The sequence below is a fragment of the Pseudoalteromonas sp. THAF3 genome, assembly GCF_009363775.1.
Lineage (GTDB): Bacteria > Pseudomonadota > Gammaproteobacteria > Enterobacterales > Alteromonadaceae > Pseudoalteromonas > Pseudoalteromonas ruthenica.
The window spans coordinates 633,701-1,556,446 of the sequence record NZ_CP045418.1 but is presented as its reverse complement, the minus strand read 5'-3'; the positions used below and the strand labels follow the sequence as shown (position 1 = coordinate 1,556,446).

The window sequence follows — 922,746 nt, the reverse complement described above, 5'->3', positions numbered from 1 at the left end:
TGAGCTGATCTCAAAGAACAAGGTTCACGGCGGTTGGCATAAACGCTACCGCCATGAATCTGCCGTCAACAACTGCACGATGACGTTCGCTATCTATTTACCACCCGGGGTGGATGAAAGTCAGCGCGCGCCGGTGCTGTATTGGCTTTCCGGTTTAACCTGCAGCGATGAGAACTTTATGCAAAAAGCAGCAGCATTCAAAAGTGCTGCTGAGCTTGGTCTTATTATCGTTGCCGCTGATACCAGCCCTCGTGGCGAGCAAGTTGCGGACGATAAAGAAGGTGCCTATGATTTCGGCCTGGGTGCTGGGTTTTACGTTAATGCCACGCAAGCACCTTATGATCAACACTACCAGATGTATGATTATATCAATGAGGAACTACCGGCGCTTATTAACGAGCATTTCCCGGTCAGTGGTAAGCAAAGCATCAGCGGCCACTCCATGGGCGGTCACGGCGCGTTGGTATTAGGGCTGCGTAATAGCGATAAGTTTGCCAGTATCAGTGCCTTCGCGCCGATAGCGAGCCCCACTCGGTGTCCTTGGGGTGAAAAAGCCTTAGCCGGCTATTTGGGCAATGATAAGCAGACGTGGCGCGAATATGACAGTAGCTTACTACTGGCAGAGACTAACGCCGAGCAGTGTCCCCCGCTCCTGATCAGTCAGGGGTTGGCGGACGATTTCCTGCAACAGCAGCTTAAACCTGAGCTGCTACAAGCAAGCGCTGATGAAGCGGGCATTGCGCTTATTCTCGAGCAACATCCCGGTTACGATCATAGCTACTTCTTTATTAGCAGCTTTATTGATCAACATTTGCGTTTTCACGCCAAGCACTTAGCTTAATCCCAACCCCCTCCTGAGTGTCATTACTCGGGAGGGTGTTGCTGCGAGTCGTCAAGCAGCTCTTGGGTAAAGGCGCGAATAAACCCCACAAGTTGCACAATAAAGATCAGTAAAAAAGGAATACCACCAATTACCGCAATATTGCGGTTAAGCGGTTCATCGGCAATAAGCAGCAATGCAAGGCTTATCACCGCCATCGCTGATGACCACAAAATGAGTGAGGCGCGCGAGTGCACGCTTTCACAGAGCTGGCGGATCACCAGCAGCGCAGAATCGGCACTGGTGGCCACAAACACCATGAGTAATAACAAACTGAGCCACGCCAATAGTTCGCCAACACCACCGAGTTGCGAGAAGAAAATAAACACACCTTGAGTGTAATCGGCGCTGATCACGGCAGCTAAATCCGCCTGGGTCTGGCTATCCAATGCCAGTGCTGAGCCCCCTAATACGCTGAACCACACTAAGCTGACCATTGTTGGGATAATAGTCACACCGAGAATGTATTGCCATAGCGGTCGACCACGGGATATACGCGCTAAAAACAGCCCTACAAAGGGCCCCCACGCCAACCACCAAAAATAGTAATTATAGGTCCAGGTTGAGGCCCAATCAGCATCTTTTAATTGCGAGTCAAACTGCCATGCACCTGAAACCACCAGCAGCAGGTACTCTTTTAGACCATTCCACAAAGTGCTCAAAATAGGCGTTAGCGGCACCGTCAATATTACCAACGCCATCATAATAAACGCTAGATAGACATTGAACTTACTGAGCACCTGAATACCACGGCGCAGCCCAAAACGAGCTGACGTAACATACAAGGCGGTGATCGCGAGCAGCATTAAAGCACCGACCCAATGTGCGTTTAAACTCAAGCCGTAATGCTCAAGTTTAATGGTGACGCCATTTTTCAACAACATACTGGCATTGGCAATGGTGCCCACCACGCCAAAAAAGATGGCGATAATGGCAACAAAATAAATAACTCGTTTGATGCGAACTTTATGCTTTACTCCTAAGGAGCCCGGCAACGCGTGTAATACCGGAGCGCTGAGATCATCGGCGTTTTTTATCGCCCGCGTAACACCGCCGAGCATCAAACCAAATACTGCGTAAAGTGCCCATGCATGAAAGCCCCAATTGAGCATAGTTAAGGCCATACTGGCGGCGACTGGCTCGGGATACATGCTGTGCTTAAGAGGCATTTGATGGCTGTGCAATACCGGCTCAGCGACGCCCCAAAACACCAACCCCGAGCCCATGCCTGCGGCAAACAGCATGGCCAACCAGCCGAAAGTGGAAAACTCTTTTTGGGCATCAGCACCACCCATTTTCTTTCCCGCTAAGGGACTAAAGCACAACATCAACAAAGCGAGCAGGAGCGCGTTTACAAACAGGAAAAAGCCGCTGCCCAAGTAGGCAATAGCTGTTTGAATGGCAGGTTGAATTAACGTTTTTAGGCCCTGGGGCCATAACGCGGTAATCGCCGCAATAGCGACACACACCACCAGCGCTTTACGTTCTAGGGAGTTTTTCACTACGCACCGAGCAATAAAGACAAACGCGTATTTTAGCTACAGGCTGCGCCCGAGGCAATTGCTTTACCGTGATAAAGCAGGCCACCTGAGTGACCTGCGGGTATATTGCGCAAATCTCCAAGAATTATGGCAGCAGCCCATAATCAATGAACAATGGTTGCGCTATTTCATATCTGCAAAAGGGTTCTCAATGTTAAGTTTCACCGAGTTTGTAAACCCGGGAATGCGCATTTGCTGCTGATCAAAGTGAATATCAGCCTCATCGATTAGGCCTTCACCAAAGCGATAGATGATGTTGAATTCACCTTGCTGTGCTTGTTGCCAGTAAATTTGCTGCTGATCAAGGGTACTTTGCAAGCGCTTGTGGTGTTCGCTCATCGCCTGCTCTCCATGACGTTTAGCCAACATCTTTTTGGTCAATTCGGGGCTTAGCACGGGCGCAGTAGCGTTGTTACCACCAAAGCCCTTCGAGTTAATAAAGGCAACGTCCTGCGCCTCACAGTGACGATGGGTCAAACTGATATGTAAGCGGTCATCGTGCACATCATCAGCCACTTTATCGATGGTCGTGATCCCCGGCATGATGTTGGTATCAAACACCCCTAATGCAAAGGCGAGCTGATCGCCACTGGCTGGCGCGATGGTATGGCCCACATAGGCTTTCGGGGCTACGATAGGCCATTGCTCAATACCATAGGCGCTGGCAATACGGTCGTAAATAGCAGACTCAGTGACGCGATTTTGCGGCGTACTTGAGCCATGGGCCAATACAAAGCTGCGCTGTGTTAAAGATTCATCGCCGACCATGGCTTGGGCTAAGGCCACAGATTTGGCCATGGTGATGTAATTACCCGGCCCTGGCGCAGTTATTGACTTTTTATACCCATCGGCATTTACAAATACCTCTGGCACACTGCCACGTATTTGCGCACCCAACTCTAAGGCTAGGGCGTCATCCATAAGAATGGTGACTTGTGCCCCCTCACCTATGGTGAAACCGCAGTTGTCACCGAACGGGCGGGAAGTACGGCGATAATCGACTTCATCGGTGTTATCAAGCTTTTTCAAATTATCATCGTTGGCCAACGCACCCATATTCCCGAAGCCTTCAATAATCTCCGGCTCGATGGCACACTCACTTGAAGCCACAATAGCCACGCGCGTACGCCCGGCGGTAATATCATTCACCGCAGCGCGTAGATTGTATAAAAACGTGGCACAGGCACCCGATGTGGTAAACGTCGTGCCGACACTGCCGGTTACGTAGGCATTGATAAAATCCGTCGACATGGTGTTTAAACCAAGCGCTAACTGCTTAGTACTGACGCGATCACCTTGTAAACGGGAACGAAATAGACCGCCTAAGCCTTCGCTATTGACCTGCCCCGCAACCGAAGCGCTGTAAGTACCAATTTGATCGGGCGCTACAGCACTCATTACTTTTTGCCAATCAAGGCCACTGGAATGGATAGCATCACTGGCTGCAAAAATTGTCGCTTGCAGCCCCCGAGGCTGATAACGGCTGTTATATAACACCGACGGGTCAAAGCCCGTTGGCAATTGCCCCGCCGCTTTAATCGGGTTATCTCGGAAACTATCATGCTTAAAGGTAAATTCGCCGTTGATACGTACTTCGACTTGGCCTTTATCTAGCTCAGTTATTTGCCAGTTACTAGGCACTGGCGAAGGTAATTGCCGTGCTCGCGTGGTAAAGATGATCGCTTGTTCGCTGTGACCGGTTAACTTTTGCTGCCAGTGAGTCGCGTCCACATCGAAGTGCGTCGCCTCAATACGGCGAATAAGCGTACCCGATAAAATTTGTTCGCCAAGCTGGCTCTCAACATTGTCAAGAGTAATGGTATTTCCATCGCCATCAACTAATTGCTCTTCTTGCTTACTCACCAAATTCATAAGCGCAGCAAGACCAAGCAAGGTTTCTTGGCGCTGTTGCTGCCCTAAAGCATCGAGGACAACACGACGAAACCCTTGGTTAAACGAAGTACGGCCAGCGGCATTGATGCCACCCATAGCGACAATGACAGGTAATGCTTTCATAATAACTCTAAGACGTTAAGACTTTATATGCCTCTAGTGTAAGTGGAACTACACCAGGCCTTTGTGCTTTAATGGCCATATATTTATTAAAAATAGCCAAATTAAAGTGGTCGGAGCTTTATATGTCCCCTTACAACGTCATGATTGCCCTGTATCCGCATATGCTGGCCACCAGCTTAACCTTGCCGTTTGAGATGCTTCAGGCTGGCTACGCTTATGCTAAGCGCCATGTGCCAAATTGCCGGGCACTGAGTATTGAGCTGCTTAGCCATAACCGAGAGCCGGTTACCGCACACAGCGGATTGCCGTTTTTTCCAGGCCGTAACTACGATGATATTTCGCATTTTGATTTATTGATTTTACCGAGCCTGTGGCGTAACCCCAGACCAGTATTGCGCCAACAAAATGCATTGGTAGCGGCATTACGGGCGATGAACTGCAAGCACACAGCCATGATAGGGGTGGGCACTGGCAATTGCTTTTTAGCGGAAGCTGGGTTGCTGGATGGTCACCCTGCCACCACGCACTGGCATTATGCTGCGCAGTTCAAACGTGACTACCCCAAGGTTGATCTAAAACCGGAATACTTCATCACCCAAGCCGAAGGGCTATACAGTGTTGCCAGCCTTAACGCGCTCGCAGATGTGATTGTTCATCTATTAGAAAGCCTCTACGGTCGCGCATGTGCTTTACATGTGCAGCGTAACTTCTCACATGAGGTCCGTAAGCCCTATGAACAGCAGCGTTATCTAGAGGGGATGAATGAACGCCACCCTGATGAGCTGATAGCGCAAATCCAATTTTGGATGAAAAACAACTTAAGCGCTGAGCTGAGTATTACAGAACTTGCAAGCTCCTTTGATATTTCTCAGCGTAGCCTCACCCGGCGTTTTAAACAGGCCGCAGGCCTCAGCCCCAACCAATATTGGCGTAAACTGAAAATTCAAAGCGCTCAAGAGCTGCTCGCCAGCTCCAACTTAACGATTAACGACATTGCAATGGAATTAGGCTTTAGTAATCAAGCCCTTCTTAATCGCCTATTTCGTCAAGAGCTGGGGCAAAGCCCCAGTGAGTATCGAGCCTTGGTGCGCAAAAAGCTGTTCGACAGCAGTGGCTGAGATATTGTTACGAACGCCCGTTAAATTCATCCCGAGGCAAAAACTCTAACACCGTCGCATTGATACAATAGCGCGCCTTGCCATCAGGCCCCTCATTGGGAAACACATGACCCAGGTGAATGCCCGACGACTTGGAGCGGATCTCAATGCGCTGCATACCGAAGCTGTTGTCTTGATGACGAGTCACTTGCCCTGCCACCGGCTGAGTGAAAGACAACCAACCGGTGCCGGAATTGAAGCGGTCGCGAGTATCGAACAGTGGTGCCCCTGATAGTTTATCAACAAACACTCCGTCCGGCGTGTTTTTGAATACCTCATATTGCTTACAAAATCGGCTGTCCGTCCCTTTGGCGAATGCTACCCGGTATGCTTCTGAATCACCCAGTTTAAAGGCGCCGAGAGCTTTGTAGAATAACTCAGGTGGCATATAACCTTGGTGCGCAGCTACTTCTTGGCCATTTTCTATAAATAAAATGGTGGGGGTGGCGTAAGTCTCAGAAGTAATGGTGAGGCCTTGAAGCTGCGAAGCGTAACGTAAATGTACGTCAATCGTGCCCTGATAACTTGCCAACACCTCTTGTTTAAACTTCTCACAATAAGGGCAATAGTTTGGTGAGTCTAAAACGACAATGTGTTTGCCCTCAAGCAGTTGAGTGTTGTCTTGGTGCTCCGTCTCCTTGGCGTTAAACACCACGCCGGTAGAGTGATCCGGACAGTATCCATTGGGATTCTTACGCAAGTAGTCTTGATGATAGCGCTCAGCCATATGGAATTTATCCAGCGGTTTGATGAGCGTAGCTATCTTACCGTAACCCGCCTCGCTCAATAATGCTTGGTATTGTGCTTTTACTCGCTGCGCAAGTTCAGTTTGTTCGTTGCTGTAAGTGAGTATGGTCGAGCGATATTGCGTACCTCGGTCATTCCCTTGGCGATTGACTTGGGTGGGGTCATGTTGCTCAAAATAAAACTGTAAAATACGCTCTAATGAGATGGCATTGGCATTAAAGGTCACCCTAACCACCTCAGCGTAGTTGTTCTCATCATAGCGCCGCTTAGCAGCAATGATATTTTTGTATGTCGGTTTGAAACCACGCCCATCGGCATAGCCTGACTGAGCATCGAGCACTCCAGGGAGAGCTTCAAAGCGTTTTTCAACCCCCCAGAAGCACCCTGCTCCGAGCACGACGCGTTCTTTCGCGACACTCATTTGTGCGTCATTGTTGTCTGCGCCCATGGCTGCTGTGCTGGTAACGAGAAAAATAAGAAGAAAAAACAACTTGTTAAACATGCTAGCCTCATTAAACTAAATGATCATAGAAGCCCTGTAAGTACGTAGAGTGAATACAACGGTACCGCCAGACCTATGCTATTGCTTTACGCAGTAGCGTGTCTTTTAGTTGACCGTTCACACCAATAAATTTATTCATTGAGTACACGCATGAAAGACAAACTGACCAAAGAAGCCATATATGAACGCCTCGCCAACGTCGAAGATGCACGCGCTTGTAAAGCCATCGACGAAAATGCCTGTAAAGTGGTGCCCGGCAATTACTTAACCTTGCTACTGGCACAAATTCTCAGCAAGTTTGCTGATGCGCTGCTTAACCCTAAAGTCACCCTGCCTTGGTTGATGCAAAGTTTGCAGGTTCCCAGTGCACTGATCGCGTGGCTGGTGCCTATTCGCGAGTCTGGCTCATTATTACCGCAGTTAGCAATTGCCGACTTTATTCGTACTTTAGCGGTGCGCAAGTGGGTGTGGGTGCTAGGTGCCATAGTGCAAAGTCTTTGTATATTTGCCATGGTCGCAGTGGGGTTAACCTTGCAAGGCACCACAGCGGGACTTGCCATCATCGCTTTGCTGGTGGTGTTCTCCTTAGCGCGCGGGTTTAATTCCGTCGCTGCAAAAGATGTACTGGGCAAGGTCATCCCCAAGCAGCAACGCGGCAGTTTATCCGGCTTTGCGGCAAGTGCAGCTGGGCTTGCGACCATTACCTTTGGCCTTGGTTTATGGTTTTATCAACAGCAAGGGGATAAATCAGCGGTACTCATTGCCTTGACCTGTGGTGCCCTTGTATGGCTAATGGCCGCCCTCACCTATGGTCGTATTCGAGAATACAGCGGCGCTACAGAAGGAGGTCGAAATGGCCTTCGCCATGCGCTGAGCAAGCTCACTTTACTTAAGACTGACAAACAATTTGCGCACTTTGTGCTAACCCGAGCATTGCTATTGTGTTCAGCGTTAAGCGCCCCTTTTTATATTGTGCTGGCCAGTGAACAGCAGTTCGACTTTTCATTACTCGCTTTATTTATGGGAATTTCCGGCGTCGCCAGCTTAATCTCTGCACCCATTTGGGGACGTCTCAGTGATTTATCCAGTAAGCATGTGCTCGTCTTAGGTGCCACCTTAGTTAGCATCAATGGTTTTGCCGTTTACCTGGTCGCGACCTATTACCCTGGTTTGTTGAGTCATATTGCCTTTTTGCCAGCAATGTATCTGGTATTAACCATTGCTCACCAAGGCGTGCGTTTAGGACGCAAAACCTACGTGGTTGATATGGCAGAGGGCAATAAACGTACAGATTATGTGGCGGTAAGCAACACGGTTATAGGGGTCTGTTTATTGGCGTTTGGCAGTTTGGGCTTGTTAAGCCACTGGCTCAACAATGCTGAACTAATTTTAATTTACAGCATTCTCGGCATTGCAGGGGCTATTAGCGCTTTGATGTTGCCACGGGTTTAACTTTATCGCACGCGGTACTTAATTATCCGCATTTATGCTAATTTGCTAGCACAATAACAACAACTCAGTGAGGAGTTTATGGCCACAGCGAGACCTGATCCGCGCTTTTATCATATTGATACCCATACCTTGGTACTCGATTGCAGTGCCATAGACAGCATTGAGCATCAACACAAGCAGCGCATGGTCAATCACTTGGCCAACACGTATATAAATCAAGGCTGTTGTATTGATGTGGTCAGCGCCCATCAATGTCTGACTCTGTATTGTGCTCAAGGCACTGATGTTGTGCAGTTGCAACAGCAGTTGCTAACAGCGTGGCATCAGCTTGACGAAACGACGCTCAGTCACGCACACCACGACATTCCCGTGCACTATGGGGGCGAATACGGTATTGATTTAGAAGCCGTAGCTGAGGCCAGCAAGATGAGTGTCAAGGAAGTCATAGAGCTGCACAGTAGCGCCTTGTACGAGGTCGATTTTCTTGGCTTTCAACCTGGCTTCGCTTATATCAGTGGGCTCCCCAAAGCGCTGCATTTACCGCGCCTAGACACGCCCCGTACCGAAGTGAAAAAAGGCACCGTCGCCATCGCTCACGATAAAACCGCCATTTATCCTGCGCAATCCCCAGGGGGATGGAACCTGATTGGCTACACTGATCTGTGTTTATTCGACAAACATAATACCCCCCCTGCTTTATTTGCACCCGGTGATACTATTCGCTTTGTGGAGGTAGACCATGATTGAAGTGATAAAAAGCGGCCCACAGTTAAGTATTCAGGATTTGGGGCGATTCAATTATCGCCATTTGGGTGTATCGCAAGCAGGCGCTGCCGACAGTGATGCCCTGCGTATTGCCAACCGATTGGTGGGGAACCCAGATAATACGCCAGCGCTTGAGGTGACCTTAGGCATGGCGCAGCTAAAATTTTGCAGTAGCCAGTGCTTTTCACTCAGTGGCGCCGACATGAGTGCTAATCTCAATGGTGCTCGAGTTGATCCAGGCTGGAGTTATCAAGCCCAGCCTGGTGACATACTGACTTTCGCTTCCAGCGCACTGAACCTGCGCTGTTACCTTGCCTTTGCCGGAGGCATTGTCGCCACGGCAGAACTGGGTAGCTACAGCACCGATATCATGGCCGGTTTGGGCGCCAATCACGGTCGTGCACTCAGTGCGGGTGATCGAATAGCCATCCACCCTAGCAACTTTCACCCGCAGGGTTTTGGGGCCCGCTTACCGACCCGCCAAGGGCCTATTCATTTTATCCCGGAACAACGCGATCATGGTTTAACCGCATCAATCAAAAGCGCTTTTATTGAAGGCCGTTGGCAAGTTGCACCGCAAAGTAACCGCATGGGGTTGCGACTGCATTGGCCACAGCATGAGCGCCTGAGCCACTACCTCGGGATCGCCAGCACAGCGGTGAGCCCCGGTACCATCCAATTACCTGGCAATGGCGAGCCCATTGTGTTGCTTAATGATTGTCAGACAACGGGCGGCTACCCTATTCTCGGTCACGTGATCAGTGCAGACTTGCCCTGCTTAGGGCAGGCTCGTGCCGGCGCTGAGTTGCAGTTCGAGGCCGTGAGCCTAGCACAAGCAGAAGCGATAAATGCAGCCCACCAGCATGAACTTAACCGCCTTGAGATTGCCATACGGGGCCGCCAACACGCTCGCTAAGGTATCGCGCTTTGGTTTTCGACACAGTGCACTCCTCACCCTAGCTAAGGCGCACCACCTTGGTGCGTCGCAATTACGCCTATCGACCGAAAATGTGCGAATGCTGTTGCTTTTTCCCCGCAACAAACTTACTCCGACCTATTATGGTGCATAACAGCTTTTTTATGACTTATTTCAGTGCATTAAATTTGCATTAAAGAGGTAAATTGCGGTGTGACTTGGCAAATTTTTTCTGATACAACAAAGGTGAAGTAACAGGAATGAGGAAAAACCATGTGTTCAATCTTTGCCGTGCTGGATATAAAATCTGGCGCACAAAAGCTGCGCGAGCAAGCCATAGATATGTCCAAGCTATTACGTCATCGGGGCCCCGATTGGTCTGGTGTTTACAGTAGCGATAATGCCATTTTGGTGCATGAACGACTGGCTATCGTCGGTGTTCAAAGCGGTGCCCAACCTTTGTATAACGCCGATCGAAGTCATGTTTTGGCTGTCAACGGCGAAATTTATAACCACCAACAGCTCGCTGAGACGCTAACAATCGATTTTGACTTTCAAACGCAAAGCGATTGCGAGGTGATCTTAGCTTTATACGAACAACAAGGCAGTGATTTTTTAGATGACTTAAACGGTATCTTTGCCTTTTGTTTGTACGATGAGCGCAAAAATAAATACCTGATTGGCCGCGATCATATCGGTATCGTGCCCCTTTACACAGGTCGCGATGAGCAAGGCAATTTTTATGTTGCCAGTGAGCTTAAAGCACTGTCCCCTATTTGCAATCATATTGAAGAATTCCCTCCGGGCCACTACCTTGACAGTGATATCGGAGAGTATCGCCCTTACTATCAACGCGATTGGCAGCACTTTGACAACGTCAAGGATAACCCTGCAGAAGCCAAAGCCGTACGTGAGGGTTTGGAAGCAGCGGTAAAGCGCCAGTTAATGTGTGATGTTCCCTATGGCGTATTGCTATCTGGCGGGCTCGATTCGTCGGTGATCTCGGCAATCACACAAAAATTTGCCAGTAAACGCATAGAAGACAATGACGCCAGTGATGCATGGTGGCCTCGCCTACATTCATTCTCCATTGGTCTAGAAGGGTCGCCCGACTTAGCTGCCGCAGAGCAAGTCGCCAAACAAATAGGCACCATTCATCACCCCATTCACTTTACCGTGCAACAAGGCATTGATGCCTTAAAAGAAGTGATCTATCACTTAGAGACCTATGATGTCACCACAGTACGCGCGTCCACGCCCATGTATCTAATGGCTCGGCAAATTAAAGCCATGGGCATAAAAATGGTGCTCTCCGGGGAAGGCGCCGATGAGCTATTTGGTGGCTATTTGTATTTTCATAAAGCCCCCAATGCGCAAGAGTTCCATGAAGAACTTAATCGTAAAGTCTCTAAATTGCATATGTTCGACTGCCTGCGAGCGAATAAATCAATGGCAGCATGGGGGGTGGAAGCCAGAGTGCCGTTTTTGGATAAAGAATTTGTCGATACTGCCATGCGCATTAACCCTGAGGCGAAAATGTGTAAAGACGGGAAAATAGAAAAACACATTATTCGCCAAGCCTTCGAAGGCTACTTACCGGACGATGTGCTGTGGCGACAAAAAGAGCAGTTCTCCGACGGCGTTGGCTATAGCTGGATAGACTCACTGAAGGACTATGTCGATACCCAAGTCAGTGATATTGATATGGCCAATGCCCACTATCGTTTCCCACTAAACACGCCACAAACCAAAGAGGCGTATTTCTATCGCAGTATTTTCAGTCAACACTTCCCAGGAGAAGCGCCAACCCGGTGTGTGCCTCATGGCAAATCCGTGGCCTGTTCAACCCCTGAGGCTTTAGCTTGGGATGCATCTTTTGCCGATAACGCTGACCCGTCAGGTCGAGCAGCCAACACTCACCAAGCGGCCTATGCAACGCCCAAAGCATAGGCTGTATCCGGCAAAATCAAAGCTTGCGCTGCGCTTGAGTAAACGCTTTGGCTGCAGCGCGCTTTACTTTGCCAAGATATTCAGTCAGCTATCGGGCCGGGGGGCCAACCCCAGTTGGGTGTTTGATGGGCCACGCTTACAAGCCCATCACTGCCATCATGTTTCAATGCGCTTAGCGCCTGTGATGTGCACCTTTGTGACTAACCACGCTCGTTCACAAATGATCCAATGGTGGCAAAATGGCCATGCTGTGCGCCGCTGCGGTCACGGCACGCTCGCTCACATTGCGTGCAGCGCCAATGGCAAATCAATGTGCTCCAAAACAGAGCCTCTTAGCGGCGGACTCGCTGTTAACTCTCAAGCGATGTTAACCTTTGACGCCCTTGAAGCAAGTCCTTGCAATGACAACAGCTTATCAAAAATCGTAAACCTGCCTTTGACCTTCACTGGCAGCGAACCTTTTGGCTATGATTTCATGCAATGCGACAGCGACGATCTTCGTTTCCTTGAAGTGGATTTAGAGCACCTTGCTACGCGCCGCAACGCACTGATCGTCATCAATAAGCCGAGTCACCTTCAACGACATTGGCAATGTCGCTACTTTGCGCCGCAATTCGGTAACCCGGAGGACTTGGCAACCGCATCTGCCCTCGCTGTGATAGCGCCCTGGCTGCACCGTCATTATGGTCTTAATAGCGCAGTCATCCACCAGGGTTCGAGTCGCCTAAACTATAAGTTATCCGGTCAATATGTGCGTATTTTTGCCAAGGTGTTAGCGCTGCGGCTTCACTAAGCACAGCGCAAAATCCCCTTGCGAATCGCACCAACTATCTACCAGGGTCAATCCGGCATTGCCAATCAAGGAACTAAAACTCGCTAACGTGTACTTATGCGAATTTTCGGTATGAATGGACTCTCCTGCACGAAGCGTAAAACGCTGATCTCGCACACTGATGCAGGTGTCTTGATTCGCCACCAAGTGCATTTCAACGCGGTGTTGTTCACTGTTGAAGCGGGCCTCATGGCGAAAGTGCTCTAAGCACAGATGTGCGCCTAGCTCGCGCGCAATACGCGTCAGTAGATTACGATTAAACGCAGCGGTAACCCCTTCTCTATCATCATAGGCGGCCAATAATCGTGGTGTCGCTTTAATTAAATCAATACCAATGAGCACACGGCCGTTGTGACCACACAGCGTACGTAAATTATGCAGCACTTCAATTGCATGGATGGGGGAAAAGTTGCCTAAGGTTGAGCCTGGGAAAAACACCACATTATTGCTGCCATTCAGGCCATGCTGTTGCACTAACGCCTTGATAGTCGGGCCATGGGTAAAGTCACCATGCAGTGGGTGGATGTTGACGTGGGCAAAGCGCTGGCGCAAACGCTGCTGAGTATACAGCAACATTTCTGTGGAAATTTCCAGGGGTATAAAGCCATTTACGTCAGGCATGTTATCCAGTAAATACGCGACTTTCTGGCCCGAGCCGCAGCCGGGTTCGATCACGGTTGCCTGTGTCGGCAAGTGCGCGACGATGTCCTGCGCATACTGTGCCAGCAAGGCCAATTCTGTGCGCGTAAGATAGTACTCTTGCAGCGCCGTGATCTGCTCAAACAATTGCGCACCAAAGTCGTCGTACAGGTATTTGCATGGCAGCGTTTTTTGACTTCGCGATAGGCCATCAATAACGTCATCCAAAAAGCTCTGACGGCAGGTGAATGGCAATGCATGGTTACTCATAGATTCTGTCCTTGGCGAGGCGAATGCCACTACACATCCACCGTTGATGGGGGTAAAAAAAGTTGCGATACGTTAATCGCGTATGCTGCTTGGGGGTGAAATACGACCCACCTCTGAGCACCTGCTGATTCACCATAAACTTTCCGTTATATTCCCCGGCATCGCCCGCAAATGGCCGAAACCCAGGGTATGGCTGATAGCTACTTAAAGTCCACTGCCAAGCGCAGTCATCGATTTGTGCGATATCACAATGACCTGCTTGAGCTTGCTCCATGGCCCACTCCCACTCAAACTCACTTGGCAACCGCGCACCTTTAAATTGGGCGAAGGCACTGGCTTCATAAAAGCTGATGTGACGCACTGGTGCATTCATCGCAAGCGGGATTGGTCCTTGGGGGGTGAATTCATACCAATTGTTATTCTGGTAGCGCCAATACAGCGGCGCTTTTATCTGCTGGCGCTGTAACCAACTAAAGCCATCACTGTGCCAAAACTCACTGCGCTGATAGCCTTGTGCTTCGATAAAGGCCAGATAGTCTGCGTTGGTGACAAGATGTGATGCAATGGAAAACTCATTAATATAGACGCGGTGACGGGGCCGCTCATTGTCAAAACTAAAGCCCGCTTGCGCCCCTATTTGCGCATCTGTGTTAGCAAAATCCAGCCACTGCCTGGGTTGCTCGTTCGAGGGACACACTAAGTGCTCGTCTAAAGTCGGGTACTGCGGATTAACACTGAAGTTATAAAGCATATCCATACGCATTAACTCTTGGTGCTGCTGTTCATGCGCAATCCCTAAGCTGACCCACTCTGCGCACTCATCGCTATCATGCTCAAGGGCGGCAACAACGTGGTTATCAACCCAGTGGCGATAATCCATCACTTGGCGCAATGAAGGACGAGATAATACGCCCCGTTGAGGGCGTGAGAACTGCTCACCGATACCTTGATAATAGGAATTGAACAGCACCTTGAAATCAGGATGCAAAGGCGCAGAAATAATCTTTTTTGGCGCAAGTAAAAATGTTTCAAAGAACCAACTGGTGTGCGCCAAATGCCATTTCATTGGGCTCACATCAGCCATTGCTTGAATTTGACAATCTTCAGCACTGAGGTTTGCCACCAAGGCTTCGCTGTTCTCCCGACACTGGCGGTACTGCTCTATCAACGCATGGGTTGTTTTGGTCACGACACGCACACCTTAAATTATTGTTGTTGTATTTGAGCTTGGTTCCTAAAGCCTAGACGAGCCTCAGTAATTTTCCATTCCCTTGTTTGTAATCAATTATTTACACACCAGTTGTGAACTTAGCAGCAAAAAGTTGCACCGAGGTGGCAGCTAAGAGACACTTTTGTGGCACTAAAATAACAACTAGGAACTCTTGATTATGCGTTTTCGCTCTCTAAGCGCCTTTGCGCTCGCTGTTGCTGCCTCACCGGCACTGGCAGACGAAGGTATGTGGCAACCTCACCAGCTTCCGGAATTGGAATCTGTGTTAAAGCAAAAAGGGTTAGAAATAGACCCTAAGAACATCTCTAAGCTCACCGAATTCCCGATGAATGCAGTTATCAGCTTAGGGGGGTGTACAGCCTCATTTGTGTCGCCTAAAGGTTTAGTCGTCACCAACCATCACTGCGCGTACGGCTCCATTCAATATAATTCCAGTGCCGATAATAATATTCTGGAAAACGGCTTTTTAGCGAAAAAGCCTGAACAGGAATTACCTGCCGCCCCAGGCTCTCGAGTGTATGTAACCGAGCAAGTCACTAATGTCACTGACAAGGTGAATGCCCAGTTAAACGATGATATGGATGGTAATACACGCTACAAAGCCATCGAAAAAGCAGAAAAATCGCTGGTGGCTGAATGTGAAAAAGACGTCGGTTACCGCTGTAACGTCTATACCTTCCATGGTGGATTGGAATATTACCTGATTAAAGCACTGGAAATTAAAGATGTGCGTTTGGTTTATAACCCAGCCATGGGCGTCGGTAAATATGGCGGTGATATTGATAACTGGATGTGGCCGCGCCACACCGGCGACTATTCATTTTACCGTGCCTACGTCAGTAAAGACGGTCAACCTGCAGAGTACAGTGAAGATAATATGCCGTTCACTCCAGATTCTTACCTGAAAGTCAGTGCCAAAGGCGTTAAAGAGGGTGATTTTGTGATGGTTACCGGCTACCCGGGGCGCACCAACCGTTACCGCACTGCCTCCGAAGTGGCACACCAATTTACCCATGTGTACCCTACTGCTAAAGCCTATCGTGAGCAAAGCATTGATATCATAAAGGCGCAGGCTCCGGAAGGCTCACAAGCACGTATAGCCTACGAGAGTACTTTGGCTGGACTGGCTAATTATGCGAAAAACTATGGTGGCATGATTGACTCCTATCAAAACACTGATATGCAAACACGCAAAGATGCTTTGGCGCAAAAACTTGCGACTTGGATCAAGTCGGACAGTGCGCGTCAATCGCGCTACGGCGATACCCTTACCCAGCTCAATGAGCTGGTAAAGCAATCGCAAGCAACCAGTGAGCTGGACTTGATTTTAGGCTACATGGGTCGCAGTGCCATGCTCTCTAGTGCGCAGCGTTTATACCGCCTAGCCAATGAGAAGCAATTGCCTGATGCTGAGCGTGAACCTGGCTACCAACAGCGCGATCAAGCTCGTTTTGAAGCGCGCATGACCAGCCTATCTCGTCGTTACGACGACACCGTGGATAGCGCCATTCTCGCCCACTTTATCGACCTTTATGCACAACTGCCGCAAGCGCAGCGTATTGCATCTTTAGATAAAGCCTTAGGGATTGATAAGGATTATGATAGCGAGGCCATGCGCCAGCGCATCGACTCTTGGTATGCTAAGACCGAGCTTAACGAACAGCAAGCTCGTATCGATTGGATGAATAAATCAGTATCAGAGTTCAAACAAAGCGACGATCCGTTTTTGGCAATCGCTGTAGCCACTTATGATGATATGCGCAGCCGAGAAAAGGCGAAAAAGGCGCTCAGCGGTGAACTGGCTAAAGTACGTCCGCAATATATGGCGGCTATTATTGCCTTTTACCAAGAGCAAGGGTTACCCGTCTATGCTGATGCTAATAGCACCTTACGTGTGACTTATGGCACAGTGAAAGGCTACTCGCCTAAAGACGCACTGACCTATACGCCGTTTACAACCTTAGAGGGCATCGCGCAGAAGTACACTGGCGAAGCGCCTTTTGACGCACCGAAAAAGCAAATGCAGCTAATTGCCGACAAACAATATGGTGAATACCAAATGTCGTCGCTTGGCTCAGTGCCGGTCAACTTTTTAAGCACCGTTGATACCACAGGTGGTAACTCAGGCTCGCCAACGTTAAATGGTAAAGCTGAATTAGTCGGCCTGCTGTTTGACGGCGTAAGTGAAAGTATTATCGGTGATTGGGACTATGATCCTAACCTCAACCGCTCCATTCATGTAGACACTCGCTATATGCTGTGGGTCATGGAGCATGTGGATAATGCCGATAACCTACTTGCTGAAATGGATATCGTTCGATAATTTGCAGTGAAATTATTTTTACTCATAAGCGCCTTCGGGCGCTTTTTTGATCGCTCCTTAAAACATCCCCGTAATGTATAAGATTCAAGCTGTTAGACAATTGGTGATTTACATTTACATTTTTGCTTCTAAACTAGTGTAAGTGATATGGGGCCTATTTTAGTTAGTCTACAAACCACCTTTCTGTGCGCTGGCACGCAGGGTAACTCACATAGGTCTAAGCTCTAAGGGCATTATGACAATAACTAGAGGTATGCATGAGTGAACATCATGATAAGTATAGTATAGAAAATACCGACTACACCGTCGGCCAGGACAACGTGCAAAAATGGGGATTTGATGTCCATAACCCTGTTTTTGGCGTCAGTGCTGGCCTTATTTTGGTGTTTTTAACCGCCGTTTTAGTAACCGACCCGGCCACCGCCAAAGGGGCGTTAGATGGTATCAAGTTAGATATTATCAACAATTTTGACGCCTTATTTATGTGGGCTGCAAACATTTTTGTGATCTTCTGTTTGGCTTTAATCGTCTCTCCTTACGGAAATATCCGCTTAGGTGGTGAAAGCGCCAGACCAACTCACTCACGTATTTCATGGTTAGCGATGTTATTTGCAGCCGGCATGGGGATTGGCTTGATGTTTTGGGGCGTTGCAGAGCCAGTCGCCTATTTCACAGGCTGGTATGAAACTCCCCTTGGTGTTGAAGCAAACACACCCGAAGCAGCTAAGGTCGCTATGGGGGCAACCATGTTCCATTGGGGTTTACACCCTTGGGCTATCTATGCAGTTGTCGCATTATCTTTAGCTTTTTTCGCTTACAACAAAGGCTTACCCCTCTCTATTCGCTCTATTTTCTACCCGTTACTGGGCGATCGCGCTTGGGGCTGGCCTGGTCACATCATTGATATATTAGCTGTTCTTGCGACTTTATTCGGTCTTGCGACCTCATTGGGTTTAGGCGCTCAACAAGCCTCAGCAGGGATTAACCATGTGTTTGGCAGCGACGGCGATATTGGCATGCAAGTGGCCGTTATCGCGGGCGTGACCTTTTTGGCTATCGCCTCTGTAGTGCGCGGTATTGATGGCGGTGTAAAACTGCTCAGCAACGTTAATATGGCCATCGCCTTTGCATTACTGGTATTTGTTGGTTTGGTGGGTTTTGCCGCAGCAATGGGCAATGTGCCCAATACCATTATGGGGTATGTGGAAAACATTATTCCACTTAGTAATCCGCACGGTCGTGAAGACGAAGCTTGGATGCATGGTTGGACTGTGTTCTATTGGGCATGGTGGATTTCTTGGTCACCGTTTGTTGGCATGTTCATCGCGCGTGTATCCGAAGGCCGTACAATTCGTGAATTCTTAACAGCAGTACTGCTGATCCCGACGCTCGTCACCGTATTGTGGATGTCTATCTATGGTGGTATTGCTATTGAACAAGTTATTGATGGGGTTGGTACCTTAGGTGAAAAAGGCTTGACTGAAGTTCCTCTGGCGATGTTCCAGATGTTTGAACAACTGCCTATGGCAAGTGTCCTTTCTTTTATCGCCATTGTTTTAGTGTTGGTATTTTTCATCACCTCATCTGACTCTGGCTCATTGGTTATCGACTCGATTACCGCCGGCGGTAAAGTAGATGCGCCTGTTCCTCAGCGTATATTTTGGGCAACCGTGGAAGGTGCCATTGCCGCTGCACTGCTATGGATTGGTGGTACAGAGGCCATAGAGGCGCTGCAAGCTGGAGCAGTATCGACTGGTTTGCCCTTTACCATTGTGCTACTGCTAATGTGTGTAAGCTTAATTTTAGGCCTGCGCACCGAGCCCCGCCCTGGTAAGTAGTTAACCTTAACCTAAGTAAAACGCCGCAATATTGCGGCGTTTTTTGTATCTAGGGTGTCACTTCCATAACTGCGACAGCGGTGTGTCAGGGCGATAATGATAACGCAACTGCGCTTGCAGTAATTCGGCGGTCGCAAGAGCATCTGTCAATGCGTTATGACCCTGATAGGCCGGCAGGTTATAGCGCAGCCGAGTGTCCCCCAAGCGCAAAGAACCAATTTTATCTTTAAATAGCCGACCTAATAATCCACGACGTGCTAGTAGCGCTTGGTGCTCAACATCCATGGTATCAATTAACGCAAACTCGATCCCCTCACCTATGCGCCGCTCTAATGCATTAAAGAAAAACGGCCGCTCAATAGCATGGTAGTGAACCACGGCTACATGCCCGGCGAGAGCCTCAAGTACAGGCTCCAATACGGCGGTTAAATCCGGAGCATTGGCAATTTCAGAATGAGTTATACCATGAATAACAATGGACGATTCTGCTAGTTGCTGGCTTGGCTTGACCAACCAATGCCCCGATCGTTGGCAATAAATGCGATGCCAACTAAACGGCACCACACCAATACTGACAATATCATCGTTGTGAGCATCTAAACCTGTGGTTTCAAAATCTAAAGCCGCAAAGGGCACATGTTCTAAAGGGGTATCTCCAGCGGGGATACTAGCTTGATAAAACTGCCTCAGTTGCGGCGACTGGCATTGCTTCGCTAGTGCTTGATAGCGCGATGGCCAATCAAGCAAAGACGCTTTGTTAGCCATTACTTCAACCCTGCGCCGTTTTGATAACGAAATTTTAAGAAGCTTTGTGCTTTTTCTAAAATCGCAAAAGCCTCTTTTAGGTTTCGTTGCTCGAAAGGCGACAGCAAATGCGGGTCTAGGTGGTTATCCGGTGCTTCGCCTTGCTCTATTTGCCATGCTTGGTGACGAATACGGGTCATGGCAATGTATTCAAGTGCATCACGCAGATCCTGTGCCTTGCCTTCAGGCAATAACTTGGCTTCAATAATATCTTCTAGGCGTTCAAAGGAGTTTTGCTTACGCGAGCTGACCGCTAAGGCATGGACCCGCACCACGTCAGTCAACGGCGCTGTACCACGGCGTTTAAGGTTAATTGAGCGCTTGTGTTCACCATCATGTTCGAGTACGAACCCTTTAAAGAACCCCAGTGGCGGAGTTCTATTTCGCGCATTGGAGGCGATGTTGGCAAGGAAGCGACGGTTTGCTTTGGCTTCTTTAGCAATAAAGGATTTTAGCGCGTCGGCCCATTTAGTTTTGCCCCACACGCCATCGAGGTCAAAAAAGATAGAGCAATGCAGTAGCGCCTGAGGTTTAGGCTCAGCTATCCACGATGCAAATGTGTCTCGCCACTGTGAGCGTGTAAGGCGCCATTTCTTAAATGAAGCCATAATTTCACCCTCGCAATAGCTGTACCCGCACGCAGCGAGCCCATCACAGACAAAGTCCGCCAGCGCTTGAAAGTACTCGTCATGCTGCGCTTCATCAAAGCTGTCATCGAGAATAATGGCATTATCTTGGTCCGTCACTATCAATTGTTCATCTCGCGCCATTGAACCTAACGCGATAAAACAATAAGGGATAGGAGGAGGTCCTAGCTTTTCTTCTGCTAATGCTAACAGCCGCTGTTTAAACGTACGACCAATCACCGCCATAGCAGTGCCTATCATGTGTGAATTGGCATCTTCATTAACCATACGCACAAATACAGAGGGTAATTGCCGAGCATAATGAGTGAGGTCTTCAACGCTTTGCTGCGCGAGAATACCGCGCACTAACAATAGGCTACTTTGCGATTCATAACGCAAAATATCAGAAAGTGAAATGACACCGATGGGCCGACGTTTATGCAATACCGGCAAATGGTGCAAGTTATCACGCAGCATCGCTAAAACTGCTTCAAAGACATAATCATTGGCGTCTAACAGCGTAAGGTTAGTTGACATAACTTGCTCAGCAGCAATAGCTAAAGAATGCCCCTGCGCCACAACCTTAGTGCGTATATCGCGATCTGTAATAATACCCACGACTTGCCCATCATCTTCTTCTGGGTCATCGCTAAGAGGCTTGTTGGCATCAGTGACCAACACACTGGATACGCTCTCTTGGGTCATCAAAGCCGCAACCTCCTGCACACTGGCAGTGGTGCTGACAGTAACCACATCACGATGTAATAAAACCTTGAGTTTAGCGGTAGTCAAATCATTACTATCAGCTTGCTCAACAACGGCTTGGTGCAAACGAACATTGCCATCTGCTTCAAAATAATCCGCAAATGGCTCAAATTTATCGCAATAGTCACTAAATAGCTCAACACTAATGCAATACACTAGGGTGTCTTCCATTGCTTTGACGGGAAAGCGCACTTTGCGGTTCATCAGTAAGCCCATTTGGCCAAAGATCCCCCCTTCGTCCATACGGTTGTATAAGTCCCCATTGCGCCGATACGACTCCACTGAGCCACTGCGGATCACGTACAAATCGGAAATGTCATCGCCATAATTGAGAATGTCAGAGCCGGCGCGGAAATACGCTACCTCGACCTGTTGAGCAAGGTTATTAAGGGCATCTTCGGGGAGATGGTCAAAGGGTGGATGGGCACTCAAAAATTGTGCAATTTCGATTTGCTCAGCTTGCATAGTGCTGCCTTTAAAGGTGCTAATATACTGAGCTTAATACAAAATTGCTGAAAAAAAAATGTCCGCACCTGGTGCGGACATTTATTTATTAATGCGCTTGTTCTAATTCCTGCGCTAGTTGTTTGCTTTCATCACCTCGTGGCGAGGTGAAACGCGCCAGTCCTAAGTAAATCACCGGAGTGAGGAATAAAGTAAACAGCACCGCTAATGCCAAACCGCCGAAGACCACCCAACCTATGGCGTTGCGTGCTTCCGCCCCTGCACCGGTGGATAAAATCAGCGGTAAAGCTCCCAATAAGGTGGACACTAAGGTCATCGCAATGGGACGTAAACGCACCAGCGCAGCGCGCTCAACCGCCTCTCGCACAGGGTGTCCCCGGTCACGCAGTTGGTCGGCAAATTCCACCAACAAGATTGCGTTTTTAGCAATCAAGCCAATCAGCATCACTAAACCAATCTGCGAATAGATATTCAGCGATGTACCGGTTAGATACAGTGCTAAAATCGCCGACGTGATACCGAAAGGCACTGTGATCATCACCACCACAGCACTGTTAACACTTTCGAATTGCGCTGCCAGTACCAGTAACACAATGACAAAGGCCAATACATAGGTCATCAGTACTTCATTGGCCGTTTCTTCAAAGGTCAATGCCTCGCCTTTGAATGCCAAAGTGATGCCACTGGGCAAATGCTGCTGCGATAAATCTCGCAGCTGCTCTACAAGCTGCGCCATTGGCATTTCCGGTGGCAACTCCATATCCATTTCTATGGCGCGGCGCTGCGCATGGCGCTCCAGCTCTGCAGCCACCCCTTCTTCGCTGATATTAGCAACAGAGCTCAACGGCACCAATTGACCATTACTGGCGCCAACATACAGGTTTGCTAGGTCGCTAGGAGAATTGATAGTACGATTTTGTGCTTGCAGCATAATCGGGATAGATTGGTCACCGACGTTTAAATCCGCCACGTCGTCGCCATTGATGGCTGCGCGTAAGGTGATGGCAATGTCACTTAGATCAACACCCAGCTCTTGTGCACGACGGCGATCGATATTAACTCTCAGCTGCGGCTGCGACGGCTGATAAGAAATGCGTACTGGCGCCACTTGTGGGATAGCCTTTTCCACCTCAGCGGCGAATTGTTGGGCAGCAATAAAAATTTGCTCATAATCTTGGCCCAATAATGCCAGCTCGACCCCACCCCCTTGACCGCGCAAATTCAAACTATTAGAACCAAATGCGCGCGCAGGTGCGCCGGGTATATCGCCTAATGGCCCGCGAATTTTGTTAATAATTTCCTGTTGGCTAAAATGACGCTCATCCCAATGCTTTAATGGCACAGTGATAAAAGTAATATTCGGATCCCACTGCCCAACCACGGTATAGATAGATTCTATTTCGCCACTTTCGACATAGGGCAACAGAATGTCTTCCATTTCCTTGGCTTGGCGGTCCATAAAGTTGAGACCGACGCCATCAGGTCCACGAGCAAAAATACGGATTTTACCTCTGTCTTCACTCGGTAAAAGCTCATTTTCTAATTGCGAATAAAGTGCCCCCGACGCCACAGCCACCAAAGCACAGGCAATTAACGTAAGCCAAGCATGGTTCAGTACTTTGTGAATACACCACTTGTAAACGTTCGCCAGCGCATGCCCTACTTTACCAAACACATGTTTGCCGCCGCTTTTCAGTTTTAGTTTCGATGTCAAAGCAGGCACTAAGGACAACGCCACAAAGCTGGATATAATTACTGCCCCAGCTAATACACCACCAAATTCACGAAATAATTTTCCTGCGGTAGAGGGTAAAAATGCGATGGGTACGAAAACAGCGGCTAACACGGCAGTTGTCGCCACCACCGCAAAGAACACCTCGCGCGTTCCCACTACAGCAGCCGCACGACGCCCAAGGCCTAAGCTTCGTTGGCGCTGAATATTTTCACTGACAACAATGGCATCATCGACTATCAACCCGGTTGCTAATACCAAGGCCAGCAAGGTCAAAATATTAATAGAAAAGCCCAGTGCCCAAATCAGCGCTAACGACCCCACCAGCGCCACAGGAATGGCGAAGGCCGGAACTAAGGTGGCACGCCATGAGCCAATAAACACCCATAAGGTAATGACCACCAAAATGACGGTGAGCACCAAAGAATTTAACACCTCATCCACTGAGCTGCGGATAAACTGAGCATCATCTGAGGTCAGCGTGAAAGTCATATCAGGGAAACGCTCACGCATTTGAGTTAATAGCGATAACACTTCATCAGAAATTTCGATGGTATTAGACTGGGCTTGGCGGATCACTTCCATGCCTATTACAGGCTGGCCATCCAAGCGCACCATGGAGCGTGGATCGGCCGGGCCAAAATAGACCGCTGCGATATCGGCAATGCGGGTATCATCGCCGACGATAATATCCCCCACTTGCTCGGCCGTGACCGAGGTGGCGTCGGCGCGCACGATTAATTGCTGATCATTCGATTTTAAACTCCCCGCCGGCACATCAAAGGGCGCTTGGCGCAGGGCATCAGCAACATCGGGGACAGTCAGGTTAAAGCTGCTCAGTTTAAGTGGGTCGATACGCACTCGCAGCACCCGCTCTCGATCGCCATTGAGGCGTACATCAGCGACACCGGGAATGGTCAGAAATTGCGGTGCTAAATCAGTCTCAACTCGCTCCGTTAGCGCTTCCAGTGACAACGCCTCACTGCTGACCGTCAATGACACCACCGCCTCGGCGTCATTATCGGCTTTGATTATTGAGACACGCTCGACCTCTTCTGGGAGTTCGCGTTGAACCCGTGCCACCGATTCTCGCGTTTCGTTGGCGGCATCATCGAGGTTCACACCTGGGCGAAACTCGACCACGATACGAGAACTCCCTTCCTCACTTTGCGCGCGAATCGACTTTACGCCGCTTACGCGGGCTACCGCGCCCTCAAGCTTGCTCGTCACTTCCGTATCGACCGTTTCCGGAGAGCCACCAGGGAAAGACGCTGACACAGTAATACGAGGGCGGTCGACATCGGGTAGCTCACGCACTTCAACGCCTGCAATAGCGGCAATGCCGGCAATAATAATGAGTAAGTTGAGTACCACAATGAGGACCGGCCGGCGAATCGCCATCGACGGCAAGTCTTGGATATGGGCAGATGTTTGCTCGCTCATCACTTACTCCTTGCGTGCCAATGCGGGTTGCTCAAAGCGCACACTTTGCTGAGGTCGTAAGCTTTGTACCCCTTCGACTATGAGGTAATCACCGGCATTTAAATCACCGCTTACAAGCAAACGCCCGGATAACCGTTGTGCTATTTTTACATCAACGCGAGTGGCTTTGTTATCGACGCTTTTCCACACATACGGGCCCGTTGCCCCCCATAAGAGAGCGGCTTCTGGGACAACCGAATAAGCCTGCCCTTGCATGTTTAGATTGACACGAAAACCCATGCCCGGGATAAACTGTTCATTATCATTGGCTATTTTTGCTTTGACACGAATAGTGCGGTTTTGCGCATCGATTCGCGAGTCCATATAAGCGATATCGGCACTGAGCTGTTTTTGCGTGTGCCAAGGCACTACGGTGACACTGGCACCACCGCGCAGCATAGGCACAGCCGCTTCTGGGGCTTTAAAGTTGATGTACAACGCACTGATATCATCAATACTCGCAATCGCGGTTTGCTCGGTGATGCGATCGCCAACTTCCACGTCGGTCAGCCCCATTACACCACTGAAAGGAGCACGCACTTGACGGTCTTGCAACTCTGCTTTTGCCACTTGCAGCGCCACTTTGGCTAAGTCTCGCTGCGTCAGCGCATCGTCACGTTCGCTTTTAGGGATAGCGCCTTTAGCGAAGCTGTCTTCTAAGCGTTTTAATGTTCGCTCTGCATCGGCTAATTGTATTTGCGCTTCTTGAAGCGCCGCGCTTTGCAAGCGTGAATCAAGCTCCAATAGCAAGTCGCCAGCCTGCACTTCATCCCCAGGCTGAAAATACACACCGGTGACGCGATCCCCCACTGCTGGGTAAAGCACGACCGAGCGAATCGCCTCCGTACTGCCGACCGCCTGAACTTGCTGCTGTGCTCGCTCTTGGCTCACGGCATTGACGACCACACGCTTGCCCTCAGCGGCCAGCGCATTGCTAGATACTATGAAACTACAAATTAATGCACAAAATACCTGCTTCAAGGAACTCCACCTTCATTATTGTTGTTGGCCACAACCATTGGCCGCTTTAAATTAATACTCTGTGTACGTAGTGTAACAGCTCTGTGATCAGCCTTGACGCTAAGCTCGATCAGTGACCACTGTAATGCGACTAATCGCTTCCCTTTTTTGGGAAATACAATACATAGCGTTATTTAATCACACATAGCTGCGGACTCATGCTGACTTTGCATATCTTTACTTTGTGGATAATCAAGGGATGGTTGTTAGGCTCAACGCCAAGTGGATGCTGAAATAGGCGCTACTTTGAGCCAATAACTTAGCTCAAAGCACGTCCTCTTTTGTCACTGGCTTTTGCGCCGCTATTTCTTGCGCTTGTTGCTTATCTTGTGCATCTGCGTTTATTCCCTGTTGCTGGCGACCCTGCTGCGGAGAGAAAGTAAGTGAAGCGTACAATGGGAAATGATCTGAGCCAATATTAGGCAGTGGCCGAATCTCATTTAAGGTGAAATGGCGAGAGTGAAATAAGTGATCCAACGGCCAGCGCACCAAGGGGTAATCAGCATGAAAGGTATTAAATAACCCTCGACCTATACGCGGGTCTAAAAGGCCACTGACTTTTCTAAATAACCGTGTAGTACGCGACCAAGCGACATCGTTTAGGTCGCCGGTTATAAGCGTCGGTATCGATTGCTCAGCTACACGTCGAGCCACCACCAATAATTCAGCATCACGGGGAGTAGAATGGCTATTTTCAGTGGGACTCGGTGGCGCTGGATGAAGGAAATGCACCCGCACTATATTCCCTGAGCGCAGTACCAAGTCGCCATGAATAGATGGCACATCATCCTCGACTAAATAACGTATTTCACTGTTTTCTATGGCTAAGCGCGAATAAACATGTATACCATAGAGGTTATCCAACGGACACTTTATACTGTGCGGTCTTTGCGCTAACAACACATCCAGTTGGTCTTGCCACCATTGGTCAGACTCCAAAGTGATCACCACGTCGGGGTTATGTTCATGAATAAGCGCAAGCAGAGCTTTGCTATTGCGGTTGGTCATGAGCACGTTAGAAACCAAAATACTTAGGCTGTTGTCACTATCTTGGCTCTGACAACTATGCACTTCTTTACGCCACACTGGCGTATACGGTAACACCCACCATAATTGCCATAGCAAGCAACCGAGCGTCGCAGTGACCATGAGCCAGGATGCAATGCTTGCAAAAGAAAGAAAGTATGCTTGCAGTATTAGTAAAAGAGTCGCGATGGCCGCAAACTGTAAACGCGGGAAATCAAAACCCCGAACACTCCAATGACCGATAGGTAATAGGGGTAAACAGGTCGCTAAAACGAGAAACAAAGTGACTACCCCAAGCGCCTCAAACATGGCCTTTCCTTCTAATTGTTTTAATTCGGCTTTGCGCCCTGCACAGCTTTTTATAAAAGCACATAAGCTTATGAAAAAAAAGTGCGTTATATACAGTTGATGGTGATAGGTAGGTCGTTGTAGTCGTCACAACGATAAAGACTGCTCATTGATTAATAGGCTCTTTACTTTATGTGCTTTTTCAAAATGATCGAGCCGATGGGTGTGAATCCACCAAGTAGCCGCCTCCATCAGCAGCTCTGGATCATCATTTTTATTTTTGAAAAAAGCGTAGAAAGATAACCCTACCTGCTCCCCTTTACGCGCTATTTGTTGCTCGCATTTAGCTATCATCGTGCTGCGTAGTGTCGCTCTCATCATCCTTGCTCTTTAAAACGAAAAAGGAAGTGTTCAACACTTCCTTTTCGGTGGCTAATTATTTGCTAGCAGCGCGTTGCTGTTCTTTGAGCTTTTGCTTTTGCTCTTTGCGCTTTTGTAACATTTCTTGGGCCTCATGGCCAATATGACCCTCACCACGCTGCTTCGCCAAGTCGATTTGCTTTTGGCGCTCTGCAAAACGTTGGCGCTGCTCTTCGCTCAAACTGTCATGACAGTGATGACAAGACACACCCTGCATGTACTGCGGCTTTTGCTTATCGTCTTCGGTAATAGGCATACGACAGGCATGACATTGGTCGTATTGACCCTTGTTTAGGTCATGATCCACAGCAACACGGTTGTCGAATACAAAGCACTCACCTTCCCACATGGTTTCTTCCTTAGGCACTTCTTCTAAGTACTTAAGAATACCGCCCTCAAGGTGGTAGACCTCTTCAAACCCCTGCTCTTTCATATAAGCTGTGGATTTTTCGCAGCGAATACCGCCAGTACAGAACATGGCTACTTTTTTGTGCTTTTTAGGGTCAAGGTTTTGCTCCGCCCAATTTGGAAATTCGCGGAACGTCTTTGTTTGCGGATCAACGGCATTTTTAAAGGTACCAATTTCTATCTCGTAATCGTTACGGGTATCCACCAACACCACCTCAGGGTCGCTTATCAACGCGTTCCAATCCTTTGGTTTCACATAGGTGCCCACCACTTCTCGTGGGTCGATACCTTCAACACCCATGGTGACTATTTCTTTTTTCAGCTTCACTTTGGTGCGGTAGAAAGGACATTCATCGTCAAAAGACTCTTTGGTAACGATATTAGCGAGGTTAGGTTGCTTATCAAGCCATCCAAGTAAGGCATCAATCCCTTCGCGTTTACCCGCGACCGTACCATTGATACCCTCTTTGGCAAGCAGTAACGTACCACGTACGTCATTAGCAAGCATGACATCTAAAAGAGGTTGGCGAAGTTGTTCGAAATCAGGCAGCGCAACAAACTTATACAGCGCGCACACGACGTATTGATCAGACATAGTAACTGTTACCTTCAGTGCTTTTAAAACGAAACCGAATCGTAAATCCGGCGCAATGGTCGGCGTATTTTACTGATTGTGGTGAAAAACGCAAAATTCACTGCCAGTGAACTGTCTCATTACGTTATAATAGCGGTGGATAAACTGTAATTTTGGAGAGTTAATTTGCAATTTAGTGATTTGGGTATCGATTCTCGACTGTGTGGGCAACTAACGCATCAAGGTATTACCACGCCCACCGATATCCAAGCGCAGGCCATACCCTTGGCACTCGCTGGCCATGACTTATTTGCGCAATCAAAAACCGGGTCAGGTAAGACACTTGCCTTCTTGTTGCCTGCAGTACAACGGGTTATGAAGCAGCGGGCCCTATCAAAGCGCGACCCCCGTGTAGTAATTGTCACCCCGACTCGCGAGTTAGCGTCACAAGTATACTCACAGCTACGTTTACTGATAGCCGGAACGGCACTGTCGGGAACAAAAGTGATTGGCGGTGAGAACTTTAACGACCAAGTTAAGGCGCTGCGCAAGAATCCACATTTTGTGATTGGCACGCCAGGGCGAATTGCCGACCACCTTGATGGCCGCTCATTACAATTAGGCGGCCTGGAATTGCTCATTTTTGATGAGGCCGACCGCATCCTTGACCTCGGTTTTACCGAGCAAGTTGAGCGTATCAATGCGGCCGCAGATCATCGTCTGCGCCAAAGCCTTTTGTTTTCAGCTACTTTGGAGCACGCTCAGGTCGGTGCGCTCTCGCGTAACCTATTACGCAACCCTAAGGGCGTGACCATTAGTGCCGCCACAGATGAGCATAGCGATATCTCACAGCATCTGTATTTGGCGGATCACCTCGACCATAAAGAGGCCCTGCTCGATCACTTTATTGCCCAAGAGAATGTTGGTCAGTGTATTATTTTTACCGCCACACGAGATGATACCGAGCGCTTGTGTAACAAGCTCACGGCGCAAGGTTTTAAGGCCGTCGCTCTCGCGGGCACGCTGGCGCAAAGCAAACGGCTGGATATTATGGACGCCTTTAGCCGTGGGCTATACCAAGTGTTGGTTACCACCGACGTAGCGTCACGGGGCCTCGATTTGCTTAACGTCACCCATGTAATCAATTTTGACTTGCCAAAACATGCGGAAGAATACATTCACCGTATTGGTCGTACTGGCCGCGCGGGCTTTAAAGGTCATGCCATTTCATTGGTGGGGCCGAAAGATTGGCAAAGTTACCTGGCGATAAACCAATTTATGCGCCGTCCTTTGCCGTTCAGTGAAGTTGAGGGGCTAGTCGGCAAGTTTAAAGGCTTTACTCGTCCAAAGCCGCCAGCGAATACAAAGAAAAAGCCCCAGGATAAAACTAAGCCAGCAACATCTAAAAAACCTCTTGCTAAGCGCAAGAAAAGTAAATCCATGCAAGTAAAAGTGGCGCAACCCGCACCGTTTGACCCGAACAGCATGGGCGTAAAACGCAAGCCTAAAAAAAATAACGACACAGAGAGCGAATAATGAGTGAATTAGGTCAATGGCAAACGCTGTTTGTTGAGGAAGTCGCAGGCGAAGGCGCGTATTTGCGAAGCACCGAACTCGGTGAAGTCTTTTTACCGGCCTCTGAGCTGCCCGATGATTTACAACAAGGTGATAGCTTAGGCGTATTTGTCTATTTAGATAGTATGGGCCACGCCACCGCAACTCGAAAAAAACCATTAGCGCAAGTGGGCGATTTTGCTTTTTTACAAGTTAAACAAGTCAACAAAACCGGCGCCTTTTTAGATTGGGGTCTGGATAAAGACTTGTTGGTACCCTTTAACGAACAAAAGCCCCGAATGCGAGAGGGAAATAGTTATTTAGTAAAGCTCTACCTGGACAATGCCTCCAAACGTATTTGTGCATCCAGTAACCTCAATAAATTTGTCGGTCACGCAAAGCCTCGTTACCAGCTCAACGATGCCGTTGACATCATGGTGGCTGCTAAAACCGACTTAGGCTACAAAGTGATTGTCGATGATAGCCATTGGGGACTTATTTTTCATAATCGCGTACATCGCCCGCTGTACGTTGGTCAACAGCTTAACGCGTTCGTCTTACAGTGCCGCGAAGATGACAAACTTGATATTGTCTTAGAAAAGCAAGGAATAGCAAAGCTAGACCCGCTTAAAGAGCAAATACTGCAAGCGTTAAAAGACGGTGGTGGCGTGTTGCCGCTTGGAGATAAGTCTGCGCCGGAGGCCATAAAGCGCCAGTTTGGCACCTCAAAAGCGAACTTTAAAAAGGCTATTGGTGGTCTGTTTAAAGATCAACTTATTGATATCGAGGCCACACGAATCACATTAAAAACGCGACCTTAGGTCGCGTTTTTGCGTAGATTAGTAGGATTGATAATGAAGGTCATCGTAAGGCAGTGCGCAGCGTACATAACGCTTAGAATAATCAAGCAACTCTGAGCGGTTACTAATACTCAATGGAGCAAGCCGAAAGATACGCCCTTCACACTCGACACGTTTAATATCATGGCCTTCCATACAATTACCCACTGAACGCCCAGATTCCAACAGCATTGCTTCATTATTGGCACAAATTGCATAGACACGTTTTGCCAGTGCCTCTTTCAGAGCAAATAGATCCACATCTTGGTATTCTACCTGCTCAATCAACAGCGCCAGTGCGCGCGCATTACTTTCTGCGGTGCTCTGGCGATGATAATAGTAACCTGCGGCCACGATGAGGGCTATCAGCAGAATGTATTTCACCTTAGTCTCCTAGACTCTCATTAATCTCAGTTAATACCGCAACTGGATCAGCAGCTTGCGTGATTGGACGACCAATAACCAGATAGTCGCTGCCGCTCGCGACGGCTCGCTCTGGTGTCATTATACGTTTTTGGTCCCCGGCATCGCTTCCTGCTGGGCGGATCCCCGGTGTCACGAGTGTAAACTCTGACCCCAACTGTGATTTTAATAACTGCGCTTCTTGCGCTGAACAAACTACACCATCAAGACCAGCCTGCTGTGCAAGCTTGGCTAGATACAATACTTGTTCTTGTGGGGATTTATCAATACCTAATTGTTTTAATTGTATTTCATCCATACTGGTAAGGACGGTTACCGCAATCAGTAACGGCGCTTTGTCGCCGAAAGGAGTCAATGCTGCTTTCGCCTTTTCCATCATTGTCACACCGCCACTGGCATGAACATTAACCATCCATACCCCTAATTTTGCAGCCGCAGTCACCGCTTTAGCAACAGTGTTAGGAATATCATGGAATTTCAAATCGAGAAATACATCGAAGCCCAAATCCACCAATTGTTTGACAAAATCGGGACCAAACAACGTAAACATTTCTTTGCCTACCTTTAAGCGGCAAGTGCTAGGTGATAATTGCTTTACAAAAGCTAAGGCTTTGTCTTGGTCGTCATAATCTAAGGCGATCAATACTTTTTTAGAATCAACAGAGCTCATTTTTTTCCTGTTTAAAAACCATCAAGCCCACGGCTTGGCTGTATAGACTCCCAGTGTCGACATGAAGGACATAACCAGTAATGGCTATGGCTTTCAAAACCACAATGCTGACATTGATAGTCTGCCTTGGTGTCTATATATGATTGGATCAGTTTATCTATGGGGTTTAATGCCTCATCAAGTTGGGCATTTTGACCAGCCAATAATTGTAACAGAAAACGAAAGCCACGGATATTCGGCTGTTTCTTCAAGCTTTTGGTGAGAAACTCCATAGCCGCTTGGTTTTCGCCTCGTGTTAATAAATGCTGGCAATAATGAATTTTAAGAAGGACACCGCCTTGCTCTACCAGCTCACTCAACAATTGCTCGAACTGTTGCTGTAAATTCAAATGACGATAGGCGTTGGCTAGCTTATCAATCACTAACGGTGAGCAGCGGGTAAATTGAGTGACTAAGTCACGCCAATAGTGAATTGCTTGCACATAGTCTTCCCGTTGATAAGCCTGTAACCCCAGTTCATGTAAGGGGCGAATACTCGGCTCGCCTACTCCTAAGGCTTGTGACATCAACTCTGTTTGCTGACTGTTAAGGGCTGCCTCACAGTAAAAATTCGCAATCGCAATACGTTGTTGGCTGTGAATGAATAAATGGGCATGACGCTGGTATAACTCAACGCCTTTTTGCCACTCTCGCGTTTGTGAGTATAAGGTGATCAGCGGTTCAATGGCCTGCTGACGCTTCCCTTTAACAAGGATAAGTAGGTGCTCTTCTGCGCTATCAAGTAATCCAGCCAAGATATAGTCCTGTGCTAACTCTAAGCGACTTTCAGTGAGCTGATCTTGATTTAAGTTAGGGTGTTCAAGTAATAATTCATGAATCTTGATGGCGCGGTCAAGCTCGCCGCGTTTGCGAAATAATGCCGCCAAGGTCAAGTAATGCTCAACCGAGTCCGCAGAGACCTCGAGTAATTGAATAAGGTGTTCAAGGCCTTGATCCTCTTCCCTATCAAGTAGGTACTTAAGGCCTTTACTGTATTCGGCGGTGATTTTACGATTATGTTGATGGGCTTGGTTTTTGGCACTGTTTTTACCCATTATCCAGCCGTAGCCCGCAGCTACAGGCAAGAGTAAAAACAACAGTTCAAGCATGGCTAACCGTCTTTTTCAGTGGCAGGCTCAGGGCCTATGTCATTGTTGGAATCACGGGCTAGCTTGGTATTGCGTCGCTGCAAGCGGTAGTTTTGCCACTTTAACTTGGAAAACACACGGAAACTTACAAAACAACCGACTAATAGGCCAATAACAAAACACACGCTGATGAGGGCAGCAAGTGGTAATTGAGCGCTAGCAATAAGATAATTTACTTGAACAGACTGTGGATTTTGCGAACCCAATACGAAGGCAATAAAAACACACAGTACAAAAAGAACGATTTTTACAACCTTCACTCGGTAACGACTCCGTTGTTATTATTGTATGCTCTCGTTAACGCGATCGCGCAATTCTTTGCCTGGTTTAAAATGAGGGACATATTTACCGTCTAGCTCAACGGTTTCTCCGGTTTTTGGATTTCGGCCTGTACGTGGTGCACGGTAATGAAGGGAAAAGCTACCAAAGCCGCGAATTTCGATGCGCTCGGCGCTAGAGAGCGAGCCGGCCATCTGTTCTAGAATTTCTTTTACGGCATTTTCAACATCACGAGCTTGGATGTGTGAGTGTTGTTCTGCAAGCTGTTCTATTAACTCTGACTTGGTCATAATGTTTCCTCAAGTGCTTACAAAAGGAAGGGCTTGCGCCCTTCCTAGACTCGACTAAAGCTTAGTCTTTTTGTGCATTTTTAAATGCAGCAGCCATAGCGTTTTCGAACTGAGGCTCATCTGCCTTCAGTTTCTCAAGCGCTTCTTTCTCTTCAGCTTCGTAAATCGCTTTTACAGAAAGGCTGATAGCGCGGTTCTTACGATCTACGCCAACAAACTTCGCTTCGATTTCGTCGCCTTCAGAAGCAACTGCAGTTGCATCTTCTACACGCTCTTGAGCGATGTCTGCTACACGGATGTAACCTTCAACGCCTTCAACAAGCTCAACTGTTGCACCTTTAGCATCAACAGCTGTCACTTTACCTTTAACAATAGCACCTTTTTTGTTTGCGTCTAGGTAGTTATTGAAAGGATCCGCTTCGATTTGCTTAACGCCTAGAGAGATACGCTCACGCTCTGGGTCAACTTGAAGAACGATAGCTGTGATCTCGTCACCTTTCTTGTATTCACGTACAGCTTCTTCGCCAGGCGTGTTCCAAGAAATATCAGATAGGTGTACAAGACCGTCGATGCCGCCTTCAAGACCGATGAAGATACCGAAGTCAGTGATTGACTTGATCTTACCAGTAACTTGGTCGCCTTTGTTGTTAAGACGCGCAAATTCCTGCCAAGGGTTCGCTTTACACTGCTTAAGACCTAGAGAAATACGACGACGCTCTTCGTCGATCTCTAGTACCATTACTTCAACAGTATCACCTAGTGATACCACTTTAGATGGGTGGATGTTCTTGTTAGTCCAATCCATCTCAGAAACGTGTACTAGACCTTCTACGCCTTCTTCGATTTCAACGAAGCAACCGTAGTCAGTTAGGTTAGTTACACGACCAGTTAGCTTAGCGCCTTCTGGGTAACGGTTAGCAATTTCTTGCCATGGATCTTCGCCAAGCTGCTTAAGACCTAGAGAAACACGTGTTTTCTCTTTGTCGAACTTAAGTACTTTAACGTTGATTTCGTCGCCAACATTTACGATTTCTGAAGGGTGCTTAACACGCTTCCACGCCATGTCAGTGATGTGTAGTAGACCGTCTACACCACCTAGATCTACGAACGCACCGTAATCGGTAAGGTTCTTAACGATACCTTTAACTTCTTGACCTTCAACAAGGTTAGCAAGTAGCTCTTCACGTTCAGCTGAGTTTTCAGACTCAATAACAGCACGACGTGAAACAACAACGTTGTTGCGTTTCTGGTCAAGCTTGATTACTTTGAACTCTAGCTCTTTACCTTCAAGGTGAGTGGTGTCACGTACTGGACGAACATCAACAAGTGAACCAGGTAGGAAGGCACGGATTGAATCTACTTCAACAGTGAAGCCGCCTTTAACCTTGCCATTGATAACACCAGTAACTGTTTCGTTTTCTTCACACGCTTTTTCAAGGCGAATCCACGCTTCGTGGCGCTTCGCTTTTTCACGAGAAAGAATAGTTTCACCGAAGCCGTCTTCGATAGCGTCTAGTGCTACATCTACTTCGTCACCAACGGCAACTTCTAGTTCACCAGCAGTATTTTTGAACTGCTCTGCAGGAATGGCACTTTCTGACTTTAGGCCAGCGTCTACAAGAACGATGTTGTTCTCGATAGAGATTACGGTACCTTTTACGATTGAGCCCTGTTGAGCTTCAAAATCCTGTAGGCTTTCTTCAAATAACTGCGCAAAATTTTCTGACATACTTAATACGTCTCTATAAGTTAAATTCTCCACATCGCGTCACTGCTCAGCGGGGTTATTAGTAAAACATCAGCATCCTGCCAATGTGAAATAAATTAGTCTTTTATACTCGTATGCGGGAGTTTGCCGGCTAAGACCGCATCTTCTAGGATCTTATTAACCTGAGCGAACACCTGTTCGGCATTGAGCTGCGTTGTATCAACAGTGATAGCATCATCCGCTGGCACAAGGGGTGCCACGCTGCGATTCATATCACGTTCGTCACGTGCTTTAATGTCCTCGAGTAGACCACCTAGTGTAACATCCAGGCCACGCTCCTTCAACTCTTTAAAACGGCGCTCGGCGCGCTCTTCGGCACTGGCAGTGAGGTAAATCTTCACCTCGGCATCGGGGAATACCACCGTGCCCATATCTCTGCCATCGGCGATTAAGCCGTTTTCGCTGCGAAATGCGCGTTGACGGCGCAGTAATGCTTCGCGTACACGCGGCAGCGCGGCAACTTTAGACGCCGCAGCGCCGACTTCTTCGTTGCGAATGCCATGGGTGACTTCTTCACCCTCAAGGATAATCTTGCTCGAGTCGGTCTCGTTATCAAATTCGAATTGCACATCTAAATTCGCCGCCAGAGGAACAAGGGCCTCTTCGCTATCTAGGGCTATTTGGTGGTGTAACGCGGCGAGCGCTAACACCCGGTAAATTGCACCACTATCAAGCACGTCCCAGCCTAATTTTTGTGCAAGTAAGCGACACACCGTACCCTTGCCTGAGCCACTTGGCCCATCAATGGTGATCACCGGCATTGATGCCTGCATTCAAACCTCCTGCATGCACAGCAAACATTAAAATCGGCGGTATTATACGCGAACTTTTCTGCAAATTCGCGTCATTACAGTAGTTTTTTAATATTGTTTTGTAACAGATCAAGTATCAGCCTGCTTGCGAAAAAGCGTAAACAGGCTGCAAAGGCTAGTACTGACTGACGTGTAACAGTGTATCAAAATAGGTAGGGAAAGTTTTCGCGGTGCAATTCGGGTCGTTAATAGTGACAGGCCACCCGCCCACAGCAACCAATGAAAAGCACATCGCGATACGATGGTCGTTATAAGTATCGATAGCGACATCATTAAGTTCTGTTACCGGGGTGATTTCGATATAGTCTTCGCCCTCTATGACCTCAGCGCCCAACTTCTTCAACTCGGTTGCCATTGCATGTAACCGGTCGGTTTCTTTGACTCGCCAATTATAGATATTACGAATTGCCGTTTTGCCCTTTGCAAACAGTGCGACTGTTGCCAGGGTCATTGCTGCATCAGGGATCGCATTGGCGTCAATGTCCACGCCTTTGAGTGTACCTTTGCGCACAACCAACTTGGTATCATACCAATCAATGTCAGCCCCCACCTGCTGCATAACCTTTGCAAAGCCGATATCTCCTTGTACACTTTGCGAGCCAACACCATGAATGGTGATTTCACCGCCAGCAATGGCTGCCGCCGCAACAAAATAAGATGCTGAGGAAGCGTCGCCTTCAACCATAATGCGCCCAGGGCTTTGGTATGTTTGTCCGCCTTTGACATAGAAGCGTTGATAATTGTCATGTTCAACATGGACGCCAAATTTCGCCATCACCCCAAGGGTGATATCTATATAGGGCTTAGAAACCAACTCACCTTTAATGCTGATGTTGGTATCCCCCTGAAACAGCGGGGCGGCCATCAATAAAGCGGTCAGAAACTGACTGGAAATACTGCCATCAATGCTTACTTCCCCCCCGCTGAGTCCTTGACCGTGAATCACCAACGGCGGATAGTGGCGCTGTTTGCTGTAGTGAATATCGGCTCCCAGTGACTGTAGCGCATCCACCAAGTGGCCAATCGGACGCTCTTCCATGCGCGGCTCGCCTGTCAGTGTGAAAGAGCCCGAAGTTGCTGCTAGCACCGCAGTCAGAGGTCGAAATGCGGTGCCCGCGTTACCGAGAAACAAGGCATCATCTGGGGTATCCAGTTCACCGCCCCGCCCATGCACCACAGCCTGTGTTTTATCATCGCTCAATTCAACCTTAACCCCTAAGGCCGAGAGCGCTGCAAGCATATGACGAATATCATCGCTATCGAGCAGGTTGGTCACTGTGGTGTTGCCCTGTGCAAGTGCTGCCAGCAATAAGATGCGGTTAGAAAGACTTTTTGAACCTGGGAGGGTGACCTCGCCATTGACGCCTTTGATTGGCGCTAATCGTAATGACTCCATCACCCATGCTCCTTGGCAAACTCATCCATAAAGGTCACTAGCGCCTCAATACCGACAACGGGCATGGCGTTGTAGATGCTCGCACGCATGCCGCCAACAAAACGATGCCCTTCTAACGCCAGTAAGCCCGCCTGTTTAGACAGTGCTAAGAAGCGCTCGTTATGGCGCTCGTCGTTCAACCAAAATGGTACATTCATCAATGAGCGGCAGGCTTTGTCCACTTTATTATTGTAAAACGAGGAGCTATCGATGTAATCATACAAGATGGCCGCTTTATTTTTATTATGGCGCTGCATAGCTGGCACACCACCGTGCTGCTCGAGATATTTAAATACTTCATCAGCCAGATACCAAGCGAAGGTCGGCGGCGTGTTATACATACTGCCTTGCTTGGCCTCCACCGCGTAATCCAGTATTCCTGGGCGCGGCAAACCTTGGCGCTCAAGCAGCGTCTTACGAACAATCACAATAGCAAGCCCTGAAGGACCAATATTTTTTTGCGCACCGGCGTAAATGACATCAAAGTCATCAACATTGATTTCCCGCGATAGAATCATCGACGACATATCGGCCACGATAGGCGCACTAGGGTGGCGAGGCACGTCAAATAATTCAACACCATCAATGGTTTCATTAGGGCAATAATGAATGTAGCTGGCTTTTTCAGGCAATGGCCATTGCGCCACCGGTGTTACGCCAAACTGACCATCACGGTCATCACGTACGTTCAGTTCAACCACATCGGTGTACTTACGCGCTTCTGTCGCCGCGCCGTCAGACCAAATACCGGTATTAACATACACCGCTGGTGCATCGTCCAAATGCAGATTCATTGGCACAGCGGCAAATTGACCACGACCGCCACCATGCATAAAGAGCACGGCAAAGTCATCGCTAATGTTCATTAACCGGCGCAACCGCGCCTCACACTGTTGCGCCATGGTTAAAAACGGTTCAGCTCGGTGACTCACTTCCATCACCGAGACTCCAAGATTTTGCCAATCTAAAAATTCACTCTGTGCCTTTTTCATAACCTCGGGTGGCAACATGGCAGGGCCTGCACAAAAGTTGTATACGCTCATTACTTCTATTTCCTCATTCCATATGCGCATGGATAACACCTAGGACGCTATGCACCACGATTAAGTGCTCGAAAGGTATTATCAACAAATAAAAAAAGCGGCCGAAGCCGCTTTCATATACTAAGAGATTTACTCAGGCGTGTCATCGCCTGCAGTGGGTGCCTGTGAATTTTCTGGCACCTCATTTTGCTCTATGTCGACTAGGTCTTCATCATCGATTTCTTCGATACGTTGTAACCCAACCACAGCCTCACCGTCAATGGTGCGGATCAAAATGACCCCCTGCGTGTTACGACCAACGCGAGACACTTCATTAACACGAGTACGTACTAAGGTGCCGCGATTAGAAATGATCATAATTTCATCATTGTCATCGACTTGCACCGCACCAACTACAGGGCCATTGCGCTCGCTCACTTTAATTGAGACCACGCCTTGTGTCGCTCGACTCTTAGCTGGATACTCTTCTAATGGTGTGCGTTTACCATAGCCATTCTCGGTCACGGTTAGGATAGCGCCATCCCCTTGCGGTACAATTAACGATACCACTTTGACGTCGTCTGGCATCTTGATGCCACGAACACCTGTCGCAGTACGACCCATAGGACGCAGAGCAAGCAGTTCTTCGCCCGTTTCAGGGTCGCGTTTAACTTCACCCGTTTCAGCATCGCGTTGTTTCTCATTGAAACGCACTACTTTGCCGTGCTCGGTAAATAGCATAATGTCGTCTTCACCAGTGGTGATACGTGCACCGATTAAGCTATCCCCTTCGTTCAGGTTAATCGCGATGATGCCGCTGGCGCGTTGACGGCTGTAGGCCGTCAGTGGCGTTTTCTTAACAACACCGCTGGCGGTCGCCATGACAATAAACTTGTCTTCTTCGTATTCACGCACAGGCAATATCGTGGTGATACGTTCATCAGCTTCGAGCGGTAGTAAGTTAACAATCGGCTTACCACGCGCTGCGCGGCTGGCAAGTGGCAACTGATAGACTTTCAGCCAATACAAACGCCCTGCGCTGGAGAAGCATAAAATGGTGTCGTGGGTATTGGCGACCAGTAAGCGCTCGATGAAATCTTCATCTTTCATCTTCGTTGCCGACTTACCCTTACCGCCTCGACGCTGGGCCTCATAATCACTCAAAGGCTGGTACTTAACATAGCCTTCATGGGACAAGGTCACCACCACATCTTCTTCGTTGATTAAATCTTCTAAGCTGATGTCGTGCGCCGCAGCACTGATTTCAGTACGACGCTCATCGCCATAGGTGTCTTTAATCAATACTAACTCGTCACGGATCACTTCCATCAAACGCTCAGGTGAACCGAGGATATGTAACAACTCAGCGATAAGCTCAAGTAGCTCTTGGTATTCATCAAGGATCTTACCGTGCTCTAGGCCTGTCAGCTTATGTAAGCGCAGCTCCAAAATAGCCTGAGCTTGGGGCTCTGATAGATAGTATTGACCATCGCGAATACCTAAACCATCAGCAAGCCAGTCTGGGCGCGCAGCATCATCACCGGCTTTTTCTAGCATGGCTTTTACGTTGCCGAGCTCCCACGGGCGAGATACTAACGCTTCTTTCGCCTCGGCCGGTGTTGGCGACTTACGGATCAGCTCAATGACCGGGTCGATATTCGCCAAAGCAATCGCAAGGCCTTCAAGGGTGTGTGCACGGTCACGGGCTTTACGTAAATCGTATACAGTCCGGCGAGTGACCACTTCACGACGATGAAGAATAAAGGCTTCAAGCATCTCTTTGAGGTTGAAACAACGTGGCTGATTGCCATCTAGGGCAACCATATTCATGCCAAACACTGTTTGCATTTGCGTTTGTGCATACAGGTTATTGAGGATAACTTCGCCGACTTCACCGCGTTTTACCTCGATAACAATGCGCATACCGTCTTTATCAGACTCATCACGCAGCGCACTGATCCCCTCAATCTTCTTGTCTTTAACCAGTTCGGCGATTTTTTCAATCAAGCGCGCTTTGTTAACCTGGTACGGGATTTCATGGACAACAATGGTTTCGCGCCCGGTTTTTTCATCCACTTCGACATCGGCACGAGCGCGGATATAAATCTTACCACGACCGGTTTTATAGGCCTGCTCAATGCCCTTTTTGCCATTGATAATAGCTGCAGTAGGGAAATCAGGACCAGGAATGTAGTCCATCAACTCTTCAATCGTGGTTTCCGGCTCTTTAATAAGCGCCAAACAACCATTGATCACTTCGGTGAGGTTATGCGGCGGTATGTTAGTCGCCATACCGACGGCAATACCCGAAGAACCATTGACGAGTAAGTTAGGCACTTTGGTCGGCAACACATCTGGGATTTGCTCGGTGCCGTCGTAGTTCGGCACAAAGTCTACAGTTTCTTTTTCTAAATCAGCCAGTAGCTCTTGTGATAGCTTCGCCATACGTACTTCGGTGTAACGCATCGCTGCCGCTGAGTCACCATCTACCGAGCCAAAGTTACCTTGACCATCAACAAGCATGTAACGCAAGGAGAATGGCTGTGCCATACGAACGATGGTGTCGTACACTGCACTGTCGCCATGGGGGTGGTATTTACCGATTACATCACCGACTACACGAGCCGATTTCTTATAGGGTTTATTCCAGTCATTGCGGAGTTCATTCATGGCAAACAACACACGACGGTGAACAGGCTTAAGCCCGTCACGCACATCGGGAAGCGCACGCCCTACAATTACACTCATAGCGTAATCGAGGTAGGAATTTTTTAACTCATCTTCAATATTAACCGGAAGGACTTCGTTGGCGAGATCAGTCATTGATTCCACTTTCCTTCTTCATTGACAGCCTCCGTCCCCAACAAAGTGAAGGAGAATCAGCGACTGTCATTTGTCGTTATTATCTGCGTTCATGCTATCACATTATTTTTGATTTTACAGGCGCTAAATCTTTGCGATTTGCGAAAATCCCCCCGTATAATGGCCTCATAAACACGAGGAAGTTTTATATGACCGAACATCAAAATGTAGACCACAGCGAGATAGCCAAATTTGAGGCCATTGCCGAACGTTGGTGGGATTTCGACGGCGAATTCAAACCACTACACGATATCAACCCTCTGCGACTGGATTTCATCGCCCAGCACGCACAAGGGCTGGCGCAAAAGCAGGCCGTAGATATAGGCTGCGGAGGTGGAATTTTAGCTGAAAGCATGGCCAAGCTCGGCGCCCAAGTCACGGGAATTGATATGGGCCAAGAGCCACTCAATGTAGCGAAGCTGCACGCGCTGGAGTCTGGGGTAAAAGTGGATTATCAGTTAAGCACTGCCGAAGCATTTAGCGAACACCACAGTGAACAGTTTGATGTGGTCACTTGTATGGAAATGCTTGAGCATGTGCCTGAACCCGAGTCGGTTATTGCCGCCGCCGCCCGCCTCGCTAAACCAGGAGCAAACGTGTATTTCTCTACGCTCAATAAAACCACTAAAGCCTATTTGCTGGCAATACTGGGAGCGGAGAAGGTGCTAAAAATGGTTCCTGAAGGCACGCACGACCATAGTAAGTTTATTCGCCCCTCGCAACTTATAGCATGGGCTGAGCAACAAGGGCTCAAAGTGCGTCACAGCGCCGGCTTAAGTTATAACCCGCTGACAAAACAATTTACCCTTAACAACGACGTTAGCGTTAACTATATATTGCACTTCGAAAAATTACTGTGATCGAAAATGATCCGCGTATTGTATTGGCAAATTCGCGGATGACGAATACACTATATCTGGTGGCTTGTTAATTTTTGAACACCAGATATAGTGATTTGAAATGATCGTCACGAATACAATTTAAGCGTATTGATGATAAAAAAATCAGTCGCTATCGGTACAAAAATTTCGTTTAAATTGTTTTTTTGGCGTTGATTTTCATCTAAATACAGCTTTAAAAATGCTATAAGGTTAACGATCACTAACCCCTTGTAGTTATCCACAGATTGTCAAGGTATGCGCCTCTTGCAAAAGCATCGCTACCCCACTATCTTGTGAGTCGCTGTGATGAAAACACCATATATAGTGTTTAAATCTTGGCCAATTAGGCCGTGCTTTAATCTGCTGTACTCATAAATAGGTGATAGCGAAGCACTATCCTGGCAGTAAAGTAACATCCGCTGGTGTAAATACGGGCGGCAACACGTATTTCTCAGCCGTGCGCTAAGACAACTAATTATAAATACGGGCAATAACTATGAACCAACAGCTATCTGTTAGTAAACGCGACGGACGTAAGGAAGCGCTGGATTTAGATAAAATCCATCGCGTTATTACTTGGGCGGCAGAAGGTCTGAATAATGTATCTGTCTCACAAGTTGAACTTAAGTCCCATATTCAGTTCTATGACGGTATCCGCACCGAAGACATTCATGAGACAATCATTAAGTCAGCAGCAGATCTGATCTCAAAAGACACTCCTGACTATCAGTTTTTGGCAGCTCGCCTTGCCATCTTTCATCTAAGAAAGAAAGCTTATGGCCAATTTGAGCCACCGAAGCTGTATGACCACGTAGTTAAGCTCGTTGAAGATAAACGCTACGATCAACATTTACTCACTGATTACACTCAGTCTGAGTTCGAGCAAATGGATGCCTTTATTGATCATAGCCGAGACTTAAACTTCAGCTACGCCGCAGTAAAGCAGTTGGAAGGTAAATACCTAGTCCAAAACCGTGTTACTGGCGACATTTACGAGAGCGCGCAATTTTTATATGTATTAGTGGCTGCCAGCTTATTCTCTGAATACCCAAAAGAAACGCGTCTTGACTATGTTAAGCGCTTTTACGATGCCGTTTCTACATTCAAAATTTCGTTGCCAACACCGATTATGTCGGGTGTGCGCACACCGACTCGTCAATTTAGCTCATGCGTACTGATTGAGTGTGACGATAGCCTAGATTCCATTAACGCGACTTCTTCTGCAATCGTTAAATACGTATCACAGCGTGCCGGTATTGGTATTAACGCCGGACGCATTCGTGCCCTAGGCAGCCCAATCCGTAACGGTGAAGCCTACCATACAGGTTGTATCCCATTTTATAAGCACTTCCAAACGGCAGTAAAAAGCTGCTCTCAAGGTGGGGTGCGCGGCGGCGCAGCCACACTCTTCTACCCACTGTGGCACTTGGAAGTGGAAAATCTGCTGGTCTTGAAGAATAACCGAGGTGTCGATGACAACCGGGTACGCCATCTAGATTATGGTGTGCAGTTTAATAAGCTGATGTATACCCGACTCATTAAAGACGGCCACATTACCTTATTCAGTCCATCGGATGTGCCAGGCTTGTACGATGCCTTTTTCGAAGACCAAGAAAAGTTCGAACAGCTTTATGTGCAGTACGAACAAGACGACAGTATTCGCAAAAAACGTATCAAGGCCATTGAGCTGTTTTCGATGTTTTTGCAAGAGCGTGCCAGCACTGGGCGCATCTATCTGCAAAACGTGGATCACTGTAATACTCACAGCCCGTTTGATGCTAAAGTCGCGCCTATTCGTCAATCTAATTTATGTTTAGAAATCGCGCTGCCGACTAAACCGATGAATAATGTTATGGACGAAGAAGGCGAAATTGCCTTGTGTACGCTATCGGCATTTAACCTCGGTGCTATCAATTCACTCGACGAGCTCGAAGAGCTGGCCGAACTAGGTGTCCGCGCCCTTGATAGCCTGTTGGATTACCAAGAGTACCCAGTTCCTGCTGCGTATAACGCCACCATGGGCCGCCGTACTTTGGGTATTGGCGTCATTAACTTTGCCTATTACTTAGCTAAAAATGGCAAACGTTATTCCGATGGCAGTGCCAACGCGCTAACACACAAAACTTTTGAGGCGATTCAATATTACTTAATGAAAGCGTCAAATGAGTTAGCGAAAGAAAAAGGCGCTTGTCCTAAGTTTAACGAAACAACCTATGCTCAAGGCGTTATGCCTATCGATACTTATAAGAAGGATCTCGATAGTGTATGTGACGAGCCGTTGCACCTTGATTGGGATGGACTACGCGAAAGCATTAAAACCCATGGTATGCGTAACTCGACGCTTTCAGCGTTAATGCCTTCAGAGACATCATCGCAAATTTCTAATGCCACGAACGGCATCGAGCCACCGCGTGGGCACATCAGCGTTAAAGCATCCAAAGACGGTATTTTGAAGCAGGTAGTGCCTGAATATGAGCGTTTGAAAGAGCAGTACGAGTTACTTTGGGATATCCCTTCTAACGATGGCTACCTGCAACTTGTTGGCATTATGCAGAAGTTCGTTGACCAAACGATTTCAGCCAATACCAACTATGATCCAAACAAGTTCGAAGGCGGTAAAGTACCTATGAAGTTACTGCTTAAAGACTTATTGACCGCGTACAAGCTTGGTGTCAAAACGTTGTACTACCATAACACTCGTGATGGTGCAGCTGACTCGCAAGACGAGCTTAAGCCAGAACAAGCCGATGACGGCTGTGAAGGCGGCGCGTGTAAAATATAATTACAGCATGCGGCTGTGTACAGCCGCATTCCTTTGTTGTTCTACCAAGTAGATTGAGACCCCACGACTATGTCATACACCACTTTTAGCCGTAATCATAACGACCAATTAAAAGAACCGATGTTTTTTGGGCAAACGGTGAATGTGTCACGTTACGACCAGCAGAAGTACCCTATTTTTGAGAAGTTAATTGAAAAGCAACTGTCTTTCTTTTGGCGCCCGGAAGAAGTGGATGTCAGCAAAGACCGTGTTGATTTTCAATCATTGCCCGATCATGAACGTCACATTTTCTTGAGTAACCTGAAATACCAAACCCTGCTAGACAGTGTTCAAGGGCGCTCACCCAACGTTGCCTTGCTACCTATCGTGTCACTGCCCGAGTTGGAAACCTGGATAGAAACATGGGCGTTCAGTGAGACCATTCACAGTCGCTCATACACTCATATCATTCGCAATGTAACGCAATCCCCTGAGCTTATTTTTGATGACATTGTCACCAATGACAAAATTAATGAACGTGCCGACGCGGTGACTCGTTACTATGATGACTTAATCCACTTAACATCAATTTATAACCTGTACGGCGAAGGTCAGCACACCGTCAACGGCGATGTCATCGATGTGAGTCTTTACGAGCTTAAGAAACGTTTGTATTTAGCGATGATGTCGGTGAATATTCTCGAAGCCATTCGCTTCTATGTGTCGTTTGCATGCTCGTTTGCGTTTGCAGAGCGTGAACTGATGGAAGGCAATGCGAAAATCATTAAGCTTATTGCACGTGATGAAGCCTTGCACCTCTCTGGCACGCAGCACATGCTCAATATTATGCAAGAAGGTAAGGACGACCCGCAAATGGCAGAGGTAGCAGCCGAGTGCCGCGAACAAGCCATTGCGATGTTTGTCGATGCAGCGCAACAAGAAAAAGAGTGGGCTGAATATCTCTTCAAAGATGGCTCTATGATAGGGCTCAACAAAGACATTCTCTGTCAGTACGTTGAGTACATTACCAATGTGCGTATGAGCGCGGTGGGCTTGCCAACTCAATTTGAAACTCAAAGCAATCCGATCCCATGGATCAATGCTTGGTTGGTATCTGATAACGTGCAAGTTGCTCCGCAGGAAGCGGAAATCAGCTCTTACTTAGTTGGCCAAATCGATTCGCAAGTGGATGCTAACGACTTTGGTGACTTTGACCTTTAATATAAGCGGGGCCCCTTTGGCCCCTACTTTTCCTCATCGTGTCTAACAAACCCGCTATAATCACACTTAATGGCCAAGCCCTGCTTCACCCAGAGCAGAGCCCCAGCTTGTTGCATAGCCTAGAAAGCCAAGGTGTCGATGCGCCATATCAATGCCGTGAAGGGTTTTGCGGCGCTTGTCGAGCCAAGCTATGTCAAGGCAGCGTGGTGTATCGCCACGAGCCGCTTGCTTTTATTCGTGATGGTGAAATATTACTGTGTTGCTCCACCCCTGAAGGTGACATTACAATAAGTTTTGACGACTAGAACCAACTCACCTGCAGTGCTGAACGAACAAATACCTCGTTGGCAGTAATACTGATTTCATCACTGTCAACACTCACATGCCATGCCAAAGAGCGCGCCAACATGGCCTCTAGGCGCTCAATAAAAGCGTTTTCGATAGCAATTAGCTCAACTCGCTGATGTGCTAGTAACCAGTGCTGTAGCTCACTATCAACTGGCAGTACGGTGATCACATACAATTGTTGAGCCTCGCGATACAGCTTATTTAAGACCTTAATATCACCTGTGAACACTTCGATAACCAGCTCATAATCATCGAAATCATTTTTGGCATAAACATCACGCTGTGGTTTTTCACGGGCGTCACATAACGTAAGGTCATGGCGATAAGCAAATAAGCAAAATCCAAGCAGTCGTAGGATAAAGTGGTGTAGGGATTCGTTATCTCGCCGCGCGGTTGTAAAATGCTCATTCAATTGGCAGTGATGAACGTTATCATTAATTGTAAAGTGTGCTTTAAACACCCTTCCTTTATCGCTCATAAGTCCCGCTTCCTGATCCATGATACTTAGTAAGTATAGAGCAAGGCGCTGAGTAACAACGAATAAACTCGAGGTTATAGTATAACATTGTTGAGTTTATTGATTTGCTAATGTTATATTATAGCCAATGTCAGTAACTGGAAGTATTCTTATGTTCAAACCTGCGCCTCTTTCTCTCACTATTGCCGCGCTACTGAGTGCGCCCAATGCGCTCGCGGGCACTGTGACCGGAACCGTTATCGACCCTCAACAGCAACCCATCGAAAACGTTATTGTCCACTACCATGGTAAACAGCAAAGCGTTCGTACCAATGCCAATGGTGAGTTCTCAATCACCCTAGATTCAGCGGGCGAGCTACATTTCAGTAAAGACGACTATATTGATAAGCGCGTGGCGGTCAATGAGCAAGACCAAACGGTTCAAGTCAACCTTACCCCCTCCGCAATTGAAACCGTTGTTGTTTACGCTTCGGGACTGGATAAAAATAACCTCGACATGGTATCGCCAGTATCTGTACTGAGCGGCGATGCACTGCGTGATAGCGCGCAACCAACATTGGGTGAGACCCTCAAAGGGATCCCAGGCATTAACGCCAGTTATTTCGGCCCTGTTTCATCGAGCCCTATCATTCGTGGTTTAGATGGCCCACGTGTAAAGATCACTCAAAATGGTTTAGACAGCAGTGATGCCTCTCGCGTCGGTCCGGATCATGCTGTGACCACCGAGTCTATTGCTGCTGAGCAAATAGAAGTACTTCGTGGCCCAGCTACGTTGTTGTATGGCTCTGGTGCTATCGGTGGTGTAGTGAACGTCGTTGATAACCGTATCCCCACCGATCGTATTGAGGGTTACGAAGGAGCGGCTGAATACAGCCATGATACCGTATCGACTACCAACACCTATGCGGGTAAATTTGCAGCGGGTCACGATGGCTTTAATGTCCATGTCGATGGCACTGACCGTGTTGGTCATGATTATGAGACTCCACGTTTTTACACCCAAGAGCATGAGGGCGAATTAGAGCCTCACGATAAAGTGGATAATACCTTTATCGATAGTGCCACGGTTAATTTAGGCACCAGTTACGTTGCCGATCATTGGACCCTTGGTTTGTCTTATGGCCGTATTGAGAGCGACTACGGAATTCCAGCCCACTCTCATGACCATCACGATCATGAAGAGCACGGACACGATGAACATGGCCATGAAGATCATGGACACGAGGATGAGCATGACGGTCACGATGAACATGCCGGCGAAGAGCAAGCCCACAATGTATTTGCGCGCGTTGAGCAAGACCGCTGGCAAGCGTTAGCAAGTTACTCATTCCACGACAGTATCATAGAAACACTGAGCGTTCGCGCAGGTTACACAGATTACCGACACGCTGAAGTGGAAGAGCAGACAATCGGTACCTTATTCGAAAATACCACCCATGAAGCACGCATCAATGCCAAGCATCGCGTTGGTCAATGGCACGGTACATTGGGCTATCACTACACTGACTCTGACTATGCAGCTTCGGGTGCCGAAGCCTTTACACCTGCGACAGAAACGCAAGTACACGCCCTGTACTTGCTGGAAGAGCGTGAATTTGGTGACTGGACATTAGAGCTTGGTGCTCGCGTCGAAGATTACAGTTTGTCTAGCGATATAGCTGGTACATCAGATCATGAAGATGAACATGACAGTCATGACCATGAACAAGAGCATCATGATGAGCACCTCGAAGACCCAGAGCTTATCGCTTACGAGTATGATGAGACAAACATGAGCTTTTCATTAGGTGGGATTTGGCAGTACCAAGAAGGTTACAGTTTAGCTGTCAGTTTATCTCATTCTGAGCGTGCTCCACTAACGGCTGAGCTGCTATCTAATGGTGAGCATATCGCAACATCAACGTACGAGTTAGGTCTTGCTTATGATATAGAAGACGGTGAGGCGCACTTTAACGGCCAAAATGTGCAACAAGAAGTGGCAAACAACATTGATGTCAGCTGGCGTAAATACATCGGTGATTTTGGCGTTAACCTAAGTGTGTTCTATAACGACGTTGAAAACTTCTATTACCAACAAGATACTGGCTTGGTATATGAGCATGATGAAGGCTTCATTGCTGCACAGCTTGGCGATGAAGACGCCATGACAGTGTATCAATATCAGTCTCAAGACGCCGAACTTTATGGCTTCGAGTTAGATATGCACTACCAAATTAGCCAGCAATGGCGTATTAAGGGCTTTGCCGACTCGGTCAGCGCAAAACTCGATAACGGTGAGTATATTCCTCGTATTCCTGCCGCCAAGCTTGGTACCCAGCTTGATTACACCCTACAAAATTGGGACTTAGCACTTAAGGCCACGCACTATCTTGAACAAGATGATACTGCCGCCTCAGAAACGGTCACCGACGCTTATACCTTAGTTGACTTCACCGTTGACTATAACTTCGCCGTGGGGTCGTTTGATGGCGTGGCTTACATGCAATTAAATAACCTGACTGATGAGCTTGGCTTTGTTCATAGCTCCTTTATAAAAGAGCAAGCTCCGTTACCTGGGCGTAATCTGCGTCTCGGTATTCGCGCTTACTTCTAATTCGGTTAGACATAAAAAAAGCCCGCATTTGCGGGCTTTTTTTATGTTTGTAACCTTAACCGTGTTTACGGCGCCAGCCTAGCAGCGGTAACGCCAATAAGGCGAGCCAACCTAGACTTCCGCTTTGACGCTCGTAGGTTTCTGCAGCCTCAGGTGGGCACTCTTCAACCTCACCGCCGGCGATAGGAGTGAGTTTCACTGGTTTGGCTACACTCTCGTATAGCGTCTCACCATCACTATCGACCTCCACTTCACCGAAAGAATTCAACTTAGGTTCGGTTTTAGTAGCAACACCATAAATGATGTTGTCATCATCAATGGCCGTTGCTTCAGCGAAGGTATACGGATAATTGCTTTCACCATCAACGTCATAGCACGGCAATAAATCATTAATATTAGCGATTTTGTCATCACCTAAGGTGTAGATGAAGCCTTCACGACGACGACTGCCTGAGTTAACAACATCGACTTCACCTTCGCCGACAATGACGCCCTGCTCGTTTATGTCACGGCCCACTGAGCTTGAACTGGTAAAGTAGTCTGTCGGGAACACTGTGGTGCCCGTTTCAATGTTATGGTAGAAGAACTTGGTCGTGCGTCGCCCTTCGATGTTTTTGGTGGCGTAGCCGGTGACGATGCCATTATCAGTAATCGCCGTTGCCTTACCAGAGTACCAATCATCTTCTTGGTCGATGATTTCTAGTACTTCACCATCTTTAAACAGGGCTGGCAGGGTATTAATGCGATTATCGTTGTTATTATCACGGATATGTGAATAACCAACGGCAATTCCTTGTGCATTAACGGCCAACGCCGTAGAGACGAATGCACTGTTTTCGTCTTCTTCAATGCTCAACCCTAAACCAAGGTTCTTTGTATCAACCACATTTAAATCTGCATCCAAGGTCCACAACGTGGCTCGGCGGTCATACAAACCGTTGCGGGTATTGCTGGCGCTGCGATTTTCGATTTCCCAAACGCACACCGCAACCGGCTCATCTTCACCGTCGCAGCGATCGTCATAGTTATCTTGGCGATCTTCAGGCACCCCAGTTGAGCTGTCACCAACCACATAGTAACCGCCATCAGGGCGCATAACGATATCATTCGCTGTCCCTTGACCGCCGTATAAATCGCTGATCACTGGCAAGGTGACTACCGTGCCATCGACACCTACAACCACCCCGCGAGAGCGAAAATCGCGCACAAAATAGGTTTGCGCCTCATCATCGCCACTCGGCGTGAATTCTATTTGTTCATAAGGTGCTGATGACCACCCTGCGCGCACTCCATCTTCACTGATAGCGTTATATAAGTTGGCGACGCTGCGCGTCAAACCGTCGTAATGATCGCTTTGCTCGTCTAATAACACCTGCTCTGTTGCTGGGCTCGGTGTAAAGTTTACAGCCACGCTATCAGCAATTTTCTGCCAGTTGGCATCGCTGTTAACACTAGATGTTGATAGGAAGCTGAGCATAAAACGATGCGCATCAGCATTGAGGTTACCTGCTTCGATATCGTCCAAGGTAAAGGTAATTTCTTTATCAATGGCTTCGAACTGACTACGCTCCCAATCATCGTATGCGTTGGTGATCTGGCTATCGCTAAAGTCTATGTAACTAACATCGATTGGAAGATTGTATACACCACGAGCTTGGCCAATAACCTCGCCATTATTATTAGCATCAGTAACGTAATGGTGTTTCGCAATATCTAAGGTACTCAGCTCCTCCACCTGATAAACGGCACCATGGACATGGGCGCTCAAGCCGGTAAGAATGCTCAATGCGACTAAGGATTTTTTCATGTTCTTCCCTACTACTGATTTTGTAATTCTTCGAGTTCTTCCCAACGGGCGAACGCAGCTTCAAGCTTCGACTCAAGCTCGGCCAATTGGTTCAATTTAGCGCTGGTAGTTTCGTTATCTTGCTTAAAAAAGTCACTACTATTGACCTCTTGTTGCAATGTGTCAATAGCTTGCTCAAACTGTTCCACCTGCTCAGGTAAGGTTTCGAGTTCGCGCTTATGCTTATAAGACAGCTTATTACTGGATTTAGGCTTGCTCGTTTTGCTCTGCGCTTGTTGCTGTTCGGCCTCGGCACTGGCTTTACGCTGCGCCTCTAGTGCCGCCAACTGCTGGGCGCGATAAGCTTCATAATCGCTGTAACCGCCCACCACTTCGGTGATTTTACCATTGCCGTCAAATCCCCATACGCTGGAACAGGTGTTATCGATAAACTCCCGGTCGTGACTAACAATCAACACCGTGCCTTGATATTGGTTAACAATATCTTCTAATAGCTCGAGTGTTTCAATATCAAGGTCGTTAGTCGGCTCATCGAGTACCAATACATTCGATGGCTGCAAGAAAATTTTCGCTAGTAACAGGCGGTTCTTTTCTCCCCCAGAGAGCGCCTTCACTGGCGTGCGAGCGCGCTTAGGGGGGAATAGAAAGTCTTGCAAGTAACCCAGGACATGGCGTGAGCGCCCGCCTACATTGACTTCCTGCTTACCGTCCGCGACGTTGTCTTGCACGCTTGCCTCTTCATCAAGCTTGGCACGGTATTGGTCAAAATAAGCTATTTCTAAATTAACGCCCTGTTTAAGTTGTCCTTTGGTGCTTTGCAACTGCCCAAATAGTAGCTTCAACAAGGTCGTTTTGCCGACCCCATTAGGGCCGACGAGGCCAACACGGTCACCACGCATCAATAACGTGGAAAAGTCATCAACTATCACTTTGTCACCAAAGGCATGGCATAAATGCTTGGCCTCGGCAACTAACTTGCCTGAACGTGCTGCGGTTTCAATATTTAAATCAACTTTGCCGACTTGCTCTACCCGTTGTTTACGTTCTTGTCGCAGTGCTTTAAGCGCGCGTACGCGGCCTTCATTACGGGTCCGTCGCGCCTTAATGCCTTGGCGGATCCACGCCTCTTCTTCTGCCAGCTTTTTATCAAACTCGGCGTTTTGCTGTTCTTGCACTTTTAAATCGTGAGCTTTGCGCTCTAGGTAAGTTGCATAATCCCCTGGGTATGAGACCAACTGGCCACGGTCCAAATCGAGAATGCGGGTGGCTAAGGCGCGGATAAAGGCACGGTCATGCGAAATAAAGATAATCGCACCTTTAAACTCTTTCAAAAATTGCTCTAACCACTTAACCGATGCGACATCAAGGTGGTTGGTGGGCTCATCCAATAGCAGTAAATCGGGTTCACCAACCAGGGCTTTCGCCAATGCCACTTTACGCAACCACCCTCCTGAAAGAGTGGCTAATTGCGCGTCTGCATCTAATTCTAATTGCCCCAGTACGAGCTTAATTTTGGAATCAAATCGCCAGCCATCTTGGGCTTCGATATCGGCAGAAATACTTGCCAGACGCGACAATGCTTTTTCATCATCGGCATGCTCAGCAAGCTGTGCGTTTAAGGCATGAAACTCTTTAAGTAATTTAGCAACGGTGGGCAGGCCATCGGCCACATAGTCGAATACGCTGCCCTCACTATCACGGGGCGGATCTTGCTCTAGGCGCGCGATTTTAAGCTCACCTACCTGATTAATGTCACCATCATCAAGGATTACATCACCGCTAAGGACTTTTAAAAAAGTCGATTTTCCGGCGCCGTTACGGCCAACGACACACACACGCTCGCCCTGCTCGATAACGGCATTGGCACCGTCAAGTAACGGATGAGTTCCATAGGCCAACTGGCCGTTTGTTATTCTAATAAGGTCCATACTGCTCTATCAATTGATTGATTGCCTGCTGGTCAAAAGGCCATCCCAGCTCGGCCTCGGGTCGATGTGCCAACGCCATAACGGGAATACGCACTTGGTAGGCGCTAAGCCACTCGGGATCATCGATGATGTCACGCAATTCAATAGCACTCACTTGTGGATGCTGCGCCAACATTACTTGCGCTTGCTCGCACAGGTGACACCCTTCGGTGTGATATAACACCACCTTAGCCACGGCGAATGATCCAGGCATTGTGAATATGTTTGTTACGGGCAAAATCTGCAGACTGCGTCTGCTCAGTGATATTTTCAACAACCAAGCCTTGTAAAGCCAGTGCGTCTTCGTCCATCTTAAAACCACGTTTATTGTTCGAAAACACTAAGGTGCCATTTTTTGCCAATAACTTAGCTGTGTCTACCAATAGGCTGACATGGTCACGCTGTACATCAAAGCTTTCCTTCATGCGTTTTGAGTTTGAAAAGGTTGGCGGGTCGAGAAAAATAACATCGTACTCACCGCGCGTACGTTTTACCCACTCTAAACAATTGCCATGCTCAAAACGATAGCGCGGGCTCTTTAATTTATTCAATGCGAAGTTACGCTGCGCCCATTGCAGATAGGTTTTCGACATATCCACGGTGGTCACTGATTTAGCTCCGCCCAGCGCCGCTTGCACCGAGGCTGTGCCTGTATAGGCAAATAGGTTCAGCACCCGTTGATCTTTGGCGATATCACGAATGTACTTACGCGCCAAACGGTGATCGAGGAAAATACCGGTATCAAGATAGTCATATAAATTCACCTCAAACAGCGCGCCATACTCGCTAATCACTTGGGTGCGACCTTGATTCGCTTGCGCTTGGTATTGACTGTCACCTTTTTGCCGCTGTCGCACTTTCAAGGCAACATTAGCTGGCGCCAGCGACAGCGTCTCACAGGTTAACATTAATACATCCTGCAGACGTTTCTGGGCGACGCTCTCATCGATGTTCTTTGGCGCAGCATACTCGTAGATCACCGCACTATCTGGATAGACATCCACGGCGACATTGTATTCAGGAATATCGGCATCATAAATACGATAAGCGGTGATTTGCTCTTGCTTGAGCCACTTTTTCAGACCCTGACGGTTCTTTTTCAGGCGATTGGCAAAGGCCACCGACTGCTCAAAATGCAGTGGTGTTTTATCCCCTTTATGCCCTTGGGTCTGCTCTTCGGTAATGTCGTACAGTGCCAATACCGTATCGATGGGGCCATTTTTAAACTTGTATTGCTTGTGCTTAACTAATTTAAACAACTTCAGTAGCTCTGCATCACTCACTAGCAAAGCGCTGCGCCAGTGGCAAAAGCCCTGTTTGAGTTGATGCCCCAGCTGGCGGTACAGGGCCAAAATTTCGGCCATCGATCCCAAGCGTTCACCGTAAGGTAAGTTCGCAATGACCACACCGGGGCGTTTACACGGCGCCTTCATATTGGCCAAATCACCTGTGTCAAAATCGATATACTCAGCGACTTCGGCGCGCGTAGCATTGTCTTTAGCCTTGGCAATGACGTTGGGGTTAATATCATGACCAATGAGCCAAGGTTTAGCGCTGTCGTTAATCTCATCGCGCAGCGATTGCTTTAATTCTTTAAATTTGACCGCTCGGTGACTGGGTAAACGTTCAAAGGCAAACTGCTCACGTTGCAAACCCGGAGCAATGTTTTTTGCCATTAGCGCCGCTTCAATGAGTAAGGTGCCAGAGCCACAGGTGGGATCAAACAGCGGTTGCGTGGTGTCATCTAGCCAGCCACTGCGCATAATCAACGCGGCCGCTAGGTTTTCTTTTAAGGGAGCTTTGCCCTGAGCGCTTCGGTATCCACGCTGTGAAAGACGAGGACCTGAATAATCAATGTACAGCGTCAGCTTATCACGGTTGAGTTTGGCAACCACCCTTACATCAGGGTGCTCTTTGCTGACATTTGGGCGGCGCTCGTATAAGTCGTGGAAGTAATCACAAATTGCGTCTTTTATAACAAGGCCACCAAACTGACTGTTTTTCAGCTGGCGGTTAGTGCCATTAAACTCCACGGCAAAAGACTGATCCGGCCCAAAATACTCTTGCCAAGGCTGAAAGCGGGCAAAATTATATAACGCGGTTTTGTCTTCAACACCACTGCCCTGTTGCAATTGCAGCATGACCCGAGTAGCAAGGCGCGTCGTTAAACAAATGCGTTGAGCAGTAAGGCTATCAGCACTGAACTCCACCGCGCCAACACGCTGTTTTTGTACTTCGGCGCCAAGCGCGCTGAGCTCTTGCTCGAGTAACTGTTCAATGCCTATGGAAGTAAGGGCAACAAATTGCAAAGTGACTATCCTATCTCGTAAATTCGCCGAGATTGTATCATAGCCGAGGAAGGTTAAGCGCGCTTTTGTTGGTTCTGAGCGGATAAAATAGGATGAATTCGGTTGTTCAGTACCTTGATAACCTCAAACTGTTTTAGGCTAAGATTTTCATCAAGTGCGAAGTGTGGTTCCAAGCACAAACAAACACTGGCGCCATCGGCACAATCAACAATGAGAAACTGGCCGCTTTGGCACTGTGAAGTAAGGCTAACAATGGCTTCTTGATTGATATCTCGGCCGGTGTATGGCGCAAAAAACCAACTTTTAGCGAGCACAGGCTTAAGATAGTGTTTTACCGCTGTAGCGTTAAGTGCTATTTGACAAATCTGCGCATCACTCCACAGATTAAACGTACTTAGATACTCGCCCACTTGCTTATAAAAGTCGGCGTCAAGGAGGTTAAATTGGGGCTCACTCAAGGCTTCATCCGTCAGCTGGCGCAGCTTATAGGGCGTGCAAAACTGCATCTCTCCCATATCGAGCACTAAGCGATTTTGCTCACTCGAAATTTGCCATTGCCAATGTCGTTGTGCCTGTAACATGTTGCCCTCTAAATCCGTAAAAGCCTTTGTACACCTACCTTATAACTTTGGATTATAGCGTTAGTTGATCCCATGTAAAATAGATTCTAAGAATATTTTATGAGGGATCAAACACTAACATAACTGATCCTTATAAGGCGCGAACGATCCTTTTCACTAAAGCTGGGCCTTCATAGATAAAGCCGGTATACACTTGCAGTAGATCAGCACCGCCATCAAGCTTTTCCTTGGCGGCTTCGGCACTGTCTATGCCACCGACACCGATAATAGGTAACCGCCCTTGCGATAACCGTTTGATCTCTTTAATAACTTCTAGAGACTTAGCCCGCACCGGGCGTCCTGATAGGCCGCCAGCCTCATCGGCATATTGCAAACCCGCGACAGCGCTGCGCTCTAAGGTGGTATTAGTCGCAATCACCCCGTCAATGTGGTTGTTCAATAACGATTGGGTGACCTGCTCGACTTGAACACTGTCTAAATCCGGTGCAACCTTGACCAGCATCGGGACTTGTTTATGGTGTTTGGCTGCCAAGTCTAGCTGTTCATTTTTCAAACTCGATAACAAGTCATCGAGCGCTTCGCCGTATTGCAAGTCACGCAGCCCTGGGGTATTTGGCGAAGAAATGTTAACGGTTATATACGAGGCATGTTCAAAGACTTTACGCATACAATGGATATAGTCGTCCTTGCCCTGCTCATTAGGCGTGTCTTTGTTTTTACCTATGTTGATCCCTAAGATGCCATCATAATTGGCGGCTTTGACATTCGCCACTAAGTTATCAACGCCTTTGTTGTTGAACCCCATACGGTTGATCACCGCATGTTGCTCTGGCAAACGGAAAATGCGCGGCTTGTCATTTCCTTGCTGAGGTCGCGGAGTTACCGTACCCACCTCAATAAAACCAAACCCCATCTGAGCAAAGGCTTCAATGCATTCGGCATTTTTATCTAATCCAGCCGCCAACCCCACGGGGTTTTTAAATTCAAGGCCAAGGAAATTAACCGGTTTGTCTGGAACTGATTGGGACCACGCCATGGATAAGGGCGTGTTGGCATAGCGGCTTAAATTAGACAATGCGAAGTCATGCGCCCACTCAGCGTCTTTAGTGAACATAAACCGACGCGCTAAATCATAAAACATGGAACCCCCAAAAAATACCCCAGACAAAAGCTGGGGTATTCTACAGAGTTTTACTGCTTTTTAACAGCGGCGCTTACGCCCGTTGATCACAGTTGTGTGCAAGCAACATCAATTCCCGTAGTGCTACTGAGAACTTAGCAAAGTCATGGCTTTGCGAAGTTTTAAATTCGCTAAGCATTTGTTGCCAGCGATGCAATACAGCATTATTTGCTTCCATCCACGCGTCAATTTGCGCATCCACATCTTGCTCTTTGTCATCGAAGCTACGCAGTACCACATCAGTTAATGTGCGTTGCTGCCAATCGAGCTCTTCGCGATAAGATGCACGCGCCAAGGCTTGCCAATGGTTTTGCACTGGCTGATGAGTGATTTGCGTTAAGAACCAGTGCAAGCCCATGCGCGCACCCAGCTTGAAGTAGGTGTTTGACACCAAGGCTGTGTTGCGCTCGGTTTGCGCGGCCACTTCGGCCAAGTCCATGGTGGAGAACAAGCTCGATAGTGACACAATACGCATCGCCAATTGAGCAGGTACGCCTTGATCGGCCAGGCTCTTGGCGTTTTCGCGGATTTGCTCGCTCTCATCACTTACCATGTAGCTGTGTAAGTTATCCGTCAAGTCTTTAAAACAAGGCGCAAAATGAGCGATGGTTTGCTCAATAGTCCATGCTTTATTACGGTGACGTAAGAACCAACGTGTTACTCGACGTACAGTACGACGTAGCTGATACAGCATTTCTGTTTGCACTTCAGCATCTATCTTATTGTCGAGCGCTTCGATTTCCGACCAGGTCTGCGGCATATCGAAAATCTCGCGAGCAATGGAGTAACATAAGGCGATTTCAGCGTCTGATGCGCCCGTTTCTTCGTGCATACGCACCATGAAGTTTAAGCCCATGTCGTTGACGATGTTATTGGCCAACTTAGTAGCAATAATTTCGCCACGCAACGGGTGGTTATCCATGGCTGAATTGAACCGCTCACGCAGTGGTACAGGGAACGACTGAACCAGCAGCTGACGGTAGTACGGGTTCTCAGTGATCTCGTCGGTGACTAAGGTCTCTTTGAGCACCATTTTCGCATAGGACACCAACACTGACAGCTCTGGACGAGTCAAGTCTTTACCCGCAGCTGCGCGCTCAGCAAGCTCTTCGTCAGTAGGTAAGAACTCAATAGCACGATCGAGCTTACCGTCTTTTTCAAGCGCGTGGATAAAGCGGATCTTCTCTTTTAATGTCGATGCGCCCTTAGATTGCGTCACTGAGATAGTATGAGTCTGACGATAACAATCTTGTAGTACTAGCTCTGACACTTCATCGGTCATCGCGTACAACAGCTCGTCACGTTGCTTTTTAGTGAGCTCTCCTTCACCCACTAAAGAGTTCAGTAGGATCTTGATGTTCACTTCGTTATCAGAACACGCCACACCGCCCACGTTATCGATAAAGTCGGTATTAATACGCCCACCTTTGGCCGCAAATTCAATACGACCAAGTTGAGTAGCGCCTAAGTTACCGCCCTCACCGAAGATTTTCGCACCCAGTTCACCGCCGTTGATACGCAATGCATCATTTGCACGGTCGCCAACATCTGAGTCTGTCTCAGACTTAGCCTTGACATAGGTGCCAATACCGCCATTCCACAACAAGTCGACTGGCATCTTCAGGAGCGCTTTGATTAGCTCATTAGGCGTCATCGCCGCTTTCTTAGTACCCACCATCTTCTTGATTTCAGGCGTTAAGGTAATCGACTTAGCACTGCGGGCAAAGATACCACCGCCTTTGGAGATGAGTTCACTGTTATAGTCTTCCCAGCTCGAGCGCGGTAATTCAAACAAGCGCTTACGCTCGTCCCAAGATGTTGCAGCATCAGGGTTCGGGTCGATGAAAATATGCATGTGGTTAAAAGCCGCCTGCAGACGGGTATGCTTCGAGAGCAACATGCCGTTGCCGAATACGTCACCAGCCATATCACCGATGGCAACCGCAGTGAAATCGTTGTTCTGGCAATCAATACCAATTTCGCGGAAATGACGTTTAACAGACTCCCACGCGCCTTTTGCGGTAATCCCCATCTTCTTGTGGTCATAACCAATCGAGCCACCGGAAGCAAAGGCATCACCTAGCCAGAAGTCATATTCGCCAGCGATCCCGTTGGCAATATCAGAGAAGGTGGCGGTGCCTTTATCGGCGGCGACCACTAAGTACGGGTCATCTTCGTCATGACGTGTGACATTCTCTGGTGGAACAATGTCGCCATGTACGATGTTATCGGTGATATCAAGCAAACCACGGATAAAGATTTTGTAGCACTCTTGCCCTTCTTTAAAGAAGGCTTCACGCTCACTAGGCAGTTGCTTACAAACAAAACCACCCTTTGAGCCAACAGGCACAATAACGGTGTTCTTAACCTGCTGCGCTTTTACAAGGCCCAAAACCTCGGTACGGAAATCTTCACGACGGTCTGACCAACGCAATCCGCCGCGCGCTACTTTACCGCCGCGAAGGTGAACACCTTCAACACGTGGTGAGTAGACAAAAATTTCAAACGCCGGCAGTGGCAATGGCATCTCTGGAATCAAGCTTGGCTTGACCTTGAAAGAGATATACGACTTGAATACGCCGGTGTCGTCTTTCTGATAATAGTTAGTGCGCAGCGTGGCGTTGATCATATCAACGTACAAGCGAATGATGCGGTCATCATCAAGGTTGGCAACGTTCTCGAGCGATTCATACACCTGAGCAACGAGCTTCTCCAAGGCTTTTTCGCTGCCTGGTGCTTTCACTGAGAACTTTTTCGCAAACAGCTTCACGATTTGTGTCGCAATATCTGGGTAGTTAGCGAAGGTGCTTTCAATGTAAGTCTGCGAGAACGTCACTCCGATTTGGCGCATGTACTTGGCATAAGCACGCAAAATCGAGGCTTCGCGGCCCGTTAAGCCACCATTGAGCACTAAACGGTTAAAGCCGTCGTTTTCCAGGCGGTTATTCCATACATCGGTGAGCGCTTTTTGGAAACGCGCAGATACTTTGTCAAAGTCAGCGATCTCTTTGTTGTCGAGCAACATTGAGAAGTCCATAATCCAGTTCACTTGGCCGTCAGAGGTTTTTACCGCATACGGCGTTTCACCGATAACGCGTAAGCCAAAGTTTTCTAACATCGGCATCACGTCAGACAAATGGATAGGCTCGTCTTTGTGGAATAACGACAACCGAACAATATTCGAGCTCACTTCTTCTTGTGGGCGGTAGAACAACATCTCTAGTTTGTTGTCGTCATTGAGCAGCTCAAGTTTTTCAATATCAACCACTGCGGCACTTGGCAACACTTGGTCTTTGTATGAGCTGGCGAAGGCGTTGGCATATTTACGGTTTAATTCATTACCGCGCGCTTCGCCATTGCTGCCTAATAGCGCTGATTGTAGTTTGTCTTCCCAAGTACGGGCTGCTTCTACTAAATTATTTTCGATTTCTTTCACGTCGTAATCTACGTCACTGTTGTTGACTCGCACAATATAGTGGGTACGAGCAAGGCTGGACTCGGAGAAATAGGTGGTAAAGCTGACTTTCTCATCGGAGCCAAAGGCATCAGCAAGAATTTGCTGCGTTTCACGGCGCAGTGCAGTGTTATAACGCTCACGTGGCACATACACCATGCACGAGAAAAAGCGTCCGTAAGTGTCTTTGCGCACAAACAGGCGGCACATGTCGCGCTCTTGAATATGTAAAACCCCCATGGCCACATCCAGTAGCTCTTGTTCGCGGGCTTGTACTAGCTCATCACGAGGATAGGTTTCGAGAATATTAAGGACCGCTTTGTAGGCGTGGGTGCCCTCGGCAAAGTCGCTCATCTCTAGAACACGACGAATTTTCGACTTTAACACGGGTACATCGGCCGCACTGTTGTTGTAGAAACTGGATGAGAACAAGCCAATAAAGCGATCCTCGCCAATAACGTTGCCGTCTTTATCAAAGCGCTTTACACCGATGTAATCAATGTGTGCAGGGCGATGCACTCGCGATACCGAGTTGGTTTTCGTTAATACCAACAAATTATTGCTGCGTGCTTCTTTGCGTGCGATTTCTGGCATATTAGAAAGTAACCGCACTTGCTCTTCGTCAGAGTTCTTCATTAACCCTAGACTTGTGCCTTTCACACCGCTGAGCTGATGATCACCTTTTACCGGCTTAAGTTCGTATTGACGATAGCCCATCAAGGTAAAGTTATCGCTGGCCAGCCACTCTAGAAATTCAACCGTTTCGTTCAATTCGGTTTTATCGACATTGTGTGGACGCTTAGGGAGATCGTTAATCACATCCAGCAACTGCTGACGAATGGGTTGCCAATCTTCAACAGCCACCGACACATCATTAAGCACAGAATCAAGCTCTTCTTTAAACGCTTTAATTTCCGCGTCATCGGTCTGGCGATCGATTTCAATAAAGAACACGGTTTTGGTCGAGCTCGACTCTTGTTCCGCTTTTAAGTTTGAGAGATTAGTAATAGTGCCATCTTTATCGCGCTGAATTTTTAATGGCGTATGCAGTAATAAGTGAGAAGCGATGTTCGCGCGGTTAAGTGCCATGCGAACGGAGTCAACGAGAAACGGCATATCTTTAGCAATGATCTCGACAATGGTATGCGAGGACTGCCAGCCGTGCTTAGCAACTTCGGGATTGAATACGCGGATAACAGCATCATCGCCTTTTTTACTCTCTAACGAGTTCCAAAGGCTCAACGCTGCGCCGTAGAGGTCACTGTCGTTTCGGTGTGTCAGATCTTCATTCGACATGTTGCGATAAAGCGCCTTGGCGAATTTGTCGACCAGTGACACTTTGTCTGCGTGAACTTTGCTTTGAATAAGCTTGCTGACGTTATTAAGAATAACGGAAGCGTGACCATCATTTTGTGTCATTGTGTGTTCCTTAATCTATACCGCCTTGTGAACGGGTGACTGAATAGCGTGGAGTCAGTTAAATTCTAACGCTTTTACAGCTAATAAAAAGCCTTTTCGATGAAATCAGACCAATGATTTCAGCATGTTGGCATTCTATTCACAAAATATAGATAGAAATGGCCGGTTAAGGCCATTTCTGTACACAAGTATTCACATTATTTTTTCTGGTCAGACCAGAGAAAGGCACCGATTGCTGGCAAAATGAGCACTGCACCGAGCATATTCACCAAGAACATGAAGGTCAGCAAGATGCCCATATCAACTTGGAACTTCAATGCAGAGAAGATCCATGTGCTCACTCCCACTGCCAAGGTGATACCAGTAAAGAGCACGGCACTGCCCCGCTCTGCTAGTGCATTTCGATACGCTTCACTTAAGTGCACGCCTTGTTTGAGCTGAGTCATCATCGACGAGAGAATGTAAATACCATAGTCGACACCGATACCCACCCCCAGTGCAATGACGGGTAAGGTCGACACCGTTAGGCCTATTTCCAGCCCCACCATCAGCGCCTGCGCCAACGTTGAAACAATGTATAGCGGCAACACCACGGCGATAGTGGCGCGCAGCGAGCGGAAGCTCAATAAACACAATACAATCACCGCACCGTAGACGTACAGCATCATCGGCGTTTGCGCTTTCGATACCGATTCATTCGTTGCCGCCATCACGCCAATTGGTCCGGATGCCAGTCGGAATGACACTTTGTCTGTGCCAAATTCAGCACCGTATTCTTTCACTGCGGCCACTACGCGCTCTATGCTCTCGGCCTTGTGATCTTCCATAAAGATGATCACTGGCATCACCGAGCAATCGCCATTGAGAAGACCTGAGCTGGTTTCCACCCGTGAAGTTGCTTGCACGAGAGAAGCGCTATTGCGTGGTAGCGTTTGCCACTTCAAATTGCCTTCGTTGTAACCAGCATTCACGGCTTTAGCGACACTGGCTAAAGAAACACTGCTTTGCACCCCAGGGATATTATCCATACGCCATTGGAATTGGCTGATACGGTCCATCACTTCGTGCTCGGTACAAGCTGCTGGGTAGGCTTCGACAATCACTTTTAAGATATCGACAGATATACTGTAGCGATCGGAGATGAGGAAGGTGTCTTGGTTGTAACGCGCCTCCTCGTGCAGCGCCGGTGCCCCAGCGTGTAAATCGCCTATGCGCATGTTTTGTGACTGCCAGTAGCCAAATGCAAACAACACAGCGGTGCAAATTAAAATAGCCGTCGCATTTTTCTTGTTAGTGGTGGCAACCAACAATTCACGGAGCTTAAATAGCGCGTTCTTATTGGCATTATCGGCTTCTAGTACCGCGAGCTTTGAAAAGGTCAGATAAGACGCTATCACAGGCAACAGAAGCAGGTTAGTGAAGATGATCACCGCCACACCTAAACTGGCTGTAATCGCCAACTCGCGAATAATACCGATGTCTATCGCCAGCAAGGTTAAGAAGCCCACCGTATCCGATAGCAAAGCAATGCCGCCGGGGATCAGTAAGGCTTTAAAGCTTGATTGCGCAGCGGTTTTGGCATCACTGCCTAACTGCACTTTCTTGGCAATGCCGTTGATCATCTGCACACCGTGGCTCACGCCAATAGCAAATACCAAGAACGGCACTAAAATCGACATTGGATCAAGGCCAAAGCCAAGTGTTGATAGCAGCCCCATTTGCCAAACCACAGCAATAATCGAGCAGCCTATTGGCAGCAGTGTGAGCTTGAAGCTTTTACAAAACAGCCAGACCATCACTAAGGTAATTGCGATGGCGATAGCGAAGAAAAGAACCACGTCTTTGGCACCCTCAGCAATATCACCGGCCATTTTTGCAAAGCCGATAATATGGATGCTGACGTTGTCAGTGCTTAAAGGAGTGCGAATTTTACTCTCTAATTGCTCTGCAATATCAAGAGTGTCGAGCTTTTCACCGGTTTGTGGGTCAAACTCCATGAGCTGAGCGCTGACCATGGCACAGGAGTAGTCCGAGGCCACCATGCGCCCTACAACTTTGGCCTTTTCAATATTTTCTTTTACTCGTGCAAGGCCTGCTTTGTCGGCACTGAAGTTTGCAGGAATAATAGGGCCACCGCTGAATCCATCTTCAACCACCTCAACAAAGCGCGCGCTTGGAGAGTAAATTGAATTAACCAGTGGGCGGTTAACCCCAGGGATGAAATACAGTTGGTCGTGTACCGCTTTTAATTGGGTAAAAAATTCCGGGTTAAAAATATCGCCACGCGCATCACACACGGAAATGAGAATGCCGTTGGCGCCACCAAACTGCTTCTCGTGTTTGGTATACACCTTCATGTATTGGTGATTAAGCGGGATATTCTTATTGAACGACGCATCTAATTGCAGTTTAGTTGCCTGCCACGCCAAGGCCACGGTGGCGATAATAAAGGCCAAGATCACCCACATGCGATGGCGGAATAAACTGCGCTCTAATAATTCCACTAAAGTTTGCATGATTAGTTTAACTCCTTGGTTTGAATGCCCGCTTCCGTTGCTAGAATCAACTTACCAGCAAACTCCGCACCATCCATCACGGCTTTACCATCAGCGCGTTGACGCGCCTTGAGCTGGTTCTGTTGCATGTTTTCTAAGCGGTAAATCACAGCGGAGTTACCAAAAATATACACCCCACCCTTGTTGCTTTCGACGATGCTGTTCATGGTTGCTTGCTCTTGCGTACGCAGTGCTTGCCACTGGCCGCTTTCGCCTCGTTTAAATGCATTACCGCGTAAACCGGCAACCAGTATTTCGCCTTCGACCTCTGCAATATCGAAAAAGGAGCCATGATATATCTCCTGTTCCCGTTGCCAGCTTTGACCCTGGCTGGTGCTGTGCGCTATCAGTCCCATTTCACCTGCAATGTAAAGCCCTTTGGAAGTCTCAGCAATGCGGTTAAAGTGCGGCAAGATGGAGCTAGTTTCTATCTCATAACCTTCTGGATCGTTGACCTTCAAATCATTGAGGTAGTCCCTATCTTCGGGGTAAAGAAGGCTATCTAAAAAGCGTTTAGTCCAGTTTTGGCCACCATCTTTGGTCTCGAAGTACATTCCATAGGCACCCACAGCAACGCCGTTTTGCTTATCGAAAAAGTGAATATCCAAGCACGGTTTATCAAGATCAGGACGATACTGCAGTAACTGCCAGCTGGCGCCGCCATCGGTGGTGCCTAAGATGCTGGCATCGTGACCACATGCCCAGCCTTGTTGATTATCAATAAAGAACACCGCTGTCAGCAGGGTATCAATAGGACTGGTGGCCTGCTGCCATTGCTCGCCATCATCGCTGTATACAATGGTGCCATGTTGGCCAACGGCGATAACGCGTGATTCTGTTGTGGTGATATCGGTAAATAACGTGCGCGTGGCACTGTCAGCCTGATAAGCCGGTTGTGGTGTCTCTTGTTGCGCGCTGACGCCAAGGGGCAAAAGCAACACCGCCCAAAGCAAGTACTTCATATCTAATTGAGCCTATAGAGGGTTAACGTGAGAGCCTCAGGCCTGCAGCAGCAGACCTGAGGAGTTCCGAGGAGATTAACGGCGCCCTTCGCGACGAAGTGCATTAGATGTAAACTCATTGTCTTGGAACGACTCAGAGAAGTCGTACATTTTCTCTTGGTTATCTAAGCCAATAGCCAAGTAACGACGTGAGTTTAGGTCGTGATAAACATCCAACGTACTCCAGTGCGTTGGTACTTCGTAATAGTTCACACCGTGGGCCATGGCTACACGATACATTTGGTCGCGGTTATCGTATAAATCGGCGACCGAAATCTGCCAGCTGTCCTCATCGATGTAAAACACGCGTTTCTTATAAATGTGGCGAGTACCTTCTTTAAGCGTCGCTTCAACCACCCAGACGCGGTGTTTTTCATAACGCACATGTTCTGGATTAACGTGACCAGGTTTAAGAATGTCATCGTACTCTAGCTCATCGCTATGCAATTTATAGCTGTTATACGGAATGTACATTTCTTTTTTACCTTTGAGTTCCCAGTTATAACGGTTCGGTGAACCATTGAACATGTCGAAGTCATCGGTAGTACGCAAGTTATCAGACGCTGTTCCCGGTGCATCGTATGCAACATTAGGGGCACGGCGAACACGGCGCTGACCGGTGTTATACGTCCATGCTTGGCGTGGCGTGAGGATTTGGTCCATGGTTTCGTGCACTAACAATGCGGTGCCTGCAAGGCGCGCTGGCTCGGTGACACGCTGTTTAAATTTAAACAGAATATTCGACTCTTGCAGCTGCTCCGGTGTGGCCTCTGGATCCGAGTACTTCACTAACAACTGCTCATCAAAACCAATCAGGTTGTACGAACCCGAGGCTGTTGGCATGGCTTGACCACCATAACGACCAATCGATAAACCACGGTAGCGCAACAAGTGGTTCCACACCGCCTCTAAGCCGTTTTCCGGAATTGGAAATGGCACACCGATAGCGGTGTTTTTGATGCCGTTACCGCCTTCAATCAACTCCGCTTCAGTGGCATACTTCTTCGTTGCATCGTAATAAAACTGCGGGAAAGATGCACTACGGCGAGTCGGATAGATATGCATTTTGAAGGTGTCAGGGTACGCCTCAAATAAGGCTATCTGACCCGGGCTCAAGAATTCCTTGTGCTGTTCCAAGTTCGACTTATCAATGGTGACAAGGACCTGATCATCTGCATAAGGGTCAGGGTGATGCATCCCTTGCTCATAATTCTCTGGAGCTTTAGTAATACCACCATCCCAAGCAGGGATAGAGCCATCTTCATTACCTGCTTTAAGTGCACCAATAGGTGTCAAATCCGCGCCCAGGCGTTCAGCCTGCTCGGGTGTTATTTTTGCCTGTACTGCAGAAGTGGCAAAGATGCCACAAAAGGCTGCTGCAATGAGGGTAGGTTTAGTTAACATGCGTGTACCCTTTTAAATTGAATATTTAATATTAAACGACACAAAGTCTCGGTCTGAGAAGTTATTCGTCGCACCACCGCCCCAGAAAGAGCTATAGCCGACGTCGAAAGACCAAGTATTTTGATAATTAAAGTTCAGGTTAATCCCCAACGATTTTCTATCTTCAATAAACAAGTACATTGGGTCAGGTGTAATGCCATTGACGTCGTGGGAGAATACGAACTTAGGTGAAAAGTTTACGCCTGAGAAGAGATTGAAGTAATCCCCCTTGGCAATAAGACGATATCCCCACGCCGAAGCCGTTGGGAATGGATTTGTTTCTGGGCCATTGGAAAGCGCCATTTGCAACGCGGTATAGTCGGCCGCAGGTCCTTGAATGACGCCACTGCGTCCAGTCCCCGCCACATTCAAACGCAGCTCATCGTACTCTGGCATGTTATTAACACGCACCCCGCCGACTTCACCAACAACGGCCCAGCTGTCAGCACCTAGATAAGGGCCAAACAGGTGTGTGGCAGTGAATTGTAGCTGTGCCGTGTTGCGCAAGATATAACCCTGTGCCGTTTCACCTGGGCCTACAACCGAGGTCGCATCGCCTGGGCTCAACTGTGAAATACCCGCAAATTCTGGACGTAACCCGGCAACAGCTAGTTGCTCAGGCATACCGGCATATAGAAGCTCTACGTCATCCACTTGCAGTGGTTCATCCTGACGAAACGCAAATTCGCCTGAGAATGCGGTCTCGCCTAACGCCGTGTTAAAGCTCAAGCCATACAGTTTAATGTCTTCTGGATAGGCTAATACCGCTTTGGTAAACGCTTGCAGATCGGTGACGTTGTCTTCTGTGATTTCCGTCGTCGCCAACATCGCTAAATCATCGCCAATGGCAGTAAAGTCCGATACTTGTCCAGAGATAACTGGGCGGCGGCTATGATAATTGATGTAGTAAAGCGCTACTTCAGTATCATTGAAGTCAGGCATAAACATACCTAGGCGCAAACCATACTGGCCGCCATCATCGGGCTCAGTCTTACCTTTGTGACCTTTGCCTTTAAGTGCCACCTTAGTGGGGTATGCCAAGTACATATTAGCCAGTAACTGTTGCCCCGCTGCTGAATTAGGGTCAATACCCTGCGCCGCTGCGGCCATCTGCCAATCACTGCCAAGGTTGTTGAGGCTCTCGGTTAAAAAGGCAAGGTCAATATCTGGGTTGGAGGTGAAACCTAACTGTACGTTTTGGTTAAAACCGTTTTCCGAGGCAAAATCGTTGGTCGAGAAATAACTTCCCGATGCTGGTAGACGAGTTTCATGCCACTCGTACTGATAGAAACCTTCAAGATAGATGTTATCGGTAATACCTAGTGAGGCCCATAACATGCCGACGGGAATAAAGGCTTCTTTTACTTCAGCACCCGGTGCCTTCAGACGGTCGATATCTACAGGGTTAACATTGATACCATGTGATATTAGGGTACTTTCACCCCAGTTTACAACTTGTTGACCTAAACGCACAGAGAGCGGGTTGCGACCTTCATTGAAATCAAAATCGGCCCAAATGAAGGCATCAAGCAAACGAAAATCAGCACAGACTTGCTCTTTGGTTTCGTCATAGTCACAGGGATCAACCTGTTCTCCTGAGGTAGGATTGGTGTAAGCAAAGTCACCATCCATCAAAGCGAAATCATAAAAATACATGAAGCGCGAGAAGAAACCGTACATGTCGCCATTGATGGCTAACTCATGTGTGCCTTTTAGCTGCTGTGAAAAGGTATCGCCACTATCAAAGTTTAAGTTACCCGCATCACCATTATTAGAGTAAGCGCCAGGTTGGGCCCACACATCTGCAGATGAATAGATTGGATTCAAAGCGGCGTTATAACCGGTCCAGTCAAAGCGTGGATGGTTACTTTTACCTATGTTGGCGTCGAAGTTTCTATCTTCCGTACGAATGCTTTGTCCGTATGAAAATGTCGAGTCAAAGTTAACATCGAAGTCCCCGACTGTAAAACTGGCACTGTGTGCGGCGCTACTCATGCCGAGCATCGCTCCCCCTACACAGAGCGCTAAACGATGCTTAGCAAATAGTGGCTGTCTTATCATTGTTGCTTCCCCCCTTTGCGCGGGTAATTAAGATCAAGTTATTGTTTTTAGTGTAGTCTTATACATTAGAAAGGATACGCGAAATTTACAAACAATCTAGATTAATGGCCTGTAATAAGCGTTAATTTTCCTTTATCTGCGCTAATGGTATGACATCCTACCACTATTTTTATACATGACAATAACGTTAACGACAAATGCAATTTACAACTGTTTAAAAATAGCGCACATAAGCAGGTTGAATTAGTGAACGCGCTCTAAGCGAATAAACTTATTATTCGCATCCAATAACAAGCGAAAACGCCCACGGATGCCGATTTGTGACATATAGGGAAGCAGTTTGTTAGCCGGGAAACGAATTTTTCGCCCGGCGTCGTCAATGACTTGCACAGCAGAAATCCGGCCTTTGTAATAGGCCAGACACTGGCTGTAACTCATAGATAGCGTGAAATAAAATTCTTTAATCTCATTCACTGAGGGCTTTATCTACCTTTTCAAATAAATCTTTGCTGAGTTTTGGTAATACCTTTAAACGCTCTAGTTGCTCTTTCATCAACTGCTGACGCGTACTATCAAAACGTCGCCATGCCAACAACGGCGTGATCAGGCGCGAAGCGTTCTGTGGATTGATATCATTGAGCTTCACTAAAGCATCACCCAATAGCGCGTAGCCCTGCCCGTCTTTGGCATGAAATTGCGTTGGGTTACTCATCGCAAAGGCACCAATAAGAGCACGTACTCGATTGGGGTTACGCCAACTAAAGTGAGGGTGTTGGTATAAACGAGTCAGATTGGCAAAGCTGTCCGAGCCTTTGCGCAGGGCCTGAAGATTAAACCATTTATCCATCACAAGAGTATCATGCTGCCAACGCGCCGCGAACTTGTCTAACATAGCGCCACTGCGAGGGTGTTGAGCAAGGATCAACGCTTTTATCGCCGCCAAAGATAAAGTCATTGAGCCCTGATGTGCCTGGGTCTCAATAAATTCAAGCTGCGTATCTACGCGCGCTAAATACCCCATACAGGTCGCGAGTAACGCTCGCTTGGCAACGCTTTGTTGCGATTGCTGCTTATCGTCGCTGAGTTGGCTCACTACTTCGCTCAGCGGCACTTGCAAGTGCTCGGCAATTTGTTGCGCAAATGCCTCAGTCACGGCTGTGATGGCATCAACAGGGACTTGCTCAAAATGAGCACTCAAGGTATCAAAGCTAGGTAGCTGTAATAGCTCTGCGACTAAGGCCAGATCATGTTCTTGACCGGCTAATGCAGCATTAAGTAAGTCACTCAATGTGGCTAACACTGCTTCATCAAGCTGGGCTTTTTCGCCCCGTCCAAGCTCGTCTAGAATACACCCGCTTAATGCACTTTGCTGCGCATCCCAGCGGGAGAAGTCGCTGCTAGCATGGCGCACTATATGCAATTGATCGTTAAGGCTCTGCTCAAACTGAACTTTAACCGGCGCGGAGAAGTCCTCAAACAGCACCGCTACGGGTCGCTCGGTGATATTGTCAAACACAAACTGCTGTTCACTTTGGTGTAACTGCAATACGTTATCAGCGACGCCATGCGCATTTAAGCTCAATGCCTTACCTTGGCTATCAAGCAGTTCAATCGCCACAGGGATGAGCAAATTATCTTTGTTTGGTTGATCTGCTGTCGGGCTATGGTGCTGACTCAGGGTGAGTACATATTGCTGCTGTTGCGCGTCGAACTGTTCCTGCACATGTACTTGTGGGGTACCCGATTGGCTGTACCAGCGTTTAAACTGTGAGGCATCAAAGCCATTCGCATCACTCATAGCGCTAATGAAATCATCACAAGTCACCGCTTGGCCGTCATGACGCTCAATGTAGCACTGCATGCCTTTTTGGAAGCCTTGCTCACCCAGCAATGTATGCAGCATACGGATCACTTCGGCGCCCTTATCATACACCGTCACGGTATAAAAATTATTCATTTCTAAGACCTTCTCAGGGCGAATAGGATGAGCCATTGGCCCCGCATCTTCAGCGAACTGATGTGTGCGCATCACCTTAACCGCATCGATTCGGTTGAGGGCTCGTGAGCCTAGATCGCAGCTGAACTCCTGATCTCGAAACACCGTCAATCCCTCTTTCAAAGAGAGCTGAAACCAATCCCGACAAGTCACACGGTTACCCGTCCAATTATGGAAATATTCGTGACCGACAATAGATTCAATCAAATGGAAATCGCGATCCGTTGAGGTTTCTTCATTGGCGAGCACACATTTCGAGTTAAAGACATTTAACCCTTTGTTTTCCATCGCTCCCATATTGAAAAAGTCGACCGCAACTATCATGTACACATCAAGGTCGTATTCGAGATTAAAGCGCTGTTCATCCCATTGCATTGCCCGCTTGAGGGACGCCATCGCATGCGGGGCTTTACTTAAATTCCCCTTATCTACATAGAGCTCTAATGCCACTTCACGACCAGAGACAGTTGTGTAGCTATCACGTAATACGTCGAAGTCCCCGGCTACCAAGGCAAATAAGTAGCTTGGCTTTTTAAAGGGGTCGTGCCAAGTTGCAAAGTGGCGGCCATCAGCCAAGTCACCGCTGGCAATCTTGTTGCCATTTGACAGTAGATAGGGGAACTGGGCTTTATCCGCTTTGATGGTGACCTCATACTCGGCCATAACATCAGGTATATCAAGGAAGTACGTGATTTTACGAAACCCCTCAGCTTCACACTGGGTGCAATAAGCACCGTCTGATAAATACAGACCTTCTAATGAGCTATTGGTTTGTGGCGAACAGGCCGTTGTTATCTCTAGTACAAAGTGTTGTGGCACATCGCGCAGCAGTAATTGCTCGTCGTTAATGTCGTAGTTGGTGAACGTATGGCCATCAACTTTTACCTCTTTTAGAGTTAAATCTATACCATCTAACACTAAGTCATTTGCCGGGTTTGCCTCATTGCGACGCACCTCGGAGCGGGCATACACTGTGGTTTGTGTCGGCTGTAAATCAACGTCTAAGGTAAGGGTATCAATAAAAAAATGAGGGGGTTGGTAGTCTTTTAAATACTTCGCATTGCCATGCTGGGAGGTCATATAGGACAGTCCTCTGTTGCTCATAGTGGGCATCAGGTGATGCCCACATTATAGGTTATTCGCTACGTTGCGCTTGTGTTTCAGGCTGTAAGTGTTTTGGCTCTAACTTTAAAATCTTAATACCGAAATAAGCATAGATCACTGCTAACACTGGATTAATCAAATTAAAGAAGGCGTATAGAGCGTAATCAAATGGGTTAATTAGCAGTACACTTTGCATGTAGGCACCACAGGTATTCCAAGGGATAAGTGGGCTGGTTATAGTGCCGCCATCTTCTAACGTACGTGACAAATTCACTGGGCGTAAGCCCCGTTTTTTGTATTCTTCTTTAAACATGCGACCCGGCACGACAATAGCAATGTACTGATCAGCAGCGACTAAATTGGTACCGATACATGTGGCGATAGTGGATGCGATAAGCGACCCTGTGGATTTAGCTATTTTTAAGATGCTGCGCACAAACACATCTAGCAGGCCGGTCTTTTCCATGATAGCGCCGAACATCAACGCCATCATAATGAGCCAAGTGGTGGTCAACATCCCCGACATGCCGCCGCCAGAGAGCAAGCTATCCATTTTTGCATTGCCAGTTTGAATAGCAAAACCATCAAAAAAGGTTGCCCAAACTAGCTTAAAATAGCCAACTAATTGGCCTTGGGAGACATCCACTTGGCTGGCTAATAATTCGCCTTGGAACAGTAGCGCCCACACTGCGCCTAATACTGCCCCAATAGAAATTGCCGGGAATGCCGGCATTTTGCGAATAGCCAGTGCCAACAACACCACTAAAGGCACCAAGTTGACGATGCTAATGTTAAAGTTGTCCTGCAACAGCCCAACCATGTTATCTATGCCTGCGGTATCGCTGCTCACGTCGGCGTTAAAGCCCATAAAGATGAAAATAATCACGGCTATCACAAAACTCGGAACCGTGGTCCAAAGCATGTGGTGGATATGAGTAAATAAGTCGGCCCCTGCCACTGCTGGCGCTAAGTTAGTGGTTTCCGACAGTGGGCTGAGCTTGTCACCAAAGTAAGCACCGGATATAACCGCACCGGCGGTGACCACAGGATCTAAGTCTAACCCATTGGCTACCCCAAGTAAGGCCACACCTATGGTGGCTGCGGTAGTCCAAGAGCTACCGATACTCATCGCAACAATTCCGCATATAACGCAGCTTGCGGCATAAAACCAATGCGGGTTAATAATTTGTAGGCCGTAATAAATGAGCGTCGGCACGGTGCCCGATAGCAGCCAAGTGCCAATCAAGGCACCGACCATCAACAGTATTAATATAGCGCCCAAGGAGATAGTGATGCCTTTAATCATCGCCTCTTCAAGGGTTTTCCAGGTATAGCCGTTTTTTAAACCGATCAATGCTGCGGTGAACGTCGCAAACAGTAAGGCTATTTGGTTGGGGCCTGACGACGAGCTGTCACCATAGAGATACACCGCTGCGCCGAGCAAACAAATAAGCACGACGATGGGGATCAATGCATCAAGAAACTTGGCTTCTTTGGTGGTTGTCACAATGATTCTCCTGCCCTCGCCTTAAGCACGACACACGAGGGTTATTGTTATTATCAGCGCAAAGAGTACCAGAGGAAAACATTTTTAACACCGTCTAAACGACAAAAAGGGCGCTCAAAGCGCCCTTTTTCGTGGTTTTTGGTTACTTATTGTTCTTCGCCAAGCGCCCTTGTTTAATATAATCTTGGGTGATTAACGCCGCCTCTTCCAAGAATGGGTCGAATTCATCTAATACCTCAGGGGCATCATCAACGTCTTCCACTTTTTCCAATCCTAGACGCGCAAGCCGCTCGTTGGTGCGCTTCAAGGCAAGCTCTTTGCGCTCATCACGTTGGTCAAGACGCTCTTTCTCATTCAAAGAGATGAATTTACGATCTTTCTCTTCTTTGTACTTTTTGATGTCTTGCATCACGTAATTGAATTCAGGCTCGCTGGCAACACGCTTATCGTGCTCCTTCGCCAAATAATTGATGGTGCCATCAAGGGTATCGACCATCGCGTAATTAGCACGGACAATGCTATCCCATGGCAACGCGTTGTCTTCTTGGCTCTCTCCCCACTCTGCGGGGTCTATCGGAGAAGGCAACTCAATATCAGGGACCACGCCTTTGTGCTGGGTACTGCCACCATCAATACGGTAGAACTTAGCGATGGTGTACTGCACGCTACCTAGTGGGTTGTCGTACAAGTCGTAGTTGCGTCCCAGGCCTCGGTGTTGCTGCACCGTGCCCTTACCAAAGGTTTGCTCACCAATGATCACCGCACGACCGTAATCTTGCATAGCAGCCGCGAAAATTTCCGATGCCGAAGCACTGTAACGGTCCACTAATACAGTCAGTGGACCATCATAATAGGTCACACCATCTCGGTCTTTTTGCTGCTCAATTCGTCCGTTAAGAGTATGAATTTGCACCACCGGCCCTTGATCGATAAACAAGCCTGTTAGCTTGGTGGCTTCATACAAGGAGCCGCCACCATTTTGGCGTAAATCAATAACCACGCCATCTACTTTTTGCTCTTTTAACTTGACCAGCTCGCCTTTAACATCCTCAGAGAGGTTGTTATAGAAGCCTGGGATTTCAATCACGCCAATTTTGCTGGTCAGCTCAGAATAGCTGGCTTCGAACACACTCGATTTCGCTGCACGATCTTCAAGACGCACTTTATCACGTGTGATCTCTACTACTTTGGGCATGCCGTGGTCATCTTTACCCTCTAGGTACTGCAACCGCACCACAGTGCCTTTAGGGCCTTTAATGAGATCAACGACATCATCTAAACGCCAACCGATCACATCAACAAAATCGTCTTCCCCTTGAGCAACACCGACAATGCGGTCTTCGGGGCTGATTTCACCGGTTTTATCCGCTGGGCCGCCGGGCACTAGAGAACGAATAACGGTGTAGTCTTCGTCGTAACTAAGGACCGCGCCAATGCCTTCGAGTTCAAGATCCATGTCCATCTTGAACTGCTCAGCACGTCGGGGTGATAAATAGGAAGTATGAGCTTCAATAGAACGCGCGAACGCGTTCATAATAATTTGGAAAGCGTCTTCGCTTTTTGTTTGCACTAAGCGTTTTAAGGTGTAGGTATAGCGTTTTTCCAATACCTCTTTGATGCCTTCCCAGTCTTTGCCGGTCAGCTTCAAACGCAGCGCATCGTATTTGACCTTTTGTCGCCATAACTCATTGAGTTCTTCCTGCGTTTTCGCATAGGGCGCCTGTTCACGGTCAAAGTAATATTTGTCGTCCTTAGTGAAGTCAAATTCATTCTCAAGTAAAGACAATGAATAGTCGTAGCGCTCGAAACGACGCTTCATACTAAGGTTAAATAAGTCATAGGCAAAATCGAGTTTGCCGGATTTCAATGCATTATCAAACTTATCACGATATTGCTCGTACTTAGCAATATCCTGCTCTAGGAAGATAGTGCGATTGAAATCCAACGATTCAATGTAACGGTCGTACATTTGCTCCGACAGTTCATCATTGAATCGTATTGGCTTGTAGTGTGCACGTGTGAAGAGATTCGTCACTCGTTTACTTGCTGTACTGTGTTGCGACTCCTGCTGTAGGGTCGGCAAATCAGCCATGGTGACCTTATCCAGTGAGGCTAAGGCCGGTGCTGCTACAAGGGCAGCGACCAGTGGGATGAGTGAAAACGACTTACTCATGCACAACTCCTTCTTTTTATACTAGGTATAAGCTATCTGCTTTAGTTTTTACCTGCATGCCGGTGACTAATTCAACGTGGATATCATCTTTGTTGACTTCAGTGATAGTACCGTTGACTAGCGCCTGACCTAGTTTAACTTTAACTTTGGTATTAGCCTTGACCTTGTCGCTTGGCAAAGGTTCAACTTTGTTACTACGACGCGGTGCAGGTTCTGCATTCTTTTTGACTTTAGCGCCTTTAGGGTGAGGCTTACCAGGTCCACTTGGACGTTTTTTGTAACCCTTTGTATCACCGTCTTTAGCACCACGAGCAGGCTTTTTACGTTTAGCCATTTTTGCGCGGCTTTGCTCAAGCGCAGTTTTTGCATGCTCAACGTGCTCTTGCTCTACTTTTTCTGCTTGGTTGCCATCTAAATCAACGCGGTATTCATTATTAACAACCGCTTCAAGGTAGCGCCAGTGTGAAGTGTACTTTCTCAACGCTTGACGAACTTGCGTTTTGCTGACCTTTTCACTGCCTTCAATACGTTCGGCAATGTCTTTAAAAATACCGACTTTAAGTGGCTTAATGCCTTCTTTTTGTTTAAAACAATTGGGAAATTCCTGGTATAGGAATTCCAATACTTCGTTTATGTCTTTTAGCTTGTTTGTGGTTTCCATTTCTAAACCTTAAATTTACATCTGCTCGTCTTGCGCCGAGTCGACATAGTGTTCAACCCAGTCCATTAATTCTTCGTGTTCAGCATCGAGAAGCGCGGTGTCTCCGCGTAATTGCTCCCAAATACCGTTAATTATTTCATCTATGCGTTCGCAGCTTAGATCATCATCCAAGCGTTCCCATGCATGGTGGATTAGTTCGTTGTAACGCTCAGTAACGAACTCCTCTTCCCCTTCCCAGTCGCCAATATCGGACTGTGCGAAAAGGTAGTCATGTACACTAAGTAAGTCTTTCATTACAGGTATTTTTCGATGCTGTGAACTAGCTTCTCAAGGCCCTGCTTATCTTGCTCATCGAACCGTCCCACTGTAGGACTGTCGATGTCAAGAACGGCAATGGCATTTCCTTGCTTTTTCACCACCACCACAACTTCAGAGTTTGACGCCGCATCGCAGGCGATATGCCCGGGGAATTGATGAACGTCAGTTACCAGTTGAGTGGTATCTTCAGCAACAGCAGTACCACACACACCTTTTCCAACTTCAATGCGTACACACGCTGGTTTTCCTTGGAACGGCCCTAACACCATTTGTTGTGGCGACTCCAAAATGTAAAACCCTGCCCAGTTTATATCCTCTAAAGACATAAATAACAGCGCACTAATGTTCGCCATATTAGCAATTTGATTGGTTTCATCACTGACCAGCGCGAGTGCTTGCTGTGTCAGGGATTCATAAAAGGCTTCTTTACTCATTCACACTACTACTTCACATAGAATACGCAGTGTTTAAGGTACTCTTTGTGGCGCGCAAATGAAACCTTTTATCATGAAAAAAGTGATGCAGTCGCTTGAAAAAACGCTGATTGATTATTTTTACGCCATGAAGATAGGTAAGATTAAGCTTCGCGGGCGCTGCCCCGGCGCAGGGCAAACAAGAACAGTCCACTTCCAAGTGCCGCCATCAGTGCGTTGACAATGAGTAAAAACCCCGCCTGCGCGCCAAAAGCATAACTGAACAACGCCCCTCCTAGTAGACCTAATGTGAGTACGCCGCTGAAATGCACTTTATTGTACTTGTACATCAGCAAATAACCGGGGACGACAAACACAGCCATCGCCAATCCCAAGATATGGGCGTTAGCAATAGCAGATAACAATACGGCAAAAAAAAGTTGCGCACCGTTTTGCTGTGCCCCTAAGGCGTAATAAATGCCTAACACCACACCAATCAATACCGGTGCTAATAAGGAATATAAAACTGCTTTTGCGAGGGTGTGTTTCATAATAATGACTGCTGAACATGATTTATGAAAGCATTGCAGATCTGCAAAATCCTGCCAATAGCGACGTTAGTCGTAGAAAGCAAAAAGGCCTCAGCATATGCTGAGGCCTTTAATAGTGGCGGAGAGATAGGGATTCGAACCCTAGATGGGCTATTAACCCATGCCGGTTTTCAAGACCGGTGCATTCAACCGCTCTGCCATCTCTCCTAAAGCGGTACTTAGATAACTGCGTCACCTAAATAGAAATTAAGTGGCGGAGAGATAGGGATTCGAACCCTAGATGGGCTATTAACCCATGCCGGTTTTCAAGACCGGTGCATTCAACCGCTCTGCCATCTCTCCGCAGCGGCGTGCATATTAGTGAAATGCCTGACGTTTGTGAAGTGTTATTTTAAAATAATGTTCTAAATGGCTATTTTTTATCATAATCGCACAGCAATCGAACAATTTGCGAATTTTGCAGTCTATTGAAAGGTAAAGGTTTGCCCATATATAGAAGACTTGGTAATCTTTAACTCAGGTGCCCTCGGGTACTTCGAGGATCGATTTCAATTTAAGGAGTTTCACAATGGCGTTTAATAACTCGTACAGCTCGGCTAAGCCGGTGATGTCGACCATTGAGACAAATAAGGTTTTAAAAAACACTTACTTTTTACTCGCGATGACGTTGGCATTTAGTGCTGTGACAGCGGGTATTTCAATGGCGCTTAACCCACCGTTCTTTACCGGTATCGTTTGTTCACTGATTGCCCTCGGCATGTTGTTCATTATCAACAAAAAAGCAGACTCTTCAGCAGGTGTGCTACTGACCTTTGCTTTTACCGGTATTCTTGGTTTCGGCCTCGGTCCGATGTTGAACCACTATGCTGCGATGGCAAACGGCCCAATGTTGATCATGCAAGCACTTGGCTCAACGGCACTGATCTTCTTTGGTCTTTCTGCTTATGCACTCACGACTAAGAAAGACTTCTCCTTTATGGGCGGTTTTTTGATGGTTGGCTTGGTTGTTGTGATTATCACCAGCATCGTTAATATCTTTATCGGTAGCTCGATGGTGTTCATGGTCACTAATGCAGCCGTTGTGCTTATCATGTCGGGCCTCATCCTGTTTGATACCAGCCGCATCATTAACGGTGGTGAAACTAACTACGTGCGTGCAACTGTAGCGTTGTACCTAAACGTATATAACTTATTCACTTCGTTACTGCACCTACTTGGCGCAGCTGATGACTAATTAGCAATATTTGCTAAAATGAGCCCCATTCATTGGGGCTTTTTTGTGGATGTAATTTGGCCAGCTTCGTATTATCACTGCATAGCGCACCGAGTGATGCCATCACTTTGGTGGCGCTCAAACGCTTTGTTGACAATGCCCTCTCGCTTGGGCACCAAATAAAAACGATTTTTCTCTATCAAGATGGGGTTTATCATGCGCTGGATCAGTTCGATGTCACTAGCGATGAGTTCGATGTCGCAGCGCTGTGGCAGCAGCTCTTTGATAGCGGAATTGAATTGAGCCTATGTATCACCGCAGCCAACAAGCGCGGCATTGACACCGAGCAGGTTAAACTATTTAACGTCTCCGGACTTGCAGAGTTTGCCATGCTCGCCACTGACGCCGACAGGTGGGTACAATTCAAATGAATAACATCTTAGTCATCTCTAAACACGGGCCCTATCATCAGCAAAGTCTGCGCGAGTCCTTAGATATGGTCCTTATTTTCGCCGCTATTGATCAGCAGGTTATATGGTTACTAGAAGGCGCAGCGGTACTCTCACTAGTGAAAAATCAACGCCCCAGCGCGCAGCAACAAAAAGACTTTACTAAAGCCATCGGCATGTTGGAAATCTATGATATTGAATCTGTCTATGTGTGCGCCGATGCGCTGAACGAGCATGGCTTGAGCACCGATGACCTGGCGATAGAGGTGCAAATCGCCTATGACAATGACAAGCGTGCATTAATCAAGCAAGTGGATAAGGTAGTGACTTTATGAGCAAGGGTACATTATTCATCGTGCGTAGTGCACTTAGCGAGCACCCTACTCTGAGCAGCATCATTAGCAAGGAAGACGGCGTGTTACTGCGTGCTGAGGCCTGTTACAATGCGTCGGCTTTTGTAGGGCTGGGTGTGGCCACTTATGCCCTTGAGCAAGATGTGAATGCCTGTGGCGGGCACCATCGCACAACAGGTGTCACCGTGATTAACGATGCGCAATGGGTCGAATTGACCTTACAATACCAACGAACAATCAGTGAGTAAATCAGTGAGTAACATGATTGAATTCAACGGCCAAGAAATAGCAACAGACAAACAAGGCTATCTGCTCGATAGTAGCCAGTGGCATAAAGAATTAGCCCCGGTTATCGCCGCGCAAGAGAACATTGAGCTCACAGAGGCGCATTGGGAAGTGGTGATGTTTGTCCGTGACTTTTATCAGGAATTTGATACCAGCCCTGCGATTCGTATGCTGGTAAAGGCCATGGCAAAGAAGTTGGGAGAGGACAAGGGTAATAGCAAATACTTGTATAAGCTCTTTCCCAAGGGGCCGGCAAAACAAGCGACTAAAATAGCCGGTTTACCCAAACCGGCTCGATGTATTTAGCCTTACCACTAACAAGCTATGCTGAGCTTGTCAGGATCATCTGACAGGCTCATAAACTTTTCTTTTGAGCCAACATACCACCTTTTAAAGTTTCTTCGCTTTGCGCCGAAAGGGGATAGTCCAAGCACCAAACTTATACCTTCCTAAATATCTTCGTTTCCATAATCAGCCCTCAAGCTCCTTCTTAATTCGGGGAACTACCACACGATAAGTTTTATCTGCTTCTTGTTTAGCAAATATTTGCTTCACACCCATTGTTATTAAGGTGGTAAAGTGCGACACGGCTCTCAAGTCCTTTAGGAAGGCAGCGAAGCGTCCTTATTCGGTACTTTTGAGTTCCATTTTGAGTTCTCCATTATCACATAAAAAATGATTAGGTCAGTCAAGATGAAAACGATGATATCTATCGTTATGTTTGCCTCCTGCTCCCAGTAAATAATAACGGGCGCAAAAATCAAACAAATACTGGAGGCAAGATAACAACACCCTATTAGCTTCAGCTTACCCCCAGTGAAGATTTTGCGTTCATAGCCTATACCGTATAAAGCAATGACCGCAAAAAATGTCGCTACTGTAGATGCAGTATTAACAGCCATAGAAAAGTAAGACTGCTCCATTCCTTGGTAAGCTGAAAACGGTACTGCGGTAGCCAATGAATTTCCAATTATGAGTAACCAAAAAAATAGCTTCGCTAAAAATTTGAACCTCATAGAGCCCTACTCTAGCTTAATCTAAGCCATTAAGGGCGCCACGCACACTGCGATACAGGGCTCCCATGGTCGAGTCAAAGACCCACTTAATCATTTTATAAGTTAGCTCAAACGCTTTGCCCACAACCTTGCCTGCGAAAACCAGCATATGCCCTAATAAACCTAAGGTTTGCTCGGCAAAACGCGCAGACGCCTTCGCTACCTGTTCTAAGGTACGCGCGACCATATCATAGAACGTTAACGAACTGCTGATCGCCGCTTGCGTTACCACTGCCGTGTAATAGCCGGAGTCTTTCAACAAGGTGATCAATGCTGAGCTTATTTTATCCGCCCAATGGCTTGAGAATGAAGCCTGAGCTCTGTCTTCAAAACGAAGACGCACAGGCTGGCTCAAGAAATTATCTGAGCGCTGCTTTAAGGTGGACCAGTCACTGGAGCTAGCGGTATTTAAGTAACCCGGAGTGCCATCGAGCTTATGGGCCGACACGTTAAGGCCTTGGCCATCGTCGAGGCGGAATTCACTGCCATTAAACGGCGCGTGAATAAAAGGCCAAAGCGGCACTTTAGGAACCGGATCGGCACCATGAGTAGAACGGTATATATTCTCTAGTTTCGTAGTGGTTGAGCGGGCAAAATCGGTCTTACCTACACGCGGTGCGCCAAAGGTATATAGTTTAGTTGGCAGAGAATACTCGGTATTCACCCAATCAGCGGTCAATTGTGCCAACGCCCCGCCTAAGCTATGGCCAACGCAATGCACAACACCTGTGTTGCCGGCTTTGCGGTTACTATCAACAAACTGAGCAAACGCTTGCTTCATGGAGTTGAAGGTTTTATTAAATCCGGCGTGTACCATTTTATTACTGCTGCTGGCGCTAAGACCACAGTTTAAGTCTGTCAGTCCATCACGTAATGAGGCAGTACCACGAATCGCAATAACGCTATCGCCAGCAAACTCGTTGATGCCTTTACCAACAAAAGCAAAGCCCGTGCTTAAGCCGAACAGATGAGAGAAGAAACCACCTGAGACACCGTCAACAACACTGTCACCGGTGACAAACTCAAACGAGTTACGTAGATTAGGGCCAACGATAGAGCGCACATCTAGCACCTTACTTGCACCTTTAGCACGGTACGCCATGGCGGCGAGTTCAGAGGCCTGACGCGGGGAAAGAGTGTTCATAATTACTTAATTCCTTGTATGAGTATTTTTTTGCGTCGCTAAACCGCAGCGATCAGTCTAAGTTGCAGACACCATAAATAGTTTGATATCTGCCCGGTACATCTTTAAATTCAAAGTCGTATATTTTTTCTTCACGCCCTATATCGCAGTGCAAATCTTTAAGTTTGGCGGCAACAATGTCATTTCCTTCAACTTGACCAATCAACGTGCCCCAGAGCGTGTATTTTTTATCGTCAACAATGACATAAATTGCTTGCGCGATGCCTTCGTTATCGAACATATTGCCCGGCTTTGACGATTCAATATTTTTTTCTTCAAAGTGAAAACGGCCTTTCTCGTCAGTGGTCACACTGTCACTGTAAACGTCGCCATAACTAATATCGCGGTGAATGGTCATGTGCGCCAGCGCGTCGCCGTTGTGTTGCACTTGGCCATACACTTCGGGTGATAACTGTACGGTGTGTTTTTTAAAAATTCCGAACATAGCGAATACCTTTATAGAAAGTACTAACAGTGATATACCAACGAGTACAGTGACCGAGAGCTTAAGCTGTCGGTACCACGACCCAGATTCAACATTGGAATTGTCTATCAAAGCGAAGCTCCACATAGTGAAGCGCAACGAGGAAGGGAGACATACCTATGCAGTATGGCGATTCTTCCCTGAGCGCGATTCATTCCTTGGCTAAATGCAAACTACGCACATAACCTGTTTGAGTATGTTCACATATTGTAAACAACACTGTGAGCAAAACTCAATCACTATTTGGCATAAAAAAAGGCGCTCTTATAGCGCCTTTTAATGCTTTTCATACTAATGACTTATTTGCTGTAAGCCCTTGGCATCTCAGTATCCGTGGTATAACGCTCACGTAATTTATCATGGCGCGACTGAGTTGAGACCTCAGTACCATTTATCCACACTTTTTCAATGCGAGTACTGAACTCGAACGGATCAGCACTCCAAAGTACCAAATCAGCGGGTTTACCCGGCGCAATTTGCCCTACATCTAAATTAAATGCCGAGGCAACATTACTGGTGATCGCTGCCAGTGCCCCTTGCGCTGTCATGCCATATGACACGGCATTGCCCGCATCAAAGCGTAATTGATACAAGTTGTGCGCGCTATCTCCAGCAATGGTCAGGATCACGGTGACGCCTGCTTGCTCCAATTTAGCAGCGTTCTCTAAATGAGCGTGCATCGAGTCAAAACTACCTGGCAGGTTATCCATGGCACTGATCACCACAGGTGTATCACTGTCAGCAAGCTGCTCGGTAATTAATACGGCATCTTGCGCCCCGGCAAAAACCATGTCGACATCAAAGCGTGCTTTTACTTTGAGCAGCTCTAACATATCCGATGCCCGCGACACGTCTATCACTAGCGGAATTTCTTTGGCAAAGACTGCATCGAGGATTTCTACCTCTTTGCTTTTGGACTTATCGTCGTCTTCATCACGTTCACTGTGCTTTTCTAGCGTATCAATCAGTGTTTGCAACGACAGCGCACGTGAGCCTTCATGTTTAGCTCCAAGCTTTACGTATAAGGCCACGCCTTGGCGGGTTACACTGTCAAATTCGCCTGATAACGACACCAATGACGCCAGGCCGGCAAAAATATCATCGCCACCGTAGGGTGCAATCACATTGCTGGTAATACCGCCTTTGCGTGCATAAGGGATTAAGCTAGAGCGCGGATTGAACGCTAGGCTTGGGTCAAAAGTCATTGTCGCTTTTTTGTCACCGCCATCACGCGAGTCTGCAACGGCACTGACCTCCACAAGGCCTAAGCCGTTTAGCGAGCCAATAAAGCCCGGAGTGAGGATTTTATCCTCAGCATCAATAATGGTATCGGCGCTCACTTCACTGGGGTTCACAGCAACAATGTTACCGTTTTCTATTACCACTGTTGCGTCTTTTAATACGCCCTGCTGTGCTGCGGTATAGACCGTGGCATTAGTAATCGCCAAGCTTTCAGCGTAAGTTTGCGTGCTCATTACGAAGGCGGCGCTAATTGCTGTCAATTTAAATAAGTTCATCATACAACTCCTTAGCGTTGGCCTAACATAAAGTCACTTTGTGCTTGGTATTTTTCATCGTTACGGTCATACACTTTGGCACCGTCGATAAACACCTGCTCTGCTTTGGCATACACACTGAATGGGTTTTGATTCCAAAGTACCACATCGGCTTGCTTGCCTGCGCTTAAGGTACCGGTTTTATCTGCTACGCCCAGTGATTTTGCTGCATTGGAGGTGATCCATTTAATAGCATGCGCTTCATCAATGTCGAAGCCATTATCATTGGCGCGATACATTACTTTCGCCGCTTCTTGGTTTAGGCGCTGAATTGTGGTGTCAGAGTCTGAATGCACAATAGCGCAGGAATTTTTAACCGCATCTACGATGGCAACATTCTCTTGTACCATGTCATAGGCTTCCATTTTGAATCCCCACCAATCTGGCCACAGCGCGGCACAGTTGCCATTCCCAGCGAGTAAATCAGCGATTTTGTAAGCCTCGATACCATGGTGGAACGTGCCTGAGTGGTAGCCAAACTCTTTACCTAAATCAATCATCATCGCCATTTCTTCAGCTTTATAGCAATGATTGTGGATGAGAATGTCACCGTCCAATACCGCACTGAGCGTATCTAACGTAATATCACGCTCAGGCGCTTCTACGTTCTTACCCGCATCGTAGTCCGCTTCATACTTCTCCCAAGCACGCTTGTACTCAGTTGCGTCAATCCACGCCTTACGGTAACCCGCCATGTTGCCCATTCGCGTTGATGGCAACACACCTTTACTGCCATAAACGCGCTTAGGGTTCTCACCACAAGCCATTTTTAAGCCATAGGGTGCCTCAGGGAACTTCATTCCCTGCATAGTGTGTGCCGGTACATTTTTTAGCGTCACGCTGCGCCCACCGAATAAGTTCGCTGAGCCTGGTAAAATCTGCAAAGTGGTGATCCCGCCTTCACGGGCACGGTTAAATCCAGGATCTTGCGGCCACACTGAATGCTCTACCCACACGGCTGCGGTGTTAGGGCTGGTCATTTCATTACCATCTTGGTGTGATTCTACCGCTGGACTTGGATAAGCACCGAGGTGAGAGTGGACATCAATGATGCCAGGTGTCACCCACTTACCTTCTGCGTTGATGGTGACATCGGCTTGCACGTCCAAGTCTTTGCCTACCTGCTTAATTTGCCCATCAACCATGTACACATCGCCGGCATCGATGCGCTGACCATCACCCGTTAATACTGTGGCATTGGTGATCAACGTCGATTGACGTGGCATAGGCTGATAAGTACTTGGATAGGGGTTCTTTTCGATAGATATTTTTTCGCCTTGCGGACCGTCACTTTGCTGGCAACCGGCTACTGCCAACGCCACGGCAACAGCGCTTAGGCTTGCTGTGTATTTACGCATTGTTTTCATCACTCCGTTTTTTGCGTAACTTTAACCAATCATTGCGCAAAATGCGAAAATTTAAGGTTAATGAACAGTAAACTGAGATAAAAAAGAGAGGGTTATGGGTACACGCTTGGCAAAAATGATTAAATAAAAAACAACAGTGCCAACGCCTTGAAGTGGGTTATCCTGACACCCGCAATTACATCTGCCGTGACACAATCCCAGCGACTGATGGGGATGAGCCATTAAACTCGAATAAGCGTCACCCTTTTCAACAAAAAAAGCAAAAAAAGTGTGTCCAAATAGGGTCGCCAATACCTTGAAAAATGGTGCGCTTTGCCCCCTTCGACACACTTGACACAGATGCTTACATTCGGAGACACCTTATTCATGCTATGAACAATTATGTGGCGCATACTTACATTGCACCCGACGAATGTACTAAGGAGAATACAATGAAACGCACCGCATTATTAACCAGCGCTTTGGCCCTTGGCCTACTTTCAACTACAGCCTCTGCAGATAGCTCAAAATTTGTAGCTGCCGATAACAGCGCTGGTACCGAGTTGTGTATGGCAATTACTAAAAACAGCCCACTGAAACTGCGCCGCTCTATGAAAGAGCATTACGTTAATACCTACACCATGGAAAACAAATTAGCGTGTAATGATTTAACTGTTCGCCAATTTGCCAGCCTTTACGGCTTCGATCGCAGCCTCAAAGTACTCAATATAGAGCGCCTAACTGAAACCTCTATTCGCGATTTAGCAGCCAAAAACGACACCGATTCTTTTATGGTGTACGGCTCAAAGTAATATCACCTTTGATTCCATCCCTGGAAGTAAAGCCCGCCAATGCGGGCTTTTTTTTACAGCCAATAAGCGAGCGCACCGAACGCACCGCCAAAGACCCCTCCCCATATGACTAACCAGCCTAAGTGAGCGCGGATCATCGTTTGAATAATCTCTTTGACCATGGCTGGGGTTAACTCATCTAAGCGCTGGCTTACCAGTTGCTTAACCTGCGCCTGCAAATCGCTACCACCGCCTAGTTGCGCAATAATTTGCTCGCGTGTTTGTTCATCTTGTAGCATTTCTGCGATGGCCTCACGCATTTTATCAGCAAACGGCTCACGCATCGGCTCGAGCGCTGCTCGACCACCAAACATACCGAGCATGGACCCAAACTGTGACTGCTCTATCACCTGAACCAACTTATCAAAAGCCAGCGACATATCCAGATGGTTAATTAGTGCATCCATTTGCGGGGCTGGCATCTGCGCTGAGGCCTTTTTAAGGTTCTCAGGAGATAGAAACTGCTCTTCAATGAGCTCATGTATCCCTTGCTTAAACGCATTAAATTTAATCTGCACCACACCTGAGCCGTACAATAACGGCACTTTTTCGAACAGCATATGCACGGCAAGCCAATTGGTTAGTGCGCCTGATAACGCAAATAACCCCATGCTCAACAACAGTGGCTGCTCTAGGTGCCACCCGACTAATGTAACAATGAGGGCAATCAATGACGTTACACTGCTTTTATTCACGCGTTCACTCCTTCTAAAATCGCTGCACACTATTTTAACGTGGGATTAGACTTTGCGGAAAATTTTTGCATCAATCAACAACTTTGCCATACTCATATCACCGCACTCTAAATTTGCTAACTTGCCATGTGGAACGCCGTCGCCCAAGTAATTAGTGATACCTTAGCTACTCCTTTCGAAATCACGCAAAAACAGCAATTAAGCAATTCCTCGGCCGATATGCTATTTCGTATCAGCGATGGGCAACATACATTTTTTGTTAAAGTTGCCCCGCTCAGTGCGCTGGAGCGTCTTGAGTGCGAAGCGCAAAGCTTGTCGCTGTTAACACAAGAGTCGTTGTTTTTGGTGCCGGATTGCTTAGCCACGGACACCACACTGGAGTTTGCTTTTAATATTATAGAGTGGCTGGATTTTAGTGACCCTACCCCTCCCAACTGGGCAAAAATGGGTGAATATCTGGCGATGATGCATCAAAAGCACGAACAGGCCATGTTTGGCAATGAACAAGACAATTTCATTGGCGTCACTGCGCAGCCCAATCGATGGCACAAAAAGTGGGATGTATTCTTTAGTGAAGAACGTATCGGCTGGCAAATGCAGTTACTGGCGGAAAAAGGGTTTCACTTCTGTGATATCGATACGTTAGTGGATTGTGTAAAAGCACGCTTGCACAGCCACAACGTGCAACCGTCATTATTACATGGGGATCTGTGGCGGGGTAATGTCGGCTTTGTTAACTCCGTCCCATGTCTATACGATCCAGCCTGTTATTACGGTGATAGAGAAGCGGATATTGCCATGACACGGTTATTTGGCCCTTTCCCAGATGCCTTTTATACCGCGTATAACGCACACTACCCGCTGGCGCACGATCATCGCTCCCGCGAGGGAATATACAACCTCTATCACCTGCTTAATCATGCCAATATCTTCGCCGGTCATTATTTGACGCAGGCGCGTGACAGTATCGAAACCATAATTCATCAACAAAGCGGGGGCGATTAATAGCACAATTGCACCTTTTCACTGCGTCAAATTAGTCGGAATTCGTAGCAAAAACGCACTATACTCAAAGTATGTCATCAGACTGTCATACGAGGCGGCTATGAAAGACTACAGCCTACAGCGCATTCGCTGTCCCCATTGCGGCAATCATATTTTTGTTGATGTCGATACATCTTCAGGGGATCAAGACTACTACGAGGATTGCTCAGCGTGCTGTAACCCTATTCACCTTAATATGCACATCGACTACGCCTTAAACAAAGTACAGTTAAGGGTCGACGCCGACGATGAGCAAATTTTTTAACCTGCGCATTGTTAGGGTTTGTGTTGTTGTAGGTAACGCTGCACCGTATTGACTATGGTGTAAGTCTGCTGGTCTACCTCAATATTGAAGACACTGCCAGTGACTGCCTCGCCAATATTGGTAATGCTTAAGGTTTCAGGGATAAGATGCAGCCAAAAGCCCTGTTCACTGAGCTCGCCTACGGTAAGGCTTGCGCCATTAACGCACACAAACCCTTTATATAGTACATAGTCGCGCCACTTCTCATCTAAGGATAAATGCAAGCGGCAGTTATCTTCACTGTCTATACGCTCAAGCACCTCACTGGTAGTGTGAATGTGCCCAGAGACAATATGCCCACCTAACTCAGTGCCAAAGGTGACTGACCGTTCAAAATTAACTGCATGGCCTGGTCGCAACTGGCCTAAGTTGGTGAGAGCCAAAGTTTCATCAATTACATCGAAATGCACTTGGCCGACAACATCACCGGCGGGGCTTTCTACTTTAACAACAGTAAGACAACAGCCATTAATGGCAATACTGGCCCCTAGGTCTAGGTGTTGTAAGTAATTTTTATTCACAGAAAGTACTAACCGCAGAACCGCGTCTTCGAGCTTTGCAGCAACGACATGAGCTTGGCACTGCACTATTCCGGTAAACATCGCTATTCCTTTTTTTCATATCACACACAGGATACACTTACCTTTTATCTTATCTGATGTTTTCTCTCTTATGAAGTTTTGTACGTGGGAGGCTGGGCGTTTGTTGCGTTTGGCCGCACCGGTGTTTTTTGCACAAGTTACGTTGGTATTAATGTCGGTCGTCGACACCATTATGGCTGGCCAAGTAAGTGCCGTTGACCTAGCCGCTCTTTCAATTGCGACCGGATTGTGGAACCCCATGGTACTGGCACTGTTAGGCGTCTTATTGGCACTCACTTCGTTAGTTGCTCATAGCTTTGGGGCAAATGACGAGCCGGCAATTCGTACCCATTTTCAGCAAGGCTGTTACTTAGCCGTGCTGCTCTGTTTAGCCGGCGTCGCGATTGCGCAATTGGCTCCGATGCTCATTGCACAACTCGATACTCAAGCCAGCGTAAAAGTATTGGCTCAAGATTATATCGACTATATCCAATGGAGCCTGCCTGGGTTCTTTGTTTACTCGCTGTTTCGCAATGTGGCTGAGGGGAAGGCCTACACCGCGCCTGCATTTTATATTTCAATTATCGGTTTGCTGGTGAATATTCCCGCCAATTATATGTTTATACATGGCCACTTCGGCGCACCTGCGCTCGGAGGTGCTGGCTGTGGTGTCGCTACGGCCCTCGTCTTTGCGGCCATGGGCAGTGCTCAGTTTATTTATAGTTTAATAAGTAAACGCATCGATGGACCAGGTTTGTTTCGTCATTTTGCCAAGCCTGACGGCAGTGCTATTTGGGCGATGTTTAAACTCGGCGTGCCGCTGTCGTTGGCGACCTTTTTCGAGGTGACGTTATTTGCTTGTATTCCTTTATTTATTGCCTCGCTGGGGGCTATCGCCGTCGCCGGTCATCAGGTCGCCGCTTCGGTCACTACCTTGTTGTTTATGCTGCCGATGAGCTTATCTATGGCGGTGGCCATTCGCTTTGGCAATCTATACGGACAGCAGGACTTTGTTGCACTTAAACGCTGCATGAGTACAAGTTTTGTGTTGTCCATCGCCATCGCGGCATTGGTTGCCTTAGTCACTTACCTGCTGCGTTTTGATATCAGCGCCATATACAGTGATAACCCCGAGGTAATAGCACTTGCCGCAAGCATTATGGTGCTCGCCTGTTTTTATCAACTACCGGATGCACTGCAGGTGGTTAGCAGCGGTATGCTCAGAGGGATCAAGCATACCAGCCCAATTTCATATATTACCTTCATCTCTTACTGGCTGATCGGCTTTGCTCTAGGCTACGTACTAGGTCGTACTGATTACATCGTGCCAGCGATGGGACCGCAAGGGTTCTGGTTAGGGATCATTGTCGGCTTGTCTTGCGCTGCGGTACTGCTTATTTGGACTCTCAGGAGGCGACTTGCTCAGGCTCCTTTTAATTTTTAGTTTGGTTGTGCTCGCTGGCTGCGCCGAGGGGCCCGAGCAGGTCCACGAAGAATATCGTGCGCGGCTCGCTAAATTTTTACCTATTAATGAAGCACATACCTTAGCCGTTGAACGCTGGCCCGAGTTTAGCGCACAGCCTCTGGACAGCGGCGTGCGCATGGGCATTTTGGAGCTTGGCCAACTGGGCCATTGTCAGCTTGCCACTGACATTGCCGGGCGCAACAACCAACTGGGTAAAGTTGCTACGGCCAGTGAACGTTTTAAGTATCACCTGCGCTTTTTACAACAAGTGGACGCCTGCCTAAATCACCCCGATAGCGAGACATTAAGCCCATCGCTTATCGCTGCTCTTGAGCAGGAAAAACAATTTAAAACACGCACCCTGAGCCAAGCGTTCAATAACTTGCTAGCCCAAGAAAAAGAGCTTAAACACCTCTTTACCTTTTCGCGCAACGCGCTCGATTTTGACGAGCACGCGGGTCGCGTAAATAGCCAAAGTGCGCTGACCCAACTTGCCAATATTGCCGATAACCTTGCCCAGAATGATGTTGAAGATATTGATACCGCCCAACTGACGCAGGCGCTCGAGCAGCTAAACCGCAGTGATTATATAGCCAAGTTACTGCGCGCAACGCGCGAGCAAATAGCCCTAAACAATGCCCTGAGCGCTGAGCTTGAGCGCATCAAGCTACCTGGGGATATTTGCGCTGCCCATAAAAACAACCGTAATAGTATGATAGTCCATAATATATTTAACAAGTTCTACATTGGCCAACTGCAAGGCTTTCAAAGCCACCTCGCCGGCAGGTTACAGCAATTACAGCCCATTTTTACCCGCATACTGCAATTTCAGCCAGACGACAGCCACATCAAGGCACAGTTGCTAGGCACTCATGGCGAGCCGAGCTTGCTTGCGGAGCTTAAAACATCGAGCCGCCGCCATGTAACCTGGTGGCAAGCGTTTTACAAACACTGCGATTTAACACCAGGTGAGTAAAATAACAGCAAACAAACAATAATTCCTTGAAAGTTGCTTGATTAGCTTCGTTTCTCGCTATATATTACACCGCGTTGTCAACGCCGTAACGTTTTGCCTTGATAATAAAAATTGTACGACCGTAGCTCAGTTGGTTAGAGCACTACCTTGACATGGTAGGGGTCGGTGGTTCGAATCCACTCGGTCGTACCAATTCTCAAAAAATACATCTCGTATTCTGTACGACCGTAGCTCAGTTGGTTAGAGCACTACCTTGACATGGTAGGGGTCGGTGGTTCGAATCCACTCGGTCGTACCAATTTATTTTCCAGCCTTTATTAACAAATTCAGAAAAATTTATTTCTGATATTGTATATTCAAGTGCCTATACACAGTAACTCGAATAGAGCTTATGCCTGTAGGTGAATTTGCCAATAGCCAACGTCCAGCCATTGTTCAAATTTGTACCCCACTTTTTCAAAATGCGCGACTTTATACATGCCTAATGCTTGATGCAAAGCAATACTCGGGGGGTTAGGTAACGTAATGCCACCGATAGCGGTATGCACACCCTGCGCGGTTAGAGTCTCGAGCAGTGCGCTATAGAGCTGGCGCCCTATTCCTTGGCCCTGATGTTGATGCGCCACATACACGCTCGTCTCGACAGCAAAACGATAGGCGCTGCGCTCTTTCCATTTACTCGCATAGGCGTACCCTTTGAGTTCACCGTCTTGTACATATACCAGCCAGGGTAAGCTCACCGCTTTAATGCTTGCGATCCGCTGCCCCATAAGCTGGGTATCAACAAGCGACTCTTCAAAAGTAAAGGTGGTGTGGCGAATATAATAGTTATACAGCTCGGCGATGGCCTTAGCATCTTCAGGCGTGGCGTGTCGTAACAAAAGTACCTCGAAAGAAGTAAAGGAGCCCGAAGGCTCCCATAAAAGTAGGCTTACAGCTTAAACTGATTCACCGTGGCATTTAAAGAGCTCGCTAAGGCGTTTAAGTCTTTCGCCTCATTCGCTAAGGTGTCGGCATGGTGCGCGGTATTATTAACCAGGTCGTTAATAGCACTCAAACTGGTGTTGATATCCTCAGCAACAATACTTTGCTCTTCAGTACTGGTGGCGATTTGGTGACTCTGATCAAGCACATGCGCCACCGACTCCCCTATTTGCTCTAATGACTGCAATACGGCTTGGGTTTGTGTTACTGAGCCCTGGGCCCGCTCTTGGCCCTGCGCCATCATATTTGAGGCTTTATCAGCAATGCTTTGCAGTTTATCAATCATAGTGCGAATATCGTCGGTCGACTCTTGTGTGCGACTCGCAAGCGACCGCACCTCATCCGCCACCACGGCGAAACCGCGACCTTGCTCGCCAGCTCGTGCGGCTTCAATTGCAGCATTGAGCGCCAGCAGATTAGTTTGTTCGGCAATGCCGTTAATCACATCGATCACCGCGCCAATATTATTGGTTTCCTGCGCCAAGCCAGTGACCACTTGTGCGGCCTCGCCAATATGTTCAGCTAGCTCATGCATCACCTGCTGCGACTGATTTGATTGCGAACGCCCTTGCTCACTAACCTGTTGCACCGATGCAGCGGCATCATTGGTTTGATTGGCGTTACGTGAAATTTCATTGACCGTGGTGGCCATTTCGGTCACCGCCGCACTGACACTGTCGACTTGTTGCTTCTCTTTTTGGATTTCACTGTTGGTTTGCCCAGAGACTTGTTGCAGCTGGCTGGCGGCGGCACTTAATTGCTCTGCCTGCGCAGCAGTGTTGAGCATCATCGCCCGCAGCTTATCGATAAAGGTATTCATGTGATGGGCAAGCTGGCCCACCTCATCTTTACTGGTAATATCAATGCGCCGCGTTAAGTCGCCCTCACCGGAAGCAATATCACGCATAATATGGGTTAAGGTGGTGATAGGCTTGGCAACTAAATGAGTCACCCAGAAAATCATCGCTACAATAATGGCAAGAATCACCACCACGGCGATGGACGCCGACATCACTGCATCATTAACGGGCTCTTCAATTAAGCTCACCGGAATAAGCACTCCTAAGTGCCAATCGATCACCGGCTTATCGAGCTTTAGGCTATTGAATAAAGCATAGAACTCTTGACCTTTAAGGGTCACCTTAACAATGCCACTGTCGTTGTTGGCTATCGCGCTATTGAGCGTATCAAACCCTTGAGTTTGCTTGAATTGTTGCTCAAGAGCACTCAAGTTATCTTTACCTTCTCCGGTATCTGTTATCGACAATGAATGCCCTGTACGCTGCGATAAATGCACCACATTTAAATCACTGTCGAGCAAAAAGCCAAACCCCTCACCTTGAAAGGTAATGTCTTCGACAATATCGCGGATAGCATTAATTTGTAGGTCAACCCCACCTACACCGACCAGCTCTTTGGCGTCATTGTAAACCGGCTGCTGCACTACAGCGGATGCGTCTCCCGTGTTGATGTCGACAGAGATAGCGCCAACATAAAGCTGGCCTTTATTCAGCGCATCTTGCCACCATGGTCGCTTATACGCATAGTAAGGGCGACCGTCACCATACGCTGAGGTACGTTCATTTTCTTTGAAGTATTCACCGGTGTGAGCCGAGGCAAAAAACGCAGACAAAATATTACTGTCGCGGCCGCTAATACGGATAAAATTATCGTTCAGTAGTGGATAATCAGGTAAAGAGGATAACGCCACACCGCGCTCACGGTAGTTATCGAAAAAGTCGACCATATGCGGGCTGGTCACATAGGTTTCAACTACCTTGCCGTATTGCGCAAAAAACGACTGCATCGACAAACGCTCAGCATCTAAGTAATTTTGTACTTCGCGCTCAACACTATTTCGAGATAAAGACGCGATATGGTTAATGAAGAACACGGCCACGGCAACCATTAAAACGCTCAAGGTGCCACCGATCAGCAATAAAATCTTCTGTCGTAAGGAGAGGTTGTTTAACATAAGAATAATTATTATTTTGTTAAGCTAAGCTTCTATAAAAACACATCCTTACGCCCTTGACTACGTTATCATGACCAAAAAGTGAATAACTGAACAAAGTTTAACCAAGGGCTTTATGTAAATTCACTTCCTAACCGCAATACTCAAAGATGAGTGTGTTAAACAAAATGCGAGTTCTTATATTTTTTTAGGATTATATAATCATTCCGTATAACCGTTTTATTGGCATTTACGGTTTTAATTGTGCAATTCATCCAGCTTTAAAACCTTATCTCTCATGTGAGTAAGTCATATATTGGCATAACCTGCACTGCCTACTTGCACATGCTCATCGGCAACCGTTGCCCAAGTCTTCTGTTCACTTCCCCATTAATGACTTGTATGGATAATAACTCCATATTTTTATTCTTTTAAACCAGTTTAGGGTAATGTGAGACCCAGGCTTAAGCTGCAACTTAAGCTTTCCATGTGGCAGTTCGATTGAGCGCTGGCTCCTCAGTTGAGAGGCCAATGACTAAACCCGCTATTTACACTAGGCAAACTCCAAGCCAAGACAACATCCCACACATAAATTTTTTGTTGGGGATCATAGCTTAGAGAAATAACACTTAAGATACTTACCAAAGAACAAACTATTCTCCCGCCTGATAGAATGCACAGCGCTATAAGTAATCTAGCTATTAAAATGCGTTGATTTGATATTTAAATTGAAACCTTCGAGCTATACATAACGCCCACATGAAACAAGCCGAATACGGAAGTTGCCTTGTGTTAAGTTGGACCAAAGCGAAAACACGAGGCAACTGGAGTGTTTGGTTCGTTTTTAATGCACTTATTACATGTTTGCCGCATTTGTGATGGCTTTCGCACATGCTACAGGACTTGACTGTGCTATAAAATGCCCACCTAAAACCTCTATTTTTGTAAAGTTGGAGCACAATGATGCCAAATAATGAACAGAGCGACTAGCAATCAAAAGGTCCTTGCTTGGGCTTATATAAGTCACAGGACAAGTAATTCTCTTGGTAGGCTTATCCAAACGAGCGATATTCCTCAGGCGTTCTTTTAACTTTTTGTTATCAGTATGCCCGAGCGAATGGAAAACAGGGCTTACAAGCTGAATACCACCTGACATATTAAAGCCGACAATATAGACCAATAACCTTGTAATAAAATTAGGCCTCAAAAATGAGATTGGAACTATAGAAGCTAAGCGTGAGTAAATGGATGGCTTAGAAACAAAGCTAGCCAAGAATACTAAGCCTTTGACTCGCTCTCCAAGTAAATGACAGAGTTCATATGCCACACGACCAGAATATGACTCTCCAACTATCAAGACGTCTTCATCGGAGTGAAGGGTTGCGATTTCTTGAGCTTGGCCATAATACGATAGAGATGAAATTGAAGAATAAGAAATTACTTCAACGCTTAACGTCGAAGGTAATTCTTTCATTAAGTTTTTAAAAAGATAGCCTGTACCGTCAAGCCCAGGAAGCAGAATAATTTTCATCTTATATTGTAAAACGCCGCCATAAGCGGACAAGTAATTGTTGGCTACAATGTGAAGCGGAGCGAAACCGTGCCAACTATTACGGTTCCGTTCTTCATGGCCTTGTTATGTAGCTATTAAGCCCTTGCCTTCTTCAGTAATATTGTTATTCCACGGTTGCCAATTACAAGTACAAATCCAACGATAACTTGTACCATACTGGCCACGAATGAAGCCTGCTCTTGAGGAGGCAACGATTGACTATACAAAGATTGCATTTCCATTTTTAAAACGATGAAATAAGCTAAGTCACCAATTGAGAATGCAACTAAGTAGACCCCAACCCCAGTTAAAACGGCAACATCTAAATTCTTATAAAACTGCGTCAACTCATCTGCGTATTCTTGTTCAGAAACCACACTCTTTATGAACAAATTAGGAAAAAACCACAGCAGCAGCATTACAAGAGACTTCGTTACTAGTGGGATCCATATCATTTTAACAATTGACGCTTGCATTCCACTGTCTACTGCATTCCCATAATCGCCTAATTGGTTAGGTAGAGTATTTACGATGTCCACAAAAACAAAAATCGCTGCAATTTTGAGAACTAAATTAAGGATGTTTTGATGGCTCACTACGCCTCCTTGCTACCGCCCAAAAGCAGCGGCAGCTTTAGCTGTCCGCCTGACTTTTATTGTTAGCAGTTGACAGCTCTCGCTTGGCTTTCTGCTCTTCCAACCATCTCTGCTGATCTTCTCGTTCTTGCTTTCTGTCTTGAGATGAATATGTGTTTACATGAAGCCTTTTTGAGGATGACCGTGTCATTCCTTCGAACTGCTCTCTGAGCTTTTTGATGTCTCCCGAAATTTTATGGAGAGGATCACCTCCACCGATCTCTGAAACGCCATCGAACTCTTTAAAATCAATGATTAACTCATCAGAGTATGAGTTTCCTTCAACATCCTCATAAGAGGTTGAAATTTTAAAATATGGGGAAAATACATCTTCACTATCGATTTTATTTTTCACATCATAAAAACTGAATAAGAAACTCTCAAATTTTTGATTAATACCAAGAGAATGCAGGCCTTTTGATATGACATGCAACTTTAAAAACTCATCGACAATAGCGTCTTCGGTCGCTTTAATTTCGTTACCATTCCTATCATAAAATTTAAAACGAACATTTCTCGCTATACCTTTACCAAGATTGCTAACTTCAAGCATCATCAAATTGAATGATATCGGACTACTAAAGAATTTTATGGATACGTTAGGACGAATGCTCTGTACTCGTAGTTCGTTAACTTGCTCGATTTGTGCTTCTCGCAAGTACCACGTTTCTTTAGCAAGCACAAAAGTAAGTACTGCGATCGCTACTGTAGCTAATGCACTTATCCAAGAAGACAATGAATCTGCAGTTAAAATGTTTGCTAACTGAATTTGGCTACCTGCAACAATTCCAAGAATGAATATCAAAGGTGCAGCTACAATTCCTACAACAGCTAAAAGCGGAATTAGACTTCTCTCATCTTTACGTTTTGTCACTATTCCTCCTTCGACTGTGGTCTTCCCCATCAAAAGTAGACAGGTTATTACGCAAACCGTTGTTCATACTCCAGCGGGCTGAGATAGCCTAACGCTGAGTGACGTCGTTTGCGGTTATAAAATATTTCAATGTATTCAAACATACAGGATTTAACGTGTTGTATCGAGTGGAATTTCTCGGCATAAACCAGCTCAACTTTGAGACGACTGAAGAAGGATTCCATCACCGCATTATCCCAGCAATTGCTCTTTCGGCTCATGCTGATTATCGCACCTGATGAACGCACTAAATCCTGATAGGCCACCGCACGGTACTGCACGCCTCTATCTGAGTGAAGCATCAAACCTGGTTTAACCTCCCTGCGGGCCAGTGCCATGTTGAAAGCATCTGAAATCAGCTTGACCGTCATCGACGTGTCTAATGCCCAACCGACAATCGCCCTTGAGAACAGGTCCATCACAGCGGCCAGGTAAAGCCACTGGCCGCGAACACGGATATAAGTGATATCTGATACCCATTTCCTGTTGGCACGCTCTGTGATGAACTGCTGGGCAAGCACATTCCCTTCTACATTCGAGTTTGAATAGCTGCTGCGACTGTAACGGAACGCTTTGCCATTTCTTGCCTTGAGAGCCAGCTCTTGCATGATTTTAGCGACCGTATTGAGGCTACATCGAACACCGCTGGCATTGAGTTCATAGGTTAGTCTGGGCGCGCCGTAGCGTGCCTTAAAGACCTCATAAGCCTCTTTCACATGATGGGCCAACTCAGCATGTTTCTGTGCTTTATTGCTCGGCTTTCGGTTCAAGTAACGATAAAAGCCAGAGCGTGAGACTTTCAATGCTCTGCACATCAAGGTGATCCGGAACTGGCCTACATACTGCGCAATCAGCGCGTACTTTACTCCTGGCTTTTCGCAAAGTACGCGGCTGCCTTTTTTAAGAATTCATTTTCCTCTTTCAGGTCGTGTAGCTCGCGCTTGAGACGGCGCAGTTCCTCACTTTCATGTTTCGAGTAATCAACGCCTTGAACGGTATTAAATTGCTTGTCGGAAAGACGGTTGAATTGCCTACGCCAGTTATAAATTTGCTGGGCGCTGATCCCCAGCTCTTCGGCGACGGATTTGTTGGTATTTCCGGGTTGCTCCGCCCTTCGAACCGCTTCGCGACGAAACTCTTCGGTATAGGCCTGGGTTCTTTTCTTTTTAGTCATGAGACACCTCTTTTCTAACTATAGAAGGTGTCTACTTTTTTTGGGTAAGTCCTAAACCTAACGCCCGCATAACAGGCTAATAGAGCTTGGCTAAAATTGGTGAGGCACGAACCAAGCCAAGCTTTATTAGTCCAGTGCGTTGATGCGATTGTTAGCTGTTTCACGGTAAATTGTAAGAGTAAAAGATACCACCTTTGATCCAATCACTATCCTTATCAATATCTGCAACTCCTAGCAGTCTCGGAGCAGAAAACGCGCTTATATCTAGAAGTTTTCCATTTTTCTCTAGGTAAAAATAGAGCGTTAATGCTAGTAACCCAGCAAGGGCTCCAATAGCGTTTTCCAAATTGGCTTTATTGAAATTATTAGCTCTATCATGCTTTATTGAGTTGTTACTTTGCCACCAATTAGGACTGGTAGTTTTAGACCAGTCAGCCCATGGTTTTAAAGATAGCTCATACCTAGGGATAACCATTTCTATACCAGCTAACCCAGGATGCTTCTTAAGAATGATTTCAGCGTATTTCCCAATTCCTTTAATATCCTTGGGTTTCATCTCTGGTGCAATTAGTTTGCACATTTCTTTAGAAAGAGTATCTATCTCAGCAGAAGCCGCCATGATAATTTTGGCAAATTCAACAGAGTAAGTTGCAAAGTTATCTTTAGAGAGTTCAACATATCGAGAACAAACCTCTAGGTCTGACTCTATCGATAAATAGTATTCGAGTTCATTTGCCATTTTTATTCCTTGTAAATAGCGCAATTGAGACAGCTAACGCTAAGCTCACCGGAAAATTAGGAGCGCAGCGAGTAATTTTTCCGAGTGCAGCGCTTTGTTATGACTTATACAACAAGCCATTTCAATTTCGCCACATTACAAAATAGATTGAAGGCAGAGTAATGGATGGTTTCTTCAATCTCATACACTTCATCCAGTCGCATAAGTCGTCCGTGAAGTCGAAGGTAGTATTTTGCTATTGGATTGTGATCTTGGATTTCTTGACAAGCTTCAACTGTCATTTTATGTAGATACCGGAGATTTTCAGAAGCATTTTCGTTCTCTTGTCCGAACTCCCCCATTTGCTCAATCATAGAATTTAGAGAGACATCCTCAATGAACTCTGGCTCAGAATGTGCGACGCCACTCGTCCCAGCCTGATAGTAGTTCCATTGCTTATGATTATGTAATCGCTCCACTTTAACAAAATTGGAGTTCTCCACGACCATTTGAGCTTCAGTATGGTTATAGAGGTCATCTAGTGTGTGGAATGCTGGAGCGGCGTATATAACAAGGGCTTTACGACGCAAATTATGAGACACTTTTTCAAGAATTTCTTGTTGGTGATCAGTAATCTCAAATCGCCAATGCTTAGAGCTAAAACCGTAACCTTTTAGAAGTGATGAAGCTCTGCTCAGAGGGGTTGGCCGCTTTGCTTGAATTAGTAGGTTAGTGTTAAACGTAGGTAAACGTCTCTTCCTGCCAAGTTTGCGCCACATAAACCCCCACCTTAGATGATCGAGAACCACACCCTTTGGTATGTCGTAGTAGCCAAATAAGTCCCAAAATAAAGGGTGCTCGGCTTCTAACGCAGCATCAATTCCAAATTTACCTTCAAACACTTGGCCTGGAGTAGCAATTCGGTGACTTCCAAACCTCAACTCGTTGTATAGAGGAGCTTCAAAGTCCTTTTCTTCAAATTCTGCTTTCATATTTCCCCTGATATTAGGTGTCGATGGTGTCATAACGCCCGCATAAGGGGCAGGTAATAGTTTGCTAAAGTGTGAAGCAAAGCGGAACTGAGCAAACTGTTACCAGTCCCGTGCTTAATGCGCTTGTTATATACCGCTACTTCCAGTGAACAATATCTATAATGGTTTGGCTCGATATGTCGTACGTTAATGTTACGCATATCTGTATAGGACAACCTCTAAAAGACCTGTACTTTTCTGAATCCAACTGCTTTGGGTAAACTAAAATTTCGCAACTTTTTAGATCACAATTCGATTTTATTACAAAGCTTGAGGGTTCATAACCCTTTGCTTCTACCCAAACCGATGCTAATTTTTTTGATTCACTTTCATACCTAGCATCGCCAAAAACTAAACAGGAAAAGATGCTTAAAATAATCACAAAAATTGACTTAGTCACCCGGTCCTCTAGGTATATAACAGCTTATTAGCGTGCATTTCGGGTTAAACCAAATAACCTTCGGCTACTGAACCACGCTAACGTTCATTTATTGTTAATAAAGTCATCAAGTTAGCAGCTGAGTGTTGCCATGTCGATACGCAGTTGTGTGGTTGAAAACGCGCAATGAGATAATCGTGCCGGATTTGGCTCGTTATGCAAACAAACAAATGACATAATTTCAATAAGTTACAGGCAATATTGACTTATTCGTGCCTAATATTACTTTACATAACGTGCCTTGTTTTTGCTTCTTTGATACATACCATTTATAACTGTACATATATACAGCTCACTGTGATATTGTCATGTCTTCGTCTCCATTTTTAGAATCTGTAAGGGCTGAGTTAAGAACAAGACGCTACAGCTTACGAACCGAAAAAGTCTACTTAATGTGGATAAAGGGTTTTATACTTTTTAATGATAAACAGCATCCCGCTGAGATGGGTCGCTTAGAGATAGAAAGGTTCCTTAGTCACCTGGCTATCAATCGCCAAGTAAGTGCAGCAACCCAAAATCAGGCACTATGCGCTATTATTTTTCTTTATAAATACATCATAAAGAAAGACATTAACGGTTTAAATTATTCATTTACCAAGCGGGAAAAGTCCGTTCCTACCGTGTTAACACACCAGGAGGCGAAAGCTATTATTTCGCATATGACAGGCATTCATAGGCTTATTGCTTCTTTATTATATGGGTGTGGTTTGAGAATTAATGAGGCACTCAGTTTACGAGTTAAAGATCTTAATTTAGAAAATCATACGGTGTACATTTTTAGAGGTAAGGGTAGAAAGGACCGCTACTCACTATTACCGAAATCTCTAACCCCTTCGCTAAGGAAGCAAATTGACACTGTCAAAATTATGCATGAAAGGGATCTAGCACAAGGTTATGGTCTAACCTCCCTCCCCCCATCTTTAATTCGAAAATATGCTAACGCGGTCAAAGATTTTTCTTGGCAATACCTGTTCCCCTCTACAACGAAGTGCAAGCATCCATACGATGGTTACATATGCCGACATCATCTTCATGAGTCGGCATTTAGAAAGCAATTGAGAAAAGCGGTGTTGGCTGCCAATATAACCAAAAGAGTAAAAGCCCATACCTTTCGTCACTCATTTGCAACGCAATTATTGCAAAATGGATCCGATATCAGGACTGTCCAAGAGCTGCTTGGTCATAGCGACTTAAGAACCACTGAAATATACACTCATGTTTTAGGCACTCGGTTCAACCACACGATAAGTCCTATCGATCTATAAGGTGCGAGTTTACAAACTCATACACATGCGTTTTTTCTGCATATGACTAGGCTTAATTAACAACAGCATAGGCGCTATTCACCCTCTATTAATACCCCTTTTCTATAATTGCGTTTTTACTCTCGCTATTGTTAACTATGAAGCGTTTAGCCATTGTTACCGCCGTTCTGACTCTTGCCGCCTGTCATGTTGCTACCGCACCAAGCGGTGAATCTCCACCAGCAGACATTCCCACATCGATCCAATGTACCCAAGCTAATCTCAATGCAATTGAGCAGCTAGTCAGTACCAGCGATGGCAGCGGGCACGGCCCGGATATTGGCACTACGGAATGGGCAAACAGTGTAGAGTATCGTTTAGATATCAATAGCCATGCAGATAAGCCGCCATTATTAACACCGAAGTGGTGCCAATGGGTGGCAAGCCAAGCGAACACCTCCGCCAGCTTTAACTGTGAGCAAGCACAAAGTGATATCGCCCGCCAAGTATGCCAGTCGCCAAGGCTGAGTGAGTTAGATGCGCAATTGGCTAACACCTTCGAAAAAGCACTGGTACAATCCGATAGCGACAAACATAAAAGCACGTTACGGGCCATGCAACGTGGTTGGATAAAAGGCCGCGATGCGTGCTGGCAAGCAGATAACGTAAAACAGTGCATTATTGATGCCTATCAGCATCGCAACGCTTCCCTGCAAGTGCAGTATCAACTCACCACGGCTGTGGATCATCTTCAGTATGATTGCGAGGGCAAACAGGTAAGTGTTGATTTTTATGATACCACGCCGCAATTTATTGCCCTGCGCGAGGGTGAGCAACAATGGCTGATGCAGCGCGTGATTGCCGCCAGTGGCGCTAAATACCAAGGCCGCAATCAGGTTTTTTGGCAAAAAGGCGATAGTGCCTTTGTGCAATGGCAGTACAACACGCCCATGCAACAGTGCACATTACGCTAAGCAGGCTCCGACCACACCGCAAACTCATTGCCACTGGGCTCCACAAAGTGAAACCGTCGCCCGCCGGGAAAGTCGAATAATGCCGTGGAGATCTCGCCTCCCGCTTGCTCTATCTTAGCTTGGGTTTGTGCAATATCGCTGGAATAAAAAACCAATAATGCGCTGCCTTTACTGGTCTGAGCGTTTAAGTCGCTACGATAAAAGCCACCATCGAGCCCTGCTCCGCTAAAGGCTGTGTAATCTGGGCCGTAGTCAGTAAATTGCCATGCAAAAACTTGGGTGAAGAATGCTTTTGTGGCCTCGAGGTCACGCGCAGGGTATTCCACATAGTTCAGCATTTCGTGATTATTTTTCATCCTTGTCGCCTGCTATAAAACAAAAAAGGTGCGCTAAGCATAGCGCACCTTTTTTATTGGTTCTACTGGGTTGCGTATTAACGCATTAAGGCCCTATTGGCCTTTATCTTGTTGCTCAATCTTAGCCCAAGAATCACGTAGCCCCACGGTTTGGTTGAACACTAAATGTTCAAAGTGATCGTCACGGCAGAAATACCCGGTACGCTCAAACTGATAGCCTTTCAGGGCAGCGGCTTCGCTTAAGCTAGGCTCTAATTTAGCGTTTTTAACCACTTTTAATGACTCTGGGTTAAGGGCATCGGTAATGTCCTCTGCCGCACCTGGGTTAGGCACATTGAATAGGCGGTCGTACTGGCGCACTTCGGCTTCGATACAATGGCTGGCACTCACCCAGTGAATAACCCCTTTAACCTTGCGGCCATCGGCTGGGTTTTTGCCTAATGTTTCCGGGTCATAAGAGCAATAAATAGTGGTGATATTGCCTTGCTCGTCTTCGTCAATGCGCTCTGCTTTAATCACATAAGCATTACGTAAACGCACTTCTTTGCCTAGCACTAAGCGCTTAAACTTCTTATTCGCTTCAACACGGAAGTCTTCGCGCTCAATGAATACCTCGCGGGTAAATGGCAGCTGACGCGAACCCATTTCTTCTTTGTTCGGATGATTAGGCGCATCGAGCATTTCCACTTGCTCTTGTGGGTAATTTTCGATCACGACGCGTACCGGGTCTAATACCGCCATGGCACGTGGCGCGTTTTCATTTAAATCATCGCGAATACAGGCTTCAAGCATACCCATTTCTACTAGGTTATCTTGCTTGGTTACACCAATGCGCTTACAGAATTCACGGATAGAGCCTGGGGTATAACCGCGTCGGCGTAGCCCGGCTATCGTTGGCATACGCGGGTCGTCCCAACCATCAACATGACCATCGACCACCAACTGATTAAGCTTACGCTTACTCATAATGGTGTACTCAAGGTTCAGTCGTGAAAACTCGATTTGCTGAGGGTGGCACTCTAGGCTGATATTATCTAACACCCAGTCGTATAAACGGCGGTTGTCTTGGAACTCCAAGGTACACAATGAGTGGGTAATGCCTTCAAGCGCATCGCTAATACAATGGGTAAAGTCATACATTGGGTAAATACACCACTTATCACCGGTTTGGTGGTGGTGAGCAAAACGAATGCGATAAATAATCGGGTCGCGCAGCACCATAAAGGAACTGGCCATATCGATTTTGGCTCGCAGTACACACTCGCCCTCTTTGAACTCACCGTTTTTCATTTTTTCGAATAACGCTAGGTTCTCCGCCACAGGTGTATCGCGGTAAGGGCTGTTTTTACCCGGCTCTTTTAACGTGCCACGGTACTCGCGAGCTTGCTCTGGTGTTAAGAAACACACATAAGCGAGGCCTTTTTCAATAAGCTCAACAGCGTACTGATACAACTTGTCAAAGTAGTTAGAAGAGTATTGAATCTCACCGCTCCACTGAAACCCCAACCAGTTCACGTCTTCTTTTATTGAGTTCACATAGTTGATGTCTTCTTTTTCTGGGTTGGTATCATCAAAACGCAAATTACACAGCCCGTTGTAGTCTTGTGCAATGCCAAAATTCAGGCAAATAGACTTAGCGTGGCCAATGTGCAAAAAGCCATTTGGCTCGGGTGGAAAACGCGTGTGCGTTTGCTGATGTTTGCCTGAGGCTAAATCTGCGTCAATGATGTTACGAATAAAGTTCGTTGGGCGATTCTCAATCTCCGCCATTGGGATACTTTCCTCTGAATTCTGCGTGACTTATAACCCACGCATTATGACAAATACTGCGCTTAACTTACAGCTTTTAGTAAGGTCACACCAGCTTTAATTCAACGGTGTTGCCGTCTGGGTCAAGAATGTATAAAGAACGACCAAAACCAGTGGCCCCGTAGCGCTCAGCGAACTGCAAAGACTGGTTTACGCCTTTGGCTTTTAAGGTGCGGATCACCGCCTGTTCGCTCGCGGCACTGATTTGCAAGCAAAAATGCGCCAGTGGCGAGGTGCGCACCTGCACCGGTTGCTTGCTATCTAAGCTGCCCTGAGTACTAAGAATATCAATCAGGGCCTGGCCGGCGCGCAACTGATACAACCCCTCTTGCTCCAATACGCGCTCTAACTGAGCGCCAAGTACTTCCTCATAAAATGCGCGCATGCGAGGTACATCATCGGTGCGCAGCACAACATGGTCTAGCCCGTGTAATTGCATTGAATGCTCCTTTTATTGATTAGGATCTAATCACTGTGCGTCACGCTAAGCTATGCTACAGAGACATTCATTACAACGCTAAAGGAGCCGTGATGCAATTGCATACTGCTGCAGATTTAATGACCCCAGCGCCGCTGACCGTAACCGCTGATGCCTCGTTGCATGATGCCCATGCATTAATGCGCGAGCACAATATTCGCCATATTCCCGTTACCGATGAGCACGGCACACTTATTGGCATGCTGACGCAAAAACTGATGATTGCCCAAGTGATGCGCATTATTTCAGTGTTTGGTGCACCGGCACTTGAGCGCAAAGAGAAGCAAACGCAAGTGGGTGATATCATGCTTCAAGATTTTGATACCGTGGCCCCCGGTGATGCTTTAAGTGATATCGCTGAGTTTTTTCTCAATAACCGTCATGGCTGTATGCCGGTGGTTGAGGAGCAAAAACTGCTCGGCATACTCACCTCTTCAGACTTTGTGCGCCTAAGCGTTGAGCTATTGAAAAAGTCATAAAAGTTTAATCTAGCGCAACATCGCTGACATTTATCTGCCCTACACTTGAGGCGAATTTAACAAACCTAGGAACAAGGAATAACCATGGCTTCACAGAATCAACATCGCGTTTATATACCGACCAATGCTCGCGCCAACCAGTATATTCTCGCCGAGTTTAAACCGGATGATGATTTTTACGCCTGCTTTAGCGATTATCGCAGCGCATATCAGCGCGTTGCCCGACAACTGTTCGCGTTATGTGACGATGCCGAGCTCTACAATGTGCATATGCTGGTCAACGACAAGCTGCCCATTGTGCGCTTTCATGAAGAGGCATATTGCTTAGAGACTCAACGTCAGCAGCTGTTCTTTTATAATCCGCGATATCACGAGGCTCATCAGCTACATGGCTGCTGCGAAAGCCGAGCACGCAAAGTACGGTTGCTATTCCTCGCTACAGGTGAAGACATTCGTGCTCATTCTGCCGATTTTCACCGCCGCGTTGCCAAGGTGCTAAGTGCACTGCAAGAGCAACTTCCCGGCGATGCCAATAAGTTGAAAGTGCGTGACCATCAGCACCTAACCTATGATTTGTTCGCCCGCGCCAAAGGGCATAAAGAGAGCTACGGGTATAAACTTAGAGCACTGGCACCACGCTATGAAGCCCGTGGTTGTCCCTTACCCAGCCATCGCGACCTGACTTATGCGCGTTTTACTTTGCCACTCACACGGCAGTTAAAAACGCAGCTATTGGATGCCAGCGCCACGGATTACGGAAACTTTTATAGCCACATTGAAGATGCGTTTATCAGCGCCTGTGAAGCCAAGCGCCTACCGCGCCGCGCAATGGTGGCCAATGGCCGCACACCGCTTATTCGCCACCGTGATATCGACACCAGCGCTCACAATGAGGAACTGGAAAAGCTCAGCTTTGAACCCGGCAAAGGCGAAACCCAAAGTCATGTGCTCTTTGATGCCGCCAACTTGGTACAGAGCATTGACTTTGTGATTGTTGCGGGCGTCGAGGATCATCATGATATGGGCTATGGCCGCTTTATGAATCAAGTCGAGAGCGTGATCAAGGCGCTGTGTAATAGCTTACAGGTAAACCCAGAGCGCCAAGATATTAACACCCGCTTTTATCAGCACCTGAGCTACAGCCTATAAGTGCACGATGCAAACAATATCAAGGCCGCTCAATAGCGGCCTTTTTTGTTGCTTGGCTCAGTCCCTTACCAGCCTAATTTAGCGTGTTATCCCCCTCCGCAAAAAAGACTTTTTTAGCATTTATATCAACACCTTAAAAGTAAACGAGATAGTTTACCTTGCTTACATACATTCATGTATGTATATTCCTGCTCTAGTCGGTTTAATAAATTGTTCAGCTAAAGGTAGGTTATGAATGTAAAAACGCTGGTCGCAGTCACAGTACTTGCGGCGCTTAGCTTAAGTGGTTGCCAGGAGCAACCACAACAACAAGCCCAAACGGCCCCCGCTGCCGTTGAAGTCGAGGCCATAACGTTGTCGCCACAAAGTATTGACCTCAGCACCGAGCTGGTTGGCCGCACGGTCGATTTTCGTCAAGCTGAGATCCGCCCTCAAGTCAGCGGTATTTTGCAGGCGCGACTGTTCGAAGAAGGACAAATGGTGAGTAAAGGAGATGTGTTGTATCGGATTGACCCCGCTCCCTACCAAGCTGAACTTGCCAGTGCCAAAGCGGCGCTCGCCAAAGCCCAAGCCAGTGTTCGCAACAGTGGCATGAAGGCCGAACGTATCAAAGGCTTATTAGGTAATAAATCGGTCAGCCAGCAAGACTATGATGATGCCGAAGCCACCTTGCTACAAGCAAAGGCCGATTTAGCAGCCGCCAAAGCCGCTGTACTGAGCGCCGAAATTAATCTTGATTACACCCAAATCCGCGCCCCCATTGACGGTCAGATTGGTCGCTCTAGTGTTACCGAAGGGGCGTTGCTGACAGCCAATCAAAGCGCTGCGCTGTCGATAATTCGCCAGCTTGACCCTATTTATGTGGATATGACGCGCGCCGCCTCCAAGCTATCTTCTTTGCGCAGCGCCATGCATCAAGGCAATCTCAGCCAAAACCCCGAGGTTAAACTGAGATTAGAAAATAACGACTGGTATGCGCTCTCCGGTGAGCTGAAGTTCTCCGAGGTAAGCGTTGACCCATCAACGTCTATGGTCACCATGCGCGCCGTGTTCCCCAACCCCAATGGTGAATTACTGCCAGGCATGTTCGTGCGAGCGCAGTTAGCTACCGGCCAAGATGATGACGCCTTACTGGTTCCGCAAAAAGCCATTGTGCGCACTCCCAAAGGTGAGGCCACGGTGATGGTGGTCAGCAAAGAAGGCACGGCGCAAACTCGCGTAGTTGAGCTCGGTCAAGAGATAAACCAAAGCTGGCAAGTCCACTCCGGTCTACAAGCGGGTGACCAAGTGATCGTCGCCGGGCTGCAAAAGGTTCGCCCCGGTAGCAAAGTGACAGTGGCAAAACAGGACACGGGGGCATAATTTATGGCTAATTTTTTCATTGGCCGGCCTATTTTTGCTTGGGTGATCGCCATCGTGATCATGCTTGCGGGCCTGCTATCGGTAAAACAGCTGCCCGTAGAGCAATACCCTAAAGTTGCGCCGCCGGCGGTCAGCATTAATGCCAGCTACCCTGGTGCCACCGCACAAACAGCCGAAAACGCCATTACTCAGGTGATAGAACAAGCCATGAACGGCTTGGACAACCTCATGTATATGTCGTCACAAAGTGACTCGGTGGGCAATGTCAGCCTGACACTCACCTTTGAAACCGGCACTGATCCGGATATTGCTCAGGTTCAGGTGCAAAACAAACTGCAACGGGCAATTCCTCTGTTACCGCAAGAAGTGCAGCAGCAAGGGGTTTCGGTAGCCAAGTCTAATGGCAGTTTCTTAATGGTTATTGGCTTTATCTCCGAAGATGGCTCGATGAACCGCGAAGACATCGCCGACTATGTGGTTTCTAATGTTAAAGACCCAATTAGCCGCACCCCTGGGGTGGGCAATGTCACCGTATTCGGCAGCCAGTATGCCATGCGTATCTGGCTTGATGCGCAAAAGCTTAACCAATATCAACTGACCCCCACCGATGTCACCGCTGCCATTAAAGTGCAGAATAATCAAGTGACAGCCGGACAGCTTGGCGGCGCCCCGGCGTTACCCGGGCAGCAATACAATGCCGCCATCACCGCACAAAGCCGCCTCAGTAGCCCAGAAGAATTTGGCCAAATCCTATTACGGGTTAACGAAGATGGTTCACGAGTGCAGCTTAAAGATGTGGCTCGCGTCGAGCTCGGCGGTGAAGACTATTCCGTTATGGCGCGCTATAACGGCATGCAAGCAACGGGGATCGCCATCGAGTTGGCCACTGGAGCCAATGCCCTTGATACCGCCGAAGCAGTGCGTGATCGCCTTGACGAACTAAAGCCTTATTTCCCAGAAGGGCTCAAGATTGAAGTGCCCTACGACACTACGCCGTTCGTTGAGCTTTCTATCAGCTCAGTGGTGCAAACACTGTTTGAAGCCGTGCTGTTAGTGTTTGTGGTGATGTATTTGTTCTTGCAAAACTTCCGCGCCACTTTAATTCCGACCCTAGCGATTCCCGTGGTCTTGCTCGGTACCTTTGGCATTATGTCGGCGATGGGCTTTTCGATAAACACCCTCACCATGTTTGGTATGGTGCTGGCCATCGGCTTATTGGTGGATGATGCCATTGTTGTGGTCGAGAACGTTGAGCGGGTCATGAGCGAGGAAGGCTTGGGGCCTGTGGAAGCAACGCGCAAATCCATGGGACAAATCACCGGCGCCTTGGTGGGCATAGGCTTGGTACTCTCCGCCGTATTTGTGCCGATGGCCTTTTTCGGCGGCGCAACCGGCGCTATCTATAAGCAGTTCTCTATTACCATCGTTTCGGCCATGGCGTTATCGGTGTTGGTGGCGATTATTTTCACGCCGGCCCTATGTGCCACCATTTTGAAGCCCATCAAGGGCAACCATTTGGAAAAAGGCGGCTTCTTTGGCTGGTTTAACCGTACCTTTGATCGCTCTAACGATGGTTATCAAGGGGCAGTAGGTGGCCTGCTTAAGCGCCCAGTGCGCTCAATGGCATTATATGGCGCGATTATCGCAGTGATGGCATTGATGTTTGCCCGTCTACCCTCGTCATTCTTGCCCGATGAGGACCAAGGTATCTTTTTAACCATGGTGCAGCTGCCAAGTGGTGCCAGCCAAGAGCGCACCGAAGAAATAATGACTAAGGTCGCCGATTATTATCACGGCGAAGACTCAGTGCGCTCGGTGTTCACCGTCAGCGGCTTTAGCTTTGCCGGGCGCGGACAAAACGTCGGCCTTGCCTTTGTGCGCCTTAAAGATTGGAGTGAGCGCGACGACAGCCAAAGCGTACAGGCCACTATCGGCCGGGCGATGGGGTATTTTTCTACCATTAAAGAGGCGCAAATTTTTGCCTTTAACTTGCCTCCTATTCAAGAGCTAGGACAAGCCACTGGCTTCAACCTGTTCTTGCAAGATAGGGGCGCCTTAGGCCATGACGCGCTACTGCAGGCCCGTAATCAACTGTTGGGAATGGCGGCGCAGCGCCCTGAGCTGATGGCTGTGCGCCCTAACGGCATGGAAGATGCGGCGCAATTACAGGTGGATATCGACCAGCTTAAAGCGCAAGCGTTAGGAGTCTCAATTAGCGAGATAAACCAAGCGTTGTCTATTGGCTGGGGCTCGCGCTACGTCAATGACTTCACCGACCGAGGCCGTGTTAAAAAGGTCTATGTGCAAGCCGATGCCGAGTACCGCATGACCCCGGAAGATTTAAGCCATTGGTATGTGCGCAATAATGAAGGTGAAATGGTGTCCTTTGATACCTTTGCCACCAGCCGCTGGGTGTATGGCCCGCAACGTCTAGAGCGTTACAACGGCATCTCAGCCATGGAAATTCAAGGTCAGCCAGCACCGGGATACAGCTCCGGCGTGGCGATGCAAACCATGGCCGAGCTGGTTGCTCAATTGCCACCGGGCATTGACTTTGAATGGACCGGCACCTCTTACCAAGAGAAAATGTCTGGCTCCCAGGCGCCGATGCTTTATGCGTTGTCGATTTTGGTGGTGTTCTTATGTTTAGCCGCACTTTACGAGAGCTGGGCTATTCCATTTTCGGTGATTATGGTGGTGCCGCTGGGGATCATCGGTGCGCTTAGTGCCGCCTTCTTGTTCGGTCTTCAGAACGACGTGTATTTCCAAGTGGGCTTGTTGACCACCATGGGCTTGGCATCTAAAAACGCGATTCTCATCGTCGAATTTGCCAAAGACTTGCAGCAACAAGGTCGCTCGGTGATCAACGCCACGCTCGAAGCCGTGCGCTTGCGTTTACGGCCCATCATCATGACCTCACTGGCGTTCTCGCTCGGGGTCTTGCCATTGGCGATAAGCTCCGGTGCCGGCTCAGCCAGTCGCAATGCCATTGGTATTGGCGTTCTTGGCGGCATGCTCAGTGCCACCTTCTTGGCTATCTTTTTAGTTCCCGTGTTTTATCTCGTGGTGCAAAAGCTCTTTGTTCGAAAGTAACTGCACCCAACCCCAAAGCCGGACTTTTTAGTCCGGCTTTTTTATGCCTAAAAACAAGGTGTCAAGGAGGGCTTGCGCTTGCTCAATAAGGTCAATATAACCTGGGTGTTGCAGGAATTTACTGATAAGGCCACCGACGAGGGAGTTCATCGCCGCTGCCGCAACTCGCGGCTCAATAGCGGGGTTAAGCTCACCATTTTCCAATGCTCTGGCGAACGCCAGCGTAAGCGTGTCCTGCACTTCTTGATTGAGTTGTTCTTGTTGCTGTACTGCGGGGTTAAGCTCATCAACATATTCACAGCGATGGAACACCACCGTTAGCACGCGATGATACTGGGGGTCTTGTTGCACGATCACCAAAGCGCGATGCATTACGTCTTTTATTTGCGCCAAAGCGCTCAGATCATTGGCACTTTGCAGCTCACTGAGCATTTGTCGAAACGGCAGACGAATACGGTCTAACATGGCGTTGAACAGATCGGCTTTATTGTCAAAATGCCAATAGATTGCGCCGCGCGTGACGCCTGCGGCGCTGGCGATGTGTGCCAAGGTGGTCCGTGACACACCATGCTGGTAAAACTGATGCTCAGCGGCATCTAAGATAGCACTGCGGGTTTGTTCGGCATCAGCCTTAGAACGCCTGACCATGGCCTTGCTCGATTAGGAAACAATGATCGCAATATTAACATAGTTGCTACCTGAACCAACAGCCATGGCGGTGTTATCGATACTCCAGCCGGGCGGTTAGGCGATTAAATAACCTGGGGAAAAAGCGCTTGATGGTGGGAGCCCAATAACTTAAGCCTTGGCCAATCACCACTTCTTGCTTTTGCTTTTCAATCGCGGTGATGATTTCTTGCACACAGGCGCTTACCGGCATACCGTTTTCAATCGACTGTTCACTGTGATTTTGCGCCACCCCTTTCTCGTTTAAGGAGTTATGAGCAATGCGGGTTTGCACCGAGCCAGGACACACGGTGAGGCAATGAATGCCGTCAGCGGCAAGCTCGGCGCGAATGCAATCCATAAAGCCGACCACCGCATATTTGGAGCCGGAATAACCGGAGCGAAACTTAGAGCCCACTTTGCCCGCGACGCTGCTTATTGCCACGATCATCCCCTGCTTTCGGGCCTGCATTTGCGCAACCACCAGTTTAGTGAGGGCCACAGTGCCAAAGTAGTTGACCGCCATTAATTGCTGGTAAGTAGCAAAGTCGGTGTCGGCAAACAAGCTACGTTGCGACACCCCACCATTATTAATCAAAATATCAATATCACCGATGGCTGCGAGCTGCTCGGGGAGCTCTTTGAGTAGGCTCTCAGCGGCGCTCAAATCCAAAGGTAAGACAACATGTCCCTGCCCCATCAAGCTATTTTTCACCTGCTCAAGGGCTTGCTCGTTGCGCGCCGATAACACCAACTTAGCGCCTTTGGCCGCAAGTTGTTTAGCCAGCTCCTCACCAATGCCCGATGATGCGCCGCTTAACCACACCCGTTTGCCATCTAAGTTCATTTTATCGCTCCTGCTTGGTATTCAATTTGCGCTTGCAGCTCTTTGCAAAGCCCCATTAAAAATAAGGCTTCAACGACAACAAATAAGGGCCCAATAACCAAGCCGATTAAATCATCCACAAAGGCAGGTTTTTTGCCCTCGTAATAGTGACCGACAAATTGAAATACCCAGCCCACGACGAATAATCCGATACCAATGGACAGCCACAGCCACGTGCTAAGCATCGCCACGGGCGCAGCCCCGAGCAGGCCCAGCACCAATAATGCGATCATTAGCAGGCCTAGCCTGAGGGATAGCTTTAAATAATAAAGGCAGGTAATACTCACGACCAACACAGCTGGGGTGAGGCTGAGCGCTAAAACGGTAAAACTCGGGCGAGAGAGTAGCACCAGCAAGGCATACACGATTAAGGGTATGCCGATAAAATGGGTGTATAGATTACGTTTATCACGATGATAACGAGCGTAATTACTTAATTGGGTAACCAAGGTTTTCATGGTGTTAGCACCTTTTTTATTATTAACCTTGTGCTCAGTTTAGAGTAAAACCCCTAACTTGCCTATATTTTTGGCTCGTCTCGCTCGCCCTCATCAAGATTGCCAGTGGCATGGGTATTCATGCGTACTAAATTGGGCTTACGCTCACTCGCAGCGGCGCTCTTTAATGGTCCCTGCCCCGGTGGAGAATTAGGCTCATCAGACACTGGCTCGCCGTTTTTAAAGGGCTGGATCATATTGGCGTATTGTTCAATGAGCCGATGCATTCCCTCTGGTGCTTCACAACGCGTAAACTGCATCTCCACATCAACAATATCGGTTCGCCGGCGGTTGCTGTCGCTGGTTTTCGGCGAAAGGTTCACCTTGAATGCCACTCGCTCGGCATTAAACCCATCCACTTGGTGCGTCGCCCGTTTCAACTCGCTTTCACTGATTTGAATCGACATATCAAAACGCATTTTGTCTAAGGCTATGCCTTGCGGCTGTACTAAAGCAATAAGCGGCACATACATATCGTGTTGCTCGTCGACTTGCACTTTCACCATTTTCGCCGCTAGGGAGCCATCCTCTTGAGTATCGAAGAACTGCTGCAATTGCATCACATATTGTTGCGATATCATGGTCCCGGTGGTGTTCACCGCATGGTGGATCCCCCGAGTGATATCGGTGAGCATTTGCGCATTCATCTTTTCTTTGCCAAACATCATAAGTCCTTACTATCAATGACATTGGGAGTGCGCAGCCGCTGTAATAACTCAGTGTTGAGAAAATGACTTTGAGCATGCAGCTGCACGTTAACATAGGCACGCGTATCACCTACGCGCCCAGAGTGCTCGGAATGTAACAGCACCACATTGGTCTGTTTGGTGTGACAGTGCGTAGACCAATACCGGCTTGGTATTGGCCACAATGCACTGATGGCCTGCCAGCACCGCCGCCAAGCACTTTTTTTTAGCTTCACCTTAGCCGCCATCCTTTTTACCATTTTTATCGGAAGGCGGTGCGATTTCAGCTTTCGTGTCCGCAGGTAAGGCATCAGTAGCAGAGGGTTTACCCTCACCAATAACCACGGGCTTGGTAGCCGCATCGGTGAGAAAATCAATAACCCGCATTAATGCTTCAGGCGGCCCTTGGCGTTTTACTGCGGTATGAATTGAATATTTAGCTCGGGTGTCGGTTTTACGGGTTTGCTCCGACTTATGAGACACCTTGCCATGCACTTTAACCGAGAATGGACCCCAGCCCATTTTTGCCTCAAAGCCACCCTCACCACTGGTTTCGCTGTGGCTTTCTTCTGATTGTGTCACTTCCAGTTCAAAGTCAATTGACCCTTCTTCGACACAAATATTGGGGTGGGTGATCGCTGCAAGTAGCGGCACCCGCATGGTTTTACGTATGGTGCCCTTGAAGTTACCTTCGGTATCCACTTGGGTTTCATCGTATTCGAACTCAACGTTCACCGCCTTGCCATCTTTAATGCACACGGTCATCAAAAATTCGGCGTAAGCCCGACTTGCCTGTACTTGGGCGGTGATCATTGCATGCAATGGCCCCCCTATCATGCGATCCAATGGCAGGGCATTAATTACCGAGCCAACGAGTCCTGTATCGATAGCCATAGTTCTCTCCTTTTGTTCCTATTTGCGCTATTGCCATTAAAAACTAGGAGTTGCGGGCTTAACTCGTGCTCTTATGTAAGCCCTTGTAATAAAAGTATCGCCGGATAAGCATAAAGATCACCGTGGCGCCGATGACGGCTGACATCAGGTGGTGTATCAGTAAGTGGCCGACAATAAAGGCCGGGATATCGTCGAAGGAGTCGATCAGCAGCAGCTTGAGTATTAGCGCCACATAAACGCTAAGATGCAAAAGAAACGCGACTTTAAATAACCGCCTAAACCCTTGCTTCATACTCGGATGAATAGCCACCACTCCCAAGCGCAGCAGTAGCCATGCGCACAGCGCAATGGCCATGGAAACCACACCTAACCCCAATAAAGAGGTTTTAATAAGCACCACCGCTAAAATGACATAAAACCACATCGCTAACACTCACATAAACGTTGATACAACCCCGATGCCCGGCGCACTGGCGTGGCGATGGCATGAGCCAAAGTGCGCGCATCACAGATCAATTCAATATGCGCCTTGGCACGGGTCACCCCGGTATACACCAATTGGCGATTAAGTCCTTGGCCGCCCCGATGCAGCGGCGGCAGCACCATGGCGGTATGGGCAAACTCAGAGCCTTGTGATTTGTGAATGGTCATAGCAAAGACTTTATCAAATTGCGGTAAACGCCCCGGATAGAATGCCCTGGCCTCGCCCTGCGCGCCCATAAAAACGGCCTGAGGCTCGCCGTTGTCATCCGCCATAATAATGCCAATATCACCGTTAAACAGGTTAAGCTGATAGTCGTTCTGAGTGATCATCAACGGCATACCGATATAAAAGCGCTGCTGCACATTGATTTTCCCTTGCTGAGCGAGGTGATGTTCAATGCGTTGGTTAAGCGCATGCACACCAAAGGGCCCCTCTCGCAGTGCGGCAAGTAACTGGAAGCGGGCAAATGCGTCATGCACCTGCGCGGGCGTTGCCCCGGCTGCAATCAATGCTAAGTAGTGGCTGTACTGCTCGGCGCAGCGGGCAATGAGCGCGCTGTAAAACCCCTCATCCAAAGGGTAATAACTAATATCGCTGGCGCGGCTTTGCAGCAGGTACCGTGCTTTTTTGCTATCGGCTGTGTTAATTGCATACGCCAGTTGGCCTATGCCGCTGTCGCCATCGAAGCGATAGCTGTGCTGCAAAAAGGCAACATGATCGGTTAACGCATAAGGTGATTGCTGGCCACTGTGATAAGAATGCTCACCGCATAAATAGCCAAGTTGCTCGGCGCGCTGGTCACTGTAGTGCGGCAGTTGGCCAAGGGCACATTCACTGCAAATATCAGCCATGATATTGCCCGTGTCCACTGAACTCAGCTGGTCTTTATCGCCCAATAAAATCAATCGAGTGTGCGGTGCTAAGGCGTCTACCAATTTGCTCATCAGGCTAATATCGACCATGGACGCTTCGTCGACTATCACTAAATCGGCATGCACCGGATTACCCCGATGATGGCGAAAATGATTGGACATGGGCACCGTGCCTAACAACCGATGCAAGGTTTGCGCTTGCTCGGGAATACTCTCTAATACCGCCTGGTCGGTCTCGGCTAGGCCGCCTTTTGCTCCTTGAATAGACTCGCTTAGGCGTGCTGCTGCTTTGCCGGTTGGAGCAACCAGTTCAATGTGCAAAGGGGCTTGGGCATAGAGCGATTGTAAGATCGCCAACAAACGCGTCACTGTGGTGGTTTTACCGGTACCCGGACCGCCGGTGATCACACAAAACTTACTGGTGGCCGCCAGAGCACAGGCCACTTTTTGCCAGTCAGGTTCGCTGTTTTGATTGTTAAAGTAGTGCGCCAACAGCGCTTTGAGCGCCGGCAAGTCAAGCTCCAAAGGCTGCTTAGCTAACTGCAAAAAGCGCGCGGTTAACTGCGCTTCATAGCCATCATAGCGCGCCAGATAGACGCGCTGCCCATGTATGCGCAGCGGTTTTTCAGCCCCAGTACACGGCAAGGCATTAAGGCAGCCGAGGGCATCAAAGTCAGGCGCAAAAAACGCGGGCACTGGCGCGCGGGTATCGAGCTCAAAGGGGTTGTCCCAGTTCACACTGTGCAAATCTAAGCAGGTATGCTGCTCATGCATAGCTTTGAGTAACAGCAGGATAATATAAAACCCCTCGCTGTAAGGCGGTTGCTGCTCATCGACCAGCAACGCCGCTAACTCGACATCCACGGTACGCACTTTACGCTGTTCTAACAGTACCTCAAGCATAGTGCGCTCCTTTGGCGAAAAGCCCGTCTAAGGTGTCGATTTCAGCAACACTGAATGGCCGATAGTACACTCCGTGTCCCTCGGGCATCGCTCGTAAAAAGGTATACACCATGCCACCTAGGTGCTTAGCGGGGTCATAATCAGGCAATCGCGCCGCCAGCAAGCGGTGCAATGCCACCATATAAATCGCCCCTTGGACATGATAGCTATGGGCATTCATGGCGTGCGTTAAGGCTTCATCGTTATAATCATCGGCGCTCTCACCGAGGTAATTCGATTTGTAATCAAGCACGTAATAGCGCCCCTGATAGCAAAAGATTAAATCAATAAAGCCTTTTAGCACGCCTTTAACACGTTCAAAATCAAGACCAAAGTCATAGCCAAACAGGCTTATCATGGTGGCATTAAAATGTTGGGCATCAAGCTCATTGAGCGCGAGATGAAATTCCATCTCCACTAAACAATCATCGCTTTGTAACTGCCCCAAATAAAGCCCTGACTCGAGTATGGGGCAGCGCATAATCGCCGCCATCCAGCTACACAGCAGCGCGTGCCAGCTCTCATCCAGTGCGTATTTATGCAGGGTATGGGTGATCACTTGCTCAAGCTCTTCCATGGCTTGCGCCTCACCGGCGAGCACGCCGCGAAAAGAGATTTGCTCGAGTATATCGTGCAGTGCACTGCCAGGCCCCGGGCCTTTGGGAAAATCATAAGCCGTTAGCTGCGCCACCGGGAGGGCCTGCTTAAGCACTAAACTTTGCTGCAAACGGTGATCCTCATCATCACCGCCACTGTGACTGGCACCATGATAATCACTGTGTTTGAAGCTCAAGGCGCTAAAGCTGGTGGCCCGCCAGTTGCGCTCAATATCCGCCTGCTGGGCGCGTACCAGGCGCTCAACGGCTGCGTTTTCCTGCACCAAATTCTCACCCGATTGATAATGATCAGCATCGGTTAAACTCATGTCCGGGTAAGGCGCGAGTCGAGCCTGCAGCAGCTCACGAATATTCTCCGTGCCCTCAGCGCCCGGAAACAACAAGTACCCTAGCGCGCTTTGCAAAAGCTGCGAGCGTTTATGTTTGCCTAAATTATAAAGCCCTAAGGCACAATGATAGATGGGCCGGGTCAAGGCCACATACAATAACCTTAAGTCCTCGGCTAAGCGCTCACGCTCGGCGCGCGCAAGGTTCTCTTGTTGTTTAGATAAATCTAAGTACAGCTTCCCTTGGTGGTGATAATAAGCGGCGCTGGCGCTGCGGAAATTGACCGCAAACGGCATAAACACAATAGGGTATTCTAACCCTTTAGAAGCATGCATGGTCACGATTTGCACCAGCTGGGCATCGGACTCCAAACGCAGTTGGGCGCTGTCACCCTCGCTGCTATCACGGGTCAATTGCTGGTGAAAATACTTTAGCAACCGCGCCGTGCCATCCAGTTCAAGTTGCTTATGCTGGAGAATTTCACCGAGATGACGAAAATCCGTTAATAGGCGCTCAACATCCCACCCTTGCTCGGCCCATACTTGCGGTAATTGATTTTGCCATAACAGCTGCTCGAGCATTGCCAACGCGCCGTCGCGGTACCAACGCCGCTTGAGCTCAGCGAAGTGCTGCAATTGTTGCTGCCACTGCTCGGCATCATCGCTCAGTGCCAGCAGTTGGGCGCTATTGAAGTTATAAAATGGCCCCGCCAGCAAGCCGCGCAGTGCGCGCTCATCATAGGGACCATGTATAATCGCCAACAAGCGGTAAAGGTGTTGCGCCAGCGGTTGCTTAAACACACTTTCGCGGGCTAGATAAACACTGGCAACGCCTTGGCGGGTAAGCGCCTGTTTCATCAGTGCCGCTTCGCCCCTGTCGCGTACCAAGATGCAAAAATCGCCGGCGCACGGTGGCGTCTCACCCAGCAGCAAGTCTCCTTGTTGCGCCGCAGCCAACAAAAAGTGAACCCGCTTTGCAAATGCCTCGGCCAAGGCGCTTTGTCCTTGCTCTTTCGATAACACCTCAGCACCGCTGCCGTAAAAGACAAAATCCATGGCACCGAGCGCCTCGCCTTTATATAACAGCGCTTTATCCTTGCCATTCGCTTCCACTTCTTGATAGGGAATGGCATCGTTAAAGATAAAGCTCTGCGGGTGACTGCTGAATAAGTTATTGACACTTTCCACTAATGGCGTCGCCGAGCGGAAGTTTTTTGCCAAGGTATATTGCTGCTGCGCGCTCAGTTGTTGCTTGGCATCGATGTAGGTAAAAATATCGGCGCCACGAAAGCCATAAATGGCCTGCTTGGGATCCCCTATCATGGTGAGGTTAGTGAACTGTTCATCGCTGGGACGATAAATAGTGCTGAAAATACCATACTGAATGGGATCGGTGTCTTGGAACTCATCGATCATCGCCACTGGGTATTGGCGGCGAATTTGCTGTTGCAGCTGGTTGTCGCTGTCATTGTGCAGCGCATCATAGAGCTGACTAAGCAGGTCATCGGGGGCGATAATGCCGGTGCGTGCTTTGTTGCTCTGCACATGGCGGCGCACATAGGCGAGCGCCAAGACACATATCACCTGCGCAAGGCGCTCACCCAGGCCTTGACTAAGCTGCGCCATACGTTCAAATTCCACCACCAAAGGGTGAGAAAAAGGTTGGCCATTTTTTTTATAAATGCTGGGGTCCTCAAGGCTTTGCGCACTCCATAAGCTAAAGGAGTGCTTGGCCGCGCCTAAACTCAACTGGGTGTCATCATTGTCGCTAAATGCTGCCAAGCCCGCCAAATTACTTTTATGCTTAGGTTTGGCATTGCCTTTGATATCGCTGGCGGCAATGGCATTGAAAAAATCGCCCTCGCGCAGTGCCTGTTTGAATTGGGGCAAAGCCTTGAGGTATTCGCTTTGGCATTGCCACAATCGGGTCAACTCAGCCTCGGGGTCATTAATGTGCGGTTGTAACTGCAGCTGCTTGCGATTAATGAGCGCACGCAGCTCTTTTAGCAGGCTATGTGGTGAGCTGTAATGAGCGAGGACCGCCTGCGCTTGCTCTGCACGCAGCGGATACACAAACTGTCGCCAAAAATCGAACACCGCCTGCTCATGCAGCTCACTCTCATCCAGGGTGAAGCGCAAATTAAAGGCCATGTTCGATTCAAACGCATGTTGTTTAAGCATGCGCTGACAAAATCCATGAATGGTGTAAATGGCACTTTCATCCAAGGATTTCGCCGCCATATCCAGACGATTAAATGCCTGTTGACGGTCGTCAAGCTGCGCTATCAAAGCAATCAATAGCTCATCGCTGCTGTGCTCCCCTAGCAGCATGTTTTTTGCCATGCTAATGCGCGAGCGCACCCGGTCTTTGATTTCACTGGTGGCGGCCTCGGTAAAGGTCACCACCAATATTTGCTCGACCGTCAGCGGCTCGCCTTGGTTGCCCTTAGCATCTTCATACAGGCCCAATAAGTAGCGTAAATACAACCCGGTGATGGTATAGGTTTTACCGGTTCCGGCACTGGCCTCAATAAGCTGTTGTCCATCAAAGGCAAGGGTGACTGGGTTAAGCGTCTGCATAGCGTTGCTCCTCGCCTAATTGCGCTATGGGTTGCAACAATCGCGTACTCCAGTCACAGAATTCCTGCTCGCACTGGAAAAGGTCGGCAAAGTCAGTGGCGATGTAAGGGTCACTGCGCTCGGCGACCCCCACATACGGGCTGCCGACGAACTTAATATTGGCTTTATTCATATCTTGGCTTTGTATCCATTCCCAGGCACTGGCGGGGAAAAATGCCACACTGCTTTGATGGCTGCTAGTAAAGAGTTCTAGCCAAGGCTCTAATAATTGTTCGGCACGCTCAGCATTCATCGGGGCAAAAGACACTTGCTCGTCTAAGCCCATCACCACGGTGGTGACCGCCTCCCCACACAGCTGCGCGAGTAAGTGATAAATAAACCCTTGAATTCTATCCTTCGCTTTAATACTGGCGCTGCGATAAAACACCTGTTGACTGCCATAGAGGTGCGCTAACCAACCTTGCAGGCGCACTCCAGAAACCGTGATATCCACTTCCAGCATTTGCGCCATTTGCCCTTGCGTACGCAGCTGAACCTGCTCTGCCAGTGGGCTGATACGACTACGCAGTTGCTGTAAGGTCAATGTCGATAACACACCTTGGGGCAGCACCCCGCGCTGGATAATTTCCTCATCACTCGGAGCGCTACCGTGCAATTGTCCTTCAAGCAGCTCATCGAGTAATTGATAACGCGATAAGGCATCTAAATCGAAATGCTCGATATCTTCATCGTGTGCATCAATGCCATCTATGCGCACCCCAAGTACTTGTTGGTAGAAATAACGTTGTGGGCGAGTAGCACATTGCATTAAGGTGTCGAGCTCGCACAGTTGTGGCGCTGTGACAGCCAAAGGCTGAAGCTGTTGTTTTTGCTCTTGAGCGGCTGTTAACGGCAAGGCCCACACCGGATTAAAGCTTTGCCAACGGCTGTCCTTTTGATAATACTGCGGATGAAACGGCTGCAGATGATGCTGCATCACTAATCGGCTTGTGAACGTATCATCGCTGTCTTGCCAGCAAAAGCTGCGGTCTAAATACTCGCACAGCTCACTGACTAATACCGAGGGCATACGGGGACTGTTATCGCGGCTAGAGCGACCGATATAACTAAGATATAGGCTATCTCTGGCGCTCAACAAGGCCTCTAAAAATAAATAGCGGTCGTCTAGGCGACGTGAGCGATCGCCTTTGCGCCGCTGGCTGTAAGGCACCAGGTCAAAACCAATAGGCTGTACACTGCGTGGGTAATCGGCATCGTTCAGCCCCAAGATACAGACCTTTTTAAAGGGCACGGCGCGCATCGGCATCAGCGTACAAAAGTTAACTTTACCAATTAAAAACCGCTGCCCCACGCCTTTTTGCTCGACACCTTGTTGAATCAAGGTGGCGAAGATCCGTGCCGAGATGAGCCCTTGATAGTCGCCATTATCATAATGCTTTTCAATGTCACTATAGAGGCCATCTAACAAGGCTAAGTCTGCGGCACTTAAATGCTCTACTGCCATCACTTCACTGGCAATTGCGCGCAAGCTGGTACATTTATCCAATAAGCTTGCATCACCACTAAGTGCCTGCTTGGCCTGCAACAACACATTGATAAAGGCCAAGAGTTTGCTCAATGTATCACTGGCCATGCCCTCAACTGCGTCAGCCGGATAAACCCCATGATAAGGCGCATCGGTGGCCGCGATGCCTAACAATAATCGCTTTATTCCCAAACGCCAAGTGTTGAGATCAATACTTGGCAGGTTGAATTCTTGTTTGTGCGCGCCATCAATCCCCCATTTCACCCCGACTTGCTCAAGCCACACTTGGCACTGTTCGAGTTCGCTGGCGACGAAGCCGAAATGCTGGCTAATGGCCTCAATGTATAATAAATCCATCAATTCACTGACACCAAAGCGGCTAAAGGGTAGATTCACCAAGCTCACCAAGGCATTAACAATAGGCTGCTCTTGGGCAATGGATAAGTCGGCAATGGCATAGGGAATATGGCGCTCGCCTTTAGCGCCACCAAACACCGCTTCAATAAAGGCGCTGTACTGGCCGACATCAGGCATCATCACAATGATGTCTTTGGGTGTTAGGGTTGGATCGCGGGCAAACTCAGCAAGTAGATGGTCGTGTAAGCTCTCCACTTCGCGCAAAGCGGTGTGGCAATTACTTATTAACAGGGAGTGATCTTGTTGCGCCAATGCTATCTTGCCCTGCTCACTGATAAACCAGTGTGGGTCTTGCGCTAGGCTTTCCCCTTTGAAAGCTAATTCATATACCTCTTGCTGTAGACGACCCAATAAATGCGGCGCAAATTCATCATCGAAACCATCCAGCCACTTGCCATCTAATTGCAGCAGTTGCTCTAGGTAATCGCGGCCGAGCTTACCCCATGATGCCAATAACGGATTACCGACGATAAAATATTGTTGCTCAGATTCAGCCGCGTCGATATTAGGCTTTCGTTGATACTGAGTGTGTATTTTAGCCAGCGTTTTCTCATCGACGATATCGCCCCAATAATGTTCACTGGGGTTGAACAGAAATATCAACACATCCGTGTGCTCACTGAGCGCCTGAAAGATCGCTAGCTGCGATTGCGCCAAAGCGGAGATACCAAACAAGCAAATACGTGGCGGCAGTTGCAACTGCCCCGCCGCCAGTGCATCCAGTAATCCTTGGTGCATATTAGCGCGATGGTACGGGCTTTGCTCCAGCTCTTGAACACGCGCGACTAAAGCACGCCAAAGATCGGGCTGCCAAGGTGCATGGCTAATATCAACGTCATCTAGTTGGTCTTCACCCGCTTGCCAACTAGCCAACCACTGTGGTCGATACATTAGATAATGATCGAACACATCAGCAATTTTCTCACACAGGGCATAGCGTTTGTGACCATCATCGTCACCATCAAGGTAGCGCATCAGGGGTTGGTAATGAGCCTGTGTTAATTTTTGCGGCAACAGTTCGTAGAGCTTCCATGTCATATTGGCTTTGTTAAACGACGACTCTGGCGGAACATCAGGCAAAGCTTGCTGGTACAAAGACCAGATAAAACTCGAAGGTAATGGAAAGTCGACCTGTGCACATACGCCTAACTGCGCTGTAAGCTCAAGCTTCAACCATTGTGACATTCCTGGAGAATGCACCAATACTTGCTCTTTATGGAAAATATTAGAACTGCTGGTATTAGCCAGCAACGCACAGAGCTGGGCGCTGAGAATCTCCATACGGTTTGACTGTATTATATGCAGCATGCGTTATCGGTATTATTGGAATGCCTAGATAGCCAGTGTACGCAATTTTAATGACGGGCACTAGGTTGACATCACAGTGTATTTTCACCTTATTGGTTATTGTTAAGCGGCATCATTGTTGCACCTAAGTTAATAGCAAAATATTCGGTAACATCTTGAATTTGCATATTTTAGGAACATAGATTAAGTTATAACCACAATGGAATGAATTAGCACACAGGAGCGTGCCAATGCGATTGATTGCTTTCAGCCTTTTTTGTGCCGGCTTACTTGCTTGCTCAGTGACGCTGCTTGGTGATTTTGGGCAACATCGCCCGCTTATCTCTGATTTAGTGACCCAATCTCAAACCCTATCCCCGCAAGTGAAGGGGAAGCTTGCTTTGGGCGGCTCTGAGCTGGCCAATGTCGAAATTACCCGCACCTTATCGGTGGGCGATCAGCAATTCGTTAGCCGCGCGAAAACAGACAGCAGCGGACACTTTTACTTTGCCCCCATGACCACAGAGCACCCTGTTTTTGGCGAGCCTCCTGAGCGCTTATGGCAGGACATCAGTGTGCGCTACCAAGGCCAACAGTACGTGTTATGGTACACCGCCATTGACCATGAATTAGACAACTTCGTGCTACAAGAAACCCTATCCCAGCTGCAGTGTAATTTGCTCTCTGCTGAAAATGAATTCAACATCAGCGATAAGCGCCGCCCTAGCCTGCCTGTGAATGTCTACTCGATATGTGATTTACATGTGCAAAAATCGGCACAAAAAAAAGCCGCTGTTATCAGCGGCTAAGTCGGGGTCTAATCAGAGTTCAAGCAACACATACGTCATTACTTGCCACTCATAGTAAAGCGCCAAAATTGCAAATTCATGACAAGGGTCATATTTTTGCATTTTCTTCGCTCACCACCAAAAATATAGCGGCACTGCAAAGCTAGCGCAGCCTTTTTAGTAAAGTTCAGCCAACATATCATCAGTGTATGGCGTGAGTGGTTTTTGCGCTTTCACTTTGGCGACCAAATCAGGGTTAGCAATAAAAGGACGACCTAAGGCTAGCAAATCGAACTCTTCATTACTGATTGCCTCAGCGCCTTGCTCCGGCGTATAACTGCCAACACCTACCAAGTTCCCGTTATAATGTTTACGTAGATATTGCGAGGCACTGCCGTTGCCACCAAGATAAGGGAAACGCATGCTGTCATCGAAAATACCCAAGTGCAGATACGCAAGATTTCGATGATTAAGCTGCTCCAGTAAATAATCGAACACGGCGGTATCTTGCTCATCGCCCTCATCGAGCAGGAAGTACGCCCCAGGGGATAACCGTAAACCCACTTTCGCAGCCCCCACACGCGCGACTACAGCGTCGACCACCTCAAGTGCAAAACGTGCGCGATTGGCAGCATTGCCGCCATAGTTGTCGTTGCGTTGGTTGCTACTGTGGTGCAGGAATTGATCAATCAGGTAGCCATTGGCACCATGGATCTCAACGCCGTCAAAACCAGCCTCTATCGCGTTTTCTGCCGCTTTAGCATAATCAGCCACAAGCTGTTCGATTTGCGCCTCACTCGCGGCTTTTGGTGTTTGGTAACTTAATTCACGCATGCGCGGCACAGTGCCTTCGATACCAATCGCACTGGCACCGAGCACATCTCCTGCAAAAAAGTGTGGATGAGCGACACGGCCAACATGCCATAGTTGGCAAAATATCTTGCCTCCTTGGTCATGCACTTGCTCAGTGACATTGCGCCAACCTTGTATTTGCTCACTGGTGAATATACCCGGGACATTCGGATAGCCCTGGGCATCAGGGCGAATAATCGTGGCTTCACTAATGATCAACCCAGCATCAGCGCGACGAGCATAATAGGCCGCCATTTTTTCCGTTGGTACGAGATTATCATCCGCCATACAGCGTGTAAGCGGCGCCATAAGAATGCGATTTTTAAGAGTCAGTTCGTCATTTAAAGCATAAGGTTGTAAAAGAAGATCGGTCATATAAAGCATATTTGTTTTTTGAATGTATATTCAACGTATGGATTGTTGAATGCTAATTCAAGTAAATATTGAAAATAAATGGTATCATGTTCGCTATCTTAGTTAGCAGCATCATGTCGTTTTTATGCGCAGCGCCGAATTTGACCGAGCCCACGTTTTACAACAAGCCATGCAAACCTTTATGGAGCATGGTTACAGCAAAGCCAGCATGCAAAAACTAACCCAAGCAACGGGGTTGCATCCAGGCTCTATTTATTGCGCGTTTGGCAGTAAAAAAGGTCTGTTTATCGAGGCGGTGAGTCACTACCATCAGCAAAAACAACAAGCGTTCGACACCATTTTTAACGCCCAACGCCCGGTTGTTGATAGTTTGCGTGAATTTATCGCCAACACGGTGACTGAGTGCGTGCAAAAGACCTGTGCGAAGGTATGTTTACTCACCCGCTCTTTAAATGAAATTGAAGGCCAAGATCCGGAAGTGGCCAATATTCTTGCACAAAACCTCAAGCAATTAGAGCAGAACCTAGCTGCGCAAATTCGCCGCGCTCAGCACCAAGGTGAAGCCGTGAACCAAGATGACGCGATGAAGCTGGCGCGCTTTTTGGCCATGGGCATTTACGGCATGCGCACCTATGCGTTTACACAGCCAGATGAAGCCTTGTTAACACAAATGGGCGAACAACTTTTAGCCGCTATTATTGTTGATTAACTTGAAATTCATCGCTATCGCCCATAATACAGCTAATATTCCACATTCAGTGGGGGATGAAACACAATTGACCAAAGCTGACGGCGAAAACCTCTGCACGTAATTGGTTTTGGTGAAATGTGTACCTCTTCACACATTAATAATTAATAGAAGAGTACAATATGACGACACATATACGCTCCGCACTCATTGCCGAAGGCGGTGGACAAAAAGGCATTTTTACCGCCGGCGTACTCGATGCTTTCCTAGAAAAGAAATTTGCGCCCTTCGATTTAAAAGTCGGTGTCTCTGCAGGCGCCCAAAATCTAGCAGCTTACTGTGCTCGGGCGCGCCAATACGCACAAACAGCGATTGAGCACCTCACCACAGAGCAACAGTTTTTTCGACCGGCCCGGTTTTTCACCGGTGGTAATGTCATTGACCTAGACTGGTATTTTCATCAAGTAGAGCACAATGGCAAGGTGCGCTTCCCCACTGAGCCTAATAACCTCACGCCAGAGAGTAATTTTTATGCGGTGGCTAGCCACTACGACTCGTTTGAGCCGCACTACTTACATACTTGGCATGAAAATATGTTTGCGCATCTAAAGGCCTCAAGCGCTATTCCATTTCTGTATCGCCCCGGCGTAAAAGTCGAAGGCCATGGCATGATGGATGGCGGCGTTGCCGACCCCCTGCCGGTGCGGTGGGCTCATGAAAAAGGCGCGAAAACCATTTGGGTGATCCGCACAGTTGAAGCTCATGATGATGGCAAGATGCCGGTGTTGGAGAGGCTTAAACCTATTATGAGGCGCATAAACCAATCGCCACGGATGTTTGAAATTTATCATCACTATCAACAGCGTTACGCCGAGGCTGTTGAGTTTATGAGGTCACCACCTGAAGGTGTTAACGTGGTTCAAATAGCCCCAACTCGGCCATTACAATCTATGGTGTTAGGCTCAAGTATCGAGACTTTAGAAGAGGACTATCGCCTCGGTTTTGAAGTTGGCCTAAAAGCAGTCAATCGATGGAAAGAGCCCGAGCCACAACCTGAGGCAGTATAATTAGGCCTCGGGTTGCGCTGCTCAATGGTAAAGCTAAAACATGGTATTGGTATTTTTGGCTTGTTCAGGAATGGCTTGAATGACATCCCAGTGCTCAACAATTTTGCCATTTTCCACACGAAATATATCAACAATGGCACCGCCATTTGGCTGCGGCCAGTGGTAACTTTTAACGTGTAATACCACCAAGTCGCCCTCAGCTATCACCCGCACTATTTCACCACTGGGTCCGGCGCTTTTATCTCGTTTAGGTAAGCTGCGCAATAACGCCCGCAGCCCTTCTTTACCATCTGCGACCATGGGGTTATGTTGGATATAGCGCGGACCTAGGTACTTATCGATATGTGTCGCGTCTTCGGCTAGTACCACATCGGTATAAAAATCAATGACCAGTTGTTTGTTTTTGGTCAGTTGGCCTTCAGCCAGTGTACTGGTGCTAAATAAAATCATGAGTGTAATGAGTATTTGCTTCATCGCTGCCTCTTATGCTTAAAAAGTGACCCGTTCCATGTTGTAAAATGAGCCTACAGCGCTCGTTTTAAGGGTTGGGTTGCATGTTGCCAGCTTAGAGTAAACTCAAAAACATCCGATGAGCAGTGAATTTCATTAACAGTAGTTTTAATTAATCTAAATGAAATTTATCGACAAAAACCCAGGTCTGAGCGGCATTTTTAATCATCGCCCTATTAAGCAATGACAGCGCTAGCCATCACCGCCTAAAACAGAGGAAGGTTGAACGGCTAGTCTGCTTGCGCAGTTAGCCACAGGTAATCATGCGGCTTAAAAAGTACATAAACAATGGCGAGCATAATTCGCGGACCACGTAAGTTTGAACCTCCGCTTAGCTGCGCCGTCCCTTCTGTTGGCACGTTAATACGCACTTTATTAGAGCGGCACCAGTCCACTTTTAAATAAACTTCTTTTTCGCCTGGTGGCACATCAAACTCAACACTTTCGCCATTACCAATTTTACCCAACGCCTTACCTTCACACATAACCGTGTACTTTCTAGCTCTATCTGCATATCCACTATCACGACTAATTCGTAGTTTACTCATGGTTTTCCTTAACACCTTAACGGCGACAGTCATCAAAGCCGTGAGTGTAACAAAAATTGCCATGAATAACGTAAAATGCTTTTAGCTCAGTTATCTATACTTTTCTCTTGCCAAATTCCTGACTCTGTTTGCCCCTGTATTTTGACCTTTGCTACGCAAAATTCAGGTGCTTTACCCTGCTTACGCTGGCGGTGGTAGTCTGATGTAACGCGTTTAATCGTCGGCGTAAGCTGCACAATCGCGATGATATTAACCAGTGTCATCAAGCCTAAGGCCATATCGGCTAAACTCCATACTTGCTCAAGCTTGGCACTGGCTCCCCATAACATCATCGCCAGATAACTGAGCATGTACAGGCCTCTGCCCATACGATTATCCAGTGCAAAAAGGTGCAAGTTGCTCTCCGCATAGGCGAAATTTGCCACCACTGAGGTAAATGCAAACAAGGTGATTGCCGCCGCAACAAAATACACACCGGCATCGGCCATATGCGCGGTCATGGCATCCTGGGTGAGGCGAATGCCCTCCATATCGCCGCTGATGGGGATATCCGCCAGTAATATAATCACCGCCGTGCAGCTGCATAGCACTATGGTGTCGAAAAACACTCCCAGCATTTGTATATACCCTTGTGTGGCTGGGTGATTCGGTGTTGGTGTTGCCGCACCCGCTGCGTGGGGAACACTCCCGGCTCCAGCCTCATTGGAATAAAGGCCGCGCTGAATGCCATTTTTAATCGCCGCTCCGAGCGCCCCAGCTCCCGCTTCTTGCAGGCCGAACGCACTGTGCAAAATATCACTGAGCATCGCCGGCACCCGTTCAAAACTGACCATCGTCACTACCACTGCGCTAAACACAAAAACTAACCCCATTAGCGGCACCACCCGCTCTGCGAAACGGGCAATGGCCTTAAAGCCGCCGGCGATGATACTGCCTGTGACTAAGGTGATAACCAAACCGGTATAAAATCGGTCCACGCCAAAGGCATGATGCAACGCATCGGTGATAGTGTTGGTTTGCATGGCACTAAAGCTAAAGCCATAACCGAGAAACAAACATAGCGCAAAGGCAATGGCTAGCCATTTTTGCCCCAACCCCATTTGAATGTAGTACGCAGGGCCGCCCCGAAACTCGCCTTGGCTATCACGTACTTTATATACTTGTCCTAGTACGCTTTCGGCAAAACCGGTGGCCATACCGAGTATGGCAATCACCCACATCCAAAACACGGCACCACTGCCGCCCAAAGAAATAGCCACTGCCACCCCGGCGAGGTTGCCAGTGCCGACACGAGCACTTAGGCCGGTGCACAGCGCTTGAAATGAGCTTATTTCGTTTTTATCCGCCTGAGCACTGGTTCCTAATAGCGCGAACATATGGGTAAAATGAGTGAGCTGAATCCCTCTGAGCGAAATCGAAAACCACACACCAGCAAAGAGCAGTAAATAAATAAGGATCTGCCCTTCTCCCCATAACAGCGCATTTACGCTGGCTATCAATGACTCTAGCAATGTTCACTCCAAGTGCTTGTAAAACTGCTTGTTTATGTCACTTTATACTAGGCTATGAAGATAAAAATGCGACTTTAGGCGGGATATAATCTAGGAGGCTAAGCCTCCTAGATAGGCAGTAACGCTAAGGTTGAGCGAGTTGACGTTTTACCTCATCACTGTCTTGGTTGGTGTAGTTTTCGGCGCTAAGCCCTAACCAATGCGGCACGGTGGCACTAATGAACACCGATGACCAAGTGCCCACCAGCACACCCACAAACAAGGTGATGGCAAACCCTTGCAGAGGCGGCCCTGCCAACGCCCAGATACTGATAATCGTCGCCAGTGTGGTCATTGAGGTAATAAGTGTACGACTCATGGATGCGGCAATGGCGGTATTGATACTCAGCGCCACTGATTGTGCAGGCTTCGCGCGGACAATCTCACGCACCTTATCACCGATGACAATGGAGTCATTGAGCGAATAGCCAATGATGGCAAGGATGGCAGCTAACACGGTTAAGGTGAAAGGAATGTCAAAAAGCACCAGCACCGCCAGTGTCAGTGCAACGTCATGCACCAACGCCAAGGTGGCCGCCAGCGCTAAACGCCATTCAAAGCGACAGACTAAATACAGCATCACCGCTAGGGTTGCGAATAACAACGCCATCAGCCCCTGGTCGATGAGCTCGTCACCGGCCTGTGCACCTAAAAAGCTGCTATCCAGTAGCACCAATGCGTTGTCACTGACCCAGGTATCGAGCCACTTGGGGTTGCTCTGCCCTTCGCTCGGTGGTTGAAACAATTGGTATTGATTATCACTGTGTGCACTTAATTGAAAATCGCCACTCAGTAAGCCCTCTAATTGGTGTTGTAGTTGCTGTTGAGTGAGCGCCTCAGGCGCCTGAAATTGATGCACATAACCGCCAGTAAAATCTTGGCCAAGCGGTACTCCTTTGATGGCAATCACAGTGCCGGCGAGTACCAGCATAAGCATACTGATCGCCATTCCCAGATGGCGTAATCGTGTTAAATAATTAGCCATGACGCACCTCCTTTGCAGCTGCGAACAACCAGTGTGACAAGTAAGAAGACACCAATACACCGCTAAATACACTGGTGAGAATGCCCAGCGCTAACGTAATGGCAAAGCCTTTAACTGGGCCATAGCCCACACCGATAAGCACTAAGGCACTGATAAATGTCGTTAAGTTGGCATCAATAATACTGCTCATCGCGCCTTGATAGCCACGTTTAAGAGCTTGTAAGCGGGTTCTGCCTAAGCGCAGTTCCTCCTTGATACGCTCAAATATAATGACGTTGGTATCCACCGCCATGCCAATGGTCAGCACCAACCCGGCAATCCCTGGTAGCGTTAATACCACGCCGGGGAGCAGTGACATGAGCCCCACCAAAGCAATTAGGTTAATTGCTAATGCAAGGTTGGCGACAACCCCTAAACGCCGGTACCACAGCAGCATAAATGACAATGTTAGCGCTAAGCCCAATAACAAAGCGTTAAAACCATTCTCTATATTTTGCTTACCGAGGCTGGGGGTCATGGTTTGCTCTTTGACTATGGTAATGGGTGCTTCTAATGAACCTGCGCGCAATACTAAGGCTAAGTCTTGAGCTCGTTGCCAGGTACCCAGCCCAGTAATACTAAAACGCGTTCCCAATGCTTCGTTAATGGTCGCCACAGATATGACCTGCTCGCGCATTCGCACCTCACCTTGCGCATCCGCTACATATTCACTGTACAAGGTAGCCATGGGTTGACCTATGTGTGCACGCGAGAACCGATTAATTTTATCTCCCCCCGCTGAGGATAGTTGCAACTGCACCATCGGCTGCCCCATTTCATCTCGGCCGGCTTGAGCACCGGTGATATCTGCACCCGTGAATATTGCTTTACTCTCTATGGCAATACTGTGCCCTTGCTCAGTACGCACCCGCTTACCGCCAATTTCTTGCAGGCCGTGAAAAGAAAGCTGTGCAGTGGCGCCAATAATACGCTTTGCTTCACTGGGGTCTTGCACACCGGGTAGCTCAATACGAATAGCCCGCTTGCCTTGGCGTTGCACCACGGCTTCGGTTATGCCTAGCTCCTCGATGCGCGAGCGCAAAGTAGCCAACGCTTGTGTCATATCTGCCTGAGCAAATTGCTGTTGCTGCGCATCCAGGTAACGTAAGGATACTATTTCTAAGCTGCCTTGATGGGCGCTACCGATATCCAGTTTTGGATAGGCCGCCTGCAACTTATCAGCCAATTGCTGTAAGTGTGCTTGGTTAGCTGGCGCTGCCACTAAGCGTACTTCGTTATTTTGCGGCGAGTGTATTTTTATGCCCCGTAAACGCGCTTTAACTCTCAGCGTATTGGCCTCTTCGGCAATGCTTTTTAACCGTGTGGCGAGTGCTTGGTCAGTATCCACTTGCAATACGAATAGCACCCCTCCCCCTAAGTCCAGACCGAGCTTCATCGGTGCTAATCCCAAACTTTGAAGCCACTGTGGTGTGCTGCTTTGGCTGACAACTTTGACCTGCTCATGCCCATGCTCACGCAATATACGTGCGGCTTCGGCACTGCGTGCGGGATCAGTTAAACGGATATCAAAGCGTTGCTCGCCAGCATCATAGTGCGCCTTTGCGAGGGTAAAACCAGCCTCTGTCAACTCTGTTTTAATATTAACGGTATCGCTGTGGGTGTGCACAGACGCCACATTCACTACAGCATGATCAGGGTAGATATTGGGAAGCGCACTAAGAAAAAGTACTAAAATAACACTAATAACGGTAAATAAGCGCAGCTGTCTGCTCAGCGCCGACGCGCCTTTGACTCGCTCTTGCGAGTGAGGTTGTTGTCTCATTGTGAGTCCTTTTCGCTTGCTCAGCAAGCGTGTTAAATCTTGATTTCGATATTAATAGAAAGAAGGTCGATTTAACTCAGGACTCGTAGTGAAGCCGGCTACGATAAGTTAAGTTCGCGGCCTGACAGTGATTGATAAGGCCACATTTTTTCTGCTCCCTGGCGATATACCAAGGTTCAAAATGGCTGGCGGGTGGCGCCTTAAAGCGCTGTTTAAACGGCGCAGTATGTTGCGCCAATGTGTACGCCAACAAGTAAAGTGGTTGTTGCTCCGGATGTAAAAAATAGCTGGGGTGAGTACGCATAGCGCGCTCTGGCAATTGCGCGGGGTGCGGTGCTGGGCGCTGGTGCTCTGAGGCGCTGACATCATCAAAGCCACACTGCATGGGTTCTTGCACCATCAGCGAGCAGAGCGGTGATTCGGCTGCTGTGGTATGGGTATGGGCAAGCGCGGATGCACTACTCAAAAGCAGCGTCATTAACACGATGACCATAATTATACCGTTGCGCATGGGTGCCTTGTACTTATATTTGTGCTCGGCTAATTGCCGATATTGAATGCCTTTTAGAGATAGGGTTGATTTTATCTATTTCAATCCCAGAGATTAAATAACCTTAAAAAGTGAACCACAAACGCTATATAGACGTTTGATTTAGGTACTAAAAATAATTGCTCTAAATAGTTCGACCTTGCTCTTAAGCAAAATCGAATGATGCCAATGGAGGCCCAATGAGTAGCACAACTTTTGACGACGCAGTGACACGATTAAAACGCATCGGGGATGCCATCCAGTGCTCACAACAAGTTCTCAACACGCTCAGTCACGCGCAGGCAATGATGCACGTGAACGTTGAAGTGCGTATGGATGATGGCCATGTTCAGTATTTCCCTGGCTACCGTTGCCAGCACAACAATGTGCTCGGCCCGACCAAAGGCGGTATTCGCTTTCACCCCGAAGTTGACAGCGAAGAGGTACAAGCCTTAGCGCTGTGGATGACGCTCAAATGCGCTGTCGTCGATATTCCATTTGGAGGCGCTAAAGGCGGTGTGAGTGTCGACCCGAAAACCTTATCTCCTTTTGAACTTGAACGCTTATCACGCGCCTATGTGCGCTCTATGGCCGATTTTATTGGCCCTGAGCGTGATATTCCAGCACCGGATGTGTATACCAATGCCCTTATTATGGGCTGGATGATGGATGAGTATGAAAAAATTACCCGAGTTAAGAATCCCGGCGTGATCACTGGGAAACCATTGGCACTCGGCGGCAGTATTGGCCGCGACGATGCCACTGGGCGCGGCGCTTACCTATGTATTAAAGAATTAGAAAAACGTGACAATCTCGACCCTCAGCAAACCACAGTGGCAGTGCAAGGCTTCGGTAACGGCGGTTATCATGTTGCCCGTTTACTCGCCAACGATGGCTATAAAGTGGTGGCCGTTAGTGACTCTAAAGGAGCTATTTATCGCCAAGAAGGTCTCAACGTTGATAGCGTCTATCAGCAAAAGCAAGAACATAAAGAGCTTAAAGCGGTCTATTGTGAAGGCTCAGTATGTGAAAGTCAGGACTACGACACCCTCTCCAATGAGGAGCTGCTGCACTGCGATGTCGATATTTTAATTCCCGCTGCATTAGGCGGCGTGATCACCGCTGATAATGCTGAGCAAGTTAAAGCACGATATATCGTTGAGATAGCTAATGGCCCAGTGACCAGTGATGCCGACAGTATACTAAAACAACAGGGTGTCATTGTGATCCCTGATATTTTGGCCAACGCCGGTGGTGTGACTGTCAGCTACTTCGAGTGGGTACAAAACCGCTGCGGTTACCAATGGTCGCGCGAGCGGGTTGAGCAAGAACTAGAGCAAGTGATGCGCCGTGCATTTGCGCGCGCTAACGAGCAAGTACAGCGCCAAGAACTCGATTTTCGCGATGCGGTCTATGCCGTCGCACTCAAGCGTCTCAGTGACGGTATTGAAGCGCACGGCACACCCGATTATTTTAATGGCGAGTGAACATCCGACAGGTAAGCTCGACTAACTGGTCGAGCTTTTCTTTTTCCACCGGCGGTTTCCACTTGATGAGCTGCTCCCAATATGCCAACTTTTTCATGCCCCCGTAGAACACGGCAGCAGCGATTTCGGCGGGCGTTTCACCCAAAGCACCTTGCTGCTGCGCCTCATAAAACCATGAGTGCAAACCTTGCTCAAAACTTTGAAACCGCTCTTGCAGCTTGGCCGCGCGCTTTTTCGAACGCAACGATTCAATCATAACAATACGCGAAAGGGTCAGGTAGTCTTTGTCTTGTGTCAATCGTAAGCCGACATGGGCCTGTGCTTGCAATTGCTCTTTTATCGGGGTTTGCGCGCAAAAATGGTTTTCTTGCAATGGACGAATACGTTCTATGAGTAGGTCCACCACACCATCAAATAAATGCTCTTTACTGGAGTAATATTTATACAACGTGCGCTTTGATACCTTTGCCTTGCCCGCCACCGCTTCCATAGTGGTACCTGCAAGGCCGTGTTGTGCAAATAATGCGATAGCAGCGGTGATCACCGCCTGCTGCTTATTACTACTCATATTCCGCCCCTCAACGATTTGCTGCGCAGTATAACGGAACCAATGATTATTCGCAGCAATAGTAAACGAAGATGTATACCTGAGATGAAAATAAGTATACACTTTCGTTTACTCAGTGCTAACACCCGTAATTAAATATGTAAAAATTTTCGGCTGTCATCTACACTGAGCGTTGGCGGTCGTGCCACGATTTGTGTCTTCAATGTTGTGCTCATGCACAGTAATGCCGATACACTTGAGCGCATGACATGCACCAAAAAAAGCCTGCGCCCGCATAGAATAACCGCGAATTGTCACCTCGGTGTGGCTTGGCAACTCGCCTGCGAGAGCACGCTATAACAACGTCTGACCCATATCATTCAATTTGCAAAGGGAAACGCTTCACTCATGCGTCGTTATTCTATTACTACTTTATTACGTCCAGTTACACTGGTGTTCAGCTCTTTATTATTGTTAAGTGCCTGTGAGCAGCCAGCACAACAATCACAAGGGGGCATGCCTAATGCCCAAGTCGAAACCATCACCGCCAAAGCGGTGGATGCGCCTTTTATTATCTCTGTACCAGCCACGGTATCAGGCTCTAAAGAGGTAGAAATACGTGCTCGGGTCAGTGGCGTGCTGGAATCTCGAAACTTCTCTGAAGGTCAAACAGTCGATGCCGGCCAATCCCTGTTCACTATTGACCTTGCCCCCTACCAGCTCGCTTATGAGCAAGCCCAAGCAGCTGTCAATGCCGCACAAGCGCGGTTAGAGCAAGCGCAGCGAGAAACCAAGCGGCTGAAAAAGTTACGCGAAGACAAATCAGTATCACAGCGCGATTATGATAACGCCATTTCCAGTGTTCAAATCGCCACCGCTGATTTACAAGCCAGCAAAGTGCAGCTGCGTGAGGCAAAATTAAACTTGGACTATGCCCAAGTCAAAGCTCCCGTTGCCGGAGTGATGGGCCGAGAGTTAGTCTCTGAGGGTACCTTCGTGCCAGGGCCCGAGTTACTGCTGACCTATATTACCGAATTAGACCCTGTCAGAGTGCGTTTTGGTCTTTCAGAACGTGAGCAACTTATGATGCGCCAGGCACAGAAAAAGGGCGAATTGAGCTTACCTGAAGACGGCCAATGGCAAACACGCCTACGTTTGCAAGATGGCAGTGAGTACCATCACGGTGGCGAGGTTAACTTTACTGATGTGCGCATCAATCCTAATACCGGCACCTCAGAGTTTCAGGCTATTGTGCCCAATCCTGAATTTAGTTTGCGCCCTGGTCAGTTCGTGCAAGTAGAGCTTATCGGCGCGGTGCGTAACAACACCTTCGTGGTGCCCCAACGTGCGGTATTGGATAATGGCACCGGCAAGTTTGTGTACGTTGTCGGCAAGAATGAACAAGGTGCCACCATCGCTCGCCCCGCTCCAGTGCAAGTGGGCGAATGGTATCGTAAACAAAACGGTGACAAGACTGAGAACTTATGGATTATTCGCAGCGGCATTAATGCCGGAGATGAAATTGTTGTCGAAGGCATGGCGCGCATTTTCTTCCCAGGTATGCCCATTACCGTGTCTAATCAGCAACAGCAGGGATAAGCAGCATTATGTTCTCTCGTTATTTTATTGATAGGCCGATTTTTGCTTTTGTGATCAGCATTGTCATTGTCCTTGCTGGTTTAGCTGCCATGCGTGCCTTACCCATAGCTCAGTATCCGGAAATTGCCCCTCCTGTAGTGCAAGTCACAGCCAGTTACCCTGGCGCTTCCGCCGAAGTTTTGGAGCAAACTGTGGCGGCGCCGATCGAAAATGCCATTACCGGTGTTGAGGGCATGATGTATATGTCTTCAACCTCCAGCAGCGCCGGCGCAACCACCATCGAGGTGACCTTTGAAATCGGCACTGATGTCGACCAAGCCGCTGTGGATGTGAACAACCGCGTGAAACAGGTTGAGGCTCGCTTACCAGAGGAGACTCGACGGCAAGGCGTGGTGGTGCAAAAGGGCTCGTCGAGCTTTTTGCAAGTGCACGCGTTTTACTCCCCTGACGGGTCACGCTCGTCATTGTGGACGTCGAACTATGTCACCCTCAACATTCTCGATCGTATTAAACGCATCCCTGGCACTACCAATGTACAAATATTTGGCGCTAAAGATTACGCCATGCGAATCTGGTTACGCCCTGACTTAATGAGCCAATTGGGCGTCACCGTGGATGAAGTGGCCAATGCGATTCGGGTGCAAAACTCGCAATATGCGGCGGGTAAAATTGGTGCGACCCCGACTTCCAAGTCACCGCAATCTTTGGTTTATAGTGTCACCGCTCGCGGGCGCATGTCTGAGCCACAAGAATTCGAGAATATTATTGTCCGCTCGAATCCCGACGGCAGCAGCCTGCGCCTTAAAGACGTTGCGCGAGTTGAACTCGGCTCCAAGGATTACAACTTTAACGGCACCGTCAATGGCAAAGAAGCAGTGCTATTGGGGATATTTCTGCAGCCCGGCGCAAACGCGCTGGACGTAGCGAAAGAAGTCAATGGCGTGATGGCTGAGTTCAAACCGCAGTTCCCTATGGGTCTTGAGCATGTGGTCTCTTACGACACCACCCGCTTTGTCGAGGTGTCCATTCGTGAGGTGGTAAAAACTCTGGCCGAAGCCATGCTATTGGTATTTCTGGTGGTGTTCTTATTTTTACAGAACTGGCGTGCCACACTGATCCCTACGTTAGCGGTCCCGGTCTCGTTATTAGGCACCTTTGCTGGCATGTATATGTTGGGTTATTCCATCAATACGCTGACGCTATTTGGCATGGTGTTATCTATAGGTATTGTGGTTGATGACGCCATCGTGGTGCTTGAAAATGTTGAGCGCATTATGCACGAAGAGCATGTCAGTGCTCACGAAGCAGCTATCAAGGCGATGCGAGAGGTTTCTGGGCCAGTGGTAGCCATTGTTTTGGTGCTGTGTTCAGTGTTCGTGCCGATTGCTTTTCTGGGTGGGCTAACCGGTGAACTTTTCCGCCAGTTCGCAATTACCATCTCTATCTCTGTGAGTCTCTCTGGTGTGGTGGCGTTAACCATGACTCCGGCGCTGTGTGTGATGATTTTAAAGCATGAGCATAAACAAACAGCCGGTTTCTTCATTTGGTTTAATAGGTTCTTCAGCGCGGTGACCCATAAATATGTGGGCGCGGTAGGGTTTATGGTGCGTCGTGGCGTGCTTGGGCTGGTGTTAATGATAGCCATGGTCAGCGCAACCGTTGGCATTTGGCAAAAAACGCCCAGCTCCTTGGTGCCCGATGAAGATCAAGGCTTCTACATTGCCGCTGTTTTTCTACCGGATGGTTCATCACTAGAGCGCACCGCAGCGGTGGTTGACGAAGTGGTCGCGGCGGTTAAATCCAACCCTGCCAACGAAAATGTCGCCGCTTTTACTGGCTTTGACTTTATCGGGGGCGGCTATAAAAACTCCGCCGCAACCTTATTTGTTACACAAACCCATTGGGATGACCGCGAGGTCGATACCAAGGCCTTAGTGGCAGAGTTGTTTGGCAAAACCGCACACATCAATGAAGCCTTAGTGCTGGCTTTTAACCCCCCCGCTATCTTCGGTTTAGGCACCACCGGTGGTTTTGAGTTTTACATTCAAAATAAAGGCGCTGGTGGCCCAGAAAAGCTTCAACAAGCCATGCAGCTGGTTATGAATGAAGCGCAAAAAAGCCCGATTGTCGGCAGCGTGCAAACCTTGTGGCGCCCCGACGCTCCACAGCTTAAAGTGGATATAGACCGGGAGCAAGCGCGAGCTATGGGAGTCAATATTAATGATGCTTTCAATACGCTGGCCGGTACGCTGGGCACTTACTATGTCAATGATTTCAATAAGTTTGGACGTGCATGGCAAGTATTGATGTCTGCTGATGCCGAATATCGTATGCAGCCGCAAGACATAGGCCGAATTTACGTCAAGAGTCACTCTGGTGACATGGTGCCGATGTCGGCTTTCACCACGGTGGAATTTACCCGGGGGCCGGATAGCTTGAGTCGTTATAATAATTTACCCGCCGTTAAGTTACTCGGTGAAGCTGCGCCAGGTTACAGCTCCGGACAAGCGATTGCCGAAATCGAACGTATCGCCGAGCAAGTGCTGCCAGCGGGTATGACCTATGACTGGACCGGCACCGCGTTTCAAGAAAAACGCAGTTCTGGCACCACCGGATTAGCATTAGGATTAGCGGTGATCATGGTGTTTTTGATTCTTGCAGCCTTATACGAGCGTTGGTCACTGCCCTTATCGGTGATGCTGGCTTTGCCTTTTGGTACCTTTGGCGCACTGATTTCAATTTGGGTGGCAGGGCTCACAAATGATGTCTACTTCCAAATTGGTCTGGTCACCCTACTGGGCTTAGCGGGTAAAAACGCCATTTTGATTGTTGAGTATGCCTTGCTCAAACATCAACAAGGTTGGAGCGCTGCCGCCGCCGCATTAGAGGCAGCCCGGCTGCGTTTTCGCCCCATAATTATGACCTCATTGGCCTTTATTCTTGGCGTTGTGCCCTTAGTGTTGAGCTCCGGTGCTGGCGCCGGAGCCCGCCATAGTGTGGGAACCGGGGTGATGGGCGGGATGATGGCCGCGACCTTCCTAGCCGTGTTCTTTGTTCCACTGTTCTTCTATTGGCTCACTGAGCGCCGTATTGGTGAAAAGCGCTCACGCCAAGCGCTGAGCGAGGAAATCGCAGCGCAACATAAAAAGGAGCAGGTAGAAACTGACGAAGGCTTACTGTAGCCCCTGCCAAAAAGTCTCTCAAAGGCGCTGTTATAGCGCCTTTTCTTTTAAATCTTGTCAATGACAGCTACTATAGAAAAATCAGCAAGTTAAAACTTACTTTCGACAGTAGGGTAAGACTTAATAGCAGCGCTGCTCATAGTGCTGTGCAACAATGACTGTGCCGACAAGGTCTTTTAAGTAATGTGGTTGAGATAAGTGAGCAACATGAGCAATGAAAAAAGCGAGTTATTCGCCGAGTTTTTTCAAATTCAAGAAAGCGTGAATGTCGTCGTAGAGAGCATAGAATCCGCCCTCGTTCCCACCGACGCCGACGCTTTAGAGCGCGATATCCCGCCACTTTTTCGGCTCGCCAATGAAGTCAATACGCTCGAACAATCAGCGCTTCGACCGCTGCGACTGCTCGGTGAAACCGCCAATGAACTCGCCCACTACTTATCACTGCAGTCCCGTAAAATCGATCTCATTCTTAGCCATATTCTGATGCAAGAAAGTACCGACCAGCCCAGTGAGCGCTGCCAAAGTTACGGAGGCTCAGGGTTTACCTTACGACGTGAACAGCCAATGGAGGTTGGCCAGTATGTGCGGTGTAAGTTGTTTTTAGAGCAAGAGGCCGCCGCCATCTATTGCTATGGCGAAGTCATTGAGGTTGATACCCAGGGCGATGGCTGTTTGCACAAGATTCTTTTTGCTACCATTCGCGAGCAAGACCAAGAGCTTCTCGTACGTGCCAGTTTACACGCTCAGACTCGACAACTGAAAAAGCGCCATGAACAGCAACGCGAAAATTAACGCTTCGATACCTACCCGTTTCTGGCGGTGCTCTATGATAATAATTCCGCGCCTTATTTAGCTGACATTCAAGCTGTAAGTGCTAAACTAGCGGCTTGTTTTTCTGTGATTCATTGAAATGACGTTTAGACTCCTCCCTGAGTGGCATCAGCAGGATGCCGTGATGTTAACCTGGCCGCATTCGAATACTGATTGGGCGGCGAATTTGGCGGCTGTTGAGAGCGTGTATTTAGCGCTGTGCGATCATATTAGCCAACGTCAAAAGCTGCTTATCGTTGTCGACAATGAAGCCCTTGAAGCCCATATCCGCGCGCGATTAACGGCACAACACACCGATTTGAATCAGGTGCGTTTTGTCCGCGCTCAGTGCAACGATACGTGGGCGCGTGACCATGGCCCACTGACCCTAAGTAATGGCACTGGGCTAAAAGCCCTCGACTGTCAGTTTACCGCTTGGGGCGGTAAATATGCAGCCGAGAAAGACAACGCCATTAACCAGCAAGTATTCGCTCAGGCCCTTAGCGCTCAAGTAAACGTAGAGCGCAGCGAATTTATCCTTGAAGGCGGCGCCGTTGAAATCAACGAGCATGGGGTGCTGTTGAGTACCCGTCAATGTGTTCACAATGAGAACCGCAACCAACAGTTATCGGCCGCACAAATCGACAGCACCTTAGCGCAACTACTAGGAGCACAAAAAATCCTGTGGTTAGAGCACGGCTACTTAGCTGGCGATGATACCGACTCCCACATTGATACTTTAGTGCGTTTTGCTCCAAATAATGTGCTGGTTTACGTGCATTGTGACGACCCTAACGATGAGCACTATCAGGCTTTGGGCGCGATGCGTGAGGAGCTCGTGGCACTAAGAGGGTTCGATAATGAGCCTTATCACCTTATTGCCCTCCCCTGGCCCAGGCCCATCACCAACGCCGAGGGTCAGCGCTTACCGGCCACCTATGCGAATTATTTAATTATCAATGGCGCGGTGTTGGTGCCAACCTATAACGACCCACATGATGCCGTGGCGCTTAAGCAAATCGCCAAGGCGTATCCTGAGCGTGAGGTGATCGGTATCGATTGTCGCGCGCTGATTGAACAATTTGGCAGCTTACACTGTATAACCATGCAACTACCGCATGGCTTTTTGGAGGAACGATGAGCGCCCCAACCCAACAATCATTGCGCGTTGCCTTGGTGCAACAGCAAAATACCGCCGAGCGTGATTACAACCTAACACAGTCTATTAACGGCATTCGTGAAGCAGCCGCGCAAGGCGCCCAGTTGGTGGTCCTGCAGGAGCTTCATACTGGCTTATATTTTTGTCAAAGCGAAGATGTCGAGCAATTTGATTTGGCTGAGACCATACCTGGTCAGAGCACGCAAGTCTTTGGCGAGCTTGCAAAAGAGCTTGGGGTGGTGATTGTTGCCTCACTGTTCGAGCGTCGCGCAGCTGGCTTGTACCACAACACCGCCGTGGTGCTGGAAACGGATGGCAGTATTGCTGGTAAGTATCGCAAAATGCATATTCCTGATGACCCCGGGTTTTATGAGAAGTTTTACTTCACGCCCGGTGATTTAGGGTTTGAGCCAATAAAAACCTCGCTGGGCACCTTAGGGGTGTTGGTATGTTGGGATCAATGGTTTCCAGAGGCAGCGCGATTAATGGCCACTAAAGGCGCTGAAATCTTGATTTATCCGACCGCCATTGGCTGGGATAAAAATGATGACGCTGCTGAGCAACAACGCCAGCAAGATGCCTGGGTTATTTCCCAGCGCGCCCACGCAGTGGCCAATGGTGTCTATGTTATCAGTGCCAACCGCACCGGCTTTGAGGCCGATCCAAGCGGCCACAGCGCCGGAATCGATTTCTGGGGTCACTCATTTATCGCTGGGCCGCAGGGTGAGTTACTGGCTAAAGCCTGTGATGATAAACCCGAGGTATTAGTGGCAGAGCTCGATTTACAGCGCGGCGAAAAAGTCCGTCGCATTTGGCCCTACCTACGCGATCGCCGCATCGATCATTATGGTGATTTAACCAAACTTTATCGCGATTAAAACGGAGTATTCCATGCAGTTAGCGCAGTTCATTGAATTGCCTTGGGTAAAGACACAACAAGACAAAATAAAGTGGGGCCAGCTACATGGCAGTGCCCTCGCTCTAAGCATTGGCGAAGCGGTTAAGCAACATCAGCAGTTAGTGGTGTTAGTGACACCGGACACCCCCAGTGCGTTGAAGCTAGAGCATGAATTACATGCTACCTTGAGCCGTGATGAAGTGATGGTGTTTCCTGATTGGGAAACATTGCCTTATGATCATTTCTCACCTCATCAAGACATTGTCTCTACCCGGCTGCATACCCTCAGTCGTTTGAACAATATCAGCCACGGCGTGCTGATTGTGCCCGTTGCCACACTCATGCTGCGTGCTGCGCCGAAAGAATTTATTTACGGCAATGCCATTGTTTATCAGGTTGGTGACACGCTTAACATCGACAAGCTGCGCAAACAGCTTGATGATGCCGGTTACATCCATACTCAGCAGGTGATGGCCCATGGTGAGTATGCGGTGCGTGGCTCGGTGGTCGACTTATTCGCAATGGGTCAAAACGCGCCTGTGCGTTTTGATTTGTTCGACGATGAAATAGACAGCATGAGTCACTTTGATGTCGACAGCCAGCGCTCTAGCGATAATATAAGCCACATCAATTTATTACCGGCGCATGAATTTGGCACCACGGATAGCGACATTGAACGTTTTCGTATCCAATACCGCGAAGCCTTCGGTGCCAGTGCCGAGCAAGACTCGGTATATATGCAAGTCAGCAAAGGCGCCCTGCCTGCGGGTATTGAGTACTACCTGCCGCTATTTTTTGAGCACTTGGGCACCTTATTTGATTATCTACCCGAGCAAGCGGTATTTATGCATATGGGCGATACCCAACATGGTGCCCAGCAGTTTTTAGATGATGTGCACAGCCGCTATGAAAGCCGTAAAGTAGACCCTCTGCGACCGCTGTTACCACCTAACCAGCTCTACTTGCCCATTGAAGAGTTGAATCAGCAGTGCAAAGCCTACCCGCGCATTGATTTATCGCAAGCGAAGCTGCCAACCAAAGCCGGCTACTTTAATCTTCCCTGCGAGCCGTTGCCCGAGGTACGCATAGATCATAGTAAGCAGCCTCCCTATGGCGCCTTTTTAGATTACGCCGTAGAGCAAAAACGCCAAGGTGCGCGTATCGTGCTGTGCGTAGAATCCGATGGCCGTCGTGAAGCGCTACTTACGTTGCTCAAACCCAGCGGCTTGAAAATCCGCGCCTTTGATACCTTGGCACAATGTCTAGACAGCGACGCGGATATTTCTTTACTGGTGGCACCTTTTGAGCAAAGCGTGGTGCTAACTCACAATGCCCGTGTCAGTTTAATCACCGAACAAGAACTGCTCGGGATCCGCGTGTCACAACGCCGCCGCCGTAAACATAAACACCAGGCCAGCAGTGATGCACTGATCCGCAACTTAGCGGAACTCAAAGAAGGTCAGCCAATCGTCCATTTAGACCACGGTGTGGGCCGCTATGTGGGCTTAGAAACGTTGGACGCAGCAGGTGTTGCCACGGAATTCGTCACCATCATGTATGCCAATGACGCCAAGCTTTATGTACCGGTATCGGCATTGCATATGCTCAGTCGTTATTCCGGGGGAGAAGAAGCCAGCGCGCCATTACATAAACTTGGCTCTGATGCTTGGGAGAAAGCCAAACGCCGCGCTGCCGAGAAAGTCCGTGATGTGGCCGCTGAGCTGCTCGATATTTATGCCAAACGCCAAGCTAAGCCAGGCTATAAGTTTGCTCTCGATGATGCCGGTTATCGACAATTCAGCGATAATTTTGTGTTTGAGGCCACCGACGATCAGCAAAATGCTATTGATGCTGTGCTCAGCGATATGCAAAGCAAAAATGCCATGGATCGCTTGGTCTGTGGTGATGTCGGTTTTGGTAAAACCGAAGTGGCGATGCGCGCAGCCTATACTGCCGTTGCCGACTCTAAGCAAGTGGCGGTATTGGTGCCCACCACACTGTTGGCGCAGCAGCACTTTGAGAACTTCCGTGACCGCTTTGCCGACTTCCCTGTGGAAGTCGATATTTTGTCACGGTTCAAATCCACGAAAGAGCAAAATGCCACCTTAGCCAAAATAAAAGATGGCCAAGTCGATATTGTTATCGGCACCCATAAGTTGTTGCAAGAAAACATTAAGTTCGCCGACCTTGGTTTACTTATTGTCGATGAAGAGCACCGTTTTGGGGTGCGTCAGAAAGAAAAAATTAAGGCCCTGCGTGCAGATGTCGATATTCTCACCCTAACGGCCACGCCAATTCCGCGAACCCTAAACATGGCCATGAGTGGCATGCGTGACTTATCCATTATTGCCACGCCGCCAGCCAAACGTTTAGCGGTGAAGACCTTTGTGCGCCAACGAGACGATGACATGATCCGTGAAGCTATTTTGCGGGAAATTAAACGCGGTGGTCAGGTGTATTTCCTCCATAATAACGTTGAAACCATCGAGCGCACTGCCGAGGATATTCGCAAAGTCGTGCCTGAAGCCAGTGTCGCGGTCGCCCACGGTCAAATGCGCGAGCGTGAACTAGAAAGCCTAATGAGCGAGTTTTACCATCAACGCTTTAATGTGTTGGTGTGTACCACCATCATAGAGACCGGCATTGATATCCCCAGTGCTAATACTATTATTATGGACCGCGCGGATCGTCTCGGCTTAGCGCAATTGCACCAGTTGCGCGGGCGCGTCGGCCGCAGCCACCACCAGGCCTATGCCTATTTGCTCACCCCGGGCCCTAAAGCGATGTCGAAAGACGCGCAAAAACGCTTAGAGGCCATCGAGTCCCTTGAAGACCTCGGTGCGGGCTTCACCTTGGCCACCCATGACTTAGAAATTCGCGGCGCCGGTGAACTACTTGGCGATGAGCAAAGCGGGCAAATCCAGACCATCGGGTTTAGCATGTACATGGAGATGTTAGAGCAAGCGGTGGAAGCGCTAAAAAATGGCCAAGAACCCACTTTAGATAAGCTGATTAAATCACACACCGAAGTCGATATTAAACTGGCTGCGCTATTGCCCAACGATTATATCAGTGATGTTAATCTACGCTTGGGGCTTTATAAGCGTATCGCCAGTGCCAGTGATTTTGATGCCCTTGATGAGCTGAAGGTCGAACTTATTGACCGTTTCGGCCTACTCCCTGATGCCACCAAGAATTTATTTGCCGTGCAACAACTGAAGATTCGCACCGGAGCCTTGGGTATCACTAAGGTTGAGGCCAACCCTAAAGGCGGGTACTTTGAATTTAGTGAACAGACCAAGGTTAGCCCCGAGTTTATTATTGGTTTAATTCAAGCTGATCCACAGCACTATAGAATGGAAGGCGCCAATCGGTTACGCTTTATGATTGATGAAGCCAATGCTCAAGAGCGCTTAAAACTGATCACCGCGATGATTGCGGATTTCGAAGCCAAGGTAGGAAGTAAATGATAAGAATAATGGCCACGCTGATGGCAGCCTGTTTTAGTAGCCTGAGTTACGCCGCCGATGGGCGCTGGTTCGAAATTGAGGTGTTGGTGTTTAGCCAACCTGATGCGTTAATCAGTGAGACCTTAGCGAATGACAATGCCAAGCTCGATGATTATCACAGTAATGACGATATTATCACTGAGGGCTATATCACGACGCTCACCAAGCAGTGCTTAGCGGGGCAGATTGACCCACCCACTACGCCTGCCAAACCTCTACTTGCAAGTGACAACCAAGTATCCGCAGCGTGTGAATACAGCAAAGAGGATTTTAGCGCACTGACCCGTTTACCTCAGGTCGTCGATGGTGAGGTGTATGAACATACCGACACGCCTTATGTGCTAGCCCAATCGCAATTGCAATTTAGCGATAAGCGTGATCAACTGGCGCGCATTGGTAGGCAAGTGCTTTTGCACACAGGTTGGCGCTTTCCTGGGCAATCGAAACGAACGGCCCCTAAGTTCCGCTTGTACGGGGGGGAGCTAATTGCTCGAGTGCCAAAAAATGTGCCTAATAGCGCAGATTTTTTGAGCCCAATACGTCCGGAATATAACTTAATTTGGCAGTTAGATGGCTTTTTAAAGGTGCATCTAAACCATTACCTCTATATTACCTCGGCGTTAACATTGCGTCAGACTGGGGATACAGAAACACACTTGAGTGGCGAGTTTTCACAATTTCGTCGTGTTATTTCCGGCGAAATCCATTATTTTGACCACCCACAACTAGGCATGCTGGTGCAAATAAGGCGCTTTAACCATTAATTCAATGTGAGGAAAAACAATGAAAAAATCTCTCTTTCTCTCTTTAGCCACCGTGCTCACCTTGAGTGCCTGCTCGAAAGTAACGCTGGAGAATTACGAGCAACTGTCTGTGGGCATGGATAAAACCGAAGTCGAAGCCCTGCTTGGAGAAGCTGATGCGTGTGAAAAGAAAGCGCTTCACACTAACTGTATTTGGGGCTCTGAAAGCAAAAATATTCAAATAACCTTAGTTTCCGACAAAGTAACACTCTATTCAGAAAAAGGGCTGTAACGAGGCCACGGCTCACGCACTGGGTGAGCCGATTTTTTCCAGAGCAACTATTTGTGAGCGATTGAGGGTGATCTTATAGCGCTGGGCCTGAGCCTCGTGATTATCATCACGCGTCACGAGTACCACGTTAATTTGATAACGCCTTTCAACGGCATGCTTGCGGATTTTTTTACCACTGTACTCGTATACTCGCCCTTCCCCTTTACGTAAGTAGCGCACCATCGGCGCCATGCTAATGTTTATGCTCTGGTGCAAGGCATCGTAGCCTGGCATAAAGGTGTTCACGGGCACATCACATTCAAAGCGCATATACATCCATTGCGCTGCCTGCTTATTTTGCTGTCGACGCTTAGAGAAGATAGCCGCTATTTCTTTGGGGATCCGCGTTGGTTTTATATATTCCAACCAGACCTTTTGTTTCGCCACTTTCACTTTCGTAGTGGAGTTATAAAAAGACTGTAACCATTTAGCACGGCCCATAATAATACGACGCCAAATAATACGCGTGATGTCTTCTTTAAAGATCTCCCTGAGCCCGTAAATGGTGCCTAATAAGGCGACTAAACCGATAGTCACCTGAGTGAAGTTGGTCCGTGCAGTCAGCACCAATAACATGACAAAGGCCATCATAATCGCGGTGACCGAGCCCTTAACAACACGTCTTAACAAGGTGTTTAAGTTTCGCGTTTCTCGTCTGAGTACCACCCCATGCTCGATTAAACGTTGCAACAAATGCATTTTATTCGCTAGCCGATTGGGGTCATCCACAGTGGATACAGAGTTATAACGTTTTTGTTCGCGGTAGCCGTTTTCTGCCTCGCAAAACTGAAGTAATTGCTTGCGCTCAACAGCATGCTCACTGCTTTTCGGTCCCTTATCAAGGAGCTTTAAAATCACTTGCTCAGCGTGCCAGCTAAGAAAGTTGTCGGCATTGTAAAAAAACGACAACAGCTTTTCTTCTTTGGGCTTATACCGCCGTAAACGCTTTAACAGCCGCTCAGTTTCTTGTTGCATGGCTTGAACACGAATAAAAAATGCATCCGGCTCCTTTATGGCCAGCGCTTCATTAACATCGGTATCTAACGCCAACCTTACTTGATAACAATACAAGTTGAGGTTCTGCCGATAGTCTTGCTCATCGCCTCGGTTTTTACTTATAAAACGACTGCGCACCAAAGGCAGGTGGATGCCACTGGCGTTATAAGCCATGCGCGTTTTTACATGGTTATGATAAAAGCTTTCTTCACTTAAAGTATTAGGATTGATCCCCATTTCATTGGGAATGCAAAGATACAACTCCACGAGCGAATGAGACTTTGGCAACAGCGATTGACTGATTTGCAGCCTGAGGCCTTCATCTTGTTTGAAGCTAATATGATGATGCAAAGGAGCCGTACCTAGGTTGCTGAATTCAACTTAGTTATACCATTGTTTAGACACATAAAAAATGCCCATCAGCATGCTGATGGGCATTTTATCACTCGTAGCTTGGCGCAGTTTAGAACTTAACGTTCACACCTGCGAAGAAGCGACGACCTAGTACATCATAAGTGTACGGGTCAGTGTTTGAGTCATTGTTACCTGTGTAGTACGGAGGCTGCTTATCAAACAAGTTGTTCACACCACCAGTTAGCGTTACTGCATCATTTACGATGTATGAACCACTTAGGTCGTGGTATGTAACACTAGGAGTTGTAGGTGCGTAACAGTCATCTTTTTCAAGACAGCTGAAGCTATCCATACCAGCAATGTAACGTGCTTGATACTGCATATCCCAGTTATCGCCCGAGACGTTCAAAGTGAAGTTTGACTTGATTTCAGCATAACCACCAGTACCTGATGTGATTAGACCTGCATAATCAACTGGCTCTTCAGTTGCTTGAACAATGTACTCGTCAAGGAAAGTTGTATCTAAGCTTGTACGCCAGTTTAGACCTGCCGCTTCGAAAGTATACTTAAGGTTCAAGTCGTAACCTGAAGTTTGCTCTGAACCAATGTTTTGCAACTGGTTGTTGAAAATAATACGACCAGTTGAGTCGATAGTTACATTAGCAGACTGGCAAAGTGCTAAACCAGAGTTCTTATCTGCGTCTTCAAGACAAGTATCAACGATGTACTGGTTGTCTACTTCAGTGATTGCGTTCTCAATCTCAATGTCATAGTAATCAAGTGTCATTGAGAAGCCTTCGAACCAGCTTGGCTCATAAACCAGACCTGCGGTTAGCGTATCTGCTTCTTCAGGCATTAGCTCTTGGTTACCACCTACAGTGACTTCTGCTTGGTCTTGCGCACCAGGGAACTCCACTTGCTCGAATGACGGAGAGTTACCAGAGTATAGCTCGTCAACCGTTGGCGCACGGAATGCTGTTGAAACAACACTACGTAGCATTAGCTCTTCGTTGACTTTCCAAGTAAGACCTAGTTTCCATGTTTCATCGCTACCAAACGTGCTGTAGTCGAACGCACGGATTGCTGCGCTTAGGTCAACCATTTCAGCAAAAGGCACGTCTGCTAGAAGTGGTAGAGCGAATTCTACATATGCTTCGTTTACATCGAAGCCACCTGAGGTAGGTTCAACTGCTGGGTCGTTAGCCAGACCCTGAGCTGTTAGTGAATCTGGTGTGTACCACGCTTTTTCTTGACGACGCTCTACACCTGCAGCAAATGCTGAGTAACCCGCAGGCATTTCGAACATTTCGCCTGATACAGACGCAGACAAGATGAATAGTTGGCTACCACCGTTGTTTACTTCGGTGTAAATATTTTTGCGGAAATCTTCAGAAGTCCATGCAGCCTGATCAAGCGGGTTAAATGTACCTTCAACTTGACCTTCGTCATTCGTAAACATGATGCTGTCAGTAAGTGAACCTACGTTGTGTAGGTTGCTTAGCTTATCAACAGAGTCGTTACGACCGAAGTTAGCTGATACATCCCAAGCGTAGTCGCCTACAAAACCTTCCGCGCCAATTACCGCACGAACAGTGTCTACAGACTGCTCGAAGAAACGAGGGCCTGTGTCGCTCATACGGCGACCATAGAAGATTTGGTCTCCATATGCGTAGTTAGCTGTTTCAGTGATGTACTCACCATCAGCATCACGGTCAGCAATGCCGTCACCATCACGGTCAACTTTTGAGTTGTATGTTTGACCTAGTAGTGAATCACCCATCGCTTCATCGTACTTGAAGCCAAACCAGATTGGTTGCGGCGCCATTTGCTGCTGAGACCAACGCTTACTGTAAGTGAACTCAGTGAAAAGACGTGTGTCGTCTGTTAGTTCATAGTTAGCGATACCTGTAAGGTTTAAACGCTCCATTGGCGTGTAAAGGTAGCTATCAGGTGCGAAATTGTAACGATCTGCATCAGTAAACGGGTGCAGACCACCCATGCCGCTAAGGCCTGAGTCATTTAGCGCAAGACCTGAAGTGATTGGGTTACCGTCTTCGTCTACAGACTCACCTTTTTTGTTCACATCACCGATAACGCCGTCTTGCCAGATGTGGCCGCCTTGAGCGTATACAGAACCGCCATTACAATTTAACTCACCGCCAGCTTCAGCAATTGGGCAGTCAGAAAATTCACGATCTGCTTGAGAAGCTTCGCCACGGTCTGTGTACTGAAGGCCAATTACAACGTTACCACGGTCAAAAGAACCACCTACAGTGATGTCGAATGAGCTTTCTTCTGCATCACCTTCACCGCTCATCGCAGTGTTAAGGTTCATGTCTAGACCTTCGAAGTTGTCTTTAAGGATGATGTTAACAACACCCGCTACCGCGTCAGTACCATATACTGCAGATGCGCCATCTTTCAGTACTTCAACTGATTTAATCATTGATACTGGGATAGTGTTAAGGTCAACAGTTGACGCTGCACCAGTACCAGAGTTAATCATACGACGACCATTTACAAGTACTAGCGTACGCTGAGAACCAAGACCACGTAGGTCGATACGCGCGTTACCGCCTGAACCATTGTTGATACCTGGGTTGGTCATGGCACCGCCGGTCGCAGTCATTTTTTGTAAAACGCTGTCGATGCTGGTTGCGCCCATCGCTTTGATGTCATCGGCACCAATCAATGTAACTGGGCTAGCAGTTTCCATGTCGGCACGCTTGATGCGTGAGCCGGTCACTTGAATTTTTTCAATTGCTTCAGCTGAAGAATCTGCCGCAATTGCTTGAACACTTGAGAACATAGGCAGTGCCGCAGCAACGGCTAGCCCTAGTTGTGTCTTTTTCATATTAAACCCTACTTGTTGAATTTTTACCCATATCGGGCCGATAGCAGTTCATTTTTATATGAAGGTACTGCATAACGAGACGCAACTTAGGACTATTTAAATGAACGATAACTGAATGAAAGATTCAATTTTAACCCAGCCAGGCTATAGGTATATAGATACATTACCCATGTAAAGAAATGTTATAAATGTATCAACCCACAAACCAGTAAAAGCAGGCCGCCCACCCTACTTTCATACACTTATTTGACTAATGAAACTATGTGTACGCATTTTGTAATTCAATGTAACCGACAGTAATTGTTTTAACTTAAATGATTATTTACAACCTATACACACAAACTTATTACCCCATTCAAAAACCTCCACTATTTTTTATAAGCGCACAGCGATCGCAATCAACATGAGAATGATGCAAACACTTAACTTGAACGAATTTAATACAGGTTTGGATGATTTTTTATGCATATCACTTCACAGACACACATATATTCGCTGCGCAATAAAGACTTGTCGCACCAGCTTACCGACACCGAGTGAGCCAGTGCCTTCGCCTTTTAATATGCTGGGGTCGAGTTAATATGCTGGGGTCGATATAAATTGGAAGTGATGAATTTGCTGTTGAGTGTTTTGTGCAGTTTTAACAACAAGTTGCCAGCGCATTGTTGGTTCACTGCAACTCCCTACTTGAGTGCTTGCAACCCAAGTGCCCGCGTCCACTTTATTGAACAAAACCGGGATACGTCCCATGTACATGCCAACACCCTCTAGGTGCGCTTTAATTACTTGAGTGTGCTCAGGCAGTGTTAGTTTTATCGCGAACGGGTTCTCAGGGTGAACCTGTTCAGTGCTCAAGGCAAAGGTAATGTCTTGATGTGATTGCTGCTGATACTCGCAACAACTGGTATTCGTACTGAGATTTTCTATACTTGTCGTCGAGTCGCTGTCACAACCAGCGATAAGCAGTAATGTGCAGATCAGCACGCCAACACCAGAGCAAAGGGGGTGGCCGCTTGGGCGGTATTTTTTTTCACGCTCAAAGCGTGGTGAAGTAATCGATTCTGTCACTGTATTACGTACTTGTAGCTAACACATTATTCGGCTGATGCTTTATTACACCAGAAGTCAGTTAAATTTTCCCCAACTTCTTGGGATAATTTGATTGAAGTCATTATTTTAGCCATTTGCGCTATCTTTTTAAGGTCAAAAATTTTATCATTTCGGCCGAAAATAATAAGCGTGTTTCGAGTGTGTTTTCTGAAATGCTCAAAGTGTTGAGGGTTTTAGATAGCGGGCTTGGAGCACAATCAGTAGGGCCTATTCGCATAGAATAGGTAATTCATTTCTAATCGCATAATAATGCAGCGGAAACCTGACAATGAGCCAAACAGTAGCATCACAAACTGAGTACAACTATAAAGTTGTTCGCCAATTCGCTATTATGACAGTGATTTGGGGCATCGTTGGCATGAGTGTCGGTGTTCTGATTGCCGCCCAGCTTGCCTGGCCAGCGTTGAACTTCGATACCCCATGGCTAACTTACTCTCGACTTCGTCCGTTACATACGAACGCAGTTATCTTCGCTTTCGGCACCAGTGCCCTTTTTGCAACGTCTTACTACGTTGTGCAACGCACCTGCCAAACCCGTCTTTTCTCCGACAAACTCGCGGCCTTCACGTTCTGGGGCTGGCAACTTGTCATCGTACTTGCAGCAATTACCTTACCTATGGGTATTACTAGCTCAAAAGAGTACGCTGAGCTTGAGTGGCCAATTGATATTCTGATTGCCGTCGTGTGGGTCTCGTATGCCGTGGTGTTCTTCGGCACGCTAATCAAGCGTAAGGTGTCACACATTTACGTGGCAAACTGGTTCTATGCTGGTTTCATTATCACGGTAGCCGTTTTACACATTGTAAACAGCATGGCCGTGCCTGTCTCGCTAACCAAGTCATACTCCATTTACGCCGGTGCGGTTGATGCCATGGTGCAATGGTGGTACGGCCACAACGCAGTAGGTTTCCTACTGACAGCGGGCTTCCTTGGAATGATGTACTACTTCGTTCCTAAACAAGCGGGGCGTCCTGTGTACTCTTACCGTTTATCGGTTGTACACTTCTGGGCACTTGTGTCTCTATACATTTGGGCCGGTCCTCACCACCTACACTACACCGCCCTACCTGACTGGACACAGTCGCTAGGTATGGTGATGTCGGTGATTTTATTCGTACCTTCATGGGGCGGCATGATCAACGGTATCATGACCCTATCGGGCGCGTGGCACAAATTGCGCACTGACCCAGTACTGCGTTTCTTGGTGGTCTCACTGTCATTCTACGGCATGTCGACTTTCGAAGGCCCGATGATGGCTATCAAATCAGTAAACGCCCTATCTCACTACACTGACTGGACCGTAGGTCACGTACACTCTGGTGCGCTTGGTTGGGTAGCGATGATTTCTATTGGTGCAATCTATCACCTAATCCCGGCATTGTTCGGCCATGGTCGCATGTACAGCATCAAGCTGGTTAACACGCATTTCTGGCTACACACTGTGGGCGTTGTACTTTACATCGTGGCAATGTGGATTTCAGGTGTAATGCAGGGTCTAATGTGGCGTGCAGTGAACGAAGACGGCACCTTGATGTACAGCTTCGTACAATCACTAGAAGCGTCTTATCCCTTCTACATCATGCGTTTCCTAGGCGGTGTATTCATCGTAACGGGTATGTTGGTTATGGCTTATAACTGTTATCGCACCATTGCTGCCAAAAAAGGCGCAATCGCTGACGATACACAGGCACAACCAGCTTAAGGGGTAGATGATGAGCAATAAAAACTCTAGCAACAAACACGAAATTGTTGAAAAGAACGTCGGCCTGATGGCCATCCTAACGGTGTTCGCGATTAGCTTTGGTGCACTCGTGGAAATCACCCCGCTGATGTTCCAAAAAGACACCACCGAGCCTGTAGATGGGTTACGCCCACTCACAGCGCTTGAGCTTGAAGGCCGTGATATCTATGTTCGTGAAGGTTGTTACAACTGTCACTCACAGATGATCCGTCCTTTCCGTGACGAGGTAGAGCGCTATGGTCACTACTCGGTGGCTGGTGAGTCGGTATGGGATCACCCTTTCCAATGGGGCTCAAAACGTACCGGTCCTGACCTTGCACGTGTAGGCGAGCGCTACTCTGACGATTGGCACTACGCCCACCTTATGGACCCACGCGCTGTGGTTCCAGAGTCAAACATGCCAGCTTTTCCTTGGTTGGATGAAAACGTACTTGATGGCGAGTTAACGGCTAAGAAAATGGAAGTATTCCAGGATTTTGGCGTGCCTTATACGGATGAAGACATTCAAGGCGCCAAAGAAGCGGTGCAAGGCAAAACCGAAATGGAAGCCTTAATCGCCTACTTGCAGCAACTTGGCACACACTTGAAGTAATTATTATGGATTACGGCACGTTCAGAGGCATTTTAACTCTGGTAATAATGGTACTTTTTATCGTGATTGTGTTGTGGGCATTCAGTAAGCGCAGTAAAAAGCGCTTCGACGACGCAGCTAACTCGGTGTTTGAAGACGAAAAGAAACACCAAAACACAATCACACATGAGGAAAAGGAGTCTGAGAAATGACTAGCTTTTGGAGTATTTGGGTCATCGTGTTAACAGTGGCCTGTCTAGCTCTCATTTTTGCTCTACTAGTTTGGAACTTGAAAAACTACGTGGGTGTAAAAGAGGGTGAAAGTTGTGGCCACGAATTTGATGGCATTGAAGAGGTGAATAACCCACTACCAAAATGGTGGACATACATGTTCTTCGCCACCTTTATTTGGGCAGTGTTTTACCTTGCTGCTTACCCTGGTTTAGGTAACTTTGAAGGCCTATTTAAGTGGAAAAGCTCGAACCAAGGCATTACGTCTTTAGAAGAGTCAAAGCAAGCCGTCAGTGAAGCCGAAGAAAATGGCTACCGTATTCAGCTTGACGATGAAATTCGTGCCGCTGAAAAACGCTATGGCCCTATCTTTGAGTCTTTTGCCAAGCGTGATGTACTTGACTTAGCAGCGGATGAAAAGGCGTTAGAAATTGGTCAACGTTTGTTCTTACAAAACTGCGCGCAATGTCACGGCTCTGATGCTCGTGGCGGTGACGGCTTCCCTAACCTGACCGATAATGATTGGTTATATGGTGGCTCGCCAGATAAGATCAAAGAAACATTACTGCATGGTCGTGTAGCAGCCATGCCAAGCTGGGAAGCTGCATTGGGTGACCAAGGTATCAAAGAGATGACCGCCTATGTACTTAGCCTTTCCGGGCGTACAGTGAACCAAAAAGACGCTGAAGCCGGTGCCGCTAAGTTCGCTATGTGTGCTGCCTGTCACGGTGCTGATGGTAAAGGCTCTGTTGCTCACAACCTGCCGTTTGGGGCACCTAACCTGACCGATAACATTTGGTTATACGGTAGTGGCTCTAAGCGTTCAGTAGAAGAGACGCTACGTAACGGTCGCGCCGGTGTTATGCCCGCTTGGAAAGAAATTCTTGGCGAGGACAAAGTTCACCTGTTAACGGCATACGTATACAGCCTGTCTCAGGAAAAATAATCGCTTAGATTAATTGAAATCAAAAAAGCCTCCTAATTTGGAGGCTTTTTTTTGGGAATTTTTGTTCTAATACCGTAAAATAGCAGTCACTATTCGGCAATATGAAGTGCGTTATGAAAGCAGTGTCTCCCCCTTGGTATAAGCAGTTTTGGCCTTGGTTTCTGTTGTTTTTCCCACTAGTGACAATAATCGCCTGCATCGGTCTTATCACCTTCGCTGTTGGCAACGGCCCTGATATGGTAGTGGATGATTATTACAAAAAAGGCAAGGCCATCAACCTCGAGCTGAGCAAGTTTAATAAAGCCAAAGCGCTCTACTTACACGGCGACCTTGATATTGACCAAGAGCGTGTGGTGTTCCGCTTTACCAAAGGCGACGCATCAAAAGTTGCAGCGCTCAATATCGGCCTGTATCACCGCACCATTGAAGAAAAAGATATTCGTTTTAGACTCACGCAAAATGCCCGTGGTGAATTCACGGCGCTATTAGACTCCCCTATCCCACAGGGTGCTTACACTGTGTTTATTACTCCCTTTGATGACAGCTGGAAGCTAAAAGAAAATATTCAGCTGCCCTTGAACGGCACCGTAAAAGTTGACCCTGAGTATAAGTAAATGAGCGCAAAGACGTGTTTTCACTGTCTTGAGCCAGTTCCGGCTGGCTTTAATGAATCGGTCACCATTCAAGGTCATGCGCAGCCCATGTGTTGCATTGGTTGTAAAGCTGTCGCCCAGACCATCGTTGACCAAGGCATGACCGATTATTATAAGTATCGCACAGAGTCTGCCGGTAAAGTCGAACAGCTTGTGCCAGAGCAACTTGCACTTATAAAAAGCTACGACCAAGAAAGTATTCAGCAAGAGTTTGTGGCTCATCAAGGCGACGATAAAGAGGTGCTGCTCAGTGTCGAAGGGATCAGTTGTGCTGCCTGCGCTTGGCTTATTGAAAGGCAGTTGCTCGCCCATCAGGGCGTAAAACGTGTTGATGTTAATACCTCCACTCATCGCGCCATGGTGGTGTGGAACGACGAACAGGTCAAACTCAGCACCTTGATCACCAGTCTCGCTGAGATCGGTTATAAGAGTTACCCTTTTCAAGCTGATAGTGAAGCGGCACAAAAACAGGCAACGGCCAAGAGCTTTATCCGTCGCCTTGGCGTCGCGGGCCTTATGACCATGCAGGTGATGATGTTCGCCTTTGCCATGTACTTTGGCATGTTCTCGGGGATGGAAGATTACTTCGAGCAATACTTCCGCTGGATCAGCTTAACCCTTGCTACGCCCGTTATTTTTTACTCTGCACTGCCCTTTTTAACCAATGCCATCAGTGGTCTTCGCGCTAAACAATTGAATATGGATGTCCCTGTATCCTTGGCGATATTTGGTGCCTATTTTGCCAGCTGCTATGCCACACTGACTGAGCAAGGCGAAGTGTATTTCGAATCCATTTGTATGTTTACCTTCTTGCTGTTACTGGGTAAATATTTAGAGTTTCGCGCCCGCCTTAAAGCCAGTGAATTTACCGCTAACTTGCAAAAATTACTGCCCCTAACAGCGCGTAAAGTAGAGGATAATGAAGAGCATATAACCAGTGCCAAACTCCTCTCTCTAGGTGATATCGTACGCGTCAAAGCCGGCGAAACCATTGCCGCTGACGGCGTGGTGATTGCGGGGCATTCCAGTGTTGATGAGTCAATGATGACCGGCGAGCACCACCCTGTGACTAAGCGCGTAGGCGACCAAGTCCATGCTGGCACTCTCAACCATGACGGCGTATTGACGATAGAGATCAACAAAGTGGGCCAAAACACCTTAGTCAACCAAATCATCAGACTGCAACATTCAGCATTAAGCCAACGCCCGCGCATTGCCCAAGTAACCGACAAGGTTGCCCAGTGGTTTGTTGCCTGCTTACTCGTTTTTGCCTCGATTACCGCAGTAGCTTGGTACAGTATTGCTCCCGAGCACGCCTTTTGGATCACCATTGCGGTGTTGGTTGCAACTTGCCCATGTGCACTGAGTTTGGCCATCCCCACCGCACTAACATGTGCTGTGGCCAACCTCACCAAGCGCGGGGTGTTAATCAAACAGTCTCATGTGTTAGAGACAGCTACCAAGCTCACCAAGGTGGGCTTTGATAAAACGGGCACCCTGACGTTAGGGCGCTTTGTTATTGACCACACGGAAATACTAGATAACGCCTACGACGAGCAACAAGTACATGCATTGGCCAGTGCTTTAGAAGCGTATTCCGAGCACCCCATAGCCAAAGCGTTTACCGAGAGTGCGAGTGCTGCTGCCCAACAAGTCATCACCGATGCCCAAGTACACACAGGTTATGGGGTGGCTGGTATGTGGCAAGGTCAGCGTGTGCACATTGGTAAAGCGAGCTGGTTTGCAGGCCCGCAACCTAAAAACGCGCAGGCGGTGTTATATGTAAATGAATCCGCCGTGGCCACATTCTTTTTACAAGATAAAGTAAGAGAATATGCACAAGAGCTGCAACAGGAGTTAAAACAACAAGGCATTGAGCGCGTGATGCTCACTGGCGACCCCTCCGATAAAGGTGCCCAATTAAGCCAACAACTGCAATTAGATGCATGTCACAGTGCGCTGCTGCCACAAGACAAATTAGCACTGATGCAATCGTGGCATAATCAGGGAGATATCTGTGCCATGGTTGGCGATGGCGTCAATGACAGTCCGGTATTTAACGCCGCACATTTATCGATTGCAATGGATAGCGGCGCCGATATTTCGAAGAACACCGCCGATGTGGTATTGTTAAACAGTGATTTACGTTCGGTGTCTAAGCTTATCACCATTGCCAAAAAAACACGCCGAATTGTTCGTCAAAACTTGGCACTGTCGCTGTGTTATAACGGCGCTATCTTGCCTTTGGCAGCGATGGGCCTCGTGGCGCCGTGGATGGCGGTCATAGGTATGTCTGCCAGCTCCATTATTGTTATTACCAACTCGTTGCGACTATTACGCCTATGAGCATTATTTATGTGTTAATCCCTATCGCTATTTTGTTCGTGATTATTGCCATCGGCATTTTCTTTTGGGCAGTCAAAAGCGAGCAATTTTCCGACTTAGATAAACAAGGCCACAGCATTCTCTTTGAGGACGACAAAGAAGAGCACGACAAGAGCAATGAGCGAGATTAACTTTATTGCTGCTTTGCTTATGGGCCTTGCCGGCAGCGGCCACTGCGTTGCTATGTGTGGCGGTATCGCCGGCAGTTTTCAATTGGCCAGTAAGGACCTTAATGCCGTCGGTGCAGCCAGTGCTTACAACATAGGTCGGCTATTTAGCTACACCCTAGCGGGTGCGCTTGTAGGAGGGCTAAGTGCTGCCTTTGCCAAGCAGAGTAACACCCTCAGCCAAGTATTAAGCTTATTCAGCGCAGTCTTTATGGTTTTGGTTGGCCTGTACGTGATGCGGCTATTTAATGCCCTTGGCCCCGTTGAAAAAGCCGGACAATGGGCTTTGTGGCGCCATATCGTAAAGTTAAACCGCTACCTAATGCCAATTAATACCTATCCCAAGGCCCTGGGTTATGGTGCACTTTGGGGGTGGCTGCCATGTGGTTTAGTTTACAGCGCGCTAACTTGGGCTATAACCAGCCAAAGCGCGATTAATGGCGCACTATTTATGTTATGCTTTGCGCTTGGGACACTCCCTGCCATGTTGGCATTAGGATTAGGCGCCCAATTTATAAAGCGTGGCCTCAATCACCCATGGGTGCGCCTAGCACTTGGTAATCTATTACTTTGGTATGGGTTGTATAGCCTTATTGTTGCAAGCCAACCTCTACTGACGTAGATTTAACACAAACATTCAGTTCACCTTGGATAGTAAAATGGACGTAAAACCAACCCTTTCAGGTAAATACGCAGGTAAGTCAAACTGTGCCATTAGTTGCACAAACTGCTCTATTTCCCAACTGTGTCTGCCGTATAGCCTCAATGGCGATGAAATGGATCGTCTCGACGATATCATTGAGCGCAAAAAACCGCTGCACAAGGGGGATTTCCTGTTTGAATCTGGAGACGAACTGAAGTCCATTTTTGCCGTGCGCAGTGGCTCGTTTAAGTCCTTTACTCTATCAGAGCAAGGTGAGGAACAAATCACCGGATTCCATCTGGCGGGCGACTTAGTTGGTTTTGATGGTATTCAAACCATGAAACATCAAAGCTTCGCCCAAGCCCTAGAAACATCTATGGTGTGCGAGATCCCCTTCGCTACGCTCGACGAATTAGCAGGGAAGTTACCGAAGCTGCGCCAGCAGATTATGCGCTTAATGAGTAACGAAATTAACTACGACCAAGAAATGTTATTGCTGCTAAACAAAAAAACGGCTGAGCAGCGCCTGGCCTCTTTCTTGTTCACCTTATCACGCCGCTTCAGCGAACGTGGGTTCTCAGCCAGAGAGTTTCGTCTCACTATGACCCGCGGTGAAATTGGTAATTACCTAGGCTTAACAGTTGAGACCATCAGCCGCTTATTAAGCCGCTTCCAAAAAGGGGGATTCATCCGTGTAGACGGTAAGTTCATCACCATTGAAGATCATGAAACCCTGGCCCACACGGCTGCGATAAGTTTGCCAAGCGATTGATCTAACTCAAACTCACAGACCGCGCCCCCTTTTCAATTGCGTTAATTGCGTTACACTGAAATGGTGTATATTACAATTCGCTTGGTAATGCAGGAGGCGCACAATGGATAAAATTAAACGTATTTTAGCTGTGGTTGATCCCACCGTGGAGCAGCAACAGAGTTTGTCTCGGTCTATCGAACTGGCGCGAAAAAGCGGTGCGCAAATCACCGCCTTCCTGTCCATCTATGATTTTTCTTATGAAATGACCACAATGCTCAGTGCCGAAGAGCGCGAAGCCATGCGCAAAGCGGTGCTCAGTGAAAAAGAGCAGTGGTTGAAAACCCTCACTCACCAATACCAAGATGTGCAATTTGACACCAAAGTGGTGTGGCATAACCGCCCTTTCGAAGCCATTATTCGCGAAGTGCTCGGCCATGATTATGATCTAGTCGTCAAAGGCACACATCAACATGACACGCTAAAATCGGTGATCTTTACGCCTACCGATTGGCACTTGATCCGTAAATGCCCGGCTCCTTTATTGCTAGTGAAAGACCATAACTGGCCAGTTGGCGGTGCAGTGGTGGCTGCGGTTAATGCTTCCAGTGATGATGAGCAACACCAAGCGCTTAATCAACGCATTGTTCAAGACGCTAAATTTATTGCCCAACTTGCTCAGGGCGACCTGCATTTAGTTAATGCTTATCCGGCAACACCGGTGAATATTGCCATTGAGATCCCGGAGTTTAACCCCTCACAGTACAATGAAACGGTGAAAGAGCACCATCTCAATTCAACGCGAGAATTAGGCGCTCAACATGGTATCGCTACGCACCATCAACATGTGGAGGAAGGTTTACCGGAGGATGTGATCCCTCGGATTGCGAAAAAGCTCGACAGTGAACTTGTGGTGATGGGCACTGTGGGCCGCACCGGTCTCAGTGCAGCTCTTGTGGGCAACACTGCTGAGCATGTTATCGATAGTCTCGATTGTGATGTCCTGGCGCTGAAACCCGATGGCTATCACTCCCCGCTTGAGGACTAATCTTCAATCATTACACACTATCTGTCATTTGGGCGGCGCTAATGCCGCCTTTTTCTTGATGCCGCTGCACTGTATGCCTATAATACGCGCCTTTAAAATGAGCCGTAACAAGGGTGTCTAGGTGTCGCATTCAGCACAAGCCAAAGCGCAATATAACTTCAATAAACTGCAAAAGCGGCTACGCCGCCATACAGGTCAAGCCATTGCTGACTTCAATATGATTGAAGAAGGCGACCGCATCATGGTGTGCTTATCCGGCGGTAAAGACAGCTACACCCTGCTCGATATTTTACAAAATCTACAACGCTCAGCGCCGGTACGCTTTGAGCTGTTTGCGGTGAATTTAGACCAAAAACAACCCGGCTTTCCTGAGCATGTGCTGCCCGAATACTTGGACGGTTTAGGTATCGAGTACAAAATTGTTGAAGAAGACACGTACTCAATTGTTAAAGATAAAGTGCCTGAGGGTAAAACCACCTGCTCGCTGTGCTCGCGCTTACGCCGTGGCATCTTATATCGCACCGCTAAAGAGCTCGGAGCAACTAAAATTGCTCTCGGCCACCACCGTGATGACATGATTGAAACCTTGTTTTTAAATATGTTCTATGGCGGAAAAATGAAAGGCATGCCAGCCAAGCTAATGAGCGATGACGGCCAGCACATGGTGATCCGCCCACTGGCCTACTGTAAAGAAGCTGATATCAGTGCATACGCACAACAAAAAGAGTTTCCAATCATTCCTTGCAACTTGTGTGGCTCGCAAGAAAATCTACAAAGACAGAATATCAAGGCGATGCTGCAACAGTGGCATAAAGAATCACCTGGGCGTATCGAAAGCATCTTTACCGCCATGCAAAACGTGGTGCCCTCACATATGGCTGATACTTCGCTGTTTAACTTTGCACAGCTGCAAACCGGTGAAGTAATAGATGGCGGCGATATTGCGTTGGATAAAGCCCAGTTCGACACACCAACTGTGCCCGAAGAAGAACACTCTGACAGTGGTGTAAAAATTCAAGCCATTGAGCTGTAAGAGTATAATAAGGCCGCTTTTCAAGCGGCCTTATTCCTTTCTCTAATGCGCTATCCAAGGCGTAATTCGATGAATCTGCGTGCCTTCTACTAAGGTTTTGTTATTGTCTTGCCACTGCTGCTCAATCGGCACCTTACATTGCAAGCCTTGGCACTGCCAGCTGTCTGGCACCTTCGCCGGCAGCGTATCAGCAAAGTGTAGCTGCACCCCTTTATGTTCAGGTAACAAAAACGGCATCAGCGTGCCCACAAAAAAGCCAGATAAGTCGCCAATTAAATCCTCAAACTCTTGCTCGATGGTATAAGCTTGCGCATAGGTTAATCGTGTAAACGGTCCTGGCGCTTCAATTTGCATACTCAACTGGCACTGCCCTGATTGTGGTGTGGCGATGACCATGGCTTTATGGGTATCTAGTTGCTTGTCAAAGGGCAAGAACAGTTGCCCGTTATCATCATAAGTTAAAGGAAAGCGTTCGCGCTCGGTCACGATTTTACCTTCCTTTAGCACGCAATTTTCTGCATTTTCATAGGTTTTTAAGTAAAAGCCGACTTTAGCGTGTTGGAAATTGCCCTCGTTGACAACCTCCATACGGTCGAAAAAGCCATCGTAAGACATCACCACAGGCTCATCTGTTGGCTGCGCATTCACAGCCATTGAACACATTAGTGTGGCAATAAAAAGGCATTTATTCATCGAAGTAAGTCCTGTTATGGTCAATCATCGCTTGCAGCTCTTCAATATAGGCTTCACCGCGCTCAGAGTAAGACATTAACCCATACGTCAGCGCCTTGGCATCGATTGGCTGTTGTGCTTGACGTAAGTCGGCGCGAATATCGCGTAATTCACGATACGCGCTGTTGGTGTTGATATTGTAAAAATAGGCATTCACCGCCTCTTGCACTGACTGATACACTGCAACCTCATGTTTTGCCCCTTGGTTGCGGCGCTTTGGCACCATACCGCAGCCCTTACTAAAGCACCATTGCCCAAAAAAGTTAAGTCCGATGCGGGCAAAACGTGAGGTTCCCCATGCCGACTCATTGGCCGCCTGCATCATGACTAATTCTTTAGGGATCACATCCACTCTGCGCAATGCTTGGCGCAGTGATAATTCACTAATTTGTTCATCTCCCAGCCCATATTCGGCGAAAATATCGCTGACTTTATCAATCTGCACTTCAGTAAGTGGCTCATCAAATTGGGTCATCATCAGGGCAATTTCTAACACTGCACGCTGTGAGCGTAACTTGGCATTCGCTTTTTCAATAGGCTCGCGAATAAAGTCGAAGAACGCCGCCTTTTTCTGTTTTACATCCTTTATTGCAGCAAAATTAGGTAGCTTAACGTTGTGCAGAGGTTTTTCCGGCACTGTTGGCTTTTCTACAGTGGGCTGCTCCTCACGTGGCTGAGTGTCTGCGACACGGGTTCCCCATATGAACGGGTACAACAATGCAGTCACACAGATTATTACGGTTATTAGCAGTCCAAGCTTTTTTATCATGAATCCTCCACGAGCCCCCAAGGCCAGATCAAAAAACGCGGCATTATATCGCGAACATGGTTGTTTTAAAAACGCAATCTGAACACTCGGGTGATTGAAAAGACTTTGTTTTATTTATAGTTTACACTTTGCACAGTGCAAAGGATCAGATTGAGGAAGCCATGCAGCATATCTGGCAACAACGGCGCGCCGATGAACACAAACACCGCCCAAATGACAATCGCTCACCTTGGCAAGTGGATCGCTCACGTATTATTCATGCCGCAGCGTTTCGCCGCCTGCAAGCCAAAACCCAAATTATGGGTATTGGCCTGAATGACTTTTATCGCACTCGCTTAACCCACTCTTTGGAAGTTTCGCAAATTGGCAGCGGTCTATTGCGTCATCTCAGTCGACAACATCCAGATATTACTTGTCTTCCTGATGAGTCATTACTTGAAACCTTGTGTTTAGCCCATGATATTGGTCATCCACCATTTGGCCATGGCGGTGAAATTGCCCTGAATTATATGATGCGCGAACACGGAGGCTTTGAGGGCAATGCGCAAACCTTGCGAATCGTCGCGAAGTTAGAGCCCTACACTCAGGGCTACGGCATGAACCTAACCCGACGCACTTTACTGGGGTTTATAAAGTATCCAGCGCTTATTGATACACTTTGGCACACTCACCCAGAGCAAAACGCCAAACAACAATTTATAAAAGCGCACGATTGGCGCCCGGCGAAAGGCTTATACAATGATGATCAAGATTTGCTTGATTGGATTTTAGCGCCGCTCGATGACTCACAACGCCAACGCTTTACCAGCCATGAGCAGTATGATGCATATCGCCACAAAACCCGTTATAAATCACTCGATGCGGCCATTATGGAGTTGGCAGATGACATTGCTTATGCGGTGCATGATCTTGAAGATGCGATTGCCACCGAGCAAATCACTGTCCACGATTGGCAGGCTCATGGCGAGCCAGCACTTGCTCAAATCGATTGTCCTTGGCTAGATGACAGCCGCATCACTGAACGGCTTTTCTTTGGCTGTGAAGCGCAGCGCAAAGACATCATTGGTGAGTTAGTTAACTTGTTCATTACCCAGTCCCGACTTGAGCAAACAGACAGCTGCTTTGGATGCGATATTTTGCGCTATCAAGTGACCCTGCCCAGCGCTTACATGAGTTTATTAAACGCGCTCAAACACTTTATTTATAAACGCCTTATTCGCGCCCCCCATATGCAGCAAATTGAATTCAAAGGACAAAAACTAATCATGGAATTATTTGCCGCATTTGCCAGTGATCCCCTACGCTTGCTGCCGGAGACAACAGCATTGAGTTATCGTAAGGCCGAGCAACAGGGCGACAACCCTTTACGCGTGCTATGCGATTACCTCAGTGGCATGACCGATGAGTATGCATACAAAACTTATCAACGGTTGTTTGCGCCGACCATCGGTGTTTAACTACATAATAGGAACACAGCAATTGCTTTATGTTCGTCTAAACTAATGAAGTAATAACGAAAACGTCTGAGTATTCAAGGACCGACACCAATGCATTACCCTTTATGCTTACTGGCGTTGCTCATAAGTACTAGCAATAACGCCAACACAACCAGTTCGTTGCCTGATACCTTACTTGAGGAGCGTCAGGTCGTTATCAAACAAGCCGACAAATACGACTGGTTACGCCTAAATTCCGGAGAGTGGCTTAAAGGAGAGCTGAAATCGCTCTATGACAAAAAGGTGGAATTTGAAAGCGATATTCTCGATACCCTGATCATTGATCAAGAAGATATTTATATGGTCATATCTGGGCGCTCTCACAGCGTGCGCTTTAATGACGGCACAGTGCAACAAGGGTCGCTGAATATATCCGGTGGCTATGTGGTTGTGGGAAACAGTCCCTCGCAATATCGCTATCAAGACTTAGTTTCTATTGCTCCTAGTGCAGAAGACGAGCTGAGCGCTTGGTCTATCAAGGTCGGCGTAGGCGCGAATTTAAGCAGAGGGAATACCGAACAAACCGAGCTCTCGGCCAGTGTTGATATAAAACGTCGGACGGCCAGTAATCGGTTACTCATTACCGCGCTGGCAGATCGTACAGCAAACGACGATAAGGTGACTGAAAACAATGTCCGAGCGAATGGCACCTTTGATTGGTTTTATACCAGCTCACTGTATTTTCGCCCGGTATTTTTTGAGTATTACCGCGACCCTTTCCAAAATATCGATAACAAATACACCCTGGGTGCTGGTTTTGGCTACTACTTAATAGACACAGATAAACTGGAATGGGATATCGGTGCGGGGCCAGCCTATCAACGAACCGAGTTTAGTGATGTCGCTGCGGGGCAAGATACTAGTAATTCCTCCACCTCTTTTTATTTTGAGTCAAATTTGGATTACGAATGGCGCACCAATGTAGATTTAAAGTTTGACTATCGTTTTACCTTTGCCGAGAACGCCTCAGGTGGTAATGCTCAACATGCTCTTGCTGGCGCTTCTATTGATATAACTAACGACATAGATTTGGACTTATCATTGGTGTGGGATCATCTTGCCTCCCCTGTGGCTAATGCCGATGGCAGTATTCCAAAGCAGGATGACTACAAGATGATTGTTTCTTTGGGTGTTGAACTTTAGGAGAGCCAATGAAATTTCTGCCATTAAATGTTGTCACCGCAGCGCTCTTGTCTGCGCTGTGCTACAGCGCCAATAGTCATGCACAAAGTATAGAGCAGCGTCTCAGTGCGCTTGAGCAGCGCCTCAGCGAGCTAGAAAAGCAGTTGGCTGCTAAAGATAAAAAAATCGCTGCATTGGAGCGCGAACAAAAACGCACCCAAGTAGTGGCCAATAATGCCAAGGTCTCAGCGATAGAGGCGCAGCAAGTGCTCTTTAATGACACCACCCGACCGAGTCACCGGTTTGCCGCCCCCGCCAAAAGTATTCGCTTAAGCGACTCAACGACGACGTTGCAACTAGGTGGACAAATTTGGCTTGATGCTATCTATAATCACGGCGAAATGACGAATCGTGCCGGCTTTCAAACCTCTTCTATTGCTTATGATGACAACACCACCAACGACAACACGCTGTTGAGCGCCGGCCAATCTAAGCTGTCGTTTCGCAGCCATACGCCCACCCACTATGGTGATATGACCACGCGTTTTGAATTCGATATGTTTGATGACCAAGGTAATGCCGATTTTCACCTGACTCACCTGTGGGGTGAGCTTGGGAATTGGGGAGCAGGACAAACCTTTTCCGGGTTTATGGACATTAATTCCTTCCCCAACATCATTGATTATTGGGGTCCCACTGCCATGGTGTTTACCCGTCAACCACAAATCCGCTATCGCACTGAACAAAGCGCATCGGGGGCAACATGGATGGTGACCATGGAGCGCTCTGACGCCGACTTGGCATTTCCTCGAGATATCGACCCCGCGACCCTCTCTTTCGATGAGCAGAACGATTGGCCAGACGCTACACTCAGTTATCAGCAGCGTTTCACAGATGGCTACATAAAAGCCGCCCTATTACTACGTAGCTTAGGCTTTGAAACATCGACCCAAGAAGACTCGGTAACTGGATGGGGTATCAATGTCACCGGCAATTATGCCCTTGATAAAGCACATTTATTGAAGTTCCAATTTGCAACTGGCGAAGGCATCGCCCGCTATATCAATGACCCGTGTTGCAGTATATACAGCGCTATCACCGGGGGCAGCGATGCAGGCTTAAACAGCAACGGTGATTTACAAGCAATCGGTATCAGTGGTGGGTTTGTGTATCTCGATAAGCAATGGAGTGAGCGCTTTACATCTAGCCTAGGGTTAAGCTACGTCGACGTTGACAACCTTGCTACGCAACATGCTAGAGCATTTAATAACAGTCTCTACAGCACTATTAACCTTATTTGGAACCCAACTATGATGTCCCGTTTAGGCGTGGAGCTACAATACGGGGAAGTAGAGAATTTTGCCGGTGAGCAGGCTGATAACCTGCGCCTGCAAACCTCATTTGGCTTTAAGTATTGAAGCGATGATTTACTAGGGTCTGTTGATCTTTGCTGTTCTATTTTTGTTCTGTTTGAGCGTGCTTTTATCGCGGCGCTCGATGTGTGGCCTAGTAATCTAAGCGAATATTGAGCAACAATGAGAAAAGTGCGCTCAAAAGAACCGTTCGGCAGCGCTTGATTGGCTTTCTACTGTGTTATCGGCTGGCTCACATAGAATAACTATGCCACGCAGCCTCTGCCTTGTATAAAACCAATCAAACTGCTGCAAAAACGAACTTGAAAGGTCAACAGACCCTAGTGTTGTCGCTTAGCAAGCATTTAATCTTTGGTTCATAAGGCGCGTGCTTAAATCGCCGCCCTGATGTTATGGCCTTTTTATCGGCCCGGGTGTGTGCTCAACACCCTTAATAGGACAGTGAAACAATGAAAACGTGGATAAGTTCAGCCTTTTTATCATTCATTATTTTGTGCAGTACCGCCTGTTTGGCTCGCCCTTATGACCCACAGAAGGTCGAGCAAGTGCTCAATACTGCTCATGCTTTATACAAAGATACCAATGCAGGAGCCAATGCCGATTATATTCCGGCTTTGGCCAAAGTGGACTCCAGTTTATTTGCCATTGCTATCGTCACCGCTGATGGTCAAGTATTCACTCAAGGGGATATTGATGCCACATTTTCAATTCAGTCCATTTCGAAGGTATTTACGCTCGCCTTAGCCATGGAGCAGCAAGGCAGCGCAGCAATAGTCGATAAAATCGGCGTCAACGCCACAGGATTGCCATTTAATTCTGTTGCTGCCATCGAGCTGAACCAAGACCGCTCAGTCAATCCACTGGTCAATGCCGGGGCCATGGCTACAGTGAGTCTGCTAGAAGGTGATAAGGCGCAGCAAAAATGGCAGTCGATTGCTACTTGGTATGATCAATTTGCTGGCCGAGAGCTGGCGGTGATGAACGAAGTATATCAATCAGAATCGGCAACCAATGGCCACAACCTCGCTATCGCTGAACTGCTTAAGTCTTATGACCGCTTCTACGGTGATGTGGATATGAATTTAGATATCTATACACGTCAATGTTCAGTGGGAGTGACGACTAAAGATCTCGCGATGATGGCTTCCGTACTCGCGAATGGTGGCACGCACCCAGTCACTGGCGAAGCGCTAATGACAGCAGAAAATGTTCAACGTGTGCTGGCGGTGATGGCTACCGCAGGGCTTTATGAAACCAGTGGCGACTGGGCGTTTCAAGTAGGCTTACCGGCCAAAAGTGGTGTCGGTGGTGGCATTATCGCGGTGATGCCAGGCAAGTTTGCTATTGCTGCTTTTTCACCAAAACTTGATGAGGCTGGCAACAGTGTTCGCGCTCAGCGGGCGATAGATTATATCGCCGATAAGGCCAACGCCAACGTATTTAGTCATCTTGATTAATTGTCCCTATCCGCATTGACTTCGTATCAACGATGCAACGAAAAACGCACCTTTTTCAAGGTGCGTTTTGATATCCAACTTGTGGAAAATGACTGAGCGAGCTCAATCACTCATTAGATTGCAGCATTACGGTAACGCTTAACAAATTCTTTAACCGGCTGACCATTACAACGAAGGTTAGAAAGACGCTTGTTCTGTAGGCTTAGTGTGCTTAAACCTTTTTGCGCAGCTTCCAAACATAGTTGTGTTTCTCGCTGATTATTTTTAGCGTAAAGACTCACTGCAGTGTCGCTATTTGCATTTTCAACCGTCACATTTTTAGCGATATCACGAATATCTTGACCGTTGCAGTACAAACTAGAAGACACTCGGCTTACACGAATACCATGTTTTGCGCCTAGCTCTTTTGCTGCCGCTAAACCTTGGTTCGCAGCTGCTACGCAGACCTGAGACTCAATACTGTCGTTTTTAGCAAAATAAACACGCTCTGTGCTGGCAAAAGCTGAAGTAGCGAATAAACAAGGGATAACAAGGGCAGTAAGTTTGGTCATGTAAGACTCCACAAAAATGAACGGGTGATCAAAATTTGAACTGAATTTTATATCCACAAAATACGATGTCAACTGCATTAGCTATGCAATTAAAAATATTTTAAAGAATTAACAATTCATATACGTAATCACATTTATCATGTAACAAATGCTTAATAGCTGTACTTTTTGCTCACAATTCAATCATCTTAAAAATGTCGACTTGTTCAGTAAGACTGCATTTTTAATTGAAACAAAAGCCTAGCCATTTTTACTTGTCGACGGGCTTGGTATACTGCCAACAACGCCGTTATTTAGTGCAAAAGGATCTCCGGACATGAAACTTATCTCATTTAATATCAATGGCATTCGCGCAAGGTTACACCAACTGCAGGCGCTATTGGAAAAACACAACCCTGATGTCGTTGGCCTTCAGGAGATTAAAGTACATGACGACTTATTCCCTGTCGCCGATGTTGAAGCCATGGGCTACCACGTGTATTTTCACGGGCAGAAAGGTCATTACGGCGTGGCAATGCTAACCAAAAACCCCGCTAAGCAGGTGAAAAAAGGCTTCTCTACCGATACCGATGATCATCAAAAACGGATGATTGCCGTTACTGTGGAAGATAGCCATGGTGATGATGTTACGGTGCTAAATGGCTATTTCCCGCAAGGCGATAACATCAATCATGAAACCAAGTTCCCTTATAAACGACAGTTTTATGCTGATTTGATGACTGAATTGGATAGCCATTACCACGCTGACAGTAAATTAGCCGTTATGGGGGATATCAACATTTCCCCAACCGACCTAGACATCGGTATTGGTGAAGCGAATAAAAAGCGTTGGCTAAAAACCGGAAAATGCTCATTTCAACCACAAGAACGCGAGTGGCTGGATACACTGCTGGCCTGGGGCTTGGTCGATACCTATCGCCAATGCCACCCAGATACGGACGACCAATTTTCTTGGTTTGACTATCGTTCGAAAGGCTTCGATGATAACCGAGGACTGCGAATTGATGTAATTTTGGCGACCAAGGCATTGGCGAGCACCCTGAGTGACAGCGGCATTGATTATGAGTTAAGAGGCATTGAAAAGCCTTCTGATCACGCCCCAATTTGGAGCACTTTTTAAACGCAGCCATGAGCTATATCATACTTGCAATTATCCTTGCCCTGAGCATCGATAAAGCCAGTTTAACGGGGTTGATAGCGCATCCTGCTCGGCAAAAAGGCTTATTTGCCTGCGCCTTAGTACTGGCACTACTTTGGCGTATCAAGGCAGGTATATTCCCGGGCCTAGATATCCATATTCTTGGCGTCACTGCGGTCACTCTGATCTTAGGCTGGCGCCTAGCGACACTGGCCAGTGTATTAGCAACGGCCTTGTTGCTGGCGTTTTCCGTGGTCAGTATTGAAAGTGCAGCAACCTTCATCATACTGACGGCGCTGATCCCTATTTATTTTAGCTATTTGTTATTTATTGTGGTGTATCACGCCCTTCCCCGGCATCTGTTCATCTATATTTTTGTTTGTAGCTTTTTGTGTGCAGCATTGGCCAATTGCCTGAAAATTTTTGTCGGTGCCGGCTATTTTTGGTTTATCGGTAGTTATGATTGGGTAACGCTCACTGAAAACTACCTATTTTTAAGCGCCCTGATCTGGTTTCCCGAAGCGATGCTAAATGGCATGGCCATGACATTGATGGTGATCTATCGGCCACACTGGGTGCGCACCTTTTATGATAAGGAATACCTCTCTCAATGAGTGCTTACTGTTGTCCTCTTTGTCAGCAACCGCTGCAACGTCAAAACCAAGCATTGATGTGCGCCAAGGGCCATCAATTTGATTATGCCAAAGAGGGATACGTCAACTTGCTCCCGGTACAGTTTAAAAAATCCAAACAACCTGGAGATAACCAGGACATGGTGCAGGCGCGAAGACGATTTTTAAATGCGGGCCACTACCAATTTATGCGCGATGCGCTGGCACGAGAAGTCTCGGCGTGTTATTCGGGAACAGGTTATGTTGTCGATATGGGCTGCGGTGAAGGCTACTATAGCGCAGCGATGGCAGCACAATTCCAAGACCCAGAGCTTGTTCATGGCATTGACATTGCAAAACCTGCCGTGCGTTATGGAGCCAAGCGCTACCCTGGTTGTCAGTTTGCCGTGGCGTCAACCAAACAAATGCCCATGGCCAGTGGCTGCGCCAGTGTGGTGAGCAGCGTATTTGCCCCTATTTTCGCCGATGAAAGCGCACGCTTGTTACAGGACAACGGCCACCTTATTGTTGTTTCGCCAGGGCCAAGACACTTAGCGCAGTTAAAAGCGCTCATATATCAACAGGTGCGCGAGCACACTGCTCCTGACACACCGCCCGGATTCAATCGGCAACGGCAACAGTTGTTACAACAGCAAATTTCATTGCCTGGAGAAGATGCCAGAGATTTAGCCCTGATGACACCCTTTGCATGGAAGTTCAGTGAAATTCAAATGGCAGATTTGGCAAGCGCCGATGAGGTGACTATCGACGCCGAGTTTTTCATTACGGTGTATCAAAAAATATCCTGACGAAAAGCTTTGTCCATTTTTTCAAACATATCACGGAGCAACTTAGCCAACTCCATATAGCAAGGTTTAGTTTTTGCTGGTGCTCCTTGATATCCTTGTGCAGCCATCTTCTCGTGAAGTTCACGATACCACAGTGCCATACTTGGTGGCAGCGGTGTCTCAGCACGTTTTCCGAGCCATAATAAACCTTGCACCGGTAAAGACAAGATCAGTAAGGCGCATGCAAGAGCGGGCCCCAAAAACTGTTGCCCCAACACCTGAAGCTGAATCACTAAACTTGTCAGTGCCACCGCAGGCATGATTTTGATAGCGAAGGCCGTGGCATTCACCACCCTGTTTTCTATAAACAGCGGCGCTAGCTCACGCCGTAGCGGCCACACTTTAGTGTACTGGTGACCTTGCTGTATTTGCGAAATAAGACTTTTTTGCATTTGCGCCTCTAACAACTAACGCTATGTCTGAAATTAAGGTAAAATATATATCACCTATCAATTATACCTTAGTCTAGTTTTGCACTAGGTTCACCTAAGGATTATAGCTAATCTTTTGGCGCCCGACTAAGTTCATTGATGGGTTCACGTTCCTACATTCAACCACAGGTCTATTTAATGTCTGTACAACACGTCCTCGTACTCAATTGTGGCAGCTCAAGTTTGAAGTTCGCTGTTATGGATGCCAACTCTGGCGATGAACTACTCACTGGATTAGCAGAACGTCTGCACAGTGACGACGCCACCTTAAAGTATAAATTTGCTGGCGACAAGCATACTAACGCCTTACCTAAGGGCGCCGATCACCAAACAGCGATCGATACCCTGGTCACGCTTATTGGTAATTTCTCTTTGAGCCAACATTTAATCGCCGTAGGTCATCGTGTGGTGCATGGCGGCGAACAATTCACTGGCTCGCAGATTATCACTCCCCATATTATTGATGCCATTACTCAAACTGCACAATTAGCGCCATTGCATAACCCAGCAAACCTAACGGGCATTCGTGCTGCACAGGCGGCATTTCCTGAGCTCGTTCAGGTTGCCGTATTTGATACCGCCTTCCATCAAACGATGCCTAAGCACGCTTATTTGTATGCCTTGCCTTACTCATTATATGAGCGCCATGGTGTGCGACGTTACGGCTTTCATGGTACCAGTCATGCGTATGTGAGTTTAATGGCTATTAAAGAGCTTGGATTAGATGCAGATAACAACCGCATCATTAGTGCCCACCTCGGCAATGGCTGCTCGGTGTGTGCGATAAAAAATGGCCGCAGTGTTGACACCAGCATGGGGCTCACCCCTTTAGAAGGCGTGGTGATGGGCACTCGCAGTGGTGATATCGACCCGGGACTGTTTGACTTTCTGACTAACCAACTAGGTTATGCCAGTGCAGAAGTCAGCGACATACTCAACAAGCAAAGTGGCTTGTTGGGGATCAGCGAATTATCCAATGACTGTCGCACCATAGAAGAGGCGCATGTAGCTGGCAATGCCAAGGCTACCCTGGCCCTGGATATTTTCTGTTACCGACTGGCTAAGCAGATTGCTGCTTATTTAGTACCGCTTGCTGGTCTCGATGCACTTATCTTTACCGGAGGCATTGGCGAAAACTCAGACATTATTCGCGCTAAAGTGCTCGCCCATTTAGCCTTTTTAGATATCCATGTTGATCCAGAGAGTAACCTTGCGGCCCGCTTTGGCAACCTAGGCGTTATTACCACGGCAACCAGCCGTGCTCAGGCGGTGGTGATCCCCACCAATGAGGAGTGGATGATTTGCCAAGATGCCGCTCGCCTAGCAAAAGGAGTATCATAATGTCACGTCGTATTATGCTAATTCCCGTCTCCACGGGTGTCGGCCTTACCTCTGTATCCGTGGGCTTAGTGAGGGCCTTGGAACAAAAAGCCATCAAAGTAAACTTCTTTAAGCCCATTGCCCAACCCCGTCGTGGCGAGTGTGGACCTGAGAAATCGACTGCGATCGTGAAAATCGGCTCTAGCATCAATCCACCGGAGCCATTTTCTTTGACCTACGCTGAAAATATGATTGGCGATGGCAAAGGAAATACCTTGCTTGAAGAGATCGTTGAGCGTTTTGAAAGTGCAATTCATGATGATGAAATTGCCATCATTGAGGGCATGGTACCAACCAGAAACCAACCTTATGCGGGGCGTGTGAACCGAGAAATAGCCCAGACTCTTGGCGCTGATATTGTGTTTGTAGTGACTCCCAGTAATGACTCTTTAGAGGAGTTAGAGGACAAAATTGAGATAGCCGCTGGCAATTACGGTGGCATCAGTCACCCGCGTGTGCTTGGTTGTATCTTTAACAAAGTGAATGCGCCGCTTGATGAGCAAGGCCGAGCACGGGCCGACTTGGTTGAGCAATTCAACCCGGAGCAACTAGAAAATGAGCTGCACCGTTTAGCCTCGATGCCGCTATTTCGCCGGCAACCCTTTCGCTTGCTCGGTAGCATCCCGTGGGATTTCGAGCTGGTCGCTCCAAGAGCCATCGATTTAGCACAGTATCTTGATGCTAAAGTGATTCATCAAGGCGATTTATTGCATCGGCGCTTACGTCGCGTAACCTTTTGTGCGCGCACCGTGTCTAACTTACTTAACCATATCTCTCCCGGGGTGTTACTGGTTACACCGGGGGACCGTTCAGATGTGTTAGTTGCAGGTTGCTTATCGGCGATGAACGGCACCAAGATAGGAGCCATTTTGCTCACCGGTGATATTGAACCTGAGCCCCGTATTATGGCGCTGTGCCAACAGGCTATGGAACAAACTGGCCTGCCTATTTTGGCTACCGAGCACGATACGTGGCGCACGTCATTATTGCTGCATAACTTTAACCTTGAAGTGCCCTGCGATGATGAGCAGCGCGTTGATAAAGTTAAGGCGCATCAAGCCACCTATATCGATAGCCAGTGGCTCGATAGCTTGGCGCAAAGTTCGCAGAAAACACGTAAACTCTCGCCGCCAGCATTCCGTTACTTGCTTACCGATAAGGCTCGTAGAGCCAACAAAACCGTAGTCCTGCCGGAGGGCGAAGAGCCACGCACCATCAAGGCTGCGGCTATTTGTGGTGAGCGCGGCATTGCCCGGACTGTGCTACTGGGCGACCCTCAAGAGATAGCGCGTATCGCTGAGCAACAGGGCGTGGAACTCAATGACTATGTTCAACTTGTTGACCCTGACAGCATCCGCGCTAACTACGTTGCACCTATGGTTGAGCTTCGTAAGAACAAGGGTCTTACCCATGTTGTCGCCGAGGAATTGCTGCAAGATAACGTTGTGCTGGGTACCATGATGTTAGCCGAAGGCGAAGTCGATGGGCTAGTGTCTGGGGCTGTCAATACCACGGCCAACACCATTCGCCCACCGCTGCAGTTGATTAAAACGGCGCCAGGCTCATCACTGGTATCATCGGTCTTTTTCATGTTGTTGCCAGATCAAGTACTGGTTTATGGCGATTGTGCTATTAACCCAGACCCAACGGCGGAGCAATTGGCAGATATTGCTATCCAGTCGGCAGATTCAGCAGCCGCTTTTGGCATTGAACCTAGGGTGGCGATGATCAGCTACAGCACCGGTAGCTCGGGCGCGGGCGCCGACGTCGAAAAAGTACGCACCGCCACTGAATTAGCGCAACAAAAACGTCCCGACCTTATCATTGATGGGCCCCTGCAATATGATGCCGCGATCATGGAAAATGTAGCGCGCAAAAAGGCCCCAAATAGCCCAGTAGCCGGACAGGCAACGGTGTTTATATTTCCTGACTTGAATACCGGCAATACCACCTATAAAGCTGTACAACGAAGCGCCGAGTTAGTGAGTATTGGCCCGATGCTTCAAGGCATGCGTAAACCGGTGAATGACTTAAGCCGTGGTGCCTTAGTGGATGACATCGTCTACACCATTGCACTGACAGCAATTCAAGCACAACAAGCGGCTGAGCAACTGAGCGACGCCTGAACAATAATCAGGCAGCATAAATAAGTGCTGCCTTTTCATAAAGTTACAGACTATTAACCACGCTACCCCCAAACTTATCCACAGCTTTTGTTAGCAACTTATTTTGTCACCATGGCCCTTACGGCTCGACCCCACTCTTAATACCCATTTATGTTGGATTTGCTTATAATCTAACTAAGCAAAAGCAAAGTCCCTAGACCCGTCGAGTTATTTTCGGTATAAGTTAACTTTAACCTCAAAGGGGATCGTTATGGCTAAACAAACGCTACAATTGCTTGCGAACGACTTTACGATTCATAGCTTTGAGAGCACCAGCGAGATCCCCAAAGCCATTACCCAAAGCGAGTTTTATTTCGTTGCCAAAACAGCAGAAGAGCTTTCCGTTGTATGCAACAGCGATATTGAGCTTGATAGTTTAGAGCAAGAACCAGGCTGGGTGGCCTTTGAAGTACTCGGTCCCCTTGGCTTTTCGCTTACAGGTATATTGTCTAATATTTCCGGCGTGTTGGCACAAGCGAACATTTCCATTTTTGCTGTATCTACCTTTGATACAGACTATATTTTGGTTAAACGCGTACAGGCAAAAAATGCCATGTCGACACTTAAAAAAGAAGGTTACACCGTTCGCTCATGAGCCAAGTTAGTCAATTTTGCTTGCCAGCTGAGTTACCCCCTTCACCCACCCTAACACTGTGTGCTCCTGTGAGCGGCCAAGTGCACCCTTTAAGTTGCCTGCCCAGTGCACTTATGGCACATGGTTTACTTGGCGCTGGGGTGTGTATCGAGATGCATTCACATAAGTTGGTAGCCCCTTGCGACGGTCAGTTACTCAGCGTTGATATGGGTGCCAAACAATGGCGCTTTAAAAGCAATAACGGCGTGCATATATTAGTGCATTTACACAGCGATGAGCCTACGCTAACGAACAAGGCAAAACTATCGGCGCTTAACTGCACCCCTGTACGCAAAGGGATGCAACTCGCTTACTTTGACCTACGCCAGTTTAAATCGGCACCTCGGGTCGCTATGATAGTGACCCACACACGTTTTAGCGCAGAGATATTATTTAGCCACAAGCAGGCACATTGCGCTGAGCCTTTGTTATTCATTTATCACAAGAAGTAGATTTCATGAGCACCATTCTTTACGGCATTAGTAATTGCGACACCATTAAAAAAGCGAAAAAGCACTTAGATAATTTGGGCGTCGATTATTCATTTCACGATTATCGCAAACACGGTCTCGACAGTGACCTGGTGGCACAACTCGAAGCCCTGTTTGGTTGGCAAACCATGGTCAATAAACGAGGCACCACCTATCGCCAACTCAGTGATGAGCAAAAACAGCAACTTGATAAAGACAGCGCCATGGCATTAATGGTTGAACATCCAGCATTAATCAAGCGCCCTATTCTACGCACTGACGATCAGGCACTAATTGGCTATAAAGCGGCCGATTACGACAACATGTTCGCTAAGAGCTAATTATGAGTGATGTCATAAATCTAGCTAAAGAGCTGATGCGCCGGCGCTCGGTGACCCCTGATGACGCCGGTTGCCAGCATGTGATCAGTGAACGTCTAGCCAAGGTGGGCTTTAACAATGAGCCGATGTTTTTTGTTGATACCCTAAACACCTGGTCACGACGTAATAATCAGTCGCCCAATGTCTGCTTTGCTGGGCACACCGATGTGGTACCTACCGGCGATGAGAGCCAATGGCATTTCCCACCCTTTTCCGCCACAGAGCACGATGGTTACTTACACGGGCGCGGTGCCGCTGATATGAAAGGGTCATTGGCGGCGATGGTGGTAGCAACCGAGCGTTTCGTAAAAAAACACCCTAATCATAAAGGTTCAATCTCATTTCTTATTACCTCTGATGAGGAAGGACCCTTTATTAATGGCACCACTCGGGTTATCGATACACTGCAAGCACGTAATGAGCAAATAGACATGTGTATTGTCGGCGAGCCTTCATCCACAGATAAATTAGCTGATGTCGTTAAAAACGGCCGTCGTGGCTCATTAACTGCGTTTTTAACCGTGAAAGGTAAACAAGGTCACGTAGCTTACCCCCATTTAGCCGATAACCCCGTCCATCGCGCCACTGGTTTTCTAGACGCTTTGTGCGCTGAAAAGTGGGATGAGGGAAACGCATACTTTCCCGCCACCAGCATGCAAATCTCCAATATAAATGCAGGAACCGGAGCGGGAAATGTAATTCCAGGGGATTTAGAGGTGCAATTTAACTTTCGCTACAGCACCGAAGTAACGGCACCACAACTACAGCAACGCGTTGTGCAATTGTTACAACAATACCAGCTCCCCTATGAGCTCAGTTGGGTGCACAATGGTGAACCCTTTATCACTGAGCCGGGTGAGCTGATTGACGCTGTCCAACAGGCAATTCATAGCCAATTGGGTTATCAAGCCGAGTTGCAAACCAGCGGCGGTACCTCTGATGGCCGCTTTATCGCCCCCACAGGGGCAAAAGTCGTCGAGCTTGGGCCGCGTAATGCGACTATTCACCAAGTGAACGAATGCGTCAGTTGTGCTGATTTAGACAACCTTGCGCTCATTTATGAGGGAATTTTGGAACGTTTACTCACATGAATCTAGCGATGTGTGCCACAGGGCGAAGTGACGAGCACTTAGTCAGTTATCAACAGCAATCTGTCCACCATGAGGCGCTACACGATTTGAAGCGGTTGCAGCGCGGGGCTGCAAAGGACGGTATTGATTTACGCGTAGCCTCGGCGTTTCGTTCGTTCTCACGCCAAGCTGCGATCTGGAATGCAAAATTTAATGGCCACCGCAGTGTATTAGATATCAATGAGCAGGAAGTCGAGTTGTCGCACCTCAATACTTTGCAACGATGCCAAGCTATTATGTTATTTTCAGCTCTCCCCGGTGCCAGTCGGCATCATTTTGGTACTGACTTTGATGTCTGGGACAGTGGCGCTGTCAGCGACGACTATGCGCTGGCATTAACGCAGCGAGAATATGCACCCACAGGGCCTTTTGCACAGTTATCTCAATGGTTAGATGAGCACATGGCCGAGTATGGCTTTTACCGACCTTACGATTGTTATCGCGGAGGCGTGGCGCCTGAGCCGTGGCACATTAGCCATATAACCAGCGCCAGTATCTTGCTGCCATGGCAAAACCCGAGCACCATCGCCGATGCCTTGCGCGACAGTGACGTGGCAGGCAATGAGACAATCATGGCGCACCTCGATACCCTGTGTACGCAGTTTGTTACTAATGTTGGCCCTGTTTTTGCCGCGCGATAATAAACACGCCAATTGCAGCAACTAATACGGCGGCACTGACCATGGCAGTGCCATCAATGCGCTCACCGAGCAAGACAGCCCCACCGACCATAGCCAGCGGCGGTACGCTGAGTTGCATCACCGCCGCTTGACTGGCTTTAATGCGCTGGATAACCCGATACCACAAGGCATACCCGAGCGCTGACGTTATAGCGCCCGAGACGAAAGCAAGCACAAGCCCTTTGGGGTGAGCAAATAATGTTTGTTGTGATACCAATACTCCAACCATAATTAGCACTGAAAGCATTGCCGCACGTTGAAAATTATCTGCACTTGCCAAGGTCGCGTCTTTGCGGCCTTGCCCGAGTATACTGTAGCTGCCCCACGCGACACCGGCGACTATCATAATACCGCTATACCCTAAATGCACATCCGTGCCCTGTGGGCTCAGCAAAATGAAAAAGGCCGTCATCGCCACCAGTAGCATCACCCATTGCAAAACGCTGAAACGCTCTTTGTGTAACAGGGCCCAAGAGATCATGCAAAACTGCACCGCACTGAACAGTAGCAAGGCGCCTAGGCCAGCATCTAAGCTAATGTATGCAATCGAAAAAGCAAACATGTAAACGGTTAAGCTTATTGCCCCGAGCCAACTACCCCCTGTTGCCCGCACCGATTTCTTTTGGCCTTGCCGACCCGTAGAGCACATCACCAGGAGTGTTAATATTAAAGCGCCGCTAACAGTGCGAATGGCGGCAAAGCTCAACGGATCAATATGCACCATGGCCAAAGCCTCACGATTGAGTAAGGAATTAGCAGCAAATGCGAGCATGCTCAGCAGCGCATACAACCAAGGAGCATACCGAGAGAGTGAGGGCATAGTGGTTTCCATGTGTGCTTAATTATTTAGTAGCAGACAGGCAAAAGCGGTAAAATTTTTCACGGCTTAGGGCATTAAAAACCCAATGGTGCTTCACACCAACGATAGGCTGGCGTGTTAACCCCCGCTAGCTTTGCCGATACCGACTGAAAAAGCGCCCGATACGCTCCATTGCTGGTCGTAACTCATCTTTGTGCGGCAGGAACACAATGCGGAAATGATCCGGCTCAGGCCAGTTAAAACCACGCCCATGCACCAACAGAATTTTCTCTTGCGTAAGCAAATCTAACACCATAGTCTCATCATTGGTGATATTAAAGCGTTTTGTATCGACCTTAGCAAAGCCATACAACGCGCCTTTGGGTTTGACACAACTAAGGCCGTCAATATCGTTCAACCCTTGCCAAGCGATAGTACGCTGCTCGTACAAACGACCACCCGGCTCGATTAACGCATCAATGGATTGCACGCCCCCTAACGCTTGTTGAATTGCGTTTTGTGCTGGCACATTGGCACATAAGCGCATCGAGGCAAGCATCTCTAGGCCTTTAATTAAGTCTGCCATCCTTTTGGTGGGCCCGCTTAGTACCATCCACCCCATACGTAAACCCGCTGCGCGATAAGTTTTCGCCAAGCCATTAAAGGTGATCACCGGGACATCGTCGCACAACGCTGCAATAGAGCTATGTGGCGTATTATCAAATAGGATTTTCTCGTAAATCTCATCACTTAATAGTAATAAGTTGTGCTCGCGAGCGAGTGCGATAAGTTCATGCAAGAGCGCATTGCTATACACAGCCCCGGTGGGATTATTGGGGTTAATTAATACCAGTGCCTTGGTCTTATTGGTGATTTTACTGCGAATATCGTCGATATCAGGAAACCAATCAGCCTGTTCATCACAGCGATAATGGACAGCTTTCCCTCCTGAGAGCGTCACACAGGCACTCCACAAGGGGTAATCAGGGGCAGGAATAAGGATTTCATCGTCATTGTTAACCAGCGCTTGCGTCACCATTTGGATGAGCTCGCTGACGCCGTTACCAATAAAGATATTATCAACACTAAGGTTGTGTAGGCCGCGTTGTTGATAATGCTGATATACGGCTACACGCGCCGAGTATAAACCCTTTGAATCGCAATAACCTTGTGCTGAGCTCAGGTTACGGATGATGTCTCGAAGCATGTCCTCTGGCATGTCAAAGCCAAACGCGGCAGGGTTTCCGATATTGAGCTTAAGGACTTTTTGCCCTTCATCTTCCATGGCCTTTGCGGCTTGTAAAACCGGACCACGAATATCGTAACACACACCCTGTAACTTCTGGCTTTTGAGTATCTCGGACATACTTCCCCCTTAATCGAAATGCTCAGTTAGATTATCGGGCCCAAGGGGAAATTACCAGTAGCGGCAGGGGGTTATTAATGAATTAATTTCAACTCTGTTGCTGCCACTGCTTCATTTGCACGACGCTACTGGCGATGACCTCATCCAAACTATCAATATCCTGCTGTAGTGACTGGCGCTCACCTTGAGATAACCCCTGCTCAATACGTCGCGCAGTATCCGCTAAGGTGATAGCACCGAATTGCGCCGCATTCGACTTTAAGCTGTGAATGTTACGTATCGCTTCACTATCTTGGCTATCTAAGCTTTGCAAAAAAGCACCATGTAAGCGGGTAAATTCACTAAAGCAAAAGGTCAACGTCGCATCAAATTGATCGGCCAATAAACTTTTCATGGCAACCAGCGCATTCTCATCTATTTTTATTTCCATGATACTAATTCCTAAGGTTATTTCTTAAAGCATAAGCTGAGATTAGCAAATGGACAACTTGGAGCAAGCACTTAAAGCAATTACAATAGCGGTGTTTGCAATTTAATGGGGCATCTATGGCTCGGAATCTGTGCACTCAGTGTCACTACCCAAGCTCTCACTGCGTGTGTAAATATGTTATTGCGGTTGAAAATACCATCACTGTGTGGATTTTACGCCATCCCCACGAGCTCAGCCAAGCTAAGAGCACCACGCCGCTTCTTCAGCTCGCTTTAAAGCGAATGAATGTCTGTACCGGTGAAAACCCCGGGGATTTTTTGGCTGTGCAAAGCATCCTTGATCAGGGCGTTGCGGTTGTCTACCCCAGTGAGCAAGCAAACGCCATTGAGCAACTTAGCGAGCAGCGCGGTGCCATCAAGCATATTATTCTACTCGATGGCACCTGGAGTAAAGTACATCGGTTGTGGCAGTTGAACCCTTGGCTGCATGCCCTGCCTAGTTTGACTTTCGCGCAACCACCTGCAAGCGAGTACCGGATCCGTAAAGCAAACCGTGACGATAGCCTGTCGACGTTGGAAGCGACGAATTATTGTTTGGCTCAGCTTGAGGGCCTATCAACACAGCCCCTAAAGCAACTATTGGCTGGGTTCGTCCAGGAGCAGCTCAAAAACATGCCCGCGCATGTTCGTCAGCGGTACTCATCATGAGTCAGTTAATGGCAAAAAAGTACCGCCGAGGGCCTGATTATCGCTTTGGCGTTGATGTCGATTTTGCTGAAGTGCGTGCCACGTTTGGCTTTCGAGCCATATCTCTTGGCCGCTGGGTGAGCGCTGAGGAATGTCAGCGCGCCGCTAATCTAGTGTACGATGCGCTTGCGGACCTAACCCAAATTTTAGCCATCCCTCCCGAAGCGATTGGCATGCGGCAAACCTTGACGTTGGCATTCGGTCAAGGCGGCCAGCTCGGTGTTCAAGCCCATTATCAAAGTACCACCCGGACCTTGGCATTGGCGAAAAACGCAGGCTGTGGTGCATTGGCTCATGAATGGTGGCATGCATTTGATCATTACATTAGTCGCTTCTTGTTCACTTCGCAGGTCAGCCGACTCGCCTTTGCCAGCAAACTATGGCTGACGCGCGAAGATATCAATACACACCCCATGAACCAAGCGTTAAACTCTTTGTTCCGGCATTTATTTCTTGATGCCAGCGCGCATCATAGCTCCGATTACATGAAGCGCGCCATTGACCTTGATAATTCCGCTGGACGCCTTTACTTTGCGATGCCTGAAGAACTTAGCGCACGCGCTTTTGAGCACTATATTCAAAGCCATACGCTGCAAAACCAATATTTGGTCAATGGTACTAAACAAGGTGAGTTAGCAAAGCTTGGTGGCTACCCTACTGACGATGAAGCGCGCCTGCTAGCGCCCTACTTCAGCCGTTACTTTGCGATTTTGGGTCAAGCCCTAAGCCGAAGTCATGATGCTGACTAAGCCATTGCATGTACTGAGCAACCGGCATAGGTTTAGCAAAATAATACCCTTGACCGATGTCACAACCATAGCTACGCATGTACTGCGCATCGCTCAGTGACTCAATCCCTTCTGCGACCACCATCGCTTGAAGACTTTGCGCAAGGTCGCAGGTGGCTTGGCATATTGACTGATCTTTTGGAGAGTCAGCAATATTGTGCACAAACTGCTTATCGATTTTGAGTTCGTTAAAGCCTAAGTAACTTAAATATGCCAATGATGAATAGCCGGTGCCAAAGTCATCAATGGCTAATTTCACACCAATGCGTCGGAATTCATCAAACACTGTTTTAGCGTTACGCTGACCACCTATTGTCGCCGACTCTGTCAGCTCCAACATAATGCTCGATGGGGCGACCCGTTGCTCTTGTAGTGAGGTGAGAATATGCGTCGGCAAACTCTTATTGCTTAAGTCTCGACCGGAGATATTAATCGACATAACATGCTTGGGGGCGAACTCATGGAGTTTAGCCTGCAATGCAATACATTCACTTAGCACCCATTCGGTTATTTCCATAATTTGCCCTGCCGACTCTGCAATGGGTATAAACTGGTCGGGGGTGATTAAGCCATTGCTAGGGTGTTGCCAACGCAGTAACACCTCGGCACCATAGACACTCTGATCTTGCAGACATATTTGCGGCTGCAAATAAATACGAAATTGGTTATCGCTGATGGCGGTTTTTAAATCTGAGGCTAAGCTTAAGCGCCGCTGCGAGCGAATACTGTCTTCCAAAGAGTACAGGTGCCACAACTGCCCGGGTAACCGGTCACGATATAAAGCTTGCATTGCGTAACGCACTAATTGCTCATGAGATTGAGCATGAAGTGGATAATTCGCAACCCCAAAATCAACCTGGTCTATCAAGTGGGTATCATCAATCTCGACGCCCTCATTAAATACCGAATTGATCACGCATACCGCTTGCTCAATAGTGCTGAGCTCAAGTGTGCCACAAATCCCTAAAGCAAAAATATCGTCACTAAAGCGACACACCACAGCAGAATTCTGATGCCCCAGCGCCAATAGCGGTAACCCATCAAGTTGGTGTTCAACATGGTGGATCACCGATTTAATGTAACGGTCCGCGTGGCTAATGCCGAAATTAGCGCGCGACTGCACCAAACCCCGAGGCTTAAACATAACCAGCGTGATTGCCTCGTGACGAGCGCTCTTCAAGGTTTTATTGAGTAATTGCTTATTTGCCAGACCGGTTCCAGAATCTGTATACACTATCTGGCGATGGGCCATCATTTGCCCACGCTCTCGCAGCGTCATCGCAAAGCCTATCAGCAAACAGTTCAATACTAAGGCAAAGGCAAACGCGGCGTACAAATAAATACCCACTTCATAAGGTCGCAGATAAAATAACGCTAACGCCAAGACCACTGCGGCCAAAGGTAGCCAACTAAAAGCCAATAACCTGCCCCAGCGCTGCATCGGACTGTATTTGACACTAGCAATAATGGCTAACACTAGGGTTGCGGCAAACAACACCTCCATGATTACTCCTTGGTGAGCCAAGGACATAAAGGGACTCACACTCGCGGCAACGCAGCCAACCCACAACGCGGCTATAAACACTTTATGCAGGGTTTTCGCACGCTCATCTAGCCTGAGTAATCGCGATAAGAAAAGTAATAAAGAGATGCATATAATCACACCGTTAAGTGCCGTGTAGTGAACCAAAAAGCTGTGCACACTCTGGGGAGTTAAAAATTTAGTAATGCCAACTTGGGCCAGCAGAAATATGCTGCTACTGGCGATGTACAAAGCAAAAAATCCATAGTAGCCAGCGCGATAGGCAAGCCACACAGCGACGCAGTAGATCACGAAGCCAAGCATCAATCCTGAGAAGGACGACCACCCAAGCCAATGCTGCTGTTGCTCTTTATTAAATGCGAGTTCTGTTTGATGCTCGAGTGCAAAAAGCGCATGGCGCTGAGCCCGCACGTGCACATACACTATACGATCTTGTGCACCACTAATGGCCATCGAGGCGCCAACATCACGCCCCGGTGGCCAAGCCAATGACCCTGCGGCACTGTGACTCAGCAACCGGCCATTATCAAAAAGATAAAAGTCGATATTAAAAATGGCGGGGTTTTGCGCGCGTAAGTAACAGCTTGCACTGGGGCAGCTATCAGCAGGCAGAGCAATCTTGAACCAATAGTCCCCTCCCGCGTTAAGCAGCATTGCTTCGCCCATCGCTACCATGCGACTTCCTACAAAGGGCTGTTGAGTTACCTGAGCTAATGACAGGGGCTGCTCGCTTTGCATCATTTCGACGCTGACATGCTGTTGGTCATCAGCCAGCGCACCACTATGCCCTGGAGCCAAAAATCCCAGCATAACGATAACCATGACCCACAAATGTGCGCTCAGTTTATGCTGCTTTACCATTAAGCCCCCGTGCAACTTCTTCCTTGTACAGTATGGAAGAGGTGCACGATTTTTCCATGAAATTTAAATACTTTGTATTACAGCATAGGGTTATTGCTGACCATCATCACCAATACGACTGGCGATGGCACCGTCTTGTCCTTTGTATTTTGCATCTTCACGGGCATTATATGGCTTCTCAGCTGGGCTGGTGAGTGTTTCAAAGCTCATGGCACCAATTTTCATGTTCGGGCGCAGCGCCAGCGGCAGCTTGCCTGAATTATAAAACTCAAGGACAATATTGCCCGACCATCCCGGATCAATGCGATGGGCAGTCACATGAACCATTAAGCCCAAGCGGGCGAGCGATGACCGTCCATCGAGCCAGCCAACAATATCAGCCGGTAAGGTCACCGATTCGTAAGTGATTGCCAAGGCGAGTTCCCCTGGGTGAAGGAAGAAGGCTTCTCCTTCACCAAGCACGATTTCATCACTCATAATAGATTCCATAGCCGCGTTTAGCTGCGCTTTGGGGCCACTGAGATCAACATACGGGGCGGCATGATCTTGAAATACTCTAAATTTATTACCCAATCGCAAATCAACGCTGACGCCAGAGATGGCTTGCTCACCTGGCGTCGGGGTAATTTGAATTCGCTGCTCGGCCAAGTACTGTTTTATATGGGTATCTGATAAACGCATGGTTAGTCGTCCGTAAAAATAATCTCAACGCGCTGCTTAGCGCCCTGTTGGTAATAAAGCTCACTGGCACTGATGCGCGCCGCATGAGCAAAGTAGTGGCCTAACTCAGGGTATTCATCACCCAAGTCCGCGCCTTGTTCCGAACATTGACGAATGCCCATCTCAAGCGGCAGCTGCGCTAATAAAGGCACGCCATAACGCTGTGCCAGCTGTTGCGCTCCATCGGCACCAAAAATGTGGCTGGTTTCGCCACAGTGCGGGCATTGGAACTGACTCATGTTTTCGATCAAACCGAGAATGGGGACGTTCACTTTTTCAAACATCTTCACGCCCTTGTGGGCATCGGCAAGGGCTAGGTCTTGTGGTGTTGTGACGATAATGGCAGCGCTGGCCGGTACTTTTTGTGACATAGTCAATTGAATGTCGCCAGTACCTGGAGGCATGTCAACCAACAAGTAGTCAAGCTCGCCCCAGTCTGTTTCCATGAGCAGTTGCGACAGAGCTTGTGAGGCCATCGGCCCGCGCCAGACGGTGGCATCATCGGGGTCTACCAAAAAGCCGATAGACTGCGCTTTGATGCCATGAACTTCAAATGGCAGCAAAGTATTTTCATCCTTAGCCTGAGGTTTTTCACCTTGCAAACCCAATAACAGCGGGATAGAAGGGCCGTATATATCGGCATCGAGAATACCCACTTTTGCTCCCTCTCGGCGAAGCGCCAACGCCATATTGACAGCACAGGTCGACTTGCCAACCCCACCTTTGCCAGAGGCCACGAGTATAATGTGCTTAATGGCTTTAAGGCGCGGCGATTCTTGCAGTGTTACGTCGATGTCAACACGCACATCACGTTGAAGATGCTCAGCGATATACTGACGTAACGCCGCTGCCTCTTGAGCACATGCAAAAGGAGCATTGATGTGGCAATGCGTCTCGCTACTGTCACCACTAATAGCGTCTGGGGGAACCCCGACTGGAAATGCGGCGCTACGATACGACGCTAAACACTGTTGATATTGAGACGGCCATTTTGCTGACTTGTGACTACCGAAAAGTGCGGATTTCACTTTTGAACCAAATCCTAACATGATAACTGCATAAATAATTAACGAAGCGTAATGAAAAGTGCCGCCAAATTATGTAACATTCGGGGCATTAACACCAGTCTATTCACCCCACTGATACTCGGGAGACGCTTATGATCATTATAAGCCCCGATATTAGCGGGAGTAACCCTATCTGAGATGGAATGAGCACTTTATGGCAAAGAGAAAAATTCTCATAACAAGCGCCCTGCCTTACGCCAATGGCCCAACACATTTAGGCCATTTGTTAGAGTATATTCAAACTGATATCTGGGCCCGTTTTCAAAAATCCCAAGGCCATGACGCCTACTATGTGTGTGCTGATGACGCGCACGGCACGCCCATTATGCTCAATGCCCAAAAGCAAGGCATTACCCCTGAGGAAATGGTCGCCCAAGTCAGTGTTGAGCGCCAGCGTGACTTTGCTGACTTTAACATCGAGTTTGACAATTACCACAGCACGCACTCAGATGAAAATAAAGCGCTGAGTGAATTGATTTATACCCGTCTTGATAATGCGGGCTATATTAAAAAGCGGACCATCTCACAACTGTTCGATCCCGAAAAAGGTATTTTTCTTCCAGATCGTTTTGTTACCGGTACTTGCCCTAGCTGTGATGCCGAAGATCAAAACGGTGATAGCTGTGATGTCTGTGGAGCGACCTACGCACCCACCGAACTGAAATCACCACGCTCGGTGATGTCCGGCGCCACTCCTGTGCTCAAAGACTCTGAACACTACTTTTTTGATTTACCCGAATTTGAGGGCATGCTCAAACAATGGCTGCACTCCGGCTCAATTCAACAAGAGATGGCCAATAAGCTGGATGAATGGTTTGCCGATGGTCTACAACAGTGGGATATTAGTCGTGATGCGCCTTACTTTGGTTTTGAAATCCCCGGTGCACCTGGCAAGTATTTCTATGTTTGGTTGGATGCGCCCATAGGCTACATGGCCAGCTTTAAAAATCTTTGTGATAAAAGCGACTTAGATTTCGATGCTTTCTGGAAAGAAGGCGCCGACGCCGAACTCTATCACTTCATCGGTAAGGACATCATTTACTTCCACAGCCTATTTTGGCCAGCTATGCTTGAGGGCGCAGGGTTCAGAAAACCAAGCAATATCTTTGCTCATGGCTTTGTCACCGTCAATGGCGCAAAAATGTCTAAGTCAAAAGGTACTTTTATAAAAGCGCGTACTTATTTAGAGCACTTGGACCCAGAGTATCTACGTTACTACTTCGCCGCTAAACTCGGCAGTGGCATCACTGACTTAGATTTAAATCTCGAAGATTTTGCCCAGCGAGTTAATTCTGATTTGGTAGGTAAGGTCGTTAACATAGCGAGCCGCTGCGCCGGGTTTATCACCAAAAAGTTCGACGGTACACTTTCTAGTGATAACGTTGAAGCTGAGCTTATCGCTGAGTTTGCCGCTGCACGCCAAAGCATCGCTGATCACTATGAAGCCAGAGAATATGGCCGCGCTGTGCGCTTGATCATGGCGCTGGCGGATAAAGCCAACCAGTACATCGACGCGCAAGCTCCGTGGGTCTTAATCAAAGACGAAAATACCACGAAGCAAGCTCATGATGTGTGCAGTGTGGGGATCAACTTATTCCGCATACTGATGACGTACTTAAGCCCTATCCTACCTGGTATGGCCGCAAAAGTGAGCAGCTTCCTCAACGAGGACTTAGCATGGGATAAGGTAGACACCGTTTTGGTTGATCATAAGATCAATAAGTTTAAAGCCTTAATGCAACGTGTCGATATGGACAAAGTGAATACCATGCTTGAGCAGTCAAAAGAAAGCCTCGCACCAGCTGCTGCCACACCAGCGCCAGATGCCAATAACGGTGAGATTGATAAAGACCCTATTGCCGATGAAATCGAATTTGATGATTTTGCTAAAGTGGACTTGCGCATCGCGAAAATTGCCAATGCAGAGCATGTGGAAGGTGCTGACAAATTGCTCAAGCTAACCCTTGATTTAGGGGGCCCACAGCGTCAGGTTTTTGCTGGTATAAAATCAGCGTACGCACCCGAGCAACTTATTGGCAAGCACACGGTCATGGTCGCAAACCTTAAGCCAAGAAAAATGCGCTTTGGCCTATCAGAGGGCATGGTGTTGGCTGCTGGACCAGGCAAAGAGGATATATATATTCTTGAGCCCCATGATGGCGCCAAACCCGGTATGCGGGTTATGTAATACCGCCAAAAGGCCAGCATATGCTGGCCTTTTCAATTTAGGGTTGCTTTAGCGCTCGTCTAACGATTCATGAGTAAGCACCACTTTGCCTAAATTAGCATTATCTTGTAGAACTTGATGCGCTGACATGGCCTCTTCCCAAGGGAAGATAGAATCAATGACTGGCGCGATGTGGCCACTATTTAATGCATCGCCAAACGTACGCTTTAGGTTATCAACCAGTTTCGCCTTATAATCGGGTGTACGATTACGCAGCGTCGACCCTATCAGCTGAGCTCGCTTTTGCAATAGCTTGGCACCATCAAATTGCTCACTATAGCGCCCCCCTAGCAGCGCTAAAACGACAATGCGACCATCCATATTAAGCACCGACAAGTCGTCATTCAAATACCCACTGGCAACAGGATCAATAATGAGATCGGCGCTGAGCCCTTCGGCCTTCATCACCTCACGCCAATTGTGTTGACGATAATTAATCGCTTTATCTGCGCCTTGAGCTAAACAAAATTGTTTCTTTTCATCACTGCCGACGGTCACCACCACCTGCGCTTGCAAATATTTTGCAAGGCTAATAGCCGCAGTGCCCACACCGCTCGCACCAGCATGTACTAAAACCGTGTGCTCTGCGCAAAACTCTGGGTACTGTGCAATGGCATCAAAAGCGGTTAAAAACACCTCACAAAATGCCGCGCCTTGAGCATTGGAGAATGTCGCCGGTTTGACCATACAATGACGTACATCGACTGCTACAAATTCACCGTATCCTCCACCCGCGCAAAGCGCCATCACATGCTGCCCTAACCATTGCGACGCGACGCCCTCACCCAATGCAACCACTTCTCCGCACACCTCGAGTCCGAGGATCTCACTATCACCTGGCGGTGGCGGATATTTTCCTTGACGCTGTAAAAGATCGGCGCGGTTCACTCCCGCTGCGTTTACTTTTATTAACACTTGTCCGCGTGCCGCTGCTACAGTGGGCGTTTGCGCTATAACTAGCTGTTTATTTTCGTTTAAGTCAATTGTTAGCATTGTGTAATACCGTTTGATCGTAGTATGATGTAAACGTAATTTTAAAGGGACAAACCTACAACTAAAATAGTAATTACGAGCAGCCAAGGATCTTTTAGCTCCGATATTTTTATTAGAAGCACTTTTTCTTGGCCGTTTTAATGCTATCCTAAATGTCTGTTGGGAGGATAGGTTGATGACACAATATAGTGAAATAAAAGCAGTGTGCGATGAATTGCACCAAGCCGGTACACCAATCACGTTAGCAACATTGCTCGAGCGTGTGGATGGTGATCGCGCTACCGTACTCGAACATTACCGTCAGTGGCGTAGCGAGGATCGCTCGGCCCGGCCACAAGATAGTCAACAGCCTACCAAAGTGACCGACTTAGATATCGAGTTTTCTGAACAGTTTATCCATGCCTTCAAGGCGCAAACGCAGGCCTTTGCCGACGCACAAGTCGAGCCCGTGCAAGCACAGCTTGACGAGATGCGTGAGGCTGAGCAATTAGCCATTCAAAGCCTTGAAGATCTACAACAGAATTACGATCAACTTGCTGAACAAAATGAACAACTCCAACAGCAGGTCGATGCTCGCCAGAGCCAGCTCGACGAACAAGCTGCGCAGTTGGCTGAACAAACACAGAATATTGAACAGCTACACCAACAGGCGCAAGACACTGAGCAAGAGCATCAGCAGAAACTTGCAGGCTTGCAACAGCGTATTGAGAATTTTAACAACGACTATGCGGCTTTGGCGCAAGAGCGTGATGAAATTCAACGCCAACATGATGAGTTAAACCATCAGCACCAACAGCTCGAGGAGCTTAAAGCCCAACTCGACGCCAGCGTTGCCCAATTACAGGCGCAACTCGAAGAGCAACAGCCACTTGTTGATAAGCTGAAAAATGAAAACAACCTGCTGAAAGAACAAAGTGCAGTAGCCGCCAAGCACCAAGCTAGCCAACGCGAAGATATTCGTCAGCTGCGTGAGCAAAACAAAGAGCAAGGCGAACAACTCGGCACCATTCAAAGTGAAGCAGAACAGGCCAAGCAAGATAATGAGAAGTTACACGAGCAAGTACGGTTCTTAAAAACCAACTCCGCTTCTACCATTGAGCGCCTTACTGCAAGTAACGAGCAGTATCAGCACAAGATCAAAGAGCTTGAAGAGCAACTGGTGGCTAAGGACAGCGAGTCTGCAGACACCGTAGCTGAGAATAAACGCTTGAAAGAACAAATCACCTTTCTTAAGCAAAATTCAAGCTCCACGCTCGAGCGCCTATCTAAAAGTGCAACCTTGGCTCAAAGCCGCCTAGGTGAGTTAGAGTTGAGCTTAGCCGAAACTCACGCTGAACTTGAACGCTTGCGTTCTGAGGAAGACGGTGAAAGCGCAAAAAAGAACTCGGATGATGATATGGACTCCATCCAGTCAGCATAGGATAAAAGGCGCTATTACAGCGCCTTTTTAGTGCTCACTGAGCAACTCGTTGCCATACTTCATACTCTACCAGTTCACCTTCTTGATAAAGCGTGTGATGCCATAACTGCTCTTTGAGCTCATAGTCAAAAACCAATTCTTTGCCTAACAAAGAGGGAATGTTGCCATAATCAACATGCTCTATGAATGCATCTTCTGTAATCTCATACCGCCCACCAGCGGCATAATGAAATTCGCCATTTTTTTGCGTGATGTAATTAAAGTGGCCGCCACTTAGGACCTTTACTGAGGTCACATCAGGAGCCTCAGCATAGAACACCTGTCCCTCACTGTAATACTCCCCTTTTACAAATTGCCAGCTCCCCTCTAGCGGGTGGGCGTCGGTGACATGAGCCACAAATACACACGTAATTCCAACAATATATTTCAACATAAACCTTCCTTTTTTAGTTACAGGATACGGCGCTTTATAGGTCGGTAAAAGTGAAAATTGCTCACTATCACTGCTGGAAATAGCCGTTATTTTCTAGTGAGTTAGCTATATACAGTTGGCTAAGCTAGAGTAAATAACAGCAGTAATAAGGGATGCGACCTGGGCATGAACCTAAGACAAATTGATTTAAACTTGTTGGTCTATTTGAATGTGTTGATAGAGGAATGTAGTGTGTCTGCGGCTGCAAACCGCCTCGCTCTTACCCAAAGTGCGATGAGTAACGCGCTCAAGCGGCTGCGTGACTTATTTGCTGATCCACTCCTTGTGCGCAGCGGCAGCACCATGCTTTGCACGCAAAAAGCATTGGCACTCAAACCCGAGCTCGAACAATTCATCGCTCTCGCACAAGGGATCACGTCACAACAGCAGCCTTTTGATGCCAAGACAAGTAGCCACACATTTCGAGTAATGGCCAATGAATTTCTTGTCAGTTCGATGTTGGTTCCCCTGATCAAAGAGCTCTGTTGTCATTATACAGACATCCACATAGACTTAGTTAATCCCAGTGATGTCACTCTCAGTGAACTAGAGCAAGGTCAGGTAGACATCGCCATAGACCGTTTCATGCGTCTACCGTCTTCATTCCATCAAAAAACCTTGTGGCGCGACAATTACTGTTGCCTGAGCGATCAATCACACCCAATACAACAGGATACCTGTTTGGAGAATTACTTATCAGCACCACATATTTGGCTTAACCGCAGTGGTTTTGGGCCTGAACCCTTGGTCAAAAATCGTGAGCCACAAAAGCTTGGCTGGGTTGATCAGGCGCTCATGCAACTGGGTGAGCGCCGGAATATCCGTGTGTACGCACGTCAACATAGTTTAATACCGAGCCTGTGCGAACATTCTCAGCTTATTGCTACGCTACCGAAACGCTTAGCTGAACATCTGGTCGCGACGAGCAGCCAAAAACTCGCTATATGCCCGGTGCCCTTTCCCATCGTGCCCATCAGTGTATCCATGCTTTGGAGCCCGCTTGTACATCATAACAATGCCCATATTTGGCTCCGCCAACAACTGCTGCAGTTTGCACATTGATTTCATCAATACTAATAATGGATACCACCCATTTCATAAATATCACTTTCATCCATACAGTTATAGTGACGCTGACAAAATGAGCCATAACGGAGGCAACTATGCAACAACGACACTACACCCACTATGACTGCATCCACATTAATGCTGATCTTGATACCTTTATTCGTGCTCAGTTAGATGCTTGCGGCAATGCCATCCATATTGAAGAATTTTACCAAGCACTGGCACAACTGAATGACGAGTTTGGCGGCCATTGTCGTGCCTGTGGCGATAATACTTTAACATTGGATGCTCTGCGCGAACACTATCCTAACGCTGCCCAAGTCGACTCACGTGCTGCAGATATTCTCGATGAAGACAATTGTCCGGTCCCCGTAAGCATTTTATTTGTCATGCTTGATGAATTAGGGCTGGCACCGAAATTAGGCAATACCGATGCGGTGCGTTTACGGGCACGACAGTTACTGCGCGGCGCGATTGCAGCTTAGATATTGCTCAATCGCTGTGATCACCGCGTCTGTGGATACCTGTGGCAGTTTATGAGTACGGGTGTCGAGTTGAAACAACTGCGGGTAGTGGCTGATGACATGCTTAAGCGCGTGAAATAACCGCGTACTTGCTTGGTCCAGCCCTAAGTGTTGTAGCAATAACACACCCGCCCATAGCGTTGCACATGGGTTGGCAACACCCTGGCCTGCGATTCGTCGAAATGGACCATGACTGGGCTCAAAGATAGCCATCTCGTTATTACAATTAATGCTGGGAATAATGCCTACGCCCCCGACCAGCGCCGCCCCTAAATCAGCAATCAAATCCCCTGCGAGATTATTACACACCAACACGTCAAACTCTGATGCGTACTGCGGTAAACGTTGCATTACCCGATCGAGCATCATGAACTCGACTTCAATACATTGGCCTGTGTTGCTGCGTAGCTGGTAATACTGCTTGCAGGTGCTTAACGTAACCTCATGATGCTGCTGTAGGTAGGCCAGCGCCCAACGTTGGAATTGCCCTTCAGTAAGCTGCCAAGCATTACTTTTATGTACAATAGTGAGCTTTGTGCGATGATGCGCTAAGGCATAGCTGAGTGCTTGCGCGACCAGTCGCTCGGTCGCGGCTTGCGAGCAGTTTTTTATCGCTAAGGCGCAGTTATCAGCAAAGCGGAGCTTGTAATAACCTAGCTCCTGCTCCAACACCTCGATTAAACGCGACGCATCACTGCTTTGGGCAGCCAGTTCAATACTTGCAAAGCTATCCTCACTGCACTCACGAAAGACTATCATATCAATAGCGCCACTGTTTTTCAGAGGGCTTGGCAAACCATCGAGTGCTTTAATCACACGCATATTGCAAAATAAATCGAGCTCTTCACGTAAAGCGATGTTCAAGGAGCGAAACCCACCGCCAATGGCACTGCTCATCGGTCCTTTTAAGGCTACTTTAAGCGCTCTTAGCTGCGTAATTGTGGCCTCAGGAAACCACTCGCCATCGCCTTCTCGAGCCGCTTGCTCACCGAGCAATAAAGAATACCAGTGAATGCCATACTGACCATGGTAGGTAAGCGCAACCACCTGATCAATCACGGCGCGTACATACGGCATTATCTCCGGGCCGATGCCATCGCCATCAATATAGCCCACCTCGAAATTATGCATCATAATGATTGTAATAAAGTTCAGCTTACAGAGATCTTGTTATAACAATCAGCAGTACAATTCGCTAATCAACCGTGACTTTGTTTAGCATTCATAGGATCAATATGCGCATTTATGTTGCCATCATAGTCTTGGCCTTTCTAACTCCTGGCACTAGTGCAGACACGCACTGGCAGTTGAACTTCGAAAGCTATGCAAGTGATGAGCGCCAACAACAGCTACAAGCGTGGGTAAATACCGCAGTAGATAATACCCACAACCAGCTTGGAGCCCTTCATTATAAACATGTTGACGTGAGCATCAGCCAACCTGTGTTTACCACCGAAGCTGTGCCTTGGGGGGAGATAAAACGCGGGCCGCCGGTGCAAGTGGTGCTCGAAATTGGGCGTTTTGCCGATATAAAGCGTATACGCAAAGACTGGACTATTTATCATGAATTGGCGCATTTATATATGCCCTATCTCCCCGCCGAAGATAGGTGGTTAAGCGAAGGGTTTGCCACTTTGATGCAAAACTACACCATGCTGCATGCAGGAATATACAATCGCGAGCAATTCGAACACCGTCTACAAGCAGGATTAACACGCGGTAAAGCTGACACACGCATTCAGCAAGGGCCGCTTAGTGAAGTCAGTGCCACCATGTGGCAACGCCAAGCCTATCAACGTGTTTATTGGTCTGGCGTGGGCTATTTTATCGAAGTAGAGAATGAACTCGCACGCCACAAGCTGAGGCTAAGCGATATCATTGTACGTTATAATCACTGCTGCTTTCGCCCACGCAGCAGTGCCAAAGAATTTATCAGTGCCCTTGATGGCATCGCAAAGACACCCGTGTTCTCAAATTTGTATAGCCGCTATCGACTGCGCCGTGACTTTCCTACTATCAATCATGCCCAAATAGCGCGCTTAACCATCAGCGAGGTCAACCTGGGCGCCGCCACTGGGCAATAAGGGCGTTGCCGTAATCACGTGCCTGAGCGCTGGAGCTCGATGCAAGTGGATTCATAAAGCCATGCTCATAGGCACTGCGATGGCAATGGATACGCGGGTGTGACAGTGTCGCCATCAGCTGTTTTACGTCAAATGCGCTTTCATGACGAGCAAAAATAATGTCCGTGTTACAGCTTGGCACTAAATCGACATGGTGCCTTATTTGCGTTGGGTAAAACAACAGGGCACGAGAGACATTTCGACTTTGACTTATCGCGCGCCATGCGGCACTTGCCCCAGCACTAAAACCAATGACATCAACCTGCCTAAAACGCTCAAGGGTCTGCATAACACGCCGCAAATACTCATCGTGGCCACCTTTTGCAATGAACTGCTGATAGGCCTGATGTTGCTGTGTAGCTGGCAACGCTGTGTCATTGGCACATAGTAATGTCGCATCGAGGCTCTTGGCGAGCGCTTGCGTCGCCTGCGTTTTAGAAAAAATATCGGAGAGTAACAGTAATTTAGCCATCATCGCCCCCCTGCTAGGCAAACAACGATTATAAAGCAAGCTTGATAAAGTTTATATTTATTTATGTTCTTGATTCTGAAACATAAACAAAGCTGCTACACTCAATGAACAAGGTATTAATAAATGCAGTAAGCTTTATGTTGCGTCGGTATCCTCTTATATTGCTCTTAGGCTTCGTGCACACGCTCGCAGCATATGCAAATGAGCGCCAAACGATACGCTGGCTGGTGTTTGACTTTGCCCCCTATTACATTATGAGTGACACACATCAAGGTGAAGGGCGAGATGAGCAAACCATCGCCCTGTTGCAGCAACAACTGCCTAATTACCGGTTCGACTATGTGCATATCCCAGGCAGTCGTGCTATCCATGAGCTAAGCAACCCGCAAAATACCTACTGCATCTTATCCTTGTACAAAACCCAGCGTCGCCTAGACAAACTGTTGTTCACTAATAACGCTTCAACTGTGGGACTTTCTCCTGCATTGGTGATGCGTAAGGAGCTTGCTAATACGTTAGGGTTGGTAGAAGGTGAGCCGGTATCGCTGAGCCAATTACTCGCTGAGCAAGGGCTGCGGTTAGGGCTACCGATGAACCGCTCTTATGGCAAAGAGCTTGACCACATCATCAACCACAGTCCGCGCGGTAGCCTAGTCACTCGTCCGGGCAAAGACGTACTCGCCAGCCTCACTTATATGTTGATCAAAGAACGGCTCGATATGCTCGTTGGTTACCCGAGCGAGCATTACTACTTGGCATCAAAAATGGGAGTGAAAGAGCAAATGGCTATTTTTCCTATCGCCGAGGTCGCGCCCATTAGTCACGGCTACGTGGGGTGCAGCAATACCGCCTTGGGATCCGAACATATTGATATTATCGATACCGCGTTAGAAAAAATAACAGCAACCGATAGCTACCAGCAAGTAATGATGCGCTGGCTGCCACCACAATTGAAGCCACGCTTACAACAACAGTTGCAAACGCGGCTAAAAGCACAGTAAGTCGAAAATATTACTTACGTACACCTTCTATCGATAGCTCGATGTCAACATGAGTCGATGCTGGTCCAAGGTTATAATCAATATTGTAGTCTTTAAGCGCTAGTTGGGTATGCCCTAAAAAGCCGACGCGGTAGCCACCCCATGGATCATCACCTTCACCAATTTTTTCTATATCGAAGCTAATGGTTTTGGTTACACCATTGAGGGTAAATTCGCCCGTTACTTTACCATTAGTATCATCGCTAAAGCTGATATCGGTGCTTTTGAAGGTCGCTTTAGGGTGCTCACCAACATTTAAGAAATCGTCACCACGCAAGTGCTTATCACGCTCAGCATGGTTAGAATCAATACTGCTGGTGTCTATCACAACATTGATCTTTGACTCATTAGGTTTATCAGCGTCATAGCTGAAGTCGCCTGAGAAAGTATTAAAGCGGCCATATAACCAACTATAACCTAAGTGCTGAATTTTAAAGTTAACAAAGGCATGCGCCCCTTTGGTATCAATCACATAATCAGCAGCAAGTGCGGCTGAACTGGATGTGAGTAAAGCGGCACCAAGTGCAAGTTTAGTAAGTGATTTATTCATGATTATCTCCTTTTGTCGCTTTGAGCATACGCGTCAAAGTACGATCTCGATTAATAAAGTGATGTTTTAATGCCGCTAGGGCGTGTAACGCAGCAAAAATAATTAAGCTCCAAGCCACATACTCATGGATTAATCCAGCGATATCCTCTTGGTTATCAATGAATTCGCCCATTGAAGGGACAGTGAATAACGAGAACACCTCGATACCGCGCCCATCTGCAGTTGAGATTAAATACCCGGTCATCAGTAGTACAGCTAACAACACATAGAGTAGCCCATGGGCGATGTGTGCTAGGCGGTTTTGCCATACCAAGGTCGGATCAGCGGCGCGCGGAGTCACCTGGGTAATACGCCACACTAAGCGCAGCGCAAACACCAGTGCTAGCGTAATACCGATGCTTTTATGCAAATCCAATGAGCCTTTGTACCAGCTGTCGTAGTAACTCAAATCAACCATGTACAAGCCCAATCCAAACAGCCCAAACACAGCTATAGCCACTAACCAGTGCAGAAATATAGCTATCCATCCATAGCCATATTGAGTATTTTTTAACATCGCTCATTCTCCTTAATAACTGCTAATAGCTTAAATCAGCCGTTGAGAAAAAAACATGGCGCTGGCGCAATGCTAAGTGTGCATATATGCACAAAACTTTATTCACCATCGCTGAAAGTGCGCTTAAATAGCCAATCCTCCACTTCTTCGCCATTGATATAATAGCCGTTATAGCCTTGGCAGTGCTGAGTGAAACCCTGCTTTAATAAAAGCGCTCGTGACGCCTCATTGCCGGCAGTAACTGTGGCTGTATATTCGCGCAGACTAAACTGACTGTGCCCATGCTCAAGCAACGCATGCAGGGACTCACTCCCCAACCCTTGCCCTTGGTATTGTGGTAGGAGCAAAAATCCCAACTCTGCTAGGTGCTCACTGTGACGATAAAACCCCGTGACCCCGATAAGCTCACCGCTTCGCTTTGCAATGGCCCACGTATACCAACAAGGCTGCGTACTCGTAGGGTTTAAACGTTGTTGAAAGCGTTCTTGCACCTCATCAATATCCCCTATATCCGCCACATAGCGCATCACCTCGGGGTGTTGATGTAGGGCATAAAATACTGGCCAATGTGCTGCTCGCAATGGCTGATGTTGCAATCGAGACGAGTGAAAATCCACTAATGACATGCTCTAGTGCTCCAAAAAAGCCGAGCGCTAGGCTCGGCTTCGATACGTGTATAACGCGATAAATTATTAAAGCTTTTTAATACCCATGTTGTAGAGAGTAAAGCCATAAATATCAGCGTATTGCTCAATGGTTTTACTGGTTGGTGTGCCTGCACCATGCCCGGCATTGGTTTCAATGCGGATCATCACTGGATTCTCACCTTGGTGCTTATCTTGAAGCTCTGCTGCGAACTTGTATGAGTGCGCTGGAACCACACGATCATCGTGATCGCCTGTGGTAATTAAAGTTGCAGGATAGTGCACACCTGGTTTTACATTGTGAACCGGTGAGTACCCTTTTAGGTAATTAAACATTTCTTTGCTATCTTGCGCCGTACCATAGTCGTACGCCCATCCCGCACCTGCGGTGAAAGTATGGTAGCGCAACATATCAAGAACACCGACCGCTGGGAGTGCTACTTTGAATAAGTCAGGGCGCTGGGTCATTACCGCCCCCACTAACAAGCCACCATTTGAACCACCGCGCACAGCAAGACGCTCACTGGAGGTGTAGTCGTTATCGATAAGGAACTCTGCGGCAGCAATAAAGTCATCAAACACATTTTGTTTTTCTAACTGGGTGCCCGCTTTATGCCATTTTTTACCGTATTCGCCGCCACCGCGTAAATTAGCTACCGCGTATACTCCGCCCTGTTCAAGCCATGCAGCCGTTGTGGCGCTAAAGCGCGGCGTCAAGCTAATATTAAAGCCACCATACCCGTATAAAATAGTAGGCGCCTCACCGTTGAGCTTAGTGCCTTTTTTATAAGTGATGATCATGGGTACTTTCGTGCCGTCTTTAGAGGTGTAGAATACCTGTTTAGACTCGTACTGTGAGGGGTCAAATTTAGCACCTGACTCTCTATAAACCTGAGATTCTCCGCTTTGTACATCAAAGCTAAAAATAGTGCCCGGAGTCTTATAGTTAGTGAAGGTGTAATACAAGGTCTGTTGCTCTTGTTTACCGCCAAAGCCAGAGACCGTGCCGACACCCGGTAACGCGATTTCTCGCACTAGCTTACCGCTTTTATCAAACTGTTTAACTTGTGAAATGGCATCGACCATATAGCGGGCAAAGAAATAACCGCCGCCCTTTGATAGGTTGAGTACATTGTCTGTTTCAGGGATCAAATCTTGCCAGTTTTCAGGAGCTGGGTCCTTCGCATCCACCGTAACCACACGCTTGTTTGGCGCATCTTTGTTGGTCACTAAAAACAGTGTGTCACCTTCGTTGTCAATGACACTGGTGTCATAGGTAATATCATCAATCACCGTGACCAGTTCACTGTTTTCATCTGTCAAATCTTTAATAAAGAGCTTATTACCTGATGTAGATACAGCTGCGGAAATAACCAAGAAACGCTCGTCCGAGGTCACCGCTGCGCCAACATAGCGATGTTTTTGCGCCTCAGTGCCACCAAAGATCAGTTTATCGTCTTTTTGCGCCGTACCTAGCTTGTGGTAATACAGTTTATGCTGGTCTGTTTTTGCTGACAGTTCGCTGCCTTGTGGCTTGTCATAGCTTGAATAATAAAAGCCATCATTGCCTAACCAAGAAATACCGCTGAACTTAACATCGACTAAGGTTTCACCCAGCTGCTTTTTAGTCTCGGTATCAAGCACAATCACTTTACGCCAATCACTGCCGCCCTCTGAGATTTGATACGCTGCTAAAGAGCCATCCTCACTAAAGCTAATGCCAGCGAGCGACGTCGTACCATCTTCACTAAAGGTGTTAGGGTCTAGGAAAATTTCTGCCTCACCGTCTCCTTTTTGACGATAAAGTACGTATTGGTTTTGCAAGCCGTCATTTTTGTAAAAGTAGGTGTAGTCACCTTCTTTAAAGGGTGCGCTGACTTTTTCGTAATCCATTAGCGTCTTAAGGCGCTCTTTTAGCTCGTCTCGGTAAGGAATTTGCTCGAGGTAGTCAAAAGTGACTTGGTTCTGTGCCTCAACCCATTTAGCGGTCTCTTCGCTCATATCGTCTTCTAACCAACGATAGGGATCAGCAACTTGCTCGCCAAAATAACTGTCGACAACGTCGCCTTTGCGAGTATCCGGGTAGTTTATCTGGGCGACCTGTTTTTCAGGCTGTTCTAGTTGTTCATTTTGCTGTTGTGAAGCTGGCTTTTCGCTGCATCCCGTTAGGGCAATGCACACCGCAACTGCGAGAGATTTTTTAAGCATAATTTTTTCGTATTTTGTTGTTAGAATCGAAGTTAAATTAGCGCTCTAGCTGTCTATTGTCCAGCGAAGCGAGACAGTTTCGCGTTTAAAAGCCCTATAAAAAAGAAAACCAACCTGAGTATTCAGGTTGGCTATCTGGCTGGTTGCATGCCTGTTAACTTATTATTAACTCAAAACTGGCTTTTTTGCTCAACTTTTTCGTTATATAGCGACATTTAATTATATCGTTGAGTAATTTTGAACAATCATTCTGTACGTCGGCCTTGCTCTCTGCTGACTCGATCAAGCTAACTTTCAGGAGTTGATTTACCAGTGAACTTGTCACGCATATCAAGCATTTTGGTAACCCCCGCTCCCAGTTTCATCAACGTTGAGAGTTTTTCAGGGCTTAACCGTTGCAGTTCACCGGCCCACTGGGTGATCATTTCCAACAAATCATGAATTTCCAGCATACGCTGCTGGGCGTATTGCTCTGCCTGGTTATTAGGTTCATCAAGAAGGTTATCGCGCAACAGGCTTAAGGTTGGGTCAATTTCGCGTTTTTGGCGCTGCTCAAATACGCGATTAGCCATTTGCCAAATCGTCCCTGCTGGTTGATAGTACTCTTTACGATCCCCTGGCTTATGTTTGGTGGCGATCAACTGCCACGAATTGAGCTCTTTAATTCCCATACTGACGTTACCACGGGAAATATGGAGCGTCTGCGAAAGTTCATTCGCACTGAGTGGCTGTTCACTGAGTAACAATAGCGCGTACATTTGCCCTATTGTGCGATTAAACCCCCAGCGGCTTCCCATCTCTCCGCAATGCATGACGAATGCTTGCATCTTTTCAGTCAATTCCATGCGCGCTACCTTATTTTCTGTATTTTCTGAAATTATCAGCATTTATGGGGTGTAGCGCAAGTGTGAATGTTAACCCTGAGTAAACCACAAAGAAATCGTATTAATTTTAGACAAAATAGTCGTTTTCCCTCTTTACATCACTAGTAAATTGATTAAAATCTCGCCTCTTCAAAAAGGAGTGTGAATGTTTAACTACAACGGTACAAATGGTTCGTATCAGCTTAGCTTGCAAGAACAAATCGTCACGGCGTCTTTTGTCGGCGCGATTAATGGCCGCATGCTCGAATCATTCGCATCGCAATTGCAATCAATCATCAACGACAGCGCGTTGACCCATTGGGGTTACATTAGCAACTCTCAGCGTTTAAGCGCCGCAACCCCAGATGCGCAGCAAAAGATGATTGCACTGGCTAAGCACATGCGTGCTCATGGGTGTCAAGCTTCGGCCTTTGTGATTGACTCGGCGATTGCCATTAGCCAACTAGACAAGGTACGTCAATCGTTGCATTTAGAAGGCAACACCCGCGATATCATCTTCAGCTGTTATGATGAAGCTCTGCGATATGTAAAACAGCAGCTTAATCCCTTGGTGCTGGGCAGTTAACATGAATGTGCAAGTCAGCTCGCCAGAGTTGACTTTCACGTACACCTCTCTAAGCTGCGCTCATCACCATAGAGTTTAAGGAAGGGTTATGAGCGAGCAACACACATATCCAATTGGTATCGCCGGGCAACCATGGTCGAGCGAACACCGTCAACAATGGCAAGCACAGCAAACTGTGCAGCGCAGCTACGCCGATGAAGTGGTAACGAAAGTTAAGGCACTAGCCGACAACTGGGATATCATTGAGTATGGGCAACTGCCCTATGAGCAAAGTTACCCCTTGTTCGCACTAAAGCATAAGCAGTGGCAAAAAGGCCGCCCTATCGCCTTAGTGACCGGTGGCGTGCATGGCTATGAAAGTAGTGGTATTCACGGCGCTCTCGCCTTTGCCAAGCAGGTTGAGCACACGCAAAGCGCTAACTTCAATATTCTCGTTGTGCCCTGCATCAGCCCTTGGGGTTACGAGACGATCAATCGCTGGAATCCGGATGCCAATGATCCGAACCGCTCATTCTTTGAAGGCTCTGTTGTGCCTGAAGCGCAGTTGTTGTTAGACTTTATCGCTCCTTTTAGTAGCGATATTCTGCTGCATATTGATTTGCACGAAACCACTGATAGCGATAATTCCGAGTTCCGTCCAGCACTTGCCGCACGCGAAGGAATCGTAAACCATAATTGGAATATCCCCGATGGCTTTTACCTTGTCGCCGACAGCGAGCGTCCGCAAGCGTCATTTCAGCGCGCTATTATCGATGCCGTGGGCAAGGTCACGCATATCGCCCCTGCCGATGAGAATAACCAGCTTATCGGCGCTGATTTGGTGCAACCTGGTGTCATTGAATACGCTGGACGTAAATTAGGTTTGTGCATGGGCTTAACGCCAGCGCCTTACGTCACGACTACGGAGGTGTACCCAGATAGCCCGCAGGCAACTGAGCAAAACTGCATCGATGCCCAAGTGGCGGCGGCCAATAGCGCCATTGCCTTTGTTGCCGCATTGTAATTTGGCACTTGGCGTAAAAAAGGGTCACATCCAGTGACCCTTTGTTGTCTCTTTACCTTTATAAGCGTGGTAGCTCACACTGCTTATTTGTAAAAGCGTGTTTCTTTGCGCTGCTGCGTACTCGGATCGCTCGCTTGCTCAACAACAAACGTCAAAGTGCTCACTTTTTTGGCCAGTTCGTAGCCATCAATACTGACTGTCACGGGGATCTCTTTTTGCTCTCCCGGAGCTAAAGAAAGGCCGCCATGCACCGCCAGCTTCGCCCCTTCTAAGCCAGCAATACTGATTTGATACGCTTGCTGCTGTTGGGTTTTATTGACCACCGAGATACGGTAGGGATTCTCAACCCAGCCTCGATAATCTGTACGCGACAACTCGCCCCTATCACGACTAACGTACACCTCCAATGGTGTGCGGCTGCTCAACCACCACGCCATGACCACAAATACCAGCACCGTCATCGCTGCATAGCCCAATAGCTTCAGCCGCAGTATAGAGGTTTTACCTCCCTCCTGTTGGCGCTCACTGGTGTAACTGATAAGACCGCGAGGATAGTTAAATTTATCCATGGTTTGGTCGCAGGCATCAATACATAAACCACAGTTAATACACTCATATTGAAGACCATTGCGAATATCGATGCCAGCTGGGCACACCTCGACACACAGCTTACAATCAACACAATCCCCCAGTGCGAGCTCTTCACGTGCAGCTTTACGCTTGCGTGGTCCTCGGGTTTCACCGCGTTCACTGTCGTAACTGACGATCAGGGTGTCTTTATCGAACATCACTGATTGGAACCGCGAATAAGGGCACATATAAATACACATTTTCTCGCGCAGCCAACCGGCATTACCATAGGTGCACAAAGCAAATAAAAACACCCAAAAGCTGGTTAACCCACCCCAAGTGAAGGCTAACATCTGTGAATAAAGCTCCTTGGCGGGAATAAAGTAGCTCATAAAAGTGGTTGCGGTGAAAAATGCAATGCCAAGCCAAGCTGCATGTTTGGCTGCTTTTTTCATCACTTTGCTAAAGCCCCAAGGCTGTTTATCGAGCTTTATACGCTGATTACGGGTCCCCTCGATGCGATGCTCGACCCAGGTAAACAGTAACATCCACACCGTTTGTGGACACATATAGCCGCACCATACGCGCCCCAGCCAATTAGTCACAAAAAACAAGGCGAAGGCACCTGCCATAAATACCCAAGCTAGGATCATAAAATCTTGGGGAAAGAAAGTAATAGAGAATATCCGGAATTGTTGTTGCGCCACATCCAGCAACACCGCCTGCTGGCCTTGGTAAGAAATCCAAGGAAGGGCAATAAAGGCAATCATCAATGCCCAACTCATAACCCTACGAATGCGTTGGTAACGGCCTTTTTGTTCACGAACATAAATAGGCCCAGACTGCTTATAGGGCTTAATGATGAGATCTTCTTCTTTAATATCGAACTTCATAATACTTGCTTGTCATTGCTTGAGAACAAGCGGGTATCCGCAAGTCTTGTGCCATAACAATAAGTATTAAAATATATAAATTTCAGTGAGTTAAAAAATAATCTGGACGCAAAATAACGATATATCGACACCTTTGTCGATATATCGACACCCTGCCTATTTTTTACTCGCGGTCGACGCCCAATTTTTGCATTTTTGAGCGCAGTGTACTCGGTGCCAAACCGAGCCGTTGCGCGGCTCCACCTTCACCATTGATGCGCCCGCCGCACATAGATAACACATATTCGATATAGCGCTTTTGCTCACTATCAAGGGTTCTTATCTCTGTGCCTTCTTCGCGCGCCGCCTCCGATAATTGCATGTCATCGATATGCACAACTGGGCCTTGCGTGAGAATAGCGGCTCGTTCGAGAATGTTCTGCAGCTCACGCACATTGCCCGGCCAGTGGTAGGACTTAAGACGGTTAAGACTGCGCGCACTGATACCAGTGAATTGCTTGGCCAGCTTCTGTGATAGCTTACTGAGTAACTGCGCCACTAATAACTCTAAGTCCTCAATGCGCTCGCGCAGCGCTGGCACCCTTAGCGGAAAGACATTGAGGCGGTAATATAGGTCCATGCGGAAACTGCCTTGTTCAACCATGGCCCATAAATCGCGATTAGTGGCGGCGATAAGGCGAATATCTACTTTCAGGGTTTGCTGCCCCCCGACCCGTTCGAACTCTTGTTCTTGTAATACTCGCAGCAGCTTGCTTTGCGCCTCTAGCGGCAGCTCTGCGACTTCATCTAAGAATAACGTGCCTTTGTGCGCCAGTTCAAAGCGCCCTTTGCGCCGCTGTTGAGCACCGGTAAACGCCCCTTTCTCATGACCAAATAACTCGGACTCAATTAAGCTCGCACTAAAAGCCGCACAGTTCACCTTAACCAAGGGTGCATTGCAACGCTGGGAGCGATTGTGTAGCTGTCGCGCAATCAACTCTTTACCGGTGCCATTTTCACCGAGGATCAGTACCGTACTGTCAGTTTTAGCCACCAGCTCAATCTGTTGCATCATTTGTTGAAAAATGACCGATTGACCCACTAAATCACTGTCTTGCCACTGCGCATTGATCTCTTCTAGCAAGTAGCGATTTTCTGCCTGCAACTGCTCGCTAAGCTCATTCACTCGTGAGAGTGCTTCGCGTAACGCCTGCTCAGTACTGCGCTGCTGTGATACGTCACGAAATATCGCCACAGCACCAATAAGCTGTTGATCTTTATAAATAGGTGTGGAGGTATATTCCACTGGGAATTGACTGCCATCTTTCCGCCAAAACACCTCGTTGCTAATCGTCCGTGGTTGGCCGTCGACCACAGTGCGATAGATTGGACACTCACAGGCAGGGTAATCACTGCCATCAGCATGGCTATGGTGGTGAAAACGGTGGATCTGCTGACCTAGGAGCTCACTGGCTTGCCAGCCGGTCATACGCTCTGCTGCGGGATTGATAAAGACCGCATTTCCGTCGCGGTCAAAGCCATAAATCCCCTCTCCTGCAGCATCAAGCAGTAGCCTAGGGTCATGAAGAAAGTGTTTGAGTGATTGCTCCATTACTCATTCCAAGCGAGGTAACGACATATCGTCACTATACTCGCTTGGCAAGGAGATAAACAGAGGCGGCTGACTATAATCCGCTGGTTAGGGTAATTTCACCGGGTTTGACAGCCAGAGCAAGGTCAAAGCGCGATAACAAAGCTTGCTTCGGATCTTGGCTATTGAGGGTATAGACCGGGTATTGACGTAATGCTTGCGTGACGATGTCTTGCACCTGTTGCGACAGCGGTGCTAGCTTGCCTCGGTACCCCATGGCATCAACGTCGGCATTAATAATAGTGAAGTCTTGCAGATAAACCGCGTCGTCATCATTGTTGAACACTGGCTTTGCGGCAATACTCAAGCGTACACGCACAGGAACTTTTAATGCCAAGGCTTGGACAAATACAGTGTTATCAACACTGAGTTGCACACTGTCGGGGTGTTGCTTAGGGCCAATATCAACGCCGACATCGTTCACTTGCATGCGCATTGGCATGCCCATAAGCTCGACCTCACCTTGCAAACGCTCACTGTTAGATTGCAAGTTCTGCTCCAATTGCGTTGCACTGAGCGAATAAACCGACACAGGGGCGTGCGACGCACACCCCGCTAAGCTAAGTAACCAAACGGCGACGATTAAAAACTTTTTCATTGACTCTCCACGGCTTCGAGCACGCTAACAATACGATTAAGCTGTTGTTGTTCCCCTAGGCATTGATGTTGCTCATTAACCCCAACGGCGTTGAGCCAGGCAATAAGCAAATCATCCAGGCTATAAGCCACACCTTGGTGCTTTTCATCAAGCATGGTCACTTGCTCTTGCATACGCAAACTGGCGTCACTCGATGGACTGTCAATATTAGCTGTCACTTCTAGGCGAACAAGTAATTGTTCAGCGGCTAATGCTAGCTTGCTGTCGCTTAACCAACGCTTATCAAGCGCCTGTCCTTGCGACAGTGCACTGCGTAGCTGTCGATAGTGCGCATGGCGCTGTGCCGCCTGAAGTGTGTGCAGCGACTGTTGGGCCTGTGCCAGTAGTTGCTTTTTCATATCCTGCAACGGCCGCTCTACGTTGAGCGCCGATACAGTATGCACCACTTCTTGGTAATCCCCAGCTTCCTTACATGCATTCAGTTGTTGTTGCAGTTGCGCTAACTGTGTTTGTTGCTCATTGAGCAAATCATTATGTACCTGCTGACGCTGTTCTTTGGCCTCATCACGCTGAGCAAAAACGGCATCATTTATACGTCGAAACGCTAACCATAGTTTACGTTCTTTACTCTTACCCGCGAAGCCTATTTGCTGCCATTGTTGTTGCAAGTCCTTCAATGTATGGGTGGCGGCAAACACATCTTGCTGCTGCGCCTGATGAGCCTGCTCTAGCAGAGCCTCTTTGGCACTGGCATTATGCTGGTAATAATCTTGTACGCGCTCAGCAATCGCCGTTTGTGCTTCGTTGAAAGCTTTGTTGAGCTTATGATAAAGCTTGCTCTCTAACCGTTTAGCGCCGCGCCACTGCTTTAGTAGCTGATTAAATTGGGCTTCTAAAGACACAATATCATGATCCGCTTGCTGTGCTTGAGCATCGAGGGTTTGCATCTGTGCAATCAGCGCCTCGCGCTCAGCCACCGCCTGTTCCTTTTGTGCCTGCTGCTCAGCAAAATAGTCGCGACAGGGCGCAAACGCGGTTTCGATTTGTTGTTCAAACTCTTGCTTGGCTTGCGCCTCTACGTGCGGGCCCAATAGTTGCCAGCTTTTACGTAACTTTTTCACTGCGGCTAAACGCTCATTGGCATCGTCACAAGGTGATTGCGCCAGCTCGAGCGCGGCCTCGAGCAACTGCGTTTGCTGTGATTGCCCAGCATACTGATGCCAATCTTCAGCCTCGCTCAAGGTTGTCTTCAAGCTTTCATATTCTCGGCTGACTTGTTGGCGGTAATGCTCGGTGAGCTCTTGATACAGCGTCTCTAACCCATTAAACACGCCGAAAGCAACGCGGTAGCGACCTTGATTAATTAAACGACGCAAGTCTTTTGTCTTTTTGCGCGCTTGGTTAAGGGTTTGCTGCTGCGCATCTAATAGTGGCTGCATCTGCGCAAACCATGCCTTTTTGGCTTGCTGGTATGATTGGCGCCATACGCCAGCAAGCTCTTTAGGTAAGGCCGACAAACTCTGTTGAATCCCTTTCGCAAGCTCAGTCTCACGCATAAGCGCTGCATCAAGCTGAGCTGAGGTTTCAGCAACAGCCATAGCTTGATATTCCTTTAGTCGCTCCCGCAACTGCTCCACATCTTGCTCATAGGCACTAAGTTGTTCAACTTGCTTAAATAAACGCTTGAGCTCTTGGCGCTGACTAGTCAGCTCAGCTCCAGGCTGTAAATCGGGGCTTTGCAACATATCTTCAGCTTGCGCTACTTTGGCATGTAACCAATCGGTTTGAATTTGCTCATTTCCATCGAAACGTAGCGCCATGGCATTGCTGATTTCTTCCGCTAGCGCGCTTAAGTTGGCCAATGCCAACACACTGCGTTGCTGCGCTTGTTGTTGCGCCTGTTGACGCCCATATTGTTCGCCAAGAATAGCGATATGACGCTCAAGCTTGTTTTTCAAAACGGCAAATTTCTCATCGTTTTGCGTTCGCAATTCTTCATCAAGCCAATGCGTCTCTAGTTGAGCAAACTGATGGCTGAACTGAGTGTATTGAGTCGTGACCAGTTGGTAGTCGTTTTTATCGCGCAAAGCGTTCAGCTGCGCCAACAAGAGTTTACTCTGCTGCGCTACCTGTTGTGGCATGTGTGCTGCTAATTGCTGCTCTTCAATGGCCTGTGCCAACCGTGTTTTCGCTTCGCCTTGAGCATGCTTAACTAGCTTATCTGCTAACTGCGCATTAATCACTAACTGGCACAACTGCAGCTGCAAGGCCTCGTCTGCACCTCTGAACACCTGTTCGGTAAGCTGCGGTTTATTAAGGCGATGAATTAATTTAACTTTCGTTGCTGTGGTTTTCTCTGCTAATGCTAGTTGCTCTAACGTTTTCTCATTGGCGAAACGCTCTAAGTATCGCTCTTTATCTGCGCTCGACAAAGCCTGAGGTGAATGCATTAGCACTTCTGCCACTTTTTGATTGGCCAAACGCTTGATACCCGGCTCGGCGTCACTTTGGCAAGCCTGCCACCACAAATCGATGTCATTAAGTTTTTTTAGTGCTGCCGAGCGCACTTTACTGCTCGGGTCTTGGCTGGCTAATTGCTGTAATATAGCATGGTGTTGTTGGTTATCGAGCTGAGACAATGCCCCTAGGCGCGTGCTCTCATTAGGGTGCTTCCACTTTGGTTTGAATAACTGCTTAAAGATCATTTTCACTAAACCTGGCTATCTCATTGTCTGCTTTGAACTGCTTCTTAAGTTCTTGTTTGGATTTTTGTACTAGCTCACCATTTTCACCAACGGTGAACTGCTCGTCGCTTTTAAGTACTTTGGCTTGATACAACATGACCAACTGCACTGTTTGTTGTTTTTGTTCGTCACTTAGGGGTGTCCCATCTGGCCATTTACCAGTGGCGGCACCATACTGCAGGCGCTCAAAGGTTTGCGGAGTAATTGCTTGGACTAACTGCTCAATATTCATAACTTCTTTCTTTTCAAAAATACCAAACGAACGCGATTAATTAGATACCAGATAAACCCGAGAACGATGGCGCCGTAACAGGCATTTTGCTGCCATGAGCCAGGCTCGGGCTGCTGCCAATACAATACTAAGAAGCCACCAAGGAAAAAGATCAAAGCAATGAAAGATTGATTCATCAACCCCTGTTGCTTTTGCAGTTTAGTTCGCGCGGCTAAACGGCGCTGGTCTTGCTCGTTCATTTGTTCTAGAGCGATATTGCAATGGGGACAGGACTGATGTTTGTCGGAAATCGACGTTTGGCACTGTGGACATGAAATGATGGCCATGCTTACTCCTATTTGCAACTACGCGCCCATAAAAAAAGGCGCCTTCTGGCGCCTCATTGTACTGGTTTTAATTGCTCTTGTCTTTTTCCAATTTCTGCCAGTAGTCTTTTACTGAGTCTTTCATTTCTTTACGCAGTAACATGATGCCAAACAAGTTCGGCAAGGTCATCACCACGATGGCTACGGCGGCGAGCTTCCATACCAACGTGGTGTCGGCAAATGATGCCCAAAAGAAACCGGCCACATAAAATACGCGATACGGCATCACCGAGCGCGAACCCAATAAATAGGTCATCGCCCTATCCCCGTAGTAAGACCACGCTATCGCCGTGGAGAAGGCAAACAGCAATAAGCCTATAGACACGATATACTTACCATTGTCGCCCAAGAAGCCACGCGTAAAGGCTTTAGTGGTCAGCTCGGCGGAGTGCACCAGAGATTTACCCATCACGCTGATACTGTCGTCGACTATCTGGCCATCTTTCACTTCCACTTCACCGGTGTAGACATGACGCTCAGTAATGCCAAAGCGCAGGTCTTCAGCCACTGAACGTGAATGTAAAATGGTGAAATCTTTATTTATGGCTTTGCCGTTAATTACGTTGATAGTGCCGTTGTAAGGCGCAACGTCACTGCCGTTACCGTTAAGGTAATTGTAGAGATCGGTGCGGTCGTCATCACTTTGGTCTGAGTAGTTTCCTTGCAGCACGGTCATTGAACTGCGTTCAAAGTGAGTATCAAATTTTTCGTTCCATACCCCTGATGACAAGATCACTAAACCGGTTAACGTACAAATGATAATAGTGTCGATAAACGGCTCTAAAATTGACACCATGCCCTCGGATACAGGCTCATCGGCTTTGGCTGACGCGTGAGCGATAGGTGCCGAGCCCTGACCGGCTTCATTTGAAAACAGACCTCGGTTAACACCTCGGTTAAAGGCATAAGCAAAGCTGGCACCCAAGAAACCACCGGCGGCGGCTGAGCCTGTGAAGGCCTCGGTAAATACCGAAGCAAACGAAGGGCCTATATTCTCAATGTTATAGAAAATGACCAAGAGTGCGCCAATTACATAGACAGCGGCCATTAGCGGTACGATTTTCGAGGTGATCGCGGCGATGCGTTTAATGCCGCCAAGGATCACTAAGGCTAATAAGATAGATAGAACGGCCCCTGTGGCTATAGGTTCAAAACCAAAAGTGGCTTCCATACCCTGGGCAATATTATTAATTTGCGGCAGACTACCGGTACCAAAGGAGCTAATAACGGTGGCAATGGCAAATAAAATAGCTAACCACTTCATGTTTAGGCGTTTGTCCATGTAATACATGGGACCCCCTGCCATGGTGCCATCTTCGGTTTTCTCGCGATATTTGTGCGATAGCGTTACTTCCACAAACTTTGTGGTCATGCCGAAAAATGCCGTCATCCACATCCAAAACAGTGCTGCGGGGCCACCGATGGAGATGGCCAAAGCAACACCACCGATGTTACCAGTGCCCACTGTTCCGGACAGCGCAGTAGAAAGAGCTTGGAAGTGCGTGGTATCACCCTGGTGCGATTTTTTATCATATTTACCAGAGACGATGCGCACGGCATGTTTGAAGTAGCGAACCTGAGGGAATTTTAGATAAATCGTAAAAAATAAACCCACACCAAGCAATACATAGGGGAACCAAACGGAACCACCAAGCATGGAGTCGAGGGTATCAAAGAAGTTTCCTAGGGCATCCACGGGTATATTTCCTCTTTTATTATTATGTCTAACTGCGAACTATGACAGCATCTCACAAGGTTGCGAATATGTTAAAGCATTTGTTATTAAAATGAAGCATAAAAAAGGCGCTTAAACGCGCCTTTTTGTTATCTTAGCTTATCAACCACCGCGATAATGGCGGCTAACGTGTCTTGCCCAAACTGATAGGACCGTCTGTCTGACCAGCCGTAGTCTATATCTGGCAAGTTAGCGTTGTCTTTAAATGGCATCTCTACGGTGTAAGCCAAGGCCTTAAACTCCTCACCAACAGCGCAAGAGGCCACTGTTAGGTTAGCCTCACCGGGGGCATCCTTGTCATAGCCGAATTCGTCTTGGAATTCTGGTGTAATAGTCAAAAGCGCATCTTTAAAGGTGTTTTCTAAATCTTTGAGGCGAGCGTCATAGCTTGGGATCCCCTCGCCGCCAGCAACAAAGTTATAAGGCAGTGCTTCGTCACCGTGGATATCAAGATACATATCCAATCCAACTTCGCGCATTTTGTTTAGTACTAGATAAACTTCTGGGCTCTGGTCCATGCTCGGGGTGGCCCATTCACGATTCAAGTTAACACCAGTAGCATTGGTGCGCAGATGACCACGCACACTGCCATCAGGGTTCATATTAGGAACAATGTAGAATACCGCTTTCGATAGTAACTTCGCCGCATGAGGGTCCTCGTCATCAAGTAATTTATGCAATAACCCCTCAACAAACCACTCGGCCATGGTTTCACCCGGGTGTTGACGAGCGGTGATCCAAATCGCCTTCTTATCATCGCTTGGCTCGCCAATACGCAGCACCGTCATATCGCGACCATCCAAGGTGGTACCGAGGTTTTCGGCATCACAGATAGCATGACTTTGCGCCCAATAAATTAAATCAAGATGACGCTCATAACTGTAAGGGGCAAAATAAGCAAAGAACACCTGAGAACACTCTGGTTCAAAGTCGATAATCAAAGTGCCGTTGTCATAACGCGTAGGCACACGGAACCATGTTTGTCGATCATAGGACGCAACGGCTTGGTAGTCATCCCAGCCCTCTGGGTATGCCGACTCTTTTAAATTATTAATATGCAAGCAGTGTTCAACGAAAGGTGTGGTTTCTAGACGAAAGTGAAACCATTGAAAAAACGCGGACTGATTGTCTTTATTAATCTCAAGTTGGATATCCAGTGGCGATTCACAGGCGATAACCTTGATATTACCACTATCGAAATTACTGGTGATGTTCATACTTTATCCTTTCAGACATGAGAAGTAGTGATGCTCGCAGACTAGCACAGCCCCTGCAGAGCAACAATTAACAACAAAAAAGCCGGTGCGCTAAAAAGCGACCGGCTGTGAACTAACTTGGTTTTTATTAGCGTGGCAAGCTTGGGTGGGCAATTTCAGCCATGTCTTGCATACAACGCACAACCTGACAGCTGTAACCAAACTCATTATCATACCAAACGTAAAGCACAATGCGCTCACCATCAACAATAGTTGCTTGGGAGTCCACCACACCGGCGTAACGGCTACCAACGAGGTCGGTAGAGACGATTTCTGTTGAGGCGGTGTAATCGATTTGATCACGTAGCTCTGAGTGCAACGCAGTCTCGCGTAAGAAGGCATTCAGCTCTTCAACACTGGTCCCCTTTTCCAAGTTAAGGTTAAGGATAGCCATTGATACATTCGGTGTCGGCACACGAATAGCATTACCGGTTAGCTTACCTTCAAGTTCAGGCAAGGCTTTGGATACAGCTTTCGCCGCACCAGTAGAGGTAATAACCATATTGAGCGCAGCAGCGCGACCACGGCGCTCAGCTTTGTGGTAATTATCAATTAAGTTTTGGTCGTTAGTGTATGAGTGTACGGTCTCAACGTGACCATTTTTAATACCAAACTTATCATTTAAAGCTTTTAGCGTCGGCGTAATGGCGTTAGTGGTACAGCTTGCAGCACACACAATTTTATCTTCAGGTTTGATATCTTGGTTGTTAACACCGTAAACAATGTTCTTGATATCGCCTTTTGCCGGTGCTGTTAGTAATACTTTCGAAGCACCTTTTGACTCTAGGTGTTGGCCTAGGCCTGCTTCATCTTTCCAAATACCAGTGTTATCAACAACTAACGCATCCTCAATACCATATGCAGTGTAATCAACTTCACTTGGCGAGTTGGCATAAATCACTTGGATGTAGCTGCCGTTAGCTTTAATGGCATTCCGCTCATTATCAACGGTGATAGAGCCATTGAATGGACCATGAATTGAATCACGACGCAATAGGCTAGCACGTTTTTCAAGATCCCCATCTTTACCACCACGTACCACAATGGCGCGTAAACGTAAGTCGGCATACGGGCCTGACTTTTCGATTAACAAGCGCGCTAACAAGCGACCAATACGGCCAAAACCATATAAAACCACATCACGCGGTGCTTTTGGCTCACCTGGATTAGTGATTTCTGCGAGCTCGTCTTTTAAAAATTCTTCTAACGAGCGACCTTTGGCCGCATCTTTATATAGGAAGCTGTAAGCCAATTTACCAATATCGATACGGCCAGAGCTAAGTTCCATGTTGCTGATCGCTTCTAACACCGGGTAGCTTTCGCGCAGACGTAGTTTAGAGTCTTCAAATTGCGCCACGGTTTTGTGCGCTTTGATAATATCGATGGTGCTGGCGTTGACCAGAGGGCGGCCATAAACGGCAATTTCGATACCACGGTTGCGATACAGTTTACCAATGATGGGTTGCATACTTTCAGCGTAGTCTTGGCGTTCTTGCCAGCTGTTCAAGTACTCTTGCTCGTGAGATGAGGTCATTGTTTCTGCCTTTGAAATTTGTTTTGAACGGATATAGCCCGAGGAGGGAATGTGTCATCACAAAGTGAGAGCGTGATCAAGGACAATATACCTCCTAGCAGGCGGGCATATTCTAATGCAAAGCGCGAGCAATAACCACCTCTACATTACTCTTGGGTACAAGGTGTCTCCCTATAACGCTTTGAGCTACAATAAAATCAATGACTAAAGCGGTTTTACACCCATTGACGAAAAGTAACGTCAATTTCAGCGCATAACATGATGGTGTGAGCGCACTAATACAAAGAAAAGGAATAACCATGCGACTTATTATCGGCTTGGCCTTAGTTACAACGTTGAGCGGCTGTGACTCAAGCCTGACAGTGCGGGAAGTCTGTGAGCAAACTCCGGCCATGTGTAATGACTTAAACACAGACAGTCACTGTCGACATGAACGCGCAGAAGTGATCATAAGTCGCTTTCATGAGTATGAAAAGCCGACTTTGGAGCGAAAATACCAATTATTAAAAGACTTTGAACGCTACAGCCAATGTGTCAATCTCGCTTCAAAAATTGAACACATAAAGCTAAAAGAAAAGACCGCCTCACGTTATAAGGGCTATCACACGGCACAAAAAGAAATTAATCGCTTACTTTATGAAACCCGTGGTAGTAATCATCCAGGACTGCTGTATTTTCACTGGTCGCGTAACAACGATAATAGTGCACTGCAAAAACTGCTGTCGATGCAAGAAGACACAAAAGTAAAAAACAGCCGAGATGCACAGTTTTACCTGGCCAGCTACTACATGAAAGTGGATACGCAAAAAACGTTGGATCACTTATACCGTAGTCTTGAGCTTAATGGTGCTGATCAACAGCCTCACCCTGAAGTACTTACTTCACTGGTCAATATTTTCTATCAGCAAGAACAGTATAATTTAGCGTATACCTTTGCGGTGGTGGCCAAGCAGGCCGGCGTGGAAAACATTGACTTTGCGCCTTTGCGCGCAAGAGCCTTAGATGACGGGCATGACTTAGAGCGCCTAGATACCTTAGCACAAACTACTTACGAGCAAATCATGAGCGGACAATTCCGCTCGCCCCGCTCATAAGTAAATTCCATAAAAAGTAAAAAGCAGCCTTAAGGCTGCTTTTTTATTACTTTAATTTGCTAGTGCCCACTTCAACACGGGTTTTTAGCTTTTGTCCGGGTCTAAAAGTGACCACTCGGCGCGCCGAGATAGGAATATCTTCTCCGGTTTTGGGGTTACGACCTGGTCGCTCTTTCTTATCACGAAGATCGAAGTTGCCAAAGCCGGAAAGCTTAATTTGCTCCCCATTTTCTAAAGCTGAGCGGATTTCTTCAAAAAACGCTTCAACTAGTTCTTTGGCATCCTTTTTATTGATCCCCAACTTCTCAAATAGGTGTTCAGCTATGTCGGCTTTGGTAAGCGCCATATCTAGTCCCTCAACGATGCGTTAAACTCTTTGGCCAATGCGGCCACGACGTTGTCGACAACTAAGTTGATATCTTTCTCTTCGAGCGTTCTATCAACCGCCTGCAGTGTCAGAGCAATTGCCAAACTCTTATAATTTGGCTCGATACCTTTGCCCTTATACACATCGAATAAGTTTAGGTCAACCAATTGATTTCCGCCAACTTTTTCTATAGTGGCTAAAACATCACCAGCATGAACCTTATCTTCCACCAAAATCGCGATGTCTCGGCGGTTCGATGGGAACTTGGATATTCCTGCAGCTTCTGGAAGAACACGGGTAGCCACTGCGGCTACTTCGATTTCAAAGACATAGGCTGCACCGTTAATACCAAGCTGCTTTTGCAACTGTGGATGCACAGCACCAACAAAACCGACCTGCTGCCCATCAACAAAGATAGCGGCACTTTGGCCCGGGTGCAAACCATCACATTGCTGTGCTTTGAAACTAAAGCGCGCACTGTCATTGCATAACGCCAGTAACGCTTCCACGTCCCCTTTGACATCATAGAAGTCGACCGCGCGGCTTGGTACATTCCAATGCTCGCCATAACTTGTGCCCGAGACAATGCCACCAAACACGGCCTGCTGACGCACGCCATTTTCAGCTTGTTCATCAGCGATGAACTTTAGTCCATGCTCAAACAAGCGCACGCGTGGTTGCTGACGATTTTGGTTGTACACCAACGCATTCAGTAACCCCGGCATCAACGACAGACGCATGACCGACATGTCCGCCGAAATAGGGTGCGGTAAATGCAATGCTTGCTCATCGCCATGAATGGCAGCCTGGACCTTAGGATCAACAAAGCTATAAGTAATGGCTTCTTGATAACCGCGCGTCACTAAGGTATCGCGCAAACGCTTAACCGGCACTGACGCTTCGTTGTGAGCTGTCATGCTAAGTTTCGCCATTGGCGCAACATTAGGAATATTGTTGTAGCCATAGACCCGAGCGACTTCTTCGATTAAGTCTTCCTCAATGCGAATATCAAAGCGATAACTGGGCACATCGGCCTGCCAAGTACCGTTAGTGAATTGGACGTCTAGGCCCAAACGACGCAGGATATTGGTCACGGTTTCATCATCGATATGATAGCCAATCACACGGTCTAAACGTTCACGACGTAAAGTAACCGCTGTGACCTTTGGTAACTGCTCTGTAGCAACAGCCTCAACAACAGGGCCAGCTTGACCTCCGACTATATCAAGTAACAATGCCGTAGCACGTTCCATGGCGTCACGTTGTAGCGCAAAATCAACTCCGCGCTCATAACGGTGCGAGGCATCGGTGTGCAGCCCATAGCTTCGTGCCTGACCGGCAATAGCGACAGGGTTAAAGAAGGCACTTTCAAGTAAAATATCTCTGGTTTTCTCGGTGACCCCAGAGCCCTCACCACCAAAGATACCCGCCATGGCTAAGGCTTTATTATGATCGGCGATCACTAGCGTCGATTCATTGAGTTTCGCAGTGTTGCCATCAAGCAAAACCAATTCTTCACCGGCATTGGCACTACGTACCTTAATACCACCTTCAATGGCGGCTAAGTCAAACGCATGCATCGGGTGGCCCAGCTCAATCAACACATAGTTGGTGACATCAACCACAGGGTCAATAGAGCGAATACCACTGCGGCGCAATTTCTCAACCATCCACAATGGCGTTTGCGCATCAAGATTGATGCCCTTAATTACGCGACCAAGGTAACGAGGGCAACCTTGCTCGTTAACTAGCTCAATGCTGACTTTATCATCAATGGTGGGCTCTACTGGCGCAATCGTCAGTTCATTCACGTCCAGGTTGTTTAGCACCCCCACTTCGCGAGCCAAGCCTTTAATACCCAGGCAATCGCTGCGGTTCGGCGTTAAATCAACATCGATAATATGGTCATCAAGACTTAGGTACTCACGTAAATCGGTGCCAATGGGCGCATCGGCTGGCAACTCCATAATGCCATCGCCCTCTTCACTGATACCTAGCTCTACGAATGCGCATAACATGCCATGCGACGGTTGACCACGCAGTTTGGCCTTTTTGATTTTAAAATCGCCAGGTAATACCGCGCCGACTTTCGCCACTGCCACTTTGATACCTTGGCGACAGTTAGGTGCGCCGCAAACAATATCAAGTAACTCATCATCACCGACGTTTACTTTCGTCACACGCAGTTTATCGGCATCGGGGTGCTGACCACACTCGACAACTTCGCCGACAACCACACCACTAAACTGGCCTGCAGCTGGTTCTAATGCATCCACTTCCAGTCCCGCCATTGACAGCTGCTCCGCAAGTGCGTCGCTATCGATGGCCGGATTCACCCATTCACGTAACCACTTTTCACTGAATTTCATTTATCACGACCTCTTAACGGAACTGGTTTAGGAATTTCAAATCATTTTCGAAAAATGCGCGTAAGTCATTAACGCCATAGCGCAACATGGTAAGGCGCTCTACCCCCATACCAAAGGCAAAACCAGTGTATTTTTCTGGGTCGATATTAACTGAACGCAACACGTTCGGGTGCACCATACCGCAACCAAGAACCTCTAACCATTTGCCGTCTTTACCTTTCACATCAACCTCTGCCGATGGCTCAGTGAATGGGAAGTAAGAGGGGCGGAAACGAATTTCCATATCTTCTTCAAAAAAGTTACGAAGAAAATCGTGCAAAATGCCCTTGAGTTCAGTGAAGCTAACGTCTGTATCCACCATCAAACCTTCAACCTGATGGAACATCGGTGTATGCGTTTGATCGTAATCGTTACGATACACACGACCTGGCGAGATAATACGCAAAGGCGGTTGCTCTGTTTCCATGGTACGTATTTGTACACCACTGGTTTGCGTACGTAATACCAACTTGGGGTTGAAGTAGAAGGTATCGTGATCCGCGCGTGCCGGGTGATGTGCAGGAATGTTCAAGGCATCAAAGTTGTGGAAATCATCTTCCACCTCTGGCCCTTGCTTCACCGCAAAACCCAACTCACCGAAGAAAGATTCGATGCGTTCAATGGTCCGGGTAACGGGATGAATGCCGCCGCTGGCCATATTGCGCCCAGGTAAGGTGACATCAATGGTTTCTGCTGCCAGCTTTTGCTCTAATGCTTTTGCGTTCAGCGCTTCACGCTTTTCATTGATCGCTTCAGTCACTTGCTGCTTGGCTTGGTTAATCACTTGGCCGGCGCTCTTACGCTCTTCTGGCGCCATTTTACCAAGCGTTTTCAGTAACCCGGTAATTTCACCTTTCTTTCCAAGGTAGTTTACGCGCACATCTTCTAGGTGCGCGATTTCGCTGGCTGAATCAACCGCCTTTAAGGCGTCAGCCAAAATCGCTTCTAAGTTCATCGGATACCTGACTAGGGTGATAATTTAAAGTGTTTATTTAACCACTTATGATAACCAAAGGGCCGCTCTGATTCTAGCCCTGAGCGGCGCTTTCTATAGCTTTAAAGTGGCTTTTATAAACGGAATGGTGAGCTTTCGCTGCGCTGCCATAGAGGCATGATCGAGTGTGTCCAATACATCGAGTAATGCACGCATGTCACGGCTTAAGCGCGTCAATAAAAAACGCGCACAATCATCAGAAAGTTCTAAGCCGCGCATTTTCGCTCTATTTGTTAATGCTTGAGCCTTATCATCATCGCTCATCGAGCGGATTTGTAAGGTGGTGCCCCATTTCAGACGCGATTCTAAATCCGGCAGCGTAATATTAAGCATATCCGGCAATAAATCGGCGGAAATCAACAACAGCTTGCCCGGCTCGTTAAAACGGTTAAAAAAGTTGAATAAGGCTTTTTCCCAGGCCTCATCACCGGCGACTAAGTGCAAATCGTCGATACATACCACATCGAGGGTATCGAGCCCCTCTAACACCTGAGCACCAAACTGCTGCACTTCACTTAACGACAGCAGCATACTGGACAAGCCCTGCTCTTGGGCATGGATACAGGTAGCATAAAGTAAATGCGATTTACCCGAGTCCCCTAACCCACATAAATAGGTGTACTGAAATTGCTGTGTCAGGTGTTCAAAGGCCGCTTTTAAGTGATTAACCTCTAAAGAGTCTTCGCCACCAAAGTAACTGGCGTAGGTTTCATCATCAGGTAAAGTAACAGGCAATGCCAGTTGCGAATGCTGCATCATCAGTTATTGCCACGCATACTCAAGATCGTCATTGCTAGTGGAGTAATAAAACTTATCTGGGTCGCGATAATCACTAAAGTAGGAATCAAGCGTCAGTGCTTTGCGCAAGTCATCAACATTGCCAGTATGACTGACATTTATTTCAATAAACTTTTTAGCAACATGACTGACGTTGGCATCAGTGACCACACTTAGACTACGTAACCGCCGCAAGGCATACTCGATATCAACAAAACTGGTGGTGTTATACAGCTTAAGCATTTGCTGCTGCGCATCATAGCCAGAAGCCGCATCAATTGCATACTCACTGGCAAGGGCACTGGCTAGCGCGTCGACCATATCGAGAATAACCTGTTGCTTGTCGCCCTTGTGTCGGGTGGCCTCGAACTGATCTTCATTGGTAAAGCGCCAATCGAGCTCCCACGCTCCGGAGCGTTCATCTTGATAGAGTCTCGCTGACACAACGCGTTCTGCCATATAGCGCTGCGAAGCGATGTCCAGCGAGTCACTGAAATTTCCCCATACGTCGGTGACTTCGACATGTTGTCTGTCTTCAAGGTCGAGTAAAGGAGTAACAATGGGGAGCCCGCGACGAGAGGCACGATCCGACAGTAACTCCTCGACTTGCGGGTGGGTATCAGCAGTGAGCAGCTCCCGTCGCCAGCCATCTTCAATCGCCAACCAAATGACCACCAAAGGACGGCGATTGCCCCACAGTGGCAAACCGGCTTCTCTGACTAAGGTATTGACCTTGTTGCTGTCAAATTGCACGTTTAAGTATGATTGCCCTTCGTTATCGCCGTATTCAAATTTAGTCATATAGTCGGAGATATCAGATAAAGCGCCCCGCACCACCTGGTTGTTCGTTGCACCGGGCTCACCCGTGACCTTGATCACTACATTTAATAATGCGTTCTGACTTGCCGTGACCCGGCTGGCACGAGTTTTATCATCTACTGGCTGTTGATACTGGTACAGCCCTTTTACCTCTATCGCCTGACTTGAGAAGGCGATAAACATTGCACATAGCAGGAATAAATTACGGATCACGTTGCTTCATACCTCAATCATAATGCCCTGATCCTAAAGCAAAGACTAAAACAAAGCAAAAGGTTCGCTAAGATTAACAACGGCTATGAAGAGAGCCTGAATATAGGCGATTAACAATGATTGGTGTATCCCTGTGTTGTGGACCAGGGTGAATCCTGATTAAGGTGTCGCAAGGCTAAAGCCTTGCCTACAGGTGTGGTAAAGGGTGATGCTGTGTTGTCGGTCGGGGTTCTACCCTGACAGGGATGTTGCAAGGCTGAAGCCTTGCCTACGGGCATAAAAAAACCCGCTGCACTAATGCAACGGGTCTCTCTAATTAGGAGCCTGGTGATGACCTACTTTCACATGGGCGAACCCACACTATCATCGGCGCAGTTCCGTTTCACTTCTGAGTTCGGCATGGGGTCAGGTGGGTCCAGAACGCTATTATCACCAAGCATAAACTTGGGCTAACACGGCGTGTTAGTCTTTTGGAAAGCTGTACAAGTAAATCTACTTTAGTCTCTTAACTTCTGTGCTTAAACAGTCACATACAAACCACTTTGGCGTTGTATGGTTAAGCCTCACGGGTAATTAGTACAGGTTAGCTTAACGCCTTGCAGCGCTTCCACATCCTGCCTATCAACGTTGTCGTCTTCAACGGCCCTTTAGTGGCGTTAAACGCCAAGTGAGAACTCATCTCGAGGCTCGCTTCCCGCTTAGATGCTTTCAGCGGTTATCGATTCCGAACGTAGCTACCGGGCAATGCCTTTGGCAAAACAACCCGAACACCAGCGGTTCGTCCACTCCGGTCCTCTCGTACTAGGAGCAGCCCCTCTCAATTCTCAAACGCCCACGGCAGATAGGGACCGAACTGTCTCACGACGTTCTAAACCCAGCTCGCGTACCACTTTAAATGGCGAACAGCCATACCCTTGGGACCGACTTCAGCCCCAGGATGTGATGAGCCGACATCGAGGTGCCAAACACCGCCGTCGATATGAACTCTTGGGCGGTATCAGCCTGTTATCCCCGGAGTACCTTTTATCCGTTGAGCGATGGCCCTTCCATTCAGAACCACCGGATCACTATGACCTACTTTCGTACCTGCTCGACGTGTCTGTCTCGCAGTTAAGCTGGCTTCTACCATTACACTAACCGTACGATGTCCGACCGTACTTAGCCAACCTTCGTGCTCCTCCGTTACTCTTTGGGAGGAGACCGCCCCAGTCAAACTACCCACCAGGCACTGTCCGCAACCCCGATTCAGGGGCCAACGTTAGAACATCAAACATACAAGGGTGGTATTTCAAGGATGGCTCCATGATTACTGGCGTAACCACTTCAAAGCCTCCCACCTATCCTACACATGTAGGCTCAATGTTCAGTGCCAAGCTGTAGTAAAGGTTCACGGGGTCTTTCCGTCTAGCCGCGGGTACACAGCATCTTCACTGCGATTTCAATTTCACTGAGTCTCGGGTGGAGACAGCGTGGCCATGGTTACACCATTCGTGCAGGTCGGAACTTACCCGACAAGGAATTTCGCTACCTTAGGACCGTTATAGTTACGGCCGCCGTTTACCGGGGCTTCGATCAAGAGCTTCGACAAAGTCTAACCCCATCAATTAACCTTCCGGCACCGGGCAGGTGTCACACCGTATACGTCATCTCACGATTTAGCACAGTGCTGTGTTTTTAATAAACAGTCCCAGCCACCTGGTCACTGCGACCCACTTCAGCTCCAGACGCAGGTCCTTCACCTAATGTGGGCGTACCTTCTCCCGAAGTTACGGTACTATTTTGCCTAGTTCCTTCACCCGAGTTCTCTCAAGCGCCTTAGTATTCTCTACCTGACCACCTGTGTCGGTTTAGGGTACGATTCGATATAGACTGAAGCTTAGAGGCTTTTCCTGGAAGTATGGCACCAACAGCTTCCACTCCGTAGAGTGTCGTCTCGACTCTCAGCCTTAAAGAATCCCGGATTTACCTAAGATTCAAGCCTACTGCCTTTCACACGGACAACCAACGCCGTGCCTGCCTAGCCTTCTCCGTCCCCCCATCGCATCTATACCAAGTACGGGAATATTAACCCGTTTCCCATCGACTACGCCTTTCGGCCTCGCCTTAGGGGTCGACTCACCCTACCCTGATTAACATGGGATAGGAACCCTTGGTCTTCCGGCGTGCGGGTTTTTCACCCGCATTATCGTTACTCATGTCAGCATTCGCACTTGTGATATGTCCAGCATGCCTCCCGGCACACCTTCAGCCACTTACACAACGCTCCCCTACCCCGCAACATAAAGTTGCAGCCGCAGCTTCGGTGGTATGTTTAGCCCCGTTACATCTTCCGCGCAGGCCGACTCGACTAGTGAGCTATTACGCTTTCTTTAAAGGGTGGCTGCTTCTAAGCCAACCTCCTAGCTGTTTTAGCCTTCCCACATCGTTTCCCACTTAACATACACTTTGGGACCTTAGCTGGCGGTCTGGGTTGTTTCCCTCTCCACGATGGACGTTAGCACCCACCGTGTGTCTCCCGGATAGTACTCATTGGTATTCGGAGTTTGCATGGGGTTGGTAAGTCGGGATGACCCCCTAGCCCAAACAGTGCTCTACCCCCAATGGTATTCGTCCGAGGCTCTACCTAAATAGATTTCGGGGAGAACCAGCTATCTCCCGGTTTGATTAGCCTTTCACTCCAAGCCACAGGTCATCCCCTAACTTTTCAACGTTAGTGGGTTCGGTCCTCCAATTGATGTTACTCAATCTTCAACCTGCCCATGGCTAGATCACCGGGTTTCGGGTCTATACCTTGCAACTCAACGCGCAGTTAACGCTCGCTTTCACTACGGCTACCCTATTCGGTTAACCTCGCTACAAAATATAAGTCGCTGACCCATTATACAAAAGGTACGCAGTCACCCTCGAAGGGCTCCTACTGCTTGTACGTACACGGTTTCAGGTTCTATTTCACTCCCCTCACAGGGGTTCTTTTCGCCTTTCCCTCACGGTACTGGTTCACTATCGGTCAGTTGGGAGTATTTAGCCTTGGAGGATGGTCCCCCCATATTCAGTCAAAGTTTCACGTGCTCCGACCTACTCGATTTCACTTATTAGACGTTGTCGTGTACGGGACTATCACCCTGTATCGTGGCACTTTCCAGAGCCTTCCACTAACATCAAATAAGCTTAAGGGCTGCTCCGATTTCGCTCGCCGCTACTTTCGGAATCTCGGTTGATTTCTTTTCCTACGGGTACTTAGATGTTTCAGTTCTCCGCGTTCGCCTCTTACACCTATGTATTCAGTGCAAGATACCTGCAAGCAGGTGGGTTTCCCCATTCGGAAATCCTGGCCTCAAGCGCTTTTTACTAGCTTGACCAGGCTTATCGCAAGTTAATACGTCCTTCATCGCCTCCAACTGCCAAGGCATCCACCGTGTACGCTTAGTCACTTAACCATACAACCCAAAGTAGTTTGAGCTGTTTGGTGCGACTGTTTAACTTCGCCAGAAGTTATAGAATACTAAAGTAGACGCACAATTAACGTTCCTAATAAAAGGTTCATTAACTGGCATTTTCTTTACTTATTGAGAACTCTAAATCACTTACGTGATTCAAAGTTTTTATCAGCTTTCCAAATTGTTAAAGAGCAAATATTACCTACCCGCCTTGGCAAGTAAGTAACAATCATCTGTGTGGACACTGCGAACAAATTCGTTCTAAATCGTATAAGGAGGTGATCCAGCCCCAGGTTCCCCTAGGGCTACCTTGTTACGACTTCACCCCAGTCATGAATCACTCCGTGGTGATCGCCCTCCCGAAGGTTAGGCTAACCACTTCTGGAGCAACCCACTCCCATGGTGTGACGGGCGGTGTGTACAAGGCCCGGGAACGTATTCACCGCGACATTCTGATTCGCGATTACTAGCGATTCCGACTTCATGGAGTCGAGTTGCAGACTCCAATCCGGACTACGACGCACTTTAAGTGATTCGCTCACCCTCGCAGGCTCGCAGCACTCTGTATGCGCCATTGTAGCACGTGTGTAGCCCTACACGTAAGGGCCATGATGACTTGACGTCGTCCCCACCTTCCTCCGGTTTATCACCGGCAGTCTCCTTAGAGTTCCCGACCGAATCGCTGGCAACTAAGGATAGGGGTTGCGCTCGTTGCGGGACTTAACCCAACATCTCACAACACGAGCTGACGACAGCCATGCAGCACCTGTCTCAGAGCTCCCGAAGGCACCAATCTATCTCTAGAAAGTTCTCTGGATGTCAAGTGTAGGTAAGGTTCTTCGCGTTGCATCGAATTAAACCACATGCTCCACCGCTTGTGCGGGCCCCCGTCAATTCATTTGAGTTTTAACCTTGCGGCCGTACTCCCCAGGCGGTCTACTTAATGCGTTTGCTTTGGAAAACAGCTCCGAAAAGCCGAGCTCCTAGTAGACATCGTTTACGGCGTGGACTACCAGGGTATCTAATCCTGTTTGCTCCCCACGCTTTCGTACATGAGCGTCAGTGTTGACCCAGGTGGCTGCCTTCGCCATCGGTATTCCTTCAGATCTCTACGCATTTCACCGCTACACCTGAAATTCTACCACCCTCTATCACACTCTAGCCTGCCAGTTCGAAATGCAGTTCCCAGGTTAAGCCCGGGGCTTTCACATCTCGCTTAACAAACCGCCTGCGTACGCTTTACGCCCAGTAATTCCGATTAACGCTCGCACCCTCCGTATTACCGCGGCTGCTGGCACGGAGTTAGCCGGTGCTTCTTCTGCAAGTAACGTCACAGATGTAAGGTATTAACTTACACCCTTTCCTCCTTGCTGAAAGTGCTTTACAACCCGAAGGCCTTCTTCACACACGCGGCATGGCTGCATCAGGCTTGCGCCCATTGTGCAATATTCCCCACTGCTGCCTCCCGTAGGAGTCTGGGCCGTGTCTCAGTCCCAGTGTGGCTGATCATCCTCTCAAACCAGCTAGGGATCGTCGCCTTGGTGAGCCATTACCTCACCAACTAGCTAATCCCACTTGGGCCAATCTAAAGGCGAGAGCCGAAGCCCCCTTTGGTCCGTAGACATTATGCGGTATTAGCCGTCGTTTCCAACGGTTGTCCCCCACCTCAAGGCATGTTCCCAAGCATTACTCACCCGTCCGCCGCTCGTCATCTTCTAGCAAGCTAGAAATGTTACCGCTCGACTTGCATGTGTTAGGCCTGCCGCCAGCGTTCAATCTGAGCCATGATCAAACTCTTCAATTAAAAGTTTTTTTATTCTCTACCTAATGAAAGGCGAAGAATCATGCTCAATGAATACTGATTTTGATATCTGTCGATATCGAATTGACTGTGCGTTATTACTTTCACTTTTAAAAAAGTAAAATCAAAACAGCTCGAGGCTGAATCTTTTAATAACCTATGGTCACTCAGTTCAATTGAGACTCTAAATTTGTTTGCTTTATCTAGCGAACTAGAATCGGCTGTTAGAACTCAATCTGTACGAGTGCCCACACAGATGATTGCTTCATATTTTTAAAGAACGTTTTAGGCTTTCGCCTCGGAAGCTTTGCCCCCGTTCAGGGCTGCGCATTATACGCTTTCCTGATTTTGTGTCAACACTTAATTTTAAGTTTTTTAATTCGCTTTAAACTAAGTTTTATTTGACTCTCTAACACTGCGTTTAGCTCGTTATCCGTTGCTGTCTGCCGTGTCAGTGGGAGCGCATTATAGGGAGAAACAAAATCAACGCAACCCCTTTTTTAAATAAAACAGCAAAAAATATTACCTCAAGACACTCCCCACAACTTAACCACCACTTACCCACAAAAATCTGTGGATAACCCTGCTTTTCGAACATAAACTAACCGATTATGTGGCTCTTTTATCTATATACCCTAATTCACTAAAAATCTCGCGACCTATGTGCTAGATTGCCGCGCTATTCTCATACTAACTAAAGGTACACGTGTTATGACCGAAATCGCTAATACTATTAGCGGCCTTATTTGGGGGCATGTGCTGGTATATTTGCTAATCGCTGCTGGCCTATTCTTTACTGTGCGATTGGGCTTTATTCAATTTAGAGACTTTGGCCATACTTTTAAGGTTATGTTTAACAGCCGTCAAGGCGCGCAAGGTGGGATATCCTCATTCCAAGCATTTTGTACGTCACTTGCTGCACGCGTTGGCACCGGCAATATGGCCGGGGTGGGTGTTGCTCTGTATTTAGGTGGTCCCGGTGCGATATTTTGGATGTGGCTTATTGCTTTAATTGGTATGGCCACAAGTTTTGCCGAAAGCACATTAGCCCAAGCGTATAAAGTGAAGGATGAACACGGCAATTTTCGTGGTGGTCCGGCCTACTACATGGAAAAAGGCTTGGGTAAACGCTGGATGGGCGTTGCTTTTTCATTATGCTTAATTCTTGCGTTTGGTCTGGTATTCAATGCCGTACAAGCAAACTCTATTGCGGCGGCTTTTAATGAGGCCTTTGCTATCCCCAATTACGTTGTCGGCATCGCCTTAGTTATCGGTTCTGGCTTTGTGATATTCGGTGGCTTAAAAACCATTGCTCGCTTTGCAGAATTGGTTGTGCCCTTTATGGCACTGGCTTACTTAATGCTAGCACTATATGTGTGTGCGGTTAATCTTGAGCAGCTTCCTCAGGTCTTTATGGTTGTTATCAACCATGCGTTTGGTATTGAGCAAGCCGGAGCGGGTGCCATTGGCTATGGAGTTATGCAGGCGATGATCCAAGGCATAAAACGCGGCTTATTCTCTAACGAAGCAGGTATGGGTAGTGCGGCTAATGCTGCGGCAACAGCTACCCCCAATCCACCGCACCCTGCATCCCAAGGTTACGTGCAAATGTTAGGGGTGTTTATCGATACTATAGTGATCTGCTCCGCCACCGCCGCGCTTATATTGCTCTCAGGGCAGCTGGCCCCAGGCTCTGGCTTGACTGGGATCGCTCTTACACAAAATGCTTTAGTTACACACGTTGGTGAATGGGGCGCTATTTTTGTAGCCGTTGCCATCTTATTTTTTGCCTTTACTTCCATTGTTGCAAATTACTCTTACGCAGAAACTAACCTGTTATTTTTGGAACATAATCACGAGAAAGGTATGCTGATTTTCCGCGCCTTGGTATTGGCTATGGTGATGTTTGGTTCTTTAGGTGAGATAAAGCTCGTATGGACCCTCGCCGATATCTCAATGGGGATGATGGCCATTATTAATGTCATTGCATTGTTTATGCTTTCGGGCGTCGTGATTTGGCTGAGTAAGGATTACCAACAACAACGAAAACAAGGTGTCGTACCCACCTTTGATAAAAACAAACACCCCAAGTTAGCACAAGAAGTCGACCCCGACTCTTGGTAAAAACGCTTGGTAACAAAAAAGGAGCTTCACGCTCCTTTTTTTGTATTTAAGGCAGCTGTGCCCCTAGTTTTGCTAGTGCTATTTTTAGCTCAGCAACTATTTCGTCAGTGCTTTGCATAGAAAGCTCATTCAGCGAGCCGATCAGTGCACTGTTTTGCTCATAGCTGGTTGCTACTATTGCTAAGTTATTTGTATCAACGATGCGCGAAGTGATCTCAACTTGATGGAAAGCTTGAGAGCGATTGGCATGATTGCTAGTCACCTCGCCCTCTATCACACCGTCCGCGTTCACCTTTTTAGCCAGTTCAAAAAGCGCTTCTCGCGGGTGTTGCTCATATTGCTCTTGCAAATCATGCTGTTTAAGCAGCATATTGACGTTGTAACTAGGGATAACAGTGATCCCAGCGAGCGTGCTCAATTGGTAATCTACACGCTTGCTTACTGTGCGCTCGCTACTGTCTCCGCTAAATGGCGCAACGCTCACAGTATGCCACTGCTGCTGCTCATAACGTGGGTTAAATTTAACTGCGGTGCACGAGCACAACAAGACAATACTAGGAAAAAGTAGGAATATCCGTTTCACTTGTATAACGGCCATGACATTAAACTGAATGCCAATATACAAAATACCTGTAAGTAAAAAGGGATTTATTATGGAGGCGGAACCCGGAGTCGAACCGAGGTAGACGGATTTGCAATCCGCTGCATAGCCACTCTGCCATTCCGCCGTAGAGATATGATTTTAGCATGTTATTAAGAATTGGAGCGAGTAACGAGGTTCGAACTCGTGACCTCAACCTTGGCAAGGTTGCGCTCTACCAGCTGAGCTATACTCGCAATTCTAAATATATAAGTTCCACCTTATACTCATTGCCGAAGCAATGCGAGAAAATGGTGCCCGGGGCCGGACTTGAACCGGCACGCTGTTACCAGCGAGGGATTTTAAATCCCTTGTGTCTACCAATTCCACCACCCGGGCGGATGGCTGACATGCTGTCATGCACACGTTAAGTAGATTGGAGCGAGTAACGAGGTTCGAACTCGTGACCTCAACCTTGGCAAGGTTGCGCTCTACCAGCTGAGCTATACTCGCAATCCTAACTGTATAAGAGCTAACTTATACTCATTGCCGAAGCAATGTTAGCAAATGGTGCCCGGGGCCGGACTTGAACCGGCACGCTGTTACCAGCGAGGGATTTTAAATCCTTTAAGATGGGTTCACCTTACGTAAAATCAATGACTTAGCGAAGGCAATGGTCCCACCTATGGGCACTTTGGGCACATTTTAGGGCACAGGGCACAGGACCCGGACCCAAAACAACACGCCTCAATTGCTGTTCCCGTGTGTCTTTGGAACGCTGCGAATAGTACAGAGGGCGGGGATCTCCGTCAAGGGATAATTTACAGAAATACATCAGGATCTTACCGTTCGATTAAACTTTATACATGGCTAAATATCCCTTGGATTGGGCCTTTATCCCCTTGGGAGACACTTTCTCGATGTATATCAATCGGTTAGCTCGGGCACAGGGTCCCCGGGCCTCGGGCACAATTTAGGGCACAGGGCACAGCCCTAACGAATGCCCCCCTTTACTCCCACTCAAATAGACTCTGTGTCTACAGGTTGTACTAGTAAGTGATACAAGAATTTGCTATCAATAAAAAATAGACAAGGCCGAAGTCGGGCCAATAAAGCAAAGGGAAAATTATGGAAAGTGTAGAATTGCTAGAAGATGTCCTATTGGAAACAGGTAGTATTAATCGATTTTTCGGGCGTAAAATACCCGTAGACTTATGGAGAGCAAAAAAGATAAAGAGTAAGGAGCCTCTGTTTAATTTAGTCGAAACTGAAATAGAACGTAAAAGAGGCGCTCCAAGAAAGCCGGATATAACAATTAGAAATGATAGAGTACTTGTGAGGGATAGACCTAGAGGGATAAGTACTTTTGATAAACCTAACACTTTTAAGGGTCAATGGGAGTATTATAAACTACCCGCAGGGACTTTATTACCGAAAGGACTAGTTATAGTGAGAGACTCCTATAACCCAGTGTTTGATGCAACCCACCATACCATAGCCCCTGAAAGAGATATGTCCCTCGCAAAATTCAAGCTCTTACTTAATGAGCTGGCAAACATGGTTGAGAAAGACGAGGTAGCGTGATGCAAGTAAAAGACGAGTGGCTGGCAACCATCTTATGCGCCCTGAATGATTCAATAAAGTACAATGATACGCTGAGGAATAGCGAGACAGTCTCAGATGTTGAAGAAGTGGAGGAATGGATGATGCAGATTTTTGAGTGTAAAGAGTACTTACAAGAAGAAATTGGCAAAAATCCCGAACTCCTAAAAACACTGGAGAAGCACTTTAAGATTTAAACATAAGTATCGGAGAGACTGCTTCTCTGGAGGAGGGCCTCAGTGTGCCGAGCCTTTGCCCTATCAACTCAATTCGAGGAGGTGAGCCTTAAAGGCCCACACGTTCCAGTAACTCGCTGTATTCGCCCGTGAAGTCCAGCTTACGGGCCATCTTTGAGATCTGCCCTGCGGTGTGGTCCATATCCTTAATGGTGTACATGATTTCCTCTTTCAGTTCCTTGATGGTGTCGCCGATAGCCTCGTAGGTGTCCATTTCGATATGAGCGTCTGAGCCGCCCTCGTCGTCCCATAGCACGCTAAAAGTTGCTGCGAAGCCTCGGTATTTGGACCCCTTAACTAGGACCGTGAAGCCTTTCACCTCAGCGACCATTAGTCCGCCGTTTTCTTCGATTTCAGTCGCTTTGATTTCAGATAGTGCCATTTTTATAACTCCTCGTTTGTTCATATCGTCCCACTCGTGGGCTGCTGTGGTGTACTATATGATCCCACGCGTGGGACGTCAACACCAAAGGGATAAAAAGGCACAAAAAAAATAAAAAAAAGGGAGGCCATTAAGGCCCCCCTGTGGAGTGTTCTAGTTGTTAAGCTTCTTTTTCGAGTATATCGAGGCCCCCTGCGAGGGCTTCCGGGTTCAAATGAGCGTAACGCATTGTTGTTGATATTGTCTTATGTCCCATCCAGTCCTTGACCCTGCGGAGGTCCATTCCGCCTTGTACGAGACGGCTCGCGCACGTATGGCGGCAACTGTGAGGAACGAACTCCGGGTCGCTGGTGTGGCCCATAAGGTCCCGAACGCGGTCCCACTGGTCATTAACCATGTTTTGCGTTAAGCCGTTCCACTTGAGAACGTGTTCCCTCGCCCGACGGGTCAACGGGATAAGTCGATGGGTCCCGCCCTTCTTGGTGTCCAAGTAGACGCCCTTTTCGGTTATGTCCCGTGGTTCGATAGCGAGAGCCTCGGAGACACGCGCCCCGGTGTCTAACATAAAGATAACCAAGGAACGGAGACGATAGCGCTCGAGCTGCTCGGCTATCTTTAAGAAGCGAGCCTCCTCGAACTCCGTTAAGTACCGTATGCGGCCTTGACGTTCTTTCGTTTGTTTTAACCCTCCGGGCTTCTTATCGAGCCATCCTAGCTCACTGACGGCGAAAGAGAACATTTTCGAGAGGGCCGCCTTCTTACGGTTGACGGTTGACTCCGAGTTCCCTAACTCCCGGCACTTGTCCCAAGCTTCCGAAAGTTTCTCGGCGGTTATGTCTGCGGGACTCACTTCCCACCAGTCCATTAAGTCGAGAACAAGCTCGGCGTTGCGGCGCGGCTTTGAGTCCATACTCCGCCATACTGCGGTGCGTACACGAAGGTAAAGGTCTTTCATTGTAACCTTATTTCGTGCCCCGTCGATCCCACTCGTGGGATCTTTACCGCCTAAAAAATCGAGCCTAATCTTTTTCTCAAGCTCGACCGCTTCTTCGTAAGTTTTAACAGTCCGGCGGAAGCGCTGGCCCTTATGGGTAACGCTCACACGGAAAGAGTCTCCTCGTGGAGAAATAGCCATAGTGACCCCCTTGCTTATCCTGCAATTAGTTTTTGAACTTGGTCTATGAAGGAATGACCCTCGCGGGTTAAATAAAGACTGTGGCGACGGATGTCTTTAGGGTCCGTGCGCTTTTCGACAAGACGTCCGGGGAGCTTGTGGACCTTCGGATCTGGTGCGTCCTTTTGGTTGCCTCGCTTGGCTCGCTCCCCACATAAAAATAATACATGACGACTAAAGGCTGACTTCGAGATGCCGTGCTTCTTCGCAAGGGCGACCGCCCCCTCGCCTTCGTCCGTGGCGATTAATAGCAAGATTTCCCAAGTACGGAAGTCCATCTCGTACTCTTGGAATAGTCGCGCCGCTTTAAGTTGTCCTTTCAGGGTTTCGCGAAAGTCTCGTCTAGTCATCCTTTAATTCCTCGAATTACTTTTTGATTCACAACGCCTTGGCGGTGAGTCGGTCAAGTAATAAAGTCGCGTTTATGTCGCTTGCGTTCCTTAGCTTGCCGACGTAAAGGCCGCCCCGGCCTAAGTCTATATAAGGATTCCCTTTAATGAGAATAGACGCTTTGCTCTGTTTTTTAGTGTCTACCTCTTGCCACTCGTAACGATATACGGCTAAAGGGTTGAGTCCTTTTAAATCATTCTTTAATGCGCCCCACAGTAGATCCGGGAGAGTTTCCTCTAGACCGGACGCTTCGACTAGGTCCTCGCGAAAGAGGAGATCGTCTTCGCAGTGTAGGCAATGCGGACAAGTACAAACCATGTTAAACAACTCCATATAACAGGCTTATGGCTCCGCCGCTGGGATTGTCTCTCGCATGAGATAATCCCGAACGTGGGAAACAATAAGCGTAATCTTAGCCCCTGTCAAGACTTTTCTATCTTAACTATTCGAAAAACGAAAAACGGAAAAACCCAAGACGGATCGACCTCAAAGGTAAGCCGTTCGTCTTAGGGGTCGCTAATATCCATTAAGGCGGCGTATAAGTCAAGACTCAAAGAAGATCAAAGACTTAGGTTAATTTACTGTACACCCGTACAGGTTAACGTAAATGATTGTAAACGATGGATTTTTTAAAGAACGTGAGACATATCGCACAAACCAAAAAGGCTATTACTTACGCGTCCCTACTCGTCCCACTCAATAGAGTTATAGCAATGGTTTGACTCAAAAGGTAAGAAGATCAAGTCGATACAGTCAGCGGCGACGCTCCAAAAGAACGAACCACGGAGGCGACCCTTACCCGCTCGTGAGGAGATAGTCTCGTCGGGCTTGCCGCCTATAAGAACGTTCGCTAGTTGGTCGATAGAGATTAATAGTCGGAATAATTGAAGCCATAGCGCCGCTAGGACGCGCTTTAGTGTTGTCATCGTGTGTTTCCTTAAGTGCATAAAAAAGGGAGCGCTAAGGCTCCCCTGTGGTGGTTTACTGGTGGGTTATTCACGGACCTTGATGGTAAGTCCGTCGAATGAGAACTTAGTCTCGTCAGGAGCTAGATCGATGTTGACCTCCTCCTCGGTGACGCGCCATCGGCCCGAGGTCCATTCCCCTAAAGTGAGGACGGCGACGCCCGAGACGAACACCACGTCGACGATCCGAGGACTCGTCCCCATTTGTCCAGCCAAAGGGAGCGCGAACTCACCATCGATCGGGAGGTCGTTCCCCTCGGCGTCCGTAATGTGTATTTCAAACTCGACGACCGACCCAGCTTTAAACGAAACGACATTCGTAGGCGCTTCTATGGGTAGCCTGATTGGGTCCCCTGTCTCGGGGACTAGATCAATACGACGTACCTCGAGGACTGGGCGGGAGGTTTGCTCCTCTGGGGTAATCGGGTCGCGGGGTAAAGTGTTAATAGGCATTAATCCACCTCAATTTTACTAGAGATTTGCATGTCGGGTGCGCCGTTCTTGGCAGTCATACCGAAAAACCCGGCGCTCACTACGTCGGTTAGTTCGTATACTATATGGGCATGATCCGACTGCCGTGTCACCTGTCCGCCCGCCAGTGGCATGCCTTCCGCATAGAGAGCAAAGTCCATGATGGAATCACTCGAAGGGTTAGCCCCGCGATAACCGAAAGTTGCCCGAAGGGTTTCCTCGTGGAATGCTATCGCATAGCCGCCCCTCACTCGAGGGTAGTCAGTCGTAAAGACTTGCCAATTAGCAATAGACGAGACGTCATTCGTTGACATACTACGCACGCGGTTCATTAGACTGTCGGCTGATCGTTTCTTAACGGCGTATTCCTCTGATACCGCGTACACGTTACCGTAATGCTTACCGGGGACGAGCGCCTCGCCTTTGATTAACGGAGTGGTGAGCCATACTTTAGAGGTTGACTCTGTGTCGTCTTCTTTAAGAGTACCCACGGGGATCGGCGCGTAGCCCGGGATAAGGTTTCCTATAGTGAATAGGCCCCCAATCATGAAGTAACAACACCCCGAGCTAACGGTCCAGTCAGACGAACGTAACCCGTGGGCGAAGCCCTCCTCCGTGAAGGTGAGCGGAAAGGATAGGCCTCCCGGTGCTTTCACTTCCTGATAGGTCTCCGGGCGGATCTTATAGGTCTCCGGCTCAAACTCGATGACCATCAAGTTCTTGTCCTTGTGGGCGAGGATCTTTCCGTCAATAACAGTATAAGACCACGCAGACCCGTTTACGGCTTGTTCCGGGCTAGTCTTAGGCTTAACAGACTGTGAAACTTTGTGCGTTAAACTTTGTGTTACTGGATCGTACTCGACGACACGCCAGCCTAATACGTCACCCAGTAGGACGGAAACGTTAGCGAATACATTCTCGCTTAACTTAATCATAGGACCGAACTCGAAGAACGTGGTCCCCGGGAACGTCCCCACGATGTCAAACCCTGTCCCATTCCAAGAGGCTAAGCGCGGGATACTATCGTCGTTAACCAAAAAGTTACCATCGGAAAGAGGGGCCAAAAGGCCAAAACTCCGTGAGTTGGGAGTCTCGGGACAGAGGTTAGTCCATGTATTAAAGGGCGTGGGCGCTTCGACCTGTAAACGAGTAAGGTCGTCAAGTTGATAAATATCCACAATGGCGGTTTCAGTGGCACGCGGCGGGAAGACAACGGCGACTTTACCTCCGCCTATGTCAATAATCGAGGCCGTTCTATGGGCACGTATCTGATCGGACCCGGTTCCGTCTTGGGTCGACTGGGAGACTGTGAAGTCCTGGGCTACAGGATCGTATTCAAGTTTCAACACGCGGTAATTGTGGTAGGTCGTGTAGCCACTGTAAATAGCTAACCATGTAGTCGCATTAACACGCGTAAGGCCGTTTATCTCACGGTTACTATAACGCTCTGCGTCAGCCCAAGTGAGATCGGTAGAGCCGATCCATTCGGTGCGTTGCGTGGTCGCATGGTGGCGATAACGGTTTAATTGCGTTGCAGCTACCGGCCCGCCGTTATTATCCCCGTCCGTGAAAAAGAAGACATTACCGTCGTCGGTTAATATTGAAAATTGACTCATTGCGGAAGTATAGAAGGGGATACCATCACCATAACTATAACCATTCGAGCCTTGTAGCTCGGGCGTGGCTAACGCTGCCGGGAGGTAATTCCCTGTTAGAGGGTCCAAGAAGACCCGCTCCCCCGCTTTCCCTTTATAACCCGGGAAGGGTTTCGGGGCCGTAATAGTCACAGCCTCAAGACCGCCACTGTCGACGACCTGCTTGTCTAAATAATCCGCCATTACTTGATCCTTAATTCTGTGGTGCTAATAGCTCGGAAAGTAAAAGAGTTACCCGGAGAGATACCGAAACGGTCGCCTTGCTGTACGGTTCTTTTCTTACCCTTGAGGGCGAGATCGGCGCGGCTTTTCACGTAGACGACGCCCTCGGACGCGTTCTCAATGGTGAACCAAAAGCCCGGGGAAATAGAGGACTTAAAGGCGTCCGTTCGGAACTCAATCGCGGGGACTGTCGCGAGGAGTAGGTCTCCGTGTTTAACGTCCCGTGAAGTGGTGACAGACTCGAAGACCAAGTCCCCGGCGACTATCGCTTCGGCTTGGTCCTTGAGACCCTCGACGTCTGTCTTAAGCTGGGCCGTTTGGTCGCGGACTTGTTCGGTCGCAACCTTGACGGCTTGGGTCTCTTGCTTTATCTGTGCGGTGTCGGCTTTTAACTGAGCCGTATCGCCCGCGTGTTGGCTCATTTGGTTGAGCTTGGAGATATAATCCTTATCCCCTGCGGAGAACGTTACAACGCCCATTTTTAAACCTCTCTGATTTTACATTGTGTTTCATACCGGGAAGCCTCCGCTTTGAGGCTGGGGATCTCGGTGAACTTAGCCGCGAAGGAATAGTCCCTCTCGATCGTGCCCCCGACGTTAGGTCGTAGGGAGATAAAGAAGTCCCGGTGTTTTGAGACGATGCGAGTCAACTCCGCGAAGCTCGCCCGGTCTCCCGGTGTGAGGTGCGTAAGGTTGAATGACAAAGTGCGATAAGTCGCAGCGTCTAGCGTGTGGACTGTGCCCCCTGCGGTGGACCGAGAGTCGACGTCTGTCTCCCATTGGAACGTATGGCCTAGGTCGACGTTAAAAGTCGGTGAGAAGGACTCTCCGGCATAAATACGACCAATCTCGATATAACCGTCGGGGTTCGTTGGGTTACTGATAGTTAAGCGCCCACTCTGAGCGACGAAAACCTCATCGAACCAAAACGAACGCGAAGCGACGTTCCAGTCGGTATAAGAGGAGACGCCTAACGGGTCTTTACCCCAAACTAGATCGCCGAGGTTCTTAGGCACGTCACCAAGCAGGACGCCGGAGTCAAACACGACGTTACCCGTTTGGCCCGGGCCGTCATAAAGTACAATGCGGAGTTGAGCGTCACTCGTGAGGTTATGCCGCCAAAAGGCGAAGGCCTCAAGAAAGACGGGATCGTCCCAGCCGAAAAGGACCTCGACGTCGTCCGTCGTTTGAGTCCGAAAGGATCGGCTGTTGTTGTACTTTTGGGAGTTCGTTATCGGGAGACTCGGCTCGTTAGTGCCCGCGCTTTGAGTTAGGGAGGCGGAGTCCCACGCGTTAGCGTATAGAATGCGAGCGTTATCCATTAATTAGGACCCTTAATTCTGTGACGCCTTCGAGAGGCTCGTCGGTTATCGCTAGGACAACCGCGTCGACGCCCTTCTCCATACCAAAGTAAGGATAAATAAGGCGGACCTCTTGGCCTACTTCAAAAGCGAATGGAAGCGCGAAGGCGTTAACCTCGAAGACGCGGAGGGGTTTCTCGAAGAATTGCCGACGGCGTTCGGCCTCTGTGTCCGCTCCGGCCTTTTCGGCGAGAAGGACTTCGGCCTCTTTAAGTTCGGCGTCGGGATATATTTCTTCGATACCGGGAGACGTCTTTCGAACGTTCGAGAAGGGTTCCTCGTAGCCGTTCGCGTCTTGTGGTGTGTAGTTCTTTCGGTAGTTAAGATTTACCTCTGTTGCAGGACGTACACGGCGAAGGAAGGACACTCCGTCGAGGAGAATGTCGTCGGGTGTCAGGGCCACGCTTGATCCACCTTTAGGCCGATCGATAAGACCAACCTTAAAGACGTTCAAACGTGAGAAGCCCCAAAAACCCCCGAAGGTCTTAACGATACCGTCGAGAGCGTTTCGAAACGAAGTCGGATTCCGAGAATAGAAGCCCACCGCGTCAACCGGGAGCGTGTCCAAGGAAGCGGAGTCGATCTCAGTGTTACCGAGACGGCTAAGAATCTCGAGGATAATCCCCTTTGCTGTGGCCCCTCCGGCTCCCACCACATCAGCGGTAAGAGTGCCCGAAGGTTTAGAACTTAAGGTTATAGTCCCAGTGGTTAGATCTTTGGTGGCTGAGACAGCCGCGCCATTGACACGCACAGCGGAGATCGCTTCGACTGGTCCGTCATGGACAGCCCAAACGCGCCCCGCTTCGTCCACCTGTACGGGCCGGACGTTATGACATTGTCCAAAGCAAACAGGCTTTAAGGCGTCGACGTTCGGTCCTACCGTGAAGGTCTGCTCCGTCAAGGGGTCCGCGAGGTCTAGGCGTTCGGTCCTAAACTTAAGGACATAGTCGGAACGTCCCGTCGGTTCTAGGGCCTCAGCCGTAAGCACGGTAACAAGTTGAAACTCATTCCGCGCCCAACGCTGATCGCCTAGGTAAACACGGACCGACTGTCCGGCAAACTCGAAGAACGAGGCCTCGACGACTTCCGGGGAAGCCGCCAAAGAGACCGAGCCGACGGAGTTCGCCAGCGAGCCGGAGTTCTGCCCGCCCATATCTCGCCCATAGGACAAGCCCCCGAGGATAACGTCGTCGTAAGGGACGGACGCCGGGGAGTCGTCAGGGCGGGATATAAACGGACGGTTAGCAAGGCGGAGAGTCCCGGAGGACCCTTCCGCTAGATAGTCGACCTCGACGAGTACAGTCCGACGCTGATCGAGGCTTTCCAGCCAATCGACAAAAGCAGTCATCTAGATACTCCTATAAGTAAGGCCTTTCAGGTACTACAGGGGATACCCGGTCGCGAGGATTCTCGGCAACCAAGCGAGCAACGTCCCGGAGCTGGCGGGAGGTCTGCCCTTGATAGTTCTCGAAGGTCTTTAAGGTTCGGTTTAGCTGCGCCTGTGTGGCTTTGATAGACTCGTCGGCCTCGGCCTTAACGTCCTTCAATTCCTGCTTGAGCGTAGCCATTGATCGGTTCAGGGTTTCGTTAACGGTGGTTAGCTTCCCGGAGACGTCGTCTAGGCGTTCGTTAGAGCCGCTTAGCTGCTCGTTAACGGTCTCGTTTAGAGTGCTAACGCCTGAGACAATAGGGTCGCTAATTTTAGCCGCTTGCTCGTCTTCCTTTTCCTTTTGAGTTACCGGGTCGGTGGCCTCAGCCTCACCTATGATGGGCTTAAGGACGTCCTCGAGAGAACTCTCGGTTAAGGAGGCGAGACGTTCGCCGAGCTGCTCGAATTGACCGACAAGGTTCCCGGCCTCAAGCCATTGGACCATTTCGTCAGCCGTAAGGCCTTGATCCGAGGCTTCCTCGAAGGCTGCCCGGAAGTCGTCCCCATAGACGAGGCCCAACTCCTGCAAAGCGCCCTTCACTTGTGAGGCTGCACCCTCAAGGGAGCGCGTTAAGAGTTCCTGCTCCGTAAAGAATGCGGACTGGTAGCCCTGCATCAATGCGGTTAGGCGATCGGTCCCTCCGGCTGCCTGTACGACATCATCAGCGAATTTTAACTCACTGACCCCGGCGGTGGCGGCTAGTTCTTCTAGGCTTATGTTAATAGCCCCGAAGCCCTGCTCTACGACCTTAAGATGCTTCATAACACGGGTTAAAGTGTTGGACAGAAGCTCGCCCTCGATATGGAACTCCTCGAGAGTGTCCCCGAAGACTGCCTCGACAAGCGTCTCAGTCTGACCGACCATAAACTCGTTAAGCTTGGCGACTATTTCTTCCTGCTCTAGGCCGCCGAGTTGGATCTCCTCGTCGAAGCTAAAGTCCTCGAGGTAACGGTCTAGGCGTTTATAGTTAACGACCTGTGTGTCTTTAAGCCATTGCTCATAGTGCTTTTGTGGGTCATCCGTGTGTCCAAACAAGTCGTTAGCACTCTCATTTGGATGCCTTTGGGATACCGTAGCAACGTGAGTGATGCCTAGTTTATCGGCTGCACTTTCAACATTAGTAAGAACGCCGTCCATAACGGCCCCAAGCTCGCGGCTTAGTTGCTCGTTTCGGTCGTACTCCTCGCGGTAGCGATTGCCCCGCCAGAGTCCCCGGTCTTTCTTCTCTTTGTTGAAGTTGTAAGCCTCGAGGCCTCGCTCGTTGTCGTAACTCAAGGCGACGCCCGCCTCGTAGGTCTCCCACTCTGCACCAATAAGAGATCCCGCCACGGCTCCGATAACAGCGCCCACGGCTGCGCCGATAGGTCCGGCTGCGGCCATCCCTATGGTTGCACCCATAGAGCCGCCGATCCCGCCGTTGTTCCCTGCGGTATCCCCGAAGACGCCCCCGAGAATACCAGCCGCGCCGTAGGCCATGTTTGAGTAGCCAGCCGCGCCGCCGAATAGGGTCCCGCCGTATTGGTTCGTATATAGACCGTATTGGCTGCCCATATAGCCGCCGAAATTAGCGAAGCCTTGACCGATAGAGTTACCGCCGAAAAACGACGTAACATCATTAAGGCCAATCCCGCCGCCACTTCCGCCGCCGCCACTGAATATAGATCCAATGTCGAAACCACCGCCGCCACTTCCGCCGCCCGTAAAGGCTTGCTGAATGTTCATAACGATAGGTTTCGTAATGGCTTGGTGGGCCATTTCGGCGAGCATCTGCTTGAAGCCGTCGAGGATTGAGTCGAAGACGTCGGTCGCGTTACCTTCGATTATATCTAGCCAGCCATTAGCGAAGGCCTCGTCGATACGTTCGACCGCTTTGGTCCACGCGTCGGCGTAGGCGTTGGAGGCTTCCGTCTGTTCGAGGGTCGCGTCGTTAACTTCACCTAGTTTCTCGGTCTGGTTCTCCAAGGCCTCGGACGTGTTGTCCGTCGACTTGGCGGCCTCGTCGGCTGCCTCTTTTAAGGCGACCGTTTCTTCGGCCTGTTCCCGGGTGGCCTTTTGGGCGGCCCGGAAGTCCTCGACGAAGTCCTTACCGGGGGAACTGTTGCGTAATTCTTGAAGCTCGGATCGTGTGAGTCCTGCGGCACTTTTCATAGAGCCAAGGACCCCGGACACGTCGTCGCCTGTGATGTTGAATTGCTCCATTTCCCCGACGTTGGTCCGAATGTCTCGGGCAAGCTCTTGAAGTCCTTCCCCGGTTTCCCCTAGGAAGTCTCCGAACCCATCCGCCACTTCGGCAACCACTTCGCCGATCTTTTGGATAGCCAGCACAAAGGGCTTCATCGCCGCATCTAGAATCTCGGCGAGACCGTCTTCAAGTCCCGTGAGGAACTCAGCCGCAACGGCTCCGATTTCGGCCCATCCTAGTTCTACGGTCTTCATAACGATCCGTAGCTTATGGATTTGGTCCAGTACGTAGCCAATCCCGACGAGGGTCCCGTCGATTACCTGTTCGACGATTTTCTCCATGCCTCCCCAGTCGTCGATCACGTTGACAATGTCGTCGGACATACCGTCGAACGCGCCGGAGAGCTGCACGGTTAATTGGTTAGCGAAACCCTCTGCGGCTCCGCCTAATGTTTTAAACGAGTCGGCGGTCTCTTTGACCATCTGCGCGTCTACGTCGTCAAGGGTCACGCCCAAGACGTCGGCCTCGCGTTGGAGCTTCTTTAAGCCCTCCGCCCCGTCTTCAAGTAGAGGAAGCAAACGAGAGGCCTCGTCCGCTAGACTTTCTAAATAGAAGATCTTTTCGCCGTTGGTCCCTACTTCGTCCAGTCCCTCCGCAATAGCGAGGAGCTGTTCGTCAGGTTTCAGGGCCTTAAGCTCGTCTACTGATAAATTGAGATTGTCAAATAAGTCCTTAGCCTCTCCGCCACCTGTCGCGATAAAGTCGCCGATCTTGTCGCTGGTGTCCTTGAATATATCGCCCATTTTATCGGTGGAGATTCCAACCGATTCGGCGGCATACGACCAAGAGGACAGCGACTCGACCGAGACGTCGAACGCGGAGGCGGTGGCGTGAAGTTCCTTAATAACGTCGGTACGGAGAAGCGCAGCAAAGGACCCCGCCACGGCGGCGGCCCCTGCGATAGCGGCCCCTGCGACTCCGGCCTTTGTGGCGACCCCGCCAATTGAAGCGGCGAGGCCTTTCGACTCCTTAGACGAGGCTTTCGTCTGTTTGTCTAGTTTCTTAAGAGCGTCGTCGGTTGCTTTGATAGCCTTAACGCCGCCCTTGTGGTCGCCCTCAATAACGAGGCCGATCTTATACTGCTTTGCCATTTTAGCGCCTCATAGCTTGGAGATAGCCCCGCTCGAGACAAGCAACATCAGCAAGAAGCGGCCCTCGGTCCTCTTTGGGGACACCGTCGAGGTCCATTAGGAGATTAACGGCGAGATAGTCGAGTCCGATTATCCCGGAGGGTCCCGCCCTCCACTGAGTCAGGGCCTTAGTAAAAAGGTTTACGGCTGGTAGGGTTTCGGGCCATAGCTCGACCTCTAAGTCTCGAGCCTCCCCGAACTTCGCCGAGATGCCGGACATAAGGGCCAGCTCGTCGGCGTCGGTCGCCTCACGTCCCGCGCTGGGGTTCGCGAGGGCCTTCCCTACCTTTACGAGTTTTTTTGTTTAAGCTTGTCTAGGCTGAAATTAACGTCCATTAAGCCAGCCAATAACGGCCCGCGAATGTAAGCTTGTTCGATTAGGTTCGTTAGTAAGTCCTGCGAGAACTCGATCTCGTGACCGTCTTCGCCTTGAACGCCTTTAATATTGACGACGTTCTCTCGAAGGACTTGGTCCTCGCTCACTTCTTTAGCGCGGATCTTCTCGACTAAGGCGCGGGCCTCACTCACAGAAAGACGCTTGAACTCGGCCTCAAAATCGGCGGGTGTGGTCTTACCGAAGTCGCCCGGGATTTCTACTTTAATAACGCGCTTGATGGTGGTAACTGGTACGAATTTAAAAGCCATAGGGGTTATCTCCTCGTGTTTATGACTGAATGTAAAAAACCCCGAACGACGTCGGGGCTATTAGGGGGGTGTTAAATGTGTGTATTACTTGAAGGTAAGGACGATCTCGTCGTTACCATTGAGAGGTAAGAAAGACATACCTAATTGATAGGCAAGCTCGCCGTCACTGTCTGTGTGCGAAAGCGTGGTGAACTGAGCCGAGGGGGCTTTAATCTCGACGATATTACCCGCTAGCGTGCCATGAGTAAGAGTCACGGCTTCGGTTGTTGTGCCATCGTGCGACTCCACCAAGGCGTAAAAGTCCTTAGTTGCAAGCGCTGGGGCGTCGATAGTCGTCTGACCCGAAGGGGCACGATCTGCAATATTCACATAACGCGCGCCGGTAACGCTACGCATCGAGGTCTCGTTCGATATGTCCACCGAGAAGGCCGAGGCCTTAGCGGCATAAGCGCCAAAGGTTAAAGTCGTGTTGTCTTTCGATACGTACACAGGATCAATGAAGGCCGAGCGGTCCACGGTGATAGCCGCGACATCTGTCGGTTTCTCATAGAAGCCCAGGAAGGTGAAAGACATCACAGGCATTCCCGAGCGGTCAACGTTGAAAGACACCGAGCCACGGCATCCCGTAACGGCCTGTTGTTGGAAGCCGCCCGCGTCGTTGCGCTGTAGGTAATATAGAGTAACTGACTCGAAGCCGTCGCTCTTAGGCGTATAAGTAACGTCCGTTAAGTCGTTGATCGTCTCGCTGAAACCACAGGCACGCAACAAGGAGCCAAAAGCCGGAGCTGTGCCCGCTGTGCCTGAGCCAGCTAGTTCAACATCGAAACTAACTTCGACGTGAGGGTTAACGTTAATCTGTTCCTGAGCGCCTAGAGTCTCTCGGTCTAGGTCTCGCGAAATGGTGTTACCCGTGTAAGGGTTGATCTGTAGGTTTTTAGTCTGTACGCCGTCCGTGTTGATCGGACCCGCGTCGACACCGTACTCGGTTTCTAACTTCGCGAGTACAGTCTTAGCTTTAAATTTCATAGGTTCCCTTTTAAGTTCTAAAGGTTCGTTTCGTTGTGTAAGTCTCGATCCAAGCGTTTACCCGAGACGTGAAGTCCACGAGATCGCCTTCGCCAAGGGCCAAGGGGGAAAAGGAAGGGCCTATCTGTAAACCAAAAAGAAGGCGTCGGAGTTCCTCCAAGGCGTCGCCGAGAGGCTCGTCCGTTCCTGTTGGTTCGGGGGCCTTAGTGACTACGCAAAAGGAGTACACTTCTAGGTTTTCCTGTTGGAGGTAAAGATCCCCGCCCTCGGGTCCGCCTCGTGAGGAGGCCGGAAGGAGATAAACGGCGGGGAGTTCTTCTTCTCTGAATTTACTTAGGTCCGGGAGGTCACGGGAAAAGCGAACGGTCTTAAAGAGTGTCGATTCGTTTAACTTGTTGGTGATAGGTCTTATGAACATTACTCTACCTTAATGCGTGCCCGCTGCCCGTACTCGTCGAAAGTGACGTCTAGGACATAGTAGCTACGTCCGCTCACGGTCAAAGTCGAGTCGCGCCAGTCGAAGGGAACTTCGGCGGCTAAAGTCTCGAAATAGGTTTCGCTTTCGCGTCCCCGGTAGTCCCCCGCACTAAGGGCGGAGCCTTCTTCCACCGGGAGGACTGGGAACGAATAGGAGACGCCCTCGTAAGTCTTAAGGGTGGCGTCTAGGCCCATTGAGCGAAGGATCGAGCGCTCGGCCCTAAGTTCCATCGCTGAGTACGCCATTATTCGGCCTTATCAGCCTTGGCGCTTTTGCTTTTGGCTTTCTTGGGGGCTTCCTCTACTAGGTAGCCGCGATCGATAAGGTACGAAACGCGCTCCGCGTCGACCTCTACCGTGTCGCCTTTGCCTACGTGAGCGCCATCAACGACTTGATCTCGGGTGCTTTTAAATTTCATAAGTTAGCCTTTAAATGTGTGAGGTTAATAGGAGGGATAAGGAGGCCCGAAGGCCCCCACGAGGAGTGAACTATTAGCTAGTCTTAACGTCCTTCATTGCTGCGAAGCTTTCCGGGTGACGGACTACAGTGTCGACGTCTTGGAACGCCGTAACACGGACTGCGCCCTTCTTGTCTAGGCTGTATGGGTTAACCTGTAGATCTAGGCCGCCCCACATACCGATAATTAGGTCGGCGAAGTTGCCGAAGATAAGCGAGCTTAGGTCTGTACCTGTGCCCTTAACGCCGTTCTTAGGTACTTGGTTCGATACTGTAACCGGGTAGCCGTTCATGCTGTTGTCTGCGCCGTAGATAAAGCGACCTGAGTTCGCCGTAATCTCGGTTTGCTTAAGCTTGCCGCGCACTCGTGCATTCGTCAGGTAGCGTAATGTACCGATGTCGGCGTTTTCGTCGGCGATCGCTGTCTCTAGGTCAACGACGTGTTTCCACAGCGGAGCCGCGCCATTGTCACCGCCTACAACTGAGCCGATACCGTCCATATTTAGAAGGCCTTTAGGCTGGTTATTTAGACCTGAGCCGTTCAGCGCTGCGCGGTCAATCTCAAGGGCCAACACGCGGATTAACTCGTTTTGTACGAATTGCTCAATGTTAAGGCTCGATTGCTGCATCAGTTTACGTGATAGCTCGGTATATGCGCCCACGGTCTTAGGCGTAAGGGCGATCTGATCGAAAGTCGCTGAGGTTTCCGAAGGTTCGCCGTTTTCAGCTAACCAGAAAGCAGCCGCGCCGCCTGTTTGACGTGGAATAGCGATGTTACCTTCTAGGCCTGTTAACATGGTTGCGCCCGCGCCCATGATAGCTAGCTTGTTCTGTAGTAAGTCGATAAACGAACCGCTCATTAGGTCGGTCGCCACCAAGTTACCACCGTCCGCCGGGCTGCCTGCTGAGTGGGCACGTTGATGCGATAGGACTTCCTGCGGAATAAGGACGCCTTTGACTTCTTTGTTAGCCTTGCGGGCAGCTTGGGCGCATACGTCTAGCTCGAACGCTGCGGCTTTCTGCGCGGCTGAGTCGTTAGGGTTCGCCTGTGCGTTAATCAAACGAGCGAAACTAAAACGGTCTTTGTCTTGGTCGTCCATGCCTAGATCGGTCGTGCCTTCGGCTGGCTTTGCTTCAAAACCGCGAGACTCTAAGATCTTAGTGTTTAGGTCCGCCACACTGTCGCCATTAGCGATAGCTTGACGCGCCAACTCGTGAGCGCCGAATTTATCACCGATTGCGGTTAGTTCAGCCACTCGGGTGCGCTCTGCTTGTACTGCGTCGTTAGTGGTTTGAGTTGTTTGAGTAGTCATAACGGTTTTTTGTCCTGTAGTAGTTTGAGAAGAATCCGAGCTTGAAGGCTCGTCTTTTGGGGTTTGAGGTTCGGAGCCTTCCGGCTCGTCGGTGGGAGCGACGTCGGTCGGCTCGCTGCCTTCTTCGGTCGGGTTTTCAGGATCGGAGCTTTCCGGCTCGTTACCTTCTTCGGCGGTGTCGGGGGTCGGTGGGTCTGTTCGCTGCGCTGAGCGACCGATCCCGACTGTTGGGTCTGCGGGAACTGACACGATAGAGATTTCGAACGGTTCCCATTTAGTGACGCGGTAGGAGTCTTTGTCCTCGCCCTGCTTTTCGAGCTGCATCTCGTGGACGAAATAGCCCACAGAGATATTTGTCCGAATGCCGTCGATGATGTCGTTAAAGACCTCTTGACCTCGCTGGGAACGGCTAAAACGCACAATTGCACGGGCCACGCCGTCCGCGTCAATGCGAACGGACTCGACGACGCCGACCTGATCGGTCCAGTTATGATCCATCAAGACAGCGCCGCCGGAGCGTAGCCGAGAAAAGTCGATAGAGCCGTCTTTATGGTCGAGAATCTCGTCTCCGAACCATCGCTCATAAGGGGTTTCACTTGAGAAGGCTAGCTCGACGGTCCGCTTCTCCTCGTCGATTTCTAAGGATCGGTTCGCCTCGGTTAGAAGCTTTAAATAACCTTTGTCCTCGCGAGGGTCGCGGACCTGTTCGGAGCCTTTAAACTCGTTAATTGTCCGGGTCTGTTTCTCCGTCGGTGTTGGTTTGTTCATTGTTGGGGGGTTCCTGTGGTTCGGTCGTAATGCCTAGAGACTTGAGAAGCTCCTCCTCCTCGGCGATCTCGCGCCATACGTCCGCCGGGTCGTCGCCCTGCTCGCGGATAATTGAGGAACGCGATCGGATCTTGAGAGTGAGGGCTTTTTCGTGCGCCGAGATGTCCTTCAAGGGGTCGACCCACTGCCAACGGCGACCCGCAAAGGCACGAGCGCGATAGCGGTCAATGTGGGCACTGTTAAGGGTTTTTCCTGAAGGCATGACCAAGACGTCACGAAGGAGAGAGGCTTCAAGCCAACGATCGAAGATTTCGTCGAGGATATTCTCAATCATCCAGTTTTGGACGGCTTTCCAAAAGTCGCGGTCCTCTAGAACTGCCTGTCGAATACTCGAATAGTTAACACCTTCGAGGTCGTTCGCTAGGGAGTTGTAAGAGACGCCAAGACTTGAGGCGATGCCCCGGAGAATGCCCTTAACAAAAGGACCGTAAGCCGTGGGCGCATGGTCGCCGCTCCATTGGTGGACCTTGGCGCCATTCTCGATGTAGTGGAATGCGCCCGACTCGGCCTCGATCTGAGGTTCTTCGGGGTATTCGTCGAAGTCTTCCTCGTAGTCGCCGACGGCGTTAACACCTTCGAACGACCCGCCATCCTCGCCTCGCTCAATGAAGCCCATTGTCGAAGCGGCAAGCCGTGAGGCTACCAATTCGGCGGACTCGTACTCGTCGAGCATTTTTAGGCGGAACATAGCGGCGGCTAAGTGAGGAACGCCTCGGATCTGGTCGGCGTATTCGATAAGGAAACGGTGTATAACGTGCTTAGCGGCGACACGAATCGCGCCTTTGCCGCCCGTCTCGTAGTACGCCTTATGGGTGGTGTCTGTACTCTTGAAGTGGTACGCAATGACACGGCCCCGGCTGTCCGTCTCGATCCCCATTTTCACGGGGTTGCCTCCGTGGTCGCCTTTATGGTTGACGTCCAAGGACTGCGGGTCGACGAACTTAAAGGACAGGCCGAACTTATTCTCGTCGCTGCCCGTGTATTGCAAGAGAATTATCTCGCCGTCTCGGAAGAGCGACTCGGTCGCGACGTTCTGAATGTCCCAAAGGCTCAAGCGGTCTTGGGCGCATGGAACACCTTTCGCCGAAAACTCCTTCCATCCCTGCTCAATTGCATGGCGGGCCGGGTCGTCGGGTTTACCACTCGATCGGGTGACTTGTGACGTCATTTTAAAGCCTGTCGGGCCTACGACGTTGGATTTAGCCATTTGAAAGAAACGGCGGATATAATCCGAGTTCTTGGCTAGGTCCCGAGACCGCGTCCGTAAGGCTGTTAAGTCCCGCTCGATTTCTTGGTTAATTGGCGTCCCTTGGGTGAACCAAGAGGCCACAAGACGAGAGGACTCAGCGCCTCCCCACGCCCCGCGATTCGCTTTAATGGCACGGGGTAAGGGTTTCGGAGGGGTCTTCGGGGTGGACTTCGTTTCGGGGGCCTTGCGGCGGCCTATAAAGGGGATTCTCATCGGAAAACTGCTCCTATGATTCCTTTGCTGCCAGCCTTACGGGCCTTCTCCCGGGCTACTTGACGGGCGAGACGTGACTCAATAGCGAGTAGTTGCTCGAACGTGTAGCGAGAGAGGGTCCGTCCTGCGTACTGGATCATTTGCTGATCGTCTGTCGCTTTCCCTTCGAGAAGGTCCCGGATTGCGCTTAGTGTGCGTTCAGCCTGAGAGCGTCGGTCGTGAGCCTCCGTGAGGTTCGGGAGAATCTCGAGGCGTTGGCTGGACACTTGGACGCGCTCGTCGTTGCGCTCGGCATACCCGATCAAGGTGTACAGGCCCGGAGTAAAACTCGCAGACTCAGACGACCCTAAGCGGATCGAGTAGTCGTCCCCTAGGGCTGTCGCCGTCAGGGTGTGAACGTGGGACGCATTCGTAAGGGAATACTTAAACGACCAACCGTCCGAGGCAGGATGCCCCGGGACGGCTACGACCCACGAGGCGGAGTCTCCGGCGTTTAGCCGTTTGGGTGCGGTATTTGCTACCATCTGCGGGGTCCTCGTCTAGCTGGTCGGGAAGCGGGTCGAACGGCGGACCGTCGGCGCTTCCTGTGGGTTTGAATGTCGGAGGGCGTGAGACTGTCCTCCTCGGTGGGGTCCGGCACTGGGTCCGGCTTAGGGTTGAGCCTGTGGAAAACGGCTCTAAGGTTCGGGTTAAGGATCTCGTAAGCTGCCAAGGCATAGACAAAGCAGTCTAGGGCCTCGTTTCGCGGACGGGTCTTAACGAACTCGTGAACGGCGAAACCCTTAACGTACTTCGTGACACGCTTCTCGGCTGTTAACTGTTCGAAGAACTCCTCGTCAATAAGAGGGGCCTCCCGTGGGAAGTGAACAAAGCCGGGGCCTGTCTTGTCGATGCGTAAACGGGAGAAGATCAACTCTTTAGCGGTAGAAACGCCAATCGAATAGAGCTTAATTTTCGCCTTGTTGCTTGTTGAAGGTCGCGAGACTATAGGGGCCGACTTGTTACTCGAACCCTTGATCGCGTAGATATTGCGGAAAGCGCGAGGCTTAACGAACTTATAAACGGCGTCCGTGTAGTGGCCCCCGGTGTCTATCGCAGCGGCGGCAATCTTTAGGTAATTGCCCGATTCATGCTCGAACGCTGTTAGGAGGTACTCGTCGAGACGCTTCCATAATTCGGAACGTCCCGGGTCGCCCTCGAAAACTCGATGCTCTACGACCCACGATTCGCCCTCGAAGCCCCATCCGTAGACGGTCGCCTCGAGTCGGTCGTCCTGCACGTCGATCCCTGCGGTTAGAAGGAGCGCGTCCTTCGGGACCTTAGTCGGGTAGAACTCACGACGAGCCATAAGAGGGGACGCGTCGACGCCCTCGCCTTCTTCTTCCCAAGTCTCCGCAAGGGAAACGTTGACGAAGGATTGCAAGTCGTTGGAGGCTTTCTTCTCGAGGAAGCTTCGGACAATGTCGCGCCATTTACGGAACGGGGAATATAGCTCCGATAGGTGGAAGGAGGCGTGTCCTCGGAATGGCTTCGAGGCTATCCAGCGGCCCCGGCGCAGCATCGCGGGCTTATGACCGTCGTCGATACAACCGCCGCAATGTTTACAGGCATAAGTCGCAGTTTCGGGAAGGTGTTCGCCGTTCTCGTCTTTCTGCCACGTCACTTGGCCCCAGTCGAGACGCTGTTCTTCGCCACAGTGAGGACAAGGGAGGTAAAAATAACGCTGATCGCCTTGGAGGAACGAGTCTTCGACCCGTGAGGCCCCCTTAACGGTCGGCGTGGAGGTTACAACTAGAAGACGCTGATCGCCGAAGGTCGCGGCCCGTTGCCAAAGTAGGTTTATCGGGTCCCCTTCGGGCGTCGTCTCGTAGCCGTCGACCTCGTCGGTCAAGATTACAGGGGCAGATCGCCCCCGCATGGTATTTGGTGAGCCGGACCAAGCGAACATTAAGAAGCCGCCCGGATAGGACTTCATGCGGGAGTTATTCACTCCGTCGCGTCCTCGGGGCTTGGCGACAAGTTCCTCGATCTCGGGTGTATCAGTTAATAACGGGTTTAGCTTTGTCTCGAGCCAAGTCGATAAGTCCCCCTGCGTGGGGTGCATCATCATCTGGCTTCGCGGGTTTTGGTGTATCCCGTAGCCTAGAATATTGTTAATTATCTCGGTTTTGCCTAACTGAGCGCCCCACATTAGGGTTACACGCTCGACGCGAGGGTCCGAGGCGCAGTCCATCGGCTCGCGTTGGTACGGTGCGCGGTCGACTCGATAGCGACCCGGCTCCGCGTTCCCGGCTGAGATAATTCGGTATTTCTCGGCCCATTCCGAGACGGTTAACTTAGGGAGGGGCTTAAGGTTCCTTGATAGGGCGACTTTAATCGCTAGTTCTAAGGGCTTCGGCTTCCCTAATAGCTTCGTTATGTAACTCTTGAAGGAGTTCATTAACTTCACGGTCTAGGGTTTCCTTTATGACATCGACGTCCGTCTCGCCCACGACTAGGGGAGCGGTCCGTCTCGGTAGGTTCAAGAGCTGGGCGCGTAGGTTCGCGACCGCGTCGGCTATCGTTGCGACTGCATCCTCGATCAGGACGACAAGGCCCTTTTTCTTGGCGAGGTCTATCTCTGCGGACTCGGTTTCCGCTTGCAGTTTCCGACGTTGTAACTCTCGGTTTGAGTTCTTGGCGGGGTCGTCGTGTTGATCCTCTGCGAATATGCCTCGGGGATTCTCTTTCGTTATGCGGTGCTTGACGTGCCAGTCCAAGACGTCCGCCGTCTCAAACTCGGCTTGTTGGCCTTTCTTGCCTTTAGTTTTGATCGGCATCCCGCGTTCGACTCGGGCGTCTACAGTGGGACCGCTTATCCCTAGGATCTCCGCTAACTGTGCGCGGTTGACAATCATTTGATGGGTCTCCGTGGTATCACTTGATTAAATAAAAGTGCCCTAAAATCCCTCGCAGAATTGAAACACCGGGGTGCGAATTACCCTCGGGCTAGCGGCTGGGAAGGACCCGTCGTCCTCGCCCTGTAGTCCTCTCCGCTGGCCTCTCCTACTGCTGCCTATGCAATGCCATTGCCTCAAAGGTTGAGCGCTAAGGCGTGGCTGTGCGTGGCTGTACGAGGGGCCTAGGGGAATGACTCGGGGGTCATCTCTCCGGGGGTTTCGTGGTGGTTATTCACACGAGCGCCCAGGAGGTAACGGGCTAGCCTGTGGGGATTAGCTCGGGGGTAATTCGCGGGGCCTCTCCTCGGTGACTTCATTAGGTTTAACCTAGTGAGTGCCCAAGGGAGGCGGCCCCGGGGGTGGGGGGTATGGTGGGGGTAATTTTAAGGGGGGGCCGGGTTATTAATCCGAGGCTGGGAGCGCCTTATCTAGGGCCTTATCCAGTGCCTTGCGGAATGTCCTCTCGACTGTCTCGGCGACTGTCTCCTCGAACTTCACTCGCTTGCTGTACTTAGGCGTACCAACACCAACAAGAGCGAGCCGAAGGTCCTTCCCTCCCCTCATGCGTTCAAACACGAGAGGCCTTTCGTCCCTATCATCTTGGAACATGAAGAACTTACCGTCGGGACGCTTGGTCTCCTCGAGTATCTTTCGGGCCTTGGCCTTGGTGATGTTGCCCCCTCGGCCTGTCTGATAGGCCTTCGTAGGGATAAAGTAAGTATCCCGGGGGATATTATTGCGGGTGAATAAGCGGGAGGCTTTTAGGCCTACCTCGAGGCCCTTCTCGTCACGAGTGCCCCCTTCGATTTGTGCTTCCATATAGCGAGCTACTTCGTCCCTTAGATACACAAGGGCACGGAGGTTGCGCTTAGAGGCTTTATCGTAGCGAACACCGCGAAGGGTGAACGGGATGGGGGCATCTAGGACGCGGGCCATGTGAGACTGTAGGGCTAACCGGGATTGGTAAGCCACATCGTTTATAGCGAGGCTTGTCGCATAGGGAACTTGATCCCCGGCTTCCTTAAGTTTGTCCATAAGGGGATCTACGTTGCTTTTAAAGCTGAGCATCTATAACTCCATATTGAGACCCCCGGGGGGTACTTTTAGAAACAGCCTCCACCGCCGCTATCAGAGGACGAGAACGAGGAGGAAGAACAAGAGGACGAGAACGACGAGAACGACGAAGACGAGTCCATATAAGCGGGCGTATAGCTCGGGCTGTGTGTGCCCGTATGCGAGGCTTTCGGGGTCCGCCTAGGGGAAGCCTTCGGTCCTGTACTTTCGGGCCGTGAGGGGGCGCGAGTGGCCTCTCGGACGGACTTAAGGGCCTTCTTTCGGGCCTCTCGTCGTTGGGCGGCCTGTTCGGCATAAAAGCGGCGCGTCTTAACGACCCGTCGATGGTGTGAGATCGTGAGGTATAAGAAGAATAGGACGGCTAGGACGAAACACACGCCTATAACAAAATTAGGTGACATAGAGCTTATTTCCTATGGTTGAATTACTCGGGTTCTTTCTTGGTGCGGAAACGACGGACGACGCCCTCGAGCGCACCGCCTCCAAAGTAGAAAATGTTTATCATTAGGACGATCGGGGCTATGCCGTCGGGGTTAGTCAGTAGCTCCACTTGGGGGGTAACGTCACGCCAAAAAGAGGCGATAGCTGTAACCAACCAGAAAACGGCATAAGGGACCGAGAAGATGACAGCAAGGAAACGCTGGGCCACCTTGAAGGGTTCGTAAAGCTTAAGGAGAGTCGCAAAGTGGGCGGACTTCTCCTCGTCCGTGTAGAAGGTCGCGTCGATACCGTCGGCGGCTTTGTCTACTATGTCACCCCCTGAGAATAGGGTCTTAAAGATACTCACGGGGTCCACTCCTTAGCCCACATTGTCGGCAAGTCGTCCGTGTACCAATAAGCTAAGGTCTTGAGGGCTGAGCCTAGGTCCTTAAGCGTGGCTAGGATAGACATAACCACCAATAAGGGCGGCAAGAGGACGGCCCAAAAGGCGAGGACTAAACGACGTACCCAAGGGGACGGAATGTCGCGTACTGGTTTAATTAAGTTTGGTAAGCGCATGGTGCTAACTCCTTGTTGGTTAAATCTTAAGAGATACCCCCGGGAGGACGGAGGGGGGAAGGCTTGACGGGAGCGGAGGGAAACAAGGAGGAAAAACCTCCGAGCCGCTGGGCCGTGTGTCCTAACGAGGGAAGGAGAATAAAAAACCTCGGGAGTGCCCGGGGGTATTTCTTAAGATTCAATAAGGGTGAATAGTTGGGATAAGCCCCTCGCGGGGCTGGTCTTAGGGGTGCTCTGCGACGTGCCGGAGGAGTTCCTCTCGGACGCGCTGCACTTCGGTCTGTAGTTTGGCTTGTTCTTTCTCTAGCTTTACGTTTTGGGACTCCAAGGCTCCCATCTTGGCTTGGGTCACTATGGTGATGTCCCACGTCTGATCGAGCTTGTTCTCGAGTTTCGTTAAGCTGGTCTCGACGTTCTTCGTAAAGTAGACCGTAAAGCCTTGCAATATGGCGAACACGATACCGAGGAGAGTCGGTCCCCATGTTCGGACATTGCTATCGGTCCTTTGGGTCATTAAGAGGCCTTAAGGTTTGTTGCTGGTTAATGTTTAGTGAGCGGAGAGGTTCCCGAGGCTCGTTCGGATGGTTCTCCTTTGAGGCGGGAAGACTCTCCCACAAGACGAAGGGGAAGAAGCTCGAACCTATAGACGGTCATAAGGACTATCAAGGGGATTGTCTTAAAGACTGTCTTAAAGGTTACACTTCGGCTTGTGTTCTTTCTCCTATGTGGGGGGACAATTCGGGAGGCCCCGTCGTTACTGGGTTTCAGCAATTCGGGGGCTAAGGGTTTTTTAGGCCTTTTCGAGGGTATTTAGGGCTGCCAACTGGAGGAAATTCGAGCGGTTTTTAAACTCGGGGTGAGTAAGGACAAACTCGTCGATTTTCCTCGTTAGTAGGTTCGGCAAGGTCACATTGATTTTTGACGACTTACCGAGGAACGGCTCGACGTCTATCTGTACGAAACCAAGCACCCATCCCTTATACTCGTCCATTGCGGCGACGTCTTTTAGGTCACTAGGGGCCGGGGGTAATTCGCCCTGCTCCGCTAGACCTTCGAGATGGAACTCGATCGCCTCTTTGGTGTTCTCGAGGGCTTCGTCCATGCTATCCCCTGCGGAATAACAACCGGGTAGATCGTGAACGACCACGCCGAAGGCTGTGTCCTCGTTGCCTAACTCTATTGCTACTGGGTATATATACATAATTGCCTCTTTCGTCTGCCTTGGGGGTTTGACTGCCATCGGAAAAGCGGGACTAAAGCCCCGCGTCCTTGAGTATCTTATGTAACAGTCCCTTACCTAAATCCTTTCGTGGGTGTGGAACCGTTATTAAGTTCGGTTTATCAGGGTGTTTTAATTGACAATGAGAGCTTTTCCTATGTCTCACTACTCGCCACCCTGCCGACTCTAACTTCTTGATTAACTCATGGCTTTTCAAACCTCCTCCGTTTGTCTGTTTAACTTGGGGTTATTATAACCCTACGGAGGCAAGAGTCAATCATTTTATAACTCCAATAACTCTAAAGTTTCGGGATATTCCCACTCGCCCGCCATATTACCGACCGAATAGTCAGCGACACGCTGTTCGAAAAAGTTCGTTAGCTGGTCGCCGAGTAATTCCTCGATCCAAGGCGACGGGTTTTCCTTTACCCCGTAGTTGCCCTTAAAGCCTAGGCCAATAAGACGGCGATCGGCTATATAACGGATATATGCCTTAAGCTCGTCCTTTGACAGCTTCGGGGGCTGGCCCTGCTCGTAACACAGATCGATAAACGCGTCCTCTAGTTCGACCGCTTGGCGGGTCATTTCGTAGGCCTTGCGCTTAAACTCGTCTGTTAATACGTGGGGATGTTCGGCAACGTAAGTGCGGAATAGTTGGGTCATTCCTTGGACGTGTTCGGTCTCGTCCTTAATGCTCCACTCTACGACCTTGGACATTCCGAGCATTTTCCCGGATCGCTTATAGGTCAACAACTGAGCGAAGGCACTAAATAGACAAAGGCCCTCGTTTAACACCGTTTTGACCAAGGCCTCGGCGACGTCCTGATCTGTCTCGGTTGAGTTCTCAGCACTAAAAGCCGCCTTGCTGGCCATCTCCTCGTAGTCGAGGAACGCGGAGAACTCCTCGTCGTCTAGACCTAAAGTCTCGTTCAACAAGGCATAGGCGCGTTGATGGATGCCCTCACGAGCCGCAAAGGCGAGCAACATACAGCGGATCTCGTTATTCTGGAACACTGGGATAAAGTAGTCGCAATAGTTAGCGCCGACTTGTGTGTCCGACTGAGTGAATAACCTTAAGATCTGCGTTATATGGTTTTTCTCGTGGGCGGCTAGCTCCCCGGTGTGCCACTGGTTAACGTCGTCCTGTAAATCGACCTCGCCTTCGTGCCAGTGGATTTGCTCGTGCTTGTTGGCTATCTCCATAGCCCAAGGGTACTTAAAGGGTTTATAACAGAGTGTTGGGGTCATTAAGCCTGACATGCTACGCACTCCTCTTGTGTTGGTTGAGCGTCCCCGAGGGCGACGCGTTGGATCTGCTCCCCTACTTTGTCGGCCTTAGCGACTGACTCAGTACGGAAGTAATAGAGGCCCTTAAGGCCACGCTTCCACGCTTCCAAGTGGACGCGGTTCACATAGGCCCGGGGACTCCCGGCGGGAAAGAAAAGGTTAACGCTTTGGCCTTGGCAAATATGCGCTTGGCGGTCAGCGGCGTGACGAACGACCCAAGACTGATCTATCTCGAATGCCGTTTTAAACACTGCTTTGACCTCGTCGGGTAAGCCTTTGAGGTGCTGCACTGAGCCATCATTCGCCACGATACTGCGCCACGTCTTAGCGTTGTCGAGGCCATGCTCGCGAAGTGCGTTAACTAGGTGCTTGTTTCGGATCGTGTGTGACCCTGCCCGAGTGTTATGCACATAAGCATTAGACTTAATCGGCTCGATAGACGCGGACGCTCCGGCAATCATTGACGAGTTAGCGTTCGGTGCAATTGCCAAAAGGTGAGCGTTTCGGCGTGTGTAGCCCTGCTCGGCTAAGTCCGGCGCGGCTCCTCGTTCTTGGCCTAGCTTCTCGGAAGCCTCGGCGGCCTCTTTTGCTATGTCCTCAAAGATCATACGGTTAAGACTCGCTGCGGCCTCACTCTCGAAGGCTAAGCCCATAGACTGCAATAAGCCGTGGAAGCCCATCGCACCGAGGCCTAGGTCACGCGAACGCATTGCAGAGTAACGAGCCTTTGCGATGTCGTCCGGGGCGTGTTCGATAAACTTCTCGAGGACGTTATCCAAGAAGCGGATCAGGTCGGTGACTAAACCAGTGCTACGCCACTCGGGCCACTTCTCCAAGTTAAGCGAAGACAGACAGCAAACCGCTGTACGTTCCTCGTTCGTTGGGAGGTGGATCTCGTTGCACAGGTTCGAACCGTATATCTTAAGGCCCGCTGCTTTAAGTGCCGGGTGTAGCGCCTCGTTAGCTGTGTCGATAAAGTTAAGGTAAGGCTCGCCAGTGCGTGAGCGGGCCTCGAGGATTTTCTCCCAAAGCTTACGCGCTCGGATTTCGCCTCGTGGCTCTCCTGAGTGCGGGCACTTGAAGACGTGTGTCTCGTCCTTGGCGACCTTCTCCATAAAAGAGTTAGTTAGGTTTATCGCGTTGTGTAGGTTTAGACACTTTCGGTTAATGTCTCCGCCGCTTGGGACTCGAATCTCGAGGAACTCCAGCACGTCGGGATGATCCACCGATAAATAAGCCGCATAAGCGCCTTTACGGGTTTGTCCTTGCTTGTATGCCGTGACGGCTGAGTCGGCGACCTTGAGGAATGGGATCGGACCGGGGGCCTTTTTGGAAACCGCTCGGATGTTGTCCCAGTGTCCACCGACGCCGCCGCCTTTGAGGGTTAGCCAAGCTAGCTCACTCTGATGACCGACGAGACTCTCGAGGTTGTCTCCCACGAAAGAGAGGAAGCACGAGATCGGCAAGGCCTTCATAGGTTCGCCCGGTTCTACGGCATTGGATAGCACAGGGCTAGCCGCCATAAACCACTGTAAGGAAATAGCGTCGTAAATACGCTGCGCGAAGGACTCGTCGCCATTCGCATAGAAACAGGCCATACGAGCATAAGCGTCTTGTGGCGAGACGTCGCCGTCGCGGAGGTAGAACTTCTCGACTAGCTCGCGGGCTTGGTCTGTGAGAAGCGCGTCTCGTGTATAGTCAATATTAACGCGCATAGGCCCGAGCCTCCTCGATACACTTAGCGCCCGAGGCGATGTTCTCGCCGTTGACGTACATTAACGGAAGGGAGCGGCTACGGGCCTTAGCTAGGTATTGCGAGGCCTTCTCGGCGTCCTTGTCGACGTCGATTTCGGTGTACTCTAGGCCCAGGGCCTTAAATACTGATTTAACGCTCGTACAGACTGGGCAGCCTTCGGAGCGGCTTAGGATTGTAACTTGGGAAGTCATTCAAAAACCTATTGTATTGGGGGGAATTTGGAGGGAGGAGGAAAGGCCGGGCTAGACGACCTGCCCGTTAACACGCATCGTAAAGCTGCGCTTTTTAGGCTGTTCGGCTTCACGGTTCTTTTCGCCGGGCTTGCCGAAGATACGCTCGTAGTTTTCGCGGTAAGCGTCTGAGTTTTCGCCCTTGCGTCCTGATCGGATCGGGCCGTTTGTATGGATATTACCTTCTGCCATGTTCTTAATTATCCTTTAGGGTTTGCCAACAATGAGGGAATAAAGGGGAGATAATGTCGTCGAGTAAGCCCGCGAAGTCTTGGGCCTCTCGTTGCGCTGTCCCCTCGGCTCGTAAGCGGTAGCAGTGGAAAAAGGACGTTAGGGACCCGGTCCATACCCACGAGGTGAGCATATTTTGGGGCAGTTCCCCGCGAGCTAACTCCGGGGCGACACCGAGTTCGAGCATCCTCTCGTAAGTTCTGCGGGCGGTCTGCTCGTTGACCTTGTGGAGGAGTTCGACCTCGTAGAGTGCGCCTCCGGCTAACGGTGCGCCGCTCCCCTGCTTAATCGACTTGTCCGGGCGCTTTCGCCATTCTGCGGGGGTGAAGAACTCCGGGTCAGTGTCGACGTAACGCCGTGAGGTTTCATTCCAAGACATCCCGACTTGGTGCTTTCCAAGTTGACGGGCAAGCCATATCGGGGCGGTAACTCGGATCGTTACTGCGGTGTGTCTGAATGGTGACGTGTGTTCGTGACGGGCAAGGAAGTCGATCAGGCGGACGTCTTTCTCGTCCATCTCTGTTTTCCATTTGTTGAAGGAGACCCGGGCCACGTTAGCGACTCGAAGGTCATCCCCCATGCTGTCGATAAGTTCAACCGTTAGACCGTTCTTACTCGGCATTCTTCGCGGCCTCCTCTGTGAAGGTGGTCAGTTGACCGCGAAGGGCTTCCGCAATGGCTTTATCTTTGTTGGCTTTGTCGATTAGGGAGCCTTGCTCACGAATCTGCTCTTGTAATTTCTCGGTCTTATTGTTAGCCGCTTCGATCTGCTTATTGGCTGCGGTGATAGCCTTCTCACAAAGAGCGGAGGCTTTATTTAAAAGGCTGGTGATGTTGTTAACGAATAGCATGATGTTTTATCTCCTCGGCGAAATAGATGATTTTGTTTAAGTCGTAAGCGGGATCGACGCCTTCCTTCCCTCGGCCTTGGAGGGCCTCGGAGACTCGGCGGCATGCCTTAACGATGTTTCCTAGCGAGAAGTCGTTCGCGACTAAGGCCCGGATAATGTCCCCGGTCTCGCATTCGAACGTCTCGCCGTTCTTGTTGGTAATGGTTAGGGTGTAGTAAGCGGACGACCCGCCGTCTGACTTGACGGGGGCCGCTGTGTTCTTGGGTTTAGGGTTTAGCGCGGCTTGGCCCTCGGGACAGTCACCGGGACAGCCAAACTCGCCACAGTAAGAGCAATCATAGTGCGCCATGCTCGGGACTCCATAAGATGGGCTTTTGGTTCTCTTTGTCCCATAGGTCCGCCGTTAAGATCCGGGCCATACGGGCGTTAAGTAAGGCGTCGGATTCGTCGAGACCTGTCGACTCGTAGCAAGAGACGACCACGTCCCAAAGGCGATCGGCGGGGACCTCTCGCGTCCGTTCCTCGGTCTGTCCTTTGCGAGGGCCGCGTGTGAGCGTGTGGAGGTACGGCTCAAGGACCACGCACTTACGGAGTAACTTCTCGGCGGTTGCCATACCGAACCCCGGAGCGCCCGCGTAACCGTCCGTAATGTCCCCTGCTATGGCCTGAGACAGGAAGAAGATCTCGCACTCCTCCGGGGAGCGTTCGACGGGTTCGTCCATTTTGTCCGGGTTCAGGTAGAGGCCCGGGATCGTCTTGAGGTCCTTGTCGATAGAGACGGCGATCTTCTCGTATCCCGGGTAGAAGTCCGGGTCGGTCATTAGGATGCCGATAACGTCGTCGCCTTCTAGGTCCGGGAACCAGTAAGACTCGAAGCGTTCCGCTAAGTCCTCTTTAATCTGTGGGACACACATCGGACGGACGGAGACCTTACGGGCGGCCTTGTAGGACCCTAGGTCGTGGCGAAAATACTTCTTATTGGGACCACCCCAACAAAAGACGACCTCAGCGTCTAAATGCTCCGCGAGTTCCTCGATCTGATCGGCTGCGCTATTGGCGGCGGCTTTTACGTCGACGTGAGCCGTAAAGACTGAGTCGCCCCAGTCGATAGCCTCCTCGTGAGTAACTGCGGCCTTAAAGCCGTAAGGGTCGCCGTCTAGAATTAGTACGCGTTTCTTAGGCTTGGGCATCGAAATACTCCTCTAGAATAGGAAGCACGCCCGCACGCCACTCTAACGATCGGTTCGTCTTGGTAGCGCTGCCCACGCGTCCAAACTCTCGGCCTCGGTCTGTTAGGTCGTAGAAGTAGCGCTTCTTGCCATCGACGTAATCGGTCGAGCGGGTCATAAAGCCAAGGGCGATAAGGGCTTCGTTAACGTCTGCGGGGTGAATAACGCGGCCCTTTCGGCGGTCGGATAGGTTCGCGGCGATGTTCTTCGGGAGCAACATGCGAGAGGTCTTGTCGTGGGCTTCTTCGCGATACTTCTTCGCTAGGTCGACCATTTTCTCGATAAGTTCAGCCTCGCTGAGTTCGCGCCCGGCTTCTTGTTCTTCAAGTTCCCGCCAGCGTCTAACGACGGCATAGCGGCGAGCCGTGTCGTACTTCGTGACAAGGGTCATCGTAAGGTCGCGGTCTAGGCGGTATTGCTTGCGGGTTTTACCTTGAGCGTCGGCGTAAGTGTCTAAATAATCGGCCGCCTCAATTTTGAGTTGGCTAAACATAGCTTCGGTGTCTCGGACTACGTTGGCGTGACGCTTCCCCGTTAGCTCCGCGATCTCGCGGCTGGTCATTGTGTGTTTAAGGTTCATGCTGCACCCTCCTCTAGGATTTTTCGCTCGGCCTTTAAGTCGCGAATAGCGGCTTGTGCTTGCTCGAATTTCTTCGGGAAACGCGCTCGGAGCTTCGCGATGACAGTCGCCGAGACGCTCTCGAAGTCGCTTTCCATAGCGTCCAGTAGCAAAGCGATGTACCAAAGGAGATCGCCCGCCTCCTCAAGGGTGTTTGCTCGGTCTAGTTCTTCCCCATAGAAAAAAGCCTTTTTGAAGGCGTCCAAAAGCTCCCCCGCTTCGGTCGCGATGCCGATCGCGGCGTGGAGTTGTCGCATTGACGTGCGGTCGAGTTGTGTGTCTTGGAGAGGGGCCTCCGTGCGGAGAGATGCCTCGGTGAAATTGTGGTCGGTTAACTGGTTCATCGTTTCTTTCTCTTGTTCTTCCGGGCGGCACGGCGTGAAGCGGCGACCCCGGTCTTATGGTTTGGGTTGAATAAGGTTGTGGGACTAGCCAAGAAGCGCGGCTCGGGTATCTCGGGGAAGCGGACCCCTAGAGCCGCGATCGCTAAGTAAGGGGCTAGAAGTTTCACGCGGCGGACTCCTTCGGTTTTGGTAGTCGAGGGGGCCAATCCTTAAGAGGCATCTCGATAGTTCCCGGGGCTTCATTACCGAAGACGTCCCAACCGGGGGCCGTATATCGGGCGAACATCTCCAAGCGTGGGAACTCGTGGGAGTTCTCCTCGGTTATGCCGTAAAGCTTTTCGATTTCCTCACGGATCGAGACAGGTTTCGCAGAGTGTGCGCCTCGTGGGTGTATAGCTGTCTGCGGTAGCTCGCGGAGGTCTTCTTCGGGGAAGTCCAAGGCGTTAATAACGTCTGCGATTTGCACCTGTTGAATTGATTTATCAATGCGCGGGACGCCCTTCCCTCGGACGCCAATAAGACAGATCTCGGAGTTGCCTCGGGTGTGGTGTCCCAAACCGACGACGAGCTTATCGACGCTTTTCGGGTAGGTCTTGATCCAATTGAAGCCACAAGTCTTGTACTTGAAGCCCCACGCGGCGAACAACTCGAACGCGTCTTTTAGACAGGGCCAAGTCGCCCACATAAAGAGGACCGAGTCCTTCGCAGCTAATGAAGCGACGTCCATCTGTGCGAGGTCGCTCGTTTTGGTTGTGCCGTAATGGTCAGCGGCTCCGCCGTTGCCCTTGCGTTTGTCGTTGTAGTTCCAAGGCGGATCAGCATAGATAATGCGATAAGGTCCCATTGCAGGATCTCCTAATGTTTCAGATATGGAAAAGCCCCGACGAGCGGGGCCTTGTGGTGGTTAGTGGGTTTCAGCCCATGAGAGGCCGATGTCGAACTCTGCGTCGAGAGGACAACGGAAGGAGAAAAGCTCCTCGGTTCTGGTCATAGCGGCTTTACAGATCGCGCCTAGCTTCTCGGCGACTTCTCGGCTACGACAAGCGACTTGGACTTCGTCATGCACCCAAGCACAAAAAGCGAAGTCTCCGTCCCAGCCGTGGCGAAGTCCGGCCTCTAGGGCCATTTCTTCCACTAGGACGATCCAAAGCTTACAAACCAAGGCCCCGGCACTCTGTAACAGGAAGTTAAGCGCCGAGTGAGCCGATCGGACGTAAATCTTACGACCATCTAAGCCCTTGATATAGCCACGTTTAGCGGCCTTCTGTACGGCGTCCTGTAGCTTCCCTAGGGCGGGAATGTTTCGAAGGAACTTCTCTTTTAACGCCTTACCGATCTTGCGCTGGTAGCTGGTCGACTTAGTGGGGGCGACAATGCTCCCGATCTTCACGTCTCCGGCTCCGTATAGGAACGCATAGATAAAGGTTTTCGCTTGAGAACGCTCGGCTAGTCCTGCGGCCTTTTGGTTTGCCGTGTGGATGTCACCTTCGAGAATTTCCTTTATGTATTCCCCGCCATCCCATTTCGCCATGAAGTGACCGAGACAGCGCAGCTCAAGGCCGGAGGCATCCGAACCAAGAAGCACCCAACCGGGAGGAATAGCGAATAACTCGCGGCATTCCTTGCCATACTCCGCCCCTGTGCTTGGCACTTGGGCCACGTTGGGGTAAGAATGACTAGCCCGGAAGGTTGCCGTCCCGCAAGGGTTTACACTGTGATGGATAAAAATCCCTAGCTCATTCTTGCGGCACTGTTTTAGCCATGCCTGAGCGCCGTCTCCTAGCTGGCCTAGACGTTTCTGCAACATGAATAGGCGGGCTAGGACTTTGGCTTCGGGATAAGGAAGTTTCGAGAGGACACTCTCGTCGACCTGTGGATCTCCCGAGGGGGTGAACGCTTTAGGTTTCCACCCTCGCGCCTTTAGGACCCGGGCGATGTGTTGACGGCTTGTCGGGTTGAAGTCTATCCACTTAACGGGGGTATAAGGGACGCCTTTCGTCGTGGGAAGGACTTTCGAACCGGGCTTAGGGTTAACCGTGCGTTTTGGTATTTTGACGCGGTAGGTCTTACCCTTTTTGCTCTTAATCGCGTCGGAGGCCGAGGCACGATTCAAGGCGTACCAACCACCGAAGCGCTCGACGATCTCGCCCTCAAGTTTAATGCGCTGGGCGTTAAGCTTGGCGTAAAGCTCGACGGCTTTGTCTTCGTGGAAATAGAAGCCGTTTCGCTCTTGCTTAGCCATCAACCACTGGACCTTATGCTCTAGGTCTATGGCTTTTCGGCTGTACTTCTTGGCGTCGAGTTTCTTAACTAAAGCCACAGTGACGACGACGTCCTGTTCGCAGTAGTCGAGCATCTCGGGGCTGAATGTTTTCCAATCGGTAGTCTCGCCGAAGTCGTCCTTATGGACACCAAGGCGATAGCCCCAAGCCTTGAGGCTGTGCGACCCGAATAACTTACCGGGTAAGCCCCAACGGCTGCGATGCTTCGCGTCTAGGTCTTTAATGTTTGAATAAATAAGACGGGTCTCGACGAGCGTGTCCCGGAGCTTACTTCCTAGGTCTGCTCGGAGGTCAACTCCATAGACTTTTTTTATAGCTGGGACATCAAACTTAATCCCATTGTGGAAGGCTACTTCGTCCGCTGTGCGTAACTGCTCGACACCGTCACGGGGTAAACCGTGCGTATTGGCGACGCCGTGGGGGGCGTATCGGTAGGACTCGCCGGAGTCAATGTCGATATTTACTATACAGTGGACGCGGGTTAACACGTCGAGGAAGCCGTCCGTCTCAATGTCTGAGGCGAAACGGGCCATAGGTGAGGTTCTCCTCTAGGTTAGGCGGAGATAGTCTTCGAGGTACTTCTCCGGGGTTGCCGCGCCGCCTTCGGTGTTCCAATGCTTTTTTGCATACTCGGCAAGGGCGAGAAGGTAAGCCCCGGAAGGATCGGGACTCTTGGAAAAGTCGGCGGGGGCTGGAATGGCTTCGGGTTTTCTCCATAGAAGGAGACGCGCGGCGGCTGTCGCGTAACGGTCGTTATTCTCGAGCTGCCAGTCAAGGCGAGGATCGTTCCCTGTGAACGAGAGAACGGCGTCTTTATACTCGGGCCTAAACTCGAGGTAATTCTCGAATAGGTCGTCGTGCGTGGGGATCTCTATCTGGTAAATCCCCCGAGCCGGACCGCCGCCCACTTGGCGACGATACTTCCCGAAGTGCGACTCGTGGGCTGCTATCATAACGAGAAGGTCTTCGACGTTCCTTCCTGCCATATAGCGCCCGGTTGAATCGCTTAGTTGCGTGAGTGTTGGGCGGATGATTCCGACCCTTAGCTTACCCGCGTCGATCATAGACGCGCCGCTCCAACCATGAATAAGAAGTCATCTTCGACCTCGTCGACCTCGTCGAGTGGGTCTTTAGGGTCCAATGCGAACACCAACGCGAGCATCTCGTCGAAGCTCTTATCGAAACGACCTAAGCCCAAAAGAGACGCTATTTCTTGGCGGTGCATGTAAAGGCGCGCCGCTATTTCGGTGTTTCGCTTAATCTCTTGGTCCGTTAAGGAGACCTCGAAGGTGTGTTCTGTGGGGATCGGTGTGGTGTTTGTTACTTTTGCCATCTGGCTTCTCCTATTTGGTTAATGGTTAGAACTCCGGCTCGTCCTCGTTCCACGGAGGGCCGTCGTCCTCGGTTTCGTCTTCGAATGGGGAGTCGTGGACCTCTTTAGAAAGGCCCGTCTCGGGGTCATACTTGGCGCGGGTTATCTTGCCGACGCCCTTACCGAACTTCCGGCGTTTAAGCTGGCGGATAGTCGTCGTGGCGCGTTCGTCTTCGTCTTCGGCCTGTTGGTCCCTCTCGAGTCCATACATGGCATGAGACCAAAAACCGATAGCTCGGGAGCCTTTAAAGTGTCGGATCGTGATGCGTCCGCCTTCTTCGTGGGACTTCCCTTCGGCTGTGGCTAAGTGACTGACGAGGTGAAACAGGACGTTATGGCGTTTAGCAAACTCGGCAATGTCCGCCATGATGGTTTCTAGCTCGGCCTTTTCGTCCTTGTCGCCTCCTGTGGCGAGTGCCGTTAGGTGGTCGACATAAAAGACGCGATAGCCTCGGGCAATGAGGTATAAGATCCGCGCCTTTATGAGGTCCCAGTCGCAAAGCCCAAAGTTGTCGTATACTGAGATCTTGCCTCGGTAACGACCCATAGCTTCGCGCATCGCGTCCTGTTCTTCTCGGTGCGGGTGGTTTGGCTCATAGTAGAACTTACCGTCGGCCTTGCCCGCTAAGTATTGGAGTACCTCGGCGGGGTCGTTCTCTACGAGAAATAGCCCGACTTTCTGGTCTAAGGTGCGGACATCATAGTCGGCTTGTTGCAGTAGAAAGTCAGTCTTACCGCCGCCCGTTGGGCCGCCTATCGTATGGACTTCGCCATAATGCCGACCGTTACTCGATTTGTTCATCCCCTCGAATATCCAAGGGAGACCCGGCTCCATCTCCTCGAGAGCGGCGTCGATAAGGTCGTCCACTTCGAGAAGACCGTCGGGGCGGTACTCGGTAGCATTCCAGATCGCCCGGATAACCTCCTCGCCTCTGTTCGCGAGGTGCATCTCGTTCGGGTCCTTAAGGGGGAGCTGCACGATCTTAGTCGGAACGATGGACATCAGGACCTCCGCGCACTCCTTGGCGGCGTCTTGGCCCGGCTCGTCCATATCGAAGCAAAGGACGACCTCTCCGAATTGCTTGATATAGTCAAGGTTCGCGAGGACGTTCTTCTTTGCGGCCTGTGCGCCATTAAAGAGCGATACGACGGGCCACTTGTTCCCCTGTAACTCGGAGATAGTCATCGCGTCGATTTCACCCTCAGTAATGACTAAACGACGGCCCCCGCTCCAAAGGTGCGCCCCAATGAGAGGACGCGAAGAAACGTCGCCCTTGATCGGGAACTCTTTATCTTTGGTGCGGTACTTTTGGGCTATGAGACGGCGGGTCTCTCGGTCTCGAATGTCGATTACCTGCGCGGGGACCTCTCGCTCTTTCTTGGCGTGCCATACTGTAACGCCTGAGTGATAGCCCCAAAACTTACAAGTGTCGGCACTGAGGCCCCGCTTTTTGAGGGGACGGAACTCGCCCCGGACAGTCTTAAAGTCAGGCTTTGCGGCTTTCGCTGTGTGGCCTTCTTCGCCCTCGGCGGGTTCGTAATACTCACAGCCAAAACAAAAGCCGTGACCGTCAGAGTAGCGGCCTAAGTTGTCCTTAGATCCGCACTCGGGACATGGCTCCTTTCCCACGAACTCGGAGTCGGTCTCGTGGTTGCCGTGGGTCATGCGTTTAGCCCTCGCTTAACTTCCGGGGCCTCTCGGAGACGCCGGACGAGGGACTCAGCACCGACGAGCGCTTCGTCGAAGCGATGCAACTTAAGGGCAACCGAGAGGCCACTCGCAATGACACCGCAGTCGTGAGCTAAGCCACGGCGTAAGGTATAAAGGCGGGTCGGTTGTGCTTCGTGGGTGTCGATAGGCCAACCTTTTAGACGTAGGCGGCGGATAATTTCAGGGAGAGCGCGGACTTTGAGATTGTTTAAGGCGTATTCCTTGCTGAGGTAGCCAAAGGAAAGAAGGGCTAAAGCTACATCACGCTGTTGCCCCTTGAGGTTGTCCACACTCGGGACAGTAATCGGGGGTTTGTGCATTTTGTATTTCCTGTAATTCTTCGGGAGTAGGCTCCCAAGCGTCCACAGAAAAGAGGATCGTCTCCTTGCCTTTCGGGACGATTTTCTTCTGTGCGACTATTCGATGGACGTGGCGATCGTTGAACCCATAGCGGGCTTGTAGGGTATCGAGGAAGGGCTTAAAAACGTTGTCTAGGTCCGCAAGTTTGCTAGAGAAGCAGACTAGAAGGCGGACCCGGAGGGGGCCGTCGGGAATGTCGAGATCGGGGAGCGTGTCAACTAAGTGTTTTTTATAGCGACGGTACTCCGCCGAATCGACCTTCCTTCCTAAGTGCATTTTGTTTGCGCTTAACGGCTTAAGACCTGTCGAGACCCATTTCTTAGGGTCTCCCATATTTTAAAAGTCCTCGTCGTCGTCGTCTTCGTCGTCCGGGGCGTCGTCAGCGTCGAAGCTGCCGTCCTCGTCTTCCTCGAAGCCTTCCTCGTATGCATCAGCCTCGAAGCCGTCTTCCTCCTCGAAGCCAAACGCGGAACCGTCCTCGAGGTCTGCACCACCTTCGCTTAGGTCGATAATCTGCACCGCTGAAATAGACAGGGTTACACCACCGCCAAAACCTTCATAGCCGCGAATAGTGCCCGACACTTTGATCGTCGAACCACCACGGATAATGGGGGCTTTCTTGATTCGGGTCCCCTTCGCGTCGTAGTACACTAGACGTACTTTGTCGCCATTAACGACCGCGTTTTGCTTCACCTTAAAGACGACTTTATCTTCGTCTTCTTCGTGTTCGTCGAAAGGTAAACCAGTCGCTAGGGCTTTCTTAAGGTTTAACTTCTTGCCCTTCTTCGAGCCGTCGGCAACTTGTTCGTTGTGCTTTTCGACGAAGGCTTTTAGGGCATCCTCGCATTTCTCAATAAGAGGCGCGGCGACGTCACGGTCCATAACTAGATCCGCTTTAAAACGACAAGCGCCTTTGAACTCGTCAGGTTTATTAAGGTAAGGGTAAGACGCGATCGCTCGTGGTGATGTGTATTTAGGGTTCTTAGCTTTTGCCATTGTGTGAGGTCTCCTCGTTGCTGGCTTGTTGGGTTTCGTAAGCGGCCTTTGCGGCTCGTTCCATCTCCGGTGTAATTAAGTGAGGAGGAAAGCCGAATTGCTCGCGGACGTAGTTAATTAAGAATTGGTTAGTCATTTTGCTAGTTCCTGTCGGACATAGGGAAGCCCAACCGGGAGAACTCCTAGGGGGTGTGGAGAGTCCTTCCGGCTGGTCCTCGGGTTTTCTCAAATTGTGTTAGGAAGCGTTGAGCTGCTTCTCCTATGTGGGGGGACAATTCGGGAGGCCCCGTCGTTACTGGGCTAGACGAATGTCGAGGGAGAGGGTCTTTAGGACATTCTTAGAGGTTAATAAGAACATAAGTAAGAACGTCTTAAAGACAGTCATAAAGAACATCCTAAAGAACATCTTTAAGTCTGTTTTCTTTGGGTCACTTCTCCTATGTGGGGGGACAATTCGCAAAGCCGCGTCTTTACTGGGTTTCCGGCCTTTCCTGAAAACAAAAAAAAGAGGACCTAATTAGGCCCTCCTGTGAGACTGATCCACGCGTGGGACCATCTAGGCAAAAGCAAAGGACGACGATTCCACCGCCTCAAGTTCCAAGGAGCCGCGAATCGGTAACGCTGGGATTTTCTTCCGCTTCTTCTTAGCGGCTGCCTCGTCGACCTGAGACAGGAACTCCCGCTCTAAGTAGTCGAAGACGTCCTCCTCGTACATTTCGACGAACGCCTCACGGATAATAGAGAAGAATCTCGGAGTGTCTGCCGCATAGGTCCCGAAACTGTCGTGAATTAAGGCGAACTGGTCGATCCCCTCCTCTGCGGCCCGTACCACAGTTAACAGTAAGTGAGACGAGTCTAACGAGTGTACGACGTTAGGGCTGATCGCGTTGGCCATCTTACGGGCGTCTATGTCGTCGGTCTCCTCGTTCACTCGCGAACGGAGGCGCGTCCCGAAGACTACAGAGTCAACGCGGCGGCTTGCCTCTTTGCGGTACTCTTGCACCACTGGGAAGCCGAGAGGCGTCGTCCACTGGATAACCGTTCCCCCTGCGGCAATAGTTGAGGCGGCGGACTGCATCCACTCCATAGCCTCGGCGGCTTTGAGTACGGTCGCGGAGACGGCCTTCTCGATCAGGTTCGCGAGGTACTGGGCCGCGACGCGTGGTTCGTCAAAGGGGAGCGTCTTCGGGTCTTCCTTCTTGATAATGTCGTCCATTAACTGCTGAGTGAAGCCCGGGGCCTTGGAGCCATAGGGGAACGTCATAACGGGACGCTTAGTGATTTTACGCGAGACCTTCCCCTTACAGAATGCTAGCCACTGCTGCGCTATGACCTTGTTACCTTCCACGGTTTCACCCTCTAGGGCTTCCTGCACCTTGTCGGCAACGTCTTGGTAAATGTCGTTAGGCTTTGGCCCGTCGATCAGGTTCACGGCCTTACCTGTAATTTCACAGCGGAAAGCGGCTCCTAGGTGTTGCAGTCCTGAGCATGAGCCATCAAGGGCGATCGGCATACGGGAGACATACTCCGGCCCCTCCATAGACACGCCCAAAAGCTCCACACAGGCGGCAAACGCTTGGAGCGGCTTATCGGCCTCAGTCCAAAATAAATGCCCTGTGGGGTTCATTGCGGAGGCTAATAAGTCGTTCCAGTTTTGATCCACCCACGCGACACGGTCTTCGAATGGGACCTTGTCCACGCCGAAAAGGTTCGCTGTGTGTACTTTAAGCCAATAAATCCCGGCCTCTCCTAACGGCTTCCCGTCGGCAAACTCTAATAGGCCCTTGATATAGTCCGCGCCTTGAGGGTTGAGCGCTGGGATCGGATAGACTCGGCCCCGGGTGTCCAAGTGGTGAGGAACGTAGAAACGATCGAAGTCGTCGAACTCCTCCGCCGTGGATAGGTTCGTAAGGGCCAAGGTCCGCAAGTTCTCGATCTCGCTTTGCTTCTTCTTGTGGTCCTTCTCAGTTTTCCAGTCGGCCCCCTCCGGGAGAGGCTCGTCGACCATTGGCGGGAATGACTTCGCGTCGATACCTAGGTCGAGCTTTTCGTCCACGATACGGCGCAGGAGACGCAACACAGGCTTACGAATACGCCACGCAGTAGATTGGATTAGGTTAACGGCCTCGAAGACTGTCTCGGGGTTCTCATTGCGTAAGCGGTCCATCTGCTTTTTCTTCTTACGTTTGACGAATGGGACCGGGGCTTGCTCGTTCGTTAGGTAGCAACCGTTATAAATGTTCCCCGCGTGCCAGTCTCTAGGCTTAACAACCATAGGCAAATAAACCGGACTCATAAGGCGGAGGTCTTCGCGGTGGTTCGCGATCCACTCGTTAAGGCTCGCAGTAGCGACAATTACCTCGGGCGGCTTTGCGCCCTTCTTGGCGTTCGCTGGGACATCCCCCTCGGTTGCCTCTATCAAGTCGGTGCGCTGGATAACAAGCTCGATAAGCGCCCGCCCTATCGTTACCTTTTGGACCTCGTCCCACTCGGGCACGTCCACGGAGTGAGCCTCGAGGGCATAGTCCAAGGTGCGGAGAGCGTCGCGGCCCTGTGCCCCGTTCTTCTTAATGAGGTTCGCTAAGTGCTTACGGCCCTCGTCGTCGAGCGCGGCCTTACGTACCTCGTGGAAAATGTTATCGGCAAGCATGACCGAGAGACGCACGGCGCTTGTGGCCTTCGCGATCTTCCCTATGACCGTCGATAACGTCACCATTGCCACGACGCCAAGGTCTAGCCCCTCGATAGCCTTAAAGGCTGCCAGCGGACGGCCCTTCGGTGGACGGACGGCCTCCTCTAGGGCTTCCTTTACGTTCACAACGTTGCGAGCAACCAAAGCCGAACCGAAGGAAGTCTCGTCGGCTCTCCCCTTCTCTGTGGCTTTCTCTGTGCGAGTGTCGTAACGGAGCGCCCCAAGGTCGCGACCGCGTTTCTCTAACTCTGCCTGTACTGCTTCAAGGTTTGAATAAGTCATTATTAAATTCTCCTGTTTTTGAATCCCACGAGTGGGACCATTGACTTAAAAAAAGGGCACGGACGCACGAGGGCACAAAGGCCCCGTATGCGGGCAACCGTCCCAGCCGTGGGACTTTATACGCCCACGCGTGGGATTAATCAAGGAGAAAATAAAAAAAATTTTTAAGGGTGTTCTTTTGGGTTAAGGCACAGGGGAAGGCATCGAGATCGGGGTCTTGATAAGGGAAAGGCACAACTTAGAGGCAACGCTCCCACGGGTGGGACATTATGGGAACAAAAAAACCCCTTCGAGGGGGTTCTTTAAGACGCTGATTTACATAGCATTTTTGAGATGGTGCCCGGGGCCGGACTTGAACCGGCACGATCTTACGATCGAGGGATTTTAAATCCCTTGTGTCTACCAATTCCACCACCCGGGCTCGGGTTGCTATACGCGTGTGGAAACGTTGAGATATGGAGGCGGAACCCGGAGTCGAACCGAGGTAGACGGATTTGCAATCCGCTGCATGGCCACTCTGCCATTCCGCCATCAATGATTGGAGCGAGTAACGAGGTTCGAACTCGTGACCTCAACCTTGGCAAGGTTGCGCTCTACCAGCTGAGCTATACTCGCATCATTGAACACTGTTTATAACGTTTAGTTAAAGCAGTGCTGGGCTAGCGCCCTCTCAACACCGACGCATTCTACAGAGATTATTAAACGCGTCAATACAAAAAATATGGGTTTTGAATCGTTTGCTTAATTTTTATCTAAAACGGCGTGTTATTATACATTTAGCCTTCTTTAGCGAAGAAGCTATGGCGCGCAGCCATGAGATACTGCACCATAGAGCCAAAGGTCAGAATAGTCGCTATGTATAATAGAATATAACTCAGGGTCACCATCCAAGGCTGAAATTGCCAAATCAGGCCAATAATGGCGAGCATTTGCGCCGCTGTTTTCACCTTACCAAGTTGGGATACCGCTACCTCACCACGCTTACCCTGCTCCGCCATCCACTCTCTTAAAGCCGAGATCACTATTTCGCGGCCGATAATAATCAACGCCGGTACGGTCATCCACGCACTTTGATAGTGGCCAACTAACACCACCAGGGCTGCACTGACCATTACTTTATCGGCAACAGGGTCTAAAAAGGCACCGAACGGCGTCGACTGATTTAAACGCCGAGCTAGATAGCCGTCAAGGATATCGGTGATCGACGCTAGCCAAAATACAAATGCTGCTGCGAAAAACGCCCATTGATTTGGTAGATAGAAGATAAATAAAAAAATTGGGATTAAACACAACCTAAAGGCTGTTAGGGTATTGGGAATGTTCCACATAACTACTAGGCGTTCTTAGCGTTTTCTTTTCAGTAATATTCGCACGAAGGGCTATGCCTTGTCATGCAAATGGTTAAATATCTTTTCCGCCATCGCGGGACTGATCCCTGGCGCTTGGCTGAGCTGCTCAATTGTCGCGCTTTTCACGCCTTGCATACCACCGAGGTATTTTAGCAGAGCTTGGCGACGCTTTTGCCCTACACCACCAATTTCCTCAAGCACTGATTGATTACGCTGCTTCTGACGCTTGTTGCGGTGTCCAGCAATGGCAAAACGGTGTGATTCATCACGAATATGTTGAATAAGATGCAACGCCGGTGAATCACTGCCAAGAGATACGGTTTTTCGCCCGGCATCAATCAATAACGTTTCTAAACCTGGCTTTCGGCTAGTGCCTTTAGCAACACCGACAAGCAAGGGCATTTTTGCAAACGGCCAATCGCTAAAAAACGCCACGGCTTGGTTCAATTGTCCCTTACCACCGTCAATAAAAATGACATCCGGGATCTTGCTCTCGTCAGTCAGCTTGCCATACCGTTTATTGAGTGCAAAGGCCATCGCGGCATAATCATCACCTGGGGTAATGCCGGTGACATTAAAACGTCTATATTCACTCTTATTGGGCCCTTGACGGTCAAACACCACGCATGATGCCACCGTGTTCTCACCCATGGTGTGGCTGATATCGAAACACTCCATACGAGCGATATCATCAAGGTGTAGCGCCTCTTTAAGTAGTGCGTAGCGTTTATTGATAGCATCTTGCGTGCTTTGCTGCACTTCTAAGCTAGAGTCGGCATTTTTGTTCGCTAACTGCAGATACTGAGCACGTTCACCACGATGCACTGTATTGAGCTTTACTTGTGTGCTTTTAAGCTCACTCAAAGCATTGCTCAACGGTTGCTGCTCATCAATTGCAAAAGGCAGCACCAATTCTTTCGCGATACGTCCAGTCGCTCCTGGCGCACAATAATACTGGGCAATAAAAGACGTTAAAATTTCGTCATCGCTGGAGTCTTTTGGCACTTTGGGGTACAACGTTTTGCTGCCCATCACTTTGTGATCGCGCACCATGAGAATATGCACCGCAACCATGCCATTACGGCGACAATAACCAAGGGCATCTAGCTCAGCGTGCTTTCCGGACACTGACTGCTGCTCTTGTACTTTACGTAACAGCTGGATTTGGTCACGGTACTTGGCGGCTTTTTCAAAGGCGAGTTGCTCACTGGCGTGTTCCATTTTAGCCACTAATGAGCTTATTACCTCATGAGATTTGCCACCGAGAAACTTACGTACGTAGTCTACTTGGGCGCTGTACTCTTCATCACTGACTTTGCCAACACAGGGCGCACTGCAGCGTTTAAGTTGGTACTGCAAACAAGGACGGCTTCGTGCTTTGTAGTAGCTGTCTTCACATTGACGTACGGGAAACAACTTTTGCATCAAACGCAAACTTTCAGAAACTGCGCCAGCACTTGGAAAGGGACCAAAGTATTCACCCTTGATTTTGCGCGCACCGCGATGGAAAGCTAATCTAGGGTGTTGATGCTTAGTCAATAAAATGTACGGGTAGGACTTATCATCGCGAAGTAAAATATTGTAGCGTGGCTGATACTTCTTGATCAGATTATTTTCTAATAGCAAGGCCTCGGTTTCAGTATTGGTCAGCGTTACATTGATATCATCAATATTACGCACCAATACTTGCGTTTTAGCATCGAGGCCCGTTTTACGAAAATAGCTTGAAAGGCGCTTTTTAAGGTTTTTCGCTTTACCTACGTATATCACTTGCTGCTCACTATCTAGCATGCGATATACGCCGGGTTCTTCAGAGACCGTTTTTAAAAACTGGTCGGCAGCAAAACTCATAGCCAGGATCAGTGGTCGCTATCAATATCTATCATTTTATGGCGAATGGCTAAGTGCGTAAGTTCTACGTCGCCGTTCACAGCCAGTTTTTCGAATATACGATAGCGATAGCTGTTGACCGTTTTTGAGCTCAGATTTAATCGGTCGGCGATGCTTTGCACCTTTTCGCCTCGCGTAATCATCAGCATAATTTGCAGTTCGCGATCTGAGAGAGTTTGAAATGGGTTTTCGTCGGTACGACCACTGAACTGCGCCAACGCAATTTGCTGAGCAATTTGTGGCGCAATATAGCGTTGACCGGAGTTCACTGCGCGAATCGCATTAACCACTTCTTCAGGGCCTGCCCCTTTGGTGAGGTAACCGTGAGCGCCAATTTGCATGACTTTACTAGGGAAAGGGTCTTCGCAATGAACAGTGAGCACAATCACTTTAACATCAGGACAGTAACGGCAGATCTTCTTCGTGGCCTCAAGACCGCCAATGCCCGGCATATTCATGTCCATTAGTACGATGTCTGGCTCATTTTGACGGCAGAACTGCACCGCCTCTTCACCAGTTTTTGCTTCACCGATAACCTTAAAACCGCGAACATCATCAAGGATGCGCTTTATCCCGGTACGCACCAGTTCATGGTCATCTACTAGCAGTACATTAATCAACAGGAAAACCCTCTTTATACACGTGTAGTTACAGCTGTTTTGTACAATAACTACACGTATTATTCTTACACCCTAAATCAAGCACTTGTTTTATCAGAAAAACGGTCAACCCACAATGCTATGATACCATCACCGGTCACATTACAGGCCGTGCCAAAGCTATCTTGAGCCAAATACAATGCGATCATTAATGCAATTGCTGCATCAGTGAACCCAAGCATACTGGTTAATAGCCCCAGTGCCGACATAACCGCACCGCCCGGTGCTCCAGGGGCTGCGATCATCACTATACCTAACATTAGTACAAATGGCAGCATTTCCGTCAAGCTCCCTATCGCCATTGTCGGTGATAATGCCATCACCGCCATGGCACAGGTGACGATGGTAATAGTCGAGCCAGAGAGGTGGATGGTCGCGCACAGCGGTACACTGAAATTAGCAATGTGTTCTTTCACGCCATTATCTTTACTGGCTTTGAGCGATACCGGGATGGTCGCGGCACTGGACATCGTACCAAGCGCGGTTAAATAAGCAGGCAACATATTCTTTAATAACATCCAAGGTGAGCGCCCCAATAATAATCCGGTGCCGATGTACAGCACACTTAGCCATACCCAGTGCATAACCAGAGCGATGGCAAGGACAACGGCAAAAGTTTGCAACGTTGAGGCTACGGTGCCGGCAACGGTCATGTCAGCGAACACCCCGGCAATATAAAATGGTAACGCTGGGATGATGACTTTAGAGAGTAACCCGTCAATCACTTCTTTCCCTTGATCAACCACTTGTTGTAGTTGTGTCAGCTGACGCTGACTGATACCGATACCAAAGGCGAATGCCGCCACTAATGCACTCATCACCCCCATCAACGGCGGTATCTCTATATCAATAAAGCTGCTCAGAGCCGATTCTTCACCACCATGAAAGTTGATTGAACCACTTATATAAGGGGCGGCCCAAGTCATAACAATGATTGCCAAGGTCCCTGCTACCACCGTCGAACCATAAGCAAACCCCACTGTGCGGCCAAGTAAATGATTCGCCCCTTTGGGTAGCCCAGCGATGCCTGAACAAATAAAAAATAAAATAATAAGTGGAATGGTAAAGCCTATCAGCTCGCCGATAAGCACTTTGGCAGTATACAAAGCGCGTGCTACGGCCTCCGGTGCAAAGGCGCCGATTAGCATTCCAAGGACAATGCCAGCAACCAATTTAAGTATTAGTTTCATGATGGTTTAGCAGTAATGAATAATGCCACCTGTTTTAACATTTTTTGCCATCAATGTATGGAAAAACCGCTGAGCACAAAGCTAAGTGTCTAATCATTGAGCACCTGTGCGGTTTATCGCGCTGAATCGCAACTGAACGAATATATTTTGTTTACACCCTGCTAACTTGTTACAACAGCGCCATCAAGAATCATCACTTGGACATGTTGTGCTTTTGTCTCGTTTTCTCGCAGGTCGCCTTGCTGTTTTAGCCATGGCCGTTACTCCCTTTATTGTATTGGCTGAGACGGCACAGCCGGCACTCAATATCCCCTACTTCGCTGATACAGCCACTATTGATGGTCGCTTGGATGAGCCGCAATGGCAACAGGCTAAGCGCATCAGTGTAAATAACATCACTTGGCCCTATGAAAATAAACCATCACCGGTGAGTACCACCGCGCTGATTTATGAAAATGACGATACCCTCTATTTAGGGTTTATCGCCGAGGACCCTCACCCAGAGGAAATTCGTGCCTTTTATCGCGATCGTGATAGCGCTTGGGATGATGACTTAGTAGGGATAAAACTGGACACCTATGGCAGTGCCAAGCTGGCCTATCAGTTTTTTGTCAATCCACTTGGAGTTCAACAAGACTCTATCGAAAATGAGTTGAGTAAAACTGAAAACAGTGCCTGGGATGGCATTTGGGATAGCGCAGGCCATATCACCGCTCAAGGATACCAGGTGGAAATAGCCTTACCTATGCGTATGTTCAACTTCGATGACGCACCACGCAGCCAAGCCATGACCATGGAGTTAGTGCGCTTTTATCCACGAAATGAGCGCCTTCGCCTCTCAAGTATGCAATTGGACCATGGTAATCACTGCTGGATATGCCAAATGCCGCAAGTGAACGGTTTTGCTAATGCCGAACAAAGCAGTAACCTCACCGTTGTCCCCTCCTTGGTGCTTAACCAACAGCAACAACGCGACATCAATGGCGCGACCCTAAAGCCTTGGCAAAAAGACAATAACATTGAGCCAAGCTTAGACCTGAAATGGGGGATCACCCCAGATTTAACGCTCAACGCCACTGTTAACCCCGACTTCTCACAAGTAGAGGCCGATGTTGCACAGCTCAACGTCAATGAAAGCTTTAGCTTATTCTTCCCAGAAAAGCGCAGCTTCTTTTTAGACAATGCCGACTATTTTGCTTCGAATTTAAACTTAATTTATACCCGGAATATCGCCGCGCCTGGCGCAGGAGCGAAACTAACCGGAAGCAAGAATGGCCACACCGTGGCCGCATTTATTAGTAACGATGAGCAAACCAATGTGCTTATACCGGGTAATTTAGGTTCACGAGTTGTGAGTTTAGAGCAACATTCACAAGCCGGCGCGCTGCGCTATCGTTACGATATCAGCAGTGCGTTTTCCCTGGGTGCCAGTTCGACGTTCAGACGCAGTGACGATTATCACAACGAAGTGCTGAGCATCGATAGTAAATATCGGTTTGACGACTTCACCACCTTGGTGGTGCAAGCTCTGGCATCGCAAAGTGACTATAGTGAGGACTTCATTGAGCAATTATGTGATGCCGATGAACCTTGCCAAGCGCCACCCGCACAACCTTGTGATAGCCGCTATGACTGCAGTTATTCGGAAGCTTTGCTACGTGTGAACGAGCGCCACTATGATGGCTATGGGTATTATTTAAGCTTGGATAGAGACACCAAATACTACAGCCTGTTTGGTAATTATCATAAGCGCAGCCGTGGACTGCGTGCGGATTTAGGCTTTCTTAGTGAAACTGACTTCAACAAGTTTACCACCGGTGGTGAATACCGTTGGTACGCCGAGCAAGACGCATGGTGGAATCGCGCCCGATGGTATGCGGATTGGGATATCACCCACAACCAAGCAGGCGAGTTAATAGAAAAAGAGGCGCAAAGCTTTGTTTCACTTGATGGCCCCTGGCAAAGTTATCTAGAGCTTGGCACCATTAGTCGAGAGCGGCGTGGGTTACGAGCCGATCCATCATCCTTAGCAATCGACGGTAATAGTGCGCGCTTCAACGAAAACGAAATAAACCTCTTTGCGTCCATCAAACCCAGCGCCGGTGTTGTTGCTGATATTGATGTAACGCAAGGTAATAAGGTTGATTTGGCCAATAACCGTTTGGGTGAGTTTGTGCGTATTCGCCCCACTGTGAATTACAATATCAATTCGCATCTAGCGCTGCGCTTGCGCCACACCTACGAGGACTTGCAACGTCGCTCAGGTGAGGACATCTTCAGCGCTAATTTAAGTGACTTGCGTTTAACCTATCAATTTAATTTACGTAGTTTTTTGCGTTTAACCATGATTTATACCGACATCGAGCGCGAGCCCAGTAGCTACGTTAAAGAAGTGGATGCGCGCTATCGAGTATTGAGCACCCAGCTACTCTACTCTTATAAGCTCAATCCACAGTCCGTGGTGTTTGTAGGTTACTCAGACAGTGGCTACCAGGACGATGACTTATCACGGCTGGAAAAAGATAATCGAACACTGTTTGCAAAATTCAGTTACGCTTGGATTTTGTGATATAAGAAACTGCATTTATATACCTCTCCGTTATAACTGATTGGCTATATCATATAGCCAATCTTTCCTTTAGTTTTCATAAACAGTGAGTAAAGTGAGGGTATACAGCGACAAACCCGTTAGGTATTGAATATGTCAAAGATTTACGAAGATAACTCCCTATCCATTGGTAACACCCCGTTAGTAAAACTTAACCGTGTTACCGGTGGTAATGTTTATGCCAAAGTAGAAGCTCGCAACCCAAGCTTCAGCGTCAAGTGCCGCATTGGTGCTTCAATGATTTGGGAAGCGGAAAAATCAGGACAACTGACCAAAAATAAAGAGCTTATCGAGCCAACATCAGGAAATACCGGAATTGCCCTCGCTTTCGTTGCGGCCTCTCGAGGTTATAAGTTGACTTTGACCATGCCCAACAGCATGAGTTTGGAGCGTCGTAAGCTACTCAAAGCGCTAGGTGCTAATTTAGTGCTCACCGAAGGCCCTAAAGGCATGAAAGGCGCGATTGAGAAAGCCAAAGAAATTCATGACAGCGATCCTGATAAATACATTCTGTTACAGCAGTTTGAAAACCCAGCTAACCCGAAAATTCACTTCGAGACAACGGGTCCTGAGATCTTTGATGCACTCGATGGTAAAGTCGACTTCTTCATTGCTGGTGTCGGTACTGGCGGTACTATCACCGGCGTGAGCCGCTATCTTAAGCAAGAGAAAGGCTTAAATGTGCAATCTATTGCTGTTGAGCCAACGGATTCTCCAGTGATCAGCCAAACAATGGCAGGTCAAGAGGTCAAGCCGGGCCCCCATAAAATTCAAGGTATTGGTGCTGGTTTTATTCCCGGTAACCTAGATTTAGAGTTATTAGATGGGGTTGAACAAGTCAGTAATGATGACGCCATCGCTATGGCACATGAACTAATGAAAAACGAAGGAATCTTAGCCGGTATTTCATCAGGTGCTGCTGTGGTCGCTGCTAAGCGTCTTGCTGAAAAGCCAGAGAATGCTGATAAAAACTTCGTGGTTATTCTGCCAAGCTCTGCCGAGCGCTACCTTTCAAGTCCGTTGTTTGCTGGTGAGTTCAGTGATCAGGAACTTGAGCAGTAAAGCCAATAGCCATTCTTTATTCTGAAAAAAAGGCGCTTTAGCGCCTTTTTCTTTACATATTTTCAATTGCCCCTCACACTTTATTCCAGTGTATAGCCTTTATTAAATACAGTGGAATGAAACGTACTTTACTTCTTGCTCTGATACTTTTATTGACTGCCTGCGGCCAAAACGACGATGATATTACAGGCGATCCTAACTCTCCGGGCTACGTGGCAACTCAGTACTTCTATGCGTTGTACAACCACGATAATCTTGAGCGCGCCACACAATATGCGACCCCCAAATTAGCGCGTATTATGCGCTCCTACGGTACGGCATCACAATTCACCCGTAACCTAGTTAATTTACAATATGATCAGGTCACCATTGAGTTAGACCGTACCGAGATGAGTGTTCGCCAACAATACGGTGACCGCGCTACCATCAATTTAGTATTCACCGGGCACTTTCATGGCAACCAAGTCGATGATATGCGCAGTGTGAAGATGATCCGCGAACGCGGTGATTGGCTGGTGAGTGAGATTGTCCCCGACCCTTACGGTCGTTAGTAAAAAAGGCCGCTTTTGCGGCCTTTTATTGTCTCTAATCACTCAAACTCTTGTGCGGCAAAGACATCCACAGCGATGACCTCTTGCCTTAGTGACTCAGCCGCAATCAGTTGCTCGCTTTGCTCAGCGCTAAGCTTATTCTTAGCCCGTGCATCTTCAATTAGCTGCATCATCGTCAGCCCTTGAATCTCTCCTTTTTTACGCAACTTATGAACCTCACGATATCCTTGAGCTGCATGTTGTTGCGCTTCTAAAGCTTTATCCAGCACCGCTGTACCATTGCTGTCATCAACCACACATAAATGCGTGAGGCGCTCACGTACCACGCCACTGCGAGTCATATGCTGCGCAACTTGCTTAGCGACCTCATCCTTAGGCATTTTAAAATGATTGCCCAGCGGCAGTACCACGGCACGAACGGCCAACGACAGGGGCCAGCTTCCTAGGTTGTAGATAAATTCATCAAAGGCTTTGGCGCACAGATAAAGGCTGCGCTCAACACTGTATTGTACAAATGGCAAATCTGCATGTTGATGGCCCTCATCTTGGTAGCGCTTAAGTACTGCAGAGGCGAGGTACAAGTGGCTGAGCACATCACCCAAACGAGCCGACAGCATTTCCCGGCGTTTTAAGTCGCCCCCGAAACGGAGCATGGCAATATCGGCACAAAATGCCAGTGCTCTAGAGAAGCGCCCTAGATAGCGGTAGTATTTGGCTGTCGCTCCACCAACGGGCGCCTTGGCAAAATAACTACCACTGAGCGCATGCACAAACGACATAACGCCATTGCCAGCACTGTATAACATATGCTGGCAAAGCAGCGGATCAAACTCACGCACCCCTTTCTCTTCATCATCAAGCCCTGCAGCAACCATTTCATCAATCACATAGGGGTGGCAGCGGATCGCGCCTTGCCCAAAAATCATCAGGTTCCGGGTAAGAATATTGGCTCCCTCTACGGTGATCGATACCGGTGTGCCCATATAACAATGGGCGAGATAATTATTGGGGCCCATTTGAATGCCCTTGCCGGCGTGTATATCCAAGGCATCGTTGATCACTTGGCGGCCCATCTCGGTCATATGATACTTAGCGATGGCGGTGATCACCGATGGGCTTAATTTTTGGTCTATCGCCGTTGCGGTCAAGACCCGCGTAGCTTCTAATTGGTAGGTTAATCCGCCGATGCGAGCGAGGGCTTCTTGTATTCCCTCAAATTCGCCAATCGCGACACCAAATTGTTGCCTTAGCGCCGCGTAAGCGCCACTGGTGCGCGCACTCAAGTGCCCGGTTGCCGTGCTCAACGCTGGCAATGAAATACCGCGCCCAGCACTTAAACATTCCACTAGCATGCGCCAACCGTTGCCTGCTTGCACTTCACCACCGATAATCCACTCAAGTGGAATGAAGACATCTTTCCCTTCTGTGGTGCCATTTAAAAAGCCCATATTCATGGGTTTATGTCTGTCGCCAGTGCGTACTCCAGGGTGGTCGGTGGGGATCAATGCACAGGTAATACCGATATTTTTTGTTGTTCCTAATAATCCGTCGGGGTCGAACATTTTAAAGGCCAAGCCCAATACTGTCGCGCGCGGTGCCAAGGTGATATAGCGTTTTGACCAGTTTAGACGCAAACCCAGCACTTCCTTACCGGCAAATTCGCCTTTGCATACAACCCCAGTATCTGGAATGGCGCCGGCATCCGAACCTGCTTCTGGACCGGTTAAGGCAAAACATGGCAGCGCTTCGCCTTTGGCAAGCTTAGGTAACCACTGTTGTTGTTGTGACAAGGTGCCATAATGAAGCAGAAGCTCAGCGGGCCCTAAGCTATTGGGCACCATGACAGTCACCGCAGCACTTAGGCTTTTACTGGCAATTTTGGCAACAATGGTTGAGTTGGCCAATGCCGAGAAGTCATGACCACCGTGCTCTTTGGGAATAATTAGGGCGAAAAACCCCTCATCCTTTAGGTACTGCCACACGGACTCTGGCATGTCCTGTTGTGCGGTAATGGTTTCATCATCAAGCATGGCGCACAGCTCAACGACTTGGTTATCAATAAACTCACGTTCTTCAGCACTTAACTGTGAGGTTGCATACTGGTGCAATTGGTGCCAATCGGGGTTGCCGCGAAAGAGCTCCCCATCCCACCAGATATCGCCCGCTTCCATGGCATCTCGCTCTGTCGCAGACAGCGGCGGTAATGCTTGTTTAAACCACTTGAAAACTGGTCGAGTAACAATGCTCATGCGAATATCTCGTACTGCGAAAATAACGATCACAGCTACGATGATTAATAAAACTAACCACATCATCTTGTGTTCCTTGATACCGTAAAGGGTGTTTTTCAGTATGGACGAACGGCAAATATTTACAATCCCTTCAATGTACTAGCCGAGTGCTCTGACTATCTATAATAATTTACCCCCTCTGCGTACGCTGCTATATTTAGCCGGCGTTAGCGATGCCCACCATCGCCGATAACAATTAGAGGAAAAATAATGACACGTCTTCCATTTAAACTGAGCCTGAGTGCGGTTTTGGTCTCGGTAACCTTAGGGTTAAGTGGCTGCAATGACACAACCACAACTCAGCCCACTGAGAGCGCTGCAGAAACAAAAATGAGCAGCAACAAACTCACGGCAACTGATGCCAAAGCGTTTTTAGCAAACACTGAACAGCAGTTAGCCAAGCTGTATGAGAAAAGTAGCCGTGCCGCGTGGATTTACGCCAATTTTATTACTCATGATACGGCACAGCTCGCAGCGGCCGCGAACCAAGAAGTAACCGAAACCATCGTGCGTTTAGCCAATGAGGCTGCCCGTTTTGATGATCTGGAGTTAGACGCTGATAGCCGTCGCAAGCTCGATAAACTGAAACTGGCACTGACGCTACCGGCACCACAAGATGCAGCAAAAACCGAAAAGCTGGCCAACATTGTCGCTGAGCTTGATGGTCTGTATGGCAAAGGCGAGTATTGTAAAGATGATGGCCAATGTTTAAGTCTCGGTGAGATGACCGCAACCATGGCATCGAGTCGCGACTACAATGAGTTGTTAGATCTATGGCAAGGGTGGCGACAAATTTCTAAGCCGATGCGCCCTTTATACGAACAGCAAGTCACGTTAACGAATGAAGGCGCGCAAGAGCTTGGCTATGCCGATACGGGCGCAATGTGGCGCAGTAAGTACGATATGCCCGCCGATGAATTTGCCACTGAACTTGACCGCCTATGGGGCCAAGTTAAGCCTTTATATGACTCCCTGCACTGTCATGTGCGCGCCAAACTAGGTGAGCAGTATGGCGAAGATAAATTACCTGAAGATGGCACCATTCCAGCGCACTTACTCGGTAATATGTGGGCACAACAATGGGGTAATATCTACGACTTGGTTGCGCCTGAAAATGCCGATCCTGGCTATGATGTAACCGAGCTACTAGCGCAGCATGACTATGATGAGCTAGAGATGGTGCGCGGTGCGGAAAAGTTTTTCACCTCCATGGGCTTTGCACCGCTACCTGATACTTTCTATGAGCGCTCTTTATTTACCAAACCTCAGGATCGCGATGTGCAATGTCATGCATCGGCGTGGAACCTCGATAGTAAAGATGATTTACGCATTAAGATGTGTATTCAGCGCACCGGCGAAGAATTTGCCACCATTCACCATGAATTAGGGCACAACTTCTACCAACGCGCTTACAACCAGCAACCCCTGTACTATCAAGAAAGTGCCAACGATGGATTCCACGAAGCCATTGGCGATACGATTGCGCTGTCGGTCACTCCTGAGTATTTAAAAGAGATTGGCCTATTAGATGAAGTCCCTGATGAATCTAAAGACATTGGCTTACTCATGCGCATGGCATTAGATAAAGTGGCTTTTATCCCATTTGGTTTATTAGTTGATCAGTGGCGTTGGCAGGTGTTTTCTGGCGAAATTACCCCTGAGCAGTACAACCAAGCTTGGTGGCAGTTGCGCAAGAAGTATCAAGGGATCAGCGCTCCCATCGCTCGTTCTGAGTCAGACTTTGATCCGGGGGCCAAGTACCACGTGCCTGGAAACACGCCTTATACTCGCTATTTCCTAGCCCATATTTTACAGTTCGACTTCCATCGTAGCCTGTGTGAGATTGCCGGCAATGACGCCGCCATTCACCGTTGCTCCATCTATAACTCAAAAGAAGCTGGGCAGCGACTCAACGAGATGTTAGAAATGGGCTCGTCGCAGCCATGGCAACAAGCGCTCGCAAAAGTAACAGGTAAAGAGCAAATGGATGCAACCGCTATCCTTGATTATTTTGCACCATTGCAAGCTTACCTAGATGAGCAAAACAAGGGTCGTCAATGTGGTTGGTAAGCGTTATTAACCATTAGCGACAAAAAAGCCCAGCATATGCTGGGCTTTTTTTATTAATTAGTTCAACGCTTAGAACTGTGCAGTTGCTTTTAGGAACCACTGATCATAGCTTGACTCATCCCAGTTGCTGCCGTAACCAGCAGATACTGCGAAGTTGGTGTCGATGAAGTATTTCGCACCAAAGTTATAGAAGTCTTCATCGTCGAAATTAACGAATACTGACGTCATTTTGTTGAAGTAGTAGTTAGAACCTAGCTGCCAGTAGTTGTCCGCATCGTCACGGTTAATGTACTGTGCTTCAACAGTTAAGTAGTTACCTTGCTTAAGGTCTTTGAAGTACTTACCGTTAAGCTCACGGTGGTCGAACTCGTCATCAATACGCACTTCAAAACCGATGTAATCAGTGCTGTTTAAAGCGTGATCGTAACGGCCAGAGAAGAAGTAAGTTTCATCACCGTGCTCTGGGTCTACGCGCTCAGCTTTCAACAAGAAGTTGTCGCTAACTAGGTAACCAAGGCTTAGTGTGTATTGATCAGCACTGTCGAAGTCATCTGGGTCAACAACGCTGTAAGACGCGCCTACTAGGAATTGATCCGCGAAGTATTCACCGCCTACGTTGTAGCCAGTCGCATAATCATTGTCTGAGATACGACCAAAGATGTTTGACTCTTTGTTAATATACTCAAACTGATCAAGCGGGCCCAACACCTGCTTTGGTGCGAAGTAGTAAATCGAATCTACGGCAACATTGTCCTCACTTTCTACATTGAGGTATTCAAGGTTGCTGATTGATTGATAAGACTGTGCGAAGGCAGCACCGGAGAAAAGTACAGACGCGATGGCGACGGATAGTTTTTTCATAAATAGATTTCCCTATATCTAGTTTTTTAAAACAGCGCCACTCTAGCGCTGTTGAAATGAATTATAACTTAACTAAGCACTTGATTGTTTTAAATAAATGTTAGTTTTTGTTAGATATAGGTACAGTTTTTTACAAAACGTAGCGAGATAGGATCCGATACACTTCGTTAATGTTGTCACCCGCTTTAAAGTTCTTACACAACGGACTCGGATCAGAGCCTATCCAAATTTTCAGTTCAGCATCCATATCAAAGTGGCCAGCACTTTCCTTACTGAACTTAGTGATTTTACTAAATGGAATACTGAGCACCTCCATCTTCGACCCTGTTACACCTTGTTTGTCTACTAAGATCAGACGTTTGTTAGTGAACAAGAATAAGTCGCGGATCACTTTATACGCTTTTTCTAGGTTCTCACCTGGAGCAAGTATCTCTTCAAGTAAAGAGTCTAACTCCCCTTCATCTACTTCACTGGCATTGCCAATTAATCCACTAAGTAATCCCATTGCTATGCTCCTGTTGCGAATAATTGATTTTCTAGGGTGTGACCGTTTATCAAGGCGCGATAACGCCACTGTTGTTTATGGCACAGCGTTAGCAAGGCGATATCCATTGCCTCACTGAGGCCCTCGCTGCTGTAACCAATAACAAATTCATTACGCTGACTATTATCAACGCTCACTACGTGAGGAAGCGCCTTTAACGCCGCTGCAACATGATCGTTTTGCTCACGTAGTTGCAGAGTTAGATACGCCAACTGCTCGGTTTGCGAGTCCAATTGATGGGTTGCCAAGCGCCCTTGCTGCAAGTATAAAACGCGGTCGCAGAGCCGCTCCAGCTCCGATAAGTCGTGCGAGCTCAATACAAAGGTCGTCTCGGTACTGAGCGCACTGACCAACTCTCGAATAGCCCTGGCATTGGCGGGGTCTAAACCAGCCGTTGCTTCATCAAGCATCACCAACTTCGGCGAACCAAGCAGCGCTTGGGCGATACAAATGCGCTTTTTCATGCCATGAGAAAGCTCTTTAGCGCGACTGTCTGCGGTGTCTTTGAGGTTGACCAGTTCCAACACCCGCTGTGTTTCTATTTTTGCTTGGCGCTGACTAAAACCTTGCAGGCGTGCATATAAAGCCAATTGCTGGGCAACACTAAAGTTGGGGTCCAGTAGCGCGTCTTGTGGTAAAGCACTTAACTGACCGAACAATGCGGCGCTGCCGGGACGATGTCCCAATACCTTAATCTCGCCTTCACTGGGTTGCAAATAGCCGCAGATAAGGCTAAACAGCGTGGTTTTACCTGCGCCATTGGGGCCGACTAATGCAATGGGCTTTCCAGGTTGTAATTCAATATCAACATTATCGAGCGCTTTTTTGCTGCCGAAATAGTGGCTAACGCCGCGTGCTAAAATTAACTGGCTCATAGACTACTCCGCTGCAACTTATAAAAACTTAGCGCTAACAACAGGCCACTTTGCAACAATGGCCAAGCTATGTCGGTGACAGGGCTGGGCCGAACGGTGGCGATATTATCTAGCGGCTCACCGGGAATAAGGTAATCCAACCACATCGGCAGTCCTAACTGGCCTTGTAGAATAGCCAGTACCATTAACCCTATGGTGTACAATAAAATAACGTAAATAAGCGCCATACGTGATGAGCGCGCTATGGTATTCAATAACGTCATCAAGGCAATAAACGGCATTAGGTTAACCAACAGGAGGAGTTCAAATTGCAGCGCGCGTGCCAAAGCAGGGACCAGTGCACTGGTATCGCGAAAGGCAATGAGGATCAGCGTGCCGATAATGCTAATCGCCAGCAACGCAGCGGCGCTTAAGCAATGACCGAAATAGCGCCCTAATAGAATTTCAGCGCGAGTGGCGCGTAAAGCGATGAACCGCAGCGTGCCGCGTTCTTTGTCGCTAACAAATTGATCACTGGTTAAATAAATAATGAAAAGAGGAAAGGTGACTAAGGCAATCAGCCAATATACGGCCATTTCCGCATCAGGCCAGTGCAATAAACTCTGTAACCCGAGGTTGCCAAAAGCGGCAAGCATAAACTGTTCAAAGTTAGGGTCTGAAAGCACCGATACAGCTTGAGAAATACCGTAGCGATAAATCATCAACCACACTAAGGCAAAAGCAAGCAGCGCCAACCACGCCTTTTTGGTAAGAAAGTGTCGCGCCAGTTCAAATTTAACCAGCTCGAAGATACGCCTTGGATCCATCCTGATATCCTGATTTGTCGTTATTTGTAGCTACTATAAATGAAAAAAGCGCTCAAAAGTATGAGCGCTTGTAAAAAGATGTGTCTGATGCTACTTCTTGGCTAAAGCATTGGCGTACACATCAAGCCCTTGGCTGAGGTCGGCAATTAAGTCATCGACGTCCTCTAAACCGATATGCAAACGCACTACCGGGCCATACTGCCATGACGTTTCACTGCGCAAAGCCTTCATGCTCAGGTTGGTGGTAATTAGACTCTCAAAGCCACCCCAAGAGAAGCCCATTTTAAAATGGTGTAATGATTCAACTAAGGCATCAAGGGCTTGTTGTGTGCCCTCTTTCATTACAATGGAGAATAACCCATTACTGCCGTCAAAATCGCGTTTGAAAAACGCATGGCCCGGACAACTTTCCAGCGCAGGGTGACGAACATGATCCACTAACGGGTGCGACTGTAGCCACTTTGCTACTTGCAATGCGCTGCGCTCATGTTGCTGTAACCTCACAGCCATGGTGCGTAGCCCTCGCAAGGCCAAATATGCATCGTCGGCACTGCAACATTGCCCCAAAAGGTATGACTGCTCACGCAGCACCGGCCAATGCTGCTCATTGGCAACACTGACTCCCATCATCACATCACTGTGACCTACTATGTATTTGGTGGCCGCCTGAATACTAATATCAACACCATGCTCTAAGGGTCGAAAATGCATACCATTGCCGTAAGTGTTATCCAGCATGGTCATAATATTGTGAGCCTTAGCCTCGGCCACCATGGCGGGCACATCTTGGATTTCCATGGTGATTGAGCCGGGAGATTCCATAAATAGCACCTTAGTATTTTCCTGGAAAAGCGTACTAATATCGGCGCCAATTTGCGGGTCATAATAGGTGGTTGTCACCCCTAACCCTGCCAGCACTTTGTCGCAAAAATCCCGGGTAGGTTCATAGGCATTATCCATCATCAGAATGTGATCGCCGGCTTTGACAAAAGATAGCAGGCTATTACTGATGGCAGCAGCGCCCGACGGATAAAGGGCACAGCCGGCTCCGCCTTCTAGCTGAGCAATCGCTTGTTGTAGCGCAAAGTGTGTTGTGGTGCCGCGACGACCGTAAAATAATGCATGGTTTCCGCGATTTTTAGCTGCGTCTTTAAACTCAGCAACGGAATCAAAAACCACGGTAGAGGCGCGCTGTACCACAGGGTTAACAACCCCTTGAGTGAACTTTTTATCTCGCCCAGAGCTTATCAACTGTGTTTGTTTTTTCATTTGTTTTCCTCATTCTGTGCAACCCAAGTATCAATAAGATACCGTGAAATAGAATCGCAGCGGGGAAGTTTGTAGTCAGTGCCCGCATCTCCCCAAGTGCCAAAATGCTTTAGCTCGTCTCTAGAGAACCAACGTGCGTCGCTGAGCTCGTCTTGGTCAATAAAGATATCTGTTGAGCTTGCCTGTGCCATATAGCCTAACATCAGCGAGCTTGGAAAAGGCCATGGCTGTGAGGCAATATAGCGTGGCGATTGCACGACTATTCCCGCCTCTTCCATCACTTCTCTGGCAACAGCTGCTTCGAGTGTTTCCCCTGGGTCGACAAATCCAGCTAAGGTGGAATAGACGCCCTCAGGCCAGCTTGCTTGACGACCTAATAAACAGCGTTCGATACCATCATTGAACATATGATGCACCAACATAATAACGGCCGGATCGGTACGTGGAAAAGTAAGGTGACGACAGTCGCGGTTGATGCATTTTCGGGCATGACCGGCCTCCGCTTGAATATTTTCATTGCCGCAACGGCCACAAAAGCGGTGGGTCTTGTGCCAATGGCACAGCCCTCGCGCGAGTACCAGTATTGCAGCAGCGCCAGGCTCAACTATCGAGCCATAACGGCGGATATCGACAAATTCACCTTCGGCGAAAGCACAGTCGTTAGGCAATGTTTCACTCACATCAAGAGCAAAATAATGCTGGCATTGATGCTCACCTAAATAAATCGCGTTATCGGGGGCGAAGTCTTTTACTTGCTCATAGCTCAAAAACAGTGGGGTTTGATTATCAATACTGAACAGATTTCGATCTGTATTTATTAATACATAACGCCCCAGCGGGCGTTTATTTAACAGCCAGTTAGGGTCTTTACGCTCGCTTGAGTGCCTATCCAATGGCAACTGGGTGTATTGCAGCATGGTTTTGCGGTAATTCAGGACAACATGGTTCTACATTATCACAGTTCAGTAAAATCACAGTAATGCGGGTGATAGTGACATCGCTTCTTTTATCGTTACATTACCCATCAAGGGGTTGTGCCTGTTCTCATTAATAAACGCTGCTAACACAGATACAAAAAAAAGCCCGAGCTGGGCTTTAATGGTATTTAGCGTGATATTACTTAGCCGCTAGGCGCGCCAATAACTTCTGATTTTCGGCCTCTATATGCTTGTAGAAATCAACGTCGGCAAGCTCACTGGCTGCGGCTTCATCAATAACGATAACGGCATCGCGATGCATCTGCAGTGCCGAAGCTGGGCAAGAGGCAGTTAGCGGCCCTTCTACCGTGGCTTTGATGGCTGCCGCTTTATTTTCACCAGTTGCCAATAACACCACTTTTTTGGCATCAAGTATGGTACCAATGCCCATGGTAATGGATAAGTGCGGCTGATATTCATCCTCGCTGAAAAAGCGAGCATTATCATCGATCGTTGCCTTCGTTAGGGTCTTAACACGGGTTCGCGATGTTAACCCTGACGAGGGTTCATTAAAGCCTATATGGCCATTGCGCCCTATTCCAAGTAACTGAATATCGATGCCACCGGCTGCGAGAATGCGCGCTTCATATTCCTGACATGCAGCAATAGGGTCTTGGGCATCGCCCGGCGGTACATGGGTACGCTCTTTGGCAATATCAATGTGGTCGAACAACTGCTCATTCATAAAAAAGCGGTAGCTCTGCGGATGAGAGCCGTCTAAGCCTAAGTATTCATCTAGATTAAAGCTAGTAACTTGTGAAAAGCTGATATCACCCTGTTGATTTTTTTTGATCAAATTTTGATACAGCGCCACTGGCGTTGAGCCTGTCGCCAGGCCGAGCGTGGAAGCGGGTTGCTTTTTTAGCTGGGCTACAAATAGGTCAGCGCCGTAACGGGCTACCTCTGTAGCATCTTTAAGAATCACGATTTGCATGTTTAGCTCGTTGTTATAGTTGATAAAAATGGGACCTATGACCAAGCGTTCCGTGCAATCTGAACTTGGTCATAGGTCAGAACCTAATCGGGATACTGTAATTAGGTTTACACCATTATGACAACGCTGTCATTATTGGTTATAAAACCTAATTTGTAAAGTAAAAGTGAGCAAAAAATGTCACTTTTTTAGTTATTTATTAAGCATCAACAGGGTTAAACACTGACAAAGATTTTACGTTTATACATCCAGTGTAGGACAAGCAGCTGTACTGTTAACAAGGCGACGACAGCAAATAGAGGTTGCCATGGCTCACTGACAGAGCGCACGACCCCACCAAACACACTATTGGCGATGTAGCCCCAGTTCACTAAGCTTGAAGCGAGGTAAATAATAATTGAATTAGCGCCGATAATTACAAACGGATAAGCGGCTTTACGTTGGCCCAGAATATCAACCACGCCATAGAACACCGCCAATAAAATTGCACTCCAGCCGACAGTAACGAGTACAAACGAACTGGTCCACAATTCTTTATTCACTGGAAAGACACTGTCCCATCCCCAACCTAGCGCTAAGCTGACTAACCCCGCAGCAAACAGCTGCGCCGCCACTCGCCATTGGCCTTGAGTGGCACCTTGAGCAATTAATTGCCCGGCAAAGACACCTAAAATAGCGTTGGCGGCTGCAGGAATATTTGACAGTAAACCTTCTGGGTCAAGAGGCCGGTTTTGGTAGGTAATACCAGGTAATAGGTGTTGATCAACCCAGGCATTCCAACTGCCCTCAGGACTCAGCGGCGAGCCGTGGCCGCCGGGTACCGGCAACACCGTCAACCAAAGCCAGTAGCCTAACAAAATTGCCACAGCGACAATTGCTTGAGTGCGCAACGAGGTATGCCATACCAGCATCGCCGCGATAAACCAGGCAATAGCAATACGCCCAAGCACACTGGCATAGCGAATTTCGTCAAATGCCATTGGCATTCCTGTGCCCCAGCCGTGATTATAGAGCACTCCTAAGGCACTAAGTAGTAACAGGCGTTTTACTGCTTTGTTATAAAAAGGCTTGCGTTCGGCCAGCGGCAGGTGATCAATCCGCTTCGGGGAAAGCCCCATGGCCACACCAGAGAGAAAGATAAATAGCGGGAAAATAAGGTCGTAAAAGGTGAAACCGTGCCATTGCGAATGCACTGTATGCGCTTCAAACGCCTTCCACCCTTGCCAACCTGTTAATACGAACAATGCGGCAAAAATAGATTGCCCGCCTAAAATCCAAAACATGTCCATACCGCGCAGCGCATCTAACGAGGCTAAGCGTTGTTTTTTTTTGCCGGTATCAGGTGTTGTCATAGTTTCTCGCTGTTAGTTTCTGCGCACTGTTACATCACTGTATCCATGCGTACCTCTTCCATGACGGCCTGTTTTATAAGGGGTTCACTGTGCTTAGCGGCTAAGGCGTACGCCGCCTATGTAGGTGGCCTGCACATGTTGGTGCTCATCCAGCGCCACAAAATCAGCATCGAAACCATTTAAGAGGCGACCTTTGCACTGTGCTAAGCCCAAGTATTGCGCCGGATAGAGCGATGCCATACGCAGGCTCTCGGCTAAGCTGATATCCAATGTATTTACGGTGTTGCGCACAGCACTGGCCATATCCAACACACTGCCAGCTAATTCGCCCGTACTGGAATTCAACCGGTCGCCGGTGCGATAGACTTTACGGCCATCGAAAAAATCAAACTCTTCGGCATCAGTGCCCACTGGAGGCATTGCATCGGTAACAAGCATTATCTTGCCGCGCTGCTTGGTACGAATTGCCAACTTCGCCGAATCCGGGTGCAAGTGATGACCGTCGACAATTAACCCGCACCAACTACTGTCATGCCATAACGCCGCACCGACAACCCCGGGTTCACGTGAGGTAAAGGCAGACATAGCATTAAATAGGTGGGTGAAGCCATCAGCGCCGGCGTCTAGCGCTGACATCGTGGTTTCATAGTCGGCATTGGTGTGGCCCAATGAGACCTTTACACCCATGGCAACTAAACGCTTAATATCCGCTGCGCTAACATTTTCTGGCGCCAAGGTAACCATTTTAATACCAAGGTCATCGCGCTCGTAAATCGCAAACTCTTCATCGCTAATGGGACGAATAAACTGCTCGCTGTGCGTGCCTTTTTTTGGCAAACTGAGATGCGGTCCTTCAAAATGGACTCCTAAAATACCTGGAGTATTTTTTGCCACCGCTTCAGCCACTGCGTCAGCGGCACGACGCATAATCGCGATGTCGTCTGTGATTAAGGTCGGCATATTGGCCGTTGAGCCAAACTGACCATGTGCTCTCGCTATTTGCGCTAAGCAGTCAACACTTTGTTCAGCATTAAAAAATGCGCCGCCACCACCGTTTACTTGTACATCGATAAAGCCGGGGACTACGAGCCCAGAAAGTTCGGTGACAGGGTCGCTGGTGGGTGCATCAATAAATTGCACTTTACCGTTAACACTTTGAAAATAAACATCGTTATGAAAACACTGCCCGTCAAATAGGCGTTCAGCATGGAAACTTTGACTCATTTAATTGCGACCTTTTGTTCTTCTTCTAACAGCGCATTTTGGGCAAAATAAACAGCGCCCATCTCGGGTGGCTGACGAGGCACTTCAACACGTTTAGCTATATCAGGATCTAACCATTTTTGCATGGGTTCAGACAAGCCGCCAATCATAGATAAACGTGGAGGGTGAATTTCTAATAATCGTTTAGCCAAATTACTGATGTAGCGCGCACCGTCTTTGACTATGGTGAGCGCGACCATATCACCATCATGAGCCGCCTCTATGACCATACGTGCGAGTTTGGCGTAGCTGCTTGAGGGTTGACCCGCCATTTGCTCTGCGACTCCCATTGCTGAGCTGGCATTAAAATGTAATTTAAACATCTCACTCAGGCGAGTTTGCGGACCTAATCCGTCCAAATCTAATAACACCGCCTTGAGTGCTTCAAGACCCAGCCATGCACCGCTGCCTTTATCGCCTTGAGCAAATCCATGGCCGCCATAATTCACACTATGACCTTTAACACAGGCAAAGCCACAAGAGCCAGTACCAGTAATAATCACTGCCCCGTCACCGCCTTCATGTGCGCCGATACAGGCAGTATGCAGGTCGGTGGTCAAATACATTTTTTGAAATGGGTGTTCCCATTCACTGATTTTCTCAAATAGACTGGGTAGGTTAACCCCTGCCAAGCCTAAACCAGCCACTAACTGATGCACGCTCTCAAGGCGTAGGCCTGCATCACGCATCGCTTGCTGAGTAGATACCATAATCGACTCTAAAGTGCGTTCAAGACCATGTAATGGATTTGCAGGGCCGCCCAAGCCGGTACCTAGTACTCCCCGTTGGGCAGAGTAAATGGTCGCCCGGCATTTGGTTCCCCCACCATCTATGCCTATAAATAATTGCTCTTGACTCGCACTCTTCGCCATCATTGTACGACCTCTAACCTTGTTAATGTATTCGCAAATACGCTTTATCGTTTTTGTAGCGCGTATGCTCTTCCTCAACCCATGTTGAAATTATGTTACACAATTAATGACAGCGTTGTCATTAATTTTTTTAAATTTTCCCTAATTAATTCTATTCACTAGGTTACTACTTTGTTTTTATTGGTCTTTTCTTAATTCTAGCAGGATAGCTAAGACATCAGCATATATGAATTCATTAGTTCCATCAATCGAGAATAATAGAATAAATAATTCCTGCCATCTGACTTACCGCTCGACTTGCGTGTGTTTCCTTGCATCAACGGGTTTATGTAACTATATTGAGTTACCTAAGTACATGTAACTTTAATTAGTTACTTAACAGAATGTAACCATTGAGAGTTCCTTTATGCCCCAAACACCTTCTTATTACACTGTGTTAAGCGGTGATCTCGTCGACTCTCGTAAGCTAAGCAGTGACGACTATGACAATGCATTATATAGCCTAGAGCAAGGGCTACGCGCTATCTGTGAACGCTTCGATGGCGACTTTAGCATTTATCGCGGTGATGCCTTCCAATGTATTCTTAGCCAAAGCCCCACCCCTTTGCTAGCCAGCATTATGCTGCGGTTGTTTTTACGTGCCCAAGTTCTGGACGCACGCATTAGTGAGGCATGGGGCCCTATAGATAACTACCGCAAAGACATAAAAACCGCCACCGGTCCAGCGCTACTCCTCTCGGGGACGGGCTTAGATAATATAAAAAATATGCGTCTACGTCTTAGTCTACACCAAATAGACATGAGCCCAAGTTTTGTATTGAATATTCGCTTTATAGATAACCTGATCAGTCACACCAGTGCCAAACAAGCACAAGCCTTGTATTTGTACCATTGGTTACGTAATAATGACCATGCAACCATAGCCAAAGAGCTTGAAACTTCAAGAGAAAACGCCACCAAGCTACTTAACGCTGGCAACTACCACCTCGTTGATGAATTTATAGCCGTAGCCGCAAAGGAACATGCTTATGGATGAGCAAATAGCACTTCTATTGGCGCTATTATTAGCGCACTTTATTGCCGATTTTTATTTGCAACCAATGCACTGGGTGCACAATCGCAACACTTACCACTATAAATCAAGCAAATTAGCACTGCATGTGTTAGTTCACGGCGTGTTATCGGCCACCGTGCTTATTGCGTGGGAGCACATTTACGGCTTGTGTGAGTGGCCGGGCGTGTTGCTGGCTACGTTGAGTATTATGCTCAGCCATTGGCTCATTGATGTAGGAAAGTCCTATACTCGAGGCGGTATTATACCCTTTGTGGTTGATCAGCTCGCACACATAATGGTGATCATTTCGCTGTGCCTGTGGCTCAGTGATGCAGATACCCTCACACAATGGGCGAGTCAGGGGCTGAGTAGACAATCATTATGGGTAACGCTGCTTGCCTATGCCTTGGTTTTAAACCCCTGCTCCGTGGCTATTCGCATGTTATTGGAACGCTGGCAGCTACCTTGTAGCCATAATGAGCAACAGCTGCCACAGGCGGGCCATAGTATTGGCGTACTTGAGCGCGTGCTGATGCTCACCTTTGTACTGATTGATGAACTCGCTGGTGTCGGTTTTGTGTTAGCGGCTAAATCGGTGTTTCGCTTTGGCGATTTGACCAATAGCAAAGAAAAGCACCTGACCGAATACGTGATGCTGGGCACCTTATTAAGTGTCACCTTAACATTGGCCATCGGCCTCGCTACCCGCGCTTTGTTAAACACCCTATAACGAAAAAGCCCGCTAATGCGGGCTTTTTTCATTACTTTACACCAAGCTCTCGTAAACGCTCTTGTAAGTAGCTATCTGCTGTATAGCGTTCGGAGAGCACCACATCCGGGCGCGGATGCAAAAACAGTGGCAGTGAAATACGTGATTTCGTTGACGCTTTCCCCGTCGGGTTAATAACGCGGTGAATGGTCGAAGGGAAGTAATCACCTGATGCTTCTTGCAGCATATCACCAATGTTGATGATCAGATTACCGAAGTCACTTGGCACATCTAACCAACCACCCTCTTTAGTTTGCACCTGTAAGCCAGGCTCGTTCGCTGCAGGTAAAACCGTTAATAGGTTAATATCGCCATGCGCCGCCGCGCGAATAGCACCCGGCTCTTCGTCACCGGTCATTGGCGGATAATGAAGTATACGTAGTAAGGTTTGCTCAGAGTCCTTGATCATGTCTTTAAGATCAATGGAAAAACGTTTTTGCACTTCTTCTGGTGCGTGCGCCTGCACCCAGCTCAGTAGCTCGCTAGCAAACTCATTAGCAAGTCGGTAATACTCACGAATTTGCTCTTCTAATTGTGCTGGAACACGACCTTTAGGATAAACGTGGTAATACTCTTTAATGTCTTTAACATTAAAGCCTTTGGCTACTTCACTTACTTCCGGTGGAAAGTATCCGTCTTGCGTAGTCTTATCATATAAAAACTCGTGCTTTTGCTCAGAGTTGAAAAAAGCCTGCCAATTTTCATAAATTGATTCCACTAAAGACTGCGGGATCGGATGGTTCGTCAATACCCCAAAGCCGGTATTGCGAAGAGACTCGACAAATTCAGCAGGAGCGTTGGGCGACTGATAGTCCACTGTAGGTAAGTGCATGGTAAATTTCACCTGTTCGTTGTAGCGCTAAGCACGAAAACATGCTTAATTTTAGCGCCAGAGCTTAGTCAAAGCCACCATAATTCATAAGGACAATTGTCCGCAGAGCCCTCTCAGCGAAGCGGCTATTGACGCAGATCAAAGTAACAGCGCAGCTGACATTGCTTGCCCGGATAGCCAATAAAAAGCCCGGTATCAAACCGGGCTCTAAACTCTTAGTCCTTAACCTGCCAGTTAAGTGTTTCACCGGCGCAGATAGGGATCACTTTATCATCGGCAAGTGGATAACTTTCAGGCACTTGCCAGGGTTCACGCACCAACGTAATAGTATCGCTGTTACGCGCAAGGCCGTAAAAGTCAGGACCAAAATGACTGGCAAAGCCTTCTAGTTTATCCATCGCATCGGCTTGCTCAAACGCTTCTGCATAAAGCTCCAATGATGCATGGGCGGTATAGGCGCCGGCGCAGCCACAGGATGCTTCTTTTTTATCTTTTAAATGCGGGGCCGAATCGGTGCCCATAAAGAATTTCGCGCTGCCACTGGTGGCCGCTTCAATCAAGGCTTGTTGATGGGTATTACGCTTAAGAATCGGTAAACAGTAGTAATGCGGGCGAATTCCACCAGCCAACATATGATTACGGTTATATAGTAGGTGGTGAGCCGTAATCGTTGCTGCCACATTGGTTGATGCTGAGCGCACAAACTCCACGGCATCGCGGGTAGTAATGTGCTCGAGCACCACTTTCAACTCAGGGAAATCAGAGACCACTTTTTTCAGTTTGGTTTCGATAAACACTTTTTCACGGTCAAAAATATCGATGCTGGAGTCGGTCACCTCACCATGCACCAAAAGCAGCATGCCGACCTCTTGCATTGCCTCAAGCACAGGATAGATGTTTTCAACATCCGTCACCCCTGAAGCCGAGTTGGTGGTCGCGCCAGCAGGATACAATTTAGCCGCGACAATTTTACCGCTGGCTTTCGCTTTGCGAATTTCTTCAGGCGTGGTGTTATCAGTGAGATAAAGTACCATTAATGGTTCAAATTGCGCGCTAGGACCTGCCGCCATGATCCGTTCACGATAGGCTAATGCCGTCTCAGTACAGGTCGCAGGTGGCACTAGGTTAGGCATAATAATCGCGCGGCCAATATAGCGGCTCGCATCACGCACGGTATCTTTTAGCTGTTCACCATCGCGTAGGTGAATGTGCCAATCGTCAGGACGAGTGAGGGTAATACGTTGCGGGGTACTTGTCATTGCTCTTATCCACTGAAAAATTTGTGTGATCTTAGGGGGGATACAAGGGAAAGTAAAGCAATCTGCGGGGTAATACCTAGGCTGAGCGGGGGGGCCTGGGCCCACCCCGCTACAGTGAGCTTAATTTAGTTCAGCTCTTGTCGTAACTCCTTTGCGGCCTCTACCATGTTATAAAGCGCGGCTCGGGTTTCTTGCCATTGTCGCGTTTTCAAACCGCAGTCAGGGTTAACCCATAATCGCTCGACAGGTATTTTCTGTGCAGCTTTGTGAACTAAGGTCTTTATCGACGCAACATCGGGCACATTAGGAGTGTGAATATCATACACACCCGGCCCTATTTCATTGGGATAATCAAAGTGTTCAAAGGCGTTCAGTAACTCCAAATGAGAACGGGACGTTTCAATGGTGATGACATCGGCATCCATATCAGCAATAGCGCCAATAATGTCATTGAATTCGCTGTAACACATGTGGGTATGAATCTGAGTTTTATCCTCGGCACCGCTGGCAGCGACGCGAAATGCATAAGTCGCCCAATCCAAGTAATCTTGCCAATGACTTGTTTTTAACGGCATGTGCTCACGAAAAGCAGGCTCATCAATTTGAATAATGCCAATGCCCGCATTTTGCAAATCCTCAACCTCGTCACGCAGCGCTACCGCGATTTGCTTGGCGATAGTGGGGTTGTCTAAGTCATCACGCACAAAAGACCAAGATAGAATCGTCACCGGCCCAGTTAACATGCCCTTCACCGGTTTTTTTGTAAGTGACTGCGCATAGCGGCTCCAATGCACAGTCATTGGTTGCGAACGGGCCACATCACCCCAAATGATCGGTGGCTTCACACAGCGCGAGCCGTAGCTTTGCACCCAGCCAAACTGAGTAAAGGATACGCCCTCAAGCAGTTCACCAAAATACTCGACCATATCGTTACGCTCAGCTTCGCCATGCACCAGCACGTCCAAACCAAGCGCTTGTTGCTCTTCGATGACGTAGCGAATTTCAGCTTCCATTTGCGTGTGATACGCCTGGGAGTCTAAAGTACCATTTTTAAAATCCCGCCGCGCTTGGCGAATAGCTTGGGTCTGCGGAAAAGAGCCGATAGTGGTGGTCGGTAATAGTGGCAGTTGCAAGGCTTGACGCTGGGTCTTCGCCCGCTTAGAAAACGCACTTTGTCGCTGTGCGTCTTGCGCACTGAGCGCCGCAACGCTTTGTTGCACCCTCTTGTTATTCACTCGCGTTGAGCTCTGCCGAGCCTGAACCGCAGCACTGTAGCGATCAATAGCAGTGGTGTCGCTGCTATGCAGTGCATGACGTAACAGTTGCAGCTCTTGACACTTTTGTGTTGCAAAAGCCAACCAGCTTTTTAGTTCACTGTCGAGCTGCTGCTCCTGCTGTAAATCTACCGGAGTGTGAAGCAATGAACATGAAGGGGCTATCCACAGCATCTCGCCCCGCTGCTCAGCAATAGGATGTAATTGTGCATGCAACGAGGATAAATCCGCACGCCAAACGTTACGTCCATTAACAACCCCTAAGGACAACACTCGCTCATTGCCTACGGCCTTATCTAAAGCCTGTATATCCACCGTGCTCGCCAGCCAATCAAAATGTACTCCGTCGATGGCGTAATCTTGAATATCATCAAGATGATGGCTGACATCATCAAAGTAAGTGGCCAATAGCAGCTTCACCCCGTGGCCAGATAAACTCGTAAAACTGTCTTTCAAGGCTTGGCGATAAGCACTATCCAATTCTAGGGCGAGAATGGGCTCATCAATTTGCACCCACTGAACCTGTTGCGCCGCAAGTTTGTCCAATATCTGCTGATACACCTCAAGTAACTGAGGCAATAGCGCAAGTTTGTCAAAAGGTTCATCGGCGCATTTGGCTAAATATAAATAGGTCACCGGGCCGATAAGCACGGGCTTTGGTGTATGGCCTAGTTGCTGTGCTTCACTGACATGGGTAAATAACTCTGAATCAGTCAGCGAAAAGCGCTGCTCGGCGCTGAGCTCGGGCACAATATAATGATAGTTGGTATCGAACCATTTGGTCATTTCACTGGCGGCACAGGCACATCCCGAAGGCGCTCGCCCACGAGCAATACGAAATAAGGTATCGAGGGGGTTGCTATCAGAGCTGTGATGACGCGCTGGCACGGCTCCGACCATCACCGTGGTAGCAAGCACATGGTCATACCATGCAAAATCACCAACGGGGAGCAACTCAACACCAGCCTGTGCCCGCAAAGCCCAATTTTGCTCGCAATGTGGACTGATCGATGGTGCCCGCCCAGTATGCCTCAAGGGCAAACTTAAGCGCCCGCTGCTTGCCGATTCGAGGGAAACCAAGATTATGTATTAATGCCATAACAAAAACTCCGTTTAGCTATATAGATGGCTAAACATTAGATTCCTCTCCCCCACTGTGCAAACGCAGCTTTCTCAGCATTAATGTGAATTTTATTCATAGCTAAAAATTATAAGTAAATGCCAAATTAGATGACACCGCTGTCATTTTTGTTGTTATAGTGGAATTTATCTATGGTTAGCTTTACGTTTACATTTTATACATCAATTATGGACGTCTAGACTTTGAAATGTCTATTATGATGCAGTAAACTGTATTCACGTTGAGCACCGCTCACAATTTTTATGAGATTTACTAAAGATGATAGATATAAAACACCTCAAGACTATTTCCACCTTGAAAGAGACCGGCTCTTTAGTGAATACCGCACGTGAGCTGTTTTTAACTCAATCTGCACTTTCTCATCAAATCAAAGACTTAGAAAACAAACTCGATTGCCAATTGTTTGAGCGTAAAACCCATCCGGTGCGATTTACTCCACAAGGCATGCTGCTATTAGAGCTTGCGCATGATGTACTACCAAAAGTTGAAGCGGCGAAATGCCGTTTGAAAGAGAGCTTAAATCAGCCAATCTCGCAATTACGCTTGAGCGTCGAGTGCCACGCCTGTTTTCACTGGTTATTACCGACAATTAAAGAATTTAATAACTTTTGGCCCGACATTCATGTGGACTACGAACGTGGTTTTAGTTACGACGCTATCCCTGAGCTGCTTGAGGGCGATTTAGATCTGGTATTAACCTCGGATATACGTGACCCAGAGCGCCTAGAGTACGTGCATTTATTCGATTTTAAGCTCAAGCTGATCGTTGCCCCCGACCATGAGCTGGCTAATAAAGCTTATGTCACGGCGCTGGATTTAAAAGACGAAACCATTATCTCCTACCCTATTCCTCGCGAGCGCCAAGATATTTTCAAACACTTTATCCAAAATGCGCGTTTTGATGGCACCTTGAAAAGCGTGGATCAAGGCTTGCTTATTTTCCAATTAGTGAGCGCCGGCATGGGTGTTGCTGCGCTACCTGATTGGCTTGTTACCCCCTATGAAGCGCAAGGGTTAATAAAATCGATTCCCCTTGGTGCATTGGGTCTTAATCGCCCCATGTACTTGGCCATGAAAAAAGAGATGAAAGATAACCCTGTCTATCGCCACTTCTTGAATACCTGTAAACAAAATAACACGCGTAAATAGCAAAAGCTGGGGCTGATTGATCAATTGGCCCCATTGCACACAAACGCACTGCTCTGACCATTTCAACTGCCCCTTCACTTTAGTCCCTTAAAAAGAACAACTTAGAAAATAACAGGGACAAAGGTAAAAATAAAGTTAACAAATCAACTATCACTCTTGCCTTTTATACACTATAAATCTTGTGTGTTTTTTATACACACCTATCTCGAGTAGGCAGTGTAACTCGAGCCTCAACCGCGCCGTAAAAAAAGGAGAATTTGTATGGCTATTGGCGACGAACTATCGAGTATTGATTTTAAATCTATGATTGGCGGCCCCCTTGATGCTGTGGTGCGCGCTCAAGCGCAATCGGCTCAGACCTCGGTAGATTTTATAAAATCTGTCGGCTTTGACGCTGACAGCAATGAACCCACCATGATCACCTTCAGTTATATGAAGGCCGTAGAAACCCGAGATGGAGATGGTAATGTGACCGGCACAGAGCCGAAGAAATTCGACCTTACCGTACCCATCTTAACCATGTTACCCATTCCATTTATTCGCGTTGAAGAGACCACTATTGCTTTTAACGCAAAGATAAACTCAGTGCAGGAGTCCAGTACTTCCTCCTCTCATGAGCTCAATAGTAAGCTCTCGGTGAAAGCAGGCTGGGGTCCAGTATCGGCTAAACTCAGCGCCAGCTACTCGTACAAGAAGTCGAGCTCAAGCTCATCGAAAATTGAGCGTACCTACAGCCTGTCTGTCAATGTTCGTGCTGTTCAAGACGAGCTTCCTGCGGGAACGGAGAAACTGTTAGGCATTTTAGAGAACTCTATTACTGAAGTGGAATCGGCGGCATAACGCCACATTAACTAACATAGGGGGCAAAGCCTTAGGCTGCGCCCCCTTATCCAACTCACCAAGAGGGAAATGCCATGAGTGAATTAAGTGAGGTGCTAGGATCGCTGATGATAAGCTTAGTGCACGCACGCCGCCTTGCCGACGAAGAAACAGCCGCCGTAGCCGAATATTACAAAGACCACCCCTTACTTGAGGGCATGAGTCTACCTCGGGTGCGCGTCCCTGAGCTGACCATAGATATGCCACTGACCATTAATCAGCACATACCGGCTAAAAATGCCGAATTAGACAGCCCCGCCAATGTTCACAAAGCCTTGATGAGCCACTTTAACCAAGCTCTCGATGATGAAGATATTCTCAGTCGTACGAAAAGCTTTCAACACAATTTCGACAGAGAAGCCCGTGCCGCATTGGATAAAGTAACAGAGCGCCAACGTAACGGAGATGTGCGGATCAGCAAAGAGAGTATGGTCAGAGCCGTTGACGAAGCCTTTCAAAAAGCCCTGAAAAAAAGCGGCTCCGATAAAGAAGTACCATTTGAGCGTCTCAGTGCGGTGAATAAGCAGGTGCGTCACAATGTTTCCGCTATCGCCTTAAAATCGTGTTCCACTCCACCTGCGATAAAAACCAGCGTGGTCAGCTCCGAAGTAAAAGAGACCGCCACGCCTCAAAATAGCATTCGTCTTAATATCACTATTCGTGAAGAAGGCTTAGAATGGGCCACAGGCCTTGAGAACGGCCAGACCAAGAACAAACTGATGCCGGAGTAACGGCCATGCAATCCGTTCTCAAAGAAACCATTATCACACAATTAATGTTGTTACCCGCACTCAGTGACAAATACCTGGCGCAGGAGTCCAGCTATGTTGTTGATGCTGCGCAATGGTTGAAAAACACGGAAGTCAAGCTAGCACCTTTGCGCAGCCCTTTAGTCAGTACACTGAGTTCATTACGCGGGCTGATTGAAGCCTGCGACGATGGCTATCAAGATCCATCCGTACAAAGCCATAGTCGCAGTAAACGTAAAGGCAAACGGGCTTTCGTTGCCGCCACCTTGAGTAAAGCAGAGCAGCAACTCAATGAGGAGCTGCAACGCATTGAGCAACACTTTAGTGAGGCCAACGATAAACTCGCGCAGCTGCTTGCCTTGGGGTTTGCTAAGCAGCCGCTGCCCATTCCCGAGACCTTAACAACTCACTATCTTGATAGTATCTGGCAAACATTAGGAGAGCACACAGACACCCAAACCATGTTTTTATATCTGCAGGCACGCTACAGCGCCACCGACCGCCGCTATCTCTTGCAGCAATTGTTGCACAACATGCTGGCGCAGCAATAACCGTGGCTATACTGGATTATCAATATCGATAAAGGTGACATCCAGATGATGCTCACGCGCTAAAAATTCACCTAGGGCTTTGGCGCCATAGCGCTCAGTGGCATGGTGCCCGGCTGCGAAGAAATCCACTCCTTGCTCTCGGGAGCTGTGAATAGTTTGCTCCGAAGCCTCCCCGGTTAGATACGCATCCAGTCCCAGACTCGCCGCCAAATCTATATAGCCTTGCCCACCGCCGGTGCACAAACCAACAGTTTCAATCACCTCATCGCGTACCACAGAAGCCAGCGGCGTTCGGGATAAGACATTGGCAATTTTATCAGCAAAAGCCTGCCCAGACAGCGGCGTGCGCAAACGCCCCCACACCGGCACACTACTTGGACCACTTTCCATGGGCCCTTGAATTTCAATATCCAACAACTGTGCTAGCTGCGCATTGTTGCCTAGTTGGGGGTGGATATCCAAAGGCAAATGATACGCAAACAGATTGATACCGGCGCTGAGCAGCGCCTCAATGCGGCGCTTTTTCATGCCGGTAATGGCTTGTGATTCACCCTTCCAAAAATAGCCATGATGAACAATTAATGCATCAGCTTCGAGGGCCACGGCTTTATCAACCAGTGCCTGACTCGCAGTCACACCCGTGACCACCTTATTGATGTGCGCACGCCCTTCAACCTGCAGCCCATTGGGGCAAAAATCTTTGATTGGCTGTGCCATTAATGTTTGTTCAAGGATCTGTGCGAGCTCTTTACGGTGCATATTACCCCCTGTTAACCACAAATATTCCCAAATTGTCCCGTGAACACCGGTAAAAATAAAGAAAATTCGGTGTTTAGGCACAAAAAATTGAAAAACTCAGCGCAAATGGGTATAACTATAAACTTGTAATAAAATTAACCTGCGTTAACGACTAGGACCTTTTGATGAGTAAACTAGACAAAACAGAAGTGTTAGCTGCTTTTGAAGCTGCCTATGAAGCAGCCCATGGCAAAAAGCCAGAAATCACCACTAAGCCTGGCTGGTATAGCATTGACGGCGGAAAGAACATGCGCCTTGCCGATGTAGCTGCGCTAACTGAAGAACTCACTTCTGGTAAAACAGAAGAAGTCGCCAAAGCAGAGACCAAAGCACCGGCCAAAGCGAGCAAGAAAACAACGACTAAGAAAGCCGCTCCTAAGGCAAAACCAGCTGAGAAGAAAGCAGCGTTCACTGTGGCTAAACCTAATGAAGAAGGTTACACCGCAGAAGAGCTTTGGATTAAGCAACTGGCTGAGAAAGATCACGACTGTCGCCTACCTCGCGGCGTAGTGTAAGCTTTCAATAATAAAGAAAAGCCGCTTCAGAGCGGCTTTTTTTTGTGCTCGTTATTCACCTAGGCCGTCACCACCATAGCGATAGTGACCGGTAATAGGGTACTGAAAAAGAATATCTGTCACTTGCGGGCCAGCGCCAATATTATGGATAATTAAAGGCTGTCCCAGCTCATTGCGTTGCTCGCTGACAATACCAATATGCGGCAAGTTTCCTGGTAGCATCCATGAAACAATATCACCAGGTTTATAATTGTTACCGTCATCACTCACTCTCAGACTCTGTCCGTGACGAGTAAAAAAAGCACGTAAATTTGGCACGCGACGATGGTCAATATTGCTGTCCGGGCGAGTTAACCCCCAAATTCTCTGGGATGGATAGGCATCAAAGTTATGCTCCATATCCTCATGCACCAACTGCTGCAGATCGATGCCTAAGGCTCGATAACTGCGTATCACTACATCCGTACATACACCAATCCCAGCAGGAACATCCCCCCCAGGGTAATCAATAGCAATATAGCGACCATCATAGGTCACGTCCGCTTGAGTCCGCTCGTTGGCGGCACTAACTAATTGCTCACTGAAGCTTGGCTCTGCCGCAACCGGCATGGCTATGATGAGCGCGGCCCCAAAAAGCCAACCCCCTGTACCTCGTTTCCCTGTCATTGTCTCTCCTAAGTGTATGCTATGTATCGGCACCCACATCTCATTAAAGGGCTAAGTTATTCATAAATCAGTTTAAGTTGAACACAGCCGGAGAAAAACAACAATCTTTACTTCTTAGGGTTGAAAAACTCCCCATCCATTCCAAGCTCTATAGTAAGGGCCAAGTTTTTGGCTCGCAAAAAAGGAGATTGATATGATTGGTCGTTCTTATGTGGTGGTTGCCAACCACAGTGAAGCACAAATTTTTGCCTTACGTAATCATTCCACCGAGTTGGAGCTACAAGCCCATTGGTCAAACCCCTTCGCACGCTCAGACGAGCAAGATATTTATACTGACCGTGCGGGCCGTCAAAGCGCCCCGGCAAAGCAAGTGCAAGGTGTCGATGCCATGAGTCGAAAAGATGCGGTTGATATAGAAGCGCAACGCTTTGCCGCAGATATTGCCAAGTGGCTTGACGACAAACGTAAAAACGACAAAGTATATCGTATCGAACTGATTGCTGAGTCGGGCTTTTTAGGCAAGCTACGCGGTGAGCTCAATAAACACACCACCGAACTGATAGATAAGACCCTCGCTAAAGATGTGATTGGCGCTAATGAGGGACAAATTCTAGACTACCTTAAGAAAGTTCATTAATGATTCGTTAGGCGGCGTAGCCGCCTTTTTTGAGGAGAGATGATGACATACGCATTTCGAGCTTGGGTAAGTGGCAAAGTTCAGGGCGTGTATTTCCGTGCTAACACTGCCCGCCAAGCACAGGCTCTTAATATTACTGGTTACGCCAAAAATCTTGATGATGGTCGCGTTGAAGTCCACGCAGAGGGGGATAAGGCAGCATTAACTTCCTTACTTACTTGGTTAGAGCAGGGCCCGCAAACGGCTCACGTTGAGCAGCTCAACCACAAGGAGGTTGATGTACAGGGTTATAGTGAGTTTACCACCGCTTAGGGCTCACTGAGCACTTCTACCTCTACGGCAATCACGCCGGCAGACAAATTGCTGATGTGCGTAAATGCACGACGGCTCAAGTCTATGATGCGCCCTGAAACAAACGGGCCTCTGTCATTTATCCGTACTACAACTGAGCGCCCATTATTGATATTGGTGACTTTTACTTTGCTACCGAAAGGAAGGTTCCGGTGGGCTGCACTCAGAGCTGTTTGCTCAAAACGCTCGCCGCTAGCGGTAGTGCGCCCATGGTACTTATCATGATAATAAGACGCGAGGCCCTGCTGCACAGCTCCTTTTTCAGCAGGCAAGTGATTGGCGCAGCCTGATAAAACAACTAATAACACCACGGCAATGACACTTTTGAACATACTGCTCTCTCCTTGCTACGAAACGCTCAGTGTAATAGTCAAAACGTGAACTAAGCATGTATCGCCGGCAAACTGAGCGCACTGGTGATACTCCTCAGGTACTGTTGTATGAAACTCGATACGCAATGACCCCGACTTACTTAGGCTGTCGCAACGCAACGGTCAAATATAGAGACAAGGCCAACTTAATAAAACGAGAATAAAATAGCTAACAATTTAAATATCCACCCCCATAAACTCATGGTAATATTCATCGCGTTTTATATTTGTATAAGGATATATTTTATGGATATTATCGTGGGACAACTGGTGCAAAAGAAAAAAGCCCAGTTAACTAAGCTGGCTGAACGTGCCATAGGCCGTGAATTTAAAGACCAAGCCGCATTAGCGATACAGATGACACAGTGCAGCGCTGCTGTTTATCGTCGTTTGCAACGCACCTACAAATCCACTATTACACCTAAAGATCAAAAGCGCGTAAAAGCCGGAGGCTTAAGTACGCAATCAGTGACCTTCTCCGCCAGTAATAACAGTCAGAAAGCTTTTAACACCTTATTGCCAGCTATGCGCGGCGGCAGCTCAGCACCTGGCAATGCTCCAAAAACCTCCGACGATGTTGCCGTAGCGAGCCACCAACCGCAGGCCACTAACCTACTCGCGTTATTACACCCTATTCTCAGTGACGACATTACCAAAGCAGGACACGGTGTTGAAAAAGCGGCGACTATTTTGGGTCTAGTGACCACCACCGCAGGCTTTGTTGTGCCAGGTGGAGGCGTTGCTTCATCCATCGTCACTTGGCTTGGCAGCGGTGCGACTTACTCTGCTTACTCGGTATCACGAATTCGCCCTGATGCCCCAGATCGCGCCTACTATCAACTAACCAACTACATTGCTTGTCTCGCCGCATGGAACAAAAAAGCCTGTGAGCTTATTGATATTGCCGACGCTAAAGGACAATGGACGTTCCGTGATATTGAAAGAGGCTTTGCATCATAACAGCACCAAAAAATCTCAACTTCGACCCCTTTATAATAGCTATTACTTGGGTTGTATTGTGGGTTAAATAATTAAAGGCTCCAGTATTGTTAATTTAAAAATAAACTCTCATTTTAAATAAATAATACATGTATTTTGTTAGTAAAAGGATAACACCCAAGACCTATACTCTAGTCTGGTGTTATCCTTTTCCCTTTATTATGACCGCTTACCTTTGTATCGGCTGCCACTGCATTACAGCATTGAAATCACTGCAATTGTGCACAGCGTCATCGGCATCGGCTATGAAAACTTGCTGCACCGCCGATACGTCATAGCGTAAATACTCAGAGCATTGTGCACTTTGGCCATTGCCCACCACCACTTGTACGCCGGGTTTAAGCTCACAGCGTACTAACTTATCTAGCGGCGACCATTGGTAGCAAATTTCATAGTTGGCGCGGTATTCGCTGACCGTGCCACTGGGTTTTGCCCAAGCCCACCAGCTCCCGAAGCGGCTATTTGGGTTCGTGCTGTTATACGCGCGATACAAAATCACTGTCGCAGGCTGTGTGCTTTCATACACCTGACCTTGGCAGAGCTTTCCTTGTTGTGGCTCACCCAGCGCCGATTGCAGCAGTTCGGGGTTGTCGACCGCGCGAAACTGGCCTTGCCACTGCGCTGGCAGTGCAGTGCTACCAACACACGCCTTGGTGAGTACATTAACATCATCTGAGCGGGGCTGTTGCGCGCAGCCACCAATGAGCAGCAAGATAGCTGTGATAGTGAAGCGTTTCATCTTGGCTTGTCCTTCCCTGTGGGTTCTGTTTGCAGTGTAGTTAATACAGAGACAACTCTCCAGTCACTTTGTAGCCCACAGCACTTAATGCTTATCTGCAGCGACGCGATACCCACAAAAAAGCCCGTCGATGACGGGCTCAAGTAGCATTGCTGCGACAGGACTTATTCGAAGTGCAGCGGAGCGCGTGCCGGCTCGCCGACTTCGTTCATGGTTGCAGCATCAAACAAACGTCCATTGATCATGGTGTAACGTACCTTATCGCTTTGACGAATATCACTTAGAATGTCGCCGTCAATAACGATGAGATCCGCTAACTTGCCTGCCTCTAGCGAGCCCAGGTTATTTTCTAGACCTAAGGTTTTCGCCGGATCTATGGTGGCTGTGCGGATCACCTCTAACGGACTCATACCGCCTTGTGCAAACATCCACATTTCCCAGTGTGCCGCCAAGCCTTCACGTTGACCATGCGCGCCAACATTCACCAGCACCCCTTGGTCTTGCAACTGTGCTGCAACCCGCGCATTGTTAAAGTGATTGTAGTGGTGATCGGGCGCCTTGGTACGGCGCATCGCTCTTGGGAGCAACTGATTCTTTGGCACAAATTTACTTAACCGTGGATGATTCCACACATCGGTTTTATCGTACCAGTAGTTCTCCCCCCAGATACCGCCATACGCCACGCCCAACGTGGGGGTGTAGGCAACATCACTTTGCGACCATAACTGGCGAATATCATCATAAATATTGGCAACCGGAATGGAGTGCTCAATCGTGGTGTGGCCATCAACCACCATAGTCAGATTATGCTGCAACAGAGAACCCCCTTCAGGGACAACCATCATACCAAGCTCTCGACCGGCGGCAATCACTTGTTGGCGCTGATCGCGACGCGGTTGGTTGTACGACTTCACACTAAACGCACCGACTTTCTGCAGACGCTGAAGGTGGAATTTCGCATCATCAAGGGAGTCAACATGGGAGGTATACCCTGGCATGTTTGCTCCGTACAGGATGGTCCCTGTGGAGAAAATACGTGGTGCAACGATTTTACCGGCCTTTTGCATCTCACTGGCAGCGAAAATTTCCGTGGTATCGTTGCTGGGGTCGTGAATCGTGGTGACTCCCAGGGATAAACCGGCTAGGTTTTTCCAGTTTTGCTCAGGAATAATTTCGTCACTGCCTTGAGCGCCATGCGCGTGCGCATCGATGATCCCCGGCATAATGGTTTTACCGCTGACATCAATCACTTCAGCATCTTGTGGAATCTCTACCTGGTCTTGACTGCCAACCGCTTTGATGTGCTTACCATCGGTCAGCACCACGCCATTATCAATGACTTTATCGCCCTGCATGGTGATCACTTTTGCTCCCACCAGCGCTATCATGCCCTGTGGCTCTGCCATGGTTTGTTTAAAACCAATATTATCGCCGCTTTCTACTTTAAAGTCGGCGTTCTCATCGCTTTGAATATTAAAAATACCCGCCAGTGAGGCATGATAAAGCTCGGGCCCTAAACTCCAGTAAAGCCTATCACTTGCACCACTCCAACTGATATTTTCACCAGCACGCACAGATAACTGCTCTATTGGGAACTGGCTGTCTTTAGGGCCGATATTAATGGTTTTGCCACGTTCAACAAAAGGCGTCACGAACACTTTAAAACGCTCAGCAAACGCCAAGTACTCCCCGTTTGGTGAAATACGAAACTCAGTGGCATGCTCAGATTCATACAGCTTGCGGATTTTTTTACTTTCCAGCTCAACCACACTCAAAGTTGGTTTTGGCCACGGGCTCATCACATAGATACGGTCGTTGGCTTTACCAAACTGTGGCTGATAGCCATGCTCAGTAATAAGCTCTGGCTGCTCATCACCATCACTATCCACCGCATAGATACCTGCTTTCAACGACCACTGCGGGGCAAGTAAACTGCTACCCGAAGATTTTCTAAATACCACGGTTTCTCCGTCGGGGCTGAACGCCGGCTCGACATATTTACCCGGCTGAGTGGTCAGCGTATCACCGCGACCTGAGCGCGCCGAGACCACGCGAACACTGCCTTGTTTTTCGTCATCCCAGGTGACGTAGGCAATCTTTTTACCGTCGCGAGAAAAGGTCGGGAAGAATTCAAAATGATCGTCTTGGCGTGTTAGGCGCTGCACTTTCCCTGATTCAAGGTCGCGCTTGTAAATATGACCCATGGCTTCAAAAATGGCGGTTTCACCATCGGGTGATACCTGCACATTGCGCAGCATTTTTACGTCAAATTCTGAGGAGTCTAACTGCTGGGTTACACGCACCGCTTTTTGGATGGATTTACTGGTGTTTACTGCAAAAGCGATTTCTGAACTCTCACCGCTTTGCACATCAAGCTTGTGGATTTTACCCCCGGCCCAAAACACCAATGACTCGTTGTCAGGAGTCCAAGCCATGCTAGGATAAACCCCGTGAATTGCCCAAGTCTCTTGCATATCACGCTCAAGCTTATCGTACAGCTTGGTTTCTTTGCCCGACTCTAAATCGTATAAATACAGGGTGCTTTGAAAATCATCACGCTTAATGTAGGCCAACGTTTTGCCATCGGGAGAAGGCGTGGGCCGAATTGCACCACCGGGGCCGCTTAAAATGGTTTCTATGTCACCTGTTTCGCGGTCATAGCGCTTAATTTTGTAGATGCCCTGTACCGAGTCTTTGGAGTAGTGGAAGGTTTTACCTGGGGTGGCGTCCTGTGAGAAATACACATAGCGGCCATCCGGTGAGAATGCGGGTTCGCCTAAATCTTTCTGATCATTGGGGCGCTCTGTTAGCTGTACGCCCGAGCCCCCGGCTTTGTGATACATCCATACTTCCCCGGCACCCAACGAACGGCTTGCCGTAAAGTGCTTACGGGCAACAATAAAGTCACCATCGGGGCTCCACGCCGGGCTGTTAAGCAAGCGAAATGACTCTTTGGTCACCTGCGTTTGCTCCGAGCCATCGATGTTCATAATCCAGATATTGTCGCCGCCACCTTGATCTGAGGTGAACGCAATATGCTTGCCATCTGGGCTAAAGCGAGGCTGCATTTGCCAGCCAATATCCGAGGTCAACTGTGTCGCCTCTCCACCGCTTATCGGCATGGTGTAAATATCACCGAGCAAATCAAATACTAAGGTCTGGCCGTCGGGGCTGACATCGACATTCACCCAGGTACCTTGAGTGACGTTGATATTGGCATCGACAAATTCACCCTGAGGCTTATCTACTTGCCATTGTTGTTTTTCTTCTTGCTCGGCGCTAACCGGTAAAGCCAGCGAAACCGCCAGTGCTAAAGCACTGTATAGTGGAGTCTTCATCTGTGGGTCTCTTATTATTTTATGAGTTATCGCCCTTACTTAAGCAAAAACCAACGCAAAGGGAAAGCAAGATTAGGCTAATGGGCAAAAATCAAAGACAGACTGGCCAAGCGGCTAGGCTTTTTGCCAGTCACTGGGGTCGAATTGGTAATAATCTTTGAGGATATGAAATAGCTCAGCATCAAACTGCCGCATCGCCATGGGTTTTTCGATAAAAGTTTCGGTGGCCACAGCAAAAAACTCAGCCTCATTGGTGGCCCCGTAGCTGTGCATTACATGGGGCATATTGTAAGCAACATGGCTTTTTAGCTTAGTAAAGGCGCGCGAGAACACCTCGCCCCAGCGTTGATACGCGGCCTTATTTGCTAGCTGCGGCGTACCATTGGTGCTGCCTGTTACCTGATCTAACTGGTGTGCAAATTCGTGAAACACCAAGTTATGGCCATCTTCCGGGAGGCGATTGCCCTCGAGCACATCGTGCCAGCTGAGTACCAAGGTGCCACCGGGCCACGACTCGCCCTCACGCACCACTTGATGATAACTCACCAAACCGGCGACATCACGCTGGGTGACATTGGCGTAATAAGCACTGGGATAGAGCAAGATTTCTTTAACATTTGGGTACAAAGGCCAAGGTTTATTGAGCACCAACAGGCAGGCATCGGCGGCCACCACCAGTTTCATCGCCTCATTAACCTCTAAACCATCGCGACCAAGAAACCGTTTTTCGCCCAAAAACCAACAGATATGACGCTCAAGCTTGGCTCTATCGGCATCGGTCATGGCGTTATAAATGGGCATAGCCCGCTGCAAAAAAATCTGCTGCTCCTGGCTGAGCCCGGCATCATGGTATCGCCGCTGCCAGCGCTTGAGGCGGACATGGTCCCATTGCCAATACGCTACCACAAACACAATTAGCAAAATCAACAGTATCAGGTTTAACATCGGGTAATTCCTTGGCGCTATTACATGTTAATATGACCGCTGGCGCTAATTTTCAATTCCTCTACAAGCTTAAACAACATTATTTGTATCCTATGACATTACCAATCGAGGCAATAAAAGATCAGTTTTTATCAACACTTAGGCAGCAAAATGTAATTGTTCATGCGCCAACCGGCAGCGGTAAGTCCACCAATTTACCGCTATGGGCAAGCACACAAGGGCGTGTTTTGGTTGTGCAACCACGGCGTATCGCTGCCACCTCGTTGGCGAACTATTTGGCTGAGCAATGCCAGCAAAAACCAGGACAACGCATCGGCTACGCGATTCGCTTTGAGGCTAAAATGGCGGCCCAAACCAAGGTTGTGTTTGCCACCCCTGGGGTCGCACTAAGGTGGTTTTTCGAGCAACAGCTCGCTGATTTTGACGTGGTCATGCTGGATGAGTTTCACGAGCGCCGCTGGGATACCGATTTACTGTTGGCGCTGTTGAAACACCATGGCGAGCACCGCCTGATACTCACCTCCGCGACCTTAGATGACCGTGCTTTAAGCGCTTATCTCACCACCAAAACGCTCACAAGCCATGGCCGTACCTACCCTATCAGCAGCCACACCTTCGCCAGCAACGCCAGAGCGATGCCCAGCTCACAAGATTTAGCGGCGCGTGTGCGCCAAGCCTGTGTCTATGCGCTGGACAACAGTGGCGCTGATATTTTGGTGTTTTTACCCGGTCGCGCTGAGATAGCTGCGTGCGTCAGCGCCTGTCAGGATTTACCCGCTGAGTGTATTTCTCTCCATGGCTCCAGCCCGCTACAAGAGCAACAGCGAGCGCTGCGCCAAGGGCCGCAGCGACGCATTATTTTTGCCACTAACGTGGCCGAAACCTCGCTCACCGTGCCTGGGGTCGAATGTGTTATCGATTCCGGGCTTGAGCGCCGCACGCATCTTCGCAAGGGGAAAACCGTACTCGGCCTTGACGCCATAGCTCAAGACTCCATGCGCCAACGTATGGGCCGCTGTGGACGCATTGCACCTGGGCTGTATATTCGCTTATTTGGTGAGCATGCGCCCTTGCTCAGCACCACGCCGGTAGAGGTCGAACGTGAAGCATTAGACGAACTCGTGCTAGCCAGTGCTTGCGCCGGTATTGCCGTGGATGATTTACCGCTGCTAACCGCGCCGCCGGGCTCGTCTTTGCAACGAGCGATGACAAAATTACAACGCTTAGGGGCCGTAACCGCAGACGGCTTGGCCACGGCGTTGGGTAAAACCATTTACCCACTTCCTGTGGATGCTGATTTAGGTATGCTGATCCACAACATGCCCAGCAATGTATTGCGCCAAGCAATGATTGACTTGGCCGCCGCCATCGCCACCCCAGCGGCGCTATTTTCGCCGCCAAGCAGCAGTGAGCGTGAACAACTGCAAGCGCAACTCGGTGAGCAGTATGCCCTGTGCGACCTCGCGCTGCATATCGCCGTGGTCCGTGGCGGCGCTGCACAGCACATACTCACTATCAATAGCGAGGCGCTTAGCGAAGCGCGCACCTATGCCAACTATTTACGCCATGCCTATCAATTACCAGAGCTCGATAAAGCAGCGCGATACCAACATGCCACCCTAGTCGAGGCCATCGCCGAGCTAAACCCACACTGTGTCTATGTAAAACGCGATAATCGCCGTGGCAGCTTTGCCAATGGCGAAGATGAAGTGCGTCCCGCAAAAAGCTCACTGCTTCAACACAACAGCAATGCGGCGCTGGTACTGGCAACATTTTCCTTAGCCGGGCGCGGTAAAAAGCACGCCGACACCTTAGCAACCATGTGTGCGCCAATGCAATTATCCCAGGTGCGCCAAGCTGTCCCTTACGACACCACCCTAGGCCAGTGTTATTGGTATGTTGACGAGCAGTGCCCGGAGGGAGAAATTCGTGCTGAAATTATCCACAGCTATGCGGGAGTCGAGTTAGGGTCAAGGCATCAGCGCGTCGATGGCCAACATCTAAGCGCCAGCGTGGTTGCGCTTATGCGTGACAACCAGTTATTCGCCGGCAGCTATGAGCAGATATCGCAGGCTATTGCTCAGCATAATTTGTATCAGGCTTACCATCAACAACCAGCCATTGATATGGATGCCGATACCTTTATCGCTGAGCGTTTACATTCCCTGGGTGTGCAAAACCAAGAGGATGTGCAGTTAATCGAGGCCGAGGATCTGCACTATCAGGGCATTGACCCTTGGCATGCGAAAGACTTTAATGAGCGCTTTCCCTTGCAAGTCACGCTCCCGAGTATGGTACTCAACATCGAATATCACTTTCGCGCTAAGCGGTTAATCGCCCATTACCACAGCGGCGAGCGCAAAGACCCACCCAAGCGCTGGGAGTTACCGGCGTGGAGTGGCCTTAAAATTCAATATAAAAAAGCCAGTAAGCTTGTGGATATCCGCTAGGGCATTGGCTTTTGGTACACCACAACTTGGTTTCTACCGCCCTGCTTCGCTTGATATAAGGCGTTATCCGCTTGGGCGAGCATTCGGTCATAGTCCTGTGCGCCTTGACTGTCGGCAACGCCGATACTCACGGTAATATGCACCCCATCGGCAAGCGCCGAGTAATCATGGCCGGATATCAATACCCGGATACGCTCGGCGCAGACTTGCGCCTCATGTAAACTGAACCCAGGCAGTAGCAATGTGAACTCCTCCCCACCCCAGCGAGCAAACATCGCCTCTTGCGGCGCACAATGATGAATGAGGTTAGCCACTTCGGTGATCACTTTATCACCGACCATGTGCGAGTATTTATCATTGATGTTTTTGAAGTGATCAATATCAATGATCGCTAAGCTTAGAGGTTGTTGTTGCTGTTTAGCTTGCTCAAAATGCGCTATCAACCATTTGTCAAAGGCACGACGATTCGCCACCCCGGTGAGTTGATCATGCGTCGCTTGATGTTCAAAGGCTTTAGCTTGCTCCGCTAGGCTGCGAGTTTGCGCCTGCACCCTTAACTTTAACTGAGCTTCGCTGCGCTTAAGGTGTAAAAAGCGCAAACGATATAGGGTAAATAGTGCCAATGCCAACACCACAATCATTGCGACTTTAAAGCTGAGTGTTTGCCAAAACTTAGGGGTAATGGTGAAATGAAAGCTTGCCGCAGATGCGGGCCACTCGCTATAAGGATAACGCGCCCGCACATGAAACTCGTAATTACCGGGCGGTAAATTAGTGTATTCGGTTAGTGTGAGGTTACCGCGATTTATCCAGTTATCATCAAAGCCTTTGAGCTTAGTTTGATACTCAATGCGCTCCGGCATAATAAAGCCTAAACCAGCATAGGCAATAGATAAACGGTCTGCTTCTGAAGGCACCGTTAACGACGTTTTATCAAGGTTAGGTAGAAAGCCTTGCTCATCGTCAAAACCAATACTCTCGATGCTCACCGGCAGTGAGACACTGGCCATACGAACCAACTTCGCTGGGTCGACCACCGCTGCACCACGCGCTGTCGCAATCCAAACGCTGTCATCATGATGGCGCACTGCTGGGTATTGGGAGCCGCCGTTGGCTTGTGAGCTAAGCATGCCATCACCTTCATCAAATAAGGTGAATTCTAATTGAGCATCCTCGCTATCAAGGGAAGCCATCACATGAGCTTGACTTATGCGGATCACACCTCGGTTACTGGAAAGCCACAAGTGATCATACTTATCGTTTACAACGGCAAACAGCTTATCAACCGGTACCCCTTGCTCTCGACCGAGCTTGCGCAGACGATGACTTTGATAATCATAATGGAGCAGCCCGCGATCGGTGGCCATCCACAGTGCGTCATCCTGAACTAAAAACCCAAATGCGTAGTCGGCATCGAAATGCTCGCGCAACGGCAAGGTGGTAAACTGCCCTTGGTGATAAAAAGCAACACCGACCCCGGTGCCTATCCACAGTCGCTGTTGTTTATCTTGCGCTAACGCCATAATAAAGTTACCGGGCAGACCTTGCTTATCGGTCAAGGTTGTTACTTCTTCGGCGTTTTTCATACGCACAAGGCCACCCGCAGTGCCAATCCATAACGTGCCGTCAGCTTGCTCGTGAAGGGCCCTTACTTCGTTGCTCGGCAGACCCGTATCCCGGTTAATCACTGTTGTCAGACGTTGGCCGTCAAAATACATCAACCCGCTGGTATAGGTACCGACATACACACCACCACGTTGGCTACTCGTGAGTGAAAGTACAGAAATGGGCGCATCTAGGGGAGATGAAATTTGCTCCACCTGTCCTTGTGTGTAGCGGTTTAAGCCGTTACTGGTACCAATGTAGAGCGCTCCATCAGTGTGCGAGAGCACACTACGCACATAATCTCCTGAGAGCCCGCGTGCGGTATTGACGGTGGTAAAGGGTGCTTGCCGCAAGCGAAAAAGTCCCCCGTTGGTGCCAATCCAAATACTGTGTTCATTATCTTCAAGCAGCGATAAAATGCGATTGCTTGGTAGGCCAACATTGGCATCCAACTTTTCCAGCCCATACTCGCTGAAGCGAAATACCCCTTGATTAATGGTGCCAAGCCAAATGTCACCACGAAAATCAACCAAAATACTCGACACAGAATCGTCTGCTAGAGCGTTGTGTAGCAACGTAAATTCATTATTTACATAACGCCATACACCCTGCTCGGTGCCAACCAATAACGCCCCATCACGGTCTTCAGCCAACGAATAAATGGCGCCGGTAATAGCGCTGTTATCACTGTCAGCACTGTGCATGGCTCCGTCTTCATAGTAATAAAGGCCGTTATTTGTTGCTGCCCAAATTCGCCCTTCTTGTTGCTCGAAGACTTGATAGGCACTGACATTCGGCAGCAAATTTTGCTCGTCGCCCTGTTGTGTTCTGCGCACCAAGCCGCCATCTTCTAGCGCCAGCCACAAGGCGCCATCACCACTGCGCACGGCAAAATTCACCATCGTTTGTGCCGGTTTAAGTGCTTGCCAACGCTCGCGCTCGACCACGCTGATCCCACCCCGAGAGCCAGCTACATAGAGCTGTTGAGTCGCTTTATCGACATTGAGGCTGCGGATCCCTGAATCGGGCAACCCGGTGAGAACGCCGCGAGTAAAAAGCTTAAAAGTGCGGCCATTAAAACGGGCAACACCTTCCCATGTCCCCACCCAGACATAACCATCGGGAGTTTGAGCTAGGGCATTGACACTGTTGTGAGGCAAACCATCACGGGTATCCCAGGTTTCGGCAAAGTAGTGACTTAGGGGAACATTACTAGGAATGTTTTTGGGGACTTGATTGGCGAAACTGCTTAGGCTTAACAGTGAAATAGCTAAATAAAGGATGATTTTCACAGCAGCGCGCCTACGTCTTTTTTATTATTACGTTTTATTCTACTTCAAACACATAAAATAACAATTAGCTTGAGCCAAATCGCTTACAACTAATAACAATAGGCACTGTAACGCCCACCAATAAAAACTTAACCTTTTGAATTTAAATATAAAATTATAGTAGAGATACTGTAGATAGCGCCGTAGACCGGCGCTATTCGTTCGCACTAGCGATACAAGCGCTGCCACGCACAGGTTTTATAACCGTTACGCTCAAAGTAAAAGTTGTAGCAATTATCGTCATAGTTGTAATTACCGACATCAATACGATAACCACTAATATAGCGATTTTGTAGGCTCACATATTGGCCATTATACAACAGTGAAAAATGCACATGTGGTCCCGTTGACTGACCACCCTGACACAGCGCAGTACTTTGATTGTTAGCATAGCGCCCTATCCAACTCCCTGCGGAAATATAGTCACCGGAGTTAAATTGCAACGCATCCATATGATAGTAGTTGGTCGCGTAGCCACTTGGATGAGTGATGCGAATATTACATTGCGAATAACGTGTAACAGTGCCCTCATGGGCCGCTTGCACCCAAGGTGTATTGCTGCCCCATCCTCCAGAGCCATTATTAAAGTCTAACGAGGAGTACGGATACCCAGAGCCGGTGTTAGAGTGTGCACCACCACTGAACCATGCATAGCCACTTGGCCACGGAAGATTCATACTAAAAGCTACCTGAGCTTGAGGCTGCGCACTGAGCGCTTGGCGCTGTGGGGCTGATACCTGCTTTTGCGTCAGTTGTATTGATGGTTTCCCGGTCACAACCTCATAGGCACTCATCAACGCAGTGATCTTCTTACCCTTACGCGGGCGGCGCGGACCCACCGGCTTTTGCCGCATAATAAACATATCGACCAGCGCAAAACTGGCGACATCTTGATTAAATTGCTGGCTGCTTTGTGCGAAGCGTTTATAGGCATAAAAGGTGTGGCTGAGCCGGTTAGTGACATCGCGAAGCTGTGCTTCAAATCCGACTTCATCACTCAAATCAGCGAAAGGCCTCTGCATTGCTTCAGCAGTGGGGTTAGTGACTAGTTGGCTTTGCTGCTCCATTAATGCTAATAACAGCTCTGGGTTGATACTGGCGTAGCCAGCGAAATGCAGTATCGCTTCTTGCTTTGCTTGTAATTCGCTGTTGAGCCCAGCGAAGAAATTAGTCCAATCCCGCGCTGCCAGGGCGTTATTAAAAACAAACTGTTCATCGGCAATAAGCGCTTCGCTGTGTAAATCAATCAGCGCCATATCTTGCTTAGCAACAATGCGCTCGGGTAACTGGGCATGCTCTGCATGCACCGAAAAGCTCAATAGTGTTGTTGCACCGGCGCAGGCTATGCCGGTGAGTATGGTGTTCAATTTCATCTTTGTTCCCTCTATCGTTATCATGTCCCGTATGTGGGAACACTCACTATAGATCTATAAAGGGAATAAATGTAAATTTAATGTTTAAATATTTACATTTAAATCACAAATAATCCGAAGGATTATGCATCATTTCCTGCAATACTTGAATATATTTTGCACTATGCAGACCATCCATCAGTGCATGATGCACATCCAGGGCTAAAGGCATGCAACCTGAAACTTTATCATATTGCCCCAACACCACTTTAGGAATACCGTGAGTAGCACCCAAACAAGTAGCATGAGAAAAGCCACTAAATTGCAACCACGGTAATACCGATACATGCAGCACATCGGCGCGCCCTTCGGTGTGCGCGAAAGCCTCACTAAACAAAGGCTCGCACGCAGCACGGGCTTTTTCTTCGCGCATACGCTGGGCGTAAGTTGTATAACATGGCGTGTCATCGAGATAACTAAAACGAAAGCTGTCATCCTCGGCCAGTTGCACCACACTCATCGTCACTTGCTGATAATGCACAGGCTGATCATCGACAATACGTAGCCCCATTGGCCAATATTGCTGCGCGCTTTTGTGCACCAAATAAATGTAAGCACTAAAAAAGGACAAAGCCTGCGCTTGGCAGTATGCAAATAACAGCCGTGCGTCTAGGCGCACACACACATTGAAGTAGGGTTGCTGAAAATCTTTGAAAAAGGCAAAGTGCTGTGCACGCGGCCACTGCTGGAGGTCCACTTGCGTGGCGGGATAAGGCATTATCTACTCGACAACAAAAAAGGCATGCCCGAAAGCATGCCTTAATCTGGTATTAGGAGCAATAAAATGCGCCTAAACGCTGAGTACTAAAGACCCTGAGCGATGATCTCTTCTGCCAGTTTATCAGCGATAACATGCGTTGATACCTGCTCTTTTTCCGAGCGTTGGAAAATCTCCAGCAAAGTATCAAAGATGCCTTCAACGTGCTTAGTCGCATCGTCAGCATTATAGCCTTGTGGCTTGGTTTCGTAATAGACGTTGATGATGCCGCCGGCGTTAATAACGTAGTCTGGCGCATACAGCATGCCTTTTTCACGAATGATCTCACCATGACGAGGCTCCGCTAACTGGTTGTTAGCACAACCGGCAATAATCGTAGCCTTAATACGCGGAATGGTGTTGTCATTAATGGTCGCTCCTAGCGCACAAGGTGCGTATACATCCACATCCAGGTCATAAATGTCGTCAATGCCCACAGCTGTGGCATTGAAGTCATTGACTACACGCGCTACCGACTGCTCGTTAATATCGGTCACGAATAGCTCTGCACCAGCGTTATGCAAATGTTTACATAGGTCGTAGGCCACTGCGCCTAGGCCCTGTACCGCCACTTTCACACCTTCAAGGTTTTGATGACCGTGCTTGTGTTGAAAAGCCGCTTTAATACCTAGGAAAGTACCTAAAGCAGTAAACGGCGACGGATTACCACTTTTACCTTCCAAACCCATTACATAGTTTGTTTCTTGGTGCATCATCATTACATCACCGGTGGTGATGTTGACATCTTCAGCAGAATAGTAACTTCCACCTAAACGCTCTAGTTGCTTACCAAAAGCACGGAATAGTGCTTCTGATTTAATGCTTTTTGCATCGCCGATGATCACAGATTTACCGCCACCGAAAGGCAAACGCGCCACAGCGTTCTTGTAAGTCATGCCTTTGGAAAGACGTAGTACGTCGGTAACGGCTTCTTCATCACTGGCATAGTTCCACAACCGGCAACCGCCCACAGCCGGGCCTAGGTTAGTGTTGTGTACGGCAATAATTGCCTTTAGGCCTGATTCTTTATCACTACAAAAAACCACTTGCTCGTGGTTATCGAAATCAACTTGATTAAAAACAGCCACTGTTATTCTCCGAACTTGTTACCCTACTTGGGTGCGCTGAAATTGCCGCAGACTCTATCACTAAGTGCTGTGCCTTACCACTATATAAGATGATAAAACCACGCATTTCCTTTGTGGTTGAATTTCTATTCACGTATAGAACAGTAAGTGAATATTTAATTCAAAATATGGTTAAATTAACGAACTTTAAACTATAACCAATAACCCTATGTACCACCTTTATCCACGCCCATCTGACGTTTACGTTAACGGCAACACCTATGTAAATATTTTAATACGCTGGGCGGGAATGTCGAGTTTCAAGGAGGACGGGCGCTGCCAGTCTAATCGCTGGCGACGCCCTTAACTGGTCAGAGCAGAACTTATTATTGTTCGCTCTGTGGCTGGGTGTACTTTGCCATCCACGCAAATACTTGCTGATACCAGTGAATTAAATTATCAGGGTTATGGATCCAATGATTTTCCTCAGGGTAGACCACCAGCCGCGAGTCGATGCCCTTGCGTTGCAAGGTGGTAAACGCCCCTAAACTTTGCGCATATGGCACGCGGTAGTCTTTAAGGCCTTGAGTCACTAACATCGGTGTTTGCCAATTGGCGACGAAGTTAGCCGGGTTATACTTACTGTAATCCCCGTCTTTCGCCCAAAACGGGCCGCCCATTTCATGCTCAGCGAACCACAACTCTTCGGTGCTTTGGTGGAAGCTTGGCATATCAAACAAGCCCGCATGATTAACCAGACAGTTAAAGCCTTTAGGCCAATTTCCGGCAATCCAGTTCATCATGTAACCACCGTAGGAGGCACCGAGGGCACAGCCGTTGTTAATGTCTAACCAAGCATAATTATCGCCCACGTAATCGAGACCTTTTTGTAGGTCTTGCAGCGGCTTACCTCCCCAATCGCGGGAAATAGAGTTGGTAAACGCTTGGCCATAGCCCACCGAGCCGTGAAAATCGATCATCACTACGCCATAGCCTTGCGCCGCCCAAAGCTGAGCATTCCAACGACTGTGGAACATATTGCCGAACGATCCTTGCGGCCCCCCATGGACTAAAAATGCCAGTGGATAGCGCTTGTTAGCATCGAACTGGGCCGGCTTAACAAGATAACCATATACCTGTTCATCGTTGGCACCACTGAAGCTAAACTGCTCTACGTCACCTAAAGTCACATCAGCCATTTTTTCTTTATTAACATCACTTAACTGCATTAAGCCGCTGCCATCGCGATTAATACGATAGAGCTCTTTCGGTGAATTCAGAGCATGGCGAGAAAACACGATTTGCTCGCCTACGACCTGCACGTCACCGACATAGCCATCGCTGAACACGCTACGGATGTCGCCAAACCCGGTGCTGATTTCAAATAAGCTGGTCTGGCCTAAATCTTTGGCGGTGGCATAAATAGCACGGCCATTCGCACCGAATTGGAAGCTGCCCACACTGCGATCCCACTGCGGTGCCAGTGCTTTGTTCTCACCAGTGCGCAAATCTAGCAACTGCAAAGTGAACTTGTCTGATTCAAAGCCAGGTTTTGTCGTCGCTTTATAGGCAAGGTAACGGCCGTCAGCGGAGAACTGCGGCGCTGCATCCCAAGCTTTGTTTGCTTCGGTGAGGTTGCGAATAGAGCCGCCTTCGATAGCCACTTCAAATAAATCGAAGTTTGTGCTCCAAGCGTTATCCGGGGCTTTAACTTTAGCGCTGAAAACCACCTTGGTGCCATCGGGGCTAATTGCCACTTCTTCCATGCCGGAAAAAGGCTTAGCAGGAACATCGGTTTGCCACTGTGGGGTGATGTCTTTAGCGTCGGTGATCACTTTATCGGTAAGTTTGGCGCTGAACAGGTGACGCACTTTATTGTCATTCCAGTGATCCCAATGCCGCACCATTAAACTGTCATAGACTTGGCCGTTATGGGCCGGTGGATTGGCATCGCGCTCGATAGTGCACGCCAAGGTATCACACTCGGGATAAACATCTAAGCTTAGTACCACGGATTGGTTGTCAGAACTTAAGGTGTAACCCTCGATATCCATGGGTAAGTCAGTAACGGGGCGCGCTTCTCCGCCACTAAGGGGCAGTCGCCACAGCTGATTGGAGCCCGAGCGGGCTGATAAAAAGTAGATTGCTTGGCCATCGCTAGAAAAGCGTACCGCTGTTTCACTGCTGCTGTCATAGGTTAACCGTGTCGCTTTCGCTAAATTGGTCGAGCCAGCATAACTGCTGCTCACTGCTGATAAGGGCTGCAAATATAAATCGCTGCCCTCGGGCGTTTTTACACCGTAAACGAGCTGCCTTCCATCACTGGATACCGCCACACTGTGCACTTTATTGAGCTGAGTTAGTTTTTCAACGCTGAGTACTTCAGCCTGGGCGCTCAGCGCTGAGCCGCCAAGCAACATCACACTGAGGATAGAATTTATTGTTGTCATTGTTTCACTCCATAAAAAAGAGCGCCAAGGCGCCCTTCTTAACCGAACCGATGCATTACTTCAACGCACCATCCAATTCTTCAATTTTTGCTTTCCAAATTGCTGGACCTTGGGTGTGAGCATTTGCTCCTTCGCTGTCCACGGCCACAGTGACCGGCATATCTTCTACTTCAAATTCGTAGATAGCTTCCATACCTAAGTCCTCAAATGCCACCACGCGGGCCTTTTTAATCGCTTTGGCGACCAGGTAAGCGGCGCCGCCAACAGCCATTAAGTATACCGCCTTGTTGTCTTTTATTGAGGCAACTGTAGCTGGACCGCGTTCAGCCTTACCAATCATGCCAATAAGGCCGGTTTTCTCTAGCATCACGTCGGTGAATTTATCCATACGGGTCGAGGTAGTGGGTCCTGCGGGGCCGACTACTTCATCGCCCACCGCATCCACAGGGCCCACGTAGTAAATAAATTTATTGGTAAAATCAACACCCTCAGGCAAGCCTTCACCGCTTTCAATCATTCCTTGCAAACGCTTGTGGGCCGCATCACGACCGGTCAGAATTTTACCGCTAAGCAGCACGGTTTCACCCATCTTCCAGTCTTGGATATCATCCTTGTTAAGGGTATCAAGATTAACGCGACGGGTGTCTTCGCCCACTTCCCAGGTCACTTCTGGCCAATCTTCTAATTTCGGCGGCTGTAAATCGGCGGGACCCGAGCCATCAAGAGTAAAGTGCACATGACGAGTTGCCGCGCAGTTGGGGATCATCACCACAGGCTTTGACGCCGCATGAGTGGGCGCGGTTTTCACCTTTACATCTACGACGGTGGTTAAACCACCGAGCCCCTGGGCACCAATACCGAGCTTGTTAGCACGCTCAAAAATCTCCAAGCGCATTTTCTCTTCGGTCGTTTCAGCCCCTCGTTCGATCAGCTCATGAATATCCACAGGGTCCATCAACGACTCTTTGGCCAATACTGCTGCTTTTTCCGCAGTGCCGCCAATACCGATACCTAACATACCCGGTGGACACCAACCAGCGCCCATTGTTGGTAAGGTTTTTTCTACCCACTCGGCAACATCATCGGAAGGGTTCAACATCACCATCTTGGTTTTGTTCTCAGAGCCGCCGCCTTTGGCCGCAATCATCACTTCCACTTCATTGCCTGGCACCATATCAATGTGCACCACGGACGGGGTGTTATCTTTGGTATTTTTTCGACTGCCAGCAGGGTCGGCAACTATCGATGCACGTAACGGGTTATCTGGATTGGTGTAGGCACGACGCGTTCCCTCATCCACCATTTGCTGCACCGTCATGTCGGTTTGATCCCACCGCACATCCATACCAACTTTAACAAAACAAGTAACAATGCCGGTATCTTGGCACAGTGGGCGTTTGCCCTCGGCAGACATACGAGAATTAATAAGGATCTGCGCAATGGCGTCTTTGGCCGCCTTGCTTTGCTCTTTGTTATAGGCTTTTTCTAAAGCTTGAACAAAGTCTAGCGGGTGATAAAAAGAAATATACTGCAGCGCATCGGCAATGCTGTCGATAAAATCTTGCTGGCGAATAGTGCTCATGATTAATCCTTCCTACTGGGTCACACCTTCAGTTAATACATAAGTCGGTGCGACGACTCGGTGACGTGTGCACGGTTAGACCGCGTCTTCTGATAAAGTGTAACTTATGATAACCTCCCTGCCCGTTTCGGGCTAGTTCTTCGAGTTGAAGATAATGACAAATTCGCAATTACATTGCCGTAAATTAGCGCTCTCATCCTCGCCATGTGAGGTGTTTGCCCAATTACACCATCTCCAAGGGGCGGTTTTTCTTGACTCTGCTAGTGCAGCGCACGTTAATAGCCGCTTCGATATCTTAGTGATTGAGCCTGAAGCGACGCTCAGCGTCGAGCACAACAAGGTATACCTAGATGGCGTTGAGCTGCATCAGGACGTGTTCGCCTATATGCAGCAACGTCTAGCTGGCCTGTGCACACAATCCCCGGCGCATGATCTGCCTTTTAGTGGCGGCTGGCTTGGCTACTTTGGCTATGATTTAGGACGCACCCTAGAGCGCCTACCCAGCTTAGCGACGGACGACATTGCCTTGGCGCAGATGCAACTGGGCCTTTATCTTGATGCCTTAATTTACGATAAAGCGGCCAGCCAATGGTATTATATTGCCCAGCCAACGGTGGATGTCGAAGCCCGTTTACAGCGTTACCTGCAGCCACCCGCCGCCGCAAACGCAGGTAAATTTGCCTTAACCAGTGACTGGGCCTCCAATATGAGCCAAGCGCAATATGCCGATAAATTTGCAAAGATACAGGACTACTTGCGCAGCGGCGACTGCTATCAGATCAACCTGGCACAGCGCTTCAGTGCCACATATCAGGGCTGTGAATGGCAAGCCTATCGTCGTTTACGCAGCCACAACAGCGCCCCCTTTTCTGCTTTTATGCGCTTGTCGCAAGGCTGCATTTTATCCATTTCGCCAGAGCGCTTTATCGAAGTGCACCACAATCAGGTCGAAAGCAAACCGATTAAAGGCACACTGCCGCGCAGCAGTGACCCTAAAAAAGATCAAGCCTTGGCAGCGCAGTTGACGAGCTCCCCCAAAGACCGCGCCGAGAACGTCATGATTGTCGATTTACTGCGTAATGACCTCGGCAAGGTTGCGAAACCGGGCTCGGTGCATGTGCCCTCACTTTTTGCCATAGAGAGCTTCCCCGCTGTCCATCATTTAGTCAGTACCGTGCAGTCGCAATTGGCTGAGGGCAAAACGGCGCTCGACCAATTGAAGGCCGCATTCCCGGGCGGTTCTATTACCGGTGCCCCGAAAATCCGGGCGATGGAAATCATTGAAGAGCTCGAACCACATCGGCGCAGTGCCTATTGTGGTTCAATTGGCTACATTAGCGCCTGCGGTGATATGGACACCAGTATCACCATTCGTACCTTAGTGGCCAAAGACAATACCCTACATTGCTGGGCCGGTGGTGGCATTGTTGCCGACTCAGATGTTGCCTCTGAGTACCAAGAGACTTACGATAAGGTAAATAAAATCTTACCGGTATTGACGTGATAAAATCACCCCATGCGGCGCTCTCATGCGCTCAGGTTATTGCGCGGTTTAATCTCAGTGCCGCGCCCTCCAGCTTTGTTCCAACCCACCCAAAGCGTCGTAGCGCTGTGGTTATGTTGCTCTCAGAGTCTGAGCACGGAGCACAAGTGTTGCTGTGTAAACGCGGCGCCCACCTGCGCCATCATCCTAGCCAACTGTGCTTTCCAGGGGGAAAGCAAGAGCGCGAAGATAAGACGCTTGCCCACACCGCCCTTAGAGAGCTACACGAGGAGCTAAATATAGACAGCAAAGATGTCACCATCATCGGCCGTCTCGATGAGGTGAGCACCCTCAATGATATGAGTATTACGCCGTATCTAGCACAGCTACGCGCCGGTGCCCGTTGGCAAATTGATCAAAATGAGGTCGAAGCCGCATTTTTTGTGCCTCTGGCTGAACTATTGGCAACCCAAAACTGGCAGTCTCTGCAGGTCGAGCGGCAACAAAAAAACCTCCACTTTCGCGTTTTTAAAACCCCTTATGGTCTGCTGTGGGGAGCAACCGAGCGAATTATTGAGCGCTTTACGAAGCGCCTTGGTCCGATCAGCTAAAATTAGTGTACAGAGGATTACATCCCTGGTGTTTAACGTTATGATGGGCGCCCGTTCAAAGGCAATGTGAGTATAGATTTTATGATCAGTGCATTCGATATGTTTAGCATTGGCATTGGGCCGTCGTCGTCCCATACCGTAGGCCCAATGCGCGCATCTCGGTTGTTTGTGCAAACCCTGCAAGAGCAAGGCACACTTGAGGATGTTACCGAGGTAAAAGTAGAGCTGTTTGGTTCCTTGGGTCAAACCGGTGTTGGCCATGGCTCAGGTAAAGCTGTTATTTTAGGGCTCGCCGGATACGACCCAGAGACGGTCGATGCCGACGCCGTGCCCGATATTTTGGCTAAAATCGAGCAAGAGCAGGTTATTTATCTCAATAAAACCCACCAGGCTAAGTTTCCAAAGCAAGGGGCGATTGTATTTCATCGCCGCAAGACTTTGCCCAAGCACTCTAATGCCATGGAGATTATTGCCTTTAAGGGTGAAGAGCGCATTGCCTCGCAAGTGTATTACTCTATTGGTGGCGGCTTTATCGTCAGCGACGAGGACTTTGATAAGGAAAAGCAGGCTGCGCTGGATATCCGTGAGCAAAATCCTGCCCCCTACCCATTCGACAATGCGCAGCAACTGCTAGAGCTTTGTAAGGAATCCGGCCTGAGCGTCTCAAGCCTAATGATGGCCAATGAGAAGACCTTGCGCGACGAAGCAGATATCAAAGATGAGTTATTTCATATTTGGCAGGTGATGAAAGCCTGTACTGAACGCGGTATGCGCACTGAGGGCATTCTTCCCGGTGGCCTAAAAGTTCGCCGTCGCGCACCCAGCTTATATTTAAAGTTAAATGTTGAGAACAATAACGACCCACTGAGAGCAATGGATTGGGTTGACCTATTCGCTCTTGCCGTGAACGAAGAAAACGCCGCTGGGGGTCGAGTAGTCACTGCCCCCACCAACGGCGCCGCAGGTATCCTGCCGGCAGTACTCATGTATTACCACACCTTTATCAAAGAGGTGGATCGCGATATCGCCACGCGCTACCTGCTGACCGCAGCAGCAATTGGTATCTTGTATAAAAAGAATGCCTCTATCTCCGGCGCCGAAGTGGGTTGTCAGGGCGAAGTGGGCGTGGCCTGTTCAATGGCTGCGGGCGCCTTAACGGAAATCATGGGCGGTAACGTAGTGCATGTAGAAAATGCCGCTGAAATCGGCATGGAGCATAACCTTGGTCTCACCTGCGACCCTGTGGGCGGCCTTGTGCAAGTGCCTTGCATAGAGCGCAACGCCATGGGTGCGATTAAAGCTATTAATGCCTCACGCTTAGCCATGCGCGGCAGCGGTGAGCAAAAGGTCTCCTTGGATAAAGTGATTAAAACCATGTGGGACACCGGCAATGATATGAAAACCAAATACAAAGAAACCGCTCGAGGCGGTCTGGCGGTAAACATCATTGAGTGTTAATCGCACAAAAAAAGAAAGGCGCCAACAGGCGCCTTTTTCATATCGTGACACTGATCACTTAGCGCACTGGCAACTCAATGCTTTCAAACATCGCATCGACGTCATCTTGATTACGTAATAAGCAGGCTTTTTCAACCCGATCTTTGGTCAAGTGCGGCGCAAAACGCTCAATGAAGTCATACATATAGCCCCGCAAAAACGTTCCTTTACGGAAACCGATTTTGGTCGTGCTTGCCTCAAATAAGTGGCTAGCATCAATGCACACTAAATCTTTATCGGTGATTTCATCAACAGCCATCGAGGCGACCACCCCGACACCCAAACCTAAACGTACATAGGTTTTTATAACGTCCGCATCAGTGGCGGTGAAGACTATATGAGGTTCTAACCCCTGAGCATTGAACGCTTTGTCTAGCTCTGAGCGACCCGTAAAGCCAAACACATAAGTGATCAGCGGAAACTCAGCAACATCAGCAATACTAAGGTTATCGGCTTTTTGCGCCAGCGGGTGAGTTTTCGCTACCACAATACTGCGATTCCAGTGATAGCAAGGCAACATCACTAAGTCGGAATACAAGTGTAAGGCTTCTGTTGCAATAGCAAAATCAGCATCTCCACGTGCCGCTGCATCAGAGATTTGCTGCGGCGTACCTTGATGCATATGCAATGAAACCGCCGGGTACTTTTTCATAAAGCCTTGAATGACTTCCGGCAAAGCATAACGCGCTTGAGTGTGGGTGGTGGCAATATTAAGTTTACCTTGGTCTGGCAAGGTATGCTCATTGGCTACAGCCTTAATTCCCTCGACTTTGGAGAGAATCTCACGAGCAATATTGATAATGTCTTTACCGGCACTAGTTACGTGCGTCAGGTGCTTGCCACTGCGTCCAAAAATTTGCACCCCTAATTCGTCTTCCAACATACGTACTTGTTTGGAGATACCGGGCTGCGAAGTATAAAGACTCTCCGCTGTGGCGGATACATTGAGGTTATGATTAAGCACCTCAACAATATACTTTAGCTGCTGTAGTTTCATGGTCGTTGTTACTTTCTATTATTATTTTACTTGCGATTGCACCAGGCGTTATACGCAGTGGCCTAGACCCTAATCTTCCTGGTGAATGGGAAGGCAAATCAACACCTTGAGCCCATCTTCTTATACATTTTAGCTATTGCGATTAGCTAGGCTAGCACATTTAATTATGTCTCGGTACTGTTGATTTATGTTCAAGGCTGCGATGTTCTCCTATACTCTTATTTTATTTAATGTTATTTCATGAATTTAACGTGTATTACTACCCCAACCTAGGTTCTTTCGGTTAAGATGGGTGGTAATTGGGCAACTCAATGAGTAAGAGAATCGGGGTATGATAGTCTCTATCATTATTATGTTAATTGTCGCGCTTATCGTTATTGCGGTTTGGGTAAGTGCAGTGCAACAGCATAAAGAAAAGCAAGAAGCTCAGCGCCGCCAAGAGCTCGCAAAGCAGAAAAAAATAATAGAAGAGACGGAAGAAGTGCTGGTCAACAGTGTCAATATCCCGTTATCTAATAATGTGATGATGATTCTTTATCGTCGAATTCACGATGCGCTTGCCGCCATGGTTGAGTTGTCACCCTCCTCGAAAGAGCTTAAATCTCGGCTTAATGATGCAAAAACTCGCTTAACCAGTGGCGTTGATGAGAGCGCCAATATGGGCGAGAACTTTGTTCTTCCCGATCATGACAAACAGCTTATTTCATTGATACAGGGAATAAAGAAGCTGCGCACCATCATGCGCTCTGAACACAGCAAGGGCAAAATCGATACCCCTGTGTTTATGCAAGAGGACAAAACCTTTGAGCGCCTGCAATTAAAGATAAATATTGAAAGCCAAATTAAGCGCGGCGTGGCTGCAAGAAACGCTAATATGGTTGGCTCGGCACGGCAGTATTTCGAAAAGGCGTATGCCACAATTACCGCCCTGAATTACAGCGACGACTATGTCACGAATAAAAAAAATCAGCTTGAGGATTATCTCAACGAGATCAGCTCTGAATTGAAAGCCTCTAACGCCTCCGCCCGTAAAAAACGCGAAGAGGAAGAAAAAGATGATTTGGATGTGTTATTCGCGCCAAAGAAAAAGTGGTAACAGCGCAAATCAAGCTATAACAGATAGGCCGATTTTAAACATCGCCTATCTGCTGCCTGTACCGGGCCATGCAGGGTAAATACCTTACGCAAAATCTGCCCACTACCTTCAATCATTGAGCCATACATACCTTCCAGCTGTGTGTGCCAACACCCAAAACCAAACTCTCCATAATGCTGCGCCGGTAGGCAGGGCTAGCCATGATCTGAGTGTGCTGAAGTACAACTACGAAGTGCGACGTCAAGAAGCGACAATTGACAATAGAGGCTGGTTTTTTGAAGCTCGTTGGCTCATACAAAAAATAAAGGCACAGCGTCATAGCTGTGCCTTTTTAGCTGTTATATATGACCTTGCTTACTAAGATAAAAACATGAACTTAAGCAAAAATAGTACTGTTAGAATCCACACACTCAAGCTAATCTCCGCCCCCTTATTACACACTAATTTCACCGCCGTATAGGCGATAAAGCCAAGGGCAATGCCGTGGGCAATGGAAAAAGTTAACGGCGTCATCAACAGCACCACGGCAACTGGAATCGCATCTGTCATATCATCCCAATCAACCAGCTTAAGGTTTTGCAGCATGAGCACCGAGACATACAAAATCGCACCCGCTGTTGCATAAGCTGGAACCATGGCTGCCAAAGGAGCAAAAAACATCATCAGTAGGAAGCAACAGCCCACCACCACAGCTGTTAAGCCTGTACGCCCACCCACTGACACACCGGATACTGACTCGATGTAGGAAGTGGTCGTAGAGGTGCCAAGCATAGAGCCTGCAATTGTCGCCGTACTATCGGCACTCAGTGCTCGACCCAAACGTGGCATACGCCCTTGCTCATCGGCTAGGCCAGCTTTTTGCGTTACCGCCACTAAGGTGCCTGAGGTGTCGAACAAATCCACAAACAAGAATGCGAAAATGACACTGAGCATGGATAACTCTAACGCCGAGGCAAAATCTAATTGCATAAAGGTAGGAGCGATGGACGGTGGCGCTGAGATCACCCCTTGATATTCAACCAGCCCCAAAGATAACGCAATGCCTGTTACCAACATGATACTGATCAATACGCCGCTTTTAATATCACGATACAACAACGCCGCTATTACGAAAAAGCTCAGGATAGCGAGCAAAGGCCCACTGCTGGTAATATCACCCATCTGAACGAGCGTGGCTGGACTGGCAACAACAATACCCGCGTTTTTCAGTGCGATGAGCGCCAGAAAAGCGCCAATCCCCGTGGCAATAGCGCGCTTAAGTACCAGTGGAATGGCATTGATTATCCACTCTCTGACCTTAAATAGGCTCAACGCTAAAAAGATACACCCCGACATAAATACCGCCGCTAAAGCCGCCTGCCAGGTGTAACCCATACCTAATACTACGCCGTAGGTAAAAAATGCATTTAAGCCCATGCCTGGCGCTAATGCCAACGGATAATTCGCCCAAAAACCCATAATGAAGCAACCGATAGCAGCAGCAATACAGGTCGCTACAAATGCTGCCCCTTGGTCCATTCCCGCCTCTGCTAGCATTGCCGGGTTGACAAACACGATGTACACCATGGTGATAAAGGTCGTGAGTCCTGCGATAACCTCGCGCTTAACGGAGCTTCCATGCGATTTTATTTTGAACAGTCTTTCGAACATAGGAGTAAACAGTGATACGTAAAATAGAAGCGGCGGATACTAGCATAAATGCGGACAAATGACCGCATGTTTACGCAGCAATATTGGCACCGAAATACAGCTTTAGCTTCTTCGGTATCGCTAAGCGTTTAAAGCAACAAACAAGACGTTTAAAAAAGAAACAAAAAAAACTTGCACTGAATAACTGTATAAACTACTGTATACAAATACTGTATAAAACACTGTATATGGTTCACAAAATCCACAGCGAGGCAATTATGTTACATACAGCAAGTGTTCGTCATGTTAAAAGCTATCAGCAAGATAACCCTAATGTGATCAATATCGTAAAAACTGAGGATGAGATCTCTGCAACATTTGAGATGCTTAAAATCGTTCATCGCTACAATCAAAATAATGGCTGGACGCTATTAGTCGCCCCTGACAATGTGCCCAGCCGCCACCTATTGGACGCGTGCTCTATCGACACGAATAAATTGCTGGTAATTCGGGCTAAACATGTTGTTGATATGGAATACATGCTTAATTGTGCGCTGCAAAATGGCCGTTTTGCGGCGGTGATCACCTGGACGGACATTTTAAAACAGCAACAACTCGAAGCCTTACAACTCAATACCCACCAAGCTAAAGCACAGCTTTACTGTTTCACTACCGAGCATAACGCCAGCGAACAAACAACTGTGCCCTCGCAGTTACAAGTCTGCTAATATAGTGGCGTGATTCCTTGTAGTTAGAAAATGCGATGTGCCATTGTGGATTGCCGCAGCCTTTTGCTGATTGCTGCGGCCGGTTTGTAAGTAGAGCTATTGATGCCCCCGACGCCCAGAGCCTGATGCGCTCTCGTTATAGTGCATTTTGTGAACAAGCTATTGATTACTTATGTTTTACCTGCTCAGAGAAAGCCCTAGAACAAAACCCCAGAGAGGAAGTGGCTGAATTTGCCCAAGCTGCGCATTTTGTACGCTTACACATAATGGATTATGAGCCTGGCGATGCTTTGGCCTATGTTGAATTTAAGGCTTTTTACATCATTGCTGATACCCTTCACTGTATTCATGAACGCTCACAGTTCATTCAACAGCACCACCAGTGGAAATACGACAGCGGGCAGTTGTTTGAAGCCGCTGATGTAAAGCTTAAACGCAACGATCCCTGCCCATGCTTAAGTAGCAATAAATTCAAAAAATGCTGTATGTCTTGATGTGATGCCGTCGCCCAGTGGCAGCTTTAGGTATTCGCTTAATTAGTACAAGGAACCCTTGGCGCGCCCCTGCTATTGCACCCTGATTAGCGCGCTCTGACTGGCCAAGCGCCATTATGCGCAGGCCATTACGCGTGTGCTAAAGGCGAGGACTTATTCATATCCACAAGTTGATCGTAAAAGGCTGCACTATCCATTTGCGGCTCGTTCAGTGGCTCATATTGGCGATGATGTTTTGCCTGTACGCTCGGATCACAATTATCAATTATAAGTAGTGGAACATAGGTTTTGTCGTCTCGCACTGCCAAAGGCTCCGGGGTTAGACACTCTTTTAATCGCAGAGTTGTCATTGAGCTTTGCGCCAATAATGCCCTGTCATGCTGAGCTCTATCTATGTGGTAATCCGGTAATGCCGTTGGTTTTGCAGGCGCAGCGCCCAACTGCAATCGCAATCGCTGCTCATCCACTTGGTGAGATTCTAGTTCCGATTTGGGAAGGTGAAACTGGGCAAAATCGAGTGCATCTGCTGATAATGATGCTAACAGCCAAGCAAAGTCTCCACGACGGGCCTCATGGACACTGCGACATAATTGCGAGTCCATTTGTAGTTCGTTACGAATGACGGGCTTAACTTGCATAAACTTTATTCAACCTGAATTACTTCTAAGCAGTTATCGGCCTTTTTTCAGCTTTCTTTAGTTTTTTTCTTTACTTGGACTCTGAGTTTGCTATTATCGCCGCCGTTGTTTAGGAGGGGTTCCCGAGCGGCCAAAGGGATCAGACTGTAAATCTGACGGCATTGCCTTCGCTGGTTCGAATCCAGCTCCCTCCACCACTTAACAACACACATCATTCTATTGGAGGGGTTCCCGAGCGGCCAAAGGGATCAGACTGTAAATCTGACGGCATTGCCTTCGCTGGTTCGAATCCAGCTCCCTCCACCACTTTCCTATCGTACAAAATCCAACAGATGTGCATTCTCTTTAAGCCATAACCGTGCTTGGTCGGTATGCTCGTAGTAGCCATTAACCAGTGCCCAAAATTGATGGCTGTGATCCATATGTACCCGGTGCGCCAGCTCGTGAACTATGACATAGTCAATAACCCAATGCGGAGCTCCTGCCAGCAAGGTATTAAAACATAACTCACCACGCGAATCGCAACTGCCCCAACGACGCTTGTACACTTTAACGCTAATGCCGTTAGCGGCGATATTCATCACCTTTTGCCACTGCATTATGCGGGCCGATAAGTGATCAGATAATTCATCGTGCATCAGTGCCAATAGCTGTTGATTAAAATAGCGCTGGCGATGCTTCACTCGCTTACTGATTACGATGTTTATCGTTTGGTTATCTGTCTGCTCAAGTGAGCTCTCGCTTACCTCTATTGCACGTAATTCACCGAAAAGCATAATGCGACCATGTAGCCAAGGGTTATACCTAGCCGCTTCAATATCAGATTGTTTATGTAATTGTTTGTTTATCCACGCCTGTTTGCTCTCAACGAAGTCTGCAATGAAATCACGACATGCCCCATAAGGCGCTTTCACACTCACTTGCTGATTTTTGACCACCAAAGCGAGCGTTCGTCGACGGCTATAGTGCACATCATATTGCCTACTCATATTAAACCTTTGTTGTAATTACTTGAACTAAAAGGGTTTGCCAAACAATGTGCTAATATTAAGTACATCCTTTGCAGCGCTACTAATATGATACCGTAATTACGCCCTTGGGTAAGCTTGCAGCGCACTCATAAATAACTAAACTCAGCCGTCGCTGCGCTGATAGAACAATCAGTGTCATTGTAAGATACAGGGCGCTTTCACTTTTGTGCGCGACACGTGGTTTTTCACTGTGCTAGGCTGTGATTGCCACTTGGCATCCGTTGTTGGAGTATCGAAGTACTTTATGTTTTCTCAGTTTTTTATTACCGACCCTGCTCCCGAATTGCTGGTTAATGGCAGCTATGATTGGGCCTTAGTGTTACTTTCGGTCACTGTTGCTATTTTTGCATCTTTCTTTGCACTGCAATTAAGGGAATTTGCTCAACAACAACGCCACACTCCATTTTATCGCATGGCACTGCCAGCAAGTGCCGCCGCTTTTGCCGCTGGCGTGTGGAGTATGCACTTTATCGGAATGCTGGCATTTAGCTTATGCGTCAGCGTCGACTATGATTTCACAGTGACGGTGGTGTCATTCATCCCTGTCTTTTTAGCCACTGCCTTAGGGTTCCATTTACTCAGTACGAACAACCCTTCTCGAGCCAAGCTTGCGCTCAGTGCCCTGCTGTTGGGCGCCGGCATAGGGGTTATGCATTACACGGGTATGGCCGCGATGCGCCTAGGGCCAATGCTAGGCTATGACCCACTTTGGTTTGTTGTCTCTGTATTAGTGGCGGTCATTCTCGCATGGCTCGGCCTGGCCGCTCATTTATATTTACAACCCACAGGGCGCAGCACTCTAGGGCAAACCGGTTATCGTATTCTCAGCGCCATTGTTATGGGCTGCGCAGTCTCTGGCATGCATTATACCGGGATGCAAGCGGCACGATTTGTGGCCCAATCCCCGGTGTACAGTGAGCTCACCGATAATAGCCATGTAACCGATCTCGCTCTGAGTATTGCTATTGTAAGCCTCTTGCTCAGTGGTCTCATTGCTTTATTGCACAGTGTGATGCGCTATCGCTTGGCCCTTCAGCAACAACTTATCACTCAATCACGCCTTGAAGCGGTCCTCAATACCGCCGTTGATGGCATTATTACCATTAGTGCGAAAGGCCAAGTACTGAGCTTCAACGCCGGAGCTGAGCGTATACTCGGGTATCATCGCGATGAAGTGATTGGCGAAAACGTAAAAATGCTGATGCCGCAAGAAATCGCCAATCAACATGATAATTACTTAAGTGCCTACCAAAGTACCGGCATTAAAAACATTATTGGTTCTGGACGTGAGGTCAACGCCGAACATAAAAATGGCGCGCTGATCCCCATTCGTTTAGGGGTTGGCGAAGTCGCTATTCCCGGACAAAAGCGCATGTTTGTAGGTTTTATTACTGACTTGAGCGCACAAAAGGCGATGCAAAATCAGCTTGCCCAACAAGAGCGTCATTATCGCACTTTGTTAACTAATATGCCCGGCGTGGCTTTTCGCTGCCGTTTAGATAAGCATTGGAGCATGCTTTACATTAGCCCTATCGTAAAACAATTAACCGGCTATGATGACCAGCAATTTATCGACGGCAGTGTTAACTTTGACATGCTTATCTCTGCGCAGCATAGCGACTATGTGCGCGAGCAAATATACAGCGCACTTGCACAAGGAAAAAAACACTACTCTTTTGAATACCAAATACAGTGTCGCGATGGCAGCCGTAAATGGGTGATTGATAAGGGAACATTTGAGCATACCGAAGGAGAAGAGCTTTTCATTGCAGGCGTATTGGTCGATATCAGTGAGCGCCAACAAATGGAGCAAGCGCTTGTAAAAGCGAAAGAGAAAGCCGAAGCTGCGGCGGAGACAAAGCAAGCCTTTTTAGCCAATATGAGTCATGAAATACGCACGCCCATGAACTCCATCATTGGCTTCTCTGAAGTGCTGCTAGATAGCCCATTGAATAAACAACAGCGTCAGCAACTCACCAACGTATTGCAATCTGCACGCTCTTTGTTGCATTTACTCAATGATATTTTAGACTCGGCCAAGCTTGAGCAAGGTAAAGTGAGTATAGAGTCAGTGCCCTTTAACTTGCTGGCTCTCGTCGACTCTGTGGTCTCCAGCTTTTATCACAGCGCTGAACATAAGCAGCTCTCGGTTGCCCTAAATATGGATAGTAATCTCGGTGAGCACTATCGCGGCGATCCGCAGCGCTTACGCCAAGTATTAGTCAACTTAATCGGCAACGCAGTAAAATTTACCGAGCAAGGCAGTGTCACCATCAATGTTCGCGGCGATAATCAAGGTGTCTATTTTGAGGTGGTTGATACTGGCATTGGTATCGCCCCCGAGCGGGTGAGTGCTATTTTCAATCCTTTCGAGCAAGCAGACGACAGTACCACGCGGCGTTTTGGCGGCACCGGTCTAGGCACTACCATTAGCCGCCAGCTCGTACAACTTATGGGCGGGGATATAGGCGTCACCAGCACCTTGGGCCAAGGCAGTACATTTTACTTTACCCTGCCCCTAAAACAGGTAGCGGGCGAGCACGCCAATGAGCAGAGCTCATTGACCCCACTTAGCGAAATGCCTAAATTGCGAATACTGGTGGCTGATGATGTACCGCAAAACCGCGAGCTACTGCAACTACGCCTAACTAAACTCGGTCATCAAGTAGAGGCAGCTGATGACGGCGAGCAAGCAGTGCAACTGGCCACAAGTAATAGCTATGACATTGTGTTGATGGATATTCATATGCCCAAGTGTGATGGTCTCCAAGCAACCCGACAATTGCGTCAATATGAGCAGCACAACAAGGTTGCTACAACGCCCGTTATTGCTTTAACGGCCAGTGTCATGGGCAGTGACCGTGAAGCGGCTAAAGCCGCTGGAATGGACGGCTTTGCCAGCAAACCTGTGGTGCTGAGCGATTTACTAACGGAAATAGCCCGCGTTCTCGATATCGATTTGGCTGCACATGTGTTCGCACAAACTAACGCCACCGCCCACGACAGCCAACAGCTGGTCAACGAAACCCAAGGAGCGGAACTGTGGGGTTCAAAAGCGCATTATCTCAAGGAACTAAAGCACTTCTACGGGCAGCGCAATAAGCAGCTGCGAACACTGAGTAAATATGATCAGCTCAGCGCCGAACAGCTTGTTGACGTGCATACATTAAAAGGATTAGCCGGTAATCTAGCCCTGCCCAAATTAGCCGATACATTAAAGTCGATTGAACGACAAAAGCAGGTTCAAGACCCTCATCGGTTTGCTCTATTCAGCTGTATTGATGAGCTCTATCAATATCTGCAAAACCATACTGACGCGCCTAGCAAAGTCGAGAGAAGTCACCATAGCGATGAGGACTTTAAGCAATTATTGCGGGAGGTTGCGCAGTTATGCGATAACTTTGAATATGATAGTGAACACAGTGAACAACTTATTGCGGCAACACCACAACAATGGCATAAACAAGTAATGGATATCGCGAATCTCATTAATGAATTCGAATTTGCGGCGGCAAAAGCCGCTATTGAGCAATTACTTGAGCAACTGCAGAGTGTGCAACATGATTGAGACACAAAAGCCGACTCTCCTAGCTGTAGATGATGAGCCGACGAACCTTAAGGTTTTAAATCAAGTATTAGGAAACGACTATCGCCTTATATTTGCAAAATCAGGGCCTCAAGCTTTGGAATTAGCTCATAGCAAGCAACCCGCGCTCATTTTACTTGATGTTATGATGCCGGATATGTCTGGCTTTGAAGTATGTGAACAGTTAAAGCAACGGCCAAGTACGCAGGCTATTCCGGTTATTTTTGTGACCGCCATGCAGGACGAAGTAGATGAAACGCAAGGCTTTGCCAAAGGCGCGGTTGATTACATTACTAAGCCAATTAGCCCAGCAATCGTCAAAGCGCGGGTTAAAAATCATTTGTCTTTAGTGCAAGCTGACTTACTCAAAGCAGCGCAACTTGAATTGATCCAAAGGCTGAGCCATGCAGCCGAGTACAAAGACAATGAAACCGGACAACACATAATTCGTATGAGTCGTTATTGCCACATCATCGCGCGCGCTTATGGCTTTAATGAGGCCCATGCCGAGTCGTTGCTGCTTGCAGCGCCAATGCATGACATTGGAAAAATCGGTATCCCCGATAATATCCTTCTTAAACCCGGGCGCTTAGATCAAGACGAATACCGGCAAATGCAAACTCATGCCAGCATTGGTGCGGATATCTTGGCGGGCTCAAGCTCTGCATTAATCCAACTTGCCCATCGACTTGCCCTTGAGCACCATGAGCGCTTTGATGGCAACGGCTACCCAAATGGCTTACAAGGCGAAGAGATCTCCATAGAGGGCCGTATATGTGCCATTGCTGATGTATTCGACGCACTGACTTCGAAGCGGCCATACAAAGAACCTTGGCCAATCGACAAAGCCGTGCAGTTACTTCAAGAAGAGAAAGGCAAGCACTTTGACCCCGAACTGGTGGATATTTTCATGGCTTGTTTGGACGATATTCTTGCTGTTAAAGCACAGTATCCGAGCTAGAGCAGCTCAGCAACGGCCTCATATTCATAACAGGTAATTTCATGGATATTGCCGCTGGGATCACGAAAGTACAATGACCAAGATACCTGATGATCGGCTCGCGTGACCTTGATATCGCAATCGTGCAGGTGCTGTTGCCAGTGCACAAAGGCTAACGCATCGCAACGAAACGCGATGCCGTTGCTTTTTTTATCACCAACAAATAAAGCCAAGCAAATCGACTTTGCCTGATCTTGCAGCATAAGCGGTCCATCGTGTTGCTGTTCAAACCAAAAAGCCAGCTCGGGGACGATATCAAAACCCATTACTTGACGATAAAACGCCAATGCAACCTCGATATCATGCACTTGTATATGGCAATGGTGTACGCCACGCAATAACGGTGGGTTACTCATAGGCGATACCTATCTCTTCGCCCAGTTGGCGTAAGAAATCGTGCATGTACTGCGTGCGCTTATGTGCTTCATATCGAGCACTGGCCGTGTTCATGCTCTGACCTATGTGCAATAACTTCACAAAAAAGTGATCAAGGGTGTATTTACTGTCATCAGCTTGGCGGTTCTTACAAAACGGATCCTGGGGGTGATATAGGCCACGACAAATCGCCCCGCCTACTTTCATGCAGCGACTCACTCCCACTGCGCCAAGGGCATCCATGCGGTCGGCATCTTGTACTATTTGCGCCTCTAAAGTGGTGGGTGTGACATTGGCACTAAAGCTATGGGCGACAATAGCATGGTGAATAGCATCGAAATAGCGACTGTCATAATGAATACTGTGCAAAAAGCTTAACGCCTTATCGGCTGCCATGGTCGATGCCTTCGCTCTGTCCGGATGGTTTTTCGCCACCGCAACACAATCGTGCAGCCACGCCGCAGGCAACACCACTTCAATCATGGCATGCTCCTGTTCACACAAAGTTTTCGCGACCTGCACAACGCGTTCAATATGCGTGATGTCATGGGCTGAGTCGGCGCTACCGCAACTGAGAATAAAATCGCGACATTGTTGTTCGATTTCTTGCATAGTATTCATTATTAAGAGTTTATGTGATGACAATAAATCACTCATCGGCTATTGGCAAAATTAATTTGAGAAAGCGCCTTAAGATGCCTAGAATAGCGCCTCTCAAACCAACGACCTAGCGTGTCAACATGCCTTGCGGTGGGTATTCAACTGCCTCAGTGCACAGCAGCTTCAACATACTCACTCTAGGAATTATTAGGAGGCTCAATGGCCGGTGCGATTTATCTTCAAGCAGGACGCGAAAAATCACTGAAACGTAAACACCCGTGGATCTTTTCAAAAGCAATTAAGAAAACCAAAGGCAACCTCGCCCTAGGTGACACGGTCACCGTTTACGACAGTCAGGGAACATACTTGGCTACGGCCGCTTATAGCCCACAGTCACAAATTCGCGCCCGGGTATGGAGCTTTGACGAACAAGAATCTATCGACCAGGCGTTCTTCTATCGCCGTTTAGCTCGGGCCCTTGATGCCCGCCAGCACACTATTGACGAAGGCCAGTTAACCGGTTTCCGCCTGTGTGCCGGTGAATCTGACGGCCTTCCTGGAGTAACAATAGATAAATTTGATAACTACTTAGTCTGTCAGTTGTTAAGTGCCGGTGCAGAGCGTCACAAAGGTGAGGTAGTCGCCGCGTTAGTGGAACTGTTCCCTTCTTGTCATGTTTACGAACGCTCAGATGTCGAGGTGCGTAAAAAAGAAGGATTAGCGCCTACAACCGGCGTGCTATCTGGCACGGCGCCAGAGCACCCGGTGTTGATAAAAGAAAATGGCCTCACCTGCGAGGTAGATATTCTGCAAGGCCATAAAACCGGCTTTTATCTCGACCAACGAGACAGCCGCGCCGCCCTAGAGCGCTTCTCCAAAGACAAGGAAGTATTAAATTGCTTTTGTTACACCGGCACGTTTGGTTTATATGCCTTGCGCGGTGGCTGCTCTAAGGTGATCAATGTCGATGTATCACAGCAAGCCCTTGATATTGCCAAACGCAATGTGCAGCACAATGACTTAGACTTAGGACGCGCTGAGTTTGTCAAACAAGACGTATTTAAGCTACTTCGTGAATACCGCAGCGAAGGACGCACCTTTGATACCATCGTCATGGATCCACCCAAGTTTGCCGACTCAAAGGCGCAGCTCAACGGCGCATGCCGAGGCTATAAGGATATCAATATGTTGGCGATGCAGCTGCTTAAGCCAGGCGGCACTTTACTGACGTTTTCGTGTTCAGGACTCATGGAGCAAAACTTATTTCAAAAAGTGGTCGCCGATGCTGCCCTAGACGCCAATAGAGAGCTACTCATTGTCGAGCGCTTAAATCAGGCCGCCGATCACCCTATCGGAGGCGCTTACCCTGAAGGCTTTTACCTCAAGGGGCTGATCTGCAAAGTGTATTAACTCTTCACCCTAATTAATATCAAGCATTTCCACGCCAATGCAGTACTGTCCCTGGTCGTCTTGCGTACAACGCACGACCTGGGTCAGCGCTTTAAGTGGCGGCACCGAACCATCGGGTGAGTTGATATCCACTTTTACTGTGGCGCCCGGGTCGATGGGTTCATCAACCAGTAACTGCATGCCAGTGGCGCTCAAGTCGCGGCAGGTTGCCGTTAACTGCAAATATTTATCATTGTGTGATACCTCAAGCTTTGCTTGAGCATTCACCATCATACGCATAAAGCCGCGCTTATCGTCATCATAAAGCATTGTTGTTCTCCTTTTGTGCTTTACAGCAGCCGATCGCAGGCCTATCACTACCTACCTACGCATGCCGCAGTTGGGGTCGCACCACAAAGCCCACCTAAACGGGCGAAACATGTGTTGCTATAGGCAGCATACTCGGATTAAATAAGGGTTTGCAAGCTATCCAATAACTCATTGAAAGATAGGGGTTTTACGAAGTAGGCATCGCAGCCAGCGGCGTACCCTTGTTGCTTGGCATGGGGGGATTCGAGTCCGGAGATCATCAACACCGGAATATCTTGCGTTTCTGGGGTGTTTTTTAACATACGACAGGTGTCGAAGCCATCAAGCCCCGGCATACACACATCGAGCATGATGGCGTCCGGGTGCTGATTGATGGCCTCGTTCAGGCACTGCTTGCCCGAATCAACATACTGCAATTGGTACTGTTGACCAAGTGCTTGAGCATACAGTGTAAAATTAAAATATTCGTCATCGACTACTAATAGCTTAGCTTTGCCGTGATTATTCAACTTATTCCCTATCCTTGTCGGCGAGCACCTGAATCACTCTAATAATATAAAGTTACCTCAGCTTAGCGCGAATGCAAGTTAACTCTCGGCGAGATAGTCATTAATTGCGTTCAACACCCGTTTTGCAGAAACCGGATAAGGGGTTCCCAGCGTTTGCGCGAATAACGATACACGTAGCTCTTGCTGCATCCAAAACAGCGCTTGCAAGGCCGGCGGCTGGGGCTCACCTTTAGGGTGTTTGGCCAAACACTTATGGTACGCCTTCGCTACTTTATCCAGCTCAAGGGTACACAAGCGGTCGCGGTTAGGGTCCACCGGTAGTTTTTCCAAACGTTTATCTATGGCTTTCATATAACGGCATAAATCGGCCATTTTATGCGCCCCATGATGGCTAACGAAGCCTTTAAAGACGAGGCTTTCCAATTGACTTTTAATATCACCGTGAGCGGTGATCATGGTTAAGTCCACTTTGCCACGCATACGTTTATGGATACCATGGGCCAAACTCAACACCTGCTCCACTTGCAAAGCGATCGCCACCACAGTGTCGCCCAGTTCGCCGCGAATAAACTCTTTGGCTTTATTAAACGTTTCGGCGTCTCGGATTTCCCCGCATTGCTCTAAAAGCTTATCAACCCCAGCGGCGATACAATCATCAATCAGCAATTGCACTTTACCAAAGGGGTTAAAATACAAACCTAGTTTGGCTTTATTCGGTAAATTCTGCTGCAAATACTTAATTGGCGAAGGAATATTCAAAAGCACCATGCGTCGCAGACCCATCTGGTGCGCTGCAGATGCTTTGCTTGGTGAATCGAATAGCTCAATCGCCGTGCTGTCTTTTTTGTCGACCAAGGCAACAAAGGCTTTAACCTCGTATTGGCCTTGTTTTTTCACATAGGACTGAGGTAAAGAGTCAAATTGCCATTCCACTAAGCCTTCGCGCTCAATGCCCTTATCCGCGACCTGCGATAGGGTATTACTCACTTTATCCGCTAGTTGTGTTTTTAAGGCCTCTAAGTCATAACCACGGGCCACTAACTTACCCTTATCATCACGCACTTCAAACGCCATGCGCAGGTGCTCATCCAAGGTGCTAGTATCAAAGTCCTCAGCGTCCACTTTGGCTCCGGTCATGCGAAATAGGCGCAGCGCCAGCGCCTCACGCAACGACCCTTGCAGTGGCTCTACAGAGCTGAGCACCGCGTCCGCGTAATTCGGTGCCGGCACAAAGTTGCGACGTTGGGTTTTCGGTAATGATTTGATAAGAGCGCACACCAACTCATGGCGCAGCGCCGGAATATGCCAATCAAAACCTTCGCCGCTGACTTGGTTGAGCAGCGCCAAGGGAATTTGCACCGCCACCCCATCAACGTCTTGCCCGGGTTCAAAGTTATATTGCAACGGCAGCACTAGGTTGCCTTGCATCCACACATCCGGGTAGTTATCCGCCGTGATCTCAGTGGCCCCGTGCTGCATCAGGTCTTCTTTGCGCATGAACAAAAAGCGTTTGTTGTGACGCTTTTGTTCTTTGTACCACTTCAAGAAGCTAACACGATTACATATATCACCAGGGATGTGCTGGTCATAGAAATCAAACAGCGCTTGCTCATCCACTAAAATATCGCGTCGGCGTGCCTTGTTCTCTAAATCTTGAACTTCTTCGATAAGCTCACGGTTAACTTGCAAAAACGCTTCACTGGCGCCGAGCTCTTGCTCGACCAAGGCCGTGCGAATAAATATTTCTCGGCTAAGGGCCGGGTCTATTTTATCGTACTGACTGCGCTTACGCGCCACGATAGTGAGGCCATACAGAGTTTGTTGTTCAAAGGCGATCACTGCGCCGGCTTTTTTCTGCCAGTGCGGTTCACTGTAACTGCGTTTCACCAAGTGCTGTGCTAGGAGCGCCAGCCAACTGACGTCAATTTTGGCATTGATGCGAGCATATAACTTGGAGGTTTCCACCAGCTCGGCAGACATCACCCACTTGGGGCGCTTTTTAAACAGGTTGGAGCCTGGAAAAATATGAAACTGACTGTTGCGTGCGCCCTGATAAAACGCATTCTTTTCGTCTTTTTGGCCTATATGGCTGAGTAACCCGCTCAACAGCGCCTGATGTATCGCCTCATGTTCAGGCTCGTTGTTACTGTCCTTTAGGCCCATTTCGTTACAAATCGTCGTGACTTGATAAACAATATCTTGCCACTCACGAATACGCATATATGCCAGAAACTCTTTTTGGCATAACCTGCGGAATTGATTGTTGGTGAGCGCTTGCTGTTGCTGCTCCAAATAATGCCACAAATTCAAGAACGCGATGAAATCAGAATGCTCATCATCGAAGCGCGCATGCAGCTCATCGGCCTTGGCTTTTTTCTCCTGCGGACGCTCTCTGGGGTCTTGAATGGCTAACGCTGCCGCAATCACTATCACTTCACGCATCGCCCCCGTGGAGACACTGCTGAGCACCATCTTCGCTAACCGAGGGTCCAGCGGCAAGCGCGCTAGGTCGCGTCCCAACTTAGTGAGCTTGGTCTGCCCTTTATGTTTGCTCGCTTGCACTGCTTCGAGCTCTTCAAGCAGGCGCACACCATCGTTGATGTTGCGGCTATCCGGCGGCTGTACAAAAGGGAATTGGCTAATATCACCAAGCCCCAAACCCAGCATTTGCAAAATGACCGACGCCAAGTTAGTACGTAGAATCTCTGGGTCAGTAAATTCTGGACGACCAAGAAAGTCTTCTTCGCTGTATAAACGTATACACACCCCTGCTTCAACCCGGCCACACCGACCTTTACGTTGATTGGCACTGGCTTGCGACACCGCCTCAATAGGTAGGCGCTGGACTTTAGTGCGGTAACTATAGCGGCTAATACGTGCCGTACCCGGGTCTATGACATAGCGGATCCCAGGCACCGTAAGTGAGGTTTCAGCCACATTCGTGGCGAGCACAATACGGCGTTTATTACCGGGGTGGAATATGCGATTTTGTTCGGCATTGGATAATCGCGCATACAAAGGCAGCACTTCGGTATGCTTTAAGTTGCGCTTGCTCAAGGCATCGGCGGTATCCCGAATTTCGCGCTCACCATTCATGAAAATCAAAATATCCCCAGGGCCTTCGCTGTAGAGCTCATCTACAGCATCAAAAATACCCTGCAGTTGATCATTCTCATCTTGGTTGTCGTCACCGCCTTGTATCTCGGTTAAGGGCCGATAACGTACTTCAACGGGATATGTTCGCCCGGAGACTTCAATGATTGGGGCGTCATTGAAGTGGCGAGAGAAACGCTCTGGGTCGATGGTCGCTGAGGTGATAATTACTTTAAGATCCGGGCGCTTGGGTAGCAGGTTCTTTAAATAGCCGAGGATAAAGTCGATGTTTAAACTGCGCTCGTGCGCCTCATCGATAATAATAGTGTCGTATTGATTCAGGTAGCGGTCGTTTTGTATCTCTGCGAGTAAGATACCGTCGGTCATCAGCTTAATGTAGCTGCGTTCACTGACCTGGTCGCTAAAGCGTATTTTAAAGCCGACGGTTTCGCCGATTTCGCTATGGAGTTCTTCGGCAATACGCGCTGCCACACTGCGGGCAGCTAATCGACGTGGTTGAGTGTGGCCAATCAAGCCCTCGACACCACGGCCTAACTCTAGGCAAATCTTCGGCAGCTGAGTCGTCTTACCCGAACCGGTCTCACCGGCGACAATCACCACTTGGTGCTTCGCTATTGCCGCTTTTATGTCTTCACGTTTATCGCTAACCGGCAGGGCCGCTGGGAATTGCGGCTTTGGCAGTTGTTCAAGGCGTTGTGCGCGCTGGCTGATGCTGTGCTCTATCGCCTGCTCAATTTTGGCCAGTACGCTTTGTTGCTTCTCGGAGTCGGAAATCTTATCAGCGCCTTGCAGGCGCCTTTTTAATACAAACTGATCCTTTTTCAAACACTCGGAGAGTTTACCATACAACGGCTTGCTTGCTGACACTCAGGCCCCTAATTAATGACTTAAAAATGGTCGCTAAGCTTAGCAAACTATGAGCGCCAAGTGTACCGGGTATTAAGCCCTGAATGCCGATGGCTAGGCCTTTTTGGCTATTAATCAGAGCCTACAGCAACACTAAACAAATCGATGTCCGGACGTATAATTGCAATGCAGATGCTTATCCAATGCCAGTAGGATGTGCGCGCGGGTGATAATCCCGAGTAACTTACCTTGTTCATCACATACCGGATACATTTTCGGCTTATCAACTTTCATATTTTCGGCGAGTGTCATCACACTCTCCTCTGGCGTCACACACAGTGGCTCTTTGGTCATGACATCACCAACAACTGTATGTGCTTCATTTTGGTAAGTGGATGTCAACATATGTTGTAAGCAATCCTGCTCCGACACGAAACCGATGATGGTTCCGAGGTCGTCAACAACAGGTCCTCCTGTTTGGCCGCTTTGTAATAGCCTCTCTACAGCCGTTTCAATCGGCATAGTGGCTTTGAATTTTACTGGTCTATGGTTGTAATAATCAGCGACTTTGATTGATTGCATAGGCACCCCCAAATAAGTAAACGCCAACATAGCTAACTATAGTTGGCGTTTACAAAATTGCTTATATCTTTGAAGGATTTATTCGTCTTTAAAAATCGCTACATAGGTGTCACTGGTTGATGACTTGCTAGCGCGATACATACCTTTGGTATTAAACGGCATGCTGATGTTCCCTTTGCCATCAATAATGATGACTCCCCCGGTGCCACCAGCGTCAAACATAGGTCCAAAAATAACTTCTTTACCCGCCTGCGCTATGCTTTTTTGCTGATATTGCACACGTGCGCAAATGTCGCTCGCTACTTGATAACGGATGAAAAACTCACCGTGGCCGGTTGCTGAAACTGCACAAGACTCATTGTCGGCGAATGTACCCGCGCCAATGATCGGTGAATCACCAATACGACCAAAGCGCTTCGCCGTCATGCCTCCTGTTGATGTACCCGCTGCCATATTACCGTGTTTATCCAAAGCTACGGCGCCAACGGTACCCATTTTATAGGATGTTGGTAACGCTTGATGACGAGCTTGGTAGTCTTGACTAGCTGGCTTGGCTTTATCTAATTTTTGTTTTGCCTTGAGCAAGGCTTCATAACGATGCTCTGTATCAAAGTAACTGTTATCAACCTTCTCCACCCCCTGCTGCTGAGCAAATGCTTCAGCCCCTGCACCGCTGAGTAGCACATGAACAGAGTCCGTCATTACTAAGCGCGCCAAGTTAATAGGGTTTTTAATGTGCTTTACTCCAGCTACTGCACCAGCTTGGCGCGTACGTCCATCCATGATCGAGGCATCGAGCTCATGAGTGCCTTCATAGGTGTAAACGGCCCCCTTGCCGGCATTAAAATAAGGAGAATCTTCCAGTACGTTGATCGCCGCATTGACGGCATCTAGGCTTTCACCTCCTTGCGCTAATACTTGGTAGCCGGCTTCAACCGCCTGCTTGAGTTTATCGCGATAGGCTTTTTCTTGCTCCGCAGTGAAGCGGGCTTTTTCGATGGTGCCAGCACCACCATGGATAGCAATGGCAAAGGGTTCATCGTCAGCCATAGCAGGTTGCGCTGCTAAAGCACTCAGTGCTGCGAATGTATAAAGTATAGACTTCATGAGGCTCTCCGTTTATGGCCTAAGGCTTTTGTTATTATTCGCCAAATACTATGGGCGCTTGGATAACGATTGGCAACCTGATGCGATTAACGGCAGTGATAAAAAAGAGCACCACAGTGGTGCTCCTCATTCAGGGGGAATACTATTTAAAGTTGGCGATACTGTTTTTCGTTGCTTCAACGGTTTTCCAGGCATACGCTTGTCCAGTTATGCCGTAAGGCAGACCGTTTACACTCCAGTTTGGATTGGCAAAGTAATCATATTGCGTGGCACTGCCAAATACATGTGGGTAGGCCATAATGCTGGCAAATTGATTATCAACGCCGTGGCCCATACCATCGACATACACACCGCCACTGGTATCGCCTTGTTTGCGTGAATGGGCCAAGCCTTGATTATGTCCTAGTTCATGAACAAAGGTGGTTGCTCCACAGTCCACTGCGGTAATGCTATACATGTTGTTTGAGGTAGACGCATATAAGTTACCAGAAGCACTGCTGCCTTGGCCTACCCAAGCAATACCGCAGGTAATATAACCATTCGAGCCCGCACCTTTACCTAGCACGGCCATCATATCGGCTCCCCAGCTATTACGCAGGTTTTGAACACTCGAAGCATTGGTCACTGAGTTCAACCAACTGCTTGAGGGGCTGATACTGTAATTACCTAGGTTTTGCTGGCCAGCAACACGAAGCTGTAGATCAATACCGTTTTGACTGTAAACCTGATTCGCAAAAGCAATCAACTGATTGATCTTTGTATTAATATTACCTGTAGCCGCTGCTGCTTCATCAGTATATAAAATACCAATATCAATCGTCGCTGCTTGCGCCATTGACGCACCCATAGCACTTGCAATAAGCGCTGATTTTACGAGTTTTTTCATTATTGTTCCCTTATTTTTAGTTAGTGGGGGTGGTTGTAAATTGAGGATTGAAATTTTCCGGGTTGGCGTCAGCTTGGTGACTACTTGCATGCACCTCTTGCTCTTGGTGCTGGCGATAAAGATCGCGTTTTGCCGCTATCCATCCATGCTCGTTTTTCGATTCAAAAACATAATTGCCACTGGGTGCCGTCAGCTGACCATAGACGGCGTCTTTTCCAACAGTTAATACCGTGGTATGAAAACGCCCCCCTGCCCCTGTTACCGCACCAAACACACTCCTATCGCCATTTTCAGCGACACTGACGTTATTTACTTCAGCAACAAAGCTCTCTTGAGTTTGCGGTATCATCAGTTCAAAAGTGTCACCGGCTTCAAGAGCACGCAACGCGCTCAGGTCAAATTCCACATAGGCTTCATTGCGTAAGTCTGTTGGGATCACGCCCGCCTCTTGCAGCTTTGCTTGCGCGGTTTTCGATACCTTATTGACCGAGGCAACACCAAAGTCAGTAGGCTGATGCTTATCGTGCTTCGCTGGTGTCTTTAACAAAGGTTGGGGACTGCTTTTCGGTTCAGTGACCGCTTGTTTGTGTATTGATATTTGTGCAACAGGAGGTTGCTGCTCGGGTGTTTCGATTGTTGCGTTATGATGAGTGCTTGGACCTTGCTGCCCAAGATAAATCCAAAGAAGTGCACCTGCACTCACGCTGATAAGCGCTAAAAATATCCACCGCATGATACGTTCCGTTATTAGTTATTTTGGAACGCAGAATAATCATACAAATATAAATTTTCAATTAACAAATGTTCGATAATTAAGCACTAAATATTGAAATTTACAAATAAGCCCATGCTATACAACGGGTTACGATATTTACATAGGTTTACATTTGAATAACAAATATACCTATTTATGGTACTTATACGTACTCATAAATTCCTTTTGCTAACGCTAAGGAGGAAGTGAATAAAGGTTCATCAGTTAGGTTCTATTAACAGAATTCAATCAAGTCTGACAGTCGCATTTGTGCCAATAGAGAATGGTGAACGCCTAAGTGAAGCTGCTATGCAAAGCATAATCGGCTTAAATGAGTTATTAGCCAGCCAATGGCTGCTACTAAGTACCGCCAAGATTGCTCTGTTCATTAGGTGAGAGAACTTGGCGCACTTTCATACTATCGTAGAAAGACTGGATTTCCTTGATCTTGCCATCCTCAACGCGAACCCAGTCGCAAGAAGGAATAGCTCCTTGTGGGGTCAGGTTTTCAAACCAGATAGCGGCTTGATCATTAGTGGCAACAACCTCTTCTATCTTGAGACGTTGCACGCTCTTCCGGGCCATGGGTTCTACGGTTTCAATATAATGTTCACGACCTGCAAGCCGCCCAAATGGGCTGGTGTGGACAAAGTCGGGGGTCAAGTGGTCCCTCAACCACTCGATATCCATTCTGATCCACGCTTCAATCCACCCTGTTGCAAGCTTAGCGCTCAGCTCTGTTTTGGTCATAAAGATCTCTTTCAGTCTAGCTTCGGCTGGCTAACGTCGCATTAAGGGGTGAGCAACACCAACAAAATTCGCTGCAAACAACTTAAACACTAAAACCAACACCTAGTAAAAATGCCACGCATTGCGAATTACTCTTAAACAGTTTGTATGGATAATAACTCCATATTTTTATTCTTTTAAACCAGTTTAGGGTAATGTGGGAAGCGCCAAAAGCTTAAAAAGAGCTATTGACGCCATAGTCTCTTGTTAGTTTTCGAAGTTTTCATAAGTCCCAAGCCAATCTTTATGCTCAGGATATTTTTGCTTATAAGCCTTCAAGTCGGCTTTAGGAGCGTACTTAAAATACAAACCGAAATAATCAACTAAGTAATTTTCACCTTTACCCATTCGCCAAAACATATCTGTTGGGTGGAAATCAGGAAATTTAACCCATGGTGGTTCTGGTGGGTTACTTTTTAATTCATTCTCGTAACGTTCTTTGAGCATTCTTTCCCATGCGACTTTATGCTCAAGATACTTGTTCCATTGCTCGTCAGTTAAGTTCGCTGGCTTATCATTCGCCATTGTCGCAACTGATATAAAAATCAAATTAAAAAATAATACTCGAAACATACTCATAGAAAATGGTCTTCCCCATCAAAAGTAGACAGGTTATTACGCAAACCGTTGTTCATACTCCAGCGGGCTGAGATAGCCTAACGCTGAGTGACGTCGTTTGCGGTTATAAAATATTTCAATGTATTCAAACATACAGGATTTAACGTGTTGTATCGAGTGGAATTTCTCGGCATAAACCAGCTCAACTTTGAGACGACTGAAGAAGGATTCCATCACCGCATTATCCCAGCAATTGCTCTTTCGGCTCATGCTGATTATCGCACCTGATGAACGCACTAAATCCTGATAGGCCACCGCACGGTACTGCACGCCTCTATCTGAGTGAAGCATCAAACCTGGTTTAACCTCCCTGCGGGCCAGTGCCATGTTGAAAGCATCTGAAATCAGCTTGACCGTCATCGACGTGTCTAATGCCCAACCGACAATCGCCCTTGAGAACAGGTCCATCACAGCGGCCAGGTAAAGCCACTGGCCGCGAACACGGATATAAGTGATATCTGATACCCATTTCCTGTTGGCACGCTCTGTGATGAACTGCTGGGCAAGCACATTCCCTTCTACATTCGAGTTTGAATAGCTGCTGCGACTGTAACGGAACGCTTTGCCATTTCTTGCCTTGAGAGCCAGCTCTTGCATGATTTTAGCGACCGTATTGAGGCTACATCGAACACCGCTGGCATTGAGTTCATAGGTTAGTCTGGGCGCGCCGTAGCGTGCCTTAAAGACCTCATAAGCCTCTTTCACATGATGGGCCAACTCAGCATGTTTCTGTGCTTTATTGCTCGGCTTTCGGTTCAAGTAACGATAAAAGCCAGAGCGTGAGACTTTCAATGCTCTGCACATCAAGGTGATCCGGAACTGGCCTACATACTGCGCAATCAGCGCGTACTTTACTCCTGGCTTTTCGCAAAGTACGCGGCTGCCTTTTTTAAGAATTCATTTTCCTCTTTCAGGTCGTGTAGCTCGCGCTTGAGACGGCGCAGTTCCTCACTTTCATGTTTCGAGTAATCAACGCCTTGAACGGTATTAAATTGCTTGTCGGAAAGACGGTTGAATTGCCTACGCCAGTTATAAATTTGCTGGGCGCTGATCCCCAGCTCTTCGGCGACGGATTTGTTGGTATTTCCGGGTTGCTCCGCCCTTCGAACCGCTTCGCGACGAAACTCTTCGGTATAGGCCTGGGTTCTTTTCTTTTTAGTCATGAGACACCTCTTTTCTAACTATAGAAGGTGTCTACTTTTTTTGGGTAAGTCCTAAAACTAACGCCCTAATAATGGGCAAAAAATTGTTGGCTAAAATGTTGAGGAACGAAAACAGCCAACTGTTTTTTGTCCTTATTAATTAGCTTGTTATAAAGCACGTACGGGAAAACCCTTTAAAATTTCATCTAGGTCTTCGATGATAGATTGGAGATAGGTTTGATCAAACCCACTAGAGAATTTAAGCTCATTTCCAACACCAACACTGTCCATGCAATTTCCCTCTAATTCTATTCCACCTCTTCCATTCCCAACTAATTTGATTTCAAGTTGCCCCTCAAGGCTGTCAAATGTAGCTGTACCTTTTAAGCAAGAATAGAGTTTTTGTATTTCTTTAGAGAATTTAACGAAATCATAGGTTTGGAAACTGGCAGAAAATTTACCACTAAAGCTTCCGAATGAAACACTAACAGAGCAAAGAAGCCAGTTATCATCAAAAGACTCGCCACTGGGAGAGTGTTGATACTTTTCTACAGTGATCTCTACTTGTTCATTTGGAGAACAACCGATGGATAAACTCATACGTTCCTTGTGCTTTATAACAACTTATTAGCGAGAGCTTGCACGATACACTTCCTTGTAAGGTCGGAGGCTGAGTATATATAGGTACACTAATAAGACTTAGAAAATCACCTTAAATCATACAATAAAGTAAATGTCGCCTCGGCACAATGCGAACAGAGTTATACTGCAGTTCAGCGTATTCCCGCGCTACGTAGGGTGATTGAAATTACAGATTTCTGTAGTGGTGAAGCTATAACGCATAAGTTGGAGTTGTTTAAAGCAAACCAAACTGATTGTTATGAAGTCTTTGTAGATGGCAAGCTTTGAAAGAAACGTATTGGCTGGAGCAACATTCTTGCTGGCATTAGGATGGCACTGCCAAGGCTAGCTAGAGAACGTCTATTTTTCGCTCATAGCTGCCAGTCAGATGAAGCCTAAACCTGCTCATCTAAACTGTAAGGTCAGATATTCGTAACTTAAAATAAAGGGAATCAATGTACTGGTAAGGAAAAGAAGTGATTGGTGGAGCTAGGCGGGATCGAACCGCCGACCTCTTGCATGCCATGCAAGCGCTCTCCCAGCTGAGCTATAGCCCCAAAACACGACGTTATTCTATGTTCTTTTAACTCGCTTGAAAACCCCTAACCTTCCGTTTTTTATGAATTTATCAATAAAAAAACCCGAGCTATTGCTCGGGCCTTTCGGTTGGGAACTGTTTACTTATTTAAATCAAGCATGAGTTTATTCAGTCGACTAACAAAGCCAGCTGGGTCTTTCAAGCTGCCGCGCTCAGCCAATAGTGCTTGGTCAAGCAATACTTCTGACCACTGCTTGAACTTATCTTCGTCTTGCTCATCATTTAAATGTTTCACAAGTTGGTGCTCAGGGTTAAGCTCGAACACCGGCTTGGTTTCCGGCGCTTGCTGCCCAACTGATTCCATCAACTTGATCATTTGCGAGCTCATGTCGTTCTCATCGGCAACAACACAGGCTGGCGAGTCAGTTAAGCGGTGTGTAAAGCGTACTTCTTTAACTTTATCGCTAAGCACCTCTTTGATGCGCTCTAAAAGTCCTGCTACTTCCTTCTCCGACTCTTCTTGCGCTTTTTTACTTTCTTCGTCGTCCAAGTCACCTAAGTCAAGATCGCCACGAGTAATCGACTGGAACTGCTTTTCCTGGAACTCAGTAAGGTGGCTCATCATCCACTCGTCAACACGATCGCTCAGCAGTAAGACTTCGATGCCTTTTTTACGGAAAATCTCCAAATGCGGTGAGTTTTTCGCCGCTTCAAAGCTATCAGCCACAACGTAGTAAATCTTGTCTTGGCCTTCATCCATGCGCTCAATGTATTGCTCTAGTGATACATTCTGAGTTGCTTCATCGCTGTGCGTTGAAGCAAAGCGCAGCAGCTTGGCAATGGCTTCTTTGTTAGCCATATCTTCAGCTGGGCCTTCTTTGATCACCCCACCAAACTCATTCCAGAAAGTCTGGTACTGCTCAGGCTTGTTTTTGCCCATGCGGTCAAGCATTTTTAATACCCGCGAGGTACAGCCTTTGCGGATCGCCTGGGTCACTTTGTTGTCTTGTAAAATTTCACGAGACACGTTCAATGGTAAATCATTGGAATCAAGCAAACCTTTTACAAAGCGTAAGTAGCCAGGCATAAACTGCTCTGCGTCATCCATGATAAAGACGCGTTGCACATACAGTTTTAAGCCGTTTTGGCGGTCGCGATTATACAAATCAAACGGTGCACGCTTAGGAATGTAAAGCAGGCTAGTGTATTCAGTTTTACCTTCTACTTTATTGTGCGCCCATGTCAGTGGTTCTTCCCAATCGTGGCCTACATGCTTGTAGAATTCTTGATATTCTTCATCACTGATTTCAGATTTATCACGTGTCCATAAGGCTTCGGCTTTGTTAATAGCTTCCCACTCACCGGGCTTGGCTTCAATTTTCTCACCGTCAGGGCCTTCAGATTCCGGCACTGGCTCGCGATACATTTCCACTGGAATCGAAATATGGTCTGAGTATTTAGTCACGATACCGCGTAGGCGGAAGTCATCAAGGAACTCTGTTTCATCATCGCGCAGATGTAAAATAATCTCAGTGCCTCGACTCGGCTTGTCAATATTCGCTAGTGTGTACTCACCCTCGCCTTTTGACTGCCATTCAACAGCCTGGCTTTCGCCGGCCTTACGCGTGCGCACAGTCACTTCGTCGGCAACAATAAAGGCCGAGTAAAAACCCACACCGAATTGACCAATAAGTTGCGAGTCTTTAGCTTTATCTCCGGTAAGGTTTTGGAAAAACTCAGCAGTACCCGATTTGGCAATCGTGCCCAATGCACTCACCACTTCATCGCGGTTCATGCCTATGCCGTTATCGCTGATGGTGACCGTTTTTTTATCTTTATCGGCGCTAATACGCACTTTTAAGTCGGCATCGCCTTCATACAAACTGTCATTTTCTAACGCCAAGAAACGCAGCTTGTCTGCCGCATCTGACGCATTAGAAACCAACTCACGTAGGAAAATCTCTTTGTTGGAATACAAAGAGTGGATCATTAAGTTAAGCAGTTGCTTTACTTCGGTTTGAAAGCCGAGCGTTTCTTTTTCTGATGTTGCTGTCATTTCTCTCTCCGTTAGCAAACAATCCCAGCATGTCTGGGAAGCAGATATGCTCTGTATATGGGGTATTGCAACTCGGATTCAAGAGTGTACGCATAAAAAAAACGCCTAACGGCGCTTTTTTGTAAGTAAACAGACTTCTCTAAAAGTCAGCTTTCATATTGCACTTGTTTACGACCGTTGAAGGCATGGGATAATGTCATACCATCGACTAAGTCAAGCTCGCCTCCAACGGGCACGCCATGGGCGATGCGCGACGCACCGACATTGTACTGTTTACACAACTGGGCAATATAATGAGCCGTGGTTTCGCCTTCAACTGTCGGGTTGGTCGCTAATATCACTTCATTGATGCTGCCCTGGGCAAGCTTTTGCTCTAACACGTCTAGGCCAATTTCATTCGGGCCAATACCATCGAGTGGCGAAAGATGACCCATTAATACGAAGTATAAGCCTTGATAGTGCCCTGTTTGTTCAACCGCCAAGACGTCACTGGGTGATTCCACAATACATAACAAGCCCGAATCTTGGCGCTTTACATTACTACATAACTCGCAGATGTCTTGCTCAGTAAAGGTGCGACAGCTTTGGCAGTGACCAATGTCTTGCATCGCTTGGTTTAAGGCTTGCCCTAATTGCGCCCCCCCTTCTCGGTCTCGCTCTAATAAATGAAAAGCGATGCGCTGCGCTGATTTCGGGCCAATGCCTGGTAGGCAGCGTAAAGCGTCAACAAGTTGCGTTAATTTTGGAGATAATTGCATAACGGATCCCAAGTACCACAGAGGTCATGAATACACCGGTGGCCTAGCCACAAGCGTTGGCAAGAGCACAAGGCAGACATTGACCTTAGCGCTAAAACCCCAGTATAAAGCGCTTCAGCACTTAGGCTCAAGGGCTTTTAGTAGCGCGCTCCTGCTTGCAAGCGATTAGGTGAACCAGATTGGTTCTGTAGCGGCACTTGTATACTAAAACGCACACCACGCGGGCGCAGCGCCTGTACTTCAATAGAGCCATTAAGCAGCAGGGTAATGCCTTGGGCAATACGGGTTCCCCCAAGCCCTAATGCTCCATTAGCTCGTGCTGTGGTGTAAAAGGGTGACAATATTTGCGCCGCTTGCTCGGCTGATAATTCCGCTGCGTTATCTTCATAGATAAGTTGCGCATATTGACCCCTTTGCTCTAGCTTGAGCACAACTTCTAAATTGTCACCCGGCTCTAACTGAGCATGTTTGCAGCTATTAGCCATCAACTCCAACAGGACCCGCTGTATGGTATTGCTGCCGTGATCCATATGCAGCTGTCCTTGCACATCAAACGAAAGCCGGAAGGGGTAACTTTGGTAAGTGAAGGGCTCGAATAACATTAATGCCATATCATGAATATTAATCGCTTCACCGTCTGGGGTGCTGTAGTCATTAAACATAGTTTGAAACTCACCCACCATTTCACTGGTTTTCAGCAAATTGCGCATCAGCAAGGTGTTGGCATGGTCGATTTTCTGCAAGCCAGAATCTAACGCTTTGGCGGTTAGGGATTTTTTATTCAGTGCTTGATGCAGTGTTTGACTCTGCATCTCTAGCGACCCACTCGCTGTTAGACAATTTCCGAGCGGCGTATTGAGTTCATGTGCCAGCCCTGAGGTCATCAAAAGAATATCTTTGAGCGTGCTTATCTGTTGTTGTCGATGCGTTGCCTCTATCAGCATAAGGTAGGTACTGACCCGTTGTTGTACTTCCGTTTTATTAAAAGGCTTAACAATGTAGTCGACGCCACCGGCGGCAAAGGCATCATCAATATGTTGGCGATCAGAGTATGAGCTAATAAAAATGATAGGCACTTGGGCGCTGTACTCATCCTGCTTAAGCTGCCGGCAGAGCTCCAACCTATTCATACCGGGCATTTCTATGTCCATCAGAATAAGTGCCGGTAAATGGCGATGAATTTCAACCAACGCGTGCTCAGCAGATGTAGCGTGAGTCAGTGAGTGGTGCTTTTCTTCCAATATGGCTTTAATAATACGAAAATCAAACTCCTGATCTTCGACCACCAATATATCATTCATGACAGCGGCTCCCTCTTCCTTTGTAGTTGAGTGTAGCCGTCCTCAAGAGCCTCTGTGTTTGCTATCTTTAAGAAATAAAAAACCCCGCTATAAAGCGGGGCTAAACACATAAATCTTGATGCAGATTTAGAACGGCATTTTCATGCCTGGGGGTAAGTTCATCCCACCGGTTACTTCAGACATACGTTTTTGACTTTCGTCTGCTACGCGACGTACAGCGTCATTGCACGCGGCTGCAAGCAAGTCTTCAATCATGTCTTTGTCATCTTCCATTAGGCTTTCATCGATTTCCACGCGGCGTACATTGTGGCTACCTAACATGGTCACTTTAACTAAGCCCGCACCGGCTTCACCGGTCACTTCTAAATTGGCAATTTCTTCTTGGGCCTTTTGCATGCGCTCTTGCATTTGCTGCGCCTGCTTCATCATATTGCCCATTCCGCCTTTAAACATAGTGCTCTCTCTCGTTAAAAATCGCTCTGCTGGCAAAGATAAGGCCAACAGCCTTAAATTACAATGCTTGAACCGAGTTTTCGTCCAAGATTGCTGAAAATTGCGTCATCAGCTGCTGCACGTGTTCATCTGCTTTCACTGCAGCAACCGCCTGTTGATAGCGCTGGCCATCAATACTTTGCTGAATTAAAAACGGCGTTTGTTGCAATTCATCGACAAATTCAATCTGCACGTTCAATGGTTCTTTAAAGTGCTCAGCTAACCCTTGTTGTAGGCGCTCACGTAACGCGCTGCTATCTAGATGACGCTGGCTTTGTTCTACATGCAACGTCAGCTCTGTGCCTTGTTTTTGATAGCGACTATGCAAGGCAAACTGCCTAATACGCCCACCGAGACCCATAGATTCAATAATATGTGCCCAGTCATCCTGTTGGTGCGCAAATTTGATATCACTTACACTGCTTTCAAAGCCTTCAGGTGCGGCGATAGCCGCTTGCTCTTGCTGCGACTCTTTGCGCGGTGTAGCCGGCGCTTCTAGTTGCTCCACCAGCTCAGGGGCCAATTTTTGCGGATCAGGCTGGTGTTTATCCATTAACCGCTGCGCTGGCGATTGTTGCCGCTGCGCTTTGGTTTTTTCGGGTGGAACGGCATTAGCCGTTTCTTGGCTCGCAGTGCTTACGGCGGTGGCCCGTTTAGTTCGGGCCTCGGCCTTTTTTGCACTATCATCCTCTTGCACGGGCCTGCTCGCTGTTCCCAATTTGCGGTTTTTTAAGATACGCGCAATGGCAGACTGCGCCTCATCTTGCAATTGGTCTAACTGCTGCGCTGGTGAAGCGGGGACGGAGCCTTGCTCAGCACTTGCATTGGCGGCTACTTCTGCGCCCTGCTCAATGGTCATTGCTGTTTGTGCATTCTCTGCGTGGAGTTGATAACCTTGTTCATGCGCCTGCTGCATCACTTGTTCAAACTGCTGCGCGGCCATCGCTTCATGATGCTGATCATCTTGAGAGTCAGCTTCATATTGGGCATTTGCTGCGTTTGCCCCCTGACTATCGCCACTATTTGCAACGGATTGCGCTGGCGCAGGTTCAGTGCCCATGGCGGGTTCTGCGCCTTGCGGTTCAGAGGCAGAAGCACTTTGCTGCGCCGCCACACGTGGCTCCTGAGGCTGAGGCTGAGCAGTATTTTCTAACCCAGCCTTGTTACGTGCTAGCATTGCCCGCAGGTTTGCCGTTTTTTCTTCATTATCACCACGAGGCGGCGTCTGTTGAGCCGTCGATGTGGTCGAAGTGCCATACTGTGGTTCAAAAGCGAGCAGGCGTAGCATTAACATCTCAAAGCCCACTTGCGCAGAGCTGGCCCACTGTAGATCCCGCTTACCCGCTAACAACAATTGATAAATCAAGTGGATATGTTGCGTATCAGCAGTGTTTGCTACCTCAGTAATATAATCACTGTCACGGTCGTTTAGTAGCGCTGCACTGGGCACCAGCTGAGTCAATTGCACACTGTGTGTAAGATTCAAAAGGTCATCAAGTACGGCAATATAATTCGGGTTGTGTTGTGCTAAATTGCGAATTTGCTGGATCAGCTCATCGCCATCGCCGAGCAATACCGCACTGAGCAATTGCTGGGCATAGCGCACATCCATCAGCCCGAGCATGTCTTTAATCGGCCCCTCGTGCAACTGCCCATTGGTTTGCGCAATAGCCTGATCGGTTAAACTCAGTGCATCTCGCATACTGCCATCGGCAGCCTTAGCCAACACCGCTAAGGCTGGCTGTTCAAAATCGAGTTGCTCTTGGCTGAGCACATGCGCTAACTGAGTACTGATCTGTTGCACCGACAGCGCACTTAAATTGAACTGTAAACAACGAGATAAAATGGTTACAGGCAATTTTTGCGGATCGGTAGTCGCTAGCAGAAACTTAACGTGCTCAGGTGGCTCTTCCAATGTTTTTAACAGCGCATTAAAGCTGTGCTTGGAAAGCATGTGCACTTCATCAATGAGGTAAACCTTGAACTGCCCGCGAGTCGGGGCATATTGCACGTTATCTAGAATCTCTCGGGTGTCTTCAACCTTGGTCCGCGATGCCGCATCGATCTCAATAAGGTCAATGTATTTACCGGCTTCAATATCTAGACAAGTACTACACTGACCACATGGCTGTGCCGAGATACCCTGCTCACAGTTCAGGCTTTTGGCAAAAATACGGGCTATAGTGGTCTTGCCCACACCGCGAGTGCCGGTGAACAAGTAAGCGTGGTGCAAACGCTGCTCGTTTAAGGCATTAACCAATGCTTGTTTGACATGGTCTTGACCCACGAGTTGATGAAAGGTTTGCGGTCGCCACTTACGGGCAAGAACCTGATAGCTCATGTTTAATCGCCTTCAAATTCAACTAATTTGAACACATCGATACCTTGCTCACGCACTCGCTGTTCACCACCTAGAGCGGGTAGAGAAACCACAAATGCTGCGTCGCTGGCGTGGCCGCCTAATTTGGCCACCAGCTTGGCGGTCGCTTCTATGGTGCCGCCCGTAGCGAGTAAGTCGTCAACGAGCAGTACTTTGTCGCCGGGTTCGATGGCATCTTTGTGCAATTCAAGAATATCTTCACCATATTCTAACTGGTAGCTTTGTGCAATGACCTCACGCGGCAGCTTGCCCGGCTTACGCACAGGAATAAAAGGAATGCCCAGTACATAAGCCAAAGGGGCACCAAAGATAAAGCCGCGAGACTCTGTGCCAATGATTTTGGTAAAGCCTTGGTCTTTATACTTGCTCACCATGCTATCAATGGTCAGTTTTAAGGCCTTTGGATCGGCCAGCAAGGTGGTCACATCGCGAAATTGGATGCCTGGCTTAGGGTAATCCGGCACTGTGGCAATAGATTGCTTGATGTATTGAAGATCAGCAGCACTCATAGTTATTTCATTTTTTGTTCTGACAAGCGCTGCATTATAGCAAGTTGTGCTCAACAATGAAGCCGCCAATAAAAAAGGCCACCTTGTGTGGTGACCTTTTAAGCAAAGCTCAATTGCTTAAAGCGATGCGAACACTTTGTCGGTTTTAGCCGCGCAGATAAAGTCGTTCTTATGCAAGCCTTTAATTGAGTGAGACCACCAAGTCACTGTTACTTTACCCCACTCGGTTAAAAGACCTGGGTGATGCCCTTCTTCTTCTGCCATATCACCTACCGCATTGGTAAAGGCTAACGCTTGTTTAAAGTTTTTAAACTTAAAAACGCGCTCTAATTGCATGATCCCGTCACGAACTTCAGGCACCCAATCTGGGATATCTTTAATTAACTCGGCCAACTCTTCATCTGATACTTTGGGCGCATCGGCACGACACGCTTCACATTTTTGTGCGCTTAATTCAGACATTGCTAATTCCTTAACTTGCTTTTTTCTCTTTAGGGGGAAACTTAGGTTCAAACAAACCAAGCTCTTTGGCCTTGGCTACCATCGACATTAAATCCATTTGCGAGATTTCAAATAAATCATGGATAGAGTTAATGGTGTAGTACACGGGCTGCATGATATCAATGCGATAAGGGGTACGCAGCACATCCAACACATTTATTGGGTTGATTTCGGGCTCATCGGTGTACACGTAATTGGTCTCGCCTGGACTTGATAAAATACCACCGCCATAAATACGAAGACCGTCTTTAGTTTGCATCAAACCAAACTCAACGGTAAACCAGTATAAACGCGCTAAGTAGACACGGTCTTTTTTGTCTGCTGCATAGCCTAGCTGACCGTACTTGTGGGTAAATTCAGCGAAGTCCGGGTTAGTGAGCATAGCGCAATGGCCAAAGATCTCGTGGAAAATATCCGGCTCTTGTAAGTAGTCGAATTCCTCACGAGTGCGGATAAACGTGGCGACAGGAAATTGTTTGTTCGCTAATAAACGAAAAAACTCATCAAAATCAATCAACGCAGGGACAGGCGCTACCTGCCAACCCGTTTCGCGCTCGAGTACTTCATTCAGCTCACTAAGCTGCGGAATACGGTCGGTGGGCAAGTTAATTTTTTTCAGGCCTTCGATATACTCATCGCAAGCGCGCCCTTCAATGCACGCCAACTGGCGCTCGACCAACTCGGCCCAGGTTTGGTTTTCTTCATCGCTCCAATGAATAACGCCATTCTCATCCGGCGTTCGAGAAACGTATTTACTTGATTTAGCCATAACTACCTTACCTTGTCCCATTTGCTTTTGTTTGCACTGCAAACGCACGACGCAAATGACTCTGTGTGTGTTAACCAGATACTAAGGAAAAGTACATCTGTTTGTAATACTTGGTGCTGTTATACGTTCTGCGCAAACCGCCTAAAACGTAAACTTAAAGATACACTCATACACCTTAAAAATTACACCCCTGCTTTTAGTGAGCTACAAAGCAAAAGGGTGTAAAGTATTTATTACTAAAGTTATTAAAGCTTTGCTAACCCTTGGCTTAGATCTGCAATAATCTCATTAACATCTTCTAAACCTATTGAAATGCGGACCAAGCCATCGCTAATTCCTGCGGCACGACGCTGTTCCGGTTCATAAGTAGAGTGAGTCATTGAAGCCGGGTGCTGAATAAGGGTTTCCGTATCACCTAAACTGACCGCCAATGTGCACAACTGCAAGCTATTAATAAACTGCTCTGTTTGTGCTAAAGACGCTTTAAGTTCAAAAGCAATCACGCCGCCGGCATCTTGCATTTGCGAGCCCATAAGCCGATGTCCTGGATCGTTTTTGAGCCCCGGAAAATAAACGCGTTCAACGCTTTGATGCTGATGTAGAAATTCCGCCACCTGATGAGCACTTTGACAATGGGCCTGCATGCGCACCGCTAAGGTTTTCATGCCTCGTAATATTAACCAAGCATCAAATGGACTCATGGTGGCACCAATATCTTTGAGTACCGTCGACTTAATACACTGAATATGCTCATTACTGCCACACACCAGACCCGCGACGACATCACCATGACCATTGAGGTACTTCGTCGCACTGTGCACGATCAAATCTGCACCAAAGTGCGCGGGTTTTTGCAAAATAGGCGTCAAAAAGGTGTTATCAACAACGCTGATCAACTGGTGACTTTTTGCTACATCGCACAACTGCTGTAAGTCGTAAACATCAATGTTTGGATTAGCAGGTGTCTCTACAAATAACATTTTAGTATTCGGGCGCAACGCTTGCTTAACAGCCTGTATATCGTTGCAATCAACAAAAGTGACTTCGACGCCAAAGCGAGTAAGTAAGTGGCTAAACAGTGCATAAGTGCAGCCATAGACTGTTGTTGATGCTATCAGGTGATCGCCTGCGCTAAGAAAGCTCATGACCGCTGCTGAAACCGCCCCCATACCAGTGGCGCAGGCCGCCGCATCTTCGGTCTGCTCAAGCGCTGCCAGCTTCTGCTCTAGCTCACGCACTGTGGGGTTGCCGAGACGCGAATAAATATACCCGGCCTCTTCGCCGGCAAAGCGGGCTGCACCTTGCGCTGCGTCGTCAAACACAAAGGTTGAGGTTTGGTATAAGGGGGCCGCTAAAGCGCGATGGGGATCGCGACGCTCGCCCTGGGGATGGATACATTGCGTTTTGTCTGAAGGTTGAATATTTTTCATAATGCCACCGTTTTTCTTTCTAACATAGTGGCAGTTCTGGCTATAAAACAAGCAAGCTAGCCGCTTGGATGGCTAGCTTGCTGTATCATCTCGGTGTTTTCGTCAATCTTTGTTGACGTTCTCGGTCGTCGGCTCGCTTTCACGCTTATCTAAGCGCGTCAATCGGGCAGCTAAGCGTTTTGCTGTCGCTCGCAATAAAGATGGCTTGGCCTCCAGCTTCGGTAATGGCCGACACAGCTCCATCGCCTTATAGCCAATGCGTGCAGTCAACACCCCGGCGCTGAGGCCTTGGGCAGCACGAGTTGATAAGACACTCAATAACTTAGTGCCAAACGCCGTGGCGGCGAGATCGGCAAGCAACTCGGTCGAACCGACAAAGAGCATTTGCTTAACCAAACTGCGGTAAAGCCGAACACGACTCATGTAGCCCAGTGCCAAGCCATAATTATCAGCAAGGGTATCAACCAGTTTCAGTCCGCGCCACAACACCGCAAGCATATCCACCACTGCTAATGGGCTGACACTGACTAGCACCGCTGATTCAACGGCGTAGCGATTGATAATCTGCTTAGCCTGTTCATCTTGGCGCACCAGCAAGGTGTCGCGATACAACTCCATCACTTCGCGGTCACTTAGGTGCTCGGCAATTTGCCCTTTAAATTGTGCAAAGTCCGTATGGTTTTGAATACGGTTAACGCTCTCTAGCCAAGGCAGCGCTTGGCCGATTTGTTCACTCGCCAACAACCGTTGAGCTTGTTGTTGATGATGGCGATTAACTTTGAGGCGCTTCAAATTGACCAGCTCACGCCATAGCAATCGGCCAATTAACAACACTGCTAGCCCGATAACACTGCTATATAACGCGCCAAGCCATACAGAGGCTTGAAAGCTCGCAACAATACTCAGCACGGTTTCAACTATAATGAGGGTTAACAACAGCCAAGCAAACAACCTTTTCAATAGCGAGCGTTGACCACGCTGGCGCCCCAATTCCTTATCCAGTGTTGATTCCAGCTCGCTTCCCTGGGCCAAGTCGAAATCATCCTCCTCTTGCGGCGCGTCATTACGAGCAACCACTTTAGCGGGCTCCAACTGAGATGCAGATTGCTGCTGCGACTGGCCCTCAAAACGCCGCGCTCCGGCTAAATTAACTGGCTCACTCATGTCAGCTTATCCCCCAATAAAAATTCCAGCGCATGATCCATACGCATATGTCGCAAGCGTCCGTCGCTGTGCGGCCAAGGAGCAAAATCGATATAGTCAAACCCCTGCTGTGGCCATTGCTGTGCAGTCAAACGGTGTCGCGGTGGCTGCGGTGGCAAATAGGTGAGCCACTGCGACTCATGCAGCGGTTTACCATAGACGCAATGCAAACTTTGCCCTTTTTCCACCACTTGCTTGCCCTGTGTTGCACACACAGCGGCCATCGCCATGGTGTCCACTTCAACCCCAGAAAAGGTCAAGCTATTGGCTTTTTCTTTAACAATATCGTGCAACAGTAGCGCCAAGTCTTGATGGTAATTAGCTCCAACTTGGTCTGCTTTATTGGCGATAAACAGCAGCTTATCAATGTTGGGACTGAACAGTCGGCGCAGCACATTGCTCTTACCGTAATCAAAAAAAGACAGCAACTCGGTGATTGCCTCGGCTTGCTCATCGAATATGTCCGGACCCAGCTTTAGCGCTCGCAATAAGTCCACAAGCACCACTTGACGGTCAAAATGGCAAAAATAGTCTTTATAAAAAGGCTTAACGACTTGTGCTTTATAGGCTTCAAAGCGTGCCTCAAGCTGATGATATTGAGTATGCTGCTCACCCTGCTGTGGCGCATGGCAAGGGAAAAAAGATAAAAGCGGCGCCCCCTCTAACTCCCCGGGGATCAACATCCGCCCCGGTTGCAAGTTAGCGGCGTGGGCATGAGCCTTAATATTCACTAAGGCTTGTTTGTATAACTCACTGAGCTCTTTTAAGCGTACTTCATCGACCTCTGCATTGGCGTCAAACTCATGCAGTGCAGTCATAAAGTCCTGTGCATGCTCTGCTCTCGCGGCCTTGTTGAGCATCGTTAACTGACGTTCACACCAAGTGGGATAATCCATGTTCAACATGGGTAAATCCATTAGCCACTCACCTGGGTAATCAATAAGATCAATGGTTAGTGTGGCGCTATCACCAAATTGTGCCCGTAACCCCTGCTTGGGACGGTAGCGCATGGCGAGGCGCAAAGTATTAATTCGTTGCGTTGACTCTGGCCAGGCCGGCGGTTGCTGATTCAACGCCGCCATCGCTTGACGATACGCAAAAGTCGGGATATTCAGCGCTTTTTGTGGCACCGGTTGCGTGGCTATGTGGCGCCCCTCACGAACAACACGAAAAAAAGGCATGTTTTGTTCGCTCGCTTGCTCTGATAGCTGGTGCACTAAAGCTGTGATAAAGGCTGTTTTTCCACTGCCTGACAATCCTGTAACCGCCAGGGTGATATGGCTATCTAAGGTACGCTTTAAAGTCTTTTTGGCTCTGTCTTTGAGCTTATCAAGGCGTGAGTACGACAAATTAACTCCTTGTTTAAATACCCTTGCATACAAACGCAGGCAACCAGCTAATAATGACTAGCTGGTTGCAATGCGCCTGAGGGCTTTATAGCTTATTAATTTCTCTGTCTACCGTGAAGGTCGGCGAAGTTACATGAGTCTCCATATGCTGAATACGGTTGTCTAACTCACCTAAATACTCCTTCAATTCTTTAAGAGCCTTACGTGGAGGCTCACCCTTTTGCCACACTTTGGCTTTCACCTCACCGACATGGGCGCTCTTACTACTGGGCGCTGTTTGCTCTGCGGCTGGCTTTTTCTCTAATATCAGCCAAGCAGCAATGTAGGCGACGATAAATAAGGGTCCCCCGGCCAACAACACGGCGGAGATGAAAATAATGCGTACTAACCACAACTCAAAATTAAAGTAGTCGCTGACCCCTGCACATACGCCGCCTAGCTTGCCGCGTTCGGGGTTGCGATATAATTCGCGTTTGCCACTCATACCTTACTCCTCCACTGCGGGGATTCCTGGTCGAGCAAGGTCTCTAAGGTATTGATGCGCTCTGCCATTTTCTCTGCTTTATTAGCCAGCTCAACCAGTTGACGGTGCTCGTGTTCACTTAATCCTTGGCTTACCTGTTTTTTACTGCGGTAATGTAATATCAACCATAACGGCGCCACAAAAATCAAAAATATGACAATCGGTGGTAATAACATATCAAAATCAAACATAATCCTCTCCTGCCTTGTTGTTATGGTGCGCCATCGTGTGGCTAGGGCCGCGTACGACCCTTCACCTTATACATTATTATTCTGCTTTATCGGTTTTGCCCATTTTTGCTTTCAAGGCTGAGAGTTCATCGTCAATTTTCTCGTCCTTTTCTAGCTGCTCGATTTCATCAGACAGCGATTTCTGACCTAACTCATAGGATTCTACCTGAGCCTCAAGGCCATCAATTTTTGTCTCGTAACGCTCGAACTTATCCAGCGCATCTTGCACCTTGTCACCATCAAGTGTCTTTTTCACATCTAGACGTGATTGCACTGAACGCTGACGAAGAACAATGGCTTTTTGGCGCGCTTTAGCGTCGCTGAGCTTCTCTTGTAAGGTGCTGATCTCTTGTTGCAACTTGTTGATGTGCTCGTCTACATGTTCAAGCTCACGCTCAAGTGACTCTTTCGCTTCGGTACACTTGCTCTTTTCTAGTAGTGCAGCGCGTGCTAAATCGTCGCGGTCTTTAGATAAGGCTAGCTCAGCCTTCTCTTGCCACTGCTCGGTTTGCTTGTTCAATGTTTCTAAACGGCGGCTGAGCTCTTTTTTCTCTGCGAGTGTTTTCGCCGATGTCGAGCGCACCTCCACAAGTGTGTCTTCCATCTCTTGGATGATTAAACGCACCATCTTTTCTGGGTCTTCTGCTTTATCTAAAATAGCATTGATATTCGAGTTTACGATATCTGCAAAACGTGAAAAAATTCCCATAATCTTTACCTCGGATGTTGAAGTCTTTGTTGACTACTCTACGTATTATCAAGTTGCTTGCCAACTTTAAAACTACACAAAAAACTTAATTTATTCATTAAGTTACTTTATATTCGCCAAATCACTTTCTTATCTTTAAATAATGAAATACACTAAGCTTTAGCAAAAATAACTAAGAGTTAGTGTAAATGAGTCAGTTCCGCAAAAAAGACGATTTACTGGGCCAATCCGATAGCTTTTTAGAGGTGCTCGATCAGGTCTCCCAATTGGCCCCCCTTGATAAGCCGGTGCTAGTCATTGGTGAGCGCGGTACCGGTAAAGAGCTTATCGCTGCACGGTTACACTATCTATCTGGGCGTTGGGATCAAACCTATGTCAGTCTTAACTGCGCTGCACTCAATGAGAACTTGCTTGAAAGTGAGCTATTCGGTCACGAAAGTGGCGCTTTTACTGGCGCCAGTAAACGTCATGAAGGACGTTTTGAGCGCGCCAACGGCGGCACGTTATTTTTAGACGAACTCGCAAATACCCCCGCAGCGGTCCAAGAAAAACTGCTTCGGGTAATTGAATATGGCGAGTTTGAGCGCGTTGGGGGTCGGGCGCCAATAAAAGTTGATACACGACTGATTTGCGCCACCAATGAAGACTTACCCAGCCTTGCCGATGCCGGCGAGTTTCGACACGACTTGCTGGACCGCCTCGCCTTTGACGTAATTACGCTCCCTCCGCTGCGTGAGCGCCAAGAAGATATTTTGCTGCTAGCCGAGCATTTCGCCATTAACATGGCACGTAACCTAGGGTGGGAGTTATTCAGTGGTTTCACTACCCGAGCCAAGGCAGCTCTGCTGGACTATGACTGGCCGGGGAATGTCCGTGAGCTGAAAAATGTGATAGAGCGCAGCTTGTATCGTCATGGCAATGAAAGCCTCGCTGTGCATACGATTAATTTAGACCCCTTTGCCAGCCCCTATCGGCCTAAGGCATTGAGCACTCGCAAACCTGCGATGGCCGTCAATGATCAGCCACTACTCAGTGACTCAGAGCAGCCTCAAGTGGCACCCGCAGAGCCGGCGAAAAACAACCAACGAATGGACTTCCCGTGCGATTTAAAACAACTCTCCAGCGACTACGAAACAGAACTGTTGCGCCAAGCGCTGGAATTTAGCCAATTTAATCAAAAGAAAACTGCACAATTGCTTGGTTTAACGTATCATCAGCTAAGAGGATATTTGAAAAAATACAACTTACTTGATTCGCAGCAAAAACAAGAGGCTTAGCCTGTGTACACACGGTTGTTAGGCATTGCCATGGTGCTCTTAATGGGGTGCCAAGACGAAGACACGCAGTATGCACCTATGGAAGGCATGGTTTATTGTGCTGAGGCCAACCCTGTCTCTTTTAATCCGCAAGTAACGACCACCGGTTCAACTATCGATCTGATCGCTAAACAGTTGTACAACCGATTACTACGTATTGATCCCATCACCGGTGAATTTATCCCCGAATTGGCGACCAGTTGGGAAATTAGCGATGATGGCACGGAAGTGACGTTTAACCTGCGCGAAGATGTAAAATTCCATACCACCCGCTATTTTACTCCCAGCCGTAATTTTAACGCCGATGATGTGGTATTTACCTTTAGTCGCTTATTCGACGTGTACAACCCCTATCACTTCGTTGGTGAAGCCAGCTACCCATATTTTCAAAGTGTTGGTCTTGATCAGCTTATTCGCAACATTCGCAAAGACTCACCATACCAAGTTACGTTTGAGTTGTTTAACCCCGAAAGCAGCTTTTTAGCGAATCTGGCTACAGACTTCGCGGTGATCACCTCGCAAGAGTATGCAATGACCCTGATGGCCAACGAACAGATGGATTTGTTTGACCAGCTACCTGTGGGCACCGGCCCGTTTGTTTATCGTGAATACCAACGCGACCGACTGATCCGCTACTATTCACACCCCGAGTACTGGGAGCACCAAGTAAACCTCGATCAGTTGGTATTTGATATTACTCCTAATGGCACAACACGCATTGCCAAGCTTTTAACCAAAGAATGCGATGTTACCCCACACCCAAGTGCGACCCAATCAAGCGTTCTGCGCCAACGCGACGATATTGAATTGGAACAACAAGATAACCTTAACGTCGGCTATTGGGCCTTTAATACTGAACGTGTGCCTTTTAATAATCCACAAGTACGCCGGGCATTAGCCCATGCCATTAATGTCGACAAAATTATGCAGGCGGTCTATTACGGCCAAGGCGTGAAAGCGGCTTCAATGTTACCGCCCATTAGTTGGGCTTATCAGCAGCAATCTAATTTGCCCCAATACGACCCAGAAAAGGCTCGAGAGATGCTCAGTGCCGCTGGTTATGAAAATGGCTTTGATATGACCATTTGGGCCATGCCGGTAAGCCGTATTTATAACCCCAATGCGCGCAAAATGGCAGAGCTGATGCAAAGTGACCTGCGTGCAATTGGTGTTAACGTGCGTATTGTCGAGTATGAATGGAATACCTTTTTACAGCGCGTAGGCGAGCATCGCCATGATAGTGTGTTGTTGGGATGGGCCGCTGACACACCCGACCCAGACAATTTCTTTAGCCCACTACTGAGCTGCGCCGCCACTTACAGCGGTAAGAACCCGGCCAATTGGTGTAATCCCGAATTTGATATGCTCCTGACGCAGGCGTTAGACACCACAGAGCAAGCGCAGCGACAACAGTTTTACCACCAGGCGCAACAGATGATAGCGAAACAGCTGCCCCTATTTCCGCTGGCTCATGGGAAGCGCTCGCAAGCTCGTGACAGCCAAGTAAAAGGGATCAGCCTCAGCCCCTTTGGCGGCATATCCTTAGCCCACGCGAGTAAAAAGCCATGATGTTAGAGTTCGCCTTACGCCGGGTTTCATTGCTGGTTTTTATGCTTTTTACGCTGAGTGTGTTTACCTTCTCGTTGGGCTACCTGTTCCCCGGTGACCCGTTAACGAACTTTAGTGGTATTGAAACTGCAGGCTTTTCGCAAACAGCGCAATTACAGCAGCAATACCATATGGATGATGGCTATGTAACGCAGTATTTTGCGTTTTTAGGACGCATTATGCAGGGCGACTGGGGATTATCTTTTGCTTCTGGCGATGGTGTTTTTGGCCATGTGTTAGATTTAGCTCCTGCGACCTTTGAGCTCGCTATTTATGCGCTGTTTGTGTCCGTGTTGGCGGGAGTTCCGGCGGGAGTCATCGCCGCCCTATCACACGGGCGTTGGGGTGATAAGCTCATTAGTGGTTTTACATTAGTCGGTTACTCTGTGCCTATTTTTTGGTTAGCACTGCTGCTTATTATGGTATTTTGCTTACAACTGGGGCTGTTCCCTATGTCTGGGCGTATCAGTTTGCTTTACGAAATCCCCGCATACAGTAATTTTATTTTGCTAGATATTATGGTTGCGGGCTTTCCCTATGGCGGCCTCGCCTTTGCCGATGCGCTGCATCATCTGGCATTGCCAACACTGGTGCTGGCGACCTACCCAACCACGGTTTTAATCCGCTTTACTCGCGACTCAATGCTCAACGTGCTTGACCAAAACTATATTAAAACGGCCCGGGCGAAGGGGTTGAGCCGCCGCCAACTTATTTTTCACCATGCGCTTCGCAATGCGTTGTTGCCGGTGATAAAACAAATCGGCCTGCAATTTAGTGCGTTGATCACGTTAGCCATGATCACTGAAGTTATTTTTTCATGGCCTGGCATTGGTCGCTGGTTAATAGACAGCATTTACCAACGTGACTTCCCAGCAATTCAAGGTGGCTTATTAGCAATCTCGGTATTCATTATTTTCGCCACCATTATCACCGAGTTGCTCTACACCCTGCTCGACCCGATTTCACGGAATCAAGCGCATGGCAAAGTTTAAATTATTTACCGAACAGTCTAACGTGTCGCCGCTGTCGCGGTTATGGCGCAAGTTTAAATCTAACCATGTGTCTTTGGTTGGTTTATGGCTCTTTATTGCGCTGGCGGTACTTGCTACCACCGCGCCGTTACTGGCGCCTTATGGCATCAACGAGCAACATGCGGATGCGCTATTAATTCCTCCCTCATGGCATGAGGATGGCGATGTACGCTTTATTTTAGGTACCGACGATTTGGGCCGTGATGTGCTTTCACGCCTTATGAATGGTGCGACCTACACCTTCGGCTTATCAATTATTGCAGCACTGATGACCACCTTGGTGGGCGTATTGGTCGGCACCTTCGCCGGTATGAGCCATGGCCTGCGTGCGAGCTTCCTAAATCACCTGTTAGATATCACCTTATCTATCCCTTCGTTACTACTGGCGATTATCATCATTGCCATACTCGGACCGGGTTTGATGAACACCGTGTGGGCGATTATCTTTGCGCTGTTGCCACAGTTTATCCACTCAGTGCGTAACTTGGTGGTCGAAGAGCTTAATAAAGATTACATCAGCGCATTTCGCCTTGATGGAGCCAGCCGCTGGCAAATCTTAGTGCGGGGCATCTTCCCCAATATTTACGAACGTATTGTGGTTATTTTTACTATGGCGCTGTCATTAGCCATTTTGGACATTGCTGCCTTAGGCTTTTTGAAGCTTGGCGCGCAACCTCCGACAGCTGAGTGGGGAGCTATTTTGGCGGAAAACCTAGGCCTAATTTACCTCGCACCATGGACCGTTGCCTTACCGGGGATCCTTTTGTTTTTAGCGGTACTGTCCACCAATCTTGTTGGTGACGGTTTGCGTAATGTACTCAAAGAGCGGCGGGCGGACTGATGCAATTGCTCGATATTCGAAATCTGACCATAGAATTGACGACCTCAGATTCGGTGATTCGTGTGGTAGATAAAGTAAACTTCAGCCTAAAAGAAGGCGAAGTACACGCCTTAATTGGCGAGTCGGGGTCTGGCAAAAGCCTCATTGCCAAGGCCTTAGTGGGTGCATTAAATAAACGCTGGCGGGTCACGGCCGACCGCATGCACTGGCGCGGCGTGGACTTGATGCGGCTCTCTGATGAAAAACGACGTAAGTTGGTAAGCCAAGACTTAGCGATGATTTATCAGGAGCCGAGTCGTTGCCTCGATCCCACTGCGAAGATCAGTGACCAAATTGAAGAAAGTATTCCGGCGCGCAACTATACCGGTAATTTATGGCAACGACGCAGAGCTAAACGCCAGCGTGTCAGGGCACTGTTGCACAAGGTGGGCATCAAAGAGCACTCCAAGGTCTTGACCAGTTATCCACATGAGTTGTCAGAAGGCGTGTGCCAAAAGGTGATGATCGCGATGGCCATCGCCCGCTCCCCTAAGCTACTAATTGCCGACGAACCGACCACAGCATTGGAGAGCACCACACGAGCGCAAGTATTTCGACTACTGAAAAGTTTAAATCAGCTTAAAAATATGTCGATTCTGATGATCTCTCATGAACTCGAAGAATTGACTGACTGGACGCATGGTATGCACGTGCTGTATTGCGGGCAAATGGTGGAGGCCGGACCAACCAAAAAAGTGTTTGCTCAACCGCGCCACCCTTACACAAAAGCGCTGTTACAGAGCTTGCCCGACTATGATGTTGCACTTGGCCATAAAGAGCCGCTGTTCGCCCTCAAAGGCACCATTCCCACCTTGCAGCATCTACCTATAGGGTGTCGGCTTGGGCCACGCTGTCCGAACGCACAGAAAGCCTGTGTCGTTACTCCTAAGTTAGACAAAGAGCAAGGTCATAGTTATGCCTGTCACTTCCCTTTACATAAACAGGAGCAAAGCTGATGCAACCCTTATTGAAAGTACAAGGTTTGGGCAAGCAACTGGCTGTGAGGGCGGGCTTACTGAGCCATAAAAAGGTCAGTTTACTCAAAGATATCTCATTTTGTATTGGTCGCGGCGAAACGTTGGCGGTTATTGGCGAGACGGGTGCAGGAAAAAGTACACTCGCAAAGGTGTTGGCCGGCGCCGATGAGGCCAGTAGCGGCCAAATCATTTTAGAAAGTGATTTAGTGCATGACGGGACTAGTCGCCATGGCGACTGTCGCCACATTCGGTTGATTTTCCAAGACCCAACCACATCACTTAATCCTGCGCTCACTATCGGCGAGATTTTAGATGACTGTTTACGCTTAAATACCGAGCTTAGCAGCGAACAAAGGCTAGAAAAAATAAAGCAAACATTAGCGAAGGTGGGGCTGCTTGTTGAGCACCGTTTATACTACCCGCATATGTTCTCTGGCGGGCAATTGCAGCGCGTTGCACTGGCACGCGCACTGATCCTGGACCCTAAAGTTTTAGTATTGGATGAGGCGCTTTCCTCCCTTGACCCCTCAGTACGCGCACAGACGGTAAACTTACTGTTAGAGTTACAACGGGAGACAGGGTTAAGTTACGTATTGATCACCCATCATTTGAGCTTGGTAAAACACATGAGTGATCAGGTGTTAGTGCTGGATCACGGGGAAGTGGTGGAGTATGGGAAAACCGGTGAAATTTTCGGTAACCCCCAATCCAAAACCTGCCAGCGTTTACTGACTTGTTAATGGCTATCAGGCGTGTGATTTGCGCTTTTTACTCAGCGGGAAAAGGCGCAGCCAAAAAGCCACTTCAAACACAAAGCCAAGCACCACAAAAGCGAAAAGCCCGGTGCTATTCCCAGCGCTGTATGATGCTATCGCTGCAACAATAAGCACCATAGCAATTAAAAATCGAAATACACCTTTCATACTTCCTCACACTCCTTATTGGGGCTAGTTTCACTTTACTACATTGCTAAGTGTAATTCATTTTCCGACGTCAGTATTATTATTAGGCGCTGCGCAGAGACAAAAAAGGCGCCGAATAGGCGCCTTTTGTATTCATGTTACTTTATTCTGATTGCCCCTGCTGGCGCATGCGAACCACTTCAGCCTGAGCCTCAAGCGCTTCAATAAAGCTTTGATAGTTTTTGTTTGCCATTTGCATGGTGAGGTTTTGCTTCACTTGGGCATTAACTTCAGTTTCACTCGGAGTGTTTACTGACTTCAACGCAACCAGGGCTATATTGCCATTGTTAAGCTCAACCATATCCACGACAGGCTCATCCTGTGGGTGTGCCAGCTTAAATACCTGCTCTACCAGAGCAGGTGCCACACTGAAGCTGCGACGATTAAGGGCGTCCTCGCTTTGCATTTCAACACCTGCTTGCTGAGCAATGGCGTTGAGGCTGGTGCCGCTTTGTAATTGTGCAAACAGCTCTTCACCCTGCTCTTTCGCTTTGGCGGTCGCCTTTTCAGCTATCAGCGTTTGTTTAATTTGTTCGCTCACCTCAGCCAAAGGCTTAGTTGCCGCAGGTTTATGATCAGCGATACGAACCACAATCACGTGCTCATTACCTAAATCCAAAACTTCTGAGTTAACTCTATCTTCCAGTAGCTCTGGCGAGAAGATGGCTGCTTGCACGTTAGCCTCATTCAACGGGGCACTTAGCTGTCCACGGGCTAACCAAGGTGTGGTTTGTACTTGCGCTCCTACCGCAGCAGCAGCGTCTTCTAATGTATCAGCCACCTCAAATGAAAGCTCTGCCAACTCTGTTTGCTGCTCATAGAATAGGTCAGCTTTTTCAACTTTCGCCAGCTCAGTGCGGATGTCTTCTTTCACCTCAGCAAGAGGCTTGGTTTCACCAGGCTGCAGGTCGGTGAGCTTAATAATGTGATAACCGAACTCAGACTCAACAACTTGTGAAAGTTCGCCCACGTTTTGCAAAGCAAACGCTGCTTTTTCAAAATCAGGATCCAGCATATCACGCTCAATCCAATCTAGGTCACCGCCCATTTCCGCGCTGACGATATCGTCTGACTCATTACTAGCCAGCTCGGCGAAATCAGCGCCGTTGTTAAGCTGTGTGAGTAGGTCATTGGCTTTTTGTTCAGCACTGTCCTGATCATCGCCATATTCAACCAAGATATGAGCAACACGGCGCTTTTCAGGCTCTGAATAGTAGGCTTTGTTTTGCTGATAGTAGTCGTTGATTTGCTCATCTGTGATAGGCTCAGCCAATTCTAAATCATCGGCACTTAGCTCAACATAAGACACTTTCACCTGCTCTGGCGAAAGGAACTGCGCTTGATTTAGGTCGTAGTATTCTTGAACCTCTTCGTCGCTCACTTCTACTTGGGCTTTGTAAGCGTTGTTATCGAGCACTACATAATCAATAGCACGCTGTTGCTGTTGCAGACCCACGGCTTGGCTTAACTCATTACTTAGCGTGAAATCTGTGCCAGCAAGTGCCGAAACAAGTTGTGAACGCGTCATTTCTTCACGCAGGTACTCACGGAAGCCATCTGCTTGATAACCCATTTGGCGGATCACTTGCAGATAACGGTCATTACTGAACTGACCACCAAACTGGAAAGCTGGGAGTTCTAGAATCGTTTGTTTAACTTGTTCATCGCTAACGCGAAGCCCCATTTCTGCCGCTAACTGTGTTTGTAGTTCTTGCTGTACTAAGCGGTCAGTGACGGATTGACGCACTTGCGCCATATAGCTTGGATCGTTAGCAAGTTGTGCGAAGTATTCGCCAAACTGCTGCTCTAAGCGGGCGCGCTCGTTTTCATAGGCACGGGCAAATTCGCGCTGAGTGATCTTAACTCCATTTACCTCAGCCACGGATTGTTCGGTTGATTGGCCTAAATAGCCACCGATCCCTGCTAAAGCAAAAGATAAAATCACCAGCCCTAGAATAATTTTGGCCGCTAAGCCTTGCGAGCCTTCTCTGATTTTTTCTAGCATTTATTTTATCTCTATTTTATTTAACCGCTAAACAACGAACTCAGACTCTATTGTCCCTCAATTTCGAGGCGGTGGGTATAAAAAAAGCGTATCTTAACAGATACGCTTTTTCACTTGAAGCAATCTAGCACAGTTGCGCTAATTGCTGCTCAAGTTTCGCAAATTAGTTAACTGCGTCTTTAAGCGCTTTACCTGCTTTAAACGAAGGAATGTTTGCAGCAGCAATTTGAATTTCTTCACCAGTTTGCGGGTTACGGCCAGTGCGCGCTGCACGCTCACGTACAGAAAAAGTACCGAAACCAACTAGGGCAACGGAATCGCCGTCTTTAAGTGCAGTTGATACTGACTCAATGAATGAATCCAACGCACGACCTGCAGCCGCTTTAGAAATGTCAGCATCAGCTGCGATTTGATCGATTAATTGAGACTTATTCACAATATCATCCCCTTACATTGTTATTATCCAGAGCGACTAACCTTGTGCGGTTTTACACAAAACGGCCTCATCACTTTGCTATGTAATTTAGAAAAACAAAGGTCGTTTTTCTAACACCTAGATCTGCTTGAAACCTAGGCCGGACAAGGCCTAGGCTCAAAATCTAGTGCTTAACTTATCACACAGGTGTGATTTGAAAAGCCCTTTGCGGCAATTTTTTGTGATTTTTACTCACTTTTTGCACGATCTGTTGAAAAACGCTCCACAGGCTGCGCCAATGCGTGATCTAACACCTCGTCAATCCACTGAACAGGGTGAATTTCGAGGCCTTCACGAACGTTTTCTGGTATCTCTTTTAGGTCCCGCTCATTCTTTTTGGGAATGACCACTGTTTTAATACCGCCACGGTGTGCCGCTAACAGTTTTTCTTTAAGACCACCGATAGGCAATACTTCACCGCGTAAGGTGATTTCACCGGTCATCGCCACATCCGAGCGCACAGGGTTACCCGTTAAGCTTGAGACTAAAGCAGTCACCATGGCGATACCCGCGCTGGGGCCGTCTTTTGGTGTGGCGCCTTCAGGCACGTGCACATGAATATCACGCTTTTCGTGGAAGTCATCGTTAATACGCAATTTTTCAGTGCGATCGCGTACCACGGTCATTGCGGCTTGAATCGACTCTTTCATGACGTCGCCCAATGAACCGGTGTAGCTTAACTTACCTTTACCTGGTACCGCAGACGATTCAATAGTCAGTAGGTCTCCGCCCACTTCAGTCCACGCCAGACCAGTGACCTGACCGATGCGGTCATCACCTTCCACTTTACCGTAATCGTAACGTTGCACACCTAGGTATTCTTCTAGGTTTTCATCATTGATGGTAATGTGTTTAAGACCTTTATCGAGCAAAATATTTTTCACCGCTTTACGACATAACTTGGAAATCTCGCGTTCTAAGTTACGAACCCCGGCTTCACGGGTGTAATAACGGATAATGCCAATAATGGCGCTGTCTTCGATGGTCACTTCTTTTTCTTTCAAGCCATTGCGCTTAATTTGCTTAGGAATTAAGTGCTGCTTGGAGATATTGAGTTTCTCGTCTTCGGTGTAGCCGGATAAACGGATCACTTCCATACGGTCCAACAATGGGCCTGGTATGTTGAAGCTGTTAGAAGTGGCAACAAACATCACATCGGATAGATCATAGTCAACTTCTAGATAGTGATCAGCAAAAGTGCTGTTTTGCTCTGGGTCCAGTACCTCCAGTAAAGCAGATGCAGGATCGCCACGCATATCCGATGACATCTTGTCGATTTCATCCAATAAGAACAGCGGGTTACGAACCCCTACTTTGGTCATATTCTGGATTAACTTACCCGGCATAGAGCCGATGTAAGTGCGGCGGTGACCGCGAATTTCGGCTTCATCACGTACGCCGCCCAGTGCCATACGCACGTACTTGCGACCCGTCGCTCGAGCAATGCTTTGCCCTAGTGACGTTTTGCCCACGCCTGGTGGGCCTACAAGGCATAAAATGGGGCCTTTAAGCTTGTTGGTACGGTGCTGCACCGCTAAATATTCAATGATGCGATCTTTTACTTTTTCGAGACCATAGTGGTCGGCATCAAGAATCTTTTGTGCCCCTGCTAGGTCTTTTTTCACTTTTGATTTTTTCTTCCACGGCACATTAACCATGGTATCTATATAAGAGCGCACCACCGTTGCTTCGGCCGACATCGGCGACATCATTTTCAGTTTTTTCAGCTCCGCCATCGCCTTTTCTTCGGCTTCGGCTGGCATCCCCGACTCTGTTATCTTCTTTTGTAAACCTTCAAACTCGTCAGGCACATCATCCAATTCACCTAACTCTTTTTGAATGGCTTTCATTTGCTCGTTGAGATAGTACTCGCGCTGTGACTTTTCCATTTGCTTTTTAACACGGGCACGAATTTTTTTCTCTACTTGCAGGAGGTCTATTTCGCCCTCCATCATCGCCATAAGGTATTCAAGGCGCTCAGTGACGTCACTGATTTCCAGCACTTTCTGCTTTTCGGGCACCTTGATAGGCATATGCGCAGCCATGGTATCGGCTAAGCGTGCGGGCTCATCAATCCCCGACACCGAGGTAAGTACTTCTGGTGGAATTTTTTTGTTGAGCTTAACGTAACCTTCAAATTGGCTTATCGCACTGCGGATGAAAATATCCTGCTCTCGCTCATCAATATCAGTCGAAGGAATATACTCAACTTCGGCTGCGAAGTACTCGTCTTCTTGCGTATAATGGGTAATAGCGGCGCGTTGCGTGCCCTCAACCAGCACCTTGACGGTGCCATCGGGTAGCTTGAGTAGCTGCAGCACACTCGCGACTGTCCCTACGGTATATATTTCATCCGTTTGTGGGTCATCGACAGAAGCATCTTTTTGTGCCACTAAGAAAATTTGTTTGTCTTTATCCATCGCTGCTTCAAGGCAGCGAATCGACTTTTCCCGACCGACGAACAAAGGGATCACCATGTGGGGATACACCACCACATCCCTTAGCGCCAATACTGGAATGTCTACGCGATCCGTTCTTTCAAGCGTCATGCTAACTCTCTTCGGACTTCTTAAAATTTAAAGATTACCCAAGTATATGGGGATAAAGGGGGGAAAGTTCAAACAAATTTATAAAAAAAGGAGCTTAGTGCTCCTTTTTTAATTAAACTGCTTGTTTTTTACTCTGACGCGGCCTTGTCTTGGCTGCTGTTTTCGTAAATCAAGATAGGGTCTGACTCACCCTTAATCACTGTCTCGTCTATTACCACCTTGCATACTCCTTCCATCGAAGGCAGCTCATACATGGTTTCCAACAATACGCCTTCAACAATCGAGCGTAAGCCACGAGCACCGGTTTTACGTTCCATCGCTTTGTGAGCAATCGCACGTAAAGCATCTTCTCGGAATTCAAGCTCAACATCTTCCATTTGGAATAATGAAGAGAATTGCTTAGTCAATGCGTTTTTAGGTTCGTTCAAAATCTGAATCAGTGCATCTTCGTCCAATTCAGTGAGTGTTGCAACCACAGGCAAACGACCAATGAACTCTGGAATAAGACCGTATTTAACTAGATCTTCTGGTTCCACGTCTTTAAACGTTTCACTGATGCTACGCTCACCATCGGCAGACTTAACGTGTGCGCCAAAACCAATACCGGTATTCTTAGCACTGCGTTGCTCGATAACCTTGTCTAATCCGGCGAAAGCACCGCCACAGATAAACAGTATCTTCGAGGTGTCTACCTGTAAGAACTCTTGCTGAGGATGCTTACGACCACCTTGTGGTGGCACCGAGGCAACAGTCCCTTCAATCAGTTTAAGCAGCGCCTGTTGCACCCCTTCCCCTGACACATCACGAGTGATGGATGGGTTATCTGATTTACGAGAAATTTTATCAATTTCATCAATGTAAACGATCCCGCGCTGAGCCTTCTCGACGTCGTAATCACACTTTTGCAGTAGTTTCTGAATGATATTCTCGACGTCTTCACCGACGTAACCCGCTTCGGTTAACGTTGTGGCATCCGCCATGGTGAATGGTACATCCAATAGGCGTGCCATCGTTTCTGCGAGTAAGGTTTTACCACTGCCCGTTGGACCAATCAGCAAAATATTACTTTTACCGAGTTCAATACCTTCGGTGGTACCCGCATTGCGAAGACGTTTGTAGTGGTTGTATACCGCTACTGACAATACCTTTTTCGCGTGCTCTTGGCCGATCACATAGTCATCTAGGTGGCTGCGGATCTCTTTTGGAACGGGCAGCTTATCGGACGCATTGGTTTTTGGCGCGATATCTTTAATTTCTTCCCTGATGATGTCGTTACACAGCTCGACACATTCATCACAAATATAAACAGATGGACCTGCAATTAGCTTGCGTACTTCGTGCTGCGATTTACCACAAAACGAGCAGTACAGCAGCTTGCTAGTCTTTTCGCCGTCTGTTGGTTTATCGGACATTCAGCTACCTCATTCTTTGCGCTACTATTTTTATTCATAGTAGCAAATGTACTTCTTAACAAATATACCAAACTTTACTTATCAATGCGCAGCTGTTTGGCAAATGCGCTCGCGCTTATTTATCGTTACGGCGATCAAAGACCGAATCGATCAGCCCGTACTCAACAGCAGCATCCGCAGTCATGAAGTTATCACGGTCAGTATCACGAGCGATAACATCGAGCGGCTGGCCGGTATGCTCAGCTAGCAAGCGGTTTAGTTTGTCTTTGATATATAAAATTTCTTTGGCGTGAATCTCAATATCAGACGCCTGGCCTTGGAACCCACCTAATGGTTGGTGGATCATCACACGTGAGTTAGGCAGACAGTGACGCTTACCTTTGGCACCACCAGATAATAAAAACGCGCCCATGCTTGCGGCTTGACCGACGCACAAGGTGCTTACATCTGGCTTGATAAAGTTCATGGTGTCATAAATAGACATACCAGCGCTTACAGAGCCGCCTGGTGAATTAATATAAAGGTGAATGTCTTTGTCTGGGTTTTCTGATTCAAGGAACAATAGCTGAGCCACAATCAAGTTGGCCATTTGGTCTTCTACTGGGCCAGTTAAGAAAATGATTCGCTCTTTTAGAAGGCGCGAGTAAATATCGAAAGAGCGCTCACCTTTAGCAGTTTGCTCAACTACCATTGGCACTAACGCGTTTAGGGGATCTGTCATACCATTATTCATTATTACTTGATTCCTTAGTGACCGACACAAACTAAAATGGCTCGGTGCTTTGTAAACAAAGCATACGAGCCATTTAAACGTTGCTTTTAGCTTAAGTCAACGACTTATTGAGCTGCCTGCGGGTTCATGATGTCGTCAAACGCAGTTTCAACATCAGTTACTTTCGCGTTGGCTAGTAAAGCATCAATTGCTTGCTCTTCCATCGCTACGTTACGCATTTGCTGCATAAGCTGATCATTTGATTTGTAGTATTCAACTACTTCACTTGGATCTTCGTATGCAGACGCCATGGTGTTGATAAGCTCTTCTACTTTTGCGTCATCGGCTTCGATTTCGTTCGCTTTGATTACTTCACCAAGCAGTAGGCCGGTTTTAACACGCTTAATTGCTTGCTCTTGGAATAATTCAGCAGGAAGCTCAGGCATGTTGTTGGCATCGCCACCAAAACGCTGTGCAGCTTGCTTGCGAAGCGCGTCGATTTCTTGCTCAACAAGTGCTTTTGGAACGTCCACTTCGTTTTGCTTAAGTAGGCCTTCAATCGCCTGCTCTTTAACCTTAGCTTTAACCGCTTGGTCAAGCTCACGGCTCATGTTTTTCTTCACTTCTTCTTTAAGTGCGTCAACACCGCCTTCGGTAATACCGAACAGCTTAGCAAACTCGTCGTTTAGCTCTGGAAGCTCTTGAACTTCAACTTTCTTCACAGTAATAGTGAACTGCGCTGCTTTACCTTTAAGGTTCTCAGCGTGGTACTCTTCAGGGAAAGTTACGTCAGCAACAACTTCTTCACCGGCTTTCTTGCCAACGATGTTGTCTTCAAAACCTGGGATCATACGACCCTGGCCAAGCTCTAGTGGGAAGTCTTCAGCTTTACCACCTTCGAACTCTTCGCCATCAATAGTGCCAACGAAGTCGATTGTTACACGGTCATTTTCACCGGCTTTGTCATCAGACTCTTTCCAAGAAGCGTGCTGCTTACGAAGTGTCTCTAGCATGTTTTCTAGATCTTCGTCTTTTACTTCAACAGCTGGCTTTTCTACTGCGATTTTGTCTAAACCTTGAAGTTCAACTTCAGGATAAACTTCGAAAGTCGCTTCGAATTCTAGGTCTTTACCTGTCTCAAGCGTTTTTGGTGCAAATGAAGGTGCACCCGCTGGGTTAATTTTCTCAGAAACGATCGCTTCAATGTAGTTACGCTGCATTAATTCGCCAGCAACTTCTTGAAGTACAGCAGTGCCGTAACGCTTTTTAATGATAGAAACTGGTACTTTGCCCGGACGGAAACCGTCGATACGTTGAGTTTTAGACAGTTGTTGTAGGCGTTTTTTTACTTCGGTCTCAACGTTCTCTGAAGGAACAGTGATAGTCAGACGGCGCTCAAGGCCTTGAGTCGTCTCAACAGAAACTTGCATGATTTACCTCAATCTTCAAATGTGGCGACTTTGCGCCTTCCTTACATACATGGCGATCAATTAGTTGCTACACCACATTAAGTGCACATTATGCACCTCGGCGATAGCCAGCGATCCCTATGCTTGCACTGCCCTATGGGCACTTACGTTAAACAATAGACGCGGCATTATAACCTAATATTTATAAGAGTCGAGAGCGAGCACCAATAAATTGGGCGTATGGCGCATTGCTGATTACTTTTACAGCAATAAATTGAGGGGATTTGCTAACAATGAATTCTAAGCAACAGCTACGTTGGACGCGCGTCAAAAAAGTAATTACCGCTTGGCGTTAGAGTATCGCTAATGGACCTGTGTTCAACAAGCCACTCTACGAGTCTGTACAAAAAGCTGTCTTTAAAAATAAGCTCGGCTAAGAATCTTGGATTAACTGATGTCGGCGAGTAAGAGCGCGGCGATAAACGTAACAATGCTTTTCATATCTAGCGCAAAACGTTGATGACTGATAAGAGAAAGGTGGTGCGGTGTATGTTAGAGAGTTTGAGTCTGCGACTGAATGGGCTGTACCCAAACCAAGATGCGTATTTCTGAATTTATTAGAAGTGGTCGGCGATGCAGGATTTGAACCTGCGACTGCATGTGTTCATACCCAAACCAAGATGTGTATTTCTGAATTTATTAGAAGTGGTCGGCGATGCAGGATTTGAACCTGCGACTGCATGCGGTTATACCCAAACCAAGATGTGTGTTTCTGAATTTATTTAGAAGTGGTCGGCGATGCAGGATTTGAACCTGCGACTGCATGTGTTCATACCCAAACCAAGATGTGTATTTCTGAGTTTATTAGAAATGGTCGGCGATGCAGGATTTGAACCTGCGACCCCTTGGACCCAAACCAAGTGCGCTACCAAACTGCGCTAATCGCCGATACTGAGATGTGTTCTAAATATGAAAATGGTCGGCGATGCAGGATTTGAACCTGCGACCCCTTGGACCCAAACCAAGTGCGCTACCAAACTGCGCTAATCGCCGATAAACATATTGTAGAAAAATGGGGCGACTGATGGGACTTGAACCCACGACAACCGGAATCACAATCCAGGGCTCTACCAACTGAGCTACAGCCGCCACTATAATGGCGCACCCGGAAGGATTCGAACCTTCGACCGACGGCTTAGAAGGCCGTTGCTCTATCCGACTGAGCTACGGGCGCGGTGCAACGAATACTTCTTCGTGCGAACCAAGTGACACTTTCTAAGAAAGTGGTCGGCGATGCAGGATTTGAACCTGCGACCCCTTGGACCCAAACCAAGTGCGCTACCAAACTGCGCTAATCGCCGATACTTGATGCATCATTGAGGACTCTTTACTGACCCCTCGCTGACAACGGGGTGCATAATAGTGATTTGCCCTGACAAGGTCAAACATTTTTTTGCCTTGAACTGCGCGTTTGCTCATTTTTAGGACATAGTGCTGTTGTTTTAGCAATTTTGGTTGATTTTTTATCACCTTAGACCATAAAAGCATGCTAAGCATCCCCCTTTACCTTGGCGGCAAGACGCTTTTCTGCGAAAATATCCGCCAGTTGGTGACGGGAGACCCCAAAAAGCCCTCACTAATAATAAAAGTATTTCGTTCACATGTGTTGCTCATGCATAAAAGCAAAAAGCACACTAACCCCAAGGTATAGGTTACCCATGACGGCAAACATCATTGATGGTAAAGCAATTGCGAAGCAAGTGCGTTCGCAAGTGGCTACACGTGTTGCTGCTAGGAAAGAGCAAGGTCTTCGTGCTCCTGGTTTAGCGGTGGTACTAGTTGGACAAGATCCAGCTAGCCAAGTTTATGTAGGTTCTAAGCGCAAAGCATGCGACGAAGTCGGCTTTGTTTCCAAATCTTACGATCTCCCAGGTGATACCACCGAAGCGCAATTGTTGGCGCTGGTTGACGAGCTCAATGCAGACAAAGAAGTTGATGGTATTTTAGTACAACTTCCTCTACCTGAAGGCCTGAACGCAGAGAAAGTACTAGAGCGCATCACCCCTCATAAAGATGTCGATGGCTTTCACCCTTATAACATTGGCCGCTTAGCACAACGTATGCCGGCATTGCGCCCATGTACACCAAAGGGGATCATTACCTTACTAGATTCCACTGGGGTCCGTTATAAAGGTATGCATGCCGTGGTCGTTGGTGCGTCGAATATTGTTGGCCGCCCCATGTCATTGGAGCTACTGCTCGCTGGCTGCACCACCACTGTTTGTCACAAGTTCACCCAAGACCTTGAGCAACACGTTCGTCGTGCCGATTTACTTGTTGTGGCTGTAGGCAAACCTGAGTTTATTCCTGGTGAATGGGTGAAAGACGGCGCTTTAGTGATTGATGTTGGCATCAACCGTCTTGATAATGGCTCTTTGGTTGGCGATATTGCCTATGAGGCTGCGAGTCAACGTGCCAGTTACATCACGCCCGTGCCCGGCGGTGTTGGCCCAATGACGGTGGCGAGCCTAATAGAAAATACCCTTGAGGCCTGTGAGAACTATCACAGCGACTGACAGCCAGAGTCAATATGAAAGAAAAGCCAGCTTAATGCTGGCTTTTTAGTGCTTATTTCCCTTGCCTTGGTTGGGCTGCCACCACCGGTCTGAGCCGCTGTTTTGCTAAGTTAACACCCTGTGGTAGTACCGAGAACATGATCATCAACGCCATCAGGGCATACTGCCAACCTTGGTAATGTTCAGCGAGCAAAATTACCGCTGTCACTATCCCTGCTATTGGATTGGCAATGGTACCAAAGGTAAATTCCACCACCGTCATACGCCCTAAGAGCCAGACGTACAAGGTGTAAGCGAGTGCTGTATTAGGAACTATAAGCCAAAACAAAGCGATCCATTGCTTTGCCGTCATAGGCTCACTAAGCGGTATATACGCATCGGGTGTAAATATGCTGGCTTGCACTGCGGCGGCTATGAGCAGCGCAGTGCCGCCAATAATTAACTGCCAGGTGAGCACGGTCCACCAATGAATATGCATACTCACTGTTTGCACTAGCGAACTACCAATGACAATACACAACAACGCCCCAGCTAAAGCAGCAAGCCCTAGGAGGCTCAATTCGACATGCTGAGGGTCAAACAATAACCAAGCGATGGTAACAATGGCCACAGCACATAGCGATTGCACGGCACTTGGGCGCTGACCTTTAACAACCCAAGTATAAATCATCGCCACCACTGGCACCGAGACCATGCCTACACCGGCAATGGCTGCTGGCAAATTCACCGCCATAACAAAAATAAAAGCAAAAAACAGAGCAATATTGACCAAAGCGAGCACTGTTAGCCCCCGCCATTGTCGACCTTTAGGGAGCGACGGCTTTATCAACCAAAGCAGTATCCCTGCAGGCAAGGCGCGTAAAGCACCGAGAAGAATTGGCGGCCAATCTGGGGTGGCGTACTTAGTGACCGCATAAGTGGTGCCCCATAAAAATGCGGGGATCATTGCCAGTAGAATATTCATCAACGCTCCATAGTTACATTCAGCGCGAACAGGGTAAAACCTCAACTAAGATTGAGGTCAATGGAAAAATCACCACTTAAAGGCAACGTTCAAAAAACAAAGAACTGAGTGTGCAGCCAACCATGGTGAGAGAAAAAAAGTGACGTAAAAACGAAAACGCCGCGCCTAAGCGCGGCGTTTAATTAACATAAACGCTTAGGCCTTACGCCATGTTGTTTTACCAGCGGAGTCCTCGAGTACCACTCCCATGGCCGTAAGCGCATCACGAGCGGCGTCTGCCTCAGCCCAATCTTTATCAGCACGAGCCTGATTACGTTTGGCGATCAACGCTTCAATTTTTTGCGTTTCATCATCGTCTTGCTCACCTTGTAAAAAGGCAGCAGGGTCTTGCTGGGCAATACCTAACACTTCAGCCAGCTTAATTAAGATATAGGCATGCTCACCTGCACCTTGCTCATCTTGCCCTTTTAGGCGATTTACTTCCTTCGCCAACTCGAACAGCACAGGCAAGGCTTCAGGGGTATTGAAGTCGTCATTCATGGCTTGCTCAAAACGCACTACCAACGGATGACCGTCCAGTTCAACAGCAACAGGCTGAACATCACGTAGAGCGGTATATAAGCGCTCCAACGATGAGCGCGCCTGCTCGAGATTCTCTTGCGAGTAGTTCAACTGACTCCGGTAGTGGCCGTTTATAAGGAAATAGCGTACGGTTTCGCGGTCGTAGGCTTTGAGTACTTCGCGTACGGTAAAGAAGTTGCCTAATGACTTAGACATTTTTTCTTTGTTGACCTGAACCATGCCGGTATGGATCCAAGTTTTAACGTAGCGACCATTATTGGCGCAGCATGACTGAGCGATTTCATTCTCATGGTGTGGAAACTGCAAATCAGAGCCACCGCCGTGAATATCAAAATACTCACCTAGGTGTTTTGAGCTCATAGCTGAGCATTCAATATGCCACCCTGGACGCCCCTCACCCCAAGGTGAAGACCAACTAGGCTCACCGGCTTTGGCCTTTTTCCACAACACAAAATCTAAGGGGTCGTCTTTACCTGCTGCGACATCAACGCGCGCGCCCGCTTGTAACATCTCTAAGTCTTGCTGCGACAGCTTGCCGTACTCTTTAAAGGTGGATACATCAAATAAGACATCGCCACTATCGGCAACATAGGCATGCTCTTTGTCGATAAGCCGCTCGATCATCGCAATGATGTCATCCATGTGCCCGGTAACGGTAGGCTCTATATCGGCATCAAGAATATTTAAGGCACGAAAGTCTTCGTGCATCGCGGCGGTCATCCGCTCTGTTAAGGCGTTAATAGGCTCATTGTTGTCATTAGCACGGGTAATGATTTTATCATCAACATCGGTGATATTACGCACATAAGTGACATCGTAACCGAGATAGCGTAGGTAACGATTCATCACATCGAAGGAAACATAGGTGCGCGCATGACCAACATGGCAATAGTCATAGATAGTGATGCCACACACATACATGTCTACTTTATTCTCGTTAAGTGGAGTAAAGCGTTCTTTTTGACGTGAAAGTGTGTTGTATATCTGCAACATTGCAATATGATCCTATCGTTATATTAATGGCGCTATCTTACCACTGCCCCGACTATCTCGCCACACGCAAGACCTCTGAAAATAACAAAAATAAAGCCTTTAGGGCAGTGTCATTGCTTGGTGCATTGTCTGATCCGCTACCCTACTATAAAATAGACCCCTAATTATTAAATCAGAGACTCATCATGGTTGTACTAGATACCAACTTTGGCACGATTAAAATCGCGCTGTTTGCTGACAAAGCCCCTGTAACGGTTGAAAACTTTTTGAACTACGCCAAATCTGGATTTTATGACGGCACTATTTTCCACCGTGTCATCGACGGTTTTATGGTTCAAGGCGGTGGTTTTGCTCCGGGCATGGAACAGAAAAAAGTGCAGTCACCGATCAAAAACGAAGCCAATAACGGGTTGAGCAACAAAAAAGGCACGCTGGCCATGGCTCGCACCCCAGATCCACACTCAGCGACGGCACAATTCTTCATTAATGTGAATGACAATGACTTCCTTAACTTCAGCAGTGAAACTCCACAAGGTTGGGGTTATTGCGTGTTTGCCGAAGTCGTTGAAGGCATGGATGTAGTGGAAAAAATTAAAGACGTTGCAACTGGCAGCGCCGGCTTCCACCAAGACGTCCCCCTGGAAGATGTAATCATCAACAAAGTCATTGTTGAATAACTTATAGGCGCGCCATGCGCGCCACTTTACTATCTGGACGCCTATGTCACGCACCTTGTTTATTGCCGACCTCCACCTCAGTAGCAACCAACCAGAGATCACAGATGCTTTTTTCGACTTCCTTGATAAAGAAATAGATCAGCAAGTAGATGCCTTATACATATTAGGGGATTTCTTCGAGGTTTGGGTGGGCGACGATGCCAGTGACGCATTCAGTGATGATATTGCCGCTCGGCTTAAACAACTCGCAGACCAAGGTATTGCCATTTACTTTACCCATGGCAATCGCGACTTTCTACTTGGTCAACGTTATGCGCAAAAAGCAGGCATGACACTGCTTGCAGAGCAAACGGTGATAGACCTTTACGGGACACAGGTGTTGCTATTGCATGGCGATGAAATGTGCACACAAGATCTTGAATATCAGCGTTTTCGGCGCAAAAGCCGAGGTTGGTGGTGGCCGCGACTAATGCTCGCGATGCCGCTTTGGTATCGCCGTCGTGTGGCGAAAAAGGCCCGTGCAAAAAGCAAACAATGCCAACAGCACAAGGCCATCGAAATTCTTGATGTGGAGCGCTCAGCAGTACTTGATACCTTTTCGAAACATCAAGTAAGGATCATGATCCACGGCCACACTCACCGCCCTGCAGTGCATCATTACAGTCAAGAGCAAACCCGTATCGTCCTCGGTGATTGGTACGAACAAAGCTCTTTCCTAGTGGTTGATAAACAGCATATGCGGCTGCACTATGGCGACCATGCTGATACGCTTACACAGTGGCAACACGCTGACTAACTCGCGCTCGCTGAGTTTCAAACTATACTTGCTCTAATGAACGATTGCCCAATGTTGCGATAGGAGCAAAGTATGGTCTTGCGTGCACTTTTAAGCGCACTCGTGTTTATACTCAGTCAGCACACACATGCATTGGAGCGATTAGAGCTCGCCACCGAACCTTTCCCACCTTATTTTTCCAACACTTTGTATCAACATGGCTGGATGGCCCATTTAGTCAGTGAAGCTTTCCGAAGCCAAAATATAGTTGTGCGTATTCATTTTACGCAGTGGTCTCGGGCTTTGCGAGGGACAAAGAAAGGGAAATATTCGGCCGTATTAGGCGCATATAAAACCACGGCGCGGCAGCAAGACTTTGTTTTTAGCGCCGCACTGGCAAAAGCCCATAGTGGATTTTTCCGCCATGCAAAGAGTAATCGTGATTTTACTGGCGACTTAGCGTTAGTCGCACAAGACCCGATTGCCGTTGGTCGCGACTATGGTGAAGAGCAATTGCTCATAAACTATGGCGGCATCGACTACGTTGAGTTGCCCAATCTGAGCAAAGCCTTGCAATTACTCGAACGCCGCCGAATTAGCTGGGTGCTCGGTCCGCAAGAAGTGGGTGAACATATTATTCGTGAATTAGCACTCTCTGAGCACTTGATGTTTGATTCACCGGCCTTGAGCGAAAACACCTTACATTTAGCCTTTGCCCGCCAACACCCTCTTAGCCATTATCATCTAAAGGCGTTTCGCAGCGGCATGCAAAGTCTGCTCAAACAAGGTCGGGTGGCGGATATATTAGCACAGCACCCCTTGCCTCCACCGCAGCAACAAGCAGTACTAAGTTTACTTAAACAGCACTATCTTGATACTGGCGCACCAGAGTGAAATTTAAAATCTGGGTCTGGAGATGAAATAAGTTCCGCCTCTACTTCACCAAAAAAAGCGATGCGGGCACTGATATCTTCACCTGCTATTTGCTCGCCAAGGCTCAAGTAATCTTGATAATGGCGCGCTTCTGAGCGCAATAAGGAGATGTAGAATTCTCCCAGTTGCTTATCAACATGGGGGGCCAACATAGCAAAGCGTTCACATGAGCGTGCTTCGATATAAGCGCCGCAAATCAATTTATCGATCAGCGCCTGCGGCTCGTAGGTGCGCACATGTCGCAACAGCCCCTTGGCGTAGCGGCTGGAGGTAATTTTATCGTATTCAATGCCACAAGCTTGCATAATCTCTAACACTTGATAAAAGTGGTGCAATTCTTCTTTGATGAGTAACACCATTTTATCGATCAGGTCTTGGCCATAAGGGGTGTCTGACTTGGGCATCATCGATTTGTTTAAGCGGTTATAGTCAGCTAGCTCTCGCCAATCCCCCACCTGGCGGTAGGTAAAATCTTCGTATGGTTTGAGCCAAGCCAACAGCGCTTCTGCACTTTGCTCATCCACCGCATAACGACGAATTAAGTACATGGCGCTTTGTGCCGCTTTCAACTCACAAATAAGGTGATCGGTCAAAATTACCGTTAAGTTCTCTGGCTTTTTTGCTTGCTGCAGCCATGCATCCGGTGTCTGACATTGTAAAAATGCGTTGATCGGTTCTAAGAGTTGTTGGTACTTCGCTAACATAGAATTGTAATACTAACCGCTAATGCCGACCATTTTACCATACTGATTTTACCATGGGGCTTTCTTGACAAATTCTTTGCTCTGAACGATACCTTAATTAAGGCTGGTGAAAAATAATACAGCCATAACAACCAGTTTATTTAAGGGGCACACCTATGATTTTGAACCATCTTTGGGGCTTATACGCCCACCCAGTGGAAGAGTGGCAAACGATTGATAATCGCCACGAAAGTTTACTTTACAGCTTATCGCATATTCTCCTCATCGCCTGTATTCCCAGTGCAATGGGCTACTACTCTGGCGTACACTTAGGCTGGCATGTCGGCACGGGCGATGCCGTATTTCTTACTCACAACAGCGCCATGCTGATAGCTGTGGCTATGTATGTTGCTCTGATTGTCGGGGTTTTTGCACTTGCATACCTGGCCCACTGGATGGCAAAAACCTTTGGCGCCGAGCCAACTTTTACGCAGACCTTAGAGCTTGCGGCGTATACCTCTACTCCCGTGTTTATGGCCGCGTTTGCAGCCTTTTACCCTACTTTATGGTTTATCGTGTCTGTGGGCATTGTCGCGGTTGGCTACTCGGTGTATTTACTCTACACAGGTGTTCCTATCTTGATGCATATTCCCCATGAACGGGGCTTTATCTACGCCAGCTCTGTAGTGACATGTGGTCTGGTGTTACTCGTTATTATTCTTGCCGCTACCGCAATTTTGTGGACTAACGGGATTGTCTCGCCGGTCTTCAGTTAGCTGTGAGGGAGCAATAAAAAAGGAGCCAAAGGCTCCTTTTTTATTGCTCTTTAACCACAGTTAGTCATCTTGCGAATCGCTATCTTGGTTGTGTAATTCCAAGCTCGATGACATGGCTTGCTCTCGCACTGATTTGGCGGCATCGTTACGCAACTCATCAATACGATTTAGGTAGTCCTGATTGATGTCGCCCGTAACATAATTGCCATCAAAAACAGAGGTCTCAAAACGACTAATTTCTGGATTTTCCTGAGCCACTGCAGCCACCAAGTCGTCCAACGATTGATAAATCAGGCCATCTGCGCCGATGCTGGCATTGATATCTTCTACTTCACGTCCATGGGCAATTAGCTCTGCCGCTGAAGGCATATCGATACCATAGACGTTAGGGAAGCGCACCTCGGGTGCTGCTGAAGCAAAATAAACGTTCTTAGCGCCAGCCTCTCGGGCCATCTCTACGATTTGCGCAGAGGTGGTGCCACGGACAATAGAGTCATCAACCAGCAATACATTTTTGCCTTTGAACTCACGATCTATCGCATTAAGTTTGCGGCGCACTGACTTTTTACGCAGCTCTTGCCCAGGCATGATGAAAGTCCGGCCGATATAGCGGTTTTTAACAAAGCCTTGGCGATAAGGTAAATCCAATACCGAAGCAATTTCTAGGGCGATATCACAGGATGTTTCAGGGATGGGGATCACCACATCAATGTCTTTGTCTGCCCATTCACGGTTAATTTTTTCGCCTAGTTTGGTGCCCATATTAACGCGAGTAGCGTACACCGACATATTGTCGATGGTGGAATCCGGTCGCGCAAAATAAACGAACTCAAACAAACAAGGGTTTTGTACCGACTTATCTGCACACAGTTGCGAATACAGTTGTCCATCCTCGGTTACGTAAATAGCCTCACCTGGTGCCACATCACGAATCACCTCAAAGCCGTCAGTATCCAGTGCCACGCTCTCTGAAGAGAACATGTACTCGGTGCCCTTTTCGGTTTCACGTTTTCCGAAAATCAGCGGACGAATGCCATGGGGGTCACGAAAAGCAACGATGCCATGACCAATAATCATCGCCATGGTGGCATACCCACCCACTACTTTTGAGTTAACCTCAGAAACCGCAGCGAAGATATCTTCTGGTGCCAAGTGCAGCTTGTCAGATTTGCTGAATTCATGCGCAAGAATATTCAAGAGAATTTCTGAATCAGAGGTCGTGTTAACGTGACGACGCGCTTCGGTAAATAGCTGTTCTTTTAGCTGCTCGGCATTAGTCAGGTTGCCGTTGTGCGCCATGGCGATGCCAAAAGGCGAGTTAACATAAAAGGGCTGTGCCTCTGCAGAGCTTGACGTACCTGCGGTAGGGTAACGTACATGGCCAATGCCAATATTTCCCTGCAGACGTTTCATGTGTCTAGTATGGAACACATCCTTAACTAGACCATTGGCTTTACGCAGACTAAAGGTATTATTGTCTATGGTAATAATACCGGCCGCGTCTTGGCCTCGGTGTTGCAAAACAGTCAAGCCGTCATACAGCGCCTGATTGACGGGCGATGTTCCGACTATACCAACGATACCACACATTAAAATTTCCTCGCCGATTAACGGTTAGCTGAATTTAAAAAGCTTGAATTGTGTTCGAGATAGTCAAAAAACCACTCAATCACAAAGCCAAATTCAGGGATTAGTCGAGATGCGCTCCACCAGTCGGTGTTTGGGGCTCCGGTAAAGGCATCCAGGAAGAAGAGTATGGCGCTCACGACTAACACGCCACGTAAAGCACCAAACACGATTCCAAATACGCGATCGGTACCCGACAACCCAGTGCGCTGCACTAGTTCGCCTAAAATATAGTTTAGCAATCCGCCTAAAAGCAACGTAGAGAAAAATAATATGGCTATCGCTGCTGCATTTCTTAAAAGGGGTTCTGAAATGTTGGTAAGGTAGGAGGCTAAATAGGGGTAAAATAAACTGGAGACAAAAAACGCGGCGGCCCATACGGCTAACGACATTGACTCTTTAACAAAGCCACGCACTAAACCGATTATGGTAGACAGTGCAATAATGCCGGCAATGGCGTAATCAACCCAGATCATAATAACCACTAGTCGTTTATTTGGGGCGCATTCTAACGGAGCGAGGCACTAAATACCAGATCATTTTGTCACTTGGAATTGAGTGATACGCCCTTTTAAGTTAGTGAGCTTTTGCAACTGGGGGAGTTGCTTTTCCAAGGTTGCCTTATCCAATTCAGGCCCCACTAACACTTTCGTCAATTCGCCATTTGGGGTCTTCACCGGGCGGGTAAATACATTAAAACCGGCTTCTTTAAGCTTTTTGCTCAAGGCATCCACGCTACCTTGGCGAGAGAAGGCCCCTAACTGCACCACATAAGCCATTTCTTTTAACGCACTCTGTTGTGGGCGGGTCAATGGCTCATCTTTGGCTAAGGTGTTAACCGTGACCGTATCATTGCGCTCGGTAACCTGCTGCGCACTTTGTTCATCAGCCCCGCTTTGAGTATCACCACGCTGTTGCAACTTATCGTCATCGGCTGCCAGTTCTTCGCTTTTGGCATCATCAGGCAGTGGTGCGCTATCGGCTTTTTCCGATAACGCTTCTTGCAGATCAATAGACTTAAACTCAGGGCGCTCTGGGATGGCTTTAAACCCTTCTTTGTAGCGCACTTTATCGCCATCAAGGATATTGGGAATAAAAACGACCGCAGCGACGACGACAATAATGGTTCCCACTAAGCGGTTTATAAACCCTGAGTTCACTGTTACGCCCTCTCGTTATCAAAAAAGGTGATTGCTTGTGCTACAGTGTAAAACGATCCGAATATAATCAAAAGGCTTTGCGCACAAAGTTGTGGTAAAACAGCGCGCATTGCGTCACTGACCTGCTCATATGTTCCTTCAACCTTGACAGACTGTGTCACTTTGGCTGTTAATTGCTGCGCACTCAACCCGCGCGGATTATCTAATCCAGCTACGTGCCAATGAGTAACCACCGGTGCCATCGCGGTGATCACGTCGGCATGCTCTTTATCACCCAGCATGCCGATAATGGCATGTATTGTCTTACCCTGTGCCTGAAGGCTCTGTAAACGTGTGGCTAAATAACGGGCTGATTCGCGGTTATGGGCTACATCAGTATAGACCAAGGGCTCCTTACTCAGTTGTTGAAAGCGCCCTTTTACCTGAAGTTGTTTCAAACAATCAGCTATGTCTGTTACCGCCGGTAATAAATCTAGTTTTGCTAACACGCTCAAAGCGGTAGCGGCATTTTGCGCTGGAATAGCGGGTTTAGCAAAGGTCAGCGACAGCTTGCCCATCTGCCAATTGAAGGTTGCTTCATCTTCAGTAAAAATAAAGTCGCGCTTAGACAGGCACAAATCGGCATTAATTTGCTCGCCATAATCCACCACGGTGTGGGGAATATCTAAATCACCCACCACTGCGGGTACGTTGCTACGAAAAACCCCCGCCTTATCATAACCTACCAGTTCACGGGTATCACCGAGGTACTCTTTATGATCGAGATCGACGGTAGTGATCACGCTCGCGATTGGATTAACTATATTGGTGGCGTCGTAACGTCCCCCAAGCCCTACTTCCAAGAGCACATAATCCACCGCTTCGCGTTTAAAAATTGCCAGCGCTGCCAAGGTGCCATATTCAAAATAGGTAAGTGGCACATCGCCTCGTCCTTGCTCGAGACTGTTAAAGGCATCAACATGGTATTGATCGTCAAGCTCGGCGCCATTGATGCGGACCCGCTCGTTATAGCGAATAAGATGAGGAGAGGCATAGGTGCCCACGGAATACCCTTGGCTCAGTAATAGCTTTTCCAAGCATTGTGCGGTGGTGCCTTTACCATTGGTGCCGGCAATTAAAATTACTTTGCTGGGGGTATGAACAAGGCCCATCTTATCGGCAACGTTCTGCACGCGCTCAAGGCCCATTTCGATGTTAGCAGGATGGATTTGCTCTAAATAACAAAGCCAATCATCAAGGCTTGACGATTGGCTCGGTATGGAATCTGACATAGGTTGTAAGTTTCTAGGTTACCGAGAAATTTACGCTACTCTATGCTCTTGTTCGGTAGAAGGCAAGTTCATTAGCTTAGCCAATAAACGCGCCACAGTGTCGCGCATTTCGCGGCGATCAACGATCATGTCGATAGCACCATGCTCTAATAAGAACTCACTGCGCTGGAAGCCCTCAGGGAGAGTTTCACGTACTGTTTGCTCAATAACTCGTGGGCCGGCAAATCCAATCAGTGCTTTGGGCTCAGCAATATTCACATCACCTAGCATAGCTAAAGACGCCGATACACCACCCATTGTTGGGTCAGTCAGTACGGAAATAAAAGGCAGCCCTTTTTCACTCATTTTTGCTAACGCGGCACTGGTTTTAGCCATTTGCATCAACGACATCAATGCTTCTTGCATGCGTGCACCGCCTGATGCAGAAAAGCACACCAACGGCATATTATGCTCTAAGCACACATTGACGGCTTCAACGAAGCGGGCGCCAACAACAGAGCCCATTGAGCCACCCATATAGGCAAACTCAAACGATACCGCCGCAACAGGAATTCCTTTAAGCTGCCCTTTCATAGCAACTAAGGCGTCTTTCTCGCCACTGTTTTTGTTCGCGGCGCTGATGCGGTCTGAATATTTTTTTGAGTCTTTAAACTTCAGTACATCTTTTGGCTCATGCTGCTCACCGAGCTCGGCGCGCCCAGCGTCATCGAGAAATAGCTCTAAACGTTTACGGGCGCTGATACGCATGTGGTGATCACATTTCGGGCATACGTTCATGGCTTTTTCTAATTCTGCTTTGTACAGAATCGAATCGCACGACGTACACTTAGCCCACACCCCTTCTGGAATTTCTTTCTTGCCAGAAGATTTTGTGGTTTTTGGTAAGATTTTTTCTAACCAGCTCATTGGCAACTCTCTTAATGCTTGTCAGGACCGGGGCGGATTGAGCACCCCAAAATTAGCCGATAAATTAGCACAATTAAAACATGAAATTAGTTGCTTAGATATAAAAAACTGGTCGGTGTAGTCCATTTACACCCACCATTCACCCCTTTTTATTAGCTCTTTGGAGGCTCGTTATCGGGTAAAAAAAGCGGTCCCAGTGGCGTGCTGGGAATTTGCCACTGCTCGGGATAGTCCACGTCCACCAAATATAAACCATTAGGCTTAGCAGTTGCACTGGCTTGGGTGCGGTCTTTAATAGCCAATAAATGCTGCATCCATTGCGGCTCTTGCTCACCAACACCAATGTCCATCAAGCACCCGGTAATATTGCGCACCATATGGTGTAAAAAGGCATTGGCCTTAATATCAACAACAATATAATCGCCGATGCGCTCAACAAATAAATGGTGGATATTACGAAACGGCGTGTTGGACTGGCAGTGCACCGCTCGAAACGAGGTGAAATCTTGCTCGCCGAGCATATACGCACAAGCGGCTTGCATGCGTGTTTCATCCAGCGGGTGATGATAATGAGTCACCCCTGAGCGCAGGATGCCTGGGCGATAGGGATGATTATAAATGACATAACGATAACGCCGCGCGGTGGCACTAAAACGAGCATGAAAATCATCAGCGGTTGGCATTGCATAGCGCACGGCGATGTCATCAGGCAACTGCGAGTTCATGCCTAAGGTAAAAGCGCCCATATCACGCTCAGCATGGGTATCAAAGTGCACAACTTGGCCGGTGGCATGAACGCCGGCGTCGGTACGCCCTGCACAAGTAATATCCACAGGGTGATTACAAATACGGGACAACGCAGTTTCAATTTCCGCTTGGATACTGCTGACATGAGATTGACGCTGCCAGCCACTGTAGCGGGCACCATTGTATTCGATTCCTAAAGCGACGCGCATTGATACTCTTAGCTCAATAAAATTTTCGGCATTTTAAACGCTCTGCGGGCAAATAGCTAATGCTGAGGGTAATGAGGCTCCCGAAGGGAGCAAGCTTGCCCATAGACAAGCAGTTAATACAAAAAATGCGCAGACACTTTGCCTGCGCATTTATTATCTTGCGGCTGAGCTTAGCACGCTAGCGTTTCAGACGTTCTTGCAAGGCTTGCGCCTCTTTATGGAGCGACTGCGGGCCATTATCAAGTACGTCTTGTAGCGCCTCGAGGGCTGAATCAACATCATCAATTTCGATATAAGCCCTCGCTAAATCCAATTTAGCGCTGAAACCGCCGTCTTCACTATCAACATCGGTCTTTTGCGAGTCATCGAGCATGTCATCAAACTCACCCAAGCCCACATCCATATCGACTTCATCATAGGGTTCGTTATCAGGCTCTGAGTCATCACTCTGCTCGAGCAGGTCATCAATATCAAGATAGTCCGGCTCTGCTGCGCCACTGTCGTCTTCGTTCGCGTCTGCGACCGCGTCATCATCCGCGTCAAAGTCACTATCGGCGAGCAAACTCTGCAGATCAAGGTCGTTATCTTGCGGTTCACCGATCACATCTTCATCTGGCTCAGCAAGTTCGTTGAGCAGAGCATCAAAATCGGTCTGCGTTAAATCAGCAAGGAAATCCTCATCGAGCTGACTGTCGTCGAGTTGTTCGTCACCATCGATATCGTCATCTAGAGAGTCATCCATCAGTGCGCTTAACTCATCGTCAAGGTCACCATCCAAATCACTGGAGAGATCGAGCTCTTCATCTCCCTCTTGAGCCATCGCTTCGCTGAGTTGCTGCTCAGCTTCGCTACTAAATGGCTCGTCGAGTTCAAGCTCGGGATAGTCATCTAGCTGCTGGCTAGGATGTTCAACATCCCCCATTTGGGGCTCTTGAGAGCTAACAGGCTCAACGTCCGATGCATCTTCGTCTTCAAGCAGCGGATCGTCGCCTAAGTCAAGTTCAAGATCAGGCTCATCAAAATCAGCAAAGTCTGCTTCAAGTAGCTCTTGGTCGGCACTTTCGTCAATCGCACCTTCATCACTCGCATCCGGTTGCGCTTGATCTTCTATTTCAAGCTCTGGTGCATCAGCAAGTAAGTCATCACCATCGAGGTCATCATCCTCTTCTAATACGAGTTCTGGCTCCGGTTCAACGTCACCCTCTTCATCAGGAGTCTGCTCATCGCTAGGGACATCTTCAGGAAGGTCATCGCCGTCTAAGTCATCATCTTCTTCCAGCGCAAGCTCTGGCTCCGGCTCAACGTCATCCTCTTCATCAAGAGTCTGCTCATCGCGAGGTGCATTATCAAGAAGATCGTCACCATCTAATTCGTCATCCTCTTCCAGTGCGAGTTCTGGCTCCGGCTCAAAGCCATCCTCTTCATCAAGAGTCTGCTCATCGCGAGGTGCATTATCAAGAAGATCGTCACCACCTAATTCGTCATCCTCTTCCAGTGCGAGTTCTGGCTCCGGCTCAACGTCATCCTCTTCATCAAGAGTCTGCTCATCGCCAAGAGCATCATCAAGGAGATCGTCGCCGTCTAAGTCGTCATCCTCTTCATCAGGAGTCTGCTCATCGCCAGCGGCTTCACCAAGAAGATCGTCGCCGTCTAATTCGTCATCTTCTTCCAATGCGAGTTCTGGCTCCGGCTCAGCGTCACCCTCTTCATCAGGAGTCTGCTCATCGCCAGAGACATCTTCAAGGAGATCGTCACCATCTAATTCGTCATCTTCTTCCAGCGCAAGCTCTGGCTCCGGCTCAACGCCATCTTCTTCATCTGTCGCTTGCTCATCGCTAGGGGCGTCATCAAGGAGATCGTCACCATCTAATTCGTCATCTTCTTCCAATGCGAGTTCTGGCTCCGGCTCAGCGTCACCCTCGTCATCGAGAGTCTGCTCATCGCCAGGGATACCTTCAAGAAGGTCATCGCCGTCTAAGTCATCATCTTCTTCCAATGCGAGTTCTGGCTCCGGCTCAACGTCACCCTCTTCATCAGGAGTCTGCTCATCGCCAGAGACATCTTCAAGAAGGTCGTCGCCGTCTAAGTCATCATCCTCTTCCAGCGCAAGCTCTGGCTCCGGTTCAACGTCACCCTCTTCATCAGATGCCTGCTCCTCTTGAGGTGCGTCATCAAGTAAGTCATCGCCATCGAGGTCATCATCTACAGCGTCTTGCTCGTCCGTAGCGTTTTCATCAATCAGCTCATCGATATCAACGTCGCTCTCATCGGCATCTGCTGTTGGCGCTTCTGTCGCTTCATCGAGTAGGTTATCGACATCAAGATCGTCTTCTTCAGCGCTTTCATCGGCATCTGCTGTTGGCGCTTCTGCCGCTTCATCGAGTAGGTTATCGACATCAAGATCGTCTTCTTCAGCGCTTTCATCGGCATCTGCTGCTGGCGCTTCATCAAGCAGGCTATCAACATCAAGCTCATCTTCAGCGCCTTGCTCATCTGCGGCATTTTCATCCATCAGCTCATCGATATCAACATCGCTCTCATCAGCATCTGCTGCTGGCGCTTCTGCCGCTTCATCGAGCAGGCTATCAACATCAAGCTCATCTTCTTCAGCGCCTTGCTCGTCTGCGCCGTTTTCATCAATCAGCTCATCAATATCAACATCGCTTTCATCGGCATCTGCTGCTGGCGCCTCGGCCGCTTCATCGAGTAGGCTATCAACATCAAGGTCATCTTCTTCAGCGCCTTGCTCATCCGCAGCGTTTTCATCAATCAGCTCATCGGCATCTGCTGCTGGCGCTTCTGCCGCTTCATCGAGCAGGCTATCAACATTAAGCTCATCTTCCTCAGCGCCTTGCTCGTCTGCGGCGTTTTCATCAATCAGCTCATCGATATCGACATCGCTTTCATCAGCATCTGCTGTTGGCGCTTCTGCCGCTTCATCGAGCAGACTATCAACATCAAGTTCATCTTCTTCAGTGCTTTGCTCGTCTGCGGCGTTTTCATCAATTAGCTCATCGATATCGACATCGCTTTCATCAGCATCTGCTGTTGGCTCTTCTTGAACTTCATCGAGTAGGCTATCAACATCAAGGTCATCTTCTTCAGCGCTTTGCTCGTCTGCGGCGTTTTCATCAATCAGCTCATCGATATCGACATCGCTTTCATCGGCATCTGCTGCTGGCGCTTCTGCCGCTTCATCGAGCGGACTATCAACATCAAGGTCATCTTCATCAGCGCCTTGATCGTCTGCGGCGTTTTCCTCTAGTAAATCATCGACATCAAAATCGTCATCCGCCGGCTCGGACTGCGTCTCATCAACAAGCTCATCAATATCAAAGGTGTCATCCCCTGACTCGGCATCTGTCTGCTCGAGCTGATCGTCAGCCAACTCTTCAGACAATGCGGCCATCGCCTCATCGCTATCATCGCTCGCTTCTTCACCGTTAGCGTTTGCCTGTGACTCGTCTTCGCTATCATCGGTGGCAAATAAGTCGTCAATATCTTCGTCGCTAAGAATATCGCTATCTGGTTCATTTTCTTCTGGCACATCAACACTGATGTCATCGCCAGGGGCATCAAAATTTTGCTGTAATACCGCTTCTTCTTGGCTCACTTCAGCATCAGACTCATCGTCAAATACCACGTCATCATCAAGTAAGCCGTCTAACTCGTCTTGGTCTAACAGTGAGTCGATATCGTCAGCCCCATCACCGCCTTCATCTAAAATATCGTCGCTTTGATCAAGGAAGTCGTCATCGTCTAACTGAATGCCCGGCTCATCTAACGCATCATCGGGGTCATCGAGCGGTAAATCATCAAGGCTGTCGTCTAAGCTGTCGTCATCCGCACCTAAATCTAGGTCATCGATACCGGCCTCAGGTTGAGTTTGCATTTGCGGCGTCGGTGTTTGTGGTAGGAATTCATCGTCGTCGTTTGGCTCAGGCTCTTTTGCTGACTGGCGTTTCTTTAAAATGAAAATAATTAACCCGAGCACGGCTAATGCTGGAATAGTCATCATCAAAACTAATTTCAGCCACGTTGGGATGCCTTCGAGCGCACTTTGTTCTTGCTGCGCTTGCTGTAACTTCTGCTGCGCCATAGCCTCACGTTCAGCCAGTATTTGTTGCAGCTGGCGCTGCAGCTCTGCGTCCTTTTCGTCAAGCTGATCTTTGACTGTGGCAAGCTGTTCGCTGATCTTCTCAAGTTGCGATTTCAGCTGACGATTCTCAGTCAATATCGCCTCTACATCGGTCACAGACGACTTGAACTGCTCTTGTAGCTCCACCAAACGCTCGCCTTGTAAACGCTTAAGCTGCTCTAATTCGCTTTTCAGTTCCGTTTTGGCTTTTTCGACATCTTCTTGACGCGCCGACGTGGTTTTTTTCGCGACCAAATCGATTTCATTACTATTGAGCGTGCCGTTTTTAATTTTTTCCCACAAACGGTCATCTTGCTCAGACTTTTGTCGTGCCTGAGCCGGGTCAATAGTACGAATTTCATTTAACGAGGGAATACGCAAATATGCGCCATCACGCATGTGGTTAAGGTTTTTGTCTAAAAATGAGTCGGGGTTTTTCTCGTAAAGGGCAACCATTACTTGGTACATGGTCACTGAGTTGTCGGGACGCACCTTGGCAGCGATTCGCCACAAGGTGTCAGTTGGCTTAATGGGTCCGATAGAGCGGCCTTGAGCACCATAGTCGACCCCTTTAGGACCACGAATTTCAGTGCTTTGCGCACTCGTGCCAGCCGCTACTAGGGTCGCGACAACAAAAACCAGTGTAACTAAACCGCGCATGCTTTTCCTTTACTCATTTTTTGTGCTTTATGGAAGGTTATCGGCCGCAAAAGCCATCTCCCGAGTCATTGTTTTTCTTGTGTTTATCAGCAAGCTTTATTCCACTTTCAAACTATAAACCAGATATAGGGGAATATCCACGCCGGAAAGGGAATTTCACTTTACTCCGAAACAATTGATAACTAAGAAAAAAGCGGCAATTTGCCGCTTTTTTACTGTACTTACTCGCCGTTGGCCTTCATTTTACAAATATTCGGCAATGAGCGCCTCAGCAATCTGCACGCTATTGGTCGCCGCACCTTTGCGGGTGTTATCGCTGACGATCCACAAATTTAAGCCGTGTGGATGAGAAATATCTTGCCGCACGCGGCCAACATAGACGCTGTCATTGCCGCTTGCATCGGTCACCGGCGTCGGAAAATCATGGTCATCATTGATAAGCTCAACGCCAGGGGCTTGCTCGAGCAGCTGTTTAACGTGCTCAACATCCACTGGCATACGTGTTTCTAGGTGTACCGCTTCAGCATGACCGTAAAATACCGGCACGCGCACCGCTGTTGGGTTCACTAATACACTGTCATCACCAAGAATTTTTTGCGTCTCCCACACCATTTTCATTTCTTCGCGGGTGTAGCCATTGTCTTCAAACTTATCAATTTGCGGAATGACGTTAAAAGCCATTTGCTTGCTAAAGACTTCATTTTCCATGGGCCGGCCATTCATTAAGTGCGCCGTTTGCTTAGCCAGCTCTTCCACCGCTTCTTTACCTGCTCCCGACACCGCTTGGTAGGTTGAGACGTTAATACGATCAATGCCATAGGCGTCATAGATAGGCTTCAGCGCCACCATCATCTGAATGGTGGAGCAGTTCGGGTTAGCAATGATATTACGATTGCGAAAATCTGCTAGCGCTGAGCTATTCACCTCAGGCACAACCAGTGGCACATCAAACTCATAGCGAAACTCTGAGGTATTATCGATGACGATACAACCAGCCTCAGCGGCAATGGGAGCATATTTTTGTGACACACTGCCACCAGCCGAAAACAGACCAATATGGGCATCGGCGAAGTCGAATTGCTCGACATCCAACACCTCAATGCTCTGGCCATTAAACTCAATTTCCTCACCCGCAGAGCGACTGCTGGCCAATGGATAAAGGTTATCAACCGGAAAGTTACGCTCCGCGAGCGTTTCGATAATTTGGCGACCTACGAGCCCTGTGGCTCCTAATACCGCGACGTTAAACTTTTGCGACATGCTATTTCCTCAGGCATTAAATACTGAACCCCAGTGCAGCCAGCGCACTGAGGTGAGGGTTATCACCGCGCAGCCGCAAGGTGCTGAGCTCACGGCGAACCGGATAATTCTTTCTTAGGCTATCAAAGCCCTCTGTCGCGAGTGCTTGACGCATAATGGCATCATCGCGACGAACGTCATAAATAAGGTGCACAAGCGAGCCAAGCTCCTGCAATGTCCAACTAGGGCTTAATGTGAGTTCATTTAAACTCGGCGTCGGCAGCAGCTCACTGAGGGTGGCTTCAGCGCGAATCCCCAAGTGCTGACACAACGCTTGATACAACATAAAGGTGCCTCGACCTTTACCTTCGAGGGTATGACCGCCAATATGCACCGTAGCTAAATCCACATAATTCATCAGCTCAGTAAGAATATGCGGCTCATTTTCCCACACATCTAGTACCAGATGTAGGTCATTGTCACTTTGTTGACGCGCAAGCAATGCGACGTTATCAATCACATCACCGCGACTGGCATTAATGATCACCTTGTTGCTGGCTAAAGCCGCAATGCGCTCGGCATTGAGTAAGTGCCGCGTTTGATGACTGCCTTCTTTTACCAAGGGCACATGGAAGCTAATGATGTCTGCTTGCGCTAGCGCCTGCTCTAGTTCGTACCATTGGCCGCTGTCACCTCGCGCGGCACGCGGCGGGTCAACCAGCAAGGTTTGCACACCGATGGCGGCGAGCTTATCGGCTAAGCATTGGCCAATATTGCCGACACCGACAATAGCCACCTTCTTGGTGAATAGCGAAAACTGTTGTTGCTGCGCTAACACCAGCATGGCACTTAGCACGTATTCTGCCACCGCAATGGCATTGCAACCTGGGGCATTGGTAAAAGGAATACTACGGCTTTGCAAATACCCTTGGTCGATATGATCGATACCAATGGTCGCAGTGCCAACAAAAGAGAGTTGCGTGTTGCTATCTAGCAGCTGCTCGTTCACCTGGGTCACCGAGCGCGTTAGCAGTACATCGGCATGCTGCGCTTGTGCCGCTGTGAGTGTGCGCCCATCGAAGCGCTCGACATCGCCCAGCGGTGAAAACAATGCATCCACCAAAGGCATATTTTGATCAGCTAATATCTTCATGGCAGTTATCCCAGCCCAGTTTGGAGCGCCATTCTAATCGCCCTTGGCACACAAAGCAAAAAGCCACGCATCAGCGTGGCTTTATGATTAACAAAGCAGCAAAATTAGCCTTTGTATTTACTCATCACCAATGTGGCGTTGGTACCGCCAAAGCCGAAGCTATTCGACATCACGGTATTAAGCTCCACATCGCGGCGCTCAGTGGCTATATCCAAACCTTTTGCTTGCTCGTCCAGCTCATCAATGTTGATAGATGGCGCTACAAAGTTATTCTCTAGCATGAGCAAAGAGTAAATCGCTTCATGGACACCGGCTGCGCCGAGCGCATGACCCGTCATTGCTTTAGTGGCGCTAATAGCTGGTGATTGCTCACCAAATAGCTCTTGAATTGCACCGAGTTCTTTGACATCACCTACTGGCGTTGAGGTGCCGTGGGTATTGAGGTAGTCAACAGGCCCTTGCAGGTTTTGCATCGCTTGTTTCATACAGCGAACTGCGCCCTCGCCCGATGGTGCCACCATATCGAAGCCATCGGAAGTTGCACCATAACCGGTAATTTCGGCGTAGATATGCGCGCCACGGGCCAATGCATGCTCTAGCTCTTCAACCACGACGATACCGCCGCCACCAGAGATGACAAAGCCATCTCGGTTAGCATCATAAGTACGAGACGCCTTTTCTGGCGCATCATTATACTTGGTCGACAAGGCGCCCATAGCATCAAATTCCATCGCAAGGGTCCAGTGCAGCTCTTCACCGCCACCGGCGAAAATAACATCTTGCTTGCCTAGTTGAATTTGCTCTACCGCATGGCCAATACAATGCGCCGAGGTGGCACAGGCCGAACTGATAGAGTAATTCACACCTTTAATTTTAAACGGCGTGGCCAAACACGCCGAGGTGGTGCTAGCCATGGTGCGCGGGACCATGTATGGGCCTACCCGCTTAACTCCTTTCTCGCGAAGAATATCGGCGGCTTCCACCTGATACTTCGATGAGCCACCACCAGAGCCAACAACCAATCCGGTGCGCTCATTAGACACTTGCTCGTCGGTGAGTTTAGCGTCAGCAATGGCCTGAGCCATTGAGATATAAGAATATGCCGCTGCATCACCCATAAAGCGGTGGGCTTTGCGGTCAACGTGATCTTTAACATTAATATCAATGTGGCCAGAGACCTGGCTACGCAAATTGTATTCTGCAAATTCAGGGTTAAAGGCAATACCACTTTTACCCGTTTTTAGAGATTCCAGTACTTCTTCTTTATTATTACCGATGCTAGAGACAACACCGATACCCGTAATGACGGCTCTTCTCATGAGAATTTACCTTAGCTTAGATCTAAATTGCGTATAGTTTACGCGGAAACTGATTCCGAAGTGGTCATTCCAGCGTACATATGTACACTGAAATTTTCAAGCGCCCGAGATGATCTTTTAGTGACAATATACGCACCGCTGTAAAGTCGCTAAAATAGTGGGCAAAGACTTACTCAAAGAGCCAAAATGATTACCCACGCTAAAATCCATTTTAATGACTGTGGCACCCCCGTCGCCGACGATTTTGACGATGTTTACTTCTCTAATGAAGACGGCCTGGCTGAATCAGATTATGTATTTTATCAGCATAACCACATCAGTGAGCGACTATGCAGTCATCCGCGCGAGCAATTTGTCATTGCCGAAACAGGGTTTGGTACGGGTTTAAACTTTTTGAATGCATGGCAACGCTTTGCCACCCAAACAGAGAAAAAAGCCACCCGGCTGCATTTTATCTCCTTTGAGAAATTCCCTATCCAGCGTCAGGATTTAGCCCGAGCTCTAGCAGCCTGGCCGCAACTGAGCCATTACAGTGAGCAACTGGTGGCACAGTATCCCGAGGCCTTGCCTGGTTGCCATCGCCTGCACTTTGGTGATGTGACCTTGGATTTATGGATTGGCGATGTGCTTGATAGCATCGAGCAGATGAACTTCAATCAGCATGGTCTCGTCGATGCGTGGTTTTTAGATGGCTTCGCCCCGAGTAAAAATCCTGATATGTGGCAGCAGTCTTTGTTCGATGCTATGGCACATCTTGGTCGCGAAGCCGCCACCTTTGCCACCTTCACCGCTGCAGGCTTTGTACGCCGAGGGCTGCAGCAAGCCGGGTTCAAGGTGAATAAAGTGAAAGGCTATGGCCGCAAGCGCGAGATGATAGTGGGTGAGCTTGAACATACCACCGCGACCACCAATGTTCCGGCGCCATTTGTTCGCCATACCCGCCCCTTAGATAAGGTTGCCATTGTTGGTGGTGGCATCGCTGCGGCGACATTGGCTCATCGGTTAACGGCACGCAATATTCCTTGCACCCTCTTTTGCGCTGACGACGAACTGGCTCAAGGTGCGTCACACAACAAACAAGGCGCAGTGTATCCGCACTTGCAAGCAGATGTATCGCCCTCCAGTGAGCTCTTCGCGCACAGCTTTTTATATGCCAAGCGCTTGTACGAGCAACTGGCAAACGATGTTGATTTTGCCCACCAATGGTGTGGCGTGCTGCTACAAGGCGTTAAAGAGGAAGGACAAAAACGCCATGCCAACTTGCTCAGTAAGAACAATTGGCCGCAGTGGTTGATACAGGGTGTAGATGCGAAGCAAGCCAGCGATATTGCCGGCATTGATACTCCCTATGGTGGTTTATTCATCCCTGATGCGGGCTGGGTTAGCCCCGTGGAACTGGTGCAGGCATTGGTCACTCAAGCCAAGCAGCAGGCGCAGATCGACATCCATTTTGCCACTCAGGTTACGGCTGTTAATCGCGTGGGTGAGCGTTGGCAGTTGCTGTGCAAAAACCAGGGCTATGACGATTTTAGCGATGTATTTATTTGTATGGGGGAGCACTCCACTGAGCTGTTGCCAAAGAGCGAGTTGGCGCTACAAAGTGTGCGCGGTCAAGTGTCACACCTGAGCGCCAGCGATAACTCGCGCAAGCTCAACACTGTGCTTTGCCACAAAGGGTATTTTACACCGGCTCACGATGGCAGCCATTGTATGGGTGCAACCTTTGAAAAAGACACCCAAGCGCGGGATATTCGCGATGCTGATGATCGCACTAATTGGCAACAATTTGCCGGATTTTATGGTGATTGCGACTGGACTCAAGAGTTACAGGATATTAACGGTGCCAAAGCCGCTATTCGCGCAACCCTCGCCGATCATTTGCCTATTATAGGGCAATATGCGCAACAAGACGATTATATGGCGGCCTTCCCATTGCTACCTAAAGGACAATGGCAAGGCCAGCAACCACTGCGTCATCAAAACCCTGGTTTACACTTGTTTACTGGCTTAGGGGCACGAGGCTTATGCACGGCTCCCCTGTGCGCTGAGGCACTAGTGGCCAGCTTGTGTGATGAGCCATTGCCGATTTCAAATCGTGTCGATCAGGCCCTGCACCCTGCCCGTTTTATTATTCGCGACCTAAAGCGCGGACAAATAAAGTGATTTTTGGTTAAATATAGGTTAAATTTTATAATATAAAGATGTGTTTATAATCGGAGTGAAACCATGAATAACGCTTTTCGCCGACTAGCTACCACCCTTGCAGGAAGTGTTTTGGTAGCGGCGAGCAACCTAGCCTATGCGGACTTGTCTTTGCTACCTTTGCCAGAAGATTTTACCACCCGCATGACCGTGGAAAAGAAATACCCCATGGTGCTTGATGGTTTCACTCGACTTACTGACAACGAAGTCACTGATTTTTATCAGAGTAAGCTGGGTGAGCCGTTGAATATTACCAGTGATATTGGCCGCTTTACCTTGTTTTATGATGTAAACGGCCATCCGGTACGCATTAGTGTGTATCAACGTGATGAGTGGACAGAAATCAGTGCCATGGTCAGCGCCGCTAACGAATAAGCTACGCTGATGAGCCTTATGGCTTAGCTATTTGAATCACTACGCGACGGTTTTTGCCGCGACCAATCACCGTCTCGTTTGGAGCTACATGGCGCTTCTCGCCAAACCCCGTAGTCACCAACTTACCTTCATCTACACCTAACTCTTTAATATACTCGGCAATCGCCGCCGCACGGCGTTTAGAAAGTTCGAGGTTATTCCAACGTCCACCATAGCTATCGGTGTAGGCTGAGATCATCACCGACTCTATTTCTTTGTCATGCTTGAGGTACTCACCTATCTGTGCGAGGCGCTTTTTCGATGATTTGGTCAACTCGCTGGAGTTTTTCTTGTAGTTCATCACCGTAAACGCGATATCTTCAAAACTAAAAGGCAATAATCCGTCACGACATTGTAAAAACGCCCAATACGCTTGCTTAAAATTAACCGACGATAAGCCTACCGAAACCTGATCACGGGCGTTACGCCAGTCTTGGTAGTAAAAAGTGGGATGATTGCCCTTCTCTAGCTCTGAGAGCATCTCCCAAGCCGCACTGTCACCTAGCTCGCCATCGAATTGCCGCAGTAGCTCCATTGACGCTAACGCTTTCGCATGGGTGCCTGGGCGCCAGCTTGGCGGCACCGCTTCCAATGCAGCTAAGTCATAATTATTGGGGCGAACAACCATGTCCAAATTAAAGTTTAAGGCTTTATTTTTGCTGGCATGAGCGCGGAATATGGCTTCGCCATAATAGGGAACTTCATGATTAAGTTGGCACTGTAAACGCGAGTTTTCTACCAAGGTCCAATGCGAGGACTGTGCTGAAGCCTCATAGCTGCGCATCGCCGCCTGCGCCTGAGCGCTTAACAACACACTCAATGCAATTAATGAAAACCTAATCATGATGTGAACATACCTCGTCGAACCATTGACGCTTTTACCGTGTACGAAACGCAATGCAATACTTGTACCACAGAAAACGAACTTGATGGCACTATGGCGTGATTAATTTTACCTTAGCCCCTGTTGGCATGGCGCAGTTTTTGCCATAATAGCCGGCCTTTATTGGCTTTGGGCAGTATTATGGCAGACACAGAACCAACACGCTTTGCACAGCGCTTTCGCGGCTTCTTCCCTGTAGTTATCGACGTGGAAACCGCTGGCTTTAATAAAAATACCGACGCATTGCTTGAAATTGCTGTCACCACATTAAAAATGGATGAGCAAGGCTACTTGCACTTAGACCAAACGCAACACTTTCATGTTGACCCTTTTGAAGGGGCAAACATCGAGCAATCGGCTATTGAGTTTAATGGTATCGACCCTTTCTCACCTTTGCGTGGCGCGGTGGATGAAAGCGAAGCAATGAAAAGTATCTGTAAATTTGTACGCAAAGCGCAAAAAGACGCCGGCTGCCAACGCTCCGTGGTGGTTGCCCATAATGCCGCCTTTGATCATGGCTTTTTAAATGCGGCTATTGAGCGCTGTAAAATTAAACGCACGCCATTTCACCCTTTTGTAAGCTTTGACACCACGTCGCTGGCCGGATTAGCGTTGGGACAAACGGTACTGGCAAAAGCGTGTCGCACTGCGGGAATTGAGTTTGATAATGCCCAAGCGCACAGCGCCTTGTATGATACAGAGCGTACCGCTGAGCTGTTCTGCTTTATCGTTAACAAATGGCAAAGCTTGGGAGGCTGGCCGCTCGCTAGTACCGAGACTAGCGAAGAGCCTACACCGCCGGAAAATACCGAAGGCGTCTAAGGCCGCATGTGCCTTAAAGTGGAAATTGTTGAGTGATTTTGCCTTCACTCAATAGCGCCGAATGTGGCGGATAGATACGCGATATCTGCGTTGTATCATGGGCAATTTTCAGCTCCACTCCAGGGTGCATTAAGTCATTTACCCGCACACGGCTCGTGCCCAACAACATATTAATGCGCTGTTGCACGAGTCGTTTTTTCTTCTCTAACCCTTGCTTGATGGCCACCCACTGAGCTTCATGCTTATCCAAATGTGCGCACTGACGTTTGCGTTTGTCATTATCCGCCTCTTTTAAGGCCTTTTTACGAAGCACCTGTAAGGCAGCAAACTTCTCGTTAATGCGTTTTTGCTGTTCAGCTAAGGTTTTACGCTTTTGTTTTAGTTCATAGTAATACTGACCCAGATACACTTTAGTGCGTGTACCCGATGGCGCACCTAACTCGCCAGTTTCTATGCGCAAAGCATTGCTGACAAAGCCACCAATCAACTTGCCTCGGGGGTTTTTGCCCCGACCAACACGAATTAAGCGCCGAGCGCTTAGCTCACAGTGCAGTGCTTGGCGGTCGATAAAGATATCTTGCTGCGATTGAATATCACTGTATTGAGCATAGCCAATAGAGACACTGCGTTTAGCTTGAATACGGCAACTACAGGGTTCAGACTCGTCTCGTTTGCGTCCGATCACGCCCTTAACGACGGTGATCTCATTGTCGCTTTGTAGCGTTGCCGATTCGACAAAGCCCAAGACGGTGATATCACCAGTGGCGACAATTTGCATCGCATCTTTTACATCGCCGCTGACAATCACACTGCCCTCGAAGCGAATATGCCCCGTTGTTGCATCAACGAAGTCATAGCACAGCACGTCGTCCACTCGCACACCCCGAGCAAGTGCAACCGGCACCCCGACAGCGTCGGCCACCAAGAGGTTTTCGTTGTCACTGTCTAGACGCGTGCCTTCCATAACCTCAAGCGGAAACTGACGACCGGGTTTAGGCGCAAGTTGCTCACCAAATAAATTGTACCCAGGCTCCCCTGCCGTTGCTGGCACTCTTTGCATTAACGGGCTACCCGGCTTCACCGTAATAATATCGCCAAGGTCGCGCATATCCACCTTGCCATTTTCAGCTTCTTTCGGACATAAAACGCGGTCTTGAGCGGTGGCGCATAGACGAATAAAACGTGCATCTTCACCACTTTTGGCTTTACGCCCAACAGCAACAATTGCCGTGGCACGCCCCCCTGGTGGCAGCTCAAACTGCTTTGCTAGCAACAACTCAAGAGCTTTACGACTAATACCTTTTTTAATTCCAGCTTCACGAAGTTGGCGCACAGCGTTGTCTAAATCTAAAATTTCACCACCACGAGCGCAGATGAGCTCGCCCTCTGCCATCATCAGTGGTTCATCGATATTAACATTCAGACGAGCATTAACTGCCCGCGCTACAACACGTGACTGGTTAGACTTAGACGGATTAAATAATGCCGCGATATTGGCATCAAGGATTTCGCAGTCGGCGTAAGGCGATTGCGCCAGTAATTCCATAAGCTGGGTAGCGCTGGCAGGTACTGAGCCATTCATGGGGTGATCAATTAAGCTCACCTCGCCACTGAGCTTATCAAAGGCAAATAGGGACACGTTATTTTACTTCCAAGAAGCGCCCAACAAGTGAGCACGATTTTATTATTAGTGTTTTTGCATCGAGCGCTATTTGACCATACTCATACTTAATTGTTAAGTAATTGTTCATACTCTTTTCGCAGTTGTTATAGCAAATGCGTTGATTTTGCACAGGGAATAGGCAAACACGCCTGATTTATAAGAAATTCAGTTGCTTTCGCTTGTAGTAGGGTCACGCTCTCAGTTATACTCATGGATACTGAAACGTATTTCAGGGGCTGATTAGGATTCGACGGGATTCAAGACGCCTGAGGTGCATGTCGAGGTGCGGTTGGCCTCGTAAAAAAGCCGCATTTTAAAGTAATCGCAAACGACGATAACTACGCTCTAGCGGCATAATAGCCCGCTAGCACTTCTCCGGTGTATGTCTGTGGACCCGGTTTTGAAGTGTCACCCTACATAGACTCGCTACGGAAACCCTGGCCGGGGTTGAAGGGTTAAAACTAAGCGGCCTCGCCTTTGTTTATCGTGTGCGTCCGAGACTCAAAGGTTAACCAAAAGACGACACTAAACATGTAGGACCGATGGTCGAGGTTTTCCGGACGGGGGTTCAAATCCCCCCAGCTCCACCACTTCACTGTTCGATTAAGTTCGAAAACGTTTAAAAACCCGCTGAGAATAAAGACTTAGCGGGTTTTTTAATGCCTGTAATGTACGCCCACTTTTTTGAAATTCAGTTGTTTATGTACTGCTTCATGTACTAAGTTAGTACATAGTGTTCGTTCTCGTAGTACGTCGCTGCGCCAAAGCCTTAAGTTTAAAGGTCTTCAGGGAATAGTAGATATGGCAAAAACGGTTAAACCACTTAACGACACACAACTCAAAAACATCAAGCCCACTGATAAGGTGCCTATTCAGCAGTAAAGATTAGAGACAATCACGGCTCACAAATTATAAATTTCTAAGCTACCTGTTCGGCAGTGAAGGAATGCATACATGCAGTGGATTCGTATTTCAATTTCTAAGCTGCCTGTTCGGCAGTGAAGTGCTCGGCTCATTTTATGCGGGGTTTCTTTGTTTTCTAAGCTGCCTGTTCGGCAGTGAAGTGCTGATTCTTGCATTCTGTGCTGTCACCTTCTTTCTAAGCTGCCTGTTCGGCAGTGAAGAGCTGGCACTTTTTTTGTGTTGGGGCGTTGATTTTCTAAGCTGCCTGTTCGGCAGTGAAGAGTGAAGCGTAGCGCCAGGTAAAGTCTGTGCCTTTCTAAGCTGCCTGTTTGGCAGTGAAGATATTGTCGAGACTTACAACCCTGCAATGTATTTTCTAAGCTGCCTGTTTGGCAGTGAAGTTCAATAGTCTGGGTTACCACCTCTTGCTTTTTTTCTAAGCTGCCTGTTTGGCAGTGAAGCTGGTGCTCGGTGTTGCACTCATTGCGTCCAATTTCTAAGCTGCCTGTTCGGCAGTGAAGATAAAAAATAAGTTGCTTGTACTGCCACCCAATTTCTAAGCTGCCTGTTCGGCAGTGAAGTTTCCCACCAAAACCTGTTGTTTGGTCCATAATTTCTAAGCTGCCTGTTCGGCAGTGAAGACTTAGGCGTATCACCTTGGTTGTGCGCGTACTTTCTAAGCTGCCTGTTCGGCAGTGAAGTGGAACGTACGGTATTTCTTTCAACCCTCATATTTCTAAGCTGCCTGTTCGGCAGTGAAGCTAGCCCCCTTATTATGCGCTTCGGCGATGATTTTCTAAGCTGCCTGTTCGGCAGTGAAGTGGAAGCGGCGAATATTAAAATTGCTTGCCCATTTCTAAGCTGCCTGTTCGGCAGTGAAGATTTCACGCGATAAGTCGCCTTTTTCACGGTATTTCTAAGCTGCCTGTTCGGCAGTGAAGTGTCGGTTAACGGGCGTGAGATTAACGACTGGTTTCTAAGCTGCCTGTTCGGCAGTGAAGCCTGGTTGTCCTGGACGAAATGCAGAATTTTTTTTCTAAGCTGCCTGTTCGGCAGTCAAGAAAACGGAAAACTATTTCGAGCCTACGAAAAATTTCTAAGCTGCCTGTTCGGCAGTGAAGATTCGATTTTATCGACGTTGACGACAGCAACTTTTCTAAGCTGCCTGTTCGGCAGTGAAGATATCCAGGGCGGTTTATACCTCCTTTAAAAATTTCTAAGCTGCCTGTTCGGCAGTGAAGTACGACATTGATTGGCTAGAAGAGCATGTGATTTTCTAAGCTGCCTGTTCGGCAGTGAAGAACGGCGGTACCGCCTTTATTTTTCGTTTTAATTTCTAAGCTGCCTGTTCGGCAGTGAAGAAGCCGCTGTTGCCGCCGCTCTGGTCGCCATTTTTCTAAGCTGCCTGTTCGGCAGTGAAGCGGCGAGTGATAAACAGTAAATTGGCCTTTGATTTCTAAGCTGCCTGTTCGGCAGTGAAGAGGCTGTTTTCTTATCTGCTTACTTCGCAGTTTTTCTAAGCTGCCTGTTCGGCAGTGAAGATCTTGATAATCAGGTTGCTTCAAACCAGATTTTTCTAAGCTGCCTGTTCGGCAGTGAAGGCGGGCGCAGCCTTGCTTGTTTTGTTTCTAATTTTCTAAGCTGCCTGTTCGGCAGTGAAGAAATAGAGTCGCCTACCCTCCCACCTCCATGTTTTCTAAGCTGCCTGTTCGGCAGTGAAGAAGTCTTGTCATAGCTAAAGTTGGCGTCATCATTTCTAAGCTGCCTGTTCGGCAGTGAAGTTCAAATCGCCAAAGTAAACGCCATCATAATCTTTCTAAGCTGCCTGTTCGGCAGTGAAGTAAGAGCCTTTCGCGTGCACTGGGTACACGTTTTTCTAAGCTGCCTGTTCGGCAGTGAAGCGTTTGCAGAAAAGAGCGCCCCCGCGCCAGTTTTTCTAAGCTGCCTGTTCGGCAGTGAAGAGGTTGTACTTGTGTTGATTGCGTCGTTGGTTTTTCTAAGCTGCCTGTTCGGCAGTGAAGTCCTTTCGACGGTGGCTACACGTTTGCGACACTTTCTAAGCTGCCTGTTCGGCAGTGAAGATGTCGGGTATGTCCGGTAATCTAAATAGCTTTTTCTAAGCTGCCTGTTCGGCAGTGAAGCAAAAGTAAGTCGCGCACCACTCAAGGCATCGTTTCTAAGCTGCCTGTTCGGCAGTGAAGATGACATTATTCGTTTCTGCTGGCGCTCTATTTTTCTAAGCTGCCTGTTCGGCAGTGAAGACAGGCTCAGGTGAGCATGCGAAAAGCGTATTTTTCTAAGCTGCCTGTTCGGCAGTGAAGCGATGATTTAACGGGCAGTGTTGGCAGTTGGTTTTCTAAGCTGCCTGTTCGGCAGTGAAGATTGTATTTGCTCCATAGGGTTGGAATTTGGCTTTCTAAGCTGCCTGTTCGGCAGTGAAGGCCGTGCTGGCAATGACTCCAATGTCTTCATTTTTCTAAGCTGCCTGTTCGGCAGTGAAGATTAACGCCAATGGCGATGTGAGCTTATCAGCTTTCTAAGCTGCCTGTTCGGCAGTGAAGAAAATTGAAAGGCACCGGTATCCATAAAAAGATTTCTAAGCTGCCTGTTCGGCAGTGAAGACCGTGGGGCGGGCGTCCTTTTTCATCCAAGTTTTCTAAGCTGCCTGTTCGGCAGTGAAGGCCGCAAAGGTGTAGCGCTAGACCCTGCTGTGTTTCTAAGCTGCCTGTTCGGCAGTGAAGGCAAGGCAATACATTTACTCACCCAGCTGGCATTTCTAAGCTGCCTGTTCGGCAGTGAAGCAAACCATCAAAATAGTTATCAGTACCTTGAATTTCTAAGCTGCCTGTTCGGCAGTGAAGACTGTCGTTTTCCTAGGCTTTCTATCTTATAATTTCTAAGCTGCCTGTTCGGCAGTGAAGTTCGCCGCATTCATTTCCGCACGGCTGATTTATTTCTAAGCTGCCTGTTCGGCAGTGAAGGTGGCCCCGAAGAAGGCGAAGCTGCTGCCGAATTTCTAAGCTGCCTGTTCGGCAGTGAAGGGTATCGCATAATAAGCGCCTTTGGTAGGAGATTTCTAAGCTGCCTGTTCGGCAGTGAAGATCTCAATCATGCGTTGACTCATTTAGAGAAGGTTTCTAAGCTGCCTGTTCGGCAGTGAAGTCTACGCAGACCAACTACCCGATTCCTTGAGTTTTCTAAGCTGCCTGTTCGGCAGTGAAGTGTGAGCCTCTCGCCGATAAAGCCGCTGTTGATTTCTAAGCTGCCTGTTCGGCAGTGAAGACCCAATCGTAGAAAATGTTGTCGAGGTTAGATTTCTAAGCTGCCTGTTCGGCAGTGAAGCGCTGATACCAGTTTGGGTAGTGCAACTCAGCTTTCTAAGCTGCCTGTTCGGCAGTGAAGTTAAGACTCACCGTGCGCGCTTACGCAAAATTTTTCTAAGCTGCCTGTTCGGCAGTGAAGTTCCGAAGTCTCTTGGGTTCTTAGTTCAATTGTTTCTAAGCTGCCTGTTCGGCAGTGAAGATACGCTTTGCGCGATGATAGGGGCTATCTCTTTTCTAAGCTGCCTGTTCGGCAGTGAAGACGATGTTCTCCACTTCTTTCGCGGTCAGATATTTCTAAGCTGCCTGTTCGGCAGTGAAGTATAGAGTAAACGGAAAAAAGTAAGTTGCAACAAGCTATTAAGATAAAAAACCAATTTTTACCTTATTTTTATAGCATGTTGCAACACACTGTATTTTATGCAAATTTTTAAAGAGCAAAAATAAAGGGTAAAAGTCCCCTTTTATTTGTTAAAACTGAGGCACGCACCCATTCACATTTTCCTCATTTGACTTTGAACTCAATCCGTAACAGTCAAATGTACCGTTTGACTTACCAGTAAACTCTTGCAACTTGATAAACAAAGGATATTTACTATTAATGTCTGGTGAACGTTGCTTTGTTTGTTGACTGTGCAAATAAACAAAAGGTAAGTCACATTTTGAAGAAGGTTTAGTTCTTTCTAACTCTGCTAAGCATTCAACTAAAGGCTTACCACTTTTAGCTGACCACCGTTCAGCCTTTTCTTGCATCTCACGCTCAATGCGTTCAGGTGATTTAACATGCTGACGAGAAAAACTCACCCATGTTACTTCTTCTGGCACTGGCTTTATGGCTTTTACATGGCAGTAGTCTTCAAGACGAGTTAACCATTTAGTTATGGATAACTTTTCTAACTGCGCCTGCTCTGTGGCAAATAAACGTAGTTTGTTGCCAAGCGGAAAGCCTTTTTGACCATAGTCAGGAAAGCCAACGGCGATCTCTGATTGATTAGGCCCAGCTTTGTGTTCAACAAGCGCAATATGCACTTGTTGAAAGACGTTTTGCCAAATAAACCCGAGCGGAATTTCTGCGTCAGGCAACATGGTGATTTCTTGGTAGTAGTTCATCTAAACCTCCTTAACTTTCACCTTCACCAAATACGCCACCACGGATCAGCATTGCCACTACAAAATGTTTATCTTGCTCAGTTAATTGCGAAGATGTTTCGCTACTTAACCATTTCAATAGAAGTGTTTTAAAATCATTACGGGTTGAACGATAAGCAACCCCACGTTGGGTTACAGACCCGTAAGCTTCGATTGCAATCGGTTTATTTGTTTGCTCAAACTTCGGATACCAATCATCAATAGTACGCAATGCATTGCCAATTTTTTCACAATGCATTGCAGCGACGTTATCTTTGCCCTGCACTCCGTTCAATGAAAACAGATGACGACTTTTTTCACCTTTGACTGCATTGAGCACCATTTCTTGAGAAGGCCAAACTCTTTGTGCATCTCCCAATTGCGCGAACGCTTCAATTTGCAATACGGTATTTTTTTCTCCTTTAAAGCCAGCCAAAATCAACTGTGCTAATTGAGCAACATCTTCATCATTCGTTGTCGTTTCTGAGAGAGGAAAGTCATAGGCATTAAATTCCAATTTGTCACTCAGCTCACTAGTCCCAACTAAGACCTTTAGCTGTTGAGCATTGACTCGGTTGCGCCATAAGAAGCGTCCGTTGGCGATATTATAGGCATATCGTGCCGCCAGTTCTTGCAAATCATCTTGTACATAACCTGCGATCACCTCATTAAAGCGACTTTCAAATTCAACATTATTACAAGCCGTTGGATTTTGTATGCCTGAAACCACTCTTAAACTGAAGCTTAAACGCAACGTATCTTGACCGTGCTTTAAGGAGCCATCATCGCCCCATGATAAATTTGCCTCTGCAATTTGCTTTTGTAGTGCATCTTCGTCCTCTAACACTTCCTGTGTAAAATTACTCTTTACTGCTCGATTTCTTCTTTCAAACAGTTCTATTGGTTGCCAGTTTTTTTCATTATCAATATCTTGCCAACTCCCTGATAACATAACACCATCTGAGGGTTCTAATTTGCGATCAAATGCTAAAACGCTAGGTAATTTAATTGTGCTCATGATTCTTCCTTAAAATAAATTATTAAATAAATCGGTATTAGTTAAATGTTGGTTATCGTCGTTACTGGATTTAGATTGTTGTTGGCATAGATACCACTCGCCATTTTGATGATAACGCCAAATATAATCAGACAGTTGGGTCGCTTTATGCATGCTTAACCATTCAGCAACGCTATGGACGGCTTCAACAAAAGTAACCGCTTTTACGTCTTTGTCTTCTGGATCTGGCTTAACACGTAAACCGAGTACTTCCTCTTTGGTAAGAGGCTGTGCAATGGCTTTATAGCCCGCCATTATCGGCACTAAATAGCCATCAAATGGTTTTTTAAGATATTGCCATTTGGCATCAGTTTGATCGTTAGGAAGTGTTTGGCCTTCAGCTAACTCTGGAGTCGCTGCAACTTTTAAGGCTGAGAAGTCTAACCAAGCTGACAAAGGCGCAGACTCGATGCTTTCAACAGCTAACGCTTCTGTTTGCATTTTTAAGTATTCACTTTGGTCTTTTAATACAAAGCCCGGCATACATAGGCGCTTAATATGTAATAGCTGCTTACTTTCATCTTGAGCTGTGTTAGCTAAGAACAATTTGACTTTGCCGATAGATAGCACACTGCCACCTGCAATTCGCATGTTGTTACACATCGCTTTTACTTTATTTTCAAATTCAGTAACTTGGTCTGTAGTCAGTAAAAGTGCATCACTTAGCTCAAGTACTAAACTTACTGTGGCATTTAGCTTTCCTTCTTCAATAATTGGCGGTGGATCTTTTTTATGTTTAGCAAGCACAGGCGGGTTTTTACTCTGTAAAAATTCAAAATCTGCGTAAGGTTTAGGTTGATAAACTCTATTACTCACCTTGTTTGCAACAACTATGCAACCAACAAACTCGGTATTATAAGTACCTTCATAGTTAGCTGATATTTTGCGACTTAAGGCATGAGTAAAGCCCAAAAATTGAGTTATAGCCGGAAACCCCCAAGTAAAACCAGCTATTGCATTGGCATTTTGTAATTCAATTTTGCTCAATACTAAATATTGGCTCATTTTGAAACCTCCTGTATAGCCATAAAGCTACGTAACTCTTGCGAGAATAGCTTTGTCCATAACTCCAAATGAATTGTGCCAAGCTTAAATTGCTTTTCATCCAATTGCTTGTTTAACCAACGAGCAAAATCTTTACTGATCACTGTTTGCCATTTGCCTGTAAGTCTTTCGGCTGAAGCTTGTTCGTCATCGCGATAAGGTTCGAACAATAACTGGTAGGGCAAAGAGAGTTTACTTGCTTTGGTCCAGTTTGTTTCTTCATTGGTGTTCGCTATCATCACTTCGTCAAAAAAAGCATGGCTAATTGCCTGTACTTTTCTGGTGATTGCTGCAGCACGTGTAGGCTGACTATCGCTTAGTTCTTTGTTTTTAAGTAGCTTTAGGTAGTTTTTTAACTCTTTTATTTCATTTTTGGTTAGATAACTTAAAGTCTTATAAAGTGCTTTGCTATCAAAGTCACAATAGCTTGTACCTTTTGACTTCCAGCTTGGTGGCTGTGAAGACAGTAGTGTAATCTTGCCACCGCGCTTCCCATTTAGTGATGAAGCATTAGAGTGGTTAGAACCGGTAATATTGAGCTTTGCCTTATTTGGATAGCTCACCACTGGAGTTGTACTAAATTTGTTATTTCTACGCTGCTCTCTCGCTTTTGTTTGTTCATCTTCAAAGTACTGCTTGTGTTCATTGTGTAATGCCTGCGCCAGTGAAGAGGAAGTGAGTGGCAGGAGTAAATGATAGTTTTGATCGCCAGACGGAAAAAATACTTGCTTAGATAAAAAGTAACTTTGTTTTACATCGCTATCATAAGCCTGCTTTAAACCTTGCACCCATTCAACTATTTGCTCACTATCGTCAGTGAACTCCGAAAACAATGATGTATGTTCCGCTTTTAAACAATCTAAAACTGAACAGCCTTCATGTTCAACTTTTAAAATATCCGCTACTGGCAGTGAAGCAGCATTAGACGAAGCGGTATCTATTTCAGGAGCACTTAATGAGTTAGTAGTTAAATAACGTTTATCGGAACTTAACGAAGTATCTAAAATGCTCGACCCCTTTGAACTTGAGTGTGTTAATTTTGCCACATGTGTTGCAAAACTAATGTCTTTGGCTTTTATTGCCCATTCATCGAGCCAATTGGCTGGCTTATGTTGCGCCTCTAATTCACTAATGAACTGTAAATACTCTGCTCTTAACTCACTCAACTCTGAATCAACTACATCCGCATCGAGCAACTCTAGTAAGTTGTGATATTTCTGTTGTTGAAACATCAAAGCGGTTTGATTTTTAGCCTTTTTCGCTTTTTCAACTAATTTAACGGCTTCATTTTTGTCGGTCAGGCGTTTCACAATAGCCGCTAAACGAATATTTACCCCTTTGCTTATTACATTCTTTTTTTTCTGCGGTTTAGATTTTAAATAATCCTCATGCTTTTTGTCTCTGCGCATTGCTAAATAGACTTCTATCCCTTTAGCAAGCGCCTGCGAGGTTTGCTTACTTATCATTGTCGCAATCATCCTTAGTTAATAACTTATAAATTCCAAATTCAGTTTGATAAAACCAGTGCTCAATGCTTTCTTTATCATGCTCTTGTAATAAAACATGGGTATAAACAGCTAAAGTTTGCTGCTCGCTCTTTCCTAGTTTTTCACTCAGCGTCTTAACTTGTTTAGCTAAATCAAATTGATGCCATAGGCTATTACCACAAGCCATAACAGCCGGCTCTTTGGGGATATCAATATCCTCAGTTGGTTTATATTCTGGCGGGTATACACCATCTACCTTTTCTTGCCATAAATAGCGTTGCGTTCTTTCGGAGAAAGTGATCGAAAAGCCTTTACTCAAATGTGACTTCCTAAATGGCTGTAGGCGCTGTATTTCACCGCACCAACTCACATCATGTTGCCACCAGCGTGCAGCATAATTCCCAGCCACAGGCTTCATGCCATATAAGGTTATCTTTTGGGTGAAGTGCTCCACCTCAGAAAAGCAATTAAACTTCCCTTCTGGGCTCAGATTAGGTTTGGTTTTGTTATACAAGATACGAGGTGAAGCACTTATTGATTTAAGATAACTTTCAACATTCAATTGTGTTAGGTTTATTGAAGCGCATTGTACGAGGCTTGTTTCAAAGCCCGGTTTTTCAAAGCATAACAGGCCTTTTTTCAACCCTTTATAATTTTGCGATAGCACATGAATATTATGAGTTGCCGGCGTTTGTTTTCGATGGCGTTGCACTCTACCAGCTAGTTGTATTATCGAGCGCATTGAGCTTGGCTCAACCACTGCCCAATCATAATCGTGATCGCGCCCGACCTCAGCCACGGAGGTCGCAAGAACAATAAAAATATGGTTTAACTCTGCGGTTTTCTCAACATGCTCAGCTACCCCAGAATTCTGTATCCATTGCTCATTATCATGACGCTTCAACGCTTTATCTAACATTTGCTCAATAGCTGTTCGTTGTAGTAGCGGGTACTGCCCATGGTAAACACAATAATGAATACGTGTATTAGCAGGAGCAGCTTTAACAAATAAATGCTTGGCAACCTGAACTAAAGGGTTAATGTTAGCCATGCGAACCAAGCCAATTGATACTTTCTTATCTACTAATTTCACTGCTTGCGATACATGCAGTTCACAAACCGACTGATGAATGCGTGCAGCCATCGCTTCGCTATAACTGTCCATCCCTACAGAATCGATATCAACTAACTTAGCTTGTCTCAAGCGTAAGTCACTTTTGACCAGTGCCTTATCCCGCTCAATAACAAATGACTCATGCTCAGTTGCGAATGTCCCGACAGTATCGATTAGCTCACTTTTTGGTTTATTGCATTCATCGAACCAAGCACAACAAACCTTGTTTTGAGTGTTTTTAGCACCATTCGCTTTTGTATATTCGAGCCTGCCCTGCTGATAGGCTTCAAACAATGCTTCGGCTTCACAAGGCATAATCGTTGCAGTTGAAATAAGCACCTTGCTACCCAACATCCCAGCCCAATTAACCAAACGGCAGAGAGCTGGGAAATCAGCTGAATTAAAATCATCAGGCTCATCTAATACCAGATCAGAACTTAATAAACGCAGCATTGGTGCTATTTGTCTACCGCCTCTAACCCCCTCTGTTGCAGGGACCAGATAATCAATCGTGCTTACTAAAATAGGCGCATGTAATAGCTTTAAAATTTTAGAGTCATGCTTTAGCCAAGAAAATGATGCTAATTGCTCTAAATCAATTTCGCTTAATAAGTCGAGTTCATCTTTTAGCAAGGATTCCGCTGATTCACTGCCTTTATCAACCTCAGAACTTCCATCTTGCGGTAGTTCGATTTGATGTAAATCCCTAACAGCTTGCGACCCCACAAGTAATGCAACTTTTTCTCGCGCTTGCTGCTGACTTTTTACATCTTCAGAAAATAAATCCTTTCTTAATGCCTTTGCTGTTTGAATCGATAAAGTCCTGAGTCCTAGCGCAACATTAAAGCGGCATTCGTTTGGTTCAGACAACGCATATATTATCTTTGCATTGGCACGCGTTTTCCCTTTTCCTGTAGAAGCCATTGAAATGCCAAAAAAACCATAATCCTCTACGGTTTCTTTGAGAGAAGAGGCTAACTTTAAAGCTTTGTCTTGCCAAGAAAATTCATCATGAATATGTTTTGGCTTTTTTGGTACTGGTGTTTCTAGCGCTTTAACCTTACCCAGTGTATTGAGCTTCGACTTAAATCTAGCTAAGTCACAGGCAATATGATATGCCCATTTACCTACATTTATATTATGTTCATCAAGCTTTTGCTTTAAGTACCGTTTACCTGCTTCATCCTTATCTGTATTGGCAAAAGCAAGATAGTTTCGATCTGAATCTTTATTGGTAACATCATTGCGCGAAGATTCGCCGTGATCGGCCAGCATAAGTGACAGACGCGCTAGGTGTTGAGTGAATAAATTGTTGTGCCATTCATCGGAAAGTAACCTTTGACACTGTAACGACCGTTTAGCTACCTCAGAAATTGCTTTTTGCCAATCAGAACTGTTAAAAGGTGTACCCAAAGGAAATTGCCAATTGGCAATAATTTGCTCTTGAGTCCAATCTTCTCCCAACGCTTGTGGTGAGTTCCAGCAAGGTTCAAAGATATGTTTCCATTGCTCAATACCCTCAATCGGAGGCTGATTTTCAAGAAACTTGGGAAATTGGGGTAATCGATGATGAGAAACTATTAGCCAAGCCACCATTTTGGCTATTGGTGGTAGGGTTTCAAATGGGTTTGTGATATTTTTTACCAATAAATCTTGGTAGGCTGGGAGTGCTTGCTCTAGATTATTCGCAGTATCAATATTGATAGAGACTAACGCTTGCAACCATTGTTGATCGCCTTGGTCACCAACAAATGCCTGGAATATCCTTAAAGATACCCATTCATGCCGCAGAGGCTCATAGTTTTTATTATCTGAATTCGAAGTTGAATTTAACGCCTCAACCTCACCATGCTCTATTACACCTAACTTAATTTGAAAAAGTTTATTCGCCTTACCTAAATCATGGAAAAAACCCGCAATTGCTGCAATATTAGCTATCACTTCTGTATTTAGCGAAAACAGCTCGTTGATAACTAGATCTTTTTCAGTTCTATTTACTGGCACAACACCTTCCAAATTGAACTTATTCTTATTGCCTACCACCCATAAAAACTGACTTCGGGCGCGGCTTCGGATCCAATGGCAGCTTACTGCGGTACTGCGACTAGCAGTTTTGCGCAGCATTTTTTTAACGGTATCTAGCCCGTCTTGGGTGATCACGGTTTGCCATGTGTTGTCGCCGATACGATCTGCAAACGCATCCAGTACTCGCCGTGTTTTTTTGAGGGCATTTTTTTCGCACTGGCTGACAAAAGTGACCATCATAATTGGTCACCTGCTTGATTGTTTTCAATCGCATCAATTTGCTCTTTTGATGAGTTTTGAAGTGCGACTTTTTTCACTTGCTCAAACATATAATCAAGCGCTTTGTAATCGGTAAATGCTTGCAGAATTTGCTGGCGAAATTCTTGCTCTGTGGCACTTTCTTTGGCGCAAATAAATGCCCAAGGCAGTACCAGCGCGTCTTTGATTAAATCGGCTATATCAAACACCAAAGCGCCTCGTCTTGTTTTACCGTGCATCACAGCAAAGCCATGAGGAATACCAAGCACCCAAAGCGTGCAGGCAGCAAGGCCATAAGCTAAGTAATTTCCGTGGTTTAAAAAGTCGTTGGCTTTGCCTATATCGAGTGTGCGGCTAGATTGGTATTGACGTTTGAACCCTTCGTTTTGCGTTGCATCAGCGGCATATTTGTAAAGCACCTTGGTGAGCTGAGCTTCCGTTAGCAACAGTTCCTGCGAATTGATGGCTTTTTCAGTTCGGGTAAAAAAAGAGTTGAGCGCGTTTTGAATGGTGTTATCGTCAAAGTCAAAGCCCTCTGTTTTTAAGTCTCGGTTTTTTTGCCAAACGTGTTTTAGAAAGTCGATACGTGCATGCTGAAATGTTTTTGCCGCTGCCAAACGTTTGTCGTCATCAAACCAAAAGCCCATCCAGCCTTGTAAGTATTCTGTAGGGCGGTATTCGTTTTGTGGAGTAAACCATTCAATTTCATTGCCCATGTAAAGCGGCGTGCCCCCACCTCCACAAAAGCCGACCAGCACGCCAGCTTGTGCCAGCATACGCATTGCTGCTTGTGTGATGGATGTGCCGTTACCTAGCAACAATACGGTAGTGTTTGCGATTGGAATATTGAAATACAGATTTTCTTTGGTGGCTTCAGTTAAATACAGCACACGACCATCTTTTTGCATTACTCGACAATATTCGAGGTAATACAAGTTGGCACGTTTTGAGTGTAAGATTGCTTTTAAATCTGAGGGGGCTAAGTCATCCATGAAAGGCCTTTTTAGAAGGGTTTAGTAGAAAATATTAATGCATCGCACTAAGTTAGGATACTAGCCATCATTCGTCAAAATATGCTTAGAGGATGTTTGACTAGATTCTGTGAAAGTTTTTTAGAAATTTATTCTTCTTAGATTTTTATCATACTAGGTAACTAATATTAATAGAAAAATCTAATAGTCTTGTATGAAAAGTTGCTTTTAGTAGAAGTAGGGTTACTTCAACCACACTATCGTGGATATGTTTTAACATTTTTGCGATCCACCGCTAAAGCATCGACATTCATGGGAATAACAGGCTGTGTGTTCATTAGAAAAGCGCTCATTCTTTTAGCGCTAGACGGCGCTGCAGCTGAGTAAGCGCTGCATCTAAGCTTTTCATGGTCAGAGGTTTTTCCAGCAGTACCTCAAAACCCGCGTCTTTTGCGCGCTGCTTGGTTACACTGCACAGCTGCTTGACCATTAATATCAAGGGCGTTTGCTGATTAGTGCCTTGGTTATGCTGAATTTGATATGCGATGTTTATACCATCGGAGTCATCAAGGTTAATGTCCAGCACGATTAAATCAAATGCGTGTTGTTGTAATAGTTTCAGTGCCTCGCGGCCATTAAGTACTTCAACCACCTGACACTGATAATGCGCTAAGCAGCGGGCGCTTAATTGCAACGACACCTCATCGTGATCCACCAGTAAAACATTATTGACTTGCGCATCTTTGACACAGGGCTGCACCGACTCATTTGTAGCTTTCGACGTTTCTGCAGTGCCACCGCTTTGCTGACTGCGGCTAAGCAAGCATTGCTCCAGAAGATCTAAAGCTTGCTGCTGTAAATGGAGCAGCGTAGGCCGCAACTCATTGGAGCATAGTTGCGAAAGCAGTGCCTTTACCTCTTTAACATCAACCTGTTCGCCGTCATCACCCAAGTGCTGGGACTGATCCATAATGTGCGCTTGTAATTCATTTATAGAGTGAGTAAATGCCTCTTTCAGCGCTTTTTTATGTCGCAGCCCTTCAAGCATTTGCTGCTCTACTTTAGTGCTCAGGTGAAGCTGTTTAAAATGGGCCTTTTTAGCTTGCTTTGACGCTGCCACCACACCTAGTTGGCGCATTAAGGTGGTTGCAACTAATATCGGCCGATGTACCTCGTAGAGCGGGCGCACCACCACGTAGTCATCAATAGCGTCGATGGCAAACGCATGATAGGCGTCCGCTTCGTCTTTACGGGCAATAAGGTAGGCAACCTTAAAGGTGGGCGGCGTGCGCTGCATTGGCTCTAAATGGGTGTAATAAAATTGCAGCGCGTCGGCAAAATGCTCAAAAGACATAAACACAACTACAGCGGGAGATTGGCTCACAACGGTCAGTAATTGCTGCTTATCACTGGTAACCAAAATATGGTCAAAGTGTCTGCTAAGCACATCAATTGCATGCTGATCGATGTCTTTATCTGGGGTGTAAAGAATCACCGTGTAGTGCTGATGGTTCTTTAAGTTGTCATACATAGCTCACCACTCCCAAGGCCCGCGCAAACGTTGCCACAAGTATAGTAGAGACACCCTCAACTGCCTTTTTTAGCTCGCTGAGCTTGTATTAACAGCAGCTCTGCCTTAGCACCTAGATAAACATACACGCCTAGCCCTATCAGCAACCCCATCACACTCAGCATCATCAGCAGCGCGGCGGTGGTGTACTCTGTCTGCCCCAAAGAAGCCTTGAACATGGTCAATAACGCTTCAATGGAGATGGCAATAAGGATGGTGGAAATAAATCGCGTAATTGTTCGTCGCGTAGAACTGTGACGGAAGATATCTTTGTGCATTAAAATTTCTTCCTCGAGGATAGTTTTACCTAAGTCAAATACGGATAACGCTAAGGTAATAAAGATAATAATGCCAAAAGGCTGCAGCGGGTCGCTATCACCATTTAGGCTCAGTAATAAGTGCCAAATTTCCATGCTAACGGTGTACATAAGCACTAATACCAGCGTAAATAAGCTCATAACAATGACACTGTAGCCGGCTTTAAATACGCCACTAAAACGGCTTCGAGAACGGTCCCCCATCACATACTCCACCAGCTGAGCGAGGTGAATATCAACCACGACATAGCCTTTGTTATCGCTACCTTGTTGGCAAGGGGCCATCACCGACACACACAGGTTGCCGGTGGCTAAAGAGATGTATGGTTCGCTGAGAGTAAATTGGCCCTGCTGCTGCGCCGTGAAGTAAGGCCGAGAGGCTCGACTACACCCCTGCCCGTGCAAGGTATTCCCTTTGTTATCGATATTGGCACTCAGTTGCACCGCATTGCTATCAAGTAAATAACACAGCTCAGCAAAATGGTAATGTTGGCATAGCTTTGCAAAAGCAAGGTGTGGCTGGTTTTGCCACTGCGGGTGGGCTTGCAAAGACTGAATAAGTGCATCGAGTAAGGGGGTGATGACGCTATGATGCTCTTGATAACGTTCAATCACGCTCAGGTAACTAATGCCCATGTCGGTGCTCCTCAACCCCTTGCTTGGCAAAGACCGCCGCAGAATTAGTGCCAACTCTATTTTTCTTTTCGTGTTCAGTACCTTAAATTTTTATTCGCATATTCCGGTGCAGTCATTGCGCCATCAGTGCACAGCGCTGCTTCGAAATGGTGCACGGTCACAACTGCTCAGATAAAAGTAGCAAATTCATGCTCTATTTATATTTTTACCGCTATACTGAGCCCAGGTTTTGTCAAAGAGGAAGACACAATGAAGCAATTATTAGCTGTTATTACCGTTCTAGCCAGTGCCTTGGTACTGAGTGCTTGTGAAGATGCTAATGAAGCAAAAGAGCAAGCGAAAGACAGTGCGGTCGAAGCAAAAGAAGAGATCAGCCAAGCATGGGACTCTGCTGTTGCAGATGCTAAAGATCTTAGCGCGCAATTGCACGATGAGTCTTTCGGTGAGCAACTTGATGAGCTTGTTAACGAGACACAAGCACTTGTTGCCGTAGCCAGTGAAGAAGGTAAAACACATTTAGATAATTTAGTGGCCGATTCTAAAGATCTAGCCCAGCAAGCTTGGGAAGAGTCAAAAGAAGGTGCCGGTGAATTATCAGAGGAAACAAAAGAAAAGATTGAAGAGCTGAAAGAAAAAATTCGCGCTAAACGCGAAGAGTTAGAAGCGAATCAATAACAGCCACAGTTCAACATTGTGATGCACCAAAACCCAGCCTAGCGCTGGGTTTTTTATTGTTTGCTGTGTTAGCACCATAGAGTACATCCATTTACTTCGCTAAATCATTAAGTTAGGATTTTGCATACAATTTTTTGCTCACTACAACAGGGATAATGTTATGAATAAGCTCCTGTGTGCCTTGCTTGCCGCTGCCTGCCTGAATGCCCATGCCGACAATCGTCCTTTTGAACACCCAATGGACTTTTATCTTGGTAGCGATTATCAATTAATGGATTTAAAGACTGTCGGCACGCCCGGACAAGCAGATTTTAGCCACGTTAATTTACGCGGTGGTGTATTTATCTTTGAACAAATTGCGTTGGAGGCACAGCTGGGTGTCTACGACAATGATGACATGGTTGAGGGTACCACTTATGAGTTAAGCGCTAACCGCGCATTGTTTGTGCGTTTACTCACCCCTCGCCATCGTGGTTTTGCCTTTGATTTGGGGTTAGGCTATGCCCACACCAAAGTAGATTTAACCAATCAAGCTCTTAACCAAAGTATCTCTGACGATGGCTTTGCCTATTCTGCACGCATTGACTACGCCGTGAACCCTAACTGGCATGTTGCGCTTGATTACACATCACGTGATTTAGGTAACGAAGTTGAGCTCGACAGCTACGGTTTAGGCGTGAGTTATCACTTTTAACCCCTTTTATAGAGGCCGCACTATCTTGCCATGGGCGCTGCGTTCCTAGCATAGCCTGTTGGCGAAATTTAGGTTACATCTTGTTACCCACTTTAGATACAATTTTGATACACTGCTGTGGATCATCTCGAGAAGGAAGACACAATGAAAAAGCAACTGCTGTGCTTAGGCTTGGCGCTCGCGTGCAATTACGCTCACGCCAATGAATATTATATCGGTGCAGATTATCTGCAACTAAGCACCGATTTTGATGGCAATAGCGCCTCCCCCACAGTGAACAATATTAAGCTAGGTGCTGAACTTTACAATGGTATTTTCCTTGAGCTTCAAGGCGGAGTAAGTAGCAGCGACGACGATCTTCTAGGTGTCACCACGGACATCGACCAAAATTACAGCGCATTTTTTCGCTTTCGCTCACCGAACTACGATGGTTTTAGCGTCGATTTAGCCTTAGGTTATGCGCGTACCGAAGTGCTCTTCAGTGGCAAGCCCAGTGTCTATGATGGCTTAGAAGAATTCTCAGGCTTTGCTTGGGGAGGCAGAGTAAATTATGACCTTCCCTATAATTTTCGTATTAATGCCGATTACCAGCAGCGTTATAACAAAGACGATATCCTCATTGACGCGTGGGGCGTTGGTCTGAGTTATGTTTTTTAAGGATAAAGCAATGAATAAAACTCTATTGGCAAGCAGCCTGCTTTTAAGTTTAGGCATGCTCAGTGGCTGCAGTGACAATGACAATGCCAACAGCATTAACACCGCATTCGAGAAAGAGCGCCAAAGACAATCTGGTGAACTTATTGAAAGCATTTCCATTACCGGCGGTGGCATTCGTATTGAACCTGGTGATGAGCTGCAACTCAAGGCCACTGGAGTGGACTCAAAAGGCGACTCTCGCGACATTACCAAAGAGGTGACATGGCAATCCTCACACCCTGATTTTGCGAGCATTAATGACCAGGGTAAAATCACGGCTAAAGCTCAAAGCGAAACTGAACAAGGCCTAGTCACCTTCACTGCGACAACCATCAATGACGTCAGTGAAAGCATCGAAGTATCTATTAAAGACATTCAAGTAGCGAGCCTGACCTTGAGCGCAAACAGTGCCCGTGCTTATGCCTGTCAACCAAACACAATTAACACCGCCGTCACCTATGATGATGGGTATCAAGGCACCGTGGATAACAACAAGCTGACCTGGGAAGTGGCAGGCAGTGCCACGGCTTACATCAATGATTTTGGTGTTTTATATACCTCAGATAGCAGTGGTGATGACCTTCAAGTGCGCGCCTCCTACGCACAAGCAAACAGTAACCAACTCAGTTTCACAACCGCGCCAACACAAGTCACCAGCATTCGTTTTGTCGATAGCGACGAGCAGAGCTATGAGTCTTTAGACCTTGATTTAGGTGAGCGCGAAACCTTGCAAGTGCGTGGTACGCTTAACGAGCAAAGTGTTGATGTTACGCCGGGTGTGAATTGGGCTGAAAATAACAATGCTATCGCCTATATCGAAACAAACCCAAGATTCAGTGGCGCCGTATTGGCAACAGAAAAAGGGGATGGGTTGGTGTATGCGAGCTGCTCAGACTCTGTACAAGACTCCATCAGCCTGTCAGTCACTTCTGCGCAAGAAGGTGAGTTATCTGCTATTTTTATTAACGACAATAGTGAAACTATCAGCTTAAATGCAGGTGAAAGCACCGAAATACGTGTGTATGCGGATTACACTGGTTTTAGCGACAACATTAACGTCACCGATGCCAGTACGTGGATTATCAATAACAGCTTGGTCACCGCTACCTTAAATAAGCGCGCAAGTGACGAAGTGTATTTGAATGTCACTGCGAAGGCGGATGTCAGCGGTGATGCGCTCATGACATTCGGGTTTCTCGAACAAGAACAAAGCGTTATTTTTGAAATTAGCAACTAACTCCTAGTCGTTAACTAAAGGCGCCCAGTTGGGCGCTTTTTTATTACCTGCTAACCCATACGTTGCACATATTCCAACGCCGTCATGCGGTGATAAGTCACCTGTGCATGTGCTACTTGCACTGGTTCAGGGTCAACAACCTCAACATCAATGCCTCTGCTTCGGGCAATCTCCAATGCCATTTGCGTAATATTGACGCTGAACGAGGTACCAATAAACACGATTTTATCCGCTGATAGCATGCGTTGCTGAGCCTCGGTAATACCATATAGGTCGGTGTAATACTCATCAAAGAGCAGGACCAAAGGTTTGTAAGAGTGGTATAGCTGGGGCTTTTCACCGTCAATGGCAAAGGCCGCCAGCAACGAAGCATGGAGGTTCCCCTCATCAATGCTCTCCCAAGGCGCTGGGTGTGTCGTCACCGCCTCTCCTTGGTTATGAAATTCGGTCATTAAATCTAAGCGCCCATGAATAGCGATATAATTGTTGTTCCCCGCCTTGGCATCTAAGCCATCAATATTTTGGGTGATCAGATTTTTATCGCTGAGCCAGTGATGCACATCATTCGGGTCATGATGGCGGTACGTAGCAAAACGATGATAATACCAGGCTAAGAACTCCTTGGGATTATGTTGGTACATGGCCCGAGTTGCCATTTCCATAGGCGTGTAGTGTGCGCTGCCGATGCGCCAGAACCCATCCTCACCACGAAAGGTGGGAATACCGCTGGCGGCGCTAACCCCGGCGCCGGTGATGTATAAAGTGTTACTCATGCTGATTTAACGTTCGCTTTTGTTTTTGCCTGGCACAACCGACTAAGCAAGGGGCAGGTGCACACGCACTACTAAGCCACCGTGGTGGCGATTGTGTAAACTGATGTCACCGTGATGCGCCTCGCAAATTTCACGACACAGCGCTAAGCCTAGCCCTGACCCCGTACTTTTAGTGGAGTAAAAGGGCACCAACGCACTGGCCATCACGGCTTCTGACATACCTTTGCCGCGATCGCGAACCAGTATTTCCTGCTGCGCCTCGCTACAATTCACCTCAACACTGATATCTGCCTCTGGAGAGCCTGATTCATGGGCATTTTTGAACAAGTTAATAAGCAATTGCTCAAGCTGGGTATCATCGCCATAGCCCTGCTCTGGCAATTCCCCAAGCAATGTAAAAGCCCATTGCTGCGTAAGCCCTTGCATCATATTGTGCCAGCTGAAATGTTTCATTTGCGGTTGTGGTAATTTAGCGAACCGCCCATACCCTTGAACAAACTCACTGAGTTTACCGATTCGCTCGTCAATCGTTGTAAATACTCGCGCTAAACGGGTGTCTTCAATGCCTTGTGCCAACAACTGCCCAGAATGCAACATGGATGATACCGGCGCGAGGGAGTTATTGAGTTCGTGGCTAATTACCCGGATCACCTTTTTCCACACTTGCACTTCTTGGCGTGAGATCTCCCGTGTCATGGGCTTGAGTATATACAAAGTATGAGCTTGATTGTTGAGCAAGAAGTGTCCGGTAGCTAAGTGCCATGTTTGCCGCTGCTCATGTTGCTGCTCAACACTAAATAAGCCCTCTTTCCCTGCCTGCAAAGCTTGCGCTAACCCGTTTGGCATGCGCGCAAACAATACCGATAATTGCTCACCCTCAACGCGTAAATCGGCAAACAATAAGCTCCTAGCGCTGTGGTTACTGTACACCACCTGCTGTTTGTCATTCACTAATAACAGCGCTTGCGGCGAGCTATGCAGAACCTTATCGAGCATCAATTCTCGTTGGTATATCCATTGCCGCTCTTGATGTAATTTGCTCGCGGTTTCATTGTAAAGCCGACACAAATCGCCCAGCTCATCATTTTTGTTATAAGCCAAAGAGGTGGAAAAATCCCCATCCTTAAAGTTCAACAACCCCGACTCTATAGCCTGGAGCCCTTTCACTCTGGGTGTGACCACATAATGTATAAACATGGCTTGCAGCGCGCCAAGCACGACGGCTAAGAGCAGCGCCTGCAACACCGATAACAACCCTAGTAATACCCCAGCTACAACCGGCGCACAAACAAACAAGCTCAGCCATGAGCTCAGCTGCCAAGTAAGGCGACTGGTGGGTGAAGTTAACAAGGCCATTAGTATTCAATACCGAATTTCTGCATACGTCGATACAGCGCTTGTCGCGATAAACCAAAATCCCGTGCCACTTTGGCCACCACGCCTTGATGCAGACGCATAGAGTGTTCAATGTCCTGTTTCGAGGGCTCATGTTTTTGCATCTGTGCTTGTTCAGCACTTTGCAAAGCAAAATCATCTGCCTGTAATTCGCCTTGCGGCTTAAGCACCGCTATACGCTTACAGGCGTTTTCCAACTCGCGTACGTTTCCTGGCCAACTATGATGACGCAGTGCCTGCTCGGCATGAGGACTCAGCTCTCGTCCTGGCAAAAAGTGCGCAATTAAAGCTGGGATATCATCTTGGCGTTGGCACAAAGGTGGCACCGCTAATTCAATGACATTGAGACGATAATATAAGTCTTCGCGAAAACGCCCTTGTTGAATATCACTGCGCAGGTCTGCATTGGTCGCAGAGATCACCCGCACCGAGACCTTCCGGGTTTGCGTGGAGCCAACGCGTTCAAATTCACCACTTTGCAGCACACGCAACAATTTCATTTGCCCATCGAGTGATAGGTTACCTATTTCATCAAGAAACAAGGTGCCCCCATCTGCGGCTTCAAAGCGTCCTATGCGTGTGGTTTTGGCTCCGGTAAATGCGCCGGCTTCAGCGCCAAATAATTCCGCTTCAATTAAGTCGCTAGGCAGTGCCCCGGCATTCACTTTAATAAAGGGCTGTGCTTTGAGTACAGAGTTACGGTGCACAATCTCAGCAATGCCTTCTTTACCACTGCCATTCGCTCCCGTGATAAGCACAGGCACATCAGCATGGGCCACCTGCAACGCCATATCCACAACCCGCTGCATTGCAGCACTGGCAAATACCAACCCGGCTAAATCAGCGCCAGCATGAGCTTGGCTGCGCTCTTGGGCTTGGCGTTTAAAGGTTGCATTCTCACTGGCGGCTTCGCCCAGCGCGACAAGATTTTCGATGGTCGTTAACAGCTTTTGGTCATCCCAAGGCTTACCAATGTAGTCGGCTGCGCCGGCTTTGACTAACTCCACTGCGGTACTGAGCTCGGTCCAAGCGGTGATCAAGACCACCGGAAGGTGTGGGTTGATTTCTCGTAACTGATAAAACAGCGCTCTGCCCTCCTCACCTGAGGTGGTGTCGGCACTGAAGTTCATATCCTGTAAAACTAAAGCAATGCGTTGATAGCGAACGATATGCAGCGCCTCGGTGGGCGTTTCACAGACCACGGGATGATAACCATGAATCTCCAGTAGTAGCGACAATGCTTCCAACACTGCGGTGTTATCGTCAACGATGAGTATCTTTTTCATATTATCCATAATGTGGCGGCGCACCTATCGGCGCCGCTTGTTATTGTAATTATATAGACCGCGTAGCGATGCTGGGTTCGATATTGGCGGCCCGCTGAGCCGGTGCCCAAGCGGCAATCAAACTCATTATGAGCATAAAAGTGGCACTCGCCAAGACAAAAGTCCACGATAGACTGGGCAGAGAAAAGACCGTCATAAGCTGCTGCCCTAATAACATGGCCAGACCTGCTCCAAGAACAATACCGACACTGGCAACCAATGCATTCTCGACCAAGAAGTAACCTACAATGGCCGAGCGTCTTGCACCTAAGGCGCGACGCGTACCGATTTGTTTAGTGCGTTTGGAGATATTAAACAGCGTTAAGCCAAAAATACCTAGCGCAGTAACCAGTATTAAGACCACAATTAACACGATCAGCATACGCATGACCAGCCTATCACGTGCCATATAAGCGGCTTTGCTTTCATCTAATCCCTCAATACGATAGATCACGCGCTGAGATTCGTTGTTAAGTAACAGCTCTTCGATTTGTGCCATTACCTGTGCACGCTTATGGGGCTCGGTGCGAACAATGAACTCAGCTCGCGAGTCGGCATAATTAAACGGGAAGAAGATCACATTGGCCGGGCGACTATCATCAAGCCAAGGGCCTTTAATGGTATCGATAACCCCGATTATTTTCAGCGCGCCTTGCCCTTGATAAACGGTTTTCCCAAGCGCTGACTCATCGGGAAACATCTCCTCGGCCAAATCTTTGGTGACAATGGCTGTGGTTGGCAAATTGTCGCGATTATCACTGTGCACGACTTCATCAGCACGGAAGTTACGCCCAGCAATCAAGGTGGCACCTAGAGTATTAAGGGCGCTGTCGCTGGTAAGCTGATACGCTGCACGCACACCACGGCCCATCTCTGGCGGTGGCGAAGTGTGCATACTGCTCGAATCACCACTGCCAGACAGTGGCACCCAGTTAGTCATCGCCACATCAACCACACCATCGAGAGAGCGGATCGCCTGTTCATCCAAAGCGTATTGCTGAACCAGGTTGATATCAGGGTCAAAGTTATTCACTCGAAAACTAAAAATAGCCGACTCGTCATAGCCAGTAGGTTGATTCAAATAGGCGAGACGGTCGCTTATCATAAACGCCGCGTTACTGACGATAGCCAAGGTGATGGCCACCTGTACCAGTAGTAACACAGCACCAATTTTTGAGCGCAGTAATGCGTTTATCATGGGTTTTAATTCTGACATGCTCTAGCTCCTACTGCGTTTTCAGATAATAAGCGGGGTTGGTTCGACACACCTGCCAGGCTGGTAACAAGCCAGCGACGACACACGCGATAATGGCAATGACTGGCGCACTGATAAGCATGAACGCGTCCATGGTAGCCAAGTCACTGTAGGCGCTGTAACTTTCTCGCACGCCCCAGAGGCTCAACTGTGCCAGAAAAATACCGAGCACACCGCCTAAGCTGCCAAGCAAGGCAACCTCGACCAAATGCTGCATAAATACTTGTGTTTTGCTCGCCCCCAAGGCTCGGCGCACACCCACTTCGGGTGCCCTACGCATAAACTTAGCGAGCAGTAGACCGAGGATATTCGCCAAGCAAACAGCCAAGAACATAAAGCTTAATAACACTAAAATTTTATTGTCTTCGCTGACAACCTTGTTGTACGTCATCCACTGATTAACATCGCGCAAGGAAAACTTCGGATGCTCTCGCGTGAACCGCCCCAGTTGCTTTTGCTGGTCGATATAATTGCGCAAATAGTCGCTGTATTGCTGCTTTTGCTCATCATTATCGAGCTCGACCCAATATTGCAGCCAATAAATCTCCGAATTCAATTTATCTTGATAGCTTTTGATCTCTTCGCGTTTCCAACCGTTGGAGTTCCCCCATGAGGGCAATTCCAGCTCACGAATTAAAGAGAACGGCACAAAAATGCGTTCTGGCTTGCGAAACGCGCCATTATTCAAATCGTAAAATTTGATATGACGGGTGACTGGCGCAACAACCCCCACCACTTCAAACACATGATTGTCGAGGTATAAGGTTTTTCCCACTGGACTTTGCTGGCCATAAAGTTCTTCGCTCAAGCTACGCTCAATGATCACCTGTTTCATTGCGTCTTTGTCCGCCTGCTCGCGCCATGCTCCACCATGCACAAACTGGGCGTTAAACATGCTGAAAAAGTCGCGACTCGTTGCTCTTGCCCCCATCAGTTGTGGCTTGGTACGCGCATCTCCAAGATGTACGGCAAAACCTGTGCGCAACATTGGCGCTTGCGCTTTCGCTGCACGGTCTTGGTATAGATTTTCTGCATCTGGGAAAGACAGTTGATAAGGCAAATCATCGCTGGTCCACCAGCCATCGCCATCGTCCATAGACTGCAATTGCACGGCAAACAGTTGCTTGCTTTTTGCCGGAATAGGGTCGGCGCTCATCATGTGATACACCGATAAAGTCGTCATCGTTACACCGATGCCAATGGCGATAGCCAACACCATCAAGGTGCTCACCATGGGGGTACGCTTGAGCGAGCGCCAACTTAAATCAATATAGTGCCAAAACATCATTAGCCCCCTACAGCCTGTTGAGCAATATCGCCGGCACTGCTTGCGCTACTAGGTCGGCCTTGATACAGACTAAAATCAGCAAGTTGGCCATCGACGACCTGAATATTACGCGGCGCTCGGCGTGCCAACTCCGGATCATGAGTAACCATGACAATGGTCGCCCCTTCACGGTTAATATCTTCAAGAATTTCCATGACCTGACGCGCCATTAAACTATCGAGGTTTCCGGTTGGTTCATCGGCAAGTAGAAAGCGCGGTTCGCCGGCCAACGCCCGAGCGATCGCGACACGCTGTTGTTGTCCCCCAGAGAGCTGTTGTGGCAGGTGTTTAGCGCGAGCACCGAGGCCTACCAATTCAAGACACCGCTCTATGCGCTTTTTACGTTCTGCGGCTTTGATACCGCGATATCGCAATGGTACTTCCACATTTTCATACAAGTTCAAATCTGGGATAAGGTTAAATCCTTGGAAAATAAAGCCAATTTTTTGGTTTCGTAAATCAGCTCGTTGATTGTCGTTCAAACCACCCACATCCACACCGTCGAGCTGATACTGACCGCTAGAGAACGGCTCTAACATCCCGGCAATGTTTAAAAACGTGGTTTTACCGCTGCCGCTCGGCCCAGTGACAGCGATAAATTCACCCTGCTCAACATTAAGGTTGAAATCCCGTAGGGCGTGGGTTTGCACCATATCCGTTTGGTATACCTTGTTGATATTATTCATTTTAATCATTTTTATATCCTTTTATAAAAGCGCTTAACGCAGCAATACACGTTGCGCTTGGTTAAATACATCGTAACTGGACACCACGAGTTCATCGCCTTGCTGTGCCCCTGCGGTGAGCTCGACCGCCGCCATACTGCTCGACCCTGTTTGAATTTGAATTCGTTCAGCCACGTCGCCATTGACGCGATAGGCCACAAAGCCGCCTTGATTCATAAATGCCCCACGGCGCACCATCAATACATCTTCACGGTTTTCTAGAAGAATGCGTGCCGAAATCCGTTGGTTTTGACGAATGCGCAAGCCCTCACGCTGGGTAAAACGCACTCGGGCGCTCACTTGGCGATCTTTCACTTCAGGAGAGATAGACACCAGCTCCCCCATCAGCTGCTCAGAGCCAATACTGAGTTCGACCTCAAGGCCTAAGCCAAGCTCATTGGCATAGCTTTCAGGTACCTGTAATTCGGCCTCAAAAGCGCTTAAATCAACCAACGTCATCAGTGCCTGGCTCGGAGCCACAGCTGCTTGCTGTTGAACAAAGTGGTTACCCACCACCCCGCTAACCGGCGCAACAATCGCTAATTCGCGCACTTTACGACTGATGTCATCAACAACAAGCTGCTGCCTGGTGACATCGCTGTGTGCTGACTTTAATTCGAATGCTAAGGTGTCTTCGCCAATTTGTACTTCTTGCTGAGCATGTTTATAGGCCAATTTGGCACGCGCTAATTCATCTTGTGCCTGTTCCATATCAATTTGGCTGATAAGATTGTCTTTAATAGAGATAAGCGCTCGACGATGCTCACGTTTAGCCGCATCTAAAGTCACTTTGGCCATATCCAGCGTGCGCATAAGTGCGAGTTTATCGCGGCGCACCTGTAATTCTTTGCGCGAAAGCTCATCTTCTAAACGCTGAAGCTCAGACTGCTGTTGTTTTAAGTTGTTGGCCAGCTCGGGGCTTTTAACTCGCGCCACGACCTGCCCCACGGCAATGGTATCGCCGGGGTTGACCAGCAGTTCCACATAGCCCTGCGTTGGGCTATATACTTGCGGGGCATTGGCCGCGACGATAAACCCTGTGGTAGCGATATCGCGAACCAGGTTGCCCCGCTGGACGGTGGCAATTTTGACACTCTCACGGGCAATGGAGTGGCTGGTATTAGACTGGGGACTAGCAAAGGTATAGAGCGCTGCAGCGATGACTAATACGCTGATAAGACCAATCAACAAGGGTTTGTATGAGCGCTGGCGCTCTTTCACAACAGTGTCCTGTGCTTGGGTATCGCGGATCATGACTGCGCCTCCCCGACCAACAGGCAGTTACTGTGTAACCAGGTGCTGATAAGTGCCGCCGCAAGCACCAATAATGGAGAGGTAAAAAAAACAAATAAAGTTAATAGCATAACAACTTCCCTTAGTACGTATGAGTACAGGGTTACGAAAAGCATGCCAACTCAGAATAAAAATTTAACTCATTGTTTTGTATACACTTTTACCATACCCCTTGAGAGTCTAAGGTGTCCGCGGACAATAAAAGTGTCCGCAGCGGACACTTTCTTCACTTCATTAGCAATACGCTTACCTTGAACTACTGCTTAAGTATCAGTCACCTACCTTGTTAACTAGGTATTTTATTCTATGCTCAAAAGGCACCCTTAATCGGTAACAGTAAGGAAATCAACATGAAGAAAACGTTACTAGGGCTGTCTATTGCAGCCGCACTGGTTAGCTTGCCCAGCTTTGCTGAGGTAAGAATAAATGGTTTCGCCTCTATTGTCGGTGGTCAAACTCTGGATGATGACGATACGCTCTATGGATATGATAACGACTTTAATATGGAGCAAGAGAGCAAGTTCGCCTTGCAGGTGTCGGCCGATTTGCAAGAGCGCCTAAGCGCCACCGCACAGGTTATTGCGCGTGGAGAGAACGACTTTGATGCTGAGTTTGAATGGGCCTACCTCACCTACGAAATATCTGACAATTCACAGCTCAGCGCCGGGAAAATGCGCATTCCTTTTTATCGCTATTCAGACTTTTTAGATGTGGGTTACGCCTATCGTTGGGTGCGCCCGCCACAGTCTGTTTATAACCTCAGTTTCACCACCTACGAAGGGTTAAGTTACCTCCATAACAGCACGCTAGGTGACTGGGATAGTGCGTTGCAGTTGATGTACGGTGCCGTAAATGACGATATTGTCGCCGTTACCAATAACGATGCAGCTGAACTTAACGATACTTTGGGCGTAAACTGGACACTATCGAGAGATTGGTTCACCGCGCGGGTTGCGTACTTTATGAGTGAAGCCAGCATTGATGTAAGCAACAGTGCACAATTAACTTCGCTACTAAACGGCTTAGATGGTTATGGACTGAGTGAGCAACGCCAAGACCTAGAAATTGAAGAGGATGATGCCTACTTCGCAGCCATTGGCTTTGGTGTTGATTACAATAACTTCTTATTTGATGCTGAGTATACCCAGTTTGAGGTAGAAGACAGCATATTGGCAAAACAGCGTCAATATTATGCTTCCGTCGGCTATCGCATCGATGACTGGACAGTGCATTTTACCTATGAAAACAACGACGACGAAAATGACAGTTCCGAGTTGAACACGATACCCGCACAGATTCAAACACCTAACGGCCCTATTAATGTGTCGACCAATCCGAGTGACCCAAATGCGCCGCTGCTGCGAGATGCTACTAACTTCGTGCTACTCTCTCAACGTGCAGAATCAAATACCTACACTATAGGCGCACGCTATAATTTCCATCCATCGGCAGCATTTAAAATCGATGTGAGTCGATTCGATGATGATATTACTAATACTGAAGTAGAGCTTGTATCTATGGGTGTAGATTTAGTCTTCTAAGGGGAAAAACATGTTAAAAAAAGTAGCAGCAGTTTCGCTTTTAGTATTTGCGCAAGGGGTGTGGGCGGATATTTCCGTAGTCGTTCATCCCAGTAATGGTGCAAGCCTAGATCAAAACGCGATCAAGAAGCTTTATCTTGGTAAATCTAAGTCTTTCCCTGATGGCAATAGTGCCACAGCGGTGAATCAAGATGGCACTCCCGCCTTTGATGAGTTTAACGATAAGGTGGTAGGCAAATCGAGTTCACAGCTTAACGCCTACTGGTCTAAGCTGGTGTTCACAGGTAAAGGAACACCACCTGACAAGTTAGCGAACGATCAAGCGGTAATTGATTTTGTGGCAGCCAACCCTGGGGCAATAGGGTACGTTAGTGCCGCAAGTGCCAGCGACAAGGTGAAAGTGGTCGCCACCTTCTAAATTAAATAAATCTAAACCGAGCCTGCCAGATTGGATAAATGGATCCTAGTCCAACCTGGCAGTGTTTTAGGTACCTATGGCGAGTGCTAAGGCCTAATTAACAGAATAAAACTATGTAGGGTGAGCTTATCCCACTACTTTTCATTTCTGGTGAAGCGCTTGCCACGTGCAAGCACTAATAAAGCCTACAATGTGATTTTGGCAAATTTTGAACAGTATCAATAGAGTAAACAAACTTTAATAAATGAGCTTTATCATCTTGTAAAGGCGAATAACAAGTCGTTTTAATTTCCCCGTGCTGTCACCATATATAACTGCGTACGGATAACTGCTAACACATACACTTTCTAGTTCACCCAAATCTGCATTGCCCTCAAAAATATCCTGTTGGGCTAAACGAAAAAGTTGCAATTTTTCACTTGTAGTAAGCGATAAAACAACTTCTATACTGTCTTGGCTTTCCAAACACAATAAACGTTTAAAGGCTCGACTACGAGTATCGTAAGAGTCTGTTCCTATTCTAAACGATGAGAACTCGGCGTCACTGGCTAGAGAAGCAGAGCTCAATAAAGAAGTTATCAAAATTAGGAATACTCTCTCGGCTACCCTGCTCCTAAATCACAAAGCTAACGGACATTGAACTAGTGGCATCATCGCGAAGCACGGCTGCGTTACTGCACCAGCGAACGAAGTGAGTGAGGTAAACTCTTTATTATGTGAGCTTGCCGAAACATCAACCTTTATCATGCCCCAAATCCAAATAAGCGATTAGGTAACCGTATTGTTTATCGGTGAGCTGCCCTTTTTTGTACATTGATTTCGCTAGGTCAAAACTCCAGTTTTGACCTGTCGGTGGTGCGGGAATAGATAGGTTTAGATTTAGCAGATTCGTATTGACGACTGTATTTCCAAGTTGAGCAGCCTGTTTGGCACAGTAACTTAGAATGTACTCTACTGCGTATTTGTCTACACTGGGTTGCCACGTGTATTCAGTTTCGCACCCGTACTTCGTTTCGCCTTCCGGGGTGACATATTCCAACCTGCCTGTCGTGCAACCAATGAGCAAAAAAATAGCAAGTGCAGAAATTAAAAACTTCATCCTAATTCAAATGTCCCTGTCCACATAACGCCCAATTAGTAAGTGAGCCAAAGCTGGCGGGCGAATTACGCAGCAATTGGCGGGACAGCTTTAAACGAATCTTAATTCAATTGCTTGTTAAATTGCGTAAAGCTATTGCCTCAATAAGCTTAGGTAGATGATTTGCGTACCTAACAATAAACTGTAGATGGTCTTTATATAGGTCTAATTTTTCCTTATGAAAACCTCCTGCAATAATTGGCTTACCCGAAGGTAACATCAATGAACTCATTGTCGTTATCGATGCGTGGCTATAACCATTATAAAAATTCTTTGCTTGCTTGAGCCACTCACTCCCTTCTACCAATCCTAAAGTACTAGCATTTAATAAAACATTATCGACAGCTCTATGAGCCTTTGTATTACTCTTACCTTGTTCATAGGCTTTGTAAAAGTTGATTGGTTTTGCTTTTTTTCCTTTATCAATTACTACGTTGCTCTCTGCACTAAGCAGTATAGCTAAACATATAGATTCATAGGAAATTCTCATTGTATTCCCAGAGGCATTAATATGCCCTTCAATCAAAAGCCTTGTTGCTGTAACAACAGACTCTATAGTCATAAATGTGAATTCCTGAACCCATTTATATTTTTGCTTTTCAGGCTCACTAAAATATTGCTCAAAACAAGATTCAATGTGTTCGAGCTGAGAAGTAATCACGGTTATTTCTGAATCGAATATTGAGCAGAACTCTGCTACTGAACGATCAGTTACTAAAATATTGCGGATATTCAAAAATCCCATTAACTATTTAAAAACTTATTAGCGAGACCTTGCAAGATAAAAGACCAAGCGCCTATAGACACGCGAGTATTATTAAAAAAATTATCGTGAATCAAACAGTAAAGTAAATAGTGCAGCAGAGCAAAAGGAATGCAATGCGTTATTGACTGCGACACAGTAGGAGTCGATAACAAGTTTTGGGAGAGGTCTTTTGACTGGGGAAATGTCCTTACCAGCATTTAAAAGGCACTCCAAGACTCGCTAGCAAGTGAATATCTGCTTTTCGCCCGGTCAATGTTAAGTTCAATGATTTTTGGCTGCTGTCAAAAGCGACCATTCATTTCGTGAGCCTCAAAAGTCGGCCAAGCGCCATTAGAGATTAATAATGCTCTGCGCCGCGCTGCAACTTGCTGTCGCATTTGAGCCGTTATTTAGCCATGAGTTTGGGTTTTTCCAACTTCGCCAAAACACGAATAGCGGGTTAATTGGAGGCATATTTTTGCTCTATCCAATGTATTGCAATAGCAAGAGGCTCTGCTTTGTTCGTATTGTGCCCAAGCGATGGAAATAAGATATAGTCAAAAGGCTTGCCTTGAGCTTTTAGTTCATTCAATTGTTCCACACACATTTTGACTGGGACCTGTATATCTTGCTCTCCAAAGAGCCACAGCCCTGGTATTGATAGAGAGTCTAGATAAACTTTCGGATCCGTTGCGTTAAACTCATATTTATCAGGGTCGTTTAGGGTATGTTCACGGGCCTCTTTATAGCTCTGTGTTTGCCAAAAATCTTCTCTTCCATTTGTGTAGAACTGGAACCTCAGTTGCTCCAAAGTCGTGATAGTTGGGCTACTAAAGAGAACCATAAACTCTACCGATTGATTATTGAGTGCGGCAATTGGAATAATCCAGCCAGCTTGGCTGGCACCTAGCAGGCCAATGGATAAACTATTGTCATATTCACGAACCACATCTACCGCAGCACTGGCATCTTTGGCAAGCAACGTTAAATTATCAACACTGATATTATTAGTTCCAACTTGAGGCCCAACGTAAACCCCACCAGACTCACCCACCCCACGCTTGTCATAGGTCAAAACCAACAAGTTATGCTTGGCCAATGACTCAGCTAGCTTTGACATACGTGGAACAGGGTCTGAGCCGTGTACTAGAACGACCGCTGCTTGTGGGTTTTTAGGAATAAATATGCTCCCTGATAGTGGCACCCCTTCGCTGTCAAACACGATCTCTTCAACAGTGATAAGGTCACGCGAGTGCGCGCTTTCTTCGCCAAGAGCATGGCTTAGATTTCTGCTGTTTGTTGCACAACCTGACGCAAAAATGAGTAAAACTACAAGATATCCAACGTTTTTCACTTTTTATCCTTAATGGAATTGAATCAATCTTTACGGAGCAAATTTGGTGCCAAATAAAAGTGATTTAATTTCAGATGGTTAAAAACTCTGTTCCCAGATGGATTAGTCTAAATGATCGCTAATTGGATGTTTTAACCATTTATTGACTACCCTCATGGATTGCTCAATGCTGGTAAATTCACCCATTTTGAGTGTTTCTTTTCGCTGTGAGACTAGCAATGCGCGACGACACCTCAGTAAAGACCTAAAAAAGGGCGCTATTTAGTAGCGCCCTTACTCAATCTTTATTCACTTATTCCACTTTAAATTTGGCAGTGGCGTCCAACAGGTTGTCAGACAGATAGTGTAGGTTTTTAGCGACATCGCGCACTTCACTAAGCGCTTGCATCGTATCTTCAAAAGAGCGGTGCATTGAGGTGACATTATCAACGACCATAGTGGCCACTGAGGTTTGTTCCTCGGTGGCGGCGGCAATTTGCCCGTTCATGGTGTTAATAGATAAAATCTGTTCGGAGATTTGCTCAATCGATTGTCCTGTTTGCTCGGCGGCTTGAGCATTATTACTGGCCATATCTCGCGCTGAGGTCATTGCTTTAACGGCATCATTGGCTGCTTCAGTTAACACGGTAAGCAATTCGCGAATTTCATTGGTGGATTTGGCGGTGCGTGAGGCCAGTTCTCGAACCTCATCGGCGACCACCGCAAAGCCTCGACCTTGCTCGCCAGCACGGGCGGCCTCGATTGCTGCATTCAATGCCAATAAGTTAGTTTGCTCTGCAATTGAGGTAATCACATTCAGAATCTGGGTCACATTCTGGGTATCATCCGCCAACTTATTAATAGTGCCTGCGGCGCGGTTGATTTCCTCACTCAGGGTTTGTGATTCACTCACGGATACACGAATTTGGTCCTTGCTCTGTGCCACCTCTTGCTCGGCAAGTTGCGCTGCGTCGGATGCTTGCGAAGCAGAATGAGAAATATCGCCCACACTCTGGCGCATCTCTTCCATCGACTGGCGGACAATTTCTGCATCACTGGTTTGCTGGTTGGTCGCAGACTCTGCTTTTTCCATGCCTTGCACCAAGCGTGTGGAATTCTCCATCAGCGGTTCAACCACATTCATCACTTCAACCACCGCTTTTTTTAGCAGAGCAATAAATTCATTGAAGTTGATGGAGACTTGGCCAATTTCATCATGAGAACGCACATTGAGCGTGGTCGACAACGACCCCTGCCCCTGTGCCAACAAATGCAAATTTTGCGCGGCATCTTTTGCCGAGTTACCTATACCTCGGGCGATCACCACCGCAAGTAGCACCACAAAAATCACAGAAACCACGGCGACAATTAACATGGTTGTCATTGCTGTGCCTGAGCGGCTTTCAGTTTCGTTTATCAGCTGTAAAAAGCGCGCATTGGCACGCTCTTCGGCGTTGTTAAAGTCAGTCGTGAGGGAATTGAAAATATCGGTTTTCTGCTTTGCGTTTTGTTGAATTTTACTAAAGTCCGCCGTGCCATCGATCATCCCCTTGGCGATGCTAGCGGCAATGTTTTTATAATCTTGTAGCCGCTTAGAGGTGTTCGCGGGCATAAAGCCGCTTTGGATGCTATTTAGCTTTTCTAAATTATCCGTGATGGCTTGATAGACCTCTTCGGCCTTATCCAGCAACTCTGCATCACCAAAGGTGACAGCCTGGGTATAAAGCTCATCAACGCTGTTCAGCGCAGTGGCGTTTTCTGCGGTGATGTTGAGCAGGTTGTAGGTGGAAGTCTCAAGCTCGTTGAGTGATTGCTGATTTGAGCTCATTGCGGAATAGTTGACTAACACAATCACCACAAAAGCCACCACCGCAACGCAAGTAATCGCGTGGATTTTTTTAGTAATGCTTAGGTTTGCGAACGAGAAACCCGTATTCATAGTGTACACCTCAGAAAGTAATGCTTATTAGGTATCGGCCAGCTACCTCTAAGTGTTAACCAAATTTAAGAAAATTCTAACTTTTTTTGCTTTTTCTCTCATTTTTATTGGTTCATGCAAAAAACGCCACGGCGGTGGTTGCCTGCTGAATATACAACAAAAAATTTACAAACCTTATATTTGTCTATACTCAAGGAGCACTAAGCACACAACTTAGGAAACAGGTATGAAACTCAAACTATCGTTAATTGCAGTGGCGTTGTCGTTCAGCTCGCAAAGTTTTGCTGATGTCAACGTATCGGGCTTTGTCAGCATAAATGCTGGTAAAGTGCTCAGTGGTGATGGTGTTCCACAATATGGTGTAGAGCCGACTTTCTTAGCCGACTACCCCATTGTTAGTGCTTACACCGATGAAATATCTTTCGAACCCGAGTCACTATTCGGCCTTCAAGTGAGCGCCGACTTGATGGATGGTCTTAGCGCAACAGGGCAAATAGTGGCTCGCGGTGCTAATGATTTTGACGCTGAGTTCGAGTGGGCCTACTTGTCTTATGAGCTCAATGAGAATTGGACTTTGCAAGGGGGTAAGAAACGCCTACCGCTATTCTACTACTCGGATTTCTATGATGTTGGCTATGCCTATGTTTGGATGCGCCCCCCCGCCGACAATTACACCTGGCAAATATTCAATTACAACGGCCTTAACTTGCTATACAACGGCTATGTTGGCGACTGGTCCATCAGCGGTAATATTTATGGCGGCCGTGAAGACGACGAAAGCAACAAGCTACTCAGCGAGTTTTTCTTCCAAGAGCCAACCAGAGAAATATGGAAAGATATCATTGGCGGTGTAATTCAAGCGAGTAACGACTGGTTTGAAATACGGGCTACACACATGCGCTATACCAATGAGCGTTATCGCAGTGGCAATATCGTTGTTTGGGAAGATGGGGATACCGAACGCGACGGTAAGTTCTATGGTCTCGCCTTGAACCTCGACTTTGGCGACGCCTTTGTATTAACAGAGCTTAACCGCCTCGATCTCGATGGCAACCTCGACACCTACATGGTCAGCGCGGGCTATCGCTTTGATGGCATCACCCCCTATGTGAGTTACTCTGAATTTGATCAAGAAGGCGATGGCGATACCGAGCAGCACAACACCACATCGGTGGGTGTAAGGTGGGACTTCCACCCGTCCGCTGCATTTAAAGTGCAATTCGATAAAGTTGAAGATGATTCTTTTGACTTAGCGGTTGCGGGTGACAGTGAGTCGATCACCATTGGTGTTGACGCGGTATTCTAAATGAGGAGCACTATTATGTATAAGATCGCATTTTTGTTCACGCTATTGAGCTCATCAGTCGCTCTGGCTGATGTGGCCGTTATCGTTCACCCCAGTAATGGCAGTGATATCAATAAAGACACGGTGGAGCGCATCTTTATTGGCAAAGAGAAATCGTTCTCCAATGGCAATAAAGCAATTCCCATTAGCCAAGCCAGCGGAGCCACCGCCGATGAATTTAACCAAAAAGTACTGAATAAGTCCTCAGGACAACTCAAGGCTTATTGGTCAAAGCTCGTGTTTACAGGAAAGGGCACACCGCCTAAAGAGGTGGATAACGATGCTGAAGTGATTCAGTTAGTCAGCTCAAACCCCGATACTATCGGCTTTGTTGATGCTGGCAGCGTCACAGATGCTGTTAAAGTGGTCACCACTTTCTAACGGATACTTAAGCGATAGATATAACAACGGGGCGTTTTTCGCCCCGTTTTCATTTCGAATATTGCTACTTAGTCGTCTTCTATTTTATCCAACCCTTTGGTATCTTCTCGCGCTTTTAAATCGTGGTGAATGGCCGATTTGATAAGCATATAACCTGTGATGGGGGCGGTGATCAGCAAGAATATAGAAATCAGAATCTCTTTGATGTTCACTTCACCATTGGTAACACTAAAGTAAACATTGGCGGCAATAAGTAGCGATGCCATCCCTAAGGTGGTGGCCTTCGTTGGGCCATGTAAACGCATAAAGAAATCCGGCATTTTTACCAGACCAATAGAACCAATTAAAATAAACGCGCCGCCTGCAAGTAAGAACGCGGCAATTATCCACTCAAACATACCCTCTCCTACTCAATGATATCGCCACGTAGTAAATATTTACATACTGCGACAGTGCTGACAAAACCAAGCATGGCAATAAGCAGTGCAGCTTCAAAATAAATTTGTGTTTGCATACCGATACCATACAAAATAATCAACGCGATGGTATTAATGTACATAGTATCGAGTGCCAAGATACGATCAGGGATGGATGGACCGACAATTAAGCGCCACAAATTGAGCACCAGTGACACGCCAATCATCGCAAACACGATAAGTAAAACATGTTCTAACATTGAAAAATCTCCTTCAACGGCGCTTCGTAACGGCTTTTAATGGAGTTAATCAGCTCCTGTTCGTCTCCCATATCAAGCACATGGATCAACAAGAAGCGTTGTTCAGGCTCTTGTCCTTGTGGCAGAGACTCTGGAATCGGATACACCTCAGCACTGACCGTGCCGGGAGTTAACGACACAGTGCTCGCAAGCATGGTGATAGGTAAATCATGTTTCAAATCTAACGGCACTTTAATAAACCCAGGACGCAAACGCTTGCTTGGCCCCAGTATTTTTATCGCTACTTCAACATTCGCAGTGATAATGTCCCACAGCACGATAAGTAGCTGCTTGAATGCCAAGCCGGGGCGCAATATTAACGGCTGAGGCTTACGAAATGGTGCTATAGACAGCGGAATCACAATAGCCAGTACCGCCCCTAAAATTAAATGGCCCGGCGATACGCTGTTGTTAAGCAACAGCCAAACCGCAAACAATAATATGGTGCGAAACGGGGTGGGTAACCACTTATATTTTGCTTGTAAACGCATTTATTGCCCCTTAGCCAACGCAAAAACAGTATCAACCGCGACTTGAGTATTATGCAGTGTTGCTGCTGCATGCTGGCTCACTTCGGTCAGTGGTGCAGCGAACACTGTCATTAATACTGGCACTGCAAGCATCAATAGCACCGCGAAGCTTCGGCGTTTGCCAGCGTATACGGCATCTTCAAATTGTTCATCTTGCTGTGGGTTGTCATGCCAAAATAGGCTCGTTCCAGCTCGCGACAAAGCCACAAGGGTTGCCAAACTGACAATCAGGTATATGGGCCAGAACACCCAGGCAACTTTGCTTTCCCAAGCCGCATCCAGTAACCATAATTTAGCGATAAAGCCAGAAAGTGGTGGCAAACCGGCCAAGGCAATGGCGCACAGCACAAAGCAGATACCGAGTAGCTTAGGCTCGGCAACACTGCGGCTATTCACCAGCCTATCTTGCACTTTACCACGCTGTAAGCCAATCAAGTCCGCAACTAAGAACATTGCCGCACAGCCTACTGTTGAGTGCAATAAATAATAGATTGCCACAGCTGTGGCCTGCTCATTATTCAGAGCCACCATAGCCACTAAGGTGCCCACCGAAACAATGACTAAATTTGCCGTTAGCCGACGTAAATCTTCCGAGGCTAAAACGCCAACAGCCCCAACCACTAAGGTGACCAACGCTAGAGGCCATAACCAAGTGGTGGCCATACCGCTGAGCTCGCCGGCATTATCACCGAAGATCATAGTGAACACGCGCATCATGGCGTAAATACCAACCTTGGTCATAACCGCAAATTGCGCTGCTACCGCAGGCATTGCACGGCTATAAGTTGCCGCTAACCACAAATGTAATGGCAATAAGGCGGCCTTTAGAGCGAAGACAATAAGCAGCAACAAACCACCTATTTTAGCCAAGTAAATATCATCGCCCTGTAGCTGAGCTACTTTAGTGGCTAAATCCGCCATATTCAGCGTACCGAGTACCCCATAAAGAATCCCTAAGGCAATGAGGAAGATACTCGAGCCCACTAAGTTAAGCACCACGTAGTGAAGCGCGGCTCTGGTGGTCTGTTTATCCGTTTTATGCATTAGCAATGCATAGGAAGCAATCAGTAGCACTTCAAAAAAGACGAACAGGTTAAATAAATCCCCGGTTAAGAAGGCACCATTCACACCCATAAGCAAGAAGTGTGTAAGGGGATGATAGAAGCTGCCTTTTTTGTCATCACCGCGACTGGCGTAAATGGTGGTAACCAAGGTTAGGAAGCTTGTTAGAATAGTCAGTAGCACCGCCAACGGATCGGCGTATAAAACGATACCAAAGGGTGGCTGCCAAGTACCAATAGCATACACAATCGGGCCGCCTTGCAGCAGTTGCTGCAATAACACCGTGCTCGCTATTAACGTAAGCAGTGCCATAAACATCGCTGTCCAGCGGCGAATAATGAGGTTTTTACCACAAGGCGGGAGCAGTAAAATGATCCCCGCAAGTAAAGGCAGTAGGATAGGTAAAGTGATCAAATGCTGCATCAACTATGACCCCTTTTTCGAGCGCGGTTGACCATCCACGTGGTCATTGCCTAAATCCGCGCGGCCACGAATAGCCAAGATAACCACAAACGCGGTCATCGCAAAACCAATCACTATGGCGGTCAATACTAACGCCTGAGGCAGCGGATCGGCATACCCTGCAGACTGACCCAACACCGGCGCCTTATTGATTTGTAGACGCCCTGAGGAGAACAAAAATAGGTTCACCGCGTAAGAGAGCATGGTAAGCCCGAGCACCACTGGGAAAGTGCGCGCTCGTAAAATAAGATACACTCCGCAGGCCACTAATAGACCTACACAGCTTGCATATAAGAGTTCCATTAGAGGTTGACCTTTTCTTTCGGTGTTTCTGCTGTCAATTTACCTAGGCTTGCCAAAATCATCAAAGTGGCACCTACCACAGTGAGATAGACCCCTAGGTCGAAAATCATTGCGCTGGCAAGCTCAGTTTTGCCCACCAACGGAATATCAAAATAATCAAACCAGCTAGTTAGGAAGTTACGCCCAAACAGCCAGCTTCCCATGCCTGTCAGTGTGGCAATGGCTAACCCGGAGGCAATCACCTTGCGGTAATTGATATCCATGCGCGCACGTATCCAATTCGAACCATTGGCCATGTACTGCAAGATAAAGGCGATAGAAGTGACCAAGCCAGCGATGAAGCCACCACCCGGTAAGTTGTGACCACGCAAGAAAATATACACGGACACCATAATGGCCAGCGGCAGCAAACTTTGCGAGATACTCGCCAACAATAGCGGGTGACGTTCGCGAGCCCAAGGGCGCCCTTCACTGTCTGATGCTGGCATAAATAGTGGCAGATTAAGTAATAACTTGTAGATACCCAGCGCTGCGATACCCAGTACAGTGATTTCTCCGAGAGTATCAAAGCCTCGGAAGTCTACGAGAATAACATTTACAACGTTAGTACCGCCGCCACCGGTTTTGGCATTGGCAACAAAGAATTGCGAGATGCTCTCGTGGGGGCGTGTGAGCACCGCATAACAAATACTGCCAATAACGATACCAATAGCACTACTGATCCCTAAATCTCGCAAGATTCGAATTGAGCTTGATTCCTTTGGCGTACGTTGCGGTAAGAAAAACAGTGCCAACATCAATAGCATCACCGTGACTACTTCCACAGTAAGCTGAGTGAGCGCCAAGTCAGGCGCAGAGAAACGACTGAAGGCCACTGAGGTCATCAACCCCACCACCGAAATCATGATGAGGGCCACCATACGCGAGCGATGCCATACCAAGGTGGCAAGCGCACCAATCATGAGCAAGGCTGCGCCAATGGCATTATGAGCATCAATATCGCTCAGGCCTTTAGACCCAGCCAGCGTATGCATTTCAAATAATGGCAGACCGGCAAGAACCAGTGCCGAGAGCAATAAAATAAAGACATAGCGCTGCAAAGAGCCATTCTCTATACGCAGTACTTGCTCACGTGACCAAGTCATCACCTGTTGGATACCAGCGTCGAATGCCCTTTTTGCATTAACACTGGGTAGCGAGGCTTGGAACTGGAATAAATATTTGCGTTGAGAATAGATAAATAAACCACCGGCCACTGCCACCGCACTCATAAATAGCGGTAGGTTAAAACCGTGCCAAATAGCCAGTTTGTAATCCGGTGCATCACCGGCTAAAACTGCATTGGAAGCGACCGATAAAATAGGGTCTACGACAAAGGCTGGGAACAAACCGACGAGCACACACATAGCAACCAACACTTCAATGGGCACGCGCATATAACGCGGCGCTTCATGGGGATCCTTAGGCAGGTCTTTGGGCTCACCATTGAAAAATACATCGTGAATAAAACGCGCCGAATAAGCCACCGATAAGGCCCCGGCTACCGTCGCCAACACTGGAATTAACCATGACATAGACCCTAGCATTTGCTGGTGTAAGGTCTCAGCAAAGAACATCTCTTTTGATAAGAAGCCGTTCAAAAGCGGCACACCGGCCATGGACGCCGCCGCCACCATCGCTAAGGTCGCAGTATAGGGCATATAGCGCCACATACCGTTTAGTTTTCGCATATCTCGGGTGCCGGTTTCATGATCGATAATCCCGGTGGCCATAAACAGTGATGCTTTAAAAATAGCATGATTAATAATGTGGAAAATCGCCGCAACTGTCGCCAGCTGCGTATCCAGGCCTAGGAGCAAGGTAATAAGACCCAAATGACTAATGGTCGAGTATGCCAACAAGCCCTTTAAGTCATGTTTGAATAAAGCAATGTAAGCACCGACTAACAAGGTTGTCAGGCCGGTTACGCCAACAATAATGAACCACAGCTCGGTGCCTGCCAGTGCGGGATAAAAGCGGGCTAACAGAAAAATTCCGGCTTTAACCATCGTTGCCGAATGTAAGTAGGCGCTGACTGGCGTAGGTGCCGCCATCGCATGCGGCAACCAAAAGTGAAAGGGAAACTGCGCAGATTTGGTAAACGCCCCTAGCAACACCAACACCAAAATAACCGGATACCAAGACGATGACTTGATCACCTCGGCACTTTGTAGAATAACGTCAAGCTCGTAGCTGCCCACTAACTGGCCAATGAGCACTAAGCCCGCCAACAGGGCCAGACCGCCAGCGCCGGTAATAGCCAATGCCATACGTGCGCCTTTACGTGCTTCAGGTTTGTGGGACCAGTAGCTGATCAATAAAAATGAGCTAATACTGGTGAGCTCCCAGAAGAACCACATTTGAATAATGTTATTCGCCGTGACAATGCCTAGCATGGCTGTCATAAACAGCATTAAGTAGGCATAAAGCTTAGGCATGGAGTCATTCTCACTAAGGTAGTAGCGAGCATAAAGAATAACCAGCAAACCGATACATAGAATCAGCAAGCAAAATAGCAGGGCTAACCCGTCCAGACGGAAAGACAAGTTCACGCCTAATTCAGGTATCCAGGGTAGGCTGGAATAGAGGGTCTCACCCGCCAACACATCGGGGGCTAAACTCAGTACTAGGGCTAAGCCTAAAATGGGCATTATTGCGGTGATAATCGCACTTTGATTGCGCGATAATTTACCAGTAAAACTCGCAAGTAAACTGCCTATAAGGGATAACAGGGGTATCCACAGCAAAGTCATAGTTTGTGAACCTTTATTATGGTCGCTGAACCTTCAAACAACCTTCTTATAATCAACTCCAGCATCGGGTTTGCTTCCGTGTGCTAAGTTCCTCAACTAGGGTTAGTATAGCGCCAATTAAACATTAATAATTAGTCAGTTATACTGTTGTGCTCACTCTTTGTCTAGCCTAGATGCGGCTATTCGCCTAAAACTTGGGCTGAGATTAACACCTCACTAACCTTGCTTACAAATCTAGTTGTTAGCTTGATTAATTGTTGTACGGCCTTCACCTGCTCCATGTGTGGCAAGTGGGTGGCGTTGTAGCCAGATTGGTAGCGCACTTAGGCGATGAAAGTAATCTTGATAGCGCAGTAATTCATCGCTGTGTTGGCGCAATTGTTTTACCCAAAGGCGACGATACAAAGGCGATAAGCCAACCTCTGAGTGTTGCATAATGCTGATTTTATCAGTGGGTTTATAGCCACGCCCATTGTTGCAAAAATCGCTTTTATACCAACCAGAAGGCCTTGTATCATCGACATAAAGGTTAGCATAGATTTGCCCTTTGTCTGTGCATGCGTGTTGTTGTGCTTTAGGTCCCGGATATTCGTCCGTGAACCCGGCAAAGTGCATGAGTTCGTGTAAAAACACATGATAAGGTGCCTCTGTGCTTAATTGCATGACTCCTGCTTGGACATTGGCGCGCCCCTGCTTGGTCATCATAACAATGAAATCAAACCCCGGGGGCAGTCGTGATGGCTGCTCTGCCAAGGACTGCCAATTGCAGCGCGCATACTCCCCCCTACTCGACGAGCAAGCAAGCTGACTACCCATATAAACAGGCTTAGATAAACACATCAGTCCCGGTTGTGGCTCTGCTTTTGCGAGGTATCGTTCACGCAATTGTTTTAACCTCACGATGCCTTGCGCGTGATCTGCCAATAATAAAATATTGTAATCACATTGGCGTGCCTCAATTGATCCTAAGCGCACTTCAAAATCATGATGCTGCGCATAGTCAGTGGTAATTCGACTTGGCGGCACACCTTGGTGCATCAGTAGAGGCTGAGCAACCTCCTCACTAAGCGCACGATGTTGTGAGATGGTCGTGAGCGAGTGCCACTGCTCATTAAGGAGTAGCCGCTTGGTAAGTTGCTGCCACTGCACAGCTTGGGTATCGTTTTGATGTGATAACGCCGCCTGCCAATACGGCGTGGCATCCTCTATACGATGGTCATTGAGTAGCTTGACGGCTAGGGCCAGTTGCGCTGGCGCCACACTCTGCCCTGCCAACACTCGCAGCTGTGCCTGATTAAGTGATTGATAGTCGATACTGTGTGGCTGATAGCGATGCCAATAACCAAGGTAACTGGCAGAGTTTGCCGCTAGATGGGAAGCTAAATGAGGGGAGAAACTGCTGCTGGCACAAAGTAGTAGTGCCAGCAGTATAATTACACTAGTGCGCACCCTCGCCTGCCATTAAGCTCAGCTCCAAACGGGCGTACTTATATTCAACAAACTCGTACACATTAGTCGATAACGCCAATTTAAAGTAGTCACTGGCCAAGGCTGTATTGCCTTCAGCTTGGTGACGCTTGGCGATATAGAAATACGCCTCACACAATCGCTCAGCATACTCCTGGTGCGATTCAACGCCCTCGCTCAAGGTGTTTAACAGAGCCTTTTCATCAATATCGCCATTGTAATAAGCGACCAACTGATAGGCCCAATTCTGTGGGTCTAACGCTTGCGCCATCTTAGCTAAATTGGCTTTTGCTTGTTGAGCGTCGTTCGCACTTTGCGCTAAATAAAGCCACAGCACACGGTAGGGATCGTCCGGTGCAAAATCTAAAAAGGCTTGTAAGTCGTCACTGGCCAGTTTAGGGCGCTCCCCATAATAAAGGGCGATGCCTCGGTTTAAGTATGCATATTCATGCTCAGCGTTAAGCTCCAACACCGAGTCGAACATTTCGTAAGCTTTGCCGTATTGCTGCATTAGGGTGTGATGAATGCCTAAAAAGTTATAGACCTCGGCTAAATCAGGCTTAAGTTTTACCGCGCGGTTAAAGTCAATGCGCGCCAAGGTACTAAGCCCTAAGCTATCAAACAGTACGCCTCGGTCATAATAAAGCTGCGCTTGTTGCTCATTAGGAAGTTCAGCTTGCTCAATGAGCTCGGTATAACGAGCTATGGCAATTTCGCTGCGAAAATCACTGGGCAGAGGCGCTGTAAATGGCACTGCAACTAAATACTGAGGCTCTTGGGAAGTGGATTGGCAACCAGCCAACACAACGGCTAGTGCGCCTGCAATAATGAGCGAAATGGGTTTTCTCAACGTCCTGCACCTATATTCAACGGCTATAGATTTTCATTAAACCACAAAAAAGGGGGCTAAACAGCCCCCTTTTACATCAGATTAATGCTTATTCAGCGCTTTTTGACTCTTCTGCGTTTGCAGCTGGTTTTTCCTGCGCTTCTTTGATACTCAAGCGGACGCGGCCTTGGCGGTCTACCTCTAGTACCTTAACTTTAACTTCTTGACCAACGCTAAGGTGATCAGTCACGTTATTCACACGCTCTTCGCTGATTTGTGAAATGTGTACTAATCCATCTTTGCCTGGCAATACATTAACAAACGCACCGAAGTCTACGATACGAACTACTTTACCTTCGTAGATTGTACCTACTTCAAGTTCTGCAGTTAACTGCTCTACGCGAGCGATTGCAGCGCGTGCGCTTTCGCCATCGGTGGCAGCGATCTTAACCGTACCGTCATCATCGATTTCGATAGTAGTGCCAGTTTCTTCAGTTAACGCACGGATTGTCGCACCGCCTTTACCAATTACGTCAGCAATTTTCTTCGGTGGAATGTTCACCGTGTAAATGCGTGGTGCGTAATCTGAAAGCTCAGCCGCTGGTGAAGAGATGGCTTCATCCATCACGCCAAGAATATGCAAACGGGCAGCTTGTGCTTGGTTAAGCGCAATTTGCATGATTTCTTTAGTGATACCTTCAATCTTGATATCCATTTGCAGCGCAGTGATACCTTCAGAAGTACCGGCTACTTTAAAGTCCATGTCGCCTAGGTGGTCTTCGTCACCCAAGATGTCAGAAAGAACAACAAAGTTGTCACCTTCTTTAACAAGACCCATAGCAATACCCGCTACAGATGCCTTAGTTGGTACACCGGCATTCATCAGCGCCAGCGAAGTACCACATACCGAGGCCATTGAAGATGAACCGTTCGATTCAGTGATCTCTGATACCACACGGATTGAGTAAGGGAATTCTTCAAGCGTAGGAAGAACAGCCGCAATACCACGCTTAGCAAGGTTACCATGACCAATTTCACGACGCTTAGGTGAGCCTACAAAGCCTGTTTCGCCAACACAGAATGGAGGGAAGTTGTAGTGCAACATGAAGCGGTTAGTTGAGGTACCCGTAATGGCATCAATCATCTGTGCGTCACGTTCTGTACCCAGCGTTGCGGTAACAAGTGCCTGAGTTTCACCACGGGTGAAGATAGCACTGCCGTGCGTACGTGCAAGCACACCGGTTTTAACATCTAGGGCACGGATCATCTCAGGAGTACGGCCATCAATACGTTTTTCACCGGCAATGATGCGACCACGTACGATTTTCTTCTCAAGTGAACCGAATACACCCGATACTTCTTGCTCATCTAAGCTTTCGTCTTCACCCAGCTCAGCGCTTAGCTTCTCGATTACTTGTGCTTTCGCTGCGCTTAGCGCATCTTTACGCGCTACCTTGTCAGTGATGTGGTACGCTTCACCGATTTTCGCTTCCGCGATGGCAGCCACTTTTTCCGCTAGCGACTCGTCTTTCGCTGGTGCTGTCCAATCCCATACAGGCTTGCCTGCTTCGCTAGCAAATTCGTTAATCGCAGTAATAATGGCTTGTGACTGCTCATGACCGTAAACCACGGCGCCTAGCATCACATCTTCTGGCAATGTTTCAGCTTCCGACTCAACCATCAGTACCGCGTTGTCAGTACCAGCAACAACAAGGTCTAGCTTACTTTCGTTTAGCTCAGTAAGTGTTGGGTTAAGGACATATTGACCGTCGATAAAGCCTACACGAGACGCACCGATTGGACCATTGAATGGAATACCCGAAAGCGCAAGCGCCGCTGAAGTACCAATCAGCGCTACGATATCTGGTTGAATTTCAGGGTCTACTGAAACAACGGTTGCGATCACTTGCACTTCGTTTACGAAGCCATCAGGGAACAGTGGACGGATTGGACGGTCAATCAAGCGCGCGATCAGTGTCTCGCCGTCTGATGGGCGACCTTCACGCTTCAAGAAACCACCAGGGATACGACCCGCTGCGTACATTTTTTCAATGTAGTTAACAGTCAGAGGGAAGAAGTCTTGACCTGGGTTTGCTTCACGCTTACCAACCACAGTCACGAGTACCGAGGTGTCGCCAATGCTAGCAAGTACGGCACCATCTGCTTGACGTGCAATCGCACCCGTTTCTAGCGTTACAGTGTGTTCACCGTATTGAAATTCTTTAATAATTGGTTGCACTTAATTATTTCCTTTAAGTTGCATTTAGCCCTACTTAATCGTACTAAGCAGACTAAAGTTTGGTTTTCTCAAGCACCTTACCAATTACAGTAAATAACCACACTCACGCTGGAATGCCTTTATTTACTACAATTGGCAATATGGTGCCATCTTAGCCGACGGCCATACATTGCCCTACCGACTTAGACAGGGCCTAGTATACTCGCCAAAAGCACACAAAAAAAGGGGCTAGATAGCCCCTTTTTGTAAACTGATTTCAAAGAATTAGCGACGTAGGCCAAGTTCTTGAATTAGTGCAGTGTAACGCTCGATGCTTTTACCTTTTAGGTAGTTAAGCAAGTTACGGCGTTGGCTTACTTTGCGAAGCAAACCACGACGTGAGTGGTTGTCTTGCTTGTGGTTAGCAAAGTGGCCTTGAAGCTTGTTGATATCGTGAGTTAGCAAAGCTACTTGTACTTCAGGTGAACCTGTGTCGCCTTCAGCGCGTGCGAATTTTGCGATGATATCTGCTTTTTCTTGGTTGCTTAGTGACATAAATAACTCCAAAAAATGAGTGTTTTAATACGGTAAGAGCCGATCACTAATCCAGCCCCACCAAATGAGCGCGCTATTTTAACAATTTACGCGAGAACTACAAGCGCTTTATAGGGTGCGCCGCTTCCCTAGCTGGTAATTGCCACAGCACGTTTGGCCTTTAAGTGGCCGTGTTGGTTACGCTCACCAACGCCTAGAAAGCGTGTTTTGCAGCGCACCGCACATACCGGCGCAACCTGCTCGCCGACAACCACAGTTTGCCCGTGGGCAAAAGCAGTGGCTTGTTGTTCGTCAAGCTCGATGCTTGGTAAATCTTGCACCGCAGTATCCATCGGCAACAGCAAGGGGTCGAGTACCTCTGCTGGGGCGATGTCTTTGGCTTTGGCCTCATCGAGTAGCTGCTGCAACGTCTCTAAGGTCACCATTTTTTCTGCCGGATAGTGACCTACTTTAGAACGGTGAAGCATAATCACATGGGCACCACATCCCAGCAGCTCACCTAAGTCGTCAACAATCGTACGTATATAGGTGCCTTTAGATACGTGCGCGGTCATTTGTATCTCGTTGCGCTCACTGTCGAACTCATCTAAGGTCAAACTGTAGACATGAATACGGCGGCATTTACGCGGTACTTCAATGCCTTCACGGGCATATTTATACAGTGGTTGGCCTTGGTATTTCAGTGCCGAGTACATCGACGGATACTGATCCGACTCGCCAATAAAGCTGGCAACCTGTTCACGTAAATCCGCTTCACAGACATCCACTTCTCGGGTTTGCACAATTTCACCATCGGCGTCGGAGGTGGTTGTGCGCTCGCCTAGTTTAGCCCGAACCACATAGGTTTTGTCGGTGTCGAGTAAAAACTGTGAAAACTTGGTCGCTTCACCGAAGCACACCGGTAACATCCCCGTAGCAAGAGGGTCTAACGCGCCGGTGTGGCCCGCTTTTTGCGCAAAGAAAATACCTTTTGCTTGTTGTAACGCGCGGTTACTGGAGATCCCTTGCGGCTTATTAACCAATAGTACGCCATCGACCGGGCGGCCTTTTGTCCGTCTGGCCATAGCGCTTACTCTTCTTCGTCGCTGTTGTTGCGCTTATCCTGATCTTCACGCATTACGGTGTCGACCAAGTTAGAAATACGCATCCCTTCGAGCAGCGAGTTATCAATCACGAAACGCAATTCAGGGATAATGCGGGCACGAATACGCTTGCCTAATAAGGAGCGAATGTAGCCGCTGGCATCATTCAAAATACGCATGCTTTGTTTCGCTTTAGTGTCGTCGTCTTGGTTAAAGACGGTGACAAAAATTTTGGCGTAGGACAAATCACGGGATACTTCCACCGCAGACACGGTCACCATGCCTAAACGCGGGTCTTTCACTTCGCGCTGGATGATCACCGCGATTTCTTTTTGGATTTGCTGCGCTACGCGCTCTGTGCGAGAAAATTCTCTCATTTCCACCACTTCTATTGATTACACAATGCACAAATGGGGGCACAAGGCCCCCATACTTTTTATGACTAACTGTGAGGTTTACAGCGAGCGTTGTACTTCAACGACTTCGAATACCTCAATTTGGTCACCGACCTTAACGTCATTATAGTTCTTAACGCCGATACCACATTCCATACCGTTACGAACTTCTTGAACGTCATCTCTGAATCGACGTAGCGATTCAAGCTCACCTTCATAGATAACGACGTTATCACGAAGAACGCGAATTGGGTTAGAACGTTTAACCACACCTTCGGTTACCATACACCCAGCGACAGAGCCAATCTTCGGTGCCTTAAATACATCACGTACTTCGGCAAGACCAATGATTTCCTGTTTGAATTCAGGCTGTAGCATACCGGTCATGGCTTGCTTCACTTCCTCAATCAGGTCATAGATAACGCTGTAGTAACGCAGGTCAATACTTTCGCTTTCAATCACTTTACGTGCAGAAGCGTCGGCACGAACGTTAAAGCCAACGACAATCGCATTTGATGCGGCGGCAAGTGATGCATCAGTCTCGGTGATACCACCAACACCGCTACCCACGATTTTCACTTTAACTTCTTCAGTAGAAAGCTTAGTCAGTGAATCGGCAATAGCTTCGATAGAGCCTTGAACGTCGGCCTTAAGGACAATGTTCACTTCGCTCACGTCACCTTCAGACATATTGCTAAACATGTTTTCCAGTTTCGCTTTTTGCTGACGAGCAAGCTTCACTTCGCGGAATTTGCCTTGACGATAAAGCGCTACTTCACGCGCTTTACGCTCATCGCGTACCACAGTGGCTTCGTCACCAGCTGCAGGCACACCAGAGAGACCTAAAATCTCGACTGGAATTGATGGGCCCGCTTCTTTGATTTCTTTACCATTCTCATCGCGCATTGCACGAACACGGCCATATTCAAGACCACAAAGAACGATATCGCCTTGCTTAAGCATACCTTCTTGAACAAGAACGGTTGCCACTGGACCACGGCCTTTATCTAGACGTGATTCAATCACCACACCCGAGGCCATACCTTCAGGAATAGCGGTTAGTTCAAGGATTTCTGACTGCATCAAGACAGCTTCAAGAAGCTCATCAACACCTTCACCCGTTTTCGCTGAGATATGAACGAACTGCGTTTCTCCGCCCCATTCTTCTGGGATAACATCTAACGCTGCCAGTTCATTCTTAACGCGATCTGGGTCCGCGCCTTCTTTATCGATTTTGTTCACTGCAACAATCAACGGTACTTCTGCTGCTTTAGCGTGCTGTACTGCTTCTTTGGTTTGCGGCATTACACCATCGTCGGCAGCAACAACTAGGATAACGATATCCGTTGCTTTTGCACCCCGTGCACGCATTGAAGTAAAGGCCGCGTGTCCTGGTGTATCTAGGAAGGTGATCATGCCGTTGTCGGTGTCAACGTGGTAAGCACCAATGTGCTGGGTAATACCGCCAGCCTCACCCGATGCCACTTTGGCTTTACGGATGTAGTCAAGCGTCGAGGTTTTACCATGGTCAACGTGACCCATTACAGTTACAACCGGTGCACGCGATTCAGCCTGACCGCCTTCAGAGCGATCGCTTAATACGCGCTCTTCAAGCTCGTTTTCTTTGGTGATCACTACTTTGTGACCCATTTCTTCGGCCACCAGTTGTGCTGTTTCCTGATCGATAACTTGGTTAATGGTTACCATGTCACCCATCTTCATCATGGTTTTCACCACTTCGGCGCCTTTCACCGCCATACGTGATGCTAACTCAGCAACGGTGATGGTTTCACCAATGCGTACTTCAGCTTTTTTATCCGCTACCGGCTTTTTAAAGCCATGCTGTAAAGACGTAGGCGCTTTCAGCTTACCTTTCTTGCCTTTAAGCTTAGCTGGAGCCTCGGTTTTACCCTTTGGCTTTTTCTTTTTACGACGTGCACTTTTCTCTTCGCGCGCGTCTGATTCGTCCTCTGCTTCACGGGCATAGGTCGAGGTTGTGAGGTGATGGTCCGCTGTTTCCTCGCGGCGCTTACGTTCCTCTTCTTCTTTCTTCCAACGCGCTTCGTTTTCTTCCGCTAGACGGCGGGCTTCTTCGGCTTGACGTTTCGCTTCTTCTTCGGCTTTCTTCAATGCTGCCTCTTCTGCTTCTTTCTGTAAGCGCTCAGCTTCTTCACGTTCTTTCTGAGTTTGCTCCTCGTCCTTTGCAGAATCATGACTGTCTTTGCGCTGTGCTTCAGCTTTACGCTTCGCTTCTTCTTTAGCCTTACGCTCTGCTTCTTGTTTCGCTTTGCGTTCAGCCTCTTCTTTTGCTTTGCGTTCGGCTTCTTCTTTGGCCTTACGCTCTGCTTCTTCTTTGGCCTGTGCCTCGGCCTCTTTACGCGCTTGCTCCTCTGCTTCTAAACGAGCTTGCTCCTGCTGCTCCTCTAGCGCGCTCTTTTTCACGTAGGTGCGCTTTTTACGCACTTCTACTTGTACGGCTTTCGCCTTACCCGTTGAACCTGTCACGCTGAGCGTACTTTTCTTCTTACGCTGCAGGGTCATGCGCTCGGGGCCAGTTGAACCCGCACCACCGTGTTGCTTCGACAAGTGATCGAGTAGTTGTGCTTTTTCTGACTCAGAGACATGGTCGTCAGCGCCTTTTTTAATACCGGCACTGTCTAATTGCTGGAGCAATTTATCAACAGTTGTACCAATGTCCTCGGCCAGTTTTGCTACACTTACTTCTGCCATATTCTTTGTTACCTCCGTTAATAAATTACTCGTCACCGAACCAGCAAACGTTACGCGCGGCCATAATCAGGTCGCCCGCTTCCTGCTCGGAAAGCTCGGTAATTTCAACTAGTTCATCAATGCCTTGCTCAGCTAGATCTTCTAAAGTAATCACCCCTTTACTTGCCATGACAAAGGCAAGGTGGCGATCAAGTCCTTCGAGATTCAATAAGTCTTCAGCTGGCTCAGCACCTTCTAGCGATTCTTCGTCTTTCAACGCTTTCGTTGTTAATGCATCTTTAGCGCGGTTACGTAGCTCTTCAACAGTCTCTTCATCAAGACCATCAATTTCTAGGAACTCGCTAGTAGGCACATAGGCCACTTCTTCAAGCGTTGAGAAGCCCTCACCGATTAATAATTCAGCGAAGTCGTCATCAATATCTAACCCTTCAGTGAATAGGTTGATAAGTTTGTCTGATTCTTCACGGTTTTTAGATTCCATATCTTCAACCGTCATCACGTTCAGTTCCCAGCCTGTAAGTTGGCTCGCTAAACGTACGTTTTGTCCGTTACGACCAATGGCCTGTGCCAGGTTATCAGCCTCAACAGCAATATCCATTGAGCGCGAATCTTCGTCCATAACAATGGATGCGACCTCAGCAGGTGCCATCGCATTAATAACGAATTGCGCTGGGTTATCATCGTATAACACGATGTCCACGCGCTCGCCGCCAAGCTCTGTAGAGACAGCTTGCACACGCGCTCCTCGCATACCCACACAGGCACCCACAGGGTCAATGCGCTTGTCATTCGATTTTACTGCGATTTTGGCACGTGAACCTGGGTCACGCGCTGCAGAGCGTAGCTCAATCATTTCTTCGCCAATCTCTGGCACCTCAATGCGGAATAGTTCCATCAGCATCTCAGGTTTAGAGCGAGTGACGAACAATTGCGCGCCGCGCGCTTCGGGGCGCACTGCATAGAGTAAACCACGAACACGGTCACCTGGGCGGAAGTTTTCGCGCGGTAACATATCTTCACGATAAATGACGGCTTCGGCATTGTTGCCTAAATCAAGCACGATGGCGTCGCGGCTGGCTTTTTTCACCACACCAGTGACTAATTCACCTTCTTGATCTTTATACGCTTCAACCACTAAAGCGCGTTCTGCTTCACGCACTTTTTGGACGATAACTTGCTTCGCCATTTGCGTGGTAATACGGTCAAACTTAATAGATTCAATCTGTTCTTCAACAAAATCACCAAGCTGGATTTCAGGCTCTTCTACCTGCGCCGCTTCGAGGGTGATCTCGCGGTATGGGTGTTCTAGGCTGCCATCTTCTAGCGCCTCAGCCACCTGCCAACGACGGAACGTATCGTATTCACCGGTTTTGCGGTCGATAGATACACGCACATCGATATCACCGTCATGTTTTTTCTTTGTTGCGGTCGCTAGTGCGAACTCTAATGCTTCAAAAATTTTCTCTTTGGGGACCGCTTTTTCATTGGAAACGGCTTCCGCCACCAATAGGATTTCTTTTGCCATAGGTATTGCCTCGCTTGCCCTATTCCTTTCGCACTGAAATTAAAATTTGGCGATGATATTGGCACGCTCAACGTTGCTGATCATCAACATAAACTCTTGATTATCAACGTTGATAGTGACCATATCACCATTAACTGCTACTAAGTCGCCCTTAAAATTACGGCGACCATCTTGTGGAAGCTTGGTACGCAAGCGTACTTCTTCACCCACTGCTTGTTGGTAATGTTCTGGTTTGAACAGTGGACGATCAACGCCTGGCGATGACACTTCCAAGTCGTATTCGTTGGTAATGGGGTCTTCTACATCGAGAATCGCGCTCACCTGTCGACTTACATCTGCACAATTATCCACAGTAATGCCATCTGGATGGTCGATATACACACGTAATGTGGAATGGCGACCCGCTTGAATAAATTCAAGCCCCAGTAGCTCGAAGTCTAAGGCTTCAACTGCCGGTGTTAACATGTCAGTTAATGTTTGCTCGAGCTTTGTCACGAAACTCCTCCATAGAAACAAAAAAAGGGCTTAAGCCCCATTTTTCAAGTACAGATACAACAACGCCCCGAACCAAGCGGGGCGTCACACCGGAGATATTCGTAGTACGAAGATCTCCTGATCTTCTGAGCGGCCTAGGGCCAAGCTTGGCTGCGGGCTATATCTGCACGATAAAAACCGCTGCAACGTTTAGCAAAGTAGACTTGGCTAAACGCAAAACGCGCATTACTAAGAATGCGCGAACATCAAATAAAACAAAGCCACCGTAAAGAAAACCTTGTTTGAAAATCTGCTGCATGAGAGATACGGCTGCATCACCTCATTCGTGGCGACTATTATAGAGGTAAGGTTTATATTTAGCAACCACCTAGCATGACTAAAGGCCAGTATTAACAAGGCCTTTACAATAAAAAAGCCAAGCATTTGCTTGGCTTTTTTAATTTGGTGCCGTGGGCGGGACTTGAACCCGCACGAGCATAGCTCACCACCCCCTCAAGATGGCGTGTCTACCAATTCCACCACCACGGCTTAATTTTTTAGTTTGGCACGTCTGGATTCGTGCTCTTAGGCTCTTCTACTGGTACATCAGATACATCTTCAGTGACCGTCTGTGCAGCAGGTGCTGATTCTAGGTTTTCCCACTCGTCGGTCTTTTTAATTTGACCCGCAGTTAGGTTACCCAGCACGATGCTAAGCACAAAGAAGATAGTTGCTAATACTGTGGTTGTCTTAGTCATAAAGTTACCAGCACCTGACGAACCGAAAACGGTTGCCGATGCACCTGCACCAAATGAAGACCCCATATCAGCGCCTTTACCTTGTTGAATTAGCACGAAACCAACCAGTGCAATTGCAACAATCAAATAAATTACTAATAGAATTTCGTACATTTAATATTATCCTTTTGCACTTTCACAGATGCTGACAAAAGCGCCTGTTTTTAGACTTGCACCGCCGATAAGGCCGCCGTCTATATCTTGTTGTGCAAATAATTCTTCACTATTCTTTTCGTTTACGCTGCCGCCATACAATATGCGTAAGCCTTGTGATAGACCCTGATCTTGCTGGGCAATTTTATCACGAATAAACTGGTGTATGTCTTGAGCTTGCTGCGGCGATGCAGTTTTACCTGTGCCTATAGCCCAAACCGGCTCGTATGCTATCACAGATTGTGATAATGCAGCCACACCTAATTTTTGGATTACCGCCTCAATTTGAGCACTAATCACTGATTCTGTTTCACCCTGTTCACGTTGCTGCTCGGTCTCTCCGACACACAGTACAGGGATAAGGCCCTGCTGTTGCGCCATAGCAAATTTATTTGCTACGTCTTCGTCAGACTCACCAAAAACATGGCGACGCTCAGAGTGCCCAACTAAGGTGTAAGTGACACCTAGCTGCTTAGCCAGCGCCGCTTGGGTCTCCCCAGTGTAAGCGCCCGCTTCATATTCAGACACAGTCTGCACACCCGTTTGCAAACCTAATTTTACAGCTTCTGCTGCTAACAAGGCGGGAACAAACAGTGCCACATCGACTTCTTGGCCATTAATATCTTCTAAAACATTAGCCATTTCATTGAGCAATGTTTGAGAACCATTTAACTTCCAATTACCAGCCACTAAAGGCTTACGTGATGCCATGTTTTACTCCATGTCTGAAAGCGGACGAGATAGTACCCCGAGTCATTTCAACTTACAAGTAGTTATTTATGCAAACTTGTTTAACTGCTCACACTTTCAACAACTTGCGCTATTTTACTACTCAAATCCAGTACTTGTTTTTCATGCTCGGCTTCAACCATCACACGAACCACCGGCTCGGTACCCGATTTACGTAGTAGCACCCGCCCTTTACCGGCGAGCTCCTGTTCAACCTCGGCGACAACCTGTTGCACAGTGGGTGCTTGTGTTGGGTCACTACCAGGGGCATAGCGCACGTTAATCATATTCATCGGGTATTTAACAAATCCTTGCCCTAAATCGCGCAATGTTTTGTTCGTCGTGACCATAGCGGCAAGTACTTGCAAGCTGGAAATAATACCGTCGCCAGTGCTGATTAAATCCAAGTTCAGCACATGCCCTGAACTTTCACCGCCGATTTTCCACCCTTTTTGCTTTAATAGTTCCATCACATAACGGTCACCCACTTTCGAGCGAGCAAAGTCTATTCCTTTCTCTTTAAGGGCATTTTCAAGACCCATGTTGGACATCACCGTGCCTACCACGCCACCACCCAGCTCTCCTTGATGGTGCAGCGCGCTGGCAATGATATAAACGATATCATCGCCATCAAACACTTGCCCTTTGTGGTCGACCATCATCACCCGATCGCCGTCACCGTCATAAGCAATCCCTACATCGGCCTGCTCTTCAAGCACTTTGCGTTTCAGTGCGGATACATCAGTGGCGCCACACTCAGCATTTATGTTCAAGCCATTAGGCTGACAGGCATAAGGGATCACCTCTGCACCCAGCTCTTGCATAACGGCAGGCGCAATGTGATAGGTTGCGCCATTGGCACAATCGAGGACAATTTTAAGCCCTTCTAAAGAATGCCCTTGCGGGAACTGACCTTTACAGAATTCAATATAGCGGCCATCTGCACTTACCAGACGTCGCGCTTTACCCAGCTTTTCAGAAGGCACACAGGTCATATCACTGTCGAGCATGGCTTCTATTTCAAGTTCAATATCGTCGGCTAATTTAAGGCCATCGCTGGAAAAAAACTTAATACCGTTATCGTGATAAGGGTTGTGTGAAGCACTTATCACAATGCCCGCTTCCGCTCTAAAGGTTTGCGTTAAATAAGCAACCGCTGGCGTTGGCATTGGACCGAGTAAGACGACATCAATGCCCGCTGCGATAAGCCCGGCCTCTAAAGAGGTCTCAAGTAAGTAACCGGAAATGCGGGTGTCTTTCCCGATAATAACCTTCCTTGTTCCTGTTTTGGAGAGAACTTTACCAGCCGCCCAACCTAGCTTAAGAGCAAATTCTGGCGTTATCGGGTATTCACCAACCTGACCTCGCACGCCATCGGTGCCAAAATATTTACGTGTTGTACTCATGTTTTCTCCTAATCTTGTACTTGCAAAGGGGCCTGGGTGGCTTGGAAAACCTTTACAATATCCGTTGTTTCTTGCACATCATGCACGCGCACAATGCGCGCGCCCTTTTGCATACAGATTAATGCGCCAGCTAAGCTTGCGCTGAGACGCTGATCTGCATCTCGATTTAATAATTTTCCGAACATTGATTTGCGCGATAGACCAGTGAGTACTGGGTATCCTAGTCGCTGTAGTTGCTCAAGCTCACTCAACAATTGATAGTTATGTTGCAGTGATTTACCAAAGCCAAAGCCGGGGTCGATAATAATGTTCGTTTTACTTATCCCAGCTTCGATACATTGTCGCGCTCGCTCTTGTAAAAACGTGCCCACCTCTTTGGTGACATCATGGTAATCAGGGGCATTTTGCATAGAGCGTGGTTGCCCGCGCATGTGCATAATGCACACAGGAACCTGAGCGCTGGCTGCTGCGCTGAGTGCCCCAGGTTCTTGCAGCGCGCGCACATCGTTAATGATATCTGCACCGGCCTGAACCGCCGCTGTCATCACGCCGGCCTTACTGGTATCAATGGAGATGACGCAATCACTGCGCTCGCGAATGGCGTTGATTACGGGGACCACCCGCTGCAACTCTTCTTGTTCAGCGACATCGTCTGCGCCTGGGCGTGTTGACTCGCCGCCCACATCAATAATAGTGGCGCCTTGCTCTAACATCGATAGGGCACGGTTGACAGCGTTGTCTAGGGTATTGTGTTGGCCGCCATCGGAGAAGGAGTCCGGCGTAACATTTAAAATCCCCATAACTTGGGGAGTACTGAGATCCAAATAACGATCTCGAGGAAGTGTTAACCTTGTCATTACTTACTCTGTCTATGAAGGTCTTCCAAGTACCGGTTAATCAATGGCTAACTTGGGGAAAGGAAAAGCCCCAAACTGTGTTGGGGCTATTGGTTTTTACTCTTTGTCGTCAGAGTTCGGCTTATCGACGTTATTATCGTCTTGCGCCGTTGCTTCATCGGCCAGCTCACCTTGCGATTTAGCTTTGGCATCTGCTGGAGGCTTCTGATCGTGGGCATCACGTGGTGGACGCACCTCGCGACGCTCCATCAAATCATCGATTTGCAGCGCATCAATGGTCTCATACTTCATCAATGCGTCTTTCATGGCATGCAGGATATCAATGTTATCACGCAAAATTTGCTCTGCACGTTCGTAGTTTCTATCTGAGATATCACGTACTTCTGAATCAATCAGTTTGGCTGTGTCATCAGACATGCTGGCACTGCGTGATGAGCCTCGGCCCATAAACACTTCGCCTTCTTCTTCAGCGTACAGTAGCGGACCCATTTTCGCGCTTAAGCCCCACTGCGTCACCATCTTACGGGCAATTTCAGTGGCCCGCTCAATGTCGTTACTCGCACCGGTTGTCACTTTCTCATCGCCATAAATAATGGCTTCAGCAATACGGCCGCCGTACAAGCTAGAAATCATTGATTCCAAGTGCTCTTTCGAGTGGCTCACTCGGTCTTGCTCTGGCAAGTACATGGTGACACCCAAGGCACGACCACGTGGAATGATTGACACTTTGTACACTGGGTCGTGCTCTGGCACGATACGCCCGACAATAGCGTGACCGGCTTCGTGATACGCGGTCATCTCTTTTTCTTCCTCAGACATCACCATCGATTTGCGCTCTGCGCCCATCATGATCTTATCTTTGGCGGCATCAAATTCAGCCATGCTCACAACACGCTTGTTACCCCGAGCAGCGAATAGTGCGGCTTCGTTCACAAGGTTGGCTAAGTCAGCACCAGAGAAACCAGGCGTTCCTCGAGCAATCACCGAGGCTTCAACATTATCGGCCAATGGCACTTTACGCATGTGCACTTTTAGGATCTGCTCACGACCGCGAATATCTGGTAAACCAACGACCACCTGACGGTCGAAGCGACCTGGGCGAAGTAATGCAGGGTCCAGTACATCCGGACGGTTGGTTGCAGCAATAACGATAATACCTTCGTTACCTTCGAAACCATCCATCTCTACCAGCATTTGGTTCAAGGTTTGTTCACGTTCATCGTGACCACCACCCATACCAGCACCCCGTTGGCGACCTACGGCGTCAATCTCATCGATAAAGATGATGCAGGGAGCGGCTTTTTTCGCTTGCTCAAACATGTCGCGCACCCGGGATGCACCCACGCCCACGAACATTTCAACAAAGTCAGAACCGGAAATTGTAAAAAACGGCACTTTCGCTTCACCAGCAACAGCTTTAGCAAGCAAGGTTTTACCTGTACCAGGAGGGCCTACCATGAGTACGCCCTTAGGAATACTGCCGCCCAATTTTTGGAACTTGGATGGGTCGCGCAAGAAATCCACTAGCTCGGTAACGTCCTCTTTGGCTTCATCGCAACCAGCAACATCAGCGAAAGTAGTCTTCACCTGGTCTTCGCTCATTAAACGAGCCTTACTTTTGCCAAAGGACATCGCGCCTTTGCCGCCGCCACCTTGCATTTGTCGCATGAAGAATATCCATACGCCAATAAGCAGTAACATTGGGAACCAGGAAATGAAAATGCTTGCCAGTAAGGACTGCTCTTCAGGTTGAACACCTTTTACGTTGACATCATTTTTGAGTAAGTCATTGATAAGGTCTTCGTCATACATAGGCATGGTTGTTTGAAAACGCTCGCCACTGGTTTTAACTCCAGTGATTGCGCCTGTTCCACGGTCTATCACGACTTCGCGCAACGAACCGCTGCGTACATCCTTGACGAATTGTGTGTAACTCGTTTGCCTGTCTAAATTGTCGGAGCCGTTAAAGCTTTGAAAAACCGACATCAAAACAACGGCAATAACCAGCCATAGTATTAAATTCTTTGCCATATCACTCAAGGTGTTAACCTCTTGTATCCAAATTAATTAAATTCAACTTTTCCCGACAACTGTACTACAGTTTGTAGCCCGTAGCTACTACATATACCTCACGGGAACGTGGGCGCGACGCATCGGGTTTACGTATTTTTACAGTGCGAAAGCTGTCACGAACGTCTTTTACAAACTGGTCAAAGCCTTCGCCTTGGAACACTTTAACCGCAAAGGCGCCGTTTTTCTTTAGCACTTGGTGGCACATATCCAGTGCCAACTCTACCAGATACATGCTTCCCGCTTGGTCGGTACTCATATTACCGCTCATATTCGGGGCCATATCCGAGAACACCACATCGACGTTCTGCCCATCTATACGCTCGAGCAACGCATTTAGCACAGCCTCTTCGCGAAAATCGCCTTGTAAAAAGTCGACCCCAGCCAAAGAATCCATAGGCAGGATATCACAGGCGATCACCTGACCATTGTCGCCAACCTTCTGCGCCAAGTACTGTGACCAACTTCCTGGGGCCGCGCCTAAATCGACGACCGCCATGCCAGGTTTAAGTAATTTGTCTTTATTTTGGATTTCATCAAGTTTGAAAACCGCGCGCGACCGCCACCCTTGCTTTTGCGCTTCATGCACATAATGGTCGTCGAAATGCTCTTTCAACCATCGCTGGGAGCTCGCCGAGTGCTTCTTATTCGCCATAAATTAACACGCAACTAAAATAGTAATATCTGCTAGATGGCGTTAGAATACCGATAATTCAAGCTCGAATCAGCAAAATTTGAAAATCTATGAAACTATCAAATAAACAGAAGCAATACCTAAAAAGCCTCGCACACCCACTTAAGCCTGTGGTTTTGTTGGGTGCTAACGGCCTGACCGAAGGGGTGATTGCCGAAATCGACAGTGCTTTGGACATCCATGAGCTCATTAAGGTTAGAGTGCCAACCAGTGATAGAGAAACTAAAGCACTTATTTTTGATGCCATCATCCGTGAAACGGGTGCTTACAAAGTACAAAGCATTGGTCATATTTTAACTATTTATCGCCAAAGCGAAGAGCGTAAGATTCAGCTACCTCGCGGGTAGTCACGAACGCTTATAAAAAAGGTCGGCTCATGCCGACCTTTTTTTGTTTCAACGCCCTCTATTTATACCGGTTGTGACATCGCCAGCAACTGATCAAGAAATTGCGTGGTCAACTCGTTAATTAAACCTGTTTCGGCATTCAGCAGCAGACTAAAACCCACATTTAAACGGGGGATCACCACAATATCGGTTCGATAGCCCTGCACCCAACCGCTGTGATAAAAGATGGTCTCATCATCATAATCATAGATACGCCAACCCAGGCCATAATGTGCCTCATTTACATGTTTTCGCCACACCCGACGATAGCGCTCCTTTTTGGTCACCGTGTAAGGACGCACTTGTGCCTGTAACGCCTCAGGCGGCAGTACACTGGGGTACATGCCAAGCTGTGCTTTGAGCCACTGCACCATGTCTGCGGCGCTGGCATTGACGCCTGCCGCTGGGGAGACCTTGTAGTAATTTTTCTTTAACCGCGCCGTATGCCAACGTTTTCGCCCGCGCACATGGGGGTAAGCAAAGTTTTCATCCCGCACCATACCCTCATAACCAATACTGGCATGGCGCATACGTAACGGTTTAAATATAAACTCTTGCATCCATGTTTCGTACTCTAAGCCGCTGGCATTACGAATCACATCACCGACCATAGCAAACATCACATTTTGATACCCGTAGCACTGCCCTGGTGTGCATAATGGCTCAACTTTCAATAGCTTTGAGACGATATCCGGATAGTCCATGCGTGACTCAATGAGGTTATCATAGGCATTAGGCACTAATCCGCTGGAGTGACTTAATAGATGAGCGACTTTCAAATTGTCCCTATAAACGGTATCATTGAACGCGGGTAAATATTTTTGCACCGGTGCATCTAGATTGAGTACACCTTGCGCCGCCAGCTTGGCAGCTAACGAACCGGTAAATGTTTTTGAGACCGAGGCAAGTCGAAAACGGGTATTTACGTCCACTTGTCGGCCTTTTCTTATTTTTGTTTTACCAAATCCTAAGGCGATGGAAGGAAAGTCAGGGTGAACAATAGAAAGCGCGGCCCCGGGCACTTTTTTTTGCTCCAGTTGACGTTCTAAGCTCGCCACATAATTATCAACAAACCGGTGCCATTGTTTAGCATCGGTTGCCTCGGTGAACGGTGGCTGTTGTTCAGCATAAGAAAATGCACTAAACGCAGCAACAAAGAGAATAACTAAGAACTTCATTTTCATTATTATAGTTATGGCAATGCTGAATCATAATCGCAGAATAATATCATGAAGTTTACAGTAAACTCACGTACAATGCTGCGGTTCAACTTGCTGGGATATGAGTGAATGAGTGTAATTGAGAGTTATGGCACTATGAACAAGCATTTATTAGTAACTGCCTTTAGCGCGTCAGTGCTATTGGCCAGTGGTTGCACCACTATGGAAACGACCTTGGCACCGGTCCCTGAAAAAGTACGGATGCCAATTAAACCAAGCCTAAGTGAGCGCACCTACATACTCGAGTATCAATACGCGCACCAAGCGCCGCGTGTGAAATCAGTGCAATTGCCCGCACACCCTATTACACGAGGCCAAAGTGTGGTCATCGAAAGTGAGCAGGTGGCATTAACCGAGCGCCTGCGCAATCGCCTAGTGGCTATTTTAAATGATAAGCAACTAACGGTGATCAGTGACCGCAAGCAAGCCGATTATGTATTAAGCATAAACCAGCTAGATATCAGTGAAACCGAAAGTATCGAATATCAACTTGCTAACGCCACTGTGTTTGGCGAAAGTGATTTGGCGCAGCAGTTTACCACCAAACAGTGCAGCAATATTCTTGGCTCCGTGAGCATGAAGCTTTCCCATCAAAGCTCTCAAGATGTTGTATGGTTTGCTAAATCGTCAATAGACACCGCCAGTTTCCAACGTAACCCCCTACGCTACAAGCTGGTAATGTCTGATCACATAGAAAACCTTGAACAAGTGCAACAGTTTGTAAATACTCACAATGCACCCGATGCGATGCAAAAACGAGGGGCTCAGCCAGCACCGCAAGCACCTCAATACATAGTACGCACTAAAAGTTCAGGCTTAAGTAAAATAGCAGGAGCCTGTGAGCAAGCTGAAGTCAGTGCTTTAGTCCCTGATTTACATTACTATTTAAGTGGTATTTTGCTAGAGAAGATCAACGTAAACTAGTCCCCTTTGGTCACGCATGGCGGCTTGCTGCCATGCTACATTTTCTTACAGACTTGGCCGCTGGAGATCGGTACACTGGAAAATAAAAAATCATTACCACTATGCGCGCCTTAATCTCCCTCATTATTTTACTTGTTAGTTTTGCTGTCTCTGCGAGTAACCGCTATTACTCAGATAATCGTCTTGAACCACAACAGGGTTTTAACTGGGACTGGAGCGTAGGTCTGGGCTACTACGTCGAGGACTCGTACCTTGTCGGTTTGGACTCTTACGATGATGGCCTTGAACCCAATATTAACTTAGTGCTCAGCTACGATAAGTTTTACCTCGACGTCGACAATAGCCAACTCAGTGGTGGCATGGTCATTGGCTATTCACTCATCGATAAATATGACTGGGGCTTGGATATTCTTGGCACCAATGTGCAATCCGGTTTTGATGAAACAGGTTTAAAGTTATACGACCAAGATGTGATCGATGCCCTCGCGGGTATCGACCGACGTCACTATGATTTTGATATGGGTATTAGGCTATCGCGGCGCTTTGAGAGCAGCCAATTATCTTTTGAGTTACTTCATGATGTCACTGATACCCACAACGACTGGGTATTTACCACGTTTCTATCGAGCATTCAGCAATATCGCAACTGGGAGTTTCGAGGTGGTCTAGGATTTAATGTGTATGGTCGTGAGTTTAGCGATTATTACTTTGGTATCGATGAGCATGAAAGCACCGAATCTCGACCGTATTATAAGCCAGATATCGCATACGCGGTAATGCTAGAGCTCCATGCTGAGCACCCACTATCACAGAATTGGGTATTCCTTGCAGGCTGGTTATCAACCTATTTCTCGGGTGAGATCAGTGACAGCCCTATCATTTCTCAATCATATCAGCATAAAGCCAAGGTAGGCGTGCGTTATGTGTTTTAGATTAGCCCTCGCCCTCATCGGCACAACCGTGTTCCCGAGTGCGCCCTTAGCACAGCAAACAACGCCGCCAACGCACGCTTTATTGGCAACGCCCAATACTTGTGTAGCACTGCGTCAAGGCCGCACCTGCTATTCTGATATCGAGTTGCAATGGCAAGTGGCCAATGACGCAGCTTACTGCATCCGTGAACAAACTAAGCAGCAACCTCTGCATTGCTGGCAAGGACAACGTCAAGGCTATATTATCGTCGATTTTGCCAGCCCTAAAGCCGTGCGCTTCGAACTCTTTCCAAGAGCATCAGGCGAGGCCATTGCTGACACCGAAGTGCGAGTGCAGTGGGTTTACACCAATGGACAGAAAAAACGTCGCTGGAGATTATTTTAAATGCAGCAATCACCCCATATTCTTGTTGTTGAAGACGACCTTTCTCTGAGCGAGTGGATGCAAGACTTCCTAAGCCAAAATGGCTATCAGGTCGGCTGCTGTGGTAACGGCAAGGAAGTAGAAGGCTATGTACAAAGTCATCATCCTGATTTGGTGTTACTCGATGTTATGCTTCCAGGAATGGATGGCATAAGTGTCTGTACACGCTTACGGCAATTTTATCAGCAGCCCATTATTATGTTGACTGCGCGCGATGATGAATTAGATGAAGTCATCGGCCTTGAAGTGGGTGCTAGCGACTATATCGCCAAGCCGGTACGCCCTCGAGTTCTGCTGGCTCGCATTAAAGCAGCGTTACGCCCAGGCAGCGACGAGCAAGCCCCCAAAAAAGAACGCGAGAGCATTCAAGTGGGCGGTCTGAGAATCGATACTGAAGCGCGACGCGTCAGTTTTAACAATAACGAGGTGGCACTGTCGAATGCCGAATTTGCCTTGCTCTGTTACCTTGCCCAGCATGCCGGTGAAGTGGTAGACAGAGATTCCGTGTTTCGTGCCGTTAAGGGACGAGAATACGATGGCCTTGACCGCAGTATTGATGTGGTGGTCTCGGCGCTGCGCAAACACTTTAATGACAATGGCAACAGGCCGCAGCGCATTAAAACCATATGGGGCAAAGGGTACTTGTTAGTAAAGGATGCGTGGAGTTAGCTCCTAATCGTGCGTTTATATGAAAAAACTGTACATATCTTTGTTGTGCACAGCGTTAATTTCTGTGGTGTTGCTAAGCTGGCTTATCGACAGCTTCGCTAGTGGCCCAACGCAACAGGATGACTTCACACAACAACGGCAAGTGCTTGCAGGGATGGTCTCTTACCTCAGTGAGTACGAGGCGAAAAATCAGCAACAAGGATTGGATGCGCTAAACCAACATTTCAAACTCGCTATCGGTCTTGAGAATAACGCCACGTTAGCCCTTCCCCCTTCTTTAATCACCCAGCTGTATAGTAATTCCGGACTAGTACTTGCCGATAACCAGGGCCTTTATTTGGTGCGCGCTGCCGACAGCTTGCATGGTAAGCACCTCACCATGCGCCTACCCAAACCCAAAGCGGCGGATCATGACTTGCTACTCACGGTGCTATTCTACACTGGGGTCAGTTTGTGTATGTGGCTCCCTCTTATCCCCCTCACCCGTCGTATTAGTGTGCTCTCTAATGTAACCCAGCAGTTTGCTGACGGTCATTTAGAAAAACGTATTAGCGCCAGCCGCTGGAGCTATACCACACAATTAGAGCGACGCTTCAATGCCATGGCGGAGCAAATTAATGCGCTACTGGATGAGAATAAACTGATGGCGTCGAGCCTCTCTCATGACATTCGTACACCCATTGCCTGCCTGCGCTTTGGCTTGGATGCGGCAATTGAAAGTGACGACCAAGGCGCGCAACAGCGCTACCTCCAGCGTATGGAAAAAGATTTAGACACCATGGAGTCGATGCTAAACAGCTACCTGAGCTACGCGGCTCTGCAACAGCAAACTCAACAATTAACCTATAGCCAGACAAGCGCGTCGCTCTACTTGCACGATATTTGCGAGCAATTACAAGCGCAAGCGAAGGCCAATGGGCAACATATTGAGGTACGCTGCTCAAATGCATTAAAAATAAACGCCGACCTGCACTGGCTAGCGCGAGCATTGATTAATATTTTGGGTAATGCTCTTCGCTATGCACGCCAATCAGTAACCGTCTGTGCAGATATTGACGGTCACTTTCTAGCGATTACGATTGAAGATGATGGCCCCGGGATCCCTCAGGCAGAACGTGCAGCAATATTAAAACCTTTCTATCAAAGTGCCAAACACCGCTCTGCGCAGGGTTATGGATTAGGCTTGGCCATATGTCAAAAAGTCATGGTCTGGCATCACGGCTACTTAGTAGTGAGTGAATCAAACTCTTTAGGCGGGGCGAAGTTCACCCTTAAATTACCTCTGTAACCTTCAATTTACATTCCCTACACTGAATCACACTTGGTCGCAAATAAGCTCAAACAGCGAGATTACGGCCCTTTATGATAGGCGACCTTTTTTCTATGTACAGCGCGCTTTACCCTGCTATACGGGCAATAAATGCCCCCGTGAGCTTTTTATTTCATGGAAATTACAGTAGATTGGGAGCGCCGTTCACCTACAGAGAAATATAATAATATGAGTGCGTCGCGTGGGGAGTTTAGCTCCCGTTTTGGTTTTATAATGGCCGCTGCTGGCTCAGCGGTCGGACTCGGTAATATTTGGGGCTTCCCCACCCAAACAGCCTCCAATGGCGGGGCTGCTTTTGTGTTGGCTTATTTAGTATTGGCGTTTTGCTTAGCCTATCCCGCACTGATGGCGGAATTGGTCGTTGGTCGCTATGGTCAGGCCAATGCGGTGGCATCGCTTAAGAAGGTGTCGAACCATCGCTGGCAACATCCCTTAGCCTTTATTGTTGGCTTTGGCGGCATCATTTGTGCGGGATTAATTTTAAGCTTTTACGCCATAGTGGCGGGTTGGATGATCAGCTTCACTGCTGAGCCGGTAGCGCAACTAGCCGGGCAGAGCGAGACTGCCAATTGGCTGACTAACCAGTCACTGTCACGCAACTTACTCTTTGCAGGCGGCTTTATTCTCCTGACCGTGATGATCATTAGTAAGGGCGTTGAAAATGGCATTGAAAAGTGGTCAAAACGATTGATGCCAGCGTTACTGGCGATTTTATTCGCTCTGATCGCCTACGTAATGAGCCAAGAAGGCGCGACACAAGGATTAAAGAACTACTTGCTGCCTGACTTTTCTGCGCTATTTGAACCGGCGCTGCTGGTCAGTGCTTTAGGCCAAGCATTCTTCTCGCTGTCGTTGGGCACCAGTGTGATGATCATTTATGGCTCGTATATCTCTAAAAGCGAAAACCTCGTTACCCTAGGTGCATCGGTCACCTTAATTGACGTGTTTATAGCCTTTGTTGCTGGCCTTTTGATAATCCCAGCGATGTACGTAGCACAAGCCCAAGGCGTTGAAATATTTGATGCCTCTGGCAAATTACTTTCTGAAGACACGCTGGTCTTTCAAGTGTTACCGGCACTTTTTGATTCCATGGGAAGTGCGGGGCTGTATGTGGGTTTTGCCTTTTTCGCCTTGATGAGTATAGCCGCGCTAACCTCGTCTATTTCCATGCTTGAAGCACCTGTGTCTTATACCGTTGAGAAGTTTGGCCTTAACCGCCGCCCAGCAACCTGGGTGATAGGCGTACTGATTTGTTTAGTGAGCTTCACTATCATTTTCAACTTTGAGCAACTGTTTGGCTTCGTGATTGCGCTAACAACGCGCTTCGGACAGCCCCTACTTGGACTTATGTGTTGTGTTTTTGTGGGATGGATTTGGCATCGAGCCTCACTGCTCAAAGAAATTCAGTCTGGTTGCCCAGAGGCTGCGAATAGCTGGTTCTGGAAAATCTGGCCTTGGTATATCAAGTTCGTTTGCCCCATTTGTATTTCCTTGGTATTCATCAACTCGCTGCGCTAACAGCCTAGCTAGTCAGCCGCATTGAGTTACTGCGGCTGACTCCCCTGCTCAACAGTACATATCGCTTTATTTCGTCCTTGTGCTTTTGCTTGGTATAGGTTTTCATCTGCTTGTTTAATCATGCTGCGCCAGTCCTTGGGTGCAAATCCACAGGTGATCCCGCCAACAGAGACACTAATACGGTGATAGTCCGAGTGTTTATGAGGTAAGGCTAACGGCCCTGACACCGGTGAGTACCCACTGTGCGATAAGTTATGCTCAGCTTGCATCGGTATGCGGCAAAATAACCGCGAACTCCTCCCCTCCTAAGCGGGTTACAAAGTCTGTCGAGCGCATCAAGCTGTGCGTGAGTACTTCAGCAATCTGTACCAACGCCGCATCCCCGGCGAGGTGGCCGTAGCTGTCGTTGTACTTTTTGAACCAGTCCACATCAATCAGCAAGGCCGATATGTCCGGTGTTTCATGGCGACTGGATAACTGCAGCATGGTGGACTCAAGGTAGCGGCGATTAAACACTTTTGTGAGTGAATCAACCATGGCCGCTTCTTTGTATTCATCGAGCATTTTCTTGTATTTTAAATGGTGCATTACTCGCTTGTACAAGGTCGTTAAGCTGTAGGGCTTACGCACAAAGTCACTGCACCCAGCATCCCAAAAATCAACTTCGCGCTGGGCATGCTCCTCACTGCTGACCATTAATACCGGAATATCATCAAAACGGCTGTGCTCTCGAATTCGCTGACATAAAGCAATACCGTCCATGCCTTGCAAACTAAATTCGCTGATCACAATATGCGGGGCAATGTCCATAATAAGTCGCAGCGCAGCTTCACCATCACGGCAGCGCTTAACATTGAAATGAGGGGATAACACCTCCCGCAGTAAATCAAAGTCGGCATCGTTGTCTTCGACTATTAAGACAGTGCTATCGTCGATAGCTTCTCTTAGGTGTTCTTCGACCTCTTCAGTATCCGGTTCCATCGGGGTGTTTGTTGCACTCAAGTCGCACTCCATTGAGTCACTGGCGCTGTAATGCCCAGCCGGTAGCTTGTCATCTGCTCGTTACTTTTATTCCCTAAAGGTAGGTGATATGAGCCATTAAGCAACTTTAGCGGGCGCTACCTAAAAGTGTCGGGATGTTAGCGCTTATACAAATACATATCCTGATGCTCAATGCCGTCTTCCAGATAAGGCGACCCACGCGTCACAAACCCCAATTGCTGATAAAAGCCAAGTAAATAGGTCTGCGCACTTAACATTACCGGACGTTCACTAAAAAACTGCTCACACACGCCTAGAGCATGCTGCATTAAGCGCTGGGCTACCCCTTGTCCTCGTGCATGGGGCAGCACGAGCACGCGTCCGATAGCGACACTTTCTGACTTGTCGATACAACGCGCATAAGCACACAATTGATTGTTCTGATACCCTAAAATATGTTTGCTATTGGCATCAATATCGCCATCGTCCAGTTCTGGGTAGGGACAGTGCTGCTCGACGACAAAAACATCAACACGAGCACGCATCAAAGTGAATAATTCGGTGGTTGTCAGCTCATCAAAGCCTTTACATAGCCAGTGTATCGTCATACTTATATCCCATTAAAAAAGCCCAGCGGTGCTGGGCTTAACGCTTTGTTGTTCTGCCAACTTAGTGAATTAAGCGCTCTAATTGGTCGCAGATCTGCGATAAATTCACATGATCGTGCTCTATGGTCAAATCAATGTACCCGTCGGAGCGAAACGCGCGATCTAGCTCAATTAAAACATGCGTTTTATGTGCTTCGGGGACAAACGATAGCTCAACCTCTTGAATGCCAAACATGCCGCCGCTTTGCGGTCGGTACTCAAGTTCTTGATAGCAGCCCGAGGTAGAATGGAAGCTCGGTGCGCGCAAATAGCCTTTTTCAACATCGGCTTTCATTAACCTAAAGCCCAGCCTATCCATTGCCTGCATACAGGCTTTAACAGCTTCGTTAGGGTAAATATGCAACGGATCGCGATCACTGGCGTCAATGGCCAAATCGATATTTAAACCTGTCTGAATCCATACATGGGTTTGGTTGTAACCGGCGATAAATTCGGTGATCGGAGTTTCAGAATGCAATCGTGCTTCAAACGGAATACGTTTTTCTTCACCAGGTTGTAAGGTCAGCTTCTCGCTCACACGCCACTTTTCAATAATATGATTAGTAAAGTAGTCGCCATCATCTGACTCTACTTTTACGCGAGTCATCAAGGCCAATTCCAAACCAGAAATATCTTGTTCTACATCACCCCCTTTTATAATGATTTCGGCATGAAACTTTTGCCCGGGGTGTAAATGCTCAGTTTGTAGTACCGTATCGACTTTCGCGGCACCAATTCCTACAGAGGCCAGGATTTTTTTAAACATCACTTCTCCTGTTAATGAATCCTTTATTGCATCTTAACCACAATTGCGCGCCCTTGTCAGTGAAAACTTATGCAAACCATAAAAAAACTTCAATCACGATTAAAGCGAGAGGAAATGGGCCCTGGCATACATAGTATTTTCAATAACTTCTACAATTAGTTACACTGATTACACCTGCACTAAGATAACACTTTTATGGAACTGATCTTTTTTGCCGTTGCCTTTGTTTGTGGTTTTGCTGCCTATCAAGTGAAACTTCCCCCCATGGTCGGCTTTTTGGTAGCCGGATTTGTCTTACATATGGCTGGCTATAAAACCACTGCATTATTGGATCAAATCGCCGCGTTGGGGATCACCCTATTGTTGTTTAGCATAGGCTTAAAGCTCAAAGTGTCGAGCCTGATGAAAGTGCAAGTGTGGCTCCCCGCCAGTGCCCACATTATTATTAGTACCGCATTGTTTTGTGGCTTTTTGCTACTGCTCGGGGTGTTCGCCCTGCCCCTCTTTATCGACCTGAACTGGCAAACCGCATTATTGCTTGGCTTTGCGTTTAGTTTCTCCAGTACCGTTTTTGCCGTTAAAGTGCTTGAAGATCGCGGTGAGATGTCGAGCCTCCATGGTAAAATATCCATCGGCATCCTGGTCATGCAAGACATCTTCGCAGTGCTATTTTTAGTAGCCAGTACTGGCAAACTACCCAATTACTGGGCAATTGCCCTGATGGTGTTGTTGCCACTGATGCGCCCAGTCATGTTTTGGATATTAAACCGCTCCAAGCACGGCGAACTACTGCCCCTTTTTGGCTTCTTTTTCGCACTTGTCGCCGGTTACCAAGCTTTTGAATTTGCAGGCATCAAAGGTGATTTAGGGGCCTTGATCTTAGGAATGATGTTTGCCAGCCACAAAAAAGCGGGGGAACTCGCTAAGTCATTACTGAGCTTTAAAGATATACTCCTGGTTGGTTTTTTCTTAACCATAGGTCTTAATGCCGAGCTTACCGCCAGTGCATTGGTTGCTGCTATCTTGGTGGTCTCTGTGCTGGTCTTTAAAGTCGCGCTTTATTATGTGTTGACTAATGCTGTGCGCCTACGTGCGCGTACTTCCCTATTGAGTGCTTTTACGCTTGCCAACTACAGTGAGTTTGGCCTTATTGTCTGTGCGCTAGCCGCAAGCAGTGGTTGGCTGTCGTCACAATGGCTGGCCGTGGTTGCCACGGCGGTGGCCATTACCTTCGTGGTTGCTTCACCGTTAAATGCCAGAGCCAATGATATCTATGTAAAAATAGAGCGTTGGCTACTGCCTTTTGAAAGTGACTCGCGACTGCCAGAAGAGCTACCTGTGAATCTACACAATACCCGCATCGCTATTTTTGGCATGGGCCGCATAGGCACCGGTGCCTATGAGACTATAGCTCAGAGCTTCCCACAAGCGGTGGCGGGGATCGATATTAAACCCGAAGTGGTGGCTCGTCATGTCAAGCGCGGGCGTCGAGTGGTCACTGCCGATGCCACCGATCCTGATTTTTGGCAACGCTTGAACCATGCGAAGGTGGAAATGGTGATGTTAGCCATGCCTAAGCACAATCAAAATATCTTCGCCTTAGAACAGTTACAAGCTTCGGGGTATGAGGGGCAAGTTACCGCCATTGCAAATTACCCAGATCAGCAAAAAGAGCTCGAGGAATTGGGCGTAAACTCTACTTACAACTTCTACCTTGAGGCCGGTAGTGGTTTCGCTGAGCACGTCAAAGAGAAAATTTCACTTTCTTAAATAATCCCGCTTTTAGGTAAGTGATAACGCGTTTTATTTAGTTATCACTTACTTATCAATTTTGTACCTTGTCACCAAGCTTGGAACGTTCCGAATACAGGTGTGGCGCTATTTACAAAGCTTTACACGGTTGTTGGTAATAACCGTAAAAAAAGGAGTAAACTAGGTCTATACAGTGATGTAAGTCACTATTTTTAACACAGAATTTAGCAAAGGCAACCAGATTACATTCGTTAATATGCAATTGCCGATGTGTGTAGGAGGTTGATTATGACCATCGACAATAAGCAAGCAACGCACAGCAAACTTGATAAGCAGCAAATGCGTGAATTGCAGTCGCAGCTCGACGATATCCAAGACTCAGGTGTGACTCCGGAATTTTTACGTTACGTACTATTCCAAAAAATGCTCGATGTCTATCAAGTGCCAAAAGATCATGCCCTGCGCGGTGACAGCACCCCAGAGCGCTTAGACGACCCGGCCTTGATCAATCATCTACATCAGTTAGGTTTTGCCAAGCGCAGCGCCTACCACTAACTACTTTCTGAGGGCCTACTCCCTCATTTAATAGGCTGGCAATGCCCGTCGCCAGCCTATTCCTCTACCTTACTTTTTATACCACTGGCTTTTTCAAAGTATCCGCTTTGCGCTTAGGTTTTAGGCTTGCGAAAGAATCGCGCACCGGCTTGGTGTAAATAGCCCAGATAGAATCATGCCCGGCATCGTATTGACCCACCCCGATACTGATCTTGCCCACTTCATCGGCGCGGATGAGGGTGCCGAATAATCGGTCCCATATGGCTAAAGCCGAACCCAGGTTGGTATCAAAGTGCTGCGGATTGTCACTGTGATGAATTTGGTGTTGCGCGGGACTAATCAACCATTTTTCAACATGGCGCCCCCAACTCAGCCACACATGCGAATGCCGCAAGTTTGACCCCATGGCATTAAAAGCGAACACAAAAATGTTAGCACCGAGAATATCCACCATGGATAACTTAGTCCCGAATAGGTAATAGCATACACCGACCACCATCCCTTGTGAGAGCGCCATACGGCAGGCATAAAGGTAACTCTCTAGCGGGTGAGAGCGATAAATGGTGAAAGGGGTCAGCACTTTAGCAGAATGGTGTACCTTGTGGTAATGCCACAAAAAAGGCACCTTATGTAGTGCGTAATGCAGTAAAAACCGTGAAAAGTCATCGGCTAAAAACAGCAATACGGTAAAAATGATGACCACGCTGGTTTCACTCAACGGCATCGGCGCTCGCAAACCAAACGCGCCCTCTAATAACTCCGTTGTCGCCAGCGCCACCGGCACCATGGTCAAAATAATAGGCGTAAACAACAGCGCCTTAAGCACACGGTTGTAAATCCATAACTGATAGTCTTGGCGGGCACTGGGTGCCCACCAGATTTTTTTTGCAAACACATAGCGAAAAAAGCCACGTGTTGATTTCTTGCTCTTACGCAAGCCATAAGCAAGCGCAGCTAAGATAAGGGCCATGATGCTGTAACCAATAAAAATACGCTTATTGGCGTCAAATAGGTAATCCGGCGTTTGCGCGATGCTTTGCCAAATAGTCTCTAGCATGGCCCGACCCTCTTAGAACTGGTATTTATAACCAAGCGACAGCGTCCGTGGTTTACCCGGTCGCGCTCCATAAGGACGACGGCTGACGATGTTGTCTTGGTCAAACAGGTTATCTACCTTGGCATACACGCGGCCATATTGGCCAAGCTCATAATGAGCCGCGATATCAACCACCGTCGTTGCCGGCACTTCTTGACCCGCTAAGGCGACATCAAAGCCCTCGTAACCGACGCCCGCCGTTTCTGGCATATCGCTGACATACTTAATGAGCATATCAACCACCCAATTTTTATGTGCCAACCCGATACTGAGCGTCGCTTGGTGCGTTGGCAAATAAGGCAGCCTATCGCCAGGGCGAATGTAACCCCACTGCACAAACTCAGAGAACAACGCTTGTTTAAACTCGCTTTGCGTATAGGTGTAAGTCAAACTCATAGGAATATCGAGTTGCAGATTTAACGGATAGGTTTGGGCTATTTGCGATTCGACTCCCCACACATCCACCTCGCCACCGCTGAATTCTTGATCAAGCTGACCTTGGCTGCCGCAATTTGACTGTCCACAGCTTTCAATTAGATTAGCGTAGTCATTGAAAAAGCCGACCATTTCAAATTGGGTGATGCCATCGTTATAACGACCACCAAATTCATAGTTCACGCTTTTTTCAAACTCGTCTTCGCCATCACGCACTGGCGCCGACGGGCTAGCAGGAACAAAGCCTTGGTGAACACCAAATAGCAAGCCGCTGTTATCATCTAACTGATAAAAGCCGCTGATCCCTGGCAACCATACACGGGTGGTTTTTTGTTGCCAATCATCAGCAAAACCCGACTTATCATTTTGATAGGTCATGTCCATCAACTCGCCGCGCACGCCAACACCTAAGGTTAGCTTATCGATGGTCACCTGATCTTCTATATACACCGACCAGGCATCGGTGCTTTCTGTGTTCTCGGCGGTGAACCGGCGGGTCTCGGCGATGGCAGTATTAATGCCGTCAACCATGGCATAGGTGTCTTCATAGTGATTACGCTCAATCTCATCTTGGTGGAAACGAACCCCAAACGAGACTGTGTGCTGCAAGCCAAACAGCGGTACTTGCCAATCACCATCGAGCTGAATGCCTTGTGAGTAGTACTCACGGTCATTGGTGCCCATATTTAAAAAGTAATTAGTTTCACCGGCGAGCACAGAATCGCGCTGGCCACTTAACACCTGATATTGACCAGCAAACTGCTCAGGGCTTGCCAAAATATCAGATAAGCTAGCATTGCTGTTAGACAGGCTATTTAGCTTTAACCAGGCGCGCTCATAATCGTTACGGTAAACCCGCGTTGTTAGGTTTACATCTTGTGCGCTTAGCTGATAGGTAAACATCACTTGCGTATGCTTAGTATCCATTTGTGCCGGCTGAGATGCGGCATAACGGCGATAAGGGTTGGCCTTGTAGTCGGCGTCGGTCAGGCCCAAATAGGTCTCATCGGAGAGTTCATCGGCGTAAGAAAGCTTGACCTCAAAACGCTGGTCGAAACGCTGGCCATCCAGCTGATAATCCACTTTGACCAGTAAATCGTCTTTATCGAAGCCGGTATCACCGCCGCCATCAAGCTCTTTAAAGCCATCACTTTGTAAGTGCACCCCTTCGACTAAAAAGCCAAGGTTGCCTTGGCGGTCGCCATAATAAGCATGGGCTTTTTTGTAGCCATCTCCACCGACAGATAAATCGACGCCACCAATACGATAATCTGGCACTTGGCGGCTAACCATATTCAGTGTTCCGGCCACAGTTTGTGGGCCATATTTTATCGCCGCAGGCCCTTTAAAGACCTCCACCGCCGTCATCCGCGTGGTTAACGGAAAGTAGTAAGCGGCAGGCGCAGAATAAGGAGCCGGACCAATCAACACCCCGTCTTCTAAAATGGTGATCTTCTTACTACGCTCTGGCGTCACTCCACGAAAGCCGATATTCGGACGCAAGCCGTAGCCGTCTTCTTCGCGTATGTTGACCCCGGGTACCTGTGATAGCACGCGGTGAATATCGTCAAATTCAAACTCTTCAAGCTGCGCTTCACCTATTAAGGTGGCCGAGCCTGCTTCGGTGCGCAGTTTGTCGTGGTGGCTAATAATCTGTATATGCTCGAGCTCTTTATCAGCAGCAAAAGCATTCAATCCAAATGCCGCAATACTCACGGCTAAGGCAAGTTTACTGTGTTTCATCATGATCCTTAATCGTTATCACCCGCCGAAGTGGTCGGCAACTCAAGTGCCAGCTCATTGATAAAGTCGTTCTTCAACTCATCGGTAATGGCTTTAACTTGGGTGTGCACTTCACGTACCTGCTCTTCGTTATCAAGTAATGCAGTGGCTAAGTCACTTTCAATTGCCGCAATCGCCGCTTTAGTGTCACTGATCCCTTGCAGCATACGCTCCTTGGTGGCGCTTGCTTGCTCATCATCAAGGTAATCGTCGAAACCCACTAACGCGGGCTCGCCCTGGCGTTGACCCACGACTAGGGCTTCAAAGGCGAGCAAGTTGGCCTTGATATTCGCCAATGAGCTTTTAGCATCGAGGCTCTCTACATCCTGTGGACACGCAGACGTACCACAGGAGTTCGGTAAAATGCCTATGGGCTCTGCCAACTTTTTATCTTTGACCACTTCGGTTAAATAAAACATTGCATCAGAGATGTGATTCAGGGCGCTATGGGCAGATTCAAACTGCGACCCGCTTTGCCCCGCTGATTTGAGCTCAGCAGCAAAGCCATTGTCGCCCTGCCATTTTTCCAATAGTTCAGTGCTGGAGTTGTGCACATCCATCGCTGCGGTGACAGCATATTCACAGCGCGCCACTTTACGCGCCAGCACAGTGCGGCTATTCCAATCCGCTAAGGCATCATTGGCAACGCTACAATGGTGATCATACTGCTCATTAAAGAGCACATGTTGCAATGCAAAAAGACCCCGCCGTGTGGCGGTACGGGCACTGATATCGTATGGTCGCTCAGGGTCGTTATTAATGACGCCGTCTTGGTGGTACACCACATCTTGGTCAATGCCACAGCGGCTAATAGCAGGCCACGAATAAATACGGTTACGCAGCTCGCCGTTGTTGGTCAAAAGCGGTCCCATTTGCATCATCTCTACCTGCTGCCAAGCGCCCATGGCATCTAACCATGCATCTTGGGCTTCAAGCATGGCCGTTTGCGCCTGCTCCGAGCTGGTTTGGACACTGGCTTTCTCCAGCTCACAATAACTGGCAATCGCACTTTGCTGCGCTTGTGCTTGCTGATGAAATAAAGTAAACGCCGGGGTGATCACGTTATCAACTAAACTTGCCACCAGCGCCGCTTCATCAAAGCTGGTCGGCTCGGTCGGTGAGGTTGGCTCGCCGCTGCCACTGTCATTAAAACCGGCGCCTTGCGAGCTTGAGGTGCTCTCACCACAGCCGCCCAGAGCGAATGCCACAGCGAGGGCCAGAGCGCCCTGCTTGAGGATTGCTTTTTTCATTCTACCTTCCCACTTGCTAGGTATCCCACGAGGGGATTTAAACGACAAAAAGGCTAGCGTTAAGCCGAGGCCTAAAAGCTAACCTTTTATGATCTTTATGCTGGCCTTAGGCCATGCTGCTGAGCCTTACCAGTTGGCAACATTCTCAGCGTTGAAACCGTACACTTGTTGCATCAAATCACGAGCTGTTTCCAGGTCAGCCCTGTATGCGGCAATGGCATCGGCGTCGCCTGTTACTGGTGCGTCACCAAATAGGGCGTGTAACTCGGCGAACTTACCAGCATTGGCATCGTCATTAAAAGGAGAGAATGGGCTGAACTGGAAGTTCAACGCAAAGCCTTTCATCTCACCAAAGTGCTTAGCTAAATCGGCAAAGTTGTCGGCACTGTAGTCACCATCGCTAATTTCATCTAGATCAGCCAACGTATCGTTGATGTAATGCACAACCGTAGCCGCAACCGCCTTTTCCCAATTGGCAACAGCGATATCACGGTGCGCCAATAACTCATCCATTTGCGCGTCGCTAAGCTCGCTGCCGACATTATCGTTGATGATTTTACGTCCACCGATAAAGGCGTTCATCGCTGCTGCGGTGAAATCCGTGGTCACTGTCGCGCCACGGTCACGCTTAGCGGCGTTCGTTGAGTTACCCCAGTTATACTCTGCAGCTAGGTCAATCTGACCATTGCTGTCGTAATCGTTGTAACCATTAGCAAAACCATCACGGCCGCCTTTACCGGCGATTTCATCGTCGCTGTACTCTAGGTAGTTGCGCGCTGCACCGAAATAACCAAACCCTTCATCAAACTGGTGCTCGAGCGTGGTGTATAAACCACCGTCTTTTTGCGCCACGATATTGTCGGTGGTCAGACCCTCATCCAGATAGTCATCAGTGCCTTGAGAGAACATCAATGCGCCTAGGGTATGCTTTTGAATAAGCTGATTGAGGTCAAGACCGGCTTCGGTAATGTACAACTTCGTGATTTGGTTGCCCGCTGGGTCAACCAACAGCTCGCCTGCATTGTATTTATCAATGTTTGCCGCTAGCAGGTCGAAATAATGAAACACTAAGCCTTCAGGTGTTGCGGCCTCGGCACCAAATTCGCTCCATCCCACAAAGCTACCGGCTGCAAGCCAGTCTTTATGCATTTTCGCTGCGTCTGCACCAGCGACTTTGCCGCTAAGCTCTTTACCTGATGAAGAGATTTGAGCAAAAGAGTTTTGCTCTGTCTCAATGCCATCAGCGAAGTTAAGGCTACCGTCTTTGATGGCTTCATAGTCTCCCCACAGTGCCATCAACTGCGCTTTTACTGCATCGCCGGTCAAGCTGTTAGTGGTTACAAAGTCACCGGTTAGTTGGCCAATGTAGTTTTTGATTTCTGCGCTTAAGGCATGGCGAGCTATTTGTCCGGTGTAGCTCACTGAAGAACCACTTCCGAGTTTAGAATCGAACTCATAAAGGTTAACACCTGCTTCAGGGGCCACATCGGCAACCGTTACGGTTAATTCTTTTGCAAAGCTTAAACCACCCGCATCGGTCACTGTGACGCTTACGCTAACCTCAGTTTGCTGCTCGTAGTTCAGAGCAATACCGTCTTTAAGCTTGAGGGTATTACCGTCAACAATTTCAAAACGTGCTTCATCAGCGCTCAGCGTATAGGTAAAACCAGAATCAGCGTCATCAGTGGCACTCAACGCACCTACTTCAGAGCCCACCACATCGTCATTTACCGACGTGCTAGCCAAGCTGATGTCGGTAGGAGCTGTATTTGTTGGTTGTTCTGGGGTGGTGTTATCTGATGAATCTGATGAACCACCGCAGCCAGTTAAACCTAGGGTGGCAGCTAGCACGGCACTAGCAACTAAAGATTTACGCAATGTCATGTTGTTATCCCACTAAAGATGTGAATCATTCTCATTTTAATTGCTGTCATTATAGGGATACTCAAATAACAATCAATGGTATTTATAAGTTTTTTTAAAATCACAAATTAAAATAAATTAAACAGGTACGTAAGAAACCCGCTGAGGGCTCACACTGTTCACATCACCGATGTGAGCATACTTAATTAAGACGCGAATAAGCGCTGCGCGCACGAGCAATCGTATATAAAGGATAACAATCGGACGATAAATTAGGATGGGCTGGCTAAAGACATAAGCCGAAATGCTAGCTCAGCGCCGAGGGCGCCGAGCCGTGGTATGTATGTCAGTACTGCGCTGTTACACCACCTCCAGCGTGTCTGGTTTCTTACTGAAAAATAGCGTTAGCACAATAAGTGCCATTGGGAATAGCAGCAAATTCACGTAGGCAAACACCATCGTCAGTTGCAAAGTAGCAATAATGAGTAGCATGATTGCAAAGACTTTTAGCAACACTTGATCACGAGCTGTCTCAACCAGCAAGATAAGCGCCAAGGCGATAGCGAAAACGCTGTACAGTAACAAGCAACCACCGGCAATAAATAGGGCAACAACCGCACTATTTGAAAACGTATCAGGCTGCATCTCTTGGCCTGTTATCGCAAAGAACAGATCAAAAAGTATGGTGGCGTGAAATATAGCGACAATACACGCCAAGATGATGAGCATTGTCCGCGCCAAGCGCAAACTCAAATGATTTTTTAATACTCTCGCCAGGGTCCAATAAACATAGATCTCAAGAGCACCAATCACCATAAACAAGGCATCGGACCAAGACAGGCTGTAAAGGTCTTGTTGAAATGCGGTGTCAAAGCCATCAAACGCGTGGCCATATAGGTTGCTCCAATATAGTGGAAATAGAATCGCTAGCAATACCGTAGCGATAGCCGGGATAGCGAGATCACGGTTTAACATATCTGCTCCTGAGATTTTATTTATCATTATCTAAGTAATCAGCATCACGCTCGTAGACCAAAATATCACCGGGCTGACAGTGCAATACATCACAGATCGCAGCCAAGGTGCTAAAGCGAATCGCCTTTACTTTGCCATTTTTGAGTAAAGATAAGTTGGTCATCGAAATGCCTATTCTTTGCGACAATTCCGTGAGTGACATCTTTTTCTTTGCTAACTCAACATCAAGGTTTATGCGTATTTTCATGCTGACTAAATTACGACCAAAAACAATGTTTGTCAAAACATATTTTATGTTAAACGTAAAACAACTAGGATTAGGCTGATCGAGGGAGGTTCATTTTCAATGACAAAAGCGTGGTTCAGCAGTGGTCATACACGCCCACTCGGTGTTAGCATTAAAGGAACAGGGAAATGTTAGGAATGTCGAATGCAGCAGCGTTTTCATTATATTGATAATTTACGGGGCTTAGCGTTATTACTTGGCGTCGTGTTCCACGCCGCCTTGGCCTATGGCCCTTATTTTCACAATATGTGGCTGAGTGTCGACACCAATAAACATGTGCTGTTTGACTATCTCGCCATGTGGACACACCTATTTCGCATGCCACTTTTTTTTGTTATCGCTGGGTTCTGTGCCGCTATTTTAGTGACTAAACGCGGCAATGGTCATTTTATTCGCAACCGCTCCAAGCGTGTGCTGCTACCCTTTGTTATTTTTTTGCCACTGACGCTGCTGGTGCTATTTCAATTAATGGTATGGGGAGCAGAGTTCAGTGATCATCCCCCACCGTTAGTAAATCTGTTGATGGCCGTGAAAGAGCCGCAGATCAACACTATGCATCTATGGTTTTTATGGTACTTGATGCAATTCTGTGCACTGTTTTGGTTGCTGAATAAAAGTCAGCGGTTAATAAGCAAGTTGCTTGAGGTGGTTGTTAATCCGGTATTTATAGTGGTTGCGTTACCCGTTGTAATAAGTGCTGGGATGGCTCACTTAGTCGTGCCCTTCCCTGCACCCCACACCTTACAGCCGCAACTTTGGGCTTATTGCACCTATGGGCTTTTGTTTATGCTAGGTGCAAGTTTATACCATCACCACAATACCGTATTAGCTGCGCTGCGTTATTTTAAGCCGCTCGTGCTCGTTGCCTGTTTAACCGTGGGCGCGTATTTTTACCTATTACCTGAAGCACCGAGCCTTGAGCAAGTAAGGATTGCCGTAAATACCGGTGAAACTCGCGTAGCGCATATCAACCTGTTGTTAGTTGTAGTACAAACCCTCGCCATATTAAGCTGCACCGCTGTGGCATATTTAGCGGGCTATCGCTGGCTGAACCAATACAATGAGTATAGCCGCTACATCTCCGACGCTTCCTATTGGATTTACCTTATGCACATTCCAGTATTAATGTGCGTGCAAATACCACTCAGCAATACCCTACTTCCAGCCTTAGCCAAGTTTACTATTTCACTTAGTACCACGTTGTTGATAGGTTTTATCAGCTACCATTTCGGCGTGAGATATACCGTGCTGGGGATGTTGTTAAATGGCACCAAGGCAACGCCTATGCAAAGCAAGGCGATGGATTCACCGCGCTAGAAGGTATCTGCCGTAGCTCTTGTTGTGCTAATACCGCAAGGCGAGTAAGGCAAGGTCTGTATTTGGCTAGTCTAAGCCAAGGGTTTTGCCTTTGATAAACGGTAATATGATGGTAAACCGTGCACCGCCGAGTGGACTGTCGTCGACACTGATTTCGCCTTGGTGCCAATGAACAATTTTGCCACATATAGCCAAACCAAGGCCGTAGCCCCCAGTGCGTTTATCACGGCTTTTATCCAAGCGAATGAATGGCTTAAAGATATCTGCTCGTTTACTATCAGGGATCCCCTCGCCATCATCTTCGACACTGATGATACATTGCTCCTCGCTGGCTTGGAGGCGCACTTCTATACGACTGTGGGCATGTTTAATGGCGTTGCCTAAAATATTTTGAAATGCACGGCTGATAAAGTGTGGATCGCAACGATACAAATTAGGCTGCTCATAAATTACTGAGATTGCAATTGCGCTGTCAAAATTGAGCTTGTCTACCAGTGATTCCATCAGCTCATTCAAATCCACTAGATGAGATTCTAGACTCGGACTTTGCGCGTCCAAGCGCGCATAATGCAGCATTTCACTGACTAAATTTTCCAGCTCGGTAACATCACCGGTCATCGACTGCACATACTTGCGCTGTTTTTCATCGGCGCCCTGCTCAACCATTGCCAAGGCAAATTTAAGACGCGCTAGAGGGGTGCGAAACTCATGGGATACGGAGGATGTCAGTTCACGTTGTGCGTCTAGCAAGCTGTGAATACGTCGCTGCATCACTTGCAGCGCATCGGTAATGGGCAATAAAAACGAGCGGCCAATGTCACTGACCTGAAACTCGCGGCGGCCATCCACTTCGGCACAGGCTTCGCTGAGCTTATTAAAATCCCGCCACAACATGAAGCTCCAAAGCCCCACCGGCGCACCAACAACCAAGAGCACTAACAGGTACGGCCAAAAGAAGCCTTCTTTTTCAGGCTTTTCCAAGCGTACGGGTCCCACTTGTAGAAGCTGTAAGTCGCCTACAGGGACATACCAAATAAGATGCTCATTGGCGTCATACACATGCACAGCTTCTTTGTTATCGATCCGAGTTTGTAGCTCAACAGGCAAGGCAATGGCACCACTGTCGATGGTGCGCATAGGATAGTGACTTTGGATATATTGACGCCCTAATGGGCTTTGTGCCAGCGCTTTGAAGTTATGGCCTAACTCCAACGCTAACGGAGTCGATTGTTCATCAACGGGCCACAGGCGCTCGATTACGCCGGTCACCAACACTAAGGATACAATGATATATAGATAAAGGCTGACGAACAGTTTGCCCAAATTAGTTATTCACTCCACGCATCGCTTACAAACAGGTACCCCTGACCCCATACCGTTTTTATTCTATAGGGTTTATCACTATTATCACCTAGTTTTTTGCGTAATCGTGAAATTCGTACATCAACAGTTCTATCTAAACCATCATACTGACGGCCAATCATTTGTTCGTGTACATATTCGCGGCTCAGTACATCACCAGCATTGCTTGCCAGTAACCACAATAGCTCGAACTCATGAGAGGTCAGCGATACTTCCTGCCCTTTCAACGTCACAATGCGGCTATTTTTATCAATTTTCAGCTCGCCAAAGGTGACAGTTTGCACGCTTTTATCTTGCTCTTGGGTGCGTCTTAGAAGTGCGGTAATACGCGCCAGCAGCACCCGAGGCTCAGCAGGTTTTATCACATAGTCATCTGCACCTAGCTCAAGACCGATGACCTGGTCAAAATCTTCGCCTTTGGCGGTCAACATTAAAATGGGTAGCGCGTACTTATCACGTACTTCGCGGCACACAGTGAAGCCATCCTTGCCTGGCAGCATGACATCTAAAATCATTAAATCCACCTTGTGTTTACTAAGGTAGTCCATCACCTCATCACCGCGAGACAGCACTGCGACATGTAAATTATTCTGTTGCAGATAGTCTCGGGTTAGCTCTTGTAGAGCCAAATCGTCCTCAACTAAGAGTATGTTCGCCATGTGCCAACTCCTGAATTAAAAAAAACTCCACACCGAACGTAAGCGCCGACGCGAGCTTTGCATCGTTTGCAGTTCCAGTTGGGTATCTACGACTAATTCGCCGGTTTGTGCATGGGTAAGGGAGTATATGGCCGGTAACTGAACCTTGGCTTTATAATGCCACTGCCCTTGCCGCTGGTCTTGCCAGCATTGCAAGGTTCGCTCGTTCTCGCGCAAGCACACCGGCATCGCTTGCGGTAGTTGCCAGCGGATATGCATGGCCGTTTCGCACGCCTGCCCCTTTTCGGCAACCACACAGTATTGCGGAGCAATCACCAAAGCCGTATCACTTAGCGTAAGCGTACTGCTAAGTGATACGGCATTAACTAAGATCGCTGCAAAAACGGCGCTGATCATATTAAAACACGTGCTTGAGGCCAATAAAGGCCGTTACTGCGCTCGACTCCTCAAACAAGGGACTATCATTGGCCAGGCTATGGTAGTCAATATAACCCACATGAAAGCGCAGCGCATTGCGCTTATTCAATATAAAGCTGACATCAATGTTGGCGTAGGGCTGTAAAGTGCTGCCTAGGCTCAACGCATCTAGCCCGGTCACCTCTTGCTGTTGTAGGCCATAAAAGTAGGTATTCATTTCTGCATTAGCGTACTTGATACCCACCGTCGGTTCGACGATCCACCGCTGCATACGATAACTGTTACGCCAACTAATATCCGCGCGCCAACCATTATAGACACTGGTGGTATCCGCCAGCGCATTAACGGTGACTTGCCCGGCGCTGGAAAAGTAATGGTACTCCAAGCCTACGTCTAATGCCCACTGACGCTTTCGTACATCGTGAATATCAACGACCCGTGGGCCATCCATCTCTATACTAGTGAAAGAATTCCCTTGTAAAGCGAAGACGCGGCTCGGGTGCCAATCAACAAAAAAACGGGTCTCAGGGTTAAATTCAGTGACGACACTAAGCACATGTTCGGAGTGTTCAACAAAGGTGTAGCCTAGTTGCGCATTGTCAAAATACCAAGACTCGCCATAGTATGCGATATCGGGGATAAGTATTAACGGCAGATTATCACCACCATGAAGTGGATTGGTCATGCTGCCGTAGCCGATGTTAGCGCCTACATGCCACTGATTTAGCGCGACTTCCTCACCTTGTGCCGACGGCGCGCTAAACACCGCAGCGATCAGAAACATAGCCAATAGTCGACTGTGCGTGCCAAGCATAGATCACCCCTAAATTAAACATCTCGACATGCTAGCAACACCCTTTTAACAGATCAGCAATAATTACAATCATTCACAAATTGCGTCCTTTTAATCACGCTTATAGAACCGACAGTGAATGCACTTAGGCATTATTTCAGTTGCGCCGCCAATTGCCAACATGCACCGAGTACTGATTCACTTAAACGGCGCTGTTGTGCGACTAAACCTATTTCAAAGGGCGGTGGCGCATCGTCCACATTTAAGATCTGCACGCTCTGTGCAAATGGGCTATTTTCTAACACCACCTGAGGAATTAGCGCAACACCCAACCCCAAAGATACCATAGAGACCAACGCCTCGTGACCGCTGACTTGCGCATAAATAGGCGGTTGTATACGCCGCTTTCGCCACCAGCTGATTAGTCGGGTACGGTTCTCTCCTTGCTCAGGAATAATAAAAGGCAGTTGCTGCCAAGGAATGGAAGGTGAGTTAGCCACTTGACGACTGATATCGCACGGTGTTTTAGGAGCAATAAATACTAATTGCGACCACCCTAGGCGGCGAAAGGCAATTTGCGCGGGTAACTTCGCTGGTTTAGCGGCGATAGCCATATCTTCATGGTGATCCAACACACGTTCTAACGCATAAGCAGGGTCTCCGGTATGCAGCTTTACTTCGACTCCGCAATAACGTTCGCGCACAGCACTTAATAACGGGTGTAAAAAACTATACGCGGCACTGACCGAGCAATAAATACTCAGCGCTCCTTGAAGCTCCTTCGCACCATGTAAACTAGCCTTTAGCTGTTGCCACTGCATCAACGTATTTTTCGCGTAGGTGATGAAATGCTCACCGGCATCGCTCAGCGCCACTTGACGATTGTCTCTGATAAACAACTTGGCACCTAACAGCTGCTCTAACTGCTTTATATTACGACTCAGCGTCGGTGCACTGATATAGCAGCGTTCACTGGCACGGCCAAAATGCAAGGTCTCCGCCAAGGCTAAAAAATATTCCAACTGTTTATGATGCATATCACTTTCCAGCATTTCATATTATGAAACACAGTAATACAAATATATCATTTTACGCAATATAAAAAGTGACCTACATTCTCTAGCAATGACTTTTCAAAGTGCAGCAATTTTTTATTCAAGGATTTAACCATGGCAAACTATTTCAATACCCTGTCTCTGCGAGAGCAATTGGCTCAATTAGGTCAATGCGAATTTATGGACAGCAGTGAGTTCAGCGACGGTGTCGATGCATTAGTAGGTAAGAAGCTCGTGATTGTCGGTTGTGGTGCGCAGGGACTCAACCAAGGCCTTAATCTCCGTGACTCAGGTTTGAATGTAAGCTATGCACTGCGTGATTCTGCTATTGAACAACAGCGTCAATCATTTTTAAATGCCAGTGAAAACGGCTTTATCGTCGGGACTTACGAGGAACTGATCCCAGACGCTGATTTAGTGCTTAACCTAACGCCAGATAAGCAACATAGCAGCGTCGTGGAAAAGGTCATGCCACTGATGAAACAAGGCGCAACTTTGGCCTATTCTCATGGCTTTAATATCGTTGAGGAAGGTCAACAAATTCGCGATGACATCACCGTGATCATGGTGGCACCGAAATGCCCTGGCTCTGAGGTACGAGAGGAATACAAACGTGGTTTTGGTGTCCCCACACTCATTGCTGTACACCCAGAAAATGACCCTGAAGGCAAAGGTTTAACACAAGCGAAGGCCTATGCGGCAGGCACCGGAGGCGATCGCGCTGGGGTGCTGCTGTCTTCTTTTGTCGCTGAGGTAAAATCCGATTTGATGGGCGAGCAAACTATTTTGTGTGGCATGTTACAAACCGGTTCACTATTGTGCTTTGATAAAATGGTCGAAAAAGGCATTGACGCTGGTTACGCATCCAAGCTCATCCAATATGGCTGGGAAGTGATCACTGAAGCCCTCAAACATGGTGGCGTTACCAACATGCTGGACCGCTTAAGTAACCCTGCCAAGCTGAAAGCCTTTGCTCTAAGCGAGGAGCTAAAAACGATTATGCGCCCGCTTTATAACAAGCACATGGATGACATTATCAGCGGCGAATTTTCCAAAGGCATGATGGCCGATTGGGCCGAAGACGACACTAAATTACTTAATTGGCGTGAGCAAACAGCGCAATCCGCCTTTGAAAAACAACAAAATAGTGACGTGGAAATAGCTGAACAAGAGTTTTTCGACAACGGGATTTTAATGGTCGCCATGGTGAAAGCCGGCGTTGAGCTGGCGTTCGAAACGATGACTGCAGCGGGTATCAAAGCAGAGTCTGCGTATTATGAATCACTGCATGAAACACCATTGATAGCCAACACCATCGCACGGAAGAAGCTCTACGAAATGAACCGCACTATCTCTGATACGGCAGAGTATGGCTGCTACCTATACAACCATGCTTGCTTGCCATTACTGCAACCCTTTATGGCGAATATTGACACCGACGTCATCGGTCGAGGCCTAGATAGCCAAGATTTAGGCGTTGATAACCAAGCGCTGATCCAAGTCAATGATGCACTGCGCGCTCACCCGGTCGAGCAAGTTGGTGGCGTACTGCGAGGCTATATGTCGGCCATGAAGAAAATTGTATAACCCTTTCGCTTGTTAGAAGCCAAGCCCAGCTGCTTTGCACTGGGCTTTTTTTATTGCAGCGGGTAGAATTATCTTAACCTACTTATTGTTGCCCTAAAGTTGTATGAAGCTAGCTCAACTCACAATTCGCCAAAAAGTCACGCTACTGGCCTCGTTTATTGCCATCGTAGTGGCAGCCATTATTGGCTCCATTTCACTGTATAGTGCTAAACAGGCTATTGCCGAGCGCATGCTCCACTCCGAGTTACCCGCTAAAGTAGAAGCCATTAATAACCATATCAGCAACGAGATTAACACCCTGCTCAATGCCAGTGAGCAGCTAGCTAGCAGCGCTATGGTGGCGCGTTGGGCGCAAACCCAAGGACGCGCCGATGACGCCCTGCTAATTCAGCAGTTGCAACAAGTCGCACAACAATATGATTTAGCCACTGCCTCTTGGGCTAACCGCAATAGCGGCGAATACTGGAATCAAGACGGCTTTTTACGCGTCCTCACTACTGAGCAAGACGGTTGGTTTTTCGCTTTTAAAGACAGCGCACAGCCCCGTTCTATCAGCATTTATCAAGAAGCCCCAGGGGATGTGAAAATGTTCGTCAATTACCAGCAAGTGGGCGGACTTGGACTGTCTGGCCTGGCGAAAAGTATTGATGACATGCAGCAGATGCTCGAGCGCTTCACAATCGAAAAGTCTGGCTTTGTGTATGTAGTTAACAGCCAAGGCTTAGTGCAGCTGCACCCTGACGCAGCACTGGTCGCCAAAGCCACACTAGAAGATATCTATCAACAACCAGTAAGCACAGCGCTACTGGGCAATGAGTTTGCGATCACTGAACTCAACCTGCATCAAAGTGACTACTTTGTTGCCGCCAGCCCTATCACTAATACCGATTTGTACGTTATTGCCCAAGTCCCTGCGGATGAAGTCTTTGCCAGTGTCAATGCGCTAATGTGGCAGATTGTTATGATTTCCATCGTCGTTGCAGCGTTAATGTGTGTGGCTGGGTTTGTATTAGCAACGAATATTACTGCCCCCATTAAAGACATCGCTCGACGCTTTATTGAGCTTGGGCAAGGGCAAGCACGCTTGGATCATCGCTTTGATACCCTGCGTCAACCCGAGCTGCGCGAGCTCACCAGCGGATTTAATGAGTTTTTATCGAAAATAGACAATGCGATTAAAGCGGTCGCACAGCAAAGCCAGCAGGTTGGCCACAGCGCTAGCGAGTTGCGCCAGCAAGCCGGTGCTCAAGCCAGTTCGCTAGAGGAACAAAAGCAGCAAACAATCAGTGTAGCAACGGCTGCAAACCAAATGGAAGCCACGGTTGCAGAGATAGCCAACAATGCCGCTAGTGCAGCCTCGCTCACTGCCGAAGGGCAACAGCATAATGAGTTTAATCGTACCCAGGTAGCCGATGCACTGGCACAAATAAACAGCCTCGCCCAAGGCGTAGAGCAAATGAGCGAAGAGCTGCAAGAGTTAGTCGCCAAAACCTCAGAAATATCCGATGTGGTCAGTGCCATAACGGGAATATCCGAGCAAACTAACTTACTGGCGCTAAACGCAGCGATTGAGTCTGCCCGCGCTGGTGAACACGGCCGAGGCTTTGCCGTTGTCGCTGATGAAGTGCGCGCGTTAGCAAGTAGAACGTCTAGCTCCACGGCACAGATTCAACGCACTATCGATAGCCTTAACGACTCTGCCAACAATATGGTGGCGCGTATGGAGCAAGCCCGTTCAGGCGCGCTGCGCAGTGTTGAAATTATGGAGCAAAGCAGCACCCTGCTAAATGATAACGCCAAAGCTAGCGAACAAATTAACGACATTACCACGATTATTGCCACCGCGACGGAAGAGCAAAGCTCGGTAATGAGTGATGTGAGCCGACAAGTTGAACTGATCAGCAGTGCCAGTGACGCTATCGCCATGCAAAGCGCCGATGTGAAAGCCACAGTCACGACCTTGCACGAATGTGCAGAGCAGCTTGATGCGTTAGTGGCAAGCTTTGATAAGCGCTAACACTCATCATTTGTAACAATTTAGCGCCCTAATGCTTGCCTCTCGGTCTATAATTGATCAATATGTTGTTGATTGTAGACCGAGGTTTTCGGTAGGAGGTAACAATGCGGTGCTTATCTTTGCTGGCCTTTATATTGTTGTTGGCAGGCTGTAGCAGTACTGAGCAATCACACCTGCCACCGCCGCCGGTGAATTTGACCTACCACCCCGAGCTTCAAGCCTTGCCTGTTGAAAGCATGGACGATATTTTCAACCTCAACAGCGATATGAAAGCACAACTCAATCAAGCCTTCGCTTCGCGTTTTGGTGATTTAAGTGCAACCAAGCGCTTAATTATGTTCTTACTCAATAATGGCGATAAGAGTTTGCGTTATCAAAGTGGTGCTACGCTGACTGCTCAGCAAACCTATAACCAGCTCAACGCTAATTGCTTATCCTTGTCTATTTTGGCCTTCAGTATGGCCGAGCATTTAGACTTAGAAGGTGAATTTCAACGCGTCCATATCCCCGAGTATTGGGCCCTCGACAAAGGCTACAACCTGCTCACCGGCCATATCAACTTAAAATTACGCATGCCAAAAGTGCGCCGCAGCGATGTCATTAACCTTTATGACAACCAAGGCGCTATGCTGGTTGACTTTGCGCCAGATATCTCCGGTGACAACTTCAAAACCACAACCATCAGCAAAGAGCGTGTAGCAGCAATGTTTTATAACAATAAAGGGGCGGCGGCGTTGGTGAATAACAAGCGTAACGAGGCGTTCAGTTATTTCCTGGCAGCTACACAGATGGACCCAAGCTACTCTGGCGGGTGGGGTAATCTCGGTATCTTATTTCGAGTGATCGAGGATTATCAGCGCGCCGAACAAGCGTATGACTATGCCTTATTAGCCGATGCGAACAATAATACAGCAGCGGGTAATTTAGCCATCTTGTATCAACTTACTGGGCGTCAGCAACAGGCTCAAGAAATTGAAACCGCGTTGGCAAATAAACGCAAAACTAACCCTTATTACCAAGTGGCCCTTGGCAATGAAGACATTGTGAAGAAACAATATAGCCAAGCTTTAGCGCATTTCCGCAAGGCCCGTGAGTTAGACGGGCGCATGCATGAGAGCTACTTTGGACTGGCGCGTACCTATTACCTTATGGGCGATATCAAGGCCGCACGCAAGCACCTCACAATGGCACATCAGCGCGCGCAGTTTAAGTATGATAAAGAACGCTATCGCGGTAAGCTGGCAGCGCTGAATTTAGTTGCCAGTAATCGATGAGCAAATACGGATGGCTTATTTTGATGTTGTCGCTGAGCTCTGGCGCTTCAGCGACAAACTGGCAAGATGATATCGCCTATTTATCTAGCCCGGCATTGGCGGGACGAAAAACAGGCTCAGCGCCGAGTAAGCTCGCTCAACAGTATATTGTTCAGCGTCTGACCGAGCTAGGTTATCGCACTGAACGCGCTGGTTTCTCTTTTACAAGTGTTTTTTTTGCCAACACTCAAGGCATTAACATCTTTACCAGCGAATGCCAAACCCGCTGTTTAGTGATCAGTGCTCATTATGATCATCTCGGCCGCCATGGTCAGCGCTATTATCCAGGAGCCAACGATAATGCCTCTGGAGTCGCTGCCCTGCTGTACTTAGCGCAGCAACTGCAAGCCATGAAAGAGCAAATTATTTTTGTCGCCTTTGATGGCGAAGAGCAAGGCCTGCATGGGGCCAAGCATTTTGTCGAAACTCAGCCTGCGCAGCGCCTGTATACAAACTTAAACCTCGACATGCTGAATTTAACCAACGCTCGCAGCAGATTGTTCGTATACGCGCCACATAAAATGTGTGCAGCGGCAAAGCAAAGCTTAATCAACAGCCCAGTAAAACTCAGTGTAGTGCGCTCGGGAAGAAGCATTAATCGTCGCTTGGGGAAAAACATCACCGATTGGCGCCGGGCCAGTGATCACTATGCCTTTTTGCGCCGAGGGATTGCGGCAATATTTATAACCGCAGCAGAAGATAAGCATTACCACAGCCCTGAAGATACCTTCGAGCATATCAACAAAGCGCGTTATCAAGCTACACTGCCTATGCTAGCGCAGTTTAGTCGCGCTCTACTCACTAGGCAGTGTCAGGCTGTAGCGCATCCATAATAGCCGCCGCATAATTATCGGTAGTGGCGATAAAATGGGCTTTCATTGCGCGACGCATTTTTTTTACTTGCCATTCTAGCTTACAGGCGTCACTGCGTGAGCCAACTGGAGTCGCAAAAATGAGTGATAACGGTCCTTTGCCACGTAAATTCTTAGCCCCTTTACCCTGCTGATGAGCCGCAAAGCGTTTTACAACGTCGTTACTCACGCCTGTGTACCAATGGTTATGACGTGTCTGTACGATATATAACCACCACCACTGATGACTTTCACTTTCTATAAAACTATTTGCCTTCGCGGCGGTCTGATGTAGCATTTGACGCTTTACCTTCAGTGCACAATAGGTATCATGCTAACAATAATTAATAAGGACTGATAAACGAACATGCAGTGGTTAAAACCGTATTCGCTGGCCGTAGCCGTAGTTTTGTCATGCAGTATTCTAAGCGCATGCTCTAGTTGGGTCTACCGCATTAACATTCCCCAAGGGAACTTTTTAGAGCAATCTGACGTGGATCAGCTTCGCGTTAATATGACCCGCGAGCAAGTGTTGTTCGTGTTGGGTAAACCAGTTGCCGAAGATGCGTTCGACGACGACACTTGGCACTATCTATATGTATTTAACTTGGGCCGTAAAAACGAACAACGCAAGCAGCTTACGCTTGAATTTGAAGACCAAAAACTCGCCCGAGTTATCTCTGACGACTACGAGCAACCAGAACAATTTAACACTCCTTTGGAGCAATAAACGCTCATAGGTGATACGTAATAGGCTGACAACTTGGACTCTTACGTTGTAAAAACGCGGCTTTCATGCCGCGTTTTTTAATTCCCTGCTCGCCAAGCGGCAATGTTACGCAGCTCCCGAGCCATAACCTTTCGTTCATGAACCAGCAATGCCTGATATTGGCTCGCACTCACAGGCGTTTTGCAACCATGGTAAGTTCGTCTGTACTGGCTATATAAAGCGTCAAAAATGCTCGCGACTCGTGCTAGATGAAAACCAGAAGTAACGATGTGTAAGCGAGCCTTTGCATGGCTTGCCAACACTGGCTGACTAAGCAATGCATCCTCAAAGGTAAAGCGGCTCATCGTTGGCGCAAGCAGTGCCTTGCGCTCGACGCCCTGGGTTATTAAATGCTGCTGTTGAAGCGCACTATGAGCCCAGGGTGATTGATTAAAGTGCTCCCCAAAGCCACCGGTGCACAGCACATGCGTCTGACCTTGGCTATTTAAACGATGATAGAGTTTAGCCGTATACTCTCCCCGAGCTCGAGCAATGTCACTCAGTTTCCCGAAGCGGTCATTCGGTGCTCCGAGCATAACCACCACGGCGCAAGAAAGTCCGCTATCAGCGCTTTGCGCGCTATTCTTTGACTTTACCACCGGTCACTTTATTGGCGCGCCCCTCTTCTTTGGCTTTCTCCGCACGACGACGGCGAGCCTCTTTGGGGTCAGCAATAAGTGGGCGATAGATTTCTACCCGGTCACCTTGTTTGAGCTCAGTATCAAGCTTGCAGGTGCGGTTCCACACCCCTAAGGTTAAGTTCGCCATGTCAATCTCAGGGCACTTGTCAACGATGCCTGACTTCAACACGGCTTCTTCTGCGGTACTGCCCTTAGGGATCTCCACCCGTAAGATGGTGGCTTTGTCCGGCAGTGCAAACACGACTTCGACTTCAATCATGCCCGCTCCCCATAAACGACCTTGGCCCGTTGGGTAAACGCTTTTACCATATTTTTAGCTACATCATTGAAAATACGGCCAAAGGCCATTTCCACTAGCTTGCTCGCGAACTCAAACTCTAATTTCAGGCTGACCTTGCAAGCATGCTCATCAAGAGGCTTAAAATGCCAATGACCATGTAAGTGCTTAAAAGGGCCATCCACCAGCTGTAAGGCAATGGTATATGCTTGCTCATCGAGCTTGTTTTCTGTGGTAAACCACTTTTTTAAACCGGCCTTGGAAATCTCCAGACCGGCACGCATGGTATTGTCTCCCTGAGCAAAGACTTTCGAGTCGCTACAATGGGGCAAAAACTGCGGGTACGCGTCGACATCATTCACTAAGTCGAACATTTCTTGGCTGCTGTACATGACCAGCGCTGACTTTTCTATCTGGGGCATAACCTCTCCTCACAATAGCCGCAATTCTAGCAAGCTTTCTTGAGCGCCCCAAGTACCCTGTGCAAAACCAGAAAACTCCCTTTATTCATTGAGCGCTAAGCAAAAAAATGATGTAAATACACAGACAATCAGTATAATGGCGACGTTATGGCAAAGAAAAAAACCGCAAAATCGACCTCAAATACCATCGCGCTAAATAAAAAAGCGCGCCATGAGTATTTTTTACACGATAAATTCGAAGCTGGCGTTGAACTACAAGGCTGGGAAGTAAAGAGTATCCGTGCCGGTAAGGTCAATATCTCGGAAACGTATATTCATATTAAAAACGGTGAAGCGTTTTTATTGGGGAGTCAGATTCAGCCCCTTAATAGTGCTTCGACACACACAGTGTGTGATCCGATGCGCTATCGCAAGCTGCTATTGAATAAGCGTGAAATTGACCGTCTTATTGGCGCAACCGAACGCGAAGGGTACTCGCTTGTTGCCACCGCTATGTATTGGAAAAAATGCTGGGTGAAACTGGAGTTCCACCTCGCCAAAGGTAAGAAAATGCACGATAAACGTGCTGATACCAAAGATAAAGATTGGGCTCGAGAAAAAGAGCGCACAATGAAACATAAAGTCAGATAAAAGCGAGCTCTAGCTCGCTTTTTTATTACTCTAGAAATCCCTCTTAAATTCAACACCTTACTTATCACTTTCAGCTGGCATTCAGCTAAATCACTGGTCAATAACAAATTTTATTACAAATTACCCCTAATAGGTCATTGCCAAATTCTTGTAAAGAATGTTAATCCTATGTTGTTTGCTTGATTCACGACAGTCACCCTAACTGATTGTTAATCAACGACGTGTAGACATACTCCATCCCCGTAAATCGGGAAGCTAAAAGGATTCTCTTGGCGACTCCTCACGCATTGACTGAGTATGCAGCCGTTTGCCCACGCCGTTAGGCTTAGGTGTCTCTAGCAAATGTATTTAAGACAACTAAAAGTTTCCCTTTAGGAAACATAACAACAAGGATTTCAGGATGAGAAAGTTTACTCCGTGCACTGTGCGCACTGCCCTAAGCCTCGCTTTAGGCTCTGCTGCGTTATCCCTCCCCTCTGTTGCCAGCGCTAACGAAACCGGTGGTGAAGGTGTAGAACGAATAGAAGTCACTGGCTCGCGTATCAAGCGCACCGATATGGAAGGGCCGTCGCCAGTACAAAGCATTGGTAAAGAAGACATTGCCAATATGGGCTACGACAACTTGCAACAATTGCTAGAACGTATGCCTGTAGCCGGTAACGGCACCTTCTCTACTCGCGGCAACAACCAAGACTCAACCGCAAACGGCGGCGCCGCTGTTAGCTTACGGGGGCTGGGACCGGATGCCACTTTGGTGCTTATTAATGGCCGCCGAGTTGCCATCAGCGCCTTCGCCGAGAGCATCACCAATTCTTTTGTCGATATCAACTCGATTCCAGTATCAGCCATTGAACGTATCGATATCCTTAAGGACGGCGCCTCGGCCATTTATGGCTCAGACGCTGTTGCTGGGGTAGTGAACGTAATCTTGAAAAAAGACATTGAAGGGATTGAAATCAACCTTGGCTACGGAGAAACAACCGGCCCCGATTATGATGAAACCACTGCGAGCTTAGTGTGGGGCACAACCAGTGATAAAGGCAGTGCGTCGGTGATTCTGGACTATTTCAAGAATACCGGTTTAGAGTCAGCGGAAATGGGTAAGCTGGGTACCGCAAACCAAGCGCCTTATGGTGGCATGGATTTTCGTTCATCACGTGGGTTCCCGGGCTACTTTTACGTCAATGGTGAAAAGACTATCGACCCGAACTGTCCACCTGAGAGTGCCACCGCCAGTGGCAGCTGTTTGTTCGACTATGGTCCGTACGGTTTTATCACGCCTCCTGCAGAGCGCGTAGGCGCCATTGCTCAGTTTGATTACAACTTCGATAACGATATCACTGCGTTTTTAGAAATTGCAGCGCAGCACAACACCTCTGAAGCCGGTGGTGCACCAACACCACTTGATGAAGACGCAGGCCTTACCGTTCCGGGCTCCCACCCTAACAACCCGTTCGGACAAGACATTGAAATTGGTCGTTATCGTACTGTTGATGCGGGTCCTCGTCGTTGGGATATCGAGTCTGATACACTGCGCTTTGTAGCTGGCTTGCGCGGTGTGATCAACGACTGGGACTGGGAAGTGGCAGCGCAAAAAGGCCGCTCAAAGTCAGAGCAAACGGGCGATCGCTCTATGGGTTGGGTCCGTGTTGACTTCCTACAGCAGGAGATTGATGCCGGTAACTATAATCCCTTCGGCGGTGTCCAAAACGATCCGGCGGTGATTGACCGCATTACCACCAGCTTAGTGCGCCGTGGTGAGTCGCATATGACCTCTTTTGATGCCAGTATCAGTGGTGAAGCGTTCGAATTTAACGATGCCATGGTGATGATGGCTGCAGGCCTTGAGTACCGTGAAGAAGATGTCAGCGATGTGCCTGACGATCAGTTCCAGCGCGGTCTTATCTTTGGTACTGAGTCCGTCTCTGCCGCTGCAGAGCGCGACCAGTGGGCGGCTTATGTGGAATTCTCCATTCCTCTGCGCGATGACTTAGAGTTGCAATTAGCCGGTCGTCACGATGACTACAGTGACTTTGGCTCCACCACTAACCCTAAGGTTGCCTTGAAATGGGCGCCTAGTGATGAGTTTTCCCTGCGTGGTTCATGGGCACAAGGCTTCCGCGCGCCGTCTTTAGCGCAGATCGGCCTAGGCCCATCAGAAGAAAGCCAATTCTTCGTCGATACCTATCGCTGTCAAGCCACCGGACAAGATTGCGATCTACTTGATTACAATATCGAGTTTGCTGGTAACCCAGACTTAGAAGCTGAAGAGTCTGAGTCTTGGAACGTTGGTGCTATTTGGGCACCCACCACCGATTTAGGTATCTCTGTTGATGTGTGGAGCATTGAACAGGATAACAAAATCGACGAGCAAGACTTCGGTATGATTTACAACACGCACTGTAACGATCAAAACAGCACCGTGTGTGTACGCTTGCCACCGGCCAATGGCGAGGCGCTGGGCGTTATTCAAACCGTCAATAGCACCTTTGAGAACGTCTCGTCACAAGAAGCGTCAGGGGTTGATTTATCAACCAACTACAGCATGGACCTTGCCGACATGGGACTATTGAAGTTCAACCTTGAATGGTCTTACATGCATGAGTTCAACAAAGATGACCGTGAATATATTGGCGAGTACGAGTATCCCAAACACCGTGGCTTGTTTAGCACGAACTGGGAGTTCAACGACTTCAACGTCAATATGAATATCAGCTATATCGGTTCATTCGAGGACACGCCGGATATCGACTTCGATGGTAACCTGGATTTCGACACCGAGACTTCTCGTGATGTTGCCTCGCAAACCCTCGTCGATATTCAAGGTGCTTATCACATCAATGATGCAGTACGCGTATCTGTGGGTGTGAATAACCTCTTTGACGACGAGCCGCCATTTGCCATTGGCGATGGTGATTCTGACCTTTACGGTTATGTATCGTCTATCCATAACCCCCGTGGACGTTACGTATACACCAACTTAACGTGGCGTTTTAACTAAGCCACTCACACAAAAAAGGCCGCGAATATCGCGGCCTTTTTGCTGGGCTCAACCCTTAACCATAGGTATACGAAGATTGAATACCCAATGGAATATCTAAGCCCCAATAGGCTAGCAAGAAGATGCTCCAGCCAATCAAAAAGGCGATAGAGTAAGGCAACATCATCGCTATCAGCGTACCTATACCGGTATTTTTCACATACTTTTGGCAATACACCACCACCAGCGGGAAGTAAGGCATCAATGGCGTAATAATGTTTGAGCTTGAATCACCAACACGATAAGCAGCCTGAGTTAAATCAGGAGAGATATTAAGCTGCATTAACATTGGTACAAAGATAGGCCCAAGTAGTGCCCATTTCGCCGAGCTTGAGCCGACAAACAAGTTTACAAAGCCAGTTAAAAAGATAATACCGACAATAGTCACGCCACTTGGCAAGGACAAGGCTTTCAACACTGCTGCGCCCTCAATCGCCAGTAATGCACCCAGATTAGACTGTGCGAATGCGGCAATAAATAGTGCACAGAAGAACGCCATCACCACATAATACGCCATCCCTTCCATGGCTTTGGTCATCGCCATCACCATGTCTTTTGAGGATTGGAAAGTACCGGCAACAAAGCCATACACCGCCCCTGGGATCCAGAACAATAAGAAAATGAGCGGTACGATGGATTGCATGATTGGTGCGCTAAAATCAGCCAGCTTGCCATTTTCGGCGCGCAGTGGTGAGTCACCTAAACTAGCTACATACGCTAACAGCGCCAAGCCAGCGAGCATCACTGTAGTGGCAATAAAGAAGGCTTTCTTTTCTTTCGAGGTCGCCGTTTCAAAAGCCGGCAATTCATCGGTGTTACCATCAACCGGAGAGTTCTTTAACCGTGGCTCAATAATCTTGTCGGTGATATACCACCCCACCAAGACAATGAAGATACTCGACATTGAGGTAAAGTAGTAATTGTTAAGCGGGTTGATTTCCATTGTTGGGTTAATGATCTGCGCCGCACTTTGGGTAAAGCTTTGTAATAGCGGGTCGATACCTGAGGGAATAAAGTTAGCACTAAAGCCACCGCTCACACCGGCAAATGCCGCTGCGATACCCGCCAATGGGTGACGCCCCATGGCGTAGAAAATAACCCCGGCAAGTGGGATCACTAATACATAGCCGGCGTCTGTCGCGGTATGCGACACAATACCGACCAAAATAATCATCGGTGTAAGTAAGGCTTGCGGAGTGCGTTTAAGCATCAGCTTAATGCCGGTATTGATATAGCCACTGTGCTCAGCAACGCCAACACCGAGCATCGCCACCAGCACCACACCCAGTGGCGCAAAGCCGGTGAAGGTCTTCACCATCGAGGCGAGAAAGCCAGCCAAAGCATCGCCGGTGAGGAGGTTATTAACCACAATAGGCGCATTAGTGCGCGGGTCAATGACATCAAAGGTAACGCCTGAGAATACCCAAGAAAGCACCCAGATCAGTAACATAGAGAACAAGAAAATCATTGCCGGATCGGGCAACTTGTTCCCCACATGCTCAATAGTATTTAAAAAGCGCGCGATAGCGCCAGTTGGTGCAGCTCCTTGCTGGCCACCGTTATTATTATTCATTATCACTCCTTAGCTAAAGCGAGTGCGTGAACATCCGCCACGCAATTTCCACTGTGCAGACTACTGCAAAATGCCCATAAAGGCTATATAGACAAAAACACCAGCTAGCTGGTGTTTTTAGGTATTCGTGTAACGCAATGGGGCTAGTTGGCAAGCGCCTTAACTTGCTCCCAAATCACCACCACATGATCTCGGTCGGTGTCATCCAGCTCACCATTTTGATAGGCCTTCACCAAGCTTTCTTCCACCTGTTGGTTGAGCTCATCTGGGGTTAACGGCAAGTTCTCTACCTGCGCATAACCGACAGCCAAATCAAAGTGGCCGCGCAGATAACCGCCCGCGAAGAGCTGGTCGTCATCGGCATTATCAACCAAATCATCAAAAAACTGCTGTGCCGCATCGACATACTGTGTGTAAGGCATTACTACTCCTCAAAGTGGCCCACGGCATAGAGCACATGGTCATTAAAGCCTGTGGTTATTTGTATATAACCGGATAATTCGTCGTCTAGTTCGCTGTCGCCGGTATCGCAAACCAATGGCCGCCCTTGCAGCGCTTGCAGTTTGCTTTTCGTAGCAACAACGATGATATTGTCTTTTCCTATAGCGCGAATAAGCGCTGGGCTCAGTTGCTGGTTACCTCTGCCGAATAAATGTCCTTGGCCACCAATGAGGGTAATAACCAGTTTGGTTGGCGCCTGCTCGACAGCACTGAGCAACTGCTGCGCGGTCATGTCCTGCCCTATCAACGCTTGATCTTGAACTAAATCCACCCCTAGCAAGGTGTTCTCTAGGCCCATCTCTTCCATAACTGCTGCAACCGTAGAACCGGAGCCCATAATATACTGGTATTGTTCATCCATCTCACTGACCACAAAGGCTGCGATGTCAGCAAGTACTAACTCATCAACTTCTTTACCGCCGGCATTTTTCACTGCTTGCACATAGCGTAACTCGCTGGGAACGCGCAGCTCGCCGTAGCGCTTGGCGCGCACTGCACCTTGGCGAAAAGCCTGCTCATCAATGTCCATAACATCACTTTCGCTGAGGGTCACCAGCTCACCTTTAACCAGCATTTCAACCACCCTACCCGCCGCTTTTGGGGTAATGGCATACACGCCTGAGTGAATTTTACAGCCTGCAGGAATGCCCAGCGCCGGCAGCGCATCATCAATGGCATGACAGATATTTCTGGCGGTGCCATCGCCTCCGGCAAACAATAATAAATCCACACCTATAGCCTGCAGCGCTTTTGCCGCCAGCTCAGTGTCTTGAGCCGTGGTTGAGCGCTCACTGTGATACACCACTTCAACGTCAAAGCCGAGCTCTTTGGCGACTTGTTCGCCCATGGAGTCATTGACAGTGTAAATACACAGTTGCTCGCGATAAGCGAGGAGCTGCTCGAGGGCCGCACGGGTACGTAGGTTCGCTTTCGGCTCGGCGCCAAGGGCGATGGCTTTAGCTGCCGTTTGCGCACCGTCACTGCCTTTGAGCGCAACTGAGCCCCCTAGCCCGGCCAAGGGGTTAACAATTAAACCTAGTTTAAAGCGCATCGTGTTGCTCCTGTATACCCTGCCACTGCACCCGCTCTGGCGTCAGTGGGTAAGGTTGCTGATAATGCTGACTCAAGGCTTGTAATAGGCGTTCGGTGCGAGCATTAAAGCCCTGCTCAATAAGCCTGACTAGCTTGTCGTACACTCGTTGCTGAAAGCGAAATCGGCAGGTTTGCTCGCCACCAAGATTATCCGCTGACACGTTAAAGGGAAAGCCCGCCGCCAGAGACAACGCCCATTCAATTGCTTGTGGATGCACTTCCACCTGCTCAAATGCCTGTTGTTGCTCTTTACTGCGACCATCAGGGCAGTACCAGTAACCGTAGTCTTCACGGGTTCTGCGCTCAGCACCGGCAACAAGCCAATGAGCTATCTCATGCAGAGCACTGGCGAAAAACCCATGGGCAAAGACAATACGGTGATAGCCGCAATTTTCGTCTGCAGGCAAGTAAATGGGCTCGTCCTCACCGCGCACCAAGCGGGTGGTGTAATCCGCATAAAACGTGCGCTCAAATAGCGCGATTAATTCATCAACGTGGTGCATAACAAAATTGAAAACAAAAACACCGCAGGATTGTACGGATTTTGCGAGGCAAAGTAAAAACGCAGCCCTGTTGGCTGCGTCACTTTATTTATTTTTGCCCTGGGATAGGCCCAAACTCATGGGCCACATGGGGGTTTTGCGCCCGTTGACGCAATAGGTGGTCCATCAAGGTAATGGCCATCATCGCCTCGGCAATAGGCACCGCACGAATACCTACGCAAGGGTCATGACGGCCTTTAGTGATCATTTCTACCGCCTCATTACGAGTGTTAATACTCTGCCCCACCACGGTAATGCTTGACGTGGGCTTAAGGGCGATGCTGGCAACGATATCTTGACCAGTAGAGATGCCCGCTAACACACCGCCCGCATGATTGGAGGTAAAGCCTTGTGGAGTGAGCTCATCGCGACCTTGAGAGCCTTTTTGCTCGACCACGGCAAAGCCATCACCAATCTCCACCCCTTTAACCGCGTTGATGCTCATCAATGAGTGCGCCAGTTCTGCATCAAGACGGTCAAACACAGGCTCGCCCAAACCTACCGGCACACTTTTAGCCACGACCGTGACCTTTGCGCCGATGGAGTCGCCCTGCTTTTTTAAATCTCGCATATACTCATCAAGGGCATCAATTTGACTGGCATCAGGGAAGAAAAAAGCATTGTTATGCACTTCATTCCAATCACACTGCTGCGCTTTAATAGGCCCTAGTTGCGATAAGCACCCTTGCACCTCGATACCGTGAAATTGCTTCAGGTACTTTTTCGCTATTGCCCCCGCAGCGACGCGAATAGCGGTTTCTCTGGCTGAAGAGCGCCCCCCACCACGGTAATCACGCACACCATATTTATGCCAATAGCTGTAATCACCATGGCCTGGGCGAAACACATCTTTAATTTTGCTGTAATCTTTGGAGCGCTGATCGGTGTTTTCAATCACCAGGCCAATACTGGTGCCGGTAGTTCTGCCTTCAAACACCCCGGAGAGAATTTTCACCTCATCCGCCTCTCGGCGCGCCGTAGTGTAGCGGCTTTGCCCCGGTTTGCGCCGGTCTAAGTCGTGTTGTAAGTCAGCCTCATTAAGCTCCAACCCAGGTGGGCAGCCATCGACCACCCCCCCTAGCGCTGGCCCGTGGCTTTCGCCAAAGGTAGAGAGCTTAAATAGCTGCCCTATACTGTTACCTGCCATGTTCTTTCCTCATTCCAAAAATGGCGTTACCTAGTCGCCAACCTAGCTGCCAAAGTGGGCATCTAAATCAGCTTTTGAAATCATAAACACCCCTAAACCACCCTGCTCAAACTCAAGCCATGTGAAGGGCACCTCGGGGTATAGCGCTTCCATGTGTACCATAGAGTTGCCCACCTCAACAAATAATAAACCGTTATCTGTTAGATGCTGCGCTGCATTGGCAAGCAACTGGCGGGTCACATCCAAGCCATCTTCACCCGAAGCCAGCCCTAACTCCGGTTCATGGTGAAACTCTTGAGGTAAATCGCCCATATCCTCAGCATCAACATAAGGCGGGTTGGCAATAATCAAGTCGTACTTTTCTTGGCCTACGCCGCTAAATACATCGGATAAAATCGGTAATACTCTATCCTGCAGCTGGTAATCCTGGATATTGATATCTGCCACGGCCAGTGCATCAGGGGAGATGTCCACAGCATCCACCAGCGCATTTTCAAATGCCTGCGCTAAGGCTATGGCGATACAGCCTGAGCCAGTACACATATCGAGTATACGCATTACATTTTCGGGCTCTTGCACCCAAGGTGAAAACTGCTGCGAGATGAGCTCTGCAAACGGTGAGCGCGGCACTAATACCCGCTCATCTACATAAAATGGCATGCCAGCGAAATATGCTTGATTGGTTAGATATGCCACGGGTGTGCGCTCATTAATACGTTTTGCAATCAGCACACTCAAATGCAGCTTTTCAGCTGTGGTTAAACGGCTACTAAGAAGCGTGTTCGGCGCATCCATAGGTAAATGCAGTGCTGGTAATACCAGAGCTACTGCTTCATCCCAAGCATTATCAGTACCATGGCCAAAGAATAAGCCATGACCACTAAACTGACTTGTGGCCCAACGCAGCCAATCATTGATAGTTTCTAAGGTGTGCTCAGCATCTTCGCGCTGGGCGTCGGTTAGCAAAATGTCGCTCATGTTTGTAAACGCTCGTTATCCCTTAATAGCGCCATTGTAGCGTGTTTAACGCTAGGTTTTTATGCTTTTTTTGGCTAAACTCTCGACCATGAAAAAACAGCAACCAACAGCACCTGACGCACAGCCATTGTCGCAACAGGACATCGATTTATTTCGCCAAAGCATTGGCGCCACCAAGCGGGTCAAAAATGACACCGTGCGTTTGACTGGGCAACAGAAAAAGCCGATCGCTCAGCGCCAACAAGTGGAGCGCCAAAGTAATACCGAATTCTACTTTTCAGACGAGTATATTCCCGACATAGACACACACAGCACCATCAGCTATGTCAAAGCAGGAGAAGACCGCTATCTGGCAAAGCAATTGCGTCGTGGCGATTACAACCCGGAACTGATCCTCGACTTGCACGGCCTCAACAAAGAAACGGTCAAACAGGAATTAGCAGCGCTGATCAGCGCCTGCAAAAAACAGCATGTGGCCTGTGCGTGTGTAGTGCATGGTATTGGCGAGCGGGTGTTAAAGCACAAAGTGCCGCAATATCTGGTGCAACATCCTGATGTGATTGCCATGCACCAAGCGCCACTAGAATATGGCGGTAAAGGGGCGTTATTAATTCTTATTGACTTGCCCGTGGATGTCAGCCCGCTTCTTTAGGCTTGGTATATATCGGCATTATGACGCTGCATCAAAATGCTTGGATCATCAATGGCGTTAAAGCCAAACTGACGATATAAATCGTGCGCCTCGAAGGTGGCGAGCATAAAACGCCGCAACCCTTGTAGCTCAGGGTGGGCGACCACCTCAGCAATAAGCGCTTTGCCTATCCCCTGCCCTTGATAATGCTGCAACACAAACACATCAGCCAGATAAGCGAATGTGGCGTAATCCGTGGTCACGCGGGCAAAGGCTACTTGCTCGCCCCGTTGGTTATAGGCGCCAAAGCACAAGGAGTTATCGATGGCACGACGCATCACCGCAGCAGGAATACCTTTAGCCCAGTAAGTGCGGCTTATAAACCCGTGAATCACGTCAAACTGCAGTTTTGCTTTGTCTGTATCTATATGCACTGAACTCATGGGGCTTCCACTTCGAGGTGTTCAGGCAACGCATTGACCGCTCCCTCTTCCAGTGGACGACTAAAGTAATAGCCCTGCACAATAAAACAGTTATTGGCTTTCAAAAACTCCATTTGTTCTTTCGTTTCAACCCCTTCGGCAACAACATTGAGGTTTAATTTTTGTGCCATAGCAATAATAGCTGCGGTGATCTCCATGTCATTAGAGTCTTCCGGGATATCTTGCACAAAAGAGCGATCCACTTTCAGCACATCAACCGGGAAACGTTTTAAATAGCTTAGCGACGAGTAGCCGGTGCCAAAGTCATCAATGGAAATAGACACGCCCAAACGCTTCATTTCAAGCAACTGCGAAATAGCGGTATCGACGTCTCCCATTAACATAGATTCAGTGAGCTCAAGGTGGAGCTTGTCAGGGGTAATGCCAGATTCACGCAAGGTTTTACTCATAGTGGCAATGAGGTTGGCGTCTTGGAACTGCCGCGCAGATAAGTTCACTGATACATTGGCTTCAAGCCCGGCTTTAGCTCGACGCGCCGAGAATGCGCACGCCTCGCGCATCACCCACTCGCCAAGCTCAACAATGAGTCCTGTGGCTTCAGCGATGGGAATAAACTTAAATGGTGAAATGGGACCTTGCACAGGGTGAGTCCAGCGCACCAATGCCTCAAAACCAAGGATACGGCCATCACGGCTATCAACCTGTGGTTGATAATGAAGATGAAATTGACTATCACGGATCCCTTGGCGTAGCTCATTTTCTATGTATAAGCGCTCGTTTGCAGCGGCATTGAGCTCTTTGGAGTAGAAATGATAGGTATTTTTGCCTTTCGCCTTAGCCTCGTACATTGCCAAATCAGCGTGCTTAAGCAGTTGATCCTCTTCGCTACTGTCATCGGGCGCCATGGTAATACCAATACTGGCACTCACAATCACCTCGTTATTGCCAAGCTGAATAGGCTGATTAAGAGTGCGCTGAATGGTGTTAGCGACTTCTTTTGCACGCTCATGACTTTCAATACCACTGAGTAATACCGCAAATTCATCACCGCCTAAACGGGCAATGGTGTCTTCGGTACGAAGGCGGTTTTTGAGGCGCCTAGCTACTTCTACCAGCAATTGGTCACCGACATCATGACCCAAGGTGTCATTAATGCGTTTAAATTCATCAAGGTCGAAGTAAAACAAGGCAAAAGCATAATGCCCTCTATCCGCGAGCGCCATCGACTTACGTAGCTGCATGCGGAAGAAAGTACGGTTGGCCAAACCTGTAAGGGTATCAAAATAAGCCAGCTGCTCCATTTTGCGCTGACTCTCTTTTACAAAGGAAATGTCTTGCGCAGAAACGACGTAGCTATCGACATCCCCTTCCTCATCACGGATGGGAGAAATACTGAGCGATACCCATATAGCTCGACCATCAATGTGCTGCAGCATGGTGTCACCACGCCAATAATTACGTGAGCGTAAGTCAAACTCAATGTCTTCGTTGAGAATCGCCATTTCCCGGGCAATAACACTGAGTAATTTGGCCTCAATAAAGTGCTCTTCGCTGTACCCGGTCATCTCCAGCATTTTCGGGTTCACATATTCAATTTGCAGTTGATAGTTGGTGATCAACACCCCAGTACCAGAGTAAGCGACCGCTTTAGAGAGCCGGTTGGCAGCCTGCTCGGCCACTTCTTTTTCTTTAATACGCTGATTAAGCCCGGTTATGGTGTTACTCAGCTCGACACTCATGTCTTTAAATGAGCCATTGAGAACGCCTATCTCATCTTTACTCTCTGGCGGGAAATCGGTGTCCATTTTGCCTTTGCCAAAGCTGGATACCGCATTCACGAGCAAATAAATACGCCGGAGCACGAGCTGATACAAAGCTTGGTGTAATAGCAGAGCAACGAGAATGGCGTAGAGAATAAACAGCCCTAAGAACTTTATTTGCAATGCCTCAAGCGCTTCTAAAGCACTGGATTGCTTACGGTAAATGCCTACGTACCAATCCAGCCCTTCAACTTTGCGAATCGTGGTGAGGTAATTCTCTCCCTCGTAACTGAATTGCTCTGTCACCGTTGGCAGTTTTAAGCGCAGCGCCCCACTGACTAATTCAACCAGTTTAGGGTTTATAAAGTCAGACATGCGTAGCGGTTTACCTTGGCGGCCATAGCGTTGGTAGGTGGCATTGTCTAAGCGCGGGTGAGCCAATAGCTGTCCCTGTGCATCAACAACAAACATTTGCTGATGTGGGTCATCTATTGGTAAGTATTCGAGTAATTTATCCAGTTCTAAATCCGCACCTGTTAGCGCAACGTGCTGATCCTGCTTATAAATGGGCGTGACAATACTGACAATCCATTTGCCCCAGATAGGGTCGTAGTAAACCGGCGTCCACACTGCCTGACGGGTGGGGTTATTTTGCTCATTAACGCGATCGAAATTCAATGAGTTCACGGCGCGATAATCCGCTGGCACATCCAATGCCCAGTTCGGCGGCGCCACTCGAACAAAGTCATCCTCGGTCAGCAAATAGAAATTAAAATAGTCTTGAATCAACGTGGGTGAGATGACCTGCCAAAGCTGCTCTGATTTTGCAAACAGTCGCTCGTAGGCAGGTGAATAGTTCTTTTTCGGGATGATGGCAGCAGAAAGGCCATCATCAGACATGCTGCGCAGCGTTAGTTCATCGGTAATTATAAATTGAGGTGACTTAAAGGAAGCGTTGGTGTTGGTGTGAGTGAATAAAGCGCGTTTAACGACCTCGTTGGCCTGCTCAGCAATGTTGGTTTTGGTATCAATAAAACGGCCAAACTGACCGATAAAACGTGCACTATATTGGTTTAACTGTTCATGCTCTTCAAACATCAACTGCTTTTGCTCTGACTTGAGCATCAGCACCGCCGCAAAAATACCGGCAATCAAACAAATAGCAGAGATCAATGCCGAGAGCTTGATGCTGAGGGAATGAATGCCAAACCGAGATGGCGGACGCCTGTAGACCACTGCCTATCCTTTTTAAGTCTCTGGATTAATGTACTTTTAGCCAGCTAGCAAATATAACAGGCCTCAGGCACTTATATAAACCTTTTTCGTGGAATAATTGATTGCACGGTATTGCAGCCCATACAAAGGTATGAGCTATAACACCGCGTTGCTAGTTCGCATAGTATTTGTAACACAATAACGTTTTCTACTCACCTAGTTTACCGGCGCTAAGACATTAAATTGAGAAATATCAAATTAGCCCGATTTAGCTGTTGACTTGCATAGAGTGGAACCAGTAGATTGAAAATATGAACAGTATCTCTTTCGTATTTTTTCGCTTTTTTATCTTCCGCCCTTGTTAGGGAGGCCGATAGCGAGTACGTGAGATTCACCTTATGCTAAAGCCTCCCCACCGGGAGGCTTTTTTCGTTTTGGGAATGAGGAAACCTAATAATGACTAACGAAACGCTGCATGCATTGCGCCGGGATATTAACGAAATAGACTCCGAGCTTTTGATTTTGCTGGCTAAACGCCGCCGTATCGCACACTCCGTTGTGGAGTATAAAATTAACAACAATAAACCCATACGTGATGAAGCCCGGGAACAGGCACTGCTGGAGAACTTGATAAGTTATGGCAAATCCTTAGGGTTAGACGCTTATTATATCAACAATGTGTTCCAGCGTATTTTAGAGGACTCGGTGTTGCACCAACAGGCCATGTTGCAACAAAACCTCAACCCCGAAGCCTTAGGGACGACCAACCGAGTCACTTACTTAGGAGGGCAAGGCTCGTACTCGCAACTGGCCGTACATAAGTATTTCAGCCGCCGCCCAGGCAAGCTCGTGGAACTTGGTTGTTCACAATTTGATGAAATCACCGGCGCAGTGGAAAAAGGCCAAGCAGACTTTGGCGTACTGCCTATTGAAAATACCAGCTCTGGCAGTATTAATGAGGTGTTTGATCTCTTACAACATGCCCAAGTGTCGATTGTCGGTGAAGTAACCCACAGCGTTGAGCACTGTGTATTAGCCAAACCAGGGACTGAGCTGGCCGATATCAATAAGCTCTTTGGTCACCCTCAGCCATTCGCTCAGTGCAGCCGGTTTATTCAAGGGTTAGATCAGATTCAGCTCGAGCATTGCGACTCCACCACCAGTGCAATGAAGGCAGCGCTTGAGTGTGAGCACAGCGCGGCAATTGGCTCGGCGCAGGCCGGCAAGCATTTAGGGTTAGAGGTGCTGCAAACGGCGATTGCTAATCAAAGTGAAAACCACAGCCGCTTCATTGTGGTTGCCCGCAAACCGCTTCAGGTATCAATGCAAATCCCCACAAAAACGTCGCTAATTATGTCAACCTCGCAGCAAGTGGGCGCCTTAGCTGATGCTCTGATGATTTTCAAACAGCGTGAGATTAACTTAGTGAAACTAGAATCTCGCCCGGTGCCAGGCAACCCTTGGGAAGAAGTGTTTTATGTCGACTTAGAAGCGAACATCGACGACCCTAATGTTAATCAAGCCTTAGAAGAGCTTAAACCCTTCACTGAGTTTATTCGCGTTTTAGGCTGCTACCAAAGTGAGTCGCTTAAAGCGGTTACGCCAAAAATGTAATCCTCTCTGTGTAGAAAGGCGCCATCAATGCCTTTCTACACACGGAACACATCTTTGATAAAGCAAATACTAACCTAACACCTTGGCATCATTGGCTTTATTTAACAAAGCTCGGCTTTGGCTTAAGAACTGATCGCTGGCATCACTAAAGAACACTTTTGCATCAGAGAATGCAGTCATTAACGCCTCTTTGTCTTTATCACGCAGCATGCTTAAAGTATGTTCATAGGTATTTTTATACGCCTCCAAGAGCGGCTCTACGCGCTCAAACTGCGCAAGCATGATGTCGCTATACAGCTCCGGGCTTTGTGCAAACAAACGGCCCACCATCATTAATTCCAGCTGATAGATAGGGGACGAGCAATCGCGAATCTCTGCTAAGCTATGTTCTTGTTTAGCTAGAAACTGGCCATATACGAAGGTGGTTAAGTGACGCATAACCTGGATTATTTGCATGGCTTCGTCGTGTTTACGTGCGCTCATAGTGACAAGTTGACACCCCCACACTTTAAGCTGAGCCAACAACGCCTCACCCGCTTCACTCTCTACGTCTTTACACACCACCACCGTTTGTTTAACCCAATGGCTAATATCTGGTCCAAACATCGGGTGCAAGCCCAATACCGGACCGCTGTGTTTGTTGGTCAGCGCCGCTAAGGGCTTTTCTTTCACAGACGTAATATCAACTAGCAAGGCATCGTCGTCCAAAGCAGGAAGGTTGGCGACAATCTCCTCCACGGCGTTGATAGGTACACTAATAAGCACACATTTAGCGCCTTTGAGTAACTTTGCAGCTTCGCCACTTTGCTGTTCTTGGCGGTCAATAATACGCACCTCAACACCACTACGGGTAAGCTGCTTAGCAAATAGTTGCCCCATCGCTCCACGGCCACCGACAATCGCCACCGGATTGAGCGACTTACAAACACAAGCCAACTCACTTTGTTGGTTTTGATAGGCCTCCCGCATCATGCGCCGCAAAATATCTTCGACCAAGTCAGGGTTAACCGCCGCTTCTTCAGCCTCTTTACGCCGCGCCGCGATCAACGCCGCCTCGCGTTCGGGGGCATGCAAAGGAGCGCCTCTTTGTTGCTTTATTTTGCCTACCTGCTCGGTGATTTGGTTACGCTTGGCAAGGAGGCGAACGAGTTCGGTATCACAGGCATCGATTTGATGGCGAAGTTGGGCTAGCTGCTGCTTTGGGGTCATAATGTAAACTTAAAATTACACGTGGTAAACTAATTAATACATCAATAGTAGCAATATTAGTAAGTCTGGAAAAGGGGCAAGAGGTAACAAGGTGTTGAATAATATGCGAGGAGTCACCTGCAGTGAGAGGGAGCATTAGGCGCTGTCTGTACAAACCAAAGCGGGCCAGCTATTACTAGCTGGCCCGCTTTATCACGTCTTAGTAAAACGCGCGTATTAATTAAGTTTTTCTTTAATACGTGCAGACTTACCAGAACGCTCACGCAAGTAGTAAAGTTTCGCGCGACGTACTGCACCGCGACGCTTAACTGTGATGCTATCTACAAGTGGGCTGTGCGTTTGGAATACACGCTCAACGCCTTCACCGCTTGAAATTTTACGCACGGTGAATGCAGAGTGTAGGCCACGGTTACGCTTAGCGATTACAACACCTTCAAAGGCCTGTAGACGCTCTTTGTTACCCTCTTTTACACGTACCTGTACAACAACTGTGTCACCAGCGCCGAAGCTTGGTACGTCTTGCTTAAGCTGTTCAGCTTCAAGCTCTTTAATAATATTTTGGTTTACTTTTGCCATTTTATTTCTCACTTTCCTAGGTGTAACTGTCTTCTAGCCACAAGCTATGAGTTTTCTTGCTGATATTCAGCAAGTAACCGTGCTTGCTCCTCAGTCAGAGCTAGGTTTTGCAACAAGTCTGGACGTCTTTGCCAAGTTCTCCCTAATGACTGCTTTTGCCGCCATTTTGCGATTGCTTGGTGGTTACCACTGAGTAGAATCGGTGGAACCGCTTTGCCATCCAATATCTCTGGCCGGGTATAGTGCGGACAATCGAGCAAGCCATCCGAAAATGAATCTTGCTCAGCCGATTGGTTATGACCTAACACCCCTGGCACTAATCGCGCAACAGCGTCAATTAATGTCATGGCCGGTAGTTCACCGCCGCTGAGGATAAAATCCCCAATCGACCATTCTTCATCGATATAGGATTCGATGAGCCGTTCATCTATACCTTCATAACGACCAGCTACTAAAATCAGTTTATCGCACTGAGCAAGCTCTTGTGCGCCTTGCTGATCTAGTTTTCGCCCTTGTGGGGACATGTAAATTACCTTAGCACCTTCGCCTGCCGCAGCTTTCGCATCGAGTATGGCCTGCTTCAATGGTTCAACCATCATCAACATGCCTGGACCTCCACCATAAGGGCGGTCGTCCACGGTACGATGCTTATCCGTTGCATAATCGCGCGGGTTCCAGCAGTGAAAGTCGATTAAACCACGTTTCACTGCGCGGCCTGTTACGCCCTGCTCAGTAATTGCCGAAAACATCTCTGGAAAGAGGCTTATTACCCCCATCCAAAACGGTGTTTGTGCCATTAAAAGCCTGGGTCCCAGTCCACAGTAATCTGACGCTCGTCATGGTCCACATTGATAATGACCGAATCGGTCAAAAATGGGATTAAACGCTCGCCTTTGCCGAATGCATCTTTACTGTTTGCTTTCACAACCAGCACATCATTCGAGCCTGTCTCCATCAAGTCATCAACTTGACCTAAGTCATAACCTTTTGTGGTTACCACGGCCATGCCGATGAGATCTCGCCAATAAAACTCCCCTTCGGGAAGCTCTGGTAATTGCGCCACTTCAACCGAGATTTCCGCATTGGTCATAGCCATTGCTTGGTCACGGTCATTAATTTGCGCAAACTTGGCGATAAAGCCTTTGTTGTGGCGACGCCAGTCACTCACTTCAAAGGTTTGCCATTTACCTTGTTGCCCTATCAACCATGGGCTGAAATCGAAGATCCCTTGGGGATCATCAGTAAATGAATGCACCTTAAGCCAACCCTTGATCCCATACGGGGCTCCGAGTTTGCCAACGACGATTGTTGAGGCTTGCTCTTGTTGACTCATGGTTACACTTACGCCTATTAAGCCGCTTTACGAGCGTCTTTAACTAGCTTTGCTACGCGATCTGAAAGAGACGCGCCTTGGCCTACCCAGTGATCAACACGGGCAAGGTCTAGACGAAGTTTTTCTTCCTGACCAGCAGCAATAGGGTTAAAGAAACCTACTTTCTCGATGAAACGACCGTCACGCGAGAAACGGCTATCCGCAACCACAATTTGATAGAAAGGACGCTTCTTAGCGCCACCACGTTGCAAACGAATAGTTACCATACCGTCCTCTAAATAGATTGACTGTTTTCATTAATAAGTGAAACTTCCCCATACAGGGAAGCTCGGGAATTGTACGAATTTTTTGCCACAATGCAAGTAAGAACTGCATTAAATACGTGGTTTGTGTGGGTTAAATGATGATCTTGGCTTTTGAGCTGTCGCTAAAGGCCGGTTTGTTCAGCGTATGTCGTCAAGTAATAGCCCATAAATAAGGCCATCAAAACGCTGGCCCTGCTTCACTATCGCTTGCCTTAGTCGTCCTTCGAGGACAAAGCCACAGCGCGTTAACAGCGCCTGAGAACCTTTATTCCCTGCAAATACGACTGCATGCAGGCGCAGTAAATCAGTTCCATGAGCGAGCTTGCTTAATAGCTGTTGCAGCGCTTCACTCGCAAAGCCTTGGTGCCAATAAGGCTGACCCAGCCAATAACCTACCTCAGCTGATTTAGCGTACTCGAACTGCCCCACTGTGGCACTGATACAGCCAATCAACTCATTATCGTGCTCTATGGCATAGATGTGCTCGCTTTGAGCGCCCTCTCGAACCCACCAACTGGCATCCGCCTCAGTGTAAGGATAAGGGATTTTGGGCGATAAGAAACGTTGTACCTGGGCATTATTGAGCAAAGACACTAACGCGTGCTCATCGCCTCGGGCAAAACGACGTAAGCTAATCGCCATAACCACTGCCAATAGCACTAAAAGGCATCGCCAGTTCAAGCTCGGGAACTTGCCTGCCTATCCATGCGGGAAAGGTATTGCTGTTCGGCCCTGGAAAGAGCGTGTATTCGTTTACCCATGGATACTGCTGCGCAGCCGCTTGGATTTTGGGAATAAGCTCCGCTGCTTTGGCGCCGCTGACCATATGAAATTTATCCGGTTTAGCACCGTACCAGTAACGATCAGGTGTGGATGTTTTATAGCTGCGCAAAGCCGGTCGACCTTGGTCCACGCCCCAGCCAACCACTTCATACACTGTATACTGCTGTGCCCCCTGCTCTTTTATTGCAAGCCAAGTATGCACGGCAAACCAACCACGCCAGCTGAATGCATCAGCGGCATAAAACTCAATCACCGCCCCAGGCTCACTTACCGGCTGGGCAATGCCTGCACTTTCACGACTGGCAGTACGCCAATCCGTGCTAGTACAGCCGACCAATACCCAAAAGAGCATGGTAATAACTAGCGCTCTCACATCAACCTCGCTTGTTACATTGATATAGAACCTACTATTTCACCGCTTAACGCGCTTTGCAACGCAAAAAAAAGCGCGACGGTTGTCACGCTTTTTTTATATAACGCATTGGCTCAGAACTTAGGGCCGCCGGGGCCACCCATCATTCCTGGTGGCATCATCCCTTTCATGCCGCGCATCATTTTCATCATGCCGCCTTTGCCTTTCATCTTTTTCATCATTTTCTGCATCTGTGTAAATTGCTTCAACAGCTTGTTGATGTCTTGCACTTGTGTGCCAGAGCCCGCAGCAATACGCTTTTTGCGTGAGCCTTTAATAATTTCCGGACGCGCGCGCTCTTTCGGTGTCATGGAGTTGATAATGGCTTCCATTTGCACAAATGTTTTGTCGTTAACTTGCCCTTTTACTCCTTCAGGTAAGTTACTCATGCCTGGCAACTTATCAAGCATGGACATCATGCCACCCATGTTTTTCATTTGTCGCAGTTGGTCAGCAAAGTCCTCTAATGTAAAGCCGCTGCCTTTAAAGACCTTATCCGCCACTTTTGCAGCTTTGTCTTTATCGACCTTCATTTCCACTTCTTCGATAAGAGACAAAACGTCGCCCATACCGAGAATACGCGACGCAACACGGTCGGGGTGGAACGGCTCTAGAGCATCGCTACGCTCACCAACACCGATAAACTTAATGGGTTTACCGGTAATATGGCGAATCGATAGCGCGGCACCACCACGGGCATCACCATCGGTCTTAGTTAAGATCACGCCACTAAGTGGCAGTGCTTCATCAAAAGCTTTCGCGGTATTCGCCGCATCTTGACCAGTCATGGAGTCAACCACGAACAGCGTTTCAATTGGGTTAATAGCACTGTGCAGTGCTTTAATCTCGCTCATCATGTTTTCGTCAACGTGAAGACGACCGGCGGTATCCACTAACACCACATCAATAAACTTTTTCTTGGCGTGAGCAATGGCGCCATTGGCGATATCAACTGGGTCTTGCGAGGTGTCGCTAGGGAAAAACTCGACATCTACTTCAGATGCTAGAGTTTCAAGCTGTTTAATTGCCGCTGGCCGGTAAATATCGGCACTCACCACCAATACCGACTTTTTCTTGCGCTCTTTTAGGAACTTCGCCAACTTGCCAACACTGGTGGTTTTACCCGCCCCTTGTAAGCCAGCCATCATAATGACTGCGGGCGGCTGGGCATTGAGGTTAAGTTCCTCGTTAGCCTCGCCCATGGCTTTTTCAAGCTCTTCACGGACTATTTTGACAAACACTTGGCCAGGAGTCAGGCTTTTAGTCACCTCTGTGCCAACGGCACGCTCTTTGACTTGCTTGACGAAATCACGAACAACGGGCAAAGCGACGTCAGCTTCAAGCAAAGCCATACGCACTTCACGCAGCGTCTCTTTAATATTGTCTTCAGTGAGGCGGCCACGGCCACTGATGGTTTTTAGGGTCTTCCCTAATCGTTCCTGCAGATTTTCAAACATCGCTAACGATTCCGTTGCTACTTACATTTTCGCCGATTATAACTGAAAGCGGGGGGCAAATCCCAGCACCAAGTGCAAAGCAAAGGCAATTAGATCTAGGCAAGCGTGTTCGCTTTAAATACAATGGCTTCTTGATGGAATAATAACTACGAGCAAAAAAGGTCATCATGCTGATTACAATTTTGACACTGTTGAGTTGTGCTTTTTACGGTGCTGCTACCGCGCACGTATTGTCTCGCTTGTTTGATGCCAAAGGCCCATCGCAAAAAACCACGGTGATCCTCAGTACGCTTGCGATTTTGACGCACATGGTGTTGCTCGTAAATGCGGTATTCACCACCCAAGGCCAAGACCTGTCTTTTATTAATGTATCGCTGCTGACCTGCTGGGTTATCGTATTATCAGTGACCGCCGTGTCACTGCGCTTTCCTGCCACCTTATTGCTACCTGTGGTGTATGGGTTTGCCACTATTTTATTATTCGCTAGCCTATTCATGCCGCACGATATCATCGTGCAAAGTATTCGCCTGGAAATTGGGTTAGTGACACATATCTCTATTTCACTGCTGGCTTATTGCGTGCTGGTGATTGCTACCTTGTATGCGGTGCAGTTTTATTTCATCGACAAACGCCTTAAACGCAAAGACCTAGCCATTGTATACAGCCACCTGCCACCGCTGATGGTGGTCGAACGTCAACTTTACCAATTAGTGTTTGTTGGCACAGCTTTGTTGAGCCTCGCCCTGCTCTCTGGGTTTGTATTCCTAGATTCCATGCTGGCTATTGAAAACGCGCATAAAACGGTGCTTTCCATTATCGCCTGGGGGGTGTTTTTAGCCGTTGTTATTGGCCGCAAGCTGCGAGGTTGGCGCGGCAAATCCTCTGTGATCACCATTATGGTCGGTGCCGGCCTACTCACTCTTGCCTATTTTGGCAGTCGCTTTGTCCAAGAAGTAATATTGCAGCGTTTTTAAGCAATTACTTTATCTTCAGGGCAAGTTCACTTGACTACGCGCGGCGAGTGCCGCTTAATATACCTTGATTTTTAATAGAAGGATCCTTCTTTGGACGACATATCGACGAGTACGTTGTTTATCATTCTAGCAATACTGATCGTACTCTCCGCATACTTCTCTAGCTCCGAAACTGGGATGTTGTCGATAAATAAATTTCGACTACGCCACCTAGAAAAACAAAAACACGCCGGAGCCACGCGAGTCAGCAGCCTACTAAAGCGCCCTGATCGCCTTATCGGCTTGATCCTTATTGGCAATAACCTTGTTAATATCGCGGCCTCTTCAGTGGCCACGATTATTGGTATTCGCCTGTTTGGCGATGTTGTCGGCTTAGCGGTGGCCACTTTTGGGTTGACCTTTATTTTATTGGTCTTTGCAGAGGTTACTCCGAAAACCATTGCCGCCTTGTACCCAGAGAAAATCGCCTTTCCAAGCTCGCTGATTCTTAAAAATTTGCTGCGCTTAACTTTGCCTTTTGTGATTGCCCTAAACTGGATCACTAACGGTTTGTTGCGTCTGCTTGGCTTTAGCCCAGAGCAAATGGAAGAGCACAGCCTTTCTAAAGAAGAGCTGAAAACCGTGGTAAGTGAAGCCGGGGCCATGTTGCCAGCCAAGCACAAAAGCATGCTGACGTCGATTTTAGACCTTGAGCAGGTCACCGTGGAGGACATTATGATCCCGCGTAATGAAATTAACGCCATTGATGTTAATGATGACTGGAAGGTGATCAGTAAGCAGCTCACTAACTTGCAGCACACCCGGGTGCTTTTATATCGTGACCAAATCGATGATGCAGTGGGCTTTATTCATGCTCGAGACGCACTTCGTCTACTCACCAAAGAGCAGTTTAATAAGTCGTCGCTGCTTCGCGCAGTAAGGGAGATTTACTTTATTCCCGAAGGCACCTCTTTAAATACCCAGTTACACAAGTTTCAGCAGGTTAAAGAGCGTATTGGCTTAGTCGTTGACGAATATGGTGATATTCAAGGTCTAGTCACACTTGAGGATATTCTCGAAGAAGTGGTTGGCGACTTCACCACCACACAAACCCGACCACCAAGCGAGGAAGTCAGTGAGCAGGACGATGGCTCAGTGCTAGTTGATGGTGGTGCTAATATTCGTGATCTCAATAAAGAAATGGGTTGGCACCTTCCCCAAGATGGGCCAAAAACTCTCAGCGGCCTGATTGTCGAATATTTAGAAGATATTCCCGACGCCAATTTAGGGCTTAAAATTGAGGGCTACCCGATTGAGGTCATGGAAGTAAAAGAAAACATGATTAAGCTGGTACGTGTGCTCCCACAGCAGCGTCGCAAGAAGTCTAAAGACTAGCCGTCCTTTTAGGGCTGCTACCTTTCCTGGTAGCAGCCTCTGTCCATGTTCAACCAACCTAAAAGTCCGCAAAGCGATAAAAAGACCCACAAACCAAATCGGTTTTTAATCTGACTGCATTTGTGGTCGCTAAAGAATAAGCCCGAGAAATGCCCCATATAGAGTCATGCTCGCTTTCAGCGCCCAACATATACTTAGACATTATCCTTTGCCTTTGCTAACTTCATGACTTTATGGATAAATAATATGCACTGCTCAAGCTTTGAGGTGTCTTTAGCTAGGAGCGACAAATGCGTTTGTTAGTTGCACCTCGATATTACCCATACCTTAAGGATACGGTTTGAAACTCAGTAAAGAGCTTTATGCAATTGCCTCAAGCATTGCGCATGAAACGGATGGTTTTTTTGATACAAAAGGACCTGGAGCCGGGAACCTTTCAACAAATCAATTCATTGATTTAGTTCGCAGCCGCGCGGAACAGGCCTTTGGCGAGGGTTATAGCGAACAAAAAATTTGTGGCGACAACTCGATGGCGGTGGACTTTTATTTTCCCGAAGAACAGACGGTTGTGGAAATTGCATTGGGGATAAAAAACCCAAACACTGAATTTGAAAAAGATATTCTTAAGGCTCTTATGGCCAGAAGCTTAGGTAATAAAATTAGAAACCTTGTCTTTATTTGCAAACCCGGTGGCTATAAAAAATGCAATCAGCCGGGTCGCAAAGCAATGATCGAATGGTTACAGAACCAAAATGGAATGACCCTGGAAGTGTGGGATCTTTAATTACCGGACCAAATAAGACCTATTTTCAGCAAGCTGCACAGAATAAAGAAGTATTATAAGTTCCTAGGTATTGATTAGCACGTGTGGTGGTTTATTTACTGTTGTTGTTTTTATAGCGGGCTTTTATTCTAACTATCTTGGCTTTACCACTGGGGAAGCTTCCTCCTATCTGTAATCGCGAACCACAGTTGGTAGAGGCTTTTACACAGAAGCAGTCACTACAAGCCTACTTCAGGGGCGTTTCAAAGAAACTCTCCGGGTAAAGGAAAACAGGGAATGAGTATCAAGACCTCCCCTCCGCTAAGGAAGTTATTCAGAAATTTACAAAGGATGAGCAATAACTCGCTGCAATAATGTTAGTTAATAATTTCAACTGCAGCGCTAACTCTTCACGCCCTACGGCGATTTATAATAAAAATAATGTTCAGATTAGGAGTCTAGGTTGGAAATTAGAAAGCTGAATGCCTTGCGAGGGCTCGCTGCACTTATTGTTTTCTTTACACATTTCAGTGATATAACCCTCTGGTTTGATGGCGCACTAGGAGGCGGCTCCGGTGCCTATGGGGTGATGCTATTCTTTTTACTAAGCGGCTTTTTGATGGCATACCTTTATTTAAGTAAAGAGTTTAATCTGGATTGGTTGTCATTTGTTCTGACAGTTCTGATAACAAAGTGGTATCAATTCTGACATTCTCTTGCGTGCGTAAACCGGTCGTTGGCGCTGACTTATTTTTGCCCTTTTTCAAACTAGCACGACAAGAGCTAGGCTTTTTAGGCATTAACACGCATTAATGAATAATGCCAATGTCATCCAAAATAACTGAGACATCATGTCTTGGAGTGAATGTTATATTAAGGACCAAGCTATCTTCTTGTTTAACTTCAGATAAAAATTCAATCGGAAAAACCACTGTTTGCAAAGTTGGTTCCGAAGGTGCAAATTTTACATCTTCATTTTCTAACTCTGAGTAGTCAGATACTAGCAACGGAGAAATACTGGCTGTAGATTTCGTCTTTTTACTTATCACAACACCATTCTTATTCAGAAACTCTATCTTAATGTCAGAAGCTAAGTTATAGGGTCTGCATGCTTCATGCTCTTCGGATGTCTCTATCGCGATAGAGACAGTTAGACTCTGTTTATCTTCAGCGATAACATGAAAGGTTGGTAATGCGAGTTGTAGCGTCGTTGCAACTTGTTCTTCGAGTTTCAGTTTCAGTACCTTGTTTGGTGTATCCACCCCGCCTCTTAATCGTTCCTTTCCAATCGAGAATGACACTGGCTCATTTTGGCTGTTAACCCTAATCTTAAAGTTCTTGTTTTCTGTCTTAACGCTTTCAAAGTTTTCAATAGACCAGAATGTTGAAGTGCTGAACCGAGATACATAGATATCATCGGGTAAGCCAAACTCTGAATTTGGCGGGTGCCTCAATATATCCTGATATTCTTTCTTTCCAGATAAAGTAAGTTCAATGAACGCTGACACAAATAGCTTGGTTAGTTGCTCTTGCTGTTTAGCTGTCAAGAGCTTTTTATAAAAATTCTTACTGCCTCCCCAATGAAAGTCATCAGACATATCTTGATTGAAATTTATGTGGTTTGCTTTGTGGATGTAGATTGAATGATTCACGTAATTTTTGCCGTCATCATATTCAACCCTCTGCCACTGTTGACTCCCTAAGAACTGGTAAACATCGGCGTCATGCCCGCCCTGTAAAACAAGATAGTTAGTATTCTTAAGAATGTTTTTGCCGTGTGCGTGTTGGTATTGTCCGTCCATGGGCGCTAATGCCACTACCGATTTAATTCCAAACCCAAACTCTGTAGGTTTTTCACTGTTCGGTATCGTTTTTAAACTGTTAAATGTCGAAGCTAAGGCGACGGCTTCTCCGCCTCTAGACATGCCAATGAGAGCAACATTTTCTAAATCCAGCTTGTTATAAAATCTGTGATCATGTTGGTTATTCCACACGCTAAGTAGCTTTAGATGCTCTAAAAGAATCCACCCGCGAGCACCGTTTTCTCCCCATAAACCATTTAAATAAGTCTGATCGACCTGAACAACAAAAAAACCGCGACTGGAAAACATCTCTCCTAAATAATCAAAACCGGGATCTGAGTTACCATGAACCAAGAAAATGACAGGCCGCTTTTCAGAAGTTTGTGGCAGCCAAACTTTCGCTTCTAAAGGTAAATTTTTGCTATCAAATCTATGGTAGGCATCATATTTATAGCCTTGGCTTTTGGAGTGGTCAGCAAGAAAGTTTGGTAGAGTGACGTCAGGTGCGACTAGATCCGGCTTATCGATAGAAAATAAATAGGGTTTTTCTCCATAAGTCATCACATCGTATTTGTATTTACCTGTTTTTGCTGGATTCGGAAGGCTACTTACCTTCTTATCTGGAAAGATATAGCTATCTGAAACACACTGTAAAGTGTCGGACGCCGAGGTTGAATACGAAACAGCTAGAGCGATGCTGGTAATGAATCTTAGAAGCAAATGCTTCAACGTATTTTCCTTGTTAATCAAATTATTTATTAGCTTCATCTTGACCTTTCCCTGAATTAGTATCATTCAATGAGATTTTTTATTTTTTATGCAACGTTGGTCGCATGTATGTATGAAAAAGTTTAAATAATCTAATTTTTATTTTTTCCAAAATAATTAGCCAAAACTAAACAAGGAAATGGCTAGTTTTATCGCTTGGCTGCTATTGGGCGACTGTCAACAGATGGCGGCTTAAGGCATGAAACGGTAGTTAAAATAACTGGAGCTGAACTTCCGGTATTTGTCTATTAATGCCCGTCAGCCATTGCTGATGGGCAGCTCCGCTCGTCAAGCGGACTTCTTGTTACTCAGCTAATTCGAAACTTTGAGTTAGCTACATTGCCCCTGATATGCATAAATCAATTTATATCAGCTACTTTGGGGTAGCTCAGCATTCCTGCGCTTTGCAGCAAGCGGACTCTTATCAACCCATCTAAACAGATACATTATAATCAGCTTTGTGACACCGCTTGTAACAGCCAACATCAACAGCGGCCAGCCATCTACTAATCCCATACTTAAAGCAAATATAATCGTAGAGATATCCATCATAAATATGAATTGGCTCATTTTAAGGTCGACCGCACCAGTGTGTCCAGAGCTATAGATGAGCCTTATCTGATGAAAGTAGCCTTGAGCAAGTAAAAATGAAACAACGAGTATGATAGAGGTAGAAATCAATTTTCCCTCGTCAGAGATAGTCTCACCAAAGAAGAGGCCGACAAATGCTAGAATGAGGCTAATAGCAGCGGCTGCAAAGCTTATTGCAGGTTTTACTGACTTTCTATCCAATAAGATTTCCATGATTATTTGTAGCACCAATATAGACGCTATCAGTCTGGGCCAGACAATATAGTGGTTAAATGGCGATATTGAGTAACCGTAAACAAAAAAAGATAAATAGGCCAAGTAACTTACTGTAAATTGGTTCAAAGACAAAAGCTCAGTAGGACGTACGCTATTGTCACTACTCGCTTTTCTTCTCCAAATTGTTCTCAATTGCGAGAATACACCATATAAACTAACGAATATGAATGCAGTGTTTACCGTCCCGGCAATGTTGTAAAAATCCAAACCCATCCCTCATACCAGCAAAAATCGTCGACAAAATAACATATTTTTGGCATGTAAAGTCTACCAAAATGCCAAAATTATTGCGCATTGTCGACAATGCATCAAAATGGAGTTGTGGGTAAGAGAAAAGTTGCGCTTATCATCGGCAGTAGTCAGGGAGTTGGAGCTAAAGCAGCGGTGCGTTTGGTTGATGAAGGCTTCCCAATTGTTCTTAACCACAGAGAGTCAGATATTTTAAAACAAGAAGTAGTACAAAAAGGGAGCGAGTGTATAGCCGTGCAAGCCGACGTATCGCAGGAACATATGTCGCAAAACTGTTTAATGCCGTCGACAAAATAGCAAAATAGGACGACTAGCAGTGCTAGTGAACAACGCAGGTATTTTGGAAGTGTTGACAGTTTGTCCGGGACAATTTATAACAATTCACGTCACTCGTACGCTCTAAAGTGCACCGATGGGCTCCGCGTTAGCTATACAACAATAAACATGGACGTATTATGAAAGTCTTATTTATCTTATCCATTATTTTCTTTTCTACCTGCAGTAATGCTGTAGTAAAAAGACATGATGTTCCCCCTGAAAATTATGTCATTGATAAAATGCCTGAATACCTAGTTGATATGCCCCATGAAGGACATGGTGTATTAATTAATTCACAATGGGTTGTAACTGTAGCACACACTATTTTTTATGATTATGTTGGCAAGGATCTATTAATTGGTTCAAAAGAGTATGAAATTGAAAGCGTTCATATACACCCAGATTACACTCAACCTAATAAAAATTTACTTAAAGGTGATTTAGCGCCCTTAATGAATTTTTTCAAATCTAGAAGTGATATAGCGTTAATCAAATTAGCTTCAACTGTTAGCGGTGTAGAACCAATCAATATTTATTCTGGTAATAGTGAAAAAGGCAAAACAATTACAGTCTATGGTAGGGGAGCTACTGGGAACGGATTAACTGGCGAAGACCCAGATACCAAATCACTTCGTGTGATGAACCGGTTTCAAAATGTTGTTGAAAGAGCGGAAGGTAACTGGTTAGCATTTAAATTTGACGAACCAGAAAGCGCACTACCACTCGAAGGTATGCATGGTTCAGGAGATAGCGGAGGAGCTTCTGTTATCTTTCGAGACGGTGTCCCTTTTCTTGTAGGTTTATCAAGTTGGCAATTAGGGCATGGCGATATAGCTACTTTTAAAGCCGGATTGTATGGTACCACTGCTTATCAAGTTAGGGTGTCAAATTACCATGACTGGATATTAGGTGTATTGGGTAGCTAACAAGATACTATATTATTAGTTAATAATTTCAACTGCAGCGCTAACTCTTCACGCCCTACGGCGAATAATAATAAAAATAATGTTCAGATTAGGAGTCTAGGTTGGAAATTAGAAAGCTGAATGCCTTGCGAGGGCTCGCTGCACTTATTGTTTTCTTTACACATTTCAGTGATATAACCCTCTGGTTTGACGGCGCACTAGGAGGCGGCTCCGGTGCCTATGGGGTGATGCTATTCTTTTTACTAAGCGGCTTTTTGATGGCATACCTTTATTTAGGTAAAGAGTTCAATCGCACTAACCTCACGCGCTATTTATTGGCCCGAGCAGCAAGAGTGCTGCCCTTGTACCTAGCTGTGGTGTTTGCCTCGTTCATACTCGCTAAGAGCGGGAATGACAGCCTATATAACATACCTGATGTCAACGCCTTACTCGGCCACTTGCTATTTGTTCACGGCGAGAGCGTACTTTGGACTATTCCACCTGAAATACACTTTTATGTGGTTTTTATTGCTTTTTGGATGCTGGCTAAAAACAGAACAGGCTATATTTATCTCGCTATTGTGGCGGTAATGATTGTGCTGTTCTTTACCAACTTTCCGAGGATTTATGGCGATATTTATGGAATACCCTATAACCTCTTTAGCATATTGCGTACCTTACCTTTCTTTTTTGTGGGTGTGATTTTGGGCTTACTGTACCCAACCCTAAAAGTGCCTAACTACATGCGAAAACACCGCTTTGTACTGGTTCTTCTGTTAATACCGCTTATGTATCCACAATTCACTCCGCTAACCAGCGGCGATGAAAGACGAATGTGGCTAAGCTATGAAGTGTTACTAGTTATGAGCACGGTATTCTTTTGCGTCGTATTTCTCGTCCCTGATAACAATATTGTACTCGCCAATCGCCTTGGTGATTTCATCGGCAAAATCTCCTATTCGCTATACCTGCTGCATATGCCCATTATTATGCAGGTAAATAAGTTAGCGTTGACTGTTGAGCTCAAACTCATTGTCGCCTTAGCACTAAGCATAATGGTGGCCTACTTGTCATACCGATACTTCGAGCAACCTATCGCCAAGCGTATTCGTCACCTCACAGCGGCCAAAGCACAGGATGCGCCTGCGCGCGCCAGTTAAATTATTGTCTATTAAGGAGACGACCTTGAGTTATTTACTGTATTTTATTCTTATGGTTGCATGCGCTACAGGGCTCGCAAACGAGCCCTTTGAAATACCAAGAAGTGCAGTTATCGAATTAACAGAGCCTGCAAGCAAACGGATATACCCTGTATTTATAAAGCTGCCTCGCTCTTATGCGATAAATAAAGATAAAAAGTATCCCGTCATTTACCTGATGGATGCTTGGTATAGCTTTCAGATTGCTTCAGGTGCTACACGCTTTCCGATGAACAGCGGCACAATGAAAGAGGCTATCATTGTGGGGATATCCTATTCCCGAGGCTCAAAAGGCCCATCTAGTCGAATAAGAGACTACACTCCGGTGCAAGCCACAAACTGGAAGTTTCAAACTGGCCATGCTGATGGTCATGCTAAGTTTATCCGCGAGAGCGTCTTCGCCTATATTGAGCAGAACTACCGAACCCTCCCCTCACAACGCACCTTTGTGGGACACTCATTAGGGGGGTTGTTTGGCGCCTATATCCTGTTCAATTACCCTGATATGTTCAGCAGTTATATAATCGGTAGCCCATCGGTATGGTTTGCCAATAACGATATTTTACACTCATCTGTGATGAAACCTCGTTTACCAACCAAGGTCTATGTATCAGTGGGCAGCTTGGAACAGCCAAAGTATGGAGAAAAGCAGCATATGGTGGCTGGGGCGCAAAAACTAATAGAGAAAATGACCGCTGAATGCGGAAAAAATACGACGATTAAGTTTCGCATTATTGAAGGGGCTAAACACGCGACAGCGTTTCCGAGCACCTTGATCCAAGGATTGGACTGGATTTATGCGCAGCAATAAATGAGCAACTACAGTGGCACTGGCTAAACTTGTAGTAATGAAAACAAAGGAGAAGGCTTATGCAAGGCAGCTGCTTATGCGCACAGGTACGCTTCGAAATAAAAGGTGAGTTCAGTCATTTCTATTTATGTCACTGCAGTCACTGCCGCAAAGACAGTGGCTCGGCGCACGGAGCAAACTTGTTCTCAAACTCGGCTACACTCACTTGGTTATCAGGTGAGCCGTTGGTAAGACATTACCAAATCCCACACAGCGCTCACTGCAAAAGCTTTTGTAGTCGGTGTGGCTCGGCATTACCCATGTATCAACAACAAGGGGACTTACTCGTTGTTCCTGCAGGCTCGCTCGACGATGACCCTAATATCAATGTCACAGCACATATTTTTTACGCCGATAAAGCGCGCTGGGAGAAGGGCTTTGAAGATATCCAGCGCTTCAGTGGTGCTCCTAAGTTGCAGCAATCAGAAGAATAAGCGCTCAAACCAGTTCTTATCTAACTCCTCTTCGCAGCGCTTAAGCTGAACCGCATAACGGCTGGCACGACGTTTCACTTTATTCGCGGCGCGCATTAACCAAGCCTTACTGCGATAGGTGCCGCGTTTATAACCGCCCCACCCTTCGTGATAGTTAAGGTATTGAGCATACGCATCCCACTTCGAAATACCGTTAATTTGATGTGTTTTCCACACAAACCACGCCATAAAATCGATTGCATCGTCAAAATCGTCACGATCAGCGCCGCCGTTATCGGTTTCGCGTGTGTAATCTTCCCAGGTCATGGTCTTTGCCTGTGAGTAACCATAGGCGTCACTGGCACGACCTGTGGGGATGATCCATAAGAAATATTCCATGGGCGGGGCAGCATCATGACGAAAGGAGCTTTCTTGATACATCATCGCCATTAACACATGTTTAGGTGAGCCCCAGCGCTCTTGTGCGTCCTTGGCATCAAAATACCAATCTTCTTTCTCTTCAAAAATCTTGCAGATATCATCGGGTTGCTTAGGTGGCGCGGTCGCACATCCAGCAAGTATAAACAGGGTAAAAATAAGCGATAAATTTTTTTTCATTTATTTTGAACTTAATCCGCAAGCCTTAGTCTGAACTTATGAATGCAGCAGTTTAGCATTGTTTCATCCCTGTAGAATAATTTGCGCGGCTACCTTAGCCGCGCTTTTTTTATGCTTCTACCTTTTCCACCGCAAAGTATTCATCTAAAAAGGCTTCAAAGCTCACAGTGTCTTCTTGCTCCACCTGCTGTTGTGCCTTAACCGACAGTTCGGCTTGCTCAGCTAAATGTGCGTCGTCAAAGCATTGGTACTGCCACTGACTATGAGCGTCGCTGTAACGTTGTGCCAATTGCAAGGCAAACTGACCATTGTCAACATCATCACTGAGTAACTGTTGTAGGTAGCGCCCTGATATGGTCTTACTAGGATCGCTCACCCAGCTCTGTAGCTCAGCAATGGTATGCTGATAATCATCACTGCCATGCGCTTGGTCCATATAGTCAGCGACTTTTGCAAGGTCGGTAAAAATATCCTCGGCCCATTGCTGCAAAGAGACAGACTCGTCACCGCGTTGCAACTGCAATTGCGGATCGCGACCTTGATTGACTACCCGATCGAGGTTCTCTTGTGTCTGACCTTGCTCCTGCCAATCCATGTGCGGCGATGCCTTTAATAAGCAGTAGGTCAAAAACACATCCAAGAAACGAATTTGCGTTAAATCGATGCCGGTATCCGCAAAGGGGTTCACATCCAAAGCGCGAATTTCGATGTATTCAATGCCGCCGCGCAATAACGCCTGCGTTGGCTTCTCGCCAGAGCGAGCATTGCGTTTCGGGCGAATAGGCGAGTAAAACTCGTTTTCAATTTGCAGAATATTTTTATTTAATTGCTGCGGTTTTGGTGCATGGTAATCATTAAGATGCTGGTACAACTCAGAAGGTGAGTTGATCGCGCTCTTTAAGCCAGCAACATATTCCTCCAATGAGTTATACATTACCCGCAAGCTCGATTGGGCGCTATTAGTGTAACCCAAATCACCCAAACGCAGAGCTGTGCCATGCTCAAGGTATAGGCTACCTTTACCAAGCTTTTTAAACGGTAGTGAGGTTTCTTGCCCTTCTAAAAAGGAGCCGCACAATGCCGGTGAAGCGCCAAATAAATAGCTAATTAACCACAATTCGCGTTTAAAGTTACGAATTAGACCTAAGTAATTGTCGGAAATAAAAGACTGTAAGTCACCACTTTGCCCAGCTAAACCCTGCAAGGTTTGCCAAAACGTTTGCGGGTAAGAGATATTGAAATGCACCCCGGCTATGGCCTGCATCATACTGCCGTAGCGGTTTTTTAACCCCTCTCGGTATAGCGTTTTCATACGACCGACATTGGATGAGCCAAATTGCGCCAACGGGATTTCATCTTGGCTTTGGATATAACACGGCATACTCACCGGCCACAATAATTCATCTTCGAGTTGCGCAAGAGTGAACTTTTGTAGGTCACGCAACTGAGCCAATGTTTCCTCAGGATCGGTGCTTATTGGGGTAATGAATTCAAGTAAAGCTTCAGAAAAATCGGTGGTGATCATCGAGTTGGTTAAGGCACAACCAATCGCCACTGGGTGGGGCTTAGTCGATAACCCGCCGCTGCGATTGGTACGCAGCGCCTCGCGCTCAATACCCCGAACAATGCCGACAATTGCGGCTTGATTTTCAGCGGACGACAATTCGCTAAGACGCTGATTTAATTGTGTACAAGTCAAAAAATACTACCTCTAGCCAAGCGGCTTAATTCTGTTGTTATGGGGTGCGCTGCCAAATACTCAAGTCCAAGGCAGTAAAATAACTTTCTCTTTGCTGCTATTTTGCTCTAAACGCTGATGCGCCATGCCCGCTGCCGAGAGCGGCATAGTGCAGTGATCCAGCTCTAAGTGACCTTGGCGATACCACTGATAAATACGTTTAAGCTGGGCATTGTTTTTAACCACCAGCACGGCGCATGCAGTCACTCCTTGCTCATTGGCCGCAGCAACAATCTCTTTTTGTGACAATGTCGGGATGGTGACTACACGACTGTGCGCACTTAATCCTTGTAAACAACGCTTCCCGACCTCCAGGCCCACAACATCGAGCAAATAACCCTTACGTTGCTCAGCCACAAACTGGTCATAACTCATTTGCTGAGCGCAAGAAGCGACACTTTTTGGCAGCTCACTGCGGCTAATAGCAACAACCTGATACCCCATTCGCGCGGCAATTTGTACAGCTAACGAGCCGACTGTGCCATTAGCACCATTAATGTAAATGGGCTGACTTTTTGGACAGGCGAGCGCAGAGAGCGCTTGGAAGGCCGTTAACCCTGCCAAACACAGACCGGATAGCACCACATCTTCATTCACCGCATCGACTTTAATGAGTTCGTTTTCACGGGCCAAACAATACTGTGCATAGGTCCCTGGCTGGGTGGCAAAGCCAACCATACCCATTACCTTATCACCCTTTTTAAGCGTTTTTACCGCCTCACCACAGGCGACCACCTCGCCAAACAGATCATAGCCTAAGCTCATAGGCAGGTGATGTTTGTTTTGCTCTGCCGCAAAGCCGATACCAGCGCGTGTTTTTACATCAATGGGGTTAATAGCGGTGCTCAGCACCTTGATAAGTAACTCATGCTCACCGGGCTTTGGCCGCGATAGGGTCACTGGTTTTAGCACCCCTGGCTCACCAAAAGCATGAATGACCATGGCTTGGTATCCGTGTTCCATAGCTAACACTATTGTTGAATGATTGCTCCTAAACCTATATTGACATTACCACTGCATGGACACAATAAAAAAGGCGACAAATTATTGCCGCCTTTCGTATGAGTTATAACTGACCTTTATTTACAGCTAAATAAAAAGCCTTGCTCGTCAGCATCAATGGAAATCAAGTTACCATCAGCCAACTCCCCCGCCAACAGTTTCTGTGCCAGTGGGTTTTCAATGGCCTGCTGGATAGCCCGTTTTAGAGGTCGAGCACCATAGACCGGATCGAACCCACCCTCGGCCAGCTTAGCTAATGCCGCATCGGTGATTTCCAATAGGTAGCCTTTTTCAGTGAGCCGTTCGTGCAACTTCGCCAACTGAATATCAGCAATCTGCTTGATGTGCTCACCGGCCAGTGGATGGAATACCACGGTTTCATCAATACGGTTTATAAACTCTGGCCTAAATTGCTGCGCCAGTACCATCATCACTTTGTCTTTCAATGTGGCGTAATCATTATTCCCAGCTTGCTCTTGGATCACATCCGAGCCCAAGTTAGAAGTCATAATGATCACCGTGTTTTTAAAGTCCACGGTGCGCCCTTGCCCGTCAGTGAGACGACCATCATCCAATACCTGTAGCAAGATATTGAATACGTCTGGATGCGCCTTCTCCACTTCGTCAAGCAGTACCACCGAGTAAGGACGACGGCGCACAGCCTCGGTGAGGTAGCCGCCCTCTTCATAGCCAACATAGCCCGGAGGCGCACCGACCAAACGCGCCACTGAATGTTTCTCCATAAACTCTGACATATCGATACGAACCATGGCATCTTCGGTGTCAAACATCAGTTGCGCCAATGCTTTGGTCAGCTCGGTTTTACCCACCCCTGTAGGGCCCAAGAATAAGAATGAGCCTATGGGTCGATTGGGGTCAGCTAATCCTGCGCGAGAGCGACGGATGGCATTGGCAACAGCGGTGACCGCTTCGTCTTGGCCGATAACGCGCTGGTGCAGCTCGTCTTCCATCTGCAGCAACTTCTCACGCTCGCCTTGAAGCATTTTCGCCACTGGAATGCCGGTCCAGCGTGAGAGGATCTCGGCAATCTCGTCTTCACCAACTTTATTGCGCAACAAGTTCATGTCTTGCATTTCAACTTGCGAGGCAAGGTCTAATTTGCGCTCCAGCTCGGGAATTCGGCCGTACTGCAGTTCTGACATTCGCTGTAGATCACTAGCTCGACGTGCGACCTCTAAGTCCAAACGCGCTTGCTCGAGCTCCGCTTTAATGACTTGAGTGCCTTGCAGCGAGGCCTTTTCCGCATTCCATACTTCGTCCAACTCAGCATATTCACTTTCCAGCTCTTGGATCAGCTCCTGCATTTCCTCACGGCGCTTTTGGCTGGCCTCATCCTTTTCTTTAGCTAAGGCATTGTCTTCAAGTTTCAACTGAATGATCCGCCGCTCAAGGCGGTCCAACTGCTCTGGCTTAGAGTCAATTTGTAAACGAATGGAAGAGCCCGCCTCGTCTATTAAGTCGATGGCTTTATCGGGCAATTGCCGGTCGCTAATATAACGGTGCGATAAATTCGCCGCTGCAACGATCGCCGGATCGGTGATTTCCACAGAATGGTGCAGCTCATAGCGCTCTTTTAACCCACGCAAAATAGCAATGGTGTCTTCAACACTCGGCTCATTTACCAATACCTTTTGGAAGCGACGCTCTAGAGCCGCGTCCTTTTCAATGTATTGACGATACTCATCTAAGGTTGTCGCCCCAACACAATGCAATTCACCTCGTGCTAGCGCCGGTTTCAGCATGTTCCCGGCATCCATGGCGCCGTCGGTTTTACCCGCACCAACCATAGTATGAGTTTCATCGATAAAGAGGATCACTTGCCCCTCTTCTTTAGCCAGCTCGTTGAGGACCGACTTAAGACGCTCCTCAAATTCGCCACGGTATTTAGCTCCGGCCACTAAGGCGCCCAAATCCAGCGATAACACGCGCTTATTCTTAAGGCCCTCAGGAACCTCACCGTTTACGATACGCTGTGCTAGGCCCTCAACTATCGCCGTTTTACCAACGCCCGGTTCACCAATTAACACCGGGTTATTTTTAGTGCGCCGTTGTAACACTTGCACGGTGCGACGGATTTCCTCGTCACGACCAATAACGGGATCAAGCTTGCCTTGCTCGGCCCGCTCGGTAAGATCGATGGTGAATTTCTCAAGCGCCTGACGAGTATCTTCAGCGTTGGGGTCATCCACTTTTTGCCCGCCGCGTAGTGCGTCTATGGCTTTTTCTACCTTACCTGTGGTGATATTTAGAGCTTTAAAAATCTCTCCTAAAGGCCCCTTATCTTCACAGGCAGCCAGTACGAACAGCTCGCTGGAAATATATTTATCTTTACGCTTTTGCGCATATTTGTCGCATAAGTTCAGCAATGACACCATGTTATTGGACAACTGCACGTCGCCACCGACGCCCTCCACTTTAAACAACTTCTCAATTTCTTGAGAAAGCTTGGTGTTGAGCTCATCGGCGCTGACGCCTGCTTGCGCAAAAAGAGCACGCACACTCGAGCCTGTTTGCTGCAATAGTGCGTACATTAGGTGCACGGGTTCAATAAATTGATGATCGCGACCGAGTGCTAATGATTGAGCATCGGAGAGCGCTTGCTGAAATTTGCTGGTAAATCTATCTAAACGCATCTGTTTGTTTCCACTAAAACTTTAATTACCTATTTAATGGGTGCTAGCGCGCGTTTGATCAAGTTATACGGTTAAAATTTTGGTGATTATTTGCGCCAGATCACACTGGCCATACGACCGGTTTGGCCATCGCGTCGATAAGAAAAGTAGGTATCGGCAAGGGTATAAGTGCAGGCATGAGCTTGGGTGACATTACTCACACCAGCTCGATTAAGCGCAAGCTCGGCTAATAGTGGCAAGTTGGCAAGAAATTTGTCGCCATGTGCTGTAAAGCCCTGCTGATAGTCGCCGCTGTGAGCGCAAAATTGGCTTTTAACCTCATTCCCGACCTCGAAGGCTGAGGGCCCTATAGCAGGCCCAAGCCAAGCATGAATATCTTTCGCGGGGGTGTTAAATAAGGGTAACGCCCGCTCGATGATACCTCCGACAAGGGAGCGCCAACCACAATGCAAAGCGGCCACTTCAGCGCCATCTTGGCTGGCTAGTAAAAGCGGCAAGCAATCAGCAGTCATAATAGCCAAAGGCTGCTTTGGCAAGCGTGTGAACAGGCCATCCGCTTCGATTCTAAGCTGTTCACTGTACTGAGTAACACAATGAACATGGGTGCCATGTACTTGGTTTACATAACAGGCAGGACGCGGCAGTTGGCTGTTGAGCACAGCGCGATTGGCGAGCACAGCTGACTCTTGGTCGCCCACATGCAGCCCCACATTGAGGCTGCGATACACGCCCTGACTATACCCGCCTTGGCGGGTGCTTTGCAGCACCCCTACCAGGGACTCATCAGCGCCCCAGGTTGGGGTATAAAATGGTGTTTTAGAGGTCATCGTAGCCGTTGGCTTCGGTGTCTTGGCGCAGCGCTTCGGTCAGCGCCACCATGTCCTCAGGGACTGGGGCCTGCCAACGCATTTGCTCACCGGTGATCGGGTGTGCTAACTGCAACTTAATGGCATGCAAAGCCTGGCGTTTGAAGCCTCGTAAGATCGCCATAAACTCTTCACTGGCATACTTAGGAGGACGTGGGCGTCCGCCGTAAAAGGGGTCACCAACAAGTGGGTGACTGATATGCGCCATATGCACACGGATTTGGTGGGTACGACCCGACTCTAGGCGCAGCCGTAAGCGTGTATGAGCGCGGAACTTTTCCGCCACACGGTAGTGCGTCACCGCTGGCTTGCCAAATTCATTGACGGCCATATGCGTACGTTTAGTGGCATGACGACCGATGGGCGCATCGACCATACCGCCTGCGGTCATAGTGCCATAACAGATAGCTTCATACTCACGGGTGAAATTTTCACGTTTTTGCAATGCCGCAACCAAATGCGTTTGTGCTGGCAAGGTTTTCGCAACCACCATCAACCCTGTGGTGTCTTTATCAAGACGATGGACGATACCCGCCCGAGGGATATTTTCAATCTCTGGACAATGATGCAATAACGCGTTTAACACTGTGCCATCTGGGTTGCCGGCACCAGGATGGACCACTAAGCCCGCAGGTTTATTGATCACCAAAATATCGTCATCTTCGTAGACGATATCTAAAGCAATATCTTGTGCTTCATATTCTCGCGGCGCTTCAATTTGCGCGTTGATCTCTACGTGTTCACCGCCCAACAGCTTTTCTTTGGGGGTGTTTAAGGTGAGGCCATCAACCTGCACCATGTCATCGAGAATCCACGTTTTTATTCGTGAGCGCGAATAGTCCGGGAACAATTGCGCCAAAATTTGGTCTAGACGTTTACCGCCTAGTTCCACGGGGACCTCTGCACTGAGGGAAATTTGTTCTGCCATAAGCAAGTTTTACCTAATTTACCAGTGCAAGCTCTGCTCGACTGGGTTAGAATCGCATAATTCGCATAGTTTACTCGGTTTTACCTACTTGGCCTAGCCGAAGACAACGAAGGTACCTAATTAATGATAAATAAAATAAGTAAACGGGCACTTGCAGTCGTATTTACGGCCTCCTTACTTAGCGCATGCTCATCCGCGCCAGAACAACAAGAAATTGAGCGCGTACCCAACAAATCCGCACAAGCTTTGTATGAAGATGCACGCGAAACCTTAGATTCAGGCTTATATGCCCGGGCAATCGAGCTACTTACCGCCATTGATTCTCGCTATCCGTTTGGCCCTTTCTCTAAACAAGTGCAAATGGACTTAGTCTATGCGCATTACCAAACTGGCAATACAGAGCAAGCTTTGGCCACTATTGACCGCTTTATTCGCTTAAACCCGAACCACAAAGACTTAGACTACATGTACTACATGCGTGGCTTGGTCAATATTAAGGCCGATAAGAATGCCTTCCAAGAATACTTTGGTGTAGATCGAGCCGATAGAGACGCAAAACGCACTCGAGTGGCCTATAAAGACTTATCAACTCTAGTCAACAACTACCCTGACAGCAAATATGCACCTGAGGCAAAGCGTCGTCTTGCTTGGCTACTCAACCGCATGGCTCGCAACGAATTGAAAGTGGCACAGTATTATTACGAGCGTGAAGCTTACCTGGCCGCAGCAAATCGCGGTAAGTACGTTGTTGAGCATTTCTCACAAAGCAGTTACCTTGAGCCTGCGTTAGAAATGATGGTGAAAAGCTACGAAAAACTTGGCTTACCAGATATGGCTGAACATGCCCAACAAACCCTTGAGGCAAATAAACGCGAACGCTAAGTAACGCACACATAAAAAAACCGATGCTGTGAAGGCATCGGTTTTTTATATTTATAAGTTATTAAATCGCTTCTTCGTCTTCCTCTTGCGTACGGATACGTACCACTCGCTCGACTTCCGTCACGAAAATTTTACCATCGCCTATTTTGCCGGTTTGTGCGGTTTTCACTATAACTTCGATAGCACGCTCGACATCTTCATCGGCTAGCACGATATCGAGCTTCACTTTTGGTAAAAAGTCGACCATGTACTCGGCACCGCGATAAAGCTCAGTATGGCCTTTTTGACGACCAAATCCCTTAACCTCACAGACCGTCATACCGGTGATACCAACTTCTGAAAGGGCTTCACGGACGTCGTCTAACTTAAATGGCTTGATGATGGCTTCTATTTTTTTCATGACTTTTTATATTCGCGATGACAGATGCGCCGATTTTAGTCAATTGTGAGTGTTGAAGCAAACACCCAAGGGGTGACTAATGCGTTAATAGTGTTAAAATTAATATAAATACACAAAAAGGATTACAGCCATGAGCAACAATACTCACCGGCAAGCAGGCTTTACCTTATTGGAACTGATGGTAACAGTCGCTATTGTTGCTATCGTAGCATCGATAGCGTTTAGTAACTCAACAGATATGCTCGCTAGAGACCGAGCCGAAAACCACCTCTTCGAGTTAAAACGACAACTCATGTTTGCCAGAGCCAAGGCAACCTCAACAGACGCGACAGTCGTAGTCTGTCCGCTTAATGGCGCTAACTGTACCAACGATTGGCAGAGCAATACCGTTGCAATCTTTGTAGATGATGACAACAACGGCCAGTTCGGTGGTAACGATACTCTACTTAGAGAAATGGAGACGGTTCCAGCAAACGATACTCTGGCATATTCTGGCAATAGTCCAATTAGCTTTGATGCCACAGGAAGAGTTGGCTTGAATCAAAATGGAGATTTCGCTTATTGCCCAAATACTGGAAATGATTCAGAACGTTCATTAACCTTGACTCAATCCGGTACGACTCTCTATAGAGGAGCTACCACGACTGGTTGTAGCTAATCCTCAGAAGTGATCTATCATTATTAATTACTGATGGATAGATGGTGCTTCAAGGATGAAGCTAATGACACTCTTTTACTCGTTGCCCCTGAGCAATTTTCAAAAAGGGACGACCCTTTTAGAATTGATGACTGTTGTGGGAATCGTAAGTATTATCTCCGCCCTCTCTTTAACCTCATTAGGCACAATTATTGCCAACAACCGAAGAGATAACACCCTTCATGAATTAAAAACCACCTTAAACTACGCGCGAATATACGCTATTAAAAGTAATCGCTACGTGACGCTATGCCCTTATAACGGCTTTAAATGCGCGAGCCATTGGGACGGCGATATTGCTGTATTTATCGATAAAAGTAATATCGGTGATATTGATAACGAAGATACTCTCTTGCGGGTACTTGAGGGTCACAATGATGGTCGACTAAGTTACCAAAGACACTCTCTAACCTTTCAACCGGATGGCATGGTCTATGTCTTAGGTAGCGGCAGTTTTAAATACTGTCATGAGCAAGAGGAAATACAAGATAAGCGGATCACGGTATCACAAATAGGCCGGACCCGCTTAAGAGACTATAATAAGTGTTGAGTGAGCCGGCTAGTTACCCCAGCACTCATCTATCACTGCCGGAGCTGTAGAGGCGGTAACACCTTTTCTTCCCGTATCAGTAACGGTAAAGCCGCCACACTCCGAGTCTTGCAGCGCTGGCCCCGAATTTGGTGTAGCTGTGACAGTAAACGCTTGGGCACCGTCTCTGATTTGTACTGCAAGTGTATAGTAGTCAGACTCGGTGAGTGCATTGACACCGATACCCGCCAAATTGTTGGTATAAACGCGGTTGTCTACATAAAACTGCTCTAACCTGTTAGCCGTCTCCAACACTGAAGTCATCGCTTCTGTTCTCGCAGCCTTACGCACATGCTCGACGTAGCTTGGGTATGCCACCGCAGCCAAGATCCCGACGATTGCTACTACAATCATAACTTCAATAAGTGTAAAACCGAGCCCTCGATGTAAAAGCGCTGAATTTTTATCCACGACAGTATCCTTAGTAACTTTATTCATTAATTATCCCTATTATCTTCGAGACGATAAATATAAGTTTGTTGAGTTTTCAAGCTAATACCCGCTGGCGAAGTATAGAGTTCAATGTCATCGCCATTAACAACAGGGGCTGGGCCTTGGACTTTTTTCGGCTCTATAACGTTATTCTTAGTCACGATTCTTGCCTCGGAGCCACCTTTATCATTTTCCATCCACACCACTGTTGGCGTATCAGGAATTGAGTCTCCTGCAGGGATTTTCAGATTGTTATACACTTTCGTCCCATAGTGTAAGTGAAATGCATAAATACCGCCTTCACCACCACCTAAAGAACATTGGTTTTCCGTACTATCTTCTGAACCAGGAATAAAGCTACTGAAATAAGCAACCCCACCCACAACCGTTGGTGCGGCCAAAGACTTCTCACCGACACCGAGACTATAGTACCAACCGTCAAAGCTATTGCCGAGCTCGTATTCAAGTTCCATAAAACCCTCTACATCATCGAGCTTAGCAGCGAACTTGTCATCATTAACGTTCATTAAATCGCCAAACGTCACAGGCGCCGGAATGTTCTCTTTAAAAGACTGCGTAATCACATTCTCATCGCGGATCATAAACAGCATGTCACTGACCGATGTCGCCAATGGCTCTGGGCGGTTGCCACTGCCCAACAAAATCGCATCATAAGGCGTTGATTGTCTTGTATAACTTGTGGTTGTTTTACCATCTTCTTCTATCTCAGTTGAAACTACTTTGCTGAAATAAGTTCGTGCTACCATAGGTTTGTAGAAGAAACGACGGTCACTCCCTGCGGTCGCACCACCTAAAGATGCGAGTTTAAAGTGTGTCCACGGTGTTTCACTGCTTGATGGATCATCACCTGGCAAATCAAAACGCCACACGTCACCACCTGTATCTGAGGCATAAAAGCGATCGACATAGCCATCATAATCGGAGTCTAAGTACGAAATATTTGAGGCGATACTGTGACTACCAGTGAAACCATTCTTCGACGTTTTCTTCCAAACAAGTTCTCCTGATTCAGCATCAACGAGGAAAATGCCTACTCCTTTCGAGTCAGGAGTACGGGTAACATTGTCTTTATTAGTGTCATAACCCGCACCAAATGCCAACAGTGGCCGTCCTTTGTATTGATTATGATTCACATATACCACTTCCATTCGCGACCACGACTGCCCCATTTCGGCAAAGTCGCTATCTCCTGATGAAATGGTCCAAAGCAACTTTGGTTTATCCTTATTCGATAGATCCAGCGCATAGTAGCTACTGCCACCTCGGCGCATGCCAAAAAATGCCCAAACTTTGTCGCCATCTTCAACGACACCGTTACCGTTTTTATCATCAAAGTGGACAGATATTGGCCCATCCATTCCATACAGCTTACCAGTATCATTGTTTTTTAACGGCTTGATGATGTCGAATAGTTCTGAGGGGATAAACGCCCAGCTCTCGCTCACGGTGTTAGCTTGCTCATCGTCTTTAAACATATGAACATAACCAGCATTAGTACCTACTAAAATACGTACATCACCGCCATAGTCTATCGCTACAGGCTTAGAGTGAAGTGGGTCACCCATGATAGCGTCGCGTTTCTCGGTCACATCTCCGTCACTGTCATCATCAAATGCATCCTCGCCAAGAGACCACTTGACCAGATTTTTGACCTCTGGATTGCTAGAAGCGCCAAAGAGGTTTCTTAGTGCTTTTCTGCCCTCAGACTTACCACCTAGCGCGTCGCGCATCTCTTGAAAATCAAAAGATGTTAGTCCTCCACCGGTGTCAGTATAAACTGTTCGGCTGCTTGCTCTAACCAGCGCCCCATTGACTCCGCCGCGATGCACTACAGCTCCATCATTTTCTTCGCCATCGGGTAACCAATAAGTTCGGGCATTTTTCTTGAGGGTGCCCGTCGTATCATCTAGTGCACTGACTTTATTAGAGTCTAAAACATCATCGCCGTTTACTTTTAGTTTTTTAAGGTTACCTGACCAACGTGTTCCTTCGTCAGGATAAAACATGGCGTAGTACAAAGAGTCGCGACTGCGCGTTCTGTCGAAGTTATTACTGGCGATAGCTGGTGAGGTAAAAGTATCGTTTACCTCTCGAATTTTGTTTATTGTATTTTCTAGCGCCTCACTAAGCTTATCACCGGTTTCGGCGTGTATATATTGCCCACCACCTAGTTTAGCTGTCTGCTCTAGTAATTCTTTACCCTTATCGGACATCCCGTTACCAAAACCTATGGTATAGGTTCGGGCAAAGTCTTTTACAGTAGAGGTAGCAGTGTACAAATCGATATTGATATTTTCATCAGCATTATCCGAGCCAAGCCCATACATGGACTTCGCGAGTATATGCAGTGAACTGTTGTGCAGCTCATTGGCCTCATACCCGAATATCCCTTCATGAAGTTCCTCTATGACACCGTCTCTATCATTATCACTGGTTGGGTCACCATCGGTCATTAAAATCATGTTAATGGAATTATCACAGCGAGCGTCTTTATATTTAGAGAATGGTGAAACATAGTCGTCGCCTAACTCTACTGAGGTATCACGATCATTTGTCCAACGTGCTTGATCAACCTCACCGCCTGTTAAGTAACGATAGGCTTCATACAAGGTTTCTTCGATAGGTGTATTGCCACCAGCTGTTAAGTCATCTATTTCATCTTTTATTTTAGAAGCGCTTGAACCCAGCCCTGCGAGCACATAACCACCGTTACTTCCTCTTAAACGCATTAAGCCAAAATCGATATCTGTTTTATTCTTCTCCACCAAATCTGAAATAGCGGTTTTGGCAACATCCATACGGCTCGTACAGTTACTACAACTATTCCCGGTTTGCGCATCTCGTCCCATACTTCCCGAAGTATCGAACACAACAATAACTCTCGGCTTTTCCTCTGTTTTCACATTACTGTTAACGTAGAGTTTGATATCTTCAGCCTGAGCGCTTTGGCTTACAGCCATTAACGCTGCTGCAATACCACTGTATTTAAATGCTTTCATGATCCTTGCCCTCTCATCTACTGGGTCTTATTTACATCAAGTAGCTCTTGAGCTATACCGCTTGAAAGGGCTACGTTATGAGAACTCTTACCACCATAATCTAGCGTGGTGTCTAATTGCATTATGTTGCACACCACACCCTCGGTGTAATCGAACCTTCTGGGACAGTTAAGCGTTGCCGGCCCTGGGTTCATATTTGTCAATGTTGATGCACTGGCATTTCCCGCCACGTTCAGCTGCACAACGTCATTGCTTTGCGCAAATTGCGCTAAAGTCCATAAAAAACGGCTGTTAGTTCCTCTATTTACTTCGCTTGCAATCGCTGCCTCTACTTCACCCATCAACTGATGGTCAGCACGCTCTCGCTCTTGTGCCGCATTGGTCATTTTGATGTCGATGCTAGAGCTACTCATCAAGGTAACTGCAATACCGGTGACAGCCAGCAACATAACCAATGCTGCTACAAGCACAACTCCTTGCTGTTTTGCTATATGGACCATAAATTTGCTCCTACATTTCTAAGCTGTATCGTTGAAGTAAATACTGCACGGCGGAAATTATCATCAAAGTTTAAAGTTCGCCCATTTGCTCCACCCAGCTGATAACTTTGGTTCACAATGTTGGCACCGGGGTCAGGTTGCAAAGCTCGTACAAGTACATTGAGTTGAATGGTTAACACTTGGACCCCTTGTTGAGCCCAATCAGCTAACTGCATCTGGTTGGCATTTCTATAACTGTCTACACGCTGATCGCCATTGGTATCTAGGCCGAAGTTTAAGTAGATGTTTTCTACCCCCTCCATCACTGTTTCAGCTCGCATACCCGCTGTAGTCAAACGCCTGCGCATCAGAACTGGCACTGTCAGGTTATTTCCGTTAACGACAAAGGTTTGCTCGTCAACATAGTAGATATTGTGCGCATAAGGCCAAATTGTCGCATTGGGTTTAGGCAGCACGCCTAAGGCACTGGTCGTAAATTGCGCCTCATTATGTGCCGCTACGAAGTAATATCTATTCGGCTGCATGGCAGCAGGCAACGTATTATTGCCCTCCAAGCGTTTGATTTGGATAATATCGGAATTGTCATTTGGCGTGGCCAAACAGCCAAAGTGACCAGCACCTGTTGAGGTTAGTGCAAATATAAATAAGAAAGGGGCGTTAGAGCCATCAGGAAATGAACCATTATTCGGCCCACCGACACACTCAGCAGGAGGTGGAGGCAAGGTTTGAGTATTACTTGGAGTTATACTTTTTTCATAAAAAGTTCCCCAAAAACCTGCTTGTTGAATATCACTGGAGATAATATCAAGAGCGAGACGCCCTGTTTCTTGCAGCTCACCAATAGCCATAGTGTCATTAGTGGTGGTTTTCATTCCCACATAGGTAAACATGACACCTGCAAGGATAACCGCCCCTACCAATAAAGAAACCATCATTTCTACGAGCGTAATACCTAACTGTTTAGTTTTTGATTCCATTGGTAATCCTCCTTAAGGTGCTCTTAGATGTACTGAACTGTTTAGCACCAGTGCTCGGCGCTCTGCATTATTGTCGCCACAGTCTACACCACCAGTTTGCCCGCCGTTTAGAGCCTGGCGACCTTCCCATGTAACAACAACGGTTAGTTGCACCTCGCTGGTAACAGCGCCGTCAACCCGAGTAGGACTGATACAAACCACGGCATTATCTAAAGTGCCGCTGTTTTCCCTTGCCCGAATCGCCCGTTGCCATTGAGCGCGATCGAAAGCAGCCAACTGATCGGGTGTGCAAACGTTATTCTGACAGTTTGCAGAAGCGTCTATAGTTTCTGTGCTATTGAAGTTGAAGTTGTAGAGAGCATCAGCGTTATTTACATCATTAGCTCGTATGCGTTGAATAATATCATTGCCTAGCGCCAACGCTGCGGCTCGCTGCATCGAATCAAAGCTAGCTTGTTTTGCTTTGGCTTGAAGTGCTACAGCGCCTAACAGGCCAACACTTAACACAATAAACGCAATTAACGCTTCAATAAGCGTAAAGCCGTGTTGAGAAGAAGGTGAGGTATCTGACATTTGCCTATCCGTTACTTATATCATTAGTAACAGTTTACTAACTTAGCACTACGAGACAATAACAACGGTAATAAGCGGTTAAATTTAAGGAATAAATGGTCTGTAACGTGTCAGCCAGTTTAAGCGATGTGTGCTCTTACGGCTTTTAACGCTCGCCGGGAGATGGGTAAGTGTTTGTCGGTACTGCGTAATATTGCACAGTAGTTATCTTCTTTGAACTCAATTCCGACAATTTCGTCAAGGTTTACAAGTGCGTGTCTGTGAATACGAATAAACTTATCTTGTAAGCTTCTTTCTAATTCTTTTAACGGCCTATCTATAAGACCTTCTACCTTTTCCTTGGTAACCAAGGCTGTATATTTACCGTCGGCATAGAAATAACTTATGTCATCAACGCCAACACGCACTAACTTATTCCCTAGCTGATAGCTCACGGTTGTCAATGATTGTGTGCTTTTCTGCGCCCGGTTTACTTTACTTACTTTGGCAAGCACATTGTTTAAGAGCTCCAGCTCCACCGGTTTTACTAGATACCCTACAGCTTGCAGATTCACAGCGGCTATTGCATATTCACTGTAGGCGGTTGTAAATATAATCGCCGGCGGCGTAGGCATGGCTGATATTACCTCAGCAGCTTCGATACCATTCATTTTTGGCATTTCAATATCTAAAAAGACAATATCCGGATGGTATTTGTGCACTAGGGCTAGCACCTCATCACCCTGCTCAGCCTCAGCCAAAATGGCTATATCCATTGCACATTTAGTCTCAAGAAGGCGACGTAATCGAGAGCGTGCAAGGGGTTCATCATCAGCTATGAGTACTTTGAGCACGATATTCATCCTTAGGAATAACCAGTTTGACTCTATATACACCATTTCGTTTATGGTGGTTTAGGAGCGCTCGTTCACCGAATTTCAGCCGTAGCCGATCAGTAATGTTGTTAATACCGATACCATTGCTGTTACTGTTTTCGACACCTTCTGCGATACTGTTTTCAACAATAACGGTGATAGATCTATTTGTACTGACCGCTTTGACTACGATCAACGATTCATTATTACTACTTCCTAAACTGTAATAAACCGCATTTTCGAGAAGAGGCTGCAGCGTTAGACATGGTAAATCAATATCTTCTATTCGCGTTGGTATTTGCCATTGCACATTTAAACGTTCACCAAAGCGCCACTTTTCAAGGCTAATATACTGTTTGGCTAACTCCACCTCAGCCATCAAAGAACTATCTTGCCCTACTCGCATAGCTGCTTTTGATAAGCTAGCTAAAGCCATGGTTGCCTCTTCAGCAGCTTCAGGGCTTTGGTGAGTAAGCTCAGCAATGCTATTTAGTGTATTAAATAAAAAGTGAGGCCTGATTCTAGCTTGAAGAGCATCAAGCTTGGCGTTGATAAGTAAGTTTTCAGCTTTAGCTTGCTCGCTGTGAATAGCCATGAACTGGGTATACAAAACAACCACTATAGCAGCGATTATACAGTTCGATAGCATGAACCATAATGACTCATTTACATCAAAGAGGCTGTGCTCAATAACAATCCAACTCGCTATAGCAGTCGCAGATATTACGACCAACAACACTAATAAAGAAGAGTATTTACTCGCTACTTTTTTTGAGTGTGGAAGTGATAGATACAGTATGCTTAAACTGGCAGAGGTGATAAGTATGATGAAACAGCTGACTTGCGCCAGCCCCAACCAAAAATTTTCCGTGTGGGGCAGGCTCAAACTAATAATTAGAGCAAGGCACTGAGCAACGATCAAAGCCGCGAGAATGCCTCGGTCTTGGCATAAGGCTTCCAGTAAAGCGTGAGTTTCTTCAGTTTGCTGCTTCACTGGAGTAACCCCTATTATCGTAGCTCGGCCGGTACAGCAAACACGATGTCTTCTTCACGCCCGGGGTTTTCCGTGACTTGCTCACCACCTGCACACTGCAAGTGAGCAATCACTTCTTGTACTAACACCTCAGGTGCTGATGCGCCTGCTGTCACGCCCACAGAATCAATGCCCTCAAGCCAGCTCGCATCAATGCTGCTGGCATCATCGATAAGATAGGCTTTGGTGCCCATCTTACTGGCAAGTTCCCGCAACCGATTAGAGTTTGAACTGTTTTTCGCACCAACAACTAATAAAACGTCAACCTTATCAGCTAAGTCTCGCACTGCATCCTGACGATTTTGCGTGGCATAACAAATATCGTCTTTTCGCGGGCCGTCTATATCTGGGAATTTAGCCCGCAGCGCATCAATCACATCAGCAGTATCGTCTACCGATAACGTGGTTTGACTACAATAGAACAAGTTGCTTGGGTTTTTCACCTCAAGCTGAGCGACGTCCTCTGGAGTTTCGACCAGATAAATCCCGCCTTCGGGATTATCATATTGCCCCATGGTGCCTTCTACCTCAGGGTGGCCATGGTGACCAATGAGAATACACTCAATCGCTTTGCGTGATGCTCGCGTCACTTCCATATGCACTTTGGTGACTAATGGACAGGTGGCATCGAATACTTTTAACTCGCGACGCTTGGCCTCTTGGCGCACGGCTTGGGAGACGCCGTGAGCACTAAAAATGACGATGCTGTCGTCGGGCACTTGATGCAGCTCTTCAACAAACACGGCACCTCGGTTTTTTAAACCATTAACCACATATTTGTTATGCACGACTTCATGACGCACATAAATTGGCGCCTCAAAAATATCCAAAGCCCGCTCAACAATACTGATAGCCCGGTCGACGCCAGCACAAAACCCACGCGGGTTAGCAAGCACTATTTTCATGGGTTTGTGACCTCCAAAATTTCCACTTCAAAGGTTAACTTTTGCCCGGCTAACGGGTGGTTAAAGTCAATAGTGACCGACTCGCCAACCACTTCGCGAACAACACCAGGAAGTTCAGTACCATCGGGCTGAGTAAACGCAATAATGGCACCGACTTGAGCCGGTGCATCACTGCCGAATTTGCTTCTATCAACATGATAAATATTGTCAGGGTTGGGCTGGCCAAAGGCATCCTCTGGCTCAAGCTCAAAGCTTTTCTCATCACCAGCCGACAGCCCTAGCAAACATTTTTCAAAGTTTTCCGTTAAGCTGCCATCGCCCATGGTCAGCTTAGCCGGCTTATCGTGCACTTTAGTAGAATCCGCTGCAGAGCCATCGCTGAGCTTGATAGAGAAATGAAAAACAACCTCGGAATTGGCACCGATCACCATGTTACTCATGGGCCTGCTCCTCTTTACTGCTGGATTTAAAGGCATCGAATAATAACAGCGCCGCACCAATACAAATGGCGCAATCGGCAATGTTAAACGCGGGATAATGCCAGTTTTGATAATAGACATGGATAAAGTCGATAACATACCCATAGTGTAGTCGGTCGTAAAGGTTACCAAGTGCTCCCGCGAGCACCAATGCATAAGCACTGCCGAGCAGCTTATTGGTCGCTGGCAAGCGCTTTAGCCACCATACCAGCAGCACCGAGATAGTCACTGCAATGGCACTTAAGAACCACCGTTGCCAGCCGCCGGCATCACTGAGAAAACTAAATGCGGCACCATAATTATGTACATAGGTAATATTAAAAAACGGCAAAACATCAATGCTTTCCCGTAACGACATAGCGCTGACAACCCAAGTTTTAGTGCCCCAATCGAGCACTAAAACCAGCGCTGAAAGCGTCAGCCATATAAGCCCACTTCGCTTTGCTAACACCTTCGCTCCTTACTTACTGCTTAGGCAAACTGGCGTGTTTCGCCATCGCCCTCAACGTTAGTTACGCAACGCCCACACAGATCGTCATACTTATCGTGGGTGCCTACATCATCGCAATAATGCCAACAGCGCTCACATTTGCTCGCCGAGGTCGCCACCACTTGTACGCCAAGCCCTGACAGCTCTGAATCCGCAATCTCTGCCGGTTTAGTACTGAACGCTTGCACCGTTACTTTTGATGTTAACAACACAAAGCGCAGCTCTTCACCCAGGGCATCCAGTGTTGCTTTTAACGTATCGTCGGCATAAAGCGTTACCTCAGCTTGCAAGGTGGCACCGATAATGTCTTCTTTACGAGCATTTTCCAGTACTCGGTTCACGGCATCACGCACTTCTAATACGTGTTGCCACTGCTCATCAGTGAACTTACCTGATACCGCCTGAAGGCCGTTATACCACTGTCCGGTAAAGACAAACTCTTCGCGCTCACCGGGCAGTGCCTGCCAAATTTCCTGCGCAGTAAAGCTCAGAATTGGCGCCATCCAGCGGGTCATAGCCTCGGCAATATGGTACAGCGCACTCTGACACGAACGACGCGCATGAGAATCAGCCTTTGCCGTGTACTGACGGTCTTTAATCACATCCAGGTAGAATGAGCCGAGCTCTCCGGTGCAGAAGTTCATCAGTTTTTGCGTTACTAATAGCAACTGATACTCGTCATAAGCCTTAATGAGCTCTTCTTGTAGACTGGCAGCGCGAGAAACAATCCAGCGGTCTAGTTCAACCATCTCTGCCACCTCAACAAGGTCAGTCTCAGGGTTAAAACCATTAAGGTTGGCTAACAAGTAGCGGCTGGTATTTCGGATACGACGATAACGGTCCGCCGAGCGCTTGAATATTTCATCAGACACGGTCATCTCTGCGGTGAAGTCACTCGAAGCCACCCATAGACGCAAAATATCCGCGCCCATTTTATTCATCACGTCTTGCGGTGAGATAACATTGCCCAAAGACTTTGACATCTTGCGGCCTTTTTCATCCACCGTGAAGCCGTGGGTCATTACTTGGCGATATGGCGCGTGACCATGAATTGCCACACTGGTCATCAGAGATGACATAAACCAACCACGGTGTTGATCTGAACCCTCAAGGTAAAGATCGGCAGGGCGCGTCAGTTCGTCACGTGCATCAATCACGCAGGCATGGGTTACGCCAGAATCAAACCACACATCTAAAGTATCTTGTACCTTCACGTACTGCTCAGCATCATCACCTAATAAGGTCTGTGGCTCTAAGTCGTACCACGCCTGGATACCGTCTTTTTCTACTAGCTGCGCAGCTTGTTCAATCAATTCTGCGCTGTTAGGGTGCAAATCACCGGTGTCTTTATCTACGAACAAGGCAATAGGTACACCCCAAGTACGCTGACGTGAAATACACCAATCCGGGCGCCCCTCCACCATATTTTCAATGCGGCTTTCACCCCATCCTGGTAACCATTGAGTCTTTTTAATTTCGGCAATAGAGTCTTTACGCAGGCCGGCTTTGTCCATTGAAATAAACCACTGCGGTGTGGCGCGGAAAATAATGGGGGTTTTGTGACGCCAGCAATGCGGGTAGCTATGCTCAAGGGCATGGTGATGCAACAACGCGCCTTTCTCTTGCAACAGCTCAATCACATTAGGGTTGGCTTTAAATACGTGCTGACCGGCAAAAATAGGGGTGTCTGGCAAATAAACGCCGTTTGCACCCACTGGGTTGGCTACTTCTAAGCCGTAGGCTTGGCCTGCGACATAGTCTTCTTGACCATGGCCTGGTGCGGTATGAACAATGCCCGTACCTGAGTCGGTGGTTACGTGATCAGCCAAAATAACAGGTACATTGATATCAAGGAACGGATGCGCAACGCTCAGTTTATCAAGCACTTCACCTTTGACATAACCCAAAGTGTGATAGTGCTTAAAGCCGAAACGGTCCATGCAGTCTTTGACCAACTCTGAGCCCAGCACAAAGCGCTGCTGTTGGCCTTCATCTTCGACCTGCACTAAGGCATATTCCAAATTCTCATGTACGGCAACGGCGCGGTTTGCCGGTAGAGTCCATGGCGTTGTCGTCCAAATCGCCGTGGCTACTGGACCATTTCCTTGATGGCCCTGTGCCAAATCAAAGGCGCTAACAATGGCCTGTTGATCGACGAAGGTGAATTTCACATCGATAGCCGGTGACTGTTTATCTTGGTACTCCACTTCGGCTTCCGCCAACGCTGAACCACAGTCGGTACACCAGTGCACCGGTTTCGCCCCTTTATGCAGGTGACCTTTATCGATAATGCGACCTAGGGTGCGAATAGCATTGGCTTCGAAATCATAGTTCATTGTTAGGTAAGGCTTATCCCAATCCCCTAACACACCTAAGCGTTTGAAGTCAGTTTTTTGGCCGTCTACCTGTTTCGCCGCATACTCACGACATTTTTGGCGAAATTCCGCCACCGACACTTTTTTGCCTGGCTTACCGACTTTCTTTTCTACCATCAGCTCGATCGGTAGACCGTGACAATCCCAGCCAGGAATATAAGGCGCATCATAATCTGAAAGCGTCTTAGACTTGATAATAATGTCTTTAAGGATTTTATTAACAGAGTGACCTAAGTGAATGTTACCGTTCGCATAAGGAGGGCCATCATGCAAAATGAAAGACGGCTTACCTTTTTTTGCTGCACGAATTTTGCCGTACAAGTCTTGCTCGTACCATTGCTTAAGCATGGTTGGTTCGCGTTTGGCCAGGTTGCCGCGCATGGGAAACTCAGTTTCCGGTAAATTTAAGGTATGTTTATAGTCGCTCATTAATCCTACTTTCCGTTCCGGCTACAGACCGCCGCTGACATCTGCGGTAGTCGATAAAGTAAAAAACTGTTTGGCCTCGATAATATCTTGATTAATTTGCGCCACCAAGGCATCAAGACCATTGAATTTGTGTTCATCGCGCAGCTTCGCTTTAAGCTGCACTTCGATAAATTGCCCATAGATGCTTTGCTGGAAGTCAAACAAGTGTACCTCCAACAAGGCTCGGGTACCGTTAAAGGTGGGCTTATTGCCCACATTCGCGACGCCGTTATAAGTGTGCGTACCCACTTTGGCTTGCACCGCAAAGACACCGCTGAGCGGACAAACTTGCCGCTTCAGAGCCACGTTGGCCGTTGGAAAACCAAGCTCTCGGCCTTTTTTCCAACCGTGAATCACGCGTCCGCTGATGGCGTAATCGTGACCCAGCATCGCTTTAGCCAGCTCTAAGTCACCGGCTCTGAGCGCTTCACGAATAGCCGTACTGCTGACTCGCGCATTGGCCTTTTTAAAACTCTCGGTGCTTTTCACCGCCATACCGGCTGTTTCACCCATGGCTTTGAGCAACGAGAAGTCTCCACTGCGGCCTTTGCCAAAGCGGAAGTCGTCGCCCACAGTGAGTGCTTTCACGCCAAGCTTTTTAAGCAATACTTCGCTAACAAATTCAGCTGCACTTTGGCTGGCAAAGCGGCCATTAAAGCTCACGCAGACCACCCGCTCCACGCCCAGTTTAGCGAGTAAGGCAAGCTTATCACGTAGTCGAGTCAAGCGTGCCGGAGCCCGTTCTTTTAAAAAGAACTCTTGCGGCTGCGGCTCAAATAACATCACGGTGCTGGGTAAGTTCAGCGCGCTAGCATCACGCAATAAACCTTTTATCACCTCTCGATGACCCAGGTGCACACCATCAAAATTGCCTATGGTGAGTACACAGCCATGATGTTGGCTTCGAATATTGTGGATCCCGCGTATCAGCTCCATTTCTAAAAGGCCTTGTTTTACGCACTACGACTGACGAAAGTGCTCGATTATAATCTTTTTTTTAATGTGATTCAGTAGTTGCCACGTTTTTTATCATACTTGGGCGCACGCCCATAATGAATAGCACGCCAAAGTAACAACTCATCGCCACAAAAATCAGTCCTGCCAACAAAGCGATTTGCTCATGAAAAGGCCATTGCTGCCACATAAACTGGCTTTGTAAAGCATATACCGCCGCCCCCATACAGGCAGTAGCAAATAAACATTTGCCAGTAAAAATGACACTGGTTTTTGAAAAATGATAAACCTGCTCTTTAGCCAGCTGTCGATATAACAATAGTGCGTTACAAGTCGCAGAGAGTGCGGTGGCCAGCGCAAGGCCCAAATACCCAATAAACGGGGCTAGCAGTAAGTTAAATACCATATTCAAAACCATGGCGATAATGCCGATGCGCACCGGAGTGCGGGTATCCTGACGAGCATAAAAGCCCGGCGCTAATACCTTAATCAGCATAAAGCTGACCAAACCAACGGCGTAGGCGGCCACCCCCAAGGACACTGCGCGGACATGATCCACCTCAGCGCTTGCGAACGCACCGTGGTCAAATAACACGGTAATAATCAACGGGCTTATTACCATCAGTCCTAGCATGGCAGGCAACCCTAGAAAGATCACAAAACGCACTCCCCAATCTAAGGTGTGCTGAAAATCAGACCCCTTATCACCGGCGTGGAGTTTAGATAAGGTCGGTAAAATCACCGTGGCAATGCCAATGCCGAATAAACCTAAAGGAAATTCAATGAGCCTGTCCGCGTAGTACAACCAGGCGATGGAGCCAGTCACCAAAAAAGAGGCAATCACGGTATCGAGAAAGAGGTTGATTTGCGACACCGATACACCGAATAACGCTGGGATCATCAGTTTTCGCACTTTGACCACGCCAGGGTCTTGCCACCCCCATCGTGGTTTCACTAGCATTTTGGCGCGGTATAGAAACGGTAACTGAAAGGCTAATTGCACCGCCCCACCAATGAACACACCGATAGCTAAAGCGTAAGCTCCAATGCTGACATACTGATGCAAGTATATAGCGCTGCTGATAATGGCGACGTTCAACAGCACCGGGGTGAAGGCCGCCACCGCGAAGCGGTTATACACATTCAATATGGCGCCACTGAGCGCGACCAGCGAAACAAAAAATAAATACGGGAAGGTCCACTTCAACAGCGCCGAGGCTAAAATAAATTTATCGCCCTCACCTGTGCCTTGGTACCAATCAACAAACCACCCAGCACCAAACAGTGCGGCGATTATGGGCGAACCTATCACACCAACAATGGTCACCACCAACAAGATAGTGCCTAAGGTGCCTGCCGCCCGCGCCACAAATAAGCGCACGGCATCATCACCTTGCTGCTCCTTGATTTCACTGAGCACTGGCACAAAAGCTTGGGCAAAGGCCCCTTCTGCGAATAAACGGCGTAAAAAATTGGGAATGCGATTAGCAAATAAGAATACGTCGGCAGCCGCATTAGCTCCTAAAAGATTTGCCACAACGGCGTCACGCACTAAGCCCAGTACGCGCGATATCATGGTCATGGCGCTGACTATCATGCCAGAATGAAATAAACTGTTAGCCACATATCCTCACTGAGGCAAACGATAATGGCGGCATTATGCCAACAAATAGGCAGCGAATACAGCGCTGGTGGTTGCCTAATAGCTTTGCTATAATCCGCCGAGGTCAGAGGCCTAAACTGCAATAACAGACCAATCATTTATTTGGGTATATAGTGCGTTAACCCAACTTTGCACTGTATATATGTGTCTCCCGGTAGCCATTGGCGATTCGTTACTCCCGCAGTTTGCTTTGTCTTTTGTTAATTTGATTGACAAATTGGAAAAAAGAGGGCATAGTCCACGGCCTTTAAATATAAGCTTTATTTAAGATTGTTAGGAGCAAACCTTGGCTAACATCAAGTCTGCAAAGAAACGCGCTGTAACGAGCGAAAAACGCCGTCAGCACAACGCAAGCCGTCGTTCAATGATGCGTACATACTTCAAAAAAGTATCTGCTGCTATTGAAGCTGGCGACAAAGAAGCGGCACAAGCTGCTTTCGCACAAGCAACACCTATCCTAGACCGTTACGCGACTAAGGGTCTAATCCATAAAAACAAGGCTGCTCGCCATAAGAGCCGTCTTGCAGCGAAAATCAAAGCACTATAATTTAGTTTTTTGATAACGCAAAAAACCGGCATTAGCCGGTTTTTTTATGCCTATAATTCAAGAAATCAGACAAATTCCATGTTGGGGTAAAACTTTTTCAGCATGGCTGCTATTTTCTTTGGCGAAAACGGCTTAACCACAAACCCCTTAGCGCCTTTATCAATTGCGTCCTTAACATTATCAATTGTTGAGTGAGCGCTGACCATAACCACATTGGCCTCGGGGAGCTGACTATTTATGTCTGCAATCATGTCTTTGCCATCGCCGTCAGGCAATTCGATGTCGAGAAAGATAATATCGTACTCTTTGTTCGCGCACGCAGACATGCATTGCGCAGCGTTTGCCGCCTCATCTACATTTTCAATGCCTAAATGCATTAACGTTTGATGTAAAAAGCTACGCACCGTACCCACATCATCCACGATTAAAATCGCTATATCCTCATCCATTGGACCTTCCCTAATTTGCGCCTTAGCCACTGGGGTTTAAGTTAACTTCCAGCCCTAGCCACGCTATACTAAAAAAACGTTTATATTATAGAGTCCTATATAGTTTAGGCCAAGTAAACCTGTGTGTAGAGCGTTATGGTAAAAAAAACTAAAAAGCATTCACTCTTGAAGCAAGCAGCGACGCCAAAAAGAATTAAGCGGCCGCCCTCTTCGGCAGATAACGCCTCGCAGCGCCAAGCACTGCAGGATGAGCCGTCGCGCCAAGGAGCTCCTCAGCGCACTAAACCAAAAGGTAAGTTAGGCCAAATTATTTTATTTACGTTATTAGCGCTGCTGGCAATATTTATGCTGATGCCAAAACCTCAGTTGATCACTTATCAAAAGCTGGGGTTAGTGGCCAGTAGCATTTATGTGCCCACCCTACTTGGGGGCCCAACACTCGTAGATTCAGAGCTTTACCTGCAATCCATAGACGCCAACAAGGCCATGTACTTATGCCGAGATCGCACGCAAGCAGATACTTGTCATCGCTATGAAATCATCAAACAAGAAGGTTTTTTTGCAGTCTTAGTGCATCTTTTTTCAAGTTAGAAAAACTTATCCGAAAAAGATATATTTTTTCGCTTGCTTAAGGGCCTTCACATTCGCATAATAGCGCTCCTTTTTTAACCATCACGTTGTGGAGCGATACACCTTGGACGTCAACTTGGGAATTCAGATTTTGCTTGGAGCACTGGCTATTGGCGCATTTTTTATTAGTCATGGACGCTTACTGCGCATTGGCGCAAGTGTAGCGATTGGTCTGTTATTTTTTGTGCATGCGCAACAATTAGTAACCCCCAATGGACTGACTAACATCTCCCTGGTTTTAATTAATACGTTTTATTTATTTAAGGTGTACACACAGCGCATCAGTGGCCCATCGGTTTAGCTTGAATTGGTTTAAAAATACGCAGTCAGTACTATCGAGAGTGATCATCATAGTACTGACACCGTATATTGGGCTAGTATAAAGCTAGTAGTAACCATGTAAGCGAGGTCATCATGACAGCGTCTCATAAAAGCCCAGACTCAGATCTTTTCGCAGAGCTAATGGAGGATGTAACGCCGCTCAAGCAAAACGATAAGGTAAGCTACTTCGAACCGCACACCACGCCCACCCTCGCGCAACAACACAAACGTTTGGCGGCGCAGTTAGATGCAGAGTTAGATGACAACATCCTCAGCACCGAATACATTGACTTGATTGACCCACTCGATTTTATCGCCTACAAAAAAGATGGTGTACAAGACGGTGTATACAAAAACCTTCGCTTAGGAAAATACGGCGTTGACGCCACACTCGACTTGCACGGTCAATCACTGCTTCAGGCACGCCAGGCACTGTATGAAACGGTGAGCGACTGCCACCAGCGTAACATTCGCGTATTGTTAGTGCGTCACGGCACTGGGGAGCGTAATCAATCCCAGAAAGGGCTGCTCAAAAGCTACGTCAATCATTGGCTCAAACAATTGTCCTATGTACTTGCCTGCCACAGTGCGTTGAAGCCTCATGGCGGCCTTGGCGCAACCTACGTGCTATTAAAGAAAAGTGCAGATAAGAAATTAGAAAACCGCGAACGCCACGCTAAACGCTGAAAATAAAAATGCCGAAACCCTAGGCTTCGGCATTTTGTCCGTCGAATGTCAGTTACAAATAGGAGCTTTACAGCGGCATGGCATTGGCTTGGTTGAACCAAGCTGCGAGTCCCAGCAAAGCAACCCAAAACAACACATAGCTGAGCTTAGCTCCGCCTTGATTATGTTTCATAGCGCTTCCTATAAAGGTTGCGGCTAATAAAATAGCCTAACTTGTTATTTTTTTTATACATCAAGCATGTAGCTTGTTTACTATAGCAACTGACTAAAACTTAACAAGCTGTTTACTTACACAGTGTTTAGTTCCTATTAAAACAACTTAATAAGCTCGTTCGCGGCTAATGAGGTGCTTTAATGCTTGCCCAGACTGCAAGCGTTGATAGTTGTCGACCACTTGCTCAACAACCGTTTCAACGCGGCTAAGCGCACTGCAATGCGGGGTCAAAATGAGGTTTTCTTGGTGCCATAAAGGGCTCTCCTCTGGCAAAGGTTCTTGGCGAAACACATCAAGGGTGGCACCGCCTAAAGTGTGTGTTGATAGTGCGGTTTGTAATGCACTTTCACATACATGCTCTCCTCTGCCAACATTAATTAATACCGCATGCGCAGGCAGTTTTGCCAACAGCTCAGCATCAATTATATTGCGGGTCTTTGCAGTCAAAGGCAGTATACAAACCAAAAAATCGACATGCGCAAGCATCTCGTTTAGGCCGCTATCACCGCAAAAGTGTGTCACCGTCGCTGTGTCAGGTTTTTCTGAGTTCGACCACGCTTTGATAGTAAAGCCATTAGCAGCTAAACGCTGCGCAATAGCGCTACCAAGCTGACCGTACCCGAGCAGGCCGACGCGGTCGTGTGCGCGCACCCGCTTCGCTCGCCATTGTTTGCTGCTTTGTTGGCGCCAGTAACGAGGCATATGAGATTTATGCAGCAGCACTTGCGTTAATACGTATTCTGCCATATCTGCTGCCAGCTCATTATCAACAATACGCGTGACCGGCACATGATCTGCAATGGCATCCAGGTTAAGGCCGTCAACACCGGCACCAAAAGAAGACACCGCTTTTAAATTTGGCAAAGCACTAAACACCTCAGCCGGTACCTGCCAGCCAAGCACCATATCAATCGCTGCAGCATCCTCAATATCAGGCCATACTTGTACTTGCTGCTCACCCAGTTGCTGTTTAAGCATGCTCTGCAGCTTATCTGTATTTCTGTTCGCAATTGCCACTAATAAACTCATATTATCTCCATCACAGCGATAGTTTGCCTCAGTATCCCACAACCCGATGTCGTCTTGAAACTGTCATCTATTTTACACTTTGATGTCATGGTTAATTCTTACCCTGTGGCTAATCTCATTACCAAAGGGTGGTAATATGATCAGTATTGATAAAGTGGTTGAAGATAACTTACCGAGTCTTGCCAACTCACCAAAAGTAAAAGGCCTGGTAAAGAAAGGGCTGGGCTATTTATTACACGAACAAGAGTTTGTTGCTTTTGCCGACACCTATCCTCACTTACAAGGATTAGAGTTTATCGAGCAAGTGCTCGAAGAGCTGGACTTCAGTGCTCGCTTTAGCTCATCACAGTTGGATAATATCCCAAGCGAAGGCCGCCTCGTGATTATCGCGAATCACCCGATTGGCTCACTGGATGGTTTGGCGCTGATAAGCGTGCTAGCTCGCGTACGCCCAGATATCCGTGTTGTTGCCAACCGTTTGTTGATGAGTGTAACGCCAATGCACTCATTACTACTGCCGGTTGATAACATGTCTGGCAACAGCCGCAAGCAAGAACTCAATGCCATTCATCAGCACCTTAAAGCTGAAGGGGCCTTGTTAATTTTCCCTGCTGGCGAAGTGTCGCGGCTACGCCCAACAGGCGTTAAAGACTGCAAGTGGAACAATGGCTACCTGCGTATAGCCAAAAAGGCCAATGCGGCTATCTTACCGATTTTAGTAAAAGCTAAGAATAGTCCGCTGTTTTACGGCACGTCGATGATTTACAAGCCGCTTGCCACCTTGTTATTGGTACAAGAAATGTTTAAGCAACGGCAAAAGTCGCTGGAGTTCGAAATAGGCACTGCCATTCCGCCGAAGTCTTACCTTATTGATAACCTTAATGACAAAGAGATCAGCCGGCTTATTCGTAAGCAGCTGTATAGATTGGGAACTAAAAAGCCTGAACTCTTAAAAACCCAAGCTCCCATTGCCCACGCCGAGTGCCGCCAAGCTTTAGTAGGGGCGCTCGGTGAATGCGAACGCCTGGGAGAAACCCAAGATGGCATGCAAATCTACTTATATAATTACCAAGGCAGTTCACCACTATTTCGTGAGCTCGGACGCCTTCGTGAAATTGCCTTTCGCGCTGTCGGCGAAGGCAGTGGTCGCCGCCGTGATATCGATAAATATGACATGGACTATCACCACCTCATTCTATGGGATCCTAAACAGCTAGAGCTCGTGGGCGCTTACCGCCTTGCATGTGCCGATGCCATTATTACCAAACACGGACGCCAAGGGTTATACACGGACAGTTTGTTTAACTACCAAGACGATATGGCGCCTTACTTCGGTGCTGGCATCGAACTTGGCAGAAGCTTTGTGCAACCCAAGTACTGGGGCCGCAAAAGCCTCGATTACTTATGGTTTGGTATTGGTGCGTTTATTAGTCGCTACCCGCAATATCGCTATTTATTTGGGGCCGTCAGTTTATCCAATGCGCTGCCTCAAAATGCCAAAGAACTGTTAGTTTATTATTATCAGCATTACTACGCTCAGCAACAGCCGTTGGCAACGGCTAAACATGAGTTTAAATACAGCGAATGTGTGAAAGAGCAGTGCCAACGTTTGTTTAATGGCAGTGATGCAAAAGCTGACTTTGCAGAGTTAAAACACGTGCTTGCCAATATGGGGGCACAAGTCCCAACACTCTTCAAACAATACACTGAACTTTGCCAGCCTCAGGGCGTCTCATTTTTAAGCTTCAGTGTGGACCCCGACTTCAACAACTGTATTGATGGCCTAGTGCTGGTAGATATGGCAAAGCTAAAAGAAAAAAAGGCGCGCCGTTACCTTAACAACGAAACCCTCATTAAGCGCACCTGCAATATTGATTAACCAACCCCCAACCAAAAAATAGCCGGCGTATGCCGGCTTTTTCATGACTCACTTGAGTTATTTAGTGAAAAAATGCGCCAATGTGCGCTCGTAAATTTCGGTGATCTTAGCTAAATCACTCACAGCCACACGCTCATTGTCTTGATGTATGGTGTGGTTACGTACACCGCATTCGACCACTTGGGTGTCAGCACTGGCAAAAAAGCGCCCATCAGAGGTGCCGCCACTGGTACTCAGTTGCGGGTAACTCTGAGTGCTTTGGTAAATAGCTTCTTCCAACGCTGCGAGCAGGTCGTACGCTCCCCCACCCGCCGTGTAATAAGGCTCACAGGGACGCTGCCAACTAATTGTCGTATGTTGCTGCCAAGGCGCCAAGGCAGCGGTGATTAAGCGTTTAACGCTTTCACTACGATAGCCATGACTATAGCGCACATTGAACTCTATAAAGCAGCTGGCTGGCACCAAATTATCTATACTGTTAGGGACTGTGAGGCCAGTTATTTGTAATGTTGTTTTCGACCCTTCAATATCTTTTTGCCAATCTATTTGTTGCAAAGCCATGCTCATCTGAGCAGCCAAATGTGCGGCATTCACACTGTGCTCGGGGTAAGCCACATGCCCGGCTTTACCAAGAACTTCAATACGTGCTGACAGTGCACCACGGCGGCCATTTTTGATGGTATCGCCAACGCGTTTATCCGCTGTGGGCTCACCCACTAGGCAGACATCAAGATGTTTGCCTTGGGCGGCAAGATAGTTAGCTATTTCCGCACTGCCATAAAGTGCCTCACCTTCCTCATCAGAGGTGATCAACCAATAAAAGTGCCCCTGTGTTGGGCTTTGCATGAGCACCCTATCGGTCGCTTCCAACATTGCTGCGACACCGCCTTTCATATCAGCGGCTCCTCGGCCAATAATTTCACCATTGATTATCTCAGCAGCAAAGGGATCAACATGCCACCGCGATGCATCAGCAGGTACAACATCGATATGGCCACAAAAGGCAAACTTGGCGCCTGGACCAAAGTAGCAATCGGCAACAAGGTTCGTGACACCATGACAGGTGAATACATGACAATCAAAACCACGCTGTTGCAGCTGTTGTTGTAACCAATTGATAGCCCCACCTTGCTCAGGGGTAATGGAGCGAAACCGAATAAGCTGTTGTAAATATGAAACGACATTATCTTGATTAACGCGTTGTTGTTGCGATGTGTTCAATTGCATAACGCCTGCCCTGTTGCAGCTGTTGGTAAGGCTATTACAACCTGCTCATATGACATCTTAATGTCAGCTTATGAACTCTCCTTTGTGTGCATGAAATGGATAAAAGTTTAATCTAAATCAAGGTTTTTAATCGCTCTGCAGCGTACCTGAGGCAAAGCTTGATCTAGAACAGTTTTTATTTTTCTTAAGTAGTGATAATGGCGCCAACAGCAAAGCTTTTCCGATGTATCGAACAGGAATATGATGATGAAAAAAACACTCAGCGCAGCTCTAATTGGCCTTTTCCTTGGCACCTCTTCATACGCCCACGCTAACCTAAGTGTTAACGTTGGCGCTATCAACGTAAACCCCGATAGTGAAGTGTCTAAAATTAACGAAGCCCCAACCTTAGGGCTTAACGCCGACGATGATACTCAGCTTGGTCTCACGTTCGATTATGCACTCAATGACAATTGGACCATTGAACTTATCGCCGCCACGCCATTTAGCCATGACGTTAATGGTCGCCTTGGCCTTGAAGGTGCGAAAATTGGTAACATTAAGCACCTTCCACCCACGCTATTAGGTCAATACCACTTTGGCCAAGCAGGTGATAAGTTCCGTGCCTTTGTGGGTGCCGGCGTAAACTACACGGTGTTTTTTGATGAGCAAGCAAGCCAAGACTTAAAAACCACGTTAGGGACTGATGATGTTGAACTCAAGCTTGACGATTCAGTTGGTTTGGCCGCTCAAGTTGGTTTTAACTATGCATTCGACAAGCACTGGGGTTTACACGGTATGGTGAGCTACATGGACATTGATAGCGATGCAAGTGTATATGAAAACGGCCAGAAAGCGCTGACCGTTGATGTCAAAATTGACCCTGTTGTGGCGATGCTAGGTGTGCGTTACACCTTCTAATACCGATTCACGGTTACCACTTGCTAATGTAAGCAACTAAAGCGGCTAATTCTTGTTAGTCGCTTTTTTTTGCTCCAACATGGCTTTCCAGTGCATGATTTCCGGCGGTAAAATGGGTGCCTCATCATTAAAATCAGCCAGCGCCAAAATCTCTTCGATATCGACGACCCCTTTTCGCGAGCGAAACACGCCCCGCACATAAGCAATGGCATGCAGGCCTCGGTGTGAGGTGAATTTTTGCTCGATATAAAAATACTTATGATCCCAGCCTACCAATCGGGTCGAAACCGTGAATTTTTGCCATGGTTTTACATCGCGAATATAGGTGATTGCTGTCGCATTAACCACAGGGAACCAACGGCGCTTCATCACCGCACGCAATAGTCCCAAACGCGCAGTCATCCATGTCCGAGCGATATCCATTAACGCCAAATAACGAGAATTCGTTAAATGTAAATTAATGTCGCAATCCAGCGGCCAGGCCCGAAAGTCAATATCGACCGTATCCAACAGCGGCTGTTGTGTTTTATTACCTTTGATTTTGAAAAACAGCCATAATAAACGGAAGTATAAGTTCACCGCGCTCTCCTTGTGGTAGCGTGTTAAGAAACAGGTAAGACCACCATCATAGCATTGCTTGAGTCGTCGAGCACCTTAGTGCGTTAGTTGCGCAGCGACGCTAGGTCATTTATGGTTAAAACTTCTCGCTCACAAAGGGGTTAATATGAAACCAACTTTATTTGCTCTGGCCACATTGGCAATGAGTATGCCTTGCTTTGCTGATTTTGATTACGTCGGCAAGGGCACAACTGCGAACAGCGCCGGGCAACAAACGCCTTTCACCTTCGGTTTCGCTTGGGACAGTGAGCAAGGTACGTTGCGTATCGGCAACAAAAGTTATGATATGGACACCCTCCCCGAGTCATACTCTTTGGCCTTAGTGCTTAGTAAAGACGACAGCCAAGTATGGCTGCAAGAGTTCCACTCTGGCTGGTTTGACAGCTTTTACTGGCAACTCGGCGAACATGTAATTCGCCTAGAGAAAGGACAATTTGAGCAACAGGTTAAAGGCAATTACGAGTTACATATTGATGATCGCAGTTACTTTTTCACCAGCAATAATGCCGCTATAAAAGTAAACTTCGCAGCTGAGGGCGTTGAATCAATCACCGTCAGTGGGGTCACTAAGAACATGGGCACAAAAAAATAGCGCCTAACGGCGCCATTATTAAACTTTGACCGTTTTTCGGTTTATCCCATATTCACGCAGCTTATTTGCTACAGCGGTGTGACTCAGGCCCAAACGCTTTGCAAGCTGTCTAGAGCTGGGGTATGCAGGGTAAAGTTTACGCAATAACGTAGCTTCAAAGCGTTTTACCGCCTGATCTAGGCTGCCTTCAAAATCAGACTCTAAGTAACCAAGATCATTGGTGAAGCTCGGAAGTTGCAAGTGCTCCACCGTCAATTCGCTATCATCGAGCAAAGATACCGCGCGGTAAATGGCATTTTCTAATTGCCGCACATTGCCCGGCCATGGATACTGCTCCAAATACTCAATACACTCTTTACTTAAGCTAGGTACTGTCGCGCCGTTTTGCTGCGCATACTTTTGCACAAAGTGCTCGGCCAGGGGCCCAATATCTGCTTTTCTGTCACGCAGTGGTGATATTTCCAGCGTCAGTACATTGATACGATAATAGAGATCCTCGCGAAAGCCTCCTTCTTGCACCATGGCTGGAAGATCTTTTTGCGTCGCCGCGATAATGCGCACATTGACCTTTACTTCGTTCTCATCGCCGACCTTGCGGAAAGTACCGTCCTGTAAGAAGCGCAGCAGTTTGGTCTGCAGCTGGGTCGACATCTCGCCAACCTCATCTAAAAATACCGTGCCGCCATCGGCTTGCTCTAATACCCCGCGTTTGGGGGCGGCGTTGTCTTCATACCCGGCATAACCAAATAGCTCTGATTCAGCAACATCATCAGGCAGTGAGGCGCATGACAATGCAATAAAGGGTTTAACCGAACGATTAGAGGCATAGTGGCAGGCTCTGGCCATAAGCTCTTTACCTGTGCCCGTTTCACCGGTGATCAATATCGGCGCATCAAGCTGCGCCATTTTGCGCGCCTCGCGTACAGTGCGGCGCATCGCCGTTGAATAATTATGTATGGTGGCGAAACTTTCTTGGCCATAGCGGCGAAATGCACTGACTTGTTGACCTAGACGACTTTGTGATTTGATATTGATAACCGCCCCCGCCAAGGCGTCTTGCTCTTCACCTTGAGGCACAGAGATAGGCAGAATATCGGCAATGAAATCTTCTCCGGCCACTTCCACACGGGTGGTTTGTCCTAATACCTCTGACCCCTCTAACCAACGGGTAAAGTTAAAGCCTTTAAGGAGGTTATTGATATTGGCGCCAACCACATCTTGCTCGCTCAATTGTAAGTCGCGACATGCCGCAGCATTACACAACCGCACCCAACCTTTGTTATCAATGGAGATAACGCCATCGGGGAGCGCACTGAGCAGCGTATTAAGCTCGTTATGCTCACGCTCGGAGGGCATAAATGCGGTTGTTCGAACGTCTTCAACACCGTCAATTAGGCGGATAGAAGGCATAATTTTTTGGAATTGTTCAAACTCGATGGGGGGGAAGCTGACATACATACGACAATGCTTAGCATCTACTTCGATGCCTTTTAGGTCAACTTGGTAGCTCACCAGGATATTCAGTATCTCTTGGGCGATACCGATTCGGTCTTGGCAATATATTTCAAGGCGCATGGATCCCTCAATCACGTGTTACCAATCAAATGCTGGGCGCAATCATACGCTATAAAAGGCTAAGATGGATAGCAAAACGTAAAGAAAATTGAACAAATAATCGATTCTATTTTATACCCCCACGCCAAGAAGTTATCGTCTGGGTTGCACGATATAAGGCTAAAAAGCCAGCATGGTAGAGCTCTGGGTTCATTGGCGGTTAAGCGTCAGTACTTCCCCTGATGCATGGCTCTATGTATACTGTCGCGCGCTTGTCATCAGGATAAAGCAGCGCAGCGCGTGCAATTCTATGCATAACCTCGCTTTTTTACCATGGTGATAGCGGGCCACCCGTTCACATAAAATGTGCCCCCTCAGACTCCAGTTGAGGTTATGGCACACCATTACTTGGCGTCGCCGAAGTAATACTTGAACATCATAACAATAATAATAAGGCCTAAATAAGTGACAGTACGGCAGTACTGTAAATTGCAGTAATAGTATTCAAGGCTCACAGCCTTTAATACTGATTTATTTAGGAAGTAAATTTTCATGAGTTCAGCACCTAAAACAGGTGATCTTTTCGGTCACCCTAAAGGGCTCTTTTTGCTATTTTTCACAGAAATGTGGGAGCGCATGAGCTATTACGGTATGCGCGGTATCTTCGTGCTTTACCTTTCCACTATCGCCACCGCCGCAGCCATGGGTTGGGATATGGCTTACTTTGGCATTGACCCTTTAAGTGCCAACGCCCAAGACGAATATCACAAAGCGCTGCAATCAAATGCACTCAGCATTTTGGGTATCTATGCGCTGCTTGTTTATGTAACACCGGTACTCGGTGGCTGGTTTGCCGACAATGTATCTGGTCAGCGAAAAGCCATCATTTTCGGTGGCCTCACCATGGCCCTCGGCCAATTTGCTTTAGGCACGCCTCATGCGATGGTGTCAGGCTTTGAGAAAGAGATGATGTACCTGGGCTTAGCGCTACTAATTCTAGGTAATGGCTTCTTCAAACCTAATATCTCTACCATGGTGGGAGACCTATATAGCGAAGGTGATAAACGCCGCGATGGCGCCTTTACCATCTTCTATATGGGGATCAACTTAGGCTCTATTTTAGGTTACTTCGTCGTTGGTTCTATCGGTGAAAAGTTTGACTATCAATACGGCTTCCTCACTGCCGGCGTCGGTATGCTACTGGGTGTGGTGTTGCAGTTACTATTAGCCAAAAAATACTTAGGTAGCATTGGTACTGTGCCATCTGCTAAGCAGTCTGAGGACGACCAAGGCGCAAACAAAAAGCCGCTAACCAGTGAAGAGCGCGACCGCGTTAAAGTGATCCTCATCATGAGCTTTTTCACTATCATCTTCTGGGCTGGGTTTGAGCAAGCAGCAGGGTCAATGAACCTCTTTGCAAAATACAAAACCGACTTAGTGTTTTTTGGTTGGGAAATGCCGGCCAGTTGGTTGCAAGCAGTTAACCCTATTTTCATTATTATCTTGGCGCCTATTTTTGCCAGCCTGTGGATTCGTATGGGTGATAAAGAACCGGATTCACCACGTAAGTTTGCCTTAGGCATGTTCTTCCTTGGCCTAGGGTTTATTTCTATGGTCGGAGCAGCTTTACAAATTGGCGATGATGCGAATATGAAAGCCCATGTAATTTGGTTAGTGATGGCGTATATCTTCCACACCATGGGTGAGCTGTGCTTATCGCCGATTGGTTTATCTATGGTCTCGAAGCTAGCACCACTTAAATTTACTTCGTTACTAATGGGTATGTGGTTCTTATTCTCGGGCTTGGGTAACTACGTAGCAGCCGAAATCGGTAAACTAGTTGGCGAAGGTGGACCACTTAGCACCTTTGGCGGCGTTGCCATTATGGCCTTTATCGCAGGTATTTGCTTGTGGCTAATGGCCGACAAGCTGGTTGACTGGATGCATGGTGCTGAGGGCCAGCATGATAAAGAGCAACTGCTAGAAGAAGAGTTGGAAATCACTGGTGAGAAGCAGTAACCGTTAACCCCCTCTTCACTAAGGCGCCAAATGGCGCCTTTTTTGTGCAACTTTTTTGATGGCTGAATCTATTTAAAGAACAAATTTAACGAAAAGCTTACAGTTACCTAAAAACGTCCACTTATATTTACATTACTTCTCCTGGTTAATTCCCTGCCTAGGCTTTCTCTTTGGCACTTTTTCTCCGATGATGCCATCAAATGATCAGAGGTTGGCTGTTGCAATTTATAACCATTATTAGTGCGGACTACCGCAATCACAGCCACCTATTACCTATGCAAGTGGAGTAACAACATGAGCGAAGTAAATAACCCTCTCGGCCTGATGGGCATCGAGTTTACTGAATACGCAACCCCAGATGCGGATTATATGGACACTATCTTTAGTGAGTTTGGCTTCTCAAAGTTGAAGAAGTTTAAAGGTAAAGACATTGTTTATTACAACCAAAACGACATTCACTTCCTTTTAAACAATGAGCGCGGTGGTTTTTCTGCTGAGTTTGCTAAAAGCCATGGCCCTGCCATTTGCTCTATGGGCTGGCGCGTAAAAGATGCGAATAAAGCCTTTGAAGTGGCGGTTGAGCGCGGTGCCAAACCAGCAACCGATGCGACTAATAAAGACATGCCTTACCCAGCCATTTTCGGCATCGGTGACAGCTTAATTTACTTTATCGACAAATTTGGCGACAACGGCTCAATTTATGACACCGATTTTGAAGATTTAGCACAACCGAATGTGGTTGAAGGCAAAGGCTTCACACGTATCGACCACCTAACCAACAATGTTTACAAAGGCACCATGGAAACATGGGCTAACTTCTATAAAGATGTGTTTGGTTTTACCGAAGTACGTTATTTCGATATTAAAGGCCAAAAAACTGCACTGCTGTCATATGCATTGAAGTCACCTTGCGGCACCTTCTCTATTCCAATCAATGAAGGTAAGGATGACAACAACAACCAAATCGATGAGTACTTAGACGAGTACAATGGTCCGGGCGTGCAGCACTTGGCTTTCTTAACTGATGACCTAGTCGGCTCTTTGGATAAGCTAGATAAGAGCAATATCGCCACCTTGGACATTGTCGAGCATTACTACGACACTATTTTTGACCGGGTGCCTTGGGTCAAAGAGGACCGCGAGAAAATCAAGCAGCATCAAATTTTGGTCGATAGCCAAAAAGAAAACTGCTACTTACTACAAATTTTCACCAAGAACTTATTTGGCCCTATCTTCATTGAAATGATCCAGCGTGTTGATGATGGTGGCTTTGGTGAAGGTAACTTCCAAGCGCTGTTCGAGTCTATCGAACGCGATCAAGAGCGCCGTGGCGTTCTATAATTCCCTTTTTTATCTAGCGTTAAAAGCAGGCTCGCCATTTATGGCGGGTACTGCTTTTTCACGTTTCGAGCCCTTGTTTTTTGTGTGAACGGCTCAATAACCAATTTAGAATCAGCAAAAGGAATCTCTTATGCAACTCAATGAAACGCACGATAAGAATTTAACCAGTTGGGTCAGCTCAGCCAACGCCAATACCGATTTCCCTATCCAAAACTTGCCATTTGCCACCTTTCGTCGCAAAGGCAGCAACGAAGTCTTTCGCGGTGGTGTCGCCATTGGCGATCAAGTCCTTGACCTAGCCACAGTTGCACGCCTAGAGCTATTTGATGAGCAGGCACAACAAGCTGTTGAAGCCGCAGCAGGAAAAAATCTAAACGCATTTATGGCCATGGGCCAAGCCCATTGGTCAGCATTACGTCTGGCTTTATCGCGCGCCTTACGCACTGATAGCGAATTACAAAACCAGCTGCAAGATGCGTTAATCGCACAGAGTGACGTCGAGTATGACCTGCCTTGTCACATCGGCGACTACACTGATTTTTATACCTCGATTTATCACGCTACGGCTGTAGGCAGTTTATTCCGTCCGGATAACCCCTTGCTACCAAACTATAAATGGGTGCCCATTGGCTATCATGGTCGCGCTTCTAGCATTGGCGTAAGTGGACAAAGCTTCCCGCGCCCTAAAGGTCAAACCAAGGCACCTGATGCCGATACGCCATCGTTTGGTCCCTGCAAGCGCTTGGACTATGAATTAGAGCTTGGCATTTATCTTGGTAAAGGCAATGAGCTGGGCGACACTATTGCCTTGGATGACGCTGATGACCATGTATTTGGTTTTTGTCTTTTCAATGACTGGTCTGCACGTGATTTGCAAGCATGGGAATATCAGCCGCTTGGGCCATTCCTAGCGAAAAACTTTGCTTCTACCGTATCGCCGTGGATTGTTACCAACGAAGCGCTAGCACCTTACCGTCTCGCTTGGACACGTGACGAAAATGACCCTCAGCCGCTTGATTACCTTGAATCCAGCAAAAACCGCGAGCTCGGTGCGCTTGATATTCAAATGGATGTCGCTGTTGAAACCGAAAAAATGCGCAGCGAGGGCAAAGCGCCGTACCGCTTATCACAGTCAAGTTTTAAACACTCGTACTGGACCGTGGCACAAATGGTCGCCCACCACACCGTTAACGGCTGTAACTTCCAGCCAGGCGATATGCTAGGTTCAGGTACTCAGTCTGGTCCTGAGCACGAAGAGGCGGGCTCACTGTTAGAGCTATCTCGTGGCGGCAAAGAGGCCATTGATTTAGGCAATGGCGAACAACGGAAATTCCTCGAAGATGGTGACACCGTAATCATGCGTGGCTGGTGCGAAAAGGAGGGCTATGCTCGTATCGGTTTTGGCGAATGCCGTGGCACCGTGCTCCCTGCTAAATAACATTCTTTAATATGGCAATACGCCATAAAAAAGTGCGATTTATCCCCTGTTCAGGGTGCGATAAGTCGCACTTTTTTTCCGTTCAGTTACAATTTTTTGCTGGCTTTTTAATCTCACCTTGATATCTTAGCTGCGTTTTTGTCAGTAATTTGTCGCTATGAAGTTAACACCATCATACTTAGTTACTAAGTTATTCCCAGCTAAGCAGCTCTTGATCCGTCAACACGGCGAAGTCAAAGTTGTTGAAATGAGCACGACCAAACAGTGCATGTTTGCCCTTGGGGTGTTGACATGCATTGGTGCCTTGGCGAGCTTTGGTGCCTATAACTTCTGGCAACAAACGCAATTACAACACACCAGCGGCGACGTACTGGCCGAAAATGAACAGCTAAAACACGAATTGCAACAAGCACGGTTGGCGCAAGATGAGTTAATCGTCAAGTTGGGGCATTTAGAGCAACGCCAACAACTAACACAAAGCGTGCTGGCAACCTTACCGGCTTCATTAATGCCAGAGCAAGGTTTACCCTTTGAGGCCACAGATGTCAGTGACAGTAATATAGATACTCGTGTGGCTCGCCTAACACAAGGCCACGACAACACCTTTACGCTGCTAGACCAAGTGATTGCCAAGCGCGAACAGGCACTGTCTGAAGCTATTGCTCGAGCCGGGTTACCACAAACGGTGATGGACGAGCTCCTCGAAAAGAGTGAACAAGCCATTGCTCAAGGTGGACCACTGGAGCTGATCCTTGATGATCAGCAAACCGACACGTCAATGGATGTAGTCGATCGCCTGCTCACACTTAACCAATTAGAAACCATGCTCGCGCAAGTTCCACATGTACTTCCCGCTGCCGACTATTATATCTCCAGCAGTTTTGGCTTGCGTAAGGATCCCATGAATGGCCGCCGTGCTATGCACAAAGGCGTGGATTTAGCAGCCTGGCGCAATACCGAGATTTTTGCACCTGCTGAGGGCACTGTCGTTCGTGCAGGGCGCAACGGCGGGTATGGTCGATTCATCGAAATAGAGCATGCAAATGGCTTTAGCACCCGCTTTGGCCACCTCAATGAAATTAAAGTAAAACGTGGTGACACCGTAACTAAAGGACAGGTCATCGCGCTTATGGGAAGTACCGGTCGTAGCACAGCGACTCACTTACATTATGAAGTGCTGCATAACAACAAACATATTAATCCGGTAAAAATCACCAAGGCATTAACCGATGTTTTCAAAGAACAAAGATACACAGAATAGTAGGCCCGCTTTGAGTAAAAATACAGCTACCCCATCATTGATAGCGGCAGATGTTCGCTTAACAGGCACCCTCTCCAGCCAAGGCGAAGTTCAGCTCGATGGCCGTATTGACGGCGACATTAAAGCTGATACCTTAATTATTGGCAGCCAAGGTCAAGTTGAAGGCAGTGTTGAAGCCACTGATGTGACTATAAAAGGTCGAGTAAGTGGTTCAATTAGTGCCAGTAAAGTGGCGATTGAAAGCTCCGCCCAAGTACAGGGCGATGTCTTTCACGACACCCTAAGCATTGCCGCCGGTGCGACCATGGAAGGACAAATAAAGCAGTTAAACAAAAAAGACAGCTTTAGCGTGGTCAGCAACAATGATGTTGCTGACAGCCAAGTCAACAAGTAGTTTTACCCTTTTCGCGCGGTGATATACATGTTTATCGTCGCGCGGAATACAATTTCCCCTCGCGTATTAGTCACTTCGACAGGAACCAGCAAGTCCTCCTTATCTTGCCATTGATGTGGCAGTGGGATGTGCGCAGTTGCTGTCATATCGGTGTCCACCTTGTTCAGATACTCCACCGTCATCCCTTTGGGGATCCAGCGGTGGGTTTTATGTGGCACCGTGGCATCGGTCATCACCCCAGCGACAAGCTCAGCAGCATTACATTGCGCAATCGCATGAATGGTGCCGATATGGTTATGCACAGCACGGCGGTTTTTTACTTGGGCGACGCACTTGCCTGGCTCTAACAGAGTGATAAAAGGCTTTATTGAGCCAAAGTAAGGCGCTTTAAAGCATACGGCTTTGGAGAATAACCAGTGCCCAAATGGCCAGTTGGTCAGTTTTTTATAGGTTTTAAGTAAAGGGGGCGTGGACATGATAAGGTTCTCTTTCTAACTCATCCTACCAGTAAACCTAGAATCGCCGCGAAAATCAATTCATAACAAACAAATAACACGAAAATGCTGGTATCTAATAGTGTTACTCTTACAATGTTGGCTTGTATTATTAGAGTATTACTGAGTCTGTGCGTCATTCATCTTCCAAGCAAAGTAAAACCCTGCTGCTCGTATTGATGCTGCTAGTGGTATTTTGTCCACTCGCCATTGATATTTATTTACCCGCTTTTGTGGTTATGGCCGAGCAAATGGCTGTGTCTCAAGCACAATTACAACAAAGCGTTGCCGTATTTATGCTCACCGTTGGCTTAGGTCAGCTAGCTGCCGGTCCGCTTGCCGACAAGATAGGCCGACGCCCTGTCGCCATCGGAGGAGCCGTGTTATATGGGGTATCGGCACTGGCCGGGGCCTGGGCACCGAGCTTCGAATGGCTGCTAGTCGCAAGAGCATTTCAAGGCTTGGGGGCATGCGCGACATTTGTGGCTGCCTTTGCCATTGTGCGCGATGTTTTTGGACCTGCCCGTAGTGGACAAATGCTGACCTATTTAAATGGCATTGTGTGTTTTATCCCAGCACTGGCCCCCATTTTAGGGGCCTGGCTAACCGTACAGTTTTCTTGGCAGAGCAATTTTGTATTTATGGCGCTATGGGCTGTGATTGGTATCATCGCCACCCTTATGCTGTATCGCGAGACACGCCCTGCGGATAGTCACTATCAAGGTCACCTCCTCGACTTACGACGCTTTATGCCCATTATCCGCTCGCCCATTTTTACTTTTAATGCGGCCATAGCGATGATCACTATGAGTTCCATCTTGATGTTCGTGACCGCAGCCCCAGGGTGGATCATGCAGCACCTAGGCCATGATATTGGCACCTTCACCTTTTGGTTCACCGTTAACGGTGCCTTGAGTGTCCTCGCCTGCTTTATCGCTCCTCAATTTATAAAGCGATCTAGCCGTAAAGCCTTACTGTGGGGGCTATCTTTGCTATTAGTCAGTGCCGGAAGCTTAGTGTTGTTGCGACACTCTAGCGCTATCGCTGCGTTAATGTTCCCCATGTTTGTATGTGCAATGGGGTATGCACTGATTTTGGGCAGTGCAGCTGGCGCAGCACTGGCGCCTTTTGCCAAACAAGCCGGTACTGCTTCGGCACTTGTTGGCGTTATGCAAATGAGTGGCGCTGGCGTACTCGTGCTTTTAAGTCAGCAATTACAACTAGCAGCCCCCGTTGCCATTGCATTGCACATCGCCGCGTTATTGCCATTTTGGTTAGTGCTATTAAGTAAGCGAGGACGTTTGTTGCACAAATAAGTATTCAGCTGGTCACACTTAAAAGCAATTGAGCACACCTACAGGGCTATTGGTCAAAATATACACTTGAGCTACGACGGCGTAGCAACGGCCAGTGTGGATATTTATTGCAATGGTGACTTGCTCACTACCACCGCTAACACCAATAGCTACACCGATAGTTTAGGTAAAGTGCGGGGCAGCTTTGGCTATCAAGTCTGTGAGCAAGGTTCAACCGTGTGCTCAGCAACCATCACTGTTAATTTCTAAATTACTGCCTTTGACAAACATTCAAAGCGGGCTTCATGCCCGCTTTATTCTTCATAGCTAAGCTGATAGATTTATCGCTTTAGCTTTAAGCACACCATCATGCTCAACCCTGAACTATTACTTTCATTTCTTGGTGCCAGTTTCCTTATTGCCGTGGGCCCCGGCCCCTCTAATGCATTTCTAATGGCGCAAACCTTTGCCAACGGTCGCCAGGCAGGGATTCAATGTGCTATTGGCTTCGCACTCGGTGGTGTTATTCATACCCTTTTTGCAGTTGTTGGCTTATCTGCATTACTGAAAGCATCAGCGACAGCCTATACAGCCGTGCAGTATTTAGGGGCATGTTATTTAGCCTATTTAGGGATCATGACGCTGTGGCAAAGCTGGCAAGCAACGGCTATAGAGCAAGAGGATAAACCGCATGTCAGTGTCAAAAAGCAAAGCCCACTTTTTCAAGCAATGATGACGGAAGTGCTAAACCCCAAAGTGGCTCTGTTTTTCATTGCCTTTATTCCGCAGTTTGTTGACCCTTCATTGGCCACTTCGACCACTGCTCAACTGGCTATCTTTGGACTACTTTATCCCGTACTGGCGCTGCCTATTGACTGCACCTATATTTATTTCGGCGATAAAATTGCCCAGTACTTTAAGACTCACCCGAGTGCACAGTGCTGGATAGACCGTTTGACTGGCTTAATTTTCATTGCATTGGCTATCAACCTGCTGTTATAAAATGATAAATACGATTTATTGAGGCCCAGCAGTGAAACAAAAACAACAGCCCCTTCCGCCAATTAAAACCATTGCTTTAGTGGCTCACGATGGCAAAAAGCAAGCATTGGTAGATTGGTGTCAGCGTCATAAAAGCGTACTCGAAGTGCATAATCTGTACGGCACAGGAACCACGGGGCTGCGCATAGAAAAAGAAACGGGGTTAGGTGTTACTAGATTGCTAAGTGGGCCTATGGGTGGCGATCAGCAGCTTGGAGCAAAAATCGCTGAGCATCACATCCATATGCTCATATTTTTTTGGGATCCGCTTTCATCTCAGCCCCATGATCCCGATGTTAAAGCGCTACTGCGCTTAGCTGCGGTCTGGAATATCCCCGTGGCTTGTAATGAAGCCACAGCCGATATGTTGCTAGCAAGCACTTACATGCAAAGCATTATGCCACGTAGCTTACCAGATTATGACAATTACCTCGCCGACAGAAGCCTCGACAACGAGTAAATCACTGCCCACGACGCTGATAGAGCGCATTAATTAAGCGGTTTTCTTTGTCTCAAATAGCTGGCAAAACGTGGCACGCCATTTTTTGTATAGCCATGGTATTTAAACGTAATAGTACTGCCAATAGCGGGAGGATTTGCCCGCTCGGCGTCGCTAAACCCAGTGCCAATTTTGAACTGCTTACCGCGCTTATCAACGACTATCAGGGCACCGAGCATACCTTGATATTTACCCCGTCCCTGCTGATAACCAATGACTCTAGCTTCGCTATCCATGTAAGGTTTCAGTTTTAAAACATTATCACTGCGCCCGGGATTAAAACGCGCATCACGACGGTGCAATATCACCCCTTCCGCGCCTTGGCTAACTAACTCATTAAACCACTGCGATAATTGTGCACGGGTGTTAAAGCGATGTTGTTTAATCGCCTCTAAGTTATTGCAGTCGCAGTGAGCTATCGCATGTGTATAGTCACTGTAGCGCTTGAAAAAAGGTTTATCGCTCGGTGCATCAAACACCATAAAGCGAATGTTCTGCCAATGCTGGGCATTGGGTTGATTGTCTAATACGGTGTTACTGACATGATTGAAGCGCCCTCGTCCCGCCCAGAGCTCACCATCAAGGCGCATCGATGGCCAGTTTGCGGTAAAATTAGCGGGTGTATTGATAAGTAAACCACCACGACTGCGCAACTCGCCGTTAATCCAAGTCGCACGGATCCCGTCGTACTTTTCCGACGCAAGGTAGCGCTCTACTTGGTGTTTATCAGTGAGCTGTTTCGCCAACTCCAACGGCGGTGTCGTCGCCCACAATACGGGGCTGGCTAAAAGGATTAATGTGAAGAGTAAGCGCATGACCATATCCTTATGCTGTTCGCTTACTCTTTAGTGTAGTGGCTATTTACGGATTTGTAGCAACTGTTGATATAAATCCGCCAGGTTAGCAAAGCGCCCATCTGCGTGGCTAAAATCTTGGGTAAGAGTGTGTGTATTGGGCACCACAGCAACGCGCAGACCAGCACTTTTGGCCGACATAGAGCCGGTATGGGTGTCTTCAATGGCGAGGCTTTGCTGCGCATTCGCACCTAATAAGGACAGGCCTAAAAGGTAGGGCTGCGGCGCGGGTTTTGGCTCACTAACATCGTCCTTGGTGACCACACAGGCAAAGTACTCTGCCAATTCGTAACCGTGCAATATTGGCATCACCTCATCACGCGTACTGCCGGTCACAAGCCCTATCTTGAAGCCATCCTCACGACAATGTTGCAAAATTTCCAGCGCATAGGGCATTAGCAGTGGTAAAGAAGTGGCGGCCACTTTGGCAAACTGGTCATTTTTTTGCTGCGCCAATGTCTCTGCACTAATCGCCAAATTATGCTGTGTGACCACCTCTTTCGCGGATGCCAAGGTTGGACGACCGCTGTAACGCTGGCAGAACTCCACCTCATCATAGGCAATACCATAAGGTGCTAAGATGTTATTCCAACACTGAAAGTGCAGCGATTCGGAATCAACCAAAGTGCCGTCGAAATCAAATAATACGGTGGTGATCATGTGGGTACTCTCTCATGTTCATGTTACCGCCCCGACCGCTATGAAATGTATCAGCAAGGGCGAGTAAAATGGGCCGCTAGATGCTTATTGCTGTACTCCTGCAGGCGGCTCTGCTGAAGCCGGCTCGCCACTTTCTATTTCTACCAGTTCATAGCCTCTGGCTTGACGAACGACTTTCAAAGCCGGTTTCGCAAAGGCACTTTTTAAGCGCTCAGCATCCGCTTTTAGCTCTTCTATGTCGTGTCCGAAGGGCGCAGCGCCGGTCTCTGACCAATTGGTCACTTTACCATTGCTGGTATATTCCACTTCATGAATCTGATAAAGCGGCTCTTTTCCGGCTTCCTCAGCCAAAATAACGCGGTAGTTCCAAAATCCAGACATAGTTACTCTCTCTATAAACACTCCCCTTAGGGCTTAGCGCAAACTTTACCAGCTCAAGCTCCCAATATAAACGAAAAAACCCGCCAATTGGCGGGTTTCAATAAAGCTAGAAATGATTCTCGCTTAGAAGAAACTCACTTTAAATTCAGCACCGATGTAGCGCTCTTCATTCACCATTGCGGTGTTGTTGTTGAAGTCGATAGCACCGATAGCTTGCTGCTCATCAAACATGTTGCGTACGAAAGCTGATACTTCATACTCGTTATCACCCTGGTACCAAGTATAACCAGCACGTAGGCCTACTTCCGTTAGCGGTTTGCCTTCAAACTCAACAGACTCGTATAGGAAGTAATTGATTTCACTACGGTAAGAAACATCGGCGTAAGTGAAGAAATCACCCTCGCCCATAGGTCTCATATAGCTAAGCGTTAGGTTTGAGATCCACTCAGGCGCATGCGGTAGGCTGTTACCGTCAAGAATTGCCTGGCCACTGTTGTTAACAGGGTTGGTAACGATACATTGTGCACAGACATCAACTGCTAAGGTGTCATCTTTCAGTTCAGTGTTATTGTAACTGAGGTTAAAGGTCGCATTAAGGTTGTCGGTTAACACCCACTGGGTATCAACTTCGAAGCCATAACCGGTGGTTTCATCAGCATTCACTAAACGGTTAAAGTTAGCACCACCACCAACCGCAGTAAGCTGCTGGTCGTCCATGGTGTAATAGAATACCGCCGCATTGACACGACCACGGCCATCAAGAATATCCGACTTAATACCGGTTTCGAAAGAGGTTACGGTTTCAGACTCTGCAATCGTCACTTCGTTACCAAATAAGATACGACCTTGGATACTTGGAGCGCGGAAGCTATTTGCTACCCGAGCGTACCAATTGATGTCATCGCTCACTTTGTAATTGGTTGAGATATCCCAGCTCACATGGTCATCACTTGGGTTCTCAGTAAGGAGCAATGCACCGCCGCCGACAGGGCTTTGGGTCCGATTTGCTGAGAATTCTTTCTCATCGTCTGAGTAACGCAGACCCACAGTGACTTTCAAATCATCAGTCAAAGTGTAATCCGCTGAGCCGAATACCGCCCATGCTTTGGTATCCTGCTGTTGAATCACGTAGCCATTCAATATACCAGGCTGCGCACCATAGGTGTCATAGCTAAAGTTTTCAATGGTTAATGCTTCATCAAAGTAGAAAACACCCACTTGGTAATTGAAGTCACCGGCAAAATTACTCGATAGACGAAGCTCTTGTGTGTATTGGTCTTGATCTGGGATGCCATCGGCACTTTCAGATGGGAATGGAATAACACCCGGGCCCATGTCCGGTAAGAACGCAGCACCGTAACCACCGTCAATGTCGGCGCGCGAATAAATTTCTGCGCTTTCCCATGCAGAAATAGAAGTCAGGGTGTAAAAATCATTAACGTCCCACTCAAGCTTAAGGCTCGCACCTTGCGACTCAACCTGCTGCGTCGCGCGCGATGCAGCATCGTGGTAAACCACGTCATGCTCAAAGTTGTCGACTAAATCGTTGCTACCGCGTTTAATAGCATTGGCGCGAAAGGCGATAGGTGTACCATCAAGGTCGCGTACGTGGTAGTTAAACAAGCCGGTGAAGTCGTCACCTTCGTACAAGAATTGTACACGCGCTGCTTTTTCACTGTAGCCGCCAAGTACATCTTCTTGTTCAAAACCTGGCGCGCGGTTATCAATGTAGTCGTCTTTTTCTTGCCATAGCAAAGAGACACGCGTTGACAGGCGATCGGTTAACCCACCACCGACAGCGCCTTCAAAATCTACGGCACCACGGCTACCATATGAGACTGAACCATAGCCTTCAAATTCTTGACTCGGTTTGACCGTATCGAACTTCACCAAGCCTGCTGGGGTGTTACGGCCAAACAATGTACCTTGTGGACCACGAAGCACTTCAACGCGAGCAACGTCAAATACTGGGAAGCCTTTTAGAATGGCGTTTTCTTGAACAACTTCATCAACAACAAGCGAAACCGGTTGTGAGGCATTCAAATCGAAGTCTGTATTACCTAGACCACGAACATAAAAGCGTGGAAATGAACGACCAAACGAAGATTCAATAGATAGACTTGGGATTTTCGCATTCATAAAACGAATGTCCATGCCCGCAGAGCTATAGGCTTCTAAGCCATCACCTTGCAGTGCAGATACCGCAACAGGCACTTCCTGAGCGTTTTCTACACGCTTACGTGCGGTAATTTGAATAACTTCGAGAGAATTGTCTTTTGCTGCAGGACCTTGTTGTTCAGCAGCGATTGAAGAGAATGAAGAGCCGGCAGCGGCTGAGAACAACGCTGCGTTAATTAATGTTGCAAGCGTGGTACGTTTCATTGCTTTCATGTTGGTTTTAGCCTTTTGTACACTCTTTTGTTCAACGGTAGATATGTAGCGCCGTTTCACCTGGCACAATGTTCAATTTTGCGCGCATCCTCGAGCGCGGACCTTAAATTTGAGAGTGTAAGAGCAAAAATAAGGCTGAACATTACGGGCGAGAATTATAGCACTGAAATCTGAAATTAGTTCAGTAAAAATTCATTAATTTGCAACATTTATCTACTTTTAGATACAGGTTTGATTTTTTTAACCGATTTTAGATGCAAATAAGGACATTTGTCCTTTTAAGCACAAATTCACCCTTGCGTACCTAGACACATTTGCTATATCTCGCTCTGCCTGCATTATAGTTTTGCAAAACTCAGTGGTTCAGGCGCAGCTAATGCGATCCCTAGTCGGTTCAAGCGCTCGATAATTTGTAGGTTTAACGATTCAACTATGTGCAGATAATAGTCAAAGTCTGTGGTTTGTGCATAACTTAACACGTCTATTTTTATGCCTCTGGGCACAAACCCGCTGAGTCGTACTCGACACGGTTGGTCGGCAATATCTTGGTGCTGCTCAAGTATCTCGCGGATCTGCTCTAATAACTGCGCTAACACTTGGTGTTGAGTTGAGCGCTCAAGTACTATCTCGGGTCTATAGGCTATGCGCTCACGCTCAGATATGTTCTCAATTTCCATATCGACAAACTTGGCATTTGCTATGTGTATAACGCTGCGTTCCAAAGTGCGCATTCTCGTCGCACGCAGGCCTATCTCCTCAACAACACCAAAATAGCGACCAACACGACATACCTGACCAACTTTGACCGGCGCAGAAGCATACAAAGTAATCGCACCGATAATGTTTTCTACCGACTTTTGTGCTGCTAAGGCCAGCGCCAAGCCCCCAATTCCAAGCCCGGCAATCAGTGTTGTGGCACTAAAACCTAAATTCTCAAACCAGACTAATAAGGCAATAAGAGTCAGCAGAATCTTCACGACATTCCCTGCAGGGCGCAGTAAAAATTCGGCCTGAGTATTGTTGTTGCGTTGCAAGCGTAACGTTAGACGCAAACGAATAACATCAACGACTTTAAGCAAAAACCACGTCCACGCCAGAATTAACAAAGTTGCGCCTTCGAATATAGCCCGGGTGGCCAAGGTGGAATTAGCCTCCGAGGAGAAAGTGCGGGCCAACACAATCCCCAGTAAAAAACATAATGGCCCGGTTACTAACGCTTTTGCTGGCTGGCTCACGTCGGCTTTAGCACGCAATAGCAAATACAGAAAAATGCGCGTACTTAGATAAGCAATCAGTAAAAATGCGAGCAGGTTCAGGCTGTAATAAACCCATTGCCACAACTCAACCCCTAAAAATGCTCCATGAGGTAGGTGGCGATACAGCCACTCACCCGCTTGAGAATAACCAAACTCTTGGCGTAAAAATGGCACTTGGTTTACGGTCGCATTGGACACTTTCCATATGTAGTTACCCGGGGTGTCACCGGGCACACGCTGCAATAAAATTTGCACCGCTCCTCGTGAGGTGTCTATCTCTCCCACTAGGTCGCGATAACTAGGCACAGGCTCATTACGACTGCCTGCGAGGTGATTACTCAGCGCCTGCGTATCTACCCATAAAGTGCGATTAAGCACCAAATAGAGGGTGTGCGCGAGCTCAGCATGATTCATCGCCTGAGCTTGCAGCGATAAATTGCGAAAGTCCAAATAGTGCGCCGCACGCTCAAAGTCGCGTTGGTGGGCTGCATGCAAATATCCCTGCATAGCACTACGCGGCGTTTGTCGATTAAACTCATCAATTATTGGGTGCTCGTTAGTAGCAACCTCATTGTCTGGTAACGTAGACTGCTCGGCGTGCTCACTGTTATCCTTTGCCTGTTGTTGCTCATTGTTTAAAATTTCTTTCACCATAACTTTGGCTTCAAGCGAGTAAGGTAAAACAAGGGCAAGGGCCAAAAGCCCACATTTGAAACTACGCCAAGGGTTCATCACATCATCCATCTGTTTTCGCACTCTATAAAGCATAGCCATAAGCGCCAAACTTGCGCACGTGGGTCGATATAAATTGCCTTCAAAGCAAGCACTTGCTAGATTGACTAAGCAATTGGCACTATCAATTTAACCACTTAGCCTGTTTGCAGGCTGCATCGATAAGTAGCACGGGCGCAATCTTTTGAACTGTGTTGTTATCGCGAGGAGGGATGATGAGTATCGCAAAGTCACTACCCGGACAATGGCCCATTTTCATACTGCAAGGCTTAGTAGCAATCATATTTGCGGCCATCGCTTGGTTATCACCGCAATTAACTATCAACGTGTTAATTTTTATTTTTGCGGCCTTCTTTTTACTTGATGGCGGCTCAAGAGTCTGGCTGGCGTTAAAACAAAAAGGCCAGAACGGCTATTGGTTTGTCACCTTAATAGCCGGCCTTTTGGGGATTGTTGCGGCTATTATCACCTTGATCATGCCCCAACTAACGGCCTACGTGATGCTCTACCTCATCGCCTTTTGGGCAGTCGCTATCGGTGTTACAGAAATCGTTGCGGCAGTGAAATTAGCTAAACATTTACAGGGCACCACGCTTATATTAATCAGTGGTATATTGTCGGTGTTATTTGGTGGCTACCTTATTTTCAACCCCGGACAAGGTATTATTGCCATGCTTTGGCTAGTCGCTCTGTATGCCTTTGTGTTTGGCCTTATTTTATGTTGGCTAGGGGTTAAGTTACGCACCCTCGAGAAGCAATTCGACTAGCTCGCGCTAGTCGAATTTAAGTTATTAGTGTAAGGCTGCACGAAATGGTAAAGAGGCGCAAATTTGTGCCTCGCGCTCAATCACTTGGGCTAACCGCGCATCGACTTCAGCCTTGTCGAAATACTCATAAGCAAGCTCAACAAATAAGTTTTTATGTTTTTCTTCTGATTTTGCAATCGCGACATAAAATTCTTTGTCTTTACCAGGTGGCAACGCTTCAGCTATTAGCGCGAAGCGCTCATGGCCTCGAGCTTCAATCACAGCCGCGACCAGCAGCCGATCCATCATAAACACGTCTTTTCCATGGCGAAACATGCCTCGCAGCTGATTCACATAAGGGTCTTTTTTATCATCCCCTAGGTTCACATCGCGCTCGCTTAACAACTTAACCACTTGTTTAAAATGAATCATCTCTTCGAGCGCTAAATCAGTCATCGCTTTAACGAGCTTGCGTTTATCTGGGTAGTGAGACAGCATCGACAACGCCATGCCCGAGGCTTTTTTTTCAGCGCCAGCATGGTCTTGTAAAAATGCGTCAAAATCGGCCAGTACAGCGTCAGTCCATTGTGCTGGCGTGTGGTATTTGAGTTCGAACATAGTCAATATGATGGGTATACAAACAATGGCCGGCATTCTATACCAAATTTGCACGCACTCATACCGCTTCCCCCCTAAGCCACGCCTCAAGGTTATCGACCTTGCCGTTGCGCGTGGAGGGTACTTTCAGCGGGTGCTTTAAGTCGCGCCAAGCCATCACCTTATTATGCTGGTTAAGGTGCGCAAATTGCTTGCTCGTGCTATTGGCTCCAACAAACTGGCAAAATTGCTGAAAACTATGGGGCTCACTGATATCAATTGTCAGTAAACGGTGCGCTTGCTGAGAAAAATACGTCGATACCTTTTGCTGATGCCGCTTATAGCAATATTCAAGGTGCTTACCATCAACTAGGCTTTGTTCATTCAAAGGCGAAAATACACGATGGTAACTTGCTTTAAGAAGCGGACTAAACCCCCCTGTATCGCTCAATAAATTGGTACTCATTCGCTGCAATAAGCGTTGGATAGACTCCAGCCAACGCTCTGGTTGCCGCTGCAAGAGCACAAATTTTGCCTCAGGGAAGCGCTCAGCCAGCTCCGGGTAGTGGCTAAAGCAGGGTGTGTCGGCAACGAGCTCCGCACGCTCAAAACACGCTTTAGTATAAGCTGTGTGGGCGGTGCGAAGACCTAAATCGAGTGCAGCAGCACACACGCTGGTGGTGCCGCTGCGCGGTAAACCTATCACAAATATTTTCGACATGGCCATAGTATGGGTTGTTAAACATTGCTATGGCCGTTATTGTACTCACTGCGTTGCGTGGCTGCGAGTATTCGCTGGTTTACATGCACTGAGTTGGTCGATACACATCTGGATATCGGCAGTAATACTCGCTAAAGCGCCTTTGAGTGCTGGGTCGCGAGCTTCACTGACTGCTTTTTTTATTTTCGCCAATAACTTCTTCTCGAACTCAATGAGATCGATTATCATTGACTGCTCAGGCCTGTTAGAAAAATGACTCTTAGCTTGCGCGTACCAAGCGATCGCTGTACCCAGCCAAGTATTTTCTATACTGCTGTGATCGGGATTTTCATCCACATCGTAGACAGATAACTGGGCTTGTTCCCGTATTTTTGCCATATTAATGAAGACATGCCTGACGTTGTAGTCACTGACCTGCTCAGCTGCTTGCTTATAAAACGTCGCCGCATCTCGGTTCAGCTTTGTGATGTCTTTGGCAATTTTTTTATCACGTTTTGCTTGTGATTGGTCAAGATGAACCATATTTAGACTCCTATGGTCGCTGATGTACTTAGTTCACTTGCAATTCATATACCATTATTTATTTTATTATAATTCAGAAGGTTAGAAGGATCTTCTCGCTGGACCCGAGTAACATCTACCCGCTGACTTGTTATTTTTACAACTCTTTGAAGGAGAGTCGCACATGCGCCAGGTTAAAATGTTTGTACAACTCAGCGATCCCGAGCTGGTCTCGAAGCTGGCAAAGCTAGACGTATTAAAGAAATTTCAGCTGGTCTACGCAAACGAGTTTGAGCCGTGGGAAGCGCAAGTTGCCCATTCAGGTTGTGACATTGCACTAGTCGAAATCGAAGAGTTCACTGAACAGAATTATACTACATTGTGCGAAACTGACGCTCTGTCGCATGTTGAGTTTTTGTTTTTAAGCAAAGGCAAGCCAAACCCGTATCTTGATAAGTTGATGCGCGATGGTGCTGGGTTCCATTATCGCGCTCCATATGATTTAGAGCTGATTAGCGAAACCCTGCAAGACAGCTACGAACTGTTTGGTGAAGCTGGTCAATCAAGTAAAGCCGTTGAGTCCAGCGACCTTGACCAATTTGGTTTATTAGTCGGCTCTTCTAAGTCTATGCACAAGTTGTATCGCACTATTCGTAAGGTCGCACGCACTGACGCCAACGTGATGATTATTGGCGAAAGTGGCGTTGGTAAAGAGCTCGTTGCTAATACCATTCATATTGCTGGCGATAAGCCACAAGCACCTTTCGTTGCGATAAACTGTGGTGCGCTTTCCCCAGAGCTCATTGATAGCGAGTTGTTTGGTCATGTGAAAGGCGCATTTACAGGTGCACACCGCAACCACCAAGGGGTCTTCGATCAAGCCAAAGGCGGTACGCTGTTTTTGGACGAAGTGACAGAGATGCCATTAGAGCAACAAGTTAAGTTACTGCGCGTGCTCGAAAGCGGAGAGTATCGCGCCGTAGGCAGTCAACAAGTGAAGCATGCCGATGTGCGTATTGTTTGTGCAACCAACCGTAACCCGCAACAAGCCATTGATGATGGCATTTTCCGTGAGGATTTATACTTCCGCTTAGCGCACTTCCCTATTCGGGTGCCACCACTGCGCGATCGAGGCAATGACATCACCGGCCTCGCTGAGCATTTCCTGGCCTACCGTAATGCCCAAGAATTGAGCCACAAACGTATCGCTACCGATGCACTTAGCCGCATTGCTGCTTATAACTGGCCAGGCAACGTGCGGGAGCTAAAACACACCATTGAACGGGCAATGATCTTAGCCGATGACGTAATCAAAGCAGAGCACCTTTCATTGGGTGAGTCAGTAAGCAAAAGCGACAACAACAGCGTCGATATTCCTACTGGAATTTCTTTGGAAGAGTTGGAAAAAGCGGCAATTTTAAAAAACTTGGAAGAGAACGCCGGCAACAAAACGGATACCGCTGAACAATTAGGTGTTAGTGTGAAAACACTCTACAACAAACTAGAAAAGTACTCTCAGGACTAATCAGTTTACGGGGCTTGCTATGAACAAGCCCCGACATTCTAGCCATCATATCGGTTACGGCTTTTACCCTGCTCTCGGCCATCAAATAAATCACGTAAATCAAAGGCAAAGGCCTTTAATTTCTCTTTCATCGTTCGCTTAATACTGACTTCCACACTCCCGAGAATAATACGCCCATGGATAATAATGCGCGGTCGCTGTTTATCTTCGTATCGCGGCCCAAGTGAGACCCGCTTATTAACCAGTGACCCCATGATATTGGTGGTCTGAGTTTGCACACCTACATTCTCTGGCACCACAATTTCATCACTGCCCAAAATACAATTAACGTAAATGTGTACTTCAGGGTGAGAAAAGATAGCGTTGGTAAAGTCTAATTCAATGCTTCCCAAATAGTTGTTTAGATGAATCTCTTTAGGGACAACCCATTCACCGCTGCGTTGGTCCGAGCTTAATATGGCGGTAATTTTCTCACCATTAACCTGCTCGCTACTTTGCGTGAAAGGAGTACGCATACGTGCCGCCTTCTCGCTGTTGTAGCGTGGGTCGCTGTGCAGCGGCAGATCAGCAACCAATGTTGCTAGTTGCTCTTGGCAGCTGCAGTCATACGCTTGATCAAGGCGACGTTCAAACGCCTGCGCTGAAATTTCACCATGACTGTAATTTAAAATTAGCTGATCGATGATCTCTTCTTTTACTTGCGCTAACGGCCTGTCCTTTAAAGGAACACTCATGTTCACACTCCTGTTGTCGTTTTGCTTACCTAAGCAAAATCAGCGCCAAATATTAATTCCTTTAGTTTCAGTCAGATGGAGATTAAGCCAGTTCACCGCATTCGCCAAAACCACCATATTTACGCTTAATTAACGATATTTTAATTATCTTTACTGAGTAACTCCCCATGGCGCGGGTTGCGACGCCAAGTAGGTGAACTAAACTTCAAGTGTCACCCCAACATCCCGAGTGCCATGTTACATCTACCAACATTGATAGTGGTATCGACTTTACTAAACGCCTTTATTGGCGTCTTTTTGTTGTTGGTGTTTTACCAACGTGCACAACGAAGCTTTTTGTACTGGGGGTTATCTTGTCTGGTATTTAGTTTAGCTGAAATAAGCGCGACTCTGCGTGTGTTTATCGACTTACCGGTACTGACCCATTACAGCGCCCAACTATTGATGATAACAGCGCCATTGCTGGTGCTAAGAGGTATACTCTGGTACTGCTCTTCAAAACACCACAACCCGTTGTCTATCTATTTTATTCTGGGTTTCAGTGCGTTGTTACTGGCGTTGTTGCACCACCAACCACTGTGGGGGCAGATTTACACCTCTATGGCTATTGCCACACTATTCTTTGCCGCTGCAGCGGCTGTTAGAACCACAACCAAAGGCAATATATATGCCGCTACTTTGCTTATTCTCGTCACCTTGCATGCGCTGGTAATGTTGGTTCAAACGGGCCTGCTGCTTACCAATTTGTTGCACTGGGAGCAATCATTACTACCTTGGACCAAACAGTTAGTTCTTGCTGTTCACTTACTACTGACCACCTGCACTGCATTGGTGTTTCCAATGCTTTTTTTCATACGTTCAGAAGCTAAACTCACTAACTTAGCTAATTTCGACCCACTCACAAACTTGTACAATCGTCGTGCGTTTTTCTATGAAGGCGAAAAACGACTCGCGCAGTGTATTGCTAAGCAGCAGCCGCTTGCAGTCATGATGATAGATTTGGATTACTTTAAGAAGGTCAATGATCAGTTTGGTCACGATGGCGGAGACGCTGCGTTGCAATGGGTGAGTCAGCGCATTCGCGAGCAACTCAGAGAAGATGATTTAGCTGCGCGTATTGGCGGAGAGGAATTCGCTGTGATTTTAGCCAATACTCATCAATGCACGGCGCTCAAAGTGGGCGATCGCTTACGTAAGGCCATTGCCGAGGGCTCATTTTATTGGCACCATCAGCGCCTGCCGCTGAGCATTAGCATCGGCGTCACTTGCCGAGAAAGTGGCCATTTTGATATTAAAAAGATGCTGATTGAAGCGGATAAAGGCCTTTACGAGGCAAAAAGCCGTGGCCGTAACTGCTTGGTTGAAACCCATCATAGCGACACCACCACGGCTTCTACTGGCTAACACAAACCGACATACAAGGGTTTGAGTAATAATAACTTTTAAGAGACAATAACGCTTTTACACGGAGATCAGTAAATGCGTCACACCCTTGTCATTGCCTTGGTGGCCTTATTCACCCTGAGTGCCTGCAAAACCACAGTGCCAGTGCGAGACTTTCCTTATAATGCCATTCCTATGGCTCAGAGCCAAAACCACAGTGATAAGGATATTGAAAAAGCCATTATCAAAGCATGCCTGCAGCTCGGCTGGCAGTGTGCAGCTAAAAGCGAAGGGGTCGTTGCTGCGGTGCTCAATATTCGCACTCATCAGTTGACGGTTGATATTAATTATACCCCGAGCCAGTTTTCGGTAGAGTATGTTGACTCTGTCAATTTAAGATACGATGGCAAGAAAATCCATCGCCAGTATGTCAATTGGGTCAATAATTTAATACGCCATATTCAGGCTGAATTAGTAGTCTAACGCAACGGGGTATTGCCTCACTTTGAATGTGAGCGGTACTCCACCTTGCCGTCTTTATGTATATTAAACAACCACACCTGTGCGCCATGATAATACACAAATTCGTAGCCTGGGTATGGGCTTTGCTGTAACCGGCTGACAAAGATATTGATATCCGCTGGCGCAATTTTAAAGCGTCCCGTCGCCCGTTTTCTATCGGCATGAGTGTTAACTTGAAATGCCTTGGCCGATAGCGGCAATACCTCAGGTAGCTCTCCCTGCTCAAATAGTTGTGCTCTGTGTGCATCTGCATAACTTGCGTAATAGCGGGTTTGTGGTTCGCTACACGCCGCAAGTGATAACGTCAGTAACAACCCTGTTAGTAATCGCACTGTTTGCCCCTTTGCTCTATTCGAGCTTATAACCTAGCGACTGATCACTGACCCTAGGCTTAACTTTAGTGCAGCAACTAAGGAGGGAGCTAAAATTGCAGCTGAGCGATATTAGCGCCGCAGTAAAAGCAATGACGGCGACGAGGGCTCACCTTGTGGCCACAGTCTTTGCAGTGACTCGACGATGCGACTTTACCGTCGAGTTTGCCATCACGTAGGTCGATTTCCTCTATCTTTCGTAAAATATCGCTGCGGCTGACTCCCATATCTTGCAACAACTCCAATGCCGCTAAATTCATTAAATATAGGGAGTCGATTTTCTCTTCCAGTGCCTGCAAATGCGCACTATTACCTTGCGAACGGAGTTTGTTTTGGTCGTTCGTGACGTCATTTTTACGGATACGAAGGTCTTGAAAGGCTTGGTGTAAATATTGGCTCATAGCTATCGTCCATGGGTTATGAAAGAAGCCATAGTAACGCAAATGACACCGATGTTGGCAAGCGCTTCACTCACCCTATTGCAGTTGACCGCAGACAACGAAGGCCGCTAATCTAAAGGCACATAATAACAACAAGGATACGCTCGTGAACCACACCCGGCTTACGATATCAACACTGCTCTTGTGTATGGCCTTCAGCGCCAATGCGCAAAAGACCGAAACAGTGTCGCACCTTCAACAACAACTTCATAGTGAACAGAGCTCTGCCACTAAGCTTACCCAACACTATTTAACACGTATTGACGCGCTAAATGATAACTATCGTGCGGTGATGGCCATTAACAATAACGCCCTACACGATGCGCAGCGCCTTGATAACTTGGCTCGTGAAGGTCAATGGCAAGGACCACTTCATGGTATGGCGGTACTGGTGAAAGACAATATAGCCGTTGCTAACATGACCACTACAGCTGGGGCCTTGGCCTTAGCGCAGAATGTCAGCAGCGCCGATGCCCAGGTCATTTCTCAGTTACGCAGCGCCGGAGCCATTATCCTCGGTAAAGCCAATCTTAGCGAGTGGGCGAACTTTCGCTCCAACAGCTCTTCATCTGGTTGGAGTACCCTAGGTGGCCAAACGGCTAATGCCGTTGATGCAACCCGCAGCCCATGCGGCTCCAGTTCTGGTTCAGCCGTGGCGGTAAAACTGGGCTTCGCGCCCCTCGCGTTAGCCACTGAAACCGACGGCTCGATTGTCTGCCCTGCTGCGGCAAATGGTGTTTATGCGCTCAAACCTAGCTATGGTCAAGTCTCCCGCGTGGGTGTGGTGCCGTTAGCTGAAAGTCAGGATACCGTTGGAGTAATGGCTAATTCGCTAGCGGATGTGTTATTAGCGACTCAGGTCATCGCCGCACCCGACGCCCAAGACCCAAACCACCACGCCTTTCGCACCATCAATTACACAGAGGTAAAGCCCAGTAGGGCAAAGGAATTAACGCTTGGCTATGTTGATTACAGCCACTTTACCGCCGAGACCCAGGCTGTGTTTAAAGAGCAGCTCAAGCAATTAGAGCGCCATGGCATTAAACTTATCGAACTGCCTCAAGCTGATCTGGGTAGTATGTACCGCCAAGAGTTCCAAGTGTTATTGTATGAATTCAAACGCGATGTGAACGCCTATTTGGCCGCCACGCCAGCGCAGGTAAAGGTGAAAACGCTAAGCCAGCTGATCGCTTTTAATGAACAGCACCAAGATCGCACCATGCCCTACTTCGGTCAAGAACTGTTACGTCAAGCAAATGCCATCGATTTACAAGCCCAACGTGAAGATTACTTGGAGGCATTAAAGCAGTATCGCCTCACTGCGCATAATGCACTGCAACATTGGTTCACAACAAATCAGCTTGATGCCATCATCAGCCCCACCAACTCTCCGGCATGGAAGATTGATAAAATTAATGGCGACCATTATCTCGGTGGCGCCAGCACGCTCGCTGCCGTGGCAGGTACGCTCCACATTACTCTGCCTTTAGCTGATGTTCAGGGTCTGCCTGTAGGGTTTTCTGTTATGGCGAATGTCGGCGGCGATGAACAAGCCATTGCAGCGGCCAAAACCATTGATTCACTGCTTGAGCACACTAGCCTTTAAGCGCGTTGGCTGCCCACCACAATAAAAGCACCGCAATAGAGAGGCCAGCAATGGCCTTTGTTTTGTGTTTTCTGATCACCCGCTCGGCATGATTACCAGCAAAATATACCACCGCCGCCAAGCCAAAATAGCGAATTGAGCGCGCTATTGCACTGGCTAAAACGAACATTAATAGGGAGTACTTGGTCGCTCCCGCAGCCAGCATCGCTATTTGGAAAGGAATAGGCGCGATACCTAACGTGAGCACAAACCAAAATCCTTGTGCTTGCATCTGTTGTTTGACTTGTTCAAATTGCTCAGGGCTAGAGAACGTATCAATGACCCACTGACCGACCAGGTCAAACAAAAAATAACCGATGGCATAACCAAATAAGGCACCGACTATACAGCCCAAAGTAGCCATAAGCGCGATTAACCATAGTTTATCTCGTCGTGCTTGCATCAATGGCACCATCACCGCTTCTAAAGGAATAGGCACAATGGTCGACTCTAAAAAAGAAGCGAAAGTGATGCCTTTGAGCATATGCTTCGAGTCTACGAGTTTTTGGGTCTTATGCTTTAACGTTTTTGAAATTGCCATCCAATGTGCCTTGTATAAAATTCAAAAGTTTAGTGTGTACTAATGTCTCTGCTATTGTTCGCTCAGCAAAGAAGCTTTATAAGCTTATATTTACTACACTTAATGCAGTCTTATAGGCTTTTAGTCACGTATAAGACTGTTAAATGTCATAATAAAAACAGTGTATCAGCAGTCACTTTAACCGTTTCTGTATGGGAACCAGCGCCTATGAAGTTAAGTAACTTAATGAGCACGCCAGTGGTTACTTGTTCACCCGATGACACCCTGCGCGTTGTCAATGATATTTTCAAACGCACGCAATTTCACCATGTGCTGGTGGTAGAGCAATCGTTATTAGTTGGGGTCGTCTCTGATCGCGATATTTTTAAGGCATTAAGCCCGAATGTTGGTAAGGCCTCGGCATCCAAAGCCGACTTAGCCACTCTCAATAAACGCGTTAGCCAAATTATGACTCATTCCCCTGTTTGCTTACCAGTACATGCGCAACTTATTGATGTGGTGAAGTTATTTAACGAACATATTATTACCTGTGTACCTATCGTTAATGAACAGCGCCAACCGGTGGGGATTGTGACTTGGCGCGATATTATGCGTCTGTTACTCGAGCGTTATCAAAGCAAGGCCGGTAAATAAGCAGACACTAAAGTAACGACAAAATCTGTTCACGCTCTTTCTTGGGCATGTTACTCACCACCAAAGTGTAGGAATTATCTATCATTCTTTGGATTTCGCCCGCTGGAATGGAGCCATCCAGTATCACCGTATTCCATAGCTTTTTATTCATATGATAACCAGGGATGACCGCAGTGAAAATATCGCGCAGAGCCTGGGCTTCATCAGGGTCACACTTTAAATTTACGCGCCAGTGGCGATTGTCTTTATCCTCTTTCCCCATTTTTCCAAGCGCTAGGGTGGCAAACATTTTATCTTTTACCTTGTAGACGTCGACCCCAGGGCCAAAGGGCTGCCCCACTGAGCTCAATGGCTTAGTGAGCAAATAATCATGTACGCCTTGACTGTCCATATAAACTCCTTTTAAGGCTAAGCAAACTAGGACAAGCACTCGCCCAAGTAAGGCTTAATCTAATCATTTAATCTAATACCCCACAAGTATATTGAAAAAGTACCTCATATCCGCAACTTACTCATACTCGCCGTTAATCGCATTGCAGTTGCCAGCATTAACCCGCCCACCTAGGATGATATTTTCTGGTTAAAAAAAGTACTTACTTATGAATGCGCTAACCCCTTTGATACTCACAGCTGCGCTGCTTGGCGGCGCATCGTTGCCCGCCCAGGCCGACAACAAGACCTTTAGCTCCGAGGATATTTTTGCCCTCGAGTACGCCAGCGACCCGCAAATTAGCCCCGATGGCAAGCACATTGTGTATGTCCGTCGTGGCTACGACATTATGAAGGATAACAATAAGCAAAGCCTATGGCTCTATAGCCTGAGCAGTGATGAGCATACTCCGCTGTTTGCAGACCAATATAGCTACGCTCAGCCACGCTGGTCTCCCGATAGCACACGCATCGCCTTTACCAGTAACCGCAGTGGCTCTGCGCAAGTGCATATGCACTGGCTGGCGCAAGATAAAACGGCGTTATTATCACAGTTGCCAAAACCAGTGCGCGACCTCACGTGGTCTCCTGACGGCACACAGCTGGCCTTTACCATGACGGTGCCACAAGGCCCTTCCGATTTTGTAAAATCAGTGAAGTTACCGAAAAAACCCAAAGGCGCCGACTGGTCTGAACCGGTTACGGTTATTGACAAAGCGCGCTACCAAGCCGATGGCCAAGGCTTTTTAACGCCCAGCTTTCGTCATGTGTTTGTGCTTCCAGCCGAGGGCGGCGCACCACGGCAATTAACACAAGGCGATTATCAACATTATGGGCCATTGGCGTGGAGCCCGGATGCGACACAAGTTGTGTATGCATCAGATAAGCACCCTGATTGGGAGTATCGCACCACTGAGCTTAACCTGTATGGCGTGGATGTTGGTACCTATAGCACGACACAGCTCACCGATTTACCCGGCCGTGAGACCCACCCCCAATTCAGTCATGATGCTCAGCAGCTAGCCTTTCTATCCCGAGGTAACGCCGCTGTTCCTTACGTTAATACCGAGCTGAGCTTGTTAAATCTCAAGTCCGGGGCCGTCAAGTCACTGACATCAGCACTGGATCGCGCTGTCGGCCATTATCAATGGGCGGGCAAAGGGGATTTTGTCATTCAGTACGACGATCGCGGCCAACGTAAGCTTGCCACCCTAACCCGCGCAGGAAACATCACTGAACGCGTCAGCTCAGTCGCAGGCACATCCATAGGTCGCCCTTATGTCAGTGGTGAATTTTCCATGGCAAACAATGGTGCCCTCGCTTTTACTCAGGGCAGTGCTGAGCGCCCCGCTGATTTAGGGTATTTTCACCGCAACAAGCAGCGCACACTAACAGCGCTCAATGAGGACCTGCTCGGCCATAAAACCTTAGGGCAAGTGCATGAGTTAACGGTTGAATCGCTGTTTGATGGAGAACCTATTCATGGCTGGTATATCACCCCTCCTGATTTTGATACGACCAAGCAATACCCACTGTTGGTGGAAATTCATGGCGGCCCACACCTAGCCTATGGCCCCAGCTTTAGCGCCGAATTACAGCGCTATGCGGCCGCTGGCTATGTGGTGGTCTATATGAATTATCGCGGCTCCACCAGCTACGGCAAAGACTTTGCCTTGTTACTTGATGGTAAGTATTCCTCAAAGGAGGATTTTGCCGATCATAATTCCGCCGTTGACGCATTAATCGCTAAAGGCTTTATTGATAAAAACAATCTCTTTATTGCTGGTGGCTCAGCTGGCGGCATTGCTGCTGCCTACGCCATTGGTTTGAGCGACCGTTTTAATGCTGCGGCAATCACCAAGCCGGTGATTAATTGGGTCAGTAAAGTACTTACCGCCGACAGTTATTTAGGGCAAATTCGCAACCAATTTCCGGGCATGCCGTGGGACAACCTCAGCCACTACTGGCAACGTTCACCGCTATCGTTAGTCGGCAACGTCACCACACCGGCGATGATCATGACAGGAGAGCAGGACCGCCGCACGCCCATATCGGAGTCCGAGCAGTTCTATCAAGCGTTAAAACTGCAAAAAGTAGATACCGTACTGATCCGTGTACCCGGCTCTGCCCACGGTATTGCTGGGCGCCCCTCGCGGATGATTACCAAAATAGAGCATACACTAGCCTGGTTCGAGCGCTATAGGAAATAACCTCAACATCAGCGGGGCATTCACTGCCCCGCATAAGTTTATGGTTGCTCTTTCGACGCTTTGGTGTGCGCCAAGACAAAGAGACTATCCCAGTATTGCTGCCACTGCGCTAACGCAATCCCGTAACGATATTGATGGCCAAACAATACGCTAGTAGACGGCGCATTTTGCACAAAGCGCTGCATTGCTGCGCGGTCAATAAAGAGTGCTTGATGTGTTTGCAGTTCATGCTGTTGCGCAACTTGACGTTCAAATTGCTGTGGCTGGGCCATAATCCTTTTACTTGCCATCGTCACATAGTCGCGATATTCGCCACTGGCGGCGCTAATATGCACTGAGTGCACGCTATCGCCAAAGTGTTGCTTCAGCACAGTGCCTAAGTTTGCATAGTGATGCTCAATAAAACCGCCATAGTTTAAGTGGATATAGTGACCCCAGATAATCACTTTTTTATCTGCCAATTCACTGCTCAGTAACCACTTCACGTTGTCGGCCATCGCCAAGTCGTGCTCGTCATGACGTCGCTGCCCTGCCATCGACTGCGCCACGAGCACTAAACCATGGAGTAACCGGGCGACATACTTTGGTCCTTGGTATCCTTGCTGGTCGCTGACAGCCGTGTTTAAAGCGTGCTGGAGGCGATAGGAGGTAGCAACATAGGCTTGTTGCTGCTTTGCATTAATATGCTGTGGTTGGCGCTTCAGCACCGCTGCGTTGGTACGTTTAAATGCAGCCCAGTCGACCTCTTTAGCAACACTTGGGATGAAACGCTGACTTTGCTGGATGATAAATTCGCTTACCTGCGCCTTAGAATATTCACCACTGAGACGACCATCAAAGCCAGCCAGTTGCAAAGGCCGCTCACTGCCTCGCTGTGCGTCAATATACCGCATGAGCGCTTGCACTGGCGCACTTGCGGCGTACATATAAAAGATGTTACCCGGTGCTTGAGCAGTGATAGCTTGACCGGGCTGTTGCCAGATTTGCGCAACATCAAATAGACCGCTTTCCAGTATCAACGCATCAAAGCCTTGATGCTGGTGTAAATAACGCACCAAACAGGTCTTGAGTGCAAAATTCTGTTGCTCGCCATGGGTCAGTTCATCCAGCATAACAATACGTGCATCGCCAATCGCCTCGCCAAAGCGCGCAAAATTAGCCTGTTCACAGTGGTTATCGAGGTTTATTTTCTCTATTGTTGTGGCGCTTAATGCTGCTGCATAAAGGCTCAACAATAACGTTACTAGCCACTTCATAGACGCGCTCCTTTTTCGCCGACTAACATCCGTATTAATGTCCCATCTCGGTCAATAAAGTGGTGTTTTAACGCTGCCAATGCATGGATAGCCAGTGTAAAGCACAGCGCCCAAGCACAGTATATGTGCACCGCTAACCCCCAGTCGCTAAGCGCTGCTGAGTGAGCAACGACTTGCTGCTGAGCATCTATGTTTTGCGCCAACAACGGCCAATCGAATAAAGCAATGCCATAGCCACCAAAGCCGCTGTAAGCAGCGCCCGACACCACCATTATTACCAGCAGCACCAACAACAACCAATGAAAGCCATGCACCGCTTTCGCGCCCTTAGCTTTAGCCGTGCTCTGCCAGGGTTTGAACCAGCGCAGCACCAGTCGGGGTAGCAGCAATAGTGCCACCACCACGGCAACGGATTTGTGTAAGTGATATAGGCCATAGTCGGCGACATAGGTCATGTAATATCCCAGGGTCAGCAACCCCAAAATAAGCGCCGCCATCAGCCAATGTAGTAGTCGGTTTACACCTGCATAAGTCATTAAGTACCTCCTCTTTTTTCTTCAAAGGTACTTATTAACGCATTGATTTAAATAACTTTGTGATGAAACAACTGAGTTTGTGACGAAATGCCTGGCTGTGTGCTTTGAGTTAATACTTGCTTCAGCGCTGGTTTAAAAGTTTTGCTCACTGGTACCCAATGATCCTCACCCACTAACACCTGCGCTTTGCCATTTTCCAATGGCTTAAGCTCACGTACGTGGTGTAGGTTAATCAGGTAACTGCGATGGACGCGTATCATTGGCGCCGCGCCTAGCTGCTCACTCAGTTTTTTAATGGTGGTGCGCACCAAGTAACGGCTATCAGCATCGACAACCTCAACATAATTACCTGCAGCGCGCACATACTGAATATCACTGATAGCGAGCGCTTTTTCCATGCCCCGATGCTGCACTGTGAGACATGCAGGAGCAATATCGGCCCCGTTAACTGAGTCACGTGCTTTCACCTTGGTTACCAAGCTCAGGTAAATGGCTCCCATCACCAAAAGCACTGCAAAGGTGTACTTAGGTAGTAAATTAATGACCGCGCCAGCCCAATTAGGACCGTAAAAATCGAAATCGAGCGACACTCGGATATAACTTAGCAACAACACACTCACCACAGCACAGCTCAACAGCAGCGGTTTATACACTCGCTGAGAATGTGTTAGCGCGTATATTGCTGCCATAGATAGCACCCATAAAGCACCCCACTCTTTCACCCAAAATAACTGTGAGTCGATAAAGTCCCAGCGTGCACCACCCACGTAGTGACGCCAAAACAAGCAATAGAAATTAAATATAAAAAGCGAGGCTACCCATAAGACGCCCAGTTTCAGCGCTGGGTGGCTAAGCTGTTGCCAGCGCTGCAGCCAAGTCATGGTGTCAATCCATTGTCCCAATAGATTGGCAAAAATAACAAATCTAACGCGATAAACAAAGCCATGCAGCACAGACCAAGGTCGCATACAGCTTGCTCGAAAAAGAGCCTACATTTTGTAGGGTCTCTCACAAGTAATTCGAGGAAAATATTTATGGCGGGCGAATATCAGCGCATTTACCAGCAGTTTCAAAGCGACCCAGTGCAATTTTGGATGCACCAGAGCCAGCGCATCGATTGGCATACGCCACCCACCGAGGCTTACCATCAAGACTCACAAGGGCTTTATCATTGGTTTGCCGATGCCAAACTCAATACCAGTTACTTGGCATTAGATAGTCACGTTAACCAAGGTTATGGTGAGCGCGCAGCGCTGATTTATGACTCACCCGTCACCGCCACGCAACAAACATACAGCTACCGCGAACTGCGCGATGAAGTGGCTCACTTTGCCGGAGTCATGCGTGAATTAGGCGTCGGCAAAGGTGACCGAGTGGTGATTTACATGCCGATGATCCCGCAAGCAGTGATAGCGATGCTCGCCTGTGCACGCTTGGGCGCCATTCACTCGGTGGTGTTCGGCGGCTTTGCGGCGCATGAATTAGCGGTGCGCATTGATGATGCCACACCCAAGCTGGTGCTCGGCGCCTCTTGCGGCATTGAAGTAGAGCGTGTCATCGCTTACAAACCACTCATTGACGAAGCCCTAGCCAAGGCACATCATAAGGTGCAGCACTGTATTATTTACCAGCGCCCACAATGCCTTGCTGAATTGAGCCCCATGCGTGATATTGACTGGCATCAAGCAATGCAAACAGCCACCGCCGTTGACGCTGTTCCCGTAGCCGGAGATCACCCCTTATATATTCTATACACCTCGGGGACAACCGGCACTCCGAAAGGGGTCGTGCGCGAGCATGGCGGCCATGCCCTGGCAATGCATAACAGTATGGAAGTGGTTTACGCCATGAAACCGGCGGAGGTGTTTTGGGCTGCATCGGACATCGGCTGGGTGGTCGGCCATTCCTATATTGTATACGCGCCGCTGATCTACGGCTGTACTACGATTTTATATGAGGGCAAGCCAGTGCGAACCCCTGATGCCAGTGCCTTTTGGCGTGTGGTTGAAGAGCATCACGTAAATGCGTTGTTTAGCGCGCCAACCGCTTTTCGCGCGATAAAAAAAGAAGACCCTAATGGCGCAGGGTTTAAGCGCCATAACACGCAAAGTTTACAGCGGCTCTTTTTAGCTGGAGAGCGCCTCGATCCGCCCACTTATGAGTGGCTAACCGAAACCACCCAGTTACCCGTATTAGATCACTGGTGGCAAACCGAAACCGGCTGGGCTATTGCCTGTAACCCTATAGGCATTGAACCTTTACCAATCAAAGCAGGCAGTGCCAGTGTGCCCACCCCCGGTTTTGATGTGCATATACTTGATGTTGATGGCACCCCCTGCGCTGCAGGTGAAAGTGGTGCGGTTGCCATTAAGTTACCACTGCCTCCGGGGTGTTTACCGACCATTTGGCAAAACAATGAGCGCTTCAAAGCCGGTTACTTAAGTACCTACCCTGGCTATTATCTCTGTGGTGATGGCGGCTACATCGATGAACAAGGCTACGTGTTTATCATGGGCCGTATCGACGATGTGATTAATGTCGCCGGGCATCGATTATCCACGGGCGAAATGGAGGAAATCGTTGCTGCCCACCCCGCTGTTGCCGAATGTGCGGTGTTTGGTATAAGTGATACCTTGAAAGGCCAACTGCCGATGGCAATGGTGGTGCTGAAAGATAGTTATTCAGGGACTTGGGCTGATATTCGCGCCGAGCTTATTAGCAGAGTGCGCACACAAATCGGCGCCATTTCCTGTTTAAAAGATGTGCTGTGTGTTGAGCGTTTACCGAAAACTCGCTCGGGTAAGATACTGCGTAAAAACCTCCGTCAACTGGTTGATGGCGAAGCGCTGCAAATTCCCTCTACCATTGATGACGCCAGTATTTTCACCCAAATAGCGCAACAATTACGCAGTGCCTAAAGACCCGGAGCCCACGGTAGTAGGCCCTCACTAAGCATCCTGTTGCTCGCTCATAAAGTCAGCCATACGCTGTTGCAGTTGCTCTGGGCTGAGGTCCTCTTGATGGGTAGCAATGGTCCAAATATGGCCAAAGGGATCTTCCAAGGTTCCTGCTCTGTCGCCATAAAATTGATCGTGCACCGGACGCAGCTCTTTTGCACCTGCGTCAATAGCACGAGCGAACGTGGTATCAACATCCTCCACATACAACATCATACTCACGGGAGTACCACCGAGTTGGTGAGGACTAACAAAATGTTCATCGGGGCAAGCATCGGCCACCATCAAGTATGAATCACCTATTTTAAGCTCACCGTGAGCAATGCCGCCATCAGGCAACGGCATTTGCATTACGATTTCTGCGGCAAATACGTGTTGATAAAACGCCATCGCTTTCGCTGCACCATCAATAATTAAATAGGCAGTAAGCGAGTGAAACCCTTTGGGCTTGGCAGACACACTCATATGACCTCCGGTTATTTTAATCGCTCAGCTTTAGCTTAGTTGATGTGCCTATACAAACACAGACTACAGCCAAGTTAAAACAAATTAAGGTACAAATGTTATGTGCTGTAATTGTTATTTAAATGTTAACTAACTACATTAAATTTAGATGCTGAACCCATTATGGGGAGACCATCTATCGTGTTCTTTTACACCCACTGTTCTTTTATGGCCAACACCATTATTGGGTGCCTAAGGTAAAACAGGCCTGCTTTAAAAGGATTCTTTGTAGCAAGGAGATTATTGATGAAAACACCTGCCGCACTTGCGCTGCTAAGTAGCTCGCTGCTGACATTTAGCAGTCCCAACTCTGTTGCCGCCAGTTCCGACGACTTTAATGACCAACACTGCCAAGCGCCACAGAGTTGGCAAAGCTTTAAAAGTATCACTATGCCTGATGGCAATGACTTTAGCTCGTCTTCAAACTGCGAGTTCCACGCCTGGTCATGGCAGATGTTTATGTGGCTAATGCAAGAAGATCCACATAATACTGGACAACCACGCTTCCTAGGGTTTGAGACTCCTTATGATTTACTGGGTGTAGAAAACCGTGAAAGTTTACTGCCAAGAATGGCAAAGTCGAGCGATGCCAAAGCACTTGATGAGTATCTGCAAGCAGGCACTGAGGGATTACTCGTCGACAGACAAGGCAAACCTGTTTACTACTCTCAATACTTAAACTCTGAATTTGTCGATTTTGTCAGCGAGCATGAGCTGACTAACTATAAAAGTGTACAGAAGATTGATCCATCTCTGAGCTTCGATATTAATGTTGCTGAGTTTAAAGCTTCTTGGAAAATCGTTGATGCGACCACCGCCAACAGTGGCCAGTATTTTGTTACCCGCCAACCGGTTTATAAGTTGGTAAATAAGGGTGGTCAAATAGTGGTGGATATAACGCAACAAAGCAACGAGTACTTGGCCCTGGTAGGGTTTCATATTGCAGGCGTGGTCAAAGGGCACCCGGAGATGATCTGGGCCACTTTCGAGCATAAAGACAACGCTCCCAATGTGTGCTCTAAGCCACAGAACAGTTATGACGATCCCTGCCCAGTAGTACAAAACATCGACCCCAACCAGATTGTCTCAGAGCGGGACTGGACGTTTTACAGTGCCAATACTAAGTATAAAGAGTGTAATTTAAACTACAGTGTTTCGGGCCGGCTCACACTTGACGAAAAAAGCCAAACACTTAGCCCTAGTACCCAAGTTTGTCGCCGTTATGCCTGGGGTAATGACGCCACCCAAGCCACCTTCAAAGCGCCAACTAATATTCGAGTAGTACAACAACTGAATCACAGTGTCGATGATTTACTGGCCTCTAAGGACTTTGCCCTGCCGCAAGATCGCCAATGGTTAAAAAATTATTTTGAGGTCTCGGCTATTTGGTTTGCCCAGGCAAATGCTCTTAAACCCGGACAAACACTGGCTACTAACGTCGATGACAAGGGACAGCAATTACTTATTGGCGGTTTACATTTATCAAACGCAACCATAGAGACCTTTACGCAAACACAAAGCACTATGGATAATTGTTTCCGCTGTCATAATAGTTCACAACGCTTTCCCCCGAATGGTTCACATAAACTGTCGCCATTAAAGCCCACCAACCTCAATATCAGCCATGCCTTTATGAATATGTATTTCTGGGATCAGGAAATGAAGCAGTACGTGAAGGAAAACCTAGCCAAAAAGGGAGAGAAATAACATGAGTACTAATACTATTTTTCGCGTTCACCCAGCCATCAACTTTGCTCGCGTTGGCAACAGTGAAGAGTTTTATATCGCTCCGGAGACAGCCGCCGGTGAGCTATTGGACAAATCATCGGGACTATTTGGTGGTTTACCTATTAAATGGGGAAGCGACGCGACCCCTATCACTGCCGATGACTTTCGCGACCAGCAACAACGGGTAAAACGTCAAGCCGCACGCTTTCGTATCTACGCGTACGATGAACCACAAAGTAGCTACCCAAGTAATGACAAAGGTCGGGAAATAACCCTTGGCGATACCATCAATGGCAAGACCGTCAGCGATATTATTTGGCAAGTGCATGTAGCCAATAAAAAGAACAATAACTTTACAATTGCCGATAGTGAAGGCAATGAAGAGGGCATAAATAGCTACACTCATGGACAAACTCCGCCATTGCGTAACCCCACTTATGGTCTTGACCCAAACATGCCGGAGCGCCTATTACAATTAGTCATAGACCCAGGCCCTCGTTGTATTCGTGCCAGTGATAGCAATACGGTGGTGCATTTTGATGCTCACACTACTGCCTCTTATATTGATCAACAGGGGCAAATTCAGCAACAGCCAAACTACCCCACTAGTTTCCCGAGCGATCATTTTGACAATCTCAATCCCAGTTCCGGTGACATTACCACCCTAGGTGAGCTGCGAGTCGAGTCTAATACTGGGCGTTTAGTCGTTACTGGGGGGTACGGTAATGCTTTTGCTTTTAAAAAAGGTAACTATGGCGCAGGTGCGCATATGAGTGAAGCGCAAAAGCGAAAGGTTGAGCTCAATGGCGCGATTGATAATGATGGGTGGTTCGATGACGTTGCCGATGGCCCAGTGCATGCAACGATTGTGTTCGATGATGGCTCAATAGCTCAAGTTGTCGCCGGTTGGTTTGTATCGACCGATCCCGCCTATGCTCCGCAAACGCGAAACATTGTCTCAACGTGGGATGATATTTTTAATACCTGGGTGGAGCATCTCAACCTTATTCCTGACCTCTATAGCGAAGGCCAGTATAACAGCAACTACAAAGCCTCGTTTAATGGCGATGTTTTACCTATATTGCATGGTGCGTATTTACAACGCTGGAATACCAATCTACCGAATAAGGGAATACAAGGGCACAACTTTATCGCTAAAATTAAACCTTCCGACAACCCTAAAGAGTTCATCAAAGACTTCGATGGCTTGATACGCAACCCTAACTTGCCTGATGATGATAGCGAACGCACGAAAATGCCATTGTCGCTGGGCGATGCAACGAAGAGCTTTTTATCGTTATCTACCACCCAGTACTTCCTTATGAAACAGTGGTACGAAGGTCACAGTGAAGAACAAGCACCCAACCTAGGTGAGGGCGAAAAGCTTGATAAAGTAGTTCTAGAAAACTGCTTGGGAGGACGCTATTCGCCAGGCATTGAGCTGACCTTCATTGTGCGTGATACACACCTTTATAAAGTAGACAATAGCAATGGTGTAGCCACGATTCCCGCCACACAAGGACCATTCAGGATAAACGAGCAGCCATTGGATTATAGCCATGCGAGTAAAGCACAGCCGTTCCTAAGTTTTGGCTATATACCCAATAACAGTGCCAAAGTAACCCCCGGAGATTTAAGTAAGTTTATGGCACAACCTTGGCATACCGATTACAACAGTTGTGCCGTGCATGAGCCTGATCCCGTGCCCCCTGCAAGTAACACCTTGTATTGGTCTTGGCCTGCCCAGCGTCCGGTTCAAGTGCACCCAGCCAATTTGTGTACATTTAACGAACAACAAGGCACTTGGAACCTTGGCGGACAACTCTTTAGTATTCGCGGTGATGCTGATGGTGAGGATAACTTAACCTACTCAGATTACCCGCAAAATGTAGGCCGGTACCGTCAATACCTCGATTACTTGGCTAATTGGCATAAGACCGGATTTATTATTCAAGGTCACCAAGTAAGTGCTCCAAAAGGTGATAACTATGGTAGCGACAAGTTCGTTGAAGTAGAGAGCTTGTATCAGTCTAATGGGCAGTTGGTACAGCCTTGGCCAACTTCAGTGATCCCAGAGCCAACTGGTAAATAACGCTTGATAGCCGGTTCTTTTGGGACCGGCTAAGGATTAACTATGACTGACGATGTCTTGATCATTGGTGCTGGGCCTGCTGGGATTGCCACTGCAATCGCAATTAAAAAGCAAGCACCACATTTGACTGTTACACTCGTTGATGCCGCAACCAGTGCCAAAGCAAAGCTTGGTGAAACTATTCCTCCAGCTGCTAACGAGGTGCTTAGGCGAATACTTGGCGAGCATTCAGAGGAGCTTTTATCTAAGCACCTCATTTGTCCAGGGTCGATTTCGCGATGGCATAATGAACAAGTTGGCTTTAATGACTTTTTCTTTGCCCTGACAGGCCAAGGATATCATTTAGATCGACAGCTTTTTGAACATGACCTAAGTACTTATGCCTGCCAACTGGGTGTGACATTATTACGTGGTGCAAAAGTTAACGCTGTCGCTGCAAGTACCACTGGCTTTCGCTTGTCTGTACACTTAGGGAGTGACAAGAAAATATACCATGCCCGCTTTGTGGTGGATGCGAGCGCTCAGCAGCGCCGCCTGACCCGAACTTTAGAAGTTGCAGAAAACACCTTCGATGAAGTGCTCTATCTCAGTGCGCTTGTCTCAGTTAAGCAATCGCCTTCATGCAGTGAGCGTACTGTGGTTGAGGCACAGCCTTATGGATGGTGGTATGGCGCAGCCTTACCTGGTAAGCAGTTGATGCTAATGTTATGTACCGACCGCGATAATGTTGCTCAATATGGTCTTGATAACAGTTACGAATTTTTATGTCGGGCCTGCGAAAACGGATTATTTCAGTATGGGTTTAACCACTTACGTAATTACAGCGCTAATGAGATACATATAACAAAGCGGCGCGTAAGCTCTGGTATTCTTAGTAAGGTTATTGGTAACAACTGGCTGGCAGTAGGCGATAGCGCAAGTAACTACGATCCCATCTCCTCTGCCGGTATTACCAAAGCGCTCATACATGGTGAACTCGCAGGTAAAGCCATTGCTGAGTGTTTCCAATATGGCAGTGAAGAGGCTTTACTGGCTTATGAGCAGCGTGTTTTTGCCGATTTTAATCAATATATAGCGCTTCATGCACAGCATTACGGTTGCAATCAACGCTTTGCTGACGCCTCATTTTGGCAAGCAAGACGGGCCGTAACACAGGCTTAGTAACACATAGGTTATATAAACTTACCCATTATTAAGTCGGTTTGCTGGGCTCTGCCCTGTTAGCGCTATGAAGAGTGCAGCTAAGTAGAGCAATGAGCGCGGCAATACCGGCAAGCACCGCATATCCACAAAATAAATACACCCGCATAGTTAGCAGCGATACTCGCAACTAAAGCAAGCATGCGATAGCGTAAAATGAGGCGTTTGAACGACTTGAGCGCGCCGATGTGCATTACCGCTTTGTCATTGATATGCAAAAATCCACTTTTTAAAGTTCGGAGGGTCAAGTGGCAGCACTTGACCCTCATTATTATCGTCACGAACGTGTTATAATGGCGTTTTGTACTCAATAAGATGAACCTTGCCGTGACTGCATTGCCCTTTTCCTCCACTCCACTGTCCCCTGCGTTGTTAGATAACCTCGCATCATTGGGGTATCACTCGATGACCGATATTCAAGCGCAAACCTTGCCGCTTATTTTGGCCGGCAAAGATGTCATTGGTCAGGGCAAAACCGGTTCAGGTAAAACCGCAGCATTCGCTTTGGGGTTACTGCATAACCTCAATGTACAGCGCTTTCGAGTACAGTCTCTGGTTGTCTGCCCCACTCGTGAGCTGGCCGACCAAGTGGCGGTCGAAATCCGCAAGTTAGCACGCGCAATCCATAATATTAAGGTGTTAACCTTATGTGGTGGTGCGCCGATGGGCCCACAAATTGGGTCGTTGGAGCATGGTGCGCATATTGTTGTCGGTACCCCAGGGCGCATTGAAGAGCACTTGCGTAAGGGCCGCCTCAGTTTAAATGAGGTAAATACCTTTGTGCTTGATGAGGCCGATCGCATGCTGGAAATGGGCTTCGAACAGCCGCTGCAATACATTGTTGACCACTGCCCAGCGGTGCGACAGAACCTACTATTTAGCGCCACTTATCCCGCAAAAATAGAACAGCTCGCTCAACATGTTATGCACAATCCGGAAAAAATCACCGTTGAGTCCACCCATGATCATGCCACTATCGAGCAGTATTTCTACGAGGTGGACGACAATGCCATGCGTATGCAAGCAACGCAAAAGCTGTTATTGCACTTTGCTCCCAGTGCAGCGGTTATTTTCTGCAATACTAAGGCACAATGCCAAGAGCTCTGCGATAGCCTGCGCCAGTGTGGCTTTGATTGTGGTGCACTGCATGGCGATTTGGAACAAAAAGACCGTGACCGTACGTTAGTGCGCTTTGCTAACCAAAGCATGAGCGTGCTAGTTGCCACCGATGTCGCCGCTCGTGGCATTGATGTTGACCATGTTGATATGGTCATTAACTACCATATTGCGCACGACCCTGAGGTGCACGTGCATCGTATTGGCCGCACCGGTCGGGCTGGCAATAAAGGGGTTGCATGTTCATTGATGAGCTATAAAGAATCCCACAAGGTCAACGCTTTAGAAGATTATCTAAATACCACAGTGGAGCCAACAGACTTACCTAACGACAACGTGTTTGGTAATCCGGTTAAACGTGCGCCTATGGTCACAATTCAAATCGATGGTGGTAAAAAGTCTAAGCTGCGCCCCGGTGATATTCTTGGTGCCTTGACGGCAAAGGATGCGGTGAAAGGCGCACAAATAGGTAAAATCAAAGTCACGGCGATCAGCGCTTATGTCGCAGTGGAGCGAAAAGCAGCTAATACCGCCTTGAAGGTGATCAGCGAAGGCAAAATGAAAGGCCGACAATTTCGCGCTCGTAAACTCACTAAGTAACATTCCAATGGCCGCACATTGCTGCGGCCTGCTACCCACTTTGTCATTCAGTATCAATACACCTCGCTTTAGTTAGCGTTGCCTGTTCAGGAACTCTTTTTCACCTGCAATGGAGGCCTTCGGTGACATCTGACTACTTTGAGTTTTTAAGCATTATTGGCGTCGCATTTTTTGCCATTTCTGGTACTTTGCTAGGCCATGATAAAAACATCGGCGGTTTTGGTGTCGTCGTTGTTGCTTCAGTCACCGCGCTTGGCGGCGGCAGCCTGCGCGATGTGTTGCTAAATCAACCAGTATTCTGGATAGACAACCCCAACTACCTCTATGCCACCTACAGCGCTATTTTTATCACGGTGTTGTTTATCCGCCACCTTCCTAATGTATCGAGTTACTACATGCTGTTACTTGACGCCATTGGCATGGCTATTTTCAATATTGTCGGCATTGAGAAGTCGCTACTGCAAGGCACCGATATGATCGTGGCCATCACCATGGGGATGACCACAGGCATATTTGGCGGCTTACTGCGGGATGTGATTTGCGCCGAAGTCCCTCTCGTTATGCGCCAAGAGCTTTACTCTACAGCCTGTCTGTTGGGAGGGCTGACTTATGCCGTGCTATTTCATTTAGATATTGCTTACCTGTGGTGCATTATCGGGTCTGTGTTGGTCACTGTGCTGCTGCGCCTTGGCGCAATTCATTGGGGTTGGCAGCCGAATATATTCAAGAAAGGCCGAATACAGTAATGCCAACCATTTTATAATTTGGGGTTTAAATCATATGCTCCGCCCCAAGGTTTTAACTGTACACCTTTTTAAGCCGTGGGTGATGACCTCACCGGCACGGGAAAATAGCAGAACTTTAAGGAGCGCGATATGAAAACCCTGATCATCGGAGCCAGTGGTCAAATCGGCAAAATGACGACCGCGAAACTGTTAGCCCAAGGGCACGAAGTCGTGGCCTTAGTACGCGATAAAAGCAAGCTAAGTGACTTGCCCCAACAAGGGCTAACTATTATTGAGCAAGATTTGGAAAATGATTTTAGCGCTGCCTTTGATAATTGCACACAAGTGATCTTTGCTGCAGGCTCTGGGGCCAGTACCGGGGCTGATAAAACCTTACTCATTGATTTATGGGCTGCAAAGCGGGCCGTGGATTTTGCGAAAGATCATAATCTTGCACACTTTATTATGGTGAGCTCAATTGGTGCCGACGCACCTGATAATATTGAAAGCAGCATAAAGCCCTATTTGGTAGCCAAACACATGGCCGATGAGCAACTGATAAACAGTGGCCTTGATTACACCATCGTGCGCCCGGGTACTTTGCTCAATGAACCAGCGACCAAAAAATACCGCATCAAGCGCCCAGAGTCGCGCCAAGACGCGGTGATCTCTCGCGAGAACGTGGCAGAGGCGCTGGTGTATATCGCTGGCAAAGACAGTAAAACGAGCCAAGTGTTTGAGCTGTTTGATGGTCCCGAACCAATCACTTCGCTCATAGATTAAAGCCAATGCGCCTAGCCCCAAGCTGGGCGCTCATTTTTACGCCAATTAAAACAACCAGCTTACCGAGAGTCTCAACGTCCGTGGCTCAATGGGATGAAAGTGAATATCCGCAACACCCTCATCTGCCTCACCCGGCAAGCGAGAACTGTAGTAGTAGTCGATATCATGATCCTGACTGTTAAACATGTTGAGTACCTCGACATCCACTTTCCAGTGGGTTTGACGATAACTGAGCAACCCATTGACCACACTCAGAGGCTGCGAACGTCGCTCGCCGTCGGCACTGAGTATGCGCTTGCCAATATGACGAAAACGTAACGAGCTCAACCACAACTCATCGATATGCCAATTGACACCAGCACTTGCCACTACGGGTACTGCGCCCTCGACACGGTCATCCTTAGTGCCATTTCGTAAGCGCGAGCGCGTGAACGACGCTTCCATATCAACACTAAAGCGCTCATTGAGCCAATAATAAGCACTCAGCTCCAAACCATAGCGCCGCGAAGCATCACTGGCCTCGGTATTACCGGCATCACCAACAAATAGTAGCTCCGAGTCTAACTCTAACCACCATAGAGCGGTTGAAAAATTAAACTGCTGCTCATCGAAATAACGCACGCCTATTTCACCTCCTTCGCTGCGTACAAGTAGGTCGACCCGCTCTGTCGCCTCCAGGGTGATAGGGTCTAGATTTATCGTTGCTCCGCGAGCATCATTGGAATGAAACCCTTGAGCAAAATTAAAATAGCCGGCCCATTGCGGCGTAAAGAGGTAGTTTATGTTCGCCTTCACGCTGAATAAGTCATCGCTGGCATCGCCGGAGTTACTTGGGTTATCACTTTGCACATTGGCTTCTAGATAGTCATAACGCAGACCTAGATTGGCTTCGAGCTGTGAGCTAATGGTTATCTGCGAATGCCAATAAGCACTGTAACTACGCTCATCAATACTGTCTTCACGCACAGTACTTAAACGCTGACGCGCACGTGTATTATACAGCCCCACTTCACCGACATTATCGTTACGCAGGGTGATCCCGACGCGGTGCTCAATGGGCCAGGGCGTCTGTTGTGAAAAGGTATACCCTAGCGCTGCACCGCTGATCACCCGCTCATCATATTGCTGAAATTGATCGCCATTGATGGGGTCGTTTAGAAAGTAAGTAAAATTCGAAAACAAATCCAATTGATAGTCAATAAGATAGGCACTTGCGCTAAGGCGTTGCCCTTGCCAATTGGCCGATACACTGTAGCGACTGGAGTGTCCCCCTAAGGTTTTATCTAAAGAACCTAACTCTGTTATTATTCCTTGGCGTACCGCGCGACGTGGTATTTGGTCGGCGGCATTCCAGCGATTGTCGTAGGCCATTGCCGTTATAGACATATCGCCGTCCCAAGCGCGGCCTACATAACGTAGCAACGCATTTTTCTTGCTGATATCTTCATTGATATCTTGCCAAGGGCCGTCATAACCTTGCCATTGGGCAGCGCCAATAACCTTGCCTTGCCCCGCTGCAGCACTCGCCATCGCAACCGCTCGAGTATAGTTATCCTCACCAATACTTAACGTTAACTGCTGATGAGTGGGGTTATTAGCAAGGTGAAAATAGGCACTGCCGGCGCTGGAGAAATCTCCTTGCTCTGCGTGATAACTGCCCTTTTGATAGGTGATGGTGGCAATCGTTTCAGGAATAATAAAATTAAGATCGGTATAGCCTTGACCGTGCCCATGACTGCGCATATTAATGGGCATGCCATCGATATAGGTCGCAAAATCGGTGCCGTGATCTAAGTTAAAACCACGAATAAAATACTGATTCGCTTTACCCGAACCGCTGTGTTGTGTCACGGCCATACCCGGAATAAGCTCTAGCATTTCTGCGCTACGCAACATGGCTCGGCTATCAATTTCACCCTGACCTATCACGCCACTTGATGCGCTAATCGACTCACCAATAAGGCCACTACGGTGCCCATACACGGTGATCGTTTCTACATTAGCCGACAACGGATGAGCCGTAATCGCCCCGAGAGAAAGTAGTAATGTGTTAAACCTCATGGCTTGTTCCTTATTACCAGTTAATATCAAGGTTGATAACGGACAAGCACTGATTTTGGATGCAAAAAAGGAAAGTTATTTAGAAACGATAGCCCACACTGTCAGTGTCACTGATAATGCAGAGGTAAGCGAAAAGGGTAACTGCCAGGCGTGTGGCTAACGATAGCCGCCTGCAAACTGCGCCAGAGCAAGGGGGTGTGTAAAGTTCAGGCAAGCTCACAACGGCCTGCCCAACTGATTAACGGTAGAACACCTCAACCGTTCCTTTGCTTTTAATCAACAGAGGCTGACCGCGACGGTCGCGGGCTTTCGGATGGGCTACTTTAATCCAGCCTTCACTGATGCAGTACTCTTCTACATCATTACGCTCTTTATCATTGAAACGCACGCCAATATCGTGCTTTAGCACTTCTTCATTGTAATGCGGGCTGCGCGGGTTAATCGAAAGCATATTGGGAATATCAGGTTTGCTGTTGTCGGTCATGATGACGTATCTCTACAAATAAACGTAGGCGCTATTGTAGGTAATCCCATCCTTAGGCTCAATTATTAAAGTTGCAGATAGGAAAATAATCTCGTCTATATTGCTTTCGTTGGCCATGTACTACAAACAAGTGTGCTTAGCCTTATCGCCAATAGAGCTGAATTATTTGCGCTCAGCTCTCAGACGTAGGATAGTGATACGCGGTTTTAATGCTGTAACTACATAGGATAATCATGTTCAAACTATTGCTAGCTTCGAGTTTAGTCTTTTCTTGTGCCACCGCTTTGGCCGCCAACCTTACGGTAGAAGAGCAGCGTCTACCCGCAGCTGCTGAAGCAATGCCCAACGTAACCAGCGCCTTTGCCAGTGATGTAAGCGCGTTTGCACAACAGTGGCAAAAACTAAAGAGCTTCGAGCGTGCTCAGGATGTGGTTTATGATTACGCCAACCAGTTGTGGCGCAACGCCAAACAGCGTATCACTACGAAAAAAGATTACGATGACCGCGCATTGTATTGGGCACGGTTACAGTCGAGTAAGATTATTCGTGCCACTAACCCACACTTTGCGCTCAGCGATGCGCAGCGTCAAAGCTTACTCAACACCCTAGAGCGAGGCAGCCGAGGACAATACGACTTAGCGTACAGCCAGGGCACTGAGAAAAAGATTCTGATCACCGGCTTTGACCCTTTTTTGCTTGATGAACACATTGACCAAAGTAATCCTTCAGGGGTCGCTGCATTGTTATTAGATGGGCAGGTGCTCAGCCACCAAGGTATACGCGCAGAAATTAACACCGTGATGATCCCGGTGCGCTATAAAGACTTTGATGAAGGCCTGATTGAAGCATTGCTAGCGCCCTATTACGCGCTCAACAACGTTGATATGGTCGTCACTATCAGTATGGGCCGAGAGCACTTTGATTTAGAGCGCTTTCCAGGTAAGCGCCGCAGCGTGACCGCTCCCGATAACGCTAATATAGTTTATGGCGGCACGCAAACCGCACCGAAAATATCCAGCCTTAATGGCCGCCCTCTTCCCGGTGCAGAGTTTGTTGAATTCAGTTTGCCAGTCGCGCACATGCAAAAAGCGCAAGGCCCCTATGAAATCAATGATAATCATGAAGTAACCACTCTAGAGAAGACATTTAAGCCTAGTTCGTTGGCCGAGCTGGAAGGTGCAATCGCGGTCAATGGCGGTGGCGGTGGCTACTTATCGAATGAAATCTCTTACCGCAGTATTCGCTTGCGCAACGAGCTTAATTCAGATGTACCTACAGGGCATATTCACACTCCTCGCATTGCGCAGTTTGAGCCACAAACGGAAGCGAAAATCGTAGCGCAAATTAAAGCCATGCTAAAGCAAAGCTTAACAGCGCTATAACTGTGAAGAGAGGCTGCCTAGCTAAGCAGCCTCTGACCTCAGCGCGCCTTTAATGACGCTGCTGCGGTGCATTACGCACTAAATCTTTACCATTATCGTACACCTCTTGAGTCACCCAGCGCCCAAGTAGTAGCTGATGATTGTCATCGAGTACCGCAATAAAAGGTCGGCCATCGGCATTGTTAGTCGCCAGGGCAATGCCGGCCGCATTGTCTAAGCCTAATTTGCCGCTTTCCACCGAGCGCAGAAACGCCTCTAATTCCTCTAGCGTATCAATAATGTCATTATCGTTTATCATTTTAGGTTCTCAATTACCGCTTAAAGCGCAAAGGGTAGCAACTCTTGCCCGACAGATAAACATGGCTGTGTAAGCTACAAGCCCCGCCCAACTTGTTAACAATGCTACTCGCATCGCCATTGCGTTAATTGGCGTTTAATAAAGGCGTCTATTTGTGGATAAGCTGCGAGGTTTATAAAATCTACATCGTAAGTGAAAGACAAACCGTTTTGAGTCAGCTGCCGCATGCAACTATAGCCTTGTTTTGAGTCTCCGCTACCGTCTATCATGCAGCTTCCCCAGTATTCGTAACCGTTATCACCTCGCGTATAGGCATACCAGTCGTACTTACTTTGTTTATCAAAATATAGACTAGGAATTTCTTCGCTTTGCGTTAGGCTGTGCTCTTCGGAAAGCTGCTTTTCGATTGCTTGGGTCGAAGAAATAATTTGTAAATGATTATACACTCTGCCAAATAAGGGATCGGCAGTGGTGCCCTTAAAGCTATCTACCTGTTTAGCGATATACTCACCTTCAAAAAATACCGTCGGCCCGTAGTTGCTTGCGGAGTCGAAGTTACTGTCGTCGCTCTGGATATCGGGCGTCAAATAGGCTCGAGGGAAGCAGTATCCTTGCCACTGTTGTGGCGCTCCTCCACAGGCATTCAGTAAACAAATTACACCTAAAATTATCGTTAATCTCATCTGCTATTTCCCTAAAGATTCAATTTAAGTACAACTTTATAAAAATGAGTAATCACGAATAAAACGCAACTGGAATTCGGTGTTATCAAAGTCTGTGCACATGACATCGAACCCATAATGCAACACGGTATCAATATCAGCGCCAATAGCGCCTTCTTGCGTCAGCGAAGCCATCGCTGTGAGTAGCTCTTTGGCTCGAGTTTCATGACCCCCACACCCGTAGTCAACCACTGAGTAAAATTTTGCGTAGTTATCGCCCAAGCTTACAGCCTGTTGGAGATACTCACCTCGCATGGCTCCCTCACTCGTGCGAGCCAAGATAAACGCAGCGCGAGGCTGCTGACGATAGCGGAGCAAATAACGCAGGATCGTTTGCGCTTTAAACGGTGAGTGGGGATAGGCGCCGCGCATTTGCCCTTGAGGGCGCATATCACGACCAGTGTAATAACTGTAAGCGTAATAAAAAGCCTGCTCGGTAGATAAGCCCTGCAATGCCTGTGGTGTCACATCTATGCTTTTTTCACGATGCTGCGTTAATTGTTGCTGATAGTCCTGCGCCCACTGCTGCTGAAGCCTCGCTCCATGAACAACATGAATCGCTAGCGCAGTTGCGGCACAACAAAAGGAAGCGCCAAGCAGTAGCACGGGAAACGCAACATAACTACGATTCTTTAGCTGTTGGCGACTAGCGTGTGACTGCTGTTCACTGAGCAAGTAAAAAGCACGATTGTCTGTCAACGGCACACTTCTGCGAGCAAAAAAAGCGGCAGCCCACGCACCACTGACATACAATGCCAGCAATATAATTCCCCAAATTGTGCCTGAAAGGACAATGCCGATATTGATAGCAACGCCTACGACTATTATGTGCGCCAACAAAGCGAGCACGGCAAAACGCCGCATAAAGCCCTTGCCATGATAACGCACAGCAACGCCTAACAGAGCACCGCTGACAAATAACATCAAAGGAGATGCCTTAGGCAACACAGCAAACGTTCCATACCACAGCAGTAAAATAGGTATACACCACATGCTTGTGTACAAGGCGGCTTTTAATGCATGTTGGTTATTGAGTTGCGTGTGCACTCGCTTTGCCATGCTCGGCTCTAGATTCATGATAATGTGTCCGGCTTGAGAATATAAATAATGGCTGACTGTACCAAAGAACTATACCCAGCGCCGTATCATTTTCATACCGTGTAAATTCTATGTTAATAATAGGTTTTATACTCATGAAACATATTTTTGTCGCTATCGCTTTATTGGTCGGTTTAAGTCCATTCGCTTGGGCACAGTGTCGTGATAATGTCGTCTTGGTCCATGGCAACACATCATCCCCCTCGAGTTGGAACAACACCCGTGAGCAACTATATGCTCAAGGTTATACCGATACACAAATCTTTGCCCCAAATTGGGGCTCTAAAACATGCGCCAGCTGCAACGATCACAACGGCAGTGAAGAGCTTCCCGTGCGCGAAGCAATTCTTGATGCCATCAACCAATCGTGCAGTGGAAAAATAGACATTATTGGCCATTCGATGGGTGTCACCCTAGCTGCGCAGCAAGTTTACAAACTGGGGTTAAGTGCTGATGTCGATGCATTTGTCGGTATTGCCGGGGCGTTGCGCGGTTTATTAAGTTGCGGTGTTTATCCTTACAATGTGTGGAACAGTACCTGTGGGTATCACGGCCTATCAGTGAGTAGCCCGTTTCTTGACGGTCTATATGGACAGCAATTCGCAAACCGAGTGTATACCATTAAAAGCTATGCCGATCAGGTCATCTGCGCAACGGGGAGTTGCTACGTGTACGGCATTCACAGCAGTCGAATTTGGCATGAAACCGCTACTTTTACTTACGCTCTTGGCCATTTTGGCCTACAAACCGATACCGCTGTTAAACAGGTTAGTCTAATTCAATAACAACCTTGTCGTATATGGCACCCAATACTCACGCCTTATAACTAAATATACGCATTTATAGCCGGTAACATCATACCGGCTCGTGACTATTTCGTTGAACTTGTGGCTTCATTCGCTACTACCACGGCCTCAGCGGCGGTGTTAACCTGCGCACTGGTTTTTGCCAGACCGACCGCCTGAGCCCCTCCAATCAGCCAGGTTTGTGCGCCTACGGAAATCGCCCCTAGACCATGACGAGCCAAAGGCCACTGCCCTTGCACATGCCATTGCTGAGTACGAGTGTTGTAGCGCAGCACATCGGTATAGACTCCCTCGGCGTGTTCACCGCCAAAAACAGATACATAGTGATCATTGACTGTTGCAGCGTGCCCTGCCCTTGGCTGTGGCATAGAAGGCAAGTGTCGCCATGTATCTTGTTCGCTCTGATACTCCAACACATCCGTCATCGGCGGCATACCGACTTGGCGCCCGCCAAGGATGAGCCATCGTCCATCAATCTGAACGGTTGCGGCGCTGTTACGAGCACTGGGTAGCGGCGCTGCTTCAGTGACGCTAAATGTGTCAGGGTCGAACACAAAATGGCGTGCGGTATCATGGCTATGCTGCCACTGACCATTTTTATCGCTATGTGGTGTGCGCCCACCGGCGAGGTGTATCTTGCCATCGATAACCGCTGCAACCGTCTCACTTAATGGGATAGGTAAAGTGGCTACATGCTGCCACTGCGCCGCTGATTGAGACAACATTAAAATGTCACCAGTATTAAACCACTGGCCACTTTCGGAGTTGATAAAGCCACCCAATGCAAACAGCTTATCGCCAACCGCTTGTAGATAGGTATGATGACGCCCTTGGGGTAAATCAGGTGCGCTCTGCCAGTGCGAATCTCCAGGAGACCAGTAATGCACTTTCGCTGTCATTTGCCCTTGAGACACTGGCAGCTGGCTAGAAATTCCACCCGCTACCCATATCTCATCGCCTATCAATGTCGGGTATATCTCCTGTATAGGCTCCACAAGAGATGCACCCGAATGGTGTGGCTCAGCGTGTAAACCAGCGGCCCACAAAGCACTCAAAACCAGCATCAGAGGGAATTTTAACTGTCGCATAATAATTATTGGATGACTCCGAAGGGTGAATAAACAACCGTTAGCATAGACAGAACAGTGCTTTAAAAACAACTAACTAAAGGTCTTACAAATCCCCTATCAACACCCATGAGTGACAAAAAAGCGCCCGAAGGCGCTTAGTTAGAACTGATAATGAACACTGAGTTCGAGGTTCCTTTCCTCTCCGGGCAAGCCGCCTAGGAAAAGTGCCTTTTCGTAGTAACGCTCATTAAATAGGTTATCTAGGTTTAATTGGACTTTGTAGTTATCCGCCTCGTAGGCAAAGGCGGCATCCCAACGCACGTAGCTCGGGACCACAGATTTAGGCAAGCCAAATGCGGTGGAATTAATGGTGCGCTCATCAACATAAGTCACTCCAAGATTCACTGCCACAGGATGTGCAAGCTCAAAGGCGCTCATATCATAGCGTAACCAAGTGCTGGCAAAGCGCCTTGGCACCCCTTTTATTTGCCCAGAGCGCTCGCCTGCACGCACGGTCACTGCGTCCTGGTAAGTACCATTAACATTGACGGACATTACCTCGCTGAGCGCCAGATTCAGATCAAACTCCACCCCTTTGGTGGAGTCCTCATCGTCATAAAAATATTGTGGCACACTGATGTTGAACTCGGGGTCATTGGGATTGTCGTTAAACGCCTCATTGGCATAGCGTAAATTAGTGCGTCGGGTGTCAAATAGCACGAGTGAACCGAGTAAGTCTTCCTCTAAGGCAGTAAAGCGCACGCCAATATCCAATGACTCGGATTCAGAATCAGGGCGATTATCCGCTTGATTTTCACTTACTGACCCTAAAATACTATAGGCCGTGCGCCCTTTCGACACATTCACAAAGGTCGATAATTGCGATGACAGCTGATAGTTGAGGCCTAGGTTATAGGTCATACCGGCATCATCACTGTCGTTTTCTAGGCTGACTTCGGGTACTCGCGCTGTGCCTCGATGCTGATAACTTTGCTTAATGCGCGTATAGGCTACGCCCACACGCGCTGTAAGTGCATCACTTAAATAAAGAACTTCTTGGCCGCTTATCCCCACTGCTTCGACACTTTTATCATAGTGACTGCGCAGCACTGGACTGTAGTCTTCAAAATGCCCTGTTGGCCAGTTGGGGTTACGGATATCAAGAATATAATCAACGGCGTTGGCATCCGCAGCGGCGCCATCGGCATCGTAAATTGACCAGCTTTTAAGGCTAATATCGCGTTTTTCTGCATTCACACTCAGTAAGTGCTCACCAACTACCGAGCCCCAATCCCACGTATGCTGAAGATCGGCAAAGTACTGAAACATTTGCTCTTGCGCATGCTGCTTGCGATATTCTTGGCGTCGCGCTGCATAGGGGTAGAGTTCACCATCGACCATTAGCGGTGCACGCGGCGCTAGATTAATGGTGCCTCGACGCTTCCAATACACATAGTTGTAAGCTCCAGTTTGGCGCACGAAATCAGACTCATAATCGCGAAATTGCAGTTGTTGCGTAAGCTCTGTATTGGCACCGAGATACCAATCCCACCGCAGCTTCACACGTTGCTCAGTACCAGCATTAGGGCGACTTAACGGCGAAATTACATTGCCATCACCGAGATCAAAGGGCTCAAGCCCATCGTTTTGGTTAATGCTCAGCGCCAGTTGTTGACGTTGCTCGGCACTTAGCTGGAGCGCTTCGCTTGCAGCATCATTGGGGAGATCAGCGCCACTCAAAGGGTAGTCACCGTCAATGCTATCCCAGTTAACAATACGCACTGGAAAGCCTACGGAGTCTACCTGCACTTCATCGTCAATATAAGCCGTTGATAATAACAAACGATGGTTATCGCTTGCCTGATAGCGCAATGACCCATAAAACTCACTGCGCTCACTACCCAAATCGCGGTAACCATCACTCGATTGGTGATTGACGACTGCGCGGTAAGCCCAGTTCTCACTGAGTGCGCCAGTTGCATCAAACATCACCCCGTAGCTTTGCCATTGCCCAACATTAACCGCCACCTCATACTGGGCTTGGTCTTGTGGCTTCTTTTCAATTAGGTTAATGACGCCACCAGCGGCACCAATACCATATAACCCCGTAGCCGGGCCTTTAAGCACTTCAACACTGTCCACATTGGTCATCGACCGCGTTGGGTTAAAGGCGTTGCCTAAATCAGCGCCACCATACATACCATCATAGGTGTAGTTAACGCCTAGGCCACGAATAATAAGATTATCACCGACACCATAGTTATTGCCCGCTTGTGCTAATCCGGAGACATTACGCACCGCTTCTTGCAAAGTGTCAGCCGATTGCTGATCCAGCAAGGCTTTATCAACCACAACAATGGGTGCGGGGGTTTGCATCAAGGCCATATTCGACTTGGTTGCCGTGCCACTGTTGAGCACGAGTTCGTTATGGCGACCATAGACGCTAATGCGCTCAACCTTGTCTAGCTCTTGCGACGACGAGGTGTTGGCAGATGCATCAGACGACAGCAGCGCTGCGCCTACGGCAGCACTTACGAATGAAAACTGAAATACGTTCATTATCTCTTCCCTATATGAGATACAGCAAAAAACGCGCGCATTCTAGCACTACACATAAATGATAACAATTGTCATTTTTATTTGTAAAATTTATGTAAGCACTGCCATAGCTGAATAGCAAAAGTTGAAATCAGCTAGCAGTTTTCCAACGTTCTATAGCAGCCCAAAACCGACCCCCATATAAGCAACAAACTGATTTTTAATATAATAATTAACTGTTACCTAATGTAATAGTTAATATTCACACAGCGACTAATTTTATAGCGTGGATATCAAAACCACACAAATTAATCGAATTTAAAGTCATTAAAAGGAGATTATTATGTCAACATTTAAAGTAAACATTCCCGCAGGTCCAATTTGGGACCAAAAAGATGCTGAGGATAAAGCGCCCCTTGTAGCGGCAGCACACCAGGGCAAATGGACGGGACAGTGGAACACTGTCGTCCAAGGAGAGATGAGTGTTGTGGAAGTTGAATTGCAAGTGAAAAACACTGGCTCAGACTGCTTCAAAACAAACGTTCTTGCAGGGCCGCTATGGAGCAACGATGAAGCGCAAAAAGTGGGGGAAACCTTAGCAGCCTCTTACGGCGGCACCTTTACCGGTGAGTGGCACACCATTGTTGAAGGCAAAATGAGTGTGATTGAAGTTGAGTTCAAGTTCTAAGTTATTTTATATCACCTTTATTTTTTATAATAACGGCTAGCAACCCTAAAAAAGCCAGCCGTTATTATATATAAAGCAACATTCGAATTTGATGGGCTTTAATTAAACGTAAAGCTTGTACCAGACCAAAATATAGAGTCGTAATCACTACACTGCATGCACTTGTACCACCTCACAGCCTCACCATCATAAAAAAGGCTGCTGTATCCGGCACCTCCTTGGTGAGTAAAGACTTTTACTACGCTAGAGTTACGTAAAATCGCCAGAAATCGTCCTTGCTGAGCGGATTTCGTTTTATAAACACCCACGATAACATGCTCTTCACTAGGCTCGTCATCTAAGTTCGCTCGAATGGAGAACTTTAATGAGGAACTCTGAATATCCAGATATTGATACTCAAGCAACGTCTCTTCGAAATAGCTCTTATCGAAGACCGTAATATACTCCCAATCTGGATTTAGTTCCGATACCGGAATCTCCATGAAATTAGACGTTTCAGCACAAAACTCTTTCGCAGTCCACCATGCTTTATTAGGTTCTAGAGTTGAAGTTTCACCAGCTATTGAAGGGGAGTAAAAAAAAGCCCCCGCAACAAGGGAAAGAATCGATACCTTACCAATCAACATGTCAATGCCTCCCACCTGCCATTCTAGGCTCTGCAATTAATGACGTGCCTTATGAACCTCTCTTGTATTAAATTTTGAAGGGCTCCTATTTGCCAGCTAATTGGAAGTAATAACTAGCGAAAAAACCATTCAATTATAATAACATGATAACCTATAGCCGATTAGCTACTCAGTTATTTTTATATAATTCAAACTGTCTACTTCCCTTAAACTGAGACAGACATAATTGGAGTTTTCTGCAATGATTAACGTAGGAGACGACTATGAAAAAATCACGCTATACAGAATCTCAGATCATTGGGGTGTTAAAGGAAGTTGATGCTGGTATGAAGGTTGAGGAAGTCTGCCGTCAACACGGTATCAGCAGTGCAACCTATTACAATTGGAAGTCCAAGTACGGCGGTATGGAAGTCTCAGACGTCAAGCGATTAAAAGAGCTTGAAGAAGAAAATGCCAAGCTCAAAAAAATGTTTGCCGATGTTAGCTTAGAAAACAATGCCATTAAGGAACTTGTCGCAAAAAAGGGTTGGTGACAGCAGAGAAACGAGAATGCGTCAGCATACTGGTTGATGCGGGGCTAAGCGTCGTAAAAGCCTGCCTGTTTGTTGGTATTGGCCGTGCGACTTTTTACCGTCCTGAACGAGACTGGCGTAAAGCGGATGCTGCTGTCATTGATGCTATCAATGCGGTCTTGGAGAAGTCGCCACGAGCAGGCTTCTGGAAGTGCTTTGGTCGAATGCGGTTCAAAGCTTTCCCTTCAACCACAAGCGCGTCTATCGCGTTTACTGCCAGATGGGATTGAATCTGAGGCGCAGAACTAAACGGGTACTGCCCAAACGAATAGCCCAGCCATTAGAAGTGCTGGATCAGGCAAACTATCAATGGGCGTTGGACTTTATGTATGACACGTTATATTGCGGCAAACGGTTTAGAACACTGAATGTGGTGGATGAAGGCACGCGGGAGTGCCTTGCTATTGAAGTCGATACGTCTTTGCCAGCTGGCCGTGTCGTACGCGTGCTAGAACAACTTAAAGCTGAGCGTGGACTACCCACTCAGCTGCGTATGGATAATGGCCCAGAGCTAATTTCGGCGACGCTGACGGATTGGTGTGAAACCAATGATATAGAACTCGTATATATCCAGCCAGGTAAGCCACAGCAAAATGGCTTCGTTGAACGCTTTAACGGTTCATTCCGCAGAGAGTTCCTTGATGCTTACTTGTTTGAAAATCTCAATCAGGTAAGAGAAATGGCCTGGTTCTGGCGACTGGATTATAACGAAGAAAGAACACATGAAAGTCTGGGTAACCTGCCTCCGGCAGCTTACCGAGCAAAACTAGAAAACTCTAATTCAGCACTGTCTCATTAAAGGGGAAGTGGACAAAACCACTGATGTAAAACATTGGTTTTAAAGTAAAAAGTTTTGGCGATATGTATCCAACTCGAAGAAATAGTGAAGCTGATTTGCTGGAAAAAATAAAATGAAAAAGATAACACTTGTGTGCGCGCTTATCTCTTCATGTGCGAGTGCACAGTATAACTACCTAGATCAAAGCACTCTGGATAACCTCAATGACAGTGCATTTTTAGGCGCGCCTCGTCATCCTGTTTACTTCGATTCAGGCGACGTTGCACGTAACTGTGAAGACTACTTATCACTTATAAAAGCACATCACTTAAAAGAAACCAGCGACAATTACCTTGCTAAAACTGAGTATTTACCTTGTGAAGTACAAGGGTTAATCCAAAAAAGCGATAAACTGGTTAGTAATAAACTTGCCTTGCCAGATTTAACTCCCTTAGTAACTAAACTAGACTTACGTTCCATACCCTCCTCGTTTGGACCTCAGCTCAATGAGAGTAACTATACGCTATCAACTCTTGCTCAACAGGCAGTGCAATATAAAAACAATCAGCTGTTCATAAATACACCACAGCAATACTTTGAATTCAGACTGAAAGCCGTTTTAGACTTAAACAGTAACACTGTACCCGATTGGGTTATTTGGATGGTGGATGAGTCCAAGCAAGGCACCTACAAAGCTTATGCAACCCTTATCGTTATGGATGCACAGCCAGACGCACCAACGTGGCAAGCGCAAAAGTTTAGGCAAGTGTATCAAGGGCAAAGCTCTGATTAGTGAGCTTGTTTACTGATGAACTGTACAAGTCGGCAATGCCATACCTAGTTGTAATAAAGTAGCCTTTGGCGAATGGATGCCATCAGCTACCTTATACTTTCAAGCTTAGTTTAAGCCAGTTGGATAGCACTTAACTCTTTACGTACAATCTCGGCTCCGGCACTGAGCGCACTGAGTTTGGCTCTCGCTACCGAACGAGGCAACGGCGCCATGCCACAGTTAGTGCAAGGATAGAGCTTATCAGCATCCACATATTTCAGTGCCGCGCGCAACGTGCTGGCCACCTCTTCAGGGGTTTCAATGCTTTGGGTGGCCACATCAATGGCCCCCACCATCACTTTTTTGCCTCGGATCAGCGCCAGTAGTTCGATAGGCACATGGGAGTTGTGGCATTCCAAGGAAATTATGTCGATATTTGATGTTTGTAACTTCGGAAACACCTCTTCATATTGCCGCCACTGCGTGCCCAGAGTCTTCTTCCAATCGGTATTAGCTTTAATGCCATAGCCATAGCAGATATGCACAGCGGTTTCGCATTTCAGCCCTTCAATTGCTTTTTCTAAGCATGCGATGCCCCAATCGTTAACCTCGTCAAAGAACACATTAAATGCCGGCTCATCAAACTGAATAATATCAACGCCAGCGGCCTCAAGCTCTTTAGCCTCTTGGTTAAGTATTTTGGCAAACTCCCAGGCTAGCTTTTCGCGGCTTTGATAATGCTCGTCATACAAGGTGTCGACCATGGTCATCGGCCCCGGCAACGCCCATTTAATCGGTTGTGTGGTTTGCTGGCGAAGAAACTCAGCATCAGCGACAAAAACCGACTTGCTGCGAGAAACGGGGCCAACCACACAAGGCACACTGGCATCGTAACGGTCGCGAATTTTCACAGTTTTGCGGTTATTGAAGTCAACACCATTAAGATGCTCAATAAAGGTGGTCACAAAGTGTTGTCGTGTTTGCTCGCCATCGCTGACAATATCGGTCCCAGCGACTTGCTGCTCATGCAGTGCTACCCGCAGGGCATCTTGCTTACCATCAATCAACGCGTCACCGTGCAATTTCCACGGTGACCACAGTGTTTCCGGCTCAGCCAACCATACCGGTTTAGGTAGGCTGCCAGCGCTTGAGGTGGGTAATAACTTGTTCATTATCAGCACTCTTCTAGGTTGTTGTTATTTATAAAGCGGTGTTGGCAGACCACTGCTCAAGTACCGACTGATAGGGTTTAATAAAGTGCTGCTCGGCGAATTTACCTTGGGCAATCGCCAATCTGCTGCGCTCTTCGCGGTCATAAACAATTTGCGTGAGCGAGTGATCCGCATTTCTCAGGTTAGGTTGATAACAGCTGCCCGCTACTGCGTTGGCGTTGTAGATCTCTGGGCGATAGATTTTCTGAAAGGTTTCCATGGTGCTAATGGTGCTGATCAACTCCAAATTGGTGTAATCGTTTAACAAGTCACCAAAGAAGTAAAAGGCTAGCGGCGCAACACTGTTTGGCGGCATAAAGTAACGCACCTGAAGCCCCATCTTTTTAAAGTACTGCTCGGTTAATGATGACTCGTTGGGATGATACTCAACACCTAAGACTGGATGTTGATTCTCGCTGCGGCGATAAACTTTATTGTCTGACACGCTAAGGCATATAACAGGTGGCTTGGCAAAATGCTGTTTGTAAGTGTTGGACTCAACAAAATGCTTAAACAGCTTACCATGCAGTTCACCAAAATCACCGGGGACACTAAAGCCCTCTTTATCTTTGTTGTGCTCTAGCAGTAACACACTAAAGTCATAGTCGCGCACATATGAGGAGAAGTTATTGCCAACAATGCCCTCGATACGCTCATTGGTGCGATGATCGATAATGTTGGTTTTCAGCACTTCAATCGATGGAAAGGCTTGTTCATCGCCGTCGATGTGCATATCTACCGACACAATTTCTAGCTCTACGCCGTAACGGTTCCCTTCGGGGTTATCCCAATTGGCCAACGCATTAAAACGATTATCAATCATTCTTAAGGCGTTGCGTAAATTTTGTTGGCGGCTCTCGCCGCGAGCCAGGTTAGCAAAGTTGGTGGTAATACGCGTAGTGTCTGACGGCGTATAGTGCTCATCAAGACAAATGCTCTTAATGGTAAATGTGAAATCTTTTTTCATGACTCGTTGGTATCCAAATTCCTAAGGTGAAAGCAAACGTCTTCGTGCTGAGTATGCTGATGCAGCCAGGGTGATGACCGCTGTGGCTGTGTGAGCCAACTTACTCAGCAACATGGCTCAAGTTATACGTACATACTTGGATAAAGAAAAACGGTTTAATTTCAGGTAAAACATGAGCATGATTCATTTGCTGGCAAAGCCGTTGCTATTCCCTCAAAAAGTCCTGGCAAATCGTGAGCACATCGCCCCAAAAACACCTAGACTTCTAGCCACCTATATATAAAGATGTATTTCCCTCAAGTAAAAGCTGAGGAATATTCATGACTTAGCAGCACTAACTGCCGTAATGATATTGATATACTCACGCCTCAGGTGACAATCAAGTGACACAATAGGTGGATTGCTAGATAACGCGATACACCCCCTTGCAGGGGTCATTAGCCGTTTCAAGCAAATAACAAAGAGAATAATGAAATGAGTGAGTTAGTCGTACTATTTGTTTTCTGCGCAATACTGGGCAGTGCTGTGGGCTTTTTAGCGGGTTTACTTGGCATTGGTGGCGGACTCGTCATTGTGCCTATTCTGAGCGTGATTTTGCTGCACTTTGACGTGTTGCCCCCTGAGCAGGTTGTAGTTACCGCCATTGCCACCTCATTGGCATCGATTTTGTTTACATCTACGTCGTCAGCCATCGCTCATCATAAACATGGCAACGTTCCCTGGCAGTTAGCGCCTTGGGTGATGCTAGGTGTAGGTTTAGGCGCCCTGATCAGCGGCTTTATGGCAGCACTATTACCTGAGTACGTGGTGCGCTGGGTATTTGCAGTTAGCGTGTTTGCCATCGCTATAAAAATGCTGATGGGCAATAAAAGTACCAGCACCAATGCACGCTCCTTGCCTAATAAAGCAGTACTAACAACGTTAACAACTCTTACCGGTGGCTTATCGGCCATGATCGGTATCGGCGGCGGCGCAGTTTTAGTGCCGCTGTTGAATTTTTTCTCTGTGGATATGAAAAAAGCCATTGGCTGTGCATCTGCATGCGGCATTGTTATTGCCTTATTCGGCTCAATTGGTTACATCAGCGCAGGGGCGCAACATCTCGCCCTTACAGACGGTTTTGCTGGCTTTGTTTACCTGCCAGCGTTAGCGGGGATAGTTTGTACTTCATGGTTTAGCGCGCCTCTAGGGGCCAAGGCCACGCAATCCCTGCCTGTGACCACCATTAAGAAAATATTTGCACTGTTGTTGGTTATTATGGCGGTTAATATGCTCTTAAAGTAGCGAGCAAACCGGCCATAAAGTCTGGGCTGAACACCTACCTTGCTCTTGGTTTCTGGGCGTTTTTATACCGGCGTTATTGTTCTTCGTCCGCGCTGGCGTCAAGGACCAGTTCCTGCATTTGTTGTGGCGTGAATACAAAGAAATAGAGATTTTCAATTGTCGCCACTGCTCTGCCCTGCAACATGGGGTAATCCGAGGCATCAGTATCGAGCCAGTAGCCAGCTAACACTCCTTCCTTTATGGGGAAATAAACACTTTCACTGGTGGTAATGGCATCGGGAGAATCAAACACATAATCGCCATAGTGCTGGTGCACAATGTTAACCAGTTCGCTTTGCTGCTGTTTGCGCTGGCCCACTTGTGACATTAATTCAGACTCTTGCATACAGCCTCTTCGTTATTTAATTACAGGTTATTTATAAGCTGGCTTAATCACTCTTCTCGCACTTGAGTAAAGCAAAGCCAACACAGTAAGAATAAATATAACACGCCATATCTACAAGGCGACAACCTAGAGCTGGGCCCTTTAATTACGAACTTTATCCGCCCTGATAAAAATCCAAGCTTATATAGGTTGCCACGAAAGCTTAATGACCATTCTCTATTAGCTATTTCATAAGACAAAATTACAGTTTATTATTAATCAGTTAAGGACTTTTATAGTGCCGCCAGCACTATCACTTCAATCATTTAGGGAAATGAAAAACGATGAACAAACTCCATTGGCTGATCGCCTGCTTTTTTCTTCTTTTGCAATCACTACCCACCCGCGCCCAGTTAAGCTTCCAATTAGAAATGATACCTAACCCTTATCAAGCACCTAAAGGGACAAGAGCCATACTAGTCAATGGTGACGGCTCGCACGTGGTTGTGTACGGCAAAAAAGTGGATGAGCATGATAATAAAATCCCTATGGCATTTCATTGGAGTGAGCGCGACGGCCATACCCACCTTGGCCTGTTAAATAACCGCAACGTACTGCTCCCCATGGATATCTCTGATGATGGCAAGGTTATCGTCGGCCATAATGGAGGGGCCAGTTTTGTGTGGACCAAGCAGCAAAAAATGCGCACAGTGCCCAAACTAAAAAGCCATTACATCAACACCGCGATATCCATTTCGGCAGACGGTAAAACCGTGGTCGGCTATACCGGCTGGCAATCGGATATACGAGCCTTCCGATGGGAAATAGGTAAATCATTGCAAGAGATTGGTACAGGCAAAGACAAAGTAAAGTGGCGTAACGCAACATACAGCTCAGAAGACGCCAGCGTGATTGTTGGCAGCACACCTGGGCAAGTTTATGTGTGGAAAAGTGATAACACTATAACCCCTATCATCGCGCCAGAGGACTGCCACTTTATTGCCGAGGACGTCTCTCATGACGGACACACTATTGGTGGGCGCTGTAGCATCGATACGCCCATGGTATGGAACGAGTTTAATGGTTTTAGCACCTTGCCAATACCAGCTGAGGCGGCCACAGCCATGATCACAGCTATGTCAGGGGATGGCACAAAATTCCTCGGCTCAGCAAAGTATAAAGGTGAAAATTACATTGATACTTATCGCCCTATCTTATGGCATCAAAAGCACATTTACTTTCTTGATGACATTGTAAAACAGCTCAACCCAAATAAAGCGATGAAAAGAGTCACTATCAGTAACATCTCATCCAACGGCAAGGTGATTGTTGGTGGCTATAAAGACAGCATCGACCGCTACTATCCGTTTAAACTGATAATTAAAGAGTGATAAAACCCAATGAGCGCTGAAGATGAGAACCGGACGAGCTTGTATTTTCAGCGCTTAACCATTTATAAAGCTATTTTTTGCATTAAAACTCACCTAGGCATGCCAAAACACTGGAAAAATGCGCATAACTGCGGCAAGCTAACCTTTTAGGATGTAAATAAAGTGTAACTTATGCGCGCGTGCATTGCTCTTTTGGCGTGGTTATTAATGCTGGCTTTGCCCACCTTAGCGTGGTCATCAGCACCGCTAAGGTTTGTAGCTGAAGATTTATACCCGTTACACTTTGCAGACTCTGAAAAAAAACCACAAGGCTTCTTAGTCGATGTGGTCAATATTGTTTTAGTACAGTGCCGTTGCCAAGGACAGGTGGAAATTATGCCTCAAGCAAGAGCATTTAAAGAGCTGCGAACAACACCAAACACACTGATGATTTCGTTACTAAAAACTCCACAGCGAGAGACTGAATTCATCTTTTTAGGCTCTGTTTTTAATGCTCACGCCTATCTGGTTGGCCTTAAAGAGCGGCAATTTAAGTTAACTGACTTGCAAAGTGCTCGCGGGCTACGAGTAAGCACGGTGCGCGGTTATTATAGCCACCAATACTTACAAAAAGCTGGCTTTTCGTTGCAACATGACTTAGTGCTGGCCCCCGAGCCTGCCAGCTTAATGAAAATGCTCTACAAACAGCGCACCGACTTGGTACTTACCAACACTTTGTCGTTAGATAAAGAACTTCGCAGTATCGGCCTTGACCCCAACCGGCTTGAAAAGAAACTGCACCTCCCCGAGTTCCCCAGCGAGCTGCATATTACTGCCAACAAGAAGCTTCCAGCAGACCTTGCCATCCGACTTCGCCAGTCACTTAAAGCCATCAAAGCATCAGGGCAATATCAAGCCTTGCTAAACAAGTGGCAATTGACTCTCTCAGCTTATTAAGGTGCGTTACCGAGAAGATTCATGCGCCCTAGCTGAGCCTCGCAGCTAACCTTGATGAGTGACACTCAGCGCAATGCAGCTCTGGGCTAGGTAGTAGGTTGCAAGTAACATCGGCTGAGTCCATTGATAACTTTTAACAAAGCGACCGTAGGCTAGGATGGAATCCGACACCATAAACAGGAGTGCGCCAATAAAGGCGTAAACGCTGAGCGGGTAACCTGAGCTCTGCCAAAAGATATAACTTGCCAAAACCATGAGACTAAGCACAGCAGCATAGGCATAAACAGGCCCACGCAACGCATCTAGGTGCTTATCTAGTAGCCGGATAAGAACACTCGCGTATATGACTAGTGCCACCAGCAATAAGGGGCTCAGAACGAACTCGGTGTTGTAAATGAAAGCGATGATATAAGCTAAATGAGCGATAAAAAACGCGACCAACCCTTGTAAAAAGTAGTCTTTTTTCAACATTAAAAAAATGTCGCCCAAAAGGGAGAAGACTAACCCTGCAAATACCCAATACTCTATCAGAGTAAGCGCGCTTGTTTGGGTATATGCCAACACGGCAATTAGCACGGTCGTTAAGGGCTTAAACACATAGCACAGCGCGCTGCTATGGCGACTATCAGCAATAATATGAGTGCATGCAGAGACAAAAATTAACAGCAATAAAGTGTGAAATAACATAGTAATCGTTGTAGTTACCTTAGGCTCTAACTGCCGTGTGGGTAGATAAAGTACGATGACACTTAAGCTTTTTAGTGCCTCTTATCTCAGCGCTTCCCATAACCATGTATCCAAAATGCCTCTAGCTTAGCGTTATCACTTTGCTCTTGAATAGATTAGCAAGCTTATTAGCGTAGTCAGAGGCTGCACTTAAGCTATTACTTTCCAAAATATTGATGCGCTCGCCGCTGCGCGCTACAACGTTGAGCTGATAGTCAATGAGTAGTGGCTGGTTGCGCCTAGCATAGCGGATGATCTGCAAGCTATCGATGTCGCTGGTATCCATAATACAGGTGTCCTTTGACAAACACGCCTCGTTCGACAAATACACTCCCTGCTCGTCAAAGTAGAACGTGTTTTTAGGGGAACAGGTTTTATAGGCGACAAAAAGTAACAGCAATAAAAAGATGCCTCCTTCCAAGGTAGGTGAGCGAGTCAGTTCATATCCTGGAATAACCCCCTCCTCTGGCACGATAATAGCTGCGACGATTGCAACGAAAAACATAACCAAGCCAAGGATATTTAACGACACGACTTTATCTTTAAACGACAATGCTGACCTGTAGCCTTCCGCACAGGGCGCTAACGAGGTAAAAGAACTCACCGGTTCTACTTTGTGCCAATCGTAACCGCGTAGATGTTGGTTCTCTTTCTTAGCCACTTGCTCTTGTAGCGCATCGAGGCGTGTTGAATCAGTAAAAGCCCGTATTAGTTCTTGCCAGCTTTCCTTAAAGTTAGCCTTACTCAAAAAGTAAATATTAGACAGGCTTAAGAGCACACCGACAAGACATAAACCTGCGAATAGCTTGATATCTTCAACCAAACCAAAGGCAAAAATACAAAGAAAGAAATAAGCCGGTAACGACATGATCATAGGAAAGATAACACCCACGCTGACACCTCCATATACAGCAGATTGATGATATTCTCACTTTTTCAATCATTAGCAAAGCAAATCCCATAACAATATGGCACCCACTAAACCACAGAAGATCAGCCTTCAGTGTAGCCGTTGTAGGTCGGGCTTCAGCCTGACAAACACAGTGCAGCGTTGTAGGTCAGGCCCTAGCCTGAAAAGCATAGTGCAGCCGTTGTAGGTCAGGCCCTAGCCTGAAAAGCATAGTGCAGCCGTTGTAGGTCAGGCTTCAGCCTGACAAGCACAGTGCAGCCGTTGTAGGTCGGGCTTTAGCCTAACAATCATAGTGAAACCCTGGTAGGTCGGGCTTTAGCCTAACAAGCACAGTGCATCTTTGTAGGTTAGGCTTTAGCCTAACAATCATAATGAAACCCTGGTAGGTCGGGCTTTAGCCTGACGAACATATTACAACCCTTACAGGTCAAGTTTCATCGGTAATAGGGAATACAGGAGCAATTGACGATAGCACTAACAACACCAGTTTATTCAGTAAGATGTAGAGTTAGCGAACCCATCCGTGAAATCATGGTATCCGGTGTAACTGAACTTACCTCGCTGGCCCCAACAATACCGAGAGGCAGGGGCGAAATCACACGTTAACGCGTCACAACTGAGTTAAACCGTTTATATAGCTTTAATTGCCCATACATCACTGTAAGCTTTGTATTGAGCAAAGCCCTACCCCATGCTGAACTTGCTTTAATTTAGCTGATAGAGCTAGTGCCAGCGAATGCTGCCAAAAAGAAGGTTACCCCATGTAACTTCAGTGCCACAGTACGGCCCAATTAATATGGTACAGGTCGCCCCGTCTACTTTCGTTGTTACATACTCTGAATAAACTGTTTTTCCGTCAACAACCCATGACGTTGTGCCTGTTTGACCATAGGGTATGGTTAAAGGGATTGGAAGGGGAACAACGGGGCCAACAACAATACCTGCCCATTTGTAGTTGCCGTCGTGATGAAACACTTGCTCTGCATCTTCGGTGATTTTTGATTTATCCCCTATGGCATGGGTTTCGGTGTATACAATATCTGCGGAGACACACGCTTGTAGAGCTAGCATGGTGAAAATGATTAACGATACGTCCTTGCATATTTTCATTGTTAGTTGAATTTCTTATTATAAATATTAGGGACGCATTTAATCGCCAGCGTTGAACTTTGTCAACAAATAGACAAAGAACACGATAATTAGCCCCAACGCTCCCCACCTCGCATTGTTGACAGGCTTTATAGTGAGCCGTTGTTGGTCAGGCTAATGAATCATTGTAGGTTAGGCTTTAGCCTAACAATCATAGTGAAACTCTCGTAGGTCGGACTTTAGCCTAACAAGCACAGTGCAACCCTTGTAGGTCGGGCTAGTGAATCGTTGTAGGTTAGGCTTTAGCCTAACAAGCACAGTGCATCGTTGTAGGTTAGGCTTCAGCCTAACAATCATAATAAAACCCTTGTAGGCCAGGCTTTAGCTGCCCACTTCCCTAAAACCGAGTGAAAATATCTGCACTACACCTTATCTAATTAAAATAGTGCCTTATTAATTAAGAGCCGCTGTGAGGTGAAAATGCAAGACCTGCCCCAACACTCCTTCCCTAATACACCCCACATTCCATAGCGCCCTCTGCCCGGTTATAATCATGCTCTATTATCGTCAATCCTTATCTCGAATTTCCATGAAAAAACTCTCCAAAGTCCAGTTAAAACAACAGGCATTGGTGCTCAATGTGGCCGATGCACTCGAAGAACAAGCGCGTGCAGAAATACCCGGCATGTTGCAATGCTGGTTTGATGTGGAGTACCACTTGTTCCCCGGCTCCCTGCTCCTGTGTTTTCAATTCGAAAATAACCAAGCACTCAAGGCCGCCGAACCTCAACTACTCAAATGGCAAAAACGCTTAAGCGCCGCCATGCTGAAAAAAGGCGTGATCCTAAAAGATATGCGTAAGCACCTAACCTTTACCCTGAAAGGGCCAGAGGATTGAATTAGAAGATAAAAGAGGCAGGTGAATGTGATGGACTGCCCAGTGCGCGACCTACCCCATTTCTTTCATTTTAGAGTGTGGTCTAGTTAACTCATATGGAGTGCAAATCAGCTTTATTACAGCCGTCAAGCGGAGAGAAAATACCGACTCTGTAACTTATCAAAATAAAGTTGATATATTGTTGATTCTTATCTTCTTATAAATTTTTTGTAGAGTAATACCTTGAGGGCTTTATCATTTCTTATGTGAAAGTACTCAAATGTATTTATATCCTAGAACATCAGTAGAACACCCACCTTAACATTTCCTCTAAAACCGAAGACTAAAAGTGGGTGCCTTGTTTGCTCGTGACTCACCGCCGATTAGTCGACTACATCAAGCGCCCTGTTTTTTATAGCACTCTCAAGAATTGGACTAGCTCCTCTTCTTCTATCGCCGACAATAGCCACCGCTTTAGCAGCCCTTGTTATTGCTACATACAACCGATTGTGAGCAGTATAGTTTTGGAATAGCTGACTGGCAGTATTGTAAACATTATCTTCCCTAGGCATACGCCCTTTATCAACGCCAACTAAAACGACCGCTTCAAATTCAAGCCCTCCTACATAATCAGCCATTGCAATAACATAATCATTTTTTTCTTTAGCTAGTTCCAATAGCTCAATATCACCACGTTCTATCAGACAACTAACAGGCTTATTATATTTGATATGGTTTTCCTTGGCTTCTTCAAACATTAATCGATCAAAATAAATAATTGCTATTTTATGTCTTAAGCATCCCAGTTTATCTTTATAAACTTCTGCTACATCAAGTGCATGCATGTGAATATTTTGATTAAATTCATTTTCTAATATATATTCTGGTTGAAGCTCGTTAATATCTAGCTGAACTTCACAAGCACCAACTAGAGGATCAATAAAGTTTGTAAACAGTGAGGTTCCAGAACTTGTAATCATAGATGCTAGCCTTGTTACAGTTGCTGAGCACCTAAAAACAGCTTTGAGGTCGATCACTTCTTCCTCATTCGAAAATTCCCCAATCTGTAAATATTCCAGTACTGACGAGTTTTGCCAGGCGATGTCCCCGATGGCTTGGGTAGCATCCATTGCGAACGATATTGGAGCTGTTGCTGTTGTCTTAGTTAGGAAATGAATAATACAAAGTTCATTAAAGTTTAGTAGATGTAGCTCATCCGCAATAATTAAGTCATAACCCTCTTTACTTCTGCGTCTCCTCCACAATGGTGATTCTAGGCGTCCTATGGCTGATAAAGCTATATCATCAGGGTCAAACTGTGCAAGCTCATCGAGCTTGCATTGATACTTTTCAAATAAACTAAATACAAAGTACCTATCATCTTCAGATTTGGTTGGCAGGCTAAAATTTAATTCAGAATGTTTAGAATATATTTCCTTGTTGCTCCCACATCGGCCTTTTATTGCTACCCCAAACTCATGAATAAACAGCTCGGACAAAGAAAGTGAATCTTCGCTCTTTAACAATTCATATAATTCCTTGGATAGATACTTTTTGTATGCATCAACATTGTCTTTAACTTCTTCAAGCAAATCCATTATATAAAGAAGTTGGGTTTGTTTAGCCTCATAGCTATCTTCATCAAGTAACTCTGTAGTACTGATGTCTTGACCAAGAAACTCCATACAAACTTGTTGAATCGTTCTAACCTTTATATTTTGAAGTTTTTCAACATTACAGAATTCTGCTGATTCAGCTGTAACTTTTAATAAATATTCAACTGTATTTTTCACAGCTGTGCTAGGAACAATGAACAAAGCTCTGATATTATCGGTTTGTTCTGAAACTGCTTTAAGTGCTTTCAAGATAAGGCAAATGGTTTTACCTGTGCCTGCTGGCCCACTAATTCTGGCAGGGTGATTCCAATTTGACTCTACAAAAGCTTTTTGTTTATCAGAAAGCAACCCAATAGGGTTCTTCCGCCCTAGTAAATTTGTTGTGTTCAATAAATCATCTTTATCAAGATCAACTGCACCCGAAGATGAATCCCTGTCTTTTTCAACGGTTTTTTTATTTACAGCATAAGTTTCAACCTGAAAAATTATATCTAGCGCTTTACTGATAGATGATACTTCACACTCTTCCTTACTTTTAGCGCCTGCTTGCTTCGAGAATTTATAAGCTAATATATGCTTACCTTTATATTTATTATTTTTGTTTGATTTGTTTTTAAATGGCGCAAGTTCCATCACTATCTTGTAAGGATTTCCGCTATTAGTAGGAAAGGGAAAAACTACGCCTTTAGTTGAATCAAGTGGAATAATTTCAGAAGAATTATGCCCAAGATTTTCCCAAAACTTTATACAAAATCGAAGAGCCTTCTGAATACATGAAACTTTTAAAGGATCACTAATATCGTCAAAAGATATAGACTTAAAGTCAAAAGTAATTGAGTTCCTCTCGGTTTCATACTTATCATTATTATGTATTATAATAACCCCTTTACCTTCAGATCTAAACCTGATAGGTAAGCTCACCAATGACTCATCTGGCATCTCCCCATTTGCAATATTTATAACTAATGAGGATTCTTCGAAGTCTAAGCTTTGAAGCTTTCTAGATTGAACAATTTCCTTAGCGGCATTATGCGTAAGAGTAATATAGTTAAGCTTCATGTATATGTCCTTCAATTATCTCTAATGCATCACTGCAGATATCTTCAGTTCCTATTCGACTATAATATTGCGAAAATTTTTGTAAAAGGTGCTCAATATAAGGTGATTTCAAAGTTGATATATAAGAAATTCCAGCTTCTGGAATATTAAAAAAACCGAAAACTCCATCGCAGTCATTTTGTTTTTTAATCCCTTTTTTAAGCTTTTCCATAAAATCAATGGGAATTGATATAGGTTCACTAAGGTCTATAACATAAGGTTTAAGAGTATTATCCATATCAACTTGTTCAATGAAGTAAGTAGACGCCTCCTTGTTATTTATTACATTGGAAATCAAATTACTCCTAGCTTTTTTCACAAAATTCAATGAAAAATCGCACTTCTTCTCATAGTACATATTCAACATACTTATAAGATCTTCAACATCACTGGTTTCATAAGTGCTTTTTTTCTTATTGATTTCATCTAATACACGTTTCTGAGTAAATACTCTGTAGCAATCATTAGGTTCTTTGAACTTTGTCAGCGAATTCTGAATTTTGTTAATTAATTTTTTCTTTGTTTGCCTGAAGATGATTGTGTTCCCATGAACACTCATCCAATCGTTCATTTCATATATGGGTAAACACAATATATTTCTAGCCTTTTGGTTAGCAATATCACACCTTGCGGTTATTACGATTCCTTTCGTATCCCGCTCTTCCAGAACTTTTAACCCTTCAAAAATACTTCCTTGACTGAAGTAATTCCTGTCGGGATGTACTAACAACTCTCTCACCACAAATAACCATTCAGAACAGAAAATCCCAAATTAAATTATTTCTACCTTAAAATCAATTAGCTAACATGTTTTTGTAACTACCTAATAGGTATACGTACAGTGCTCTTTTGTGAAAGTTTTAGAGATACAATCTCATTATTCCATCGTTAAAATTCGCAATTTAGGGCTAACCTTTTGTTGCATAGCCTACTGCTGACAGCGAAGCACGGCTATGAGCTAGATTTACCAGCACAGGAAGGTGCTGTTAAATCGTGTCAGCAGCTAAGCGGAGCGTTTAACAAAAGACCTGAGTTCGGAAGCATTGGCGAATTACGGGCGCCCTAGGAGTTGTTAGAGGAAATGGGCGCGCATTTCCTCTGACCCGAAGTCGGCGGTCCGACAAGAAAGTAATTTGAAAAGCCTGAGTTTAGATTTATCAGGAATATCAAGTTGTCAGGCTGAAGCCTGACCTACAGGCAGACACGTTTTACATTCTTAAAGCCGCATCAAAACTTTCCACCATGCACCCAACTACCAGCACCCTATCACCCGTTTAAATTCGCGCTTTCGAGCACAGCTTTTGTTGCGAAGCGTGATACTGACAGCGAGGCAGGACGCCGAGCTAGATTTACCAGCACAGGGAAGTGCTGTTAAATCGTGTCAGCAGCTAAGCGCAGCGTTTAACAAAAGACCTGAGTTCGGAAGCAATTGCGGATTACGGGCGCCCTAGGTGTTGTTAGAGGAAATGGGCGCGCATTTCCTCTGACCCGAGGTCGGCGGCCCGACAAGAGAGTAATTTGAAAAGCCTGAGTTTAGATTTATCAGGAATATCAAGTTGTCAGGCTAAAGCCTGACCTACAGGCGGACACGTTTTACATTTTTAAAGCCGCATCAAAACTTTCCGACATGCATCCAACTGACAGCACCTTATCCCCCGTTTAAATTCGCGCTTTCGAGCACAGCTTTTGTTGCGGAGCGTGTTGTTGACAGCGAGGCACGACGCCGAGCTAGATTTACCAGCACAGGGAAGTGCTGTTAAATCGTGTCAGCAGCTAAGCGCAGCGTTTAACAAAAGACCTGAGTTCGAAAGCATGAGCGAATTACGGGCGCCCTAGGAGATCTAAGAGGGCGACGAGTGACCGAAGCATCGCTTCGCAGCGCTCGGAGGTGGAGGCATGGATGCCGACAGGAACACGGCTTCATGGATGAATTACTTGCACGTTGATGATGCATTTCCTCTGACCCGAAGTCGGCGGCCCGACAAGAGAGTAATTTGAAAAGCCTGAGTTTAGATTTATCAGGAATATCAAGTTGTCAGACTGAAGTCTGACCTACAAGGTTATCCTTGGCGTCAAATACCAAACTATATATCCTTCTTGTCAGGCTAAAGCCTGACCTACAAGGTTATCCTTGGCGTCAAATACCAAACTATATATCTTTCTTGTCAGGCTAAAGCCTGACCTACAAGGTTATCCTTGGCGGCAAATACCAAACTATATATCCTTCTTGTCAGGCTAAAGCCTGACCTACAAGAAAAGCAAAGCCGATCTACAGGCCGTCATTCGCCGTGTATCACCCACAAAAAAGCGCCCCTTGTTAGGGGCGCTTTCGAATTTAGTTAATTAGCCCTCGCTGTGTAGCAAGAATAACACCAATTACTCGTCGCGATAGGTCTCTACCGCTGGGCAAGAGCACAGTAAGTTACGGTCGCCGTATACGTCATCAATACGGGTCACCGTTGGCCAGAACTTGTCTTTTGCCACACTCGGTACTGGGAAGGCCGCTTCGAAGCGGTCATATGCACGGTTCCAGTCGCTGCTTAGTACATCGGCTTGGGTATGCGGTGCATTCACCAGTGGGTTATCTTCGATAGACCATTCACCCGAAGCGATCTTCTCGATTTCGCCTTTAATTGCCACCATCGCTTCAATAAAGCGATCAATCTCAACTTTTGATTCCGACTCTGTCGGCTCAACCATTAAGGTGCCGGCAACCGGGAACGACATAGTTGGTGAGTGGAAACCATAGTCCTGTAGGCGTTTGGCGACGTCCATTTCACTGATGCCCGTGGCGTCTTTTAAAGGACGCAGGTCAATAATACACTCGTGTGCAACACGGTCATTACGGCCACGGTATAAAATTGGGAAGTGCTCGCTAAGTGTCTGCGCAAGGTAGTTAGCATTAACAATGGCGGTTTCGGTCGCTTGGCGTAAGCCTTCGCTGCCCATCATAGCAATGTATGCCCATGAGATAGGTAAAATCGCCGCTGAGCCATAAGGCGCCGCTGATACCGCGCCATTATCAACACTCGTGCCAGGCACGTTGATCACGCTGTGATTCGGCATAAATGGCGCAAGGTGCGATTTAACACCGATTGGACCCACACCTGGGCCACCGCCGCCGTGTGGAATACAGAAGGTTTTATGCAGGTTTAGGTGCGATACATCAGAGCCGATTGAGCCCGGGCTTGTGACCCCTACCTGTGCATTCATGTTGGCGCCGTCCATATAGACTTGGCCGCCGTGCTGGTGCACGATATCACAAATATCACGAATGGTTTCTTCGTATACACCGTGCGTCGATGGGTAAGTGATCATGATGCAAGATAGATTTTCCGATACCTCGGCCGCTTTGGCCTTCAGGTCATCCATATCGACGTTACCTTGCTTATCGCAATCAACAACAACAATTTTCATGCTCGCCATTTGCGCTGAAGCAGGGTTAGTACCGTGGGCAGAGCTTGGGATCAAGCATACGTTACGGTGACCTTCGCCGCGTGACTCGTGGTATTTACGAATGGCGATAAGGCCTGCATACTCACCCTGAGCACCGGAGTTCGGCTGCATTGATACGGCATCGTAGCCAGTAATATCAACCAACCAGTCGTGCAGCTCACCAATCATGATCTGATAGCCTTCGGCTTGATCCAGCGGGCAGAATGGGTGCAAGTTTGCAAACTCCGGCCACGTAATCGGGATCATCTCGGCGGTTGCGTTTAGCTTCATGGTGCATGAACCTAATGAGATCATTGAGTGGTTAAGCGCTAAGTCTTTATTCTCTAGGCGCTTAATGTAGCGCAGCATTTCTGTTTCACTGTGGTACGAGTTGAAGTTCGGGTGCGTTAGCACTTCGTCATCACGTACTAGGCTAGCTGGGATAGACTGCGAACCATTGGCGCTGATTTGTGCGTCAAGGGCAGCCACATCAAGGCCATGACCTTCACCCAGAATGATATCGAATAGTTCAACAATGTCTTCACGAGTGGTGGTCTCAGACACCGATACCGAGTACTCGCCCGCGTGGTTGGTGGCAAAGTTCACTTCAGCAGCCACTGCACGAGCAACCACCTCTTCTTTGTTCTGTGCCACAACCGTGATGGTGTCGAACCAAGTGTCGTGCTTAAGCGTGACGCCTTTCTCCTTAAGGCCAGCAGCTAGAATGTCAGCAAAGCGGTGGATACGCTCGGCGATGGTTTTAAGGCCTTCTGGACCGTGGTAAACCGCGTAGAACGCTGCCATATTCGCCAGTAACACCTGTGCAGTACAAATGTTTGAGTTGGCTTTTTCACGGCGGATATGCTGCTCACGAGTTTGCATCGCCATGCGCAGTGCATCATTACCAAGGCGGTCTTTTGATACACCGATGATACGACCTGGCAATGAACGCTTGTATTTGTCACGTGTGGTAAAAAACGCGGCGTGAGGGCCACCATAACCCATTGGCACACCAAAGCGCTGCGCTGAACCAAGTACTACGTCGGCACCTAGTTTACCCGGCGCTTTAAGTAGCATCAGGGCCATGATGTCTGCTGCAACACAGGCCAGTGCTTTTTTGTCTTGTACCGCCGCGATAAGATCAGTTAAGTCAACCACTTCACCACTGGTTGTTGGATACTGGAATAAGGCACCAAAGATGTCGTGGTTGGCCGCTTCCTGAGCAGGGCCAATGATAATGTCAAAACCAAATTGCTCGGCACGAGTTTTAACCACATCGATGGTTTGTACGTGCACATCGTCGGCGATAAAGAAGCTGTTCGCTTTTTTCGCTTTGGCAACACGCTTAGCAAGCGCCATGGCCTCAGCTGCCGCCGTTGCTTCATCAAGCAAAGAAGCGCTCGCTAAATCTAGGCCAGTCAAATCCATCGACATAGTTTGGAAGTTTAATAGTGATTCCAAACGCCCTTGCGCAATCTCTGGCTGATAAGGTGTATAGGCTGTGTACCATCCTGGGTTTTCCAGAACGTTACGCAGGATCACATGAGGTACATGGGTGGGGTGATAGCCCTGACCAATGTAAGATTTAAATACTTTGTTTTTGCTCGCTACTGACTTTAAGTAGCTCAGCGTTTCAACCTCAGTGCGGCTTTCACCAATTTGCAGGCCGTTCTCAAGACGAATGCTGGCAGGAACGGTTTGTTCCATCAGCTGTTCAACACTCGATACTCCAAGAGCGCTTAGCATGTCGCTCATTTGCGCCGGGCTTGGGCCAATATGACGACGAATAAAATCTTGCTTTTGCTCTAACTGCTCAAGAGATTTGGCATTTGACATGTGTCCAGATTCCTATGATCCAAGAAATTAACGCGGCCTAGTGAGGGGTTATGGCCTACATGCAGGCACGTCACTAAACCTGTAAAGGTGCCGATATGGCGGCACAACTTAAAAAGCCCCGAAACGGGGCTTTTTGGGGCCGGGGCCCTACCGACGCTTATTCGTCGTCGATGCTATTTTGATACGCTTCGGCATCAAGCAGGTTGCTCAGCTCTGATTCGTCAGAGGCTTTAATGCGGAACAACCAGCCGTCACCGTAAGAGTCATTGTTGACCGTTTCTGGTGCGTCTTCTAACTCTTCGTTAATGGCAACAATTTCACCACCAATTGGCGCGTAAATGTCTGAAGCTGCTTTAACAGACTCTGCAACGGCACAGTCTTCGCCAGCGTCAACTTCATCGCCCACTTCAGGCAGCTCTACGAATACCATATCACCCAAAAGCTCTTGCGCGTGCTCGGTGATACCTACAGTGAAAGTGCCGTCGCCTTCAGGACGAACCCATTCGTGTGACGGGGCGTACTTTAACTCGCTTGGAATGTTGCTCATTATCTGTTCCTTTGGTGTTAAGTTTAAATTCTTATACTACGGCTTTACCTTGACGCACAAAGCAAGGTTTAACCACTTTAACATTGACTAATTTTTTACGCATTTCTACCTGCGCGGTCTCGCCGATGTCACGCGGTACGCGAGCAAGGGCAATACTGTGACCAAGCGTTGGTGAGAACGAACCCGAGGTGATCACCCCTTCGCCGGCATCGCTCACTACTTTTAAGCCACCACGTAACACGCCTTTTTCTTCCAGCACTAAGCCAACCAGCTTATGAGTGCTCTTTTCGGCGCGCTGCTGTTCAACGACCTCACGGCCTACGAATTGACGCTCAGCCGGTTCCCAAGCGATGGTCCAAGCCATGTTCGCAGCCAATGGCGAAACGCTCTCATCCATATCTTGACCGTATAGGTTCATACCAGCTTCTAGGCGCAAGGTATCACGAGCACCCAAGCCTGCTGGGGCAACACCGGCATCAAGCAGTTGCTGCCATAGCTCGGCTGCTTGCTCGTTAGGTACGACAATTTCGTAACCATCTTCGCCAGTATAGCCTGTTGTAGCGATAAATAAATCACCCGCTTGAACACCAAAAAACGGCTTCATATCAGCAACGGCTTGCTGCTGCTCGGCGCTTAAGATAGTGGCTGTTTTGGCTTTAGCATTCGGGCCCTGTACGGCAATCATGGCGTATTCTGGACGCTCGGTCACGGTCACACTGAAGCCGTCCGCTACTTTAGCCATGTGCGCCAAATCTTTGTCGCGAGTTGCTGAATTAACAACAAGGCGATATTCATTCTCGCTGAAGTAGTAAATGATTAGGTCATCCACTACACCGCCCTGCTCGTTAAGCATCCCGGTGTACAAAGCTTTACCAGCCACTGTCAGTTTAGCAACATCATTGGCAACCAGCTTTTGCAAAAATGCCTTGGCGTCATCGCCTTGCACGTCAACAATGGTCATATGTGATACGTCGAACATACCGGCATCAGTGCGCACCGCTTTGTGTTCTTCGATTTGCGAACCGTAGTTAATCGGCATATCCCAGCCGTGGAAATCGACCATTTTAGCACCGGCTTCAAGGTGCTTGGCGTGTAGAGGTGTTTTAGAAGACATAATATTCCTTCACGTTTTACAAACCCAGTATGGTGGGCGTGGCCTCGTTGTTCGAGGGGGAATAACATGGGCCGCGATTATACATAAGTTATGCGCCGCTGGCACCCAAATTAACATTTACTTTTCACACATTAAAACAGTAATGCGTACACTATGTTGTACTCGCACTAAGCTGCGTCAGCCTTGGGGTTAAAGTGTGCATCAACAAGTTGCTGCTTGAGTGTATCAAGCGCTGAACTGCGCGCAAATACGCGGTAAAACTGCTGCTCGGCGGCACTGGCAACAACAAAATAATCATCCCGTTGCACACCGTAATGTTGCTCAACACGGCCAAGGGCCATGCCGCTAAACAAACTAAACTGGTGTTGCAGAAAGTCGCAGGCTGCCGGGCCCTGAAAATGGAGGCTTTGTAACTCTGGGCGCGGTAATACGTCAACATCAAAACGCTCGCTGGCGCTATTGAGTATGGGCATCAATTTATCTGCTTCTGTAGTCACTAGACGCAATGCGCTGTCGCTAAAGAAAAAGGCATCAAAGCTCACTGTATCAAGCTGGTAACGAACTGCCATGCCTGGCTGCTTGGCCCAGTTAAGGGTACAGTCACGTAAACTTTTTAAGAATAACAGCACTTCACTGCCGCCTAAATCGATGACTTGTTCGTGAGCACTGACAAAGGTATTGCTCGAGGCACTGTTAACGCCTTGATGGCGAGCAAAGAATACCGACTGAATAGCCATAGCTGTTTCTACTTTCTAGCACTAAACTGAGGGCAGTATAGAGCTGGGCTAAATTAACAACAAATTGTAATTTTTTATCGATTGATAAATAATTATAATGTATAAAACCTTTTAAATTGGCTTTATTAATATGAAAAATATCCCTACCGACAGTTTGCGCACGCTAGTGACCGTAGTTGAAGTCGGCGGTTTCGCCAAAGCGGGTGAGCTGCTCGGGCTTTCGCAACCCGCCGTGAGTTTGCAAATAAAGCGCTTAGAGGAGCTGCTCGGGCGTAAGCTATTCAAAAAGCAAGGCCAACGGCAGATTCTTAACCATCAAGGCGAGCAACTGTTGCCGCTGGCAAAACAAATGCTCAAAGATAATGACGCCATTTTACAGTTGTTTAGTAACGAAACCATCACCGGTAAGGTGCGTTTGGGGATCCCCAGTGAATTTGCCGCCAGTATTTTACCGGCTATCATCGGTGACTTTGTGTCGTTGTACCCCGATGTTTCACTGGAAGTAAAATCTGAGCTCAGCAAGCAGTTGATGCATGTGAGTAATCGTGACGAATTTGATTTAGTGCTCACCCTAGTGGAACAACTGGACAACCCGCACTACCCAAGCTTTTTACAAGATGATTTGGTGTGGGTCGGCAATACCCCCGCTAAGCTTACCGAGCCGGTCACCTTGGTTGTGGCGCCACAGGGATGTATTTATCGCCGCCGCGCGATTGAAGCGCTGGAGCAAGCCGGTGTATCTTGGCGTATTGTTTACACCAATGCCGATTTAACCGGCCTCACAGCAGCCATAAAAGAGCAGCTTGGGGTTACCGTACTCGCTCGTAAAACCGTGCCCGAAGAGCTGCCCTACACCGCTAACTCCGATGTATTGCCGGCTCTGGGCCAGGTTGGGATCAGCCTTATCAAACGTGGTCAGGAATCTTTGCAAGCCATTGATAAGCTCGCCGAGTTTATCACTTTACGATTGAGCTAACGGCGTTGCCCTAGGGCTTGCTCAGCAAAAGCTTGCTTTAATGGCGCTATCTCGTTAACCGCGCTTAAGCCCAGGCCGCGCACTATTTTTTTCACTGGATTATCACCTGCGAACAGCCCTTTGAGTGCGCCCATGGTGGCAATGTGCTTTTGCGCATCGAGCTTACGCTCACGCTCATAGGTACGCAATGCCCGCGCTGTGGCGGTCATCGAATCAGTCAGTGCGTCATTAATTAGCGCACTCAGTCGTGCCGCATCTTGCAGGCCTAGGTTCATGCCGAGTCCTGCCAAAGGGTGAATGGTATGGGCGGCATCGCCAACCAACACAACACGTTCTTTCACCCATTGCCGGGCATAGCGCATAGTCAGCGGGAACACCGCTCGCGCTGATTGCACGGTGCATAATCCGCATTGACCATCAAACGCAGCAAACAAGGCTTTATTGAACTCTTGCTCACTCATGTTTTGGTAAGTGGCGGCCTGCTGTGGTGAGCAGGACCAAACAATAGAATGGTACTGGGGATCAGCCAGTGGTAAAAAGGCAAGCGGGCCGTCGCTTAAAAATACCTGTCGCGCACAGTTATCATGGGGCTGTGCCGTTTTTACTGTGGCTACCAGGGCATGATGACCATAATCTTTAAAGGTAATAGGCAGATTGAAGCGCTGGCGCACTCCCGAATTGGCCCCGTCGGCGGCAATTAACAGCTCACTCATCACCGGCGTGCCATCGGTTAAGGTAATAAGCACATTATTATCACCTTGATGGATGTCTTTGTAGGCGGTGTTAAAAAGCAGGGTAACGTTATCTTGGCGCTCTAGCTTTTCCACCAATGCCCGGTGGATCACATCATTTTCGATAATATGACCCAGATGGCTCACATCGTACTCCTCGCTGGCAAAGTGAATATGCGCAAAGCTATCTTTATCGCGCACGTCCATTTGCGTGTAAGGGGTCATGCGTTGTGCGGCTATACCCTGCCACACACCCAGCTCTCGAAATAGCGCTTCACTGGCGTGGTTAATGGCACTCACGCGCAACCCAAACTCCTCACTCAGCGGCTCACTACTACCTTTGGCGTCGATAACGGCCACAGAGATACCTTTTAAGCTGAGTGCCAGCGCCGTGCTTAGGCCTACACAACCACCGCCTATAATGGCTACTTTTGCTTGGTGCATATTAATTAAATCCCATCAATTGTTTTGCCAGAGGTTGGCGCAGCGAACTACATAATTGCATCGCACTGAGGCCAACACTACGCCCTAAAGCAAGGGTACGCGAGCCATTGGAAAACAGCCGCACTAACGAGTCGGTAAGCTGCATCACTCGGCGAACATCGTTTAGACGAGCACGGCTGTAACCTTGAGTAAAATGATAATTCCCCAAGCTATGTGCATCAGCATAGCGAATACGCTGCGCTAATTCTTTGATATCACGCAGGCCAAGGTTGAAACCCTGCCCAGCGATAGGGTGAATGGCGTGGGCAGCATTTCCTATTACCACGGTGCGATGGCTGCTCAGGCTTTGTGCTTGGCCAAAGCTTAACGGGTACACGCTACGCTCTCCCACTTGGGTAAAGAGCCCAGCTCGGTAGCCAAACTCCTGTTGCAAGGCAGCGGTAAACTCCGCCGCACTTAGTTGTTGCATGGTGTGTAGCTTGTGTGGATTATCGCACCATACTAATGAATAGCGGTTTTGTGACATAGGCAACAGCGCTATAGGGCCGTGCTCAGTAAAGCGTTCAAAAGCGTGGTGGTGGTGCCCACCTTGGACTTGGACGTTCGCGATCAGCGCGTGCTGCTCATACTGTGTGGTAGGAAAATCTATATGCACTAATGAGCGCGTTGGCGACTGCGCACCGTCCGCTATCACCACTAATTTAGCCCCTAACTGCGTGCCACAATCGAGAGTAACGCAGTTGTAGTCAGCATGCAGTGTTATATCACTCACGCGCGACGGGCAATGCCAAGCTAACTGGCTGTGCTCTTTTGCGGCATGCGTAAGTCGCTGACCCCAAGGGCGAACCTCAACAACATAGCCCAATGCATCGAGCTGATAGTCGTGATGATGGATTTGCGTTTTACCAAAGTGACCACGATCTGAGACCTGCACATGCTTGATCGCGCTGGCATAGTCCACAGCGATGTCAAACAGCTGATGTTGCTGCAAATACGCCACGGAATCCGCTGCCAAAGCGATACAGCGATCATCAAAGCTGGGGTGGTAGCTTTGTAACTCGTGGGCTTCAATAACAGCAATACTCAGCTTGGGGCATTGCTGCATAAGAATATTAGCCAGTGTGCTTCCAACAAGCCCACCGCCAACAATAACAACATCAGTGTGCTGCACCCTTTAACTCTCCTGCATTAATGCTTCTATAGCGGCAATGTCTTTTGGTACGCTGGCACTGAGGTTTTCGTGCCCTTTTTCTGTCACCAGAACATCGTCTTCGATACGGATACCAATACCGCGATATTGCTCCGCCACCGGCGCATCCTCGGCAATGTAGAGACCTGGCTCTATGGTCAGCACCATGCCAGGGGCAAACTCACGATCTTGCTCACCTTTTTTATATTCACCCACATCGTGCACGTCGAGCCCTAACCAGTGGCCGAGACCATGCATGTAAAACGCGCGAAACGCTTGGCTTTCCACAAGCTCATCGACATTGCCTTCAAGTAAACCTAGTTTCACCAGCCCTTCGGTCAACATGCGGTTCACCACTTTAGCTGCTTGCGCGAGGGTGTTTCCGGGTTTAACGATCTCCAAAGCGGCAAGCTGAGCATCCAGTACCACTTGATAGAGGGCTTTTTGCGCAGCATTAAAGCGACCATTAACCGGGAAGGTTCGGGTGATATCGGCTGCATAACCGTCGAGCTCGCATCCCGAGTCTATCAATATCAAGTCGCCATCTTTTAAGGTCGACTCATTTTCGGTGTAATGCAAAATAGTGGCATTGTCACCACTGCCGACAATAGTGCCGTAAGCGGGGTGACGAGCTCCATTCATAGCATAATGGTGGTGCAACTCCGCCTCTAATTGGTACTCGGTGGCACCAGGTTTTGCAAAACGCATAGCGCGCTCATGAGCCTCGGCACTAATTTTTGCAGCGCGGCGCATAATGGCTATTTCCGCGTCTGATTTAAACAGGCGCATTTCATGTACTAGAGTGCGAATATCACGGATCACTTCAGGGGCGCGATAGCCTTTTTTGGGGGCGCCACGTAAGGTGTTTAAAAGCGCGAGCACTTGGTTATCTACGTCACTGTAAACACCTTGACCGTAGTACAAGGTACTTTTTTGATTAACGGCATCAAGTAGGCCCTGCTCCAGCTCCGCTAAGGTATAAGCCTCATCCACTGGCAGCTGCTGTTTGGCGGCATCAGCGCCTAAGCGTCGGCCATGCCAAATTTCAGCGCTTTTATCTTTGGCGCGACAATAAAGTATCGATTTCTGCTGCTCGCCATTGACCAGCACCAACATGGCATCTGGTTCGTTGAACCCTGTTAAATAGAAAAAGTCGCTGTCTTGGCGAAACGGAAATTCAGTGTCGCGGCTGCGCGTGATTTCTTTGGCCGCCGGGATCACGGCTACCGAATTAGTTTTCATTTGCGCCAATAACCGCTGCTGACGCATTAGGTATTCGTTTTTGCTAATAGTCATTAGTGTAAAGTCTTTGATGTTTGTGCAGTGTTTTCGTGCTTGCCCAGTTCGGAGAAGCACAACATAGCCGATACGCGCACGTACTCAAGCACTTCGTGTAATGCTTGTTTATCTTCTTCTGTTTCATCAAAGTGGGTATCGAGGCGGCTGATTTCAGTAAAATCCTGGATCACTTCTTTGACATCGCCGGAGATCTTGCCGTAGTCCTGCTGTTTTAAGCCAAAACCAAGTAAAAAGCCATTGACCCAGGCAACCAAGGCATTCGCTTGGTCAATTAGGCTGTCTTCTTCATCGGGCAATAGCATCTCAAACTGTAACTGTTCATTTGTGAAACTCTCTACCACCTGGGTATAGAGTTCACTAAGCCAGTGTTTAAGGTTTTTCTCAAAACTGATACCGTCGTTCAGCACATCACACAACAGCCCTTGGTAGTCTTTCTCTTCAATATCGACACCACAGGCTAACAACCCAGTGATAATGCCATGGACTTCAGCCGGCATTACAAAAATATCATTACTCTCGAGAAGTTGCTGTGCTTGTTGGTAGGTACGTTGGTCGCTCATGATAGGCTCGCGTATGACGAAATATTTTAAATTACAGTTATTAATGCTACCACTGCTGCGAGGCCGACTCCACAGTATTGTATGACAGCGATCAAATATCCAGCACTTGATGAGGCTCTCGCTTACTTTAACAGCAAATGACGTGATAATTTGTAACTGAGGCTGTATCCCTAGGCCTGTGTCTTATATACTGAAAGAGTTCCCTAGCTTGTTGGCCAGCGAATGATGTCCCTGAGCCGATAAACTTTGATTAGGAACACATCTTGTGGGCTACTGTGCAAGCTCGGCATGTACCGAGAAGCCTACGGTCTACAGGTGTCTTCCGCCTTGAACCTTAGGGTTCAAGGGCTGATATTCGCAGCCGCAACGCCGGGGAACACTCCTCCTTTATTACTTCCTTATATTTAGAATTCCTATTTTAAGCCTTAGAGAGGCTGTGTTGTAGATCAGGGTTTATCCTGATTAAGGTTTTGCAAGGCTGAAGCCTTGCCTACAGATGCGATGACCGGTGATGCTGTGTTGTAGGTCAGGATTTATCCTGACAAAGGTGTTACAAGGCTAAAAGCCTTGCCTACAGGTAACAGGTTCCAACGGGTGTTTCGCTGTGTTGTAGGTCGGGATTTATCCTGACTAGAGTGCTACACGGCTAAAGCCTTGCCTACAGGTGTAATGACCGATGATGCTGTGTTGTAGGTCAGGATTTATCCTGACTGGGGTGATGCAAGGCTAAAGCCTTGCCTACGGGTGCAGTGACCGGTGTTTCGCTGTGTCGTGGGTCGGGGTTTACCCTGACTAGGGTGCTGCAAGGCTGAAGCCTGGCCTACACGCATAAAAAAACCCGCTGCATTGCTGCAACGGGTTTCTCTTAATAAGGCCCTGACGATGTTCTACTTTCACATGGGCGAACCCACACTATCATCGACGCTGTTTCGTTTCACTTCTGAGTTCGGCATGGAGTCAGGTGGTTCCAAAACGCTATGTTCGTCAGGAAAATCTTTAAAATTCTTTTTGCTCTAAAAAACCCGCTGCACTTCTGCAACGGGTCTCTCTAATTAGGAGCCTGGTGATGACCTACTTTCACATGGGCGAACCCACACTATCATCGGCGCAGTTCCGTTTCACTTCTGAGTTCGGCATGGGGTCAGGTGGGTCCAGAACGCTATTATCACCAAGCATAAACTTGGGCTAACACGGCGTGTTAGTCATTTGGAAAGCCGTACAAGTAAATCTACTTTAGTCTCTTAACTTCTGTGCTTAAACAGTCACATACAAACCACTTTGGCGTTGTATGGTTAAGCCTCACGGGTAATTAGTACAGGTTAGCTTAACGCCTTGCAGCGCTTCCACATCCTGCCTATCAACGTTGTCGTCTTCAACGGCCCTTTAGTGGAGTCGAACTCCAAGTGAGAACTCATCTCGAGGCTCGCTTCCCGCTTAGATGCTTTCAGCGGTTATCGATTCCGAACGTAGCTACCGGGCAATGCCTTTGGCAAAACAACCCGAACACCAGCGGTTCGTCCACTCCGGTCCTCTCGTACTAGGAGCAGCCCCTCTCAATTCTCAAACGCCCACGGCAGATAGGGACCGAACTGTCTCACGACGTTCTAAACCCAGCTCGCGTACCACTTTAAATGGCGAACAGCCATACCCTTGGGACCGACTTCAGCCCCAGGATGTGATGAGCCGACATCGAGGTGCCAAACACCGCCGTCGATATGAACTCTTGGGCGGTATCAGCCTGTTATCCCCGGAGTACCTTTTATCCGTTGAGCGATGGCCCTTCCATTCAGAACCACCGGATCACTATGACCTACTTTCGTACCTGCTCGACGTGTCTGTCTCGCAGTTAAGCTGGCTTCTACCATTACACTAACCGTACGATGTCCGACCGTACTTAGCCAACCTTCGTGCTCCTCCGTTACTCTTTGGGAGGAGACCGCCCCAGTCAAACTACCCACCAGGCACTGTCCGCAACCCCGATTCAGGGGCCAACGTTAGAACATCAAACATACAAGGGTGGTATTTCAAGGATGGCTCCATGATTACTGGCGTAACCACTTCAAAGCCTCCCACCTATCCTACACATGTAGGCTCAATGTTCAGTGCCAAGCTGTAGTAAAGGTTCACGGGGTCTTTCCGTCTAGCCGCGGGTACACAGCATCTTCACTGCGATTTCAATTTCACTGAGTCTCGGGTGGAGACAGCGTGGCCATGGTTACACCATTCGTGCAGGTCGGAACTTACCCGACAAGGAATTTCGCTACCTTAGGACCGTTATAGTTACGGCCGCCGTTTACCGGGGCTTCGATCAAGAGCTTCGACAAAGTCTAACCCCATCAATTAACCTTCCGGCACCGGGCAGGTGTCACACCGTATACGTCATCTCACGATTTAGCACAGTGCTGTGTTTTTAATAAACAGTCCCAGCCACCTGGTCACTGCGACCCACTTCAGCTCCAGACGCAGGTCCTTCACCTAATGTGGGCGTACCTTCTCCCGAAGTTACGGTACTATTTTGCCTAGTTCCTTCACCCGAGTTCTCTCAAGCGCCTTAGTATTCTCTACCTGACCACCTGTGTCGGTTTAGGGTACGATTCGATATAGACTGAAGCTTAGAGGCTTTTCCTGGAAGTATGGCACCAACAGCTTCCACTCCGTAGAGTGTCGTCTCGACTCTCAGCCTTAAAGAATCCCGGATTTACCTAAGATTCAAGCCTACTGCCTTTCACACGGACAACCAACGCCGTGCCTGCCTAGCCTTCTCCGTCCCCCCATCGCATCTATACCAAGTACGGGAATATTAACCCGTTTCCCATCGACTACGCCTTTCGGCCTCGCCTTAGGGGTCGACTCACCCTACCCTGATTAACATGGGATAGGAACCCTTGGTCTTCCGGCGTGCGGGTTTTTCACCCGCATTATCGTTACTCATGTCAGCATTCGCACTTGTGATATGTCCAGCATGCCTCCCGGCACACCTTCAGCCACTTACACAACGCTCCCCTACCCCGCAACATAAAGTTGCAGCCGCAGCTTCGGTGGTATGTTTAGCCCCGTTACATCTTCCGCGCAGGCCGACTCGACTAGTGAGCTATTACGCTTTCTTTAAAGGGTGGCTGCTTCTAAGCCAACCTCCTAGCTGTTTTAGCCTTCCCACATCGTTTCCCACTTAACATACACTTTGGGACCTTAGCTGGCGGTCTGGGTTGTTTCCCTCTCCACGATGGACGTTAGCACCCACCGTGTGTCTCCCGGATAGTACTCATTGGTATTCGGAGTTTGCATGGGGTTGGTAAGTCGGGATGACCCCCTAGCCCAAACAGTGCTCTACCCCCAATGGTATTCGTCCGAGGCTCTACCTAAATAGATTTCGGGGAGAACCAGCTATCTCCCGGTTTGATTAGCCTTTCACTCCAAGCCACAGGTCATCCCCTAACTTTTCAACGTTAGTGGGTTCGGTCCTCCAATTGATGTTACTCAATCTTCAACCTGCCCATGGCTAGATCACCGGGTTTCGGGTCTATACCTTGCAACTCAACGCGCAGTTAACGCTCGCTTTCACTACGGCTACCCTATTCGGTTAACCTCGCTACAAAATATAAGTCGCTGACCCATTATACAAAAGGTACGCAGTCACCCTCGAAGGGCTCCTACTGCTTGTACGTACACGGTTTCAGGTTCTATTTCACTCCCCTCACAGGGGTTCTTTTCGCCTTTCCCTCACGGTACTGGTTCACTATCGGTCAGTTGGGAGTATTTAGCCTTGGAGGATGGTCCCCCCATATTCAGTCAAAGTTTCACGTGCTCCGACCTACTCGATTTCACTTATTAGACGTTGTCGTGTACGGGACTATCACCCTGTATCGTGGCACTTTCCAGAGCCTTCCACTAACATCAAATAAGCTTAAGGGCTGCTCCGATTTCGCTCGCCGCTACTTTCGGAATCTCGGTTGATTTCTTTTCCTACGGGTACTTAGATGTTTCAGTTCTCCGCGTTCGCCTCTTACACCTATGTATTCAGTGCAAGATACCTGCAAGCAGGTGGGTTTCCCCATTCGGAAATCCTGGCCTCAAGCGCTTTTTACTAGCTTGACCAGGCTTATCGCAAGTTAATACGTCCTTCATCGCCTCCAACTGCCAAGGCATCCACCGTGTACGCTTAGTCACTTAACCATACAACCCAAAGTAGTTTGAGCTGTTTGGTGCGACTGTTTAACTTCGCCAGAAGTTATAGAATACTAAAGTAGACGCACAATTAATCTGTCGATTAACTGGCATTTTCTTTACTTATTGAGAACTCTAAATCACTTACGTGATTCAAAGTTTTTATCAGCTTTCCAAATTGTTAAAGAGCAAATATTACCTACCCGCCTTGGCAAGTAAGTAACAATCATCTGTGTGGACACTGCGAACAAATTCGTTCTAAATCGTATAAGGAGGTGATCCAGCCCCAGGTTCCCCTAGGGCTACCTTGTTACGACTTCACCCCAGTCATGAATCACTCCGTGGTGATCGCCCTCCCGAAGGTTAGGCTAACCACTTCTGGAGCAACCCACTCCCATGGTGTGACGGGCGGTGTGTACAAGGCCCGGGAACGTATTCACCGCGACATTCTGATTCGCGATTACTAGCGATTCCGACTTCATGGAGTCGAGTTGCAGACTCCAATCCGGACTACGACGCACTTTAAGTGATTCGCTCACCCTCGCAGGCTCGCAGCACTCTGTATGCGCCATTGTAGCACGTGTGTAGCCCTACACGTAAGGGCCATGATGACTTGACGTCGTCCCCACCTTCCTCCGGTTTATCACCGGCAGTCTCCTTAGAGTTCCCGACCGAATCGCTGGCAACTAAGGATAGGGGTTGCGCTCGTTGCGGGACTTAACCCAACATCTCACAACACGAGCTGACGACAGCCATGCAGCACCTGTCTCAGAGCTCCCGAAGGCACCAATCTATCTCTAGAAAGTTCTCTGGATGTCAAGTGTAGGTAAGGTTCTTCGCGTTGCATCGAATTAAACCACATGCTCCACCGCTTGTGCGGGCCCCCGTCAATTCATTTGAGTTTTAACCTTGCGGCCGTACTCCCCAGGCGGTCTACTTAATGCGTTTGCTTTGGAAAACAGCTCCGAAAAGCCGAGCTCCTAGTAGACATCGTTTACGGCGTGGACTACCAGGGTATCTAATCCTGTTTGCTCCCCACGCTTTCGTACATGAGCGTCAGTGTTGACCCAGGTGGCTGCCTTCGCCATCGGTATTCCTTCAGATCTCTACGCATTTCACCGCTACACCTGAAATTCTACCACCCTCTATCACACTCTAGCCTGCCAGTTCGAAATGCAGTTCCCAGGTTAAGCCCGGGGCTTTCACATCTCGCTTAACAAACCGCCTGCGTACGCTTTACGCCCAGTAATTCCGATTAACGCTCGCACCCTCCGTATTACCGCGGCTGCTGGCACGGAGTTAGCCGGTGCTTCTTCTGCAAGTAACGTCACAGCTAGCAGGTATTAACTACTAACCTTTCCTCCTTGCTGAAAGTGCTTTACAACCCGAAGGCCTTCTTCACACACGCGGCATGGCTGCATCAGGCTTGCGCCCATTGTGCAATATTCCCCACTGCTGCCTCCCGTAGGAGTCTGGGCCGTGTCTCAGTCCCAGTGTGGCTGATCATCCTCTCAAACCAGCTAGGGATCGTCGCCTTGGTGAGCCATTACCTCACCAACTAGCTAATCCCACTTGGGCCAATCTAAAGGCGAGAGCCGAAGCCCCCTTTGGTCCGTAGACATTATGCGGTATTAGCCGTCGTTTCCAACGGTTGTCCCCCACCTCAAGGCATGTTCCCAAGCATTACTCACCCGTCCGCCGCTCGACGCCAGAGGAGCAAGCTCCTCTTCGTTTCCGCTCGACTTGCATGTGTTAGGCCTGCCGCCAGCGTTCAATCTGAGCCATGATCAAACTCTTCAATTAAAAGTTTTTTATTCTCTACCTAATGAAAGGCGAAGAATCATGCTCAATGAATACTGATTTTGATATCTATTGATATCGAATTGACTGTGCGTTATTACTTTCACTTTTAAAAAAGTGAAATCAAAACAGCTCAAGGCTGAATCTTTTAATAACTTATGGTCACTCAGCTCAATTGAGACTCTAAATTTGTTTGCGTCATCTAGCGAACTAGAGTCGGCTGTTAGAACTCAATCTGTACGAGTGCCCACACAGATGATTGCTTCATATTTTTAAAGAACGTTTTAGGCTTTCGCCTCGGAAGCTTTGCTCCCGTTCAGGGCTGCGCATTCTACGCTTTCCTTACTTTGTGTCAACACTTAATTTTAAGTTTTTTAATTCGCTTTAAACTAAGTTTTATTTGACCCCCTAACACTGTGCGTTTAGCTCGTTATCCGTTGCTGTCTGCCGTGTCATTGGGAGCGCATTATAGGGAGAAACAAAATCAACGCAACCCCTTTTTTACTAAAAACCGCAAAAAAACGTTAATCCAAGCTCAAGCGTTCAAAATACCAACAAAACAAAGGCAAACGAACATCGATTAGGCTGTTTTTTTGTGCTCTTTCCTTAAGGCGGCCTATAAGTATTGAACAACTACAATAAAGATCAAGGTAGGGCTTATAAAAAAGTGCACTTAGCGTGCACTCCTTTATCTCGATTGCAACGTATGCATTTCTTAATACAAGATACTATATAGTTTACGGCGATATTGAGCTGCTAGGGCGTCGCCCTCAGGTAGGCTAGCAATGATATCAAGGTAGGACTTCTTCGCATCGCCAAAATTAAGATCTTTGTTAAGCACTTTAAACAGTGTCGCTAACGCGTCTTCTTTTTTACCCGCTTCATTGAGTGCCACAGCCAAATTTACTTTTGCCTCAAGGTTTTCAGGCTCGTTATCAACGGTCTGTTGCAAAGCTTGGATCTCTGGTGAGTCCTGCGCTTGTTCGGCAAGTTCTAGCTTGGCTTTAATATTGTTATAATATGCATCCTGCTCGACTAGGCCTATGGTTTCCAATAACGCTTTGGCGTCATCAAGCTTATGTATTTGGATGCAAACATCAGCCAACACCAGTTTGATACGACTATTATTGCTGTCTATGTCATACGCCTGTTTTGCCAGTTTAAAGGCCTCGTTATGATTTTGGACCATCAATGCATCTTTGGCTTGTTGCAGCAACATATCTTGTGGTTGTGGTAAGTGCTTTTGCAATGCTTCTTTAATTTGCACCTCGCTTTGTGGCCCTGGGAGCATATCGACTGGTGCTCCCTCTTTTAATAACACCAAAGTAGGCAACGCTTGTAAGCCAATTTGCTGCGCTAATTGACCCGCCAATGCTTGCTGTGTGTCACAATCTAAAGTTGCCACGACAAGATGCTGCTGATATTGCTGCGCTATGCCTTGTAAAATACTGGCCTGTTCCTGACATTCCGGGCTTTGGGCAGAGTAAAAGCTCAACGCCACCAACTTTTCTTGCGAAGTGTCGCCTAATACTTGCTGGATATTCTCTGCCGTCAATTGAATTTGATTCGTCATGCTTATGTTGCCATCTCACTATAATTACGCTTTGATATGGTGACTAACATAACAATTACAAGAGCAAGGATCACCCATGCAATTGCCTACTTCTTTCACCGCTCTCAGTGCTGCTTTACTACTTGCATGCACATCAACAGCAGCACACAGTATAGATGTTAAAGATAGACTCCCTGAGCTTGAAGCCTTCTATCTTGATTTACACCAATCACCAGAGCTGTCTTTACACGAACAGCAAACCGGTGAAAAACTGGCCAGTAAACTGCAAACCTTAGGGTTTGATGTGACCAAAGAAGTGGGTGGCTACGGCGTCGTTGGTCTGTATAAAAATGGCTCTGGGCCGACCGTTATGATCCGCACCGACACCGACGGTTTGCCAATCGTCGAACAAACCGGTGTGAACTACGCATCTAAAGTGACGGTGACAAAAGATGATGGCTCCAAAGTTGGGGTGATGCATGGCTGTGGTCACGATATTCATATGAGCAGTTTTATTGGCACTGCTGAACACCTCATGGCCCATAAAGATCAATGGCAAGGTACGCTGATGATGGTAGCTCAACCTGCTGAGGAAATAGGCGCGGGTGCCAAAGCAATGCTCAATGAGGGCTTGTTTAGTCGCTTCGCTAAACCAGATCATGTTTTAGCCTTGCATGTCAGTGCCAGTGTGCCTGCGGGCAAGGTTGCCTTAAAGCCGGAATATACCATGGCCAGTGTAGACTCGGTGGACATCATTGTGAAAGGTAAAGGTGGACATGGTGCCTACCCGCACACCACCATCGACCCTGTGGTCATTGCCTCACGTTTGGTGTTGGCGCTACAAACGATCACCAGCCGTGAGCTCTCACCTTTAGAACCTTCCGTTGTGACTGTCGGGTCTATTCATGGCGGCAGTAAACATAATGTCATCTCTAACGAAGTGACTCTGCAACTCACGCTACGCAGCTATAACCCGCAGGTACGTAATCAACAAATTGCCGCCATTAAACGCATAAGCGCAGGTATTGCTGCTAGCGCGGGCTTAGAGCAAGCCCTTTACCCTGAAGTCATTGTCCACGAACAAGAATCAATTCCTTCTACTTATAACGATCCAACGCAAACTACCTTAGTCACAGACGCCATTAAAAACGCTATCGGTGAGAATAATGTAGAATTAACCAAGCCAGTCATGGCCGGGGAAGATTTTGGCTTGTACGGACGCACCGACGACAACTTGCCTATTACCCTGTTTTGGCTCGGCGGAGTAAACCCAGAAACATATAACGCCGCTCAACAATCTGGGGCGCAACTGCCATCGCTGCACTCTAGTAAGTTTGCGCCTGATTATAAAAAGGCCATTCCAACGGGTGTCAAAGCGATGACCCACGCGGCGCTTAAGCTATTCAATACACCTTAAGCTTGCGCTTTAGACGCGCCCTTAGCTTTATAACTGCGGGCGCGCTTTCTTTTACCACCTCTCAAGGCTCGCTTGGCGGGCCCTTTAATATTGCTAAATACACCAGCATCACAGTTCTTTGCTTGATTGACCAAGTCGTTCAACTGTGTGGTTAATGGCTGCATGAAGTCTTGATATTTGAGCTCTTGCTCGGCAATTTTTGCTAATGCCATTTCCCAGTGCGCCGTCATATCCGGCGTTGCTAATTGCTCGGGCAACGCACTGATCAGAGCGCTTCCCGCTTCGCTAGCACAAATGGATTTTCCTTTACGAGTAAGAAAACCACGTGAGAAAAGCAATTCGATGATGCTTGCTCTGGTTGCCTCAGTGCCTAAGCCATCGGTATCGCGCAGCACTTTACGTAGTTGTGTGTCCTTGACGTAACGGCCAATGGATGTCATTGCGCTTAATAGAGTGGCATCACTAAAGTGTGCCGGGGGTGTGGTCTGCTTATCGTCAATACGTGCATCATCACACTGTAACAATTGCCCTAAGGTCAATGGTGGTAAACATTGCTCATCTTGCTTCGCCTTTTTGCCCATGAGCTCTTTAAAACCCAGCTCAATGTCTTCTCGGGCCTTTGTTGTGAACTTGCCTCCGGCTATGGTCACCTCGACATCACTTTGGTAATAGCGATATGCAGGCATAAATTGAATAAGGTATTGGCGACAGATCAGTTCATACACTTTGCGCTCATTATCATTCAACTGCGCTGCGGTGTGCTTGGCTGTAGGTACGATGGCATGGTGCGCTGCCACTTTGCTATCGTTAAAGCAACGGCTCTTTTTATTGCTATCTACAGCTGTGAGATGCTGGGCGGTGAAAACGCCATTATTAAGCACTGCGTTAATAATATTGCTGGCGTCAGCAAAATGCTCCTTAGGCAAATAGCGGTTATCTGAGCGCGGGTAAGTAATTAATTTATGCTTCTCATACAAGCTTTGACAACAATCTAATACCGCCTTCGCGGAGAGAGAAAAGCGCTTCGCTGCATCTATTTGCAGTGCCGATAGGTTATAAGGCAGAGGAGCTTGCTCTTGCTTTTGCTCTTTGCTTAAGTCGGTCACACTTGCCGGTTGGCCGACAATCCGGCCGACTACATTTTCTGCAAGCTTACGCAGCAATACTCGGCCCTGTTCATCTTGATAGGCCCGACACGCTTCGCTTGGTTGCCACTTCAGCCAAAATGACTCGCCTTGTGCTGTAGTCACTTGCGCGTGCACTTCATAAAACGGCTTACTAACGAACTCGGCAATTTCTTTATCTCTGGCGACCACCAGACCCAGCACCGGGGTTTGTACCCTTCCCACTGAGAGCACCCCTCGATAACCGCTTTTTTGTCCCGCCAAGGTATAAGCTCGTGTTAGGTTCATGCCAAACAACCAGTCGGCGCGCGAGCGGGCGAGTGCTGAAACACTCAAAGGCACAAACCGGGTATTGGGCTGCAGCTGGTTCAGGGCTTTTTTCACTGCAGGCAAGTTCAAATCACTGATCAGTAAACGCTCAACCGCTTGCTTTTTATGTTGCGACAAAGATACCTGATTAATCACTTCATCAACCAGCAATTGCCCTTCTCTATCGGGGTCGCCGGCATGCACTAAGATGTGAGCTTGCTTTATCAGCTTCTTAACTAAGGTGAGTTGTTTACGAGTTTTGCTTTTCGCTTTTAGCTGCCACTGCGTCGGAATAATAGGCAAGTGCGCCAATTGCCACTTTTTAAAAGCGGGGTCGTAGTCATCGGGCTCAGCCTGCTCAAGTAAATGACCGATACACCAGGTGACACAATCGCCATTGCCGAGCTCTATATAGCCTTCTTTTTTTTGCTGAGGTTTGGGCAAGGCTGCGGCTATGGCACGGCCAAGAGAGGGTTTTTCGGCAATATAAAGCTTCATGACAATAACTGGCTATTTATACAGTTATTACAGTGTAGAGTATAATTACGAGCTAGGAAAGAGTGCGCGCGGCTGTTTTGTTTCTTCTTGCCTGCAACCAAAACAGTATCGGTAAATAGCACAATATTAAAGTGACGCTGTTTATGATTGGTATTAGGGTTTTGTAAAGGTACGAGCTATTAAATGTTAGATCCCATAAATGGCGATCGGCGACACGCCAAAGCTGTAAAAAAGGCGCGGCAACGACAATAAGCTGACCAGCAATACTTTGCCACATATGCACTTTGCCACGAATGCCCCAGTAGGCAATAATCGCCATCCAGGTAATATCGTTGCTTGCCCATATGACATAACGCCAGATCATGTCTTTATCCCAATCGAGCAAAAAATCGTGTATCAGTGTTCCGTAGAGAAAGAAAGCGGCGGTTAGAAGGACAAACCGCAAGGCCTTGTACTCACGAGTAAGGACATAGAAAACAATAGCGGGCAGCAAAAATGCTGCCCAACTATTGTTTAGAAAGATTAACGTTTCCTCTAGCCAACTAGGCATAAGTACTTAGCCTAACGACTGTTCGGTGTCTTTGTTATCGTCTCCGCTTTTATCATCAGTGCCGCTACCATTTCCGGGTATACTGGCAAACTTATGCAAATCCAACATCCTGTGCTCCCTGTCTATTCAGCTTTAATTCAGTTGCTAAATTACCGTATTTTTGGCACAAAGCCAATAGTTACTGCACAACTTCAATGGGGTCAGATTCTTTGGCTTTACCCTGCATGATTGAAATCTCGACGCGGCGATTACGCTTACGATCTTCATCAGTTTCATTGGGCACTAACGGCCGTGTATCTGCGCGCCCCACCACGACCATTCTACTTTTATCAAAGTCATCAACCTTTTGCATTTCACTGGCAACCGCAACTGCGCGCATCGCGCTCAGGTCCCAGTTGTTGGTATAGAGCTCATTAGAGACTTGGAAGTCATCGGTGTGCCCCGAGACAGTGATTTCCCCGGGTACATCTTTTAGTAATTCAGCAATATCTTGAATAATAGGCTTAAATTTTGGCTGTAAGAAAGCACTGCCGGAGGGAAAAGAGCCGTTTTCACGGATGCGAATAATTATTTGCTGCCCTAGAGATTCCAGTTCTATGGCGCCGTCAATAATTTGCTGTTCTAGCTGTTGTGCAATTTTCTTCACCAGCTCATTGGTGCGCTCTTGGTCTGCTGCGGCGATGGCTTGCTGTTGTGACTGCTCATCGGCGGTACTGGCAGACTCCCCACCGCGTTGGTCCCCACGCTGCTCTTTACGACCGCCTGCGGAATCTTCTTCCCCTGCTTGGAACTCCAGCATTTGCTGTGTCATTTCAACAGTTTGCTGTTGAATTGTCTCGATGGGCGTGGGGTCTGGGCGCCCCGGTTTAAATTCCATGGCGATGACACTGGTTCCTTTAGGTATGTCTTTTACTTCCAGTTTATTTTGCACACCAAAAGCAAACTTCATGGAACCAGCAATTTGCTTAAACTTGAGCACATCCATCTCGGAGAACGCCAATAGCAATACGAAGAAACACATCAGTAGCGACATCAAGTCTGCGAACGTGCCCATCCAAGCCGGTAATCCGGGAGGGGGGCATTTGCAGGGTTTTTCATCCGACATACTTACTCCTCGGTATCAACTTGGCGCTTGGACTCTGCCAGATAATTTTTCAGAATGCCTTCGATAACTTTAGGGTTTTGTCCGTCTTGAATACCTAGGATAGCGTCTAAGATCAGCCGTTGATTGAGCTCTTCTTCGTCTTTGCGCAGTTCTAACTTGGATTGGATAGGAATAGCTATCACATTGGCGAGAAACGCACCGTACAATGTGGTTAGTAGCGCCACCGCCATCGCGGGACCAATCGCTTTGGGGTCATCCATGTTAGAGAGCATCGCCACCAACCCGATCAAGGTCCCGATCATACCCATTGCCGGGGCTATATCACCCAAGGCCTTAAACAGTCCAGCGCCTTGCTCATGGCGAGCGGTGGTTAACAAAATATCTTTTTGCAAAGTAGCACGAACCACATCGGCGTCATGGCCATCAACCAACATATCAATGCCTTTGCGCATAAACTTGTTGTTAATCTCTGCCTCTTCTAGCGCTAAAAAGCCCCCTTTACGAGCAGAGTCTGCCAGCTCTACAGCCTTCTCAATAAGCTCATCAGGTGATTCAATCTTAAACATGAAGGCCTTGCCGGCTACTTTCCCTATGGTGAAAAATTGCCCCATGGTGTAGTTAGCAAGCACAATAAAAAGAGAACCACCAAATACAATTAGCACCGAAGGAGTGTTATAGAACATGCCCACATCACCACCAAGCACCATAGACATGACAACGAAACCAATCGCGCCGAGAATACCTATTATGGTTGCTAAATCCACATGTCCTCCACCCACTTTTCTATTCAGCGCCTTCCCACTAAAGCCCTATATATGGCCAGGGAATATCAGACGTTATTATAATTACTCTTGAGATATCGGCAACTTGCTGAATTACTTGAATCATTTTTTTAAAATCGCGAAGCGACAATATTAAAACTAGCATGCCTACACAGCTTTGCCGTGAAAATCGCATCCATCTTTGACCTAGTCCACGATTCCCCCTAAAATTGGCGCTCTTATTAGGTGTAGTGAGTGACAAGGCCATGGCCCAAAAAAAACCAGAAAACCTAAGCTTTGAAGAAGCCATTAATGAATTGGGGCAAATTGTAACTGATATGGAGCAAGGAGAATTGTCTTTAGAGCAATCTTTAAAGCAATTTGAACGCGGTATTGGTCTGGCAAATGCATCGGCTCAAAAGCTTGATAACGCCCAGCAGAAAGTAAGCATGTTAATGAGCAACGACCTAAACGCTGAGCTCACCCCAATGGATGATCAAGAGTAGTCGCCCCTGTGAATTTAAAACATGCCTTAGCACAGGCACAACAGGATGTGCTACACACCCTACAGCGTTATTTTCAAACACAGCAACAAACACAGCCTCAATTATTGGCGGCAACGCAGTACTGTATTGAAAATGGTGGCAAGCGCTTGCGACCATTTTTAGTCTATGCTGTAGGTAATATGCTTGCAGCACATCAAGACGATCTTCACAAAGCCGCTGCAGCCATTGAGTGTATTCATAGTTACTCTCTGGTGCATGATGATTTACCGGCCATGGACGATGATGAATTACGGCGCGGTCGACCCACCTGCCATATCGCATTTGACGAGGCCCACGCTATTTTAGCTGGCGACACCTTGCAAACCATTGCCTTTGAGCTGCTCAGTAGCACTGACTTTGATATCGGCGCTAGCCAACAGTTAGCATTGGTAAGAAGTTTAAGCCAAGCTTCAGGACTATTGGGTATGGTAGGCGGCCAGGCACTAGATATCGCGGCCACCGATAAAGCGATTTCCTTAAATGAACTTGAGCATATTCATCGTCTAAAAACCGGGGCATTGCTAAGCTGCGCCATTAAGCTGGGCTATTTGTGCTCCCCGAACGTAGAAAACAGCACACGTGCTGCATTAGACGATTACGGCCGTGCCATCGGCCTGGCTTTTCAAGTGCAAGATGATATTTTGGATGTTGAAGGAGATACCGCCACGCTAGGAAAGCCGCAAGGCTCTGATGTGGCTGCAAATAAATCTACTTATCCTGCGCTTATGGGCCTTGATGGTGCCAAAGATAAGATGCAGCATTTGTATCAACAAGCTATTGATGCGGTGTGCCCGCTCCCATATGACACCCGTGTTCTCGAGCAACTCGCAGGCTATATCATCGCCAGAGATCATTAAAAATGACTACTGATGCGAAGGGCTGGTTTGATATACTTCAGCCATCGCAGTAAAGGATAAAACGACGCATGAATTTGGATAGTAGCAAGTATCCCTTATTACAACAGGTCAGCAAGCCTGAACAACTTCGCGAGCTACCGCAAGAGCGGTTAGGCGCGTTTAGCCACGAACTGCGGGACTACTTACTAAACTCCGTATCGCAAAGTAGCGGTCACTTTGCCTCCGGGCTCGGCACGGTTGAACTGACTGTTGCGCTGCACTATGTGTATAACACCCCGTTTGATCGCCTGATTTGGGATGTAGGCCACCAAGCCTATCCGCACAAACTGATCACCGGCCGCCGTGAGCAAATGCACACTATTCGCCAAAAAGATGGATTACATCCGTTCCCTTATCGCGGTGAGAGCGAGTACGACACCTTTAGTGTCGGTCATTCGAGTACCTCCATCTCCGCCGCTTTAGGTATGGCTATTGCTGCACAAAAAGAAGGCCAAGGCCGTAAAACCGTTGCCGTCATCGGCGATGGTGCTATCACTGCGGGCATGGCCTTTGAGGCGATGAACCACGCTGGCGATATCAATTCCGACATGTTAGTCATTTTAAATGACAACGAGATGTCTATTTCAGAAAATGTCGGCGCGTTAAATAATCATTTTGCGCGTATTCTCTCCGGTAGCTTTTATGCCAATATTCGTGAGGGCAGCAAAAAGCTCTTATCAGGGTTACCGCCTGTGAAAGAACTGGCTAGCCGTATGGAAGAGCATCTTAAAGGCATGGTTATACCGGGCACCTTCTTCGAAGAGCTTGGCTTTAATTATATCGGCCCAATCGATGGCCATGATGTCAACATGCTGGTCGACACCCTGCGCAATATGCGCAACCTCAAGGGTCCTCAGCTACTGCATATAAAAACCCAAAAGGGCAAGGGTTATAAGCCAGCTGAAGCCGATCCTATTGGTTACCATGCGGTGCCCAAGTTTGACCCGACCGTGACTAAATTACCCAAATCTAAGCCGGGCGCACCGACCTTTTCAAAAGTGTTCGGCGATTGGTTGTGTGATATGGCCAGCGTTGATGACAAACTGATGGCCATCACTCCGGCAATGCGCGAAGGCTCGGGCATGGTGCGCTTCTCTAAAGAGTATCCACAACAGTATTTTGATGTTGCCATTGCAGAGCAGCATGCGGTCACACTCGGTGCAGGGTTTGCGTGTGAAGGCCTAAATCCCGTAGTAGCAATTTATTCAACCTTCTTACAACGAGCCTACGATCAACTTATTCATGATGTAGCGCTACAGGAATTGCCTGTGCTCTTTGCCATTGATCGCGCTGGCGTGGTTGGCGCCGACGGGGAAACTCATCAGGGCACGTATGACTTAAGTTATTTACGCTGTATTCCTAATATGGTCATTATGGCGCCGGCTAACGCCAATGAATGCCGTAATATGCTCTATACTGGGCATCGGCTTAATAAACCCGCCGCTGTGCGTTACCCGCGTGGCAGTGCCGGCGACGGTGAGCTTGATAGCGAAATGCAACAATTACCCATTGGCAAGGGACGTGTTATTCGCAACGGCGAAAAAGTCGCAATACTGTCGTTTGGTACCTTGCTGGAGAATGCCCAACAAGCAGCAGAGCAGCTCAATGCCACCCTAGTTGATATGCGTTTTGTTAAACCTCTCGATCACCAGCTGATTGATAAGTTGGCAAGTGAGCATAATGCGCTTGTCACCTTGGAGGATAATGTTATCGCCGGTGGTGTAGGCTCAGCAGTAAGCGAGTACTTAGCGCAAAGCAAGCAGCTTAAGCCAGTTTTGCACCTTGGCCTACCCGATGTATTTATTAAGCATGGTACGCAGCAAGAAATGCATGCTGAGCTTGGCCTTGACGGCGATGGTATCACTCGCCAGATAAGTACGTGGTTAGATTAACAAGCTCGCGAGTTGGATATTCGGTAATAAAAAAGGAGCCTTTGGCTCCTTTTTTATTTATTCACTTTCTTAACGCATCCAAATTTTAATGTCGGCTAAGCCGGTGCTTTGTAAGGTGGCTATTTGCGCATCTAAGTTTTCACTTTGCTCAAACTCAAAGGCATCCAACTGATCATCAAACTCAATATGCGCACAGCCATCGCCGCCGCGCTTTTTCACCTGATGAAGGGCAATATCCGCTAAGTTCACCGATGTTTCCCAGCCGATCACTTGGCCGCCGAGCAAGGGCATCGGATAACAAGACCAGCCCAGCGACGCGCTAAGATTAATCTTTTTACCATTGGGTAGTTGAAAACTTTTCTCTGCGATGGATTTGCATAACTGGCGCGCAAACTGATTGACCTGATCAAGCTCGAAATCTCGCAGCAACAACAAGAACTCATCGCCGCTCCAGCGGGCCACATAGTCAGAGCCCTGCGTGCAGGAATTCAATAGGGTCGCCATTTGTTGTAAGCAACTATCGCCGCTCAACGGTCCGTAAGCATCATTAATACGCGAGAATTTGTCGATATTCACGATCAACAGCACCAGGGCCCTGCCCTGCTCTTGTAATGAAGACGAATTACGCTGGTAATGTTCAATATCTTTAGGCAGCTGATCGAATAAGAAACGCCGGCTACGCAGTCCTGTCAGCTCGTCAGAGTGACTCACTAACTTCAGCTGAGAGTTCACCTGGTTAAGCTTATCATTGGCATCACGCAGCTCCATAGTGCGCTCTTCCACCAAACTCTCCAAGGCTGCTTGCTTGCGGCGTTCCTGGGCTCTAAACACCCACAGCAATAAATAGATAATAAAAAATAACCCGGAAACAATCAGCAATCGGAAATACACCGTTTCATCGAAGCGTTTCGGTACCTGAAACGCATAGTGTGTGCTTGTGGCTTCTTCCCAACTGTCACTGGTGCGCTTGGCTTCAAGCTTAAAAGTAAATGGGCCAGGAGGTAAGTTAGTATAAATGGCTTCACGACGATTTTTAGCATAGCGCCAGTCGGTATCCAAGCCACTTAATTGGTAACGAAACTCCACCTCAGCCGGGGCGTAAAAATCAATCGCTGTATAATTAATCGTTAAATCGCGCTCATCGGTATCAAGCTCAGGGTTAACACCCAAGCCACCGGTATACAAAGTACGTCTGGGGGTGGCAATACTCTCCACTTGGGGCGCTAATTGGTCTTGGCCAAAGAGCTGCACATTTTTTGGGATTTCCACCACCCCTTGCAAACTCGGATACCAAATAGAGTCACCACTGTCAGCCACCGCGTCATGGCCTAAACCAGCACAACATTGACTGGCTTTACCATCGAGCTGGCGATCATACGAGGAAATCACCTGCTCTACTTGTAAGTTTCCAATTTCATCCGAGAATTGCTCCACCGGCATGCGGTAGACGCCTTTCATGGTGCTGACCCACACCCGCTGCAGGGCTTCATCATGATGCAGACTAAAAATGGAGCCATAGGGTAAGCCATTGGATACATCAAGCTGGTGCCAGCGCCCTTGGGTACTGCGATAGAATAAGCCGTCATTTAACGAACCAACTAACGTCCCAACATCATCAATTTCTAAAATACTGGTGACATAAGCGCTTTCCAGTGCTGTAGAGTCGCCGATGCGCTCAATGCCTTTATCTGAGAATAAGTAGCCGCCTTGGCTGGTACCAATTAAGCCATATTTGCCTTTATCCAGCACGTAAGTAATAAACTTACTATCGAGTACAGCATTGTAGGTAAAGGGTGTTAAGCCTCGATATCCCATGCGATACATACCCCGGCCAGTACCAAACCACAGTCCGCCGGCACTCGACTCACTGATAGCAAACACCGGGTTTTGCCGTAATTCTCGCGCATCAATGTTGTATAGCTGCTCGTCTTCGAAGTACAACACACCGCGATCCGTGGCGATATACAACCGCTCACCAACAAAATGCAAATCATGCACCGCACTGCGGCGTAATTTAGCCCGAGGCACGCGATTAATAAAATTATTATCTTGATCGAAATAACCAACACCACTGCGATTAGCCACCCATAGCTGACCACTGGGTGATAAGGTAATGGCCATCACCGCTTCGGTCATACTCGAGAGCGCATTATGGCGCTCAACCCGACCCGCGTGGGCAAGCCAAAGACCCTCGCTGAAGCTCGCCAGCCAAATATTGTTTTGTTCATCGCGATAAATATCGGAAAACCAGATGCTTTGATCCAGTGCTGCTGGCTCAACCCATTGCCACTCTTTAGAATTGTCGCGATACAGTAATCGCCCATAGGTTGAGATCCACAATGCGCCATCGGAGTCACTCATAAACTTATACACCGCCGCATTACTGGCGTTGGGTAAAGTAAATGGCCGTAGCTCATCATCTATGTCTAAGAAGTAAGCTCCTAATTCAGAGGCCAGGTACAGAGTGCCTTCTAGCCAAGCTAAGTCGTGGATAATAGTTTGTGCTAAACGATCAGGCAGGGTCACCCGCGCTGTTATTTTTAAACGCAAGCGCGATGACGACGACGACATATTGGTTAAGCGCAGTAAGTAGTTTTCACTGACTAACCACACGCCTTGCGGTGCCAGTGCCATTTTACTGACCGAAATTTGGTTGATGGCAGTCAGGCGTCCCTGAATACGGCCACTGCGTCGACGCTCGCTCTCGGGCAAATGAAAAGCGACCTGATTGCGCTCGATATAAAACAGTTCGTTGGCTGCCACCCAAATATTGCCTTTATCATCTTGCAATATATCGCGCACCGGGCCGCCAATACCAAACTCAAAGTAGTTCATTGAGTCAGGGTCAAGTACGGAAATGCCGCGCTTGGTGCCTATCCACAACAACCCTTCTTTATCAATCAATAACTTATTGATTGCATTACTATTGAGGAAGTTGCTATTTTGCTGGGTAAAGTTAGTGAAGTGGTCGCCATCAAAACGACTTAAACCAAATTGAGTGCCTACCCAAATATAGCCTTTGTTATCTTGGGTGACACTTTTGAGGGATTGTGAAGGCAGACCATTTCGGGTATTCCATTGCTTAACCACATAATCCGTGATTGATGCCGACGCCAAGTGCGAAGCAAAAACTGCCCACACCAATACTAGTGACTGAAAAAACCGCTGCAATGTCACACCCAGACTCAAATCTTATATTCCTGGCAAATAACCTACTTTAATTAACGCTTGGAGGCAAATTAGCGAGCATATGCCGGCGAGAATATCATCTGCCATAATCCCAAGCCCACCATGCAGACGTTTATCAAGCATACGGATTGGTCCAGGCTTGGCAATATCGAAAAAACGAAACAGGGCAAAGCCCACCACTAAGGTCTGCCAATTAATCGCCGCTCCTATCATGGTAATATAAAACCCTGCCACTTCGTCCCAAACAATAGCCGGATGGTCATGCACACCCAAGTCATCTGCGGTTTTACCACAGGCCCACACACCCACAGTGCATAGCATGAGCGCCATTGCTGCCTGCACCCACAGTGGCATACCCCAGGTCATAAAAATAAAAGGAATTGCCGCAAAGGTACCCACGGTACCTGGGGCTTTGGGACTTAAACCTAAGCCAAAGCCTAGGCCTAAAAACTGATGACCGCGACGTAGATTAAATAAGCTTGTAGTGATCACGCGTCACCCTGTATAAAATGTTCAAAGCCCACTTGGGCGACATCGAGTTTATCTTCACCGTTAAGTACCTCGACCTTCCCCTCGCCACCACGAATTTGGCCAATGCACACAGCCTCGATGCCATACTGACTCAAACGATTGTCCAGCATCGCTTTGTGGTTCTCGGGTACCGTGTAAAGCAACTCATAGTCATCACCATAGCCAAGCACATAAGGCCATTTCGCCTCGCCTTCAATACTCTGACGAAAGGCTTCTGACGTTGGAATTTTATCGGCATGAATGGTGGCACTGACCAAAGACATATCTAAAATATGTTGTAAATCGGCCAAAAGCCCATCGGAGATATCAATGGCAGAGCTGGCGTAGCCACGTAAGACCTGTCCCGCTGCCACCCGGGGCGTCGGATACTCCAATTTAGTGGTCAGCTTCTTCAGCCATTCAGGGGCAATATCTAGGTGTTGTTTGCGCGCTTCGATAGCCAGGCCCGCATCACCCAACGGTCCGGTAACATAAATCCAATCGCCGGGTTTAGCACCGCCGCGTGTTAACGCTTTGCCGGTAGGTACCGTGCCTTTGGCGCATACGGTAACAGTAAGTGGGCCTTGCGTAGTATCACCACCAATGATTTGCACGTTGAAATATTCTGCTATTTCATGCATGCCTGCTGTGAACTCTTCTAACCATTCTACTTCGGCTTTCGGTAAGGTAAGCGCCACAGATACCCACGCAGGCTCGGCGCCCATTGCAGCAAGGTCACTGAGGTTAACGGCGATAGCCCGGTGCCCCAAAGCGCGCGGTGACATATCTTCAAAAAAGTGCACACCAGCTACCATGGTGTCAGTGGTAATGGCTAATTGGCTGTTTTCCGGAATACTCACCAAGGCGCAGTCATCACCTATGCCAAGATTCACATCTCGGCGCGTGATCCCTCGGCCTTTAAAGTATCGGTTTATTAATTCAAATTCTTGCATACACAAAAAAGCCGGCCTCAGCCGGCTCTCCTTGTTAAAGGTGCTTAGCTATTACGTAGCTGCTTAATGGCTTTATCAAGCACACCATTAACGAATTTATGACTGTCATCGGCACCAAACATTTTCGCCAGCTCAATGCCTTCATTGATGGCCACTTTGTATGGCACGTCATCTCGGAATTTAAGCTCATACGCACAAAGTCGTAAAATGGCTTTTTCTACCATATCAATTTCTTCGTACGGACGCGTCAAATGCGGAGCTAAGACTTCGTCTAGTTGTTTTGAGTTAACGGCAACACCGCGCGCTAGGTCTTTAAAATACTCTACATCGACCTTAGTCACGTCATTCTCGATTAACATGTTTTGTTCGATATCAGCAATAGCGTTACCGCTCATTTGCCAAGAGTAAACGGCCTGTAAGGCCAATATGCGCGCTTTGCGTCTCGCTGCTGGTTTCACTGTGAACCCTTAAATTTTGTCTAAAACATTAACCATTTCTAGGGCACCTAATGCAGCTTCGCCGCCTTTGTTGCCCATTTTTGTACCGGCACGCTCAATGGCCTGCTCTATGCTTTCAGTCGTTAATACGCCAAAAGCAACCGGTACATCATACTCAAGCGATACCTGCGCCAAACCTTTATTCGACTCACCGGCAACTAAATCAAAGTGCGGAGTGCCGCCACGAATAATCACGCCCAAGGCGATGATAGCATCAAACTCACCTTTGGCGGCAATGCGCTTGGCAGCAAGAGGTAACTCAACCGCACCCGGCACATACACCACGGTAATATCATCATCGCTGACGTTACCTGTACGCTTTAGCTCATCGACTGCGCCGTCCAATAAACTGCGACCAATGTAGTCGTTAAAACGCGAAATCACGATGGCAAATTTTTTGCCCGGTGCAAACTTGTTACCTTCAATAATTTTCATCTGTAAACCTTAATTGATTCTGCCAAGGCGTGATGCCGGCGAAATGCGGGTATCGCAAAATTGCCGCGCATCATAGCATAATTGAAAAAAAATAGCTGCTTATTCTGGCTGTACGTAGTCAACCACCTCAAGGTGGAAACCTGACAGCGCATGATACTTCTTCGGCATGCTCATTAAGCGCATTTTGGTGATGCCTAAATCCGCTAAGATTTGCGAGCCGATGCCTACGGTGCGCGATGTTCCCTGGATTTTACGGTGGTTGGCACTTTCGCCAGCATCTTCCAAAGCAAAGGCCTTAACCATAGCTTCGATATCGTCACTGCGCTCTTGCTTACCAAGGATAACCAACACCCCATCATGTTCAGCGATATAGGCCATGGCGTTAGACAATGTCCAACTGCGGTCCGCGCCTCGATCGGAAAGTAAAATATCGTTAAAGGTGCTTTGTAAATGCACCCGCACTAAGGTTGGGTCGCTGATATCACCTTTGATCATCGCATAGTGCAGCTGACCATCGATGGTGTCTTTGTAGGTAACTAGATCAAACTCACCGTACTGTGTTGGTAGTTTACACTTCGCCACTTGCTCGATGGTGGTTTCGTTAAGATTACGGTACTCGATTAAATCGGCAATAGTGCCCATTTTTATACCATGCTCTTTAGCAAAGACTTCGAGTTGCGGACGACGCGCCATGGTGCCATCGGGGTTCAGGATTTCGACGATAACCGAGGACGGCTCAAGGCCCGCAAGGCGTGCTAAATCGCAGCCAGCCTCAGTATGCCCTGCACGTGTCAGTACGCCGCCAGGCTGTGCCATAATGGGGAAAATATGCCCCGGCTGGACGATGTCTTCTGGCACTGCTCCTTTGGCAACAGCGGCTTGTACCGTGCGGGCACGATCTGCGGCCGAAATACCGGTGGTCACCCCTTTGGCCGCTTCAATGGACAAGGTAAAGTTGGTTGAGAATTGCGCGCCATTATTACTGACCATTAAAGGCAGTGCTAATTGTTCACAACGCGCCTGGGTAAGCGTCAAGCAAATAAGGCCTCGGCCATAGGTGGCCATGAAATTAATGGCATCGGCGCTGATGTGTTCGGCGGCGATAATGAGATCGCCTTCGTTTTCACGATCTTCATCATCCATGAGGATAACCATCTTGCCATTTTTAATGTCGTCGATGATCTCCGCTGCGGTGTTTAAACTCATATCTTGCCCATTATCGTTTATTTTATAAATCCAGCTTGCGCCAGCAAGCTCTCGGAAACTGAGGATTGAGGCTGCTCAGCCTTGGCACCATTAATTAGGCGCTCTAAATAGCGAGCTATTTGGTCAACCTCAAGGTTAACCTGGGTGCCCACTTGAAAATCTGCAATCGTGGTTTGCTCTAAAGTATGCGGCACAATGGTCAACTTAAAGCGGCTACCGTGAACCTCGTTGACGGTCAAACTGGCACCATCAATACACACTGAACCTTTATAGGGAATATACTTCATCAGTTCGGCGTCGGTTTGCAGCCAATACTCAATAGCGCGGGCGTTGCTACGCACATCAACCACTTCGGCAATGCCGTCTACATGCCCAGAAACCAAATGACCCCCTAACCTTGATAATGGCTGCAGCGCCTTTTCAAGATTAACACGTTGGCCTTGCTGGTAATGCGCAAAGCGTGTGAGTGATAAGGTTTCGCGCGATACGTCGGCACTGAACCCATCACTGAATTTTTGTGTCACCGTAAGGCAAACGCCATTCGTGGCAATGCTATCACCCAAGGCGACATCGTCCATGTTGAGACTATCGCTGCTGACGCGCACTTTTAAATCGCCATCAACAAGAGTGAGTGAACTTAAGGTTCCGGTTGCTTCTATAATGCCTGTAAACATGGCTATTCCACTGCTCTTTTATCTAGGGTAAGGCGCACATCTTCGCCAATGGGGCGCATATCGCTGAATTGCATCTGTTCAATGTCGTTCATATCGGCAAATGGACCTATGTTCACCAGCCCTTTGGCATCTTGGCCCATAAGTTTAGGGGCCAAATAAACCACATAACGATCAATAAGCTGCTGCTTCGCAAAGGCCCCCGCTAGGGTCGCGCCTCCTTCAAGCCACAGCGAAATAATATCTTCTGCAGCCAGTTGCGTGAGTAACGCGTCTAAATCTACATGGCCATCGTTATCCCCGGCCACATACAACTCGGTTACATTGTTGGGCCATTGCTGCACTTTATCAAGCGCAGGTGCTGTGCGTGAGCGCACGATAATAATCTTACCGGGTGTCTGCATTAACGCTAAATCGGGTGTGAGCCGGTAGCGACTGTCGATAATCACCCGCACAGGTTGGCGCACTTGCGCCAGCGGGTAATCGGCAAGTTGCTGTTCGCTTAGGCGCACATTTAATTGCGCATTGTCGCTTATTACCGTATCGGCACCCGAGACAATGGCACAATGTTGCGCTCGCAAGCTATGCACATCAGCACGGGCGTCACTGCAAGTAATCCATTTACTTTGGCCATTGGCGAGCGCCGTTTTGCCATCAATGCTGGCTGCTAGTTTGCAGGTGACGAACGGGCGCTGAGTACGCATGCGTTTTAAAAAGCCCGTATTAAGCGCTTCGGCTTGGTCACCGAGCAAACCATACTCAACGTCGATGCCAGCGGCCTCAAGCATCGCCATGCCCCGGCCACTGACTTGCGGATTAGGGTCTTGCATAGCACACACTACTTTAGCAACTTTGGCGGCTATCAAGGCGCCAGCACAAGGGCCGGTGCGGCCGGTATGGCTGCACGGCTCTAAAGTCACATATGCGGTGGCTCCCTCGGCATTTTCTGCAGCGGCATTTAAGGCATGAATTTCTGCGTGCGGCGTCCCCGCCTGAATATGAAAGCCTTCGCCAATCACCTTATCATCTTTAACCAACACGCAGCCCACATTCGGATTGGGGGTGGTGGTAAAACGCCCCTGCCAGGCTAAGGCAATAGCGCGGCGCATAAAGTGCTCATCTTGCGCACTGAAGCTCATATTAATCCCCTAGGCGGGCGATTTCTTCGCCAAATTCGCGGATATCTTCAAACGAGCGGTACACCGATGCAAAGCGCACATAGGCCACTTTATCCAGCCCTTTCAGCGCTTCCATAATACATTCGCCAATAAGCAAAGAGCTGACCTCTCGCTCACCGGTAGCTCGAATTTGCGATTTGATTTGATGCACCACCTCATCAACCTGCTCGGTTTTCACCGGCCGCCTTTCTAAGGCACGATGTAAGCCGTTAAGGAGCTTATCTTCGTTGAATGGTTCACGTGAGCCGTCCCGTTTAATCACGCGCGGCATTACCAACTCGGCGCCTTCAAAAGTAGTGAAACGTTCATGGCAATCAATGCATTCGCGACGGCGTCGAACCTGATGGCCGCCGCCCACTAATCGGGAGTCAATAACCTTAGTATCTTTGGCGCTGCAAAAAGGACAATGCATAGTGACTGGGGTTCCTGTAGAAAACAAAAAGGCCGCTATTTTTGCGGCCTTTATCATACACAAATGTTTGCCTAATGGCTATTTAGTGCAGCTTAGGCATACACTGGAAACTTAGCACAGATTGCTTTCACTTGCTCTTTCACTTTTGCCTGAACATCAGTGCTTTCGATGTTATCAAGTACATCGCAGATCCAGCCAGCAAGTTCTTTCGCTTCTGCTTCTTTGAAGCCACGGCGAGTAATCGCTGGTGAACCAAGACGTAAACCAGAAGTGACAAAGGGTGAACGTGGGTCATTCGGTACTGAGTTCTTATTCACCGTGATATTGGCGTTACCGAGTGCAGCATCAGCATCTTTACCGGTAATGTCTTTATCGATTAAATCAAGCAGGAATAGGTGGTTGTCTGTTTTTCCTGATACCACTTTATAACCGCGCTCTTGTAACACTGATACCATTGCTTGTGCGTTAGCCACAACCTGTTGCTGGTATGCTTTAAATTCTGGCTGTAGCGCTTCTTTGAAAGCCACCGCTTTGGCTGCAATAACGTGACACAATGGGCCACCTTGACCGCCTGGGAAAACCGCGCTGTTAAGCTTCTTATAGATATCTTCATCACCACAGTTAGAGATGATTAAACCGCCGCGTGGACCCGCTAGCGTTTTGTGCGTGGTGGTGGTGATCACATGTGCGTAAGGCACTGGGCTTGGGTACACACCGGCAGCGATAAGGCCGGCTACGTGTGCCATATCTACAAATAAGTAAGCACCGACTTTATCGGCAATCTCGCGGAAACGCTGCCAATCAACGATACCAGAATAAGCTGAGAAACCACCAATGATCATCTTTGGCTTGTGCTCAAGGGCAAGGGCTTCAACTTGATCGTAATCGATCTCGCCGGTTTGCTCATTCAAACCATATTGAATGGCATTGTAGGTTTTGCCTGAGAAGTTTACATGTGCACCATGAGTTAAGTGACCGCCATGGGCTAAGCTCATGCCTAGTACAGTGTCGTGTGGCTGAAGTAGCGCTTGAAACACTGCGGCGTTAGCTTGCGAGCCGGCATGCGGTTGCACGTTTGCATACTCAGTGCCAAACAGCTCGTTAGCACGGTCAATCGCCAGTTGCTCAACAACGTCGACGTGCTCACAACCACCGTAGTAGCGTTTGCCCGGATAGCCTTCGGCATATTTATTGGTAAGCTGTGAGCCCTGCGCTTCAAGTACGCGTGGACTACAGTAGTTTTCCGAGGCAATAAGCTCAATATGCTCTTCTTGACGAGAAACCTCATCGCCCATCGCTTTGGCAAGTTCTGGATCAAAGTCTGCAATGTTCATGCTACGTTCTAACATGCTGTCTCCTAGGTGCAACGTAATTGTCGATTTGAAAGGTGTTATTGTACGCGCAAACCGCGCATTTGCCTATCAAGGATGTGTGAGCTTATTTAAACAAGGATTGAATTTTTTTCACAGCCCTAAAAGAATGATATTTTTAAATCCAAAACATAATAAAAACAAATAAAAAATCACTATTTTATTTTTATTACTAATGGAAGAACCGGCTTTTCAGTATCAGTGCTGGTAACTTGTCACTATGATCAATAAGCCGTCCAGCAATCACGTGGATCACCCCTTGGTGGTTTTCTATTACCCCTTTCACTTCCAATAAACGTGCGGTTAGAAAGGCTTGTTGCTGGGCCTTCGCCGTTGCCTGCCACACCACGACATTGGTGTTGCCGGTTTCATCTTCCAAGGTTAGAAATGTCACTCCGGCGGCACTGCCTGGTGATTGCCGTCCCGTGACCAAGCCAGCAATAGTGACACTGGCGCCACTGCGACAAAGACGCAATTGCTGGGCGGTTTTTGCGTGCTGTAATCCCCCTTCGGCGCGTAAATAACACAGTGGGTGCGCGCCCATATTGACCCCCATACTGGCATAATCTTCTAGGGTATCCTGTAACTTACTTGGCGGTGCTAATGGCAATGCATCGCTCTGTTCACCAAAGAGCGGTAACCGCTGTTGTTTGTCGATAATCTGCCAGCGGCTATTAAAGCGGTCTTGCGCTATGCTCGCGAGTGCATTGCTGCTCGCTAACGCTTCTAATTCCATCTCGCGCAAGCCGCTTTGATACAGCTCACTGACGCTGCTGTATCCGGCTATTGGCCGTTGTTTAACGAGCTGTTGCGCACTTTGCTGACGAAACCCTTTAACGCAACGCAGCCCTAAGCGTATCGCGAAACTTTGCCCTTGGTGTACCAGCTGGTGCTCCCACACTGAGGTGTTGATATCAACGGGCAACACCGTAACCCGGTGACGTCGCGCGTCCTGCATGAGCTGGTCCAACGAATAAAAGCCCATGGGTAAGCTGTTTGCTAAGGCACAGAAAAACGCACTCGGGTAATAATATTTTAAGTAAGCAGAGACATAGGCCAGCACCGCAAAGCTCGCCGAATGCGACTCGGGAAAGCCATATTCGCCAAAACCACAAATTTGTTGATAGATACGCTCAGCAAATTGCTGCTCGTACCCGCGCGCTAACATGCCAGTGATGAGTTTACGTTTAAACTGAGTCAGCTCGCCATCACGTTTCCATTTAGCCATGGCCCGACGTAGCTGGTCGGCTTCACCGCCACTGAAGCCTGCAGCGACCATGGCAATTTTAATCACCTGCTCTTGAAATATCGGCACCCCTAAAGTGCGCTTAAGGACTTGCTCAACTTCTTTAGAGGGGTAAGCAATGGTCTCTGTGCCATCACGGCGTTTTAGAAACGGGTGTACCATATCCCCCTGAATGGGCCCAGGGCGTACAATGGCAATTTGAATCACTAAGTCGTAGTAACACCGTGGCTTGAGCCTTGGCAGCATGCTCATTTGTGCGCGCGATTCAATTTGGAATACCCCGACGGTATCGGCGCGTTGTAACATCGCAAACACCTGAGGATCATCGCCGAGGCGGGTAATATCGGCAATGCTGATACGGTGTTGGTAATGTTGCGCCAGTAGCTTGAAGCAGCGGTGAATAGCACTGAGCATACCCAAGGCAAGTACATCGACTTTTAATAAGGCGAGGCTTTCAAGGTCATCTTTATCCCACTGAATCACGGTGCGCTCGGCCATTGCCGCATTTTCCACTGGCACTAGCTCATGCAGCGGACCTTGCGAGATCACAAAGCCACCCACATGCTGGGATAAATGCCGAGGAAAACCGCGAATTTCATCCACTAAGCGGAAAAAATGTTGGTTAATGGCCACATCCGGGTCAAGGCCAAGCTTTATCAGTTGCGCCTGCCATTGCTCGCTGCCATGGCGATGATTCAGCTGCTTAATATAGTAATCCAGTTGTGTTTCACTGAACCCTAACGCCTTACCAACATCACGAATGGCACTTTTCAAACGATAGGTGATCACCGTTGCAGCTAAAGCAGCTCGCTGCCGCCCATATTTGCGGTAAATATATTGAAACACTTCTTCTCGGCGCTGGTGTTCGAAGTCGACGTCAATATCCGGGGGCTCATTGCGCTCCTTGGAAATAAAGCGTTCAAATAAGACATCAATTTGTCGAGGATCTACCGCCGTGATCTCCAAACAATAGCACACCACGGAGTTGGCCGCCGAGCCTCGCCCTTGATAAAGAATATCGCGACTTTTGGCAAAGCACACAATATCGTAGATAGTTAAAAAAAAGGGCTCATATTGCTGCTCGCTAATCAGCTTGAGTTCTTTATCTATTTGCGCTTGCAGGTGTGCCGGTGGGGGGCCGCCAAAGCGTTTGTTCACGCCTTCGGATACCAAGGCACGCAAGTGCTCGCTAGCACTTAATCCCTTAGGTACTAGCTCATGTGGGTATTGATAGCTGAGCTCATCGAGATTGAAAGTACAGGCTTGGCTAATATGCACTGTTGCTGCGAGTTGCGCTGGCGAAAACAGCTTGGCTAACTTAGCTTTTGGTCGCAGTGCGCGCTCCGCGTTGGTGAGTAAGGCCGCGCCTAGCTCGGGGACCGATTTCCCGGCGGCAATGGCGCTGAGCACATGCTGCAACGGCAAACGTTCGGCGCTATGCATCAGTGCCCCACCAACGGCCACAGTCGTTAGCTGATGGTGTTGCGCTAAGGCCTCGATATAAGTCAAATACTCGGGTTCAAAGCTGCTTAGATGACGCTGTACGCCAATGTAAAGGTGGTTGTTATAGTGGCGCTTAAGCCACTTTCCCCAGTGTAGGTCATGTTCACTCAACACCTGCCCCTGGCCTTGGGGCAGCCAAATAAGTATACAGCCTTGCAGAGTTTTTAAATCCCACTCACTAAGCTGATAATGACCTTTGGCAGTGCGCCGACGGGCGTTAGTGATCACCCGACATAGCTGGCTGTAGGCTTTTTTGGTTGGGCACAAGGCAATAAAATGTAAGTGTTGATAATGAAAAGAGCTACCCACGATTAAACACAGCGGCAGTTGCTGCTCTTTAATATGACTATGCGCCCGCACCACTGCGGCAACCGAGCACTCATCACACAAAGCCAAAGCCTGATACCCCAGCTCACATGCTTGCGCCACCAGCTCTTCGGGGTGCGAAGCACCACTGAGAAAGCTAAAGTTACTTTGACAAAAGAGTTCACTGTATTGCACGGCACTCATTAGGCGAAGTACCCCTGTACAAACCAACCCTGATGTTTGTCTTTGAACAACCAACATAATTGCCCTTGGGCATTTTCACCAATGTAATAGTCACGTTCAATTAATTGCTGTTGCCACCAATGGCTTTGTATCCGCTCTGGGCCGCGTAATAAACAAACCTGCTCGCTAAGCACTTGTGGTTCCAGTAAAAAATTAGGCCGCAGAGGGGCTGTTTTTTTACTGGAGCTAGAGGTGCTATAGCTGTGTAAAGGGCTTTCCTTCACTTGCGTATACTCAGGGATATGCGCATTGGTGCAATGCAAGTGATAACAATGTTGCGCCCCTAAGCGCGCGTGTAATACCCCTAGCAACTGCTGTTTTGCCAGCCCTTGTTGGCGCTTATCAAATAAATTTTGGCTTTCACCTAAGGCATCACTGAATTGCTCACATGTTAATTGCACGGCAATAACGGGGGCATCCAAGCTGAGGGTCTCAAGCTTAACTTGGACTAAAGTTAACCAAGGCACTAACTGCCCTTGTGGTGCCACACTATGAACCGTAAACAGCTGTGTGGGTAATTCGCGAAAATAAAAGCTAAACTGCAGCTTCTGGGTGTGTAATTGCATTTGCCGTAAATAAGCACATAAATGCTCACATAGGGTGGTCATCACCGGGAGTAAACGCGTGCTCTCGTCTATTTCAAAATTCAGCTCTTGCAAGCGCTGAAAGTACTGACTAGGTTGGTAAAAGCGATAGTAGCGCCCTTTTTTTGGTAAACGAACATGCCCTAGCTGCCCCTGCAAACGAGTGATGTAGTCCAATAATTCATAGGGAAAGCGTTGGCGTAGCTCGGCCTTAGGCAGTGCTAATAGCTGCCCAATTGTACCCAGCCCTAAGCGCGCCAATTGATGATGGTATTGGCTACTTATACGCATCGCACTCACTGGCAACTGTTCCAAGCGGTGCTGTGCCGTAGCGGGGCTGTCAGTGATCATCTCAGTGCCCGCACGCGCTAACACTTCCGCCGCTTCAATACTCGGTGCACAACCATAGCGATAGTGCTGCAACCACTGCCTAAATACCCCTTGCAGCGCCTCAAATAGCTGCTCAATGTCAGGATAGAGCACCCGCATACTGTGGGTCGCAAAAATTAAGCAGTCACTCCCACATAGAATAATATCGCCAGTACGCTGGTAACAATGCTGCGCTATTTGTTGTAATAGCTGGCGCTCAAGCTGTTCATCATAGGCAAACACAGCCAATGTATTACACAGGGCCGCCGCACTAGCGAGCCCCATCCCCGGCTTAATGCCGGCCTGTTGCGCTGGCGGGTTACTTTGCACCACCTTATCTTTGCACGCGAGAATAGCCGGCTCAGTCAGTGCCCGACATTGCAATTGCAAATCACAAAAGTGCACAGCCAAGAACATCAGCCTACCTCAACATGCTGTAACGGCTCATTATCGCCTCCCTTGAAAGCCTGATGAAGGTCGCTGTAATGTAAAAAAGGCCATAGCTGAGTGCGCCTTAGGTGTACTTCGCCACTGGCAAAACGCCCTTGTTGGCGCAATAAGCGCACGGTTAAACCGCAGTCAGAGGGCAAGATATGTACACTCAGCTGTACCGGCAGTGAGCAAGGCTGGGTGCTATAACTGAGCAAGACCAGCACCGCTTGCGATTGCTGACAGGCTAAGTTAAAACGCCGAACTTGGGTAAAGGATAGGCCTTCCTGCCATAACCATATTAAGGCACAACTGCTGCTACGAGCACATTGCTCTGCCGCCCACAGCGCCTCACTGTCACTTTTTGGTCGTAAAATAACGACGCGCTCGCTGGCTATCTGCAACTGGGCAAGCCAATGGGCACAAGGTTCTGCCGGGGGGTTAATAAGGATAATTAAACCCGATTGCTGCGCGCTTAGTAGCGCTTGCAGTAACCTAAATTCACCGATTGCCGGCTGGCTAAAAACACTGATCACTCCAGCATCAGGCCAACCGCCTTGCAATAAAGCATCAAGCTCAGAAAACCCTGTTGGTGTGTATGTTAACGGGCACGACTCTGCCTGTTCGCTCTGTGCTTTTGCATTGAAAATTAACCCTTGATGCTGCATTGAGGCTAATGTTGAATTCATAACCACCACCCAAAATACTGTTTATTTATACAGTATATACGATTTAAAAACAGCTCCCCAAGTTGTTTTCAATAAGTATTTATAACGGCTTGTAATAACGGAGTTTTTAGTTCAATTTCTAAGCGGGAAATGGCATAGTAGCTATTTACACGAAGGGCCATGCTCTCCATGATTGGCAACAGCTCGACAGCAATAGTAGTGAGTTCTGCTATCACCCTAGACTTACTGCGTGGCAGTGATGCAGCAGCGCTCTACCATGCGGTAGAGCAGAGCCGCGAACATCTATCGCGCTCAATGCCGTGGGAGCGCAATATCGTTGATAATGCCAGTGCCAAGCACTACATTACGCAGCGCCTTAACAGCCCGTTGCCAGGCGCCAAATGGTTCGCTATTTACTTTCATAGTGAATTTGCTGGGGTATTCGCTATCAAGCATATAGACCCTCATACCCAAGTCTGTGAATTAGGTTACTGGTTAGCGAATATAGCGCGGGGACACAGAGTCATAGACAGTATCCTGGCCTGCATCATTCCCTACTTGAGGGCGCGAGAAGATGTGCACTTCGTACACTTTCACTGCTTGGAAGACAACCTCGCCAGCATCAACATTGCGCAGCGCGCAGGGGCGGTATTAAAGACGAAAATAGCCAATCAACTGGGTGTCGCTAAGGACACCCAGTATATGTGCATTTATCAGCTCGCGCTAAAGGCCCGCACCTAATGTAATGCGTCGCGTTAGCGACTATGTGCTTGCTGTTCACTGTTATTCACCACAGTACAGAGCTGCTCGATACCATCGAGCAGGCGCAAGCTATAACGGTGCAGTAAATCAGCATTAATGCTATTGATATGATTATGTTTTACGGCGGGGATCGTGGTCCATTGCTGCCAATTAATGGCACTGTTATCAGCCCCTGTTTCGTCGGCCATAACAATGACATCCGGCGCACTTAGCAGCACATTTTCAACACTGATTTGTGGATAATCAGCGCGGCTATCGGCAAACACGTTGTCACCACCACACAGCTCGATTGCTTTACCGATCAGCGTATTATTATTCACCGTCATCATGGGTTTTGGCCACAACTGATAAAACACCTTTTTACGCTGTTGTGAAGCACTTTGGTATTGCTCTTTTAGTCGTTGATAGCGCTGCTCAAATTGAGCAGCAACTTGCTCTGCTTCTATTGCGTGGCCGGTAAGTTCGCCAATCGCACGGATCTCTTTGGCGATATCTAATGGCCCTTCCACTTGACTGACTAGCAGCGGCACACCTAGGCGCTTCAATGCTTCGATGTCTTTGGCTTTGTTACCACTTTGCCACACCACCACTAAGGTTGGTTGTAGTGCCAATACCTTTTCAATTTGAATGCCATAATAACCACCAATACGGGGGATATCCTGAGCCGCCTGCGGGTAGTCTGCGTGCTCAACGGTCGCGACGATGTGTTCGCCGGCGCCAATGGCATAAAGGTTTTCCACAATATGAGGAGCAAGAGCAATAATGCGCTGCTCACTGTGACCATAGCTATTAAGGCTGGCACACAGCATCAATAGCAACATTAAGATACGCATTAGTAATCAAACCCCGCACGCGCTTTAATGCCGGCCTCAAAGGCATGTTTTACATTACGAACCTCACTGACGGTATCGGCCAGTTCAGTTAAACGTCGATGAGCACCTCGCCCAGTAATAATCACTGATTGCATGGGTGGGCGGTTTTGTAGTGCAACGAGCACCTCATCAAGATCTAAATAATCATAGGTGATCATATAGGTAAGCTCGTCGAGCAACACCAAGTCGATGCTGCTATCTTGTAAATAAACCTTAGCTTGCTGCCAAGTTTGCTGTGCTGCCTGGGTATCCGCTTCACGGTTTTGCGTCTCCCACGTAAAGCCTGTTTCCATCACCGCAAAAGGCACCCCTACCTGAGCTAATAAGTTGCGCTCACCGCACTCCCACAAGCCTTTAATAAATTGTACCACCGCCGCTTTTTGGCCATGACCAACACAGCGGGCAACGGTACCAAAGCCAGATGTTGACTTCCCCTTCCCGTTGCCAGTGATCACTTGTAACACTCCCTGTTCGGTTTGCGCTTCGGCAATACGTGCATCCACTTCACTTTTCACTTTTTGCTGACGTTTTTTATGTTGTTCGTTTTTATCCGCCATTTACAACTCCATGATTGCATTAACCTTTATGGTCAAGTACGGGTTACTGAACACAGCCTCTAAGAGAGCGATATACTCAGTCTGTTACTCTATTCGTCGGCGCTTATGACCTATAACACAGCTTCTTGTTTACACCTTTTTGAGCCAAAAGCAGGTGAAATATATCACTGTATTACAAAAACGAGTAATCACTCATGCTCAGTATACGCTAGTGGTAGGGTAATAAAACAGGGACTTCGGTCATGCACGCTTTTGCACATCAACCACATACACCTAGCTGTAGCGATGACTCCGCTATGGATGGCAGTGTAGCTGGGCTATTTGCACACCAACAACAAAAAAGTTTACTCAAGCAACAACTTACAACGTCACCCATCCACCTAGAGAGTGATGCACTTAACGCCTTAGTCGTCGATACAGCACGCCAAGTTATCACTCCACATAGTTTTGACCGAGATGCTGTTAGTAAGCAGTTAAACTCGTTATTTACACACTTTAGTGCTTTATATGAGCAAGCGGAACTTACCGCCAATGAACGCCGGCAGCAGTTTATCCACCAGCATGGACTGGTGATGGCACCTAACTATTGTATTCATACTATCAAAGATACGCTGCGTGTTAGTCGCTATTTGCGTGCCATAGATAAAGCGGTAACCGCGCTTTTAGATGACGAGCAAGGACAATTGCATATCGCTTACCCTGCTTGCGGTCCTTTTGCTCCTTTATTAGTGCCCTTATTGAGTTATTACCAAAGCCAGGGGATTGATGGTCGTCGATTGCGCGTCACTTTTATCGATATACAACCCGGTGCTATCAAGGCTCTGCATCACCTACTTGCCCAGTTAGGGCTACAAGAATACGTGCACCAGCTATATTGCGGCGATGCCTGTCAATACAACGCGCCTATGTTATTTGATCTTGTGGTGGTTGAGGCAATGCAGCATGGCTTTAGCCGCGAGGGTCATCTAGCGATTGCTCGCCATTTTGCCAAGCAGCTGAGCCACACCGGCTACCTTATCCCCGAACGAATAGATATTCATGCCATGCTCAATGTAGCTCAACGGGAATATGTAGAGCAGTGGCAGCAGCACGGTTTGACGCCACAGGAACAGCATCAATTGCAAGCCGAGGTTGCCAGTGAGCGCACCGAGTTGGGACAAATCATGAGCCTAACCGCTGACAGTTTAAAAGCGATGACCCCCCAACAGATTAATGAGCAGCAACAACTCATTGAAGGAGCAACGCTGCGCATTCCTCATCTGCCTGATAAGGCCGATAAGCAAACCCTTAGTTTATACACCGATATCTCCCTATTCGCTGGAGAAACATTGAATTTGTATGAATCTGGGATCACTCACCCACTGCCTGACTTATCTGTTTGTATTAACTTTGAACCTCAAGACCGTCATCCCGATGATACCGTGGCGCAATCAGGCGATGAACTCAAATTTTATTATTGCCTCAATGGCTTACCTGGATTCCTAGTGACTAAGGTACATCACCATGACTAAGCCACGCATTGTCATCTACGCCAGCTCCTTGTTCGCTTGGCCTTGTATTGAGAAACTACAGCAAACGGGGCAACTGGTGGGCGTGATAACCCCAGATCCGAGTCAATATCAGCAAGGCAAAGAAGCACTTTTGTTATTGTTAAATACCCTAGCAACTAACAACATTGCTTTTGAAGCTGTGTGTAAAGAAAAGCTCCACCTGATCCCCAGCCATCTTTCGCATTTTACGGCAGACTTAGCGCTGGTCATGGGCTTTCGCTATCGCTTACCTTCTTCCGTGTTGAGCCATTATCCCCGTGGCATCATCAACTGCCACGCCTCCAAACTTCCAGAGTACGCTGGACGCGACCCTATCTATTGGCAAATACGTAATCAAGAAACACACAGCGCACTGACTTGGCACCATATGAGTGAACAGCTTGATAGCGGTCAAGTAGTACTGCAAGAGCCCGTGATGATTTCCGCTGAAGACACCTATGCCAGCCTAACCCAACGATTCGCATATTTAGCTTTACATTCATTAGACGCTCTTCTTAATGAGCTCGGAAATAGCCAGCAGCAGCATGTCAAATCAGTGTCGTCATTAGCGCTCCCCCCACCTCATATTGACCTTGATTTTAGCCAGTTTGGTGCGGGTCAAATTGATGCGCTTACGCGAGCAAGCAATGGTCATTTTGGTCGTGTGCTATGCAAAGCTAAAGGAATGCATATTGAAGTTATTCAAGCCACGGCTGTCGATTACCCAAATTACGGTGTCGCTCCTGGCACTGTGGTGATGATATCTCAAGAGCATGGACTCGTGGTAAGCAGTCAAAGTGGCTGTGTGCGTTTGGATATTCTCGCCTGCGAGCTTGGCGTCCTCAGCGGCGAACGTCTTGCGCACCTTATTCATTTAGATGCCGGTGAGCGTCTAAACAACTCAGAATTCTTACAACAGCAAGCATAAGGAATACCACAATGGAAGCATTTTTAGGACAAATTCAACCTTTTGGCTTTAATTTTGCCCCTCGCGGTTGGGCACTGTGTGCTGGGCAGCTCCTGTCTATCAGTTCAAACACCGCGTTATTTTCTTTACTCGGCACTAACTACGGTGGTGACGGCCGTACCACCTATGGTTTGCCAGATTTACGTGGGCGTACGGCTGTGGGCGAAGGCAATCACCCTGGAAGCCAGTTTAACTGGAAAATGGGCGATACCAGGGGCGCGGAAACCCATACTCTCACTCCTGTAGAGCTACCATCGCATAGTGCCACAGCATCACTGTCTGGGGTAACGGGCACCCTAGCTGCGACCACTGTAGAGGGCACTTCTGCATCACCGCAGGACGGCTTTATATTAGCAACCGCTCTGCCCGGTAGCTCTCCTGCGGACCAGCCTGAAAAAATCTATGCTCCCGCGAATAGCGGCAGTAACGTTAGCTTAGCGGGTGTGTCTTTAAACGGCACGGCTACTGTAATGAGCCCTGGTGGTGATCGAAGCTTTAATATTCTGCAACCTACCTTGGGAGTGAATTACTCTATCGCCGAAGTAGGCATTTTCCCATCTAGGAACTAAACTTGACAGAAAACAAGGACTATTCAGGCAATATTAAGCTAATATTGCCTTGATTTATAATGACAGGATTTATCATGCCGCAGTATCACTTTATCTCAGGACTGCCCCGCTCAGGTTCTACTTTATTAGCTGGTTTACTCAGGCAAAACCCGCAATTTCATGCCGCCATGAGTAGCCCTATTGCCCCACTTATGAGTAGCTGCTTAGAGCAAATAGGCGCTGGGAGTGAATTTTCCCCGTTTTTTAATGAGTCTAAGCGCCATGACCTTTGCCTAAGCTTAGCCAACAGTTATTACAGTGAGCACAGAGATAAAGACGTTATCTTTGATACTAACCGTATTTGGACTGCGCGTATGCACCAACTGGTAGAACTATTTGGTGATTTCAAAGTAATTTGTTGTGTACGCAACCCGGCTTGGGTGATGGATAGTTTCGAGTGTATTTACCGTAAAAACCCCTTCGACTATAGCCGTATGTACTCACCTCAGAGCCGACAAACGGTCTATACCCGCTGTGAATCTTTGGCCCACCATCAGGGTGCACTAGGTAGCGCGTGGACGGCTCTTAAAGAAGCTTACTACGGCGAGTTTTCAGAGCGTTTATTACTGCTAGATTACGATTTACTCACTCAGCACCCGGCTCGCTCCATGGAGCTTGTTTATCAATTTCTTGCTCTGCCCACATTCGACCATGACTTTAATCAGGTGGAATATGACGAGGGAGAGTTCGATGCCAACATCGGCGTGAAAGGCCTCCATACCGTGAAAAAGCAAGTGCAGTTCACCCCAAGGCACAGCATTTTACCACCAGAATTATTTAAGAAGTACAGCGAGATGGCCTTTTGGCAGGATACAACTGGCACACAAGCCAGCTTGATCTGCGCCACACCGAGCCAAGGAGACAACCATGATTCAATTTAAAGCCAACAAACTAGCAGGAATGCTTGTGCCCTTGGGCTTAAGTGCTCTTCCCTCTTTGGCGGGCGCCTATAGCGGCTATATACGCAATGAGACAACGCGCAGCACATCACAGTCAGTTACTTTGCAGGCAAGCAGCGCAACAGCAACACATTTACCACTAAAAGCAAAGCAATTTGAAAGCTCAGAGTTGGTAATGACCCAGGGCGCCCCCTCTGCACAGACTAACAACTCAACCTTGGCAGAGCCTAACCTTGTAAGTGGACAGAATATCCATGAAATCATGGTGATTGATGCAACGCTTAAAGATAAGTCAACCTTTTATAAGGCACTCAAGCCGGGCGTTGATATTATTGAAATCGATGATAGCAGTCCTGTTTTTGCGCAACTTAATAGAAAACTAGAAAGCTATCATAACCTCAACGCGATTCATTGGGTAAGCCATGGCTCAGAAGGACTTATTCATGTCGGTAAGCAGCAGGTAGGAGCGGCACAATTACACAACTACCTCGATGACTTAAAGCAACTAGGGGACAAACTTAGCTCGGACGCTGATATTCACTTTTACAATTGTAACCTTGGTAAAGGAGAGCTTGGTACAGAGTTTATTCAACTTATCGCTACATACACCCATGCCGATGTCGCCGCGTCGATTGACAACACAGGAAATGTTGATCAAGGCGGTAACTGGGAGTTAGAAATCAAGCATGGTGATATAAATACAGCGACTCCTTTTAGCGCTATTGCACTTGCCGACTTTTCCGATGTATTAGCCTATAGCGGAACTATCAATATGTCGGGTTTCCCCTCCGGGTATGCTGCGAGTAAGTCATATACAGTATCGGGTTATACCATACAATTAAGTACCGATGGCGGGGCATCCTCAATTTACACTGGAGCTGTGTACTCATCTCATGATGCCTATTTCTCCCCAGAGTTTGGGGGTAATACCAGTGAAACTAAAGGGGAGATTTACTTCTCTGGTGGTGAAACCTTTAACGTCACCTCGATTGACATGTTTAACTGTTCTGGCGTTAACCAAAACTTCAAAATCTACTCGGATAATGGCGACCAAGCAACAACAGGCTCTCTAGCTAATGGTATTGGCGGAACACAAAGCCTAAATTGGAATGGCGTGTCCAAGCTCACCATCGTAAACAATGCGGGTGGAGATCTCGAGTGTGTCAGAATCGATAATCTTGTGCTCGCTAATTTAGCACCTGCCAACACTCCCCCGTCAATTGGCAACCTCAATGGCGATAGTGTCAGCCTGTTCCCTGGTGCGCAAACACTCCTTGACCAAGGCACAGCCGCGACCATAACCGATGGCGACAGCGCTAACTTCAACGGTGGCGCTTTAACGGTTACGATCGTTTCAGGAAAAGATAGCGCTGAGGATTTACTTTCTGTAGATACCTCAGGCACGGTAGCCCTAGCGGGCACCACAGCAGGGAGTAATGTGTCCGTGTCTGGTACCACAATTGGTACCTTATTGAATAATATTGCTGTGGGGAACGACTTTGTCGTCAACCTCAACACTGACGCCACAGCGGCGCGAGTACAACCCCTGTTACAACAGCTCAGCTTTGAAAATATCGATACCGCCAACCCAACTACAGGTACGCGCACAGTGCGCGTTACCGTCAGTGATGGTGATGGCGGTACCTCAACAAACCAAGATGTCAGCGTTACTGTGCAAGCGCCGCTGAATAACGGCGATCTCATCCCTGCTGCGGGTGTCAGTGAGCCGGTGTTGAGGCCGACAACCTCGAACAGCCCGGCAACAGCCGTAGATGTGTTGGATTTTACGCTTGTTGATGGCGGTGGCGATAACCTACCAATGAATATATCAAGTATTCAAGTACAGGTTAATGGTACAGCCACAGAGTATGAGCGTAGCAGTACCACTTGGCGCCTCAACGGCCCTGACGCCAATAACATCGTCGGTAATTACATTGCCGATACGTTGACCTTCTCAGGGTTAAACATCAGCATTGCCGATGGCACCCAAGAGGATTATGTAATCAATGCCTATTACCATGTAAACACCAACATGGTGGATAAACGCACCTTTATACTAAGCGTTAATGGCTCAAGCAATGTTGTTGAGTCTTCCGGGACAACAATGGGGGCCACTACCCCGGTAGATAATGGCACCGGCTCGGTATTAGATATCACCGCCACAGGGCTTTATTTTAGAACCCAACCTTCGGGCAGTATCTCTGGCAACGTACTCTCAACCACCCCAGAAGTAAGAGCCGTAGATGATTTTGGTAATACCGATAAAGACTTTACCGAAATAGTGACCTTGACTGAGGCCTCTGCAGGCTCACTCAGCAATGCCAGTGTGAGCGCAACCCAAGGGGTTGCAAGCTTTAGTAGCTTGATTTACACCGCCACTGCCGACCAACAAAGCTTCACGTTAACCGCTGATGATGAGGCGACAGGTGCAGATTTTGTCAGTGTCGACGCTAATAGCATTACCTCTGATGTGGTTGCCACACGTTTGCGCTTTGATACAGAACCAGCGCCAACAGCCATTCCGGCTGGACAGAGCACTAGCTTCACGACCGTGCCACAAGTATCAGCGGTAGATGCTGCAGGCGTTGTCGACACTGGCTACAGCACCGATATACTATTAGCTGAGGTTAATGGCGCTGGCAGTGTGACCATGACAACCACAGGTGACAACGATGGCAATGGCGCGACCGTAACAGTTACCCCCTCTTCAGGGATGGCAACCTTTACCAATTTAGCCCTAAATTATACTCTCTCCGGGACCGCTGCTGAATCGTTCAACTTGCGAGCGTCATCTGGCGCATTGACCGCAGCCGACAGTGCTCAGTTGACCGCAGCAGATAATGTTCCTCCAAGTGTGACAAGTATTGCCCTTGCGGGAACTCCCGCTGCAAATGATAGTAGTATCACCTATACCATCACTTTCAGTAAAAATGCCAATAATATCAGCACCGATGATTTCACACTCACGACGGTGTCTGGGACCGCAAGTGGTGACATAGCTTCAGTGTCTGCATCCAGTGGCTCGAGCGTCAACATCACCGTCAACAACATCGCTGGTACCGGCAGCATCCGTCTAGATTTAAATGCCAATACCGACATCGTTGATGACTCTGGCAACGGCAATAATAACAATGGCTATGTACCTGCGTTTAATTCCGGCGAAACACACAATGTAGATGTAGTTGCACCACAAATCTCCAGCATATCTGTTCCTGCTGATGGCATATATAAAACAGGTGATACTTTAGACTTCACTCTAAATAGTAATGAAAACTTAACCGTCAATACAGCTGGCGGGACGCCAAGCTTAACTATTGATATCGGTGGTTCAACTGTCACTGCAAATTACCTGTCCGGCTCAGGAACAGCTGCGTTAAACTTTAGAACTGCCGCCCTAGCAGCCGGCCTTGAAGATACTAACGGTATTGGCTTAACCGCACTTACCCTAGCTGGGGGAACTATCAATGACAATGCAGGTAATGCCTTAGACGTGACTTTGAATAACGTTGGCGCTTTATCCGGAGTATTAGTAGATAGCATAGCCCCGACCGTGACCTCAGTCAGTGCAACAACAAGTGATGGCGCTTACGGCGCCGGCGAAGTAATTAATATCGGAGTCACCTTCAGCGAAGCCATTAATGTCACTGGCGGAGTACCTAGTCTAACACTGGAAACCGGTGCCACAGATAGAACGATTGCTTACAGTTCTGGCTCTGGCACAAATACCTTGATGTTCACCTATACGTTGCAAGCTGGTGATACCAGTGCCGACCTTGATTACACAACAACTTCTGCGTTGGCACTCAACGGGGCTCAGGTGAGTGATAGCGCCGGAAATAACGCGAGCTTAACCTTAGCGACTCCTGGCGCAGCGGGTAGTTTGGGCGCTAATAAAGCGTTGGTGATAGATACCACAGCTCCAGTAAGCCCAACTGTAACCACCCCAAGCGCACCTGAAAGCACCACCAGCACACAATTAGCAGTAGCTGGTACGCATAGCGAGAACGGTGTCAATGTCGCGCTTTACGCTGATGCTAATGATGATGGTACTGCTGATTCAACCAGTGTACTGGCTTCATCTGCAGTATCTGGGAATGCGTGGTCGCTGTCGGCACAGCTGACACTGGGCGATAATAACTTTGTGGTAGCTGCACTTGATGCTGCGGGCAATATCTCCACCTACGTTGATGTAGCCACTATTACACGTGACAATCCACCCAATGATCCACCGGTTATCTCTGGTACACCTGCCGGCACTGCTGTAGTGGATGATGTATATTTATTCACCCCAACAGCATCTGATAATGATGGCGACGCGCTTACATTTAGTGTAATAAACTTACCTGCATGGGCTACGTTTAACTCCAATAGCGGGCAATTAAGAGGGTTACCTAAAGAGGATGATATTGGTAACTATGAAAATATCATTATTTCTGTCTCAGATGGCTCAGCCACAGACGCTCTGCCCGCATTTTCTATTTCGGTAATAGCGTCTAACCAAGCCCCTATTATTAGTGGTACACCAGCAACAACTATAAAATCTGGGCAGAGCTATAGCTTCACCCCAACTGCATCAGATCCCGATGATGATGCCCTCACCTTTTCGATCGTCAACCAGCCCAGCTGGACAACCTTCGATACCGCGACTGGACAACTGCAAGGTACACCCAGTGAGAGCGATGTTGGCACCGTTAGCAATATTCAAATTACCGTCAGTGACGGCGACTTGAGTGCACAACTCCCGGCGTTTGCTATCGAAGTCACTGAGGCTAATCAGGCCCCACGTATCATCACTCGCACGTTCAGTGTTGAAGAAGATACGTCAAAAACGGTGACCCTAGAAGTAGATGATGAACAGGCAGAACAAGTCACTATTACAGTCGTTTCAGCGCCTGTGCAGGGTGAGCTACTCATCAATGGCTTAAGCCTCACTTACACACCGAATACTGACTTTCAAGGCACTGATAGTGCAACTTTGATAGCAAGTGACGGTGACTTACAAAGTGAACCTGTCGCTATTGAAATTACTGTCACCGGAGTCAATGACAAACCAATAGCCAATGATGATACTTTGAGCCTTACGCGCAATGACAGCGGCACATACATTCTTGAGGTACTTAGCAATGACAGCGATCCAGATCAAGGTGATACCTTACGCATAACAACAGCTAGTGCAGAATTAGGTGATGTCGCTATCGACAATGGCGCGCTGCTATATACGCCTCCTGGTGGTCTTAATGAAACCACGACACTGCGCTATCGCATCGCCGACGAGCAAGGTTTAGCAGATACAGCAACGGTCAGGTTCTCCCTTGATGGCCCTGTGGCCGACGATATCCCGGTACTCTCTCTGCCTGCAGATGTCAGTGTTGATGCCACAGGCTTGTACACGAAAGTAAATCTTGGTGTTGCCACTGCTGTCGATGCAACGGGTAAAGCCATTGCGGTTAGAATCCTAGACAATCCGGTGTATTTCAAACCAGGCGTGCATAAAATTTACTGGCAAGCTACAGATGATCAAGGTCGCAGTGCCTTGCAATCACAGCGTGTGGAAGTCAATCCACAGGTAAGCTTGAGTGCACAAAGTATCACCACTGAGGGGCGCAGTCATAGCATTACCGCTTACTTAAACGGTCCTGCGCCAAGCTACCCACTTATAGTGCCTTTTACCGTCAGTGGCAGTAGCAGCAGTGATGACCATTCACTTACCAATGCAGAACTACGCTTCACCTCTGAGCAAACAACCATCGACTTTGATGTGTTCGCTGATGCCCTTGATGAAGAAGATGAAACCATCACGATAACACTGGACGAGAGTATCAATAGAGGCCCAACGTGGCAGCACCAGGTAACGATTACACGGCGTAACCTTGCCCCACAAGTGAAGGTAACAGCGCAGCAAAACGCACAAGCGATGACGTTATTTGTTGCCGACCAAGATATTGAGCTCATCGCTCAGGTAACCGATGCCAATATCAATGACTCTCATACTTATCAGTGGCAAATAAACCCGACACTACCGTTGAACCAAACGAGTAGTGAGCGCGCTATTATCGAGGCCAGTGATCTAACTCCGGGTATCTATAATGTCAGTCTCGACGTCACTGATAGCGGCACTCCATCCGCAACGCAAAGCGTCAACCTCCTGTTAGACGTGCGCACTACGCTACCGCCTTTGAGCAATAATGATAGTGACGGCGATCTGATCCCTGATGATAGTGAAGGTTACCGTGATAGTGACGGTGACGGCGTCGCTGATTATTTGGACGCCATCGGCGTATGTCACTTACTTGCAGCGACACCAGCGCAAGAAGACAACTTTATCGTCGAGACTGAATATGGCAACTGTCTGCAAACCAGCATATTTGCTGATGCTGCAAGTGCAGGGGCTGAGCTGATGCCAGAGCAGGTCGCAAGTGATGAAGACACCCGTCATGTTGGCACACTTTATGGTGTTGTAGTCAGTGCCCTACCGATGCCTGGTGCTGCCGTTGATTTTGTACTTCCGCAGCGTCAGCCACTGCCGCAAAATGCACTCTATCGCAAGTATATCAATGACCAATGGCAAGATTTGAATACCCAAGGCGATGACGCTGTTGCTTCAGCGTTAGGTAGTAAAGGTTACTGCCCAGCACCAGGCAGTGAACTTTGGCAACCCGGGCTGACAGCCGGTCACTGGTGCGTACAATTAACATTGACAGATGGCGGCGCCAACGATGCTGATGGCATCATCAATGGCAGCATTGTTGACCCTGGTGTAGTGGCTATAGCTCTTGATGCCAACCAGCCACCGGTTGCAAACGATGATGTGTATACGGTAGCCGAGAACGCCATGCCGATGCTCGATGTGCTAAGTAATGATACTGATGCCGAGAGTGATGAAATCATGCTTACTGGCGTGGAGGCGGAGCTGGGTGATGCCAGTATTATTGATGGCAAAATCCAATACCAAACACCTAGCCAGTTCATTGGTAACGACCGTTTGATCTACAGCATTCGCGACGCTGCTGGCAATAGCCACAGTGCCGAGGTAAGTATTAGCATTGTCGCTAACCAAGCGCCGGTTGCAGTTGCTGATAGCGCATCGGTTGCCTACCAAGGCGCGGTTACAGTGGATGTACTCGCCAACGATAGCGACCCAGAGGGACAAGCGTTAACGGTAACCCAAGCAAGCAGCGAACATGGGGAGGTAGTAATTAACAGTGACTTCTCATTACGCTTTAGCGCCGCTGATGGCTTTAGCGGTGATGCGTTAGTACGCTATACCCTAAGCGATGAACTCGGAGCCACCGCAGAGGGAGAGCTTAATATCGAAGTGGCACAAAAGGTCACTCCGCCAGAGCCTGGTAAACCCGAACCTCCAGCTAAGAAAAGTGATAGCGGCACTCTAGCATGGCTAGTTATGTTACTTGCGTTAGTGGCTATTCGCCGACAAGCCAAGCAACTGAAATAGCCGCAACGTCATCAAGTTAATGCATAAAAGCCCCGCAGAGCGGGGCTTTTTTATTGTGTGCGATAACGGGAAAATAATAACAGTAAAAAGAATATGCTTCCGATAGCTGAGGTGATCACCCCAACTGGCAGTTCTTGATTATCTAACACTGTGCGTGCGGCCAAATCTACCCACACCATAAATAGCCCGCCGCTAAAAAAGCTCGCGGGATATAAATAACTACCTGCACGAGGGGCCAATATTCGCACCAAATGGGGGATCATCAGCCCGACAAAACCTATACCACCGCACACACTCACAAGCACTGCAGTGATCAGCGCACTTAATAGCAGCATCGCTAAGCGTAGTCGCTGCACATGAATACCTAGGGTATGGGCACTCTCATCCCCAAGCAGCAGGGCATTTAATGGCGCCCGTAACAGCCATACAATTGCGAGGCTGACGCCCATAAGCACACTCACCGGTAGCAACATGGCCATGGAAGCACCGGAAAAGCTACCCAAAGTCCAAAAGACCACCGCGCTTACAGCCTGGGGCTCGCCAAAATACAGCAACAAGCTGGTCAGTGCACTGAAACCAAAAGATAAGGCCACCCCTGCCAGCACCAAAATGGAGTTTTGCATATAACGAACACTGTAGGCCACAATCAGCAACAACACCACGGCCAGCATGGCGCCTGCAAAGGCACTGAGGCTCAGCAGCACAGGGGCGCTAACCCCAAAAAGCACCAGGGTCACGACCACGCCCAAAGCTGCCCCCGAGGAGATACCAAACAAGTAAGGATCCGCTAACGGGTTGCGTGTGACCGTTTGTAAAATCCCCCCCGCCAACGCCAACCCACCACCAGCAAGAAAGGCAATGCCAACACGAGGGCTGCGCAATTGCCAAATAATTTGCTGCCACAGCGACTCACTGTCCTCGCCACTGAGTACAGCTAACAGTTGCGGCCAACTTAGACTCACGGCGCCTTGCTTAAGTGCAAACAACCCACTAAGCACAAAAACCAAAAGTACTGCAATCAGAGATAAAACATATTTAACCGTCATGCTGATGCCTTTGATAGCCGTAAAAATATTGTACCAGCGGCCACTTATCGGGCTGCTGCGGATGACCACTGACTTTTGCGCAAACGCCAAAAACATCACTGAGCAGTTGCTCGGTCACCACCTTTTTTGGCGCGCCATCCGCGACCAGTTGACCGTGTTTAAGAATCAACAATCGGTCACACAGCGCACAGGCCAAGTTAAGGTCATGAAATGACGCCAACACCGTTAGCTTTAACGAACGCACCAGCTCCATCAATTCTATTTGATATTTAATATCTAAATGGCTGGTGGGCTCATCCATGATCAGCAAATGCGGCTGCTGCACTAAGGCCCGAGCAATATGAGCGCGCTGCTGCTCTCCTCCCGATAACTGGGCTAAGGGTTTATGCTGCAAGTTACACAGCCCTACATCCATCAAAGCCTGATGGACTCGCTGCTTTTGCTCCTGCGTTAATGCACGCCACATACCCCCCTGGGGCAATAAGCCAAGAGTCACCACCTCATAAACAGTGAGTGACATATCGCTTTCTGGCTGTTGCAGCACCACGGCTACGTTTTGTGCCAATGTGCGCTGTGACAGAGTCTGTAAGCACTCGCCATTAAGGGCAATAGTCTCAGCCGAAGTGCGGTAATAACGATAAATGCAGCGCAGCAGTGAGGATTTCCCAGCCCCGTTAGGTCCCAACAGGCCCACAAACTCCCCTTGCTCAAGCGAGAAACTAAGGCGTTCAAGTACCCGATGTTCGCCAAGCTGGTGCGATAAATTTTGAACCTGTAATAACGGGCGTTGCAACACGGTACTCACTTAGCTAGGTCAGAAAAGAGCTATTATGAAAGCATTATCGCACAAAGTAAATTTTGTCTATCCAGACGTCTGTGAAGCCATGGCAACATGGCGTGATAGTACGCACAACCTACTAGGGCAACTAAACGCACATAGACAACAAACCGCGTCACATTCTACTTTTTACTTTATTGGTGGCCTGCGCGGTACTCGGATCATCGGGCCAAAAGTGCTTTGGATAGCGACCCTTCATCTCTTTTTGCACTTCGCGGTAACTACTTTGCCAGAAATGCGCAAGATCTTGGGTTATTTGCAACGGTCGCCGCGCCGGCGAGAGTAATTCGAGTTGCAGCGGCAGCTTGCCTTGCGCCAACTCCGGGCTTGACTGCCAACCATAAACCTCTTGCATACGGACGCTGAGTTTGGCCGGACCATCGAGTTGATAATGAATGCGATGACTGGCACCCGAGGGCAGTGTCATTGACTTTGGTAAGAGCTGTTCCAAGCGCTGTTGGCTCGCATAATCTAACAGGCTGAGCAAAGCACTCCGATAGTCAAACTGCTGTAATTGCGATAATGACCCCACATGCTCTAAAAACGGCGCCAGCCATTGCTCTGCTTGGCGCAATAGCTGCGCCTCATCGGCGAGAGTAAACTCGCCACCAAGCAATTGACTAGCCAGTAACATACGCACTCGTAGTTGCTGCGACTGTGGATGTTGAAACAGCTCCCAGCCCCGCTGTTGTATTAACTCCAGCCACGCTTGTACTTTCATTTGGGTATCAATTTTTTTGCCACTGGGCTTAGTGGCAATAACGATTGCACCCAATTGCTGGCGCTGCTCATTAATGAAACGCCCTGATTTGATATCAAATTCGCACACCTGACGCTCACTAAACAAATGTGGCAAATGGGTTTGCAGCATGGCCGGGGAAAAGGCGGTGGCGCTAAAAATATGCTGGCCATCTTTGCCACCAACATCGGCGATGGCCACATACTGCTCATCCAACCACAACTGCGGATGCGCACTCACCCCCGCACCATTACTGAGCAGCATGCCCGAGCCACGCCGTTTGGCTAGACGGTCAGGATAGGCCAACGCCACGACCACAGGCAGCAATTGCATAGGTAAGTCTTTGTTCGCCGGCAAGGATAAACGCTGGCGCCAGTACTTCAGTTGTTGCGTAAATGCTGGGTGAGGACGATGCTGTTGCGCACTGATAGCGGTAGCAAGCTCAGCATCAATGCGCACCCGTGCCTCCATCAAGGCGACAAAATGCACCGCCAGGTGCACAAAACCAGGATGCTGAGATTCACGTTGCTGAGCTTGATACAGCAAATGGGCAAAACGTAAATCGCTGCCCATAGCATGTATTTCTCTTGCCTTAGCGGTGAGCTTGCCATCGGCAATCAGCTCTAACATCTGTAACAGTTCGCAGGCTTGGTGCTGCTGCGCCGCAGAAGGCGGGTCAAGCAGCTGTAATTGCTCGATATCGGCCCCCCACAGCTTCGCCTCTAGCATTAAAGGACTAATATCACTGGTTAATATTTCCGGTGCATCATGTTGCGCCCGTCGCTCTAATTGCTCTTTACTGCCTAAACGATAGACCACTCCAGGCTCTATGCGCCCCGCTCGCCCAGCCCGTTGCAGCGCTGAGGAGCGTGAGATATTCACGGTTTTCAGCTCACTCACACCGGTTTTTAGATTGAACTGCGCGGCGCGACGTTTACCGCTGTCGATAACAATGCGAATGCCCTCAATAGTCAGGCTGGTCTCGGCTACATTGGTGGTTAATACCACCTTGCGCTGACCTTGCGCCGCGGGTGCTATCGCTCGTTGCTGGGCGGCTTTGTCTTGCTCGCCAAATAAGGTGTGGACTTCAATACCGCTGGGCAGCCCGCTGAGCTGCGCGGCGACATAGTTTATTTCTTTTTGTCCTGGCAAAAACACCAAGGCGCTACCGCTTTGCTCTTGCAGCGCTGTGATTACGGTGGGCGCAATAGCCTCAAGCCACTGCGTTGGCTGCGCTAGCGGGCGGTAGATTTCCTCTATTGGGTAGCTGCGACCTGCTGAACTAATGAGTGGGCAATCAAAAAAGCGTTGGTAGCGCTCGCCATCGAGGGTGGCGGACATCAATAAGATCTTTAAATCATCACGCAACATCTGGCTTTCTAACGCAAAAGCTAATGCCGTATCAGCCGCCATGGAGCGTTCATGAAATTCATCAAAAATAACTAAGTCGACACCACTGAGCTCGGGGTCTTGCTGCAACATGCGCGTTAATACCCCTTCAGTGACAATTTCTAGGCGCGTCTCAGCGCTTACCTTAGTCTCTTGGCGCAATCTTAAGCCCACGCTTTGTCCTACCACTTCTTGTTGCTGAGCAGCCAAAAAGCGCGCGATGTTGCGCGCAGCTAAGCGCCGGGGCTCAAGCATGATAATGCGGCGAAAATGGCCTTCACGAAGCAACTGCAAGGGCAACCACGTTGACTTCCCTGCTCCAGGTGGTGCTTGCAGTAGGCACATAGGCACACGATGTAATTGCTCAACAAGTTGCGGGTAACTTTGCTCTATTGGTAAGGCCATAATCCCAAGGTATTCATACTCTTTGCCGCTATTGTACGTTATTCATTTTGCCTGTGCAGCTTAGCAAGCAACTGTCGGTTCATTTCCATAACTTGCTGTGGGCATAGTAATGCGGGGCAGCACTGTAGTAGCCGAGATTCAAAACTAGCCAGATCAGGGGCATTAAATAAGTGTGCAAACCATATATCTAAGGGGATACCTAACGCCTGCGTTAAAAACAGCTCACCTTGCCAATCACACGGTGAAAGTGATCTAGGTTGTTGGTTTTGCTTTGCCCATAAACACTGCGCAAACGCGCGCTTTATATAAATGAGCCCGAGATCTGCACAGTCATTAATGCTGGGTAAGGTGTGTGCGGCTAGGCGTTTATCGTGTGGAAAGTCGAATATGAAATCGGCCTGCCTGGGGTTGGCATAGTGAAAAGGAACGTGTGCGCCCGCAAAAAGGCAAGTTGCGTGCGGCGGTACTGAAAATGGCACGGTTAAGCTCGATTGCCCTTCGCTTAAAACGCAGTGATTATAAACTTGGATATCCGTGGTCAGCGTAAAATGATCGTCACTTTGATGCTGCGCTGGAATAACAAGCTCACCACGTATATCGGTAATATCATCACGCGCTAAGCGCTGTGCTGCCGCTTTATCGAGGCGAAAGTACTCATCAATCAAAACCCGCTCTTTAGCGCGCTCTAGCCAAGCTCGCAAAGAAACCACTTGAGGAATTAACACTCCCTGTGCTTGCAGATAACGCACGAGGCTTTTAAATATCCATACCTGGGGCTCACGACGAAGCAGTGCTGTCATCGTTTCAGAAATAACGATATCGAATCGACTTTGCGCGTCAGGTTGCCAGCAGGTCGCATCAGCAACCACATATTCGCTGATTAAGTGCCCAATATGCCAGCGTGCGACCAATTTTTTGACCGCCTCAATATTTTCCTGGTGAATATCCAACAATGTTACCCGCACCGGTAATTCGGGGTGGCATGCGAGGTAGGGCAATAATAAGGTGGCAAAAGGACCGGTGCCCGCATAGAGGATATGGACTACTTTATCACCGTGGACTTTATCGTTAATAGCCGCCGCTACCCCTTGCATAAACACTTGGGTGCGCAGTGGCTCCAAGGAGCAGCGTGCAGCTTGTACCGGAGAAATCGCCACCCCATGCTCGGTATATGTTCCGTGCGATGTATTCATATCTGCTTGCGACGAAACACCACTTTCTTGCTCTAACGCGTTAACCAAAGCATGAATAGGTTGCTTAACAACACCAGCGTCCACTGGCGCTGCAATAATGGTTGCGACTAGCGGTTGTAACTGCTTGAGGGTCATAAGTCAGACTCAAAGGGAAACATGCACTATTGTTATCAAATCCCCTCTTGGTGTGTCATTACAGCGCATTACACTGTGCTCGGCTAATAAGGGTTTTGCAACAAGCTGACAATTCAATAAAATTTCATATAAGACATGAGCTTGGCGATTGACTGTTCCGCAGCCTTGTATGAGAATAGCGATAAAAGGAACATAGCATGGAGGCCTCAATGCTCATCAATGCAAGAGAAGAATTAAGAAACAAGCAGCGAGATCAGCAACTCGCTCATCTATTAAAGTCCAACCAGCATAACTTTATCCATCTTAATGACAGGGAATTTTTTGATTACGCTGTGAACGTAAAACGCACCCAAGGTCATTCTAATGAGCGAATCGCCGCCTGGTTCGAATCAATTATGGAACGCGCCAATATTGTACCTGAGCTTTGGCGAGCACATCGCGATTGGGTTAAAAATGGTTCAGGGCTCGTCCCTTTAGGGCTGGATGTGGCCGCCTTAACAGCCATAGCGCTAGAGATGCAGCGTAGCGGTTCAGTCTTTGAGAAATTCAAAGTGAAGTCATATTCTGGGAAAAACTACATTATTTTCAAAGGCTACTCAGGCCTGAGAAGACACCTGACGGGAACCCGGTACTTAGCCAACAACCCTAAACTAGTGTCTTTCGGCATCGGTAAGCTGGGAGCGCAAAGCTCTATTAAGCAAGGGTTTGTGTTGACGATTCTTATCTCTGCAGGGTTTCATGCCTTGGAGCAACTGATTGATGATAGCAAAACATGGCATGACTTTATTGGTGGTTTGTCTGTTGATGTTGCCATCGCAGCAGCATCATCAGGCATTGCCTGGGGAGCGGTAACTGCCGTTGTGGGAACGGCTGCAACCGTCGCCGTTGGCCCTATGATTGCCGTTGTTGTGGTTGGTGCAGCTCTGGCTGGTTTGGCCTATACATTCATTGATACTGATGCAATAGCAGAAAAAATAGCGGCTAGTCTAAGAGCGGTTGAAAACGATTTAAAACAAAGCTTTCAGCAAGCACGGAGAGAAATAGACCGGGCGCAGCGGTGGTACGAACAAGACCCCATCGGGTTTATGCACCGTTTATTTGGGCTTCCTTACTCTGGCGGATATAGATAGCACAATGGATGACGTGCAAAGTACAACGATGGACAGAGTAAAGCTATTCTGCTTTTTTGCTTTATTCTGTGTACTTACTTTACTGCTCCCTTATGCAACGTTCAGTGAAGTGAGCCAAGTAAGTACAGCCCTAGGGGAGCATGTTCTGGCTTTTCGGGAACGCAGTTTTTCTCCTTCTTTGGTATTGGCCACTCCCGTTTTTGCCGTATTAACCTACTTACTGTGGTTACGAGCAACTCATACCCAAGTAAGTGATGGGCTACTCAGCGGTTGGTTTAAGCTGTGCGGCGTGACCTTGGTATTGATGTTAATTGCCACGCCAACCTACACCTATCTCATTGAACACCATATTAGTGCTCAGGGTTACACCCTATGCAGCGCCTACGGCCGGGGCACGATTGGCTCAGCCGATATCTGGGTGGCAAATGAGAGTCATTGTATAAAAGAAGGTTTCCCCGTACGCAACGAACTCGTTGACTGGCTATCTCAGCAACCATCCGATACCAGCGCGCAACAAGTAAAGCAGAAGTTGGCAGAGTTACTTGAAGCAGACTCTAAGCGTTAATGCACCGCAAACACTTTTAATAACGATTTTTCATAACTATCGGGATGAGTAAACAATGCAACAACTTCGTTGCGAATAGGATTTACCCTAATTTCAGTAGGTTCATCTAATATCGCAACCTGCTCACATTGGCCTTCAATAACTTTGAATATTCTTGCGTATGAAGTATTCGACTGAAAAACCTCTAACACCAACAAATCTTCATTTGCGTATACTGAATTCACATAAACATTTTCATCATCTAGCGGACACTCAAAACCACGAGTTATCTTTTGATCGCTGACGAGAATCTCACTAACCTTATCTGAAGTTACCTCAAGTAAAGTATTTTTTATCTGGTAAAGTCGATGACCTTTATAATCGCTCTGCTTATCCAAGATCTTATCTTTTTTAAAATTCCATAAAAAAAGCGAATCTATATTATTCACTAATAACAAAGCGTTTTTCTCATCAACAAAGTAAGGGGCAAAAATACGTCCACTGAACTCCTTTTTAGCGATTGGTTTGCCACTAGGTAAATCCCATAATTGTAGCTCTGAACTGTCAAAAAACATCCCTTGCTTATAAGCAACTGTTGCTGCTGTTTTTTCGCCTAAGCTATTATCTTTTCTTATACTAAAAGGCGCAGGCAACTCTTTCATCTTAAATGAGGGCTTCCGTTTCTCTTTATAATAAGTGCCAGCCATCAGATAATGATCATTAACCAATAACTTATCCCCTAGAAAGCTAAGTTCATAGCCCGATGCAACTTCAGATACTTCATTTTTTACATCGATTTTTACAACTTTTTCGTCGACAATCGCATACAAATTCTCTCCATCTTCGGCTAGTTGACTCACCTGATGGGAAAAATTTAGGCTATCTATATCACCTGTTTTTGTGTTTAGAAGAAAGGTAACATCCGCCGACAAAGTAAATACCAGCTGCTCCCCTGAAGGATGATACTCAACAGACTCATAATGATTTCCATCGAGCTCATATTGAGAGAGCAAGCTTACGCTAGCATTAACTTCGCTTTGAATTAAAAAAGCTATTAATAAATATAAAATACGCATTATTTTGCACAGATGTAACCATAAAAATAATTCAGAAAGTCTTTTACTGTAAGCTTATTACCTGCCCCCATTCCTCGAGGATAGAGCTGATGCACAGGTAGCTTCCCTTCCCTATATCCCCACGTAGCTAGAGTGAATTGCAGCTCTTCCTCCGATAATTCATCATAAGCCATATCAACTAGGTCGATAGGTTTTCCCGCGACTGTTATGTCTGAGCTCAAAATAGCCCAATGGTTTGCTAGTGCATTCACTTTCGCAGCTTTAGGTTGCACTTTCATACCCCAAATTCGGGCCTAGCCACTTTTCGGCTTGCTCTAGCGTCATTCCTTGGCGGTTAGCATAGTCCTCAACTTGGTCTTGTTGAATCCCTGCCACGGCAAAGTATTTCGAATCAGGGTGTGAGAAATACCAACCCGAGACGGCGGCACCCGGCCACATCGCATAGGAGCTCGTCAGTTTCATGCCGATGCGCTCTTCAACGCTCAGTAATTCCCAAATCTTAGCCTTTTCAGTGTGCTCTGGGCACGCTGGATAGCCCGGCGCAGGGCGAATGCCCTGATAGTTCTCACGAATGAGCTGATCATTGTTTAACGCTTCGTCTGCGGCATAGCCCCAGTACACTTTACGCACTTGCTCATGCAGGTATTCTGCGAAGGCCTCTGCAAGGCGGTCAGCCACCGCTTTGACCATAATTTTATTATAATCATCACCTTGGTCATCAAAGGCCTGGGCTAAGTCATCTTCTTCTAACCCGCCGGTCACGGCAAAGGCGCCAAAGTAGTCGGCAACACCTTTAGGCGCGATATAGTCGGCTAAACAATAGTTAGCAAAGCCCTTTTTGTGCGTTTGCTGGCGTAACTGACACGAACGTAAAATCACTTCGTCACGCAGCTCGTCGCGGTATATTTCTATGTCATCGCCCACGCGGTTTGCTGGGAATAAGCCAATCACCCCTTTGGGTTGAATGCTGCCTTGGCGCGCAAACTCATCCAACATTGCATTAGCATCGGCAAACAATGAGCGCGCTTGCTCACCCACCACCTCGTCATTCATGATACGCGGGTATTTGCCGGCCAAAGACCAGGTCATAAAAAATGGCGTCCAATCGATATATTGCCGTAAGGTGCTCACTGGCACCGAGTGAAACTCTTGGACTCCTAGCTGTTTAGGCACAGGCGGAGTGTAGTTTTGCCAATCCAGCTGGGCATGATTAGCTCGCGCTTGTTGCAAACCTATGGGCTTGGAGCGGGGTTTCTTGCGTGCTTGTTGCTCTCGCACTCGCTCGTACTCTGCTTTAGTTTTACTCAAAAACTCACTTTTCGCGGTTTTACTTAGCAAACTAGATGCCACGCCCACCGCACGGCTGGCGTTATTAACATAAACCACGCCGTTATCATATTGGGGCTCAATTTTTACGGCGGTATGCGCCTTTGACGTCGTCGCGCCACCAATCAGCAACGGAATGGTAAAATCGCGGCGTTTCATTTCTTTGGCGACATGCACCATTTCATCTAACGAGGGAGTGATAAGCCCGGATAGACCTATAATATCGGCGTTTTCGTCTATAGCGGTTTGTAGGATTTTTTCAGCGGGCACCATCACCCCTAAGTCGATCACCTCGTAGTTATTACACTGTAACACCACGCCAACAATATTCTTGCCAATATCATGAACATCGCCTTTTACCGTAGCCATGACAATTTTACCGTTGGTTTCACCCTCTTGTTTCTCGGCTTCGATATAAGGGTCTAAATAGGCCACCGCGCGCTTCATTACCCGGGCGGATTTCACCACCTGCGGCAAAAACATTTTCCCGGCCCCGAACAGATCACCCACCACATTCATGCCATCCATTAGCGGCCCTTCAATGACCTCGATGGGTTTAGCAAACTGCTGTCGGCACTGCTCGGTGTCCTCATCAATATAATCTGTAATGCCTTTAACCAGAGCATGTTCTAAGCGCTTTGCCACCGGCCAACTACGCCACTGTAAATCCTCAACCTTCTCCGCTTGCGCCATGCCCGAATACTTAGGCGCTAATTCCACCAACCGCTCTCCGGCGCCGGCATCTTTATTTAAAATCACATCCTCAACGGCGTCTCTCAGCTCAGAGGGAATATCGTCATACACCGCTAATTGACCGGCATTGACGATACCCATATCCATTCCGGCTTGAATGGCGTGATACAAGAACACAGAGTGAATAGCCTCGCGCACCGGATTGTTGCCTCGAAACGAAAAAGAGACATTAGACACACCACCGGATACCTTGCAGTGCGGAAGATTCTCCTTGATGCGGCGAGTTCCTTCGATAAACTCCACGGCATAGTTGTCATGCTCTTCTATGCCGGTGGCCACGGCAAAGATATTGGGGTCAAAAATAATATCTTCTGGTGGGAAGCCCAATTCATCGACCAGGATGCGATAAGAGCGCGCGCAGATAGCAAACTTCCGCTCAGCGGTTTCTGCTTGGCCGGTTTCATCAAAGGCCATCACCACCACGGCGGCGCCGAAGCGCTTTAATACCTTGGCTTGGTGACGAAACGGCTGCTCCCCCTCCTTGAGGGAAATAGAGTTCACTATCGCCTTGCCTTGAATGCATTTTAGTCCCGCCTCGATTACTTCCCATTTCGACGAGTCCACCATAATGGGCACTTTCGAAATATCGGGCTCTGAGGCGATAAGGTTCAAAAAGGTGACCATGGCTGCTTTAGAGTCCAACATGGCTTCATCCATGTTGATATCGATAATCTGCGCGCCATTTTCAACTTGCTCACGTGCCACCTCTAACGCGGTTTCGTAATCTTCCTCGAGGATCAGCCGTTTAAAGCGCGCCGAGCCGGTCACATTGGTGCGCTCGCCGACATTGGTAAAAGTTGCAGTATTATTCATGTTATTGGCCCCTTAATTGAGATTACAGGCTTCAAGGCCACTTAAACGCATGCGCACCGGCAGCTCAGGCAAAGTACGTGGAGCGGTGTTTTTTAGCCCATCACTAAAGGCTTTAATGTGCTCGGGCGTGGTCCCACAACAGCCACCGACAATATTGATAAACCCTTGCTCCCCCCAGTCGATGATTTCTTGTGCCATTTCCTCGGCTTCTAAATCATATTCGCCAAATTCATTCGGCAGCCCTGCATTGGGGTGCACCGAGGTGTAGGTTTCACAAATACTGGCCAACTCTTCCACATACTGACGCAGCAAGTCTGGCCCTAGCGCACAGTTCAAGCCAATGGAGAGCGGTTTAATATGGCGAATGGAATTATAAAACGCCTCGGTGGTTTGCCCTGACAAGGTTCGACCCGAAGCATCGGTGATGGTGCCGGAGATCATCACCGGCAGAATCACTCCGGCCTGTTCGAACGCTTCTTCTACCGCAAAGGAAGCGGCTTTGGCATTGAGGGTATCGAAAATGGTTTCAATTAAAATCAGATCGGCACCACCTTCTATCAGCGCCAGGGTCGATTCGATATACGCGGCCACCAGCTTATCGAAGGTGATATTGCGATAGCCCGGATCATTAACATCCGGTGAGATCGAGCAGGTTTTTGATGTTGGCCCCAGTACGCCGGCCACGTAGCGCGGTTTGTGTGGCTCGCGAGCGGTAAATTCATCGGCCACCGCGCGTGCCAGTCGGGCCGATTCGAGGTTAATCTCACGGCTTAGGCTCGCCATGTCATAATCTTCCATGGAAATGGTCGTGGCGTTAAAGGTATTGGTCTCAATAATATCAGCGCCCGCTGCCAAATATTCACGGTGAATTTGTGCTATTAACTGCGGTTGAGTGAGACTCAATAAATCGTTATTCCCCTTGACCAACACATGCCAATCTTGAAACCGCTCACCACGATAATCATGCTCTTCGAGCTTATGCTGTTGGATCATCGTACCCATGGCGCCATCTAAAATTAAAATGCGCTCGTTGAGGGCCAGTGTTAATGCATCACGTTTATTCGGCATAGTTGTTAGTCCTTACATCCTGGCTAACCAGATTAATATCATAGGGAGTGGTTTGGTAAACGTAGTAATTGAGCCAATTCGAGAATAACAAAAAGGCATGGCTTTGCCAGGTTTTCGAGGGCTCTTGCGCTGGGTCGCCATGAGGGAAGTAGTTTTCTGGCATCGGTGCGTCAGCGCCTTTGTCGCAATCACGTAAATACTCTTTTTTCAGGGTATCGGCATCATATTCAGGGTGTCCTGTGATATACACCTGCGAACCGCTTTGATTCTTAAGTAAGTAAGCACCTACCTTGGGCGAACCTGCTACCACGACTAATTCTTTACAGGCGTTTATCGCAGCAATATCAATATGGCCATAACGCGAATGCGGGACTAAGAAGCGATCGTCAAAGCCTCGGGTTAACGCCGCGTGGTCAAAGTAACACTGATGCTCAAACACTCCGCACAACTTATTTTTCTGCAATTGACGCTTAAGTCCATGATGATGGAAAAGCCCAGCGTGCGCCGCCCAACAACTAAATAGCGTCGAGGTCACATGGTGCTCCGCCCAATCAAAGAACGCTTGTAGCTCCGACCAATACCCTACTTCATCATACTCTAAGTGGGCCAAGGGCGCGCCGGTGACAATCAAGGCATCGTAATTGTTGTCTTTAACATCTGAAAAATACTGATAAAACATATCCAGATGCTGCTCTGAGTTAGCGCTAGAGCGATGCGTATCTAAACGCAGCAAGTCAACATTGACCTGCAATGGCGTATTCGCCAGCAGACGAATAAATTGCACTTCGGTTTCCACCTTATTCGGCATCAGGTTCAAAATAGCCAAGCGCATGGGCCGGATTTCTTGAGTCCGAGCGCGACTTTTTGGCATCACGAATACGTTTTCTTGGCGCAGCTCCATAATCGCTGGCAAAGCGTCTTGAACCGTAATGGGCATGGCGGTACTCCGAATTAAAAGATAAGAGGCTATTATGAACGCCACACTGGAAATTTCAACCTCTAGATGTTTAGACGTCCAAAATAAAGTTGCAGTGAATGAGTTAACTGCAATAATGCCCGCGATTAACTAACAAAGAGTCGATGATGGGTATAGGTGAAATTGCAGCAATCAGTGCAGCCGTGGTTTGGGCCTTTTCTACCTTATTGTACAAAGGCTTCAGTCATCACCTTTCACCGCTGCAACTAAATGTAAGTAAAGGCTTACTCGCTTCTTTAATGATGGTAATTGCCATGGCGCTACTTGGCGATGGCGCCATACCAGTGCAGCTCACCTCATGGGGCTGGCTTATCGCCGGTGGGGTTATCGGTATTGCCATTGGCGATAGCGCCTACTTTAGCGCCCTGCGCAGTATTGGCCCAGCACGAACCTTAATAATTGAATCTCTCGCCCCAGCCTTAACTGGCATACTTAATGTTGTGCTGTTAGGTGTGTACTTACCGCTACTGGCCTGGTTGGGCATCGCCATCACTTCGGTGGGGGTGATCCTCGCGGTATTACCTCAACGCCACTTGCCCCCAGTTGATAAGAAGTTTTACTTTCAAGGCGTGGCTTTCGCATTACTTGCGGCTTTGTGCCAAGCCAGTGGCATGGTGATGTCAAAAGGGGCTATGAATACTGAGTCGATGAGTAGCCTATGGGCCGCCCTTATTCGCCTCCTTGCCGGCACATTGAGCGTGGCTTTACTGGTAATGATTATAAAACGCAGCGACCTATACCAAGCCATTCGACTGCACGGTATTGATAACAAACGCTGGCTGCTCGTGGCTGTTTTTTTTGGCACCTTCGTTGGCTTGTGGCTGCAATTGGCGGCGGTGCAGCATACCGACCCGGCTATCGCACAAACTATTTTTGCCACCGCCCCGCTGATGGTCATGACGATTGGCTTTTTTAAACGCGAGCCGGTGACTTGGCGTATGATAGCGGGCGGTTTACTGGCGCTGGCTGGAGTGGCTATATTATTGGCAAATTAACGGGCCATTCGTTGACGCTTTCACCATAGAGACTCTACAATAACGGCAGTTTAAATTAGTCACATTGTAAAGGCTCCTTTCATGGTTTTACCTGATAAGTTTATTTTCTCGATGAGTCGCGTGTCAAAGGTGGTGCCCCCTAAACGCACCATCTTAAAAGACATCTCTCTGCACTTTTTCCCTGGCGCTAAAATTGGTGTACTTGGCCTAAATGGCGCAGGTAAATCGACCTTACTACGCATTATGGCTGGCGTGGATAAAGATTTTGAGGGTGAGGCACATCCTCAACCTGGCATTAAAATTGGTTATCTTCCTCAGGAGCCTGAGCTTGATGAAAGCAAAACGGTGCGTGAAGTTGTAGAAGAAGCGGTCAGTGAAGTTAAAAATGCTCTTGATCGCCTTGACCAAGTATACGCTGAGTATGCCATGGAAGATGCCGATTTCGATGCGCTTGCCAAAGAGCAAGGCGAACTTGAAGCCATTATTCAAGCCCACGATGGCCACAACCTTGATAACGCCCTAGAGCGTGCCGCAGATGCATTACGACTGCCAGCTTGGGATGCCAAGATTGAGCATTTATCAGGGGGTGAGCGTCGCCGTGTAGCAATCTGCCGTTTATTGCTTGAAAAGCCGGATATGCTTATTCTCGATGAGCCTACCAACCACTTAGATGCTGAATCTGTCGCTTGGTTAGAGCGCTTCCTACATGATTATGAAGGCACTGTAGTGGCGGTAACCCACGACCGTTATTTCCTTGATAACGTGGCCGGCTGGATCCTCGAATTGGACCGTGGCGAAGGTATTCCGTGGGAAGGCAACTACTCTTCTTGGCTTGAGCAAAAAGACGCACGTCTGCAACAAGAGCAAAAAGCTGAGAAAGCAAGACAAAAATCCATCGCTCAAGAGCTTGAGTGGGTACGTTCAAACCCGAAAGGTCGCCAAGCAAAATCAAAAGCGCGTATGGCGCAATTTGCTGAACTACAACAAGGCGATTATCAAAAGCGTAACGAAACCAATGAGCTGTTTATTCCACCTGGCCCGCGCTTAGGTGATCAGGTCATTGATGTACAGGGCTTAAACAAAAGCTTTGGCGACCGTGTGCTTATTGATAACCTTGATTTTAGCGTTCCTAAGGGAGCGATTGTCGGCATTATTGGTGCCAACGGTGCTGGTAAATCGACCTTATTCAAAATGCTCAGCGGCGAGGAAAAGCCTGATAGTGGTGAAATCACTCTAGGTGAAACCGTTGAACTCGCCACCGTTGACCAATTCCGTGGCAACATGGACGAGAGTAAAACCGTATTTGATGAAATCGCAGACGGTCAAGATGTGTTGAAAGTGGGCAACTTTGAGTTCCCAAGCCGTGCCTATGTGGGACGCTTTAACTTTAAAGGTAATGATCAGCAAAAATACGTCAAAGACCTTTCCGGCGGTGAGCGCAACCGTTTGCACTTAGCCAAACTACTAAAAGCAGGCGGCAACGTATTACTTCTCGATGAGCCAACCAACGACTTAGACGTTGAAACCTTGCGGGCGTTAGAGAATGCAATTCTCGAGTTCCCTGGCTGTGTCATGGTGATCTCGCACGACCGCTGGTTCTTAGACCGTATCGCCACTCATATTCTTGATTATCGCGACGAAGGCCAAATTAACTTCTTCGATGGTAACTACACCGAATACGAACAGTGGTTGAAGAAAACCTTAGGTGCCGAGGCTGCACAACCGAAGCGCATTAAGTATAAAAAGATTGGTTAATTAACCACATAAAAAAGCCCCATCTCGATGGGGCTTTTTTGTGCCCTTGGCATCCACCTATGTATGGCACTGTGATTGCGCTAACGCGCCACTACTTAATGACCAAGGTGATATTTTTAGCTTATTGAAATAGCGAAAAAAGTCATTCACAGCCAAGGACAACCTCAAGGCTGGCTACTACACTGGAGGGAGACGCGCCAATACAGGAACTGTTATGGAAAATCGCAGAAACTTCACTCGTGTTATTTTTCAACGCCCCGCCCTAGTGGTATTTAATAACCAGCATCATGGCTGTCATTTACTTGATCTTTCCTTAAATGGCGCTTTGGTAAGCCACCCTGATGACTTCAACCCACAGTTAGGTCAAAGCGTAGAGCTTATTTTCCACCTATCTGGCAGTGATGTTGATATTGATATGCTTGCTGAAGTGGCTCACATTGAGCCGCAACACATTGGCTTACATTGTGTAAAAATGGATATTGACAGTGCCACTCATTTAAAACGCCTTATTGAACTTAACGTGGGTGATGATAAGCTACTGCACAGGGAGTTAGCGCAGCTTGCTGCGCCCGAACAATAATAACGATTGCAGTGAGAGCACAATAATGATCATGGAATCCATCCAGGGCTTTGTCCCTTTTATCATGTACTTTGGTTTAGGCTACCTACTTATCCTAGCCTTTCTATTCATTTACACCCTTATCACCCCGCATTGCGAATGGACCTTGATGAAGGAAAACAATGCCGCCGCTGCCACCGCGTTTAGTGGCGCGTTCATTGGCTTTACCCTTCCAGTTGCCAGTGCAGCGGTGAACTCGGTCTCGCTGCTAGACTTTGCCATCTGGGGCGTTATCGCCGGCATTATGCAATTAGTGACCTTCTTCTTAGTGCGCTTATACATGCCGAAGTTGTCTGAAAAAATTGCCCAGGGCCATATGAGCGCAGGGGCATTTTTAGGGGTTGCTTCACTGGCCACCGGTATTCTCAACGCTGCCTGTATCACCTACTAAGGAGGCGGCAATGAAACGTACTAACAAACTTAAACTGACACTTATGCTCGGTGCCAGTGCCGGACTCAGTGGCTGCACCGACCCTGAAGAACCAGCACTATTATTTACCGATGTAGATGATTGCACCGACTTTGGCGTCGAACGCGATGTATGCCAAGCACAATACCAACAGGCCTTGGCTAATCACGATATTGAAGCGCCAAAGTACGCCAATGAAAACCTCTGTGAAAATGACTTCGGGTTTGAGCGCTGTGAGCAAGAAGGCAGTATTTGGCGACCCATTATGGCAGGCTTTATGATCGCCGCCGTCGCTGAGGCGGTGGATGAAGGTTTAGACCTTATGAAGAAGAAAAAACGCAAAAAATACGCGTTTTTAGGGGGGAATTACTACTCAGGTGCGAAGCCCCTTTATCGCTCACGCGATGACTTTTTCAGCTTCCGCAATGCCAACAATGATTACATTGGCTCAGTCAACAATCGCGGCACCACTATGGTGAAAAAGTCTAAAGTTAAATACGCTTCTAAGCCCAAGCGCGTTACTCGTAGCCGAGGAGGCTTTGGCCGCCGTGCTTCATCACGTAGCTTTGGTGGGTAGATGTTTCGCCACCCTATTGCTGAGCGGCCGGATTTAGCCGCTCAGGCCGATTATTTCGGCTTTGATTTTTGCCGCATTGATGGTGAAAAGTACTGGGATGAAAGCGCTTATTACCAATTCACTCTAGAGCAAATTGAGAACGACTTAGAGCAACCGACCAATGAACTGGAGCAAATGTGCTTGCAGTTAGTCGACAAAGTTGTACGTGACGAGTATTGGCTGCGCAAGTTCGCTTTGCCCGAGCAGTATTGGGACTTTATCGCCACCAGTTGGCACAACAAAGAGCCTAGCCTATATGGCCGTATGGACTTTAGTTACCACGGCAACGGCCCTGCCAAATTACTGGAGTACAACGCCGATACCCCCACCTCCATCTATGAAGCGGGTTTTTTCCAATGGCTGTGGCTGGAACAGCAAGTAGATAGAGGCAAATTGCCACGGCAAAGTGATCAATTCAATAGTATTCAAGAGGCGCTCATTGAGCGTTTTAACTTCTTCTCTAACCGCGAATTGCTGCACTTTGTCCACAGTCGCGACTCAATTGAAGATAAAGGCACCGTCAGTTATTTACAGGACTGTGCCTATCAAGCAGGTATGCCCACGGCACGCATGGCCATTGAAGATATTGGCGTTGATGAGCACGGCCAGCTCACTGACCTAGAACATGCTCCTATCGCGCAACTCTTTAAACTTTACCCTTGGGAAGAGTTGCTGCATGACGACTTTGCCCCCCATGTGCTCAGCACCGACACCCTGTTTGTCGAGCCGCCTTGGAAGGCTGTGTTATCGAATAAAGCCATATTACCGCTGCTGTGGCAAATGTTTCCCGGCCACCCGAATCTCCTAGCCGCCTACTTTAGCGGTGAAGAAGGCGATGGGCTGGAGCAAGGCTTTGTGAATAAACCCCTGTTTAGCCGCGAAGGCGAGAATATCACTTGGGTGCATCCAGACAAGGGCCGTGTGCACCAAAGCGGTAGTTACGGTAGCGAAGGCTTTATTACTCAAGCGTTAGCACCCTTACCCGTGTTTGCCGGTAATCACACCTTGATCGGCTCTTGGGTCGTCGGGCACCAAAGTTGCGGCCTCACTATTCGCGAAGATGACGGCCCCATCACCAAAGATACCTCTCGGTTCGTCCCTCATACTATTTTAGGGTAATTACTCTTCACTTTATTTCTTATGTCGGTACAATCGGTGCCGATTTTATGAATACTAGATTAATAAAGGATATATCTTATGTACTCTCGAAAGGGAATTTTTGCTGCGGCTGCAGCGCTTACCCTATTTGGCTGTGGCGGCAGCGACGATAAACAGCCTGAAACTCCCACACCACCGGCTCCCCAAAACCAGGCCCCTATCATCGATCTTGTCACAAAAATGGATGTAAAAGAACGTGATATGGTGGAAATTGAGGCGACACTCTCAGACGATGGTGAAATTGCCAATATCGAGTGGCAACAAATTGCGGGCAATACGCTGCAATTAGAGGCCACCGATACAGCAACCCTTAGTGTCCAAATTCCTAATATTGCACAGACGCAAACCTACACATTTAGCATCACCGTTACCGATGATGAAGGAAGCACAACCACTCAACAAGTGGATGTAAATGCACAAGCATATGCGCCATTACAGACAGAAATGATCGCTGACAATGCTTTAATACAGTGCTTAGAAGATAACAACGTCGATACTGGTTTTACCTCAGTCTCATGTGATGGCTATACAATTAATAATATCACTGGTCTTGAGCAGCTCTCTGAACTTAGCGCATTAGCATTGACGAATGCTGGCTTAACAACTTTCCCTGATATGCAGGCGTTTACAGCGCTAGAAAAGGTGAACTTCAATGGCAACCCTATTGGCAATATCGCGAATCTTGTACCTTTAAACCAACTTACCTCATTATCGCTCGACTCCTTAGAAGCAGTAGAGCCGTCACTAAGCTCGGTTAACCTTTCATCTGTGAAAAGCCTCACTTTAGGGTGCACATCAAGATGCTACAATGCTTCGCTAGACTTAAGTCAACTCAACAAAGAATCCATGATAGCGCTTGATATATCTGGAGTAAGGGCAACCAACTTGAGTGAGCTTAAGTATTTTACATCTCTTGAGGCGTTGTCTTTAAATGCCCTAAGTTACGATGGTTCCAATTTAACAAGCTTAAGCTTCCTTCAGCACATGCCAGAGCTTAAAACTCTGGTACTGAACAACCATTATATTACCGATTTATCGGCGTTGTTCCATACACCCAAGTTAACTACTCTAAGGCTAGAAGGTAAGGTTATAGATAGCTTTAGCGCTCTCTCTCACCTAGCCGAATTACAGTCATTACATATTGAAAGCGACTACGGGCGGCAACTAGCCTCTGATGATATCGAGACAATCGCTGCACTAAATAACCTTACATCATTAACGATTAGCGGCTATCGCTTTGATGGTGCACGCTCGTTCAAGCACCTAACCGCGTTAGAAGAGCTTGCCCTGATTAGAACAAACACATCCTCGATTGGCTTTGTTCGTGAGTTCTCGAACCTAAAGTCGCTGACGTTGGAAGGCAACAGTGAGCTTAATGATATTAGTGCTATTGAAGGCTTAAACCTAACTGCGCTTACATTGATCGGTCTTGATGACTTAAGGTACTTCGACTATATTGAGTCACTAACACACTTGCGTAAACTCAATATAAGTGGGGGTTGGTCAACGTCATTTGATGTAGCAACTCTAAAGGGATTAAGCAATCTTGAAGAACTCAGTTTTTCTAATATTGATTTAGAAAATACAGGTGCTTTGAACCAACTAGTTACCTTGCAAAGCTTACAATTAAGTAGAACAGGCCTCGAGGTTATACCTCCACTTGATAACTTAGAGCAATTGCAGAGTTTCACAGTTCAAGACAACTATGAGCTAGTAGATGTTACTGCACTAGATGGCTTGGTAAACCTAGAAAACTTAATTATTTCTGATACCAAGTATATAAACGACGTATCGTTTTTAACTTCTCTTACCAAGTTGAAAACACTGCACCTTACTCGACTTCCACAGTTAGTTTATTTTCTTGATGCTGTAAGTGAATTAAATGCATTAGAAAAACTAAACTTAAGCGAGAGTAACAACCTCAAGTGCTCTGAATTAGAAACCTTAGAACAGCAACAAAATATAAACAGTATAGAGCGCTCTAGCTCATGTCTTGAAAAAGAAGTCAACATGAATGCTTTTTCAGATCCCGGTTTATATCAATGTATTGCCAACCACAAACAGAATTACCCTAATTTGCTTGATAGTAGTAAATTTAGTCGCATAAGTTGCCATGGTAACTATGAAGTGAAAAGCTTAAATGGTTTAGAACAGTTTGAAAATCTAAGACATCTTAATGCAAGTACTTTCGCCCGCTCTTTAAGCGGTTTTGACAAGCTTACCAAACTTACCCAGCTAACGCATGTTGATTTGTCAAGTTCAAATAACGTATTGCCTTTGACACTGATATTTAACGCACTGCCAAACTCTGTTGTTGGAATAGATATTGGCAATTCAACCATTATCGATTTCAATGGGTTTAAGCACATAAAGGAAAATGTAGCATACTTAGATGTTAGCAGAACTAACCTCAGCACAGTTGAACCTTTAATGGGTCTAGTACACCTAGACAACCTTGATTTATATTTTAATGATATATCATGCTCAGACATGGAATCACTTAAAGCCGCATTGCCAGACACATATATTGGCTATTTTGATTGTCAGCAATAAGTGAAAATAACAGGGCTATTCACCAGCATCGAATAGCCCTATTGCTCAGCCATTAGTAAGCGCCACATAGACTTTCAAGCAAATCGTTACTCTGTTTTTTAGCTCCTCTCCAGACGATTTAAAGCGCAGCGAATTACTCATTTATCAGCATAGCCGACCTTCGCTTTCACGTACTAATCGAGATAACTGCGTAAATCGCATTCCTAAAACGCCGCCCTCGTTCGTTAATAGATTTACAAAGCCAAAAACCATTGGTTTTGCTCATAATAAAAACGAAGGGGCCAAAATGAACCAGCACACACTTCAGTATAAAAAACACCTTATTGCGCTTGCTATAGGCAGTGTACTTTTCAGTAGCCAAGCGTTCGCCGCTACAGAACCACAACAACAATCCGATAAAAAGCAGTTGCTCGACCTTGAGCGCATAGTGGTCACAGGGAGTGGCGGACGTGGGCAAACCAAGCTTGAGTCATCGGTGTCTATCACCACCTTGAGCGCCGAAGATCTCGCCCGCGAAGCACCGCTGGGCACGGCTGACTTACTGGAAACCGTTCCCGGATTTTGGGTTGAAGACTCTGGTGGTGAAACCAACAATAACGTCGCTCCACGGGGTCTTCGCGGCGGCGAAGGATTTCGCTATATAGGCGTGGAAGAAGATGGGCTACCGGTGGTCTACGACGGCGTCTGGGTCGATTTTTATCAGCGCCAAGACATTACAATCGAGCATATGGAAGCGGTTCGCGGTGGCACCTCGGGCTTGCTAACCACCAATGGTCCGGCTGCCTTGGTGAACTTTATTACCCGCAAACCCGATAGCGTTGAAGAAGCCACCATTCGCTTAACCACCGCCGACTATGGCATGTACCGCAGTGAGTTCTTTTACGGCACCCCTATTAGCGATGATTGGAAAATGTCGTTGGGCGGTTTTTATCGACGCTCAAACGGAGTCAGAGATACCGAATTTACGGCAGACCATGGCGGCCAGCTGCGCATGAGTTTAGTTCGAGAGTTTGATAAAGGTCAGTTGACTTTATCTGCCAAGCATTTAAACGATCACACCACTTTCTTCGTGCCGATTCCCCTGCAAAACCAAGATGATCCCGAGGGCATCCCCGGTGTCGACCCGCAACATGGCACCTTAATAGGTAATGGCCAGCGGCTGTTACAGTACTTGCAACAAGATGGCAGCTATCAAACCCGAGACCTTAAAGATGGGCAGCATACTAAGTTTTCTACTTTAGGATATAACCTAGATTGGGAGCTCAACGATCGCTGGCTACTCGACACCGCCGGGCGTTACTCTCGCTTTGAGAATGACATGTATATCCTGCTGAACTTTGATAACTCAACGCTTATCAATGCCAACGAGCGCCTAGACCAGCAAGATGTCACCGCAATGTTGACACAATTCGCCGATGAGGGCGCTGTTGCAGCGCGATATCGTTACGTGGATAACGGTGAGCTACTGACAGATGTCAGTAACCTCAATGGTAATGGTTTGGTCACCACAAGCTACCCTTTGTACTCACAATACCAAGCCGAGCAGTTTGTAAATAAACTGAGCTTTACCTATGAAGGCGACCAACATACAGTGACTATGGGTTGGCTATTTGCTTATGTTGATGCCGATGCACTGCCGGTTGATCAGTGGCAATCACAGTTCCTTACAGAGGTAAAAGACAACGCCCGGTTGCTCGATATCGTTGCCGTAGACAATAACCAGCAGGTGATAGGTCAACTCACCGATAGAGGCTCTACAGGGTATGCACCCGGATGGGGTCAAGCGACCGCTTTTGGCACCAGTACCTCGCATTCTTTCTTTATCAATGAGCAGTTTCAGGTAACGGATAATCTGCGTATAGACGGCGGCCTTCGCCTCGAGTGGCTAGAGCTTGATAGTACTGCGTCGGGCACCGAGTTTGCACAGCCGGTAGACGGTGCATTTGACGACAATGGCAACGATACCGACAACAACCTAGCTAATAACTACGTTGATACACCTTCGCAGCAATTCTTATCGAAAACCCGCAGTGAAACCGAGACAGCCTGGACCCTGGGCTTTAATTACCGCCTCTCTGAGAGTGTATCGACCTTTGGTCGTTATGCAGATGCCTTTGAAATGCCACGCTTAATGAGCTTTGGTCAGAATATTCATGCCCAAAGCGAGGCAGACTTTAACGACAGTGTAAACCTGACCTTTGGCGAGCTTGGGGCCCGCTACTCGGGTGCGGACTTGGGCGCTTCTGTTACCTTGTTCCGCACTAAGTTTAATGACTTAGTTGAACGTAACTTTACCGGCAGTGATGGCCAAGTCGCTAATCAAGTAATTGATACTATTACCGATGGCGTCGAATTCGAGGCCGTATGGCAAGCCTTGGATGATGTACAGCTGACCTTAACCGGGGTGGTGCAAGATCCAAAAATGGAGGGCTTCACGGGTGCCTTTGCACATTGGCAGGGTAAGCAGGTTAAGCGTACACCGAAAGTGCAACTACGACTCACCCCAACCTATTATTTTGACGATGGCGATGTGTACTTAACCATCCACCACTTAGGTGAGCGTTACTCCGATGGCGAAAATAAGTTTGTTCTTCCCGACTATACCACCGTGGATATGGGCATTAACTACCGCTTTAACGACACCGCTGCGCTGCATGTTAAAGCCACAAACCTCACCGACGAGCTAGGTCTAACAGAGGGCAATCCACGTGCCGTGAACGATGTTCAAGCGGGCTATGACTATTACTACGCCAGACCTATTCTGGGGCGCACAGTGAGTGCCTCATTAACGCTTAACTTTTAATGTTCCCCGACTAATTAGCGCTTTGCCCAGTGCCAATTAGTACACCCAAGCCCGCTGTTGCGGGCTTTTCTCAGGAATTGACTATGAATGACAGTACCCTTTCTTACTACTTATCCAGCACCTTGGTGGCATTCGCGTTGTTTTTTAGCTGCCAACAGGCGTATGCCGAGATCACCCCAAAACCCCATCATATTGCCTATGCACAAGGCCAGTTTGAGCTCACTCAGGAGACCGAAATAAGCTTTAATCACCCCGATGCTAAGCCAGTCGCTGAGTATTTGGCAGAGTTTTTACGCCCGCCCACAGGCTATTTACTTCCTGTAACCAAGCAAACGCGTAGCAAAGGAAACGTCATCACGCTGCATCTCGTGGATAGTGCGCTTGCCGAGGAGCAATACCAGCTAGCAGTGAGTGCACAAAGCATAAAAATAAGTGCGCGAACGCCAACAGGACTATTTTGGGCGGTGCAATCATTGCGGCAATTGCTCCCTGCAGAGATAGAATCGCGCATGCCTATAAACCAAGCCAGTTGGGCTGTCCCCCAAGTGACCATTAACGATAAGCCGCGCTTTAAATACCGTGGTATGCACTTAGATGTAAGCCGCCATTTCTTCGATGTCGAATTTGTAAAGCGCTACATCGATTGGTTAGCTATGCATAAATTTAATGTCTTTCAATGGCATTTAACCGATGACCAAGGCTGGCGCATAGCCATTGATGCCTATCCGAAATTAACTGAAATTGGCGCCACCCGCCCTCATACTGTGGTGGGTCATACCTACGACTATCAACCACTGTTTGATCAGCAACCCGTTTCTGGCTTTTACACCCAAGCTCAGATAAAAGAAGTGATAGCCTATGCACAGGCCCGCCATATTGAGGTAATACCAGAGATTGATATTCCCGGGCACACCAGTGCCTTGCTGGCCGCTTACCCGGAGCTCTCTTGCCATCAACAGCCGGTCAAAGTACAACCCCAATTTGGTATTTTTGAGGACGTACTTTGCCCCCGAGAGGATGTATTTGCATTTTTAAGCACAGTGTATAAAGAGGTGGCCGAGCTTTTCCCTAGCCAATATATTCACATTGGCGGCGATGAAGTCATTAAAAAGCAATGGCTCGCTAGCCCCTTTGTAAAGCAGCTCATGCGTGAACACCAGCTCAGCACGCCTGAGCAAGTACAAAGCTACTTTATAAAGCGCGTCGCAAATATTGTTCAAGCGCAGGGCAAAACAGTAATTGGCTGGGACGAAATTTTAGAAGGGGGTGTCGCAGAGGGGGCTGTGGTGATGTCTTGGCGCGGGACGCAAGGAGGGATAGCCGCTGCAAAACTAGGTCATCAAGTGGTAATGAGCCCCTATCAGTATATATACTTTGACGCTTATCAATCGCGTAACCTCGATGAGCCCAAGGCCATTCATGGCCTTTCCACACTCAAAAACGTTTACCAGTATGAGCCCCAGCCCAGCCATTTGAGCCCCGAGCAGCAAGAGCTCATCATTGGTGCACAAGGTGCTTTATGGACGGAATATATAAAAACGCCGCGCCACGCCGAGTATATGGTTTTTCCGCGCTTAAGTGCGTTGGCCGAAACCTTATGGTCTGCAAAAGCACATAAATCGTGGTCTGAATATAGCCAAAAGCGCTTACCCAAACTAATGCAGCGCTACCAAAAAATGCATATAAATGCCGCCACCAGCGCCTACAAACCCACCATCAGCAGCGCTATAAAAGGCGAGCAACTACAGGTATCCATGCGCACTGATATCGAAGGCACTGAGATTTACTACACCCTCGATGGCAGCGAGCCGACACTCACCTCGTTACGTTATCAGCAACCTATTATTATCAGCGAGCGCACGCGCGTGCGGGCGCGCAGTTTTGCAAAGCCGCTCGGGCAACTAGTAGGAGACGCACAGCTTACCTTAGCGCCGCACCTCGCACTGGGGAAAGAAATAAGCTTTAGCTATCCGCCAGCAGAAGGCTCTGCCACTAAGCTGCAAGACGGTCAGTTCGCCTATGATCAATTTTATAGCGTCAATGACTACGCCATTTTTTATGATAGCGACCTTGAAGCGGTCATCGATTTAGACAGCTCAACCTTAGTCGAGCGCGTAGAAATAGGCTATAACAGCGGTCGTCATCGACAACTGCATCCGCCAACAAGCATCAAGATATGGGGTTCTAACGATAACAAAAACTGGCAACCGCTGGCCCACATTCAGCAACCTCCCGGGCCCATGTCGATTCTCTCTTTTGCGGCCACGCGTGTACGCTACCTCAAAGTGAGTGCCATCAATAGTAAGCAATCTCAGGATATACAAATCCCCAAATTGCCTTTATACATTGATGAAATAGCGGTGTATTAACCTTTTAAGCCCTAGTACTAAATACGTATTTAGGGCTTATTGCTATTTTTTATTCCCAAACCTTAACGCTAAGACGTTTATAGCACTAGAGCCACTTGCGGTACTCGCTCTCACTACACAATAACAACGTCTTAGGAGCCCTCATGGTTGCAAAACTATCTACATTCACACTCGCATTGGCAGGCTTGAGCTTATTGAGCGCGAGCCAGTTAGCCGTTGCTCAGCCCCATCCTGATAACCTCGATTTACACTGGCAAGTGGTCGATCACGGAATTGGCGAGAATATCTTTCTTGGCAGTTTAACCATTACTAATAACGGCACGGAGCCACTTTCAGAGTCTGGATGGGCACTGTATTTCAGCTCAGTGCGCCCCCCAGCCAGTGTGTTACCAAGCGGTGATGCTAATGGCGATTATGCGCGTCAGCATATAGCAGCGCAAAACCTCAGTTTGGATAATGCCGATGTCGCCAAAAGCGGCGATTACTTTGTGTTAAAGCCGCAACCTGGCTTTGAGCCCATACAACCAGGGCAGTCGCGAGAGATAGAGATAATCGCTCAGTACTGGCAAATGCTTAAAAACGACTCGCCTTCTGGCTTTCATATCAGTTATGACGGACAAACGCCTCTGGCTGTGCTGGTGAATGTCACCATGGACCCCAGCGATCCGAAGCAAACCACTCAAGCCAGCAATGACACCATGCCAGTGCAAACCACGGCACTGCGATTTACAGAGAACACCACAGCGCTCTCTCCCTTAGCCTTGCAACATCAGTTAGTGCCACAGCCTTATTCAGTCGAGCATAAAAACGATGAGTTTCTCACCCTAATGAGCCAATTAACCGGCATCTCGGCGCCCTCCGCCTTGGCCACGGAAGCGGCCTATTTACAAACGGCGCTCGGCGACATTCTCAGTGGCTCTTTTGCCATTAATGGCGCTGCGCAAAATGGCCCAAACCATATCACTTTGCAACTAGATGCTCAGCTCGATACCAACAACGATGGCCAACCGGATGCCGGCGGTTATCACCTTGAGATAGATGCATTTTCCGGTATTACTATCACCGGTCGCGATGCTCAAGGGGTGTTTTACGCCATCCAAACTTTGCGTCAATTAATTCCCACATCCGTATATAAAAATGCTGTTAATTCAAATACCTTGGCTGATAATGCAGTGCTGCCAGCAAGCACCATTTTGGATGCCCCTCGCTTTGCTTATCGAGGCATGATGCTCGATGTCTCGCGTAACTTTCAATCACTTGAAACTGTTTTTAAACTATTGGATTTAATGGCGTTTTATAAGCTCAATAAGTTTGAGATTAATGTTGCTAATGACGAGGGATGGCGCTTAGAAATACCTGGGCTGCCCGAGCTCACTGAGTTTGGTGCCAAGCGCGGGCACGACCTTGAAGAAACCACGATGTTGCATACCTTTATGGGCGCAGCCAATGAATTTGCGCCCGGTGACGGCATCGACAACAAACCAGCCGATAAAGTCGCGGCTAACTTAGGCACCGAGCCACAGTTCCAAGGGTTTGAAATCGCTCAGCAAAACTTCCTTGGTAAAGGCTGGGGTTATTATAGCGTTGCAGAGTTTCAAGAGATTCTACAATACGCGGCAGACCGCCATATTGATGTCATTATTGAGTATGACTTCCCCGCCCATGCCCGCGCCGCCATCAAAGCCATGGAATACAGATATAACAAATACAAAGACACCGATCCGGTTGCCGCCAATCAATACCGATTGATTGACCCACTCGATGAGTCTCAGTACTACACTCCGCAGTTTTACACCGACAATTTTGTCAACCCAGCGCTGGAGGGCACCTTCACATTTCTCAACCATGTGGTCAGAGAGACTCGCGCTATGTACGATGCGGTGCCCGATGCTAAGCGCACACGCTTACACGGCGGTGGCGATGAGCTGCCGCATTTAGGCGCAAATGAATGGTGGGCCAAATCCCCGGCCGTGCAGGCGAACCCAGCAACAGCAGGGAAAACCGACGCCGAACTATTTGACTACTTTTTCACGCGCTGGAAAGACATCATTAATAGCCATGGCTTTGATATGGCTACCTGGGGCGATGTGCTTTCTCATAACGGCACCGGCAACGTCGATTATGGCGACATATACCCGGTGTTCTGGAATAACGTTTGGGGCTGGGGCAATGAGCATCAAGCCTATAAATTTGCCAATCAAGGTTATAAAGTGGTGCTCGCGCATGCCACGAATATGTATCTCGATTTAGCCTACAATAAGCACCCGGACGAGGTGGGTTATCATTGGGCGGGCTATACGGATACCAAAAAGACCTTTACTTATCGCCCTTTTAATATCTATGCCAATGCCGAGTCTGATAAGCTCGGCAACCCGGTCCCCTGGGGAGAAAATTGGCTGCCATTGAGCGCCACGGGTAAGCAAAACATTGATGGCATTCAGGCGCAACTTTTTGGTGAAAATCAAAAATCCCCTGAGATCCTTGATTACATGACCTTTCCGAAGTTACTCGGAGCCGCCGAGCGCGCTTGGGTACAAACCATGCCCGCTGAAGGCTTAGCAACACAGCAGGCCTGGGACACTTTTGCGAACACCCTGGGGCAGCACGCTCTACCACTATTAGACTATTACCAAGTGGTCGACATTCATGGTCAAATACCCCATCAGCCTGGCGTAAACTACCGCATCCCCTTGCCCGGTGGCGCCATCGAAAACGGTCAGCTGGTGGTCAATACTCGCTTTGCAGGGATGAATACCGAGTACTCCTTAGATCAAGGTGCGACCTGGCATCACTACCAACAGCCAGTCCCACTTACCACCTCGGCGTCAGTACAATTACGCACTGTGAGTGACTCTGGACGAGTGAGTCGAGTGGCCACGTTGTCTGAGTAAATCAAGGCGGCGGGCCTGCACTTAAGGCTCGCCGTACGCTAAATAAAAGGAATAGCAGGATGCGTACCCATGCCATCTTTATTATCGTTTAAGCGCAAAGCGGCGAACAGCGAAAGCAATTATGAATCAGATAGACGCCAGCAAGTAGAGCAGCTTTTTTTAAAGCAGCAACGCAAACTCATCCGCCACATTATGGCCAAGGGGCTGGATAAGCGTGAAGCCGAAGACATTGCCCAAGAAGCTTTTGTTAAGCTGCTGGGCCTAGAGCAAGAGAAGGTAAGCAGCTATATAGCCGCTTACCTATATAAAATAGCCACTAACCTGGCCATTGATAAGCTCAGGCGTAAGGCTCGCAGCCCCTTTGATCACTATGTTAGTGACAGTGATGAATTACCTAAGCTGTGTGCGCCAACGGGGCCGGAGCAAAACCATCATAATCACGAATTACTCAAAGAAATGGAAAAAGCCCTCGCGAGCCTTCCAGACAAGTGCCGCTTGGCCTTTTTGTTATATAAGATGCGCGGGCAAAGCTATGAGGAGATCGCGTTGACCCTGCAAATATCGACCAGTATGGTGAGAAAATACGTTCTACGTGCAGTTCGTCATTGCTACCAACAACTTGAGCATGAGCTTTAAGCATGAGCAGAAAGGATATTGATATGACCCTTCCCGGTGATGATGAAACTGTCATCGAGCAACAAGCCACCCAGTGGCTACTGACGCTCCATGAGCAGCAACTGGATCATGACAACGACAGCCAATACCCTGAGGCGCTTACCCTGTGGCTCGCCCAAAGTGCCCGCCACCGTGAAACCTTTACTAAGGTAAGTAAACTGTGGGCATTGTCGGCACAACTCGACCCAGCGTTTGTTGACAGTCAGCTTGCTCACCTTAACGCCGAGCCCGCAACCAAGCGCAAGCCAAAAAAACCAGCAGCGCTTTGGTACGCAGCCTTAGCGGCGTCCTTTTTACTTGTGAGCACCCTGATGCTGTGGCCGCCCAGCTCACCGGCGCCACGACAACTCGTTAACAGTCCCGCCATACCCAGTAGCAAGGTGTACAGCGAATTTTTCCACACCCGGGTGAGCGAGCATAAAACCGTGACCTTGGATGATAATTCGCAGGTCACCTTAGGTGCCAACACCCAGCTTGCCGTGCGTTATAGCGATGGCACGAGAGAGCTATTGCTATATCAAGGGGAAGCGCTGTTCAATGTCAGCAAGGACCCGACGCGACCATTTATCGTACGCTATCAGCAAAGCCAGGTAGAGGCGTTAGGCACTATTTTTAACGTCCGCGCCAACCCTGACTCAGTGCGTGTTGATGTATTAGAAGGGCGAGTTGCCGTGGCGCAACAAAACGCCATTGAATTAACGGCAGGGCAAGCCGCAGAAGTGGCCACTGATGGTAATATTACTCGCAGCCAGGCACAGGGAAAAGGCACCCAAATGGCTTGGCAACAGGGTCATTTAATTTATCATAATGCTCGCTTAGGTGATGTACTTCATGATGTCGCCCGCTATAGCCAAATGGACATCACAATCAACGACGAAAAGTTAAAGCACTTAGTGTATACAGGCACTTTTTTAACGACTGAAATCGAAGCGTGGCTGACTAGTCTGCAACAGCTATACCCCGTTAAGGTATTGCGCAGCGGTGATAAAGTGACCTTGGTGGCGAATTAGCTAAAAGTGGCATAGTGACCACAGCCAAAGTGTGGTACAAAATTCAAACAATAAAAATAAAGCTGAACCCGCCATGTTATTAAGGTTATTAACCATCGCTCTGCCATGGTTAATATTATTTAGTAGCTGTACTTATGCCCAAAGCGAACATTCGTTTGCGCTGCCTGAAGCGACACTGCAGCAGCGCTTGCTCGATATTGCTGCGCAGAGCAACTGGCAGCTTAATGCCGCAGCAATTGAGCAATCGCCCCCCCTAGCGGCCCTTAATGGACGATACAGCCTAGAGCATGTTTTAAACCTCAGTCTCCGTGACACGCACTATGACTATGCCTTGGACGTGGGCGAGCGCCGTATTGTTATTACTGCGGCAAATGAAGCAACACCCAAAGGCGATTTTGAACGCATTATTGTCACCGGCGTCAGCGGTCAGCGCCGCAATATACTCAATTCATCCATCGCCATTACCCAGTTATCTAATTTAGAACTGAGGCAACGCACGCCGTACTCCAGTGCTGAAGTGCTCAAAAACGTCACCGGATTTTGGGTCGAGGACTCAGGCGGCGAAACCAATAACAATGTTTCGCCACGAGGGCTCAGGGGCGGCGAAGGGTTCCGCTTTATTAGCTTGATGGAAGATGGTCTGCCCATGACCTACGACGGCATATGGAGTGACTTTTTTTTACGTCCAGACTTAACCCATCAACGAATCGAAGCAGTGCGCGGTGGCAGTAGTGGGATCTTCACCCTGAATGGGCCAGCAGCGATGGTTAACTATATTGGCCGACGCGGCTCACACACGCCGTTGCAACTGCTCAAACTCAGCCAGGGTCTAAATTATGACTACTCGCGTCTGGATGGGGTTGCCAGTGGCCCCATCAACGAGCAATTATTTTATACTGTAGGTGGCTTTTACCGCTTCTCTGATGGCATTCGCGAACCGGGGTTTATCAGTGACTTAGGCGGGCAGTTAAGCGCCCGCCTAAGTTTGCGGACCGATGCCTTTGAGCTCGATGTTATTTACAAACACTTGCAAGACAATACCAGTTTTTACGCTCCCTTGGTGATGCAAAATCACCAAGGGATTGAGGCCTTATCGAGCCTGCCTCATGACTACGGCACCCTACTCAGTAAGGATATGCAATTACTGAACTTTTCTACCCCCGAAGGGACAACAACCCATGATTTAGAGGATGCGCAGCAAACGCGTATGAACAGCTACACCGTGCTGTTTAATGCACCGCTATCAACACACCTAGCCATCGACAACCGCACTCGTTATGCGAAGCTCAATAATAGCCTGTACACCTTAATGAATTTAGGCAACCAAACGATTAATAGTGCTGAGCAGCGTTTAACCTTGGCCGATGTCAGTCAGTTCAAGGATAACGCCGCAGATGACACCTTAAGCTTGGCCTATCAACGGGTCAGCGATGGCAGCCTAATCGCCGACCCTTCAACGCTTAATAACAATGGCCTTGTTACTGCAACCTTTCCACTGTACTCACGTTACCAACAAACACAATTAATCAATCACCTCAGCCTTAGTTACCAAGACACGGACTGGGCTGTGACGCTGGGTCATCTCTATGCCCATAGCGATTATGGCGCCCTACCCTTAGATCAGTGGCTCGGAGAGCTGCTAACTGATGTGCAACACCAGCCTCAGCGCCTAGATATAGTGCTTATTGATGAGCATAACCAGGTTGTAGATAAATTCACCGACAGTGGCTTTTTATCGCATGCGGGGCCGGTTTATTTAAAAGGTCATGGGGAGTCGCAATCACACTCCTTATACACCAATATTGACTGGCGCATCACCGAGCAGCTACGCCTTGATGCGGCGATACGCCACGAACACCTAACACTTGACAGCACCAGCGCCCAAGGCCAGCGCTCTCAAGCTGATAACGGCCAACTTTTTTACTCGCATTACGCACCCAGCACCTCTTTGCGTCAGCACTTTAGTGACAATGCCATTAGTGTGGGGGTGAACTATCAGGCTGCGGAGCATATGGCTGTGTTTGCCCGTTATGCCGATGCATTTGAAATGCCACGGCTTATTAATTTCGGCAATGCCCTAGGCTGGGCTGGCAATGCTCATCAGCGCGGCGAAGTTGATTACGGCAAACCTATTCGTCTCACGCTTAGTGAGGTAGGTTTGCGATACCAAACAGCCCACTCACACTTCAGTGGCGCGTTATTTACTACTCATTTTGATCCACTGCCATTCACCGTGTATCGCGGTGCAACGAGCCCGCAGCACGCCATTTTAATCAACACGCAAACAACCGGGGTCGAATTTGAATATGAATACCGCTACAACGCGAGCTGGCAGTTAAAAGCGATTGGGGTGTGGCAGGATGCAGGCTTTTACGGCATTCCTGCATCTTTGCCGCAAAGCCAATTTAACGGCAATCAAATTACCCGAACGCCAGAGTTACAACTGCGACTAACCCCTCAGTATAGTCAAGGGCCTATCACCGCTGCACTGACCTTTTCGTACATTGGCGAGCGCTATTCTGATGTCGCCAACCGTTTTGCTCTGCCTGCTTATCATACTTGGGATCTGTTTTCAGAAGTCGCTCTGAATGAGCACCTAAAGGTGCAATTAGAGATTAAAAACCTAACCAACACGCTAGGCCTTACCGAGGGCAACCCCCGCGATGATTTAAGCCATCAAGAAGCGCTATTTTACGCCAGACCCATTTTTGGCCGCACAATCACACTGTCGATGAGTTATGAGTTTTGAGGTGAGCCACGACACTTGGGGTTGCTAGAGCAACAAAAAAGCGAGCTAATAAGCTCGCTTTTTGGCCATTATAAAAGAACACTCGTTTAGATAATTTGGTTCTCTTTCCAGGCTTGCTCTTTGGCCATACGTTTTTTACGTTTGTCACACGGGTCGTCACAGTCACAGGCTTTGTCGATGCCGACAGAGCCAAGACCTCCGCAACTACTGGCCATGGCTTTACGTTGTACAATAACGCCAACGGCCATCGCCGCGACGACTAAGACGAGTAGGCCAAATGTAAGAAGAAATAGTTGCATTGTCTGTGCCCCTTTAAGTTGACAAGTTAAGGCGCAAAACGCCTTACCCGCTATTATACGCCGAGCAAAAACTAACTACAAATATGGCTTAAAAGCTGTGCTTGCATGGGTTTGCAAACCACTGTCAGTCTTGCTGATCAAGTACACAGGTAAATTATGCTGCTCAGCATAGGCTTTGGCCTGCTCTGTGCCCATAACGGTCAGTGCCGTTGCTAGGCCATCTGCAGTCATGGCGCTAGGGTGCAATACCGTTACCGAAACCAAATCATGTTTAATTGGCATGCCCGTTTGCGGGTCAATTAAATGGGTATAGATTTCGCCATCCATTTCATAGAAAATACGATAGTCTCCCGAAGTGGCAACGCCCATACTACCTGGCTCAACTACACGGTGAATTTTGCGCTGCCCCGGCGGTGCATCGGGCTGCTCAATAGCAATGCGCCACGGCTTGTTATCGGGCTTGTGCCCGGAGATACGCATCTCACCACCAATCTCTACCATGTAATTGGTGAGTCCATGGCTTTGCAATAATTCAGCAACCTTATCAATACCATAGCCTTTTGCGGTAGCAGAAAAACTCAGCTCTAAACCATCCACGGTTTTAGCCAAGCCTTGCTCGCTCAAGACCAGTTTATCAACGCCAATATTCGCCAGCATGGCATCGAGCTCAGCTTGCTCTGGGCGCTGTGTGGGTCGCTTATCGGGGCCGAATCCCCAAAGATCAATAAGCGGCCCCATGGTCACATCCAGCGCCTTGGTTGATTGTCCAAGACGAATTGACTCGCTCACCACAGCGCGAAAATCGCTGCTGATGGGCATCACTTCACCTGCAGGCAAGCGATTAAATTGATTAATCTCGGAGTCTTCAATGTACGTCGACATCGACTGATTCACTTTTTTAAGCTCCTCAGTAACATCAGCGTATAAATTAAGTTGAGGTAACTGTTGCTGTGGCACAAACACCTTAATATTAAAAGTGGTACCCATTGTTTTCCCTTGTAACAACACCTCTTGTTGGTCAGATTCCGGGGCGTTATCACACCCCGATAAGGCAAATAAAGAAAGGATGAATAACAAGCCAAATACGGCTTTTACGCTGCGTAACATTGCTAGCCTCAAGTTGGTGAACAGTAAACGAAAAAAGGCTTCCTAACTGGGTTAGGAAGCCTTTTATAAATCAATGACGAATGCGTGACATTCGTTTAGCCGCCGAAGTCATCCAATAGGATATTTTCGTCTTCAACACCTAAGTCTTTTAGCATGTTGATTACGGCTGCGTTCATCATCGGTGGCCCACACATGTAGTACTCACAGTCTTCAGGCGCTTCATGGTCCTTAAGATAGTTATCGTACAATACGTTGTGGATAAAGCCAGTATAGCCTTCCCAGTTGTCCTCTGGCTGAGGATCAGAAAGCGCCACGTGCCACACGAAGTTATCGTTTTCTGCAGCTAGACCGTCAAAGTCTTCAACGTAGAACATCTCACGCTTAGAGCGTGCACCGTACCAGAAGCTCATCTTACGATCTGAGTTCAAACGCTTCAGCTGGTCGAAGATGTGTGAACGCATCGGTGCCATACCTGCACCACCACCGACAAAGACCATTTCTGCGTCGGTTTCTTTAGCGAAGAATTCACCAAATGGACCAGAAATTGTCACCTTATCGCCTTCTTTAAGCGACCAGATGTACGATGACATCTTACCGCAAGGTAGGCTTAGGTTGTTTGGCGGCGGCGTAGCAATACGCACGTTCAACATGATGATGCCGTACTCTTCTGGGTAGTTCGCCATTGAGTAAGCACGAATAGTTTCTTCGTCTACTTTTGACTCTAGGTCAAAGAAGCCGAAACGCTCCCAGTCAGGACGATACTCTTCAGGAATATCAAAGTCCTTGTATTTAACGTGGTGAGCAGGTGCTTCAATTTGAATATAACCACCGGCGCGGAAAGGTACAACCTCACCGTCTGGGATCTTAAGCTTAAGCTCTTTGATGAAGGTTGCTTTGTTATCGTTAGAGATAACTTCACAATCCCACTTCTTGATCCCGAAGATAGACTCTTCTAGCTCAATCTCCATGTCGCTTTTAACAGCAACCTGACACGCAAGACGACAGCCCTGACGTGCTTCACCTTTAGAGATGTGGTCAAGTTCGGTCGGCAGGATATCACCACCGCCCTCTTTAACATCAACACGACACTGGCCACATGAGCCACCGCCACCACATGCAGAAGATACGAAAATACCTGCATCTGCTAGGGCACCCAGTAGCTTGCTACCTGGTGATGTTGTAATTGCTTTGTCAGGATCACCATTGATCCCGATGGTGACGTCACCTGTGGGTACTAGCTTTGACTTGGCCGCTATGATGACCAAAACCAGCATAACCACGATAGCGACGAATACACCTACGCCTAAATATACCTCAAGCATGATTTCTCCTCGCTACCTTATAGTGAAATACCAGAGAATGACATAAAGCCCAGACCCATCAGGCCTACTGTGATAAAGGTGATACCTAAACCACGCAAACCATCAGGAACGTCTGAGTACTTCATCTTCTCGCGAATACCCGCTAGCAACGTGATTGCCAGCGCCCAACCTACACCAGAACCAAGGCCAAAGACCACTGACTCACCGAAGTTGTAATTACGCTCTACCATGAACGATACCGCACCGAAAATCGCACAGTTTACCGTGATCAATGGTAGGAAGATGCCCAACGCGTTATAAAGCGGTGGGAAGAACTTATCCAATGCCATTTCTAGGATTTGTACTAGGGCAGCAATAACACCGATGAACGTCAAAAAGCGCAAGAAGCTTAAATCAGCGTCAGGGAAACCCAACCACTCCAGTGCGCCCGGCGCTAATACCGCGTGATAAACTAAGTTATTCACCGGTACGGCAATACCCAGTACGAAGATAACCGCTACACCTAGACCAATTGAAGTTTTTACTTTCTTTGATACCGCAAGGAAAGTACACATCCCCAAGAAGAAGGCAAGCGCCAGGTTTTCAATGAAAACCGCTTTAACAAATAAGTTAAGATATTGTTCCACGACTCGCCCCTTATTTCGCTTCTACTTGGTCTTTCTTATAAGTGCGTAGCACCCAAATGAATAGACCGATGATGAAGAATGCACTAGGCGGCAGGATCAATAGACCCATAGGCTGATACCAGCCACCGTCTTGTACTAATGGGATGATTTCTACGTCGAACAGCGACCCTTTACCGAATAGCTCACGAATGAAACCAACAGTCAGTAGTACTACTGAGTAGCCTAAGCCATTACCAATACCGTCTAGGAAAGACATAAACGGCGGTGACTTCATCGCGTACGCTTCAGCACGACCCATTACGATACAGTTGGTGATAATCAAACCAACGAATACCGACAGTTCTTTCGCTGTTGCATACGAGAAGGCTTGCAGTACCTGGTCCACCACGATTACCAATGAGGCAATGATGGTCATCTGTACGATGATCCGCACACTTGATGGGATCTGGTTACGAATCATAGAGATAAACAAACTTGAGAAGCCCGTTACTAGGGTCAATGCAATTGACATGATCAATGCATTTTTCAAGCTTGATGTTACTGCTAGCGCCGAACAAATACCGAGTACTTGCAGAGCGATAGGGTTATTTGCGAAGACTGGTCCAAATAGAACCGACTTCATTTCTTTAGTATCAGCCATTATTTCAACGCTCCTTCACGTACTTTCGCAAGGAAAGGACCAAAGCCGTTTTCACCTGTCCAATAATCAACCGTGTTATCAACACCGTTTGAGGTCAGGGTTGCGCCAGAGAGACCGTCTACTTCGTGCTCGTTGTCAGCACCGCTTTTCACTAAGTCTACCGGCAGCTCTTTGCCTTGCCACTGAGCCGTCCAAGCTGGGTTTTGGATTTCACCACCTAGACCTGGGGTTTCGTTGTGCTTGTAGAAGATGATGTTTTTAACAGTTTCGCCATCACTTTCAAGAGCTAAGAAGCCATACATAACACCCCAAAGGCCATAACCTTGGATTGGTAGAATGATTGACTTCACTGAGCCGTCGTCGGCACGGTTAATGTAAACCGGTGCTTCAGTAGTACGACGTTGAATGCCCGCTTTGTCTTGCTCTTTTGGCAACTTAATGCTCATATCGGCGTCAAACTTACTCTTCTCAAAGTCGTAAGATTTGATCCACTCGCTGCGAGCTTGCTCAGAGTCAAACTCAACTTGTTGGCCGTTATTAACATCAACAACGATGGTTTCAATGTTTTCGTCATACGTAGCTTGCACGTCTTTGACATCATTAAATCCAGCGGCTGAAAGAATATTGCTTTGAATATCCTTTAATTTATTTTCTTGCTGCAGCGGGCGCAATTGCACCGATGCGAACGATACGATAACCGCACACACCAAACATAGCGAAACAACTACACCGAGCGTTTTACCGATTGATTCGTTATTACTGGACACGTGCCAATCTCCTCTTGATGTTTGACTGCGCTACGAAGTGGTCGAATAGCGGTGCAAATAGGTTTGCAAACAAGATAGCGAGCATCATGCCTTCAGGGTATGCCGGGTTAACCACGCGGATCATCACCACCATAAAACCAATCAGTGCACCATAGGCCCACTTACCTCTATCGGTAAATGACGCTGATACCGGGTCGGTTGCCATAAAGAACATACCAAACGCAAAGCCACCAAGGACTAAGTGCCAGTGCCAAGGCATTGCAAACGCGGTGTTGGTGTCTGAACCGATAAAGTTAAGCAGCGTTGCAGTGACTACCATACCCAAGAAGGTACCTAGCACGATACGCCAAGAAGCAATACGCACATAGATTAGGAACAAACCACCTAATAAGATTGCTAGGGTTGATGTTTCACCCATAGAACCTTGAATGAAACCGTAAAACGCATTCCACCATAGCTCCATGTTGGCATAATCAAGCGCACCTGTTGCCGCTTGGCCTAGGTAAGTCGCGCCAGAGAAACCATCAACAGCTGTCCACACTGTGTCACCTGAAATCTGCGCCGGATAGGCGAAGAACAGGAACGCACGGCCAGCAAGCGCAGGGTTCAAGAAGTTACGACCTGTACCACCGAATACCTCTTTGGCGATAACCACACCGAAGGTAATACCTAGGGCAACTTGCCAAAGGGGAATGGTTGCAGGCAGGATCAATGCAAATAGCACAGAGGTAACGAAGAAACCTTCGTTTACTTCGTGCTTACGTATTGACGCGAATAGCACTTCCCAGAAGCCACCGACACCAAAGGTAACGGCATAGATTGGCAGGAAGAAACAGGCACCGTAGAACATTTTCGCGCCCCAGCCTGAATCAGCAGTGAGCTCACCGCCTAACAGTTGGAACAATCCTACTTGCCAAGAATCACCCAATGCAAAACCGTTTGCTAACGCTTCTGCCGCTTGGTGGCCAATGTTAAACATGCCAAAGAACATGGCAGGGAACGTTGCCATCCACACTAAAATCATAATACGTTTTAGGTCGATGTTATCGCGAACGTGAGTACCGCCTTTGTTGACATAGCCAGGGGTATAAAAAATAGTCGCAACTGCTTCATACAGTGCGTACCACTTTTCATGCTTACCACCCGCTTCAAAATGCGGTTCGATATCTTCTAAAAATTTCTTCAAGCCCATTTTAGCCTTCCTTCTCGATTGTTGTCAGGCAGTCACGAAGGATAGAACCGTATTCGTATTTACCTGGACAAACGAAGGTACACAACGCTAAATCTTCTTCGTCTAGCTCCAACGCGCCGAGTGAAATTGCCCCATCTAGGTCACGCGAGATTAAATCGCGCAGTAATAAGGTAGGCAAAATATCAAGCGGCATCACGCGCTCATAGTTACCGATTGGTACCATCGCACGTTTTGAACCACCGGTTGATGTGGTCATGTTGAACAAACGGCTTGGCGCTAAGTGGCCTAAGAAGGTACGCGTTACAGAGAACTTGTTGCTGCCTGGAGCAATCCAGCCGAACAACTCTTTCTCACGACCCTCTAGCAGCACCGACACTTGCGTGTGATAACGGCCAAGGAACGCATGTGGACCCGTTGCATTGGTACCAGAAAGTACTGAGCCTGAAATGATACGGTTGTCACCGTCTTCCAGTTCACCAGACACTAACTCATCCAAAGCAGCACCGATCTGTGTTTTCACCAAACGTGGGTTCTTAACACGTGGGCCGGCTAAAGAAATCACACGCGGAGTGTAAATTTCACCACTTAGGAAAAGATGACCGTAAGCGATCACATCTTGGTAGCCCAAGTGCCATACCTGCTTCGATGCAGACACTGCATCTAGGTGATGAATGTGAGTACCAACAAGACCTGCAGGGTGCTTACCGCCAAACTCATGAACTTCTACAGAAGCCACAGAAGAGCTAGGCACTTGAGCACCGGCTTGTTTACACACAAACACTTTGCCTTCTGTAAGACGAGAGACAACCGCTAAACCAGCTTCAAATGCTTCCGCATTCTCAGCAATAATTACAGCTGGATCAGCTGCAAGCGGATTAGTGTCCATCGCTGTTACAAAGATAGAGCTAGGTTTGGCATCAACAGCGGGTACTTTGCTGAATGGGCGGGTGCGAAGCGCAGTCCATTGACCTGAGTTAACTAACTGGTCAACCACCTTTTGGCGGTCAAGGTTAGCGAGCTCACCCTGGTCGAACTTTGCAAAGGTTTCCTGCTCGTTGCCATCGATTTCGATCACAACAGATTGCAGCACACGTTTTGCACCACGATTGATTTCTTTAACTACCCCGGCGGCCGGTGCAGTGTAGATAACGCCAGGATTCTTTTTGTCTTCAAAAAGAACTTGGCCTTTTTTCACTTGGTCATCCACACGAACTCGCATGGTAGGACGCATGCCGATATATTCTTCACCTAGCACGGCTACTCGTTTGACGGGTTGACCGTCGTGAATAACTTGCTGAGGTGCGCCCTCTATCGGTAGATCCAGACCTTTTTTTATGTTGATCATACGCACTTGCATTACATTAACGGAAAGAAACTTAAAATCTTACCAACCACGCTGCTAAGTTGGCCGAGTTGAGTGATGGCCGCGTAAAAGGCGGTTCGCTTATTGCTCGGTGCGCACTTACGCACTTGTGCAAGCAAAAGTCGTCCACACGATTAATACAAACGGTATAAAAGAGCACCCATTTCGGTTAGTGAGCAAAGCAACGCAGTGAACTTGTCACATATCTGCCGAATTTTAACATCAATCACGGCGACTATGCGAGTTAAAAAGTAAAAATTATCTAAGCAATCCGAGCTAAAATTAGTGAATAAACTTCAATATAGACCAAAGTCTTAATTTCACAGCCTGAGATTGTAAAAACACAAAAAAGCCAGTCTATTGACTGGCTTTCTATGTAAAACAGCGATACTTAAACGAGATTGTTGATTTCAACCTCAGGGTTAACATCACTTTCGTAGTCAACACCGTCTAGATCAAAACCGAACAGGTGTAAAAACTCACGATGATAACCAACATAATCGGTTAGCTCGTCAATACTGTCGGTATCCACCTGATCCCAAATATGCTGCACTCGTTGCTGCACATCGTCTTCAAGCTCTTTGTAGTTTTGGAATAAATGACCGCCTTCGTCAAAGCGCGGCGTTTCGCCGTACAAGTTCTCTTTAAACAACGCGGTAATTTGCTCGATAGTCCCCTCATAGGTGCCATCTTCTTTCATCACTTTGAACAGCGCAGAGATATACAAAGGCATAATCGGTATTGCCGAGCTGGCTTGCGTGACCACAGCATTAAGAGAGCTCACATAAGCCTCACCGGAAATATCAGCGGTAGATGCTTTGATTTCCTGAACGGCACGGTCCAAGTCTTCTTTGGCTTTGCCTATTGTGGCGTGACCGTAAATCGGCCAGGTCAGCTCTTTACCGATGTAGGTGTAAGCGGTGGTTTTGAAGTTATCGGCAAGCACGCCCGCTTCATTTAAGGCATCAATCCACAGCTGCCAATCTTCACCACCCATGACTTTCACGGTATTGGCAATTTCTTCATCACTGGCAGCCTCAACGCTTACTTCATCAATAATACGCTTTGAAGTATTGAGGTTCTTGGTGGTCACGCCTTCACCGATAGGCTTGAGTGTCGAAGAGAAGGTTTCACCGGTTTTTGGGTCGGTACGACGCGGCGAAGCAAGGGAATAGATAACTAAATCAATCTTGCCTAATTCATTTTTAATAACATCAATCGTTTTTTCTTTGATTTCATCAGAAAAGGCGTCACCATTAATATTTTTTGCCCACAAGCCCGCTTCATCGGCTGCATTTTGAAAAGCAGCGGTGTTGTACCATCCCGCAGAACCTGTTTTCTTTTCTGTACCTGGCTTTTCGAAAAACACGCCCAATGTTTTGGCGCCATGACCAAAGGCTGAAACAATACGTGAGGCCAAGCCATAGCCGGTTGACGAGCCAATGACCAGGACGTTTTTAGGGCCTTGCCCTAAATCACCTTGGCGTTTTACGTAATCTATTTGTTGTTGTACGTGCGCTGCACAGCCCGCAGGATGAGCGTTAGTGCAGATAAAACCACGAATTTTAGGCTTAATGACCATGATAAAATTCCATATCGTTGCCGAAAAATTTAGCGCTAGTGTAACGACTAAAGTCTGTTACACAGGTCTGATGACTTTACTTAATCGAATTTGGAGCCACCTAAACAATTAGGAGACTGCGGAGCTTGCCCCTGTCGCTCACTGAACTCTTCAGGTGTGTAAGCATGAATCGCAAGGGCATGAATGTGTTCGCGCAACTCATCGGCCAACACCTCATTAATCGCGCGGTGGCGCTGTAATAAGCGTTGGCCGCTGAATTGCTCACTGACCACAGTGACTTTGAAATGAGAATCTTCACCTCGGGCGTGCATATGGCTTTCGTTTTCCACATGTAAATGCTTGCACGCAATGGCAGCAGCGAGTTTTTGCTCTATCTGAGTTTGCATAGACATAAATTACTGACTCGTCAGCGTAAACTGGAGCATTACTATAACAAAGAAGCGTCAATGTGGCGAAACGTTAAGTTAATGCGCCCTTGGGTCACTTTACGCTGCTTCGGTAGACTGTGCTCGAAGTGTTGCTGGCTTTGGCCTTTCATGATCAGCAAACTACCGTGACGCAAAGGCACATCTGTCACCACCCGCGAGTGCTTATGGCGTAACTTGAACTTACGCAGCGCTCCTAAGGATAACGATGCAATGGTCGGCTGCGCTCCAAGCTCAGGCTCATCGTCAGCATGCCACCCCATACTATCGAGACCGTTGCGATAATAATTAACCAGTACCGCATTAAATTTGCACCCTAGCTGATTATTGAGGCGCTCCCGCATGCGCGCCAAAGGTTCAGGCCAAGGCATAGGCGAAAACACTTGCTTTGAGTATTCATACGCGCTCTCTGGATCGCCGATATAGGCCTGTAAACGAGGTATAGGATGCCATTTACCGAAAACGTGTATGCTTGGCTGTTGCCAAGCCAAATTATCACGCAAATAATGATAGAGCTGGGTGGCCTTATCAGCACTCAGCGCCTGCAGCTGATAGTGAAACATGTCTGCTGGTAGCTCATCGGGCAACAGGTTGCCGGTATCAGTGTTAAACACCTTCGAATTCCCATCCATCGTGGTAAACTAGCGCTACTATCCGTTACACATTGACCGTTATGATAACATCCGCCCTACTCGGTGGCACCCACTACACCCTACACCGCTTTCCTCTGGAGCAAAAAAACCGTAGCCTACAGGCGTGGGATGCCGCCGACGAGTACTTAATTGATTATGTCAAAGAGCATCATCCCAGTGCAAAAAAGCTGCTTATATTAAATGACGACTTTGGTGCCCTCGCCTGCGCTTTGCATCAATTTGATATTAGTGCGCTCAGTGACTCGTACGTGGCCCACCAAGCTTGGCATTATAACCTGGCGCAAAATGCCTTAGATGAAAGTAATTTCACTGCACTTAGCAGCATGGATAAACTGGGCGACTATGATTTAGTCATCGGCAGAATTCCTAAAAACAGTGGCTACCTGCAACATCAACTGGCCCAGTTATCACAGACATTAAGCCCAAACACGCCGGTGATCTTAGGGGGCAAAACTAAAGCTGTTCATACCTCAACAATAAATCTCGTATCGCGCTACATAGGCCCAGCAAGCACCACCTTGGCGGTGAAAAAAGCGCGACTTATTACCGCCTCTATGCATAATAAAGCGCAACAAAGCCCTTTTCCTAAGAGTTGGTCGCTCGAAGGCACTCCTTACACCCTGCATAATCACGCTAATGTATTTTCCCGCGATTCATTGGATATTGGCGCTCGCTTTTTCAGCAACTACCTACCGCAGTCCAAAAAAGCGCTGCGCATTGTAGATTTGGGTTGTGGCAATGGCGTCATTGGTCTACTTACTTTGGCTCAATGCCCACAAGCACACCTTACTTTCGTTGATGAATCATGCATGGCAGTGGCCTCGGCACGACTTAATGTTGAACAAAACCATGAACATGATTTGCACCGTTGCCAATTTGTGCAGTCAGATTGTTTAACAGGGTTTGCCGCTGCCAGCCAAGACCTGATCTTATGTAACCCGCCGTTTCATCAACAAAACGCGATTACCGACCATATTGCTTGGCAAATGTTTAATGACGCGAAAAAAGTATTGCGCCCCGGCGGCGAGCTTCGTATCGTAGGCAACCGACATTTACAATACCATGAGAAACTTAACCGTTTATTCGGTGGTCATAAGCTGCTGGGTTCGAATAAAAAGTTCGTCGTGTTAAGTGCAAAAAAATAGGTAGGATCATGAGCAACACAGTTATTCGTCTTTTTCTCTTGAGCGCCGCACTGGTTACTGTGAGCGGGTGCGCTAACCGCGCAGCCGAGGCTATTCTTGACCCACAATACCAAGGCGGTCAATATCATCAATTTAATCAAACAGTATCACTGCAAGTGAATGACCAGCGTGCTAATAAAGCCACGGTGATAGTGAGCGATGGCGAGCATTCACAACAGCAGCTCACTCAAGGGCTTAATAGCAAACTAACGCGGGTGTTTGAGCAAGGTTTACAACGCAATGGGGCTCAGGTCAGCGCCATGGGAGCCACCCATATCCGTATTGCTATTCATGATTTACACGCTCATGTTGAACAAAACACCGTCGATCATAACAGCACTGCGAAGATTGCCCTACAAGTGTTCGTGCAGCGTAATGGTAGTCAATTCAATAAAATGTATAATGGCCAAAGCCAGTTCAGCGGCCCATTTGGTTATGATCAAGCCAAAGTAGAAGCGCAGCTTAATAAGCAGATTGAGCAACTGGTAATTCGTATAATGAACGACCCTGAACTGAACAATTACATGCAAAAGGGAGCATCATGAACACTCGTTTTCTTGGCACACTTACCGCCGTATTCCTTACTTTCTTTATCAGCTTGCCCACACTCGCGGCTGTACAAGGTCAATTTGTGCAAAAGGACAACCTCTTCCCACGAGTAGAATTCGCCACCAGTGAAGGAAAGATTGTTGTTGAGCTAGACCGCTCACGAGCACCAATTACGGTCAATAATTTTCTGACATACGTACAAGACGGCAGTTATAAAGGGTCGGTGTTTCATCGGGTTGAACGCGACGAAGAAAACGACCGCGACTTTGTCATCCAAGGGGGTGGCTACGACAAGAATTATGACGGTCTGCATGAGAATGACCCTATTTTTAATGAAAGCGGCAGCGGCCTGGAAAACGATATGTATACCATTGCCATGGCTTACCAAGACCGCAAGCCGCATTCTGCAACGCGTCAGTTTTTCTTCAACATGGATAATAATGACCACCTAAATCCAGGCAGTGATTGGGGTTTTGCGGTGTTTGGCTCCGTCGTAGAGGGGTTTGAAACTTTAGATAAAATCATGCGTGTCGAGACCGACTACCAAGAGAAAATAGGCTATTCCTACGTTCCTAAACAACCGGTTATCATTTTCAATATTAAAGTACTTGAAGCGCAACCTTATTAGTTTTCAGCTGTGGGCGGTCGTCACCGCCCTTATCCTCCCAAAATCTCAAGTAAGCCGTCATCATGAGCCATAACCCCGTATCACTTCAGACGTTTATCAATTACTTTCGTGATCGCCGCTTACTCACTATTTTTATTTTTGGCATCAGTAGCGGCTTTCCTTGGGTGTTGATCGGCTCGGTGATGAGTGCGTGGCTTAAAGATGAGGGCTTAAGCCGCAGTATGATTGGCTTATTTGGCATGGTATTTGGTGCCTACTCTATTAACTTCCTGTGGTCACCTTTGGTTGATCGGGTCAAAATTCCTTATGTGACTGCCTGGCTTGGGCAACGCCGAAGCTGGTTGCTTTGCTGTCAGTGCGTGATATTGCTGGGCACGCTGGCTATGGCTTTTGTTGATATAGGCGCACAGCTGTATCTAGTGGCGCTGCTTGCCCTGGTAATTGCCACTGCTTCTGCCACTCAAGATATTGCAATTGATGCTTATCGTATTGATATTTTGGATGAAAATGAAAGTGAAAAGATGTCGGCGGCGGCGGCAATGGCAACCTGTGGTTGGTGGACAGGTTATGCTCTACTCGGTGCCATGCCTTTTTTCGCCGCTGATATCCCCGGCATTGAATGGCCAGATGTCTACCTCGCATTGGCGCTAATAGTTGCCGCTCTCATTGCCTATGTGTTTGTTGCTAACGAACCACTGTCAAACCGTGAGCATATTCATGAACAGTTGGAACATCAGTATCAGCAAAAGTTACAACAACATTCTAACGCTCTTCCGTTAGTATTGAAAAAAACCTTGGCTTGGTTAGGAGTCACCATCATCGAGCCGCTACGCAGCTTTTTTGCTAAAAATGGCGTGAAAACCGCTATTGCTCTGCTAGCGTTTATTTTCTTATTCAAAATTGGAGAGGCATTTTTAGCGCGAATGTCCATCGTTTTCTACAAAGAAGTGGGCTTTAGCAATTCCGATATCGCCACCTTTTCGAAACTAGGTACGGCAGTACTAACGATTATTTTCGCGTTCCTAGGGAGTTTATTCAATGCCCGCTTTGGTATTGTAAAAGGGCTATTTATCAGTGGCGTGGCAATGGCCGCATCGAATTTAATGTTTTCTTGGATAGCCGTTGCTGGTCCTAAGCTGCATTTATATGCGTTGGCCATCATTTTAGACGGTTTTACTCAAGCTTGGTCACTGGTTGCTATGGTTGCGTTTATTTCCATGCTGTGCGATCGCGCTTTCAGCGCTACGCACTACGCGCTGCTGGCTTCATTGGGCAACCTGGGGCGCACTTTGCTCTCTGGATACAGTGGTGTGGTGGTTGATGATTGGCTTCACGGCGACTGGTCCACGTTCTTTATACTGACTGCACTTATGGTGCTGCCATCACTACTATTTTTATATCTAATCAGAAAACGGTTATACCAGCTTGAACAACAGTATCATGCACGTTCAGCGAAGGTTAAAGAATAATTGGTAGGGTATAGGAAGAAGAACCTAGAGCCCTTCCTGGGCTCTGGTTTATCGGTATTACGCTTGTTCTTGAAGTAGTGACAGACCTTCATAAGGGTCAACTTCAAGGGCGTCGCAATAACGCATGAACTCAATAACATCTAAACGACGTTCTTGGTTTTCTATTTTACCGATAAAAGAGTGCGGCGTGCCCAAAACTTGAGCCAAGCTGCGCATAGTGTGGCCTTTTTCATGGCGTTTATCTTTTAGCCACTTTGTTAGTCTTCCGTTTTCTTCGGAAGAAACAGTTTTACCCATCATAATTACATCTCCTACTAGATGAATTGCTATACATATCAAGGTTGATAAATAGGATTGAATGAAATTTGCCCGTCTCATTCACGCGGTATTAAACCACATGTCCTATTTTAGGTATAGTTTATATACAAAAATTTACCTAATTCCGGCGCGAGAATTTTCACTGCAATTTTCGCAATAGATCACGCACCTGAGTTTAACAAGATATTAATTAATTTCACTCATAAAATCGATAGTTTATTTTTACCTTTAGCGTTAGGTACTTATAAGCTAATATGAAGGAAAACAGGGAATTTAGGGGAAAAAATGCTCAGATTGCTCTTTATCTTGCCAATTCTTTTGTGTTTGTTGTGGTGGCTTTTTCTCCATTACAACCGAATACCGCTAAAACAAGGTCGTAAAGGGTTTGTGTATATTGTTGCTTTCTCCACCTTAGTTTTAGGTTTCTTCACCTTGATGCTATTTGTTACCAATACACCACTAGAATAACGTTCAACCAAAAAAAAGCCGCGAATGCGGCATTTTTTCAATTTCTGATTCAACCTAATGCTTACACGCTAAAGCTAGCGCCACAGCCACAGGTTGTAGTGGCATTCGGGTTATTCACAAAAAAGCGTGACCCTTCAAGCCCTTCGGTATAATCGACTTCACCGTCAACTAGGTATTGAATACTCATTGGGTCGACCACTAAGGTGACACCATTTTTTTCTATCTGCATGTCGCCTGGATTGGCCTGCTCCGCAAACGTGAAGCCATACTGAAAGCCTGAACAGCCGCCACCAGTGACATAAACGCGCAGCATCAATGAAGGATTCTCTTCCTCTTCAATAAGCTGCTTTACACGCGCAGCAGCGGCATCACTGAATTTAATTGGTAATTGCTCGGACATACTATTTCTCTCACTGCTCATTTACTGCGAATTATCTAATACCCGACTAAGTTAATCAAGTATTGCCGCGCGAAAGCATCATAACATGACTTAAGTGCGACACCAGTGCAGCCTGCAACCATTGCTCTGACAAAGTGTGACGTTAAACAAGGATTTATATATAAACCTTTGGTAGACTTAAGCGCACTTCATAGTCATTAAGAACAAAGGAATAGGTATGCAACTAGAGGCGCTAAGACGACGCCTTGCTCGCCCTAAAACCTCAATCCAGCTTTGCCTTCTCGGTATTGCCGCAGGTTTGATTGCAGCGGGATTAATTATTCTATTTCGTTTGACTATTGTGTTAGTACAAAACATCTTTCTAGAGAATTTTGATGACTTTACCACCTTATCGGCATTAGAACGGTTTTTACTGCCTGTTGGCGCAGCCTGTATTATCGCACTGTTTGCCTACCTTACTGGCTTTAAGCACTATCGCCTTGGTATTCCCTTCGTTATTCACCGTATGAAAATGCACTACGGACAAATGCCTTTTTATAACACAGTAAACCAGTTTTTTGGCGGTGCTCTAGCATTGATTAGTGGTTTCTCGGTAGGTCGTGAAGGCCCCTCCGTTCATATGGGCGCAACAGGCGCAAGCATGCTTGCAAACCAGCTCCATCTGCCCTATAACGCCATGCGGACACTCAGCGGTTGTGGCGTAGCCGCAGGGATTGCAGCCTCCTTTAACACCCCTTTGGCAGCGGTAATTTTCGTTATGGAAGTGGTGCTACGTGAATACAAAGTGCATATCTTTGTTCCTATTATGCTCGCCGCCGTTACCGGGGCTTTAGCCACTCAGTTTGTTTTTGGTGATGACATAGAGTTAGCGCTCATCAGCGTTACTCCACTGAGCTTTTGGCATTATCCCTACTTAGTCATTTGCGGCATGACCTTAGGCGCCATCGCCTATGCCTTTAACAAAAACCTGATGCTCATTATTCGCACCTTTAAACCCTTATCAATGCTGCCACGATTGATTATTGCTGGCATTATTGCCGGTGGTATCGGTTACCTAGTGCCGCAAGCAATGGGCTCGGGAATGAGCGCCATTACTATCGCTACTCATTCACCGGATAATGTACAACTGCTGCTGACCATATTAATCGCTAAACTACTGGCGACATTGTTTGCCATCGGTTTAGGTATACCTGGCGGCCTGATTGGCCCGGTTATTGGTTTGGGAGTTATTATGGGCACCTTAATGTCATTTTTCGCCCACCTTGTTGCCCCGGGCACCGACGTTGCTGGCACTTATGGCGTATTGGGCATGGCCGGATTACTTGCCGCGACTCTGCATGCGCCACTGGCGTCGCTGACAGCGGTGATGGAGCTCACTTCCAGTCCGCAAATTATTGTTCCAGCAATGTTAGTGATTGTGACCGCTTACGTCACCGCCTTACAAGTGTTTGGCAACCGCTCTATTTTCCTACAGCAACTCGACTTTCAGGGGCTAACCTACCAAGTATCTCCAGCCACGGAGGCACTGCAAAAAGTCGGTATCATGGCAGAGATGAATGAGGACTTTAAGCTGCTATACGCCGAGGACAAAGAGCAAATCAAAGAGTCTTTGGATAATCTCGACGGACAAACGCCGCTGATTGTTTATGATGAAGAAAATGGCTACCGACTCGCGGAATATGATCTTAATTTAATGTCTGAGGAAAATATCAATATCCGCTACGTTACGCTCGAAGGGGTGAGCTCACAGGCCACCCTATCAGATGCCTTCGATGTGCTCAAAGACAAGCGTAGCGGCGCCGTGTATGTGTATGATATGCACGATCATAAAGAAATTCTGGGAATTATGCGCTGGGATCAAATCCGCCACATTCTCACTATTCGTAATGCCTTACTCTAACTGGGAAGTACAATGTCACTGATTTTGGTATATAAAGCTCTACACCTATTTTTCATGGTTGCCTGGTTCGCTGGTATTTTTTATTTACCACGCTTGTTTGTTTATCACGCGCTCAACGAAGAGAAATCATGCAGCTCTATGCTAAAAGTTATGGAGCGCCGGTTACTCCTGTTCGTTACCCCGTTTGCGATTTTAACTGCGGTGTTTGGGGTACTGATGATCGTCGAGTATGGCCGCGAGTGGTTTCGCGCTAGCATGTGGCTGCACTACAAACTCACTTTAGTGCTTATTTTGTACGCCTATCATGGCTACTGTTTTAAGCTATTAAGTGATTTTAAACACGATAGAAATACCCGTAGTGACCGGTTTTATCGTATTTTCAATGAACTTCCCGTGTTAGTACTGCTGGTAATCATCTTTTTGGCAGTATTAAAGCCGGCACTCTAAAAATTAGAAAAAATCTGCTATAGTGCGCCTCCAAACGCGGTGGCGTACTTGCGGCTTACACTCGATGGCGGTGTTAACCCCAACGTACCCTCATACTGTCTCACTTTAATGTTTGGGAAGACCTCCATGCTACGCTTCTTAGGTGAAAACATTCTGTCTGTAAATCAACTTGATAGAGAAAGTATCGAGCATATATTTGCAGTGGCTAAACGGATGGAACCTTATGCCAAAAAACAAAAACGCACAAAAGTGCTCGAAGGGGCGATTCTTGCGAATCTATTTTTTGAGCCTAGCACCCGTACACGGGTCAGCTTTGGCACCGCCTTTAACTTGCTAGGCGGATTAGTGCGCGAGACAACAGGCATGCAAAGCTCCGCTTTGGCCAAAGGGGAATCCCTCTACGATACCGCACGCGTCATTTCTGCTTATGCCGATGCTGTCGCTATGCGCCACCCCGATGCCGGCTCCGTGGCCGAGTTTGCCACCGGCTGTAGTGTCCCTGTACTTAATGGCGGTGATGGCCCCAACGAGCATCCCACTCAAGCACTACTCGACTTGTTAACCATCGACCGCGAGTTAAACCGCTTTGGCCAAAAAATTGATGGCATGCATATCGCTCTGGTCGGCGACCTAAAATATGGCCGTACCGTGCATTCGTTATCCAAGTTGCTATGTCATTATAAAGACGTGCGCTTTACCATGGTTGCCCCGGATGGCTTGCAAATGCCACAAACCATTCTAGACAGTGTCAGCGATGCCGGCCACCACATTGTCCTCGCCGATAAAATGGAAGGTAATCTGGCCGCTGATATCGTCTACCAAACTCGCATTCAAGAAGAGCGCTTTCCAAGCCAAGAAGAAGCCAATAAATACCGTGGTGGTTTTCGTATTTCCCAGTCCATCTACAACGCCCATTGCAAGCCCAGTTCAGTGCTGATGCACCCGTTGCCACGTGATAGTCGCAGCGATGCCAATGAATTAGATAATGATTTAAATGCCAATGATAATTTAGCGATTTTCCGCCAAGTTCAAAATGGTGTGTTAATTCGTATGGCGTTATTTGCATTAACCCTTGGGGTCGAAAACCAAGTAGAAAAGTATGAAACCACAGTACCGTGGTTCAGCCGTAAACGTGAAGACTAAAACCGACGTGTATGCATATCGCTAAGGGGCCCTGCCCCGTCTGGATACGCTGTTAAACTTACACAGGCTCAGATTCGTAAACATGCCAAGTGAGCTGCTACACACTTAAAAGGTCAACTGACCCGAATTTATAGGAAGCATTATGAGCAAAAGCCAAGACTTATATTCCCGCGCCCAAGCCTCTATTCCCGGTGGCGTTAACTCTCCCGTACGTGCTTTCAATGGTGTAGGTGGTACGCCATTGTTTATCACTCATGCCGAAGGTGCATACACCTATGATGCCGATGGCAAAAAATACATCGATTATGTGGGCTCTTGGGGACCAATGATTTTAGGCCACAACCACCCTGAAATTAAACAAGCAGTACATCAAGCGGTAGAGCGCGGCTTGAGCTATGGCGCACCTACCGAAGCCGAAATTGATATGGCTGAGAAGGTAAAAGAATTAGTGCCTTCCATTGATTCGGTGCGCATGGTTAACTCTGGTACAGAAGCCACCATGAGCGCGATTCGCTTGGCGCGTGGTTACACCGGTCGCGATAAGATTCTAAAATTTGAAGGCTGCTATCACGGCCACGCCGACTCTCTGCTGGTTAAAGCAGGCTCTGGGGCATTAACCATGGGTGTGCCAAACTCGCCAGGGATCCCAGGAGATTTTGCCAAACACACCCTCACTGTGTCGTTCAATAACCTTGACGAAGTGAAGGCTATTTTTGCCGAGTATCCACAAGACATCGCCTGTATTATTATCGAGCCGGTGGCTGGCAATATGAATTGCATTCCACCGCAACCTGGCTTTTTAGAGGGCCTGCGTGAAATTTGCGATGAACACGGCAGCGTACTGATCTTCGATGAAGTAATGACCGGCTTTCGCGTTGCACTAGGCGGTGCTCAAGCTTATTACAACATTACCCCTGACCTGACCTGTTTAGGTAAAGTGATCGGCGGCGGCATGCCGGTGGGCGCTTTTGGCGGTAAACAAGCAATCATGGACTATATCGCGCCAGTTGGGCCTGTTTATCAAGCCGGTACTCTCTCTGGGAACCCTATCGCCATGGCAGCTGGCTTAAAAGCCTTGCAGCTGCTCAGCGAGCCAGGTTTACATGAGCAGCTGGAAGCGAAGAGTAAAGCGCTGTGTAGCGGTTTCCAAGCGGCCGCTGACAAAGCAGGGATCGCCCTAACAACTAACTATGCAGGCGGTATGTTTGGCTTTTTCTTTACCGACGCCGAGCAGGTAAGCAGCTACCAGCAAGCTACCGAATGTGACCTTGAGCGTTTTAAGCGCTTTTTCCACCTAATGCTAGAAGAGGGGGTGTACCTCGCTCCATCAGCGTTTGAGGCTGGGTTTGTATGCGCCGCTCATGGCGATGAGCAAATAGCAGCAACGATTGCCGCCGCTGAGCGTGCATTTGCAAAGCTATAAGGCGGTGAAGCCATAAACCCATGGCTCATTAGCTGACAAAAAGCCGCCCTTGAGGCGGCTTTTTAATGCATATCGATTAACGGCTGTTACTGCCGACACGGAGGGCGTGGATTAAACTCGCGCTCGCGCACTGGGAGCTGGATAACCTTGCCACAACCAGGAGGCGCTTGCTCACCGGTGGCCTCGTTAACGAAAGCCCAACGAATACCTTCAGGACGAGTATCAGCGATAGATTGAGGGTTGAGCTGACGCAGATAACGAATATAGAGTTCCAATGCCCCCACCGAACCGGTTAATCCGGTACTTTGGTTGTCATCTCGGCCCACCCAAGCAACAGTGACGGTACTTTGGTCAAACCCAGCGTACCAGCTATCACGTAAGTTGTTACTGGTGCCTGTTTTGCCAGCCAATTGAATCGTTGGGAAGTGTTTATTTAAACGCTTACCCGTGCCATCTTTAGTCACCCGTTTCATACCATATTTGGTCATGTACATCGCATCTTTAGCAAAACGTTGCTGCGGGGAAAACTGATGGCGATACAGCACCCGGCCACTGTTATCAGTCAATGCCGAAATACTACTTAGCTGGCCATAAGCGCCATCATTCGCCAATGTGGTGTACATTTGCGCCACTTCAAAGCTCGACAACTCCAATGCCCCCAACAGCAGCGATGGATATTGATTGATACGCGACTGCACACCCAACCCCTGTAAAGTATTGGCAACCTTGTCGACACCCACGTCTAGCCCCAAATTGACCGCTGGAATATTAATACTTTGGCTAAAGGCACGGTATAAAGGCAACATCCCTCGGTGTTGATGATCGAAGTTGTCAGGTTGCCAAACCTCACCCTGCTCGTCAGTCACCTCCAGTGGTCTGTCATCCAACAAAGTCCCTAAGTTATATTGCGGTAACTGCAAGGCTGTTAAATACACCGCAGGTTTCACCAAAGAGCCGATATTGCGCTTAGTATCCAGTACCCGGTTAAAACCGGAATAACGGACATCGCGTCCAGCAACCAAGGCAGATACGCCCCCTACTTCACGATTAACTGACAGCATCGCCGCTTCCAACTGCTGTGTTTTCGGGCGCCGTTCTAAATAGGGGAGCGACTTTTCAATTGACGCTTCCATCGCTTCTTGCTTTTGTAAATCAAGGTATGTAAATACCCGCACTCCAGCATCCAATGTGGCTTTATTGGGAAGTAACTCTTTGAGCTCACGATTAACCAGCTCTAAATAGCCTGGGTAGGTTTTATTGATATCACGGCGCATCGCGACGATATCCAGAGGCCGTTTTAGGGCCCGACGATATTCGTTGGTTGTTAGCAAACCATTTTCGGCCATTAACCGCAGTACAAGGTCGCGTCGCTCCATGGCGCGCTCTTCATAACGTCGCGGGTTATAATACGACGGCCCCTTCACTAAGGCGACCAGTAGCGCAATTTGGTCAAACTCCAGCTCATCAACGGGCTTGGAAAAGTAAAACTCCGATGCCAGCCCCATACCATGCACGCCTTTAGTGTATGACTGACCTAGGTAAACCTCATTAAGGTAGGCCTCGAGTATGGCATCTTTGGAATAGCGATAATCCAAGATCAGCGCGATTAACGCCTCGTTGATCTTGCGAACTAAAGTGCGCTCTCGCGATAAGTAAAAGTTCTTCGCAAGCTGCTGTGTTAACGTACTGCCGCCTTGTACCGTGCGCCCAGCTCGAATATTGGCATACAAAGCGCGCATAATTGACCAAAGCGAGACACCGTGATGCTGATAAAAGTCCTGATCCTCCACCACCAACAAGGTCTCTTTTAATAATGGTGGGAACTTATCTAGGGGCAAAAATTCTCGGTCTTGGGTTTTGTCATTGCCGATACGAGCAATTTGCACCGGCTCCAGTCGCGCACGCTCTAAGCGCTGGCCAATATTATTTTGTACGCTGGCTAAGCGGTCACCTTTGAAACGCAGCTCAATAATATGTGCTTGCTCTGCACCATCGGCAAACTCAAAAGCACGACGATAAATGCGTAATCGAGTTCGACTTTGTTCGTATTGCCCTGTATGAGCAAGCTTAGTCACTTGCGTGTAGTTTAGGCGTTGCAGCTCCCACTCTACCTCCTCAAGAGATAGGTATTGCCCAGGATAAAAGTTCATTGCCCGCGCGTACACCTGCGCAGGTAACTGCCACTTATTACCCTCAAACTGCCTGGTTACCTTGGCATCAAGATAAATCATGTACAAAGCCACACTAATGAATGTGACTAAAGCCAGCTTCCAGGCAATGGAAAATAACCGCTTCATAACCCGCTTAAAGGTTGATGATGACTGCTTAGAGGCTGCTTTTTTGGAATTAGACTTCTTTTTGCTGGGAGATTTTTTCGACGCCATGTATGTGCAAATGCTAGCTAGGGTGAAATTGTTGGGAAGCTTAGCACACTCGTGATTGAAATTAACCGCCCACGAGCATGCCAAGCAGGGTGCGAGTGAACTCTAGCGTGGTAAAACTTAACTGTGACTGACTTATGCAGCAGCAAATAAGCATAAAAAACGCCAGCTCTGAGGCTGGCGTTCTATGGGAACGGGTGAGCTTAACTGGAACGTACAGACACGAACTCTGGATAAGCATCAATACCGCAATCGTGCTGGTCCATACCGTTGAGCTCTTCTTCCTCGCCGACACGGATGCCGATGGTTTTCTTCAAAATCGCCCAAACAATAAATGACGCTACGAACATAAAGCCAAAGATACACAATAAACCAATTAACTGTGTAACATAGCTGGCGTCAGCATTAGACAAGGGCACTAACATTAAGCCAATAGCACCGCACACCCCATGCACCGAGATAGCACCCACCGGGTCATCAATACGCGCCTTATCCAAAGCGACAATGCTGAAGACAACGGCAATGCCCCCTATCGCGCCAAGCAAAATAGCCAACAAGGGTGAAGGTGACGCCGGCTCGGCGGTGATCACCACTAGCCCAGCAAGAGCACCATTTAATACCATCGTTAAATCGGCTTTACCCCAATAAGTTTTACACACAAGTAAGGAAGCCACGGCACCGGCTGCTGCGGCAGCATTGGTGTTGAGCATGATTTTACCCACTGCGGTGGCATTCTCAGCATCGCTAATAAATAACTGGGAGCCGCCATTGAAACCAAACCAGCCCATCCACAAAATAAAGGTGCCCAGTGTTGCCAGTGGCAAGTTAGAACCAGGAATGGGGTAAATTTCACCGTTTTTACCGTATTTACCTCGGCGCGCACCGAGCAGTAACACACCGGCCAACGCTGCTGATGCACCCGCGCCGTGCACAATGCCTGAGCCGGCAAAATCAATAAAGCCCATTTCCGATAAAAAGCCTCCACCCCATGTCCAGTAGCCTTCAAGTGGGTATAGCACCCCAGTGAGAGCAACACAGAAGATTAAGAACGCCCACAGCTTCATACGCTCTGCGACAGCGCCAGAGACAATCGACATGGCGGTGGCAACAAAGACAACTTGGAAGAAAAAGTCAGACTCTAGCGCATGATCGGCATCACTGGCTTGGGTACCTATCAAGGCTCCAAAGCTAGGTATAAAGCCGCCCTCAGCGTTATCCACGTACATGATGTTATACCCAATCAGCAAGTACATGGTGCAAGCGATAGCATACAAAGCGATGTTTTTCGTTAAAATCTCGGTGGTGTTTTTAGAGCGCACGAGCCCTGCTTCGAGCATAGCAAAGCCTGCTGCCATCCACATCACCAGCACCCCGGAGATTAAAAAGTAAAAGGTATTGAGTGAAAACTGTAATTCTACAACCGTATTTTCCATGATGGCTCCCCTTAAATCGCTTCTTCGTCGAGCTCACCCGTACGGATGCGCACAATTTGGTCAAGGTCATAAACGAAAATCTTACCGTCGCCAATTTTGCCAGTGGAGGCCACCTGGGTAATGAGTTCAACCACTCTGTCGACGTTGTCGCTTAAGGTTGCGATTTCGATTTTAATTTTGGGAATAAAGTCCACCTGGTATTCGGCGCCGCGATAGAGTTCGGTGTGTCCGCGTTGCCGGCCAAAGCCTTTAACATCAACCACAGTCATCCCCTCTATACCCAGCTCAGCCAAGGCTTCGCGTACTTCATCAAGTTTGAATGGCTTGATGATGGCGCTGATCATTTTCATACGGCCCCCTTAGGCAATATTCATTATTATTGTCTAAGGACCAATCCAACCTTTATGCCAGTTTAAATTCCCTTTATTTAACAGTGTATTAACTTATCTAGGCATAAAAAAACGCACCATTGTGGTGCGCTTATCAGTCGCTCTGACCAAAGTTGTGCGTTAACTCATCACAGCGATGATGTTATTCACACACCAGCTGACATTTACCTTGCGCCTTGGCGCGATAAAGGGCTTTATCAGCAGCACTTAAGCAGGCATCGAAGTCATGATGATTCATCGCTGCTAAGCCAATGCTAACACTCAGTGTATGCGTGCTATCGGCTAGTTCAATTGGCTCATCGCGCAGCGAGTCGTTTACATTTTCCAGCTGCTGCTGCAATTGCGCACTGTCGTGGCAATGTGCCAACACGGCGAACTCTTCGCCACCAAAACGCGCAACAATGTGCTCATCAAGGTGCTGCTGTAGTCGCTGGGCAAGCTGTCGAAGCGCGCTGTCTCCGGCTTGGTGACCATACTGGTCGTTGATCTGTTTGAAGTTATCGGCGTCGATAAGCGCCACCGTGACAGCGTGTTTATCTTTTGCAAATAAGCGCCGACCATGCTCTTGTAAATAGCGACGATTAAACATGCCGGTGAGGTAATCACGCTCTGCCGTGGCTTTAATTTGTTCGATTAAATGCAGCTGCTCTACCGTTTGCAGCACGCGACAATGAAATTCTTCATTCATGAACGGCTTGGTCAAAAAGTCATTGGCGCCGTATTTGATAAACTTAGCCGATAAACCATTGTTGCCCGCCCCGGAAATACCAATAATGGCCAGATCATCACGGCCTCGGTGGTTACGTACCGCTCGTACTAATTCGAAGCCGTCCATTTTCGGCATAGCATAATCACATAGCAGCAGCTTGATACTGGTGTCTTCACGCAATATCGCCAGCGCTTGTTCACCGTCTTCAGCCTCAATAACATGATAAAGCTGACGCTGTAGTAACTGCTTAAGTACTTGTCGGCTTAATTGCGAATCATCAGCCACCAGCACTGGTAGACCTTTATTACGCAGTAGCTGCGTTAATAGACGCACGGCATAAAGGTAGGAGTCACGGTTATCTTTAATAACATAATCAACCACGCCGAGCTCCAGCATCTGTTGACGCTGAGACTCGTCCATACTCGAGGTTAGAATGACTGAAGCGACATTATGTTCAATCGTAAGGCGTGCAGCATCGCCACTGGCACAGTCTGGCAAGGTCATGTCAACCAATGCCAAATCATATGTGTGCTGCTCAAGTAGCTCTTGGGCTTGCTCATAATCCCAAGCAAAATCAACGTGCTTAATAAATTCACGGGCAAATTTTTGCGTTAGCAAATGGCGCAATACTTGCTGCACAACTTTACTATCTTCAACAATCAATACTCGGGCCATCGCCAACTCCAAGGTGAATATCTTTCATTAAGCGGACCAAATTTAACCACACTTTGACATTAAAGGACATCTTTGACTTTATAAACTTGTGCCGCTAGGGTGAGTTCCACCAATAGATGACCTTCGTTTTTATTATGTCTACTATCATGCTATCCGGCGCAACCGGGTTACTCGGCCGTGCGCTTTATCAGCGTCTTGCGCCACATCACCAAGTGATTGGATTAGGTTTTTCCCGTGCTCAGCCACCACTTGTTAAAGTCGACCTGACCGATGCCGAGGCATTGTCCGCGCTTTTTTCAAAGCATCGCCCCGAGGTGTTTATTCATGCAGCCGCTGAGCGCAACCCAGACCAATTTGATACCGACCCGCAACGTAGCATACAACTGAACTGCGAGGTTACCGAACATATCGCCCAGTTATGCACCGAGTACCAATGTCGACTCATCTTTATTAGTACTGATTACGTATTTGATGGCCAGCACCCGCCCTATGAAGAAGGCGCTGCCGTCAACCCACTGAACCTCTATGGTGAATCCAAAGCGCGCAGTGAAACACTATTACAAGCAAACTACCCCGACGCAGCCATCGTTCGTATCCCGGTACTTTACGGTGAAGTTTCTCACTTAAAAGAATCGGCTGTGACCACCATTGCGGCACAACTAAAAGCCGGACAACGGCAGTTTGATGATGAGGCGCAGCGCTTGCCAACGGATGTTAACGATATTGCTGATGTGCTCAGTAATACGCTGCACATGATGAACAACGACCTAAGCGGTATATTCCATATCAGTGCCAGCGAAAAGCTCACTAAGCTGGCAATGGCCCAAGCCATGGCACCGCTATTACATATTGACCCCAACAGTCTCAGTGCTGCCAGTGTGGATAGCAACGCTGCACCACGGCCCAAAGATTGTCAATTGCGTGATACTCGACTGGCGCCGATGGGGCTGACCATTGATAGTGATTTTAGTGCCCGTATTGCCACAGTGATTGCTCCCCACTTGTCGCATTAACTTGTACTTGTCACTTTGAACTCCTTTAATGGAGAAAACTACAGGAACTAAGGGTGAATCATGTTCGCAACACAATTAAAGGCATTGAGCCTAACTCTTGCAGTGGCACTTTCGCCACTGGCTATTGCCGAGGTCGATCAGCACGACGCCTCGCAGCACAGCCGCCAAATTGATATCGATAGTAAAGTTATTACCGAGCACAAAGCGCGCATCAATGGCGATCGCTTATCGTACACCGCCGAGACGGGCACACAGCCGGTGTGGGACGACCAAGGCCATGCTGTGGCCACACTGCACTACACCTACTATAAGCGTGATGGTGTTGATGATGACACCCAGCGTCCGCTGCTTATTTCATTCAATGGTGGGCCTGGCTCGGCATCGGTTTGGATGCACCTAGCTTATACCGGTCCCAAGGTATTAAAAATTGATGACGAGGGTTACCCAGTCCAACCCTACGGTGTTAAAGAAAACCCCTACTCGGTGCTAGATGTAGCGGATATTGTCTATGTGAACCCAGTCAATACCGGGTACTCTCGCGTACTGCCGGACGCTGATGGCAAAATGCCTAGCCGCGACAAGCAAAAGGACATGTTCTTTGGCGTTAACGCCGATATTCAATATTTAGCTGAGTGGCTCAATACCTTTGTACACCGTCATAATCGCTGGCGCTCGCCCAAATTCCTAATTGGTGAAAGCTATGGCACGACCCGGGTGTCCGGTTTGGCGTTAGAATTACAAAACAGCCAATGGATGTACCTCAACGGTGTGGTGCTGGTGTCGCCCACTGAGATCGGTATCAAACGTGAAGGCCCGGTGGAAGCCGCTAATCGCCTGCCTTACTTCGCTGCCACAGCGTGGTATCATAAGGCGCTAGATGAGCAGTACCAAAACATGGACCTCGAGCCGTTTTTAAGCGAAGTAGAAACTTTCACTGTCAATGAGCTGATCCCAGCATTGGCCAAAGGGGGCTTTATCTCTGACGATGAAAAACGTCGCATCGTTGCACAAATGGCCCGCTATGCAGGCGTCTCTGAAACCTATATTGAGCGCAACAACCTCGATGTGCCCACCATGTCTTTTTGGAAAGAGCTATTGCGTGAGCGCGGGCAAACAGTAGGACGTTTGGACTCGCGTTATTTGGGTATTGATAAGCGTGATACTGGCGAGCGTCCAGATTACTGGGCGGAACTGACTTCTTGGTTGCACTCGTTCACACCCGCTATCAACTACTACCTTAGTGAAGAGCTAAATTACAAAACCGATGTGAAATACAACATGTTTGGCTCGGTGCACCCTTGGGATCGTAGCAATAACAACACTGGTGAAAACCTACGCTTGGCGATGGCACAAAACCCCTACCTCAATGTGCTAATCCAATCAGGCTACTACGATGGTGCGACCAACTATTTTGATGCCAAGTACACGATGTGGCAGTTAGACCCAAGCGGTAAAATGAAAGAGCGCTTGAGCTTTAAAGGTTACCGCAGTGGCCATATGATGTATTTACGCCGAGCTGATTTAGAAAGCTCAAACAATGATTTGCGCGAGTTTATTTTGAACGCTCTGCCAGAACAAGGAGCAGCGGCTAAATACTAAGCCGGGTACTTACTGTATCTATTAAAGCCCACCCAATGGTGGGCTTTTTCTTTTTAAAAAAAAGGATTTATACTCACAACTACACAATCGTTGTAGCTGTATCAGCACAGCAGGATATCTATGAGTGAACAATATAGGTTAGTATTCGCCAGCCTCGATGAGGGCCTTGAGCAAACCGAAGTCGCACATGCGTTGCAGCAGAAACTCAAACTGTCACCCAAGCAGGCGCAAGCGTTTTTTACTGGGCGTAGTATTTTTGCTCCCAGTGATAAAGCCAAAGCATTAAAACAAGCTAAGGTGTTGGCTTCGCTAGGCATTCGTACACGACTGCAAAGCATGCAAAGTACGGCCAATGAGACCGCGAATACGGCACCGGCCGCGGCTAGAGACGAGCAAATTTTGGCGGCCCTTGATTATATTACCAGTAGCCTTATTCGCCTTGAGGAACGCCTTGATGATATGGATAACCGCCTCAATGATCAGCTGCAGCAAAATTCTAGCAATGAAGTGAATGATGATTTTGCCGTTGATCTCAGCCTCGACGAGGAGCTCGAGCTGGCGCCTCAGCCAAGTCGCAAACGTTGGCCTTTATTTACCTTAATCGCGCTGATTGTGCTTCTGCTTGGTGTGCTCGCGTTGGCTTTCATCTACCCCGAATTACTGACTTTTTAAGCTATGAGTGCGAATCAGTTTAATCAGCAACGTATTGACATCCGCAAGAAGATGCGGGAAATGAGAAAAAGCTTATCCACTTCTGAACAAAAACGTGCCGCCGATGACCTCATTATTAATTTTTTTCAAGTAGCAAAGATTACTAAAGGGACCCAAGTAGGCGGGTACTTGGCGAACGATGGAGAACCCAGCCTATCTCCCATATTTGAAGACTTATGGGCTAATCAAGCAGTGCCAAACCTGCCCATCATCCACCCCTTTTCAAGGACTCATTTACTCTTTCAGAGGTATGAAGAAAATTCACCCATGAGCACAAACCGCTATGGTATCTTGGAACCCAAGTTGAATTGCAGTCATGTGTGCCCGGTTGCGCAGTTAGATTATATTCTCACGCCACTGGTTGCATTTGATAGTCAAGGCAATCGGTTGGGTATGGGTGGCGGATATTATGACCGCACATTAGCACAAATCCCCGCCGATCGAAGTCAGCGCCCTCTGCTCATAGGCATTGCCCATCAATGCCAAGAGGTGGCGCAACTACCGGTCGCGAGTTGGGATGTGCCACTTGATTATATTGTGACACCGAAGACAATTTATCGCCCCGGTGCACAGTGATACACTAACCGAAACCCTTTGCTATTAACTCTTTAATGAGCACACCATGACTCAAGATGAAATGAAAAAAGCGGCTGCTTGGGCAGCGCTAGACTATGTAAAAAGCGACACGATTGTTGGTGTTGGCACCGGTTCTACTGTGAATCACTTTATTGATGCACTGGCGTCGATAAAAGACACGATTCGTGGCGCCGTTTCCAGCTCTGAAGCCTCAACACAACGGTTAAAAGCGTTGGGAATAGAGGTATTTGAGCTCAATGATGTCAGTAGCCTCGATATTTATGTTGATGGCGCCGATGAGATCAACGCCAACAATGAAATGATCAAAGGCGGCGGTGCGGCATTGACTCGTGAGAAGATTGTCGCGGCTGTGGCCAAGCGCTTTGTGTGTATCGTTGATGAGAGCAAAATCGTCGATACCTTGGGTGAGTTCCCACTGCCAGTGGAAGTGATCCCGATGGCGCGCAGCTATGTCGCCCGTGAAATTGTTAAACTCGGGGGCGACCCAGTTTATCGCCAAGGTGTCACCACCGATAACGGCAATGTCATTTTGGACGTGCATAATTTACATATTGTTGATGCCAAGTCGCTTGAGCAGACATTAAACCAAGTCGTCGGTGTTGTAACCAACGGCCTATTTGCCCATCGTGGTGCCGATGCTGTTGTCGTTGGTACTGCGCAGGGGCCTACTACACGTTAGAGGAATGAGGAACATGAGTAAGGTATCGTTAGCAAAAGACAAAATTAAAATTCTCTTGCTAGAGGGCGTACACCAAAGTGCGGTGGAAACGCTAAAACGCAACGGTTACAGCAATATCGATTACGTTAAAACCTCGCTACCTGAAAGTGAACTTATAGAGCGCATTAGCGACGTGCACTTCGTTGGCTTGCGCTCACGTACACAACTCACAGAACAGGTCTTAGATGCAGCGCAAAAGCTGGTCGCTGTCGGTTGCTTCTGTATTGGTACTAACCAAGTTGACCTCGACGCCGCGAAGCGCCGGGGGATAGCGGTCTTCAACGCGCCATTTTCCAATACTCGCTCGGTCGCGGAATTGGTGCTGGGTGAGATTTTATTGTTACTGCGCGGTATTCCTAAACGCAATGCCATGGCTCACCGAGGCCAGTGGTTGAAATCAGCAGAAGGTTCTTTCGAGGCTCGAGGCAAAACATTGGGTATCATAGGCTATGGCCACATCGGTACTCAGTTGGGCATTATGGCTGAGAACATTGGCATGCAAGTGCGTTATTACGATATCGAAGATAAGTTATCCTTAGGTAATGCCCAGCAAGTAGAAAATCTCACTAAATTACTGCAGCAGTCGGATGTAGTCAGTTTACACGTGCCGGAAACCCCGCAAACAAAGAACCTCATCGGCACTGCTGAGTTGGCGGTCATGAAAAAAGGCAGTATCTTGATTAACGCCTCACGCGGCACCGTTGTCGATATTGATGCCCTTGCCGAGGCACTTGAAGAACGCAGCCTATCCGGCGCGGCCATTGATGTGTTCCCTGTTGAACCGAAATCAAACGATGAAGAATTTGTCTCGCCACTGCGCCAATTTGACAACGTTATTTTAACCCCCCATGTTGGCGGCTCCACGCAAGAGGCGCAAGAAAGTATTGGTGTGGAAGTGGCCGGTAAGCTCGCTAAATATTCCGACAACGGCTCAACAATGACAGCCGTCAATTTCCCTGAAGTAGCCCTGCCAGAACTGGCGAATCGCAGTCGCCTGTTGCACATTCACCAAAACCGCCCTGGTGTGTTGACACAAATTAACCAAGCGTTTGCACAGCATGGCATTAATATAGCCGCGCAGTACCTGCAAACCGATGACAACATAGGTTATGTCGTTATTGATGTGGATAGCGACCACTCCGAAGTGGCATTGAAAGAACTCAGCGCCGTGGACGGCACCATACGTGCGCGAATTTTGCACTAAATGGTTTGTATAGGTAGACTAAAAAGCACAGCTTCGGCTGTGCTTTTTTGATCAACAATAACCAATAGGGATCACCTTATGGACTCTAACAATAATAACAAAGACAAAGCGAAAGAACGTCGCGGCCATATCACCCTCATTGCCTTTTTAGTGGCGGTAGGTATTTTTGCCTTGGGTATTAAAGTAGGCGAGCTTCTAGCGTAATACCCAGATTCTCGCCAATCCAAGCGGCTGTTGGTTTAGGTATCAAAGTCGCTACTGGCATGGCGCTCTTTGAGTTGCTCGCTCGGCTCACCCCATACGCGATTAACTCGTTGGCCCCGCTTTACTGCAGGCCGAGCGTCAATTCTCTTGGCCCACGCCAACACATGCTTATACTCGTGTACACTGAGAAACTCAGCGGCATCGTATAACCGTCCTAACACCAAGGCTCCATACCAAGGCCAAATAGCAATATCGGCAATAGAGTATTGCTCACCGGCCATATACTCGTTTTGCGCCAAGTGCTTATCTAACACATCCAACTGGCGCTTAGTTTCCATGGTAAAGCGATTGATGGGATATTCCATCGGCTCTGGCGCATAAGCATAAAAGTGACCAAAACCGCCACCTAGATAAGGCGCGCTGCCCATCTGCCAAAATAGCCAATTCATACACTGCGCCTTTGCATAAGGCTCTGAAGGGATAAGCGTGGCAAATTTCTGTGCTAAATAAAGCAGTATTGCTCCCGATTCAAAAACCGGTGTGGCAGGGGTGCTTGAGGTGTCTAGTAACGCCGGGATTTTTGAGTTCGGGTTAATGGCAACAAAGTCAGAACCAAACTGGTCGCCTTCGCTAATATCGATTAAAAAAGCATCGTATTCGGCGTCTTTAATTCCCTGCTCCAGCAACTCTTCAAACATAATCGTGGCCTTTTGGCCATTAGGAGTGGCCATAGAGTACAGCTGAAAGGGATGCTGCCCGCTTGGCAGATGCTGCTCGAACGTGGCCCCTGCTGTGGGTTTATTTAGGCTTGCCCATTTGCCGCCACTTTCGCTATCGAACTGCCAAACTTTTGGTGGAGTGTAGGTCGATTTACTCATTGTCGCTCCTGATGATGTAAAAACGTTTTGAGTATAGACCTGAGGGTGGATAATATAATTACAAGAGCAAAAAAGGCACCTTCAGGTGCCTTTTTGAATTTTACCGCCCACATCCGTGCGCGCTATGGGTCATCATTATTTACCTACAGCATGCAAGCTAAAGTAGTTAGCCAACTCTTCCGGCTTACCCATTAGTGTCATCATTTGCTGATTAATCTCTGCCACCGAGGTATTTTCGGGAACCTGCATAGAGACTTCAAACTGCTCCGTGCCCTCGATAAAATTCAGTGCCGCTTCTCGCAATACCACCGGCGCCGGTGACATGCTCAATTGTTGCTGGGCATTTTGTTGGAATTGCTCATAGGTCATGCCTTGCTCGCCAATTAGGCGCTCAAGAAGCGCCTTGAGCTTACCGTTGTTGGCTAATTTAAAGCTCACTTTCTTTGGCACCAACTCGGTCACAGCACTCATCATCTGGCTTTGCAGCGCCAGCTGTTGCTGTAAGTTCCCCTGCTCTTGTTGTGATTGCTGTTGCATCTCATTAAGTTGCTGCGACACTGCCATTAACGCCTGTGAATTGGTCATGGCAAAGCTAAACTCAACATCGGCCAATTTACCTGCATTGAGCTTGGTAAAAATATCCGCATCACCACTTTTTTCATCATAAGTGAACTCACTCAAGACATTGATATTCTCGCCTTTAAGCTCATCCATGCCTTGCACTGCGGCGCCTGAGAAAGTTAAGTCTTTGATTTCGACACGAGCATATTCAGAAACCTTATTCGGCTCATAGCCGGTCATTTCAACACGCTCAATCTGAGCAATTTGCTCGCCGAGGTGGTCATTGACAGAAATGTCGGCCAACGCCAACGCATTGTCCAATACATTGGCAGAAATCTCGTCGTAGCGGATATCAAGGCCTGTTTGCGTTTGAATTTGCATTAGCTGCTGATCAATGCCCTTGCGCGCTTCTTTCGACACATAATAATTGGCATAGCTATAACCGCCAATGGCGATGGCACCCACGGCACCGACAATGAGTAGTTTTTTCATGTTGACTTCCTTGGGAGTGTCCAGCTCCCTCCTAGTTTGGACATTACTTTAAAATAACGCTTCGAGTGCATCGCTTAAGCTTGCGACTGCTGTGACTTCCATGCCCTCGATTGCCTCTTTCGGTTTATTGTCAATGGGTACAATAGCACGTTTAAAGCCATGTTTCGCGGCTTCACGCAGTCGTTCTTGACCACTGGGCACTGGACGAATCTCCCCACCCAGGCCAACTTCACCAAATACCACCAGCTCACGGGCCAAGCTATAATTCTTAAAACTGGACACCAAAGCCACAATCAAAGCCAAATCAGCGCTGGTTTCCGTGACCTTGACACCACCGACGACGTTAACAAACACATCCTGATCGGCTACTTGTAAACCGCCATGGCGGTGTAGCACCGCCAATAACATCGCGAGGCGATTTTGCTCCAAACCCACCGTGACGCGACGAGGGTTTGCAAGCTGCGAATAATCGACTAGCGCCTGCACTTCCACCAGCAGCGGTCTGGTACCTTCCCATACCACCATAACTAACGAGCCCGGTGTTTGCTCTTGTGAGCGGTTCAGGAAAATAGCCGAGGGGTTTTTTACCTCGCGCAACCCTTGCCCAGTCATGGCGAACACCCCAAGCTCGTTTACTGCGCCAAAGCGGTTTTTGTGACCACGCAAAGTACGAAAACGGCTATCACTGCTACCTTCAAGTAAAATAGAACAATCAATGCAGTGTTCTAATACCTTGGGGCCGGCTAAGGAGCCGTCTTTGGTCACATGGCCCACCATGATCATGGCTATTTGATTTTGTTTAGCAAAACGGGTGAGGTACGCCGCACTTTCTCTCACTTGGGAAACGCTACCCGGTGCCGATTGCACATCGGCCATATGCATGACTTGAATGGAATCAATAACCATGATCCCGGGCTTTTCTCTTAGCGCCAACTGGCAAATGGTTTCGACATTGGTTTCGGCTAAGGTTTGCAGTTTATTGGTGGGCAACCCCAAACGCTTTGCCCGCATAGCCACTTGCTGCAGAGACTCTTCCCCGGTGACATACAGGGTTTTCATATTTTCTGCGAGACCACACATGGTTTGCAGCAAAATAGTACTTTTACCGGCTCCGGGCTCGCCACCGATAAGAATGGCACTCCCCGGCACCACACCGCCCCCTAACACGCGGTCAAACTCAACAAACCCGGTGGAGAAGCGCGGCAGGCTTTCAAGATTAACCTCATCCAGAGTTTGAATTTTGGCCTCAACCATGCCGGCATAGCCGCTCGCAGCACTATTGCGTGGCGCCGATTTAACCGAGGGCACGCGAAATTCGGTTACTGTATTCCATGCTTTGCACTCGCTACATTGGCCTTGCCAACGCGCAAACTCAGCACCACACTCATTACATACAAAAGCTGTTTTCTTTTTTACCATATTACGGGCATAATTTTTGCTGGATAAATCGTTTAAATAACGAATAAACAATAATTTGACACCCAGTATAACGGTTTTTGCCGACTGGGTAATGGTTTAATGCATGGCTGAAGACACCCTTTTAAAACACCAACCCTTAGTTGACGAACTCAAGCAAAGCCTCGGGCAGGCGAGCTTTAGCCACGATTTTGCCGCTAAAACGGCACAACTACCTAAGGGCGATCAATTTATTATAAAGATGGAGTTTAATCGTCTTCGTCAGCCGTGCAGTCGCACCATTGATTTACGCGGCACGGCTTCCGGTGAAGTGCAAAGCTACTCATACAAGAGTCAGCAGCATTTTATGGATGCTCAAGCCATCGCAACCTTTGAAAAAGGCGTCGCTCGCTTCGGCGACTACACCATGGCTGTCTATGAAATGGTGATGGAAGAGGTGAACAATCAGCGCCAATTACGCCAAGGTGCAACACCACAGCCGGAAAATACTGAAAAAAGTGCCCGTGTCATCCACTTTGCCTCCTATGATTTTCGTCAGCAAGAGCGCATGAATTACACCATCAAAGTCAGTGTTATGGTGAATGACAAAACCATAGAGGGTAAAAGCAGCGATATTTCTTTGGGGGGATGTAAGCTCAAGTTGCCTAGTCATGCCATGCTTGAGCGTGGGCAAAAAGTGCAGGTTCGCTTTACCGGTCTAGAGGAAGATTTCGAACTGGGCCTCAAAAACGGCTTAGAATATGAAATTGTGGGCATAGATCCTGCGAGCACCATCGACTTTTATTACGCCCGCATGAAGCGCACCGGTAGCGAGACAACCCCTGGATTCGATGAGTTTCTGGCGCGCTTTATTAACGGTAATAAACGCCGCTACAAGGTCAACCTTGATAACACCCTCGATGCGGTTTTAACCAAAGGTTATGAGCAGTATTACTTGCCACGAGTCAGTTCGCTGTTCAGTTTCATTTGCGTAAACGATAAAAAGCTCACCCCTAAACTGCTGCTTACCACCGAGAATAATGCCTACATTCACTATTATTTCAGTGATGAAGAGCGCCGCTCTGTGCTGCCGAGTATTCTTAATACGCAGCGCATAAGCAGTATTTTGGCACGCAAGGGGCAAGTCAAATCAACCCTACTTTACAGCTTTAGTCACACCCAAAATGGCAAGGTCTTCTTTTACAGTGCCACCGATATCGAACTGGCCACCTACCCTAAGTTACGCTCGTTATTTTTTTCCTATGCCAGTAGGAAGCCGTCTTGGCGGGTATTTAAGTTGCAATTGGTTCCCGTGCAAAGCGAAGACTCCCATATTCCACTCTCGCTCCCCGACAGTGCTGGCGAGGCGATTGCTAAACTTAATAAGCCTCCGAGCGCTCGCGTGCAAAGCTATTTAAAGGGTCTTAAGTACCTGTGTACCTTATCGGAGGTGAGCTCTGCTAATTTAACCGCACACAAGCGCCGCTACCGCCTCGATAAAAGCTTAGTCAACCAGCTCAAAGTATTTGGCCATCGTAAAGTGGCAGAGCCAGAGCTTGAAGTCGTTGCCTTGGAGTATGCTAACTTACGGGCTCACAAACGGTATCTGTACCAAACAGAAGTGATTGTTGAAAGTGGTTTGGCAGCGCCGATGTCAGCACAATCTCGTGATTTCAGTGTACTAGGAATGCAAATAGAGCTGAGCCAGCCAGCGCCTGAGACCAAAAAAGGCGATGTTATTTATCTGCGCTTACCGCAACTGCAAGAAATAACGAAAAAATTTGAGCTCACTCAGCTACCTTACGAGGTGATGGCTGTCAGTAAGACCGGCACTATCTTAAACTTAAAAGCCTACCAAAAGAGTAAGCAACCCCATGTTGGCGTACAGTTTTTCTCGCAATTAGTAGAGAACAACAAAGACAAACTGCAAGTGTGTGAAGAAGAGCCGAAAGTGCCGGGGTTATCCAAAGCCTTGCGCAATATTGTGGTCAAGAATCTAGCGCAAACACCGCTGTATATTACCAAAGAAGAAGCACACCTGGAGCTTGGTGCAATAGGTGAAGGACGTTATCAAAGCGCGATTCACCATATTTGGCGTCAGTTTGGTGAATTCTCTACGCAAATAAACTTAAAACCCTTACTGAGTATCAAGGAGTTCCAACAGCTCAGTGATACCCTACGCGATGGAAACCGCCAAGATAAGCCCAAAACTTTCGACCTGTTTATTCGCTTAAACCTTAAAAAAGACGACCTCAGTGGTGCAGTCACCAGCCGCTGTATTAGCACCGAAGAGGACTACAGCTCATTGCTGCCCTTTGTGAACAAGGCGCTTAAATCGGGCTTGTTGTTTGCGTTTCGCCTGCATTTATCGAAAACCGGCCGCCCAGACACGAAATACCTGATCAGTGAGCTAAAATACATCAGTCACTATGCGTTGCATAAAGCCAAGGAGTTAGAGCAAGCGCTATGGCGTGTTGAGGGCGTAATCGATGCTCTCGCTATTGATGAGTTGGTGCCAAAGCTCTGTGATATAGAAGTTCAGGATTACCAAAAAATGCTTAAACGCCGCAACCTGTGGCTACAGCGTTTAGGTTAGTTGTACGCGGGAATACTGAGTAGATACAGTATCTGCGCCAAACTGCCTGCATTGATGGCGGTAGGAGCCTGCGCCACCACTTTAGGCTTACCGTGGACAGCAACACCTAGCCCAGCTGCGTGCATCATCAGCAGGTCATTTGCACCATCACCGATGGCCACCGTTTGCTCTGCGCCCACGCCCAACTCATCGCGGTAAGCCAATAAAAAGCGTGCTTTTTCTTGCGCATCAACAATATCTCCATTGACCACTCCGGTTAGCACGTGGCCATCGTCTGCTAATTGATTGGCATGAATACGATCTAGTTTGAGTTGTTTTTGTACTTGCTCAGCAAATGGAATAAACCCTCCCGAGGCGATGGCCAAATGCCAATTATGGCGTTTTAGCGTTGCGCATAGGTGGTCGATCCCTGGCATCAATGGAAGCTGCTCTTTGAGCTCTGCAAGCAAAGACAACTCAACGCCCGCTAGTTTCGCGACGCGCTGACGCAGGCTGTCACTAAATTCCAACTGCCCACCCATCGCTTGTGCGGTGACCGCAGCGACCTCGTCGTACACCCCTGCTAAGCGCGCAATTTCATCAATACATTCGATGGTGATCGCCGTCGAGTCCATATCCATAACTAATAAGCCAGGTGTATGTAAACGTGGCGGGTTGCTCAGCAGCGCGCACTGCACTGCGTTTTCAGCTGCATATTGCTTGAGCTGAGAGTTAAGCTCAGCCTGGGGGTTAGCAATCACGAACGCAAACCCTGGAGGTAAATCGTCATCGGCGTGATACCGGACCACCGCCTGCACCTGACATTGCCAGTCACGCAGCTGCTGTGCCAGTTGCGCAACGTGCATGCCCAGTTGAAAACCAAACACACTGACATAAGCCAGTGGCTGTTCGCTCTGCTGACTTGCCACTAAAGGCGAATCGTCAAAAGAATACCAAGTATTTAAACTTAGGGTTTGCTGTAAAGACAAATCGTCTTGCTGTGCTAAAGTAGACAAGAGCATGCTTTGGTGCGACATTAAAACTCCAAAAAGGTGAACACGTTAGCTGATGACAACGGATGCTTAATTTAATCACCCTTAGCGATGAAAGTCAGTAAGTACACCCATGATATGAAAAATAAACAAGTGAAAAACCCGGTTCGAACATCGCAGTGGCAACGGCTACTGCGCTTGGTGTTTGCCGCTTTTTGCTTTGTATTACTGACTTGGATGGCCTTTAATACCAGCTTTCAAGGCCACCAAATGCTCTACCAGCAAAGCTATCAATATGCCAAAAGCCTCACCGAGCAGTTAGCCTTGACCGCAGCGGAACCTTTGGAGCAGAGCAATAAGCCACGTTTAGGAGATTTGGCCAATCAATTGAGCACAGACTCGAGTATCCAAAGTGCAGCCATTTATGATGCTCACGGCACTGCGATGGCGCTCAGTGAGGCGTTTAGTCCCTACCAACGTGAGTTCGGGGTGACGCAAGCAACCCCGGGGGTGAGTAAATTGAGTCAACCTATTGTCATCCCCATCACCTCATTGCAAAGCAATAAACCCATCGGTTTTGCTCGCGTTAATTACCTGCCCCAAGTCGCCATTGATGACAGTCACCGATATTTTCATGAGGTGGGTCGCCAAGTGCTTCTTATGCTATTGATCACCTGCGTGTTCACTTGGCAACTTGGACGAGGATTAAAACGTTGGCAGTTAAAGCGTTACTTTCGTAAAAAAGCTAAGCAGTTAAAATAGAGCTGCTCACTTAAGGCGCTGAGGTCTTGGCATTGCAATAGCCGTGCTAGAGCTATAAACACTTGAGGAATACGCTCTGGCGTATTGATTTGCCCTTGGTATCCGCAAAGCGGCATACTCGGTGCATCACTTTCCAATAGCAGATGCTCTATTGCGACACTACGCAGTGCTTGCTGGGTCTTGACCGATCGATCATAGGTAATGGTTCCGCCCACACCCAATTTAAAGCCTAACTTGATATAGTATTTAGCCACTTGTTCGGACCCAGAAAACGCATGGATCACGCCGCCATAACGCGGCCGACAACGCTTAAAGCTCGCAGCGATTAAGTCATGGCTCTGACGGTGATGAACAATGAGTGGCAACGCCAGTTCATTCGCTAAGGCAATCTGCGCTTCAAAGAGCGCCACTTGCTTGTCCATTTCTCCAATACTGCGATCAAGGCCACACTCTCCGATGGCGCACCAACGGTGCTTATGCGCTGTTGCCAGTTCGCCTAGGCCGACTATATGTTCACTCGCGTGTTGCGATAGAAAGTAGGGATGTAAACCAGCACCGATATGAGAGGGCCCATGGTGCTGGCTGAAGTCGAGCAACTGCTGGGATTGTGCCAAGCTAATGCCAGGCACAATAAACTGCTCCACGCCCAATGCTTGGGCATTCGCTATTATCGCCTCTCGCTGGCCATTAAACTCGCTAAAATCGAGGTGGCAATGAGAATCGATAAAACGCATTTAAGGGTTTAGACGCTCTACACGCCAGCTCCCATCTGGCTGACGACGATACATAAAGCGATCATGAAGGCGATGCGCTCCTCCTTGCCAAAACTCAACCTTAGTCGGCTCGACACAGTATCCTCCCCAAAAAACAGGCAACGGGATTTCACCTTTAGCAAACTTACTTTTCATTTGCGCAAACTTTTCCATAAGCGCCTGACGTGATGATACCGGCCGACTTTGGCTAGAAGCCCATGCCGCTAACTGGCTTTCTTTTGGCCGCGATAAGAAATATTTTGCCACTCGCGATGTTGGCAACGGTTTGGCCTCGCCGTAAACAATGACTTGACGCTCAAACATGTGCCACGGGAAGTGCAGGCTAATTTTGTTATTCTGGGCAAGTTCCTGCGCTTTGCGTGAGCCGGTATTAGTGAAGAACACAAACCCTTGCTCATCGACATGCTTAAGCAACACAATACGCTGCGAAGGCTGACCCTGCTCGTCAACGGTGGCTACGACCATGGCCGTCGGATCGGGGATTTGCGCATCAATGGCTTGTTGTAACCACTTTTCAAACTGTGCTACTGGCGTCGCATCGAGCATGGTTTCATCTAATCCACCTTGCAAATACTCACGACGAATATCTTCCAATTTCATATTCATTCCTTCTCACTAAGCGCCAAGAATACCCGACAATCAACTAAGCTATGTCACCTCCCAGTCACTCAGCCTGTTCTAAAACAAAGCCTATTGGGGGATGTGTGTAATCGACCTCCCCACCAGCCTACTGTGAATAAAGCGCGCGGTTCGGTCGATTAGAGGGTAAAATATCAGCAAACATTGAGCTGATTACATTTGCTCCATCACCTCAATGCCAAGCAGGTCTAACCCTTTGTGCAAGGTTTTTGCTACCAATGAACACAGCACCAAGCGGCTATTTTTATCTGCGTCGCTGACGCCCTCTTTAAGTACCGGACAAGCTTCATAGAAGCTCATATACAAGCTCGCCAGCTCATACAAGTACCCACATAGTACGTGTGGTGTGGCATCGCTGATCATTTGGTCCAGCACTTCTTCAAATTGCATCAGCTTGATAGCCAGCGCTTTTTCCTGCGGCGCAGTAATCACAACCGGAGCCTGATGAGTGGTGCTATCAATGCCGGCTTTACGGAAAATACTTTTCACTCGCGTATAGGCATATTGCAGATAAGGCGCCGTGGCTCCCTCAAAGCTCAACATGGTATCCCAGTTAAAGATGTAGTCACTGGTACGGTTTTTCGATAGGTCGGCGTATTTTACCGCGCCGATTCCCACTTTTCGGGCGATTTCTTCTTGCTCTTGCGCACTATGAGGAGAGTCGCTATCGGCGAGCTTTGCTTTGGCGCGGGTCACCGCTTCATCTAGTAAATCGGCAAGTTTAACGGTACCGCCAGTACGGGTCTTAAACGGTTTACCGTCCTCGCCCATCATGGTGCCAAAAGGACAGAACTCATAGCTGGTTTGTTCGCGTAAAAAGCCGGCCTTGCGTGCTGTCAGCTCAACTTGGCTAAAGTGCAGGCTTTGACGAGCATCAACGAAAATCAAGATACGGTCGGCTTGCAATTCATTAGAGCGATAATCACAAGCGGCAAGGTCTGTGGTTGAATATAAAAAGCCACCGCCGGATTTCTGCACGATGAACACCGATGGCTCACCGTCTTTGTTGGCTAACTCATCTAAAAAGACCACTTGCGCACCCTGGTCTTCCTGCGCCAGCCCTTTTTCTTTAAGCACCTCAATCATGCGCTGCAACTCACTGTTGTAGGCACTTTCCGCTTTAATGTCATCACGAGTCAGGGTGACATTCAGCTTTTTGTATACTTCTTCGGAGTGCTTGACCGAGGTATCAATGAAAAGTTGCCACAGCTTATTACAGTGCGCATCGCCTTGTTGTAGACGCACAACATACTCGCGCGCCTTATCAGCAAAACCGGCCTCATCGTCGAAACGCTTTTTGGCGTCACGATAGAATGTTTCTAAATCAGCAAGCGCTACGGACTCTAAATCAACGCCCTCATTAAGCATGTCTTCCAAATGCGCGATAAGCATACCAAATTGCGTACCCCAATCGCCCATGTGGTTTTGCCGTATTACTTTATCACCACGAAACTCCAAGGCACGTACCACAGCATCACCGATAATGGTGGAACGTAAATGGCCCACGTGCATTTCCTTGGCAAGGTTGGGCGATGAGTAATCCACCACCACTGTATCTGCTTGCGGGTGCTGCGCTACACCGAGTGTATCGTCTTGGCTTGCAGCTTCGACACCGGCGCCTAAAAACGCCGGTTTGAGGTGAATGTTAATAAAGCCTGGGCCTGCTATTTCGACCTCGGCGGCGATATCGCTCACATCCAGGTTATCGATAATTTTTTGCGCTAGTTCACGCGGATTAGTTTTTAGCTTTTTCGCGGCGCCCATCGCACCGTTAATTTGATAATCACCAAATTGCGGGCGCGTACTTTGCGTCACCGCTGGATTCGTGCCTTGCTCAAGTCCCGCAGCGATCATCGCAGCGTTGGCTTTTTCAATCAGAATTTGCTTAATGTTCATAGTTGCAGTTACCTTGCAATAAGGGCCAGCGAGGGCTGACCACGATTAATACAGTTGCTCAGTGGCGCTTTAGTGCTCGCGCGTTTCGCTAAAGGTTACCTCTGGGTAACGCTCCATGGATAAGTTCAAGTTTACGCGACTTGGGGCGATGTATGTCAGGTTATCTCCGCCATCTAAGGCTAGGTTTTGCTCACACTTGCGCTTGAACTCTTCAAATTTCTTCACATCATCACAGCTTACCCAGCGCGCCGTATTAACGTTGACACTTTCATAGATAGCATCCACTTTGTATTCGGCTTTTAAGCGTGCAACCACAACATCAAACTGCAGCACCCCAACGGCGCCAACAATTAAGTCGTTATTGGCAAGCGGTCTAAACACCTGCACCGCGCCCTCTTCCGATAGCTGTACTAGGCCTTTAAGCAACTGCTTTTGCTTAAGTGGATCTTTAAGGCGAATACGGCGGAATAGCTCTGGGGCAAAGTTAGGAATACCGCTGAACTTAAGCTTTTCACCGTCGGTAAAAGTATCACCAATTTGGATAGTGCCATGGTTATGCAAGCCAATAATATCACCGGCATAGGCGTGCTCAGCACGCTCGCGGTCACCAGCCATAAAGGTCACCGCATCAGAAATACTGATTTGCTTGCCTATACGCACGTGCTTCATCTTCATACCTTGGCTGTACTTGCCCGAGACAATGCGCATAAAGGCAATACGGTCACGGTGCTTGGGGTCCATGTTGGCCTGAATTTTAAACACAAAGCCTGTGAACTTTTCGTGCTCAGCACCCACTTTGTTGCCATCATCGGTGGCGCGCGGTAAGGGGGCCGGAGCCCACTCGGTCAAGCCATCAAGCATATGATCAACGCCAAAGTTGCCCAACGCAGTACCGAAGTAAACCGGGGTTAACTCACCACTCAAAAATAACTCTAAATCGAACTCGTTGGACGCTCCTTGCACCAGCTCAATTTCTTCGCGCAGTTGTTGCGCTAAGCTCTCACCCACCGCTTCATCTAATTCACTGTTATCCAGCCCTTTGACGATGCGTAGTTCTTGAATGGTGTGGCCTTGACCGCTTTGATACAAAATCGTCTCGTCACGATGCAAATGATAGACCCCCTTGAATTCCTTACCACAGCCAATGGGCCAGGTTACGGGGGCACACATCATATTGAGCTCAGTTTCCACCTCATCCAATAACTCCATTGGATCGCGGATATCACGGTCCAGTTTGTTCATAAAGGTGACGATAGGGGTGTCACGTAAACGGGTGACTTCCATTAACTTACGAGTTCGATCCTCAACACCCTTAGCGGCATCAATCACCATCAAACACGAATCCACGGCGGTCAAAGTACGGTAGGTATCCTCAGAGAAGTCTTCGTGCCCTGGGGTATCTAGCAGGTTAACTAAACGCTCGTTATAAGGGAACTGCATTACCGAGGTGGTCACCGAGATGCCACGTTCTTTTTCCATTTCCATCCAGTCTGACTTAGCGTGTTGGTTTGACCCTCGGCCTTTAACTGTGCCCGCTTTTTGAATGGCTTGTCCGAATAATAGAACTTTTTCGGTAATGGTGGTTTTACCCGCATCGGGGTGTGAAATAATCGCAAAAGTACGACGTTTACTAATTTGTTGTGTTAACTCTGACATGCGGTCACTTATGAATAGTCGACCCGGCACTAAACGCGAACCAAGCCGGGAATTAGTTTAGAGATTATTACGCGTGATTATACCGACTTTAGCATGCACACAAAAGCGCCTAATACCGACAAAAGTGACTTCTACGCATTGCCATGTGTATTATTGCTAAGCAATTTTGTATAATTTTTCGTTCGTTTGAGTTAGTAAGCTGTTTTTTACGTTGCAAGGAGCCGCACCCATACCATGAAAACCAGTAAGTTAAGTATACGATTACTATGGTATATCACTCCGGTGGTGATTTTGCCCTTGCTGTTTTTAGGTGGCTTTACCTTGACCAACGTAACTTCAAGCTCACAACAGCAAACACAGCTCATTGTAAGCCGCTTTGTCGAACAGCAGCAAAATAAGGTGTTTCACTCCCTTAATGTCTATCACTCAACCACCGAGCTGTTAACAAGTTCACCCGTACTGCAAGACTTCGTGCCGGAAATACATCAGAGCAGCGACCGCTACACCGAACGTTTAGCGGCGCTAATGGATGTGTTTGGCAGCTACACCCAAGCTTACCCAGATATACTCAGTATTAACTTAGTCTCGCCACAGCAAAAAAGTTACGCTTACTTTTCAACGAAATTAGAGTCCGCACCGCAGGCATACCCATTTTTTGAGAAACTCAGCGCCAGTTCCCTGCGCCGCCAGCAATTTATGGTGCAAAATGAACGCGGCGAAACCACACTGTACTTCGTGCAAAAGGTATTTACCCCAGATTACCACTTAGAGCGCCCTATTTTATTGGGCTACGTAATCATGCGCGTGCAGCCAACAGTACTTAATACAGCGATTTTAGAGTCTCCCTACAACAATACCCTCAACTTGATGCTCACTGAGCAAGGGAAAATTCTATTTAGCTCTAACCACGCCCTGCGAGGCCAGAGTATCGCTAGCGAAGAGCTGCGTAAAATTAGCTTATGGGCCGATAATGGTCGCCTCAACGAGCTCGCCTTACACAGTATTGATCACACACAACGCTTGGTGTATGCGGTGCAAATGGCCGGAGGCCACTATTTCATTACCAGTATTCCGAAGGAATTACTGTACGAGTCTGGCAAAGTCATTAGCTTGATCACCGCCTTAATTGTGATGATCTCTGTTATCACTTTACCAATTCTCATTTTTATTGTTGTACGTAACTTGCTGTTAAACCCTATCGAACAGTTGGGGGCGGCCAGTCACCGCGTTGGCGAGAATGACCTTGCCGTACGCCTACCCGATGATCGCAAGGACGAGGTAGGCCAACTCTTTAGTGATTTCAATCACATGGTTAATAAAATTTACCACACCCAGGGAGAGCTCGAAGAATACAAAAACACCTTGGAACAAAAGGTAGAAGCGCGCACCTTGGAGCTGGAAAAAACCAATAAGGCGTTAGAGCTCGCCATTGAACAAGCCGAGCAAGCCAACCAACTTAAAAGTCGCTTCCTAGCCAATATGAGTCATGAGATCCGCACTCCGCTGACGGCAATTATGGGTTTCACCGAGCAACTGCTTGATAACAACAAGATAAAAGAAGAAAAAGTGCACACCCAGCTCGCTACGGTACTGCGCAATTCACGCCACCTGCTGGAACTGATTAATAACATTCTCGACTTATCGAAAATCGAAGCTGAGAAATTGGATATGAATCATGAACCGGTGTCGCTATATGAATTACTGCATGATCTTGAGTCCATTGTCGAGCCTCAAGCGCAGCAAAAACAACTGCAATTCGATATCGACTATCACTTCCCGCTGCCCAAATATTTAAGCAGCGATCAAACGCGATTAAAGCAAATCCTTTTAAACATTCTCACTAATGCGGTGAAGTTCACCACCCAAGGTGGCGTGCATATGAGCATTCGCTATCAAAGTGGCATGCTGGAGTTTGTTGTTACCGACACGGGTATTGGTATTTCAGATAAAGAACTGGACCGTATATTTAAGCCCTTTGAGCAAGCTGATGCCACCACCACACGACGTTTTGGCGGCAGCGGCCTTGGCCTCTGTATTGCTAAAAACTTGGCGCAACTACTCGGCGGTGATATTTGGGCACAAAGCCAACAAGGGGTCGGCAGTCAATTCACTATTCATGTTGCTTGCTATCAACAATATACCGAACAGGATTATTACTACGACCACGCACAAATGCAGCCAGTTTACAGCGAACGCCCCGCCCTGAGCGAGCAGCGCTTTGATGGCGATATTCTTGTGGCGGAAGACAACAAAGATAACCAAGCGTTAATATCACTGCTACTTGAGCGCTGGGGGATTGAGCCTGACTTTGCTAACAACGGCGCAGAGGCGGTGGAAAAGGCCTTGGTTAAAGACTATCAGTTGATTCTTATGGATATGCAAATGCCCGTTATGGGCGGTGAAGAGGCCACCAAAATGCTCCGCCATGCCGCTTATGATGGCCCCATTATCGCCTTAACTGCCAACGTGATGAAACATGATATTGAGCGCTACCTCGGTGCTGGCTGTGATAAGACTTTAGGAAAGCCTATTGATAAGCAGGAGCTTGAGCATACGTTAGCCACCTACTTGAGCATTCAACAAGAAGCAGCCTCACAGTGGGACGATATTTTGCAAAGCGAGCGTTTTTTGCAAATTAATGCCAATTATAAAGAAAAGCTGCCAGAGTACCTTGATGAGATGCTTGGCCACCACCATGACGGGGATTGGGAACAGTTGCAGTCACTGGCTCACAGCATCAAAGGCAGCGCCAGTTGTTTTGGTTTCTTCGCCATTGCCGAAGCAGCGGGCGAGCTCGAGCAGGTCTTACGTCAAGGCCACCATGACAGCCATGACTACAGCGTACTTAAGCTCGAACACGCCATTCGCTATGTGCTTGAGCAAGATGTCGAGCCAAGCTAATCACTGCGCGTGTTTATATGTGCCAATAATTCCATGAATTGCCGCCATGGCCGGGTCATGAGCATTGAAGTACTGCTTTGATGACAGTGTCACCGGCACATGAGGAGCAATCCAAATACGGTGGTCCTCGGCCTTTGACGCTTGATGGAATTGCGATGAAATCAAGCCCCAAACGCCACTGTAAGGCAACTTAAACCAGCCACTTTCACCAAGATGATTAGGTCGACTGCCACTGGGTTCACCGACAATAATGGCATCACTTAAGCGATTTAGATCAGCCAGTAACAAGTGTGCTGCGGAAAAGGTATTGCGGCCAACAATTACAAACAGCTTATTTTGCTCACGCTCTTGTGCAAAGTGCAGCAACGCTCTGGTTAACGGTGGAATAATCGAGCCATTTCCGCCGCTATTATGACGCAAATCGAGCACTAGGTTCTGCACTTGGCGCTCGTTAGCTATGCGTGAAATGCGCTTACTAAAAGCAGCAAGTGATTCCGACTTTTTTTGCCCAACTCGATTAAATTGTACGTAAGCTAAGTTTTGTTCTGGGCTTATTTTGAGCCAGTAAGGTTGATGCTGCTGACTCAGATAAAGTGGATTATGTTGCTCTTCTAGCTTTGGTAACTTCGGAAACCCGGTGAAATTGAAAGACTCTGCCGTCAAGGTAACGTGCGTTGTCGCCCCCTGCGAGTCGGAGACCGTCAGCGCGGTTTTCTCTGTCTCTGTTGTCACTCCCACTCCCTGTAAGACCTGAGGTAAAGAGAGGTAAAATGGCGCAAGCCATAATTGTTGCATCTCATTATCACGGGCATTAACCATGGCTACCTTGTCCACCACTTGCGCAATCGGTGTATTGCCGATACGCAACACTTTTTGCCCCACCAAATGGCGATATTTAGCACTAGCGGAAACAATAAAATAACCATCATTAAAACGATAAAATTGTACCGGCAGTTGCGTAAATGCCCCTTTCAGTGAGTGCGTCGGCACAATAAAATTGTGACCATTGCCGAGGCTGCCCAGCAATGACATAAACTGGAACACGATTTGTTGGTCGCTCAGGTCCGGGATCGCCTCAGCTATTTGTTGTACTTTCGCGGTAAAGGCTTGTTGACTGATGTGGTGAAAGGCGTTGACGTGCAGGCGCTCAATCTCAGCCACCAGAAAATCGAGATCCTTAAGCCATTGTTGGTCGCGACTGAGGTTATCAGCTAACGCGGCCCCGGCAATGGCTTTAAACTGTGTGTTCGTAGCCAACGCAGTAAAGTGCTTGCTAGTTAGCAAGCTTTTGCGGTCATCCCAGCGATAAGCCAATGCTCGTTCTAACCACTGAAGCGCGGCTTGGCTTTCACCCAAAGCGCTGTAACAACGCGCTATTTTAACCATCATATCGTTGGCCGGTGACGAGGTGGAGGGCACTCCTGAGATAATAGTCCCTAGTGCAATTGCTCGCTCCAAAGCGGGTATCGCTTTCTCATACTGTTTATCTAGCATATAGCCATGCCCCAGTAGAAACCATGTATCACCATCATCACGGTATGTTTTTGTAACTGTCTCTAACAAGGGTAAAGCCAACTGCCACTGCTCTTGGCGAGCATACTGCACAGCCTGCTGACGTTGCTGCCAGTAACTTTTTGCGTCTTTGGGAAACGCATCGGAGGGAGCGTTTATAAAGGCATTGTTGGTCATTACATCGGCACGCGAGTTGGCCGCCACCGGCGCGCTCACTAACACACACGCCATCATAGAGCATAGTAAAGTTGTTCTCATTTATTATTCTTCTTTAGCCAGATAACATCATCACTTAACCTAACAAGCGAAGACAATGCGTTGCTAAAAAATAGGCGCCCTGCGCAGCAGCTACAATAGCGACACGTCGTTCTCATCGTGTTCGGTAAGTGTCATTTTTAGCTAATACTATCAAGGTGTTGAGATCGACACCTTATCTAAGTTGTAACAAATTATCTGGTTGCACTAGCTTAAATTCAAAGCCGGTAGCTTAAGATAACAAGAGATATATGCTTGAAGGGGGTGCGCTTAAGACTGCGCTACATCTAGCTCGCGCATCATTAACAGTGCATCTTCGCCGTCTGGGTAATACCCTTTGCGTCGACCATTAATTACAAAGCCACTGCGCTGATAAAGGCCGGTGGCAGCATCATTACTCGCCCGCACTTCTAAAAAGATGGCCTCGCATTGGCGCGCTGTTGCTTGGTTTATAAGGTGGTTCATTAGCGCTTTACTGAGCCCCTGCCCTTGCTTATTTGGGGTAATACAAATGTCTATGAGCGTGCAATCTGGGCCCGCTTGCTCGGCTATATAAAAGCCCACCAGCTCAGTCTCATCATAGAGCCCGGCGTTGAAATAACGCCCACCTAGGCATGAGCGTATCAGCTTTTCGCTCCACGGGTGGCTGTGACAGGCATTTTCAATAACGCATACCGCCTGGATATGATCCAACGACAGCTCACTCACTTGCATGGCTGTACTCGTCAATCACATTCGATAACTGCTGCCACAACGCCTGCTTTTGAGTGACCGCCAGCGTTGCTGCGGGCAAGTAGACGCTCAGTCCTTGCACTTGTGGGCTTGGTACATCACTAATATAAACGGCAGCGCCTTGTGGCAAGCAGCGTAAAATATCTTGTGCCACTGTGTTGTTTAGTGGCTCTGCATTGGCCGAATTGACATGTGCAACGGGCGCTGTTTCGTCGCTGCTGCGTAAACGCACAGGTTGAATCGCAAGTATATCGGCAATATCTGGATGCATAGTAATGATTAAGTCGTTTTGGCGAGAGCCAGTGTAGCGCAAAGCTAGAAAAGAAAGAAGTGGCAGGGGCGGAGAGATTCGAACTCCCAACCGTCGGTTTTGGAGACCGCTGTTCTACCAATTGGAACTACGCCCCTGCAATGTCGACGCATTATAATGAGGTTTTTAAAAAGGTAAAGAAAAAATCACGCTTACCCGGTTTAACTGCTTTTAAAATAAACAAACGGCATGCAATTACTTGCATGCCGCTTTAATATGGTTGTTCTTTCGCCGTGAGGCTAAACCACTATTCCCACTCTAATATCAACGAGAAGAAAATACATATAAATAACAGCTAGTTAGAATATCAACATTTCTCGATACCATCATCTATACCATGCTCAGAATTTTTTTGATTTTTTGCAGCTCGTCGACGTTTTAGTTCAGCTTTGGCCCAAGCTGACGATTCTGCCATGTCCTTACGCAGTTGTTCCAGCTCAACAGGATGAAGCCTGCGGACCATAGCCAAGCGGCCTTTGTGCTCCTCTGTAGTAGTGAGCTGCGGCACGTCTGCTGTACCCGATCCCCCAGGATGCTGACGCTTGCTCATGTCTCCCCCCTCAACCGTGACCTCCCCACTCCTCTACCTCTAATGAAGCAAAGCCTAAATACATAATACCAAAGTAGCATGTTTCATAAGGATTTTTCTGGGCTACATCAATATAGCCCCTCCTTTTTCTCCTACAATGGGATGAGCGGCAAGCATATAAAGAAAACTTCACAAATAATATACGGAGGGAAAATGATCGAGTCTATAACAATGCAAGGAGTAGCAAGCTTTAGTGAACTTACTCCAGTTACGATAAACACAAACAAAAAATTAGTAGTCATTTATGGTCATAACGGTACAGGAAAATCAACTCTAGCAAGATACTTACAGAACACATCAGACAGCAACTATAGTAGGTGTAATTTTACTCTACCAAACTCGCAAGACTATCAACTATTAGTTTACAACACTGATTTTGTGGAAAAAAACTTTTCGCAAGATAGTTTTGAGGGAGTATTCACCCTCGGTGAAGAAAATGTGGCAGCCGAACAAGCAATAACTGTTGCAGAACAGGAAATAACCAGCCTCGAAGGCCAGAGGCATCAAAAACAGCAAGCTAAATCGGAGTGTGGAACCAGAAAGGAGACTAAGATACGACAAATAAAAAACAAAGTATATGAAATCAAGAAAGAGCATGACAGAAAAGATCTAGACCACTGTTTAGTAGGCTTTAAAAATTCTGCTGACAAGTTTTATGAAGCGCTCTTAAGAACTCCTTTGCTAAATTCACCTGGGTATGATTTTAACGATCTTGCAAGAGAGTCAAGCGAACTAAACAGAAAAACTGCTGAGAAAAGAAGTCTATTACCAACACTACTCTCCAATTTGTCTGCCATAGAGACAAACAGCATTTTTAACGAAGTGATTATTGCATCAAGAGAAAGCTACCTATCCAATCTAGTGGAAAAATTAAAGAATTCCTCATGGATAGATCAAGGTAGAATTTACATAAATGATGCGGAAGGGAAATGTCCATTCTGTCAGCAGGCTTTAGGGGATGAATTGGCAAATAAAATCAACTCACTATTCGACTCATCATATGAGCAAAAGAAAAAAGAAATACAGGGGTTAAGAGACAATTACTTCAATAAAACCAACGAGCTAAAAACACAGCTTTCCGAAAATCATTTCAAATCACTAAACAATAGAGACCTTGATTTACAGAAAGAAAAGCTTATAAACTCTTTAGAAGCAAACCTGGAAAAAATAGATAAAAAGCTAAACGACCCTAGCATAAGAGTATCACTGAAAGAAACAGACGATTTTTTACAATCAATAAATCAAATAGTAGAAGACGAAAACTCTTCGAGAAGAACTTTTAACTCGAAACTAGAAAAGAAGAAAGATTCCCTAGACGAAATCAAGGGTAAATTCTGGTCATTGGTTCGCATTAAGTTTGATTCTGACATAAAGGAACACGACAAATTAATAGAGGAAATCAATTCTGAAATTTTGAAATATGAAGACGAAATAGCGGCGTTGACCAGGTCAATCGAAGAACAGAATGAAATAATCTCTGAGAACAGAGCAAAGATAACAAACATAGATACGTCAATAACCAACATTAACAGTCAGATCATAAGCATCGGCTTAGAAGGCTTTGAAATCAAACGAAAGCCAGGTGAAGACAACCACTATTATCTTTGCCGAGGCACGCACAACAGCGGAAATCATGTGTACAAATCTCTGAGTGAAGGTGAGAAAACTCTTATCACTTATCTTTATTTTTTGGAATTGTGCCAGGGAAGCGTACGCTTCGACTCGCCAACCCCTAAGAACAAGAAAATAATTGTTGTTGACGATCCAATTTCCAGTCTATCTCATAATTACATATATGAAATAGGCTCTCTTACTCATAAGAAAGTCATCAAGGGATATGAGTATTCACAAGTTATCCTGCTGACTCATAGCCTATATTTCCTACACGAAATGATAAAATACCTCCCTAAGAAACAAGAGGACTTCGATAAAAAGTGCAATGTATTCAGAGTCACAAAAAATACTCATAGCAACATATCGCCAATGAGAAGAGGCGATATAAAAAATGACTACCAGTCCTATTGGCAGATAATAAAAGACGCACAAGAAGGGAACACTAATAATATCGTACTCCCTAACATCATGAGAAACATTCTCGAATATTACTTTTCTTTCGTTCACAAAACCGACGAATTAAAAAAAGCTCTTGATGAATTAGAAGAAGATGACGCTGAATTTTCTTCTTTTTTCAGATTTATTAACAGAGAGTCTCATTCCGACTCAGTAAACATAAACGATCTTGGCGAAATAGATTCAGATCGCTTTATTAATAAATTCAGAGAAGTTTTCCTGCGGACAGATTTTGAAGAACATTACAACAAAATGATGTCTTAAACTAAAAATATAAATTTGAACTGAATAGGGAAAGTTCATTTTCAATCAATCCACTTAGTTGGCAGAATAATTAAAGGCGGCCCCGCGCCGCCTTTATACTACTATTTTCTCATCGTCATAATTCAGACCTAGGTATAACAATCTTGGTCATAACATTACCCATTTCCTCCTGTGTCGCCTCAATCTTGCTGAGAACAGCAAGGATTGTAGACTGGCCGAACTGGGCAGTTCGCACGTCATCGGTAAGCCATAGCTTCAATAGGCCCCCCAAACGGCCAAGGTCGCCGTTGATCCGGGCCAGCTCCCGAACCTGCTCATAATCCACCACACCTGAGATGTGATATCCCTGCCCGACCTCCCGCAGCTAACGCGCTGCACTCATACCGGCCCGCTTCGCTTGCGCTTCGATTTGTTCCTTTTCCTCGGGCAAGCAGTACACTTTGATAGGTGTACTGCCCTTTCTCGTTACTCGTTCTGTCTTATCGTTCATCATATCGTTTGTCTTAATTCCCTGTCGCCTGCCGGATGGTGGCTAAAGCCTCCTGGAAGTCCTCCGGCGTCGCCCGGCCAGTTTCAGCCTGGTAGTACAGGATCGTGAACATATTGGCGACCGCCTCTGCGACGGGAGAAACCTGCCGGGCGGTTTCCTGGTCGATGAACTCCAGGGCGGCCAGCTTGGTCGCAGCCTGATGAATTACTTGCTGAACTTCGTTATTATGCGTGGTTGTCATGTGTCACCTCTCTGTCAGGTGGTATGTGGAAATGCGGGCCGGTGCACCATCACCGGCCCGTGTGCTTTCTAACTACTTGCGTCGGCCAAACGGCCAGCGTCTCATTTTGTCGATTTGATCGACCGATCTCGTCATGTCCTTGTAGGCACGCCCGGCCAGCCTGTTTTGGAATACCTCCATTTTGTCGGCAATGGCTTTCATCTTCGGGCCGTGCCCGGTGTTGTGCAGCCACTGCCCCAAAAAATAGAAGGCCAGCATCACAATGAACATCACTGCGAAGAAACCAAATACCTCCGCAAGGTTTTGAGGTGGAAAGCTAAACTCCATAATCAGTAATCCTTATCTAGTTAGGCCATGCGACCCTTTTTAACAAAACTGGCAACCTCTTCGTTGCGCTCCTGCTGGCGTTCCTGGGCATACGACACGTAGCCCTCAACGTCGAAGGTGTGCTTTTCCGGGTCGCGCTCTTGCCATTCTACGTGTGCTTGGCGGGCTTCTTCCTGGTCCTCATTGGACAGGCCATCAAAGCCGCCTGTTTGATTCATCCAGCCAGTGCCGACACCGCCTAAGCTATCGTTGTCAAATGCAGGGGAAGCGTCGTCAGTCGCCCTCCTTGTCGTCGTCATCCCCGTCATCTTTCGTACTGTTTCGGATCGAGCTAGCTAAACGACCTCCAGCAGTGCGGCCAATTCGATCCCCGGCCATATCACTCATTCCCTTCATCAAATTCGCACCGGTATCCGCTGCAATACGACCCGCTTTTACAGCGCTGCCTTTAAAGCCGCCGCCAGAGGATTGGCCAGAGGCTTGGGAAAAGGAGCCAGCTTCATCAGAATCGCCGCCACCGCTAAATGCTCCGCCCAGGCTCGACATAACGTCAGTATTGTTCGCTACGTTCTCACCTGCTTTTGCAAATGCAGCCTGAATAGCAGACGCACCGCCGGCGGTAGCCATTGCTGCACCGGCAGCCATACCACCAGTGGCAACAGCCGCTCCGGCCATCGCTCCGGCACTGATACTGCCTGCACCTGCCGCCGCGCCGCCTCCAGGAACCAGGCTGGCGACCACATTGGGAACCGAGTGAATGAGCATCACGAGAACCAGTGAAACGACAAAGATCACCAGCAGTTCGCGCATAGGGGCATCATTGGATAGATCGGCATAGAAACCGTCCATGATCGACATGGCAATGCCAATGAGCAACGTCATTGTCATCAACTTCAAAGCAACGCCCAATACGCTTTTGAAGTAGTTGATTGCTATATCTGAAGTCCAGCGCGAACCACCAAAACCCAGCACGAAGACACCGGCATAGATCAATATCCAAGCCGTCACCAAGGCCAACAACACATTGGCCGCCACTACCGCCATACATGCCAAAATTGCCAGCGTGATTAAGAAGATAGACAAGTTATCTATCGGGCTTGTGATGCTGTAGGACTCACCAGCTTTCACAATAATGTCGAACGCAATACTAATAGGCTCTGATGGGGTTAGGTCTCTCGGAAGGCCACCGGCTTGAGCACCGATCATTCTCAACGAGTCGATGATTGACGTCGCAAAGTCTGGGCCGTTTCTGAGCAACCAGAGAAAGAAACCAAACGTCAGGATGAAGCGCACGAACTCGGCAAAGAACTCCCTTATATCCGCTTGTTTAAGGATTAAGGTCCCGCCAGTCCAAACAAGGGATATAGTACCCAGCGTCCAGAACAGCCAGGCGGCATAGTTTGTAATTACCGTGCCCCAAGTAGCACTGGCCGTCATGAAACGCACGGCCACTTCATCCAAGACACCATTAGGCTCAATGGCCGCTGACGCAGTTTGTGAAGTCAGTACAACTGCCAGGAGCATCACAAGTCGAATGAATATCTTGCTCATGATTAGAACCCCTTGTTCTTGGAGCGATCCGTGGGTTCGCCCATATCCCAAAGACAGTTCCCTTCTTCCCTCTGCTCTTTCGTTAGGTTCGGGTTATCACAGTTGATCGTTGCAGGCTTTGGCCCGTCATCTTCACCGCACCCCACCAGAACAAAAGAGGCCAACGCGCTAACGATAAAAACTCGGGTGATATTCTTCATGATTAAAACCCCCTGTTTTCCGAACGGTCGGTTGGCTCGCCCATATCGAACAACCTTTCACGAGACGCTTGATATTGAGCTTCGCGGTCAGCATCCGCCTGCATTCGAGTACCAACGGCATTCTGCTGGGCAATCAACAGGCTTCGGATTTGCAGGAGCTGGTTGGCCTGGTTGCTAGCGAGCTGGTTAGCGTAACCAATGGCGGCCAGTTGGCCGTCCGCGCCCTGGGCGGCAGATTGCAGACGCTGGAGCTGTCGAGCGTCGGCCTGCAAGTTGTCTTGCTGCTGCTCCAGGCCCTTAAACAGCGCGTCGTTGGCCTTCTTCTGCGATTCAGACGCCAGGCGGCGGTTCTCAGCCATCGCTGCCCGTTCGGCATCGCTGCACCCCGCCGAAGAGAAGCATGGCGAGCTGCGGTAATAGGCCACGTCCTGGAACTTGCCCAGGTAGGCATCGAGGCTACCAAGCTGATTTTGGTAATAGGCGAGCGTGTTAGTCGCCTGGTTAAGATCGTTGATTGTACGCTGTGCTTGGTCCCAAATATGGGCCGCCGGTGCCATCGTGTTTTGCAGTTGGTTTTCGTACTGCTGGAGTTGGGTTTGGTATTCCTGAATCTGCTTGAGCGTCTGCGCTACGGCTTCCATCGCGGACATGATGTTTTGCGATAGGTTGGTGCCATCAACTACTGGAATACCGGCGTAAACGGGCTGCAAGGTGCAGGTCGTCATAGCGACAGCCAGAGCAATTTTAGCGGCTAAATTTTTTCTTTTAACTTTTTGCATACGTTGATCTCCATTACCAATGAATGCTTTATCGTGCCTTTCAATGCATAACGTATAAGCTCAATAATTGGACATAAAAGTTGACATGGGGATATTTAAGCCAATAACTCCTACGGCGGTAGCCGGTAGCCTCGCAGAGCAGGATTCCCCGTTGAGCGCCCCGGCGCGAATAAGGGTAAGTGAAGATAGTTAATTGGCTCCGCCGATTAGCTAACTTCACCTATCCTGCCCGCCTTTCAGCGTTGTTTACGCCAAGGAAAGTGTTGCCGCGAAAATCTGTTTTTTAGTGCAAACCATATAAAATCGCTTGTTCACCTTCTTGCTAGAACAGAAGCACGAAATAAACACGTAATATCAGGCGATTACTACGCTAACGCGGGGGTTTACACAGCAAACAAACACAGAAATACACAGCTTTACCAATTCAGGAGGGATAGCGCCCCTCAAGTGTCAATGAAACGTACGAGTACTAGCAACTCATCGAATGTAGAGCGCTGTATTTCATGGGTTTTCTAACCCACTAGACGCTCTCGGCGGCTTTTTCTTTGACGGTTTCAGATTGATATCGATTGGGTCATGCAGTCAGGAAGGATTGCTATCCCCCCAGTGCGTGTCGAGCCACTAGCGCCCACCTTCGGACAGCTTTTCGGCACAACGTCAGTGCGGATAGGAAATGTAGTGTTGTAGTATGTTGTATAGTGCTACTACAACCTACAAACCACATACATCTTCAGCCGACTACCGCCTTGAGTGGCTATTCATCTTGATGTATGGAATACGGCCTTCTGAGCCGCCCAGAGAGGCGCTCAGGCATCGCCATACGGCAACCCCCTAGCAGGCCTCAGAGCGACGTTCCCGGGGCTTATGAGGTGCCTTTGGTCGTCCTTCGGACGGATTGAACGCCAAGAAAAGGTGATAGTCCTTGGCGAGGAAGCAGAATCAGCCACCCTCTTGGCGTTCAAACATCGGCCGGAGGCCGATAGACACTCAACCTCCAGCACCCAGCTGGAGGTTGCTGGATATCCTGAGATATCCTGAATATCCTGCCAAAACAGCCAAAAATCGGGCGGGTGTGAGTCACTACCGGGCGGATGTGAGTCGCCATCGGGCGGGTGTGGGACGCTATCGGGCGGGTGTGAGGCGCTTTATCCTATTCTCAGCATCTATCGTTATTCCAACTTCATGTAATTTTTCCGCATCTTCCCTAAGCCTGGAACGCCCATTTCGCATCTTCTTACTATTGATATTTTCACCACAGACTGCGCGAATGAGAGTATCAACATGCCACCCTCCGGCTGGGTCATTCTTGTGGGTCAATATGTGTCGAGCGACAGCCTGACTAATCCCATGCCGCAAGCGAGCAATGGGTGCGGGATCGTAGTACAGGCTAAGGTCATGCTCCAATAGCATGACCAAGGCGATACCAAGCCGAACTCTCCACAGATTCCGCACTCCTCCCGTCAAGGGATCAGGGCGTGTCATAGCTGAAGGGATAACATGATCGATCAAGCCGCCGATTATCGGAAAATCTAACTGTGGCGTTTCAATGGTTACGGTTGCTGCTCGTAGCTCTGTCAGCAGCTTCTCAAGCTGGGAGGAACTATACCGGCTGTCTGACAACGTTTTCCGTACTTTGGCAGGGTCTACCAAAAGCTCTACACCACCATCTGACACATCGCGGCGACGTTCAGCACAGTGCAAAATCGCCTCAACAACATCTGCGTGCCGCTGGCCAAGCCTTCCCTTAATGCGACAGCGGCCAAAGGATGTTTCCATCCAGTCGGCCTCCATCAGGCTAGGGCGCTGGCTGGCCTGGTAAAGCATCACTCGTGCCTGTGCACTGGTACTAGTTGGAGCGACCTTGTTACCAATTGTCATCAGCACCTTCCGTAACAGCTTTCGATTTCTTGAACGGTAAGACTCCTTTAGGCTTACGCTGCCTCTCCAACACGGCAGGTTTCAGCACTCCGCCCTCGTGACGCCTATACCACTGGTCAGAGATAGGGGCAGAGTGATTAAGCTTAGGGAAGGACCATCGCACAAAATGACGGCGACATTCTTCGTCTACTCCCCATGTTTCTGCTTCTGCCGCCCCCATGCCAATTAAATTCGCTTGAAAGCGGACGTTATCCGTGAGCACAGAACTGCCTCGGCTAGCCTGCTGAGCGTCACCACTGCTAAACGCACCGGCTTTGTTTGTATGGTGCAGGAATAAAACGCTAGTTCTATTTACGCTGCAAAGTTGTTCCATGTAGTCCAACACCCCTTTCATATGGCCTCCATCATTTTCGTCCAACTTATGAAATCGGCGTAACGTGTCAATTACTACGAGGCGAGCACCTCGAGTGACGTTCTCAATCCAATTCCGCCACTCTCTACTCATCATATCGGCACTGAAACCAACCAGAGGAGCAACCGCTAAGTTGTTATACATGGCCTCACATTGGCTGGTGTTAAGGTGTCGACCTATAGCGTGGAAACGCCCAGATAACACGTCTGCTGGGTCTTCTCCGGTTAAAAATACCACTGGACCGGTGACCAGCCGCCACGCACTGTCCATATCAGCTAAATTCAATAGATCAGCACCGGTAGCAACCGTTACGGCAACTTGTAGAGCAAGCATGGTTTTCCCTGTTCCACCAGGACTTACCAATGCTCCAACTGCTCCCGATTTGAAACCAGGAAATACAAAATCAAGGGGCTTCGGCTCGTTCTCAACAGCACTTCTTAAATCGAGCCACGGAATTTCGATAGCCATACTGTTAGGCCCCCACAGTGATGCCAGGTCGAGCAGCCTGGATTCCTGATGACTTGCGCTCTTCAATCCATTGCTCTACTTCCGACAAGTCCCACGCGACGTTTCTGCTGGTAAGTGCAATTCGGCGAGGGAACTCACCTCGCTTCTCCAAGTTGTAAATTGTCCGTGAGGAGAGCGGAATCATCTCTAAGAGCACTTTTCGATTGATTAGCGTCTTGTTTGCCATTGCTTGCATAGTTGTGCCTCCACTTACTTATGAAAGCTCTATGGTGCCCAGCAATGCCACTTGATTAAGCTTATAAATTGGCTAAAATGGTTGACATGAAAAATAAATCGAGCATCGTCATCTGGGAAGATTGCGCCCCAGTCGTCACAGAAGCTATCCAGCGGTTTGAAGAACGCTGGCATCCTTACTCCGCGTCCTCGAGACGCTACCCGATCGTGCGCTTGATAGAGGAAGTCATCGATCCTGCCCTAGCAACCTACATGGATACCCTTCCAGAAAGCTACGCTGGTTATGTTCCTGGAGCCGGCACTGGACTTGGATTCAGCGCGATCATTCGAATGGTAGGACTGGAGGCTATGGTGCGAATGCAGCGCCAGTTACTGCGCCAGTTCATTAAGACAATAGAAAAGAAGACTACGACGGACGAGCGCTTCATAGCGACTCTCGAATCCTTGATTGGACTGGTTTGGGATTGTACTTGCAAGCGCCCCAAAAGATCATCCTCTACGAACGGCGTCAACTTAAACGCACAACGTAAACACGATTTTTGCGAACTATGCGGAAACCAAACAGAGTTCGCAGCATTCATGACGACGGTGGCGGGTCAGCGTATCAATGACGTTGAGTTAGAGGATCGTAAGAAACTTGAGCTCAGCCACCAGTACTGCGAAGAGCATAGACCCAAGTTGGCGAATGGTCAGTGGAACCCTACTTATAGGCAGGCAAAACGCTCTCTAACGCAATTTAATATCGAACTAACACGACTGACCCATCAGTGTGCGAATAGGTCCAAGCCTCACGCCATGTCAGGCGATGAGTTGATTGACAGCTACTTCTTCCAATTAATGTTACGTCTAACTTTGCAGTCAGCAGACAAAGCAGAATTACGCAACCTTGCTCGCAGGATGGTGGACTCTAAACTATCGGACACCAAGAAAAAAATGCTGGTACTCAAGCGATCAGGGTTCAGCCAGGCTGAAATTGGAAAACGAATACTGAACGCCAAGCAGCAGCCCATGACACGCCAAGCCGTGTCTAAAGCGCTGGCATCGGTTCGAAAAGAATTCCTGTTGGGAGGCTAGAGGGATACCAACAGGAATTTTAGCCGCTAAAAAATCTGGACTCCTGAGCTGATTCTAGTCAGCCGTGAAAGCACATTTTACCGACCATGACACCTCTTGTATTTCATGCCACTGCCGCATGGACAAGGGACATTACGTCCAATTTTTTTGCTCTTGCGACTAGGGGAGAGTTGTTTTTCCCGGTTGAGATTGACTGTACGTGCAGGGTTAGCCATTCTCGCCGCGTCTTCGTAAATGTGGGCGTTTTCTTCCGTACGTTTTGTCGGTATGTAGACTTCGAAAGGCTGCGCCTGGAGATACGTGCCTTCAGCACTAACTTCAGCCACGACGCCAATGACGTTAGTAGCCTTGACACTCAACGCACCTGCGCTGGCCTTATTGTTCACCTTAGTCCAGTCAATTGGGTGGCCATGCCGTTGAAGCCAAACGAAGAGCGGCACACCATCCCCGCCCAGAACAAAGTAACGAGCGGGATGCTGAATCAGTGTTTTTCGAAGGTCGGACAGCATTTTGGCCAGATTATTCCGGCCCTCCTCTCCTAGGTCACGGATATGACTCTCCGCTGAAAGCCAGCCGCTAGCTCGGGTGCTATCGAGTGCTCCAAGCAGCTTCAGCACCTCCTCTGGGAACGCCTGACTTGGGAACGGTTTGCTTTCCCACTCTTCACCCTCGAAGCTCCTGTCGACGATGTCACTCATGCCATCCCAGATGAGCATGTTCGCTTTCTCTTCCTTCAGCTGCTCGACAATATCCTGATCAAAACGGTTCTTCTTCAGGTAAGCACCCAAGTGATCGAACTCGTCGAAGAGATGAGCCCCGCGTATCCCGGCCACAGCTTGCCGCACCTCCAAGTAATGGGCGAACTCCCCGGGTGTGGGCAAGAGTCGCTTGAGCACAAACAAATCGTCGATGGACAGTGAGATGAAAGCATGCTTTCCAAGTAAAGGCTCAACCTGCGGTAATTCTTTACAGTACGTGGAAAAGGGCGAGAACGACTCGACTGTCAACCCAATCGGCACCATCACCCGGTAGTCAGAGCGACGCACACGGCTACACTCTTCGTATTTGCCATCCACGAGGTGATAGAGTGACACTTCATCCGCCGAATTCACATAATTGAAGAAGCGCGCACATTGTTTATATGCCTTGAGTACCAAGTCCTGTACTGATTGAGCATGGCGGCCAAAATCAAGCGCTGGCGATGCGATGGTGGCAGCTGCACCAGCCTTGGCCTCAACTAGTAACAGCACATCATCGACTAGGATTAGAGTGTCGTTTTCGGACCACTGCTTGCTGTCAGGGTCCTTGTAGTAAACCTCCTGGAGCACTGTGGCTCCCGGAAGTTGGGCATCTAGAATGTCGGCAAAGGCTGCTTCGCTCATCATTTTCTGCCGATCTTTAAAGGCCTTCTTGTAATCCGGCTTTCGCTGAAGCAGGTTAAAGAGGAGCGCACGATACCCCGCATCGCGAGCGAAACAGGGGTCGACGGCGTAGTAGTCCGACCCAAGCTGAATTAGAGGTTTCTTACGTGCTGGTAGTGTCCGAAAGGGTGTCCCTTTAAAATCGCCCGCAGCGAAGAACTCAGTATCTTCTCCACGCTGGTATGACAAGTCCGCTAGCAATGTCGGTGGCAACTTCGTGTGACGGCTTACATTGGCAATACCACCGCGAAACATATCCTCCATCGCCCCCCGGGCCGCTTTGGACTGCTCCGCATTTTCTGCAACCCATGCTTCCATGGCGTCTTCCATAGACTTACCTTGCTCTATAGAAAAGGCCTTTGCCGCCTCAAACTGCTTCATCATCTCAAGGATTGCGTTGGCGTGCCCGGAACGAGTGGCGTCGGCCATAGCCTGAAAGCCTTCCGCAATATCGGTGGCACCAATGCCGTACACCTCCTCCAAAACATCATTGTGAGGCGCCAAAACGTAGCGATAGAACTCGCCCTCCAAAACTTGATAACGATTCCCGCGTATCATGACCCAAGTGGATTTCGCACGGAATTCAATGTCGGCCGTGTTAGGACCGAAGATGCCATCTTTGGTATCAACGGAGGTGGCCATAGCAAAGAACATGGCCTGCTCTCTCAGTTTTCGGCCAAGTTCAAACAGCTCAGCGCACAGCGCTTCGTCGAATTCCATATCCGCAGGTGCGGCATCAGATGCGAGAACCGCGTGCACATACTCCAGTAAGAACTGGTTTTCATTAACCACGTCATCTGGGCCATCTTCTTGGCCTTGCTTTTCGCCCCCAATTTGGTTTCCCATTGTTTTCATCATGTGCTGAGCGTAGATGTACCCGAGCAAATCATGCGGAGGCATTTTGACAATCAACTCACGCATTCGGTCAGCAATGGATTCCATATCCTCCAATAAAGAAGCAGCAGCCTTCTTTCGTTCTTCTTCCATATTCATTCTTATCTCTCTCCCGTTTCGACCTGCTGACCTTTCAAGCGCTATAATGTCCACTCGTCGATCATATCAGCCCAGTCCTGCAACATAGATGTACGCTGATCACGATACTCGGCTTTGTTATATATCGCCCTCACACCTTTTTGCTCATGTGCCAGGCATTTCTCTATCCAGTCGGTGTTATAACCGGCCTCATGGAGCAAGGTACTGGCTGTTCGTCTCAGGTCGTGCGGGCCGAATTTGGCAAGCGGTTGCCCCTCTTTCTGAGCCAGCTTGTAAGTCATCGTCATTACCCGATTCAGCGTGGCACTACTCATGGGGACGTCAGAATCGTAGCGTGACGGCAGAACATAGTCCGATCCTCCAGAGAACGTCTTCAAAGCGATGAGAATGTCCATGGCCTGCCTGGATAGAAACACCAGGTGAGGGTTTCGCCGTTTCATCCGTTCTTTGGGGATCGTCCAGAGCGCTTCGCTGAAATTGATCTCACTCCAGGTGGCATTCGTCAGCTCGCTTTTACGCACCATCGTCAACAGTAGCAGCTTTACCGCTGCCCGGATCGATGGTGATGTACCAATACGCCCCATGTACTGATACATGATCCTGATTTCTTCGGGGGTCAGGGTTCGATCTCTCGGCTCAAACCTGGCAATGCTTGCTGGCCGCACCAGGTTTGCCGGGTTCTCAACCTTCTGGCCTCGCTCAGTGGCCCAGCGGTATACCTGGAGTACAATCTCACGCGCATGAACCGCCGTAGCAGGCGCACCGCGCTCTACGATGGCGTCGGTTAGTGCACGCAAGTCCTCGTGGGTGATTTCGGTCAGCTTCTGATTGCCGAATTTCGTTTCCAGCTCTCTCGCATAAACCGAGCGGCGCATATCACGGGTAGAGTCGGCCATCTGGTAGCCACGTAGCCACTTTTCCGCCCAGGCACCAAAGGTTTCAGCCCCTTTAACACGTGCCTTGTCTCGGGCCTTCTCCTTCGCTGGTGACTTTCCATCGGCGACCATCCGCTTGGCTTCACCAAGTCGCTCACGGGCTTCAGCCAGCGTGATACCCCCGACGCCATAGCGGCCAAAGGTGATTGTCTCTTGCCTGCCATTGATCGAGTAGTTGTAACGGAATGAAATAGAACCGGCAGGAGTGACGGCCACGTAGAGGCCATCCCGGTCATTGACCTTGTAGAGTTTATCCCTCGGCTTGAGGTTGCGCAGCTTGGTATCGGTCAGCAAGAGTCTTATCCTTCTTCTATTCCAATACCATGCTGGAAGATCACCCAAAAATTAGGACATAAACCCAATAAAAACAGTTAGTTAAATAATTTCGATACCATGAGAACACAGGATCAAGCAGCATGGTATCGGCTTTCACTCATGACATCATGTCTCGATAATACCACCTTGAATGCCATGCTCAAGCGGTGCTTCCCGCTGCCATCAGTTGCCAAACACTGCCAGACAAAAAAATAAAAAAGCCCATGAAAACATGGGCTTAAGTGTAATTTAATGCCAGTTAGTACCAGCTAATGCCTAACGTGTGATCATTCCCACTCGATAGTCGCTGGCGGCTTACCTGAGATGTCGTACACCACGCGAGAAATACCATCGATTTCATTAATAATACGGTTAGACACCTTACCAAGGAATTCATAGGGTAAGTGTGACCAACGCGCGGTCATAAAGTCGATGGTTTCAACACAACGTAGGCTCACCACCCAGTCATATTTACGCGCATCGCCCATCACCCCGACCGAGCGCACTGGCAAGAACACCGTGAAGGCTTGGCTTACTTTGTGATAAAGCTCCGCTTTGTGCAGCTCTTCGATGAAAATAGCATCAGCGCGACGGAGCAAGTCGCAGTACTCTTTCTTAATTTCACCCAGTACCCGTACACCTAGGCCTGGGCCTGGGAATGGGTGGCGATACAACATGTCATAAGGAAGACCCAGTTCAAGGCCTATCTTGCGTACTTCGTCTTTGAACAATTCACGCAGCGGCTCAACAAGGCCCAGCTTCATGTCTTCTGGCAAACCGCCAACATTGTGGTGTGACTTGATGACATGGGCTTTACCCGTCGCCGAGGCGGCTGATTCAATTACATCTGGGTAGATAGTTCCTTGCGCCAACCACTGCGCATTCACACGTTTGCCCGCTTCTTCATTGAACACATCAACAAAGGTGTAGCCAATGGCTTTACGTTTAGCTTCTGGCTCATCAATCCCTTCTAAGGCTTTCAAAAAGCGCTCTTCGGCATCTATTTTGATAATATTGAGGCCAAAGTGGTCGCCGAACATATCCATCACCTGTTCGCCTTCGTTCAAGCGTAACAGGCCGTTGTCAACAAACACACAAGTTAGTTTATCACCAATGGCTTTATGAATAAGCATCGCCACGACAGACGAGTCTACACCACCGGATAGGCCTAAGATCACTTCTTCGTCACCGACTTTTTCACGAATACGCTCAACGGCATCTTCGATGATTTGCGCGGGTGTCCAAAGCTTTTCACAGCCACAGATATCAACCACAAAGCGCTCTAACAGACGCAGACCTTGAAGTGTATGAGTCACTTCTGGGTGGAACTGCACGCCATAAAAACGTTTTTCTTCCCATGACATCGCTGCATGAGGACAGGTGTCTGTTCTCGCTGTGGTAGCAAACTGAGGGGGAATTTCTTCTACTTTATCGCCGTGGCTCATCCATACATCAAGCAGACCGTTACCGTTGTCGCCAAGGTGATCTTCAATGGCTTCAAACAAGGCACAATTACCTACTTTTTCCACTTGCGCATAGCCAAACTCTTTCTTATCAGAGCCGTGTACTTTACCGCCAAGCTGCGCCGCCATGGTTTGCATGCCATAACACACACCCAGAACCGGAACACCCGCTTCAAATACGTAGTCAGGCGCACGCGGGCTGCCCTCTTCGACTGTAGATTCAGGGCCACCAGATAAAATGATGCCTTGCGGGTTAAATTCACGAATTTGCTCTTCCGTTACATCCCACGCCCATAATTCACAGTAAACGCCTATTTCACGCACGCGGCGGGCGATCAGCTGGGTGTACTGCGAACCAAAGTCGAGGATCAATATACGGGAATCATGGATGTCTTTGCTCATTGCTGTCTCATCTAAATTAAATGATGGCGGACCCAGTGCAACCAGGCCCTTTACGCTAACCGAAATTAAGCAGGGCTAGCAGTTGCTAGCCCTGAGTGCACCGTTTTCGCGCCTAGCCTAGGCGGTAGTTGGGCGCTTCTTTAGTAATTTGCACATCGTGTACGTGCGACTCGCCCATACCGGCCGAGGTAACGCGTACAAACTGTGGCTTAGTGTTCATCTCTTCAATGGAGGCCGAGCCAGTTAGGCCCATGGAGCTGCGCAGACCACCCATTTGTTGGTGGATGATATTGCCAATCGGGCCTTTGTAAGCCACGCGGCCTTCGATGCCTTCTGGTACCAATTTCTCGGCTTCTTTCGAAGTTTGGAAATAGCGATCTGACGACCCTTCTTTTTGGTCCATCGCACCTAATGAGCCCATGCCACGGTAAGATTTATAGTAGCGTCCTTGATACAGCTCAACCTCGCCTGGCGACTCTTCAGTACCCGCAAGCATTGACCCCACCATGACGCACGATGCACCGGCAACCAGTGCTTTAGCAATATCGCCTGAGAAGCGAATACCACCATCGGCAATAACAGGAATATCACGTCCTTTAAGGCCCTCAACAGCATCTGAAATAGCGGTAATTTGGGGTACGCCACAACCAGTCACGATACGCGTAGTACAGATAGAGCCTGGGCCGATGCCCACTTTCACGGCATCCACGCCAGCATCAGCAAGGGCAATAGCGCCTTCAGCTGTTGCTACGTTACCAGCAACGATTTGTAAATCTGGGTAAGCTGCACGCGTTTCTTTGACGCGGTCAATAACCCCTTGCGAGTGGCCATGTGAGGTATCGATGAGTAGCACATCAACACCGGCTTCAACCAATGCAGCGATGCGCTCGTCAGTACCAGCACCCACACCCACCGCAGCACCGACGCGTAAGCGACCTTGCTCGTCTTTACAGGCGTTTGGTTTGTCCATGGCTTTTTGGTAATCCTTCACTGTGATCATGCCTTTCAGTTTAAAAGCGTCATCAACAACTAGGATTTTCTCAATGCGGTGCTCGTGCATCAACCCGAGGATCTGGTCACGATCAGCATTTTCGCTTACCGTAACAAGGTCTTCTTTTTTGGTCATCACGCTAGAAACAGGCTTGCTCAGCTGAGTTTCAAAACGCATATCACGGCTGGTAACAATACCCTGAAGGTTATTGTCTTTGTCGGTCACCGGGAAACCAGAGAAGCCTTTCTCAATCGCCAGTGCTTGTGCATCAGCGATAGTCAGGTCCGCTGGTACGGTCACAGGTTGCGACACAACCCCTGCCTCGTACGTTTTTACTTTACGTACATTGGCCGCCTGTTCGGCGATGGTCATGTTTTTGTGAATAAAGCCCAGTCCACCTTCTTGCGCTAGAGCAATGGCTAAACGCGCTTCAGTCACTGTATCCATAGATGCAGAAACAAGCGGGAGGTTCAGCTTAATGCCGCGAGTAAGGCGAGTGGTAAGGTCCGCTGTGTGCGGTAGAACAGTAGAATGACCAGGTACTAAAAGTACGTCGTCAAAGGTAAGAGCTTCTTTAGCGATCCTAAGCATTGGCAACTTCTCACGAATTGGTGATTGGATGGAGTTGCGGCGGCATTTTATCAGCGATAATAGGGCGAGTAAATAAAATTCGCCGTTTATTTATGATAAAGTGGCGACAACTTTTTTCGCTCTCTTGGGTCGTTCTATGTATTCACAACCCCACGCTAATACGCCAGCTGCCGTATACACCGTATCGCGCCTAAACCGCGAAATCCGAACCGTGTTAGAACGTGGCTTTGCCAGTATAGTACTCAATGGTGAAATTTCTAACTTTGTTGCCCCCTCTTCTGGACATTGGTACTTCTCCTTAAAAGACGATAAATCCCAAGTGCGCGCAGCGATGTGGCGCGGCAACAACCGCTATGCACAAATTCGCCCAAAGAACGGCGACCAGGTGCAAGTACATGCACGAGTCTCATTGTATGAACCGCGCGGTGACTACCAAGTCATCGTCGAGCGCATGGAAGCCGCTGGCGAGGGGCTGCTTAAACAACAGTTCGAAGCCTTAAAAATGCGCTTGGCTAGTGAAGGGCTCTTTAACTCTAGTTACAAAAAGCCGTTGCCTAGCAGCATCAATAAAGTAGGTGTTGTCACTTCCAGCACTGGGGCCGCTATAAGGGATATTTTAACCGTATTAAAGCGCCGCGCACCGCAGCTGGAAGTGGTTATTTACCCTTGCCAAGTGCAAGGTGATAGTGCCCATCAAGGGATCATCGATAAAATTGCTCTAGCCAATGCCCGCAAAGAGGTTGATGTATTAATTGTCGGGCGCGGTGGCGGCAGCTTAGAAGACTTGTGGTGCTTTAATCACGAGCAATTGGCTCGCGCTATTTTTACCAGTGAATTACCTGTGATCAGTGCCGTGGGTCATGAAATAGATACCACTATCAGCGACTTTGTTGCTGATATACGTGCGGCGACCCCCTCTGCGGCGGCCGAGTTAGTGAGTCCCGATAGCGAACAAATTAAGCAGTTTTTAGCGCATAAAAAGCAGCAGCTACACAGCGCATGGCGACACCGCTTAGCGGCCTATCAACAGCAATTGCAGCAACTACAAAGCCGTTTATCACACCAGCATCCAGCTAATCAGTTGATGCAACAGCAGCAGCGTTTAGATGAGTTGCAAATGCGTCTACACCGCGCCATGGAGCAGCGTTTTAACCACCAGCAACAGCACCTTGGCGAGCTTAGTATGCGTTTGCAACGCGCCAACCCAGCACAACGGGTAGCCAGTGCCAAATATCAATTGCAGCAACTGTCGAGCCGTCTAGTGGCAAGCCAAAAAGAGCAACTCTATCGCGCCCAAAGCGAGCTGAGCCACCTCGCTACTCGCCTTGATAGCATTAGCCCTTTGGCCGTACTTGGGCGCGGCTACAGCATTACGCGCGCCGACACGGGAATTATTAAGTCAGTACAGCAAGTACAACCGGGCCAAACACTGCATACGCGCGTGGCCGATGGTGAGGTTACGACGACGGTGGTAGGCGTTCAACCCAAAGATTAAGACCCGCTTCGGAGCTGCGCGAATTGGTGCGGTGAAACTGCTGCCACCACGGCTGTTCCATAAGAGTATTTTGAATATTGTGCCAATCGTCACGCGGGTCGAGTTCTACGTCTTCCTGGGCTGAGAACTGCAGGCGACACACCGTTTGCTTACATTGGGCGGTATCGAGTTTAATCTTGTACGCCAACCCTTGACTGTAAACAAAGTCACTCACTTTGGTTTCAACTTCATAGGCCCAAGCTTCGTCCCGCTCTTGATTGGTAAATCGCTCTTTAAGTTCGGCTTCCATGTCACTGGGCGCGTCCAGAATATGCTTGTAGGTAGCAATAGTTTGCTTAGCGGCCGCCAATTCACGGCGTAAAGTATCAATGTCGCTGGTATTTTTAGCTGCATCCCGGGGTTGTTCGGGGGCGACCTCTAGCGTATCGGTAGCGGGTGGTGGCGGCTGTTTTTTTACTGCTGCTTGAGGTGATTCAGGCGACGCCGCGAGCTGAGGGGGATGAGTTACAAGTTGAGCATCACTTGATGATGCGGGCTGCGTTGCTGGCACTAATGGCGCGGGTGATGGCTCGAAGAACACTATATAACCGCCTCCGAAGCCCAACGCGAATGCCCCCAGTGCAGTTATAACAAGTTGTTTATTCATCCCTTTTCACTCTAGTGCCACTACAACATGGCACTAGTATGCGATTGATTCTCTTGTTCGTCATCTAAAAAGTTTTGATTCATGCTTTCCGCTGGACAAGGACAGTCCGGTTTGCCCACCAATTTAGCGGGAACGCCAACGGCGGTCATATGCGGCGGCACTGAGCTCAATACTACCGAGCCGGCACCAATACGCGCACCCTCACCCACTTCAATATTGCCCAGAACTTTCGCCCCGGCGCCAATAAGCACCCCGGCACGAATTTTAGGGTGGCGATCGCCAGACTCGTTACCTGTACCACCTAAAGTGACCGACTGCAAAATAGACACATTGTCTTCAATCACCGCTGTCTCGCCAATAACAATACCCGTCGCATGGTCAAACATGATGCCGTGACCAACACGGCACGCGGGGTGAATGTCAACACCAAACACCTCTGAGCAGCGGCTTTGTATAAAACGAGCTAGCTCGATGCGCCCTTGACGCCACAAGCAATGAGCCAACCTGTGCGCTTGAATGGCGTGAAAGCCTTTAAGGTTTAAGATCACCGTTAAATAAGTATCCACCGCTGGGTCACGATCGCGAACGGCTTTAATATCGTTTGCTACATGAGTAAGCATGGTATCGCAGTCCACAAACGCTTGGTCAAATAGCTCGCGAATGGTAAACGCTGACACCACCGCATCGGCGAGTTTGTTGGCCACGATAAAGCTTAGCGCCGAGCCAAGGCACTCATGATTAAGCACACACGAGTATACGTGCGAGGCCAATAATGGCTCTTTAGTTACAACTTGATTTGCTTCTTCTCTGAGCTGCTGCCAGATTTCATGACGCATGGGCATATCCACCAACTTACGAACAACGGACTTGTAATAGACTAAGTGTAACGGATCTGCCCACTATCACGCCATCCCGGGGGCAATTTAGGGTCGTTATCAGATATAACTAAAACAACTAAGGAAAGAGCTGTTGCCCTTAATGCAAAAATAAAGCTAGGCTAAAGTCATAGTCGCATTGGAGAAGAATATGCCCCAAGCAATTGATAAAGAGAACTTTAATAGCTTTAAAGCGTTTTACCCTTATTACTTACAAGAGCACGAAAACCCTGTGTGCCGACGTTTACATTTTATCGGCAGTTTAGTGGTGCTGGCGATATTAGGCTTTGCTGTGTTCAGCGGCAGCTACATTTGGTTGTGGGCGATGCCTGTGGCCGGTTACGGCTTTGCATGGGTGGGTCATTTCTTTTTCGAGAAAAATCGCCCTGCTACCTTTCGCCATCCAGTTTACAGCTTGATTGGCGACTGGGTCATGTTTAAAGATATGCTCATTGGCAAAGTGCCTTGGTAGCCCCAAGCTTTGCCACTGAGAGCTCTAATAGGAGGCTACACCCCCACACCAAGGGTTTTTAACAACGCCAACACACTTTTAGCATTATCTGCTAATGCCAACTGCTTATCATGCTCTGAAGTCGCCTGATGCACAGCCGCAATCATCTCATGCAGCTCTTTTAGTTCATCATCACTGAAGGCACTACGAAGTTGTGGCTTCGACATGGGTAAGGAATTGCTCAAATCAGCGGCAATCTGGGTGATATCGTCGGCGAACTCGCCTCTTAAATCGTTTAGGCTCATTATTCTATCCTGTTATTAAAGGCCTGCGCTTTGTAATGATTTATCGATAAAGGTGCTAATTGTTGGCGGGATCGGCAGCAAATCACCCACCTCCTTTATGGCGCTTTCCTGCAAACTCAATACCGAATTAGCGCTAATAAGTAACTCGGTGATGCTTTCATTCGCTTCAAGGGTTGCTTGCACATTGCCATGAATAGTGCGACGCATCCTATCGGCTTCATCGTGAATGCTGCCTCGTACTTGCGTGCGGATAAGGGCCGCCAAACCAGCCACATCTTCACGTTGCTGTGAGTTGAGATTATCATTATCAGCCAGCTGTCGTTTGCCACGATAACTTTGCTCTGCTTTGGCATACACCTTATGCCAGCGCTCATCAAGCATCGCATAAGCAGAGTGCTCCCACGCATCCACCATAGCCAAACCATTATCCCCAATCGCGGCGATGCCTTTCGAGACTTGCTGATTTGCGGTAATCGCCTGTTGTGGAACGCTAGTACAGCCACCGAGAGTGACCGTCGCCAATACCACCGCGCTAAACACCCGAGTCATTGTTATTGCTTCCTTTTTTATTATTTGTCCCGCTAATAGAGTAACTTAGTTCGGATGAATTGCCACCTTTAATCACCCTATTTGAGTTAAGTGCACCACTGTGTAGCAGCGCTTATTGCGGCGATAGGGATATGTTTTTCATAGCCCGTGCTGAATTAACTACTGCACAAAGCCCTTTATTTAGGGCGAACCACCAATTGGGAAGGTAGACGCATTGGTCAGGTTTTAATACCCATCGTAAAAGGAGAGTTACGAGAGAGGAAGCGCGCTAGATTTATACCGGAGTTATCAACGTAATTTTCAAATTTCAGGCATAAAAAAACCCTAGCCAATCGGCTAGGGTTATCAAAAGTGGTACCAGTGGGCGGACTTGAACCGCCACGCCCGAAGGCAACGGATTTTGAATCCGTCATGTCTACCAATTCCATCACACTGGCATCTTTTTTCTTTGACCTTCTCAACGAGAAGATAAAGAAAAACCACTTCAGAGCAAAGGCTTTGTTTATCTGCCTTCATCTCTATGCCGTGCATTATACAAAGAATGAAAAGCGCGGCAAGCGTTTTATGTTATTAATGTGTCAACTGCTGAATAAACAACCAAGCATGAGCATCGATGTTTAACAATATCAGCACTTAGGCATAAAGCGTTTAATAATTGCCTGCATATCAATATTTTCATTGAGTGTGCCATATTGATGGTGGCTTTGTGGCGCTAAGCGCGAGCGCACAAAGGCATCGGCAATTAAGGGGTCGCCGTAAATAAGCAAGGTTGCACCCTGCCAAAGTAGGGCTAAGCTTTCCATAATTTGCCGCGCATGTATTTCAATCGCCCCTTTATCACCAAGCTGGGCCTGTAACTGTTCTAACCGCTCATCGAATTGTGCATACTGCCCCTTAGCCTGCTCTAATTCCCGCAGTAAGGCCTTTAGTGTATCCGGCTCTTTATTCAGCACCCGCAATAAGTCTAAACACTGCACATTGCCCGAGCCCTCCCAAATGGCGTTCACCGGGGCCTCTTTATATAAACGGCTGAGCACATTGTCGTTTACATACCCCACCCCACCAACACACTCCATGGCCTCATAGGTATGTTGTACGGCGCGTTTACAAATCCAATACTTACCGATAGCGGTGGCGCTGCGTACTAACGCTCGATGGTGGTGATCATCTTGGTTATCTAATGCATTAGCGATACGCATAGAGATAGCCAAAGCAGCCTCGGCCTCAATGGCTAAATCGGCTAATACGTTGCGCATAAGCGGTTGCTGGTGCAGACCTTTGCCAAAGGCTTGGCGTTCATGGGTATGCCAAATCGCTTCTTTCGCTGCTTGTGCCATCAGTGCCGAAGAGCCCAGCATGCAGTCGTAGCGCGTTAAAGCCACCATTTGAATTATGGTGGCGATGCCGCGCCCTGGCTCACCCAATAGCCACCCATGGGCGCCGCGAAATTCCACCTCGGAGCTGGCGTTAGATTGATTCCCTAATTTATTTTTAAGGCGCTGGATATGCATTGGGTTCTTGCTGCCATCCTCGCGCCAACGGGGAACTAAAAAGCATGAAAGCTGTTGCTCTACCTGGGCTAACACCAAAAAGCCATCACACATCGGCGCCGAGCAAAACCACTTATGACCCACAATCTCATACAATTGCCCCGGCCCGCTCGCAGCTACTGGGGCGGCATAGGTGGTGTTTGCTCGCACATCACTGCCACCTTGTTTTTCGGTCATTGCCATCCCTATGGTCACGCCTTGCTTTTCATACCAAGGCTTATTGCTTTCATCATAGTGACGAGACAGAATCTTGGGCAGCCACCGATCAGCCACCTCTTTTTGTACCGCGATTGCCGGAACGCTGGCGAAAGTCATGGTTAACGGGCAGCCCGAGCCTGGGTCGGCGTGGCTGTGTAAAAAAGCCAGTGCCCCGCGCACCACATGTGCCCCGCTTTTGCTTTCCAACCATGGTAGCGCACAGTGACCACTTTGCACTGCATGGCGCATCAGTTGATGATAAGCGGGGTGATAATCGACTTGATCAATGCGCTCACCAAAACGGCTATGACTAACAAATTCGGGAAGGTGCTTATTAGCAAGGAAGCCGGCCTCTAATAGTGACCCACCTATGCCTTCACCAAAGTTGCAAAGCATGGGCGCGCCCCAACTGCCACCGAACCGCGTTAACCAGTATTGCAGCACCTCATCGGCGCTAAAGGCATTGTAATTCGCTAACGGCTTGGGTTGATTAAATACCGAGTGTGTATCTGCTAGGCTGTTGTTATTCATTTATTTTTCTCACAGTGCGGCAGTGGAGTTATGTCACTGACTATAGCAGGTCTGACCACCTTGTCGAGCGAGCACTAAGAGCGTCGCCTTTGTGCAGGGGGTTTGCTACACTGTCGCCGATTTTATCGCTTAGGAATGTTGTCATGTCTGCTGATTATGCACGCACTGGGTTTGCCCGACGTATCGCCTCATTAATTTATGATGGCCTTGTGGTTATCGCATTTGCCATGCTGACCACGGTGGTGTACTTGCTTGTTGTACAAGGCGCTATCTCGCTAGGTTGGTTAAGCTTAGGTGAGGCGGAAGATGTGGCGGCGTTGATTCAACAAAATACCGTTCTCTATGTGCTCCGTGATGTGCTTTTAGTCTTAGTAAGCCTAAGCTTTTTTGGCTACTTCTGGAGTAAGAGTGGGCAAACAATCGGTATGCGTGCATGGCGTATGCAAGTGCGCCGACTCGATGGCAGTCTTCCAGGCTTTTGGCAAAGCGCATGGCGTAGCCTGTGCGCGTTACTTGGCTTAGGCAATATCCTGGTCTTGGTTGATATAAAAAACAAACGCGCCCTGCAGGACTACTTATCGGGCTGTGAAGTGGTTACCTTAAGCAAAGAAGACAACAAGAAAATTTACCAAGCTCTAGATTGAGCACAGCAAGCGGCGTTTAATTGCGCCGCTTCAGTAGATAGCTTGAGAAGATAATAAACAACATGCTCGGTAGCACCGCACCCACAAACGCGGGGATCTGATACACCGTCACAATAGGGCCGAAGATACGGTCGGTCAGGTGGAAAGCAATACCTGTGACCACCCCCATCACGATACGCGCGCCCATGGTTACGGTGCGCAGCGGCCCAAAAATAAATGACAGCGCCACAAGCAGCATCACTGCCAAAGACACGGGCTGCATAATCTTGCGCCACAATGCCAACTCGTAAGCGGTGGTGTCTTGGTCGTTGTGCTGCAAATACTGCAAGTAAGACCACAGCCCTTTGAATGACAAGGTTTCAGGCTTCACCGATACCACTCCCAATTTTTCAGCGGTGAGCTGTGAGTCGTAAAATTGTTCTTCGGCGAAGCTTTCTCTAATTTGTGCCGCATCAACATGTAACTCTTTGACTTTACGCAGCATCCAGCCACCTTCGCGATAAAGCGCTCGATCAGCAAAGGTGATCTTTTCCAACTCTAAGTCTTTATCAAAATGATACATACGCACGCCATTGAGTTGCCCTTGTTGGTCAACATCCTCAATATTGACGAAAACATCACCATCTTTGGCCCACACGCCTTGCTTGGCGCTGTATACATCGCCGCCGTATATAGCATGTGAACGCAGTTGTTTGGCGGTTTGCTCGGCCTTGGGTACGCCCCACTCGGCCATGGCCATCATCAATAAGGCTAATACCACCGCCGTTTTCATCACCGAGGCAATGACCTGCAAGCGTGACATGCCCGCCGCTTGCATCACGACCAACTCGCTGTTTGAAGCCAAAGCCCCGAGCCCGGTGAGTCCGCCTATCAACGCCGCCATAGGGAAAAAGACCACCACATCGCCAGGCACCGTATACAGGGTATATAACAGCGCATCCATAATGTCGTAGCTGCCACGCCCCACTGATTTAAGCTGCTCAATAAACTTAATGAGGGTACTGATCCCCACCAGAACCAATAGGGCGAACCCCGTGGTTTGCATAATGCTGCGCCCTAAATACCAATCGAGTGTTTTCATACTGCGGCCTCTCGCTTAGTTAGGATGGAGCGCAGCCACACGCCGAGCGGTCGCCCTTTGATAATGAGAAATGCACCAATAAACAGCGCACTAAGATGCACCCACCATAGGCCAATCGAAGGCGGAATTTTGCCATCTTCCAAGGCAAACTTAGCGGCATTCAGTAAAATAAAATACCCTAGATACAGGCTGATCGCCGGCACTAGCTTGGCAAATTTACCTTGGCGCGGGTTCACGACGCTCAAAGGCACGGCGATAAGCGTTAATAACGGAATAGACAACGGAATGGCTAAGCGCCATTGAAACTGCGAGATAGCTTCATTGCTATCTTGCTCTAACAACTTGGCGGTGGGCACGGCTTCCAGCTTACGACGCTGGTGTTCAATGGCTTGCTCGCGGATTTGCACCTGATAGCTATCAAACTCGGTATGTTGCATGTTCAGTGCGCGGGCCTGAGTTTCGTAGCGCTGCCCCTGACGCAGGATCAATTGTTGTTCGCCGTTGTCACGTTCGATCACCTGCCCCTGCTCGGCATACACAACCTGAGACTGTTGCTGGCCTTCACCACGAGGCAACTGCGCCACAAACACCTTATTTAAAACGCGTCCGCCATCATCCATATCATGAATAAAAACCACGGCTTTTTCATTCCCTGTTTCCTGAAAGCGCCCGGCACGCAAGGCAGAAAGGCCGGCATCGGCTTGTGCCCGCTCCTTTAACTGGTATTCCTTTTCACTGGCCCATGGGGCCAAATACAAGGTCATGGCACCGGCTAAAATCGCCAAAGCGGTGCTTGAGATTAAGGTGATACGCACCACATACCATTCACTGACGCCACAGGCTTTAAGAACCGTCATTTCGCTGTCAGCATACACGCGGCTATAAGCGAGGATAATACCTAAAAAGATACTTAGCGGCAGAATCAACGAGGCTAATTGCGGCAGCTTTAGTGCCACCATAGAAAGCACTAATTTTGCAGGAATACTGCCCTCAGATGCATCGCCTAGAATTACGACGAATTTTTGGCTGATAAAAATGGTCATTAAGGTCAAGAAAACAGCAACCTGAGACTTGAAAACTTCAGCGGTTAAGTATCGAAAAATCAGCAATGTCCGCCCCTAAAAACGTCGTGTTTCACTGGCATAGTAGGAAAATTTGAGTAAACTAGTTGTTTTAGTCACTTTATTATATGTCAAGCGCATTAAATATCATACCTAAGGCATGTAATTGTCTACACTTTAGTTAGTGGATTGATAAATGCGTAAATAGTTCACGACAATAGTAAGTAGGTGAACAGCGCCTTGGCTGGCAAACGCCCCAAGGGCTGACTTTTCCTCTAATTAGGAGTCACAATGGAATTTAGCGTAAAAAGTGGTAGCCCAGAGAAGCAACGCAGCGCTTGTATTGTAGTGGGTGTTTACGAGCCACGCCGCTTATCCCCTATCGGCGAGCAACTGGATCAAATCAGTGAAGGTTACATCTCTAACCTTTTACGTCGCGGCGACTTAGAAGGTAAGCCGGGGCAAACGCTATTATTACACCATGTACCGAATGTGCTAAGTGAGCGCGTACTACTTGTAGGTTGTGGTAAAGAGCGCGAGCTAGACGACAAACAGTATAAGCAAATCATTTCCAAAACCATTAATACCCTGAACGAGACTGGGGCCATGGAAGCGGTGTGCTTTTTAACAGAGCAGCATGTAAAAAGCCGCGATACGTATTGGAAAGTACGCCAAGCTGTTGAGACCACACAAGATTGCTTATACACCTTTAACCAGCTGAAAAGTAAAAAAAGCGATCCACGCCGACCACTGCGTAAAATTGTTTTCAACGTACCAACGCGCCGCGAATTGCCGATTGGCGAAAGTGCTATTGAGCATGGTTTAGCTATCGCTTCAGGAGCCAAACTCTGTAAAGATGTCGCCAATATGCCGCCAAATATCTGTAACCCACGTTACTTAGGCGAGCAAGCGAAAAGCTTAGAAGAAGAGTTCGAGAACGTCACCGTTAACTTGGTCGGCGAGCAAGAAATGGAAGAACTCGGCATGCACTCGTACCTTGCCGTAGGCCGTGGCAGTGCTAACGAGTCAGTGATGTCGGTGATTCACTACAATGGCGGCGCAGAAGGCGCGGCACCGATAGTGCTGGTAGGTAAAGGCCTGACTTTCGACTCCGGCGGTATTTCAATTAAGCCAGGCGAAGCCATGGACGAGATGAAATACGACATGGGCGGCGCAGCTGGGGTTATCGGCACCATGCGCTCCATTGCCAAAATGCAACTTCCCATTAATGTGATTGGTGTGCTTGCAGGCTGTGAAAACATGCCCAGCTCCAATGCCTATCGCCCGGGTGATATTCTAACCACGATGTCGGGGCAGACCGTTGAAGTCCTTAATACCGACGCCGAGGGACGCTTAGTACTGTGTGATGCCCTCACCTATGTGGAGGCATTCGACCCCGATACCGTGATTGACGTAGCCACCCTTACTGGCGCGTGTATCATTGCCCTGGGTGCTCATGCAACCGGCATGCTCTCTAACCATAATCCTTTGGCACATGACCTTCTTAAAGCCTCTGAGCAAAGTGGCGATCGTGCCTGGCAGCTGCCGCTATGGGATGACTATCATGAGCAGTTAGAAAGCCCGTTTGCTGATTTCACTAACTTAGGCGGTCGCGCCGCAGGCACTATTACCGCTGCCTGCTTCTTATCTAAGTTCACCAAAAAGTATAACTGGGCGCACTTAGATATTGCCGGTACGGCATGGCGCAGCGGCGGCAAAACCAAAGGCGCCACGGGGCGTCCTGTGCCAATGCTAACGCAATATTTGATTAACCGCGCTGGGGTATTGGATAACCCGCAAGATTAATCACTGCGATATCACTTCAAGCCCCTTTTTTAAGGGGCTTATTCATTGATGCAGGGGCGTGATTGTGTCAAAATTGGCGGATTAACGAGCCGCGTAGAGGGCGCAATGCACGCGTTATTTTACCTGCTAGAACATGCCGATGAGCCGGGCAGCGACGTACCGGCTCATTTTGATCTTGGCGCTCGCTTGGCGTGCGAGCAATATCGCCAAGGACAACGGGTATTTATCTTTGTTGATAATCGCGACGATGCTCATCTTGTTGATCAGCACCTATGGGCATTTGACGCCGATAGCTTTGTGCCCCACAACCTCCAAGGTGAGGGGCCTCGCGCCGGTGCTGCTGTGGAGATAGGGCAAACCCCGCCCGTGTCACGGCGCAGTGTACTGATCAATTTAGCATCAAGCGTGCCCGATTTTATACGTCGCTTTGATATGGTGTTTGACTTTGTGCCAGCCGATGACACACGCAAACACCAAGCACGAGCAAGATATAAGCAGTTACGCGACTTAGGCGCGCAGCTGGCAACACAAAAAGTTTAAGTTAAGGTTCTGGGCAATGGATAAAACCTATAATCCGCAAGATATTGAACAATCCCTCTATCAGAAGTGGGAAGAGAACGGCTACTTTAAGCCAAGTGGTGAGGGCGACTCATACTCAATTATGATCCCACCACCAAATGTCACCGGCAGCCTACATATGGGCCACGCCTTCCAGGACACCATCATGGATACCTTAATCCGTTTCAAGCGGATGCAAGGGAATAATACATTGTGGCAGGTTGGTACCGACCATGCCGGGATCGCGACACAAATGGTGGTAGAGCGCAAACTCGCCGCCGAAGAGGATAAAACACGTCATGACCTAGGTCGTGATGCCTTTATCGATAAAATCTGGCAATGGAAGAATGAATCTGGCGGCACCATCACCAAACAGCTACGTCGTTTAGGCGCCTCGGTGGATTGGGACCGTGAACGCTTCACTATGGATGACGGCCTATCTGAAGCGGTTAAAGAAGTCTTTGTGCGCCTGTATAAAGACGACTTAATTTATCGTGGTAAGCGTCTGGTTAACTGGGATCCAAAACTACACACCGCGATTTCTGACCTTGAAGTTGAAAACAAAGACAAACAAGGGCATATGTGGAATATGCGCTATCCACTGGCCGATGGCGTCAAAACCCAGGATGGCAAAGATTACATCGTCGTCGCCACCACTCGCCCAGAAACCATGCTCGGCGATACTGGTGTGGCCGTGAACCCTGATGACGAGCGTTACCAAAACCTCATTGGCAAAGAAGTCTTGCTGCCTATCGTGAACCGCCGTATTCCTATCGTTGCTGATGAGCATGCCGATATGGAAAAAGGTACCGGCTGTGTGAAAATCACCCCAGCGCATGACTTCAACGATAATGAAGTCGGTAAACGCCACCAGTTGCCGATGATTAACGTATTCAACAAAGATGCGGCGATTCTAAGCGAAGGCGAAACTTTTACCTTTGATGGCAAACCACTGCAGCTAGACGCCCCTATCCCTGAGCGCTTCCACGGCTTAGACCGTTTTGATGCGCGTAAGCAAGTGGTTGCTGAGTTCGAGCAGGCTGGGTTATTAGAAAAGATTGATGATCACAGCTTAACCGTGCCCTACGGCGATCGCTCTGGGGTGGTGATTGAGCCCCTACTTACCGACCAATGGTATGTGCGCGTTGCGCCACTGGCCGAGCCAGCTATCAAAGCCGTTGAAGACGGTGATATTGAGTTCGTACCAAAGCAATACGAAAACATGTACTTTTCTTGGATGCGCGACATTCAAGACTGGTGTATTTCGCGTCAGCTATGGTGGGGCCACCGTATTCCAGCGTGGTACGACAATGACGGCAACGTGTATGTTGGACGCGATGAAGCAGAAGTACGCCGCGAGCATAACCTCGATGACGATGTCACGCTCAGCCAAGATGACGACGTACTCGATACTTGGTTCTCATCAGCATTGTGGACCTTCTCAACCCTTGGTTGGCCGAACAACGTTGAAGACTTAAAAGTATTCCATCCGTCTAACGTGTTGGTCACTGGTTTCGACATCATTTTCTTCTGGGTTGCCCGTATGATTATGATGACTCTGCATTTCATCAAAGATGACAACGGCAAGCCTCAGGTACCATTTAAAACCGTTTATGTGACTGGCCTGATTCGCGATGAGAATGGCGATAAAATGTCGAAGTCTAAGGGTAACGTGCTTGACCCACTGGACATGATTGACGGCATCGATTTGGAAAGCCTAGTGACTAAGCGCACCGGCAACATGATGCAGCCACAACTGGCGAAGAAAATCGAAAAGAACACCCGTAAAACCTTCGCTGAGGGCATTGAGCCGCATGGCACCGATGCCTTGCGTTTCACTCTTGCAGCCATGGCGTCAACCGGTCGTGATATCAACTGGGATATGAACCGCCTAGAAGGTTACCGTAACTTCTGTAATAAGCTGTGGAACGCCAGCCGCTACGTGCTTATGAACACCGAAGAGCAAGATTGTGGCTTCAACGATGCACAGCGCGAGTACTCGCTGGCGGATCGTTGGATTCAAGGACAGTTCCAACAAACCGTGAAAACCTTCACTGAGCACTTGGACAACTACCGTTTTGACCTTGCTGCTAACACGATTTACGAGTTCACCTGGAACCAGTTCTGTGACTGGTACCTCGAGCTAACTAAACCCGTGTTATTTAAAGGCACCGAGACCCAGCAACGAGGTACTCGCCATACCCTGATCACTGTGCTTGAAGGGCTACTGCGTTTGATGCACCCATTAATGCCATATATCACCGAAACCATTTGGCAGCGTGTAGCTCCGCTTGCAGGTATCCATGCCGATACCATTATGACCCAAGCGTTCCCTGCGTTTGAGCAAGATAAAGTCGATAGCACCGCGATGGCCGATTTGGAGTGGATGAAACAATTTATTGTCGCCATTCGTAATATTCGCGGTGAAATGGACATTAGCCCAAGCAAGCCACTGAACGTGTTGCTTGCTCAGGCTTCTGCCGAGGATACTCGTCGTTTACAAGAAAATCAGACGTTCCTAGCCGCCCTAGCCAAACTAGAAGATGTGACCGTGCTTGATAACGTCGACGACGCGCCAGCGTGTGCGACCGCCTATGTGGGTCAACTCGAGATCATGATCCCCATGGCCGGGCTGATTGATGTAGACGCTGAGTTAGCGCGTATTGCTAAGCAATTGGAAAAAGCTGAAAAAGGTCTGGCTCAAGTTGAGAAAAAGCTCGCTAATGAGAAGTTTGTCAACAATGCGCCTGAAGCCGTACTTGAAAAAGAAAAGTCGAAGCTGGCAGAGTACAGCGAAGCCAAGGCGAAATTGCTCGAGCAAAAAGCAAAAATCGAAAGCCTGTAAAACTATTAGGCAACAATCATAACGCGAGCTCAGGCTCGCGTTTTTTTATGTCCGCGCCCCATACAAACAAGCATAAAAAAGCCAAGCAGTTGCTTGGCTTTTTCATCTCAGTATTGCTTAGAAGCTGTAGTTATACTGTGCACCAACCAGGTAAGCATGGCCTTCTGACTCAAAGCCCCATTGCTGCCCTAGGTTGTCACCTTCAACAAAGTTTTGGGTTTTACCGCGTAAAATACTGGCACCTAAATCAACGCTAGACGCTTCATCGATAAACCATTCCGCACCAAAAGAGAGCCAGAAGCGGTCGGTATCTGGGATAGAGATAGACAAATGCTTCTGCGCCACTGGCGATTCATCAAAAGCTAAACCAGCACGCAATTTAATATCGTTTGTTAGCTGGTAGTCACCACCGATTGACACACGGATTGAATCCGAGAAGTCTTCGTTTTTGCTAAATACCGGTCCCTCACTCACTGGCACATAGGCTTCAAGCTTGTCAAAGCTACTCCAGCCTGTCCAAAGCACACTGTAGTGTAGGCCATAATCTTGGTTTAACTGATGTGAGCCTGAGAATTCAGCAATCGCTGGCAGGGTTAAATCAACCGTGCCAGGTAAAGTTTGCCCGTTAAGGCCACCCAATGCTGCCGGAAGCTGATTGGTGTAGTCACCTTCAAATGTAAGGTCTGTTTCGCTGCGATAGTGGAAGCCAAGGCGGTTGTCACTATCTAGGTCATAGGCCAGGCCTACATTCCAGCCAAAGCCATAGTCGTCGCCCTCAAGGTGAACCGCTTCTAAGCTTGCCGGTGCACCTAACGGGTTTGCGCCAAGGTTACGGACAATCTTTGCATCGGCGTACACGTGGTTAACACCCAGTGCCAAGGTAAGAGCTTCGTCCACCTTATAAGAAACCGATACATTAGAGTTAATAGTGACGATTTCAGTTTCACCAGCTAGCTGGCCTGCGGCATAATCACTGGCAAACTCAGTAGCTAAACCAAAGTTAGAGAAGGCACCAAAGCCTACTGCCACCTTATCGTTTACCGGGAGCACAAAGTAACCGGCAGGGATCACCGCGCTAGGGGCGATGCTATCGTCGTTTAACACGTTAGGGTTTAGGCCATTGTTGGTGCTTTCGCCTTTAAGGCTCACGTCTGGCTCGACATAAATTGCCGCCACGCTCAGCTGTGCCGTTTCAAATTGCGACATCAGTGCGGGGTTACGGGCAACCACAGATGCATCATCAGCAATGGCTGCTTCACCGGCGTAGGCACGGCCTAAGCCTGACGCATTTTGCTCTGCCAGCTGAAAAGCGGCAGCGAAAGATTCTGTTGATAATAGCGCCAATGAAGCCGCTAAAATTGTCTTTTTGAATTGCATACTTCTTTCTCATTGTTGTCATTTTAACTGGCATACACTAGCGTATTTCATGCAAAAAAACTGTTAAATATGGTTAACATAGCGTAATTTAAGGGCAATATTTACATAATTTTACGATTTTAAAGACTGATTAGACCTCAAACACTCAAATGATATAAATTCTCATTATCATTGACTATTTATCTAATATCGCTACACTGCGGGTATTAAAAAAGTGAACAGGAATGTCCTATGGTGCTCGTTATAATGCTTATTTTGGTTGCGCTGGTGTTTTGCGCTATCAGTGTATTTGCATTTTTACGTGCGAACTACTGCGCCTGCCACCATCAAGGCGAGTGCGACAACCCCGTAAGCCAATATTGGCTCGCTTCAATGCTGGCCTCGCTGGTAAGTTTGGGACTGTGTTGTATTGCCCTGCATACGACACAAGGCACTATGGTATGGTTTATACTAACGGGAAGTTGTTTTAGTGGCGCATTAATCGCCGCTAAGCGCCAAGGAAAAAAACAGTGTGAGCGTGCTAAGGCAGCAAGTGCTCCTTTAACAAACGAGACAAATTAAGGTCAAACTCTAAGGGAGAGGTGCTACCCAAGATTTTGATGTCGTCTTTGCTGACACTCAAGTCGACGTCTTTGGCGGTAATATGGTGACGGTGCTGAGTGTTATAAAACACCCGTACCTTAGGTTTGATAGGATTAGCCTCGTTGCCCTGCACTACTAATGCCAGACGCTCATTGGTAAGTTTGACCAAGGTTCCCACAGGATGGATCCCGACACATTTTATAAAGCGCTGTACTAGGGCTTGGTCAAACATCGCCTTTTGCGCTAATAAGAAACGCAGTGCCGTTAGCGGCTCCTCACCTTTTTTATAGGGCTTATCTGCCACCATCGCAGCATACACATCCACCAGCGCTAAAATACGTGCTTCACGAGATAATTTATCGGCTTTGATACCACGCGGGTAGCCGCTGCCGTCTAAACGCTCATGATGGTTAACAACCATTTCTAACATCATGCTGGAGATGTGCTTTTGCCCTTTAAGCATGGTTAGGCTCAGCGCCACGTGTTTACGTACCGCCTTGGTTTCGAGCTCAGTGAGTTTACCTGGCTTTGATAGAATTCCTTGCGGTACTTTGGCAAGACCAATGTCATGCAACAAGGCCGCTAACGCCATTTGCCGCACTTTATTGATTTCGAAACCTAAATATTTGGCAAAAATAGCGGTCAAAATGGCGCAATTCATCATATGACGCCAAGTGTAGCTATTTCTATCGCGCAGCAGTGTCAGCGCGGCCATAGCGTCTGGATTACGAAAAACTGAGTCAACAATATCATCAGCGATACCACTGAGTAGTGCCATATTGACTTGCATGCCTGAGGTCAGCTCGTTGTACATGGCACGCAGTTTACCCAAGCTTTGATCATAGCAAGTGCTAGCGATGAGGAACTCTTGCTCTAACGTCGCCTGACTGTGATCACGGTCACTAAGCTTCGGCTTTTCTGCTTGGCTTGCGATATCTTGCGACTCGCCAGTGTGTTCTTTCTTAGACTTGGGTTTTAAATGCGTGGGAATGGGGATATCGCTTTGTGCGAAATCGATGGTCAGCTCTTCCACTCCCTCACTCAGCAGGCGCTTAATGATGGAAGCATCTCTGACCATGCCCCGGGTTTTTATCTTTATTGACGCACCTTGGGCCTGCTTATTTACCCGGTCAACAAACATGCCGGGTTTTAGCTCGCTAATAGGTAAGGAGATCAACATAGGGGACTGTACGAAAGCTGAATAAACTCAGATAAAATTACCACTAAATGGTAAATAAAGTCCATAAAAGGTGGTTAAAACCACCCTTTAGTCTTGGAAGTAAGTGCCCCAGCCATCGTATTCCACGCCGTTATCGGCGGCAATGGCTACCAGCTTATCAACATCTTCCATAATAACGTCGGCATCGAGCTCAGACTCAACCACCACATCAAAGCCCCAGATAGTTCCCCCTTCTTCGAGCTCCAACTCAGCCAGTTCTTCCACATCAAAGCCAGCCTTAAAAGCAGCTAGCGCGGCGTTTTCTAAGGCATTAAAATCTTCACACACAAAGTGATGTTCTACCTCATATAAGATTTCCGGATTAGAGCCATCTTCAAGTAGGGATTCGACAATTTCTTCGCTAATTTCGCGCCAGTTTTCCATTATGTTCTCTCATTCAATTGCGCCAGTGTCTGAGCCATCAAGGCATGGAAATGATCCGCATATTCGCGCGGGCTCATCGAGGCATCCAATAATTGTGGCGCCAGCATTTTGATGTAAATAGTACCATTATCCCAGCGATTTAGCTTGATGGTTTTGTGGGTATCGCTCATTACTACCGGCACCACAGGGACCTTGGCATTGAGTGCGGTGTGGAACGCGCCGGTTTTAAATGGCAACAAGCCACGACCATAACTACGGGTGCCCTCTGGAAACATCCACAGTGACAACCCGCCTTTTTTGAGTTTTTCGGTGGTTTTAGCAATGGTGGCCATCGCCCGCGAACGATTTGCACGATCGATAAGAATATTGCCCGACAACCAATAAATTTGGCCAAAAAATGGGATCCATTTTAAGCTTTTTTTACCCAAACTTACGGTATTACGCTGCAGCGCACCGGGGAGTAAAAATAAATCATAGTTATTCTGATGGTTGGCAACATAGACCGCAGGCGAACCAGTTACAATGGCTGGGTCTTTCTCAATAACAACATTCACCCCCAGCAACTTAGGCATCTTAGCATACCAGCTACCAATCACCCGCACGTTGTCACCGTGAAACGGGCGTACCAAGCACAAGATAAACCCCGCGATAAAGCTTAAGGGGACAAACACAGCCATGGCTAACAAACGCAATAAAGCCAGCACGATAAACTCCACATAACCTGAATTGTCGGCATTATACATAGGCGAATAATTTTAAGCGAACACTTGTACGCTGTTATTGCTTTCTCACTAAGTGCGCTATACGTGTTGGAAAAAAGCGATGCCACGCATCGGTTTTTATCGTTTCCAATTTCGCTGTCATTAAGGCCTTATAGACTACACTTGTTTAATCTTAGTTCATCTCCACAGCTCTATAGTAAGTGAATGAATTTATTACCGTTAGATTCCTTAAGGAGGACGATATGGGTAAGTGTCCAGTGATGCATGGCAGCCAAACGACGCAAGCAAAACCTAATACTGATTGGTGGCCCAACGCACTCAACCTCGATATTTTGCATCAGCACGATAGCAAAACAAGCCCTTACGGCGAGCATTTTAATTACGCTGAGGAGTTCAAAAAGCTCGACCTCGAGGCGGTGAAAAACGATCTTAAAACACTGATGACTGACAGCCAGGCATGGTGGCCTGCCGACTGGGGCCATTATGGTGGGTTGATGATTCGTATGGCTTGGCACTCCGCAGGCTCATATCGTCTTGCTGATGGTCGCGGCGGGGGGGGTACCGGTAACCAACGCTTTGCTCCGCTTAATTCATGGCCTGATAATGCCAATTTGGATAAAGCACGGCGATTACTGTGGCCTATCAAGAAAAAGTACGGTAACAAACTCTCATGGGCCGATTTAATGATCCTTGCCGGCAACATGGCCTATGAGTCCATGGGACTAAAAACCTTTGGTTTCGCCGGTGGCCGCGAGGATATTTGGCACCCAGAAAAAGATGTTTACTGGGGCGCAGAAAAAGAGTGGCTAGCACCGAGCGATGAGCGCTACGACAATGTTGAGAAGCCGCAAAGTATGGAAAACCCTCTCGCCGCCGTGCAAATGGGGCTTATCTACGTCAACCCTGAAGGGGTTAATGGCGAACCAGACCCGCTCAAGACCGCTGCGCAAGTCAGAGAGACATTTGCCCGCATGGCCATGGATGACGAAGAAACCGCAGCCTTGACCGTCGGTGGTCATACTGTCGGCAAAACCCACGGTAATGGCGATGCCGAAATACTTGGCCCCGAGCCCGAAGCCGCCGATGTTTTCGAACAAGGGCTGGGTTGGAATAACCACCACCAGCGCGGGATCGGTCGCGATACGGTCACTTCAGGATTAGAAGGAGCATGGACCACCTACCCAACAAAATGGGATAACGGGTATTGCCACCTACTGCTTAACTACGAATGGCAGCTCAAGAAAAGCCCTGCGGGCGCTTGGCAGTGGGAGCCTATCGATATGAAAGAGGAAGATAAGCCCGTTGATGTCGAAGACCCATCTATTCGCTGCAACCCGATCATGACCGACGCCGATATGGCAATGAAGCTAGACCCCAGCTATCGCAAAATCATCGAGCGCTTTCACAACGACTTTGATTACTTTAGCGATGTCTTCGCCCGCGCTTGGTTTAAACTAACCCATCGTGATTTAGGCCCTAAATCTCGTTACCTCGGCGCCGATGTGCCAAGTGAAGATTTAATTTGGCAAGACCCTATCCCGAGTGTCGATTACGTACTTAGTAGTTCCGAGCAGGCTGAACTTAAACAGCAGATACTGGCATGCCCAGTGAGTGCCGCCGACCTTATCTGCACTGCATGGGACAGTGCTCGCACCTTTCGTAGCTCAGACTATCGTGGCGGCGCCAATGGCGCGCGCATCCGTTTGGCACCACAAAAGGATTGGCTTGGCAACGAACCTGAACGCTTAAATCGAGTACTTGATGCATTGGCGCAATTGCAAAGCACCTTAGACAAACCCATTAGCATGGCCGACCTCATTGTTCTCGGTGGCACTGCAGCCATTGAACAAGCGGCAAAAGCCGGGGGCGTAGATATCAATGTGCCCTTTAGCGCAGGGCGCGGCGATGCGACCGATGAGATGACCGATGGCGAGTCATTCGAGCCACTGGAACCTATTCATGATGGCTATCGCAACTGGTTAAAGCAAGACTACGCCGTTCCAGCGGAAGAGTTGTTACTTGAACGCACGCAGTTGATGGGCTTAACGGCACCGGAGATGACCGTGTTATTAGGCGGAATGCGTATGTTAGGCACTAATCATGGTGGCTCCAAGCACGGTGTGTTTACCGACCGTGAAGGGGTGCTGAGCAATGACTTCTTCGTCAACCTCACCGACATGGCATACCAGTGGCAGCCTAAAAAGAATGGTCTTTATGACATTGTTGAGCGCAGCACAGGCAAAGTGAAGTGGACCGCCACCCGCGTTGATCTGGTGTTTGGCTCAAACTCTATCCTGCGCAGTTATGCTGAGTTTTACGCTCAAGACGATAACAAAGAACGCTTTGTCCACGACTTTATCAAAGCCTGGGTTAAAGTAATGGACGCCGATCGCTTCGACTTGTAAGTGACAAAAGCCGTTAAAGTAAAAAGAGGGCCAAGGCCCTCTTTTTAATCTTCGCTAAGCATTTCCTCGTCGGGCGCTTCACTGGCTTTGGTGCTCAGCTCTATATCACAGCCATCGACTCGCTGTAGACCACGCGGAAGCTTATTGCCTCGGCGTCCGCGCTCTCCATAATAGTGTTCAAGGTCTGCGGGCTTAAGCGTTAGTTTGCGCTTGCCTGCATGCAAGGTCACGCTCGCACCCTCGGGAACTACGGTGAGCAACTTCACATACTCTTCGCGCGCCTGTACCTTGGCACTGGGTATAGAGATAATTTTATTCCCTTTCCCTTTGGCGAGCTTAGGCAAGTCTCGTAATGGGAACAGTAACATGCGACCTTCACTGGAAATAGCCATGCAGTAGTCTTTACTAACATCGTTTACAGCAATGGGCTGGAGCAATAACCCGCCTTTAGGCAAGCTTACCAGTGCCTTACCATTTTTGTTCTTACTGACCAAATCGGCAAATTCAGCAACGAAGCCGTAACCTGCATCACTGGCCATCAGTAACAGTTGCTCATTCTCTGCCATCACCGCGTGTTCAAGTGTGGCGCCCGCAGCGATATTAAAGCGCCCCGACATCGGTTCACCCTGGCTGCGCGCTGAGGGCAGACTGTGTGCGTCGGTGGCAAAGGCGCGGCCACTGGAGTCGAGGAATACCGCCGGCTGATTGCTCTTGCCTTTGGCGCTGGCTTTAAACTTATCGCCTGCGCGATAGTTTAAGCCCTCAGCATCCACTTCATGGCCTTTGGCCACCCGCGCCCAGCCTTTTTCGGAAAGCACCACAGTGACCGACTCTGAAGGGATCAGGTCTTTTTCGCTCAGAGCTTTGGCTTCTTCACGTTCAACTACAGGCGAGCGGCGATCATCACCGTATAACTCAGCCGCTTCTTGAATTTCTTTTTTCATTAGCGTCGACATACGGCGCTCTGAACCTAAGATCAGCTGCAGTTTGTCACGCTCTTGTTCCAACTCGTCTTGCTCGCCGCGAATTTTCATTTCTTCAAGCTTAGCAAGGTGGCGAAGTTTCAAATCGAGAATTGCTTCGGCTTGTTTTTCACTGAGGCCATAGCGCTCCATCAATACCGGCTTTGGTTCGTCTTCGCTGCGAATAATAGCTATGACTTCATCAATATTGAGATAGGCAATCATCAAGCCTTCGAGAATATGCAGTCGCGCGAGCACTTTATCTAGGCGGTACTGCAACCGTCGACGCACCGTATCACGACGGAAAGTCAGCCATTCGCTAAGGATACTGCGTAAGTCTTTCACTTGCGGTCGACCATCAAGGCCGATCATATTGAGGTTAACGCGGTAATTCTTTTCCAAATCCGTGGTGGCAAATAAATGCGCCATCAGCGGCTCGACTTTTACCCGGTTAGAACGCGGTACCACTACGATGCGGGTTGGGTTTTCATGATCCGACTCGTCGCGTAAATCGGCCACCATCGGCAGTTTCTTTGCCGTCATTTGGTTGGCGATTTGCTCTAACACCTTGGCGCCTGAACACTGATGTGGCAATGCAGTGATCACCACTTCACCCTGCTCAATATGGTATTTAGCCCGCATTTTTAGTGAGCCACGGCCACTGGTGTAGAGCTTTTCAATGTCCGTCTTGGGAGTAATGATTTCTGCTTCGGTGGGGTAATCGGGTGCCTTAACCAGCTCCAGTAACTCCGCCAATTCAGTCTTGGGTTTATCCAATAACAGACAACAGGCATTAGCCAATTCGCGCACATTGTGCGGTGGAATATCGGTTGCCATGCCCACAGCAATACCCGTTACTCCATTAAGTAAAATGTGCGGTAAGCGTGCAGGCAGTACCTCAGGCTCCTTCATGGTGCCATCGAAGTTGGGGATCCAATCAGCGGTGCCCTGGCCTAACTCTTTTAGCAGTACCTCAGAGAATTTTGACAACCGCGCTTCGGTATAACGCATCGCCGCAAAAGACTTAGGATCGTCGGCCGCCCCCCAGTTACCTTGACCATCAACTAACGGGTAACGATATGAAAAAGGCTGTGCCATCAGTACCATCGCTTCATAGCAAGCACTATCACCATGGGGGTGGTACTTACCGAGCACATCACCCACAGTACGGGCGGACTTTTTATATTTCGCCGCTGCAGAGAGCCCCAACTCACTCATTGCGTAGACAATGCGCCGTTGCACGGGCTTCAGACCATCACCAATATGAGGTAAAGCCCGGTCCATGATCACATACATGGAATAATTGAGGTAGGCGTCTTCGGTGAAGCGCCCCATGGTAAGTTGCTCTATGCCTTGTTGTGACAAGGTCGTTGTTTGTGTCATTGATACTTACCCAAACTTACTTCTTGTTATAGTGCACGCGGTAAATCGCGTTAGCGTAATCGTCGGAGACCAGCAAGCTGCCATCGGCCATTTGCACCATGGCAACGGGGCGGCCAAAGGTTTCTTCGTTTTCCATAAAACCGGTAATAAATGGCTCGTAGCCAGTCACTTGGCCACCTTCTACCTTAGCCACCATAACTCGGTAGCCCGCTTTTTTACTGCGGTTCCACGAACCATGCTCAGCCACAAAAAGCTGTTTGTCGTAGTCACTTGGAAATTGCTCACCAGTGTAAAAGTGAATACCTAGTGGCGCCACGTGAGCACCTAAATTTAGCGCTGGCTGAGTGTAATCGGCAGCATTTTTGCCTTTACCGAACTCCGGATCCGGGATTGTACCACCGTGGAAGTATGGAAAGCCAAAATGTTGCCCTACTTCATCGATACGGTTGATTTCACACGGCGGAATATCATCACCCATCATGTCACGACCGTTATCGCTAAACCACAGTTTGCCACTGTCTGGATGGTAATCGAAACCAACTGAATTACGCACCCCCTCTGCGAGGGTGGTAAGCTCTTTGCTCTCTAAGTTCAGGGAGAAAATACGGCCAAATTCAGGGTCTTCTGCGCAGACGTTACAAGGCACACCGACAGGCACAATAAGCTCACCGCTGGGAGCGAAGCGAATAAACTTCCAACCGTGGTGGCGCTTATCGGGAAACTTGTCATACACCACTTCTAGTTTGGCTTTATCAAGCTTGTTGTCGATATCATCAAAGCGAATAATGCGCTCTACTTCAGCAACGTACAGTGCTCCGTCTTTATAAGCTATGCCAGAGGGCATGTTAAGACCTTCAGCAATCAGCACCTGTTTATCGGCGCGGCCGTCTTGGTCTTTATCAATTAAGGCGTAAACATTACCGGCTTTACGCGAACCGGCATAGACCACACCATTTTCGGAAATGGCTAGTTGCCGCGCGTTATCAACATTCAGCGCGTACGGCTCGATGGTGAAACCTGCGGGAACCGACAGTCTGTCGGTGATATCTGTTGCCATCGCACTGCTGGCGAAAGTTAACCCAAGTAATGCACTAACAAGTTTGTTATTCATAAATCACCTTATTTCGACCGCTGTTTTTTGCTTGATAGAGTAGTTTGTCCACGGCGCTGAGCAGCGCTTTGGCAGAGTCATAATCATTACTGCGCTGCAGTACCCCAAAACTCGCCGTTACTCGTAACTCATGATTATTGCTTTTTACTGTATCCGAGCACAAACTATTGCGCAAACGCTCTGCGATCTCAACAGCTTGCTCAAGGTCGGTGTCTGGCAACACCACCAAAAACTCTTCCCCCCCTGTGCGCCCGAGCATATCGCTCTGGCGTACCATGTAGCTAAAACGCTTGGTCACACAGATTAATACATCGTCGCCAACGCTATGCCCAAACTCATCGTTAATACGTTTAAAATGATCAATATCGCAGGCGATCACAGAAAAAGGCTGATTGTCTTGCCACAAGCTATCGACTTTATCCATGATATGGCGACGATTTGCCACCGCCGTAAGGCTATCGGTGACCGCAAGCGCGCGAAAACGCTGTCGCAAACGATATTGTCGCCAAGAAAAAGCAAGCACGGTGATAAGCACTAAACTTCCGAGAAAAATAATTCCTTGCTGTAGTCGGTGCTGTCGCTCGGAAGCCTCGAGTTCTAGCTCTTGCAGTGACTGCTGCTGCGCCAAAATACGGTTATTAAGCTCTATTTGCTCGGTATCAAACTGCACTTTATGGCGCGCTTTGGCCACGGCTCCTACACTGTCGTAATGTTGTTCACTGGCCTGTATATACTGCTCTAACAAATCCACCGCACTTGGGTAATCTTGCTGGCGCTTGGCCAATTGCGCTTTTAATTCCAGCAACTCCAAATTGCGATGAATACTGCCTTGCTCTGCTTGTGATTGCTGCTGTTGTTCAATGTTGCGCAATATATGCTGAGCCTCTTCAAGGCGGTTTTGTTGCAAGCGAATACGCGCTTGCAAAAATTGATGGGCACGCTCATTAGCTGCATCTTCAACCACCCAAACCCAGTGCTCACTTTTATCTAATGCTTGGTCTGCTTGTTCGGTTTTCCCCATCTGCGCATAAGCAAGCGCCAACCCAAAGTAGGTAAAGTATTTACCTTGTGGGTCATCGCGTTTAGCCCCAAGCGGCAACATTGCTTGAAAGTATTCCAACGCTGTTTGGGGGTCATTGAGTTCGATGTAAATAGAACCAATATTAAACAGCGACACCATTTGATCGAAGTACAAACCATGCTCGCTAAAATAATTAAGCGCTTTTGTTTGCATAGCCAATGCTTGGTCGTAATCGAACAGGTATTCGTGGGTTTTCGCCATACTTGATTCAAGATACGCGATTTGCAGCTCTGAGCCGTGTTCAAGTAACAACCGATAAGCCCGAGAGAAATAGCCTAATGCTTTGATTTCTTGGTCGTTGTAAACGTAAAAAGTGCCGATGGCGCTGTACACTTCAGCTTGTAGAAGAGGAGCTAGGTCTTGGACTTGCTGCTCGGCTTGGCTGTAGAGTTCAGTAGCAGCGTCTAGCTTGCCTTGGCGGTCAAATAGTTGCGCACGGGCAAGCAACAGGAGTACTTGTTGTGAAGGCCTAAGTTCATCTGCTGTGGCGGTGAGCTTATCGGTTAAACGCTGTGCGTCGCTGTCGCGCCCTACAAGTAAGTAGTTGCTGACCAGCTCAAGTTCAAACGCTGCGCGTTGCAATGCACTGAGCCCGCTGTGGTTATCGAGTAGTTGTTCGGTAAAGTTAACAGCTTCTACAGGGTCTTGAACGCTGTATTCATCCAATTGCTTGAGCTGCTGATTCAGCCACGCGTCGGAGTACTGCTCTGGCTCGCTTGCCAGCGCCGAGCCGACAAACACAAGCAATAGTATATGCTGGCAAAGCAGTAATACGCGTTTCATAGCTATCCTTAATTTAATATGGTCTCGTTTAAATAGACCACACCGCAAGTAAAGGGAAGGTGAACGGCTAACACTCGGGTGTAATGTTAGCCGTGATAGTGATTCTAGTTACACCTCAACTTGCGCTTTATCGCCGTGATTCTCAAGCCATTGGCGGCGATCGCCAGAGCGTTTTTTCGCCAGCAGCATATCCATCACCTCAACGGTGTGCTCCATCTCTTCAAGGGTAAGCTGCACCAAACGGCGAGTATTCGGATCCATGGTTGTTTCACGCAGTTGCAACGGGTTCATTTCCCCCAGACCCTTGAATCGTTGCACATTGACCTTGCCGCGTTTCTTCTCTGCTTCGATGCGATCCAAAATACCGGTTTTTTCGCCCTCATCTAGGGCATAGAAAACCTCTTTACCCACATCAATGCGATACAGAGGCGGCATGGCAACATAAACATGACCCTGGCGCACCAAGGTGGGGAAGTGTTTAACAAACAAAGCACATAACAAGGTGGCAATATGCAGTCCATCGGAGTCAGCATCGGCGAGAATACAAATTTTGCCGTAACGCAAGCCACTTAAATCGTCGCTGTCGGGGTCTATACCTAATGCAACGGAGATATCATGCACTTCTTGCGATGCTAAAATTTGTCCGGATTCCACTTCCCAAGTATTCAGAATTTTCCCTCGTAGCGGCATAATCGCCTGGAAGTCTCTATCCCGAGCTTGTTTGGCTGAGCCGCCCGCTGAGTCCCCTTCCACTAAAAATAATTCAGTGCGCTCACTTTCGTTACTGCTGCAATCGGTTAACTTACCGGGCAAAGCGGGGCCTTGCGTAACCTTTTTACGCACCACTTTTTTGGCGGCGCGCATACGTTTTTGAGCGTTACTAATACATAGCTCAGCAAGGAGCTCGGCAATATCGGTGTGCTCATTTAGCCAAAGGCTAAAGGAGTCTTTAACCACCCCAGAGACAAACGCTGAGCACGAGCGTGACGACAGCTTTTCTTTAGTTTGTCCGGCGAATTGTGGGTCTTGCATTTTTACCGATAATACATAGGAGCACTTTTCCCAGATATCTTCTGGCGTCAGCCGTACACCACGGGGCAACAAGTTGCGGAATTCGCAGAACTCTCGCATTGCCTCGAGCAAGCCTTGGCGCAAGCCATTAACATGGGTGCCGCCTTGTGCGGTAGGAATGAGGTTAACGTAGCTTTCGGTGATCGACTCACCGCCCTCAGGCAGCCACAACAAGGCCCAATCCACTCCTTCCGTGGCACCACTAAACTCACCGGTAAATGGCTGTTTAGGCAGTGCTTCAAAGTCTTTGGTTGCGTCTTTAATGTAATCTTGCAGGCCCGCCTCGTAGTACCACTCCTGGGTTTCTTTATTTTGCTTGTTGATAAAGCGGATACGCAAGCCAGGACACAGTACCGCCTTGGCTTTAAGAATATGGTTGAGTTTAGAAAGCGAAAAATTCGCAGAATCGAAATACTTTGGGTCGGGCCAAAAGCGAACTGACGTACCGGTATTACGCTTACCCACAGTCCCGGTGACTTCTAAGTCTTTCACCTTATCGCCATCGGCGAAGGCAATCTCATACACTTGCCCGTCGCGACGCACAGTCACTTCAACACGTGTTGACAGCGCATTGACCACTGAAATACCCACGCCGTGCAAACCACCAGAGAACTGGTAGCTTTTGTTAGAGAACTTACCACCGGCGTGAAGCTTAGTTAAAATCAGTTCAACCCCTGGGATCCCCTCTTCAGGGTGAATATCCACCGGCATACCACGACCATCATCAATGACCTCTAACGAGTTATCCTCATGTAAAATGACATCTACCTTACTGGCATGTCCGGCCAGCGCCTCATCAACACTGTTATCGATCACTTCTTGACTGAGGTGGTTAGGGCGCGTGGTGTCGGTGTACATCCCCGGGCGGCGTTGCACCGGCTCGAGACCATTTAATACTTCAATTGCTTCGGCGTTGTAATTCTGCTGGCTCATATTTTTATTCGTTAACGGCCTTAGTGGTTAGAGAGATATTCAGAAATTGCATTATATGGGCAAAGTAGCGCTCAAACCCAATAAAACTGTGGTTGCCACCCGCTTCTACTTGTTGTTTACAACCTTGATAGTAAGCGACAGCCTGCTCATAGGGTAGCACTTCGTCACCTTCTTGTTGTAACAAAAACAGCAGCTCGGGGGAAGTTAATTGCTGTAAATAAAGCCCCTGCAAGGCCTGCATGTGAGTGTTATTCAGCTCATAGCTATAATTTTGATAGGGGTTGTACTGCACCCCGCGATACTCATCGAGCAGCTCAAAAGGGCGTACGGCAGGGTTTATCACCACGCTTGGTAAATGATAACGCTGCGATAAATACGTAGCATAAAAACCACCAAGCGAACTGCCGATTAAGGCGGTGTCTTCATCCACCAACGCGCTTAAGTGGGCGATCGCCTGCTCTGGGTCATGGCTGAGGCGTGGCACAATATACTGCCCCTGCCAAGTACGTAAGTGCTCACCGAGCTGCACTGCTTTGTGGGAGCGCTCGGAACTATTGAAGCCATGAATATAAATTAATTTGCGAGCCATTTGACCTCTGTGATGGGCGCTTTATTGGCCACAAGACGCACGCGACGATACCCTGGGCCGAGATTTTCTTGCTGCCAACTCGCTGCATTTTTTACAAATTGTACCGAGGTGGCGGGGGTACCGAACACCTCGACACCTTGGTAATCATGGTGGTAATCATGATGTGTATGGCCATGTAGCACAGTTGCGCTGCGACTACGCGTCTCGATGCATTGCAATAACGCATCACCATTTTCGAGAATATGCTTATCTAAATAACCGTGAATAGGCAATGGATGGTGATGGGTAATAAACACCTGCTGAGAAGCGGCTGTATCAATGGCATCACCGAGCTCAGCCAAATGATTCTCTGCCACCCACCCTGCCGGTGTATCGCCTTTGCTATTAATCAGTAAAACCTGGCCACAAGCATGCTCAATGCGTTTTTCAGGACGAATTTGCCCCTCTGTCATCGCATTGAGTTGGCTAAGCTCGTCATGGTTTCCCGGTACCCAAAATACCGGGCACTGCAGCGCACTGTTGGCCACCAGCTCAGCAAACAGTTGATAAGATTCAGGGCTGTGGTCTTGGGTAAGATCGCCACCGAAAACAACAAAATCAAATGCCTCGGCGGCCATGGCCGCCAGCGTTTGTTGCAAATGCTGCCCTGTACGCACGCCAAAGTACTGCTCTTGCGGCTGCGCAAATAAATGCGCATCGGTAAAATGCGCGAAGTTTAGCTCAGTACTCGCAGGGCAAAAATAAGGGGGGTCAAACCAAGCCACTGTTACAATCCCAATCTAAAACCGCTTCGCCATGTGACATACAAAAACTCAACCAGTCATGCAAAAACGCATTAACTTGGTATTTTTCGTCTTTATGATGCATTTTCGGGTTTGGGTAACCATAAGATGGCTTAATGCGCGTATGGTAGTTTGGATGCACTACCTCTGCGACCTTGGCATCGTGATAAATACGGACATTCATTGGCGGTGTGAATAGGCCCTCCACCGCTCCTTGCACTTGAGTAATACAAATGTCAGTGGTGTATTTGGCAGCCTGCTCAATCACAACCTCATATTGCTCGTTGGCGATAGTGAGTAGCTGCGATGCGCCCGTTGTGCCAGCACTGGGCAAAATGCGCATCACGTTGGCATAGTTGCGCTCACACAAAGTGAGGTATTTAGGCAGGGATTGAATGTACCCTGCTTTTCTTTGTACTGTCACTCAGCGCCCCATTGCTGTTGAATTCGCTGCTCATTGAGTGCTAACCATTGTAGACTAATCACTGTTGCGGCGTTATCAATTTCCCCGTTGTTTAGGCGCGACATTGCCTCATCAACAGCCATCACATGTACTTTAATATCTTCACCTTCATCATCCAGCCCGTGCACCGTGCCGCCGATTCCTGATAAATCAGTTTGCGCTAAATACAAATACAACCGCTCTGTTGTCCCGCCGGGGCTCGAAAGGTATGACAGCATGAAGTCCAATTGCTGCAATTCCAAACCCGCTTCTTCTTGCGCTTCTTTACGCACTACCGCCGGGTAATCTTCACTGCCATCAGCCATGCCAGCAATACACTCTAATAACCAGGGGTTGTCTTTGGTTGCCAAGGCGCCTATGCGAATTTGCTCGACGAGTAACACCGAACGCGTTGCTGGATCATAAGGCAACACGGCCACAGCATGGCCGCGTTCAAATATTTCACGCTCAATGGTTGCACTGGTGCCACCAGCAAATAATGCGTGTTTGAAACGGTACTTATCGATTTTGAAAAAACCTTTAAACACTTCTTCGGTGCTCTCAATGATCACATCACCTTTATCGAACTGATTGATTTTATGCATTTTATAATCGCCACCCCACTTGGCCAAAAAGTTTATAAGTCAACGGTCGCGTTTACCCTTCCGCGAAAATTATATTCTGTTACACTTAAGCGCAGTCAATTTACGTTTTTGCTTTTCGCAAATCGCGAGAAACACGATAACATGCTCCTAATTCGCTGAATATTCTAAGGACTGTACTGATAATGAAAAAGACACTACTGACCACGCTGATTGCATTGAGCTGCAGCTTTAGCACCTACAGTCATGCTGAAGACCTAATGCAGGTGTACGAAATTGCACTTGAGAACGATCCCGTTGTTTTAAAAGCTAAAGCTAACGCCGAAGCACAAGAGCATAACACAGACCGTGCACTGAGCGCGTTGTTGCCTCAGCTTGGTTTCAGCATGGGCTACACTAAATCAGAAAGTGATAGCTACGAGTTTGATGACGACTTGCTACAACTGGTCAAGGTTGACAGCGAGCGCGATACCTTTTCTCGTGAGATTGGCTTAAGCCAAGCCATATTCGACCTCAACGCATGGCGCTCATTGGATATTGCCGAGAAGCAAGCTCTGCAACAAAAGACCGTATACGACCAAGCGCAACAAGCGCTGATTGTGCGTGTCGCACAGGGCTATTTTGAAGTATTAGCTGCCATTGATACCTTAGAATTTGTGCAAGCAGAAAAACGCGCTATCGAACGCCAGCTCGAGCAAACCAAGCAGCGTTTCGCGGTAGGCCTAACAGCCATTACCGATGTACACGAAGCGCAAGCGCAATTCGATAACTCAGTCGCCCGCGAAATCGTCGCTAAAAACGATGTTGAAACAGCGCGCGAAAAGCTCCGTGAAATCACCGGTAAGTACCACGCCAAACTCGACCAGCTTGATACTGAAACTTTCTCTACGGTGAAGCCGAATAAAGCCACCGAGGATTTTGTTACTCTGGCCAAAGCGAACAACTTAGAGCTACAAGTTGCTAAAGCATCGGTTGATATCGCCAAACAACAAATCGATTTGGCGCAAACAGGTCACTATCCGAAGTTGACCCTCAATGCAGCCTACGGCGATTCATTAGTTGATAGTGAGCGTACTATCATGGGCCAAACCGTTGTTAATGACCATGTTCCGCGTGGCGACACAGCGTCATTGGGCTTAAACTTCGAACTTCCGCTTTACTCTGGTGGAGCAACAGTGGCTTCAACTGACCAAGCACGTGCCCTTTATGTTGTTGCCAGTGAAGACTTAGAAGCGACCCTGCGCGGGGTAACGCGAACCACGATTACCTCTTATAACCAAGTGGTGTCTGATATCGCTACCTACAGAGCATTAGAGCAAGCTGTGGTTTCCGCAGAAAGCGCCTTACAGGCCACGGAAGCTGGTTTTGAGGTTGGTACGCGGACCATTGTTGATGTATTGATTAGCACCCAGAACCTTTACAATGCCAAACGTAACTTAGCCGATGTGCGTTACCGCTATGTGGTATCGACTCTGGCACTGAAACAAGCTGCGGGCACGCTTACCGCTGAGGACCTACAGGCAATAAACCAAGGCCTGAAGCCACAAAGCTAACGCGTCAAGATAAAGCCAGTGCCCAGCACTGGCTTTGTTATATGAATAACGTATACTGTCCGCCATCTACAACGGTGAATAACAACTACAGTGGTCAACAAAGCAACTTTCCAACTTGCCTTCTTAACCCCCAAGTATTGGCCAAGCTGGCTCTCCATTTTTTTACTTTACACCCTTAGCTGGCTACCACAATCCTGGCAATTAGCCTTAGGGCGTGCATTAGGTCGTTTAGTGCATCGGTTTGTAAAAAAACGCCGAAAAATTGCTGAAGTCAACATTGCCTTATGCTACCCAGAGTTAACAGAAGCCGAGCGCGCCGAGTTGGTGCTCAAGAATATGGAAAACACCGGCATGGCCATTTTTGAAAGTGCCATGGCATGGTGGTGGCCTGCATGGCGAGTAAAACGAGTGATGGGGTCCATCACCGGGTTAGAGCATGTAGATCAAGCCAATAAAGACGGTAAAGGTGTGCTGTTATTGGTGCCTCATATTCTGCATTTAGAAATGGCCTCTCGCGTAATGGGATTAGAGCGCCAAGGCGTGGCTTTTTATCGCCCCCATAACAATGCCTTAATGGATTACTTTACCGCCAAGGGACGTTTGCGTTCGAACGAGTATTTGGTTGGAAAGCGTGATGTTAAGTCTTTACTTAAAGCTCTAAAAGATAAAAAGTTTTGCTACTACCTGCCGGACCAAGATTATGGCCGCAATCGCAGTGTTTTTGCGCCTTTTTTTGCCGTCAAAGAAGCAGCAACCACCACCGGAACACTATTATTTGCAAATAGTCGCCATTGCCGAACACTGAGCATCATGACTCGCCGAGACGCACAGGGAAAATACCACCTCGCGGTGCAACCTCCGCTAGAGAACTTCCCCAGTGGCGATGATGTGCATGATGTCACGCAAGTAAACCAGCGTATGGAGCAAGCCATTAATAATGCACCTGAGCAATATATGTGGCTACATCGGCGCTTTAAGACGCGCCCTGACGAGCATGCACCGTCTTATTATCGCTAGTCAATAACAACAATGACCAACTATGCTTAACAATAACAACATCATCAGGAGTAGCTATGTGGTTTTGGATTAAACATTTATCACTGGCTTTTATTCTTATTTTAGCCGCCGCCTATTTTTTACTCGGCGATGGCCCTGTATTTCAAGTAAGGGAAGACAGCAACCCAGCCGCCAAGGGGTTGTCACAATTTTACGCTAACATCAAAAACACCGTACGCAATGCCACTGAGCGTGAAAAGTATGTTATCGAGCTGGGCGAGCCTAAAGACGACATCACGCGCATGCTGGAGCAACGTGTCGGTGTGGTGCAACCCACCGATATTCGCTGGCAAGGGCAAGTTAAAAGTCGTCGCTTTGCCGCTGGGGCTACACTGCGCAAGGTGATGTCTGACTTCGCCAAAGAAGAAGGTATCGCCTTTTACTGGTACTTAAATAAAGACTACGTAGTGAAGCACCCTTTTCGCGTGGACGACACTTTTGTATCAACGCTCTACCAAGTAGGCAAAGCGATTGACAGTGATTTTGAATACGAGGTACAGACCTTCTATTGTCATCGCGAGCGCGCGGCCGTGATCACCGAGCGCCCCTCACCTTATATTCGCGAAAACTGTAAAAAGATGTCTCGCGCTTAATGCCCCTCATTTGGGAGCAGCAAAAAGTTGCTCCCAGATTTGGCTGACCGAGGCGATTTCATCTTGCAGCTCTATTTTGGCAACCATTTTCTCTTGATTGCGTAAACTCAGTACATGATATAAGCCTCGATAATGGCAATAAGCGTGTATAAGCTGCTGCGTCTGACGTTCGCTGATACAGCCACAGTGCGCCGCCGCTTCTAAAATGCGGATATTATCTGAATACTCGAGTAATGCTGGATGGTGGTGCGCATGGGCCAAAACCAAAAATTGAGTGATGAATTCAATATCGGTCATCCCACCAACACCCTGCTTCAAATCAAGCATAAACTCGTTTTCTCGGTTTAAATGCCGCCGCATTTTTTCTCGCATGGCGATCACGTCGTCGCGAAGCGGTGCTATCTGCCGCGCTTGCGCTAATATCTCTATACGGATTTCACTAAATCGTTGGCGTAGCGCGCTGATTCCATAGACCATGCGGGCACGCACCAAGGCCTGATGCTCCCAAGTCCAAGCTTGAGTTTGCTGGTAGTGAAGAAAGCTCTCGATATTGATGGCTAACAAGCCTGATGACCCTTCAGGGCGCAAGCGAGTATCGAGTTCATATAAAATGCCGGAGCTGGTGCGCGTGTTAAACAGGTGCATCAAGCGCTGCGCTAGTTTTAAATAAAACTGCCGTGCGGAAATCGACTTATCACCGTCGGTGCTGCTGTCGCCATCGTGGTTGTGAACAAAAACTAAATCGAGGTCAGAGTCATAACCTAACTCCAATCCGCCCGCCTTACCGTAGGCGATTACGGCAAAGCCTTTATGTTGCTCATTGGTACCGGGGACTTTGCCAAAGCGCGCCACCATTTGCTGCCAGGCAAGGTTAACTGCCTGCTCTATAATCGCCTCCGCTAACGCGCTGAGGTGGTCGCTGACCTTCATTACTGGCAACGCACCGGTCGCATCCGCCGCAGCGATACGTAATTGCTGGGTTTGCTTAAACTGCCTGAGCGCCTCCATCTGCATTTCTAAGTCATGCTCATCAATGCGTAAAAAATATTGGCGGATCTCGTTACTATAGGCATCCAAAGGGAAAGGGTTATAGAGCTCCGCAGGGTCAATAAGCTCATCCAACAGAATCGGATAATGAGCAATATGTTCGCCAATCCAACGACTGTGCGCACATAAGCGTACTAATTGCTGGAGAGCCCCTGGGTTTTCAAGTAGTAACTCTAAATAGGCGGTGCGCGACATAATTTTATCGAGCACATTGGTGACCAAGGCCACGACTTCACCACATGCGTGAGCATGCTGCAGCTGTTGCAACACATGGGGCATTAATTTATCCAGTGTGTCTCTGCCACGTTTACCTATAGGCTGTTTGCTTACGCGCTCATGAAAGTGATTCAGGGGTCCCTGCCAGCTCATACGCTGCTGGGCATTGGCAATCACATCACTGAGGGCCTCGGTATCGTTATGCTCCCACGCCAGGGTATAGCTGTCATCCAAGTCATCACCCTGCTCTGGCTCAAAGCCAATGACTTGTTCAAACTCATCGCGTATGCGCCCCATCGCCACCTCAATAACTGCACGACTGTGTTCTTCGTTAGCTTGATTGAGCAATGTATTTAATCGCAGCCAATCACGTTGTGACTGCGGTAATTGCTGGGTCTGCTCATCATTAAAGGCTTGCAGATATTGTTCTACCTGGCGCAGCAACGCATAGTCTTGCCATAGTTGCTGCTGTTGCTCGTCAGTAAAAACCCCGAGCTCTGTCAGTGCTGCCAACGCTTTAGCTAAGCTTTGAGTTTGTAGTTGCGGCTCTCGACCTCCTCTGATCAGCTGTAGTGCCTGAACAATAAATTCCACTTCTCGAATACCACCAGCGCCCAACTTGATATTGTCTTGTAAGCCTTTACGGCGCACCTCTTGGGCAATCAGTGATTTCATCTTGCGCAATGACTCAATCACTGAGAAATCAATATATCGGCGATAAACGAACGGCCTTAGCATCTCGTTAAACTCGTGCACATAGTTACATGGCGCGTGAATGAGTCGGCCTTTGAGCATGGCGTAGCGTTCCCACTCTCGGCCTTGCTCTTGATAGTACGCCTCCATAGCCGAAAAGCTCATGACTAAAGGACCACTGTCCCCAAAGGGACGCAGACGCATATCGACGCGGAAAACTCGCCCATCTACGGTATGTTGGTCTAAGGCAGCAATCACTTTTTGCGCCACCTTAGTGTAAAAAACCTGCGCTTCAATACTGCGCCGCCCGCCTTGGGTGGGGGTGTTAAGGGGGTAAGTGAAGATAAGGTCGATATCGGACGAGTAATTAAGCTCCTTTCCGCCCAACTTGCCCATACCTAAAATCATCATGGCGATCGGGTGGCCGTGTTCGTCCACAGGCGCGCCATTAACTTTGGCTACCTGAGCGAAGGCCCATCGATTGGCTGCGTCTATCAGCGTATCACTTAAAGCAGACACGTAAGCCATGGAGTCAGCGATGTCGTTGCCGCATACCAAATCGAGATAAGCAACCTTTAGCCAATACTGCTGGCGGTAACGACGCAACATGGTCAATGCCTGAGTTTCTGACACATCGCCTAACTGCTGCGGCAAAGGATCCGGCACCGCACGACACTGCTGTTGCTCGGGGTCAACAAGCCACGCTCCCCACTGTTTATGGGTACTGAGTACATCGTAGGCAAAGTCGCTAAGCGCTAGCAGTTGCAACAAATCGTTATCTATTTCCGTGTCGCCATATATCTGCTCATAGCGATCTTTACCAAGTTGCTGTAATTGCGAATTAAAACCAGAAGGTGCAGTCATAGATACCGCTCTCTTTTAAGTTAGGGCCAACCGTACTAGAATGAAAACAAAGTTCCTTTTCGGCTGCCAGTATGACGTATTTTTCTTTGTCAAACGAGTCCTTATATACCTTTGCTATTAGCTTCGTAGCTATTGCTGCGGTGCTGTTTGCACTGCGTATTTACACCCAAGTCAGAGCGCGGCAGGCCTTAAAAGAAGAGCTCGCCCAGCGTGATAACTTTGCGCTGGGAATTAGCTATGCCAGTTACCTGCTCTCGTTAGTGCTGATTATCGGCTACCTAGTGGATGACTTTTCACTGACGGTGATGCGCGAAGAGCCGTGGAAAGTGCCGCTTTTGCTGATACTGATGCTACTTTTTACAAAAGTTGGTCAAGCTATTCATCGAAAATGGATTCTCAGTCGTTTTAATGAAGAGAAGGCTATTTTAAAGCAGAACGTGTGCGCCGCCCTAGTCGACTCGGGAATGTTATTAGGAAATAGCATTGTGGTTATAGGTTTGGTCAGTTGGTCTCAAACTAACAGCATGTATTCTTTGCTTGTGGTGTTTGTAAACTTCTTATTTTTGCAGGGCTTATTCGCCCTTGATAGCAAAGTGCGCGAAGCTCGCTTTGCTAAGGTAAACCAAGGCGCATCGCTGCAAAGTAACTTTAACTTGGAAAATACCTCAATCGGTATTCGTTACGCAGGCAAATCTGTAGGCATGGCTCTGGCCCTTTACGCAGGTCTAGCCAGCGCCAATTACTACAGCGGCAAGATGGTAGAAAATGTCTTTACATTGGCTGTGCACTGCGGTCTGATGTGGTTATTGGTCAATGCCATGGCTCGCGCCGTGTTGTTGATCGTACTTTATCGTGTCGACACCGGGGTCGAGGTTGATCACCAAGACAATGTTGGCATTGCTGCAGTGGTGTTTTCTGTATACTGTGCCATGGGCTATTTGCTGATTCAGTTTTTCGCCTAGTGGCAACGGAGAGAATGAATGGATAAGGATCTTAGCAACTATTTACTCATCGACAGCGATCCGCTGTTGAGCCGAGCCTTTTGCGCCAATCCCTATGCGCACGGAGTGATAGTTGCTGGAGCGAACACCCGTCATATGGTTAAGCTTATGTTTGACCAGCAGGTAAAGGATTATTGTTATTGTGACTTTGATAACGAAATCAGTGTAGCTGAATTATCAAGTTACGCCTCGCGACACCATAGCGTTGCTGGCGTGCTGGTGTTTACCTGCGCCTATGAAAGTGCTAGCAATTCCTTTAAATGGGTCATTGATTCGTTACATGAAAATCGGTTATTAATTAATAAGCAAGGCGCTGATTACCACCTTACACCGCTGACTACGCCCTATCACCAAAATCACCTCAGCTGTAATCAGGATCCTGATATACTTGCGCATTTAGGCGACTAGTTTAGACTGTCGCAAAATCCTGATGATGGACAGCGTAATGAGAATTCCGCATATTTTCGAGCCGACCATAGGCGCTTTAGGTACAGACTTTAATTTAAGTGATGATGCAGCTGGGCACGTAGGCCGTGTGTTGCGCATGCAAGTTGGCGATCAACTGCGGCTGTTTAACGGCCACGGTGGTGAGTATCACTGTGAAATCGTTGATAGCAGCAAAAAATACGTGACCGTTCGCTGTATAGAGTTTATCGATAGTGAATGTGAATCTCCCCTTGCTATCCATCTTGGGCAAGTGATCTCCCGTGGCGATAAGATGGACTTTACCATTCAAAAGTCGGTGGAGCTCGGGGTGAGCGAAATTACCCCGCTATTTAGTGAGCGCTGTGGGGTTAAGCTCAATGGCGAACGCTTAGCAAAGAAGCATCAACAGTGGCAGAAAATCGCTATCGCCGCAGCCGAGCAATGTGGTCGTAATCGTATTACCACCATTCACCCGCCAATCGCTCTGGAGCAATGGCTAACCCAGCCGAGCGACGCCACTAAGCTTACGTTACATCCTCGCGCGCAGCACAGTATTAAAACTATGCCGGCGCCAAGTGCGGGTGTGCGCTTTTTAGTTGGCCCTGAAGGCGGCTTTACCGATGCAGAGATCCACAGCAGTCATGAGCATGGCTTTATGGATATTCGCATAGGTCCACGCGTCTTGCGCACAGAAACGGCGGCTTTAACGGTCTTAAGTGCGTTACAGATGCAGTTTGGTGATTTAGCGAATTGAATTTACTGCGCGCCAACCCCATAAAATAATTAGATTGATTAAACGAGTAGAGCAATGGCAATTAAACTGGGCATTATCAGCGACCCAATTTCTGGGTTTAATATTAAAAAAGACACCGGCTTTGCAATGATGCTGGAAGCCGAAAAGCGCGGCTATGAATTGTATTATATGGAAATGGACGATCTGTTTCTGCGCCAAGGTGAAGCTTTTGCTCACGCTGCTCGCGCCCATGTGTTTGATAATGCCGAGAAGTGGTATGACTTAGCGCCGCAACAGGACATTGCCTTGGGCGATCTTGATATTATTTTAATGCGCAAAGACCCACCTTTTGATACCGAATACATCTACGCCACCTATATCTTAGAGCGCGCAGAACTGGCCGGCGCCTTAGTCGTTAATAAACCGCAAAGTCTGCGTGATGCCAACGAAAAGCTTTATACCGCCTGGTTTAGCGAATTTACCCCAGACACCTTAGTGACCCGCTCGGCGAAGCAGATCCGCGCCTTCTTGGCTGAACATGGTGATATCATTATGAAGCCACTCGATGGCATGGGCGGCGCCTCTATTTTTCGAGTCAAAGAAGACGACGCCAATATCGGTGTGATCATCGAGACCCTGACTGAGCATGGCAAGCGTTATGCTATGATCCAAAACTATATTCCCGCCATTAAAGACGGCGACAAACGAGTGCTAGTCGTTGATGGCGAAGTGGTTCCCTACTGCTTAGCGCGTATTCCTCAAAAAGGCGAAACCCGAGGCAATCTTGCCGCCGGTGGTCGCGGTGAGGTGCGCCCTCTCACCGATGATGAGCGCCGTATCGCTGAGACACTGGCGCCAACGCTAAAGGCCAAGGGACTATTATTTGTGGGTCTGGATATTATTGGTGACAAACTCACTGAAGTGAACGTTACCGCGCCAACATGCGTTAAAGAAATAGAGGCTGAGAGCAACTTTTCTGTCACCGCATTGTTTTTTGACGCGCTTGAGCGCAATTTAACAACCTCTTAATCGTGGAGATGTCTATGCAGTCATTAACCAACCACTTTTTGGTCGCCATGCCCTCGTTACAAGAGCCATTTTTCAAACACGCAGTGGCCTATATTTGCGAGCATAACGACGAAGGCGCCATGGGTTTGGTGATTAACCAACCTATTGATGTCACGGTGGGTGAGTTATTGGACAAAATAGACATCGACAACGATAAAAACCAACAAGCCGCTGGGCGCCAGGTGTTTGCTGGCGGACCGGTGAAAACTGACCGAGGCTTTGTGCTACACACGCCTAAGCCGGGCTACGCGTCATCGCAAAGTTTAAGCTCCGAGATAATGATCACCACCTCCAAAGACGTCCTTGCGAGTCTCACCACCGAGGATGCGCCAGAGCAATTTATCATCACCTTAGGTTATGCCGGTTGGTCTGAGGGTCAGTTAGAGCAAGAGCTATTGGAAAACTCGTGGCTAATTATGGAAGCCGACCCGGAGGTTATTTTCAATACCCCCATCAACGAGCGCTGGCATAAAGCCTTAGAACTTATGGGTATTGATGCTAATAAGCTTAGCTTGGAGGCGGGTCACGCATGAGTGAGTCCTCAAGCTCTAAAATGGGCCAGCGCAGTGTAATGGGCTTTGATTTTGGTACCAAGAGTATTGGCGCCGCCATCGGCCAAGAGTTAACAGGTACTGCTAATGGTCTGCGGGCTATCAAGGCTCGTGATGGTATTCCTAATTGGGATGATGTTCGTACCCTGGTCGATGAATGGCAGCCAGACTTGTTAGTGGTAGGTTTACCACTGAATATGGATGGCAGCGAGCAAGAGCTCACGCGCCGGGCACGGAAGTTTGCCAATCGCCTGCACAATCAAACGGGGTTACCAGTACAAACCCAAGATGAACGACTAACCACGGCCGCCGCCAAGGAGCAGCTATTCGCCGAGGGCGGCTACCGAAACCTAAGTAAAGGCAATATTGATAATGCCTCTGCGGTGCTTATTCTGGAGAGCTTTTTTGCCGCTCAAGGGGGCTATTAAGCACTGCCATCTGCGCTAAATCAGGTATAAACCCCGCTTGCTCGTAAGCTGCTCGAATTCGGCCCTGCTCGCGCAGTTTGGCCAGCCCTTTTTGGAGTGCTTCAAAGGCCTGCTGACCTTGGGGGTGATTACGAGACACTACGAAGTGACGACTGTCTTTTATTTGCACAACAAAGTGCGGATGCGCCTTCAGTGATATGTTATCCAGCTGGTAATGGTTATTATACTGAGGCATCAGTGGCATCAACATAAAGTCGACCCATTGCATCGACACCATGCGCGCTTGCGATAACCATTCATCTTCTTTAATGATGCGTTTTAACGGCAGTGCCTGCAAGGTGCGCCAATCACTGCGCCAGCGCGGCGTGGATACAGCGGTGAGTGCGGTCATATCGGCCAGCGATGTTATACTCTGCACCCGCGTGTTATCTGGGTGACTATAAATTCCCGCATAATACTCACCTTGACGGATCACCGCATCGCTGACAAAAACCGCCTCGCTGAGTATCAGCGCATCAGCACGCCAATAGGTATCAAAGCTAATTAATAATTTACCTTGTTCTAGCAACCGCGTATTACGAAAATTAATCTTGCCGACACGGTAGTTAAAGGTGTACTCGAAGCCGCCTAGACGCAGCGCTTGCTGCGCTACTATCATATCGACCACATCTCGACGCACACGCTTACCGCTAAAGTCGCTGACGGCTAAGGGCGAGCGCCCAGCCAGAAAGGCCACATAATCGGTATAAACATCATCACGCAAATAGATGTCAATGCTTTGCTCCCTGCCCTGAGCAGGCAGTAGCACGGTGAGTATCAGCGCGTAAAAGAACGCCCTGATACTTCTTACGCTTGAGCGTTTAGCTATCGCTATCGTCGCCAAGGCCGTCCACCGTTACCCCTTGTAGGAAGCCTGCACCTTGTTGTTCGTTGTTACGAAGCTTAATCATCAAACGAAGATCGTTCGGTGAGTCAGCGTGGTGCAGCGCATCGGCGTAGTTGATAAGGTTTTGCTTGTACAGATCAAACAGCGCTTGGTCGAAGGTTTGCATGCCCATTTCTTTGGACTTAGCCATCACCTCTTTGATGGAGCCGATTTCGCCTTTTTTGATCAGCTCGGCAATCATCGGTGAGTTTAGTAACACCTCAATCGCTGCCACACGACCATTACCATCTGTGGTAGGGATCAGCTGCTGAGCAATAATGGCGCGCAAGTTAAGGGCTAAATCATATTTGAGCTTGTCATGCTTTTCCTTGGGCACCAAGTGCATAATACGGTCAATGGCTTGGTTGGCGTTGTTGGCGTGCAAGGTAGCAACACACAGATGGCCAGTTTCAGCGAAGCTTAACGCATATTCCATGGTTTCTTGCGAGCGGATCTCACCAATGAGAATTACATCCGGCGCCTGACGCAGCGAGCTCTTCAGTGCAGCCTCAAAACTCTCGGTATCAAGTCCAACCTCACGTTGGGTAATGATACTTTTGTTATGCTCGTGTACGAATTCAATTGGATCCTCAATGGTAAGGATATGGCCTTTTTGGTTGCGGTTACGATAACCCAGTAGCGCCGCCAATGAGGTCGACTTACCGGTGCCGGTACCACCGACGAACAGCACTAGACCACGTTTTTTCATGATCACATCGGTAAGCACTGAAGGCAGACCGAGTTCATTAACGTCGGGTATGGTGGTAACGATACGACGAATAACCATCCCCGCCTGATCACGTTGCCAAAATGCCGAGATACGGAAACGTCCCTCATCGGTGGCAATGGCAAAGTTACATTCTTTAGAGTTATGAAACTCATTGATTTGTTTATCGGACATTGCCGATTCTACCAAGGTCAATGCCTCATCATCACTGAGCACATAGTCATCAAGGGGGGTGAGCTCGCCATTCACTTTGGCACTCACCGGCAAATGCGTAGAAACAAATAAATCCGATGCCTGCAAGGCGATCATCTTCTGCAAATAATGCGCTAAAGGTTGTATCATGGTGTTAATCCTACTACTGACCCGACATGCCGAATTGGGTCTTATCATGGGCTTTCGCCTGCGCTGCCTGTGTGCTGATAAGGCCACGGTTTAACAAGTTTTGTAAGCACTGGTCCATGGTCTGCATACCATGCGCAGCGCCAGTTTGAATCGACGAGTACATCTGCGCGATTTTATCTTCACGAATAAGGTTTCGTATCGCTGGGATACCTATCATAATCTCGTGCGCCGCAATTCGCCCGCCCGACACTTTTTTCAACAGTGTTTGCGAGATAACCGCGCGCAGTGATTCTGAAAGCATCGAACGTACCATGTCTTTTTCTTCACCGGGGAAGACGTCAATAATACGGTCAATGGTTTTTGGTGCTGAGGTGGTGTGCAAGGTGCCAAACACTAAGTGACCTGTTTCTGCTGCGGTCATCGCTAGGCGAATGGTTTCTAAGTCCCGCAGCTCACCGACCAAGATAACGTCGGGGTCTTCACGCAACGCACTGCGCAAGGCATTGTTAAAGCTGTGCGTATCACGGTGAACTTCCCGCTGGTTAATCAAGCTTAGCTTGTTTTGGTGTACGAATTCTATCGGGTCCTCAATGGTGAGGATATGGTCGTGGCGTGATTTATTGATGTAATCAATCATCGCCGCCAAGGTGGTTGATTTACCAGAACCTGTTGGCCCAGTCACCAATACCAGACCACGTGGGTTTTCCGAGATGGTTTTAAATATCTCCGGCGCGCCCAAATCATCCAAGGTCAGCACCTCATTGGGGATGGTACGAAACACCGCTGCTGGGCCTCGGTTAGAATTAAAGGCGTTAACACGAAAACGCGCTAAGTCAGGAACCTCGAACGAGAAATCCACTTCTAGGTTTTCTTCGTATTCTTTGCGCTGTTTATCGTTCATAATGTCGTAGACAAGGCCGCTGACTTCCTTGGCCTCAAGCACGGGAATGTTAATACGGCGCACGTCGCCGTCGACACGAATCATCGGCGATACACCGGCTGAAAGGTGTAAATCCGAGGCCTTGTGTTGCACACTAAAGGCCAATAATTCAGTAATATCCATAACAGGACTCCACAACTAACTGATAACTTTATGGTTACAATAGCAGAACGACTCGATGCCGCCTACGCCCGAATCGCTACGGCGGCAAAAAAATGCAATCGCGATGAAAAAGACATCACTTTAATCGCCGTTTCTAAGAAAAAACCCTTAGAAGATATTTTAGCGGCTTTTGATCATGGTCACCGAGAATTTGCTGAATCCTATGTCCAAGAAGGTGTTGAGAAGGTGCAGGCACTTGACGACCATAAGACAATAGTATGGCATTTTATAGGCCCCATTCAGAGTAATAAAACCAAAGCGATTGCCGAGCACTTCCACTGGGTGCAAAGCGTTGATAGGGAAAAAATTGCTCGGCGTTTAAATGAGCAGCGCCCGACGAATATGAAACCGCTCAATATTCTCATTCAAGTGAATATTGATAACGACGACAATAAGTCTGGCTGTTCAGTAGCACAATTGCCGCAGTTGGCTGAACTCGTTGGCAATAGTCGACAGCTGCACCTGCGTGGATTAATGGCAATCCCAGCAAAAACCGACAGTTTCGATGCGCAACTGCAATCTTTCGAGAAATTAAAGGCTTGCTTTGATAAACTACAGACCCAATATCCACAGCTAGATACCTTGTCCATGGGCATGAGTGCTGATGTGGATGCGGCCATCGCCGCCGGTTCAACCATGGTCCGAGTGGGCACTGCTATATTTGGAGAGCGCAGCTAGGACGTTGAATCGTATATTCTAATAACACAACAAGTTGAGGTTTATATGTCACAAAAAACCATCGCGTTTATTGGTACTGGAAACATGAGCTACGCCATTATTGGCGGCATGGTGAAAAACGGTTTTGCGAAAGAACGCATTATTGCTACCAACCGTAATCAGGAAAAACTCGCGAAGGTCGCCGCTGACTTTGGTGTACAAACCACCTCGGATAACGTTGAAGCGATTAAAAAGGCCGATGTCATCGTGTTGTCGGTTAAGCCACAAATGATGGCGGATTTAGCGCAAAGTTTTATTGATGCTGGTGTTGATTTTAGCGGCAAAGTGTTTATTTCCGTGGCGGCGGGCATTACTGTTGCGCGCTTACAAGAAATGCTCGGCCAACCAGTAAAAATGGTGCGCTGCATGCCAAACACGCCTTCATTATTGGGCCGTGGTGTATCAGGCCTGTATGCCGAAGGTATCAACGAGCAAGAACGCGACTTTATTCAAAGTGTATTTGAATGCACCGGTATCGCTGTATGGGTTGATGAAGAGACGCAAATTAACAACATTATTGCCGTTACTGGCTCTTCACCTGCATACTTCTTCTTGTTTATGGAAGCCATTGAAGAAAAAGCTAAGGCACTAGGCTTTGATGAGCAACAAGCTCGAGCACTAGTACAACAAACAGCTTTGGGTGCAGCGGAGATGGCCTTGTCGCAGGACGATATTAGCATTTCGCAACTGCGCGCTAACGTCACCTCTAAAGGCGGTACCACCCACGCTGCCGTTGAGCACCTAAAAGACCAAGGCCTAGTACAGACTGTTGCCGGAGCCATGGATGCCTGTATTGCCCGTGCCCAAGAGATGGAAAAAGAAATTTAACTTGCGAAGAGACTAAGCTCATGAATGCCATGCAATTTCTTGTTGGGATCGTATTCGATCTATTTTTAATGGTGGTGCTGTTGCGCTTTTGGCTGCAGGCTGTGCGAGCGGATTTCTATAATCCGCTGAGTCAATTTGTGGTGAAGGCCACCAGTTTTGCAGTGAACCCATTACGTAAAATCATCCCCGGTTTTGGCGGTTTGGATATCGCTTCACTGGTGCTGGCATTCATTGTTGCCTTTGCCAAGGTCAGTGTGCTTCTGATGATGTTCCACGGCGGCTGGAGTGCCCCTACGGTGCTTATCTCCGGCGCTCTAACGGTAGTTAAAGAAGGTCTTAACTTACTGTTCTGGGTACTCATTATTCGCGCCATTTTGAGCTGGGTCAGCCAAGGTTACAATCCCATAGAAGCGATTTTCCATCAACTTACTGAACCCATGCTAAGGCCGATACGCAAGGTGATCCCACCCCTTGGTGGCTTAGATCTTTCTATCCTTGTCTTGATTATCGCCTTACAGTTCTTACAAATTTTGTTTATGGACTTTATTGGCTAACCTGAACTCGCAGCAAGCCCCGGCTTTGCTGATCTCTGGTACACTTAAGGGTAAAGAGTGCGTTGGTCGAGCTAAGGCCAACGCCTAACCACAGGAGTCATATTATGAAAACCCTGTTCACTGCATTGCTGTTATGCATACTCAGCATCTCCCCCAGCTATGGCGAGCAAGCCGAAGTTCAAGGGGGTCAATTTAAAAACTTGGGTCACTGGCAAGTACACTATATTGCCTTTCCCTCAACATCCGTTCCCGCAGAAGTTGCGCGTAACTATGACCTAGAACGGGCTGGCGATAGAGCCCTAATCAATATTTCGGTATTACAAAATAACCAAGCCCAAGCCGTCGACATTCAAGGCAGCGCCAAAAACCTCATTGGTCAAACAGAACAGTTAACCTTTAAAGAAATTAAAGAAGGCGAGAGCATCTATTACATAGCCCAAATGCGCTTTGATAACGAAGAAGTTTATCGCTTTGAAATAACCTTAACGCAAGGAAACACAGTTGAAGTGCTGCGTTTCCATCAAAAACTGTACGAACATTAAGAGAGAATACATGACCACTTGGGTGCTAGCCACAGGTAACAAAGGCAAAGTTGCTGAGCTCAGTGCGCTGTTAAGCGAGCTAAATATTGAAATAAAACCACAAAGTGAGTTCCAGGTAAGCGATGTTGCAGAAACTGGCACTACCTTCGTTGAAAACGCCATTATTAAGGCTCGCCACGCCAGCGCCGAAACGGGTCTGCCTGCAATCGCCGATGACTCTGGATTGATTGTTGATGCCCTTGATGGTGCTCCCGGCGTGTATAGCGCTCGCTATGCTGGGGCGAATGCCAACGATGACGACAACATAGATAAATTACTCACGGCCATGCAGGGCAAAAACCAACGCAGTGCCCGCTTTTGCTGTGTGTTAGTGCTGGTGCGCCACCAACACGACCCATTGCCATTAATCTGCCAAGCCACTTGGGAAGGAGAAATCACCTCATCGCGCAGCGGTGCCCAAGGTTTTGGCTATGACCCGGTATTCAAAGTAAATGGTTTGGAAAAAACCAGCGCCGAGCTAAGCAAGGAAGAAAAAAATCGTCTGAGCCATCGTGGACAAGCACTACGCCACTTACTCAGCGCGTTAAAAGGCTAAACAGTGCAACACCTTCCACCTTTGAGCTTATATATTCACATCCCATGGTGTGTCCAAAAATGCCCTTATTGCGATTTCAACAGCCATGCGCAAAAAGGCCAACAAATCCCTGAGCAAGAATATGTCCAGCATCTGCTTGGCGACCTGCGCAATGACGCGCCGCTCGCCTGTGGACGTCCTATTCACAGTATTTTCATTGGTGGTGGTACGCCAAGCTTGCTCTCCGGCCGGGCCATGCAGCAATTACTTGACGGTGTAAGAGCGCTCATTCCCTTGCAGGACAATGCCGAAGTGACCTTGGAGGCAAACCCAGGCACAGTTGAGGCGGGGCGTTTCAGTGAGTATGTCCAAGCCGGCGTCAATCGCATCTCTATCGGGGTGCAATCAATGCAACAAGATAAGCTGAAAGCTTTGGGCCGCATTCATAGCCAAGAAGAAGCCATCAATGCGGCAAAACAAGCCCATGATGTTGGCCTTCGCAGCTTTAACCTCGATTTGATGCACGGCCTCCCCGGCCAGTCTATTGATGATGCATTGGCAGACTTAACACAAATCATCGCGCTGCAACCCCCGCACATTTCTTGGTATCAGCTTACTATTGAGCCTAACACGCAATTTTACTCCAAGCCCCCGACCCTGCCAGAGGACGACACCTTATGGCAAATCCAAGAAAGCGGGCAAGCACTGTTGGCCGAAGCGGGCTACCAGCAGTATGAAATTTCCGGCTACGCAAAGCCGGGGCATCAGTGCCAACACAACTTAAATTATTGGCGATTCGGCGATTATTTAGGCATAGGCTGTGGCGCTCATGGCAAAATAACCAAGCCTGATGGGCAGATCGTGCGCACCGAGAAGGTCAAGCACCCGCGCGGCTATATGGATTTAACCAAGCCATATTTGTATCGCGACTGGTCAGTCAGCGAACAAGAGCGGCCATTTGAGTTTATGATGAATCGCTTGCGGTTAATGGAGTCTTGCCCTATCACTGAATTTGCCCAGCTGACCGGCTTGGCGTTATCGCATATTGAGCCGCAGCTGCAACGAGCGCAGCAACTAGGGTTAATCGCATTAGATAATACCCAACTAACAGTCACAGCTCAGGGTCATCGTTACCTTAATGAGTTACTTGCGCTCTTTGTTGACGATTAAACTTCGGCTTATAGAGTAGCCACAAACACAGAAGGATAAGCACAATGAGGTGGGTGTTTTTGCTAATAACACTGTTGGCTGGTACGGCGCACAGCGCCACTAATGAGCCGGTCATTAAAGACTTTGGGCTCTTTTATCCGGTACCCGATAGTGACCCTATTGGCCAGGACATGCACTTTAAAATTGCCTTTGACGTGGCCTCTGGGGCACCGGTTGGTGAGCAAAATAACCACATCAACTCATTAGCCCGATTTATAAACATGCATGTGGCCCATGGCGTGAATCCAAAAAATATAGCATTGGCACTGGTGGTTCATGGCGATGCGACCCAAGATGTACTCAAGAGCAGTGAATACCAAGCGCGATTTGCCGCTGATAATGCCAACGCTTCGTTAATTCGCCAACTGCTCGCAAATAATACCCAAGTGTATGTGTGCGGCCAATCGGCAAAGCACAACAACATCAATGCTAAGCAGTTGTTGCCTGGGGTCCGCATGGCCCTTTCTGCCATGACCGCCCATGCACAATTACAACAACAAGGGTATACACTGAATCCATTTTAGCGATATAGCAGCCAATAGCGCAGTCCTGCATTTAGCCTAACGACTGTGATACTTGGCGCTATGTGCAATATTAAAACAACAAGTGAAATAGGTATCTAACTATGCGTAAGCTCACTCTAATCGCGGCCACTGTCAGTGCCGCACTACTGGCTGGCTGCCAAGGCACCCCAGCAAATAACAGCACTGCTAACAGTGCGCCAGTACAGCAGCAAGTGGTGCAATCGGAAGTAGCAAAGGCCAATGCATTTTTCGAAGAGGTCTTTAACCGTAATGTGATGCGCAGCCCTGTGTACCAAACCTACATGGGCATTAAAAAAGACTATGACAAGTGGGACGATGAAAGCGAAGCACGCGCGAAAGAAGATTTAGCGTTAGCGAAAAAAGATCTCGCCACGCTGGCGACCATAGATCGCGCTAAGCTCGATGCGAATACCCAGATCAGCTATGACCTAATGCAACAAAATTTAGAGCAAAGCATCGCTGATTACCAATGGCGCTACCACAACTACCCAGTTAACCAAATGTTTGGCACCCACTCTATGGTGGCGGCGTTCCTTATCAACCAACACCAAATCAGCACTGTCGAGGATGCCAAAGCCTACATTGCTCGTTTAAATGGGGTGCCTAAGCTATTTACACAGCTACAAACCAATTTACAAACTCGCGCAGACAAAGGCATCATTGCCCCGAAATTTGTATTCCCACACGTCATTGAAGCCAGCCAGAACATCATTAAAGGTGCCCCCTTCGGTGGTGATAAAGACTCTACCTTATTGGCCGACTTTAAACGCAAAGTCGACAAGCTAGATATCGACAATGGCGATAAGAGCGCCTTAATTGCCGAAGCCACCGAAGCGCTACAAGTCTCAGTCAAGCCAGCATATAACGGCTTAATCAGCTACCTACAACAGCTTGAAAAACGCGCCGATAACCGTGACGGTGCTTGGAAATTCCCTGATGGAAAAGCCTTCTATAACACCATGCTGGAGCGCACCACCACCACCGATTTAAGCGCGGAACAAATCCACGCCATCGGTCTTGCGGAAGTACAGCGCATTCATGATGAAATGCGCGCTATTAAAGAAAAAGTCGGCTTCGAGGGCGATTTAAAAGCGTTCATGGAGTTTATGAAAACCGATGAGCAATTCTATTACCCCGATACCGAAGCCGGTCGCGAAGCATACCTAAATGAAGCTATTCGTGTGATTGATGACATGAAGGGACGCCTCGATGAGCTGTTCTTAGTAAAACCTGAAGCCGGACTAAAAGTAAAACGTGTCGAGGCATTCCGCGAAAAGTCAGCGGGTAAAGCCTTCTATCAACAGCCGGCTCCCGATGGCTCACGCCCAGGTGTCTACTACGCTAACTTGTATGACATGGAAGCCATGCCCACCTATCAGTTGGAAGCCTTGGCTTATCACGAGGGGATCCCAGGTCACCACATGCAAATCGCCATTGCCCAAGAGCTCGAAGGCGTGCCTAACTTCCGTAAATACGGGCGTTTTACCGCTTACACCGAAGGCTGGGGACTGTACTCAGAGCTGCTGCCAAAAGAAATGGGGCTGTATCAAGACCCTTACTCTGACTTTGGCCGTTTAGCGATGGAACTTTGGCGCGCATGCCGCTTGGTTGTAGATACCGGTATCCACGCTAAACGTTGGACGCGTCAACAGGGTATAGACTACTACGTCAATAACACCCCTAATGCAACGTCAGACGCAGTGAAAATGGTTGAGCGTCATATCGTTATGCCATCACAAGCCACCGCTTATAAGATTGGTATGCTGAAAATCGTTGAGCTGCGCGAGCAAGCTAAACAGGCGCTCGGTGATAAATTCGATATTCGTGAATACCACAATATCGTGCTTAAGAATGGCCCAGTACCACTGAACCTACTTGAAGAAATGGTTGCCGAATGGGTCGCTAGCAAGCAGGCATAAGGCAAGAGAAACAGTAGCCGTAACAAGCAAAAAGTTTGTTACGGCTTTTTTATGTTCGCACTAAAGCCCGCTGTCTTAGGGCTAATCCACCAAGTAATACTCAATGGTGCTCACCACCCTGACCTTTTTTAAATGCGGCGAGTTGGAATCGCGGCTGCTAATGCTAAATTGGCCTTGGCGCGCCGACTTAATTTTGCCGAGCGTTGATTGCGAATCATGGGCAAATTTGGTCGCCACTTCACGGGCATTATGAGTTGCCTGTTCAATCATCTGCGGTTTTAAGTCATTCAAGCTCGTGAATAAATACTCAATACGATTGCTGTAGCTATCGCCACTGACAGCAATTCCTTGTTTTGCCAGTTCACTGATCTGACTGCTCGCATGACGAACTTTCTCGGGGTCTTGGCTGTACACCGACATATTCGCGGTCACCAGGTACCTTAACCCCACTTGCTCTGGACCATATTGTTGGGCTTTCTTGTCTACCACCGCGACCTGGCCGAGGGATATTTCTTCATCACTGAAACCATGCAGTTTTAAAAAGGCCACCACAGCAGCTTGCTTTTTCTCCACCGCCGCCATCACATCATCAAGTTTATCCCCCGCCTCGGTAAAGGCAATGGGCCAAATGGCGGTATCTGCATGCACTTGCTGCTCGGCCAAACCTTTAACCGTGACCGTTCTGTCCATGGCTTTAAATTGCACTATTGCGCTGTGTAGCAAAAAACCAATTGAGGCCAGCCCCAAAGCTAACAAAAATGCCGGTAATATATTGATGTGCGTTATACTTTTGTGCATTGATGCTTTCCTTTTACAGCAAGTGTGAGAGTATATTTCAGTGATCAGTGTACCAAAAAGAGTGAGCTATGAGCGTAAAACGCATTAGTCAGTTCTTCAACCCCCAATCGATTGCCGTTATTGGCGCCTCTAATAACCCCTCGCGCCCTGGTTACATCGTGATGCGTAACTTGCTACAAGGGGGCTTCAATGGCCCCATTATGCCAGTCACACCGAAATATGAAGCGGTACATGGGGTACTGGCCTATGCCGATATTGCCAGTCTGCCACAGACTCCTAGTCTCGCGGTGATCTGCACCAATAAGCAGACCATTGCGAGCTTACTTAGTGAATTAGCCGCTCGCCAATGCCACAATGTTATTGTTATCGCCGCCGGGCTTAGCAGCGAGCAAAAGCACAGCCTCACGCAGCATTGTAAGGCGCTGGGAATGAATTTACTGGGGCCCAATTGCTTGGGTTTGATGATCCCCCATTTAGGCGTTAATGGCAGCTTTTCACACACTGTCACCCGCCCAGGGAAGCTCGCTTTTATCTCTCAGTCGGCAGCGGTGTGCTCAACCATTTTAGACTGGGCCGACCATAAAGATATTGGCTTTTCTTATTTTGTCTCTGTCGGGGATTGCCTCGATATCGATTTTGGCGAGCTGCTTGATTTTCTCGGTCGCGACGCGCGCACTAAAGCGGTATTACTTTACATTGATAACCTCAAAGACATTCGTGGCTTTATTTCTGCGGCCCGTGCTGCTGCTTTTAGTAAACCGGTGATTGTTATCAAAACCGGACGTACCGAGGCCGGCGCCCAAGCTGCTTTCGCTCACACCGGCGGCAACACTAGTTCAGATGCGGTATATGATGCCCTCATTCAGCGTGCCGGTATGCTCAGAGTTGCTGATTTACACGAGCTATTTGCCGCCACGCAAACTCTGGCGCTGCACCCTAAACTGCTCAAAGTCGAACCGCTGTGTATTCTTACCAATGGCGGCGGCCCAGCGGTGATGGCTGTGGACAGCCTACTACAGAGCTCCGGTAAACTCTGTGAGCTCAGTGACGAGACCTTGGCGGCGCTCAATGCGGTGATCCCACAATCAGAAGCAGCCGCTAACCCGGTGGATATTTTCGGCGACTCCGACCCGGGACGCTATCAACAAGCCTTGGAAATATTGCTCGAAGCCAAAGAAGTGGAGAACTTATTAATTATTCACACTCCTTCTGCACTGGCGCCGAGTACCGAGTATGCAAAAATCATTGTCGATACCGTGGCCCAAGTCGATAGCCGTCGTCGTCCTTTTGTGATGACCAATTTTATGGGTGAAAATGCCGCTTATGAAGCGCGCAAGATATGCGCCCAAGGCGGCATTCCCACCTACCGCACACCAGAGGGCGCAGTAGGTGCATATATGCACTTAATTAACTATCGCCGTAACCAAAAGCACTTAACGCAAACCCCTGAGTCCATCGTTGATGAGTTAGCAATTAATGCCCAGGATACCCAAGGTGCTATTAATGCTCATTTAAGTCGCGGTGAAACCCACCTCAGTACCCACCAAGCGGCGCCCTTATTGGCCTATTATGGTATTGATACGGTGACTACCCATATCGCCACCACTCCCAGCGAAGCTGCTGAGGTGGCCAGCGAATGTGGCTTTCCGGTTGTGTTAAAGCTGATTAGCCCTGACATTGCTAGCAAATCTGAGGTCGGAGGCGTGCTGCTCAACCTCAATGATGCACATGAGGTAGAGCAAGCCGCGTTTGCTATCTTGCTGCGTATCAAGCAAACCTACCCACAGGCCAATATTCATGGCTTTTCCATCCAACCTATGGTGCCGCGCGCCGGTACTCATGAGCTGCGCATTGCCATTAAAACCGATCCCCAATTTGGGCCAGTGATCCTGCTGGGTGAGGCCGGGAGCGCCCTTGATTTTTCACAAGCGGCGGTCGCCCTGCCGCCGTTAAACATGAATTTGGCCAAGTACCTGATTGCCAGCGCCCAAGATAAGGGCGTACTCAAGGAGCGGACGCTACCAGAAAAAGTGGATAAATATCGACTCTGTGCACTACTGACCCGGGTGTCACAGCTGATAATCGATCAACCGGATATTCATCACTTGGAGCTAAACCCACTGCTTGCCACCCAAGGCCAGTTTTTGGTGCTCGATGCTTGTATTGAAATCAGTCACTACCAACGCCTAGCACATCGTAAGCGTTTGGCCATTCGCCCCTACCCTAAAGAATGGGAGCGTTCGGTGACACTCAAAGATGGCTCTCAAGCCTTACTGCGCCCTATCCGCCCCGAAGACGAGCAAGCACACCGTGAGTTTGATGAATCTTTGTCGAAAGAGGATCGTTATCGCCGTTTTTTTGGCGAAATGCCCCATTTTAGCCATGAACAATTAGCGAAAATGACTCAGATAGACTACGACAGAGAAATGGCGTTTATTGTCACCCGTAAACACCATGCTAAAGACTGCACCTTAGGTGTATCACGGGTACTTATGGACCCAGATAATGCCATAGCGGAGTTTGCCATTGTCATTGGCTCGCAGTATCAAGGTTTGGGCCTAGGCCGGCTGCTCCTACAGGCTGCCATTGACTACTGTAAAGAGCAAGGGGTTGCCAGCGTTCAAGGGACCACCTTGTGGGAGAACACCGGAATGATTGAGTTGGCACGCAAGCTCGGATTTACCGTGCATCGCGACTTTGAAGAAGGCACGATAGAGATGATCTTGGCGCTGAATAATGAATGAGAAACGATGATAAGAATAAGAAATACCTTAGCGCAAGTATTTGAATCACGAGGCCGCGTACGCCATTACGGCTACGCCTTTGACGCTATTTTAGTGGCACTGATCCTCGCCAATGTCATTGCCATTGTAATTGAGTCGGTGCCCAGTGTTGCTAAACAGCACATTGGCTTTTTCGCTTATTTTGAGCTTATATCGGTGAGCATTTTTACCCTTGAGTATTTGGCTCGGTTGTGGACCAGTGTTGATTTGGAGCGCTTTGAGAACAGCACTTTGAGTGATACGCAACGGCGCCTGCGCTACCTTTGCTCGCCCATGGCCATTATCGATTTGTTGGCTATTCTGCCCTCTCTACTGGTGTTCTTTGTGTCCTTCGACTTGCGCTTTTTGCGGGTCTTACGACTGCTGCGTATCTTCAAACTCACACGCTACTCGCGGGCCATGCAGTTGCTGCTGCAAACCATTCGAGAAGAAAGTGGCTCTTTGTTTGCGGCCTTCTCTATTATGGCGGTGATTTTAATCGTCGCCGCCAGTGGCATTTACTTACTGGAACATGATGTCCAACCCGATAAGTTTGGCTCTATTCCCAAGGCCATGTGGTGGGCATTGATCACCCTGACGACCGTAGGGTATGGCGATGTCGTGCCGATCACCGGGTTAGGCAAGGTATTCGGTGGCATCATTACCATTTTAAGTATGGGGATGGTGGCCATTCCCACTGGCTTATTGGCATCTAGCTTCTCCGACCAACTGCGCCAACGTCGTGATAGATACAGCGAAACAGCTTACCAACTGATGGAAGACGGAGTGATTTGTGTTGATGATCGTGAACATCTCGATGAACTAAGAGTAGAGCTGGGTCTGAGCAAGCAAGAGTGCGCGCAAATAGAGCAACAAGTACGGGAAAAACATCCTTTAAAGCGCTTTTGCCCACATTGTGGGCATCACCTAAATTAGCTGCGGTTACTTAAGCAAACTAGCAATGCTGTCGCCCAAGGCTGGGCGCTGCATGTGAAACCCTTGTATCGCAGCACAGCCGATGTCACGCATCAGCTGTGCTTGGCGCTCAGTTTCCACGCCAACGGCAATCACGGTCAGCTCCAAGGCGTTAACCACCTTGAGAAAACGAGTGACTTTAGCTTGCACCGACATATCCATACAAATTTCAGCAACTAACTGCGGACCCAACTTCACTGCGCTGAGCGTATCACCACACAGTTCAGGGACACAAAAGTCATCACCACGATTGACCTGCAGAGCTATTTTTACACCCTCTTGCTGAAGCATTTGCAATGCTTGTTTGGCTTGCTCGTCTAACTGCAGCCAATCATTCACATGTATTTCCAACATCAGCTGCGCGAGGGGAAAGTTAAAACTGCGCAGCAGGTGAGTGATATCGCCGGTACACCCCGGTTGGCTAAACTCGCGCCCGGACAGGTTCATGTTTATAGTCAAATCGTGGCGCTGGCGCAACCAAAGCTGACTCTCTAGTATCGCTCGCTCTAGGGTTTGTAAAAATAACCTAGACCATAGTTCGGGCTTGCGCACATGAACTAAAAATTCGTCAGGAGCAAGTAATTGCTGCTGCTTTTGCCAGCGTAATAACACCTCAAAGCCGATAACTTGCTGATTCTGCGCTGCAAAAATAGCTTGATACTGATTGACGAACTCACACTGCTCGTAAGCAGATGCCACTGCTTTTTCGGTGTCTATACGCCGTTGCACATAAGCGTTCATTTCCGGCTTAAAGAACTGACAGTGGCTCCCGGTTAGCCGCTTTGCCTGATACATCGCCAAATCAGCACACTTTAATAACTCGTCACTGCGTTGCGCGTCTTGTGGGAAAAGCGCGATCCCAAGGCTAACCTCAACCAGCGGTTCCATTACCCGCTGCTTGAACGGCTGAGTTAATACATCGCGTACTTTTTTACACACAGTGACGATATGTTCGACATCGTCCATATTCTCCAACAGCAATGCAAACTCATCGCCACTCACACGCCCTAGACTGTCTTGCGAACGCACCGTACGCTGTAGCCTATAAGCGAGGCTAAGTAACAGCTGATCACCACTTTCGAAGCCACGCGCACTATTGATTTTATTAAGATTGGCAATATTAATCAGTACTAATGCACACTGGTTTTGTTGCCGCGCTGATTGCTCCAGCGCATGCTCCACTCGGTCCATAAAAAGAGCCCGATTAGGCAAGCCCGTTAAACTATCGTAATGGGCATGCTCACGCTTACTGGCGAGAGCATTTTTAGGCGCGCTAATGTCGGTAAGGATAATGATATAGCTGGTGAGGTGGTGCTCAGCATCTGCCACCGCACTCATTTTCAATAGTACCGGTACCTGCTCACCATTTTTAATAATGACAACTTCCTCACTCTGATAATGCTCACCCACATTGAGGTCATTCAAGATACGTAAGTAGTTAATACGGGTATTTTTGCTCAACCCAAGAGTGAGGTGTCGACTTGAGCGTGTACTTGGTGAATAGTTAAAATGCTCCCGTAACGCTTGGTTAGTGGCACGGATACGCAATTTATGATCAAGAATAATCACCCAATCACTGGTTTGCTCAAACGCTGCACCAAATAGCCGTGCATTTTCTTCAAATACCAACTCCCGGGTCATATTGGTATAGGTACCAGCAACTTGCATAGGCAAATCGTCTTGCCACGCCATGACTTTGCCAAAGTCCTTATACCAGCGCCATAAACCGTTGCTGTGACGCAAGCGATACACACAGTTGAAGTAACCCTTATCTGTGGACAAGAACTCTAACCACTCAATACGGAATTTTTGCCGCTCATCAGGATGAATAAGTGCCAGATAATCATCTAAGTGGCAGCTATCGTAGTCATAACCAAGTTCCTCGCGCAGGCGCGGTTGGTATATTTGGCTCCCCTCTTGTCGCCAATCCCATACCCCAGAGTGACTGCCGTCCAAGGCGAGTTTCAGCCGAGCTTCTGACTCTTTACTCTCATTGTGGGCAGCAATAATCATGCGCTGAATCTGATTACGGCGGTACAGCCACAAGCCCACCAGGGTCGCCCCCAGCAGTACATATAAAGTCAGGTAAAAAGGTGAGCTCCAAGGCGGATAATCGACCTTGATTTGCAGCTGCGCGGGATCAGTAAATTCGCCTGTGAATGGGTCCTGTGCCCACACCTTGAGAGTATGCAAACCTGGGTTAAGCTTTGAAAATACCACCCGGTTATTATCTTTGGTATGTGCTTTGGGACTGTCGCCAAGCTGATATTGAAAAATAATACGGTCTTGATAGTTATATATCATTGCCGCAAAAGACACCTCTAAGCCGATATCATCATGCTCTAGATGCACTTGCTCTAACGGGCTAAGTTGTTTATCTAACTCCCGATAGGCGAGCTGCGCGGAAGTAATATTGACGCGCTTAAGTAACGCTCGCTGCGGCTGGTTCTGCTGTGGGTAAAAAAGTGTTGCGCCTTTAACGGAACCATACACCACTCGACCATCATCAAAACGGCTAAAAGAGCCGCCATTAAACTCATTCGTGGCCAACCCTTCTTCGGTGGTATATTGCTGAAAGTGCTCAGTTAATGGATTAAAACGCCAAACACCTTTGTGGCTACTCATCCAAATCATGCCATGCTCATCCAGCACCAAATCATACATTAAGGTCCCCAGCCCTAGTTTCTGTAAATCGATGCGTTTAATCAGCTCGAATGTGCGCGCATCCAGCGCCACTAGTCCAAAGTTAGAAAACGATAGCCACAAAACATTTTGATGGTCGACGACATAGCTGTTGAGATTCACCGCCAAGTTTTCATGGGACTGAGGTACTTCGTAGAGCAGCTGTAATTTTTGCTGCTCGCTATCAAGGCGTAACAACTGACCACCACTGTAAAATAAGGGTTGGTTCGGCTTATCAGGCAGTGGTTTGTTGAAGCCCAGCGCTAGGAACGGGTCAAACTCATCAAGGTCGCCGTGCAGCGGCGTGAGCACTTTCGTATCTAAGTCGAAATAGAAGAATCCTTGGTCTTGATTCACTCCATATACGCGGTTATCTGGGGTTTTGTATAGGCCATGTAACCAGCCTTGCAAATACTGTTGCTGGTCACTGTTGGTAGCAATAACACGATGTAGCTCAGTACTATCAATATCGAAATAGAATAAGCCTCGTGTAGTATTTAACAGTAACTGATCAGCAAAAGGAATGAGCCTGTAAATACTAAAAGCATTATCAAGCTGATCGCTCAAATAGTTTTTGTACAAAATTTGGCTGCTATTGTGCTGTGTATCGACAATAGTAAGGCCATTGTGAGTACCCAAATAAAGGGTATTATCGACCACAGTGGATGCCCAAATATTATGGTGCGACAGGCCCTCGCCACGTAAATTCTGTGCTGTTAGATTATCAAATTGAAAATGCTTTTTCGGTAAAAAGAAGGCGCCATCACTTTTGGTTCCCACCCACAAATCCCCTTGTGGCGTTTCTTGCATGGCGATAATACTGGCGTCTGACAAACTGTACTCGCTGTCGATAAGTTGGCGACGTTTACGCAGAGCTCGGGTGGAAATATTAAATTCAAATAAGCCTTTATCAGTGGCCAACAGTACGGTGTCTTCGCCTAACACCTGCATTTGCCATATGTTCAAGTCAGCTATTAACATTTCGCTAGCAGGCGAATGTGCATCAGCGGCGAGCGAACCATCGGCGTTAATATCAAGCTGATACAGACCTTTTACCGTGCCAACCAACAAATGTTCAGCGTCTATCACCGCGAAAGACTTCACATTATTACGGTGAATCCCACTGATGCCTGCGGGAAGGTGTGCCAAAGAACGGACTTTCTTAGTCTGCAAATCATAGATATAGGCACCCGAGCTAGTACCGACATAGACCTGCTCGCCGAATTTAAACATCTGCCTTACTAAAGAGCGCTCATCTTTACTCTCCAGCGTGAACAATGAGGTAACTTCGCCGGTCTCTATATTCAGGCTCGCCACATCCTCACCACGACCAAGCCAAAGCTCATTGGGGCCAATAGCCAGCATAGTAAATACCGCTTTAGCGAACGTAACGTCGTCGCTCTGTGGCGGCCCCAGCACTTGCTCAGTACGCCCGGTATCAGGGTCGAAACGATGTAACCCAGCGAGTAATGAGGCTATCCAAATATGACCTTGTTGGTCTTGATAGAGAGCGTCGATCATCGCCTCATCAAGCTCGCCGTTGTCTCCGGCCACAGCAATGACCTGATAACCATCGTAGCGATTCAAACCGCTTTCGGTGCCTAACCACAAATAGCCGTATTTATCGATCAACATATTACTGACATAGCTTTGCGACAGTCCTTCATTCGGCGACAGTCGTTGTACTTTGGCACTCACTGCACACGCTAAGAAGCAGCAACACACTAGCAAAGCCCTAAGCATGGTTTCCTCGATTCAGGCAATATGCCAAGATATCGCGTCCTTGGCGCTGATAGGCATTAAATCGCTGTTGTAATTCGTCGGGCAAATCGGGCTCGGGCTGAAACCCTAAGCTGAGGTAAAAAGCGGCTAAATGGGCGTAAATAAAACTAAAAACGGGCTGCTTTTGGTGTTGGCACACAGTACTGATTAACTCCCGAGCAACCCCTTGTTGCCGCCACTGTGGGGCAATAAACACGCCAACGAGTAGCAAGTTCTCCGACAAGTGCAGCAACCGTGCTGCACCAATGATGCCACTATCGGCTCTGGCTACCCAAACCTGGTCTGCCTTAGAGGCACGACCTCGAGCCCCATAAGCCTGATAAAACTTGTTAACTAATGGGGTGGCGATGTCAGCAAGGCGCTGCACATCAACGTCGCTCATCGCGATGCACTCATCAATGCCAAATAATGTTCAAACTGTTGCTTGAGATAATTTTGCTCAGAGACAGGCCGAATATTAATCGCCTCGTAAACTTTGTCGCGGGCATTTTTACCGCGCACTATTTGGTAAGCCCAAAATGAGGCCTCGTAGTCTAGCTGAATACGGTACTTTTCTTCGCGAGGCAGTAGGCACAAATTGAAACTCATCGCAGTTACACTCAGGTTGGTGTTCATATCCTGACTATACTATACCAAATCCGACCTAGGGCAAAAGTAGATAGTTTGTTGCTTAGTTGCGACAAGTGCTAGAAAAACCTAACTAACTTCCCTAGAATGGTGGCGAAATTTAACGCGTATTTTACATGGGTAACGGAGTAAGCCCAATTGCAAAACAAGGAAGTGCCACGCATAAACTATGGTATAGCATGCTTAACTCAACCTTGTTACAACGCACCATCCTCTATGTTACTTCGCTATGGCTGCTGAGTGCGTCTGTTGGCGCCTATGCATCGTCTAACATGACCTTTAACAAGCCTGTTGATACACCACAAGCTCGCTATGTTATTGAACTTATGGATTTAGCCTATGATCAGCTTGGATATCAGCTTGAGTTGATAGAGTTTGACCAGCCACAAGCATTACGCGCTGCCGACGAAGGAACTTTAGACGGGCAATTAGGGCGCATTGCTGCAATTGAATCTCGTTACGCTAATTTGGTTCGCGTTGATTTTCCATTGTTTAAGTTTGAGTTGATCATGCTTACGCGCTGCGCCGAGTGCCAACTGAACGATCTTAATAGCGTGGTGCTGCGTAGCGGTTACCCGGTAGCCGAACAATACCTCGACAGCCAAAATTACCAAGGCCGGCGGCTAAGCCTAAAAAGCGTGTCGGCGCAATTAAATCTCTTAGCTCAGCGACAAGTTGATGGCATTGCCATCTTAGACTTTCACCTCAAACAGGCTTTCGACAGCCATAGCAACCCCAGCTATCATCGCCAGCATCTTAACGATTACTACAGCTACCACTATGTGCATAAACGCCATGAGGCGTTGATCCCTGAGTTACTTGAGGTGTTAAACACCCTTAAACAAAATGGCGTTGTTGACTACCTGAAACAAAAGCACGGCTTATAAATCAAGCTCTCCCTGCCCCGCATCAGGTGTGTTGATATCACCCTGTTGTTGCTTACGCTGCATTGCTCGCTTATAGCGCTGATGACAAAGTAGGTTAACGTGACGTTTTTGCTCATCACTGAGTTGGTTCCACATAAAACGCTCATCACGAGAACGAAAGCAGCCTAGGCAATAACCACGGTTATTGACCTGGCATACCCCTTTGCAGGGGCTATCAATAGAAAAGATTTCCAGCTGCTGCATGTACGCTCTACCCAGTGTGATTAAGCCACGGTCCAATGCTGTTTGCAGCGCATGACGCTGAGCGCATTGACTACACTAGCCTTTATTACCCTTGGTGTGTATTAAAAACCAACCCTAGGTATAACGTTAATGCCAAAGACTCTGAATTACCAGCCTAGGTATCCATTTCTTCCTTGCGCAGTACTGGGCGCGCATACAAGGCCGTAACGAGATCGCGTAGCTCTTCGGGAATCGCACGCATACGCTCATCAAACTCTTTGACATCGACGGACTCGGAATCAACAACCGCATCACCGTGCTTAGCGGCAATGTAATTGCCTGGGTGCAAATAAAAAGATTCAACAATCTGCTTATCGATGGTTTTTGCAAGATCCTCTGGGGTATCACAGCCACTTTGCACCGGTTGACCAAAAGCGAGGTGGACATGGCCTTTATTGGTCGTAAAGCCCTCTACTATACTGCTGATATCCTCACCGGCAGATTTTATATACTCGCCGTGGTGCTTTTTATGATAGAGCTCCTTCGCTTTGGATATTGCACACGGTTCATACTGATAAGAAATGGACACCGGCACAATTTTTAGCTCACGTACATACTCAGCAAACTCTTTCTTTTGCTTGCGCCCATTCAATTGCAACATTTTTAATAACGCCGGATCGGTTTGATCAAAACCGTCTTTGGTACGCCCTTCGCGCTGGGCTATCCAAATACTGTGGCCATCCTGCAACGAGTCATAAATATAGGCTGAGAGCTGTGATAACGCTTTAAGCATTTCTTTGGGTGCTTTTGCCGAGCGTTTTACAATAAAACTTTTGTTTAAGCGCATCAGCTCAGTGATGTATGGGATCTGTAGCAGATTATCACCAATGGCAATGCGCACGGTATTCATATCATGTTGGTGCAAGCCAAAATTAACCAACGCGGGATCAAGCACGATATCACGGTGATTGGAGATAAACAGATATGCTTGGTTTTTATCGAGCTTGTCTAGCCCTGAATAGGTGACCTCTGAGGTGGTGTTGTGGATGATGCGCTCAAGATAATGCACAACTTCAAGCTGGACTTGGCGCACTGAGTTTACTTGGCCCCACTTACGTTTCAGGCTCGCACGCACCAGCGGGCGAGATAGAAAGCGCATACCGGCAAGCCAACCGGGCAAATTATGCTTCGCTATCAAATCAACAAAGTCATTATCTGCTACCAACCGGGCAACAGCATCTGCTACTTCGTCGTCATTATAGGGTCTTATGTCTGCATACTTATCCACGATTACACCTTATTACCACAGGCAAAAAAACGGCGCTTATTGTATCGCGCCATTTACGTATTCGCTAAGTTTATCAACTCTTACCAGTAAGGGATACAACCCTTTATGCATTATCATGGTGCTGCGCAGGTGCTTGCCATGCGCGCAACTTAAGCCATACCAAGCGTAATAACAACAGCAGTAAAATCACGGCTAAGCTTTGCGATAACCACGGTGCCATAAGCTCGTGCTGATGCCCAACTAAAGGGCTCACTGCAAAGTCGAACCGTGCCACCAGCCAATCCGTTAAATATCCAAATGCTAAGGCTACACCAATGACAGCACTGAGATAGGCAACAATCGCGCGCTTGCCTAACTCCTTACCAACAACACCGAGCGTGGCAATGTTAGTCGCAGGTCCTGCTAGCATAAATACCAATACCGCGCCTGGCGATACTCCAGCAATGAGCAGTCCAGCGGCAACTGGCGTAGATGCCGTGGCACAAATGTACATTGGAATACTGATAAGCACCATCACCGTCATCGCCAATAATCCGCTGCCCCACTGGCTTAAGTAAGAAGCGGGCACATAAGTTTGCACTAACGCCGCGAAAAACAGACCTATCATTAACCACATGGCGGTATCGTTTAACAGTTTCGTGGTACTAAAGTGCACCGCTTGCTTAAACTTAGCCATGAAACGGGGCTCTTTTGTAGCTTTAGAACGGCTACTGCAGCATGAGGCCGGCGCTGTATTATCAGCCTGTTGTGCCTGCGTGGGAGCTTGGGATGCTGGCGCTTGTTGCTTATTGGTGCAACATGAAGTGCTCGGCTGTGGCGTTCTTTCGGCGCAGCAACTCGGCGACGATGTCTGTATTGGGGTTGCCTCGGGCTTAGACTCTTTACCTACTAGCACACCTGCGGTAATGGCACTGGTAATTGCGGCAATAGGACGAATAATAGCCATAAAAGGGCCCAGTAAGACATAGGATACGGACACTGAGTCGACACCAGTTTCAGGCGTGGAGACTAAAAAGGACGTAGTCGCACTTTTCGAAGCGCCTGCCCGTCTGAGCCCAACGGCAGCAGGGATCACGCCACAAGAGCATAGTGGCATGGGAGCGCCAATAAAAGCCGCTTTCACAGTTGTCCAAAAGCCTTCTTTACCAAGGTGGCGTTGCAAAAAGTTAGCAGGAAGGTATACATTGATAAGCCCAGCTAAAAGCAACCCCAACATCAGCCAAGGTGCAGATAGCACAAACAGTTGCCAAAAATTAGTTAGTAAGTCCATCAACGTCCTCCAATGCGGTCAAAATTGAACAATGCTCTGCCGGTAATTCTGTGCCACAACACTGCTCAGCCAATTGTGAAAGAGAGGCATAAAAGCGTTGCAACTCAGCGATACGCTCTGCCACGAGTGCCTTTTTCCGCAGCGTAAGTTGCTTCACTTCATGACAGCTATGCTGCTGTTTCTCAAAGTTAATCTTCAATAACTCAGAGATTTCTTGCAAACTAAATCCGACGTCTTTAGCACGACGAATAAAGTTTAATTGCGCTAAATGGGCGTGCGTATAATCCCGGTATCCTGCTGCAGTGCGATTAGGCGGTTGTAATAGCCCTTGCTGTTCGTAGTAACGAAGCGTATCGGGACTCATGTCCACCTTTTTTGCTAACTCTGAAATTCGCATTAGTTTTTCTCGCAGTTATTTAACTGTCACTGATTGTAGACCTTAGTGTTAACTCCAAGGTCAATATTTTTTTGCGTCCGCTAAGTCACCATGAAAGACTAGTGCTAAACCACCGTATTTTAACGCCTACTTTGTCTCACTGGCGAAACGAGAGAAGAGAGTTATGAACATAGTACTACTTGATGCAAAAACTTTAGGTGACAATAGCTTAGCCCCACTGGAGCAACTCGGAGACTTCCATTCTTACGAGCTAACTGAGCCACAGTCCGTTGTTACTCGTTGCCAAGATGCCGAGGTTATTATTAGCAATAAAGTAGTGATTAATGCTGAGCACATGCAATCGCTACCCAAGCTTAAATTGATTTGTGTTGCTGCCACCGGCACCAACAATATCGACTTACAAGGTGCAGCAGAGCAAGGCATCACAGTATGTAATGTTGCTGGCTACTCTACCGCATCAGTGGTGCAACACACCTTCGCCCTACTCAACGCCTTATTAGGTAACATTCATCGCTACATTAATGACTGCCATCACGGTGCGTGGCAACAAAGTGATATGTTTTGTCGCTTGGATTATGCCATTGAGGAGCTTGCCGATAAAACCCTTGCTATCATCGGCTATGGCGAGTTAGGTCAGGCGGTGGCGCGCGTTGCAGAAGCCTTCGCTATGAAGGTCATCATTGCGGAGCGTAAAGGACAGCCAGTACGAGAAGGACGGGTTAGCTTTGAACAAGCACTGCAAAACGCTGATGTGGTCTCTATCCATAGCCCTTTAACGCCACAAACTCAGCAACTATTTAACGCCGACGCATTCGTTTTAATGAAACCAAGTGCAGTGCTCATCAATACAGCTCGTGGCCCTATTATTGATGAACAAGCGCTCGTTGTGGCCCTAGAGCAAGGTGATATAGCCGGTGCGGCGTTAGATGTGCTTACACGTGAGCCTGCCACCACAGATAATCCATTAATTGCCTATCAAGGCCATAACTTATTGTTAACGCCACACATTGCCTGGGCCTCTCGCCAAGCCCGCGACCGCCTCATTGAACAATTGGCGAAGAATATTATTGGGTTTGCCAATGGTGAAATCCGCAATCAGGTTAGTTAGATTCACTAAACTATGGGTTTCTAGGCCTAAGAGACACCTTGAAAATTTCATAACCCACTGATAATAAATAAAAATAAATATTGGCACTAAATTTGTTATCTTACCTAGGTGTTAACAATACTTAATAACGGATATAACAATGAAAAAAACACTTATTGCCGCTTTAGTCGCCCTTCCTTTACTGGGAGGCTGTGTTGTTTCAGTGAATGATGGCGATGCTGATGCCCGTTGGGCTGGCAGTGATTGGCAGCAGCAACAAAAAGACAACCGCACATACATTGCTGACTTGCAGCTAGGTACCGGGTTTGCGCAAGTGAAAAATTCTTTGGGAACGCCAGATTTCAGTGAATCTTTCCGCCATCAACAAGACAACTACCAAGTGTTATTTTACGCCACGCAAAGTAAAAAGTCTGATGGCAAAATCTCAAAGGACGAATGCACCCCTTTGGTTTTTGCTGATGGCGCCTTAGTCAGTGTAGGTGACAGCGCCTACCAAGCGCTTATCAATAAGCTATAAACGTTCAGCCACCCACAGGGGTGGCTTTTTTATGCGAAAAATACAATGGTGTTACGCCCTTGTTGCTTCGCTTTGTAAAGCCCCCTGTCAGCGCGCTCAATAAGCTGTGATTCCGATTGCGCATCACCAAAACCAGGATAGGTGGATACCCCCATACTGATAGTGACATGGTCAGCAACAGGCGAGTCTATATGCGCCACGTTAAGCTCTTCTATAACGCGTTTTAGCTTTTGTGCCAACGCCATGGCTGTTCCCTCTTCACTCCCTGGCAGCACAGCAGCAAATTCTTCACCGCCATAGCGAGCGACGAAGTCACTACCACGTTGACAATTGGCCACCAAGGTTGAAGCCACTTTCTTCAAACACTCATCACCGCGTTGGTGGCCATAGTGATCGTTGTAACGTTTAAAAAAGTCAATATCGATGAGCACCACAGACAACGGCAGCCCAGCGCGGACACTACGCCGCCACTCCCGCGAGAGCTGTTCATCAAAATAGCGGCGATTGGGAATTTCGGTTAAGCCATCGATACTGGCCAGCATCTCTAACAGGTCGTTCTTTTGCTTGATAGTCAGCTGGTTTTTAACGCGCGCGCGCACTATGGCACTACCAAAGGGTTTGGTTATGTAGTCCATGGCTCCGAGCTCAAGGCCTTTAGCTTCATCAACAAGAGAATCATTGGCGGAAATGATAATGACAGGAATAGGCTGTGTGCGCTCATCATGCTTAAGCTTACGCAGCGCTTCGTAACCATCCATACCGGGCATGACGATGTCCAGCAAGATCAGATCAACACTGTTAGTCGCTAACCACTCAAACATGGCCTCAGCACTTTCGACACCAAACACTTTGTGCTTGGGGCTCAGCGTTTTCTCCAAAACCACCCGATTTAACTCGTCATCATCGACGACAAGAATACGTGCTGACCTCATTTATTTGCCCTAGTTTGTCTTAACTGCTTGCAGAACCAATACAAAAGAATGAATTAGGCTGCAATTTACCCGCTATTTAACGTATTTACCCAGTTTAGACATAAATACCTAACAATTCACTGAATATATGGCAGAAATTAGCCACATACACAGTGAATTAGCTTGTATGCTTAGAGGTTTTCTTCAGCAAATGAAGCAAGGCGACTGCGCACCACACCGTTTAGATTTACGGTGGCACTGCCCTCAAAATGCTTAAAGCGCTCAACGATATAGGTCAAACCCGATGTCACTGGGGTCAGATAGTTACTGTCTATTTGCGCCAGATTCCCCGAACAAATCAATTTAGTGCCCGCCCCGCAGCGCGTGATGATCGTTTTCAACTGTGAGGCTGTTAAATTCTGACTCTCATCAAGCAATACCACGGCATTTTGGATACTACGCCCACGCATGAAGTTCACCGATTTAAACTGAATATTGGCTTTTTCCATAATATAGTTGCGACTGGAAATCGGGTTCTCATCGCCTTTGTGCAACACCTCCAAAGAATCGGTGATCGCTGCCAGCCAAGGCGCCATTTTTTCTTCCTCTGTACCTGGCAAAAAACCTATAGACTCCGCTATTTCAGGGGTATTGCGGGTCACAATTAGTTTGTCGTATATACCTTTTTCGATGATCATTTCAAGGGCGGCCGCTAAGGCTAAAATCGTTTTGCCGCACCCTGCCGGACCAGTGAGTAACACCAGTTCGATATCTGGGTCGAGCAAGGCATCCATGGCCATGCCTTGGTAAATATTTTTTGGTTTAACGCCCCAGGCGCTGCGCGCCAATAGCCGTTCGACTCCTAGGTCTTTTAGGGTTATATGTGCTTCATCATAGCCAACTACACGAGCCGCGAAATGGCCACTGTCATCAAGCAAATATTCATTGGCAAATACATCAGGTACCAACTCTCTGGCAACGTGATGAAGCGCATCGCGCCCTTGCTGCTCGGTTTCACACTCCCCAACATGCTGCCAGAAATCACCCTCTATTTTTTTATACCCTGACGTCAGTAGTGTAATGTCATCAATCAGTTGGTCTGTACGGTAATCTTCAACATAATGCAGACCCGCACCTTTGGCTTTAAGACGCATGTTGATATCTTTGGTCACTAGCACCACTTTGGCGTCGCTGTACTGCTTTTGCAGATACACTGCGCAGTTAATGATGCGGTGATCGTTTTCATCCCCAGGCAGCCCAGAGATGCTATCTGCAAACAAATGATCATTAACAATAATGAGTTTACCCCGAGGCGCTTCTGGTGCACGTTTATTACTGGGCAATAGCACCCCCTGCAACATTTGCTCTGGGGTGGCATCGCGCAATACTTCATCGAGTGCACGAATAGCCACTCGTGCATCGCGACTCACATCACGTTTGCGGTCTTTTATGTGGTCGAGCTCTTCGAGGACTGTCATTGGAACAATTACATCGTGTTCTTGGAAAGAGAGGAAAGCAAGGGGTTCGTGGAGTAATACGTTGGTGTCGAGCACATACATTTTACTACTGGTAGCGTGGCGGTCTTGGTCCATAGCGCGTTCCTATTTGTCTTTTATTGTATGTATGCCGCCGCAGCTCAATAAACAGCCTGAATCAGTAACGGCATACTTCAAGTTTAGTCTATGGATTACAAAAGACGCTTTTATGACAGTAAAAAAGACGATGAAAATCACACTTTTTTGTTTGCAAAAATGCCCTTCTTTTGCTGCTGTATATAAAACACACAAGCGTAGAAACTTTTCTGCGTTTTGTGGTGATAATCAATCAAGAGCACGCTAATATAGCCGCCTTTTTTTGCTTGGGCCAACGCGCTCAAGCCTAGGTAAATCAAAGTCGAGTCGAGCAAGTAATGAATTTTTCCTTAGGTCAACGTTGGATCAGTGATACCGAGTCCGATTTAGGATTAGGTACCGTAGTTGCATTGGAAGGACGCCAAGTAAGCATTCTTTTTCCTGCAAGCGGGGAAAACCGGGTCTATGCACAAAGTGAAGCCCCCGTTACCCGTGTAAAGTTCAATCCTGGCGATACTATTCGCAGTGCTGATGAATGGGAACTTGAGGTCAGCGAAGTAACACAAAGCGATGGCTTATATACCTATGTAGGCAAACGTCTTGATAATGACGAACCGGTGGAACTCAAAGAAACTTTTCTCGATCATTTTATTAAGTTTAATAAGCCTCAAGACAGGCTTTTTGCTGGTCAAGTAGACCGTTTCGATCGTTACACGCTGCGCTACAACACGTGGCAACATCGCTACCAGCGCGCGCAGTCACCACTAAAAGGGTTAATTGGGCAACGCGCTAGCCTTATTGAGCACCAATTGCATATTGCCCGTGAGGTGGGACAACGTTTTGCCCCGCGCGTGTTACTCAGCGATGAAGTGGGTTTAGGTAAAACCATTGAAGCCGGTATGATTTTGCACCAACAGTTGCTTACCGGCCGCGCTGCGCGCGTGCTCATAGTCGTGCCGGAGAATTTACAACATCAATGGCTAGTAGAAATGCTGCGCCGCTTTAACTTACAGTTTGCCATTTTTGATGAAGAGCGCTGCGCCGAAGCCTATGCCGACAGCCCCAATGTGTTTGAGACCGAACAGTTGGTGCTCACTAGCTTAGAATTCCTAACCAAGAAAAAACGCTGGTTTGAACAAGCAACCTTGGCGGATTGGGACCTTATGGTGGTTGATGAAGCGCATCACCTAAGCTGGTCGGTGGATAAACCCAGCACCGAGTATCAGCGCATTGAAGAGCTCAGTCGCGATATTGCCGGTCTTATTTTGCTTACCGCCACCCCAGATCAGCTTGGCCACCAAAGTCACTTTGCCCGTTTGAAACTACTCGACCCTGACAGGTTCTATGACTACGACGCCTTTGTTGCCCAAGAGTCACATTATCAAGACATTGCTGACGCAGCCAATAGCGTACTCCAAGAACAAGCTCTGAGCACTGAACAACAGCAAGTACTTACCAACCTGCTAGGTAGCGAAGCGCAAGCACTACTTGCAGGTATTGCTAAGGGCGATGAGCAAGCGAAAGCCAGCATGCTAGAGCAGCTTCTGGACCGTCATGGCACAGGGCGCATTTTATTCCGTAACAGCCGCAGTGGCATAAGCGGCTACCCCGAGCGTATTTTACACACCTACCCAATGGCAATGCCGCCGCAATACCAAACCGCGATGAACGTAATGGGCAGTTTAGGCAGCTCAGGGCCGGCTGAGCTCAACGCCATGCGCGCGCTGTTCCCAGAGAAAATGTTCCAAGAATTCGAGGGTCAAGACAGCAGCTGGACACAGTTCGACCCTCGGGTACAGTGGCTTATCGACACCCTTAACGCCAATAAGCCGCAAAAGATGTTGGTGATTTGTGCTAAAGCCGAAACTGCGTTAAGCCTTGAGCAAGCACTGCGTGAACGCGAGGGGATCAAGGCCGCACTGTTCCATGAAGGCATGAGCATTATTGAACGTGACCGCGCCGCCGCATTCTTTGCCGACATTGAAGACAGTGCTCAGGTCCTTATTTGTTCTGAGATTGGCTCTGAGGGGCGCAACTTCCAGTTCGCTCACCACCTCGTGCTGTTCGACTTGCCGCTCAACCCAGACCTTTTAGAGCAGCGCATTGGCCGCTTAGATCGTATCGGCCAAAGCGAAGACATTAAAATTCACGTGCCTTATTTTCAACACACTGCGCAAGACACCCTGCTGCAGTGGTATCACCATGGTCTAAATGCCTTTGAACACACTGCCAGCACTGGGCATATTCTCAATCAAGAGTTTGGCGATGAGCTCATCGAGTTACTGGCTGATGGCAGCTACCAAGATGAACCGCTGCAAGCACTGGTACAGCGCGTTCATGCGCGTTACCTAGCGCTCAAAGCGCAAATGGAATCAGGACGTGACCGGTTATTAGAGCTGCACTCCAGCGGCCAAGGTCAGTCTGAGCACCTAGTGCAGGATATCAATGCCTTAGACCACAGCTTTGAGTTGCCCAGCTACATGATCAATGTGTTTGATATTTGGGGTGTAAACCAAGAAGACAAAGGCGAAAATAGCATTATCCTCAAACCCACGGAACACATGCTTGGTGCCACCTTCCCCTGCTTAAAAGAAGAAGGCATCAGTGTCACTTTTGATAGAGACACGGCGCTTGCGCAAGAAGATTTGCACTTTATCAGTTGGGATCACCCCATGGTCGAAGGGGCGATGGAGATGATCTGTGATGACGATTTTGGCACCGCTTCGGTGGCGCTGTTTAAAAACAAAAAACTGCCGGCCGGCACCTTCTTTGTTGAATTGGTCTACATCGCCGAAGCCATGGCTCCGAAATCATTACAATTAGGCCGCTATTTACCGCCGACTCCCATACGACTGCTACTGGATAAGGGCGGTAACGACCTCAGCGCCAATGTTGCCTTTGATACCTTTAATCAGCAATTAAATGCCGTTGGCAGACAAACGGCTTCGAAACTCGTGAACGCATTACAAAGTGCCATTCACCCGCTGATTGAGCAAGGTAATGAGCAGGCGCAGGTGCACATGGAGCAACTACGTGAGCAGGCCAAACAGAGCATGCATCAGGCTCTGGATACAGAGCTGACTCGCTTGCAAAAACTGAAAGAAATCAATCCGAATATTCGTGACGAGGAGCTCAGTTATTATCGTGATAACAAGCAGCAAATGGATGATTACATCGACAAAGCCAAGGTTAAACTCGATGCCATTCGCTTAATCGTTGTCAGCCACTAAGCATTTCTTTAAAATGGCCGGCCTTATCTAACGGGGCTGGCCATGCTGTTACACTATAATCCACCGCGCACTCCTTATCTGCGCATTCTTTACCAAGATGATGACTTATTAGTACTGGATAAACCCAGTGGTTTACTCAGCGTTCCCGGTAAAGACCCCAAGCATGCAGATTGTGTGATCCGCCGCGCTAACCTTGTTTTTCCTAGCGCCAAAATTGTGCACCGCCTGGATATGGCTACCTCCGGGGTTATTTGTCTGGCATTAAATAAAGCCGCACACCGCCACCTAAGTATGCAGTTCCAAGAGCGGCAAACGGCCAAGCGTTACCTTGCTCGGGTTGAGGGCCACCTAAAAGAGCAAAGTGGTAGCGTCGATTTGCCCCTTATTTGCGACTGGCCGAACCGGCCAAAGCAAATGGTCGATCATGACCGAGGAAAACCTTCACTCACGCATTATCAGGTGCTTGATTATGAGCAGGACGCCACCCGTGTTGAGCTCACCCCGATCACCGGGCGCAGTCACCAGTTACGTGTACATATGCTTAGCCTAGGACATGTGATCCTCGGCGATAGACTTTACGCCCACGAACACGCCAAAGCGCGAGCAGATAGACTACAACTACACGCCACTTGGCTACAGCTACGCCATCCTAGTAACGAAGAGATGATGGAGTTTACCGCTTCGTGCCCGTTCTAAACTTTTTATGGCGTTGGCCGATAGCTATGTAGATATAAAATAATAGAGGGTGTTTAACGTCTGTGCTGCGATTGATACTGATATTAATAGGGTTGCTCGTGCAATGGCCAACCAATGCCAGCCCGACCCTCGATAGGCATTACTTAGCTAGCCTCGATGAGACACAAACGCTACTCGCCAAAGGGGAAGAGTTTAGTGTGGTGTTTCGCCCACATATGGCGTCAGAGCATCGCGGTGTAGTGCTTATGATCCCAAGCATCGACGACCCCTATGGTAATCAACGTGGTTTTATATTTTTACGGGCACTGCTCAGTGAGCGTGGCTACAGCAGCTATCTCTTAGTTAACCACCCAGCAACACGTGACGATGAGCAACAGAGCGAAGCTGCCCAGCAAGACGCTAGCGAAGAGCAGCAACAAGACCAAACGCAGCAATCTCAGGAGCCGCCTCCACAATCTGCTGACGAAACCGAGCAGCCGCAACCCAGTTATATCCCAGGCTATCAACAAGCCATCTCCTCTGAGCTTTTGGATAAAGAACAACAACGCTTAAGCGCACAACTTGTTAGTCTGCTAGAGCGGGCACAGGAGCAAGGCAAAGCGGTTAGTGTGTTCGCTGCTGGGCGCAGCGCCGGCTTACTCAGTGAGTACTTTGTCGATAACCTACAGGTGGATATTAACGCGTTTATTGCTGTGGGCGCCTACTTGCCGGTCCCTGCGCGCCACCACCACATTAGCGCCAATTTATCAGTGATGCCCCCTGCGGTGCTCGACGTGTACACCCCTTTTGACCATAGCTGGGCCACACAGCAACGGCCACAGCGACGACTCTGGGCAGAGAAAAACAGAAAGTTTAATTACCGCCAACGTACATTGTTCGCTGAGCTTAGTGAGCAGCAGCAAATACACCGCCTAGCAACCGAAATCGACGGTTTTCTGCGGCGCTTATTCTAAGCCTTTAAGTACTCATACGCCGCTTGGATATCCTGACTTTTCTTTTGTGCTAATTTCATCATATGCTCAGGAAGGCCCTGAGAGACTAACTTATCTGGGTGGTGCTGCGCCATCAACTTGCGGTAGGCTTTTTTAACAGTGCGCGCATCCGCTCCCTCTTCCAAACCAAGAATATCCAACGCCTGACGACGATTCATACCCGTATCGCTGGTACTTGATGTACGCCCTTGATGATGCTGCTGTTGTTGCTGACGAAAACGTTGCTGCTGTTGGCGAAAAGCAAATTCGGCTTGGTAGCGTTTGAGGATAAAGTTAAAATGGGTTTTACTGACACCCAGCCCTTTGGCGACCTGCTCCAACAGCGCTTTTTCTTGCTCAGCTAAGTGACCATCACTGAAGGCCATCTGAATCTGGATTTCCAAAAATAACTGCAACATATCGAAGCGCCCGGCAAAATGCTCGCGGAACTCTCGCAGCGTCGCATTCATGGAGAAATCAGCCTCTTTACCCGCGCGAAATGCATGCTGAGCTTCGCGCTTGTCTTCACCACTTAAGCCCATTTCATCCATAAACTGAGTGGCTGCACGAATGTGCATCTCGTTGACGCGACCGTTGGATTTAGCAATGTGCCCCATGACAGCAAAGCAACTAGAGAAAAATAAGGCTTGGCGCTGAGATACATCTTCGTGGTTAAAAAAGCCACGAAAACCGCCAGCACGGTCAAAGTCCTGCTTTAAGCTTCTGTCGAACATATGCCCAACGAACAGCCCCAATAAGGCGCCAAGAAACTTACCAAACATAAAGCCAAAGCAGGCACCAAGAAGCTTGCCCCACATCACCTAAATACCTCTGAAAACCAATGTGCACCACATAGTGACGAAAAATCATCGAACTAACAAGCGAAAGCATGACCCAGTAGCGCAGCTAGTTGTATACCCTAGCGCTTTTATCGCTAACAATTTTTAACCCTTATCCGCTGACATCGCTTTGTCAGCGGATGTAATTACGGAAAAATTGCTTTATTATGTCATGCTTATTTCCAGTGCACTTGGCAAGCAACATTAAGTTTAAGGGAAGTCGATGAATAAATTGTGGGGCATGGTTATTCTCGCCCTGTATGGTGCCAGCGCAGGCGCCGTTTTTGCGCGCACAGCAGAGCTTGCGGCCAACACCGCTTCGGCGCAAGAGCACACAGATACCGATAAAAAACAGTTATCACAAAATATTAAGGTAGCGCACTGCTTAGCTGCTTCACGCCCTGCGCCTTGGCAAGCCCCTAACTTACCCTTGGGCCTAGTAGAAATTGTTTCCGACGATGTTGAATTAATAGGCCAAGATAGTGCTCAGTTTGATGGCAACGTCAACATCAATACGCGCACCATGAGCTTACAAGCGCAGTCAGCACTGATTGACAAACAACAAGGCTTATTAAATGCGACTGGGCCGCTAACTTACCGAGACGGTGTCTCTAAAATCACCAGTCGCGGCTTAAATGCAAGCTTAAACGACTCTAATATCAGCCTTCTTGGTGCCGATTATCAGCTCACTCAACAGCAAGGCCGTGGTGGCGCTGAACAATTACAGGTTAATGAGGACGCCTTAGAGCTGAGTAATGCCAGCTTCACGACCTGCCCGGTCGATAGCGAAACTTGGGCAATCAGCGCCGATAAAATCATTCTTTCGCAAAAAGAAGGTTGGGGTGAGACCTACGGTGCCACGCTGAAAATTTATGATACTCCGGTGTTGTATCTGCCCTACTTTACCTTTCCTATTGATGATAAACGCAAAACAGGGTTTTTAGCGCCACAGATTTCCAGCTCAAACCGATTTGGCGTGGAGACTATCACTCCTTACTACATCAACTTGGCTCCTAATTACGATCTCACATTAACGCCGCGCTATATGTCCAAAAAAGGCATTCAGCTGCAGTCTGAGTTTCGTTATTTAACCCCGAGCAGCCAAGGTTTGCTAGGGCTCGAATACTTAGATTCAGATAAAAGTGAGCGCGAACTTGGAAACCGTTATTTATTCCACTGGCAGCAGCAGAGCTACTTTAGTGATGTCTGGCGTGCAGGCGTAGATATTACGAATGTGAGTGACGATAACTACCTCACCGACCTGAATTCTAATTACGCCAATAAGACCGACACCCACTTAGCCCGTACGGGGATTCTTACCCATTTGGGTGAGCGTTGGCGCACCGATATACAATTGCAAGATTATGAAGTCCTGGGCGACCATCTTGAGTCCTACACAACCTTGCCTCGCATCGGTTTTACTCAGACAAATGCCTATAAATTGGGTTGGTTTGACGCCACAGTAAGCGGCGAGTTGAGCCATTTCCGTAACAGCACACGAACTATTGATGAAGCCACACGAGTGCACATAGAACCGCAACTGCGTTTTAGTGAAGAGCGTTATGCGTGGTCATTTCTCTCTGAGTTCAGTGTGCTGCACACTTATTATGACCAGCAAGGTAACCTTGAAGGGACGCAGTATGAGCAAACGGTAAACAGAACCCTACCGAAAGTTCGCCTATACAGCCAACTTAACTTCGAACGCGACACCAGTTTACTCGTCGAAGATGGTATTCAAACCCTGGAACCACAAATTCAATATTTGTACACCCCCAATAAAGACCAAAATAACATTGGCCTGTTTGATACCACCAAACTCCAAGACGACTTTTATGGCCTGTTCCGCGATCGTCGTTTCTCCGGTGTAGACCGCATCGCTGCGGCTAACCAAATTACCCTAGGGGCGACAACGCGTATTTTTGATAAACAAAATGAGGAATTATTTAACCTCAGTGTCGGGCAAATATTTTATCTCTCTGATTCTGCTAAACCCACAGAGCAAGACTTTGCCGGCGAAAACAATTACAACGCGTTATTCGCCGGTGAAGCCATGTGGCACTGGCACCGTCGTTGGTATCTCTCTGGCGGCATTCAGTACGACACCGATGGCAAGCAAATAATCCAATCCCATGTGACCCTAGATTATAAGGGCGACGATAATGAGTTGGTGCAGTTGAACCATCGCTATGCAAACGATGTCTCAGGGAATACAATTGAGCAAATAGGTATGTTTACCAGTGTCCCAATTGACGATAACTGGCAATTCGTGGCCAGCTACCACCGTGATATTGAAACCGGTCGTAGCATCGAAGTGTTCAGTGGTTTACAGTATGAGTCATGTTGTTGGGCAGTGCAGATCACTGGCCGCAGACAAATAGAAACGGACTTAAACCAAAGCATAAACCAAGAGCAAGCCATCTTCGACTCGGGGATCGGCATCAAATTTGTCCTTAAAGGACTTGGAGGCAAGAGCAGTTATGATGCACAAAAGTTACTTAGAGAAGGCATTTTTGGCTACCGTCGCCCCTATTTCCTTACCAATTAAAGCAATAAAAAGTATGAAATTCAGACGTTTTTTAGCAACAACTTTATTCGCCCTAGGGTTATCTCAGGGTGTACAAGCACAAGAACAACTTATTGACCAAGTCGTAGGTATCGTTAACGAAGGGGTGATCCTTGAAAGTGAAGTGGACGCCATTGTTAACCGAGTAAAAGCACAAGCCAAAGAAAGTGGTCAAGATCTTCCCACTGACAGTGCTTTACGTGTGCAAGCTATTGAGCGACTCGTCAATCAAACCTTACTGATGCAAATGGCCGACCGTATGGGCTTAGAAATCTCCGATGGCCAGCTTGATCAAACTCTTGCAACCATGGCTAAAGACCAAGGCGGTACCATTGCCGACATGCGTCGCTCTGTGGAAGCATCCGGTGAAAGCTTCGCCCAATTCCGTGAAGATATTCGTAAAGAGATCACCACTCAGCAGGTATTGCGCGCTAACGTCGATCGCCGTATCTACATTAGCTTGCAAGAGATTGAAAACCTTTTGCAAATTATGGAGCAGCAAGGCGGCAACAGTGAGGAATACGATATTGGCCACATTCTTATCGATATTCCCAGCTCTGCAACGCCAGAGGAAATTGCCAGTGCGCAAGACCGTGCAGCTAAAGTAATTGAATTACTTGAAGAAGGCCGAGAGTTTAAGCGTATCGCAATCGCCTCATCCAGTGGCTCTAAGGCGCTCGAAGGTGGACAGCTAGGGTGGATGAGCACCAATGAAATGCCTTCATTATTTGCCGAGGCAGTGAAAGGTAAGAAAAAAGACACGATTGTTGGCCCACTGCGCAGTGGCGCGGGCTTTCACATCATTAAAGTACAAGACGTGCGTGGCCGCCAAGTCGTAGAAACTGTCGAGATGCGCTCACGTCACATTCTTCTCAAGCCCTCAATTATATTGAGTGAAGAGAAAGCACGCTCAATGCTTGAAGGCTTTGTCAAAGACTTGCGTGCCGGTGATGCTGACTTTGCCGAATTGGCAAAAGAGTACTCTGAAGACCCGGGCTCAGCACTTAAAGGTGGTGAGTACGATTGGACCGACCCTACTACCTATGTGCCTGCGTTTCGCGATACGTTAATGTCGCTAGAAAAAGGCGAGATCAGTGAACCGTTCCGTTCCACTTTCGGCTGGCACATCGTGCAGCTGTTAGATAAACGCGTCGCCGATAAAACCGATTTAGCGAAGAAAAACCGTGCTCAGCAGCTGCTATATAATCGTAAGTTCAAAGAAGAGAGCTTTGCGTTCCAGCAGGAGATCCGCGAGCAAGCACACATTGAGATCTTCGCAGAGGATTAATGGTTATGACCTTACGTATCGCCATTACTCCAGGGGAGCCGGCTGGCATAGGCCCGGACTTATTGCTTGAATTAGCACAGCAGCAGTGGCCCGCACAACTGGTCGCTATTGCTGATGCTAAGCTATTGCAACAACGAGCCAAAGCCTTGGGTCTGCCGCTACGGTTAACGCCTTTTGATGAGCAAGCTCCTGCCCAGCCCAGCGCAGCGGGTGAGTTGTATATCCATCAAGTCGATTTAGCAACGCCTGTGGTGGCTGGTGAACTTGATGAGAAAAATGGCGAATACGTGCTTGATACTCTGCGTATCGCCTGTGAGAAAAACATGGATGGCACGTTCGATGCCATCGTCACAGGCCCAGTTCACAAAGGTATCATTAATAAAGCGGGAATTTCTTTCAGCGGGCACACCGAATATTTTGCACAACAATCAAATACCCCGGATGTCGTGATGCTGTTAGCAACACAAGGACTGCGAGTTGCGTTAGTCACCACGCACATCCCGTTGGCCTATGTAGCCAAAGCCATTACAGAAGAGCGCTTGAAAAAGGTAATTGGTATTCTTGAGCACGATTTACGTACTAAATTCGCAATTGCCAAACCCCGCATTTTAGTCTGTGGTTTAAACCCACACGCTGGCGAAGGCGGGCACCTTGGCCGTGAAGAAATTGAAGTGATCACTCCGACCTTGGAAGCGCTAAATCAACAAGGTATGAACTTAGTGGGCCCCCTTCCTGCAGACACCCTTTTCCAAGATAAATACCTCAATGAGGCGGATGCAGTACTAGCGATGTATCACGATCAGGGGTTGCCTGTGTTAAAATATAAGGGTTTTGGAAATTCCGTAAATATCACCCTTGGCCTTCCTTTTATTCGCACCTCAGTCGATCACGGCACTGCCCTTGACTTAGCTGCGAGTGGCCAAGCAGACGCTGGCAGTTTTCGCGTTGCTTTAAATGAAGCAATCAAAATGGCGAGCAAAAAAGCTAAGAGACAATGACAGATAAATTACACCTAGGCCACTATGCTCGAAAGCGATTCGGGCAAAACTTTCTTCATGACGAAACCGTCATTGATAAAATAGTCACCGCTATCGACCCGCGTCCGGGCGATAACCTAGTCGAGATTGGTCCAGGTTTGGGCGCAATCACCGAACCGGTGTGCGAATTGACCGACCACCTTAACGTGGTTGAGCTCGATAAAGACTTAGCCGAGCGCCTTATTCACCACCCTTTTATGGCACCGAAGCTAACGGTACATCAAGGCGATGCGATGAAATTCGATTTTTCCTCGCTGCTACGCAACGACGCCAAATTAAAAATATTTGGTAATCTGCCTTACAATGTTTCAACACCACTGCTATTCCACTTATTCAACTTTGTTGATGAGGTGGAGCATATGCACTTTATGCTGCAAAAAGAGGTGGTTAATCGTATGGTCGCAGGTCCTGGTAGCAAAGCCTTTGGCCGTTTGAGCGTAATGACACAATATTACTGCCATGCCATTCCTGTTATTGAAGTGCCGCCTAATTGCTTTAAACCAGCACCTAAGGTAGATTCGGCCGTGGTGCGCTTAGTGCCGAAAGACAAAGCACAACGCAGCGCTAAAGATACTAAGTTACTTAATACCGTGTGTTTAGAAGCGTTTAATCAGCGCCGTAAAACACTGCGAAATAGCTTGAGCAATTTATTGGATGAATCGCAGCTAAAAGGCCTAGGTATCGATCCAAGTTTGCGAGCAGAAAGCCTGAGTTTACAACAATTTATTGAGATTGCGAATTGGTTATATGACAACAAGCAGTAGTACAGATTCAGCGATTAAAGTGAATGTCGAGACCTTCTACGTTGAAGGTCAATCGGAGCCAGAGCAAGACAAATACGTATTTGCTTATAACATCACGATAAAGAATCACAGCCTGAGTAGCGCCAAGCTCGTCAGTCGTTATTGGCTTATCACCGACGCCAATGGCAAAGAAGTCGAGGTAGAAGGTGAAGGCGTGGTTGGCGAGCAGCCAACCATCGGCCCGGGTGAAAGTTACAGTTATACCAGTGGCGCAGTGTTGGAAACTCCCGTAGGCACCATGCAAGGCTACTACGTGATGCGCAGCGAATTTGGCAATGAGTTCCAGGCGCCCATTGATGTTTTCCGCCTAAACTGCCCCAACATTTTACACTAAGCTCATGGCGTTATACGCAATAGGTGATCTGCAAGGCTGTTATCATGAATTTGATGCACTGTTGCGGCGTGTTGATTTCAACCCCAGCCAAGATCATCTCTATTGTGTGGGTGATATCGTTGCGCGCGGTCCCGACTCGCTGTCATGTCTGCGCCGACTTGAGCAATTGCAAGGCAGTGTGAGTGTCACCTTAGGTAATCACGATTTACACCTACTGGCTTGTGCAGCATTAAATAAAGAACCCAACCCAAAAGATAAACTCGCCCCTTTATTTGCCGCCGATGATTTTGATTCCCTACTCGCGTTTTTACGTAACCAACCCTTAGCTCTTTGGTTAGCGCCGCTAAATACTCTGGTATGCCATGCTGGTTTGTCTCCACATTGGTCACTTGCGCAAGCTCTTGAGCAAGCGCAACAAGCGCAGCGCTGTTATCAAGGAAAAGACGCAGCCCATTATTTCGCGCACATGTACGAAAACAGACCTGTAAAATGGTGCGATTCTCTCAGCGAAATGGAAAAGTTTGTCTATACTATCAATAGTTTCACCCGCATGCGCTTTGTGGAACCCAGCGGTGCTTTAAACCTAAAAGAAAAAGGTAAACCAGGGTGTGATGATCAGCTTGTACCTTGGTTTGCTCACAGCCATCGTCAGCATGATGATTTTGACATTGTATTTGGGCATTGGGCGGCACTAGAAGGCAAAACCGGGCGAGATAATGTACATGCTTTGGACACAGGATGTGTTTGGGGTGGCAGCATGACTCTGATGGACTTGCAGAGTAAGAAAAAAGTTGTAAAGCAATGCGAATTTTTATCGCAATAAGCTGATAAAAACGCAAAAAGTTGTTACATTTTAGCAATAGTTACCTTAATTTATCCTTAATCCTGCCGATAAGTTAAGATATTTTATGTAGTTAGGAACATCTATGAAGCTTACTGTGAGTCAACGTATCTGGGGTGGATTCATCTTTATCACCCTCCTCCTTCTGGTTATAGGTGGCAACTCTCTTGTTCGCATTGCGAATATTGATAGCTCGACGCAAAGTGTTAACCAACTTTCTTTACCTGCTTTAGATAAAAGCTCTGAGCTACAAGTTGAATTTGTGCTCATGAGTAAAGCAGCACTGGGCGCCTACAATAGCGAGGATGAAAAGTCCCTTGCTGAGCTAAAACAAGCTTACAATAAAGAGCAAAAGCGCTTTGATAAGTCCATGGCGAGCCTTATGGATGTGGTTGCTAATGAGCCAGAATTAAAACAGCTCGCGCAAACCGTAGAAAAAACTTACACCCAGTTTGAGGGCCAAGTCACTCAGCTGTTTAGCAATAAAGCGAAAGCGCTGGCGCTTCGCAATACACTGCGCAGCCAGTTTGATGATATCGACTTAAACGCAGAAGATGCCATTTCTGTGGTTCTTGATATCTCTGACTTAGACGGCCTAGAAGAAGACTCACCTCGTGCTTACCAAGCAGTTACGCAATTGGAAAACAACCTCACCGCGATTGCCACCACAGGCAACGACATTCTGTCTGTTAAGAATAAGCAAACGCTGGAAATTATTAAGAACGACCAACTGTTTTACATGGACGAGCTTGAACGCTCAATGGGGCTGATTGAAGAAGCTGTAAGCGCTAAAGATGCGTCACTGTACAGTGATTTAAATACCTATGTGAGTACCATTAGCGATGCGGTTAAAGGCTCAAGTTCTCTTGCCGCAAACAAGTTGGAATTACTTAACACCTTAGATAAAACCACGGTTAATCTTGAAAACTCAGAAGTAACCACTGAGCAGGCGATCAAAAACCTGACCACCTTAGTGAAGCAAGTAAATAACCTTGCCTTCAAGCAACAAGAAGGTGTGCGTGCCGATGTCAGTGCCGCTAACCTGTGGACTTGGTTGGGCATGATCATAGCCACCATCATCGCAGTGATTGTTGCTTACTTCACCGTAAGCCGTATTACTAAACCATTGAGTGAAGTAAACAGCGTGCTTAATATTGTTGCCTCAGGAGATATGACGCAACGCTTAGACGACAGTGCACAAGATGAATTCGGTGAGCTGGCACGCAGTTGTAATACCCTAATTGACAGCTTGCGAGCTTTGATTCAAGGCATCATCTCGCGTTCTACGCAACTTGCTGCGGCATCAGAGCAGACGTCGACCATCACCTCTGAGTCAAGCCACGCAATTCAATCGCAGCGCGCTCAGGTAGAGCAAGCCGCGACTGCCACAACCGAAATGAGTAGTACTTCTCAGGCAGTGAACGACAGTGCTCAACAAGCATTAAGCGAGATTAAGAATGCCGACAGCGAAGCTAGTCGTGTTAAAGGGATCTCTAACCAAAACAAAGAAACTATCGAACAGTTGGCTATTGAAGTTGATAACGCCTCACAGGTTATTAATCAGCTGCATCAAGACAGCGCATCAATTGGCGGTATCTTGGATGTTATTCGTGGCATTGCCGAGCAAACTAACCTCCTAGCATTGAATGCTGCAATCGAAGCCGCACGAGCAGGCGAACAAGGGCGAGGCTTTGCCGTTGTAGCTGACGAAGTACGCTCGTTGGCAAGTAAGACACAAGAGTCGACGCAAGAGATTCAAAACATGATTGAATCGCTACAAACCGGAGCTCAAGCTGCTGTAGAAGCGATGTCGAAAGGCCGTCAACAAGCCGAGTCCTGTGTTGAGCAAAGTGAGCATGCGACCACTGCACTAGACTCAATCACTCACGCCGTTGCCACTGCACACGATGTGAGCGAGCAAATCTCATCGGCAGCGATGGAACAACAGCAAGTGTCGCAAGAAATAAGTGAGCGCTTGGAGCAAATTGTTTCTATCGCTGAGCAGACAGCTCAGGGGGCCGACCAGACTTCAGAGTCAAGTACTGAAGTGGCCAAGCTCGCTGAAGAGCTGCGCCAATCTGTAGACCGCTTTAAGGTTTAAACAGCCAAGTGCTGATGATAAGGGCCGCTTTAGCGGCCCTTTTTGTTGCTGCTTAATTATCCTCCCCTTCCTGGCTGTTCCCTTGCGTATAAATTTGCTACATTCACAAAGCTGCTAACAGAGGATAAAAATGATGAAAAACAAACTCGTTGCACTATTAATGATGTGCTCTATACCTTGCACAGTATTGGCACAAACCACAGTTATTCATAACATAAAAGGCTATACACCCACTCAAAAAGGCGAGCTTGAGACCTTTGCAACCTTAGTGATTAAAGATGGCCGAGTGATCAATCGCGGCAAAGCACAACTTAGTAAAAGCTACCCAGATGCAAAGCGCATCGACGGCCAAGGTAAGGTGCTACTTCCTGGCCTTATCGATGCACACGGTCATATCATTGGCTTAGGGCAAAACCTAATGCAGCTTGATTTACGCGGTGCAACCTCGGTTGCAGAGGTGGGAAAGCGTCTTCAAGCGTTCGCCGCACAGTCTGAACAGCCATGGATTATAGGTCGTGGCTGGAACCAGGAACTTTGGCCTGGAAAAACCTTCGCCAGTGCCGCAGATTTAGACAAGTTCGTAAGCGACAGACCCGTGGTATTAAGTCGCGTAGATGGTCATGCTATTTGGGTCAACTCCAAAGCCATGGAGTTAGCAGGTCTTGATAGTGAGGTAACAAGCCCAGCCGGGGGTGAGATAATACGCACTGCTCAAGGGAATCCGAGCGGCGTATTTATAGATAAAGCAGAGCAGTTGATCACAGCACACATTCCCAAGCGCAGCGAGAAAGCTCTCGCCACAGCCTTAGATAAAGCCGGTCAACATTTATTAAGCTTAGGTATTACCAGCGCCCATGATGCCGGCATCGACTTTGATACGTGGCAACTGTATAAACAACGCGCCAAAGACAACAATCTTCCGCTGCGCATTTACGCTATGCTCGGGGCCACTGATGACAAACTCGAGACCATGCTCAAAGCTGGTAAAGTCGATGATAATGAAGACATGTTGGCTATTCGCAGTGTGAAAGTGTACGCGGATGGCGCGCTAGGCTCTCGTGGCGCCGCCCTACTGCAAGACTATGCTGACAGAAAGGGGCATCGAGGCCTGATGCTTGAGGACCAACAACAGCTCGAGGATATTTTCAGTTTATGCTTTAAGCATGGTTTCTCCGCTCATACCCACGCTATAGGCGACAGAGCGAACCAAATAGTGCTTAACGCATACGAGAATGTCTTTAAACGCACAGGTGGTATTTTGCTACGTAACCGTATTGAGCATGCGCAAATTGTTGATACCGATGATATCCCGCGCTTTAAAGCACTTAAGATTATTCCTTCTATGCAGCCGGTTCATGCCACCTCTGATATGCATATGGCCGAGCAACGCTTGAGCGACTCACAACTAGCAGGCGCTTATGCGTGGCGCACATTTCTAGAGCAAGGCTCTCGTGTGGCAGCGGGTTCAGACTTTCCCGTGGAGCTTGCGAACCCTTTCCATGGTCTTTATAGCGCAATTACACGCCAAGACCACCAAGGCTTACCTGAGCAAGGTTGGCGCCCTAAAGAATTGCTCACGCGCGAGCAAGCTTTGCGAGCATTCACACTAGACGCTGCCTACAGCGCCTTCCAGGAGTTTAAGGTTGGCAGTTTAGAAAAAGGCAAGTGGGCAGATTTTATCCTTGTCGACACCGACATTATCCATGCCCCGGTGCAGCAGGTATGGCAAACCAAGGTGTTAGAAACTTGGTTGGCAGGCCAGCGTCGCTACCAGCGTCAGCCTGCGCTTTGACGTTTAGCCTGGGCTAATTTGTGCAAGTGATAGATGTTAACAACAGAGAGTAAGGCATTGGTCAGTGCCACTGGCCACGCCGCAATGGCGACCCCATAGGCAGTGAATGCGATACAGCCGGCGAGATTAAACCAACGCAGTTTCACGACATCGCTCATCGCCAGTGACGTTACTAATAAAGCAGAAGCGACATAGCCTAAATATTCCCAGGTCATTTGTTCTCTCCTCTGCTTTAAGTTAGCATAAACCTCGCTTGTTATAAGCCATTGTCGGCAACATCGCGAGAATAAGATAAAAAAGCCAATTCACACCACTGAGTAAAAACGAATAAGTAAACACGGGAATGATTAAACCTATGACGGACTCAGTCTCTGTGCGTAAATTGGCATAAAAAACGCTACATTTTCATCGTAGCGACATATTGGTGTAACAAAAAGGACAATTGTCCCAACGAGTTTTGACTATGTTTCAATATCATTTTTCTACCGACTTGGTAGAGCAGCTACTTCATTTCACTGGCAATCGCTACCAGCAGCAAAAAAAGGAAGTGCTATTACACCAAGATCAACCGCTTAAAAAGCTGGTACTGGTGCGCAGCGGTACCGTGTCTTTTAGCTACGATGTGGGCAATGGGCGACGTTTGCTCTTAGGTCAGCTTGATTGCAACAACACCCTGATTGGGGAAATAGAAGCGCTTAACAATCAGCCCTGTATCTATACCGTAACCTGCTTTAGCGATGTAAGTTATAACCTTATCGAGCTCAAGCATTGGCGCCAAGTATTATTAGAGAACCCCCAACTGAGCTTGTACACAGCGCAAACTATAGCCGCGAAGTTTCAGGAAAACCAAAAGGTTAACCTTGATAAACTGTTACTGCCGCTAAGCTATAATATTGCCAAAGATTGCTTAATGCGGGCACAAAACAACAACCCGACCTTGTTACGCGCCTATCCCACTGTGAGCGCCGAGGCTGAGCGCTTTGCTACCACGGAGCGGGCTTATCGACGCGTGGTTACCGAGCTGGTTGATAAAGGGCTTATTGTGCGCAGTAAAGAAGGCTTACAAACAATTGATGTGTCAGCTTTAGAGGAGTTTGTAGAAAGCTTCACGTAAGTGAGATCAGAGCATCAGCCTGCCCACTTGGGTTGTAAAAATGGGATAAAAAAAGCAGCTTACGCTGCTTTTTTTAATCGACTAATAAGTCTTTAATGTTGGCTAAATCCGATTTACCTTCAATCAATTCCTCGGGGGTTAACCCTGAAAGTTCATGAGGGAATACCAGCCACTCATCCGATTCATGGATGTAATAGTCAGGCTTCATAGGGACTTTGGTATTTTTCGGCTTATAGTATGGGCAAGCTACGCGAATATCTTTAGGCAGGTTCAAACGCATCAATTCTGCTAACTTTTCTTTTAATGCAAAAATACTGCGTCCTGAGTCGAAAACATCATCCACAATAAGGAGTGAATCACCCGCATTGGCATTTTCAATGATGTAATGCAAACCGTGTACTTTGATCTCTTTCGATTGCTTACCAATACCATAGTAAGAAGAGGTACGAACGGCGATATGATCGGTCTCTATCCCTTTATAATCATAAAACTCTTGTACAGCAATCCCAATAGGAGCACCACCGCGCCAAATACCAATAATAAAATCTGGACGGAAGCCGTCCTTATAGACTTGCGCAGCGACACGAAACGAATCTTCCAATAGTTGCTGTGCGGTAATATAAAGCTTATCTGACATAAGTTGCCCCTAGTTTGTGATAGCTGAAGTTGAACACTGTGCTTAGTGTGCCGCCACCAAACGATAACGTGTGGCGGCAAATTCTATCGCATTTTCAGAATAAATGCTCTAGCCTTGCACTGGCGATTGCTTTTTACTGGGTAAAACAAGATTGAGCACGATGCCAAATATGGCGCACAAGCTAACGCCTTGCAGGGCAAATTCATTACCACCTATTTGCATACCGCCAATACCCAACACCAAAATAAGTGCAATAATCACTAAGTTGCGTGGTTCACTCACATCTAAATCAGCCTTTAATAACGTTTTTAATCCAACCACAGCGATGGAGCCAAACAACAAAATCATAATGCCCCCCATTACTGGGACCGGAATAGTTTGCAAACCCGCCCCCATTTTGCCTATAAACGCCAGCAAAATCGCGATAACGGCGGTCCACGTCATAACCTTGGGATTGAAGTTCTTGGTCAGCATCACTGCACCGGTGACCTCTGAATAAGTAGTATTGGGCGGTCCGCCAATACTGGCAGCTAGGCTCGTCGCGACGCCATCTCCCATCAGTGTGCGGTGTAAGCCCGGTTTTTTTAGGTAGTCTTTACCGGTAACCTGACTAATAGCCATCATATCGCCAATATGTTCAATAGCAGGCGCAATGGCCACGGGGATCATAAACGCCACAGCCTGCCACTTAAATTCTGGCGCACTGAATGCGGGCACAGCGAGCCATTGAGCATTGTTGATCACCGCAAAATCGACTACGCCAAAGGCCAATGACAAGCCATAGCCAACAACAACCCCCGCTAAAATAGGCACTAAACGCCACACTCCTTTGCCAAACACAGCAAAAACCAGCGTTGCCACCAGAGCCGCCATGGATATCCACATTGCGTGATCATAGGCCACTAATTGGGCGCTGCCATCACCACTTTTGCCCATGGCCATATTCACTGCCACAGGTGCCAGCGCTAAACCGATGACCATGATCACCGGGCCGACAACCACCGGTGGAAGCACGCGGTGCAGCATGTCTGTGCCTTTCAAGCGAACAAGTACGCTCAGTAGCATGTAGGCGACACCTGCAGCCATTAACGCGCCCATGGTAGCGGCACTGCCATACAATTGGTTACAGGCAATGATAGGTGCGATAAAAGCAAAGGACGAAGCCAGAAATACCGGAACTTGCCCGCGAGTAATAAGCTGAAATGCCAATGTGCCAGCCCCGGCACTAAACAATGCGACGTTCGCATCAAGGCCTGTTAATAAAGGAACTAGAACCAAGGCGCCAAAGGCGACAAACAACATTTGCGCGCCGGTAAGGATGGTTTTAGGTGCAAATAAAGGCGTCATTAAACGGTACCAAAAATCTTGTCTCCGGCGTCTCCAAGCCCTGGCACAATGTATCCTTTTTCATTGAGGTGGTTATCAACTGATGCAGTATAAATATCAATATCTGGGTGTGCCGCCAGTGTCTTTTCTATCCCCTCTGGGGCAGCGACTAGCACGATCACTTTAATTTGTGTACAGCCTGCTTTTTTCAACATATCTAAGGTCGCAATCATTGAACCACCGGTGGCCAACATTGGATCGATAACTAGGCTCAGGCGCTCATCAATATTGCCGACCAGCTTTTCAAAGTAAGGCACCGGCTCTAAAGTTTCTTCATTGCGCTCAAGGCCAACAACACTTACTTTAGCTGCGGGGATCAGGTGCATCACCCCCTCTAGCATCCCCAAACCAGCGCGCAAAATAGGCACTACAGTAATCTTTTTACCTTTGATGCTTTGCACTGACAATTCATTTCCTTGCCATCCATCAATGGTTTTATCTTCTAACTCTAAGTTTTGAGTGGCCTCATACGTGAGTAAAGTACCCACTTCCGATGCTAACTCACGAAAACTTTTGGTACTAATGCCGTGTTCGCGCATTAAACCTAGCTTATGTTGAACAAGAGGATGATTGATTACATGAACTGCCATATTGATTTCCTGAAACGTTGTCGTAACTGCTATTTTATCTCAGTATAGGAAGAGAACTGAATGGCTATCGCCAATTATAGGCAAAAAAAAACCATGGACTTGGCCATGGTTTCTTTTTTGTAGACGGTGCTTAAAGACCGGCACGGTCCTTAATGGCTGCGATCAGCGGTGAACCTGCGTGATTGCTTGTTGCCCAATTTAAATCGGCGCCATCTTCTAGTGAACTTTTCGGTAAGCTTTTAATGATGTACTCGCCGGTGTCAACTGCGTTGCTCGCAACTGCGTGACGGACTAGGTTGTTGCCATTACACTTTACAGCATCGCTGATATCACGAATCTTAAGGCGTGCTGAGCGCAGCGTCTTACGTAAACGGTTTTTATCATCTGCAGCGATATACTCACAGATACTAATAGCTAGGCGATCATTCGCACTTGCAGGAGTGGTATACAGCGCACTTCCAGCTAATACGGCAGTAGCGATAAGCGTTGACATTAATTTCATTTGTAGCACCCTTTAATACTTTTTTCTTACAAAGTAGACTAATAGTTTACCAACAAGCACTAATTTTATCAATCAACTCACACTTCTTTATTAAGTGTAACAAACTCGTAGTTATGTGGATTCGTCGCATCTTTACTATGGCTAACCCGCTCTACACAGCGCCACCGGCCAACTTGCTCATAATCAGGGAAACGAGTGTCGCCTTCTACTTGCAAATCGATAAAGGTCAGATATAAGGATGAGGCTAAGGGTAAAAACTGCTCATAGATATGCCCGCCACCGATGACCATTACCTCTTCAACATCCTCAACTTGCGCTAGCGCTTGTTGCACCGACGTAACCACTTCGGCTCCTTCAAAAGCATAGTCTGAGTTGCGGGTGATGACAATATTGCGTCGTCCTGGAAGCGCTCGCCCAATAGACTCTAGCGTCTTACGACCCATAATAACGGGCTTACCTAAGGTCACTTGCTTAAAATGCTTTAAATCGGCTGGAAGATGCCATGGCATATCGTTGTCTTTGCCAATTATGCGGTCTTTGGCCATGGCCGCAATCATCGATATTTTCACTACAGATATCCTATATACAAAAGGGCGCAAGTGCGCCCTTCATAACAGTTGTTAACGTTCGTAAATGATCTCTACGTCGTAGTCGTCATCATCCCAATCGTCCCAATCATCGTCATCACTGTCTTTGGTGGCATGACGGTGGTAGGTGTCCCACTTAAACTCAACTTCTTCTTGTTCCTGCTCTTGCGCGAATTTTTCTTTCGGCATGGACTCAAGAAGTTGCATAATATCTTGGCATAATGCTTGGGTGTTCAAGCCGCTCGCCGCTGAGATTTTATAAATATCATGCTCGACACCCAGCTCATTAGCGATGCGGTTACATACCTCATCTACTTCGCTTTCATCGAGTAAATCAATCTTATTAAAGACTAACCAGCGCGGCTTGTCAGCCAACTTAGGGCTGTATTGGTGTAGCTCATTAATAATGGCAAACGCATTGTCTAAAGGGTCTGAGCCGTCAACAGGCAACACATCAATGATGTGTAATAACACTCGGCAACGCTCTAAGTGTTTCAAAAAGCGTATCCCTAAACCGGCACCATCAGACGCCCCTTCGATAAGCCCTGGAATATCAGCAATAACAAATGACTGCCCGGAGGCCGGGCGTACTACACCTAGGTTGGGTATCAAGGTCGTAAATGGATAATCAGCCACTTTCGGCTTGGCTGCGGAAACGCTGCGAATAAAGGTCGACTTACCGGCATTAGGTAAACCTAACAATCCCACATCAGCAAGCAACATCAATTCAAGCTTGAGATTACGTACTTCGCCAGGTGTTCCCAGGGTCTTTTGACGTGGTGCACGGTTGGTGCTTGATTTAAAGCGCGTGTTACCAAGGCCATGAAATCCACCTTTTGCTACCAGTAGTTTCTGTCCATGCTTGGTTAAATCCCCTAACCCCTCTTGCGTATCAACATCGGTGACTCGCGTGCCGACGGGCACTTTCAAGGTAAGGTCTTCACCTTTTTTACCTGTACAATTTCGGCTTTGGCCATTGGTACCACGTTGGGCCCGATGAAAACGCTCGAATTGGTAATCAATTAAGGTGTTAAGGTTTTCGTCTGCTTCTAAGTAGACGCTGCCACCATCACCGCCGTCGCCACCATCAGGGCCGCCGTCTGGGACATATTTTTCGCGTCGGAATGACACCACGCCGCTGCCGCCGTCGCCAGCTTCTGCACGGATTTCGACTTCATCAACAAATTTCATGATTTTTCACTTAGCGGATCTGCGATTGAATACCTGTATTATACAAGTTTATATGTATTGAAAACAAAAAACCCCGCAAAAGCGGGGTTTTTCTGTAAGCTGGGTTACTGATTATTCAGCAACGATGCTTACGTATTTGCGACCTAGGGGACCTTTTTGTTCGAATTGAACTTTACCATTTGATGTTGCAAATAGTGTGTGGTCTTTACCCATGCCTACGTTTGAACCCGCGTGGAAACGAGTACCACGTTGACGTACGATGATGTTACCCGCAAGAACTGATTCACCGCCAAAGCGCTTAACACCTAGACGTTTACTTTCTGAATCACGACCGTTACGAGTACTACCAGCTGCCTTCTTATGTGCCATCTTTCTGTACCTCTAAATTAAGCGCTAATGCCAGTGATTTTAACTTCAGTGAACCATTGACGATGGCCCATCTGCTTGCGAGAGTGCTTACGACGTCTAAACTTAACAATCTTCACTTTCTCGCCACGACCGTGAGAAACAACCTCAGCTGTTACTTTACCACCGTTTACGAACGGGGTACCGATCTCGATTTTCTCACCATCAGCAACTAAAAGTACTGTGTCAAATTCAACCGCTGCACCAGTTTCTACGTCTAGTTTCTCTAGACGAATTGTTTGACCTTCAGTCACACGGTGCTGTTTACCACCACTTTGGAAAACCGCGTACATAATTAACTCCGTCTGTGCGCCCTCAAATCGACGCAACTAAATATTCTTCAATAGGGCGCGAAGTCTACGCTAAAACGCCCGGCTTGACAAGCTGTTTTTTCAATAAAAACTTGAAAAAATGGCGTCGATGAGGACATGAAAAAAATTTTCCTTATTCTATCTGTTTTTAGCCCGTTGCCAAGCAGATTAAGCAGTTTTTAATCACTTTTTTTAGCTTTGGCTTATTTTTACTGCTAAAGCTTATAAAAATGATGCTTTGCTGGGAAAGTGTCGAGCAATGGCAAAAATTCATGTACAATTCATCGCGCATTTCCTTGAACAACCGACAGTGGGCACGGAGTTAAATGGATATAAAAGCTATCCAGACGCTTATCGCTGACGATATGAACAGCGTCAATCAGTTAATACATGCGCAGATGCAATCTGACGTCGCACTGGTTAACCAGCTTGGTTTATACATAGTAAATAGTGGCGGCAAACGCGTTCGCCCCATGTTAGCGCTGCTCGCAGCCCGGGCCTTAGGTTACCAAGGCGACAAACATGTCACCCTAGCGACTATCGTTGAGTTTATCCATACGGCGACCTTATTACATGATGACGTGGTAGATGAATCTGACTTACGTCGCGGCGAGCCTACCGCTAATGCCGAATTTGGTAACGCAGCCAGCGTGCTTGTGGGGGATTTTATCTATACCCGCTCTTTTCAGCTCATGGTCGGGTTAGGGCAAATGCGGATCATGGATATCTTGGCCGATGCCACCAATGTTATCGCCGAGGGCGAAGTTCTACAGCTAATGAACTGTAACGACCCAGATACCACTGAACAAAGCTATATGCAGGTCATCTATTCGAAGACCGCTAAACTGTTCGAAGCAGCCACTCAATTAGCAGCAGTGATCACCGAGCAAGACGCAAACGTTGAAGAGGCAATGCGCTTGTACGGTATGCACCTCGGTACGGCTTTCCAGCTCGTTGATGATGTGTTGGATTACAGTGCCGACGCCCACACGCTAGGCAAAAACATTGGTGATGACTTAGCTGAGGGTAAGCCGACGTTACCATTAATTTATGCTATGCAGCATGGCGAAGCGGCGCAGAAACAACAAATACGCGAAGCAATAGAGCAAGGAAATGGCTTAGATTACCTCGATGATATCTTGGCAACATTAACACAAACCAAAGCGCTTGATTTCACTATGCAGCGCGCTCAACAAGAAGCCGACAAAGCCATTTCGGCATTGGATTTTTTGCCTGAAAGCGCAGAGAAAGAGGCGCTTGTTGCCTTAGCGAATATCGCAGTCAAACGCGACCATTAATAGGTGCAAGTGAAAACACACTATAAGTAGTGCTTTGATAAAAGATTACTTAGATCGAAAAAGGCCAGCTAAGCTGGCCTTTTTTGAGCACGGTATAACTACTTATGCCATCGCATTTTGCAGCTTTTTCATCGCCGTTTTTTCTAGCTGGCGTACACGCTCTGCTGACACTTCATATTTTTGTGCCAACTCTTGTAGTGTCGCTTTCTCATCTGCAAGCCAACGCGATGTAACGATATCCTGCGAACGATCGTCCAGCGTTTTCAGTGCTGAGAATAAGCGTGCATGAGATTGCTCTTGCCATTGCTCCTGCTCTACACTTTCGGCTAAATCCGAAGCGTTGTCAGTTAAGTATTGCACTGGCGAATAGCTTTGCCCAACACTGTTATCATCTTCGTCAGCACTTAAATCGAAGCCCATATCTTGGCCGCTCATACGTGATTCCATTTCACGTACTTCTTTTTCACTAACGCCTAGCTCGCTGGCCACTGTGGCCACCTCTTCTTGGTTGAACCAACCTAGACGCTTTTTGTTTTTGCGTAGATTAAAGAACAGTTTACGCTGCGCTTTAGTGGTCGCAACTTTTACGATACGCCAGTTTTTAAGCACATATTCATGGATTTCAGCTTTGATCCAGTGTACGGCAAAAGACACCAAACGCACTCCCACACTGGGATCGAAACGTTTAACTGCTTTCATAAGGCCAATGTTACCCTCTTGGATTAGGTCTGATTGTGGCAAACCATAACCGCTGTAACTTTTGGCAATATGGGCGACAAAACGCAGATGCGACATAATCAGCTGCTTTGCAGCCTCTAGATCGCCTTCTTGTTGTAATCGAGTCGCTAACCGACGTTCTTCCTCGGCCTCGAGCATTGGGATGGTGCTAACAGCCTGCAAATATCCTTCGATGCTCGCGCTTTGTTGGCCAACCGTTAATGCCATTGCATTTAAATTCGTGCTCATTTTTCACCTCGGGTGATCAATCTGTCCATTTAATTTAGCACTCTTTAACGGAGAGTGCTAATCGCATTGTAACCTTTGACCTTATGCATATCAAGAAGTTCTACAAATCTTCTTAATGCGCTCTAACTTAATGATAAAAAAGGAAAATAAGTTGAGATATTCAATTGTAACTCACAAAAATGACAAAAGAATAACAACAACTTTTAAACTCAACCTAGCAAAGAAGCCCTGAATTAGAAGTGAACTATAGCACCGCTTCACGCACTTGCCACAAGCAAAGCTATGAGCATCACTTGATGAAACAACCGTGCTTACAAGCGGTGCCAGCCCATTAAACTTTATCCGGTTCAATTTCCTTGATATATCGACGCACAGATAAGTACGAACCACTAAAGCCCAAGATCACCGCTAAGCCAATAAGAATGAGGAATTCGTTCGCATCGAGCCCTTCTAGAATGAAGTTCGACTGGTATATTCCGGTCACTTGCACAACGGCCGATTCTAACCACCACATCATCAGCAGGTTGCAAATTAGCGCCACAAAGCCGCCAATAATGCCATACCAGATGCCTGTCCATAAGAATGGAGCTTGAATAAAGCCGTTGGTAGCACCAACTAACTTCATTACTTGAATTTCACTGCGCTTATCAATAATAGACAAGCGAATGGTATTGCCAATAATAAGAATGACAGAAGTGAGTAATAATAGGGCAATAGTGATTACGCTTTCCTTAAGAAGATTCAAAATTGCATTTAGACGCTCCAGCCACTCGATATCCAACTTGCCAAAGTCGACCTCTCGCTCTTGTTGTAATTTATCTAGTAGCGCATTAGCAGCATCTGCATTACGGAAGCGTTCACCCGGAGTGACCAGCACCACATCAGGCAAAGGGTTGTCATCCAAATAATCTAACGCATTAGCAAAGCCAGACACCTGTTTAAACTCTTTTAGCGCTTGGCGCTTGCTAATAAAGCGCACTTCTTCAACTTCTTTATAGAGCGCCAAACGTTTTACCAAACTTTGTGTTTGTTGCTCCGACATTTGTTCTTTAACAAATAAGGAAATCTCCGCTGCATTATCAAAGCCACTACTGACTTTCTGTACATTTTTAACGACTAAGTACAAAGTAGAAGGTAAGGTTAAGCTTAGTCCCAGTACGAGGATTGTCATCATTGATGCGGTTGGTGTACGCCACATCTCTCCTAAGCTCTGCACCCCTTGACGAATCGTATTAATAATACCGAAGTACATGCGTGCAACGGGCGAGTGGCCTTTGCGCTGATAATCAGTTTCCCGACCTTTAAATAATAGACTCATGAGAGCGCCTCCTGAGCCAGTGGATCACTGAGCAGACGGCCTTCTTTAAGCGTCAGGCTACGATATTTCATCCGCGCTATTAAACCAAGATCGTGAGTGGCGATAAGCACAGAAGTACCATGGCGGTTGAAGTCTTCAAATAATTGCAGAATTTCCATCGATAACTCTGGGTCTAAGTTACCTGTGGGCTCATCCGCGAGCAGCAAAGGTGGGGAGTTAACGATTGCGCGGGCTATGCCCACCCGTTGTTGTTCACCCCCAGAGAGAGTTGTTGGATTACAGCGGGCTTTATCACTGAGCCCCACTTTATCCAGCGCAGCATAGACACGCTTTTCTAATTGCTTGCGATGTGCCCCTTCAATAATCAGCGGTAACGCGACATTATCAAACACGGAGTAACGTTCAAGAAGTCGATGATTTTGAAAAATAATACCTATATCGCGGCGCACAAATGGAATTTGCTTTGCTTTGATAGCAGCGAGGTCTACGCCATTAATGGCGACTTTACCAGCTGAAGGGCGCTCCATTAAGCTAATAAGCTTAAGCAGCGTACTCTTACCAGCGCCACTGTGCCCGGTGAGAAAAGCCAACTCTCCTTTTTCGATATGAAAGCTGATTTTCTCTAAGGCTCGATGCCCCCCCGGGTAGGTTTTACTGACCTCTTGGAACTTTATCATTGTTATTATTTCCCAATGTTAGGGTAATTATTGTTCGTTGCTAAACAGCGCCTCTATAAAGTCATCACTTTTGAAAGTGCGCAAGTCATCGATGCTTTCACCCACACCAATATAGCGAATAGGTGTTTTAAACTGATCGGCTATGGCGAATATGACTCCCCCTTTCGCCGTGCCATCTAGTTTAGTCAAAGTGATACCGGTCAAACCAACGGCCTGATCAAATAGTTTTACTTGGCTTATCGCATTTTGACCTGTTCCCGCATCAATGGTCAACATCACTTCGTGGGGTGCTTCAGGGTCTATTTTTTTCATCACTCGCGCTATTTTTTCAAGCTCTTGCATTAGATTATCTTTATTTTGCAAGCGCCCGGCGGTGTCAGCAATCAGCACATCAACGTTGCGCGCTTTTGCAGCTTGGAAAGCATCAAAGACCACAGAAGCGCTATCAGCTCCGGTATGCTGCGCGATAACGGGAATATCATTACGCTCTCCCCACACCTGCAGTTGTTCTACCGCTGCTGCACGGAAGGTATCGCCCGCGGCAAGCATTACCGACTTCCCTTGTTGTTGATACTGTTTAGCAAGTTTACCTATGGTGGTGGTTTTACCGACACCATTAACACCGACCATAAGTATGACAAACGGTCCATCTTTGCCCTCAAGGTTTAATGGCTGCTCAGCACTTGCTAGCATTGTTGCCATCTCTTGCTTCAGTAGCTCATATAAAGCCTCGCCATCTTTGAGCTGCTTGCGATCTGCTGCATCGGTAAGGCTATCAATCAACTTCACGGTGGTATCAACACCGACATCGGCTGTTAGTAATTGTGTTTCTAACTCTTCGAATAATTCATCGTCAATTTTTTTGCCGCTAAATATAGACGCAAAGCCGGAGCCGATGTTTGATTTGGTTTTTAATAGCCCTTTTTTGAGTCGTGAGAAGAATCCTGGCTTTTTCTCAACTACGGCCGCTTTTTCTGCCTGTTCTTGGGCGAGGCGTTCTTGCTGTTCACGTTCTGCTTGTTCTTTAGCTAAACGCTCCTGCTCTTCACGCTCGGCTTGTTCTTTCGCTAAGCGCTCCTGCTGTTCGCGTTCTGCTTGTTCTTTCGCTAAACGCTCCTGCTGTTCACGCTCGGCTTGTTCTTTCGCTAAACGCTCCTGCTGTTCACGTTCTGCTTGTTCTTTAGCTAAGCGTTCCTGCTCTTCGCGTTCTGCTTGTTCTTTAGCTAAACGTTCCTGCTGTTCACGCTCTGCTTGTTCTTTAGCTAAGCGCTCCTGCTCTTCACGTTCTGCCTGTTCTTTAGCTAGGCGCTCCTGCTGTTCACGTTCTGCTTGTTCTTTCGCTAAACGTTCCTGCTGTTCACGTTCTGCCTGCCCTTTAGCTAGGCGCTCCTGCTCTTCACGCTCGGCTTGTTCTTTAACTAAACGCTCCTGCTCTTCACGTTCAGCTTGTTCTTTAGCTAAACGCTCCTGCTCTTCACGCTCGGCTTGTTCTTTCGCTAAGCGTTCCTGCTCTTCACGCTCAGCCTGCTCTTTTGCAAGGCGTTCCTGTTCTTCTTGTTTTGCTTGCTCTTCTTTTTTACCTAATCCAAACCAGGACAGAAACTTACTTTTTTTAGCCATTGTATGAAACCATATTTCCAGTCATGGCGATGCACTCGCCTTTTAAAGCGGCTGTCGTTAGCCACAAATATTATTTATAATTGTGCGTTATATTACCATTTTCCCAGCCTGTGGAAAAAGCATATAGTGAGTAAATGCATGTCCATCAATAGAAAAGCCGCAAAACCCGCGCATAAACGCACAACAAAAACAGGGCAAATACGCATTATTGGTGGTCAACATAGAGGCAGAAAGTTACCAGTACATGATATTGAAGGCCTAAGACCAACCACAGATCGCGTAAAAGAAACCGTTTTTAATTGGCTCATGATGGATATTCGTGATGCCCAGGTATTAGACTGCTTTGCAGGTGCCGGCAGTCTAGGGTTTGAAGCCCAATCGCGATTTGCCAAACAAGTGACTCTGTTTGAATTGGAGCCCAAAGCAGCACAGCAACTACACGACAACGCGGCACTCCTTAACATGCTAAACGTGAGTGTACAACAAGGGGATGCGTTATCTCTGTTAGCTCAACCAAGCAGTGCGGCTTATGATATTGCTTTTATTGACCCACCTTTTAATAAGGGACTCGCCTATAAATGTGCCCAAGCCTTGGAAGAAAATGGTTGGCTAGCTGACGATGCTTTAGTGTATGTGGAAGTGGAGGCGAATAACGCCGACTTCACTGCTCCTGATAACTGGCAGTTGCGAAAGGAAAAACGCGCTGGGCAAGCTTGGGGACGCTTATACCAGCGCATGTGATATGTGGCGTTGGGCTAAATTTCTACACCAATGTTAGTGTGCCCATCCTCTACAGCAAGATGGCGCAAGGCTTTAACATTGTCTTTATCAATGCGATTCAAGGCCGAGACAAAGTCAATTAACTCACTTAGCACCCCAACCTCGTATTCCATTAATGGGTGTTGGTTTACATCTTTGGCTTGATAAGGTTGCTCGTCCAGCTCAAACTGATACTCAATCAATCGTGCTACTGTACCTTGAGCAATCTTGCATACGTTGACGTACTCTTGCTCATCCTTACTTTGAATCCCATGCAAAAGCGTTAGCAGCGCGGTTGCCGCATCGATAGCTGGATATACACCAAAGACATCAAAATCAGACACTTCTGGCACATTCGGCTCAACTTTCTCGACTAACTTCTCGATACTAATCTTACTTTTTGGTAAAAGAATTTTTTCCCAACATAAAGCGAGTACATTTTTGAGTACTGCGGGATCTCCAAATTCAAGTGCATCACTGAATAGCGAGTAGTTAGGAAGCATACGTTCCATTAAGGCTGCCGCTAACGCAGCTTTTTGCACCGTATTCAACTCACGAATACGCTGAAAGTTATTGGGCTTGTTCATGTTTTTCTTTCATGCAGGACCAACACAGATCAAAGCTTGCAGGGTTCCACTGCTGACAATGGTGGCATTGCCACTTCTGCGCGGATGTTTTCGATTGTCGATATTCTAACAAGATTTGTTGGGCGGCGGACAGTTTTATATCGTACACCCACACAGCAACGCCAGCCTCAATGAAAGGGATCTCTCCCAAGGCCCCTTGCAGAGCCTCGCCGGTCAAACGACTTTCTATACCAGCATGTTGTAGGCGACCTTTAATGATATTGGCCTCGACGCCGTGTTCAGCGTCGAAGACCTTAACCCACTTGAAATCCACTACGAATCGCTTTGCAGCTGCTTCTGGGCGTAGTCAAATTTCAGTTTGTATTCCATCATTTTCTCTTGTGCTTGCTCTAGCTCATCTTTGAGTTCGATGTGCTCAGAACGTAAGCTATCAAAAGCTTGGCGAGCTTGTCGTGAATCATTATCAATACGTGAACGCAAGCTCTCATTACGCTCTCGCTCATCGCGATGGCGGTTGGTCAGCTCTTGAATTTGCTTCTTCAGCTCTTCAATTTCTTGCTCTTCTTGCTCACAACGAACTTTATGTTGCTCAAGCTCTTCAGCAAGCGATTGCTTCTGTTGATCCAGCTCTTCGGTTTGCGACTGCTTCTCAGCTAAGCCCTGCTCTAATTCCTCTAACCGCGCTTGCCACTGTTGCTGCTGCTGTTCAAATTGAGCTTGTTGCTGTTGCGCTTGTTCTTGCAGAGCTTGCTCATGCTGCTCGCTTTGCGCTTGCATTTGCTCCTTTAACTCATCAATGGTGCCCAGCTGTGCCGTAAGTTGCTCGATTTTCTGCTGCGACTGCTCAATTTGCTGAGCCATATCGCCGCTACTCGCATCTTGGCGCTCTAAACGCTCGATGAGTTGTTGGTTTTCTTCCTTATGTTGAGCAACCGCAGCTTGCTCCTCACTGAGCTGTTCACGTAGCTGCTCACCTAGTTGCTGTAAGCGCTCAACAGTAAGCTGGTGATTTTCACCTTGCTGCTCTGTTTCATTCAGCTTTTCAGACAGCTCCGAGAGTTGCTGATTCTGACGGCTAACAAGCTGTTCGTAGTGAGCCAGTTGCTCTGCAACAGCTTCATTTTCTTTTTGTAGATCAGTGAGCTGTTGTTCGAGCTGCTCGTTACCTTGCTGTTGCGAAGACACTTCTTGCAGTTTTTCTTGCCACGCCATATTGCTTTGACGTTGGCTCTCAAGCGCCTGCTTCAACGATTGGTTGTCTTGCTCCAACCGTGTTTTTTCCTCTCGCAACGCTGTTACGGCATCCAGTAACTCTTGGCGCTCACTTTGCGAATTGTAATTATCGCTCTCAAGCTCCGTTAAACGATGCTTCAATGCCGCCAGTTCATGTTGTTTTTGCTTAAGTTGAACATGCTCATCGGCATACTGCGCATTTTCTTGCTGCGCCTCTAGTAACTGACGATTCTGTTTGGCATAGCGCTCTTTAATAGCACTGAGTTCGTTACGCAACTCGTCTAGCTCTGCACTATCTCCACCACGACCCAGCTGCGCTGCAACGAGAGCGATGCTCAGCTGCTGACTTAATTGCGCGGCAAGTTGGTTTACTTGTTGATCACTGGATGAAGCCGCCAAGGCTTGATTTAACTGCTCTGGCTCAACATTGAACAAATCAGCACAACGTTGTGCGAAGTCACTTGCTAATTTATCCGTTACTTCATTGTGATGGTATTCACCACTGTTGATAGCCATCTCTCCCCCTTTGCATCAACGTGCGGCACCGTATCACCGACACGAGCCCTCTACGCATACGCATATTCTTGATTAATCTTGTCTTTTGCCTTAGCTTTTGAATTGGCGAGCGGCAAATTGTTAACATTAAGCCCGTTATTTGTAAAAATGTCTAGCCCATAGTTAACATTCCCTAATTATACACATAAAAATTGGAAAAAATGATGACATTAACCACCCCTGCACTGCTTTTTCCAGCGATTTCTCTTCTCCTGTTAGCCTATACCAATCGTTTTCTCGTACTGGCACAACTGATCCGCGAACTTAATGCCCGCGAAGGCGAGCAAATCCGGCCCTTCGTGATTGAGCAAATATTAAACTTAAAGAGGCGAATTCGACTTATCCGCAGTATGCAATTTTGGGGGGTGGCGTCGTTCTTACTGTGTACCCTAGCGATGTTTGCGTTATTTGTTGAGTTTACCCCTCTAGGCACGGCCTTATTTGGCATAAGCTTAGTGGCACTCATGGTCTCTTTGCTCACCTCTCTTTACGAAATACATATTTCCTGTGATGCGATTGCCATTGAATTAGAAAGCATAGGAAAACATTCTCACTCACCAGAGAAATAAAACTCACCTATACTCAGGTTACATTGACCTGAAATGGTGGAACCCAGTGTGAGTGAGTATCTTTTTTCCGAAGTCGATGACGCAGAAACACAAACAACAGAAACTAGTTTACCGCCTTGGCGTGTACTTGTTGTTGATGACGACCAAGATATTCACCATGTCACTCGGTTAGTGCTTTCTAACTTTGAGTTCGAGCATCGCTATGTAGAATTAACACACGTCTATTCAGCACAAGAAGCTATCGAATTACTGGAACAAGATAGCACTTTCGCTGTTGCGCTAGTCGATGTGGTTATGGAAACCAATCACGCCGGATTGATGCTCATAAAGCATATTCGCGAGCAAATTGATAACCATGATATCCGTCTTATTTTACGCACTGGGCAACCAGGAGAAGCTCCCGAAGAGTCGATTATCCGCGACTACGACATTAACGATTACAAAAATAAAACTGAGCTTACCGCTATAAAACTCAAAACGTTGGTTTATTCGGCGCTGCGCGGATATCGCGATATTCAATTAATTAACCGCCAGAAACAAGGGTTAGAACGCATCATCAACGCCTCTACGGTGTTTCTCAAGTGCGACAGCATCCACCAATTTGCGTCCGTTGTGCTCAATAACATTTCCCATATACTGGGCTTAGAAGATGCCGAGCTATACTGTGCTGCGGTGACCTACAGCAGCAACCAAGAAGATACTGAGTTTAAATTGCTCGCGGCTTCAGGACACCCTCCCGAGTCAGACATTAGTAAACTGCCACACAATGTGCGCCAAGATTTCCACAGTGCTCACCAGCGCAAACGTTCAATAAAAAATGATAGTAACTATGTCGGTTACTTCCCAGGTCAAAATGGCATGGAGACCATGCTATATGTAGATCGCGGCGCCCACTTGAATACTCATGAACACCAATTACTAGAGTTTTTCGCCAATAACGTGGCGCTGGCTTACAACAACTTAAAATTACGGGAAACGGTAAGAGAGTCGCAAAAAGAGCTGTCGTATATTCTCGGTGAAGCCGTGGAAAAACGCTCGAAAGAGACCGGTTCTCATGTAAAAAGGGTGGCTAATTACAGTTATCTATTGGCAACACTTTATGGCTTAAGTGATTATCAAGCTGAAGTACTTAAACTGGCATCGCCGTTACATGATATTGGCAAAATAAGCATCCCGGATCATATTTTAAATAAGCCCGGAAAGCTCAATGATCAAGAATGGGAAATAATGCAACAACATGCACAAGTGGGTTACGAAATACTCCACAGATCCAGTAACGAAATTTTACAATGTGGTGCAATAATCGCTGGCCAACACCATGAAAAATGGGATGGCTTTGGATACCCTAAAGGCCTTGCCAAAGAGGCCATTCACATTGTTGGCAGAATTACGGCTCTGGCAGACGTATTTGACGCATTAGGGAGCGAACGCTGTTATAAAAAGGCTTGGCCTATGGAGGATATAATAGACTTTATAGAACAACAAAAAGGGCATCATTTCGACCCGACTTTAGTCGAATTAATGATCAAAAATATTGATGAATTCATTGCTATAAAAAACCGCTACCCTGACTAATGATTATTATTAATTAACCCCACGATGAACTTGAAAAATTTGTTACAAAAGACATCTTTTTATTTCAGGTACAATGTACTAGTATTGAGGAGGATTAACCCCAATCCATACACCTAATAACTTACTTAAAAGGAATTAAAAGTGAGATTCGAACAACTTAAACAATTCCTCGCCCTTGGCTCTTTGCGCCATTTTCGCCAAGCGGCAGAAAAAACCAACATTAGTACCTCCGCATTAACACGAAGCATTCAAACTTTGGAAGAGGAAGTTGGTCATCAACTAGTATCACGCTCTACACGCTCAGTCATATTAACGAAGGAAGGCGAAGTTTTTTTACGTTTTTGCCAAAATACCCTGGATGAATATGCACGTACCAAACAATTACTCGACAAACTCAGTGGCAAAAGTGAAAACCGTGTTGTAATTGGCTATACCAGCTCAGCAAGCTCCATTGTGCCCATGTCTTGCGGTCAGTTTATGGCACAGCACCCTGAAGTGAAAATCGAGATGCAGCTACAAGATCAGCAAGAGCTACATTCTCGCCTGAAACGAGGCGAAATTGATATTTTTGTCAGTGAAGAAAACGCCTGCCTCGGTGGGAGCGATATCCATCTACCGGATCAGCTCGTACTCTTTGCAAGTCGCAACCACCCTTTAGCACACAAAGCCAGCGTCACCTTACATGACCTTGATGCCTACCCACTGTTTGGTTGTTTTTCGCAAAGCCAACATGTGCAAAGCATGATAAAAGAGGCTGCCGACGTACTGCGCAAGGGCAATGGCCTGCGTTTAGGTAGCCTAGAAGAGGTGATTAACGCGGTGACCAACGGGCAAAGCATTGCCATTGGCGGCATTGAACATACAAATGCCATCAACAACCACGATGACCTTATATGCCTACAAGCCAGTGATGAAGCGCACTCGCGTTTAATCGTCAAAACCCAAGAGCAATTGGAGCAACAACAGCACATTATTCAACTATTAGATGTGATTGAACAAGTTGCCAGCGCTCGGCACTTGAGTGCTTAACTCTTCGCAGCCTCTAAGTAAACACCTACCTACTCGCTCAAACTTGGGCGAGTATTACTACTACTCCTAAGTGGCAAGCCATTAAAAAAATAGCAGCTAAGACTAGGCGGGCGAGGCTTATCTATCAATGTGCCCACATTTACACCAATAAACAGTAGTGCTTTGTCATTTCGAGGGTATACTAAGCCACCTTTTAACTTGAATTTCCTCATGTGAATCAAGAACCATTATTTGCACAGATCATCGATGATGTGCATCAGCACGGTTATGCTGTGATTGAACAGGCATTACCGAGCTCTTTAACCAGCCAGCTCCTGAATACAGCGCAACAACAATACGATGCCTTTTCACCGGCTGGAATTGGCCGCCGCCAAGAGTTTCAACATAACGAGCAAATAAGAAAAGACAAAACTTTGTGGTTTAGCGGACACTCACAAGCAGAGCAAGACTACATAGCTTTAATGGAAGCATTGCGCCTGCACATTAACCGACACTTTTTCCTTGGCCTGTTCGATTATGAATGCCACTTTGCCCACTATCAGCCTGGGGACTTCTATAAAAAGCATTACGATGCTTTTAAGGGGCGCTCGAACCGTGTATTTACTACGGTTTGCTACCTAAACACCCCTGATGAGGGAGGCGAGTTAGTGATCTATCAACCGCGCTCCAAATTAGTTGCCCGGCGCGTAGCTCCCCGCTGTGGCACACTGGTTGTGTTTGAAAGTGAGCTATTTATGCATGAGGTATTGCCAGCAAAGCAGTCGCGCTTCTCTATCGCTGGCTGGTTTCGCAAGAATAATTCTGTCGCCGGCTTTGTTGACCCGCCGAATTAAAGCAAGCTAACGGCAATACCAATAAAAATGGCTAGGCCGACATAGTGGTTATTCAAAAATGCATTGAAACACGCGGCTCGCTCTCGGTGGCGACATAAGTATAGCTGTCGCACCAACAACATAGTCGCAATGCTGAGACCAAGCCAAAATGGCCAAAATAGTTGCATATCCAAGCCGATATAGGCCAACAGTGCAATAAAGGTGGCATCCAATAAAGCCACCGCCAGAAGGTCGTAACGACCAAATAAAATAGCGGTAGATTTGATACCTATTTTAACATCATCATCCCTATCCACCATCGCATATAAGGTGTCATACGCTACAGTCCACACTACATTGGCGAAAAACAGTAACCATGCATATATCGGCAGCGCTTCGATAGTGGCCATGTAAGCCATTGGAATTGCCCAGCTAAACGCAGCTCCTAACACCACTTGGGGTAAATGGGTATAACGTTTCATAAAGGGATAACACGCAGCCAAGGCAAGCGCCCCAAATGACAGTAATATCGTCTGCCAGTTAAGTAATAGCACTAACGCAAAAGCCATAACCACCAGCAAAGCGAATAAGCTCAGCGCCTCACCGGCACTCACGGTTCCTGCTGCCAGAGGGCGCTGTTGAGTGCGCTGCACCGCACCATCAACATTACGATCAGCAAAGTCATTGATCACGCACCCTGCGCTACGCATAACGAACACCCCCAAGGCAAAAATTACCGCGAGACTCACCGGCGGCCAATCTGCACCAGCAAGCCACAAAGCCCAAAAAGTGGGCCACAGCAGTAGCAAGGTGCCGATAGGCTTATCAATACGCATCAATTGCTTATAGTAAGGCCAATGCATCGCCTTAAGTGGTGCTAGTTTCATAGGTAAGGATAGGCTCCGGGTAAAAATATCTCGCACACCATTATTTGTTGGTTCGTTAAATTGAAGCAACTACGGCGTCCCCATAGCGGCCCACCAGGCAGCTTTAACGAGTGTGTAAGCTCAGCCAGACTCTGATTGTGAGCGAAATCAGCCACCTCCATACCTACTCGTTGGATTTGCGGGTCTTGGAAAATCACTTCGCCCAATGGATTATTGCCCAAATGGGCTAAATCAACCCCTTGCTGCGACTGCTGTTCAGGAAGCCAAGTTTGCGCATAGACCATAGGTTCATTATCGCAAAACAGCAACACTTCACGCACACGCACATTCGTACCGGGGGGCTTGAAAATAGCGTGGTCGCAAAAGCGACTGGCTACCACTTTTTCACTTAGAACTTCCACCGCAAATTGTTGGCACTGTGACTTTAAACGCTTCGTTAGCGAGCCAGACTCCAGTAGCCAATCGGCTAGTGTGTCAGTCACCTTAGCGTGCTCGATGCTTATCCACTGCGCGCGAAGAGGTATAGGGTGTGCAGGCAAAACATACTACCTTGATTCGACTATTGCTTCGATCATACCACTGCTACACTAATGGCAAAAGCTCTCACAGAGCACAGTAACCCCTTTACTAATAAATCTGGACGATAAATCGCTAAGCGCGCTAAAATATGGATAACTTGATGAAAACTAGCACACTAATTATTATGCCTCGAGCGCTCAAACTATTACTTGTCAGTGCCTTTACTCTGCTCATGTTCAGCCCCGCAAAGGCGGCGGGAGATGTTGGTTATTATGGCTTTGAGCCTGATATCGTTGCGAACTACATTAGCCAATCAAGTAAGAAGCTCGGCTATGTGCGAGTGACTGTCGATCTGATGTTAGAAGATGTTGGCAATATTTCAGTGGTTGAACATCACATGCCACTGCTGCGTGACGCCATTGTTGAAATCTTATCGCAAGAGCCAGAGGATAAAATCAAAAGTTTAACGGGCCGCGAAGAGATAAGACAGAAATGCATCGAACGGCTTAAAACCTTACTAAAGCAGGAAACCGGTAAAGATATTATTCGCGATGTACTGTTTACCAAATACCTTTATCACTAACATCACGAGTAATAAAAAAGCGGCTTAAGCCGCTTTTTTATTACTTCCAAAGGCCATCACCAGCGCTAACACGATACCGCTGACTAAACCGCCTAAATGCGCCCAGTTGGCCATAGGCATAAAGAAAGTATCGGTAAAACCAAAAACTAGCCACAGTAGCAGAAAACCAATCATCGCCTTGGTCATCATCGGTTTAGTTTTCGCTAGCAAAGGATAAATCCAACAAAACCCTACCTGCGCATACACAACACCTGAGAGACCACCGAAATTAGGGCCGACCATAGTATATTGCGCCCACGCGCTGGCCAAAGAGCCAAGTAAAAATACACTCAATAAAGTGAGTTTCGATGTCTGGCGTTCGATAGCGGGCCCTAACGTCAACCACCACAGCACATTAAATATCAAATGAATTGCAGAGAAATGAACGACTGCTGGCGTTATCCAAGAGAGCGGCTGCGATGCTTTAAACTGTAACAGTGGGAATATATGGCTAAACTGGCCCAATAAAAACAGCGCATAGATAATCACACTGATAATACTGACGCTTTTAACCAATAAACTTAGCCCGTTGAAGCGTTGCCACAAATTAAGCTTATTGCCGCTGTAAACCAAGCCTGAATCGGTGCGCCCGCTTTGCCATGCGGCATCACTGTATCGCGGATGATTCGGCTCTGTTTTAAACTCATTCCATAACGGCTGAACAGCATGAAAATGCTCCGGATCAACAGCAATAATTACATGCCCCTGCTGTGCAGGTTTGAGCTCGCCATGCAGCCCTTGAGTACTCAGGTAATCAATAAACCCTTGAGCAGCACGCACGTTATTAGTGCTCCCTAGTTCAATCATTTTTCAACCGACTGTGGAAATTGCTTCGCCCAGGCGTCAAAGCCGCCATCCATACTGTATACGTCATCAAACCCTTGCTCAGCTAGGTAACCAGCAGCGCCTTGCGAGCTAATACCGTGGTAACACACAATAATAATAGGTTGCTCATACTCCTTATGCAGCATGAACTCACCGATATTACTATTACTCAAATGCTCGGAACCAGGAATATGGCCGCTTGCGAAACTGTTCGGGTCACGTATATCAGCAATAACGACATTATCGTCGTTTAGTAATTCATGTGTCTGCGACACCGAGATATGTTTAAAAGCCATGGGACTCCAAATTTACTAAACACTGAAAAGGCGGCTTAGCCGCCTTCATAGGCTACTTACTGCCAATCGAGGATAACTTTACCCGACTGCCCCGACAACATCGTGTCGAAACCTTGCTGAAAGTCATCGATATTGAATTGATGAGTGATCACTGGGGAAATATCAAGACCTGACTGAATCAAGCTGGCCATTTTGTACCAGGTTTCAAACATCTCACGGCCATAAATACCCTTAATTACCAAGCCTTTGAAAATAACTTGGTTCCAGTCTACAGCCATATCTGAGGGCGGAATACCCAGCATGGCTATCTTGCCGCCATGGTTCATGTTATCAAGCATAGAGTTGAATGCCACCGGCACCCCTGACATCTCTAAGCCAACATCAAAGCCCTCTGTCATCCCCAACTCTGTCATCACGTCTTCGAGCTTTTCTTCACTGACGTTAACGGCCCGTGTGGCGCCCATCTTACGGGCCAAATCAAGGCGGTACTCGTTGATGTCGGTGATCACCACATTGCGTGCGCCAACGTGCTTAGCTACAGCTGCAGCCATAATACCAATAGGGCCTGCGCCGGTGATCAATACATCTTCACCGACCAAATCGAACGACAAAGCAGTGTGTACAGCGTTGCCAAACGGGTCAAAAATAGAGGCCAGCTCATCGGAGATATTATCGGGGATCTTAAAGGCATTGAACGCCGGAATAACCAAGTATTCTGCAAAGCTGCCTTCACGGTTAACGCCCACACCTGTGGTATTACGACACAAATGTACACGCCCGGCACGACAATTACGGCAATGACCACAGGTAATATGACCTTCACCAGAAACCCGGTCGCCGACTTCAAAGCCGCGTACTTCCTGGCCCATATCGACAACCTCACCGACATACTCATGACCTACCACCATAGGCACCGGAATGGTGTTTTGCGCCCACTCATCCCAGTTGTATATATGCACATCGGTGCCGCAAATAGCGGTTTTACGAATTTTAATCAATAAATCGTTGTGGCCCACTTCCGGTTTTGGCGCATCAGTCATCCAAATCCCGGTTTCAGCCTTTAATTTTGATAATGCTTTCATCACTGCGCTCCTAAATTACGCCCAACTCTTTGCCGATACGAATAAAGGCATCAATGGCTTTGTCGAGTTGCGCTTTGCTGTGTGCAGCAGAGATTTGGGTACGAATACGCGCCTGCCCTTTTGGCACCACTGGGAATGAGAACCCGGTGACATAAATGCCTTCAGCCAGTAGTTTATCGGCCATTTGCCCAGCGAGCTTGGCATCTCCTAGCATCACCGGAATAATGGCATGATCTTTACCAGCACAAGTGAAACCCGCCGCTTCCATTTGCTCACGGAAGTAAGCCGCATTGGACCATAAAGTATCGCGCAACTCTTTGCCATCAGCCAGCATATCCAGCACTTTTATTGACGCAGTCACAATGGATGGTGCCAGCGAGTTCGAGAATAAATAAGGACGTGAGCGTTGGCGTAGCCACTCGACGATTTCTTTCTTACCTGAGGTATAACCGCCTGATGCGCCGCCTAAGGCTTTACCTAAGGTGCCAGTGATAATATCGACACGGTCTAACACGCCACAGTACTCAGGCGTACCACGGCCATTTTCACCAACAAAGCCTACAGCATGAGAGTCATCGACCATAACGAGGGCATCGTACTTATCAGCCAAATCACACAGCGCTTCAAGGTTACAAATCACGCCATCCATCGAGAACACGCCGTCAGTGGCGATCAGCTTGGTTTTAGCGCCTGCTTCATCAGCGGCAATCAGTTGCTGCTCAAGGTCGGCCATATCATTGTTGGCATAGCGGAAACGCTTTGCTTTACATAGACGCACACCGTCGATAATTGAGGCATGGTTTAGGGCATCGGAAATAATGGCGTCTTCAGGGCCAAGAATAGTCTCAAAAAGACCCGCATTAGCGTCAAAACAAGAAGAGTAAAGAATGGTGTCTTCGGTTTGTAAAAAGTCACTGATTTTGCTTTCAAGGGTTTTATGAATGTCTTGCGTACCACAGATAAAACGCACGGAAGCAACACCGAAACCATGGTCGTTCAAGCCTTGTTGCGCTGCTTTAATAAGCTCTGGATGATTCGCTAAACCAAGGTAGTTATTGGCACAAAAGTTAATCACTTTATCGCCGCTGGCAACGTCAATTTCAGCCTGTTGCTGCGAGGTAATAATGCGCTCGCTTTTGTATAGGCCATCGGCTTTGACTTGCTCGATTTGCGCTTGCAGTTGAGTATAAAACGCAGAGGCTCTCATAGATTTCTCCAATACTTGAACGGGGGACCCATGCTACGTCAAAGACGTGGGTAGGTTCGCTTGTTAAACAAAGTTAGGGGTATTGTAAAAGGTTACACGTACAATTGCATTGTTTGTACACGCGGTTGGACCACAGCACAGCGTGGTAACCCATCCCGGATGTAAAGATTCCCTCACAGCAGTGCAGGCACATCAGCGAGCGCGTCGCAGGTGTAATCGGCATCACTTTGCGCCTTTTGGTCAAACTTTTGGCCGCTACGCACCAACACTTTAGTGCCAATGCCACAGCGCTGTGCAGCTTGGATATCGCCATGTTTGTCACCGACCATGACACAGTGCTCGGGGTCGAGGTTAAACGCAGCAATGCCGCGTTGCAACATGCCCGGTTCAGGCTTACGACAGCCACACTGCTGGCGGTAGTCGCCTATCCCCTTAGTGGGGTGATGAGGACAGTAATACACCTCATCAATGCGCACATCGTGCTGTAAAAACTGCTCTTTCATCCAGGTAGTAAGTTCAGCAAATTGTTGTTCGCTGTAATAGCCACGGGCAATACCCGATTGATTCGTGACAATTATCAGTCGATAGCCACGCTGTTGAAAACTGCGACAGGCGGCAAATACGCCATCAATAAATTCAAAGTCTTCGGGTTTGTGGACATAGGCATGGTCGACATTAATAACGCCATCGCGGTCTAAAAAAACGGCTTTATTACTCATAACCGATGCTCATGTACAACTTTATCAAACATTGCAGTCACCGCTTCAACGCTAATGCGATGCATTAGCTCACCTTTGACCCGCGTGCCCCAGGGCAGCTGCTCTGCGGGTTTACCATATTGATCTTTAACTGCGTCAAAATAGCTTTCCACTACGTACTGCTGCGACAGATAGGGGCCAGTGCGTTTCGGGTTTGAGTGCGCATATAAGCCAATAACGGGTGTGCCTTGGGTCGTTGCCATATGCGCCGGACCGGTATCGGGAGCCAGTACCACAGTGGCCAAAGCCAACACGCAGGTCAGCTCTTTAAGCGAAGTTTGCCCCACCAAATTCTTCACCTCAAAATCGCATTGGCTGATAATATCAGCGGCTAAAGCGCGCTCCATGTCGGTCGGGCCGCCGGTGAGTGCTACCTTGAAACCTTTACTCGCCGCATACTTGGCAACAGCAGCATAACGCTCGGGTAGCCAATTACGCTCCGCTTTACTTGCCGCAGGGCTGATCACCAATAACGGATCGCCATTGTCGCCCACCAACTCAACTGCTTTGGCTTTATCTGCCCCGCTCAACGGCAACTGCCAGTGCGGGGTAAAATCTTGCACCCCTAATTGCTCGGCAAATTGCATAAAGCCTTCGAGCACATGAGGTTCACTCTTAGCGTCGATGCGTTTATTAATAAATAGGCTGTGCAGCTCTTTTGAGCGTGCTTTATCAAAACCGATTTTCACCTTAGCTGGAATACAACGGCTAACCAAGCCCGCCCTAAAAGCCACCTGCATGTTCAGTAACACGTCAAAGCGCTGGCCTTTGAAGCGTTGCTTTAAAGCTTTCAAGGCCGCCCGTCCCTGCTTTTTATCAAACACCACCAACTCGACCCCAGGTAACCCTTGCAATAGCATGGCCTCAACCTTGCCAATCACCCAGGTAATTTTGGCATTGGGGTGCACTTTCTGAATAGCCTGCACGGCACTGACGGCATGACACACATCGCCAATCGCAGACAAACGAAGGATACAAATAGATTGCACGGACTCTAATGGCACGCGGTATTTCCTAGTAGCAATAAATCTTGGCAAATGGTAAAGCAACCCCAGCGCAATGCAAGCGTGAAGCGGTTTAACCTGACTCCAAAAGCAGCTACACTAGCGCCATTATTTTGTTTGCCTTGTAACACTCATGCATACTCGCCCACTTTCTTCCAAGCACACGCTATTAACGTACAAATACCCAGCGCAATCTGTGCAGGAAAATTGGTTCGAGCCAGCGTTTTGGTTGCGGCAAAATAAGGTCTATGCACAAAAAAGTGGCCGAGCAACCACCTATTTTTTCGAACATCAGGGTTTACGGGCAGTGCTTCGCCACTACTGGCGCGGCGGATTAATTGGTCAGGTGCTGAGCGATCAATATCTCTATACCGGACTCGCTAACACCCGAGTGTATAAAGAGTTTGCCCTCACCTGCCAGCTCCATGAGCAAGGCCTGCCTGTGGTGGAGCCCATTGCCGCGTTTGTTCGCCGCAGCGGCTTAATTTACCGAGGCGATATTATCACCCGGGCACTACCAGGGGCGCAAAGTTTGTGTGAAAAGCTAGTTGCCGCGCCCCTAGAAGATACACTGATAAGCCATATCGGCACCACCTTGGCTCGCTTCCATCAAGCCGGGGTGTATCATGCCGATTTAAATATTAATAATATTTTGTTTGGCGCTGACAACCAGGCCCATGTTATCGATTTTGATCGTGGCGAGCTGCGCATTCCCAAGCAACAATGGCAGCAGCAGAATATCGCCCGCTTACAACGTAGTTTCGCTAAAGAAGCCGCTCGACAGCCCAGTTTTCATTGGCAAGAACACCATTGGCAACGCTTAGAGCAAGCTTACCTCGATACCCTAAACGCTCTATAACGCCAACAACTCTTGAAATTGCTTGGCAATGAAATCTTGGCTATGCAATTGCGCACGCCCCTGCAAAGCGTTTTGTATGCTTGCCCACTGCTGTTCATCATTGAGCAGTGCTACCGCTTGTGCAGTCAGCGTGTTACGGTTTAACGGCGCAGCATGCACTAACCCCTGTGCAGAGCACATTGCTAGGCGCTTAGGCTGATCTTTAGAAACGGGCGCGGCAACACAAGGGAGCTGCAAAGCAATCGCTTGTAATAAAGCATCGCCGGCACTCAGCAGACCCATTTTGGCATTAGCCAGTAAAGCAATAAACTCAGCATTACTCAAGCCACCGACAACATGCACCAAGGGGTCGTTCGATACTGGCAAAGCGTCAGGGTAATTAGCCCCAAATACGACCACGGTCGGGATATTTAAGCGCTCACTTAACTCTTGTGCAGCCTTATAAAACACATCGGCACAGACCCCTTGCTCACTCAGGTGCCCGCCTGAGCCGGCGTTAACAACAACGTATTGGCCCGCTTGAACCCCTCTATCGGCCATTGCTTGTCGCGTTGATTGAGCATCAGGGAGCGCAAAGTAAGGGCCTATGTTGATTGGCTCAACTAAGTTGAAACAGCGAATTTTAAGGCGCTCCAACCAACTTAGTGGTTCGATGCAAAAGTCTGGCTGCACCACCCAGTGCTTATCAATACAATCAACGCGATTTAGCTTGAGCCCTTTGGCGCGCTTTTTAGCGTGCTGAGAAATAAACACAACCTGAGCTCCCGCTGCACGGGCACTGCGCATCTGCGAGGCTCTTCCAGCACAATCAAAAATCACGACATCAGGCTTATAATCTTGGATTAACGCACACACACGCGTATTTTCTTTTGTCGGCGACTGCGCCAGTAAGGTGGTATTGAAGGGACAGGTACTGGCGTACTTGG

812 protein-coding genes, 22 tRNA genes, 7 rRNA genes, 2 other RNA genes, 4 pseudogenes and 1 CRISPR repeat array (2 of these 848 only partly in view) are annotated in these 922,746 nt (G+C 47.9%); of the genes and pseudogenes, 303 read left to right on the top strand and 544 right to left on the bottom strand.

Annotated features, from left to right (window positions below; all coding sequences use genetic code 11):
• A protein-coding gene (gene fghA, locus FIU82_RS07115) for an S-formylglutathione hydrolase (RefSeq protein ID WP_152440704.1) crosses the window boundary here: on the top strand, window positions 1-841 show its 3' portion. It extends 8 nt beyond the left edge of the window; the window shows 841 of its 849 coding nt (coding positions 9-849); its start codon lies beyond the left edge, outside the window; its stop codon occupies window positions 839-841.
• A 23-nt stretch (window positions 842-864) separates the two neighbouring features.
• On the opposite strand, the gene FIU82_RS07110 is transcribed toward fghA, so the two are convergent.
• On the bottom strand, window positions 865-2,382 hold the full coding sequence (locus FIU82_RS07110; RefSeq protein WP_253946351.1) for a BCCT family transporter: 1,518 nt from the start codon (window positions 2,380-2,382) through the stop codon (window positions 865-867).
• A 162-nt stretch (window positions 2,383-2,544) separates the two neighbouring features.
• Complete coding sequence (locus FIU82_RS07105; RefSeq protein ID WP_152440702.1) at window positions 2,545-4,437, bottom strand: beta-ketoacyl synthase; 1,893 nt, start codon at window positions 4,435-4,437, stop codon at window positions 2,545-2,547.
• A gap of 122 nt (window positions 4,438-4,559) precedes the next feature.
• Here FIU82_RS07105 and FIU82_RS07100 point away from each other — a divergent pair, with 122 nt between their 5' ends.
• A complete protein-coding gene (locus FIU82_RS07100; protein ID WP_152440701.1) occupies window positions 4,560-5,555 on the top strand; it encodes a GlxA family transcriptional regulator in 996 nt (331 codons plus the stop codon).
• 7 nt (window positions 5,556-5,562) lie between these two features.
• Here FIU82_RS07100 and msrA read toward each other — a convergent pair whose 3' ends face one another.
• Entirely contained in the window at window positions 5,563-6,789 is a 1,227-nt protein-coding gene (gene msrA, locus FIU82_RS07095) for a peptide-methionine (S)-S-oxide reductase MsrA (protein WP_253946359.1), read from the bottom strand.
• A gap of 204 nt (window positions 6,790-6,993) precedes the next feature.
• On the opposite strand from msrA, the gene FIU82_RS07090 reads away from it, so the two are divergent.
• The 5 genes from FIU82_RS07090 (at window position 6,994) to FIU82_RS07070 (ending at window position 12,719) form a co-directional block, all read left to right on the top strand.
• Complete coding sequence (locus FIU82_RS07090) at window positions 6,994-8,295, top strand: MFS transporter (RefSeq protein ID WP_152440699.1); 1,302 nt, start codon at window positions 6,994-6,996, stop codon at window positions 8,293-8,295.
• A gap of 78 nt (window positions 8,296-8,373) precedes the next feature.
• Complete coding sequence (gene pxpB / locus FIU82_RS07085) at window positions 8,374-9,042, top strand: 5-oxoprolinase subunit PxpB (protein ID WP_152440698.1); 669 nt, start codon at window positions 8,374-8,376, stop codon at window positions 9,040-9,042.
• The gene (locus FIU82_RS07080) at window positions 9,035-9,976 is read left to right on the top strand and encodes a biotin-dependent carboxyltransferase family protein (RefSeq protein ID WP_152440697.1); all 942 of its coding nucleotides are present in this window, start codon (window positions 9,035-9,037) and stop codon (window positions 9,974-9,976) included. The genes pxpB and FIU82_RS07080 overlap by 8 nt, the downstream gene beginning before the upstream one ends.
• Window positions 9,977-10,249: 273 nt before the next feature.
• The gene (asnB, locus tag FIU82_RS07075) at window positions 10,250-11,926 is read left to right on the top strand and encodes an asparagine synthase B (protein WP_151172824.1); all 1,677 of its coding nucleotides are present in this window, start codon (window positions 10,250-10,252) and stop codon (window positions 11,924-11,926) included.
• On the top strand, window positions 11,907-12,719 hold the full coding sequence (locus FIU82_RS07070; protein ID WP_172972717.1) for a PhzF family phenazine biosynthesis protein: 813 nt from the start codon (window positions 11,907-11,909) through the stop codon (window positions 12,717-12,719). Before asnB ends, FIU82_RS07070 begins: the two co-directional genes overlap by 20 nt.
• Here the strand turns inward: FIU82_RS07070 and egtD are convergent.
• Together egtD and egtB are read right to left on the bottom strand one after the other, a co-directional pair.
• The gene (gene egtD, locus FIU82_RS07065) at window positions 12,699-13,667 is read right to left on the bottom strand and encodes an L-histidine N(alpha)-methyltransferase (RefSeq protein WP_152440695.1); all 969 of its coding nucleotides are present in this window, start codon (window positions 13,665-13,667) and stop codon (window positions 12,699-12,701) included. The two genes, FIU82_RS07070 and egtD, sit on opposite strands and share 21 nt — an antisense overlap.
• The gene (gene egtB, locus FIU82_RS07060) at window positions 13,660-14,856 is read right to left on the bottom strand and encodes an ergothioneine biosynthesis protein EgtB (protein WP_253946350.1); all 1,197 of its coding nucleotides are present in this window, start codon (window positions 14,854-14,856) and stop codon (window positions 13,660-13,662) included. The genes egtD and egtB overlap by 8 nt, the downstream gene beginning before the upstream one ends.
• 199 nt (window positions 14,857-15,055) lie before the next feature.
• Here egtB and FIU82_RS07055 point away from each other — a divergent pair, with 199 nt between their 5' ends.
• On the top strand, window positions 15,056-17,221 hold the full coding sequence (locus FIU82_RS07055) for a S46 family peptidase (protein ID WP_152440693.1): 2,166 nt from the start codon (window positions 15,056-15,058) through the stop codon (window positions 17,219-17,221).
• 257 nt (window positions 17,222-17,478) lie between these two features.
• Entirely contained in the window at window positions 17,479-19,059 is a 1,581-nt protein-coding gene (locus tag FIU82_RS07050) for a BCCT family transporter (RefSeq protein ID WP_152440692.1), read from the top strand.
• Between the two features lie 57 nt (window positions 19,060-19,116).
• On the opposite strand, the gene FIU82_RS07045 is transcribed toward FIU82_RS07050, so the two are convergent.
• The 7 genes from FIU82_RS07045 to FIU82_RS07015 form a co-directional block, all read right to left on the bottom strand.
• Window positions 19,117-19,824 carry a 3'-5' exonuclease gene (locus tag FIU82_RS07045; RefSeq protein WP_152440691.1) on the bottom strand — a complete coding sequence of 236 codons (708 nt, stop codon included), beginning with the start codon at window positions 19,822-19,824 and terminating at the stop codon, window positions 19,117-19,119.
• A complete protein-coding gene (locus tag FIU82_RS07040) occupies window positions 19,824-21,719 on the bottom strand; it encodes a DUF294 nucleotidyltransferase-like domain-containing protein (protein ID WP_152440690.1) in 1,896 nt (631 codons plus the stop codon). The genes FIU82_RS07045 and FIU82_RS07040 overlap by 1 nt, the downstream gene beginning before the upstream one ends.
• Before the next feature lie 88 nt (window positions 21,720-21,807).
• Window positions 21,808-24,894 (bottom strand): efflux RND transporter permease subunit, encoded by a 3,087-nt coding sequence (locus FIU82_RS07035; RefSeq protein ID WP_152440689.1) that lies wholly within the window; start codon window positions 24,892-24,894, stop codon window positions 21,808-21,810.
• Between the two features lie 3 nt (window positions 24,895-24,897).
• Window positions 24,898-25,914 (bottom strand): efflux RND transporter periplasmic adaptor subunit, encoded by a 1,017-nt coding sequence (locus FIU82_RS07030; protein ID WP_022943847.1) that lies wholly within the window; start codon window positions 25,912-25,914, stop codon window positions 24,898-24,900.
• A gap of 303 nt (window positions 25,915-26,217) precedes the next feature.
• Window positions 26,218-27,288 (bottom strand): endonuclease/exonuclease/phosphatase family protein, encoded by a 1,071-nt coding sequence (locus FIU82_RS07025; protein ID WP_152440688.1) that lies wholly within the window; start codon window positions 27,286-27,288, stop codon window positions 26,218-26,220.
• Between the two features lie 126 nt (window positions 27,289-27,414).
• On the bottom strand, window positions 27,415-27,645 hold the full coding sequence (locus FIU82_RS07020; RefSeq protein ID WP_026110955.1) for a DUF6500 family protein: 231 nt from the start codon (window positions 27,643-27,645) through the stop codon (window positions 27,415-27,417).
• 58 nt (window positions 27,646-27,703) lie between these two features.
• A complete protein-coding gene (locus tag FIU82_RS07015) occupies window positions 27,704-28,690 on the bottom strand; it encodes a rhodanese-related sulfurtransferase (protein WP_022943844.1) in 987 nt (328 codons plus the stop codon).
• Window positions 28,691-28,855: 165 nt separating this feature from the next.
• Between FIU82_RS07015 and FIU82_RS07010 the strand changes: the two genes are divergently transcribed.
• Both FIU82_RS07010 and FIU82_RS07005 read left to right on the top strand, forming a co-directional pair.
• Window positions 28,856-30,205 (top strand): DEAD/DEAH box helicase, encoded by a 1,350-nt coding sequence (locus FIU82_RS07010; protein WP_152440687.1) that lies wholly within the window; start codon window positions 28,856-28,858, stop codon window positions 30,203-30,205.
• The gene (locus FIU82_RS07005; protein WP_045978735.1) at window positions 30,205-31,044 is read left to right on the top strand and encodes a S1 RNA-binding domain-containing protein; all 840 of its coding nucleotides are present in this window, start codon (window positions 30,205-30,207) and stop codon (window positions 31,042-31,044) included. Before FIU82_RS07010 ends, FIU82_RS07005 begins: the two co-directional genes overlap by 1 nt.
• An 18-nt stretch (window positions 31,045-31,062) precedes the next feature.
• Here the strand turns inward: FIU82_RS07005 and FIU82_RS07000 are convergent, their stop codons facing one another.
• From FIU82_RS07000 to gyrA, 10 genes are all read right to left on the bottom strand, one after another.
• Window positions 31,063-31,446: a hypothetical protein gene (locus FIU82_RS07000; protein ID WP_138508399.1), complete on the bottom strand. Its 384-nt coding sequence runs from the start codon at window positions 31,444-31,446 to the stop codon at window positions 31,063-31,065.
• Between the two features lies 1 nt (window position 31,447).
• Entirely contained in the window at window positions 31,448-32,155 is a 708-nt protein-coding gene (gene pyrF, locus FIU82_RS06995) for an orotidine-5'-phosphate decarboxylase (RefSeq protein WP_152440686.1), read from the bottom strand.
• 11 nt (window positions 32,156-32,166) lie between these two features.
• Complete coding sequence (gene lapB / locus FIU82_RS06990; RefSeq protein WP_152440685.1) at window positions 32,167-33,303, bottom strand: lipopolysaccharide assembly protein LapB; 1,137 nt, start codon at window positions 33,301-33,303, stop codon at window positions 32,167-32,169.
• A 2-nt stretch (window positions 33,304-33,305) separates the two neighbouring features.
• Window positions 33,306-33,602: a lipopolysaccharide assembly protein LapA domain-containing protein gene (locus FIU82_RS06985; RefSeq protein WP_045978733.1), complete on the bottom strand. Its 297-nt coding sequence runs from the start codon at window positions 33,600-33,602 to the stop codon at window positions 33,306-33,308.
• 21 nt (window positions 33,603-33,623) lie between these two features.
• The gene (ihfB, locus tag FIU82_RS06980) at window positions 33,624-33,911 is read right to left on the bottom strand and encodes an integration host factor subunit beta (protein ID WP_022943837.1); all 288 of its coding nucleotides are present in this window, start codon (window positions 33,909-33,911) and stop codon (window positions 33,624-33,626) included.
• A 61-nt stretch (window positions 33,912-33,972) separates the two neighbouring features.
• A complete protein-coding gene (gene rpsA, locus FIU82_RS06975) occupies window positions 33,973-35,640 on the bottom strand; it encodes a 30S ribosomal protein S1 (RefSeq protein WP_152440684.1) in 1,668 nt (555 codons plus the stop codon).
• Between the two features lie 95 nt (window positions 35,641-35,735).
• Entirely contained in the window at window positions 35,736-36,452 is a 717-nt protein-coding gene (gene cmk, locus FIU82_RS06970; RefSeq protein WP_045978732.1) for a (d)CMP kinase, read from the bottom strand.
• 154 nt (window positions 36,453-36,606) lie between these two features.
• Window positions 36,607-37,887, bottom strand: a complete 1,281-nt coding sequence (aroA, locus tag FIU82_RS06965) for a 3-phosphoshikimate 1-carboxyvinyltransferase (protein ID WP_152440683.1) — start codon at window positions 37,885-37,887, stop codon at window positions 36,607-36,609.
• Window positions 37,887-38,969 (bottom strand): 3-phosphoserine/phosphohydroxythreonine transaminase, encoded by a 1,083-nt coding sequence (gene serC, locus FIU82_RS06960; RefSeq protein ID WP_152441472.1) that lies wholly within the window; start codon window positions 38,967-38,969, stop codon window positions 37,887-37,889. The genes aroA and serC overlap by 1 nt, the downstream gene beginning before the upstream one ends.
• 129 nt (window positions 38,970-39,098) lie before the next feature.
• Complete coding sequence (gene gyrA, locus FIU82_RS06955; protein WP_022943832.1) at window positions 39,099-41,771, bottom strand: DNA gyrase subunit A; 2,673 nt, start codon at window positions 41,769-41,771, stop codon at window positions 39,099-39,101.
• 188 nt (window positions 41,772-41,959) lie between these two features.
• On the opposite strand from gyrA, the gene ubiG reads away from it, so the two are divergent.
• The 4 genes from ubiG to yfaE all read left to right on the top strand — a co-directional run bounded on the left by ubiG (window position 41,960) and on the right by yfaE (window position 46,978).
• Window positions 41,960-42,670 (top strand): bifunctional 2-polyprenyl-6-hydroxyphenol methylase/3-demethylubiquinol 3-O-methyltransferase UbiG, encoded by a 711-nt coding sequence (gene ubiG / locus FIU82_RS06950; RefSeq protein ID WP_151172837.1) that lies wholly within the window; start codon window positions 41,960-41,962, stop codon window positions 42,668-42,670.
• A 517-nt stretch (window positions 42,671-43,187) separates the two neighbouring features.
• The gene (nrdA, locus tag FIU82_RS06945) at window positions 43,188-45,473 is read left to right on the top strand and encodes a class 1a ribonucleoside-diphosphate reductase subunit alpha (protein ID WP_045978728.1); all 2,286 of its coding nucleotides are present in this window, start codon (window positions 43,188-43,190) and stop codon (window positions 45,471-45,473) included.
• Between the two features lie 69 nt (window positions 45,474-45,542).
• The gene (gene nrdB, locus FIU82_RS06940) at window positions 45,543-46,673 is read left to right on the top strand and encodes a class Ia ribonucleoside-diphosphate reductase subunit beta (RefSeq protein ID WP_022943828.1); all 1,131 of its coding nucleotides are present in this window, start codon (window positions 45,543-45,545) and stop codon (window positions 46,671-46,673) included.
• A 56-nt stretch (window positions 46,674-46,729) separates the two neighbouring features.
• Window positions 46,730-46,978 carry a class I ribonucleotide reductase maintenance protein YfaE gene (yfaE, locus tag FIU82_RS06935; protein WP_239384271.1) on the top strand — a complete coding sequence of 83 codons (249 nt, stop codon included), beginning with the start codon at window positions 46,730-46,732 and terminating at the stop codon, window positions 46,976-46,978.
• Here the strand turns inward: yfaE and FIU82_RS06930 are convergent.
• Window positions 46,975-47,499, bottom strand: a complete 525-nt coding sequence (locus tag FIU82_RS06930) for a YaeQ family protein (protein WP_138508393.1) — start codon at window positions 47,497-47,499, stop codon at window positions 46,975-46,977. The two genes, yfaE and FIU82_RS06930, sit on opposite strands and share 4 nt — an antisense overlap.
• 151 nt (window positions 47,500-47,650) lie before the next feature.
• On the opposite strand from FIU82_RS06930, the gene FIU82_RS06925 reads away from it, so the two are divergent.
• On the top strand, window positions 47,651-50,092 hold the full coding sequence (locus FIU82_RS06925) for a TonB-dependent receptor (protein ID WP_152440680.1): 2,442 nt from the start codon (window positions 47,651-47,653) through the stop codon (window positions 50,090-50,092).
• Between the two features lie 55 nt (window positions 50,093-50,147).
• Here FIU82_RS06925 and FIU82_RS06920 read toward each other — a convergent pair whose 3' ends face one another.
• From FIU82_RS06920 to FIU82_RS06820, 21 genes are all read right to left on the bottom strand, one after another.
• The gene (locus FIU82_RS06920; RefSeq protein WP_138508391.1) at window positions 50,148-51,899 is read right to left on the bottom strand and encodes a DUF3466 family protein; all 1,752 of its coding nucleotides are present in this window, start codon (window positions 51,897-51,899) and stop codon (window positions 50,148-50,150) included.
• Window positions 51,900-51,910: 11 nt separating this feature from the next.
• Complete coding sequence (locus tag FIU82_RS06915; RefSeq protein WP_138547216.1) at window positions 51,911-53,827, bottom strand: ABC transporter ATP-binding protein; 1,917 nt, start codon at window positions 53,825-53,827, stop codon at window positions 51,911-51,913.
• Window positions 53,814-54,080 carry a glutaredoxin family protein gene (locus FIU82_RS06910; protein ID WP_152440679.1) on the bottom strand — a complete coding sequence of 89 codons (267 nt, stop codon included), beginning with the start codon at window positions 54,078-54,080 and terminating at the stop codon, window positions 53,814-53,816. The genes FIU82_RS06915 and FIU82_RS06910 overlap by 14 nt, the downstream gene beginning before the upstream one ends.
• The gene (gene rlmKL, locus FIU82_RS06905) at window positions 54,055-56,175 is read right to left on the bottom strand and encodes a bifunctional 23S rRNA (guanine(2069)-N(7))-methyltransferase RlmK/23S rRNA (guanine(2445)-N(2))-methyltransferase RlmL (RefSeq protein ID WP_152440678.1); all 2,121 of its coding nucleotides are present in this window, start codon (window positions 56,173-56,175) and stop codon (window positions 54,055-54,057) included. Before rlmKL ends, FIU82_RS06910 begins: the two co-directional genes overlap by 26 nt.
• Before the next feature lie 53 nt (window positions 56,176-56,228).
• On the bottom strand, window positions 56,229-56,756 hold the full coding sequence (locus FIU82_RS06900) for a cell division protein ZapC domain-containing protein (protein WP_022943964.1): 528 nt from the start codon (window positions 56,754-56,756) through the stop codon (window positions 56,229-56,231).
• A 130-nt stretch (window positions 56,757-56,886) separates the two neighbouring features.
• Window positions 56,887-57,897 (bottom strand): quinone-dependent dihydroorotate dehydrogenase, encoded by a 1,011-nt coding sequence (gene pyrD / locus FIU82_RS06895; RefSeq protein WP_022943965.1) that lies wholly within the window; start codon window positions 57,895-57,897, stop codon window positions 56,887-56,889.
• Window positions 57,898-57,970: 73 nt separating this feature from the next.
• Window positions 57,971-62,809 carry an NAD-glutamate dehydrogenase gene (locus tag FIU82_RS06890; RefSeq protein WP_022943966.1) on the bottom strand — a complete coding sequence of 1,613 codons (4,839 nt, stop codon included), beginning with the start codon at window positions 62,807-62,809 and terminating at the stop codon, window positions 57,971-57,973.
• Window positions 62,810-63,006: 197 nt separating this feature from the next.
• A complete protein-coding gene (locus tag FIU82_RS06885) occupies window positions 63,007-65,325 on the bottom strand; it encodes an RND family transporter (RefSeq protein ID WP_022943967.1) in 2,319 nt (772 codons plus the stop codon).
• 2 nt (window positions 65,326-65,327) lie between these two features.
• Window positions 65,328-66,326, bottom strand: coding sequence for a YCF48-related protein (locus FIU82_RS06880; protein ID WP_152440677.1), 999 nt, complete (start codon window positions 66,324-66,326; stop codon window positions 65,328-65,330).
• Between the two features lie 75 nt (window positions 66,327-66,401).
• Window positions 66,402-67,769 (bottom strand): DUF1329 domain-containing protein, encoded by a 1,368-nt coding sequence (locus FIU82_RS06875; protein WP_152440676.1) that lies wholly within the window; start codon window positions 67,767-67,769, stop codon window positions 66,402-66,404.
• A gap of 12 nt (window positions 67,770-67,781) precedes the next feature.
• Window positions 67,782-69,869: a DUF1302 domain-containing protein gene (locus tag FIU82_RS06870; RefSeq protein WP_022943970.1), complete on the bottom strand. Its 2,088-nt coding sequence runs from the start codon at window positions 69,867-69,869 to the stop codon at window positions 67,782-67,784.
• A 243-nt stretch (window positions 69,870-70,112) separates the two neighbouring features.
• On the bottom strand, window positions 70,113-70,334 hold the full coding sequence (locus FIU82_RS06865; protein WP_026110974.1) for a DUF2835 domain-containing protein: 222 nt from the start codon (window positions 70,332-70,334) through the stop codon (window positions 70,113-70,115).
• A gap of 1 nt (window position 70,335) precedes the next feature.
• A complete protein-coding gene (gene pepN, locus FIU82_RS06860) occupies window positions 70,336-72,945 on the bottom strand; it encodes an aminopeptidase N (RefSeq protein WP_152440675.1) in 2,610 nt (869 codons plus the stop codon).
• A gap of 55 nt (window positions 72,946-73,000) precedes the next feature.
• Window positions 73,001-74,476 (bottom strand): Na+/H+ antiporter NhaC, encoded by a 1,476-nt coding sequence (gene nhaC / locus FIU82_RS06855; RefSeq protein ID WP_045978717.1) that lies wholly within the window; start codon window positions 74,474-74,476, stop codon window positions 73,001-73,003.
• A gap of 142 nt (window positions 74,477-74,618) precedes the next feature.
• Complete coding sequence (prc, locus tag FIU82_RS06850; protein WP_022943974.1) at window positions 74,619-76,649, bottom strand: carboxy terminal-processing peptidase; 2,031 nt, start codon at window positions 76,647-76,649, stop codon at window positions 74,619-74,621.
• 16 nt (window positions 76,650-76,665) lie between these two features.
• The gene (proQ, locus tag FIU82_RS06845) at window positions 76,666-77,310 is read right to left on the bottom strand and encodes an RNA chaperone ProQ (protein ID WP_022943975.1); all 645 of its coding nucleotides are present in this window, start codon (window positions 77,308-77,310) and stop codon (window positions 76,666-76,668) included.
• A gap of 15 nt (window positions 77,311-77,325) precedes the next feature.
• Window positions 77,326-77,604 (bottom strand): hypothetical protein, encoded by a 279-nt coding sequence (locus tag FIU82_RS06840; protein ID WP_022943976.1) that lies wholly within the window; start codon window positions 77,602-77,604, stop codon window positions 77,326-77,328.
• The gene (locus tag FIU82_RS06835) at window positions 77,604-78,062 is read right to left on the bottom strand and encodes a GAF domain-containing protein (protein WP_022943977.1); all 459 of its coding nucleotides are present in this window, start codon (window positions 78,060-78,062) and stop codon (window positions 77,604-77,606) included. The genes FIU82_RS06840 and FIU82_RS06835 overlap by 1 nt, the downstream gene beginning before the upstream one ends.
• 143 nt (window positions 78,063-78,205) lie before the next feature.
• Window positions 78,206-78,592: a hypothetical protein gene (locus FIU82_RS06830; protein ID WP_152440674.1), complete on the bottom strand. Its 387-nt coding sequence runs from the start codon at window positions 78,590-78,592 to the stop codon at window positions 78,206-78,208.
• Between the two features lie 116 nt (window positions 78,593-78,708).
• A tRNA-Ser gene (locus FIU82_RS06825) sits at window positions 78,709-78,799 on the bottom strand.
• Between the two features lie 44 nt (window positions 78,800-78,843).
• Window positions 78,844-78,934 (bottom strand) — tRNA-Ser (locus FIU82_RS06820).
• A 226-nt stretch (window positions 78,935-79,160) separates the two neighbouring features.
• On the opposite strand from FIU82_RS06820, the gene FIU82_RS06815 reads away from it, so the two are divergent.
• Genes FIU82_RS06815 through FIU82_RS06795 form a run of 5 tightly spaced genes read left to right on the top strand, consistent with a single transcriptional unit; the run spans window position 79,161 to window position 81,198 of the window.
• Window positions 79,161-79,826, top strand: a complete 666-nt coding sequence (locus tag FIU82_RS06815; protein ID WP_022943979.1) for a Bax inhibitor-1/YccA family protein — start codon at window positions 79,161-79,163, stop codon at window positions 79,824-79,826.
• Window positions 79,827-79,882: 56 nt separating this feature from the next.
• The gene (gene tusD, locus FIU82_RS06810; RefSeq protein ID WP_152440673.1) at window positions 79,883-80,236 is read left to right on the top strand and encodes a sulfurtransferase complex subunit TusD; all 354 of its coding nucleotides are present in this window, start codon (window positions 79,883-79,885) and stop codon (window positions 80,234-80,236) included.
• Entirely contained in the window at window positions 80,233-80,589 is a 357-nt protein-coding gene (tusC, locus tag FIU82_RS06805) for a sulfurtransferase complex subunit TusC (protein WP_045978714.1), read from the top strand. Before tusD ends, tusC begins: the two co-directional genes overlap by 4 nt.
• Complete coding sequence (locus FIU82_RS06800; protein WP_022943982.1) at window positions 80,586-80,855, top strand: DsrH/TusB family sulfur metabolism protein; 270 nt, start codon at window positions 80,586-80,588, stop codon at window positions 80,853-80,855. Before tusC ends, FIU82_RS06800 begins: the two co-directional genes overlap by 4 nt.
• A gap of 13 nt (window positions 80,856-80,868) precedes the next feature.
• Entirely contained in the window at window positions 80,869-81,198 is a 330-nt protein-coding gene (locus FIU82_RS06795) for a TusE/DsrC/DsvC family sulfur relay protein (protein ID WP_152441471.1), read from the top strand.
• Window positions 81,199-81,494: 296 nt separating this feature from the next.
• Here FIU82_RS06795 and FIU82_RS06790 read toward each other — a convergent pair whose 3' ends face one another.
• From FIU82_RS06790 to FIU82_RS06770, 5 genes are all read right to left on the bottom strand, one after another.
• Window positions 81,495-81,851: a hypothetical protein gene (locus tag FIU82_RS06790; protein WP_152440672.1), complete on the bottom strand. Its 357-nt coding sequence runs from the start codon at window positions 81,849-81,851 to the stop codon at window positions 81,495-81,497.
• 73 nt (window positions 81,852-81,924) lie between these two features.
• Window positions 81,925-83,091, bottom strand: coding sequence for a lipase family protein (locus FIU82_RS06785; RefSeq protein WP_152440671.1), 1,167 nt, complete (start codon window positions 83,089-83,091; stop codon window positions 81,925-81,927).
• A 52-nt stretch (window positions 83,092-83,143) separates the two neighbouring features.
• On the bottom strand, window positions 83,144-83,575 hold the full coding sequence (locus FIU82_RS06780) for a DUF6795 domain-containing protein (protein ID WP_022943985.1): 432 nt from the start codon (window positions 83,573-83,575) through the stop codon (window positions 83,144-83,146).
• Between the two features lie 338 nt (window positions 83,576-83,913).
• The gene (locus tag FIU82_RS06775; RefSeq protein ID WP_152440670.1) at window positions 83,914-85,134 is read right to left on the bottom strand and encodes an amidohydrolase family protein; all 1,221 of its coding nucleotides are present in this window, start codon (window positions 85,132-85,134) and stop codon (window positions 83,914-83,916) included.
• Window positions 85,135-85,142: 8 nt separating this feature from the next.
• Entirely contained in the window at window positions 85,143-86,528 is a 1,386-nt protein-coding gene (locus tag FIU82_RS06770; protein WP_152440669.1) for an amidohydrolase, read from the bottom strand.
• A 440-nt stretch (window positions 86,529-86,968) separates the two neighbouring features.
• On the opposite strand from FIU82_RS06770, the gene FIU82_RS06765 reads away from it, so the two are divergent.
• Window positions 86,969-87,328, top strand: a complete 360-nt coding sequence (locus FIU82_RS06765) for a DUF3718 domain-containing protein (RefSeq protein WP_022943988.1) — start codon at window positions 86,969-86,971, stop codon at window positions 87,326-87,328.
• A 53-nt stretch (window positions 87,329-87,381) separates the two neighbouring features.
• Here the strand turns inward: FIU82_RS06765 and FIU82_RS06760 are convergent, their stop codons facing one another.
• Window positions 87,382-88,062: a DUF445 domain-containing protein gene (locus tag FIU82_RS06760; RefSeq protein WP_152440668.1), complete on the bottom strand. Its 681-nt coding sequence runs from the start codon at window positions 88,060-88,062 to the stop codon at window positions 87,382-87,384.
• A gap of 126 nt (window positions 88,063-88,188) precedes the next feature.
• Here FIU82_RS06760 and FIU82_RS06755 point away from each other — a divergent pair, with 126 nt between their 5' ends.
• Window positions 88,189-89,067 carry a fructosamine kinase family protein gene (locus FIU82_RS06755; RefSeq protein WP_152440667.1) on the top strand — a complete coding sequence of 293 codons (879 nt, stop codon included), beginning with the start codon at window positions 88,189-88,191 and terminating at the stop codon, window positions 89,065-89,067.
• A 100-nt stretch (window positions 89,068-89,167) separates the two neighbouring features.
• The gene (locus tag FIU82_RS06750) at window positions 89,168-89,371 is read left to right on the top strand and encodes a CPXCG motif-containing cysteine-rich protein (protein WP_022943991.1); all 204 of its coding nucleotides are present in this window, start codon (window positions 89,168-89,170) and stop codon (window positions 89,369-89,371) included.
• Between the two features lie 11 nt (window positions 89,372-89,382).
• Here the strand turns inward: FIU82_RS06750 and FIU82_RS06745 are convergent, their stop codons facing one another.
• The gene (locus tag FIU82_RS06745) at window positions 89,383-90,012 is read right to left on the bottom strand and encodes a riboflavin synthase (protein ID WP_022943992.1); all 630 of its coding nucleotides are present in this window, start codon (window positions 90,010-90,012) and stop codon (window positions 89,383-89,385) included.
• A gap of 70 nt (window positions 90,013-90,082) precedes the next feature.
• Here FIU82_RS06745 and FIU82_RS06740 point away from each other — a divergent pair, with 70 nt between their 5' ends.
• From FIU82_RS06740 to FIU82_RS06725, 4 genes are all read left to right on the top strand, one after another.
• A complete protein-coding gene (locus FIU82_RS06740; RefSeq protein ID WP_152440666.1) occupies window positions 90,083-91,435 on the top strand; it encodes an MATE family efflux transporter in 1,353 nt (450 codons plus the stop codon).
• Window positions 91,410-92,432, top strand: coding sequence for a DUF3080 family protein (locus FIU82_RS06735; RefSeq protein WP_172972716.1), 1,023 nt, complete (start codon window positions 91,410-91,412; stop codon window positions 92,430-92,432). Before FIU82_RS06740 ends, FIU82_RS06735 begins: the two co-directional genes overlap by 26 nt.
• 115 nt (window positions 92,433-92,547) lie before the next feature.
• Window positions 92,548-92,624: transfer RNA gene (locus tag FIU82_RS06730), tRNA-Val, on the top strand.
• A 29-nt stretch (window positions 92,625-92,653) separates the two neighbouring features.
• Window positions 92,654-92,730, top strand: a tRNA-Val gene (locus FIU82_RS06725).
• A 91-nt stretch (window positions 92,731-92,821) separates the two neighbouring features.
• Here FIU82_RS06725 and FIU82_RS06720 read toward each other — a convergent pair.
• From FIU82_RS06720 to FIU82_RS06680, 9 genes are all read right to left on the bottom strand, one after another.
• On the bottom strand, window positions 92,822-93,313 hold the full coding sequence (locus FIU82_RS06720) for an arsinothricin resistance N-acetyltransferase ArsN1 family B (protein ID WP_152440664.1): 492 nt from the start codon (window positions 93,311-93,313) through the stop codon (window positions 92,822-92,824).
• A 50-nt stretch (window positions 93,314-93,363) separates the two neighbouring features.
• On the bottom strand, window positions 93,364-95,391 hold the full coding sequence (locus tag FIU82_RS06715; protein WP_152440663.1) for a methyl-accepting chemotaxis protein: 2,028 nt from the start codon (window positions 95,389-95,391) through the stop codon (window positions 93,364-93,366).
• Window positions 95,392-96,226: 835 nt separating this feature from the next.
• Window positions 96,227-96,901, bottom strand: a complete 675-nt coding sequence (locus FIU82_RS06710) for an alpha/beta fold hydrolase (protein WP_152440662.1) — start codon at window positions 96,899-96,901, stop codon at window positions 96,227-96,229.
• A 116-nt stretch (window positions 96,902-97,017) separates the two neighbouring features.
• The gene (locus FIU82_RS06705) at window positions 97,018-97,518 is read right to left on the bottom strand and encodes a hypothetical protein (protein ID WP_152440661.1); all 501 of its coding nucleotides are present in this window, start codon (window positions 97,516-97,518) and stop codon (window positions 97,018-97,020) included.
• A 37-nt stretch (window positions 97,519-97,555) separates the two neighbouring features.
• Window positions 97,556-98,431, bottom strand: coding sequence for a hypothetical protein (locus FIU82_RS06700; RefSeq protein ID WP_152440660.1), 876 nt, complete (start codon window positions 98,429-98,431; stop codon window positions 97,556-97,558).
• A gap of 47 nt (window positions 98,432-98,478) precedes the next feature.
• The gene (locus tag FIU82_RS06695; RefSeq protein WP_253946357.1) at window positions 98,479-99,321 is read right to left on the bottom strand and encodes an IS3 family transposase; all 843 of its coding nucleotides are present in this window, start codon (window positions 99,319-99,321) and stop codon (window positions 98,479-98,481) included.
• Between the two features lie 11 nt (window positions 99,322-99,332).
• Window positions 99,333-99,644: a transposase gene (locus FIU82_RS06690; RefSeq protein WP_216651825.1), complete on the bottom strand. Its 312-nt coding sequence runs from the start codon at window positions 99,642-99,644 to the stop codon at window positions 99,333-99,335.
• A gap of 160 nt (window positions 99,645-99,804) precedes the next feature.
• Entirely contained in the window at window positions 99,805-100,383 is a 579-nt protein-coding gene (locus FIU82_RS06685; protein ID WP_152440659.1) for a hypothetical protein, read from the bottom strand.
• A gap of 104 nt (window positions 100,384-100,487) precedes the next feature.
• Window positions 100,488-101,354, bottom strand: a complete 867-nt coding sequence (locus tag FIU82_RS06680) for a hypothetical protein (protein ID WP_152440658.1) — start codon at window positions 101,352-101,354, stop codon at window positions 100,488-100,490.
• 786 nt (window positions 101,355-102,140) lie between these two features.
• Between FIU82_RS06680 and FIU82_RS06675 the strand changes: the two genes are divergently transcribed.
• Window positions 102,141-103,097: an integron integrase gene (locus FIU82_RS06675; RefSeq protein ID WP_152440657.1), complete on the top strand. Its 957-nt coding sequence runs from the start codon at window positions 102,141-102,143 to the stop codon at window positions 103,095-103,097.
• A 137-nt stretch (window positions 103,098-103,234) separates the two neighbouring features.
• Entirely contained in the window at window positions 103,235-104,050 is an 816-nt protein-coding gene (locus FIU82_RS06670; protein WP_152440656.1) for an MliC family protein, read from the top strand.
• On the opposite strand, the gene FIU82_RS06665 is transcribed toward FIU82_RS06670, so the two are convergent.
• From FIU82_RS06665 to FIU82_RS06655, 3 genes are all read right to left on the bottom strand, one after another.
• Window positions 104,047-104,406 carry a VOC family protein gene (locus tag FIU82_RS06665; RefSeq protein WP_022944011.1) on the bottom strand — a complete coding sequence of 120 codons (360 nt, stop codon included), beginning with the start codon at window positions 104,404-104,406 and terminating at the stop codon, window positions 104,047-104,049. The genes FIU82_RS06670 and FIU82_RS06665 overlap by 4 nt on opposite strands.
• Window positions 104,407-104,499: 93 nt before the next feature.
• Window positions 104,500-106,176: a glutamine--tRNA ligase gene (gene glnS / locus FIU82_RS06660; RefSeq protein ID WP_022944012.1), complete on the bottom strand. Its 1,677-nt coding sequence runs from the start codon at window positions 106,174-106,176 to the stop codon at window positions 104,500-104,502.
• 85 nt (window positions 106,177-106,261) lie between these two features.
• Window positions 106,262-106,654, bottom strand: coding sequence for a VOC family protein (locus tag FIU82_RS06655; protein ID WP_022944013.1), 393 nt, complete (start codon window positions 106,652-106,654; stop codon window positions 106,262-106,264).
• 92 nt (window positions 106,655-106,746) lie between these two features.
• Here FIU82_RS06655 and FIU82_RS06650 point away from each other — a divergent pair, with 92 nt between their 5' ends.
• The 4 genes from FIU82_RS06650 to FIU82_RS06635 all read left to right on the top strand — a co-directional run bounded on the left by FIU82_RS06650 (window position 106,747) and on the right by FIU82_RS06635 (window position 112,776).
• Entirely contained in the window at window positions 106,747-107,172 is a 426-nt protein-coding gene (locus tag FIU82_RS06650) for an HPP family protein (protein ID WP_138588228.1), read from the top strand.
• Between the two features lie 84 nt (window positions 107,173-107,256).
• Window positions 107,257-108,321 (top strand): DUF3083 family protein, encoded by a 1,065-nt coding sequence (locus FIU82_RS06645; RefSeq protein ID WP_022944015.1) that lies wholly within the window; start codon window positions 107,257-107,259, stop codon window positions 108,319-108,321.
• A gap of 231 nt (window positions 108,322-108,552) precedes the next feature.
• Window positions 108,553-109,683 carry an efflux RND transporter periplasmic adaptor subunit gene (locus FIU82_RS06640; protein ID WP_022944016.1) on the top strand — a complete coding sequence of 377 codons (1,131 nt, stop codon included), beginning with the start codon at window positions 108,553-108,555 and terminating at the stop codon, window positions 109,681-109,683.
• 3 nt (window positions 109,684-109,686) lie between these two features.
• On the top strand, window positions 109,687-112,776 hold the full coding sequence (locus FIU82_RS06635; RefSeq protein WP_152440655.1) for an efflux RND transporter permease subunit: 3,090 nt from the start codon (window positions 109,687-109,689) through the stop codon (window positions 112,774-112,776).
• 27 nt (window positions 112,777-112,803) lie between these two features.
• On the opposite strand, the gene FIU82_RS06630 is transcribed toward FIU82_RS06635, so the two are convergent.
• The 10 genes from FIU82_RS06630 to recC form a co-directional block, all read right to left on the bottom strand.
• Window positions 112,804-113,424: a TetR family transcriptional regulator gene (locus FIU82_RS06630; RefSeq protein WP_045978690.1), complete on the bottom strand. Its 621-nt coding sequence runs from the start codon at window positions 113,422-113,424 to the stop codon at window positions 112,804-112,806.
• A 73-nt stretch (window positions 113,425-113,497) separates the two neighbouring features.
• A complete protein-coding gene (locus tag FIU82_RS06625; RefSeq protein ID WP_152440654.1) occupies window positions 113,498-114,289 on the bottom strand; it encodes an SDR family oxidoreductase in 792 nt (263 codons plus the stop codon).
• Window positions 114,286-114,786 (bottom strand): DUF962 domain-containing protein, encoded by a 501-nt coding sequence (locus tag FIU82_RS06620; RefSeq protein ID WP_152440653.1) that lies wholly within the window; start codon window positions 114,784-114,786, stop codon window positions 114,286-114,288. The genes FIU82_RS06625 and FIU82_RS06620 overlap by 4 nt, the downstream gene beginning before the upstream one ends.
• Before the next feature lie 62 nt (window positions 114,787-114,848).
• Window positions 114,849-115,493 (bottom strand): DUF2589 domain-containing protein, encoded by a 645-nt coding sequence (locus FIU82_RS06615; RefSeq protein WP_081604450.1) that lies wholly within the window; start codon window positions 115,491-115,493, stop codon window positions 114,849-114,851.
• A complete protein-coding gene (locus FIU82_RS06610; RefSeq protein WP_152440652.1) occupies window positions 115,490-115,747 on the bottom strand; it encodes a hypothetical protein in 258 nt (85 codons plus the stop codon). Before FIU82_RS06610 ends, FIU82_RS06615 begins: the two co-directional genes overlap by 4 nt.
• Window position 115,748: 1 nt before the next feature.
• Window positions 115,749-116,405, bottom strand: a complete 657-nt coding sequence (locus tag FIU82_RS06605) for a DUF2589 domain-containing protein (RefSeq protein WP_202903911.1) — start codon at window positions 116,403-116,405, stop codon at window positions 115,749-115,751.
• Between the two features lie 58 nt (window positions 116,406-116,463).
• Complete coding sequence (locus FIU82_RS06600) at window positions 116,464-116,829, bottom strand: hypothetical protein (RefSeq protein ID WP_138588222.1); 366 nt, start codon at window positions 116,827-116,829, stop codon at window positions 116,464-116,466.
• Between the two features lie 2 nt (window positions 116,830-116,831).
• Window positions 116,832-118,664, bottom strand: a complete 1,833-nt coding sequence (gene recD, locus FIU82_RS06595; RefSeq protein WP_152440651.1) for an exodeoxyribonuclease V subunit alpha — start codon at window positions 118,662-118,664, stop codon at window positions 116,832-116,834.
• On the bottom strand, window positions 118,657-122,226 hold the full coding sequence (gene recB / locus FIU82_RS06590; RefSeq protein WP_152440650.1) for an exodeoxyribonuclease V subunit beta: 3,570 nt from the start codon (window positions 122,224-122,226) through the stop codon (window positions 118,657-118,659). The genes recD and recB overlap by 8 nt, the downstream gene beginning before the upstream one ends.
• The gene (gene recC / locus FIU82_RS06585) at window positions 122,213-125,476 is read right to left on the bottom strand and encodes an exodeoxyribonuclease V subunit gamma (RefSeq protein WP_152440649.1); all 3,264 of its coding nucleotides are present in this window, start codon (window positions 125,474-125,476) and stop codon (window positions 122,213-122,215) included. The genes recB and recC overlap by 14 nt, the downstream gene beginning before the upstream one ends.
• Window positions 125,477-125,706: 230 nt before the next feature.
• Here recC and FIU82_RS06580 point away from each other — a divergent pair, with 230 nt between their 5' ends.
• Entirely contained in the window at window positions 125,707-126,264 is a 558-nt protein-coding gene (locus FIU82_RS06580) for a DUF6795 domain-containing protein (RefSeq protein ID WP_022943770.1), read from the top strand.
• Between the two features lie 156 nt (window positions 126,265-126,420).
• On the opposite strand, the gene FIU82_RS06575 is transcribed toward FIU82_RS06580, so the two are convergent.
• Window positions 126,421-127,470 carry an alkene reductase gene (locus FIU82_RS06575; protein ID WP_022943768.1) on the bottom strand — a complete coding sequence of 350 codons (1,050 nt, stop codon included), beginning with the start codon at window positions 127,468-127,470 and terminating at the stop codon, window positions 126,421-126,423.
• A 124-nt stretch (window positions 127,471-127,594) separates the two neighbouring features.
• On the opposite strand from FIU82_RS06575, the gene FIU82_RS06570 reads away from it, so the two are divergent.
• Together FIU82_RS06570 and FIU82_RS06565 are read left to right on the top strand one after the other, a co-directional pair.
• Window positions 127,595-128,179 (top strand): TetR/AcrR family transcriptional regulator, encoded by a 585-nt coding sequence (locus tag FIU82_RS06570; protein ID WP_022943767.1) that lies wholly within the window; start codon window positions 127,595-127,597, stop codon window positions 128,177-128,179.
• Window positions 128,180-128,340: 161 nt separating this feature from the next.
• On the top strand, window positions 128,341-129,225 hold the full coding sequence (locus FIU82_RS06565; RefSeq protein ID WP_022943766.1) for a patatin family protein: 885 nt from the start codon (window positions 128,341-128,343) through the stop codon (window positions 129,223-129,225).
• Window positions 129,226-129,258: 33 nt separating this feature from the next.
• Here the strand turns inward: FIU82_RS06565 and FIU82_RS06560 are convergent, their stop codons facing one another.
• The 6 genes from FIU82_RS06560 to FIU82_RS06535 all read right to left on the bottom strand — a co-directional run bounded on the left by FIU82_RS06560 (window position 129,259) and on the right by FIU82_RS06535 (window position 135,151).
• Complete coding sequence (locus FIU82_RS06560; protein ID WP_138590222.1) at window positions 129,259-129,699, bottom strand: nuclear transport factor 2 family protein; 441 nt, start codon at window positions 129,697-129,699, stop codon at window positions 129,259-129,261.
• A gap of 266 nt (window positions 129,700-129,965) precedes the next feature.
• Entirely contained in the window at window positions 129,966-130,283 is a 318-nt protein-coding gene (locus tag FIU82_RS06555; protein WP_022943764.1) for a hypothetical protein, read from the bottom strand.
• A gap of 86 nt (window positions 130,284-130,369) precedes the next feature.
• A complete protein-coding gene (locus FIU82_RS06550) occupies window positions 130,370-131,794 on the bottom strand; it encodes a sodium:alanine symporter family protein (protein ID WP_152440648.1) in 1,425 nt (474 codons plus the stop codon).
• A 124-nt stretch (window positions 131,795-131,918) separates the two neighbouring features.
• On the bottom strand, window positions 131,919-132,818 hold the full coding sequence (secF, locus tag FIU82_RS06545; RefSeq protein ID WP_152440647.1) for a protein translocase subunit SecF: 900 nt from the start codon (window positions 132,816-132,818) through the stop codon (window positions 131,919-131,921).
• The gene (gene secD / locus FIU82_RS06540) at window positions 132,811-134,640 is read right to left on the bottom strand and encodes a protein translocase subunit SecD (protein WP_152440646.1); all 1,830 of its coding nucleotides are present in this window, start codon (window positions 134,638-134,640) and stop codon (window positions 132,811-132,813) included. Before secD ends, secF begins: the two co-directional genes overlap by 8 nt.
• Window positions 134,641-134,716: 76 nt before the next feature.
• A complete protein-coding gene (locus tag FIU82_RS06535; protein ID WP_152440645.1) occupies window positions 134,717-135,151 on the bottom strand; it encodes a hypothetical protein in 435 nt (144 codons plus the stop codon).
• 218 nt (window positions 135,152-135,369) lie between these two features.
• Here FIU82_RS06535 and FIU82_RS06530 point away from each other — a divergent pair, with 218 nt between their 5' ends.
• Window positions 135,370-136,656, top strand: coding sequence for a Glu/Leu/Phe/Val dehydrogenase (locus tag FIU82_RS06530; protein WP_138547178.1), 1,287 nt, complete (start codon window positions 135,370-135,372; stop codon window positions 136,654-136,656).
• Here FIU82_RS06530 and FIU82_RS06525 read toward each other — a convergent pair.
• On the bottom strand, window positions 136,643-137,224 hold the full coding sequence (locus FIU82_RS06525) for a TetR/AcrR family transcriptional regulator (protein ID WP_022943758.1): 582 nt from the start codon (window positions 137,222-137,224) through the stop codon (window positions 136,643-136,645). The genes FIU82_RS06530 and FIU82_RS06525 overlap by 14 nt on opposite strands.
• Before the next feature lie 387 nt (window positions 137,225-137,611).
• On the opposite strand from FIU82_RS06525, the gene FIU82_RS06520 reads away from it, so the two are divergent.
• From FIU82_RS06520 to FIU82_RS06485, 8 genes are all read left to right on the top strand, one after another.
• A complete protein-coding gene (locus tag FIU82_RS06520) occupies window positions 137,612-138,802 on the top strand; it encodes an efflux RND transporter periplasmic adaptor subunit (protein ID WP_152440644.1) in 1,191 nt (396 codons plus the stop codon).
• A gap of 8 nt (window positions 138,803-138,810) precedes the next feature.
• Window positions 138,811-141,984, top strand: a complete 3,174-nt coding sequence (locus FIU82_RS06515) for an efflux RND transporter permease subunit (protein ID WP_152440643.1) — start codon at window positions 138,811-138,813, stop codon at window positions 141,982-141,984.
• A 207-nt stretch (window positions 141,985-142,191) separates the two neighbouring features.
• Window positions 142,192-142,776 (top strand): PilZ domain-containing protein, encoded by a 585-nt coding sequence (locus FIU82_RS06510; RefSeq protein WP_152440642.1) that lies wholly within the window; start codon window positions 142,192-142,194, stop codon window positions 142,774-142,776.
• Window positions 142,777-142,894: 118 nt separating this feature from the next.
• Complete coding sequence (locus tag FIU82_RS06505; RefSeq protein ID WP_152440641.1) at window positions 142,895-143,935, top strand: agmatine/peptidylarginine deiminase; 1,041 nt, start codon at window positions 142,895-142,897, stop codon at window positions 143,933-143,935.
• A complete protein-coding gene (locus FIU82_RS06500) occupies window positions 143,932-144,831 on the top strand; it encodes a carbon-nitrogen hydrolase (protein ID WP_053911239.1) in 900 nt (299 codons plus the stop codon). Before FIU82_RS06505 ends, FIU82_RS06500 begins: the two co-directional genes overlap by 4 nt.
• A gap of 13 nt (window positions 144,832-144,844) precedes the next feature.
• The gene (gene mfd, locus FIU82_RS06495; protein ID WP_152440640.1) at window positions 144,845-148,321 is read left to right on the top strand and encodes a transcription-repair coupling factor; all 3,477 of its coding nucleotides are present in this window, start codon (window positions 144,845-144,847) and stop codon (window positions 148,319-148,321) included.
• The gene (locus FIU82_RS06490) at window positions 148,318-149,124 is read left to right on the top strand and encodes a CsiV family protein (RefSeq protein WP_082079271.1); all 807 of its coding nucleotides are present in this window, start codon (window positions 148,318-148,320) and stop codon (window positions 149,122-149,124) included. The genes mfd and FIU82_RS06490 overlap by 4 nt, the downstream gene beginning before the upstream one ends.
• 19 nt (window positions 149,125-149,143) lie before the next feature.
• Window positions 149,144-149,395 (top strand): hypothetical protein, encoded by a 252-nt coding sequence (locus tag FIU82_RS06485; RefSeq protein WP_022943670.1) that lies wholly within the window; start codon window positions 149,144-149,146, stop codon window positions 149,393-149,395.
• Window positions 149,396-149,407: 12 nt separating this feature from the next.
• Here the strand turns inward: FIU82_RS06485 and FIU82_RS06480 are convergent, their stop codons facing one another.
• The 3 genes from FIU82_RS06480 to FIU82_RS06470 form a co-directional block, all read right to left on the bottom strand.
• Window positions 149,408-150,781 carry a hypothetical protein gene (locus FIU82_RS06480; protein ID WP_239408058.1) on the bottom strand — a complete coding sequence of 458 codons (1,374 nt, stop codon included), beginning with the start codon at window positions 150,779-150,781 and terminating at the stop codon, window positions 149,408-149,410.
• 112 nt (window positions 150,782-150,893) lie between these two features.
• Entirely contained in the window at window positions 150,894-153,638 is a 2,745-nt protein-coding gene (locus FIU82_RS06475) for a TonB-dependent siderophore receptor (protein WP_152440639.1), read from the bottom strand.
• Between the two features lie 576 nt (window positions 153,639-154,214).
• Window positions 154,215-154,706: a hypothetical protein gene (locus tag FIU82_RS06470; protein ID WP_152440638.1), complete on the bottom strand. Its 492-nt coding sequence runs from the start codon at window positions 154,704-154,706 to the stop codon at window positions 154,215-154,217.
• 310 nt (window positions 154,707-155,016) lie between these two features.
• Here FIU82_RS06470 and ccoN point away from each other — a divergent pair, with 310 nt between their 5' ends.
• From ccoN to ttcA, 11 genes are all read left to right on the top strand, one after another.
• On the top strand, window positions 155,017-156,450 hold the full coding sequence (gene ccoN, locus FIU82_RS06465) for a cytochrome-c oxidase, cbb3-type subunit I (protein ID WP_022943666.1): 1,434 nt from the start codon (window positions 155,017-155,019) through the stop codon (window positions 156,448-156,450).
• Window positions 156,451-156,460: 10 nt separating this feature from the next.
• The gene (ccoO, locus tag FIU82_RS06460; RefSeq protein ID WP_022943665.1) at window positions 156,461-157,081 is read left to right on the top strand and encodes a cytochrome-c oxidase, cbb3-type subunit II; all 621 of its coding nucleotides are present in this window, start codon (window positions 156,461-156,463) and stop codon (window positions 157,079-157,081) included.
• 5 nt (window positions 157,082-157,086) lie between these two features.
• A complete protein-coding gene (locus FIU82_RS06455) occupies window positions 157,087-157,272 on the top strand; it encodes a CcoQ/FixQ family Cbb3-type cytochrome c oxidase assembly chaperone (protein WP_045978669.1) in 186 nt (61 codons plus the stop codon).
• Window positions 157,269-158,237, top strand: coding sequence for a cytochrome-c oxidase, cbb3-type subunit III (gene ccoP, locus FIU82_RS06450; protein ID WP_022943663.1), 969 nt, complete (start codon window positions 157,269-157,271; stop codon window positions 158,235-158,237). The genes FIU82_RS06455 and ccoP overlap by 4 nt, the downstream gene beginning before the upstream one ends.
• Before the next feature lie 122 nt (window positions 158,238-158,359).
• Window positions 158,360-158,851, top strand: a complete 492-nt coding sequence (locus FIU82_RS06445) for a FixH family protein (RefSeq protein WP_026110935.1) — start codon at window positions 158,360-158,362, stop codon at window positions 158,849-158,851.
• Window positions 158,852-161,236 carry a heavy metal translocating P-type ATPase gene (locus FIU82_RS06440; protein WP_152440637.1) on the top strand — a complete coding sequence of 795 codons (2,385 nt, stop codon included), beginning with the start codon at window positions 158,852-158,854 and terminating at the stop codon, window positions 161,234-161,236.
• Window positions 161,233-161,406, top strand: coding sequence for a cbb3-type cytochrome oxidase assembly protein CcoS (ccoS, locus tag FIU82_RS06435; RefSeq protein ID WP_022943660.1), 174 nt, complete (start codon window positions 161,233-161,235; stop codon window positions 161,404-161,406). The genes FIU82_RS06440 and ccoS overlap by 4 nt, the downstream gene beginning before the upstream one ends.
• Window positions 161,393-162,064: a sulfite exporter TauE/SafE family protein gene (locus tag FIU82_RS06430; RefSeq protein WP_022943659.1), complete on the top strand. Its 672-nt coding sequence runs from the start codon at window positions 161,393-161,395 to the stop codon at window positions 162,062-162,064. The genes ccoS and FIU82_RS06430 overlap by 14 nt, the downstream gene beginning before the upstream one ends.
• Before the next feature lie 37 nt (window positions 162,065-162,101).
• Window positions 162,102-162,857 (top strand): FNR family transcription factor, encoded by a 756-nt coding sequence (locus FIU82_RS06425; RefSeq protein ID WP_022943658.1) that lies wholly within the window; start codon window positions 162,102-162,104, stop codon window positions 162,855-162,857.
• 103 nt (window positions 162,858-162,960) lie between these two features.
• Window positions 162,961-163,884: a universal stress protein UspE gene (gene uspE, locus FIU82_RS06420; protein ID WP_045978667.1), complete on the top strand. Its 924-nt coding sequence runs from the start codon at window positions 162,961-162,963 to the stop codon at window positions 163,882-163,884.
• A gap of 121 nt (window positions 163,885-164,005) precedes the next feature.
• Entirely contained in the window at window positions 164,006-164,917 is a 912-nt protein-coding gene (gene ttcA / locus FIU82_RS06415; RefSeq protein ID WP_045978666.1) for a tRNA 2-thiocytidine(32) synthetase TtcA, read from the top strand.
• 42 nt (window positions 164,918-164,959) lie between these two features.
• Here ttcA and FIU82_RS06410 read toward each other — a convergent pair whose 3' ends face one another.
• On the bottom strand, window positions 164,960-165,610 hold the full coding sequence (locus FIU82_RS06410; RefSeq protein WP_152440636.1) for a DUF2987 domain-containing protein: 651 nt from the start codon (window positions 165,608-165,610) through the stop codon (window positions 164,960-164,962).
• Entirely contained in the window at window positions 165,603-166,418 is an 816-nt protein-coding gene (locus FIU82_RS06405) for a glucosaminidase domain-containing protein (protein ID WP_130144906.1), read from the bottom strand. The genes FIU82_RS06410 and FIU82_RS06405 overlap by 8 nt, the downstream gene beginning before the upstream one ends.
• A gap of 161 nt (window positions 166,419-166,579) precedes the next feature.
• Between FIU82_RS06405 and FIU82_RS06400 the strand changes: the two genes are divergently transcribed.
• The 4 genes from FIU82_RS06400 to glsA all read left to right on the top strand — a co-directional run bounded on the left by FIU82_RS06400 (window position 166,580) and on the right by glsA (window position 171,866).
• A complete protein-coding gene (locus tag FIU82_RS06400) occupies window positions 166,580-167,875 on the top strand; it encodes an anti-phage deoxyguanosine triphosphatase (RefSeq protein WP_152440635.1) in 1,296 nt (431 codons plus the stop codon).
• Between the two features lie 90 nt (window positions 167,876-167,965).
• Window positions 167,966-169,057, top strand: coding sequence for a YdiY family protein (locus tag FIU82_RS06395; protein ID WP_022943652.1), 1,092 nt, complete (start codon window positions 167,966-167,968; stop codon window positions 169,055-169,057).
• Window positions 169,058-169,065: 8 nt separating this feature from the next.
• Entirely contained in the window at window positions 169,066-170,454 is a 1,389-nt protein-coding gene (locus FIU82_RS06390) for a DcaP family trimeric outer membrane transporter (protein WP_152440634.1), read from the top strand.
• Window positions 170,455-170,858: 404 nt separating this feature from the next.
• Window positions 170,859-171,866 (top strand): glutaminase A, encoded by a 1,008-nt coding sequence (glsA, locus tag FIU82_RS06385; RefSeq protein ID WP_022943650.1) that lies wholly within the window; start codon window positions 170,859-170,861, stop codon window positions 171,864-171,866.
• Between the two features lie 113 nt (window positions 171,867-171,979).
• On the opposite strand, the gene FIU82_RS06380 is transcribed toward glsA, so the two are convergent.
• Window positions 171,980-172,417 carry a hypothetical protein gene (locus FIU82_RS06380; protein ID WP_026110933.1) on the bottom strand — a complete coding sequence of 146 codons (438 nt, stop codon included), beginning with the start codon at window positions 172,415-172,417 and terminating at the stop codon, window positions 171,980-171,982.
• A gap of 316 nt (window positions 172,418-172,733) precedes the next feature.
• Here FIU82_RS06380 and xthA point away from each other — a divergent pair, with 316 nt between their 5' ends.
• From xthA to rlmA, 3 genes are read left to right on the top strand one after another with little or no spacing between them, the layout of a single operon-like run.
• Window positions 172,734-173,537 (top strand): exodeoxyribonuclease III, encoded by an 804-nt coding sequence (xthA, locus tag FIU82_RS06375; RefSeq protein ID WP_045978660.1) that lies wholly within the window; start codon window positions 172,734-172,736, stop codon window positions 173,535-173,537.
• 8 nt (window positions 173,538-173,545) lie between these two features.
• A complete protein-coding gene (locus tag FIU82_RS06370; protein WP_130144894.1) occupies window positions 173,546-174,169 on the top strand; it encodes an energy-coupling factor ABC transporter permease in 624 nt (207 codons plus the stop codon).
• On the top strand, window positions 174,166-174,975 hold the full coding sequence (gene rlmA / locus FIU82_RS06365; protein WP_152440633.1) for a 23S rRNA (guanine(745)-N(1))-methyltransferase: 810 nt from the start codon (window positions 174,166-174,168) through the stop codon (window positions 174,973-174,975). The genes FIU82_RS06370 and rlmA overlap by 4 nt, the downstream gene beginning before the upstream one ends.
• On the opposite strand, the gene yfbV is transcribed toward rlmA, so the two are convergent.
• Window positions 174,960-175,406 (bottom strand): terminus macrodomain insulation protein YfbV, encoded by a 447-nt coding sequence (gene yfbV, locus FIU82_RS06360; protein WP_022943645.1) that lies wholly within the window; start codon window positions 175,404-175,406, stop codon window positions 174,960-174,962. The genes rlmA and yfbV overlap by 16 nt on opposite strands.
• 177 nt (window positions 175,407-175,583) lie before the next feature.
• Here yfbV and FIU82_RS06355 point away from each other — a divergent pair, with 177 nt between their 5' ends.
• The 7 genes from FIU82_RS06355 (at window position 175,584) to FIU82_RS06325 (ending at window position 182,245) form a co-directional block, all read left to right on the top strand.
• Entirely contained in the window at window positions 175,584-176,786 is a 1,203-nt protein-coding gene (locus FIU82_RS06355) for an acetate kinase (RefSeq protein WP_152440632.1), read from the top strand.
• Complete coding sequence (gene pta / locus FIU82_RS06350; protein ID WP_138510216.1) at window positions 176,786-178,951, top strand: phosphate acetyltransferase; 2,166 nt, start codon at window positions 176,786-176,788, stop codon at window positions 178,949-178,951. Before FIU82_RS06355 ends, pta begins: the two co-directional genes overlap by 1 nt.
• 250 nt (window positions 178,952-179,201) lie before the next feature.
• Window positions 179,202-179,585: an ACT domain-containing protein gene (locus FIU82_RS06345; RefSeq protein WP_022943642.1), complete on the top strand. Its 384-nt coding sequence runs from the start codon at window positions 179,202-179,204 to the stop codon at window positions 179,583-179,585.
• Window positions 179,582-180,076, top strand: coding sequence for a PTS glucose transporter subunit IIA (locus FIU82_RS06340; protein ID WP_052698142.1), 495 nt, complete (start codon window positions 179,582-179,584; stop codon window positions 180,074-180,076). Before FIU82_RS06345 ends, FIU82_RS06340 begins: the two co-directional genes overlap by 4 nt.
• 5 nt (window positions 180,077-180,081) lie before the next feature.
• The gene (locus FIU82_RS06335; RefSeq protein ID WP_152440631.1) at window positions 180,082-180,435 is read left to right on the top strand and encodes an ArsC family reductase; all 354 of its coding nucleotides are present in this window, start codon (window positions 180,082-180,084) and stop codon (window positions 180,433-180,435) included.
• A 2-nt stretch (window positions 180,436-180,437) separates the two neighbouring features.
• The gene (dapE, locus tag FIU82_RS06330) at window positions 180,438-181,565 is read left to right on the top strand and encodes a succinyl-diaminopimelate desuccinylase (RefSeq protein WP_152440630.1); all 1,128 of its coding nucleotides are present in this window, start codon (window positions 180,438-180,440) and stop codon (window positions 181,563-181,565) included.
• Complete coding sequence (locus tag FIU82_RS06325; protein WP_045978655.1) at window positions 181,562-182,245, top strand: M15 family metallopeptidase; 684 nt, start codon at window positions 181,562-181,564, stop codon at window positions 182,243-182,245. Before dapE (FIU82_RS06330) ends, FIU82_RS06325 begins: the two co-directional genes overlap by 4 nt.
• On the opposite strand, the gene FIU82_RS06320 is transcribed toward FIU82_RS06325, so the two are convergent.
• The 3 genes from FIU82_RS06320 to FIU82_RS06310 all read right to left on the bottom strand — a co-directional run bounded on the left by FIU82_RS06320 (window position 182,214) and on the right by FIU82_RS06310 (window position 184,879).
• Window positions 182,214-183,104 (bottom strand): DMT family transporter, encoded by an 891-nt coding sequence (locus FIU82_RS06320; protein ID WP_172972714.1) that lies wholly within the window; start codon window positions 183,102-183,104, stop codon window positions 182,214-182,216. The genes FIU82_RS06325 and FIU82_RS06320 overlap by 32 nt on opposite strands.
• Before the next feature lie 127 nt (window positions 183,105-183,231).
• Window positions 183,232-184,449, bottom strand: a complete 1,218-nt coding sequence (locus FIU82_RS06315; protein ID WP_152440628.1) for a pyridoxal phosphate-dependent aminotransferase — start codon at window positions 184,447-184,449, stop codon at window positions 183,232-183,234.
• A gap of 88 nt (window positions 184,450-184,537) precedes the next feature.
• A complete protein-coding gene (locus FIU82_RS06310; protein WP_022943635.1) occupies window positions 184,538-184,879 on the bottom strand; it encodes an Hpt domain-containing protein in 342 nt (113 codons plus the stop codon).
• A gap of 116 nt (window positions 184,880-184,995) precedes the next feature.
• Between FIU82_RS06310 and FIU82_RS06305 the strand changes: the two genes are divergently transcribed.
• Together FIU82_RS06305 and FIU82_RS06300 are read left to right on the top strand one after the other, a co-directional pair.
• Entirely contained in the window at window positions 184,996-185,586 is a 591-nt protein-coding gene (locus FIU82_RS06305; RefSeq protein WP_152440627.1) for a tRNA-uridine aminocarboxypropyltransferase, read from the top strand.
• Window positions 185,583-186,374, top strand: a complete 792-nt coding sequence (locus FIU82_RS06300) for a CLCA_X family protein (RefSeq protein ID WP_152440626.1) — start codon at window positions 185,583-185,585, stop codon at window positions 186,372-186,374. The genes FIU82_RS06305 and FIU82_RS06300 overlap by 4 nt, the downstream gene beginning before the upstream one ends.
• On the opposite strand, the gene FIU82_RS06295 is transcribed toward FIU82_RS06300, so the two are convergent.
• The 3 genes from FIU82_RS06295 to apbC form a co-directional block, all read right to left on the bottom strand.
• On the bottom strand, window positions 186,316-188,817 hold the full coding sequence (locus tag FIU82_RS06295) for an EAL domain-containing protein (RefSeq protein ID WP_152440625.1): 2,502 nt from the start codon (window positions 188,815-188,817) through the stop codon (window positions 186,316-186,318). The genes FIU82_RS06300 and FIU82_RS06295 overlap by 59 nt on opposite strands.
• Window positions 188,818-188,907: 90 nt before the next feature.
• Window positions 188,908-189,498 (bottom strand): dCTP deaminase, encoded by a 591-nt coding sequence (gene dcd / locus FIU82_RS06290; protein ID WP_022943631.1) that lies wholly within the window; start codon window positions 189,496-189,498, stop codon window positions 188,908-188,910.
• Window positions 189,499-189,500: 2 nt separating this feature from the next.
• Complete coding sequence (apbC, locus tag FIU82_RS06285) at window positions 189,501-190,586, bottom strand: iron-sulfur cluster carrier protein ApbC (protein ID WP_152440624.1); 1,086 nt, start codon at window positions 190,584-190,586, stop codon at window positions 189,501-189,503.
• Between the two features lie 172 nt (window positions 190,587-190,758).
• Here apbC and metG point away from each other — a divergent pair, with 172 nt between their 5' ends.
• Complete coding sequence (gene metG, locus FIU82_RS06280; RefSeq protein WP_152440623.1) at window positions 190,759-192,792, top strand: methionine--tRNA ligase; 2,034 nt, start codon at window positions 190,759-190,761, stop codon at window positions 192,790-192,792.
• 48 nt (window positions 192,793-192,840) lie between these two features.
• Here the strand turns inward: metG and FIU82_RS06275 are convergent, their stop codons facing one another.
• On the bottom strand, window positions 192,841-193,824 hold the full coding sequence (locus FIU82_RS06275) for an NAD(P)H-quinone oxidoreductase (RefSeq protein ID WP_152440622.1): 984 nt from the start codon (window positions 193,822-193,824) through the stop codon (window positions 192,841-192,843).
• A gap of 175 nt (window positions 193,825-193,999) precedes the next feature.
• Here FIU82_RS06275 and FIU82_RS06270 point away from each other — a divergent pair, with 175 nt between their 5' ends.
• Window positions 194,000-195,244: a DNA-binding protein gene (locus FIU82_RS06270; RefSeq protein WP_152440621.1), complete on the top strand. Its 1,245-nt coding sequence runs from the start codon at window positions 194,000-194,002 to the stop codon at window positions 195,242-195,244.
• 34 nt (window positions 195,245-195,278) lie between these two features.
• Here FIU82_RS06270 and FIU82_RS06265 read toward each other — a convergent pair whose 3' ends face one another.
• On the bottom strand, window positions 195,279-195,677 hold the full coding sequence (locus tag FIU82_RS06265) for a hypothetical protein (RefSeq protein WP_172972713.1): 399 nt from the start codon (window positions 195,675-195,677) through the stop codon (window positions 195,279-195,281).
• Between the two features lie 231 nt (window positions 195,678-195,908).
• Here FIU82_RS06265 and FIU82_RS06260 point away from each other — a divergent pair, with 231 nt between their 5' ends.
• Together FIU82_RS06260 and FIU82_RS06255 are read left to right on the top strand one after the other, a co-directional pair.
• Window positions 195,909-196,778, top strand: coding sequence for a LysR family transcriptional regulator (locus FIU82_RS06260; RefSeq protein ID WP_367648275.1), 870 nt, complete (start codon window positions 195,909-195,911; stop codon window positions 196,776-196,778).
• A 101-nt stretch (window positions 196,779-196,879) separates the two neighbouring features.
• The gene (locus FIU82_RS06255; RefSeq protein ID WP_045978644.1) at window positions 196,880-197,269 is read left to right on the top strand and encodes a hypothetical protein; all 390 of its coding nucleotides are present in this window, start codon (window positions 196,880-196,882) and stop codon (window positions 197,267-197,269) included.
• Here FIU82_RS06255 and FIU82_RS06250 read toward each other — a convergent pair.
• The gene (locus FIU82_RS06250; RefSeq protein WP_152440620.1) at window positions 197,243-198,442 is read right to left on the bottom strand and encodes an isocitrate/isopropylmalate family dehydrogenase; all 1,200 of its coding nucleotides are present in this window, start codon (window positions 198,440-198,442) and stop codon (window positions 197,243-197,245) included. The genes FIU82_RS06255 and FIU82_RS06250 overlap by 27 nt on opposite strands.
• Before the next feature lie 101 nt (window positions 198,443-198,543).
• On the opposite strand from FIU82_RS06250, the gene FIU82_RS06245 reads away from it, so the two are divergent.
• Window positions 198,544-199,392 (top strand): hypothetical protein, encoded by an 849-nt coding sequence (locus FIU82_RS06245; protein WP_152440619.1) that lies wholly within the window; start codon window positions 198,544-198,546, stop codon window positions 199,390-199,392.
• Here the strand turns inward: FIU82_RS06245 and FIU82_RS06240 are convergent.
• Window positions 199,364-199,906, bottom strand: coding sequence for a dienelactone hydrolase family protein (locus FIU82_RS06240; protein WP_152440618.1), 543 nt, complete (start codon window positions 199,904-199,906; stop codon window positions 199,364-199,366). The two genes, FIU82_RS06245 and FIU82_RS06240, sit on opposite strands and share 29 nt — an antisense overlap.
• Window positions 199,907-200,007: 101 nt before the next feature.
• On the opposite strand from FIU82_RS06240, the gene FIU82_RS06235 reads away from it, so the two are divergent.
• Window positions 200,008-200,904, top strand: a complete 897-nt coding sequence (locus FIU82_RS06235) for a TIGR02285 family protein (RefSeq protein ID WP_152440617.1) — start codon at window positions 200,008-200,010, stop codon at window positions 200,902-200,904.
• Between the two features lie 10 nt (window positions 200,905-200,914).
• On the opposite strand, the gene FIU82_RS06230 is transcribed toward FIU82_RS06235, so the two are convergent.
• From FIU82_RS06230 to FIU82_RS06210, 5 genes are all read right to left on the bottom strand, one after another.
• On the bottom strand, window positions 200,915-201,493 hold the full coding sequence (locus FIU82_RS06230; protein WP_045978641.1) for a YceI family protein: 579 nt from the start codon (window positions 201,491-201,493) through the stop codon (window positions 200,915-200,917).
• Window positions 201,486-202,049, bottom strand: coding sequence for a cytochrome b (locus tag FIU82_RS06225; RefSeq protein WP_152440616.1), 564 nt, complete (start codon window positions 202,047-202,049; stop codon window positions 201,486-201,488). Before FIU82_RS06225 ends, FIU82_RS06230 begins: the two co-directional genes overlap by 8 nt.
• A gap of 98 nt (window positions 202,050-202,147) precedes the next feature.
• Window positions 202,148-202,675, bottom strand: coding sequence for a GNAT family N-acetyltransferase (locus tag FIU82_RS06220; RefSeq protein WP_152440615.1), 528 nt, complete (start codon window positions 202,673-202,675; stop codon window positions 202,148-202,150).
• A gap of 66 nt (window positions 202,676-202,741) precedes the next feature.
• Window positions 202,742-204,901, bottom strand: a complete 2,160-nt coding sequence (locus FIU82_RS06215) for a prolyl oligopeptidase family protein (RefSeq protein ID WP_152440614.1) — start codon at window positions 204,899-204,901, stop codon at window positions 202,742-202,744.
• Window positions 204,902-205,188: 287 nt separating this feature from the next.
• Window positions 205,189-205,746, bottom strand: a complete 558-nt coding sequence (locus tag FIU82_RS06210) for a GbsR/MarR family transcriptional regulator (protein WP_022943615.1) — start codon at window positions 205,744-205,746, stop codon at window positions 205,189-205,191.
• 184 nt (window positions 205,747-205,930) lie between these two features.
• On the opposite strand from FIU82_RS06210, the gene FIU82_RS06205 reads away from it, so the two are divergent.
• Complete coding sequence (locus tag FIU82_RS06205) at window positions 205,931-206,350, top strand: hypothetical protein (RefSeq protein ID WP_045978637.1); 420 nt, start codon at window positions 205,931-205,933, stop codon at window positions 206,348-206,350.
• Between the two features lie 88 nt (window positions 206,351-206,438).
• Window positions 206,439-207,353, top strand: a complete 915-nt coding sequence (locus FIU82_RS06200; RefSeq protein ID WP_045978636.1) for a M14 family metallocarboxypeptidase — start codon at window positions 206,439-206,441, stop codon at window positions 207,351-207,353.
• An 83-nt stretch (window positions 207,354-207,436) separates the two neighbouring features.
• Here FIU82_RS06200 and ccoG read toward each other — a convergent pair whose 3' ends face one another.
• From ccoG to FIU82_RS06155, 9 genes are all read right to left on the bottom strand, one after another.
• The gene (ccoG, locus tag FIU82_RS06195; RefSeq protein ID WP_138510168.1) at window positions 207,437-208,816 is read right to left on the bottom strand and encodes a cytochrome c oxidase accessory protein CcoG; all 1,380 of its coding nucleotides are present in this window, start codon (window positions 208,814-208,816) and stop codon (window positions 207,437-207,439) included.
• A gap of 163 nt (window positions 208,817-208,979) precedes the next feature.
• Window positions 208,980-210,407 (bottom strand): sigma-54-dependent Fis family transcriptional regulator, encoded by a 1,428-nt coding sequence (locus FIU82_RS06190; RefSeq protein ID WP_152440613.1) that lies wholly within the window; start codon window positions 210,405-210,407, stop codon window positions 208,980-208,982.
• A 73-nt stretch (window positions 210,408-210,480) separates the two neighbouring features.
• Complete coding sequence (locus FIU82_RS06185) at window positions 210,481-211,044, bottom strand: DUF1439 domain-containing protein (protein ID WP_045978633.1); 564 nt, start codon at window positions 211,042-211,044, stop codon at window positions 210,481-210,483.
• Window positions 211,041-213,749: a DUF349 domain-containing protein gene (locus FIU82_RS06180; protein WP_152440612.1), complete on the bottom strand. Its 2,709-nt coding sequence runs from the start codon at window positions 213,747-213,749 to the stop codon at window positions 211,041-211,043. The genes FIU82_RS06185 and FIU82_RS06180 overlap by 4 nt, the downstream gene beginning before the upstream one ends.
• Entirely contained in the window at window positions 213,739-214,020 is a 282-nt protein-coding gene (locus FIU82_RS06175; RefSeq protein WP_022943608.1) for a YeaC family protein, read from the bottom strand. Before FIU82_RS06175 ends, FIU82_RS06180 begins: the two co-directional genes overlap by 11 nt.
• A complete protein-coding gene (locus FIU82_RS06170) occupies window positions 214,017-214,346 on the bottom strand; it encodes a hypothetical protein (protein ID WP_152440611.1) in 330 nt (109 codons plus the stop codon). The genes FIU82_RS06175 and FIU82_RS06170 overlap by 4 nt, the downstream gene beginning before the upstream one ends.
• A gap of 67 nt (window positions 214,347-214,413) precedes the next feature.
• Window positions 214,414-216,081, bottom strand: coding sequence for a sodium:alanine symporter family protein (locus tag FIU82_RS06165; RefSeq protein WP_152440610.1), 1,668 nt, complete (start codon window positions 216,079-216,081; stop codon window positions 214,414-214,416).
• Window positions 216,082-216,209: 128 nt separating this feature from the next.
• On the bottom strand, window positions 216,210-217,337 hold the full coding sequence (locus tag FIU82_RS06160) for a M14-type cytosolic carboxypeptidase (protein ID WP_152440609.1): 1,128 nt from the start codon (window positions 217,335-217,337) through the stop codon (window positions 216,210-216,212).
• A gap of 127 nt (window positions 217,338-217,464) precedes the next feature.
• On the bottom strand, window positions 217,465-218,910 hold the full coding sequence (locus FIU82_RS06155) for a glyceraldehyde-3-phosphate dehydrogenase (RefSeq protein WP_152440608.1): 1,446 nt from the start codon (window positions 218,908-218,910) through the stop codon (window positions 217,465-217,467).
• Window positions 218,911-219,209: 299 nt separating this feature from the next.
• Here FIU82_RS06155 and FIU82_RS06150 point away from each other — a divergent pair, with 299 nt between their 5' ends.
• Entirely contained in the window at window positions 219,210-220,004 is a 795-nt protein-coding gene (locus tag FIU82_RS06150; RefSeq protein ID WP_152440607.1) for a DUF2989 domain-containing protein, read from the top strand.
• Window positions 220,005-220,050: 46 nt separating this feature from the next.
• Here the strand turns inward: FIU82_RS06150 and ihfA are convergent, their stop codons facing one another.
• From ihfA to FIU82_RS06110, 8 genes are all read right to left on the bottom strand, one after another.
• Complete coding sequence (gene ihfA, locus FIU82_RS06145) at window positions 220,051-220,350, bottom strand: integration host factor subunit alpha (RefSeq protein ID WP_022943602.1); 300 nt, start codon at window positions 220,348-220,350, stop codon at window positions 220,051-220,053.
• A gap of 2 nt (window positions 220,351-220,352) precedes the next feature.
• Window positions 220,353-222,740 (bottom strand): phenylalanine--tRNA ligase subunit beta, encoded by a 2,388-nt coding sequence (pheT, locus tag FIU82_RS06140; protein WP_152440606.1) that lies wholly within the window; start codon window positions 222,738-222,740, stop codon window positions 220,353-220,355.
• 13 nt (window positions 222,741-222,753) lie between these two features.
• Entirely contained in the window at window positions 222,754-223,734 is a 981-nt protein-coding gene (gene pheS, locus FIU82_RS06135) for a phenylalanine--tRNA ligase subunit alpha (protein WP_022943600.1), read from the bottom strand.
• A gap of 93 nt (window positions 223,735-223,827) precedes the next feature.
• Complete coding sequence (gene hda / locus FIU82_RS06130; RefSeq protein ID WP_026110924.1) at window positions 223,828-224,529, bottom strand: DnaA regulatory inactivator Hda; 702 nt, start codon at window positions 224,527-224,529, stop codon at window positions 223,828-223,830.
• A gap of 6 nt (window positions 224,530-224,535) precedes the next feature.
• Complete coding sequence (locus FIU82_RS06125) at window positions 224,536-225,582, bottom strand: DUF2066 domain-containing protein (RefSeq protein WP_367648274.1); 1,047 nt, start codon at window positions 225,580-225,582, stop codon at window positions 224,536-224,538.
• A gap of 322 nt (window positions 225,583-225,904) precedes the next feature.
• Window positions 225,905-226,019, bottom strand: a 5S ribosomal RNA gene (gene rrf / locus FIU82_RS06120).
• Between the two features lie 115 nt (window positions 226,020-226,134).
• Window positions 226,135-229,019: ribosomal RNA gene (locus tag FIU82_RS06115) — 23S ribosomal RNA — on the bottom strand.
• Window positions 229,020-229,290: 271 nt separating this feature from the next.
• A 16S ribosomal RNA gene (locus tag FIU82_RS06110) occupies window positions 229,291-230,823 on the bottom strand.
• Together the 16S, 23S and 5S rRNA genes form the textbook arrangement of a ribosomal RNA operon.
• Window positions 230,824-231,531: 708 nt before the next feature.
• On the opposite strand from FIU82_RS06110, the gene FIU82_RS06105 reads away from it, so the two are divergent.
• Window positions 231,532-232,944, top strand: coding sequence for a sodium:alanine symporter family protein (locus FIU82_RS06105; protein ID WP_152440605.1), 1,413 nt, complete (start codon window positions 231,532-231,534; stop codon window positions 232,942-232,944).
• Window positions 232,945-232,990: 46 nt separating this feature from the next.
• On the opposite strand, the gene FIU82_RS06100 is transcribed toward FIU82_RS06105, so the two are convergent.
• The 5 genes from FIU82_RS06100 to FIU82_RS06080 all read right to left on the bottom strand — a co-directional run bounded on the left by FIU82_RS06100 (window position 232,991) and on the right by FIU82_RS06080 (window position 234,037).
• Window positions 232,991-233,527, bottom strand: a complete 537-nt coding sequence (locus FIU82_RS06100) for a hypothetical protein (protein ID WP_152440604.1) — start codon at window positions 233,525-233,527, stop codon at window positions 232,991-232,993.
• A gap of 71 nt (window positions 233,528-233,598) precedes the next feature.
• Window positions 233,599-233,672: transfer RNA gene (locus FIU82_RS06095), tRNA-Cys, on the bottom strand.
• Window positions 233,673-233,705: 33 nt separating this feature from the next.
• Window positions 233,706-233,781: transfer RNA gene (locus FIU82_RS06090), tRNA-Gly, on the bottom strand.
• A gap of 55 nt (window positions 233,782-233,836) precedes the next feature.
• Window positions 233,837-233,923 (bottom strand) — tRNA-Leu (locus FIU82_RS06085).
• A gap of 38 nt (window positions 233,924-233,961) precedes the next feature.
• Window positions 233,962-234,037 (bottom strand) — tRNA-Gly (locus tag FIU82_RS06080).
• A gap of 615 nt (window positions 234,038-234,652) precedes the next feature.
• On the opposite strand from FIU82_RS06080, the gene FIU82_RS06075 reads away from it, so the two are divergent.
• Both FIU82_RS06075 and FIU82_RS06070 read left to right on the top strand, forming a co-directional pair.
• Window positions 234,653-235,108: a hypothetical protein gene (locus FIU82_RS06075; protein ID WP_172972712.1), complete on the top strand. Its 456-nt coding sequence runs from the start codon at window positions 234,653-234,655 to the stop codon at window positions 235,106-235,108.
• Window positions 235,108-235,323 (top strand): hypothetical protein, encoded by a 216-nt coding sequence (locus FIU82_RS06070; protein WP_152440603.1) that lies wholly within the window; start codon window positions 235,108-235,110, stop codon window positions 235,321-235,323. The genes FIU82_RS06075 and FIU82_RS06070 overlap by 1 nt, the downstream gene beginning before the upstream one ends.
• An 88-nt stretch (window positions 235,324-235,411) precedes the next feature.
• Here the strand turns inward: FIU82_RS06070 and FIU82_RS06065 are convergent, their stop codons facing one another.
• The 50 genes from FIU82_RS06065 to FIU82_RS05825 form a co-directional block, all read right to left on the bottom strand.
• Window positions 235,412-235,744, bottom strand: a complete 333-nt coding sequence (locus FIU82_RS06065) for a hypothetical protein (protein WP_152440602.1) — start codon at window positions 235,742-235,744, stop codon at window positions 235,412-235,414.
• Between the two features lie 160 nt (window positions 235,745-235,904).
• Window positions 235,905-236,879: a site-specific integrase gene (locus tag FIU82_RS06060; protein WP_152440601.1), complete on the bottom strand. Its 975-nt coding sequence runs from the start codon at window positions 236,877-236,879 to the stop codon at window positions 235,905-235,907.
• Window positions 236,880-236,893: 14 nt separating this feature from the next.
• Window positions 236,894-237,268 (bottom strand): MarR family winged helix-turn-helix transcriptional regulator, encoded by a 375-nt coding sequence (locus FIU82_RS06055; protein ID WP_152440600.1) that lies wholly within the window; start codon window positions 237,266-237,268, stop codon window positions 236,894-236,896.
• 28 nt (window positions 237,269-237,296) lie between these two features.
• On the bottom strand, window positions 237,297-237,626 hold the full coding sequence (locus tag FIU82_RS06050) for a hypothetical protein (RefSeq protein WP_152440599.1): 330 nt from the start codon (window positions 237,624-237,626) through the stop codon (window positions 237,297-237,299).
• A gap of 365 nt (window positions 237,627-237,991) precedes the next feature.
• The gene (locus tag FIU82_RS06045; protein ID WP_152440598.1) at window positions 237,992-238,234 is read right to left on the bottom strand and encodes a hypothetical protein; all 243 of its coding nucleotides are present in this window, start codon (window positions 238,232-238,234) and stop codon (window positions 237,992-237,994) included.
• A 66-nt stretch (window positions 238,235-238,300) separates the two neighbouring features.
• The gene (locus tag FIU82_RS06040) at window positions 238,301-238,726 is read right to left on the bottom strand and encodes a hypothetical protein (RefSeq protein WP_152440597.1); all 426 of its coding nucleotides are present in this window, start codon (window positions 238,724-238,726) and stop codon (window positions 238,301-238,303) included.
• Window positions 238,726-240,582 carry a hypothetical protein gene (locus tag FIU82_RS06035; RefSeq protein WP_152440596.1) on the bottom strand — a complete coding sequence of 619 codons (1,857 nt, stop codon included), beginning with the start codon at window positions 240,580-240,582 and terminating at the stop codon, window positions 238,726-238,728. Before FIU82_RS06035 ends, FIU82_RS06040 begins: the two co-directional genes overlap by 1 nt.
• A complete protein-coding gene (locus tag FIU82_RS06030; protein WP_152440595.1) occupies window positions 240,582-241,100 on the bottom strand; it encodes a hypothetical protein in 519 nt (172 codons plus the stop codon). The genes FIU82_RS06035 and FIU82_RS06030 overlap by 1 nt, the downstream gene beginning before the upstream one ends.
• An 834-nt stretch (window positions 241,101-241,934) precedes the next feature.
• Window positions 241,935-243,329: a hypothetical protein gene (locus FIU82_RS06025; RefSeq protein ID WP_152440594.1), complete on the bottom strand. Its 1,395-nt coding sequence runs from the start codon at window positions 243,327-243,329 to the stop codon at window positions 241,935-241,937.
• A 10-nt stretch (window positions 243,330-243,339) separates the two neighbouring features.
• On the bottom strand, window positions 243,340-246,744 hold the full coding sequence (locus FIU82_RS06020; protein WP_152440593.1) for a hypothetical protein: 3,405 nt from the start codon (window positions 246,742-246,744) through the stop codon (window positions 243,340-243,342).
• Between the two features lies 1 nt (window position 246,745).
• Window positions 246,746-247,003, bottom strand: coding sequence for a DUF1799 domain-containing protein (locus FIU82_RS18820; protein ID WP_152440592.1), 258 nt, complete (start codon window positions 247,001-247,003; stop codon window positions 246,746-246,748).
• A 68-nt stretch (window positions 247,004-247,071) separates the two neighbouring features.
• Window positions 247,072-247,428 carry a hypothetical protein gene (locus FIU82_RS06010; RefSeq protein ID WP_152440591.1) on the bottom strand — a complete coding sequence of 119 codons (357 nt, stop codon included), beginning with the start codon at window positions 247,426-247,428 and terminating at the stop codon, window positions 247,072-247,074.
• An 84-nt stretch (window positions 247,429-247,512) separates the two neighbouring features.
• A complete protein-coding gene (locus tag FIU82_RS06005; RefSeq protein WP_152440590.1) occupies window positions 247,513-248,454 on the bottom strand; it encodes a hypothetical protein in 942 nt (313 codons plus the stop codon).
• A 10-nt stretch (window positions 248,455-248,464) separates the two neighbouring features.
• Window positions 248,465-248,872, bottom strand: coding sequence for a hypothetical protein (locus tag FIU82_RS06000; protein ID WP_152440589.1), 408 nt, complete (start codon window positions 248,870-248,872; stop codon window positions 248,465-248,467).
• Entirely contained in the window at window positions 248,872-249,177 is a 306-nt protein-coding gene (locus tag FIU82_RS05995) for a hypothetical protein (protein WP_152440588.1), read from the bottom strand. The genes FIU82_RS06000 and FIU82_RS05995 overlap by 1 nt, the downstream gene beginning before the upstream one ends.
• The gene (locus FIU82_RS18635) at window positions 249,177-249,350 is read right to left on the bottom strand and encodes a hypothetical protein (protein ID WP_172972711.1); all 174 of its coding nucleotides are present in this window, start codon (window positions 249,348-249,350) and stop codon (window positions 249,177-249,179) included. Before FIU82_RS18635 ends, FIU82_RS05995 begins: the two co-directional genes overlap by 1 nt.
• 73 nt (window positions 249,351-249,423) lie before the next feature.
• Entirely contained in the window at window positions 249,424-251,199 is a 1,776-nt protein-coding gene (locus FIU82_RS05990) for a phage major capsid protein (RefSeq protein ID WP_172972710.1), read from the bottom strand.
• 226 nt (window positions 251,200-251,425) lie between these two features.
• Entirely contained in the window at window positions 251,426-252,991 is a 1,566-nt protein-coding gene (locus tag FIU82_RS05985) for a phage portal protein (protein ID WP_152440586.1), read from the bottom strand.
• 517 nt (window positions 252,992-253,508) lie between these two features.
• Window positions 253,509-255,431, bottom strand: coding sequence for a phage terminase large subunit family protein (locus tag FIU82_RS05980; RefSeq protein WP_253946358.1), 1,923 nt, complete (start codon window positions 255,429-255,431; stop codon window positions 253,509-253,511).
• Window positions 255,364-255,888 carry a terminase small subunit gene (locus tag FIU82_RS05975; RefSeq protein WP_152440584.1) on the bottom strand — a complete coding sequence of 175 codons (525 nt, stop codon included), beginning with the start codon at window positions 255,886-255,888 and terminating at the stop codon, window positions 255,364-255,366. The genes FIU82_RS05980 and FIU82_RS05975 overlap by 68 nt, the downstream gene beginning before the upstream one ends.
• 444 nt (window positions 255,889-256,332) lie before the next feature.
• Entirely contained in the window at window positions 256,333-256,998 is a 666-nt protein-coding gene (locus tag FIU82_RS05970; protein ID WP_152440583.1) for a hypothetical protein, read from the bottom strand.
• A gap of 430 nt (window positions 256,999-257,428) precedes the next feature.
• The gene (locus FIU82_RS05965) at window positions 257,429-257,791 is read right to left on the bottom strand and encodes a hypothetical protein (protein WP_152440582.1); all 363 of its coding nucleotides are present in this window, start codon (window positions 257,789-257,791) and stop codon (window positions 257,429-257,431) included.
• On the bottom strand, window positions 257,788-258,003 hold the full coding sequence (locus FIU82_RS05960) for a hypothetical protein (protein WP_152440581.1): 216 nt from the start codon (window positions 258,001-258,003) through the stop codon (window positions 257,788-257,790). The genes FIU82_RS05965 and FIU82_RS05960 overlap by 4 nt, the downstream gene beginning before the upstream one ends.
• A gap of 790 nt (window positions 258,004-258,793) precedes the next feature.
• A complete protein-coding gene (locus FIU82_RS05955; protein ID WP_152440580.1) occupies window positions 258,794-259,204 on the bottom strand; it encodes a type II toxin-antitoxin system HicB family antitoxin in 411 nt (136 codons plus the stop codon).
• Window positions 259,205-259,256: 52 nt separating this feature from the next.
• Window positions 259,257-259,388 carry a type II toxin-antitoxin system HicA family toxin gene (locus FIU82_RS05950; RefSeq protein ID WP_253946349.1) on the bottom strand — a complete coding sequence of 44 codons (132 nt, stop codon included), beginning with the start codon at window positions 259,386-259,388 and terminating at the stop codon, window positions 259,257-259,259.
• A gap of 116 nt (window positions 259,389-259,504) precedes the next feature.
• Window positions 259,505-260,482: a ribonucleotide-diphosphate reductase subunit beta gene (locus tag FIU82_RS05945; protein ID WP_152440578.1), complete on the bottom strand. Its 978-nt coding sequence runs from the start codon at window positions 260,480-260,482 to the stop codon at window positions 259,505-259,507.
• On the bottom strand, window positions 260,470-262,224 hold the full coding sequence (locus FIU82_RS05940) for a ribonucleoside-diphosphate reductase subunit alpha (protein ID WP_152440577.1): 1,755 nt from the start codon (window positions 262,222-262,224) through the stop codon (window positions 260,470-260,472). The genes FIU82_RS05945 and FIU82_RS05940 overlap by 13 nt, the downstream gene beginning before the upstream one ends.
• The gene (locus FIU82_RS05935) at window positions 262,214-262,456 is read right to left on the bottom strand and encodes a glutaredoxin family protein (RefSeq protein ID WP_152440576.1); all 243 of its coding nucleotides are present in this window, start codon (window positions 262,454-262,456) and stop codon (window positions 262,214-262,216) included. Before FIU82_RS05935 ends, FIU82_RS05940 begins: the two co-directional genes overlap by 11 nt.
• 51 nt (window positions 262,457-262,507) lie before the next feature.
• Window positions 262,508-262,687 carry a hypothetical protein gene (locus tag FIU82_RS05930; RefSeq protein WP_152440575.1) on the bottom strand — a complete coding sequence of 60 codons (180 nt, stop codon included), beginning with the start codon at window positions 262,685-262,687 and terminating at the stop codon, window positions 262,508-262,510.
• A gap of 4 nt (window positions 262,688-262,691) precedes the next feature.
• Window positions 262,692-263,306: an FAD-dependent thymidylate synthase gene (thyX, locus tag FIU82_RS18815; protein ID WP_367648277.1), complete on the bottom strand. Its 615-nt coding sequence runs from the start codon at window positions 263,304-263,306 to the stop codon at window positions 262,692-262,694.
• Window positions 263,307-263,337: 31 nt separating this feature from the next.
• Window positions 263,338-263,577, bottom strand: coding sequence for a hypothetical protein (locus FIU82_RS05920; protein ID WP_152440573.1), 240 nt, complete (start codon window positions 263,575-263,577; stop codon window positions 263,338-263,340).
• Window positions 263,564-263,926 (bottom strand): hypothetical protein, encoded by a 363-nt coding sequence (locus FIU82_RS05915; RefSeq protein WP_152440572.1) that lies wholly within the window; start codon window positions 263,924-263,926, stop codon window positions 263,564-263,566. The genes FIU82_RS05920 and FIU82_RS05915 overlap by 14 nt, the downstream gene beginning before the upstream one ends.
• The gene (locus FIU82_RS05910) at window positions 263,913-264,767 is read right to left on the bottom strand and encodes an exonuclease (RefSeq protein ID WP_152440571.1); all 855 of its coding nucleotides are present in this window, start codon (window positions 264,765-264,767) and stop codon (window positions 263,913-263,915) included. Before FIU82_RS05910 ends, FIU82_RS05915 begins: the two co-directional genes overlap by 14 nt.
• On the bottom strand, window positions 264,754-265,386 hold the full coding sequence (locus FIU82_RS05905; RefSeq protein WP_152440570.1) for a Rha family transcriptional regulator: 633 nt from the start codon (window positions 265,384-265,386) through the stop codon (window positions 264,754-264,756). Before FIU82_RS05905 ends, FIU82_RS05910 begins: the two co-directional genes overlap by 14 nt.
• The gene (locus FIU82_RS05900; RefSeq protein ID WP_152440569.1) at window positions 265,383-265,769 is read right to left on the bottom strand and encodes a MazG nucleotide pyrophosphohydrolase domain-containing protein; all 387 of its coding nucleotides are present in this window, start codon (window positions 265,767-265,769) and stop codon (window positions 265,383-265,385) included. Before FIU82_RS05900 ends, FIU82_RS05905 begins: the two co-directional genes overlap by 4 nt.
• A 163-nt stretch (window positions 265,770-265,932) precedes the next feature.
• A complete protein-coding gene (locus FIU82_RS05895; RefSeq protein WP_152440568.1) occupies window positions 265,933-266,613 on the bottom strand; it encodes an MT-A70 family methyltransferase in 681 nt (226 codons plus the stop codon).
• 60 nt (window positions 266,614-266,673) lie between these two features.
• The gene (locus FIU82_RS05890; protein ID WP_152440567.1) at window positions 266,674-268,584 is read right to left on the bottom strand and encodes a DNA polymerase; all 1,911 of its coding nucleotides are present in this window, start codon (window positions 268,582-268,584) and stop codon (window positions 266,674-266,676) included.
• Window positions 268,585-268,599: 15 nt separating this feature from the next.
• The gene (locus FIU82_RS05885) at window positions 268,600-269,115 is read right to left on the bottom strand and encodes a hypothetical protein (RefSeq protein WP_152440566.1); all 516 of its coding nucleotides are present in this window, start codon (window positions 269,113-269,115) and stop codon (window positions 268,600-268,602) included.
• On the bottom strand, window positions 269,112-269,384 hold the full coding sequence (locus tag FIU82_RS05880) for a hypothetical protein (protein ID WP_152440565.1): 273 nt from the start codon (window positions 269,382-269,384) through the stop codon (window positions 269,112-269,114). Before FIU82_RS05880 ends, FIU82_RS05885 begins: the two co-directional genes overlap by 4 nt.
• Window positions 269,385-269,409: 25 nt before the next feature.
• Window positions 269,410-271,089 (bottom strand): toprim domain-containing protein, encoded by a 1,680-nt coding sequence (locus FIU82_RS05875; protein ID WP_152440564.1) that lies wholly within the window; start codon window positions 271,087-271,089, stop codon window positions 269,410-269,412.
• A gap of 741 nt (window positions 271,090-271,830) precedes the next feature.
• Window positions 271,831-272,490, bottom strand: coding sequence for a hypothetical protein (locus tag FIU82_RS05865; RefSeq protein ID WP_367648273.1), 660 nt, complete (start codon window positions 272,488-272,490; stop codon window positions 271,831-271,833).
• Complete coding sequence (locus tag FIU82_RS18630; protein ID WP_172972708.1) at window positions 272,477-272,626, bottom strand: hypothetical protein; 150 nt, start codon at window positions 272,624-272,626, stop codon at window positions 272,477-272,479. Before FIU82_RS18630 ends, FIU82_RS05865 begins: the two co-directional genes overlap by 14 nt.
• 420 nt (window positions 272,627-273,046) lie before the next feature.
• The gene (locus tag FIU82_RS05860) at window positions 273,047-275,464 is read right to left on the bottom strand and encodes a DNA-directed RNA polymerase (RefSeq protein WP_152440561.1); all 2,418 of its coding nucleotides are present in this window, start codon (window positions 275,462-275,464) and stop codon (window positions 273,047-273,049) included.
• 334 nt (window positions 275,465-275,798) lie between these two features.
• Window positions 275,799-275,885: transfer RNA gene (locus tag FIU82_RS05855), tRNA-Leu, on the bottom strand.
• A gap of 35 nt (window positions 275,886-275,920) precedes the next feature.
• Window positions 275,921-275,994: transfer RNA gene (locus FIU82_RS05850), tRNA-Cys, on the bottom strand.
• A gap of 9 nt (window positions 275,995-276,003) precedes the next feature.
• Window positions 276,004-276,079, bottom strand: a tRNA-Gly gene (locus FIU82_RS05845).
• Between the two features lie 161 nt (window positions 276,080-276,240).
• The gene (gene pgsA / locus FIU82_RS05840) at window positions 276,241-276,792 is read right to left on the bottom strand and encodes a CDP-diacylglycerol--glycerol-3-phosphate 3-phosphatidyltransferase (RefSeq protein ID WP_152440560.1); all 552 of its coding nucleotides are present in this window, start codon (window positions 276,790-276,792) and stop codon (window positions 276,241-276,243) included.
• 51 nt (window positions 276,793-276,843) lie between these two features.
• On the bottom strand, window positions 276,844-278,664 hold the full coding sequence (uvrC, locus tag FIU82_RS05835) for an excinuclease ABC subunit UvrC (RefSeq protein WP_152440559.1): 1,821 nt from the start codon (window positions 278,662-278,664) through the stop codon (window positions 276,844-276,846).
• A gap of 8 nt (window positions 278,665-278,672) precedes the next feature.
• Complete coding sequence (uvrY, locus tag FIU82_RS05830; RefSeq protein ID WP_022944540.1) at window positions 278,673-279,323, bottom strand: UvrY/SirA/GacA family response regulator transcription factor; 651 nt, start codon at window positions 279,321-279,323, stop codon at window positions 278,673-278,675.
• A gap of 77 nt (window positions 279,324-279,400) precedes the next feature.
• Window positions 279,401-280,552, bottom strand: a complete 1,152-nt coding sequence (locus FIU82_RS05825) for a dicarboxylate/amino acid:cation symporter (protein WP_022944541.1) — start codon at window positions 280,550-280,552, stop codon at window positions 279,401-279,403.
• A gap of 208 nt (window positions 280,553-280,760) precedes the next feature.
• On the opposite strand from FIU82_RS05825, the gene FIU82_RS05820 reads away from it, so the two are divergent.
• From FIU82_RS05820 to FIU82_RS05810, 3 genes are all read left to right on the top strand, one after another.
• The gene (locus FIU82_RS05820; protein ID WP_253946348.1) at window positions 280,761-283,121 is read left to right on the top strand and encodes a carbohydrate binding family 9 domain-containing protein; all 2,361 of its coding nucleotides are present in this window, start codon (window positions 280,761-280,763) and stop codon (window positions 283,119-283,121) included.
• Between the two features lie 132 nt (window positions 283,122-283,253).
• Window positions 283,254-284,222, top strand: a complete 969-nt coding sequence (gene cysK, locus FIU82_RS05815; protein WP_138509808.1) for a cysteine synthase A — start codon at window positions 283,254-283,256, stop codon at window positions 284,220-284,222.
• Window positions 284,223-284,338: 116 nt separating this feature from the next.
• Window positions 284,339-284,773 carry a hypothetical protein gene (locus tag FIU82_RS05810; RefSeq protein WP_022944544.1) on the top strand — a complete coding sequence of 145 codons (435 nt, stop codon included), beginning with the start codon at window positions 284,339-284,341 and terminating at the stop codon, window positions 284,771-284,773.
• Between the two features lie 38 nt (window positions 284,774-284,811).
• Here FIU82_RS05810 and FIU82_RS05805 read toward each other — a convergent pair whose 3' ends face one another.
• Complete coding sequence (locus FIU82_RS05805; protein ID WP_130147953.1) at window positions 284,812-287,085, bottom strand: acyl-CoA dehydrogenase; 2,274 nt, start codon at window positions 287,083-287,085, stop codon at window positions 284,812-284,814.
• Between the two features lie 189 nt (window positions 287,086-287,274).
• Here FIU82_RS05805 and FIU82_RS05800 point away from each other — a divergent pair, with 189 nt between their 5' ends.
• Entirely contained in the window at window positions 287,275-289,134 is a 1,860-nt protein-coding gene (locus FIU82_RS05800; RefSeq protein ID WP_053911560.1) for a M2 family metallopeptidase, read from the top strand.
• 69 nt (window positions 289,135-289,203) lie between these two features.
• On the opposite strand, the gene FIU82_RS05795 is transcribed toward FIU82_RS05800, so the two are convergent.
• The 10 genes from FIU82_RS05795 to nagK form a co-directional block, all read right to left on the bottom strand.
• Window positions 289,204-289,995, bottom strand: a complete 792-nt coding sequence (locus FIU82_RS05795; protein WP_022945090.1) for a putative porin — start codon at window positions 289,993-289,995, stop codon at window positions 289,204-289,206.
• A gap of 130 nt (window positions 289,996-290,125) precedes the next feature.
• The gene (locus FIU82_RS05790) at window positions 290,126-290,500 is read right to left on the bottom strand and encodes a PH domain-containing protein (protein WP_022945089.1); all 375 of its coding nucleotides are present in this window, start codon (window positions 290,498-290,500) and stop codon (window positions 290,126-290,128) included.
• A 2-nt stretch (window positions 290,501-290,502) separates the two neighbouring features.
• The gene (locus FIU82_RS05785; RefSeq protein ID WP_022945088.1) at window positions 290,503-291,414 is read right to left on the bottom strand and encodes an ABC transporter ATP-binding protein; all 912 of its coding nucleotides are present in this window, start codon (window positions 291,412-291,414) and stop codon (window positions 290,503-290,505) included.
• Window positions 291,411-292,220 carry an ABC transporter permease gene (locus FIU82_RS05780; protein WP_022945087.1) on the bottom strand — a complete coding sequence of 270 codons (810 nt, stop codon included), beginning with the start codon at window positions 292,218-292,220 and terminating at the stop codon, window positions 291,411-291,413. Before FIU82_RS05780 ends, FIU82_RS05785 begins: the two co-directional genes overlap by 4 nt.
• A gap of 90 nt (window positions 292,221-292,310) precedes the next feature.
• Window positions 292,311-293,489, bottom strand: a complete 1,179-nt coding sequence (locus tag FIU82_RS05775) for a cystathionine beta-lyase (protein WP_152440558.1) — start codon at window positions 293,487-293,489, stop codon at window positions 292,311-292,313.
• The gene (gene nudC, locus FIU82_RS05770) at window positions 293,486-294,406 is read right to left on the bottom strand and encodes an NAD(+) diphosphatase (protein ID WP_152440557.1); all 921 of its coding nucleotides are present in this window, start codon (window positions 294,404-294,406) and stop codon (window positions 293,486-293,488) included. Before nudC ends, FIU82_RS05775 begins: the two co-directional genes overlap by 4 nt.
• A gap of 199 nt (window positions 294,407-294,605) precedes the next feature.
• Window positions 294,606-295,400, bottom strand: a complete 795-nt coding sequence (gene nagB / locus FIU82_RS05765) for a glucosamine-6-phosphate deaminase (protein WP_152440556.1) — start codon at window positions 295,398-295,400, stop codon at window positions 294,606-294,608.
• Between the two features lie 215 nt (window positions 295,401-295,615).
• Window positions 295,616-296,752 carry a transmembrane glucosamine N-acetyltransferase NagX gene (gene nagX, locus FIU82_RS05760; RefSeq protein WP_152440555.1) on the bottom strand — a complete coding sequence of 379 codons (1,137 nt, stop codon included), beginning with the start codon at window positions 296,750-296,752 and terminating at the stop codon, window positions 295,616-295,618.
• Window positions 296,753-296,845: 93 nt separating this feature from the next.
• A complete protein-coding gene (gene nagA / locus FIU82_RS05755; protein WP_152440554.1) occupies window positions 296,846-297,976 on the bottom strand; it encodes an N-acetylglucosamine-6-phosphate deacetylase in 1,131 nt (376 codons plus the stop codon).
• On the bottom strand, window positions 297,973-298,890 hold the full coding sequence (gene nagK / locus FIU82_RS05750; RefSeq protein WP_152440553.1) for an N-acetylglucosamine kinase: 918 nt from the start codon (window positions 298,888-298,890) through the stop codon (window positions 297,973-297,975). The genes nagA and nagK overlap by 4 nt, the downstream gene beginning before the upstream one ends.
• A gap of 403 nt (window positions 298,891-299,293) precedes the next feature.
• Between nagK and FIU82_RS05745 the strand changes: the two genes are divergently transcribed.
• A complete protein-coding gene (locus FIU82_RS05745) occupies window positions 299,294-299,923 on the top strand; it encodes a hypothetical protein (protein ID WP_152440552.1) in 630 nt (209 codons plus the stop codon).
• On the top strand, window positions 299,916-300,671 hold the full coding sequence (locus FIU82_RS05740; protein WP_152440551.1) for a DUF3307 domain-containing protein: 756 nt from the start codon (window positions 299,916-299,918) through the stop codon (window positions 300,669-300,671). The genes FIU82_RS05745 and FIU82_RS05740 overlap by 8 nt, the downstream gene beginning before the upstream one ends.
• A gap of 31 nt (window positions 300,672-300,702) precedes the next feature.
• Here the strand turns inward: FIU82_RS05740 and FIU82_RS05735 are convergent, their stop codons facing one another.
• The 3 genes and pseudogenes from FIU82_RS05735 to metE form a co-directional block, all read right to left on the bottom strand.
• Window positions 300,703-301,542: an isopenicillin N synthase family oxygenase gene (locus FIU82_RS05735; RefSeq protein WP_045978074.1), complete on the bottom strand. Its 840-nt coding sequence runs from the start codon at window positions 301,540-301,542 to the stop codon at window positions 300,703-300,705.
• 215 nt (window positions 301,543-301,757) lie between these two features.
• Window positions 301,758-302,801: a dihydroorotase gene (gene pyrC / locus FIU82_RS05730; protein ID WP_022945883.1), complete on the bottom strand. Its 1,044-nt coding sequence runs from the start codon at window positions 302,799-302,801 to the stop codon at window positions 301,758-301,760.
• 125 nt (window positions 302,802-302,926) lie between these two features.
• Window positions 302,927-305,174 (bottom strand): annotated as a pseudogene (gene metE / locus FIU82_RS05725) (5-methyltetrahydropteroyltriglutamate--homocysteine S-methyltransferase).
• Window positions 305,175-305,474: 300 nt separating this feature from the next.
• Between metE and FIU82_RS05720 the strand changes: the two are divergent.
• The 4 genes from FIU82_RS05720 (at window position 305,475) to FIU82_RS05705 (ending at window position 308,544) form a co-directional block, all read left to right on the top strand.
• Window positions 305,475-306,365: a LysR family transcriptional regulator gene (locus FIU82_RS05720; RefSeq protein WP_045978077.1), complete on the top strand. Its 891-nt coding sequence runs from the start codon at window positions 305,475-305,477 to the stop codon at window positions 306,363-306,365.
• A 261-nt stretch (window positions 306,366-306,626) separates the two neighbouring features.
• A complete protein-coding gene (locus FIU82_RS05715; RefSeq protein ID WP_022945880.1) occupies window positions 306,627-307,205 on the top strand; it encodes a DUF2589 domain-containing protein in 579 nt (192 codons plus the stop codon).
• A 74-nt stretch (window positions 307,206-307,279) separates the two neighbouring features.
• Entirely contained in the window at window positions 307,280-307,975 is a 696-nt protein-coding gene (locus tag FIU82_RS05710; RefSeq protein WP_138509790.1) for an amidase, read from the top strand.
• A gap of 5 nt (window positions 307,976-307,980) precedes the next feature.
• Window positions 307,981-308,544 carry a hypothetical protein gene (locus FIU82_RS05705; protein ID WP_053911569.1) on the top strand — a complete coding sequence of 188 codons (564 nt, stop codon included), beginning with the start codon at window positions 307,981-307,983 and terminating at the stop codon, window positions 308,542-308,544.
• A 6-nt stretch (window positions 308,545-308,550) separates the two neighbouring features.
• On the opposite strand, the gene FIU82_RS05700 is transcribed toward FIU82_RS05705, so the two are convergent.
• Window positions 308,551-309,303, bottom strand: coding sequence for a Nif3-like dinuclear metal center hexameric protein (locus tag FIU82_RS05700; RefSeq protein WP_138588935.1), 753 nt, complete (start codon window positions 309,301-309,303; stop codon window positions 308,551-308,553).
• A gap of 164 nt (window positions 309,304-309,467) precedes the next feature.
• On the opposite strand from FIU82_RS05700, the gene FIU82_RS05695 reads away from it, so the two are divergent.
• Window positions 309,468-309,857, top strand: a complete 390-nt coding sequence (locus FIU82_RS05695; protein WP_022945876.1) for a hypothetical protein — start codon at window positions 309,468-309,470, stop codon at window positions 309,855-309,857.
• A 51-nt stretch (window positions 309,858-309,908) separates the two neighbouring features.
• Here the strand turns inward: FIU82_RS05695 and FIU82_RS05690 are convergent, their stop codons facing one another.
• The gene (locus FIU82_RS05690; RefSeq protein WP_152441465.1) at window positions 309,909-310,466 is read right to left on the bottom strand and encodes a DUF1287 domain-containing protein; all 558 of its coding nucleotides are present in this window, start codon (window positions 310,464-310,466) and stop codon (window positions 309,909-309,911) included.
• A gap of 250 nt (window positions 310,467-310,716) precedes the next feature.
• Here FIU82_RS05690 and FIU82_RS05685 point away from each other — a divergent pair, with 250 nt between their 5' ends.
• Both FIU82_RS05685 and FIU82_RS05680 read left to right on the top strand, forming a co-directional pair.
• On the top strand, window positions 310,717-311,160 hold the full coding sequence (locus tag FIU82_RS05685) for a host attachment family protein (protein ID WP_152440550.1): 444 nt from the start codon (window positions 310,717-310,719) through the stop codon (window positions 311,158-311,160).
• 42 nt (window positions 311,161-311,202) lie between these two features.
• The gene (locus FIU82_RS05680; protein ID WP_138548930.1) at window positions 311,203-311,472 is read left to right on the top strand and encodes an acylphosphatase; all 270 of its coding nucleotides are present in this window, start codon (window positions 311,203-311,205) and stop codon (window positions 311,470-311,472) included.
• Here the strand turns inward: FIU82_RS05680 and FIU82_RS05675 are convergent.
• The gene (locus FIU82_RS05675; protein WP_152440549.1) at window positions 311,469-311,843 is read right to left on the bottom strand and encodes a septal ring lytic transglycosylase RlpA family protein; all 375 of its coding nucleotides are present in this window, start codon (window positions 311,841-311,843) and stop codon (window positions 311,469-311,471) included. The genes FIU82_RS05680 and FIU82_RS05675 overlap by 4 nt on opposite strands.
• A gap of 285 nt (window positions 311,844-312,128) precedes the next feature.
• On the opposite strand from FIU82_RS05675, the gene FIU82_RS05670 reads away from it, so the two are divergent.
• Complete coding sequence (locus tag FIU82_RS05670) at window positions 312,129-312,842, top strand: hypothetical protein (RefSeq protein ID WP_022945871.1); 714 nt, start codon at window positions 312,129-312,131, stop codon at window positions 312,840-312,842.
• A gap of 208 nt (window positions 312,843-313,050) precedes the next feature.
• Here the strand turns inward: FIU82_RS05670 and FIU82_RS05665 are convergent, their stop codons facing one another.
• From FIU82_RS05665 to FIU82_RS05655, 3 genes are all read right to left on the bottom strand, one after another.
• The gene (locus tag FIU82_RS05665; RefSeq protein ID WP_152440548.1) at window positions 313,051-313,620 is read right to left on the bottom strand and encodes a hypothetical protein; all 570 of its coding nucleotides are present in this window, start codon (window positions 313,618-313,620) and stop codon (window positions 313,051-313,053) included.
• A gap of 164 nt (window positions 313,621-313,784) precedes the next feature.
• Window positions 313,785-316,958, bottom strand: a complete 3,174-nt coding sequence (locus tag FIU82_RS05660) for an amidohydrolase family protein (RefSeq protein WP_152440547.1) — start codon at window positions 316,956-316,958, stop codon at window positions 313,785-313,787.
• A gap of 114 nt (window positions 316,959-317,072) precedes the next feature.
• Window positions 317,073-317,903, bottom strand: coding sequence for a M90 family metallopeptidase (locus tag FIU82_RS05655; protein ID WP_022945868.1), 831 nt, complete (start codon window positions 317,901-317,903; stop codon window positions 317,073-317,075).
• A 92-nt stretch (window positions 317,904-317,995) separates the two neighbouring features.
• On the opposite strand from FIU82_RS05655, the gene FIU82_RS05650 reads away from it, so the two are divergent.
• Window positions 317,996-320,353, top strand: a complete 2,358-nt coding sequence (locus FIU82_RS05650; RefSeq protein ID WP_152440546.1) for a helicase-related protein — start codon at window positions 317,996-317,998, stop codon at window positions 320,351-320,353.
• On the opposite strand, the gene FIU82_RS05645 is transcribed toward FIU82_RS05650, so the two are convergent.
• The 6 genes from FIU82_RS05645 to FIU82_RS05620 form a co-directional block, all read right to left on the bottom strand.
• On the bottom strand, window positions 320,350-323,250 hold the full coding sequence (locus FIU82_RS05645) for a ligand-binding sensor domain-containing diguanylate cyclase (protein WP_152440545.1): 2,901 nt from the start codon (window positions 323,248-323,250) through the stop codon (window positions 320,350-320,352). The two genes, FIU82_RS05650 and FIU82_RS05645, sit on opposite strands and share 4 nt — an antisense overlap.
• A 206-nt stretch (window positions 323,251-323,456) precedes the next feature.
• The gene (locus tag FIU82_RS05640; RefSeq protein ID WP_052698092.1) at window positions 323,457-324,662 is read right to left on the bottom strand and encodes a M23 family metallopeptidase; all 1,206 of its coding nucleotides are present in this window, start codon (window positions 324,660-324,662) and stop codon (window positions 323,457-323,459) included.
• 103 nt (window positions 324,663-324,765) lie between these two features.
• Entirely contained in the window at window positions 324,766-325,419 is a 654-nt protein-coding gene (locus FIU82_RS05635; RefSeq protein WP_152440544.1) for a CatA-like O-acetyltransferase, read from the bottom strand.
• Between the two features lie 86 nt (window positions 325,420-325,505).
• Entirely contained in the window at window positions 325,506-326,546 is a 1,041-nt protein-coding gene (locus FIU82_RS05630) for a Glu/Leu/Phe/Val dehydrogenase (protein ID WP_045978088.1), read from the bottom strand.
• Window positions 326,547-326,911: 365 nt separating this feature from the next.
• The gene (locus tag FIU82_RS05625) at window positions 326,912-328,975 is read right to left on the bottom strand and encodes a S9 family peptidase (protein WP_152440543.1); all 2,064 of its coding nucleotides are present in this window, start codon (window positions 328,973-328,975) and stop codon (window positions 326,912-326,914) included.
• Between the two features lie 55 nt (window positions 328,976-329,030).
• A complete protein-coding gene (locus FIU82_RS05620) occupies window positions 329,031-330,557 on the bottom strand; it encodes a fumarate hydratase (RefSeq protein ID WP_022945861.1) in 1,527 nt (508 codons plus the stop codon).
• A 154-nt stretch (window positions 330,558-330,711) separates the two neighbouring features.
• Between FIU82_RS05620 and pabB the strand changes: the two genes are divergently transcribed.
• From pabB to FIU82_RS05605, 3 genes are all read left to right on the top strand, one after another.
• Window positions 330,712-332,061 carry an aminodeoxychorismate synthase component I gene (gene pabB, locus FIU82_RS05615; protein WP_152440542.1) on the top strand — a complete coding sequence of 450 codons (1,350 nt, stop codon included), beginning with the start codon at window positions 330,712-330,714 and terminating at the stop codon, window positions 332,059-332,061.
• Complete coding sequence (locus FIU82_RS05610) at window positions 332,058-332,651, top strand: CoA pyrophosphatase (protein WP_053911583.1); 594 nt, start codon at window positions 332,058-332,060, stop codon at window positions 332,649-332,651. The genes pabB and FIU82_RS05610 overlap by 4 nt, the downstream gene beginning before the upstream one ends.
• Before the next feature lie 81 nt (window positions 332,652-332,732).
• Window positions 332,733-334,109, top strand: a complete 1,377-nt coding sequence (locus FIU82_RS05605) for an L-serine ammonia-lyase (RefSeq protein WP_152440541.1) — start codon at window positions 332,733-332,735, stop codon at window positions 334,107-334,109.
• 58 nt (window positions 334,110-334,167) lie between these two features.
• Here the strand turns inward: FIU82_RS05605 and cysB are convergent, their stop codons facing one another.
• Complete coding sequence (cysB, locus tag FIU82_RS05600) at window positions 334,168-335,145, bottom strand: HTH-type transcriptional regulator CysB (protein ID WP_022944048.1); 978 nt, start codon at window positions 335,143-335,145, stop codon at window positions 334,168-334,170.
• Window positions 335,146-335,476: 331 nt separating this feature from the next.
• Here cysB and FIU82_RS05595 point away from each other — a divergent pair, with 331 nt between their 5' ends.
• A complete protein-coding gene (locus FIU82_RS05595; RefSeq protein WP_022944047.1) occupies window positions 335,477-336,241 on the top strand; it encodes a hypothetical protein in 765 nt (254 codons plus the stop codon).
• A 357-nt stretch (window positions 336,242-336,598) separates the two neighbouring features.
• Here FIU82_RS05595 and FIU82_RS05590 read toward each other — a convergent pair whose 3' ends face one another.
• A complete protein-coding gene (locus tag FIU82_RS05590) occupies window positions 336,599-337,891 on the bottom strand; it encodes an NCS2 family permease (protein WP_138548919.1) in 1,293 nt (430 codons plus the stop codon).
• 257 nt (window positions 337,892-338,148) lie between these two features.
• On the opposite strand from FIU82_RS05590, the gene FIU82_RS05585 reads away from it, so the two are divergent.
• On the top strand, window positions 338,149-338,598 hold the full coding sequence (locus tag FIU82_RS05585; RefSeq protein ID WP_026110985.1) for a SulA-like leucine-rich domain-containing protein: 450 nt from the start codon (window positions 338,149-338,151) through the stop codon (window positions 338,596-338,598).
• 125 nt (window positions 338,599-338,723) lie between these two features.
• A complete protein-coding gene (locus FIU82_RS05580) occupies window positions 338,724-339,092 on the top strand; it encodes a YchJ family metal-binding protein (protein WP_172972707.1) in 369 nt (122 codons plus the stop codon).
• Between the two features lie 128 nt (window positions 339,093-339,220).
• Here FIU82_RS05580 and FIU82_RS05575 read toward each other — a convergent pair whose 3' ends face one another.
• A complete protein-coding gene (locus FIU82_RS05575) occupies window positions 339,221-339,730 on the bottom strand; it encodes a VC2046/SO_2500 family protein (RefSeq protein ID WP_152440539.1) in 510 nt (169 codons plus the stop codon).
• Window positions 339,731-339,842: 112 nt separating this feature from the next.
• Here FIU82_RS05575 and FIU82_RS05570 point away from each other — a divergent pair.
• Together FIU82_RS05570 and FIU82_RS05565 are read left to right on the top strand one after the other, a co-directional pair.
• Window positions 339,843-339,927 (top strand) — tRNA-Tyr (locus FIU82_RS05570).
• A gap of 24 nt (window positions 339,928-339,951) precedes the next feature.
• A tRNA-Tyr gene (locus FIU82_RS05565) sits at window positions 339,952-340,036 on the top strand.
• A gap of 5 nt (window positions 340,037-340,041) precedes the next feature.
• Here FIU82_RS05565 and FIU82_RS05560 read toward each other — a convergent pair.
• Window positions 340,042-340,719, bottom strand: coding sequence for a M48 family metallopeptidase (locus tag FIU82_RS05560; protein WP_152440538.1), 678 nt, complete (start codon window positions 340,717-340,719; stop codon window positions 340,042-340,044).
• A 286-nt stretch (window positions 340,720-341,005) separates the two neighbouring features.
• On the opposite strand from FIU82_RS05560, the gene FIU82_RS05555 reads away from it, so the two are divergent.
• Together FIU82_RS05555 and FIU82_RS05550 are read left to right on the top strand one after the other, a co-directional pair.
• Window positions 341,006-344,329, top strand: a complete 3,324-nt coding sequence (locus FIU82_RS05555) for an MHYT domain-containing protein (protein ID WP_152440537.1) — start codon at window positions 341,006-341,008, stop codon at window positions 344,327-344,329.
• On the top strand, window positions 344,322-345,308 hold the full coding sequence (locus tag FIU82_RS05550) for a two-component system response regulator (RefSeq protein ID WP_045978097.1): 987 nt from the start codon (window positions 344,322-344,324) through the stop codon (window positions 345,306-345,308). Before FIU82_RS05555 ends, FIU82_RS05550 begins: the two co-directional genes overlap by 8 nt.
• Here the strand turns inward: FIU82_RS05550 and FIU82_RS05545 are convergent.
• Together FIU82_RS05545 and FIU82_RS05540 are read right to left on the bottom strand one after the other, a co-directional pair.
• Complete coding sequence (locus FIU82_RS05545; RefSeq protein WP_152440536.1) at window positions 345,305-345,703, bottom strand: VOC family protein; 399 nt, start codon at window positions 345,701-345,703, stop codon at window positions 345,305-345,307. The genes FIU82_RS05550 and FIU82_RS05545 overlap by 4 nt on opposite strands.
• Window positions 345,696-346,379: an HD domain-containing protein gene (locus tag FIU82_RS05540; RefSeq protein WP_138588951.1), complete on the bottom strand. Its 684-nt coding sequence runs from the start codon at window positions 346,377-346,379 to the stop codon at window positions 345,696-345,698. Before FIU82_RS05540 ends, FIU82_RS05545 begins: the two co-directional genes overlap by 8 nt.
• Window positions 346,380-346,541: 162 nt before the next feature.
• Here FIU82_RS05540 and FIU82_RS05535 point away from each other — a divergent pair, with 162 nt between their 5' ends.
• A complete protein-coding gene (locus FIU82_RS05535) occupies window positions 346,542-347,732 on the top strand; it encodes a class I SAM-dependent rRNA methyltransferase (RefSeq protein ID WP_152440535.1) in 1,191 nt (396 codons plus the stop codon).
• A gap of 9 nt (window positions 347,733-347,741) precedes the next feature.
• Here FIU82_RS05535 and FIU82_RS05530 read toward each other — a convergent pair whose 3' ends face one another.
• The 27 genes from FIU82_RS05530 to pspA all read right to left on the bottom strand — a co-directional run bounded on the left by FIU82_RS05530 (window position 347,742) and on the right by pspA (window position 373,757).
• Window positions 347,742-348,041 (bottom strand): PilZ domain-containing protein, encoded by a 300-nt coding sequence (locus FIU82_RS05530; RefSeq protein ID WP_022944035.1) that lies wholly within the window; start codon window positions 348,039-348,041, stop codon window positions 347,742-347,744.
• A gap of 137 nt (window positions 348,042-348,178) precedes the next feature.
• On the bottom strand, window positions 348,179-348,550 hold the full coding sequence (locus FIU82_RS05525) for a PleD family two-component system response regulator (protein WP_022944034.1): 372 nt from the start codon (window positions 348,548-348,550) through the stop codon (window positions 348,179-348,181).
• Window positions 348,551-348,628: 78 nt separating this feature from the next.
• Window positions 348,629-352,531: an ATP-dependent RNA helicase HrpA gene (gene hrpA / locus FIU82_RS05520; protein ID WP_152440534.1), complete on the bottom strand. Its 3,903-nt coding sequence runs from the start codon at window positions 352,529-352,531 to the stop codon at window positions 348,629-348,631.
• 132 nt (window positions 352,532-352,663) lie between these two features.
• Entirely contained in the window at window positions 352,664-353,092 is a 429-nt protein-coding gene (locus FIU82_RS05515; protein ID WP_026110983.1) for a CBS domain-containing protein, read from the bottom strand.
• Between the two features lie 78 nt (window positions 353,093-353,170).
• Window positions 353,171-354,199 carry an isoaspartyl peptidase/L-asparaginase family protein gene (locus FIU82_RS05510; RefSeq protein ID WP_152440533.1) on the bottom strand — a complete coding sequence of 343 codons (1,029 nt, stop codon included), beginning with the start codon at window positions 354,197-354,199 and terminating at the stop codon, window positions 353,171-353,173.
• 142 nt (window positions 354,200-354,341) lie between these two features.
• Window positions 354,342-355,085: a reprolysin-like metallopeptidase gene (locus tag FIU82_RS05505; protein ID WP_022944030.1), complete on the bottom strand. Its 744-nt coding sequence runs from the start codon at window positions 355,083-355,085 to the stop codon at window positions 354,342-354,344.
• A gap of 16 nt (window positions 355,086-355,101) precedes the next feature.
• A complete protein-coding gene (locus tag FIU82_RS18735; RefSeq protein WP_045978103.1) occupies window positions 355,102-355,818 on the bottom strand; it encodes a hypothetical protein in 717 nt (238 codons plus the stop codon).
• A gap of 381 nt (window positions 355,819-356,199) precedes the next feature.
• A complete protein-coding gene (locus tag FIU82_RS05495; RefSeq protein WP_152440532.1) occupies window positions 356,200-356,589 on the bottom strand; it encodes a nuclear transport factor 2 family protein in 390 nt (129 codons plus the stop codon).
• Between the two features lie 246 nt (window positions 356,590-356,835).
• On the bottom strand, window positions 356,836-357,207 hold the full coding sequence (locus FIU82_RS05485) for a hypothetical protein (RefSeq protein WP_045978105.1): 372 nt from the start codon (window positions 357,205-357,207) through the stop codon (window positions 356,836-356,838).
• A gap of 36 nt (window positions 357,208-357,243) precedes the next feature.
• Window positions 357,244-358,086, bottom strand: a complete 843-nt coding sequence (locus FIU82_RS05480) for an IS3 family transposase (RefSeq protein ID WP_253946357.1) — start codon at window positions 358,084-358,086, stop codon at window positions 357,244-357,246.
• 11 nt (window positions 358,087-358,097) lie between these two features.
• Complete coding sequence (locus FIU82_RS05475; protein WP_216651825.1) at window positions 358,098-358,409, bottom strand: transposase; 312 nt, start codon at window positions 358,407-358,409, stop codon at window positions 358,098-358,100.
• A 147-nt stretch (window positions 358,410-358,556) separates the two neighbouring features.
• Window positions 358,557-358,988 (bottom strand): hypothetical protein, encoded by a 432-nt coding sequence (locus FIU82_RS05470; protein WP_105254733.1) that lies wholly within the window; start codon window positions 358,986-358,988, stop codon window positions 358,557-358,559.
• Window positions 358,989-359,490: 502 nt separating this feature from the next.
• A tRNA-Ala gene (locus tag FIU82_RS05465) sits at window positions 359,491-359,566 on the bottom strand.
• 120 nt (window positions 359,567-359,686) lie between these two features.
• Window positions 359,687-361,603 carry a molecular chaperone HtpG gene (htpG, locus tag FIU82_RS05460; protein ID WP_138509132.1) on the bottom strand — a complete coding sequence of 639 codons (1,917 nt, stop codon included), beginning with the start codon at window positions 361,601-361,603 and terminating at the stop codon, window positions 359,687-359,689.
• A gap of 146 nt (window positions 361,604-361,749) precedes the next feature.
• Entirely contained in the window at window positions 361,750-362,361 is a 612-nt protein-coding gene (gene recR / locus FIU82_RS05455) for a recombination mediator RecR (RefSeq protein WP_053911728.1), read from the bottom strand.
• Between the two features lie 137 nt (window positions 362,362-362,498).
• A complete protein-coding gene (locus FIU82_RS05450) occupies window positions 362,499-363,662 on the bottom strand; it encodes a hybrid sensor histidine kinase/response regulator (protein WP_152440530.1) in 1,164 nt (387 codons plus the stop codon).
• Window positions 363,663-363,788: 126 nt separating this feature from the next.
• Window positions 363,789-364,115, bottom strand: coding sequence for a YbaB/EbfC family nucleoid-associated protein (locus FIU82_RS05445; protein ID WP_022944023.1), 327 nt, complete (start codon window positions 364,113-364,115; stop codon window positions 363,789-363,791).
• A gap of 58 nt (window positions 364,116-364,173) precedes the next feature.
• Complete coding sequence (dnaX, locus tag FIU82_RS05440) at window positions 364,174-366,495, bottom strand: DNA polymerase III subunit gamma/tau (RefSeq protein ID WP_152440529.1); 2,322 nt, start codon at window positions 366,493-366,495, stop codon at window positions 364,174-364,176.
• Between the two features lie 2 nt (window positions 366,496-366,497).
• Window positions 366,498-367,043, bottom strand: coding sequence for an adenine phosphoribosyltransferase (apt, locus tag FIU82_RS05435; protein WP_045978110.1), 546 nt, complete (start codon window positions 367,041-367,043; stop codon window positions 366,498-366,500).
• Window positions 367,044-367,160: 117 nt separating this feature from the next.
• Window positions 367,161-367,505 carry a 4a-hydroxytetrahydrobiopterin dehydratase gene (locus FIU82_RS05430; protein ID WP_022944020.1) on the bottom strand — a complete coding sequence of 115 codons (345 nt, stop codon included), beginning with the start codon at window positions 367,503-367,505 and terminating at the stop codon, window positions 367,161-367,163.
• Window positions 367,506-367,515: 10 nt separating this feature from the next.
• Window positions 367,516-368,313: a phenylalanine 4-monooxygenase gene (gene phhA, locus FIU82_RS05425; RefSeq protein WP_026110982.1), complete on the bottom strand. Its 798-nt coding sequence runs from the start codon at window positions 368,311-368,313 to the stop codon at window positions 367,516-367,518.
• A 245-nt stretch (window positions 368,314-368,558) separates the two neighbouring features.
• A complete protein-coding gene (megL, locus tag FIU82_RS05420; RefSeq protein ID WP_130145492.1) occupies window positions 368,559-369,743 on the bottom strand; it encodes a methionine gamma-lyase in 1,185 nt (394 codons plus the stop codon).
• Between the two features lie 102 nt (window positions 369,744-369,845).
• Window positions 369,846-370,907, bottom strand: coding sequence for a TIGR01620 family protein (locus FIU82_RS05415; RefSeq protein ID WP_152440528.1), 1,062 nt, complete (start codon window positions 370,905-370,907; stop codon window positions 369,846-369,848).
• Window positions 370,904-372,295: a YcjX family protein gene (locus FIU82_RS05410; protein ID WP_253946347.1), complete on the bottom strand. Its 1,392-nt coding sequence runs from the start codon at window positions 372,293-372,295 to the stop codon at window positions 370,904-370,906. The genes FIU82_RS05415 and FIU82_RS05410 overlap by 4 nt, the downstream gene beginning before the upstream one ends.
• Before the next feature lie 85 nt (window positions 372,296-372,380).
• A complete protein-coding gene (pspC, locus tag FIU82_RS05405; RefSeq protein WP_022944394.1) occupies window positions 372,381-372,779 on the bottom strand; it encodes an envelope stress response membrane protein PspC in 399 nt (132 codons plus the stop codon).
• Window positions 372,776-373,009 (bottom strand): envelope stress response membrane protein PspB, encoded by a 234-nt coding sequence (gene pspB / locus FIU82_RS05400; RefSeq protein WP_022944393.1) that lies wholly within the window; start codon window positions 373,007-373,009, stop codon window positions 372,776-372,778. Before pspB ends, pspC begins: the two co-directional genes overlap by 4 nt.
• A gap of 76 nt (window positions 373,010-373,085) precedes the next feature.
• On the bottom strand, window positions 373,086-373,757 hold the full coding sequence (pspA, locus tag FIU82_RS05395) for a phage shock protein PspA (protein WP_022944392.1): 672 nt from the start codon (window positions 373,755-373,757) through the stop codon (window positions 373,086-373,088).
• Window positions 373,758-373,945: 188 nt separating this feature from the next.
• On the opposite strand from pspA, the gene pspF reads away from it, so the two are divergent.
• Genes pspF through FIU82_RS05365 form a run of 6 tightly spaced genes read left to right on the top strand, consistent with a single transcriptional unit; the run spans window position 373,946 to window position 380,309 of the window.
• The gene (gene pspF, locus FIU82_RS05390) at window positions 373,946-375,034 is read left to right on the top strand and encodes a phage shock protein operon transcriptional activator (RefSeq protein WP_152440526.1); all 1,089 of its coding nucleotides are present in this window, start codon (window positions 373,946-373,948) and stop codon (window positions 375,032-375,034) included.
• Window positions 375,035-375,064: 30 nt separating this feature from the next.
• A complete protein-coding gene (locus FIU82_RS05385) occupies window positions 375,065-376,642 on the top strand; it encodes an ABC transporter substrate-binding protein (protein ID WP_022944390.1) in 1,578 nt (525 codons plus the stop codon).
• Window positions 376,639-377,673 carry an ABC transporter permease subunit gene (locus FIU82_RS05380; RefSeq protein ID WP_022944389.1) on the top strand — a complete coding sequence of 345 codons (1,035 nt, stop codon included), beginning with the start codon at window positions 376,639-376,641 and terminating at the stop codon, window positions 377,671-377,673. The genes FIU82_RS05385 and FIU82_RS05380 overlap by 4 nt, the downstream gene beginning before the upstream one ends.
• Window positions 377,660-378,553, top strand: coding sequence for an ABC transporter permease subunit (locus FIU82_RS05375; protein ID WP_022944388.1), 894 nt, complete (start codon window positions 377,660-377,662; stop codon window positions 378,551-378,553). The genes FIU82_RS05380 and FIU82_RS05375 overlap by 14 nt, the downstream gene beginning before the upstream one ends.
• A complete protein-coding gene (locus FIU82_RS05370; protein WP_022944387.1) occupies window positions 378,553-379,548 on the top strand; it encodes an oligopeptide/dipeptide ABC transporter ATP-binding protein in 996 nt (331 codons plus the stop codon). The genes FIU82_RS05375 and FIU82_RS05370 overlap by 1 nt, the downstream gene beginning before the upstream one ends.
• Entirely contained in the window at window positions 379,548-380,309 is a 762-nt protein-coding gene (locus FIU82_RS05365) for an ATP-binding cassette domain-containing protein (RefSeq protein WP_022944386.1), read from the top strand. The genes FIU82_RS05370 and FIU82_RS05365 overlap by 1 nt, the downstream gene beginning before the upstream one ends.
• 6 nt (window positions 380,310-380,315) lie before the next feature.
• On the opposite strand, the gene FIU82_RS18625 is transcribed toward FIU82_RS05365, so the two are convergent.
• The 12 genes from FIU82_RS18625 to FIU82_RS05310 all read right to left on the bottom strand — a co-directional run bounded on the left by FIU82_RS18625 (window position 380,316) and on the right by FIU82_RS05310 (window position 390,454).
• Window positions 380,316-380,492, bottom strand: coding sequence for a hypothetical protein (locus FIU82_RS18625; protein WP_172972706.1), 177 nt, complete (start codon window positions 380,490-380,492; stop codon window positions 380,316-380,318).
• A gap of 142 nt (window positions 380,493-380,634) precedes the next feature.
• A complete protein-coding gene (ppiD, locus tag FIU82_RS05360) occupies window positions 380,635-382,536 on the bottom strand; it encodes a peptidylprolyl isomerase (protein ID WP_022944384.1) in 1,902 nt (633 codons plus the stop codon).
• Window positions 382,537-382,699: 163 nt separating this feature from the next.
• Window positions 382,700-382,972 carry a nucleoid-associated protein HU-beta gene (gene hupB, locus FIU82_RS05355; protein ID WP_022944383.1) on the bottom strand — a complete coding sequence of 91 codons (273 nt, stop codon included), beginning with the start codon at window positions 382,970-382,972 and terminating at the stop codon, window positions 382,700-382,702.
• A 227-nt stretch (window positions 382,973-383,199) separates the two neighbouring features.
• Window positions 383,200-385,560 (bottom strand): endopeptidase La, encoded by a 2,361-nt coding sequence (lon, locus tag FIU82_RS05350; RefSeq protein ID WP_022944382.1) that lies wholly within the window; start codon window positions 385,558-385,560, stop codon window positions 383,200-383,202.
• Between the two features lie 128 nt (window positions 385,561-385,688).
• Window positions 385,689-386,972, bottom strand: a complete 1,284-nt coding sequence (gene clpX, locus FIU82_RS05345; protein WP_022944381.1) for an ATP-dependent protease ATP-binding subunit ClpX — start codon at window positions 386,970-386,972, stop codon at window positions 385,689-385,691.
• 115 nt (window positions 386,973-387,087) lie between these two features.
• The gene (gene clpP / locus FIU82_RS05340) at window positions 387,088-387,705 is read right to left on the bottom strand and encodes an ATP-dependent Clp endopeptidase proteolytic subunit ClpP (protein ID WP_022944380.1); all 618 of its coding nucleotides are present in this window, start codon (window positions 387,703-387,705) and stop codon (window positions 387,088-387,090) included.
• A 104-nt stretch (window positions 387,706-387,809) separates the two neighbouring features.
• Window positions 387,810-389,114: a trigger factor gene (gene tig / locus FIU82_RS05335; RefSeq protein WP_152440525.1), complete on the bottom strand. Its 1,305-nt coding sequence runs from the start codon at window positions 389,112-389,114 to the stop codon at window positions 387,810-387,812.
• An 850-nt stretch (window positions 389,115-389,964) separates the two neighbouring features.
• A tRNA-Pro gene (locus FIU82_RS05330) sits at window positions 389,965-390,041 on the bottom strand.
• A 28-nt stretch (window positions 390,042-390,069) separates the two neighbouring features.
• Window positions 390,070-390,146: transfer RNA gene (locus FIU82_RS05325), tRNA-Pro, on the bottom strand.
• A gap of 20 nt (window positions 390,147-390,166) precedes the next feature.
• A tRNA-His gene (locus FIU82_RS05320) sits at window positions 390,167-390,242 on the bottom strand.
• 8 nt (window positions 390,243-390,250) lie between these two features.
• Window positions 390,251-390,327 (bottom strand) — tRNA-Arg (locus FIU82_RS05315).
• A 50-nt stretch (window positions 390,328-390,377) separates the two neighbouring features.
• Window positions 390,378-390,454 (bottom strand) — tRNA-Pro (locus FIU82_RS05310).
• A gap of 357 nt (window positions 390,455-390,811) precedes the next feature.
• Here FIU82_RS05310 and folD point away from each other — a divergent pair.
• Complete coding sequence (gene folD, locus FIU82_RS05305) at window positions 390,812-391,669, top strand: bifunctional methylenetetrahydrofolate dehydrogenase/methenyltetrahydrofolate cyclohydrolase FolD (protein WP_022945640.1); 858 nt, start codon at window positions 390,812-390,814, stop codon at window positions 391,667-391,669.
• Between the two features lie 52 nt (window positions 391,670-391,721).
• Here folD and FIU82_RS05300 read toward each other — a convergent pair whose 3' ends face one another.
• Both FIU82_RS05300 and cysS read right to left on the bottom strand, forming a co-directional pair.
• The gene (locus tag FIU82_RS05300) at window positions 391,722-392,633 is read right to left on the bottom strand and encodes a DMT family transporter (protein ID WP_045978118.1); all 912 of its coding nucleotides are present in this window, start codon (window positions 392,631-392,633) and stop codon (window positions 391,722-391,724) included.
• A 195-nt stretch (window positions 392,634-392,828) separates the two neighbouring features.
• A complete protein-coding gene (cysS, locus tag FIU82_RS05295) occupies window positions 392,829-394,208 on the bottom strand; it encodes a cysteine--tRNA ligase (RefSeq protein ID WP_022945642.1) in 1,380 nt (459 codons plus the stop codon).
• Between the two features lie 185 nt (window positions 394,209-394,393).
• Between cysS and ppiB the strand changes: the two genes are divergently transcribed.
• The 3 genes from ppiB (at window position 394,394) to FIU82_RS05280 (ending at window position 396,554) form a co-directional block, all read left to right on the top strand.
• Complete coding sequence (gene ppiB / locus FIU82_RS05290) at window positions 394,394-394,885, top strand: peptidylprolyl isomerase B (protein WP_045978120.1); 492 nt, start codon at window positions 394,394-394,396, stop codon at window positions 394,883-394,885.
• Between the two features lie 43 nt (window positions 394,886-394,928).
• Entirely contained in the window at window positions 394,929-395,681 is a 753-nt protein-coding gene (lpxH, locus tag FIU82_RS05285; RefSeq protein WP_152440524.1) for a UDP-2,3-diacylglucosamine diphosphatase, read from the top strand.
• 72 nt (window positions 395,682-395,753) lie between these two features.
• The gene (locus tag FIU82_RS05280) at window positions 395,754-396,554 is read left to right on the top strand and encodes an ABC transporter substrate-binding protein (RefSeq protein WP_053911747.1); all 801 of its coding nucleotides are present in this window, start codon (window positions 395,754-395,756) and stop codon (window positions 396,552-396,554) included.
• Here FIU82_RS05280 and FIU82_RS05275 read toward each other — a convergent pair.
• The gene (locus tag FIU82_RS05275) at window positions 396,527-397,297 is read right to left on the bottom strand and encodes a tRNA isopentenyl-2-thiomethyl-A-37 hydroxylase MiaE (protein WP_045978123.1); all 771 of its coding nucleotides are present in this window, start codon (window positions 397,295-397,297) and stop codon (window positions 396,527-396,529) included. The genes FIU82_RS05280 and FIU82_RS05275 overlap by 28 nt on opposite strands.
• A 155-nt stretch (window positions 397,298-397,452) precedes the next feature.
• On the opposite strand from FIU82_RS05275, the gene FIU82_RS05270 reads away from it, so the two are divergent.
• Window positions 397,453-398,052, top strand: a complete 600-nt coding sequence (locus tag FIU82_RS05270) for a Yip1 family protein (RefSeq protein WP_022945647.1) — start codon at window positions 397,453-397,455, stop codon at window positions 398,050-398,052.
• A gap of 60 nt (window positions 398,053-398,112) precedes the next feature.
• On the opposite strand, the gene purF is transcribed toward FIU82_RS05270, so the two are convergent.
• From purF to fabB, 10 genes are all read right to left on the bottom strand, one after another.
• Window positions 398,113-399,642, bottom strand: coding sequence for an amidophosphoribosyltransferase (purF, locus tag FIU82_RS05265; RefSeq protein WP_022945648.1), 1,530 nt, complete (start codon window positions 399,640-399,642; stop codon window positions 398,113-398,115).
• Window positions 399,643-399,659: 17 nt separating this feature from the next.
• A complete protein-coding gene (locus tag FIU82_RS05260) occupies window positions 399,660-400,154 on the bottom strand; it encodes a CvpA family protein (RefSeq protein ID WP_022945649.1) in 495 nt (164 codons plus the stop codon).
• 60 nt (window positions 400,155-400,214) lie between these two features.
• Window positions 400,215-400,838, bottom strand: coding sequence for an SPOR domain-containing protein (locus FIU82_RS05255; RefSeq protein WP_152440523.1), 624 nt, complete (start codon window positions 400,836-400,838; stop codon window positions 400,215-400,217).
• 2 nt (window positions 400,839-400,840) lie between these two features.
• Window positions 400,841-402,109: a bifunctional tetrahydrofolate synthase/dihydrofolate synthase gene (gene folC, locus FIU82_RS05250; RefSeq protein ID WP_152440522.1), complete on the bottom strand. Its 1,269-nt coding sequence runs from the start codon at window positions 402,107-402,109 to the stop codon at window positions 400,841-400,843.
• 30 nt (window positions 402,110-402,139) lie between these two features.
• Entirely contained in the window at window positions 402,140-403,015 is an 876-nt protein-coding gene (accD, locus tag FIU82_RS05245) for an acetyl-CoA carboxylase, carboxyltransferase subunit beta (protein ID WP_152440521.1), read from the bottom strand.
• 152 nt (window positions 403,016-403,167) lie between these two features.
• Window positions 403,168-403,971: a tRNA pseudouridine(38-40) synthase TruA gene (gene truA, locus FIU82_RS05240; RefSeq protein ID WP_022945653.1), complete on the bottom strand. Its 804-nt coding sequence runs from the start codon at window positions 403,969-403,971 to the stop codon at window positions 403,168-403,170.
• Between the two features lie 178 nt (window positions 403,972-404,149).
• A complete protein-coding gene (locus FIU82_RS05235) occupies window positions 404,150-408,769 on the bottom strand; it encodes a FimV/HubP family polar landmark protein (RefSeq protein ID WP_152440520.1) in 4,620 nt (1,539 codons plus the stop codon).
• A 243-nt stretch (window positions 408,770-409,012) separates the two neighbouring features.
• The gene (locus FIU82_RS05230) at window positions 409,013-410,029 is read right to left on the bottom strand and encodes an aspartate-semialdehyde dehydrogenase (RefSeq protein ID WP_053910370.1); all 1,017 of its coding nucleotides are present in this window, start codon (window positions 410,027-410,029) and stop codon (window positions 409,013-409,015) included.
• Between the two features lie 16 nt (window positions 410,030-410,045).
• Complete coding sequence (locus FIU82_RS05225; protein ID WP_152440519.1) at window positions 410,046-411,161, bottom strand: 4-phosphoerythronate dehydrogenase; 1,116 nt, start codon at window positions 411,159-411,161, stop codon at window positions 410,046-410,048.
• Window positions 411,162-411,265: 104 nt separating this feature from the next.
• Window positions 411,266-412,480, bottom strand: a complete 1,215-nt coding sequence (fabB, locus tag FIU82_RS05220) for a beta-ketoacyl-ACP synthase I (protein WP_022945657.1) — start codon at window positions 412,478-412,480, stop codon at window positions 411,266-411,268.
• A 186-nt stretch (window positions 412,481-412,666) separates the two neighbouring features.
• On the opposite strand from fabB, the gene mnmC reads away from it, so the two are divergent.
• Both mnmC and FIU82_RS05210 read left to right on the top strand, forming a co-directional pair.
• A complete protein-coding gene (mnmC, locus tag FIU82_RS05215; RefSeq protein ID WP_152440518.1) occupies window positions 412,667-414,643 on the top strand; it encodes a bifunctional tRNA (5-methylaminomethyl-2-thiouridine)(34)-methyltransferase MnmD/FAD-dependent 5-carboxymethylaminomethyl-2-thiouridine(34) oxidoreductase MnmC in 1,977 nt (658 codons plus the stop codon).
• Between the two features lie 63 nt (window positions 414,644-414,706).
• A complete protein-coding gene (locus FIU82_RS05210; protein WP_138547863.1) occupies window positions 414,707-415,057 on the top strand; it encodes a hypothetical protein in 351 nt (116 codons plus the stop codon).
• A gap of 16 nt (window positions 415,058-415,073) precedes the next feature.
• On the opposite strand, the gene FIU82_RS05205 is transcribed toward FIU82_RS05210, so the two are convergent.
• A complete protein-coding gene (locus FIU82_RS05205) occupies window positions 415,074-415,940 on the bottom strand; it encodes an OmpA family protein (protein WP_152440517.1) in 867 nt (288 codons plus the stop codon).
• A gap of 180 nt (window positions 415,941-416,120) precedes the next feature.
• Here FIU82_RS05205 and rnt point away from each other — a divergent pair, with 180 nt between their 5' ends.
• A complete protein-coding gene (rnt, locus tag FIU82_RS05200) occupies window positions 416,121-416,801 on the top strand; it encodes a ribonuclease T (protein WP_152440516.1) in 681 nt (226 codons plus the stop codon).
• Between the two features lie 13 nt (window positions 416,802-416,814).
• Here the strand turns inward: rnt and FIU82_RS05195 are convergent, their stop codons facing one another.
• A complete protein-coding gene (locus FIU82_RS05195; RefSeq protein WP_152440515.1) occupies window positions 416,815-418,440 on the bottom strand; it encodes a DUF342 domain-containing protein in 1,626 nt (541 codons plus the stop codon).
• Window positions 418,441-418,696: 256 nt separating this feature from the next.
• On the opposite strand from FIU82_RS05195, the gene ssrA reads away from it, so the two are divergent.
• Window positions 418,697-419,054: a transfer-messenger RNA gene (gene ssrA, locus FIU82_RS05190) on the top strand.
• Window positions 419,055-419,320: 266 nt separating this feature from the next.
• Window positions 419,321-423,009: a CRISPR direct-repeat array (repeat unit 28 nt; unit sequence TTTCTAAGCTGCCTGTTCGGCAGTGAAG).
• A 149-nt stretch (window positions 423,010-423,158) separates the two neighbouring features.
• On the opposite strand, the gene cas6f is transcribed toward ssrA, so the two are convergent.
• The 8 genes from cas6f to FIU82_RS05150 form a co-directional block, all read right to left on the bottom strand.
• On the bottom strand, window positions 423,159-423,797 hold the full coding sequence (gene cas6f / locus FIU82_RS05185) for a type I-F CRISPR-associated endoribonuclease Cas6/Csy4 (RefSeq protein WP_152440514.1): 639 nt from the start codon (window positions 423,795-423,797) through the stop codon (window positions 423,159-423,161).
• A gap of 10 nt (window positions 423,798-423,807) precedes the next feature.
• Entirely contained in the window at window positions 423,808-424,833 is a 1,026-nt protein-coding gene (gene csy3, locus FIU82_RS05180; protein ID WP_152440513.1) for a type I-F CRISPR-associated protein Csy3, read from the bottom strand.
• A gap of 9 nt (window positions 424,834-424,842) precedes the next feature.
• On the bottom strand, window positions 424,843-425,877 hold the full coding sequence (gene csy2 / locus FIU82_RS05175; protein WP_152440512.1) for a type I-F CRISPR-associated protein Csy2: 1,035 nt from the start codon (window positions 425,875-425,877) through the stop codon (window positions 424,843-424,845).
• A complete protein-coding gene (csy1, locus tag FIU82_RS05170; protein ID WP_172972705.1) occupies window positions 425,874-427,382 on the bottom strand; it encodes a type I-F CRISPR-associated protein Csy1 in 1,509 nt (502 codons plus the stop codon). The genes csy2 and csy1 overlap by 4 nt, the downstream gene beginning before the upstream one ends.
• Window positions 427,372-430,782, bottom strand: coding sequence for a type I-F CRISPR-associated helicase Cas3f (cas3f, locus tag FIU82_RS05165; RefSeq protein WP_152440510.1), 3,411 nt, complete (start codon window positions 430,780-430,782; stop codon window positions 427,372-427,374). The genes csy1 and cas3f overlap by 11 nt, the downstream gene beginning before the upstream one ends.
• Complete coding sequence (gene cas1f, locus FIU82_RS05160; RefSeq protein ID WP_152440509.1) at window positions 430,779-431,792, bottom strand: type I-F CRISPR-associated endonuclease Cas1f; 1,014 nt, start codon at window positions 431,790-431,792, stop codon at window positions 430,779-430,781. The genes cas3f and cas1f overlap by 4 nt, the downstream gene beginning before the upstream one ends.
• A 328-nt stretch (window positions 431,793-432,120) precedes the next feature.
• Window positions 432,121-433,302: a response regulator gene (locus FIU82_RS05155; RefSeq protein ID WP_152440508.1), complete on the bottom strand. Its 1,182-nt coding sequence runs from the start codon at window positions 433,300-433,302 to the stop codon at window positions 432,121-432,123.
• Between the two features lie 56 nt (window positions 433,303-433,358).
• On the bottom strand, window positions 433,359-434,294 hold the full coding sequence (locus FIU82_RS05150) for a general glycosylation pathway protein (RefSeq protein ID WP_138547860.1): 936 nt from the start codon (window positions 434,292-434,294) through the stop codon (window positions 433,359-433,361).
• A gap of 249 nt (window positions 434,295-434,543) precedes the next feature.
• Here FIU82_RS05150 and FIU82_RS05145 point away from each other — a divergent pair, with 249 nt between their 5' ends.
• The 4 genes from FIU82_RS05145 to FIU82_RS05130 all read left to right on the top strand — a co-directional run bounded on the left by FIU82_RS05145 (window position 434,544) and on the right by FIU82_RS05130 (window position 437,596).
• Window positions 434,544-434,969, top strand: a complete 426-nt coding sequence (locus FIU82_RS05145; RefSeq protein WP_022945666.1) for a hypothetical protein — start codon at window positions 434,544-434,546, stop codon at window positions 434,967-434,969.
• A 160-nt stretch (window positions 434,970-435,129) separates the two neighbouring features.
• Entirely contained in the window at window positions 435,130-435,663 is a 534-nt protein-coding gene (locus tag FIU82_RS05140) for a porin family protein (RefSeq protein WP_152440507.1), read from the top strand.
• A gap of 144 nt (window positions 435,664-435,807) precedes the next feature.
• On the top strand, window positions 435,808-436,320 hold the full coding sequence (locus tag FIU82_RS05135; protein ID WP_045978143.1) for an outer membrane beta-barrel protein: 513 nt from the start codon (window positions 435,808-435,810) through the stop codon (window positions 436,318-436,320).
• 10 nt (window positions 436,321-436,330) lie between these two features.
• Window positions 436,331-437,596, top strand: a complete 1,266-nt coding sequence (locus tag FIU82_RS05130; RefSeq protein WP_152440506.1) for a hypothetical protein — start codon at window positions 436,331-436,333, stop codon at window positions 437,594-437,596.
• A gap of 50 nt (window positions 437,597-437,646) precedes the next feature.
• Here the strand turns inward: FIU82_RS05130 and FIU82_RS05125 are convergent, their stop codons facing one another.
• The 7 genes from FIU82_RS05125 to FIU82_RS05095 are packed head-to-tail and all read right to left on the bottom strand — an operon-like array spanning window position 437,647 to window position 445,650.
• Entirely contained in the window at window positions 437,647-438,369 is a 723-nt protein-coding gene (locus FIU82_RS05125; protein ID WP_152440505.1) for a Sir2 family NAD-dependent protein deacetylase, read from the bottom strand.
• Window positions 438,370-438,411: 42 nt separating this feature from the next.
• The gene (locus FIU82_RS05120; RefSeq protein ID WP_152440504.1) at window positions 438,412-439,725 is read right to left on the bottom strand and encodes a PAS domain-containing sensor histidine kinase; all 1,314 of its coding nucleotides are present in this window, start codon (window positions 439,723-439,725) and stop codon (window positions 438,412-438,414) included.
• Complete coding sequence (locus FIU82_RS05115; protein ID WP_152441464.1) at window positions 439,725-441,050, bottom strand: sigma-54 dependent transcriptional regulator; 1,326 nt, start codon at window positions 441,048-441,050, stop codon at window positions 439,725-439,727. The genes FIU82_RS05120 and FIU82_RS05115 overlap by 1 nt, the downstream gene beginning before the upstream one ends.
• 49 nt (window positions 441,051-441,099) lie before the next feature.
• Window positions 441,100-442,305, bottom strand: coding sequence for an FtsX-like permease family protein (locus FIU82_RS05110; protein ID WP_152440503.1), 1,206 nt, complete (start codon window positions 442,303-442,305; stop codon window positions 441,100-441,102).
• Between the two features lie 10 nt (window positions 442,306-442,315).
• Entirely contained in the window at window positions 442,316-443,629 is a 1,314-nt protein-coding gene (locus tag FIU82_RS05105) for an ABC transporter permease (protein WP_152441463.1), read from the bottom strand.
• Between the two features lie 2 nt (window positions 443,630-443,631).
• Window positions 443,632-444,366, bottom strand: coding sequence for an ABC transporter ATP-binding protein (locus tag FIU82_RS05100; RefSeq protein WP_138547854.1), 735 nt, complete (start codon window positions 444,364-444,366; stop codon window positions 443,632-443,634).
• A 24-nt stretch (window positions 444,367-444,390) separates the two neighbouring features.
• The gene (locus FIU82_RS05095) at window positions 444,391-445,650 is read right to left on the bottom strand and encodes an efflux RND transporter periplasmic adaptor subunit (RefSeq protein WP_152440502.1); all 1,260 of its coding nucleotides are present in this window, start codon (window positions 445,648-445,650) and stop codon (window positions 444,391-444,393) included.
• A gap of 389 nt (window positions 445,651-446,039) precedes the next feature.
• Here FIU82_RS05095 and FIU82_RS05090 point away from each other — a divergent pair, with 389 nt between their 5' ends.
• Both FIU82_RS05090 and FIU82_RS05085 read left to right on the top strand, forming a co-directional pair.
• Window positions 446,040-447,230, top strand: coding sequence for a porin (locus FIU82_RS05090; protein ID WP_152440501.1), 1,191 nt, complete (start codon window positions 446,040-446,042; stop codon window positions 447,228-447,230).
• A 10-nt stretch (window positions 447,231-447,240) separates the two neighbouring features.
• Complete coding sequence (locus tag FIU82_RS05085) at window positions 447,241-447,648, top strand: phosphate ABC transporter substrate-binding protein (RefSeq protein WP_152440500.1); 408 nt, start codon at window positions 447,241-447,243, stop codon at window positions 447,646-447,648.
• Window positions 447,649-448,381: 733 nt separating this feature from the next.
• Here FIU82_RS05085 and FIU82_RS05080 read toward each other — a convergent pair.
• The 4 genes from FIU82_RS05080 to FIU82_RS05065 form a co-directional block, all read right to left on the bottom strand.
• A complete protein-coding gene (locus FIU82_RS05080; protein ID WP_152440499.1) occupies window positions 448,382-448,747 on the bottom strand; it encodes a hypothetical protein in 366 nt (121 codons plus the stop codon).
• 106 nt (window positions 448,748-448,853) lie between these two features.
• Window positions 448,854-449,531 (bottom strand): hypothetical protein, encoded by a 678-nt coding sequence (locus tag FIU82_RS05075; protein WP_152440498.1) that lies wholly within the window; start codon window positions 449,529-449,531, stop codon window positions 448,854-448,856.
• 460 nt (window positions 449,532-449,991) lie between these two features.
• Window positions 449,992-450,885, bottom strand: coding sequence for a S9 family peptidase (locus tag FIU82_RS05070; protein ID WP_152440497.1), 894 nt, complete (start codon window positions 450,883-450,885; stop codon window positions 449,992-449,994).
• 292 nt (window positions 450,886-451,177) lie between these two features.
• Window positions 451,178-452,803 (bottom strand): methyl-accepting chemotaxis protein, encoded by a 1,626-nt coding sequence (locus FIU82_RS05065; RefSeq protein WP_152440496.1) that lies wholly within the window; start codon window positions 452,801-452,803, stop codon window positions 451,178-451,180.
• Between the two features lie 226 nt (window positions 452,804-453,029).
• Here FIU82_RS05065 and FIU82_RS05060 point away from each other — a divergent pair, with 226 nt between their 5' ends.
• Window positions 453,030-454,109 carry a porin gene (locus FIU82_RS05060; protein ID WP_022945684.1) on the top strand — a complete coding sequence of 360 codons (1,080 nt, stop codon included), beginning with the start codon at window positions 453,030-453,032 and terminating at the stop codon, window positions 454,107-454,109.
• Between the two features lie 15 nt (window positions 454,110-454,124).
• On the top strand, window positions 454,125-454,529 hold the full coding sequence (locus FIU82_RS05055; RefSeq protein WP_171036757.1) for a phosphate ABC transporter substrate-binding protein: 405 nt from the start codon (window positions 454,125-454,127) through the stop codon (window positions 454,527-454,529).
• Between the two features lie 68 nt (window positions 454,530-454,597).
• Here FIU82_RS05055 and FIU82_RS05050 read toward each other — a convergent pair whose 3' ends face one another.
• From FIU82_RS05050 to rlmE, 22 genes are all read right to left on the bottom strand, one after another.
• Window positions 454,598-454,927 (bottom strand): Na+/H+ antiporter subunit G, encoded by a 330-nt coding sequence (locus tag FIU82_RS05050; protein ID WP_022945686.1) that lies wholly within the window; start codon window positions 454,925-454,927, stop codon window positions 454,598-454,600.
• Between the two features lie 8 nt (window positions 454,928-454,935).
• Window positions 454,936-455,205 (bottom strand): K+/H+ antiporter subunit F, encoded by a 270-nt coding sequence (locus FIU82_RS05045; RefSeq protein ID WP_022945687.1) that lies wholly within the window; start codon window positions 455,203-455,205, stop codon window positions 454,936-454,938.
• A complete protein-coding gene (locus FIU82_RS05040) occupies window positions 455,199-455,735 on the bottom strand; it encodes a Na+/H+ antiporter subunit E (RefSeq protein WP_022945688.1) in 537 nt (178 codons plus the stop codon). The genes FIU82_RS05045 and FIU82_RS05040 overlap by 7 nt, the downstream gene beginning before the upstream one ends.
• A complete protein-coding gene (locus tag FIU82_RS05035; RefSeq protein WP_152440495.1) occupies window positions 455,736-457,262 on the bottom strand; it encodes a monovalent cation/H+ antiporter subunit D in 1,527 nt (508 codons plus the stop codon).
• Window positions 457,263-457,601: a Na+/H+ antiporter subunit C gene (locus FIU82_RS05030; protein ID WP_022945690.1), complete on the bottom strand. Its 339-nt coding sequence runs from the start codon at window positions 457,599-457,601 to the stop codon at window positions 457,263-457,265. It lies immediately after the preceding gene.
• Window positions 457,601-460,393, bottom strand: coding sequence for a monovalent cation/H+ antiporter subunit A (locus FIU82_RS05025; protein WP_022945691.1), 2,793 nt, complete (start codon window positions 460,391-460,393; stop codon window positions 457,601-457,603). Before FIU82_RS05025 ends, FIU82_RS05030 begins: the two co-directional genes overlap by 1 nt.
• 234 nt (window positions 460,394-460,627) lie before the next feature.
• Window positions 460,628-461,842, bottom strand: a complete 1,215-nt coding sequence (locus FIU82_RS05020; RefSeq protein ID WP_152440494.1) for a hypothetical protein — start codon at window positions 461,840-461,842, stop codon at window positions 460,628-460,630.
• Window positions 461,832-462,710, bottom strand: coding sequence for a lipoprotein NlpI (gene nlpI, locus FIU82_RS05015; protein WP_253946346.1), 879 nt, complete (start codon window positions 462,708-462,710; stop codon window positions 461,832-461,834). Before nlpI ends, FIU82_RS05020 begins: the two co-directional genes overlap by 11 nt.
• Before the next feature lie 88 nt (window positions 462,711-462,798).
• Complete coding sequence (gene pnp / locus FIU82_RS05010) at window positions 462,799-464,928, bottom strand: polyribonucleotide nucleotidyltransferase (RefSeq protein WP_022945694.1); 2,130 nt, start codon at window positions 464,926-464,928, stop codon at window positions 462,799-462,801.
• 264 nt (window positions 464,929-465,192) lie between these two features.
• Window positions 465,193-465,462 carry a 30S ribosomal protein S15 gene (gene rpsO, locus FIU82_RS05005; RefSeq protein WP_026111212.1) on the bottom strand — a complete coding sequence of 90 codons (270 nt, stop codon included), beginning with the start codon at window positions 465,460-465,462 and terminating at the stop codon, window positions 465,193-465,195.
• Window positions 465,463-465,590: 128 nt separating this feature from the next.
• Window positions 465,591-466,526: a tRNA pseudouridine(55) synthase TruB gene (gene truB / locus FIU82_RS05000; RefSeq protein ID WP_138547844.1), complete on the bottom strand. Its 936-nt coding sequence runs from the start codon at window positions 466,524-466,526 to the stop codon at window positions 465,591-465,593.
• Window positions 466,527-466,531: 5 nt separating this feature from the next.
• Window positions 466,532-466,921 (bottom strand): 30S ribosome-binding factor RbfA, encoded by a 390-nt coding sequence (gene rbfA, locus FIU82_RS04995; RefSeq protein ID WP_022945696.1) that lies wholly within the window; start codon window positions 466,919-466,921, stop codon window positions 466,532-466,534.
• A 78-nt stretch (window positions 466,922-466,999) separates the two neighbouring features.
• Window positions 467,000-469,669 (bottom strand): translation initiation factor IF-2, encoded by a 2,670-nt coding sequence (gene infB, locus FIU82_RS04990; RefSeq protein WP_022945697.1) that lies wholly within the window; start codon window positions 469,667-469,669, stop codon window positions 467,000-467,002.
• A 25-nt stretch (window positions 469,670-469,694) separates the two neighbouring features.
• Entirely contained in the window at window positions 469,695-471,194 is a 1,500-nt protein-coding gene (gene nusA / locus FIU82_RS04985) for a transcription termination factor NusA (protein WP_022945698.1), read from the bottom strand.
• A 39-nt stretch (window positions 471,195-471,233) separates the two neighbouring features.
• Window positions 471,234-471,689, bottom strand: coding sequence for a ribosome maturation factor RimP (rimP, locus tag FIU82_RS04980; RefSeq protein WP_022945699.1), 456 nt, complete (start codon window positions 471,687-471,689; stop codon window positions 471,234-471,236).
• Window positions 471,690-472,131: 442 nt separating this feature from the next.
• A tRNA-Leu gene (locus FIU82_RS04975) sits at window positions 472,132-472,217 on the bottom strand.
• An 8-nt stretch (window positions 472,218-472,225) separates the two neighbouring features.
• Window positions 472,226-472,579, bottom strand: coding sequence for a preprotein translocase subunit SecG (gene secG / locus FIU82_RS04970; RefSeq protein WP_152440493.1), 354 nt, complete (start codon window positions 472,577-472,579; stop codon window positions 472,226-472,228).
• Window positions 472,580-472,585: 6 nt separating this feature from the next.
• Complete coding sequence (gene tpiA / locus FIU82_RS04965) at window positions 472,586-473,329, bottom strand: triose-phosphate isomerase (RefSeq protein ID WP_022945702.1); 744 nt, start codon at window positions 473,327-473,329, stop codon at window positions 472,586-472,588.
• An 80-nt stretch (window positions 473,330-473,409) separates the two neighbouring features.
• On the bottom strand, window positions 473,410-474,753 hold the full coding sequence (glmM, locus tag FIU82_RS04960; protein WP_022945703.1) for a phosphoglucosamine mutase: 1,344 nt from the start codon (window positions 474,751-474,753) through the stop codon (window positions 473,410-473,412).
• An 8-nt stretch (window positions 474,754-474,761) separates the two neighbouring features.
• The gene (folP, locus tag FIU82_RS04955; RefSeq protein ID WP_152440492.1) at window positions 474,762-475,610 is read right to left on the bottom strand and encodes a dihydropteroate synthase; all 849 of its coding nucleotides are present in this window, start codon (window positions 475,608-475,610) and stop codon (window positions 474,762-474,764) included.
• A gap of 96 nt (window positions 475,611-475,706) precedes the next feature.
• On the bottom strand, window positions 475,707-477,641 hold the full coding sequence (gene ftsH, locus FIU82_RS04950) for an ATP-dependent zinc metalloprotease FtsH (RefSeq protein WP_022945705.1): 1,935 nt from the start codon (window positions 477,639-477,641) through the stop codon (window positions 475,707-475,709).
• 64 nt (window positions 477,642-477,705) lie between these two features.
• The gene (gene rlmE / locus FIU82_RS04945) at window positions 477,706-478,335 is read right to left on the bottom strand and encodes a 23S rRNA (uridine(2552)-2'-O)-methyltransferase RlmE (protein WP_022945706.1); all 630 of its coding nucleotides are present in this window, start codon (window positions 478,333-478,335) and stop codon (window positions 477,706-477,708) included.
• Window positions 478,336-478,424: 89 nt separating this feature from the next.
• On the opposite strand from rlmE, the gene yhbY reads away from it, so the two are divergent.
• The gene (gene yhbY, locus FIU82_RS04940) at window positions 478,425-478,721 is read left to right on the top strand and encodes a ribosome assembly RNA-binding protein YhbY (RefSeq protein WP_022945707.1); all 297 of its coding nucleotides are present in this window, start codon (window positions 478,425-478,427) and stop codon (window positions 478,719-478,721) included.
• Window positions 478,722-478,783: 62 nt separating this feature from the next.
• Here the strand turns inward: yhbY and FIU82_RS04935 are convergent, their stop codons facing one another.
• Window positions 478,784-479,938: a serine hydrolase gene (locus FIU82_RS04935; protein ID WP_152440491.1), complete on the bottom strand. Its 1,155-nt coding sequence runs from the start codon at window positions 479,936-479,938 to the stop codon at window positions 478,784-478,786.
• Window positions 479,939-480,049: 111 nt separating this feature from the next.
• Here FIU82_RS04935 and FIU82_RS04930 point away from each other — a divergent pair, with 111 nt between their 5' ends.
• From FIU82_RS04930 to FIU82_RS04905, 6 genes are all read left to right on the top strand, one after another.
• The gene (locus FIU82_RS04930; protein ID WP_052698096.1) at window positions 480,050-480,904 is read left to right on the top strand and encodes a hypothetical protein; all 855 of its coding nucleotides are present in this window, start codon (window positions 480,050-480,052) and stop codon (window positions 480,902-480,904) included.
• 101 nt (window positions 480,905-481,005) lie between these two features.
• A complete protein-coding gene (locus FIU82_RS04925) occupies window positions 481,006-481,836 on the top strand; it encodes a MipA/OmpV family protein (protein WP_152440490.1) in 831 nt (276 codons plus the stop codon).
• A complete protein-coding gene (locus tag FIU82_RS04920) occupies window positions 481,826-482,221 on the top strand; it encodes a DUF3019 domain-containing protein (RefSeq protein ID WP_138547840.1) in 396 nt (131 codons plus the stop codon). Before FIU82_RS04925 ends, FIU82_RS04920 begins: the two co-directional genes overlap by 11 nt.
• Complete coding sequence (locus FIU82_RS04915; protein WP_152440489.1) at window positions 482,222-482,929, top strand: response regulator; 708 nt, start codon at window positions 482,222-482,224, stop codon at window positions 482,927-482,929. It begins immediately after the preceding gene.
• Between the two features lie 19 nt (window positions 482,930-482,948).
• Window positions 482,949-484,217, top strand: a complete 1,269-nt coding sequence (locus FIU82_RS04910) for an ATP-binding protein (protein ID WP_152440488.1) — start codon at window positions 482,949-482,951, stop codon at window positions 484,215-484,217.
• Window positions 484,218-484,427: 210 nt separating this feature from the next.
• Window positions 484,428-485,777, top strand: coding sequence for a sodium-dependent transporter (locus FIU82_RS04905; RefSeq protein ID WP_152440487.1), 1,350 nt, complete (start codon window positions 484,428-484,430; stop codon window positions 485,775-485,777).
• A 26-nt stretch (window positions 485,778-485,803) separates the two neighbouring features.
• On the opposite strand, the gene FIU82_RS04900 is transcribed toward FIU82_RS04905, so the two are convergent.
• From FIU82_RS04900 to FIU82_RS04885, 4 genes are all read right to left on the bottom strand, one after another.
• A complete protein-coding gene (locus tag FIU82_RS04900; RefSeq protein ID WP_152440486.1) occupies window positions 485,804-486,046 on the bottom strand; it encodes a diguanylate cyclase in 243 nt (80 codons plus the stop codon).
• A complete protein-coding gene (locus FIU82_RS04895) occupies window positions 486,036-486,779 on the bottom strand; it encodes a diguanylate cyclase (protein ID WP_172972703.1) in 744 nt (247 codons plus the stop codon). The genes FIU82_RS04900 and FIU82_RS04895 overlap by 11 nt, the downstream gene beginning before the upstream one ends.
• Before the next feature lie 137 nt (window positions 486,780-486,916).
• On the bottom strand, window positions 486,917-487,360 hold the full coding sequence (locus FIU82_RS04890; RefSeq protein ID WP_152441461.1) for a GNAT family N-acetyltransferase: 444 nt from the start codon (window positions 487,358-487,360) through the stop codon (window positions 486,917-486,919).
• Between the two features lie 67 nt (window positions 487,361-487,427).
• Entirely contained in the window at window positions 487,428-488,171 is a 744-nt protein-coding gene (locus FIU82_RS04885; protein WP_152440484.1) for a sporulation protein, read from the bottom strand.
• A 195-nt stretch (window positions 488,172-488,366) separates the two neighbouring features.
• Between FIU82_RS04885 and FIU82_RS04880 the strand changes: the two genes are divergently transcribed.
• Complete coding sequence (locus tag FIU82_RS04880; RefSeq protein WP_152440483.1) at window positions 488,367-489,941, top strand: cation:proton antiporter family protein; 1,575 nt, start codon at window positions 488,367-488,369, stop codon at window positions 489,939-489,941.
• Between the two features lie 270 nt (window positions 489,942-490,211).
• Window positions 490,212-490,478 (top strand): hypothetical protein, encoded by a 267-nt coding sequence (locus tag FIU82_RS04875; RefSeq protein ID WP_022945719.1) that lies wholly within the window; start codon window positions 490,212-490,214, stop codon window positions 490,476-490,478.
• A gap of 76 nt (window positions 490,479-490,554) precedes the next feature.
• Here the strand turns inward: FIU82_RS04875 and FIU82_RS04870 are convergent, their stop codons facing one another.
• The 6 genes from FIU82_RS04870 to FIU82_RS04845 all read right to left on the bottom strand — a co-directional run bounded on the left by FIU82_RS04870 (window position 490,555) and on the right by FIU82_RS04845 (window position 498,126).
• Window positions 490,555-491,535: a sterol desaturase family protein gene (locus tag FIU82_RS04870; RefSeq protein ID WP_152440482.1), complete on the bottom strand. Its 981-nt coding sequence runs from the start codon at window positions 491,533-491,535 to the stop codon at window positions 490,555-490,557.
• 12 nt (window positions 491,536-491,547) lie between these two features.
• A complete protein-coding gene (locus tag FIU82_RS04865; RefSeq protein WP_152441460.1) occupies window positions 491,548-493,752 on the bottom strand; it encodes a TonB-dependent receptor in 2,205 nt (734 codons plus the stop codon).
• Between the two features lie 8 nt (window positions 493,753-493,760).
• The gene (locus FIU82_RS04860; RefSeq protein ID WP_045978170.1) at window positions 493,761-495,041 is read right to left on the bottom strand and encodes an imelysin family protein; all 1,281 of its coding nucleotides are present in this window, start codon (window positions 495,039-495,041) and stop codon (window positions 493,761-493,763) included.
• Between the two features lie 126 nt (window positions 495,042-495,167).
• Window positions 495,168-496,925 carry a DUF4856 domain-containing protein gene (locus tag FIU82_RS04855; RefSeq protein ID WP_152440481.1) on the bottom strand — a complete coding sequence of 586 codons (1,758 nt, stop codon included), beginning with the start codon at window positions 496,923-496,925 and terminating at the stop codon, window positions 495,168-495,170.
• A 339-nt stretch (window positions 496,926-497,264) separates the two neighbouring features.
• Window positions 497,265-497,879 (bottom strand): hypothetical protein, encoded by a 615-nt coding sequence (locus FIU82_RS04850; RefSeq protein WP_152440480.1) that lies wholly within the window; start codon window positions 497,877-497,879, stop codon window positions 497,265-497,267.
• 16 nt (window positions 497,880-497,895) lie between these two features.
• Window positions 497,896-498,126 (bottom strand): helix-turn-helix transcriptional regulator, encoded by a 231-nt coding sequence (locus FIU82_RS04845; protein WP_045978285.1) that lies wholly within the window; start codon window positions 498,124-498,126, stop codon window positions 497,896-497,898.
• Window positions 498,127-498,309: 183 nt separating this feature from the next.
• Here FIU82_RS04845 and FIU82_RS04840 point away from each other — a divergent pair, with 183 nt between their 5' ends.
• The gene (locus FIU82_RS04840; RefSeq protein ID WP_152440479.1) at window positions 498,310-499,482 is read left to right on the top strand and encodes an acyltransferase family protein; all 1,173 of its coding nucleotides are present in this window, start codon (window positions 498,310-498,312) and stop codon (window positions 499,480-499,482) included.
• Window positions 499,483-499,548: 66 nt separating this feature from the next.
• Here the strand turns inward: FIU82_RS04840 and FIU82_RS04835 are convergent, their stop codons facing one another.
• The 5 genes from FIU82_RS04835 to ilvY form a co-directional block, all read right to left on the bottom strand.
• Complete coding sequence (locus tag FIU82_RS04835) at window positions 499,549-500,805, bottom strand: cell wall metabolism sensor histidine kinase WalK (RefSeq protein WP_152440478.1); 1,257 nt, start codon at window positions 500,803-500,805, stop codon at window positions 499,549-499,551.
• A gap of 5 nt (window positions 500,806-500,810) precedes the next feature.
• Window positions 500,811-501,503, bottom strand: coding sequence for a response regulator (locus FIU82_RS04830; protein WP_152440477.1), 693 nt, complete (start codon window positions 501,501-501,503; stop codon window positions 500,811-500,813).
• Between the two features lie 15 nt (window positions 501,504-501,518).
• A complete protein-coding gene (locus tag FIU82_RS04825) occupies window positions 501,519-501,899 on the bottom strand; it encodes a DUF3019 domain-containing protein (protein ID WP_152440476.1) in 381 nt (126 codons plus the stop codon).
• A gap of 1 nt (window position 501,900) precedes the next feature.
• Window positions 501,901-502,734 (bottom strand): MipA/OmpV family protein, encoded by an 834-nt coding sequence (locus FIU82_RS04820; protein WP_152440475.1) that lies wholly within the window; start codon window positions 502,732-502,734, stop codon window positions 501,901-501,903.
• Window positions 502,735-502,865: 131 nt separating this feature from the next.
• Complete coding sequence (gene ilvY / locus FIU82_RS04815) at window positions 502,866-503,750, bottom strand: HTH-type transcriptional activator IlvY (RefSeq protein WP_022945731.1); 885 nt, start codon at window positions 503,748-503,750, stop codon at window positions 502,866-502,868.
• A 132-nt stretch (window positions 503,751-503,882) separates the two neighbouring features.
• Between ilvY and ilvC the strand changes: the two genes are divergently transcribed.
• The 4 genes from ilvC to FIU82_RS04795 all read left to right on the top strand — a co-directional run bounded on the left by ilvC (window position 503,883) and on the right by FIU82_RS04795 (window position 509,518).
• Window positions 503,883-505,355, top strand: coding sequence for a ketol-acid reductoisomerase (gene ilvC, locus FIU82_RS04810; protein ID WP_022945732.1), 1,473 nt, complete (start codon window positions 503,883-503,885; stop codon window positions 505,353-505,355).
• 103 nt (window positions 505,356-505,458) lie between these two features.
• On the top strand, window positions 505,459-507,372 hold the full coding sequence (locus FIU82_RS04805) for a methyl-accepting chemotaxis protein (RefSeq protein WP_152440474.1): 1,914 nt from the start codon (window positions 505,459-505,461) through the stop codon (window positions 507,370-507,372).
• Window positions 507,373-507,476: 104 nt separating this feature from the next.
• Window positions 507,477-508,646 carry a tetratricopeptide repeat protein gene (locus FIU82_RS04800; RefSeq protein WP_152440473.1) on the top strand — a complete coding sequence of 390 codons (1,170 nt, stop codon included), beginning with the start codon at window positions 507,477-507,479 and terminating at the stop codon, window positions 508,644-508,646.
• Window positions 508,643-509,518 carry a M28 family peptidase gene (locus FIU82_RS04795; RefSeq protein ID WP_152440472.1) on the top strand — a complete coding sequence of 292 codons (876 nt, stop codon included), beginning with the start codon at window positions 508,643-508,645 and terminating at the stop codon, window positions 509,516-509,518. Before FIU82_RS04800 ends, FIU82_RS04795 begins: the two co-directional genes overlap by 4 nt.
• Here the strand turns inward: FIU82_RS04795 and FIU82_RS04790 are convergent.
• A complete protein-coding gene (locus FIU82_RS04790; RefSeq protein ID WP_152440471.1) occupies window positions 509,487-509,834 on the bottom strand; it encodes a GIY-YIG nuclease family protein in 348 nt (115 codons plus the stop codon). The two genes, FIU82_RS04795 and FIU82_RS04790, sit on opposite strands and share 32 nt — an antisense overlap.
• Before the next feature lie 69 nt (window positions 509,835-509,903).
• On the opposite strand from FIU82_RS04790, the gene FIU82_RS04785 reads away from it, so the two are divergent.
• Window positions 509,904-510,266 (top strand): outer membrane protein assembly factor BamE, encoded by a 363-nt coding sequence (locus tag FIU82_RS04785; RefSeq protein ID WP_022945736.1) that lies wholly within the window; start codon window positions 509,904-509,906, stop codon window positions 510,264-510,266.
• Window positions 510,267-510,343: 77 nt separating this feature from the next.
• Here the strand turns inward: FIU82_RS04785 and FIU82_RS04780 are convergent, their stop codons facing one another.
• The 3 genes from FIU82_RS04780 to FIU82_RS04770 are packed head-to-tail and all read right to left on the bottom strand — an operon-like array spanning window position 510,344 to window position 511,645.
• Window positions 510,344-510,904: a YdcF family protein gene (locus FIU82_RS04780; protein ID WP_152440470.1), complete on the bottom strand. Its 561-nt coding sequence runs from the start codon at window positions 510,902-510,904 to the stop codon at window positions 510,344-510,346.
• On the bottom strand, window positions 510,885-511,205 hold the full coding sequence (locus tag FIU82_RS04775; RefSeq protein ID WP_152440469.1) for an RnfH family protein: 321 nt from the start codon (window positions 511,203-511,205) through the stop codon (window positions 510,885-510,887). The genes FIU82_RS04780 and FIU82_RS04775 overlap by 20 nt, the downstream gene beginning before the upstream one ends.
• On the bottom strand, window positions 511,202-511,645 hold the full coding sequence (locus tag FIU82_RS04770; protein WP_022945739.1) for a type II toxin-antitoxin system RatA family toxin: 444 nt from the start codon (window positions 511,643-511,645) through the stop codon (window positions 511,202-511,204). Before FIU82_RS04770 ends, FIU82_RS04775 begins: the two co-directional genes overlap by 4 nt.
• A gap of 147 nt (window positions 511,646-511,792) precedes the next feature.
• Between FIU82_RS04770 and smpB the strand changes: the two genes are divergently transcribed.
• Window positions 511,793-512,275, top strand: a complete 483-nt coding sequence (gene smpB / locus FIU82_RS04765; protein ID WP_022945740.1) for an SsrA-binding protein SmpB — start codon at window positions 511,793-511,795, stop codon at window positions 512,273-512,275.
• A gap of 400 nt (window positions 512,276-512,675) precedes the next feature.
• Window positions 512,676-515,276 (top strand): TonB-dependent receptor, encoded by a 2,601-nt coding sequence (locus FIU82_RS04760; protein ID WP_138547826.1) that lies wholly within the window; start codon window positions 512,676-512,678, stop codon window positions 515,274-515,276.
• A 55-nt stretch (window positions 515,277-515,331) separates the two neighbouring features.
• On the opposite strand, the gene FIU82_RS04755 is transcribed toward FIU82_RS04760, so the two are convergent.
• From FIU82_RS04755 to prmB, 6 genes are all read right to left on the bottom strand, one after another.
• Window positions 515,332-516,888 carry an AbgT family transporter gene (locus FIU82_RS04755; RefSeq protein WP_138508802.1) on the bottom strand — a complete coding sequence of 519 codons (1,557 nt, stop codon included), beginning with the start codon at window positions 516,886-516,888 and terminating at the stop codon, window positions 515,332-515,334.
• Window positions 516,889-517,031: 143 nt separating this feature from the next.
• Complete coding sequence (locus FIU82_RS04750) at window positions 517,032-517,310, bottom strand: YfcL family protein (protein WP_022945743.1); 279 nt, start codon at window positions 517,308-517,310, stop codon at window positions 517,032-517,034.
• A gap of 2 nt (window positions 517,311-517,312) precedes the next feature.
• On the bottom strand, window positions 517,313-518,440 hold the full coding sequence (locus tag FIU82_RS04745) for an ATP-NAD kinase family protein (RefSeq protein WP_045978181.1): 1,128 nt from the start codon (window positions 518,438-518,440) through the stop codon (window positions 517,313-517,315).
• A complete protein-coding gene (locus FIU82_RS04740; protein ID WP_152440468.1) occupies window positions 518,430-518,984 on the bottom strand; it encodes an elongation factor P hydroxylase in 555 nt (184 codons plus the stop codon). Before FIU82_RS04740 ends, FIU82_RS04745 begins: the two co-directional genes overlap by 11 nt.
• Before the next feature lie 88 nt (window positions 518,985-519,072).
• Window positions 519,073-520,170: a chorismate synthase gene (gene aroC, locus FIU82_RS04735; RefSeq protein ID WP_152440467.1), complete on the bottom strand. Its 1,098-nt coding sequence runs from the start codon at window positions 520,168-520,170 to the stop codon at window positions 519,073-519,075.
• A 42-nt stretch (window positions 520,171-520,212) separates the two neighbouring features.
• Window positions 520,213-521,148, bottom strand: coding sequence for a 50S ribosomal protein L3 N(5)-glutamine methyltransferase (prmB, locus tag FIU82_RS04730; protein WP_022945747.1), 936 nt, complete (start codon window positions 521,146-521,148; stop codon window positions 520,213-520,215).
• A gap of 88 nt (window positions 521,149-521,236) precedes the next feature.
• Between prmB and smrB the strand changes: the two genes are divergently transcribed.
• Window positions 521,237-521,800, top strand: coding sequence for an endonuclease SmrB (gene smrB / locus FIU82_RS04725; protein WP_026111224.1), 564 nt, complete (start codon window positions 521,237-521,239; stop codon window positions 521,798-521,800).
• Here smrB and FIU82_RS04720 read toward each other — a convergent pair.
• On the bottom strand, window positions 521,797-522,222 hold the full coding sequence (locus FIU82_RS04720) for a GNAT family N-acetyltransferase (protein ID WP_152440466.1): 426 nt from the start codon (window positions 522,220-522,222) through the stop codon (window positions 521,797-521,799). The genes smrB and FIU82_RS04720 overlap by 4 nt on opposite strands.
• Window positions 522,219-525,218: an EAL domain-containing protein gene (locus FIU82_RS04715; RefSeq protein WP_152440465.1), complete on the bottom strand. Its 3,000-nt coding sequence runs from the start codon at window positions 525,216-525,218 to the stop codon at window positions 522,219-522,221. The genes FIU82_RS04720 and FIU82_RS04715 overlap by 4 nt, the downstream gene beginning before the upstream one ends.
• 435 nt (window positions 525,219-525,653) lie before the next feature.
• On the opposite strand from FIU82_RS04715, the gene FIU82_RS04710 reads away from it, so the two are divergent.
• Window positions 525,654-526,811: a chorismate mutase gene (locus tag FIU82_RS04710; protein WP_152440464.1), complete on the top strand. Its 1,158-nt coding sequence runs from the start codon at window positions 525,654-525,656 to the stop codon at window positions 526,809-526,811.
• A 69-nt stretch (window positions 526,812-526,880) separates the two neighbouring features.
• Here the strand turns inward: FIU82_RS04710 and tyrA are convergent, their stop codons facing one another.
• From tyrA to ffh, 8 genes are all read right to left on the bottom strand, one after another.
• Window positions 526,881-528,020: a bifunctional chorismate mutase/prephenate dehydrogenase gene (tyrA, locus tag FIU82_RS04705; protein WP_152440463.1), complete on the bottom strand. Its 1,140-nt coding sequence runs from the start codon at window positions 528,018-528,020 to the stop codon at window positions 526,881-526,883.
• Window positions 528,021-528,236: 216 nt separating this feature from the next.
• Window positions 528,237-528,596, bottom strand: coding sequence for a 50S ribosomal protein L19 (rplS, locus tag FIU82_RS04700; protein WP_022945752.1), 360 nt, complete (start codon window positions 528,594-528,596; stop codon window positions 528,237-528,239).
• A gap of 44 nt (window positions 528,597-528,640) precedes the next feature.
• Window positions 528,641-529,393, bottom strand: coding sequence for a tRNA (guanosine(37)-N1)-methyltransferase TrmD (gene trmD / locus FIU82_RS04695; RefSeq protein WP_138547817.1), 753 nt, complete (start codon window positions 529,391-529,393; stop codon window positions 528,641-528,643).
• Window positions 529,393-529,929 carry a ribosome maturation factor RimM gene (gene rimM / locus FIU82_RS04690; protein ID WP_022945754.1) on the bottom strand — a complete coding sequence of 179 codons (537 nt, stop codon included), beginning with the start codon at window positions 529,927-529,929 and terminating at the stop codon, window positions 529,393-529,395. Before rimM ends, trmD begins: the two co-directional genes overlap by 1 nt.
• Before the next feature lie 17 nt (window positions 529,930-529,946).
• Window positions 529,947-530,195, bottom strand: a complete 249-nt coding sequence (gene rpsP / locus FIU82_RS04685) for a 30S ribosomal protein S16 (protein WP_045978188.1) — start codon at window positions 530,193-530,195, stop codon at window positions 529,947-529,949.
• Between the two features lie 177 nt (window positions 530,196-530,372).
• On the bottom strand, window positions 530,373-530,876 hold the full coding sequence (locus FIU82_RS04680; protein WP_138588750.1) for a GNAT family N-acetyltransferase: 504 nt from the start codon (window positions 530,874-530,876) through the stop codon (window positions 530,373-530,375).
• The gene (locus tag FIU82_RS04675; RefSeq protein WP_249313073.1) at window positions 530,866-531,390 is read right to left on the bottom strand and encodes a DUF3750 domain-containing protein; all 525 of its coding nucleotides are present in this window, start codon (window positions 531,388-531,390) and stop codon (window positions 530,866-530,868) included. The genes FIU82_RS04680 and FIU82_RS04675 overlap by 11 nt, the downstream gene beginning before the upstream one ends.
• A gap of 113 nt (window positions 531,391-531,503) precedes the next feature.
• Window positions 531,504-532,886: a signal recognition particle protein gene (gene ffh, locus FIU82_RS04670; protein ID WP_152440462.1), complete on the bottom strand. Its 1,383-nt coding sequence runs from the start codon at window positions 532,884-532,886 to the stop codon at window positions 531,504-531,506.
• Window positions 532,887-533,053: 167 nt separating this feature from the next.
• On the opposite strand from ffh, the gene ccsA reads away from it, so the two are divergent.
• The 4 genes and pseudogenes from ccsA to FIU82_RS04650 all read left to right on the top strand — a co-directional run.
• Window positions 533,054-533,860 (top strand): inner membrane protein YpjD, encoded by an 807-nt coding sequence (ccsA, locus tag FIU82_RS04665; protein ID WP_022945759.1) that lies wholly within the window; start codon window positions 533,054-533,056, stop codon window positions 533,858-533,860.
• Window positions 533,861-533,950: 90 nt separating this feature from the next.
• Window positions 533,951-535,234, top strand: a complete 1,284-nt coding sequence (locus tag FIU82_RS04660) for an HlyC/CorC family transporter (RefSeq protein ID WP_082079246.1) — start codon at window positions 533,951-533,953, stop codon at window positions 535,232-535,234.
• Window positions 535,235-535,574: 340 nt separating this feature from the next.
• Window positions 535,575-536,018 (top strand): hypothetical protein, encoded by a 444-nt coding sequence (locus tag FIU82_RS04655; protein WP_152440461.1) that lies wholly within the window; start codon window positions 535,575-535,577, stop codon window positions 536,016-536,018.
• A gap of 442 nt (window positions 536,019-536,460) precedes the next feature.
• A pseudogene (locus FIU82_RS04650) lies at window positions 536,461-536,646 on the top strand (acyltransferase family protein); the annotation flags it as partial.
• 160 nt (window positions 536,647-536,806) lie between these two features.
• Here FIU82_RS04650 and FIU82_RS18700 read toward each other — a convergent pair.
• Together FIU82_RS18700 and FIU82_RS04640 are read right to left on the bottom strand one after the other, a co-directional pair.
• Window positions 536,807-538,567 carry a S9 family peptidase gene (locus FIU82_RS18700; protein ID WP_216651824.1) on the bottom strand — a complete coding sequence of 587 codons (1,761 nt, stop codon included), beginning with the start codon at window positions 538,565-538,567 and terminating at the stop codon, window positions 536,807-536,809.
• A 369-nt stretch (window positions 538,568-538,936) separates the two neighbouring features.
• Window positions 538,937-539,647, bottom strand: a complete 711-nt coding sequence (locus tag FIU82_RS04640; protein WP_152440460.1) for a hypothetical protein — start codon at window positions 539,645-539,647, stop codon at window positions 538,937-538,939.
• Between the two features lie 108 nt (window positions 539,648-539,755).
• Here FIU82_RS04640 and FIU82_RS04635 point away from each other — a divergent pair, with 108 nt between their 5' ends.
• The 5 genes from FIU82_RS04635 to FIU82_RS04615 all read left to right on the top strand — a co-directional run bounded on the left by FIU82_RS04635 (window position 539,756) and on the right by FIU82_RS04615 (window position 543,389).
• Entirely contained in the window at window positions 539,756-539,980 is a 225-nt protein-coding gene (locus tag FIU82_RS04635; protein WP_171036759.1) for an SDR family NAD(P)-dependent oxidoreductase, read from the top strand.
• 158 nt (window positions 539,981-540,138) lie between these two features.
• Window positions 540,139-540,927 carry a trypsin-like serine protease gene (locus FIU82_RS04630; protein WP_138547813.1) on the top strand — a complete coding sequence of 263 codons (789 nt, stop codon included), beginning with the start codon at window positions 540,139-540,141 and terminating at the stop codon, window positions 540,925-540,927.
• A 101-nt stretch (window positions 540,928-541,028) separates the two neighbouring features.
• Window positions 541,029-542,066: an acyltransferase gene (locus FIU82_RS04625; RefSeq protein WP_152440458.1), complete on the top strand. Its 1,038-nt coding sequence runs from the start codon at window positions 541,029-541,031 to the stop codon at window positions 542,064-542,066.
• A 52-nt stretch (window positions 542,067-542,118) separates the two neighbouring features.
• Window positions 542,119-542,916, top strand: a complete 798-nt coding sequence (locus FIU82_RS04620; protein WP_172972740.1) for an alpha/beta hydrolase — start codon at window positions 542,119-542,121, stop codon at window positions 542,914-542,916.
• A 59-nt stretch (window positions 542,917-542,975) separates the two neighbouring features.
• A complete protein-coding gene (locus tag FIU82_RS04615) occupies window positions 542,976-543,389 on the top strand; it encodes a GFA family protein (protein ID WP_152440456.1) in 414 nt (137 codons plus the stop codon).
• Here the strand turns inward: FIU82_RS04615 and FIU82_RS04610 are convergent.
• The 6 genes from FIU82_RS04610 to rluD all read right to left on the bottom strand — a co-directional run bounded on the left by FIU82_RS04610 (window position 543,378) and on the right by rluD (window position 551,174).
• Window positions 543,378-543,986, bottom strand: a complete 609-nt coding sequence (locus FIU82_RS04610; protein ID WP_022945765.1) for a transglycosylase SLT domain-containing protein — start codon at window positions 543,984-543,986, stop codon at window positions 543,378-543,380. The two genes, FIU82_RS04615 and FIU82_RS04610, sit on opposite strands and share 12 nt — an antisense overlap.
• 109 nt (window positions 543,987-544,095) lie before the next feature.
• Entirely contained in the window at window positions 544,096-545,685 is a 1,590-nt protein-coding gene (gshA, locus tag FIU82_RS04605) for a glutamate--cysteine ligase (protein WP_152440455.1), read from the bottom strand.
• 60 nt (window positions 545,686-545,745) lie between these two features.
• On the bottom strand, window positions 545,746-546,687 hold the full coding sequence (locus FIU82_RS04600) for an NADP-dependent oxidoreductase (RefSeq protein WP_152440454.1): 942 nt from the start codon (window positions 546,685-546,687) through the stop codon (window positions 545,746-545,748).
• A 116-nt stretch (window positions 546,688-546,803) separates the two neighbouring features.
• Window positions 546,804-549,380 (bottom strand): ATP-dependent chaperone ClpB, encoded by a 2,577-nt coding sequence (gene clpB, locus FIU82_RS04595; protein ID WP_152440453.1) that lies wholly within the window; start codon window positions 549,378-549,380, stop codon window positions 546,804-546,806.
• Window positions 549,381-549,466: 86 nt separating this feature from the next.
• Complete coding sequence (gene pgeF, locus FIU82_RS04590) at window positions 549,467-550,207, bottom strand: peptidoglycan editing factor PgeF (protein ID WP_152440452.1); 741 nt, start codon at window positions 550,205-550,207, stop codon at window positions 549,467-549,469.
• On the bottom strand, window positions 550,197-551,174 hold the full coding sequence (rluD, locus tag FIU82_RS04585; RefSeq protein ID WP_152440451.1) for a 23S rRNA pseudouridine(1911/1915/1917) synthase RluD: 978 nt from the start codon (window positions 551,172-551,174) through the stop codon (window positions 550,197-550,199). Before rluD ends, pgeF begins: the two co-directional genes overlap by 11 nt.
• A 123-nt stretch (window positions 551,175-551,297) precedes the next feature.
• On the opposite strand from rluD, the gene FIU82_RS04580 reads away from it, so the two are divergent.
• Window positions 551,298-552,056 (top strand): outer membrane protein assembly factor BamD, encoded by a 759-nt coding sequence (locus FIU82_RS04580; RefSeq protein ID WP_045978199.1) that lies wholly within the window; start codon window positions 551,298-551,300, stop codon window positions 552,054-552,056.
• Between the two features lie 61 nt (window positions 552,057-552,117).
• Here the strand turns inward: FIU82_RS04580 and FIU82_RS04575 are convergent, their stop codons facing one another.
• The gene (locus FIU82_RS04575; RefSeq protein ID WP_022945250.1) at window positions 552,118-552,456 is read right to left on the bottom strand and encodes a P-II family nitrogen regulator; all 339 of its coding nucleotides are present in this window, start codon (window positions 552,454-552,456) and stop codon (window positions 552,118-552,120) included.
• A gap of 130 nt (window positions 552,457-552,586) precedes the next feature.
• Between FIU82_RS04575 and FIU82_RS04570 the strand changes: the two genes are divergently transcribed.
• Complete coding sequence (locus tag FIU82_RS04570; RefSeq protein ID WP_138547805.1) at window positions 552,587-553,114, top strand: GspH/FimT family pseudopilin; 528 nt, start codon at window positions 552,587-552,589, stop codon at window positions 553,112-553,114.
• 64 nt (window positions 553,115-553,178) lie between these two features.
• On the top strand, window positions 553,179-553,703 hold the full coding sequence (locus FIU82_RS04565) for a GspH/FimT family pseudopilin (protein ID WP_172972702.1): 525 nt from the start codon (window positions 553,179-553,181) through the stop codon (window positions 553,701-553,703).
• A gap of 9 nt (window positions 553,704-553,712) precedes the next feature.
• Here the strand turns inward: FIU82_RS04565 and FIU82_RS18785 are convergent, their stop codons facing one another.
• The 13 genes from FIU82_RS18785 to murJ all read right to left on the bottom strand — a co-directional run bounded on the left by FIU82_RS18785 (window position 553,713) and on the right by murJ (window position 568,426).
• Window positions 553,713-554,180 (bottom strand): type IV pilin protein, encoded by a 468-nt coding sequence (locus FIU82_RS18785; RefSeq protein ID WP_138547803.1) that lies wholly within the window; start codon window positions 554,178-554,180, stop codon window positions 553,713-553,715.
• A complete protein-coding gene (locus FIU82_RS04555) occupies window positions 554,180-557,194 on the bottom strand; it encodes a pilus assembly protein (protein WP_152440449.1) in 3,015 nt (1,004 codons plus the stop codon). Before FIU82_RS04555 ends, FIU82_RS18785 begins: the two co-directional genes overlap by 1 nt.
• Before the next feature lie 17 nt (window positions 557,195-557,211).
• Window positions 557,212-557,694, bottom strand: coding sequence for a pilus assembly protein PilX (locus tag FIU82_RS04550; RefSeq protein WP_138508781.1), 483 nt, complete (start codon window positions 557,692-557,694; stop codon window positions 557,212-557,214).
• Entirely contained in the window at window positions 557,682-558,671 is a 990-nt protein-coding gene (locus tag FIU82_RS04545) for a PilW family protein (protein ID WP_138508780.1), read from the bottom strand. The genes FIU82_RS04550 and FIU82_RS04545 overlap by 13 nt, the downstream gene beginning before the upstream one ends.
• A 12-nt stretch (window positions 558,672-558,683) precedes the next feature.
• Window positions 558,684-559,244, bottom strand: coding sequence for a type IV pilus modification protein PilV (gene pilV, locus FIU82_RS04540; protein WP_138508779.1), 561 nt, complete (start codon window positions 559,242-559,244; stop codon window positions 558,684-558,686).
• 119 nt (window positions 559,245-559,363) lie between these two features.
• Window positions 559,364-560,077, bottom strand: a complete 714-nt coding sequence (locus FIU82_RS04535) for a LytTR family DNA-binding domain-containing protein (RefSeq protein ID WP_171035412.1) — start codon at window positions 560,075-560,077, stop codon at window positions 559,364-559,366.
• Window positions 560,055-561,092, bottom strand: a complete 1,038-nt coding sequence (locus FIU82_RS04530) for a sensor histidine kinase (protein WP_138547799.1) — start codon at window positions 561,090-561,092, stop codon at window positions 560,055-560,057. Before FIU82_RS04530 ends, FIU82_RS04535 begins: the two co-directional genes overlap by 23 nt.
• A gap of 14 nt (window positions 561,093-561,106) precedes the next feature.
• Window positions 561,107-562,036: a 4-hydroxy-3-methylbut-2-enyl diphosphate reductase gene (ispH, locus tag FIU82_RS04525; RefSeq protein ID WP_138588775.1), complete on the bottom strand. Its 930-nt coding sequence runs from the start codon at window positions 562,034-562,036 to the stop codon at window positions 561,107-561,109.
• Window positions 562,033-562,476, bottom strand: a complete 444-nt coding sequence (gene fkpB, locus FIU82_RS04520) for an FKBP-type peptidyl-prolyl cis-trans isomerase (protein WP_045978213.1) — start codon at window positions 562,474-562,476, stop codon at window positions 562,033-562,035. The genes ispH and fkpB overlap by 4 nt, the downstream gene beginning before the upstream one ends.
• The gene (gene lspA / locus FIU82_RS04515) at window positions 562,469-562,966 is read right to left on the bottom strand and encodes a signal peptidase II (protein WP_138508775.1); all 498 of its coding nucleotides are present in this window, start codon (window positions 562,964-562,966) and stop codon (window positions 562,469-562,471) included. The genes fkpB and lspA overlap by 8 nt, the downstream gene beginning before the upstream one ends.
• 20 nt (window positions 562,967-562,986) lie before the next feature.
• Complete coding sequence (ileS, locus tag FIU82_RS04510) at window positions 562,987-565,809, bottom strand: isoleucine--tRNA ligase (protein WP_152440448.1); 2,823 nt, start codon at window positions 565,807-565,809, stop codon at window positions 562,987-562,989.
• A gap of 21 nt (window positions 565,810-565,830) precedes the next feature.
• Window positions 565,831-566,784 (bottom strand): bifunctional riboflavin kinase/FAD synthetase, encoded by a 954-nt coding sequence (gene ribF, locus FIU82_RS04505; protein ID WP_045978216.1) that lies wholly within the window; start codon window positions 566,782-566,784, stop codon window positions 565,831-565,833.
• 61 nt (window positions 566,785-566,845) lie between these two features.
• Window positions 566,846-568,426, bottom strand: coding sequence for a murein biosynthesis integral membrane protein MurJ (murJ, locus tag FIU82_RS04500; RefSeq protein ID WP_152440447.1), 1,581 nt, complete (start codon window positions 568,424-568,426; stop codon window positions 566,846-566,848).
• 325 nt (window positions 568,427-568,751) lie between these two features.
• Between murJ and rpsT the strand changes: the two genes are divergently transcribed.
• Window positions 568,752-569,012, top strand: coding sequence for a 30S ribosomal protein S20 (rpsT, locus tag FIU82_RS04495; RefSeq protein WP_022945273.1), 261 nt, complete (start codon window positions 568,752-568,754; stop codon window positions 569,010-569,012).
• Between the two features lie 65 nt (window positions 569,013-569,077).
• Here rpsT and FIU82_RS04490 read toward each other — a convergent pair whose 3' ends face one another.
• Complete coding sequence (locus FIU82_RS04490) at window positions 569,078-569,461, bottom strand: response regulator (protein ID WP_022945274.1); 384 nt, start codon at window positions 569,459-569,461, stop codon at window positions 569,078-569,080.
• A gap of 165 nt (window positions 569,462-569,626) precedes the next feature.
• On the opposite strand from FIU82_RS04490, the gene FIU82_RS04485 reads away from it, so the two are divergent.
• The 3 genes from FIU82_RS04485 (at window position 569,627) to smrA (ending at window position 571,099) form a co-directional block, all read left to right on the top strand.
• A complete protein-coding gene (locus tag FIU82_RS04485) occupies window positions 569,627-570,052 on the top strand; it encodes a hypothetical protein (RefSeq protein WP_152440446.1) in 426 nt (141 codons plus the stop codon).
• Between the two features lie 115 nt (window positions 570,053-570,167).
• The gene (locus FIU82_RS04480) at window positions 570,168-570,392 is read left to right on the top strand and encodes a hypothetical protein (protein ID WP_231658063.1); all 225 of its coding nucleotides are present in this window, start codon (window positions 570,168-570,170) and stop codon (window positions 570,390-570,392) included.
• A 113-nt stretch (window positions 570,393-570,505) separates the two neighbouring features.
• On the top strand, window positions 570,506-571,099 hold the full coding sequence (gene smrA / locus FIU82_RS04475; protein ID WP_152440445.1) for a DNA endonuclease SmrA: 594 nt from the start codon (window positions 570,506-570,508) through the stop codon (window positions 571,097-571,099).
• 319 nt (window positions 571,100-571,418) lie between these two features.
• On the opposite strand, the gene FIU82_RS04470 is transcribed toward smrA, so the two are convergent.
• Window positions 571,419-572,342, bottom strand: coding sequence for a glyoxylate/hydroxypyruvate reductase A (locus FIU82_RS04470; RefSeq protein WP_152440444.1), 924 nt, complete (start codon window positions 572,340-572,342; stop codon window positions 571,419-571,421).
• Between the two features lie 136 nt (window positions 572,343-572,478).
• Between FIU82_RS04470 and FIU82_RS04465 the strand changes: the two genes are divergently transcribed.
• A complete protein-coding gene (locus FIU82_RS04465; RefSeq protein ID WP_152440443.1) occupies window positions 572,479-574,221 on the top strand; it encodes a lysophospholipid acyltransferase family protein in 1,743 nt (580 codons plus the stop codon).
• Window positions 574,222-574,278: 57 nt separating this feature from the next.
• On the opposite strand, the gene dapE (FIU82_RS04460) is transcribed toward FIU82_RS04465, so the two are convergent.
• A complete protein-coding gene (dapE, locus tag FIU82_RS04460; protein ID WP_152440442.1) occupies window positions 574,279-575,448 on the bottom strand; it encodes a succinyl-diaminopimelate desuccinylase in 1,170 nt (389 codons plus the stop codon).
• A gap of 246 nt (window positions 575,449-575,694) precedes the next feature.
• On the opposite strand from dapE (FIU82_RS04460), the gene FIU82_RS04455 reads away from it, so the two are divergent.
• Complete coding sequence (locus FIU82_RS04455) at window positions 575,695-576,348, top strand: OmpW family protein (protein WP_152440441.1); 654 nt, start codon at window positions 575,695-575,697, stop codon at window positions 576,346-576,348.
• A gap of 45 nt (window positions 576,349-576,393) precedes the next feature.
• Here the strand turns inward: FIU82_RS04455 and FIU82_RS04450 are convergent, their stop codons facing one another.
• Window positions 576,394-576,927 carry a thioesterase family protein gene (locus tag FIU82_RS04450; protein WP_022945283.1) on the bottom strand — a complete coding sequence of 178 codons (534 nt, stop codon included), beginning with the start codon at window positions 576,925-576,927 and terminating at the stop codon, window positions 576,394-576,396.
• Window positions 576,928-577,072: 145 nt separating this feature from the next.
• Between FIU82_RS04450 and FIU82_RS04445 the strand changes: the two genes are divergently transcribed.
• Window positions 577,073-577,558: a hypothetical protein gene (locus FIU82_RS04445; protein WP_130147453.1), complete on the top strand. Its 486-nt coding sequence runs from the start codon at window positions 577,073-577,075 to the stop codon at window positions 577,556-577,558.
• Between the two features lie 18 nt (window positions 577,559-577,576).
• On the opposite strand, the gene tyrR is transcribed toward FIU82_RS04445, so the two are convergent.
• On the bottom strand, window positions 577,577-579,133 hold the full coding sequence (gene tyrR, locus FIU82_RS04440; protein WP_022945285.1) for a transcriptional regulator TyrR: 1,557 nt from the start codon (window positions 579,131-579,133) through the stop codon (window positions 577,577-577,579).
• 531 nt (window positions 579,134-579,664) lie between these two features.
• Between tyrR and FIU82_RS04435 the strand changes: the two genes are divergently transcribed.
• From FIU82_RS04435 to FIU82_RS04415, 5 genes are all read left to right on the top strand, one after another.
• Window positions 579,665-581,131, top strand: coding sequence for a peptide MFS transporter (locus FIU82_RS04435; protein WP_022945287.1), 1,467 nt, complete (start codon window positions 579,665-579,667; stop codon window positions 581,129-581,131).
• Between the two features lie 294 nt (window positions 581,132-581,425).
• A complete protein-coding gene (hppD, locus tag FIU82_RS04430; protein WP_130147455.1) occupies window positions 581,426-582,472 on the top strand; it encodes a 4-hydroxyphenylpyruvate dioxygenase in 1,047 nt (348 codons plus the stop codon).
• A gap of 130 nt (window positions 582,473-582,602) precedes the next feature.
• A complete protein-coding gene (gene fahA, locus FIU82_RS04425; RefSeq protein ID WP_022945289.1) occupies window positions 582,603-583,910 on the top strand; it encodes a fumarylacetoacetase in 1,308 nt (435 codons plus the stop codon).
• Window positions 583,911-584,067: 157 nt separating this feature from the next.
• Entirely contained in the window at window positions 584,068-585,171 is a 1,104-nt protein-coding gene (locus FIU82_RS04420) for a M23 family metallopeptidase (RefSeq protein ID WP_152440440.1), read from the top strand.
• A complete protein-coding gene (locus FIU82_RS04415) occupies window positions 585,140-585,565 on the top strand; it encodes a polymer-forming cytoskeletal protein (protein WP_138508763.1) in 426 nt (141 codons plus the stop codon). Before FIU82_RS04420 ends, FIU82_RS04415 begins: the two co-directional genes overlap by 32 nt.
• A gap of 2 nt (window positions 585,566-585,567) precedes the next feature.
• On the opposite strand, the gene FIU82_RS04410 is transcribed toward FIU82_RS04415, so the two are convergent.
• Entirely contained in the window at window positions 585,568-586,041 is a 474-nt protein-coding gene (locus FIU82_RS04410) for a hotdog fold domain-containing protein (protein ID WP_138508762.1), read from the bottom strand.
• A gap of 149 nt (window positions 586,042-586,190) precedes the next feature.
• On the opposite strand from FIU82_RS04410, the gene FIU82_RS04405 reads away from it, so the two are divergent.
• The 4 genes from FIU82_RS04405 to FIU82_RS04390 all read left to right on the top strand — a co-directional run bounded on the left by FIU82_RS04405 (window position 586,191) and on the right by FIU82_RS04390 (window position 588,855).
• Window positions 586,191-587,375: a multidrug effflux MFS transporter gene (locus FIU82_RS04405; RefSeq protein WP_152440439.1), complete on the top strand. Its 1,185-nt coding sequence runs from the start codon at window positions 586,191-586,193 to the stop codon at window positions 587,373-587,375.
• A 66-nt stretch (window positions 587,376-587,441) separates the two neighbouring features.
• The gene (locus FIU82_RS04400) at window positions 587,442-587,624 is read left to right on the top strand and encodes a hypothetical protein (protein ID WP_152440438.1); all 183 of its coding nucleotides are present in this window, start codon (window positions 587,442-587,444) and stop codon (window positions 587,622-587,624) included.
• 99 nt (window positions 587,625-587,723) lie between these two features.
• Window positions 587,724-588,356 carry a LysE family translocator gene (locus FIU82_RS04395; RefSeq protein WP_151173034.1) on the top strand — a complete coding sequence of 211 codons (633 nt, stop codon included), beginning with the start codon at window positions 587,724-587,726 and terminating at the stop codon, window positions 588,354-588,356.
• A 31-nt stretch (window positions 588,357-588,387) separates the two neighbouring features.
• Window positions 588,388-588,855 carry a methylglyoxal synthase gene (locus FIU82_RS04390; RefSeq protein WP_152440437.1) on the top strand — a complete coding sequence of 156 codons (468 nt, stop codon included), beginning with the start codon at window positions 588,388-588,390 and terminating at the stop codon, window positions 588,853-588,855.
• Between the two features lie 29 nt (window positions 588,856-588,884).
• On the opposite strand, the gene FIU82_RS04385 is transcribed toward FIU82_RS04390, so the two are convergent.
• The 5 genes from FIU82_RS04385 to FIU82_RS04365 form a co-directional block, all read right to left on the bottom strand.
• Window positions 588,885-589,709 (bottom strand): DNA ligase, encoded by an 825-nt coding sequence (locus FIU82_RS04385; protein WP_253946345.1) that lies wholly within the window; start codon window positions 589,707-589,709, stop codon window positions 588,885-588,887.
• A 42-nt stretch (window positions 589,710-589,751) separates the two neighbouring features.
• Window positions 589,752-590,408: an HAD family phosphatase gene (locus FIU82_RS04380; RefSeq protein WP_152440435.1), complete on the bottom strand. Its 657-nt coding sequence runs from the start codon at window positions 590,406-590,408 to the stop codon at window positions 589,752-589,754.
• Window positions 590,409-590,492: 84 nt separating this feature from the next.
• On the bottom strand, window positions 590,493-590,789 hold the full coding sequence (locus tag FIU82_RS04375; RefSeq protein WP_022945298.1) for a hypothetical protein: 297 nt from the start codon (window positions 590,787-590,789) through the stop codon (window positions 590,493-590,495).
• Between the two features lie 123 nt (window positions 590,790-590,912).
• The gene (locus tag FIU82_RS04370; protein ID WP_022945299.1) at window positions 590,913-593,180 is read right to left on the bottom strand and encodes a TonB-dependent receptor; all 2,268 of its coding nucleotides are present in this window, start codon (window positions 593,178-593,180) and stop codon (window positions 590,913-590,915) included.
• Window positions 593,181-593,518: 338 nt separating this feature from the next.
• Window positions 593,519-595,090, bottom strand: a complete 1,572-nt coding sequence (locus FIU82_RS04365) for a mechanosensitive ion channel family protein (RefSeq protein ID WP_172972701.1) — start codon at window positions 595,088-595,090, stop codon at window positions 593,519-593,521.
• Window positions 595,091-595,383: 293 nt separating this feature from the next.
• On the opposite strand from FIU82_RS04365, the gene FIU82_RS04360 reads away from it, so the two are divergent.
• Window positions 595,384-595,935 carry an HdeD family acid-resistance protein gene (locus FIU82_RS04360; RefSeq protein WP_022945301.1) on the top strand — a complete coding sequence of 184 codons (552 nt, stop codon included), beginning with the start codon at window positions 595,384-595,386 and terminating at the stop codon, window positions 595,933-595,935.
• 24 nt (window positions 595,936-595,959) lie between these two features.
• Here the strand turns inward: FIU82_RS04360 and FIU82_RS04355 are convergent, their stop codons facing one another.
• Genes FIU82_RS04355 through FIU82_RS04345 form a run of 3 tightly spaced genes read right to left on the bottom strand, consistent with a single transcriptional unit; the run spans window position 595,960 to window position 597,754 of the window.
• Window positions 595,960-596,532 (bottom strand): tRNA-(ms[2]io[6]A)-hydroxylase, encoded by a 573-nt coding sequence (locus tag FIU82_RS04355; RefSeq protein ID WP_152440433.1) that lies wholly within the window; start codon window positions 596,530-596,532, stop codon window positions 595,960-595,962.
• Between the two features lie 58 nt (window positions 596,533-596,590).
• Complete coding sequence (locus FIU82_RS04350) at window positions 596,591-597,232, bottom strand: sulfotransferase family protein (RefSeq protein WP_152440432.1); 642 nt, start codon at window positions 597,230-597,232, stop codon at window positions 596,591-596,593.
• 45 nt (window positions 597,233-597,277) lie between these two features.
• Window positions 597,278-597,754 (bottom strand): DUF2383 domain-containing protein, encoded by a 477-nt coding sequence (locus FIU82_RS04345; protein ID WP_053910258.1) that lies wholly within the window; start codon window positions 597,752-597,754, stop codon window positions 597,278-597,280.
• A gap of 163 nt (window positions 597,755-597,917) precedes the next feature.
• Between FIU82_RS04345 and FIU82_RS04340 the strand changes: the two genes are divergently transcribed.
• Window positions 597,918-599,258: a sigma-54-dependent Fis family transcriptional regulator gene (locus FIU82_RS04340; RefSeq protein WP_152440431.1), complete on the top strand. Its 1,341-nt coding sequence runs from the start codon at window positions 597,918-597,920 to the stop codon at window positions 599,256-599,258.
• A gap of 38 nt (window positions 599,259-599,296) precedes the next feature.
• Here FIU82_RS04340 and FIU82_RS04335 read toward each other — a convergent pair whose 3' ends face one another.
• The gene (locus FIU82_RS04335; RefSeq protein ID WP_152440430.1) at window positions 599,297-599,992 is read right to left on the bottom strand and encodes a LiaF domain-containing protein; all 696 of its coding nucleotides are present in this window, start codon (window positions 599,990-599,992) and stop codon (window positions 599,297-599,299) included.
• Between the two features lie 177 nt (window positions 599,993-600,169).
• Here FIU82_RS04335 and FIU82_RS04330 point away from each other — a divergent pair, with 177 nt between their 5' ends.
• Together FIU82_RS04330 and FIU82_RS04325 are read left to right on the top strand one after the other, a co-directional pair.
• The gene (locus FIU82_RS04330; protein WP_152440429.1) at window positions 600,170-601,396 is read left to right on the top strand and encodes a GGDEF domain-containing protein; all 1,227 of its coding nucleotides are present in this window, start codon (window positions 600,170-600,172) and stop codon (window positions 601,394-601,396) included.
• 75 nt (window positions 601,397-601,471) lie between these two features.
• Window positions 601,472-601,858 (top strand): hypothetical protein, encoded by a 387-nt coding sequence (locus tag FIU82_RS04325; protein WP_045978237.1) that lies wholly within the window; start codon window positions 601,472-601,474, stop codon window positions 601,856-601,858.
• Between the two features lie 17 nt (window positions 601,859-601,875).
• Here the strand turns inward: FIU82_RS04325 and FIU82_RS04320 are convergent, their stop codons facing one another.
• Both FIU82_RS04320 and FIU82_RS04315 read right to left on the bottom strand, forming a co-directional pair.
• Complete coding sequence (locus tag FIU82_RS04320; RefSeq protein WP_138588803.1) at window positions 601,876-602,229, bottom strand: hypothetical protein; 354 nt, start codon at window positions 602,227-602,229, stop codon at window positions 601,876-601,878.
• A gap of 89 nt (window positions 602,230-602,318) precedes the next feature.
• Window positions 602,319-602,669: a hypothetical protein gene (locus FIU82_RS04315; RefSeq protein ID WP_138588804.1), complete on the bottom strand. Its 351-nt coding sequence runs from the start codon at window positions 602,667-602,669 to the stop codon at window positions 602,319-602,321.
• Between the two features lie 145 nt (window positions 602,670-602,814).
• Between FIU82_RS04315 and FIU82_RS04310 the strand changes: the two genes are divergently transcribed.
• Window positions 602,815-604,314, top strand: coding sequence for an amidase family protein (locus FIU82_RS04310; protein WP_152440428.1), 1,500 nt, complete (start codon window positions 602,815-602,817; stop codon window positions 604,312-604,314).
• On the opposite strand, the gene FIU82_RS04305 is transcribed toward FIU82_RS04310, so the two are convergent.
• On the bottom strand, window positions 604,304-604,894 hold the full coding sequence (locus FIU82_RS04305; protein ID WP_022945313.1) for a YqaA family protein: 591 nt from the start codon (window positions 604,892-604,894) through the stop codon (window positions 604,304-604,306). The genes FIU82_RS04310 and FIU82_RS04305 overlap by 11 nt on opposite strands.
• Window positions 604,895-605,101: 207 nt before the next feature.
• Between FIU82_RS04305 and FIU82_RS04300 the strand changes: the two genes are divergently transcribed.
• Window positions 605,102-605,527: a CBS domain-containing protein gene (locus tag FIU82_RS04300; RefSeq protein ID WP_045978239.1), complete on the top strand. Its 426-nt coding sequence runs from the start codon at window positions 605,102-605,104 to the stop codon at window positions 605,525-605,527.
• A 7-nt stretch (window positions 605,528-605,534) separates the two neighbouring features.
• On the opposite strand, the gene FIU82_RS04295 is transcribed toward FIU82_RS04300, so the two are convergent.
• Window positions 605,535-605,918 (bottom strand): MmcQ/YjbR family DNA-binding protein, encoded by a 384-nt coding sequence (locus FIU82_RS04295; protein ID WP_138508749.1) that lies wholly within the window; start codon window positions 605,916-605,918, stop codon window positions 605,535-605,537.
• 208 nt (window positions 605,919-606,126) lie between these two features.
• Here FIU82_RS04295 and FIU82_RS04290 point away from each other — a divergent pair, with 208 nt between their 5' ends.
• Window positions 606,127-608,166 (top strand): S9 family peptidase, encoded by a 2,040-nt coding sequence (locus FIU82_RS04290; protein ID WP_152440427.1) that lies wholly within the window; start codon window positions 606,127-606,129, stop codon window positions 608,164-608,166.
• 38 nt (window positions 608,167-608,204) lie between these two features.
• Here the strand turns inward: FIU82_RS04290 and FIU82_RS04285 are convergent, their stop codons facing one another.
• From FIU82_RS04285 to FIU82_RS04275, 3 genes are read right to left on the bottom strand one after another with little or no spacing between them, the layout of a single operon-like run.
• Window positions 608,205-609,422 carry an erythromycin esterase family protein gene (locus FIU82_RS04285; protein WP_152440426.1) on the bottom strand — a complete coding sequence of 406 codons (1,218 nt, stop codon included), beginning with the start codon at window positions 609,420-609,422 and terminating at the stop codon, window positions 608,205-608,207.
• Entirely contained in the window at window positions 609,419-609,958 is a 540-nt protein-coding gene (locus tag FIU82_RS04280; protein ID WP_152440425.1) for a cytochrome b, read from the bottom strand. The genes FIU82_RS04285 and FIU82_RS04280 overlap by 4 nt, the downstream gene beginning before the upstream one ends.
• Window positions 609,959-610,005: 47 nt before the next feature.
• Entirely contained in the window at window positions 610,006-610,926 is a 921-nt protein-coding gene (locus tag FIU82_RS04275) for a LytTR family DNA-binding domain-containing protein (protein ID WP_152440424.1), read from the bottom strand.
• A 66-nt stretch (window positions 610,927-610,992) separates the two neighbouring features.
• Here FIU82_RS04275 and FIU82_RS04270 point away from each other — a divergent pair, with 66 nt between their 5' ends.
• Window positions 610,993-612,876, top strand: coding sequence for an AMP-binding protein (locus tag FIU82_RS04270; protein WP_152440423.1), 1,884 nt, complete (start codon window positions 610,993-610,995; stop codon window positions 612,874-612,876).
• Between the two features lie 30 nt (window positions 612,877-612,906).
• On the opposite strand, the gene FIU82_RS04265 is transcribed toward FIU82_RS04270, so the two are convergent.
• Window positions 612,907-613,380, bottom strand: coding sequence for a VOC family protein (locus FIU82_RS04265; protein ID WP_022945320.1), 474 nt, complete (start codon window positions 613,378-613,380; stop codon window positions 612,907-612,909).
• A 285-nt stretch (window positions 613,381-613,665) separates the two neighbouring features.
• Between FIU82_RS04265 and FIU82_RS04260 the strand changes: the two genes are divergently transcribed.
• The 6 genes from FIU82_RS04260 (at window position 613,666) to FIU82_RS04235 (ending at window position 621,663) form a co-directional block, all read left to right on the top strand.
• Window positions 613,666-615,126, top strand: a complete 1,461-nt coding sequence (locus FIU82_RS04260) for a hypothetical protein (protein WP_152440422.1) — start codon at window positions 613,666-613,668, stop codon at window positions 615,124-615,126.
• Between the two features lies 1 nt (window position 615,127).
• The gene (locus FIU82_RS04255; protein WP_138547771.1) at window positions 615,128-617,239 is read left to right on the top strand and encodes a LodA/GoxA family CTQ-dependent oxidase; all 2,112 of its coding nucleotides are present in this window, start codon (window positions 615,128-615,130) and stop codon (window positions 617,237-617,239) included.
• A 42-nt stretch (window positions 617,240-617,281) separates the two neighbouring features.
• Window positions 617,282-618,400 (top strand): NAD(P)/FAD-dependent oxidoreductase, encoded by a 1,119-nt coding sequence (locus FIU82_RS04250; RefSeq protein ID WP_130147512.1) that lies wholly within the window; start codon window positions 617,282-617,284, stop codon window positions 618,398-618,400.
• 354 nt (window positions 618,401-618,754) lie between these two features.
• Complete coding sequence (gene dbpA / locus FIU82_RS04245; protein WP_212750974.1) at window positions 618,755-620,155, top strand: ATP-dependent RNA helicase DbpA; 1,401 nt, start codon at window positions 618,755-618,757, stop codon at window positions 620,153-620,155.
• Window positions 620,156-620,277: 122 nt separating this feature from the next.
• Entirely contained in the window at window positions 620,278-620,901 is a 624-nt protein-coding gene (locus FIU82_RS04240) for a trimeric intracellular cation channel family protein (protein WP_138588813.1), read from the top strand.
• Window positions 620,902-621,030: 129 nt separating this feature from the next.
• Window positions 621,031-621,663 (top strand): SDR family oxidoreductase, encoded by a 633-nt coding sequence (locus tag FIU82_RS04235; protein WP_152440421.1) that lies wholly within the window; start codon window positions 621,031-621,033, stop codon window positions 621,661-621,663.
• 45 nt (window positions 621,664-621,708) lie between these two features.
• On the opposite strand, the gene FIU82_RS04230 is transcribed toward FIU82_RS04235, so the two are convergent.
• Window positions 621,709-623,724, bottom strand: coding sequence for a TonB-dependent receptor (locus FIU82_RS04230; protein ID WP_152440420.1), 2,016 nt, complete (start codon window positions 623,722-623,724; stop codon window positions 621,709-621,711).
• Between FIU82_RS04230 and FIU82_RS18620 the strand changes: the two genes are divergently transcribed.
• Entirely contained in the window at window positions 623,723-623,884 is a 162-nt protein-coding gene (locus FIU82_RS18620) for a hypothetical protein (RefSeq protein WP_172972699.1), read from the top strand. The genes FIU82_RS04230 and FIU82_RS18620 overlap by 2 nt on opposite strands.
• 78 nt (window positions 623,885-623,962) lie before the next feature.
• Here the strand turns inward: FIU82_RS18620 and FIU82_RS04225 are convergent, their stop codons facing one another.
• On the bottom strand, window positions 623,963-624,208 hold the full coding sequence (locus tag FIU82_RS04225; protein ID WP_022945333.1) for a DUF3297 family protein: 246 nt from the start codon (window positions 624,206-624,208) through the stop codon (window positions 623,963-623,965).
• Between the two features lie 233 nt (window positions 624,209-624,441).
• Between FIU82_RS04225 and FIU82_RS04220 the strand changes: the two genes are divergently transcribed.
• Window positions 624,442-625,590, top strand: coding sequence for a hypothetical protein (locus FIU82_RS04220; protein WP_152440419.1), 1,149 nt, complete (start codon window positions 624,442-624,444; stop codon window positions 625,588-625,590).
• A gap of 49 nt (window positions 625,591-625,639) precedes the next feature.
• On the opposite strand, the gene FIU82_RS04215 is transcribed toward FIU82_RS04220, so the two are convergent.
• The 3 genes from FIU82_RS04215 to FIU82_RS04205 all read right to left on the bottom strand — a co-directional run bounded on the left by FIU82_RS04215 (window position 625,640) and on the right by FIU82_RS04205 (window position 627,669).
• Complete coding sequence (locus FIU82_RS04215) at window positions 625,640-625,888, bottom strand: hypothetical protein (protein ID WP_022945335.1); 249 nt, start codon at window positions 625,886-625,888, stop codon at window positions 625,640-625,642.
• 104 nt (window positions 625,889-625,992) lie between these two features.
• Window positions 625,993-626,571, bottom strand: a complete 579-nt coding sequence (locus FIU82_RS04210) for a hypothetical protein (RefSeq protein ID WP_152440418.1) — start codon at window positions 626,569-626,571, stop codon at window positions 625,993-625,995.
• 36 nt (window positions 626,572-626,607) lie between these two features.
• Complete coding sequence (locus FIU82_RS04205) at window positions 626,608-627,669, bottom strand: hypothetical protein (protein WP_152440417.1); 1,062 nt, start codon at window positions 627,667-627,669, stop codon at window positions 626,608-626,610.
• Window positions 627,670-627,803: 134 nt separating this feature from the next.
• Here FIU82_RS04205 and FIU82_RS04200 point away from each other — a divergent pair, with 134 nt between their 5' ends.
• Complete coding sequence (locus FIU82_RS04200; protein ID WP_152440416.1) at window positions 627,804-628,493, top strand: alpha/beta fold hydrolase; 690 nt, start codon at window positions 627,804-627,806, stop codon at window positions 628,491-628,493.
• 86 nt (window positions 628,494-628,579) lie between these two features.
• Here the strand turns inward: FIU82_RS04200 and FIU82_RS04195 are convergent, their stop codons facing one another.
• A complete protein-coding gene (locus FIU82_RS04195) occupies window positions 628,580-629,509 on the bottom strand; it encodes a kelch-like protein (protein WP_172972697.1) in 930 nt (309 codons plus the stop codon).
• Window positions 629,510-629,743: 234 nt separating this feature from the next.
• Window positions 629,744-632,143, bottom strand: coding sequence for a TonB-dependent siderophore receptor (locus FIU82_RS04190; RefSeq protein ID WP_152440414.1), 2,400 nt, complete (start codon window positions 632,141-632,143; stop codon window positions 629,744-629,746).
• 322 nt (window positions 632,144-632,465) lie between these two features.
• Here FIU82_RS04190 and FIU82_RS04185 point away from each other — a divergent pair, with 322 nt between their 5' ends.
• Entirely contained in the window at window positions 632,466-632,810 is a 345-nt protein-coding gene (locus FIU82_RS04185; protein WP_022946214.1) for a mannan-binding lectin, read from the top strand.
• A 98-nt stretch (window positions 632,811-632,908) separates the two neighbouring features.
• On the opposite strand, the gene FIU82_RS04180 is transcribed toward FIU82_RS04185, so the two are convergent.
• Window positions 632,909-633,436, bottom strand: coding sequence for a hypothetical protein (locus FIU82_RS04180; protein ID WP_152440413.1), 528 nt, complete (start codon window positions 633,434-633,436; stop codon window positions 632,909-632,911).
• 263 nt (window positions 633,437-633,699) lie between these two features.
• On the opposite strand from FIU82_RS04180, the pseudogene FIU82_RS04175 reads away from it, so the two are divergent.
• Window positions 633,700-634,804, top strand: a pseudogene (locus FIU82_RS04175) (transposase); the annotation flags it as partial.
• A gap of 115 nt (window positions 634,805-634,919) precedes the next feature.
• Window positions 634,920-635,579, top strand: coding sequence for a hypothetical protein (locus tag FIU82_RS04170; RefSeq protein WP_152440412.1), 660 nt, complete (start codon window positions 634,920-634,922; stop codon window positions 635,577-635,579).
• A 110-nt stretch (window positions 635,580-635,689) separates the two neighbouring features.
• Here FIU82_RS04170 and FIU82_RS04165 read toward each other — a convergent pair whose 3' ends face one another.
• Together FIU82_RS04165 and FIU82_RS04160 are read right to left on the bottom strand one after the other, a co-directional pair.
• Entirely contained in the window at window positions 635,690-636,730 is a 1,041-nt protein-coding gene (locus tag FIU82_RS04165; RefSeq protein WP_152440411.1) for a methionine synthase, read from the bottom strand.
• 28 nt (window positions 636,731-636,758) lie between these two features.
• The gene (locus tag FIU82_RS04160; protein ID WP_130147536.1) at window positions 636,759-637,736 is read right to left on the bottom strand and encodes a DUF1852 domain-containing protein; all 978 of its coding nucleotides are present in this window, start codon (window positions 637,734-637,736) and stop codon (window positions 636,759-636,761) included.
• Between the two features lie 474 nt (window positions 637,737-638,210).
• Between FIU82_RS04160 and FIU82_RS04155 the strand changes: the two genes are divergently transcribed.
• Entirely contained in the window at window positions 638,211-639,020 is an 810-nt protein-coding gene (locus FIU82_RS04155; protein WP_152440410.1) for a sulfite exporter TauE/SafE family protein, read from the top strand.
• A gap of 73 nt (window positions 639,021-639,093) precedes the next feature.
• Here FIU82_RS04155 and FIU82_RS04150 read toward each other — a convergent pair whose 3' ends face one another.
• The gene (locus tag FIU82_RS04150) at window positions 639,094-639,405 is read right to left on the bottom strand and encodes a hypothetical protein (RefSeq protein WP_130147540.1); all 312 of its coding nucleotides are present in this window, start codon (window positions 639,403-639,405) and stop codon (window positions 639,094-639,096) included.
• A 323-nt stretch (window positions 639,406-639,728) separates the two neighbouring features.
• On the opposite strand from FIU82_RS04150, the gene FIU82_RS04145 reads away from it, so the two are divergent.
• Together FIU82_RS04145 and FIU82_RS04140 are read left to right on the top strand one after the other, a co-directional pair.
• A complete protein-coding gene (locus tag FIU82_RS04145; RefSeq protein ID WP_152440409.1) occupies window positions 639,729-640,775 on the top strand; it encodes a hypothetical protein in 1,047 nt (348 codons plus the stop codon).
• A 171-nt stretch (window positions 640,776-640,946) separates the two neighbouring features.
• Window positions 640,947-641,711, top strand: a complete 765-nt coding sequence (locus FIU82_RS04140) for an ABC transporter substrate-binding protein (protein WP_152440408.1) — start codon at window positions 640,947-640,949, stop codon at window positions 641,709-641,711.
• A gap of 45 nt (window positions 641,712-641,756) precedes the next feature.
• On the opposite strand, the gene FIU82_RS04135 is transcribed toward FIU82_RS04140, so the two are convergent.
• The 3 genes from FIU82_RS04135 to FIU82_RS04125 all read right to left on the bottom strand — a co-directional run bounded on the left by FIU82_RS04135 (window position 641,757) and on the right by FIU82_RS04125 (window position 644,457).
• On the bottom strand, window positions 641,757-642,398 hold the full coding sequence (locus FIU82_RS04135) for a lysoplasmalogenase (protein WP_138547755.1): 642 nt from the start codon (window positions 642,396-642,398) through the stop codon (window positions 641,757-641,759).
• Window positions 642,399-642,519: 121 nt separating this feature from the next.
• Window positions 642,520-643,329, bottom strand: a complete 810-nt coding sequence (locus FIU82_RS04130; RefSeq protein ID WP_152440407.1) for a hypothetical protein — start codon at window positions 643,327-643,329, stop codon at window positions 642,520-642,522.
• Between the two features lie 741 nt (window positions 643,330-644,070).
• Window positions 644,071-644,457, bottom strand: coding sequence for a hypothetical protein (locus tag FIU82_RS04125; protein ID WP_022946228.1), 387 nt, complete (start codon window positions 644,455-644,457; stop codon window positions 644,071-644,073).
• A 568-nt stretch (window positions 644,458-645,025) separates the two neighbouring features.
• Between FIU82_RS04125 and FIU82_RS04120 the strand changes: the two genes are divergently transcribed.
• On the top strand, window positions 645,026-645,334 hold the full coding sequence (locus tag FIU82_RS04120; RefSeq protein ID WP_138587552.1) for a hypothetical protein: 309 nt from the start codon (window positions 645,026-645,028) through the stop codon (window positions 645,332-645,334).
• 362 nt (window positions 645,335-645,696) lie between these two features.
• Here FIU82_RS04120 and FIU82_RS04115 read toward each other — a convergent pair whose 3' ends face one another.
• The 6 genes from FIU82_RS04115 to FIU82_RS04090 form a co-directional block, all read right to left on the bottom strand.
• Window positions 645,697-647,988: a UvrD-helicase domain-containing protein gene (locus FIU82_RS04115; RefSeq protein ID WP_138587551.1), complete on the bottom strand. Its 2,292-nt coding sequence runs from the start codon at window positions 647,986-647,988 to the stop codon at window positions 645,697-645,699.
• Window positions 647,978-648,766 (bottom strand): hypothetical protein, encoded by a 789-nt coding sequence (locus FIU82_RS04110; RefSeq protein ID WP_138587550.1) that lies wholly within the window; start codon window positions 648,764-648,766, stop codon window positions 647,978-647,980. The genes FIU82_RS04115 and FIU82_RS04110 overlap by 11 nt, the downstream gene beginning before the upstream one ends.
• Window positions 648,767-650,403: 1,637 nt before the next feature.
• The gene (gene gcvP, locus FIU82_RS04105) at window positions 650,404-653,298 is read right to left on the bottom strand and encodes an aminomethyl-transferring glycine dehydrogenase (RefSeq protein ID WP_138508720.1); all 2,895 of its coding nucleotides are present in this window, start codon (window positions 653,296-653,298) and stop codon (window positions 650,404-650,406) included.
• Between the two features lie 157 nt (window positions 653,299-653,455).
• Complete coding sequence (gcvH, locus tag FIU82_RS04100) at window positions 653,456-653,845, bottom strand: glycine cleavage system protein GcvH (RefSeq protein WP_022946239.1); 390 nt, start codon at window positions 653,843-653,845, stop codon at window positions 653,456-653,458.
• A 31-nt stretch (window positions 653,846-653,876) separates the two neighbouring features.
• Window positions 653,877-654,959, bottom strand: coding sequence for a glycine cleavage system aminomethyltransferase GcvT (gcvT, locus tag FIU82_RS04095; RefSeq protein WP_022946240.1), 1,083 nt, complete (start codon window positions 654,957-654,959; stop codon window positions 653,877-653,879).
• A gap of 167 nt (window positions 654,960-655,126) precedes the next feature.
• Entirely contained in the window at window positions 655,127-655,696 is a 570-nt protein-coding gene (locus FIU82_RS04090; RefSeq protein ID WP_022946241.1) for a hypothetical protein, read from the bottom strand.
• Between the two features lie 130 nt (window positions 655,697-655,826).
• Here FIU82_RS04090 and FIU82_RS04085 point away from each other — a divergent pair, with 130 nt between their 5' ends.
• Window positions 655,827-656,672, top strand: coding sequence for a LysR substrate-binding domain-containing protein (locus FIU82_RS04085; protein ID WP_045980655.1), 846 nt, complete (start codon window positions 655,827-655,829; stop codon window positions 656,670-656,672).
• On the opposite strand, the gene FIU82_RS04080 is transcribed toward FIU82_RS04085, so the two are convergent.
• Genes FIU82_RS04080 through FIU82_RS04065 form a run of 4 tightly spaced genes read right to left on the bottom strand, consistent with a single transcriptional unit; the run spans window position 656,669 to window position 660,895 of the window.
• Window positions 656,669-657,847, bottom strand: coding sequence for an FAD-dependent oxidoreductase (locus FIU82_RS04080; protein ID WP_152440406.1), 1,179 nt, complete (start codon window positions 657,845-657,847; stop codon window positions 656,669-656,671). The two genes, FIU82_RS04085 and FIU82_RS04080, sit on opposite strands and share 4 nt — an antisense overlap.
• Before the next feature lies 1 nt (window position 657,848).
• A complete protein-coding gene (gene ubiH / locus FIU82_RS04075) occupies window positions 657,849-659,018 on the bottom strand; it encodes a 2-octaprenyl-6-methoxyphenyl hydroxylase (protein WP_152440405.1) in 1,170 nt (389 codons plus the stop codon).
• Between the two features lie 3 nt (window positions 659,019-659,021).
• Window positions 659,022-660,332 (bottom strand): Xaa-Pro aminopeptidase, encoded by a 1,311-nt coding sequence (gene pepP, locus FIU82_RS04070; protein ID WP_152440404.1) that lies wholly within the window; start codon window positions 660,330-660,332, stop codon window positions 659,022-659,024.
• Window positions 660,332-660,895, bottom strand: a complete 564-nt coding sequence (locus tag FIU82_RS04065) for a UPF0149 family protein (RefSeq protein WP_022946246.1) — start codon at window positions 660,893-660,895, stop codon at window positions 660,332-660,334. Before FIU82_RS04065 ends, pepP begins: the two co-directional genes overlap by 1 nt.
• Window positions 660,896-661,092: 197 nt before the next feature.
• On the opposite strand from FIU82_RS04065, the gene ssrS reads away from it, so the two are divergent.
• Window positions 661,093-661,275: non-coding RNA, 6S RNA (gene ssrS / locus FIU82_RS04060), on the top strand.
• A 494-nt stretch (window positions 661,276-661,769) separates the two neighbouring features.
• Here ssrS and rrf (FIU82_RS04055) read toward each other — a convergent pair.
• From rrf (FIU82_RS04055) to FIU82_RS04035, 5 genes are all read right to left on the bottom strand, one after another.
• Window positions 661,770-661,884, bottom strand: a 5S ribosomal RNA gene (gene rrf / locus FIU82_RS04055).
• Between the two features lie 69 nt (window positions 661,885-661,953).
• A 5S ribosomal RNA gene (gene rrf / locus FIU82_RS04050) occupies window positions 661,954-662,068 on the bottom strand.
• A gap of 115 nt (window positions 662,069-662,183) precedes the next feature.
• Window positions 662,184-665,068, bottom strand: a 23S ribosomal RNA gene (locus FIU82_RS04045).
• A gap of 259 nt (window positions 665,069-665,327) precedes the next feature.
• A 16S ribosomal RNA gene (locus FIU82_RS04040) occupies window positions 665,328-666,862 on the bottom strand.
• A gap of 712 nt (window positions 666,863-667,574) precedes the next feature.
• Window positions 667,575-668,432 carry a tetratricopeptide repeat protein gene (locus FIU82_RS04035; RefSeq protein WP_152440403.1) on the bottom strand — a complete coding sequence of 286 codons (858 nt, stop codon included), beginning with the start codon at window positions 668,430-668,432 and terminating at the stop codon, window positions 667,575-667,577.
• Between the two features lie 76 nt (window positions 668,433-668,508).
• On the opposite strand from FIU82_RS04035, the gene FIU82_RS04030 reads away from it, so the two are divergent.
• Window positions 668,509-669,828, top strand: a complete 1,320-nt coding sequence (locus tag FIU82_RS04030) for a M20 family metallopeptidase (protein ID WP_152440402.1) — start codon at window positions 668,509-668,511, stop codon at window positions 669,826-669,828.
• On the opposite strand, the gene FIU82_RS04025 is transcribed toward FIU82_RS04030, so the two are convergent.
• From FIU82_RS04025 to pomA, 4 genes are all read right to left on the bottom strand, one after another.
• Window positions 669,825-671,759, bottom strand: a complete 1,935-nt coding sequence (locus FIU82_RS04025; RefSeq protein ID WP_152440401.1) for a DNA topoisomerase III — start codon at window positions 671,757-671,759, stop codon at window positions 669,825-669,827. The two genes, FIU82_RS04030 and FIU82_RS04025, sit on opposite strands and share 4 nt — an antisense overlap.
• A gap of 52 nt (window positions 671,760-671,811) precedes the next feature.
• Window positions 671,812-672,123, bottom strand: coding sequence for a hypothetical protein (locus FIU82_RS18720; protein ID WP_253946344.1), 312 nt, complete (start codon window positions 672,121-672,123; stop codon window positions 671,812-671,814).
• Window positions 672,124-672,487: 364 nt separating this feature from the next.
• Complete coding sequence (locus tag FIU82_RS04015) at window positions 672,488-673,414, bottom strand: flagellar motor protein MotB (protein WP_026110915.1); 927 nt, start codon at window positions 673,412-673,414, stop codon at window positions 672,488-672,490.
• A gap of 2 nt (window positions 673,415-673,416) precedes the next feature.
• A complete protein-coding gene (gene pomA, locus FIU82_RS04010) occupies window positions 673,417-674,178 on the bottom strand; it encodes a flagellar motor protein PomA (protein WP_022943545.1) in 762 nt (253 codons plus the stop codon).
• A gap of 263 nt (window positions 674,179-674,441) precedes the next feature.
• Between pomA and FIU82_RS04005 the strand changes: the two genes are divergently transcribed.
• The 3 genes from FIU82_RS04005 to dxs all read left to right on the top strand — a co-directional run bounded on the left by FIU82_RS04005 (window position 674,442) and on the right by dxs (window position 677,508).
• Window positions 674,442-674,681 carry an exodeoxyribonuclease VII small subunit gene (locus FIU82_RS04005; RefSeq protein WP_022943546.1) on the top strand — a complete coding sequence of 80 codons (240 nt, stop codon included), beginning with the start codon at window positions 674,442-674,444 and terminating at the stop codon, window positions 674,679-674,681.
• An 8-nt stretch (window positions 674,682-674,689) separates the two neighbouring features.
• Entirely contained in the window at window positions 674,690-675,577 is an 888-nt protein-coding gene (ispA, locus tag FIU82_RS04000; RefSeq protein ID WP_152440400.1) for a (2E,6E)-farnesyl diphosphate synthase, read from the top strand.
• A 68-nt stretch (window positions 675,578-675,645) separates the two neighbouring features.
• Window positions 675,646-677,508 (top strand): 1-deoxy-D-xylulose-5-phosphate synthase, encoded by a 1,863-nt coding sequence (dxs, locus tag FIU82_RS03995; RefSeq protein ID WP_152440399.1) that lies wholly within the window; start codon window positions 675,646-675,648, stop codon window positions 677,506-677,508.
• A 69-nt stretch (window positions 677,509-677,577) separates the two neighbouring features.
• On the opposite strand, the gene FIU82_RS03990 is transcribed toward dxs, so the two are convergent.
• From FIU82_RS03990 to FIU82_RS03930, 13 genes are all read right to left on the bottom strand, one after another.
• Window positions 677,578-680,649: a diguanylate cyclase gene (locus FIU82_RS03990; protein ID WP_026110916.1), complete on the bottom strand. Its 3,072-nt coding sequence runs from the start codon at window positions 680,647-680,649 to the stop codon at window positions 677,578-677,580.
• 51 nt (window positions 680,650-680,700) lie between these two features.
• Window positions 680,701-681,189, bottom strand: a complete 489-nt coding sequence (locus FIU82_RS03985; protein WP_022943550.1) for a phosphatidylglycerophosphatase A — start codon at window positions 681,187-681,189, stop codon at window positions 680,701-680,703.
• Window positions 681,186-682,160 (bottom strand): thiamine-phosphate kinase, encoded by a 975-nt coding sequence (thiL, locus tag FIU82_RS03980; protein WP_022943551.1) that lies wholly within the window; start codon window positions 682,158-682,160, stop codon window positions 681,186-681,188. The genes FIU82_RS03985 and thiL overlap by 4 nt, the downstream gene beginning before the upstream one ends.
• A 44-nt stretch (window positions 682,161-682,204) precedes the next feature.
• A complete protein-coding gene (gene nusB / locus FIU82_RS03975; RefSeq protein WP_022943552.1) occupies window positions 682,205-682,618 on the bottom strand; it encodes a transcription antitermination factor NusB in 414 nt (137 codons plus the stop codon).
• Window positions 682,619-682,627: 9 nt separating this feature from the next.
• On the bottom strand, window positions 682,628-683,092 hold the full coding sequence (gene ribE, locus FIU82_RS03970; RefSeq protein WP_022943553.1) for a 6,7-dimethyl-8-ribityllumazine synthase: 465 nt from the start codon (window positions 683,090-683,092) through the stop codon (window positions 682,628-682,630).
• A gap of 99 nt (window positions 683,093-683,191) precedes the next feature.
• Window positions 683,192-684,298 carry a bifunctional 3,4-dihydroxy-2-butanone-4-phosphate synthase/GTP cyclohydrolase II gene (gene ribBA, locus FIU82_RS03965; protein WP_138548049.1) on the bottom strand — a complete coding sequence of 369 codons (1,107 nt, stop codon included), beginning with the start codon at window positions 684,296-684,298 and terminating at the stop codon, window positions 683,192-683,194.
• A gap of 17 nt (window positions 684,299-684,315) precedes the next feature.
• Window positions 684,316-684,972: a riboflavin synthase gene (locus FIU82_RS03960; RefSeq protein WP_022943555.1), complete on the bottom strand. Its 657-nt coding sequence runs from the start codon at window positions 684,970-684,972 to the stop codon at window positions 684,316-684,318.
• Window positions 684,973-684,974: 2 nt separating this feature from the next.
• A complete protein-coding gene (gene ribD, locus FIU82_RS03955) occupies window positions 684,975-686,108 on the bottom strand; it encodes a bifunctional diaminohydroxyphosphoribosylaminopyrimidine deaminase/5-amino-6-(5-phosphoribosylamino)uracil reductase RibD (protein WP_152440398.1) in 1,134 nt (377 codons plus the stop codon).
• Window position 686,109: 1 nt separating this feature from the next.
• The gene (gene nrdR, locus FIU82_RS03950) at window positions 686,110-686,559 is read right to left on the bottom strand and encodes a transcriptional regulator NrdR (protein ID WP_026111229.1); all 450 of its coding nucleotides are present in this window, start codon (window positions 686,557-686,559) and stop codon (window positions 686,110-686,112) included.
• 92 nt (window positions 686,560-686,651) lie between these two features.
• The gene (glyA, locus tag FIU82_RS03945) at window positions 686,652-687,908 is read right to left on the bottom strand and encodes a serine hydroxymethyltransferase (protein ID WP_022945772.1); all 1,257 of its coding nucleotides are present in this window, start codon (window positions 687,906-687,908) and stop codon (window positions 686,652-686,654) included.
• A gap of 193 nt (window positions 687,909-688,101) precedes the next feature.
• Window positions 688,102-691,188 carry an error-prone DNA polymerase gene (locus FIU82_RS03940; RefSeq protein WP_216651823.1) on the bottom strand — a complete coding sequence of 1,029 codons (3,087 nt, stop codon included), beginning with the start codon at window positions 691,186-691,188 and terminating at the stop codon, window positions 688,102-688,104.
• A complete protein-coding gene (locus tag FIU82_RS03935; protein WP_152440397.1) occupies window positions 691,188-692,597 on the bottom strand; it encodes a DNA polymerase Y family protein in 1,410 nt (469 codons plus the stop codon). Before FIU82_RS03935 ends, FIU82_RS03940 begins: the two co-directional genes overlap by 1 nt.
• Entirely contained in the window at window positions 692,597-693,298 is a 702-nt protein-coding gene (locus FIU82_RS03930) for a hypothetical protein (RefSeq protein ID WP_152440396.1), read from the bottom strand. Before FIU82_RS03930 ends, FIU82_RS03935 begins: the two co-directional genes overlap by 1 nt.
• Before the next feature lie 198 nt (window positions 693,299-693,496).
• Between FIU82_RS03930 and FIU82_RS03925 the strand changes: the two genes are divergently transcribed.
• On the top strand, window positions 693,497-694,018 hold the full coding sequence (locus FIU82_RS03925; protein ID WP_216651822.1) for a GNAT family N-acetyltransferase: 522 nt from the start codon (window positions 693,497-693,499) through the stop codon (window positions 694,016-694,018).
• 14 nt (window positions 694,019-694,032) lie between these two features.
• Here the strand turns inward: FIU82_RS03925 and FIU82_RS03920 are convergent, their stop codons facing one another.
• Together FIU82_RS03920 and cobO are read right to left on the bottom strand one after the other, a co-directional pair.
• Window positions 694,033-694,872: a cobalamin-binding protein gene (locus FIU82_RS03920; RefSeq protein ID WP_152440395.1), complete on the bottom strand. Its 840-nt coding sequence runs from the start codon at window positions 694,870-694,872 to the stop codon at window positions 694,033-694,035.
• Entirely contained in the window at window positions 694,872-695,468 is a 597-nt protein-coding gene (cobO, locus tag FIU82_RS03915; RefSeq protein ID WP_022945778.1) for a cob(I)yrinic acid a,c-diamide adenosyltransferase, read from the bottom strand. Before cobO ends, FIU82_RS03920 begins: the two co-directional genes overlap by 1 nt.
• A 242-nt stretch (window positions 695,469-695,710) precedes the next feature.
• Here cobO and FIU82_RS03910 point away from each other — a divergent pair, with 242 nt between their 5' ends.
• From FIU82_RS03910 to FIU82_RS03890, 5 genes are read left to right on the top strand one after another with little or no spacing between them, the layout of a single operon-like run.
• A complete protein-coding gene (locus FIU82_RS03910; protein ID WP_152440394.1) occupies window positions 695,711-696,979 on the top strand; it encodes a hypothetical protein in 1,269 nt (422 codons plus the stop codon).
• Entirely contained in the window at window positions 696,972-697,925 is a 954-nt protein-coding gene (locus FIU82_RS03905) for a methionyl-tRNA formyltransferase (protein WP_152440393.1), read from the top strand. The genes FIU82_RS03910 and FIU82_RS03905 overlap by 8 nt, the downstream gene beginning before the upstream one ends.
• Window positions 697,926-697,936: 11 nt before the next feature.
• The gene (locus FIU82_RS03900) at window positions 697,937-698,533 is read left to right on the top strand and encodes a phage tail protein (RefSeq protein ID WP_151173095.1); all 597 of its coding nucleotides are present in this window, start codon (window positions 697,937-697,939) and stop codon (window positions 698,531-698,533) included.
• A gap of 59 nt (window positions 698,534-698,592) precedes the next feature.
• Window positions 698,593-699,453, top strand: coding sequence for a sulfotransferase (locus tag FIU82_RS03895; protein ID WP_253946343.1), 861 nt, complete (start codon window positions 698,593-698,595; stop codon window positions 699,451-699,453).
• Window positions 699,440-706,924 carry an Ig-like domain-containing protein gene (locus FIU82_RS03890; protein WP_152440392.1) on the top strand — a complete coding sequence of 2,495 codons (7,485 nt, stop codon included), beginning with the start codon at window positions 699,440-699,442 and terminating at the stop codon, window positions 706,922-706,924. Before FIU82_RS03895 ends, FIU82_RS03890 begins: the two co-directional genes overlap by 14 nt.
• 50 nt (window positions 706,925-706,974) lie before the next feature.
• Here FIU82_RS03890 and FIU82_RS03885 read toward each other — a convergent pair whose 3' ends face one another.
• From FIU82_RS03885 to FIU82_RS03870, 4 genes are all read right to left on the bottom strand, one after another.
• Complete coding sequence (locus FIU82_RS03885) at window positions 706,975-707,970, bottom strand: iron ABC transporter permease (protein ID WP_152440391.1); 996 nt, start codon at window positions 707,968-707,970, stop codon at window positions 706,975-706,977.
• The gene (locus tag FIU82_RS03880) at window positions 707,960-708,775 is read right to left on the bottom strand and encodes an ABC transporter ATP-binding protein (RefSeq protein ID WP_253946342.1); all 816 of its coding nucleotides are present in this window, start codon (window positions 708,773-708,775) and stop codon (window positions 707,960-707,962) included. Before FIU82_RS03880 ends, FIU82_RS03885 begins: the two co-directional genes overlap by 11 nt.
• A gap of 148 nt (window positions 708,776-708,923) precedes the next feature.
• Window positions 708,924-711,341 carry an ATP-dependent helicase HrpB gene (hrpB, locus tag FIU82_RS03875; protein WP_152440390.1) on the bottom strand — a complete coding sequence of 806 codons (2,418 nt, stop codon included), beginning with the start codon at window positions 711,339-711,341 and terminating at the stop codon, window positions 708,924-708,926.
• 38 nt (window positions 711,342-711,379) lie between these two features.
• Window positions 711,380-712,669, bottom strand: coding sequence for a class I SAM-dependent methyltransferase (locus FIU82_RS03870; protein WP_152440389.1), 1,290 nt, complete (start codon window positions 712,667-712,669; stop codon window positions 711,380-711,382).
• A 209-nt stretch (window positions 712,670-712,878) separates the two neighbouring features.
• Between FIU82_RS03870 and FIU82_RS03865 the strand changes: the two genes are divergently transcribed.
• Together FIU82_RS03865 and FIU82_RS03860 are read left to right on the top strand one after the other, a co-directional pair.
• Window positions 712,879-713,799 carry a hypothetical protein gene (locus FIU82_RS03865; protein WP_138509856.1) on the top strand — a complete coding sequence of 307 codons (921 nt, stop codon included), beginning with the start codon at window positions 712,879-712,881 and terminating at the stop codon, window positions 713,797-713,799.
• A 4-nt stretch (window positions 713,800-713,803) separates the two neighbouring features.
• The gene (locus FIU82_RS03860; RefSeq protein WP_152440388.1) at window positions 713,804-714,364 is read left to right on the top strand and encodes a hypothetical protein; all 561 of its coding nucleotides are present in this window, start codon (window positions 713,804-713,806) and stop codon (window positions 714,362-714,364) included.
• Here FIU82_RS03860 and FIU82_RS03855 read toward each other — a convergent pair.
• The 5 genes from FIU82_RS03855 to metA are packed head-to-tail and all read right to left on the bottom strand — an operon-like array spanning window position 714,361 to window position 720,316.
• Complete coding sequence (locus tag FIU82_RS03855) at window positions 714,361-715,419, bottom strand: hypothetical protein (protein ID WP_152440387.1); 1,059 nt, start codon at window positions 715,417-715,419, stop codon at window positions 714,361-714,363. The two genes, FIU82_RS03860 and FIU82_RS03855, sit on opposite strands and share 4 nt — an antisense overlap.
• Entirely contained in the window at window positions 715,419-715,697 is a 279-nt protein-coding gene (locus tag FIU82_RS03850) for a hypothetical protein (protein ID WP_152440386.1), read from the bottom strand. The genes FIU82_RS03855 and FIU82_RS03850 overlap by 1 nt, the downstream gene beginning before the upstream one ends.
• Entirely contained in the window at window positions 715,681-718,311 is a 2,631-nt protein-coding gene (metH, locus tag FIU82_RS03845) for a methionine synthase (RefSeq protein WP_152440385.1), read from the bottom strand. Before metH ends, FIU82_RS03850 begins: the two co-directional genes overlap by 17 nt.
• Window positions 718,312-718,323: 12 nt before the next feature.
• Window positions 718,324-719,379 carry a homocysteine S-methyltransferase family protein gene (locus tag FIU82_RS03840; RefSeq protein ID WP_152440384.1) on the bottom strand — a complete coding sequence of 352 codons (1,056 nt, stop codon included), beginning with the start codon at window positions 719,377-719,379 and terminating at the stop codon, window positions 718,324-718,326.
• Window positions 719,369-720,316 carry a homoserine O-succinyltransferase gene (gene metA, locus FIU82_RS03835; protein WP_022945790.1) on the bottom strand — a complete coding sequence of 316 codons (948 nt, stop codon included), beginning with the start codon at window positions 720,314-720,316 and terminating at the stop codon, window positions 719,369-719,371. The genes FIU82_RS03840 and metA overlap by 11 nt, the downstream gene beginning before the upstream one ends.
• A gap of 143 nt (window positions 720,317-720,459) precedes the next feature.
• On the opposite strand from metA, the gene FIU82_RS03830 reads away from it, so the two are divergent.
• From FIU82_RS03830 to FIU82_RS03770, 13 genes are all read left to right on the top strand, one after another.
• Window positions 720,460-721,350 carry a DMT family transporter gene (locus FIU82_RS03830; protein ID WP_152440383.1) on the top strand — a complete coding sequence of 297 codons (891 nt, stop codon included), beginning with the start codon at window positions 720,460-720,462 and terminating at the stop codon, window positions 721,348-721,350.
• An 81-nt stretch (window positions 721,351-721,431) separates the two neighbouring features.
• Complete coding sequence (ettA, locus tag FIU82_RS03825) at window positions 721,432-723,105, top strand: energy-dependent translational throttle protein EttA (protein ID WP_022945792.1); 1,674 nt, start codon at window positions 721,432-721,434, stop codon at window positions 723,103-723,105.
• A gap of 214 nt (window positions 723,106-723,319) precedes the next feature.
• Complete coding sequence (locus tag FIU82_RS03820; RefSeq protein ID WP_022945793.1) at window positions 723,320-723,685, top strand: PilZ domain-containing protein; 366 nt, start codon at window positions 723,320-723,322, stop codon at window positions 723,683-723,685.
• 25 nt (window positions 723,686-723,710) lie between these two features.
• On the top strand, window positions 723,711-724,115 hold the full coding sequence (locus tag FIU82_RS03815; RefSeq protein ID WP_022945794.1) for a DUF350 domain-containing protein: 405 nt from the start codon (window positions 723,711-723,713) through the stop codon (window positions 724,113-724,115).
• A 10-nt stretch (window positions 724,116-724,125) separates the two neighbouring features.
• Window positions 724,126-724,710 (top strand): DUF1190 domain-containing protein, encoded by a 585-nt coding sequence (locus FIU82_RS03810; RefSeq protein ID WP_138589225.1) that lies wholly within the window; start codon window positions 724,126-724,128, stop codon window positions 724,708-724,710.
• Window positions 724,711-725,868: a glutathionylspermidine synthase family protein gene (locus FIU82_RS03805; protein ID WP_022945796.1), complete on the top strand. Its 1,158-nt coding sequence runs from the start codon at window positions 724,711-724,713 to the stop codon at window positions 725,866-725,868. It abuts the gene before it with no gap.
• Between the two features lie 78 nt (window positions 725,869-725,946).
• The gene (locus tag FIU82_RS03800; protein WP_152440382.1) at window positions 725,947-728,460 is read left to right on the top strand and encodes a hypothetical protein; all 2,514 of its coding nucleotides are present in this window, start codon (window positions 725,947-725,949) and stop codon (window positions 728,458-728,460) included.
• A gap of 286 nt (window positions 728,461-728,746) precedes the next feature.
• On the top strand, window positions 728,747-731,263 hold the full coding sequence (locus FIU82_RS03795) for a TonB-dependent receptor (RefSeq protein WP_152440381.1): 2,517 nt from the start codon (window positions 728,747-728,749) through the stop codon (window positions 731,261-731,263).
• Window positions 731,264-731,346: 83 nt separating this feature from the next.
• Window positions 731,347-733,632: a beta-N-acetylhexosaminidase gene (locus FIU82_RS03790; RefSeq protein ID WP_152440380.1), complete on the top strand. Its 2,286-nt coding sequence runs from the start codon at window positions 731,347-731,349 to the stop codon at window positions 733,630-733,632.
• Between the two features lie 143 nt (window positions 733,633-733,775).
• The gene (locus FIU82_RS03785; protein WP_152440379.1) at window positions 733,776-736,523 is read left to right on the top strand and encodes a family 20 glycosylhydrolase; all 2,748 of its coding nucleotides are present in this window, start codon (window positions 733,776-733,778) and stop codon (window positions 736,521-736,523) included.
• Between the two features lie 69 nt (window positions 736,524-736,592).
• Window positions 736,593-737,159 carry an RNA polymerase sigma factor gene (locus tag FIU82_RS03780; RefSeq protein ID WP_022944563.1) on the top strand — a complete coding sequence of 189 codons (567 nt, stop codon included), beginning with the start codon at window positions 736,593-736,595 and terminating at the stop codon, window positions 737,157-737,159.
• Between the two features lie 2 nt (window positions 737,160-737,161).
• Window positions 737,162-738,208: a FecR domain-containing protein gene (locus tag FIU82_RS03775; RefSeq protein ID WP_253946341.1), complete on the top strand. Its 1,047-nt coding sequence runs from the start codon at window positions 737,162-737,164 to the stop codon at window positions 738,206-738,208.
• Between the two features lie 73 nt (window positions 738,209-738,281).
• Complete coding sequence (locus FIU82_RS03770; protein ID WP_152440378.1) at window positions 738,282-740,957, top strand: TonB-dependent receptor; 2,676 nt, start codon at window positions 738,282-738,284, stop codon at window positions 740,955-740,957.
• An 86-nt stretch (window positions 740,958-741,043) separates the two neighbouring features.
• Here the strand turns inward: FIU82_RS03770 and nqrM are convergent, their stop codons facing one another.
• The 11 genes from nqrM to FIU82_RS03715 form a co-directional block, all read right to left on the bottom strand.
• The gene (nqrM, locus tag FIU82_RS03765; RefSeq protein WP_022944566.1) at window positions 741,044-741,256 is read right to left on the bottom strand and encodes a (Na+)-NQR maturation NqrM; all 213 of its coding nucleotides are present in this window, start codon (window positions 741,254-741,256) and stop codon (window positions 741,044-741,046) included.
• 75 nt (window positions 741,257-741,331) lie between these two features.
• Window positions 741,332-742,363 (bottom strand): FAD:protein FMN transferase, encoded by a 1,032-nt coding sequence (locus FIU82_RS03760; protein ID WP_152440377.1) that lies wholly within the window; start codon window positions 742,361-742,363, stop codon window positions 741,332-741,334.
• Between the two features lie 95 nt (window positions 742,364-742,458).
• Entirely contained in the window at window positions 742,459-743,685 is a 1,227-nt protein-coding gene (gene nqrF, locus FIU82_RS03755; RefSeq protein ID WP_022944568.1) for an NADH:ubiquinone reductase (Na(+)-transporting) subunit F, read from the bottom strand.
• 17 nt (window positions 743,686-743,702) lie between these two features.
• Window positions 743,703-744,311, bottom strand: coding sequence for an NADH:ubiquinone reductase (Na(+)-transporting) subunit E (nqrE, locus tag FIU82_RS03750; RefSeq protein ID WP_022944569.1), 609 nt, complete (start codon window positions 744,309-744,311; stop codon window positions 743,703-743,705).
• A gap of 10 nt (window positions 744,312-744,321) precedes the next feature.
• Window positions 744,322-744,951 (bottom strand): NADH:ubiquinone reductase (Na(+)-transporting) subunit D, encoded by a 630-nt coding sequence (locus FIU82_RS03745; protein ID WP_022944570.1) that lies wholly within the window; start codon window positions 744,949-744,951, stop codon window positions 744,322-744,324.
• The gene (locus FIU82_RS03740) at window positions 744,951-745,718 is read right to left on the bottom strand and encodes a Na(+)-translocating NADH-quinone reductase subunit C (RefSeq protein WP_022944571.1); all 768 of its coding nucleotides are present in this window, start codon (window positions 745,716-745,718) and stop codon (window positions 744,951-744,953) included. The genes FIU82_RS03745 and FIU82_RS03740 overlap by 1 nt, the downstream gene beginning before the upstream one ends.
• On the bottom strand, window positions 745,708-746,910 hold the full coding sequence (locus tag FIU82_RS03735) for an NADH:ubiquinone reductase (Na(+)-transporting) subunit B (RefSeq protein ID WP_022944572.1): 1,203 nt from the start codon (window positions 746,908-746,910) through the stop codon (window positions 745,708-745,710). Before FIU82_RS03735 ends, FIU82_RS03740 begins: the two co-directional genes overlap by 11 nt.
• Window position 746,911: 1 nt before the next feature.
• The gene (locus FIU82_RS03730; protein ID WP_045980538.1) at window positions 746,912-748,255 is read right to left on the bottom strand and encodes a Na(+)-translocating NADH-quinone reductase subunit A; all 1,344 of its coding nucleotides are present in this window, start codon (window positions 748,253-748,255) and stop codon (window positions 746,912-746,914) included.
• Window positions 748,256-748,664: 409 nt separating this feature from the next.
• Window positions 748,665-749,855, bottom strand: a complete 1,191-nt coding sequence (gene fabV, locus FIU82_RS03725; RefSeq protein ID WP_045980501.1) for an enoyl-ACP reductase FabV — start codon at window positions 749,853-749,855, stop codon at window positions 748,665-748,667.
• A gap of 80 nt (window positions 749,856-749,935) precedes the next feature.
• Window positions 749,936-750,247, bottom strand: a complete 312-nt coding sequence (locus FIU82_RS03720; protein ID WP_130148443.1) for a BolA family transcriptional regulator — start codon at window positions 750,245-750,247, stop codon at window positions 749,936-749,938.
• A gap of 35 nt (window positions 750,248-750,282) precedes the next feature.
• Entirely contained in the window at window positions 750,283-750,894 is a 612-nt protein-coding gene (locus FIU82_RS03715) for an alpha-ketoglutarate-dependent dioxygenase AlkB (protein ID WP_253946340.1), read from the bottom strand.
• Window positions 750,895-750,953: 59 nt separating this feature from the next.
• Here FIU82_RS03715 and FIU82_RS03710 point away from each other — a divergent pair, with 59 nt between their 5' ends.
• The 4 genes from FIU82_RS03710 to FIU82_RS03695 all read left to right on the top strand — a co-directional run bounded on the left by FIU82_RS03710 (window position 750,954) and on the right by FIU82_RS03695 (window position 754,763).
• Entirely contained in the window at window positions 750,954-752,078 is a 1,125-nt protein-coding gene (locus FIU82_RS03710; protein WP_152440375.1) for a methyltransferase, read from the top strand.
• Between the two features lie 8 nt (window positions 752,079-752,086).
• Entirely contained in the window at window positions 752,087-752,662 is a 576-nt protein-coding gene (locus tag FIU82_RS03705; RefSeq protein ID WP_022944578.1) for a YajG family lipoprotein, read from the top strand.
• The gene (locus FIU82_RS03700; RefSeq protein WP_022944579.1) at window positions 752,659-753,294 is read left to right on the top strand and encodes a peptidylprolyl isomerase; all 636 of its coding nucleotides are present in this window, start codon (window positions 752,659-752,661) and stop codon (window positions 753,292-753,294) included. Before FIU82_RS03705 ends, FIU82_RS03700 begins: the two co-directional genes overlap by 4 nt.
• 62 nt (window positions 753,295-753,356) lie before the next feature.
• Entirely contained in the window at window positions 753,357-754,763 is a 1,407-nt protein-coding gene (locus FIU82_RS03695) for an MFS transporter (protein ID WP_138588449.1), read from the top strand.
• Window positions 754,764-754,820: 57 nt separating this feature from the next.
• Here the strand turns inward: FIU82_RS03695 and FIU82_RS03690 are convergent, their stop codons facing one another.
• Window positions 754,821-755,063: a helix-turn-helix transcriptional regulator gene (locus FIU82_RS03690; RefSeq protein WP_022944581.1), complete on the bottom strand. Its 243-nt coding sequence runs from the start codon at window positions 755,061-755,063 to the stop codon at window positions 754,821-754,823.
• A gap of 303 nt (window positions 755,064-755,366) precedes the next feature.
• On the opposite strand from FIU82_RS03690, the gene FIU82_RS18715 reads away from it, so the two are divergent.
• Window positions 755,367-755,549 (top strand): hypothetical protein, encoded by a 183-nt coding sequence (locus tag FIU82_RS18715; protein WP_081604397.1) that lies wholly within the window; start codon window positions 755,367-755,369, stop codon window positions 755,547-755,549.
• Window positions 755,550-755,610: 61 nt separating this feature from the next.
• Here FIU82_RS18715 and erpA read toward each other — a convergent pair whose 3' ends face one another.
• Complete coding sequence (gene erpA / locus FIU82_RS03680; RefSeq protein WP_022944582.1) at window positions 755,611-755,949, bottom strand: iron-sulfur cluster insertion protein ErpA; 339 nt, start codon at window positions 755,947-755,949, stop codon at window positions 755,611-755,613.
• A 217-nt stretch (window positions 755,950-756,166) separates the two neighbouring features.
• Between erpA and FIU82_RS03675 the strand changes: the two genes are divergently transcribed.
• The 4 genes from FIU82_RS03675 (at window position 756,167) to hemL (ending at window position 760,862) form a co-directional block, all read left to right on the top strand.
• Entirely contained in the window at window positions 756,167-757,849 is a 1,683-nt protein-coding gene (locus FIU82_RS03675; protein WP_045980496.1) for a chloride channel protein, read from the top strand.
• 12 nt (window positions 757,850-757,861) lie between these two features.
• Window positions 757,862-758,296 (top strand): CopD family protein, encoded by a 435-nt coding sequence (locus FIU82_RS03670; protein ID WP_152440374.1) that lies wholly within the window; start codon window positions 757,862-757,864, stop codon window positions 758,294-758,296.
• 126 nt (window positions 758,297-758,422) lie between these two features.
• Entirely contained in the window at window positions 758,423-759,439 is a 1,017-nt protein-coding gene (locus FIU82_RS03665; protein ID WP_053910567.1) for an aspartate carbamoyltransferase, read from the top strand.
• 142 nt (window positions 759,440-759,581) lie between these two features.
• Entirely contained in the window at window positions 759,582-760,862 is a 1,281-nt protein-coding gene (hemL, locus tag FIU82_RS03660) for a glutamate-1-semialdehyde 2,1-aminomutase (RefSeq protein WP_152440373.1), read from the top strand.
• Between the two features lie 86 nt (window positions 760,863-760,948).
• Here the strand turns inward: hemL and mrcB are convergent, their stop codons facing one another.
• The 4 genes from mrcB to FIU82_RS03640 all read right to left on the bottom strand — a co-directional run bounded on the left by mrcB (window position 760,949) and on the right by FIU82_RS03640 (window position 766,449).
• The gene (gene mrcB / locus FIU82_RS03655) at window positions 760,949-763,246 is read right to left on the bottom strand and encodes a penicillin-binding protein 1B (RefSeq protein ID WP_152440372.1); all 2,298 of its coding nucleotides are present in this window, start codon (window positions 763,244-763,246) and stop codon (window positions 760,949-760,951) included.
• 200 nt (window positions 763,247-763,446) lie between these two features.
• Window positions 763,447-764,676 carry an ammonium transporter gene (locus FIU82_RS03650; protein ID WP_152440371.1) on the bottom strand — a complete coding sequence of 410 codons (1,230 nt, stop codon included), beginning with the start codon at window positions 764,674-764,676 and terminating at the stop codon, window positions 763,447-763,449.
• 11 nt (window positions 764,677-764,687) lie between these two features.
• The gene (locus FIU82_RS03645; protein ID WP_022944590.1) at window positions 764,688-765,026 is read right to left on the bottom strand and encodes a P-II family nitrogen regulator; all 339 of its coding nucleotides are present in this window, start codon (window positions 765,024-765,026) and stop codon (window positions 764,688-764,690) included.
• Between the two features lie 181 nt (window positions 765,027-765,207).
• Window positions 765,208-766,449, bottom strand: coding sequence for a response regulator (locus tag FIU82_RS03640; RefSeq protein WP_138509900.1), 1,242 nt, complete (start codon window positions 766,447-766,449; stop codon window positions 765,208-765,210).
• A gap of 134 nt (window positions 766,450-766,583) precedes the next feature.
• On the opposite strand from FIU82_RS03640, the gene FIU82_RS03635 reads away from it, so the two are divergent.
• The 7 genes from FIU82_RS03635 to FIU82_RS18780 all read left to right on the top strand — a co-directional run bounded on the left by FIU82_RS03635 (window position 766,584) and on the right by FIU82_RS18780 (window position 772,495).
• Complete coding sequence (locus FIU82_RS03635; protein ID WP_171071601.1) at window positions 766,584-767,462, top strand: SDR family oxidoreductase; 879 nt, start codon at window positions 766,584-766,586, stop codon at window positions 767,460-767,462.
• Between the two features lie 60 nt (window positions 767,463-767,522).
• On the top strand, window positions 767,523-769,061 hold the full coding sequence (locus FIU82_RS03630; RefSeq protein ID WP_152440370.1) for a S10 family peptidase: 1,539 nt from the start codon (window positions 767,523-767,525) through the stop codon (window positions 769,059-769,061).
• Window positions 769,062-769,181: 120 nt separating this feature from the next.
• Window positions 769,182-769,733 carry a hypothetical protein gene (locus FIU82_RS03625; RefSeq protein ID WP_152440369.1) on the top strand — a complete coding sequence of 184 codons (552 nt, stop codon included), beginning with the start codon at window positions 769,182-769,184 and terminating at the stop codon, window positions 769,731-769,733.
• 3 nt (window positions 769,734-769,736) lie between these two features.
• Window positions 769,737-770,348: a 5-formyltetrahydrofolate cyclo-ligase gene (locus tag FIU82_RS03620; RefSeq protein WP_152440368.1), complete on the top strand. Its 612-nt coding sequence runs from the start codon at window positions 769,737-769,739 to the stop codon at window positions 770,346-770,348.
• A gap of 46 nt (window positions 770,349-770,394) precedes the next feature.
• A complete protein-coding gene (gene rpiA, locus FIU82_RS03615; protein ID WP_022944595.1) occupies window positions 770,395-771,048 on the top strand; it encodes a ribose-5-phosphate isomerase RpiA in 654 nt (217 codons plus the stop codon).
• Between the two features lie 13 nt (window positions 771,049-771,061).
• Window positions 771,062-772,291 (top strand): phosphoglycerate dehydrogenase, encoded by a 1,230-nt coding sequence (serA, locus tag FIU82_RS03610; RefSeq protein ID WP_152440367.1) that lies wholly within the window; start codon window positions 771,062-771,064, stop codon window positions 772,289-772,291.
• A 78-nt stretch (window positions 772,292-772,369) separates the two neighbouring features.
• On the top strand, window positions 772,370-772,495 hold the full coding sequence (locus FIU82_RS18780; protein ID WP_022944597.1) for a hypothetical protein: 126 nt from the start codon (window positions 772,370-772,372) through the stop codon (window positions 772,493-772,495).
• 35 nt (window positions 772,496-772,530) lie between these two features.
• On the opposite strand, the gene yghU is transcribed toward FIU82_RS18780, so the two are convergent.
• From yghU to radA, 3 genes are all read right to left on the bottom strand, one after another.
• Entirely contained in the window at window positions 772,531-773,373 is an 843-nt protein-coding gene (yghU, locus tag FIU82_RS03605; RefSeq protein ID WP_130148459.1) for a glutathione-dependent disulfide-bond oxidoreductase, read from the bottom strand.
• 135 nt (window positions 773,374-773,508) lie between these two features.
• Window positions 773,509-774,426: a hypothetical protein gene (locus FIU82_RS03600; protein ID WP_152440366.1), complete on the bottom strand. Its 918-nt coding sequence runs from the start codon at window positions 774,424-774,426 to the stop codon at window positions 773,509-773,511.
• A 48-nt stretch (window positions 774,427-774,474) separates the two neighbouring features.
• Complete coding sequence (gene radA, locus FIU82_RS03595; protein WP_152441454.1) at window positions 774,475-775,845, bottom strand: DNA repair protein RadA; 1,371 nt, start codon at window positions 775,843-775,845, stop codon at window positions 774,475-774,477.
• 103 nt (window positions 775,846-775,948) lie between these two features.
• Here radA and FIU82_RS03590 point away from each other — a divergent pair, with 103 nt between their 5' ends.
• Window positions 775,949-778,417 (top strand): PilZ domain-containing protein, encoded by a 2,469-nt coding sequence (locus tag FIU82_RS03590; protein WP_152440365.1) that lies wholly within the window; start codon window positions 775,949-775,951, stop codon window positions 778,415-778,417.
• Here the strand turns inward: FIU82_RS03590 and serB are convergent.
• Window positions 778,414-779,433, bottom strand: coding sequence for a phosphoserine phosphatase SerB (serB, locus tag FIU82_RS03585; RefSeq protein WP_253946339.1), 1,020 nt, complete (start codon window positions 779,431-779,433; stop codon window positions 778,414-778,416). The two genes, FIU82_RS03590 and serB, sit on opposite strands and share 4 nt — an antisense overlap.
• Before the next feature lie 93 nt (window positions 779,434-779,526).
• Between serB and FIU82_RS03580 the strand changes: the two genes are divergently transcribed.
• A complete protein-coding gene (locus tag FIU82_RS03580) occupies window positions 779,527-780,150 on the top strand; it encodes an AhpA/YtjB family protein (RefSeq protein WP_138509918.1) in 624 nt (207 codons plus the stop codon).
• Here the strand turns inward: FIU82_RS03580 and FIU82_RS03575 are convergent.
• From FIU82_RS03575 to prfC, 4 genes are all read right to left on the bottom strand, one after another.
• Window positions 780,117-780,884: a TatD family hydrolase gene (locus FIU82_RS03575; protein WP_152440364.1), complete on the bottom strand. Its 768-nt coding sequence runs from the start codon at window positions 780,882-780,884 to the stop codon at window positions 780,117-780,119. The two genes, FIU82_RS03580 and FIU82_RS03575, sit on opposite strands and share 34 nt — an antisense overlap.
• On the bottom strand, window positions 780,885-781,523 hold the full coding sequence (gene pdxH, locus FIU82_RS03570; protein WP_152440363.1) for a pyridoxamine 5'-phosphate oxidase: 639 nt from the start codon (window positions 781,521-781,523) through the stop codon (window positions 780,885-780,887). It lies immediately after the preceding gene.
• Between the two features lie 192 nt (window positions 781,524-781,715).
• Window positions 781,716-783,458: an arginine--tRNA ligase gene (gene argS, locus FIU82_RS03565; protein ID WP_152440362.1), complete on the bottom strand. Its 1,743-nt coding sequence runs from the start codon at window positions 783,456-783,458 to the stop codon at window positions 781,716-781,718.
• Between the two features lie 69 nt (window positions 783,459-783,527).
• A complete protein-coding gene (gene prfC / locus FIU82_RS03560) occupies window positions 783,528-785,126 on the bottom strand; it encodes a peptide chain release factor 3 (RefSeq protein ID WP_172972739.1) in 1,599 nt (532 codons plus the stop codon).
• A gap of 222 nt (window positions 785,127-785,348) precedes the next feature.
• Between prfC and FIU82_RS03555 the strand changes: the two genes are divergently transcribed.
• Window positions 785,349-788,015: an ATP-binding protein gene (locus FIU82_RS03555; RefSeq protein WP_152440360.1), complete on the top strand. Its 2,667-nt coding sequence runs from the start codon at window positions 785,349-785,351 to the stop codon at window positions 788,013-788,015.
• Here FIU82_RS03555 and FIU82_RS03550 read toward each other — a convergent pair whose 3' ends face one another.
• The 5 genes from FIU82_RS03550 to FIU82_RS03530 all read right to left on the bottom strand — a co-directional run bounded on the left by FIU82_RS03550 (window position 788,016) and on the right by FIU82_RS03530 (window position 791,374).
• Complete coding sequence (locus FIU82_RS03550) at window positions 788,016-789,785, bottom strand: S41 family peptidase (RefSeq protein ID WP_152440359.1); 1,770 nt, start codon at window positions 789,783-789,785, stop codon at window positions 788,016-788,018.
• Window positions 789,786-790,052: 267 nt separating this feature from the next.
• On the bottom strand, window positions 790,053-790,496 hold the full coding sequence (gene rimI / locus FIU82_RS03545) for a ribosomal protein S18-alanine N-acetyltransferase (RefSeq protein ID WP_152440358.1): 444 nt from the start codon (window positions 790,494-790,496) through the stop codon (window positions 790,053-790,055).
• Window positions 790,483-790,785 carry a hypothetical protein gene (locus FIU82_RS03540; protein WP_152440357.1) on the bottom strand — a complete coding sequence of 101 codons (303 nt, stop codon included), beginning with the start codon at window positions 790,783-790,785 and terminating at the stop codon, window positions 790,483-790,485. Before FIU82_RS03540 ends, rimI begins: the two co-directional genes overlap by 14 nt.
• 60 nt (window positions 790,786-790,845) lie before the next feature.
• Window positions 790,846-790,922, bottom strand: a tRNA-Trp gene (locus tag FIU82_RS03535).
• 209 nt (window positions 790,923-791,131) lie between these two features.
• A complete protein-coding gene (locus FIU82_RS03530; protein ID WP_152440356.1) occupies window positions 791,132-791,374 on the bottom strand; it encodes a hypothetical protein in 243 nt (80 codons plus the stop codon).
• A gap of 192 nt (window positions 791,375-791,566) precedes the next feature.
• Here FIU82_RS03530 and FIU82_RS03525 point away from each other — a divergent pair, with 192 nt between their 5' ends.
• Window positions 791,567-793,747, top strand: a complete 2,181-nt coding sequence (locus FIU82_RS03525; protein WP_172972696.1) for an AAA family ATPase — start codon at window positions 791,567-791,569, stop codon at window positions 793,745-793,747.
• Between the two features lie 115 nt (window positions 793,748-793,862).
• On the opposite strand, the pseudogene traJ reads toward FIU82_RS03525, so the two are convergent.
• The 10 genes and pseudogenes from traJ to FIU82_RS03475 all read right to left on the bottom strand — a co-directional run bounded on the left by traJ (window position 793,863) and on the right by FIU82_RS03475 (window position 800,319).
• Window positions 793,863-794,240, bottom strand: a pseudogene (traJ, locus tag FIU82_RS03520) (conjugal transfer transcriptional regulator TraJ).
• 10 nt (window positions 794,241-794,250) lie between these two features.
• Window positions 794,251-794,478 carry a type I toxin-antitoxin system ptaRNA1 family toxin gene (locus FIU82_RS03515; RefSeq protein WP_152440354.1) on the bottom strand — a complete coding sequence of 76 codons (228 nt, stop codon included), beginning with the start codon at window positions 794,476-794,478 and terminating at the stop codon, window positions 794,251-794,253.
• A gap of 72 nt (window positions 794,479-794,550) precedes the next feature.
• On the bottom strand, window positions 794,551-794,805 hold the full coding sequence (locus tag FIU82_RS03510; RefSeq protein WP_026949392.1) for a hypothetical protein: 255 nt from the start codon (window positions 794,803-794,805) through the stop codon (window positions 794,551-794,553).
• A gap of 20 nt (window positions 794,806-794,825) precedes the next feature.
• On the bottom strand, window positions 794,826-795,023 hold the full coding sequence (locus FIU82_RS03505) for a hypothetical protein (RefSeq protein ID WP_216651821.1): 198 nt from the start codon (window positions 795,021-795,023) through the stop codon (window positions 794,826-794,828).
• 55 nt (window positions 795,024-795,078) lie between these two features.
• Window positions 795,079-796,356, bottom strand: a complete 1,278-nt coding sequence (gene trbL / locus FIU82_RS03500; RefSeq protein ID WP_152440352.1) for a P-type conjugative transfer protein TrbL — start codon at window positions 796,354-796,356, stop codon at window positions 795,079-795,081.
• Window positions 796,357-796,358: 2 nt separating this feature from the next.
• Window positions 796,359-796,556, bottom strand: a complete 198-nt coding sequence (locus FIU82_RS03495) for a hypothetical protein (protein WP_000790452.1) — start codon at window positions 796,554-796,556, stop codon at window positions 796,359-796,361.
• A gap of 2 nt (window positions 796,557-796,558) precedes the next feature.
• Window positions 796,559-797,335: a P-type conjugative transfer protein TrbJ gene (gene trbJ, locus FIU82_RS03490; RefSeq protein WP_152440351.1), complete on the bottom strand. Its 777-nt coding sequence runs from the start codon at window positions 797,333-797,335 to the stop codon at window positions 796,559-796,561.
• 1,122 nt (window positions 797,336-798,457) lie between these two features.
• Window positions 798,458-799,213: an ABC transporter ATPase gene (locus FIU82_RS03485; RefSeq protein ID WP_152440350.1), complete on the bottom strand. Its 756-nt coding sequence runs from the start codon at window positions 799,211-799,213 to the stop codon at window positions 798,458-798,460.
• On the bottom strand, window positions 799,200-800,093 hold the full coding sequence (locus FIU82_RS03480) for a helicase RepA family protein (RefSeq protein WP_152440349.1): 894 nt from the start codon (window positions 800,091-800,093) through the stop codon (window positions 799,200-799,202). Before FIU82_RS03480 ends, FIU82_RS03485 begins: the two co-directional genes overlap by 14 nt.
• 4 nt (window positions 800,094-800,097) lie before the next feature.
• Window positions 800,098-800,319: an AlpA family transcriptional regulator gene (locus FIU82_RS03475; protein WP_216651829.1), complete on the bottom strand. Its 222-nt coding sequence runs from the start codon at window positions 800,317-800,319 to the stop codon at window positions 800,098-800,100.
• Between the two features lie 86 nt (window positions 800,320-800,405).
• Between FIU82_RS03475 and FIU82_RS03470 the strand changes: the two genes are divergently transcribed.
• A complete protein-coding gene (locus FIU82_RS03470; protein ID WP_152440347.1) occupies window positions 800,406-801,401 on the top strand; it encodes a LuxR family transcriptional regulator in 996 nt (331 codons plus the stop codon).
• A 77-nt stretch (window positions 801,402-801,478) separates the two neighbouring features.
• Here the strand turns inward: FIU82_RS03470 and FIU82_RS03465 are convergent, their stop codons facing one another.
• The 4 genes from FIU82_RS03465 to guaB all read right to left on the bottom strand — a co-directional run bounded on the left by FIU82_RS03465 (window position 801,479) and on the right by guaB (window position 808,512).
• The gene (locus tag FIU82_RS03465) at window positions 801,479-803,809 is read right to left on the bottom strand and encodes a YecA family protein (protein ID WP_216651820.1); all 2,331 of its coding nucleotides are present in this window, start codon (window positions 803,807-803,809) and stop codon (window positions 801,479-801,481) included.
• Between the two features lie 47 nt (window positions 803,810-803,856).
• Window positions 803,857-805,044, bottom strand: coding sequence for a site-specific integrase (locus FIU82_RS03460; RefSeq protein WP_152440345.1), 1,188 nt, complete (start codon window positions 805,042-805,044; stop codon window positions 803,857-803,859).
• Window positions 805,045-805,352: 308 nt separating this feature from the next.
• Window positions 805,353-806,930, bottom strand: a complete 1,578-nt coding sequence (guaA, locus tag FIU82_RS03450; protein WP_022944337.1) for a glutamine-hydrolyzing GMP synthase — start codon at window positions 806,928-806,930, stop codon at window positions 805,353-805,355.
• 112 nt (window positions 806,931-807,042) lie between these two features.
• Window positions 807,043-808,512 (bottom strand): IMP dehydrogenase, encoded by a 1,470-nt coding sequence (gene guaB / locus FIU82_RS03445; protein ID WP_022944336.1) that lies wholly within the window; start codon window positions 808,510-808,512, stop codon window positions 807,043-807,045.
• A gap of 136 nt (window positions 808,513-808,648) precedes the next feature.
• Here guaB and xseA point away from each other — a divergent pair, with 136 nt between their 5' ends.
• Window positions 808,649-810,007, top strand: a complete 1,359-nt coding sequence (gene xseA / locus FIU82_RS03440) for an exodeoxyribonuclease VII large subunit (RefSeq protein WP_152440344.1) — start codon at window positions 808,649-808,651, stop codon at window positions 810,005-810,007.
• On the opposite strand, the gene FIU82_RS03435 is transcribed toward xseA, so the two are convergent.
• Window positions 809,970-810,653: a hypothetical protein gene (locus tag FIU82_RS03435; RefSeq protein WP_152440343.1), complete on the bottom strand. Its 684-nt coding sequence runs from the start codon at window positions 810,651-810,653 to the stop codon at window positions 809,970-809,972. The genes xseA and FIU82_RS03435 overlap by 38 nt on opposite strands.
• A 20-nt stretch (window positions 810,654-810,673) precedes the next feature.
• Entirely contained in the window at window positions 810,674-811,489 is an 816-nt protein-coding gene (gene cysE / locus FIU82_RS03430; RefSeq protein WP_045979543.1) for a serine O-acetyltransferase, read from the bottom strand.
• A 190-nt stretch (window positions 811,490-811,679) separates the two neighbouring features.
• Here cysE and FIU82_RS03425 point away from each other — a divergent pair, with 190 nt between their 5' ends.
• Window positions 811,680-812,000: an Mpo1-like protein gene (locus tag FIU82_RS03425; protein ID WP_138509938.1), complete on the top strand. Its 321-nt coding sequence runs from the start codon at window positions 811,680-811,682 to the stop codon at window positions 811,998-812,000.
• Between the two features lie 35 nt (window positions 812,001-812,035).
• On the opposite strand, the gene FIU82_RS03420 is transcribed toward FIU82_RS03425, so the two are convergent.
• From FIU82_RS03420 to FIU82_RS03405, 4 genes are all read right to left on the bottom strand, one after another.
• On the bottom strand, window positions 812,036-812,284 hold the full coding sequence (locus tag FIU82_RS03420; RefSeq protein ID WP_022946281.1) for a hypothetical protein: 249 nt from the start codon (window positions 812,282-812,284) through the stop codon (window positions 812,036-812,038).
• A 15-nt stretch (window positions 812,285-812,299) separates the two neighbouring features.
• Entirely contained in the window at window positions 812,300-812,833 is a 534-nt protein-coding gene (locus FIU82_RS03415; RefSeq protein ID WP_152440342.1) for a hypothetical protein, read from the bottom strand.
• Window positions 812,834-813,185: 352 nt separating this feature from the next.
• Window positions 813,186-813,270 (bottom strand) — tRNA-Leu (locus tag FIU82_RS03410).
• A gap of 189 nt (window positions 813,271-813,459) precedes the next feature.
• Entirely contained in the window at window positions 813,460-815,112 is a 1,653-nt protein-coding gene (locus tag FIU82_RS03405) for an acyl-CoA dehydrogenase family protein (protein ID WP_152440341.1), read from the bottom strand.
• Window positions 815,113-815,255: 143 nt separating this feature from the next.
• Between FIU82_RS03405 and FIU82_RS03400 the strand changes: the two genes are divergently transcribed.
• Entirely contained in the window at window positions 815,256-815,756 is a 501-nt protein-coding gene (locus tag FIU82_RS03400; RefSeq protein WP_053910590.1) for an RDD family protein, read from the top strand.
• Window positions 815,757-815,772: 16 nt separating this feature from the next.
• On the opposite strand, the gene lptG is transcribed toward FIU82_RS03400, so the two are convergent.
• Together lptG and lptF are read right to left on the bottom strand one after the other, a co-directional pair.
• The gene (gene lptG / locus FIU82_RS03395) at window positions 815,773-816,837 is read right to left on the bottom strand and encodes an LPS export ABC transporter permease LptG (RefSeq protein ID WP_022946285.1); all 1,065 of its coding nucleotides are present in this window, start codon (window positions 816,835-816,837) and stop codon (window positions 815,773-815,775) included.
• The gene (lptF, locus tag FIU82_RS03390) at window positions 816,834-817,946 is read right to left on the bottom strand and encodes an LPS export ABC transporter permease LptF (RefSeq protein ID WP_022946286.1); all 1,113 of its coding nucleotides are present in this window, start codon (window positions 817,944-817,946) and stop codon (window positions 816,834-816,836) included. Before lptF ends, lptG begins: the two co-directional genes overlap by 4 nt.
• A gap of 243 nt (window positions 817,947-818,189) precedes the next feature.
• Between lptF and pepA the strand changes: the two genes are divergently transcribed.
• The 3 genes from pepA (at window position 818,190) to FIU82_RS03375 (ending at window position 823,107) form a co-directional block, all read left to right on the top strand.
• A complete protein-coding gene (gene pepA / locus FIU82_RS03385; RefSeq protein WP_022946287.1) occupies window positions 818,190-819,704 on the top strand; it encodes a leucyl aminopeptidase in 1,515 nt (504 codons plus the stop codon).
• A gap of 105 nt (window positions 819,705-819,809) precedes the next feature.
• Window positions 819,810-820,244, top strand: a complete 435-nt coding sequence (locus FIU82_RS03380) for a DNA polymerase III subunit chi (protein ID WP_152440340.1) — start codon at window positions 819,810-819,812, stop codon at window positions 820,242-820,244.
• A 16-nt stretch (window positions 820,245-820,260) separates the two neighbouring features.
• Window positions 820,261-823,107: a valine--tRNA ligase gene (locus FIU82_RS03375; RefSeq protein WP_152440339.1), complete on the top strand. Its 2,847-nt coding sequence runs from the start codon at window positions 820,261-820,263 to the stop codon at window positions 823,105-823,107.
• A gap of 117 nt (window positions 823,108-823,224) precedes the next feature.
• Here the strand turns inward: FIU82_RS03375 and FIU82_RS03370 are convergent, their stop codons facing one another.
• Entirely contained in the window at window positions 823,225-824,484 is a 1,260-nt protein-coding gene (locus tag FIU82_RS03370; RefSeq protein ID WP_022946291.1) for an outer membrane protein transport protein, read from the bottom strand.
• Window positions 824,485-824,715: 231 nt separating this feature from the next.
• Between FIU82_RS03370 and FIU82_RS03365 the strand changes: the two genes are divergently transcribed.
• Window positions 824,716-825,045 (top strand): hypothetical protein, encoded by a 330-nt coding sequence (locus tag FIU82_RS03365; RefSeq protein ID WP_138547988.1) that lies wholly within the window; start codon window positions 824,716-824,718, stop codon window positions 825,043-825,045.
• Here FIU82_RS03365 and FIU82_RS03360 read toward each other — a convergent pair.
• The 3 genes from FIU82_RS03360 to FIU82_RS03350 all read right to left on the bottom strand — a co-directional run bounded on the left by FIU82_RS03360 (window position 825,005) and on the right by FIU82_RS03350 (window position 827,373).
• Window positions 825,005-826,246: an HD-GYP domain-containing protein gene (locus FIU82_RS03360; protein WP_022946293.1), complete on the bottom strand. Its 1,242-nt coding sequence runs from the start codon at window positions 826,244-826,246 to the stop codon at window positions 825,005-825,007. The genes FIU82_RS03365 and FIU82_RS03360 overlap by 41 nt on opposite strands.
• An 87-nt stretch (window positions 826,247-826,333) precedes the next feature.
• Window positions 826,334-826,669, bottom strand: a complete 336-nt coding sequence (rraB, locus tag FIU82_RS03355) for a ribonuclease E inhibitor RraB (RefSeq protein ID WP_152440338.1) — start codon at window positions 826,667-826,669, stop codon at window positions 826,334-826,336.
• Window positions 826,669-827,373: a 1-acylglycerol-3-phosphate O-acyltransferase gene (locus FIU82_RS03350; protein WP_026111301.1), complete on the bottom strand. Its 705-nt coding sequence runs from the start codon at window positions 827,371-827,373 to the stop codon at window positions 826,669-826,671. The genes rraB and FIU82_RS03350 overlap by 1 nt, the downstream gene beginning before the upstream one ends.
• 260 nt (window positions 827,374-827,633) lie before the next feature.
• Here FIU82_RS03350 and katG point away from each other — a divergent pair, with 260 nt between their 5' ends.
• Window positions 827,634-829,796: a catalase/peroxidase HPI gene (katG, locus tag FIU82_RS03345; RefSeq protein ID WP_152440337.1), complete on the top strand. Its 2,163-nt coding sequence runs from the start codon at window positions 827,634-827,636 to the stop codon at window positions 829,794-829,796.
• A 44-nt stretch (window positions 829,797-829,840) separates the two neighbouring features.
• Here the strand turns inward: katG and parC are convergent, their stop codons facing one another.
• From parC to FIU82_RS03305, 8 genes are all read right to left on the bottom strand, one after another.
• On the bottom strand, window positions 829,841-832,141 hold the full coding sequence (gene parC, locus FIU82_RS03340; protein WP_152440336.1) for a DNA topoisomerase IV subunit A: 2,301 nt from the start codon (window positions 832,139-832,141) through the stop codon (window positions 829,841-829,843).
• Between the two features lie 16 nt (window positions 832,142-832,157).
• The gene (locus tag FIU82_RS03335) at window positions 832,158-833,252 is read right to left on the bottom strand and encodes a sorbosone dehydrogenase family protein (protein WP_152440335.1); all 1,095 of its coding nucleotides are present in this window, start codon (window positions 833,250-833,252) and stop codon (window positions 832,158-832,160) included.
• Entirely contained in the window at window positions 833,245-835,116 is a 1,872-nt protein-coding gene (locus FIU82_RS03330) for a GGDEF domain-containing protein (RefSeq protein ID WP_152440334.1), read from the bottom strand. Before FIU82_RS03330 ends, FIU82_RS03335 begins: the two co-directional genes overlap by 8 nt.
• 108 nt (window positions 835,117-835,224) lie before the next feature.
• The gene (gene parE / locus FIU82_RS03325) at window positions 835,225-837,120 is read right to left on the bottom strand and encodes a DNA topoisomerase IV subunit B (RefSeq protein ID WP_053910599.1); all 1,896 of its coding nucleotides are present in this window, start codon (window positions 837,118-837,120) and stop codon (window positions 835,225-835,227) included.
• A gap of 4 nt (window positions 837,121-837,124) precedes the next feature.
• A complete protein-coding gene (locus FIU82_RS03320) occupies window positions 837,125-837,709 on the bottom strand; it encodes a YqiA/YcfP family alpha/beta fold hydrolase (RefSeq protein ID WP_022946301.1) in 585 nt (194 codons plus the stop codon).
• Window positions 837,694-838,473 (bottom strand): metallophosphoesterase, encoded by a 780-nt coding sequence (locus FIU82_RS03315; protein WP_152440333.1) that lies wholly within the window; start codon window positions 838,471-838,473, stop codon window positions 837,694-837,696. Before FIU82_RS03315 ends, FIU82_RS03320 begins: the two co-directional genes overlap by 16 nt.
• On the bottom strand, window positions 838,460-838,834 hold the full coding sequence (locus FIU82_RS03310; protein ID WP_081604455.1) for a DUF1249 domain-containing protein: 375 nt from the start codon (window positions 838,832-838,834) through the stop codon (window positions 838,460-838,462). The genes FIU82_RS03315 and FIU82_RS03310 overlap by 14 nt, the downstream gene beginning before the upstream one ends.
• A gap of 77 nt (window positions 838,835-838,911) precedes the next feature.
• The gene (locus FIU82_RS03305; protein WP_152440332.1) at window positions 838,912-839,538 is read right to left on the bottom strand and encodes an NUDIX domain-containing protein; all 627 of its coding nucleotides are present in this window, start codon (window positions 839,536-839,538) and stop codon (window positions 838,912-838,914) included.
• A 182-nt stretch (window positions 839,539-839,720) separates the two neighbouring features.
• On the opposite strand from FIU82_RS03305, the gene tolC reads away from it, so the two are divergent.
• From tolC to FIU82_RS03290, 3 genes are all read left to right on the top strand, one after another.
• Window positions 839,721-841,088 (top strand): outer membrane channel protein TolC, encoded by a 1,368-nt coding sequence (gene tolC / locus FIU82_RS03300; protein ID WP_152440331.1) that lies wholly within the window; start codon window positions 839,721-839,723, stop codon window positions 841,086-841,088.
• A gap of 90 nt (window positions 841,089-841,178) precedes the next feature.
• The gene (gene lpxL / locus FIU82_RS03295; protein ID WP_138508506.1) at window positions 841,179-842,105 is read left to right on the top strand and encodes an LpxL/LpxP family Kdo(2)-lipid IV(A) lauroyl/palmitoleoyl acyltransferase; all 927 of its coding nucleotides are present in this window, start codon (window positions 841,179-841,181) and stop codon (window positions 842,103-842,105) included.
• Between the two features lie 56 nt (window positions 842,106-842,161).
• Window positions 842,162-842,737: a TcpQ domain-containing protein gene (locus tag FIU82_RS03290; protein WP_022946307.1), complete on the top strand. Its 576-nt coding sequence runs from the start codon at window positions 842,162-842,164 to the stop codon at window positions 842,735-842,737.
• A 6-nt stretch (window positions 842,738-842,743) separates the two neighbouring features.
• Here the strand turns inward: FIU82_RS03290 and glnE are convergent, their stop codons facing one another.
• Entirely contained in the window at window positions 842,744-845,557 is a 2,814-nt protein-coding gene (glnE, locus tag FIU82_RS03285; RefSeq protein WP_152440330.1) for a bifunctional [glutamate--ammonia ligase]-adenylyl-L-tyrosine phosphorylase/[glutamate--ammonia-ligase] adenylyltransferase, read from the bottom strand.
• A 71-nt stretch (window positions 845,558-845,628) separates the two neighbouring features.
• Between glnE and FIU82_RS03280 the strand changes: the two genes are divergently transcribed.
• From FIU82_RS03280 to ruvX, 6 genes are read left to right on the top strand one after another with little or no spacing between them, the layout of a single operon-like run.
• Window positions 845,629-846,519 (top strand): hypothetical protein, encoded by an 891-nt coding sequence (locus FIU82_RS03280; protein WP_022946309.1) that lies wholly within the window; start codon window positions 845,629-845,631, stop codon window positions 846,517-846,519.
• A gap of 18 nt (window positions 846,520-846,537) precedes the next feature.
• The gene (locus FIU82_RS03275; protein WP_152440329.1) at window positions 846,538-846,966 is read left to right on the top strand and encodes a hypothetical protein; all 429 of its coding nucleotides are present in this window, start codon (window positions 846,538-846,540) and stop codon (window positions 846,964-846,966) included.
• A 37-nt stretch (window positions 846,967-847,003) separates the two neighbouring features.
• Window positions 847,004-847,738 (top strand): 16S rRNA (uracil(1498)-N(3))-methyltransferase, encoded by a 735-nt coding sequence (gene rsmE / locus FIU82_RS03270; protein ID WP_026111304.1) that lies wholly within the window; start codon window positions 847,004-847,006, stop codon window positions 847,736-847,738.
• 54 nt (window positions 847,739-847,792) lie between these two features.
• Complete coding sequence (gene gshB, locus FIU82_RS03265; protein ID WP_045979570.1) at window positions 847,793-848,746, top strand: glutathione synthase; 954 nt, start codon at window positions 847,793-847,795, stop codon at window positions 848,744-848,746.
• Between the two features lie 14 nt (window positions 848,747-848,760).
• A complete protein-coding gene (locus tag FIU82_RS03260) occupies window positions 848,761-849,318 on the top strand; it encodes a YqgE/AlgH family protein (protein ID WP_022946313.1) in 558 nt (185 codons plus the stop codon).
• A complete protein-coding gene (ruvX, locus tag FIU82_RS03255; protein ID WP_022946314.1) occupies window positions 849,315-849,764 on the top strand; it encodes a Holliday junction resolvase RuvX in 450 nt (149 codons plus the stop codon). Before FIU82_RS03260 ends, ruvX begins: the two co-directional genes overlap by 4 nt.
• On the opposite strand, the gene FIU82_RS03250 is transcribed toward ruvX, so the two are convergent.
• Genes FIU82_RS03250 through FIU82_RS03240 form a run of 3 tightly spaced genes read right to left on the bottom strand, consistent with a single transcriptional unit; the run spans window position 849,724 to window position 852,821 of the window.
• On the bottom strand, window positions 849,724-850,647 hold the full coding sequence (locus tag FIU82_RS03250) for a hypothetical protein (protein ID WP_253946338.1): 924 nt from the start codon (window positions 850,645-850,647) through the stop codon (window positions 849,724-849,726). The genes ruvX and FIU82_RS03250 overlap by 41 nt on opposite strands.
• On the bottom strand, window positions 850,625-851,758 hold the full coding sequence (locus tag FIU82_RS03245) for a PilT/PilU family type 4a pilus ATPase (RefSeq protein ID WP_022946316.1): 1,134 nt from the start codon (window positions 851,756-851,758) through the stop codon (window positions 850,625-850,627). Before FIU82_RS03245 ends, FIU82_RS03250 begins: the two co-directional genes overlap by 23 nt.
• 13 nt (window positions 851,759-851,771) lie before the next feature.
• Window positions 851,772-852,821, bottom strand: coding sequence for a type IV pilus twitching motility protein PilT (locus tag FIU82_RS03240; protein WP_022946317.1), 1,050 nt, complete (start codon window positions 852,819-852,821; stop codon window positions 851,772-851,774).
• A 30-nt stretch (window positions 852,822-852,851) separates the two neighbouring features.
• Between FIU82_RS03240 and FIU82_RS03235 the strand changes: the two genes are divergently transcribed.
• The 8 genes from FIU82_RS03235 to FIU82_RS03200 all read left to right on the top strand — a co-directional run bounded on the left by FIU82_RS03235 (window position 852,852) and on the right by FIU82_RS03200 (window position 859,748).
• Window positions 852,852-853,538 carry a YggS family pyridoxal phosphate-dependent enzyme gene (locus FIU82_RS03235; protein ID WP_152440328.1) on the top strand — a complete coding sequence of 229 codons (687 nt, stop codon included), beginning with the start codon at window positions 852,852-852,854 and terminating at the stop codon, window positions 853,536-853,538.
• Window positions 853,539-853,583: 45 nt separating this feature from the next.
• A complete protein-coding gene (gene proC / locus FIU82_RS03230; RefSeq protein ID WP_152440327.1) occupies window positions 853,584-854,405 on the top strand; it encodes a pyrroline-5-carboxylate reductase in 822 nt (273 codons plus the stop codon).
• Window positions 854,406-854,425: 20 nt separating this feature from the next.
• The gene (locus tag FIU82_RS03225) at window positions 854,426-854,959 is read left to right on the top strand and encodes a YggT family protein (protein ID WP_022946320.1); all 534 of its coding nucleotides are present in this window, start codon (window positions 854,426-854,428) and stop codon (window positions 854,957-854,959) included.
• 104 nt (window positions 854,960-855,063) lie between these two features.
• Window positions 855,064-855,501: a DUF4426 domain-containing protein gene (locus tag FIU82_RS03220; protein ID WP_053910609.1), complete on the top strand. Its 438-nt coding sequence runs from the start codon at window positions 855,064-855,066 to the stop codon at window positions 855,499-855,501.
• Between the two features lie 10 nt (window positions 855,502-855,511).
• A complete protein-coding gene (locus FIU82_RS03215) occupies window positions 855,512-856,096 on the top strand; it encodes an XTP/dITP diphosphatase (RefSeq protein ID WP_152440326.1) in 585 nt (194 codons plus the stop codon).
• 3 nt (window positions 856,097-856,099) lie between these two features.
• Window positions 856,100-857,245, top strand: a complete 1,146-nt coding sequence (gene hemW / locus FIU82_RS03210) for a radical SAM family heme chaperone HemW (RefSeq protein ID WP_152440325.1) — start codon at window positions 856,100-856,102, stop codon at window positions 857,243-857,245.
• A gap of 44 nt (window positions 857,246-857,289) precedes the next feature.
• Window positions 857,290-857,808, top strand: coding sequence for a DsrE family protein (locus FIU82_RS03205; RefSeq protein ID WP_022946324.1), 519 nt, complete (start codon window positions 857,290-857,292; stop codon window positions 857,806-857,808).
• Window positions 857,809-857,909: 101 nt separating this feature from the next.
• Complete coding sequence (locus FIU82_RS03200; protein WP_152440324.1) at window positions 857,910-859,748, top strand: DUF885 family protein; 1,839 nt, start codon at window positions 857,910-857,912, stop codon at window positions 859,746-859,748.
• A gap of 81 nt (window positions 859,749-859,829) precedes the next feature.
• On the opposite strand, the gene FIU82_RS03195 is transcribed toward FIU82_RS03200, so the two are convergent.
• Complete coding sequence (locus FIU82_RS03195; protein ID WP_152440323.1) at window positions 859,830-860,546, bottom strand: SIMPL domain-containing protein; 717 nt, start codon at window positions 860,544-860,546, stop codon at window positions 859,830-859,832.
• Window positions 860,547-860,614: 68 nt separating this feature from the next.
• Between FIU82_RS03195 and FIU82_RS03190 the strand changes: the two genes are divergently transcribed.
• A complete protein-coding gene (locus FIU82_RS03190; RefSeq protein WP_152440322.1) occupies window positions 860,615-863,290 on the top strand; it encodes a bifunctional acetate--CoA ligase family protein/GNAT family N-acetyltransferase in 2,676 nt (891 codons plus the stop codon).
• A gap of 6 nt (window positions 863,291-863,296) precedes the next feature.
• Window positions 863,297-864,244, top strand: coding sequence for an ion transporter (locus FIU82_RS03185; RefSeq protein ID WP_045979579.1), 948 nt, complete (start codon window positions 863,297-863,299; stop codon window positions 864,242-864,244).
• Between the two features lie 6 nt (window positions 864,245-864,250).
• On the opposite strand, the gene FIU82_RS03180 is transcribed toward FIU82_RS03185, so the two are convergent.
• Genes FIU82_RS03180 through FIU82_RS03170 form a run of 3 tightly spaced genes read right to left on the bottom strand, consistent with a single transcriptional unit; the run spans window position 864,251 to window position 869,335 of the window.
• A complete protein-coding gene (locus FIU82_RS03180) occupies window positions 864,251-868,663 on the bottom strand; it encodes an EAL domain-containing protein (protein ID WP_172972695.1) in 4,413 nt (1,470 codons plus the stop codon).
• Between the two features lie 37 nt (window positions 868,664-868,700).
• A complete protein-coding gene (locus FIU82_RS03175) occupies window positions 868,701-869,129 on the bottom strand; it encodes a GNAT family N-acetyltransferase (protein WP_152440320.1) in 429 nt (142 codons plus the stop codon).
• A complete protein-coding gene (locus FIU82_RS03170) occupies window positions 869,126-869,335 on the bottom strand; it encodes a DUF3283 family protein (RefSeq protein WP_026111308.1) in 210 nt (69 codons plus the stop codon). Before FIU82_RS03170 ends, FIU82_RS03175 begins: the two co-directional genes overlap by 4 nt.
• A 218-nt stretch (window positions 869,336-869,553) precedes the next feature.
• Between FIU82_RS03170 and FIU82_RS03165 the strand changes: the two genes are divergently transcribed.
• Window positions 869,554-870,261, top strand: a complete 708-nt coding sequence (locus tag FIU82_RS03165; protein ID WP_162197075.1) for a transporter substrate-binding domain-containing protein — start codon at window positions 869,554-869,556, stop codon at window positions 870,259-870,261.
• Here the strand turns inward: FIU82_RS03165 and FIU82_RS03160 are convergent.
• From FIU82_RS03160 to zntR, 4 genes are all read right to left on the bottom strand, one after another.
• The gene (locus FIU82_RS03160) at window positions 870,256-870,504 is read right to left on the bottom strand and encodes a DUF1289 domain-containing protein (RefSeq protein WP_053910619.1); all 249 of its coding nucleotides are present in this window, start codon (window positions 870,502-870,504) and stop codon (window positions 870,256-870,258) included. The two genes, FIU82_RS03165 and FIU82_RS03160, sit on opposite strands and share 6 nt — an antisense overlap.
• Before the next feature lie 154 nt (window positions 870,505-870,658).
• On the bottom strand, window positions 870,659-871,771 hold the full coding sequence (locus tag FIU82_RS03155; RefSeq protein ID WP_022946335.1) for a 1-acyl-sn-glycerol-3-phosphate acyltransferase: 1,113 nt from the start codon (window positions 871,769-871,771) through the stop codon (window positions 870,659-870,661).
• Window positions 871,772-871,874: 103 nt separating this feature from the next.
• Window positions 871,875-873,041, bottom strand: coding sequence for an SO_0444 family Cu/Zn efflux transporter (locus tag FIU82_RS03150; protein WP_172972694.1), 1,167 nt, complete (start codon window positions 873,039-873,041; stop codon window positions 871,875-871,877).
• Entirely contained in the window at window positions 873,025-873,438 is a 414-nt protein-coding gene (zntR, locus tag FIU82_RS03145; RefSeq protein ID WP_045979585.1) for a Zn(2+)-responsive transcriptional regulator, read from the bottom strand. Before zntR ends, FIU82_RS03150 begins: the two co-directional genes overlap by 17 nt.
• A gap of 163 nt (window positions 873,439-873,601) precedes the next feature.
• On the opposite strand from zntR, the gene FIU82_RS03140 reads away from it, so the two are divergent.
• Together FIU82_RS03140 and FIU82_RS03135 are read left to right on the top strand one after the other, a co-directional pair.
• Window positions 873,602-874,546 carry a D-2-hydroxyacid dehydrogenase gene (locus FIU82_RS03140; protein ID WP_152440318.1) on the top strand — a complete coding sequence of 315 codons (945 nt, stop codon included), beginning with the start codon at window positions 873,602-873,604 and terminating at the stop codon, window positions 874,544-874,546.
• A 139-nt stretch (window positions 874,547-874,685) separates the two neighbouring features.
• Window positions 874,686-875,063: a DUF3192 domain-containing protein gene (locus tag FIU82_RS03135; protein WP_022946339.1), complete on the top strand. Its 378-nt coding sequence runs from the start codon at window positions 874,686-874,688 to the stop codon at window positions 875,061-875,063.
• A 29-nt stretch (window positions 875,064-875,092) separates the two neighbouring features.
• Here the strand turns inward: FIU82_RS03135 and FIU82_RS03130 are convergent, their stop codons facing one another.
• Both FIU82_RS03130 and FIU82_RS03125 read right to left on the bottom strand, forming a co-directional pair.
• On the bottom strand, window positions 875,093-875,995 hold the full coding sequence (locus tag FIU82_RS03130) for a diguanylate cyclase (protein ID WP_152440317.1): 903 nt from the start codon (window positions 875,993-875,995) through the stop codon (window positions 875,093-875,095).
• A gap of 170 nt (window positions 875,996-876,165) precedes the next feature.
• On the bottom strand, window positions 876,166-877,566 hold the full coding sequence (locus FIU82_RS03125; protein ID WP_022946341.1) for a PhoH family protein: 1,401 nt from the start codon (window positions 877,564-877,566) through the stop codon (window positions 876,166-876,168).
• 317 nt (window positions 877,567-877,883) lie between these two features.
• Between FIU82_RS03125 and rapA the strand changes: the two genes are divergently transcribed.
• From rapA to FIU82_RS03110, 3 genes are all read left to right on the top strand, one after another.
• The gene (gene rapA / locus FIU82_RS03120; RefSeq protein ID WP_152440316.1) at window positions 877,884-880,775 is read left to right on the top strand and encodes an RNA polymerase-associated protein RapA; all 2,892 of its coding nucleotides are present in this window, start codon (window positions 877,884-877,886) and stop codon (window positions 880,773-880,775) included.
• 42 nt (window positions 880,776-880,817) lie between these two features.
• Window positions 880,818-881,471 (top strand): bifunctional tRNA pseudouridine(32) synthase/23S rRNA pseudouridine(746) synthase RluA, encoded by a 654-nt coding sequence (gene rluA, locus FIU82_RS03115; RefSeq protein WP_152440315.1) that lies wholly within the window; start codon window positions 880,818-880,820, stop codon window positions 881,469-881,471.
• A 98-nt stretch (window positions 881,472-881,569) separates the two neighbouring features.
• Window positions 881,570-882,424, top strand: coding sequence for a DUF3530 family protein (locus FIU82_RS03110; RefSeq protein WP_172972693.1), 855 nt, complete (start codon window positions 881,570-881,572; stop codon window positions 882,422-882,424).
• On the opposite strand, the gene djlA is transcribed toward FIU82_RS03110, so the two are convergent.
• A complete protein-coding gene (djlA, locus tag FIU82_RS03105; RefSeq protein WP_152441451.1) occupies window positions 882,421-883,260 on the bottom strand; it encodes a co-chaperone DjlA in 840 nt (279 codons plus the stop codon). The genes FIU82_RS03110 and djlA overlap by 4 nt on opposite strands.
• 244 nt (window positions 883,261-883,504) lie before the next feature.
• Between djlA and lptD the strand changes: the two genes are divergently transcribed.
• The 8 genes from lptD (at window position 883,505) to FIU82_RS03065 (ending at window position 894,040) form a co-directional block, all read left to right on the top strand.
• Window positions 883,505-885,826 carry an LPS assembly protein LptD gene (lptD, locus tag FIU82_RS03100; protein WP_235419334.1) on the top strand — a complete coding sequence of 774 codons (2,322 nt, stop codon included), beginning with the start codon at window positions 883,505-883,507 and terminating at the stop codon, window positions 885,824-885,826.
• A gap of 13 nt (window positions 885,827-885,839) precedes the next feature.
• A complete protein-coding gene (surA, locus tag FIU82_RS03095; protein ID WP_022946348.1) occupies window positions 885,840-887,132 on the top strand; it encodes a peptidylprolyl isomerase SurA in 1,293 nt (430 codons plus the stop codon).
• A gap of 5 nt (window positions 887,133-887,137) precedes the next feature.
• A complete protein-coding gene (gene pdxA, locus FIU82_RS03090) occupies window positions 887,138-888,130 on the top strand; it encodes a 4-hydroxythreonine-4-phosphate dehydrogenase PdxA (protein ID WP_151173159.1) in 993 nt (330 codons plus the stop codon).
• On the top strand, window positions 888,127-888,933 hold the full coding sequence (gene rsmA / locus FIU82_RS03085; protein ID WP_022946350.1) for a 16S rRNA (adenine(1518)-N(6)/adenine(1519)-N(6))-dimethyltransferase RsmA: 807 nt from the start codon (window positions 888,127-888,129) through the stop codon (window positions 888,931-888,933). Before pdxA ends, rsmA begins: the two co-directional genes overlap by 4 nt.
• Complete coding sequence (gene apaG / locus FIU82_RS03080) at window positions 888,917-889,306, top strand: Co2+/Mg2+ efflux protein ApaG (RefSeq protein ID WP_022946351.1); 390 nt, start codon at window positions 888,917-888,919, stop codon at window positions 889,304-889,306. Before rsmA ends, apaG begins: the two co-directional genes overlap by 17 nt.
• A 4-nt stretch (window positions 889,307-889,310) precedes the next feature.
• Window positions 889,311-890,129 carry a symmetrical bis(5'-nucleosyl)-tetraphosphatase gene (locus tag FIU82_RS03075; protein WP_152440313.1) on the top strand — a complete coding sequence of 273 codons (819 nt, stop codon included), beginning with the start codon at window positions 889,311-889,313 and terminating at the stop codon, window positions 890,127-890,129.
• A gap of 103 nt (window positions 890,130-890,232) precedes the next feature.
• Complete coding sequence (locus tag FIU82_RS03070; RefSeq protein ID WP_022946353.1) at window positions 890,233-892,248, top strand: methyl-accepting chemotaxis protein; 2,016 nt, start codon at window positions 890,233-890,235, stop codon at window positions 892,246-892,248.
• Window positions 892,249-892,378: 130 nt separating this feature from the next.
• The gene (locus FIU82_RS03065; protein WP_152440312.1) at window positions 892,379-894,040 is read left to right on the top strand and encodes an amidohydrolase; all 1,662 of its coding nucleotides are present in this window, start codon (window positions 892,379-892,381) and stop codon (window positions 894,038-894,040) included.
• Here FIU82_RS03065 and FIU82_RS03060 read toward each other — a convergent pair.
• Window positions 894,025-894,255, bottom strand: a complete 231-nt coding sequence (locus FIU82_RS03060; RefSeq protein ID WP_045979623.1) for a YgjV family protein — start codon at window positions 894,253-894,255, stop codon at window positions 894,025-894,027. The two genes, FIU82_RS03065 and FIU82_RS03060, sit on opposite strands and share 16 nt — an antisense overlap.
• 248 nt (window positions 894,256-894,503) lie before the next feature.
• Here FIU82_RS03060 and FIU82_RS03055 point away from each other — a divergent pair, with 248 nt between their 5' ends.
• Window positions 894,504-895,154, top strand: coding sequence for a Crp/Fnr family transcriptional regulator (locus tag FIU82_RS03055; protein WP_022946356.1), 651 nt, complete (start codon window positions 894,504-894,506; stop codon window positions 895,152-895,154).
• Between the two features lie 73 nt (window positions 895,155-895,227).
• Here FIU82_RS03055 and FIU82_RS03050 read toward each other — a convergent pair whose 3' ends face one another.
• The 8 genes from FIU82_RS03050 to rplU form a co-directional block, all read right to left on the bottom strand.
• Window positions 895,228-895,791 carry a phosphoribosyltransferase gene (locus FIU82_RS03050; protein ID WP_022946357.1) on the bottom strand — a complete coding sequence of 188 codons (564 nt, stop codon included), beginning with the start codon at window positions 895,789-895,791 and terminating at the stop codon, window positions 895,228-895,230.
• A 108-nt stretch (window positions 895,792-895,899) separates the two neighbouring features.
• Window positions 895,900-897,138, bottom strand: coding sequence for a uracil-xanthine permease family protein (locus FIU82_RS03045; protein ID WP_152440311.1), 1,239 nt, complete (start codon window positions 897,136-897,138; stop codon window positions 895,900-895,902).
• Window positions 897,138-897,767 (bottom strand): uracil phosphoribosyltransferase, encoded by a 630-nt coding sequence (gene upp / locus FIU82_RS03040; protein ID WP_053911398.1) that lies wholly within the window; start codon window positions 897,765-897,767, stop codon window positions 897,138-897,140. The genes FIU82_RS03045 and upp overlap by 1 nt, the downstream gene beginning before the upstream one ends.
• A 130-nt stretch (window positions 897,768-897,897) precedes the next feature.
• A complete protein-coding gene (locus tag FIU82_RS03035) occupies window positions 897,898-898,269 on the bottom strand; it encodes a DUF3718 domain-containing protein (RefSeq protein WP_022946360.1) in 372 nt (123 codons plus the stop codon).
• Between the two features lie 77 nt (window positions 898,270-898,346).
• On the bottom strand, window positions 898,347-898,838 hold the full coding sequence (gene folA / locus FIU82_RS03030; RefSeq protein ID WP_026111312.1) for a type 3 dihydrofolate reductase: 492 nt from the start codon (window positions 898,836-898,838) through the stop codon (window positions 898,347-898,349).
• A 51-nt stretch (window positions 898,839-898,889) separates the two neighbouring features.
• The gene (gene cgtA / locus FIU82_RS03025; RefSeq protein ID WP_045979625.1) at window positions 898,890-900,047 is read right to left on the bottom strand and encodes an Obg family GTPase CgtA; all 1,158 of its coding nucleotides are present in this window, start codon (window positions 900,045-900,047) and stop codon (window positions 898,890-898,892) included.
• A gap of 111 nt (window positions 900,048-900,158) precedes the next feature.
• Window positions 900,159-900,416: a 50S ribosomal protein L27 gene (gene rpmA / locus FIU82_RS03020; RefSeq protein WP_022946363.1), complete on the bottom strand. Its 258-nt coding sequence runs from the start codon at window positions 900,414-900,416 to the stop codon at window positions 900,159-900,161.
• Between the two features lie 17 nt (window positions 900,417-900,433).
• Window positions 900,434-900,745 carry a 50S ribosomal protein L21 gene (gene rplU / locus FIU82_RS03015; RefSeq protein ID WP_022946364.1) on the bottom strand — a complete coding sequence of 104 codons (312 nt, stop codon included), beginning with the start codon at window positions 900,743-900,745 and terminating at the stop codon, window positions 900,434-900,436.
• Window positions 900,746-901,089: 344 nt separating this feature from the next.
• Between rplU and ispB the strand changes: the two genes are divergently transcribed.
• A complete protein-coding gene (ispB, locus tag FIU82_RS03010) occupies window positions 901,090-902,061 on the top strand; it encodes an octaprenyl diphosphate synthase (RefSeq protein ID WP_152440310.1) in 972 nt (323 codons plus the stop codon).
• Window positions 902,062-902,163: 102 nt separating this feature from the next.
• Here the strand turns inward: ispB and rpoH are convergent, their stop codons facing one another.
• The 4 genes from rpoH to ftsY form a co-directional block, all read right to left on the bottom strand.
• Window positions 902,164-903,027, bottom strand: coding sequence for an RNA polymerase sigma factor RpoH (rpoH, locus tag FIU82_RS03005; RefSeq protein ID WP_138547946.1), 864 nt, complete (start codon window positions 903,025-903,027; stop codon window positions 902,164-902,166).
• Between the two features lie 331 nt (window positions 903,028-903,358).
• Window positions 903,359-904,345: a permease-like cell division protein FtsX gene (gene ftsX / locus FIU82_RS03000; RefSeq protein WP_138588391.1), complete on the bottom strand. Its 987-nt coding sequence runs from the start codon at window positions 904,343-904,345 to the stop codon at window positions 903,359-903,361.
• A complete protein-coding gene (gene ftsE, locus FIU82_RS02995; RefSeq protein ID WP_022946369.1) occupies window positions 904,342-905,022 on the bottom strand; it encodes a cell division ATP-binding protein FtsE in 681 nt (226 codons plus the stop codon). Before ftsE ends, ftsX begins: the two co-directional genes overlap by 4 nt.
• A 27-nt stretch (window positions 905,023-905,049) precedes the next feature.
• On the bottom strand, window positions 905,050-906,642 hold the full coding sequence (gene ftsY, locus FIU82_RS02990) for a signal recognition particle-docking protein FtsY (protein ID WP_152440309.1): 1,593 nt from the start codon (window positions 906,640-906,642) through the stop codon (window positions 905,050-905,052).
• 138 nt (window positions 906,643-906,780) lie between these two features.
• On the opposite strand from ftsY, the gene rsmD reads away from it, so the two are divergent.
• A complete protein-coding gene (gene rsmD, locus FIU82_RS02985; protein WP_138509550.1) occupies window positions 906,781-907,383 on the top strand; it encodes a 16S rRNA (guanine(966)-N(2))-methyltransferase RsmD in 603 nt (200 codons plus the stop codon).
• 14 nt (window positions 907,384-907,397) lie between these two features.
• Here the strand turns inward: rsmD and FIU82_RS02980 are convergent, their stop codons facing one another.
• Genes FIU82_RS02980 through FIU82_RS02970 form a run of 3 tightly spaced genes read right to left on the bottom strand, consistent with a single transcriptional unit; the run spans window position 907,398 to window position 909,737 of the window.
• Complete coding sequence (locus tag FIU82_RS02980; RefSeq protein WP_152440308.1) at window positions 907,398-907,988, bottom strand: YjaG family protein; 591 nt, start codon at window positions 907,986-907,988, stop codon at window positions 907,398-907,400.
• The gene (locus FIU82_RS02975; protein WP_152440307.1) at window positions 907,972-908,301 is read right to left on the bottom strand and encodes a DUF2007 domain-containing protein; all 330 of its coding nucleotides are present in this window, start codon (window positions 908,299-908,301) and stop codon (window positions 907,972-907,974) included. The genes FIU82_RS02980 and FIU82_RS02975 overlap by 17 nt, the downstream gene beginning before the upstream one ends.
• Window positions 908,301-909,737: a hypothetical protein gene (locus FIU82_RS02970; protein ID WP_152440306.1), complete on the bottom strand. Its 1,437-nt coding sequence runs from the start codon at window positions 909,735-909,737 to the stop codon at window positions 908,301-908,303. The genes FIU82_RS02975 and FIU82_RS02970 overlap by 1 nt, the downstream gene beginning before the upstream one ends.
• 203 nt (window positions 909,738-909,940) lie before the next feature.
• On the opposite strand from FIU82_RS02970, the gene FIU82_RS02965 reads away from it, so the two are divergent.
• From FIU82_RS02965 to FIU82_RS02950, 4 genes are all read left to right on the top strand, one after another.
• Complete coding sequence (locus FIU82_RS02965) at window positions 909,941-910,345, top strand: DUF2721 domain-containing protein (protein WP_152441450.1); 405 nt, start codon at window positions 909,941-909,943, stop codon at window positions 910,343-910,345.
• Between the two features lie 48 nt (window positions 910,346-910,393).
• Window positions 910,394-911,920, top strand: a complete 1,527-nt coding sequence (locus FIU82_RS02960; protein ID WP_152440305.1) for a DUF3369 domain-containing protein — start codon at window positions 910,394-910,396, stop codon at window positions 911,918-911,920.
• Window positions 911,921-912,061: 141 nt separating this feature from the next.
• The gene (locus FIU82_RS02955; protein ID WP_022946479.1) at window positions 912,062-912,949 is read left to right on the top strand and encodes a LysR family transcriptional regulator; all 888 of its coding nucleotides are present in this window, start codon (window positions 912,062-912,064) and stop codon (window positions 912,947-912,949) included.
• Between the two features lie 212 nt (window positions 912,950-913,161).
• The gene (locus FIU82_RS02950; RefSeq protein ID WP_152440304.1) at window positions 913,162-913,782 is read left to right on the top strand and encodes a 2OG-Fe(II) oxygenase; all 621 of its coding nucleotides are present in this window, start codon (window positions 913,162-913,164) and stop codon (window positions 913,780-913,782) included.
• Here FIU82_RS02950 and ubiA read toward each other — a convergent pair.
• Both ubiA and FIU82_RS02940 read right to left on the bottom strand, forming a co-directional pair.
• Complete coding sequence (gene ubiA / locus FIU82_RS02945; protein WP_152440303.1) at window positions 913,779-914,648, bottom strand: 4-hydroxybenzoate octaprenyltransferase; 870 nt, start codon at window positions 914,646-914,648, stop codon at window positions 913,779-913,781. The two genes, FIU82_RS02950 and ubiA, sit on opposite strands and share 4 nt — an antisense overlap.
• Window positions 914,645-915,187 carry a chorismate lyase gene (locus FIU82_RS02940; protein WP_022946482.1) on the bottom strand — a complete coding sequence of 181 codons (543 nt, stop codon included), beginning with the start codon at window positions 915,185-915,187 and terminating at the stop codon, window positions 914,645-914,647. Before FIU82_RS02940 ends, ubiA begins: the two co-directional genes overlap by 4 nt.
• 212 nt (window positions 915,188-915,399) lie before the next feature.
• Here FIU82_RS02940 and FIU82_RS02935 point away from each other — a divergent pair, with 212 nt between their 5' ends.
• Window positions 915,400-915,750: a flagellar basal body-associated protein FliL gene (locus FIU82_RS02935; protein ID WP_231658170.1), complete on the top strand. Its 351-nt coding sequence runs from the start codon at window positions 915,400-915,402 to the stop codon at window positions 915,748-915,750.
• Between the two features lie 24 nt (window positions 915,751-915,774).
• Here the strand turns inward: FIU82_RS02935 and glpG are convergent, their stop codons facing one another.
• From glpG to FIU82_RS02905, 6 genes are all read right to left on the bottom strand, one after another.
• Entirely contained in the window at window positions 915,775-916,596 is an 822-nt protein-coding gene (gene glpG, locus FIU82_RS02930) for a rhomboid family intramembrane serine protease GlpG (RefSeq protein WP_022946484.1), read from the bottom strand.
• Window positions 916,593-916,910, bottom strand: a complete 318-nt coding sequence (gene glpE, locus FIU82_RS02925; RefSeq protein ID WP_022946485.1) for a thiosulfate sulfurtransferase GlpE — start codon at window positions 916,908-916,910, stop codon at window positions 916,593-916,595. Before glpE ends, glpG begins: the two co-directional genes overlap by 4 nt.
• A 56-nt stretch (window positions 916,911-916,966) precedes the next feature.
• On the bottom strand, window positions 916,967-917,992 hold the full coding sequence (gene tdh / locus FIU82_RS02920; RefSeq protein ID WP_022946486.1) for an L-threonine 3-dehydrogenase: 1,026 nt from the start codon (window positions 917,990-917,992) through the stop codon (window positions 916,967-916,969).
• Between the two features lie 10 nt (window positions 917,993-918,002).
• On the bottom strand, window positions 918,003-919,199 hold the full coding sequence (locus tag FIU82_RS02915) for a glycine C-acetyltransferase (RefSeq protein WP_022946487.1): 1,197 nt from the start codon (window positions 919,197-919,199) through the stop codon (window positions 918,003-918,005).
• Between the two features lie 173 nt (window positions 919,200-919,372).
• Complete coding sequence (gene gmhB / locus FIU82_RS02910) at window positions 919,373-919,918, bottom strand: D-glycero-beta-D-manno-heptose 1,7-bisphosphate 7-phosphatase (protein WP_152440302.1); 546 nt, start codon at window positions 919,916-919,918, stop codon at window positions 919,373-919,375.
• Complete coding sequence (locus FIU82_RS02905) at window positions 919,915-920,961, bottom strand: glycosyltransferase family 9 protein (protein WP_152440301.1); 1,047 nt, start codon at window positions 920,959-920,961, stop codon at window positions 919,915-919,917. Before FIU82_RS02905 ends, gmhB begins: the two co-directional genes overlap by 4 nt.
• Window positions 920,962-921,094: 133 nt before the next feature.
• Here FIU82_RS02905 and FIU82_RS02900 point away from each other — a divergent pair, with 133 nt between their 5' ends.
• Window positions 921,095-921,820, top strand: coding sequence for a 3-deoxy-D-manno-octulosonic acid kinase (locus tag FIU82_RS02900; RefSeq protein ID WP_152440300.1), 726 nt, complete (start codon window positions 921,095-921,097; stop codon window positions 921,818-921,820).
• Here the strand turns inward: FIU82_RS02900 and FIU82_RS02895 are convergent.
• On the bottom strand, window positions 921,815-922,746 hold the 3' portion of the coding sequence (locus FIU82_RS02895; protein WP_152440299.1) for a glycosyltransferase. Its footprint extends 178 nt past the window's final position; the window shows 932 of its 1,110 coding nt (coding positions 179-1,110); its start codon lies off the right edge, out of view; it ends in the stop codon at window positions 921,815-921,817. The two genes, FIU82_RS02900 and FIU82_RS02895, sit on opposite strands and share 6 nt — an antisense overlap.

Coding starts and splice junctions, on each gene's coding strand:
- FIU82_RS07105 (WP_152440702.1), bottom strand. CDS start 4,437: ATGAAAGCATTACCTGTCATTGTCGCTATGGGTGGCATCAATGCCGCT.
- FIU82_RS07100 (WP_152440701.1), top strand. CDS start 4,560: ATGTCCCCTTACAACGTCATGATTGCCCTGTATCCGCATATGCTGGCC.
- msrA (WP_253946359.1), bottom strand. CDS start 6,789: ATGGGCGCAGACAACAATGACGCACAAATGAGTGTCGCGAAAGAACGC.
- FIU82_RS07090 (WP_152440699.1), top strand. CDS start 6,994: ATGAAAGACAAACTGACCAAAGAAGCCATATATGAACGCCTCGCCAAC.
- pxpB (WP_152440698.1), top strand. CDS start 8,374: ATGGCCACAGCGAGACCTGATCCGCGCTTTTATCATATTGATACCCAT.
- FIU82_RS07080 (WP_152440697.1), top strand. CDS start 9,035: ATGATTGAAGTGATAAAAAGCGGCCCACAGTTAAGTATTCAGGATTTG.
- asnB (WP_151172824.1), top strand. CDS start 10,250: ATGTGTTCAATCTTTGCCGTGCTGGATATAAAATCTGGCGCACAAAAG.
- FIU82_RS07070 (WP_172972717.1), top strand. CDS start 11,907: ATGCAACGCCCAAAGCATAGGCTGTATCCGGCAAAATCAAAGCTTGCG.
- egtD (WP_152440695.1), bottom strand. CDS start 13,667: ATGAGTAACCATGCATTGCCATTCACCTGCCGTCAGAGCTTTTTGGAT.
- FIU82_RS07055 (WP_152440693.1), top strand. CDS start 15,056: ATGCGTTTTCGCTCTCTAAGCGCCTTTGCGCTCGCTGTTGCTGCCTCA.
- FIU82_RS07050 (WP_152440692.1), top strand. CDS start 17,479: ATGAGTGAACATCATGATAAGTATAGTATAGAAAATACCGACTACACC.
- FIU82_RS07045 (WP_152440691.1), bottom strand. CDS start 19,824: ATGGCTAACAAAGCGTCTTTGCTTGATTGGCCATCGCGCTATCAAGCA.
- FIU82_RS07040 (WP_152440690.1), bottom strand. CDS start 21,719: ATGCAAGCTGAGCAAATCGAAATTGCACAATTTTTGAGTGCCCATCCA.
- FIU82_RS07035 (WP_152440689.1), bottom strand. CDS start 24,894: ATGAGCGAGCAAACATCTGCCCATATCCAAGACTTGCCGTCGATGGCG.
- FIU82_RS07025 (WP_152440688.1), bottom strand. CDS start 27,288: ATGTTTGAGGCGCTTGGGGTAGTCACTTTGTTTCTCGTTTTAGCGACC.
- FIU82_RS07020 (WP_026110955.1), bottom strand. CDS start 27,645: ATGAGAGCGACACTACGCAGCACGATGATAGCTAAATGCGAGCAACAA.
- FIU82_RS07015 (WP_022943844.1), bottom strand. CDS start 28,690: ATGTCTGATCAATACGTCGTGTGCGCGCTGTATAAGTTTGTTGCGCTG.
- FIU82_RS07005 (WP_045978735.1), top strand. CDS start 30,205: ATGAGTGAATTAGGTCAATGGCAAACGCTGTTTGTTGAGGAAGTCGCA.
- pyrF (WP_152440686.1), bottom strand. CDS start 32,155: ATGAGCTCTGTTGATTCTAAAAAAGTATTGATCGCCTTAGATTATGAC.
- lapB (WP_152440685.1), bottom strand. CDS start 33,303: ATGCTTGAACTGTTGTTTTTACTCTTGCCTGTAGCTGCGGGCTACGGC.
- ihfB (WP_022943837.1), bottom strand. CDS start 33,911: ATGACCAAGTCAGAGTTAATAGAACAGCTTGCAGAACAACACTCACAC.
- rpsA (WP_152440684.1), bottom strand. CDS start 35,640: ATGTCAGAAAATTTTGCGCAGTTATTTGAAGAAAGCCTACAGGATTTT.
- cmk (WP_045978732.1), bottom strand. CDS start 36,452: ATGCAGGCATCAATGCCGGTGATCACCATTGATGGGCCAAGTGGCTCA.
- aroA (WP_152440683.1), bottom strand. CDS start 37,887: ATGGAGTCATTACGATTAGCGCCAATCAAAGGCGTCAATGGCGAGGTC.
- serC (WP_152441472.1), bottom strand. CDS start 38,969: ATGAGCGTATACAACTTTTGTGCAGGCCCTGCCATGTTGCCACCCGAG.
- gyrA (WP_022943832.1), bottom strand. CDS start 41,771: ATGACTGATCTCGCCAACGAAGTCCTTCCGGTTAATATTGAAGATGAG.
- ubiG (WP_151172837.1), top strand. CDS start 41,960: ATGACCGAACATCAAAATGTAGACCACAGCGAGATAGCCAAATTTGAG.
- nrdA (WP_045978728.1), top strand. CDS start 43,188: ATGAACCAACAGCTATCTGTTAGTAAACGCGACGGACGTAAGGAAGCG.
- nrdB (WP_022943828.1), top strand. CDS start 45,543: ATGTCATACACCACTTTTAGCCGTAATCATAACGACCAATTAAAAGAA.
- FIU82_RS06930 (WP_138508393.1), bottom strand. CDS start 47,499: ATGAGCGATAAAGGAAGGGTGTTTAAAGCACACTTTACAATTAATGAT.
- FIU82_RS06925 (WP_152440680.1), top strand. CDS start 47,651: ATGTTCAAACCTGCGCCTCTTTCTCTCACTATTGCCGCGCTACTGAGT.
- FIU82_RS06920 (WP_138508391.1), bottom strand. CDS start 51,899: ATGAAAAAATCCTTAGTCGCATTGAGCATTCTTACCGGCTTGAGCGCC.
- FIU82_RS06915 (WP_138547216.1), bottom strand. CDS start 53,827: ATGGACCTTATTAGAATAACAAACGGCCAGTTGGCCTATGGAACTCAT.
- FIU82_RS06910 (WP_152440679.1), bottom strand. CDS start 54,080: ATGCCTGGATCATTCGCCGTGGCTAAGGTGGTGTTATATCACACCGAA.
- FIU82_RS06900 (WP_022943964.1), bottom strand. CDS start 56,756: ATGTTACAGGCACAACGACATTGGCAATGGCAAATTTCGAGTGAGCAA.
- pyrD (WP_022943965.1), bottom strand. CDS start 57,897: ATGTTTTATGATTTAGCGCGTCGGTTTATGTTCACTAAAGACGCTGAG.
- FIU82_RS06890 (WP_022943966.1), bottom strand. CDS start 62,809: ATGACACAAAATGATGGTCACGCTTCCGTTATTCTTAATAACGTCAGC.
- FIU82_RS06885 (WP_022943967.1), bottom strand. CDS start 65,325: ATGCAAACTTTAGTGGAATTATTAGAGCGCAGTTTATTCCGCCATCGC.
- FIU82_RS06880 (WP_152440677.1), bottom strand. CDS start 66,326: ATGAAGTACTTGCTTTGGGCGGTGTTGCTTTTGCCCCTTGGCGTCAGC.
- FIU82_RS06875 (WP_152440676.1), bottom strand. CDS start 67,769: ATGTTAACTAAACCTACCCTCATTGCAGCAGCCTTTTGTGGCATCTTT.
- FIU82_RS06870 (WP_022943970.1), bottom strand. CDS start 69,869: ATGATAAGACAGCCACTATTTGCTAAGCATCGTTTAGCGCTCTGTGTA.
- pepN (WP_152440675.1), bottom strand. CDS start 72,945: ATGACCTCCCAGCATGGCAATGCGAAGTATTTAAAAGACTACCAACCC.
- prc (WP_022943974.1), bottom strand. CDS start 76,649: ATGAGTAAGTCGTTTTCACTCATCCCACTGGTCGCTGCCCTTGTAGCA.
- proQ (WP_022943975.1), bottom strand. CDS start 77,310: ATGGAAACCACAAACAAGCTAAAAGACATAAACGAAGTATTGGAATTC.
- FIU82_RS06840 (WP_022943976.1), bottom strand. CDS start 77,604: ATGAAAGACTTACTTAGTGTACATGACTACCTTTTCGCACAGTCCGAT.
- FIU82_RS06835 (WP_022943977.1), bottom strand. CDS start 78,062: ATGAGTAAAGAAGCCTTTTATGAATCCCTGACACAGCAAGCACTCGCG.
- FIU82_RS06830 (WP_152440674.1), bottom strand. CDS start 78,592: ATGAAACACACCCTCGCAAAAGCAGTTTTATATTCCTTATTAGCACCG.
- FIU82_RS06815 (WP_022943979.1), top strand. CDS start 79,161: ATGGCGTTTAATAACTCGTACAGCTCGGCTAAGCCGGTGATGTCGACC.
- tusC (WP_045978714.1), top strand. CDS start 80,233: ATGAATAACATCTTAGTCATCTCTAAACACGGGCCCTATCATCAGCAA.
- FIU82_RS06800 (WP_022943982.1), top strand. CDS start 80,586: ATGAGCAAGGGTACATTATTCATCGTGCGTAGTGCACTTAGCGAGCAC.
- FIU82_RS06795 (WP_152441471.1), top strand. CDS start 80,869: ATGATTGAATTCAACGGCCAAGAAATAGCAACAGACAAACAAGGCTAT.
- FIU82_RS06785 (WP_152440671.1), bottom strand. CDS start 83,091: ATGAACACTCTTTCCCCGCGTCAGGCCTCTGAACTCGCCGCCATGGCG.
- FIU82_RS06780 (WP_022943985.1), bottom strand. CDS start 83,575: ATGTTCGGAATTTTTAAAAAACACACCGTACAGTTATCACCCGAAGTG.
- FIU82_RS06775 (WP_152440670.1), bottom strand. CDS start 85,134: ATGATGAACTTATTTAAATTGACAGCAATTAGCGCCGCCTTCGTAATG.
- FIU82_RS06770 (WP_152440669.1), bottom strand. CDS start 86,528: ATGCGTAAATACACAGCAAGCCTAAGCGCTGTTGCCGTGGCGTTGGCA.
- FIU82_RS06765 (WP_022943988.1), top strand. CDS start 86,969: ATGAAACGCACCGCATTATTAACCAGCGCTTTGGCCCTTGGCCTACTT.
- FIU82_RS06755 (WP_152440667.1), top strand. CDS start 88,189: ATGTGGAACGCCGTCGCCCAAGTAATTAGTGATACCTTAGCTACTCCT.
- FIU82_RS06750 (WP_022943991.1), top strand. CDS start 89,168: ATGAAAGACTACAGCCTACAGCGCATTCGCTGTCCCCATTGCGGCAAT.
- FIU82_RS06745 (WP_022943992.1), bottom strand. CDS start 90,012: ATGTTTACCGGAATAGTGCAGTGCCAAGCTCATGTCGTTGCTGCAAAG.
- FIU82_RS06740 (WP_152440666.1), top strand. CDS start 90,083: ATGAAGTTTTGTACGTGGGAGGCTGGGCGTTTGTTGCGTTTGGCCGCA.
- FIU82_RS06715 (WP_152440663.1), bottom strand. CDS start 95,391: ATGTTAAACAACCTCTCCTTACGACAGAAGATTTTATTGCTGATCGGT.
- FIU82_RS06710 (WP_152440662.1), bottom strand. CDS start 96,901: ATGAAAATTATTCTGCTTCCTGGGCTTGACGGTACAGGCTATCTTTTT.
- FIU82_RS06690 (WP_216651825.1), bottom strand. CDS start 99,644: ATGACTAAAAAGAAAAGAACCCAGGCCTATACCGAAGAGTTTCGTCGC.
- FIU82_RS06685 (WP_152440659.1), bottom strand. CDS start 100,383: ATGGCAAATGAACTCGAATACTATTTATCGATAGAGTCAGACCTAGAG.
- FIU82_RS06680 (WP_152440658.1), bottom strand. CDS start 101,354: ATGAAAGCAGAATTTGAAGAAAAGGACTTTGAAGCTCCTCTATACAAC.
- FIU82_RS06675 (WP_152440657.1), top strand. CDS start 102,141: ATGTCTTCGTCTCCATTTTTAGAATCTGTAAGGGCTGAGTTAAGAACA.
- FIU82_RS06670 (WP_152440656.1), top strand. CDS start 103,235: ATGAAGCGTTTAGCCATTGTTACCGCCGTTCTGACTCTTGCCGCCTGT.
- FIU82_RS06665 (WP_022944011.1), bottom strand. CDS start 104,406: ATGAAAAATAATCACGAAATGCTGAACTATGTGGAATACCCTGCGCGT.
- glnS (WP_022944012.1), bottom strand. CDS start 106,176: ATGGCGGAGATTGAGAATCGCCCAACGAACTTTATTCGTAACATCATT.
- FIU82_RS06655 (WP_022944013.1), bottom strand. CDS start 106,654: ATGCAATTACACGGGCTAGACCATGTTGTGCTGCGCACCGATGATGTA.
- FIU82_RS06650 (WP_138588228.1), top strand. CDS start 106,747: ATGCAATTGCATACTGCTGCAGATTTAATGACCCCAGCGCCGCTGACC.
- FIU82_RS06645 (WP_022944015.1), top strand. CDS start 107,257: ATGGCTTCACAGAATCAACATCGCGTTTATATACCGACCAATGCTCGC.
- FIU82_RS06640 (WP_022944016.1), top strand. CDS start 108,553: ATGAATGTAAAAACGCTGGTCGCAGTCACAGTACTTGCGGCGCTTAGC.
- FIU82_RS06635 (WP_152440655.1), top strand. CDS start 109,687: ATGGCTAATTTTTTCATTGGCCGGCCTATTTTTGCTTGGGTGATCGCC.
- FIU82_RS06630 (WP_045978690.1), bottom strand. CDS start 113,424: ATGGTCAGGCGTTCTAAGGCTGATGCCGAACAAACCCGCAGTGCTATC.
- FIU82_RS06625 (WP_152440654.1), bottom strand. CDS start 114,289: ATGAACTTAGATGGCAAACGGGTGTGGTTAAGCGGCGCATCATCGGGC.
- FIU82_RS06620 (WP_152440653.1), bottom strand. CDS start 114,786: ATGAAAACCTTGGTTACCCAATTAAGTAATTACGCTCGTTATCATCGT.
- FIU82_RS06615 (WP_081604450.1), bottom strand. CDS start 115,493: ATGATGTTTGGCAAAGAAAAGATGAATGCGCAAATGCTCACCGATATC.
- FIU82_RS06605 (WP_202903911.1), bottom strand. CDS start 116,405: ATGGCTATCGATACAGGACTCGTTGGCTCGGTAATTAATGCCCTGCCA.
- FIU82_RS06600 (WP_138588222.1), bottom strand. CDS start 116,829: ATGTGGTTTTATGTCATTTTAGCGGTGGTGCTTATTAAAACCTCTTTA.
- recD (WP_152440651.1), bottom strand. CDS start 118,664: ATGCTTGAGGTACTGTTAGAACAGCGTAAAGTGCGTACCGTGGATGTC.
- recB (WP_152440650.1), bottom strand. CDS start 122,226: ATGCAGACGCTTAACCCAGTCACCCTTGCCTTTGATGGACAACAGCTT.
- recC (WP_152440649.1), bottom strand. CDS start 125,476: ATGCTGCATATAATACAGTCAAACCGTATGGAGATTCTCAGCGCCCAG.
- FIU82_RS06580 (WP_022943770.1), top strand. CDS start 125,707: ATGCGATTGATTGCTTTCAGCCTTTTTTGTGCCGGCTTACTTGCTTGC.
- FIU82_RS06575 (WP_022943768.1), bottom strand. CDS start 127,470: ATGACCGATCTTCTTTTACAACCTTATGCTTTAAATGACGAACTGACT.
- FIU82_RS06570 (WP_022943767.1), top strand. CDS start 127,595: ATGCGCAGCGCCGAATTTGACCGAGCCCACGTTTTACAACAAGCCATG.
- FIU82_RS06565 (WP_022943766.1), top strand. CDS start 128,341: ATGACGACACATATACGCTCCGCACTCATTGCCGAAGGCGGTGGACAA.
- FIU82_RS06560 (WP_138590222.1), bottom strand. CDS start 129,699: ATGAAGCAAATACTCATTACACTCATGATTTTATTTAGCACCAGTACA.
- FIU82_RS06555 (WP_022943764.1), bottom strand. CDS start 130,283: ATGAGTAAACTACGAATTAGTCGTGATAGTGGATATGCAGATAGAGCT.
- secF (WP_152440647.1), bottom strand. CDS start 132,818: ATGGCTAATTATTTAACACGATTACGCCATCTGGGAATGGCGATCAGT.
- secD (WP_152440646.1), bottom strand. CDS start 134,640: ATGAGACAACAACCTCACTCGCAAGAGCGAGTCAAAGGCGCGTCGGCG.
- FIU82_RS06535 (WP_152440645.1), bottom strand. CDS start 135,151: ATGCGCAACGGTATAATTATGGTCATCGTGTTAATGACGCTGCTTTTG.
- FIU82_RS06530 (WP_138547178.1), top strand. CDS start 135,370: ATGAGTAGCACAACTTTTGACGACGCAGTGACACGATTAAAACGCATC.
- FIU82_RS06525 (WP_022943758.1), bottom strand. CDS start 137,224: ATGAGTAGTAATAAGCAGCAGGCGGTGATCACCGCTGCTATCGCATTA.
- FIU82_RS06520 (WP_152440644.1), top strand. CDS start 137,612: ATGCGTCGTTATTCTATTACTACTTTATTACGTCCAGTTACACTGGTG.
- FIU82_RS06515 (WP_152440643.1), top strand. CDS start 138,811: ATGTTCTCTCGTTATTTTATTGATAGGCCGATTTTTGCTTTTGTGATC.
- FIU82_RS06510 (WP_152440642.1), top strand. CDS start 142,192: ATGAGCAATGAAAAAAGCGAGTTATTCGCCGAGTTTTTTCAAATTCAA.
- FIU82_RS06505 (WP_152440641.1), top strand. CDS start 142,895: ATGACGTTTAGACTCCTCCCTGAGTGGCATCAGCAGGATGCCGTGATG.
- FIU82_RS06500 (WP_053911239.1), top strand. CDS start 143,932: ATGAGCGCCCCAACCCAACAATCATTGCGCGTTGCCTTGGTGCAACAG.
- mfd (WP_152440640.1), top strand. CDS start 144,845: ATGCAGTTAGCGCAGTTCATTGAATTGCCTTGGGTAAAGACACAACAA.
- FIU82_RS06490 (WP_082079271.1), top strand. CDS start 148,318: ATGATAAGAATAATGGCCACGCTGATGGCAGCCTGTTTTAGTAGCCTG.
- FIU82_RS06485 (WP_022943670.1), top strand. CDS start 149,144: ATGAAAAAATCTCTCTTTCTCTCTTTAGCCACCGTGCTCACCTTGAGT.
- FIU82_RS06475 (WP_152440639.1), bottom strand. CDS start 153,638: ATGAAAAAGACACAACTAGGGCTAGCCGTTGCTGCGGCACTGCCTATG.
- ccoN (WP_022943666.1), top strand. CDS start 155,017: ATGAGCCAAACAGTAGCATCACAAACTGAGTACAACTATAAAGTTGTT.
- ccoO (WP_022943665.1), top strand. CDS start 156,461: ATGAGCAATAAAAACTCTAGCAACAAACACGAAATTGTTGAAAAGAAC.
- FIU82_RS06455 (WP_045978669.1), top strand. CDS start 157,087: ATGGATTACGGCACGTTCAGAGGCATTTTAACTCTGGTAATAATGGTA.
- ccoP (WP_022943663.1), top strand. CDS start 157,269: ATGACTAGCTTTTGGAGTATTTGGGTCATCGTGTTAACAGTGGCCTGT.
- FIU82_RS06440 (WP_152440637.1), top strand. CDS start 158,852: ATGAGCGCAAAGACGTGTTTTCACTGTCTTGAGCCAGTTCCGGCTGGC.
- ccoS (WP_022943660.1), top strand. CDS start 161,233: ATGAGCATTATTTATGTGTTAATCCCTATCGCTATTTTGTTCGTGATT.
- FIU82_RS06430 (WP_022943659.1), top strand. CDS start 161,393: ATGAGCGAGATTAACTTTATTGCTGCTTTGCTTATGGGCCTTGCCGGC.
- FIU82_RS06425 (WP_022943658.1), top strand. CDS start 162,102: ATGGACGTAAAACCAACCCTTTCAGGTAAATACGCAGGTAAGTCAAAC.
- uspE (WP_045978667.1), top strand. CDS start 162,961: ATGGATAAAATTAAACGTATTTTAGCTGTGGTTGATCCCACCGTGGAG.
- FIU82_RS06410 (WP_152440636.1), bottom strand. CDS start 165,610: ATGAATAAATGCCTTTTTATTGCCACACTAATGTGTTCAATGGCTGTG.
- FIU82_RS06405 (WP_130144906.1), bottom strand. CDS start 166,418: ATGATAAAAAAGCTTGGACTGCTAATAACCGTAATAATCTGTGTGACT.
- FIU82_RS06400 (WP_152440635.1), top strand. CDS start 166,580: ATGCAGCATATCTGGCAACAACGGCGCGCCGATGAACACAAACACCGC.
- FIU82_RS06395 (WP_022943652.1), top strand. CDS start 167,966: ATGCATTACCCTTTATGCTTACTGGCGTTGCTCATAAGTACTAGCAAT.
- FIU82_RS06390 (WP_152440634.1), top strand. CDS start 169,066: ATGAAATTTCTGCCATTAAATGTTGTCACCGCAGCGCTCTTGTCTGCG.
- glsA (WP_022943650.1), top strand. CDS start 170,859: ATGAAAACGTGGATAAGTTCAGCCTTTTTATCATTCATTATTTTGTGC.
- FIU82_RS06380 (WP_026110933.1), bottom strand. CDS start 172,417: ATGACCAAACTTACTGCCCTTGTTATCCCTTGTTTATTCGCTACTTCA.
- xthA (WP_045978660.1), top strand. CDS start 172,734: ATGAAACTTATCTCATTTAATATCAATGGCATTCGCGCAAGGTTACAC.
- FIU82_RS06370 (WP_130144894.1), top strand. CDS start 173,546: ATGAGCTATATCATACTTGCAATTATCCTTGCCCTGAGCATCGATAAA.
- rlmA (WP_152440633.1), top strand. CDS start 174,166: ATGAGTGCTTACTGTTGTCCTCTTTGTCAGCAACCGCTGCAACGTCAA.
- yfbV (WP_022943645.1), bottom strand. CDS start 175,406: ATGCAAAAAAGTCTTATTTCGCAAATACAGCAAGGTCACCAGTACACT.
- FIU82_RS06355 (WP_152440632.1), top strand. CDS start 175,584: ATGTCTGTACAACACGTCCTCGTACTCAATTGTGGCAGCTCAAGTTTG.
- pta (WP_138510216.1), top strand. CDS start 176,786: ATGTCACGTCGTATTATGCTAATTCCCGTCTCCACGGGTGTCGGCCTT.
- FIU82_RS06345 (WP_022943642.1), top strand. CDS start 179,202: ATGGCTAAACAAACGCTACAATTGCTTGCGAACGACTTTACGATTCAT.
- FIU82_RS06340 (WP_052698142.1), top strand. CDS start 179,582: ATGAGCCAAGTTAGTCAATTTTGCTTGCCAGCTGAGTTACCCCCTTCA.
- FIU82_RS06335 (WP_152440631.1), top strand. CDS start 180,082: ATGAGCACCATTCTTTACGGCATTAGTAATTGCGACACCATTAAAAAA.
- dapE (WP_152440630.1), top strand. CDS start 180,438: ATGAGTGATGTCATAAATCTAGCTAAAGAGCTGATGCGCCGGCGCTCG.
- FIU82_RS06325 (WP_045978655.1), top strand. CDS start 181,562: ATGAATCTAGCGATGTGTGCCACAGGGCGAAGTGACGAGCACTTAGTC.
- FIU82_RS06320 (WP_172972714.1), bottom strand. CDS start 183,104: ATGCCCTCACTCTCTCGGTATGCTCCTTGGTTGTATGCGCTGCTGAGC.
- FIU82_RS06315 (WP_152440628.1), bottom strand. CDS start 184,449: ATGTCCGAGATACTCAAAAGCCAGAAGTTACAGGGTGTGTGTTACGAT.
- FIU82_RS06310 (WP_022943635.1), bottom strand. CDS start 184,879: ATGGAAATAAAAATAGATGAGAATGCGCTGGTTGCCATGAAAAGTTTA.
- FIU82_RS06305 (WP_152440627.1), top strand. CDS start 184,996: ATGGCTCGGAATCTGTGCACTCAGTGTCACTACCCAAGCTCTCACTGC.
- FIU82_RS06300 (WP_152440626.1), top strand. CDS start 185,583: ATGAGTCAGTTAATGGCAAAAAAGTACCGCCGAGGGCCTGATTATCGC.
- FIU82_RS06295 (WP_152440625.1), bottom strand. CDS start 188,817: ATGGTAAAGCAGCATAAACTGAGCGCACATTTGTGGGTCATGGTTATC.
- dcd (WP_022943631.1), bottom strand. CDS start 189,498: ATGCGTTTATCAGATACCCATATAAAACAGTACTTGGCCGAGCAGCGA.
- apbC (WP_152440624.1), bottom strand. CDS start 190,586: ATGTTAGGATTTGGTTCAAAAGTGAAATCCGCACTTTTCGGTAGTCAC.
- metG (WP_152440623.1), top strand. CDS start 190,759: ATGGCAAAGAGAAAAATTCTCATAACAAGCGCCCTGCCTTACGCCAAT.
- FIU82_RS06275 (WP_152440622.1), bottom strand. CDS start 193,824: ATGCTAACAATTGACTTAAACGAAAATAAACAGCTAGTTATAGCGCAA.
- FIU82_RS06270 (WP_152440621.1), top strand. CDS start 194,000: ATGACACAATATAGTGAAATAAAAGCAGTGTGCGATGAATTGCACCAA.
- FIU82_RS06265 (WP_172972713.1), bottom strand. CDS start 195,677: ATGTTGAAATATATTGTTGGAATTACGTGTGTATTTGTGGCTCATGTC.
- FIU82_RS06255 (WP_045978644.1), top strand. CDS start 196,880: ATGCAACAACGACACTACACCCACTATGACTGCATCCACATTAATGCT.
- FIU82_RS06250 (WP_152440620.1), bottom strand. CDS start 198,442: ATGATGCATAATTTCGAGGTGGGCTATATTGATGGCGATGGCATCGGC.
- FIU82_RS06245 (WP_152440619.1), top strand. CDS start 198,544: ATGCGCATTTATGTTGCCATCATAGTCTTGGCCTTTCTAACTCCTGGC.
- FIU82_RS06240 (WP_152440618.1), bottom strand. CDS start 199,906: ATGATGGCTAAATTACTGTTACTCTCCGATATTTTTTCTAAAACGCAG.
- FIU82_RS06235 (WP_152440617.1), top strand. CDS start 200,008: ATGAACAAGGTATTAATAAATGCAGTAAGCTTTATGTTGCGTCGGTAT.
- FIU82_RS06230 (WP_045978641.1), bottom strand. CDS start 201,493: ATGAATAAATCACTTACTAAACTTGCACTTGGTGCCGCTTTACTCACA.
- FIU82_RS06225 (WP_152440616.1), bottom strand. CDS start 202,049: ATGTTAAAAAATACTCAATATGGCTATGGATGGATAGCTATATTTCTG.
- FIU82_RS06220 (WP_152440615.1), bottom strand. CDS start 202,675: ATGTCATTAGTGGATTTTCACTCGTCTCGATTGCAACATCAGCCATTG.
- FIU82_RS06215 (WP_152440614.1), bottom strand. CDS start 204,901: ATGCTTAAAAAATCTCTCGCAGTTGCGGTGTGCATTGCCCTAACGGGA.
- FIU82_RS06210 (WP_022943615.1), bottom strand. CDS start 205,746: ATGGAATTGACTGAAAAGATGCAAGCATTCGTCATGCATTGCGGAGAG.
- FIU82_RS06205 (WP_045978637.1), top strand. CDS start 205,931: ATGTTTAACTACAACGGTACAAATGGTTCGTATCAGCTTAGCTTGCAA.
- FIU82_RS06200 (WP_045978636.1), top strand. CDS start 206,439: ATGAGCGAGCAACACACATATCCAATTGGTATCGCCGGGCAACCATGG.
- ccoG (WP_138510168.1), bottom strand. CDS start 208,816: ATGAAGTTCGATATTAAAGAAGAAGATCTCATCATTAAGCCCTATAAG.
- FIU82_RS06190 (WP_152440613.1), bottom strand. CDS start 210,407: ATGGAGCAATCACTCAAACACTTTCTTCATGACCCTAGGCTACTGCTT.
- FIU82_RS06185 (WP_045978633.1), bottom strand. CDS start 211,044: ATGAAAAAGTTTTTAATCGTCGCCGTTTGGTTACTTAGCTTAGCGGGG.
- FIU82_RS06180 (WP_152440612.1), bottom strand. CDS start 213,749: ATGATCTTTAAGCAGTTATTCAAACCAAAGTGGAAGCACCCTAATGAG.
- FIU82_RS06175 (WP_022943608.1), bottom strand. CDS start 214,020: ATGAATATTGAGCAGTTAGTCCAAGCAATTACTCCGCAAACCTTTGAG.
- FIU82_RS06170 (WP_152440611.1), bottom strand. CDS start 214,346: ATGGCCATCATTTCATGTCCACAGTGCCAAACGTCGATTTCCGACAAA.
- FIU82_RS06160 (WP_152440609.1), bottom strand. CDS start 217,337: ATGAACATCACCAGTAATTTCGATAGTGGTAATATCAAGGTTATCGCC.
- FIU82_RS06155 (WP_152440608.1), bottom strand. CDS start 218,910: ATGACCTCATCTCACGAGCAAGAGTACTTGAACAGCTGGCAAGAACGC.
- FIU82_RS06150 (WP_152440607.1), top strand. CDS start 219,210: ATGCGACTTATTATCGGCTTGGCCTTAGTTACAACGTTGAGCGGCTGT.
- ihfA (WP_022943602.1), bottom strand. CDS start 220,350: ATGGCGCTTACCAAAGCCGACATAGCTGAACACCTATTTGAGAAGTTG.
- pheT (WP_152440606.1), bottom strand. CDS start 222,740: ATGAAATTCAGTGAAAAGTGGTTACGTGAATGGGTGAATCCGGCCATC.
- pheS (WP_022943600.1), bottom strand. CDS start 223,734: ATGAACTTAGAAGCGATTTTGGCTGACGCCTTAAAGGCGGTTGATTCA.
- hda (WP_026110924.1), bottom strand. CDS start 224,529: ATGCAGCATTCGCAACTGGCATTGCCTGTTACTTTACCTGATGATGAA.
- FIU82_RS06105 (WP_152440605.1), top strand. CDS start 231,532: ATGACCGAAATCGCTAATACTATTAGCGGCCTTATTTGGGGGCATGTG.
- FIU82_RS06075 (WP_172972712.1), top strand. CDS start 234,653: ATGGAAAGTGTAGAATTGCTAGAAGATGTCCTATTGGAAACAGGTAGT.
- FIU82_RS06070 (WP_152440603.1), top strand. CDS start 235,108: ATGCAAGTAAAAGACGAGTGGCTGGCAACCATCTTATGCGCCCTGAAT.
- FIU82_RS06065 (WP_152440602.1), bottom strand. CDS start 235,744: ATGGCACTATCTGAAATCAAAGCGACTGAAATCGAAGAAAACGGCGGA.
- FIU82_RS06060 (WP_152440601.1), bottom strand. CDS start 236,879: ATGGCTATTTCTCCACGAGGAGACTCTTTCCGTGTGAGCGTTACCCAT.
- FIU82_RS06055 (WP_152440600.1), bottom strand. CDS start 237,268: ATGACTAGACGAGACTTTCGCGAAACCCTGAAAGGACAACTTAAAGCG.
- FIU82_RS06050 (WP_152440599.1), bottom strand. CDS start 237,626: ATGGTTTGTACTTGTCCGCATTGCCTACACTGCGAAGACGATCTCCTC.
- FIU82_RS06045 (WP_152440598.1), bottom strand. CDS start 238,234: ATGACAACACTAAAGCGCGTCCTAGCGGCGCTATGGCTTCAATTATTC.
- FIU82_RS06040 (WP_152440597.1), bottom strand. CDS start 238,726: ATGCCTATTAACACTTTACCCCGCGACCCGATTACCCCAGAGGAGCAA.
- FIU82_RS06035 (WP_152440596.1), bottom strand. CDS start 240,582: ATGGCGGATTATTTAGACAAGCAGGTCGTCGACAGTGGCGGTCTTGAG.
- FIU82_RS06030 (WP_152440595.1), bottom strand. CDS start 241,100: ATGGGCGTTGTAACGTTCTCCGCAGGGGATAAGGATTATATCTCCAAG.
- FIU82_RS06025 (WP_152440594.1), bottom strand. CDS start 243,329: ATGACTGCTTTTGTCGATTGGCTGGAAAGCCTCGATCAGCGTCGGACT.
- FIU82_RS06020 (WP_152440593.1), bottom strand. CDS start 246,744: ATGGCAAAGCAGTATAAGATCGGCCTCGTTATTGAGGGCGACCACAAG.
- FIU82_RS18820 (WP_152440592.1), bottom strand. CDS start 247,003: ATGTCCGGCATCTCGGCGAAGTTCGGGGAGGCTCGAGACTTAGAGGTC.
- FIU82_RS06010 (WP_152440591.1), bottom strand. CDS start 247,428: ATGGCTTTTAAATTCGTACCAGTTACCACCATCAAGCGCGTTATTAAA.
- FIU82_RS06005 (WP_152440590.1), bottom strand. CDS start 248,454: ATGAAATTTAAAGCTAAGACTGTACTCGCGAAGTTAGAAACCGAGTAC.
- FIU82_RS06000 (WP_152440589.1), bottom strand. CDS start 248,872: ATGTTCATAAGACCTATCACCAACAAGTTAAACGAATCGACACTCTTT.
- FIU82_RS05995 (WP_152440588.1), bottom strand. CDS start 249,177: ATGGCGTACTCAGCGATGGAACTTAGGGCCGAGCGCTCGATCCTTCGC.
- FIU82_RS18635 (WP_172972711.1), bottom strand. CDS start 249,350: ATGAAATTTAAAAGCACCCGAGATCAAGTCGTTGATGGCGCTCACGTA.
- FIU82_RS05990 (WP_172972710.1), bottom strand. CDS start 251,199: ATGGATCATAACTGGACCGATCAGGTCGGCGTCGTCGAGTCCGTTCGC.
- FIU82_RS05985 (WP_152440586.1), bottom strand. CDS start 252,991: ATGAGAATCCCCTTTATAGGCCGCCGCAAGGCCCCCGAAACGAAGTCC.
- FIU82_RS05980 (WP_253946358.1), bottom strand. CDS start 255,431: ATGAACTCCTTCAAGAGTTACATAACGAAGCTATTAGGGAAGCCGAAG.
- FIU82_RS05975 (WP_152440584.1), bottom strand. CDS start 255,888: ATGATTGTCAACCGCGCACAGTTAGCGGAGATCCTAGGGATAAGCGGT.
- FIU82_RS05970 (WP_152440583.1), bottom strand. CDS start 256,998: ATGCTCAGCTTTAAAAGCAACGTAGATCCCCTTATGGACAAACTTAAG.
- FIU82_RS05960 (WP_152440581.1), bottom strand. CDS start 258,003: ATGCGCTTACCAAACTTAATTAAACCAGTACGCGACATTCCGTCCCCT.
- FIU82_RS05955 (WP_152440580.1), bottom strand. CDS start 259,204: ATGTATATATACCCAGTAGCAATAGAGTTAGGCAACGAGGACACAGCC.
- FIU82_RS05945 (WP_152440578.1), bottom strand. CDS start 260,482: ATGTCAGGCTTAATGACCCCAACACTCTGTTATAAACCCTTTAAGTAC.
- FIU82_RS05940 (WP_152440577.1), bottom strand. CDS start 262,224: ATGCGCGTTAATATTGACTATACACGAGACGCGCTTCTCACAGACCAA.
- FIU82_RS05935 (WP_152440576.1), bottom strand. CDS start 262,456: ATGACTTCCCAAGTTACAATCCTAAGCCGCTCCGAAGGCTGCCCAGTC.
- FIU82_RS05930 (WP_152440575.1), bottom strand. CDS start 262,687: ATGGCAGAAGGTAATATCCATACAAACGGCCCGATCCGATCAGGACGC.
- thyX (WP_367648277.1), bottom strand. CDS start 263,306: ATGGGGGATGACCTTCGAGTCGCTAACGTGGCCCGGGTCTCCTTCAAC.
- FIU82_RS05920 (WP_152440573.1), bottom strand. CDS start 263,577: ATGCTATTCGTTAACAACATCACCAGCCTTTTAAATAAAGCCTCCGCT.
- FIU82_RS05915 (WP_152440572.1), bottom strand. CDS start 263,926: ATGGCGCACTATGATTGCTCTTACTGTGGCGAGTTTGGCTGTCCCGGT.
- FIU82_RS05910 (WP_152440571.1), bottom strand. CDS start 264,767: ATGCCCAAGCCTAAGAAACGCGTACTAATTCTAGACGGCGACCCTTAC.
- FIU82_RS05905 (WP_152440570.1), bottom strand. CDS start 265,386: ATGAACCTTAAACACACAATGACCAGCCGCGAGATCGCGGAGCTAACG.
- FIU82_RS05900 (WP_152440569.1), bottom strand. CDS start 265,769: ATGAACCAGTTAACCGACCACAATTTCACCGAGGCATCTCTCCGCACG.
- FIU82_RS05895 (WP_152440568.1), bottom strand. CDS start 266,613: ATGGGACCTTATCGCATTATCTATGCTGATCCGCCTTGGAACTACAAC.
- FIU82_RS05890 (WP_152440567.1), bottom strand. CDS start 268,584: ATGGCCCGTTTCGCCTCAGACATTGAGACGGACGGCTTCCTCGACGTG.
- FIU82_RS05885 (WP_152440566.1), bottom strand. CDS start 269,115: ATGATCGACGCGGGTAAGCTAAGGGTCGGAATCATCCGCCCAACACTC.
- FIU82_RS05880 (WP_152440565.1), bottom strand. CDS start 269,384: ATGGCAAAAGTAACAAACACCACACCGATCCCCACAGAACACACCTTC.
- FIU82_RS05875 (WP_152440564.1), bottom strand. CDS start 271,089: ATGACCCACGGCAACCACGAGACCGACTCCGAGTTCGTGGGAAAGGAG.
- FIU82_RS05865 (WP_367648273.1), bottom strand. CDS start 272,490: ATGGCAAAAGCTAAGAACCCTAAATACACATCACCACGAGCGATCGCG.
- FIU82_RS18630 (WP_172972708.1), bottom strand. CDS start 272,626: ATGACTAACCAATTCTTAATTAACTACGTCCGCGAGCAATTCGGCTTT.
- FIU82_RS05860 (WP_152440561.1), bottom strand. CDS start 275,464: ATGACTTATTCAAACCTTGAAGCAGTACAGGCAGAGTTAGAGAAACGC.
- pgsA (WP_152440560.1), bottom strand. CDS start 276,792: ATGTGGAACATTCCCAATACCCTAACAGCCTTTAGGTTGTGTTTAATC.
- uvrC (WP_152440559.1), bottom strand. CDS start 278,664: ATGAGTTTTGCTGCCGACCAGTTTTTAAAAACGGTCTCTGAAGAACCC.
- FIU82_RS05825 (WP_022944541.1), bottom strand. CDS start 280,552: ATGAAACTAATACTTAAATTGGTTGCTGGCATTGTCCTTGGAATGCTA.
- cysK (WP_138509808.1), top strand. CDS start 283,254: ATGTCAAAGATTTACGAAGATAACTCCCTATCCATTGGTAACACCCCG.
- FIU82_RS05810 (WP_022944544.1), top strand. CDS start 284,339: ATGAAACGTACTTTACTTCTTGCTCTGATACTTTTATTGACTGCCTGC.
- FIU82_RS05805 (WP_130147953.1), bottom strand. CDS start 287,085: ATGTGGTTAGTTTTATTAATCATCGTAGCTGTGATCGTTATTTTCGCA.
- FIU82_RS05800 (WP_053911560.1), top strand. CDS start 287,275: ATGACACGTCTTCCATTTAAACTGAGCCTGAGTGCGGTTTTGGTCTCG.
- FIU82_RS05795 (WP_022945090.1), bottom strand. CDS start 289,995: ATGAAAAAACTATCCGTCGCCATCGCGTCTGTACTTTTCTCCGGTGCT.
- FIU82_RS05790 (WP_022945089.1), bottom strand. CDS start 290,500: ATGGGATTACTTAGTGGATTAATTGGCAATGCCAGTGAAGTAGATGAA.
- FIU82_RS05785 (WP_022945088.1), bottom strand. CDS start 291,414: ATGAGCCAGTTAATTTTAGCACGCGGCGTTAGCCACTATTTCGGCAGC.
- FIU82_RS05780 (WP_022945087.1), bottom strand. CDS start 292,220: ATGGATCCAAGGCGTATCTTCGAGCTGGTTAAATTTGAACTGGCGCGA.
- FIU82_RS05775 (WP_152440558.1), bottom strand. CDS start 293,489: ATGAAAAAACAAACACAGTTGATAAGCTCTGGGCGAGATAAAAAGTTC.
- nudC (WP_152440557.1), bottom strand. CDS start 294,406: ATGCTGCAATACACCCAGTTGCCATTGGATAGGCACTCAAGCGAGCGT.
- nagB (WP_152440556.1), bottom strand. CDS start 295,400: ATGCAAATCGTGATTCTTAAAGATGCTACAGAGGTAGCCCGTTACGGC.
- nagX (WP_152440555.1), bottom strand. CDS start 296,752: ATGACAACACCTGATACCGGCAAAAAAAAACAACGCTTAGCCTCGTTA.
- nagA (WP_152440554.1), bottom strand. CDS start 297,976: ATGAGTCAAAGTTTCCATGCTGAACGCCTATTTGACGGGCAGTGTTTT.
- nagK (WP_152440553.1), bottom strand. CDS start 298,890: ATGATGGCGAAGAGTGCGAGTCAAGAGCAATTATTTATAGGCATAGAT.
- FIU82_RS05745 (WP_152440552.1), top strand. CDS start 299,294: ATGCCCCAAACACCTTCTTATTACACTGTGTTAAGCGGTGATCTCGTC.
- FIU82_RS05740 (WP_152440551.1), top strand. CDS start 299,916: ATGGATGAGCAAATAGCACTTCTATTGGCGCTATTATTAGCGCACTTT.
- FIU82_RS05735 (WP_045978074.1), bottom strand. CDS start 301,542: ATGCACTTACCTACAGTGGACTATCAGTCGCCCAACGCTCCTGCTGAA.
- pyrC (WP_022945883.1), bottom strand. CDS start 302,801: ATGACAAGTACCCCGCAACGTATTACCCTCACTCGTCCTGACGATTGG.
- FIU82_RS05720 (WP_045978077.1), top strand. CDS start 305,475: ATGATAGATATAAAACACCTCAAGACTATTTCCACCTTGAAAGAGACC.
- FIU82_RS05715 (WP_022945880.1), top strand. CDS start 306,627: ATGGCTATTGGCGACGAACTATCGAGTATTGATTTTAAATCTATGATT.
- FIU82_RS05710 (WP_138509790.1), top strand. CDS start 307,280: ATGAGTGAATTAAGTGAGGTGCTAGGATCGCTGATGATAAGCTTAGTG.
- FIU82_RS05705 (WP_053911569.1), top strand. CDS start 307,981: ATGCAATCCGTTCTCAAAGAAACCATTATCACACAATTAATGTTGTTA.
- FIU82_RS05700 (WP_138588935.1), bottom strand. CDS start 309,303: ATGCACCGTAAAGAGCTCGCACAGATCCTTGAACAAACATTAATGGCA.
- FIU82_RS05695 (WP_022945876.1), top strand. CDS start 309,468: ATGAGTAAACTAGACAAAACAGAAGTGTTAGCTGCTTTTGAAGCTGCC.
- FIU82_RS05690 (WP_152441465.1), bottom strand. CDS start 310,466: ATGCCGGTTGCGGCAGAGCCAAGCTTCAGTGAGCAATTAGTTAGTGCC.
- FIU82_RS05685 (WP_152440550.1), top strand. CDS start 310,717: ATGATTGGTCGTTCTTATGTGGTGGTTGCCAACCACAGTGAAGCACAA.
- FIU82_RS05680 (WP_138548930.1), top strand. CDS start 311,203: ATGACATACGCATTTCGAGCTTGGGTAAGTGGCAAAGTTCAGGGCGTG.
- FIU82_RS05675 (WP_152440549.1), bottom strand. CDS start 311,843: ATGTTCAAAAGTGTCATTGCCGTGGTGTTATTAGTTGTTTTATCAGGC.
- FIU82_RS05670 (WP_022945871.1), top strand. CDS start 312,129: ATGGATATTATCGTGGGACAACTGGTGCAAAAGAAAAAAGCCCAGTTA.
- FIU82_RS05665 (WP_152440548.1), bottom strand. CDS start 313,620: ATGAAACGCTTCACTATCACAGCTATCTTGCTGCTCATTGGTGGCTGC.
- FIU82_RS05660 (WP_152440547.1), bottom strand. CDS start 316,958: ATGAAGACTCCACTATACAGTGCTTTAGCACTGGCGGTTTCGCTGGCT.
- FIU82_RS05655 (WP_022945868.1), bottom strand. CDS start 317,903: ATGTTAAACCTGATACTGTTGATTTTGCTAATTGTGTTTGTGGTAGCG.
- FIU82_RS05650 (WP_152440546.1), top strand. CDS start 317,996: ATGACATTACCAATCGAGGCAATAAAAGATCAGTTTTTATCAACACTT.
- FIU82_RS05640 (WP_052698092.1), bottom strand. CDS start 324,662: ATGAAATTGAACACCATACTCACCGGCATAGCCTGCGCCGGTGCAACA.
- FIU82_RS05635 (WP_152440544.1), bottom strand. CDS start 325,419: ATGCCTTATCCCGCCACGCAAGTGGACCTCCAGCAGTGGCCGCGTGCA.
- FIU82_RS05625 (WP_152440543.1), bottom strand. CDS start 328,975: ATGACAACAATAAATTCTATCCTCAGTGTGATGTTGCTTGGCGGCTCA.
- FIU82_RS05620 (WP_022945861.1), bottom strand. CDS start 330,557: ATGAGCACTATTCGCCAGCAAGATTTTATCGACAGCATTGCCGATGCG.
- pabB (WP_152440542.1), top strand. CDS start 330,712: ATGACAAATTCGCAATTACATTGCCGTAAATTAGCGCTCTCATCCTCG.
- FIU82_RS05605 (WP_152440541.1), top strand. CDS start 332,733: ATGATCAGTGCATTCGATATGTTTAGCATTGGCATTGGGCCGTCGTCG.
- cysB (WP_022944048.1), bottom strand. CDS start 335,145: ATGAAACTACAGCAGCTAAAGTATATTGTTGAGGTGCTTAATCATAAC.
- FIU82_RS05595 (WP_022944047.1), top strand. CDS start 335,477: ATGATAGTCTCTATCATTATTATGTTAATTGTCGCGCTTATCGTTATT.
- FIU82_RS05590 (WP_138548919.1), bottom strand. CDS start 337,891: ATGTTCGAAAGACTGTTCAAAATAAAATCGCATGGAAGCTCCGTTAAG.
- FIU82_RS05585 (WP_026110985.1), top strand. CDS start 338,149: ATGTTACATACAGCAAGTGTTCGTCATGTTAAAAGCTATCAGCAAGAT.
- FIU82_RS05580 (WP_172972707.1), top strand. CDS start 338,724: ATGCGCTCTCGTTATAGTGCATTTTGTGAACAAGCTATTGATTACTTA.
- FIU82_RS05575 (WP_152440539.1), bottom strand. CDS start 339,730: ATGCAAGTTAAGCCCGTCATTCGTAACGAACTACAAATGGACTCGCAA.
- FIU82_RS05560 (WP_152440538.1), bottom strand. CDS start 340,719: ATGAGTAGGCAATATGATGTGCACTATAGCCGTCGACGAACGCTCGCT.
- FIU82_RS05555 (WP_152440537.1), top strand. CDS start 341,006: ATGTTTTCTCAGTTTTTTATTACCGACCCTGCTCCCGAATTGCTGGTT.
- FIU82_RS05550 (WP_045978097.1), top strand. CDS start 344,322: ATGATTGAGACACAAAAGCCGACTCTCCTAGCTGTAGATGATGAGCCG.
- FIU82_RS05545 (WP_152440536.1), bottom strand. CDS start 345,703: ATGAGTAACCCACCGTTATTGCGTGGCGTACACCATTGCCATATACAA.
- FIU82_RS05540 (WP_138588951.1), bottom strand. CDS start 346,379: ATGAGTGATTTATTGTCATCACATAAACTCTTAATAATGAATACTATG.
- FIU82_RS05535 (WP_152440535.1), top strand. CDS start 346,542: ATGGCCGGTGCGATTTATCTTCAAGCAGGACGCGAAAAATCACTGAAA.
- FIU82_RS05530 (WP_022944035.1), bottom strand. CDS start 348,041: ATGCTTTATGATGACGATAAGCGCGGCTTTATGCGTATGATGGTGAAT.
- FIU82_RS05515 (WP_026110983.1), bottom strand. CDS start 353,092: ATGCAATCAATCAAAGTCGCTGATTATTACAACCATAGACCAGTAAAA.
- FIU82_RS05510 (WP_152440533.1), bottom strand. CDS start 354,199: ATGAAGTCTATACTTTATACATTCGCAGCACTGAGTGCTTTAGCAGCG.
- FIU82_RS05505 (WP_022944030.1), bottom strand. CDS start 355,085: ATGAAAAAACTCGTAAAATCAGCGCTTATTGCAAGTGCTATGGGTGCG.
- FIU82_RS18735 (WP_045978103.1), bottom strand. CDS start 355,818: ATGCGGTGGATATTTTTAGCGCTTATCAGCGTGAGTGCAGGTGCACTT.
- FIU82_RS05495 (WP_152440532.1), bottom strand. CDS start 356,589: ATGACCAAAACAGAGCTGAGCGCTAAGCTTGCAACAGGGTGGATTGAA.
- FIU82_RS05485 (WP_045978105.1), bottom strand. CDS start 357,207: ATGAGTATGTTTCGAGTATTATTTTTTAATTTGATTTTTATATCAGTT.
- FIU82_RS05475 (WP_216651825.1), bottom strand. CDS start 358,409: ATGACTAAAAAGAAAAGAACCCAGGCCTATACCGAAGAGTTTCGTCGC.
- FIU82_RS05470 (WP_105254733.1), bottom strand. CDS start 358,988: ATGAGTTTATCCATCGGTTGTTCTCCAAATGAACAAGTAGAGATCACT.
- htpG (WP_138509132.1), bottom strand. CDS start 361,603: ATGACAGCAACATCAGAAAAAGAAACGCTCGGCTTTCAAACCGAAGTA.
- recR (WP_053911728.1), bottom strand. CDS start 362,361: ATGCAATTATCTCCAAAATTAACGCAACTTGTTGACGCTTTACGCTGC.
- FIU82_RS05450 (WP_152440530.1), bottom strand. CDS start 363,662: ATGAATGATATATTGGTGGTCGAAGATCAGGAGTTTGATTTTCGTATT.
- FIU82_RS05445 (WP_022944023.1), bottom strand. CDS start 364,115: ATGTTTAAAGGCGGAATGGGCAATATGATGAAGCAGGCGCAGCAAATG.
- dnaX (WP_152440529.1), bottom strand. CDS start 366,495: ATGAGCTATCAGGTTCTTGCCCGTAAGTGGCGACCGCAAACCTTTCAT.
- apt (WP_045978110.1), bottom strand. CDS start 367,043: ATGAGTGCTGCTGATCTTCAATACATCAAGCAATCTATTGCCACAGTG.
- FIU82_RS05430 (WP_022944020.1), bottom strand. CDS start 367,505: ATGTCTGAATTAAGCGCACAAAAATGTGAAGCGTGTCGTGCCGATGCG.
- phhA (WP_026110982.1), bottom strand. CDS start 368,313: ATGGCTAAATCAAGTAAATACGTTTCTCGAACGCCGGATGAGAATGGC.
- megL (WP_130145492.1), bottom strand. CDS start 369,743: ATGAAAAATATTCAACCTTCAGACAAAACGCAATGTATCCATCCCCAG.
- FIU82_RS05415 (WP_152440528.1), bottom strand. CDS start 370,907: ATGAGTGAGCCAGTTAATTTAGCCGGAGCGCGGCGTTTTGAGGGCCAG.
- pspC (WP_022944394.1), bottom strand. CDS start 372,779: ATGAGTGGCAAACGCGAATTATATCGCAACCCCGAACGCGGCAAGCTA.
- pspB (WP_022944393.1), bottom strand. CDS start 373,009: ATGTTTGATTTTGATATGTTATTACCACCGATTGTCATATTTTTGATT.
- pspA (WP_022944392.1), bottom strand. CDS start 373,757: ATGGGAATTTTTTCACGTTTTGCAGATATCGTAAACTCGAATATCAAT.
- pspF (WP_152440526.1), top strand. CDS start 373,946: ATGAGTCAGTTCCGCAAAAAAGACGATTTACTGGGCCAATCCGATAGC.
- FIU82_RS05385 (WP_022944390.1), top strand. CDS start 375,065: ATGGTGCTCTTAATGGGGTGCCAAGACGAAGACACGCAGTATGCACCT.
- FIU82_RS05380 (WP_022944389.1), top strand. CDS start 376,639: ATGATGTTAGAGTTCGCCTTACGCCGGGTTTCATTGCTGGTTTTTATG.
- FIU82_RS05375 (WP_022944388.1), top strand. CDS start 377,660: ATGGCAAAGTTTAAATTATTTACCGAACAGTCTAACGTGTCGCCGCTG.
- FIU82_RS05370 (WP_022944387.1), top strand. CDS start 378,553: ATGCAATTGCTCGATATTCGAAATCTGACCATAGAATTGACGACCTCA.
- FIU82_RS05365 (WP_022944386.1), top strand. CDS start 379,548: ATGCAACCCTTATTGAAAGTACAAGGTTTGGGCAAGCAACTGGCTGTG.
- FIU82_RS18625 (WP_172972706.1), bottom strand. CDS start 380,492: ATGAAAGGTGTATTTCGATTTTTAATTGCTATGGTGCTTATTGTTGCA.
- ppiD (WP_022944384.1), bottom strand. CDS start 382,536: ATGCTAGAAAAAATCAGAGAAGGCTCGCAAGGCTTAGCGGCCAAAATT.
- lon (WP_022944382.1), bottom strand. CDS start 385,560: ATGACGCTTGAAAGAACGGATCGCGTAGACATTCCAGTATTGGCGCTA.
- clpX (WP_022944381.1), bottom strand. CDS start 386,972: ATGTCCGATAAACCAACAGACGGCGAAAAGACTAGCAAGCTGCTGTAC.
- clpP (WP_022944380.1), bottom strand. CDS start 387,705: ATGAATAATGGTATGACAGATCCCCTAAACGCGTTAGTGCCAATGGTA.
- tig (WP_152440525.1), bottom strand. CDS start 389,114: ATGCAAGTTTCTGTTGAGACGACTCAAGGCCTTGAGCGCCGTCTGACT.
- folD (WP_022945640.1), top strand. CDS start 390,812: ATGACGGCAAACATCATTGATGGTAAAGCAATTGCGAAGCAAGTGCGT.
- FIU82_RS05300 (WP_045978118.1), bottom strand. CDS start 392,633: ATGAATATTCTACTGGCAATGATCCCCGCATTTTTATGGGGCACCACT.
- cysS (WP_022945642.1), bottom strand. CDS start 394,208: ATGTTGCAGATATACAACACACTTTCACGTCAAAAAGAACGCTTTACT.
- ppiB (WP_045978120.1), top strand. CDS start 394,394: ATGGTTGTACTAGATACCAACTTTGGCACGATTAAAATCGCGCTGTTT.
- lpxH (WP_152440524.1), top strand. CDS start 394,929: ATGTCACGCACCTTGTTTATTGCCGACCTCCACCTCAGTAGCAACCAA.
- FIU82_RS05280 (WP_053911747.1), top strand. CDS start 395,754: ATGGTCTTGCGTGCACTTTTAAGCGCACTCGTGTTTATACTCAGTCAG.
- FIU82_RS05275 (WP_045978123.1), bottom strand. CDS start 397,297: ATGTTAGCGAAGTACCAACAACTCTTAGAACCGATCAACGCATTTTTA.
- FIU82_RS05270 (WP_022945647.1), top strand. CDS start 397,453: ATGATTTTGAACCATCTTTGGGGCTTATACGCCCACCCAGTGGAAGAG.
- purF (WP_022945648.1), bottom strand. CDS start 399,642: ATGTGTGGTATCGTTGGTATAGTCGGAACATCGCCCGTCAATCAGGCG.
- FIU82_RS05260 (WP_022945649.1), bottom strand. CDS start 400,154: ATGATCTGGGTTGATTACGCCATTGCCGGCATTATTGCACTGTCTACC.
- folC (WP_152440522.1), bottom strand. CDS start 402,109: ATGTCAGATTCCATACCGAGCCAATCGTCAAGCCTTGATGATTGGCTT.
- accD (WP_152440521.1), bottom strand. CDS start 403,015: ATGAGCTGGTTAGAAAAAATCTTACCAAAAACCACAAAATCTTCTGGC.
- truA (WP_022945653.1), bottom strand. CDS start 403,971: ATGCGCGTCGCTTTAGGAATCGAATACAATGGTGCCCGCTACAGTGGC.
- FIU82_RS05235 (WP_152440520.1), bottom strand. CDS start 408,769: ATGCGCGGTTTAGTTACACTGGTTTTTGTTGTCGCGACCCTAGTAGCG.
- FIU82_RS05230 (WP_053910370.1), bottom strand. CDS start 410,029: ATGTCGCAAAAGTTTAACGTCGCGGTATTAGGAGCCACAGGGCTCGTA.
- FIU82_RS05225 (WP_152440519.1), bottom strand. CDS start 411,161: ATGAAGATATTAGCTGATCAAAATATGCCTTTGGTGGATGCATTGTTT.
- fabB (WP_022945657.1), bottom strand. CDS start 412,480: ATGAGAAGAGCCGTCATTACGGGTATCGGTGTTGTCTCTAGCATCGGT.
- mnmC (WP_152440518.1), top strand. CDS start 412,667: ATGATTACCCACGCTAAAATCCATTTTAATGACTGTGGCACCCCCGTC.
- FIU82_RS05210 (WP_138547863.1), top strand. CDS start 414,707: ATGAATAACGCTTTTCGCCGACTAGCTACCACCCTTGCAGGAAGTGTT.
- FIU82_RS05205 (WP_152440517.1), bottom strand. CDS start 415,940: ATGATTAGGTTTTCATTAATTGCATTGAGTGTGTTGTTAAGCGCTCAG.
- rnt (WP_152440516.1), top strand. CDS start 416,121: ATGGCAGACACAGAACCAACACGCTTTGCACAGCGCTTTCGCGGCTTC.
- cas6f (WP_152440514.1), bottom strand. CDS start 423,797: ATGAACTACTACCAAGAAATCACCATGTTGCCTGACGCAGAAATTCCG.
- csy3 (WP_152440513.1), bottom strand. CDS start 424,833: ATGAGCACAATTAAATTACCTAGCGTTTTAGCATTTGATCGCAAATTA.
- csy2 (WP_152440512.1), bottom strand. CDS start 425,877: ATGAGCCAATATTTAGTATTGAGCAAAATTGAATTACAAAATGCCAAT.
- csy1 (WP_172972705.1), bottom strand. CDS start 427,382: ATGATAAGTAAGCAAACCTCGCAGGCGCTTGCTAAAGGGATAGAAGTC.
- cas3f (WP_152440510.1), bottom strand. CDS start 430,782: ATGATGGTCACTTTTGTCAGCCAGTGCGAAAAAAATGCCCTCAAAAAA.
- cas1f (WP_152440509.1), bottom strand. CDS start 431,792: ATGGATGACTTAGCCCCCTCAGATTTAAAAGCAATCTTACACTCAAAA.
- FIU82_RS05155 (WP_152440508.1), bottom strand. CDS start 433,302: ATGTATGACAACTTAAAGAACCATCAGCACTACACGGTGATTCTTTAC.
- FIU82_RS05150 (WP_138547860.1), bottom strand. CDS start 434,294: ATGGGCATTAGTTACCTGAGCGTGATTGAACGTTATCAAGAGCATCAT.
- FIU82_RS05145 (WP_022945666.1), top strand. CDS start 434,544: ATGAAGCAATTATTAGCTGTTATTACCGTTCTAGCCAGTGCCTTGGTA.
- FIU82_RS05140 (WP_152440507.1), top strand. CDS start 435,130: ATGAATAAGCTCCTGTGTGCCTTGCTTGCCGCTGCCTGCCTGAATGCC.
- FIU82_RS05135 (WP_045978143.1), top strand. CDS start 435,808: ATGAAAAAGCAACTGCTGTGCTTAGGCTTGGCGCTCGCGTGCAATTAC.
- FIU82_RS05130 (WP_152440506.1), top strand. CDS start 436,331: ATGAATAAAACTCTATTGGCAAGCAGCCTGCTTTTAAGTTTAGGCATG.
- FIU82_RS05125 (WP_152440505.1), bottom strand. CDS start 438,369: ATGAGTAACACTTTATACATCACCGGCGCCGGGGTTAGCGCCGCCAGC.
- FIU82_RS05120 (WP_152440504.1), bottom strand. CDS start 439,725: ATGGCCTTGTTAACTTCACCCACCAGTCGCCTTACTTGGCAGCTGAGC.
- FIU82_RS05115 (WP_152441464.1), bottom strand. CDS start 441,050: ATGAAAAAGATACTCATCGTTGACGATAACACCGCAGTGTTGGAAGCA.
- FIU82_RS05110 (WP_152440503.1), bottom strand. CDS start 442,305: ATGTCAGAATTAAAACCCATGATAAACGCATTACTGCGCTCAAAAATT.
- FIU82_RS05105 (WP_152441463.1), bottom strand. CDS start 443,629: ATGTTTTGGCACTATATTGATTTAAGTTGGCGCTCGCTCAAGCGTACC.
- FIU82_RS05100 (WP_138547854.1), bottom strand. CDS start 444,366: ATGATTAAAATGAATAATATCAACAAGGTATACCAAACGGATATGGTG.
- FIU82_RS05095 (WP_152440502.1), bottom strand. CDS start 445,650: ATGATCCGCGATACCCAAGCACAGGACACTGTTGTGAAAGAGCGCCAG.
- FIU82_RS05090 (WP_152440501.1), top strand. CDS start 446,040: ATGAAGAAAACGTTACTAGGGCTGTCTATTGCAGCCGCACTGGTTAGC.
- FIU82_RS05085 (WP_152440500.1), top strand. CDS start 447,241: ATGTTAAAAAAAGTAGCAGCAGTTTCGCTTTTAGTATTTGCGCAAGGG.
- FIU82_RS05080 (WP_152440499.1), bottom strand. CDS start 448,747: ATGAAGTTTTTAATTTCTGCACTTGCTATTTTTTTGCTCATTGGTTGC.
- FIU82_RS05075 (WP_152440498.1), bottom strand. CDS start 449,531: ATGGGATTTTTGAATATCCGCAATATTTTAGTAACTGATCGTTCAGTA.
- FIU82_RS05065 (WP_152440496.1), bottom strand. CDS start 452,803: ATGAATACGGGTTTCTCGTTCGCAAACCTAAGCATTACTAAAAAAATC.
- FIU82_RS05060 (WP_022945684.1), top strand. CDS start 453,030: ATGAAACTCAAACTATCGTTAATTGCAGTGGCGTTGTCGTTCAGCTCG.
- FIU82_RS05055 (WP_171036757.1), top strand. CDS start 454,125: ATGTATAAGATCGCATTTTTGTTCACGCTATTGAGCTCATCAGTCGCT.
- FIU82_RS05050 (WP_022945686.1), bottom strand. CDS start 454,927: ATGTTTGAGTGGATAATTGCCGCGTTCTTACTTGCAGGCGGCGCGTTT.
- FIU82_RS05045 (WP_022945687.1), bottom strand. CDS start 455,205: ATGTTAGAACATGTTTTACTTATCGTGTTTGCGATGATTGGCGTGTCA.
- FIU82_RS05040 (WP_022945688.1), bottom strand. CDS start 455,735: ATGCGTTTACAAGCAAAATATAAGTGGTTACCCACCCCGTTTCGCACC.
- FIU82_RS05030 (WP_022945690.1), bottom strand. CDS start 457,601: ATGGAACTCTTATATGCAAGCTGTGTAGGTCTATTAGTGGCCTGCGGA.
- FIU82_RS05025 (WP_022945691.1), bottom strand. CDS start 460,393: ATGACTTTGCTGTGGATACCCCTGTTATCCCTTATAGGCAGTTTACTT.
- rpsO (WP_026111212.1), bottom strand. CDS start 465,462: ATGTCACTAAGCAACCAAGAAAAAGCAGATATCATCGCAAAATTCGCA.
- truB (WP_138547844.1), bottom strand. CDS start 466,526: ATGGCCAGACGGACAAAAGGCCGCCCGGTCGATGGCGTACTATTGGTT.
- rbfA (WP_022945696.1), bottom strand. CDS start 466,921: ATGAGAGAATTTTCTCGCACAGAGCGCGTAGCGCAGCAAATCCAAAAA.
- infB (WP_022945697.1), bottom strand. CDS start 469,669: ATGGCAGAAGTAAGTGTAGCAAAACTGGCCGAGGACATTGGTACAACT.
- nusA (WP_022945698.1), bottom strand. CDS start 471,194: ATGGCAAAAGAAATCCTATTGGTGGCGGAAGCCGTTTCCAATGAAAAA.
- secG (WP_152440493.1), bottom strand. CDS start 472,579: ATGTACGAAATTCTATTAGTAATTTATTTGATTGTTGCAATTGCACTG.
- tpiA (WP_022945702.1), bottom strand. CDS start 473,329: ATGGCATCACGTAAGCCTTTAGTGGCTGGTAATTGGAAGTTAAATGGT.
- glmM (WP_022945703.1), bottom strand. CDS start 474,753: ATGAGTACAACACGTAAATATTTTGGCACCGATGGCGTGCGAGGTCAG.
- folP (WP_152440492.1), bottom strand. CDS start 475,610: ATGACAAGGTTAACACTTCCTCGAGATCGTTATTTGGATCTCAGTACT.
- ftsH (WP_022945705.1), bottom strand. CDS start 477,641: ATGGCAAAGAATTTAATACTATGGCTGGTTATTGCCGTTGTTTTGATG.
- rlmE (WP_022945706.1), bottom strand. CDS start 478,335: ATGGCGAATAAGAAGCACTCGGCGAGCTCCCAGCGATGGTTGAAAGAG.
- yhbY (WP_022945707.1), top strand. CDS start 478,425: ATGAAACTATCAAATAAACAGAAGCAATACCTAAAAAGCCTCGCACAC.
- FIU82_RS04935 (WP_152440491.1), bottom strand. CDS start 479,938: ATGAAGTTCTTAGTTATTCTCTTTGTTGCTGCGTTTAGTGCATTTTCT.
- FIU82_RS04930 (WP_052698096.1), top strand. CDS start 480,050: ATGAGTGTAATTGAGAGTTATGGCACTATGAACAAGCATTTATTAGTA.
- FIU82_RS04925 (WP_152440490.1), top strand. CDS start 481,006: ATGCGCGCCTTAATCTCCCTCATTATTTTACTTGTTAGTTTTGCTGTC.
- FIU82_RS04920 (WP_138547840.1), top strand. CDS start 481,826: ATGTGTTTTAGATTAGCCCTCGCCCTCATCGGCACAACCGTGTTCCCG.
- FIU82_RS04915 (WP_152440489.1), top strand. CDS start 482,222: ATGCAGCAATCACCCCATATTCTTGTTGTTGAAGACGACCTTTCTCTG.
- FIU82_RS04910 (WP_152440488.1), top strand. CDS start 482,949: ATGAAAAAACTGTACATATCTTTGTTGTGCACAGCGTTAATTTCTGTG.
- FIU82_RS04905 (WP_152440487.1), top strand. CDS start 484,428: ATGAGTGCGTCGCGTGGGGAGTTTAGCTCCCGTTTTGGTTTTATAATG.
- FIU82_RS04900 (WP_152440486.1), bottom strand. CDS start 486,046: ATGCAAGCTGAGCATAACTTATCGCACAGTGGGTACTCACCGGTGTCA.
- FIU82_RS04885 (WP_152440484.1), bottom strand. CDS start 488,171: ATGTTTAAAAAAATCCTGGCCTCTGTAGGAATTGGTGCCGCGAAAGTC.
- FIU82_RS04880 (WP_152440483.1), top strand. CDS start 488,367: ATGGAACTGATCTTTTTTGCCGTTGCCTTTGTTTGTGGTTTTGCTGCC.
- FIU82_RS04875 (WP_022945719.1), top strand. CDS start 490,212: ATGACCATCGACAATAAGCAAGCAACGCACAGCAAACTTGATAAGCAG.
- FIU82_RS04870 (WP_152440482.1), bottom strand. CDS start 491,535: ATGCTAGAGACTATTTGGCAAAGCATCGCGCAAACGCCGGATTACCTA.
- FIU82_RS04865 (WP_152441460.1), bottom strand. CDS start 493,752: ATGAAACACAGTAAACTTGCCTTAGCCGTGAGTATTGCGGCATTTGGA.
- FIU82_RS04860 (WP_045978170.1), bottom strand. CDS start 495,041: ATGAAAAAAGCAATCCTCAAGCAGGGCGCTCTGGCCCTCGCTGTGGCA.
- FIU82_RS04855 (WP_152440481.1), bottom strand. CDS start 496,925: ATGACATTGCGTAAATCTTTAGTTGCTAGTGCCGTGCTAGCTGCCACC.
- FIU82_RS04850 (WP_152440480.1), bottom strand. CDS start 497,879: ATGTTAAACCGTGATCTCGCTATCCCGGCTATCGCTACGGTATTGCTA.
- FIU82_RS04845 (WP_045978285.1), bottom strand. CDS start 498,126: ATGAAAATACGCATAAACCTTGATGTTGAGTTAGCAAAGAAAAAGATG.
- FIU82_RS04840 (WP_152440479.1), top strand. CDS start 498,310: ATGCAGCAGCGTTTTCATTATATTGATAATTTACGGGGCTTAGCGTTA.
- FIU82_RS04830 (WP_152440477.1), bottom strand. CDS start 501,503: ATGGCGAACATACTCTTAGTTGAGGACGATTTGGCTCTACAAGAGCTA.
- FIU82_RS04825 (WP_152440476.1), bottom strand. CDS start 501,899: ATGATCAGCGCCGTTTTTGCAGCGATCTTAGTTAATGCCGTATCACTT.
- FIU82_RS04820 (WP_152440475.1), bottom strand. CDS start 502,734: ATGCTTGGCACGCACAGTCGACTATTGGCTATGTTTCTGATCGCTGCG.
- ilvY (WP_022945731.1), bottom strand. CDS start 503,750: ATGCATCATAAACAGTTGGAATATTTTTTAGCCTTGGCGGAGACCTTG.
- ilvC (WP_022945732.1), top strand. CDS start 503,883: ATGGCAAACTATTTCAATACCCTGTCTCTGCGAGAGCAATTGGCTCAA.
- FIU82_RS04805 (WP_152440474.1), top strand. CDS start 505,459: ATGAAGCTAGCTCAACTCACAATTCGCCAAAAAGTCACGCTACTGGCC.
- FIU82_RS04800 (WP_152440473.1), top strand. CDS start 507,477: ATGCGGTGCTTATCTTTGCTGGCCTTTATATTGTTGTTGGCAGGCTGT.
- FIU82_RS04795 (WP_152440472.1), top strand. CDS start 508,643: ATGAGCAAATACGGATGGCTTATTTTGATGTTGTCGCTGAGCTCTGGC.
- FIU82_RS04790 (WP_152440471.1), bottom strand. CDS start 509,834: ATGCTACATCAGACCGCCGCGAAGGCAAATAGTTTTATAGAAAGTGAA.
- FIU82_RS04785 (WP_022945736.1), top strand. CDS start 509,904: ATGCAGTGGTTAAAACCGTATTCGCTGGCCGTAGCCGTAGTTTTGTCA.
- FIU82_RS04775 (WP_152440469.1), bottom strand. CDS start 511,205: ATGATTGAAGTCGAAGTCGTGTTTGCACTGCCGGACAAAGCCACCATC.
- FIU82_RS04770 (WP_022945739.1), bottom strand. CDS start 511,645: ATGCCCCAGATAGAAAAGTCAGCGCTGGTCATGTACAGCAGCCAAGAA.
- smpB (WP_022945740.1), top strand. CDS start 511,793: ATGGCAAAGAAAAAAACCGCAAAATCGACCTCAAATACCATCGCGCTA.
- FIU82_RS04760 (WP_138547826.1), top strand. CDS start 512,676: ATGAGAAAGTTTACTCCGTGCACTGTGCGCACTGCCCTAAGCCTCGCT.
- FIU82_RS04755 (WP_138508802.1), bottom strand. CDS start 516,888: ATGAATAATAATAACGGTGGCCAGCAAGGAGCTGCACCAACTGGCGCT.
- FIU82_RS04750 (WP_022945743.1), bottom strand. CDS start 517,310: ATGCCTTACACACAGTATGTCGATGCGGCACAGCAGTTTTTTGATGAT.
- FIU82_RS04745 (WP_045978181.1), bottom strand. CDS start 518,440: ATGCGCTTTAAACTAGGTTTAATTGTTAACCCCTTGGCCGGGCTAGGG.
- FIU82_RS04740 (WP_152440468.1), bottom strand. CDS start 518,984: ATGCACCACGTTGATGAATTAATCGCGCTATTTGAGCGCACGTTTTAT.
- aroC (WP_152440467.1), bottom strand. CDS start 520,170: ATGGCAGGTAACAGTATAGGGCAGCTATTTAAGCTCTCTACCTTTGGC.
- prmB (WP_022945747.1), bottom strand. CDS start 521,148: ATGAGCGACATTTTGCTAACCGACGCCCAGCGCGAAGATGCTGAGCAC.
- smrB (WP_026111224.1), top strand. CDS start 521,237: ATGAAAAAACAGCAACCAACAGCACCTGACGCACAGCCATTGTCGCAA.
- FIU82_RS04720 (WP_152440466.1), bottom strand. CDS start 522,222: ATGAGTTCAGTGCATATAGATACAGACAAAGCAAAACTGCAGTTTGAC.
- FIU82_RS04710 (WP_152440464.1), top strand. CDS start 525,654: ATGACTAACGAAACGCTGCATGCATTGCGCCGGGATATTAACGAAATA.
- tyrA (WP_152440463.1), bottom strand. CDS start 528,020: ATGACCCCAAAGCAGCAGCTAGCCCAACTTCGCCATCAAATCGATGCC.
- rplS (WP_022945752.1), bottom strand. CDS start 528,596: ATGGCAAAAGTAAACCAAAATATTATTAAAGAGCTTGAAGCTGAACAG.
- trmD (WP_138547817.1), bottom strand. CDS start 529,393: ATGGCACAAACACCGTTTTGGATGGGGGTAATAAGCCTCTTTCCAGAG.
- rimM (WP_022945754.1), bottom strand. CDS start 529,929: ATGAGTCAACAAGAGCAAGCCTCAACAATCGTCGTTGGCAAACTCGGA.
- rpsP (WP_045978188.1), bottom strand. CDS start 530,195: ATGGTAACTATTCGTTTGCAACGTGGTGGCGCTAAGAAGCGTCCTTTC.
- FIU82_RS04680 (WP_138588750.1), bottom strand. CDS start 530,876: ATGGCGATTAGCTTACGTCGTTTTGCCCGAGGCGATGAGCACGCGTTA.
- ffh (WP_152440462.1), bottom strand. CDS start 532,886: ATGTTTGAAAATCTGCAGGAACGATTAGGGAAGACCCTAAAAACCATC.
- ccsA (WP_022945759.1), top strand. CDS start 533,054: ATGCTGATTACAATTTTGACACTGTTGAGTTGTGCTTTTTACGGTGCT.
- FIU82_RS18700 (WP_216651824.1), bottom strand. CDS start 538,567: ATGAAGCTAATAAATAATTTGATTAACAAGGAAAATACGTTGAAGCAT.
- FIU82_RS04640 (WP_152440460.1), bottom strand. CDS start 539,647: ATGGGTTTGGATTTTTACAACATTGCCGGGACGGTAAACACTGCATTC.
- FIU82_RS04630 (WP_138547813.1), top strand. CDS start 540,139: ATGAAAGTCTTATTTATCTTATCCATTATTTTCTTTTCTACCTGCAGT.
- FIU82_RS04620 (WP_172972740.1), top strand. CDS start 542,119: ATGGTTGCATGCGCTACAGGGCTCGCAAACGAGCCCTTTGAAATACCA.
- FIU82_RS04615 (WP_152440456.1), top strand. CDS start 542,976: ATGCAAGGCAGCTGCTTATGCGCACAGGTACGCTTCGAAATAAAAGGT.
- FIU82_RS04610 (WP_022945765.1), bottom strand. CDS start 543,986: ATGAAAAAAAATTTATCGCTTATTTTTACCCTGTTTATACTTGCTGGA.
- FIU82_RS04600 (WP_152440454.1), bottom strand. CDS start 546,687: ATGGAACACGGATACCAAGCCATGGTCATTCATGCTTTTGGTGAGCCA.
- clpB (WP_152440453.1), bottom strand. CDS start 549,380: ATGCGTTTAGATAGATTTACCAGCAAATTTCAGCAAGCGCTCTCCGAT.
- pgeF (WP_152440452.1), bottom strand. CDS start 550,207: ATGACCTCTAAAACACCATTTTATACCCCAACCTGGGGCGCTGATGAG.
- rluD (WP_152440451.1), bottom strand. CDS start 551,174: ATGGCAGAACAAATTTCCCTCAGTGCAGAGGTCCCCGTGGAACTAGGC.
- FIU82_RS04580 (WP_045978199.1), top strand. CDS start 551,298: ATGATAAATAAAATAAGTAAACGGGCACTTGCAGTCGTATTTACGGCC.
- FIU82_RS04575 (WP_022945250.1), bottom strand. CDS start 552,456: ATGAAAAAAATAGAAGCCATCATCAAGCCATTTAAGTTAGACGACGTC.
- FIU82_RS04570 (WP_138547805.1), top strand. CDS start 552,587: ATGAGCAACAATACTCACCGGCAAGCAGGCTTTACCTTATTGGAACTG.
- FIU82_RS04565 (WP_172972702.1), top strand. CDS start 553,179: ATGACACTCTTTTACTCGTTGCCCCTGAGCAATTTTCAAAAAGGGACG.
- FIU82_RS18785 (WP_138547803.1), bottom strand. CDS start 554,180: ATGAATAAAGTTACTAAGGATACTGTCGTGGATAAAAATTCAGCGCTT.
- FIU82_RS04555 (WP_152440449.1), bottom strand. CDS start 557,194: ATGAAAGCATTTAAATACAGTGGTATTGCAGCAGCGTTAATGGCTGTA.
- FIU82_RS04550 (WP_138508781.1), bottom strand. CDS start 557,694: ATGGTCCATATAGCAAAACAGCAAGGAGTTGTGCTTGTAGCAGCATTG.
- FIU82_RS04545 (WP_138508780.1), bottom strand. CDS start 558,671: ATGGAATCAAAAACTAAACAGTTAGGTATTACGCTCGTAGAAATGATG.
- pilV (WP_138508779.1), bottom strand. CDS start 559,244: ATGTCAGATACCTCACCTTCTTCTCAACACGGCTTTACGCTTATTGAA.
- ispH (WP_138588775.1), bottom strand. CDS start 562,036: ATGAAAATAGTGCTTGCTAACCCGCGTGGGTTTTGTGCTGGCGTCGAC.
- fkpB (WP_045978213.1), bottom strand. CDS start 562,476: ATGAGTAACATGGTGATCGGTGCCAATTCCGAGGTTGTTTTTCATTTC.
- ileS (WP_152440448.1), bottom strand. CDS start 565,809: ATGAGCGACTATAAACATACCTTAAATTTACCGGAAACTGAGTTTCCC.
- ribF (WP_045978216.1), bottom strand. CDS start 566,784: ATGGAGCTGATACGCGGGATCCACAATATTCGAAGCCAACATCATGGC.
- FIU82_RS04490 (WP_022945274.1), bottom strand. CDS start 569,461: ATGGATGAGGATATAGCGATTTTAATCGTGGATGATGTGGGTACGGTG.
- smrA (WP_152440445.1), top strand. CDS start 570,506: ATGACAGCGTCTCATAAAAGCCCAGACTCAGATCTTTTCGCAGAGCTA.
- FIU82_RS04470 (WP_152440444.1), bottom strand. CDS start 572,342: ATGAGTTTATTAGTGGCAATTGCGAACAGAAATACAGATAAGCTGCAG.
- FIU82_RS04465 (WP_152440443.1), top strand. CDS start 572,479: ATGATCAGTATTGATAAAGTGGTTGAAGATAACTTACCGAGTCTTGCC.
- dapE (WP_152440442.1), bottom strand. CDS start 575,448: ATGCAATTGAACACATCGCAACAACAACGCGTTAATCAAGATAATGTC.
- FIU82_RS04455 (WP_152440441.1), top strand. CDS start 575,695: ATGAAAAAAACACTCAGCGCAGCTCTAATTGGCCTTTTCCTTGGCACC.
- FIU82_RS04445 (WP_130147453.1), top strand. CDS start 577,073: ATGAAACCAACTTTATTTGCTCTGGCCACATTGGCAATGAGTATGCCT.
- tyrR (WP_022945285.1), bottom strand. CDS start 579,133: ATGCGCCTTGAAATATATTGCCAAGACCGAATCGGTATCGCCCAAGAG.
- FIU82_RS04435 (WP_022945287.1), top strand. CDS start 579,665: ATGAGTTCAGCACCTAAAACAGGTGATCTTTTCGGTCACCCTAAAGGG.
- hppD (WP_130147455.1), top strand. CDS start 581,426: ATGAGCGAAGTAAATAACCCTCTCGGCCTGATGGGCATCGAGTTTACT.
- fahA (WP_022945289.1), top strand. CDS start 582,603: ATGCAACTCAATGAAACGCACGATAAGAATTTAACCAGTTGGGTCAGC.
- FIU82_RS04420 (WP_152440440.1), top strand. CDS start 584,068: ATGAAGTTAACACCATCATACTTAGTTACTAAGTTATTCCCAGCTAAG.
- FIU82_RS04415 (WP_138508763.1), top strand. CDS start 585,140: ATGTTTTCAAAGAACAAAGATACACAGAATAGTAGGCCCGCTTTGAGT.
- FIU82_RS04410 (WP_138508762.1), bottom strand. CDS start 586,041: ATGTCCACGCCCCCTTTACTTAAAACCTATAAAAAACTGACCAACTGG.
- FIU82_RS04395 (WP_151173034.1), top strand. CDS start 587,724: ATGCTCAACCCTGAACTATTACTTTCATTTCTTGGTGCCAGTTTCCTT.
- FIU82_RS04385 (WP_253946345.1), bottom strand. CDS start 589,709: ATGCGCTTACTCTTCACATTAATCCTTTTAGCCAGCCCCGTATTGTGG.
- FIU82_RS04380 (WP_152440435.1), bottom strand. CDS start 590,408: ATGATCACCACCGTATTATTTGATTTCGACGGCACTTTGGTTGATTCC.
- FIU82_RS04375 (WP_022945298.1), bottom strand. CDS start 590,789: ATGTCTGGATTTTGGAACTACCGCGTTATTTTGGCTGAGGAAGCCGGA.
- FIU82_RS04370 (WP_022945299.1), bottom strand. CDS start 593,180: ATGAAAGCAATGAAACGTACCACGCTTGCAACATTAATTAACGCAGCG.
- FIU82_RS04365 (WP_172972701.1), bottom strand. CDS start 595,090: ATGGTGAAAGAAATTTTAAACAATGAGCAACAACAGGCAAAGGATAAC.
- FIU82_RS04360 (WP_022945301.1), top strand. CDS start 595,384: ATGAGTATCGCAAAGTCACTACCCGGACAATGGCCCATTTTCATACTG.
- FIU82_RS04355 (WP_152440433.1), bottom strand. CDS start 596,532: ATGTTCGAACTCAAATACCACACGCCAGCACAATGGACTGACGCTGTA.
- FIU82_RS04350 (WP_152440432.1), bottom strand. CDS start 597,232: ATGTCGAAAATATTTGTGATAGGTTTACCGCGCAGCGGCACCACCAGC.
- FIU82_RS04345 (WP_053910258.1), bottom strand. CDS start 597,754: ATGGTTCATCTTGACCAATCACAAGCAAAACGTGATAAAAAAATTGCC.
- FIU82_RS04340 (WP_152440431.1), top strand. CDS start 597,918: ATGCGCCAGGTTAAAATGTTTGTACAACTCAGCGATCCCGAGCTGGTC.
- FIU82_RS04335 (WP_152440430.1), bottom strand. CDS start 599,992: ATGAGTGTTCCTTTAAAGGACAGGCCGTTAGCGCAAGTAAAAGAAGAG.
- FIU82_RS04325 (WP_045978237.1), top strand. CDS start 601,472: ATGCGTCACACCCTTGTCATTGCCTTGGTGGCCTTATTCACCCTGAGT.
- FIU82_RS04315 (WP_138588804.1), bottom strand. CDS start 602,669: ATGAGCCAATATTTACACCAAGCCTTTCAAGACCTTCGTATCCGTAAA.
- FIU82_RS04305 (WP_022945313.1), bottom strand. CDS start 604,894: ATGGCAATTTCAAAAACGTTAAAGCATAAGACCCAAAAACTCGTAGAC.
- FIU82_RS04300 (WP_045978239.1), top strand. CDS start 605,102: ATGAAGTTAAGTAACTTAATGAGCACGCCAGTGGTTACTTGTTCACCC.
- FIU82_RS04295 (WP_138508749.1), bottom strand. CDS start 605,918: ATGGACAGTCAAGGCGTACATGATTATTTGCTCACTAAGCCATTGAGC.
- FIU82_RS04290 (WP_152440427.1), top strand. CDS start 606,127: ATGAATGCGCTAACCCCTTTGATACTCACAGCTGCGCTGCTTGGCGGC.
- FIU82_RS04285 (WP_152440426.1), bottom strand. CDS start 609,422: ATGAAGTGGCTAGTAACGTTATTGTTGAGCCTTTATGCAGCAGCATTA.
- FIU82_RS04280 (WP_152440425.1), bottom strand. CDS start 609,958: ATGACTTATGCAGGTGTAAACCGACTACTACATTGGCTGATGGCGGCG.
- FIU82_RS04275 (WP_152440424.1), bottom strand. CDS start 610,926: ATGCGACCTTGGTCTGTGCTGCATGGCTTTGTTTATCGCGTTAGATTT.
- FIU82_RS04270 (WP_152440423.1), top strand. CDS start 610,993: ATGGCGGGCGAATATCAGCGCATTTACCAGCAGTTTCAAAGCGACCCA.
- FIU82_RS04265 (WP_022945320.1), bottom strand. CDS start 613,380: ATGAGTGTGTCTGCCAAGCCCAAAGGGTTTCACTCGCTTACTGCCTAT.
- FIU82_RS04260 (WP_152440422.1), top strand. CDS start 613,666: ATGAAAACACCTGCCGCACTTGCGCTGCTAAGTAGCTCGCTGCTGACA.
- FIU82_RS04255 (WP_138547771.1), top strand. CDS start 615,128: ATGAGTACTAATACTATTTTTCGCGTTCACCCAGCCATCAACTTTGCT.
- FIU82_RS04250 (WP_130147512.1), top strand. CDS start 617,282: ATGACTGACGATGTCTTGATCATTGGTGCTGGGCCTGCTGGGATTGCC.
- dbpA (WP_212750974.1), top strand. CDS start 618,755: ATGAACCTTGCCGTGACTGCATTGCCCTTTTCCTCCACTCCACTGTCC.
- FIU82_RS04235 (WP_152440421.1), top strand. CDS start 621,031: ATGAAAACCCTGATCATCGGAGCCAGTGGTCAAATCGGCAAAATGACG.
- FIU82_RS18620 (WP_172972699.1), top strand. CDS start 623,723: ATGGCTTGTTCCTTATTACCAGTTAATATCAAGGTTGATAACGGACAA.
- FIU82_RS04230 (WP_152440420.1), bottom strand. CDS start 623,724: ATGAGGTTTAACACATTACTACTTTCTCTCGGGGCGATTACGGCTCAT.
- FIU82_RS04225 (WP_022945333.1), bottom strand. CDS start 624,208: ATGACCGACAACAGCAAACCTGATATTCCCAATATGCTTTCGATTAAC.
- FIU82_RS04220 (WP_152440419.1), top strand. CDS start 624,442: ATGTTCAAACTATTGCTAGCTTCGAGTTTAGTCTTTTCTTGTGCCACC.
- FIU82_RS04215 (WP_022945335.1), bottom strand. CDS start 625,888: ATGATAAACGATAATGACATTATTGATACGCTAGAGGAATTAGAGGCG.
- FIU82_RS04210 (WP_152440418.1), bottom strand. CDS start 626,571: ATGAGATTAACGATAATTTTAGGTGTAATTTGTTTACTGAATGCCTGT.
- FIU82_RS04205 (WP_152440417.1), bottom strand. CDS start 627,669: ATGGCAAAGCGAGTGCACACGCAACTCAATAACCAACATGCATTAAAA.
- FIU82_RS04200 (WP_152440416.1), top strand. CDS start 627,804: ATGAAACATATTTTTGTCGCTATCGCTTTATTGGTCGGTTTAAGTCCA.
- FIU82_RS04190 (WP_152440414.1), bottom strand. CDS start 632,143: ATGAACGTATTTCAGTTTTCATTCGTAAGTGCTGCCGTAGGCGCAGCG.
- FIU82_RS04185 (WP_022946214.1), top strand. CDS start 632,466: ATGTCAACATTTAAAGTAAACATTCCCGCAGGTCCAATTTGGGACCAA.
- FIU82_RS04180 (WP_152440413.1), bottom strand. CDS start 633,436: ATGTTGATTGGTAAGGTATCGATTCTTTCCCTTGTTGCGGGGGCTTTT.
- FIU82_RS04170 (WP_152440412.1), top strand. CDS start 634,920: ATGAAAAAGATAACACTTGTGTGCGCGCTTATCTCTTCATGTGCGAGT.
- FIU82_RS04165 (WP_152440411.1), bottom strand. CDS start 636,730: ATGAACAAGTTATTACCCACCTCAAGCGCTGGCAGCCTACCTAAACCG.
- FIU82_RS04160 (WP_130147536.1), bottom strand. CDS start 637,736: ATGAAAAAAGATTTCACATTTACCATTAAGAGCATTTGTCTTGATGAG.
- FIU82_RS04155 (WP_152440410.1), top strand. CDS start 638,211: ATGAGTGAGTTAGTCGTACTATTTGTTTTCTGCGCAATACTGGGCAGT.
- FIU82_RS04150 (WP_130147540.1), bottom strand. CDS start 639,405: ATGCAAGAGTCTGAATTAATGTCACAAGTGGGCCAGCGCAAACAGCAG.
- FIU82_RS04145 (WP_152440409.1), top strand. CDS start 639,729: ATGAACAAACTCCATTGGCTGATCGCCTGCTTTTTTCTTCTTTTGCAA.
- FIU82_RS04140 (WP_152440408.1), top strand. CDS start 640,947: ATGCGCGCGTGCATTGCTCTTTTGGCGTGGTTATTAATGCTGGCTTTG.
- FIU82_RS04135 (WP_138547755.1), bottom strand. CDS start 642,398: ATGTTATTTCACACTTTATTGCTGTTAATTTTTGTCTCTGCATGCACT.
- FIU82_RS04125 (WP_022946228.1), bottom strand. CDS start 644,457: ATGAAAATATGCAAGGACGTATCGTTAATCATTTTCACCATGCTAGCT.
- FIU82_RS04120 (WP_138587552.1), top strand. CDS start 645,026: ATGAAAAAACTCTCCAAAGTCCAGTTAAAACAACAGGCATTGGTGCTC.
- FIU82_RS04115 (WP_138587551.1), bottom strand. CDS start 647,988: ATGAAGCTTAACTATATTACTCTTACGCATAATGCCGCTAAGGAAATT.
- gcvP (WP_138508720.1), bottom strand. CDS start 653,298: ATGTCAAATGCCAAATCTCTTGAGCAGTTAGAGCAAAAGCAAGATTTT.
- gcvH (WP_022946239.1), bottom strand. CDS start 653,845: ATGAGCAACATTCCAAGCGAGTTAAAGTACGCCCCGTCACACGAATGG.
- gcvT (WP_022946240.1), bottom strand. CDS start 654,959: ATGTCTTCTAAAACACCTCTACACGCCAAGCACCTTGAAGCCGGTGCT.
- FIU82_RS04090 (WP_022946241.1), bottom strand. CDS start 655,696: ATGGCTATTCAGTCGGTATTCTTTGCTCGCCATCAAGGCGTTAACAGT.
- FIU82_RS04085 (WP_045980655.1), top strand. CDS start 655,827: ATGAAAAATATCCCTACCGACAGTTTGCGCACGCTAGTGACCGTAGTT.
- FIU82_RS04080 (WP_152440406.1), bottom strand. CDS start 657,847: ATGCACCAAGCAAAAGTAGCCATTATAGGCGGTGGTTGTGTAGGCCTA.
- pepP (WP_152440404.1), bottom strand. CDS start 660,332: ATGACTATTAGCAAAAACGAATACCTAATGCGTCAGCAGCGGTTATTG.
- FIU82_RS04065 (WP_022946246.1), bottom strand. CDS start 660,895: ATGAGCGACCAACGTACCTACCAACAAGCACAGCAACTTCTCGAGAGT.
- FIU82_RS04035 (WP_152440403.1), bottom strand. CDS start 668,432: ATGACGAATCAAATTCAATTGACGGCAGAGAATATCCAGCAAGTATTA.
- FIU82_RS04030 (WP_152440402.1), top strand. CDS start 668,509: ATGCAATTGCCTACTTCTTTCACCGCTCTCAGTGCTGCTTTACTACTT.
- FIU82_RS04025 (WP_152440401.1), bottom strand. CDS start 671,759: ATGAAGCTTTATATTGCCGAAAAACCCTCTCTTGGCCGTGCCATAGCC.
- FIU82_RS18720 (WP_253946344.1), bottom strand. CDS start 672,123: ATGATCTGGCGTTATGTCATATGGGCAAGCAACGATATTACCTGGATG.
- FIU82_RS04015 (WP_026110915.1), bottom strand. CDS start 673,414: ATGTCGGATGAAAAACCCTGCAAATGCCCCCCTCCCGGATTACCGGCT.
- FIU82_RS04005 (WP_022943546.1), top strand. CDS start 674,442: ATGGCCCAAAAAAAACCAGAAAACCTAAGCTTTGAAGAAGCCATTAAT.
- dxs (WP_152440399.1), top strand. CDS start 675,646: ATGAATTTGGATAGTAGCAAGTATCCCTTATTACAACAGGTCAGCAAG.
- thiL (WP_022943551.1), bottom strand. CDS start 682,160: ATGCAAGAATTTGAATTAATAAACCGATACTTTAAAGGCCGAGGGATC.
- ribE (WP_022943553.1), bottom strand. CDS start 683,092: ATGAAAATTATTGAAGGTAACAAGTTTGCACCGGGCAAAAAATTTGCC.
- ribBA (WP_138548049.1), bottom strand. CDS start 684,298: ATGAGTTTAAACACCGCAGCGGAGATCATCGACGACATTAAAAATGGC.
- FIU82_RS03960 (WP_022943555.1), bottom strand. CDS start 684,972: ATGTTTACAGGCATTATAGAAGCAACCGGAACCTTAAGTTCACTCACT.
- ribD (WP_152440398.1), bottom strand. CDS start 686,108: ATGAGCTTCAGTGCGCAAGATGAGCACTTTATGCGCCGCGCTATTGCC.
- nrdR (WP_026111229.1), bottom strand. CDS start 686,559: ATGCATTGTCCTTTTTGCAGCGCCAAAGATACTAAGGTTATTGACTCC.
- glyA (WP_022945772.1), bottom strand. CDS start 687,908: ATGTTAGAACGTAGCATGAACATTGCAGACTTTGATCCAGAACTTGCC.
- FIU82_RS03940 (WP_216651823.1), bottom strand. CDS start 691,188: ATGAGTGCCGTGCAATACAGTGAACTCTTTTGTCAAAGTAACTTTAGC.
- FIU82_RS03935 (WP_152440397.1), bottom strand. CDS start 692,597: ATGTTCTTGGCTGTGCACTTTTGTGATTTGCAATTGCAATGTCGGGCA.
- FIU82_RS03930 (WP_152440396.1), bottom strand. CDS start 693,298: ATGAATTCAACATTAGCCTCAATGCAGCATCAAGGGTTAATTTTCAAT.
- FIU82_RS03920 (WP_152440395.1), bottom strand. CDS start 694,872: ATGCGTATCTTAATGTTGCTATTGATGCTGTGTGCCAGCCTTAATAGC.
- cobO (WP_022945778.1), bottom strand. CDS start 695,468: ATGGCGGATAAAAACGAACAACATAAAAAACGTCAGCAAAAAGTGAAA.
- FIU82_RS03910 (WP_152440394.1), top strand. CDS start 695,711: ATGCACGCTTTTGCACATCAACCACATACACCTAGCTGTAGCGATGAC.
- FIU82_RS03905 (WP_152440393.1), top strand. CDS start 696,972: ATGACTAAGCCACGCATTGTCATCTACGCCAGCTCCTTGTTCGCTTGG.
- FIU82_RS03900 (WP_151173095.1), top strand. CDS start 697,937: ATGGAAGCATTTTTAGGACAAATTCAACCTTTTGGCTTTAATTTTGCC.
- FIU82_RS03895 (WP_253946343.1), top strand. CDS start 698,593: ATGACAGGATTTATCATGCCGCAGTATCACTTTATCTCAGGACTGCCC.
- FIU82_RS03890 (WP_152440392.1), top strand. CDS start 699,440: ATGATTCAATTTAAAGCCAACAAACTAGCAGGAATGCTTGTGCCCTTG.
- FIU82_RS03885 (WP_152440391.1), bottom strand. CDS start 707,970: ATGACGGTTAAATATGTTTTATCTCTGATTGCAGTACTTTTGGTTTTT.
- hrpB (WP_152440390.1), bottom strand. CDS start 711,341: ATGGCCTTACCAATAGAGCAAAGTTACCCGCAACTTGTTGAGCAATTA.
- FIU82_RS03870 (WP_152440389.1), bottom strand. CDS start 712,669: ATGACCCTCAAGCAGTTACAACCGCTAGTCGCAACCATTATTGCAGCG.
- FIU82_RS03865 (WP_138509856.1), top strand. CDS start 712,879: ATGCTCATCAATGCAAGAGAAGAATTAAGAAACAAGCAGCGAGATCAG.
- FIU82_RS03860 (WP_152440388.1), top strand. CDS start 713,804: ATGGATGACGTGCAAAGTACAACGATGGACAGAGTAAAGCTATTCTGC.
- FIU82_RS03855 (WP_152440387.1), bottom strand. CDS start 715,419: ATGCGTATTTTATATTTATTAATAGCTTTTTTAATTCAAAGCGAAGTT.
- FIU82_RS03850 (WP_152440386.1), bottom strand. CDS start 715,697: ATGAAAGTGCAACCTAAAGCTGCGAAAGTGAATGCACTAGCAAACCAT.
- metH (WP_152440385.1), bottom strand. CDS start 718,311: ATGAATAATACTGCAACTTTTACCAATGTCGGCGAGCGCACCAATGTG.
- FIU82_RS03840 (WP_152440384.1), bottom strand. CDS start 719,379: ATGCCGAATAAACGTGATGCATTAACACTGGCCCTCAACGAGCGCATT.
- metA (WP_022945790.1), bottom strand. CDS start 720,316: ATGCCCATTACGGTTCAAGACGCTTTGCCAGCGATTATGGAGCTGCGC.
- FIU82_RS03830 (WP_152440383.1), top strand. CDS start 720,460: ATGATGGGTATAGGTGAAATTGCAGCAATCAGTGCAGCCGTGGTTTGG.
- ettA (WP_022945792.1), top strand. CDS start 721,432: ATGGTTTTACCTGATAAGTTTATTTTCTCGATGAGTCGCGTGTCAAAG.
- FIU82_RS03820 (WP_022945793.1), top strand. CDS start 723,320: ATGGAAAATCGCAGAAACTTCACTCGTGTTATTTTTCAACGCCCCGCC.
- FIU82_RS03815 (WP_022945794.1), top strand. CDS start 723,711: ATGATCATGGAATCCATCCAGGGCTTTGTCCCTTTTATCATGTACTTT.
- FIU82_RS03810 (WP_138589225.1), top strand. CDS start 724,126: ATGAAACGTACTAACAAACTTAAACTGACACTTATGCTCGGTGCCAGT.
- FIU82_RS03805 (WP_022945796.1), top strand. CDS start 724,711: ATGTTTCGCCACCCTATTGCTGAGCGGCCGGATTTAGCCGCTCAGGCC.
- FIU82_RS03800 (WP_152440382.1), top strand. CDS start 725,947: ATGTACTCTCGAAAGGGAATTTTTGCTGCGGCTGCAGCGCTTACCCTA.
- FIU82_RS03795 (WP_152440381.1), top strand. CDS start 728,747: ATGAACCAGCACACACTTCAGTATAAAAAACACCTTATTGCGCTTGCT.
- FIU82_RS03790 (WP_152440380.1), top strand. CDS start 731,347: ATGAATGACAGTACCCTTTCTTACTACTTATCCAGCACCTTGGTGGCA.
- FIU82_RS03785 (WP_152440379.1), top strand. CDS start 733,776: ATGGTTGCAAAACTATCTACATTCACACTCGCATTGGCAGGCTTGAGC.
- FIU82_RS03780 (WP_022944563.1), top strand. CDS start 736,593: ATGCCATCTTTATTATCGTTTAAGCGCAAAGCGGCGAACAGCGAAAGC.
- FIU82_RS03775 (WP_253946341.1), top strand. CDS start 737,162: ATGAGCAGAAAGGATATTGATATGACCCTTCCCGGTGATGATGAAACT.
- FIU82_RS03770 (WP_152440378.1), top strand. CDS start 738,282: ATGTTATTAAGGTTATTAACCATCGCTCTGCCATGGTTAATATTATTT.
- nqrM (WP_022944566.1), bottom strand. CDS start 741,256: ATGCAACTATTTCTTCTTACATTTGGCCTACTCGTCTTAGTCGTCGCG.
- FIU82_RS03760 (WP_152440377.1), bottom strand. CDS start 742,363: ATGTTACGCAGCGTAAAAGCCGTATTTGGCTTGTTATTCATCCTTTCT.
- nqrF (WP_022944568.1), bottom strand. CDS start 743,685: ATGCTTGAGGTATATTTAGGCGTAGGTGTATTCGTCGCTATCGTGGTT.
- FIU82_RS03745 (WP_022944570.1), bottom strand. CDS start 744,951: ATGGCTGATACTAAAGAAATGAAGTCGGTTCTATTTGGACCAGTCTTC.
- FIU82_RS03735 (WP_022944572.1), bottom strand. CDS start 746,910: ATGGGCTTGAAGAAATTTTTAGAAGATATCGAACCGCATTTTGAAGCG.
- FIU82_RS03730 (WP_045980538.1), bottom strand. CDS start 748,255: ATGATCAACATAAAAAAAGGTCTGGATCTACCGATAGAGGGCGCACCT.
- fabV (WP_045980501.1), bottom strand. CDS start 749,855: ATGGTCATTAAGCCTAAAATTCGTGGTTTTATCTGCACTAACGCTCAT.
- FIU82_RS03720 (WP_130148443.1), bottom strand. CDS start 750,247: ATGTCTATGCAAACTCAGATAGAGCAAAAACTCGCTGCTGCCATTGCG.
- FIU82_RS03710 (WP_152440375.1), top strand. CDS start 750,954: ATGATAACATCCGCCCTACTCGGTGGCACCCACTACACCCTACACCGC.
- FIU82_RS03705 (WP_022944578.1), top strand. CDS start 752,087: ATGAGCAACACAGTTATTCGTCTTTTTCTCTTGAGCGCCGCACTGGTT.
- FIU82_RS03700 (WP_022944579.1), top strand. CDS start 752,659: ATGAACACTCGTTTTCTTGGCACACTTACCGCCGTATTCCTTACTTTC.
- FIU82_RS03695 (WP_138588449.1), top strand. CDS start 753,357: ATGAGCCATAACCCCGTATCACTTCAGACGTTTATCAATTACTTTCGT.
- FIU82_RS03690 (WP_022944581.1), bottom strand. CDS start 755,063: ATGATGGGTAAAACTGTTTCTTCCGAAGAAAACGGAAGACTAACAAAG.
- FIU82_RS18715 (WP_081604397.1), top strand. CDS start 755,367: ATGCTCAGATTGCTCTTTATCTTGCCAATTCTTTTGTGTTTGTTGTGG.
- erpA (WP_022944582.1), bottom strand. CDS start 755,949: ATGTCCGAGCAATTACCAATTAAATTCAGTGATGCCGCTGCTGCGCGT.
- FIU82_RS03675 (WP_045980496.1), top strand. CDS start 756,167: ATGCAACTAGAGGCGCTAAGACGACGCCTTGCTCGCCCTAAAACCTCA.
- FIU82_RS03670 (WP_152440374.1), top strand. CDS start 757,862: ATGTCACTGATTTTGGTATATAAAGCTCTACACCTATTTTTCATGGTT.
- FIU82_RS03665 (WP_053910567.1), top strand. CDS start 758,423: ATGCTACGCTTCTTAGGTGAAAACATTCTGTCTGTAAATCAACTTGAT.
- hemL (WP_152440373.1), top strand. CDS start 759,582: ATGAGCAAAAGCCAAGACTTATATTCCCGCGCCCAAGCCTCTATTCCC.
- mrcB (WP_152440372.1), bottom strand. CDS start 763,246: ATGGCGTCGAAAAAATCTCCCAGCAAAAAGAAGTCTAATTCCAAAAAA.
- FIU82_RS03650 (WP_152440371.1), bottom strand. CDS start 764,676: ATGGAAAATACGGTTGTAGAATTACAGTTTTCACTCAATACCTTTTAC.
- FIU82_RS03645 (WP_022944590.1), bottom strand. CDS start 765,026: ATGAAAATGATCAGCGCCATCATCAAGCCATTCAAACTTGATGAAGTA.
- FIU82_RS03640 (WP_138509900.1), bottom strand. CDS start 766,449: ATGGCCCGAGTATTGATTGTTGAAGATAGTAAAGTTGTGCAGCAAGTA.
- FIU82_RS03635 (WP_171071601.1), top strand. CDS start 766,584: ATGTCTACTATCATGCTATCCGGCGCAACCGGGTTACTCGGCCGTGCG.
- FIU82_RS03630 (WP_152440370.1), top strand. CDS start 767,523: ATGTTCGCAACACAATTAAAGGCATTGAGCCTAACTCTTGCAGTGGCA.
- FIU82_RS03625 (WP_152440369.1), top strand. CDS start 769,182: ATGAGTGAACAATATAGGTTAGTATTCGCCAGCCTCGATGAGGGCCTT.
- FIU82_RS03620 (WP_152440368.1), top strand. CDS start 769,737: ATGAGTGCGAATCAGTTTAATCAGCAACGTATTGACATCCGCAAGAAG.
- rpiA (WP_022944595.1), top strand. CDS start 770,395: ATGACTCAAGATGAAATGAAAAAAGCGGCTGCTTGGGCAGCGCTAGAC.
- serA (WP_152440367.1), top strand. CDS start 771,062: ATGAGTAAGGTATCGTTAGCAAAAGACAAAATTAAAATTCTCTTGCTA.
- FIU82_RS18780 (WP_022944597.1), top strand. CDS start 772,370: ATGGACTCTAACAATAATAACAAAGACAAAGCGAAAGAACGTCGCGGC.
- yghU (WP_130148459.1), bottom strand. CDS start 773,373: ATGAGTAAATCGACCTACACTCCACCAAAAGTTTGGCAGTTCGATAGC.
- FIU82_RS03600 (WP_152440366.1), bottom strand. CDS start 774,426: ATGAAAAAACTACTCATTGTCGGTGCCGTGGGTGCCATCGCCATTGGC.
- radA (WP_152441454.1), bottom strand. CDS start 775,845: ATGGTAAAAAAGAAAACAGCTTTTGTATGTAATGAGTGTGGTGCTGAG.
- FIU82_RS03590 (WP_152440365.1), top strand. CDS start 775,949: ATGGCTGAAGACACCCTTTTAAAACACCAACCCTTAGTTGACGAACTC.
- serB (WP_253946339.1), bottom strand. CDS start 779,433: ATGTCGCACCAAAGCATGCTCTTGTCTACTTTAGCACAGCAAGACGAT.
- FIU82_RS03580 (WP_138509918.1), top strand. CDS start 779,527: ATGAAAAATAAACAAGTGAAAAACCCGGTTCGAACATCGCAGTGGCAA.
- FIU82_RS03575 (WP_152440364.1), bottom strand. CDS start 780,884: ATGCGTTTTATCGATTCTCATTGCCACCTCGATTTTAGCGAGTTTAAT.
- pdxH (WP_152440363.1), bottom strand. CDS start 781,523: ATGAAATTGGAAGATATTCGTCGTGAGTATTTGCAAGGTGGATTAGAT.
- argS (WP_152440362.1), bottom strand. CDS start 783,458: ATGAACATTAAGCAAATTCTGATTGAAAAAGCCAACGCTGCGATGATC.
- FIU82_RS03555 (WP_152440360.1), top strand. CDS start 785,349: ATGAAAACCAGTAAGTTAAGTATACGATTACTATGGTATATCACTCCG.
- FIU82_RS03550 (WP_152440359.1), bottom strand. CDS start 789,785: ATGAGAACAACTTTACTATGCTCTATGATGGCGTGTGTGTTAGTGAGC.
- rimI (WP_152440358.1), bottom strand. CDS start 790,496: ATGCAAGTGAGTGAGCTGTCGTTGGATCATATCCAGGCGGTATGCGTT.
- FIU82_RS03540 (WP_152440357.1), bottom strand. CDS start 790,785: ATGCATCCAGATATTGCCGATATACTTGCGATTCAACCTGTGCGTTTA.
- FIU82_RS03530 (WP_152440356.1), bottom strand. CDS start 791,374: ATGAGCAAGCGTCAGCATCCTGGGGGATCGGGTACAGCAGACGTGCCG.
- FIU82_RS03525 (WP_172972696.1), top strand. CDS start 791,567: ATGATCGAGTCTATAACAATGCAAGGAGTAGCAAGCTTTAGTGAACTT.
- FIU82_RS03515 (WP_152440354.1), bottom strand. CDS start 794,478: ATGACAACCACGCATAATAACGAAGTTCAGCAAGTAATTCATCAGGCT.
- FIU82_RS03510 (WP_026949392.1), bottom strand. CDS start 794,805: ATGGAGTTTAGCTTTCCACCTCAAAACCTTGCGGAGGTATTTGGTTTC.
- FIU82_RS03505 (WP_216651821.1), bottom strand. CDS start 795,023: ATGAATCAAACAGGCGGCTTTGATGGCCTGTCCAATGAGGACCAGGAA.
- trbL (WP_152440352.1), bottom strand. CDS start 796,356: ATGAGCAAGATATTCATTCGACTTGTGATGCTCCTGGCAGTTGTACTG.
- FIU82_RS03495 (WP_000790452.1), bottom strand. CDS start 796,556: ATGAAGAATATCACCCGAGTTTTTATCGTTAGCGCGTTGGCCTCTTTT.
- trbJ (WP_152440351.1), bottom strand. CDS start 797,335: ATGCAAAAAGTTAAAAGAAAAAATTTAGCCGCTAAAATTGCTCTGGCT.
- FIU82_RS03485 (WP_152440350.1), bottom strand. CDS start 799,213: ATGACAATTGGTAACAAGGTCGCTCCAACTAGTACCAGTGCACAGGCA.
- FIU82_RS03480 (WP_152440349.1), bottom strand. CDS start 800,093: ATGGCTATCGAAATTCCGTGGCTCGATTTAAGAAGTGCTGTTGAGAAC.
- FIU82_RS03475 (WP_216651829.1), bottom strand. CDS start 800,319: ATGGCAAACAAGACGCTAATCAATCGAAAAGTGCTCTTAGAGATGATT.
- FIU82_RS03470 (WP_152440347.1), top strand. CDS start 800,406: ATGGTTGACATGAAAAATAAATCGAGCATCGTCATCTGGGAAGATTGC.
- FIU82_RS03465 (WP_216651820.1), bottom strand. CDS start 803,809: ATGGAAGAAGAACGAAAGAAGGCTGCTGCTTCTTTATTGGAGGATATG.
- guaA (WP_022944337.1), bottom strand. CDS start 806,930: ATGAGCAAAGACATCCATGATTCCCGTATATTGATCCTCGACTTTGGT.
- guaB (WP_022944336.1), bottom strand. CDS start 808,512: ATGCTTAGGATCGCTAAAGAAGCTCTTACCTTTGACGACGTACTTTTA.
- xseA (WP_152440344.1), top strand. CDS start 808,649: ATGTATTCACAACCCCACGCTAATACGCCAGCTGCCGTATACACCGTA.
- FIU82_RS03435 (WP_152440343.1), bottom strand. CDS start 810,653: ATGAATAAACAACTTGTTATAACTGCACTGGGGGCATTCGCGTTGGGC.
- cysE (WP_045979543.1), bottom strand. CDS start 811,489: ATGCGTCATGAAATCTGGCAGCAGCTCAGAGAAGAAGCAAATCAAGTT.
- FIU82_RS03425 (WP_138509938.1), top strand. CDS start 811,680: ATGCCCCAAGCAATTGATAAAGAGAACTTTAATAGCTTTAAAGCGTTT.
- FIU82_RS03420 (WP_022946281.1), bottom strand. CDS start 812,284: ATGAGCCTAAACGATTTAAGAGGCGAGTTCGCCGACGATATCACCCAG.
- FIU82_RS03415 (WP_152440342.1), bottom strand. CDS start 812,833: ATGACTCGGGTGTTTAGCGCGGTGGTATTGGCGACGGTCACTCTCGGT.
- FIU82_RS03405 (WP_152440341.1), bottom strand. CDS start 815,112: ATGAATAACAACAGCCTAGCAGATACACACTCGGTATTTAATCAACCC.
- FIU82_RS03400 (WP_053910590.1), top strand. CDS start 815,256: ATGTCTGCTGATTATGCACGCACTGGGTTTGCCCGACGTATCGCCTCA.
- lptG (WP_022946285.1), bottom strand. CDS start 816,837: ATGAAAACACTCGATTGGTATTTAGGGCGCAGCATTATGCAAACCACG.
- pepA (WP_022946287.1), top strand. CDS start 818,190: ATGGAATTTAGCGTAAAAAGTGGTAGCCCAGAGAAGCAACGCAGCGCT.
- FIU82_RS03380 (WP_152440340.1), top strand. CDS start 819,810: ATGCACGCGTTATTTTACCTGCTAGAACATGCCGATGAGCCGGGCAGC.
- FIU82_RS03375 (WP_152440339.1), top strand. CDS start 820,261: ATGGATAAAACCTATAATCCGCAAGATATTGAACAATCCCTCTATCAG.
- FIU82_RS03370 (WP_022946291.1), bottom strand. CDS start 824,484: ATGCAATTCAAAAAGACAATTTTAGCGGCTTCATTGGCGCTATTATCA.
- FIU82_RS03365 (WP_138547988.1), top strand. CDS start 824,716: ATGGTGCTCGTTATAATGCTTATTTTGGTTGCGCTGGTGTTTTGCGCT.
- FIU82_RS03360 (WP_022946293.1), bottom strand. CDS start 826,246: ATGTTGATCTCCTTACCTATTAGCGAGCTAAAACCCGGCATGTTTGTT.
- rraB (WP_152440338.1), bottom strand. CDS start 826,669: ATGGAAAACTGGCGCGAAATTAGCGAAGAAATTGTCGAATCCCTACTT.
- katG (WP_152440337.1), top strand. CDS start 827,634: ATGGGTAAGTGTCCAGTGATGCATGGCAGCCAAACGACGCAAGCAAAA.
- parC (WP_152440336.1), bottom strand. CDS start 832,141: ATGACACAAACAACGACCTTGTCACAACAAGGCATAGAGCAACTTACC.
- FIU82_RS03335 (WP_152440335.1), bottom strand. CDS start 833,252: ATGAATAACAAACTTGTTAGTGCATTACTTGGGTTAACTTTCGCCAGC.
- FIU82_RS03330 (WP_152440334.1), bottom strand. CDS start 835,116: ATGAAACGCGTATTACTGCTTTGCCAGCATATACTATTGCTTGTGTTT.
- parE (WP_053910599.1), bottom strand. CDS start 837,120: ATGAGCCAGCAGAATTACAACGCCGAAGCAATTGAAGTATTAAATGGT.
- FIU82_RS03320 (WP_022946301.1), bottom strand. CDS start 837,709: ATGGCTCGCAAATTAATTTATATTCATGGCTTCAATAGTTCCGAGCGC.
- FIU82_RS03310 (WP_081604455.1), bottom strand. CDS start 838,834: ATGCGCATTTTGCCCAGTGCTGGCACAACGGGCGCATCGCAGCTACTC.
- FIU82_RS03305 (WP_152440332.1), bottom strand. CDS start 839,538: ATGCATAAAATCAATCAGTTCGATAAAGGTGATGTGATCATTGAGAGC.
- tolC (WP_152440331.1), top strand. CDS start 839,721: ATGAAAAAGACACTACTGACCACGCTGATTGCATTGAGCTGCAGCTTT.
- FIU82_RS03290 (WP_022946307.1), top strand. CDS start 842,162: ATGTGGTTTTGGATTAAACATTTATCACTGGCTTTTATTCTTATTTTA.
- glnE (WP_152440330.1), bottom strand. CDS start 845,557: ATGACTGCACCTTCTGGTTTTAATTCGCAATTACAGCAACTTGGTAAA.
- FIU82_RS03280 (WP_022946309.1), top strand. CDS start 845,629: ATGACGTATTTTTCTTTGTCAAACGAGTCCTTATATACCTTTGCTATT.
- FIU82_RS03275 (WP_152440329.1), top strand. CDS start 846,538: ATGGATAAGGATCTTAGCAACTATTTACTCATCGACAGCGATCCGCTG.
- rsmE (WP_026111304.1), top strand. CDS start 847,004: ATGAGAATTCCGCATATTTTCGAGCCGACCATAGGCGCTTTAGGTACA.
- gshB (WP_045979570.1), top strand. CDS start 847,793: ATGGCAATTAAACTGGGCATTATCAGCGACCCAATTTCTGGGTTTAAT.
- FIU82_RS03260 (WP_022946313.1), top strand. CDS start 848,761: ATGCAGTCATTAACCAACCACTTTTTGGTCGCCATGCCCTCGTTACAA.
- ruvX (WP_022946314.1), top strand. CDS start 849,315: ATGAGTGAGTCCTCAAGCTCTAAAATGGGCCAGCGCAGTGTAATGGGC.
- FIU82_RS03245 (WP_022946316.1), bottom strand. CDS start 851,758: ATGATACAACCTTTAGCGCATTATTTGCAGAAGATGATCGCCTTGCAG.
- FIU82_RS03240 (WP_022946317.1), bottom strand. CDS start 852,821: ATGGATATTACTGAATTATTGGCCTTTAGTGTGCAACACAAGGCCTCG.
- FIU82_RS03235 (WP_152440328.1), top strand. CDS start 852,852: ATGGTTACAATAGCAGAACGACTCGATGCCGCCTACGCCCGAATCGCT.
- proC (WP_152440327.1), top strand. CDS start 853,584: ATGTCACAAAAAACCATCGCGTTTATTGGTACTGGAAACATGAGCTAC.
- FIU82_RS03225 (WP_022946320.1), top strand. CDS start 854,426: ATGAATGCCATGCAATTTCTTGTTGGGATCGTATTCGATCTATTTTTA.
- FIU82_RS03220 (WP_053910609.1), top strand. CDS start 855,064: ATGAAAACCCTGTTCACTGCATTGCTGTTATGCATACTCAGCATCTCC.
- FIU82_RS03215 (WP_152440326.1), top strand. CDS start 855,512: ATGACCACTTGGGTGCTAGCCACAGGTAACAAAGGCAAAGTTGCTGAG.
- FIU82_RS03205 (WP_022946324.1), top strand. CDS start 857,290: ATGAGGTGGGTGTTTTTGCTAATAACACTGTTGGCTGGTACGGCGCAC.
- FIU82_RS03200 (WP_152440324.1), top strand. CDS start 857,910: ATGCGTAAGCTCACTCTAATCGCGGCCACTGTCAGTGCCGCACTACTG.
- FIU82_RS03195 (WP_152440323.1), bottom strand. CDS start 860,546: ATGCACAAAAGTATAACGCACATCAATATATTACCGGCATTTTTGTTA.
- FIU82_RS03190 (WP_152440322.1), top strand. CDS start 860,615: ATGAGCGTAAAACGCATTAGTCAGTTCTTCAACCCCCAATCGATTGCC.
- FIU82_RS03185 (WP_045979579.1), top strand. CDS start 863,297: ATGATAAGAATAAGAAATACCTTAGCGCAAGTATTTGAATCACGAGGC.
- FIU82_RS03175 (WP_152440320.1), bottom strand. CDS start 869,129: ATGAGCGACGTTGATGTGCAGCGCCTTGCTGACATCGCCACCCCATTA.
- FIU82_RS03170 (WP_026111308.1), bottom strand. CDS start 869,335: ATGAGTTTCAATTTGTGCCTACTGCCTCGCGAAGAAAAGTACCGTATT.
- FIU82_RS03165 (WP_162197075.1), top strand. CDS start 869,554: ATGCTTAACTCAACCTTGTTACAACGCACCATCCTCTATGTTACTTCG.
- FIU82_RS03160 (WP_053910619.1), bottom strand. CDS start 870,504: ATGCAGCAGCTGGAAATCTTTTCTATTGATAGCCCCTGCAAAGGGGTA.
- FIU82_RS03150 (WP_172972694.1), bottom strand. CDS start 873,041: ATGGACTTACTAACTAATTTTTGGCAACTGTTTGTGCTATCTGCACCT.
- zntR (WP_045979585.1), bottom strand. CDS start 873,438: ATGCGAATTTCAGAGTTAGCAAAAAAGGTGGACATGAGTCCCGATACG.
- FIU82_RS03140 (WP_152440318.1), top strand. CDS start 873,602: ATGAACATAGTACTACTTGATGCAAAAACTTTAGGTGACAATAGCTTA.
- FIU82_RS03135 (WP_022946339.1), top strand. CDS start 874,686: ATGAAAAAAACACTTATTGCCGCTTTAGTCGCCCTTCCTTTACTGGGA.
- FIU82_RS03130 (WP_152440317.1), bottom strand. CDS start 875,995: ATGAGGTCAGCACGTATTCTTGTCGTCGATGATGACGAGTTAAATCGG.
- FIU82_RS03125 (WP_022946341.1), bottom strand. CDS start 877,566: ATGGACCAAGACCGCCACGCTACCAGTAGTAAAATGTATGTGCTCGAC.
- rapA (WP_152440316.1), top strand. CDS start 877,884: ATGAATTTTTCCTTAGGTCAACGTTGGATCAGTGATACCGAGTCCGAT.
- rluA (WP_152440315.1), top strand. CDS start 880,818: ATGCTGTTACACTATAATCCACCGCGCACTCCTTATCTGCGCATTCTT.
- djlA (WP_152441451.1), bottom strand. CDS start 883,260: ATGTGGGGCAAGCTTCTTGGTGCCTGCTTTGGCTTTATGTTTGGTAAG.
- lptD (WP_235419334.1), top strand. CDS start 883,505: ATGAATAAATTGTGGGGCATGGTTATTCTCGCCCTGTATGGTGCCAGC.
- surA (WP_022946348.1), top strand. CDS start 885,840: ATGAAATTCAGACGTTTTTTAGCAACAACTTTATTCGCCCTAGGGTTA.
- pdxA (WP_151173159.1), top strand. CDS start 887,138: ATGACCTTACGTATCGCCATTACTCCAGGGGAGCCGGCTGGCATAGGC.
- rsmA (WP_022946350.1), top strand. CDS start 888,127: ATGACAGATAAATTACACCTAGGCCACTATGCTCGAAAGCGATTCGGG.
- apaG (WP_022946351.1), top strand. CDS start 888,917: ATGACAACAAGCAGTAGTACAGATTCAGCGATTAAAGTGAATGTCGAG.
- FIU82_RS03075 (WP_152440313.1), top strand. CDS start 889,311: ATGGCGTTATACGCAATAGGTGATCTGCAAGGCTGTTATCATGAATTT.
- FIU82_RS03070 (WP_022946353.1), top strand. CDS start 890,233: ATGAAGCTTACTGTGAGTCAACGTATCTGGGGTGGATTCATCTTTATC.
- FIU82_RS03065 (WP_152440312.1), top strand. CDS start 892,379: ATGATGAAAAACAAACTCGTTGCACTATTAATGATGTGCTCTATACCT.
- FIU82_RS03060 (WP_045979623.1), bottom strand. CDS start 894,255: ATGACCTGGGAATATTTAGGCTATGTCGCTTCTGCTTTATTAGTAACG.
- FIU82_RS03055 (WP_022946356.1), top strand. CDS start 894,504: ATGTTTCAATATCATTTTTCTACCGACTTGGTAGAGCAGCTACTTCAT.
- FIU82_RS03050 (WP_022946357.1), bottom strand. CDS start 895,791: ATGTCAGATAAGCTTTATATTACCGCACAGCAACTATTGGAAGATTCG.
- FIU82_RS03045 (WP_152440311.1), bottom strand. CDS start 897,138: ATGACGCCTTTATTTGCACCTAAAACCATCCTTACCGGCGCGCAAATG.
- upp (WP_053911398.1), bottom strand. CDS start 897,767: ATGGCAGTTCATGTAATCAATCATCCTCTTGTTCAACATAAGCTAGGT.
- FIU82_RS03035 (WP_022946360.1), bottom strand. CDS start 898,269: ATGAAATTAATGTCAACGCTTATCGCTACTGCCGTATTAGCTGGAAGT.
- cgtA (WP_045979625.1), bottom strand. CDS start 900,047: ATGAAATTTGTTGATGAAGTCGAAATCCGTGCAGAAGCTGGCGACGGC.
- rpmA (WP_022946363.1), bottom strand. CDS start 900,416: ATGGCACATAAGAAGGCAGCTGGTAGTACTCGTAACGGTCGTGATTCA.
- rplU (WP_022946364.1), bottom strand. CDS start 900,745: ATGTACGCGGTTTTCCAAAGTGGTGGTAAACAGCACCGTGTGACTGAA.
- ispB (WP_152440310.1), top strand. CDS start 901,090: ATGGATATAAAAGCTATCCAGACGCTTATCGCTGACGATATGAACAGC.
- rpoH (WP_138547946.1), bottom strand. CDS start 903,027: ATGAGCACGAATTTAAATGCAATGGCATTAACGGTTGGCCAACAAAGC.
- ftsX (WP_138588391.1), bottom strand. CDS start 904,345: ATGAGTCTATTATTTAAAGGTCGGGAAACTGATTATCAGCGCAAAGGC.
- ftsE (WP_022946369.1), bottom strand. CDS start 905,022: ATGATAAAGTTCCAAGAGGTCAGTAAAACCTACCCGGGGGGGCATCGA.
- ftsY (WP_152440309.1), bottom strand. CDS start 906,642: ATGGCTAAAAAAAGTAAGTTTCTGTCCTGGTTTGGATTAGGTAAAAAA.
- rsmD (WP_138509550.1), top strand. CDS start 906,781: ATGTCCATCAATAGAAAAGCCGCAAAACCCGCGCATAAACGCACAACA.
- FIU82_RS02980 (WP_152440308.1), bottom strand. CDS start 907,988: ATGAACAAGCCCAATAACTTTCAGCGTATTCGTGAGTTGAATACGGTG.
- FIU82_RS02970 (WP_152440306.1), bottom strand. CDS start 909,737: ATGGCTATCAACAGTGGTGAATACCATCACAATGAAGTAACGGATAAA.
- FIU82_RS02965 (WP_152441450.1), top strand. CDS start 909,941: ATGACATTAACCACCCCTGCACTGCTTTTTCCAGCGATTTCTCTTCTC.
- ubiA (WP_152440303.1), bottom strand. CDS start 914,648: ATGAAACTAGCACCACTTAAGGCGATGCATTGGCCTTACTATAAGCAA.
- FIU82_RS02935 (WP_231658170.1), top strand. CDS start 915,400: ATGTTCAGCCCCGCAAAGGCGGCGGGAGATGTTGGTTATTATGGCTTT.
- glpG (WP_022946484.1), bottom strand. CDS start 916,596: ATGATTGAACTAGGGAGCACTAATAACGTGCGTGCTGCTCAAGGGTTT.
- glpE (WP_022946485.1), bottom strand. CDS start 916,910: ATGGCTTTTAAACATATCTCGGTGTCGCAGACACATGAATTACTAAAC.
- tdh (WP_022946486.1), bottom strand. CDS start 917,992: ATGAAAGCATTATCAAAATTAAAGGCTGAAACCGGGATTTGGATGACT.
- FIU82_RS02915 (WP_022946487.1), bottom strand. CDS start 919,199: ATGAGAGCCTCTGCGTTTTATACTCAACTGCAAGCGCAAATCGAGCAA.
- gmhB (WP_152440302.1), bottom strand. CDS start 919,918: ATGAGTAATAAAGCCGTTTTTTTAGACCGCGATGGCGTTATTAATGTC.
- FIU82_RS02900 (WP_152440300.1), top strand. CDS start 921,095: ATGCATACTCGCCCACTTTCTTCCAAGCACACGCTATTAACGTACAAA.